Annotated in this window: 817 protein-coding genes, 11 tRNA genes, 6 rRNA genes, 2 other RNA genes, 21 pseudogenes and 1 riboswitch (1 of these 858 only partly in view); of the genes and pseudogenes, 475 read left to right on the top strand and 382 right to left on the bottom strand. The window is 59.9% G+C overall.

From position 1 onward, the window contains the following. The 4 genes from pstB to AB4O05_RS04270 form a co-directional block, all read left to right on the top strand. Positions 1-54 carry the 3' end of a phosphate ABC transporter ATP-binding protein PstB gene (gene pstB / locus AB4O05_RS04285; protein ID WP_460132769.1) on the top strand. Its footprint begins 780 nt before the window's first position, so the window shows 54 of its 834 coding nt (coding positions 781-834); its start codon lies beyond the left edge, outside the window; it ends in the stop codon at positions 52-54. Positions 55-165: 111 nt separating this feature from the next. Then, complete coding sequence (phoU, locus tag AB4O05_RS04280; protein WP_460132770.1) at positions 166-927, top strand: phosphate signaling complex protein PhoU; 762 nt, start codon at positions 166-168, stop codon at positions 925-927. A gap of 182 nt (positions 928-1,109) precedes the next feature. Further along, the gene (locus AB4O05_RS04275) at positions 1,110-2,018 is read left to right on the top strand and encodes a response regulator (protein ID WP_460132772.1); all 909 of its coding nucleotides are present in this window, start codon (positions 1,110-1,112) and stop codon (positions 2,016-2,018) included. 77 nt (positions 2,019-2,095) lie between these two features. Further along, on the top strand, positions 2,096-2,767 hold the full coding sequence (locus tag AB4O05_RS04270) for a M23 family metallopeptidase (protein ID WP_460132774.1): 672 nt from the start codon (positions 2,096-2,098) through the stop codon (positions 2,765-2,767). A gap of 3 nt (positions 2,768-2,770) precedes the next feature. Here the strand turns inward: AB4O05_RS04270 and AB4O05_RS04265 are convergent, their stop codons facing one another. The 3 genes from AB4O05_RS04265 to phoB all read right to left on the bottom strand — a co-directional run bounded on the left by AB4O05_RS04265 (position 2,771) and on the right by phoB (position 6,495). Beyond that, positions 2,771-4,111, bottom strand: a complete 1,341-nt coding sequence (locus AB4O05_RS04265) for a hemolysin family protein (protein WP_460132775.1) — start codon at positions 4,109-4,111, stop codon at positions 2,771-2,773. A gap of 268 nt (positions 4,112-4,379) precedes the next feature. Next, positions 4,380-5,702: a phosphate regulon sensor histidine kinase PhoR gene (gene phoR / locus AB4O05_RS04260; protein ID WP_460132777.1), complete on the bottom strand. Its 1,323-nt coding sequence runs from the start codon at positions 5,700-5,702 to the stop codon at positions 4,380-4,382. Positions 5,703-5,805: 103 nt separating this feature from the next. Continuing rightward, on the bottom strand, positions 5,806-6,495 hold the full coding sequence (gene phoB, locus AB4O05_RS04255; protein ID WP_003176964.1) for a phosphate regulon transcriptional regulator PhoB: 690 nt from the start codon (positions 6,493-6,495) through the stop codon (positions 5,806-5,808). 153 nt (positions 6,496-6,648) lie between these two features. Here phoB and AB4O05_RS04250 point away from each other — a divergent pair, with 153 nt between their 5' ends. Then, positions 6,649-7,029 carry a COG4315 family predicted lipoprotein gene (locus AB4O05_RS04250; RefSeq protein ID WP_460132779.1) on the top strand — a complete coding sequence of 127 codons (381 nt, stop codon included), beginning with the start codon at positions 6,649-6,651 and terminating at the stop codon, positions 7,027-7,029. A gap of 29 nt (positions 7,030-7,058) precedes the next feature. Here AB4O05_RS04250 and ubiA read toward each other — a convergent pair whose 3' ends face one another. Both ubiA and AB4O05_RS04240 read right to left on the bottom strand, forming a co-directional pair. Next, positions 7,059-7,949 carry a 4-hydroxybenzoate octaprenyltransferase gene (gene ubiA, locus AB4O05_RS04245; RefSeq protein WP_460132781.1) on the bottom strand — a complete coding sequence of 297 codons (891 nt, stop codon included), beginning with the start codon at positions 7,947-7,949 and terminating at the stop codon, positions 7,059-7,061. Next, positions 7,949-8,512, bottom strand: coding sequence for a chorismate--pyruvate lyase family protein (locus AB4O05_RS04240; protein ID WP_460132782.1), 564 nt, complete (start codon positions 8,510-8,512; stop codon positions 7,949-7,951). The genes ubiA and AB4O05_RS04240 overlap by 1 nt, the downstream gene beginning before the upstream one ends. 197 nt (positions 8,513-8,709) lie before the next feature. On the opposite strand from AB4O05_RS04240, the gene AB4O05_RS04235 reads away from it, so the two are divergent. The 4 genes from AB4O05_RS04235 to AB4O05_RS04220 all read left to right on the top strand — a co-directional run bounded on the left by AB4O05_RS04235 (position 8,710) and on the right by AB4O05_RS04220 (position 11,792). After that, positions 8,710-8,877, top strand: coding sequence for a rubredoxin (locus AB4O05_RS04235; RefSeq protein WP_003213373.1), 168 nt, complete (start codon positions 8,710-8,712; stop codon positions 8,875-8,877). A 36-nt stretch (positions 8,878-8,913) separates the two neighbouring features. Beyond that, complete coding sequence (locus AB4O05_RS04230) at positions 8,914-10,062, top strand: NAD(P)/FAD-dependent oxidoreductase (protein ID WP_460132784.1); 1,149 nt, start codon at positions 8,914-8,916, stop codon at positions 10,060-10,062. Between the two features lie 191 nt (positions 10,063-10,253). Further along, positions 10,254-10,529, top strand: coding sequence for an HU family DNA-binding protein (locus AB4O05_RS04225; RefSeq protein ID WP_003176958.1), 276 nt, complete (start codon positions 10,254-10,256; stop codon positions 10,527-10,529). Positions 10,530-10,814: 285 nt separating this feature from the next. Next, complete coding sequence (locus AB4O05_RS04220; protein ID WP_460132786.1) at positions 10,815-11,792, top strand: hypothetical protein; 978 nt, start codon at positions 10,815-10,817, stop codon at positions 11,790-11,792. Positions 11,793-12,044: 252 nt separating this feature from the next. Here AB4O05_RS04220 and AB4O05_RS04215 read toward each other — a convergent pair whose 3' ends face one another. The 12 genes from AB4O05_RS04215 to tssA form a co-directional block, all read right to left on the bottom strand. Next, a complete protein-coding gene (locus tag AB4O05_RS04215; RefSeq protein WP_460132788.1) occupies positions 12,045-12,359 on the bottom strand; it encodes a hypothetical protein in 315 nt (104 codons plus the stop codon). 13 nt (positions 12,360-12,372) lie between these two features. After that, positions 12,373-16,713 carry an RHS repeat-associated core domain-containing protein gene (locus AB4O05_RS04210; protein ID WP_460132789.1) on the bottom strand — a complete coding sequence of 1,447 codons (4,341 nt, stop codon included), beginning with the start codon at positions 16,711-16,713 and terminating at the stop codon, positions 12,373-12,375. A gap of 12 nt (positions 16,714-16,725) precedes the next feature. Next, positions 16,726-17,160 (bottom strand): DcrB-related protein, encoded by a 435-nt coding sequence (locus AB4O05_RS04205; protein WP_460132791.1) that lies wholly within the window; start codon positions 17,158-17,160, stop codon positions 16,726-16,728. A gap of 15 nt (positions 17,161-17,175) precedes the next feature. Continuing rightward, complete coding sequence (locus AB4O05_RS04200; RefSeq protein WP_460132792.1) at positions 17,176-19,116, bottom strand: type VI secretion system Vgr family protein; 1,941 nt, start codon at positions 19,114-19,116, stop codon at positions 17,176-17,178. A 158-nt stretch (positions 19,117-19,274) separates the two neighbouring features. Then, on the bottom strand, positions 19,275-21,938 hold the full coding sequence (tssH, locus tag AB4O05_RS04195; RefSeq protein WP_460132794.1) for a type VI secretion system ATPase TssH: 2,664 nt from the start codon (positions 21,936-21,938) through the stop codon (positions 19,275-19,277). Beyond that, positions 21,931-22,974 (bottom strand): type VI secretion system baseplate subunit TssG, encoded by a 1,044-nt coding sequence (gene tssG, locus AB4O05_RS04190; RefSeq protein ID WP_460132796.1) that lies wholly within the window; start codon positions 22,972-22,974, stop codon positions 21,931-21,933. The genes tssH and tssG overlap by 8 nt, the downstream gene beginning before the upstream one ends. Further along, positions 22,938-24,797: a type VI secretion system baseplate subunit TssF gene (gene tssF, locus AB4O05_RS04185; protein ID WP_460132797.1), complete on the bottom strand. Its 1,860-nt coding sequence runs from the start codon at positions 24,795-24,797 to the stop codon at positions 22,938-22,940. Before tssF ends, tssG begins: the two co-directional genes overlap by 37 nt. Next, positions 24,794-25,309 (bottom strand): type VI secretion system baseplate subunit TssE, encoded by a 516-nt coding sequence (gene tssE / locus AB4O05_RS04180; RefSeq protein ID WP_460132799.1) that lies wholly within the window; start codon positions 25,307-25,309, stop codon positions 24,794-24,796. The genes tssF and tssE overlap by 4 nt, the downstream gene beginning before the upstream one ends. Positions 25,310-25,387: 78 nt before the next feature. Continuing rightward, positions 25,388-25,876, bottom strand: a complete 489-nt coding sequence (locus tag AB4O05_RS04175; protein ID WP_034116443.1) for an Hcp family type VI secretion system effector — start codon at positions 25,874-25,876, stop codon at positions 25,388-25,390. A gap of 173 nt (positions 25,877-26,049) precedes the next feature. Beyond that, on the bottom strand, positions 26,050-27,546 hold the full coding sequence (tssC, locus tag AB4O05_RS04170; protein ID WP_460132800.1) for a type VI secretion system contractile sheath large subunit: 1,497 nt from the start codon (positions 27,544-27,546) through the stop codon (positions 26,050-26,052). Between the two features lie 2 nt (positions 27,547-27,548). Next, on the bottom strand, positions 27,549-28,055 hold the full coding sequence (tssB, locus tag AB4O05_RS04165) for a type VI secretion system contractile sheath small subunit (protein ID WP_010207547.1): 507 nt from the start codon (positions 28,053-28,055) through the stop codon (positions 27,549-27,551). A gap of 54 nt (positions 28,056-28,109) precedes the next feature. Then, positions 28,110-29,129, bottom strand: coding sequence for a type VI secretion system protein TssA (gene tssA / locus AB4O05_RS04160; RefSeq protein WP_460132802.1), 1,020 nt, complete (start codon positions 29,127-29,129; stop codon positions 28,110-28,112). A 393-nt stretch (positions 29,130-29,522) separates the two neighbouring features. Between tssA and tagH the strand changes: the two genes are divergently transcribed. From tagH to AB4O05_RS04095, 13 genes and pseudogenes are all read left to right on the top strand, one after another. After that, positions 29,523-30,881 carry a type VI secretion system-associated FHA domain protein TagH gene (gene tagH / locus AB4O05_RS04155; protein WP_460132804.1) on the top strand — a complete coding sequence of 453 codons (1,359 nt, stop codon included), beginning with the start codon at positions 29,523-29,525 and terminating at the stop codon, positions 30,879-30,881. A 54-nt stretch (positions 30,882-30,935) separates the two neighbouring features. Next, positions 30,936-31,445: a type VI secretion system lipoprotein TssJ gene (gene tssJ, locus AB4O05_RS04150; RefSeq protein WP_460132806.1), complete on the top strand. Its 510-nt coding sequence runs from the start codon at positions 30,936-30,938 to the stop codon at positions 31,443-31,445. A gap of 19 nt (positions 31,446-31,464) precedes the next feature. Continuing rightward, positions 31,465-32,799 (top strand): type VI secretion system baseplate subunit TssK, encoded by a 1,335-nt coding sequence (gene tssK, locus AB4O05_RS04145; RefSeq protein WP_460132808.1) that lies wholly within the window; start codon positions 31,465-31,467, stop codon positions 32,797-32,799. Between the two features lie 6 nt (positions 32,800-32,805). Beyond that, positions 32,806-34,094, top strand: a pseudogene (locus AB4O05_RS04140) (DotU family type VI secretion system protein). Then, on the top strand, positions 34,091-37,591 hold the full coding sequence (tssM, locus tag AB4O05_RS04135) for a type VI secretion system membrane subunit TssM (protein WP_460132810.1): 3,501 nt from the start codon (positions 34,091-34,093) through the stop codon (positions 37,589-37,591). The pseudogene AB4O05_RS04140 and the gene tssM overlap by 4 nt, the downstream one beginning before the upstream one ends. After that, on the top strand, positions 37,588-38,241 hold the full coding sequence (gene tagF, locus AB4O05_RS04130) for a type VI secretion system-associated protein TagF (RefSeq protein ID WP_460132812.1): 654 nt from the start codon (positions 37,588-37,590) through the stop codon (positions 38,239-38,241). The genes tssM and tagF overlap by 4 nt, the downstream gene beginning before the upstream one ends. Next, entirely contained in the window at positions 38,242-38,961 is a 720-nt protein-coding gene (locus AB4O05_RS04125) for a PP2C family protein-serine/threonine phosphatase (RefSeq protein ID WP_460132813.1), read from the top strand. It abuts the gene before it with no gap. Beyond that, entirely contained in the window at positions 38,958-41,930 is a 2,973-nt protein-coding gene (locus AB4O05_RS04120) for a serine/threonine-protein kinase (protein ID WP_460132815.1), read from the top strand. The genes AB4O05_RS04125 and AB4O05_RS04120 overlap by 4 nt, the downstream gene beginning before the upstream one ends. Beyond that, positions 41,930-42,634: an ABC transporter ATP-binding protein gene (locus tag AB4O05_RS04115; protein ID WP_460132818.1), complete on the top strand. Its 705-nt coding sequence runs from the start codon at positions 41,930-41,932 to the stop codon at positions 42,632-42,634. The genes AB4O05_RS04120 and AB4O05_RS04115 overlap by 1 nt, the downstream gene beginning before the upstream one ends. Continuing rightward, on the top strand, positions 42,634-43,818 hold the full coding sequence (locus AB4O05_RS04110; protein ID WP_460132820.1) for an ABC transporter permease: 1,185 nt from the start codon (positions 42,634-42,636) through the stop codon (positions 43,816-43,818). The genes AB4O05_RS04115 and AB4O05_RS04110 overlap by 1 nt, the downstream gene beginning before the upstream one ends. Beyond that, positions 43,811-45,523, top strand: a complete 1,713-nt coding sequence (locus AB4O05_RS04105) for a formylglycine-generating enzyme family protein (RefSeq protein WP_460132822.1) — start codon at positions 43,811-43,813, stop codon at positions 45,521-45,523. The genes AB4O05_RS04110 and AB4O05_RS04105 overlap by 8 nt, the downstream gene beginning before the upstream one ends. An 82-nt stretch (positions 45,524-45,605) precedes the next feature. After that, a complete protein-coding gene (gene tagQ / locus AB4O05_RS04100) occupies positions 45,606-46,529 on the top strand; it encodes a type VI secretion system-associated lipoprotein TagQ (protein WP_460132824.1) in 924 nt (307 codons plus the stop codon). Positions 46,530-46,653: 124 nt separating this feature from the next. Beyond that, a complete protein-coding gene (locus AB4O05_RS04095) occupies positions 46,654-47,031 on the top strand; it encodes a helicase (RefSeq protein WP_150674505.1) in 378 nt (125 codons plus the stop codon). A 112-nt stretch (positions 47,032-47,143) separates the two neighbouring features. Here AB4O05_RS04095 and AB4O05_RS04090 read toward each other — a convergent pair whose 3' ends face one another. From AB4O05_RS04090 to exbB, 6 genes are all read right to left on the bottom strand, one after another. Beyond that, the gene (locus tag AB4O05_RS04090; RefSeq protein WP_460132827.1) at positions 47,144-48,544 is read right to left on the bottom strand and encodes an aminoacyl-tRNA deacylase and HDOD domain-containing protein; all 1,401 of its coding nucleotides are present in this window, start codon (positions 48,542-48,544) and stop codon (positions 47,144-47,146) included. Between the two features lie 77 nt (positions 48,545-48,621). Next, positions 48,622-50,697, bottom strand: coding sequence for an ATP-dependent DNA helicase RecG (recG, locus tag AB4O05_RS04085; RefSeq protein ID WP_460132828.1), 2,076 nt, complete (start codon positions 50,695-50,697; stop codon positions 48,622-48,624). An 8-nt stretch (positions 50,698-50,705) separates the two neighbouring features. Then, on the bottom strand, positions 50,706-51,626 hold the full coding sequence (locus tag AB4O05_RS04080; RefSeq protein ID WP_015886540.1) for a hydrogen peroxide-inducible genes activator: 921 nt from the start codon (positions 51,624-51,626) through the stop codon (positions 50,706-50,708). Between the two features lie 211 nt (positions 51,627-51,837). Then, a complete protein-coding gene (locus AB4O05_RS04075; RefSeq protein ID WP_460132830.1) occupies positions 51,838-52,590 on the bottom strand; it encodes a TonB family protein in 753 nt (250 codons plus the stop codon). Then, positions 52,587-53,012, bottom strand: coding sequence for a TonB system transport protein ExbD (gene exbD / locus AB4O05_RS04070; RefSeq protein WP_460132832.1), 426 nt, complete (start codon positions 53,010-53,012; stop codon positions 52,587-52,589). The genes AB4O05_RS04075 and exbD overlap by 4 nt, the downstream gene beginning before the upstream one ends. A 6-nt stretch (positions 53,013-53,018) precedes the next feature. Then, complete coding sequence (exbB, locus tag AB4O05_RS04065; RefSeq protein WP_460132833.1) at positions 53,019-53,990, bottom strand: tonB-system energizer ExbB; 972 nt, start codon at positions 53,988-53,990, stop codon at positions 53,019-53,021. A 188-nt stretch (positions 53,991-54,178) separates the two neighbouring features. Between exbB and AB4O05_RS04060 the strand changes: the two genes are divergently transcribed. Next, positions 54,179-55,030: an SDR family oxidoreductase gene (locus AB4O05_RS04060; RefSeq protein ID WP_460132835.1), complete on the top strand. Its 852-nt coding sequence runs from the start codon at positions 54,179-54,181 to the stop codon at positions 55,028-55,030. Positions 55,031-55,077: 47 nt separating this feature from the next. Here the strand turns inward: AB4O05_RS04060 and AB4O05_RS04055 are convergent, their stop codons facing one another. The 6 genes from AB4O05_RS04055 to AB4O05_RS04030 form a co-directional block, all read right to left on the bottom strand. After that, positions 55,078-55,821, bottom strand: coding sequence for a hypothetical protein (locus AB4O05_RS04055; protein ID WP_460132836.1), 744 nt, complete (start codon positions 55,819-55,821; stop codon positions 55,078-55,080). Positions 55,822-55,876: 55 nt separating this feature from the next. Further along, positions 55,877-56,257 carry a RidA family protein gene (locus AB4O05_RS04050; RefSeq protein ID WP_003176922.1) on the bottom strand — a complete coding sequence of 127 codons (381 nt, stop codon included), beginning with the start codon at positions 56,255-56,257 and terminating at the stop codon, positions 55,877-55,879. A gap of 24 nt (positions 56,258-56,281) precedes the next feature. Next, positions 56,282-58,387 carry a bifunctional GTP diphosphokinase/guanosine-3',5'-bis pyrophosphate 3'-pyrophosphohydrolase gene (gene spoT, locus AB4O05_RS04045; RefSeq protein ID WP_300627393.1) on the bottom strand — a complete coding sequence of 702 codons (2,106 nt, stop codon included), beginning with the start codon at positions 58,385-58,387 and terminating at the stop codon, positions 56,282-56,284. Positions 58,388-58,447: 60 nt separating this feature from the next. Beyond that, complete coding sequence (gene rpoZ, locus AB4O05_RS04040) at positions 58,448-58,711, bottom strand: DNA-directed RNA polymerase subunit omega (protein ID WP_460132838.1); 264 nt, start codon at positions 58,709-58,711, stop codon at positions 58,448-58,450. A 167-nt stretch (positions 58,712-58,878) separates the two neighbouring features. Next, positions 58,879-59,499 (bottom strand): guanylate kinase, encoded by a 621-nt coding sequence (gene gmk, locus AB4O05_RS04035; protein ID WP_460132839.1) that lies wholly within the window; start codon positions 59,497-59,499, stop codon positions 58,879-58,881. A gap of 10 nt (positions 59,500-59,509) precedes the next feature. Then, complete coding sequence (locus AB4O05_RS04030) at positions 59,510-60,373, bottom strand: YicC/YloC family endoribonuclease (RefSeq protein WP_460132840.1); 864 nt, start codon at positions 60,371-60,373, stop codon at positions 59,510-59,512. Positions 60,374-60,669: 296 nt separating this feature from the next. On the opposite strand from AB4O05_RS04030, the gene rph reads away from it, so the two are divergent. Together rph and AB4O05_RS04020 are read left to right on the top strand one after the other, a co-directional pair. Continuing rightward, complete coding sequence (gene rph / locus AB4O05_RS04025) at positions 60,670-61,392, top strand: ribonuclease PH (protein ID WP_016975928.1); 723 nt, start codon at positions 60,670-60,672, stop codon at positions 61,390-61,392. A 22-nt stretch (positions 61,393-61,414) separates the two neighbouring features. Beyond that, on the top strand, positions 61,415-61,783 hold the full coding sequence (locus tag AB4O05_RS04020; protein ID WP_460132843.1) for a DUF4870 domain-containing protein: 369 nt from the start codon (positions 61,415-61,417) through the stop codon (positions 61,781-61,783). 72 nt (positions 61,784-61,855) lie between these two features. Here the strand turns inward: AB4O05_RS04020 and AB4O05_RS04015 are convergent, their stop codons facing one another. After that, positions 61,856-62,635, bottom strand: coding sequence for an exodeoxyribonuclease III (locus tag AB4O05_RS04015; protein ID WP_003195493.1), 780 nt, complete (start codon positions 62,633-62,635; stop codon positions 61,856-61,858). An 82-nt stretch (positions 62,636-62,717) separates the two neighbouring features. Here AB4O05_RS04015 and pyrE point away from each other — a divergent pair, with 82 nt between their 5' ends. Continuing rightward, complete coding sequence (gene pyrE, locus AB4O05_RS04010; protein WP_024078099.1) at positions 62,718-63,365, top strand: orotate phosphoribosyltransferase; 648 nt, start codon at positions 62,718-62,720, stop codon at positions 63,363-63,365. 151 nt (positions 63,366-63,516) lie between these two features. Here pyrE and argB read toward each other — a convergent pair whose 3' ends face one another. The 4 genes and pseudogenes from argB to coaBC form a co-directional block, all read right to left on the bottom strand. Further along, a complete protein-coding gene (argB, locus tag AB4O05_RS04005; protein WP_460132846.1) occupies positions 63,517-64,422 on the bottom strand; it encodes an acetylglutamate kinase in 906 nt (301 codons plus the stop codon). Positions 64,423-64,442: 20 nt separating this feature from the next. After that, positions 64,443-65,858: pseudogene (locus AB4O05_RS04000) on the bottom strand (phosphomannomutase/phosphoglucomutase); the annotation flags it as partial. 246 nt (positions 65,859-66,104) lie between these two features. Then, positions 66,105-66,560, bottom strand: coding sequence for a dUTP diphosphatase (dut, locus tag AB4O05_RS03995; protein WP_460132849.1), 456 nt, complete (start codon positions 66,558-66,560; stop codon positions 66,105-66,107). Between the two features lie 5 nt (positions 66,561-66,565). Further along, positions 66,566-67,774: a bifunctional phosphopantothenoylcysteine decarboxylase/phosphopantothenate--cysteine ligase CoaBC gene (gene coaBC / locus AB4O05_RS03990; protein ID WP_015886530.1), complete on the bottom strand. Its 1,209-nt coding sequence runs from the start codon at positions 67,772-67,774 to the stop codon at positions 66,566-66,568. Between the two features lie 142 nt (positions 67,775-67,916). Between coaBC and radC the strand changes: the two genes are divergently transcribed. Further along, positions 67,917-68,591, top strand: coding sequence for a RadC family protein (gene radC / locus AB4O05_RS03985; RefSeq protein ID WP_460132851.1), 675 nt, complete (start codon positions 67,917-67,919; stop codon positions 68,589-68,591). A 29-nt stretch (positions 68,592-68,620) separates the two neighbouring features. Here radC and AB4O05_RS03980 read toward each other — a convergent pair whose 3' ends face one another. Next, a complete protein-coding gene (locus AB4O05_RS03980; RefSeq protein ID WP_460132853.1) occupies positions 68,621-70,213 on the bottom strand; it encodes an ABC transporter substrate-binding protein in 1,593 nt (530 codons plus the stop codon). Positions 70,214-70,671: 458 nt separating this feature from the next. On the opposite strand from AB4O05_RS03980, the gene rpmB reads away from it, so the two are divergent. After that, a complete protein-coding gene (gene rpmB / locus AB4O05_RS03975; RefSeq protein WP_010207494.1) occupies positions 70,672-70,905 on the top strand; it encodes a 50S ribosomal protein L28 in 234 nt (77 codons plus the stop codon). A gap of 11 nt (positions 70,906-70,916) precedes the next feature. Then, positions 70,917-71,072 carry a 50S ribosomal protein L33 gene (rpmG, locus tag AB4O05_RS03970; protein WP_003176906.1) on the top strand — a complete coding sequence of 52 codons (156 nt, stop codon included), beginning with the start codon at positions 70,917-70,919 and terminating at the stop codon, positions 71,070-71,072. A 70-nt stretch (positions 71,073-71,142) separates the two neighbouring features. On the opposite strand, the gene AB4O05_RS03965 is transcribed toward rpmG, so the two are convergent. Then, positions 71,143-71,505, bottom strand: a complete 363-nt coding sequence (locus AB4O05_RS03965) for a cupin domain-containing protein (RefSeq protein ID WP_460132855.1) — start codon at positions 71,503-71,505, stop codon at positions 71,143-71,145. Positions 71,506-71,735: 230 nt separating this feature from the next. Here AB4O05_RS03965 and AB4O05_RS03960 point away from each other — a divergent pair, with 230 nt between their 5' ends. Both AB4O05_RS03960 and AB4O05_RS03955 read left to right on the top strand, forming a co-directional pair. Beyond that, a complete protein-coding gene (locus AB4O05_RS03960; protein WP_460132857.1) occupies positions 71,736-73,229 on the top strand; it encodes an aldehyde dehydrogenase in 1,494 nt (497 codons plus the stop codon). 173 nt (positions 73,230-73,402) lie between these two features. Next, positions 73,403-74,545, top strand: coding sequence for an MFS transporter (locus AB4O05_RS03955; protein WP_460132858.1), 1,143 nt, complete (start codon positions 73,403-73,405; stop codon positions 74,543-74,545). Here the strand turns inward: AB4O05_RS03955 and AB4O05_RS03950 are convergent. Further along, entirely contained in the window at positions 74,542-76,110 is a 1,569-nt protein-coding gene (locus tag AB4O05_RS03950; protein ID WP_460132860.1) for a phospholipase D family protein, read from the bottom strand. The two genes, AB4O05_RS03955 and AB4O05_RS03950, sit on opposite strands and share 4 nt — an antisense overlap. A gap of 62 nt (positions 76,111-76,172) precedes the next feature. Continuing rightward, the gene (locus tag AB4O05_RS03945; protein WP_460132862.1) at positions 76,173-77,597 is read right to left on the bottom strand and encodes an aminotransferase-like domain-containing protein; all 1,425 of its coding nucleotides are present in this window, start codon (positions 77,595-77,597) and stop codon (positions 76,173-76,175) included. Positions 77,598-77,762: 165 nt separating this feature from the next. On the opposite strand from AB4O05_RS03945, the gene AB4O05_RS03940 reads away from it, so the two are divergent. Continuing rightward, positions 77,763-77,987, top strand: a complete 225-nt coding sequence (locus AB4O05_RS03940) for a DUF1127 domain-containing protein (RefSeq protein ID WP_460137679.1) — start codon at positions 77,763-77,765, stop codon at positions 77,985-77,987. Here the strand turns inward: AB4O05_RS03940 and AB4O05_RS03935 are convergent, their stop codons facing one another. Then, complete coding sequence (locus AB4O05_RS03935) at positions 77,988-79,280, bottom strand: NAD(P)/FAD-dependent oxidoreductase (protein WP_460132865.1); 1,293 nt, start codon at positions 79,278-79,280, stop codon at positions 77,988-77,990. A 114-nt stretch (positions 79,281-79,394) separates the two neighbouring features. Between AB4O05_RS03935 and AB4O05_RS03930 the strand changes: the two genes are divergently transcribed. Then, positions 79,395-79,748 (top strand): YkgJ family cysteine cluster protein, encoded by a 354-nt coding sequence (locus AB4O05_RS03930; protein ID WP_460132867.1) that lies wholly within the window; start codon positions 79,395-79,397, stop codon positions 79,746-79,748. A gap of 9 nt (positions 79,749-79,757) precedes the next feature. Here the strand turns inward: AB4O05_RS03930 and AB4O05_RS03925 are convergent, their stop codons facing one another. After that, positions 79,758-80,246, bottom strand: coding sequence for an Lrp/AsnC ligand binding domain-containing protein (locus AB4O05_RS03925; RefSeq protein ID WP_003176896.1), 489 nt, complete (start codon positions 80,244-80,246; stop codon positions 79,758-79,760). A gap of 155 nt (positions 80,247-80,401) precedes the next feature. Here AB4O05_RS03925 and dadA point away from each other — a divergent pair, with 155 nt between their 5' ends. The 5 genes from dadA (at position 80,402) to AB4O05_RS03900 (ending at position 84,463) form a co-directional block, all read left to right on the top strand. Continuing rightward, positions 80,402-81,703, top strand: coding sequence for a D-amino acid dehydrogenase (gene dadA, locus AB4O05_RS03920; RefSeq protein ID WP_460132868.1), 1,302 nt, complete (start codon positions 80,402-80,404; stop codon positions 81,701-81,703). After that, a complete protein-coding gene (locus AB4O05_RS03915) occupies positions 81,675-82,028 on the top strand; it encodes a RidA family protein (RefSeq protein ID WP_460132870.1) in 354 nt (117 codons plus the stop codon). The genes dadA and AB4O05_RS03915 overlap by 29 nt, the downstream gene beginning before the upstream one ends. A gap of 79 nt (positions 82,029-82,107) precedes the next feature. Beyond that, entirely contained in the window at positions 82,108-83,181 is a 1,074-nt protein-coding gene (alr, locus tag AB4O05_RS03910) for an alanine racemase (protein ID WP_460132872.1), read from the top strand. A 116-nt stretch (positions 83,182-83,297) separates the two neighbouring features. After that, entirely contained in the window at positions 83,298-83,846 is a 549-nt protein-coding gene (locus AB4O05_RS03905) for a cupin domain-containing protein (protein WP_460132875.1), read from the top strand. A 182-nt stretch (positions 83,847-84,028) separates the two neighbouring features. Continuing rightward, positions 84,029-84,463 carry a c-type cytochrome gene (locus AB4O05_RS03900; protein ID WP_460137681.1) on the top strand — a complete coding sequence of 145 codons (435 nt, stop codon included), beginning with the start codon at positions 84,029-84,031 and terminating at the stop codon, positions 84,461-84,463. A 6-nt stretch (positions 84,464-84,469) separates the two neighbouring features. On the opposite strand, the gene AB4O05_RS03895 is transcribed toward AB4O05_RS03900, so the two are convergent. Further along, positions 84,470-85,675, bottom strand: coding sequence for an ISL3 family transposase (locus tag AB4O05_RS03895; RefSeq protein WP_460132573.1), 1,206 nt, complete (start codon positions 85,673-85,675; stop codon positions 84,470-84,472). 239 nt (positions 85,676-85,914) lie between these two features. On the opposite strand from AB4O05_RS03895, the gene AB4O05_RS03890 reads away from it, so the two are divergent. Beyond that, entirely contained in the window at positions 85,915-87,837 is a 1,923-nt protein-coding gene (locus tag AB4O05_RS03890) for an acetyl-CoA hydrolase/transferase C-terminal domain-containing protein (protein ID WP_460132876.1), read from the top strand. Positions 87,838-88,005: 168 nt separating this feature from the next. On the opposite strand, the gene AB4O05_RS03885 is transcribed toward AB4O05_RS03890, so the two are convergent. Both AB4O05_RS03885 and rep read right to left on the bottom strand, forming a co-directional pair. Further along, positions 88,006-88,578 (bottom strand): xanthine phosphoribosyltransferase, encoded by a 573-nt coding sequence (locus AB4O05_RS03885; protein ID WP_460132878.1) that lies wholly within the window; start codon positions 88,576-88,578, stop codon positions 88,006-88,008. A 58-nt stretch (positions 88,579-88,636) separates the two neighbouring features. Next, a complete protein-coding gene (gene rep, locus AB4O05_RS03880) occupies positions 88,637-90,646 on the bottom strand; it encodes a DNA helicase Rep (RefSeq protein ID WP_460132879.1) in 2,010 nt (669 codons plus the stop codon). A gap of 268 nt (positions 90,647-90,914) precedes the next feature. On the opposite strand from rep, the gene AB4O05_RS03875 reads away from it, so the two are divergent. Continuing rightward, positions 90,915-92,588, top strand: coding sequence for a putative bifunctional diguanylate cyclase/phosphodiesterase (locus AB4O05_RS03875; RefSeq protein WP_460132882.1), 1,674 nt, complete (start codon positions 90,915-90,917; stop codon positions 92,586-92,588). Here AB4O05_RS03875 and AB4O05_RS03870 read toward each other — a convergent pair. After that, complete coding sequence (locus AB4O05_RS03870) at positions 92,585-93,997, bottom strand: NorM family multidrug efflux MATE transporter (RefSeq protein WP_460132883.1); 1,413 nt, start codon at positions 93,995-93,997, stop codon at positions 92,585-92,587. The two genes, AB4O05_RS03875 and AB4O05_RS03870, sit on opposite strands and share 4 nt — an antisense overlap. Before the next feature lie 153 nt (positions 93,998-94,150). Here AB4O05_RS03870 and AB4O05_RS03865 point away from each other — a divergent pair, with 153 nt between their 5' ends. Together AB4O05_RS03865 and AB4O05_RS03860 are read left to right on the top strand one after the other, a co-directional pair. After that, positions 94,151-95,071 carry a LysR substrate-binding domain-containing protein gene (locus AB4O05_RS03865; protein WP_460132886.1) on the top strand — a complete coding sequence of 307 codons (921 nt, stop codon included), beginning with the start codon at positions 94,151-94,153 and terminating at the stop codon, positions 95,069-95,071. 178 nt (positions 95,072-95,249) lie between these two features. After that, on the top strand, positions 95,250-97,226 hold the full coding sequence (locus AB4O05_RS03860) for a methyl-accepting chemotaxis protein (RefSeq protein ID WP_460132888.1): 1,977 nt from the start codon (positions 95,250-95,252) through the stop codon (positions 97,224-97,226). A gap of 39 nt (positions 97,227-97,265) precedes the next feature. On the opposite strand, the pseudogene AB4O05_RS03855 reads toward AB4O05_RS03860, so the two are convergent. Beyond that, positions 97,266-98,642 (bottom strand): annotated as a pseudogene (locus tag AB4O05_RS03855) (YifB family Mg chelatase-like AAA ATPase); the annotation flags it as partial. Between AB4O05_RS03855 and AB4O05_RS03850 the strand changes: the two are divergent. Then, positions 98,569-100,374 carry a recombinase family protein gene (locus AB4O05_RS03850; RefSeq protein ID WP_460164900.1) on the top strand — a complete coding sequence of 602 codons (1,806 nt, stop codon included), beginning with the start codon at positions 98,569-98,571 and terminating at the stop codon, positions 100,372-100,374. The pseudogene AB4O05_RS03855 and the gene AB4O05_RS03850 overlap by 74 nt on opposite strands. 120 nt (positions 100,375-100,494) lie before the next feature. On the opposite strand, the gene AB4O05_RS03845 is transcribed toward AB4O05_RS03850, so the two are convergent. Further along, positions 100,495-100,803: a helix-turn-helix transcriptional regulator gene (locus AB4O05_RS03845; protein ID WP_439865526.1), complete on the bottom strand. Its 309-nt coding sequence runs from the start codon at positions 100,801-100,803 to the stop codon at positions 100,495-100,497. Between the two features lie 191 nt (positions 100,804-100,994). On the opposite strand from AB4O05_RS03845, the gene AB4O05_RS03840 reads away from it, so the two are divergent. The 4 genes from AB4O05_RS03840 (at position 100,995) to AB4O05_RS03825 (ending at position 103,933) form a co-directional block, all read left to right on the top strand. Next, positions 100,995-101,369: a hypothetical protein gene (locus tag AB4O05_RS03840; RefSeq protein ID WP_460132890.1), complete on the top strand. Its 375-nt coding sequence runs from the start codon at positions 100,995-100,997 to the stop codon at positions 101,367-101,369. Beyond that, positions 101,366-101,899, top strand: a complete 534-nt coding sequence (locus tag AB4O05_RS03835; RefSeq protein WP_460132892.1) for a hypothetical protein — start codon at positions 101,366-101,368, stop codon at positions 101,897-101,899. The genes AB4O05_RS03840 and AB4O05_RS03835 overlap by 4 nt, the downstream gene beginning before the upstream one ends. A gap of 310 nt (positions 101,900-102,209) precedes the next feature. Beyond that, positions 102,210-103,274: a hypothetical protein gene (locus AB4O05_RS03830; RefSeq protein ID WP_460164838.1), complete on the top strand. Its 1,065-nt coding sequence runs from the start codon at positions 102,210-102,212 to the stop codon at positions 103,272-103,274. Beyond that, positions 103,160-103,933 carry a replication endonuclease gene (locus tag AB4O05_RS03825; RefSeq protein WP_460164837.1) on the top strand — a complete coding sequence of 258 codons (774 nt, stop codon included), beginning with the start codon at positions 103,160-103,162 and terminating at the stop codon, positions 103,931-103,933. The genes AB4O05_RS03830 and AB4O05_RS03825 overlap by 115 nt, the downstream gene beginning before the upstream one ends. A gap of 12 nt (positions 103,934-103,945) precedes the next feature. Here the strand turns inward: AB4O05_RS03825 and AB4O05_RS03820 are convergent, their stop codons facing one another. The 3 genes from AB4O05_RS03820 to AB4O05_RS03810 all read right to left on the bottom strand — a co-directional run bounded on the left by AB4O05_RS03820 (position 103,946) and on the right by AB4O05_RS03810 (position 108,969). Next, positions 103,946-105,469, bottom strand: a complete 1,524-nt coding sequence (locus AB4O05_RS03820; protein WP_460132895.1) for a relaxase/mobilization nuclease domain-containing protein — start codon at positions 105,467-105,469, stop codon at positions 103,946-103,948. Between the two features lie 3 nt (positions 105,470-105,472). Beyond that, positions 105,473-106,225 (bottom strand): hypothetical protein, encoded by a 753-nt coding sequence (locus tag AB4O05_RS03815; protein WP_460132897.1) that lies wholly within the window; start codon positions 106,223-106,225, stop codon positions 105,473-105,475. 260 nt (positions 106,226-106,485) lie between these two features. Beyond that, positions 106,486-108,969, bottom strand: a complete 2,484-nt coding sequence (locus tag AB4O05_RS03810; RefSeq protein WP_460132899.1) for an AAA family ATPase — start codon at positions 108,967-108,969, stop codon at positions 106,486-106,488. Between the two features lie 344 nt (positions 108,970-109,313). On the opposite strand from AB4O05_RS03810, the gene AB4O05_RS03805 reads away from it, so the two are divergent. Then, complete coding sequence (locus AB4O05_RS03805; protein ID WP_460132900.1) at positions 109,314-109,889, top strand: hypothetical protein; 576 nt, start codon at positions 109,314-109,316, stop codon at positions 109,887-109,889. Between the two features lie 148 nt (positions 109,890-110,037). Here the strand turns inward: AB4O05_RS03805 and AB4O05_RS03800 are convergent, their stop codons facing one another. The 3 genes and pseudogenes from AB4O05_RS03800 to AB4O05_RS03790 form a co-directional block, all read right to left on the bottom strand. Beyond that, complete coding sequence (locus tag AB4O05_RS03800) at positions 110,038-110,721, bottom strand: hypothetical protein (RefSeq protein WP_460132902.1); 684 nt, start codon at positions 110,719-110,721, stop codon at positions 110,038-110,040. Between the two features lie 415 nt (positions 110,722-111,136). Continuing rightward, positions 111,137-111,262, bottom strand: a pseudogene (locus AB4O05_RS03795) (hypothetical protein); the annotation flags it as partial. A gap of 203 nt (positions 111,263-111,465) precedes the next feature. After that, positions 111,466-111,744: an accessory factor UbiK family protein gene (locus AB4O05_RS03790; RefSeq protein ID WP_460132903.1), complete on the bottom strand. Its 279-nt coding sequence runs from the start codon at positions 111,742-111,744 to the stop codon at positions 111,466-111,468. Between the two features lie 422 nt (positions 111,745-112,166). On the opposite strand from AB4O05_RS03790, the gene glnK reads away from it, so the two are divergent. From glnK to sutA, 4 genes are all read left to right on the top strand, one after another. Beyond that, entirely contained in the window at positions 112,167-112,505 is a 339-nt protein-coding gene (gene glnK, locus AB4O05_RS03785; RefSeq protein WP_002555808.1) for a P-II family nitrogen regulator, read from the top strand. Positions 112,506-112,539: 34 nt separating this feature from the next. Continuing rightward, positions 112,540-113,877 (top strand): ammonium transporter, encoded by a 1,338-nt coding sequence (locus AB4O05_RS03780; RefSeq protein WP_460132906.1) that lies wholly within the window; start codon positions 112,540-112,542, stop codon positions 113,875-113,877. A gap of 210 nt (positions 113,878-114,087) precedes the next feature. Then, positions 114,088-114,513, top strand: coding sequence for a secondary thiamine-phosphate synthase enzyme YjbQ (locus AB4O05_RS03775; RefSeq protein WP_071485166.1), 426 nt, complete (start codon positions 114,088-114,090; stop codon positions 114,511-114,513). A 103-nt stretch (positions 114,514-114,616) separates the two neighbouring features. Continuing rightward, entirely contained in the window at positions 114,617-114,943 is a 327-nt protein-coding gene (sutA, locus tag AB4O05_RS03770) for a transcriptional regulator SutA (protein WP_460132909.1), read from the top strand. Positions 114,944-115,036: 93 nt separating this feature from the next. Here sutA and AB4O05_RS03765 read toward each other — a convergent pair whose 3' ends face one another. From AB4O05_RS03765 to lptM, 6 genes are read right to left on the bottom strand one after another with little or no spacing between them, the layout of a single operon-like run. After that, positions 115,037-115,732: an HAD family hydrolase gene (locus AB4O05_RS03765; protein WP_460132911.1), complete on the bottom strand. Its 696-nt coding sequence runs from the start codon at positions 115,730-115,732 to the stop codon at positions 115,037-115,039. Further along, positions 115,729-116,628 (bottom strand): tyrosine recombinase XerC, encoded by a 900-nt coding sequence (gene xerC / locus AB4O05_RS03760; protein WP_460132914.1) that lies wholly within the window; start codon positions 116,626-116,628, stop codon positions 115,729-115,731. The genes AB4O05_RS03765 and xerC overlap by 4 nt, the downstream gene beginning before the upstream one ends. 2 nt (positions 116,629-116,630) lie before the next feature. Continuing rightward, positions 116,631-117,347 (bottom strand): DUF484 family protein, encoded by a 717-nt coding sequence (locus tag AB4O05_RS03755; RefSeq protein ID WP_460132916.1) that lies wholly within the window; start codon positions 117,345-117,347, stop codon positions 116,631-116,633. Between the two features lie 13 nt (positions 117,348-117,360). Then, complete coding sequence (gene dapF / locus AB4O05_RS03750) at positions 117,361-118,191, bottom strand: diaminopimelate epimerase (protein WP_460132918.1); 831 nt, start codon at positions 118,189-118,191, stop codon at positions 117,361-117,363. Positions 118,192-118,194: 3 nt separating this feature from the next. Then, positions 118,195-119,442: a diaminopimelate decarboxylase gene (lysA, locus tag AB4O05_RS03745; protein ID WP_460132920.1), complete on the bottom strand. Its 1,248-nt coding sequence runs from the start codon at positions 119,440-119,442 to the stop codon at positions 118,195-118,197. Positions 119,443-119,451: 9 nt separating this feature from the next. Next, positions 119,452-119,619: an LPS translocon maturation chaperone LptM gene (gene lptM, locus AB4O05_RS03740; protein WP_017845169.1), complete on the bottom strand. Its 168-nt coding sequence runs from the start codon at positions 119,617-119,619 to the stop codon at positions 119,452-119,454. Between the two features lie 238 nt (positions 119,620-119,857). Between lptM and cyaY the strand changes: the two genes are divergently transcribed. The 3 genes from cyaY to rnk all read left to right on the top strand — a co-directional run bounded on the left by cyaY (position 119,858) and on the right by rnk (position 120,953). Further along, positions 119,858-120,190, top strand: coding sequence for an iron donor protein CyaY (gene cyaY, locus AB4O05_RS03735; RefSeq protein WP_460132923.1), 333 nt, complete (start codon positions 119,858-119,860; stop codon positions 120,188-120,190). Positions 120,191-120,192: 2 nt separating this feature from the next. Next, on the top strand, positions 120,193-120,411 hold the full coding sequence (locus AB4O05_RS03730) for a DUF1289 domain-containing protein (RefSeq protein WP_460132925.1): 219 nt from the start codon (positions 120,193-120,195) through the stop codon (positions 120,409-120,411). 131 nt (positions 120,412-120,542) lie between these two features. Then, positions 120,543-120,953, top strand: a complete 411-nt coding sequence (gene rnk, locus AB4O05_RS03725) for a nucleoside diphosphate kinase regulator (RefSeq protein ID WP_460132927.1) — start codon at positions 120,543-120,545, stop codon at positions 120,951-120,953. Here the strand turns inward: rnk and AB4O05_RS03720 are convergent. The 3 genes from AB4O05_RS03720 to AB4O05_RS03710 all read right to left on the bottom strand — a co-directional run bounded on the left by AB4O05_RS03720 (position 120,950) and on the right by AB4O05_RS03710 (position 124,599). Next, positions 120,950-123,790: a class I adenylate cyclase gene (locus AB4O05_RS03720; protein ID WP_460132930.1), complete on the bottom strand. Its 2,841-nt coding sequence runs from the start codon at positions 123,788-123,790 to the stop codon at positions 120,950-120,952. The genes rnk and AB4O05_RS03720 overlap by 4 nt on opposite strands. Positions 123,791-123,958: 168 nt before the next feature. Continuing rightward, positions 123,959-124,213 carry a TIGR02647 family protein gene (locus AB4O05_RS03715; RefSeq protein ID WP_460132931.1) on the bottom strand — a complete coding sequence of 85 codons (255 nt, stop codon included), beginning with the start codon at positions 124,211-124,213 and terminating at the stop codon, positions 123,959-123,961. A 95-nt stretch (positions 124,214-124,308) separates the two neighbouring features. Continuing rightward, a complete protein-coding gene (locus AB4O05_RS03710; RefSeq protein ID WP_460132932.1) occupies positions 124,309-124,599 on the bottom strand; it encodes a hypothetical protein in 291 nt (96 codons plus the stop codon). 125 nt (positions 124,600-124,724) lie between these two features. On the opposite strand from AB4O05_RS03710, the gene AB4O05_RS03705 reads away from it, so the two are divergent. Beyond that, entirely contained in the window at positions 124,725-125,384 is a 660-nt protein-coding gene (locus tag AB4O05_RS03705) for a glutathione S-transferase family protein (RefSeq protein ID WP_460132933.1), read from the top strand. Between the two features lie 99 nt (positions 125,385-125,483). Here AB4O05_RS03705 and argH read toward each other — a convergent pair whose 3' ends face one another. Further along, positions 125,484-126,878, bottom strand: a complete 1,395-nt coding sequence (gene argH, locus AB4O05_RS03700; RefSeq protein ID WP_460132934.1) for an argininosuccinate lyase — start codon at positions 126,876-126,878, stop codon at positions 125,484-125,486. Between the two features lie 504 nt (positions 126,879-127,382). Between argH and AB4O05_RS03695 the strand changes: the two genes are divergently transcribed. The 7 genes from AB4O05_RS03695 to rsd all read left to right on the top strand — a co-directional run bounded on the left by AB4O05_RS03695 (position 127,383) and on the right by rsd (position 133,783). After that, a complete protein-coding gene (locus tag AB4O05_RS03695) occupies positions 127,383-128,129 on the top strand; it encodes a LytR/AlgR family response regulator transcription factor (RefSeq protein WP_460132937.1) in 747 nt (248 codons plus the stop codon). A gap of 138 nt (positions 128,130-128,267) precedes the next feature. Beyond that, positions 128,268-129,209 (top strand): hydroxymethylbilane synthase, encoded by a 942-nt coding sequence (gene hemC, locus AB4O05_RS03690; protein ID WP_460132939.1) that lies wholly within the window; start codon positions 128,268-128,270, stop codon positions 129,207-129,209. Further along, positions 129,206-129,955: a uroporphyrinogen-III synthase gene (locus tag AB4O05_RS03685; RefSeq protein ID WP_460132941.1), complete on the top strand. Its 750-nt coding sequence runs from the start codon at positions 129,206-129,208 to the stop codon at positions 129,953-129,955. Before hemC ends, AB4O05_RS03685 begins: the two co-directional genes overlap by 4 nt. Before the next feature lie 40 nt (positions 129,956-129,995). Then, complete coding sequence (locus AB4O05_RS03680) at positions 129,996-131,108, top strand: uroporphyrinogen-III C-methyltransferase (RefSeq protein ID WP_460132944.1); 1,113 nt, start codon at positions 129,996-129,998, stop codon at positions 131,106-131,108. A gap of 5 nt (positions 131,109-131,113) precedes the next feature. After that, the gene (locus AB4O05_RS03675) at positions 131,114-132,355 is read left to right on the top strand and encodes a heme biosynthesis HemY N-terminal domain-containing protein (protein WP_460132947.1); all 1,242 of its coding nucleotides are present in this window, start codon (positions 131,114-131,116) and stop codon (positions 132,353-132,355) included. A gap of 237 nt (positions 132,356-132,592) precedes the next feature. After that, positions 132,593-133,114 (top strand): disulfide bond formation protein B, encoded by a 522-nt coding sequence (locus tag AB4O05_RS03670; RefSeq protein WP_460132949.1) that lies wholly within the window; start codon positions 132,593-132,595, stop codon positions 133,112-133,114. 210 nt (positions 133,115-133,324) lie between these two features. Further along, positions 133,325-133,783 carry a sigma D regulator gene (rsd, locus tag AB4O05_RS03665; protein ID WP_460132950.1) on the top strand — a complete coding sequence of 153 codons (459 nt, stop codon included), beginning with the start codon at positions 133,325-133,327 and terminating at the stop codon, positions 133,781-133,783. A 53-nt stretch (positions 133,784-133,836) separates the two neighbouring features. On the opposite strand, the gene AB4O05_RS03660 is transcribed toward rsd, so the two are convergent. Continuing rightward, complete coding sequence (locus AB4O05_RS03660) at positions 133,837-134,514, bottom strand: FKBP-type peptidyl-prolyl cis-trans isomerase (protein ID WP_460132953.1); 678 nt, start codon at positions 134,512-134,514, stop codon at positions 133,837-133,839. Positions 134,515-134,706: 192 nt separating this feature from the next. Between AB4O05_RS03660 and AB4O05_RS03655 the strand changes: the two genes are divergently transcribed. Beyond that, complete coding sequence (locus AB4O05_RS03655; RefSeq protein WP_460132955.1) at positions 134,707-135,789, top strand: AlgP family protein; 1,083 nt, start codon at positions 134,707-134,709, stop codon at positions 135,787-135,789. Here the strand turns inward: AB4O05_RS03655 and AB4O05_RS03650 are convergent. Further along, positions 135,786-136,253 carry a TIGR02444 family protein gene (locus AB4O05_RS03650; protein ID WP_460132956.1) on the bottom strand — a complete coding sequence of 156 codons (468 nt, stop codon included), beginning with the start codon at positions 136,251-136,253 and terminating at the stop codon, positions 135,786-135,788. The two genes, AB4O05_RS03655 and AB4O05_RS03650, sit on opposite strands and share 4 nt — an antisense overlap. A gap of 50 nt (positions 136,254-136,303) precedes the next feature. Between AB4O05_RS03650 and AB4O05_RS03645 the strand changes: the two genes are divergently transcribed. The 3 genes from AB4O05_RS03645 (at position 136,304) to AB4O05_RS03635 (ending at position 139,506) form a co-directional block, all read left to right on the top strand. Next, a complete protein-coding gene (locus AB4O05_RS03645) occupies positions 136,304-138,214 on the top strand; it encodes an ATP-binding cassette domain-containing protein (RefSeq protein ID WP_460132959.1) in 1,911 nt (636 codons plus the stop codon). Continuing rightward, a complete protein-coding gene (locus AB4O05_RS03640) occupies positions 138,214-138,786 on the top strand; it encodes a mechanosensitive ion channel domain-containing protein (protein ID WP_460132962.1) in 573 nt (190 codons plus the stop codon). The genes AB4O05_RS03645 and AB4O05_RS03640 overlap by 1 nt, the downstream gene beginning before the upstream one ends. An 87-nt stretch (positions 138,787-138,873) precedes the next feature. Further along, complete coding sequence (locus AB4O05_RS03635; protein ID WP_460132965.1) at positions 138,874-139,506, top strand: LysE family transporter; 633 nt, start codon at positions 138,874-138,876, stop codon at positions 139,504-139,506. Between the two features lie 86 nt (positions 139,507-139,592). On the opposite strand, the gene AB4O05_RS03630 is transcribed toward AB4O05_RS03635, so the two are convergent. Genes AB4O05_RS03630 through AB4O05_RS03615 form a run of 4 tightly spaced genes read right to left on the bottom strand, consistent with a single transcriptional unit; the run spans position 139,593 to position 142,739 of the window. Next, positions 139,593-140,333 carry a penicillin-binding protein activator LpoB gene (locus tag AB4O05_RS03630; RefSeq protein WP_460132967.1) on the bottom strand — a complete coding sequence of 247 codons (741 nt, stop codon included), beginning with the start codon at positions 140,331-140,333 and terminating at the stop codon, positions 139,593-139,595. 3 nt (positions 140,334-140,336) lie between these two features. Next, entirely contained in the window at positions 140,337-140,924 is a 588-nt protein-coding gene (gene lpoB, locus AB4O05_RS03625) for a penicillin-binding protein activator LpoB (RefSeq protein WP_460132969.1), read from the bottom strand. A gap of 35 nt (positions 140,925-140,959) precedes the next feature. Next, positions 140,960-141,331: a YcfL family protein gene (locus tag AB4O05_RS03620; RefSeq protein ID WP_460132972.1), complete on the bottom strand. Its 372-nt coding sequence runs from the start codon at positions 141,329-141,331 to the stop codon at positions 140,960-140,962. Positions 141,332-141,341: 10 nt separating this feature from the next. After that, positions 141,342-142,739 carry a COG3014 family protein gene (locus AB4O05_RS03615; RefSeq protein ID WP_460132975.1) on the bottom strand — a complete coding sequence of 466 codons (1,398 nt, stop codon included), beginning with the start codon at positions 142,737-142,739 and terminating at the stop codon, positions 141,342-141,344. Between the two features lie 268 nt (positions 142,740-143,007). On the opposite strand from AB4O05_RS03615, the gene AB4O05_RS03610 reads away from it, so the two are divergent. Further along, positions 143,008-144,903, top strand: coding sequence for an FTR1 family protein (locus AB4O05_RS03610; protein WP_460132977.1), 1,896 nt, complete (start codon positions 143,008-143,010; stop codon positions 144,901-144,903). 1 nt (position 144,904) lies between these two features. Continuing rightward, positions 144,905-145,360 (top strand): YaiI/YqxD family protein, encoded by a 456-nt coding sequence (locus tag AB4O05_RS03605; protein ID WP_460132980.1) that lies wholly within the window; start codon positions 144,905-144,907, stop codon positions 145,358-145,360. 93 nt (positions 145,361-145,453) lie between these two features. On the opposite strand, the gene elbB is transcribed toward AB4O05_RS03605, so the two are convergent. Beyond that, the gene (gene elbB, locus AB4O05_RS03600) at positions 145,454-146,119 is read right to left on the bottom strand and encodes an isoprenoid biosynthesis glyoxalase ElbB (RefSeq protein ID WP_460132981.1); all 666 of its coding nucleotides are present in this window, start codon (positions 146,117-146,119) and stop codon (positions 145,454-145,456) included. Between the two features lie 116 nt (positions 146,120-146,235). On the opposite strand from elbB, the gene AB4O05_RS03595 reads away from it, so the two are divergent. Next, positions 146,236-147,471 (top strand): sterol desaturase family protein, encoded by a 1,236-nt coding sequence (locus AB4O05_RS03595; RefSeq protein WP_460132983.1) that lies wholly within the window; start codon positions 146,236-146,238, stop codon positions 147,469-147,471. Here the strand turns inward: AB4O05_RS03595 and AB4O05_RS03590 are convergent. After that, on the bottom strand, positions 147,452-148,087 hold the full coding sequence (locus tag AB4O05_RS03590) for a DedA family protein (protein WP_460132986.1): 636 nt from the start codon (positions 148,085-148,087) through the stop codon (positions 147,452-147,454). The two genes, AB4O05_RS03595 and AB4O05_RS03590, sit on opposite strands and share 20 nt — an antisense overlap. A 207-nt stretch (positions 148,088-148,294) precedes the next feature. On the opposite strand from AB4O05_RS03590, the gene hemB reads away from it, so the two are divergent. Continuing rightward, entirely contained in the window at positions 148,295-149,308 is a 1,014-nt protein-coding gene (gene hemB / locus AB4O05_RS03585; protein ID WP_460132987.1) for a porphobilinogen synthase, read from the top strand. Between the two features lie 18 nt (positions 149,309-149,326). Then, the gene (gene ppk1 / locus AB4O05_RS03580) at positions 149,327-151,549 is read left to right on the top strand and encodes a polyphosphate kinase 1 (RefSeq protein WP_460132989.1); all 2,223 of its coding nucleotides are present in this window, start codon (positions 149,327-149,329) and stop codon (positions 151,547-151,549) included. A gap of 74 nt (positions 151,550-151,623) precedes the next feature. Here the strand turns inward: ppk1 and ppx are convergent, their stop codons facing one another. Continuing rightward, positions 151,624-153,126 carry an exopolyphosphatase gene (gene ppx / locus AB4O05_RS03575; protein ID WP_460132991.1) on the bottom strand — a complete coding sequence of 501 codons (1,503 nt, stop codon included), beginning with the start codon at positions 153,124-153,126 and terminating at the stop codon, positions 151,624-151,626. Positions 153,127-153,575: 449 nt separating this feature from the next. On the opposite strand from ppx, the gene AB4O05_RS03570 reads away from it, so the two are divergent. The 4 genes from AB4O05_RS03570 (at position 153,576) to AB4O05_RS03555 (ending at position 158,085) form a co-directional block, all read left to right on the top strand. Beyond that, on the top strand, positions 153,576-154,232 hold the full coding sequence (locus AB4O05_RS03570) for a DUF1120 domain-containing protein (protein ID WP_460132993.1): 657 nt from the start codon (positions 153,576-153,578) through the stop codon (positions 154,230-154,232). Between the two features lie 131 nt (positions 154,233-154,363). Next, the gene (locus AB4O05_RS03565) at positions 154,364-155,053 is read left to right on the top strand and encodes a fimbria/pilus chaperone family protein (RefSeq protein ID WP_460137685.1); all 690 of its coding nucleotides are present in this window, start codon (positions 154,364-154,366) and stop codon (positions 155,051-155,053) included. Positions 155,054-155,060: 7 nt separating this feature from the next. Beyond that, positions 155,061-157,562 carry a fimbria/pilus outer membrane usher protein gene (locus AB4O05_RS03560; RefSeq protein ID WP_460132995.1) on the top strand — a complete coding sequence of 834 codons (2,502 nt, stop codon included), beginning with the start codon at positions 155,061-155,063 and terminating at the stop codon, positions 157,560-157,562. Then, positions 157,552-158,085, top strand: a complete 534-nt coding sequence (locus AB4O05_RS03555; protein WP_460132997.1) for a DUF1120 domain-containing protein — start codon at positions 157,552-157,554, stop codon at positions 158,083-158,085. The genes AB4O05_RS03560 and AB4O05_RS03555 overlap by 11 nt, the downstream gene beginning before the upstream one ends. Here the strand turns inward: AB4O05_RS03555 and AB4O05_RS03550 are convergent. From AB4O05_RS03550 to AB4O05_RS03535, 4 genes are read right to left on the bottom strand one after another with little or no spacing between them, the layout of a single operon-like run. Next, positions 158,057-158,794 carry an amino acid ABC transporter ATP-binding protein gene (locus AB4O05_RS03550; protein ID WP_460133000.1) on the bottom strand — a complete coding sequence of 246 codons (738 nt, stop codon included), beginning with the start codon at positions 158,792-158,794 and terminating at the stop codon, positions 158,057-158,059. The two genes, AB4O05_RS03555 and AB4O05_RS03550, sit on opposite strands and share 29 nt — an antisense overlap. Further along, positions 158,781-159,431 carry an amino acid ABC transporter permease gene (locus AB4O05_RS03545; protein WP_460133002.1) on the bottom strand — a complete coding sequence of 217 codons (651 nt, stop codon included), beginning with the start codon at positions 159,429-159,431 and terminating at the stop codon, positions 158,781-158,783. The genes AB4O05_RS03550 and AB4O05_RS03545 overlap by 14 nt, the downstream gene beginning before the upstream one ends. Beyond that, positions 159,428-160,096 carry an amino acid ABC transporter permease gene (locus tag AB4O05_RS03540; RefSeq protein WP_010207407.1) on the bottom strand — a complete coding sequence of 223 codons (669 nt, stop codon included), beginning with the start codon at positions 160,094-160,096 and terminating at the stop codon, positions 159,428-159,430. The genes AB4O05_RS03545 and AB4O05_RS03540 overlap by 4 nt, the downstream gene beginning before the upstream one ends. Positions 160,097-160,113: 17 nt before the next feature. Continuing rightward, complete coding sequence (locus AB4O05_RS03535; protein ID WP_460133004.1) at positions 160,114-160,899, bottom strand: transporter substrate-binding domain-containing protein; 786 nt, start codon at positions 160,897-160,899, stop codon at positions 160,114-160,116. A 255-nt stretch (positions 160,900-161,154) separates the two neighbouring features. Between AB4O05_RS03535 and AB4O05_RS03530 the strand changes: the two genes are divergently transcribed. From AB4O05_RS03530 to AB4O05_RS03505, 6 genes are all read left to right on the top strand, one after another. Further along, a complete protein-coding gene (locus tag AB4O05_RS03530; RefSeq protein ID WP_460133007.1) occupies positions 161,155-161,850 on the top strand; it encodes a FadR/GntR family transcriptional regulator in 696 nt (231 codons plus the stop codon). Positions 161,851-161,969: 119 nt separating this feature from the next. Continuing rightward, positions 161,970-162,305 (top strand): thioredoxin TrxA, encoded by a 336-nt coding sequence (gene trxA / locus AB4O05_RS03525; RefSeq protein ID WP_460133009.1) that lies wholly within the window; start codon positions 161,970-161,972, stop codon positions 162,303-162,305. Positions 162,306-162,537: 232 nt separating this feature from the next. Continuing rightward, positions 162,538-163,797, top strand: coding sequence for a transcription termination factor Rho (gene rho, locus AB4O05_RS03520; protein ID WP_003176825.1), 1,260 nt, complete (start codon positions 162,538-162,540; stop codon positions 163,795-163,797). A gap of 156 nt (positions 163,798-163,953) precedes the next feature. Continuing rightward, the gene (locus AB4O05_RS03515; protein ID WP_460164836.1) at positions 163,954-165,957 is read left to right on the top strand and encodes an acyltransferase family protein; all 2,004 of its coding nucleotides are present in this window, start codon (positions 163,954-163,956) and stop codon (positions 165,955-165,957) included. 59 nt (positions 165,958-166,016) lie between these two features. After that, the gene (gene ubiD, locus AB4O05_RS03510; protein WP_116626930.1) at positions 166,017-167,483 is read left to right on the top strand and encodes a 4-hydroxy-3-polyprenylbenzoate decarboxylase; all 1,467 of its coding nucleotides are present in this window, start codon (positions 166,017-166,019) and stop codon (positions 167,481-167,483) included. Then, on the top strand, positions 167,483-168,451 hold the full coding sequence (locus AB4O05_RS03505; RefSeq protein ID WP_460133011.1) for a CDP-6-deoxy-delta-3,4-glucoseen reductase: 969 nt from the start codon (positions 167,483-167,485) through the stop codon (positions 168,449-168,451). The genes ubiD and AB4O05_RS03505 overlap by 1 nt, the downstream gene beginning before the upstream one ends. Here AB4O05_RS03505 and AB4O05_RS03500 read toward each other — a convergent pair. Next, a complete protein-coding gene (locus AB4O05_RS03500) occupies positions 168,448-168,927 on the bottom strand; it encodes a sn-glycerol-3-phosphate transporter (protein ID WP_460133013.1) in 480 nt (159 codons plus the stop codon). The genes AB4O05_RS03505 and AB4O05_RS03500 overlap by 4 nt on opposite strands. A 241-nt stretch (positions 168,928-169,168) precedes the next feature. Here AB4O05_RS03500 and AB4O05_RS03495 point away from each other — a divergent pair, with 241 nt between their 5' ends. Next, positions 169,169-169,822, top strand: a complete 654-nt coding sequence (locus AB4O05_RS03495) for a gamma-glutamylcyclotransferase (protein WP_460133015.1) — start codon at positions 169,169-169,171, stop codon at positions 169,820-169,822. Here the strand turns inward: AB4O05_RS03495 and glpT are convergent. Next, the gene (gene glpT, locus AB4O05_RS03490) at positions 169,819-171,156 is read right to left on the bottom strand and encodes a glycerol-3-phosphate transporter (RefSeq protein WP_460133016.1); all 1,338 of its coding nucleotides are present in this window, start codon (positions 171,154-171,156) and stop codon (positions 169,819-169,821) included. The two genes, AB4O05_RS03495 and glpT, sit on opposite strands and share 4 nt — an antisense overlap. A gap of 231 nt (positions 171,157-171,387) precedes the next feature. Beyond that, positions 171,388-172,365, bottom strand: a complete 978-nt coding sequence (locus tag AB4O05_RS03485) for an NADPH:quinone oxidoreductase family protein (protein ID WP_460133017.1) — start codon at positions 172,363-172,365, stop codon at positions 171,388-171,390. A gap of 149 nt (positions 172,366-172,514) precedes the next feature. Between AB4O05_RS03485 and AB4O05_RS03480 the strand changes: the two genes are divergently transcribed. Next, positions 172,515-172,922 carry a flagellar basal body-associated protein FliL gene (locus AB4O05_RS03480; RefSeq protein ID WP_460133019.1) on the top strand — a complete coding sequence of 136 codons (408 nt, stop codon included), beginning with the start codon at positions 172,515-172,517 and terminating at the stop codon, positions 172,920-172,922. Here the strand turns inward: AB4O05_RS03480 and AB4O05_RS03475 are convergent. The 6 genes and pseudogenes from AB4O05_RS03475 to AB4O05_RS03450 form a co-directional block, all read right to left on the bottom strand. After that, the gene (locus tag AB4O05_RS03475; RefSeq protein ID WP_460164899.1) at positions 172,912-173,022 is read right to left on the bottom strand and encodes a hypothetical protein; all 111 of its coding nucleotides are present in this window, start codon (positions 173,020-173,022) and stop codon (positions 172,912-172,914) included. The two genes, AB4O05_RS03480 and AB4O05_RS03475, sit on opposite strands and share 11 nt — an antisense overlap. A gap of 185 nt (positions 173,023-173,207) precedes the next feature. Beyond that, a pseudogene (locus AB4O05_RS03470) lies at positions 173,208-173,999 on the bottom strand (acyltransferase family protein); the annotation flags it as partial. Between the two features lie 181 nt (positions 174,000-174,180). Further along, complete coding sequence (locus AB4O05_RS03465) at positions 174,181-175,299, bottom strand: ABC transporter permease (protein WP_460133021.1); 1,119 nt, start codon at positions 175,297-175,299, stop codon at positions 174,181-174,183. Next, positions 175,299-178,016, bottom strand: a complete 2,718-nt coding sequence (gene rbbA / locus AB4O05_RS03460) for a ribosome-associated ATPase/putative transporter RbbA (RefSeq protein WP_460137689.1) — start codon at positions 178,014-178,016, stop codon at positions 175,299-175,301. Before rbbA ends, AB4O05_RS03465 begins: the two co-directional genes overlap by 1 nt. Then, a complete protein-coding gene (locus AB4O05_RS03455) occupies positions 178,013-178,978 on the bottom strand; it encodes an HlyD family secretion protein (protein WP_460133022.1) in 966 nt (321 codons plus the stop codon). Before AB4O05_RS03455 ends, rbbA begins: the two co-directional genes overlap by 4 nt. A 69-nt stretch (positions 178,979-179,047) precedes the next feature. Further along, positions 179,048-179,497 carry an EVE domain-containing protein gene (locus tag AB4O05_RS03450; RefSeq protein WP_460133025.1) on the bottom strand — a complete coding sequence of 150 codons (450 nt, stop codon included), beginning with the start codon at positions 179,495-179,497 and terminating at the stop codon, positions 179,048-179,050. Positions 179,498-179,691: 194 nt separating this feature from the next. Here AB4O05_RS03450 and AB4O05_RS03445 point away from each other — a divergent pair, with 194 nt between their 5' ends. Then, on the top strand, positions 179,692-179,838 hold the full coding sequence (locus AB4O05_RS03445) for a hypothetical protein (RefSeq protein ID WP_460133027.1): 147 nt from the start codon (positions 179,692-179,694) through the stop codon (positions 179,836-179,838). Positions 179,839-179,845: 7 nt separating this feature from the next. Here the strand turns inward: AB4O05_RS03445 and AB4O05_RS03440 are convergent, their stop codons facing one another. The 4 genes from AB4O05_RS03440 to AB4O05_RS03425 all read right to left on the bottom strand — a co-directional run bounded on the left by AB4O05_RS03440 (position 179,846) and on the right by AB4O05_RS03425 (position 181,266). Further along, positions 179,846-180,475 (bottom strand): 5-formyltetrahydrofolate cyclo-ligase, encoded by a 630-nt coding sequence (locus AB4O05_RS03440; RefSeq protein ID WP_460137691.1) that lies wholly within the window; start codon positions 180,473-180,475, stop codon positions 179,846-179,848. Between the two features lie 58 nt (positions 180,476-180,533). Then, a non-coding RNA gene (gene ssrS / locus AB4O05_RS03435) (6S RNA) lies at positions 180,534-180,712 on the bottom strand. A gap of 30 nt (positions 180,713-180,742) precedes the next feature. Further along, on the bottom strand, positions 180,743-181,060 hold the full coding sequence (locus tag AB4O05_RS03430) for a cell division protein ZapA (protein WP_460133029.1): 318 nt from the start codon (positions 181,058-181,060) through the stop codon (positions 180,743-180,745). Continuing rightward, positions 181,057-181,266 (bottom strand): TIGR02449 family protein, encoded by a 210-nt coding sequence (locus AB4O05_RS03425; protein WP_007982902.1) that lies wholly within the window; start codon positions 181,264-181,266, stop codon positions 181,057-181,059. The genes AB4O05_RS03430 and AB4O05_RS03425 overlap by 4 nt, the downstream gene beginning before the upstream one ends. A gap of 139 nt (positions 181,267-181,405) precedes the next feature. Here AB4O05_RS03425 and AB4O05_RS03420 point away from each other — a divergent pair, with 139 nt between their 5' ends. The 9 genes from AB4O05_RS03420 to gcvH all read left to right on the top strand — a co-directional run bounded on the left by AB4O05_RS03420 (position 181,406) and on the right by gcvH (position 190,639). After that, a complete protein-coding gene (locus AB4O05_RS03420) occupies positions 181,406-181,963 on the top strand; it encodes a YecA/YgfB family protein (protein WP_460133031.1) in 558 nt (185 codons plus the stop codon). A gap of 21 nt (positions 181,964-181,984) precedes the next feature. Then, complete coding sequence (gene pepP, locus AB4O05_RS03415; protein WP_460133032.1) at positions 181,985-183,307, top strand: Xaa-Pro aminopeptidase; 1,323 nt, start codon at positions 181,985-181,987, stop codon at positions 183,305-183,307. Continuing rightward, entirely contained in the window at positions 183,304-184,491 is a 1,188-nt protein-coding gene (gene ubiH / locus AB4O05_RS03410; RefSeq protein WP_460133035.1) for a 2-octaprenyl-6-methoxyphenyl hydroxylase, read from the top strand. Before pepP ends, ubiH begins: the two co-directional genes overlap by 4 nt. Continuing rightward, a complete protein-coding gene (locus AB4O05_RS03405) occupies positions 184,484-184,969 on the top strand; it encodes a DUF4442 domain-containing protein (RefSeq protein ID WP_460133037.1) in 486 nt (161 codons plus the stop codon). The genes ubiH and AB4O05_RS03405 overlap by 8 nt, the downstream gene beginning before the upstream one ends. Before the next feature lie 9 nt (positions 184,970-184,978). Beyond that, complete coding sequence (locus AB4O05_RS03400; protein ID WP_460137693.1) at positions 184,979-186,196, top strand: 2-octaprenyl-3-methyl-6-methoxy-1,4-benzoquinol hydroxylase; 1,218 nt, start codon at positions 184,979-184,981, stop codon at positions 186,194-186,196. Positions 186,197-186,290: 94 nt separating this feature from the next. Next, entirely contained in the window at positions 186,291-187,295 is a 1,005-nt protein-coding gene (locus AB4O05_RS03395) for an extracellular solute-binding protein (protein WP_460133039.1), read from the top strand. Positions 187,296-187,348: 53 nt separating this feature from the next. Beyond that, positions 187,349-188,965: an ABC transporter permease gene (locus tag AB4O05_RS03390; protein ID WP_460133042.1), complete on the top strand. Its 1,617-nt coding sequence runs from the start codon at positions 187,349-187,351 to the stop codon at positions 188,963-188,965. Between the two features lie 156 nt (positions 188,966-189,121). After that, positions 189,122-190,204: a glycine cleavage system aminomethyltransferase GcvT gene (gene gcvT / locus AB4O05_RS03385; protein ID WP_460133043.1), complete on the top strand. Its 1,083-nt coding sequence runs from the start codon at positions 189,122-189,124 to the stop codon at positions 190,202-190,204. A 51-nt stretch (positions 190,205-190,255) separates the two neighbouring features. Then, positions 190,256-190,639, top strand: coding sequence for a glycine cleavage system protein GcvH (gene gcvH / locus AB4O05_RS03380; RefSeq protein ID WP_460133044.1), 384 nt, complete (start codon positions 190,256-190,258; stop codon positions 190,637-190,639). Between the two features lie 139 nt (positions 190,640-190,778). Here the strand turns inward: gcvH and AB4O05_RS03375 are convergent, their stop codons facing one another. The 6 genes from AB4O05_RS03375 to AB4O05_RS03350 form a co-directional block, all read right to left on the bottom strand. Next, positions 190,779-191,921, bottom strand: a complete 1,143-nt coding sequence (locus AB4O05_RS03375) for a DegT/DnrJ/EryC1/StrS family aminotransferase (protein WP_460133046.1) — start codon at positions 191,919-191,921, stop codon at positions 190,779-190,781. A 163-nt stretch (positions 191,922-192,084) separates the two neighbouring features. Beyond that, complete coding sequence (locus AB4O05_RS03370) at positions 192,085-192,399, bottom strand: DUF2388 domain-containing protein (protein WP_460133048.1); 315 nt, start codon at positions 192,397-192,399, stop codon at positions 192,085-192,087. Positions 192,400-192,468: 69 nt separating this feature from the next. Continuing rightward, positions 192,469-192,915 (bottom strand): NfeD family protein, encoded by a 447-nt coding sequence (locus tag AB4O05_RS03365; protein ID WP_460133050.1) that lies wholly within the window; start codon positions 192,913-192,915, stop codon positions 192,469-192,471. Positions 192,916-192,925: 10 nt separating this feature from the next. Further along, positions 192,926-193,846, bottom strand: coding sequence for an SPFH domain-containing protein (locus tag AB4O05_RS03360; protein ID WP_046381704.1), 921 nt, complete (start codon positions 193,844-193,846; stop codon positions 192,926-192,928). Between the two features lie 77 nt (positions 193,847-193,923). Next, positions 193,924-195,603: a GspE/PulE family protein gene (locus tag AB4O05_RS03355; protein WP_460133053.1), complete on the bottom strand. Its 1,680-nt coding sequence runs from the start codon at positions 195,601-195,603 to the stop codon at positions 193,924-193,926. Between the two features lie 83 nt (positions 195,604-195,686). Further along, positions 195,687-196,025, bottom strand: a complete 339-nt coding sequence (locus AB4O05_RS03350) for a hypothetical protein (RefSeq protein WP_460133055.1) — start codon at positions 196,023-196,025, stop codon at positions 195,687-195,689. 126 nt (positions 196,026-196,151) lie between these two features. Here AB4O05_RS03350 and AB4O05_RS03345 point away from each other — a divergent pair, with 126 nt between their 5' ends. After that, complete coding sequence (locus tag AB4O05_RS03345) at positions 196,152-196,622, top strand: Lrp/AsnC family transcriptional regulator (RefSeq protein WP_460133056.1); 471 nt, start codon at positions 196,152-196,154, stop codon at positions 196,620-196,622. Between the two features lie 113 nt (positions 196,623-196,735). Here the strand turns inward: AB4O05_RS03345 and AB4O05_RS03340 are convergent, their stop codons facing one another. Beyond that, positions 196,736-198,103 (bottom strand): CYTH domain-containing protein, encoded by a 1,368-nt coding sequence (locus AB4O05_RS03340; RefSeq protein WP_460133058.1) that lies wholly within the window; start codon positions 198,101-198,103, stop codon positions 196,736-196,738. Between the two features lie 158 nt (positions 198,104-198,261). Here AB4O05_RS03340 and argE point away from each other — a divergent pair, with 158 nt between their 5' ends. The 10 genes from argE to AB4O05_RS03290 all read left to right on the top strand — a co-directional run bounded on the left by argE (position 198,262) and on the right by AB4O05_RS03290 (position 208,701). After that, positions 198,262-199,410, top strand: coding sequence for an acetylornithine deacetylase (argE, locus tag AB4O05_RS03335; protein ID WP_460133060.1), 1,149 nt, complete (start codon positions 198,262-198,264; stop codon positions 199,408-199,410). A 133-nt stretch (positions 199,411-199,543) separates the two neighbouring features. Continuing rightward, entirely contained in the window at positions 199,544-200,845 is a 1,302-nt protein-coding gene (gene argA / locus AB4O05_RS03330; RefSeq protein WP_460164835.1) for an amino-acid N-acetyltransferase, read from the top strand. A 591-nt stretch (positions 200,846-201,436) separates the two neighbouring features. Then, the gene (locus AB4O05_RS03325; protein ID WP_460133063.1) at positions 201,437-202,801 is read left to right on the top strand and encodes an OprD family porin; all 1,365 of its coding nucleotides are present in this window, start codon (positions 201,437-201,439) and stop codon (positions 202,799-202,801) included. Between the two features lie 288 nt (positions 202,802-203,089). Next, complete coding sequence (locus tag AB4O05_RS03320) at positions 203,090-203,728, top strand: peroxiredoxin (RefSeq protein ID WP_460133065.1); 639 nt, start codon at positions 203,090-203,092, stop codon at positions 203,726-203,728. A 219-nt stretch (positions 203,729-203,947) separates the two neighbouring features. Continuing rightward, the gene (ssuE, locus tag AB4O05_RS03315) at positions 203,948-204,541 is read left to right on the top strand and encodes an NADPH-dependent FMN reductase (protein WP_460133066.1); all 594 of its coding nucleotides are present in this window, start codon (positions 203,948-203,950) and stop codon (positions 204,539-204,541) included. A 96-nt stretch (positions 204,542-204,637) separates the two neighbouring features. Continuing rightward, positions 204,638-205,606 carry a sulfonate ABC transporter substrate-binding protein gene (locus AB4O05_RS03310; protein ID WP_460133068.1) on the top strand — a complete coding sequence of 323 codons (969 nt, stop codon included), beginning with the start codon at positions 204,638-204,640 and terminating at the stop codon, positions 205,604-205,606. Positions 205,607-205,631: 25 nt separating this feature from the next. Then, positions 205,632-206,780 (top strand): FMNH2-dependent alkanesulfonate monooxygenase, encoded by a 1,149-nt coding sequence (gene ssuD, locus AB4O05_RS03305; protein ID WP_460133069.1) that lies wholly within the window; start codon positions 205,632-205,634, stop codon positions 206,778-206,780. 9 nt (positions 206,781-206,789) lie between these two features. Next, a complete protein-coding gene (gene ssuC / locus AB4O05_RS03300) occupies positions 206,790-207,578 on the top strand; it encodes an aliphatic sulfonate ABC transporter permease SsuC (protein ID WP_460133072.1) in 789 nt (262 codons plus the stop codon). Continuing rightward, positions 207,575-208,381, top strand: a complete 807-nt coding sequence (ssuB, locus tag AB4O05_RS03295; RefSeq protein WP_460133074.1) for an aliphatic sulfonates ABC transporter ATP-binding protein — start codon at positions 207,575-207,577, stop codon at positions 208,379-208,381. Before ssuC ends, ssuB begins: the two co-directional genes overlap by 4 nt. 104 nt (positions 208,382-208,485) lie before the next feature. Then, positions 208,486-208,701, top strand: a complete 216-nt coding sequence (locus tag AB4O05_RS03290; RefSeq protein ID WP_003176783.1) for a TOBE domain-containing protein — start codon at positions 208,486-208,488, stop codon at positions 208,699-208,701. A 130-nt stretch (positions 208,702-208,831) separates the two neighbouring features. Here AB4O05_RS03290 and AB4O05_RS03285 read toward each other — a convergent pair whose 3' ends face one another. Together AB4O05_RS03285 and AB4O05_RS03280 are read right to left on the bottom strand one after the other, a co-directional pair. Further along, complete coding sequence (locus tag AB4O05_RS03285) at positions 208,832-209,461, bottom strand: TetR/AcrR family transcriptional regulator (protein ID WP_460133076.1); 630 nt, start codon at positions 209,459-209,461, stop codon at positions 208,832-208,834. A gap of 155 nt (positions 209,462-209,616) precedes the next feature. Continuing rightward, complete coding sequence (locus tag AB4O05_RS03280) at positions 209,617-210,993, bottom strand: glutamine synthetase family protein (RefSeq protein ID WP_460133079.1); 1,377 nt, start codon at positions 210,991-210,993, stop codon at positions 209,617-209,619. Positions 210,994-211,601: 608 nt separating this feature from the next. On the opposite strand from AB4O05_RS03280, the gene AB4O05_RS03275 reads away from it, so the two are divergent. The 7 genes from AB4O05_RS03275 (at position 211,602) to AB4O05_RS03245 (ending at position 219,997) form a co-directional block, all read left to right on the top strand. Then, on the top strand, positions 211,602-212,960 hold the full coding sequence (locus AB4O05_RS03275; protein WP_460133082.1) for a glutamine synthetase family protein: 1,359 nt from the start codon (positions 211,602-211,604) through the stop codon (positions 212,958-212,960). A gap of 58 nt (positions 212,961-213,018) precedes the next feature. Continuing rightward, positions 213,019-214,383: an aspartate aminotransferase family protein gene (locus tag AB4O05_RS03270; RefSeq protein ID WP_460133085.1), complete on the top strand. Its 1,365-nt coding sequence runs from the start codon at positions 213,019-213,021 to the stop codon at positions 214,381-214,383. 180 nt (positions 214,384-214,563) lie between these two features. Next, positions 214,564-215,658, top strand: coding sequence for a polyamine ABC transporter substrate-binding protein (locus AB4O05_RS03265; protein WP_460137695.1), 1,095 nt, complete (start codon positions 214,564-214,566; stop codon positions 215,656-215,658). 238 nt (positions 215,659-215,896) lie between these two features. Next, positions 215,897-216,991, top strand: a complete 1,095-nt coding sequence (locus AB4O05_RS03260; protein ID WP_460133086.1) for a polyamine ABC transporter substrate-binding protein — start codon at positions 215,897-215,899, stop codon at positions 216,989-216,991. A 65-nt stretch (positions 216,992-217,056) separates the two neighbouring features. Next, positions 217,057-218,199 (top strand): ABC transporter ATP-binding protein, encoded by a 1,143-nt coding sequence (locus tag AB4O05_RS03255; protein WP_460133089.1) that lies wholly within the window; start codon positions 217,057-217,059, stop codon positions 218,197-218,199. Continuing rightward, the gene (locus AB4O05_RS03250) at positions 218,196-219,116 is read left to right on the top strand and encodes an ABC transporter permease subunit (protein ID WP_460133090.1); all 921 of its coding nucleotides are present in this window, start codon (positions 218,196-218,198) and stop codon (positions 219,114-219,116) included. The genes AB4O05_RS03255 and AB4O05_RS03250 overlap by 4 nt, the downstream gene beginning before the upstream one ends. Next, positions 219,113-219,997, top strand: a complete 885-nt coding sequence (locus AB4O05_RS03245) for an ABC transporter permease subunit (RefSeq protein WP_460133092.1) — start codon at positions 219,113-219,115, stop codon at positions 219,995-219,997. The genes AB4O05_RS03250 and AB4O05_RS03245 overlap by 4 nt, the downstream gene beginning before the upstream one ends. 81 nt (positions 219,998-220,078) lie before the next feature. Here the strand turns inward: AB4O05_RS03245 and AB4O05_RS03240 are convergent, their stop codons facing one another. Continuing rightward, positions 220,079-220,720 carry an HD domain-containing protein gene (locus AB4O05_RS03240; protein ID WP_460133094.1) on the bottom strand — a complete coding sequence of 214 codons (642 nt, stop codon included), beginning with the start codon at positions 220,718-220,720 and terminating at the stop codon, positions 220,079-220,081. 239 nt (positions 220,721-220,959) lie between these two features. On the opposite strand from AB4O05_RS03240, the gene AB4O05_RS03235 reads away from it, so the two are divergent. After that, a complete protein-coding gene (locus tag AB4O05_RS03235) occupies positions 220,960-221,949 on the top strand; it encodes a GlxA family transcriptional regulator (protein WP_460133096.1) in 990 nt (329 codons plus the stop codon). A gap of 116 nt (positions 221,950-222,065) precedes the next feature. Here the strand turns inward: AB4O05_RS03235 and AB4O05_RS03230 are convergent, their stop codons facing one another. Next, entirely contained in the window at positions 222,066-224,429 is a 2,364-nt protein-coding gene (locus tag AB4O05_RS03230; protein ID WP_460133099.1) for a penicillin acylase family protein, read from the bottom strand. Between the two features lie 30 nt (positions 224,430-224,459). Beyond that, the gene (locus AB4O05_RS03225) at positions 224,460-225,035 is read right to left on the bottom strand and encodes a DUF6436 domain-containing protein (protein ID WP_460133100.1); all 576 of its coding nucleotides are present in this window, start codon (positions 225,033-225,035) and stop codon (positions 224,460-224,462) included. A 99-nt stretch (positions 225,036-225,134) separates the two neighbouring features. On the opposite strand from AB4O05_RS03225, the gene bipL reads away from it, so the two are divergent. Next, positions 225,135-226,076 (top strand): phospholipase BipL, encoded by a 942-nt coding sequence (gene bipL / locus AB4O05_RS03220; RefSeq protein ID WP_460133102.1) that lies wholly within the window; start codon positions 225,135-225,137, stop codon positions 226,074-226,076. Between the two features lie 105 nt (positions 226,077-226,181). Here the strand turns inward: bipL and AB4O05_RS03215 are convergent, their stop codons facing one another. Beyond that, positions 226,182-226,934, bottom strand: a complete 753-nt coding sequence (locus AB4O05_RS03215; protein ID WP_460133104.1) for a DUF2059 domain-containing protein — start codon at positions 226,932-226,934, stop codon at positions 226,182-226,184. 131 nt (positions 226,935-227,065) lie between these two features. On the opposite strand from AB4O05_RS03215, the gene AB4O05_RS03210 reads away from it, so the two are divergent. Continuing rightward, on the top strand, positions 227,066-227,698 hold the full coding sequence (locus AB4O05_RS03210) for a 2OG-Fe(II) oxygenase (protein ID WP_460137697.1): 633 nt from the start codon (positions 227,066-227,068) through the stop codon (positions 227,696-227,698). Between the two features lie 2 nt (positions 227,699-227,700). Beyond that, positions 227,701-228,198 carry a 2-thiouracil desulfurase family protein gene (locus tag AB4O05_RS03205; RefSeq protein ID WP_460133106.1) on the top strand — a complete coding sequence of 166 codons (498 nt, stop codon included), beginning with the start codon at positions 227,701-227,703 and terminating at the stop codon, positions 228,196-228,198. Here the strand turns inward: AB4O05_RS03205 and AB4O05_RS03200 are convergent. After that, on the bottom strand, positions 228,134-228,661 hold the full coding sequence (locus tag AB4O05_RS03200) for a transporter substrate-binding domain-containing protein (RefSeq protein ID WP_460133109.1): 528 nt from the start codon (positions 228,659-228,661) through the stop codon (positions 228,134-228,136). The two genes, AB4O05_RS03205 and AB4O05_RS03200, sit on opposite strands and share 65 nt — an antisense overlap. A 134-nt stretch (positions 228,662-228,795) precedes the next feature. On the opposite strand from AB4O05_RS03200, the gene AB4O05_RS03195 reads away from it, so the two are divergent. Then, the gene (locus AB4O05_RS03195; protein WP_460133110.1) at positions 228,796-229,236 is read left to right on the top strand and encodes a DUF4399 domain-containing protein; all 441 of its coding nucleotides are present in this window, start codon (positions 228,796-228,798) and stop codon (positions 229,234-229,236) included. Between the two features lie 65 nt (positions 229,237-229,301). Here AB4O05_RS03195 and serA read toward each other — a convergent pair whose 3' ends face one another. After that, on the bottom strand, positions 229,302-230,531 hold the full coding sequence (gene serA / locus AB4O05_RS03190; RefSeq protein WP_460133112.1) for a phosphoglycerate dehydrogenase: 1,230 nt from the start codon (positions 230,529-230,531) through the stop codon (positions 229,302-229,304). Between the two features lie 203 nt (positions 230,532-230,734). Between serA and AB4O05_RS03185 the strand changes: the two genes are divergently transcribed. From AB4O05_RS03185 to AB4O05_RS03170, 4 genes are all read left to right on the top strand, one after another. Continuing rightward, positions 230,735-232,129, top strand: a complete 1,395-nt coding sequence (locus AB4O05_RS03185) for an FAD-binding oxidoreductase (RefSeq protein WP_460133115.1) — start codon at positions 230,735-230,737, stop codon at positions 232,127-232,129. 22 nt (positions 232,130-232,151) lie between these two features. Continuing rightward, positions 232,152-232,817 carry a fumarylacetoacetate hydrolase family protein gene (locus tag AB4O05_RS03180; RefSeq protein ID WP_460133117.1) on the top strand — a complete coding sequence of 222 codons (666 nt, stop codon included), beginning with the start codon at positions 232,152-232,154 and terminating at the stop codon, positions 232,815-232,817. Between the two features lie 241 nt (positions 232,818-233,058). Continuing rightward, the gene (locus tag AB4O05_RS03175; RefSeq protein WP_460133119.1) at positions 233,059-233,985 is read left to right on the top strand and encodes an SdiA-regulated domain-containing protein; all 927 of its coding nucleotides are present in this window, start codon (positions 233,059-233,061) and stop codon (positions 233,983-233,985) included. A gap of 116 nt (positions 233,986-234,101) precedes the next feature. After that, the gene (locus tag AB4O05_RS03170) at positions 234,102-235,019 is read left to right on the top strand and encodes an SdiA-regulated domain-containing protein (protein WP_460133121.1); all 918 of its coding nucleotides are present in this window, start codon (positions 234,102-234,104) and stop codon (positions 235,017-235,019) included. On the opposite strand, the gene rpiA is transcribed toward AB4O05_RS03170, so the two are convergent. After that, positions 235,009-235,680: a ribose-5-phosphate isomerase RpiA gene (rpiA, locus tag AB4O05_RS03165; protein ID WP_460133123.1), complete on the bottom strand. Its 672-nt coding sequence runs from the start codon at positions 235,678-235,680 to the stop codon at positions 235,009-235,011. The two genes, AB4O05_RS03170 and rpiA, sit on opposite strands and share 11 nt — an antisense overlap. A gap of 137 nt (positions 235,681-235,817) precedes the next feature. Between rpiA and ilvA the strand changes: the two genes are divergently transcribed. Together ilvA and AB4O05_RS03155 are read left to right on the top strand one after the other, a co-directional pair. Next, positions 235,818-237,332, top strand: coding sequence for a threonine ammonia-lyase, biosynthetic (gene ilvA, locus AB4O05_RS03160; RefSeq protein ID WP_460133124.1), 1,515 nt, complete (start codon positions 235,818-235,820; stop codon positions 237,330-237,332). A 43-nt stretch (positions 237,333-237,375) separates the two neighbouring features. Further along, the gene (locus tag AB4O05_RS03155) at positions 237,376-237,789 is read left to right on the top strand and encodes a DUF2269 family protein (protein WP_460133126.1); all 414 of its coding nucleotides are present in this window, start codon (positions 237,376-237,378) and stop codon (positions 237,787-237,789) included. Between the two features lie 49 nt (positions 237,790-237,838). Here the strand turns inward: AB4O05_RS03155 and AB4O05_RS03150 are convergent, their stop codons facing one another. Further along, positions 237,839-238,495: a histidinol-phosphatase gene (locus AB4O05_RS03150; protein WP_460133128.1), complete on the bottom strand. Its 657-nt coding sequence runs from the start codon at positions 238,493-238,495 to the stop codon at positions 237,839-237,841. Positions 238,496-238,638: 143 nt separating this feature from the next. Between AB4O05_RS03150 and AB4O05_RS03145 the strand changes: the two genes are divergently transcribed. Beyond that, positions 238,639-239,118: an RNA pyrophosphohydrolase gene (locus AB4O05_RS03145; protein ID WP_003176750.1), complete on the top strand. Its 480-nt coding sequence runs from the start codon at positions 238,639-238,641 to the stop codon at positions 239,116-239,118. 22 nt (positions 239,119-239,140) lie between these two features. Further along, complete coding sequence (ptsP, locus tag AB4O05_RS03140) at positions 239,141-241,420, top strand: phosphoenolpyruvate--protein phosphotransferase (protein ID WP_460133129.1); 2,280 nt, start codon at positions 239,141-239,143, stop codon at positions 241,418-241,420. A 120-nt stretch (positions 241,421-241,540) separates the two neighbouring features. Here ptsP and AB4O05_RS03135 read toward each other — a convergent pair whose 3' ends face one another. Continuing rightward, complete coding sequence (locus AB4O05_RS03135; protein WP_460133131.1) at positions 241,541-242,287, bottom strand: NRDE family protein; 747 nt, start codon at positions 242,285-242,287, stop codon at positions 241,541-241,543. Positions 242,288-242,407: 120 nt separating this feature from the next. Between AB4O05_RS03135 and AB4O05_RS03130 the strand changes: the two genes are divergently transcribed. From AB4O05_RS03130 to AB4O05_RS03120, 3 genes are all read left to right on the top strand, one after another. Then, the gene (locus tag AB4O05_RS03130; protein ID WP_460133133.1) at positions 242,408-243,190 is read left to right on the top strand and encodes a sulfite exporter TauE/SafE family protein; all 783 of its coding nucleotides are present in this window, start codon (positions 242,408-242,410) and stop codon (positions 243,188-243,190) included. Positions 243,191-243,255: 65 nt separating this feature from the next. Next, entirely contained in the window at positions 243,256-244,068 is an 813-nt protein-coding gene (gene lgt, locus AB4O05_RS03125; protein WP_460133135.1) for a prolipoprotein diacylglyceryl transferase, read from the top strand. Between the two features lie 52 nt (positions 244,069-244,120). Further along, positions 244,121-244,954 (top strand): thymidylate synthase, encoded by an 834-nt coding sequence (locus AB4O05_RS03120; RefSeq protein ID WP_460133137.1) that lies wholly within the window; start codon positions 244,121-244,123, stop codon positions 244,952-244,954. A gap of 137 nt (positions 244,955-245,091) precedes the next feature. On the opposite strand, the gene cadR is transcribed toward AB4O05_RS03120, so the two are convergent. Beyond that, entirely contained in the window at positions 245,092-245,532 is a 441-nt protein-coding gene (gene cadR / locus AB4O05_RS03115) for a Cd(II)/Pb(II)-responsive transcriptional regulator (protein WP_460133138.1), read from the bottom strand. A gap of 84 nt (positions 245,533-245,616) precedes the next feature. Between cadR and AB4O05_RS03110 the strand changes: the two genes are divergently transcribed. From AB4O05_RS03110 to AB4O05_RS03080, 7 genes are all read left to right on the top strand, one after another. Continuing rightward, positions 245,617-247,863, top strand: a complete 2,247-nt coding sequence (locus AB4O05_RS03110; protein ID WP_460133141.1) for a heavy metal translocating P-type ATPase — start codon at positions 245,617-245,619, stop codon at positions 247,861-247,863. 16 nt (positions 247,864-247,879) lie between these two features. Continuing rightward, a complete protein-coding gene (locus tag AB4O05_RS03105) occupies positions 247,880-248,743 on the top strand; it encodes a LysR family transcriptional regulator (protein ID WP_460133143.1) in 864 nt (287 codons plus the stop codon). A gap of 177 nt (positions 248,744-248,920) precedes the next feature. Continuing rightward, positions 248,921-249,985 (top strand): putative 2-aminoethylphosphonate ABC transporter ATP-binding protein, encoded by a 1,065-nt coding sequence (locus AB4O05_RS03100; protein WP_460133145.1) that lies wholly within the window; start codon positions 248,921-248,923, stop codon positions 249,983-249,985. Between the two features lies 1 nt (position 249,986). Next, on the top strand, positions 249,987-251,693 hold the full coding sequence (locus AB4O05_RS03095; protein ID WP_460133147.1) for a putative 2-aminoethylphosphonate ABC transporter permease subunit: 1,707 nt from the start codon (positions 249,987-249,989) through the stop codon (positions 251,691-251,693). A gap of 21 nt (positions 251,694-251,714) precedes the next feature. Then, on the top strand, positions 251,715-252,737 hold the full coding sequence (locus AB4O05_RS03090; RefSeq protein ID WP_460133149.1) for a putative 2-aminoethylphosphonate ABC transporter substrate-binding protein: 1,023 nt from the start codon (positions 251,715-251,717) through the stop codon (positions 252,735-252,737). Between the two features lie 116 nt (positions 252,738-252,853). After that, on the top strand, positions 252,854-253,990 hold the full coding sequence (locus AB4O05_RS03085; RefSeq protein WP_460133152.1) for a TIGR03364 family FAD-dependent oxidoreductase: 1,137 nt from the start codon (positions 252,854-252,856) through the stop codon (positions 253,988-253,990). Next, entirely contained in the window at positions 253,987-254,559 is a 573-nt protein-coding gene (locus AB4O05_RS03080) for a phosphonate degradation HD-domain oxygenase (RefSeq protein WP_460133154.1), read from the top strand. Before AB4O05_RS03085 ends, AB4O05_RS03080 begins: the two co-directional genes overlap by 4 nt. Here the strand turns inward: AB4O05_RS03080 and AB4O05_RS03075 are convergent. Both AB4O05_RS03075 and AB4O05_RS03070 read right to left on the bottom strand, forming a co-directional pair. After that, positions 254,538-255,905 (bottom strand): DUF3482 domain-containing protein, encoded by a 1,368-nt coding sequence (locus tag AB4O05_RS03075; protein WP_460133156.1) that lies wholly within the window; start codon positions 255,903-255,905, stop codon positions 254,538-254,540. The two genes, AB4O05_RS03080 and AB4O05_RS03075, sit on opposite strands and share 22 nt — an antisense overlap. Then, positions 255,898-257,277, bottom strand: coding sequence for a DUF2868 domain-containing protein (locus tag AB4O05_RS03070; protein WP_460133159.1), 1,380 nt, complete (start codon positions 257,275-257,277; stop codon positions 255,898-255,900). The genes AB4O05_RS03075 and AB4O05_RS03070 overlap by 8 nt, the downstream gene beginning before the upstream one ends. A 90-nt stretch (positions 257,278-257,367) precedes the next feature. Between AB4O05_RS03070 and AB4O05_RS03065 the strand changes: the two genes are divergently transcribed. After that, positions 257,368-257,880 (top strand): dihydrofolate reductase, encoded by a 513-nt coding sequence (locus tag AB4O05_RS03065; RefSeq protein WP_460133162.1) that lies wholly within the window; start codon positions 257,368-257,370, stop codon positions 257,878-257,880. 94 nt (positions 257,881-257,974) lie between these two features. Here AB4O05_RS03065 and AB4O05_RS03060 read toward each other — a convergent pair whose 3' ends face one another. Continuing rightward, the gene (locus AB4O05_RS03060; RefSeq protein WP_460133164.1) at positions 257,975-259,366 is read right to left on the bottom strand and encodes an L-cystine transporter; all 1,392 of its coding nucleotides are present in this window, start codon (positions 259,364-259,366) and stop codon (positions 257,975-257,977) included. Between the two features lie 241 nt (positions 259,367-259,607). Here AB4O05_RS03060 and AB4O05_RS03055 point away from each other — a divergent pair, with 241 nt between their 5' ends. Then, entirely contained in the window at positions 259,608-260,669 is a 1,062-nt protein-coding gene (locus AB4O05_RS03055) for an HAD family hydrolase (protein WP_460133165.1), read from the top strand. A 191-nt stretch (positions 260,670-260,860) separates the two neighbouring features. Here the strand turns inward: AB4O05_RS03055 and ilvD are convergent, their stop codons facing one another. The 5 genes from ilvD to AB4O05_RS03030 all read right to left on the bottom strand — a co-directional run bounded on the left by ilvD (position 260,861) and on the right by AB4O05_RS03030 (position 267,771). Then, positions 260,861-262,702, bottom strand: a complete 1,842-nt coding sequence (gene ilvD, locus AB4O05_RS03050) for a dihydroxy-acid dehydratase (protein ID WP_460133167.1) — start codon at positions 262,700-262,702, stop codon at positions 260,861-260,863. Positions 262,703-262,929: 227 nt separating this feature from the next. Beyond that, positions 262,930-264,138 carry an MFS transporter gene (locus AB4O05_RS03045; protein WP_460133169.1) on the bottom strand — a complete coding sequence of 403 codons (1,209 nt, stop codon included), beginning with the start codon at positions 264,136-264,138 and terminating at the stop codon, positions 262,930-262,932. Continuing rightward, positions 264,131-265,096 carry a diiron oxygenase gene (locus AB4O05_RS03040; RefSeq protein ID WP_460133171.1) on the bottom strand — a complete coding sequence of 322 codons (966 nt, stop codon included), beginning with the start codon at positions 265,094-265,096 and terminating at the stop codon, positions 264,131-264,133. Before AB4O05_RS03040 ends, AB4O05_RS03045 begins: the two co-directional genes overlap by 8 nt. A 5-nt stretch (positions 265,097-265,101) precedes the next feature. After that, positions 265,102-266,178 carry a SagB family peptide dehydrogenase gene (locus AB4O05_RS03035; RefSeq protein WP_460133174.1) on the bottom strand — a complete coding sequence of 359 codons (1,077 nt, stop codon included), beginning with the start codon at positions 266,176-266,178 and terminating at the stop codon, positions 265,102-265,104. 396 nt (positions 266,179-266,574) lie between these two features. Next, positions 266,575-267,771 (bottom strand): class I SAM-dependent rRNA methyltransferase, encoded by a 1,197-nt coding sequence (locus tag AB4O05_RS03030; RefSeq protein ID WP_015886370.1) that lies wholly within the window; start codon positions 267,769-267,771, stop codon positions 266,575-266,577. 266 nt (positions 267,772-268,037) lie between these two features. On the opposite strand from AB4O05_RS03030, the gene AB4O05_RS03025 reads away from it, so the two are divergent. Both AB4O05_RS03025 and mutM read left to right on the top strand, forming a co-directional pair. Next, a complete protein-coding gene (locus tag AB4O05_RS03025; RefSeq protein ID WP_460137699.1) occupies positions 268,038-268,850 on the top strand; it encodes an HDOD domain-containing protein in 813 nt (270 codons plus the stop codon). 19 nt (positions 268,851-268,869) lie between these two features. Continuing rightward, positions 268,870-269,682, top strand: a complete 813-nt coding sequence (mutM, locus tag AB4O05_RS03020) for a bifunctional DNA-formamidopyrimidine glycosylase/DNA-(apurinic or apyrimidinic site) lyase (protein WP_460133176.1) — start codon at positions 268,870-268,872, stop codon at positions 269,680-269,682. 132 nt (positions 269,683-269,814) lie between these two features. Here mutM and AB4O05_RS03015 read toward each other — a convergent pair whose 3' ends face one another. The 5 genes from AB4O05_RS03015 to AB4O05_RS02995 form a co-directional block, all read right to left on the bottom strand. Continuing rightward, positions 269,815-270,066, bottom strand: coding sequence for a YfhL family 4Fe-4S dicluster ferredoxin (locus AB4O05_RS03015; protein ID WP_460133178.1), 252 nt, complete (start codon positions 270,064-270,066; stop codon positions 269,815-269,817). A 102-nt stretch (positions 270,067-270,168) separates the two neighbouring features. Then, a complete protein-coding gene (coaD, locus tag AB4O05_RS03010; RefSeq protein ID WP_003176711.1) occupies positions 270,169-270,648 on the bottom strand; it encodes a pantetheine-phosphate adenylyltransferase in 480 nt (159 codons plus the stop codon). A 103-nt stretch (positions 270,649-270,751) separates the two neighbouring features. Next, positions 270,752-272,347, bottom strand: a complete 1,596-nt coding sequence (locus AB4O05_RS03005; RefSeq protein WP_460133181.1) for a GMC family oxidoreductase — start codon at positions 272,345-272,347, stop codon at positions 270,752-270,754. Between the two features lie 36 nt (positions 272,348-272,383). Then, positions 272,384-272,929 (bottom strand): twin-arginine translocation pathway signal protein, encoded by a 546-nt coding sequence (locus AB4O05_RS03000; protein WP_460133183.1) that lies wholly within the window; start codon positions 272,927-272,929, stop codon positions 272,384-272,386. A 28-nt stretch (positions 272,930-272,957) separates the two neighbouring features. Beyond that, positions 272,958-274,385: a coniferyl aldehyde dehydrogenase gene (locus AB4O05_RS02995; RefSeq protein WP_460133185.1), complete on the bottom strand. Its 1,428-nt coding sequence runs from the start codon at positions 274,383-274,385 to the stop codon at positions 272,958-272,960. A gap of 146 nt (positions 274,386-274,531) precedes the next feature. On the opposite strand from AB4O05_RS02995, the gene AB4O05_RS02990 reads away from it, so the two are divergent. Next, positions 274,532-275,203: a TetR/AcrR family transcriptional regulator gene (locus AB4O05_RS02990; protein WP_460133188.1), complete on the top strand. Its 672-nt coding sequence runs from the start codon at positions 274,532-274,534 to the stop codon at positions 275,201-275,203. Between the two features lie 31 nt (positions 275,204-275,234). Further along, on the top strand, positions 275,235-276,089 hold the full coding sequence (locus tag AB4O05_RS02985; RefSeq protein ID WP_460133190.1) for a sulfurtransferase: 855 nt from the start codon (positions 275,235-275,237) through the stop codon (positions 276,087-276,089). Positions 276,090-276,120: 31 nt separating this feature from the next. Here AB4O05_RS02985 and AB4O05_RS02980 read toward each other — a convergent pair whose 3' ends face one another. The 4 genes and pseudogenes from AB4O05_RS02980 to AB4O05_RS02965 form a co-directional block, all read right to left on the bottom strand. Continuing rightward, a complete protein-coding gene (locus AB4O05_RS02980; RefSeq protein WP_460133193.1) occupies positions 276,121-277,116 on the bottom strand; it encodes a hydrolase in 996 nt (331 codons plus the stop codon). 75 nt (positions 277,117-277,191) lie between these two features. Continuing rightward, positions 277,192-277,809, bottom strand: a complete 618-nt coding sequence (rsmD, locus tag AB4O05_RS02975) for a 16S rRNA (guanine(966)-N(2))-methyltransferase RsmD (RefSeq protein ID WP_460133195.1) — start codon at positions 277,807-277,809, stop codon at positions 277,192-277,194. After that, the gene (locus tag AB4O05_RS02970; RefSeq protein WP_460133197.1) at positions 277,809-279,299 is read right to left on the bottom strand and encodes a M16 family metallopeptidase; all 1,491 of its coding nucleotides are present in this window, start codon (positions 279,297-279,299) and stop codon (positions 277,809-277,811) included. The genes rsmD and AB4O05_RS02970 overlap by 1 nt, the downstream gene beginning before the upstream one ends. Then, positions 279,292-280,646: pseudogene (locus tag AB4O05_RS02965) on the bottom strand (M16 family metallopeptidase). The gene AB4O05_RS02970 and the pseudogene AB4O05_RS02965 overlap by 8 nt, the downstream one beginning before the upstream one ends. A 232-nt stretch (positions 280,647-280,878) precedes the next feature. Between AB4O05_RS02965 and ftsY the strand changes: the two are divergent. From ftsY to rpoH, 4 genes are all read left to right on the top strand, one after another. Then, complete coding sequence (ftsY, locus tag AB4O05_RS02960; RefSeq protein WP_460133202.1) at positions 280,879-282,276, top strand: signal recognition particle-docking protein FtsY; 1,398 nt, start codon at positions 280,879-280,881, stop codon at positions 282,274-282,276. Then, complete coding sequence (gene ftsE, locus AB4O05_RS02955; RefSeq protein WP_003176700.1) at positions 282,273-282,944, top strand: cell division ATP-binding protein FtsE; 672 nt, start codon at positions 282,273-282,275, stop codon at positions 282,942-282,944. Before ftsY ends, ftsE begins: the two co-directional genes overlap by 4 nt. Beyond that, entirely contained in the window at positions 282,941-283,963 is a 1,023-nt protein-coding gene (ftsX, locus tag AB4O05_RS02950; RefSeq protein ID WP_460133205.1) for a permease-like cell division protein FtsX, read from the top strand. Before ftsE ends, ftsX begins: the two co-directional genes overlap by 4 nt. Positions 283,964-284,092: 129 nt before the next feature. Then, the gene (rpoH, locus tag AB4O05_RS02945; RefSeq protein ID WP_460133208.1) at positions 284,093-284,947 is read left to right on the top strand and encodes an RNA polymerase sigma factor RpoH; all 855 of its coding nucleotides are present in this window, start codon (positions 284,093-284,095) and stop codon (positions 284,945-284,947) included. A 191-nt stretch (positions 284,948-285,138) separates the two neighbouring features. Here the strand turns inward: rpoH and mtgA are convergent, their stop codons facing one another. After that, the gene (gene mtgA / locus AB4O05_RS02940) at positions 285,139-285,861 is read right to left on the bottom strand and encodes a monofunctional biosynthetic peptidoglycan transglycosylase (protein ID WP_460133210.1); all 723 of its coding nucleotides are present in this window, start codon (positions 285,859-285,861) and stop codon (positions 285,139-285,141) included. Between the two features lie 74 nt (positions 285,862-285,935). Here mtgA and AB4O05_RS02935 point away from each other — a divergent pair, with 74 nt between their 5' ends. The 4 genes from AB4O05_RS02935 to trmB all read left to right on the top strand — a co-directional run bounded on the left by AB4O05_RS02935 (position 285,936) and on the right by trmB (position 288,187). After that, complete coding sequence (locus AB4O05_RS02935; RefSeq protein WP_460133213.1) at positions 285,936-286,310, top strand: DUF423 domain-containing protein; 375 nt, start codon at positions 285,936-285,938, stop codon at positions 286,308-286,310. A 79-nt stretch (positions 286,311-286,389) separates the two neighbouring features. Beyond that, a complete protein-coding gene (thiS, locus tag AB4O05_RS02930) occupies positions 286,390-286,590 on the top strand; it encodes a sulfur carrier protein ThiS (RefSeq protein ID WP_460133216.1) in 201 nt (66 codons plus the stop codon). Positions 286,591-286,657: 67 nt separating this feature from the next. Next, on the top strand, positions 286,658-287,452 hold the full coding sequence (locus AB4O05_RS02925) for a thiazole synthase (protein WP_460133219.1): 795 nt from the start codon (positions 286,658-286,660) through the stop codon (positions 287,450-287,452). A gap of 9 nt (positions 287,453-287,461) precedes the next feature. Then, positions 287,462-288,187 carry a tRNA (guanosine(46)-N7)-methyltransferase TrmB gene (gene trmB / locus AB4O05_RS02920; protein ID WP_460133222.1) on the top strand — a complete coding sequence of 242 codons (726 nt, stop codon included), beginning with the start codon at positions 287,462-287,464 and terminating at the stop codon, positions 288,185-288,187. A 78-nt stretch (positions 288,188-288,265) separates the two neighbouring features. Here the strand turns inward: trmB and AB4O05_RS02915 are convergent, their stop codons facing one another. The 9 genes and pseudogenes from AB4O05_RS02915 to AB4O05_RS02875 all read right to left on the bottom strand — a co-directional run bounded on the left by AB4O05_RS02915 (position 288,266) and on the right by AB4O05_RS02875 (position 294,909). Continuing rightward, on the bottom strand, positions 288,266-288,589 hold the full coding sequence (locus AB4O05_RS02915) for a DUF3392 domain-containing protein (RefSeq protein ID WP_003176691.1): 324 nt from the start codon (positions 288,587-288,589) through the stop codon (positions 288,266-288,268). 19 nt (positions 288,590-288,608) lie between these two features. Beyond that, positions 288,609-289,811, bottom strand: a complete 1,203-nt coding sequence (gene hemW, locus AB4O05_RS02910; RefSeq protein WP_460133226.1) for a radical SAM family heme chaperone HemW — start codon at positions 289,809-289,811, stop codon at positions 288,609-288,611. Further along, positions 289,808-290,404 carry an RdgB/HAM1 family non-canonical purine NTP pyrophosphatase gene (gene rdgB, locus AB4O05_RS02905; protein ID WP_460137701.1) on the bottom strand — a complete coding sequence of 199 codons (597 nt, stop codon included), beginning with the start codon at positions 290,402-290,404 and terminating at the stop codon, positions 289,808-289,810. The genes hemW and rdgB overlap by 4 nt, the downstream gene beginning before the upstream one ends. Next, positions 290,401-290,835, bottom strand: coding sequence for a DUF4426 domain-containing protein (locus tag AB4O05_RS02900; protein ID WP_460133228.1), 435 nt, complete (start codon positions 290,833-290,835; stop codon positions 290,401-290,403). Before AB4O05_RS02900 ends, rdgB begins: the two co-directional genes overlap by 4 nt. 21 nt (positions 290,836-290,856) lie before the next feature. Continuing rightward, complete coding sequence (metW, locus tag AB4O05_RS02895; protein WP_460133231.1) at positions 290,857-291,477, bottom strand: methionine biosynthesis protein MetW; 621 nt, start codon at positions 291,475-291,477, stop codon at positions 290,857-290,859. 7 nt (positions 291,478-291,484) lie between these two features. Further along, positions 291,485-292,623 (bottom strand): annotated as a pseudogene (gene metX / locus AB4O05_RS02890) (homoserine O-succinyltransferase MetX). A gap of 105 nt (positions 292,624-292,728) precedes the next feature. Then, positions 292,729-293,316, bottom strand: coding sequence for a YggT family protein (locus AB4O05_RS02885; protein WP_460133233.1), 588 nt, complete (start codon positions 293,314-293,316; stop codon positions 292,729-292,731). A gap of 54 nt (positions 293,317-293,370) precedes the next feature. Then, a complete protein-coding gene (gene proC, locus AB4O05_RS02880; RefSeq protein ID WP_460133235.1) occupies positions 293,371-294,189 on the bottom strand; it encodes a pyrroline-5-carboxylate reductase in 819 nt (272 codons plus the stop codon). A gap of 33 nt (positions 294,190-294,222) precedes the next feature. Beyond that, positions 294,223-294,909: a YggS family pyridoxal phosphate-dependent enzyme gene (locus AB4O05_RS02875; protein WP_460133238.1), complete on the bottom strand. Its 687-nt coding sequence runs from the start codon at positions 294,907-294,909 to the stop codon at positions 294,223-294,225. 57 nt (positions 294,910-294,966) lie between these two features. On the opposite strand from AB4O05_RS02875, the gene AB4O05_RS02870 reads away from it, so the two are divergent. Then, a complete protein-coding gene (locus tag AB4O05_RS02870; protein ID WP_460133240.1) occupies positions 294,967-296,001 on the top strand; it encodes a type IV pilus twitching motility protein PilT in 1,035 nt (344 codons plus the stop codon). A gap of 137 nt (positions 296,002-296,138) precedes the next feature. On the opposite strand, the gene AB4O05_RS02865 is transcribed toward AB4O05_RS02870, so the two are convergent. After that, the gene (locus AB4O05_RS02865; protein ID WP_460133242.1) at positions 296,139-296,774 is read right to left on the bottom strand and encodes a C40 family peptidase; all 636 of its coding nucleotides are present in this window, start codon (positions 296,772-296,774) and stop codon (positions 296,139-296,141) included. 249 nt (positions 296,775-297,023) lie between these two features. Between AB4O05_RS02865 and AB4O05_RS02860 the strand changes: the two genes are divergently transcribed. Continuing rightward, positions 297,024-297,452, top strand: a complete 429-nt coding sequence (locus tag AB4O05_RS02860; protein ID WP_460133244.1) for an NINE protein — start codon at positions 297,024-297,026, stop codon at positions 297,450-297,452. Positions 297,453-297,592: 140 nt separating this feature from the next. Here AB4O05_RS02860 and AB4O05_RS02855 read toward each other — a convergent pair whose 3' ends face one another. The 7 genes from AB4O05_RS02855 to gshB form a co-directional block, all read right to left on the bottom strand. Beyond that, complete coding sequence (locus tag AB4O05_RS02855; protein WP_460133246.1) at positions 297,593-298,864, bottom strand: dihydroorotase; 1,272 nt, start codon at positions 298,862-298,864, stop codon at positions 297,593-297,595. Further along, positions 298,861-299,865, bottom strand: a complete 1,005-nt coding sequence (locus AB4O05_RS02850; protein ID WP_460133248.1) for an aspartate carbamoyltransferase catalytic subunit — start codon at positions 299,863-299,865, stop codon at positions 298,861-298,863. Before AB4O05_RS02850 ends, AB4O05_RS02855 begins: the two co-directional genes overlap by 4 nt. Before the next feature lie 24 nt (positions 299,866-299,889). After that, positions 299,890-300,396 carry a bifunctional pyr operon transcriptional regulator/uracil phosphoribosyltransferase PyrR gene (pyrR, locus tag AB4O05_RS02845; protein WP_460133250.1) on the bottom strand — a complete coding sequence of 169 codons (507 nt, stop codon included), beginning with the start codon at positions 300,394-300,396 and terminating at the stop codon, positions 299,890-299,892. Between the two features lie 146 nt (positions 300,397-300,542). Beyond that, entirely contained in the window at positions 300,543-300,980 is a 438-nt protein-coding gene (gene ruvX / locus AB4O05_RS02840) for a Holliday junction resolvase RuvX (protein WP_460133253.1), read from the bottom strand. Further along, positions 300,980-301,549 (bottom strand): YqgE/AlgH family protein, encoded by a 570-nt coding sequence (locus tag AB4O05_RS02835; protein ID WP_460133256.1) that lies wholly within the window; start codon positions 301,547-301,549, stop codon positions 300,980-300,982. Before AB4O05_RS02835 ends, ruvX begins: the two co-directional genes overlap by 1 nt. 157 nt (positions 301,550-301,706) lie before the next feature. Further along, the gene (locus AB4O05_RS02830; RefSeq protein ID WP_460164834.1) at positions 301,707-302,612 is read right to left on the bottom strand and encodes an energy transducer TonB; all 906 of its coding nucleotides are present in this window, start codon (positions 302,610-302,612) and stop codon (positions 301,707-301,709) included. Positions 302,613-302,714: 102 nt separating this feature from the next. Continuing rightward, positions 302,715-303,686, bottom strand: coding sequence for a glutathione synthase (gene gshB / locus AB4O05_RS02825; protein WP_460133259.1), 972 nt, complete (start codon positions 303,684-303,686; stop codon positions 302,715-302,717). A gap of 238 nt (positions 303,687-303,924) precedes the next feature. On the opposite strand from gshB, the gene pilG reads away from it, so the two are divergent. From pilG to AB4O05_RS02790, 7 genes are all read left to right on the top strand, one after another. Beyond that, positions 303,925-304,332, top strand: coding sequence for a twitching motility response regulator PilG (gene pilG, locus AB4O05_RS02820; RefSeq protein ID WP_460133262.1), 408 nt, complete (start codon positions 303,925-303,927; stop codon positions 304,330-304,332). Between the two features lie 46 nt (positions 304,333-304,378). After that, on the top strand, positions 304,379-304,744 hold the full coding sequence (pilH, locus tag AB4O05_RS02815) for a twitching motility response regulator PilH (RefSeq protein WP_460133265.1): 366 nt from the start codon (positions 304,379-304,381) through the stop codon (positions 304,742-304,744). Positions 304,745-304,756: 12 nt separating this feature from the next. Further along, on the top strand, positions 304,757-305,281 hold the full coding sequence (locus AB4O05_RS02810; RefSeq protein ID WP_460133267.1) for a chemotaxis protein CheW: 525 nt from the start codon (positions 304,757-304,759) through the stop codon (positions 305,279-305,281). Next, complete coding sequence (locus AB4O05_RS02805) at positions 305,278-307,326, top strand: methyl-accepting chemotaxis protein (RefSeq protein WP_460133270.1); 2,049 nt, start codon at positions 305,278-305,280, stop codon at positions 307,324-307,326. The genes AB4O05_RS02810 and AB4O05_RS02805 overlap by 4 nt, the downstream gene beginning before the upstream one ends. An 80-nt stretch (positions 307,327-307,406) precedes the next feature. Continuing rightward, complete coding sequence (locus AB4O05_RS02800) at positions 307,407-313,226, top strand: Hpt domain-containing protein (protein ID WP_460133273.1); 5,820 nt, start codon at positions 307,407-307,409, stop codon at positions 313,224-313,226. Beyond that, on the top strand, positions 313,219-313,674 hold the full coding sequence (locus AB4O05_RS02795) for a chemotaxis protein CheW (RefSeq protein WP_460133275.1): 456 nt from the start codon (positions 313,219-313,221) through the stop codon (positions 313,672-313,674). The genes AB4O05_RS02800 and AB4O05_RS02795 overlap by 8 nt, the downstream gene beginning before the upstream one ends. Before the next feature lie 209 nt (positions 313,675-313,883). Continuing rightward, positions 313,884-315,554 (top strand): BCCT family transporter, encoded by a 1,671-nt coding sequence (locus AB4O05_RS02790; protein ID WP_460133278.1) that lies wholly within the window; start codon positions 313,884-313,886, stop codon positions 315,552-315,554. Between the two features lie 285 nt (positions 315,555-315,839). Here AB4O05_RS02790 and AB4O05_RS02785 read toward each other — a convergent pair whose 3' ends face one another. Next, entirely contained in the window at positions 315,840-316,562 is a 723-nt protein-coding gene (locus tag AB4O05_RS02785; protein ID WP_460133281.1) for a 3'-5' exonuclease, read from the bottom strand. After that, a complete protein-coding gene (locus AB4O05_RS02780; RefSeq protein WP_460164833.1) occupies positions 316,559-318,439 on the bottom strand; it encodes a DUF294 nucleotidyltransferase-like domain-containing protein in 1,881 nt (626 codons plus the stop codon). Before AB4O05_RS02780 ends, AB4O05_RS02785 begins: the two co-directional genes overlap by 4 nt. Before the next feature lie 261 nt (positions 318,440-318,700). Between AB4O05_RS02780 and nhaA the strand changes: the two genes are divergently transcribed. The 12 genes from nhaA (at position 318,701) to madM (ending at position 328,792) form a co-directional block, all read left to right on the top strand. After that, positions 318,701-320,047 (top strand): Na+/H+ antiporter NhaA, encoded by a 1,347-nt coding sequence (gene nhaA / locus AB4O05_RS02775; protein WP_460133283.1) that lies wholly within the window; start codon positions 318,701-318,703, stop codon positions 320,045-320,047. Positions 320,048-320,398: 351 nt separating this feature from the next. Further along, positions 320,399-320,638: a DUF6124 family protein gene (locus AB4O05_RS02770; RefSeq protein ID WP_460133285.1), complete on the top strand. Its 240-nt coding sequence runs from the start codon at positions 320,399-320,401 to the stop codon at positions 320,636-320,638. A gap of 189 nt (positions 320,639-320,827) precedes the next feature. After that, positions 320,828-321,550 (top strand): hypothetical protein, encoded by a 723-nt coding sequence (locus AB4O05_RS02765; RefSeq protein WP_460133287.1) that lies wholly within the window; start codon positions 320,828-320,830, stop codon positions 321,548-321,550. A 120-nt stretch (positions 321,551-321,670) separates the two neighbouring features. Continuing rightward, a complete protein-coding gene (mdcA, locus tag AB4O05_RS02760; RefSeq protein WP_460133290.1) occupies positions 321,671-323,341 on the top strand; it encodes a malonate decarboxylase subunit alpha in 1,671 nt (556 codons plus the stop codon). Beyond that, positions 323,342-324,175: a triphosphoribosyl-dephospho-CoA synthase gene (locus AB4O05_RS02755; RefSeq protein WP_460133291.1), complete on the top strand. Its 834-nt coding sequence runs from the start codon at positions 323,342-323,344 to the stop codon at positions 324,173-324,175. Further along, positions 324,175-324,474, top strand: coding sequence for a malonate decarboxylase subunit delta (locus AB4O05_RS02750; RefSeq protein WP_460133292.1), 300 nt, complete (start codon positions 324,175-324,177; stop codon positions 324,472-324,474). The genes AB4O05_RS02755 and AB4O05_RS02750 overlap by 1 nt, the downstream gene beginning before the upstream one ends. Then, entirely contained in the window at positions 324,467-325,309 is an 843-nt protein-coding gene (locus AB4O05_RS02745) for a biotin-independent malonate decarboxylase subunit beta (RefSeq protein ID WP_460133295.1), read from the top strand. The genes AB4O05_RS02750 and AB4O05_RS02745 overlap by 8 nt, the downstream gene beginning before the upstream one ends. Further along, entirely contained in the window at positions 325,306-326,076 is a 771-nt protein-coding gene (mdcE, locus tag AB4O05_RS02740) for a biotin-independent malonate decarboxylase subunit gamma (protein WP_460133298.1), read from the top strand. The genes AB4O05_RS02745 and mdcE overlap by 4 nt, the downstream gene beginning before the upstream one ends. Then, complete coding sequence (locus AB4O05_RS02735; RefSeq protein WP_460133300.1) at positions 326,070-326,666, top strand: malonate decarboxylase holo-ACP synthase; 597 nt, start codon at positions 326,070-326,072, stop codon at positions 326,664-326,666. Before mdcE ends, AB4O05_RS02735 begins: the two co-directional genes overlap by 7 nt. Then, the gene (gene mdcH / locus AB4O05_RS02730) at positions 326,663-327,562 is read left to right on the top strand and encodes a malonate decarboxylase subunit epsilon (RefSeq protein ID WP_460133302.1); all 900 of its coding nucleotides are present in this window, start codon (positions 326,663-326,665) and stop codon (positions 327,560-327,562) included. The genes AB4O05_RS02735 and mdcH overlap by 4 nt, the downstream gene beginning before the upstream one ends. Positions 327,563-327,629: 67 nt before the next feature. After that, positions 327,630-328,022, top strand: a complete 393-nt coding sequence (gene madL / locus AB4O05_RS02725) for a malonate transporter subunit MadL (RefSeq protein WP_460133304.1) — start codon at positions 327,630-327,632, stop codon at positions 328,020-328,022. A gap of 5 nt (positions 328,023-328,027) precedes the next feature. Further along, positions 328,028-328,792 carry a malonate transporter subunit MadM gene (gene madM, locus AB4O05_RS02720; protein ID WP_460133306.1) on the top strand — a complete coding sequence of 255 codons (765 nt, stop codon included), beginning with the start codon at positions 328,028-328,030 and terminating at the stop codon, positions 328,790-328,792. Between the two features lie 9 nt (positions 328,793-328,801). On the opposite strand, the gene AB4O05_RS02715 is transcribed toward madM, so the two are convergent. After that, entirely contained in the window at positions 328,802-329,716 is a 915-nt protein-coding gene (locus tag AB4O05_RS02715; RefSeq protein ID WP_460133308.1) for a LysR family transcriptional regulator, read from the bottom strand. Between the two features lie 144 nt (positions 329,717-329,860). Here AB4O05_RS02715 and trhA point away from each other — a divergent pair, with 144 nt between their 5' ends. Then, positions 329,861-330,478: a PAQR family membrane homeostasis protein TrhA gene (trhA, locus tag AB4O05_RS02710; protein ID WP_460133311.1), complete on the top strand. Its 618-nt coding sequence runs from the start codon at positions 329,861-329,863 to the stop codon at positions 330,476-330,478. Positions 330,479-330,682: 204 nt separating this feature from the next. On the opposite strand, the gene AB4O05_RS02705 is transcribed toward trhA, so the two are convergent. Together AB4O05_RS02705 and AB4O05_RS02700 are read right to left on the bottom strand one after the other, a co-directional pair. Then, positions 330,683-331,402, bottom strand: a complete 720-nt coding sequence (locus tag AB4O05_RS02705; RefSeq protein WP_460133313.1) for a 16S rRNA (uracil(1498)-N(3))-methyltransferase — start codon at positions 331,400-331,402, stop codon at positions 330,683-330,685. A gap of 91 nt (positions 331,403-331,493) precedes the next feature. Continuing rightward, entirely contained in the window at positions 331,494-332,900 is a 1,407-nt protein-coding gene (locus AB4O05_RS02700) for an adenosylmethionine--8-amino-7-oxononanoate transaminase (protein ID WP_460133315.1), read from the bottom strand. Between the two features lie 273 nt (positions 332,901-333,173). Here AB4O05_RS02700 and AB4O05_RS02695 point away from each other — a divergent pair, with 273 nt between their 5' ends. Both AB4O05_RS02695 and AB4O05_RS02690 read left to right on the top strand, forming a co-directional pair. Then, positions 333,174-333,725, top strand: a complete 552-nt coding sequence (locus tag AB4O05_RS02695) for a cytochrome b (RefSeq protein ID WP_460133318.1) — start codon at positions 333,174-333,176, stop codon at positions 333,723-333,725. A gap of 32 nt (positions 333,726-333,757) precedes the next feature. Continuing rightward, on the top strand, positions 333,758-334,354 hold the full coding sequence (locus tag AB4O05_RS02690; protein ID WP_460133320.1) for a YceI family protein: 597 nt from the start codon (positions 333,758-333,760) through the stop codon (positions 334,352-334,354). Positions 334,355-334,513: 159 nt separating this feature from the next. On the opposite strand, the gene AB4O05_RS02685 is transcribed toward AB4O05_RS02690, so the two are convergent. The 4 genes from AB4O05_RS02685 to ahcY all read right to left on the bottom strand — a co-directional run bounded on the left by AB4O05_RS02685 (position 334,514) and on the right by ahcY (position 339,977). Then, entirely contained in the window at positions 334,514-336,406 is a 1,893-nt protein-coding gene (locus tag AB4O05_RS02685; RefSeq protein ID WP_460133321.1) for a DEAD/DEAH box helicase, read from the bottom strand. A 221-nt stretch (positions 336,407-336,627) separates the two neighbouring features. Then, on the bottom strand, positions 336,628-337,419 hold the full coding sequence (locus AB4O05_RS02680) for a substrate-binding periplasmic protein (protein ID WP_460133322.1): 792 nt from the start codon (positions 337,417-337,419) through the stop codon (positions 336,628-336,630). Positions 337,420-337,549: 130 nt separating this feature from the next. Next, the gene (gene metF, locus AB4O05_RS02675; RefSeq protein WP_460133325.1) at positions 337,550-338,395 is read right to left on the bottom strand and encodes a methylenetetrahydrofolate reductase [NAD(P)H]; all 846 of its coding nucleotides are present in this window, start codon (positions 338,393-338,395) and stop codon (positions 337,550-337,552) included. A 172-nt stretch (positions 338,396-338,567) separates the two neighbouring features. Next, positions 338,568-339,977, bottom strand: a complete 1,410-nt coding sequence (gene ahcY, locus AB4O05_RS02670; RefSeq protein ID WP_460133327.1) for an adenosylhomocysteinase — start codon at positions 339,975-339,977, stop codon at positions 338,568-338,570. A gap of 21 nt (positions 339,978-339,998) precedes the next feature. Continuing rightward, a riboswitch (S-adenosyl-L-homocysteine riboswitch) is annotated at positions 339,999-340,104 on the bottom strand. Between the two features lie 188 nt (positions 340,105-340,292). Here ahcY and AB4O05_RS02665 point away from each other — a divergent pair. From AB4O05_RS02665 to AB4O05_RS02650, 4 genes are all read left to right on the top strand, one after another. Then, positions 340,293-340,697, top strand: coding sequence for an acyl-CoA thioesterase (locus AB4O05_RS02665; protein ID WP_460133329.1), 405 nt, complete (start codon positions 340,293-340,295; stop codon positions 340,695-340,697). A gap of 100 nt (positions 340,698-340,797) precedes the next feature. Beyond that, positions 340,798-342,705, top strand: coding sequence for a patatin-like phospholipase family protein (locus AB4O05_RS02660; RefSeq protein WP_460133331.1), 1,908 nt, complete (start codon positions 340,798-340,800; stop codon positions 342,703-342,705). A 70-nt stretch (positions 342,706-342,775) separates the two neighbouring features. Next, positions 342,776-343,663, top strand: coding sequence for a formate/nitrite transporter family protein (locus AB4O05_RS02655; RefSeq protein ID WP_460133332.1), 888 nt, complete (start codon positions 342,776-342,778; stop codon positions 343,661-343,663). Between the two features lie 160 nt (positions 343,664-343,823). Then, positions 343,824-344,210 (top strand): MAPEG family protein, encoded by a 387-nt coding sequence (locus AB4O05_RS02650; RefSeq protein ID WP_460133334.1) that lies wholly within the window; start codon positions 343,824-343,826, stop codon positions 344,208-344,210. 82 nt (positions 344,211-344,292) lie between these two features. On the opposite strand, the gene mltA is transcribed toward AB4O05_RS02650, so the two are convergent. Next, the gene (gene mltA, locus AB4O05_RS02645; RefSeq protein ID WP_460133336.1) at positions 344,293-345,477 is read right to left on the bottom strand and encodes a murein transglycosylase A; all 1,185 of its coding nucleotides are present in this window, start codon (positions 345,475-345,477) and stop codon (positions 344,293-344,295) included. A 129-nt stretch (positions 345,478-345,606) separates the two neighbouring features. Here mltA and AB4O05_RS02640 point away from each other — a divergent pair, with 129 nt between their 5' ends. Then, positions 345,607-346,056 (top strand): c-type cytochrome, encoded by a 450-nt coding sequence (locus tag AB4O05_RS02640; RefSeq protein ID WP_460133338.1) that lies wholly within the window; start codon positions 345,607-345,609, stop codon positions 346,054-346,056. Between the two features lie 6 nt (positions 346,057-346,062). Here AB4O05_RS02640 and AB4O05_RS02635 read toward each other — a convergent pair whose 3' ends face one another. The 4 genes from AB4O05_RS02635 to AB4O05_RS02620 form a co-directional block, all read right to left on the bottom strand. After that, entirely contained in the window at positions 346,063-346,458 is a 396-nt protein-coding gene (locus AB4O05_RS02635) for a DUF1090 domain-containing protein (protein WP_460133340.1), read from the bottom strand. Between the two features lie 71 nt (positions 346,459-346,529). After that, the gene (gene ligB, locus AB4O05_RS02630) at positions 346,530-348,194 is read right to left on the bottom strand and encodes an NAD-dependent DNA ligase LigB (protein ID WP_460164832.1); all 1,665 of its coding nucleotides are present in this window, start codon (positions 348,192-348,194) and stop codon (positions 346,530-346,532) included. 195 nt (positions 348,195-348,389) lie between these two features. Next, positions 348,390-349,580 carry a methionine adenosyltransferase gene (gene metK / locus AB4O05_RS02625; RefSeq protein WP_460133342.1) on the bottom strand — a complete coding sequence of 397 codons (1,191 nt, stop codon included), beginning with the start codon at positions 349,578-349,580 and terminating at the stop codon, positions 348,390-348,392. Between the two features lie 19 nt (positions 349,581-349,599). After that, positions 349,600-350,595 carry an ArsR/SmtB family transcription factor gene (locus AB4O05_RS02620; RefSeq protein WP_460133343.1) on the bottom strand — a complete coding sequence of 332 codons (996 nt, stop codon included), beginning with the start codon at positions 350,593-350,595 and terminating at the stop codon, positions 349,600-349,602. Between the two features lie 272 nt (positions 350,596-350,867). Between AB4O05_RS02620 and tkt the strand changes: the two genes are divergently transcribed. The 6 genes from tkt (at position 350,868) to fba (ending at position 357,229) form a co-directional block, all read left to right on the top strand. Next, positions 350,868-352,865, top strand: coding sequence for a transketolase (tkt, locus tag AB4O05_RS02615; RefSeq protein WP_460133345.1), 1,998 nt, complete (start codon positions 350,868-350,870; stop codon positions 352,863-352,865). A gap of 138 nt (positions 352,866-353,003) precedes the next feature. Beyond that, positions 353,004-354,059, top strand: a complete 1,056-nt coding sequence (gene epd / locus AB4O05_RS02610) for an erythrose-4-phosphate dehydrogenase (protein WP_460133347.1) — start codon at positions 353,004-353,006, stop codon at positions 354,057-354,059. A gap of 17 nt (positions 354,060-354,076) precedes the next feature. Next, positions 354,077-355,240: a phosphoglycerate kinase gene (locus AB4O05_RS02605; RefSeq protein WP_460133349.1), complete on the top strand. Its 1,164-nt coding sequence runs from the start codon at positions 354,077-354,079 to the stop codon at positions 355,238-355,240. Positions 355,241-355,269: 29 nt separating this feature from the next. Beyond that, entirely contained in the window at positions 355,270-355,497 is a 228-nt protein-coding gene (locus AB4O05_RS02600) for a hypothetical protein (protein WP_460133350.1), read from the top strand. 61 nt (positions 355,498-355,558) lie between these two features. Continuing rightward, positions 355,559-355,891, top strand: a complete 333-nt coding sequence (locus AB4O05_RS02595; protein ID WP_460133352.1) for an MliC family protein — start codon at positions 355,559-355,561, stop codon at positions 355,889-355,891. 273 nt (positions 355,892-356,164) lie between these two features. Continuing rightward, positions 356,165-357,229: a class II fructose-bisphosphate aldolase gene (gene fba / locus AB4O05_RS02590; protein ID WP_003177554.1), complete on the top strand. Its 1,065-nt coding sequence runs from the start codon at positions 356,165-356,167 to the stop codon at positions 357,227-357,229. Between the two features lie 314 nt (positions 357,230-357,543). Here the strand turns inward: fba and AB4O05_RS02585 are convergent, their stop codons facing one another. Both AB4O05_RS02585 and AB4O05_RS02580 read right to left on the bottom strand, forming a co-directional pair. Next, the gene (locus tag AB4O05_RS02585) at positions 357,544-357,825 is read right to left on the bottom strand and encodes a hypothetical protein (RefSeq protein WP_460133354.1); all 282 of its coding nucleotides are present in this window, start codon (positions 357,823-357,825) and stop codon (positions 357,544-357,546) included. A 392-nt stretch (positions 357,826-358,217) separates the two neighbouring features. After that, positions 358,218-358,883, bottom strand: coding sequence for a polysaccharide lyase family 7 protein (locus AB4O05_RS02580; protein ID WP_460133355.1), 666 nt, complete (start codon positions 358,881-358,883; stop codon positions 358,218-358,220). A gap of 309 nt (positions 358,884-359,192) precedes the next feature. Between AB4O05_RS02580 and AB4O05_RS02575 the strand changes: the two genes are divergently transcribed. The 3 genes from AB4O05_RS02575 to AB4O05_RS02565 are packed head-to-tail and all read left to right on the top strand — an operon-like array spanning position 359,193 to position 362,159. Beyond that, entirely contained in the window at positions 359,193-361,298 is a 2,106-nt protein-coding gene (locus AB4O05_RS02575) for a putative bifunctional diguanylate cyclase/phosphodiesterase (RefSeq protein ID WP_460133357.1), read from the top strand. A gap of 44 nt (positions 361,299-361,342) precedes the next feature. Continuing rightward, complete coding sequence (locus AB4O05_RS02570; protein WP_460133360.1) at positions 361,343-361,843, top strand: M48 metallopeptidase family protein; 501 nt, start codon at positions 361,343-361,345, stop codon at positions 361,841-361,843. Between the two features lie 19 nt (positions 361,844-361,862). Then, the gene (locus AB4O05_RS02565; protein ID WP_460133363.1) at positions 361,863-362,159 is read left to right on the top strand and encodes a winged helix-turn-helix domain-containing protein; all 297 of its coding nucleotides are present in this window, start codon (positions 361,863-361,865) and stop codon (positions 362,157-362,159) included. 21 nt (positions 362,160-362,180) lie between these two features. Here AB4O05_RS02565 and AB4O05_RS02560 read toward each other — a convergent pair whose 3' ends face one another. After that, a complete protein-coding gene (locus tag AB4O05_RS02560; RefSeq protein ID WP_460133365.1) occupies positions 362,181-362,633 on the bottom strand; it encodes a GNAT family N-acetyltransferase in 453 nt (150 codons plus the stop codon). A gap of 202 nt (positions 362,634-362,835) precedes the next feature. Between AB4O05_RS02560 and AB4O05_RS02555 the strand changes: the two genes are divergently transcribed. Next, positions 362,836-363,573 carry a substrate-binding periplasmic protein gene (locus AB4O05_RS02555; RefSeq protein WP_460133367.1) on the top strand — a complete coding sequence of 246 codons (738 nt, stop codon included), beginning with the start codon at positions 362,836-362,838 and terminating at the stop codon, positions 363,571-363,573. 173 nt (positions 363,574-363,746) lie between these two features. Here the strand turns inward: AB4O05_RS02555 and yccS are convergent, their stop codons facing one another. The 10 genes from yccS to betI form a co-directional block, all read right to left on the bottom strand. Then, entirely contained in the window at positions 363,747-365,930 is a 2,184-nt protein-coding gene (yccS, locus tag AB4O05_RS02550; protein WP_460133370.1) for a YccS family putative transporter, read from the bottom strand. Positions 365,931-366,058: 128 nt separating this feature from the next. Then, entirely contained in the window at positions 366,059-367,237 is a 1,179-nt protein-coding gene (locus tag AB4O05_RS02545; RefSeq protein WP_460133371.1) for a BaiN/RdsA family NAD(P)/FAD-dependent oxidoreductase, read from the bottom strand. Positions 367,238-367,296: 59 nt separating this feature from the next. Further along, a complete protein-coding gene (dbpA, locus tag AB4O05_RS02540; RefSeq protein ID WP_460137703.1) occupies positions 367,297-368,634 on the bottom strand; it encodes an ATP-dependent RNA helicase DbpA in 1,338 nt (445 codons plus the stop codon). 198 nt (positions 368,635-368,832) lie between these two features. Next, on the bottom strand, positions 368,833-370,260 hold the full coding sequence (mdtD, locus tag AB4O05_RS02535) for a multidrug transporter subunit MdtD (protein ID WP_460133372.1): 1,428 nt from the start codon (positions 370,258-370,260) through the stop codon (positions 368,833-368,835). Between the two features lie 35 nt (positions 370,261-370,295). Then, positions 370,296-371,186, bottom strand: coding sequence for an alpha/beta fold hydrolase (locus tag AB4O05_RS02530; RefSeq protein WP_460133374.1), 891 nt, complete (start codon positions 371,184-371,186; stop codon positions 370,296-370,298). A 307-nt stretch (positions 371,187-371,493) separates the two neighbouring features. Continuing rightward, positions 371,494-372,810 carry a TldD/PmbA family protein gene (locus tag AB4O05_RS02525; protein WP_460133376.1) on the bottom strand — a complete coding sequence of 439 codons (1,317 nt, stop codon included), beginning with the start codon at positions 372,808-372,810 and terminating at the stop codon, positions 371,494-371,496. Continuing rightward, on the bottom strand, positions 372,810-374,252 hold the full coding sequence (locus AB4O05_RS02520; protein WP_460164831.1) for a TldD/PmbA family protein: 1,443 nt from the start codon (positions 374,250-374,252) through the stop codon (positions 372,810-372,812). Before AB4O05_RS02520 ends, AB4O05_RS02525 begins: the two co-directional genes overlap by 1 nt. Positions 374,253-374,393: 141 nt before the next feature. Next, on the bottom strand, positions 374,394-376,097 hold the full coding sequence (gene betA, locus AB4O05_RS02515) for a choline dehydrogenase (RefSeq protein ID WP_460133378.1): 1,704 nt from the start codon (positions 376,095-376,097) through the stop codon (positions 374,394-374,396). A 146-nt stretch (positions 376,098-376,243) separates the two neighbouring features. Then, positions 376,244-377,716, bottom strand: coding sequence for a betaine-aldehyde dehydrogenase (gene betB / locus AB4O05_RS02510; RefSeq protein WP_460133380.1), 1,473 nt, complete (start codon positions 377,714-377,716; stop codon positions 376,244-376,246). Between the two features lie 110 nt (positions 377,717-377,826). Continuing rightward, entirely contained in the window at positions 377,827-378,420 is a 594-nt protein-coding gene (gene betI, locus AB4O05_RS02505) for a transcriptional regulator BetI (protein WP_460133383.1), read from the bottom strand. Positions 378,421-378,727: 307 nt separating this feature from the next. Between betI and AB4O05_RS02500 the strand changes: the two are divergent. Further along, positions 378,728-378,910 (top strand): annotated as a pseudogene (locus AB4O05_RS02500) (IS110 family transposase); the annotation flags it as partial. Between the two features lie 50 nt (positions 378,911-378,960). On the opposite strand, the gene choV reads toward AB4O05_RS02500, so the two are convergent. The 3 genes from choV to AB4O05_RS02485 all read right to left on the bottom strand — a co-directional run bounded on the left by choV (position 378,961) and on the right by AB4O05_RS02485 (position 381,999). Then, positions 378,961-380,139 (bottom strand): choline ABC transporter ATP-binding protein, encoded by a 1,179-nt coding sequence (gene choV / locus AB4O05_RS02495; RefSeq protein ID WP_460133384.1) that lies wholly within the window; start codon positions 380,137-380,139, stop codon positions 378,961-378,963. Beyond that, positions 380,136-380,981, bottom strand: a complete 846-nt coding sequence (choW, locus tag AB4O05_RS02490; RefSeq protein WP_010207125.1) for a choline ABC transporter permease subunit — start codon at positions 380,979-380,981, stop codon at positions 380,136-380,138. The genes choV and choW overlap by 4 nt, the downstream gene beginning before the upstream one ends. 70 nt (positions 380,982-381,051) lie before the next feature. Further along, on the bottom strand, positions 381,052-381,999 hold the full coding sequence (locus AB4O05_RS02485; protein ID WP_460133387.1) for a choline ABC transporter substrate-binding protein: 948 nt from the start codon (positions 381,997-381,999) through the stop codon (positions 381,052-381,054). A gap of 413 nt (positions 382,000-382,412) precedes the next feature. On the opposite strand from AB4O05_RS02485, the gene AB4O05_RS02480 reads away from it, so the two are divergent. Both AB4O05_RS02480 and gbdR read left to right on the top strand, forming a co-directional pair. Beyond that, on the top strand, positions 382,413-383,789 hold the full coding sequence (locus tag AB4O05_RS02480; protein WP_460133388.1) for an L-serine ammonia-lyase: 1,377 nt from the start codon (positions 382,413-382,415) through the stop codon (positions 383,787-383,789). A 505-nt stretch (positions 383,790-384,294) separates the two neighbouring features. Then, positions 384,295-385,398, top strand: coding sequence for a choline metabolism transcriptional regulator GbdR (gene gbdR, locus AB4O05_RS02475; RefSeq protein ID WP_460133390.1), 1,104 nt, complete (start codon positions 384,295-384,297; stop codon positions 385,396-385,398). A gap of 47 nt (positions 385,399-385,445) precedes the next feature. Here gbdR and AB4O05_RS02470 read toward each other — a convergent pair whose 3' ends face one another. The 5 genes from AB4O05_RS02470 to AB4O05_RS02450 form a co-directional block, all read right to left on the bottom strand. Next, positions 385,446-385,709 carry a hypothetical protein gene (locus AB4O05_RS02470; protein ID WP_460133392.1) on the bottom strand — a complete coding sequence of 88 codons (264 nt, stop codon included), beginning with the start codon at positions 385,707-385,709 and terminating at the stop codon, positions 385,446-385,448. A gap of 251 nt (positions 385,710-385,960) precedes the next feature. After that, complete coding sequence (locus tag AB4O05_RS02465; RefSeq protein WP_460133393.1) at positions 385,961-386,437, bottom strand: thioesterase family protein; 477 nt, start codon at positions 386,435-386,437, stop codon at positions 385,961-385,963. Positions 386,438-386,501: 64 nt separating this feature from the next. Continuing rightward, entirely contained in the window at positions 386,502-387,467 is a 966-nt protein-coding gene (locus AB4O05_RS02460) for an L-carnitine dehydrogenase (RefSeq protein WP_460133394.1), read from the bottom strand. A gap of 79 nt (positions 387,468-387,546) precedes the next feature. Then, entirely contained in the window at positions 387,547-388,434 is an 888-nt protein-coding gene (locus AB4O05_RS02455; RefSeq protein WP_460133396.1) for a beta-keto acid cleavage family enzyme, read from the bottom strand. 74 nt (positions 388,435-388,508) lie between these two features. Beyond that, on the bottom strand, positions 388,509-389,453 hold the full coding sequence (locus AB4O05_RS02450; RefSeq protein WP_460133398.1) for a choline ABC transporter substrate-binding protein: 945 nt from the start codon (positions 389,451-389,453) through the stop codon (positions 388,509-388,511). 193 nt (positions 389,454-389,646) lie between these two features. Here AB4O05_RS02450 and AB4O05_RS02445 point away from each other — a divergent pair, with 193 nt between their 5' ends. Next, the gene (locus tag AB4O05_RS02445; protein WP_460133400.1) at positions 389,647-390,591 is read left to right on the top strand and encodes a GlxA family transcriptional regulator; all 945 of its coding nucleotides are present in this window, start codon (positions 389,647-389,649) and stop codon (positions 390,589-390,591) included. A 68-nt stretch (positions 390,592-390,659) separates the two neighbouring features. Next, the gene (locus tag AB4O05_RS02440) at positions 390,660-391,838 is read left to right on the top strand and encodes an AAA family ATPase (RefSeq protein WP_460133401.1); all 1,179 of its coding nucleotides are present in this window, start codon (positions 390,660-390,662) and stop codon (positions 391,836-391,838) included. A gap of 128 nt (positions 391,839-391,966) precedes the next feature. On the opposite strand, the gene AB4O05_RS02435 is transcribed toward AB4O05_RS02440, so the two are convergent. Next, positions 391,967-392,383: a DUF3010 family protein gene (locus AB4O05_RS02435; RefSeq protein ID WP_460133404.1), complete on the bottom strand. Its 417-nt coding sequence runs from the start codon at positions 392,381-392,383 to the stop codon at positions 391,967-391,969. 40 nt (positions 392,384-392,423) lie between these two features. Then, on the bottom strand, positions 392,424-392,825 hold the full coding sequence (locus AB4O05_RS02430; protein ID WP_460133407.1) for a lysozyme inhibitor LprI family protein: 402 nt from the start codon (positions 392,823-392,825) through the stop codon (positions 392,424-392,426). A 219-nt stretch (positions 392,826-393,044) separates the two neighbouring features. Between AB4O05_RS02430 and AB4O05_RS02425 the strand changes: the two genes are divergently transcribed. From AB4O05_RS02425 to etfB, 6 genes are all read left to right on the top strand, one after another. Beyond that, positions 393,045-394,022, top strand: a complete 978-nt coding sequence (locus AB4O05_RS02425; protein WP_460133410.1) for a dipeptidase — start codon at positions 393,045-393,047, stop codon at positions 394,020-394,022. A gap of 51 nt (positions 394,023-394,073) precedes the next feature. Continuing rightward, positions 394,074-394,604, top strand: coding sequence for a DUF5943 domain-containing protein (locus AB4O05_RS02420; protein ID WP_460133412.1), 531 nt, complete (start codon positions 394,074-394,076; stop codon positions 394,602-394,604). A 15-nt stretch (positions 394,605-394,619) separates the two neighbouring features. After that, positions 394,620-396,680, top strand: coding sequence for a dimethylglycine demethylation protein DgcA (dgcA, locus tag AB4O05_RS02415; RefSeq protein ID WP_460133414.1), 2,061 nt, complete (start codon positions 394,620-394,622; stop codon positions 396,678-396,680). A gap of 103 nt (positions 396,681-396,783) precedes the next feature. Continuing rightward, entirely contained in the window at positions 396,784-398,727 is a 1,944-nt protein-coding gene (dgcB, locus tag AB4O05_RS02410) for a dimethylglycine demethylation protein DgcB (protein ID WP_460133415.1), read from the top strand. Then, entirely contained in the window at positions 398,727-399,947 is a 1,221-nt protein-coding gene (gene etfA / locus AB4O05_RS02405) for an electron transfer flavoprotein subunit alpha (RefSeq protein WP_460133417.1), read from the top strand. Before dgcB ends, etfA begins: the two co-directional genes overlap by 1 nt. Before the next feature lie 15 nt (positions 399,948-399,962). Then, entirely contained in the window at positions 399,963-400,733 is a 771-nt protein-coding gene (gene etfB, locus AB4O05_RS02400) for an electron transfer flavoprotein subunit beta (protein ID WP_460133419.1), read from the top strand. Positions 400,734-400,855: 122 nt separating this feature from the next. Here etfB and AB4O05_RS02395 read toward each other — a convergent pair whose 3' ends face one another. The 14 genes from AB4O05_RS02395 to gbcA all read right to left on the bottom strand — a co-directional run bounded on the left by AB4O05_RS02395 (position 400,856) and on the right by gbcA (position 414,039). After that, positions 400,856-402,772, bottom strand: a complete 1,917-nt coding sequence (locus AB4O05_RS02395; protein ID WP_460133421.1) for a secretin N-terminal domain-containing protein — start codon at positions 402,770-402,772, stop codon at positions 400,856-400,858. Positions 402,773-402,790: 18 nt separating this feature from the next. Beyond that, on the bottom strand, positions 402,791-403,279 hold the full coding sequence (locus AB4O05_RS02390) for a hypothetical protein (protein ID WP_460133423.1): 489 nt from the start codon (positions 403,277-403,279) through the stop codon (positions 402,791-402,793). After that, positions 403,276-403,812 carry a hypothetical protein gene (locus tag AB4O05_RS02385; protein WP_460133424.1) on the bottom strand — a complete coding sequence of 179 codons (537 nt, stop codon included), beginning with the start codon at positions 403,810-403,812 and terminating at the stop codon, positions 403,276-403,278. The genes AB4O05_RS02390 and AB4O05_RS02385 overlap by 4 nt, the downstream gene beginning before the upstream one ends. 6 nt (positions 403,813-403,818) lie before the next feature. Further along, a complete protein-coding gene (locus tag AB4O05_RS02380; RefSeq protein ID WP_460133426.1) occupies positions 403,819-404,376 on the bottom strand; it encodes a hypothetical protein in 558 nt (185 codons plus the stop codon). After that, positions 404,373-405,095 carry a hypothetical protein gene (locus AB4O05_RS02375; protein ID WP_460133428.1) on the bottom strand — a complete coding sequence of 241 codons (723 nt, stop codon included), beginning with the start codon at positions 405,093-405,095 and terminating at the stop codon, positions 404,373-404,375. Before AB4O05_RS02375 ends, AB4O05_RS02380 begins: the two co-directional genes overlap by 4 nt. Continuing rightward, positions 405,076-406,713, bottom strand: a complete 1,638-nt coding sequence (locus tag AB4O05_RS02370) for a GspE/PulE family protein (protein ID WP_460133429.1) — start codon at positions 406,711-406,713, stop codon at positions 405,076-405,078. Before AB4O05_RS02370 ends, AB4O05_RS02375 begins: the two co-directional genes overlap by 20 nt. Before the next feature lie 4 nt (positions 406,714-406,717). Next, positions 406,718-407,902 carry a type II secretion system F family protein gene (locus tag AB4O05_RS02365; RefSeq protein WP_460133430.1) on the bottom strand — a complete coding sequence of 395 codons (1,185 nt, stop codon included), beginning with the start codon at positions 407,900-407,902 and terminating at the stop codon, positions 406,718-406,720. Beyond that, on the bottom strand, positions 407,899-408,363 hold the full coding sequence (locus AB4O05_RS02360) for a transglycosylase SLT domain-containing protein (protein ID WP_460133432.1): 465 nt from the start codon (positions 408,361-408,363) through the stop codon (positions 407,899-407,901). Before AB4O05_RS02360 ends, AB4O05_RS02365 begins: the two co-directional genes overlap by 4 nt. Positions 408,364-408,369: 6 nt before the next feature. Then, positions 408,370-408,801, bottom strand: a complete 432-nt coding sequence (gene gspG / locus AB4O05_RS02355; RefSeq protein ID WP_460133434.1) for a type II secretion system major pseudopilin GspG — start codon at positions 408,799-408,801, stop codon at positions 408,370-408,372. Positions 408,802-409,015: 214 nt separating this feature from the next. Further along, entirely contained in the window at positions 409,016-410,551 is a 1,536-nt protein-coding gene (locus tag AB4O05_RS02350; protein ID WP_460133435.1) for a lytic polysaccharide monooxygenase, read from the bottom strand. 74 nt (positions 410,552-410,625) lie between these two features. Next, the gene (locus tag AB4O05_RS02345) at positions 410,626-411,132 is read right to left on the bottom strand and encodes a type II secretion system protein (RefSeq protein ID WP_460133438.1); all 507 of its coding nucleotides are present in this window, start codon (positions 411,130-411,132) and stop codon (positions 410,626-410,628) included. Beyond that, positions 411,119-411,499, bottom strand: a complete 381-nt coding sequence (locus AB4O05_RS02340) for a type II secretion system protein (protein ID WP_460133440.1) — start codon at positions 411,497-411,499, stop codon at positions 411,119-411,121. The genes AB4O05_RS02345 and AB4O05_RS02340 overlap by 14 nt, the downstream gene beginning before the upstream one ends. After that, the gene (locus AB4O05_RS02335; RefSeq protein ID WP_460137705.1) at positions 411,474-411,968 is read right to left on the bottom strand and encodes a type II secretion system protein; all 495 of its coding nucleotides are present in this window, start codon (positions 411,966-411,968) and stop codon (positions 411,474-411,476) included. The genes AB4O05_RS02340 and AB4O05_RS02335 overlap by 26 nt, the downstream gene beginning before the upstream one ends. 775 nt (positions 411,969-412,743) lie before the next feature. After that, the gene (gene gbcA, locus AB4O05_RS02330; protein ID WP_460133442.1) at positions 412,744-414,039 is read right to left on the bottom strand and encodes a glycine-betaine demethylase subunit GbcA; all 1,296 of its coding nucleotides are present in this window, start codon (positions 414,037-414,039) and stop codon (positions 412,744-412,746) included. Between the two features lie 282 nt (positions 414,040-414,321). Here gbcA and gbcB point away from each other — a divergent pair, with 282 nt between their 5' ends. Next, positions 414,322-415,422, top strand: coding sequence for a glycine-betaine demethylase subunit GbcB (gene gbcB / locus AB4O05_RS02325; protein ID WP_460133444.1), 1,101 nt, complete (start codon positions 414,322-414,324; stop codon positions 415,420-415,422). 628 nt (positions 415,423-416,050) lie between these two features. Here gbcB and AB4O05_RS02320 read toward each other — a convergent pair. The 3 genes from AB4O05_RS02320 to AB4O05_RS02310 form a co-directional block, all read right to left on the bottom strand. Beyond that, complete coding sequence (locus AB4O05_RS02320; protein WP_460133446.1) at positions 416,051-416,584, bottom strand: REP-associated tyrosine transposase; 534 nt, start codon at positions 416,582-416,584, stop codon at positions 416,051-416,053. An 85-nt stretch (positions 416,585-416,669) separates the two neighbouring features. Continuing rightward, positions 416,670-416,870, bottom strand: a complete 201-nt coding sequence (locus AB4O05_RS02315) for a hypothetical protein (RefSeq protein ID WP_460133448.1) — start codon at positions 416,868-416,870, stop codon at positions 416,670-416,672. Between the two features lie 184 nt (positions 416,871-417,054). Then, the gene (locus AB4O05_RS02310; RefSeq protein WP_460133449.1) at positions 417,055-418,095 is read right to left on the bottom strand and encodes a threonine aldolase family protein; all 1,041 of its coding nucleotides are present in this window, start codon (positions 418,093-418,095) and stop codon (positions 417,055-417,057) included. 90 nt (positions 418,096-418,185) lie between these two features. Between AB4O05_RS02310 and AB4O05_RS02305 the strand changes: the two genes are divergently transcribed. From AB4O05_RS02305 to fdhA, 8 genes are all read left to right on the top strand, one after another. Further along, positions 418,186-418,950 carry a TraX family protein gene (locus tag AB4O05_RS02305; RefSeq protein ID WP_460133450.1) on the top strand — a complete coding sequence of 255 codons (765 nt, stop codon included), beginning with the start codon at positions 418,186-418,188 and terminating at the stop codon, positions 418,948-418,950. A gap of 111 nt (positions 418,951-419,061) precedes the next feature. Further along, positions 419,062-420,315 carry a serine hydroxymethyltransferase gene (gene glyA, locus AB4O05_RS02300; RefSeq protein WP_367235712.1) on the top strand — a complete coding sequence of 418 codons (1,254 nt, stop codon included), beginning with the start codon at positions 419,062-419,064 and terminating at the stop codon, positions 420,313-420,315. Positions 420,316-420,337: 22 nt separating this feature from the next. Further along, positions 420,338-421,588, top strand: coding sequence for a sarcosine oxidase subunit beta (locus AB4O05_RS02295; protein ID WP_010207084.1), 1,251 nt, complete (start codon positions 420,338-420,340; stop codon positions 421,586-421,588). Between the two features lie 15 nt (positions 421,589-421,603). Further along, positions 421,604-421,906: a sarcosine oxidase subunit delta gene (locus AB4O05_RS02290; protein WP_003194855.1), complete on the top strand. Its 303-nt coding sequence runs from the start codon at positions 421,604-421,606 to the stop codon at positions 421,904-421,906. Next, positions 421,903-424,920, top strand: coding sequence for a sarcosine oxidase subunit alpha (locus tag AB4O05_RS02285; protein WP_460133452.1), 3,018 nt, complete (start codon positions 421,903-421,905; stop codon positions 424,918-424,920). The genes AB4O05_RS02290 and AB4O05_RS02285 overlap by 4 nt, the downstream gene beginning before the upstream one ends. A gap of 133 nt (positions 424,921-425,053) precedes the next feature. Then, complete coding sequence (locus AB4O05_RS02280; RefSeq protein WP_460133453.1) at positions 425,054-425,686, top strand: sarcosine oxidase subunit gamma; 633 nt, start codon at positions 425,054-425,056, stop codon at positions 425,684-425,686. Positions 425,687-425,812: 126 nt separating this feature from the next. Next, complete coding sequence (gene purU / locus AB4O05_RS02275) at positions 425,813-426,670, top strand: formyltetrahydrofolate deformylase (protein WP_032883972.1); 858 nt, start codon at positions 425,813-425,815, stop codon at positions 426,668-426,670. Positions 426,671-426,776: 106 nt separating this feature from the next. After that, complete coding sequence (gene fdhA, locus AB4O05_RS02270) at positions 426,777-427,976, top strand: formaldehyde dehydrogenase, glutathione-independent (RefSeq protein ID WP_460133454.1); 1,200 nt, start codon at positions 426,777-426,779, stop codon at positions 427,974-427,976. Positions 427,977-428,022: 46 nt separating this feature from the next. On the opposite strand, the gene AB4O05_RS02265 is transcribed toward fdhA, so the two are convergent. The 4 genes from AB4O05_RS02265 to AB4O05_RS02250 form a co-directional block, all read right to left on the bottom strand. After that, the gene (locus tag AB4O05_RS02265) at positions 428,023-428,376 is read right to left on the bottom strand and encodes a hypothetical protein (protein WP_460164830.1); all 354 of its coding nucleotides are present in this window, start codon (positions 428,374-428,376) and stop codon (positions 428,023-428,025) included. Then, on the bottom strand, positions 428,377-429,351 hold the full coding sequence (locus AB4O05_RS02260; RefSeq protein ID WP_460164829.1) for a hypothetical protein: 975 nt from the start codon (positions 429,349-429,351) through the stop codon (positions 428,377-428,379). A gap of 152 nt (positions 429,352-429,503) precedes the next feature. Further along, positions 429,504-429,860, bottom strand: coding sequence for a hypothetical protein (locus tag AB4O05_RS02255; RefSeq protein WP_460133458.1), 357 nt, complete (start codon positions 429,858-429,860; stop codon positions 429,504-429,506). A gap of 129 nt (positions 429,861-429,989) precedes the next feature. Beyond that, entirely contained in the window at positions 429,990-430,448 is a 459-nt protein-coding gene (locus AB4O05_RS02250) for an anti-sigma factor domain-containing protein (RefSeq protein ID WP_460133459.1), read from the bottom strand. Between the two features lie 136 nt (positions 430,449-430,584). Between AB4O05_RS02250 and AB4O05_RS02245 the strand changes: the two genes are divergently transcribed. Then, positions 430,585-431,157: a DUF2780 domain-containing protein gene (locus AB4O05_RS02245; RefSeq protein WP_460133461.1), complete on the top strand. Its 573-nt coding sequence runs from the start codon at positions 430,585-430,587 to the stop codon at positions 431,155-431,157. 109 nt (positions 431,158-431,266) lie between these two features. Here AB4O05_RS02245 and AB4O05_RS02240 read toward each other — a convergent pair whose 3' ends face one another. After that, on the bottom strand, positions 431,267-431,749 hold the full coding sequence (locus tag AB4O05_RS02240) for a hypothetical protein (RefSeq protein ID WP_460133462.1): 483 nt from the start codon (positions 431,747-431,749) through the stop codon (positions 431,267-431,269). 134 nt (positions 431,750-431,883) lie between these two features. Further along, entirely contained in the window at positions 431,884-432,798 is a 915-nt protein-coding gene (locus AB4O05_RS02235) for an acyltransferase (protein ID WP_460133463.1), read from the bottom strand. A 172-nt stretch (positions 432,799-432,970) separates the two neighbouring features. Between AB4O05_RS02235 and rloA2 the strand changes: the two genes are divergently transcribed. The 4 genes from rloA2 to creD are packed head-to-tail and all read left to right on the top strand — an operon-like array spanning position 432,971 to position 437,013. Further along, positions 432,971-433,471: a retropepsin-like aspartic peptidase RloA2 gene (gene rloA2, locus AB4O05_RS02230; protein ID WP_460133465.1), complete on the top strand. Its 501-nt coding sequence runs from the start codon at positions 432,971-432,973 to the stop codon at positions 433,469-433,471. A gap of 9 nt (positions 433,472-433,480) precedes the next feature. Then, the gene (gene creB / locus AB4O05_RS02225; protein WP_460133467.1) at positions 433,481-434,149 is read left to right on the top strand and encodes a two-component system response regulator CreB; all 669 of its coding nucleotides are present in this window, start codon (positions 433,481-433,483) and stop codon (positions 434,147-434,149) included. Next, positions 434,149-435,588 (top strand): two-component system sensor histidine kinase CreC, encoded by a 1,440-nt coding sequence (creC, locus tag AB4O05_RS02220; RefSeq protein WP_460133469.1) that lies wholly within the window; start codon positions 434,149-434,151, stop codon positions 435,586-435,588. Before creB ends, creC begins: the two co-directional genes overlap by 1 nt. 51 nt (positions 435,589-435,639) lie before the next feature. Continuing rightward, positions 435,640-437,013 (top strand): cell envelope integrity protein CreD, encoded by a 1,374-nt coding sequence (creD, locus tag AB4O05_RS02215; RefSeq protein WP_460133470.1) that lies wholly within the window; start codon positions 435,640-435,642, stop codon positions 437,011-437,013. A gap of 94 nt (positions 437,014-437,107) precedes the next feature. Here the strand turns inward: creD and AB4O05_RS02210 are convergent, their stop codons facing one another. From AB4O05_RS02210 to AB4O05_RS02170, 9 genes are all read right to left on the bottom strand, one after another. After that, a complete protein-coding gene (locus tag AB4O05_RS02210) occupies positions 437,108-437,737 on the bottom strand; it encodes a glutathione S-transferase family protein (RefSeq protein ID WP_460133472.1) in 630 nt (209 codons plus the stop codon). Between the two features lie 35 nt (positions 437,738-437,772). Continuing rightward, positions 437,773-437,949, bottom strand: a complete 177-nt coding sequence (locus AB4O05_RS02205) for a hypothetical protein (protein WP_460133474.1) — start codon at positions 437,947-437,949, stop codon at positions 437,773-437,775. Further along, positions 437,946-439,049 carry a PepSY-associated TM helix domain-containing protein gene (locus AB4O05_RS02200; protein WP_460133476.1) on the bottom strand — a complete coding sequence of 368 codons (1,104 nt, stop codon included), beginning with the start codon at positions 439,047-439,049 and terminating at the stop codon, positions 437,946-437,948. The genes AB4O05_RS02205 and AB4O05_RS02200 overlap by 4 nt, the downstream gene beginning before the upstream one ends. Before the next feature lie 63 nt (positions 439,050-439,112). After that, entirely contained in the window at positions 439,113-441,542 is a 2,430-nt protein-coding gene (locus tag AB4O05_RS02195) for a TonB-dependent siderophore receptor (RefSeq protein ID WP_460133478.1), read from the bottom strand. Between the two features lie 219 nt (positions 441,543-441,761). After that, positions 441,762-441,908 carry a hypothetical protein gene (locus AB4O05_RS02190; protein ID WP_460164828.1) on the bottom strand — a complete coding sequence of 49 codons (147 nt, stop codon included), beginning with the start codon at positions 441,906-441,908 and terminating at the stop codon, positions 441,762-441,764. 130 nt (positions 441,909-442,038) lie between these two features. Next, positions 442,039-443,007, bottom strand: a complete 969-nt coding sequence (locus tag AB4O05_RS02185; protein ID WP_460133480.1) for a FecR domain-containing protein — start codon at positions 443,005-443,007, stop codon at positions 442,039-442,041. Then, positions 443,004-443,522, bottom strand: coding sequence for an RNA polymerase sigma factor (locus AB4O05_RS02180; protein ID WP_460133481.1), 519 nt, complete (start codon positions 443,520-443,522; stop codon positions 443,004-443,006). The genes AB4O05_RS02185 and AB4O05_RS02180 overlap by 4 nt, the downstream gene beginning before the upstream one ends. A gap of 100 nt (positions 443,523-443,622) precedes the next feature. Further along, complete coding sequence (locus tag AB4O05_RS02175; protein WP_460133483.1) at positions 443,623-444,330, bottom strand: 3'-5' exonuclease; 708 nt, start codon at positions 444,328-444,330, stop codon at positions 443,623-443,625. Next, positions 444,327-446,249 (bottom strand): putative nucleotidyltransferase substrate binding domain-containing protein, encoded by a 1,923-nt coding sequence (locus AB4O05_RS02170; protein ID WP_460133486.1) that lies wholly within the window; start codon positions 446,247-446,249, stop codon positions 444,327-444,329. Before AB4O05_RS02170 ends, AB4O05_RS02175 begins: the two co-directional genes overlap by 4 nt. A 245-nt stretch (positions 446,250-446,494) precedes the next feature. On the opposite strand from AB4O05_RS02170, the gene AB4O05_RS02165 reads away from it, so the two are divergent. Beyond that, entirely contained in the window at positions 446,495-446,941 is a 447-nt protein-coding gene (locus tag AB4O05_RS02165; protein WP_460133487.1) for a response regulator, read from the top strand. 132 nt (positions 446,942-447,073) lie between these two features. Further along, positions 447,074-447,511, top strand: a complete 438-nt coding sequence (locus tag AB4O05_RS02160) for a hypothetical protein (protein WP_460133488.1) — start codon at positions 447,074-447,076, stop codon at positions 447,509-447,511. Between the two features lie 64 nt (positions 447,512-447,575). Here the strand turns inward: AB4O05_RS02160 and AB4O05_RS02155 are convergent, their stop codons facing one another. Further along, positions 447,576-449,753 carry a malate synthase G gene (locus AB4O05_RS02155; RefSeq protein WP_460133489.1) on the bottom strand — a complete coding sequence of 726 codons (2,178 nt, stop codon included), beginning with the start codon at positions 449,751-449,753 and terminating at the stop codon, positions 447,576-447,578. A gap of 267 nt (positions 449,754-450,020) precedes the next feature. Between AB4O05_RS02155 and AB4O05_RS02150 the strand changes: the two genes are divergently transcribed. Continuing rightward, the gene (locus AB4O05_RS02150; RefSeq protein ID WP_460133490.1) at positions 450,021-450,533 is read left to right on the top strand and encodes a glycine cleavage system transcriptional repressor; all 513 of its coding nucleotides are present in this window, start codon (positions 450,021-450,023) and stop codon (positions 450,531-450,533) included. A gap of 223 nt (positions 450,534-450,756) precedes the next feature. Here AB4O05_RS02150 and rarD read toward each other — a convergent pair whose 3' ends face one another. The 5 genes from rarD to AB4O05_RS02125 form a co-directional block, all read right to left on the bottom strand. Further along, positions 450,757-451,641, bottom strand: a complete 885-nt coding sequence (gene rarD, locus AB4O05_RS02145) for an EamA family transporter RarD (RefSeq protein WP_460133492.1) — start codon at positions 451,639-451,641, stop codon at positions 450,757-450,759. A 265-nt stretch (positions 451,642-451,906) separates the two neighbouring features. Then, positions 451,907-452,881 (bottom strand): serine/threonine protein kinase, encoded by a 975-nt coding sequence (locus tag AB4O05_RS02140; RefSeq protein ID WP_460133494.1) that lies wholly within the window; start codon positions 452,879-452,881, stop codon positions 451,907-451,909. 178 nt (positions 452,882-453,059) lie between these two features. Beyond that, positions 453,060-454,958 (bottom strand): PhoX family protein, encoded by a 1,899-nt coding sequence (locus tag AB4O05_RS02135; RefSeq protein WP_460133495.1) that lies wholly within the window; start codon positions 454,956-454,958, stop codon positions 453,060-453,062. A gap of 81 nt (positions 454,959-455,039) precedes the next feature. Further along, the gene (locus tag AB4O05_RS02130) at positions 455,040-455,804 is read right to left on the bottom strand and encodes a TOBE domain-containing protein (RefSeq protein WP_460133497.1); all 765 of its coding nucleotides are present in this window, start codon (positions 455,802-455,804) and stop codon (positions 455,040-455,042) included. Between the two features lie 52 nt (positions 455,805-455,856). Beyond that, complete coding sequence (locus AB4O05_RS02125) at positions 455,857-456,594, bottom strand: double zinc ribbon domain-containing protein (RefSeq protein ID WP_460133498.1); 738 nt, start codon at positions 456,592-456,594, stop codon at positions 455,857-455,859. Between the two features lie 92 nt (positions 456,595-456,686). On the opposite strand from AB4O05_RS02125, the gene bioB reads away from it, so the two are divergent. The 10 genes from bioB to AB4O05_RS02075 all read left to right on the top strand — a co-directional run bounded on the left by bioB (position 456,687) and on the right by AB4O05_RS02075 (position 468,957). Then, complete coding sequence (bioB, locus tag AB4O05_RS02120) at positions 456,687-457,742, top strand: biotin synthase BioB (protein ID WP_460133499.1); 1,056 nt, start codon at positions 456,687-456,689, stop codon at positions 457,740-457,742. 141 nt (positions 457,743-457,883) lie between these two features. Then, positions 457,884-459,065, top strand: coding sequence for an 8-amino-7-oxononanoate synthase (gene bioF / locus AB4O05_RS02115; RefSeq protein ID WP_460164827.1), 1,182 nt, complete (start codon positions 457,884-457,886; stop codon positions 459,063-459,065). Further along, positions 459,058-459,789 carry an alpha/beta fold hydrolase gene (locus AB4O05_RS02110; RefSeq protein WP_460133501.1) on the top strand — a complete coding sequence of 244 codons (732 nt, stop codon included), beginning with the start codon at positions 459,058-459,060 and terminating at the stop codon, positions 459,787-459,789. The genes bioF and AB4O05_RS02110 overlap by 8 nt, the downstream gene beginning before the upstream one ends. Further along, positions 459,782-460,594, top strand: coding sequence for a malonyl-ACP O-methyltransferase BioC (bioC, locus tag AB4O05_RS02105; protein WP_460133503.1), 813 nt, complete (start codon positions 459,782-459,784; stop codon positions 460,592-460,594). Before AB4O05_RS02110 ends, bioC begins: the two co-directional genes overlap by 8 nt. Further along, entirely contained in the window at positions 460,591-461,271 is a 681-nt protein-coding gene (gene bioD, locus AB4O05_RS02100; protein ID WP_460133506.1) for a dethiobiotin synthase, read from the top strand. Before bioC ends, bioD begins: the two co-directional genes overlap by 4 nt. Positions 461,272-461,376: 105 nt before the next feature. Next, a complete protein-coding gene (locus AB4O05_RS02095; protein ID WP_460133508.1) occupies positions 461,377-461,658 on the top strand; it encodes a pyrroloquinoline quinone biosynthesis protein PqqE in 282 nt (93 codons plus the stop codon). A gap of 239 nt (positions 461,659-461,897) precedes the next feature. Next, positions 461,898-463,703 carry a phenylacyl-CoA dehydrogenase gene (locus AB4O05_RS02090; RefSeq protein ID WP_460133510.1) on the top strand — a complete coding sequence of 602 codons (1,806 nt, stop codon included), beginning with the start codon at positions 461,898-461,900 and terminating at the stop codon, positions 463,701-463,703. A 203-nt stretch (positions 463,704-463,906) separates the two neighbouring features. After that, positions 463,907-465,196: a GGDEF domain-containing protein gene (locus tag AB4O05_RS02085; RefSeq protein WP_460133511.1), complete on the top strand. Its 1,290-nt coding sequence runs from the start codon at positions 463,907-463,909 to the stop codon at positions 465,194-465,196. 90 nt (positions 465,197-465,286) lie between these two features. Beyond that, complete coding sequence (locus AB4O05_RS02080; RefSeq protein WP_460133513.1) at positions 465,287-467,059, top strand: acyl-CoA dehydrogenase C-terminal domain-containing protein; 1,773 nt, start codon at positions 465,287-465,289, stop codon at positions 467,057-467,059. 119 nt (positions 467,060-467,178) lie between these two features. Next, a complete protein-coding gene (locus AB4O05_RS02075) occupies positions 467,179-468,957 on the top strand; it encodes an acyl-CoA dehydrogenase C-terminal domain-containing protein (protein WP_460133515.1) in 1,779 nt (592 codons plus the stop codon). A gap of 240 nt (positions 468,958-469,197) precedes the next feature. Here the strand turns inward: AB4O05_RS02075 and AB4O05_RS02070 are convergent, their stop codons facing one another. Continuing rightward, positions 469,198-470,100 (bottom strand): LysR family transcriptional regulator, encoded by a 903-nt coding sequence (locus AB4O05_RS02070; RefSeq protein ID WP_460133516.1) that lies wholly within the window; start codon positions 470,098-470,100, stop codon positions 469,198-469,200. A 209-nt stretch (positions 470,101-470,309) separates the two neighbouring features. Here AB4O05_RS02070 and AB4O05_RS02065 point away from each other — a divergent pair, with 209 nt between their 5' ends. Both AB4O05_RS02065 and AB4O05_RS02060 read left to right on the top strand, forming a co-directional pair. Then, on the top strand, positions 470,310-471,575 hold the full coding sequence (locus AB4O05_RS02065) for an aspartate aminotransferase family protein (RefSeq protein ID WP_460133517.1): 1,266 nt from the start codon (positions 470,310-470,312) through the stop codon (positions 471,573-471,575). A gap of 182 nt (positions 471,576-471,757) precedes the next feature. Further along, complete coding sequence (locus AB4O05_RS02060) at positions 471,758-471,916, top strand: YqaE/Pmp3 family membrane protein (RefSeq protein ID WP_010207008.1); 159 nt, start codon at positions 471,758-471,760, stop codon at positions 471,914-471,916. Positions 471,917-471,921: 5 nt separating this feature from the next. On the opposite strand, the gene pqqE is transcribed toward AB4O05_RS02060, so the two are convergent. The 10 genes from pqqE to AB4O05_RS02010 all read right to left on the bottom strand — a co-directional run bounded on the left by pqqE (position 471,922) and on the right by AB4O05_RS02010 (position 481,821). After that, a complete protein-coding gene (gene pqqE, locus AB4O05_RS02055) occupies positions 471,922-473,052 on the bottom strand; it encodes a pyrroloquinoline quinone biosynthesis protein PqqE (protein ID WP_460137707.1) in 1,131 nt (376 codons plus the stop codon). After that, the gene (gene pqqD, locus AB4O05_RS02050; protein ID WP_460133519.1) at positions 473,045-473,320 is read right to left on the bottom strand and encodes a pyrroloquinoline quinone biosynthesis peptide chaperone PqqD; all 276 of its coding nucleotides are present in this window, start codon (positions 473,318-473,320) and stop codon (positions 473,045-473,047) included. Before pqqD ends, pqqE begins: the two co-directional genes overlap by 8 nt. Next, a complete protein-coding gene (gene pqqC, locus AB4O05_RS02045; protein WP_460133521.1) occupies positions 473,317-474,069 on the bottom strand; it encodes a pyrroloquinoline-quinone synthase PqqC in 753 nt (250 codons plus the stop codon). Before pqqC ends, pqqD begins: the two co-directional genes overlap by 4 nt. Positions 474,070-474,175: 106 nt before the next feature. Next, positions 474,176-475,087 carry a pyrroloquinoline quinone biosynthesis protein PqqB gene (gene pqqB, locus AB4O05_RS02040; protein ID WP_460133523.1) on the bottom strand — a complete coding sequence of 304 codons (912 nt, stop codon included), beginning with the start codon at positions 475,085-475,087 and terminating at the stop codon, positions 474,176-474,178. A gap of 63 nt (positions 475,088-475,150) precedes the next feature. After that, complete coding sequence (pqqA, locus tag AB4O05_RS02035) at positions 475,151-475,225, bottom strand: pyrroloquinoline quinone precursor peptide PqqA (protein WP_003194766.1); 75 nt, start codon at positions 475,223-475,225, stop codon at positions 475,151-475,153. A gap of 159 nt (positions 475,226-475,384) precedes the next feature. After that, the gene (pqqF, locus tag AB4O05_RS02030; RefSeq protein ID WP_460137708.1) at positions 475,385-477,754 is read right to left on the bottom strand and encodes a pyrroloquinoline quinone biosynthesis protein PqqF; all 2,370 of its coding nucleotides are present in this window, start codon (positions 477,752-477,754) and stop codon (positions 475,385-475,387) included. 59 nt (positions 477,755-477,813) lie between these two features. Beyond that, entirely contained in the window at positions 477,814-478,608 is a 795-nt protein-coding gene (locus AB4O05_RS02025) for a carbon-nitrogen hydrolase family protein (RefSeq protein ID WP_460133524.1), read from the bottom strand. A gap of 11 nt (positions 478,609-478,619) precedes the next feature. Next, complete coding sequence (locus AB4O05_RS02020) at positions 478,620-480,302, bottom strand: flavin monoamine oxidase family protein (protein WP_460137710.1); 1,683 nt, start codon at positions 480,300-480,302, stop codon at positions 478,620-478,622. 166 nt (positions 480,303-480,468) lie between these two features. Then, positions 480,469-480,915 (bottom strand): Lrp/AsnC family transcriptional regulator, encoded by a 447-nt coding sequence (locus tag AB4O05_RS02015; RefSeq protein WP_032883895.1) that lies wholly within the window; start codon positions 480,913-480,915, stop codon positions 480,469-480,471. Between the two features lie 36 nt (positions 480,916-480,951). Next, on the bottom strand, positions 480,952-481,821 hold the full coding sequence (locus tag AB4O05_RS02010; protein WP_460133525.1) for a LysR family transcriptional regulator: 870 nt from the start codon (positions 481,819-481,821) through the stop codon (positions 480,952-480,954). Between the two features lie 113 nt (positions 481,822-481,934). On the opposite strand from AB4O05_RS02010, the gene AB4O05_RS02005 reads away from it, so the two are divergent. Beyond that, positions 481,935-482,360, top strand: a complete 426-nt coding sequence (locus AB4O05_RS02005; RefSeq protein ID WP_460133526.1) for a VOC family protein — start codon at positions 481,935-481,937, stop codon at positions 482,358-482,360. A 102-nt stretch (positions 482,361-482,462) separates the two neighbouring features. On the opposite strand, the gene AB4O05_RS02000 is transcribed toward AB4O05_RS02005, so the two are convergent. From AB4O05_RS02000 to rpsU, 5 genes are all read right to left on the bottom strand, one after another. Continuing rightward, a tRNA-Ile gene (locus tag AB4O05_RS02000) sits at positions 482,463-482,539 on the bottom strand. A gap of 15 nt (positions 482,540-482,554) precedes the next feature. Continuing rightward, a complete protein-coding gene (locus AB4O05_RS01995; protein ID WP_460133528.1) occupies positions 482,555-486,298 on the bottom strand; it encodes an EAL domain-containing protein in 3,744 nt (1,247 codons plus the stop codon). A 136-nt stretch (positions 486,299-486,434) separates the two neighbouring features. Then, on the bottom strand, positions 486,435-488,285 hold the full coding sequence (gene rpoD, locus AB4O05_RS01990) for an RNA polymerase sigma factor RpoD (RefSeq protein WP_460133529.1): 1,851 nt from the start codon (positions 488,283-488,285) through the stop codon (positions 486,435-486,437). A gap of 67 nt (positions 488,286-488,352) precedes the next feature. Continuing rightward, the gene (gene dnaG, locus AB4O05_RS01985; protein WP_460133531.1) at positions 488,353-490,323 is read right to left on the bottom strand and encodes a DNA primase; all 1,971 of its coding nucleotides are present in this window, start codon (positions 490,321-490,323) and stop codon (positions 488,353-488,355) included. Between the two features lie 444 nt (positions 490,324-490,767). Beyond that, positions 490,768-490,983, bottom strand: coding sequence for a 30S ribosomal protein S21 (rpsU, locus tag AB4O05_RS01980; RefSeq protein WP_002551877.1), 216 nt, complete (start codon positions 490,981-490,983; stop codon positions 490,768-490,770). A gap of 202 nt (positions 490,984-491,185) precedes the next feature. Between rpsU and tsaD the strand changes: the two genes are divergently transcribed. Beyond that, on the top strand, positions 491,186-492,211 hold the full coding sequence (gene tsaD, locus AB4O05_RS01975) for a tRNA (adenosine(37)-N6)-threonylcarbamoyltransferase complex transferase subunit TsaD (RefSeq protein WP_460133532.1): 1,026 nt from the start codon (positions 491,186-491,188) through the stop codon (positions 492,209-492,211). A 32-nt stretch (positions 492,212-492,243) separates the two neighbouring features. Here the strand turns inward: tsaD and plsY are convergent, their stop codons facing one another. Continuing rightward, the gene (plsY, locus tag AB4O05_RS01970) at positions 492,244-492,813 is read right to left on the bottom strand and encodes a glycerol-3-phosphate 1-O-acyltransferase PlsY (RefSeq protein ID WP_460133534.1); all 570 of its coding nucleotides are present in this window, start codon (positions 492,811-492,813) and stop codon (positions 492,244-492,246) included. A 72-nt stretch (positions 492,814-492,885) separates the two neighbouring features. On the opposite strand from plsY, the gene folB reads away from it, so the two are divergent. Continuing rightward, the gene (gene folB, locus AB4O05_RS01965; protein WP_460133535.1) at positions 492,886-493,239 is read left to right on the top strand and encodes a dihydroneopterin aldolase; all 354 of its coding nucleotides are present in this window, start codon (positions 492,886-492,888) and stop codon (positions 493,237-493,239) included. Then, positions 493,230-493,754, top strand: coding sequence for a 2-amino-4-hydroxy-6-hydroxymethyldihydropteridine diphosphokinase (gene folK / locus AB4O05_RS01960; protein WP_460133537.1), 525 nt, complete (start codon positions 493,230-493,232; stop codon positions 493,752-493,754). Before folB ends, folK (AB4O05_RS01960) begins: the two co-directional genes overlap by 10 nt. Here the strand turns inward: folK (AB4O05_RS01960) and AB4O05_RS01955 are convergent. The 11 genes from AB4O05_RS01955 to AB4O05_RS01905 all read right to left on the bottom strand — a co-directional run bounded on the left by AB4O05_RS01955 (position 493,743) and on the right by AB4O05_RS01905 (position 507,759). Further along, positions 493,743-494,978: a multifunctional CCA addition/repair protein gene (locus tag AB4O05_RS01955; RefSeq protein WP_460133538.1), complete on the bottom strand. Its 1,236-nt coding sequence runs from the start codon at positions 494,976-494,978 to the stop codon at positions 493,743-493,745. The genes folK (AB4O05_RS01960) and AB4O05_RS01955 overlap by 12 nt on opposite strands. Positions 494,979-495,041: 63 nt before the next feature. Next, positions 495,042-496,607 (bottom strand): SpoVR family protein, encoded by a 1,566-nt coding sequence (locus AB4O05_RS01950; RefSeq protein WP_460133539.1) that lies wholly within the window; start codon positions 496,605-496,607, stop codon positions 495,042-495,044. Then, complete coding sequence (locus AB4O05_RS01945; protein WP_460133540.1) at positions 496,604-497,875, bottom strand: YeaH/YhbH family protein; 1,272 nt, start codon at positions 497,873-497,875, stop codon at positions 496,604-496,606. The genes AB4O05_RS01950 and AB4O05_RS01945 overlap by 4 nt, the downstream gene beginning before the upstream one ends. Positions 497,876-497,992: 117 nt before the next feature. Continuing rightward, on the bottom strand, positions 497,993-499,915 hold the full coding sequence (locus AB4O05_RS01940; protein WP_016977873.1) for a PrkA family serine protein kinase: 1,923 nt from the start codon (positions 499,913-499,915) through the stop codon (positions 497,993-497,995). 284 nt (positions 499,916-500,199) lie between these two features. Continuing rightward, positions 500,200-500,529, bottom strand: coding sequence for a thiosulfate sulfurtransferase GlpE (glpE, locus tag AB4O05_RS01935; RefSeq protein ID WP_460133541.1), 330 nt, complete (start codon positions 500,527-500,529; stop codon positions 500,200-500,202). A gap of 9 nt (positions 500,530-500,538) precedes the next feature. Beyond that, positions 500,539-501,387 (bottom strand): symmetrical bis(5'-nucleosyl)-tetraphosphatase, encoded by an 849-nt coding sequence (locus tag AB4O05_RS01930; protein WP_460133543.1) that lies wholly within the window; start codon positions 501,385-501,387, stop codon positions 500,539-500,541. Next, the gene (gene apaG, locus AB4O05_RS01925; protein WP_460133544.1) at positions 501,387-501,767 is read right to left on the bottom strand and encodes a Co2+/Mg2+ efflux protein ApaG; all 381 of its coding nucleotides are present in this window, start codon (positions 501,765-501,767) and stop codon (positions 501,387-501,389) included. Before apaG ends, AB4O05_RS01930 begins: the two co-directional genes overlap by 1 nt. A 104-nt stretch (positions 501,768-501,871) precedes the next feature. Continuing rightward, the gene (rsmA, locus tag AB4O05_RS01920; protein ID WP_460133546.1) at positions 501,872-502,684 is read right to left on the bottom strand and encodes a 16S rRNA (adenine(1518)-N(6)/adenine(1519)-N(6))-dimethyltransferase RsmA; all 813 of its coding nucleotides are present in this window, start codon (positions 502,682-502,684) and stop codon (positions 501,872-501,874) included. Further along, positions 502,681-503,670 (bottom strand): 4-hydroxythreonine-4-phosphate dehydrogenase PdxA, encoded by a 990-nt coding sequence (gene pdxA / locus AB4O05_RS01915; RefSeq protein ID WP_460133548.1) that lies wholly within the window; start codon positions 503,668-503,670, stop codon positions 502,681-502,683. The genes rsmA and pdxA overlap by 4 nt, the downstream gene beginning before the upstream one ends. Next, positions 503,667-505,007, bottom strand: a complete 1,341-nt coding sequence (locus tag AB4O05_RS01910; RefSeq protein ID WP_460133549.1) for a peptidylprolyl isomerase — start codon at positions 505,005-505,007, stop codon at positions 503,667-503,669. Before AB4O05_RS01910 ends, pdxA begins: the two co-directional genes overlap by 4 nt. Further along, complete coding sequence (locus AB4O05_RS01905) at positions 504,982-507,759, bottom strand: LPS-assembly protein LptD (RefSeq protein ID WP_460133551.1); 2,778 nt, start codon at positions 507,757-507,759, stop codon at positions 504,982-504,984. Before AB4O05_RS01905 ends, AB4O05_RS01910 begins: the two co-directional genes overlap by 26 nt. Before the next feature lie 130 nt (positions 507,760-507,889). Here AB4O05_RS01905 and AB4O05_RS01900 point away from each other — a divergent pair, with 130 nt between their 5' ends. Genes AB4O05_RS01900 through AB4O05_RS01890 form a run of 3 tightly spaced genes read left to right on the top strand, consistent with a single transcriptional unit; the run spans position 507,890 to position 510,355 of the window. Next, on the top strand, positions 507,890-508,915 hold the full coding sequence (locus AB4O05_RS01900; protein ID WP_460133552.1) for an aminoglycoside phosphotransferase family protein: 1,026 nt from the start codon (positions 507,890-507,892) through the stop codon (positions 508,913-508,915). Continuing rightward, a complete protein-coding gene (murU, locus tag AB4O05_RS01895) occupies positions 508,912-509,586 on the top strand; it encodes an N-acetylmuramate alpha-1-phosphate uridylyltransferase MurU (protein WP_460133554.1) in 675 nt (224 codons plus the stop codon). The genes AB4O05_RS01900 and murU overlap by 4 nt, the downstream gene beginning before the upstream one ends. A gap of 1 nt (position 509,587) precedes the next feature. Beyond that, on the top strand, positions 509,588-510,355 hold the full coding sequence (locus AB4O05_RS01890; RefSeq protein WP_460133555.1) for a TerB family tellurite resistance protein: 768 nt from the start codon (positions 509,588-509,590) through the stop codon (positions 510,353-510,355). 83 nt (positions 510,356-510,438) lie between these two features. On the opposite strand, the gene AB4O05_RS01885 is transcribed toward AB4O05_RS01890, so the two are convergent. Then, complete coding sequence (locus tag AB4O05_RS01885) at positions 510,439-511,413, bottom strand: alpha/beta hydrolase family protein (protein ID WP_460133556.1); 975 nt, start codon at positions 511,411-511,413, stop codon at positions 510,439-510,441. 77 nt (positions 511,414-511,490) lie between these two features. Between AB4O05_RS01885 and AB4O05_RS01880 the strand changes: the two genes are divergently transcribed. From AB4O05_RS01880 to AB4O05_RS01815, 14 genes are all read left to right on the top strand, one after another. Beyond that, positions 511,491-513,485, top strand: a complete 1,995-nt coding sequence (locus tag AB4O05_RS01880; protein ID WP_460133557.1) for a PAS domain-containing sensor histidine kinase — start codon at positions 511,491-511,493, stop codon at positions 513,483-513,485. An 18-nt stretch (positions 513,486-513,503) separates the two neighbouring features. Then, complete coding sequence (locus AB4O05_RS01875) at positions 513,504-514,133, top strand: response regulator (protein WP_460133558.1); 630 nt, start codon at positions 513,504-513,506, stop codon at positions 514,131-514,133. 226 nt (positions 514,134-514,359) lie between these two features. Then, on the top strand, positions 514,360-515,472 hold the full coding sequence (locus tag AB4O05_RS01870) for an ABC transporter ATP-binding protein (protein WP_460133559.1): 1,113 nt from the start codon (positions 514,360-514,362) through the stop codon (positions 515,470-515,472). Between the two features lie 45 nt (positions 515,473-515,517). Beyond that, positions 515,518-516,558: an ABC transporter substrate-binding protein gene (locus AB4O05_RS01865; RefSeq protein WP_460133561.1), complete on the top strand. Its 1,041-nt coding sequence runs from the start codon at positions 515,518-515,520 to the stop codon at positions 516,556-516,558. A gap of 181 nt (positions 516,559-516,739) precedes the next feature. Further along, positions 516,740-517,972, top strand: coding sequence for an ABC transporter permease (locus tag AB4O05_RS01860; RefSeq protein ID WP_460133562.1), 1,233 nt, complete (start codon positions 516,740-516,742; stop codon positions 517,970-517,972). 12 nt (positions 517,973-517,984) lie between these two features. Then, complete coding sequence (locus AB4O05_RS01855) at positions 517,985-518,809, top strand: ABC transporter permease (protein WP_460133563.1); 825 nt, start codon at positions 517,985-517,987, stop codon at positions 518,807-518,809. A 220-nt stretch (positions 518,810-519,029) separates the two neighbouring features. After that, positions 519,030-520,178, top strand: coding sequence for an iron-containing alcohol dehydrogenase (locus AB4O05_RS01850; protein ID WP_460133565.1), 1,149 nt, complete (start codon positions 519,030-519,032; stop codon positions 520,176-520,178). 84 nt (positions 520,179-520,262) lie between these two features. Beyond that, positions 520,263-520,937 (top strand): ribulose-phosphate 3-epimerase, encoded by a 675-nt coding sequence (gene rpe, locus AB4O05_RS01845; RefSeq protein WP_460133567.1) that lies wholly within the window; start codon positions 520,263-520,265, stop codon positions 520,935-520,937. Beyond that, the gene (locus AB4O05_RS01840; protein ID WP_460133568.1) at positions 520,934-521,752 is read left to right on the top strand and encodes a phosphoglycolate phosphatase; all 819 of its coding nucleotides are present in this window, start codon (positions 520,934-520,936) and stop codon (positions 521,750-521,752) included. Before rpe ends, AB4O05_RS01840 begins: the two co-directional genes overlap by 4 nt. 70 nt (positions 521,753-521,822) lie before the next feature. Further along, positions 521,823-523,304 carry an anthranilate synthase component I gene (gene trpE, locus AB4O05_RS01835; protein ID WP_460133569.1) on the top strand — a complete coding sequence of 494 codons (1,482 nt, stop codon included), beginning with the start codon at positions 521,823-521,825 and terminating at the stop codon, positions 523,302-523,304. 10 nt (positions 523,305-523,314) lie between these two features. Next, a complete protein-coding gene (locus tag AB4O05_RS01830) occupies positions 523,315-523,908 on the top strand; it encodes an aminodeoxychorismate/anthranilate synthase component II (RefSeq protein WP_460133571.1) in 594 nt (197 codons plus the stop codon). 9 nt (positions 523,909-523,917) lie between these two features. After that, entirely contained in the window at positions 523,918-524,967 is a 1,050-nt protein-coding gene (trpD, locus tag AB4O05_RS01825) for an anthranilate phosphoribosyltransferase (RefSeq protein WP_460133572.1), read from the top strand. Next, positions 524,964-525,800, top strand: a complete 837-nt coding sequence (trpC, locus tag AB4O05_RS01820) for an indole-3-glycerol phosphate synthase TrpC (RefSeq protein ID WP_460133573.1) — start codon at positions 524,964-524,966, stop codon at positions 525,798-525,800. Before trpD ends, trpC begins: the two co-directional genes overlap by 4 nt. 159 nt (positions 525,801-525,959) lie before the next feature. After that, positions 525,960-526,655, top strand: a complete 696-nt coding sequence (locus AB4O05_RS01815; protein WP_460133574.1) for a lipoate--protein ligase family protein — start codon at positions 525,960-525,962, stop codon at positions 526,653-526,655. Here the strand turns inward: AB4O05_RS01815 and crp are convergent. Beyond that, on the bottom strand, positions 526,652-527,296 hold the full coding sequence (gene crp / locus AB4O05_RS01810) for a cAMP-activated global transcriptional regulator CRP (RefSeq protein ID WP_460133576.1): 645 nt from the start codon (positions 527,294-527,296) through the stop codon (positions 526,652-526,654). The genes AB4O05_RS01815 and crp overlap by 4 nt on opposite strands. Positions 527,297-527,541: 245 nt before the next feature. Here crp and AB4O05_RS01805 point away from each other — a divergent pair, with 245 nt between their 5' ends. Further along, positions 527,542-527,964 (top strand): OsmC family protein, encoded by a 423-nt coding sequence (locus AB4O05_RS01805; RefSeq protein WP_177043266.1) that lies wholly within the window; start codon positions 527,542-527,544, stop codon positions 527,962-527,964. A 59-nt stretch (positions 527,965-528,023) separates the two neighbouring features. Here AB4O05_RS01805 and coq7 read toward each other — a convergent pair whose 3' ends face one another. The 6 genes from coq7 to hemJ form a co-directional block, all read right to left on the bottom strand. Beyond that, complete coding sequence (gene coq7 / locus AB4O05_RS01800) at positions 528,024-528,671, bottom strand: 2-polyprenyl-3-methyl-6-methoxy-1,4-benzoquinone monooxygenase (protein WP_460133578.1); 648 nt, start codon at positions 528,669-528,671, stop codon at positions 528,024-528,026. Positions 528,672-528,808: 137 nt separating this feature from the next. Then, positions 528,809-529,156: a histidine triad nucleotide-binding protein gene (locus tag AB4O05_RS01795; protein ID WP_460133580.1), complete on the bottom strand. Its 348-nt coding sequence runs from the start codon at positions 529,154-529,156 to the stop codon at positions 528,809-528,811. A 46-nt stretch (positions 529,157-529,202) separates the two neighbouring features. After that, positions 529,203-529,991: an SDR family NAD(P)-dependent oxidoreductase gene (locus AB4O05_RS01790; RefSeq protein WP_460133582.1), complete on the bottom strand. Its 789-nt coding sequence runs from the start codon at positions 529,989-529,991 to the stop codon at positions 529,203-529,205. Positions 529,992-530,053: 62 nt separating this feature from the next. Continuing rightward, complete coding sequence (locus AB4O05_RS01785) at positions 530,054-531,016, bottom strand: DUF805 domain-containing protein (RefSeq protein WP_460133584.1); 963 nt, start codon at positions 531,014-531,016, stop codon at positions 530,054-530,056. A gap of 69 nt (positions 531,017-531,085) precedes the next feature. After that, on the bottom strand, positions 531,086-532,048 hold the full coding sequence (locus tag AB4O05_RS01780; RefSeq protein ID WP_460133586.1) for an NAD(P)H-dependent flavin oxidoreductase: 963 nt from the start codon (positions 532,046-532,048) through the stop codon (positions 531,086-531,088). Positions 532,049-532,072: 24 nt separating this feature from the next. Then, positions 532,073-532,501 (bottom strand): protoporphyrinogen oxidase HemJ, encoded by a 429-nt coding sequence (hemJ, locus tag AB4O05_RS01775; RefSeq protein ID WP_460133587.1) that lies wholly within the window; start codon positions 532,499-532,501, stop codon positions 532,073-532,075. 134 nt (positions 532,502-532,635) lie between these two features. Here hemJ and argC point away from each other — a divergent pair, with 134 nt between their 5' ends. Continuing rightward, positions 532,636-533,670, top strand: a complete 1,035-nt coding sequence (argC, locus tag AB4O05_RS01770; RefSeq protein ID WP_460133589.1) for an N-acetyl-gamma-glutamyl-phosphate reductase — start codon at positions 532,636-532,638, stop codon at positions 533,668-533,670. 145 nt (positions 533,671-533,815) lie between these two features. Further along, on the top strand, positions 533,816-534,166 hold the full coding sequence (erpA, locus tag AB4O05_RS01765; protein WP_003176443.1) for an iron-sulfur cluster insertion protein ErpA: 351 nt from the start codon (positions 533,816-533,818) through the stop codon (positions 534,164-534,166). A gap of 65 nt (positions 534,167-534,231) precedes the next feature. Here erpA and AB4O05_RS01760 read toward each other — a convergent pair whose 3' ends face one another. Together AB4O05_RS01760 and AB4O05_RS01755 are read right to left on the bottom strand one after the other, a co-directional pair. Next, the gene (locus AB4O05_RS01760; protein WP_460133591.1) at positions 534,232-535,323 is read right to left on the bottom strand and encodes an anhydro-N-acetylmuramic acid kinase; all 1,092 of its coding nucleotides are present in this window, start codon (positions 535,321-535,323) and stop codon (positions 534,232-534,234) included. 3 nt (positions 535,324-535,326) lie between these two features. Continuing rightward, complete coding sequence (locus AB4O05_RS01755; protein ID WP_460133593.1) at positions 535,327-536,745, bottom strand: peptidoglycan DD-metalloendopeptidase family protein; 1,419 nt, start codon at positions 536,743-536,745, stop codon at positions 535,327-535,329. 210 nt (positions 536,746-536,955) lie between these two features. Here AB4O05_RS01755 and tyrS point away from each other — a divergent pair, with 210 nt between their 5' ends. The 55 genes from tyrS (at position 536,956) to bfr (ending at position 579,473) form a co-directional block, all read left to right on the top strand. Continuing rightward, complete coding sequence (gene tyrS / locus AB4O05_RS01750; RefSeq protein ID WP_460133595.1) at positions 536,956-538,155, top strand: tyrosine--tRNA ligase; 1,200 nt, start codon at positions 536,956-536,958, stop codon at positions 538,153-538,155. Positions 538,156-538,650: 495 nt separating this feature from the next. Continuing rightward, positions 538,651-540,187, top strand: a 16S ribosomal RNA gene (locus tag AB4O05_RS01745). A 123-nt stretch (positions 540,188-540,310) separates the two neighbouring features. Further along, positions 540,311-540,387 (top strand) — tRNA-Ile (locus AB4O05_RS01740). Between the two features lie 10 nt (positions 540,388-540,397). After that, positions 540,398-540,473: transfer RNA gene (locus AB4O05_RS01735), tRNA-Ala, on the top strand. 240 nt (positions 540,474-540,713) lie between these two features. Next, positions 540,714-543,605: ribosomal RNA gene (locus AB4O05_RS01730) — 23S ribosomal RNA — on the top strand. A gap of 170 nt (positions 543,606-543,775) precedes the next feature. Continuing rightward, positions 543,776-543,891, top strand: a 5S ribosomal RNA gene (gene rrf, locus AB4O05_RS01725). The 16S, 23S and 5S rRNA genes sit together here with 2 tRNA genes alongside, the layout of an rRNA operon. 157 nt (positions 543,892-544,048) lie before the next feature. Next, positions 544,049-545,008 (top strand): bifunctional biotin--[acetyl-CoA-carboxylase] ligase/biotin operon repressor BirA, encoded by a 960-nt coding sequence (gene birA / locus AB4O05_RS01720; RefSeq protein WP_460133598.1) that lies wholly within the window; start codon positions 544,049-544,051, stop codon positions 545,006-545,008. Continuing rightward, positions 544,998-545,747, top strand: a complete 750-nt coding sequence (locus AB4O05_RS01715; protein WP_460133599.1) for a pantothenate kinase — start codon at positions 544,998-545,000, stop codon at positions 545,745-545,747. Before birA ends, AB4O05_RS01715 begins: the two co-directional genes overlap by 11 nt. A 7-nt stretch (positions 545,748-545,754) precedes the next feature. After that, positions 545,755-546,201, top strand: a complete 447-nt coding sequence (locus AB4O05_RS01710) for a hypothetical protein (protein WP_460133601.1) — start codon at positions 545,755-545,757, stop codon at positions 546,199-546,201. A gap of 142 nt (positions 546,202-546,343) precedes the next feature. Continuing rightward, positions 546,344-546,428, top strand: a tRNA-Tyr gene (locus tag AB4O05_RS01705). 24 nt (positions 546,429-546,452) lie between these two features. Then, positions 546,453-546,526 (top strand) — tRNA-Gly (locus AB4O05_RS01700). Between the two features lie 26 nt (positions 546,527-546,552). Then, positions 546,553-546,627: transfer RNA gene (locus AB4O05_RS01695), tRNA-Thr, on the top strand. 159 nt (positions 546,628-546,786) lie between these two features. Continuing rightward, positions 546,787-546,862, top strand: a tRNA-Trp gene (locus tag AB4O05_RS01690). Positions 546,863-546,907: 45 nt separating this feature from the next. Beyond that, complete coding sequence (gene secE, locus AB4O05_RS01685) at positions 546,908-547,276, top strand: preprotein translocase subunit SecE (RefSeq protein ID WP_460133602.1); 369 nt, start codon at positions 546,908-546,910, stop codon at positions 547,274-547,276. A gap of 9 nt (positions 547,277-547,285) precedes the next feature. Next, entirely contained in the window at positions 547,286-547,819 is a 534-nt protein-coding gene (gene nusG, locus AB4O05_RS01680) for a transcription termination/antitermination protein NusG (protein WP_003176436.1), read from the top strand. Positions 547,820-547,936: 117 nt separating this feature from the next. After that, positions 547,937-548,368, top strand: coding sequence for a 50S ribosomal protein L11 (rplK, locus tag AB4O05_RS01675; protein WP_003176435.1), 432 nt, complete (start codon positions 547,937-547,939; stop codon positions 548,366-548,368). After that, positions 548,368-549,063, top strand: coding sequence for a 50S ribosomal protein L1 (rplA, locus tag AB4O05_RS01670; protein ID WP_003176434.1), 696 nt, complete (start codon positions 548,368-548,370; stop codon positions 549,061-549,063). Before rplK ends, rplA begins: the two co-directional genes overlap by 1 nt. Positions 549,064-549,262: 199 nt before the next feature. Next, complete coding sequence (rplJ, locus tag AB4O05_RS01665) at positions 549,263-549,763, top strand: 50S ribosomal protein L10 (protein ID WP_010174464.1); 501 nt, start codon at positions 549,263-549,265, stop codon at positions 549,761-549,763. A gap of 78 nt (positions 549,764-549,841) precedes the next feature. Then, entirely contained in the window at positions 549,842-550,207 is a 366-nt protein-coding gene (rplL, locus tag AB4O05_RS01660) for a 50S ribosomal protein L7/L12 (protein ID WP_010566858.1), read from the top strand. Between the two features lie 220 nt (positions 550,208-550,427). Further along, entirely contained in the window at positions 550,428-554,501 is a 4,074-nt protein-coding gene (gene rpoB / locus AB4O05_RS01655) for a DNA-directed RNA polymerase subunit beta (protein WP_460133604.1), read from the top strand. Positions 554,502-554,565: 64 nt separating this feature from the next. Continuing rightward, the gene (gene rpoC, locus AB4O05_RS01650) at positions 554,566-558,765 is read left to right on the top strand and encodes a DNA-directed RNA polymerase subunit beta' (RefSeq protein WP_003194653.1); all 4,200 of its coding nucleotides are present in this window, start codon (positions 554,566-554,568) and stop codon (positions 558,763-558,765) included. Positions 558,766-558,981: 216 nt separating this feature from the next. Then, complete coding sequence (rpsL, locus tag AB4O05_RS01645; protein ID WP_002555494.1) at positions 558,982-559,353, top strand: 30S ribosomal protein S12; 372 nt, start codon at positions 558,982-558,984, stop codon at positions 559,351-559,353. Between the two features lie 119 nt (positions 559,354-559,472). After that, the gene (rpsG, locus tag AB4O05_RS01640) at positions 559,473-559,943 is read left to right on the top strand and encodes a 30S ribosomal protein S7 (RefSeq protein ID WP_002555493.1); all 471 of its coding nucleotides are present in this window, start codon (positions 559,473-559,475) and stop codon (positions 559,941-559,943) included. 30 nt (positions 559,944-559,973) lie between these two features. Beyond that, positions 559,974-562,079, top strand: a complete 2,106-nt coding sequence (gene fusA / locus AB4O05_RS01635; RefSeq protein WP_010206921.1) for an elongation factor G — start codon at positions 559,974-559,976, stop codon at positions 562,077-562,079. A gap of 30 nt (positions 562,080-562,109) precedes the next feature. Beyond that, positions 562,110-563,303: an elongation factor Tu gene (gene tuf / locus AB4O05_RS01630; protein WP_003176426.1), complete on the top strand. Its 1,194-nt coding sequence runs from the start codon at positions 562,110-562,112 to the stop codon at positions 563,301-563,303. 159 nt (positions 563,304-563,462) lie between these two features. Next, positions 563,463-563,774, top strand: coding sequence for a 30S ribosomal protein S10 (rpsJ, locus tag AB4O05_RS01625; RefSeq protein ID WP_003186070.1), 312 nt, complete (start codon positions 563,463-563,465; stop codon positions 563,772-563,774). 81 nt (positions 563,775-563,855) lie between these two features. After that, entirely contained in the window at positions 563,856-564,491 is a 636-nt protein-coding gene (gene rplC / locus AB4O05_RS01620; protein ID WP_003194649.1) for a 50S ribosomal protein L3, read from the top strand. A gap of 12 nt (positions 564,492-564,503) precedes the next feature. Next, the gene (gene rplD, locus AB4O05_RS01615; RefSeq protein ID WP_003210082.1) at positions 564,504-565,106 is read left to right on the top strand and encodes a 50S ribosomal protein L4; all 603 of its coding nucleotides are present in this window, start codon (positions 564,504-564,506) and stop codon (positions 565,104-565,106) included. Next, positions 565,103-565,402 (top strand): 50S ribosomal protein L23, encoded by a 300-nt coding sequence (gene rplW, locus AB4O05_RS01610; protein ID WP_002555488.1) that lies wholly within the window; start codon positions 565,103-565,105, stop codon positions 565,400-565,402. The genes rplD and rplW overlap by 4 nt, the downstream gene beginning before the upstream one ends. Before the next feature lie 14 nt (positions 565,403-565,416). Next, positions 565,417-566,241, top strand: a complete 825-nt coding sequence (gene rplB / locus AB4O05_RS01605; RefSeq protein ID WP_003210080.1) for a 50S ribosomal protein L2 — start codon at positions 565,417-565,419, stop codon at positions 566,239-566,241. 16 nt (positions 566,242-566,257) lie between these two features. Next, the gene (gene rpsS, locus AB4O05_RS01600; RefSeq protein WP_003232420.1) at positions 566,258-566,533 is read left to right on the top strand and encodes a 30S ribosomal protein S19; all 276 of its coding nucleotides are present in this window, start codon (positions 566,258-566,260) and stop codon (positions 566,531-566,533) included. 11 nt (positions 566,534-566,544) lie between these two features. Then, a complete protein-coding gene (gene rplV, locus AB4O05_RS01595) occupies positions 566,545-566,877 on the top strand; it encodes a 50S ribosomal protein L22 (RefSeq protein ID WP_003103908.1) in 333 nt (110 codons plus the stop codon). A gap of 13 nt (positions 566,878-566,890) precedes the next feature. Further along, complete coding sequence (gene rpsC / locus AB4O05_RS01590; protein ID WP_003176422.1) at positions 566,891-567,577, top strand: 30S ribosomal protein S3; 687 nt, start codon at positions 566,891-566,893, stop codon at positions 567,575-567,577. A gap of 12 nt (positions 567,578-567,589) precedes the next feature. Continuing rightward, complete coding sequence (gene rplP, locus AB4O05_RS01585; protein ID WP_003176421.1) at positions 567,590-568,003, top strand: 50S ribosomal protein L16; 414 nt, start codon at positions 567,590-567,592, stop codon at positions 568,001-568,003. Next, positions 568,003-568,194 carry a 50S ribosomal protein L29 gene (gene rpmC / locus AB4O05_RS01580; protein WP_002555481.1) on the top strand — a complete coding sequence of 64 codons (192 nt, stop codon included), beginning with the start codon at positions 568,003-568,005 and terminating at the stop codon, positions 568,192-568,194. The genes rplP and rpmC overlap by 1 nt, the downstream gene beginning before the upstream one ends. Before the next feature lie 2 nt (positions 568,195-568,196). After that, entirely contained in the window at positions 568,197-568,463 is a 267-nt protein-coding gene (rpsQ, locus tag AB4O05_RS01575; RefSeq protein ID WP_003194644.1) for a 30S ribosomal protein S17, read from the top strand. A gap of 23 nt (positions 568,464-568,486) precedes the next feature. Continuing rightward, complete coding sequence (gene rplN / locus AB4O05_RS01570; RefSeq protein WP_002555479.1) at positions 568,487-568,855, top strand: 50S ribosomal protein L14; 369 nt, start codon at positions 568,487-568,489, stop codon at positions 568,853-568,855. An 11-nt stretch (positions 568,856-568,866) separates the two neighbouring features. Beyond that, positions 568,867-569,181: a 50S ribosomal protein L24 gene (gene rplX / locus AB4O05_RS01565; RefSeq protein WP_007896770.1), complete on the top strand. Its 315-nt coding sequence runs from the start codon at positions 568,867-568,869 to the stop codon at positions 569,179-569,181. A 22-nt stretch (positions 569,182-569,203) separates the two neighbouring features. After that, positions 569,204-569,743 carry a 50S ribosomal protein L5 gene (gene rplE / locus AB4O05_RS01560; RefSeq protein ID WP_003194642.1) on the top strand — a complete coding sequence of 180 codons (540 nt, stop codon included), beginning with the start codon at positions 569,204-569,206 and terminating at the stop codon, positions 569,741-569,743. A gap of 13 nt (positions 569,744-569,756) precedes the next feature. Next, positions 569,757-570,062, top strand: a complete 306-nt coding sequence (rpsN, locus tag AB4O05_RS01555; RefSeq protein WP_003176414.1) for a 30S ribosomal protein S14 — start codon at positions 569,757-569,759, stop codon at positions 570,060-570,062. Between the two features lie 208 nt (positions 570,063-570,270). After that, positions 570,271-570,663, top strand: a complete 393-nt coding sequence (gene rpsH, locus AB4O05_RS01550; protein ID WP_003176413.1) for a 30S ribosomal protein S8 — start codon at positions 570,271-570,273, stop codon at positions 570,661-570,663. Between the two features lie 12 nt (positions 570,664-570,675). Next, positions 570,676-571,209 (top strand): 50S ribosomal protein L6, encoded by a 534-nt coding sequence (gene rplF, locus AB4O05_RS01545; protein WP_339530076.1) that lies wholly within the window; start codon positions 570,676-570,678, stop codon positions 571,207-571,209. Between the two features lie 10 nt (positions 571,210-571,219). Then, entirely contained in the window at positions 571,220-571,570 is a 351-nt protein-coding gene (rplR, locus tag AB4O05_RS01540) for a 50S ribosomal protein L18 (protein ID WP_003186037.1), read from the top strand. Between the two features lie 3 nt (positions 571,571-571,573). Continuing rightward, complete coding sequence (rpsE, locus tag AB4O05_RS01535; RefSeq protein ID WP_003186035.1) at positions 571,574-572,074, top strand: 30S ribosomal protein S5; 501 nt, start codon at positions 571,574-571,576, stop codon at positions 572,072-572,074. A 2-nt stretch (positions 572,075-572,076) separates the two neighbouring features. Beyond that, positions 572,077-572,253, top strand: coding sequence for a 50S ribosomal protein L30 (gene rpmD, locus AB4O05_RS01530; RefSeq protein WP_003176408.1), 177 nt, complete (start codon positions 572,077-572,079; stop codon positions 572,251-572,253). 3 nt (positions 572,254-572,256) lie between these two features. After that, positions 572,257-572,694 (top strand): 50S ribosomal protein L15, encoded by a 438-nt coding sequence (gene rplO, locus AB4O05_RS01525; protein WP_003176407.1) that lies wholly within the window; start codon positions 572,257-572,259, stop codon positions 572,692-572,694. Continuing rightward, positions 572,695-574,023, top strand: a complete 1,329-nt coding sequence (gene secY, locus AB4O05_RS01520; RefSeq protein WP_003194637.1) for a preprotein translocase subunit SecY — start codon at positions 572,695-572,697, stop codon at positions 574,021-574,023. It abuts the gene before it with no gap. Positions 574,024-574,051: 28 nt separating this feature from the next. Then, the gene (gene rpmJ / locus AB4O05_RS01515) at positions 574,052-574,168 is read left to right on the top strand and encodes a 50S ribosomal protein L36 (RefSeq protein WP_002555468.1); all 117 of its coding nucleotides are present in this window, start codon (positions 574,052-574,054) and stop codon (positions 574,166-574,168) included. A 129-nt stretch (positions 574,169-574,297) separates the two neighbouring features. Next, positions 574,298-574,654, top strand: a complete 357-nt coding sequence (rpsM, locus tag AB4O05_RS01510; protein WP_003194635.1) for a 30S ribosomal protein S13 — start codon at positions 574,298-574,300, stop codon at positions 574,652-574,654. 30 nt (positions 574,655-574,684) lie between these two features. After that, positions 574,685-575,074: a 30S ribosomal protein S11 gene (gene rpsK / locus AB4O05_RS01505; RefSeq protein ID WP_002555466.1), complete on the top strand. Its 390-nt coding sequence runs from the start codon at positions 574,685-574,687 to the stop codon at positions 575,072-575,074. An 18-nt stretch (positions 575,075-575,092) separates the two neighbouring features. Next, positions 575,093-575,713 (top strand): 30S ribosomal protein S4, encoded by a 621-nt coding sequence (rpsD, locus tag AB4O05_RS01500; protein ID WP_003176404.1) that lies wholly within the window; start codon positions 575,093-575,095, stop codon positions 575,711-575,713. 22 nt (positions 575,714-575,735) lie between these two features. Continuing rightward, the gene (locus tag AB4O05_RS01495) at positions 575,736-576,737 is read left to right on the top strand and encodes a DNA-directed RNA polymerase subunit alpha (RefSeq protein ID WP_259104539.1); all 1,002 of its coding nucleotides are present in this window, start codon (positions 575,736-575,738) and stop codon (positions 576,735-576,737) included. Between the two features lie 41 nt (positions 576,738-576,778). Next, positions 576,779-577,165: a 50S ribosomal protein L17 gene (rplQ, locus tag AB4O05_RS01490; protein WP_003176402.1), complete on the top strand. Its 387-nt coding sequence runs from the start codon at positions 576,779-576,781 to the stop codon at positions 577,163-577,165. 239 nt (positions 577,166-577,404) lie between these two features. Further along, positions 577,405-578,853, top strand: a complete 1,449-nt coding sequence (locus tag AB4O05_RS01485) for a catalase (RefSeq protein WP_460133606.1) — start codon at positions 577,405-577,407, stop codon at positions 578,851-578,853. A 155-nt stretch (positions 578,854-579,008) separates the two neighbouring features. Further along, positions 579,009-579,473, top strand: a complete 465-nt coding sequence (gene bfr / locus AB4O05_RS01480; RefSeq protein ID WP_033900044.1) for a bacterioferritin — start codon at positions 579,009-579,011, stop codon at positions 579,471-579,473. Positions 579,474-579,538: 65 nt separating this feature from the next. Here bfr and uvrA read toward each other — a convergent pair whose 3' ends face one another. Beyond that, positions 579,539-582,373 (bottom strand): excinuclease ABC subunit UvrA, encoded by a 2,835-nt coding sequence (gene uvrA, locus AB4O05_RS01475; RefSeq protein ID WP_460133607.1) that lies wholly within the window; start codon positions 582,371-582,373, stop codon positions 579,539-579,541. A 178-nt stretch (positions 582,374-582,551) separates the two neighbouring features. On the opposite strand from uvrA, the gene AB4O05_RS01470 reads away from it, so the two are divergent. The 4 genes from AB4O05_RS01470 (at position 582,552) to tam (ending at position 587,009) form a co-directional block, all read left to right on the top strand. Continuing rightward, complete coding sequence (locus AB4O05_RS01470) at positions 582,552-583,946, top strand: MFS transporter (protein WP_460133608.1); 1,395 nt, start codon at positions 582,552-582,554, stop codon at positions 583,944-583,946. A gap of 9 nt (positions 583,947-583,955) precedes the next feature. After that, positions 583,956-584,471 (top strand): single-stranded DNA-binding protein, encoded by a 516-nt coding sequence (locus tag AB4O05_RS01465; protein WP_003232445.1) that lies wholly within the window; start codon positions 583,956-583,958, stop codon positions 584,469-584,471. A 146-nt stretch (positions 584,472-584,617) separates the two neighbouring features. Then, complete coding sequence (locus AB4O05_RS01460) at positions 584,618-586,189, top strand: hypothetical protein (protein ID WP_460133610.1); 1,572 nt, start codon at positions 584,618-584,620, stop codon at positions 586,187-586,189. A gap of 58 nt (positions 586,190-586,247) precedes the next feature. Further along, positions 586,248-587,009 carry a trans-aconitate 2-methyltransferase gene (gene tam / locus AB4O05_RS01455; RefSeq protein WP_460133611.1) on the top strand — a complete coding sequence of 254 codons (762 nt, stop codon included), beginning with the start codon at positions 586,248-586,250 and terminating at the stop codon, positions 587,007-587,009. A 21-nt stretch (positions 587,010-587,030) separates the two neighbouring features. Here the strand turns inward: tam and AB4O05_RS01450 are convergent, their stop codons facing one another. Further along, a complete protein-coding gene (locus tag AB4O05_RS01450) occupies positions 587,031-587,594 on the bottom strand; it encodes a cysteine hydrolase family protein (RefSeq protein ID WP_460133613.1) in 564 nt (187 codons plus the stop codon). A 97-nt stretch (positions 587,595-587,691) separates the two neighbouring features. Here AB4O05_RS01450 and AB4O05_RS01445 point away from each other — a divergent pair, with 97 nt between their 5' ends. The 3 genes from AB4O05_RS01445 (at position 587,692) to AB4O05_RS01435 (ending at position 590,677) form a co-directional block, all read left to right on the top strand. Then, positions 587,692-588,651 carry a GlxA family transcriptional regulator gene (locus tag AB4O05_RS01445; protein ID WP_460133614.1) on the top strand — a complete coding sequence of 320 codons (960 nt, stop codon included), beginning with the start codon at positions 587,692-587,694 and terminating at the stop codon, positions 588,649-588,651. A gap of 171 nt (positions 588,652-588,822) precedes the next feature. After that, positions 588,823-589,932, top strand: coding sequence for a DUF3182 family protein (locus AB4O05_RS01440; protein ID WP_460133615.1), 1,110 nt, complete (start codon positions 588,823-588,825; stop codon positions 589,930-589,932). Continuing rightward, a complete protein-coding gene (locus tag AB4O05_RS01435) occupies positions 589,922-590,677 on the top strand; it encodes an alpha/beta hydrolase family protein (protein WP_460133616.1) in 756 nt (251 codons plus the stop codon). The genes AB4O05_RS01440 and AB4O05_RS01435 overlap by 11 nt, the downstream gene beginning before the upstream one ends. Positions 590,678-590,694: 17 nt before the next feature. On the opposite strand, the gene AB4O05_RS01430 is transcribed toward AB4O05_RS01435, so the two are convergent. The 5 genes from AB4O05_RS01430 to AB4O05_RS01410 form a co-directional block, all read right to left on the bottom strand. Further along, positions 590,695-591,648, bottom strand: a complete 954-nt coding sequence (locus tag AB4O05_RS01430; RefSeq protein WP_460133618.1) for a lysylphosphatidylglycerol synthase domain-containing protein — start codon at positions 591,646-591,648, stop codon at positions 590,695-590,697. After that, positions 591,638-592,900, bottom strand: a complete 1,263-nt coding sequence (clsB, locus tag AB4O05_RS01425) for a cardiolipin synthase ClsB (protein WP_460133621.1) — start codon at positions 592,898-592,900, stop codon at positions 591,638-591,640. Before clsB ends, AB4O05_RS01430 begins: the two co-directional genes overlap by 11 nt. Beyond that, positions 592,897-593,673 (bottom strand): endonuclease/exonuclease/phosphatase family protein, encoded by a 777-nt coding sequence (locus AB4O05_RS01420; protein WP_460133623.1) that lies wholly within the window; start codon positions 593,671-593,673, stop codon positions 592,897-592,899. Before AB4O05_RS01420 ends, clsB begins: the two co-directional genes overlap by 4 nt. Then, positions 593,670-594,596 carry a DUF72 domain-containing protein gene (locus tag AB4O05_RS01415; protein WP_460133625.1) on the bottom strand — a complete coding sequence of 309 codons (927 nt, stop codon included), beginning with the start codon at positions 594,594-594,596 and terminating at the stop codon, positions 593,670-593,672. The genes AB4O05_RS01420 and AB4O05_RS01415 overlap by 4 nt, the downstream gene beginning before the upstream one ends. 146 nt (positions 594,597-594,742) lie before the next feature. Further along, a complete protein-coding gene (locus AB4O05_RS01410; protein WP_460133627.1) occupies positions 594,743-598,990 on the bottom strand; it encodes an Lhr family helicase in 4,248 nt (1,415 codons plus the stop codon). Positions 598,991-599,156: 166 nt separating this feature from the next. On the opposite strand from AB4O05_RS01410, the gene AB4O05_RS01405 reads away from it, so the two are divergent. Continuing rightward, positions 599,157-600,041 carry a sugar nucleotide-binding protein gene (locus AB4O05_RS01405; protein ID WP_460133629.1) on the top strand — a complete coding sequence of 295 codons (885 nt, stop codon included), beginning with the start codon at positions 599,157-599,159 and terminating at the stop codon, positions 600,039-600,041. A 166-nt stretch (positions 600,042-600,207) separates the two neighbouring features. Here AB4O05_RS01405 and AB4O05_RS01400 read toward each other — a convergent pair whose 3' ends face one another. The 5 genes from AB4O05_RS01400 to AB4O05_RS01380 form a co-directional block, all read right to left on the bottom strand. Next, a complete protein-coding gene (locus AB4O05_RS01400) occupies positions 600,208-600,906 on the bottom strand; it encodes an OmpW/AlkL family protein (protein WP_460133632.1) in 699 nt (232 codons plus the stop codon). 88 nt (positions 600,907-600,994) lie between these two features. Beyond that, complete coding sequence (locus AB4O05_RS01395; protein WP_460133634.1) at positions 600,995-601,522, bottom strand: DUF3299 domain-containing protein; 528 nt, start codon at positions 601,520-601,522, stop codon at positions 600,995-600,997. A gap of 11 nt (positions 601,523-601,533) precedes the next feature. Beyond that, positions 601,534-602,799: an ABC transporter permease gene (locus AB4O05_RS01390; protein WP_460133635.1), complete on the bottom strand. Its 1,266-nt coding sequence runs from the start codon at positions 602,797-602,799 to the stop codon at positions 601,534-601,536. Between the two features lies 1 nt (position 602,800). Next, on the bottom strand, positions 602,801-603,511 hold the full coding sequence (locus tag AB4O05_RS01385) for an ABC transporter ATP-binding protein (RefSeq protein ID WP_460133636.1): 711 nt from the start codon (positions 603,509-603,511) through the stop codon (positions 602,801-602,803). 6 nt (positions 603,512-603,517) lie between these two features. Beyond that, complete coding sequence (locus tag AB4O05_RS01380; RefSeq protein WP_460133637.1) at positions 603,518-604,123, bottom strand: DUF2796 domain-containing protein; 606 nt, start codon at positions 604,121-604,123, stop codon at positions 603,518-603,520. A 132-nt stretch (positions 604,124-604,255) separates the two neighbouring features. Between AB4O05_RS01380 and AB4O05_RS01375 the strand changes: the two genes are divergently transcribed. Further along, positions 604,256-604,606, top strand: coding sequence for a hypothetical protein (locus AB4O05_RS01375; RefSeq protein ID WP_460133638.1), 351 nt, complete (start codon positions 604,256-604,258; stop codon positions 604,604-604,606). Positions 604,607-604,707: 101 nt separating this feature from the next. Here AB4O05_RS01375 and trxA (AB4O05_RS01370) read toward each other — a convergent pair whose 3' ends face one another. Genes trxA (AB4O05_RS01370) through AB4O05_RS01360 form a run of 3 tightly spaced genes read right to left on the bottom strand, consistent with a single transcriptional unit; the run spans position 604,708 to position 606,727 of the window. Then, complete coding sequence (gene trxA, locus AB4O05_RS01370; protein ID WP_460133641.1) at positions 604,708-605,580, bottom strand: thioredoxin; 873 nt, start codon at positions 605,578-605,580, stop codon at positions 604,708-604,710. 32 nt (positions 605,581-605,612) lie between these two features. Next, entirely contained in the window at positions 605,613-606,275 is a 663-nt protein-coding gene (locus AB4O05_RS01365) for a class I SAM-dependent methyltransferase (RefSeq protein WP_460133642.1), read from the bottom strand. Beyond that, on the bottom strand, positions 606,272-606,727 hold the full coding sequence (locus AB4O05_RS01360; protein ID WP_460133643.1) for a YbaY family lipoprotein: 456 nt from the start codon (positions 606,725-606,727) through the stop codon (positions 606,272-606,274). The genes AB4O05_RS01365 and AB4O05_RS01360 overlap by 4 nt, the downstream gene beginning before the upstream one ends. A gap of 139 nt (positions 606,728-606,866) precedes the next feature. Between AB4O05_RS01360 and nrdR the strand changes: the two genes are divergently transcribed. The 10 genes from nrdR to AB4O05_RS01310 all read left to right on the top strand — a co-directional run bounded on the left by nrdR (position 606,867) and on the right by AB4O05_RS01310 (position 614,294). After that, the gene (gene nrdR / locus AB4O05_RS01355; protein WP_460133644.1) at positions 606,867-607,337 is read left to right on the top strand and encodes a transcriptional regulator NrdR; all 471 of its coding nucleotides are present in this window, start codon (positions 606,867-606,869) and stop codon (positions 607,335-607,337) included. Next, on the top strand, positions 607,334-608,470 hold the full coding sequence (ribD, locus tag AB4O05_RS01350; protein ID WP_460133645.1) for a bifunctional diaminohydroxyphosphoribosylaminopyrimidine deaminase/5-amino-6-(5-phosphoribosylamino)uracil reductase RibD: 1,137 nt from the start codon (positions 607,334-607,336) through the stop codon (positions 608,468-608,470). Before nrdR ends, ribD begins: the two co-directional genes overlap by 4 nt. Before the next feature lie 48 nt (positions 608,471-608,518). Next, complete coding sequence (locus AB4O05_RS01345; protein ID WP_460133647.1) at positions 608,519-609,181, top strand: riboflavin synthase; 663 nt, start codon at positions 608,519-608,521, stop codon at positions 609,179-609,181. A 15-nt stretch (positions 609,182-609,196) separates the two neighbouring features. Then, positions 609,197-610,288: a bifunctional 3,4-dihydroxy-2-butanone-4-phosphate synthase/GTP cyclohydrolase II gene (ribBA, locus tag AB4O05_RS01340; RefSeq protein WP_460133648.1), complete on the top strand. Its 1,092-nt coding sequence runs from the start codon at positions 609,197-609,199 to the stop codon at positions 610,286-610,288. Positions 610,289-610,376: 88 nt separating this feature from the next. Continuing rightward, complete coding sequence (ribH, locus tag AB4O05_RS01335) at positions 610,377-610,853, top strand: 6,7-dimethyl-8-ribityllumazine synthase (protein ID WP_003176356.1); 477 nt, start codon at positions 610,377-610,379, stop codon at positions 610,851-610,853. Next, on the top strand, positions 610,850-611,350 hold the full coding sequence (gene nusB / locus AB4O05_RS01330; protein WP_460133651.1) for a transcription antitermination factor NusB: 501 nt from the start codon (positions 610,850-610,852) through the stop codon (positions 611,348-611,350). Before ribH ends, nusB begins: the two co-directional genes overlap by 4 nt. A gap of 18 nt (positions 611,351-611,368) precedes the next feature. Next, positions 611,369-612,334 carry a thiamine-phosphate kinase gene (gene thiL, locus AB4O05_RS01325; protein WP_460133652.1) on the top strand — a complete coding sequence of 322 codons (966 nt, stop codon included), beginning with the start codon at positions 611,369-611,371 and terminating at the stop codon, positions 612,332-612,334. Positions 612,335-612,475: 141 nt separating this feature from the next. Beyond that, positions 612,476-613,093, top strand: a complete 618-nt coding sequence (gene ribA, locus AB4O05_RS01320) for a GTP cyclohydrolase II (RefSeq protein WP_460133653.1) — start codon at positions 612,476-612,478, stop codon at positions 613,091-613,093. After that, positions 613,090-613,509 (top strand): MFS transporter, encoded by a 420-nt coding sequence (locus tag AB4O05_RS01315; RefSeq protein ID WP_460133654.1) that lies wholly within the window; start codon positions 613,090-613,092, stop codon positions 613,507-613,509. Before ribA ends, AB4O05_RS01315 begins: the two co-directional genes overlap by 4 nt. Then, positions 613,506-614,294 (top strand): cobalamin-binding protein, encoded by a 789-nt coding sequence (locus tag AB4O05_RS01310; protein WP_460133656.1) that lies wholly within the window; start codon positions 613,506-613,508, stop codon positions 614,292-614,294. Before AB4O05_RS01315 ends, AB4O05_RS01310 begins: the two co-directional genes overlap by 4 nt. Positions 614,295-614,404: 110 nt before the next feature. Here the strand turns inward: AB4O05_RS01310 and AB4O05_RS01305 are convergent, their stop codons facing one another. From AB4O05_RS01305 to AB4O05_RS01275, 7 genes and pseudogenes are all read right to left on the bottom strand, one after another. Beyond that, on the bottom strand, positions 614,405-616,294 hold the full coding sequence (locus AB4O05_RS01305; protein ID WP_460133658.1) for a TonB-dependent receptor domain-containing protein: 1,890 nt from the start codon (positions 616,292-616,294) through the stop codon (positions 614,405-614,407). Positions 616,295-616,433: 139 nt separating this feature from the next. Further along, on the bottom strand, positions 616,434-618,332 hold the full coding sequence (gene dxs, locus AB4O05_RS01300) for a 1-deoxy-D-xylulose-5-phosphate synthase (protein ID WP_460133660.1): 1,899 nt from the start codon (positions 618,330-618,332) through the stop codon (positions 616,434-616,436). A 110-nt stretch (positions 618,333-618,442) separates the two neighbouring features. After that, positions 618,443-619,330 carry a (2E,6E)-farnesyl diphosphate synthase gene (gene ispA, locus AB4O05_RS01295; protein WP_460133661.1) on the bottom strand — a complete coding sequence of 296 codons (888 nt, stop codon included), beginning with the start codon at positions 619,328-619,330 and terminating at the stop codon, positions 618,443-618,445. Then, a complete protein-coding gene (locus AB4O05_RS01290) occupies positions 619,327-619,569 on the bottom strand; it encodes an exodeoxyribonuclease VII small subunit (RefSeq protein WP_003176346.1) in 243 nt (80 codons plus the stop codon). Before AB4O05_RS01290 ends, ispA begins: the two co-directional genes overlap by 4 nt. A 107-nt stretch (positions 619,570-619,676) precedes the next feature. Next, positions 619,677-620,003 (bottom strand): annotated as a pseudogene (locus tag AB4O05_RS01285) (DUF4172 domain-containing protein); the annotation flags it as partial. 376 nt (positions 620,004-620,379) lie between these two features. Then, positions 620,380-620,712 carry a hypothetical protein gene (locus AB4O05_RS01280; protein WP_460133664.1) on the bottom strand — a complete coding sequence of 111 codons (333 nt, stop codon included), beginning with the start codon at positions 620,710-620,712 and terminating at the stop codon, positions 620,380-620,382. Then, on the bottom strand, positions 620,709-625,340 hold the full coding sequence (locus AB4O05_RS01275) for an RHS repeat-associated core domain-containing protein (protein ID WP_460137712.1): 4,632 nt from the start codon (positions 625,338-625,340) through the stop codon (positions 620,709-620,711). The genes AB4O05_RS01280 and AB4O05_RS01275 overlap by 4 nt, the downstream gene beginning before the upstream one ends. A 340-nt stretch (positions 625,341-625,680) precedes the next feature. Here AB4O05_RS01275 and AB4O05_RS01270 point away from each other — a divergent pair. Next, a pseudogene (locus AB4O05_RS01270) lies at positions 625,681-626,722 on the top strand (PDDEXK nuclease domain-containing protein). 51 nt (positions 626,723-626,773) lie between these two features. Here the strand turns inward: AB4O05_RS01270 and ycaC are convergent. Beyond that, on the bottom strand, positions 626,774-627,406 hold the full coding sequence (ycaC, locus tag AB4O05_RS01265; RefSeq protein WP_078833508.1) for an isochorismate family cysteine hydrolase YcaC: 633 nt from the start codon (positions 627,404-627,406) through the stop codon (positions 626,774-626,776). Between the two features lie 369 nt (positions 627,407-627,775). Between ycaC and AB4O05_RS01260 the strand changes: the two genes are divergently transcribed. The 8 genes from AB4O05_RS01260 to AB4O05_RS01225 all read left to right on the top strand — a co-directional run bounded on the left by AB4O05_RS01260 (position 627,776) and on the right by AB4O05_RS01225 (position 633,808). Beyond that, a complete protein-coding gene (locus AB4O05_RS01260) occupies positions 627,776-628,357 on the top strand; it encodes a YjfI family protein (RefSeq protein ID WP_460133667.1) in 582 nt (193 codons plus the stop codon). A gap of 17 nt (positions 628,358-628,374) precedes the next feature. Continuing rightward, positions 628,375-629,073 (top strand): PspA/IM30 family protein, encoded by a 699-nt coding sequence (locus AB4O05_RS01255; protein WP_460133668.1) that lies wholly within the window; start codon positions 628,375-628,377, stop codon positions 629,071-629,073. Positions 629,074-629,137: 64 nt separating this feature from the next. Beyond that, positions 629,138-629,698, top strand: coding sequence for a rhomboid family intramembrane serine protease (locus AB4O05_RS01250; RefSeq protein ID WP_460133670.1), 561 nt, complete (start codon positions 629,138-629,140; stop codon positions 629,696-629,698). Between the two features lie 68 nt (positions 629,699-629,766). Beyond that, positions 629,767-630,801 carry an ion channel gene (locus AB4O05_RS01245; protein WP_460133671.1) on the top strand — a complete coding sequence of 345 codons (1,035 nt, stop codon included), beginning with the start codon at positions 629,767-629,769 and terminating at the stop codon, positions 630,799-630,801. Further along, on the top strand, positions 630,788-631,462 hold the full coding sequence (locus tag AB4O05_RS01240; protein WP_460133674.1) for a DUF2491 family protein: 675 nt from the start codon (positions 630,788-630,790) through the stop codon (positions 631,460-631,462). Before AB4O05_RS01245 ends, AB4O05_RS01240 begins: the two co-directional genes overlap by 14 nt. A gap of 15 nt (positions 631,463-631,477) precedes the next feature. Then, a complete protein-coding gene (locus AB4O05_RS01235; RefSeq protein ID WP_460133676.1) occupies positions 631,478-631,906 on the top strand; it encodes a DUF350 domain-containing protein in 429 nt (142 codons plus the stop codon). Positions 631,907-631,924: 18 nt separating this feature from the next. Then, entirely contained in the window at positions 631,925-632,638 is a 714-nt protein-coding gene (locus AB4O05_RS01230; RefSeq protein ID WP_460133677.1) for a DUF1190 domain-containing protein, read from the top strand. Positions 632,639-632,650: 12 nt separating this feature from the next. Beyond that, positions 632,651-633,808, top strand: coding sequence for a glutathionylspermidine synthase family protein (locus AB4O05_RS01225; RefSeq protein ID WP_460133680.1), 1,158 nt, complete (start codon positions 632,651-632,653; stop codon positions 633,806-633,808). A gap of 90 nt (positions 633,809-633,898) precedes the next feature. Here the strand turns inward: AB4O05_RS01225 and darG are convergent, their stop codons facing one another. The 13 genes and pseudogenes from darG to exaC all read right to left on the bottom strand — a co-directional run bounded on the left by darG (position 633,899) and on the right by exaC (position 645,950). Beyond that, entirely contained in the window at positions 633,899-634,987 is a 1,089-nt protein-coding gene (gene darG / locus AB4O05_RS01220) for a type II toxin-antitoxin system antitoxin DNA ADP-ribosyl glycohydrolase DarG (protein WP_460133682.1), read from the bottom strand. Next, positions 634,984-635,628 carry a type II toxin-antitoxin system toxin DNA ADP-ribosyl transferase DarT gene (darT, locus tag AB4O05_RS01215; protein WP_460133685.1) on the bottom strand — a complete coding sequence of 215 codons (645 nt, stop codon included), beginning with the start codon at positions 635,626-635,628 and terminating at the stop codon, positions 634,984-634,986. The genes darG and darT overlap by 4 nt, the downstream gene beginning before the upstream one ends. Further along, a complete protein-coding gene (locus AB4O05_RS01210; protein ID WP_460164898.1) occupies positions 635,625-636,098 on the bottom strand; it encodes a DarT ssDNA thymidine ADP-ribosyltransferase family protein in 474 nt (157 codons plus the stop codon). Before AB4O05_RS01210 ends, darT begins: the two co-directional genes overlap by 4 nt. Continuing rightward, positions 636,044-636,253, bottom strand: a pseudogene (locus AB4O05_RS01205) (Arm DNA-binding domain-containing protein); the annotation flags it as partial. The gene AB4O05_RS01210 and the pseudogene AB4O05_RS01205, both read right to left, overlap by 55 nt. A gap of 318 nt (positions 636,254-636,571) precedes the next feature. After that, the gene (locus AB4O05_RS01200; RefSeq protein WP_460133687.1) at positions 636,572-637,345 is read right to left on the bottom strand and encodes a LexA family transcriptional regulator; all 774 of its coding nucleotides are present in this window, start codon (positions 637,343-637,345) and stop codon (positions 636,572-636,574) included. A gap of 214 nt (positions 637,346-637,559) precedes the next feature. Then, a complete protein-coding gene (ppa, locus tag AB4O05_RS01195; RefSeq protein ID WP_003176323.1) occupies positions 637,560-638,087 on the bottom strand; it encodes an inorganic diphosphatase in 528 nt (175 codons plus the stop codon). Between the two features lie 108 nt (positions 638,088-638,195). Continuing rightward, positions 638,196-639,011: a M90 family metallopeptidase gene (locus tag AB4O05_RS01190; RefSeq protein WP_460133689.1), complete on the bottom strand. Its 816-nt coding sequence runs from the start codon at positions 639,009-639,011 to the stop codon at positions 638,196-638,198. Between the two features lie 6 nt (positions 639,012-639,017). After that, positions 639,018-639,674 (bottom strand): DedA family protein, encoded by a 657-nt coding sequence (locus AB4O05_RS01185; RefSeq protein WP_460133690.1) that lies wholly within the window; start codon positions 639,672-639,674, stop codon positions 639,018-639,020. Positions 639,675-639,970: 296 nt separating this feature from the next. After that, entirely contained in the window at positions 639,971-640,429 is a 459-nt protein-coding gene (locus tag AB4O05_RS01180) for a GNAT family N-acetyltransferase (RefSeq protein ID WP_460133692.1), read from the bottom strand. 91 nt (positions 640,430-640,520) lie between these two features. Continuing rightward, positions 640,521-641,354 (bottom strand): ethanolamine ammonia-lyase subunit EutC, encoded by an 834-nt coding sequence (gene eutC, locus AB4O05_RS01175; RefSeq protein ID WP_460133694.1) that lies wholly within the window; start codon positions 641,352-641,354, stop codon positions 640,521-640,523. Then, complete coding sequence (locus AB4O05_RS01170; RefSeq protein ID WP_460133696.1) at positions 641,351-642,745, bottom strand: ethanolamine ammonia-lyase subunit EutB; 1,395 nt, start codon at positions 642,743-642,745, stop codon at positions 641,351-641,353. The genes eutC and AB4O05_RS01170 overlap by 4 nt, the downstream gene beginning before the upstream one ends. A 65-nt stretch (positions 642,746-642,810) precedes the next feature. After that, positions 642,811-644,244, bottom strand: coding sequence for an ethanolamine permease (eat, locus tag AB4O05_RS01165; protein ID WP_460133697.1), 1,434 nt, complete (start codon positions 644,242-644,244; stop codon positions 642,811-642,813). A gap of 185 nt (positions 644,245-644,429) precedes the next feature. Then, the gene (exaC, locus tag AB4O05_RS01160; RefSeq protein WP_460133699.1) at positions 644,430-645,950 is read right to left on the bottom strand and encodes an acetaldehyde dehydrogenase ExaC; all 1,521 of its coding nucleotides are present in this window, start codon (positions 645,948-645,950) and stop codon (positions 644,430-644,432) included. Positions 645,951-646,221: 271 nt separating this feature from the next. On the opposite strand from exaC, the gene AB4O05_RS01155 reads away from it, so the two are divergent. From AB4O05_RS01155 to AB4O05_RS01130, 6 genes are all read left to right on the top strand, one after another. Next, a complete protein-coding gene (locus tag AB4O05_RS01155) occupies positions 646,222-648,126 on the top strand; it encodes a sigma-54-dependent Fis family transcriptional regulator (protein WP_460133700.1) in 1,905 nt (634 codons plus the stop codon). A 96-nt stretch (positions 648,127-648,222) separates the two neighbouring features. Further along, positions 648,223-649,518 (top strand): hypothetical protein, encoded by a 1,296-nt coding sequence (locus tag AB4O05_RS01150; RefSeq protein WP_460133701.1) that lies wholly within the window; start codon positions 648,223-648,225, stop codon positions 649,516-649,518. A gap of 224 nt (positions 649,519-649,742) precedes the next feature. Continuing rightward, a complete protein-coding gene (locus AB4O05_RS01145) occupies positions 649,743-652,658 on the top strand; it encodes a hypothetical protein (RefSeq protein ID WP_460133702.1) in 2,916 nt (971 codons plus the stop codon). Positions 652,659-652,733: 75 nt separating this feature from the next. Beyond that, a complete protein-coding gene (mpl, locus tag AB4O05_RS01140) occupies positions 652,734-654,083 on the top strand; it encodes a UDP-N-acetylmuramate:L-alanyl-gamma-D-glutamyl-meso-diaminopimelate ligase (protein ID WP_460133704.1) in 1,350 nt (449 codons plus the stop codon). Next, positions 654,080-654,709, top strand: coding sequence for a flavin prenyltransferase UbiX (gene ubiX / locus AB4O05_RS01135; protein WP_460133705.1), 630 nt, complete (start codon positions 654,080-654,082; stop codon positions 654,707-654,709). The genes mpl and ubiX overlap by 4 nt, the downstream gene beginning before the upstream one ends. Continuing rightward, positions 654,702-654,986, top strand: coding sequence for a YceK/YidQ family lipoprotein (locus AB4O05_RS01130; RefSeq protein ID WP_460133707.1), 285 nt, complete (start codon positions 654,702-654,704; stop codon positions 654,984-654,986). Before ubiX ends, AB4O05_RS01130 begins: the two co-directional genes overlap by 8 nt. Positions 654,987-655,063: 77 nt before the next feature. Here AB4O05_RS01130 and AB4O05_RS01125 read toward each other — a convergent pair whose 3' ends face one another. From AB4O05_RS01125 to AB4O05_RS01115, 3 genes are all read right to left on the bottom strand, one after another. After that, complete coding sequence (locus AB4O05_RS01125; RefSeq protein WP_460133708.1) at positions 655,064-655,705, bottom strand: oxidoreductase; 642 nt, start codon at positions 655,703-655,705, stop codon at positions 655,064-655,066. Between the two features lie 29 nt (positions 655,706-655,734). Next, entirely contained in the window at positions 655,735-657,453 is a 1,719-nt protein-coding gene (locus tag AB4O05_RS01120; RefSeq protein WP_460133709.1) for a C13 family peptidase, read from the bottom strand. Positions 657,454-657,558: 105 nt separating this feature from the next. Beyond that, entirely contained in the window at positions 657,559-658,014 is a 456-nt protein-coding gene (locus tag AB4O05_RS01115; RefSeq protein ID WP_460133710.1) for a MaoC family dehydratase, read from the bottom strand. 178 nt (positions 658,015-658,192) lie between these two features. Between AB4O05_RS01115 and AB4O05_RS01110 the strand changes: the two genes are divergently transcribed. The 4 genes from AB4O05_RS01110 to AB4O05_RS01095 all read left to right on the top strand — a co-directional run bounded on the left by AB4O05_RS01110 (position 658,193) and on the right by AB4O05_RS01095 (position 660,181). Next, positions 658,193-658,546, top strand: a complete 354-nt coding sequence (locus AB4O05_RS01110; protein ID WP_460133711.1) for a CidA/LrgA family protein — start codon at positions 658,193-658,195, stop codon at positions 658,544-658,546. Beyond that, positions 658,543-659,259: an LrgB family protein gene (locus AB4O05_RS01105; protein ID WP_460133712.1), complete on the top strand. Its 717-nt coding sequence runs from the start codon at positions 658,543-658,545 to the stop codon at positions 659,257-659,259. Before AB4O05_RS01110 ends, AB4O05_RS01105 begins: the two co-directional genes overlap by 4 nt. Positions 659,260-659,280: 21 nt before the next feature. Then, a complete protein-coding gene (locus AB4O05_RS01100) occupies positions 659,281-659,871 on the top strand; it encodes an LON peptidase substrate-binding domain-containing protein (protein WP_460133714.1) in 591 nt (196 codons plus the stop codon). 94 nt (positions 659,872-659,965) lie between these two features. Next, positions 659,966-660,181 carry a hypothetical protein gene (locus AB4O05_RS01095; protein WP_460133717.1) on the top strand — a complete coding sequence of 72 codons (216 nt, stop codon included), beginning with the start codon at positions 659,966-659,968 and terminating at the stop codon, positions 660,179-660,181. Here AB4O05_RS01095 and AB4O05_RS01090 read toward each other — a convergent pair. Both AB4O05_RS01090 and AB4O05_RS01085 read right to left on the bottom strand, forming a co-directional pair. Beyond that, positions 660,175-661,491, bottom strand: a complete 1,317-nt coding sequence (locus tag AB4O05_RS01090; protein ID WP_460133718.1) for a bifunctional DedA family/phosphatase PAP2 family protein — start codon at positions 661,489-661,491, stop codon at positions 660,175-660,177. The two genes, AB4O05_RS01095 and AB4O05_RS01090, sit on opposite strands and share 7 nt — an antisense overlap. A 29-nt stretch (positions 661,492-661,520) precedes the next feature. Next, on the bottom strand, positions 661,521-662,204 hold the full coding sequence (locus AB4O05_RS01085) for a DNA-3-methyladenine glycosylase (protein WP_460137715.1): 684 nt from the start codon (positions 662,202-662,204) through the stop codon (positions 661,521-661,523). A 174-nt stretch (positions 662,205-662,378) separates the two neighbouring features. On the opposite strand from AB4O05_RS01085, the gene AB4O05_RS01080 reads away from it, so the two are divergent. The 13 genes and pseudogenes from AB4O05_RS01080 (at position 662,379) to AB4O05_RS01020 (ending at position 674,860) form a co-directional block, all read left to right on the top strand. Then, a complete protein-coding gene (locus AB4O05_RS01080) occupies positions 662,379-663,644 on the top strand; it encodes a glutamate-5-semialdehyde dehydrogenase (RefSeq protein WP_460133720.1) in 1,266 nt (421 codons plus the stop codon). Beyond that, positions 663,644-664,288 carry a nicotinate-nucleotide adenylyltransferase gene (gene nadD / locus AB4O05_RS01075; RefSeq protein ID WP_460133722.1) on the top strand — a complete coding sequence of 215 codons (645 nt, stop codon included), beginning with the start codon at positions 663,644-663,646 and terminating at the stop codon, positions 664,286-664,288. The genes AB4O05_RS01080 and nadD overlap by 1 nt, the downstream gene beginning before the upstream one ends. 69 nt (positions 664,289-664,357) lie before the next feature. Then, positions 664,358-664,852 carry a ribosome silencing factor gene (rsfS, locus tag AB4O05_RS01070; RefSeq protein WP_460133724.1) on the top strand — a complete coding sequence of 165 codons (495 nt, stop codon included), beginning with the start codon at positions 664,358-664,360 and terminating at the stop codon, positions 664,850-664,852. A 9-nt stretch (positions 664,853-664,861) separates the two neighbouring features. Beyond that, positions 664,862-665,329 (top strand): 23S rRNA (pseudouridine(1915)-N(3))-methyltransferase RlmH, encoded by a 468-nt coding sequence (gene rlmH / locus AB4O05_RS01065; protein ID WP_411391181.1) that lies wholly within the window; start codon positions 664,862-664,864, stop codon positions 665,327-665,329. A 15-nt stretch (positions 665,330-665,344) separates the two neighbouring features. Beyond that, positions 665,345-667,242: pseudogene (mrdA, locus tag AB4O05_RS01060) on the top strand (penicillin-binding protein 2). 31 nt (positions 667,243-667,273) lie between these two features. After that, positions 667,274-668,377, top strand: a complete 1,104-nt coding sequence (rodA, locus tag AB4O05_RS01055; RefSeq protein ID WP_050554003.1) for a rod shape-determining protein RodA — start codon at positions 667,274-667,276, stop codon at positions 668,375-668,377. 17 nt (positions 668,378-668,394) lie between these two features. Beyond that, a complete protein-coding gene (gene mltB / locus AB4O05_RS01050; protein WP_460133726.1) occupies positions 668,395-669,405 on the top strand; it encodes a lytic murein transglycosylase B in 1,011 nt (336 codons plus the stop codon). After that, entirely contained in the window at positions 669,405-670,403 is a 999-nt protein-coding gene (locus tag AB4O05_RS01045) for a septal ring lytic transglycosylase RlpA family protein (RefSeq protein WP_460133728.1), read from the top strand. The genes mltB and AB4O05_RS01045 overlap by 1 nt, the downstream gene beginning before the upstream one ends. A 181-nt stretch (positions 670,404-670,584) precedes the next feature. Further along, complete coding sequence (locus AB4O05_RS01040) at positions 670,585-671,742, top strand: D-alanyl-D-alanine carboxypeptidase family protein (protein ID WP_460133730.1); 1,158 nt, start codon at positions 670,585-670,587, stop codon at positions 671,740-671,742. 85 nt (positions 671,743-671,827) lie between these two features. Then, positions 671,828-672,103, top strand: a complete 276-nt coding sequence (locus tag AB4O05_RS01035; protein WP_460133732.1) for a DUF493 domain-containing protein — start codon at positions 671,828-671,830, stop codon at positions 672,101-672,103. Beyond that, entirely contained in the window at positions 672,103-672,750 is a 648-nt protein-coding gene (gene lipB / locus AB4O05_RS01030; RefSeq protein WP_460133734.1) for a lipoyl(octanoyl) transferase LipB, read from the top strand. Before AB4O05_RS01035 ends, lipB begins: the two co-directional genes overlap by 1 nt. 26 nt (positions 672,751-672,776) lie before the next feature. Then, the gene (gene lipA / locus AB4O05_RS01025) at positions 672,777-673,778 is read left to right on the top strand and encodes a lipoyl synthase (RefSeq protein ID WP_169875998.1); all 1,002 of its coding nucleotides are present in this window, start codon (positions 672,777-672,779) and stop codon (positions 673,776-673,778) included. A gap of 152 nt (positions 673,779-673,930) precedes the next feature. After that, positions 673,931-674,860: a S66 peptidase family protein gene (locus AB4O05_RS01020; RefSeq protein ID WP_460133736.1), complete on the top strand. Its 930-nt coding sequence runs from the start codon at positions 673,931-673,933 to the stop codon at positions 674,858-674,860. A gap of 108 nt (positions 674,861-674,968) precedes the next feature. On the opposite strand, the gene AB4O05_RS01015 is transcribed toward AB4O05_RS01020, so the two are convergent. The 5 genes from AB4O05_RS01015 to leuS all read right to left on the bottom strand — a co-directional run bounded on the left by AB4O05_RS01015 (position 674,969) and on the right by leuS (position 681,107). After that, a complete protein-coding gene (locus AB4O05_RS01015) occupies positions 674,969-676,294 on the bottom strand; it encodes a lytic murein transglycosylase (RefSeq protein WP_460133738.1) in 1,326 nt (441 codons plus the stop codon). Between the two features lie 61 nt (positions 676,295-676,355). Then, complete coding sequence (arfA, locus tag AB4O05_RS01010; protein ID WP_003176285.1) at positions 676,356-676,520, bottom strand: alternative ribosome rescue factor ArfA; 165 nt, start codon at positions 676,518-676,520, stop codon at positions 676,356-676,358. A gap of 209 nt (positions 676,521-676,729) precedes the next feature. After that, complete coding sequence (gene holA, locus AB4O05_RS01005; protein WP_460133740.1) at positions 676,730-677,767, bottom strand: DNA polymerase III subunit delta; 1,038 nt, start codon at positions 677,765-677,767, stop codon at positions 676,730-676,732. A 39-nt stretch (positions 677,768-677,806) separates the two neighbouring features. Then, positions 677,807-678,412, bottom strand: coding sequence for an LPS-assembly lipoprotein LptE (locus AB4O05_RS01000; protein WP_460133742.1), 606 nt, complete (start codon positions 678,410-678,412; stop codon positions 677,807-677,809). Positions 678,413-678,500: 88 nt separating this feature from the next. Then, positions 678,501-681,107 (bottom strand): leucine--tRNA ligase, encoded by a 2,607-nt coding sequence (gene leuS, locus AB4O05_RS00995; protein ID WP_460133744.1) that lies wholly within the window; start codon positions 681,105-681,107, stop codon positions 678,501-678,503. Positions 681,108-681,368: 261 nt separating this feature from the next. On the opposite strand from leuS, the gene AB4O05_RS00990 reads away from it, so the two are divergent. Next, positions 681,369-681,701: a hypothetical protein gene (locus AB4O05_RS00990; protein ID WP_460133745.1), complete on the top strand. Its 333-nt coding sequence runs from the start codon at positions 681,369-681,371 to the stop codon at positions 681,699-681,701. An 85-nt stretch (positions 681,702-681,786) separates the two neighbouring features. Further along, on the top strand, positions 681,787-682,548 hold the full coding sequence (locus AB4O05_RS00985) for a YdcF family protein (RefSeq protein WP_460133747.1): 762 nt from the start codon (positions 681,787-681,789) through the stop codon (positions 682,546-682,548). Between the two features lie 120 nt (positions 682,549-682,668). Here AB4O05_RS00985 and lnt read toward each other — a convergent pair whose 3' ends face one another. From lnt to miaB, 5 genes are all read right to left on the bottom strand, one after another. Further along, a complete protein-coding gene (gene lnt / locus AB4O05_RS00980) occupies positions 682,669-684,192 on the bottom strand; it encodes an apolipoprotein N-acyltransferase (RefSeq protein ID WP_460133749.1) in 1,524 nt (507 codons plus the stop codon). An 8-nt stretch (positions 684,193-684,200) separates the two neighbouring features. Beyond that, the gene (locus AB4O05_RS00975; RefSeq protein ID WP_010206772.1) at positions 684,201-685,040 is read right to left on the bottom strand and encodes an HlyC/CorC family transporter; all 840 of its coding nucleotides are present in this window, start codon (positions 685,038-685,040) and stop codon (positions 684,201-684,203) included. Positions 685,041-685,045: 5 nt separating this feature from the next. Then, a complete protein-coding gene (gene ybeY, locus AB4O05_RS00970; protein WP_460133751.1) occupies positions 685,046-685,540 on the bottom strand; it encodes an rRNA maturation RNase YbeY in 495 nt (164 codons plus the stop codon). After that, positions 685,533-686,537, bottom strand: a complete 1,005-nt coding sequence (locus AB4O05_RS00965; protein ID WP_460133753.1) for a PhoH family protein — start codon at positions 686,535-686,537, stop codon at positions 685,533-685,535. The genes ybeY and AB4O05_RS00965 overlap by 8 nt, the downstream gene beginning before the upstream one ends. 152 nt (positions 686,538-686,689) lie before the next feature. After that, a complete protein-coding gene (gene miaB / locus AB4O05_RS00960) occupies positions 686,690-688,018 on the bottom strand; it encodes a tRNA (N6-isopentenyl adenosine(37)-C2)-methylthiotransferase MiaB (protein WP_460133754.1) in 1,329 nt (442 codons plus the stop codon). Positions 688,019-688,149: 131 nt separating this feature from the next. Between miaB and AB4O05_RS00955 the strand changes: the two genes are divergently transcribed. After that, complete coding sequence (locus AB4O05_RS00955; protein ID WP_003236992.1) at positions 688,150-688,476, top strand: DUF1820 family protein; 327 nt, start codon at positions 688,150-688,152, stop codon at positions 688,474-688,476. 128 nt (positions 688,477-688,604) lie between these two features. On the opposite strand, the gene AB4O05_RS00950 is transcribed toward AB4O05_RS00955, so the two are convergent. From AB4O05_RS00950 to AB4O05_RS00935, 4 genes are all read right to left on the bottom strand, one after another. Beyond that, a complete protein-coding gene (locus AB4O05_RS00950) occupies positions 688,605-689,159 on the bottom strand; it encodes a tetratricopeptide repeat protein (protein ID WP_460133756.1) in 555 nt (184 codons plus the stop codon). 227 nt (positions 689,160-689,386) lie between these two features. Further along, entirely contained in the window at positions 689,387-690,670 is a 1,284-nt protein-coding gene (hemL, locus tag AB4O05_RS00945) for a glutamate-1-semialdehyde 2,1-aminomutase (RefSeq protein WP_460133757.1), read from the bottom strand. Between the two features lie 16 nt (positions 690,671-690,686). Continuing rightward, positions 690,687-691,310: a thiamine phosphate synthase gene (gene thiE / locus AB4O05_RS00940; RefSeq protein ID WP_460133758.1), complete on the bottom strand. Its 624-nt coding sequence runs from the start codon at positions 691,308-691,310 to the stop codon at positions 690,687-690,689. 18 nt (positions 691,311-691,328) lie between these two features. Further along, positions 691,329-692,126: a hydroxymethylpyrimidine/phosphomethylpyrimidine kinase gene (locus tag AB4O05_RS00935; RefSeq protein WP_460133760.1), complete on the bottom strand. Its 798-nt coding sequence runs from the start codon at positions 692,124-692,126 to the stop codon at positions 691,329-691,331. A gap of 276 nt (positions 692,127-692,402) precedes the next feature. Between AB4O05_RS00935 and AB4O05_RS00930 the strand changes: the two genes are divergently transcribed. The 4 genes from AB4O05_RS00930 to AB4O05_RS00915 all read left to right on the top strand — a co-directional run bounded on the left by AB4O05_RS00930 (position 692,403) and on the right by AB4O05_RS00915 (position 698,853). Next, entirely contained in the window at positions 692,403-694,793 is a 2,391-nt protein-coding gene (locus AB4O05_RS00930; protein ID WP_460133762.1) for a hybrid sensor histidine kinase/response regulator, read from the top strand. A gap of 68 nt (positions 694,794-694,861) precedes the next feature. Next, positions 694,862-696,514: an acyl-CoA dehydrogenase family protein gene (locus tag AB4O05_RS00925; protein ID WP_460133764.1), complete on the top strand. Its 1,653-nt coding sequence runs from the start codon at positions 694,862-694,864 to the stop codon at positions 696,512-696,514. A gap of 159 nt (positions 696,515-696,673) precedes the next feature. Then, the gene (amn, locus tag AB4O05_RS00920) at positions 696,674-698,146 is read left to right on the top strand and encodes an AMP nucleosidase (RefSeq protein WP_460133765.1); all 1,473 of its coding nucleotides are present in this window, start codon (positions 696,674-696,676) and stop codon (positions 698,144-698,146) included. Between the two features lie 71 nt (positions 698,147-698,217). Next, on the top strand, positions 698,218-698,853 hold the full coding sequence (locus AB4O05_RS00915) for a pseudouridine synthase (protein WP_460133766.1): 636 nt from the start codon (positions 698,218-698,220) through the stop codon (positions 698,851-698,853). Here AB4O05_RS00915 and AB4O05_RS00910 read toward each other — a convergent pair. Together AB4O05_RS00910 and AB4O05_RS00905 are read right to left on the bottom strand one after the other, a co-directional pair. Then, positions 698,848-699,057, bottom strand: a complete 210-nt coding sequence (locus AB4O05_RS00910) for a DUF2788 domain-containing protein (RefSeq protein ID WP_460137717.1) — start codon at positions 699,055-699,057, stop codon at positions 698,848-698,850. The genes AB4O05_RS00915 and AB4O05_RS00910 overlap by 6 nt on opposite strands. Before the next feature lie 252 nt (positions 699,058-699,309). Beyond that, complete coding sequence (locus AB4O05_RS00905) at positions 699,310-699,789, bottom strand: Lrp/AsnC family transcriptional regulator (protein ID WP_003194418.1); 480 nt, start codon at positions 699,787-699,789, stop codon at positions 699,310-699,312. Positions 699,790-700,218: 429 nt separating this feature from the next. Here AB4O05_RS00905 and AB4O05_RS00900 point away from each other — a divergent pair, with 429 nt between their 5' ends. After that, complete coding sequence (locus tag AB4O05_RS00900; RefSeq protein WP_460133767.1) at positions 700,219-701,235, top strand: DUF6515 family protein; 1,017 nt, start codon at positions 700,219-700,221, stop codon at positions 701,233-701,235. Here AB4O05_RS00900 and AB4O05_RS00895 read toward each other — a convergent pair. After that, a complete protein-coding gene (locus AB4O05_RS00895; RefSeq protein WP_460133769.1) occupies positions 701,232-702,125 on the bottom strand; it encodes a cation diffusion facilitator family transporter in 894 nt (297 codons plus the stop codon). The genes AB4O05_RS00900 and AB4O05_RS00895 overlap by 4 nt on opposite strands. Positions 702,126-702,134: 9 nt before the next feature. Then, entirely contained in the window at positions 702,135-702,554 is a 420-nt protein-coding gene (locus AB4O05_RS00890) for a polyribonucleotide nucleotidyltransferase (RefSeq protein ID WP_159937367.1), read from the bottom strand. A gap of 924 nt (positions 702,555-703,478) precedes the next feature. On the opposite strand from AB4O05_RS00890, the gene AB4O05_RS00885 reads away from it, so the two are divergent. The 17 genes and pseudogenes from AB4O05_RS00885 to hrpB all read left to right on the top strand — a co-directional run bounded on the left by AB4O05_RS00885 (position 703,479) and on the right by hrpB (position 722,435). Further along, complete coding sequence (locus AB4O05_RS00885) at positions 703,479-704,288, top strand: ThiF family adenylyltransferase (RefSeq protein WP_460133770.1); 810 nt, start codon at positions 703,479-703,481, stop codon at positions 704,286-704,288. Continuing rightward, complete coding sequence (locus AB4O05_RS00880; protein WP_460133771.1) at positions 704,285-705,568, top strand: beta-eliminating lyase-related protein; 1,284 nt, start codon at positions 704,285-704,287, stop codon at positions 705,566-705,568. The genes AB4O05_RS00885 and AB4O05_RS00880 overlap by 4 nt, the downstream gene beginning before the upstream one ends. Beyond that, positions 705,565-706,407 carry an outer membrane lipoprotein-sorting protein gene (locus AB4O05_RS00875; RefSeq protein ID WP_460133772.1) on the top strand — a complete coding sequence of 281 codons (843 nt, stop codon included), beginning with the start codon at positions 705,565-705,567 and terminating at the stop codon, positions 706,405-706,407. Before AB4O05_RS00880 ends, AB4O05_RS00875 begins: the two co-directional genes overlap by 4 nt. Beyond that, the gene (locus AB4O05_RS00870; protein WP_460133774.1) at positions 706,404-707,759 is read left to right on the top strand and encodes a DUF1302 family protein; all 1,356 of its coding nucleotides are present in this window, start codon (positions 706,404-706,406) and stop codon (positions 707,757-707,759) included. Before AB4O05_RS00875 ends, AB4O05_RS00870 begins: the two co-directional genes overlap by 4 nt. Before the next feature lie 159 nt (positions 707,760-707,918). Beyond that, positions 707,919-708,695, top strand: coding sequence for a hypothetical protein (locus AB4O05_RS00865; RefSeq protein WP_460133775.1), 777 nt, complete (start codon positions 707,919-707,921; stop codon positions 708,693-708,695). Positions 708,696-708,745: 50 nt separating this feature from the next. Then, positions 708,746-709,861, top strand: a complete 1,116-nt coding sequence (locus tag AB4O05_RS00860) for an adenine nucleotide alpha hydrolase family protein (protein WP_460133776.1) — start codon at positions 708,746-708,748, stop codon at positions 709,859-709,861. A gap of 31 nt (positions 709,862-709,892) precedes the next feature. Further along, the gene (locus AB4O05_RS00855) at positions 709,893-710,732 is read left to right on the top strand and encodes a dienelactone hydrolase family protein (RefSeq protein ID WP_460133778.1); all 840 of its coding nucleotides are present in this window, start codon (positions 709,893-709,895) and stop codon (positions 710,730-710,732) included. After that, the gene (locus AB4O05_RS00850; RefSeq protein WP_460133779.1) at positions 710,719-711,621 is read left to right on the top strand and encodes a bile acid:sodium symporter family protein; all 903 of its coding nucleotides are present in this window, start codon (positions 710,719-710,721) and stop codon (positions 711,619-711,621) included. The genes AB4O05_RS00855 and AB4O05_RS00850 overlap by 14 nt, the downstream gene beginning before the upstream one ends. Positions 711,622-711,703: 82 nt before the next feature. After that, a complete protein-coding gene (locus tag AB4O05_RS00845; RefSeq protein WP_460133780.1) occupies positions 711,704-713,002 on the top strand; it encodes a cation:proton antiporter in 1,299 nt (432 codons plus the stop codon). 64 nt (positions 713,003-713,066) lie between these two features. Beyond that, on the top strand, positions 713,067-714,227 hold the full coding sequence (locus AB4O05_RS00840) for an N-acyl amino acid synthase FeeM domain-containing protein (RefSeq protein ID WP_460133781.1): 1,161 nt from the start codon (positions 713,067-713,069) through the stop codon (positions 714,225-714,227). A gap of 53 nt (positions 714,228-714,280) precedes the next feature. Further along, on the top strand, positions 714,281-714,688 hold the full coding sequence (locus AB4O05_RS00835) for a hypothetical protein (RefSeq protein ID WP_460133782.1): 408 nt from the start codon (positions 714,281-714,283) through the stop codon (positions 714,686-714,688). Further along, positions 714,670-715,425, top strand: a pseudogene (locus tag AB4O05_RS00830) (cupin-like domain-containing protein); the annotation flags it as partial. The gene AB4O05_RS00835 and the pseudogene AB4O05_RS00830, both read left to right, overlap by 19 nt. A 111-nt stretch (positions 715,426-715,536) precedes the next feature. Further along, complete coding sequence (locus tag AB4O05_RS00825) at positions 715,537-715,971, top strand: MAPEG family protein (RefSeq protein ID WP_460133784.1); 435 nt, start codon at positions 715,537-715,539, stop codon at positions 715,969-715,971. Positions 715,972-716,020: 49 nt separating this feature from the next. Then, positions 716,021-718,315 (top strand): efflux RND transporter permease subunit, encoded by a 2,295-nt coding sequence (locus AB4O05_RS00820; RefSeq protein ID WP_460133787.1) that lies wholly within the window; start codon positions 716,021-716,023, stop codon positions 718,313-718,315. A 42-nt stretch (positions 718,316-718,357) separates the two neighbouring features. Then, positions 718,358-719,065 carry a glutathione S-transferase family protein gene (locus AB4O05_RS00815; RefSeq protein WP_460133788.1) on the top strand — a complete coding sequence of 236 codons (708 nt, stop codon included), beginning with the start codon at positions 718,358-718,360 and terminating at the stop codon, positions 719,063-719,065. Between the two features lie 125 nt (positions 719,066-719,190). Then, positions 719,191-719,871, top strand: coding sequence for a TetR/AcrR family transcriptional regulator (locus AB4O05_RS00810; protein ID WP_460133790.1), 681 nt, complete (start codon positions 719,191-719,193; stop codon positions 719,869-719,871). A gap of 56 nt (positions 719,872-719,927) precedes the next feature. Then, positions 719,928-722,435 carry an ATP-dependent helicase HrpB gene (gene hrpB / locus AB4O05_RS00805; RefSeq protein WP_460133791.1) on the top strand — a complete coding sequence of 836 codons (2,508 nt, stop codon included), beginning with the start codon at positions 719,928-719,930 and terminating at the stop codon, positions 722,433-722,435. A gap of 64 nt (positions 722,436-722,499) precedes the next feature. On the opposite strand, the gene AB4O05_RS00800 is transcribed toward hrpB, so the two are convergent. Next, on the bottom strand, positions 722,500-723,588 hold the full coding sequence (locus AB4O05_RS00800; protein WP_460133792.1) for an endonuclease/exonuclease/phosphatase family protein: 1,089 nt from the start codon (positions 723,586-723,588) through the stop codon (positions 722,500-722,502). 45 nt (positions 723,589-723,633) lie between these two features. After that, positions 723,634-724,293 carry a YciC family protein gene (locus tag AB4O05_RS00795; RefSeq protein WP_460133794.1) on the bottom strand — a complete coding sequence of 220 codons (660 nt, stop codon included), beginning with the start codon at positions 724,291-724,293 and terminating at the stop codon, positions 723,634-723,636. A 180-nt stretch (positions 724,294-724,473) separates the two neighbouring features. Between AB4O05_RS00795 and AB4O05_RS00790 the strand changes: the two genes are divergently transcribed. From AB4O05_RS00790 to AB4O05_RS00780, 3 genes are all read left to right on the top strand, one after another. Next, on the top strand, positions 724,474-725,214 hold the full coding sequence (locus AB4O05_RS00790; RefSeq protein ID WP_460164826.1) for a DUF2076 domain-containing protein: 741 nt from the start codon (positions 724,474-724,476) through the stop codon (positions 725,212-725,214). Between the two features lie 128 nt (positions 725,215-725,342). After that, positions 725,343-725,819 (top strand): LabA-like NYN domain-containing protein, encoded by a 477-nt coding sequence (locus tag AB4O05_RS00785; protein ID WP_460133795.1) that lies wholly within the window; start codon positions 725,343-725,345, stop codon positions 725,817-725,819. Between the two features lie 42 nt (positions 725,820-725,861). Continuing rightward, positions 725,862-726,473, top strand: coding sequence for a 3'-5' exonuclease (locus tag AB4O05_RS00780; protein WP_460133798.1), 612 nt, complete (start codon positions 725,862-725,864; stop codon positions 726,471-726,473). A gap of 408 nt (positions 726,474-726,881) precedes the next feature. Here the strand turns inward: AB4O05_RS00780 and AB4O05_RS00775 are convergent, their stop codons facing one another. Then, complete coding sequence (locus AB4O05_RS00775; protein WP_460133799.1) at positions 726,882-727,343, bottom strand: Lrp/AsnC family transcriptional regulator; 462 nt, start codon at positions 727,341-727,343, stop codon at positions 726,882-726,884. 160 nt (positions 727,344-727,503) lie between these two features. On the opposite strand from AB4O05_RS00775, the gene yedA reads away from it, so the two are divergent. Both yedA and AB4O05_RS00765 read left to right on the top strand, forming a co-directional pair. Further along, positions 727,504-728,400, top strand: coding sequence for a drug/metabolite exporter YedA (yedA, locus tag AB4O05_RS00770; RefSeq protein WP_460133800.1), 897 nt, complete (start codon positions 727,504-727,506; stop codon positions 728,398-728,400). Positions 728,401-728,448: 48 nt separating this feature from the next. Further along, positions 728,449-729,783 (top strand): DEAD/DEAH box helicase, encoded by a 1,335-nt coding sequence (locus tag AB4O05_RS00765; RefSeq protein WP_460133801.1) that lies wholly within the window; start codon positions 728,449-728,451, stop codon positions 729,781-729,783. Positions 729,784-729,838: 55 nt separating this feature from the next. On the opposite strand, the gene AB4O05_RS00760 is transcribed toward AB4O05_RS00765, so the two are convergent. Further along, positions 729,839-731,083: a TIGR03862 family flavoprotein gene (locus AB4O05_RS00760; RefSeq protein WP_460133802.1), complete on the bottom strand. Its 1,245-nt coding sequence runs from the start codon at positions 731,081-731,083 to the stop codon at positions 729,839-729,841. Between the two features lie 171 nt (positions 731,084-731,254). Continuing rightward, complete coding sequence (locus AB4O05_RS00755; protein WP_460133804.1) at positions 731,255-732,175, bottom strand: histone deacetylase family protein; 921 nt, start codon at positions 732,173-732,175, stop codon at positions 731,255-731,257. Positions 732,176-732,250: 75 nt separating this feature from the next. Between AB4O05_RS00755 and AB4O05_RS00750 the strand changes: the two genes are divergently transcribed. The 3 genes from AB4O05_RS00750 to AB4O05_RS00740 all read left to right on the top strand — a co-directional run bounded on the left by AB4O05_RS00750 (position 732,251) and on the right by AB4O05_RS00740 (position 734,434). After that, positions 732,251-732,820: a GNAT family N-acetyltransferase gene (locus AB4O05_RS00750; protein WP_460133805.1), complete on the top strand. Its 570-nt coding sequence runs from the start codon at positions 732,251-732,253 to the stop codon at positions 732,818-732,820. A 160-nt stretch (positions 732,821-732,980) separates the two neighbouring features. Beyond that, entirely contained in the window at positions 732,981-733,850 is an 870-nt protein-coding gene (tesB, locus tag AB4O05_RS00745; protein ID WP_460133806.1) for an acyl-CoA thioesterase II, read from the top strand. Continuing rightward, positions 733,847-734,434 carry an HAD family hydrolase gene (locus tag AB4O05_RS00740; protein WP_460133809.1) on the top strand — a complete coding sequence of 196 codons (588 nt, stop codon included), beginning with the start codon at positions 733,847-733,849 and terminating at the stop codon, positions 734,432-734,434. The genes tesB and AB4O05_RS00740 overlap by 4 nt, the downstream gene beginning before the upstream one ends. Positions 734,435-734,469: 35 nt before the next feature. Here AB4O05_RS00740 and AB4O05_RS00735 read toward each other — a convergent pair whose 3' ends face one another. Genes AB4O05_RS00735 through AB4O05_RS00725 form a run of 3 tightly spaced genes read right to left on the bottom strand, consistent with a single transcriptional unit; the run spans position 734,470 to position 736,806 of the window. Further along, positions 734,470-735,447 carry an alpha/beta hydrolase gene (locus AB4O05_RS00735; protein WP_460133811.1) on the bottom strand — a complete coding sequence of 326 codons (978 nt, stop codon included), beginning with the start codon at positions 735,445-735,447 and terminating at the stop codon, positions 734,470-734,472. After that, positions 735,448-736,335 carry a KPN_02809 family neutral zinc metallopeptidase gene (gene ypfJ, locus AB4O05_RS00730; protein WP_460164825.1) on the bottom strand — a complete coding sequence of 296 codons (888 nt, stop codon included), beginning with the start codon at positions 736,333-736,335 and terminating at the stop codon, positions 735,448-735,450. Positions 736,336-736,392: 57 nt separating this feature from the next. Beyond that, on the bottom strand, positions 736,393-736,806 hold the full coding sequence (locus AB4O05_RS00725; protein ID WP_460133812.1) for a membrane lipoprotein lipid attachment site-containing protein: 414 nt from the start codon (positions 736,804-736,806) through the stop codon (positions 736,393-736,395). Positions 736,807-736,997: 191 nt separating this feature from the next. Here AB4O05_RS00725 and AB4O05_RS00720 point away from each other — a divergent pair, with 191 nt between their 5' ends. Continuing rightward, on the top strand, positions 736,998-737,894 hold the full coding sequence (locus AB4O05_RS00720; RefSeq protein WP_460133813.1) for a DMT family transporter: 897 nt from the start codon (positions 736,998-737,000) through the stop codon (positions 737,892-737,894). Here AB4O05_RS00720 and AB4O05_RS00715 read toward each other — a convergent pair. Continuing rightward, on the bottom strand, positions 737,878-739,212 hold the full coding sequence (locus tag AB4O05_RS00715) for an MFS transporter (RefSeq protein WP_460133814.1): 1,335 nt from the start codon (positions 739,210-739,212) through the stop codon (positions 737,878-737,880). The two genes, AB4O05_RS00720 and AB4O05_RS00715, sit on opposite strands and share 17 nt — an antisense overlap. Before the next feature lie 232 nt (positions 739,213-739,444). Between AB4O05_RS00715 and quiC the strand changes: the two genes are divergently transcribed. Beyond that, on the top strand, positions 739,445-741,346 hold the full coding sequence (gene quiC, locus AB4O05_RS00710; protein ID WP_460133815.1) for a 3-dehydroshikimate dehydratase QuiC: 1,902 nt from the start codon (positions 739,445-739,447) through the stop codon (positions 741,344-741,346). Between the two features lie 77 nt (positions 741,347-741,423). After that, positions 741,424-742,089: a TetR/AcrR family transcriptional regulator gene (locus AB4O05_RS00705; protein WP_460133817.1), complete on the top strand. Its 666-nt coding sequence runs from the start codon at positions 741,424-741,426 to the stop codon at positions 742,087-742,089. A 42-nt stretch (positions 742,090-742,131) separates the two neighbouring features. On the opposite strand, the gene AB4O05_RS00700 is transcribed toward AB4O05_RS00705, so the two are convergent. The 4 genes from AB4O05_RS00700 to AB4O05_RS00685 form a co-directional block, all read right to left on the bottom strand. Continuing rightward, positions 742,132-742,980 (bottom strand): shikimate dehydrogenase, encoded by an 849-nt coding sequence (locus AB4O05_RS00700; protein WP_460133818.1) that lies wholly within the window; start codon positions 742,978-742,980, stop codon positions 742,132-742,134. Continuing rightward, positions 742,977-743,108, bottom strand: a complete 132-nt coding sequence (locus AB4O05_RS00695; RefSeq protein ID WP_460133821.1) for a hypothetical protein — start codon at positions 743,106-743,108, stop codon at positions 742,977-742,979. Before AB4O05_RS00695 ends, AB4O05_RS00700 begins: the two co-directional genes overlap by 4 nt. A gap of 200 nt (positions 743,109-743,308) precedes the next feature. Then, positions 743,309-744,388 carry a tRNA (uridine(54)-C5)-methyltransferase TrmA gene (gene trmA / locus AB4O05_RS00690; RefSeq protein WP_460133823.1) on the bottom strand — a complete coding sequence of 360 codons (1,080 nt, stop codon included), beginning with the start codon at positions 744,386-744,388 and terminating at the stop codon, positions 743,309-743,311. Then, positions 744,385-745,680, bottom strand: a complete 1,296-nt coding sequence (locus AB4O05_RS00685) for an NCS2 family permease (protein WP_460133825.1) — start codon at positions 745,678-745,680, stop codon at positions 744,385-744,387. Before AB4O05_RS00685 ends, trmA begins: the two co-directional genes overlap by 4 nt. Before the next feature lie 188 nt (positions 745,681-745,868). On the opposite strand from AB4O05_RS00685, the gene AB4O05_RS00680 reads away from it, so the two are divergent. The 4 genes from AB4O05_RS00680 (at position 745,869) to AB4O05_RS00665 (ending at position 750,102) form a co-directional block, all read left to right on the top strand. Continuing rightward, positions 745,869-746,315 (top strand): DUF4879 domain-containing protein, encoded by a 447-nt coding sequence (locus AB4O05_RS00680; RefSeq protein WP_460133826.1) that lies wholly within the window; start codon positions 745,869-745,871, stop codon positions 746,313-746,315. A 96-nt stretch (positions 746,316-746,411) separates the two neighbouring features. After that, the gene (locus tag AB4O05_RS00675) at positions 746,412-746,936 is read left to right on the top strand and encodes a (2Fe-2S)-binding protein (protein WP_460133828.1); all 525 of its coding nucleotides are present in this window, start codon (positions 746,412-746,414) and stop codon (positions 746,934-746,936) included. Then, positions 746,933-747,922, top strand: a complete 990-nt coding sequence (locus AB4O05_RS00670; protein ID WP_460133830.1) for an FAD binding domain-containing protein — start codon at positions 746,933-746,935, stop codon at positions 747,920-747,922. The genes AB4O05_RS00675 and AB4O05_RS00670 overlap by 4 nt, the downstream gene beginning before the upstream one ends. Next, positions 747,919-750,102 (top strand): xanthine dehydrogenase family protein molybdopterin-binding subunit, encoded by a 2,184-nt coding sequence (locus AB4O05_RS00665; protein WP_460133831.1) that lies wholly within the window; start codon positions 747,919-747,921, stop codon positions 750,100-750,102. Before AB4O05_RS00670 ends, AB4O05_RS00665 begins: the two co-directional genes overlap by 4 nt. 6 nt (positions 750,103-750,108) lie before the next feature. Here AB4O05_RS00665 and AB4O05_RS00660 read toward each other — a convergent pair whose 3' ends face one another. Then, positions 750,109-752,517, bottom strand: a complete 2,409-nt coding sequence (locus AB4O05_RS00660) for a membrane-targeted effector domain-containing toxin (protein ID WP_460133833.1) — start codon at positions 752,515-752,517, stop codon at positions 750,109-750,111. 249 nt (positions 752,518-752,766) lie between these two features. After that, positions 752,767-754,005, bottom strand: a pseudogene (locus tag AB4O05_RS00655) (MFS transporter). A 333-nt stretch (positions 754,006-754,338) separates the two neighbouring features. On the opposite strand from AB4O05_RS00655, the gene AB4O05_RS00650 reads away from it, so the two are divergent. The 3 genes from AB4O05_RS00650 to AB4O05_RS00640 are packed head-to-tail and all read left to right on the top strand — an operon-like array spanning position 754,339 to position 756,967. Continuing rightward, positions 754,339-755,778 (top strand): cytochrome ubiquinol oxidase subunit I, encoded by a 1,440-nt coding sequence (locus tag AB4O05_RS00650; RefSeq protein ID WP_460133835.1) that lies wholly within the window; start codon positions 754,339-754,341, stop codon positions 755,776-755,778. Position 755,779: 1 nt separating this feature from the next. After that, positions 755,780-756,787, top strand: coding sequence for a cytochrome d ubiquinol oxidase subunit II (cydB, locus tag AB4O05_RS00645; RefSeq protein ID WP_460133837.1), 1,008 nt, complete (start codon positions 755,780-755,782; stop codon positions 756,785-756,787). A gap of 12 nt (positions 756,788-756,799) precedes the next feature. Beyond that, complete coding sequence (locus tag AB4O05_RS00640) at positions 756,800-756,967, top strand: DUF2474 domain-containing protein (RefSeq protein WP_010562540.1); 168 nt, start codon at positions 756,800-756,802, stop codon at positions 756,965-756,967. A 64-nt stretch (positions 756,968-757,031) separates the two neighbouring features. Here AB4O05_RS00640 and AB4O05_RS00635 read toward each other — a convergent pair whose 3' ends face one another. Continuing rightward, positions 757,032-758,156, bottom strand: a complete 1,125-nt coding sequence (locus tag AB4O05_RS00635) for a methyltransferase (protein WP_460133839.1) — start codon at positions 758,154-758,156, stop codon at positions 757,032-757,034. Positions 758,157-758,281: 125 nt separating this feature from the next. Then, positions 758,282-758,992 carry a helix-turn-helix transcriptional regulator gene (locus AB4O05_RS00630; RefSeq protein ID WP_460133841.1) on the bottom strand — a complete coding sequence of 237 codons (711 nt, stop codon included), beginning with the start codon at positions 758,990-758,992 and terminating at the stop codon, positions 758,282-758,284. Between the two features lie 461 nt (positions 758,993-759,453). On the opposite strand from AB4O05_RS00630, the gene AB4O05_RS00625 reads away from it, so the two are divergent. Further along, entirely contained in the window at positions 759,454-760,230 is a 777-nt protein-coding gene (locus AB4O05_RS00625; RefSeq protein WP_460133843.1) for a ferredoxin--NADP reductase, read from the top strand. 45 nt (positions 760,231-760,275) lie between these two features. Here AB4O05_RS00625 and mscL read toward each other — a convergent pair whose 3' ends face one another. After that, positions 760,276-760,692, bottom strand: coding sequence for a large-conductance mechanosensitive channel protein MscL (gene mscL / locus AB4O05_RS00620; RefSeq protein WP_460133845.1), 417 nt, complete (start codon positions 760,690-760,692; stop codon positions 760,276-760,278). Between the two features lie 287 nt (positions 760,693-760,979). Here mscL and katB point away from each other — a divergent pair, with 287 nt between their 5' ends. The 4 genes and pseudogenes from katB to AB4O05_RS00600 all read left to right on the top strand — a co-directional run bounded on the left by katB (position 760,980) and on the right by AB4O05_RS00600 (position 765,269). Continuing rightward, entirely contained in the window at positions 760,980-762,521 is a 1,542-nt protein-coding gene (katB, locus tag AB4O05_RS00615; RefSeq protein ID WP_460133846.1) for a catalase KatB, read from the top strand. A gap of 59 nt (positions 762,522-762,580) precedes the next feature. Continuing rightward, the gene (locus tag AB4O05_RS00610) at positions 762,581-763,120 is read left to right on the top strand and encodes an ankyrin repeat domain-containing protein (protein WP_460133848.1); all 540 of its coding nucleotides are present in this window, start codon (positions 762,581-762,583) and stop codon (positions 763,118-763,120) included. Positions 763,121-763,155: 35 nt separating this feature from the next. Beyond that, positions 763,156-764,524: pseudogene (radA, locus tag AB4O05_RS00605) on the top strand (DNA repair protein RadA). 16 nt (positions 764,525-764,540) lie between these two features. Beyond that, positions 764,541-765,269, top strand: coding sequence for a hypothetical protein (locus tag AB4O05_RS00600; protein WP_460133851.1), 729 nt, complete (start codon positions 764,541-764,543; stop codon positions 765,267-765,269). A 4-nt stretch (positions 765,270-765,273) separates the two neighbouring features. Here AB4O05_RS00600 and AB4O05_RS00595 read toward each other — a convergent pair whose 3' ends face one another. Next, a complete protein-coding gene (locus AB4O05_RS00595; protein ID WP_460133853.1) occupies positions 765,274-765,642 on the bottom strand; it encodes a PilZ domain-containing protein in 369 nt (122 codons plus the stop codon). Positions 765,643-765,816: 174 nt separating this feature from the next. Between AB4O05_RS00595 and AB4O05_RS00590 the strand changes: the two genes are divergently transcribed. The 3 genes from AB4O05_RS00590 to yjiA all read left to right on the top strand — a co-directional run bounded on the left by AB4O05_RS00590 (position 765,817) and on the right by yjiA (position 769,227). Continuing rightward, the gene (locus AB4O05_RS00590) at positions 765,817-767,883 is read left to right on the top strand and encodes a carbon starvation CstA family protein (protein WP_460133855.1); all 2,067 of its coding nucleotides are present in this window, start codon (positions 765,817-765,819) and stop codon (positions 767,881-767,883) included. A 15-nt stretch (positions 767,884-767,898) separates the two neighbouring features. After that, a complete protein-coding gene (locus AB4O05_RS00585; protein ID WP_003194308.1) occupies positions 767,899-768,096 on the top strand; it encodes a YbdD/YjiX family protein in 198 nt (65 codons plus the stop codon). Between the two features lie 171 nt (positions 768,097-768,267). Next, complete coding sequence (gene yjiA / locus AB4O05_RS00580) at positions 768,268-769,227, top strand: GTPase (protein WP_460133856.1); 960 nt, start codon at positions 768,268-768,270, stop codon at positions 769,225-769,227. Positions 769,228-769,352: 125 nt separating this feature from the next. Here yjiA and glyA (AB4O05_RS00575) read toward each other — a convergent pair whose 3' ends face one another. Then, complete coding sequence (gene glyA / locus AB4O05_RS00575; RefSeq protein WP_017528864.1) at positions 769,353-770,606, bottom strand: serine hydroxymethyltransferase; 1,254 nt, start codon at positions 770,604-770,606, stop codon at positions 769,353-769,355. A gap of 214 nt (positions 770,607-770,820) precedes the next feature. Beyond that, complete coding sequence (locus tag AB4O05_RS00570; protein WP_460133859.1) at positions 770,821-774,672, bottom strand: sensor domain-containing protein; 3,852 nt, start codon at positions 774,670-774,672, stop codon at positions 770,821-770,823. A 286-nt stretch (positions 774,673-774,958) separates the two neighbouring features. On the opposite strand from AB4O05_RS00570, the gene ettA reads away from it, so the two are divergent. Continuing rightward, positions 774,959-776,623, top strand: a complete 1,665-nt coding sequence (gene ettA / locus AB4O05_RS00565; protein WP_017528862.1) for an energy-dependent translational throttle protein EttA — start codon at positions 774,959-774,961, stop codon at positions 776,621-776,623. Between the two features lie 211 nt (positions 776,624-776,834). Then, positions 776,835-777,187: pseudogene (locus AB4O05_RS00560) on the top strand (hypothetical protein); the annotation flags it as partial. On the opposite strand, the gene AB4O05_RS00555 reads toward AB4O05_RS00560, so the two are convergent. The 5 genes from AB4O05_RS00555 to AB4O05_RS00535 all read right to left on the bottom strand — a co-directional run bounded on the left by AB4O05_RS00555 (position 777,184) and on the right by AB4O05_RS00535 (position 781,351). Next, complete coding sequence (locus AB4O05_RS00555; RefSeq protein WP_460133861.1) at positions 777,184-777,681, bottom strand: GreA/GreB family elongation factor; 498 nt, start codon at positions 777,679-777,681, stop codon at positions 777,184-777,186. The pseudogene AB4O05_RS00560 and the gene AB4O05_RS00555 sit on opposite strands and share 4 nt — an antisense overlap. A 70-nt stretch (positions 777,682-777,751) precedes the next feature. Then, entirely contained in the window at positions 777,752-778,108 is a 357-nt protein-coding gene (locus tag AB4O05_RS00550; protein ID WP_460133862.1) for a hypothetical protein, read from the bottom strand. 126 nt (positions 778,109-778,234) lie between these two features. Continuing rightward, positions 778,235-778,528 carry a chorismate mutase gene (locus AB4O05_RS00545; RefSeq protein WP_460133864.1) on the bottom strand — a complete coding sequence of 98 codons (294 nt, stop codon included), beginning with the start codon at positions 778,526-778,528 and terminating at the stop codon, positions 778,235-778,237. 389 nt (positions 778,529-778,917) lie between these two features. Further along, entirely contained in the window at positions 778,918-780,771 is a 1,854-nt protein-coding gene (locus AB4O05_RS00540; RefSeq protein ID WP_460133865.1) for an Lnb N-terminal periplasmic domain-containing protein, read from the bottom strand. Positions 780,772-780,862: 91 nt separating this feature from the next. Then, positions 780,863-781,351 carry a DUF3015 domain-containing protein gene (locus AB4O05_RS00535; RefSeq protein WP_460133866.1) on the bottom strand — a complete coding sequence of 163 codons (489 nt, stop codon included), beginning with the start codon at positions 781,349-781,351 and terminating at the stop codon, positions 780,863-780,865. A gap of 267 nt (positions 781,352-781,618) precedes the next feature. Here AB4O05_RS00535 and AB4O05_RS00530 point away from each other — a divergent pair, with 267 nt between their 5' ends. Both AB4O05_RS00530 and AB4O05_RS00525 read left to right on the top strand, forming a co-directional pair. After that, entirely contained in the window at positions 781,619-784,057 is a 2,439-nt protein-coding gene (locus AB4O05_RS00530) for a Lon protease family protein (protein ID WP_460133868.1), read from the top strand. Between the two features lie 185 nt (positions 784,058-784,242). Further along, positions 784,243-784,560, top strand: coding sequence for a PA4575 family protein (locus AB4O05_RS00525; protein ID WP_460133870.1), 318 nt, complete (start codon positions 784,243-784,245; stop codon positions 784,558-784,560). A gap of 6 nt (positions 784,561-784,566) precedes the next feature. Here AB4O05_RS00525 and AB4O05_RS00520 read toward each other — a convergent pair whose 3' ends face one another. Further along, entirely contained in the window at positions 784,567-786,390 is a 1,824-nt protein-coding gene (locus AB4O05_RS00520; RefSeq protein ID WP_460133872.1) for a hypothetical protein, read from the bottom strand. A gap of 163 nt (positions 786,391-786,553) precedes the next feature. On the opposite strand from AB4O05_RS00520, the gene AB4O05_RS00515 reads away from it, so the two are divergent. Beyond that, on the top strand, positions 786,554-787,042 hold the full coding sequence (locus tag AB4O05_RS00515) for a TIGR00645 family protein (RefSeq protein WP_017253710.1): 489 nt from the start codon (positions 786,554-786,556) through the stop codon (positions 787,040-787,042). A gap of 15 nt (positions 787,043-787,057) precedes the next feature. Here the strand turns inward: AB4O05_RS00515 and AB4O05_RS00510 are convergent, their stop codons facing one another. The 9 genes and pseudogenes from AB4O05_RS00510 to AB4O05_RS00470 all read right to left on the bottom strand — a co-directional run bounded on the left by AB4O05_RS00510 (position 787,058) and on the right by AB4O05_RS00470 (position 797,455). After that, positions 787,058-788,497: an ArnT family glycosyltransferase gene (locus AB4O05_RS00510; RefSeq protein WP_460133874.1), complete on the bottom strand. Its 1,440-nt coding sequence runs from the start codon at positions 788,495-788,497 to the stop codon at positions 787,058-787,060. Between the two features lie 147 nt (positions 788,498-788,644). Beyond that, complete coding sequence (locus AB4O05_RS00505; protein WP_460164897.1) at positions 788,645-789,433, bottom strand: methyl-accepting chemotaxis protein; 789 nt, start codon at positions 789,431-789,433, stop codon at positions 788,645-788,647. 111 nt (positions 789,434-789,544) lie between these two features. Beyond that, positions 789,545-790,495 (bottom strand): annotated as a pseudogene (locus AB4O05_RS00500) (PDC sensor domain-containing protein); the annotation flags it as partial. Between the two features lie 444 nt (positions 790,496-790,939). Continuing rightward, complete coding sequence (locus tag AB4O05_RS00495; protein WP_460133876.1) at positions 790,940-792,025, bottom strand: HD-GYP domain-containing protein; 1,086 nt, start codon at positions 792,023-792,025, stop codon at positions 790,940-790,942. Positions 792,026-792,099: 74 nt separating this feature from the next. After that, positions 792,100-793,032 (bottom strand): chemotaxis protein CheV, encoded by a 933-nt coding sequence (locus tag AB4O05_RS00490; RefSeq protein ID WP_460133878.1) that lies wholly within the window; start codon positions 793,030-793,032, stop codon positions 792,100-792,102. Positions 793,033-793,412: 380 nt separating this feature from the next. After that, entirely contained in the window at positions 793,413-794,438 is a 1,026-nt protein-coding gene (locus AB4O05_RS00485; RefSeq protein ID WP_460133880.1) for a sensor histidine kinase, read from the bottom strand. 9 nt (positions 794,439-794,447) lie between these two features. Continuing rightward, on the bottom strand, positions 794,448-795,908 hold the full coding sequence (locus AB4O05_RS00480; protein WP_460133882.1) for an ATPase domain-containing protein: 1,461 nt from the start codon (positions 795,906-795,908) through the stop codon (positions 794,448-794,450). Beyond that, on the bottom strand, positions 795,905-796,339 hold the full coding sequence (locus AB4O05_RS00475; protein WP_460133883.1) for a hypothetical protein: 435 nt from the start codon (positions 796,337-796,339) through the stop codon (positions 795,905-795,907). Before AB4O05_RS00475 ends, AB4O05_RS00480 begins: the two co-directional genes overlap by 4 nt. 465 nt (positions 796,340-796,804) lie before the next feature. After that, positions 796,805-797,455 (bottom strand): hypothetical protein, encoded by a 651-nt coding sequence (locus AB4O05_RS00470; protein ID WP_460133884.1) that lies wholly within the window; start codon positions 797,453-797,455, stop codon positions 796,805-796,807. 138 nt (positions 797,456-797,593) lie between these two features. Between AB4O05_RS00470 and AB4O05_RS00465 the strand changes: the two genes are divergently transcribed. The 7 genes from AB4O05_RS00465 (at position 797,594) to AB4O05_RS00435 (ending at position 809,722) form a co-directional block, all read left to right on the top strand. After that, complete coding sequence (locus AB4O05_RS00465) at positions 797,594-798,991, top strand: helix-turn-helix domain-containing protein (protein WP_460133885.1); 1,398 nt, start codon at positions 797,594-797,596, stop codon at positions 798,989-798,991. A gap of 67 nt (positions 798,992-799,058) precedes the next feature. Next, positions 799,059-799,247 carry an AlpA family transcriptional regulator gene (locus AB4O05_RS00460; RefSeq protein ID WP_339434424.1) on the top strand — a complete coding sequence of 63 codons (189 nt, stop codon included), beginning with the start codon at positions 799,059-799,061 and terminating at the stop codon, positions 799,245-799,247. Positions 799,248-799,609: 362 nt separating this feature from the next. After that, positions 799,610-800,581, top strand: a complete 972-nt coding sequence (locus tag AB4O05_RS00455) for a YagK/YfjJ domain-containing protein (RefSeq protein WP_460133886.1) — start codon at positions 799,610-799,612, stop codon at positions 800,579-800,581. A 193-nt stretch (positions 800,582-800,774) separates the two neighbouring features. Beyond that, on the top strand, positions 800,775-804,065 hold the full coding sequence (locus AB4O05_RS00450; RefSeq protein ID WP_460133887.1) for a helicase-related protein: 3,291 nt from the start codon (positions 800,775-800,777) through the stop codon (positions 804,063-804,065). Beyond that, the gene (locus AB4O05_RS00445) at positions 804,062-804,754 is read left to right on the top strand and encodes a DUF4391 domain-containing protein (RefSeq protein WP_460133889.1); all 693 of its coding nucleotides are present in this window, start codon (positions 804,062-804,064) and stop codon (positions 804,752-804,754) included. Before AB4O05_RS00450 ends, AB4O05_RS00445 begins: the two co-directional genes overlap by 4 nt. A 43-nt stretch (positions 804,755-804,797) precedes the next feature. Next, a complete protein-coding gene (locus tag AB4O05_RS00440; protein WP_460133890.1) occupies positions 804,798-806,654 on the top strand; it encodes a site-specific DNA-methyltransferase in 1,857 nt (618 codons plus the stop codon). A 14-nt stretch (positions 806,655-806,668) separates the two neighbouring features. Then, positions 806,669-809,722 carry a type III restriction-modification system endonuclease gene (locus AB4O05_RS00435; protein ID WP_460133893.1) on the top strand — a complete coding sequence of 1,018 codons (3,054 nt, stop codon included), beginning with the start codon at positions 806,669-806,671 and terminating at the stop codon, positions 809,720-809,722. Between the two features lie 349 nt (positions 809,723-810,071). Here the strand turns inward: AB4O05_RS00435 and AB4O05_RS00430 are convergent, their stop codons facing one another. After that, the gene (locus AB4O05_RS00430) at positions 810,072-810,707 is read right to left on the bottom strand and encodes a hypothetical protein (protein ID WP_460133894.1); all 636 of its coding nucleotides are present in this window, start codon (positions 810,705-810,707) and stop codon (positions 810,072-810,074) included. Positions 810,708-810,878: 171 nt separating this feature from the next. On the opposite strand from AB4O05_RS00430, the gene AB4O05_RS00425 reads away from it, so the two are divergent. After that, positions 810,879-811,196, top strand: coding sequence for a helix-turn-helix domain-containing protein (locus AB4O05_RS00425; RefSeq protein ID WP_460133895.1), 318 nt, complete (start codon positions 810,879-810,881; stop codon positions 811,194-811,196). A 250-nt stretch (positions 811,197-811,446) separates the two neighbouring features. Here the strand turns inward: AB4O05_RS00425 and AB4O05_RS00420 are convergent, their stop codons facing one another. Together AB4O05_RS00420 and AB4O05_RS00415 are read right to left on the bottom strand one after the other, a co-directional pair. Beyond that, on the bottom strand, positions 811,447-812,415 hold the full coding sequence (locus AB4O05_RS00420) for a DUF932 domain-containing protein (RefSeq protein WP_460133896.1): 969 nt from the start codon (positions 812,413-812,415) through the stop codon (positions 811,447-811,449). A gap of 89 nt (positions 812,416-812,504) precedes the next feature. Further along, positions 812,505-812,834 (bottom strand): hypothetical protein, encoded by a 330-nt coding sequence (locus AB4O05_RS00415; protein ID WP_460133897.1) that lies wholly within the window; start codon positions 812,832-812,834, stop codon positions 812,505-812,507. 522 nt (positions 812,835-813,356) lie between these two features. On the opposite strand from AB4O05_RS00415, the gene AB4O05_RS00410 reads away from it, so the two are divergent. Both AB4O05_RS00410 and AB4O05_RS00405 read left to right on the top strand, forming a co-directional pair. After that, complete coding sequence (locus AB4O05_RS00410; protein WP_460133899.1) at positions 813,357-813,533, top strand: hypothetical protein; 177 nt, start codon at positions 813,357-813,359, stop codon at positions 813,531-813,533. Positions 813,534-813,761: 228 nt separating this feature from the next. Continuing rightward, the gene (locus AB4O05_RS00405; RefSeq protein ID WP_460133900.1) at positions 813,762-814,664 is read left to right on the top strand and encodes an STM4504/CBY_0614 family protein; all 903 of its coding nucleotides are present in this window, start codon (positions 813,762-813,764) and stop codon (positions 814,662-814,664) included. 120 nt (positions 814,665-814,784) lie between these two features. Here the strand turns inward: AB4O05_RS00405 and AB4O05_RS00400 are convergent, their stop codons facing one another. Then, on the bottom strand, positions 814,785-815,834 hold the full coding sequence (locus AB4O05_RS00400; RefSeq protein ID WP_460133901.1) for a hypothetical protein: 1,050 nt from the start codon (positions 815,832-815,834) through the stop codon (positions 814,785-814,787). A 264-nt stretch (positions 815,835-816,098) separates the two neighbouring features. Between AB4O05_RS00400 and AB4O05_RS00395 the strand changes: the two genes are divergently transcribed. Beyond that, positions 816,099-818,951 (top strand): AAA family ATPase, encoded by a 2,853-nt coding sequence (locus AB4O05_RS00395; RefSeq protein ID WP_460133902.1) that lies wholly within the window; start codon positions 816,099-816,101, stop codon positions 818,949-818,951. A 236-nt stretch (positions 818,952-819,187) separates the two neighbouring features. Here the strand turns inward: AB4O05_RS00395 and AB4O05_RS00390 are convergent, their stop codons facing one another. Beyond that, positions 819,188-819,406: a hypothetical protein gene (locus tag AB4O05_RS00390; RefSeq protein ID WP_460133903.1), complete on the bottom strand. Its 219-nt coding sequence runs from the start codon at positions 819,404-819,406 to the stop codon at positions 819,188-819,190. A 488-nt stretch (positions 819,407-819,894) separates the two neighbouring features. On the opposite strand from AB4O05_RS00390, the gene AB4O05_RS00385 reads away from it, so the two are divergent. The 3 genes from AB4O05_RS00385 (at position 819,895) to AB4O05_RS00375 (ending at position 822,750) form a co-directional block, all read left to right on the top strand. Beyond that, entirely contained in the window at positions 819,895-821,706 is a 1,812-nt protein-coding gene (locus AB4O05_RS00385; RefSeq protein ID WP_460133905.1) for a sensor histidine kinase, read from the top strand. Next, on the top strand, positions 821,703-822,131 hold the full coding sequence (locus AB4O05_RS00380; protein ID WP_340051240.1) for a response regulator: 429 nt from the start codon (positions 821,703-821,705) through the stop codon (positions 822,129-822,131). The genes AB4O05_RS00385 and AB4O05_RS00380 overlap by 4 nt, the downstream gene beginning before the upstream one ends. A gap of 148 nt (positions 822,132-822,279) precedes the next feature. Next, positions 822,280-822,750: a PIN domain-containing protein gene (locus tag AB4O05_RS00375; RefSeq protein ID WP_460133907.1), complete on the top strand. Its 471-nt coding sequence runs from the start codon at positions 822,280-822,282 to the stop codon at positions 822,748-822,750. A gap of 223 nt (positions 822,751-822,973) precedes the next feature. Here the strand turns inward: AB4O05_RS00375 and AB4O05_RS00370 are convergent, their stop codons facing one another. The 5 genes from AB4O05_RS00370 to AB4O05_RS00350 form a co-directional block, all read right to left on the bottom strand. Further along, positions 822,974-824,230: an integrase domain-containing protein gene (locus tag AB4O05_RS00370; RefSeq protein WP_460133909.1), complete on the bottom strand. Its 1,257-nt coding sequence runs from the start codon at positions 824,228-824,230 to the stop codon at positions 822,974-822,976. Positions 824,231-824,413: 183 nt separating this feature from the next. Further along, positions 824,414-824,810, bottom strand: a transfer-messenger RNA (tmRNA) gene (ssrA, locus tag AB4O05_RS00365). Between the two features lie 104 nt (positions 824,811-824,914). Next, positions 824,915-825,193, bottom strand: a complete 279-nt coding sequence (locus tag AB4O05_RS00360; RefSeq protein ID WP_460133911.1) for a hypothetical protein — start codon at positions 825,191-825,193, stop codon at positions 824,915-824,917. A gap of 135 nt (positions 825,194-825,328) precedes the next feature. Further along, entirely contained in the window at positions 825,329-828,139 is a 2,811-nt protein-coding gene (locus AB4O05_RS00355) for an FAD-binding and (Fe-S)-binding domain-containing protein (RefSeq protein ID WP_460133913.1), read from the bottom strand. Between the two features lie 70 nt (positions 828,140-828,209). Then, positions 828,210-829,904 (bottom strand): lactate permease LctP family transporter, encoded by a 1,695-nt coding sequence (locus tag AB4O05_RS00350; RefSeq protein WP_460133915.1) that lies wholly within the window; start codon positions 829,902-829,904, stop codon positions 828,210-828,212. Between the two features lie 262 nt (positions 829,905-830,166). Here AB4O05_RS00350 and AB4O05_RS00345 point away from each other — a divergent pair, with 262 nt between their 5' ends. Continuing rightward, positions 830,167-830,934 (top strand): GntR family transcriptional regulator, encoded by a 768-nt coding sequence (locus AB4O05_RS00345; RefSeq protein ID WP_460133916.1) that lies wholly within the window; start codon positions 830,167-830,169, stop codon positions 830,932-830,934. Between the two features lie 41 nt (positions 830,935-830,975). Here AB4O05_RS00345 and smpB read toward each other — a convergent pair whose 3' ends face one another. Further along, positions 830,976-831,458: an SsrA-binding protein SmpB gene (smpB, locus tag AB4O05_RS00340; RefSeq protein WP_192298933.1), complete on the bottom strand. Its 483-nt coding sequence runs from the start codon at positions 831,456-831,458 to the stop codon at positions 830,976-830,978. 168 nt (positions 831,459-831,626) lie between these two features. Between smpB and AB4O05_RS00335 the strand changes: the two genes are divergently transcribed. Beyond that, positions 831,627-832,061, top strand: a complete 435-nt coding sequence (locus AB4O05_RS00335; protein ID WP_460133918.1) for a type II toxin-antitoxin system RatA family toxin — start codon at positions 831,627-831,629, stop codon at positions 832,059-832,061. Next, complete coding sequence (locus AB4O05_RS00330; protein WP_460133919.1) at positions 832,054-832,356, top strand: RnfH family protein; 303 nt, start codon at positions 832,054-832,056, stop codon at positions 832,354-832,356. The genes AB4O05_RS00335 and AB4O05_RS00330 overlap by 8 nt, the downstream gene beginning before the upstream one ends. Positions 832,357-832,416: 60 nt before the next feature. Here the strand turns inward: AB4O05_RS00330 and AB4O05_RS00325 are convergent, their stop codons facing one another. After that, positions 832,417-832,944 carry an outer membrane protein assembly factor BamE gene (locus AB4O05_RS00325; protein WP_460133921.1) on the bottom strand — a complete coding sequence of 176 codons (528 nt, stop codon included), beginning with the start codon at positions 832,942-832,944 and terminating at the stop codon, positions 832,417-832,419. A 98-nt stretch (positions 832,945-833,042) separates the two neighbouring features. Here AB4O05_RS00325 and fur point away from each other — a divergent pair, with 98 nt between their 5' ends. Next, positions 833,043-833,447 (top strand): ferric iron uptake transcriptional regulator, encoded by a 405-nt coding sequence (fur, locus tag AB4O05_RS00320; RefSeq protein WP_003176156.1) that lies wholly within the window; start codon positions 833,043-833,045, stop codon positions 833,445-833,447. An 83-nt stretch (positions 833,448-833,530) separates the two neighbouring features. Here the strand turns inward: fur and recN are convergent, their stop codons facing one another. Next, on the bottom strand, positions 833,531-835,204 hold the full coding sequence (recN, locus tag AB4O05_RS00315; protein WP_460133923.1) for a DNA repair protein RecN: 1,674 nt from the start codon (positions 835,202-835,204) through the stop codon (positions 833,531-833,533). A gap of 253 nt (positions 835,205-835,457) precedes the next feature. On the opposite strand from recN, the gene grpE reads away from it, so the two are divergent. From grpE to AB4O05_RS00275, 8 genes are all read left to right on the top strand, one after another. After that, positions 835,458-836,018: a nucleotide exchange factor GrpE gene (gene grpE / locus AB4O05_RS00310; protein WP_460133925.1), complete on the top strand. Its 561-nt coding sequence runs from the start codon at positions 835,458-835,460 to the stop codon at positions 836,016-836,018. A 102-nt stretch (positions 836,019-836,120) separates the two neighbouring features. After that, positions 836,121-838,037, top strand: a complete 1,917-nt coding sequence (gene dnaK / locus AB4O05_RS00305) for a molecular chaperone DnaK (protein WP_460133926.1) — start codon at positions 836,121-836,123, stop codon at positions 838,035-838,037. 317 nt (positions 838,038-838,354) lie between these two features. Next, the gene (gene dnaJ / locus AB4O05_RS00300; protein WP_460133928.1) at positions 838,355-839,479 is read left to right on the top strand and encodes a molecular chaperone DnaJ; all 1,125 of its coding nucleotides are present in this window, start codon (positions 838,355-838,357) and stop codon (positions 839,477-839,479) included. A 10-nt stretch (positions 839,480-839,489) separates the two neighbouring features. Then, positions 839,490-840,296 carry a 4-hydroxy-tetrahydrodipicolinate reductase gene (dapB, locus tag AB4O05_RS00295; protein ID WP_460133930.1) on the top strand — a complete coding sequence of 269 codons (807 nt, stop codon included), beginning with the start codon at positions 839,490-839,492 and terminating at the stop codon, positions 840,294-840,296. Positions 840,297-840,555: 259 nt separating this feature from the next. Beyond that, positions 840,556-841,692, top strand: a complete 1,137-nt coding sequence (carA, locus tag AB4O05_RS00290) for a glutamine-hydrolyzing carbamoyl-phosphate synthase small subunit (RefSeq protein ID WP_460133932.1) — start codon at positions 840,556-840,558, stop codon at positions 841,690-841,692. A gap of 104 nt (positions 841,693-841,796) precedes the next feature. Then, complete coding sequence (gene carB / locus AB4O05_RS00285; protein WP_460133933.1) at positions 841,797-845,018, top strand: carbamoyl-phosphate synthase large subunit; 3,222 nt, start codon at positions 841,797-841,799, stop codon at positions 845,016-845,018. Positions 845,019-845,020: 2 nt separating this feature from the next. After that, the gene (greA, locus tag AB4O05_RS00280) at positions 845,021-845,497 is read left to right on the top strand and encodes a transcription elongation factor GreA (protein ID WP_460137721.1); all 477 of its coding nucleotides are present in this window, start codon (positions 845,021-845,023) and stop codon (positions 845,495-845,497) included. Positions 845,498-845,525: 28 nt separating this feature from the next. Next, on the top strand, positions 845,526-845,930 hold the full coding sequence (locus AB4O05_RS00275; RefSeq protein ID WP_460133935.1) for an MFS transporter: 405 nt from the start codon (positions 845,526-845,528) through the stop codon (positions 845,928-845,930). 8 nt (positions 845,931-845,938) lie between these two features. On the opposite strand, the gene yhbY is transcribed toward AB4O05_RS00275, so the two are convergent. Then, a complete protein-coding gene (yhbY, locus tag AB4O05_RS00270; RefSeq protein WP_460133937.1) occupies positions 845,939-846,247 on the bottom strand; it encodes a ribosome assembly RNA-binding protein YhbY in 309 nt (102 codons plus the stop codon). 105 nt (positions 846,248-846,352) lie between these two features. Between yhbY and rlmE the strand changes: the two genes are divergently transcribed. From rlmE to AB4O05_RS00190, 16 genes and pseudogenes are all read left to right on the top strand, one after another. Continuing rightward, complete coding sequence (rlmE, locus tag AB4O05_RS00265; protein WP_017847417.1) at positions 846,353-847,003, top strand: 23S rRNA (uridine(2552)-2'-O)-methyltransferase RlmE; 651 nt, start codon at positions 846,353-846,355, stop codon at positions 847,001-847,003. A gap of 200 nt (positions 847,004-847,203) precedes the next feature. Continuing rightward, complete coding sequence (gene ftsH / locus AB4O05_RS00260) at positions 847,204-849,114, top strand: ATP-dependent zinc metalloprotease FtsH (RefSeq protein ID WP_460133939.1); 1,911 nt, start codon at positions 847,204-847,206, stop codon at positions 849,112-849,114. Positions 849,115-849,122: 8 nt separating this feature from the next. Then, a pseudogene (gene folP, locus AB4O05_RS00255) lies at positions 849,123-849,973 on the top strand (dihydropteroate synthase). 16 nt (positions 849,974-849,989) lie between these two features. Beyond that, complete coding sequence (gene glmM, locus AB4O05_RS00250) at positions 849,990-851,327, top strand: phosphoglucosamine mutase (protein WP_460133942.1); 1,338 nt, start codon at positions 849,990-849,992, stop codon at positions 851,325-851,327. Between the two features lie 66 nt (positions 851,328-851,393). Then, positions 851,394-852,149, top strand: coding sequence for a triose-phosphate isomerase (gene tpiA, locus AB4O05_RS00245; protein WP_460133944.1), 756 nt, complete (start codon positions 851,394-851,396; stop codon positions 852,147-852,149). Between the two features lie 4 nt (positions 852,150-852,153). Then, positions 852,154-852,537 carry a preprotein translocase subunit SecG gene (gene secG, locus AB4O05_RS00240; protein ID WP_003235031.1) on the top strand — a complete coding sequence of 128 codons (384 nt, stop codon included), beginning with the start codon at positions 852,154-852,156 and terminating at the stop codon, positions 852,535-852,537. 22 nt (positions 852,538-852,559) lie between these two features. Further along, positions 852,560-852,645: transfer RNA gene (locus AB4O05_RS00235), tRNA-Leu, on the top strand. A gap of 96 nt (positions 852,646-852,741) precedes the next feature. Next, positions 852,742-852,818, top strand: a tRNA-Met gene (locus tag AB4O05_RS00230). 140 nt (positions 852,819-852,958) lie between these two features. Further along, entirely contained in the window at positions 852,959-853,417 is a 459-nt protein-coding gene (gene rimP / locus AB4O05_RS00225) for a ribosome maturation factor RimP (protein ID WP_003235029.1), read from the top strand. Between the two features lie 47 nt (positions 853,418-853,464). After that, complete coding sequence (nusA, locus tag AB4O05_RS00220) at positions 853,465-854,946, top strand: transcription termination factor NusA (RefSeq protein ID WP_460133947.1); 1,482 nt, start codon at positions 853,465-853,467, stop codon at positions 854,944-854,946. Positions 854,947-854,973: 27 nt separating this feature from the next. Next, positions 854,974-857,499 carry a translation initiation factor IF-2 gene (gene infB, locus AB4O05_RS00215; RefSeq protein ID WP_460133950.1) on the top strand — a complete coding sequence of 842 codons (2,526 nt, stop codon included), beginning with the start codon at positions 854,974-854,976 and terminating at the stop codon, positions 857,497-857,499. A gap of 159 nt (positions 857,500-857,658) precedes the next feature. After that, positions 857,659-858,054, top strand: a complete 396-nt coding sequence (gene rbfA / locus AB4O05_RS00210) for a 30S ribosome-binding factor RbfA (RefSeq protein WP_003176137.1) — start codon at positions 857,659-857,661, stop codon at positions 858,052-858,054. 3 nt (positions 858,055-858,057) lie between these two features. Further along, positions 858,058-858,975, top strand: a complete 918-nt coding sequence (gene truB / locus AB4O05_RS00205; protein WP_014719950.1) for a tRNA pseudouridine(55) synthase TruB — start codon at positions 858,058-858,060, stop codon at positions 858,973-858,975. 115 nt (positions 858,976-859,090) lie between these two features. Then, positions 859,091-859,360, top strand: coding sequence for a 30S ribosomal protein S15 (gene rpsO / locus AB4O05_RS00200; RefSeq protein WP_003176135.1), 270 nt, complete (start codon positions 859,091-859,093; stop codon positions 859,358-859,360). A gap of 196 nt (positions 859,361-859,556) precedes the next feature. After that, on the top strand, positions 859,557-861,662 hold the full coding sequence (gene pnp, locus AB4O05_RS00195; RefSeq protein WP_460133951.1) for a polyribonucleotide nucleotidyltransferase: 2,106 nt from the start codon (positions 859,557-859,559) through the stop codon (positions 861,660-861,662). A gap of 294 nt (positions 861,663-861,956) precedes the next feature. Further along, positions 861,957-862,580, top strand: coding sequence for a BON domain-containing protein (locus AB4O05_RS00190; protein WP_460133953.1), 624 nt, complete (start codon positions 861,957-861,959; stop codon positions 862,578-862,580). A 161-nt stretch (positions 862,581-862,741) separates the two neighbouring features. On the opposite strand, the gene AB4O05_RS00185 is transcribed toward AB4O05_RS00190, so the two are convergent. The 14 genes and pseudogenes from AB4O05_RS00185 to dksA all read right to left on the bottom strand — a co-directional run bounded on the left by AB4O05_RS00185 (position 862,742) and on the right by dksA (position 882,182). Then, positions 862,742-865,675, bottom strand: coding sequence for a DUF748 domain-containing protein (locus tag AB4O05_RS00185; protein ID WP_460133954.1), 2,934 nt, complete (start codon positions 865,673-865,675; stop codon positions 862,742-862,744). An 87-nt stretch (positions 865,676-865,762) separates the two neighbouring features. After that, positions 865,763-866,779: a class I SAM-dependent rRNA methyltransferase gene (locus AB4O05_RS00180; RefSeq protein WP_460133955.1), complete on the bottom strand. Its 1,017-nt coding sequence runs from the start codon at positions 866,777-866,779 to the stop codon at positions 865,763-865,765. Between the two features lie 66 nt (positions 866,780-866,845). Continuing rightward, on the bottom strand, positions 866,846-867,715 hold the full coding sequence (locus AB4O05_RS00175; protein WP_460133957.1) for an oxygenase MpaB family protein: 870 nt from the start codon (positions 867,713-867,715) through the stop codon (positions 866,846-866,848). A gap of 16 nt (positions 867,716-867,731) precedes the next feature. Further along, positions 867,732-869,669 (bottom strand): acetate--CoA ligase, encoded by a 1,938-nt coding sequence (gene acs, locus AB4O05_RS00170; RefSeq protein ID WP_460133959.1) that lies wholly within the window; start codon positions 869,667-869,669, stop codon positions 867,732-867,734. Positions 869,670-869,775: 106 nt separating this feature from the next. Beyond that, the gene (gene pgi, locus AB4O05_RS00165; RefSeq protein WP_460133960.1) at positions 869,776-871,440 is read right to left on the bottom strand and encodes a glucose-6-phosphate isomerase; all 1,665 of its coding nucleotides are present in this window, start codon (positions 871,438-871,440) and stop codon (positions 869,776-869,778) included. A gap of 224 nt (positions 871,441-871,664) precedes the next feature. Then, complete coding sequence (gene panC, locus AB4O05_RS00160; protein WP_460133962.1) at positions 871,665-872,516, bottom strand: pantoate--beta-alanine ligase; 852 nt, start codon at positions 872,514-872,516, stop codon at positions 871,665-871,667. Beyond that, the gene (panB, locus tag AB4O05_RS00155; RefSeq protein ID WP_460133963.1) at positions 872,513-873,313 is read right to left on the bottom strand and encodes a 3-methyl-2-oxobutanoate hydroxymethyltransferase; all 801 of its coding nucleotides are present in this window, start codon (positions 873,311-873,313) and stop codon (positions 872,513-872,515) included. Before panB ends, panC begins: the two co-directional genes overlap by 4 nt. A gap of 227 nt (positions 873,314-873,540) precedes the next feature. Continuing rightward, positions 873,541-874,038, bottom strand: coding sequence for a 2-amino-4-hydroxy-6-hydroxymethyldihydropteridine diphosphokinase (gene folK, locus AB4O05_RS00150; RefSeq protein WP_460133964.1), 498 nt, complete (start codon positions 874,036-874,038; stop codon positions 873,541-873,543). 2 nt (positions 874,039-874,040) lie between these two features. Further along, positions 874,041-875,444, bottom strand: a complete 1,404-nt coding sequence (locus AB4O05_RS00145; RefSeq protein ID WP_460133965.1) for a polynucleotide adenylyltransferase PcnB — start codon at positions 875,442-875,444, stop codon at positions 874,041-874,043. 707 nt (positions 875,445-876,151) lie between these two features. After that, positions 876,152-877,581 (bottom strand): annotated as a pseudogene (locus AB4O05_RS00140) (sigma-54-dependent transcriptional regulator). A gap of 22 nt (positions 877,582-877,603) precedes the next feature. Beyond that, positions 877,604-880,557 (bottom strand): annotated as a pseudogene (locus AB4O05_RS00135) (sensor histidine kinase). After that, entirely contained in the window at positions 880,541-880,717 is a 177-nt protein-coding gene (locus AB4O05_RS00130; RefSeq protein ID WP_003176118.1) for a hypothetical protein, read from the bottom strand. Before AB4O05_RS00130 ends, AB4O05_RS00135 begins: the two are co-directional and overlap by 17 nt. Positions 880,718-880,779: 62 nt before the next feature. Beyond that, complete coding sequence (gene gluQRS, locus AB4O05_RS00125) at positions 880,780-881,667, bottom strand: tRNA glutamyl-Q(34) synthetase GluQRS (RefSeq protein WP_460133969.1); 888 nt, start codon at positions 881,665-881,667, stop codon at positions 880,780-880,782. A gap of 83 nt (positions 881,668-881,750) precedes the next feature. After that, positions 881,751-882,182, bottom strand: coding sequence for an RNA polymerase-binding protein DksA (gene dksA, locus AB4O05_RS00120; protein ID WP_460133970.1), 432 nt, complete (start codon positions 882,180-882,182; stop codon positions 881,751-881,753). A 319-nt stretch (positions 882,183-882,501) separates the two neighbouring features. On the opposite strand from dksA, the gene AB4O05_RS00115 reads away from it, so the two are divergent. After that, entirely contained in the window at positions 882,502-883,674 is a 1,173-nt protein-coding gene (locus AB4O05_RS00115) for a pyridoxal phosphate-dependent aminotransferase (protein WP_460133971.1), read from the top strand. Beyond that, the gene (sfsA, locus tag AB4O05_RS00110) at positions 883,674-884,384 is read left to right on the top strand and encodes a DNA/RNA nuclease SfsA (protein ID WP_460133973.1); all 711 of its coding nucleotides are present in this window, start codon (positions 883,674-883,676) and stop codon (positions 884,382-884,384) included. Before AB4O05_RS00115 ends, sfsA begins: the two co-directional genes overlap by 1 nt. Here sfsA and AB4O05_RS00105 read toward each other — a convergent pair. Beyond that, positions 884,381-884,699 (bottom strand): annotated as a pseudogene (locus tag AB4O05_RS00105) (Rieske (2Fe-2S) protein). The gene sfsA and the pseudogene AB4O05_RS00105 overlap by 4 nt on opposite strands. A gap of 155 nt (positions 884,700-884,854) precedes the next feature. On the opposite strand from AB4O05_RS00105, the gene AB4O05_RS00100 reads away from it, so the two are divergent. From AB4O05_RS00100 to AB4O05_RS00090, 3 genes are read left to right on the top strand one after another with little or no spacing between them, the layout of a single operon-like run. Next, a complete protein-coding gene (locus tag AB4O05_RS00100) occupies positions 884,855-885,733 on the top strand; it encodes a heme/hemin ABC transporter substrate-binding protein (protein ID WP_460133974.1) in 879 nt (292 codons plus the stop codon). A 50-nt stretch (positions 885,734-885,783) separates the two neighbouring features. Further along, positions 885,784-886,767: a FecCD family ABC transporter permease gene (locus AB4O05_RS00095; protein WP_460137723.1), complete on the top strand. Its 984-nt coding sequence runs from the start codon at positions 885,784-885,786 to the stop codon at positions 886,765-886,767. Next, entirely contained in the window at positions 886,767-887,534 is a 768-nt protein-coding gene (locus AB4O05_RS00090) for a heme ABC transporter ATP-binding protein (RefSeq protein ID WP_460133975.1), read from the top strand. The genes AB4O05_RS00095 and AB4O05_RS00090 overlap by 1 nt, the downstream gene beginning before the upstream one ends. A 253-nt stretch (positions 887,535-887,787) precedes the next feature. Here AB4O05_RS00090 and AB4O05_RS00085 read toward each other — a convergent pair whose 3' ends face one another. The 3 genes from AB4O05_RS00085 to AB4O05_RS00075 form a co-directional block, all read right to left on the bottom strand. Continuing rightward, a complete protein-coding gene (locus AB4O05_RS00085) occupies positions 887,788-888,060 on the bottom strand; it encodes a TfoX/Sxy family protein (RefSeq protein ID WP_460133977.1) in 273 nt (90 codons plus the stop codon). Between the two features lie 201 nt (positions 888,061-888,261). Then, entirely contained in the window at positions 888,262-888,606 is a 345-nt protein-coding gene (locus AB4O05_RS00080; RefSeq protein WP_460133979.1) for a pentapeptide repeat-containing protein, read from the bottom strand. Positions 888,607-888,698: 92 nt separating this feature from the next. Beyond that, the gene (locus AB4O05_RS00075; protein ID WP_460133980.1) at positions 888,699-890,255 is read right to left on the bottom strand and encodes a bifunctional aminoglycoside phosphotransferase/ATP-binding protein; all 1,557 of its coding nucleotides are present in this window, start codon (positions 890,253-890,255) and stop codon (positions 888,699-888,701) included. Positions 890,256-890,373: 118 nt separating this feature from the next. Between AB4O05_RS00075 and mrcB the strand changes: the two genes are divergently transcribed. The 14 genes from mrcB to rrf (AB4O05_RS00005) all read left to right on the top strand — a co-directional run bounded on the left by mrcB (position 890,374) and on the right by rrf (AB4O05_RS00005) (position 905,918). Continuing rightward, positions 890,374-892,698 carry a penicillin-binding protein 1B gene (gene mrcB / locus AB4O05_RS00070; protein ID WP_460133981.1) on the top strand — a complete coding sequence of 775 codons (2,325 nt, stop codon included), beginning with the start codon at positions 890,374-890,376 and terminating at the stop codon, positions 892,696-892,698. 16 nt (positions 892,699-892,714) lie between these two features. Next, positions 892,715-893,449, top strand: coding sequence for a tetratricopeptide repeat protein (locus tag AB4O05_RS00065; RefSeq protein WP_460133983.1), 735 nt, complete (start codon positions 892,715-892,717; stop codon positions 893,447-893,449). Next, on the top strand, positions 893,449-893,778 hold the full coding sequence (locus AB4O05_RS00060; RefSeq protein WP_460133984.1) for a YqcC family protein: 330 nt from the start codon (positions 893,449-893,451) through the stop codon (positions 893,776-893,778). The genes AB4O05_RS00065 and AB4O05_RS00060 overlap by 1 nt, the downstream gene beginning before the upstream one ends. A gap of 431 nt (positions 893,779-894,209) precedes the next feature. Continuing rightward, positions 894,210-895,934: an acetolactate synthase 3 large subunit gene (locus AB4O05_RS00055; RefSeq protein WP_460133986.1), complete on the top strand. Its 1,725-nt coding sequence runs from the start codon at positions 894,210-894,212 to the stop codon at positions 895,932-895,934. Positions 895,935-895,936: 2 nt separating this feature from the next. Further along, positions 895,937-896,428, top strand: a complete 492-nt coding sequence (gene ilvN / locus AB4O05_RS00050) for an acetolactate synthase small subunit (protein ID WP_003176102.1) — start codon at positions 895,937-895,939, stop codon at positions 896,426-896,428. Between the two features lie 46 nt (positions 896,429-896,474). Then, a complete protein-coding gene (gene ilvC / locus AB4O05_RS00045; RefSeq protein WP_003176099.1) occupies positions 896,475-897,491 on the top strand; it encodes a ketol-acid reductoisomerase in 1,017 nt (338 codons plus the stop codon). 144 nt (positions 897,492-897,635) lie between these two features. Continuing rightward, the gene (gene pssA, locus AB4O05_RS00040) at positions 897,636-898,493 is read left to right on the top strand and encodes a CDP-diacylglycerol--serine O-phosphatidyltransferase (RefSeq protein WP_460133988.1); all 858 of its coding nucleotides are present in this window, start codon (positions 897,636-897,638) and stop codon (positions 898,491-898,493) included. A gap of 63 nt (positions 898,494-898,556) precedes the next feature. After that, on the top strand, positions 898,557-899,570 hold the full coding sequence (msrP, locus tag AB4O05_RS00035; protein ID WP_460133990.1) for a protein-methionine-sulfoxide reductase catalytic subunit MsrP: 1,014 nt from the start codon (positions 898,557-898,559) through the stop codon (positions 899,568-899,570). Continuing rightward, on the top strand, positions 899,570-900,190 hold the full coding sequence (msrQ, locus tag AB4O05_RS00030) for a protein-methionine-sulfoxide reductase heme-binding subunit MsrQ (protein WP_460133991.1): 621 nt from the start codon (positions 899,570-899,572) through the stop codon (positions 900,188-900,190). Before msrP ends, msrQ begins: the two co-directional genes overlap by 1 nt. A 487-nt stretch (positions 900,191-900,677) precedes the next feature. Next, positions 900,678-902,214: ribosomal RNA gene (locus AB4O05_RS00025) — 16S ribosomal RNA — on the top strand. Between the two features lie 123 nt (positions 902,215-902,337). Beyond that, positions 902,338-902,414 (top strand) — tRNA-Ile (locus tag AB4O05_RS00020). Between the two features lie 10 nt (positions 902,415-902,424). After that, a tRNA-Ala gene (locus AB4O05_RS00015) sits at positions 902,425-902,500 on the top strand. A 240-nt stretch (positions 902,501-902,740) separates the two neighbouring features. Further along, positions 902,741-905,632, top strand: a 23S ribosomal RNA gene (locus AB4O05_RS00010). A 170-nt stretch (positions 905,633-905,802) separates the two neighbouring features. Beyond that, a 5S ribosomal RNA gene (rrf, locus tag AB4O05_RS00005) occupies positions 905,803-905,918 on the top strand. Positions 905,919-905,967: the final 49 nt, after the last annotated feature.

The raw sequence follows: 905,967 nt of genomic DNA, 5'->3' as shown, positions 1-905,967 counted from the left end.
ACCAATCCGGCGAAGAAACAGACCGAAGACTATATTACGGGCCGATATGGCTAGCCCCAGCTGCAAGCCGCAAGTTTCAAGCGGCAAGTAAAAGCAGTTTGATCAACGACACACATCAGCTTGCAGCTTGTAGCTTGCGGCTAACAGCTTTTGCGGAGCAAAACCATGATTTCGAAGGAAGGCTTAACCCACCACATCTCCGCGCAGTTCAACGCCGAGCTTGAGGAAGTGCGCAGCCACCTCCTGGCAATGGGCGGGCTGGTGGAGAAGCAAGTCAACGATGCGGTCACCGCGCTGATCGAGGCCGATTCGGGCCTGGCCCAGCAAGTGCGCGAGATCGATGACCAGATCAACCAGATGGAACGCAATATCGACGAAGAATGCCTGCGCATTCTCGCCCGTCGCCAGCCGGCGGCCTCGGACCTGCGGTTGATCATCAGCATCTCCAAGTCGGTGATCGACCTGGAGCGTATCGGCGATGAATCCACCAAGATCGCTCGCCGCGCTATCCAACTGTGCGAAGAAGGCGAAGCGCCGCGCGGTTACGTGGAAGTGCGCCACATTGGCGACCAGGTGCGCAACATGGTGCGTGATGCCCTTGACGCCTTTGCGCGCTTCGACGCCGAGCTGGCGCTGTCGGTGGCCCAGTATGACAAGGTCATCGACCGCGAGTACAAGACCGCCCTGCGTGAGCTGGCCACCTACATGATGGAAGACCCCCGCTCTATCTCGCGGGTCTTGAGCATTATCTGGGTACTGCGTTCCCTGGAGCGTATCGGCGACCACGCACGCAATATCTCGGAACTGGTGATCTACCTGGTCCGTGGTACCGACGTACGGCACATGGGCCTCAAACGCATGAAAGCCGAAGTTGAAGGCTCCGGCGATCAAATCCCTAATGTTCCGGGTGAATCTGACGATAAGTAGGTTGCCCGAGAAATTAACGCCCGGCCTTTGGTCGGGCGTTTTCGTTTGTGGCAGCTAAATTTTTTGCACGGACTTAATTTATACGCGAAAGCGAAAAAAGCCCGAACGTGCCGACAGAGTTTTGGCAAAATGCCACCAGTCAGGCGTTTTGCGTGCCGAAGTTTTTATAGGATGAAGGGTCAATGAGTAAAGTCAGTGTATTGGTGGTGGATGACGCCTCGTTTATCCGCGACCTGGTGAAGAAGTGCCTGCGCAACTACTTCCCTGGGATCAAGCTTGAAGATGCGGTAAACGGCAAAAAGGCCCAGACCATACTGATGCGCGAGTCTTTCGACCTGGTGCTGTGCGACTGGGAGATGCCGGAAATGTCCGGTCTTGAGCTGCTGACCTGGTGCCGCGAGCAGCCGCACCTCAAGACGATGCCGTTCGTGATGGTCACCAGCCGTGGCGACAAAGAGAATGTGGTCCAGGCGATCCAGGCCGGGGTTTCCGGTTATGTCAGCAAACCGTTCACCAACGAGCAGTTGCTGAGCAAGGTCAAACAGGCCCTGCACAAGATTGGTCGCCTTGACGCCCTGGTGGCCAGCGCGCCAACCAAGATGAACTCGGCGTTCGGCAACGACTCGCTGAGCGCCCTGACCGGTGGCAAGCCTGAAGCCGTACGCGCGGCGCCCGTCGCGGCCGTTGCGACCGCGCCGAACAATGGCTTGCTCAACAGCCCAGCGGTTAAAGCGCCAAGCACCGCGCCGGTGGGCGCGCGCGGCCAGGGCCAGTTGCGCCTGTCCAGCGGCACCCAGCAATGTGTGATCAAGGCGCTGAGCCTCAAGGAGGCACTGTTGGTGGTGCGTCGCGGTGAGGTCCTGCCACAGGTGTTGGAAAGCGCCGTGCTCGACCTTGAGCAAGGCGAAAACGCCGAAGTGGCCCGCCTCAACGGCTACTTGCATGCCATCGTCGCTTTCGAGCCCAAGCCCGACAGCGACTGGCTGCAGCTGACTTTCCGCTTTATCGACCAGGATGCGCAGAAACTCGACTACATCTCCCGCTTGATCGCCCGCGGCACCGCGCAGAAACATTTTGTGCCGGGTGCCTGACCTTTAAGCCCGCTCACTACAAGATTGTCACTATCCCTTGCTAGCCTGCCGTTCAGTCATCCCGGCAGGTTCGCGTCATGCTCCTTCGCCTATTGCTGTGCTGCGGGTTGGCCATGGGCGCTCCCTCGACCCTGGCCATGACCCTCTACAAATCCACCGATGCCAACGGCATGGTGGTCTTCAGCGACCGACAAACCCCCGGTGCCCAAGCGTTCGTGATGCCGGAGCGCAGGGTCGAGCGGGTTGGACGGCCGGTGCTCGACATGCCCAAGCCCGGGTCTACGCCGCAGGCCTATCGCTACCCCTTGCCTTGGCGCGGCGGGCCATTCCGCCTGACCCAGGGCCCCAACGGCAGTTTCAGCCACTCTGACGTCAAAAGCCGCTTTGCCATGGACATCGCCATGCCTGAGGGCACGCCGATCATTGCGGCCCGCAGCGGGGTGGTGGTGAAAACCGAAAATGGACAGTCGGGGCGAGGCAGCGATGCATCCGGCAATTTCGTGCGGGTGCGGCACGATGACGGGACCCAGGCCGTGTACCTGCATCTGCAGCAAGGGTCGGTCAGCGTCAGGGCCGGGCAGCGCGTGGCGGTGGGCAGCCCGCTGGCGCTGTCAGGCAACACCGGCAACAGCAGCGGGCCGCACCTGCACTTTGTGGTGCAGCGCGCCACCGAGGCGGGGCTGGTGTCGATCCCGTATGAGTTCAACCAGCCGGTGGGGGCATTGCCCAACTTTGCGTTGGGCAATTGAGGGTCAGTCCAGCAGCAGGACCTTGGCCAACACGATCTTCGGCCCTTTCATCTTCTTGATGATGATCCGCAGGCCTTCCACTTCCAGCACTTCTTCTTCTTCCGGCACGCGCTTGAGCGTGTCGTAGATCAGCCCGGCCAGGGTTTCGGCTTCGATGTGGTCCAAGTCGACGCCCAGCAGGCGCTCTACCTTGAACAAAGGCGTGTCGCCGCGTACCAGCAGCTTGCCCGGCTGGTAGGCCAGGATGCCGCGCTCGGCCTTGCGGTGTTCGTCCTGGATATCGCCCACCAGCACTTCCAGCACGTCTTCCATGGTCAGGTAGCCGATGACTTTACCGTCGGCTTCTTCCACCAGGGCGAAGTGCGCGCCGCCTTTGCGGAACTGCTCCAGCAACTGCGACAACGGCATGTGCCGCGACACGCGCTCCAGCGGACGGGTCAGCTCGGCCAGGTTGAACGATTCGGGGATGTGATCCAGGGCCGCCAGTTCCAGCAGCAGGTCCTTGATGTGCAGCAGGCCCACGAACTCGTTACGCACTGCGTCATATACCGGGTAGCGGCTGAACTTGTGACGGCGAAACAGCGCGAGGATCTCCTTGAGCGGGGCATTGAAGTCCAGGGTGACCAGGTCTTCCCGGGAGTTGGCCCAGTCGACCACTTCCAGTTCGCCCATTTCCACGGCCGAGGCCAGCACGCGCATGCCTTGGTCGCTGGGGTCCTGGCCACGGCTGGAGTGCAGGATCAGCTTGAGTTCTTCGCGGCTGTAATGGTGCTCATGGTGCGGGCCAGGCTCGCCTTGGCCGGCGATGCGCAGGATGGCGTTGGCGCTGGCGTTGAGCAGGTAGATCGCCGGGTACATGGCCCAGTAGAACAGGTAAAGCGGCACCGCGGTCCACAACGACAGCAGCTCGGGCTTGCGAATCGCCCAGGATTTTGGCGCCAGCTCACCGACCACGATGTGCAGGTAGGAGATCACGAAGAAGGCGGCGAAGAACGACACGCCTTTGATCACCTCCGGCGATTCGACGCCCATGGCGCCCAGCAGCGGTTCGAGGATATGCGCAAAGGCCGGCTCACCCACCCAGCCCAGGCCCAGGGAGGCGAGGGTGATACCCAGCTGACAGGCCGACAGGTAGGCGTCGAGCTGACTGTGCACGGTGCGCAGGATCTGCCCGCGCCAGCCGTTGGTGTGGGCAATGGCCTCGACCCGGGTCGAGCGCAGTTTGACCATGGCAAATTCCGCCGCAACGAAGAAGCCGTTGAGCAGTACCAGGATCAGAGCAAAAAGAATCATGCCGAAATCGGCGAAGAGTGTAGCGAGGGTGATACCAGGGGAAGGGTCCATGATGGGGTTTTGCTGGTTCCGTGTATTCAATAAGGGATGGCAGGACGGCCTGAAAGGCAGGCGTAAGTCGGCCAATGTAGCGGCTGATGGGGCGCTTGCCTAGTGCCCACTGCCAGGAGGGGGCTGGAATGTATTTTCCAAAGCGCTGGAGATCCAAGGTGGGAGAGGGCTTGCTCGCGAATACGGTACAACAGTCGCATTTTTTTGACGGACACACCGCATTCGCGAGCAAGCCCGCTCCCACAATCAGTGTTGTGGTGTTTTCAGGTCATTCATCTGTGCCGGCCATCTGCGAACGCGTTACCTGCGCCGTTGGAAAATGGCAGGTAAACGTGCTGCCATGCCCCAGCACACTGCTGATTTCCAGGCGTGCGCGGTGGCGCAGCAGCACATGCTTGACGATCGCCAGCCCCAATCCGGTGCCGCCGGTGTTGGAGTTGCGGCTGGAGTCGACGCGATAGAAGCGTTCGGTCAGGCGCGGCAGGTGTTTGGCGTCGATGCCGATGCCGGAGTCCTGCACACTCAGGTGGGCGCCATGCCCGTCGGCCCACCAGCGAATGCGGATGTTGCCTTTGTCCTGGGTATATTTCACGGCGTTGAACACCAGGTTGGAGAAGGCACTGCGCAATTCACCCTCGCTGCCCTTGAGCAACACCGTGGGGTCGGCTTCCAGGGTGATCTGCTGCCCACGCTCGCCCGACAGGGCCTGGGCGTCGTTCTTGATGGTCTTCAACAGGCTTTGCACCGCTACCGGGTGGTTATCCGACGGGTAATCGGTGGCCTCCAGCTTAGCCAGCAACAACAGGTCGTTGAGCAGGGTCTGCATGCGCGAGCCTTGCTGCTGCATCTGTTGCAGCGCACGGCCCCAGCGCGGGTTGATCGCGTCGACGTTGTCCAGCAGTGTCTCCAGGTAGCCGCAGATCACCGTCAACGGGGTACGCAGCTCATGGGAGACGTTGGCGACGAAGTCCTTGCGCATCTGTTCCAACTGGTGGAGACGGGTCACATCGCGCACCAGCATCAAGTGCTCGTTGTTGCCGTACCGCGTCAGGTACAGCTGGATGCGTACGCGGTCGTTGGTGGGCGAGGGGATTTCCAGGGCTTCTTCGTAGTTGTTCTGCTCGAAGTATTCCTTGAAACGCGGGTGACGTACCAGGTTGGTCACCGGCTGGCCACTGTCCTGGGGCGTCTTGAGGCCCAGCAGGGTCTCGGCGGCGCGGTTCCACCATTCCAGGTTGCCGTCGCTGTCGAGCATGATCACCGCATCTTTCAGGGCTGCGGTGGACTCCTGCACCCGGTCGATCACCGCCTGCAGGCGCCCGCGCACCCGTTGGTCGCGGCGCTGCAGGTGGTAGATGCTGTCGAACACCTCGCCCCACAGGCCGTAGCCGTCGGGCGGTGCTTCGTCGGGTTTGTGCTGGCGCAGCCATTCATGCAGACGCAGCAGTTGCTTGAGGGTCCAGCCCAGGTACAAGCCGATGCCGATGGCCAGGCTCCAGCCGTAGTAGCCGCTGATCAACCCGACCAACAGGCAGCCGGTGATCAACAGAAGCATGTGGCGGATCAGGGTGCCATGCCAGTTTTGGTTCATGGAGCGTCCTTCGGAGCAGCTTTAAGTTTCAAGCTGCAAGCTTCAAGTCAGAGCGAGGCGGCTTTTTTCTTGCCGCTTGTAGCTGATCACTTGCAGCTAGGTTTCAACCTTTGGTTGAAAACCTATAGCCAGTGCCGCGCACGGTTTGTACCAGATTCTCGTAAGCATCGCCCAAGGCTTTGCGCAGGCGGCGGATATGCACATCCACGGTGCGCTCTTCCACGTACACGTTGCCGCCCCAGACCTGGTCCAGCAACTGGCCACGGGTGTAGGCGCGTTCCTGGTGGGTCATGAAAAATTGCAGCAAGCGGTATTCGGTAGGGCCCATTTCGGCGGGCTTGCCGTCGATGGTCACGCGGTGGCTGATCGGGTCCAGCAGCAGGCCGCCGACTTCGATCGGTGCTTCGCCATCGGTCGGGCCGGCACGGCGCAGCACGGCTTTGAGGCGCGCGACAAGTTCACGAGGGGAAAACGGCTTGGTGATGTAATCATCCGCGCCGACTTCCAGGCCCTGGATCTTGTTGTCCTCTTCGCCCTTGGCGGTGAGCATGATGATCGGGATGTCGCCGGTCAGCTCGTCGCGCTTGAGGCGGCGGGCCAGCTCGATGCCGGAGGTGCCGGGCAGCATCCAGTCGAGCAGGATCAGGTCCGGCTTGCGGTCGACGATAATGGCATGGGCCTGCTGGGAGTTCTCTGCCTCCAGGCAGTCGTAGCCGGCCATTTCCAACGCAACGGCGATCATCTCGCGAATGGGCGCTTCGTCGTCGACGATCAGAATGCTCCTGCCAACCATGCCTAAAATCCTCTTGTCATTTAACTGTCTTGCGCCGCATTAGATAACGGAATTATTGCAGTCGTGTGACAGTAATTTAGTCGCTCGGGCAATTCGCGCCTCTCTGGACTACGCTTTGGGTCCGAATCCGACAACCACAAAAGGAAGGTTCCGATGACTTACAGCACAGTTTCCTGGAAAGCCCTGCTGGTAACGGCGGCATTGACGCTGCCGACCCTGGCGTTCGCGGCGGAGCCGGCGATGTCCCAAGGCGGGATGCTGGTGGATCACAAGGGCATGACTTTGTACACGTATGACAAGGACAAGGATGACAAGTCCATGTGCAACGACGCGTGCGCAACCAATTGGCCACCGCTGATGGCGACCGAATCAGACAAGCCTATGGGCACTTGGGCCGTCATCAAGCGTGATGACGGCTCCATGCAGTGGGCGCACAACGGCAAGCCGCTTTATACCTTCAAGCACGACACCAAGGCCGGTGACAAAACCGGTGATGGCAAAGGTGATGTATGGCACGTGGTCAAGGCCAACTGAACCGCTGAAGTGAGGCGGGGCAACCCGCCTTACTTAAACCCGTAATCGGCCACAATGCCTGCAAAAATCGCCAGGCCGGCCCAGTGGTTATGCAGGAATGCCTTGAAGCACTTCATGCGGTCCCGGTCGCGGGTGTACCAGAACTCCCAGACAAAGCAGCTCGCTGCCGCCAGCAGCCCCAGGTGGAACCAGCCGCCCAGTTCGAACCGGGCTCCCGCCAGCAGCAGGCACACCAGCGCCAGGCCCTGCAGGGTCAGGATAATCACGCGGTCGGCATCACCGAACAGAATCGCGGTGGATTTCACCCCGATCTTCAAGTCGTCGTCACGGTCGGTCATGGCGTAATAGGTGTCATAGCCCACCGTCCACAGCAGGTTGGCGATGTACAGCAGCCATGCCGTGGCAGGCAGGCTGCCGGTCTCGGCGGTGAATGCCATCGGCATGCCCCAGGAAAACGCCGCGCCCAGCACCACCTGCGGGTAATAGGTGTAGCGCTTCATGAACGGGTAGCTTGCCGCCAGCGCCAAACCGCCGAGGGACAGCAGGATGGTGGTGGCATTGGTCAGCAGCACCAGCAGGAAACTGATGCCCATCAGCAGCGCAAAGAACACCAGCGCCTCTTTCGAACTGATCTTGCCGCTGACCAGCGGGCGCTGCTCGGTGCGTTTTACGTGGCCGTCGACCTTGCGGTCGGCCCAGTCATTGATCACACAACCACCGGCGCGGGTCAGCACCACGCCCAGCACGAAAATCACGATATTAATGAGCGACGGTGAACCCTTGCCGGCGATCCACAGCGCCCACAATGTGGGCCATAGCAGCAGGTAGATGCCAATGGGCTTGTCCATGCGCGTCAACTGAATGAAGTCCCAGGCCCTGGGGTTCAGGCGGTTCAAGGATCTGAGCACACGTTGATACATCAGCAGTTCTCCGGATGGTCATGCAGTGCATGCCAGAAGCTCGGCAAGAATATTTCCGCCACCAGCACGCTCAGCGTCCCACGGTCGAAGCGAGAGCGACGTGCCCATAATCCATCAGCCTGATCGGCGATCGGCAGCCATTGCCCTGGGTAACGACACACCTCGATCGCCTGGCGGGTAAACGCATGATCACAGAACAGCAACTCCCCCAGCGAACGGCTGCCCAGCTCATCCATCTGCAAGCCGTCGCCCTGCAACGCACTGCGCGACGCCACGCTACGGGCAAACACCCACGGCTGGCCATGCCCACGCAAATATACCTCGCGCACCCAACCGATCGTGGCCGGGGCCAGGTTCAGGGCGGCACACTCATCGTCCCGCAGCGGCTGCCAGCCCTCGAACAGCGGTGTCACGCTGAAACTCTCGCCTGACAGCCACGTGAGCCGCCGCGTCAGCGAGCCTTCATCGAACAGCCAATTGAGGGTCGAGGGCGCCGGCAGTGGGCTCAGAAGGCTCTGGATCCGCCATTGGCAAGCGTCGGGAAGGGGGTGTGAGTGCGGCACGGTGAGTCAGTATTGGCAGCAAAAGAGGCGGCGAGCTTACCATGGCACCCTGGACTTTTGCCGGGCTGAACCGGCGCCTTGTGTCGATCGTGCTTGCATCCGCGGGCCCCGATCAGTACAAAACGCCCTGAGCCGCGCGGCAACGCTGGATCCATCGACCGCCGGCCAACCTGCCTGGACCCTGAGGAAGCAAGTAAATGAAGAAGTGGCAATGTGTAGTTTGCGGCCTTATCTATGACGAAAAAGACGGCTGGCCGGATGATGGTATCGCTCCGGGTACACTGTGGCAGGATGTGCCGGAAGACTGGCTATGCCCTGACTGCGGCGTAGGCAAGATGGATTTTGAGATGATCGAAATCGGTTAATTCTGAGTTTAAGACACGTACTACAAGGAGAAGGGAATGAACGCACCTGTCGTGATCATCGGCACAGGATTGGCCGGTTACAACGTAGCCCGGGAGTTTCGCAAGCTCGACAGCGAGACCCCTTTGCTGCTGATCACCGCGGATGACGGGCGCTCCTACTCCAAGCCCATGCTCTCCACCGGCTTTGGCAAGAACAAGGAAGCCGATGGCCTGAGCATGGCCGAACCGGGTGCCATGGCCGAGCAACTCAAGGCCGAGGTGCGTACCCACACTCGCGTCAGCGGCATCGACCCGGGCCACAAGCGCCTGTGGATCGGCGAGGAAGCAGTGGCGTACCGCGACCTGGTGCTGGCCTGGGGCGCAGAAACCGTACGCGTCCCGGTCGAAGGCGACGCTGCTGAGCTGATTTTCCCGATCAACGACCTTGAAGACTATGCGCGCTTTCGCGCCGCCGCCGCCGGCAAGCACCGCGTGTTGCTGCTCGGCGCGGGCCTGATCGGTTGTGAGTTCGCCAACGACCTGATCCTTGGCGGCTATGAAATCGACCTGGTCGCGCCGTGCGAGCAAGTCATGCCAACCCTGCTGCACCCGGCCGCGGCCGCGGCGGTGCAGGCTGGGCTCGAAGGCTTGGGTGCGCGTTTCCACCTGGGCCCGGTGCTCAACCGCCTGCAACGCAGCGCCGACGGCCTGGAAGCTCATCTGTCGGACGGTGAAGTGATCCCCTGCGACCTGGTGGTTTCCGCTATCGGCCTGCGCCCGCGTGTCGACCTGGCCGCTGCCGCAGGCCTGCAGATCAACCGTGGGATCATGGTGGACCGTCACCTCAAGACCTCCCACGCCAACATCTACGCCCTGGGCGACTGCGCCGAGGTCGACGGCTTGAACCTGCTGTACGTCATGCCCCTGATGACCTGCGCCCGCGCCCTGGCCCAGACCTTGGCCGGCAACGCCACGGCTGTCAGCTACGGGCCGATGCCGGTCACCGTGAAAACCCCGGTCTGCCCGCTGGTGGTTTCGCCACCGCCACGCGGCACCGAAGGCGTGTGGAGCGTCGAAGGCCAGGGCGCCGATATCAAGGCCCTGTGCCGCGACACCAACGGCCGCTTGCTGGGTTATGCGCTGACTGGCACGGCCGTGATGGAAAAACTGGCCCTCAATAAAGAACTTCCGCCGTTACTGGCGTAAATACCGGTCGTTCTGTCGGAATAAACCTATTTTTTACCCTAGAAAGGTCGCCGCGAGACTGGCGGAGCGTGCGAGGGCATGCCATCCTCACTCCCGTCTGCCGCAGAGTAGAGCCTGCGGCGCTTTGGGCGCCGTTCCGTCAGAGAGCGGCACGGACATAACAACAAAAAACCGTCAAAGAGGCTTCACTTATGCGTAAACCAGAACTCGCAGCCGCCATCGCTGAAAAAGCGGATCTCACCAAAGAACAGGCCAACCGCGTCCTCAACGCCGTTCTCGAAGAAATCACCGGCGCCCTGCACCGCAAGGACAGCGTCACCCTGGTTGGCTTCGGCACCTTCCTGCAGCGCCATCGCGGCGCCCGCACCGGCAAAAACCCGCAGACCGGTGAGCCGGTGAAAATCAAGGCGAGCAACACCGTGGCGTTCAAGCCAGGCAAATCGCTTAAAGATACCGTCAACGCGTAACAGCGGCGCCCTCTCGAAGGGGGCAGGCGGTAAAGCAATGGGCACGCCGACTGGGTCGGGTGCCCATTTTTGTTGGGCGTGGAAAATGCGGATGGCGTTGTATAACTTTATAGGTGTTAAGTAAGAATTTATTACTCTGTAAGTTGTTGTTTCTTCTTTGGCGTATATGGCGGCTGTGTATGTCTGAATGCTTACTTATTGCTGAAGGAACTTTTTATTTTGCCGAGCCACATAGGGTTTGAGGTTGCAGGGAGCACTTCCAAACTAATTGCTAGAGATATATTTATGAGTTTATCCAGTCAGCTTCATATTCCTATGCAGGTTCCTTTGGCCCATTCGCAAATGCCGGGCGCCCTCAATCAATCGGCCCAGAGTCATGGGCCGAAAATTTCAAACGACTCGAAGGTTGAGCATGATTTAAGCCAGCCTGGTAATCGTTCAAGCCAGTATCCAGAGGCGAGTGCTGAAGAGGTTATTAATAGAGAAAAACGCGCTTCCAAAAAGAAAATGGGTTCGCATTCTGGCGGGCCGTCCAAATCGTCTAATCCAACCAAGCCGGCTTTGCCTAATAAATCGTCTACGCCACCCAACTCCAAGGCACCCAAGTCCAAGACACATAATAAGTCCAACGGCCCAGCGGGGACGAGGGATAACGCACAAAAACTTAATGACTTGCACAGTAAAAACGCGTTTACGCCCATCTCTTCGCAGCTTGCAATCACTGCACGCAATTCTTTTATCAGTGCGGGCGTCAGTACGTTGATCAACCTTCCCTTCAGCGTCGCTGAGTATGTGGGATCAAAAGCGATTGCGGACCGAATTGACGCACATTCCAAAATGCCCGGCGCGGAAACCAAGAACGCCGATGGCACCAAAACGACGGTAGACCCCGCAGCTTCCGAACAGCAAAAAATCGAGGCACGCCTTGAAGGCGCCGAAATAAATACAGAGTTGATGGCCAACACCATTCTTTCGATCAACGAAGGGCCAGACGCAAAGGCTGTGGGTAAGAACCCCAATGCGGCGACTGACACAAGCGGGCGCTTGGCCGGCCTTGAACAGCGAATGGATGCGATAGAAGACCAGATGCAGGAGATCGCCAAACGCTACGGACTGGTCTATAGCCCCTATGCAGCGCCGGAGTCATCTGAAACACCGACTGACAAGTCGCGCATGGATGGGGTTGAGTCGCGCTACATCCATATGAACAAGATGGTCAAGAAGTTGATAGCGGCTAAGATGATTGACTCAGAAGATGAGTAAGTAGTCGGTTAAATAGAGAGTGGGCACGCCGACACGGGGTGTGGGGTGCCCATTTTTCTGTTCGGTAAGAACACACCGTCTCCACGCTTTAGAAAGGAAGAGCGAGAAGGGGGACGGATTTATTTTATTTTTGCACTTGCTTGATTAGGCGATGCTTAAAATCTGTCCCCTTTTCTCCTTTTTTGGCATTGAGGGCCGGGATATAAAATAAATCGCCGGGCTTCAGTGCTGTCAGAGTCTTCATATATCGGGTTAGTCGCAATAAATAAAAATATTTAGTTTTTTTCTATAAGCACTTTGAAGAAAATTGATTAGGTCTTTTAATTCTACGGAATTTATATTTTTTGATTTGATCGCTTTCTCGATTTCAACCACTAAAGGTAGGATTTCGCCGAATAGAATACTTGTATCGGCGTAATAATCAGAAAATTTTTGCGTCTTTGGGAAATCTTTTCTTGGTGCTGATGCGTCCATAAGAGCGCCATGAGTAGATTCACTCAAACAAAAAACTGGAGTTTCTTCATTAATGTCTTTCTGATTTTCTGCTGCCATGAAGTCAAGAGGCATAAAAATTTCCATGTCAGGACGGAAAGGCTGTCACAACCTCTCCGTGCTTGTTAAGGATAACGGTCATTTTGTTTTGGTGCTCTACAACACCCGTTTGTCTATTGGTTCGAGAACCTACAGGCTTACCAAAATCGTACTCATATTTGGTGTTGCCTTGCTTGTCTTTTTGATAAGTGGCAGTACCTTTTTTAACCGTTTTGTTCACCATTTTTCTTAGCGTCTGCTCATTGCCGACGTTAAATTTACTTTTGTGTGACCAACGTGCACCTGGGGACCTATAGTGCCGTTCATAAACATGCTTCCAACCTTTTTTCGTCCATTTCGGCCCGTTGCCACAGGTTTTGAGTCCGAGCGGATCTATCCAGCCAAATGGATTTTCAGCGTATTGATAGAGGTTAAATCCTCCTAGCAATCCAATCGGATCCGGCGTAATAAACCGCCCCACATCCGGATCATAAAACCTGAACGTATTGAAATGCAGCCCAATCTCCCGGTCCAGATACTGCCCCTGGAACCGCAGGTTCTGCTCCTCAATGTAATAAGGCTCGCGTACTTCCTCCAGCGTGTTGCCCCACACCCGATACGTCGCTTGCCAGACGCTGTGCCCGTCCGCTTCGGTCAGTTGTTCCGGCAGGCCGTTGAGGTCGTTGTGGTAGTAACGAATCTTTTGCAGCGGCCCGGTGCCATCGACCCGCGCCAGGGGTTCGTAGCCGTCATCTTCATAAACATAAAGACTTGTCTGACTGTGTTTGTGCTCCTGCAACAACCGCAGGCCATCCCAAGTGAACCGGGTTTCCCCCAGCGGATACCCATCGCTGCCATGCTCGGTTTTCGCGACGCGTCGGCCCAGCGGGTCATAGGTCATCCTGACCACGCTGCCATTCTCATTCCGTACTTCAATCAGCCGGCTTTCGGCGTCGTAGGCAAAACGCTGCAGGCCCCGCGCGGTGCTGCGTTTTTCGATCATCCGGCCAAAGGCGTCATAGCGATAACGTTTGTCCTGATAGGTCAGCAGTTTGTTATGCACCACCAACCCGGCACCGGCCTGCGGGCCGTCCAGCAGGTTGGCGGCGGCGTCGTAGGCGAAGGTTTCGCGCTGGCCGTGCAGGCTGTCCTGGCTGGCGATGATGCGGCCGGTGGCGTCGTAGTGCAGCAGTTGGCGGTGTTGCGCGGCAGGTTGCTGGTCGAGTTTGCCGACCAGGTTGTCGGCGGGATCGTATTCGAACTGCTTTTGCGCCGCTGCGGGCATCAGCGATGGTTGGCTGGCCAGGCGGCGCTGGCGTGAGCGCAGGCGGCCGCTGCGGTCGTATTCGCTGCGGGTGCTGAGCTGGCCTTGGGTGCGCAGCACTTCGCGGTGCAGGCGGTCGCGTTCGAAGTCGCTGATGACCTGGCCGTCGAGGTTGATCTGATGCAGGTGACCACTACCGTAGTACAGGCGATTGAGCCAACGGCCGTCGGGCAGTTGGGTCTGGATCAGGTTGCCGAGTTCGTCGTAGTGGTGTTGCAGATTGCCTGCCGAACTCTGTTCGGCAAGCAGTTGGCCGAGAGCGTCGTAGGCGAAGCCGAGGGCCTGGGCATTGCCTTGCCGGTCGGTGAGGGTGACGGCCGTAAGCTGGTCCAGCGCATCGTAGTTGTAGTCGGTGCGGCCATCGTCGGTGATTTTCGCCACCAGCCGGCCGACCGCATCGCGCTCCAGCCGATGAACGATGGGGGCGGGTGGTGTCTCGGGAACCACCGCCAGGCCATTGCCGTAAGGCGCCGGAATGGCCGTTACCGTCGTGATGTTGTCCAGCCGATCGTAATCGTATCGCTTGGCGCTGCCGTCGAGGTCTTGCTGTTCAGTCAACCGATCGCCGGCGTCCCAGGCAAACCGATAACGTTCGCCGTTCTCGTTGATCAGCGCTTGCAGGCGTCCATAGCTGTCATAGCCGAACTGTACCTGCCGACCATGGGCGTCGGTGCGCTGGCTGACCTGGCCGCGACGGTTGTGCTGGTAGAGCGTGGTGTGCCCGGCCGGGTCGGTATAGCCCAGCAGTTGGCCGCTGACGTCGCGCTGATACTGCTCGGTGCGACCATCCGGCAGTTGGCTGCTGAGCAATCGGCCCTGGGCGTCGTAGCTGAATTGAGTGCGTTCACCGAGAGCATCGGTGATGACCTGCAAATAACCCCGCTCGTCATAGCTGAAGCGCGTTGGGTAGCCCGAGCAATCGATATGTTCGACCAGTTGCCCGAACGGGTTCCAGCGCAGCTTTTTGCTTTTGCCGGTGGCGTCGATGATCTCCACGACTTGCCCATGGGCGTCATAGCGGTAACGGGTGATGTAGCCCAGCGGATCAGTTTCGGCAATACAGTTGCCGCGCGGGTCGTAGCGATACTGCCAGCTGTTATCGGCGGCGTCGGTTTCCACCAGCGGCAATGCCCAGTGTTCCAGCCACAAGGTGGCGTCGCTGCGGCCCAGCGGGTCGGTTTCGCCGATCAGGTTGCCGGCCTCATCGTAGCTGTATTCAAAGCGACCACCCTGCGGGTCGGTGGCGCCGAGCAGCTGACGTTCGTCGTTCCACTCGAACAGCCAGGTTTGCCCGAGGTTGTCGCTGTAACGAATGATCTGGTGCTGGGTGTTCCAATGCCGCGTGCTGACGCGCTGCAAACCGTCGGTGATGCGGGTAAGGCCGGCGTTCAGGTCATAGTCGAACTGGTACGCATCGCCCTCATCGGTCCAGTGCCGGACAACCCGCCATTCCAAGCCTTCCACCAATGCCCATTCGTAGAAACAGCGCAACCCGGTGGGCAACTGGTGCTCCACCATGCGTCGACCACTGTCGTAGCTGAAGCGCCGCTGCACCTGGCCGGTGGCATCGCGTACTTCAGCCAGGTTACCGGCAGCGTCATAGCCATAGCTGACGAGCACTTCGCGGCGTTGATCGGGGTACAGGCGTTCGAGTTGGGTCACGTGGTCTAGGTCGCGGACCAGTTCGACCTGTACCAGGTCGAAGGTATCGCGCAGCCGTACCAGGCGCCCGGCCTCGTCATAGTCGATATAAATACAGTTGTCGTTGCGGTCACTGAGTTGAATCAGGCGTAGCAACGATGCATTGGCCGGAGTGGGTTCGAACAACCGGTACAGGCCGTCGTCGCTTTCAATCAGCAACTGACCGTTGAGGTGCCGCCGCACGGCAAGCCCTTCGCCGGCGCTGAACACCGCGCCGCCCAGGGCAATGGCGCCCATGTCGATGGGGCGACCCTGCTCGTCGGTGTACACCAGCGTCTCGCCGCCGTCGGGATGGGGGCGGATCTCGACGCACACCTCATACGGCACGCTCCAGCCCGCGCCAAGCAGGCTGCCGGTGCGTTCGTCACGGCTGTTGTAGAAGCGTTGCCAGTCAATCGGCAAGATACCGGGCAGCACGAAATCCAGCTCGTCGACATCGCCCAGCACTTTCGCACCCGTTGCCGCATGCACCGGGTTCGACGAACCCATGGCCGCGTTGGCCATCGCCCCCATCGCACTGCTGACGGCCATGGAGGTGGCGCCGCCGATCAACATGCATGGCAGTTTGCTGAAGAACTTGCCCTTGCCACCCTTGAGCATCAACAACACCGTGACCGCCAGCCCCACACCCGGTGTCTTGCCGCTGCGAATCTCGCGTACCACCACCGAACCACCGCCAATGGTCACGTTGGATGAGATCAACCCGGACGACACCACCGTCGCATCACAGGTGCTGCGATCACCGCTGCGCACCGCCGGCTGGCCGTTGATCGTGACCTTGTCCGAACCCTCGGCCAGAAACTGCGGCGGCATCGGCGGATGCTTCATGCACACGACCAGGTCCAGCGGCTTGGGTACGGCACCGGGAGCCGGTGTTGCGACGGTCGGGCGCCACATTTGCGCGAAGATACTCTCGGCCATGTCCAGATAGCTGGCTTCGGGCTCAGGTTCGGGCGCTTCCAGCTCGGTGCCGGCCGGCGCGACATGGGAGCTGATCGCTCCGGCGGCGCGGGCGGCGGGAATATTGTTGGTCAGGGTGTCGGTGGAGCCGGTGAGAATGTTGGCCTGCACCGTGGGCGGAAACAGGGCGTTGCTGAAGCTGTCGCATAAATTCGTCAGGCCTTTGTCCGCGCCCGTCTTGCTCATGGCCATGCCGACAATCGTGCCTACCACCAAGCCCAGCAAGACGCAGCCGAGCCCGCCGGTGGCGACGGTAATGCCGGTGGCGGCCACCACCGCAGCAGTCGCCACCGCCATGATCGCGATGTCAGCGGCCACCTCCAGCACGCCACCGAGGATGTCGGCCATCATCGACGTGTGGGAGAGCGCATCGCCCATGCGGGCAGCCCATAACGCGTCAGACATGCAGGCTGCTCATCAGGAAATAGCGTCGAACGACAACGAGCTTTTGATCAACGCCCAATGCGCCGCTTCGGCATCCCCAAGCTTGTCCGCCTTCACATAACTCAAGGCGAGCATCTTGCGTGTACCGGGTATCACCAACGCCAACTGGTACTGGAACACCTTGTCATTGCCCTTGTTGAACTGGCTGCGCAGCTCGATACCTTCCACCTCTTGAGCCGCGCCCAAACGTACGTCGACGCCAGGTTGGTAGCGCAAGTCCTGCACCTGCTTTTCCAGGCGCTGGAGCTGGTCGTTGAAGTTGCTGTGCAGGGTTTCGCCGTCGGCCAGCAAGCTGCGGCTGATGATCAAGGACGTGCCCAGTTCCGGGAACTTGAGGATATTGATCGTCGCGTCCTGCAGCTCGGCGGCGGGCAGTTGAAGCTGGAATTCGTTGATTCGGTACGTCATGGCAAACAGGTCTCGTCAGGAACTTTTAGGCGCGGGGAACGCGGCTTTGATATTGGCGTCGATGGCGCCTTTCTGCCCTTGGCCATCGGGCGTGGCGCCGGGGCCGCCGCCGTTGTTCAAGTGCAGCACGCCGCCGGTATTGAACTCGGCATCGCCGCTGGCATAAAAGCTGATCTGCACGCCGGTGAGGTTGATCTGCCCGCTGGCGTTGAGCTCCAGGATGCTTTCACCGCAGACCAGGCGCAGGTTTTCACCCACTTCGATCACGTAGCTCTGGCTGATGCTGTCGGTCTTGCGCTGGCCCACCGAGAGGATGTCTTCCTGTTTGACGATGCGCAGGCGATTGTTGCCGATGGTCACCGTCTCGTTATGTCCAATGCTTTTATTGCGGTCATGCCCCACCGAATGGCTCTCATCCACCTCCACCACGATGTCCTGATTACGCTCGGCATGGATATACAACTGCTCCAACCCCTTCTTGTCCTCCATGCGGATTTCATTGAAGTTGGCCGGCGTGCCGCCCTTGCTCGAACGGCTTTTCATGCCGCTTTGGGTGGCGTTCTCCGGCAGGTCGTAAGGTACCGTCTGCTCAGCGTTGTACACCCGGCCGGTGATGATCGGCCGGTCGGGATCGCCCTCTAGGAAGCTGACAATCACTTCCTGGCCGATGCGGGGGATCTGCATCGAGCCCCAGTTCTTGCCGGCCCAGGATTGCGACACGCGGATCCAGCATGAGCTGTTTTCGTTGGACTGGTCGTGGCGGTCCCAATAGAAATGCACCTTCACCCGGCCATACTGGTCGGTCCAGATTTCCTCGCCTTTGGGGCCCACCACCAGTGCGGTTTGCGGGCCTTTGACCACGGGCCGATGGGTGGCGGGCAGGGTGCGGTAGCTCTGTTGCGCAGGGATGCAGGTCAGGCTGCTTTCAAACTGCGCCGAGCCCGAACCGCCACCGCTTTCCAGGCTTTCCTGGACGATGTAGTAACGGCAGCCGACGATCAGGTATTCGCGGTTTTGGTCCTGGCGGCTGAAGCCGGTGAGGCTGAACAGGTGGCCGGAGCCGAGGCCACGGGCATTGCCCGCGAACTCGATCTGTTCGTGCAGGGTTTGCAGGGCTTCGATGCGGGTGCGCGCGTAGTGTTCGCCGTCTTCGCTTTGCACGTAGGTGCCGGGGTAGTCGTACAGCGGGTAGTCGCCGGCGGTGTGCGGACGCGGCATCGCCGAGCGCACGTCGATGCTGGCGCTGGGGCGCTGGAAGTCGTAGTCGTTGAGCTCAAGCGAACCGGGTTGCACCTCCTGCGCCAGGTGCCAGTTGTGCATGTGGTCGCGTTCGCGCTGCTGCTCGTCCTTGGGGTAATACGGGATCGACGCATAGCCGGGCACGGTGGTGTGGGCGCCATAGGCGTCGGCCAGCACCAGCACGTGGCGGTTCTGTTCATGGCGGAAGAAGTAGTAGATGCCTTCCTGTTCCATCAGGCGGCTGACGAAATCGAAGCTGGTCTCGCGGTACTGCACGCAGTATTCCCACTCGCGATACGGCCGGCTCAGGGCGTCTTCGAAGTCGGAAAAGCCCAGGTCGCGGAACACCTGCTTGATGATCTGCGGGATGCTCAGGTTCTGGAAAATCCGGCAGTCCGACGTGCGGCTCAACAGCCACAGCCACGGGCGCAGCGTCACCTGGTAACTGGCGAACTGGCCCTGATCGATGTTCTGGCTGCAACGCGCGACGATGCCGTGGAAGTGCCGCTCGCCACCGTCCGCCAGTTGCAGGCCGACGCTCATCGGCTTGCCCAGCAACTGGTTGAGGTCGATGTTGGCGTCCAGCGACGTCAGTTGCAGCTCATAGTTGAACAGCCGCCCCAGTTCTTCGCCGCCGCCCATTTCATTGAGCAGCAGCACATCCGGCCCGAGGGGGCTGGTGATCTTGGCCAGGCGTGAGGCTTGGTTGAATAGCATCGGTAGTCCCGTAAATACCTTAATAACTGAAGGAACCGAATCCAAATGTGGGAGCGGGCTGGCTCGCGAATGCGGTGTATCAGTTGATGCATCCGGTGACTGGCACACCGCTTTCGCGAGCAAGCCCGCTCCCACAGTTTTGATTGCATTCCGTCAGGTCAATCGGCGTCGCTGAAGTCGTAGTGCAGTTCATTGTCCCGACTGCTGATGCGCACCCCCGCCAGCGCCTTGCCTTCGAGCATGCGCGTGAGGAATTCACGGCTCATGTCCGGCAGCAGGCTGTTGGTGAGGATCGTGTCGATCATGCGCCCGCCGCTTTCGGTTTCGGTGCAGCGCGAGACGATCAGGTCGACCACCGCGTCGTCGTAGTCGAAGGCAACCTTGTGGGTGTTTTCCACGCGCTTCTTGATGCGGTTCAGTTGCAGGCGGGTGATCGCCTTGAGCATCTCGTCGCTCAGCGGGTAGTACGGAATGGTCACCAGGCGGCCCAGCAAGGCCGGCGGGAAAATCTCAAGCAGCGGCTGGCGCAGGGCCTTGGCGATTTCCTCCGGCTCGGGGATGTTCGCCGGGTCTTTGCAGACCTGGGAAATCAGTTCGGTACCGGCGTTGGTGGTCAGCAGGATCAGGGTGTTCTTGAAGTCGATCACCCGGCCTTCGCCGTCTTCCATCACGCCCTTGTCGAATACCTGGAAGAAAATCTCGTGCACGTCCGGGTGGGCTTTTTCCACCTCGTCCAGCAGCACCACACTGTAGGGTTTGCGCCGCACCGCTTCGGTCAGTACGCCGCCTTCGCCGTAGCCGATATAGCCCGGTGGCGCGCCCTTGAGGGTCGACACCGTGTGGGCTTCCTGGAACTCGCTCATGTTGATGGTGATCACGTTCTGCTCACCGCCATACATGGCTTCGGCCAGGGCCAGGGCGGTTTCGGTCTTGCCCACGCCCGAGGTACCGGCGAGCATGAACACGCCAATCGGCTTGCTCGGGTTGTCGAGACCGGCGCGGGAGGTCTGGATGCGTTTGGCGATCATCTGCAAGGCGTGGTCCTGGCCGATGATGCGTTTTTTCAGGTGCTGGTCGAGGTTGAGCACGGTCTCCAGTTCGTTGCGCGCCATGCGGCCCACCGGGATACCGGTCCAGTCGGCGACCACCGAGGCCACGGCCTGGTAATCCACGGTCGGCAGGATCAACGGGGTTTCGCCTTGCAGCGCAGTGAGGCGCTGCTGCAGGTCGACCAATTGCGCGCGCAACTCGTCGTTGCCGCTGTCCACCACGCCGGCTTTCTCACGCAGGGTCGCACGGGTGGCGAGCAACTCGTCAACCAGCGCTTTCTCTTCAGCCCAGCGGCTTTCCAGCGTGGCCAGGCGCTCGCGCTCCGCCGTCAGCAAGGCTTCGCTGTTGCTCTGGCGTGCACCGATGGCGATGCCGATGGCATGCTCGCGGGCGATGATCTGCAGCTCGGTTTCCAGGGCTTCGATGCGGCGGCGGCTGTCGTCCACTTCCGCCGGCACCGCGTGCAGGCTGATGGCGACGCGGGCGCAGGCGGTGTCCAGCAGGCTCACGGATTTGTCCGGCAATTGGCGCGCCGGGATATAGCGGTGGGACAGCTTCACCGACGCTTCCAGGGCTTCATCGAGGATCTGCACCTGGTGGTGTTTTTCCATGGTCGAGGCCACGCCGCGCATCATCAGCAGCGCTTTGTCTTCCGACGGCTCGGCGACCTGCACCACCTGGAAGCGGCGGGTCAGGGCCGGGTCTTTTTCGATGTGCTTCTTGTACTCGGCCCAGGTGGTGGCTGCCACGGTACGCAGGGTGCCGCGCGCCAACGCCGGTTTGAGCAGGTTGGCCGCATCGCCGGTGCCGGCGGCACCACCGGCGCCCACCAGGGTGTGGGCTTCGTCGATAAACAGGATGATCGGCTTGGGCGAGGCCTGCACGTCTTCGATGACCTGGCGCAGGCGCTGTTCGAACTCGCCTTTCATGCTCGCGCCGGCTTGCAGCAGGCCCACGTCAAGGCTGCGCAGCTCCACGTCCTTGAGCGCGGGCGGTACGTCACCCGCCACGATGCGCAGGGCGAAGCCTTCGACTACAGCGGTCTTGCCCACCCCGGCTTCACCGGTGAGGATCGGGTTGTTCTGGCGCCGACGCATGAGGATGTCCACCAGCTGGCGGATCTCCTCGTCACGGCCGACGATCGGGTCGAGCTTGCCGCTGCGCGCCTGTTCGGTCAGGTCGACGGTGAAACGCTTGAGCGCTTCCTGCTTGCCCATCGCACTTGGCGCCATCGCACCGCTGGCTTCGCCCGGCACGGCGCCGGCATTGAAGCCGTCGCTGGCACCCAAGGCATTCTCGGGCGAGTCACCGACGTACTCGTCAAAACGTTCGCTCAGGGCTTCGGCCTTGATCTTGTCGAACTCCGACGACAAGCCCAGCAACGCATGGCGCAGGCTCGGCGTCTTGAGGATGCCCAGCACCAGGTAGCCGGTGCGTACCTGGCTTTCGCCGAACATCAGGCTGCCGTACACCCAGCCGCGCTCCACGGCCTCTTCCACGTGGGACGACAGGTCGGTGATCGAGGTCGAGCCGCGCGGCAGGCGGTCCAGGGCTTCGGTGAGGTCACGGGCCAGGCGCGCCGGCTCCACATTGAATTGGCGGATGATGCGGTGCAGGTCCGAGTCCTGCAGTTGCAGCAACTGGTGGAACCAGTGGGCCAGTTCCACATACGGGTTGCCCCGCAGTTTGCAGAACACGGTGGCGGCTTCGATGGCCTTGTAGGCCACGCTGTTGAGTTTGCCGAACAGTGCGGCGCGACTGATTTCACCCATGCTCTGGATTCCTTGAGGTGGTGGCCTGATCGGCGTAATGCCGGGCCAGGATTAGGTCGTTGGCGTCATGCTCAGGGTTACCGAGCCAGGTATTGAAGCCCAGGCGGAACTGGCCGTTGAGTTGCAGTGCCGGTACTTCGGGTTGTTGCAGAACCAGGTTCAGGTCCCAGTCCAATTCATGGCCCAGGTACTCGGCCACCCACGCCACCAGTTCGTTGAACGGCTGGCTGCCGGGCAGCATGCTCATGTAGTCGTCGAGCTTGAGCGGGCCCAGGCGGATGCGGAATTTATGCTGGCGGTCCCATACATGGCTGCCCAGGCAGAAGTCCACGCCCAATCGGTGGGCGCTGACCCCCACGCGGCTGCGTTCGGGCAGTTCCAGCCATTGGCCGACGTACTCTTCGATTTCCACCGGCAGGCCGAAATACTCGCTGAGAATGGCTTTCAAACCGTCCGGGTAGCGGGTTTGCGCCGACAGGTGGCCGCTGTAGTGCAGCTTCGCGGTATCGGGGATCAGCCCCTGGTTAAGCAGGCTTGGCATGCCCCGGCCACTCAAGGCGGCGAGGCGCGCGGACCAGTAGTCGTCGTCCGGGCGGTCGTGGCTGACGGTCGGTCGCGCCTCGGCCCAGGCGCGGTAAAACAGGCTGAGCAGACGGTGATGGAACACGTCCAGGAACTGCTTGCTGGTGCTGTCGGCATGGTTGCGCTGGCGCTCGCGCACGTACTCGGTGATGTGCAGCGGCAGCGGGCCGTTGGGGCCGCCAAGGCCGAAGAAGAACTGCTCCAGCCGTGCCGGCTTGCCATCGCCGCCGGGGTCGACCGAGGCCAGGGTAGCCGGCGCAAACGTGCAGTCAGCCTGTTGTCCCAGGCGCAAGGGGTCGTCCGTCAGGCGCAGGGAGTGGCCCAGGCGCGGCAGGTCTGGCGATTCGCACTCGATACGCCGCAACGCCTGGAAGAAGTCATATTCCCAGGGCGCCTGGTGCATCGCATCCAGGGTACTCACAGGGTCGGACGACGTCCGGGCTTGGCTTTCCATCGCATGATCTCGCCGCGTTCGGTGGTACGGATCACCGTCTCGGTAAAACTGTTGATCGACACATAGCGTGCCAGGAAGCGTTCCAGCACCGCACCGAGCAGGAACACGCCGGTGCCGCGAAACGCGTTTTCATCGAATTCCAACGTGATCTCAAGGCCACGGCCAAATACGATCGGGCCGGGCATCGGCAGGCGGCGGGTCACGGCTTTGCTGCTGACCTCGCGCAGGCCTTCGATCTGCAATTGCAGGGCCGCGTCGTTGCTGTCGCCGTACAGGCGCAGCAGTTCGCGCAGGGCGCCGGCGCCCTGACCCTGTTCGCTTAAGGACAGGTAGTTGAGCGACAACTGGCTGATCAGGCGCCAGGCCTTGGCGTCATGCGCATGGCTGGCGCGTGGGCGGCTCGGGCCGGCGACGCAACGTACAGCGAGTACCGGCGCGCTGTCGGCCAGGGTGAAGTCGGTCTTGCCGTTGCCCACGCTCATGAACAGCGGCAGGTCACGGTTGGTGCACAGCGCCGTCACACCCAGTTGGCGCAGGTCGTGGCCGTACGGCGCCTGGCGGCTGTCCACCAGGCTGACGAAGGTTTCGCTGCCCACATAGGTGGAGCGCGGGCCGTTGCGGCGCTGGTCGCTGGACAGCACGCGAGGCTCGCGGCGCACGGTGTAATACGCCTGGTCGCGGCCATAGCGCGATGGGTCGCGCACGGCATAAAACGGCAAGAACGGCTGCTCCGGCCCGGTGCCATGGCCGGTGATGCCGCTCAGCGAGTGAATCTCGAAGTCCATCGGCCGTGTGCGGTCGGCGATCACATGGTGTTCATTGACCCGGTCGGACAGGTGGATACGGTCCACGCGTTTGGGGAACAGGTTGATCGCCGGCGTGCAGAACGGCAGGAACTGCGCCGCGCCGACGCTGCCTTCCAGGCTTGGCTCGTGACGGTCGAACAGCACGATCAGCTCCAGTTCCTGGCCGTCGCAACGCTTGACCGCGCGGCCCAGCTCGGCGAACTCGACGAACAGGAAGCGGTGGGGCAGGGCGAAGTATTCCTGCAGCAGCCGATAGCCCTGGAAGGCCCGCGCCACCACGGGCATGGCTGCGTCGACATCGTCAAACCCACGCGAACGCAGCGCGTCTTGCGGCAGGCGCTCGACCCAGTCACCCCCGGGCTTGCGGGCGAACACCGCGCAGGCGTTGCCCAGCAGTTGTTCGTAGAGGCGGAACGGTTGTTCGTCGGCGCCGCTGAGGTACAGCGGCAAGGTGTCCAGCTCGAGGCTGTTGAACGGCAGTTCGGCGCCGGTGCGCAAGGTCAGGCGCAAACCCGCCTTGGCTTTCGGCTCGCTGGCGGCCAGGCGCCCGAGCACGGCGGCCGGGTTGCCGAAGTATTCGGCGTTGCTGACCTGCAACGGCCACAGCATCACCGGGTGGGCGGTGCGGTACTCGCAGCAGGTCTGGGTTTCGCGGCCCAGCGCAGCACGCAATACGCTGTCGCGGGGCAGGGGGAAACCGCTGGCCAGAGAGCCCTCGTCGGGGTCGGCCTGCATCTGCACCACGGTCATCGATGGCGTTGGCGCCAAGTAATGCGGGTAGGCGATTTCCAGCAGGTTGTGGGTGAAGGTCGGGTACTCGGCGTCGAGCTTGAGCTGCACGCGGGCGGTGAGGTAGGCAAAACCTTCGAGCAAACGTTCGACGTACGGGTCGGCGCAGTCCATACCGGACAGGGTCAGCCGACTGGCGATCTTCGGGTATTCCTTGGCGAACTCGGCGGCGCTTTCGCGCACGTGGTGCAGTTCCTGGTTGTACAGCTCCAGCAGGCGCGGGTTCATGGGCGTCTCCGCTGGTCGGCATTGACCACGCGCACGTGGCCGGACTCCAGGTCCAGGTCGGTTTGCAGCAGCAGGCGCAACGGCACCGGCTGGGCCCACAAGTCGCCTTCGATCTCGAAACTCAGGGCGTTGTGGTTCATTTCGTCATGGCCGACACGGGCTTTGACGCGCAGGGTGTGGCGCAGGATCCGCGGTTCAAAGGTGGCGATGGCCTGGTAGATCAGGGCTTCGAGGGCCTTGATGTCGACGCTGGAAACGCTGTTGCCCGCCAATGCCGGCAGGCCGTAATTGACCACCGAGGTGCCTGCCTGTGTGTGCAGCGTGGCATCGGCATCGAGCAACGAGGTGGTATTGAGCAGCCACGCCAGGTCACGCAGTACCGAGGCTTTCAACTGGGTCAGGGACAGCACGCGTTTGTCGGCGCTTTCCTTGGGGTTGGTCGGGTCGTCGTCGGTCAACCGATCGAGCAAGGACGGTTGCAGACGGTCGCGGGAAGCGATTTCAGTTACCACCAAAGCAGCTCCACGGACGGGTTGCGAGAGAGACAAAGTGCAAGGCGCCGTGGCATGAAGCCACGGCCACCAGGGCTATCAGCGCTTGGTGTTGGAACGGATGTTCCAGCCAAACTTGATCGGGCCGCCGTCTTTGGTGCCGTCGGCTTTCTGCGGCTGGTAGTCGACCATCACTTGAGCGAAGTTCAGGGTCACGTTCTCGGTCAGGCGATCATCGGTACCCGAACCGCCGGTGCTCAGGGACGTCACCAGGACTTCTTCCAGGTTGATCACCATGTACTCGACCTGGCTTTCGCCACCGGCCTTGCGCACGGTCAGCTTGACCTTGTCGATGTGCTTGCCGCTGGCGCAGTGCATCATCAGGTTCGGCGACGCCTTGTCGACGTACTTGGTCAGCGACAGGTCCTGGATATTCACCTTGCCCGCGCCGCCGCCACCGCCCACGTGCATGTTGCCGGACTGGGCCATGCCCCAGCTCCAGTTCAGCACGTCGATTTCGTCCTTGTGGGCCTTGTCCATGGACTCGCCCTTGATGTCGCCGATCTTGATGAAAATATCAACAGCCATGTTTTCTCCCTGTGTGGCTCTTGCCACTGTATTTGTTAACGCCGCCGACCCCTGTAGGAGCGAGCTTGCTCGCGAAGGTCGTCAACGGTGACGCGGGCATCCTGGATGAACGCGGCGTCTTCAAGTTTTTCGCGAGCAAGCTCGCTCCTACAGGGAGCGAGCCGGTCCCGTTTTTAAGCACTCTTAGCCGACGGCAGCTTCGATACCAGGCGCAACGACACGGTCAGCCCTTCGAGCTGGTAGTGCGGGCGCAGGTAGAACTTGGAGTTGTAGTAACCCGGGTTGCCTTCGACGTCTTCCACGATCACCTCGGCGGCGGCCAGCGGGTGCTGGGCCTTGGTGGTTTCGGTGGAGTGCGCAGGGTCGCCGTCGACGTAGTTGAGGATCCAGTCCTGCAACCAGCGCTGCATCTCGTCCTTCTCTTTGAAGGAACCGATCTTGTCGCGCACGATGCACTTCAAGTAGTGAGCGAAACGGCAGGTGGCGAACAGGTACGGCAGGCGCGCGGCCAGGTTGGCATTGGCGGTGGCGTCCGGGTCGTCGTATTCGGCCGGTTTCTGCAACGACTGGGCGCCGATGAACGCGGCGAAGTCGGTGTTTTTCTTGTGCAGCAGCGGCATGAAACCGTTCTTCGCCAGTTCCGCTTCACGACGGTCGCTGATGGCAATTTCGGTCGGGCACTTCATGTCCACGCCACCGTCATCGGTCGGGAACGTGTGCGCCGGCAGGTTTTCCACTTCACCGCCGGACTCCACGCCACGGATGCGCGAACACCAGCCATAGTGCTTGAACGAACGGTTGATGTTCACCGCCATCGCGTAGGCGGCGTTGGCCCAGGTGTACTTGGAGCTGTCGGCGCCGTCGGTGTTTTCTTCGAAGGCGAAGGCTTCCACCGGGTCGGTCTTGGCGCCATACGGCAGGCGCGCCAGGAAGCGCGGCATGGTCAGGCCGATATAGCGCGAGTCTTCCGACTCACGCAGCGAACGCCAGCCGGCGTATTCCGGGGTGGTGAAGATCTTGGTCAGGTCGCGCGGGTTCGACAGTTCCTGCCACGAGCCCATGCCCATCACAGTCGGCGAGGCCGCCGCGATGAACGGCGAGTGCATGGCGGCGCAGACTTTCGACAGCTCGCCCAGCAGCTCGACGTCCGGTGGCGACTGGTCGAAGTAGTAGTCGCCAACCAGGCAACCGTAAGGCTCGCCGCCGAACTGGCCGTATTCTTCTTCGTACATCTTCTTGAAGATCGGGCTCTGGTCCCAGGCGGTGCCCTTGAATTTCTTCAGGGTTTTGTGCAGCTCGGGCTTTGCGATGTTGAGCACGCGGATCTTCAGCTGCTCATCGCTCTCGGTGTTGTTGACCAGGTAATGCAGGCCACGCCAGGCGCTTTCCAACTGCTGGAAATCGGGGTGGTGGATGATCTGGTTGACCTGGGCGGTGAGCTTGGCGTCGATGGCGGCGATGATCGATTCGATCGACTTGATTGCATCGTTGGACACCAGGTCAGTCTGGGCCAGGGCCTGTTCGGCCAAGGTGCGCACGGCGGTTTCCACGGCTTCGCGGGCACGCTCGGTCTTGGGCTTGAACTCTTGCATCAACAGCGAAGCGAACTCGCTGGTCTCTTCGGTAGCGCCCAGGTTCGGCGCGCCTTCGCGAACGGTATTGTCGGTCATGATTACTGGTCTCCCGCAGGCTTAGGCGCGCTGGCAAGTGCCTGAAGCAGTGCCGGGTCCTTGATCGCCTTCATGATGATTTCTTCGGCGCCGGTCTTGCCGTCCATGTAGGTCAGCAGGTTGGCCAACTGGGTACGGGCTTCGAGCAACTGGTTCAGCGAGTCGACCTTGCGGGCCACGGCGGCCGGGCTGAAGTCGTCCATGCTTTCGAAGGTGATGTCCAGGCTCAGGTTGCCTTCGCCTGTCAGTTCGTTGGGTACGTGGAACGCCACGCGCGGCTGCATGGCCTTGAGGCGCGAGTCGAAGTTGTCGACGTCCACTTCAAGGAACTTGCGGTCGGCCACTGGCGCCAGAGGCTCGGCAGGCTTGCCGGCGAGGTCGGCCATCACACCCATCACGAAGGGCAGCTGGACCTTTTTCTCGGCGCCGTAAAGCTCGACGTCGTACTCGATCTGCACTCGAGGCGCGCGGTTGCGCGCGATGAATTTCTGAGAACTTTGCTTCGCCACGTTGCTGCTCCTGGTCGCTTGAGCGACGGTGTTGTTACTGCAAAGCCTGGCGACTTACTCGCCGTCCGGGCCACGCAGGTTTTCAAATTGGGACATGCCATCGGGGATCAGATTGCGCACGATCGCCGCAAAATCGGCATGCACCAGATTTTTCGCTCGGTTCAACAGCACCGGCAACGGGCTCGAAGGCTCGTGGCGGGTGTAGTACGCAAGGATCTTGTCGAGGCTGCGCAGCACGTCATCGCGGCTGGCGATATCGCCGGCCGGACGCGGTGCCACGGGGGCAGCGGCGTAGTCGACCGAGGGGGCACTGTCGTCACTGACAGCCTCGGGTGCGCTGCTGGCTTGGGTGTCTGGAACCGCTTGATTGAGCACTTGCAGCGCCTGCTTGAGCGGTTGCTTCAACAGGCTGAGGTCCACGCCCTGGGCGGAACCGACCTGGTCGCTGACCTGCTGCTCGATGGCTTCGCAGGCGGCACGCGCAGCGCTCAGAGCGTCGCGCGTGGCTTGCAGGTGTTCGGGGTCACTGTCGAGGAATGCGGCGTTGAGTTGCTGGGCGCCGAGTTGCTCATCGGGGAAACTCATCAGGCCGCTGGCGTTGAGCGCGGCGCGCAGGCTTACGGGGCCGAAGGTCCGCGAACGCGTGAGGATGCTCTCGCGCAGCAGGCGAATGGTCGCGTCGCTGGTCAGGCCGGAGAGGGCATTGATGCGCACGGTGGGGTCGTTATCGTCGTCGGCATCCAGGCGCGGATGCAGCTCGGCCCAGTATTCGCGCAGCAACGCGTTGATCAACGTGAGGACTTGCGCCAGACCGGCCACGCCCTGGAGGGCAAGGGCGCTTTGCAGCAGGAAATGGGTGATGCGCAGGTCTTTGCTGCGCTGCAGCAAGTCGAGGCTTTGCTGCTGGATGCTGCGCCAGTCCGGCGGTTCGGCGGGCAGGATGGCGTCGCCCATGCTGCGCTCGGGTTGGCCCTTGGCATCACGCTCCAGTTGGAGAAATTGCGCGTCATATTCCATGTCTTCGCCACAGGGCGAAGTCGCGGAAACGGCGGTGAGCAGCAACGGCACATCCACTGAAATTGATCTCCCTATCAGCCCGTTAGATGACGGGCAATGCATGCATTAGTTGCGCGAGGAACTTTGCATGTTTTCTTGGTCATATAAGCACATTGCTATTAATGTGCCATCATTGGTATTCAAGAAGTTGTGCATTTTTGGTGTAGTACTTATGCATTGTCAAGGTAAGCTATTCGACCTCTGTGACAGATGTGCGGTGCTTAACAACCTGCGCGACTGGTGGGTCGAACGGCACACCTGGAGAGGATTTTTGTCATGGAGCCCAGTTAAGATCAGCGATCATGCTGGCATCAGCGGGTCGTGAAGGGTCGATTGCGCGACTGATGGGGATCTCCCTGGAAATACAGCTCAGGGAATCGACCGCGCGCGAAGTATCAGCAAGGAGGCAAGATGTCGCTGTGTTTGACTATCACTAGTTATCACAAGATTACCCCAGGGCAGTGCGCCGAAAAGTCCATGGACCAAGGCTCGATGGCGATCGGCCGCAGTTCGGATAATGACTGGGTATTGCCTGATCCAGAGCGCTTGGTCTCTTCACAACATTGCGTTATTCAATACAAAGATGGCCGTTATTATTTAACTGATAACAGTACAAACGGTGTGGAATTGGTTAACGCCGGTATTCGTATGCGTCGAGGCAATAGCGAACCGCTGCGCGATGGCGAACTGATCCGCATCGGTGACTACGAGATCCAGGCGCGTATCGATTTCAATGTGCGAGCTGTCGATAGCCAGCCGTTCGCCGTTGAGTCCCCGAACAGCTTCGAAGCGCTGATGGGCGCGGTCGTGAGCCCGCCGACGCCCACCCCGGTGATTGCCCCGCAGTTTCAGGGCGCCTCCTCGATGGACACCCTGCCGGACCTGTTCGACTTCCTCAGCCCCACCGCCGTGCCGCCGCCCACCGTGCCGGATCACGTGCCTTCCCAGCAACACGACTTCCGTCCGCCGACGCCCGTGGCCGTGCCGGTGGCCGACGCGCCCGTCGCCTCGGGCTCGGTCATTCCCGAAGACTGGGACTTGTTGGGCGATACGCCAGCACCGGTGGTCAGCGTTCCGCCGTCACCGTCACCTGTACCTGTACCTGTACCTGTACCTGTACCGCCACCGATCATCTCGTCGCCCCCCGTGGTCGAGCCTGTACTCCCCGTGGTCGACAGCCAACAGCCCGACCTCCTGCAAGCCTTCCTGCGCGGTGCCGGCCTGGATCAGTTGCGTCTGGACAAGGCCGACGCCTGCGCCCAGATGGAGAGCATCGGCCGCAGCTACCGGCTGATGGTCGAAGGCCTGATCGACGTGTTGCGTGCCCGCGCCAGCCTCAAGGGCGAGTTCCGCATGCAGCAGACGATGATCCAGCCGGCCGAAAACAATCCGTTGAAATTCGCACCGAATGCCGACGAAGCGTTACTGCTGCTGCTTCGTCACGGCAACCAAGCGTTTATGGCGCCGGATGCGGCCGTGCGCGACAGTTTCGATGACCTGCGCGCCCATCAGTTGGCGGTGATGGCCGGCGTGGAGGCGGCGATCAAGCACCTGCTCGCACGCTTCGAGCCGGCGCAATTGGAAGAGCGCATGGGCAAGCCCGGCGGGCTGTCGAGCATTTTCAACGGCTCGCGCCAGGCCCAGTACTGGCAGCAGTTCACCGAGCTCTACAGCAATATTTCACGTGAGGCCCAGGACGATTTCCAGGACCTGTTCGGCCGCGAATTCAGCCGAGCCTACGAAGAGCACAGCGCACGACAGCGTCGCTGATTGCACCGCGACAAAGGATCAACGGATAGCTAAGTACGTCATTGAGGACGCAGGATGATTCCCAGGTTTTTACTCGCAGTTGCCACACTGCTTCTGCTGACCGCGTGTGCCAAAGACGCGGGCAAATCCGAAACGGCCGCTGAAGCCGAAGCGGACACCGCCGCCATCGAATTGCATTTTCACGCGATTGCCGGGCTTAACCCGGGCGCCAACGGCCAGGCCGCGCCGGTACGGGTACGCATTTTCGAACTGAAAAACGCCGCCACTTTTGGCCGTGCCGACTATTTCGCCCTGGCTGAACGTGCGCAATCCACCCTCGGCCTGGACTTGTTGGACCAGGACGAAGTGATGGTCCGGCCCGGCCAGCAACTGAGCATTCAACGCGATCTCGACCCGTCCACGCGCCACATTGGCTTGCTGGTGGGTTACCGCGAACTCGACCGTGCGCAATGGCGCGCGGTGATCGACGTGCCGACGCGCCAGTACACCGAATACCAGATCAGCCTCGACGTGCGTGCCGTGCGCGCCGACGTCGTGGTACCCCCATCCAGCCCTGCCCAATAAGAAGCAATCGGAGCTCCCCATGTCCTGGAACAATCGCGTGGTCTGGTCGGAAGGCATGTTCATCGGAACGCAGCACTTCCAGCAGCATGACCGTTACCTGGAAAACCTGATCGACGCCCGCAGCCGCCCGTTGTCTGCCGGTGCCTGGGGGTTTTCCGAGTTGCTGATCGACCAGGGCCTGCTGGCCCAGGGCAAACTGGCGATCATCTCGGCGCGTGGCCTGTTGCCCGACGGCACGCCGTTCAATATCCCCCAGGACGACCTGGCGCCGAGCCCGCTGAATATCGACGATAGCCTGCGCGACGGCCTGGTCTACCTGGCCCTGCCGCTCAAGCGTGCTGGTGTGCGTGACACGGTGGACGAAGGCGAAGCCCTGGAAGCCGCGCGCTACGTGAGCCAGGTGCGCGAAGTGCGCGACGACAACGCGCCGTTCGAAAACCGCGCGCCGGTGGCCGTGGGCGCGCGCGCGTTGCGCCTGCTGACCGCCCAGGATGGCATCAGCGACTACGCCGCCGTGGGCCTCGTGCGCGTCAAGGAAAAGCGCGCCGACCGCGCGCTGGTGCTCGACGACAGCTACATCCCGCCGGTATTGGATGTGGCCGCGAGCAAGCCATTGAGCGCGTTTCGCAGCGAACTGCTGGGCCTGTTGCACCAGCGCGGCGAAGCCCTGGCCGGTCGCGTGGTGGCGTCGGGCGCCGGTGGCGCGTCGGAGATCGCCGACTTCATGCTGCTGCAACTGGTCAACCGTGCCCAGCCGCTGATCCAGCATTTCAGCCAGTTGAGCCCGCTGCACCCGGAACGTTTCTTCAGCGAACTGGTGAGCCTGGCCGGCGAGTTTTCGACGTTCTCCACCTCGGGCCGTCGGCCCCAGGAATACCCGCAGTACCAGCATGACGACCTGGCCCTGAGCTTCGCCCCGGTGATGGCGGCGCTGCGTGAGGCGCTGTCGATGCTGATCGACAGCAAGGCCACGCCGATTCCCATCGTGGAAAAAGCCTATGGTATCCACGTGGCAATGCTCGCCGACAAAACCCTGCTCGACAACGCCAGCTTTATCCTCGTGGTGCGCGCCGATGTGCCCGGAGAAACCCTGCGCGCGCGCTTCGGCCAGCAGAGCAAGGTCGGCGCGGTGGAGCACATCCGCGACATGGTCAACCTGCAACTGCCGGGTATCGGCCTGGTGCCGTTGCCGGTGGCGCCGCGCCAATTGCCGTACCACGCGGGCAGCACCTACTACGAGCTGGACCGGGGCAGCGAGCACTGGCAGCAGTTGAGCAATTCCGGTGGTTTTGCCTTTCATATCGCCGGGCAGTTCCCGGGCTTGAACCTGGCCTTCTGGGCGATCCGAGGATAATCCGCGATGCATCCCAATGATGACGACCGCACCCAGTTCATGCCGCGCCCGGGGGCCGTGCGCCGGAACCTGCACGGGCCGACCCCGCGCCTTTGTCGATGCCGGCCGCGCCGATGCTCACCGGCAAAAGCCAGGGCCTCAACCCGCTGGAAAGCGCCGCCGGCCCGCTGTTGGCCTTGTTGACGCGCTTGCGCAGCACCATCGCCCACCCGGCGCCGGCCAGCCTACGCGCGCAGTTGCTGGCCTACCTGCGCCAGTTCGAAGAACGCGCCGAAGCCGCCGGTGTGGCGCGCAACGAAGTGCTGCTGGCGCGTTACGCGCTGTGCACCGCCCTCGATGAGGCGGTGTTGAGCACGCCGTGGGGCAGCACCAGCGACTGGGGCAAGCAAAGCCTGTTGATCACCGTGCATAACGAAGCCTGGGGCGGCGAAAAGGTCTTCCAGTTGCTCGAACACTGCCTGCAAAGCCCACGGGAACGCCTGTACCTGCTGGAGCTGTTGTACCTGTGCATGTGCCTGGGTTTCGAAGGCCGCTACCGCGTGATGAACGACGGCCGCAGCCAGTTGGAAGCCCTGCGCGAGCGCACGGCCGCGGCGATTCGCAGTGCCCGTGGCGACCACGAGCGCGAGCTGTCGCCACACTGGCGTGGCGTGACCGTGGCGCGTGACCGCCTGGCGCAATTCATGCCGCCGTGGATCGCCGTGGCGATTGGCCTGGCGCTGCTGCTGGCGTTGCTGTTCGGTTTGCGCCTGCTGCTGGCGGCGCAGGCGGAACCCGTGTTCAAGAACATCCATGCCCTGGGCGAGATCCCGGTGCAGGCCATCGACCGTCCGGTAGCGCAGCCCAAAGTCATCGAGCGGCCACGTTTGGCAGGCTTCCTCGCTGAAGACATCAAGGCCGGTCGTGTGGCCGTGGAAGATAAGGTCGACCGCTCGGTGGTCACCATCCGCGGCGATGAGCTGTTTGCGTCCGCCAGCTCCAGCATCGTCGATGACTACCAGCCGCTGATGCTGCGCATCGCCGATGCCATCCGCAAGGTCAAGGGCCAGGTGCGCGTCACCGGCCACAGCGACAACCGCCCGATTGCCACGCTGCGCTTTCCGTCCAACTGGGCGCTGTCCGAAGCACGGGCCCGGTCGGTGCTGGAGATCCTCGCGGCCAAGACCGGCCAGGTGGATCGCTTCAGTGCCGAGGGCAGGAGCGACACCGAGCCGTTGGCTACCAACAGCACCGCTGAAGGCCGTGCCCGCAATCGTCGGGTTGAAATCACCGTATTGGCGGAGGGCGTCGAGTGAAGGCGTTTTTCAGTTTCATGATTCGCTGGGTGATCCCGGTGCTGGGCCTGATCGCCCTGAGCCTGATCATTTGGTTTGTCGGGCCGTTGCTCGACGTACTGGTGCCGGAAGGGCGGCGTTGGGCGCTGATCATCCTGGTGTTCGGGGTGTGGATCGCCTATCGCGTGTTCCGCGTCATCCAGGCGCGTCGCCAGGCCGCCGAAGTGATGCGCAGCCTTGCAGCAGAGACCCCGGCCGATCCCAACAGCGTGGCCACCGCCGAAGAGTTGTCGACCCTGCGCCAGCGCATGGACGAAGCCCTGGCGTTGCTCAAGAAAGCCAAGCTCGGCGGCGACGAACGTCGCAACCTCTATGAGCTGCCGTGGTACGTGATCATCGGCCCGCCGGGTTCGGGCAAGACCACTGCATTGGTCAACTCCGGTCTGCACTTCCCCTTGGCCGCACAGTTGGGTGCCGGTGCGGTGCGCGGCGTCGGTGGTACGCGCAACTGTGACTGGTGGTTTACCGATCAAGCGGTGTTGCTCGATACCGCTGGCCGCTACACCACGCAAGACAGCAACTCCAAGGTGGACAAAGCCGCCTGGCTGGGCTTCCTCGACCTGCTGAAAAAGCAGCGCTCACGCCGGCCGATCGACGGTGCGTTCATTGCGATCAGCCTGTCGGACCTGCTGCTCGGCACCGACGCCGAACGCGCTGCCCACGCGGCGGCGATTCGCTTGCGTATCCAGGAGCTGTACACCCAGTTGGGCGTGCGCTTCCCGATCTACCTGATGCTGACCAAGCTCGACCTGGTGCCCGGCTTCATGGAGTTCTTCGACAACCTGAGCAAGGAAGAGCGTGCCCAGGTATGGGGCATGACCTTTGCCCTGGACGACGGCAAAAACAGCGACAGCCCGCTGGCCCATCTGCAAAGCGAATTTGCCGGCCTGGAGCAGCGCCTCAATGAACGCCTGGTTGAGCGTCTGCAGCAGGAGCGCGACCCGGCGCGGCGCGACCTGATCTACGGCTTCCCGCAGCAATTCGGCGCGTTGAAGGATTGCCTGCAAAGCTTCCTCGAAGGCGTGTTCAAACCCAACGCCTTTGAAGAGCGTGTGTTGCTGCGTGGCGTGTACTTCACCAGTGGCACCCAGGAAGGCAGCCCGATCGATCGCCTGATCGGTGCCATGGCGCAGAGCATGAACCTGGACCGCCAGCACCTGGCGCGCCAGAGCGGCACCGGGCGCAGTTACTTTATCGAGAAACTCTTCACCGCCGTGGCCTTCGCCGAGCGTGGGCTGGTGGGGGTGAACCCCAAGGTCGAGCGGCGGCGCAAATGGATTGCTCGCGGTGTGCTTGCCGCCACCGTGGCCCTGGTGGTGGTGGTCAGCAGCTTGTGGTGGGTCAGTTATCGCGCCAACCAGGCGTATATCGCCCAGGTCGACCAGAAGGTCGCGCCGCTGGGTCAGACCGTGCAGAACCTGAGCCCGGCGCAGCGCGAAGTGCTTGCGGTGCTGCCGTTGCTCAATGCGGTGAAAAACCTGGCAGGCGATTCGCCGAGCTGGTCCGAAGGCCTGGGGCTGTACCAGGGCGATATGCTTGAGGCCGAATCGGCCAGCGTGTACCGCAAGCTGTTGATCGCGGTGTTCGCGCCACGCCTGGTGACGCGTATCGAAGAGCAACTGCACGGCGGCGGCAACTCGGACTTCCTCTACGAAGGCCTCAAGGCCTACCTGATGCTCGCCGACAATGAGCATTACGACCCGGACTTCATCAAGGCCTGGATTGCCCTGGACTGGGACCGCAACCTGCCACGGGACCTGCCGGCCGATCAGCGCCAGGCATTGACCGGGCACTTGCAGGCGTTGTTCGAACGCCATCCGCCGAGCGCACGCCTTGACCCACGCTTGATCGACGATCTGCGTCGCCAACTGCAACAACTGCCCGTGGCCCAGCGCGTCTACGACCGGGTCAAGCGCCAGAAGCTGCCCGAAGGCATTCCGGACTTTCGCCTCAACGAAGCCGCTGGCCGCGACGCCGCGCTGGTGTTCAGCCGCAAAAGCGGCAAGCCGTTGGGTGAACCGTTGAGTGGCTTCTTCACCGCCAAAGGTTATCGTCAGGCGTTTTTACTGAGCAGCCTGAACCAGACCGGCACCCTCGCTGAAGAGCAGTGGGTGCTGGGCCATGAGCAGGGCGACCCGCAAAACGTGGTGAGCCTGGCGGCTGATGTGCGCCGCCTGTACTTCCAGGACTATCAGCGCCAGTGGGATGCGTTGCTCGCCGACATCGACTTTGTGCCGATCACCAGCGTGGCCCAGGCGGCCGACGTACTGCGGGTGATTTCCGGGCCCGGCTCGCCGCTGAAAAAGCTGCTGGTGGCGGTGGCCAGGGAAACCGATCTGCAAGCCGAAGAGCGCCAGCTGGCGGCCAAAGGTGTGCCGGTCGAAGGCGGTGTCGACAAGCTCAAGGAGCGCCTGGGCAGCCTGCTCGGCCAGGAGCAGCCCACCGCCAATGCCCCGGCCGCGACGGATGACCCGGTGACCGCGCACTTTGCCGAACTCAACAGCATCGTCAGCAAGAATGAAGGCGAGCCGGCGGCCATCGACGGCCTGTTGTCGGACATGAATGCGCTGTATGTGCAGGTCAGTGCCATGGTCGGCGCCAGCGGTGACGCCTTGCTTGGCGAGGCGAAGAACCAGGCGGCGGCTGCGGCCACGCGGGTCAGCCTGAATGCCGAACGCCAGCCGCCGCTGGTGCAGGGCATGGTCAAGTCGGTGGTCAATTCCACCACCAACAGCATGATGGGCGGCGTGCGTAACCAGCTGAACGCGGCCTGGGTCAGCGAAGTGGTCAATGTGTATCGCCAGTCCCTGGCCGGGCGTTACCCGATGTCGCCGGGCAGTGCCCGCGATGCCACCCTGGATGACTTCGGCCAGTTCTTCGGCGTGGGCGGGGTGATGGACAACTACTTCCGCAAATACCTGCAGCCGTACGTGGACACCTCCGCGCAGACCTGGCGCTGGCAGCCGGGGGCGGCGCAGAAGCTGGGGATTGCGCCGGGGGTGTTGCAAACCTTCCAGCGTGCCGCAACGATCCGCGATGCGTTTTTCCGCTCCGGTGGCACCCAGCCCATCGTGCGCTTTGAACTCAAGCCGGTGTCGATGGACCCGAGCATCACCCAGTTCCTGCTCGACCTCGACGGCCAGCAATTGAGCTACGACCACGGCCCGAGCCGCCCGGTGGCCATGCAATGGCCGAACCCCGGCAGCATTGGCGTGGTGCGTATTTCCATCATGCCGCCGTCGGCCAGCGGGCGCTCCGGCGTGACCCTCGATGGCCCGTGGGCCTGGTTCCGCCTGCTGGAGCAGTCAGACCTTACGGCCGGCAACTCGCCTGATCGCTTCAACCTGCGCCTGCGGATCGACGGGGCGAGCATCGCGTATGAGTTGCGCGCCAACAGCGCCTTCAACCCGTTCAAGAGCCGTGTGCTCAGCGGCTTCAGCCTGCCGGAGCGGCTATGACGGTGGTGGGTTTCTACGGCAAGTTGGCCAGTCGCGGGGATTTTGTCAGCCGCGCCTTGCCCCAGAGCTTTATCGGCCCGTGGGACAGCTGGCTGGCGGCGGGTCTGCTCGCCAGCCAGAACAGCCTCGGCGCTGAGTGGCTCAATGTGTACCTGGTCAGCCCGCTGTGGCGCTTTGTACTGGCGCCGGGGGTGTGCGGGCCGGACGCGGCGGCGGGTGTGGTGATGCCGAGCATTGATCGGGTGGGGCGTTATTTCCCGCTGGCGGTGGTGGCCATGCTTGATCACGACACCAATCCCGCCTCCCTGGTGGGCGGGCCGGACGCGTGGTTCGAGCAGGTCGAAGAGCTGCTGCTCGGCACCCTGGACGCCGGCGCAACGTTTGAGCGCTTCACTGACGGCCTCGACAACCTCGGCGTGCCGCCGACCGAGCCACGCGCGCTCGACAGCCGTTTCGCCGGCCTGCAGCGCGTGGCCGCCACCGTGCCCCATGGGCGCATGACCGCGCTTGCCGAACAGGCCTGCGAAGGCGCCAGCCTGTGGTGGGGCCGTGGCTCGCAACGTATTTCCCCTGGTTTGTTGCGGTGTCAGGGCCTGCCTGCCGCCGGCGATTTTGCGCAGTTTTTGCTCGGACAAGAAGGTGTGGTGTAGATGGGGGCAACGTACAAATCGGCGAGCAAAAGCCATGTGGGCATGGTGCGCCAGGTCAACGAAGACGCGTGCCTGGACCTGCCGGAAAACCGCCTGTGGGCGGTGGCCGACGGTATGGGCGGGCATGCGGCGGGGGATTACGTCAGCAGCCTGATCGTCGACAGCCTGCGCAGTGTGCCGCTGGGGCGTTCCCTCGACGAATACTCGGCGGCCTTGCGCAATGACCTGATTCGCATCAATGCCGCCGTGCGCGAAGAAACCGCCAACCGTGGCGTGACCATGATGGGCAGTACCGTGGTGGTGCTGGCCGCACGTGGTTTGCGCGGGATTTGCCTGTGGGCCGGCGACAGTCGCCTGTATCGCCTGCGCGACGGTGTGCTGGAAAGCCTCTCCCGCGACCACAGCTACGTGCAGGACCTGCAAGACAGCGGCCTGCTCAGCGAAGCCGATGCCCGCGTACACCCGCGCGCCAATATCGTCACCCGTGCCGTGGGCGTGGAAGCCCAGCTGGAAGTGGCAGCGGTCGATCTGTTGATCGCCCCCGGCGACAGCTACCTGTTGTGCAGCGATGGCCTGAACAAGACCGTCGAAGACCATGAAATCCGCGAAGTGCTCGGCCACGATGCGCCCGATGAAATCGTGCGCAGCCTGGTGCACCTGGGGCTTAACCGCGGTGCACCAGACAACATCACCGCCATCGTCGTGAAGGTATCGGCATGAACTTTGTGATTCCTGGCTACGACATCGAAGGTGAGATCGGCGAAGGCGCCATGGCCAGCGTGTACCTGGCGACCCAGCGCTCGCTGGAACGCAAGGTGGCGTTGAAGGTGATGGCGGCGGCGCTGGCGGCCGACCCGAGCTTCTGCGAGCGCTTCCTGCGCGAGGGCAAGACCCTGGCGCGGCTGTCGCACCCGCACACGGTGACCATCCATGACATCGGCAATGTCGGTGAGCTGTACTACATGGCCATGGAATACCTGCCCAACGGCACGCTCAAGGAACGCATCGCCGCCGGTATGACGCCGGAGCAGGGCGTTACGCTGATCCGCCAGATTGCCTCGGCGTTGGGCTATGCCCATGCCCAGGGCCTGGTGCACCGCGACGTCAAGCCGGCGAACATTCTGTTTCGCGCGGACGGCACCGCCGTGTTGTCCGATTTTGGCATCGCCAAGTCTCTGGACGATCGCACCCAGTTCACCCAGGCCGGTTTTGCCGTGGGCACACCCAGCTACATGAGCCCGGAACAGGCGCGCGGCCAGGAGATCGATGGCCGCGCCGATCTCTACGCGCTGGGCGTGGTGCTGTATGAAATTCTGGTCGGCAAACTGCCGTATAACGGCACCGATGCGCTGTCCACGGCACTCGCACACCTGACCGAACCGTTGCCGGAATTGCCGGTGCACCACGGTCGTTATCAAAGCGTGCTGCGCAAGCTGCTGGCCAAGGACCCGGCTGAGCGGTTCCCGGATGCGGCGGCGTTGCTGCTGGCACTGGACCAACTGCCCCAGGATTCGTCGCAAGCCACCCTGGTACGACCGCTGCCGATTCCGATGAATTTTGATCTGGCGGGCATCACGCCGGAATCCATCGAGATCCCGACCGCCAAGCCCGAGCCGGTACGCCAACCGCCGCCAGCACCCACGCAACACAGCGAACAGCGCCGTGGGCCGGTGTTGGCACTGGCGGCGGTGGCGGTCGCGGTTGCCCTGGCGATTGGCGGCGCGAGTTACTGGTGGCTGAGTGGCAGCGACGCGCCGGCCAAACCGCCGGCTGCCGTCGCTCCCGCCGTAGCCCCCGCCGGAACCCCTCCAGCAGCAGTGGCCGAGGTGGATGGCGGCCAACGCCCGCTATTGATGGCCGGCAAAAAGACCCTGTTCCAGCGTGTGCTCAGCAAGCCCGGCGCCAAGCTTTCCAGCGCCGCCGGCAGCGCGCCGGGCAAGGCCCTGCCGGCGTTCTCCGTGCTCTACGTATACCAGCGCAAAGACCTCGACGGCCAACCGTGGGTGCGCGTCGGCGCCGCCACCGATGGGCGCAGCGACGGCTGGCTGCCGGCCGCCCAGGTCAGCGACTGGAAGCAGAGCCTGGTGCTCAAGTTCACCGAGCGCTCGGGCCGGGCGCCGGTGATGTTCCTGCGCCAATCCGCCGAAGTGGAAAAGCTGCTGGCCGACCCCGCCGCTGCCAAAGCGGTGCTGGCCAAGGCGCAGAAAAACCGTGAAGACAACGGGCCAATCCTCGCCCTGGAGCCGAGCGCGAGCGCCGTGCCGCAGAACCAGTTCTACCTGTTGCCGATCTTCGACTCCAAAGAGAGCTTCGATGAAAACGGCCAGCCGGTGCAGTTGCTCAATATCGCCTCCATCGACCCTGGCAGCAGCGCGGTGGCCAAGCCGGCCACGCCGGTGATCAACGCCAATGCCGACGCCTTCCGCACCGCCGTGGTGCTGGTGGTGGACACCACGGTGTCGATGCAGCCCTATATCGACCAGATCCGCGACGTGGTGCATGAGCTGCAAACCCGCATTGCCGAGCGTGGCGAACTCGATAGCGTCAGCTTCGGCATGGTCGGCTTTCGCAACAGCACCCAGAAAACCCCCGGCCTGGAATACGTGGCCAAGACCCTGATCAGCCTCGACCAGGGCCGCGACCCGCAACGCTTCCTCGATATGGCGCGCCAGGTCAAAGCCTCAACGGTCTCCAGCCATTCATTCAACGAAGACGCGTTTGCCGGGGTGATGCAGGCAGTGGACGGCATGGACTGGTCCGGCTATGGCGGGCGCATCATCCTGCTGGTCACCGATGCCGGTGCACTGCGCAAGAACGACCCGTTCGCCGCCACCCAGATGAACGAAGCCGAAGTGCGCCAGGCCGCGCTGGGCAAGCAGATCAAGATCTACGCGCTGCACCTGCGCACCGACGCCGGCAAGAAGACCCACGCCGGTGCCGAGAGCCAGTACCGCATCCTCACCGCCGACGCCAACCCGCAGATCGGCGACCTGTACACGCCAGTGCCCGGTGGCGACGTGCGCAAGCTGGGCGAGCGGGTCGACGAGATCGGCAGCGTGTTCGCCAACCTGGTGCATCAGGTGCGCAGCAATACCCCGCAGCCCGTGCCGCTGCTCAGTTCGGCGCCGAGCCTGGCGGACAAGTCCGCAGCCGTCGGTTATGCCATGCACATGGACTTCCTTGGGCGTAAAGCCGCGAGCCAGGCCCCACAACTGGTGAGTGCCTGGACCGCCGACCGCGACCTGACCAACCCGGCACTGCCGGCGTTCCAGGTGTGCGTGATGTTGACCAAGTTGCAGCTCAATGACTTGCAGCAGTCGTTGAAACTGATCGTGGATGCGGCGCGTAAAACCCAGACCTCGCCCAAGGATTTCTTCCAGGAAATCGCCAGCGCCTCGGCCTACATGAGCCGCGACCCGCAAGCCCTGCGCAAGGGCGGCAACCTGGCCGACGGCGGCATCCTCGGCGAGTACCTGGAAGGCCTGCCGTACCGCAGCAAGTCACTGAACATGACCCAGGACCTCTGGCTGTCGTTGAGCGTGGCCGAGCAGGAAGACTTTATCGACGAGCTGGATTCGAAGATTCGCCTCTACGAAACCTTCCACAATGACCTGGCCAATTGGGTCCGTTTCGGCGATGCCGAGCCGGGCGACGCGTTGTACCGCGTGCCGTTGTCGACGCTGCCGTGATGTTGAGCCTGAGCGCGGTGCACAAGAGCCGGGGCGTCGGGAGCCAGCGCTATAGCCTGGTGATCCCGTCGTTGCATCTGCGTGCGGGCGAGCAACTGGCGATTGTAGGGTCCAGTGGTTGTGGCAAGAGCACCTTGCTCGACCTGTTGGCCCTGGTGTTGGCGCCGGACCAGGTGGGCCGGTTCGAATTCAATCAACAGGACATCGGCGAGCTGTGGCGCGCCGATCAGCAATCCGCCTTGGCGACGTTGCGCAGCCAGCACCTGGGCTATGTGCTGCAAACCGGCGGCTTGCTGGGGTTTCTCGACGTGCGCGGCAATATCGCCTTGCCCCGGCAATTGCTGGGTTTGAGGGACGACGGCAGCGTGCAGCGCCTGGCCGAGCAGTTGGAGATCAGCGACCAGTTGGCCAAGAAACCCTCGGCACTGTCGGTGGGGCAGCGTCAGCGTGTGAGTTGCGCCCGTGCCCTGGCCCATGCACCGCAACTGGTGCTCGCCGATGAGCCAACCGCGTCCCTCGACCCGTTGAACGCCGAGCGGGTGATGCAGGCGCTGCTGGCCCAGGCCCGTGAACATCGCGCGGCCTGCGTGATCGCCACCCATGACGAGCCGCTGGCCCGCGCCAGCGGCTTGCAGGTGCGGCGCATCGGTTGCCGGCGTGACCCGGACGGCGGTGTCACGGCCACCCTTGGGGAGGCGTGCTGATGCGCATCCCTTTGATCGCGTCCCTGGCCTGGCAGGATTACCGCAACGATGCCTGGCTGTCGGCCTGTTCGGTACTGGCGCTGGTGGCGGTGATCGCGCCATTGCTGGTGTTATTCGGCCTGAAGTTTGGACTGGTTAGCAGTTTGACCGAACGTTTGCAGACCGATCCGGCCACCCGTGAAATTATTCCACTGGGCGGTGGTCGATTCAGCAGCGCATTTATCGCGCAGCTTGGCCAACGCAGCGATGTGGCGTTCGCCGTGCCGCGTACGCGGCAGATCGCGGCGACGGCGCAGGTGGGCACGCTGACCCTGGAGATGCTGCCGACGGCGGCGCGAGATCCGTTGCTGCACGGCCTGCCGATGCCCAAGGGGCTGGACCAGATCGTGCTGAGCCACACCGCGGCCGAGAAGCTGGCGGCGCGGCCTGGGGATTGGTTGGAGGTCAGCTTTGCGCGGCAGATAGCAGGGCGTGTGGAGGCCCAGCGCACGCGGTTGCAGGTGCTGGCGGTTCTGCCGCTGGAAGCGTTCTCCCGTGATGGGGTGTTTGCTGATTTGAGTTTGCTGGAAGCGGCGGAAGATTACCGCGATGGCCGTGCGGTACCGGCGTTGGGTTGGGTGGGTGATGAGATCGCTGTGAGCGAACAGCGGGTGTATCCGGCGTTTCGCTTGTATGCGCGCAGCCTCACCGATGTGGAGCCGCTGCGGGTATTTTTCGCCGCGCAGAATGTGTTGGTATCGACCCAGGCACAGACTATCGCCCAGGTGCAGTCGTTGAGCCGCAACCTGTCGATCGTGTTCTGGATCATCGCCGGGCTGGCCTTGGCGGGAGCGTTCGCGGCGATCTTCGCCGGGGCCTTGGCCGCGGTGGCCCGCAAGCGTCGGGAATTGTCAGTGCTGCGCCTGTTGGGGTTTTCCACCGGCGCGCTGTTGCTGTTTGTGGTGCTGCAGGCGCTGTACAGCGCAGGGGTTGCCGCCGTGCTCAGTGCCGGACTGTATGGCTTGGCCGAGGCGGGGTTGAATCAACTATTCGTGCAGGTGCCGGGCGAATACGCCAGCCACTTGCTGGCGCGTCACTACGGCCTGGCCCTGGTTGCAGTCCTCGGCGTCAGTGCCGTGGCGGCGGCCTGTGGCGGTTGGCGAGTGGCGCGTATCCAGGCTTCTGAAGGAATCAGAGATGTATAAGTTACTGGGCGCCTGTGTGGCGCTGAGCCTGGCCTCGCTGGCCTGGGCGGATGAAGCAAGCGATAAGCTGGACAACCCCAAGCCGTTGCCGGGCGATGTCAGCCTGCCGTTGCCGTGCGACGGCAATATGGTGTTCCGTTACGCCTACGTGTTGGCCCAAGGCACCCTGGACGACCGCGAGATCAGCCTCGGCTACCCCTTTGCCGAAGGCGAGGCGGGTTATCAGCAGTCGTTTATTTCCGGCTACCGCCGCGACTTTATCAACGGCCAGTTCACCCTCAAGGATTTGCCCAAGGACTGGAACACCGTCATCGCGCCCCTGATGCCGAAGACCGATGCCAAGACCCCGCTCAAGCCCATGTTTTACTTCATCGGCAAGTACGAAGTGACCGCGCGCCAATACGCCCAGGTGATGGCCCAGGCGCAGTCCCTGGCCAGTGGCGAACCGGCCCCGGCCTGCGAGGCGCCTACCGGCATGGCCGGGCGTTTGCCCAAGGTGAAACTGTCGCGCTTTGAGGCAGAGCGCTTCTCGGCGGTGTACAGCGCCTGGCTGATGAAATACCACCGCGAGTTGTTGCCGGTGAGCGGTCGCGGTTCGTCGGCCGAAGATGGCGGCCTGGGCTTTGTGCGTCTGCCCACCGAAGTGGAGTGGGAGTTTGCCGCGCGCGGTGGCCAGGCGGTGAGCCGCCAGGACCTGGAAGCGCGCTTGTTTCCACGCCGTGTCGAAGGCAGCGAAAGCGACGGCCCGCTGGGTGATTACGCGGTGTTCAACCAGGTGGCCGGCGGTACTGGCCAGGCCGCGCGCCTGATGCCCATCGGCACCAAACTGCCCAACCCGATTGGCCTGTTCGATGTGATCGGCAACGCGGCGGAAATGGTCCAGGAATCCTTCCAGCTGGTACACGCCGGGCGTCGCCAGGGCACTTATGGTGGTTTTGTGGTCAAGGGCGGCAACTACCTGGAAGGCGAGGGCACGCTGTTCACCGGCATGCGCCGCGAATACCCGTTGTTCGCCGCCGACGGCACCGAGCAAAGCAACGAGACCACCGGTTTTCGCGTGGCGATTGGCGCGTTGTCGGCGCCACGTTCGCGTTACAAGGAGCTGTTTGCACAGTGGCAAAAGGAAGGGCGCCTGGCTTCGCTGACCGACGCCATCGACGACGCCCAGGACCCCACCAAGCGCCTCGACAGCATCATCGCCGCCAGCGTCGACCCCAAGCTGCAGGCCGAGCTGGGGCTGGTCAACGAAGAGCTCAAGCGCAACGTCTCGCTGATCGCCCAGCAACGCGAAGAAGCGGCGGGCAACCTGATTCAGTCGGCCGCATTGGTGGCCGAGACCATCAGCAACTACAACATCCGCCTGGCCAACCTGCAGAAGAGTCGTCAGCAGGCCTTGGACAACAAGGACGAGGCCAGCGCGGCGTTGTTTGCCACGGCCATCGACAACGGACGCAGCGCCCTCGACGGTGCGGTGGCGATCTATATCGACAACCTGGCCACCGGCACGCGCTACACCGATGCGGTGATCCAGGCGCAGTTTCAACGGATCAAGGAAGAGTTGGATCGCAAGCCGGTGCTTGGCAAGAGCCTGGTGACGCGCGCGACACTGTTCGTCCGCCATGTCGGCAACTACCGCAAACAACAGCGGGCCGACCCGGCGACGATCTTGAAGGAATTGCTCGCAGCGAGCGGTCAGCGGTCTTGACCGTTGGTTGCAGCGAGCTTGGAAGGGACTCAGGCGGCAGTGGCCGTGCTGGGCAAGTCAAACTTAGAAGAGAACACAACTTATGCTTTTTTCCCGTAAGGCGGTTTCCAAGCGTCACCTGCTGCTGATTGCCGCTGGCTTCAGCACGGTATTGACAGGTTGCGCCACGTCGCCGGCCTCCAAGGTCGCGTCCAGCACCAAGGTCGAGTACTACCCCAACTGCTACGAACCGGTTCAGCACCTGCGTGCCACCGATTCGAACATGACCAAGTCGGTTGTCACCGGCGCGGCCCTCGGCGCTGCCGGCGGTGCCCTGCTGGGCGCCCTGACCGGCGATAAGGAAAAGCGCGGCCGTAACGCCGCTATCGGCGCAGCGGGCGGCGCCTTGGCGGGTGGCGCGGCGGGTTACTACACCGAGCGTCAGAAGCAGATCGCTGATGACAACCAGCGCATCGCGTCGTACTCCACCGACTTCAACAAAAGCGCCTCCGACATCGACCGCAGCACCGCTTACGCCAAGGCGTCGCAACAGTGCTACCAGAGTGCATTCACCAAGCTGGTGGCCGATCGCAAAGCCAAGACCGTCAACGACACCGAAGGCCGCAAGCGCCTGGCGGAAATCGTTTCCGGCCTGAAGGAATCCAATGATCTGATCGTCGCGGTCAACGGCAAGGCCGCTGAAGACCTGAACAATTACACCCAGGCCTACGAGAAAGACCTGCAACAGGTGGGCGTGCAGCGTAACGACGTGGTGACCGTAGCCACCGCCGACACCGCGCCGGTAGTTGCCCCGGCCAAAGGCAAGAAGCAAGTCAAAGTGGCGAAGAAGCCGCCGTTGCCAGTCGTGCCAAAAGAAGCGGTCACTACCGAGAAGAGCATCCAGACCGTGCAGGCCAAGCAAGCTGAAAGCAAGCAGGTCGCCAGCGCCGGTAAAGCGCAGATCGAAGGCACTTGCCGCGATCCGAACCTGGCTGACTGGGCACCGGTGCCTTGCCCTAACGTTTAAGCAAGTTGTTGCTATAAGCGTTAAACGCCAACCGATCTCCCGCTAAAGCGCGAGATCGGTGGCGTTCCTCTGGCAAATCGCTACACTGCTGCGGCCACTCAATAATTACACCGAGGCCGTGTGCATGAAATTTCGTCTTCTGTTGTGGGTGCTGGGCCTGATGATGGGCAAAGCCAGCCGCACCAATCCTGCCTTTCAGCAACAGCTGGGTGACAAAGACCTGGCGTTCCAGTTGCAGACCCTCGACGGCAAGGTTGCCCGTCACTTCATCGTCAAAGACCAGCGTATTACCAGTCGTTCGGGTGTTCACCCGGCGCCGGCGTTTGCCATAGCATTCAAGGACGCGGCCTACGGCTTCGCCACGATGCAGGCGAAGAACAAGCAATTGGCGTTCATGACGGGGATTCAGGACAAGTCGATCCAGATCAAGGGCAACCCGGCGCTGGTGATCTGGTTCCAGGGGTTGACCAAGTATTTGAAACCGAAGAAAAAGAAGAATTGAGCTGAGTTCATCGCAGGCAAGCCAGCTCCTGCAGTGACCGCATTCCAAAGCTGGAACTCGGTCAACTGTGGGAGCTGGCTTGCCTGCGATAGCGGTGTAACGGGCGGTAGACTTATCCCTGGCTGAACTGCGACGCCAGCTCACGCAACAGCACTTCGGCATCCAGCACCTTGGCGACCACTTCTTCAGCTTTGTCACGGCTCAAGCCCAGGCGATCGAGCAGCCCATCCGGGATCGTTTCATCCGGCCCGGAGCCAATCCCCCGGCTGCGCAACAGGCGCACGGCCAGGCACACCAGGTTCGGGTATTCGGCATATTGCCCGTCATAGCTGGGGTCGTGCTGGAAGCGCAGGGCGGTGGACAGCTCGTCCGGCATGTCCCAGTAGCGCATCAGCCAGGCACCGATCTGCTCGCGGCTGATGCCCAGCAAATGTTGCTCCACGTAGCTGTGGCACAGGTGCGGGTTGACCTCCAGGTGGCGGCAGATCAGCGAGAAATGCGGCGGAAACACGTGGGCCAGCAGCAGGTAACCGAAGTTGTGCAGCAGTCCGGCCAGGTAGGTCAGGCCGGCTTCCGGGCGTTGCGCACGGGGCATGGCACGGGTCAGGCCTTCGATCACGGCGGCGGTGTAGATCGATTGGTGCCAATACGGCGTGGCCTGGTGCGGGTTGTCCTTGGGCAGGCTCAGGGTTTTGCCCAGGGCCAGGCCCAGCGCCAGGTTGATCACCAGGTCGAAACCCAGCACCCGCACGATGGCGTCTTCCACCGAGCGGATCTTGCCCGGTGAGGCGTAATAGGGTGAAGCGGCCCAACTGACCACTTGGGCCGCCAGTGCCGGGTCGGTTTCGACCACGCCGGTGATATCGTCGATGGTCGCATTGGGATCGACCCGCAGCTTGATGATCTTCTGCGCGGTGTCGGCCAGCGGCGGAATCTCGATGGTCGCTTCCAGGCGCTGCTGGATACGGCGGGCGGTGAACGCCTGCATGGCCTGGGTGATTTCCTCGCGGTCGTCGTTGGGGCGGTCGAGGTTGGGGCGAATATTGCTCAGCGGTTCGCCGAAATGACCGGCACTGGCTTTGGTGAGCATGGTCTTGAAGGCGTCGCTGGTGATTTCCAGCAGCAGCCCGGCTTCGCCCGAGTGCACCAGCAGGCTCGGCTCGTTGAGCAGGCTGCCCTCGTACAGGCACGGCGAGCTGGTGAGTGCCGGCAGGCCCGGCAGCAGGCTCAGTTCATGTTTGCCCAGCATGCGTTTGACGCGATCCGGTGCCACGGCCGTGAGGCGGCGACCGGTGAGTTCGGTGAGGCGGTTGAGGTCAAGCAGCTGGCTCTGGGGGAACAGCACCATCAGTGCGCCCACCGCATCTTCCAGCAGCACCGCCTGGACCTTTCGAGCAGGATTCAGGCCCGGATGTTCGATGACTTCCGTGTAGCTGATGGCGAGCTTTGCGAGCAGAGCCCGAATGACCGGCGGGGCGGTCAGTGGGACTGTGGCTAGGGCGACTTCTGACATGGCCTGATCCAATTTCGTACAGTCACCGAAGTATAACCAGCTTGGTACACCTGTAGGTCGTATTAGTGCGTCAGACGTCAAACTTGGCCGTATTGCTGCCCATGCCGCAGCCAGCGGTCGAGCAGCGGGCTGACGTGATCCGGCCAGCGCTCGAGCAGGGCTTGCGCCGCATCGCGCACGGCAGGCAACAGGTCGGCGTCGCGCATCAGGTCGGCGACCTTGAATTGCAGCAGGCCGGTCTGGCGCGTGCCGAGCATTTCGCCGGGGCCGCGCAGTTCGAGGTCTTTTTCGGCGATGACAAAACCGTCGTTGGTTTCGCGCATGATGCCCAGTCGCTGGCGACCGATCTGCGACAACGGCGGGTGATACAGCAGCACGCAGTGGCTGGCGGCACTGCCCCGGCCGACGCGGCCGCGCAGTTGGTGCAGTTGCGCCAGGCCCAGGCGCTCGGGGTTTTCGATGATCATCAAGCTGGCGTTGGGCACATCCACGCCGACTTCGATCACCGTGGTGGCCACCAGCAACTGCAGATTGCCGGCCTTGAATTCAGCCATCACCGCAGCTTTTTCCGCAGGCTTCATGCGCCCGTGGATCAGCCCGACCTTGAGCTCGCCCAAGGCGCTGGTGAGGTCTTCAAAGGTGGTTTCGGCGGCCTGACAGGTCAGTTCTTCGGACTCTTCGATCAGCGTGCATACCCAATAGGCCTGGCGCCCTTCGGCGCAGGCGCCGCGTACCCGCTCGATCACTTCGACACGCCGGGTGTCGGTGACCAGTACCGTGTTGACCGGGGTGCGGCCGGGCGGCAGTTCGTCGAGGATCGAGGTGTCGAGGTCGGCGTAGGCGCTCATGGCCAGGGTGCGCGGGATCGGCGTGGCGGTCATGATCAACTGGTGCGGGTTCATGCGCCCGCCCACACCTTTCTGGCGCAGGGCCAGGCGTTGCTGCACGCCGAAGCGGTGTTGTTCGTCGATGATCACCAGGGCCAGGTTCTTGAACTGCACTTCGTCCTGGAACAATGCATGGGTACCCACCACCATGGGTGCGCCACTGGCGATCTGTTCCAGCGCCGCCGCGCGGGTCTTGCCCTTGAGCTTGCCCGCCAGCCAGGCCACTTCCAGGCCCAGAGGTTCGAGCCAACGCTTGAAGGTGATGAAGTGCTGTTCGGCGAGAATCTCCGTCGGCGCCATCAGCGCCACCTGGTAGCCGGCCTCCAGCGCTTGCAGGGCGGCGAGGGCGGCAACCACGGTCTTGCCCGCGCCCACGTCGCCCTGAATCAGGCGCAGCATGGGTTCCTGCTGGCTGAGGTCGTAGGCGATTTCATTGCCCACGCGCTGCTGCGCCCCGGTCGGCGTGAAGCCGAGGTTGGCCAGGTATTGCGCAGGCAGGCGCGTGGCCTTGGGCATCGCCGGTGCGCGCAGGGCACGCATGCTTTCGCGCAGGCGTTGCTGGGACAGTTGATGGGTGAGCAGTTCTTCGAAGGCCAGGCGGTGCTGGGCCCAGTGATGGCCGAGTGCCAATTCGTCGACATCGGCGTCGGCCGGTGGGTGATGCAGATAGCGAATTGCGTCGTACAGCGGCGCCAGTTGATAGTCGCGGGCCAGTTCCAGGGGCAGCCAGTCGGGCAGGCTTTGCGGACCGAGCATTGTCAGGGTCTGCATGCACAGTTGGCGCAGACGCTGCTGGGTAAGGCCCTCGGTCAGCGGATAGATCGGTGTGAGGGTGGTATCCACCGGCGGCGGTTCGTCGCCGGTAATTGCGCGATATTCGGGGTGGTAGATTTCCAGGCCGGACGCACCCGGTCGTGCTTCGCCATAGCAACGCACGCGGGTGCCGCGCTTGAGGCCTTCCTTCTGCGCGTTGCTGAAATGGTAGAAGCGCAGGCTCAGGCCACCAGTGCCATCCTGCAGGCGTACCACCAGGCTGCGGCGCTTGCCCATCACCACGTCGGCGCCGCTGACAGTGCCTTCGACCACCGCATCCTGCCCAGGGCGCAATTGGCCGATGGGCACCACGCGAGTACGGTCCTGGTAACGCAGGGGCAGGTGGAACAGCACGTCCTGGAGGTTCTCCAGGCCAACCTTGGCCAGCTTCTCGGCCATGGCTTCACCGACACCCTTGAGTGCCGTCACCGGCACCTGCGACAGCTCAGTCATACCGTGGCTTAGCTCGCGGCAGGTGGCTTGGCCACCGAGCACAGGCGGATCGAGTCGGCGAGGATCTCAATCGCTTTAGGTCGTGGGAAGCTGGCACGCCAGGCGATCGCCACGGTACGGAACGGCACCGGCGGTGTGAGTGGGCGCACTTCGATTACGCCGGGGGCGTAGTGATGGCTGTCCACCGCCGACAGCGGCAGGATCGAGATGCCCAGGCCGGAGGCGACCATGTGGCGAATGGTTTCCAGGGAGCTGGATTCCACCGTGGTGTGCTTGGCGCCGTCGTTGCCCTTGGTCAGGGTCGGGCAGGCTTCCAGCACCTGGTCGCGGAAGCAGTGGCCTTCGCCGAGCAGCAACAGGCTCTTGTCGTTGAGCAGGCCGGCGTCGATGGTGTCTTTCTGTGTCCACGGGTGGGAGGCTGGCATCAATACGTAGAACGGTTCGTCGTAGAGCGGCAGGGTGAGGACGTCCGCCTCGTTGAACGGCAGGGCGATGATGATCGCGTCCAGCTCGCCGTTGCGCAGTTTGTCGCGCAGCACGTGGGTGAAGTTTTCTTCGATATACAGCGGCATCTGCGGTGCGACGCGGTGCAGTTGCGGGATCAGGTGCGGGAACAGGTACGGGCCGACGGTGTAGATGGCGCCGACTTTCAGCGGCGCGGTCAGCTGGTTCTTGCCGGCCTGGGCCAGTTCACGAATGCTCTGCGCCTGTTCCAGGACCTTCTGGGCCTGGGCCACGATGCCTTCGCCCACCGGGGTGAGGCGCACGGCGCTTTTGCTGCGCTCGAAAATCAGCACACCGAGTTCGTCTTCAAGCTTTTTCACGCCCACCGACAGCGTCGGCTGACTGACGTGGCAACGCTCGGCGGCATGGCCGAAGTGTTGCTCTTGGGCGAGGGTAACGATGTAGCGTAATTCTGTAAGAGTCATAGCGGGCGTCCATGAGGTTGCGAGCCAAGCATACCGGCTGCAATCGATAGACGCACGTTATCAGAACTTTGCCGGGGATTGAGCGGGGAGTACGACTTTTTGAGGTGTTGGAACCGACGGTGGGGGCGGGCGTGCCCGCGATGACGGAGTGTCAGTCCAAGAGGCGGTGACTGACCTGGCGCAATCGCGGGCACGCCCGCTCCCACAGGGGTTAGCGGCGACGTTTCTCGATGTTGTACACGAACGGTGCAACGATCTCGATACTGCCGCTTTTCACCATGTCGGCCGGTGGCTTGGGCAGCGGCTGGGCACGACGGATCATGTCCAGGGTGGCACGGTCCAGGTCGGCGTTGCCGGAGAGGCCCACCAACTCGTAGGACAGCACATTGCCTTCGGCATCGACCACGAACTTCAGGCGGTTCAAGCCTTCCTTGCCACGGGCCTGGGCGCCTGGCGGGTACTTCTTGTACTTCTGCAGATGCGCCAGCAGGGCGCCTTCCCACGATGCCTTGGCGGCGACCTGCTGGGGCGATGGACCTGGAACCGGCTGGGCCGATTTTTCAGCCGGCGCCTTGGTCGGCGGTGCATCGCTCGGAGGGTCCTCGGCAGGTTTCTCCTTGGGCGGCTCGGGCTTTTTCTCCACAGGCTTGGGCGGCTGTGGTTTGGGTTTGGGCTTGACCGGCTTGGGCACCTGGATCGTCGGCTTGGGCGCCTCGGCCAGTTTCGGCAGGGGCAACTCTTCCACCGGCGCCGGCGGTTGCGGTGGCGTGACCACCTTGGGCGGTGCCGGCGGCGGCGGTGGTGCTGGCATCGGCGCCAGGTCAATGACCATGGCCGCCGGTGGCAATTGCGGCTGGCGCGGTACCGACCAATGGAGCATCACGGCAATCGCGAGGGCGTGCACGCCGAGCACGACGGCAAGGCTGGTGCCATAACGCGTCAGTTTGTGGCGCGTCGTGATCATTTCTTGGCTGCCGTCTCAAGTCCGACCAGGCCTACCTTGAGGTAGCCGGCTGCCCGTAGGGCATCCATCACGCTCATCAGGTCGCCGTAGTCCACGCCCTTGTCGGCCTGGAAGAAGATCGTCGTGTCTTTCTTGCCTTGGGTCTTGGCGTCGAGCACCGCCCCCAGGGTTTCAGCTTTGACTTCTTCCTCGCCCAGGAACAGGCGCTGGTCCGCCTTGACGCTGAGGAACACCGGTTTTTCCGGGCGCGGCGCGGGCTTGGCGCTGGACGCGGGCAGGTCAACCTTGATGTCCACGGTCGCCAGCGGTGCAGCCACCATGAAGATGATCAGCAGTACCAGCATCACGTCGATAAACGGCGTGACGTTGATTTCGTGGTTTTCGACGAGCTCGTCGTCGCCTTGATTCAAATGCAGGCCCATGGCCGATTACCCCACTTTCACCATGTGCGGTTGCGAGCTGCGCTCGGTAGGCAGGTGATCGAGGTCGCGGCTGACCAGCAGCAGGACTTCCGCCGACGCGTCCGAAACCTGGGCCTTATAGCCGGCAATCGAGCGGGCGAAGACGTTGTAGATCACCACCGCGGGAATCGCGGCAACCAGGCCCAGGGCGGTGGCGAGCAGGGCTTCGGCGATGCCCGGAGCAACGACTGCGAGGTTGGTGGTCTGGGTTTTGGCGATGCCGATGAAGCTGTTCATGATGCCCCACACCGTACCGAACAGGCCGACGAACGGCGCAGTGGAACCGATGGTGGCGAGTACGCCGGTGCCGCTGCTCATGTTACGACCGCAGGCCGCCACCAGGCGCTCCAGGCGGAAGGCCACGCGCTCCTTGATGCCCTCTTTTTCGCGGGTATTGGCCGACAGGCGCATTTCTTCCAAGGCATCGTGCACCAGGGTGTTGGCCAGGGTGCCCTTCTGGGTCGCGCTTTCGCTGGCTTCCTTGAGGGTGGTGGCTTTTTTCAGGTGGACGATCTCGGCACGCAGGCGACGCTTGGCGCCCAGCAGCTCGAAGCCCTTGGCGATCCAGATGGTCCAGGTGATGATCGAGGCGATGGCCAGGCCGATCATCACGGCCTTCACCACGACGTCAGCGTTCTGGTACATGCCCCATGGCGACAGGTCGTGGGCCATGCCCAGGGTGTTGTCCTGTTCCAGCACGACACCGCTGTCATCGGCGACGGCCGGAGTAGCAGGGTCTGTGGCAACGGGGGCGGCGGCAGGTGCGGCCGGGGTGGTTGCATTCTGCTCGGTGGCAGCCGGAGCGGCTGGGGCGGTGGCATCGGCGAAGGCGACGGTCGGCGCCAGCAATACGCTGAACAGCAACGCAGCAAACGCGCGCCAGGCGCGGGACTGGCTGTGAGGCTTGGTTGGCGAAGCGGGGGTTGTATTACGTGTCATGCTGGCCGGACCTGAGAGAAAAGAAGGAGTGATCGTCCTGCCAGGCCCTTGGGGCCGAGGACAAATGGGTGGTCATTATTGCAAGTAATTCTTGTTAACTAAAGTGGCACTGTTACTTTATTTCTATTTTTACTGGCCGCTGATCCTCTCGCGCGGCTAATCTGCGCCTTTAAGAACGGAGTTTTACGATGTCTGCGCCTTCTGTTGTGATTGCCGGTTGTGGCGATGTGGGTAGTCGGCTGGCTAGCCAATTGCTCGCCTCGGAATGGGAGGTTTATGGTCTGCGCCGCGATATTTCGCGCCTGCCCGATGGCGTGATCGGTATCGCCGGCGACCTGTTCAACAAGGATTGCCCCGACACCTGGCCCATTGGTGGGGTGGATTACCTGGTGTACTGCGCTGCCGCGACGCATCACGACGAAGCCGGGTATCGCGCGGCCTACGTTCAAGGGCTGCACCATGTGCTGGAGTGGTTGAAGGACTACGGTCAGGCGCCCAGGCACCTGCTGTTTGTATCCAGCAGCAGCGTGTATGGGCAGCAGAATGGGGAGTGGGTCGACGAAACCTCGCAAACCCAGGCCAAGGGCTATTCCGGCCAGATCATGCTGGAAGCCGAGCAGGTAGCGCTCAATAGCGGCATTGCAGCGAGCGTCGTGCGCCTGACGGGAATCTACGGGCCAGGCCGCGAATGGCTGTTGACCCAGGTCCGCCAGGGTTACCGCGTAGCCATCGATCCGCCGTTATATGGCAACCGCATACATGCCGATGACGCGGCGGGCCTGCTGGCGTTTTTGTTGCGCCATGTGGAGCAGGGCGGTTCGCTGGATAAGGTCTATATCGGTGTCGATGACGCGCCGGCGCCTTTGGCCGAAGTGGTGGCCTGGTTGCGTGAGTACTTGGGCGTAACGGAGTGGTCCGAGGACGCCAGCGTGCGACGTGCGGGCAGCAAGCAATGCAGTAATGCACGTATCAAGGCGCTGGGGTGGACACCCACCTATCCGACCTACCGCGAAGGGTATGCCGCCATTCTCAAGGGCTGAAACGCGGTCAAAACGGTGGGGGCCGGCGTGCCTGCTCCTGCATTTTGCTACTGCTTTTCAAGCAGCCATTGGCGAGGGCCTGGTGTGAACGAAGGGACTTCATCCGTTTGTGCGGTATTGATTGCCTGGAAGATCTCCAGTTGTTTGCCTTTGCGCGTAAAGATCCACGGGTTGCCGACGCCGTTGAGTTGCAGCCAGATGCTGTCGTAGCCACCGCTCATGGATGCGCAATCGCCGGCCAGGCACAGCGAATACCGATCAACGTTCGGCAACCCGGCGACCTTGCCGTCAGCCTGGAACTGCACCGTGGCGCCGCTACCGAAGCCATCGCTGATCTTCCAGTCGCCGCCCATGTAGGCTGCGTACAGCGCACGCTCAAAGTTGGCGCCCAACGGCGCGCCTTCCGGTGCGGGTTCCTTGGCGCGGGCAAACAGCTGTTCGGGCTCATTGTCGTTGGCCACTTGCAGCAGTTGTTGGCCTTTGCGCTTGAGTTCGGTGGCGGAGCTGCCGTAGAAGTCAACGCGCCAGGCGCCGGATTGTTCAGCCAGCAACTTGCCTTCGGCGGCTTCAAAGCCGTTGTAGTAACGCGCCTGCGCAGCCTTGGGGTTAACTGCCCATTCGAGGGTCGGGCCGTAGCTTTGCAGCGCTTCGCGCAAAGGGCCACCCTTGGCTGCCGCATCGATGGCGACCTGGTTGATCCAGGTGCCGCTCACATCCAGGTCGGCGGGGTTGCTGGCGCAGCCGCCGAGCATCAGGGCGAGCAACGAAGTGGCTACAAGCGCTTTGCGCATCATGAAATCCTTTTAAAACGAAGTCGGCGCAGCCTGTGGGGCTGCGCCGGGTGTTTTACTCGATGACCAGGATCGCGTCCATCTCAACCTGGGCACCCTTTGGCAGGGCGGCCACGCCGATCGCGGCGCGGGCCGGGTAAGGTTGTTCGAAGTACTTGCCCATGATCTCGTTGACCTTGGCGAAGTGGCTCAGGTCGGTGAGGAAGATGTTCAGCTTGACGATGTCCTTGAACGAGCCGCCAGCCGCTTCGGCCACCGACTTGAGGTTTTCGAAGACCTGTACGGTCTGGGCTTCAAAGCCTTCCACCAGTTCCATGGTCTTTGGGTCCAGCGGGATCTGGCCGGACATGTAGACGGTGTTGCCCGCCTTGATCGCCTGGGAGTAGGTGCCGATGGCGGCCGGGGCCTTGTCGCTGGTGATAACGGTCTTGGTCATGAATGACTCCTTGTAATGGATGGGCTACGCACGCATGCGGGTGATGCGGATCACTCCGGTCAGGGCACGCAGTTTCTTGATCACGCGGGCCAGGTGCACGCGGTCGTGCACGCTGACCACCAGTTGGACCACGCTGATGCGACCATCGCGCTCGTCCATGCTGATTTTCTCGATATTGCCGTCGGCCGCGTTGACGCTGCTGGCCAACAGTGCGATCAGGCCGCGCTGGTGTTCCAGCTCCACGCGCAGTTCGACGTTGAATTCGCCGGTGACATCCTTGGCCCAGGAAAGCTGGATGCATTTTTCCGGGTTGTGGCGGATTTCGGTGATGTTGCGGCAGTTGTCCAGGTGCACCACCATGCCTTTGCCCGCGGACAAATGGCCGACAATCGGGTCGCCCGGGATCGGCGTGCAGCATTTGGCGTAGCTGAGCACCAGGCCCTCGGTGCCGCGAATCGCCAGCGGACCTTCCGGGCTTGGCAGCTGTTCGCCTTCGCCGAGCAGGCGGCGGGCGACCACATAGGCCATGCGATTGCCCAGGCCGATATCTTCCAGCAGGTCTTCGATGGTTTCCTGGCGATACTCCTGGAGCATTGCCTGCACGCGTTCTTGCGGGATCTTGTCCAGGGCGCTGTCGAAGCCGTTGAGTACCTTGTTCAGCAGGCGTTCGCCCAGGCTGATGGATTCGGAACGGCGCTGCAGCTTCAACGCGTGGCGGATATGCGTACGTGCCTTGCCGGTGACCACGAAGTTGAGCCACGCCGGGTTTGGCCGCGCGCCCGGAGCGCTGACGATCTCCACGGTGGAGCCGCTTTGCAGCGGTTCCGACAGCGGGGCCAGGCGGCGGTTGATGCGGCAGGCGATGCAGCTGTTGCCCACGTCGGTGTGCACGGCATAGGCGAAGTCGACCGCCGTGGAGCCTTTGGGCAGCTCCATGATCCGGCCTTTGGGCGTGAATACATAGACCTCGTCCGGGAACAGGTCGATCTTCACGCTTTCGATAAATTCAAGGGAGTTGCCAGCGCGTTGCTGCATTTCCAGCACGCCCTTGACCCACTGGCGGGCGCGGGCATGGGTGCCTTTGGGCTGCTCGTCGCCGCTGGATTTGTACAACCAATGGGCGGCAATGCCGTTGTTGGCCATCTCTTCCATTTCGCGGGTGCGGATCTGGATCTCGATCGGCACCCCGTGCATACCGAACAGCGTGGTATGCAGCGACTGATAGCCGTTGGCCTTGGGAATGGCGATGTAGTCCTTGAAGCGCCCTGGCAGAGGTTTGTACAAATTATGTACAGCGCCCAGCACGCGGTAGCAGGTGTCGACCTTGTCGACGATGATCCGGAACGCATACACGTCCATGATCTCGTTGAAGGCCCGGCGCTTGCCGCGCATCTTCTTGTAGATGCCGTAGATATGCTTCTGCCGGCCGCTGACCTCGCCCTCGATCTCGTCGATCGCCAGGCAATGGCTGAGAGACTCTTCGATCTTGTTGACGATTTCCTTGCGATTGCCCCGGGCGCGCTTGACCGCCTGGTAGATACGCGCCGAGCGCATCGGGTGCATCGCCTTGAAACCGAGGTCTTCGAACTCGATGCGAATGGCGTGCATGCCCAGCCGGTTGGCAATGGGCGCGTAAATTTCCAGGGTTTCCTTGGCGATGCGCCGGCGTTTTTCGCCGGACAGGACTTCCAGCGTGCGCATGTTGTGCAGCCGGTCGGCCAGCTTGACCAGGATCACGCGGATGTCCCGGGCCATGGCCATGGCCATCTTCTGGAAGTTTTCCGCCTGGGCCTCGGCCTTGGTCTCGAAGTTCATCTGGGTCAGCTTGCTGACCCCGTCGACCAGTTCGGCCACGGTTTCGCCAAATTGCGCACTGAGCGCTTCCTTGGCAATGCCGGTGTCTTCGATCACGTCATGCAGCATCGCGGCCATCAGGCTCTGATGGTCCATGTGCATGTCGGCGAGAATATTGGCCACCGCAAGAGGATGGGTGACATACGCCTCACCGCTACGGCGGCGCTGGCCGTCGTGGGCTTGTTCGGCGTAGAAATACGCTCGGCGGACCAGGTTGACCTGGTCTGGGCCGAGGTAGGTCGATAAGCGATCGGCGAGGGCGTCTATGCTCGGCACAGTATTAACTCCTGCCGAAAGCTGTGACCCCGCGCCGTGCTACGTCGACCAGGCATAGGCTTAGACGGCCTCGTTGGACTCGTCCTCGAACGCTGCAAACAGCGGTTCTTCATGAACGACTTCCTGCTCGGCGATGAACTTGTAGCTCATCAGGCCTTCGGCAATTTCACGCAAGGCGACAACGGTAGGCTTGTCGTTTTCCCACTGGACCAGGGGCTCTTTGCCGCCAGTGGCCAGTTGACGGGCACGCTTGGTAGAGAGCATGACCAGCTCAAAGCGGTTATCCACGTGTTCTAGGCAGTCTTCAACGGTTACGCGGGCCATGGTATTCCTCGGAGCGAATGCAAGATGCGCGCTGCCCGGTTGGGCGAGCGGACTGAGCAGTTTAAAAAAACACCAGCGTTTAGGGAAGCGCTGATTTTTCGCAAGCCCTCGCAAAACCGCTACAAGCGCCAATGTAAAGCCCTTGCAGCGATTTTGGGAAGAGTCCATCAGCCGAGCAGTTCGGCCAGTAATTTACCGAAACGCTGCTGTTGACGCTTTTGCTGGAGCTGATTGGCACGGAAAATCGCCTTCAGGTCTTCCAGCGCGTGGGCAAAATCGTCGTTGATGATCAGATAGTCGTAGTCGACATAGTGGCTCATTTCGCTGACGGCTTCGCGCATGCGGCCTTCGATGATTGCGTCGCTGTCCTGGCCGCGATTGGTCAGGCGCTGGTGCAAGGCTTCGAGCGATGGTGGCAGGATGAATATCGAACGCGCCTTGGGCATCAGCTGGCGCACTTGCTCGGCGCCTTGCCAGTCGATTTCCAGGATCAGGTCGTGACCTTCGTCGAGGGTCTGTTGCAAGTGGCTTTGCGAGGTACCGTAGAGGTTGCCGAACACTTCGGCGCGCTCCAGGAAGTCGCCGTGCTCGATCATCTTGACGAACTCGGTGCGCTCGACGAAGTGGTAGTGCACGCCGTTCACCTCTCCCGGGCGCATGGCGCGGGTGGTATGGGACACCGAAATGCGGATCTGGTCATTGGTGTCGGTCAGCGCCTTGACCAGGCTGCTCTTGCCCGCGCCCGAAGGGGCGGAAATGATGTAAAGGGTGCCGGTGCTGTGGGTCATGGAGGTTGCCTTACTCAATATTCTGGACTTGTTCGCGCATTTGTTCGATCAACACCTTGAGGTTGACCGCCGCCGTGGTGCTGCGCGGATCGAACGCCTTGGAGCCGAGTGTATTGGCTTCGCGGTTGAGTTCCTGCATCAGGAAGTCCAGGCGCCGACCGGCGGCGCCGCCGGACTTGAGCACCCGGCGCACTTCAAGGATGTGGGTGCTCAGGCGGTCGAGCTCTTCGGCGACATCGCTCTTCTGCGCGAGCAGGACCATTTCCTGCTCCAGGCGCACGGGGTCGAGGTCGGCCTTCATGTCGGTGAAGCGGTCGAGGACCTTCTGGCGCTGGGTGGCGAGCATCTGCGGGACCAGTTCGCGCAGGATCATCACGTCGGCCTCGATCGAGCTCAGGCGCTCGTTGATCAGGCGCGCCAGTTCGGCGCCTTCGCGCTCGCGGCCGGCCTTGAGCTCTTTCAAACCCTGGTTGAACAGGGCGAGGGCTTCGGCGTTGAGGGTTTGCGGGTCGGCGGCATCGGCCACCAGTACCCCGGGCCAGGCCAGCACTTCCAGGGGGTTCAACGCGGCAGGCTGCTTGATCAGGCCGGCGATGGTTTCGGCGGCGGCGACCAGTTGCGCGGCGCGGTCACGGTCGACCTGCAACGGCTTGCCGGTGGTTTCCTCGGTAAAGCGCAGGGTGCATTCCAGCTTGCCGCGCGAGATACCCTGGCGCAGCGCTTCACGCACGGCGCCTTCGAGGTCGCGGAAAGACTCCGGCAGGCGCAGGTGCGGCTCCAGGTAACGACTGTTGACCGAACGCAGTTCCCAGCTGAGGGTGCCTTGGGCGCCGGCTTTTTCGACGCGGGCGAAGGCGGTCATGCTGTGCACCATGGAGGTACCTCGCGTTGCAGCCTCGCAAACACGGGCTGATGGTTAAGGCTTTCTGTAGGAGCGAGCTTGCTCGCGAAGAACTCAAGGTTGCCGCGTTAAGTCAGGAAGGGCGCGTCATCGTTGACGTTTTTCGCGAGCAAGCTCGCTCCTACAGTCTGAAGGCGCAGGATTGTAGCGCAACGGGAGGAGCGCGCCCAAACCCGAACATTCGTAACCGAATTTTTTAGAAGTGCCCCGAATCGGCTCGCGGCTCTATAATGCTCGGCAGTTTTTCGTCCTCCGTACAGGTATCCCCTATGAAACGTCCAAGTGGTCGCGCTGCCGATCAGCTCCGCTCGATCCGCATCACCCGCAACTACACCAAACACGCCGAGGGATCCGTACTGGTCGAGTTTGGCGATACCAAGGTGATCTGCACCGTCAGCGTTGAAAACGGCGTGCCACGCTTCCTCAAGGGCCAGGGCCAGGGCTGGTTGACCGCCGAATACGGCATGCTGCCGCGCGCTACCGGCGAGCGTAACCAGCGTGAAGCCAGCCGTGGCAAGCAGGGGGGCCGTACCCTGGAGATCCAGCGCCTGATCGGTCGTTCGCTGCGTGCAGCCCTGGACATGTCCAAGCTGGGCGACGTGACCCTGTATGTCGACTGCGACGTAATCCAGGCCGATGGCGGTACGCGTACCGCGTCCATTACCGGCGCCATGGTGGCCCTGGTCGACGCACTCAAAGTGATCAAGAAGCGTGGCGGCCTGAAAGGCGGTGACCCGCTCAAGCAGATGATCGCCGCTGTATCGGTGGGTATGTACCAGGGCGAGCCTGTGCTGGACCTGGACTACCTGGAAGACTCGGCCGCCGAGACCGACCTGAACGTGGTGATGACCAGCACCGGTGGCTTCATCGAAGTACAGGGCACCGCCGAAGGCGCGCCATTCCAGCCGGCCGAGCTGAACGCCATGCTGGCCCTGGCTCAGAAAGGCATGACCGAGATATTCGAACTGCAGAACGCCGCACTGGCTGACTGAGTCGGCCTCAAGGAGACATGCCATGAATGACAGTCAGCCACCAGTGCCCATCCCGTCCTACGAAGCGCGCCAAGGGGCAATGTTGTGTCATTTTGCTGCGTTTCTGGGGTTTGTGTTCCCCTTCGGCAGCGTCGTGGGGCCACTGATTTTGTGGCAAGTAAGGAAGGAAAAGGATGCTTTCATTGATGATCAAGGCAAGGAAGCCTTGAACTTCCAGATCACCGTGGCCATTGCCTGGCTGGTCTGCATGGTACTGGCGTTCGCGGTGATCGGGTTTTTCCTGATGATTGCATTGGCTGTGGCCACCGTGGTGCTGACGATCATTGGCGGTATCAAGGCCAATAAGGGCATCGCCTATCGCTATCCCTTCACGTGGCGCCTGGTCAAATAACGCTTGTTCAATTGCAGGCATCCACAAAAAAACCGACAGCGATGTCGGTTTTTTTGTGCCTGGAGGAAGACCTTATATGGTCAGTGTCCAGTCGTAGTCCACGATCAGCGGCGCGTGTTGCGAGAAGCGCGGCTGACGTGGCAGGCGTGCGCTGCGAACGAACCGGCGCAGGCCCGGGGTCAGCAACTGGTAGTCGAAACGCCAGCCCAGGTTGAGCATCTCGGCCTGTTCATTGTCCGGCCACCAACTGTACTGGTCGCCTTCGCGGCTGACTTCGCGCAGGGCATCGACATAGCCCATATTGCCGACAATCTCGTCCATCCAGGCCCGTTCAGGCGCCAGGAAACCGGGTGATTGCTGGCTATCGCGCCAGTTCTTGATATCCAGCTTCTGTTGCGCCACGTACAGCGAGCCACAATAAATGTACTCGCGACGTTTGCGTCGCTGTTTATCCAGATAACGGGCGAAATCGTCCATTAGCTTGAACTTCTGGTTCAAGTCTTCATCGCCGTTCTGCCCCGAAGGGAGCAGCAAGGTCGCGATGCTGACCTTATCGAAATCGGCTTGCAGGTAGCGCCCGTAGCGGTCGGCTGTCTCGAAGCCGAGGCCGCTGATGACCGCCTTGGGTTGCAACCGCGAGTACAAAGCCACGCCACCTTGGGTGGGCACTTCGGCATCACAGGCATAAAGGAAGTAGCCATCCAGTTGGAAGGCTGGGTCGTCCAGTTCAAAGGCGGAGGCGCGGGTATCCTGCAGGCAGATGACGTCAGCATTCTGGGCTTGCAGCCAACTGAGCAAACCACGCTCGACTGCAGCCTGAATACCATTAACGTTCACACTGATGATCCGCATAAATGGCCCCAAAAATCACGTGCGTGTATGATACACGCCGTCCACCTAATTAGCTAAATCCGTGGTATCTGAGGCTTTTTTCATGCAGGCGTATCAACGCGATTTCATTCGTTTTGCCATCGATCGCGGGGTTTTGCGCTTCGGTGAGTTCACCCTCAAGTCCGGGCGCACCAGCCCTTACTTCTTCAATGCCGGCTTGTTCAACTCCGGTTCGGCGCTTGCCCAACTGGGGCGTTTCTACGCGGCGGCCATCGTTGAAAGCGGTATCTCCTTCGACGTGCTGTTCGGCCCGGCCTATAAGGGTATCCCCCTGGCCGCAGCGACGGCCGTGGCCCTGGCGGAACATCATGGGCGGGACCTGCCTTGGTGTTTCAACCGCAAGGAAGCCAAGGCGCACGGCGAAGGCGGCAGCCTGGTCGGCGCGCCGCTGACCGGTGATGTGCTGATCATCGACGATGTGATCACCGCCGGCACCGCTATCCGTGAAGTGATGCAGATCATCGCGTCCCAGGACGGCGCCAAGGCCGCCGGCGTGCTGATTGCGCTGAACCGCCAGGAGCGTGGCAATGGTGAGTTATCGGCGATCCAGGAAGTGGAACGCGATTTTGGTATTCCGGTGGTGAGCATCGTGTCATTGAACCAGGTGTTGCAGTTCCTGGAAGACGATCCGCAACTCAAGCAGCACCTGCCGGCGGTGCGTGCGTACCGCGAGCAGTTCGGCGTCCAGTAATCGCCGCACAATAAAAAGCCCCACCCCCTGTAGGAGCGAGCTTGCTCGCGAAGAACGCCAACGATGACGCGTTTATTCTGGATGAACGCGGCGCCTTTACGTTTTTCGCGAGCAAGCTCGCTCCTACAGGGAGGTGGGGCTTTTTTAGTGTTTAAGGACGCTTGCGGTTACTGATCAGCGTACCCACACCGGTATCGGTGAAGATTTCCAGCAGGATCGCATTCGGTACACGGCCATCCAGGATCAGCGAACTGCCGACGCCGCCTTGCACCGCTTCCAGTGCGCAACGGATCTTCGGCAGCATGCCGCCGTAGATGGTGCCGTCGGCGATCAGCTCGTCCACCTGTTGGGTGGTCAAGCCGGTCAGTACCTTGCCTGCCTTGTCCATCAGGCCGGCGATGTTGGTCAGCAGCATCAGCTTTTCAGCCTTCAGCGCCTCGGCTACCTTGCCCGCCACCAGGTCGGCGTTGATGTTGTAGGACTCGCCGTTGGAGCCCACACCGATCGGCGCGATCACCGGGATGAAGTCGCCCTTGACCAGCAGGTTCAGCAGGTCGGTGTTGATGCCGATCACTTCGCCCACCTGGCCGATGTCGATGATTTCCGGCTGGGTCATTTCCGGCGTCTGACGGGTTACGGTCAGTTTTTTCGCGCGGATCAGCTCTGCGTCCTTGCCTGTCAGGCCGATGGCGCTGCCACCGTGGCGGTTGATCAGGTTGACGATGTCTTTGTTTACCTGGCCGCCGAGGACCATCTCCACCACGTCCATGGTCTGCGCGTCAGTGACGCGCATGCCATCGATGAAGTGACTCTCGATCGACAAGCGCTTGAGCAGGTCGCCGATTTGCGGGCCGCCACCGTGGACCACCACCGGGTTGATCCCCACGGCTTTCATCAGCACGATGTCGCGGGCAAAGCCGGTTTTCAGCTCGTCGCTTTCCATGGCATTGCCGCCGTACTTGATCACCAGCGTCTTGCCGACGTAGCGTCGAATGTAAGGCAACGCTTCGGACAGGACCTTGGCGGTGTTGGCAGCGGCTTCGCGTTCGAGGGTCATTCAGGGCTCCGGGCAAAAAATCAGAACGGTAATTGGAGATCAGGGGCAACACGTTTCAACTGAGCGTGGAACACGTCCTGGATGCGCTTCAATTCATCATCGGAGTCCGCCTCGAAACGCAGCACCAGCACCGGTGTGGTGTTGGACGCGCGAACCAGGCCCCAGCCTTTGGCGTAATCGACTCGCACACCATCAATGGTGGTCAGGTTGGCGCCTTCACCCCATTGCGCATCGTGCAGTGCGTCAATGATGCTGAATTTGCTCTCCTCGGTCACATGGATATTGATTTCTGGCGTAGAAATATCATTCGGGAAGGTCTGAAACAGCTCCTGCGCCGTGGATTTTTCCTTGCTGAGGATCTCCAGCAAACGAGCGGCACTGTAGATACCGTCGTCAAACCCGAACCAGCGCTCCTTGAAGAACACGTGCCCGCTCATTTCGCCGGCCAGCAGGGCACCGGTTTCCTTCATTTTCTTTTTGATCAACGAGTGACCGGTCTTCCACATCAGCGGGCGGCCGCCGTATTCCTTGATCAGCGGCGTGAGGCGCCGGGTGCACTTCACATCGAAGATGATTTCGGCGCCAGGGTTGCGTGCCACCACGTCACGGGCAAACAGCATCAGCAGGCGGTCCGCGAACACGTTTTCGCCGGTGTTGGTCACCACGCCCACGCGGTCGCCGTCCCCGTCGAAGGCCAGGCCCACGTCGGCGCCGGTTTTCTTGACCTCGGCGATCAGGTCCACCAGGTTCTCAGGCTTGCCCGGGTCCGGATGGTGGTTGGGGAAGTTGCCGTCGACGTCGCAGAACAGCGGGATGACTTCGCAGTTCAGGGCTTCGAGCAGTTGCGGGGCGATCACGCCGGCCGCGCCGTTACCGCAGTCCACCACCACTTTCAAGCGGCGGGCGAGTTTCACGTCGCCGGTGATTTTGTCAGCGTAGCGCTGAAGAATGTCGACTTTTGTGACGCTGCCCTTGCCGCTGGTCAGGTCATTGTTCTTCAGGCGGTCGTGCAGGGCCTGGATCTGTTCGTTGGCGAGGGTGTCGCCGGCGATGACGATCTTGAAACCGTTGTAGTCCGACGGGTTATGGCTGCCGGTGAGCATTACCCCGGTTTTGCCGGCCAGGACATTGGCGGCGTAGTACAGCGCCGGCGTGGGTACCAGGCCGACGTCGCTGACGTGGCAGCCACTGTCGGCCAGGCCCTGGATCAGTTGTTCCACCAACTCGGGGCCGGAGAGGCGACCGTCTCGGCCGACCGAAACGTTGGGCTCGTCCTGGGCCAGGCTCTGGGCGCCGATGGCGCGGCCGATCCAGTAGGCCGTTTCGGCGGTCAGGGTCTTGGGCACCACGCCACGAATATCGTAAGCGCGAAAGATACTGTCGGGGAAAGTTGGTGCTACGCGGGCTGCGGTACTCATCGCGGGGGGAAACTCCATCTGAAAGGGGCAAGGCAGGCCTTAATGTGGCTGGCCGGCAGACTCAAACTGAAGGGTATGACGGTGTTTCTGGCAGAGAGTTCGTAGTGCAAAAATGCCATCGGAGCTTGGCCCCCTTCTTTATGTATACGCAACTCTTTGATTTCAATTGTTAAATTTTGACCATTAAGTCCGCGCATTCATTGTCCTGAAAAGCCCGGTGATGGCGTCTGGCCGAGCGAGCACGCCCGGCCAGGTTCAGCGTGATCAATGGCTGCCCGAATGCCCAAAGCCGCCTGCGCCGCGCTGGGTTTCGTCGAATTCCTGCACCAGCTCGAAGTGTGCCTGGACCACAGGCACCAGTACCAACTGCGCGATGCGTTCGCCGATGGCGATGTTGAAGGCGGTTTGGCCACGGTTCCAGCACGACACCATCAGCTCGCCCTGGTAATCCGAATCGATCAGGCCCACCAGGTTGCCCAGCACGATGCCATGTTTGTGGCCCAGGCCGGAGCGCGGCAGGATCAGCGCCGCCAGGCCCGGGTCGCCGACGTAGATCGACAGGCCAGTGGGGATGAGGATCGTCTGGCCCGGTTCGAGGAGCGTGTCCTGCTTGAGCATGGCACGCAGGTCCAGGCCGGCGGAACCCGGAGTGGCGTAGGCCGGCAGAGGGAATTCGGTGCCGATGCGGGGGTCGAGGATCTTGGCTTGCAAAGCGTGCATGGAAATTAAACCTGGTTCAGCCGTTGGGCGATAAAAGAGATCAGCTGGCGAGCAATCTTGCCTTTGCTGGTCTGGGCGAAAAGGGTGGCGTGCAGCTCGCGGTCAATCACGCTGCAGGCGTTTTCCTCACTGTTGAAGCCGATGCTCGGGTTAGCGACATCATTGGCAACGATCAGGTCGAGGTTTTTGTCTTTCAATTTGCGCGCGGCGTAGTCCAGCAGATGCTCGGTCTCGGCGGCGAAGCCGACACTGAATGGGCGGTCCGGGCGCGTGGCGATGGTGGCCAGGATGTCCGGGTTGCGCACCATTTGCAGGAGCAGACCGTCGCCGCTTGTAGGGTCTTTCTTGAGCTTTTGCGGGGCAACGACTTCGGGGCGGTAATCCGCAACCGCAGCCGAGGCGATAAACAGGTCGCAGGGAATGGCCGCTTCGCAGGCCGCCAACATGTCCCGGGCGCTGACTACGTCGATTCGCGTGACACGGTCCGGGGTCGGCAAATGCACTGGACCTGTGATCAGGGTGACACGTGCGCCTGCCTCGACCGCGGCTTCCGCCAAGGCGAAGCCCATTTTCCCTGAGCTATGGTTGGTGATGTAGCGCACCGGATCGATGTTTTCCTGGGTCGGGCCGGCGGTGATCAGTACATGTTTGCCGGTCAGGGCCAGGTGCTGGAAGCATTCGGCGGCGCACAGGGCCAGGTCGGTGGCTTCGAGCATGCGGCCCATGCCGACATCCCCGCAGGCCTGGCTGCCGGAGGCCGGGCCGAACACCTTGAGGCCACGGCTTTGCAGGAGTTGGGTATTGGCCTGGGTGGCCGGGTCGCGCCACATGGCCTGGTTCATGGCCGGGGCGATGGCAACGGTGGCGTCGGTGGCCAGTACCAGGGTGGTCAGCAGGTCATCGGCGATGCCTTGGGCCAGGCGGGCGATCAGGTCGGCGGTGGCCGGGGCGATCAGCACCAGATCGGCCCATTTGGCCAGTTCGATGTGGCCCATGGCGGCTTCCGCCGCCGGGTCCAGCAGGTCGAGGTGAACCGGGTGGCCGGACAATGCCTGCATGGTCAGCGGGGTAATGAACTCACTGCCGCCACGGGTCATGACCACGCGCACTTCGGCGCCTTGGTCCAGGAGCCTGCGAACCAGCTCGGCGCTCTTGTAGGCGGCAATGCCGCCGCCGACGCCGAGAACGATGCGTTTTCGATACAGACGCTGCATTGGTTTGCCTTTCCAGTTCAGTGAAGCCAGTTCAGTGGCGCCTGCGATCCTCCCTCCCCAGGTGAAATCGCACGCAAAAAGAGGGCCTACGATAACACAGCGTCCGCGAGGCAACAGTGGCGCACATGCACAGGGAGGCGGGATGAGTATTCGCGATTGGCCGGCGGCCGAGCGGCCACGGGAGAAGCTTTTGGAGTGTGGCGCGGCGAGTCTGTCCGATGCCGAATTACTGGCGATCTTTTTGCGCACCGGGGTGCCCGGCCGAAGCGCGGTGGACCTGGCGCGCCATTTATTATCGACATTTGGCGGCTTGCGCCCGCTGCTGGAGGCCAGCCAGGCGCTGTTCAACCAGCAGTTGGGCTTGGGCCCGGCGAAGTTTGCCCAGTTGCAGGCGGTGCTGGAAATGTCCAGGCGCCATATGGCCGAGCGACTGCGCAGTGAATCGGTGCTGGAAAGCCCGGTGGCCGTGCGCAATTACCTCAAGGCGTTGTTACGCCATGAGCCCCACGAGACGTTCGGTTGTCTGTTTCTCGATTCAAAGCACCGCGTGCTGGGTTTCGAAGCGTTGTCCCAGGGCACGATCGACGCCGCCGTGGTTTACCCTCGGCAAGTGGTCAAGCGTGCACTGGCGTACAACGCGGCCGCGTTGATCCTGTGCCACAACCATCCTTCCGGCAGCGCCGAGCCGAGTGCGGCTGATCGAAAAATGACCAAGGTGCTGCAGAAAGCCTTGGAGGTCGTGGATGTGCGGGTGCTGGATCACATCATCGTGGGGGACGGTGACCCATTGTCCATGGCGGAATACGGGTGGATGTAGCCCCCGCCCTGGTGGGTGGGGGCCGTTGTTCAGGGCTTGACGCTGACCTTCGAGAAATCCTGGCGCCCGAACGGGCTCACCTGGTAGCCCTGGACGGTCTTGCGTACCAGGGCAAACGCCGTTGGATGCGCCAGAGGCAACCATAGCGCCTGTTGCTGGATCTGCGCCTGGGCCTGCTGGTACAGCTTGCTGCGAACCCCTTGCTCGCTGGTGGTCTTGCCGGCGCTGATCAGTTTGTCCAGCCCAGGGTCGCAATAGCGCGCGAAGTTGGTGCCGGATTTTACCGCGGCGCAGGAAAACTGCGGGGTCAGGAAGTTATCCGGGTCGCCGTTGTCGCCGGCCCACCCCATGAACAGCAGGTCGTGTTCACCGGCCTTGGCGCGGCGAATCAGTTCGCCCCATTCGATCACGCGGATCTCGGCCTGGATGCCGACCTTGGCCAGGTCGGCCTGCAGCATTTGTGCGCCCAGGTTCGGGTTGGGGTTCAGCAGGCTGCCGGTGGGGCGGGTCCAGATCGTGGTCTTGAAGCCGTCCTTGAGCCCGGCGCGCTCCAGCAGGGCCTTGGCTTTGGCGAGATTCTGTGGGAAACCGGGCAACTCCTTGGCATAGCTCCAGGTGTTCGGTGGGTAAGGGCCATTGGCGGCTTCGGCGGTGTCTTCAAATACGGCCTTCAGATAGCTGGCCTTGTCGAAGGCCAGGTTGATTGCCTGGCGCACTTCAGGTTTGTCCAGCGGCGGGTGCTGGCTGTTGATGGCCACGAAGGCAGTCATGAACGCTGCAGTGCTTTCCACCTTGAGCGCAGGGTCTTTCTTGGCTTCGCCTACATCCAGCGGTTTGGGCGACAGAGCGATCTGGCACTCATCGCGGTGCAGTTTCTGCAGGCGTACATTGGCATCCGGAGTGATGGCGAAGATCAAGTTATCCACAGGCGGTTTACCGGCGAAATAGTCCGGGTTGGCCTTATAGCGAACCACGGCATCTTTCTGGAATCGGCTGAAGATAAATGGCCCTGTGCCGATCGGTTGGCTGTTGAGTTTCTCGGGCGTTCCGGCCTTGAGCAGTTTTTCGGCATATTCCGCCGGATAGATCGAGGCAAACCCCATGCTCAGCGCCGCGAGGAAGGTGGAGTCGGCGTGATCCAGGGTAAAACGCACGGTGAGCGGGTCGAGGGCGTCGATCTTCTTGACCAGTGTCGGCAATTGCAGGGACTGGGCGTGAGGGAAGCCACTCTGGGCGATCTTGTGCCACGGGTTGGCCGGGTCGAGCATGCGTTCGAAGCTCAAGCGCACGTCTTCGGCGGTCAGCGTGCGGCTTGGGGTGAAATACTCGGTGCGATGGAATTTCACATTCGGATGCAGCTTGAAGGTATAGGTCAGGCCGTCCGGCGAAACCTCCCAACTGTCCGCCAGGCTTGGCACCAGCTTGCCGCTGGCCGCGTCAAAGTCCACCAGGCGGTTCATCAGCACGTCGGCCGAGGCGTTGGTGGTGGTCAGCGAGTTGTACTGCACCACATCGAACCCTTCTGGGCTGGCCTCTGTACAAACGCTCAGGTTGGTGGCGGCAGAAGCCAGCGGTGCGATGAAGAAAGGGGCAAGCAGCAGTGGTAGGGCAGCGAGGCGCATATTCGGTTTCCTTTGCAGATCGAAGGCCCATCTGCGAGTGCAGTCTGGAAAAGTCCTACCGTAGTGGTCTGATTGATAAATGACTAGTCCATTTTTGCCTGTGCTTTTGGCTCAAATGCTGTTTTGATGACGCCTCAGATTGTTTCGCCGTCCACTTTTGGATGCGTGCGGGCGCTGAAAATCATTCTGTGCGACGAGCGGTCGGCTGTTGCAGCGGCCACTCCTGGCAGCGGTTCAGGCGTCAACGGCCCAGATTTACTCCGGTAAAAACACACGGGCTGTTGTTGCACCAGGGTCTTTCTGGTATAAAGCAGCGCTCTTTTCTAGGGGCCCGGTTCCTTCGCTTGTAGGTGTAGCCGGTAAGACCCTAAAGAAACGCGGCGCCTGGCGCCAAATGACTGAGAGATTAAGCGGCCAACCCATGCCGGGTTGGGCATGTGGTTTTAGAGGGCTGAGGCATGTCGAGAGTCTGTCAAGTTACCGGTAAGGGTCCGGTGACTGGGAATAACATTTCCCACGCAAATAACAAAACCCGTCGTCGTTTCCTGCCGAACCTGCAGCATCACCGCTTCTGGGTTGAAGAAGAGAAACGTTTCGTCCGTCTGCGCGTATCTGCCAAAGGCATGCGCATCATCGACAAGCGTGGCATCACTGTCGTGCTGGCTGAATTGCGCCGCGCTGGCACAATCTAAGGAGCTATATCATGCGTGAATTGATTCGAATGATCTCTAGCGCCGGTACTGGTCACTTCTACACTACCGACAAGAACAAGCGTACTACCCCGGACAAGCTCGAAAAGAAAATGTTCGACCCGCGCGTTCGCAAGCACGTGATCTACAAAGAAGGCAAAATCAAGTAATTGGTTTGCTTCCTTGTAAAAAAAGCCCGTATCTCACGATGCGGGCTTTTTTTTGCCTGAATGTTGCTGATCAGGCTTTCTGTTCGAATACCACATAGATCTTGCGGCACGGTTCCAGTACTTCCCAGGTACCGCTGAAGCCGGCCGGGATCACGAAGCGGTCGCCGGCGCGCAAGGTCTTGGCGTTACCGTCCGCATCCCGCAATACCGACACACCCTGCACAATCTCGCAGTACTCATGTTCGGTGTAGTTGACCTTCCACTGCCCGACTTCACCTTCCCAGACCCCGGCGTTCATCTGGCCGCAGGGGCTGTTGTAGTGGTTGTAGACGGTCTGCTCGGGATCACCCTTGAGGATTTTTTCGGCGCCAGGGCGGTAGCGTTCGGGGGCGGTGTTGGCTTGGCTGAAGTCGACGATGTCCTGGATGCTCATGTGCTTGTCCCGTCTGGCCTGCGGTTGGAGAGCCAAAGTCTATGTTTATTAAAATGAACATCGCAAGGGTGTTTACCGGCGTTGTGTCAAATATATTGAAACATCCCTAGCCGCTGGTTTAGGGTGGCAGCTGCCTTGAGCTGAACAGATGGCTGGCCGGGCAAGCATTCTTTGAGGCTGCCGGGGGGATACTCCCTGGCCCTTGTATTCAATAAGAGGAGGACACTCGCATGACCACCCTGACCCGTGCCGACTGGGAACAACGCGCCAAGGATCTGAAGATCGAAGGCCGCGCCTATATCAACGGCGAATACACCGCAGCGGTTTCCGGTGACACGTTCGAATGCATCAGCCCGGTGGATGGCCGCCTGCTGGCCACCGTTGCCAGTTGTGACGCCGACGACGCCCAGCGCGCCGTGGAAAATGCCCGTGCCGCCTTCAATTCCGGTGTCTGGTCGCGCCTGGCGCCGACCAAACGCAAAGCCACCATGATCCGTTTCGCCGCGTTGCTCAAGGCCAATGCCGAAGAGCTGGCGCTGCTGGAAACCCTGGACATGGGCAAGCCCATCAGCGACTCCCTGAACATCGACGTACCCGGCGCGGCGAACGCCCTGAGCTGGAGCGGTGAAGCGATCGACAAGATCTACGACGAAGTCGCCACCACCCCGCACGATCAGTTGGGTCTGGTGACGCGCGAGCCGGTGGGTGTTGTCGGCGCCATCGTGCCGTGGAACTTCCCGCTGATGATGGCCTGCTGGAAGCTCGGTCCTGCGTTGTCCAGCGGTAACTCGGTGATCCTCAAGCCGTCCGAAAAATCCCCGCTGACTGCCATCCGTATTGCCGCACTGGCGGTTGAAGCCGGTATTCCAAAAGGCGTCTTCAACGTGCTGCCGGGCTACGGCCATACCGTCGGCAATGCTCTGGCGCTGCATATGGATGTCGACACCCTGGTGTTTACCGGCTCGACCAAAATTGCCAAGCAATTGTTGATCCGCTCCGGCGAGTCGAACATGAAGCGCGTGTGGCTGGAAGCCGGCGGCAAGAGCCCGAACATCGTGTTCGCCGATGCCCCCGACCTGAAAGCCGCCGCCGAATCCGCCGCCGGTGCCATCGCCTTCAACCAGGGCGAAGTCTGCACCGCCGGTTCGCGTCTGCTGGTGGAGCGTTCGATCAAGGATAAATTCCTGCCGCTGGTGATCGAGGCCCTCAAGGGCTGGAAGCCGGGCAACCCGCTGGACCCTGCCACCAACGTCGGTGCGCTGGTGGATACTCAGCAGATGAACAACGTGCTGTCGTACATCGAAGCCGGGCACGCCGATGGCGCCAAACTGGTTGCCGGCGGCAAGCGCACCCTGGAAGAAACCGGCGGGACCTACGTGGAACCGACGATTTTCGACGGTGTGACCAACGCCATGAAGATTGCCCAGGAAGAGATCTTCGGCCCGGTGCTGTCGGTGATCACCTTCGACAGCGCCGAAGAAGCGGTCAAGATCGCCAACGACACGGTGTATGGCCTGGCCGCCGCTGTGTGGACCGCCGATATCTCCAAGGCACACCTGACCGCCAAGGCGCTGCGCGCCGGTAGCGTGTGGGTCAACCAGTACGACGGTGGCGACATGACTGCACCGTTCGGTGGCTTCAAACAGTCGGGTAATGGCCGCGACAAGTCGCTGCATGCATTCGACAAGTACACCGAGCTGAAGTCGACCTGGATCAAGCTCTAAACAACACGGCTGGTCCCCTGTAGGAGCTGGCTTGCCTGCGATAGCATCACCGAGGTGTGACTGACACACCGAGGCGTCTGCATCGCGGGCATTAGGGCAAGCCCGGCTCCCACATAAGCTCGCTCCTACAGTCCGTTTTGCACACAAGAAAAATGATCCACAGGAGCGTGGCAATGCGTTGGGCGACTTACTTCGCCGTGTTGGCCTCGGTATTGAGCGTCGGCCTGGCTTTGGGCGTCAGCATGCCGCTGGTGTCGTTACGCCTCGAAAGCTGGGGCTACGGCAGTTTTGCCATCGGGGTGATGGCGGCGATGCCCGCGTTCGGCGTGCTGTTCGGCGCCAAGGTCTCCAGCAGACTGGCGTCATGGCTGGGTACCGCCAAGCTGATGCGCTTGTGCCTATGGGCGGGCGCAGTGTCCATCGGGTTGCTGGCGATTCTGCCCAGTTATCCGATATGGCTGGTGCTGCGGCTGATGATCGGGGTGATCCTGACCCTTGTGTTTATTCTGGGCGAAAGCTGGATCAACCAATTGGTCGTGGAGCAGTGGCGTGGCCGGCTGGTGGCACTGTATGGCTGCAGCTATGCCTTGAGCCAGCTCTCGGGGCCGTTGCTGCTGGGTGTGATTGGCACCGACCACGACTATGGATTCTGGGTCGGCGTGGGTTTGTTGCTGGTGTCGCCATTGCTGTTGCTGGGGCGTTCGGGGGCGCCCACCGCCGAGTCGTTCAGCGTGACGTTTGCCGACCTGTGGCGGTTTTGCCTGAGCCTGCCGGCGATTGCCTGGGCGGTGGCGCTGTTCGCCGCGTTCGAAGCGATGATCCTGACACTGCTGCCGGTGTATTGCCTGCAACAGGGGTTCACTGCCGAGATCGCCCTGGCGATGGTCAGCACGGTGGTGGTCGGTGACGCGCTGCTGCAATTGCCCATCGGTGCACTCGCGGATTACCTGCCTCGGCGCAGGCTGTTTCTCGCTTGCGCGGTGCTGTTGCTGGCGTCAAGCCTGGCGATTCCGTTGCTGATGCACACGCTGCTGATCTGGCCGATATGGGTGCTGTTCGGCGCCAGCGCCGGCGGGTTGTTTACCTTGTCGTTGATCCTGATCGGCGAACGCTATCGAGACGATGCGCTGGTGCGCGCCAATGCCCATATCGCGCAACTGTGGGGCGTGGGTTGCCTGGTCGGCCCGCTGGTGGCGGGAGCGGGCAGCCAGTGGGTCAGTGGGCACGCGCTGGCGCTGTTGATGGCGGCTGGCGCATTGGGACTGGTGCTGTTGTTGCTGCGCCAAGGCGCGTTTGGCACCGCGCGACCGGCCTAGAGCATGCGTTCCAGGCCCACACTGGTGGCGAACCAGGCATTGAAGCGTCGCCACCAGCTGCCGGGTTCCCGGGTCAGGGTGTGCAACTGGCCGTTATCCTCGGTCAGCCATACCACGTGGCCGTCCTGCAGCTTCGCTTCGTAGCTCAGGGCCGGCGCCATGCCCTGCAGCGCGAGGTTGCGCACGTGTTCCGCCAGCTCGGGGCTGTCCACCAGCACACCGACTTCGGTGTTCCACAGGACTGAACGCGGGTCGAAGTTGAAAGAGCCGATGAACGACTTGGTCCGATCAAAAATGATCGCTTTGCTGTGCAGGCTGGAGTCCGAGCCACGGAACGTACCGCGACCAAACAGATGTGGCCCGCTGCCCGCACTCGGGGCGCCTGGTTGGCGGCGCAGTTCGTAGAGCTTAACCCCATGCTCGAGCAGGGCCTTGCGATACGGTGCGTAGCCACCGTGTACGGCCGGCACGTCGGTGGCTTCAAGAGAGTTGGTCAGCAGGCTCACCGACACGCCCGCGTCGGCGCGCCCCGTCAGGTACACCAGGCCCGGTTGCCCCGGCACGAAATACGCCGAGATCATCATCAGCTCATGGCTGACGCCCTCAAGCTCCGGCGCCAGTTGCGTGGTGAGCAGCAACCGAGGGTCAGGGTCGGCCTTTGCCAGCACCTTGCTTGGCGCGTCCCACAGAGCCTGGTTCCAGGCCCAGATCAGCTCGCGGCGCCAGATGTCCATGCGCGGTTGGGTCTGATAGGCGCGCAGGCGGTTGTATAGCGCGTGATTCTGCTGGCGCGAGTCGGCCAGCGATGCCTCCAGGCCCGCACGCGCGGCGGCCAGGTCGCCTTTGGAGGGGCGGCTGGAAACAAAGTCATCGATAGGTTTGCTCAGGGCGCTGTTCCAGTACTGGTCGAAACTGTGCCCGAGCTGCTCGGCGACCGGCCCGGCGCTGAGCATGTCGATATCGGTGAAGTTCAGGTTGGGCTCGGCGTCGAAGTACTCATCCCCCAGATTGCGCCCGCCGACGATGGCCACGCTGTTGTCCGCCAGCCACAACTTGTTGTGCATGCGTCGGTGTTGCAGCGACAGGTTGAACAAGCGCCCCATGGCTCGCGTGGCCCCCGTACTGCGGCCCAGGTGCAGGGGGTTGAACAAGCGAATCTCGATCCTGGGGTGGGCGGCGAGGGTGGCGATGATCTGGTCGAGGCCGTCGCTGGTGGTGTCGTCCAGCAGGATGCGCACGCGCACGCCACGGTCGGCGGCCTTGAGCAGCTCGTCCACCAGCATGCGCGTGCTAATGCCGTCGTGGACGATGTAGTACTGCAAGTCGAGGCTGGTCTGGGCGTTGCGGATCAGTTCGGCGCGGGCCATGAAGGCTTCGCTGCTGTTGGGTAGCAGGCGGAAACCGGAGCGGCCCTGGTAAGGCGCGGCCTGGGCCTGGATCGAGCGGCCGAACGACGACTGGGCCGCCGGCAGGGCATCACTGGGGATGCGCGGGGTATGCACCGTGGCGCAACCGCCCAGGGTCAGGGCTCCCAGCAGGCAAAACGGTAAAAGCCGTCGATTCATCAAGGGAGTCGCTTCCAGATCGGGTCGGTTGTCGACATAGGACGGCTATTTTTCGGGAAAGGTCAGTCCGCCGACTCCGCCAGCATTTTGCTCGCGGTCGTGCCCACTTTACGCACGGCCTCTTCAATCTGAGGGGTTGGCTTGGCGCTGTAGTTCATGCGCAGGCAGTTTCGGTATTTGCCGGAAGCCGAAAAGATACTGCCCACTGCCACCTGCACGCCTTGTTCCATCAGCGCACGGTTGAGCTTGAGGGTGTCAAAGCCTTCCGGCAGTTCTATCCACAGCATGAAGCTGCCCTGAGGCCGGCTGGCCCGTGTGCCGGCCGGGAAATAGCGGCTGACCCAGTCGAGCATCAGGTCGCGATTGCGCTGGTATTGTGCGCGCATCCGTCGCAAATGCGGTTCGAAATAGCCACCCTTGAGAAACTCCGCGATCGCTATCTGCGGCTGGGTGGCCGTGGAGCCGGTGCTGATGTATTTCATGTGCAGCACCCGTTCCAGGTAGCGCCCGGGTGCAACCCAGCCAATGCGCAGGCCGGGCGCCAGGGTTTTCGAAAACGAGCTGCACAGCAGCACGCGGCCGTCTTCGTCGAAGGATTTTATGGTGCGCGGGCGTGGATAGCTGTAGGCCAATTCGCCATATACATCGTCTTCGATGATCGCCACGTCAAAGCGCTGGGCCAGGGTCAGCAGTGCACGTTTGCGCGCCTCCGGCATGATGTAGCCCAGCGGGTTGTTGCAGGTGGGAGTCAATTGGATGACCTTGATCGGCCACTGCTCCAGCGCCAGCTCCAGGGCTTCGAGGCTGATGCCGGTTAGCGGGTCGGTGGGGATTTCCAGGGCCTTCATGCCCAGGCCCTTGAGGGTCTGCATGGCGCCGTGGAAGCTGGGCGAGTCCACCGCGACGATATCGCCGGGAGAGCAGATGGCATGGATGCTGGCGGACAGCGCCTCATGGCAGCCGGTGGTGACCACGATGTCTTCGGCGCTCAGTTGGCAGCCGGAGTCCAATGACAGCCGGGCGATTTGCTCGCGCAGTTCCATGCAGCCAAGGATGTTGTCGTAATACAGCCCCGGCAGATCCTGACGCCGGCTGACGCGGGCCAGGCTGCGCAGCAGTGGCTTGAGAGTGGGTGACAATACATCTGGCATGCCGCGACCCATCTGTATGACGTCTTTGCGGGGTACGGCGCGAATCAGCTCCAGCACCAGGTCCCACTGGGAAATTTCCACCGGGCGCTGTGCCGGCCGGCCGACTTCCGGCAGGGCCGGCAACTCGCGGCCAGCCGGAACAAAATAGCCGGACTTGGGCTTGGGCGTAGCCAGGCCATTGTCTTCCAGCAAACGATAGGCTTGTTGCACGGTGCTCAGGCTGACGCCATGTTCCACGCTCAGGGCCCGTACAGACGGCAAGCGATCGCCGGGGCGGTAGAAGCCTTGTTCGATGCGGGTGCCGAGCAATTCAGCGAGGTTGACGTACAGCGTCATGGGGCCACTCCCGGGAGACCAGTACAGATAGGTGGAAAATACAGGATTCAGGCGCCCATAGGCAGTATCTGTATGGATTTAATAACGTCTGGTTGAATCTGTAATGGTTGTGGTCGCTCGTCCATGCTGGTCACTCAACGCAATACGTCACTGAGGGGCAGCAAAATGAACGGCATGAGCGATGTGCGGCTGGTATTACACGGTCAGGAACTGGAAGCGGGGCAGGAGCGTGCGATGAGTGCGTCGGCCCATAGCCGCTGGAGTCTGTTCTGGCGCCGCCGGCATACGCGCAAGGCCCTGCTGACACTGACCCGTGAGCAATTGCGCGATATTGGCTTGAGCGCTGAACAGGCGCGCCAGGAAGGGTTGAAGCCCTTCTGGCGCAGTTGATCACACGAGCTCTTTGAGGCGGTGCCAGAGCATCCCCAGCGCTAACAGCGGCGAACGCAGGTGCTTGCCGCCGGGGAAGGTCATGTGCGGCACCTGGGCGAACAGATCGAAACGCCCCTGTTGCTGGCCGCTGATGGCTTCGGCCAGCAGCCTGCCCGCCAGGTGCGTGGCGTTGAGGCCATGGCCGGCGTAGGCCTGGGCGTAATACACGTTGGGATGGTCCGCCAACCGACCGATCTGCGGTAAGCGGTTGGCACCGATGCCGATCATGCCGCCCCACTGATAGTCGATCTGCACGTCGGCCAATTGCGGGAATACCTGCAGCATCTTCGGGCGCATATAGGCGCCGATGTCCTGGGGGTCGCGCCCGGAATAGTGGCAGGCGCCGCCGAACAACAGGCGCCGGTCAGCGGACAGGCGGAAGTAGTCCACAGTCACCCGTTGGTCACATACGGCCATGTTCTGTGGCAGCAGGCGGGTCGCTTGCGCTTCGCTCAACGGCTCGGTGGCGATGATGTAACTGCCGGCGGGCAGCACTTTGCCGCTCAGGTGTGGATTAAGGCCGTTAAGGTAGGCGTTGCAGGCCAGCACCAGGGTCCTGGCGCGCACGTGTCCCTGGGCGGTGTGGACCTTGACCTCTGGCCCGTAGTCGATGTGCGTCACTGCGGACTGCTCGAACAACTGCACACCTGACTGCTGCGCAGCCGCGGCTTCGCCCAGCGCCAGGTTCAGTGGGTGCAGGTGCCCGGAGCCCATGTCGATCATGCCGCCAACGTAGCGCTCGGAGCCGATCACACTGCTCATTTCGCTGGCTTGCAGCAGGCGCACTGCATGGCGATAACCCAAGCTGCGCAGTTCCTCGGCGTCGTCGGCCAGGCCTTGCAGGTCACGTGGCTTGTTGGCGAGGTCGCAGTAGCCCCAGGTCAGGTCGCAGGGAATCTGGAAGCGCTCGACGCGCTCGCGCACGATCTCCACGGCTTCCAGGCCCATCAGCTTCATCTGGCGCACGCCGTCGCTGCCGATCACATTGGCGAACTGATCCAGGCCGTGGCCGACGCCGCGAATCAACTGGCCGCCGTTACGGCCACTCGCGCCCCAGGCCACCTTGCGTGCCTCCAGCAGCACCACGCTGAAGCCGCGTTCGGCCAGCTCAAGGGCGGTGTTGAGCCCGGAAAAACCACCGCCAATCACGCAGACATCGGCGCAGGCCTCGCCGGTCAAGGTCGGGTAAGCGGCTTGCGGCACGCTGCTGGCGGCATAGTAGGAGTTGGCGTGCTGGGCGCTGGCAGTCATGGGAGCATCCCTGTTTGGAAAATTTGACGCAGGATACAGCGGTCGGACGAGGCTGTCTGCGCACGCCGTTTTAGGTCAGAATCCCTGCCTATTCGCCGTTCGGTACCTGCTTCGATGAGTTGCAACAGTCAGAAAGTCAGCGCATTGCGCCGCCAGATTCCTTCGTTCGAGTGTGTCCCGGGCTGTCACGACTGCTGTGGGCCGGTCACCACTTCGCCCGAGGAAATGTCGCGCCTGCCGCGTAAGACCGCAGCCGAGCAGGACGCAGCCATGGACGAGCTTAACTGCGTGCATCTGGGCCCCAACGGCTGCACGGTATACGACGAACGGCCGCTGATCTGCAGGCTGTTCGGCACCACCAAGACGTTACCGTGCCCCAATGGGCGGCGGCCGGTGGAGCTGATTCATCCGAGGGTCGAACAGCAGATCCATGAGTACATGGCGAGCACCCGGCAGGTACTGGTTTAGTCCTGTTCTTCAGTCAGGAATCGGTAAATTCAGGCTCTCTTTCACCTCTTCCATCACGATATAGCTCTTGGATTCCCGCACATGGGGCAACTTGAGCAGGATATCGCCCAGCAGTTTTCGGTATGACGCCATCTCGGAGATCCGCGCTTTGACCAGGTAGTCGAAGTCCCCGGACACCAGGTGGCACTCCAGCACATGGGGCAGTTTCAGCACAGCGCGGCGGAACTCCTCAAAGGTGTCGCCGGACTTGTAATCGAGGCTGATCTCGACAAATACCAGCAAGCTCCCCTTCAAATGCTGCGGGTTGAGCCGCGCGTTGTAGCCCATGATGATCCCTTCGCGCTCCAACCGGCGCACCCGCTCGGTGCACGGCGTGGTCGACAGCCCGACCTTCTCTCCCAGCTCAGTGAATGAAATGCGCCCATCGGTTTGCAGGATGCGCAGGATGTTGCGGTCGATCTTGTCCAGCTCCCGCTTGGTCTGGGTGTTGGTACGCATAGGGGATACGCCTCTGTGAAAACGGTTTTTGCCGAGAATTGTCGCCAAATATAGGCAGTTATATAGTGAAATGCACTGGCGATTGCTTTTTATACTGCGCTCATCATTGCTCCAACAACACACGTCAGCGGCCAGGCCGCGATGAGGATACAAAAATGCGCGTTCTGGTCTTGGGTAGCGGCGTCATTGGTGTGACCAGTGCCTACTATTTGGCGCGGGCCGGCTTTGAGGTCGTGGTAGTCGACCGCCAGCCAGCCGCCGCCATGGAAACCAGTTTTGCCAACGCCGGCCAGGTGTCGCCTGGCTACGCTTCCCCCTGGGCTGCCCCGGGCGTGCCGCTCAAGGCTATCAAGTGGCTGCTGCAGCGCCATGCGCCGCTGGCGATCAAGGCCACCGCCGATATCGACCAATACCTGTGGATGGCGCAGATGCTGCGCAACTGCACCGCCAGCCGTTATGCGGTGAACAAGGAACGCATGGTGCGCCTGTCCGAGTACAGCCGCGACTGCCTCGATGAACTGCGTGCCGAGACCGGCATTGCCTATGAAGGTCGCAGCCTCGGGACGACCCAGCTGTTCCGTACCCAGGCCCAGTTGGATGGCGCCGCCAAGGACATCGCCGTGCTGAAGGAGTCCGGTGTGCCGTTCGAGCTGCTGGATCGCGCCGGTATCGCCCGTGTCGAGCCGGCGCTGGCCAGCGTGACGGATATCCTCGCCGGTGCCCTGCGCCTGCCGAACGACCAGACCGGCGACTGCCAGATGTTCACCACGCGCCTGGCCGATATGTGCAAGCAATTGGGCGTGGAGTTCCGCTTCGAACAGGACATCCAGCGCCTCGACTACGCCGGCGACCGCATCAACGGCGTGTGGATCGACGGCAAGCTGGAAACCGCCAGCCGCTACGTGCTGGCCCTCGGCAGTTATTCGCCGAAGCTGCTCAAACCACTGGGGATCAAGGCCCCGGTGTACCCGCTCAAGGGTTACTCGCTGACCGTGCCGATTACCAATCCGGCGATGGCGCCGACATCGACCATTCTGGACGAGACCTACAAGGTCGCCATCACCCGTTTCGACAACCGCATCCGCGTCGGCGGCATGGCTGAAATAGCCGGTTTTGACCTGTCGCTGAACCCACGTCGACGCGAAACCCTGGAGATGATCGTCAACGACCTTTATCCTCACGGCGGCGATCTGGCCGAAGCCACGTTCTGGACCGGCCTGCGCCCGACCACCCCCGACGGCACGCCGATTGTCGGTGCCACGCCGTTCAAGAACCTGTTCCTGAACACAGGCCATGGCACCCTCGGCTGGACCATGGCTTGTGGTTCCGGTCGTTTGCTGGCCGACCTGATGGCGAAGAAAACCCCGCAGATCAGCGCCGCGGGCCTCGATATTTCCCGTTACGGCAACCACCAGGAGTCCGCAAAACATGTCAATCCAGCGCCAGCTCATCAATGAGCGCATGAGTCAGATCGTTGTCCACAGCGGTACCGTGTATCTGGCCGGGCAAGTCGGCGACGACATGAGCGCCGGGATTGAACAGCAGACCCTTGAAACCCTGGCCAACATCGAGCGGTTGCTCGATCTTGCTGGTACCGACAAGACCAAATTGCTGTCGGTGACGATTTACTTGAAAGACATCGACGCCGATTTCGCCGGCATGAACGCGGTGTGGGACAAGTGGCTACCCAAGGGCGTCGCCCCGGCCCGCGCCACGGTTGAAGCCAAGCTGTGCGAACCGCAAATCCTGGTAGAGCTGTCCGTTGTGGCCGCGCTGCCGTAAACACTGATTCCTTTCCCGGTGTCGACGCTGTCTATCGGTACCGGTTTTTCTTCACTTTGCTGCCTAGAAGCCTGCCGCCATGCGTCCAGCCCGTGCCCTGATCGACCTCCAAGCCTTGCGCCATAACTACCAGTTGGCCCGTGAAGTCACGGGGGCCAAGGCTCTCGCTGTGGTCAAGGCCGACGCCTACGGCCACGGTGCCGTGCGCGTGGCTCAGGCGCTGGAAGCCGAAGCCGATGGGTTTGCCGTGGCGTGCATTGAGGAAGCATTGGAGCTTCGGGCTGCCGGCATTCGTGCGCCGGTGCTGCTGCTGGAAGGTTTTTTCGAAGCCGACGAGTTGCCGTTGATCATCGAGCATGATTTCTGGTGCGTGGTGCATTCGCTCTGGCAATTGGAGGCGATTGAACAGGCCGCGCTGAGCAAGCCGCAGACCATCTGGCTCAAGCTGGATTCGGGCATGCATCGCGTCGGCCTGCACCCCAAGGACTATCACGAGGCTTACCAGCGCCTGCTGGCCAGCGGCAAAGTCGCCAAGATTGTGTTGATGAGCCACTTCGCCCGCGCTGATGAGCTCGATTGTGTCAGCAGCAACCAACAAGTGGCGGTGTTTGAAGCGGCACGCCAGGGCCTGTCGGCCGAAGTCAGCCTGCGTAATTCACCTGCGGTATTGGGCTGGCCGAATGTGTCCAGCGACTGGGTACGCCCGGGCATCATGCTCTACGGCGCGACGCCGTTTGGCGAAGACCAGGCCATCGCCGCGCGTTTACAGCCGGTGATGACCCTGGAATCGAAAGTGATCTGCGTACGCGAACTGCCGGCCGGCGAGCCGGTGGGCTACGGCGCGCGGTTCATTACGCCCAAGCCGATGCGCATCGGCGTGGTTGCCATGGGCTATGCCGACGGCTACCCGCGTCACGCGCCCACCGGTACGCCGGTACTGGTGGCAGGGCAGCGCAGCCAATTGTTGGGGCGTGTGTCCATGGACATGCTGTGTGTCGACCTGACGGATGTGCCCCAGGCCGGCCTGGGCTCGACTGTGGAGCTGTGGGGCAAGACTATTCTCGCCAGTGACGTTGCGCTCGCCGCCGAGACCATTCCCTACCAGATCTTCTGCAACCTGCGTCGCGTGCCAAGGCTCTATTGCGGCACTTGAGCGCCAGATACGAACGCCGCGACCTGGGATTTAGGCCCAAGTGTTGTAAATACTGAACGCTGTCGCCATGATAACGCTCAATTACAACAAAGCCTGAATCCTAGGAGGCACCCGCATTGGACGTCGGCGAACGACTGCAATCCATCCGTAAACTGAAGGGTCTTTCCCAGCGCGAGCTCGCCAAACGGGCGGGCGTCACCAACAGCACCATTTCGATGATCGAAAAAAACAGTGTCAGCCCCTCGATCAGCTCCTTGCGCAAGGTGCTGGGTGGTATCCCCATGTCCATGGTCGAATTTTTTTCCGAGGAGATCCTCCAGGAAATACCGACGCAGATCGTCTATAAAGCCAATGAGCTGATCGACATCTCCGACGGCGCCGTGACCATGAAACTGGTAGGTCGCGCGCATCCGAGCCGGGCGATCACGTTTCTTAACGAAATTTACCCACCGGGCGCCGATACCGGCGAAGAAATGCTCACCCATGAAGGCGAGGAGACCGGGATTCTGGTGGAGGGCCGCCTGGAGTTGGTGGTGGGTCTTGAAACTTTTGTGCTCGAAGCTGGCGATAGCTACTACTTTGAAAGCACCAAGCCTCATCGTTTTCGCAATCCGTTCGACGTGCCGGCGCGACTAATCAGCGCAGCCACGCCCGCGAACTTTTAAGAACAGAGGCGTCCTGCCTACGTTGCAGAGACTCCCGCAGCTGCATTCCACCCGGTTGAATCTCCCTTTATTTAATGGGGTTGTTTCAGCCTGGCGGGCTAACCGTTATACTTTCGCCGCCTGCGAAACCGTGGCCGCAGGCGTGAATAGCCACCATTGAGGGTGAACGCGTGAACCTAATTATGAAAATGCTGGCTGCACCAGCAATAGTATTGGCCCTGACGGGGTGTGGGCAAAAAGCTGAGCCACCTATCAGCAAAGCGAGCAGCGACGCGATTGCCGAGCGCCTCGAGCCCGCCGGGAAAGTATGTGTCCAGGGTCAAGAGTGCAAGGGGATGGACGTCGCCGTGGCAGCGGGCGGGGCCGGCGGGGCGAAAACCCCGGACGATATCATCGCCAAGCACTGCAACGCCTGCCACGGCAGCGGCGTGTTGGGCGCACCGAAAATCGGCGACACCGCCGCCTGGAAAGAGCGCGCCGACCACCAGGGCGGCCTCGATGGCATCCTGGCCAAGGCCATCACTGGTATCAACTCCATGCCGCCTAAAGGCACTTGCGCTGATTGCTCGGATGATGATCTGAAGGGTGCGATCCAGAAAATGTCGGGGCTTAAGTAAGGTTCTTCACGGATTGCCGGGAAAGACGCTCTTGATCTTCATGAAAAAGAATTCGCTGTCCCGGTAACCGTACGCCATTCGTTTGATGACCTTTATTCGATTGTTTATTCCTTCCAACTGACCAGTGTGCATTGGCCAGCGTACCCGGCTCACGATGCCCCGCAAGTAGCCCTTTAATCGCTTTGCGAACTGGATCAGTGCGGGTATTTCGCTTTCTTGAGCGTGACGCAGCCACTGCTTCCAGGCTGATCTCCAGTCCCAGGCATCGCTCGGCGCCCAGAGCATTTTGAGCTCGGCCTTCATCAAGTAGACCGTCATTAACGATTGGTTAGCGGCCAGCAGATCCTGTAAATGAACCTGCTGTTCCGGCTTTTTCAGGTTCTCCGGGTTACGCAATAGCAACCATCGCGCTTGCTTTATGACCTTTCGAGCGGGCTTGTCATGGCGCAGTCGGTTCGCCTCGTCAACGCGAACACGATCAATCACTTCTCGGCCATATTTGGCGACCACATGGAAAAGGTCATAAATCACCCGTGCTTTTGGGCAGTGTTGGCGAACCTCCAGGTCATAAGCCGTGTTCATGTCCATCGCTACCGCTTCAATTCGGGCGCACCCTTCTGGCCCCAGCTCTTCGAAAAACGGTCTGACTGCCGCTCGGCTACGGCCTTCGCCGATCCAAAGCACTCGCCGAGTATCAGCGTCCAACACCACGCTGGCGTAGCGATGACCTTTGAATAACGCGAACTCGTCCATTATCAAGCGCCGTGGCTGGGCCTTGGGTAAGGCACTCAACGCCGCTTGCAGAGCGCGCCGCTCCAGCAACCGAACGGTGTCCCAGTGCAGCCCGAACATTTGCGCAACATGCAGTGTAGGAAGGCGTTCGCAGGCTTGAATAACGGCCTCTGCCAGCCGGCGCGTCATGCGGGCATAGCGATCCAGCCAACTGACGACCTCCATGCGCTTGCCACAATCACGGCAGCCAACACGCCTGAGCTGCACGTTGAGGCGGACTGCGCGACCGAGAATCGGCAAGTCACGCACGACTCGATCGCAGTATTCATGAGTTGTTGGACAGAGCTTTTGGCAGCCACCACAGGTGGGAAATCGCGTGGCCTGGGGGATCAGATCGATTTGAAGGGCATCGCCGTCAGGTTTGATCGCGACGACAGAAAAGCCCTCCCAAAAAGGAAGGAAAGTATTAATATCGCGCATAAGAACGCCGGTTTTTTAGATGTGTTTGCTCGCACGAACATCATCCATCAAATCGGCGTTCTTGTTTCTGTGTTTCCCGGGATTCCGTGAAGAACCTTAAGTAAACCGATCCTCGCCAAAAATGCCGCTTACGAGCGGCTTTTTTGTGCACGCAATGTGTGTTTCCAGGCTGTTCATTGCAGCAAAGGCCCGGCAAGCTCGGTCCAACCCCTATTCATGGAATGTTCGGGAGCAGTCGGATGGTGCAGTTGTGTTCAATCGAGCAAGCAGTTGACGACGTACTGGCGCGCTTGCCGGCGCATATTCATATGGGCATGCCGTTGGGCTTGGGTAAGCCCAACCTGTTCGTCAATGCGCTGTACCGTCGTATCGCCAAATTGCCTGAGCGGGCGTTGACGATCTATACCGCCCTGAGCCTTGGCCGGCCGACGCTGGGAGATGGGTTGCAGAAGCGCTTTCTTGAACCCTTTATCGAACGGGTGTTTGGTGATTACCCCGAGTTGGATTTCCTCGCGGCATTGCACACAGACAGCCTGCCGAAGAACATCCGCGTGCAGCAGTTTTTCATGCAGCCTGGCAGCCTGTTGCATAGCACCTCGGCCCAGCAGGACTACGTCAGCAGCAACTACAGCCACGCCGCCCGCGACATCAACGCCGCCGGCCTGAACCTGGTGGCGCAGTTGGTGGCCAGCAGCGCTGAACACCCTGATCGCCTGAGCCTGAGTTGCAACCCCGATATCACCCTCGACCTGTTGCCGATGATCGCCAAGCGCCGTGATGCGGATGAAACTATCTTGATCGTCGGCCAGGTACACACCGATTTGCCCTACATGCCTGGCGATGCCGAGTTGGGTATGGATGCGTTCGACTACCTGGTCGATGAAAAGGACAGCACCACGCTGTTTTCCACACCGAACATGCCGGTGGGGTTCCAGGATCATTTCATTGGCCTGCATGCCAGCACCCTGGTGCGTGACGGCGGCACCTTGCAGATCGGCATTGGCTCCATGGGCGATGCGCTGACCGCCGCCTTGCTGGCACGCCAGGCCGACAATGAAGCCTACCGGTCGCTGCTGACCGACCTCGACGTGTATCAGTGGGCGCCGTTGATCAGCCATGAAGGGGGCGTCGATCCGCTCGCGCGTGGCCTCTATGGCTGCAGCGAGATGTTCGTCAACGGCCTGTTGGTGCTCGCCGACGCGGGTATTGTCCGCCGCAAGGTGTACCCGGACGTGGCGACCCAGCAGCAGGCGAATGCCGGCTTGCTGGACGATGCGGCGCAGCCCGATGGTATTTCGATCCACGGTGGCTTCTTTCTTGGCCCGCGTAGTTTCTACCAGCGCTTGCAGGAAATGACCCATGCCAAGCGCCTGGAATTCAACATGACCCGCATCAGCTACATCAACGAGCTGTACGGGCAGGAAGAACTCAAGCGTTTGCAGCGCCAGGATGCGCGGTTTATCAACAGCGCGATCATGGTGACGTTGCTCGGCGCCGGTGTGGCGGACCAATTGGAAGACGGCCGCGTGCTCAGCGGCGTGGGCGGGCAATACAACTTTGTTGCCCAGGGGCATGCGCTGGAAGGTGCGCGCTCAATCCTGATTTTGCGCAGCTGGCGTGAATCGGGCGGGGAGGTCAGCTCCAATATCGTCTGGGATTACGGCCACTGCACCATTCCTCGGCACCTGCGGGATATCGTCATCACCGAGTATGGGATTGCCGACTTGCGCGGGCAGACGGACGCCAAGGTGATCGAGGCGTTGCTCAACATCACCGACTCGCGCTTCCAGAACGACTTGATCGAACAGGCGCAAAAGGCTGGCAAGTTGGCCAAGGATTTCCAACTGGATCCACGTTTTTCCGACAACACACCCGAGCGACTCCAGGGGATTCAGGCGCGGCATAAACGGCTGTTTCCGGAGTATCCCTTGGGCAGCGACTTCACCGATGAAGAGCAGGACGTGTTGCGGGCATTGAACTGGCTCAAGAGCAAATTCAAGCTGACGGAGATTCTGGAGTTGGGCAGGGCGGCGTTGGATGCGCCGGAGCCGGAGGCGTTTTCCAAGCATTTGGAGCGGATGCGGTTGGATAAGCCGCAGGGGCTTAAGGAAGACCTGTATCAACGTCTGCTGCTGGCCGGCCTGCAGGCCACCGCTCACTGACAGCCCGTGGGAGCCGGCAAGCTCCAAATGCCCGTCAGTTAAGCGCAGATCCCCTGTGGGAGCTGGCTTGCCTGCGATGGCGGTGGATCAGTAGACCCCTATGCCAGCTGACCCACCGCCATCGCGGGCAAGCCCGCTCCTACATGTTTAACCGCATTCAGGCCGCGATTATTCGATGAAGGTGACAACCCCTCCCGCCAACGACTTCACCCGTGCCAGCGACTCTACCCGATAACCCTGCGCATCCAGCTCCGCGCGGCCACCCTGGAACGACTTCTCGATCACGATCCCCAGGCCGGCAACGGTTGCGCCGGCCTGCTTGATGATCGAGATCAGCGCCTGGGAGGCCTTGCCGTTGGCCAGGAAGTCATCGATCACCAGCACGCGGTCGCTGCTGGTCAGGTGGCGCGGCGAGATGGCCACGGTACTCTCGGTTTTCTTGGTGAAGGAATACACCGTGGCCGACAGCAGGTTTTCGGTGAGGGTCAGGGACTGTTGCTTGCGGGCAAAGATCACCGGCACGCCAAGGTTCAGGCCGGTCATGATCGCCGGGGCGATGCCCGATGCTTCGATGGTGACGATCTTGGTGATGCCCGAGTCCTTGAACCGCGCGGCGAATTCGTCGCCGATCAGCTTCATCAGCGCCGGGTCGATCTGGTGGTTCAAAAAGGCGTCGACCTTGAGTACCTGATCGGAAAGCACGATGCCTTCTTCGCGAATTTTCTTGTGCAGTGCTTCCACGGAAAGCTTCCTCTAATGGCGTGCTGTGCGCCGAAAGTAGATTAAAAAGTAGTCGATTCTAGCGCTTTAACATCGCGCGTATGTCCGCCAGGGCGGTGTTGCCGCGGACGGCCTTCACCTCGGTCGGGGTGTCGTCGTTGCCTTCCCAGGCCAGGTCGTCCGGTGGCAGTTCATCCAGGAATCGGCTGGGGGCACAGTCGATGATTTCGCCATACTGTTTGCGTTTGGCGGCAAAGGTGAAGGCCAGTGTCTGACGCGCGCGGGTAATGCCTACGTAGGCCAGGCGCCGTTCTTCCTCGATGGTATCGGCTTCGATACTGGAGCGGTGCGGGAGGATTTCCTCTTCCATGCCCATGATGAACACGTAGGGAAATTCCAGGCCCTTGGACGCATGCAAGGTCATCATCTGCACGCCTTCGGCGCCGTCTTCTTCTTCCTGTTGACGCTCGAGCATGTCGCGCAGCACCAGTTTGCCGATGGCGTCTTCGACGGTCATCTCGCCGTCTTCGTCTTTTTCCAGGGTGTTCTTCAACGCTTCGATCAGGAACCAGACGTTGCCCATGCGGTAATCCGCGGCCTTGTCGCTGGAGCTGTTGGTGCGCAGCCAGTTTTCATAGTCGATGTCCATGACCATGCTGCGCAGGGCGCTGATCGGGTCTTCGCCGGCGCACTGCTCGCGGACCTTGTCCATGAAGCGTTTGAAGCGCGCCAGGCGATCGGTGAAGCGCGTGTCCAGGTGCTCGCCCAGGCCGATCTCATCGGTGGCGGCGTACATCGAGATCTTGCGCTCGGTGGCGTAGTTGCCGAGCTTTTCCAGGGTGGTGGAACCGATTTCCCGGCGCGGCACGTTGATCACGCGCAGGAAGGCGTTGTCGTCGTCCGGGTTCACGATCAGGCGGAAGTAGGCCATCAGGTCTTTCACTTCCTGGCGTCCGAAAAAGCTGTTGCCGCCTGACAGGCGATACGGCACCTGGTGGTGCTGCAATTTCAGCTCGATCAGCTTGGCCTGGTAGTTGCCGCGATACAGGATCGCGAAATCGCTGTAGGGCCGGTCGGTGCGCAAGTGCAGGCTGAGGATTTCCACGGCCACGCGCTCGGCTTCGGCGTCTTCGTTGCGGCAGCGGATCACGCGGATTTCATCGCCGTGGCCCATCTCACTCCACAGTTGCTTTTCAAACTCGTGGGGGTTGTTCGAGATCAATACGTTGGCGCAGCGCAGGATGCGGCTGGTGGAGCGGTAGTTCTGCTCCAGCATCACCACTTTCAGGGACGGATAGTCGTCCTTGAGCAGCATCAGGTTTTCCGGGCGCGCGCCGCGCCAGGCGTAGATCGACTGGTCGTCGTCGCCCACCACGGTGAACTGGTTGCGCGTGCCGATCAGCAATTTCACCAGCAGGTATTGGCTGGCGTTGGTGTCCTGGTATTCGTCCACCAGCAGGTAGCGCACCTTGTTCTGCCACTTTTCCAGGATGTCTTTATGTTCCTGGAACAGCTTCACTGGCAGCAGGATCAGGTCATCGAAGTCCACCGCGTTGAACGCCTTGAGCGTACGCTGGTAGTGGGTGTACACGATGGCGGCGGTCTGTTCCTTGGGGTTGCGTGCGTTCTCCAGGGCTTCGGGGGGCAGGACCAGGTCGTTTTTCCAGGCGCCGATCATGTTCTTGATCTCATCGACGCCGTCGTCGCCTGCGTATTCCTTCTGCATGATGTCGGTCATCAGGGCTTTTACGTCGGTCTCGTCGAAGATCGAGAAGCCCGGTTTGTAGCCCAGCCGCACATGCTCCTTGCGGATGATGTTCAGCCCCAGGTTGTGGAAGGTACACACCGTGAGACCACGGCCTTCGCCACCCTTGAGCAGGGTGCCGACACGCTCTTTCATTTCTCGCGCCGCCTTGTTGGTAAAGGTCATGGCGACGATGTACTGGGCGCGTATGCCGCAGTTCTGGATCAGGTGCGCGATCTTGCGGGTGATCACGCTGGTCTTGCCGGAGCCTGCACCGGCGAGCACCAATAGAGGGCCGCCGACGTAGTTCACGGCTTCTTGCTGCCGGGGGTTGAGTCGGGACATACAGAGTTCAGGGAGTCATTGTTCAAAAGGGCGGGCATTTTAACAGGCTGGCAAGATTCTGCTGCCCTGGATCGACGGTGTGACGTACCACTCGATCTAAATTTGCCGGTTTTGATACTTTCCCGCAGGATGTGAGGGCTTTTTGGTATTTAGCCTTCGACAAATGTTTACAGTCTGCGTATTTGCTAACCCCTATCATTGGTGATTATCAAGTCGCACGTCATAATGCCCGCCGCCAACGAAATTTTGCAGAGTCTAGGGAGCTAGCTTGTCTACGCCTGTCGAACCCTTGCGTTTGCTGCTACTGGCCGATACGCCTGAGTGGGCAGCGTTGTTGCGCGAGTGCCTGGCGCCGATGGGCGATGGGGCTGTGCTGATCAGCGCGCCAAACTGGGACTCGGTGAGTCGTCTGTTCGACGAAGACCACAGCGCCGTGCTGTTGACCACGCCCAGCCTGCAACCTGGTCCTGGTCGTTGCAGCTTGCCGTGCGTGCTGCTGCTTGAGCAGGAGCCTCTGGTTGCGCCGCTGGGTGTGAGTGATTGGCTGATCCGTGATGTATTGGGCGCCGATACACTGCGCCGCTGCCTGCGCCATGTGCGCGAGCGTGGCGTACTGGAAAACACCCTGCAACGCCTGGCCGAGCAAGACCCGCTAACCGGTATCGCCAACCGCCAGGGCTTCCAGACCCTGCTGGCGGCGCGGCTCGCCGAGAATGAAGGTCGCGGCCTTGCGCTTGGTCACCTGGACCTCGACAACTTCCGTCACGCCAACGACGCCCTCGGTCATCAGGCCGGTGACCGCTTGATCCTGCAAGTCGTGTCGCGGCTCAAGAGCCAGCTTGAGATCGGCGACCAACTGGCGCGCCTGGGCAGCGACGAATTTGCCCTGTTGATCGACACTCGCCGTGCGCCCCAGCGCGCCGAATGGATGGCCGAGCGCATCACCGAAGTCATGGCCGAGCCTTACTGGGTGGATGGCGAAAGCCTGCTGATCGGCTGCAGCCTGGGCGTGGCGCATGCCCGCGCGCGCGCAGGCGCCGACCCGCTGATGTGGCACGCCCATATCGCCATGCAGCAAGCCAAGAGTACCCAGGGCTGTACCTTTCATATCTTCAACGAACGCATCAACCGTAACGCGCGCAGCCTGGCCGACCTGGAAAGTGAACTGCGCCGGGCCTTGCGCCGCGATGAACTGGAGCTGCATTACCAGCCGCGCCTGGATCTGGACGACGGGCATATCGTCGGCCTGGAAGCCCTGGTGCGCTGGCGCCATGGTGAGCGTGGCCTGTTGCCCCCCAGCGAATTCGTACCGCTGGCCGAACAGAGCGGCCTGATCGTGCCGTTGGGCTACTGGGTGATCTCCCGAGCCCTGCGCGACATGCAGGACCTGCGCGAACGTGGCCTGCCGCCGTTGCATATGGCGGTCAACCTGTCATTTCGCCAGTTCCAGGACAGCCAGTTGCTCTCGACCCTCAGCCGACTGATTGCCGAGCGTGGCGTGGACGCGCAATGGCTGGAGTTCGAACTGACCGAAACGGCCGTGATGCGCCGCAGTGACCTGGTCAAGCAGACCATGGACGCTCTTGGTCGCCTCGGCGTGCGGTTTTCCCTGGATGACTTCGGCACCGGGTTCTCATCATTCGTGCACCTCAACAGCCTGCCGATTGCCTTGTTGAAGATCGACAAGAGTTTTGTCAGCGGCATGGAAGAGCGCGAAGAGAACCGCAAGCTGGTGCACGCGATGATCAACCTGGCGCACAACCTCAACCTGGAAGTGGTGGCCGAAGGTGTGGAAACCCCGGAGCAACTGGCGTTACTGAGATTGTTCGGCTGCGACCAGGCCCAGGGTTACCTGATCAGCAAGCCGCTGCCGTTGCCTGAGTTGGTGGACTACCTGGCCTTTGGCAAGGGCCAGCAGGCCAACGCTGGCGAAGGGTTCTAATCCGGCTGCGCAACCTGAAACCCCTGGCGGGTTTCGGGCGTGACGCCTTCCCTGCGAATCATGCGCTTGATCTTCGCTTCGAACGCCCAGGTCAGGCTGATCGCCGCACATGCCAGGCCCAGCGCCAGTCCCCACCACACACCGGTCGGCCCCCAGCCCAGGGTGAAGGCCATCAACCAGGCGGAAGGCGCCCCGATCAGCCAATAGCAGGCGAGCCCGACCAGGAAGGTGGTCTTGGCGTCCTTCAGTCCACGGATGCAGCCCATGGCGATGGTCTGCACTCCGTCGAACAACTCGAACCAGGCGGCGACGGCGAGCAGGCTCACGGCAAGTACGATCACGTCGTGAAACGCCGGGTCGTTGTGGTCGAGGAACAGCCCGATCAGCGCGTCGGAAAACAGCCATAGCACGGCGGCAAATCCCAACATCACCGCTGCCCCAAAGCCAACGCCGACCCGCCCGGCCATGCGCACCCGCAGTAACTGCCCGGCACCGTAATGCTGACCGATGCGCATGGTCACCGCGTAGGACATGCCAGCTGGCACCATGAACGCCACCGAGACGATTTGCAGGGCAATCTGATGCGCCGCCAATGGCGTACTGCCCATGGTGCCCATGCACAGGGCGGCAAAGGCAAACAGCCCGACTTCCACCGCATAGGTGCCACCAATCGGCAGGCCCAGACGCCACAGCTCGCGCAAATACTGGGTGTTGAGGCGCAGCAGACCGTGGCTCAACGGGTAGGCGGCGTAGGCACGGTTGCTGCGGATGTACCACATCAGCGTCAGCGCCATGCCGTTGGCGACGATTGCCGTGACCAGACCAATGCCCATCAGGCCTAGTTTCGGCAGGCCGAACATGCCCTCGATCAACGCATGGTTGAGCAGGTAGTTCAGCACCGTGCCACCCAGGCTGATCACCATCACAGGGGTGGCCTTGCCGATGGCGCTGGTGAAACCACGCAAAGCCATGAAGCTCAGGTAGCCGGGCAGGGCAAACGGCAGGATTGTCAGGAACTGCCCCGCCGACTGCACGTTGGTGTCGGTCTGGCCGAACATCAGCAACACCGGCTTGAGGTTCCACAACAGCAAGGCCGCCGCCAGGGCCATCAGCCAGGCGAGCCAGAGCCCGGCCTGGGTCAAACGCGTGGCGCCGTCGATGTCGCCCGCGCCATGACGGATGGCTACCAGGGTGCCCACGGCGGCAATCACACCGATGCAGAAAATCGATACGAACGAATAGCTCGCCGCGCCCAGGCCACCTCCGGCCAGTGCTTCGGGGCTCAGTCGCGCCATCATCAAGGTGTCGGTCAGCACCATCAGCATGTGTGCCAACTGTGAGGCGATCAACGGCCCTGACAGCCGCAGAATGGCCCAGAGTTCGGTACGTGCCGGATGCTGCATGATCATCAAGTTCACAAAGTCAGAGGGTCGGGGAGAGGCTCGATTCTCGGCGCTCTGCACCCATTTCGCAAAGGGATAAAAGCGATTGTTTGCATGATTAAAACTCATGTCTGACCTATTCTGGCAGGGTTTTGGTATCGCGCCGTCGGAGCTTTCGTTATGTCTCGTCGTCTTCCTCCCCTTTATGCCCTGCGCGCATTTGAGGCCGCCTCCCGGCACAACTCATTCACCCGCGCGGCCGAAGAACTGTCCATTACCCAGAGTGCGGTGAGCCGACATATCCGTACGCTTGAAGAGCATTTCGCCTGCCGCCTGTTCCGGCGCAGTGGGCGTAACCTGCAGCTCACCGAAGCGGCGCGCCTGCTGTTGCCTGGCGTGCGCGAGGGCTTTGCCGCGCTCGAGCGTGCCTGCCATACCCTGAACGCCGAAGATGACATCCTGCGGATGAAGGCGCCGTCCACACTGACGATGCGCTGGCTGTTGGGGCGGCTCAGTCGTTTCCGGCATTTGCAGCCGGGCAATGAAGTGCAGCTCACCAGCGCCTGGATGAGCGTCGACGAGGTGGACTTCAACCAGGAGCCTTTCGACTGCGCGGTGCTGTTGAGCTACGGCCATTTTCCGGCGGACTGGGAGGCCTGCTATCTGTTCCCGGAGCTATTGATTCCCGTCGGTGCGCCGAACCTGTTGAGCGATGGCCCCTGGGACGTGAACCGCCTGGCGAGTGCCGAGTTGCTGCACCCCACCCCCGACCGCAGGGACTGGCGCAATTGGCTGGAGCGCATGGGGCTGTCGTCCCAGGTGTCGCTCAAGGGCGGTCAGGTGTTCGATACGCTGGAGTTGGGCATGATCGCCGCCGCACGGGGGTACGGCGTGTCCATGGGCGACTTGCTGATGGTTGCCGAAGACGTGGCACAAGGGCGGCTGAGCCTGCCGTGGCCGACGGCGGTGGCCAGCGGAGAAAATTACTACCTGGTGTGGCCGAAAACCCGTCCTGGGGGCGAGCGCTTGCGGCGATTGGCGGACTTTCTCCAGGGCGAGGTGCAGGCGATGTTGCTGCCGGCGGTAGAGCGCCTCGATTGAATGGCCCTGGGTGCTGGGGCGCAACCGTTTGCGCGATGCCCGTGTGAATCGCTCAAGTATTGCCTCGGCCCGCCGAAGTAGGTGTATTAAAACTATCGTGCACCAACGTTTCCCACCAGATAATTTGCCGAGCAGCGCTATGAGATCAGGATGATCCTGGCCTCGGCCAGGAGCTGACATGTCTCAACCTCGTGCCCGGATCGCCTCCCAGTTAGGTCTCGCGTTAGCCGTGATTTTGGCTATCGCTATCAGCGGCAGTACCGTTTTCGCCTTGCGCTCCCTCGACTCCGCCAACCTCGATACCCGCGAGGAGCACCTGGCCAGTGAGGCGCGCCTGTTGGCCGACCAACTCAACACCTTCCACACAACCTTGCGCGAGAGCACGCAACGTTTGAGCGGGCTGTTTGAAAAGCGTTTTGGCGCTGGCTTGAGCGTGCGCGCGGACCAACCCGTAACCGTGGCGGGTGTGCAGACCCCCAGCCTGTACCTGGGCAGCGACATACTGAACAACAATTTTGCCGACGTGGATGAGTTCAAGCAGATATCGGGTGGCGTGGCCACGGTGTTTGTGCGCAGCGGCGACGACTTCATCCGCATCAGCACATCGTTGACCAAGCAGGACGGCAACCGCGCCATCGGCACTGTACTGGATCGCCAGGGCCCGGCTTACCAGCGCGTGCTCAGTGGGCAGACTTACATTGGCCGTGCGGTGTTGTTCGATCGCTCCTACATGACACAGTACAGCCCGGTGCGCGACAGCGGCGGTCAGGTTATTGCCGTGCTGTTTATCGGCTTTGATTACACCGACGCCCAGAACGCCCAGTTTGAAAACCTCAAGCGCTTCCGTATTGGCCAGACCGGCTCCCTGGCATTACTGGATGAGCAGAAGCGCTGGCTGGTACCGCCGGCCGGTGTACAGGCCCTGGATCAGTCGGTGCCGGTGATGCTGGACCTGGCCAAGACCCCAGGCAAAGGCCGTTTCTGGAGCGACAAGAACGAAGATTTCTACAGCGTTTCGGTGCCGTTCGAGGGTGGGCCCTGGGCGGTGGTGGCGAGCATGCCGAAAGCCGAAATCCGCTCGGTCACCTGGGCGGTCGGGATTCGCCTGGTGATCGGCAGTGTGTTGGCGATGTTGCTGGCGGTGGGGGCCACGGTCTGGCTGTTGCGCAGCAAGCTGCAGCCTTTGAGTGATTTGGTTCGCCAGGCCGAAGCGCTGGGGGCAGGCGACCTGAGCGCCCGGCTTAACGTCTCCAGCCATGATGAGATCGGCCAACTGGCGCGCAGCTTCAACCAGATGGGTGAAGCGCTGTCGACCATGGTGTCGCATATCCGCAAGGCGGCCGAAGAGGTCAACGGTCGCGCCCAGGCGCTGTCCGGTTTGTCCGGAGGGGCCTACGAAGGCATGGAGCAGCAGTCCGGCGAGATCACCAGCATGGCCGGCGCGGTAGAAGAATTCAGCGCCACCTCGCTGAATATTGCCGACAACATGGGCAACACCGAGCGCCTGGCCCAGGAAAACGCCCAGCAAACCCGCATCGGTCGCAACTCGATGAACGAGGCGTCGACGTCCCTGGAACATATCGCCACCGCACTGAACAGCACCGCCACAGTGATTAATACCTTGGGCCAGCGTTCTCAGGAAATCGGCGGGATCGTGGGTGTGATCACTTCCATTGCCGAGCAGACCAACCTGCTGGCGCTCAACGCCGCCATCGAGGCCGCGAGGGCCGGCGAGCAGGGACGTGGTTTTGCCGTGGTCGCCGACGAAGTGCGTAACCTGGCGTCGCGTACTCGTCAGGCCACCGACGAGATTTCCGGGATGATCCAGAGCATCCAGCAGGAAACCGGCAACGCCATCAGTACCATGGAGCACGGCAAAGTGCTGATGCAGGAAGGCTTGTCTCGCAACGCCGACGTGGCTTCGGCCCTGGCGCGTATCGACGAGCAAAGCCGCTCGGCCGGTCAGCAATTCGCCGCGATCACTACCGCCACCCAGGAGCAAAGCAGCACCGCGACCTTGCTCAGCAGCAATTTGCAGAGCATTGCGCTGGCCAACAGCGAGCAGCGTGAAGTGGTATCGAACCTGGCGATTACCGCCAAGGAACTGGAAACGCTGGCTGCGAGCTTACGCCATGAGGTGGATCGCTTCCGCTGAGGCACCGCTAATCGACATGTGTGCGGGGCTGTATAAGGCTCAGGTGATCGCCGCCGGGCGGTATTGCAAGGCCTCCTTAAGATGATTGCGGGTGATGACCTCCACCTGATCCAGGTCCGCCAGCGTGCGGGCCACCTTGAGCAACCGGTGCGCCGCGCGCAGCGACAACGTCAGTCGTTCGCAGGCGCTCTCCAGCCAGCCTTCATCGGCTTTCGCCAACTGGCAGTGCCTGCGCAACCCCGGCAGATCGAGGAAGGCATTGGCGCAGCCCTGGCGCCGTTGCTGGCGCTCGCGGGCCTCGGCAACCAGGGCTGAGGCCTTTGCGGTGTTGTCGCCGGCCTGTTGGGTCGGGTTCAGCGCTGTGCTTTCCCGTGCCACGGTGAGGTGCAGGTCAATCCTGTCCAGCAACGGCCCGGAGAGCTTGTTGCGATAGCGCTGGATCTGCTCCGGCGTACAGCGACAGCGCCCACTGGGCTCCCCCAGGTAACCGCAAGGGCAGGGGTTCATGGCTGCCACCAGTTGAAATCGCGCCGGGAAACTTACGCGGTCGCGCGCGCGGGAAATCACGATATGCCCCGACTCCAGCGGCTCACGCAATACCTCCAGCACCTTGCGATCAAACTCGGGCAATTCATCCAGAAACAGCACCCCGTGGTGGGCCAGGGTGATTTCCCCTGGCTGAGGTTTCGACCCGCCACCGACCAATGCGGGGCCTGAAGCGGAATGGTGGGGCTGGCGAAACGGTCGGTGTGGCCAATGGCTGAGCGGTGCGAGGCTGACCACAGACTGGATTGCCGCCACTTCCAGGGCCTCCTGTTCGCTCAGCGGCGGCAGCAGACCGGGCAGGCGGCTGGCGAGCAAGGTCTTGCCGGTGCCCGGTGGCCCGCTAAGCAGCAGGTTATGCGCGCCTGCCGCTGCGATCAGCAATGCACGCTTGGCGGCAAGTTGGCCCTGAACTTCACTCAAGTCCGGGTAGGGCTTGTTCAGATACTGCAAGCCATCGGACGTGTAGGGCTCAATCGGCACATGCCCATTCAAGTGCGCTACCACCTGAAGCAGGTGATCCACTGCAAGCACCTTGAGCCCGCAAGCCAGGCACGCCTCCTCGGCATTCGCCCGCGGCACTATCACGGTGCGTCCGGCCTTGCGTGCTGCCAGCGCGGCCGGCAATACGCCTTTGACCGCGCGGACTTCACCGGACAACGCCAACTCCCCCAGGCACTCCAGGTCATCGAGCATCAGCGCCGGCACCTGCACACTGGCAGCGAGGATCCCCAAGGCAATCGCCAGATCAAAACGCCCACCGTCCTTGGGCAGGTCGGCGGGCGCGAGGTTTAGGGTGATGCGGCGCGAGGGGTATTGCAGGGCGCAGTTGAGAATGGCACTGCGTACGCGGTCCTCGCTTTCCTTGACGGCGCCTTATGAGCGCTATAATGGACAAGAAACTTTCATTAGGTCTTCCGTAATGACGACACGTGTATACAGTTATAAGCGCATCTCAAGCCGTACCCAACGTGAAGGCACGGGCATAGATCGGCAAGAAGCACTTATACAAGAATATCTAGCTCGCAATAATCTAGAAATGTCGCAAGAATTCGTAGACATTGGCATCTCTGGGTTCCGTGGTAAAAACGCCCGCACTGGCGCTTTGAGAGATTTTCTAAACCTGATCGCTTCTGGGACGATCAGAGCAAATGACGTTCTATTGGTTGAGAATTTTGACCGACTCACTCGTATGAACGGCATTGACGCAACGAAATTAGTCGTCGATATTTTATCGGCCAAAATTATCATCGTTACTCTTTCTGATAATCAGATTTATGACTATCGCCAAGAGGACCACACAAGCATTTTATTTAAGATCAACTTTGTATTAAGTCGAGCAAATGAAGAAAGTCGTATAAAACGCAATCGTTCGCTAGGCGCGTGGAAAAAGAAGCACAGCGAAGCGAAGTCTTTGAATAAAATAATGACAAAAAAATTACCATACTGGATTAAATATGACGAGCAAACGCAAAAACTCGCTCTTATAAAAAATAGAGCCGATGAAGTAAAAAGAATTTTTGAGTTGCTAGAGATCTACGGTTGCTCTAGAACGGCCAATGAGATTAATAATACTCAAAGCGATAAAAAATGGACTTTAATAGCGGTTAGACATTTATCCCGAGCAAAATCGGTCTATGGGTGTCTCGAAATCTATAAAACCAAATCCGCAGCTGGTGAAAGCGAGGACTACGAAGAGCTTGAAAACTACTTCCCGGCGGTCATTTCAAAAGAGCATTTTTTTAATATTCAAACAAAATTGAATATCAGAGCGGAGACGCATGAGAAAGTAGGAAGGGAAAGTAAGGGCTTTAGGAATATTTTCAAAGGCGTAATTTTCTGTGCGCATTGTAATACGGCTCTTCATCAAAATTTCACCGCACGAAAAGGTAAGGAATATATGTACCTACTTTGTGCCAAAAGTTTGGTTGGAGCTTGTCCGGCAGGGCGAAAAGTTTTCATACCTTATAATTACATTGCCGAACCATTCATGATGTATTACAAAAACTATGGGCTTGAGAAAATAATTAGAAAATCTGGTGATGTCCAAAGTTTGCTTGTGACGCGAAACGCATACAATGCTGAGATAGGCGACAAACAGAGCACTGTTGATAGGATGGTTGAGAGCATTGCCTCGAATGGCGGTAATATATCCCCCGCTCTGTTAAATATGATACGAAAAATTGAAGGTGAAATTGGGGAGCTTAAACGAAAGCGCGATTTAGCAGATGTTGAAATCTCCAAAATGAATTCGTTTGTTCAAGCTGAAACAGCTATTAACAAGTCCGATATTGATGCGCTGCTGGAAAGCGAGGAAGGACGAATAAGATTCAATATGTTCCTAAAAGATAGCGAGGTCAATATAAGAGTATTGAAGCGTTTTGAAGACGGCAAACCATTCGAAGGACAGGATTTCAAAGAAGAACACAGAATGAGCGACGTAGTAATAAACAATAAATCATTAAAGTTCGGTATGTCTTTTTATTTCGACCGAAAAAAAGCGTTTTTACCTGACGGTGAGTATTACTACTATACAAAAAAGTTCATATCTAAGCGTGGAAACGATTTCATACTCTCTAAGAACTCGAGAGCGGACTTCAACTAGTCGTTATTAAAAAATACGAAATGGTAGAATTAAGAAATAACAAACCCTGGGTGCAGGCGCATGGGCGCATTGGCCGCGCCTACCCATGGGCGATAGACGAAAGGATAGGATCAATGCCTGCTACGGTTTAGGTGCCCTGCGAGCCTTTCCAACGAGATCAACAAGCCTTTTGAGTTCATCTGCATCAGCGTTGTGTATAACCTCAAAAAGATACGCCCGTTGCTCAATTTCACCTTCCAAGTCAGCGAAAAACTCTTTCACTGGGACACCTAGAATTTCAGCAAATTTGTACACAGCATCAATCGTTGGGACGTACTCACCAGTCTCATAGCGACTGATGGTTTTAGGGTCAAAACCCGACAGGTGTCCTAATTCAGCTTGTGTGATTCCCTTCCCAATCCGGTATCGCTTTATCGCTTTTGCAAGCACCACAATTTTTCAGCCTGTTCACGTATTTCAAACAAGCACTTCACCGTAAAAATCCATATCTACAAACGCTCTGTGCCATCGTTTTTTTTGCCAATAATACGATGGCTGGCGTAGAATTAGCGTCAGCCAGCAGACGGCGACCACGCCGTCTGTCAGGGGCTTTACGGTTAATCTGGGCGAGGATTCAGGGAATGGCAGATCGTGATGATGATGTCTGGTTCAGGTCGCATGATGGGCAAAAGCATGAGACTCATCACCAGGCAAATGAGCGTGACAAAGCTCATGGCCGCGAAATGCGTGAGACGTATCAAAAAGAAGTGAGCTTAAAAGGCAACCTGGTTCAAGTGATCTACCTGATTATCTGCGTAGTCATTTTTGCTGCGGCACAAGGAGCTCAACAAGGCTTGGGGTACGTTTTGCTGATTCCTATGATTTGGGGTCTGTACGCCATAACCAAATTCGTTAACAAATTTACCCAAGAACAACGTGACCGCATCTTCATGTGGACGCTCATTATTGTTGCAATCGTCTCAATAACTATGATGGTAAAAGGAATAGCTAAATGAAGATCGTTTGTCTTTTTTCTGCATTGATTTTTTGTACGGCAACATTCGTACATGCTGATCCTAGCTTTTCAAAAAATGAAAACTATAACGAGCAGCAAGTCAGCGCTGACATACAAGGCTTTGGCAACCGAGTCATCGATCAGGTTGGCAAGTCTAAATACATTAAGTTCGACCAACAAAAAACCGAGTACGCATATACAATTACCCGTTATGCAGAAGGTGATATTAAGTACACTGGCAACCCTGATGACATGAAGGGTGTACGTTTCATTAAGGTGCAGTTTTTTGTAGATGGTACGCCCCTACGCACTCAAGTAAGTACATTTACTCCCAGCAAATATAATAATGCTATCAAAATCGTTAAGATGGATCGTGATGACGAAAGGCCCTATGAGTTTGATTTAGGGATGGATTCAGATAACAAACTTTATTTAATCAACAAGAATGGCAGCGTAACTCCATTGCAACAAGTCAACGAAATCAAACGTAATATACCGCTCACGGAAAAATATAAAGACATGATTTTTTAACATAAAAAAAGGCAGTGGGTCTAACCTGCTGCCGCTATAAATCACTCTTTATTGAATGATCTTTCCAAGCCGCTAGGCTAGCGCTTTTGATTTTGCTGTTCTTGGATAATTCTAAAATAACTGTCGCAACCTTTAAGTACGCGACTATCAGCAAATTCATACCTTAACAGCACTGCATGCGAACTTATGTAAGTGCGACATTTTTATGTTAATGCGACAACACTAAAATATAGACAATAAAAAAGAGCCTTTCAGCTCTTGCTTAATTTTATTATTTGTTATAATTAAGTTACCACACAAAATTAAACAAATGAAAACTACCCATAACCCAATTATACCTTTTTTAAATAGAAAGCAAACAATAAGCAAAGAAAACTTTGAAGAAATCTATGCTGACGCTTTTATTTATCAGAAAAAAGACATATCAATCTACGAACTCTCTCAAAAAATAAAAGTCGTCATAGCTCAGTTAAGCCAATCTACGAAAACATTTGAGCTTGCACACTCGTATGAAGTAGTTGTTGACGTGCCTTTTCTAAACAACGAAGAAGCCGAAGACAGCGGGCTATATAGTCTTATCAAGTCGCAAGACAAGTACGTGCGAGTCTTAAAGGCAAAAAAGAACGTAGAATTCTCATTTCAAGAGAAAATAGATGACTACGACAAAGAGACCATTGCTTTTGCGAATGTCATCAATAAGTTGTTCGGCTACCTTTGTGTTAACAAGAACTTGAAAGACCTAATACTGCAAGCAAGTTCGGTCGAGTTACGCAGGAAAGAGCTAGAAAGCATAACTGTATATAAAAACATAAAATTTTCAGATTTGAGATGCCCTGGGACCATATTTGACAAGCTTGATGAATACTTCATTACCGATGAAGCATTAAATTTTGCTAGTGACATGGCCTTTATGAATAAAGAATTTGACAGAAAAGACAAAAGAACATTTCGACGATTAAAAAATATTATAAGAAAGATAGCACGAAAGCAAAGAGAAATTCACTTAATGAGAAAGCGAAAGATAGGTGAAAATGGGGAAAAATACTGCAGCGAGGAGCTATTAAAGTATCAGCACGAAAAAGATATTGAGCAACAAGATTTCGTAAATAATACAGAGGTTATTTATAAAAATGAATTAACTGAAAAAGAGGAGTCGGTACCGCTTGCACAGTTCGCCTTGACTGACGAACGTAAAGCATCTGAGATCTACATGAAAGTTAAAGACTTGGAGAAAGAGGCAGAAAAAAAGGCTACATCGCTTTGTTCACTACGTTTACGTGCCCTGCAGAGTTTCATTCGAACCCGTCAACGGGTAGAAATTGTTGGAATGGATCAACACCCAGACAAGCATCTAACTGGCTTTCGGAAAGGCTAGTAGCTTTGAACAAAGACAGAGAGCGACACTCAATTGAGACGCTCGGTATGTGGTGCAAAGAGGCTCACAAAGATCAATGCGTTCATATGCACTCAATGTTTTTCGTAAATCCAACTCAAGTGGATGAATTGATAGATCTGATAAACAAGCACTTCTCTCATAGCCCTAGCGCGGTGAGGATCGTTCGTATCTCAAAAGAAGAGGCTAAAAAAGCCGGTAAAAAAGCGGCAACCCCTGCAAGCTATATTACTAAATACGTTATTAAAAGCTTACGCGATAAGTCCGATGAGTCAATGAAGAATAAAGCCGTTGCGAGACTTTGGGGTTATCGCATGTATGGTTTTTTTGGGAAAACGAAAACAATGTTGTGGCGAACTTTTGACCGCTTCTTTGGTAAAGATTCGCACGAACTAAAATCAAAGCTTAGCAATAAGATTTTCTTTGAATTAGCAGAATTACGAAAAGAAAATAAATTCTGGGAGTTCTGCAAGTACGCGGATGACTTTGTGAAGTCTATAATTTTAGAAGTAGATGCTGAAACGCCAAGCGGATTTGAGTATATAAAGAAGGTCAAATGGGGCTATCGCGTTAAGGGCACAGATGATTGTCTACAGACCAAATTCAATTGTCGTTTAAAAACAAGCATTGTTGGCTATTAGTTTGATTTAGCGTCAACGATTGAAACGGATCAATAGTGAATCTTTCTGTCCACTTGATAGCTTCAGTAGCTTTTCATCTGTCTCTTGATCGTCGAATAACTTTTCTGCTTTCGATCTTCTTTTTGCTCTATCAATGTCTTTCGTTTTAACTTTCGGTTGTGGACCAAGTTGTTCCCGTACCAAGGATTCACTTTTTTGTAGTGCTGAAGTTTCCGGTTCTGAATGACTCGGGAACAAATCAAAGAATGAAGCGCTGGAACTTAATAAATTATCAACCTCGTAACATTCTCTTTTTAGCGCGGTGAGATGGCTCTCAAGAAGTTTGATTTTAGCGTGCGGGTACTTTTTTTGGTTTAAACATATACGCTCATAAAGAGCAAATAGGTCAGCATTGCTAGGTTGATAATTACTGATTTCTTGTCCGATCAGTGCGCAGACCAACCAAGTTTTTCGTTTGAAGGTTTCGTTGCCAGTAGCACAGAACGGACCGTTACTTCCTTGTTCAATCAACGCTTGAATGCCCGCTTTTATGCTAATCTCATTTGGGTTTATAAAAGAAACGCTATTATCATTGACTGTGAAGCGGGTATTATATTTTTGATCTTTGCTTGTGTAGTTAATACCATCTAAAGTCTGAAATTTTGTGTAAAGACTTTCGCGGCGGTTGATTTGTGGTTTGGTGCCAATCCCTGGGCTTGTAGAAATTTCCCCTGCGTCATTTAGTAGCCGTATCCATTCAAAGCGCAGAATTAATTTCACAATACCGTTGTTATCGATATTATATTTTTCAGTCAGTTTGCTGATTTGAAAGCCGATTGAGCTCGGTTTGATTGAGGTAGAACCCTTGGTAATATAGTAACCAGTGAATTTCGCTGGATTGGTTTTGCTCTTGTTTGCGCATATCGTAAAGCCCTGCAACTTCATCATTTCAAACAACGCCACAGGCGTAGTGGCAGCTTTTAAAATTTCTTTAAGCTCCTCCTTGTACTTTTTTTCATCACTCATTTGCGCGGTGCGGTTTTCATACTGCTTTGCTTTGTAATTTAATCTAATAACATTAGGATCATTCCTACTGCCTGAAATCTGTTCATTTTTAAGCTGATACTTCGCTTCTATTTTTTGAGAAAAAGCCTCTAGTGCGCGATAATTATCCTTTTTGAAAAAAGGTCTTTTGTCAAAGTCTCGATTTTCCATGACTAAATGGAAGTGGGGATTCTTGGTGTCCCGGTGAACAGCTATTATGAAATTTCGATTATCGTTAAAGTGTGTTCTCACTAACTCATTGCCGATCAGCAGTAATTTATCATCGGATATGTCTTCGTGCCTCTCCTCAAACGATACAACATAATGCATTTCGTTGCTTCTCTGCCGTGATGTTAACCGGCGGTTAAAGTCTTTTTGAATCTGGCTTGCGGTTTCGTTAATATTTCTCGTATCTATAGGGATATTGCCACTGATACGCACAGCTTTTAATAAAATGTAACGGATGAGACTTTTTGTATTAGGCCTCACGCGAGGTATTTCTTTGATTATCATCATTCACCCCGCGATAACTTCAAAGAGGTCCGTGCTGCCCGCCATGAGTTTTTCATCAACTATATTAAGTCGTGTGATCGAATAGTCGACTGCCTCATTCAGTTTCATCTCGTTTGTTGAATTTTCCACAATGTATCTATCGATATATTCTGAGGCTTTAGTTAACCCCTCATCAGATGCAAATGAAATGTTGGGATTTGAGAAAGTGAGCTGGCAAACGGAAAAGTCATTCAGAAATTTATGAAGTTGCTTTGAAAATGGTTTATCTTTCTCATTAAGTGTTAATAGTTTTTCTTTGTAGAGCGAGAACTCTTTTTGTGAAAAACTAATCGTATATTGCTTTTCTCGTTTTGAAAACGGGTCAACAAATAGAGGTTGATTTATTAATACTTCGGCAATTGGTTTTTTTGAGGTTTGAATTGAAAACGAATCAAATAATAATGGCTTGATGTTTACTCTCGCTTCCAATATTTTGTTAACTGCTCTGCTAATGGTTTTTATTAAGACAGGGTTGCTCGTATCAACTCTATTTATATTTGTATGCAGGTTCACAATCATTTGATTGTATTTTCTGAATTCCAACGCATTAGCATTCTTCGAAATTACAATATGGCTGCGCCCATTTAGAAAGTGCTGCTTAAATGCATTGGATAGAGAGAACTTTGTGGGTGATATTTTATTGTATTCTTTTCTTAGCTGTTCAATAACTATTGAATTTATTTCAGTTAGGCGTGTGCTTAATTTGTATTTTCTCATAACGAAATTGTTGGTTATAGTTATATCGTAGCATTATGTTTTTCAATAGCTGTGAGTCTTGTGGCTTTTTTAGATACGACCCTTGTGGGAGTAGCTTTGTCCCTAATGACTGACCGTAGGGGGAGGGAGTGGGGCAAGCATAAAATAACCGAGCGACGTTAGTCGTGATGGTTTTTTATTCTGCTTGCTTCTTTTGATTTCGATTAAAATTAGACTCCCTGACAAAGCAGAATTTTAATTCTGTTTTGTCAGGGATGTAGTTACTGAAGATTAGTACTGTCAAGAAGCGCCTGATATTGGTCAGGGTCTTTTTGCTTCATTGTGTCAAGCACGAAATTTGCCAGTTTGGTAATTTCGGGAACATCAAGAGGTCTCATACTTCTATCGAATATTTCTTCCAAATGCGATAGCTCATTATTGACTCTATTTGCCAAGCTTGTGGCTATTTGGTCTCCTCCAAAAAAAGCCTTTAACTTTTCATCGTTAGATTTATTATTCGGAAACTTGTAAAATAGATAAGCTTCAAGGAATTTTCTGAGATTGTTCCCGAAGTTATAAAATGATTCGTGCCCGATTTCTATAGCTGTCGAGTTAGCACAGGCATGTACCTGGCTGAACAAATAGTTAAATTCAGTAACGTACTGCTTCAGATACTTGGGCATCAATTTCAAATGACTTACATCGTTTGAGCGCTCAAGTATAAAATACTCACAGTCAATTTTGGGCTTGGGGGAATTATCCATCGGTTTGGATAGTTTTTTAAGGTACTTCAAGAAGTCTAAATTATGAGTCGAGATGAATAGCTGACTATACTTATAGGTGTTTTTTTGATTCGGTATCTTTATTGGGCTTGCAAGTACGTGCTCTATGAGACTATAGACGAAGAAGATATGGTTGCTGTCCAAGCTTGAGATTGGGTCATCAATCCATACGATAAGTTCTTTTCCCTGCGTTTCAACGTCCTCTAATTTCGCAATAAAGTAGCAGAAAGCGACGAGACTGCACTCTCCTTCACTGAGATTTTCCGCAGGTAAATCACCACGGAATATTTTAAAGTTTATTTCTGTTACCGCTTCATTATCTAACGCTGACAGTTTTAATCCGGTATGACCAAAGTGGTTTTCGAGGTAGTGATTGACGCGCTCCGCTCCTCTTCTTTCGTCTTTGAGTTTATTCTTTAATGCCTGAATATCTTTTTCAAGCTGAAGTATTTCTGTGCTTGTCTTGCTTTTGGTTTCGGCTTTTGAAGTGACCTCGCCATTAAGGTCATCTATCGCGTTAAGCTCTTTTTTATAGGATATATCGGTTACAAATTTTGAAACTTCGTCGAGACGCAATATGGTTCTTGCGGTTGATTGGTCATTGTCTAGAGTTTCCGTTTTCTTGTTGTGTTTTGTTACCAACTCCGACACAGAACTATAAATTGCACCTATGTCTAAATCTTCCGGCATTAACGTAGGTGTGGGGAATGTGCGGAAAATATCGTTAAGGCGCAACGATAATACAGTAGTAATTAATAGTAAGTTGTCGTCATATTGCTTAATGCCCTCTAAAAACTGCTCATTTAGGGCTGAAAATTCTTCATGGTAGGTGCTATAAAAATCTAACTGCTTTATCGGCAGCGATTTAGGTAACTGCTCTCGCTCTGTATTGACTCTATCTAAAAGCGCTTGGATGTCAGTCCGCAAGCTGTCGGACTCTTTACTAAAGTGCGCGTCTAATTTTGCCCATAGGTCTGCCGGTATCGGACTACCACAAAAGGCACAGGTTGACCGAACATTTTTATGGCTTTCAATTCCCTCACGAACCCACTTTTGCAATAAAGCATCATTGATTAAGTCCTGAATGCTTTGTGTTGGCTTAACTTCCTTTTCAAGCAAGAGCCGAGCTTCCGCCAAGAACGTGTTTCTTTTATCGGTAAATTTTTCACCAAAAACTATTTCGGGTTTTGCTTGGTCATTCAATAACGTAATGAATTCAGCTTGTTGTTCGGGCGTAAGGTTTGGCTGTGGCTTCTTATCCAGAGCGGTAATATCAGCCTTGATGTTAGTAATCGTATACGTGAATTGCCTATAGTTCGGATTTGTTTTTATAGGCCCGTTGGCTTTGTCACGAAGTTTGCTATCTAATCCAGTTTGTGCTGTTTTCACTCGGCCTTGAACTGCCGCTAAATCTTCTGACTCTATTTTTAGTCGATTACGCAGACTACCAATAGTATCTTCTGTTCCGAGCAGACTCTCCTTTTCTTCAATTTCTTTTTCGAGCGTAATGTTTTCATCACCTAACACAGCGAATGGTTTTATACTCCCGTCAGGATTTGAAAGCCATCGAAGATTATCGTCAACAAAGTCTTTGTTGTACACTCTGACGCTGTATTGGCAAGTATCTAAATTTTGCTGGTTTAGTAGTTCAGGCCCTTCATGTGAGAAGCTGTACTCTGCATTTTGATATTTATCATGCTTCTTTTTTAATTCTAGGCTTCGAACGATTCTTGAAAGACTTGTTTTCCCGGAATAATTTCGGCCATAGATAATGTTCAGCTTTTTAAATTTACCTATGGTCCTACCTTCATCCCTGACTGAAACGTCCCAGTCAAATTCCTTGAAGACAGCGAAATTCTTAATTTTATTGATTTTTGTGAACACAGCCCGCTCCTTGTGCTTGTCGATGGTGGCAGATTGCTTGCCCTCTACAATCTGGCACACATAGGGGGTTAATTGAAGGGCGAAATCGCACGCACGCATCTTCTACTCATCAGAAAAATCGTCGCTTTGGTCAGGCCGACCACGGCCAATGATGGCAACCATTCAGATGGACCTCTACGGCGACCGCAGGTGCATCTCAGCCAACCTGGGCGCGGACGTAGGCGATGCAGAGGGCATGGTCATTCCTTTGAGCATACCGAGGGAGACCGATTTCTGAGGGATTCTATTTACTGGGCTGAATTTTCGTCATCTGGTTCGAATCGTAAAATCCACTCCACCTTAGAAAATACGCACCAAAACAACAAATCCGGTTCGATTGTTGTGTTATGGTTCGAGTCGTGTATTATGAGTCCCTCAACCAGTTAAATTCGCAGGTAAATACAATGTCTGAAGAAAAAAAGGAAACCGTTGCATTCACTATTCGGAATGTTTCGTTAGAAATAGATAAAGCAATTAATGCCATCTCATTAATGGAAGGCAAGTCAAAAAATACGCTGCTTCTTGAACTTTTAGAGCGTGAGTTCTCAAACCCAATTTCGCTTTATGGACGTAAAAGTTCACTTGTCAAAGCGATGGATGAGGATGTATGTCAGGTAAATCAGCTACACCTAATTGATAGCTGGTATGAGAACGAACACATAATTATGATGGAGTTTAAATATAAAGATCTTTTGGAGATAGATACTGAAGAAGATCTGGATATTATTTTTAAGCGAAATATACCGTTGATCGACTTCCGAGCGAAACAGCTTCTGAGACGCGAGCCTTTTGTTCGCCTTCCTAGAGGAATTTCATTAACATTTGCGCTTTTCGCCGAGATTGCTCGAAGAGACGAAGAAACTATCCGCATAGTCAGCAAAAAGATCTTCTACTCTAGACCGCAATTCATAAAAGAGATTAATGAGTTTCGTGAGATTCTTATGCTTCAGCAATTGGATGAGGTCGAGTCTGTTGACTGATTGGATTTCTGCAGGAATACTCCTCAAGTAAGGCCTATATGCAAAGAGGCCTTACTTGCTTTCAAACTTCATTGCAGGTGTTTCATTATTTGCCCCATGAGGCGAACAAGCTCGATAGCAAGTATCAATATCAGCTTTAGGTTTTCCATTATTTTTTCTCCGTCTCGGTTTTGTTTATCAGGTCGCCATCGGCTCCAATTTCAATTGCTCTCTGCACCAACAGTTGATATGAGGTGGTCGGAATTTTATCCTTGAGTTTCTTTATAACTAAGTATGGATTATAAATCAGGGCGAAATTATATGGTCCATAAGCGCCCTCTCTAACATCAATGAATCCTAAATCTAGAAGCACCTTCATATGAGCCCGCCAGGTTGTTACGTTCCGCTCGCCGGTATACCCAGCTTCAATGGCATAAATTGTTTCGTTCTCAATTGTTAGCATGTTTTCATCCCAGACTCTGCACCAAAGTCCAAAGTAGGTCTTTCCTGCGGGAACAGATTTTCCTGTAATCTTTTTTGAAAGATCGTCGATTATGTTTGTGATGATAGAGAGTGTCCTTGGGATAGTTGAGTATCCGTCATTAAGGTTTCTGTCCCAAAGCAAGCTAGCATCTAGTTCAGGCCAAAGTTCAGCTCGCATTTTCATTGAATTTACATGAGCCTTACTTTTGCGCTTCTTTTTTTGAGTCGCATTAAGCGCGGCTAGATTTGCAAGGAAGTCTGGTGCTACTCCCGACGCTGTTACGGGCGCAGTGGGAGGCACAGGTATACCTTGAGGGGCAGCAGCAAGAGCTGGCGTTGGAAGGGGTGGCAATTTGGAGTCAGTCGTCATAGGTCACCTCGTTTTGATCAGGGCAGAATGGTTTGGCTTTCGCCGGTTTCGATTACCAGCTCACCTGGTTGTAGATTCAATTAAAAAGCTTTAATTATCAAAGACTTATAATTTTCGAGTGAACATTGCCGATAACGTTAATCGACAAACTCAGTTTTCAGCTTGTATTCGTTAAAACTCACTAGGATTCTAGTTGCAAATTAATTTACATGCGTTGCTTTACTTTTCATGGCGTTACCGCTGGCTCCGTGCTCGCTGTGCTGTATGTGCTCGGCGTGCTGCCTGTGCTCCTGGTGCTCGCGGGGTCTGGGGATTCTCTGGGCCTTTGGAGGAGAGGAAAATTTCCAGAAAGGCCCGAGTGCTTGGATTCATGTGGATAAGGAGTTTTGAACCCTAATTTATTAATTCGCTAGCTAAGCGCTGTTTCGGGCAGACCCACTAACGTCAGGGACGGCAACCCATTGGCCATATGCACTTCGACGGTGACGGCGGGGGCTTCGACGCCGACCTGGGCGCGGCTGTGGACGATGGCGAGGGACATGCTCGTTCCTTGAAGTGGGAGGCCGCTTCCTGCGGTTTTTCAAGGGTAGACGAGGTGGGTGAGCGTCATGCGGTGGAGGTTTTACAGAACGTATCCGAGGTGCAATGCAACGCCGATGTGGGCACTGGCTTGCCTGCGATCCAAGCGACTCGGTATGTCAGTTGGACCCAGTTGATCCCATCGCAGGCAAGCCAGCACACATTTCATCGCGTTGTGCCGGACGACTCTGCCGTCGGATTCAAACGCGCTTCCAACTCCGCCACTTTCGCCTCCAGGCTCTCCAACCGCGCACGTGTGCGGGCGAGCACGACCATCTGGCTATCGAATTCTTCCCGGCTCACCAGGTCGAGCTTGCTGAAGCCACTCTGCAGCAAGGCCTTGAACTGGCTTTCGATTTCATTGCGAGGCAACGGGGTATCACCGCTGAACAGGCGAGAGGCATGGCCGCTCAGGGCGTCGAGGAGGTCTTTGGGCGCGAGCATGGGAAATATTCCGGAAAACTGTTGGCGGGCAGTGTATCACGCAGCGTCTATAGTCTTTTCCACGACCTGGCACGCACGCTTTTCGCGCATGGGGGCGGGCGGTTGCGCACTGTTTTCGTGCGCATTGAGGCCGCCAGAAAGCCCCGCCGGTGGGCACAAGTGGGCAAAGGACTGATTTCAGTGATTTTTACGGAGCTGGCAAGGTTTCTGCTTAGACGATCATGACCCATGCACTGATGCAGTCGCCGTGACGAATGCAGTGCGCCGACGGATCAGGGGTACAGGTTTCGTCACCAGTGGTTAGCTGGCGTCGCAATGGCAACTGCTCTTGCGACGATGCGTTACAAAGCCAGGCACTGCGCTTAGACTTGAGACGGGTTTGTTTTCCTGGGGCAAGTCCACCAATTCGGGAGAGAGTTTTCATGAAGCTAGTCACTGCCATCATCAAGCCGTTCAAGTTGGACGATGTACGCGAGTCGTTGTCCGAGATCGGCGTGCAGGGCATTACCGTTACTGAGGTCAAAGGCTTCGGTCGGCAGAAGGGTCACACCGAGCTGTATCGCGGCGCGGAATACGTGGTCGATTTCCTGCCGAAGGTGAAGATTGATGTCGCCATTGACGACAAGGATCTTGACCGGGTTATCGAGGCGATAACCAAGGCCGCCAACACCGGCAAGATCGGTGACGGCAAGATCTTCGTGGTCAATCTGGAACAGGCTATTCGCATCCGTACCGGCGAAACCGATACCGACGCAATCTAAGCCGCCAAACCCCAACGCCCCAGGAGAAAACAATATGACTCTGCGTAAACTCGCAGGGCTCGGAGCCCTGTTGTCCATCGTAATGCCAAGCCTGGCCATGGCGGCAGACGAAGTGGCTGCTCCAGTCCTCAACTCCGGCGACACCGCCTGGATGCTGACCGCCACCGCACTGGTGCTGTTCATGACCATCCCTGGCCTGGCGCTGTTCTACGGCGGCATGGTCCGCTCCAAGAATATTCTGTCGGTGATGATGCAGTGTTTCGCCATCACTGGCTTGATCAGCATCCTGTGGGTCATCTACGGTTACAGCATCGCCTTCGATACCACTGGTATGGAACAGGGCGTGGTCAACTTCAACTCCTTCTTCGGCGGCATGGGCAAGGCGTTCCTGGCGGGTGTCACCCCGGCCAGCATCACCGGGCCTGCGGCGCTGTTCCCGGAAGCGGTGTTCATCACTTTCCAGATGACGTTCGCCATCATCACCCCGGCGCTGATCGTCGGTGCGTTCGCTGAGCGCATGAAATTTTCCGCGATGCTGATCTTCATGGGCATCTGGTTCACCCTGGTCTACGCGCCGATCGCGCACATGGTCTGGAGCGGCAACGGCGGTCTGATGTGGGACTGGGGCGTGCTGGACTTCGCTGGCGGCACGGTGGTGCACATTAACGCCGGTGTGGCGGGCCTGGTGGCGTGCATCGTGCTCGGCAAGCGTAAAGGTTTCCCGACTACCCCGATGGCCCCGCATAACCTGGGCTACACCCTGATTGGCGCGGCAATGCTGTGGATCGGCTGGTTCGGCTTCAACGCCGGCTCCGCTGTTGCGGCCAACGGCACTGCCGGCATGGCGATGCTGGTGACCCAGATCGCAACGGCTGCTGCAGCGCTGGGTTGGATGTTCGCCGAGTGGATCACCCACGGTAAGCCAAGCGCACTGGGCATCGCCTCGGGTGTGGTGGCTGGCCTGGTAGCAATCACGCCGGCTGCTGGCACCGTGGGCCCGATGGGCGCACTGATCATCGGGCTGGCGGCAGGTGTGGTGTGCTTCTTCTGCGCCACTACCCTCAAACGCAAACTGGGCTACGACGACTCCCTGGACGCATTCGGCGTACACGGCATCGGCGGTATCCTCGGCGCGATCCTGACGGGTGTATTCGCAGCCCCTGCATTGGGCGGCTTCGGCACCGTGACTGATATCGCGGCCCAAGTCTGGATCCAGTGCAAAGGTGTGGGCTTCACCGTGATCTACACGGCGATCGTTACCTACGTCATCCTCAAGGTGCTGGACATGGTCATGGGCCTGCGCGTCACCGAAGAGGAAGAGGCTGTCGGCCTCGACCTGGCGCAACACAACGAACGCGGCTACAACTTGTAAGTATGCGAAAAAAGATGCCCGGCTTGCCGGGCATTTTTTTGCCTGGCGTTTGTCAGTCATCACACGCTGTGCGGGTTTTTGCGGCGAGTTTGTGATGAGGTGCACACGGCACTTTTCAGCGTGCGAATGTCTTACAGGCATGTAGGCGTATTCGGCACTTTGTTTTTTCCCAGAGCGCGCTAGAATGCGCGCCGATGGGCGGAGAACTGTATGTGGCAACAGACCCTGATTACCCTGCGGGCCAAGCCCCGGGGCTTTCACTTGGTGACCGATGAGTTGCTCGCCGGCCTGCCTGAATTGAAGGCGTGTCGCGTGGGCCTGTTGCACCTGTGGTTGCAGCACACTTCGGCCTCGTTGACCGTCAACGAGAATGCCGACCCGGCGGTTCGCCGTGACTTCGAGCGTTTTTTCAACTCGCTGGTGCCGCAAGGCCGGGCCGGGTTCGAACACAATGACGAAGGTCCGGACGATCTGCCGGCGCACTTCAAGGCCAGTCTCCTGGGCTGCCAGCTGAGTTTGCCGGTCAAGGCTGGCCGCTTGGCGATGGGGACCTGGCAAGGTGTTTATCTGGGCGAGCACCGTGATCATGGCGGTGCTCGCAAAGTCCTCGCCACCTTGCACGGTGATGGGGCATAAGCCACTGGTAATCCGGTGGATGTTGATTTTTTTCCGGCAGCCTTCGACAGATGGCGAAGCTGGGCTATAACTAATCTGCTTTTCGCAAGTCATGAGGTAGAACATGAGCGACGATGATCTGGAAAACGACGAACTGGAAGTAGGTGACGAAGACGACACCGAAGAAGGTCTTGAAGCGGCAGCGGACGACGTTGCTGAAGATGACGGTGGCGATGACGCTCCTGTTCCGGCTGTCAAAGGCAAAGCCAAGGCTGCTGTTTCGGTAGACGAACTGCCGAGCGTTGAAGCCAAGAACAAAGAGCGTGATGCGCTGGCCCGGGCGATGGAAGAGTTTCTTGCCAAAGGCGGCAAGGTGGTCGAAGTTGAGCCTAATGTAGTGGCGGACCCTCCCAAGAAGCCGGATAACAAGTACGGTAGTCGACCTATCTGAGGTCAGTCAGCTGCTTGTAAGAAAAAGCCCGCCGTCGCTGCGGGCTTTTTCATGCCTGATGATTTATTTGCGCCTTGTGGTGAGCCAGATGTCTTACTGCCAGTTGCGGAGCAATTCCGGTAGCTCCGTCAGGCTACGAATCTCCGCATCTGGGTGCTTATCTGCTTCCCACACCTTGGCGCTGGGGTTAAACCACACTGCCCGCAGCCCCGCCTGCTGCGCTCCAGCAATGTCGTCCCCGGGATGATCGCCAACATGCACCGCGGCGCTGGCATCCACTCCGCCGCGCTGCAGCGCTTCCTGAAACAAGCGCGCATCCGGTTTGGCAATGCCGATGTCTTCGGCCCGCAGGGCAAAGTGGAAGTAATCCGCCAGGCCAACGCGCTGCACATCCGCATTGCCGTTGGTGATCACCCCCAGCAAGAAGTGCTGGCGCAGCGCTTGCAGCATCGGCTCGGCTTCAGGGAAGACGGTGAGCTGGTGGCGGGCGTGGATGAATGCTTCGAAGCACACATCGGCCATTTGCGTGGCCTCGGGCTGTGGATAACCGGCCTCTTCAAAGGCGTGTATCAGCACGCGATGGCGCAGGAGACTGATGCGGTTCTTGAGTTCGGGATGACGTTGCAGCACCTGCTGGCGCAGGCTGGCGAAGTGTTCCAGAGGCAAGTCGCCCACCTTGGAGGCGTTGATCGCCAGCCATTCACGCATCGACGCTTCGGCGCTGATGATGACGGGTACGTTGTCCCAGAGGGTGTCGTCCAGGTCGAAGGTGATCAGCTTGATACTCATGAGTCGCCGCCCTTGATGCGTTTGGCCCGTGGATGGGCGCTGTCGTACACCGTTGCCAGATGTTGGAAGTCCAGGTGGGTGTAGATCTGCGTGGTCTTGATATCGGAGTGCCCCAGCAGTTCCTGCACGGCACGCAGGTCCTGGGATGATTCGAGCATATGGCTGGCAAACGAGTGCCGCAGCATATGTGGGTGCAGGTTCTGCCCCAGTTCACGCTCACCGGCGGCCTTGACTCGTACCTGAATCGCCCGTGGCCCCAGGCGTCGGCCTTGCTGGCTGATAAACACCGCGTCGTCCGCCGGGTTGGCCAGCGCCCGCAGCGGCAACCACCGCTGCAAGGCCTCGCGGGCCTTCCTGCCCACCGGCAGTACGCGGGTCTTGCTGCCTTTGCCGAGCACTTGCACCAGGCCGTCCGCGAGGTCGAGCTGTTCGAGGTTCAGGCCGGTCAGTTCCGACAGGCGCAGGCCCGAGGAGTAGAACAGCTCAAGGATCGCCTGGTCGCGATGGGCCAGGAAATCATCTTCTACCGCGCCATCCAGCAATTGCAGGGCACGGTCGGTGTCCAGGGTCTTGGGCAGGCGCCGTTCGCCTTTGGGCGGTGCCAGGCCATTGGCCGGGTCGTGGTCGCACAGGCCTTCGCGGTTGAGGTAGTGATAGAGCCCGCGCACCGCCGACAGCAGGCGTGACAGGCTACGCGAGGACTGGCCCTGCTGGTGCAGGCGTGCGATCAGGCTGCGCAGGCTCTGGATGTCCAGAGCCTTCCAGCTGCCGATCTGTTGTTTTTCGCAGTAAGCCAGGACTTTGTTCAAGTCTCGCCGATAGGCTTCCAGCGTATGGGGCGACACCTGGCGCTCGTTGCGCAGGTGAGCGCAGTAAGCGTCCAGTTGCCGTTCCATGGCTAGCGCACCGCGCGCAGGGCGCTGGTGAAGCGCGGCAGGACGCGGCCCAGCACTTCGGCGATATAGGTCAGAAACAGCGTGCCTACCGAGCTTTTGTAGTGCGCAGGATCTCGGCTGGCAATGGCCAGTACGCCATGTAAGCCTTGATGGCTGAGCGCGACGACGGCGGTGGAGCCGATCTCCTTGCACTGTTCGGCGCCAAACAGGAAGTCCAGCTCATGCTCGCGCAAGGTGCCGCTGATGGTTTTGCCTTCGGAAAGCAGGCCGCCAATTGCTGTTTGCGCTTCGCCGCCGCTGACCCAGCGGCCCACCGGCATCGGGTTGTCGCTGAACAGGATCAGGCTGACAAACGGCACCTTGAAATCCTGGCGCAGGCTGTCTTCCACGGCTATCACCGTTTCTTCCAGGCTGGTGGCGTCCATCAGGGTAAGGATCAGGCGACGGGTCTTCTCGAACAGGCGGTCGTTGTCGCGGGCCACGTCCATCAGGTGTGAGAGGCGATGGCGCATCTCGATATTGCGCTCGCGCAGGATCTTCATTTGCCGCTCCACCAGCGATACGGTATCGCCGCGCTGGTGGGGGATGCGCAGGGCCGGCAGCAGGTCTTCGTGCTCGACGAAGAAATGCGGATTAGCCTCAAGGTACGCCGCGACAGCAGCGGCCTCCAGACTTTCGCTCGGGGATGCTTGTGCGGGTACTTGAGGCTTATCGGTCATACGCTGGGCTCTCTCATAGACGGACCTGTCCTTCGTATACGCGCGAGGCCGGCCCGGTCATCATCACCGGGTGGCCCGGGCCTGCCCATTCGATGGACAAGCGTCCGCCGGGCAGGTCGATCAGCAGCGGCGAATCCATCCACCCCTGGCTGATCGCGGCCACGGCAGCGGCGCACGCACCGGTACCGCAGGCCTGGGTTTCGCCGGCGCCGCGTTCCCACACACGCAATTGCGCGCGGGAACGGTCGATCACCTGCAGGAAACCCACATTGACCCGCGCCGGAAAGCGCGGGTGATGTTCGATCTTCGGTCCCAGTTCATGCACGGGAGCGTTGTTAATGTCAGTGACCCGCAGCACGGCATGGGGGTTGCCCATGGACACGGCAGCGATGTCGACGGCCGTCCCATCCACGTCCAGCGCGTAATGGGTAGCCTGCTCGGTGGCCTGGAACGGGATATCCGCCGGCTCCAGGCGCGGCGCGCCCATGTTGACGCGGATCTGGCCGTCGCTGCGGATATCCAGCTCGATTACGCCGCTCTTGGTCTCGACGCGAATCTGCCGCTTGGCGGTCAGGCGCTTGTCCAGCACAAAGCGGGCGAAACAGCGCGCACCGTTGCCGCACTGTTCCACTTCGGAGCCGTCGGAGTTGAAGATCCGGTAACGGAAATCCACCTCCGGGTTGTTGGGGGCCTCGACGATCAGCAGCTGGTCGAAACCGATACCGGTATGCCGATCGCCCCATTGTTTAGCGTGTTTGGGCAGGATGTGCGCGTGCTGGCTGACCAGGTCGAGGACCATGAAATCATTGCCCAGCCCGTGCATCTTGGTAAAACGCAGCAGCATGGCTTACTCCGGCAGCAGGCTTTCGCCAGCATACAACTCGGCTACCGTCTCGCGGCGACGCACTTCAAACGCTTGATCACCGTCCACCAACACCTCGGCGGCACGTCCGCGGGTGTTGTAGTTGGAACTCATGACAAACCCATAGGCACCGGCCGAATGCACGGCCAGCAGATCGCCTTCTTCCAGGGCCAACTGACGATCCTTGGCCAGGAAGTCGCCGGTTTCACAGATCGGGCCGACGATGTCATAGGCGCGGGCAACGCTCGCACGAGGCGTCACGGCGGTGACATTCATCCAGGCCTGGTACAGCGCCGGTCGGATCAGGTCGTTCATCGCCGCGTCGACGATGGCGAAATCCTTGTGCTCGGTGTGCTTGAGGTACTCGACCTGGGTCAGCAGCACGCCGGCGTTGGCGACGATATAGCGGCCTGGCTCGAACATCAGCGTCAGGTCGCGGCCTTCGATGCGCTCGCGCACGGCCTGGATGTAGTCGCCGATCAGTGGCGGCTCTTCATCGCGATAACGTACGCCCACGCCACCACCGAGGTCGATGTGGTGCAGGTAGATGCCGCACTCGCCCAGGCGATCGATCAATGCCAGCAGGCGGTCGAGGGCGTCGAGGAACGGTGGCAGGCTGGTCAGTTGCGAACCGATATGGCAGTCGACACCCAGTACTTCCAGGTTCGGCAACTGGGCGGCGCGGATGTACACGTCCTCGGCGTCGGCAATGGCGATGCCGAACTTGTTCTCTTTGAGACCGGTGGAAATATACGGGTGGGTGCCGGCATCGACGTCCGGGTTGACGCGCAGGGAGATCGGCGCGCGAACGCCCATCTCGGCAGCGACGACTTGCAGGCGCTCCAGCTCGTCGGTGGATTCGACGTTGAAGCAATGCACACCGACTTCCAGGGCACGGCGCATGTCTTCGCGGCTCTTGCCGACGCCGGAGAACACGATTTTGTCAGCCTGGCCGCCGGCGGCCAACACACGCTCCAGCTCGCCACGGGACACGATGTCGAAACCGGCGCCAAGACGCGCCAGGACATTGAGTACACCCAGGTTGGAGTTGGCCTTGACCGCGTAGCACACCAGGTGCGGTACGCCGTCCAGTGATTCGGTGAACGAGCGGTATTGCGCTTCGATGTGCGCTCGCGAGTACACATAGGTCGGGGTGCCAAAGCGCTCGGCAATCGCGGACAGCGCCACGCCTTCCGCGAACAGCTCGCCGTCCCGGTAGTTAAAAGCGTCCATGATGTTCCCTTAGTAGGTGTCGTGCTTGTGCGCTTTTGCCGGTTTTTGCGACGACTGCGCCTGTTCATTCGGGTCTTTGCTGTCATCGGGAAGATACAGCGGGCCCTTTTGACCACAGGCACTGACGAGGCAAGCGACCGCGACGAGCGCAGCAAGGGAAGAGATCAGGCGCTTCATGGCGAAATCCTTGAATATGCATTAATTGCGCCCGAGTATACCGACCACCCGCCAGCTTGCCTATGCGCCGGAATACCCGTCCGGCGGGGGTTTGCCGAGATACTCGGGAAGCGGACTACGCTGGCAGGGGATATTTCATACCGCCATCTGTGATGAAATCGGTATCCTTTGCAATCGGCGAAGCTCGCCCGTATCGTGCGGCGCTTGAGCAAAACCAGACACTTTTGAGGTTGCCACAATGAGTTTGACCGAAGCCCGTTTTCACGACCTGGTGGATGCGACCCAGCAGGCGCTGGAAGATATTTTCGACGAGAGTGACCTGGATATCGATCTGGAAAGCTCCGCCGGTGTGCTGACCGTCAAGTTCGAAAACGGCACTCAATTGATCTTCAGCCGCCAGGAACCGTTGCGTCAGCTCTGGCTGGCGGCGCGTTCCGGCGGTATCCACTTCGATTACGACGAAGAAAGCGACAAATGGCAGTGCGACAAGAGCGAAGAGTTGTTGGGTGAAATGCTCACGCGTCTGGTCCAGCAACAAGCCGGCGTCGAGCTGGATTTCGACGAGATCTGATCGTGAGCGAGCCTGCCCCCGTCCGCCCGCCCAAGCCGCTGTTCAGCAATGTCAGCCCGGCGGTGCCGTCTCCTTGTATCAGTTTGTGTCGCCTGGATGAGCAAAAAGTCTGCCGTGGCTGTTTTCGTCATGTCGAAGACATCCGCGAATGGCGGTCCGCCGACGATGCCCGGCGCCGGGTGATCTGTGCCGAGGCTGAGCAGCGCAGGGCCAGCGCCTGAGGCTGTCTTGTTTATTTGTGACGCTGTGGTAGTGTCCGGGTACGCCTCAACTCATCGAGGCCCGTGAGAACCCCGCCTTTTCCTGGCGGGGTTTTGCTTTTTTGTGCAGAAAAAAGGAGTCTGCCTGAATCATGACCGCACCTTCCATCATCCTCACCCGCCTTGATGTGCAGCGCCTCGAGCAACTGATCGACCGCATGGACGAGACGCAGCCGGGCGTTATTGCGCTGCAAGCCGAACTCGACCGCGCCGAAGACGTGGTCGGTCACGATGAAGTGCCTGCAACTGTCGTGACCATGAACTCCAGCGTGCATTGCCGCGAACAAGGCAGCGGCAAGGACTACCACCTGACCCTGGTCTACCCGAAAGACGCAAACGCCGATGAAGGCAAGATCTCGATCCTGGCCCCGGTAGGCAGCGCCTTGCTCGGCCTGCAAGTGGGCCAGCACATCGACTGGCCGGCGCCGGGCGGCAAGACGCTCAAGCTGGAATTGCTCAGCGTTGAAGGCCAGCCTAAAGACGGCGGCCCCTTCCCTCTCTAAATTTGGCTCAGCGCCTGGTTGAGCGACAGCTCCAGCTCGGCCTTGTAGCGCAGGTACAGGTTGCTCGGGCTTTGCACGTCTCCGAGCAGGCCCGACAGGTCGAGGTCGGTGATGTAGCAGCGGTAGCGCTCGGTCTCCTGGCGTTGCCCGACGATTTCCTTGGCGACCACCGTAAACAGCTGGTCGCCAAACTCCAGTTCGGAAAACTCCCGCTGATTGCAGTACAGGGTAATGCCCACCTGGCCCTGCGCGGCCTTGACGATTATCGCCTGCACGTCATAGAACGCTTTGTCCGCCGGGCTCAGCGGAGCGGGCCGAGGTTCTATGCCGCGTGCACGGCTGCTGCCTGACGGCAACAGTTGGTAGTACAGGATTTGCACCGCGCCCAGCGGTTGTTGCGGGTCCAGCGGCGAGAGCGCGTCCCGGCGGTAGATGATCGACTGCAGGAAGCGCTGCAACGGCGCCAGCAGGCTCTGTTCATCGTGGAACGGCAGGCGTTGCTGCCATAGCGCGTTGAATTCATCCAGTACATACAGCTCGGCGAAGTGCTCGTTGACCCGGTAGAACACCTGTACGCAATCGGCCATGCCCATGGGCAGCAACAGCGCCAGGTCATGATCTTCCAGGGCCATGGCGTCCAGGTGCAGCGGGCTGTAACTGGCCAGTTCTTCGCTGAGATAAGCGATCAACGCCTCCTGGGTCGCCAGTGACACATGGGTGGCCTGGCCAGGTATCAACTCCATTACGTGATAGTGCTGTTGCACTTGCAGCAGGTAGCGGTGGTTGGACTGGCCGAGCAGCAGGTGCTGCGCGGTGTCGAAAATTTCTTCTACACGCCGGGCAATGAACTGCGCGCGGTTGTGACAGAAACAGCGCACCCGCAGCCGTGGCAGGTGGTCCGGCGGCAGTTGGTTGAGGTAGTCGCGCAGGCAGTCGAGCAGTGCGTGGGGGCCGTCGTAGCGGTTGACCATCACCTCGTTCCAACTATTGAGCGTGACTTGGTCCAGGGTCAGCACCAGGTTGTCGCGTACGCCGGCGTAACTCAGGGAGTCGGTGCGCTCTGTGGTCATCAGGATGTTCAGGTCGCGGTGATGCTTGAGCGGATCGATGCCGACGTTGATCACCAGCAGCACCTCCTCGGGCACCGCCGCACGCAGCAGGCGTTGTTCATCGACGCTGGCCAGGGGCAGGGCGATGGACTGTTGCAGGCTGCCCAGCAGGTTGAACAGCTCGAATTCGCTCATGTCGCTGCTGCCGGGGTGCAGGGCCAGGCGGGTGCTGCTGTCGATCACGCCGTTGCGGTGGCACCAGGTGAGCATTTCCAGCAGGTCGCGGCTGCGCTTGATCGGCGCAAAGTGTTCCCATTCCAAGGCCGTCAGGTTGCCGTTGTACAAGCCCCAATGGTGCTGGCCCGGCTCCTTGCGGTTGGGCGATTGCACCAGGGTCAGGGTGTCTTCGGCCAAGTCCGGGGCGATGCCAGGGTTGATGAACTCGACTTTCCCGGCCTTGCGTTCGAAGGCCGCATACAGGCGTCGACCCAGCACGTTGAGGTCGCGCTTGTTGATCAGGCTGACGGTCTGTTCGGTACGGGCAAATTGGGTCAGGAAGCGATAGCTGTAGTTCAGCTCACTGACCAGAGCGCGGCGCTCGGAGGCGACCTGACGCACTTTCCACTGGCTGCGACTGTCCAGCAGGGCCAGTTGGTGCGTGTCCCAGCCCCATTCGTGGCTCAGGCGCTCCAGCAACGAATGTTGCCAGCTGGAGGTGCGCTGCCCGACGCTGAGCTTGCGGTTGACCTTCAGGTACAAGGCGCGGCGTACCAGCTCCAGGCGCTCCGGCTCGTTGCGCGCCTTTAGGTATTCCTCGATACGGCGGTACACCACGATGTACGGATCCAGCTCATCCAGGTCCATCTGGTTGGCGAACACCGCGCGTTTGAAGCGCAGGCTCAGGCAATGCACGTTCGGGTGTTCGCTGGCGTAGACCTCGGTCAGCAACAGCTTGAGTACCGACTTGTAGGGCGACTCGATGCCCTTGAACAATTGCCACAGCCCGGCGCCAATGAATTCGCCGGGGGGAATGTGGGCCAGGTGGCCGAAGTCCAGGGTTTCATCGGCGCGGATAAACCGCTTGGACATCAGCGTGTGGGCAAATTCGGCGTAGCGGGTTTCTTCGTACACCGGCACCAGCCACCAGAGTGGCGTGCGCCCGGCCAGCCAGATCGCGGTGCGGTAGAACTCGTCCAGCAACAGGTAGTGCTGGGTGGTACCACAGTCATCGGAGCTCAGTTGCGTATCGCGCTCACCCAACACAAAACGCGTCGGCTCGATCAGGAAGAAGTGTGCCTCGGCGCCCATGCTCAGGGCCCAGGCCTCCAGCAACTGGCATTTTTTGCGCAACTCGGCCAGTTCGTTGTCGCTCAGGTCGGGTGCGTGGCACACCCACACGTCCATATCGCTCTGGTCCGCCTGCGCCAGGGTGCCGAGGCTGCCCATCAGGAACAGGCCGTGGATCGGCCTGGGCTGGTTGCCGGGGCGCGGTTTATAAGAGAACGAGCGCGTCAGGCGTTGGGCTTCGGCCAGGGCCTGGGTATCGGGTTCGAAGTTCGACAGCCCGGCAGGCGTGCCGCCCGACACATAGCCCGGCAGCAGTGGATGATTGACGTGAAAGAACAACGGCAGCAGTGTCAGCACGCTCTGCTGGCGCGGCGTGAGCCCCTCGATGGCACGGGCCAGACGGCCTTCATTAAGGGTCATGAACCGCGCGCGCAACTGAGCCAGCACCTTGCGGTCGATGCCTTCGTCCAGGTCGGGGCGGATTTCATGGGTGCGGGTCATGTCGAACTCGGTGGCTCGCAGGGCCCGACGTGGGCGGCCGTGTAGGAGTTTACAGCCACTCGCGTAGGAGGTTTAGAGGGAACTGAGTTTTGATGTCAGAATTTTCGCACTTGCACCGCAACGCCCTCGGAATCCGCAGGGCGCGGACTCCATGGGCGGTATCAGGTGTCAGGCGGCTTCTTTGGTGCTGGCGGTAGTAAGAATGGTCAGCAGGGTTTGAGCCTGCTCTGCAGCGTCCCGGCCAAGGCTGGTCAGGTAGCCTCCGTCCGGCTGGTCGATAAGCCCTTTTGCATGGAGGCGCTTGGCAGCAGCGATGGCGGAGGGCGCAGCGGTCTGGTGGACTTTCAGACCTTCCTGGGAGCTGCCCAGGTTGAAGAGTGCAAGGATTTCCAGTTCGGCAACCAACTCAGGGGTATACGACATAAGGACTCCAGACGTTCTAAAATTTATTAGAGACTAGCAGGCCATAAGGTGAACGCACTTTGCCGAACTGTCCAGCGTGTTACTGCTTGCCGGGACTATTCCTTTTCAGGCGGCAGCTCAGGCAGTGCTCGCAGTGCTTTTTCATACCATTCGGTATTGAATGCACGGTTTTCGTCCAGCATGGCGTCGATTTCGAAAGCCAGCACGTGAGCCATCAGGTTCAGGATCTCTTCGCGCTCGTAGCCCACCAACTTCAGCTTGTTGAAAGTGGCCTTGGCGGCAGGCGGGTTGTCGCTCTCGATCTGGTTTTCGATCGTTTTGATCAGGGTGTTTTTGGTGAATTCTTCGTCGTCGTCGTCGTCGTCGATGTCGGTCGGCTCGCTCATGGCAGGCTCCTCAAGAAAAGGGCGCCAGTCTACCGCTATTCAGGCAGGTGATGCTGCTGGTCAGGTCGGGCCATTGGCACTATAACTCTTGCGGCCAACCCCGCACACGGCCTGGAGGCTTTGCGATGCTCAAGCTTTACGGATTTTCGGTCAGCAACTATTACAACATGGTGAAACTGGCGTTGCTGGAGAAAGGGCTGCCGTTCGAAGAGATGCCGTTTTATCCCGGCCAAACCCCAGAGGCACTGAAAGTAAGCCCCAGGGGCAAGGTGCCGGTGTTGGGCGTCAAGCAGGGCTTTATCAACGAAACCAGTGTGATCCTCGAATACATCGAGCAAACCCAGGAAGGACCAGCGCTGCTTCCGGCCGACCCGTTCCAGCGTGCCCAGGTGCTGGCGCTGTGCCGGGAAATCGAGCTGTACATCGAACTGCCCGCGCGTGCATGTTTCGCCGAAGCATTTTTTGGCATGCAGGTGCCGGAGGCGATCAAGGAGAAGTCTAAGGCGGAGTTGTTGCTGGGGATCAGTTCTCTGGGCAGACACGGCACATTCGCACCCTTTGTGGCGGGAGAGAGCTTCACGATTGCGGATCTGTATTTCTTGTACAGCCTGGATCTGGCCCGTGGCGTGGGCGAGAAGCTGTTTGGGCTGGATCTACTGGCTGAGTTGCCGAAGGCGAAGGCGTTGCTGGAACGGCTGCACGAGATGCCCAATGCCAAGAAAGTGGCGGCGGATCGGGAGGCGGCGATGCCGGCGTTTATGGCGATGATTGCGGCAAAAAAATAGATTTTTGGCGTCTGTGGGGACGCTATCGTGGGCAAGCCCACTCCCACATTTTGATGTGTGAACCTCTCAAATGTGGGAGCTGGCCTGCCAGCGAAGTTCTTAGCGGCTGGCGAGCAGGGCCTGGCCGCGCGCGACAGCTGCCTTCACCTGCGCCGGCGCAGTGCCGCCTACATGGTTACGGGCATTCACCGAGCCCTCCAGGGTCAGTACGGCAAATACATCCTGCTCGATCTGGTCGCTGAACTGGCGCAGTTCTTCCAGGCTCATTTCCGCCAGGTCCTTGCCGGTGTCTACGCCGTATTTCACGGCATGGCCGACGATTTCGTGGCAGTCACGGAACGGCAGGCCACGGCGTACCAGGTAGTCCGCCAGGTCTGTTGCGGTGGAGAAACCGCGCAAGGCCGCTTCGCGCATGATGGTGTGCTTGGGCTTGATCGCCGGGATCATGTCGGCAAAGGCGCGCAGCGAGTCGCGCAAGGTGTCGGCGGCGTCGAACAGCGGTTCCTTGTCTTCCTGATTGTCCTTGTTGTAGGCCAGTGGTTGGCCTTTCATCAGGGTCAGCAGGCCCATCAGTGCACCGAATACGCGGCCGCTCTTGCCCCGCACCAGCTCGGGCACATCGGGATTTTTCTTTTGCGGCATGATCGAGCTGCCGGTGCAGAAGCGGTCCGGCAGGTCGATAAACTGGAACTGCGCGCTGGTCCACAGCACCAGCTCTTCGGAGAAGCGCGACAGGTGCATCATCGCGATGCTGGCGGCGGCGCAGAATTCGATGGCGAAGTCGCGGTCGGACACGCCGTCCAGGGAGTTGCCGCCCACGGCGTCAAAACCCAGCAACTGTGCGGTGTACTCGCGGTCGATCGGGTAGGTGGTGCCGGCCAGCGCGGCGCTGCCCAACGGCATGCGGTTGGCGCGCTTGCGGCAATCCACCAGGCGCTCGTAGTCGCGGCTGAGCATCTCGAACCAGGCCAGCAGGTGGTGGCCGAAGGTTACGGGTTGTGCGGTCTGCAGGTGAGTGAAGCCGGGCATGATGGTGTCCGATTCACGCTCGGCCTGCTCCAGCAGACCTTTTTGCAGGCGGGTGATTTCGGACAGGATCAAGTCGATTTCGTCGCGCAGCCACAGGCGGATATCGGTCGCCACCTGGTCATTACGGCTACGGCCGGTGTGCAGTTTCTTGCCGGTCACACTGATACGGTCGGTGAGGCGGGCCTCGATATTCATGTGCACGTCTTCCAGGTCGACGCGCCAGTCGAACGTACCGGCTTCGATTTCACTGCGAATGGTGGTCAGGCCGTCGATGATGCTGTCGCGCTCGGCGTCGGTCAGCACGCCAACCTTGGCCAGCATCGTGGCGTGGGCGATGGAACCCATGATGTCGTGGCGGTACAGGCGCTGGTCGAAGGTGACGGAGGCGGTGAAGCGGGCGACGAAGGCGTCGACGGGTTCACTGAAGCGGCCGCCCCAGGACTGGTTGGTCTTGTCGGTGCTCATGGATTCGCTCGTGGTCTGCTTATTAAGGAGGCATGGAAGTGTGCCGGCGATAATAACAGGGTTGCCCGCGCAGGCGGTGTTGTGGGTCGTCGGCATTTTTATTTGTGCAAAGGATGGCTAAGTGCCTTGCCGCCGATCGCGTCCGAGAAGAGACTGGAGGCAGATGCTTATTGATACGATATTTGACGATTGAGCAATGTCGTCTTGGCGAGCGTCTACAGTTGGACTGATAGTGTGTGAATGCACCAAAGTCGGGTAATGCGGTCATAGCCCAGACTATCCATTTAAAAGGGGGGTATTCGGATTGTGTATCAGCAAACCCTATGACGCTGCGCGAAGGCAGCGGGTCTTGGGCGCTATTGAACAGGTCCGGGTAAATATGGGTGCCGCTCTTGGGGCACTTTTTGCCGCTCGCGCTAGTCTTAGCGTGGATCGCTGTGACGCAAGTCACCGCACCTGTCTACGCTATCCTTGTGCGAGACTCACGCAGGAATCCAGCGCAATATGAATGTCCTGATCGTTGATGACGAACCCCAAGCCCGCGAGCGACTGAACCGTCTGGTCAGTGAGCTTGAGGGTTATACAGTCCTTGAACCGAGCGCCACCAACGGCGAGGAGGCATTGACGTTGATCGACAGCCTCAAGCCCGATGTCGTGCTGCTCGATATCCGCATGTCGGGTCTTGATGGCCTGCAAGTCGCCGCCCGCTTGAGTGAGCGCGAATCTCCTCCCGCGGTGGTGTTGTGCGCCGGCCAGGAAGAATTTGCCGCGCAGACGCTGGAAGCCAGTGGCGTGAGCTTCGTGGTCAAGCCTGCGACTGCCGATGCGTTGCTCAGAGCTTTGAAAAAGGCCGAGCGGCCCAACCGGGCACAGCTTGCCGCGTTGACCCAGCCGGCCGCCCAAAGTGGCAACGGGCCTCGCAGCCATATCAGCGCTCGCACACGCAAAGGCATCGAACTGATCCCCTTGAATCAGGTGGTCTATTTTATTGCCGACCACAAATACGTGACCCTGCGTCATGAGGCCGGCGAAGTGTTGCTCGATGAGCCACTCAAGGCCCTTGAGGACGAGTTCGGCGACCGCTTCGTGCGTATCCATCGCAACGCACTGGTGGCCCGCGAGCGCATCGAACGCCTGCAACGCACGCCGCTGGGGCACTTTCAGTTGTTCCTCAAAGGGCTTAACGGCGATGCCTTGATCGTCAGTCGCCGGCATGTCGCTGGCGTGCGCAAGATGATGCAGCAGCTTTAGCCCGAGGGCTTTGGCGAGGCCTGCAGTCCTTATCCCGGTGCGACGCGGCCAGGGAGGCCCCGTACTTGCTGATTCAAATCAAAGCGTATTTACCTGAGCTGTTATTATCTGCCGTATCTATTCAGTACGGATTGATCCATGTCCTCTCGCGAAATCCGCATCGCCACTCGTAAAAGCGCCCTGGCCTTGTGGCAGGCCGAATACGTCAAAGCACGTCTTGAACAGGCCCACCCCGGCCTCAAGGTGTCCCTGGTGCCCATGGTCAGTCGCGGCGACAAGCTGCTCGACTCGCCGCTCTCGAAAATTGGCGGCAAGGGCCTGTTCGTCAAGGAACTGGAAACCGCCTTGCTGGAAAACGAAGCTGACATCGCCGTGCACTCGATGAAAGACGTGCCCATGGACTTCCCAGAAGGCCTGGGTCTGTTTTGTATCTGCGAGCGCGAAGACCCGCGCGATGCCTTTGTTTCCAACACGTATGCCGCCTTGGACGAGTTGCCCCTGGGCAGCATCGTCGGCACCTCCAGCCTGCGCCGTCAGGCTCAGTTGTTGACGCGTCGCCCGGACCTGCAGATCCGCTTCCTGCGCGGCAACGTCAACACCCGCCTGGCCAAGCTGGATGCCGGTGAGTATGACGCGATCATCCTCGCCGCCGCCGGCTTGATCCGTCTGGGCTTCGAAGACCGTATCACCTCAGCCATCAGCGTCGAAGACAGCTTGCCTGCTGGAGGGCAGGGTGCCGTCGGCATCGAATGTCGCACCGCCGACAATGAAATTCACGCCCTGCTCAAGCCGCTTGATCACCACGACACCGACGTGCGGGTCACTGCCGAGCGTGCCCTGAACAAACACCTTAACGGCGGCTGCCAGGTGCCGATTGCCTGCTACGCCGTGCTTGAAGGCGAAACCCTCTGGTTGCGCGGCCTGGTCGGTGATCCGGATGGCGGAACGCTGCTGACCGCCGAAGTACGTGGCCCGCAGCGCGACGCCACTGCCTTGGGCATCCAGGTGGCCGAGGCGTTGCTGGACAAGGGCGCTGGCGCCATTCTGCAAAAGGTCTATGGCGAGGCCGGCCCGCAGTGACCGATTGGCGAGTGCTGCTGACGCGGCCCGCCGAGGAGTCGGCGGCTCTGGCGGCGACGTTGTCCGACGCTGGCATCTTCAGCAGCAGCTTGCCCTTGCTGGAGATCGAGCCCTTGCCTGTCAGCCCTGAACAGCGGGCGATCTTTGTTGACTTGAGCCGTTATTGCGCGGTGATCGTGGTCAGCAAGCCGGCCGCGCGGCTTGCCTTGCAACAGCTGGATCATGCCTGGCCACAGTTGCAGTGGTTCAGCGTCGGTGCCGCCACCGCGCAGGTACTGGCGGGTCACGGCCTTAATGTCCACTCTCCAACGACCGGCGACGACAGCGAGGCCTTGCTTCAACTGCCGGCGTTGCGCGAGGCTATCGCACGCCCCGATGCCCGGGTGTTGATCCTGCGCGGCGAGGGCGGCCGGGAGCTGCTGGCTGAGCGTTTGCGCGAGAGAGGTGCTAGTGTCGAGTACCTGGAGTTGTACCGCCGTTTCCTTCCGGCCTACGACGCTGGGGTACTGATGCAACGTATCCAGTTGGAACGCTTGAACGGCCTGGTGGTCAGCAGTGGGCAGGGTTTTTTGCACCTGCAGTCCCTGGCCGGCCCCGATTGGCCACAGGTGGCGCAGCTGCCGTTGTTCGTGCCCAGCCCGCGAGTCTATGAGATGGCGCGGGCCGCTGGCGCAGAAAAAGTTGTGGATTGTCGCGGCGCGAGTGCCGCGGCTTTGTTAGCGGCGTTGGGCAGCGTTGCCCTATGAGGCTCCCGACCCCACTCTCTGATACGCAAAGGACGGATACGTGAGCGAAACAGCCTTGCCCAAAGAAGAAACCCAACCCGCACTTGATGCGCCGGTTGAGTCACCGGTCACCGCGCCGCGCCGTGGCAATGGCCTGGCAGTTGTCGCCCTGCTGCTGGGGGCCGCCGGTGTTGCCGCTGGCGGTTGGGGGATCTGGCAGGTCCGCGCCCTGCAAGCCAGCAGCCAGCAACAGCTGGGCCAGGTGCAGGCCCTGGACGACCAATCCCAGTCCCTCAAGCAAAGCCAGCAACAGCTGGCCACGCGTCTGGCCCAGTTGCCGGGTGCGGACGAGCTGGAGGAGCGCCGCCGGCTGGTCGCCCAATTGCAGGGTGATCAGCAGCGCTTGAACCAGCGTCTGGAAACCGTTTTGGGTGCAAGCCGCAAGGACTGGCGCCTGGCCGAGGCCGAGCATCTGATTCGCCTGGCGAGCTTGCGCTTGTCCGCCCTGCAGGACATCAACAGCGCCCAGGCGTTGGTTCAGGGGGCCGATGAAATCCTGCGTGAACAGAGCGATCCCGGCTCCTTCGCCGCCCGCGAGCAATTGGCCAAGAGCCTGGCCGCGTTGCGCAGCACCGAACAGCCGGACCGCACCGGGCTGTACCTGCAGTTGGCCGCCCTGCGGGATCAGGTCGTGCAACTGGCGGCCATTGCCCCCGAATACCAACTGACCGAGCCCGCGTCCGAGGGGCGCCCGACCACCGATACGGACAGCCGCTGGAGTCAATGGTGGGAGCAGATTTCCCGTTATTTCCGGATCGACTTCAACCCCGATGACAACATCCGCCCGCTGCTGGCCGGCCAAGGCCTGAACCAGGTACGCCTGGCCCTCAGCCTGGCCCTGGAGCAGGCTCAGTGGGCGGCGCTCAATGGCGAGTCGGCGGTGTACAGCCGCTCCCTGGGCGAAGCGCGCAGCGTACTGCAGGACAACTTCAACCAGGACAATCCGCAAAGCAAGGCGATGCTGGCGCGTATCGCCGAGCTTGAACCCAAGGCCGTCTCGGTGGTGACGCCGGACCTGGCCGCGAGCCTGGCCGCAGTACAGGCCTATCTTGAACGTCGTCATCTGTCTGCCGACGAAGCCAAGGCGGCGAGTATGCCGGCGACCCAGGAGTAGAGCCGATGAAGCGTTTCTATGTGATCCTGGTGCTGGCGATTGCGATTGCCCTCGCGCTGGCTGTTGGCATTTCGAAACACGCCGGCTATGTGCTGATTACCTACCCTCATGTACTGCACTATGAGTCGAGCCTGTGGGCAACCCTGGTGGCGGTGTTTGTCATCGGCCTGGCGATCTACCTGCTGCGCGTGCTGCTGAGCCTGGTCAGCACGTCCGGTGGCGTGGTCAACCCGTGGTCGCGGCGCAATCGCAGTCGCCGCGTGCAGATCGCTATCGAGCAGGGCCAGATGGACCTTGCAGAAGGGCGCTGGGCCAGTGCCGAACGCCATCTGCACCGTGCCGCCGAGGCTGAACGCCAGCCATTGTTGTACTACCTTGGCGCCGCCCGGGCAGCGAATGAGCTGGGGCGCTATGAAGAGTCGGATGGTTTGCTGGAGCGCGCTCTGGAGCGTCAGCCCCAGGCCGAGCTGGCAGTCGCCCTGAGCCATGCACAACTGCAACTGGACCGTGGCGATAGCGAAGGCGCGCTGACCACCTTGCAGGCCATGCACGAGCGTCATCCCCATAACGCTCAGGTGCTGCGCCAGTTGCAACGTCTGCACCAGCAGCGGGGTGACTGGTCGTCGGTGATCCGCCTGCTGCCGGAACTGCGTAAGGACAAAGTGCTGCCCGCCAGTGAGTTGGCCGAACTTGAGCGTCGCGCCTGGGGTGAAAACCTGAGCCTGGCGGCCCAGCGTGAAGAGCAGGGTGAAGCGGGCTTGCAATCCCTTGAGCGGGCCTGGCAGCAACTCACTTCGGCCCAGCGCCAGGAGCCGCAGTTGGTGCTTGCCTATGCCGAGCAACTGCGCCAGTTGGGTGCCGATGCCAAGGCCGAGGAGGCGTTGCGTGTCGCCATCAAGCGCAAGTACGACAGCCACCTGATCCGCCTCTACGGCCTGTTGCGTGGCAGTGACCCGGCGCGGCAATTGAAGTTTGCCGAAGGTTGGCTCAAGGACCACTCGGGCGATGCCAGCCTGCTGCTGACGTTGGGGCGTCTGTGCCTGCAAAACAGCCTGTGGGGCAAAGCGCGTGACTATCTGGAAAGCAGCCTGAACGTGCAGCGCAATCCCGAGGCCTGTGCCGAATTGGCACGGCTGTTGGCCCAACTGGGCGATACCGAACGCAGCAATCAGTTATTCCAGGAAGGTCTGGGGCTGTTGGATAGCCGCTTGCTGGCGTCTCCGCTGCCAGTTCCTGCCCGGGTTTGAGGTAGGAAAGGGGGCTAGGGTTGGCTCGGATGCGTCTGACAGCCAGCCCTTCAATCACTGGTATGCAGGGGGGCTATGAGGTTTCGCAGCAAACTCCTACGTTCAACTGGCTTAGGTCTTTCGGCCTCTGACGGGATGTCCCTACGTTCTCACGGAATTGTCTGCTCTGGTGCGTATTGAAAGGGGTCAGGCCTTTCCTCTACCGTAACGACCTATCTTTTGCGGTGCGGATAAAGCATGTCTTTGGCCCCTTCACGCTCCTTGTTTTTCCTTGCATTCATAGCGGGTGCGCTGACGTTGGGTGCGTCCTTTTATCTTGAATTCGGCGCATCGTTGCGCCCTTGTTTCCTGTGCCAGATGCAGCGGGTCTTCCTGGCTGCCTTCACGTTGGTCAACCTGGTGGCCGCCATTCATGGCCCCAAGCGCTCCGCCGTCTACTTGTATGGGGGGGCAAGCATGGTCTGTGCGTTGCTGGGTGCCCTCACCGCCGTGCGCCAGGTGCTGCTACAAAATGCCGCGCCGGACCAGGCCGCCGATTGCTGGCCCAGCGTGAGCCATATGCTCGATAACCTGTCGTTTTGGCAGACATTGCAGTTGGCCGTCGAAGGCACTCTCGACTGCGTCGAAATCAACTGGACGCTGTTTGACTTGAGTCTTCCCGAGTGGAGCCTGTTGTTCTTCCTGGCGATGTTGGCGCTCGGTGTCATGCAGTTTTCACGGCTGTTTTTGAGCCAGCGTTTGCGCCCGGCAAGGCATTGAACGCAAGTCTTGGTTTGTAGGACGGGATTAAACGCTTGTATGAACTTTCTCTCCTGCGTACCTTGAAGCCATAGTGATGCGGGCATAATCTGGCCCACATGCGTTATTGAAACCGTTTGTCAGAGTCGGCTCTGCCCCGCAGCTGCTTTATCCTTGAAGTGTTGCGCGGGTATCAGGCGGCAGCGCCCCTAATAGGGAAGAGAGAACATCATGTTGGAACGTTGCAAGAATGCTCGGGAACGCTGGGGTGGGGTGCACACGCTGATCGACAAATGGTTGGACGAACGTCGCAGATTGGTTCTGGCTTTTGATGAGCTGGGCGCCGAGCCGGAAGTGCTGGCTGAGAAGCGTGAGCTGCTGCAGGATTTCTGCGTTGTATTGGTCGATTACGTGTCTGCGGGCCATTTGAGTATTTACAGCCAACTCACCAAGGAAGCGGAAGCCTTCAACGACAAGCGTGGTCTGGAGTTGGCCGAGACCATTTACCCGCGCATCGATGTGATCACAGAGAAATTGCTGGCTTTCAATGACCTTTGCGATCAAGGAAAGTGTGTGGCTGAAAAATTCAAGGAGCTCGGCGGTCTGCTTCATGAGCGTTTCGAGTGGGAAGACTGCCTGATCGAAGTGCTGCACAACGCGCACAGGGAAGAGCCGGCTATCCAGGCCTGATCCTCGATGGCGGTAAAAAAAACGGTGCGCATAACGCACCGTTTTTTATTGGGTCAATGGCGAGTGCCGAGCAATTCGATCTCGAACACCAGTGGCGTATAAGGCGGGATCAACTCGCCGGCACCATCGGCGCCATAAGCCTGTGCCGAGGGAATCACCAGGCGCCATTTTGCGCCGACTGGCATCTGTTGCAAGGCGCTGCTCCAGCCGCTGATGACACTGTCCAGGCGAAACCACTGGGGCTGCGTGCTCTGGTCGAACACCGTGCCATCGGGCAGTCGCCCTACGTACTTCACTTGAACCTGGTCATTCACGCCCGGCTTGTTGCCGCTGCCAGGCGCAAGTTCTGTGAGCAGGACGCCATTCGCCAACTCACGCACACCGGTTGCCGATTTTTCCTTGGTTAAAAATTGCTGTTCGGCGGCCAGCGCCTTTTCGCTTTGAGGTGCCTGCGCATCGGCTTCATTTTGCGCTTCATGCTGGGCAAGAATCTGTTCGATGCGGGCGTTATCCAGCGCCAGGGGTTTGCCTTGATAGGCGTGCTTGAGACCGTCGACCAGGGCCTGGATCTGCAGATCCGGGACTTCCTGGCGCAGCCGTTCGCCGAGGCTCGCGCCCAGGCTGTAAGCGAGGTCGTGCTGATCTTGAACCGCAGTGTTGGACGGCGATTGTTCGCTTGCATTGGCCACGGAAATCGCCAGGCCAAGTACCAGAAAAAAGTAACGCGACATGGGGTTTCTCCCGCCGAAAGTGCGACGGATTATGCCAGTGTGGATACGCAAAAAGGGCGGCGTATTTTCGTTATATCGATAAGAATTTTCGAAGGGTGCAACGCAAGTCAAACGATACTGTCAACATGGCCTAGCGGCGGTAAGAGCAGAGGGCTAGTATGAGCCGCACCCACGTCAGCCAGGAGGTAAACCATGTCGGCCAAACAGAAGCCTGTAAATACCCCGTTGCACTTACTCCAACAACTGTCGGGCAGCCTGCTCGAACATCTGGAAAGCGCTTGCTCCCAAGCCTTGGCCGATGCAGAAAAGCTGCTCGCCAAGCTGGAAAAACAACGCGGTAAAGCCCAAGAAAAACTGCACAAGTCCCGCACCAAACTGCAAGACGCCGCCACCGCAGGCAAGGCCAAGGCACAAGCCAAAGCCAAGGACGCTGTCAAAGAACTTGAGGACCTGCTGGACGCTCTCAAGGAACGCCAAGCTGAAACTCGCACCTACATTTCCCAGCTCAAAAAAGACGCTCAAGAAAGCCTGAAACTGGCCCAGGGCGTTGGCCGTGTGAAAGAAGCCGTAGCGAAAGTGCTGGGTGCGCGTACCCCTGCAAAAGCTGTTGCGGTGAGCGCTGCGAAAAAGCCAGCTGCTGCCAGGCCAACAGCTAAAACGGCTGCTGCAAAGCCAGCGACTAAAACCGCTGCCGCAAAACCAGCCGCCAAGCCAGCTGCTAAAACCGCTGCCGCAAAACCAGCCGCAAAGCCAGTTGCTAAAACCGCTGCCGCAAAACCAGCCGCCAAGCCAGTTGCTAAAACTGCTGCCGCAAAACCAGCTGCCAAGCCAGTTGCTAAAACTGCTGCCGCAAAACCAGCTGCCAAGCCAGTTGCTAAAACTGCTGCCGCAAAACCAGCCGCCAAGCCAGCGGCTAAAACCGCTGCTGCAAAACCAGCCGCCAAGCCAGCTGCTAAGACCGCTGCTGCAAAACCAGCCGCCAAGCCAGCTGCTAAGACCGCTGCTGCAAAACCAGCCGCCAAGCCAGCTGCTAAGACCGCTGCTGCAAAACCAGCCGCCAAACCAGTTGCTAAAACCGCTGCCGCAAAACCAGCCGCGAAGCCAGTTGCAAAACCCGCCACCAAACCTGCTGCTGCCAAACCAGCTGTCGTCAAACCAGCACCGGCCAAGCCAGTGAGCCCGGCTGCCCCGGCAGCCACCACCGCTCCAACCGCACCGGCCAGCAGCACGACTGCTCCGGTAGCGCCAAGCACCACTCCAACCAGCGCTTCCTAAGTGCTGGTGACCACGACGCGCAGCTGCCGCAGCGCGTCGTGGTCAAGGTTGGCGGTATCCTCAGCCGCCAAACCTTCCAGCCATCGTGGTTGATCCGCCCTGTCACCTGGCGGCCATGCCCGCGCCAGCGCTTCAAGTCGCATCAACAATTGCCGTTCGGCATCCAGCTCCAGGGTTTTGACCCTTTCACGTAATGCCGCCAATGGCTCATCCTGCTGCGCCAGGCCGCGCCATTGCAGGCGCACTTGTCGTAACGGTTCGATCACCCGCGCCTGCCAAGGTCCGGCGATTTGCTGGAGTGCCTGGATGCGCTCGGCAGTCATTACCACCTGCCGTTGTTCCAGCCATGCTCCACAAAGCAGCAGGCACACATTCGCGCCTTGTTCCTGCAAGCGCAGGCACATGGCTTCGACGCCTGGGCGGGCGTAGGTCGAGAGGGCAAAGCTCCATAGGTCAGCGCACATATTCACACCCAAGCCAGCGGGCAACGAAGCTGGTAGACTCCGCCGCCATTATGATCCGACTTCAAAGCCTAACATTACAGCGTGGCCCGCAGCGTCTTCTCGAAGACGCCGAGCTGACCCTGCACGCCGGTCACAAAGCCGGCCTGATCGGTGCCAACGGCGCCGGCAAATCCACGTTGTTTGCCCTGCTGCTGGGTGAGCTGACCCCGGATTCCGGGGATTGCCTGCTGCCGGCCGACTGGCGCATCGCCCATATGCGCCAGGAGATCGACACCCTGGACCGCATTGCGATCGACTATGTGCTCGATGGCGACCTGCGCCTGCGCCAGGTGCAACACGCCCTGGCCGAGGCCGAGAAAGCCCAGGATGGCGCCGCCCAGGCCCGCCTGCACTCGGAACTGGACAGCGCCGATGGCTACACCGCCGACGCCCGTGCCCGCAAGATGCTTGCCGGCCTTGGTTTTACCAACGAACAGATGGATCGCCCGGTCGCCGACTTCTCCGGCGGCTGGCGCATGCGCCTGAACCTGGCCCAGGCGCTGATGTGCCCTTCGGACCTGTTGCTGCTCGACGAACCGACCAACCACTTGGACCTCGATGCGATCCTGTGGCTGGAGGATTTCCTCAAGAGCTACCAGGGCACTTTGCTGCTGATTTCCCACGACCGAGACTTCCTCGACGCCGTGGTCGACAACATTGCCCACGTCGAACAGAAGAAAATCACCCTCTACCGTGGCGGCTACACCGCGTTTGAGCGTGCGCGTGCCGAGCGTCTGGCCCAGCAGCAACAGGCCTACGAGAAGCAGCAGGCGCAGCGCGCGCACATGGAAAGCTACATCGCCCGGTTCAAGGCCCAGGCCACCAAGGCCCGCCAGGCCCAGAGCCGGATCAAGGCGTTGGAGCGCATGGAAGAGCTGTCGGCGGCTCATGTCGATTCGCCGTTCGACTTCGTGTTCCGCGAGTCAGTGAAGATCTCCAGCCCGTTGTTGGACCTCTCGGAGGCTCGCCTGGGTTATGGCGACAAGACCATCCTGGAAAAGGTCAAGTTGCAGCTCACGCCGGGTGCGCGGATCGGTTTGCTTGGCCCTAATGGTGCGGGCAAGTCGACGCTGATCAAGAACCTCTCGGGTGAGTTGCAGCCCCTGGCCGGCCGCCTGACCCGTGGCGAGAACCTGGTGGTGGGCTATTTCGCCCAGCATCAGTTGGACTCCCTTGACGCCAAGGCCAGCCCGTTGCTGCACCTGCAACGCCTGGCGCCAACCGAGCGTGAGCAAACCCTGCGCGACTTCCTCGGCGGTTTCGACTTCCGTGGTGCGCGTATCGACGAGCCGGTGCTGAATTTCTCCGGCGGCGAAAAAGCCCGCCTGGCCCTGGCGCTCATTGCCTGGGACCGGCCCAACCTGCTGTTGCTCGACGAACCCACCAACCACCTGGACCTGGAAATGCGCCTGGCGTTGACCATGGCCCTGCAGGAGTTCAGCGGTGCGGTACTGGTGGTGTCTCACGATCGCCACTTGCTCAAAAGCACCACCGACAACTTCCTGCTGGTGGCCGATGGCAAAGTCGAAGAGTTCGACGGCGACCTGGATGACTACGCGCGCTGGCTGACGGATTACCGTCTGCGCAATGCGCCGGTGAGCAATACCCCGGTAAACCCGGACAAGACCGACAAGAAAGCCCAACGCCAGGCCGCCGCCGCGTTGCGCCAGCAGTTGGCGCCGCACAAGCGCGAAGCCGACAAGCTGGAAGCCGAGCTGGGCAAGGTGCACGAGCGCCTGGCCAGGATCGAAGTCAGCCTGGGCGATAGCGCCGTGTACGAAGCGGCGCGCAAGGACGAACTGCGCGACCTGCTCGCCGAACAGGCCAAGCTCAAGGTGCGCGAAGGGCAACTGGAGGAAACCTGGATGGAAGCGCTCGAATTGCTCGAAACCCTGCAAGCGGAGCTGGAGGCGCTGTCCTGATGGATGCGTTGCAGTTGCCGCTCCCGGCGCAATGGATTGAACCTGTATGGATCGGCGTGCAAATCCTGCTGATCCTGCTGGCCGGTTACCTTGCCCAGCGTTTTGTCGCCAAAGGCCTGACCCGCCTGGGTGAGCGCTACCCGTTCCCGCCGCAGCTGCTGATGCCACTGCGTGGCGGCCTGCGCTGGCTGATCATGGGCAGTGCGCTGATTTTTGTGCTGGGTCGCCTGGGCGTATCCGCCACAGTGTTGTGGACGGCGCTGTCGGGGTTTGTCGCGGTGGCGGCGGTGGCGTTTTTCGCCATGTGGTCGGTGCTGTCCAACCTGCTGTGCGCGATCCTGATCTTTACCGTCGGGCCGTTTCGTCTCGGCGATATCGTCGAACTGGTGGATACCGTCGACAAACCGGGCGTGAAAGGCCGTGTCGTGGCGATCAACCTGCTCTACACCACGCTGATCGAAGTGGAAGAGGCCGGCACCGACAGCGCCATCGTGCAGGTGCCTAACAGCCTGTTCTTCCAGCGCTCGGTGCGACGTTGGCCCGGCACCCATGTGTTCCCGGGCGATCGCTAGCATTCACATCTTGTAAAAATCTATAGCCAGCCTTTGGTCGGCGGAGTTAGCTTAAGGCATAACGCTGACTCTCTCCCGAGGTGTGCAATGGCACTCGATACGTGGCTGGCCTTTTTCCTGGCCAGTTGGATCATCTCTCTTTCCCCAGGCGCCGGTGCCATCGCTTCGATGTCCAGCGGCCTGCAATACGGTTTCCTGCGCGGCTACTGGAACGCCATCGGCCTGCAAGTGGGCCTGGCGATGCAGATTGCCGTGGTGGCCTGCGGGCTGGGTGCCATCCTGGCAGCGTCTTCTACGGCGTTCTATGCGATCAAGTGGTTTGGTGTGGCGTATCTGGTGTACCTGGCCATCAAGCAATGGCGCGCCCTGCCCATGGACATGACCGATGACGCGACCCCACGCCCTGTCGGCAAGCCGATGGCGATGATGTTCCGAGGTTTCCTGGTCAATGCCAGTAACCCCAAGGCCCTGGTGTTCATGCTCGCGGTGTTGCCACAGTTCGTTAACCCGCAGGCGCCGCTGCTGATCCAGTACCTGATCCTCGGCGCGACCATGATCAGCGTCGATATGATCGTGATGGCGGGGTATACCGGGTTGGCGTCGAAGGTGCTGCGTCTGTTGCGTACGCCTAAGCAGCAAAAACGCATGAACCGCACGTTTGCCGGGTTGTTCGTGGGGGCTGCGGGTTTCCTCGCCAGCTTGCATCGCGCCACGGCGTGAACCGCGATTGAGCTGAAAAAGCCGAACTAAACATGTGGGAGCGGGCTTGCTCCCACAAGGTTTTGTGTTGGCTTTGAAGTCAGGGCTCAGCGCAAGATCTTCGGCGCTTCATCCCGTGGCAGGTTATTGCGCACTGCCGGCTGGCCAGGGTCTTGGTACCCACCGCCCAGTTGTTCCGCCAACTGCCTTGCCACATCCTCACCCAACGCTTTCGACACTTCTTTCACCACCCGTGGGCGATTGAGGCTCACGCGCACATCGCGGCTGCTCACCAACTTGGTGTCCTGGCCCTCGCCCATGGCGGTGAACGCCGAGGTGATCTCAAAGGTGCGCGTATTGATCAGGCTGAAATCCGCCACCAGGGTCAGGCCCAACACCGCCGAGTAGCTGTTGGTGTGGTCCAGGGCGTTGATGTCCTGGGTGAAGTCGATGTCGGACAGGGTGCCGAACAGCACGTAGTCCGCGCCCTTGAAGTTGCCGGCCTTGATGCGTTTGATCACGTCGTAGACATCAGCCTTGGCGTCGGCGGTGTACGGCGTGCCCTGCACCAGTTGAAACTGGCGGGACTTGAGGATCTCGCCCTTGATGTCGCCGCTGAACTTACGCAGCTCGGTCTGCTCGATGTAGCTGGTACGGCTTTCGTACTCGCTGTAGTTCGAGGCGCCGCTGGCGTGGTAGCCGCTTGCCTGGAAGTTGTTGCTGGCCGAGACCTGGTGGATGTACTCCTCGACCCGCGCCTCGTAGGCCAGGTCGGTCACCGCGATCTTCGGCGCGGCCGAGGCGCCAAAGGCGCACAGCAGGCCGATCATGCCAATCCATGCACGCATTGTTCAGCGCTCCGTAGTCTTGCGGATTTCTTTTTCGTCCATCCACTCGGCCAGGCCGCTCTCGACATCGATCAGCTGCAGGCTGAACTTGTAGAACACGTCCTTGTAGTCCGAGCTGCGCTTGACGATGGAACTGATCGAACCTTCCAGGCGGTACTTGGCCGCGACCATGTTGCCGGTCTTGCTCACGGTGGATTTCTTGTACAGACCGCTTTGATTCTGCAGCTTGAGCTGGTCGACTTGGCTCTGCATGTCGGTGTTGTCGCTGGCGAAGCGCGCGGTGCCGGTTTTCATCAGTTGGGTCTTGATCGACGTGGTGATCTCGCGGGTGTCGATGTACTCGCTGGTCTTGTTCTTCACGTCATACACCTGCACCACCGGGCGGCCCTGCAGGATGCCGGACTGTGCCAGGGAGCGGGTCATGCTTTCGGCGATCATCTGCAGGTCGGTGGAACCGAACTCGTTGGTCACCGTTTCCACGGCCTTGGTGTCGCCGTAGCTGATGTTCTTGCTGCCCAGTACGGGTGAAGTATTGGTGCAACCGCTGGCCAGGACGGCAACCACGGCGAGAATCGAAAAGCGTGCAAACATGGGGACATCTCTCTGGAGCATAAGAAGGGGACGGCTCAAGGGGTTTTGACTTCAAGACGGAAGTCCGCTGCCTGCGGCAAGTTGGCGATGGCCGGCAGGAAGGTTGCCTGGTTGGCATACAGGTTCAGTACTTTCCAGGTGTCTTCCTCGCCCACCGGGAAGCCGTCGGCCCCCAGCCAGGCGAAGCGGTAATACATGGTCTGGTTGCTGCTGGTGACGTTGCTCAACTGCACCTTGGCGGTGAGGAAGCCGTTCTCGCGTGCAACGCGAATAGCACCGACGGCGATACCCTTGAACTTGCCCATCACCACGATCTTGCTGGCGGCGCTGCCAGGTTCCGGTGGCGGCGGGGTGGCGCAGCCGGCAAGCAGGACCAGCGCCAGGGCGCCGAGGATGAAATGACGCATAGCGTGCTCCTTAAGGTTGTTTGAGGGTGGCAATGGCCTGGGGCAGGGTGCTCGGTACCACATGGGCCGCGAGGCCGCCGGCGAACACCTGGTTGCCGACCACGCGCAGGGTAATCACTTGGTAGCGCTGGTCGGCCTTGACCGTCACCCGCGCGCCGCCCAAGGCGTTGGGCAGGCTGACCTGGTGCTCGCCATGTTTAAGGCGCAGGCGAGTCACTTGGGTCATGTCCGGCAGGGTGCGCCAGGTGCGGGTGTCGGCGCCTTCGGTCACGGCCGAGGCAATACCCAGCACCAGGCCCGCCATGGGGTTGGTCTTGTTCAGGTTGTTTTGCGCCACGCCTCGGGTCACCGCGCGCACGGTGGTGCGCAGGATGATCCCCGGCATGTCATCGCGCAGGGCGCGACGCGACATGGCGGTGGTGCTGTTGAGTGCAGTGAGGTTCTGTTGCTGGCCGTCAACGCCGATCTGGGTGAAGAAGGCGGTGGAGGTGTCAGCCTTGATCACCGGGAACGACAGCGGGGTAATCACCAGGTTGCCATTGATCGGGATTGGCAGCGGCAGGCGGATCGAGTCGCGGGCCGGGGCCAGGCCACTCTGCACCACAATCAACACATCGGTTTCATCGGCGCCGACCTTGGCTTTGTCCAGTTCCAGCAATGCTTTTTCCAGCAACGGTGTATTCGGGCGTAACTCGGCGGCCTTGCGGTAGCCGGGTGCGGCGAGGTCTTTTTCACCCAGGGCCTCGTAGACGAAACCGGCCAGATAATGGCTGAACGCACTCTGGTAGCTGTTTTTCAAGCCGACCACTTCCGGCGCGTTGAGGGCTTCCACCGGGTAGCCACTCAGGTCTTTCATCTGGGTGGTAACGCCTTCGTGCTGGGCTTCGTCCTCGCGCTTGAGGTATTCCTTGTCGCGCAGGTTGGCGATGACCGCCTCGCGCTCGTGGGTTTTCTTGATTTCGGTGCGGGCGCCGTCGAAGTCATTCAGGGCCAGCAGGTTGAGGGCCATCTGGGTGGTCAGCATGACTTTTTCGTAGTCATAGCCTTCGTAGCGACGCACCTTGTCGTTGGCCAGGAAGCTGCCGAACTGGGCCAGGTATTTTGCGCTGTCGAACTTTACAGACTCTTCCCACTTGTAGACTTGCAGGTCGGCGCTGCGCCAGGCGGCCTGGCTACCGGTGAGGTCGCCCTTGGCACGCAGTAACTCGCCTTTTTCGAAGAAGTACAGCAGGTCCTTGTCGTCGCCGGTGTTGTTCTTTTCCAGCAGGGTCAGGGCCGCGTCGACATTGCCGGTGGCCAGTTGCTGATTGGTGGCTTGCAGCTCGGTGTCGTAGCTGCGGAACATCGAACAGCCGGAGAGCAAGGTCACCGCCGCGAGCGCGAGCGGCGTTAAGGCGCGAAATGCCATGTAGCTTCTTCCCTGAAAGTAGCCAACCGTTGTGGTGATTCCTCATAAAAACGAGGAAATAAATTCCCTTTTGTACTAACAGGGCGTCGCATTATAGGCGGCACTGCTGGCAAAACAATGGCTTTTTGCTTTGGCTCAATCGCCAAAGGTGCCACTGCTTCCCGTCTGAAAATGCCCGTTCTCCCTGGCGACAAATCACTAACGTCTTGAGTCAAACCCTGTAAGGCTTAACAATGTGTTACTTCGTATTTCCCTTTGAGATTCATTCATGACTGCCCCCTTCCGTTTTCTCGCCTGGCTGGTGTTGCCGGCGTTGATGTCGTGCAGCTTCAACCTGTTGGCCGCGACGGCCGAAGGCGCCCCACAAGCTCTGCATTTGCTGGACTACATCGGCGCCGACTACCCACCAACGGTGGCGGCGGGCAAAGTGGTGGATGATTCGGAATACCGCGAGCAGGTGGAGTTTCTCGGGGTACTGCAGGGGTTGGTGGCGGATTTGCCGCAAAAAACCGAGCGCGCCGATCTGGTGAAAGGGGTCGACGAATTGCTCGCGGCGGTCACTGCTCGCGCGGACGGCGCCACCGTGGCGCGCCAGGCCCGCCAATTGGGTGCGAAGCTGGCGGTCGCGTATGAAGTCAGCCAGGCCCCGGCCATTACGCCAGACCCGACGCGCGGCGCACCGCTCTACGCTCAACATTGCTCGGTATGCCACGGCGCTGCCGGTGCCGGTGATGGCCCGGCGGGCGTGGGCCTTACGCCTGCGCCGGCCAACCTGCGTGATGTCGCGCGCCTGGACCGCCTGAGTCTGTATGCGATCTACAACACCTTGGGCCTGGGGATCGAAGGCACCGACATGCCTGCCTTCGCCGACCAGTTGGACGACCGCCAGCGCTGGGACTTGGCCACCTACATTGCCAGCTTCACCGCCGACCCGGCTGCGGCGAAAAGCGAGAAACCCTTCAACCTTGCCGACCTGGCCCGCCAAACTCCCAATGAGGTACTGGCCACGGATGGGCCCGTAGCGGCTGCGACATTCCGCGCCCAGCGTGCGCAACCGCCGCAGGTCAAGCGTGGCCCTGCGCAGTTGCTCGACTACACCGCGGCGACCTTGGACAAGAGCCTCGCGGCGTTCCGCAATGGCGATCACGAGCAGGCCTACGACCTGTCGGTGGCGGCCTACCTGGAAGGCTTCGAGTTGGTGGAAAGCTCGCTGGATAATGTCAACGCCAACGTGCGCAAGGACACCGAAAAGGCCCTGATGGCCTACCGGCAGGCGTTGCAGGACGGTTTGCCGATCGCCCAGGTGCAGCAGCGCCTGGACGCGGCCAAGGGCAAACTCAGCGAATCCGCCGGTTTGTTGGGCGGCGATGGCCTGAGTTGGTCGTTGAGCTTTATCTCTGGCCTGTTGATCCTGTTGCGCGAAGGCCTGGAAGCGATCCTGGTACTGGCGGCGATCCTCGCCTTTCTGCGTAACACCGGCCAGCAGTCGGCGGTGCGCAGCGTTAACGTCGGTTGGGGCCTTGCGCTGTTGGCCGGCTTGGCCACTTGGGCGTTGGCGGCCTATGTGATCGATGTGAGCGGCGCCCAGCGTGAGTTGCTCGAAGGCTGCACGGCGCTGTTCGCCAGTGTGATGGTGCTGTGGCTCGGCGTATGGATGCACGACCGGCGCCACGCGGCCGCCTGGCAGGACTACATCAAGAGCAGCCTGGTCGGCGGTGGCGGGCGCTTCGGTTTTGCGGTGCTGGCGTTCTTCTCGGTGTACCGCGAGTTGTTCGAAGTGATCCTGTTCTACGAAACCCTGTGGCTGCAAGCGGGCCCGGCCGGGCATAACGCGGTGCTGGCGGGCGGTGCCACCGCGCTGGTGCTGCTGGTGGGCCTGGCCTGGGTGATCCTGCGTGGCTCGGCGAAACTGCCGCTGGCACTGTTCTTCGGGATCAACGCCGCGCTGCTGTGCGCATTGTCGGTGGTGTTTGCCGGGCATGGCGTCAAGGCGTTGCAGGAGGCGGGGATCTTCGGCACGCGGCCGGTGGCCTTCTTTGACTTCGACTGGCTGGGTATCCACGCCGATGCCTACTCGCTGAGTGCGCAGGCTGTAGCGATCCTGGCGATTGTGGTGCTGTACGGCCGCAGTCGCCTGGCAGAAAAGCGCCGGGTGGTGGCATAGCGTGCGCGTGTGGATCGACGCCGACGCCTGCCCTCGGGCGGCTAAGGATCAGGTGGTGAAGTTCGCCCTCAAGCGCCAGTTCGAAGTGGTGCTGGTGGCCGGGCAGAGCCAGATCAAGCCGAGCTTTACCTGCGTGAAGTTGATCGTGGTGCCCAGTGGCCCGGATGCGGCGGACGATTATCTGGTGGAGCACGCTGTGCCCGGCGAACTGGTGATTTGCAGCGACGTGCCCTTGGCCGACCGTTTGGTGAAAAAGGGCGTCACGGCCCTGGATCCACGCGGCAAGGAGTTCAGCCCCGCGAACATGAGCGAACGCCTGGCGGTGCGCAACCTGTTCACTGACCTGCGCGAGCAGGGCCAGATGGGCGGCGGGCCGCCACCCCATGGCGAGAAGGACAAGCAGGCGTTTGCCAACTCACTGGACCGCATCCTCACTCAATTGATGCGTCTGGCCTGAGTCCTGTGGCAAGCCAGCTCCTACGGGGATCTGCACTTAACTGATCGGCATCAGGGCACCCCCGCGCACCACAATTAGTGCGCTGTGAGCCGATCAGTCATTCTCGTGAGTGAGCTCCAACACCCGATCCACCAGCTTGTTGATGCCTGACGCCACTTCACTGATGCTCTTGCCCAGCATATAGGCCGGCGTGCTCACCAGCTTGCGCGCCTTGTCTTCGACGATGTCGTCTACCGCGCAGTCCTGGTGGGTGGCGCCCATCTTGTCCAGGGCGGCGGCGGTGTCGGCATCGTTGCCGATGGTGCACGTTACGCCCGGGCCATAGATCTTGGCGGCCAACGCCGGGGAGATGCAGATCAACCCCACGGGCTTGCCGGCTTCGGCAAAGGCTTCGGCCAGCGCCAGTACCTGCGGGTTGACGCTGCAGGCGGCGCCTTCCACGGCAAAGTTCGACAGGTTCTTCGCCGCGCCAAAGCCGCCAGGCACAATCAGCGCGTCGAAGTTTTCGACATTAGCTTCGCGAATATCCTTCACCGCGCCGCGGGCGATGCGCGCCGACTCCACCAGCACATTGCGCGATTCGGGCATTTCTTCGCCGGTGAGGTGGTTGATCACGTGCAACTGCGCGATATCTGGCGCAAAACAGTCAACCTGAGCACCGCGCTGGTCCAGGCGCAGCAAGGTGATCACGCTTTCGTGGATCTCTGCGCCGTCGTACACGCCGCAGCCGGAAAGGATCACTGCAATCTTTTTGCTCATGGGCATTTCTCCTGGGGTCTTGGCGTTAAATGTCTACTAATTTGTAACCTGTTGCCAATGGGATCTCGTGTCGCTGCACCTAATCTTGATGTAACAAAAATAGACCGGACCAGACCATGGACTTCGTGCCTTACGCGGTACCGTTTTTCATCGCCTTGATCGTGGTGGAGCTGCTTGCCGACCGTTGGCGCGGCCAGCGCAACTACCGGGTGGCGGACGCCATTAACAGCCTCAGCACCGGCGTGCTGTCCACCACCACCGGGCTGTTGACGAAGAGCGTGGGGCTGCTGACCTACGCATTTGCCCTCAAGCACTTGGCGGTGATCGAACTGCCTGCCCAGCGTGCCTGGACCTGGGTATTCGCCTTCGTGCTCTACGACTTCTGTTACTACTGGCTGCATCGCATGGGCCATGAGCGCAATATTTTGTGGGCCGCACACTCGGTGCATCATCAAAGCGAGGACTACAACCTCAGTACTGCGCTGCGTCAGACCAGCACCGGCTTTCTGTTGAGCTGGATCTTTTACCTGCCCCTGGCGGTGCTCGGCGTGCCGCTGGTGGTGTTTATCAGCGTGGCCTCGCTCAACCTGTTGTACCAATTCTGGGTCCACACGCGCCACGTGCCCAAGCTCGGCTGGTTCGAGTGGTTCTTTGTCACGCCATCCAATCATCGGGCCCACCATGCACAGAACGCTCTTTACATGGATCGCAACTACGGCGGGGTGTTCATTCTTTGGGACCGACTGTTCGGCACGTTCCAGGAAGAAGACGACAACGAGCCGGTGATTTTCGGCGTGACCACACCGTTGGCCAGCTGGAATCCGCTGTGGGCCAACGTGCAGTTTTATGCACAGTTATGGAGCGATGCGCGGCGCACCGAGCGCTGGCGGGACAAACTGCGCATCTGGTTTATGCGTACCGGCTGGCGCCCGGCGGATGTGAAGGTCAAGTACCCGCTGGCCAAGCCCGATCTGAGCCAGTTCCGCAAATTTGACGTGCCGCTGGATACACGCCACCAGGTGTACATCGCCTTGCAGTTTGCGGCGTATGTAGGGTTGGGCAGTTATTTGTTGAATGTTGGCGAGGGATTGCCCACGGCAGCGCGGGTACTGGGCTGGAGTGTGATGGCCCTGGGGCTGTTTACCTTAGGCGTGGCCCTTGAGAACCGGCCATGGGCGCTGAAGGCTGAGGTCACGCGCCTGGCGCTCAACGTGCCGCTGGCCTGGCTGGCACCGCTGGTCGGGTTGTGGCCGGCGAGCAATGCGGGCTGGCTGGGCGTGGCGAGCTACAGTCTGATCAGCGTGATCGGCCTCTGCTGGAGTAGAGGCCGGCTTACTCGACTGGTGTCTTAGGCGGTTCGACCGGGGCCGGCTCTGCAGCGAGCCGGGCCTTGGCGTCGGTACAGGCCTGGCGGGCGATACGCGCATTTTTGAAGCGACGGCGCAGCCACAGGCCAAAGCCCAGCAACAGCAAGGCGCCCAGCACCCACAGCTCATACTTCTTGACGCTGCCGAGCATGCCTTCGAGCACCGCGCCAAAGTGGTAAGCCGCAGCGCCCAAGGCGGCGGCCCAGATCGCCGCACCGATACCGTTGAGGACCAGATAGCGCACTGGTGGGTAGCCGGACAGGCCAATTGCCACGGGCATCACCGTGCGCAAGCCGTAGACAAAGCGGAAGCTCAGCACCCACACATCCGGATGCCTGCGGATATGCTCCAGCGCCTTGTCGCCCATCAATTGCCAGCGCGGCTTGCGCGCCAACAGTTTGCGCCCGTGTTTGCGCCCCATGTAATACCAAAGCTGGTCGCCGGCGTAGCTGCCAAAGAAGGCAACCACCACCACCAGGTTGATGTCCATGTACCCACGGAACGCCAGGAAGCCTGCGAGAACCAGGATGGTTTCGCCTTCGAAGAAGGTGCCTAGGAAGAGGGCAAAGTAGCCGAAGTCATGCAGAAATTGTTGAAGCATGGTCTGGGTGCTGGCGAAATGAACGCGCAGCCTACGCCTTCGTGAACATTCATGAAAGTATCGAGATGTGTCACGAAGTGAACATTTCCTACAGAAACGACGAATGCGACTACAGGTCGCATCGATAAGCACAACTGTCATACCTTCGTCATAATGGCCGCTTATAACTGCAACGCTCGCCCGTAAACCCGGGCTCAGGAGTCTGTCGTGAGCTTTACCCCTGCCAATCGCCTGTTTCCCTCCACCCGTCTGCGTCGCAACCGCCGTGATGATTTTTCTCGCCGCCTGGTGCGTGAAAACGTCCTGACGACGAACGATCTGATCTTGCCGGTCTTTGTACTTGATGGTGAAAATCGGCGTGAAGCGGTGGCGTCGATGCCGGGTGTAGAACGTTTGACCATTGATCTGCTGCTTGAAGAAGCTGCGAACTGGGTCGAACTGGGCATTCCAGCGCTGGCTCTGTTTCCGGTCACGCCGTCTGAACTCAAGTCCCTGGACGCTGCCGAAGCCTGGAACCCGAATGGGATTGCCCAGCGTGCCACCCGTGCTCTGCGCGAGCGTTTCCCGGAGCTGGGGGTGATCACCGACGTGGCGTTGGACCCGTTCACCACCCACGGGCAGGATGGCATTCTTGATGAAGAAGGCTATGTCCAGAACGACATCACCGTCGATGCATTGGTCAAGCAGGCCCTGTCCCATGCTGAGGCAGGCGCCCAGGTGGTTGCGCCGTCGGACATGATGGACGGCCGCATCCAGGCGATCCGCGAAGCCCTGGAGCTGGCCGGTCACGTCAATGTGCGAATCATGGCCTACTCGGCCAAGTACGCCAGCGCCTATTACGGCCCGTTCCGCGATGCGGTGGGGTCGGCCCTGAACCTGGGCAAGGCCAACAAAGCCTCGTACCAGATGGACCCGGCCAACAGCTATGAAGCCTTGCACGAAGTCGCGGCCGATTTGGCCGAAGGCGCCGACATGGTCATGGTCAAGCCGGGGATGCCGTACCTGGACATCCTTTACCGGGTCAAAGAGGAATTCAAGGTGCCGACCTTCGTGTATCAGGTCAGCGGCGAATACGCCATGCACATGGCAGCTATACAGAATGGATGGTTGAGTGAAGGGGTGATTCTTGAATCCCTGACAGCCTTTAAACGTGCCGGGGCTGATGGCATCCTGACTTACTTTGCCGCCCGTGCCGCCCAATTGCTTAGAGAGCAACAATAGCCCTCACAGGAACACTTGATGAATACCGAAGGACTCTCCGACGTTGCCGTAAAAGACGCTCAGCCGCTGGTTGAACAGGTCACTCAGACCCCTCCGGAGCTGGAACCGGCTCCGCCTGTCGTAGTGGCAGAATCGCCAGCCCCGGCCCCGGTGGTCGTGGTGACCAACCTGGATGACAGCAGCCTGTACATCCACCGTGAGCTGTCGCAACTGCAATTCAACATCCGCGTGCTGGAGCAGGCGCTGGATGAGTCCTACCCGCTGCTGGAGCGGCTGAAGTTCCTGCTGATCTTCTCCAGCAACCTGGACGAGTTCTTCGAGATCCGCGTCGCCGGCCTCAAGAAGCAGATCACCTTTGCCCGTGAACAGGCCGGCGCCGACGGCCTGCAGCCGCACCAGGCGTTGGCGCGCATCAGCGAGCTGGTGCACGGCCACGTTGATCGCCAATACGCGATCCTTAATGACATCCTGCTGCCGGAACTGGAAAAACATCAGGTCCGCTTTATTCGTCGTCGTCATTGGACCACCAAGATCAAGACCTGGGTACGTCGCTACTTCCGCGATGAGATCGCGCCGATCATCACCCCGATCGGCCTCGACCCGACGCACCCGTTCCCATTGCTGGTGAACAAGAGCCTCAACTTCATCGTGGAGCTGGAAGGCATCGACGCCTTCGGTCGTGACTCCGGCCTGGCGATCATCCCGGCGCCACGCTTGCTGCCACGCATCATCAAGGTACCGGAAGAGGTGGGTGGCGCTGGCGACAACTATGTATTCCTGTCGTCGATGATCCACGCGCATGCCGATGACCTGTTCCAGGGCATGAAGGTCAAGGGTTGCTACCAGTTCCGCCTGACCCGTAACGCCGACCTGGCGCTGGACTCCGAAGACGTCGAAGACTTGGCCCGCGCCCTGCGCGGCGAGCTGTTCTCGCGGCGTTATGGCGATGCGGTGCGTCTGGAAGTGGCCGATACCTGCCCCAAACACCTGTCGGACTACCTGCTCAAGCAGTTCAACCTCGGCGAGAGCGAGCTGTATCAGGTCAACGGCCCGGTGAACCTGACGCGCCTGTTCAGCATCACCGGCCTGGACAGCCACCCGGAGCTGCAATACACGCCGTTCACCCCGCAGATCCCGAAACTGCTGCAAAACAGCGAGAATATTTTCAGCGTGGTGAGCAAGCAGGACATCCTGCTGCTGCATCCGTTCGAGTCCTTTACCCCGGTGGTCGACCTGCTGCGCCAGGCTGCCAAGGACCCGCATGTATTGGCCGTACGCCAGACCCTGTACCGCTCCGGCGCCAACTCGGAAATCGTCGATGCGCTGGTGGACGCCGCGCGTAACGGCAAGGAGGTCACTGCGGTGATCGAGCTGCGTGCGCGGTTCGACGAAGAGTCCAACCTGCAACTGGCCAGCCGCCTGCAAGCGGCGGGTGCGGTGGTGATCTACGGTGTGGTCGGCTTCAAGACGCACGCCAAGATGATGCTGATCCTGCGCCGCGAAGCCGGTGAAATCGTGCGTTACGCACACTTGGGCACCGGTAACTATCACGCCGGCAACGCCAAGCTCTACACCGACTACAGCCTGCTGACCTCCGACGACGCTCTGTGTGAAGACGTCGGCAAGTTGTTCAGCCAGTTGATCGGCATGGGCAAGACCCTGCGCATGAAGAAGCTGCTGCATGCGCCGTTTACCCTGAAAAAGGGCATGCTCGACATGATTGCCCGCGAAACCCAGTTCGCCCTTGAAGGCAAGCCGGCGCATATCATCGCCAAGTTCAACTCGTTGACCGATCCGAAGATCATCCGCGCGCTGTACAAGGCCAGCCAGTCCGGCGTGCGCATCGACCTGGTGGTTCGTGGCATGTGCTGTTTGCGGCCTGGCATTGTCGGGGTGTCGCACAACATCCATGTACGTTCGATCATCGGCCGCTTCCTGGAGCACACCCGCGTGTTCTATTTCCTCAACGGCGGCGAAGAGCAGATGTACCTCTCCAGCGCCGACTGGATGGAGCGCAACCTCGACAAGCGTGTGGAGACCTGCTTCCCGGTGGAAGGCAAGAAGCTGATCATGCGGGTCAAGAAGGAGCTGGAAAGCTACCTCACCGACAACACCCACAGCTGGAGCCTGCAGTCGGATGGCCGCTATGTGCGTAACACGCCGACCGGCAACCAGAACCCGCGCAGCGCGCAGGCGACATTGCTGGAAAAGCTGGGCAGCCCGATTCTTTCGGTGAACTAACAGGCATTACAGTCTGAAAATGTGGGAGGGGGCTGCCCCTCCCACATTTGGTTTGCGGTGTGTTTTAGATCGGCTCAGCGCAGGTTCAGGCTGAACCCCACCCGTGTCAGCCACTCGGCTTCCTGGGCGAAGTCGGCCTGGGTCAGCTGGTTTTCATCCAGCCAGCCTTCCGGAAATACCACGTCCAAGCTGTCGCCATTGGCACACAGGCTCACTTGCGGCATTTCCTGGGTACCACGGATGTGGTGGAACAGGATCGCAAAGCGCAGCAGTACGCACAGGCGGATCAGCTTGATGCCCTCGTCACCGAATTCGGCGAACTTGTCCTTGGGGATGTTGCGGCGATGGCCGCGCACCAGCAGCGCGAGCATCTGCTGGTCTTCGCGGGAGAAACCGGCCAGGTCGGAGTGCTCGATCAGGTACGCGCCGTGCTTGTGGTAATGGTAGTGGGCAATGTCCAGGCCCACTTCATGTACCTTGGCGGCCCAGCCCAGCAGTTCGCGCCATACGCCGTTTTCCAGGTCCCAATCCTCGGCCACCTGGTCGAAGGCATGCAACGCCTTGCGCTCGACCCGCGCGGCCTGCTGCAGGTCGACGTGATAACGCTCCATCAGTGAGGAAAGGGTGCGCTCACGCACGTCTTCGTGGTGATGACGGCCCAGAAGGTCGTAGAGCACGCCTTCGCGCAGGGCACCGTCACAGTGATCCATGCGTTGCAGTTCGAGTGCGTCGAAGATGGCTTCGAGAATCGCGAGGCCTGCCGGGAAGATGGTGCGACGGTCGGGCTTGATGCCATCGAAATCGATTTTCTCGACATCCCCCAGCTTGAACAGCTTGCGCTTGAGCCACGCCAGCCCCTCGGCATTCACCTCGCCAGTGCCATGGCCGCCCGCCTTGAGCGCCAGGCCGATGGCGCGAATGGTGCCGGAAGAGCCGATGGCCTCATCCCAGGTCAGGCGGTGCAGGGCGTGCTCGATGCTCATGATCTCCAGCCGCGCCGCCGTATAAGCCTGGGCGTACCGGGCCGGAGTGATCTTGCCGTCCTTGAAATAACGCTGGGTATAACTGACGCAACCCATTTGCAGGCTTTCGCGCAGCAGTGGTTCGAAGCGCTGGCCGATGATGAACTCGGTACTGCCGCCACCGATGTCCGCCACCAGGCGTTTGCCGGGGGTATCGGCCAGGGTATGGGACACGCCGAGGTAGATCAGGCGCGCTTCTTCACGGCCAGAGATGACTTCTACCGGGTGCCCGAGGATCTCCTCGGCGCGGCGGATGAATTCGCCACGGTTACGCGCCTCGCGCAGTGCGTTGGTTCCGACGATGCGCACGGCGCCAAGGGGCATGCCGTTGATCAATTGAGCAAAACGCTTGAGGCAATCGAGGCCGCGCTGCATGGACTCTTCGTTGAGCTGGCGGGCGTCGTCGATCCCGGCGGCCAGCTGCACTTTCTCGCCGAGCCGCTCAAGGATGCGTATTTCGCCGTTCTGGGCCTTGGCCACGACCATGTGAAAGCTGTTGGAGCCCAGGTCGATGGCGGCGATCAGGGACAGATTCTTGGCTTGGAATTGCGGCATGGTTTGGGGGTCTCGGTCGATAACCTGACCATCGTGCCACGATCGACCGCCGGAGCCAACGCGTAGTGCTTCGGGAATTTCTCTGAGAGGGCTTGTAAGTAAATCCTGTAGGAAGTGAAAGTTATCGCTCCAGGGGCCTGTTGGCGTACCCGCGATGTCCTGTAGGACATTTTAACTTGAAACTGTTTTACGGCCGATGATGAATTAGCCTACAACCTGAGAGAAAGTGTTCTGTTCATTATCTTATTTGAGACTACTGTTGGAGCAACATAAGCCGACAGTTTGTTTTTATTGCTCCCACGATAATTACGGTGTTGTCTTATTCTTTAATCAAGTAGCGAAGAGACAGACTGTCACTCGGCAATTTTGCCGTGGTGCTATTTATTTATGGTTCGCGTGTCCAAGAGCCAGAATAGAGGCACCTGACAACTTTCAGTGACAGGTCGAATATGAAAAAAATTGTTGGATTGACACTCGGTATCGCTTGCCTGGCGGCGGCCCTCAACGCTCAGGCATCCACCAGTGCCGAGCTGATCGTCAGGGGCACGATCAAACCCGCCGCCTGCAACCTCAGCATGAGCGGTGGTGGCATTATCAATTACGGCGATATTCCTTCGGGCCAGTTGCTGCCAGCGGCGTTCAATCCGCTTCAGGAAAAAACGACACCCTTGACTGTGAGTTGCGGCACCACGCCTGCCAAATTCGGTCTCAAATTCGTCGACCTGCAAGCCGGCAGCAAAGTGCCGGGCATCCTCGGTGCGCTGGGCGCCGGCTACACCGAAGTGCATAACTATGGCTTGGGTGCCGTGTCTGGCCGCAAAACCGGGGGGTTTGCAGTCACCCTCAGGGATCTCAGGTCGTCGGGCACGACGGTGTATCCCATCATGCGCGTAGGTAGTGGCGCCTGGCAGAGCAGTGATGGCAAGGTCGCACAATCGCCTTATCAGTATTCGTGGCGCAGCAGCTCGAGCATCGTTCCAACTCCCGTCTCGCAACTGACCGGGACGATTGCAGTGAGGGCGGTTATCAATAAAGCCCAGGATCTGGACCTGAGCCGTGACATCACCCTGGATGGGCGCGCGACGCTTGAGTTGAGCTACATCTAATCGACTGAAATACAGCCGACAAGAAACCCAGTGTTTTTTGTCGGCTGTTTTTATGTGGTCGCCTGGCCGTAAAACGTCAACTTTAAAGTCCTGGGGAGCGCTGAGTGTTAAGTCTTTCAGTAATACATAGTGTGCGGCTGTTATGTATAAGTTTGTGTCTTTGTTTTGTCGGTGCCGCCGTGGCGGATGGCATGTTGCCGGAAACTACGGTGGTTGTACTTTATGAGGAGCAGGGCGAGGCCACGATTAACATCAAGAATACCGATGCGGCGCCAGCCCTGCTTCATTCGGTGGTTGAAAACGTGCCAGAGGACCAGGAACCGTTATTAATTGTCACGCCGCCCATCACTCGCGTGGAAGCCGGCGATACGCAACTTGTGCGGTTTATCAGCACCCTGAAGGAGCCATTGAAGACGCAACGGCTAAAACGCGTGTCCTTCGAGGGCATTCCCCAGGCACGCGCTGCAGGCGGTGCGACCATCGGTATCACCCTTCGCCAGAACCTGCCGCTGATTCTGCACCCACAAGGCCTGCCCCGGCATGACGCGCCATGGGAGTTGCTCAAGTGGCGTCGGGAAGGCGAGCGCCTTACGGTGCATAACGACAGTGCGTATGTGGTGCGCCTGGCACCGGAGGTGCACTTACTTCCACAGCGGGCCGTGGCCACGTTGCCACGTACTTATATCTTGCCGGGAGAGGCGCTCGTGGCGAAGGTCGAGGCGCCCCTGGGCGGCTTGATTGAGGTCGAGATTCAGCCTGCCACGGTCTACGGGTTTTCGGTGGATAGCTACCGGGCCACGATCAATGCCGAAGGGGGTTGATCGGTTCATGACAAACCTGTCGAGTTACACCTTCGCTGCGTGCTCTCGGCCCTGCCGGCCTACGCTGCTCGTGGGGGTGGCGACGCTATGGAGCCTGCCAGGCCTCGTCCCCGCGTTGGAGCTGGGCGAGGGGTTCGACCTTGCCGCACTGACCACACACGGTATCGATCCGAAGGTCTCCGACTACTTCCACACGGCGGCGCGTTTTCGCGAAGGTGTCCAGGTGGTGGGGTTGCGGGTGAATGGAAGTCCGCTCGGGTTGGTGGATGCGCGGTTCGATCAGCAAGGCCAATTGTGCTTCACCCCGGGGTTGCTGGAGCGTGCCGGGTTGGTCAAACCCGACGGGATCGTCCGTGAAGGCGTCACCGCGGAGCAGGCTTGCCACGATTTCCTCGGCGCTTTCCCGACCACCATGGTACGGCTGCGACCCGGCATCGACGAAGTGGCGCTGGTGGTGCCGACCCAGTCGTTACGTGAGCCGCAATGGGAAGCGGGGCATTTTTCCCGAGGCGGTGCGGCGGCGTTGTTCAACTATGACGTGCAGGGCTTCGACAGCCATTCGCGCGGTGAACCCAATCGGTTCGTTTCGGCGTACACCGAGGCGGGCTTCAATCTCGGCGATTGGATTGTGCGCAGTCGCCAATTCTATGTGTCGGATAACGGCCAGGCCCGTACCGAGCACCTGTATGCCTACGCCCAGCGGGATATAGCCGCGTTGCAGTCGACGTTCCAGGTGGGCCAGCTCTCCAGCAACAACCCGCTGTTTGGCGGTATTCAGTTGTCGGGTGTGCAGTTTTCCCCCGACGGTCAATCGCGGGTGCCGGCGGGCAGCAACAATGCCGTGGTCGAAGGGCTGGCCCAGAGCCAGTCGCGGATCGAAGTGCGCCAGTCCGGCGTATTGATTCACAGCACACTGGTGCCCGAAGGCCCTTTCCGGCTGACGGGCCTGCCATTGCTCAATGGCACCAGCGACCTGGAGGTCAGCGTCATCGATGTGCGCGGCGCCACTCGCAGCTTCGTGGTGCCGGCGGCGTCCTTTGCGGGGGCTGCCCCGGCGCGCCCTGGCTATTACTTCAGCCTGGGCAAGGTGCGTGAAAGTGCGTTTGAGGAGGTGCCTTCGCCCGTCGTCGCCATGGGCAGCGGCACCTGGGGCCTGGGGCGTGATTCCTCGGCGGGGTTCGGCTTGTTGAACACCGATGAATACTGGTCGGCAGGTGGCACCCTGAGCAGCGTGTTTTTCCAGCGGGTTTCCATTGGCGCGCGTCATAACGTGTCGCGGGACAGCCGCAATGCGGTGTCCGGGTCACGCAGCAGCGTGTCCGTGAGCAGCCCGGTATACGCCAACATGGACCTCAACCTCAGCGCAACCACACAGACCCGAGGGTATCGCGAAGTGCTGGAGGCGGGCCGTTCGACCAGCGCCGATGAGCTGGATTCGCGTTTCAAGAACCAGTACACCGCCGGCGTGAGCTGGGTCGATCCTACCTTGGGGGCGTTCTCACTGGGCTATACCCACAGTGCTCAAGTGGATGGGCAAACGGCGGAACACGTGTTCGCTGCATGGAACAAGTCGTTCAGTCACGCTGATGTCGCATTGGTCGCCGACTCGCAGGTAGGCGGCACCCGGTCGCGCCGGGACAACACGCTGGATGGCCGCCGACGCGATACGGCACAGGCCAATGACCTGTCCGTGCGGTTGCAGGTCAGCATACCTCTGGGCGGGGAGCGTCGTGTGAACAGCTATATCAGCCGCCGTGGGGATCAGTCTCGTGCGGGCATGGCGCTCAGTGAGCGGGTCAATGAATATGTGAACTACGAGGTGGGTGTCGAGCGCGATCTCAGTAACCGGGAGCAGGCGGTTCGCGGCCAGGTGGACTTGATGCCACGGTATACCCGAGTCGGCCTGGGTGTCAGTCGCGATCCTCTGGGAACCCACTATTCAGGGCAGTTGCAAGGCGGCATGGTGGCCCACGAAGGCGGGCTTACATTCTCTCCCCATGCTGTGCAGGACACGTTTGGCATCGTCTCGGTCGGTGACATCGGTTCGGCGAAAATCGACACCCCGAACGGTCCGGTGTGGACCGACTTCAGCGGTCAGGCCGTGATCCCAGGCTTGCCCGCCTACACCAACAGCCGCATCGAAGTGCAGACCCAGTCCTTGCCAAAGCGCGTTGACTTGAAAAATGGCACACAGGTGCTCGCTGCGGGCCGTGGGTCGGTCAACCGCGTGGCATTCGATGTGGTGAAAGTACGCCGCGTGTTGCTCACCGCCCGCGATCAACAGGGCAGGCCATTGCCTCAGGGCGCTTCGGTATTCGGCAAGGACAACCGCTTCCTGACCAATGTAGTGGGGGAGGGCATGATTTTCCTGAACGACGTCAACGACTCCCAACACCTGCGGGTTTCACTGCCGGGTTCCTCCTCTTGCCTGCTGAGTCTTACCTTGGAGAGCCAGACCGACAATGACAAGTTCTATGAGACAGCATCGGCGGTGTGCAATGGCCGCTAAGTTCAACGGCATGGGCTTGGTGCTGTGCTGCGCGCTATTACTCGCCCAGGGCGCACGGGCTGAAAACTGCCGGCTGTCCATCAGCCAGTCGCGTATCGACTACGGTGTGATTCGCCGTGAGGCCACGGTAGAAAGCCCCTCCGTTGCGCTGGGTACGCGCACAGTGCACTTGAACGTACTCTGCGCAGAGCCGTCGGCCATGGCATTGCGATTTACCGGCGCCGCCGATGGGCAAGGTTTTCGGTTTGGCCGTGAGGGGCACTTGCGGCTGACCCTCAGGCACGCCCAAGTGGATGGGCGCGCCGTGGGGTGGGAGCTGGCACATCTGCCCGGCGAGACCGCCAGCGGGCAGTTCTTGCCGGGCCGGACCCTGGTTGCTGGAGCAGCGGGAAAACGATTGACGGCCCAGGTCGATATCGACCCCGAACTGCCCTCGGACGCCTTGCATGTGCGCGATCAAAGCGTGCTGGAGGGCCTGGGCCGTTTCGAGCTGATCAGCCCGGCTGTTCCACTGAGCCGATAAAGTTGGCGAGCTCCGGCGTTTTCGGGTTGGCGAACAACACCTTGGGGTCGCCCACTTCATGCACCTTGCCTTGGTGCATGAACACCAGCTTGTCGCCGACCTCGCGAGCGAAGCGCATTTCGTGGGTCACCATGATCAACGTCATGCCGTCCTTGGCCAGTTGACGCACCACGCTGAGCACTTCATTGACCAGCTCAGGGTCCAGGGCCGAGGTGATTTCATCGCACAGCAGCACCTTGGGCGACATCGCCAGTGCGCGGGCGATGGCAACGCGCTGCTGCTGGCCGCCAGACAGGCGATCGGGGAAGGCGTCGAACTTCTCGCCCAACCCGACGCGTTCCAGCATCTGCTTTGCCAATTGTGCCGCCCTGGCCTTGGGCACTTTCTGCACCACCTGCGGTGCGAGCATGACGTTTTCGCCCACCGTCAGGTGCGGGAACAGGTTGAACTGCTGGAACACCATGCCGACTTTCTGTCGCAGGCTGCGCAGGTCGGCGCGGGCGGCGTCGAGGTATTCGCCGTCGACTTCAATGACGCCGTCGTTGATCGACTCCAGGCCATTGAGGGTGCGCAGCAAGGTGGATTTGCCCGAGCCGCTGCGGCCGATGATCGCTACCACCTGGCCTTCTTCAACCGTCAGGTCGATGCCCTTGAGTACGTGGTGATCGCCGTAATACTTATGCAGGGCGGAAATTCTAAGCAGAGGCATGCAGTCTCCTTTCCAGGTAGCGCGCACTGAGGGACAAGGGGTAGCAGAGCAGGAAGTAACCGAGGGCCACCAGGCCGTAGACCATAAAAGGCTCGAAGGTGGCGTTGGCGAGCATGCCGCCGGTCTTGGTCAGTTCGGTGAAGCCGATGATCGAGGTGACGGCGGTGCCTTTGACCACCTGCACCGAGAAGCCCACGGTAGGTGCCACGGCGATGCGCAGGGCCTGGGGCAGGATCACATAGCGCAGTTGCTCGAGCGGATTGAGGGCCAGGCTGGCCGAGGCCTCCCATTGCCCATGGGCGATGGCGTCGACGCAGCCACGCCAGATTTCGGCGAGGTAGGCGCTGGTAAACAGCGTCAGGGCAATCGCCGCCGCCAGCCACGGCGAGATATCCACCCCGAGCAGGGCGATGCCGAAGAACACCAGAAACAGCTGCATCAACAACGGTGTGCCCTGGAACAGTTCGATGTAGGTGCGGGCAACGTTGCGCGGGAAGGCTTTGCTGCTGATGCGCAGGGTCATCACCAGCAAGCCGATCAGGCCGCCGCCGATAAAGGCCACCAGCGACAGCAACAGGGTCCATTGCAGGCCGGTGAGCAGGTTGCGCACGATGTCCCAGAAGGAAAAATCACTCATCGGCTGTTCCTCATCACAAAGCGCCGGCCAATCCAGTTGAGCAATTGGCGAATCATCAGTGCCATGCACAGGTACACCAGTGTGGTCAGGGCGTAGGTTTCAAATGCACGGAAATTGCGTGACTGGATAAAGTTGGCGGCAAAGCTCAATTCTTCAGTGGCGATCTGCGAACACACCGCCGAGCCGAGCATCACGATGATGATCTGGCTGCTCAGGGCCGGCCACACCTTGCCCAGCGCCGGCAGCAGGACCACATGGCGGAACGCCTCGAAACGCGTCATTGCCAGCGCGGCGGCGGCTTCCAGTTGCCCGCGCGGGATGGCCTGGATACCAGCACGGATGATCTCCGTGGAGTAGGCCCCCAGGTTGATGACCATCGCCAATACAGCGGCTTGCCATTCGGTGATCTTCAGCCCCAGGGATGGCAGGCCGAAGAAAATGAAAAACAGCTGCACCAGGAACGGCGTGTTGCGGATCAACTCGACATACACGCCGAAGCACCAGGCGAATGGCTGGATCTTCCACGCCCGCACCACAGCACCGACGGTGCCCAGCGCCACCCCCAGGATCGCGCCGATGGCCGTCAGCTCAAGGGTGAACAGCGCGCCGCGTAGCAGCAAGTCGGTATTGGCCAGCACCGGCACAAAGTCAAATTGATACGCCATCAGTCAGCTCCGTCGTATCAAAGATCGGCGGGCAGCGGCTCTTTAAGCCAGTGCATCGCGTTTTTTTCCAGGCTGCCATCGGCCTTGGCTGCGACCAGGATCTGGTTGACCTTCTCCAGCAGCGCTGGCTCGTTCTTGTTCACGCCGACGTACACCGGCGAGTCCTTGAGCTTCACTTTCAGCGCCGGTACGCGTTTCGGGTTGCGCTCGCTGATCGCAACCATCACGACGTTGCCGCTGGCGATCAGGTCGACCTGGCCTGCCAGGTAGGCGGCGATGGTCGAGTTATTGTCCTCAAAGCGCTTGATGGTGGCTTCCTTGGGCGCTACGGCGGTCAGCTCGATGTCTTCGATGGCGCCACGGGTTACGCTGATGGTCTTGCCCTTGAGGTCGTCGGTGCTGCTGATGGCCGCGTCAGGCGGGCCGAACACGGCCAGGTAGAAAGGTGCATAAGCGTTGGAGAAGTCGATGACTTTTTCCCGCTCGGGGTTCTTGCCCAGGCTCGAGATCACCAGGTCGACCTTGCCGGTGGTGAGGAACGGGATGCGGTTGGTGCTGTTGACCGGGGTCAGTTCCAGCTTGACCTTGAGTTGGTCGGCCAGCAGCTTGGCGGTGTCGATGTCCAGGCCGCGAGGCTTCATGTCCGGGCCGACCGAGCCGAATGGCGGGAAGTCCTGAGGCACGGCGACCTTGAGGGTGCCACGGGCGACGATATCGTCCAGACCATTGGCCTGGGCGGGTGCCTGGCTCAGCATCAGGCTGGCAAACAGGGCAGTGAGCAGGGCGCTGTAGCGCTTGGTCATGGCAACTCTCCGGGAGGGGCGAAGGGATTTTCTGGATTTGCTCAGTGCACAGCCCATGCCAGTACGGCCTGGATCGTCTGCAAGGCTGGGATTTGTTGAGGTGCGGTGGTCTTACTGGTCTGAACAGTGCTTGCGCTTTTCGCACCTTTTTCGAGCGCCGGTAAAACCTGGCGAGCCCCTTTGGGGCGTGGCTTGCCGTCGGCCGTGAATAGCTTTACAACTAGCCGTTCAGTTGTCTGAAACCTCGAGTTTTCTATGAATTCCATCGCCCAAGCCGTACCGGAAGCGGCCCTGCAGGCCATCCGCAAACTGATCAAGGAGCAAGGCTTCGGGCCGGGCGATGTGTTGCCGTCCCAACGTGACCTGGCGGTGCGGTTGGGCGTGAGCCGGGCGTCGCTGCGTGAGGCGTTATCGTCCCTGAGTGCCTTGGGCGTAGTCAGCGTACAGCCGGGCAAGGGCGTATTTGTACAGGCGACGGAGGAGGCGCCTGGGTTTGCCTGGCCTTTCGCGGCGCAGGCCACGCCGCTGGATATCTTCCAATTACGCTATGCCCTTGAAGGATTCGCGGCGGGGTTGGCCGCGGTGACATTGACCATCGATGAACTGGACAGCCTGGAGGACAATGTCGAGGCAATGCGCAAGGTGCTCAAGGCTGGAGACTTCGAGTCGGCCGCGCGGCTGGACTTCGAATTCCACCAGCGCATCCTGCTGGCCAGCGGTAACCAGGCGATGGTGAGCATTCTGAGTGCCAGTGCCGAGGTGTTTCTGGAAAGCCAGAAGCTACCGTTCATCCGGCCGGAGCGTGCTATGGAAACCTGGCAGGAACACCGCAAGATCCTGCGTGCCCTGGCCCGGCGCGCCAGTGCGACGGCCCAGAAAACCATGCAGGAACACGTGCGTAATGCGGCGTTGCGCACTGGCATTGTTTTTGTAACGCCGGTTACGCCATGATTGAGCGATACCCTGACTCATGTGCCACCATAGCAAGACTCAATCAGAGGCGGCTTCCTGAACCGGGGAAGGGCGGCTATGATGGGCAACGTTTTTTTGCTTACAATCTGGAGACTTCCATGAGCAGCGATCTTATCAAACATGTTAGCGACGCTAGCTTCGAAGCTGACGTACTCAAGGCCGAAGGCGCTGTATTGGTCGACTACTGGGCTGAATGGTGCGGTCCATGCAAGATGATCGCTCCGGTTCTGGACGATATTTCCCAAAACGAAAAGTACAAAGGCAAGCTGACCATTGCCAAGCTGAACATCGACGAAAACCAGGAAACCCCAGCCAAGCACGGCGTGCGTGGTATCCCTACGTTGATGCTTTTCAAAAATGGCAACGTCGAAGCCACCAAGGTCGGGGCGCTGTCGAAGTCCCAGCTGGAAGCTTTCCTCGACGTCAACATCTAAGCGTCGTCAAAAGGCCCCGCGAATTGCGGGGCTTTTTCGTAAAACAGGGCTAGACGCTCCTAAACTCAGGTGGTACATTCGGCCCCGCACTGGTTTCTCCACTGCCCCCTGCAAGCCGTCGCCGACGCATTCCTTTTCGATTAGTACGCGATCCTGTCGCCTTCTCTGCGGCGCGGCCTCATTAAGCCAAAAGCTTAATTTCCCCCTCCATAAATGATTACGTCATTCCTATATGAATCTGACTGAACTCAAGCAAAAGCCGATTACCGACCTGCTCCAATTGGCCGAAGAAATGGGCATAGAAAATATGGCCCGTTCGCGCAAGCAGGACGTGATTTTCTCCCTGCTCAAAAAGCACGCGAAAAGCGGCGAGGAAATCTCCGGTGATGGCGTGCTGGAGATTCTCCAGGACGGCTTCGGCTTCCTCCGCTCTGCAGACGCTTCCTATCTGGCCGGCCCTGACGACATCTACGTCTCGCCGAGCCAGATTCGTCGCTTCAACTTGCGCACCGGTGACACCATCGTTGGCAAGATTCGCCCTCCGAAGGAAGGCGAGCGTTATTTCGCCCTGCTCAAGGTCGACACGATCAACTTCGATCGCCCGGAGAACGCGAAGAACAAGATTCTCTTCGAGAACCTGACTCCGCTGTTTCCGACCGTGCGCATGAAGATGGAAGCCGGTAATGGTTCCACCGAAGACCTGACCGGTCGTGTGATCGACCTGTGTGCCCCGATCGGCAAAGGCCAGCGTGGCCTGATCGTTGCACCGCCGAAAGCCGGTAAGACCATCATGCTGCAGAACATTGCAGCGAACATCGCGCGTAACAACCCTGAAGTTCATCTGATCGTGCTGCTGATCGATGAGCGTCCGGAAGAAGTGACCGAAATGCAGCGCACCGTGCGCGGCGAAGTGGTTGCCTCCACGTTCGATGAGCCACCGACCCGCCACGTGCAGGTTGCCGAGATGGTGATCGAGAAGGCCAAACGCCTGGTCGAACACAAGAAGGACGTGGTGATCCTGCTCGATTCCATTACCCGCCTGGCCCGTGCCTACAACACCGTGATCCCTAGCTCCGGCAAGGTATTGACCGGTGGTGTCGATGCCCACGCCCTGGAGAAACCGAAACGTTTCTTCGGTGCCGCGCGGAACATCGAAGAAGGCGGTTCGCTGACCATCATCGCCACCGCGCTGGTTGAAACCGGCTCGAAGATGGACGAAGTGATCTACGAAGAGTTCAAGGGTACTGGCAACATGGAACTGCCCCTGGACCGTCGCATCGCGGAAAAACGCGTGTTCCCTGCGATCAATATCAACCGTTCCGGCACCCGCCGCGAAGAGTTGCTGACCGCCGACGACGAACTGCAGCGCATGTGGATCCTGCGCAAGCTGCTGCACCCGATGGACGAAGTCGCCGCCATCGAGTTCCTGATCGACAAGTTGAAAACCACCAAGACCAACGACGAGTTCTTCCTGTCGATGAAACGTAAGTAATACGACGTTTCAGGTCCTAAAGAATGGCGCCCCCCGGGGCGCCATTTTTTTTGTGTCGAGAAAGGGAGGTTTGAGCGTGATGAGTGTCAGTTAAGAAACAAAAAAGATAAGTGTGTCTACGCTTATCCCCATCCGTATCTGGCTGACAGTTGATTTATGACCGCTCTTGCTTACCGACGGGACATTGATGGCTTGCGTGCCATCGCAGTCCTTGCCGTTGTGCTGTTTCATTTTGGGGTGCCTGGCGTTACTGGCGGTTTTGTCGGCGTTGATGTGTTCTTCGTGATTTCAGGCTTCCTGATCACATCGATCATCTGGCGTGAGCGCGAAGCCGGGCGTTTCAGTTTCGTGGATTTCTGGGCGCGACGGGCCCGGCGTATCCTGCCGGCGTTGATTGTGATGATGTTCTTGTCACTGGTGGTTGGCTGGTTTCTGCTGGCGCCTAAAGACTATTCAGAGCTGGGCCGTTCGATATCCAACCAAGTCATTTTTATCTCCAACCTGTTCTTCATGCGTCAGGACGGCTACTTCGAATCGGCTTCCGATATGAAGCCCATGCTGCACACGTGGTCGCTATCGGTTGAAGAGCAGTTCTATATCCTGTTTCCACTCTTGCTGGTGGTGCTGTCGAGCCGCTTGAAACACTGGCGCAGTGCCTTGTTTGTGTTGTTGCTGGTGTCCTTTGCGGCGAGTGTGTGGGCGGTCTCCCGTCAGCCGGAGAAAGCCTTTTTCCTCCTGCCCATGCGGGCCTGGGAACTGTTGGCAGGCTCAATGCTGGCCGTAATGCCGGCGGGTACCCGGCGTACAAGTCCGATGCTGGCACAGCTTGTCAGCCTGCTCGGGCTGGGCCTGGTCCTGATAGCGATCGTGGGATATGACGAAAGCACCGCGTTCCCAGGGGCCGCCGCCCTGTTACCCGTATTGGGGGTGGTGGGCCTGATCTGGGCCAATGGCCAACACACCACGCTGGTAGGGCAGGTGCTGAGCAGCCGTGTGCTGGTGGGCATCGGGCTGATTTCCTATTCGTGGTACTTGTGGCATTGGCCGGTGCTGGTCTTTGGCAAGTACGCCGGTGTCTTTGGCCTGGCGCCGTGGATGCTTGCGGTGTTGTGTGTCCTGAGCCTGGTATTGGGGTATGGGTCCTGGCGGTTTGTCGAGGGGCCGTTTCGCGAACGGCGTCTGTTGCCGAGCAATCGGTCGATGTTGGCCACGGGCTTGATTGTGCTCATCAGCCTCGGCCTGTTGGGTAAGAGCCTGGTGTGGACAGATGGGTTTGCGCAGCGCTTGTCACCCCAGGCATTGCAATTTGCCCAGGCGCGCACCTGGAGCCCGACATTGATGAAGTGCCTGGCCGATGACAAGAAAAACAAGCATCCCGAGTTTTGCCATTACGGTGTCCAAACAGGTCCCGCGCGGGCTCTGGTCTGGGGCGATAGCCACGCCACAGCCCTGACCCCTGCGTTGGACGACACCGCGCGCAGCGAACACTTCAGTATTACGCAGGCTGGCTACGCAGGCTGCCTGCCCTTTTACCGAAAAGAAAACACGCCAGGGTGCGCAGCGTTCAACGAACGCGTTACGCAGTTACTCGCGCGCGAACCCATCAGTGATGTGATGTTGGTGGCGCGCTGGAGCCTATACGTATATGGGCAGCACTCCGGCGATACGGGCGCTTCCATTCATGATCCGGTGACGGGCAAGTATGACCGTGCCATTGCCGAAAAGCTGTTCACTGAAGGGGTCAGCGCCTTGGTGCGGCAACTGCGTGCCAGTGGCCACCGTGTCTGGTTGGTCAAGGAAGTGCCATTGCAGGACTTCAACGTGCCTTATCGCCTCAGCCGCCTGGCGATGATGGGGCGCCCCACCGACAAGGAAGGCTTGCCATTGGCCGAGCACCTGAACCGACAAGCCTATATCAACACGGTCTTTGCGAACATCGCGGCGGCAGACCCAGGGGTTCAAGTGCTGGACCCGGCACCAAAGCTGTGCGATGCCAGCGGCTGGTGCCGAGTCGAGTTTGCAGGCCAGGCGCTCTACACCGATGACAACCACCTTTCCATCGTGGGCACGCGGTTTGTGGGGAGCTTTCTTGAGCCGTTCTTCAATACCTTGCGCCAGGCATCTGTCAGGTTGGACCTAAGTCGCAAAGACGTGCAATAAGCTGTCAGCGCGCCTCAGAGCAGGTAGGATGTACGCCTATTTTACGGGTGGCATGGTTAATGAAATTCAAGGATCTTCGGGATTTCGTGCAGCAACTTGAGCAGCGCGGAGAGTTGAAACGTATCCAGATGCCGATTTCCCCGGTGCTGGAAATGACTGAGATTTGCGACCGCACCTTGCGCAACAAGGGCCCGGCGCTGCTGTTCGAAAAACCGACCGGTTTTGATATCCCGGTGCTCGGCAACCTGTTCGGCACTCCCGAGCGCGTGGCCTTTGGCATGGGCGCCGAGTCGGTCAGCGAACTGCGCGAGATCGGCAAGCTGCTGGCTTTCCTCAAGGAGCCGGAGCCGCCCAAGGGCTTGAAGGATGCGTGGTCGAAGCTGCCGATCTTCCGCAAGATCATTGCCATGGCCCCCAAGGTGGTCAAGGACGCGGTGTGCCAGGAGGTGGTCATCGAAGGCGACGATGTCGACCTGGCCATGCTGCCGGTACAGACGTGCTGGCCTGGCGACGTTGGCCCGCTGATCACCTGGGGCCTGACCGTCACCAAAGGTCCGAACAAGGACCGCCAGAACCTCGGTATCTACCGCCAGCAAGTGATCGGTCGCAACAAGGTGATCATGCGTTGGCTGAGTCACCGCGGCGGCGCCCTGGACTTCCGTGAATGGTGCGAAAAACACCCCGGCCAGCCGTTTCCGGTCTCGGTGGCCCTGGGCGCCGACCCGGCTACCATCCTCGGTGCCGTCACTCCGGTGCCTGACAGCCTGTCCGAATACGCCTTTGCCGGCCTGTTGCGCGGCAACCGTACCGAACTGGTGAAATGCCGTGGCAACGACCTGCAAGTGCCTGCCACCGCTGAAATCATCCTCGAAGGCGTGATTCACCCCGGCGAGATGGCCGACGAAGGTCCTTACGGCGACCACACCGGCTACTACAACGAAGTCGACAGCTTCCCGGTGTTCACCGTCGAGCGCATCACTCACCGGATCAAACCGATCTACCACAGCACCTACACCGGCCGGCCGCCGGATGAGCCAGCCATCCTGGGCGTGGCGCTCAACGAAGTGTTCGTGCCGATCCTGCAGAAGCAATTCCCGGAAATCACCGATTTCTACCTGCCGCCGGAAGGTTGCTCGTACCGCATGGCCATCGTGACCATGAAGAAGTCGTACCCAGGCCATGCCAAGCGGGTAATGCTGGGTGTGTGGTCGTTTTTGCGACAGTTCATGTACACCAAGTTCGTTATCGTCACCGACGACGACATAAACGCCCGGGACTGGAACGACGTAATCTGGGCCATCACCACGCGCATGGACCCCAAGCGCGACACGGTGATGATCGATAACACGCCGATCGACTACCTCGACTTCGCCTCGCCGGTGTCGGGCCTGGGTTCGAAAATGGGCCTGGATGCCACCCACAAGTGGCCGGGTGAAACGACTCGCGAGTGGGGCCGGGTGATCGTCAAGGATGAAGCCGTGACCGCACGCGTCGATGCGATCTGGAAAGAATTGGGAATAGATTGATGCGTGTAACCCTGCAACCTTCCGGCGCAGTACTGGAGCTGGTCCCCGGCGAGCGAATCCTTGAGGGCGCGCGCCGCCTGGGCTACGACTGCCCCCAGGCTTGTCGCAACGGCGTGTGCCACGTGTGCGCTGCACTGCTGGTCGAAGGCCGGGTGCAACAAGCCGGCGAAATGCGCGACCACGGTGAGTTCTACACCTGCATCGCCGAACCGCTGGAAGATTGCATCGTGTTGTGGGATGGCGTGCTGGCGCCGGGAGAGCTGCCGTTGCGCAAGTTGTCGTGCCAATTGAGTGAGTGCGTTGAGGTGGGGGGCGATGTGTGGCGCGTGCGCCTGCTGGCCCCTGCCGGCAAGACGGTGCGTTACCACGCCGGGCAATACCTGATGATCGAACGGGACAATGGCGAGAAATCCGCATTTTCCCTGGCGTCTGCACCCCATGCCGGGCGAGAGCTGGAGCTGCATGTGCTGGCGCGCGAAGACAGCGCCCGCAACCTGCTCAAGCAGCTGCAACGTGATCGGATAGCGCGTATCGAGATGCCGTTTGGCGACACTCATCTGGCCGAGCTGCCCGACGGCCCGCTGGTGTTGATCGCCGCCGGCACCGGCATGGCCCAGATGCACAGCCTGATCGAACATTGCCGCGCCTCTGGCTTCAAGCACCCGGTGCACTTGTACTGGGGCGTGCGTCGCCCGGAAGACTTCTACTCGATCGAACACTGGGGTCAGTGGCAGCAACTGCCCAACCTGTTCCTGCACAAAGTGGTCAGCGACCTGTGCGGTTGGGAAGGGCGTTGCGGCTTGCTGCATGAAGCGGTGTGTGAAGACATTGCCGACCTGAAGGCCGTGCACGTCTACGCCAGCGGTTCACCGGCGATGATCTACGGCACCCTGGATGCGCTGGTCAACGCCGGTATGGACGCGCACCAGATGCGCGCCGACGTATTTGCCTACGCGCCGCGCCCTTAAAAGCGTACGCCGGTCGTCACCATCGCTGCATTGAACCCCAACAGCACCAACTCCGCCGCCACCGGCCCGTAATGGGTGCCCACGGACGGAATGATCACCGGCGCGACGCCGAAACGGTTCAACGGGATCTTGTCGCGGTATTTGCCGCGATAGCCCTGGATCGCTCCGCCGGTGACCTTCAGGTACAGCGGATAGTCGCTCATGTCATAACGTTTGCCTGCATAGGCGTAGTACGAGCGTTGGCTGAACGAGTTGCGAAAGGTCGCCCCGCCATACACGAACCCTGACGCTTCATTGCGCTCCAGGCCGATCAGGTCCTGGTTGTTGTTGTGGTCTGGATCGGGCGAAAAGTGCCGCGTGTAGACGCTGGTCTGCGCGTACCAGAAGCCTCGGGCATCGGCGGCCGGCGTTTCGGCGGCCAGCGCGGTGGTGGCCTGGGCCAGGAACAACAGGCCAGGCAGTCGACATTTCTTCATGGTGCGACCTCGATAGTCGATGGATGGGCGGCTAGATGGGTCCACGTCATAGACGCGTTATTTTGACGGCTCGGTGTGGCCCCAAGCTGAACCTGGGCTGAAGGCATCGGGATTGCAGGGAGCGATCCTGATGACTGATACCGCCCTGGGCACTTTTTCGCCATACGGTAACAGCGGCGCGTTTTATTCCGGTAAAGTTGCTTACAACTGGTAACACACAGGAGGCGCACCGCTTTTCGCCATGACCGCCATTGAATCCGATCTTCTGCAGTTGGCTTACCCTCCGCGCCTCGATCTGGGGCCGCAACTCACTCACGAACAGTTAATGAGCTCGATGCAGGCCACCATGGGCCGGCACAAGGGTGGGCCGGTCTGGCTATTTGCTTATGCTTCGCTGATCTGGCGCCCTGAATGTTCCTCGACAGAGCGCATGCGGGCGCGTGTCCACGGTTATCACCGAGGCCTGTACCTCTGGTCTCACGAGCATCGGGGCACGCCGGAATTGCCGGGGTTGGTGTTTGGCCTGGATCGTGGTGGTTCCTGCAGTGGCTTTGCCTACCGCTTGCCGGAGGATCAACTGGAGGCCTCGCTTTATGCCTTGTGGCAACGTGAGATGCCTTACCCATCCTACCGGCCGCACTGGCTCAGCTGCCGTCTCGAGGATGGCAGTCAGGTACAGGCGTTGGGGTTTGTCCTGGAGCGGCACTTGCCCAGCTACGCCGGCAACTTGCCCGACATTGTGCTCAACCATGTGCTGCAAAGCGCTTGCGGGCGTTACGGCACGACTCGCGATTATGTCGAGCAGACCGTCAACGCCCTGCGTAGCCACGCCATGCCAGATAAAAGCCTGGAGGCGCGGCTCAAGCGTTGTGCCAAGGATTGCCCGGGCGGTTAGCGCGCCGAGCTGACGCTGTTGGTGTGCCACAGGGTTGGGATCAGGAACGCGATCGCCAGCAGGCACGCGCCGATCAGCAGTACAAAACCACCGTCCCAGCCAAAATGGTCGACGGTGTAGCCCATCGCCGCGCTCGCGGCCACCGAACCACCCAGGTAACCGAACAGGCCGGTAAAGCCCGCAGCGGTGCCGGCGGCTTTCTTCGGTGCCAGTTCCAGAGCCTGCAGGCCGATCAGCATCACCGGGCCGTAGATCAGGAAGCCAATGGAGACCAGCGCGATCATGTCGACCATTGGGTTGCCCGGCGGGTTGAGCCAGTACACCAGGGTCGCCACGGTCACCAGTACCATGAACACGATGCCGGTCAGGCCACGGTTGCCGCGGAAAATCTTGTCCGACATCCAGCCGCACAACAGCGTGCCCGGAATGCCCGCCCACTCATAGAAGAAGTATGCCCAGGACGACTTGTCGACCGTGAAGTGCTTGGCTTCCTTGAGGTAGGTCGGCGCCCAGTCCAGTACGCCGTAGCGCAGCAGGTAGACAAAAACGTTGGCGAAGGCGATGTACCACAGCATTTTGTTGCGCAGCACGTACTTGACGAAGATTTCCTTGGCGCTGAATTCTTCTTCATGGCTGGCATCGTAGCCATCCGGGTAGTCGTTCTTGTACTTTTCAATCGGCGGCAGGCCCACCGACTGCGGGGTGTCGCGCATGGTGATGAAGGCAAACGCCGCCACCAGCAGGGCCACGGTCGCCGGCACATAGAACGCGGCATGCCAGTCGTTGAACCAGGCCATGCCGAGCAGGAACAGCGGGCCGATCAGGCCGCCGCCGACGTTATGCGCGACGTTCCATACCGACACCACACCACCGCGTTCTTTCTGTGACCACCAGTGCACCATGGTCCGCCCACTTGGCGGCCAGCCCATGCCTTGGGCCCAACCGTTGATGAACAGCAAAATGAACATCATGGTCACGCTGGACGTGGCCCAAGGCGCGAAACCGAAAATGAACATCACCCCCGCTGAAACCAGCAGGCCGAAGGGCAGGAAGTAGCGTGGGTTGGAGCGGTCGGACACCAGGCCCATGAGGAACTTGGACAGGCCGTAGGCAATCGCGATGGCCGACATCGCCAAGCCCAGTTGACCACGGGTGTAGCCCTCATCGATCAGGTAGGGCATGGCCAGGGAGAAGTTCTTGCGCAGCAGGTAGTACCCGGCGTAACCAAAGAAAATACCGGCGAATATCTGCCAACGCAGTCGTCGGTAGGTACTGTCTATTTTTTCTTCAGGCAGAGGCGCCTGGTGCGCGGCAGGGCGAAAGAAAGCAAACATTCAAGAGCTCCAGATTTCTTGTTTTGACTGCGGATGCGAATGTTACAGTTTCGTTACCGAAAATAGCATCGCCTCTTGGCGCCAAACACCGGAAATAGGAGCAATTGCATGTTCTTTTATGAACATGTCGCAAATAGATAAGTCGTGGTCGTGAGCAGATTCTTCAGGATTTGTGCAGATTAAAATGTGGGAGCGGGCTTGCTCCCACAGTTGATTTGATTGCATTCCAGGTCAGCGCACTTGGACGACGACCTTACCAACCGCCTTGCGCTGCCCCAGGTCGTTGATCGCCTGGGCGGCGTTTTCCAGTGGATAGAGCTGCGACACCAACGGTTTCAACTTGCCCTCGGCATACCAACTGAACAACTGCTGGAAGTTCGCCGCATTGTCCTGTGGCTGGCGCTGGGCGAACGACCCCCAGAACACGCCGACCACCGCCGCGCCCTTGAGCAGCGCCAGGTTCACCGGCAGTTCGGGGATGCGCCCGCTGGCAAACCCCACCACCAGCAAGCGGCCGTTCCAGGCGATGGCGCGGATGGCCTGGTCAAACAGGTCGCCGCCCACCGGGTCGTAGATCACGTCGGCGCCGTTGCCGTCGGTGAGGCGCTTGATCTCGTCCTTGAGGCTGGTCTCGCTGTAATTGATCAGTTCATCGGCACCGGCGGCCTTGGCCACCGCGAGTTTGTCGGCACTGCTGGCTGCGGCGATCACGCGGGCACCCATGGCTTTGCCGATTTCCACGGCGGCCAGGCCCACGCCGCCGGACGCACCGAGTACCAGCAGGGTTTCGCCGGGCTGCAGGTGGGCTCGTTGTTTCAGCGCGTGCATCGACGTGCCGTAGGTCATGCTGAAGGCGGCGGCGGTGGTGAAGTCCATGTCGGGCGGGATCGGCAGCACGTTGTAGCCCGGCACAGCGACCTGCTCGGCAAAGCTGCCCCAGCCGGTCAGCGCCATGACCCGGTCACCGACTTTCAGATGGCTGACCTTCTCACCCACTTCACTGACCACACCTGACGCTTCGCCTCCCGGTGAAAATGGAAACGGCGGCTTGAACTGGTACTTGCCCTCGATGATCAGCGTATCCGGGAAGTTCACCCCCGCCGCATGCACATCCAGCAGGATTTCGTTCTTCTTGATCGCAGGGCTCGCGATCTCTTCCAGCACCAGGGTTTCGGCGGGGCCGAAGGCTTTGCACAGCACAGCTTTCATCGGGCTATTCCTTTTGGTGTCGTGGCCGATAAGTGTAGGAGGGTACGCCCGTGGGTCAACGAGCATGCCCGGGCCTGATAAGTCGCCATAAGCTTGTGCTCAGCCTTGCTAGCGTTATGCTACCCGGCACCGAATGTGAGGAATGAATTGTGAAAGCGTGGATCCTGTTGATGCTGGCCCTGACCCTGCCGATGGCAGCTCAGGCCGAAGAAGCCAAAGAAGGCGAGGCGCCGAAGGTCAGCTATATCAGCCTGAACCCGCCGTTTGTGGGCAACTACGGCCTCGATGGCACGGCGAAACTCAAGGTATTCAAGGCCGACGTCGCCCTGCGCGTGACCGGCACCGAAGCGGCTGCGGCGGTGAAGGCCAACGATGCACTGATTCGTAACCAGTTGGTGGCGCTGTTCACTCAGCAGACCAACGAGACCATGAACACCGTTGAGGGCAAGGAAAAACTGCGCCAGGAAGCGCTCAAGCAAACCCAGCAAGTGATGAACGACGAGACCGGCAAGCCGATGGTGGAAGACCTGCTGTTCAACAACCTGATCATTCAGTAACCGGCGGCGTCACGTTCCATATCTTCAGCAAAGTGGCGGTAAACGCGGGCTCAAGTACGCGGTTGCCATGCCCACTGAGGTGGTTGGAGTCGAAGAACAGCGGCTTGGCGTTGGCGTCGTAGGCCGAACAGATCGGGCCGCCATCTGCGCCGCTTGCTGGTGCTCGGCCGTCAGTTCGCTCAAGGCCTCGTCGACGATTATCGCCTCACCTTCGCGCCAGTTGCGCCCGGCCAGTTCCGGCATGCGCAGCGAGGCGAGGAATACCATGTCACCCGGTTTGGCGCGGGCCTCGATTTCCTGGAGTTGGGCTTCGCGTACCTGGGCACAGCGAGCGGGGTCGGCGCCGATCAGGCTGACGACGCTGCAACCGCCTTGTTCGTATTCCACCACCGTGATGCCGAGCTTCAGCGACACGAGCTTGAGCAAGGTGCGGTAGGCCGCGGTATGGGAGTCGCCGATGACGAACAGCTGCCGTCCCGCCAGGTTTGGGTCGTCGAGGGTTGTGAAGTCTTCCTGGGGATAATGCTTGTAGGCGTACCAGGTGTAGCTATCGCGGGTCTGGCTGAGTGACAGGGTCGATGGGTTCTCCGAAACCCAGTGGGCACCCAACCACATCAGGCCGGTGATGCTCACGCCGGTGATGAATGTCAGTCGCGCACTGCGTTGCACTGCAGACTTGCCGCTGCGAATCGGCGTTTCCACCCAATGGTAGGACGCTGCCGCCAGTGCGAAGACCAGCAAGGGGTAGAGCAGTTGAACGGCCAGCAGCTCCAGCCCGGTGGTCCACGCCAGGACCAGATTGCTCAGGCCAAAAAATGCCGCCAGGCCGGTGCGGTTGATCAGCTCACTGAGCCAGAACGGCGGCATGAACATCGCGCACAGTACAAAACTCACACAGAGCACGGTCAACAGCGCGGGCATGATGCGCAGCAGGTGCCGCCGGTAGAAGTCCGCCAGGTAGCGGCCGAAGGTCAGGTTGCGGCGCTCCCACAAGGATTGGCTGATCACGTACCCGGAGATCACGAAGAACAGGTCCACGCCGGTAAAGCCGCCGGGCAACAGGTCGAGAAAATCCACGTGGAAGATGATGACGCTGAGCACGGCAATGGCGCGCAAGCCGTCGATTGCCGGCTTGTAGGCGCCGGTGGGCAGGGACACGCGAGCCTCCTTCCTGAACAGGCAAAGCCGTGATTCTGCCGAAACCTGTGCGGGGCGACGACTGGCCGTTCGGACAGGTATGAGGCCGGATGTTTCCCGGTCAGGACGCCAGGCTTTTGCGGAACCTGCCCAGCGCCACGGCAAAGAACAGCAGGCCAATCCCCGCCAGCGCCAGCATGTCGGGCCACACCACACTCACGCCCGCATCCCTGAACAGAATCGCCGAGCTCAGGCTCACAAAGTGCGTCGACGGCGAGGCCTGCATTACCCACTGCAACCATTCGGGCATGCTGTCCAGCGGTGTACTGCCGCCGGAGAGCAGCAGCATGGGGATGATCACCGGGATCGCCAGCAAACCGAACTGTGGTGTCGAGCGGGCGAGGGTGGCGAGGAAGATGCCCAGTGCGGTGCTGGCAAACAAATACACCGCAGTCACGAATAGAAACAGGCCTAACGACCCGGCCAGCGGCACACCGAGCAAGCTCTTGACCACCACCTCCAACGACACCCAGGTGCACAACACCACCACCAGCATGTTGCTCCAGATTTTCGCCAGCATGATCTCCAGCGCGGTCAGCGGCAGCACCAACAGATGGTCGAGGGTGCCATGCTCGCGTTCGCGCAACAGCGCGGTACCGGTGAGGACGATGGCGAGGATGGTGATGTTATTGACGATCTGGATCACCGCCAGGAACCAGCCACCTTCCAGGTTGGTATTGAACAATGCCCGCGTGGTCAGCAGCGCCGGGGCTTGGCTGGCGGTATCGGCCTGGCCGCTGTAGTTGAGCAACTCGCGCTGGAAAATTCGCCCGATGTACCCGGCGCCCATGAATGCCTGGCTCATTGCCGTGGCATCGACGTTCACTTGCACGCCCGGCTGGCGGCCCGCCAGCAGATCGGCCTGGAAGTTCGCCGGGACGTTGATCACGAACGTGTACTGGCCGTTGTCCATGACCTTGTCCAACTGATCGTATGGCAGCGGTGCCGGTGGCTGGAACTCCGGCGGTTGCAGCGCTTCGGCCATCTGCCGTGAGAGCGCACTGTGGTCCTCATCGACAAACGCTACGCTGGCGTTGTGCACGCCGATCACCGAACCGGCGGCGGGCATATAGATGGCGACGGTGAAGGCGTAGAACAAAAACAGCAGCAACACGCTGTCGTGGCGCAGGCTGGTCAGCTCCTTGATACCCAGGCGCAGGATGTGAGCGAGCTTGTGCATCAGGCCTCCTGCTTCTTGAGCATCACCAGGCTCAGCCCGGTAAAACCGACGAAAAACCCCAACAGCGCCAGGCACTGTGGCCACAGCTGGCGCAGGTCCAAGGCCTTGGTGAAGGTGCCCACTGCGATGTCCAGAAAGTGCCCGGCCGGAAACAGCATGCCCATCACGGCGGCCGCGCCTTCCAGGGATGAGCGCGGCACGATCAGCCCGGAGAATTGAATGGTCGGCAGGCTGGTGATGATCATGGTGCCGAGAATCGCCGCGATCTGGGTGCGGGTGAACGCGGAAATCAGCAGGCCCATGCTGGTGGTGGCCAGCACGTACAGCAGACCACCGAAGGCCAGGGTCAGGCCGCTGCCCTTGAACGGCACACCAAACAGCCAGCGGTTCATCGCCACCAGTACTGCCAGGTTGACCAGGCTCACGACCAGGTACGGCGCCTGTTTACCCAGCAGGAACTCCAGGCGCGTCAACGGCGTGGCGTAAAAGTTGGTGATCGAGCCCAGCTCTTTCTCGCGCACGATGCCCAGGGCGGTGAGCATTGCCGGAATAAACGCCAGGATCAGCGCCATGACCCCCGGGCCGATGGCGTTCACGCTGACCACGTCCTGGTTATAGCGAAAGCGGGTTTCCAGTTTGGCGGCGGCTGGGTTGCTGCGCGGCAGGCTGCTCAGTTCGGCCAGTTGCTGCAGGTTGCCCTGGTGCACCGCTTCCACATAGTTGCGGCTGGTTTCCGCGCGAAACGGCATGCCGCCATCGAGCCAGGCCGCCACCGTGGGTTGGCGGCCGGCATAGAGGTCACGGCCAAACCCTGGCGGGACCTCCAGTGCCAGTTTGATTTCCGAGCGTTGCAGGCGCCGGTGCAACTCATTGGCGTCCTGGATCGGCGCCTGCTCGGCGAAGTAGCGCGAGCTGCGGAAGGCTTCGAGGTAGGCACGGCTTTGTGGGGTCTGATCCTGGTCGTAGACGGCGAAGGCGAGGTTTTCCACGTCCAGGGAAATGCCGTAGCCGAAGATCACCATCATGAACATCGCCCCGAGCAGGGCGAAGGCCATGCGCACTTTGTCGCGCAGCAGTTCCTTGCCCTCGCGGCTGGCCACGGCCAACAGGCGAGACAGGCGCAAGCCGCGCTTGCTGATGGGCGTTGCGCTGGTTTCGCTGAGGGTCTTGGTCGGCGCGGCGGGTTCGGATTCACCCTGGGCCTGTTCCAGGCACGTGACGAACGCGGCTTCCAGGGTGTCGCCGTGAAACCGCTGTTGCAGCGCTTCGGGCGTGTCGCACGCCAGCACCTTGCCCGCATGCATCAAGGAGATGCGGTCGCAGCGCTGGGCTTCGTTCATGAAGTGGGTGGACAGGAAGATGGTCACCCCTTGCTCGCGCGACAATTCCACCAGCAAGCGCCAGAAATCATCCCGTGCCGCCGGGTCGACACCCGAGGTCGGCTCGTCGAGGATCAGCACTTCCGGGCGATGCAGCACCGCGACCGCCAGGGACAAGCGTTGACGCAACCCCAGGGGCAACTCGCCGGACGGCTGCTCGGCCACGTCACCCAGGTCAAAGCGCTGGATCAGTTCGTCGATCCGCACGCCGCTATCGGCCTTGGGCAGGTCGAACAGTTGTGCGTGCAGCACCAGGTTCTGGCGCACGCTGAGTTCGCCATACAGCGAGAAGCTCTGCGACATGAACCCCACACGCTTGCGGGTGGCCAGGTCCTTGGCATTCACCGGGTTACCCAGCAGCGTGGCGCTGCCTTCGGTGGCTGGCATCAGCCCGGTGAGGACTTTCATGGTGGTGGTCTTGCCGCAACCATTGGAGCCGAGGAAACCGAAAATCTCGCCACGGCCGATGGCAAAACTGACCTTGTTCACTGCCGTGAAATCGCCGAAGCGCAACGTCAGGTCGTGGGCTTCGATGGCGATATCGGTGTGGCTGCTTTCGCGCGGCGGGATCACCAGCGCTTGGTTGTCGTGGGCGCTGTCGCCCTGGAAGTGGGTGAACGCTCCGTCCAGTTTGCCGCTGGGTGTGGCGGCTGCCAGTTCGCGGCTGAGGCCGTCGGCGATCAACTTGCCGCGGTCGAGCATCAGGCAATGTTCGAATTGCTCGGCTTCTTCCATGTAGGCCGTGGCCACCAGCAGCGCCAGTTGCGGGCGCTCCTGGCGTACGGTATCTACCAGTTCCCAGAAGCGTCGACGTGACAGCGGGTCGACGCCCGTGGTGGGCTCATCGAGGATCAACAGGTCGGGGTCGTGGATCAGCGCGCAGCACAGGCCCAGTTTCTGCTTCATGCCCCCCGAGAGTTTGCCGGCGGGGCGCTCGGCGAAGCGGGCCAGGTCGGTGGCCAGCAGCAGGTTGTGCGTGCGCTGAGCACAGTCGGCTTTGGACAGGCCGAACAGTGTGGCGAAGAAGCGGATGTTCTCGCTGATGGACAGTTCGGGATACAGGTTGCCGCCCAGGCCCTGGGGCATGAAGGCGATACGCGGGTACAGACTGCTGCGATGGCGGCTATCCTGGATGGAGCCACCCAGCACCTGCAGTTGGCCGTCCTGGAGTTTTTTAACCCCGGCGATCAGCCCCAGCAGGCTCGACTTGCCCGCCCCGTCCGGGCCGATCAGGCCGCAACGGGTGCCGGCGGGCAGGCTGAAGGCGATATCGATCAGGGCCTGCTGCTTGCCGTAGCGATGGTTGATGCCGGTGGCGTGCAGCGCCAGGCCGGTCATTGCAGGTTGGCCGGCCAATCGATGTCAGCCGTGCGCACATAGCCTGCACCGGGCATGCCCGGCTTGGCTTGGGGCACGGCGCTGGGTTGGGTCAGGCGCAGCTTGACGCGAAACACCAGCTTCTGGCGTTCGTCGCGGGTTTCCACTTCCTTGGGGGTGAACTGCGACTTGTCGGCAACAAAGCTGATCTTCGCCGGCAGCGGTTGCCGGGGCAGGGCGTCGAGCAGAATACGCGCGTCACTGCCGACAGTCAGGCGGCCGCTGACCGAGGCGGGAAGGTAGAGGTTCATGTACTGGTCATTGGGATCAATCAGCAGCAGCACGCGCCCGCCGGCGCCGAGCACTTCACCGGGCTCGGCCAGGCGCAGCTGGATAACCCCGTCGATGGGCGCGCGCAGGCTGCTGTCGTCGATCTCGCTGGTGAGCTGCGCCACTTGAGCCTGAGCCGCACCGATGGCGGCCTTTACCGCATTGACCTGGGCTTGGGCGGCGACCACGGCGGCATTGCCGGTGTTCTGGCGCGCCTGTTGCTGGTCAATCAACTGGCTGCTGGCGAACCCGCGCTGGTACAGCTCGCGGGTGCGCCTGAGTTCCTGGCCGGCCAGCAGTTGTTCGCTCTGGCGCAATTGCACATTGGCCTCGGCGGCAGCGAAGTTTTCCTTGGCGCGCAGCACTTCGGCTTCGGCCTGGGCGCGTTGGGCCTCCAGGGTGCGGGTGTCCATGCGCGCGAGCAATTGGCCTTTGAGCACCTTGTCGCCTTCGTCCACCCGCACCTCGGCCAGGCGTCCGGGGATCTTGGCGGCGATCTGCACTTCGGTGGATTCCAGGCGGCCGTTACCCATGCTCAGGCCTTCGGGCAGGCGGTCCTGGGTGGAGCGCCAGTAACCGAAACCGCCGGCCCCCAGCAACAGGACGACCAAGGCGATGGCGAAAACGCGGGAGGTGTGGTGATTCGTCGACATGGCTGCTTCCTGCGACATTAGCGTCCTAGTGTGGCCGGTTTTGCCCTGGAGGGTTTTGATACCGATCAGTTAAAGCAAATGAAGGACCGCGCCCCATTGTTCCGGTGTGACCGCCATCACTGAAAGGCGGCTGCCTTTTTGCACCAGCGGCAAGTCGGCGAGGGCCGTTTGTTGTTTCAAATAGCTCAAGGGCAGCACCTTGGGAAAGGTCTGCACATGCGCAACGGTGATCGCGCTCCATGGATTTTTTTCCGCGCTGGCCTTGGCGTCGAAATAGTGGCTTTGCGGTTCCAGTGCGGTGGGGTCCGGGTAGGCGGCCTCGATGATCTTGCCGATGCCGGCGATGCCTGGCTCGGGGCAGCTGGAATGGTAGAAGAAAAATTCGTCGCCCACGGCCATGCCCCGTAGAAAGTTGCGTGCCTGGTAATTGCGTACGCCATCCCAGCGGGCTTCGCCGAGTTTTTCCAGGCCCTGGATAGAGAGTTCGTCGGGCTCGGATTTCATCAACCAGTAGGCCATTTGGGCGCTCCTTAAAAGGGCATTGGGCAAGTTGTCAGGCAATTTGATGACAAACCGACAGTCGGTTGGCGTCAAGGTTTGCGTGTTGGTTCACGTTACCGCAGAATGCCGGCTTTTAAGCTTGACGCAGCTGCAACGGACTACTTTGGAACGTTGTTGTCATCGTGTACGAGATGCCTGAAGGGGGGCAATCGATGCAACGTAAACCGGATTTACTATGGATTTTGGTGATTTTGTTTGGTCTGGGCGTCGTGACCACCGGGTATGCGCAAAGCTTGTGGTCGAACAAAACAGACGCGCCGGTTGAGCTTCAGCAGCAACCGCAACTGTTCAAGCGTTAACGCCTCTTCAACACGCCGCTGCTTCCAGCGGCGTTTGTGCGACATACCACTGCTTATCCGTGACGGTGCCCGCCAACGGCACATCCCAGCTGGCCTGCGCCAGGCGATCGACCTTCTGACATTCATGGGCCAGGCCCAGCAGCGTGGGCTTGCGCCAGCTGTGGCGGCGCGCCAGGTAGGCCAGGCTGCGATCGTAGAAACCGCCGCCCATGCCCAGGCGGCCCCCCACATCATCGAACCCCACCAACGGCAGCAGCACCAGGTCCAGCGCCCAGACCTTGCGTTGGCGGTTGGCATTGACCTTCGGTTCCAGAATACGAAAGCGATTGGGCAGCAGTTTTTCCCCAGGCCGCACGCGCTGGAACACCATCTTGGTCCGCGGCCAGGCGCTGAGCACCGGCAGGTAAGTGGCCTTGCCCCGGCGCTGTGCCGCGCGCAGCAGCAAACGCGGATCGATTTCACCGTCCGTCGGCAGATATAAGGAAATATGCTTGGCCCGGCGAAACAGCGGGTGCTGTGCCAGTTGCCGATACAGGCCATGGGCGGCCTGGCGCTGCTCGCTCGGCGTGAGCGCGCGGCGTGCCTTGCGTAGCATGCGTCGAAGGTGCGGACGGGACAGCGGCGCAGGTTCGGTCATGGTTTTTCGGCTCATACAACAATGCCAGTCCGGGGACTGGCATTGAGTTTTGGGATTCAGGCTCCCCGACAGCGCCGCTGTCGACTTAGCCCTTGAACCCGAAAGTTCAAGGTGGAAGATGCAGTAGGCTTTAAGGCTTTCCGTCTAGCGGACATGCACACCAGCCCAACGTGCAACTTCCAGGGTAGTGCGAATCGGCTCCGGGACATCGCCGACTGGCAAACACGCCAGGGAGTGGGGCGAGTATACCTTAAACAGTCGCGGCAATCAGCCCTTGGGTGCTTGTGAGTCGCTGGAAAGCACCAGGTCCACGCGTTCAAGCAGGTCACGCACCTGCTCGCGGGTCGAGCCGCCGGCCTGTACGTCGGGGCGCTCCTGCTTATGCAGCAGATCGTGGGTAATGTTCAGCGCGGCCATCACGGCGATGCGGTCCGCGCCGATGACTTTGCCGCTGCTGCGGATTTCACGCATCTTGCCGTCCAGGTAGCGGGCGGCGCTCACCAGGTTGTTGCGCTCTTCCTGGGGGCAGATGATCGAATATTCTTTGTCGAGAATCTGCACGGTGACGCTATTGCTTGAACTCATGAGTCTTGCTCCAGGGCCTTCAGGCGCGAAATCATCGATTCGACCTTACGCCGGGCGATTTCGTTTTTTTCAATGAGGTGAGCGCGTTCCTCGCGCCAGGTCTTTTCCTGAGCTAATAGGAGTCCGTTTTGACTCTTAAGTTGCTCGACTCGAGTAATTAGCAGTTCGAGTCTGGCCATCAGCGCTTGCAGGTCGGTGTCTTCCATTGGGTTCCACTGGATTTTGTCTGATGAATGGCAACTGCAGGATAAACGATCTGACGCCCTTGATAGTCTTGGTACGTCTGCCGGTGCTAGGATACAGCGCTCCATTCTAGACATTGCGCCGTCTGGCGCCTAGCTCACCATGCCCATTCAGAACTCCCCGTACGATGCTTTTTCCAAACTGCTGAGCGCCAGCGGCCATCCATGCTCGCCTGCTGAACTGCACGGCGTCCTGTTGGGCCGCAGTTGCAGCGGTGTTGGCTTTGATGCCGACAACTGGCTGGCCGATGTGGCCGAGCTGCTGGAAACCGAACCGACCGACAGCGTGCGTAACGCGCTGATCGGCCTGCAAGAGATGGTCAAGGGCGAGCTGACCGGTGATGACATCACCGTGGTCCTGCTGCTGCCGACCGACGATGCGCCGCTCACCGAACGCGCCGCCGCACTGGGCCAATGGTGCCAGGGCTTCCTCCACGGTTTCGGCGTGAACGCCGGCGGCCTGGAGCTGAGCACCGATGCCAAGGAAGTGCTGAAGGACCTCGCCGCGATCTCTCAAGTGCAAGACGCGCTGGAAGAGTCCGAAGACGGTGAAGGCGATTACATGCAAGTCATGGAATACCTGCGCGTCGCGCCATTGTTGCTGTTCACCGAGACCAGGAAGTCCGCTGAACCGGTCGCCGCCAAGCCGTCGCTGCACTAAGAAAAGGAAGCTCATCTGCCCATGATTCATATCCCCAAAGCGGAATACACCCGGCGTCGCAAGGCGCTCATGGCGCAGATGGAACCCAACAGCATCGCGATCCTGCCGGCCGCCGCCGTGGCCATCCGTAATCGTGACGTGGAACATGTATACCGCCAGGACAGCGATTTCCAGTACCTGAGTGGTTTCCCCGAACCGGAAGCGGTGATCGTGCTGATGCCCGGTCGCCAGCATGGCGAGTACATACTGTTCTGCCGCGAACGCAATGCCGAACGCGAATTGTGGGACGGCCTGCGTGCGGGTACCGAAGGTGCGATCCGTAACTTTGGCGCCGACGATGCGTTTCCGATCACCGATATCGACGACATCCTGCCCGGCCTGATCGAAGGTCGCGACCGGGTGTATTCGGCCATGGGCAGCAATGCCGAATTCGACCGGCACCTGATGGAGTGGATCAACGTGATCCGCTCTAAAGCGCACCTGGGCGCCCAGCCACCAAACGAATTCGTTGCCCTGGATCATCTGCTCCACGACATGCGCCTGTATAAATCGGCGGCGGAAGTGAAGGTGATGCGTGACGCCGCGCGAATTTCCTGCGCGGCCCACGTGAAGGCGATGCAGGCCAGCCGTGCCGGGCTGTATGAATTCAGCCTGGAAGCCGAACTGGATTACGAGTTCCGCAAGGGCGGCGCGAAAATGCCGGCCTATGGCTCCATCGTCGCCGCCGGGCGCAACAGCTGTATCCTGCATTACCAGCAGAATGACGCGCTGCTCAAGGACGGCGACCTGGTGCTGATCGACGCCGGTTGCGAGATCGATTGCTACGCCAGCGACATCACCCGCACCTGGCCGGTCAACGGCAAATTTTCACCTGAACAGAAAGCGATCTACGAGATTGTGCTGGCCTCCCAGGAAGCCGCCTTCATGGAGATCGCGCCGAACAAACATTGGAACCAGGCCCACGAGGCCACCGTGCGGGTCATCACCGCCGGGTTGGTGAGGCTGGGGTTGCTTCAGGGCGATGTTGACGAACTGATCGCCAGCGAAGCCTACAAACCGTTCTATATGCACCGTGCCGGGCACTGGCTGGGCATGGATGTGCATGATGTGGGTGAGTACAAAGTGGGCGGTGAATGGCGCGTGCTGGAAGTGGGCATGGCGTTGACCGTGGAGCCGGGGATCTATATTTCGCCGGACAACCAGACCGTGGCAAAGAAATGGCGAGGCATCGGCGTGCGCATTGAGGACGACGTGGTAGTGACCAAGCAAGGCTATGAGATCCTGACTGGCGGCGTGCCCAAGACCGTCGCCGAGATCGAAGCCCTGATGGCGGCGGCGCGATGAGTCGGGTCAACCTGGCGATCATCGGCGGCGGCCTGGTGGGCGCCAGCCTGGCGCTGGCGTTGCAGGCCGGGGCCAAGGCGCGGGGCTGGAAGATCGTGCTGATCGAACCCTTTGCTCCGGGTGACAGCTACCAGCCGAGCTACGATGCGCGCTCGTCGGCGCTGTCGTTTGGCGCGCGGCAGATTTATCAGCGCCTGGGCCTGTGGCAAGCGATTTCCCGTCGCGCCGAGCCGATCAAGCAGATCCATGTATCGGATCGTGGGCGTTTCTCCACCGCGCGCTTGTCGGCCATGGAAGAGGGCGTGCCGGCCCTGGGCTATGTGGTGGAGAACGCCTGGCTCGGCCAATGCCTGTGGCAGGGTCTGGATAAAGAGGTGGTCAGCTGGCGCTGCCCGGCGGAGGTCACGCGCATGGAACCGCTGCCGGACGGCTATCGCTTGACCCTCAACGATGAGACCGTGCTGGAATGCGACCTCGCGGTGCTGGCCGACGGTGGCCGTTCCGGGTTACGCGAGCAATTGGGCATTGGCGTGAAAAGCCGGCCTTACAACCAGAGCGCGCTGATCGCCAACATCACCCCGAGCGAAGCGCATAACGGCGAAGCCTTCGAGCGCTTCACCGATGACGGGCCGATGGCCTTGCTGCCGCTGCCGGACAACCGCTGCGCGCTGGTGTGGACGCGCATCGGCATGGATGCCCAGCGCCTGGCGGCCCTCGACGAGCGCAGTTTCCTGAGTGAATTGCAGAGCATGTTCGGCTACCGCCTGGGCACCTTGAAACAAGTCGGTGCACGGCATCTGTATCCGCTGACCCTGGTGGAGGCCGAAGAACAAGTGCGTTCCCACCTGGCGATCCTCGGCAATGCCGCCCACAGCCTGCACCCGATTGCCGGGCAGGGCTTCAACCTGTCCCTGCGTGACGCCAATGCCCTGGCCGAGGCCCTGCTGGCCGGGCCGCCGGTGCCGGGCGACCTGGCGACCTTGCAGGCGTATCGCGAGCGCCAGCGCATGGATCAGAAATTGACTGTCGGCTTCTCCGACCAGGTGACGCGCCTGTTTGGCAGCGCGCAACCGTTGGTGGCGCTGGGTCGCAATATGGGCCTGCTGGGCCTGGATTTGTTGCCACCGGCCAAACGTTGGTTCGCCCGTCAGGCCATGGGCCTGGGAACGCGTCCCGATGCATAAGTGGCTGGTCGAACGGATGGGCAAGGCGCGGCTGTTGCGTTGGGTCATGACCCTGTACCCGCCGTATCTGGGCGCCGGGGTACGCGTGCAGCACATGAGCGCTGACTTTCGCCACGTCAAGGTGCGCATGGGCCTGGGCTGGTACAACCGCAATTACGTCGGCACGCAGTTCGGTGGCAGCCTGTATTCGATGGTGGACCCGTTCTACATGCTGATGCTGATGGAGAACCTGGGCCGCGACTACATTGTGTGGGACAAGGCTGCGAGCATCGACTTTATCTCGCCGGGCAAAGGCCCGGTGTACGCCGAATTTTTCATCGATGACACGTTGCTCGATGAGGTGCGTCGACAGACTGAAGGCGGCGAGAAATACCTGCCGCACCTCAAGGTCCAGATTCATGACGGCTCCGGCACCCTGGTGGCGCGGGTCGACAAAACCCTTTACGTGCGGCGCAAGCCGCCAGCGAAACAGGCTTAAAGCATGGACATGCGCGCAGATGTGCTGATTGTCGGGGCCGGAATGGTCGGAAGCGCCTTGGCGCTGGCGTTGCAGGGCAGTGGCCTGCAGGTGCTGCTGCTCGACGGCAGCCCGCTGAGCGTCAAGCCGTTCGAGCGTGACGCGGCCTTCGAACCCCGTGTAAGCGCCTTGTCGGCCGCCAGCCAGCGCATCCTTGAGCGCCTTGGCGTATGGGATGGCATCGTGTCGCGCCGCGCCAGCCCCTATGGCGAGATGCAGGTGTGGGACGGCAGCGGCACCGGGCAGATCCACTTTTCGGCGGCCAGCGTGCATGCCGAAGTGCTTGGGCATATCGTCGAAAACCGCGTGGTGCAGGATGCCTTGCTCGACCGTCTGCACGACTGTGACCTGGGCCTGCTGGCCAATGCACGCCTGGAGCAGATGCGCCGCTCCGGCGATGACTGGCTGCTGACCCTGGCCGATGGCCGCACGTTGCGCGCGCCGCTGGTGGTGGCCGCCGATGGTGCCAGCTCCGCCGTGCGCCGCCTGACCGGCACCGCCACCCGTGAATGGGATTACCTGCATCACGCCATTGTCACCAGTGTGCGCAGCAGTCAGCCGCACCAGCGCACGGCCTGGCAGCGCTTTACCGATCACGGCCCGCTGGCGTTTTTGCCGCTGGAGCGGGATGGGCAGGAGGATTGGTGCTCGATCGTATGGTCCACCACGCCGGCTGAATCCGAACGCCTGATGGCGCTGGATGACGACAATTTCTGCCGTGAGCTGGAGCGCGCCTTCGAAGGACGATTGGGCACGATGCTCAGCGCTGACCCGCGTGTTTGCGTGCCCCTGCGCCAGCGTCACGCCAAACGCTATGTGGCCGAAGGCCTGGCCTTGATCGGCGATGCGGCCCATGTGATCCACCCATTGGCGGGGCAGGGCGTGAACCTGGGCTTCCTCGATGCGGCGGTGCTGGCCGAGGTGCTGTTGTCGGCGGCCGAGCGCGGCGAACGCCTGGCGGATGTGAAAGTGCTCAGCCGTTACGAGCGTCGGCGCATGCCGCACAACCTGGCGTTGATGGCGGCGATGGAAGGGTTCGAGCGCTTGTTTCAGGCCGATCAACTGCCGTTGCGCTGGCTGCGAAATGCCGGTTTGAAGATGGTCGACCAGATGCCCGAAGCCAAGGCGGTGTTTGTGCGCCAGGCCCTCGGGTTGACCGGCGATCTACCGGAGCTGGCCAGACCCTGAAACGCCGCGCAACATTTGGTAACGGCTCCACCGAGCGTTACCAAATGTGAGTCCCTATCATTTGCGCCTACTTTGCAAATGAGAGATCGCCCCCATGTCGGCACCCAAGCGTCTACTGACTGCCCTGGCACTCACCCTGATCGGCAATACCACCGTGCAGGCGGCCGACGAGGTGGTGGTCTACTCCTCGCGCATCGACGAACTGATCAAGCCGGTCTTCGACGCCTACACCCAAAAGACTGGCGTGCAGGTGAAGTTCATCACCGACAAGGAAGCCCCGCTGATGCAGCGCATCAAGGCCGAGGGCGAAAACGCCACCGCCGACCTGCTGCTCACCGTCGATGCCGGCAACCTCTGGCAAGCCGAGCAGATGGGGATCCTGCAACCGTTCACCTCCCCGGTGATCGACAAGAATATTCCGCTGCAATACCGCTCATCCGCTCACGCCTGGACGGGTTTGAGCCTGCGCGCGCGGACCATCGCCTACTCCACCGACCGGGTAAAACCGGGGGACCTGACCACCTATGAAGCCCTGGCCGACAAGCAGTGGGAAGGCCGCCTGTGCCTGCGCACGGCGAAAAAAGTCTATAACCAGTCCCTGACCGCCACCCTGATCGAAACCCACGGTGCGGCCAAGACCGAGGAAATCGTCAGGGGTTGGGTGAATAATCTGTCCACCGATGTGTTCTCCGATGACATCGCCGTACTGGAGGCGATCAACGCCGGTCAATGCGATGTGGGTATCGTCAACACCTACTACTATGGCCGCCTGCACAAGCAGAAGCCGGACCTGGCGGTTAAGCTGTTCTGGCCGAACCAGGGCGACCGTGGCGTGCATGTGAACCTGTCGGGCATCGGCCTGACCAAGTATGCGCCACACCCTGAAGCCGCCAAGGCCCTGGTGGAATGGATGACCACGCCCGAGGCGCAGAAAATCTTTGCTGATGTGAACCAGGAATTTCCGGCCAATCCGGCAGTACCACCGTCGGCCGAGGTCGCGAGTTGGGGCAAGTTCGTGGCGGACACGTTGCCGGTGGAAATAGCAGGCAAGCGCCAGGCTGAGGCCATCCGGCTGATGGATCGCGCCGGCTGGAACTAAGTACAATTTGCTTAGCGGCGCCTTAAAAATATTTATCTTATGAGAGTTAACCCTTGGCCCACCCCGCCCAACGCCGCTGGTACCTGCCGGTGTTCACCGTCGCCGCCCTGGTGCTGCTGCCGCTGAGTGTGCTGTTGTTGTCCTGGCAAAGCATTGACCCACAGATCTGGTCCCACCTGTGGGAAACCCAGATGCCGCGCCTGCTGGGCAATACCCTGACGCTGGTGGTGGGCGTCGGCGTCGGTGTAACGCTGCTGGGCGTAAGCCTGGCCTGGCTCACCAGCCTCTGCGAATTCCCTGGGCGCCGCTGGCTCGACTGGGCGTTGATGCTGCCTTTTGCCATTCCTGCCTATGTGCTGGCTTTCGTATTTGTGGGCCTTCTGGATTTTTCCGGCCCGGTGCAGACCCTTTTGCGCGAATGGCTCGGTACGGGCTTGCGCCTGCCGCGTGTGCGCTCCACCAGCGGCGTGATCATCGTATTGGTGCTGGTGTTTTATCCCTACGTCTACTTGTTGGCGCGCTCCGCGTTTTTGGCCCAGGGCAAGGGCCTGATGGAGGCCGCGCGGATGCTGGGGCAATCGCCATGGCAGGCGTTCTGGCACGTGGCTCTGCCCATGGCGCGGCCGGCGATTGGCGCTGGGGTCGCCCTGGCCTTGATGGAGACCCTGGCAGATTTCGGCGCGGTCTCGGTGTTCAACTTCGATACCTTCACCACGGCCATCTACAAGACCTGGTACGGCTTTTTCAGCCTGTCCAGCGCGGCGCAATTGGCCAGCCTGTTGCTGCTGGTAGTGATGCTGGTGCTGTACGGTGAGCGTCGTGCCCGAGGCGCGAGCCGGCCCAGCAACGAACGACCGCGCGGCAAGGCGCTGTATCACCTGCGCGGGTTCAAAGCCGTAGCGGCCAGTAGCTGGTGTGGGTTGGTGTTTGCCTGTGCCTTTGTCATTCCGGTACTGCAATTGATCGTCTGGTTCTGGCAGCGCGGCCGTTTCGACCTGGATGAGCGCTATTCGGGCCTGATCATCCACACACTCTACCTGGGCGGTATCGCGGCGCTGATCACGGTCGGTGTGGCGCTGATACTGGCATTCGCTAACCGCCTGGCGCCGACACGGGCGATCCGCTCGGGCATCAGCCTGGCCAACGTAGGGTATGCGTTGCCGGGCTCGGTATTGGCGGTGTCGATGATGCTGGCATTCAGCTACTTGGACCGTGAGCTGGTGGTGCCGCTGTCGGGCTGGCTGGGCGGTGCCGGCAAACCCTTGCTGCTGGGCAGTCTGTCGGCGCTGGTGCTGGCGTATCTGGTGCGTTTTCTGGCGGTGGCCTACGGGCCGCTGGAAAACAGTTTGGCGCGAATCCGTCCATCCTTGCCGGAAGCCGCACGCAGTCTCGGCGTGAGCGGCCCGCTACTGTTTTGCAAAGTGTATCTGCCACTGTTGCTGCCGGGAACCTTGAGCGCGGCGCTGCTGGTGTTTGTCGACGTGCTCAAGGAAATGCCCGCCACGCTGCTGATGCGCCCGTTTGGCTGGGACACCCTGGCGGTACGCATCTTTGAAATGACCAGCGAAGGAGAATGGGCACGGGCGTCCCTGCCTGCCTTGACCCTGGTATTGGTGGGCCTGCTGCCGGTCATCGGGCTGATCCGACGTTCCGCGCGGCAAATCGGTTAGGTGCCAGTCCTACGGCTTGAGGCTACAATGCGCGGCATTCGGTGCGCTCCGTCTTTCGGATCGAGTCGCTGCGCGTAGCTGCAGGCCTTGTTATTCCAGGCTTTCAGCGCGAACGGCAATACTGCGCACCTTCGCCAAGCCCGGAAGGAGAAACCCATGGGACAGCGTACGCCTCTGTATGACCTGCATCTCGCCCTCGGCGCGAAGATGGTCGATTTTGGCGGTTGGGATATGCCTTTGCACTATGGCTCGCAAGTTGAAGAACACCATCAGGTGCGACGCGACTGCGGGGTGTTCGACGTATCTCATATGACCGTGATCGACGTCACCGGCCCCCAGGCCAAGGAATGGCTCCAGCACCTGCTGGCCAATGACGTCGATCGTTTGCGTGGCTGCGGCCGTGCGTTATACAGCGCCATGCTCAACCCGCAGGGCGGCGTGGTGGACGATATGATCGTGTACCGCACCGAAGCCGGTTATCGACTGGTGGTCAACGCGGCCACCCGCGACCAGGACATGGCGTGGATGCAGGCCCAGATGGGTGGCTATCAAGTTACGTTGGATGAACGGTCCGAGTTGGCCATGCTGGCCATTCAAGGTCCCCATGCCCGACAGAAGATTGCCGAGTTGGTCACTCAATCCCGTGGCACGCTGATCCACCAGCTAAAACCCTTTGAAGGCCAGGCCGATGGCGATTGGTTCATCGCGCGCACCGGTTATACCGGTGAAGACGGCTTGGAAATTGTCCTGCCGGCCGGCCAGGCGCCAGGCTTTTTCAACGATCTGGTGGGGGCGGGCATTTCACCGATCGGCCTCGGTGCGCGGGACACGTTGCGCCTGGAAGCCGGCATGAACCTGTACGGCCAGGATATCCACCAGAATGTTTCGCCTCTGGCCGCCAACATGGCCTGGAGCATTGCCTGGGAGCCTGCCAGGCGGGACTTTATCGGCCGCACCGCGCTGGAAGCCGAGCTGGAGGCGGGTGTGCAGTCCAAACTGGTCGGCTTGGTGCTGGAAGAACGTGGGGTTTTGCGTGCTCACCAGGTGGTTCGCATCGCCAATGTTGGCGAAGGGGAGATCACCAGTGGTAGTTTCTCTCCTACGCTGAGCAAATCCATTGCTTTGGCGCGTGTACCGACGGCGACTGCCGATCGGGCCGAAGTGGAAATCCGCGGCAAGTGGTACCCGGTTCGAGTGGTCAAACCGACCTTCGTGCGCCATGGCAAAACCTTGATCTAACCTTTCCGGCAGGCCAATGGCTGCTGACACTTTTTCTTGAGGACACAGACTATGAGCAATATCCCTGCGGACCTGCGTTTTGCCGAAAGCCACGAATGGGCCCGTTTGGAAGCCGACGGTACTGTGACCGTCGGGATCTCCGACCACGCCCAGGAAGCGCTGGGGGATGTGGTGTTTGTTGAGCTGCCTGAAATCGGCAAGGTGTTTGTCACTGAAGAGGAGGCGGGGGTGGTTGAGTCGGTGAAGGCCGCATCGGATATCTACTCACCGATTGCTGGGGAAGTGATTGCCGTCAACGATGAGCTCAGTGGTAGCCCTGAGCTGCTGAACTCCGACCCTTACGGCGCGTGGATCTTCAAGCTCAAGCCAAACAACCCGGCTGATCTGGAAAAACTGCTGGATGCTGCTGGCTACAAATCCGCCATCGACGAGTAAGCGCCAATAGGCGCAACAGCATAAGTCAGTGTGGGAGCTGGCTTGCCTGCGATAGCATCACTGCGGTGGAACTGATCCACCGAGGTGTTTGCATCGCAGACAGGCCAGCTCCCACATTCGTTTGAGGTGAGTCAGGTTTTCAGCTTGCTTTCAATACTGCTTTCACTGCCGCCACCGACCGCTCCACATCCGCCTCTGTCATTGCCGTAAACATCGGCAACGACACGATCAAGCGCCCGACACGCTCGGCCACCGGGAACATGCCTTCCTTGAAACCCTGTGCCCGATACAGGCTCAGCAGGTGGATCGGCGGGTAGTGATAGCCAATGCCAACACCCAGGGCCTGCATCTGCTCCATGAAGGTAGCGCGGGCCGGCAGGCCGTCCTGACGCTCCGGCAGCACCAGCTGGAACAGGTGCCAGTTGCTGTTTTCGAAATCCGCCGGCGGCAGTTGTGCACCGTACTTTTCCTCGAAATCGGCGCCGAAGCACTTGAAATAGTGCCGCGCCAGGTTCTGGCGATGAGCGGTGATCTTCTCGATATGGGCGAACTGCCCCAGGCCGATGGCGGCGGCGATATCGGTCATGTTGAACTTGCCACCCAACACATCCACATCCAGGCCGTCGAAACCGGTACGGGTCACGCCCTGCAAGCGATATTTCTCGGCCAGGCGTGCTTCATCGGCGTTGTTCAACACCAGGCAACCGCCCTCGGACGAGGTGATGTTCTTGTTGGCCTGGAAGCTGAACGACACGAAGTCTCCGGTGGCGCCAATACGCTCGCCGTCCCAGCTGGAACCCAGGGCCTGGGCCGCATCTTCGACGATACGCAGGTTGTACTTGTTGGCCAGTGCGTAAAGCATTGGCATGTCCAACGGCAGGCCAGCCAGGTACACCGGGATAATTGCCTTGGTGCGCGGGGTGATTGCGGCTTCTACCTGCGCCAGGTCGATATTGCGGGTGATCGGGTCGATATCGGCAAACACCGGTGTGGCGCCTACCTCCAGGATCACGTTGGCCGTGGCAACCCAAGAGATCGGTGTGGTGATGACTTCATCCCCGGGCCCGATTCCGGCAATGCGCAGGGCGATCTCCATGGTGCACGTGCCTGAGTTGAACGTACGTACCGGCCGGCCGCCGAAGTATTCCGAGAGCTGCGCCTCGAACGCCTGCACTTTCGGCCCGCTGGTAATCCAGCCCGAACGCAATACGTCGCCCACCGCCGAGATGGTGGCTTCATCGATGGTAGGTTTGGAGAACGGCAGAAAGGGCTGTTGGCTCATAACGACTAAGGCGTCCGTTTCAGATGGGCGATGAGTGAGAGGCATATCAGTACCGGCATGGTTGCACGGCTCGACTGAATATAGCCTGTCGCCTGTGAACGAATCGTCACTTTGCGGACAAAAAAATGCCGCTTCAAAAGCGGCATTCTTCAGCGTGTGGGCATCACTCGGTAATAGCGTTTTTCGCGAGGATGGCGTTGGCCAATTCCATGTCCGTGGCCTGCAGGCCAGGATTATCAGCGCGAACTTTCTGCATGGCAGCTTCCAGGTAGGGCCCGCGAATGCCGCCGTCGCTGGCAACAAAGCTGCCGGCGTCGTCTTGTGCGGCAACCACCAGCTTATGGTCCTTGAAGGTCAGGTACGTCGAACCGGTAGTGGCGCCCGACGAGATGACATTGCGCCAGAAACTGTCGGCCATGGCTGAACCGACAGGGAGGGAAAGCACAGCGAGGGTGGCGACAGCATATTTGAGACGCATGATGGGTGACTCCGATGGGGTTATCTGCAGGTTTTGATTGTAGATAACCCAACCGAGTTCCATCACTGACTAAACAGTTTCTACCTTTAAAACCACGCCTTCCTGGCCAACCACCCGGACTTGAGCGCCCACGGGGCTATCGGGCCCGGTCACCATCCATACGCCATCGCCGACTTTTACCTTGCCCCGGCCCTCCACGATTGCCTGATGCACCACGAAGGTACGCCCGATCAGCTCCGAGCCCCGCTCGTTCAACCCGGGTTGGTCACTGGCCTTGGCGCTGCTGCGTTGGCGTTTCCACCAGTACACCGCCGTCAATATCGACAACACGGCAAACAGCAGCAGTTGCCACTCCAGCCCGAGCGGCGGCACCAGAAACTTGATCACGCCCACGGCCGCTGCCGCGATACCCATCCACAACAGGTAACCGCCGGCGCCGAATACTTCAAGGATCAGCAGCACCGTGCCCAGTGCCAGCCAGTCCCAAAATGACAGGTGCTGCAGGAAATCCCACATGGCGAGGGCCTCAGCCTTTCTTGTTATCGAAGGTTGCCTTGACGATCTCGCCGATACCGCCGACCGCACCGATCACCTGGCTGGCTTCCAGCGGCATCAGGATGACCTTGCTGTTGTTGGCGGAGGCCAGCTTGCCCAAGGCGTCGATGTATTTTTGTGCGACGAAGTAGTTGATGGCCTGCACGTTACCGGTGGCGATTGCCTCGGAGACAACCTGGGTGGCGCGAGCCTCGGCCTCTGCCTGACGCTCACGCGCTTCCGACTCCAGGAACGCGGCCTGGCGCCCACCTTCGGCTTCAAGGATCTGCGCCTGCTTCTTGCCTTCGGCTGTCAGGATCGCCGACGCCCGCAGGCCCTCGGCCTCGAGGATTTGTGCACGCTTGATCCGCTCGGCTTTCATCTGGCCGGACATGGCGGCCATGAGATCGGCCGGCGGGCTGATGTCCTTGATCTCGATACGGGTGATCTTGATGCCCCACGGCGCGGTCGCTTCGTCCACGGTCCTGAGCAGTTTTTCGTTGATGCCGTCACGCTGGCTGAGCATGGCATCCAGCTCCATGGAGCCGAGGACAGTACGGATATTGGTTTGCAGCAGGTTGCGGATCGCGTGTTCGAGGTTGTTGACCTCGTAGGCGGCCTGGGCGGTGTTGACCACCTGGAAGAAGCACACCGCATCGATCTGCACGGTGGCGTTGTCGGCGGTGATGACTTCCTGGGGCGGGATGTCCAGCACGCTTTCCATCACGTTGATCTTGCGGCCGATGCGGTCCATGACCGGGATGATGATGTTCAGGCCGGGCTTGAGGGTGTTGGTGTAGCGGCCGAACCGCTCGACTGTCCATTGGTAGCCTTGGGGCACCACCTTGAAGCCCATGAACAGGATGGCGATGGCCAAGCCCACGAAAAGAAGCAGTACGGTTCCGATCTGCATGGCGATTTCCTATCTGGTGAGGTCAGTAAAACGACGGTTGGCCGATTGTAGCGGTGTTGTCACCGATAAGAACGGTTTCAACACCCGTCGAACAAAGGATTTGTTACTGAATCCCCAGGGGTGACGCGCAAGACTTCCGCCACCGTGGTCAGCCCGGCCGCGACTTTCTGCAGGCCGGCCTGGCGCAGGCTGCACATGCCGTGTGCCGCCGCTGCCCGGGCAAGGGACTGCACGTCGACACCGGGGTTGATCAGCGCCTTGAGCGGTTCATTCAATACCATGATCTCGTAGACGCCGGCGCGCCCCCGATACCCGCTGTTTCGACACTCCGCACACCCGATGGCTGCGTGGCCGTCACCTGTCGCGCGCTTGCAGTGTGGGCACAGGAGCCGCACCAATCGTTGCGCCATCACGCCCAGCAAGGTGGCCTTGATCAAATAGTGCGCAATGCCCAGTTCCTGCAAGCGGCTGATGGCGCTGGGGGCATCGTTGGTGTGCAGCGTGGAAAGCACCAGGTGCCCGGTGAGGGCGGCCTGGATCGCCATTTCTGCGGTTTCCTGGTCGCGTATCTCGCCGATCATGATGATGTCCGGGTCCTGGCGCAGCAGGGCGCGGATGCCGCTGGCGAAGGTCAGGTCGATGTTGTGCTGCACCTGCATCTGGTTGAATGCCGGTTCGACCATCTCGATGGGATCTTCCACCGTGCACAGGTTGACCTCGCGGGTCGCCAGTTGCTTGAGCGTGGTGTAAAGGGTACTGGTCTTGCCGGAGCCGGTGGGGCCGGTGACCAGAATAATCCCGTTGGTCTGCCGGGTCATGGCCTGCCAGCGCTGCTGATCCTCACTGGACAGGCCCAACTGGTCAAAATCCTTGAGCAGCACCTGGGGATCGAAAATCCGCATCACCAGTTTTTCGCCAAAGGCAGTCGGCAAGGTGGAAAGGCGCAATTCAACTTCGGCGCCCGTGGGGCTTTTGGTCTTGATCCGGCCGTCCTGGGGCTTGCGCTTTTCCGCCACGTTCATACGGCCCAGGCTTTTCAGGCGGCTGACCACTGCCATCGTCACGTGGGGAGGAAATTGATAGACGTCATGCAGCAGCCCGTCAATGCGAAAGCGCACCCGGCCCTGTTCTCGGCACGGCTCGATATGGATGTCACTGGCCCGCTGGCCGAAGGCGTATTGCAACAGCCAGTCGACGATATTGACGATATGCGCGTCGTTGGCATCCGGCTCCTGGTCGCTGGCGCCAAGGTTGAGCAACTCGAAAGGGCCTGGCGCGGCCATTTTCTGATCCGCACCGCTGACGGACTGCGCCAACCGGTAAAACTCGCCGATCAAGCGCTGGAGGGTCCGGGGGTTGGCAATCACGCGCTTGATCGAACGCTTGAGTACCTGCGCCAGCCCGGCTTCCCAACTGGTGACGTGGGGTTGGGCGCTGGCGACGGTGACGGTCTGTGCATCTACCGCCACCGCAAGGATGGTGTGACGTTGGGCAAACGCGTGGGACATCAGCGGCACCACCGTGGCGGCGTCGATCTTCAGCGGGTCGATGCGCAGATACGGTTGCCCGACCTGTTGGGCGAGCCACTGGGTGAGGGTTTCCAGGCAGGGTCCCTGGGCGGCGATGCATTCCAGCGGATGTCGGGTGTCGGTGGTTGGCAGCGTTGACAGGCGCTGCGCGATGTCGGGGGTGATCACGCCCCCTTCGACCAAGGCCGGTAATAACTGACGCAGTTCCAATCGATGATCAACGGACATGAAGGGGTTCCTGGGTAACCGCGGAGGTAATCCCAGGCTAGCCAGCCTCTGGATTTCCTCCTCCTCGCGTGTATTGCAGGCTTTTACCCGGCTGCCGCGCCTAACGCCGGAGGCTGCATGGCGCTGGCCGGACACATGTCCAGCGTGCACACGCTGATCAGGTTTCGAATCTTTTCAGCGATCACTTGGGCCCGATGCCCGCTCAGGCCATCTATCACAATATCGATGTTCAGCAGGTCTTCTTCGCGGTTCATGCTGACCTGGTGGGGGGTCAACAACTGCAAGGCGAAGTAATTGAGTACCCGGCACAGTACATCCGGCTCCGCCTCGGCGACGATCTGGTAATGCACCTGGCAATGGGGGTTATTGACGGCCCACGCATCGACGCGGGTAACGGGCGGAGTGGTTTCGACGATGTGCATGCTGAGTCTCCAGATTCGACTGAGGAATTTTCACATGCGTCAGCGGAGATTTTTTATCTAAGATGAACAGCATTGACGATTAATCGACTTAATTTATTCAAGATAATCACATCTCAAGGTATTTTTATGCGCAGTGAGTTGGACGCCTATGACCGCCGTATCCTGGCCCTGCTGCAGGAGGACGCGTCGCTCTCCAGCGCGCAGATCGCCGAACAGGTCGGTCTGTCCCAGTCACCCTGCTGGCGTCGTATCCAACGGCTCAAGGAGGAGGGTGTGATCCGTGGTCAGGTGACCCTGCTGGATCGCAAGAAGATCGGCCTCAATACGCAGATTTTCGCCGAGGTGAAACTCAACGCCCACGGCCGCTCCAACTTCACCGAGTTCACCGAGGCGATTCGCGGTTTTCCGGAAGTATTGGAGTGTTATGTGCTGATGGGGGCGGTGGATTTTCTGCTGCGCATCGTGGCGTCGGACATCGAGGCCTACGAACGGTTTTTCTTCGACAAGTTGTCGATGGTGCCGGGGATTCAGGAGGTCAATTCGATTGTGGCGTTGTCGGAGATCAAATCCACCACCAGCCTGCCAGTGTTGCGCTGACCATGTGGGAGCGGGCTTGCTCGCGAAAGCGGTGTATCAGAAACACATCCAGTGACTGATACTGCGCATTCGCGAGCAAACCCGCACACACGTTGACCGTGGCGTCCCCTGGATTACAGACGCAGAAGCGTCTTCCAGGCACGGTTCTGATACACCGCGATCGCCTGATGCATCCGCGCATCCAGCGACTCATCGGTGATCGGCTGGTTGGCCAGTTGCGCCAACTTGTTCAGCTCGCCGTACAAACGGTCCAGTTCCGGGATGTCCACCACCTGGCGCGCATGATGCAGCCAGGTCTGGATCCGTTCGATACGCGGCAGTTGCTCGGCCAGGTCTTCCGGTTGTTGCTGGTAGCGCGGCAGTTGCAGGGCGACGGCGTCGTCGGCCAGCAGGCGCGGCAGCCAGTTGGTGATTTGCGCGGCGCCCTGGCGGTTGCCACGTACGTTGCGCTCGGCGGTCCAGCTACGGGCCAGCAACCAGCGCGAGGTGTTCAGCGAGAACAGGCCCCAGCGTACGTCTTCCAGTTCTTCGGCGAACTGCTCGGGGGCGGCTTTGCGGATATCTTCATCGTCATCACCGGCCTGTACCAGTGGGCGCCAGTCGTCCAGCAACGCATCCAGCGCACTGCGCAGTTCGCTGGTGGATTGACGCGGCGCGGCCTGGCCGAGGCTGCCGATCAGTGCGCGCAACTCCCCGAGGTTGTCGACCCAGTCCTGCAGCAGGCGCCAGTGGCCATTGAAGCGGTATTGCTCGGCCAGGCGCTGGCTGCTGCCCAACAAGTGCCACATGATCGCGGCAAAGGCGTCATCCAGCGGCATTTCGGCGTGGATTTGCGGCGCCGGCAGGCTCAGGGAGTAGCTGCTGGCGTCGTACAGGCGGTAGCCGCGCTCGGCCTTGCTGATATCGCAGGGCATCAGCGCCAGGGTTGCGGCCAGTTCGGCGGCCAGTTCCAGCAGTGCAGCCGGTTCACCTTCGCGCAGTTCCAGTTCCAGTTCGCAGATTTCTTCTTTCTGCTTGCCGACCACCACGTGGCCGAGGTCCAGGGCGGCTTCGATCACCACCTTGGCCTTGCCGCGGCCCCAGGCGATTTCGGCGCGCTCACGCACGAAGTCGGTGGTGAAGATCGGCTTGAGGGTCTTTTTGTCCAGCTCGGCCAGTTGCTCGGGCCAGCACTCGCCGTCGAGTTTCTTCACATCGAGCTTGGCTTTGGGCAGTTCCCAGTTGTATTCGTTACGCTCCGACAAGCCGGCGACGCTCTGGCCACGGGTCTTGAGGGTCTGGATGATGTCGTCACCGTCCTTGCGCAGGCGCAGGGCAACCTTGGCTTGGGCCAGGTCGCGTTCGGGGGTGTCGAAATACTGGTTCATCAACTCACGGCGTTCCCAGCCACTTTTGTTGCGTTTTTTCAGTAACGGGTGCTCACGCAGCGCGGCGAGTGTTTCGCGGCTGACGCGGAGCTTGATTTCGGTTTCTTTCTGCATGGCCGGAAAATCCAGGATCGGGAGCGCAGCCGGGGAAAAAGGTGGCTGCCAAGGCTGTGCAGTGTACAGGACTGAGCCGGGCAACGCGCCGCAACGGTTTATTGTGTCGTGCGGATGCCTCTATAGTAGGACTCATCCGGGAAGTAGAGAGACCGCGCATGCCATTACCTTCCATGAAAGAGCAGTTCGCGGCGCTGATTGCGGCGCCTTCGGTCAGCTGCACTCAAGCATCTCTCGACCAGACCAACCGCCCGGTGATCGATTTGCTCGCCAGTTGGCTGGGCGATCTGGGTTTTGCCATCGACATCCAGCAAGTCAGCCCCGGCAAGTTCAACCTGCTGGCTTCTTTTGGCAGTGGCCCCGGCGGCCTGGTGTTGGCCGGCCATAGCGATACCGTGCCGTATGACGCCGCGCTGTGGAACACCGACCCGCTCAAACTGACGGAAGTCGACGGCTGCTGGGTAGGATTGGGCAGTTGCGATATGAAGGGCTTTTTCGCCCTGGCGATTGACGCCGTGTTGCCGCTGCTGGACCAACCGTTCAAGCAACCGTTGCTGATCCTCGCTACCTGTGATGAAGAAAGCTCCATGTCCGGCGCCCGCGCGCTGGCCGCAGCCGGGCGCCCGCTGGGGCGCGCGGCGGTGATCGGCGAGCCCACGGGCCTCAAGCCGATCCGCATGCATAAAGGCGTGATGATGGAGCGTATCGACATCCTCGGCCAAAGCGGCCATTCGTCGGACCCGAGCCTGGGCCACAGCGCCCTCGAAGCCATGCATGACGCCATCGGTGAGCTGCGTGGCCTGCGCCTGGCCTGGCAGCGTGAGTACCGCAACCCGCAATTCAGCGTGCCGCAACCGACCCTGAACTTCGGCTGCATCCACGGTGGCGACAACCCCAACCGCATCTGCGGCCAATGTTCCCTGGAGTTCGACCTGCGGCCCCTGCCGGGCATGGACCCGCAGGTGCTGCGCGCGGCTATCCGGCAGAGGCTCGAGCCCTTGGCTGAACGCCATCGGGTAAAGATCGACTATGCGCCGCTGTTCCCCGAAGTGCCCCCGTTCGAGCAAGCGCAAGACGCCGAACTGGTGCAGGTGGCGGAGCGATTGACCGGTCATCGTGCCGAAGCAGTAGCGTTCGGCACCGAAGCGCCTTATCTTCAGCGCCTTGGTTGTGAAACCCTGGTATTGGGCCCTGGCGATATCGCCTGTGCCCACCAGCCGGGCGAGTACCTCGAAATGTCACGCTTGACGCCTACAGTGCGTCTATTGCGGGAACTGATTGAACACTACTGCCTGAAGCCTGCATAAATTAACCCCTGTCCATTCGTACATAAGGAGAGCGAGCGTGTCGCCAAGCCTGTTCCGACGATAACCATCAGCCCGCTGTGCGTTTTCACGACTCATCCTTTTTCGGCTGCTTTTTATTACAGGCCCAGGTTCCATGCCCGAATACGTCAATTGGCTTCGTCACGCTTCGCCCTACATCAACGCCCACCGCGACTGCACCTTTGTGGTCATGCTGCCCGGCGATGGTGTGGACCACCCGAACTTCGGCAATATCGTCCACGACCTGGTCCTGCTGCACAGCCTGGGCGTACGCCTGGTGCTGGTCCACGGTTCGCGCCCGCAGATCGAAGCGCGCCTTGAAGCGCGTGGTCTGACCCCGATTTATCACGAAGGTATGCGCATCACCGATGCCGCGACGCTCGAGTGTGTCATCGACGCGGTCGGCCACCTGCGTATCGCCATCGAGGCGCGTTTGTCCATGGACATGGCCTCGTCGCCCATGCAGGGCTCGCGCCTGCGCGTGGCCAGCGGCAATCTGGTGACGGCACGCCCGATCGGCGTACTCGAAGGCGTGGATTACCACCACACCGGCGAAGTGCGGCGGGTCGACCGCAAAGGTATCAACCGCCTGCTGGACGAACGCTCCATCGTGCTGCTCTCGCCCCTGGGTTATTCGCCGACCGGCGAGATCTTCAACCTGGCCTGCGAAGACGTCGCCACCCGTGCCGCCATTGACCTGGCTGCTGACAAGTTGCTGCTGTTCGGCGCCGACCTCGGCCTGATCGATGAGAATGGTCGTCTGGTGCGCGAACTGCGCCCGCAACAAGTACCCGCTCATCTGCAACGCCTGGGCAGCAGCAACTACCAGGCCGAATTGCTCGATGCGGCGGCCGAGGCTTGCCGTGGCGGAGTAGGGCGCAGTCATATCGTCAGCTATGCCGAAGACGGCGCGTTGCTCACCGAGCTGTTCACCCGTGATGGCGGTGGCACGCTGGTGGCCCAGGAGCAATTCGAATTGGTGCGCGAGGCGGCGATCGAAGACGTCGGCGGCTTGCTCGACCTGATCAGCCCGCTGGAAGAGCAGGGCATCCTGGTACGCCGTTCGCGTGAAGTACTGGAACGTGAGATCGAACAATTCAGCGTGGTCGAGCGCGAAGGCATGATCATCGCCTGTGCGGCGTTGTATCAGATCGCCGATTCGGATGCGGGCGAGCTGGCGTGCCTGGCTGTGAACCCGGAGTACCGTCACGGCGGCCGTGGCGACGAGCTGCTCGAACGCATCGAAACCCGTGCGCGGGCGCAGGGCCTGAAGACCTTGTTCGTCCTCACTACTCGCACCGCCCACTGGTTCCGTGAGCGCGGTTTTGTGCCGAGCAGCGTGGACCGCCTGCCGTCGGCGCGCGCGTCGCTGTACAACTACCAGCGCAACTCGAAGATTTTCGAGAAGGCGCTGTAAAACCCGCCCCTCCAATAGCCGAGCTGGCCCTGGTGCAGGGCCGGCTGTACGGCTAATAAAATTTCAGAAATCTTGATCTGAGCCGATAAAAGCAAAGCGGCAGTGGGTAAATTGCGTGCGGCGGCCGCTGCCAGAGGGCTCGATCGGGGCTTTGTCACATACCCAACATATTCACGATACAAAAACTGTAACAATTTGACGGCAGGATGGGCCTTTAGCCATGATGGCGTCGCTTTTTTGATCGTGGGTGACGTATGCGGCAAAGCGTTCACACTGATCGAACTAAAAAAGTACTGATAAATACCCTTTAGGAATGAGCTTGTACGCGGTTGGTCTATGCTGACCTTCCTGTGTCACGGCACGGCTTATTCCAAAAGAGCATTAAAAATAATGAAACAATTCTTTTTGGGTGTATGAAAAACTCATTACCCTGCAGGGACCAAATCAACTGCGATTAGACGAAGGTAGTAGACACACAAGGTTACGATTGACTTGCCAGTCACTATCCGGTGCTAATCGCGCATCTGTGGATCGAGGGCGTCAGACCCGAGACCAAAGAAATAAAAAAATTAGAAATGAGAGGAGCGGTACATGAAGAAGTCCACCTTGGCTTTGGCTGTAGCTTTGGGCGCAATCGCCCAGCACGCAGGCGCTGCCGGTTTCATCGAAGATAGTAAGGCCACACTGGGTCTGCGTAACTTTTACATCAACACGGATAACCGTGATGGTGCTCCGACATCGAGCAGCCGTAGCAAGAACGCCGAGTGGGGTCAAGGCTTCGATCTGCGTTTCATCTCGGGTTACACCCAAGGTACCGTTCAATTCGGCGTTGACGCAATCGGCCTGTATGGCGTGCGTCTGGATTCCAGCCGTGCAGAACATGGTAACTACAGTGGCACCGCTTCCGGTGGTACCGTGTTCCCAAGCGACGGCAACACAGCTGTTAACGATTACGCCAGCCTGGGTGTAACCGGCAAGGTGAAGATCTCCCAAACCGAGCTGAAGTTGGGCACTCTGCAGCCTAAACTGCCCGTTATCGTGACCAACGATGGTCGTCTGCTGCCGCAAACCTTCCAAGGTGGCCAGATCACCACCAACGACATCAAGGATTTGACCCTGGTTGCCGGTCAGATTGAGCATGCCAAGGGGCGTAACTCCAGTAACAACGAAGGCTTGTCGCTGGGCGGCGCCAACGGTAGCTCTAACTACAACGCTGGCAAGTTCGTTAACAAGTTCTACTACGCAGGTGGTGACTACAAAATCACCAAGGACCTGACGGCCCAGTACTACTACGGCAATCTGGAAGACTTCTACAAGCAGCACTTCCTCGGTCTGACCCATAACTGGTCGATCGGTCCAGGCGTATTGAAGTCTGACCTGCGTTACTTCAACAGCTCTGATGATGGTCTGAACGGCAACACCGCTGCTTACTACACCACTGGTAATTACAACAACTTCAACGCTGGCAAGGGCAAAGTCGACAACAACCTGTACAGCGGCTTGTTCCTGTACACCGTTGCTGGCCACACCTTCGGTGGTGGTTACCAGGTCAGCAATGGCAGCAGCGACTTCCCTTGGTTGAACCAGGGTGACGGCTCGTCGGCTTACCTGACTACCGACATGCAAATCCAGAAGTTCGCCCGTGCCGGCGAGCGTACCTGGCAAGCGCGTTACGCTTATGACTTCGCCAAAGTTGGCGTACCTGGCCTGACTGCTGGCGTTGTCTACCTCAAAGGTAGCGACATCGACACCATCGCCAACAACGCTGGTCGTGCTGAAACCACCGGCCAGTCCGAGTGGGAGCGGGACATCACCGTTGCCTACGTGATTCCAGAAGGCCCGCTGAAAAACCTCGGCGTTGCCTGGAAAAACGCTATGTGGCGTACCGACCTGGCGAACACCCGTTCCCAGGACGAAAACCGCCTTATCGTCAGCTACTCGCTGCCACTGTTCTAGTAGCGTAACGCTGTTGTAAGACTGTAAACCTTGCCCGGCGCAATGCCGGGCAAGGTGTCTTGCTTTCAAGTCGGGCTAAACCCCCGCAAGCCCTTCCTGAACCTCTCTTTTACAGCGTCTCAAGGCCTTCTCGAACCTTGAAGCGATGTTGCTCCTCGCCCGCTCATGCGTCCAATGAACACATTTTTAATATTCATTTATCGTCTAGATAAATCGATATTTATTCTTTTTAAAATATCCACAATCCATGCACAGTGGGCTCCATAAGCACTCATCAGGAGCCACACCATGAGCCTCAGACTGGGCGATATCGCCCCCGACTTCGAACAGGATTCCAGCGCCGGCAAGATTCGTTTCCACGAGTGGCTGGGCGACAGCTGGGGTGTGTTGTTTTCCCACCCAGCGGACTTCACCCCGGTGTGCACCACAGAGCTTGGGTTTACCGCCAAGCTCAAGGACGAATTCGCCAAGCGCGGCGTCAAGGCCATTGCCCTGTCGGTCGACCCGGTGGACTCGCACCATAAGTGGATCGAGGACATCAACGAAACCCAGAACACCGTGGTCAACTTCCCGATCCTGGCCGATGCCGACCGCAAGGTCTGCGACCTCTATGACCTGATCCACCCGAATGCCAGTGACACCCTCACCGTGCGCTCCCTGTTCGTGATCGACCCGAACAAAAAAATTCGCCTGACCATTACCTACCCGGCCAGTACGGGCCGCAACTTCCACGAAATACTGCGGGTTATCGATTCGCTGCAACTGACCGACAACCACAAGGTCGCCACGCCCGCCAACTGGCAGGACGGCGATGACGTGGTGATCGTACCGTCGCTCAAGGACGAGGAAGAGATCAAGAAGCGCTTTCCCAAGGGCTATCGCGCAGTGAAGCCGTATCTGCGGCTCACTCCTCAGCCCAACCGCTGACACAGGTTGACCGCATTTCAACGCTCACATAGCAGGGGTTTTCAGGCCGTTTCGACGGCCTTTTTTTCGCCTGGTGATTTATAGATGGCTTATTCATTTTAAGAATAACCAAATGAATAAATAAGATTTATAGATATATCAATCTACTGATAAGGTCTGTTTCATCTTGGCGACATCGCCTTACAGCGAACCGCCGACACTTGCTCAAGGAATTCCTGCATGTTGGTCGTCACACTTGGAGGCAGTCCCAGCCAGCGTTCCCGCTCCGGGGTCTTGCTGGAGAAAACCCGTCAATGGTTGCAAGACAAAGGCGTCGAGGTGGTGAGTTACCAGATACGGGACTTCCCGGCCGAAGACTTGCTGCATGCGCGCTTCGACAGCCCCAAGGTTATCGATCTGCTGCAGCAAGTGGCCAACGCCGATGGCCTGGTGATTGCCACGCCGGTATACAAAGCCTCGTTCTCCGGCGCGTTGAAAACCCTGCTCGACCTGCTGCCCGAACGCGCCCTGGCCCACAAGATTGTGTTGCCGATGGCCACCGGCGGCAGCATCGCCCACATGCTGGCGGTGGACTACGCCTTGAAGCCGGTGTTGTCGGCGTTGAAAGCTCAGGAACTGCTCCACGGCATTTTCGCCGAAGACAGCCAGATCGCCTATGCCGAAGGCAGTGCCCAGGCGCAACTGGTGCCGGTGCTTGAGCACCGTTTGTACGAAGCGCTGGAGCAACTCTACAGCGCCATGGGGCGTCGCCCTAAACCGCTGGACCCGCATGTGTTGAACGAACGTTTGTTGAGTGCTCGCTGGAGCATTTGAGCCGTACCCGAAATTCAGAAACAACTCACCTTACTCAGCCGCCAACGGCCAAGCAGGTGCAGCCAAAACCCTAATCGCATATTTGGAGAGAGCGCCATGCGCACTGCCATCCTGCGTCGTGGTCTGGTCGCACTGTTTGCTGCGGCTGTGTCCTTCGGCGCCATTGTTCAAGCTCAAGCCGCACAAACTCTGCGGATCGGTTATCAAAAGTACGGCACCCTGGTGTTGCTCAAGGCCAAGGGCACCCTGGAGAAACGCCTGGCCGCCCAGGGCGTGCAGGTGCAATGGACGGAATTTCCCGGTGGCCCGCAACTGCTTGAAGGCCTGAACGTCGGCTCCATCGACTTCGGCGTTACTGGCGAAACCCCACCGGTCTTTGCCCAGGCCGCCGGAGCCGACCTGCTCTATGTGGCCTACGAGCCGCCAGCGCCGACCAGTGAAGCGATCCTGGTGCCGAAAGACTCGTCGATCACATCGGTAGCCGAGCTCAAAGGCAAGAAAATCGTGCTCAACAAAGGCTCCAACGTGCACTACCTGCTGGTGCGCGCCCTGGAAGAGGCCGGCCTGAAATACACCGATGTGCAGACCGTGTTCCTGCCGCCTGCCGATGCCCGCGCCGCGTTCGAACGTGGCAGCGTCGACGCCTGGGTGATCTGGGACCCGTACCAGGCCGCCGCCGAGAAACAACTGCAAGCGCGCACTCTGCGTGACGGCACCGGGATTGCCGACAACCATCAGTTCTACCTGGCCACCAAACCCTATGCCGAGCAACACCCGGACGTGATCACGGCGCTGGTGGAGGAAGTGCGCGCCGTGGGCGAATGGTCCAAGGCCAACCCGCAGGAAGTCACCGATCAGGTCGCGCCGCTGCTCGGCCTGCCGGCAGACGTCACCCTGACCTCGATGAAACGCCAAGGCTTCGGCGCACTGTTCCTCACCCCTGAAGTGGTCGCCGCCCAGCAAAAGATCGCCGACAGCTTCTACCAACTCAAATTGATTCCCAAGCCCTTGAGCATCAAGGACGTGATCTGGACGCCGCCCGCCGCTGTGGCCAAAGCACCGTAATCCGACTTTTTCAGGAGACAACTCCATGAGCCTCAATATTTTCTGGTTCCTGCCTACCCATGGCGATGGCCATTACCTTGGCACCGCCGAAGGCGCTCGCGCGGTCGACCACGGTTATCTGCAGCAAGTGGCCCAGGCTGCCGACCGCCTCGGTTTTGGCGGGGTGTTGATCCCCACCGGACGCTCCTGCGAAGACTCGTGGCTGGTGGCCGCTTCGCTGATCCCGGTGACTCAGCGCTTGAAATTCCTCGTCGCCCTGCGTCCTGGGATCATTTCCCCGACGGTGGCCGCGCGTCAGGCCGCGACCCTGGATCGCCTGTCCGGTGGCCGCGCCTTATTCAACCTGGTCACTGGCGGTGACCCGGAAGAGTTGGCCGGCGACGGCCTGTTCCTCAGCCATGAAGAGCGCTACCAGGCCTCGGTGGAGTTCACCCGCATCTGGCGTCGCGTGCTGGAAGGCGAAACCGTGGATTACGACGGCGAGCACATCAGCGTCAAGGGCGCCAAATTGCTCTACCCGCCGATCCAGCAACCGCGCCCGCCGCTGTATTTTGGCGGTTCCTCCGAAGCGGCCCAGGACCTGGCCGCCGAGCAAGTGGAGATGGTGCTGACGTGGGGCGAGCCGCCGGCTGCGGTCGCGGAAAAAATCGAGCAGGTGCGGGCCAAGGCCGCGAAACTCGGACGCACCGTGCGCTTTGGCATTCGCCTGCACGTGATCGTGCGCGAAACCAACGAGCAAGCCTGGCAAGCCGCCGACAAACTGATCTCCCACTTGGACGACGACACCATCGCCCGCGCCCAGGCCTCCCTGGCGCGTTTCGACTCCGTCGGCCAGCAGCGCATGGCGGCGCTGCATGGTGGTAGCCGCGACAACCTGGAAGTCAGCCCCAACCTGTGGGCCGGTGTCGGCCTGGTGCGCGGTGGGGCGGGCACCGCACTGGTGGGCGATGGCCCGACGGTCGCGGCACGGGTCAACGAATACGCGGCCCTGGGGATCGACACCTTTATCTTCTCGGGTTATCCACACTTGGAAGAATCGTATCGCGTGGCCGAACTGTTGTTTCCGCACCTGGATATCGAACGCCCCGAGCTACCGAAAAGCGCCGGGTACGTCAGCCCGTTCGGCGAGATGGTCGCCAACGATATCCTTCCCAAAGCTGCGTCGCAGAGTTGAGGCGCCGCCATGACCCTTGAAAAGTTAAGCCACCGTATAGCGCCGTGGGTGCTGCCGCTTTTATTGCTGGCCGTGTGGCAGGTATCGGTGTCGGCGGGCTGGTTGTCGACGCGGATTCTGCCGGCCCCCAGCGCGGTGATAGCCGCCGGGGTCAACCTGGTGGCCAGTGGTGAAATCTGGAAACACCTGGCCATCAGCGGTTGGCGTGCGGGCCTGGGTTTTGTGATCGGTGGCAGCATCGGCCTGGCGCTGGGGTTTATCACCGGCCTGTCGACGTGGGGCGAACGCCTGCTGGACAGCTCGGTGCAGATGATCCGCAACGTGCCGCACCTGGCGCTGATTCCGTTGGTGATCCTGTGGTTCGGGATTGACGAGGCCGCGAAGATTTTCCTCGTGGCCCTCGGCACGCTGTTCCCGATCTACCTCAATACCTACCACGGCATCCGCAACGTCGACCCGGCACTGGTGGAAATGTCGCGCAGCTATGGCTTGTCCGGTTTCAGGCTGTTCTGGCAAGTGATCCTGCCGGGCGCGCTGCCGTCGATCCTGGTGGGCGTGCGCTTTGCTCTGGGCTTTATGTGGCTGACGCTGATCGTGGCGGAAACCATCTCCGCCAGCTCGGGCATCGGTTACCTGGCGATGAACGCCCGTGAATTCCTGCAAACCGACGTGGTGGTGCTGGCTATTGTGCTGTACGCGGTGCTCGGAAAATTGGCCGACCTGGCGGCGCGCGGCCTGGAACGTGTGTGGTTGCGCTGGCACCCGGCATACCAAGTGAATGCAGGCGGTGCGGCATGACGGCTCAACAACCTCCGCGCCTGCTGAAGGGAATTCCCCTGGCGATACGCAAATTGCGCAAGTCCTTTGGCGCGCGGGAAGTGCTCAAGGGCATTGATCTGCACATTCCTGCGGGCCAATTCGTTGCCGTGGTCGGTCGCAGTGGCTGCGGTAAAAGTACCTTGCTGCGCCTGCTGGCCGGTTTGGATACAGCCAGTGGCGGTCAGTTGCTGGCCGGTTCCGCGCCGCTCGGCGAGGCGATTGAAGACACGCGGTTGATGTTCCAGGAAGCGCGTTTGCTGCCGTGGAAAAAGATCATCGACAACGTGGGGCTGGGGCTCAAGGGCAACTGGCGCCCGAAAGCGTTGCAAGCGCTGGAAGCCGTCGGCCTGGCCGAGCGTGCCCATGAATGGCCGGCGGCCTTGTCCGGTGGGCAAAAGCAACGCGTGGCGCTGGCGCGTGCGTTGATCCACCAACCGCGGCTGCTGCTGCTCGACGAGCCGTTGGGGGCCCTGGATGCCCTGACCCGCATCGAGATGCAGCAATTGATCGAGACGCTCTGGCAAAAGCACGGCTTCACCGTGTTGCTGGTCACCCACGACGTCAGCGAAGCCGTCGCTATCGCTGACCGGGTGATCCTGATCGAAGACGGCGACATCGGCCTCGACCTGATCGTCGACCTGCCGCGCCCACGGGCCCGTGGCTCGCATCGCCTGGCCGCGCTGGAAGCCCAAGTGCTTGACCGTGTGCTGTCGCTGCCCGGCACGCCGCCGGAACCCGAACCTGTTTCACCACTGCCTACGCAACTGCGTTGGGCGCAATAAAGCAGCGGCAAGATTCAAGCTTGAAGCCGCAAGGGAAAGCCCAGCGCTTTTGCTTGCAGCTGTAGCTGACAACTTGCAGCTATTTCGACTCGAGGAGAAATCGTATGACTATTAAAGCCATTAACGTGCGCAACCAGTTCAAAGGCACCATCAAGGAAATCGTGGTCGGCGATGTACTGTCGGAAATCGACGTGCAGACGGCCTCCGGTATCGTCACGTCGGTGATCACCACTCGTTCGGTGAAAGAGCTGGAGCTGGTGATCGGCAGTGAAGTGATTGCCTTTGTGAAGTCTACGGAGGTGTCGATTGCCAAGTTGTGAGTGGCGTTGTTCCTGAGGCCGCATTCGCGAGCAAGCCCGCTCCCACATTTGAATGCATTCCCCTGTGGGAACTGGGTCAAATGTGGGGGCGGGCTTGCTCGCGAAGAGGCCGGCCCCACCACCACAAGACTTATCGCTTAGGCAAATACGCCGGCAAATAAAGCCCCACATACGCATCAAACACGCGCATGCCTTCCTCCGCCATGCGTGGCGTGATCTGCCCATGCTGATGCACCGAGCGTGCATACACGCGATCACTCAACTCCAGCGCCAGCGCAAACACGTCCACATCCCTGGGCAGTGCCGGCACTTCGAAGTGCCGATTGAACACTTTCAGCATCAAGTCCCCCAATTCCAGGTCATGTAGACGATCTGCCTGGGTCACTTCGGTCAGTCCGTGCTGGGTCAGGATCAACTGGCGCGCGGCGGCGTCATGGCTATAGATGGTGAGCATGCGCTGTTCGACGATGCAGGACAGGTCGCGCCAGTGCTTGAGCGAATCGTGCTCGATAGGCGCCTGAATGGCCGCGCGGAAGGCTGCGTGCACATCCGCCGTCAATGCTTCCAGCAGCGCCGGCACACTGGCGAAAAAGTGATACACCGACGACGGTGGAATCTGTGCGCGCTTGGCTACGCCGTAGATCGACAAGCCGGCCACGCCTTCGGCAGCCAGCAAGGTGCGAGCGGCGTCGAGAATCGCGTCGATCCGGGCCTGGCTGCGGGCGCGGGATTTGCGAGGGGCGGCGGGGCGGGGTGGCATGGAAGTCTCCTACAAGGCAGCGGGCATTGTATGAGCAGGAATCCGTGTTGTCTTCCAGGTTGCCATCGCAGGCAAGCCACTGCGATCCACCAGATAAACCCTAAAAAAACGCCGCAGGCCAAAAGCCTGCGGCGTTTCTTTACTGCTGCAAACGCTTACACCGTATGCAGGTACCAGTTGTACTCGAGGTCGGAGATGGAGTGTTCGAACTCTTCCAGCTCACTTTCCTTACAGGCGACGAAGATATCGATGTATTTAGGATCGATGTACTTGGCCATCACTTCGCTGTCGTCCAACTCGCGCAGGGCATCGCGCAGGTTGTTCGGCAGGCTCTGTTCGTTCTGCTCGTAGCTGTTGCCTTCCACTGGAGCGCCCGGTTCGATCTTGTTGGTCAGACCGTGGTGCACACCCGCCAGGACCGAGGCCATCAGCAGGTAAGGGTTGGCATCGGCACCGGCCACGCGGTGTTCGATACGTACGGCATCGGACGAGCCGGTCGGTACGCGAATCGCCACGGTACGGTTATCCAGGCCCCAGCACGGCGAGTTCGGCACGTAGAACTGTGCGCCGAAACGGCGGTAGGAGTTGACGTTGGGGCACAGGAACGCCATTTGAGCGGGTAGGGTCTCCAGCACACCGCCGATCGCGTAACGCAATGCGGCGTTCTGCTCGGGATCCTCGCTGGCAAAGATGTTCTTGCCGTCCTTGTCCAGGATCGAAATGTGCACGTGCAGACCGTTGCCTGCCTGGCCTGGGTAAGGCTTGGCCATGAAGGTGGTGTCCATCTCATGGTCGTAGGCGATGTTCTTGATCAGGCGCTTGAGCAGGACCGCATAGTCGCAAGCCTTGATCGGGTCGGCGACGTGGTGCAGGTTCACTTCGAACTGCGCCGGGGCACTTTCCTTGACGATGGCATCGGCCGGGATGCCTTGCTCTTTCGCACCTTCCAGGATGTCCTGGAGGCAGTCGACGTATTCGTCGAGGTCGTCGATCAGGTAGACCTGGGTCGAATGCGGGCGTTTGCCGGAGATCGGCGAGCGTGGCGGTTGTGGGCGGCCGTTCACGTTCTCCTGGTCGATCAGGTAGAACTCAAGCTCGAAGGCGGCGCAGATGGTCAGGCCGAGGTCGTCAAATTTGCTCACAACCTGGCGGAGTACTTCGCGCGGATCGGCGAAGAAAGGTTCACCTTCAAGTTCGTGCATGGTCATCAGCAGTTGCGCGGTCGGGCGCTTTTGCCAAGGCTCATTGCACAGGGTGTCAGGGATTGGATAACAGATTCGGTCAGCATCACCGATGTCCAGGCCCAGGCCGGTGCTTTCCACCGTCGAGCCGTTGATATCCAGTGCAAATAAAGAGGCAGGCAGGTTAATGCCCTTCTCGTAAACCTTGTGGAGGCTGGTGCGTTCGATGCGCTTACCGCGCACCACACCATTCATATCCGCAATTAGAAGGTCTACGTACAGAACCTCAGGATGATCCTTAAGGAACGCGTTCGCTTCGTTAAGCTGAACGGCACGCGGGGGTACCGACATGATGCAACACCTTTGTTGTTAAAAATATCAATCATTGATCTTTTCTGGTTTCAGTCAACCCGAACGGCATGCCGAAGTCAAGCGAGGCCTTTTTTGCCCTAAAAAAGCGCCTCGACGGCTTTTTTGCGGGGTTTTGGGGCGGTTTTTCGAGTTTGACCGGCTTGGGACCAGCAGGCTTGAGCGGGCCGTGTTGTATTTTTTACGGGGGTGTTGTGTAAAAAAATGAACAAGGCTAAGCTCGATTCAAACCCATAACAGCAATAATACCGGGGTGCTTCATGTGTCGCCTGCCGCTATTCGGCGTTTCGGCCTGCTCCAGGCAGGCTATGTCAGCCGTTCATGCTTCCTGCGTGAGCGCTGGTGTCCCGGCCAATATTTTTGACGCTTCGGCCACCCACTTTTTTGCCCCCCACTTCCCTCGCATTGGCCTCCGGGCGGCTTGCGCCGACGATGCTGCTCATGATTCTGCACGACTTTGGCCTGAGGAATGCAACGCTGCAGCAAATGGCAGGTAAGCTCCTACCCTGAACGAAAAAAACGACGCGGATGCTGCGTCTACCAATGCCTGGCCTTTAATGGATGCCAGGAAACCCAGCCCAGAGGCATTTATGAGTAACAACCTCGACCAGCTCACCGATTGGTTGAAAGACCACAAGATCACAGAAGTCGAATGCATGATTGGCGATCTCACCGGCATTACCCGGGGCAAGATTTCGCCGACCAACAAGTTCATCGCCGAAAAAGGCATGCGCCTGCCCGAGAGCGTGCTGTTGCAGACCGTGACCGGCGACTATGTCGAAGACGACATCTATTACGAATTGCTCGACCCGGCCGACATCGACATGATCTGCCGCCCCGACCAGAACGCGGTGTTCCTGGTGCCTTGGGCCATCGAGCCCACCGCTCAGGTGATCCACGACACCTACGACAAGCAAGGCAACCCGATCGAGCTGTCGCCGCGCAACGTGCTCAAGAAAGTCCTCAAGCTCTACGCCGACAAAGGCTGGCAGCCCATCGTGGCGCCGGAGATGGAGTTCTACCTGACCAAACGCTGCGAAGACCCGGACTTCCCGCTGCAACCGCCGATTGGTCGTTCCGGGCGCCCGGAGACTGGCCGCCAGTCCTTCTCCATAGAAGCGGCCAACGAATTCGACCCGCTGTTCGAAGATGTCTACGACTGGTGCGAACTGCAGGAACTGGACCTCGATACGCTGATTCACGAAGACGGCACCGCGCAGATGGAAATCAACTTCCGTCACGGCGACGCGCTGTCCCTGGCCGACCAGATCCTGGTGTTCAAGCGCACCATGCGTGAAGCCGCGCTCAAGCACGATGTGGCCGCCACCTTCATGGCCAAGCCGATGACCGGCGAGCCCGGCAGCGCGATGCACCTGCACCAGAGCATTATCGACATCGCCACCGGCAAGAACGTGTTCTCCAATGAAGACGGGACCATGAGCGAGCTGTTTCTCAACCACATTGGCGGCTTGCAGAAATTCATCCCCGAATTGCTGCCGTTGTTTGCCCCTAACGTGAACTCGTTCCGCCGCTTCCTGCCCGACACCTCGGCGCCGGTGAACGTGGAGTGGGGCGAGGAAAACCGCACCGTCGGCCTGCGCGTACCGGATGCCGGCCCGCAGAACCGCCGCGTGGAAAACCGCCTGCCGGGCGCCGACGCCAACCCGTACCTGGCGATTGCCGCCAGTTTACTGTGTGGCTACATCGGCATGGTCGAGGGTCATAACCCGAGCGCGCCAGTGGTGGGCCGTGGTTACGAGCGGCGCAACCTGCGCCTGCCGTTGACCATCGAAGACGCCCTGGAGCGCATGGAAAACAGCAAGACCATCGAGAAATACCTGGGTCAGAAATTCATCACAGGCTACGTCGCGGTCAAGCGGGCCGAGCATGAAAACTTCAAGCGCGTGATCAGTTCGTGGGAGCGGGAATTCCTGCTCTTCGCCGTCTGATGCGCCGGGCGCACGGGGCGACCCGTGCGCCCTTCACTGAAAAGTCTAGGAGATTGGTATGTCCAGCAACAACCCGCAAACCCGTGAATGGCAAGCCTTGAGCAGTGATCATCACTTGGCGCCGTTCAGCGATTTCAAGCAACTGAAAGAGAAAGGCCCAAGGATTATCACCAAGGCCCATGGCGTTTACCTGTGGGACAGCGAAGGCAACAAGATCCTCGACGGCATGGCTGGCCTGTGGTGCGTGGCGATCGGTTACGGTCGCGAGGAACTGGCCGACGCCGCCGCCAAACAGATGAAAGAACTGCCGTACTACAACCTGTTCTTCCAGACCGCTCACCCGCCGGTGCTGGAACTGGCCAAAGCCATTTCGGACATCGCGCCCGCCGGCATGAACCACGTGTTCTTCACCGGTTCCGGCTCCGAAGGCAACGACACCATGTTGCGCATGGTCCGCCACTATTGGGCGATCAAGGGCCAGCCGAACAAGAAAACCATCATCAGCCGCAAGAATGGCTACCACGGCTCCACCGTGGCCGGCGCCAGCCTGGGCGGTATGACCTATATGCATGAACAGGGCGACTTGCCGATCCCGGGCATCGTTCACATCGCCCAGCCGTACTGGTTCGGCGAAGGTGGCGACATGAGCCCTGAAGAATTCGGCGTGTGGGCCGCCAACCAGCTCGAAGAGAAGATCCTGGAACTGGGCGTGGACAACGTCGGTGCCTTTATTGCCGAGCCGATCCAGGGCGCCGGTGGCGTGATCGTGCCGCCCGACAGCTACTGGCCGCGCATCAAGGAAATCCTCGCCAAGTACGACATCCTGTTTGTCGCCGACGAAGTGATTTGCGGTTTTGGTCGTACCGGTGAGTGGTTCGGTAGCGATTTCTACGACCTCAAGCCGCACATGATGACCATCGCCAAGGGCTTGACCTCGGGCTACATCCCCATGGGCGGCCTGATCGTGCGCGACGACGTGGTGGCCGTGCTCAACGAAGGCGGCGATTTCAACCACGGTTTCACCTACTCCGGCCACCCGGTGGCCGCGGCGGTGGCCCTGGAAAACATCCGCATCATGCGCGATGAAAAAATCGTTAACCGCGTTCACGATGAAACGGCACCGTATTTGCAGAAACGTCTGAGGGAGCTGGCGGATCACCCCTTGGTGGGCGAAGTGCGTGGCGTGGGCATGTTGGGTGCGATCGAGTTGGTGCAAGACAAGGCCACCCGCAAGCGCTATGAAGGCAAGGGCGTGGGCATGATTTGCCGCAACTTCTGCTTCAACAACGGCCTGATCATGCGTGCCGTGGGCGACACCATGATCATTTCGCCGCCGTTGGTGATCAGCAAGGACGAGATCGACGAGCTGGTGACCAAGGCGCGCAAGTGCCTGGACCTGACTTTGGCGGCATTGCAGGGCTAAGTGCTAGGCTCAGGGCCCAGCGCACCGGGCAATTATAAATGTAGGGGCTTTGGTTGAAAGCCGGCCCCTGAACTTGCCAGACTGTCGCCCTGTTTTGTTGCCCTCTGGAAGGGGCGCTGAACATAAAGAACGTGGCCCAAAAAAGAAAAATCGGAGCATCACCAAATGAAGGCATTAGGTTTGAAGAACGCTGGCAAGACCCTCCTCGCCTTGTCCCTGATGGGGGCAATGGCAGGCGCGGCCCAGGCAGACGACAAAGTGCTGCATGTCTACAACTGGTCCGACTACATAGCACCGGACACCATCGCCAACTTTGAAAAAGAGTCGGGCATTAAAGTGGTGTACGACGTTTTTGACAGCAACGAGACCCTCGAAGCCAAGTTGCTGGCAGGCAAGTCCGGTTACGACATCGTCGTACCGTCGAACAACTTCCTCGCCAAGCAAATCAAGGCCGGTGTCTACCAGGAGCTGGACAAGTCCAAACTGTCCAACTACGACAACCTGAACAAATCCCTGCTCAAGGCCGTGTCGGTCAGCGACCCGGACAACAAGCACGCCTTCCCGTACATGTGGGGTTCGATCGGCATCGGCTACAACCCGGAGAAGGTCAAGGCTGCGCTGGGTGTCGACAAGATCGATTCCTGGGACACCCTGCTCAAGCCTGAGAACATCGCCAAGCTGAAAAGCTGCGGCGTGAGCTTCCTCGATTCGCCTACCGAAATGCTGCCGATCGCGCTGCACTACCTGGGCCTGCCAACCGACAGCCAGAAGAAAGACGACCTCAAGCAAGCCGAAGCGTTGTTCCTGAAGATCCGTCCTTCGGTCGGCTACTTCCATTCGTCCAAGTACATCTCCGACCTGGCCAACGGCAATATCTGCGTGGCCGTGGGTTACTCGGGTGACATCCAGCAGGCCAAGTCCCGCGCGGCTGAGGCCGGTGGCAAGGTCAAAGTGGCCTACGACATTCCTAAAGAAGGTGCCGGCAGCTTCTTCGATATGGTCGCCATCCCTAAAGATGCCGAAAACGTCGACGCCGCTTATAAGTTCATGAACTACCTGCTCAAGCCGGAAGTCATGGCGTCTATCACCAACAGCGTGCGTTTCCCGAACGGTAACGAGAAGGCTACCGCACTGGTCGACAAAGACATCACCAGCGACCCGGGCATCTACCCGCCAGCCGATGTGCAAGCCAAGCTCTACGCTATTGCGGACCTGCCGGCTGCGACCCAGCGTGAAATGACACGCAGCTGGACCAAGATCAAATCGGGTAAGTAAGCGCAAACCTGTAGGAGCGAGCGTGCTCGCGAAAATCGTCAACGATAACGCAGCGCCTCTGGTCGCCCGCGTTGCCTGTGAGTTCTTCGCGAGCACGCTCGCTCCTACAAAGAGCGGCAACCGTACAGTAATTAAATGACAGAAAGTTTTGCCGGATCGGTTTATCGAGGGTAAGTTGCGCGCCGGTTTTGCTGCCGGGCAACAACGTTAAGGCCCAACTATTTAAGAGGACCTCCCATTGCCAATTTCTTTGTTTCGCCAAGCCTTGCTGGTAGGCGCAGGTCTCACGCTGGCTGTCAGCGTGCAGGCGGCACCGACTGTGCATGTTTATAACTGGTCGGACTACATCGGCCCCGACACCCTGGCCAACTTCGAAAAGGCCACCGGTATCAAGCCGGTGTATGACGTGTTTGATTCCAACGAAACCCTGGAAGGCAAGTTACTGGCCGGGCGTACCGGTTACGACGTGGTGGTGCCGTCTAACCACTTCCTCGGCAAGCAGATCAAGGCCGGAGCATTCCAGAAGCTCGACAAGTCCTTGCTGACTAATTATTCCAACCTTGACCCGGCGTTGCTCAAGCGCCTGGAAAAGAACGATCCGGGTAACCAGTACGCTGTGCCGTACCTGTGGGGCACCAATGGCATCGGTTACAACGTCGACAAAGTGAAGCAAGTGCTGGGCGTCGACCATATCGATTCCTGGGCCGTGCTGTTCGAACCCGAAAACATGAAGAAACTGGCCACCTGTGGCGTGTCCTTCATGGACTCGGCGGATGAAATGCTGCCGGCGGTGCTCAACTACATGGGCCTGTCCCCTAACAGCACGAACCCTGAAGACTATAAGAAGGCCGAAGAGAAACTGCTCAAAGTGCGGCCCTACGTGACCTACTTCCATTCTTCCAAATACATCTCGGACCTGGCCAACGGCAATATCTGCGTGGCCGCGGGTTTCTCCGGCGATGTATTCCAGGCCAAGGCCCGTGCGAGTGAGGCCGGCAAAGGCGTGAACATCGCCTACGCGATTCCGAAAGAAGGCGGCAACCTGTGGTTTGACGTGCTGGCGATTCCCAAGGATGCCACCAACGTCAAAGAGGCTCACGCCTTCATCAACTATTTACTGAAACCTGAGGTGATCGCTCAGGTCAGTGACACCGTCGGCTACGCCAACCCTAACCCAGGGGCGGACAAGCTGATGGAGCAATCGATACGCACCGACGAAGCGGTTTACCCACCGCAGGCGGTTCTCGAGCGGACATTCGTCAACTTCGAGTTACCCCCGAACGTGCAACGTTTAATGACCCGTAGCTGGACCAAGATTAAGACGGGCAAGTAAGGCTCAAACTATCCAAGGTTCGCCTGCCTCGGGCGAACCGCACTCTTTTTTTGGGAGTTTCGTAAATGGCAGTTGCCTCCGGCGCCTATAAGAAAGCCCTCGAGGGCGACCAGACACCGAAAAAGGTGCTGGTCAAAATCGACCGGGTCACGAAGAAGTTCGACGAGACGATTGCCGTGGACGATGTGTCCCTGGAAATCAAGAAAGGCGAGATATTCGCCTTGCTCGGCGGTTCGGGTTCGGGCAAGTCCACCTTGCTGCGCATGCTCGCAGGCTTCGAGCGCCCAACCGAAGGGCGGATCTACCTCGACGGTGTGGACATCACCGACATGCCGCCCTACGAGCGGCCGATCAATATGATGTTCCAGTCCTACGCCCTGTTCCCGCACATGACCGTGGCGCAGAACATCGCCTTCGGCCTGCAACAGGACAAGATCCCCAAGGCCGAGGTCGACGCCCGCGTGGCCGAGATGCTCAAGCTGGTGCAGATGAGCCAGTACGCCAAGCGCAAGCCGCACCAATTGTCCGGTGGTCAGCGTCAGCGTGTGGCGTTGGCCCGCTCCCTGGCCAAGCGCCCGAAACTGCTGCTGCTCGATGAGCCGATGGGCGCACTGGACAAGAAGCTACGCTCGCAGATGCAGCTTGAGCTTGTCGAAATCATCGAGCGCGTCGGCGTGACCTGCGTGATGGTGACCCACGACCAGGAAGAGGCCATGACCATGGCCGAGCGCATCGCGATCATGCACCTGGGCTGGATTGCGCAGATCGGCAGCCCGGTCGACATCTACGAAACCCCCACCAGCCGCCTGGTGTGCGAATTCATCGGCAACGTCAACATTTTCGATACCCAGGTGGTGGATGACGCCGAAGGCCACGCGGTGCTCCAGTGCCCCGACCTGGACCGCGACATCTACGTGGGCTACGGCATCGCCACCTCGGTGGAAGACAAGTCGGTGACCTACGCGATCCGCCCGGAAAAGCTGCTGGTGACCACCGAAATGCCGACCTGCGAGCACAACTGGTCCAGCGGCAAGGTGCACGATATCGCCTACCTGGGCGGCCACTCGGTGTTCTACGTAGAACTGCCGAGCGGCAAGCTGGTGCAGTCCTTCGTGGCCAACGCCGAACGTCGTGGCCAGCGCCCGACGTGGGGTGACCAGGTCTACGTGTGGTGGGAAGACGACAGCGGCGTGGTACTTCGCACATGAACACAAAGAAGCTCAAGCGGCGCCTGCACCGCATCGTCCCCAGTGGCAAACAGGTGGTCATCGGGATTCCCTTCCTGTGGTTGTTCCTGTTTTTCGCCCTGCCGTTTTTCATCGTATTGAAAATCAGCTTTGCCGAAGCCGACGTGGCGATCCCGCCGTACACCGAGATCTACACCTACGTTGAGCAAAAGCTGCAACTGGTGCTGAACCTGGCCAACTACCAGTTGTTGGCGGGCGATGAGCTGTACATCTCCGCCTACCTGGGCTCGCTGAAGATGGCGTTCTTCAGCACGCTGCTGTGTTTGCTGATCGGCTACCCGATGGCCTATGCCATCGCCACCGCGCGCAAAGAGATGCAGACCGTGCTGGTGCTGTTGATCATGATGCCGACCTGGACCGCGATCCTGATCCGCGTGTATGCGTGGATGGGCATCCTCAGCAACAACGGCTTGCTCAATGGTTTCCTGATGTCCATCGGGCTGATCAACGAGCCACTGCAGATCCTCAATACCAACATTGCGGTGTACATCGGCGTGGTCTATTCGTACCTGCCGTTCATGATCCTGCCGCTGTATGCCAACCTGGTGAAGCACGACCAGAGCCTTCTGGAAGCGGCGTCGGACCTGGGGTCGAGCACCTTCAACAGCTTCTGGAAGATCACCGTGCCGCTGTCCAAGAACGGCATCATCGCCGGCTGCATGCTGGTCTTCATCCCGGTGGTGGGCGAGTTCGTGATCCCGGAACTGCTCGGCGGCCCGGAAACCCTGATGATCGGTAAAGTGTTGTGGCAAGAATTCTTCAACAACCGTGACTGGCCGGTGGCGTCCGCCCTGGCGGTAGTGATGCTGGCGATCCTGATCGTGCCGATCATTCTGTTTAACCGCAGCCAAGCCAAAGAGATGGAGGGCAAGATATGAAGCGCGTCAGTTTCTCAAGCTTCATGCTGGTAGCGGGGTTGTTGTTCATCTACCTGCCGATGCTGATCCTGGTGATCTACTCGTTCAACGAATCCAAACTGGTGACGGTATGGGGCGGTTGGTCGATCAAGTGGTACGTGGGCCTGCTGGACAACACCCAGTTGATGGGCTCGGTGGCGCGCTCCCTGGAAATCGCCTGTTATACGGCGGTGGCGGCGGTGGCGCTGGGCACCCTGGCTGCATTCGTGCTGACGCGCATCAACCAGTTCAAGGGCCGCACGCTGTTCGGCGGCCTGGTGACCGCGCCGTTGGTGATGCCGGAAGTGATCACCGGTCTGTCGCTGTTGCTGCTGTTCGTGGCCATGGCACAGATGATCGGCTGGCCCCAGGAGCGGGGCATCGTCACCATCTGGATCGCTCACACCACGTTCTGTGCGGCGTATGTGGCGGTAGTGGTGTCGGCGCGCTTGCGTGAGCTGGATTTGTCGATCGAAGAAGCGGCGATGGACCTGGGCGCACGCCCATGGAAGGTGTTCTTCCTGATCACCATCCCGATGATCGCGCCCTCCCTGGCGGCGGGCGGCATGATGTCGTTCGCGTTGTCCCTGGATGACCTGGTGCTGGCCAGCTTCGTGTCGGGCCCCGGCTCGACCACCTTGCCGATGGAAGTCTTCTCGGCGGTGCGCCTGGGGGTTAAACCGGAGATCAACGCCGTAGCCAGTTTGATTCTGCTGGCAGTATCGCTGGTGACCTTCCTGGTGTGGTTCTTCAGCCGCCGTGCCGAAGAAATGCGCAAGAAGGCGATCCAGCAAGCCATCGAAGAAGCGGCGGCGGATGGCTGGCAACAGCCGGACAAGCGCCGGGCGCCTGCACCGGTTTAATCAGGTCTACCTGAAGAAACCGGATCAAACTGTGGGAGCGGCACCGCCGCTCCCACATTGGGTTGCATTGCAAACCAACGGTTATTTGGCCCAGGGCGACGTGCGAATCACCTCGACAAAATTCATCGGCTTGAAGCCCGGCTCCTGATCCACCAGCACATCCGTCTTCACGTTGCCAAACGTGGTCTGTGGGCGATGGCGCAAGCCGTCGGCGAACGCGCAGATGATGCACTCCTTGAACCCTTCACCCCGTGGATGTGCATGCACCACTGCTTCGCGCTGCACGGCGGTAAACGCGGCGTAGTCCATGCCCAGCACGTCCATTTCGACGCCGGCCGTTACCAGCGCCACGGTCGGGCGCAGGTGTTGTGGCACGCCCGGCGTGGTGTGCAGGGCGATGGACAACCACACCTGTTCGATATCGTCGTCGCTCAGCCCGTAAGGCTGGAGAAAGGCCGCCGCCGCGTTGGCGCCGTCCACTTCGAAACGTTCGTCGTCGCTGCGATGGCCTTCTACCAGGCCCAGGTCATGGAACATCGCGCCGACGTACAGCAGTTCCGGGTTGTAGGCCAGTTGTTTGCGTTCACCGCTCAACGCGCCGAACAGGAACACCCGGCGGGAGTGGTGGTAGAGCAGGTCGGATTCGACGTCGCGGATGTACTCGGTAGCGGCCTTGGCCAGGGCGCTGTCCGGGATCTTGATGCCGGCGATGGTGGTGCTCATGGTGGCTCTCCTCTGGAAAGCAGCCAGTCTGGTCGCGTACAGGTGAAGCGGCCATGGTGACGAGGGTGCGATCCCGGCCAATCTGCCGCGACATCGTGCCAAAGGCCTAAACGATCAAATGTGGGAGCTGGCTTGCCTGCGATAGCATCACCTCGGTATACCTGATGAACCGAGTCGTCTGCATCGCAGGCAAGCCAACCCACAGGGGTTTGCGCCAGCCCGAGCTATAAGGTTTTCCCATGCGCAAGACCGTCGCTATCCTGATCTTCCCCGGCGTCCAGTCACTGGATGTGACCGGCCCCATGGATGTGTTCTGCGAAGCCAACCGCTTTCTGCCGCCCCAGGATCACTACCAGATAGAGGTCATCGGGCTGGGCCACGGCACCATGGCCGCCTCCAACGGTTTGTCATTGCAGGCTCACCGACACTACCGCGAAGCCCTGCAAGCCTATGACCTGCTGCTGGTTGCCGGTGGCCCGCAGTTGCCCTTCGAGGATTTCGGCTCGCAGTTCGATGATTGGCTACGTGGCGCAACCGCTCGGGCGCAGCGTTTCGGTTCAATCTGCAACGGCGCCTTCATGTTGGCGCGCGCCGGATTACTGGATGGGAAAACCGTCACGACGCATTGGAATGATGCGGCAGGCCTGGCGCGTTTGTGCCCCCGTGCACAGATCGAGGCCGACCGCCTCTACGTCCAGGACGGCAATCTTTACACCTCGGCCGGCGTCACGGCGGGCATCGATTTATCGCTGTACCTGCTGGCCCAGGACCATGGCCCGGAAGTCGCCTTGAACGTGGCCAAGCGCCTGGTGGTGTTTACCCAGCGTGCGGGCGGGCAGTCGCAGTTCAGCCCGTTCCTCACACCCCATGCCGAAACCACCTCGGCGGTGGCGCAGGTGCAGCTGCATGTATTAGCAAACCTGACCGGGGATTTGACCATCGCTGACCTGGCCAAGGCCGCCCATATGAGTGCGCGCAACTTCTCCCGGGTATTTGCCCGTGAAGCACGGATAACACCGGCGGAGTTTGTCGAACGAGCGCGGGTGGACGCGGCGCGGGTGATGCTCGAAAGCAGCCACGCGCCGCTCAAGACCGTGGCCTACCAATGCGGGTTTCGCGATGCCCAGCATATGCGCAGCGTGTTCAACCGCCGCCTGGGCGTGACGCCGCAACAGTTCAGGCTCAACTTTGCGGTGCCGGTGCAGGCTCGCGCAACGAGCACACTGTAGGAGCGAGCTTGCTCGCGAGAAACCCATGGGCACCGCGTTCATTCTGGCTTTACGCGTTATCGTTAACGACCTTCGCGAGCAAGAACTAGGCGTCCCCCTCGCTCCTACAGAAAGGGTTAGCGCAGAGTGCGTGCTGGCAGCAGCTTCAGCGTGCCACGGGTGTTGGCGGTCACTTCCTCATCGGTGAAATGCGCCTGCTCGTAGCCACCTTCGATATAGGTCTCGGCCTGGTCGCCATAGTGCTTGTCGAACGGTACACCGCTTTGCCCCACCGGGTTGATGGTCAGGGCGTGGGCCGCGTCGGCGAAGTCAATCAGGCGGCGGGTCGAGGGGCCGTAGGTCACCGGCCACGGCGCCGGGCCAATGGCGGCCGACTGGTTGTTGGGCACTTCGTGGCTGCCGGGGGCGGGGAAGGGGCCGACATTGACGATCAGGTCCAAGGGTTTCTGTGAGCCGAGCGGGTGGCCATGGGTCAGGGTATGCGCCTTGCCCCACTGCCACTGCGCGGGGTCATCGCCGAAGGTCGCCTTCAAATGCGCCAGGCTGTTGTCCCAGGCAAGCTTGACGGTGTCGGCGCGCTTGGCGTCCCACCAGGGCGAGGTCGGGTCGGCGGCCAGGCGCGGCAAGGCGGCGTCGATCACGCGGGTGCTGAGCAGGGTCTTGAACATGGCGTCACCCAGCTTGGGCTGGAAGGCCGCATCGGCCAGGTTGAACAGGAACTGGTTGAACAGCGTGGCGCTGGTGGAATCCAGCGGGTAGTCACCCTTCCAGCTTGCAAGCTGTTCCACCAGCTTCAACTGGGCCGGGTCCTTGACCACCTCGCGCAGCACTGGCAACAACGGCGCCAGCAGGCGCGGGCCGAACGCGGTGGTGGTGCCCAGTTGCAGGGCCTGGCTGTTATCCACATCCCACTTCACGCGGGTGTCGCTCAACTGCGCGTTCAACTGCTGGCCACGGTCGGCCAGGTTGTAATAGCCGGGGATCTCCATGCCGGTGGGCGATACCGGCTGGGCGTTGGCCGACACGACGTAACCGCGCGCCGGGTTTTCTTCCTGGGGGTTGGCGCTGAAGGGGTAGAAGCCCAGCTTGTCGGCCTGGGCGCTGCTGCCATCGAGGATAAACCCGGCGTTGGCGCCGGCCGGGCGGATCGGCAGCTGCGCCGCCGCCCACCAGCCGATGTCGCCCTTGGCATTGGCCCATACGATATTCAGCCCCGGCGCCGAGACTTTGGCCGCCGCCGCACGGGCCTTGGCCAGGGTGTCGGCGCGGTTGAGCTGGTAGAAGCCTTCGAGGATCGGGTTCTGGGTGTCGAGGAACGCCCACCACATGGCGATAGGCGTCTTGCCGGCGCTCTCGCCGAGCACATCATTGATGATCGGCCCGTGGGGCGACTGGCGCAGGGTGAGGGTCACCGGTGCCTGGCCCTTCACGGCGATCTGTTGCTCGCTGCTGGTCATGTCGACCCACTGGTCGTGGTACCAGACCTGGTTGGTGTTGGCCGGGTTGACCTTCTCGGCGATCAGGTCGAGGTCGTCGTTCTGGAACATGGTCAGGCTCCAGCCGAAATCCAGGTTGTGCCCCAGGAACGCCACCGGTACCAGCGCGTTGTGATAGCCGTACAGCTCAAAGCCCGGCGCCGAGAGCTGCGCCTCGTACCACACCGACGGCACCGAGAAACGGATGTGCGGGTCACCCGCCAGCAACGGTTTGCCACTTTGGGTGCGGCTGCCGCTGATGGCCCAGGCGTTGCTGCCTTCGAACTGCGGCAGGCCGTGATCGGCCAGGGCCTGGTCGCTCAGGGCGGCGAGGGCACCAAGGCTTTGCCAGTCGCTGGCGGCCAGGTTGAGCGCGCCCTTGGGTTGCCAGCCGAGGTCGAAGACGCTCAGGTAGTCGCTGCCCAACTGGTCGCGTATGTAGGTCAGCAATGGCTCGGTACGAAACGCGGCGGCAAAGCTGTAGGCCAGGTAACCGGCGACACTGATGGTGTCTTCGGCGGTGAACCGACGCTTGGGGATGCCCAGCACGTCGAATTCCATCGGGCTGGCGTGGCTGTCCTGATACTGGTTGATGCCGTCCAGGTAGGCTTGCAGCGCCTTCCACGCTGGCGAGTCAGGGTCCATGTGTTGCACGTAGCTCGAGGCACGCTCACGAATGCGCAGGCTGCGAAACAGCTTGTCGGTTTCCAGCAGCTTGGGCCCCAGCACTTCGGCCAGCTCGCCACGGGACAGGCGACGCATGATCTCCATCTGGAACAACCGGTCCTGGGCCTGCACATAGCCCAGGGCGCGATACAGGTCGGCCTCGTTCTCGGCGCGAATATGCGGCACGCCACGGTCGTCGTAGCGCACCGTGACCGAGCCTTGCAGGTTGGCCAGTGTGACCGTGCCCTGGCGGGTGGGCTGCTTGCTGTAGACGTACCAGCCGGCGCCGAGGGCGACCAGTGCCAGCAGAACCGCGAGAGTCCGCAAGACGCGCTTCATGAATATTCCTTGGCAAAATGGAGTGACGAGTTACAAACCGCTTGGCCACGAACAATAGCAGCCGACCGCCAGGGTGTGCGTGGCATTCACCTCGCGCCCGGCTGCAAGGGCTTTGAGGATCGGCTCGATGAAGCTGTTGCTGGCATTGCACGTCAGCCCTTCGCTGTACGGCCCGAAATACGCGAGCTTGCCGTTGCGATCCCAGATGCCCACGGCCGGGCTGGCCGGTACCTGGTCGGCGCCGGGCAGGGCGGTGAGGGGTTTCAGGGCGCGCAGGTTGTCGGGCAGTTGGCCGTGGCTGCCGGGCTTTTGCAGGGCGTAGAACTCGACCCCCTGGGGCGCATACTGTTCGATCAGCTCGCCCAGGTGCTGCTGGTTACCCACGTTGCACGGGCAGGCCGGGTCCCAGAAGTGCACCAGACGGATCGGGCCGGGCCCGCTGAGTTCGGCGGGCAGGCGCAGTGCATCGCCGGAGAATACCGCCGTGTGCTCGCTGAAGGCACGCAGATAGCGGCCCTGGAACCAGTCATAGGCGACCCACAGCACACCGGCGCAGAGAATCAGGACCAGGCTGGCGAACAGGGCGGTACGGTAGGGCTGTCGCATTCAGATCTATCCTCGAAGGTCGCGTAGCTTGCCATGCTTGCCCTGACAGATGAATATCGCAGCTCGATATTCATCTTCGCTGTCAGTCTGGAACCCTTTATGCCCGTCACCTTTGACCCCGATCACCTGCGCGAGAGCTTGCGGCCCCTGGTGGATGCGCAACCGCTCAGCGCCGAGGCGCGGGTGTACCAGCGTTTCTATGGGCTGGACCTGGCCGCACGCAACGTGCCGGTCGTGAGTCGCCTGGGACGCTTCGAGGTGGCGGGTTTTCAAGTGGTGGCCCAGGTGTGGTGGCCGCCAGCGCCGGTGGCGACGATGTTCATGTTCCACGGCTTCTACGACCATATGGGGCTGTACCGGCATGTGGTGGACTGGGCGCTGGACCAGGGCTTCGTGGTGATCGCCTGCGACCTGCCGGGGCATGGTTTGTCCAGCGGCGCGCGCGCCAGCATCGATGATTTTGCGGTGTACCAGGCTGTGGTGCAGGCGTTGTTTGCCCAGGCCGAGGCGCTGCAATTGCCACAGCCCTGGCATTTATTCGGGCAAAGCACCGGCGGGGCCATTGTGGTGGACCATCTGCTTAGCCATGGCGTCGACAGCCCGGCCCAAGGCAAGACCTTTTTGCTGTCGCCGTTGGTGCGCCCGCGTGCCTGGGGCTGGTCGCAGCTCAGCTATTACCTGCTGCGGCCGTTCGTCAAAGGCATCGCGCGGCGGTTCAGTGATAACTCCAACGACCCGGCATTCAAACCCTTCCTCGAAGCCGACCCGCTCCAGCCGCGTCAGTTGCCCACCGCCTGGGTGGGAGCACTGTCGCGCTGGATCAAGCGTATCGAAGCCGCACCGCGCAGCCCGCGGCGGCCGGTGATTGTGCAGGGCGAGGAAGACATGACCGTGGACTGGCAGCACAACCTGCAGGTGCTGCGGGGCAAGTTCGATCAGCCGCAGGTGTTGATGCTCAAGCGGGGCAGGCACCATTTGGCCAATGAGATCCCGGAGATTCGTGATGAGTATTTCAGCTTTCTCACGGATCAACTGAAGTAACGCAGTCCAAAATGTGGGAGCGGGCTTGCTCGCGAATGCGGTGGGTCTGCACCATTTACAGTGACTGACACCGCGCATTCGCGAGCAAGCCCGCTCCCACATTTGTTACTGCGTCAGGCTTGAAGTGCTCTGGCCAACAGCTAATCCGGCGCGAATCGCCGCAAGCGCCGCCTGGTAATACGCCTTACCTTCCGGCGACTCTGCGAACGTAGCGAATTCTTCCAGCTCCGGGTCAGACAAGCCCCGATAGACGTACAGCAGCGTGTTATTGAGGTCATTGCCGATCTGCTGCATCAGGCGCTCGCGCTGGCCATTCAACATGCCCTGGGCCTGACCGCCGCCCAACAGGCCAGGGATCATCTGGCTCAAGCTGTCGGCCGCCACACCGGCGATGGCCAGGCTGACTTCGGCCCCGGCTTCACGGGCGGGCAGGGCCTGGGCCAGGTGGCCGATGATCAGGCTGCGGGTGGCGTCGGCTTCGATTTTCGGCAGGCCCTGGGCGTTTTTCGCCAACTGGTCGCGGCGGGTGGCCAGCAATTCGGCGGCGACGATCTTGCGGCCCAGGGGCGATTGGAAAAACGCCAGGGCCGGTTTCGGGTCCGCCAGGTTCTTGCGCAGTTGCGCCTCGGCGCGCTGGTCCATGGCCTGGGCGGCAAAGCGTTTATTGCTGTTGTCCACCAATGCCTGGTACACCGCTGGCGGCAGGCTGTCGCGGTAGCGCTGCTGGGCGGCACTGAGGGCGTCGTTGAAATGCGCACGTTGTTCGGCCCAGCCGGCGACTTTGTATAACTGGTCATGGCCATCTGCCCAGGCGGGCAAAGCGCAGAACATTAGCAAGGAAAAAAACAAACGACGCATATGGACTCCTGTCAGTCGGCCACTATTGTCCGTGTCGGGCGTAGGATTTGTCGAGAAGTCCTATCAGTCACCTGACTAAAGTGTGTTCAGGCGCTCGACGGCGCTGTCGGATTCACAGGCGTATGGATACTATGCGCGCCATGCAAATACCCTTCGATCACCCGCTGCTGCAACGCATCGTTGATGACCTGGCCGAAAAAGGCTGGTCGCAGCAGAACGGCTTCCTGTCCCAGGCTCTGACCCTGGAACTGGCGGCTGAGTGCCGTAAACGTGCGGCCGAAGGTGAATTGGCGCCGGCGGCAGTGGGGCGCGGGCCGGCCCAGGAGATTCGCGAGGGTATTCGCGGCGACCATATCCAGTGGCTGGAGGAGGGCGACGCCGCTGTCTGCGACCGCTACATGGCGCTGATGGACAGCCTGCGCCTGGCGATGAACCGGGGCCTGTTCCTCGGCCTGGAAGATTTCGAAAGCCACTTCGCGATGTACCCGCCGGGAGCGTTTTACCTCAGGCACCTGGACCGTTTCCGCGACGATGATCGGCGCATGGTCTCGGCCGTGATCTACCTGAACGACGCCTGGCAGCCTGAGCAGGGTGGGCAGTTGCGCATGTACCTCAAAGGCGGCGTCGAATACGATGTGGTGCCCACCGGCGGTTGCCTGGTGGTGTTCCTGTCGGGCGAGGTGCCCCACGAAGTCCTGCCCGCTACGCGCGAACGCCTGTCCCTGACCGGCTGGTTTCGCCGACGGGGCAACGAGCCGTTTTAAGCATGCACAAGATTCTGATCAGCCGCTGCCTGTTGGGGCACAAGGTGCGCTACGACGGCGGCGCCAGTGGCCCGTTCGACCTGCTGGCGGCGTGGCAGGCCGAAGGTCGTGTGGTTGCGATCTGCCCGGAGGTCGCGGGTGGCTTGCCCACGCCGCGCCCGTCCGCCGAGATTCCGGGCGGTCAGGGCATCGAGGTGTGGGAAGGCCGTGCCCAAGTGCTTACCGCCACTGGCGAAGACTTCAGCGAAGCCTTCCTCGATGGCGCCCGCCAGGCCTTGAGCCTGGTGCGGCGCCATGACATCCGCATTGCCGTGCTCAAGGCCAACAGCCCATCCTGTGGCAACCTGCTGACCTATGACGGCACCTTTACCGGTGTAAAAGTGAGTGGCGAGGGCGTCACGGCGGCGCTGCTCAAGCGCCATGGCGTGCAGGTGTTCAGCGAGTTGGAGTTGCCTGAGGCGGCACAGGCGTTGGCGCAACTGCAGGGGCGTCGTCCTTGAGCCATTTCTGCGACAGCGCCTTCAATCGGCCATCGTCCTTCACCCGTTTCAACGCCCCGTCCAGGCTCGTCTTGAACGCCGGGTTGCCCTTCTGGAACGGGATCGCCAGTTCAGGCTTCTCGCGATAAGCCTCGCTGAAATCGAACCGATCCTTAAGCTCGGCAGTCATAGCGATATGGTTGATGGCCACGTCGTATTTGCCCGTTTCCACCCCTGGCAGTAGATCGATGTCGTCAGTGGTGATAAATGACGCCCGTACGTCCATTTCTTTTGCCAGCAGTTCACCCAGTTCGACTTCAAAACCGGTGAGTTTGTCGCCTTCCTTGAAGTTGTAAGGTGGGGTGTTGGCTTCAAGGGCGATACGCAGTTCACCGCGGTCATTGACGTCGTCGATCAGTTCGGCATGAGCCAAGGGGCTCAAAAGAGGAAGCAGCAGTAGTAACAGGCCAGGCAAAAAGCGCATGGTCACTCCTAAAGGTTTCGAATGTGCGAGGCGTCGTCCAGCACCGCTTTGCTATGGTGTTGAGTGCCTTGGACAGCAATTTGTCGCGAAGTTGTCATCCCCCTACAGATTTCACAGAAAAACTGGAGAAGCGAATGAAAGCCCTTTTGTCCCGTGCAACGATTGCCAGCGTATTGCTGGGTGTCTCGATGTTGGCCACTGCCGCCGACGGTATTCCGCGCAGTGCGCCGCCTGAAGGCGCCAAAGTCTTTATCGTGTCGCCCAAAGATGGCGCTACCGTCGATAAAACCTTCACCGTGAAGTTTGGCATGGAAGGCCTGAAGCTGGCACCCGCCACTGACCAGGCCGCAGGCACCGGCCACCACCATCTGCTGATCGACCAGAAAGAACTGCCTGACGCCAGCCTGCCGATTCCGGCCACCGACACCGTGATCCACTACGGCAAGGCCCAGACCGAAACCGAACTGACCCTCACCCCCGGCAAGCACACCTTGCAACTGGTGGCCGGCGACAAACTGCACATGCAGTTCAACCCGACCGTGGCCTCGAAAGTCATCACGGTTAACGTCAAGTAAGTTTTCCAGACAAAAAAATGGGAGGCCCCAGCGGGTCTCCCATTTTTTGTGCGGCGTTTAAAGCGTTAGAACAACACGCGGCTACGGATGGTGCCGTTGATGTGCTGCAGCTTCTCTTGCGCCAGGTCCGAGTACTCGGCGTCGACATCGATCACCACGTAGCCGACCTTCTCGTTGGTCTGCAGGAACTGACCGGAGATGTTGATGCCGTTTTCCGCGAAGACCTTGTTGATCTCCATCATCACGCCCGGGATGTTCTGGTGGATGTGCAGCAGACGGTGCTTGCCAGGGTGGGCCGGCAGGGCCACTTCCGGGAAGTTGACGGACGATACCGAAGTACCGTTGTCGCTGTACTTGACCAGTTTTTCCGAGACTTCCAGGCCGATGTTGGCCTGGGCTTCAGCGGTGGAACCGCCGATGTGCGGGGTCAGGATCACATTGTCCAGGCCACGCAGCGGGCTTTCGAAGATGTCATCGTTGGAGCGCGGCTCCACCGGGAACACGTCGATGGCGGCGCCGATCAGGTGCTTGTCCTTGATCGCGTTGGCCAGGGCGTCGAGCTCCACCACGGTACCGCGTGCCGCGTTGATCAGGATGCCGCCTTTCTTGATGGCGCGGATTTCCTTCTCGCCGATCATCCACTGGGTCTCGGCGGTTTCCGGAACGTGCAGGGTGACGATGTCGGACATGCCCAGCAGCTCGGTCAGGCTCGACACCTGGGTGGCGTTGCCCAGCGGCAGCTTGGTCAGGGTGTCATAGAAGAACACCTGCATGCCCAGCCCTTCCGCGAGTACCGACAGTTGGGTGCCGATCGAACCGTAACCGACGATACCCAGCTTTTTGCCACGAATTTCGAAGGAGTTGGCCGCGCTTTTGATCCAGCCGCCACGGTGGCAGGAAGCATTCTTCTCCGGGATGCCGCGCAGCAGCAGGATGGCCTCGGCCAGCACCAGCTCCGCAACGGAACGGGTGTTGGAGTACGGTGCGTTGAACACCGCGATGCCACGCTCGCGCGCTGCGTTGAGGTCGACCTGGTTGGTGCCGATGCAGAAACAGCCGACCGCCACGAGTTTCTTGGCGTGATCGAAGATCTCTTCGGTCAGCTGAGTACGGGAGCGAATGCCGATAAAGTGCGCGTCGGCGATCTTTTCCTTGAGCTGGGCTTCCGGCAGAGAGCTGGTGATGTACTCAATGCTGGTGTATCCGGCGGCTTTCAGAACCTCGACAGCCGATGGGTGGACACCTTCCAGAAGAAGGAACTTGATCTTGCTCTTATCGAGAGAAGTCTTGCTCATCTGCGTAAACCTGTATCCCGGAGAAAAATGGCAGGGAATCGGATCACTTAAGCTGACCCGGACGGCAGGAAAGCCGTCACCGCAGATACGCCCTTGGGCTCTGTCCTGCGGGGGCGGTATGCTAGCATACGCGCCCCGCTAACACTCATCCTGCGACGTGAAGCGTCCTCAGGATCACCATGAATTGTTCGAGAGTTCTGTCGATGACCCATCCTGCCCTGATTGATGAGCTAAAGACCCTGGTTGAGCCCGGCAAAGTGCTGACCGATGCCGACTCCCTGGAGGCTTACGGCAAGGATTGGACCAAGCACTTCGCCCCCGCTCCCACCGCCATTGTCTTTCCCAAGACCATCGAGCAGGTGCAGGCCATTGTGCGTTGGGCCAATACACACAAGGTGGCACTGGTGCCTTCCGGTGGGCGTACCGGCCTGTCGGCAGCTGCCGTGGCAGCCAATGGTGAAGTGGTTGTCTCGTTCGACTATATGAACCAGATCCTTGAGGTGAACCTCACCGACCGCACCGCCAAGTGCCAGCCGGGCGTGGTCACCAAGCAGTTGCAGAACGTCGCCGAAGAAAATGGCCTGTACTACCCGGTGGACTTCGCCTCGTCCGGTTCCAGCCAGATTGGCGGCAATATCGGCACCAATGCCGGCGGGATCAAGGTGATTCGCTACGGTATGACCCGTAACTGGGTGGCCGGCATGAAAGTCGTCACCGGCAAGGGTGACGTGCTGGAACTGAACCGCGACCTGATCAAGAACGCCACAGGCTACGACATGCGCCAGCTGTTTATCGGCGCTGAAGGCACCCTGGGCTTGGTGGTTGAAGCCACCATGCGCCTGGACCGGACACCGAAAAACCTTACCGCCATGGTGCTGGGCACCACCGACTTCGACTCGATCATGCCGGTGCTGCACGCGTTCCAGAGCAAGCTGGACCTGACCGCCTTCGAGTTCTTCTCCGACAAGGCCCTGGCTAAAGTCCTCGGTCGAGGCGACGTGCCCGCGCCGTTCGAAACCGAGTGCCCGTTCTATGCGCTGCTGGAGTTCGAAGCCACCACAGAGGAAGTAGCCAACCACGCCCTGGAAACCTTCGAGCACTGCGTCGAGCAGGGCTGGGTGCTGGACGGTGTGATGAGCCAGAGCGAAACCCAGCTGCACAATCTGTGGAAACTGCGCGAGTACATCTCCGAGACCATTTCCCACTGGACGCCATACAAGAACGATATCTCGGTCACTGTCTCCAAAGTGCCGGCCTTCTTGAAAGAAATTGACGCGATCGTCGGCGAACACTACCCGGACTTCGAAATTGTCTGGTTCGGCCACATCGGCGACGGCAACCTGCACCTGAACATCCTCAAGCCGGAAAACCTGAGCAAGGACGAGTTCTTCGCCAAGTGCGCCACCGTGAACAAGTGGGTGTTCGAAACCGTCGAGAAGTACAACGGCTCGATCTCTGCCGAGCACGGCGTGGGCATGACCAAGCGCGATTACCTCACCTACAGCCGTTCCCCGGTTGAAATCGAATACATGAAGGCCGTCAAAGCGGTGTTCGACCCGAACGGGATCATGAACCCCGGCAAGATCTTCGCTGTTTAACCGCCCCTGAAGGAGTCGTTCCATGAGCTACCAGCACAAGTATGTCGACGGCACCAACATCCACTTCCCGGTGGGTAAAGTGGTGTGTATCGGGCGTAACTACGCCGAACATGCCAAGGAATTGGATAACCCGGTACCGACCGAGCCGTTGCTGTTCATCAAGCCCGGCAGCTGCGTGGTGCCTTTGGAAGGTGGCTTTGCCATCCCCACCGAGCGTGGTTCGGTGCACTACGAGGCGGAAATCGCGGTATTGATCGGCAAGCCGCTGTCGAACAAACCGAGCCGTGAAGAAGTGCTGGACGCGATCTCCGGCTTTGCCCCGGCCCTGGACCTTACCCTGCGCGACAAACAGGCCGAGCTGAAAGCCAAGGGCCTGCCGTGGGAAATCGCCAAGTCCTTCGACGGCGCGGCAGTGATTGCGCCTTTTGTGGTGGGCAGTACCTTTGCGGACGTGACCGACATCGGCATCCGCCTGACGATCAACGGTGAAGTGCGCCAGGACGGCAACAGCGCGCAGATGCTCAACCCGATCGTCCCGATGATCCAGCACATGGCTGGCTGCTTCTCGCTGCAGGCCGGCGACGTGATCCTCACCGGTACCCCGGCCGGCGTGGGCCCGTTGAATGTAGGTGATGACCTGGTGCTGGAATTGACCGGCGTAAACCGCTTCGAAAGCAGCGTTCGCTGACGCAACGCGGTCAAAACGGTGGGAGCGGGTTTGCTCGCGAATGCGGTGGTTCAGTCGAAAAATCTTTGGCTGACACAGCGCATTCGCGAGCAAGCCCGCTTCCACATTTGATGGCGTACGGCTGCTGAGCCCAGGCCTTTGCATTTTTTTCACACGCCACCCGGATAATCCTCTGCCTCGAGCGCGCGGGCCCGTTGATCCTGTGCTATCACCTAACGCTGACTTTCCGGAAAAGCGCCCAATGGCCGTGTCCCTGCCCTCCGCCACACCCACGCCGCGTTCTCGTTTTGCCCTGCGCTGGTATTCCTGGCTGCTTCTTGCCGGCGCCATTGTGTATGGCGTTGCATGGGCCATGCACTGGGATGATCGCGGCCTGTTGTGGGTTCTGGAACGGTTTGAAACCCCGACCGAAAGGCAGGAAAGCGTATGGCTGCCGGACTATCACGCGGTCATCGACGCCAAAGTGTTGCCGGGCATGGAGAAGGACGAAGCGTCGGACGTCTCCTACAATCCGCAGACCAAAACCCTGTTTTCCGTCATGGGTAAAAATCCCTTTCTCGTCGAGCTGAGCCTGCAAGGCGATGTGCTGCGCAAGATGCCGCTCAATGGCTGGAGCAATCCGGAGGGCGTGACGGTGATGGAAAATGGCCTGATGGCGGTGGTCGACGAACGCCAGCACAGCCTGACCATCGTTAAGGTCGACGCCAACACCCAGCAATTGAACAAGGCCGATTTCCCAAGTTACGACCTCGGCCCGTCCAAAGACCAGAACAAAGCGTTCGAAGCCGTCGCCTGGGATAAGCGCAACCAGCAGCTTGTATTGGGCGAAGAGCGCCCGCCGGCGTTGTTTACCTGGAAAAGCGACGGCAGCCAGACCCTGGTGGGCGATAAGCAGAAACTGGCCAGCAAACAGCTGGACATGCGCAACCTCTCGGCGCTGGCCGTCGACCCGCGTACCGGCCATCTGCTGGTGCTGTCAGCCGACTCCCATCTGTTGCTGGAGCTGGACGAACGGGGCGAGCAAGTCAGCTTCATGACCTTGCTCGGTGGGTTCAATGGCCTCAAGCACACCATCCCCCGTGCCGAAGGTGTGACCCTGGACGAGAACGGCACGGTATACATGGTCAGTGAGCCGAACCTGTTCTATCGCTTCGAAAAGCAGAAGTAGACGAGTTACGTCGGATAGTTCTCTATTAGCGGCAGGTGCCAGACATTGCAGGCGTTTAAGTTTAAATTCAGACGGGCGTGATATTCATTCGCCACTTCTGTTTTTGAGCCCGCCCAATGCGTCGATTTGCCCGCCCCAAACCCATTCTGATTGTAGTTGCGCTGATCGCCCTGATCAGCGCCGGAACCGTTGCGCAGCATTTTCGCTTGTTCGAGCGCGCCTGGTTCAACTGGCAAGCCTGGCGCCAACCGGCAGATGCCCGCTCCATTGGCCTGGCGGATTACCGGGTGGCCTTGGAGGCCCGGGTGATCGAGGGTCTCGACGACGATGTCTCGGCCCTCACCTACGACCCTGTGCGCAAAAGCCTGTTTACCGTCACCAATAAAAATGCCGAGCTGATCGAGCTGTCCCTGCAGGGCAAGATCCTGCGGCGCATTCCCCTGGTGGGCTTTGGCGATGCCGAGGCGGTGGAATTTATCAGCGATAACATCTATGTCATCACCGACGAGCGCCAGCAGCGCCTGATCAAGGTGCATGTGGATGACGACACCCGGTTCCTCGACGCCGCCGATGCGGAGCAAATGACCCTGGGCCTGCACGTCGGTGGCAACAAGGGCTTCGAAGGGCTGGCCTATGACTCGGTGGGCAAGCGCCTGTTCGTGGCCAAGGAGCGCGACCCGATGCTGATCTACGAAGTGCACGGGTTTCCACATTTCAAACCGGAAAAAACTTACTCGGTCCACGTGATCAATAACCCTAAGCGTGACGCCGGGCTGTTTGTGCGCGACCTGTCGAGCCTGCAATACGATGAGCGCAGCGGCCATTTGCTGGCGCTGTCGGATGAGTCTTTTCTGGTGTTGGAGCTGGATATCAACGGTCGCCCGCTGAGCAGTCTGTCGTTGCTCAGCGGGCGCCATGGCCTGAGCAGGCGGGTGCCGCAGGCCGAAGGGATCGCCATGGACGACGAGGGCACCTTGTATCTGGTCAGCGAGCCGAACCTGTTCTATGTGTTCAAAAAGCCGGTCAGGCCTTAAGGGTTTTCACGCCTTCGGGTGTACCCAGCAGCAGCACATCCGCCGGGCGCGCGGCGAACAGGCCATTGGTGACCACGCCGACAATGGCGTTGATCCGGGTTTCCAGTTCTACCGGGTTGGTGATCTGCATATTGAAGACGTCGAGGATGATGTTGCCGTTGTCGGTCAACACACCTTCGCGGTACACCGGGTCGCCGCCCAGCTTCACCAGCTCGCGGGCCACGTGGCTGCGGGCCATGGGGATCACTTCCACCGGCAGCGGGAACGCGCCGAGCACCGGCACCAGCTTGCTGGCGTCGGCGATGCAGATAAAGGTCTTGGCCACGGCCGCGACGATCTTCTCGCGGGTCAGGGCCGCGCCGCCGCCCTTGATCAGGTTCAGGTGCTCATCGCTTTCGTCGGCGCCGTCGACGTAGAACTCCAGGTCGCTCACGGTATTGAGCTCGTACACCGGAATACCATGGCCCTTGAGGCGCGCGGCGGTGGCTTCGGAGCTGGCCACGGCGCCGTCGAACGCGCCCTTGTGCTTGGCCAGCGCATCGATAAAGCAATTGGCGGTGGAGCCGGTGCCGACACCGACGATGCTCTTGTCGTCGAGTTTTGGAAGGATTAAATCGACGGCGGCCTGGGCCACTGCCTGTTTGAGTTGATCCTGGGTCATGCGGGCTCCGGAACGGGCGGGGAGTTATCGAGGGGCGCGAGTATAACCCAACAAAACCTCTGGATTCGTGTGGTCGTACGGCCAAAAGCCGGGTTAGACTCCTCGGCCCTGCCCAACCCGCCCAGTGATGCTTTCCGATGCTTGAACAGTACGTCAAAAAGATCCTCACCTCGCGCGTTTACGACGTTGCCGTGGAAACTCCCTTGCAGACCGCCCGTCAGCTCTCCGAGCGGCTGGGCAACAAGGTCTGGCTCAAGCGCGAAGACCTGCAGCCGGTGTTCTCGTTCAAGATTCGTGGCGCCTACAACAAGCTGACCCAGTTGAGCGCGGAGGAACGTGCGCGGGGCGTGGTCACGGCGTCGGCGGGCAATCATGCCCAGGGCCTGGCCCTGGCGGCCAAGGTGCTGGGGGTCAAGGCCACTATCGTGATGCCCAAGACCACCCCGGAGATCAAGGTCGAAGGCGTGCGCTCCCGTGGCGGCAAAGTGGTGCTACACGGCGATTCCTTCCCGGAAGCCTTGGCCTATTCGCTGAAACTGGTCGACGAAAAAGGCTACGTTTACATCCACCCCTACGATGATCCGCACACTATTGCCGGGCAGGGCACCGTGGCGATGGAGATCCTGCGCCAGCACCCAGGGCCGCTGGACGCGATTTTCGTTCCGGTGGGCGGCGGCGGCCTGATCGCCGGCATCGCGGCTTATGTGAAGTACCTGCGCCCGGAGATCAAGGTCATTGGCGTCGAGCCGGACGACTCCAATTGCCTGCAAGCCGCGATGGCGGCGGGCGAACGCGTGGTGCTGCCGACCGTCGGCCTGTTTGCCGATGGCGTGGCGGTGGCACAGATCGGCCAGCACACGTTCGACATCTGCAAGGACTATGTGGATGAAGTGATCACCGTGAGCACCGATGAAATCTGCGCGGCGATCAAGGATATCTACGACGACACCCGTTCCATCACCGAGCCGGCCGGCGCACTGGGCGTAGCGGGTATCAAGAAATACGTCGAGACCCGTGGCGTCAGCGGCCAGACCTTCGTCGCCATCGATTCCGGGGCCAACGTCAACTTCGACCGTCTGCGCCACGTGGCCGAGCGCGCCGAGTTGGGTGAAGGGCGCGAAGCCATCATCGCCGTGACCATTCCCGAGAAACCGGGCAGCTTCAAGGCGTTCTGCGAGGCCGTGGGCAAGCGCCAGATCACCGAATTCAACTACCGCTACCACTCCGGCAGCGAGGCGCACATCTTCGTCGGCGTGCAGACTCACCCGGAAAACGACCCGCGCAGCGCGCTGATCGCCAGCCTCACCGAGCAGGGCTTCCCGGTGCTGGACCTCACGGAGAATGAGCTGGCCAAACTGCACATCCGCCATATGGTCGGCGGGCATGCGGCGCACGTCAGCAACGAAGTGGTGTTTCGTTTCGAATTCCCGGAGCGTCCGGGGGCCTTGTTCAACTTTCTTAACAAATTGGGCGGGCGCTGGAACATCTCGATGTTCCACTATCGCAACCACGGCGCAGCCGACGGCCGCGTGGTCGCCGGCCTGCAAGTGCCGGCGAACGAACGTCATCTGGTGCCTGCCGCGCTGGAAGCGATTGGCTACCCCTACTGGGATGAAAGCGACAACCCGGCCTACACGCTGTTCCTCGGTTGAGCGACTACGCTGATTGGGGCGTGGCTTTTAAGGAAGACGACACATGGAAACCCTGACCACCCTGAAAGTTATCCACATAGCGGCCACCGTGGTGTTGCTGCTCAGCGGCCTCGGCCTGGCGTTGCTGGCCTGGCGCAAGCGCAGCGCCGGCCCGGCGGTCACCGTGCAGCGCCCGTGGGCGTTTGTGTGGCTGCTGATGGGCATTTGTGTGGTGAGCATGCCGTTCACCGGCTGGTGGCTGGTGCACCTGGTGGGCTGGCCGCTGGGGCAGACCTGGATCCTGGGCTCCAGCCTCCTCTACACCGTGGCGGCGCTGGCCTGGTTCTGGCTGGTGGCACGGCTTAACCGCCTGCGCAAGGGGGAGGGTGGCAGCTTGAATTTCACCCTGGTGCTGGCGGTGGTCAGCCTGGTGGGGTTTGTGGCGATTGCGGGACTGATGGGGGCCAAGCCGGTTTAAGCCTCAACACCGAGTCGCCTCTATCGCAGGCTTGCCTGCGATAGCGTCATCAGTCGCGCAGGGTAATCACCGGCCAACCGCGCTTCTCGGCCTCGGCGCGAAGATTTGGATCCGGGTCCACCGCCACCGGGTGGGTTACCTGCTCCAGCAGTGGCAGGTCGTTCATCGAGTCGCTGTAGAAGTAGCTGCCGTCCAGGCTATGTCCGGTTTCTTCCAGCCAGCGGTTCAAGCGCGTGACCTTGCCTTCACGGAAGCATGGCACGTCGGTGCTGCGCCCGGTGTAGCGGCCGTCTTCCATCTCGCACTCGGTGGCGATCAAGGTCTCGACGCCCAGGCGTGCGGCAATTGGCGCGGTGACGAAACGGTTGGTGGCGGTGATGATCACCAGCTTGTCGCCGGCCTCGCGGTGCTTGGCCAGCAGTTCTGAGGCCTGCGGCAGCATGATCGGCTCGATGCAGTCGCGCATGTAGTCGTTGTGCCACTCGTCCAGCTGGGCCATCTCGGTGCGACCGAGGATTTCCAGGCAGAAGTTCAGGTAGGCGGCATTGTCCAGACGGCCAGCCAGATAATCCTGATAGAACTCGTCGTTGCGAGCCTTATAGGCTACCGCGTCGAGAATCCCGCGTTCGCACAGGTAATCGCCCCAGGCGTGGTCGCTGTCACCGCCGAGAAGGGTGTTGTCCAAGTCGAATAAAGCCAGGCGCATTGCAGTTACTCGCTGAAAAGTCTGTAAAAAGGTGTCCAGAATACGGTCTTTTCACAAGAGTGCACATAAGGTAAGAAGCCTCGTTGCCGCTGGAACAACCTTTGTGGAACAATGCGGCGACATGCGTTTGCGAGGTTGTTGCCGTGATCGACCCCGATGGTTTCCGTCCTAATGTCGGGATTATTCTTACGAATGATGCCGGACAGGTGCTATGGGCTCGCCGAATCAACCAAGATGCCTGGCAGTTTCCTCAAGGCGGAATCAACCCCGACGAAACCCCTGAAGACGCCTTGTACCGTGAGTTGAACGAAGAAGTCGGCCTTGAGCGCGAAGATGTGCAGATTCTGGCCTGTACCCGTGGCTGGTTGCGCTATCGTTTGCCGCAACGCCTGGTGCGTACCCACAGCCAGCCGCTGTGCATCGGCCAGAAGCAGAAATGGTTTCTCCTGCGCCTGATCTCCAACGAGCAGCGGGTGCGGATGGATTTGACCGGTAAACCGGAGTTCGATGGCTGGCGCTGGGTCAGCTATTGGTACCCGTTGGGCCAGGTGGTGACATTCAAGCGCGAGGTTTACCGTCGCGCTCTCAAAGAACTTGCCCCGCGCCTTTTAGCGCGCGACTGACGACGGAGTTCGACCCCGAGCCATGCTCAATACGCTGCGCAAGATCGTCCAGGAAGTTAACTCCGCCAAGGATCTCAAGGCGGCGTTGGGGATTATTGTGTTGCGCGTCAAGGAAGCCATGGGCAGCCAGGTCTGCTCGGTTTACCTGCTGGACCCAGAGACCAACCGTTTTGTGCTGATGGCCACCGAGGGCTTGAACAAGCGCTCCATTGGCAAGGTCAGCATGGCGCCCAATGAAGGTCTGGTTGGCCTGGTGGGGACGCGTGAAGAACCCCTGAACCTCGAAAACGCGGCCGATCACCCGCGTTATCGCTATTTTGCCGAAACCGGCGAAGAGCGCTACGCCTCGTTCCTTGGCGCACCGATCATTCACCACCGCCGCGTTGTCGGCGTGTTGGTCATCCAGCAAAAAGAACGCCGCCAGTTCGACGAGGGCGAAGAAGCCTTCCTCGTGACCATGAGCGCGCAGTTGGCTGGCGTTATTGCCCATGCCGAGGCCACCGGCTCGATTCGCGGCCTGGGGCGCCAGGGCAAGGGCATTCAGGAAGCCAAGTTCGTCGGCGTGCCGGGTTCGCCGGGTGCGGCCGTCGGTACGGCCGTGGTCATGTTGCCGCCGGCCGACCTCGATGTGGTGCCGGACAAGTCCATCGACGACATCGACGCCGAAATCAAACTGTTCAAGACTGCCCTTGAAGGCGTGCGCGCCGACATGCGCAATTTGTCGACCAAACTGGCCACCCAACTGCGCCCCGAAGAGCGTGCGCTGTTCGACGTGTACCAGATGATGCTCGACGACGCGTCACTGGGGAACGAAGTCAAGACCGTGATCAAGACCGGCCAGTGGGCCCAGGGCGCACTGCGCCAGGTGGTGACCGATCACGTCAACCGTTTCGAATTGATGGACGACGCCTACCTGCGCGAACGCGCCTCGGATGTGCGCGACCTCGGTCGCCGCCTGCTGGCCTACCTGCAGGAAGACCGCACCACCAACCTGGTCTACCCCGACAACACCATCCTGATCAGTGAAGAGCTGACCGCCACCATGCTCGGCGAAGTGCCGGAAGGCAAACTGGTCGGCCTGGTGTCGGTATTGGGGTCGGGCAACTCCCATGTCGCGATCCTGGCCCGGGCCATGGGTATCCCGACGGTGATGGGCCTGGTGGACCTGCCGTACTCCAAGGTCGATGGCATCGACATGATCGTCGATGGCCACCGTGGCGAAGTGTTTACCAACCCCAGCGAAGTACTGCGCAAGCAATACGCCGAAGTGGTTGAAGAAGAGAAACAACTGGCGCTGGGTCTCGATTCATTGCGCGAACTGCCGTGCGTGACAACCGACGGCCACCGTGTGCCGTTGCTGGTCAACACTGGCCTGCTGGCCGACGTGGCCCGCGCGCAACAGCGTGGCGCCGAAGGAGTGGGGCTATACCGCACCGAAGTGCCGTTCATGATCAACCAGCGTTTCCCGAGTGAGAAGGAGCAGCTGGCGATTTATCGCGAGCAACTTTCCGCCTTCCATCCGTTGCCGGTGACCATGCGCAGCCTGGACATCGGCGGCGATAAGTCACTGTCGTACTTCCCGATCAAGGAAGACAACCCCTTCCTTGGCTGGCGCGGCATCCGCGTCACCCTCGACCACCCTGAAATCTTCCTCGTCCAGACCCGCGCCATGCTCAAGGCCAGTGAGGGCTTGAACAACTTGCGCATTCTGTTGCCGATGATCTCCGGCACCCACGAGCTGGAAGAAGCCCTGCATCTGATCCACCGTGCCTGGGGCGAAGTGCGCGATGAAGGCGCCGACGTACCGATGCCGCCGATTGGCGTGATGATCGAAATCCCGGCGGCGGTGTACCAGGCCAAGGAGCTGGCGCGGCAGGTGGACTTCCTGTCGGTGGGCTCCAACGACCTGACCCAATACCTGCTGGCCGTGGACCGCAACAACCCACGGGTAGCCGACCTCTACGACTACCTGCACCCGGCGGTGCTGCAAGCGCTGCAACACGTGGTGCGCGACGCCCATGCCGAAGGCAAACCGGTGAGCATTTGCGGGGAAATGGCCGGCGACCCGGCGGCGGCGGTGCTGTTGATGGCAATGGGCTTTGACAGCCTGTCGATGAACGCCACCAACTTGCCGAAGGTGAAGTGGATGCTGCGCCAAGTTGACCTGGGCATGGCCAAGGACCTGCTGGCCGAGCTGATGACCATCGACAACCCGCAAGTTATCCACAGCTCGCTGCAGTTGGCGCTGAAGAATTTGGGGCTGACGCGGATGATCAATCCGGCTTCTGCCAAGACCTTGTAATTGATCGTTCCCACGCTCTGCGTGGGAATGCAGCACCGGGCGCTCTGCGTCCGCTTTTAAAGCGTGACGCAGAGCGTCACAAGAGGCATTCCCACGCAGAGCGTGGGAACGATCATGCCGCTAAATTCTGAGCTCTACTTCACCCAGCCGCCCACCCAGCGGCCCAAAACTACGCTCCACCATCCGCCGCGTCCCATCGGCATTCACAATCAGCGCCGTACTGGCTCGGGTCCCATAAGCAGGGCTGGCGATAAACACGCTGGATAACAGGCTTTCAGTCGCCAACCCCACGCCGGTATCCGGTAACTCGGCAAATGGTGCCGTCTGCGGGTCGCTTAAAATCCCCAGCAACGTTTCCGGCTGCGGGTCTGCCAGCACCTCGCTCAACGCCGCCTTGGCCTTGAGCAACTTCGGCCACGGTGTATCCAGCCCGGCATTTGAAAGCCCATAGACCCCGGCTTTCAGTTGCGTTGGCTCAGTGTGGTTGGCGTTGTAATGCCACAACTCATCCCGCGTGCCCACCAGCAGGTTAAACCCGGCGTATTCAATCGATCGGCCGTTAACATCGGCCAAATATTCATCAATCGGTAGCGAACCACTGAGAAACCGCGCCACCAGTTCCCCACGGGACCTGCGTGCGGGCGGCTGGTACGGGTCGCGAATATTGGTCAGGGCCGCAAAGCGCCCCTCGGCATTCACCCCCAGCCAAGTACCGCCGGCTTCCTGGTCGCGGCCGGCGTAGACGTGCGGCGCATCCGGCCACTGGGCCAGCGGCAGGCTGGGGCGGGCGTAGAACTCATCACGATTGGCCGCGACGATCAATGGTTGGGTGTGGCCTGGTCTCCAGGCGAAAACAATCAGGCACATCAGGTAATCCCCTTTGTGTTTTTTGCCACTCTACCTACTCGGGCACAGGCGTTCCATCGTATCCAGTTGGGCCGCATGCCTTCCATCCGTTAACATGCCGGACTTGCTTGGGGGGCTCCCATGGAATTTCTGCTGTATTTGCTGCTCGGTGCCTGTGCGGGCGTGCTCGCCGGGCTGTTTGGTGTGGGCGGCGGGATCATCATTGTGCCGGTGCTGGTATTCAGCTTCACCGTGCAGGGCTTCGACCCGCAGGTGCTGACCCACCTGGCTGTGGGCACGTCCCTGGCGACGATCATCTTTACCTCGGTCAATGCCGTGCGTGAGCATCACCGGCGTGGCGCGGTGCGTTGGCCGATCTTCGTGTGGATGACGGTGGGGATCCTGATCGGCGCGGGCTTCGGCGCGCTGACCGCCGAGGCGATTTCCGGCCCGCACTTGCAGAAGATCATCGGTGTGTTCGCGCTGATCGTGGCCGTGCAACTGGGCCTGGATTTCAAGCCCAAGGCCAGCCGCACGGTGCCGGGCAAGGTCGGCTTGACCCTGGCCGGTACGGTGATCGGCTGGGCCTCGGCGATTTTCGGCATCGGCGGCGGCTCCTTGACCGTGCCATTTTTGAGCTGGCGCAGCGTGCCGATGCAGCAGGCGGTGGCTACCTCATCGGCCTGTGGCTTGCCGATTGCCCTGGCCGGTGCGTTAAGTTTCATGATTCTGGGCTGGCATGACCCGCTGCTGCCCGCTCATAGTCTAGGGTTCGTGTATTTGCCGGCGCTGTTGGGCATTGCCCTGACCAGCATGGTGTTTGCGCGCTTTGGCGCACGCCTGGCGCATCGGTTGTCGCCGCGTTTGCTCAAGCGGTTGTTCGCCGGCCTGCTGTTTTGCGTGGGCCTTAACTTTTTGCTGTAACGCAGGCTTAATCGCGCCCGGGCATGGTCCGGGCGTCATAACGAATGATTTAACGAGGAGTCGCAATGCTGCCTTACCCGCAGATCGACCCGGTGGCCTTGGCTATCGGTCCGCTGAAAATCCACTGGTACGGGTTGATGTACCTGATCGGTATCGGCGGCGCCTGGCTGCTGGCTTCCCGGCGCCTGAACCGTTTCGACCCGACCTGGACCAAGGAGAAGCTCTCCGACATGGTGTTCTGGCTGTCGATGGGGGTGATCGTCGGCGGACGCCTGGGGTATGTGCTGTTCTATGACCTCCCGGCCTACATCGCCAACCCGACGCTGATCTTTGAGGTGTGGAAGGGCGGCATGGCGTTCCACGGTGGCTTTATCGGTGTGATGATCGCCGCCTGGTGGTTTGGCCGGCGCAACGGCAAGTCGTTCTTCCAACTGATGGACTTCGTCGCGCCGCTGGTGCCGATCGGCCTGGGCGCGGGGCGTATCGGCAACTTCATCAACGCCGAGCTGTGGGGCAAGCCGACCGACGTGCCGTGGGCCATGGTGTTCCCGCCGTTCAGCGACCCGGCGCAGCTGCCGCGGCATCCGTCGCAGCTGTATCAGTTCGCTCTGGAAGGTGTGGCACTGTTCCTGATCCTTTACCTCTTCTCGCGCAAGCCGCGCCCCACCATGGCCGTTTCCGGCATGTTCGCGTTGTTCTACGGGATCTTCCGCTTTATCGTCGAGTTCGTGCGGGTACCGGATGCACAACTGGGCTACCTGGCGTGGGGCTGGCTGACCATGGGCCAGATCCTCAGCCTGCCGATGATCCTCGCCGGCCTGGGCCTGCTGTGGTGGGCGTACAATCGCCCGCAACCGCTGAAGAACACCGCGCTTTGAATTCGAATGCCGAGGCCTGCGAGGTCTCGGCTTCAACGATACAGGTAATGACATGAAGCAATATCTCGAACTACTGAACGACGTCGTGACCAATGGATTGACCAAGGGCGATCGTACCGGCACCGGCACCAAGGCCGTGTTTGCCCGTCAGTACCGGCATAACTTGGCCGACGGCTTCCCGCTGCTGACCACCAAGAAGCTTCACTTCAAAAGTATCGCCAACGAGCTGATCTGGATGTTGAGCGGCAACACCAATATCAAGTGGCTCAATGAAAACGGCGTGCGCATCTGGGACGAATGGGCCACCGAAGACGGTGACCTGGGCCCGGTGTACGGCGAGCAGTGGACTGCCTGGCCCACCAAGGACGGCGGTACGATCAACCAGATCGACTACATGGTTCACACGCTCAAGACCAACCCCAACAGCCGTCGCATTCTGTTCCACGGTTGGAATGTCGAATACCTGCCGGACGAAACCAGGAGCCCGCAGGAAAACGCGCGCAACGGCAAGCAAGCCTTGCCACCGTGCCATCTGCTGTACCAGGCGTTCGTGCATGACGGCCACCTGTCGATGCAGTTGTACATCCGCAGTTCCGACGTCTTCCTCGGCCTGCCATACAACACCGCCGCCCTGGCGCTGCTCACCCATATGCTGGCGCAGCAGTGCGACCTGATTCCCCACGAGATCATCGTCACCACGGGGGATACCCATGCCTACAGCAACCACATGGAACAGATCCGCACCCAACTGGCGCGCACACCGAAGAAGCTGCCGGAACTGGTGATCAAGCGTAAACCTGCGTCGATCTACGATTACACATTCGAAGACTTCGAGATCGTGGGGTACGACGCCGATCCAAGCATCAAGGCCGACGTGGCCATCTGAAGAGGGGCTTGGTCACTGTAGGAGCGAGCTTGCTCGCGAAAAAACTCAACGATAACGCGTGAAAGCTGGATGAATGCGGCGCCTATGAGTTCTTCGCGAGCACGCTCGCTCCTACAGTGACAGCCCCTTCCACAGGATCAGTGACCGTGGCTTCTGCCCACATGCGAAGGCTCTGCCTCGCTTGCAGTTACGCCGCCGTTGACCTCCAAGCGCTGCAAAATTCCGCATTCCGGCCCGCCGCCACAGCGTCGGCGCACATCCAGCAACTGCTCCTGCAATGCCAGCAGCCCATCGATCCGCGCTTTCACATGGTGGATATGCTCGTCGATCAACGCATTCACACTTTCGCACTGGTCCTGGGGGCTGTCGCGCAGGCTGAGCAGGCTGCGGATTTCTTCCAGGGTCATGTCCAGGCTGCGGCAGTTGCGGATGAAGATCAGCCGCTCGGTATGTGCCTGGGTGTACACGCGATAGTTGGCGTCGGTGCGCGCCGGCGGCGGCAGCAGGCCTTCTTTCTCGTAATAACGGATGGTTTCCACCGGGCAGTCGGTGAGTTTGGACAGTTCGCCGATCTTCATCGCAGCAATTTCCAAATGGGTGCTTGACCCTATAGTGGCTACAGGGTCTTTACTTGGCAACAGGCACCTTATGGACGCGACCTGATGAGCGATTCCCTTCACACCCCGCATAAACACGACCACGATCATGACCACGGCGCGCAGAAGCTGACGCCTGTGCATAAACACGGCGGCTCCTGCTGTTCCAGCACCCCGGCCCCAGCGTTGGTGCAACTGAGCGAAGCGCCCACCGCCGGCGCGCGGCTGAGCACCTTCCGTATCGAAGCCATGGACTGCCCCACCGAGCAGACGCTGATCCAGAACAAACTGGGCAAGCTGGCCGGCGTGCAGCAATTGGAATTCAACCTGATCAATCGCGTCCTTGGCGTCACCCACGACTTGCCCAACACCGCGCCGATCATCGACGCGATCAAATCCCTCGGTATGCAGGCCGATCCAATGGAAGAGGGTGCTCCGGCCGCCGAACCGCCCGCCAAGAAGCATTGGTGGCCGCTGGCGTTGTCCGGCGTGGGCGCGTTGGGGGCTGAAGTGCTGCACTTCACCAGCGCCGCGCCGACCTGGGTCATCGCTATCGTGGCGCTGGTGTCGATCCTCAGCGGCGGCCTCACCACCTATAAAAAGGGCTGGATTGCCCTGAAAAACCTCAACCTGAATATCAACGCACTGATGAGCATTGCCGTCACCGGAGCGGTCCTGATCGGCCAGTGGCCGGAAGCCGCCATGGTGATGTTCCTGTTCACCGTGGCCGAGCTGATCGAAGCCAAGTCCCTGGACCGTGCGCGCAATGCCATCAGCGGCTTGATGCAAATGACTCCTGAGCGGGCCACGGTGCGGCAGATCGATGGCAGTTGGGTAGAACAGCAGGTCAAAAGCATTGATCTTGGCGCCATTGTGCGGGTAAAGCCCGGCGAGCGTATTGGCCTGGACGGTGAAGTCAGCGCCGGTCAATCTACTATCGACCAGGCGCCGATCACCGGCGAAAGCCTGCCGATTGAAAAGACCGTGGGCGATAAAGTCTTCGCCGGCACGATCAACCAGGCCGGCTCCCTGGAATACAAGGTTACGGCCGCCGCGAATAACTCAACTCTGGCGCGCATCATCCACGCCGTGGAACAGGCACAAGGGGCGCGCGCGCCGACCCAACGCTTCGTCGACAGCTTTTCGAAGATCTACACCCCGGCGGTATTCCTGTTGGCCCTCGGCGTGGCGGTGATTGCGCCGTTGTTCATGGCGGGCGCCTGGTTTGACTGGATCTACCGCGCCCTGGTGCTGCTGGTGGTTGCGTGCCCCTGCGCCCTGGTGATCTCCACCCCGGTGACCATCGTCAGTGGCCTGGCGGCGGCGGCGCGCAAAGGCATCCTGATCAAGGGCGGCGTGTACCTGGAGGGCGGTTACAAGCTCGATTACCTGGCGTTGGACAAGACCGGCACCCTCACCCACGGCAAGCCGGTGCAAACCGATTACCTCGCGCTGTTCCCTGGCCTCGAAGACCGTGCACCGGCCCTGGCCGCCAGCCTGGCCGGGCGTTCCGACCATCCGGTGTCCCTGGCGATCGCTTTTGCTGCTGTGGATAAAAACCTGCCGGCCCACGTTGTGGATAACTTCGAAGCCCTGGCCGGGCGTGGTGTGCGCGGTGATATCAACGGTGAGACTTACCACCTGGGCAACCACCGCCTGGTGGAAGACCTTGGGTTGTGCTCGCCAGAGCTGGAAGAAAAACTGTTCGCCCTGGAGAAACAAGGCAAGTCCGTGGTGCTGTTGCTCGACAAGTCCGGCCCGCTGGCGCTGTTCGCCGTGGCCGATACGGTCAAGGACAGCAGCCGCGAAGCCATCGAGCAACTGCATGAGCTGGGTATCAAGACCCTGATGCTCACCGGCGACAACACCCACACCGCCCAGGCCATCGCTGCCCAGGTCGGCATCGACCAGGCCCAGGGTGACCTGCTGCCCAGCGACAAGCTGCAAGCCATCGAAATCCTCTACGGCCAAGGCCATCGCGTGGGCATGGTCGGTGACGGCATCAACGACGCCCCGGCCCTGGCGCGCGCCGAGATCGGCTTCGCCATGGCCGCCGCCGGTACCGACACCGCCATCGAGACCGCCGACGTGGCACTGATGGACGATGATTTGCGCAAGATCCCGGCATTCATTCGTTTGTCGCGGCAAACGTCGAGTATCCTCAAGCAGAACATCGCCCTGGCGCTGGTGATCAAGGCCATCTTCCTGACCATCACCTTCCTGGGCATGGCCACCATGTGGATGGCGGTGTTCGCCGATATGGGCGTGGCCCTGCTGGTGGTGTTCAATGGCCTGCGCCTGTTGCGCAAATAGACAATGAGAGGGTGGCGTGCTGAGTGCCGAGTTGAAGGCGTTTTTTATGGTCGCGCGCCTGGGCAGCATTACCCAGGCGGCAAAAAAACTCGGTCTGAGCCAGCCCACGGTCACCACCCAGATTCGTAACCTGGAAAGCCAGTACGGCGTCGAGCTGTTCTATCGCGGTGGCCGCCGCCTGACGGTCAGCGACGAGGGCGCGCGGCTGCTGCCGATGGTCAAGGCGCTGTTGCAGCAGGAAGCCGATATCGAGTTTTTCCTGCGCAACAACGGCCAGGTCCAGGGCGCCTTGCGCATTGCCGCGACCGCGCCGTATTACATTCTTGACCTGGTCAAGGCCTTTCGCGAGCGCCTGCCGCAAGTGGAGGTGTCGGTGGAAATCGGCAACTCCCAACAGGTGCTCGAAGCGCTGGACGATTACCGCGTCGATGTCGCGGCCTCTTCGCAGTTGCTGGAAGACCCGCGGCTGATTCGCCGCGTACTCGGCACCGACCCCCTGGTGCTGGCGGTGCATCGCAATCATCCTCTGGCCCAGCTCGAGCATGTGCCATTGACCGCATTGGCCGGGCACACATTGTTGATGCGCGAAGCGGGCTCCACCACGCGGCGGCTGACCGAAGACATGTTGCAAGGCGCCGGGGTGAGTTATGGCCCGCTGCTGGAAATCGGCAGCCGTGAGTCGATCCGCGAGGCGGTGTTGCGCAATATCGGCATCAGCATCATTGCTCGGCAGGAAGTCCCCCATGACCCGCAACTGCGGGTGCTGACCATCGAGAATGCACCGCAGATCCCGGAGTACCTGTACTGCCTTAAGGAGCGCAAAGGCGCGCGGTTGCCGGCGGCCTTCCTCGGCCTGGCTCAAGAGATGTCTCCCATTTAGCTGCCGAGTGAAGTCTCTTGTGGCAAGCCCGCTCGCCACAACAAGCCGCTCACTACAATGGGATCTGTGTCCTACACAAATCTGCGAATACCACTATCACTGCCTTTTGCCTTCCTGCCACACCACCGACGCATTGCCTGCCTAGCATGGCCTTCATCAGTTTGATGAGGTGCCACCATGAACACAGCCCTGACCCAACCCGGCGCGCCGATGAAGGTGCGCGGTGTCCAGAAACGCTTCGGCGCCTTTACCGCGCTGGACAACGTGTCGCTGGACGTCGCCGCCGGCGAGCTGGTGTGCCTGCTGGGCCCGTCCGGTTGCGGCAAGACCACCTTGCTGCGCTGTATCGCCGGCCTGGAGCGCCAGGACAGCGGTGAGCTGTACCTGGGGGACCGGGATGTTTCCCTGCTGCCACCCCAGGCACGGGACTACGGCATTCTGTTCCAGTCCTACGCGCTGTTTCCCAACCTGACGGTCGAAGCGAACATCGGCTATGGCCTCGCTGGCAGTGGCCGCGAGGCAGTGCGCACGCGTGTCGGGCAGATGCTGGAACTGGTGGGCCTGCTCGGCAGCGAGAAAAAATACCCGGGTCAACTCTCCGGCGGTCAGCAACAGCGGGTCGCCCTGGCCCGTGCATTGGCCCCGGCGCCATCGTTGCTGCTGCTGGATGAGCCAATGTCGGCCCTGGACGCTCGCGTGCGCGAGCACTTGTGCACCGAGCTGCGCCAACTGCAACGGCGCCTGGGGATTACCACGTTGATGGTGACCCACAACCAGGATGAAGCCATGTTGATGGCCGACCGTATCGCCGTGATGAACAACGGCAAGGTCGAGCAATACGCCACGCCCCAGCAGATTTACGACCGCCCGGCTACGCCGTTCGTGGCGGAGTTTGTCGGCCAGGGCAACTGGCTGCCCTTCAGCCGTAACAGCGCCAGCCATGCCCAGGTCGGCGGCATGAACATGCGCCTGGCCGACGATGCTGGCGTGGCCACGTCCGGCCGCCTGTTCTGCCGCCCGGAAGCCATCAGCGTGAACCCACCGGTGCACGAAGAAAACCTGTTCCCGGCCAAGGTCCGCGAGATCACCTTTCTCGGCAACCGCTGCCGCATGAGTTTTGAGCTGGAGCAGTTGCCCGGCCATCCGTTGCTCGCGGAGCTGGCCCCCGAAGCGATGCCGCGCCTGGGTGCCCCGCACATCTGGGTCGCCTTGCCACCACGCAGCCTGCAGGTGTTTGCCTGAGATGGCTGCTGTCATGACCTTGCCGCGCCAGGTGTCCCGCGCCGAAATCGGCGACCGCATCTTTGTGCTCGGCGGCAAACTGCTGTGGCTGTTGCTGCTGGGGGTCGCGGTATTGCTGCCCTTGCTGGCGATTTTCTGGCGCGGCTTCAGCAGCGAGGCCGGGCAGGGCGGTGGCCTGGTGGCTGCGCGGGAACTGGTGACCAGCGCGAATTTCCACTGGCTGTTGGGCAATAGCCTGAAAGTCTCCCTCAGCGTAGCGGCCATCGTCGTGCCGCTGGCCTACCTGTTTGCCTACGCGCTGCAACGTACGTTGATCCCCGGCAAGGCGATCTGGCGCGGCATGTCGTTGCTGCCGTTGATGGCGCCGTCGATGCTGCCGGGCATTGCGCTGGTGTACCTGTTCGGTAACCAGGGCATGCTGCGCGGGTTGCTCTCGGACAACATCTACGGGTTCTGGGGCATTGTCCTGGGGGAGGTGATCTACACCTTTCCCCATGCGCTGATGATCCTGCTGTCGGCGCTGTCCCTGGCGGATGCGCGGCTGTTCGATGCGGCCTCCAGCATGGGCGCCAGCCCCGCCCGGGCGTTTCGCAGCATCACCTGGCCGGCCACGCGCCAGGCCGTATTCGCGGCCTTCTGCCTGGTGTTTACCCTGACCATCACCGACTTCGGCGTGCCCGTAGTGGTCGGTGGCGATTACCAGGTGCTGGCGCTGGAAGCCTACAAGGCCGTGGTCGGCCAGCAACAGTTCGGGCGCGGCGCCTTGATCGGCATGGTGTTGCTGCTGCCGGCGCTGTTCAGCTTTGCCGTGGATGCGTGGTTGCGCCGCCGTCATGGGGAGGCCATGAGTGGTCGTGCCCAAGTCTTCCAGCCAGCGCCGTCGCGTTTGCGCGATGGTGGTTACCTGGCCATCGTGTTGCTGATCTGCGCGGTGTTGCTGCTGGTGTTCGGCATGGCGGTGTATTCCTCGCTGGTCAAATTCTGGCCGTACAACCTGTCGCTGTCGCTCAACCACTACCAGTTCGAAGACACCGCCGGCGGCGGCTGGCTGGCCTACCGCAACAGCCTGACCCTGGCCTTGTGCACGGCGTTGATCGGCAGCGTGCTGATCTTTACCGGCGCCTACCTGATGGAAAAGACCAAGGGCCAGAAGGGCCTGAACCTGGCGCTGCGCATGCTCAGCTTTGTGCCGATGGCCGTGCCCGGCCTGGTGCTGGGCCTGGGCTATGTGTTCTTTTTCAACCTCAACGGCAACCCGCTGCATGTGTTCTACGGGACCATGACCCTGTTGGTGGTGTGCACCATTGCTCACTATTTGACCACCGCACAGATGACCGCCACCACGGCCCTGCGCCAACTGGACACCGAGTTCGAAGCCGCCGCGCTGTCTCTCAAGGCGCCGCTGTACCGCCACTACCTGCGCGTAACGGTGCCCATCTGCCTGCCGGCCCTGCTGGACATCGTGCGCTACCTGTTTGTATCGGCGATGACCACCGTGTCCGCCGCGATCTTTCTCTACAGCCCCGACACCCTGCTCGCCGCCGTCGCCGTGTTGAACATGGACGACGCCGGCAACGTGGGCGGTGCGGCGGCCATGTCGACCCTGATCCTGTTCACCTCAGGCAGCGTTTCGCTGCTGCTGGCGTGGGCCTCTCGTGGCGCGTTGCGCCGCTCCCAAGCCTGGCGCCAGACCGCGCCCGGCCAATAACATCCCTGAAGGAGGTGCTCCATGTTCAAGCCCCTGGCGCTGGTCGCTGCGGTACTCACGGCATTCAGCCTGAATGCCTTCGCCAAGACCGAGCTTACCGTGTACACGGCCCTCGAAGCCGAGCAGTTGAAGACCTACAAAAACGCCTTCGAGCAAGCCAACCCCGACGTCGAGATCAAATGGGTGCGCGACTCCACCGGCATCATCACCGCCAAGCTGCTGGCCGAAAAAGCTCGGCCACAGGCTGACGTGGTGTGGGGCCTGGCCGCCTCCAGCCTGGCGATCCTCGACCAGCAGGGCATGCTGGAAAACTACGCCCCGAAGGATCTGGACAAGATCGGCAAAAACTACCGCGACGCCGCCAACCCGCCAGCCTGGGTGGGCATGGACGTGTGGGCCGCGACCATTTGCTTCAATACCGTCGAAGCCGAGAAGCAGGGCCTGACCAAGCCGGTGAGCTGGCAAGACCTGACCAAGCCTGAGTACAAGGGCAAGATCGTCATGCCTAACCCGGCGTCCTCCGGCACCGGCTTTCTGGATGTGAGCGCCTGGCTGCAAACGTTCGGCGAAAAGCAGGGCTGGCAGTACATGGACGACCTGCACCAGAACATCGGCCAGTATGTTCACTCCGGTTCCAAACCTTGCAAGCTGGCGGCGTCGGGTGAATTCCCGATTGGCATTTCCTTTGAATACCCGGCAGTGCAGTTGAAACGCCAGGGCGCGCCGCTGGACATCATCCTGCCGAAGGAAGGCTTGGGTTGGGACATCGAAGCCACGGCCGTGATCAAAGGCACCGCTCACGCCGACGCGGCGAAAAAACTCGCCGACTTCTCCGCCAGCCCGGCGGCGATGGCGCTGTACAAGGACAACTTCGCGGTGCTCGCCCAGCCGGGTATCGCCAAGCCGCAGACCGAATTGCCAGCCGACTACGAGCAGCGCCTGATCAAGAACGACTTTGCCTGGGCCTCGAAAAACCGCGACAGCATCCTGACCGAATGGCGCAAGCGTTATGACGGTAAGTCGGAGAAGGTCGCCGGCCAGTAAGGTTTTCGTTAAGGCTGATGACCTTATCGCGGGCAAGCCGGCTCCCACCTTGGAATGCGTTCCCTGTGGGAGCTGGCTTGCCTGCGATAGCGGTCTTGAATTCAGGACATCACCACATGACACACCACAGCGACCTGCTGATCATCGGCGCCGGGATTCTCGGCTTGTCCCACGCCTACGCCGCCGCCAAACGCGGCCTCAAGGTCAAAGTCTTCGAGCGCAGTGCCACACCGCTTGGCGCATCGGTTCGCAACTTCGGCCAGGCATTGGTGACCGGCCAACCACCGGGAGCGATGCTGGACCTGGCGCGGGAAAGCCGCGACATCTGGGAGCATTGGGCGCAGGTGGCGGGCCTGCAACTCAAGCGCAATGGCTCGTACCTGTTCGCCCGCAGTGAAGCCGAAGAGCATCTGCTCGAAGCCTTCTGCGCCACACGTGCACGGGAACATGGCTACAACGTGGAGTTGCTGCAAGGTGCGACGCTGAAGGGCCTGTATGGCGGCCAGTTCCGCCATCACCGCGCCGCGTTGCATGGCAAGGACGATCAGCAGTTGTATTCGCGCGAAGCGATCCCGGCGCTGATCCACTACTTGAGCCAGGCGTTGAACGTGCAGTTTCACTTCTCCACCCTGGTACGCGACATCGAACCGGGCCAGTTGCACAGCACGGCGGGCAGTTTTCGTGGCGAGCAGATCATCGTCTGCTCCGGCCACGATTACCAAACCCTGCTGGCCGAATCGATTGCCGCGCTCAACCCGCAGATCTGCCGCCTGCAAATGCTGCGTGCCCGGCCGGCGGTGAACCTGAATCTGCAACACGCCTTGCTGACCGGCCTTAGCTGCGTGCACTACGGCGCCTTCGCCGACCTGCCGGAAGCCGCGTCGATACAGGCACAGATCCTGCGGGAAGCACCGCACCTGCATGAGCACGGGATTCATCTGCTGATCAGCCCGACGCCCCATGGCGAGCTGATCATTGGTGACTCCCACGATTACGGCAGCGATGCATCGCCGTTCAATGCCGAGCAGGTCGATGACTGGATGATCGAACTGGCCGAGCAGACCCTGGGATGCAGGATTCAGGTGCTGGAGCGCTGGCAAGGTGTGTACGGCGCACGCGGGCCGGGGCCGTTTTCGTTCCTGCGCGCGGCGCCGGGGGTGAGTGCGGCGTTGATGCATACCGGGGTGGGTATGAGCGTGGGGCCGGCGTTGGCCGAGCGCAATATCAGTACATTATGGGGAGCGGCCACATGAGCCCGGAGCAGGTGATTGCCGAAGTCTTCGGCGTGTACGAACAGTACGGCAAGGCCGATTACATCGGCGAACCGGTGTCGCAGATCGAGCACATGTCCCAGGCCGCGCAGTGGGCCATGGCCGAAGGCTTCGATGATGAAGTGGTGTTGGCGGCGTTCTTCCACGATATCGGGCATCTTTGCGGCGAAGGTGGTGAGAACATGGACGGTTTTGGCGTGGTCGGCCATGAGCGGCTGGGGGCGGATTATCTGCGCCGCGCAGGCTTCAGTGAGCGCATGGCCAAGTTGGTCGAATATCACGTGCAGGCTAAGCGTTACCTGACCTTCAGTCAGCCCGACTACTACGCGCGCCTGAGTGAAGCCAGCCGCCGCACCCTGGTTTATCAGGGCGGCGTCATGAGCGCCGAAGAAGCCCGGGCGTTCGAACAGGACCCGCTCTGCGCCGTGAGCCTGCGCCTGCGCCACTGGGATGAGCAGGCCAAGCAAACGAACGTGCCGTTGCTGGACCTGCGGGTGCTCAAGGCCAAGGCCTTGCAGCTATTGGCCGATCAGGATTCGTCCAGTCGCTGAGCCAGCACTTCGACCTGCTCCTGGCGCTCGGCCTGGCTCAGTTTGGCGTGAGGGTTGAGGGACGACCATTGCGGGTGGGCGCGAGCCTTGTGCAGCGCCTCCGGCAATTTGCCTTCGCGCCAGGTTTTGTCCTGGGGTGTGTCGACCTTGATGCTGTGCATTGCTGCATGGCCGCGCAGGTTGAGGGCCTTGAGCAGTTGGCGTTGGCGCAGGGCGAGCAGCCGCAGCACGCTGTCGTCGACGGTGAGTTCGCGCTCGCCCTTGAGCTTGCCCAGCAGGCGGCTGCCGTAGCTGCGCGCGGTTTGCAGCGCGCCACCGGCAATCGCGCCGGCCAGCGCGGCGGCGCCCAGCGTTAACCCGCCGACCAATAAATCTACGCCGGCTCCGGCGGCGGCACCGGCAGCAATCCCGCCGCCGACGCGCACGCCGAGTTGCTTGAGGGTTTCCGGGTTGAACAGGTCATCGCCCCAGCGCCCGTCCAGCAGCGGTAAGTCGCTGGCGGCGGCGTCCTGCGGGCGGAAACCGAACAGCTTGAGCAGGGCCTCCACGCATTTTTGTTCGCGCTGGCGCACGGCCTTGCGCAACTCGCTGATGGCTTGCTGCTCATCTTCAGTGACCACGCTGCGCCGGCACGCGGCGCAGTCGATCAACAACTCGGCAATCAACCGCGCGGCGCTTTGCTGACGAGCCTGGCGTTGGGCCTCTTGATCCAGAATCAAGCGTTCCAATTGCGGCCGTGCGTTTTCCAGCAACAAGGCGAGGCTCTCATACAGGCGACGCTCGCCGTCTTCGGGTGGTGCGACGCTGTCAAAACGCACCAGCGCATGCAGGCCGAGGCGGGCCAGGGCTTCGCGCCAGTCCGGCTCGCGGTGGTCGCTGCTGCTGACAAAATTGAGCACCGGCAGCAATGGCTTGCCGCAACTGGCCAGCACCTGCAATTCGTCGCGGTACTTGGCCAGTACCGGCTCGCGGGCGTCGATCACATACAGGCCGGCATCCGAGGCCAGCAGTTGGCGCAGCACCTTGGCTTCCTGTTCGAAACGCTGGCGGGCTTCGCTGCCCTCCAGGAACCGCGCCAGGCGCGCCGGGCCGTCCAGGCGTTCGCCGGGGCGGTCGAGGCGCTCCAGGTAGTCGAGCAGGGCGATGGCATCTTCCAGGCCGGGCGTGTCGTACAGCTCCAGCAACGCTTCGCCATCCACTGATAAACGCGCGCCTTCCACATGCCGCGTGGTGCTGGGGCGATGGGAAACTTCGCCAAAGCCCACGTCGCGGGTCAAGGTGCGCAACAGTGAGGTCTTGCCCACATTGGTGTGGCCGACCACGGCGAGTTTCAGCGGCTTAGTCATGACCGGTCTCCAGCCAGTTCAACGGCGCGCAGTCGGCGAAAGGCAGATCCAGCTGTTGCAGCGCGGTGTGCCAATCGCCCAGGCGCTCGGCGTCCAGCGCCTGGCCGGGTGGCGCCTGCAGCAGCCACACGCGGGTGGCGGCGGCGCTGCGCGCCAGTTCGGCGATCAGCGCCAGGCTGCCACGGTCGGGCGAGCGGCGCGGGTCGCAGGCGATAGCCAGGCGTGCGGGTGGGAAGCGGGTGAGCTGTTCCAGCAGCTTGTTGCGCGATTCGCGGCTGTCGAGAATGCCGGCGTTTTTCACCTGGGGCGGTAGTTTGGGTGGCCAGGGGTGCTGGTCGTCCAGTTCGATGGCCACCAGCAGGGCGCCGTCGCTTTCCAGTTCGCTGACGCCGCCCGCGACCTGATGCAGGTATTCCGGGGCGGCGTCGTTGACGCCAAGGCGTTCGCTGCTGGGCATCAGGCGTTCGCGCAGTTGGCTGTAGCCGGGCAGGTTGAGGTCCAGGCGCAAGGCGGCGCGCCCGCGTTGCCAGCGCCACAGGCACAGCAGCGCGAGGAGCAGGCGCGGCAGCAGGCCGTATACCAGCAGCACGCCGACCAACCAGGCTGCCCAGGCCTGGCGCGCGCTTTCGATATTCAGGGCCGAGTCGCCGCTGGCGCGGATCATCTCGACGGTCGGCACATTGAAGCCCAGCAACGCGGGTAGGCTGCCGAGGGCCTGGGTGACGGCCACAAAGGTGTCGGCACCGAGAATGGTGGTTTCCCACACGAAGCCGTAGCGTCTAGTGGCGAGCAGCGTCAGCAGAATCACCAAGGCGCTGAGCAGCGCCAGCAACCACAGGCCATTGACCAGCACACCCACTGCCCAGCGATTGAGTTTCTGGCGTTGCAGCAACAGCAGCAACGCCGGTGCCAGTTGCGCGGCCTTGGCGTCACGCGCGAGTTTTTCACTCAGCCACAACCACAGGCGGCCCAGGCTGGCGCTGTGTTCGCCGGCAAACAGCAGGCCCAAGGCCCAACTGAGCAGCAGAATCAGGTTCACGCCAAGCAGGCTGCCCAGGGCCCAGAACACATTCACCGGGGTCAAGCCGTTACCCAGTGCGGCAAAGGCCAGCCCGGCACCGCTGACGATGGCGACTATCGCCAGCAGCACCAACGCCAGGCGTGCGCCTTGCAGCCAACGGGTGAGGGCGGCGGTCAGGCCATCGCGCTCGGCCAGGTGCAGGGCGCGCTGCTGGATGCGCGTCGGCAGATCGCCGCCGACGGTGCGGGCCAGGCGATTGGCTTCCAGGTCTTCCAGGGGGCCGGCGTGTTCTTCGCGCAGGCGCACGGTTTCTGTCAGCCAGAGTTTTTGCAGGGGGGTCAGTGCAGTCACGCGCCTTCCTGTTGAACAAGTGAGGTTGGAGCATAACCGCTGTGCACCCGGTTGGGGAAAGCTGCGCGGGCCTCTGGTATTCTCGTCGCCATGAAAAAAACTCTCCCTTTAAGCCTGATCGCGGCCCTCGGTGAAAACCGCGTGATCGGCGTCGACAACAGCATGCCCTGGCACTTGCCGGGGGATTTCAAATATTTCAAGGCCACCACGCTCGGCAAGCCGATCATCATGGGGCGCAAGACCTGGGATTCCCTGGGCCGTCCGCTGCCGGGGCGCTTGAACATCGTGGTCAGCCGTCAGACCAACCTGGTGCTTGAAGGTGCGGAAGTTTTTCCGTCGCTCGATGCCGCCGTGGCGCGGGCTGAAGCCTGGGCGCTGGCGCAGGGCGTAGACGAGCTGATGCTGATCGGCGGCGCGCAGTTGTATGCGCAGGGGGTGGAGCAGGCGGATCGGCTGTATTTGACACGGGTGGCGCTGAGTCCGGAGGGGGATGCGTGGTTTCCGGAGTTTGATCGCAGCCAGTGGACGCTGGTGTCGAATGTTGTGAATCCGGCTGAAGGGGACAAGCCGGCGTACAACTTCGAAGTGTGGGAAAAAGTCTGAAAGCACCGCAGGCAAGCCAGCTCCCACCTTGAACCGATTGCTTCAGGGAACTCGGTCAAGTGTGGGAGCCGGGCTTGCCCGCGATAGCGGTGGGTCAGGCCTGCGCTAACTCGGCATGCTCATCGGCTTCCAACAGCGCTTTATCCGTCTGCCCCATGATCTGGCTGGTAATCGCCCCCGCCGTCATCGAACCATTTACATTCAACGCCGTGCGGCCCATGTCGATCAGCGGCTCCACGGAAATCAGCAACGCCACCAGTGACACCGGCAAGCCCATGGCCGGTAGCACGATCAGCGCGGCAAAGGTCGCGCCGCCGCCCACGCCCGCCACACCGGCCGAGCTCAGGGTCACAATCGCCACCAGGGTTGCGATCCACAGCGGATCCAGCGGGTTGATGCCCACGGTCGGCGCCACCATCACCGCCAACATCGCAGGGTAGAGCCCGGCGCAGCCGTTCTGGCCGATGGTCGCGCCAAACGAGGCGGCGAAACCGGCGATGGACGGCGGGATACCCAGGCGACGGGTTTGCGCTTCGATGCTCAGCGGGATCGTCGCCGCGCTGGAGCGGCTGGTGAAGGCGAAGGTCAGCACCGGCCATACCTTGCGCAAGAACTGCAACGGGTTGATCCCGGCCAACGACAGCAGCAGGCCGTGCACCACAAACATCAGGCCCAGAGCCAGGTACGACACCAGCACGAAACTGCCGAGCTTGATGATGTCTTGCAGGTTGGAGCCGGCAACCACCTTGGTCATCAGCGCCAATACGCCGTACGGCGTGAGCTTCATCACCAGGCGCACCAGGCGCATCACCCAGGCTTGCAGGGTATCGATGGCGTTGAGCACTTTCTGGCCTTTCTCCACGTCGTCCTTGAGCAGTTGCAGCGCGGCAACTCCCAGGAACGCGGCGAAAATCACCACGCTGATGATCGATGTCGGCTTGGCCCGGGCCAGATCGGCGAACGGGTTGGCGGGCACGAACGACAGCAGCAACTGTGGGATATTCAGGTCGGCGACCTTGCCCGCGTAGTCACTCTGGATCACTTGCAGGCGCGCCATTTCCTGGGTGCCGGCCACCAGGCCTTCGGCGGTGAGGCCGAACAGGTTGGTCAGGCCGATACCGATCAGCGCCGCGATCGCGGTGGTGAACAGCAGGGTGCCGATGGTCAGGAAGCTGATCCTGCCCAGGGACGCCGCGTTATGCAGGCGCGCCACGGCGCTGAGGATCGAGGCAAATACCAGCGGGATCACGATCATTTGCAGTAATTGCACGTAGCCGTTGCCGACCAGATCGAACCAGCCGATGGAGGCCTTGAGCACCGGGTTGCCGGCGCCGTAAATACCGTGCAGCGCCACACCGAACACCACGCCCAGGACCAAGGCGAGTAATACCTTCTTGGCCAGGCTCCAGTGGGTATGGCGAGTTTGTGCCAGGCCCAACAGCAGGGCCACGAACACCAGTAAGTTAAGAATCAGCGGCAGATTCATTTGAGCTCCATTGAGAAGACGCCAATCGCGTGAGCCTGCGATTGCGAACCGGGGAGCCTAACAGCTTGAAATATAATGATTTAATACCGATATGGAATGGTGACTGTCGTTTTTGGAATAAGTGGTTGACGCTCAGGTGTATGCGTCTGGCGGAATCAGGACGCGCCCGGTCGTGCTCGACATGGGAACTGTCACAGGGATTTGTTAGCGTCGATGTCTTTCACTCAGGGAGACAACGCCTATGAAGCTCGCGCCGAAACTTCTCGTATCCGCCGCACTGTGCCTGGGACTCGCCAGCCAGGCGTTTGCCGACACCGAGTTGAAACACTGGCCGGCGCCTGCCGCCAAGCAACTGAATGAAATGATCGCCGCCAACGCCAACAAGGGTAACTTCGCGGTGTTCGACATGGACAACACCAGCTACCGCTACGACCTCGAAGAGTCCCTGCTGCCCTACATGGAAAACAAGGGCCTGATCACCCGCGACAGCCTTGACCCGTCGCTCAAGCTCATCCCGTTCAAAGACACCGCCGACCATAAGGAAAGCCTGTTCAGTTACTACTATCGCTTGTGCGAAGTGGACGATATGGTCTGCTACCCCTGGGTTGCCCAAGTGTTCTCCGGCTTCACCCTCAAGGAACTCAAGGTCCAGGTCGATGAGCTGATGGCCTCCGGCAAGCCTGTTCCCGTGACTTATTTTGAAGGCGATGCGGTGAAGAAGTCCGAGGTGCAACCGCCGAAAGTCTTCACCGGCCAGGCCGAGCTGTACAACAAACTGATGGAAAACGGCATCGAGGTGTACGTGATGACCGCTGCCTCGGAAGAGCTGGTGCGCATGGTTGCCGCCGATCCGAAGTACGGCTACAACGTCAAACCCGAGAACGTGATCGGCGTGACCACCCTGCTCAAGGACCGCAAGACCGGCGAACTGACCACGGCACGTAAGCAGATCGCCGCTGGCAAGTACGACCAGAAGGCCAACCTCGGCCTGGAACTCACCCCGTACCTGTGGACCCCGGCGACCTGGATGGCCGGCAAGCACGCGGCGATCCTCACTTACATCGACGAGTGGAAGAAACCGGTGATCGTCGGTGGCGACACGCCGACCAGCGATGGTTACATGCTGTTCCACGATGTGGACGTGGCCAAGGGCGGCATCCACCTGTGGGTCAACCGCAAGGACAAGTACATGGCTCAGCTCAACGGCATGATGGCCAAGCATGCGGCGGCACAGGCCAAGGAAGGGTTGCCGGTGACGGCGGACAAGAACTGGGTGATCGTCAAGCCGGAGGACATTCAGTAACAGGCTGAATGCGGTCAAAAGATGTGGGAGCGGGCTTGCTCGCGAATGCGTTCTGTCAGTAACACATGAGCTGGCTGATCCACCGCTTTCGCGAGCCAGCCCGCCCCCGCATTTCGATCTCCTGTGTATTGGAGGTTCGTGCCAGACAAAAAAATGCCCCGCCAAGTGCGGGGCATTTTTATGGGCGAGGCTTACAGGCCGTCCAGCATCGCCTTGTTACGAACAGCGCCTTTGTCGGCACTGGTGGCCAGCAGGGCGTAAGCCTTCAGCGCGGTCGTCACTTTACGTGGGCGTTTTTCAACCGGCTTCCAACCTTTCTTATCCTGCTCAACCCGGCGGGCCGCCAGTTCTTCATCGCTGATCAACAGGTTGATCGAGCGGTTCGGAATGTCGATCAGCACCTTGTCGCCATCCTGCACCAAGCCAATCGCGCCGCCGGCCGCAGCTTCGGGCGAAGCATGGCCGATGGACAGGCCCGAGGTACCGCCGGAGAAGCGGCCATCGGTGAGCAGGGCGCAGGCTTTGCCCAGGCCCTTGGACTTCAGGTACGACGTGGGGTAGAGCATCTCCTGCATACCCGGGCCGCCTTTCGGGCCTTCGTAGCGGATGATCACGATGTCGCCTTCTTTCACTTCGTCGGCGAGGATGCCGCGTACCGAGCTGTCCTGGCTTTCGTAGATCTTGGCGCGGCCTTCGAAGACGTGGATGGATTCATCCACACCGGCGGTTTTGACCACGCAGCCGTCGAGGGCGATGTTGCCGTACAGCACGGCCAGGCCACCTTCCTTGGAGTAGGCGTGCTCGACACTGCGGATGCAGCCGTTTTCACGGTCGGTGTCCAGGGTGTCCCAACGGGTCGACTGGCTGAACGCGGTCTGGGTCGGGATGCCCGCCGGGCCGGCCTTGAAGAAGGTGTGCACGGCTTCGTCGTCGGTCTGGGTGATGTCCCACTTGGCGATGCCTTCGGCGAGGGACTTGCTGTGCACGGTCGGCAGGTCGGTGTGCAGCAGGCCGCCACGGGCCAGGGAACCGAGGATCGAGAAGATCCCGCCGGCGCGGTGCACGTCTTCCATGTGGTACTTCTGGATGTTTGGCGCGACCTTGCACAGTTGCGGCACGTGGCGGGACAGGCGGTCGATGTCGCGCAGGTCGAAATTGATCTCGGCTTCCTGGGCGGCAGCCAGCAAGTGCAGGATGGTGTTGGTGGAACCGCCCATGGCGATGTCCAGCGTCATGGCGTTTTCGAACGCCTTGAAGTTGGCGATGTTACGCGGCAACACCGACTCATCGTTGTCGCCGTAGTAGCGCTTGCACAGCTCGACGATGGTGCGGCCGGCCTGCAGGAACAACTGCTCGCGGTCGCTGTGGGTGGCCAGCGTCGAACCGTTGCCCGGCAAGGCCAGGCCCAGGGCTTCGACCAGGCAGTTCATCGAGTTGGCGGTGAACATGCCGGAGCACGAACCGCAGGTCGGGCAGGCGCTGCGCTCGTATTCCGCGACCTTCTCGTCAGACGCGCTGGAATCGGCGGCGATGACCATGGCGTCGACCAGGTCCAGGCCGTGGGAGGCGAGCTTGGTCTTGCCGGCTTCCATCGGGCCGCCGGAGACGAAGATCACCGGGACATTCAGGCGCAAGGCAGCCATCAGCATGCCGGGGGTGATCTTGTCGCAGTTGGAGATGCAGACGATGGCGTCGGCGCAGTGGGCGTTGACCATGTACTCCACGGAATCGGCGATGATCTCGCGGCTTGGCAGGGAATACAGCATGCCGTCATGGCCCATGGCGATGCCGTCGTCCACGGCGATGGTGTTGAATTCTTTGGCCACGCCGCCGGCGCGTTCGATCTCGCGGGCGACCAGTTGGCCCAGGTCCTTGAGGTGCACGTGGCCGGGGACGAACTGGGTGAACGAGTTGGCAATCGCGATGATCGGCTTCTTGAAGTCGTCATCTTTCATCCCCGTGGCACGCCACAGTGCGCGGGCGCCGGCCATGTTGCGGCCGTGGGTGGATGTTTTCGAGCGGTAATCAGGCATTGGAGCACTCCGGGCGGCTAATCGGTATCAAAGGGGAGTGAGCTTCTATTGACGTCTGGAACACCCGAAAAATGGCCCTGGTGTCCGGAAGTTGCCGCAAACGTGACGGGATCGCCGTGCGCATTGGCCTTGAGCTCATAAACCCGCCGGGGGATGACTGGCGATGAATAGGGCCGATTCTACACCGCTGGCGGCTGGAGGGAATGGCTAGGTGTGTATTGGCGGTGTCAACCAATGTTCAAAATTTGCTGGCGACGTGAGATCAATGAATTCAACACTAGAGCCATTGTACTCAGCAGCAAAAAAACCAATGCCAGGGTCGTTAGCAAATTAATCGTGCTTATGTTGATCAATGCGCTAATCAATCCACCCAGTATAAAAATTAAAGTGTTCCCCGCCGATGCCGCTGTACCGGCATTTTCCGGGAACACCTCCATCGCTTTAGAGGTCGCGATGGGCCGACAAATGGTGGTGCCGGTCGTGCAGATGATCATTGGTACTAATACCGTCACCGCTGAAAGTTCAAGCACCTGGGACAGAAAAAGCATCAACAGCCCGGAACAAAAAATCAGAGCCAAACCGAAAATGATCTGAGCCTTGGGGACCAGCCAATTAGAGAGTATGCGAGCCACGATTCCGCCAGTGACGTAAGCCGCGCCGTAAAGTAACAAAGTTAGAGAGAATTCATAGGTGGACAGCTGCAACTGATCCATAAAAATGAGTGGTGATATGACGATGAATGAAAAATGGCAGGTGAAAGCGATAGCTGCAATTAGCCAATAACCGACGAAGTTTCCGCTTTTGAACACTAGCTGATAAGCGCGGATAATATTTCGGTTTGAGTGCGGAGTTATGTGATCAGCCTCCAGTAGAAAATACGTTTTTAACAAAACGCAAACGGCCAATACAATAAAAAGAAGAAAGCTGCCAGGCCAGTCGAGGAACTGTTGCAGTACACTGCCGAGTAACGGTGATACTGAGATAAAAATTCCGCTGGCCGTAATCATTAGAATCCGCAATCGATCCCTCTCTTTACCTTCAAACATATCCTGAACCAACGCCTGTGATAGCACGAAGCAGCCGCAGCCGATGGCTTGGATGATCCTGAATATCAAAAACCATGTATATTCATTCGAGAACACACAGCCGGTGGCGCCGATGATTGACATAACCATTCCTCCAATCAACAAGCCCTTGCGCCCAAGGGTATCTGAGAGTGGTCCGATTAAAAGTTGCGATAGAGAGATACCGATAGCGAAAAGACTGATAGAGAACGCAATGTCCGCTGGCTTATTCTGAAAGTGCTCAGCCAATGCAGGAAAGGACGGCAGTAACACATCTAGAGGAAAAACACCGAGTAGTACCATAGTCATTAATAAGATGACTGCTGATCTACGCTTTTTTTTGCCGCTCGCAGCGATAAGTGCTTCATTCATCGATAAGTGCCATTTTAAAGAATAAATTTTGAATTTCAGGCTGTTTGAAAAAACCTGCTTTTTTTAATGCTTGAAATGTAGCGCTAGCGCCTGAGCGAATGCGAAGAGTATGAGCATGCGGATCCGCCATCGTGACTAGGATTTGCTCGACAGTGGCCTCACTCAATTGCACACTACGTAAACTGCGCTCTAGCCATTGCTCGTCGGTTTCAAAGAAGATCAGAAGAATTTCTAAGAGTTGTATGGCGGACGACATACGTAACTCATCGTTCATCTGCAACCACAGATAATGAAAGACCTCGCTAAAATAGCGACTATGTCGTGCTTCGTCAGTCAGATGGTCACTTAGCATATCCTGAACGCTGCATACCAAACTGTTTTGATAAATATCACGCAGATCTTTAGCGATGATCGTTTCAGATACGAAGCCAACTAGAAACCATGTCAGTGCTCTCTGTTTATTAGGAACGCTGTCGATTAAATTATTGAGTCGAGTTATTCGCTTGTGTGTGACCGGTTGGTCAGTCATACCATAGAAGCCAATAATTTGCTCTGCAAGTTGGTTGGAAAATAGCGCATGATAACCTTCGTCGGTATAGAGCTGCAGCGCTGCTGTTTTCATGTGAGGTAGTATCGGGAAGTCAAGTTCATCGTGAATAATAACTTCAACGGAGCGATTAACAATTCGATGCTCAAGTAGTGTTGTGTAGTGAAGAAAGTTTACTAGGTGATTAGCGCAAAGGCGTTTGGTGATGGCCTGATCGGCTAATTTGATTTCCGGGTGATTGAGGTACGGAAGGAGCGCTGGGGGAAACCAGTTTCGTGATTGCAGCTGCTTTTCTAGGTCCGAAGGCAATTTATAATGGTGATCGCTGGTTCGCACCGATGCGCGAGTATTCCAATTCCCAAGAGTGAAATGTGTTTTCCACATACTAGGGTCGATGAGCGGCTCAACCATATGTTCTACCCTCGAGTTTTTAGCAGCGATGTCAATTCTTTGCACATTACTTGCCCGTCGCTTTTACCGCATCCAACAAAAAATATGGTTTGTTCAGGATTGTTTTCTTCAATACCTAATAATGATTCGACCTGATGATCTGTCAGAGCGCCGGTCAACCAAGTGTTCAGGCCCAGCGCGGTTGCGACTAATTGAAAAGTTTGCGAGATATGACCAGCTTCAACATAGGCCATCCGATAAGCTCGCGAGTGTCCGTATTTCCACCAAAGTTTGTCGAACCGGCAGGTGATGAATAGGCCCGCTGGAAGATCGTTAATGAAATGCTGTCCCGATAGCACACATCCTAATGTCTGGTTGAGGTGTGGATTAACGAAGCTCAGTGTATGTTCCGCTGCGTTGTAAGCGTAAATACCGGGCTTTAATCCCTCTATATTTTGAGCATAAAGAAAACCCTCACACGCGTTTAGTCCTCCTCCGGATGGGCTGCTTCTTCGGGCCTCAAGTCCTTCCGCAATAGCTTCATCAATAGTATGTAGTCTTTCTTTTAAATATCCTAAGCACAGATAAAGGATGGTGCCTATGGTATGTAAGGAGATGGATTCGCCTGTGAAAGTACGGCAGGTTTTCCGGGTGAATAAAATGTGTTGAAGTGAATGCTTTGGCAGTTCAAGAGGTATTGGTAAGTGAATTATAGAATTTTCATCATTGTTAGTGGCCGTTCGTGCTAGAGGGGGAGGGGTGGCTAGTGTTTCCGTACAGTGATCAAGATAGATGCTCGCCCACTCGTCAGTGTTTTCGGGAACGTGACTACAAGGAATATTTTTAGTGCCGATATGAAAGATTTTTGATAGTTCGTCCCAGCCCCAATTAAGTTGCTCTTGTGCGAGCTCTGTCAATATTCCTGCTGCTAATAGTTGAGAGTCTATGGGGTTTGAAATGTCGAAGTTGTTTGGGTTATGTATCAGCTCGGTGAGTCGCGTTGAGTAGGTAAGGTTTAACTCGAATTGCTTATGGTTTTTATAGTCCCATACTACTACGGTAGGTGTTCTGGGGAGAATAAATATATAAGGAGCTATTTGCATTGCCGTGCCTCCCTGTTGTACCGAAAACGCTGGGTAGCCGGCACTCCCCAGCGTTTGATTTACTTAGCGAACTTTCGGTGCTACCAAGAAAGCCAAGTTGGCGATGTTGGATGTTTCCAGGTTAATTGTTTTCATTTTGGATCTCCTTGTGCAACTTGATTTTATTTAAGTGTTACCGATGCCGGTGACATATAAATAGTAGGCTTTAATGGTCCATTTTCAAGAAAAAAATGCGTAGGAGTCTTCGAGTTTTCTTGTCGGAATAGTATTACAGTGAGGGAGCAAACTCTTAGTTTTAAGTTTAATTGATTGCCATTGAAAGAATGTCGGGTGGGGGATGATTTTGGGGGGAGTGAAGTCGGGGGGCTCCATTTGGAATCCCCTTTCAGATGCGAATCAGCTATTGGGCAACAACCGGCACGTAATGCTCTTGATATACCGCGTCTCGACAATCGCCGGGTGCACCGGATGATCCGGGCCCTGGCCGCCACGCTCCAGCATCTGGATATTGCGGTCCAGGTGGCGGGCGCTGGTCAGCAGGATGTTTTGCAGGTCGTCTTCCGGCAGGTGCATGGAGCACGAGGCGCTGACCAGGATGCCGTCCTTGCTGAGCAGGCGCATGGCTTGCTCGTTGAGGCGGCGGTAGGCGCCTTCGCCGTTCTTCATGTCTTTCTTGCGTTTGATGAAGGCCGGTGGGTCGGCGACGATCACGTCGAAACGTTCTTCGCTGGCTTTCAGTTCTTTGAGGGCTTCGAAGACGTCGCCTTCGATGCAGGTCATCTTCTCGGCGACGCCGTTCAGCGCGGCGTTGCGCTCCACGCCATCGAGGGCGAAGGCGGAGGCGTCGACGCAGAACACTTCACTGGCGCCGAAAGCCGCGGCTTGCACGCCCCAGCCGCCGATGTAGCTGTACAGGTCGAGGACGCGTTTGCCTTTGGCATACGGGGCCAGGCGGGCGCGGTTCATGCGGTGGTCGTAGAACCAGCCGGTTTTCTGGCCCTGGATCACCGGGGCTTCGAATTTCACGCCGTTTTCTTCCAGCGCAACCCACTCCGGCACCAGGCCGAACACGGTTTCGACGTAGCGGTTGAGGCCTTCGGCATCGCGCGCGGCGGAGTCATTCTTGAACAGGATGCCGCTCGGCTTGAGCACTTGGGTCAGGGCAGCGATCACGTCTTCTTTATGAGCTTCCATGGTCGCCGAAGCGATCTGCACCACCAGGATGTCGCCGAAACGGTCGACTACCAGGCCCGGCAACAGGTCGGAATCACCGTAGACCAGGCGGTAGAACGGCTTGTCGAACAGGCGATCACGCAGGGACAGGGCGACGTTGAGGCGGTGCACCAGCAGCGACTTGTCCAATGGCAACTTGATGTCGCGCGACAGCAGGCGGGCGCAGATCAGGTTGTTCGGGCTCATAGCCACGATGCCCAGGGTCTTGCCGCCGGCCGCTTCCAGGATAGCCTGGTCGCCTGCCTGGAAGCCGTGGAGTGGAGTGGCGGCCACGTCGATTTCGTTGCTGTAGACCCACAGGTGGCCGTTGCGCAAACGACGATCGGCGTTGGCTTTGAGACGCAGGCTTGGCAGGGACATGACGTCGCTCCGGAAAAAGAGCGGGAGTATACCGTGTGTGGGAGCGGGCTTGCTCGCGAAAGCGGTGTGTCGGGCACTGCATCCGCCGACTGGTACACCGCTTTCGCGAGCAAGCCCGCTCCCACATCTGATCTCATTCCAATCCGGTATTTGAGGTGTCGGTCAGCTTTGCTTAGAGGTTAGAATCCCCACCTAGCCCAGAGTATGCACTTATGTCCCAAGAGCTTTCCGCCGAACAGATTCAACAGGCCCTGCAAGGCATCACCGTGCCGCCCCAACCGCAAATCATGGTGGATTTGCAGATGGAACAGTACATGCCCGACCCGGACCTGGAAGTGATCGCGCGGTTGATCTCCCAGGATCCCGGCCTGTCCGGCGCGTTGCTGAAGATCGTCAACTCGTCGTATTACGGGCTGAGCAACAAGATTGCCTCGATCCAGCGTGCGGTGAACCTGCTGGGCAGTCGTTCGATCATCAACCTGATCAACGCCTTGTCGATCAGGGGCGAGATGAGCGACGACACCATCGTCACGCTCAACCGCTTTTGGGACACGGCCCAGGATGTGGCCATGACCTGCCTCACCCTGGCCAAGCGCACGGGCTCCCAGGCAGTGGACGAGGCCTACGCTCTGGGGCTGTTCCACGATTGCGGCGTGCCGCTGATGCTCAAGCGCTTCCCCAACTACATGGCGGTGCTGGAAGAGGCCTACGCCAACGCCGGCCCTGACTGCCGGGTGGTCGACACCGAAAACAACGCGTTCAACACCAACCATGCGGTGGTCGGCTACTACACGGCCAAGTCCTGGCGCCTGCCCGAGCATGTGACCGACGCCATCGCCAACCACCACAATGCCCTGGCGATTTTCAGCGATGACTCGCCGCGCAATCCTCAGCTGAAAAACCTGCTGGCGATCCTGAAGATGGCCGAGCATATCTGTTCGTCCTACCGGGTGCTGGGTAACCAGACGGTCGATCACGAGTGGGAAACCGTCGGCCCCCTGGTGTTGGACTACGTGGGCCTGTCGGACTACGACTTCGAGAGCCTGAAGTTGTCGATCCGCGAACTGGGCGCGCACTGACCCCCTTCAAGAGGTACACATGCCCGAGTTACCCGAAGTCGAAACCACCCGGCGTGGCATTGCGCCACACCTGGAAGGCCAACGTGTCAGCCGCGTGGTGGTACGCGAGCGCCGCCTGCGCTGGCCGATCCCGGAAGATCTGGATGTGCGCTTGTCCGGGCAGCGCATCGTGCTGGTGGAGCGGCGGGCCAAGTACCTGTTGATCAACGCCGAAGTGGGTACGCTGATCAGCCATTTGGGCATGTCGGGTAATTTGCGCCTGGTGGAAGTCGGGATGCCGGCGGCCAAGCATGAACATGTGGACATCGAGCTGGAGTCGGGCCTGGCCTTGCGCTACACCGACCCGCGACGCTTTGGCGCGATGCTCTGGAGCCTGGACCCGCACAACCACGAACTGCTGATGCGCCTGGGGCCGGAGCCGTTGACCGAGCTGTTCGACGGTGAGCGTTTGTTTCAACTGTCTCGCGGTAAGTCGATGGCGGTGAAGCCGTTCATCATGGACAACGCCGTGGTGGTGGGTGTGGGCAATATCTATGCGACGGAAGCGCTGTTTGCGGCGGGGATTGATCCGCGTCGCGCGGCTGGCGGTATTTCACGCGGGCGTTATTTGAAGCTGGCGCTCGAGATCAAGCGCATTCTGGCGGCTGCGATCGAGCGTGGCGGCACCACATTGCGGGACTTTATCGGGGGTGACGGGCAACCGGGGTATTTCCAGCAGGAGCTGTACGTCTATGGCCGGGGAGGCGAGGCGTGCAAGGTCTGCGGGAGCGAGTTGCGCAATGTGGTACTGGGGCAGCGGGCGAGTGTGTTTTGCCCTAAGTGCCAGCGTTGATTGCTGAGTGATGGCTGCTATCGATTTCGCGAGCAAGCCCGCTCCCACATTCGACCGCATTCCAAAGGGTGTACTCGGTCAACTGTGGGAGCGGGCTTGCTCGCGAAGAGGCCCTTCCAGCAAATAAAAGGCTCAGGCCTTACCGGTAATCTTCCGGTACTTCTCCATCAACTGCTCTTGTGTCTCCTGATGGGCTTCATCCAGCGGAATGCATTCCACCGGGCACACCTGCTGGCACTGGGGTTCGTCATAGTGGCCGACACACTGGGTGCACAGGTTGGGGTCGATCACATAGATTTCCTCACCTTGGGAAATCGCCGCATTCGGGCACTCAGGTTCGCAGACGTCGCAATTGATGCAATCGTCGGTGATGATCAGGGACATGGAAACTCCTGCCAGGGCCGTCAGCCAAGGCATCTGAAAACTAATGCGCGCAATTGTGCCGCATTGGCGCCCGCAGTGCGAGCAGGCGCCGATTAAGCGGTCTTACTTCTTGAAGCGCAGCGTCAATGCATCCGCCACGGCGGGGTGCACGAACTTGGTGATATCCCCGCCCAAAGCGGCAATTTCACGCACCAACGTCGAGGAAATGAACGAATAACGTTCCGACGGCGTGAGGAACAGGCTTTCCACGTCCGGCGCCAGTTGGCGGTTCATGTTGGCCAGCTGGAATTCGTATTCGAAGTCCGACACCGCGCGCAGGCCACGCAGGAACACATTGGCGTTCTGCTCTTTGGCGAAGTGCGCCAGCAGTGTGGAAAAACCCACCACTTCCACGTTAGGCAGATGCTTGGTGACCTCTCGCGCCAGCTCCACGCGCTGTTCCAGGGGGAACAGCGGGTTTTTCTTGGGGCTGGCCGCGACTGCGATGATCACATGGTCGAACAAACGAGAGGCGCGTTCGACCAGATCGCCATGGCCTTTGGTAATCGGGTCGAAGGTACCTGGGTACAACACTCGGTTCATCGCGTCGTCCTGGCGGAGTCCGTTGGGGAACCGGATGGTATCGCAGCCTTCCCGGTCGGCCAAGTCGACTTATGTAGATAGAGGCCGCGTATCGAACGTTTTTTCACGCTGTTTTCAGACGTTCGGCCAATGCCGTCGCCAGTTGAGCGGTCAATCCATACACCGACAATTGCGGGTTGGCCCCAATACTGGTGGGGAATAGCGAGCCATCGTGGATCGACAGGTTGCGCAGCTGATGATGGCGACCGAGGCTGTCGGCCACCGCGTTTTTCGGGTCTTCGCCCATGGCGCAGCCGCCCATTACGTGGGCGCTGCCCAGGCAGGTGCGATGCAGCTCCAGGTTCAGGTCGTCGATCAGCGTGCGAGCTTCGCCCAGGGTTTTTACATAGCGTGCATCGTGGTGCAGGGGTTTGACGGACTTGGCGCCCGCCGCGAACTGGATCTCGGCCATGCTGTGAAAGGCACGGCGCAGGCCGTCCCAGGCGTAGGGCGACACCTGATAGTCGAGCACCGGTGTCCCGTCGCCGCGCAGTTCCACGCTGCCGCCAGGGCTGTCGGGGTGGAAGCCGTCACGCAGCAGCGCGAGCATGGCATGGGTGTTGGGCAATTGGCTCATGTCCAGGGCGTTTTGCGTGCCGTAGCCCCCCAGCAGCGTGCTGGCCAATGCCGGATGCAAGGGCGGAGCTTCAAGCTTGTAGGACATTCTGCCGGTGGTGCCGTCCTGCCATTGGAAGTGATCGGAGTAGATCGATTGCGGCGCGCCGTAGAACGGGTTGATCACCTCATCGAACAATGCGGCGGAGAAATTCACCAAGTGCAAAAAGGTGCGCTTGCCCAGCCGCGAGTGGGGATCGGGCGCGTCCGAGCGCATCAGCAACGCCGGGCTGTTGATGCCGCCGCCCGACAGCACATAGTGCCTGGCCTTGACTGTGATCTTGCGCCCGGTTGGCGCCACGCAACGCGCGTCCATGGCCAGGCATTCCAGGCTGCTGATGCTGTCGCCGGCGTAATTCAGGCGTTCGGCGCGAGCCAGGTAAAGCAGTTCACCGCCTTTCTCCAGGGTGGACGGGATGGTGGTCACCAGCATCGACTGCTTGGCGTTGACCGGGCAGCCCATGCCGCAATACCCCAGGTTGAAGCAGCCACGCACATTGCGCGGGATCACGTGCCAGCTGTAGCCGAGTTGCTCGCAGCCTTTGCGGATCACGTCGTTGTTGGCGTTGGGTGGCATGATCCAGGGGGCGATGCCCAGGCGCTGTTCCATCTTTTCGAACCAGGGCGCCATCTCGGCGCTGCCGTGACCTTTCACCGCGTATTCGCTGGCCCAATGGGCGAGGGTGGCGTCCGGGGTACGGAAGCTGGAGGTCCAGTTGATCAGCGTGGTGCCGCCTACGGCCCGTCCCTGCAGGATGGTGATCGCGCCGTCCTTGCTCATGCGGCCGATGCCTTCCTGATACAGGCTGGTGTAGGCCTCGTCTTCGAGCAGCTTGAAATCGCTGCTGGTCTTGAGCGGGCCTTCCTCGATCAGCAGGACCTTGTAGCCGGCGGCGCTGAGAATCTCGGCGGTGGTGCCGCCACCGGCGCCGCTGCCGATGATGGCAACGTCGGCTTCCAGGGTCAGGTCGCTGTCGAGGGTGGAGCCATTATGCGTTTTCCAGCCTCGGGCGAGGCCGTCGCGGAACAGGTCGGGTACAGGCATCGGGGTCGTCTCTTGTTTTTATTGTGGGGGTGCCGCTCAGATTTTCGGCGGGCCGGGGTAACCGCAATGCACCCACGACGCCGGCTGGAAGTACCAGGCCATGATCACCAGCTTGAGCAGCGAGCCCTGGCCCATGCGCAGCAGGTTCAGGTAGCTGTTCTCCCAGCGGTGCAGGAAGCTGCGGATCTGCTCGCCGCTGGCGTTTTCCCAGCTGCCCCAGATGCCGGTCAGCGGGCCGCGGGTGATGCCCATGCTCAACACATCGAAAAGTTGCTGGGTGAGCTTGAACATCTCCGGTGACAGGTGCCGCAGACTGAAATCGAGCTTTTTCAGCGTGTCTTCGACCTTGCTGGCGACTTCCTGGGCGCTGGCGACGCCCTCCAGCAACACCGGGATCACCGCGCGCAAAAACGGCAAGTCGCTGTTGCGCAACAGGGCGAAGCCACTGGCCGGTGTGCTGCTGGAGCAGCCGCTGAGGCTGGCGCCCAACCCGGCGGTGGCCAGGAAGGCGCTGGCGCACAGGCCGATTTTCAAGACGCCGCGCCGTGACAGCGCGGGTGAATCAGTCAGGCTTGGGTTCATTGTTATTGTTGTCCCGTGGGTGGCGGTATCAGCGAACGAACAGCTTCTGGATCAATTTCTGGATGGCTTTGCCGTAGGGCGGATAGATCAGCTTGGCGGCGTTAAGGCGCTGCTTCACCAGCACCCCCTTGGCCTTGCTGAACGTGAGGAAGCCTTCATGCCCGTGGTAATGGCCCATGCCGGATGGGCCGATGCCGCCAAAGGGCATGTCGTCCTGGGCTACATGCAGCAGGGTGTCGTTCAGGCACACGCCGCCGGAATGGGTTTCGTGGAGCACACGGTTTTGTTCGCTCTTGTTGTAGCCGAAGTAGTAGAGAGCCAGCGGGCGAGGGCGTTGGTTTATGTAGGCAAAGGCCTGATCGATGCCGCGATAGGGCACGATCGGCAGCACGGGGCCGAAGATTTCGTCCTGCATCACGGTCATGTCGTCGCTGACGTTCAGCAGCAGGCTGTGGGCCATACGTCGCGCCTGGCCCTGGTCGTACAGCGGAATCAGGGTGGCGCCTTTGTCGGTGGCGTCCTTTATGTAGGCGTTGAGCCGAGCCAGTTGTCGCTCGTTGATGATCGCGGTGTAGTCCGGATTGTCGGCCAGGGTCGGATAAAAGCCACGAACCGCCTTGCTGTAGGCCTCGACGAACGCGTTGACGCGGTCTTCCGGCACCAGCACGTAGTCGGGTGCCACGCAGGTTTGCCCAGCGTTCAACGCTTTACCAAAGGCAATGCGTTCGGCGGCGTCCTTGAGCGGCACATCTGCGGAAACGATGGCCGGCGACTTGCCGCCCAGTTCCAGGGTCACCGGTGTGAGGTGTTCGGCCGCTGCGCGCATCACGTGTTTGCCAATGCTGGTGGCGCCGGTGAACAGCAGGTGGTCGAAACGTAATTTGGAAAAAGCCATGCCCACTTCGGCTTCGCCGAGCACCACGCACACCAGGTCTTCGGGGAAGATCCTGGCCAGCAGCTTTTTGAGCAATTCACCGGTGGCGGGCGTGGATTCGCTGAGCTTGAGCATCACCCTGTTGCCGGCCGCCAAAGCACCCGCCAACGGACCGATGGCCAGGTACAACGGATAGTTCCACGGCACGATCACCCCGACCACGCCCAGGGGTTGGTAGATGACTTTGGCTGACGCAGGTTGGAAGGCAAGGCCTACGGCGCGACGGGAAGGTTTCATCCAGCCTTTGAGGTGTTTGCTGGCGTAGTGAATGCCATGCAGGCTGGGCATCAGCTCGGCGAACAGGGTTTCATCGGCACTGCGGTGGCTGAAGTCCTGGCTGATAGCCTCGATCAGCGCCTGGCGTTCGTCGCTGAGCAGCTCGCCCAGGGCCTTGAGCCATTGCTGGCGCTGCGCGGCCGGCGGCATGGGATTGGCCGCATAGGCGCGCCGTTGAGCATCGAACAGGCTATGGAGTTGATCCAGCGCCTGGGAATCTTGCAAATAGGCAACGTTGGCAGACATGGCGCAGTCCCGATTGTTATTGGTCTGCCTGGATTTTTAGAGTCATTGCTCTAAATTGTCAAATAACATTGCAGTAACATCCAGATTTATCCTGACAAGGATAGGCCGTAAGATGCTCTATCACGTGTACAGAAGCTGATTCCCCTATGGCACCACGAGTAAAGACCAGCGAACGCATTGTGCAAACCAGCCTGGAGCTTTTTAACCAGCAGGGCGAGCGCAGTATCAGCACCAACCATATCGCTGCCCACATGGAGATCTCACCGGGCAACCTGTACTACCACTTCCCCAACAAGCAGGCGATCATCGCCGTATTGTTCCGCGAATACGAAGCGCTGGTAGACAGCTTCCTGCGCCCGCCACAGGGGCGCGCGATGGTCGTGGAGGACAAGCGTTTCTACCTGCAGGCCGTGCTGGCCGGCATGTGGCGCTACCGTTTCCTGCACCGAGACCTCGAACACTTGCTGGAAAGCGACCCGGAACTGGCCACCGGCTATCGGCGTTTTTCCCAGCGTTGCCTGACCCAGGGCGGCGCGATCTACCAAGGGTTTGTCGATGCCGGCATTCTCAACATGGACCCGGTGCAAACCGAAGCGCTGACCCTCAATGCCTGGATCATCCTCACGTCCTGGGTGCGCTTCTTATGTACCACCAACGAAAACTCCGCACATTTGAGCGCCGAAGCGATCAAGCGCGGGGTATACCAGGTGCTGGTGCTGGAGGCAGGGTTTGTCACCCCACAGGCGAAAGAGGCGGTGGATGCCCTGTTCAAAGAGTTTTATGTGCCGTTGAACCAGGCGCTGGAAGAAGTGAAGTAGACCTTTCCCCACGTATTCGTAGGAGTTCGTCATGCCGCTTGCTCAACTGATCAGCCCCCAGCAATTGGCCGAGCGCCAGCAGGCCGCGGGCCTGGTGATCCTCGATTGCCGCTTTGCCCTGGAAGACCCGGATTACGGCCGTTGCAGCTATGCCGAAGGGCATATCGAAGGCGCGCAATATGCCGACCTGGAGCGCCACCTCAGCGGGCCAGTGATCAAAGGTGTGACCGGTCGTCATCCATTGCCGGCAGCGGCTACGTTTACCCAGCAACTGCGAGCCTGGGGTATCAGCGCCGACACCGACGTGGTGCTCTACGACGACGGCCCTGGCGCCTACGCCGCCCGCGCATGGTGGTTGCTGGCTTGGCTGGGCAAGCGCGATGGTGTGTTTATTCTGGATGGCGGCCTCAAGGCCTGGCACACCGCGGGCTTCCCGTTGAGCCTGGATGCGCCGGTGATCGAGCCGGGAACCTTTACCGGCCAGCCGGACAATCACCTGCTGCTGGATGCCGAGCATCTGCAAAAACGCCTGGGCCAACCCGGCCTGACCCTGATCGATGCCCGCGCCCAAGCGCGTTTTCGCGGTGAAGTTGAGCCTATTGATCCGATTGCCGGGCATATTCCCGGCGCGCAATGTGCGGCGTTCAACGAAAACCTGGGCAGTGACGGCCGCTTCCTGCCGGCCGAGCAGCTCAAGCAGCGCTTCGCCGCGCAGCTGCAAGGCCGCTCGGCGCAGGAGCTGGTGGCGTATTGCGGCTCGGGCGTGACGGCTTGCCACAACCTGTTTGCCCTGAGCCTGGCGGGTTACCCGTTGGGCAAGTTGTATGCGGGGTCATGGAGCGAGTGGATTGTTGATCCCAAGCGGGAAGTCGCGACTGGCGACTGAGCAATCGGGTCTGTACACCCAATCCACATGGTTAACCGTGTTGTGTCAGTAGCCACTCTGGGATGCGCCGCTCCAGGTAGTAGCCGGGGCGCTTCAGCGAACCGTCCACAAACCCCACGTGCCCACCTTTGGCCGTCAGCTCAAACTCGGTGCACGCCGACAGCTCGCTGGCTTCGGGCAAGCTGTGGGCGAATACGAAGGGGTCGTCGGCAGCCTGGATGATCAGGGTTGGCGTGCGGATAGCGCCCAGGTAGTAGCGACTTGAGGCGCGGCGGTAATAATCCTCGGCACTGAGGAACCCGTGCAGCGGTGCGGTGACCCGGCCATCGAAATCCCAGAATGTGCGCATTTTTTCCAGCGAGCCAAGCGCCTCCAGGGTTTTGAGCCCATCCGCCCGGCCATCCTGCAAGAACTGGCGTTGCTTGACGCGAATATACGCCAGCATCTCGCGCATGAAATGTTTCTGATACACCCGTGAAAAACCCAGCCCGATACGGTCCGCACATTGGTCCAGTCGAAACGGCACCGACACCGCCGCCGCGCCTTGCAGCCCGGACGCTTCGCCGGTTTCCCCCAGGTGCTTGAGCAGCACATTGCCACCCAGGGAATACCCCACCGCATACAGCGGCGCCAACGGCCGCCTGGCGCGTAGGTGCGCAATGGCGGCGGCGAGGTCTTCGCTGGCGCCCGAGTGATAACTGCGCGCCAATAGGTTGGGCTCGCCCGAGCAGCCGCGCCAGTTCAAGGCCGCACTGGCCCAGCCTTGGGCCGCGAGGACTTTTTGCAGTCCGGCCACATAGGGGGAATTGGATGAACCGGTCAGCCCATGCAGCACCAGCACCAATGGCGCTTGCGCGTCGTGGGGGCCATGCCAGTCGAGGTCGAGAAAATCGCCATCGTCCAGCCACAAGCGTTCGCGTTGGCGTTCTATGTGCGTGGTCGGCCGCCACAGCGGCCCCCACAGTGTTTGCAGGTGGGGGTTGCCGAGGCCGAAGGCGGGGGTGAACAGGTCGGAGGACGGTGTCATGAAACTCTCAGTTTGTGGCGAGCGGGCTTGTCGAATCGTCGCACCGCCCGCCACCATTGAAGCCAGTCTGAAAGATCAGGCGGCGCTTTCGACCAGCCGATGCCACAACGCGTAATACACCCGCCCGGACTTCTGCTCCCGATGCAGGCGCCACTCGCCCGGCAAGCCCAGGGTAGACGGCGCGGTTTCGCTTTCAGTGTAGATCCACGCATCCGGCGCCAGCCACTGGCGCTCTTCCAGCAGTGCGCACACGGTCGGCAGCAGGTTCTGATTGAACGGCGGGTCGAGGAACACCACGTCGTACGCGCTGGCGGCCTGGGTTTCCAGGTAGCGCAGGGCATCGGCGGTCTGCACCTGGCCGTTGGTGCAGCGCAGGGTGCCCAGGTGTTCCTTGAGGCTGGACACCGCTACATTGCTGGCATCCAGCGCCTGGGCCTGCGCCGCGCCACGGGACAACGCTTCCAGGAACAGCGCGCCACTGCCGGCGAAGGGGTCCAGCACCTTGGCGCCCGCGATATACGGCGCGAGCCAGTTGAACAGGGTTTCGCGCACGCGGTCCGGCGTTGGGCGCAGGCCCACGACGTCGGGGAAGCTCAGCTTGCGGCTGCCCCATTCACCGCCAATGATGCGCAGTTGGCCCACTCCGTTATGTACGTTGTGGACAGGTTTTTTCGGGCGAGATGAACTGGCCATTAATGCTCCGGGACCCCGAGCGGCTGCTCGGCGGGTTTATCAGTGGGGGGCGGTAGTGGCTTTTGTGCAATCGTCGGGCCGGCGGTCACTATGACCATCTTGTCGGCGCTCAAGTGTTTGTTCAAGGCAGCCTTGACCTGCTCTACGGTCAGGGCCTGGGATTGTTTCATGAAATCTTCCAGATAGCTCAGCGGCAGGTCATAGAAACCCATGGCGCCCAGTTGCCCGACGATATCGGCGTTGCTCGCGGTGGACAGCGGGAAGCTACCGGCCAGCTCGCGCTTGGCGTCGTCCAGTTCTTTCTGGGTCGGGCCGGTCTTGAGGTACTCGGCCAGTACGCTCTCGACCAATTGCAGGGTGCCGCCGCTCATTTCGGCGCGGGTCTGCAGGTTGATCATGAACGGACCGCGCACCTGCATCGGCGAGAAGCCCGAGTAGACGCCATAGGTCAGGCCACGTTTCTCACGCACTTCGCTCATCAAGCGGGTGCCGAAGCCTCCGCCGCCGAGGATCTGGTTGCCCAGGGACAGGGCCGCGTAGTCCGGGTCGGCGCGGTCGATGCCCAGTTGGGCAAGCAGCAGGTGCGTTTGCTTGGACGGGAACTCGATATGGCTCAGGCCCGGCTTTGGCTCGGTCGGCTGGGCAATCTTCGCCAGGGCCGGGCCTTTGGGCAGCGATGCGGACACCTTGGCGGTCATGGCCTCGGCTTCGGCGCGGGTCAGGTCGCCCACCACCGCAATCACGGCGTTACCGGCGGCATAGGCCTTGGCGTGGAATGCCTGCAACTGTGCCACGCTGATCGTCGGAACGCTGTCGGCGGTGCCTTCGCTGGAGTGGGCGTAAGGATGGTCGCCGTACAGGCGCTTGAACAGCTCCAGGCTCGCCAGTTTGCCGGGGTTCTGCTTTTGGTACTCGAAACCGGCGAGGATCTGGTTTTTGATCCGTGCCAGGGAGTCGGCGGGGAAGGTCGGCTTGCCGATCACCTGGTCAAACAGCGCCAGGGCCGCTTCGCGTTTATCGCTATCGCTCAGGCTGCGCAGGGACACCAGCGCCATGTCGCGGTAAGCGCCGTTGCCGAAGTCGGCGCCCAGGCCCTCAAAACCACTGGCGATCTGGCTGACGTCCTTGCCCGGTATGCCTTCATTGAGCATGGCGTTGGTCATCAGCGCCAGGCCCGGCACGTTGCCGTCCTGGCTGCTGCCGGCGGCGAACAGCAGGCGCATGTCGAACATCGGCAGTTCATGGGCTTCAACGAAAAGCACCTTGGCACCTTCGGCGGTGGTCCAGGTTTGTACATCGAGCTTGCGGTTGGTCGGCGCCTTGCCGTCCAGCTCCGCCAGGGATTGCAGTTTTTGCCCCGACTGGGCCTTGTCCAATGCCTGGCTGGCTACGGACTTGTCGGGGCTGAGCACATACACGGTGCTCGCGGCGATCAGGGTGGCGGCGATCAGGCCGATCAGGATCAGGCGGCTGCTTTTGCGATCACTCATGAGCGGTCTCCTCAGGCAGAACATGGGCGACGCTCAGACGTTCGCGGGTGAAATACGTACGCGCGGCCTTTTGGATATCTTCCGGGGTCACGCTTTGCAGGTCGGCCAGTTCGCTGTCCATCAACTTCCAGGACAGGCCGACGGTCTCCAGCGAGCCAATGGCCGTGGCCTGGCTGGTGATGGAGTCACGCTGGTAGACCAGGCCGGCGATGACCTGGGCGCGGATACGCTCCAGTTCTTCGACAGTCGGCGGTTTGGCCTTGAGCTCTTCCAGCAGGCGCCACAGGCCGGCTTCGGCTTGGGCAACGGTTTTTTCTTTTGCTGGTTGGGGGTTGCGGTGAGCATGAACAGGGTGTCGCCACGGGTATAGGCGTCGTAGTGGGTGGAGGCGGCGGATACCAGCTCTTCACCGCGCTCCAACTGCTCCGAGATGCGCGCGCTGTAGCCGCCGTCGAGCAGCGCCGAGATCAGGCGCAGGGCTTGAACCGAGCGTTTGTCCGTGGCGGTGGCCAGGCCGGGTACGTTGAACCCCAGGATGACACTCGGCAGTTGCGTCTGCACATGCATGGTCAGCAGGCGCTCGCCGGGCTCCGCCAGCTCCAGCGGGATCTTGGCGGGCGGCACGTCACGCTTGGGGATCGGGCCGAAGTAGCGCTGGGCCAGGTTCTTCACCTCGTCCGGGGTCACGTCGCCCACCACCACCAGGGTGGCGTTGTTCGGCACGTACCAGGATTGGTACCAGTGGCGCAGTTCTTCGACTTTCATGCGGTCCAGGTCGGCCATCCAGCCGATGGTCGGCGTGTGGTAGCCACTGGCCGGGAAGGCCATCGCCTTGAAGCGTTCGAAGGCCTTGGACATCGGATTGTCGTCGGTGCGCAGGCGGCGCTCTTCTTTAATAACCTCGATCTCGCGGCTGAATTCGTCGGCCGGCAGGCGCAGGCTGGCCATGCGGTCGGCTTCCAGTTCGAAGGCGACGCCCAGGCGATCACGGGCCAACACCTGGTAATACGCGGTGTAGTCATCACTGGTGAATGCATTTTCTTCAGCGCCCAGGTCACGCAGGATCAGCGAGGCTTCGCCGGGACCGACCTTGGAGCTGCCCTTGAACATCATGTGTTCCAGAGCGTGGGACAAACCGGTCTGGCCCGGGGTTTCGTAGCTCGAACCGACCTTGTACCAGACCTGGGAAACCACCACGGGCGCGCGATGGTCCTCGCGCACGACGACCTTGAGGCCGTTGTCCAGGGTGAATTCATGGGTGGGTTGTGGGTCGGCGGCGAAAGCTGAAAGGGGCAGACACACTGTGCTGAGCAGCAGGCCTGCGGCGTGGCGGGCTAGAGCATTCATTCGTTTTTAAACCTGTTGGGCTGCCCGCTTGGTCTTAGCGTCGGCGGGCGAGGAGGTGCTAGGATACCGATCCGACTTAGGGGCGGCCACTGCGGCTGTCTTGTTGAGGCCTTATTTAGGCCTTACAAAATGTTGCGCATGAACGAGCGGGCTTTAAAACAGTCTGTTACGCATCGAATTTTATTTACCGACGTGCCCCTTGGCGCGCCGCTACCTTGAGATAGCCGTCTCCATGTTTGGTTCCAACGACGACAAGAAGACCCCAGCTGCGGCTGGCGAGAAGAAAGGCCTGTTCGGATGGCTGCGCAAAAAGTCGCAGGAAACCGTCGTCGAACAGCCGCAGGTTCCAGCTGAACCGATCACCGATCCTATAGTAGAAGCCGAACCGATTGCCGAAACGCCGGCGCCCGTGGTGTTGCCGATGGCCGAGCCGGTGTTGCAGCCGGTGGTTGAGGCCGAGCCGCAACCTGAGCCCGAACACGCACCATGGCCGCAGCTGCCGGTGGCCGAAGAGCCCGTGGCACTGGTCGAGGATGTGCAGGCCGAGCACGTGGTGCCGCCGATCCCCGTGGCAGCCGAGCCGGTGGAGGTCGTGGTTGAAGCGCCGCCGGTCATCGAAGTACCGGCTCCCGCCGTGGTTGCTGCTGCGCCCGCCGTTATCGAGCCGGAACAACCGCTCGTCGTATCGGCCGAAACCAGCAAGACCGGTTTCTTCGCCCGCCTCAAACAAGGCCTGAGCAAGACCAGCGCCAGCATTGGCGAAGGCATGGCCAGCCTGTTCCTCGGCAAAAAAGTCATCGACGACGAATTGCTGGAAGACATCGAAACCCGCCTGCTGACCGCCGACGTGGGCGTCGAAGCCACCGCCGTGATCATCCAGAGCCTCACGCAGAAGGTCGCGCGCAAGCAACTGACCGACGCCGACGCGCTGTACAAATCTTTGCAGGCCGAGCTGGCTGCCATGCTCAAGCCGGTAGAAGCGCCGCTGGTGATCACCCCGAAGAAGCCCTTTGTGATCCTGGTGGTAGGCGTCAACGGTGCCGGCAAGACCACCACCATCGGCAAGCTGGCCAAGAAGCTGCAGCTGGAAGGCAAGAAAGTCATGCTTGCCGCTGGCGATACCTTCCGTGCCGCCGCCGTCGAACAGTTGCAAGTGTGGGGTGAGCGCAACAAGATCCCGGTGATTGCCCAGCACACCGGCGCGGACTCCGCTTCGGTGATCTTCGACGCCGTGCAGGCCGCCAAGGCCCGCAACATCGATGTGCTGATCGCCGATACCGCCGGTCGTCTGCACACCAAAGACAACCTGATGGAAGAGCTGAAGAAAGTGCGCCGCGTCATCGGCAAGCTTGATGCCGACGCGCCCCACGAGGTGCTGCTGGTGCTGGACGCCGGTACCGGGCAGAACGCCATCAGCCAGGCCAAGCAATTCAACCAGACGGTGCAACTGACCGGCCTGGCATTGACTAAGCTCGACGGCACGGCCAAAGGCGGCGTGATCTTCGCCCTGGCCAAACAGTTCGGGTTGCCGATTCGTTATATCGGTGTCGGCGAAGGCATCGACGACCTGCGCACCTTTGAAGCCGAACCCTTTGTCCAGGCACTGTTTGCCGAGCGGGAGCGTTCATGATTCGATTCGAACAGGTCGGTAAACGCTATGCCAACGGGCATGTCGGCTTGCATGAGCTGAGCTTTCGAGTACGGCGAGGCGAGTTTTTGTTCGTGACCGGTCATTCCGGTGCCGGTAAAAGTACCTTGTTGCGCCTGCTGCTGGCCATGGAGCGCCCGACCACCGGCAAATTGCTGTTGGCGGGCCAGGACCTAGCCACCATCAGCAATGCGCAGATCCCGTTCCTGCGCCGCCAGATCGGCGTGGTGTTCCAGAACCACCAGTTGCTGTTTGATCGCACGGTGTTCAACAACGTTGCGTTGCCGCTGCAGATCCTTGGGTTGTCCAAGGCCGAAATCATCAAGCGCGTGGATTCGGCCCTGGAACGCGTGGCACTGTCGGACAAGACCGACCTGTACCCAGGCGACCTGTCCACCGGCCAGCAACAGCGCGTCGGCATTGCCCGCGCTATCGTCCATCGCCCGGCCCTGCTGCTGGCGGACGAGCCCACCGGTAACCTCGACCCGCGTCTGGCGGCCGAGATCATGGGGGTATTCGAAGACATCAACCGCCTGGGCACCAGTGTACTGATCGCCAGTCACGACCTGGCGCTGATCGCACGCATGCGCCATCGCATGCTGACCCTGCAACGCGGACGCTTGATCGGTGACGGGGAGGCCGGCGTATGAGTGCAACACGTAGTCCCAAGGTTTCCGAGCGCGTAGCGCCGAAAGCGGCTGACCCGCAACCGAAAAAGAAAAAACACGACGAAGACGACGGCCCGGACTTCAGCACCCTGCTGCGCGCCTGGATCGAAAGCCATCGTGCCAGCCTGCTGGACAGCCTGCGCCGCCTGGGCAAGCAGCCGATCGGCAGCTTTTTCACCTGCCTGGTGATGGCCGTGGCCCTGAGCCTGCCGATGGGCTTGTCGCTGCTGCTTAATAATGTGGAGCGCCTGGGCGGTTCCTGGCAGCGTGCGGCGCAGATTTCGCTGTACTTGAGTCTCGATGCCAGCACTAAAGAAGGCGAAGCGTTGCGCGACGACATCAAGCAGATGCCGGGCGTGGCGGATGCCGAATACGTCAGCCGCGACCAGGCCCTGGAAGAGTTCCAGCAACAGTCCGGCCTGGGGGAGGCGCTCAAGGAGCTGCCGCAGAACCCGCTGCCGGGCGTGGTGCTGGTGACGCCGAACGAAGTCGACAAGCCTGCCCTCGAAGCGCTGCGACAAAAACTCGCAGAGATGCCGAAGGTGCAACAGGCGCAACTTGATCTAGTCTGGGTAGAGCGCCTGGCGGCCATCCTCAAGCTGGGTGACCGCTTTGTGTTCGGCCTGACGGTGCTGTTGGTGTCTGCATTACTTTTGGTGATAGGTAATACCATTCGTCTTCATATTGAAAACCGTCGCACCGAGATAGAAGTGATTAAACTGGTCGGCGGCACGGACAGCTATGTGCGTCGTCCTTTTCTGTACATGGGCGCGCTTTATGGCTTTGGTGCAGGGATTTTATCCTGGGGCGTGCTGGCGTTTGGCCTGAACTGGCTGAATGACGCGGTCGTCGGGCTTGCCGGGTTGTACGGCAGCGATTTTGCCCTGGCCGGCGTGCCGGTGGCTGACGGTCTGAGCCTCTTGCTTGGCGCGGTCTTGTTGGGTTATATCGGTGCCTGGATTGCGGTGGCGCGGCATTTACGCGAGCTGACGCCAAAGTAGTTAATGTCACGGTAATGTGGTTTCGTTTGTATTGACCGTATCAGCGGTATAGGGAACTTGTCCTACGGTTCCCGGTCAATTTTCGCAGTGCTGAACTGCACGAGTTATGTGAGTCGGAGGTTTTTTCGTATGACCACTTCTTTGCAACCTGCTTATGCCTTGGTCCCGGGTGCGAACCTGGAAGCCTATGTGCACACGGTTAACAGCATTCCCTTGCTGACACCCGAGCAGGAGCGTGAACTGGCCGAGAGTCTCTACTATGAGCAGGATTTGGGGGCGGCTCGGCAGATGGTGCTTGCCCACCTGCGTTTTGTCGTACATATCGCCCGTAGCTATAGCGGCTACGGGCTGGCCCAGGCTGACCTGATCCAGGAAGGCAATGTCGGCCTGATGAAGGCGGTCAAGCGCTTCAACCCCGAGATGGGTGTGCGCCTGGTGTCGTTCGCCGTGCACTGGATCAAGGCGGAAATCCACGAGTTCATTCTGCGCAACTGGCGCATCGTGAAAGTGGCCACCACCAAGGCCCAGCGCAAGCTGTTCTTCAACCTGCGCAGCCAGAAGAAACGCCTGGCGTGGCTGAACAACGAGGAAGTCCAGCGCGTGGCCGAAAGCCTCGGCGTGGAGCCCCGTGAAGTGCGCGAGATGGAAAGCCGCCTGACTGGCCATGACATGGCCTTCGACCCGGCCGCGGAAGCGGACGACGACAGCGCTTTCCAATCGCCGGCGAACTACCTGGAAGACCACCGGTATGACCCGGCGCGCCAACTGGAAGACGCCGACTGGAGCGACAACTCCAACCACAACCTGCACGAAGCGCTGGAAGTGCTGGACGACCGCAGCCGTGACATCCTCTACCAGCGTTGGCTGGCGGAAGAAAAAGCCACGCTGCACGACCTGGCGCAAAAGTACAACGTGTCGGCCGAGCGCATTCGTCAGCTTGAGAAAAGCGCGATGAACAAGCTGAAGTTATCGATCGCCGCCTAAAATGCTGTGAACGAACAAAAAAATGCCCCGCTCGAAAGATCGGGGCATTTTTTGTGTCCGAAAGCCTGGCGTCCAACGCGGTGCACTGTAGGGGCTGGCTTGCCTGCGATGAGGCCCAGTCAGCCAACTCATCTGCAACCTGACACACCGCCATCGCAGGCAAGCCAGCTCCTACAGTGGACCGCAGTGTGTCATTCGGACCAGGGCGCTTTGCGCGAGTTGTTCAGCTCCACCAGATAACCGTCCCCGCCCAACTGACTCATCTGCTGGCGAATCCACGCCGCGCGCCGCGCCACATAGGCCGTTGGATGGCTGGCACTCCACACCCGTGGATTGGGCAGTACGGCGGCCAAGTAGCTGGCCTGCTGCCGCGACAGCCCCTTGGCGCTCACCCCAAAGTGATGCCGTGCGGCTGCTTGCGCGCCAAACACCCCTTCATCCCACTCCACGCTGTTGAGGTACACCTCAAGAATCCGCTGCTTGGGCCACAGCAGCTCGATCAGCCCGGTAAACCAGGCCTCCAGCCCCTTGCGCAGATAACTGCGACCGGCCCACAGGAACAGGTTCTTCGACACCTGCTGGCTCAGCGTACTGGCGCCACGGATCGAACCGCCACGCTCGTTGTGCAGGATCGCCGCCTGGATCGCGCCGAAATCAAAACCCCAATGCTGCGGGAAGCGCTGGTCCTCACCGGCCATTACCGCCACTTTCAGGTCATCTGAGATCTCGTCCCACGGCACCCAGGTGCGCTGCAGGTCAATGGGTTCGCCGTCGAACCAGGACTCGATCTTGCGCTCCACCATCAGGGCGGTGAACGGTGGGGGGACGACACGGAACAGCAGCACCAGCAACACACTGCCGATGGCAAACCATTTCACGACGTTGAGAAAGCGTTTGAAGAGGAGACGCAGCATAGAGATGGCTTGGCCGAACACGTTGAGCGGGCCATTATACAGACCCTGCCCGATGAGTCTGACTGGAGTTCCTCATGCTGCGTAGCTTTCTGATGCTGGCTGCCTTTTTCGGCTTCACCGGTGTCGCCCTCGGTGCCTTCGCCGCCCACGGCCTGAAAAACCGCCTGAGCGTCGAGTACCTGGCGGTTTTCCACACGGGTGTCACTTACCAGTTGGTGCATACCCTGGCGTTGTTCGGCGTGGCGCTGCTGGCTGCGCATATCCCTGGCCGCATCGTGACGTGGGCGGGCATCTCGTTTGCCGTCGGCATCCTGCTGTTCTCCGGCAGTTTGTATGTGCTGACCATGACCGGCATCAGCAAGCTCGGCATCATCACGCCATTCGGCGGCTTGGCCTTCCTGTTCGGCTGGTTCTTGTTGGGCTTGGCAGCATGGCGCTTGCAGCTATGACCGCTTGACGCTTGAAGCTGACCTTCAGGTCCCAATCGCGCTAGAATGCTGGCCCCTAAAAACGATGGCGGCCCGTGGCATGCGCATTCAGTTGAACGGCGAACCCTTTGAACTGCCCGACGGTGAAACCGTCGCGGCCCTGCTGACCCGTCTGGACCTGATCGGACGTCGCGTCGCAGTGGAGCGCAACCAGGATATCGTCCCGCGCAGCCAGCACGCCGAGACCGCCCTCACCGAAGGTGACCAGGTCGAAGTGGTCCACGCCATCGGCGGCGGCTAGCCGTGTGCGCCACGCGCTTGCGTGGCCCCGAATTCTGCAGAACCTCACCCCATTACGAGGATTTCCCATGAGCATCGTTCGTAACGACAAGCCCTTCGTCCTGGCCGGTCGTACCTACCAGTCCCGTTTGCTGGTCGGCACCGGCAAGTACCGCGACATGGAAGAGACCCGCCTGGCCATCGAAGCCTCGGGCGCCGAGATCGTGACTGTGGCCGTGCGCCGCACCAACATCGGCCAGAACCCTGGCGAACCGAACCTGCTGGATATCCTGCCGCCGGACCGCTACACCATCCTGCCGAACACTGCTGGTTGCTACGACGCCATTGAAGCCGTGCGCACCTGCCGCCTGGCCCGTGAGCTGCTCGACGGCCACAACCTGGTGAAGCTGGAAGTGCTGGCCGACCAGAAAACCCTGTTCCCCAACGTGATCGAAACCCTCAAGGCCGCCGAAACCCTGGTCAAGGAAGGTTTCGACGTGATGGTCTACACCAGTGATGACCCGATCATCGCCCGCCAACTGGCCGAGATCGGCTGCATCGCCGTGATGCCGCTGGCGGGCCTGATCGGCACGGGCCTGGGCATCTGCAACCCCTACAACCTGCAGATCATCCTGGAAGAAGCCAAGATCCCGGTGCTGGTGGATGCGGGCGTGGGCACTGCCTCCGACGCCACCATCGCCATGGAGTTGGGCTGCGAAGCGGTGCTGATGAACTCGGCCATCGCCAACGCCCAACAGCCGATCATGATGGCTGAAGCCATGAAACACGCCATCGTTGCAGGCCGCCTGGCCTACCTGGCCGGTCGCATGCCGAAAAAACTCTACGCCAGCGCCTCTTCGCCGCTGGATGGTCTGATCAAGTAAGAGCCATTGATGACTGAATCAAACGAAACGCCGAACACCGTGGACGCCGCTGACGAGTCCAAGCACCGCCGGATCAAGAGTTTTGTAATGCGTGCCGGTCGCATGACCGAAGGCCAGCAAAAGGGCCTGGAACAAGGTGCGCCATTGTTCGTATTGCCCCTGGCCGACGCGCCGGTGGACTACGACCAGGTGTTCGGCCGTTCGGCACCACGTTCCCTGGAAATCGGCTTCGGCATGGGCCATTCCCTGCTCGAAATGGCGGCTGCGTCGCCGGAACAGGACTTCATCGGGGTCGAAGTGCACCGCCCAGGTGTCGGCGCGCTGCTCAATGGCGTGCTGACCCAGGGCCTGACCAACCTGCGAGTCTACGACTGCGATGCGATCGAGGTGCTCAACCGCTGCATCGCCGACAACAGCCTCGACCGCCTGATGCTGTTCTTCCCCGACCCATGGCACAAAGCCCGTCACCACAAGCGCCGTATCGTGCAAGCCTCCTTCGCGGAACTGGTGCGTAGCAAGCTTAAAGTCGGCGGCATCCTGCACATGGCCACCGACTGGGAACCGTATGCCGAATACATGCTGGAAGTGATGAACGTCGCCCCTGGCTATCGCAACCTGGCCGAAGACGGCAAATGCGTGCCACGCCCTGCAGAGCGTCCGATCACCAAGTTCGAACGTCGTGGTGAGCGGTTGGGGCATGGGGTTTGGGATTTGAAGTTCGAGAAGCTGGCTTAACTCGCACTTGAATTGAAATGCAATCAAATGTGGGAGGGGGCAAGTCCCCTCCCACATGTGTTTGTGTTGGGTCTGAGGTCAGCGGCGGTCCGCGACGACGCCAATCAACACCAGCACCACCACCAGCACCGGCGCCAGGCTGTAGTTATTGAACTGGCTCAAGCCCCGCACAATCCATGGCGTGGCGTAGATCAGTGCCGCGCCGCTGCCGATCATGCACAGCAGGGCCATCAGCGGGACGCGCAACGCGCCGGCGATGCTGCCCAGGCGTGCTTCGACCCAGCCTTTAATGTCGGCGCCAAACAGCACCAGCAGGCAGCCGACAAGGGCCAGGGAGATTTCCGACAAGTTGCTGCGGCTCCAGCGGGATACGGTGGCGAGCAGGTCGAGTACCAAATCCATTCGATTTCCTTAAGAGCGATCAGCTCAAAAACTTCTGCAGCAGGTCATTGAGAAAGAGTTGCCCGCGGTCGGTCGCCGCCAGGCGTGACGGTTCGACCTGCATTAAGCCACTTTGTTCTGCCTCGCGACGCGCCTGATCCAGGCTCCCCAGGTCGAGGCCGGTGCGCTCGGCGTACAGCTTGGCTTCAACGCCGTCGGTAAGGCGCAGGGCGTTCATCAGGAACTCGAAGGGCAGCTCTTCGTTGGTCAGCTCTTTCGCGCCAGCCTGGAAGTTTTTGGCCGGGTTGAGGTAGTCCTTTGGCGCGCGGGTCTTCCAGGTGCGCACGATGCGCCCGTCCGGGTGGCTGAGCTTGCCGTGGGCGCCGGCGCCGATGCCGATAAAGTCGCCAAAGCTCCAGTAGTTCAGGTTATGCCGCGCCGGGCGACCGGGCTGGGCATAGGCCGACACTTCATATTGCGCGTAACCGTGCTCGGCGAGCAGTGCCTGGCCGGCTTCCTGGATGTCCCACAGGGTATCGTCTTCCGGCAGGGCGGGCGGCTGGTTCCAGAACACGGTGTTGGGTTCCAGGGTCAGTTGGTACCAGGACAGATGCGTCGGTTTGAGCTCGATGGCCTGGCGCAGGTCGCTCAAGGCGTCGTCCAGGGATTGGTCGGGCAGGCCGTGCATCAGGTCCAGGTTGAAATTATCGAACCCGGCCTGGCGCGCCATACCGGCAGCGCGCACGGCTTCATCACCGTTATGGATGCGCCCCAGAGCTTCGAGCTTTTGCTGTTGGAAGCTCTGGATGCCAATGGACAGGCGATTGATCCCCAGCTTGCGATACGCCACGAACTTCTCTTGTTCGAAGGTGCCAGGGTTGGCTTCCAGAGTGATCTCGATATCGTCGGCAAACGGGATGCGTGCTTGCACGCCCTTGAGCAGGCGACCCAGTGCCGCTGCGCTGAACAGGCTGGGTGTGCCGCCACCGAAGAAGATCGAACTCAGCTCACGGCCATGAACGGCGTGCAGGTCCTGGTCCAGATCAGCCAGCAAGGCATCTACGTACTCTTCTTCCGGCAGCACCTTGCTGGCGGTGTGGGAGTTGAAGTCGCAATAGGGGCATTTGCGCACGCACCACGGGATGTGGATATACAGCGCCAGAGGCGGCAGTACAGGCAGCGCCGCCCGAGGTGTTTGCGCGCCGCCGTGGATCAGCGGCTGCGCGGACGTGTTCCGGGTCATTTCAAGCCCAGGCGCTGGCGCAGCAAATTCATTGCGCGGGCGCGGTGGCTGATCTGGTTCTTGTCGGCCGGACTCAGCTCAGCGCTGGAGACATTACGCTCGGGCACCCAGAACAGCGGGTCATAGCCAAACCCATGTTCACCGCTGGCCGCATGCAGGATGCGCCCGTGCCACAAGCCTTCGCAGAGGATTGGCAGCGGGTCGTCGGCATGCCGTACCAGCGCCAGCACGCAGACGAACTGTGCGCCACGCTCGGCATCCGGCACATCCTTGAGGGCGTCCAGCAGCTTGGCGTTGTTAGCTGCGTCGCCCTTGCCGTCGGCATAACGCGCCGAATAGATGCCAGGGGCACCGCCGAGGAAGTCCACCGCCAGCCCCGAGTCATCCGCCAGTGCCGGCAGACCGGAGAGGCGCGCGGCGTTGCGTGCCTTGAGGATGGCGTTTTCGACGAACGACAGGCCGGTCTCTTCCGGTTCGACTTGGCTGAACTCGCCAACCGAGCGCAACTGCACGGATTCGCCGAGCATGGCCTGCAGTTCTTTGAGCTTGCCGGCGTTATGGCTGGCCAGTACGAGTTGGGTCAGGTTCATCAGTCGGCCGGAAACAGTTCTTGGTTGAATTGGAAACCATGGGCCTTGCCGCCGGTTTCAACGTTGATGGTAAACGTCTTGTATTCCCGCTGCGTCACGGAGTAGGGCGCGAGGTAGCTGATCCCGCCTTTCTCTTCGATTTGCTTGAACGTCAGGATCTCGCTCTTGCCGCCCAAGTCCTTGATGGTGCCGGTCACCTGCGCCGCCACCGGGGTCACGCCCTTGATCACGGTCACATTGATCAAGCCCTTCTCTTTGCTGCGTACCACGCCGACGTTCTGGGCGGTCTCTGGTGGCAGGAAGCTCGACGTGAAGGTGTTGTAGTGAACGGTGATATCACCGAAGTCTTTTTTGCGATTTGCATCGATGGTGTCCGCGGCCATGGCGCTGGCGCCCAGGCAGGCGGTCAATAGAAAAACAGCCAAACGACTCATGATCGTCCCTCTTGATAATGATTAGACGGCAATCTTGTGGTCCGCAAGGCCAGGACTGCTGACCCGGTAAATCCCGATTTCGCCCAACAAATTGGGCCATAGCTTGCTCGCCCAGCCGTGACGGTGCTGTTGGTCCACGGCGAGGCGGTTGATCACCTTGGCTTCACGCTCGCTGCACAGGGCTTCGAAGTCTTCGAAGGTGCAGAAGTGGATGTTCGGCGTGTTGTACCACGTGTAGGGCAGGAAGTCCGAGACCGGCATCCGCCCCTTGGTGGCCAGGTACCAGCGGCAACGCCAGTGCCCGAAGTTGGGAAAGGTGATGATGCACTGGCGGCCTACACGCAGCATCTCGTCGAGGATGCGGTCCGGGTAGTGCACCGCTTGCAGGGCCTGGGTCATCACTACGATGTCGAAGCTGTTGCTGGCAAAGTTGCCCAGGCCCTTGTCCAGGTCCTGTTCGATCACGTTGATCCCCTTGGCCACGCACTGGGCGATGTTGTCGGGGTCGTTTTCCAGGCCGTAGCCGGTGACCTGCTTGTTATCGCGCAGCCAGCTCAGCAGTTCGCCATTGCCGCAGCCAAGGTCGAGCACGCGGCTGCCGGCGGGGATCCAGTCTTGGATGATGTCCAGGTCGGCTCTCATGGCGTTCTCACAAAGTTATGCGGTTCATGTAGTTACTGAATGCCTGCAGATAACGTGGGATCGGAATCAGGAAGGCGTCGTGGCCTTGTGGTGCGTCGATCTCCAGATAGCAGACGTCTTTACGGGCAGCCATCAAGGCATCCACCAATTCTCGCGAGCGCGCCGGCGAGAAACGCCAGTCGGTGGTGAACGACATCACGCAGAACTTGGCCGTGGCGCCCTCGAAGGTTTTCGCCAGGTTGTCGTCAAAGTTCGCCGCCGGGTCGAAGTAGTCCAGCGCCTTGGTCATCAGCAGGTAGGTGTTGGCGTCGAAACGCCCCGAGAACTCCTCGCCCTGATAGCGCAGGTAGCTTTCCACCTGGAATTCGACGCTGTGGAAGTCGTAGTTGAGCTTTTCGCTCTTGAGGCCACGGCCGAATTTCTCGCCCATGGAATCGTCGGACAGGTAGGTGATGTGCCCGACCATTCGCGCCAGCATCAGGCCGCGCTTGGGGATCACGCCCGCTTCCTGGAACGAACCGCCATGGAAGTCCGGATCGGTGAGGATCGCCTGGCGCGCCACTTCGTTGAAGGCGATGTTTTGTGCCGACAATTTGGGGGCCGAAGCGATGGCCAGGCAGTGGCGCACACGGTCGGGATAGGTGATGGTCCATTGCAGCGCCTGCATGCCGCCCAGGCTGCCGCCAATCACGGCGGCCCACTGGTTGATACCCAGCCGGTCGGCGAGGCGCGCCTGGCTGTGTACCCAGTCTTCCACGGTGAGCACCGGGAAGTCGGCACCGAATGGCTTGCCGGTGTCCGGGTTGAGGCTGCTGGGGCCGGTGGAGCCGTTGCAGCCGCCGAGGTTGTTCAGGCTGACCACAAAGAACCTGTTGGTGTCGATGGGCTTGCCAGGGCCGATGCAGCTGTCCCACCAACCGGGCTTGCGCTCGTCGACGCTGTGGAAGCCGGCGGCGTGGTGATGGCCGGACAAGGCGTGGCAGATCAGCACGGCGTTGCTCGCCGTGGCATTCAGTTGGCCGTAGGTTTCATAGATCAGGTCATAGGCTGGCAACGAACGACCGCAGGCCAGGGCCAGCGGCTCGCTGAAGTGCGCCAGTTGGGGCACGACCAGTCCAACAGAATCGGGGGGAAGGCAGTTGGCATCGACCCTGCTCTCGTTTAAATGAGGCGTAAGTCTAAAGAGCGCTGCACCCAGCGGCAAGCAAAGGCCGGAGGTTATTCGGCCTTTGCCTGCAGGTCGGGCCTGAATCAGATCAGGCCGAACAGTTCCTTGGGCATGAATGCATAGAACGCCAGGCGCGGGATCACCCAGCTTTGGATCAGTTGGATCGCGATGAACGCGAAGATCGGCGAGATATCCAGGCCGCCCAGGTTGGGGATCAGGCGACGGAACGGCGCCAGCACCGGCTCGGTGATCTGATAAACCAGCTCGGCGCCTGGGCTGCGGCTGCCCGGAGCGACCCACGAGAGGATCACGCTGATGATCATCGACCAGAAGATGATCTTCAAAAACAGCGAGAAGACGCCGATCAGCGCCCAAGGCAACAGCAAGATGGTGAAGGCCTGGTAGCCGTTGAGCATCAGGATCACCACGAACAGCAGGATCTGCAGCAGCAGCGCCAGCACCAGTGACGACATGTCCAGGCCGAACAGGCTCGGGATCACCCGCCGCAGCGGTTTGAGCAGCGGTTGGGTGGCCTTCACCACGAACTGGCACAGCGGGTTGTAGAAGTTCGCCCGCACCAGTTGCAGGATAAAACGCATCAGCACGATCAGCAGGTAAAGGCTGCCCAGGGTCTGGATGATGAAAATGGCAGCGTCATTGATTCCGAGCATGTTTGATTCCTATCGAGTTCAGTTGCGTCGAGTCCAATAGCCGATAAGGGACGTCTATTTGCCCAGTTGCTCGGCCATCTCGGCCGAACGGTGTGCCGCGGCACCCAGTGCTTTTTCCACCAAGGCTTCAAAGCCCCCGGCCTGAAACGATTCGATGGCCGCCTGGGTGGTGCCGCCGGGGGAGGTCACCCGGCGGCGCAACTCGGCGGCGTCCACCTCACTGGTCACGGCCATCTGCGCGGCGCCCAGGGCGGTTTGCTCGGCCAGTTGTTCGGCGATGTCCTTGGGCAGGCCCAGTTTCACGCCCGCGGCGGTCATGGCTTCGATCAGCAGGAAGAAGTACGCCGGGCCGCTGCCGGATACGGCGGTGACCGCGTCCAGTTGCTGCTCCTGCTCCAGCCACAGGGCGATACCTACGGCGGACAGCAGTTGCTGGGCCTGGTCACGCTGTGCGGCGCTGACTTCGCTGGTGGCGTACAAACCGCTCACGCCCTGGCGCAGCAGCGCCGGGGTGTTGGGCATGCAACGCACGATCGGTTGGGCACCCAGCCAGTGATTCATGCTGGCGCAGGTGATGCCGGCGGCGATGGATACCACCAGTTGATGGGGTTGCAGGCTCGGGCGCAGGCTTTCGCACACCGCTTTCATGGCCTGCGGCTTGACCGCCAGCACGATCACATCGACGCCTCGGATGGCCTCGGCGTTGTCGGCAAAGGTTTCGATACCGTGTTCGGCGCTGACGCGGGCGCGGGTCTCGTCGCCCGGGTCGCTGGCGCGGATCTGCCGGGCTTCGAGGCCCTTGGCCCGCAGGCCACCGATCAGACTGGCCGCCATGTTACCGGCGCCGATAAAGGCAATACGCGTGTCGTTCATGACAGGTCCTTAGCTAAATGGAAGTCAGCCATTTCATGGCTGGCCGTAGTCGCGGGCGCCGAACAGGGCGGTACCGATCCGCACCCAGGTGGCGCCTTGGGCGATAGCCGACTCAAGGTCGTGGCTCATGCCCATGGAAAGTGTGTCGAGCGGCAGGTTCAAGCTGGCTTGCAGGTCACGAACGGCAGCGAATGCCGCGTCTTGGGCGGCTCGCTCTTGCGTCGGTTCCGGGATCGCCATCAGGCCGCGCAACGACAAGCGTGGCAGGTCGCTGATCGCCTTGGCCAGGGCCGGCAGGTCGGCGGGCGTGCAGCCGGACTTGCTGGCTTCGCCACTGACATTGACCTGGATGCAGATATTCAGCGGCGGCAGGTCGGCCGGGCGTTGTTCGGACAGGCGTTGTGCGATTTTCAGGCGGTCCACGGAATGCACCCAAGCGAAGTTCTCGGCGATCGCACGAGTCTTGTTCGATTGAATGGGGCCAATGAAGTGCCAACTCAAGGGCAGGTCGGTTAATTGCGCCTGTTTGCCCAAGGCTTCCTGCAGATAGTTTTCGCCAAAATCGCACTGGCCCGCCGCATAGGCTTCGCGCACGGCTTGCGCGGGCTTGGTCTTGCTCACGGCCAGCAGGTGGATGCTATTGGCGTCACGTTGCGCGGCGTCGGCCGCGGCACGGATGCGCTGGCTAACCAGGCCGATGTTGTCTGCTATCGTCGACATTCAAGATGCGCCCGTGGATATGGAGTCCGCGGCATTCTACTGGAAATGGAAAGCCCTATGGATATCACTGAATTGTTGACGGTTGGCGTCAGCCGCGGTGCCTCCGACCTGCATCTGTCGGCCGGTCTGGCGCCGATGCTGCGAGTGGATGGCGAGGTGTGGCCGCTGGATTGGCCGGTATTGTCGGCCCTGCAAGTGAGGGACTTGCTCAGCCCTTTGCTCAATCACTATCAGCAAAAGGATTTCGAAACATCTCTTGAAACGGATTTTGCCTTCGAGTTGCCTGGCCTGGCGCGGTTTCGGGTGAACGTGTTCCAGCAGGATCGCGGCATAGGCGCGGTGTTTCGCACCATCCCGGCCGAGGTTCAAAGTTTGGAAAGCCTGGGGCTGGGGGCGGTGTTCCAGCGCATCGCACGGTTGCCGCGCGGCCTGGTGCTGGTGACCGGGCCCACCGGCTCGGGCAAGTCCACCACCCTGGCGGCGATGATCGATGACCTCAACAGGCATCGACGCCAGCACATCCTCACCCTGGAGGACCCTATCGAGTTTATCCACAGGCCGAAAACCGCCCTGATCAATCAGCGCCAGGTGCACCGTGACAGTCACAGTTTCGCTGCGGCCCTGCGCTCGGCGCTGCGGGAAGATCCGGATGTGATCCTGGTGGGTGAGTTGCGTGATCTGGAAACCATTCGCCTGGCCCTGACGGCCGCTGAGACCGGGCATCTGGTCTTTGGCACCCTGCACACCACCTCGGCGGCAAAGACCATAGACCGGCTGGTGGACGTGTTCCCGGCGGGCGAGAAGGCCATGATCCGCACGATGCTGTCGGAGTCGTTGCAGGCAGTGGTGTCACAGGTGTTGGTAAAGAAGGTTGGCGGTGGGCGGGTGGCGGCCCATGAAATCATGCTGGGTACGCCAGCCATTCGTAATTTGATCCGTGAAGACAAGGTGGCGCAGATGGTCTCGGCGATTCAGACGGGTGGGGCGTTGGGGATGAAGACGCTGGATATGAGTTTGAAGGCGTTGGTGAGCGATGGGCTGGTCAGTCGGGAGGACGCGCGGGGGCAGGCAAAGGTGCCTGCAGATATTTGAAACAACCTGTAGGAGCGAGGGGGACGCCTAGTTCTTGCTCGCGAAGAACGTCGACGATAACGCAGTGCTATCAGGTAGCCCGCGTCGCCTGTGTGTTCTTCGCGAGCAAGCACTAGGCGTCCCCCTCGCTCCTACAGTCAGCGCTGGACTACCCGCAAGGTGTTCTGCTCTTTGGGCAGAACCCGCTTGGCAATCACGTAGTTCTTGTTCCAGAACGGCTTTTTCAGCGTGTCGATGCTCACCGACTTGCCACGACGCGGTGCGTGGATAAAGCGGTCGTTACCCAGGTAGATGGCAACGTGGTTCACCTGGCGGCTCTTCAGTTTGAAGAACAGCAGGTCGCCCGGTTTCAGGTCCTTGCGATCAACCTTTTGCCCGTGGCCGGCGGCCATGGCGTTGGAAGTGCGCGGCAAATCCACGGCGGCGACGTCGTTAAACGCATATTTCACCAAACCGCTGCAATCGAACCCTTTACTTGGGCTGCTGCCGCCCCAACGATAGGGAGTACCGAGCACGTTGACGGCGCGGCTGAGGACATTGCTGCTTTGTTTGGTGTTGACTGCCGCGAGGCCGTGAGTTGCTTTACCGTGGGCCTTGCCCAGGTGGGTCGGACGGTTGACCGTGGGCGTTATCGATTTGGCGGTGCTTGGGGTGCTATGAGCTTTAGGGGTGAAACCGTTAACGTTAGGAAGTCGTTGCTCACGATTGGTGGCGTGGGCGGCCAGTGGCATTAATAGGCAAATGGTTAGCCATGTCTTGAAAAATGGTCGCATTAGGCGTGGCTCTTATAGGTTTGCGCGCAACTTTATAACAGCTTTTTGTGCCGTTCTCAGGCCGTTTGTCGACTGAACCTTGGGGTCAAAATCAGGAAAAGCGCGACGAATCGCCGCAATTGTCCTACACAAGGCAGGTGGCATAAGGCTTTCAGGGCAGGAAGATACCATTTGCCGTACGTCGGGCGCCTGTAAAAAAGTCACAAAGAAAGTGAAAAAATTTATCTATCGAGGCAAAAGAGGTACGCGATGAACACCTATCAACAGTTTGGTCAGCAGCAAGACACCCACAGCAAGGTGATCGGTTACCTGCTGTGGATTTTTGGTTTTACCGGGGCGCATCGCTTCTATTACGGCAAACCTGTCACCGGCACGATCTGGTTTTTTACCTTCGGTCTGCTGGGTATTGGTTGGCTGATCGACCTGTTCCTGATCCCGGCCATGGACCGTGAAGCCGACCTGCGCTTTACCGCCGGGCCCATCGAATACAACGTGGCCTGGATACTGTTGGCGTTTCTCGGGGTGTTCGGCGTGCACCGCATGTACCAGGGCAAATGGATCACCGGCCTGATCTACCTGTTGACCGGCGGTTTGTTCCTGGTGGGCGTGCTGTATGACTTCTGGACGTTGAATACGCAGATTTCGATCCGCAATGCCGAGCGCAACGGCGGCCGGTAGATCATAAATAACCTGTAGGAGCGAGGGGGACGCCTAGTTCTTGCTCGCGAAGAACGTCAACGATAACGCAGTGCTATCAGGTAGCCCGCGTCGCCTGTGCGTTCTTCGCGAGCAAGCTCGCTCCTACAGTTTTTAATGGCTCAAGCCTGGTAGCTGATGTGTCCGTCGACCAGTGTGTAACGCACCGCCGCCGGCAGGCTATGCCCAATGAACGGGCAGTTTTCACCCTTGGACAGCCAGTGCTCGCCGGCAATGGTGGAACTGGCCGGATCAAACAGCACCAGGTCCGCCGCCGACCCCACCGCCAACGTGCCCGCCGGCAGGCGCAAGGCCTGGGCCGGACCGGCACTCAGGCGTGCGAGCAGCGTCGGCAGGTCCAGCAAACCGTCTTCCACCAGCGTCATTGCCAATGGCAGCAACAGTTCGACGCTGCTGATGCCCGGCTCTGTCGCGCCAAACGGTGCCAGCTTGGCATCGCGCTCGTGGGGCTGGTGGTGGCTGGAAATTGCCGAGACCACCCCCGACTTCACCGCCGCGCGCAAACCGTCACGGTCGGCCAGGGTACGCAGGGGCGGTTGCACGTGGTACAGGCTGGAGAAGTCGATCAATGCCTCATCCGTCAGGATCAACTGGTACAACGCCACGTCCGCGGTCACCGGCAAGCCACGGGCCTGGGCCTGGGCGATCAGGGCCACGCCACGAGCGCTGGTCAATTGGCTGAAGTGCGCACGCACGCCGCTTTGTTCCACCAGCAGCAGGTCACGGGCCAGGGCCACGGTTTCGGCGGTTTCCGGGATACCCGGCAGGCCGAGGAAGCTGGCCACGGCGCCTTCGTGAGCCAGGCCGCCTTCGGCCAGGTCGTGGTCCTGGGAGTGGAAGACCACCGTCAAATCGAAGGTGGCCGCGTATTCCAGTGCGCGGCACAGGGTGCGGGTGCTGCGGAAACTCTCCAGGCCGTTGCCGAAGGCCACGCAACCGGCGTCGCGCAGGGCAATCAGCTCGGCCAGTTGCTCGCCTTCCAGGCCTTTGCTCAGGGCGCCGATGGGGAACACTTTGCAATTGCCGGCTTCGCGGGCACGGTCGAGGATCAGCTCGGTCACCGCCGAGGTGTCGAGGACCGGCTTGGTGTGCGGCGGGCAGCACAGGCTGGTCACGCCACCGGCCGCCGCGGCGCGGGTTTCGCTGGCGATGGTGCCCTTGCGGCTGTAGCCCGGCTCGCGCAGGGCGACGTTCAGGTCCACCAGGCCAGGCGCGGCCACCAGGCCGTTGGCATCAAGGGTATCGCTGGGGCTGAACCCACTGGGGGCGGCGCCGATGGCGATGATCTTGCCGGCTTCCAGATGAAGATCGGTCACTTGATCCAGGCCACTGGCCGGATCGATAACGCGAGCGCCAAGAATGCTGAGCTTCACTGGGCGTTCTCCTGCTCGAATTGACGTTGCGCGGTTTGCCCGCTCATGGCCATGGACAACACCGCCATGCGCACGGCGATGCCGTAAGTCACCTGGTTGAGGATCACCGACTGGTTGCCATCGGCCACCGCCGATTCAATCTCCACCCCCCGGTTGATCGGGCCTGGGTGCATCACGATGGCATCCGGCTTGGCGCCGGCCAGGCGTGCGGTGGTCAGGCCGAACAGGCGGTAGAACTCACCCTCGCTCGGCAGCAGGCCACCGGCCATGCGCTCGCGTTGCAGACGCAGCATGATCACCACGTCCACACCCTTGAGGCCTTCGGCCATGTCGGTATAGACCTTCACCCCGTACTGCTCGATACCGATCGGCAGCAGGGTTTTCGGCGCGATCACGCGAATGTCCGGGCAGCCCAGGGTTTTCAGGGCCAGCATGTTCGAGCGCGCCACCCGCGAGTGCAGGATGTCGCCGACGATGGCCACCGAGAGGTTTTCAAAGCTGCCCTTGTGCCGACGGATGGTGAGCATGTCGAGCATGCCCTGGGTCGGGTGGGCGTGACGGCCGTCGCCGCCATTGATGATCGCCACCTGCGGGCACACGTGCTCGGCGATGAAGTGCGCGGCGCCGGAGTCGCCGTGGCGCACCACGAACATGTCGGCGGCCATGGCTTCCAGGTTGCGCAGGGTGTCGAGCAGGGTTTCGCCCTTGCTCGCCGACGAGGTGGACACGTTCAGCGTGATCACGTCAGCCGACAACCGCTGCGCCGCCAGTTCAAAGGTGGTGCGGGTGCGCGTGGAGTTCTCGAAGAACACGTTGCAGATGGTTTTGCCGCGCAACAACGGGACTTTCTTCACCGCCCGGCCACCGACCTCGAGGAACGAGTCAGCGGTGTCGAGGATTTCGATGAGCAGCTCGCGGGGCAAACCGTCGAGGGACAAGAAATGTTGCAACTGGCCCTGAGCATTGAGCTGCAGCGGGCGCTTGGCATCTAGAGGCGTCATCGCGGGGACTCTTTACAAGGCGGTTTAAAGGGCAAGGTCTTGCAGTTCGAGTTCGAGCGGCGTGGGACCGGACAATTTTACCCGTTGGTGGGCTTGCAGAGGCAACGTGGCACCCACCACATCCGGGCTGATCGGCAATTCGCCGGCGTCCAGATCCAGCAGGCACACCAAGGTCACACTGGCCGGGCGGCCATAGTCGAACAGTTCGTTCAGGGCGGCGCGGATGGTGCGGCCACTCATCAGTACGTCATCGATCAAGACCAGGTGCTGACCTTCGATCTCGAAGGGCAGGGCGGACGGACGCACTTGCGGGTGCAGGCCGTTCTGGCTGAAGTCGTCACGGTAGAAGGACACGTCCAGCGTGCCCAGGGGCGAATCGCTGCCCAGTTCTTCCAGCAGCGCCTGGGCCACCCACACGCCACCGGTGCGAATACCGATAAAGCGCGGTTCGCTGATGGCACGGTGTTCCAGGTGCGCCTTGAGGTGTATCGCCATCTGGCTGATCAGTTCGGCGGGATTCGGCAGGCTCATGGTGGCTCCTTCAAGGCAGGCGATAGTGTGTAGGAGCGAGCTTGCTCGCGAAGAACTCACAGGCACCGCGTGCATCATTGGATGCGCGCGTAATCGTTGACGTTTTTCGCGAGCAAGCTCGCTCCTACAAAAAGCAATGCGACAAGTCAGGATGTAAATAAAGCGGTGTTTTCATCCAGCCAACCCTGCAACAGCAAGGCGGCGGCGATGGCGTCCACGGGGTTGTCGCGGTAACTGCCCTTTTGTCCGCCACGGTCTTTACGCTCACCCTTGGCTTCAAAGGTGGTCAGGCGTTCATCGTGGGTATAGAAGGGGATGTTGTAGCGGCCATTGAGGCGCCGGGCGAATTTTTCGGCACGCAGGCACATGTCGCTGGGCGTGCCGTCCATGTTCAGGGGCAGGCCGACCACGACGGCGTCGGGCTGCCATTCCTTGATCAGGGCTTCGACCTGGTTCCAGTCCGGTATGCCGTTCTGGGCCTTGAGTGTGCACAGCTCGCGGGCCTGGCCGGTAATGACCTGGCCGACCGCGACACCGATCTGTTTGGTGCCATAGTCAAAACCGAGGATCAGACGCAAGGCCATCAGGCGTGCCCCGCCTGGCTGGTCAACAGGTTGAGGTTGACCCGCAGCTTGGCGGCGGCCGCCTCCAGGCGCAGTTCGCTGGCGGTGTTGAACAGGATGTCAGCGTCGAAGGGGCACGTGAGCCAGGCATTGCTGGCCAGTTCAGCCTCCAGTTGCCCGGCCTCCCAGCCGGCGTAACCCAGGGTGATCACGCTGTGCTCGGGGCCCACGCCGTCGGCGATGGCGAACAACACGTCCTGGGAGGTGGACAGCGACACACCGTCGAGGTCTACGGTGGCCTGGAACTTCGGCCCGGTCGGGTGCAGCACGAAACCGCGATCGGTCTGCACCGGGCCGCCGATATAGATCGGTACATGCTGGCAACGGGCCGGCGGGTCGACCTCCGGGCGCAGTTGCTCGAGGATATCGGCCAGGTTCAGCTCCTGCGGGCGGTTCACCACCAACCCCATGGCACCATTGGCCGTGTGCTCGACGATGTAGGTCAAGGTTTGCGCAAAGTTCGGGTCGGCCATATGGGGCATGGCGATCAGGAATTGGTGCTTGAGGTAGGTCGGGTTGACATTTTTCATGTCCGCTAGTGTGGCGTTGGAGGGGCGAACTGACAAGCTGGGTTGGACCTTAATTCTGGCACGCAGGCTGTTGTCTGACACACCGAGATTGACTGAATGGGGCTGCTGCGCAGCCCAACGCGGGGCAAGCCCGCTCGCCACAGGGGCCGGGTGTTACCTAGTTACTGGAGAGGCGGTCGCCTTTGGCGAATTTCCAGGTGCGAATGATTTCCAGGCGGTCCACGTCGTTCAGGTCGCCGGTAAACGGGGCGAAGGGCGCGGCCAGGCGCACGATGCGTTGGGCGGCCTGGTCCAGCAGCGGTTGGCCGGAGGACTCCAGCACCTGCACTTCATATAACGTGCCGTCGCGGTTGATCGACACCAATAAGCGCAAATTGCCGTAGATCTGCTGGCGCCGTGCCTCGTCCGGGTAGTTGAGGTTGCCGATGCGCTCGACCTTCTTGCGCCATTCTTCCTTATACCAGGCGCCTTTGTCGCGCATGGTGGAGGCCGCGTTCAGACGATAGATGCGCGGGCGCTTGGCGTACAACTGCTGCTCGTTGGCCAGTTCGGCTTCGAGGCTGGAAATCTGGTCGGACAGCGTCGAGCTGTCAAAGGTTGGCGCCGGTTTTACCGGTTCGGGTTGCGGTTCGGTCTTGGTTTTTTCGCGCTGGACCGGGGCTTTTTGCGGTTTGGGCGCAACGGTGGTCACGGCAGGCTTGGGCGCTGCCTGCCTGACCTCGGGCTTGGGGGCCGGTGGTGGCGTGACTTTATTGATCTTATTGTCCTGGAAAGGCGCCACTTCGGTGGTCTTGGGAATGGCTTTCTTGTCGAGGGTGCCGCTGCCCTGCTGGTTGTCCTGGGCAAGAAAGTCGGCCTTCTCGGGCTTTTTTTCGCTCTTGAACGTAGCGAGGGTGATTTCCAGGGTCTTGGTGATCTGCTTGGGTTCGACCAGGGTGAAACCCACGCCGAGAATCACCGCCAGATGAATCAACGCCGCCAGAAACAGGGTGAATCCGAGGCGATCAGCCGGGCGCACGCCGCGGTGGGAGAGTTCGGGGGGCAGATCGGACGGCACAGGCATAAAAACCAACATCGCTGGTATCGGGGTTCGGCATGATAGCGCAATGTTGGTTTTTAGCTTCAAGCGACAAGTTACAAGCTGCAAGCTTTGACGCGGTCGGCCTTAAACTTGCCGCTTGGAGCTTGCCACCTGCAGCTTCGCGTCTATCGCGGCCATCAGCATTTCGCCGATGTTCGTGCCAAATGCATTGTCGATCTCGCGGATGCAGGTCGGGCTGGTGACGTTGATTTCGGTGAGATGTTCACCAATCACGTCAAGGCCTACAAACAGCAAACCTTTCTCGCGCAGGGTCGGGCCTACCTGGCTGGCGATCCAGCGATCCTTGTCCGACAACGGCCGTGCTTCACCACGTCCACCGGCCGCCAGGTTGCCTCGGGTCTCGCCCGCTGCCGGGATACGCGCCAGGCAGTAATCCACCGGCTCGCCATCGATCATCAGGATGCGCTTGTCGCCATCCTTGATTGCCGGCAGGTAGGCCTGGCCCATGATCTGCTGGGTGCCCAGGACGGTCAGGGTTTCGAGGATCACCGACAGGTTCGGATCCCCTGCGCGATGGCGGAAGATCGAGGTGCCACCCATGCCATCCAGCGGCTTGAGGATCACATCGCCATGCTTGGCGGCAAACTCACGCAGCACATCGGCACGGCGGCTGACCACGGTCGGTGGCGTGCACTGCGGGAACAGGGTGGCGAACAGCTTTTCATTGCAGTCGCGCAGGCTCTGCGGCTTGTTGACGATCAGCACGCCGGCGCGCTCGGCCTGTTCCAGCAGGTAGGTGGAGTAAACGAACTCCATGTCGAACGGTGGGTCCTTGCGCATCAGGATCACGTCCAGATCGCTCAAGGGGCTGTCGATTTCGTCTTGCAGTTCGAACCACTTCTCAGGGTTGGCAAACACCTGCAGCGGGCGCATGCGCGCGCGGGCCTGGCCGTCGCCCTGGTACAGGTCGCGCTGCTCCATATAGAACAGGCTCCAGCCGCGGGCTTGCGCGGCCAGGAGCATGGCCAGCGAGCTGTCCTTTTTATAGGAAATGCTGGCAATAGGGTCCATGACAATGCCGACGCGAACGCTCATGGGGATTTCCTCTAACAAATTAGCAAGCATAAAAGTGGCGTCAGAGTGGCGCTGCGGCTGTTGTGGGTCAAGGAAAAACCACCTGGCGGGTGGCTCGATAGATTGCTCCCCGAGACTGTGCTAAAAAGACTGCCACGGTGCAGCAGCCCTTGATTTGCGAGGCTTGCGGCGCCCATCCTGTGCAACATCAGGCAGTACACACCGAAAACCGATTCGCTGTGGCGATGGTAGAGCAGATATGGAACAGCATTCCAACGCCTTGAGAGTGATGGTGATCGACGATTCGAAAACGATCCGCCGCACCGCCGAGACGCTGTTGAAGAACGTGGGGTGCGAGGTCATCACGGCGATCGACGGTTTCGATGCCCTGGCCCGGATTGTTGATCATCACCCGCACATTATTTTCGTCGACATCATGATGCCGCGCCTGGATGGCTATCAGACCTGCGCCCTGGTGAAGAACAACCCGGCATTCAAGGCGATCCCGGTGATCATGCTGTCCTCCAAGGACGGCCTGTTCGACAAGGCCAAGGGGCGCATCGTGGGTGTCGATCAGTTTTTGACCAAGCCGTTCAGCAAGGAAGAACTGCTGGGTGCGATCAAGGCCTATGTGCCCGGGTTCGCCGCAGTAGAACAAGCACACTGATGCCGCCCCACGAGGGCCGGCACCGACCAACGTAGTGGGGAAAACCATGGCACGCATTCTGATTGTCGACGACTCGCCGACTGAAATGTACAAACTCACCAGCATGCTGGAAAAGCATGGACACCAGGTCCTCAAGGCCGAAAACGGTGCCGACGGCGTGGCCCTGGCCCGCCAGGAGCGTCCCGACGCCGTGCTGATGGACATCGTGATGCCGGGCCTCAATGGCTTCCAGGCCACTCGCCAGCTGTCCAAGGAGCCGGAAACCAACGGCATCCCGATCATCATCATCACCACCAAGGATCAGGAAACCGACAAGATCTGGGGCGCGCGCCAGGGCGCCAAGAGCTACCTGACCAAGCCGGTGGACGAAGACAAACTGATCGACACCCTGAACAAGGTGCTGGCCGTCTGACGGCACGCCATCATGACCGAGTCGCAAACCGCCTTCGAGCTGCTGCTGGACATCGACCGCCGCTGCCGCCTGCTGGCCGCCGACCTGCCCTCCCAGGAAGCCCGCCTGCACCGCTGGAGCGGGATCGGCTTTCGCCTGGGTGAGCATTGGTATGTCGCGCCCATGGGGGAAGTCGCCGAAGTCCTGCATGAGCCGCGTTGCACGTTGATGCCCGGGGTCAAGGCCTGGGTCAAAGGGGTTGCTAACCTGCGCGGGCGCTTGCTGCCGGTCATGGACCTGGGTGGTTTTCTGGGGCTTGCGCTGTCCAGGGCGCGCAAGCAGCGGCGGGTGCTGGTGGTGGAATATCAGGACATATTTGTCGGGTTGCTGGTGGACGAGGTGGTGGGTATGCAGCATTTTGCACAAGATGCGCTGATGGCGAACGCCAGCCCCGGCGCGCCGTTTATCCAGGGCCGGTTCGACGGCGACCCACTGTGGCAGGTGTTCAGCCCCTTCGCCCTGGCCCAGGCCCCAGGCTTCATGGATGTTGCCGCATGAGCACTGCTACCCTCAAACCCCAGGCCGGTTCGCGCAGCCGTTCGCAGATCATCGTGCTATTTATTGCGCTGATCGTGTTCATCATGCTGCTGTTCGCCAACTTCGCTTACCTCAATACCCAGTCCACCTACGACAAGCAGTACATCGGCCACGCCGGTGAGTTGCGTGTGCTGTCCCAGCGCATCGCCAAGAATGCCACCGAAGCCGCCGCCGGCAAGGCGGCCGCATTCAAGCTGCTGGGGGATGCACGCAACGATTTTGCCCAGCGCTGGGGCTACCTGAAAAAAGGCGACCCCGAAACCGGCCTGCCCGCCGCCCCCAGCGCGGTTCGCACGGAAATGCGCGCGGTGCAGACCGACTGGGAAGCGCTGTTGAAAAACACCGATGCGATCCTGGCCAGTGAACAGACGGTACTGTCCCTGCACCAGGTGGCCGCGACCCTCGCCGAAACCGTGCCGCAGTTGCAGGTGGAGTCGGAAAAGGTCGTCGATATCCTCCTGCAACGCGGCGCCCCGGCCAGCCAGGTGGCGTTGGCCCAGCGTCAGTCGCTGCTGGCCGAGCGCATCCTCGGCGCGGTGAATACCGTGCTCGCCGGCGACGAAACCGCCGTGCAGGCCGCCGATGCCTTCGGCCGCGATGCCAACCGCTTTGGCCAGGTGCTCAATGGCATGCTCAACGGCAGCCAGAGCCTGCACATCACCCAGGTCGAAGACCACGACGCCCGTGCACGGCTGGGGGAGATTGCCGAGCTGTTCGAGTTTGTGTCCGGTTCGGTGGATGAAATCCTCGAAACCTCGCCGCAACTGTTCCAGGTCCGCGCTTCGGCAAGCAATATTTTCAATCTGTCGCAAACCCTGCTCGATGAAGCCTCGCTCCTGGCCACCGGTTTTGAACACCTGGCCAGCGGGCGCAGCTTCGACACCATTGGTGGCTATGTGCTCGGCCTGCTGGCGCTGACCTCGATCATCCTGATCGGCCTGGTGATGGTGCGCGAGACCAACCGTCAACTGCACGAGACCGCCGAAAAGAACGAGCGCAACCAGAACGCGATCATGCGTCTGCTGGATGAGATCGAAGACCTGGCCGACGGCGATCTGACGGTGACCGCCTCGGTGACCGAAGACTTTACCGGCACCATCGCAGATTCGATCAACTATTCCGTGGACCAGCTGCGCGATCTGGTCGCCACCATCAACCTCACCGCCGGCCAGGTTGCCGGCGCGGTACAAGAGACCCAGGCCACCGCCATGCACCTGGCCCAGGCCTCGGAGCATCAGGCCCAGCAGATTGCCGAAGCGTCCACCGCGATCAACCAGATGGCCCAGTCCATCGACCAGGTGTCGGCCAATGCTGCCGAATCCTCGGCGGTGGCCGAGCGCTCGGTGGAGATCGCCAACAAGGGCAACGAGGTGGTGCACAACACCATCCACGGCATGGACAACATCCGCGAACAGATCCAGGACACCGCCAAGCGCATCAAGCGCCTGGGCGAGTCATCCCAGGAAATTGGCGACATTGTCAGCCTGATCGACGACATCGCCGACCAGACCAACATCCTTGCCCTCAACGCCGCCATCCAGGCGAGCATGGCCGGGGATGCCGGGCGTGGCTTTGCCGTGGTCGCCGATGAAGTGCAGCGCCTGGCCGAGCGCTCGTCGGCCGCCACCCGGCAGATCGAAACCCTGGTGCGGGCGATCCAGGCCGACACCAACGAAGCCGTGATCTCCATGGAGCAGACCACCACCGAAGTGGTGCGCGGCGCTCGGCTGGCCCAGGACGCCGGGGTGGCGCTGGAAGAAATTGAAGGCGTGTCCAAAACCCTGGCTGCGCTGATCCAGAGTATTTCCAACGCGGCCCAGCAACAGACCTCATCGGCGGGGCAGATCTCCCTGACCATGAACGTGATTCAGCAGATCACCAGCCAGACGTCGTCGGGTTCCACCGCCACCGCCGAGAGCATTGGTAACCTGGCGAAAATGGCCAGCCAGTTGCGCAGGTCGGTGTCGGGGTTCACCCTGCCGCCGCCCAAGCAGAGCGATGATTGAAGCCCGCTCCCAGAGTAAATCTCCTGTTGATTTGAGCTATCAGTCAGACAAGCAACCCATGAATTCTAAGCGGAGCAGTTATGGTTGATCGGCACGACTACGTGGCCCTCGAATGGGTCAAGGGCGAGATTGCCGAAACCCTGAAACAGGCCCGTTCGGCGCTGGACGCGTTTGTCGAAACCCACGACGGCGACGTGATCAGCCAATGCCTGGCCGGTATCCACCAGGCGCATGGCGCACTGCAAATGGTCGAGTTCTACGGCGCGGCGCTGCTGGCTGAAGAGATCGAGGCGCTGGCCCTGGCACTCCAGGCCGGGCAGGTCAGCCAACGCGATGAAAGCCTCCGTCTGCTGCAACAGGCGCTCGGCCAGCTGCCGCTGTACCTCGACCGGGTGCACAGTGCTCGGCGTGATTTGCCGCTGGTGGTGCTGCCGCTGCTCAATGACCTGCGCAGCGCGCGGGGTGAAAGCCTGCTGTCGGAAACCAGCCTGTTCAGCCCGCAACTGCCGGCGATTGTGCCGCTGTCGGACGAGGCCCTGGCCCAACGCGCGCTGCCGGACCTTCACGAACAACTGCGCCAATGGCACCTGCTGTTGAAACAGGCCCTCGCCGGCCTGCTGCGTGAAGACCACGGGCCGAGCAACCTGGAAGACATGGCACGGGTGTTCGCGCGCCTCGAAGCGCTGTGCCAGGGCGCACCGCTGTTGCCGTTATGGCAAGTCACCTCGGCGTTGGTCGAAGGCATGCTCACCGGCGTGATCGCCAACAGCCCGGCACTGCGCAGTTTGCTCAAGGCCAGCGACAAACAACTCAAGCGCCTGCTGACCCAGGGCATTGGAGGTATCAACCAGGCTGCGCCGGATGACCTGCTCAAGAGCCTGCTGTTCTACGTCGCCAAGGTCACTCGGCCGACCCCGCGCATGCAAAGTTTGAAAGAACGCTACAGGCTGGACGAGGCGTTGCCCGACAGCGCCGTGGTCGACGCCGAGCGCGCACGCCTGGCCGGGCCCGACCGCAATGCCATGGGCTCGGTGCTCGGTGCTCTGTGTGAGGAGTTGGTGCGGGTCAAGGAACGCCTTGATCTGTTCGTGCGCAGTGACCGCCAGCACACCGACGACCTCGAGGCGTTGCTGGCGCCCCTGCGGCAGATCGCCGACACGCTGGCGGTGCTGGGGTTTGGCCAGCCGCGCAAGGTGATCATCGACCAGTTGGCCGTGGTATTGAGCCTGGCCCAGGGGCATCGCGAGCCCAGCGACGCGGTGCTGATGGACGTTGCCGGCGCCTTGCTGTACGTCGAAGCCACGCTGGCGGGCATGGCCGGCAATGTCGAGCCGCAAAGCCGTGAAGAAAACCGCCTGCCCACCACCGACCTGACCCAGATTCACCAGTTGGTGATCCGCGAATCCTGTCAGTGCCTGAAGCAGGCCAAGGAACTGGTGATTGACTGCATCGAAGCCGACTGGGATCGCCAGCGCCTGGAATCCCTGCCGGAGCTGCTCAGCCAGGTGCGCGGCGCGTTGGCGATGATTCCGTTGCCGCGCGCCGCGAGCCTGATGCGCGGTTGCACCGATTATGTCGGCGAACAGTTGATGGTCAACGACAGCTCGCCGTCCGAGGCGCAGTTAGGGGACTTCGCCGACGTGATCAGCAGCTTGGAGTACTACCTGGAACGCATGCTCCTGGACCCCGACGTCGCCGGTGAGCGGGTGCTGGAGTTGGCCACCCGCAGCCTCGCGGCGTTGGGTTACCTGCCGGCGGAAAAACCTTGGCGCCAGGCGCTGGTCCCGCCTGAGGGCGCGCTGTCGAGCGAGCTTGCGCCGAGCCAGTCGCAGTTCGACGCACTGGCCAGCCCCACGTCGCGCCTCAACCCGCCGGCCCTGCAACGGCCCGGCAGCCTGCTGCCGCCACCGGCCGATGAAGAACCCATCGACGACGAGCTGCGTGAGGTCTTCCTCGAAGAAGCCGCCGAAGTCCTTGACGTGCTGCATCGTCACCTGCCCAACAGCGCCGACAAAGCCGCCCAGGGCGAAATGCGCCGTGCCTTCCATACCCTCAAAGGCAGTGGCCGCATGGTGCGCGCCCTGGTGCTGGGCGAGCTGGCCTGGGCCGTGGAAAACCTCCTGAACCGCGTGCTGGAGCGCAGTGTGGCCCTCGGCCCCGAAGTACGGCAGGTGCTGGACGAAGCCGTGGCGCTGTTGCCGGAACTGATCGCCGACTTTGCCCATCACGCCCAACGCCAACGCAATGAAGTCGACGCCCTGGCCGCCCGCGCCCACGCCCTGGCCAGCGGTGCCGCCGCGCCGGCCGTCGAGCCCCATGACCCGATGCTGCTGGAGATCTTTCGCAACGAAGCGCAAAGCCATCTCGACAGCCTCAACCACTTCCTGCAACAGGCCACCGAACATGTGCCGCTGCAAGTCAGCGATGAACTGCAGCGCGCCCTGCACACCCTCAAGGGCAGCGCCTACATGGCCGGGGTGTTGCCCATCGCCGAACTGGCGCGCCCACTCGATCACCTGACCCGCGAATACAAGGCCCGTCGCCTGCCACTGGACCTGGACGAAGTGGAGTTGCTGCTGGAGGCCGAAGGCCTGTTCCAACGCGGGTTGCGCCAACTGGACAGCAACCTGCTGGTGCCGATCAACGGCGCGGCGGACCTGATCACGCGCACCCAGCGCCTGCTCGAACATCAGCTTGAAGCGCTGCTCGATGCGCCCAATAACGGCCTGCGCATCAAGCGCGACCCGCAACTGATCGCCAACTTCCTCGCCCAGGGCATGGACATCCTGCTGGACGCCGAAAGCCTGCTGCGTCATTGGCAGGAACACCCCGGCGAGCGCCAGGAACTCACCGCGCTGCTGGATGAACTGACCACATTGGGGCAGGGCGCGCACAGCGCCGACCTGCACCCCATCGATGAATTATGCGAGGCCTTGCTCGACCTCTATGGCGCCGTGGAAGAAAGCAGCCTGGCGGTCAGCGCGCGGTTTTTCCAGGAGGCCGAACAGGCCCATGACGCCCTGATCAACATGCTGGACCAACTGGCCGCCGGCCAGGAAATCAGCCCGGCACCGGCACGGGTGCTGGCCCTGCGCGAATTACTGGAAGGGGCCCTCGACCCGTCCGCCACCGGCCTGATCAAAAGCGACGGCAGTCGCGCCTTGAGTATCTCCGAGCTGGGTGCCGCCACGGCGCGGCTGCAGCACGAAGCGCCGATGGACGATGAGATCGTCGAGATCTTCCTCGAAGAAGCCGTGGATATCCTCGACAGCGCCGGGCAGTCCCTCAAACGATGGCTGCTGGACCCCGACAATGCCGCGCCGTTGTCCTCGCTGCAGCGGGATTTGCACACCCTCAAGGGCGGCGCGCGCATGGCCGAAGTCGGCCCGGTGGGCGACCTGGCTAACGAGCTGGAATGCCTGTATGAGGGGCTGGTGGACCGTCGCTACAGCTATTCCACTGAGCTGTCCCAGGTGCTGATGGCCTGCCACGAACGCCTGGCTTTGCAGTTGGATGAACTGCAACAGCACCAGCCGTTGAGCGACAGCGCCGAGTGGGTCGCCAAACTGCGCGAACTGCGTCAGGGCAGCATGCCGCCAGCGCCAGCCAGCGTGCAGGAAACCTCGGGCGCCGACCCGGAGTTGCTGGATATTTTCCTCGAAGAAGCCGCCGATATCCTCGACAGCTCAGGCAGCGCCCTGTTGCGCTGGCAGGCCGAGCCCGGCAATCGCCAGGAGGTGGAAACCCTGCTGCGCGACCTGCACACCCTCAAGGGCGGTGCGCGCATGGTCGAGATCGGGCCGATTGGCGACCTGGCCCACGAACTGGAGTTTCTCTACGAGGGGTTGTCCGCCGGTTTGCTGGCGCCGACCGCCGAGTTGTTCGCGCTGCTGCAAGGCTGCCATGACCGCCTGGCGCAGATGATCGATGCCGTCGCCGATGGGTTGCCGGTGGGTTCGGTGGATAAGCTTATCGAACGGATCAAAAGCCTGGTGCACCCGAACGCTGAGCCGGTGGTGCCGGTGACGTTTCCTGCGGGCAAGGCCGAAGCGGTCGTCGACCCTGGCGCCGATATGGTAAAGATTTCCGCCGACCTGCTGGACGACCTGGTCAACCTGGCCGGTGAAACCTCGATCTTTCGTGGGCGCATCGAGCAGCAGGTCAACGATGCGAGCATTGCCCTGCACGAAGTCGAAACCACCATCGAACGCATGCGCGACCAACTGCGCCGGCTCGACACCGAAACCCAGGGGCGCATCCTCAGTCGCCAGCAGGCCGAGGCCGAGCGCCTGGGCTACGAAGAATTCGACCCGCTGGAAATGGACCGCCATTCGCAGTTGCAGCAATTGTCCCGCGCGCTGTCCGAATCGGCCTCCGACCTGCTCGACCTCAAGGACACGCTCGAGCGTCGCAACCAGGATGCCCACGACCTGCTGCAGCAACAGGCGCGTATCAACACCGAGTTGCAGGAAGGCCTGATGCGCACGCGCATGGTGCCGTTCGAACGCATGCTGCCGCGCCTCAAGCGCATCGTGCGCCAGGTGGCGGGTGAGTTGGGCAAGGATGTGGAATTCATCGTCGGCAATGCCGAAGGCGAGATGGACCGCAACGTGCTCGAGCGCATGGCGGCGCCGCTGGAACACATGCTGCGCAACGCCGTCGACCATGGCCTGGAGTCCCGCGAGGTACGCCTGCAGGCCGGTAAGCCGGAAAAAGGCCGCGTCACCCTGGACCTGACCCACGAAGGCGGCGACATCGTCTTCGATATTCGCGACGACGGCGCTGGCGTGCCGTTGGATGCGGTGCGGCGCAAGGCGATCAAGCGCGGCCTGCTCGACCCCAACCAGGAGATGAGCGACCGCGACGTGTTGCAGTTCATCCTGCAGCCGGGGTTTTCCACCGCTGAAAAAATCACGCAGATTTCCGGGCGTGGCGTGGGCATGGACGTGGTGCACGAAGAAGTGCGCCAGCTCGGCGGTTCGATGTTCATTGAGTCGACGTCGGGGGTGGGCGTGCACTTTCGCATTCGCCTGCCGTTTACCGTGTCGGTCAACCGCGCGCTGATGGTGCAATGCGCGGACGATCAATACGCGATCCCGCTCAACACCATCGAAAGCCTGGTGCGTGTGCTGCCCCATGAACTGGCGGGTCACTATCAACAGGACCCGCCGTGCTACGAATATGCCGGCCAGCGCTACGAGTTGTTCTACCTGGGTGACCTGTTGCACACCGTCGGCCGCCCGACACTGCTGGGCCAATACCAGCCGGTGCCGTTGCTGCTGGTGCACTGCAATGAGCGGCATGTGGCCGTGCACGTGGATGCGATGGCCGGGACCCGGGAGATTGTGGTCAAGGGCCTGGGCTCACAGTTTGCCGGGGTGCAGGGCGTGTCCGGCGCGACCATCCTGGGCGACGGTCGCGTGGTGCTGATCATCGACCTGCTGGCGCATATCCGCGCACGGCAACCGGCCCTGCCGGCGCAAGCGCTCGATGCGCCGCTGATCCTCCATGACCCGCTGAAAAAGCGCCCGCTGCTGGTGCTGGTGGTGGATGACTCGGTCACTGTGCGCAAAGTCACCAGCCGCCTGCTGGAACGCAACGGCATGAACGTGCTCACCGCCAAGGATGGCATCGACGCCCTGGCCGTGCTCGAGGAGCACACCCCGGACCTGATGCTGCTCGACATCGAAATGCCACGCATGGACGGCTTCGAAGTGGCGATCCAGGTGCGCAACGACCCCCGCCTGATGCGCCTGCCGATCATCATGATCACCTCGCGCACCGGCCAGAAACACCGCGACCGCGCCATGGCCATCGGCGTCAACGACTACCTCGGCAAGCCGTATCAGGAGTCGGTGCTGCTGGAAAGCATCGCCTATTGGAGCAAGTCCCATGCTTGACCATCGCACCAGCCAACTCACCGGCCTGCTGCTGCCGCTGGCTGACCGTCACCTGGTGCTGCCCAACGTCGCCGTGGCCGAACTCATCGACTTCCAGCGCGGCGAACCGGCCAGCGACGCACCGCCGTGGTATCTGCGGCAAGTCACCTGGCGCGACCGGCAAATACCCTTGATCAGCTTTGAAGCGGCCTGCGGCGAAGCCAGCTTGACCGGCGAACGCTCACGCATCGTGGTACTGAACGCACTGGGCGGGCGGCCAACGTTGAAGTTCATTGCACTGGTGATCCAGGGGATTCCGCGCTCGTACAAGCTCGACAGTGAGTTGAGCTACGTGGACGTGCCCTTGTGCCCGCTGGAGCTGGCGGCGGTGCAGGTGGGCGAGCATGTGGCGAAAGTGCCGGATTTGATGGGGCTTGAAGCGCTGCTGGTAGAGTCCGGGCTGGCCTGAGCGCAACCCGTGCGGGTGTAGATACCGGGTGATGACCAAGGAGGGGAACGTAACGCCCTGCATACGGGTCATAAACGCCTCACACGCTTTTGCTCCGTCCAAGCGGCGGAGCTTGTAGGATAGTTCCTTCACCTCTCTCGTTAACCATAGGAACAGCGGAGTCAATAAACGAGCGCGTGCAACAACGCGCCACTACCAAGGAGGCCTGTATGGGTGACAAACCTATGGCTGATATACCGGCCAATCCCCACACTTCGAGTGAGGATGGCATCCCGGCGCCAAGCGGGGCAGCCAATTTGATCGATACCGATTATGTAATCGGTCAAGACAACATCAAGGGCGAGTTTTCCTTTTCGCTGGACATCCATGGCAAGGTTTTCATCATCTCGGCGGCGACCATTGTGCTGTTCGTCATTTTGACGCTGGCGCTGCAGAACGAAGTCGAGCCGTTATTCAGTGCGATACGCAATTGGCTGACCGGCCATCTGGCCTGGTTCTTCATGAGCGTGGCCAATATCTTCGTCGTGTTGTGCCTGGCGCTGATCGTTTCGCCTCTGGGCAAAGTGCGGCTTGGAGGCCGGGACGCCACGCCGGATCATACCTATATAGGCTGGTTTTCAATGCTGTTTGCCGCCGGTATGGGGATCGGCTTGATGTTCTACGGCGTTGCCGAGCCCATGTCGCATTATGCGGCGTCGATGGGCGGAGTGACCCTCGATCCCAATGGTGTGCGCACCGATTGGGCACCACTCGGTGGCGCGGCCGGGGACATGAAGGTTTCCGCCGACCTGGCGATGGCTTCGACAATATTCCACTGGGGCCTGCACCCTTGGGCGATCTACGCGATTGTCGCGCTGTCGCTGGCGTTGTTTTCGTACAACAAGGGTTTGCCGCTGTCGATCCGGTCGATCTTCTACCCGTTGCTGGGGGAACGCGTCTGGGGCTGGCCGGGGCATATCATCGATATCCTGGCGGTGTTCGCCACCTTGTTCGGCCTTGCGACATCCTTGGGGATCGGTGCTGAGCAGGCGGCAGCGGGTATCGAATACCTGTTTGGCATCCAGTCGACGAACCTGAGCAAGGTGGTGCTGATCATTGGCATTACGCTGATTGCGCTGTGGTCGGTACTGTCCGGCCTGGACAAGGGCGTCAAGCTGCTGTCCCAGATCAACATGGGGCTGGCGCTGCTTCTGTTGCTGTTCATTATCGTCGTAGGCCCAACCCTGGCGATCTTCAGCGGCTTCTTCAAAAACCTGGTGACCTACGTCGAATACCTGCCCGCGCTGTCCAACCCCTTCGGGCGCACCGACACGCAGTTCACCCAGGGCTGGACGGCGTTCTATTGGGCATGGTGGATCAGTTGGTCGCCGTTTGTCGGCATGTTCATCGCCCGCGTAAGCCGTGGCCGCACCGTGCGTGAGTTTTTGATTTCGGTACTGCTGGTGCCGTCGCTGGTCTCGGTATTGTGGATGACTACCTTCGGTGGCACTGCCATCGACCAGACCACGCTCCAAGGCTTCATGGGCGTCAAGGACGCGGTGCTGGAGCTCAAGTTGTTCGCCATGCTGGGGCACTTGCCACTCAAGGAAATCACCTCATTGCTGGGGATTATCCTGGTCATCGTGTTCTTCATCACCTCCTCCGATTCCGGCTCGTTGGTGATCGACACCATTACCGCGGGCGGCAAGGTAGACGCACCGGTGCCGCAACGGGTGTTCTGGGCGGTCATCGAGGGTGTGATTGCTATCGCCCTGCTGCTTGGCGGCGGGCTGGTTGCCTTGCAGGCCATGGCGGTTTCCACGGGATTGCCGTTCGCCATCGTGTTGATGCTGGGCTGCGTTTCCCTGGTCAAGGGGCTGATGTCGGAGCCGCGATCCTGAGGGGCGAGGCGAAGACTGAGTCATCGTTGTAAAAAAGGTGCGCCGCAGGGCGCAATGTCAGTCAGTTAAGGAGGAACACTGTAACTGTGGCGAGCGGGCTTGCCCCGCGTTGGGCTGCGAAGCAGCCCCAATAAAAGCGCCGCAGTGTGCCAGGCAGGTCCGGGGCTAAGTTTTGGGGCTGCTGCGCAGCCCAACGCGGGGCAAGCCCGCTCGCCACAGGTACCGGTGGCTCGTTCTATCTCTTAACTGACTGGCATTAGCCGCAGGGCGCACCTTTTTTTGGGCTTAATCCCACAGCGTCTCGATCGGTGTGTCCGGCCCATAATGATGGGCGATCTGCGCCTGGAACAATTCCGCCGTGGCCAACGCATCCGTGAGCGCGTGATGGGCATGGTAGCTGGGCAGATGATAGCGCTCGCGGCTGTCGGCCAGCCTGATCGAAGATTGCGTACGGCGCAGCAACCGGTCGACCCAGCGGCGTTTGCCTCGGTGCATGCGCGCTTCAAGCTGCATAGTGTCGATGATGGGAAATTGCAGGCCTTCGCCCAACTGCCGGCGCAGGGTCTGGTCCAGGAAACCGCGCTCGATATTCCGGTAGTGCACCACCATCACCTTACCGGCCATGGTGTCGAGCAGTGCATCCAGTACATCGGCAATGGGCGGCGCATTCAGCACGTCTGAATGCGTGATGTGGTGGAACGTCACCGACTGTTCGTTCAACTCCGACGGCGGCTTGATCACCCAGTAGAGCGCCTGGCCGCAGCGTATGCGCTTGAGCGTGAACGGGATCAGGCCGATGCTGACAATGCTGTGAGCGTTGGGGTTCAGGCCGGTGGTCTCCACATCCATGGCCAGCAGTTGCACCTGTTCAATGGGCGTTTGCGCGGCAACTGCCCCCGCACGATAGAATTTTTGCAGGCTTGGGTGACGTGCTTCCTGTGCCAGTGCCTGGAACCGGTCAGCCCAGTCCAGATGTTCGTGAGGTCCGACCGTTGAAGAACGTCTCACTGGTTCGGCCGTCCCTTGGCCGGGTAGCGAAAGCGCAGGAAGTTCTGCGCATTGCTCAACACCTGGAAAGCCTCCTTGAGGTTGTGCCGTTCGCTGGTGGAGAAGCGCTCGGGCTCGATGTAGTTGTCTGGCGTTTCGCCTAGCTCCATGGCCTCGGCCTGATGGCGGATGCGCACCATGGAAAGAAATTCCAAGGCGTAGCGCAGATGTTCGACCGCTTCGGGCTGCAACAATTGGGTGTTGCTGATGGCCTCAAGCCGATCAAACGAGTTCTGCGCCGTACTGGCGCAGGCCAGGGCATGGATACGAATCAGGTCAGTGAGCGGTGCGGTGCCTCGGCCCTTGAGATTGATGATGCGCTTTTGCCGACCGTCCGTTTCCACCACGAACGTGCGGAAGAACCCCAGGGGGGGCGTGCGGTTCAGGGCGATTCGCGCCATCGCATGCAAAAAGGCCGGGTGCCGGCTGGATTTTTGCGCACACAGGGCCTTGAGCGTCTGCACCAGTTCAAGTTGGCCGTACACCCCATCCAGGTCGAAGAAAATGCAGCTGTTGAGCAACGTCGCGGGGTTGGGTTTTTCTATCCATTGCTCAAAGTAGGCCTTCCACACGCGCAACGGCTGGCGCCACTGGTCGTTGGTGGCCATGATCCCGCCTTTGCAATAGCTGTAGCCACAGGCAGCGAGGCCGTCGCTGACAAAGGTGGCCAGGCTGCGGAAATACCCGTCATGCAGCGCGGGGTCGAATTGGTCGTCGAGTACCAGCGCATTGTCCTGATCGGTGACCAGCAGTTGCTCATCGCGTGCCATCGAGCCCAGGACCATGAAGCAATAAGGCACCGGCGGGGGGCCCAACTTTTTTTCGGCCAACTCCAGCAGACGCTGGGTGAACGCCCGGCCAATACCCGAAATCGCACTGCCGATCATGTGGGCAGTCGCACCGTCGCGGACCATACGGATATAAGTGCCACGCAAATCGCGCAGTAACCCGCGCAGGCCTTCGGCTGAGGTCTGGTTGGAGATGCGATTGACCAGGTACAGGCTGCTCTGGGACTCGTAGCGGATGATGTCCGACAGGTTGATCAACCCCAGGGTGTGCCCCTTATGCATCACCGGCAGGTGGTGGATATTGCGGCGCAGCATCACCAGCATGGCTTCGAACACGGAGTCGTCGGCCTGGATTGCTGCTGGGTCGACGGTCATGATCTCGCTGATCACGGTGGCGGTATCGCTGCGCGCTGCCGCGACGACGCGGGTGCGCAGGTCGCGGTCGGTGACCAGGCCCACCATCCTGGCGTGCTGCCCATCACCCGGCGCCATCACCACGACACACGACACGCTCTGTTCGGTCATGACCTTGGCGGCTTCGTGTACAGAAGTGTCGGCGGTTACCCATACCAGTGAACGCGAGATCAGCGCGCGCGTTTTCAGCTGGATCAGTTCGCTCGCCCGGCCCTGGGACTCCACTGCGGTCTTGAGCCGGGAATGCCCTTCGGCTTCGACGAAATCAGCAAAGGTGTCGTTTTGCGCGCACAGTTCGGCGAACAGCTCGGCGGGGATAAAGTAAATCAGACTGTCTTCCAGCGCCCTGGCCGGAAAGCGCACTTTGTTACTGCGCAGCAAGCCTGCCTGGCCGAAGATATCGCCCTCGACCAGGCGGTCGTAGAGTTCGCCGTTGCGTCGATAAATCTCCACGGCGCCACTGCGCACGTAATGCAGATGCTGGATAACCGCTCCCGCTTCAAGGATTTCGGCGCCGGCCTTGAAGTAGCTGACTTCAATGCGCCGGGCGATGCTCTCCAGCGATTCGAGCGGCAGCGCGTCGAAAGGCGGGAAACGGTGAAGGTGATCGCGAATCTCCTGTAACTCGATCTGCATGAAACCTCGCAGGTGGTTGGATTAAAAGAAGCCACGCCATTGGGTGTCGGTGATGGCGCATCGGCGCTTGATGCGGTTCAACCTTACCACCTGTGGTTCGCGTTCGAGGAATGGCTCACGGGCCACAGGTTCATTCGATGCGCTGCATCGGGTTTGCATCCGTCGCGTCGGCTTCTTATCATCGCCGCGGGTGCTGTGCCGCGTGTCGCGTGCAGCAGGTTAAATCTCAAGCGTTGGTCGGGCCGCCAACGGAGTACCCCCGTGTCTTTAAAACAATCGGTCTCCCGCGCTATTCCTCGCCCGCAGGTACTCACCGAGCGCGCGTTGTCCGCTCTGGAGCGGTTCTCCCATATCGAAGCGGTCAGCGGTATCGCCTTGCTGGTGGCGGCCCTCGTTGCCCTGGCCTGGGCCAATAGCCCGTATGCCGCCAGCTATGATCATCTCTGGCATACCCAGGTGAGCCTGGGGTTCGGCGACTGGAGTGTTTCCCGGTCGCTGCACTTTCTGGTGAACGATGGCCTGATGACGATTTTTTTCCTGGTGGTGGGCGCGGAGATTCGCCAGGAAATCCACGACGGTGCCCTGGCGAGCTTGAAGATGGCCCTGTTGCCGCTGGGGGCCGCGTTGGGTGGCGTACTGATGCCGGCGCTCATTTACCTGGCGATCAACCATGGCACGCCGGCCAGCAATGGCTGGGCGGTGCCGACCGCCACGGACATTGCCTTCGCGGTGGGCGTCCTGGCGTTGTTGGGCAAGTCTATTCCCGGCGGCGTGCGGATTTTGTTGCTGGCCCTGGCAATCATCGATGACATCGTCGCGATTCTGATCATCGCGCTGTTCTACACCGCCAGCCTCGACTACAGCGGCGTGATGATTGCTCTGGGCGGCGTCCTGATGGTGCTGCTGTTCCAGCGCATGGGCATCAGCAAGATGGCAATCTACATCCTGCCGGGAGCGATTGTCTGGTACGGCCTGTTCAAGACCGGCGTGCACCCGACACTGGCCGGCGTGCTGCTGGGGTTGATGAGCCCGGTGCGTTCGATGCCGATGCGTGAGCGTCCGCTGGAAAGCCTGCAACGCAACTTTCATGAGCTGGTCGACAAGTTCTCCGCAAAAGGCCCCGATCCGCACACCGTCACTCAACCGCTCAAGCAGATACGCCAGGCCCAGCGCGAGATGCTTTCGCCCGTACAACGGATCCAGGCCACGCTGCATCCCTGGGTGGCGTTCGGCATCATGCCGCTGTTCGCCCTGGCCAACGCCGGGGTGAGCCTGGCCGGTGCCAACCTGGCAGAAGGCATGTCCCAGCACGTGTTCATCGCGGTGATGCTGGCCTTGGTGGTGGGCAAGCCGGTCGGGGTCATGCTGGCGTGCGGGCTGTTGGTCAAATCCAGGTTGTGCCAGTTGCCGCAGGGGGTCACCTGGTCCGGGGTGATGCTGGTGGGTTTGCTGGCGGGTATCGGTTTCACGATGTCGATCTTCATCGCCTCGCTGGCATTCGACGATACCAGCCTGCTGTCCGCTGCCAAGCTGAGCGTACTCTGCGCCTCGGGCGTGGCGGCGGTGCTGGGGTTGAGTTGGGGTTGGGCCCAGCGCAAGCGCGGCTGACCGTCTGCACGGACGAGAGCTCGCTGGGCGGGCTCTCGGATTTTTCCTGCAAGACTTTGGGGTGTGCGTGAACTTGTCGCGTGCGGACAGCAGGCCTAGTCTTCGTCCCGTCATCGCAAAAAACGGTGACACGGACGTGCAAGTCCGACGAAACTGTTTAGGCGTACAAACGCCCTGCCAACCAACGGGCGTTTTTTGTGCTCGCTGCTTTATGGCGGCTGCGCGCAGGAGGTTTTCGGACCTGCTGGGTGTCCTAAACAGGCCCGGTCTTGCACACCTGCGCACGGTCGCCACCCTCATTCGCGTGCAAGCGAACGGTGGCGCTCCTTACTACTGTTTAGGAGTTTCAACATGATCAAACCTACCCCCAATCCGCCCCTCTTCACCGTAAACCCCCACCAAAACACCGAAACCCTGCTGGTCAATGCCAGCGAAACCCTGGCCTCCCTCAACGCACTCACCTGCAATCTGGCCTTCGACCTGGACTTATCCCAGCGCGCAATCATGCTCGGGATTCAGCAGATGGCCGCGTTGGGGCAGTTGCTGGTTGATAGAGCCCTTGAGCAGGTCAGCCCGGCGCCTGCATCTTGAAACGGTCCCAAACAGGGACCGATCATTCCCTATTTGGGACCGCTATTTAACAGACACCACTGAACAAGGGTGGCGAGCCCGCTCGCCACAGAGGCATACCTTGCCGCGCAGCATCTGATCCCTTCATCGTAAAGATCCCCGCCCCACTGCCGATAGCCAAGGGAGTTTTTCGACAGAAGTATCGACGCAATGTGGCTTTTGGATGGGTTTGCCTGGCTGTACGACCTCAACCGTTTTACCGGCGCGTTGTTGATGTGGTTCGGGGTGCTGGTGCTCACGGCGGCGGTGACCATGAACGTGCAGTCCAACCGCGCAAAGCTGTGGGGGTTCATGATTACCACCGCAGGCGCGGTGTTTATCCTGGTGTACCTCGAAAGCCTAAAGCTGGTCGGTGCCGATAAGGCAATCAGGGGCGTAGTGAGCAACTTTGTGGTCATGACCCTGGGCGGTCTTGGCTCGGGTCTGCTGGCGGTGGCGATATCCGAGAGGCCTACTCCGGAAGAAGATAAACAGGCCCGAGGGTTTATCCGTGATCGTCTGCTGGACGCGCTTGAATACGCCTTTGTGTATGTCTCGATTTGCGCGTTCACCTTGTTCGCGGTGTGCTTGCCGCTCAACCTGCTGGGCTGGCCTCCCGTCGACGAGCACGACTTGCTGAGCCTGCTGATGGTGTGCCTGGGCGCCCTGCTGGGTTACGCGATAGTCTCCCGTCCCAGTCGCTTGAGAAACTGGGAGCAACTGGGCGGCTGCGCGCTGGTGGCGCTGCTCTTGCTGCTGTTGCCGGTTTACGCACAGGCGCTATCACGCCTCTGGGAGTGGAGTTGGGCGGCCGTGTTGGGGCTGCACGTTTTTGCAGCGTTGGCATTGTTCAGGACCGTATGGTTCCACCGCAGCGAATGGCACAGCACCTGAACGCCCGTGTTCATTGAGCCATCATTAACCCAGGCGTAACAGTCCAACGCCCAGCTTGATTGATGGCCCCCTCAATCACTCCTAAGGTAAGCCCCACGACAGCAAACCCGTGGAGCGACCATGACAACAACAATAAACCCCGACTCGCGCTGGACGCGGCGGCGCGACGAGAAGCAGCGGCGGCTCGGGCTGGTCAAAAAGTACGCAGACGGGGCGGTGTTGCCCAGTGACCGAATCGTCGAAGCGCTGGAAGCCCTGATCCTCCCCGGCGACCGTGTGGTGCTGGAGGGCAACAACCAGAAGCAGGCCGATTTCCTTTCGCGCTCCCTGGCCAAGGCCGACCCCGCCAAGCTCCACGATTTGCACATGATCATGCCCAGTGTCGGCCGTTCCGAGCACCTGGACCTGTTTGAAAAGGGCATCGCCCGCAAGCTGGATTTCTCTTTCGCCGGCACCCAATCCCTGCGCATCAGCCAGTTGCTGGAAGACGGCCTGCTGGAAATCGGAGCGATTCACACCTACATCGAACTCTATGCCCGCCTGGTGGTGGACCTGATCCCCAACGTCGTCCTCTGCGCCGGGTTCATGGCCGACCGTGCCGGCAATATCTACACCGGCGCCAGTACCGAAGATACTCCGGCGCTGATCGAGCCGGCAGCCTTCAGCGATGGCATCGTCATCGTGCAGGTCAACCAGTTGGTGGATGACGTCACCGACTTGCCCCGCGTCGACATCCCCGCCAGTTGGGTGGATTTCGTGGTGGTGGCCGACAAACCGTTCTACATCGAGCCGCTGTTCACCCGTGACCCGCGCCATATCAAGCCGGTGCATGTGCTGATGGCGATGATGGCGATCCGTGGCATCTACGAAAAACACAATGTGCAGTCGCTCAACCATGGCATCGGCTTCAACACCGCCGCCATCGAGCTGATTCTGCCCACCTACGGCGAGTCCCTGGGCCTGAAGGGCAAGATCTGCCGCAACTGGACCCTCAACCCGCACCCCACGCTGATCCCGGCCATCGAAAGCGGTTGGGTGCAAAGCGTGCATTGCTTCGGCACCGAACTGGGCATGGAAAACTACATCGCCGCACGGCCGGATGTGTTCTTCACCGGCCGCGACGGCTCGATGCGCTCCAACCGGATGTTCTGCCAACTGGCCGGCCAATACGCCGTGGACCTGTTTATCGGCGCCACCCTGCAAGTCGATGGTGATGGCCATTCCAGCACCGTGACCCGTGGCCGCCTCGCCGGTTTTGGCGGCGCGCCGAACATGGGCCACGACCCACGCGGCCGCCGTCATGGCACCCCGGCCTGGCTGGATATGCGCCACGACGATGCGCCCGAAGCCTTGCTCGAACGCGGCAAAAAACTGGTGGTGCAAATGGTCGAAACCTTCCAGGAAGGCGGCAAGCCCACCTTCGTCAACACCCTCGACGCGGTGGAGGTGGCGCGCAAAAGCGGCATGCCCCTGGCGCCGATCATGATCTACGGCGACGACGTCACCCACCTGCTCACCGAAGAAGGCATCGCCTACCTGTACAAGGCGCGTTCCCTGGAAGAACGCCAGGCGATGATCGCCGCCGTCGCCGGGGTGACCGCCATCGGCATGCGCCACAACCCCAAGGACACCGCGCGCATGCGCCGCGAAGGCTTGATCGCCTTGCCCGAGGACCTGGGGATTCGCCGCACCGACGCCTCCCGCGAGTTGTTGGCCGCCAAGAGCGTGGCCGACCTGGTGGAGTGGTCCGGTGGCCTGTACAACCCGCCCGCCAAATTCAGGAGCTGGTAAATGCGCGCTCTCAAACTGCATGAACTGAGCCTCGCGGATCGCCTGGCGGATATGGCCGTCGAGGCGCTGATCGATGAAGCCGACCTGTCGCCCAAGCCCGCCCTGGTGGACCGTCGTGGCAACGGTGCCCACAGCGATTTGCACCTGGGGCTGATGCACGCTTCGGCGCTGTCCCTGTGGCCGATGTTCAAGGCAATGGCTGAGGCTGCGATTGAAGTCGGTGAAGTCGGTTTGCCTCTGCGTGAAGCCCTCGGGCGTATCGGTCGCGAAGGCGAGCAGGCGATGCTTGCCACCACCCAGGGTGTGAACACCCATCGAGGTGCGATCTGGGCGCTGGGCTTGTTGACCGCATCGGCAGCCCTGCAACCGCGTGCCATAACGCTGAATGCCGCCAGATTAGCCCTGCTCAACGACCGCGATGCCCCTCAACCGATGAGCCACGGCGCCCAGGTCGCTCAACGCTACGGCGCACGCGGTGCCCGTGAAGAGGCGCAACTGGGCTTCCCTTCCGTGATGCAACGCGGCCTGCCGCAACTGCATAAAAGCCGCCGCCAAAATGCCGGTGAACAGAACGCCCGTCTCGACGCGTTGCTGGCGATCATGACCGAGCTGGCCGACACCTGCGTGCTCTACCGCGCCGGCACCGAAGGCCTGCAAGCCATGCAACGCGGCGCACAAGCGGTGCTGGAGGCCGGCGGCAGCGCAACCCTCGCCGGGCGCCGCCACCTGCACGAACTGGACAAGCAACTCCTGGCCCTGAATGCCTCCCCCGGTGGCGCCGCCGACCTGTTGGCCGCCTGCCTGTTTATCGACCGCCTCGACGGAGCGTTGTGATGGAAACCTTATCCTTTGAATTCCCCGCCGGGCAGCCACCCAAAGGCCGTGCGCTGGTGGGTTGCGTCGGCTCCGGCGACCTGGAAGTGCTGCTGGAACCGGGTACGCCCGGCACGCTGAGCATCCAGGTGCAGACCTCGGTCAATGGTGCCCAGCAACGCTGGCAGCACCTGTTCGAACGGATCTTCCAGGAACAGACGCCGCCAGCGCTGAAGATCGATATCCATGATTTCGGCGCCACCCCTGGCGTGGTGCGCTTGCGCCTGGAGCAAGGTTTCGAGGAGATCGGTCATGACTGACTTGCTGGCTAAACACAGCTTTGTCGAACTGGGCGCGCGTCAGCGGGCCAAGGCCTTGTTGGATGCCGGTTCCTACCGCGAACTGATCGACCCGTTCCAACGCGTCATGTCGCCGTGGCTGAGCCGGCAAGGCGTGGTGCCCCAGGCCGACGACGGTGTAATCATCGCCAAAGGTAGCATCGACGGTTTGCCTGTGGTGGTGGCGGCCATCGAAGGTAACTTCCAGGGCGGCAGCCTCGGTGAAGTCGGCGGCGCTAAAATCGCCGGGGCGCTGGAATTGGCCGCTGAAGACAACCGCAAAGGCATCCCCACCCGCGCCGTGTTGCTGCTGGAAACCGGCGGTGTGCGCCTGCAGGAAGCCAACCTCGGCCTGGCGGCGATTGCCGATATCCACGCGGCGATTGTCGACCTGCGCCAGTACCAGCCGGTGATCGCCGTGGTGGCGGGCAGTGTCGGCTGCTTTGGCGGTATGTCCATCGCCGCCGGATTGTGCAGTTACCTGGTGGTCACCCGTGAAGCGCGCCTGGGGCTCAACGGTCCGCAAGTGATCGAACAGGAAGCCGGCCTGGAAGAATACGACTCACGCGACCGGCCCTTCATCTGGAGCCTTACCGGCGGCGAGCAGCGCTTCAACAGTGGCCTGGCCGACCGTTACGTGGCCGACGATGTAGCGCAGATCCAACAGACGATCACCGCGCTGCTGCACACAGGCTTACCCGCTCAACAGCGCAGCCGGCAGGCCGATCTCTACCTGGCACGCTTGGCCGAATTGGACGCCACAGCGCAAATCGACCCGGCGACGGTTCGTGATCTGTATCAGGGAGAACGCGCATGAGAGGGTTGCAGTGGTTCAATGCATTGAGCGCTGGCGCGACGCCTGTCGAGGGTTTGCCTAACTCGCTGAAAGTCGCTGACGGCGTACTGGGTGAACACGCGGTGCGCTTTATCGCTGTGGTCACCGACGCGCACAACCGTTTCCCCCGTGCGCGCAACGGCGAAGTCGGCTTGCTCGAAGGCTGGGGCCTGGCCAAAGCCGTGGATGAAGCCATCGCCCGCGGCGACAAGCGCCCGATCATCGCCATCGTCGATGTGCCGAGCCAAGCCTACGGGCGTCGCGAAGAAGCCCTCGGTATCCATCAAGCCCTGGCCGCCGCCGCCGATGCCTACGCCCGGGCCCGCTTGGCCGGGCACCCGGTGATCGCGCTGCTGGTGGGCAAGGCGATGTCCGGCGCGTTCCTGGCCCACGGTTACCAGGCCAACCGCCTGATCGCCCTGCGCGACCCCGGTGTGATGGTGCACGCCATGGGCAAGGCTTCGGCCGCGCGGGTGACCCTGCGCAGCGTTGAGGAGCTGGAAGCCCTGGCCGCCAGCGTGCCGCCCATGGCCTATGACATCGACAGCTTTGCCAGCCTTGGCTTGCTCTGGGAAACGTTGTCTGTGAGCCAGATTGAACAGCCGACACCAGAGGACGTGGTGCGGGTCAGCGATTGCCTGCTCAGCGCGATCGAGGATGTCGACGGCAGTGATTTGAGTGGTCGCCTCGGCGCCACCCACCGCGCCGCTTCCAGCCATGTACGCCAACTGTTGCGGGAGCAATGGTGAACGCCCACGACCTGCTCTGGGGCATGACCCCGGCGCATCTGCCCGCCGACGCGCCGGCCTGGGCGGTGGACGCGCTCGGCGCCGGCCACCCGGTGGTGGTGCGTCGCGCCATCGCCGAGCCGGGCCAGGTGGCGGTCGGTGTGCGCGGGCGGTTGCGTGAGCAGCGCTTCGCTGCCCGGATGCCAGTTGCAGCGGTGCGCCGGCGCGTGGTGCCGGAAGCCTTGCGCGGCGTGATGTCTACACGGGATTTACCCGCGTTGCAGGCGTTGGAACAGCTACGGCCGGTGCTGGCGAACACCTGTTGGGGCGTCAGTGGCAGTGCGGGTTTTGAGTTGGCCACCGGCATCGAAGCGCTGCATGCCGGGAGTGACCTGGATTTGATTCTGCGCGCACCCGAGCCACTGGAACGCAACAGGGCACGGGCGCTTCTGGCGACGTTGGACAAGGCGGTATGCGCCGTAGACCTGCAACTGCAAACCCCGTTTGGTGCGGTGGCCTTGCGTGAGTGGGCCGGCCCGTCACGGCGGGTGCTGCTCAAGACCGCCAGCGGTGCGCACCTGGTACTCGACCCCTGGCAGGGCGTGGCATGAGCAGCCTGCTGGTGTTCCCAGGGCAGGGCGCGCAGCGGCCGGGCATGTTGCAACGGTTATCGGCTGATGTGCTGGATGAAGCCAGCAGTGCCTTGGGGGAGGACGTTCGCCCACTCGATTCTGCGCAAGCCCTTGAGTCGACGCGCGCAGTGCAGCTATGCCTGCTGATCGCTGGCGTGGCCCATGCGCGCCTGCTGCAACACACGCCGGATTACGTGGCGGGCTTGTCCATTGGCGCCTACCCGGCAGCGGTGATTGCAGGTGCGTTGGCGTTTGCTGATGCCGTGCGGCTGGTCGCCCTGCGCGGTGAGCTGATGCAACAGGCTTATCCACAGGGCTACGGCATGACTGCGATCATCGGCGTGGAGTTATCCACCGTCGAGCACGTGCTGGCTCAGATCCACAGCCCGCAGACGCCGGTGTACCTGGCCAATATCAATGCCGACAACCAGACCGTGATCGCCGGCAGCGACGCCGCGATGAACCGTGTCGCGCAACGCATCCAAGGCAATGGTGTGGCCAGGCGCCTGGCCGTGAGCGTGCCGTCTCATTGCGCGCTGCTTGACGCACCCGCCCAGGCCCTGGCCCAGGCTTTCGTCCCGCTCAAGGCGCCGCGCATCACCTACCTGAGCAGCACGCGCGCGCGGCCGATCCACAACCCGGAGCAACTGCGCGATGACCTGGCCTTCAACATGTGCCGCATCGTCGACTGGCGCGGCACCGTGCAAAGCGCTTACGAACGCGGCGTGCGCCTGCAGATCGAGCTGCCACCCGGCGCCGTGCTCACCGGCCTGTCACGCCGCGTATTTGAACAAGGTACGGTGATCGCCTGTGAAGGCGCGCGCCTGGATACGTTGCAGGCCCTGCTGCAAGAGGAGGAGCGCCGCCACCGATAAAGCACCACCCAAGGCTTTCGAAGCACAAAAACAACAATTTCGATCGAGCACTTTGAGGACAACAACCATGATTATCTACGGTGTGGCGTTTCTGGCGTTTTGTACGTTGGCAGGGCTGTTTATCGGTGAACTGCTGGGTAAATGGATGGGCATCCCGGCCAACGTCGGCGGGGTGGGTATCGCCATGCTGCTGTTGATCGGCCTGGGCAGTTACCTGAGCAAACGCGGCTGGTTTACCCGCAACTCGGAGGCGGGCGTGAGCTTCTGGGCAGCGATTTATATCCCGATCGTGGTGGCCATGGCGGCGCAGCAGAACGTGTATGGCGCCATCAGTGGCGGGCCCATGGCGATATTGGCCGGGACCCTGGCCGTGGTGCTGGGCTTTGCCCTGGTGCCGGTGCTGGTGCGCATCGGCAACCGTGAGCCGAGCGCAGTTGTTCCTACCAAAGAAGCCGGGTGATCGCCATGTACGAATCGATGATGAAAGTGATCACCGGCTACGGCCTGATCAGTGGCTTTGCGGTGATCGGCCTGACCATGTGGGTGTCCTACTGGATTTCCGACACCTTCACCAAGGGCCGCCTGCACGGCTCGGCCATCGCCATTCTGCTGGGGCTGGTGTTGTCGTATGTGGGCGGTGCCTTTACCGGTGGTTCCAAAGGCGTGGTGGATATTCCGCTGTTGTCGGGCATCGGCCTGCTGGGCGGGGCGATGCTGCGCGACTTTGCCATCGTCGCCACGGCCTTTGGCGTGAGTGTGGATGAGCTCAAGCGCGCCGGATACGTCGGCGTGCTGGCGCTGTTTGTCGGCGTGGGGTCTTCCTTCGTGGCCGGGGTCGGGGTGGCGATGGCGTTCGGCTACACCGATGCGGTGAGTCTCACCACCATTGGCGCGGGTGCCGTGACCTACATCGTCGGCCCGGTCACTGGCGCGGCGATTGGCGCCAGTTCCGAGGTGATGGCGCTGTCCATTGCCGCCGGGTTGATCAAGGCCATTCTGGTGATGGTGATGACGCCCTTCGTGGCGCCTTTGATCGGCTTGAACAACCCCCGCAGCGCGGTGATTTTTGGCGGGCTGATGGGCACCTCCAGCGGCGTGGCGGGCGGCCTGGCGGCGACCGATCCGAAGCTGGTGCCTTATGGCTGTTTGACCGCCGCGTTTTATACGGCACTGGGGTGCCTGCTGGGGCCGTCGTTGTTGTTTTTGATGATGCGCGCTCTGGTGGGGTAGCGTCCAAGCTCAGGCCTGGCGATTGGCATACATCCGGCATTCGGCCAACAACGCCAGCAAATTCGGGTCGCGTTCCTTGGCCTTCAAGAACACCACGCCAATATGCTGCTGCAACCGATACCTGGGTTGCAGCGGTATCAACTTCACGCGGTTCTCATACACCGCTGCAATCCTGCCTGGCAGCAACGCATAACCCACGCCCGAACTGACCATGCTCAGCAGGGTGAAGATGTCATTGACCTGCATCGCCACCTTTGGCTCGAACCCTGCCTGCTTGAACACGCGATTGCCGTCCTGGTGGGTGGCGAAGCCTTGGGTGAGGGTGATGAAGGTGGCGTCGCGCACGTCGGCCAGGTCGATTTCGCGCTCGCGATCGAAGGGCGAATCGGCGGGGGTGGCGAGGAAAATGTCGTCGGAAAACAGCGCGATCTGTTCACAATCGGGGTCGTTGGCGTGCTCGTCGAGGGAGATCAGGATCGCGTCGACTTCCATGTTCTTGAGCTTGTAGAGCAGGTCGAAGTTGGAGCCCAGGATCAGGTCGATATTGAGTTCGCTGCGGCGGATCTTCAGGCCCATGATCAGTTGCGGTACGGTTTTTACCGTCAGCGAATACAGCGAGCCGAGCTTGAAGCGTTCGGCGGAGAAGCCGGCGGCCTCGCGGGTCAGACGTACGCTGTCGACCACATCGGCGATCAGTTTCTGCGCGCGTTCTTCGAGGACGTAGGCGCTTTCCAGCGGCGTGAGGTTGCGGCCCTCGTGTTTGAACAGCGGGCAGCGCAGGGCGCTTTCCAGGGAGTGGATGGCGCGGTGCACGCTGACGTTGCTGGTGTGCAGCTCGGCGGCGGCGCGGGCCAGGTTGCCGGTGCGCATGAACGCCAGGAAGATCTCGAGCTTCTTGAGGGTGAATTCTTCATCGATCAGCATGGCCTTGGGCTCTTGTTCGAATGCCCTCGATTGTGCCCGCAAAACCGCGCGGCGTCGCCGGAACGTCATAAGGCGCTTGCACTCTTATGCGCAAGGCTGGACGCTGGCGGCCAGTCGTCAACGGTTGCGGGAGGTCAATGACACATGTACCACGGGGAACGATTCAACGCCTGGAGCCATTTGCTTGGTGCAGTCGCGGCGTGTATTGGCGCCGTGTGGATGCTGGTGGTGGCGAGCCTGGATGGCAGCCCCTGGAAGATCGTCAGCGTGGCGATTTATGGCTTTACGCTGATGGTGCTGTACAGCGCGTCGACCGTGTACCACAGCGTGCAGGGGCGGCGAAAAGCGATCATGCAGAAGGTCGATCACTTTTCGATCTACCTGTTGATTGCCGGCAGCTATACGCCGTTTTGCCTGGTGACCTTGCGCGGGCCGTGGGGTTGGACGCTGTTCGGCATCGTGTGGGGGCTGGCGGTGATCGGTATCCTGCAGGAGATCAAGCCGCGCTCCGAGGCGCGCATCCTGTCTATCGTGATCTACGCGGTAATGGGCTGGATCGTGCTGGTGGCGGTCAAGCCATTGCTCGCCGCGCTGGGCACGGCGGGGTTTATCTGGCTGGCATCGGGCGGGGTGCTGTACACCGTCGGCATTATCTTTTTTGCCCTGGAGGATCGTCTGCGACATTCCCATGGGATCTGGCACTTGTTCGTGATCGGCGGCAGCCTGCTGCATTTCGTGGCGATCATGCATTACGTGCTGTAACCCTGTGGGGGCTGGCTTGCCTGCGAAGACCGTCAACGATAACGCGGGAAACCTGATCCCCCCGCGGTGTTCTCGGGTTTTTCGCGAGCAAGAACTAGGCGTCACCCTCGCTCCTACACAAGTGTGACCGGTCTGTGTCCATGCCGAGCGGGGGCACGTGGGCAAGCCAGCTCCCACATTCTTGATTGGATTTACACGGCGAGGTTAGAAGTCGCCCCACAATTGCTGGGCCACGGCCAGTGCGACGACCGGCGCGGTTTCGGTGCGCAATACGCGCGGACCCAGGCGGGCGGCGTGGAAGCCGGCAGCTTGGGCGGTGTCGACTTCGCTGTCGGTCAGCCCGCCTTCAGGCCCGATCAGGAAGGCCAGGCTCGACGGCTTGGCATGGCTGACCAATGGTTCGGCCACCGGGTGCAGCACCAGTTTCAGGTCGGCCTCGGCCTGCTTGAGCCAGTCGGCCAGCAGCAGCGGTGGATGAATCACCGGCACCGTCGAACGCCCGCATTGCTCGCACGCGCTGATCGCTACCTGGCGCCAGTGCAGCAAGCGTTTGTCGGCGCGTTCGTCCTTGAGGCGCACTTCGCAGCGCTCGCTGAAGATCGGTGTGATCGCGTTGACGCCCAACTCGGTGGCTTTCTGGATCGCCCAATCCATGCGCTCGCCGCGGGACAAGCCTTGGCCGAGATGGATATGCAGCGGCGATTCGGCCTGACCGGCGAAGTGTTCGGTGAGTTGTACCGTGACGCGTTTTTTACCGACCTCCAGCAACGTGCCACGAAACTCCTGGCCGGAACCGTCGAATAATTGCACGGCATCGCCTTCGCCCATGCGCAGCACGCGGCTGATGTAATGCGCCTGGGCTTCAGGCAGTTCAACCTCGCCGAGGCTCAGCGGGGTGTCGGTGAAAAAGCGGGACAGTCTCATTTCTGTTCTCTGGAAAAATACAAAAGCTGTGGGAGCCGGGCTTGCCCGCGATAGCGGTAGGCCCGACACCCGATCAGTCGAGTGAACCTAATCAGCCCGGATCACGAAAGCCTGGGTGGAAGTCCTTCGGCACCGCCACACTGACTTTGCTATTGGTGGCGATATCGATGCCTTCGCTGGCCACTTCGGCCAAAAAGTCGATCTGCTCCGGGGTGATCACATAGGGTGGCAGGAAGTACACCACGCTGCCCAGCGGCCGCAACAGCGCGCCACGTTCCAGGGCGTGCTCGAACACCTTCAGGCCACGGCGTTCCTGCCACGGGTAGGCGGTCTTGGTGGCTTTGTCCTGGACCATCTCGATGGCCAGCACCATGCCGGTCTGGCGCACTTCCGCCACATGGGGGTGGTCCACCAGGTGCGAGGTGGCGGTGGCCATGCGCTGGGCCAGGGCCTTGTTGTTTTCGATGACGTTGTCTTCTTCGAAAATATCCAGGGTCGCCAGGGCCGCCGCGCACGCCAGCGGGTTGCCGGTGTAGCTGTGGGAATGCAGGAAGGCACGCAGGGTCGGGTAGTCGTCGTAGAACGCGTCGTAGACATCATCGGTGGTGACCACCGCCGCCAACGGCAGGTAACCGCCAGTGAGGGCCTTGGACAGGCACAGGAAGTCCGGGCGGATGCCGGCCTGCTCACAGGCGAACATTGTTCCGGTACGGCCGAAGCCCACGGCGATTTCATCGTGGATCAGGTGCACGCCGTAGCGGTCGCAGGCCTCGCGCAGCAACTTGAGGTATACCGGGTGGTACATGCGCATGCCGCCGGCGCCCTGGATCAGCGGTTCGACGATCACGGCGGCGACGCTGTCGTGGTGGTCGGCCAGGGTCTGTTCCATGGCCAGGAACATGTTGCGCGAGTGTTCTTCCCAGCTCATGCTCTCGGGGCGCTGGTAGCAATCCGGGCTGGGCACCTTGAGGGTGTCGAGCAGCAGTGCCTTGTAGGTCTCGGTAAACAGCGGTACGTCGCCCACCGACATGGCGGCGATGGTTTCGCCGTGGTAGCTGTTGGTCAGGGTGACGAAGCGTTTTTTATTCGGCAGGCCGCGGTTGAGCCAATAGTGGAAGCTCATTTTCAGCGCGACTTCGATGCACGACGAGCCGTTGTCGGCGTAGAAGCAGCGCGTCAGGCCCTCGGGTGTCATCGCCACCAGGCGCTCCGACAATTCGATCACCGGCTGGTGGCTGAAACCGGCAAGGATCACGTGTTCCAGTTGGTCGACCTGATCCTTGATGCGCTGGTTGATGCGTGGGTTGGCGTGGCCGAACACGTTGACCCACCAGGAGCTCACGGCGTCGAGGTAGCGCTTGCCTTCGAAGTCTTCCAGCCACACGCCTTCGCCGCGCTTGATCGGGATCAGCGGCAGTTGCTGATGGTCTTTCATCTGAGTGCAGGGATGCCACAGCACCGCAAGGTCGCGTTGCATCCACTGGTTGTTCAAGCCCATCGTTTATCTCCTCGAAACGGTCCTGCGCGCGGCGCAGGTGGAACAATCGCGCAAGCCTATGCAATGGGCGGCTGTGTCACAACCCATTACGCGCGAATTGGCAGTAAACGCAGGACGGTCTGTCACGTTTGTTCTGGAGAGTCCTTAATCCGTGGTTAATTTACGCTTCATACGCTCTAGATCGTATTTCTCGATATTTCAAAGCGAAATTTTCCGCTTTAATTCGATAGGTAAATCGCTAGTCTTGGGCGCAGTTCTTACGGGATTAAGTACATGCAGTTACGCAATTCACCGGCCCGCTATGGCTGGGTCAGCATGGTTATGCACTGGGGCGTGGCCCTGGTGGTGTTCGGTCTGTTCGCCTTGGGCTTGTGGATGGTTGGCCTCGACTACTACAGCGCCTGGCGCAAAGACGCGCCCGACCTGCACAAGAGCATCGGCATTACGCTGTTCGCCGTCATGCTGGTGCGCATTGTCTGGCGTCTGGTCAGCCCGCCGCCACCGCCGCTTGCCAGTTACAGCCGCATGACCCGGATCGGCGCCGCGTTTGGCCACGCGTTCCTCTACATCGGCTTGTTTGCCGTGATGATTGCCGGTTACCTGATTTCCACCGCAGACGGTGTCGGTATCCCGGTGTTTGGTTTGTTTGAAATTCCTGCCGTGGTTTCCGGTCTACCGGACCAGGCAGACACCGCCGGCGTGGTGCATTTGTACCTCGCCTGGGTGTTGGTAGTGTTCGCCGGCTTGCACGGCGTGGCTGCATTGAAACACCACTTTATCGATCGTGATGCGACCCTCACGCGAATGCTGGGGCGCAAAGCCTGATGTTCAACCTCGACTCACAAGGAATAGAAAGCATGTTGAAAAAGACCCTCGCTGCTCTGGCAATCGGTACGGCCCTGCTGTCGGCAGGCCAGGTAATGGCCGCTGACTATGTCGTCGACAAAGCAGGCCAGCACGCCTTCGTTGACTTCAAGATCAGCCACTTGGGCTACAGCTTCATCACCGGTACCTTCAAGGACCTGGACGGCAAGTTCAGCTTCGATGCCGCCAAGCCTGAAGACAGCAAGATTGAGTTCAACGTCCGTACCGCCAGCGTGTTCACCAATCACGCCGAACGTGACAAGCACATCTCCAGCAAAGACTTCCTGGACGTTGGCAAGTTTGCCGATGCCAAGTTCGTCTCCACCAGTGTTAAAACCACCGGTAAGAATGCTGCGGGCCAAGTCACTGCCGACGTGACCGGCGACCTGACCCTGCTCGGCGTGACCAAGCCGATCGTCGTCAAGGCCACCTTCCTGGGTGAAGGCAAAGATCCATGGGGCGGCTACCGTGCTGGCTTTGAAGGCACCACCAGCTTCAATCGCCAGGACTTCGGCAAGCAGATGGACCTGGGCCCAGCGTCCAATAATGTTGAGCTGTACGTGACGTTTGAAGGTGTGAAAGCGAAGTAATGCTTCGTGTGTAGGAGCGAGCTTGCTCGCGAAAAACGTAGAGACACCGCGTTTTTCAGGCTGCCAGCGTTATCGTTGACGACCTTCGCGAGCAAGAACTAGGCGTCCCCCTCGCTCCTACAGGCAAAAAAAACCCGTATCTCGCGATACGGGTTTTTTTTATGCTTCGCGGTTGCGAGTCAGCAGCGCTGGTTTTTCACCACGAGGACGGCCTGGCAGTTGATCCAACTGCTCGGGTGTCGGGAAGCGATCCACTTTCGACTCCTTGTGGATGATCTTCGGCGCCGGGCCTCCGCGCGGGTTCTGCACTGCAGGCTCGGACGACCGTGGCTGGTCGTCACGGGCCGGGCGGCGGTTGTTGCTGCGAGAGTCTTCGCGACGGGCCTGGCCGTCACGCGGTGCGCCATTACGCGGGCCGCTACGTTTAGCTGGCGGGGTGCCAGTGGTGCCGCCGCTGCTGTTGCGTGGGCCGTTCTGACGACCGCCCTGAGGTTGGCCACTACGTGGAGCACCTGCGCCTGCGCCCTGTGCCGGAGCACCTGGGCGACGACCACGGCCCTGTGCCGGCTTGGCCTGGGGCACGTAGTCGACGCGGTTACCGAAGTTATCCACGTCGTCGTCGAGAAACTCGTCCGGGGCGCGGTCGGCGGCGGCGCGTGGCGGCTGGCTCGGCTGGCGCTGTTCGCGGGCCGGGGTGCCTTCACGGGGCTTTTGCTCGCGGGCTGGGCGTTCGCCACGGCCGTTGGTGGGCGCTTTGTCCTTGCCGCCTTTGTCCTTGCCCTTGTCGCGGCGACCACCGCCACCACCGCCGCCGTTCGGGCCATCGCCCTTCGGACCGCGTGGGTTGCGTGGGTTGCGCACGTCCGGACGCTCGCGTACTTCAGGCTTCTCGGCCTCCACGGCGCTGGCGTCGAAGCCCATCAGGTCGCCGTCGGCGATTTTCTGCTTGGTCATGCGCTCGATGCTTTTCAGCAGTTTTTCTTCGTCCGGTGCTACCAGGGAAATGGCTTCACCCGAACGACCGGCACGGCCGGTACGGCCGATACGGTGTACATAGTCTTCGTCGACGTTTGGCAGCTCGAAGTTGACCACGTGGGGCAACTGGTCGATATCCAGGCCGCGAGCGGCGATATCGGTGGCCACCAGAATGCGCACGGAGCCGGCCTTGAAATCGGCCAGGGCTTTGGTGCGTGCGTTCTGGCTCTTGTTACCGTGGATGGCAACGGCGGTGAGGCCGTGCTTGTCCAGGTACTCGGCCAGGCGGTTGGCACCGTGTTTGGTGCGGGTGAACACCAGCACCTGCTCCCATGCGCCATGGGTGATCAGGTGCGCCAGCAGCGAGCGTTTGTGGCTGGCGGCCAGGCGGAATACGCGTTGCTCGATACGCTCGACCGTGGTGTTCGGCGGCGTGACTTCGATGCGCTCCGGGTTGTGCAGCAGCTTGCCGGCCAGGGCGGTGATGTCCTGGGAGAACGTTGCCGAGAACAGCAGGTTCTGACGTTTGGCCGGCAGGCGGGCGAGGACCTTTTTCACGTCATGGACAAAGCCCATGTCGAGCATGCGGTCGGCTTCGTCCAGCACGAGGATTTCCACGTGGGACAAATCGACGCTGCCTTGGCCGCACAGGTCGAGCAAACGACCAGGGCAGGCGACGAGCACGTCTACGCCACGGGACATGGCCTGAACCTGTGGGTTCATGCCGACGCCGCCGAAGATGCAGGCGCTGACGAACTTCAGGTCGCGGGCATACAGCTTGAAGCTGTCATGTACCTGGGCGGCGAGTTCGCGGGTAGGGGTCAGGACCAGTACGCGCGGTTGGCGCGGGCCGTGACGCTGGGATTTGTCCGGATGACCGTTGGGGAACAACCGCTCCAGGATCGGGAGGGCGAAACCACCGGTTTTACCAGTACCTGTCTGAGCCGCAACCATCAGGTCGCGACCTTGCAACACGGCGGGAATGGCCCGCTGTTGCACCGGAGTAGGCTCGGTATAGCCCGCTGCCTCGATGGCGCGGACTAAAGCCTCGGAGAGACCGAGGGAAGCAAAGGACATGAGTAATCCTGTTTTAGTTAGGGCTTGGCCCAAAGGGATAATCTTGCCAGGCGTGAATGGCGCTTAGGGGAGCGCAATCCCGTCCGGTCCTGCTGCGTCTGGCGGGCACTCCACCGGCTCGCGCGGGCTGAAAGCTGCGCTGTAGCGGGGTTGGGTGCCTTTTTCAAGACCTCAGCGGCCGGGCGTAAGCCTGGCGGAAAGGCCGGAGTATAACAGAGCAATCACTGTTCGCTGCTTTCCTGGTGCTCAACGGTGCGTCCGGACGCCGTATTGGCTTGGATTTCACCATATTTGGCGCTCAAAGCGGCATAGGCCGGTTCCTGTTTGAAGCGCTTGAGTTCGGCGGCAAAGCGTTGCACCAGCAGGTCCATGCCCGCGCCACGGCGTACGGCGAGGTATTGCGGCTGTCGGCTGACCACCAACGGTGCCTGGCTGACCTTCCTCTCCAGGCCCTGTGTCTTGATCACATGCTGGCCGACCCGGCGATCAGTGATGACCAGGTCGATGCGCCCCAGCAGCAATTTGCCGAAGTTGGCCTCATGGCTGGGCGCCGGTTCGCGCTTGAATAAAGTCGAATCGTTGAATTCGGCGCCATACAGGTAACCCGGCGAGGTGCCGATGGCCAGGCCTTGCAGGTCGTCGAGGGCCCGGGCCGGGTGAGGGCGCTCGTTGGCGTAGAACAATACAAACTCGACTTCCGACAGCGGTTCGCCGGGGTAAAGCAACTGGGCATCGCGGTCGTGGCTGTGGAAAATATCCAGGGCGCCATCGGCATTGCCCTGGTCAAGCATCGCCAGGCAGCGTTTCCAGGGCAGGAATTGCCACTGCACTTCGACCCCCAGGCGCTGGAACACGATCACCGTGGCTTCGTAGTCCAGCCCGCGCATGGTGCCCTGGTCCTCATACACATAGGGCGCCCAGGGCTCGGTGACAATGCGCAATGTCTCGCTATGAGCGTGCAAGCTCAGGCAAGTAAAAAGCGCAGCAGTCAACAGCTTCGGAATGACGGGCATGCCCTGAGGTTACGATGCTCATGCACTAAAGAGAAGCTCTGGCGCAAGCATTGGCGGGTAAGGGCGCGTCGCCGGCTTGAAACAAAAAGGCCCTCGAATTGACGAGGGCCTTGGCACCGTAGGGCAAGCCTCAGCGTGGCAGCTTGAGGTTATTCCAGATCGCAAGGCTCGGCTCGGCCTGGTTCAGGGTGTAGAAGTGCAACCCAGGTGCACCACCTTGTAACAGACGTTCGCACATTTCGCTGATGACCTGCTCGCCGAAAGCCTGGATGCTCTTGACATCATCGCCGTAGGCTTCCAGTTGCTTGCGTACCCAGCGCGGGATTTCTGCGCCGCAGGCGTCGGAGAAGCGTGCCAGCTTGCTGTAGTTGGTGATCGGCATGATGCCCGGCACGATCGGGATGTTCACACCCATGGCCCGTACACGCTCGACGAAGTAGAAGTAGCTGTCGGCGTTGAAGAAGTACTGGGTGATTGCACTGTTGGCGCCGGCGTTGGCCTTGCGCACGAAGTTTTTCAGGTCGTCTTCGAAGTTGCGTGCCTGGGGGTGCATCTCCGGGTACGCCGCCACTTCGATATGGAAGTGGTCGCCGCTTTCCTCGCGGATGAAGCTCACCAGGTCGCTGGCGTAGCGCAGCTCGCCGCTGGCCATGCCCATGCCGGACGGCAGGTCGCCGCGCAGGGCAACGATGCGCTTGATGCCGGCGCCCTTGTATTGGGTCAGCAGGCCGCGCAGGTCGGCCTTGCTGTCGCCCACGCACGACAAGTGCGGAGCGGCGGGAACTTTGACTTCGCTTTCCAGCTGCAACACGGTGTTGATCGTGCGATCGCGGGTCGAGCCGCCGGCACCGTAGGTGCAGGAAAAGAAGTCGGGGTGGTAGCTGGCCAACTGCTTGGCGGTCGCCATCAGTTTTTCATGCCCAGCATCGGTCTTGGTCGGGAAGAACTCGAAGCTGTAGCGACGGTCTTGGGACATGGTAATACCCTTGGAAACTCAGAAGCCGACTGTGCAACCCACCTGCACTGTAGGAGCGAGCTTGCTCGCGAAGAACGTCAACGATAACGCGTCAGACAGGCTGTACGCGGTGCCCTTGGGTTTTTCGCGAGCAAGCTCGCTCCTACAGGTTAGAGCAGGTGGAGCTGGTTACTTAGTAGCGGTAAGCGTGCGGCTTGAACGGACCTTCGACGGTCACACCGATGTAGTCGGCCTGGGTCTTGGTCAGTTGAGTCACTACACCGCCGAAGCCGCGGACCATTTCCAGGGCTACTTCTTCGTCGAGTTTCTTCGGCAGTACTTCCACGGTCAGGCGTTCGGCTTTCTGGGCCGGCGACAGGTCGGCGTATTTCTGCCCGAACAGGAAGATCTGGGCCAGCACCTGGTTGGCGAACGAGCCGTCCATGATGCGGCTTGGGTGGCCCGTCGCGTTACCCAGGTTAACCAGGCGGCCTTCAGCCAGCAGGATCAGGTAGTCGTCGTTCTGTGGGTCGAATGCGCCGGCGCCGGTACGGTGAACCTTGTGCACCTGCGGCTTCACTTCTTCCCATGCCCAGTTCTTGCGCATGAAAGCGGTGTCGATCTCGTTGTCGAAGTGACCGATGTTGCACACCACGGCGCGTTTTTTCAGGGCCTTGAGCATGTTGGCATCGCAGACGTTGACGTTGCCGGTGGTGGTGACGATCAGGTCGATCTTGCCCAGCAGGGCCTTGTCGATGCTCGCTTCGGTGCCGTCGTTGACGCCATCGATGAACGGCGAAACCACTTCGAAACCGTCCATGCAGGCTTGCATGGCGCAGATCGGGTCGACTTCGGAGACCTTGACGATCATGCCTTCCTGACGCAGCGACTGGGACGAACCCTTGCCCACGTCACCGTAGCCGATCACCAGGGCTTGCTTGCCCGACAACAGGTGGTCGGTGCCGCGCTTGATCGCATCGTTCAGGCTGTGACGGCAGCCGTATTTGTTGTCGTTCTTGCTCTTGGTCACCGAGTCATTGACGTTGATGGCCGGGATTTTCAGCTCGCCCTTGGCCAGCATGTCCAGCAGGCGGTGTACGCCAGTTGTGGTTTCTTCGGTCACGCCGTGGACGCGGTCGAGGATGGCCGGGTATTTCTTGTGCAGCAGCTCGGTCAGGTCGCCGCCGTCGTCGAGGATCATGTTGGCGTCCCAAGGCGCGCCATCTTTGAGGATGGTCTGCTCCAGGCACCACTCGTACTCTTCTTCGGTCTCGCCTTTCCAGGCGAATACCGGGATACCGGCGGCGGCAATGGCGGCGGCGGCCTGGTCTTGAGTCGAGAAGATGTTGCACGACGACCAACGCACTTCGGCACCCAGGGCAACCAGGGTTTCGATCAGCACGGCCGTCTGGATGGTCATGTGGATGCAGCCGAGGATCTTCGCGCCCTTGAGCGGTTGCTCGGCGGCGTATTTGCGACGCAGGCCCATCAGGGCAGGCATTTCGGATTCGGCGATAAAGGTTTCGCGGCGGCCCCAGGCAGCGAGGGACATGTCGGCGACTTTGTAGTCGTTGAATTCTGCAGGCGTGATTACAGCGCTCATAGAGAGCCTCCATTCGTAGTGTGCGAATGGGCGCCGTTGTGCGTTTAGTATCCAGCTGAATGACCAGACCGGACAACGCCCCATCCGAGCCTGACAGGCCAAGCCTGCTGCAGCGCCCCTCGGACAGGTGGCGGGAGAACGGTAGTAGCCGTTCTGAATCGGGGGCGATTATAACGGTCTATGACCGGCTAGTGGCAAGCGACAAGCTACAAGCGGCAAGTAAAAACGAATCTGCTTTAACTTGCAGCTTGTAGCTTAAAACTTGAAGCTGGCGGCTTAACCTTATCGCTCACCCACCCCGAACGCGGAGCCGCCATGAACTTTCATACTCGCAAATGGGTAAAACCCGAAGACCTCAACCCCAACGGCACCCTGTTCGGCGGCAGCCTGTTGCGCTGGATCGACGAAGAAGCCGCCATCTATGCGATTGTCCAACTGGGCAACCAGCGGGTCGTCACCAAGTACATCTCCGAGATCAACTTTGTCAGCGCCTCGCGCCAGGGCGACATTATCGAACTGGGCATCACCGCCACCGAGTTTGGCCGCACCTCCATCACCCTGACCTGCGAGGTGCGCAACAAGATCACCCGCAAAAGCATCCTGACCGTGGAAAAAATGGTTTTCGTCAACCTCGGCGAGGACGGTTTGCCAGCGCCCCATGGTCGTACCGAGATCCGCTACGTCAAGGACCAATTCAAGGACGACACCCTGCCCGTGTGACGATCCAACGGTTTGATTTGTTTTACCGGGTTGTTCCGCAAGGATCTTTTCAAGGCTCTCTCATCACTTAGGACGACACCCTATGAAGAGAGCCCTGTGTATGAAAGTCTCCAGTCCACCGGTAAAGGCCCAGCTCCCATCAACTCAGGACGTTGGCCAGGACGTGAAGACGCCTTTGGTCAAAAACGCCGGCGAGCGCAAGCTGAGTCTCTACCGCCATGGCAATGGGCAAGTGGAGGTGGTGGTGTCGCCACCGCCGCTCAGCCACCTGGTACTCAGCGGCGGTGGCGCCAAGGGCATCGCGTTTGCGGGAATGGTGCAGGCGCTTGAAGACACCAGCAAGCTGGCGGGCATCAAGGTAATTTCCGGTTCCTCGGCCGGTGCCATTTCCGCCATGCTGCTTGCCAGTGGCATGGGGGCGAAGGCTTTTGGGGCGCTGTCGAACACCCTCGACCTGCCCAGCCTGCTCAACAGCCAAGACCCCGTGACAGCCTGGCTGCAAACGGCCAGCACCCAGCTGGGCCAGCTCGCCGGGCGTGTGCCGGGCCCAGCGGGTAATATTTCCCAGCTGTTGCTGAGCATGATGCCGCGCTTGCAAACCGACGCGCATTCCTTGGAGCAGATGATGCGCAATGAGTCGCGCAAATCGCTTCTCGCCCATATCGCCGAGATGCCCAGGGCCAACAGGCCCGCCGAGGTCATGAACATTGCCGACCGGCTGAGTGCCGGAGGGGCGCCCACCTTTGGCGACCTTGAGGTGTTGAGTCGTCACATCCCGGCGATCAAGCAGCTCAACATCACCGGCACCGGCATGTTCGATGGCCGCCCGCAGTTGGTGGTGTTCAATGCCAGCCTGACCCCGGACATGGATATTGCGCGTGCCGCGCGTATCTCGGGTTCGTTGCCGGTGCTGTTCAAAAGCCCGGTCGAGCAGGGCCATGGGTTCCAGGCAGCGGCCGAAGCTACGGCGTTCCAGGATGGCGGCCTGCTGGTCAACACGCCGGCCCCTGGGGTGATCGAGCCATCGTTGGCGCAAGACCCACTGAGCCGGCCCGAATCGTTGATCGTCAAGTTCGAGTCCGAAAAACCAGCGGAGCCGAAAAAAAGCGGTGGTTTTTTCAGCAGTCTGGTCGACACCCTCACCGGTACGCCGCACGCCGCTGCCGGTGCTTATCAGGATGAACGGCTGGAAGCGGCAGCCGACCAGACGGTGATCTTGCCGCTGAACACTGACAAAGGCGACTTTCGCGGGCTGCTCAATGGTACGGTCAACTTCACCATGACGTCTGAGCAGAAGCTGCATCTTCAGGGCCGCGCCGGCCAGGCGGTGGCGACGCATGTGGAGAAACGCGCGGCCGTACGTGAGCATCACGGGTTCGCTTCAATGACCGATGCGGTACTGGCGATGGACGATGAATTGCTGGCCAGCGTGCGGGATGAGCTGAGCAAGGACCCGGCCGCCAGCGAAGTGCTGATGTTTCGCAAGAGTGCGCAAACGCTGCTGCATGCCTTGGACAGCGCGATTAGCGAAGCGAACCAGGCCAGCGATGCCTTGGTTATCACGCCGAAGTTGGCGTCCGTGCTTCGTAACCTGGATGCGCTCGCCCGACGGCCTGAGCATATCGAGTGGCTGGGGCGACGCCTGAATGCGCCGGGCCTGCGCAATTTCCAGCAACTGCTGCAAGTAGCCGCCAAGCAGGCTTCGCCGCTGTCCAGGGTGATGACCTTGGCCGTGGCCCAGATGCACCGGCGCGATATTGCGGTGAAGGCTGAAAACTTCACGCGTGAGGTGATTTACCCGTCGCTTTACCGTCCGGGCCAACCGGCTGCCAACGTTGAGTTGTTGCAACGTGCCGCGCGTGATTTGCGCGAGGCAACCACACCGGCCGAGTTCAATCGCGTGCTCGACGGCATCATTGAGCACTACAAAGCGCGTAACAAACCCTGGTCCAAGCCGATCAGTTCCACCACCGTAGAGATGGCCAAGGCCTGGCGCATAAAGGTTTAGTTGCCTGGCCACTGAACAGCCATGACGGCGGCGTGTCGTAGAAACACACGCCCCCTTGGATTCTGAAAACATGGCCACTCACGAAGACGGCAAGACCCCTAATCTGTCGCGCGAAGAACAGAAAGACGTCGACGACAACCAGCCTCCCCGCGCGGCGGTGCTGCATGAAATCATCCGCACCCAGGGCGACCAGGAACTGGAGCGCAGCGTCGCCGCGTTGTGGTGGTCGGCGCTGGCCGCTGGCCTGACCATGGGCCTGTCGCTGATGGCCATGGGGTTGCTCAACTCACGCCTGCCGGACGGTGAAGCCTTCAAGGTGATTGCCAGCTTCGGCTACTGTGCGGGGTTTCTCGCGGTCATCCTGGCGCGCCAGCAACTGTTCACCGAAAACACCCTGACCGCTGTGCTGCCGGTGATGAGCAAGCCTACGCTGGCGAATGCGGGGCGGTTGTTGCGGCTGTGGTCGGTGGTGCTGGTGGGTAACCTGTGCGGCACGTTGTTGGTCGCTTATGTGATGCTGCACCTGCCGATCTTCGACACCAGGACCGATCACGCCTTCCTCGAGATCGGGCGCAAGATCATGGAGAACAACGCCGGCCAGATGTTTGCCAAGGGCATTGTCTCCGGTTGGATGATCGCCACCATGGTGTGGATGATCCCGTCCATGGAAAGCGCCAAGATGTGGATCATTATCCTCATCACCTACCTGATGGCCCTGGGGGATTTCACCCATATCGTGGTCGGTTCGGCCGAGGTGTCGTACCTGGTATTTGCAGGCGAGCTGCCGTGGCATGACTTCTGGCTGATATTCGCCGGCCCGACGCTGGCAGGCAATATCATCGGCGGCAGCTTTATCTTCGCGCTGATCAGCCATGCCCAGATCCGCAGCGAAAGCAGCCTGCCAGGCAAGGCCGCCGCAGACCCGAGGCATCCGCCGCAGATCGACGAGGATCAGTGAGCGTCTGGCGAGGTCCGCAGGCGTCCCCATACGCCGCCGATCACCACGCCAAAGGCGATAGAACCTTTCGCTGTGCCACGGCTCATAGCGGTTAGGTGCGATTTTGCATTTTTAGTGCTAAAACTCTAATTTCTGCATAAAACGACAAAAGGAATGAGTGATGACAGCGGCTTTCTGGTGTGTGTTGATCGCAATTTTTCTGCCTTACCTGTGTACAGGTGTGGCCAAGTTCAGTGGCGGCAAGTTCGGGGCTCGCGATAACCACGACCCGCGTGCTTTCCTCGACACCCTCGAAGGGGTTGCCAGGCGTGCCCACAGTGCGCAACTCAACAGCTTTGAGGTGACGCCGGCTTTTGCGGCGGCGGTGATTATCGCCCACCTGGCCGGTACGGCCGAATTGGTGACGATCAATGTGCTGGCGGTGCTGTTTATCACCAGCCGCCTGCTGTACATCATTTGCTACCTGGCCGACTGGGCGATACTGCGCTCGCTGGTGTGGGCGGTGGGGATGGCGTTGATTGCGAGTTTCTTCTTTGTCTCGATCTGAGGCATGACGCACGTCCAGTGTGTCGTGAGCGGGGCCAGCCCGCTCACGACAACACGTCTTCACATTTGATCTTGGGCGACTGTCAGGTTCCCACAGGGGCATCCGGTACCTGAGGCAGCGCAACGCCTTTAGGCCACAGCATCCAGATTTGCCCCTGTTGTTTCATATTCCCCGCCAGCTCACCCGCTGCGGCGCCGGTGCCCCAGAACAGATCCGCGCGCACTTCGCCGGTGATGGCACCGCCCGTATCCTGCGCTGCGACGGGACGTGCCAGTGGCGTGCCGTCGGGCTTGGTGGTCGACAGCCATAGCAGGCTGCCCAGCGGGATTACCTTGCGGTCCACCGCCACGCTGTAGCCAGCGGTTAATGGCACGTTCAGCGAGCCACGCGGGCCTTCGTTGCTGTCGGGACGCGCACTGAAAAACACGTAGCTGGGGTTGCTGGCCAGCAATTGCGGAATACGCTGCGGGTGCGCCTTGGCCCAGGCGCTGATGGCGCCCATGGTCACTTCTTCTTTCTTCAACTCGCCTTGTTCCACCAGCCAACGGCCAATAGGACGATAGGGGTAGCCGTTCTGGTCGCCATAGCCAACGCGCAGTTGGCGCCCGCCCGGCAGTTGAATCCGGCCCGAGCCCTGGATCTGCAGGAATTGCAGGTCCATCGGGTCTGTCAGCCAGGCAATCGGCTTGGCGCTGGAGCCCTGGTCGTTGATGGTGCTGGCATCGTCATACGGCTTGAGTACGCGACCTTCCAGGCGACCGCGCAGGCGTTTGCCCTTGAGTTCGGGGTAGATGCTTTCCAGGTTGACGATGATCAGGTCATCCGGCACGCCATACACCGGCACATGAGCGCTGGCGGTCTGGGTCAGGCTGCCGGGGTATACCGGTTCGTAGTAACCGGTGATCAGACCGTTTGGTGTGTTGTCGGCCGAACGCAGGCCAAACACATCCAGGCGCTCCTTGAGAAAACCGCGTATCGCCACGGCATCGCCCGGCACCGTGGCGGCCGCCGCGCAGGTCGTGCCCCAGATCGGGTCGGCCTTGAGGCGTTGACAGGCGCTGCGCCAGGATTCAAAACCGGCCAGCAGGTCGCTGTCGGACACAGCCGGCAACGCGTCCCACGGTGCGCTCACATAGGTGGCAACGGCGTGAGGTTTTACGGTTTCATCTTTGCCGGTTTCCTTGCCCGCGTCGCAGCCGGCCAGCAGCGCGATCATCGGCAGAGCCCACGCCAGGCGGCGGTTCCAAGGTTTCAAGCGGATATTCATACACATCATTCCTGAAGTGATTGCCTGCGTTTGTACGCCTTTGGGCAACCCTTGTTATTAATAGGGCTATTGGTGTTTGGGGGCGGGGCGAGGATACTGGCCGCCGTTTCCCGTGACCTCGAAGCCACCATGACCTTTAAACGATTAACCGTTGTATTGCTGGCCTGCCTGACACTGTCCGCCTGCGGCGGCGTCGATCCGAACTCGCCCCTGGGCCAGCGCAAGGCGATCTTCAAGCAGATGCTCAAGACCAGCGAAGACCTGGGCGGCATGTTGCGAGGGCGTATTCCGTTCGACGGCGCGAAATTCGCCGAAGGCGCGACCAGGCTCGATGCGTTGTCCCATGAGCCGTGGAAGCACTTCCCGAGCGTGCGCGAAGAGGATCACACTAGCGCCAAGGATGACGTGTGGAAAAAACAGGCACAGTTCCAGCAACTGGCGCGCGATCTGGAGGCGGCCACCGGTGCATTGGTGATTGCCAGCCAGATACAGCCCTACAAGGCGGCTAACCTGGGGCCTGCGGTGCAGAAAGTCGAAGATGCCTGCAGTGCCTGTCATAAACAGTTTCGCGACCACTGACCGGTTTTACTGGTCGAGTTCTTCCACGGCGTCCTGCAGCGCTTTGCGCGACTCAGCGAGCTTGTCTTTACGCTTGTTGATCTTGTCGGCATCACCCTTTTTCATCGCCTTGTCGAGGTCGGCCTGACGACGGCTGACGTCGTGCTTGGCGTCGAGCACCTTGTTTTCCCGCTCTTTCTTCAACGAGGCGTCGGTGCAATGGGTGGTGACTTCGTTCAGGGCGTTTTCCAGGCCGGCTTGTTGGGCGCTGTCGCCATGGGCCTTGGCTTGTTCGATCTGGGTGCTGATGGCTTGGCGCTTGGCGGCGCAGCCGGTGAGTGGTGGCGCCGCTTCGGTGGCCAGCAGCGGCATGGCCATGCAGCTTGCGGCGGTCAGCAGGGCAAGGGGGGCTAAGAATTTCATGTGTGACTCCAAAGTACCAGTTCGGCGGCAGGATGAATTCTGCCGTCGTTTCGAAGGTGGTCGGGTCGGGTTCAAAACCCGTCGATCCCGGCCACGCGTAATGTTTCAGCCAGTGCCTGTACCTGCGGGGCGCGAAAAAAAGCGCTCAGTTGCGCTGCGCGCCCCGGGCCGATGCCATCTTCGGCCAGCCAGGCTTGGGTGTCTTTGGCAACCAGCGCGTGCCAGTTGCCTTGCAGGTTGTTGCGTGCCGCAGGCGGTACGCCCAGCGCCTTGAGCCATTGTGCAAAAGGTCGTTGCCGGGCGCTGCGAATGCTCTCGAGCACCCGCGCACGGCTGCGATCACCGAAGCCGTCAATGTTAGCAAGCTCTGCCGCATCCAGGGTCAACCAATCGAGAAAGCCTGTGATTAGACCGGCCTGGATCAATCCGTTCCATGTCTCGCGGCCCATATGGGGTAAGCCCAGGCCCTGGTTGCCGCTCAGCCAGGTGAGGCGCGCGAGCAATTGTTCTTCGCAACCGGGGTCCAGTTGCCAGCAGCTCAGGGCATGAAAGTTTCGCGGGTCGGGCACTGGCAGATCGGCGCGTGTGCTGCTGCGCAGGATGACTTGGTCCAGGCGAGGGATGACCTGGCCTGCGAGGCTGATGGAAACCTGGTCGCCGGGGCGGATATCCAGGGCTTGCCAACGTTTCAGCGAGCCAACGCTCACCCGGCTGATCCTTCGATCATCCAGGCGCACGGGCTCCAACTCCAGGAGGGGCGTGATGCGCCCGGTGCGGCCGATGTTGAACCGCACGTCCCGCACCCATGCCAGGGCCTTGGTGGCCGGGTACTTCCAGGCGACTGCCCAGTAAGGCGTATTGGTTTGCCAGCGTCCGGCGGGAGCACGCTGCGCCTGGTGCAGCACCACCCCATCACTGGCGAAGGGCAGTGGGTGGTTGTACCAATAGGTGCGCCAATGCGCGGCCTCGGCAATGTTCTGGATGGGCTGGCTGTAGTGCTGGCTGTCGGTGAACCCCCAGTGAGCCAGGGTGGCCAGGCGCTCGGAGAACGAGTCGGGGCCTTCGGGCCAGGCCCAGACAAACAGGCCGATACCGGCGGCATCGGTGGCGCTCAACTGCCGGCGATTCATCAGCCCGGCCACCTTGCTGCGTGCATTGAGCCCGCCGCGCGCCGCTTGCACATGGTCATCGAGGCGCCAATAGAGCTCGCCTTGCAACACCAGGTCCAGGGGGGCTGGCAGTCGCTGGACAATACCGGGGATCTTGCGCGCAGAGGCTGACCAGTCCTGGCCGAGCAGGCCATCGCCGCGGCTGATCACCTGCGCCAACTGGCCTTTGCGGTACACCAGGGACACCGCCACGCCGTCCACCTTGGGTTGAATCCAGACCGCCTGGCGAGTGCCCAGCCAGGCGCCGACGGCCTGTTCATCCAGAAGTTTCTCCAGGCCGGTATGGGCGACGGGATGAGGCAGGGTACCCCGTGAGCTGGCCAGCGGGTTGTCAGGCGCCGCGGTGGGCTGGGGGAAGCAGCTGCGCCAGTGGGCCAGGCGCTGTCGGGCCTGGTCGTAGAGTTCATCATTGACGGGAGATTGGCCGAGCCGATGGTAGCTGTCATCCCATCGGCGGATCTGCTCGGCCAGGGCATCCACCTGTGTCCGGGCTGCATCGGGGCAGGTTTCGGCCCAGGCCAGGAAGGGTAACGCGCTGAGTAAAAGAGCTATCAGTAAACGCATCATGAGCATCCTTGCTCGGAAAGGGCGCCCAGCCTAAATGATCCCCTCGTGCATAAAAAAGCCCCGACGGCGCGGGGCTTTTTACTGGGTGTTTCTGGTTATTTGAACAGGCCGCCCAGGGTGTTCACGGCATCAGGCCTATTGGCCTCGGCGCGCGCCTGGGCGAGTTTGTTGCAACCTTTGTCGATTTGCGCTTGCCTACAGGCCGGCGGCGGTACGCAGGTCGTTGGCGCGGTCGGTTTTTTCCCAGGTGAAGGTGGTGAAGGTGTCATCACCCACGGTCTTCTGCGCGGGGGTACGACCGAAGTGGCCGTAGGCTGCGGTGTCCTGGTACATCGGGTGCAGCAGGTCGAGCATGGTGGTGATCGCGTAAGGGCGCAGGTCGAAGATCTCGCGCACCAGTTTGACGATCTTGTCATCGCTGATCTTGCCGGTGCCGAAGGTATTCAGCGAGATCGACGTAGGCTGGGCCACACCGATGGCGTAGGACACCTGAATTTCGCAGCGCTCGGCCAGGCCGGCCGCCACGATGTTCTTGGCCACGTAACGACCGGCGTAAGCCGCGGAACGGTCGACCTTGGAAGGATCCTTGCCGGAGAACGCGCCACCGCCGTGACGGGCCATGCCGCCGTAGCTGTCGACGATGATCTTGCGACCGGTGAGGCCGCAGTCGCCTACCGGGCCGCCAATAATGAACTGGCCGGTCGGGTTGATGTGGAACTGGGTGTCCTTGCTCAGCAGTTCGGCGGGCAGTACGTGCTTGACGATCAGCTCCATCACGCCTTCACGCAGGTCTGCGTAGGAAACATCCGGGTTGTGCTGGGTCGACAGGACGACCGCGTCGATGCCGACGACCTTGCCGCCTTCATAACGGCAGGTCACCTGGGACTTGGCGTCCGGGCGCAGCCACGGCAGCAGGCCGGATTTACGCGCTTCAGCCTGGCGTTGCACCAACTGGTGCGAGAAGGTGATCGGCGCCGGCATCAGCACGTCGGTTTCGTTGCTGGCGTAGCCGAACATCAGGCCCTGGTCGCCGGCGCCCTGGTCTTCCGGCTTGGCACGGTCGACCCCCTGGTTGATGTCGGGGGACTGCTTGCCGATGATGTTCATCACGCCGCAGGTGGCGCCGTCGAAGCCGACGTCGGAGCTGTTGTAGCCGATGTCGGTGATCACATCACGGACGATCTGCTCCAGGTCAACCCAGGCAGTGGTGGTCACTTCGCCGGCGATGATCGCTACACCGGTTTTCACCAGGGTCTCGCACGCCACGCGGGCGAACTTGTCTTCAGCAATGATGGCGTCCAGCACCGCATCAGAAATCTGGTCGGCGATTTTGTCCGGATGCCCTTCAGACACGGACTCGGAGGTGAAAAGGGAGTATTCGCTCATCTCGATGTTTTCCTGATATTTACCGATGGTGAGTGTCGCCAGCCGGCCGCTGAAAATGGCGGACCTGGATCTGGAAACCATTACGTAAGCCTACATAGAGGCTTTCCCCGGGAACGAGCCCCGCAGCGGTGGCCCAACGGGCCAGATCGTCCTGTTCAAAACCCAACCAGAGATCACCGCAGGCCTCCCTGGCCCAATTCTGGTTGTGGCTGCATAAATCCGTAACCAGCAGGCTACCGCCGGGGTGCAGCAACCCGGCCATTTGCTTGAGGGCGTCGGCGGGCGCGGCGAAATGGTGCAGGACCATGTTCAGCACCACGCAGTCGGCCTTGATCGTTGTGCTGGTCAGCGCGTCAGCCAACTGCAAGCGCACATTGCCCAGCGCTTCGCGCTCGCAGAGCTGGCATGCCAGTTCGAGCATCGCCGGGCTGTTGTCCAGCGCCGTCACGTGCTGAAAACGGCGCGCCAGGTCCGGCAGGAAGCCGCCATCGCCGGGCCCGACTTCCAATGCCGTCGCTGAATGACTGAAGCTCAGTTTGTCGAGCAGCGCCAGTACGCTGTCGCGGTATTGAGGCAAACCGGCGATCAGGTCCTGCTGGGCGCGAAACTTCTCGGCCACCCGTGCGAAAAAATCCTGGCTCGCGGCTGCGCGTTGCCCGTGCACCTGGCCGATGCGCGCCTGCACGTCGGTGGGCAGGCTCAGGTTGTCCACTTCTTCGAGCAGGGCGGCGTGCAACTTGCCGCCGAGCAGCTCGGTGTGGGGCAGGGCGCGGCGGTAGAAAATGGCATTGCCTTCCCGGCGCGTGGCGACCAGATCGGCCTGGGACAGCACCTTCAAGTGGTGGCTCATGCCTGACTGGCCGATGGCAAAGATCTGCGCCAGTTCCAGTACGCCGAAGGAATCGTTGGCCAGCACGCGCAATACGTTCAGACGCAACGGGTCGCCAGCGGCCTTGCACAAGGCTGCCAGTTCATCGCCGTCTTCGGGACGCAGGGAGGGCATGGGAAGATTCATAAGGCCAGCAGTCTAGTGACGGGGGGAGATCCCCGCAAGGTCAATATCAAAAAGTTTTGATATTGAACGATAAGTGGCGGTTATAAGCCGCCGCTATAACCTTTAGTCGAACCCCTGGCCGGTTTCTGCATGGGAATGCCGCGCCAACCGTTGGAAAAACGCCCACAAGTGACTATCTGTCATTGCCCGCAGGCGGTGGCTGAGGGAAAATGCCGGTCCTTTTTTCCGTTTCTTTTATTCATTCTCGATTCAATATCCGCAGGAGAACAGCGATGCCCAGCCGTCGTGAGCGTGCCAACGCCATTCGTGCCCTCAGCATGGATGCCGTGCAAAAAGCCAACAGCGGCCATCCCGGTGCCCCGATGGGCATGGCGGATATCGCCGAGGTACTTTGGCGTGACTACCTGAAACACAACCCGGGCAACCCGTCGTTTGCCGACCGTGACCGCTTCGTGCTGTCCAACGGCCACGGCTCGATGCTGATCTACTCGCTGCTGCACCTGACCGGTTACGACGTCACCATCGATGACCTCAAGAGCTTCCGCCAGCTGCACAGCCGCACCCCGGGCCATCCGGAGTTCGGCTACACCCCAGGCGTCGAGACCACCACCGGTCCCCTGGGCCAAGGCCTGGCCAACGCCGTTGGTTTCGCGCTGGCAGAAAAAGTCCTGGGCGCGCAGTTCAACCGTCCTGGCCACGACATCGTCGACCACCATACCTACGTGTTCCTGGGTGATGGCTGCATGATGGAAGGTATTTCCCACGAAGTCGCTTCCCTGGCCGGCACCCTGGGCCTGGGCAAGCTGATCGCCTTCTACGATGACAACGGCATCTCCATCGACGGCGAAGTCGAAGGCTGGTTCACCGATGACACCCCCAAGCGTTTTGAGGCCTACAACTGGCAGGTGATCCGCAATGTCGACGGCCACGATCCGGAAGAGATCAAGATCGCCATCGACACCGCCCGCAAGAGCGCGCAGCCGACCCTGATCTGCTGCAAGACCACCATCGGTTTCGGCTCGCCGAACAAGCAAGGCAAAGAAGACTGCCACGGTGCCCCGCTGGGTGACGCGGAAATCGCCCTGACCCGCGAAGCGCTGAAGTGGAACCACGGCCCGTTCGACATCCCGGCCGACATCTATGCCGAATGGGATGCCAAGGAAAAAGGCCTGGCCACCGAAGCCGAGTGGGACCAGCGTTTCGCTGCCTACTCCGCCGAATTCCCGGAGCTTGCCAACGAGCTGGTACGTCGCCTCGCTGGTGACCTGCCTGCCGACTTCTCGGAAAAAGCCTCGGCTTACATCGCCGAAGTCGCGGCCAAGGGCGAGACCATCGCCAGCCGTAAAGCCAGCCAGAACACCCTGAACGCCTTTGGCCCGCTGCTGCCTGAGTTCCTCGGCGGTTCGGCCGACCTGGCCGGTTCCAACCTGACCCTGTGGAAAGGTTGCAAAGGTGTCTCGGCCGAAGACGCCAGCGGCAACTACATGTACTACGGCGTGCGCGAGTTCGGCATGAGCGCCATCATGAACGGCGTGTCCCTGCACGGCGGCCTGGTGCCTTACGGCGCGACCTTCCTGATGTTCATGGAATACGCGCGCAACGCCGTACGTATGGCCGCGCTGATGAAGAAGCGTGTGATCCATGTGTACACCCACGACTCCATCGGCCTGGGCGAAGACGGCCCGACGCACCAGCCGGTCGAGCAACTGACCAGCCTGCGTACCACGCCGAACCTGGATTGCTGGCGTCCAGCCGATGCGGTCGAATCCGCCGTGGCCTGGAAGCACGCGATCGAGCGCAAGGACGGTCCTTCGGCGCTGATCTTCTCGCGTCAGAACCTGCAACACCAGGTGCGTACCGACGCGCAGATCGCCGACATCAGCCGCGGCGGCTATGTGCTCAAGGACTGCATTGGCGAGCCGGAGCTGATCCTGATCTCCACCGGTTCCGAAGTGGGCCTGACCGTTCAGGCGTACGACAAGCTGACTGCCCAGGGCCGCAACGTGCGCGTTGTGTCCATGCCGTGTACCAGCGTGTTCGAAGCCCAGGACGCCGACTACAAGCAATCGGTATTGCCGTTGCAGGTCAGTGCGCGTATCGCCATCGAAGCGGCGCACGCCGACTACTGGTACAAGTACGTGGGCCTGGAAGGCCGCGTGATCGGCATGACCACCTACGGTGAGTCGGCGCCCGCGCCAGCCTTGTTCGAAGAGTTCGGTTTCACCCTGGACAACATCCTGGGTCAGGCTGAAGAGCTGCTGGAAGACTAAGTCAGTCTGCGTTGTCTGGACTGGCGCTATCGCGGGCAAGCCCGCTCCCACATTTGGATCTCGGTCTATTGTGGGAGCGGGCTTGCCCGCGATGGCGTCAGAGCATTCAACACCGAACTAACCTTGATCGAGAACCCCATGCCCCAACCGCGTCCCTACAAAGTTGCACTCAACGGCTACGGCCGCATTGGTCGTTGCGTCTTGCGTGCTCTGTTCGAGCGAGGGGCGGCGGCCGGGTTTGAAATAGTGGCGATCAACGATCTGGCCGACATGGCCAGCATCGAATACCTGACACGCTTCGACTCCACCCATGGCCGCTTCCCCGGCGAAGTGCGGGTCGAGGGCGATTGTCTGCATATCAAGGGCGACTGCGTGAAAGTCCTGCGCAGTGCCACCCCCGAGGGTATCGACTGGGCGGCGCTGGGCGTCGACCTGGTGTTGGAATGCTCCGGTGCCTATAACACCCGTGCCGATGGCCAGCGGTTTCTCGACGCCGGCGCGCCGCGTGTGCTGTTTTCCCAGCCGATGGCCAGTGAGGCGGATGTCGACGCTACCATTGTCTACGGCATCAACCAGGATTGTCTGACCGGTGACGAGCGGCTGGTGTCCAACGCCTCCTGCACCACCAACTGCAGTGTGCCGCTGTTGCGCCTGCTGGATCAGGCGATCGGCCTGGATTACGTGTCGATCACCACCATCCACTCGGCCATGAACGACCAGCCGGTGATCGACGCCTACCACCACGAAGACCTGCGCCGTACGCGTTCGGCGTTTCAGTCAGTGATCCCGGTGTCCACCGGCCTGGCTCGTGGTATCGAACGCCTGCTGCCGGAACTTGCCGGACGAATTCAGGCCAAAGCCGTACGAGTACCAACGGTGAACGTGTCCTGCCTGGACATCACCATGCAAACCGTCAGCGACACCGATGCCGTGGAGGTCAACCGGATTCTGCGCGACGCCGCCACCAGCGGTCCGCTCAAAGGCTTGCTGGCCTACACCGAATTGCCCCACGCCAGTTGTGATTTCAACCATGATCCGCATTCGGCGATTGTCGATGCCAGCCAGACCCGCGTTTCCGGCCCGAGGCTGGTGAACATCCTGGCCTGGTTCGACAACGAGTGGGGCTTTGCCAATCGCATGCTCGACGTGGCAGAACACTATCTGCACATCGCTTCTAAACAACCTCAACAGTAACTCAGGAACTGCGACCCATGACCGTGTTGAAGATGACCGACCTCGATCTGCAAGGTAAGCGCGTACTGATCCGCGAAGACCTCAACGTCCCAGTCAAGGACGGTGTTGTCACCAGCGATGCGCGAATCCTGGCCTCGCTGCCGACCATCAAGCTGGCCCTGGAAAAAGGCGCGGCCGTGATGGTCTGCTCCCACCTGGGTCGTCCGACCGAAGGTGAGTTCTCGGCAGAGAACAGCCTCAAGCCTGTGGCCGACTATCTGAGCAAGGCCCTGGGGCGCGACGTGCCATTGGTGGCCGACTACCTGGGCGGCGTGGACGTGAAGGCCGGCGACATCGTGCTGTTCGAAAACGTACGCTTCAACAAAGGCGAGAAAAAGAACAGCGACGAACTGGCCCAGCAATACGCGGCCCTGTGCGACGTGTTCGTGATGGACGCTTTCGGTACGGCTCACCGCGCCGAAGGCTCGACCCACGGCGTGGCCAAGTTTGCCAAAGTTGCGGCTGCAGGCCCATTGCTGGCTGCTGAACTGGATGCGCTGGGCAAGGCCCTGCGTGCTCCGGCGCAACCCATGGCCGCCATCGTTGCTGGCTCCAAGGTGTCCACCAAGCTGGACGTGCTCAACAGCCTGAGCCAGATCTGCAACCAGTTGATCGTCGGCGGCGGTATCGCCAACACCTTCCTGGCGGCAGCCGGTCACCCGGTGGGCAAGTCTCTGTACGAGCCGGACCTGCTCGACACCGCACGCGCCATCGCCGCCAAGGTCAGCGTGCCGTTGCCGGTGGACGTGGTGGTCGCCAAGGAGTTCGCCGAAAGTGCTGAAGCCACCGTCAAGCTCATCGCTGACGTGGCCGACGACGACATGATCCTGGATATCGGCCCACAAACCGCGGCCAACTTCGCTGAGCTGCTCAAGGCGTCCAAGACCATCCTGTGGAACGGCCCGGTGGGTGTGTTCGAGTTCGACCAGTTCGGCAATGGCACCAAAGTGCTGGCCAAGGCTATCGCGCAAAGCTCGGCATTCTCCATCGCCGGCGGCGGTGACACCCTGGCGGCCATCGATAAATATGGTGTTGCCGACCAGATCTCCTACATTTCTACCGGTGGCGGCGCATTCCTTGAATTCGTTGAAGGCAAAGTCCTGCCTGCCGTTGAAGTGCTGGAAACCCGAGCCAAAGGTTAAGGCGCGTGATCAGGAAAAGGAGCTTTCCCATGATCAAGTCGTTGGCACTGGTGATCGCAACGGGGCTGTTTGCCGGCTGCGGTAGCACGCCAAGCGCGGTGCCGGAGGCGGGCAAGCCTGCGCCAGTGCAAGAAAAGAGCTGCTACCAGGCTGACTGGCAAGCCGAGACCATGCCGGTGATCAACAAGCGCATCGGCAACGAACGGTTGGAGAAATACGACTCCGCGCCCAACGGTCAGGAACAGGGTTGCCCTTGACGGGTCTGATCAACTAACCGACAGCAGTGACGGCCCCTGGGCCGTCGTTCGAGGATTGGCAATGAAAGGCGTTTTCGCCCTGGCAGCCCTGGCCCTACTGGCCGGTTGCAGCAGCATGAACATGTTCAACAAGGCAGAGCCTGCCGACAAGTGGACCACCTGGACCTGCGACAGCAAGGCCGAGGTCAACTGGCGCTTCGCCAACCCGGCTCGCACTGAGGTGGATGTACGCCTCGGTGGTTCCGACCAGGTTTACCGCCTCAAGCAGGACGTGGCGGCTTCGGGCGTGCTGTACAGCAACGACCAATTGGCGTTTCACACAAAAGGTGAGGAAGGCCTGGTTTACTGGGTGGCCACGGATGATTTGATCGGGCGTGGCTGTAAAACCCAATAAGATCTCGAATGTGATGAGATCCAAATGTGGGAGCGGGCTTGCTCGCGAATGCGGTGGGTCTGTAGTGCATGTGTTAGCTGATACACCGCTTTCGCAAGCAAACCAGCTCCCACAGTAGTTTCGGTTCCAAAGTGACATAAGTCGTGAACCGAAAACGGCAATAACGATTCAGCAGGCCAGGCATGCAAAGCCTGACCTGCAATAACTTGAATAGCAGCCGCCGCTACGGCAGGCTTGCACGATTAACGACCCTCGACCGGGAGAGACAACACAATGGCACTTATCAGCATGCGTCAAATGCTGGACCACGCAGCCGAGTTCGGCTACGGCGTCCCAGCCTTTAACGTCAACAACCTTGAGCAGATGCGCGCCATCATGGAAGCCGCTGACAAGACCGACTCCCCTGTGATCGTCCAGGCTTCGGCCGGTGCGCGCAAATACGCCGGTGCCCCGTTCCTGCGTCATCTGATCCTCGCTGCGATCGAAGAATTCCCGCACATCCCGGTGTGCATGCACCAGGATCACGGTACCAGCCCCGATGTGTGCCAGCGCTCCATCCAACTGGGCTTCAGCTCGGTGATGATGGACGGCTCGCTCGGCGAAGACGGCAAGACCCCGACCGACTACGAGTACAACGTACGCGTGACCCAACAAACCGTGGCCATGGCTCATGCCTGCGGCGTCTCGGTTGAAGGCGAGCTGGGCTGCCTGGGTTCCCTGGAAACCGGCATGGCCGGCGAAGAAGACGGCATCGGCGCCGAAGGCGTGCTGGATCACAGCCAGATGCTGACCGACCCGGAAGAAGCCGCGGACTTCGTCAAGAAGACCCAGGTCGACGCCTTGGCCATCGCCATCGGCACCAGCCACGGCGCCTACAAGTTCACCAAGCCGCCTACCGGCGACGTGCTGGCCATCGACCGCATCAAGGAAATCCACAAGCGCATCCCTAACACCCACCTGGTGATGCACGGCTCTTCCTCGGTCCCGCAGGAGTGGTTGGCGATCATCAACCAGTACGGCGGCGACATCAAAGAAACCTACGGCGTCCCGGTTGAAGAAATCGTCGAAGGCATCAAGTACGGCGTGCGCAAGGTCAACATCGACACCGACCTGCGCCTGGCCTCCACCGGTGCCATGCGTCGCCTGATGGCCACCAACCCGAGCGAATTCGACCCGCGTAAATTCTTCGGTGCCACCGTGACCGCGATGCGTGACGTGTGTATCGCACGTTATGAAGCGTTTGGTACTGCCGGTAATGCTTCGAAGATCAAACCGATCTCGTTGGAAGCGATGTACCAGCGGTATTTGAAAGGTGAGTTGAACGCTAAGGTGAATTGAGTCCCAGGCGTTTGAAAAGAAGCCCGCAGTGATGCGGGCTAATGAGATGGTCACCCCAACACCCTGTAAGGGCTACGCTCTCACAGGGTGTTTTGTTTTCGGAGGCCATTATCATGAGTGAGTCCGCGCTGATCGATCTCGGCAAACACACTTTCCATCCGGTGTGTGGCTTGGAAGCTTTAATAAAATAAATGGGACTTGAATGGCGCGTTATATAATTGGATAAACAGATATGCGTCACCATACAGCCCGCCGTGAAACGGGTTGTATGGTGTTAAAGGTTTTGACTACGTGAAAGTGATGTATGTAATGTTCTAAGGTTTTATAGGGTTTTTAAAGGCCCTTGACCAGTCTCTATTGTCGCCTACAGACCCGTCTTCCTCGAGGTAGCGTAAAACGATATCGTATTCATTAGTAGATCCGGGCTCAATGAGAATACTAAAGTTTCCTTGAGCATCAATTTGACCTTGGCCCAGCATCTGGCCTGTGCCGCTGACACAAACAATAAATTTTCTGTCAGGGTCTCCTTTGCCCTTCAGGGTAAAGGAGACACCGGGCGTAGTTATCACTGGGTTTTGGATAGTGATGGCTGTCATTTTTTTCTCCTTGAAATGAACAGTTAAGAAACTGAGTGTTTCATGGCTGATGTTAGTTGTTCTTCGGCTTTTTCATACCTGTGAGATATGACAGTTTTTTATATTTTTTTGTCATTGCTTTTGGTGTGTATGGCTATAGGTGGGATGGCGCGTTTTTAAATTAAGGCCGCGCTTTATCTGGATGTCTCGGTCCGGCAGGATGGGTTCGTTGTCAACTAATGGCGTGAATTAAGCACTAGCTGTTTGCGTGCAGCAGGCATACGGGGTTCGCACTACTAAGATACGAGGAGCCCGGCAAATACCATGCTTGGCTCCCTAAACCCTAAAGGGTCTGGCTGATCAACAGAATGATCTGCGACCCCCTTGGATGATGCCTGCTTGAAGTCGCGCAATCACTCGTGATCAATATCCAACTTGGAAAACGTTACCTTGGCGCCTTCCTTGGTATCGCCACTGTTGTCCTGCACATAGGTACCTGCCTTGAAATACAGCGGCTTGTCGCCCCACGCGGCGCCAATGCGTTCGTTCCATTCGCTGTCGGCGGCGTACACGCTGAGCAGCCCGGCTTTGTTGAGGTTGATCACGTAGGTGAAGCTTTTCTCCAACGGCACATTGGAGGCGACGATGATCACGCGACTGGTGTCTTCATCCGGGCGCATGCGCACCTTGGCGACGATGTTGCCGGTCTGGGTCTTTTCCTTGAATTGATACTCGAGTTTGATCAGCGGTTTCTGGCTGTCATAGGCATGGATCTGGCCTATGACGATCTTGCCGGTGGACGGTACCTGGTTGACCGTCAGGGTGGCGCGCAGAAAATTGTCGGCTTCGGGGTAGGTCCAGTTGCGCAGGCGGCCGTCGGCGTAGGTTTCACGCAGTTCGCTGCGCGGGTAGATGGCGTTTTCGGTACGGGTGCCGGTGACGGGGGTCCAGAATTGCACGTTGCTGCCTTCGGCCTGGAAATACTGATCGTTGAAGCCGCTCATCAGTTTCGGGGTATCAATGGTCGCGGGGGGCGAGCCGACCGGAATGCTGAGGTTCCAGGTAGAGAGGTCGATCATGGCATAGGCCTTATACAGGGGGGTGATGGCTTTGGCCCGCAGGCCTCACAGGTTCTTTATAGGCGGTGGGCGGGCAGTTGTTAAACAGTTGCTGGCAATTTATTGGCGCCAAGGGAGTGTCAAAAAGCCATATATCGCGTGGGTAGTGGGCTGTAGCGCTTGACCGTTAGTCGGCTGACTGAACTTTGGCGCAATGATGGCATCCACGTGACTTCTGATTTTGAACATCCAGGGCTAGAGTGAGACCTCGATGTTTGTCCGGGTTTTCTCTCAGAAGTGGCCGGAGTAGACCTAAGGAAGAGATCCAGCATGGAATGCGCTCCACATCATGGCGATGGCAGTTCGGTTCTGCTGGTGGTCGATGACTACCCTGAAAACCTGATCAGCATGTGTGCACTCTTGCAACGTGATGACTGGCAGGTGGTAACCGCTGCGTCTGGCGTGGAAGCGCTGGAGTTGCTGCTGCAGCATGAGGTCGACCTGGTACTGCTGGATGTGATGATGCCCGGCATGGACGGCTTCGAAGTCGCCCGCCTGATGCGCGGCAGCCAGCGCACGCGCATGACCCCGATCATTTTTTTGAGCGCCAATGCCCAGTCGCCCGCCGCTGTCTTGGAAGGCTATGCCAGCGGCGCTATCGATTACCTGTTCAAACCCTTCGACCCGCATATCCTCAAGCCCAAGGTTCAGGCCTTGCTGGAGCACCAGCGCAACCGCCGGGCGTTGCAGCGGCTGAGCCATGACCTGGAATCCGCCCGCGCCTTCAATGCCTCGGTGCTGGATAACGCCGCCGAGGGCATTCTGGTGGTGAGCGAAGAGGGCGTGATCCAATACGCCAACCCGGCGATCTCGCGGCTGCTGAACGCCACCCTGGATGAGTTGCAGGGGCAGCCCTTCCTGAGCTTTTTACAAAAGCCCCACGTGCCCGGCTGGCTGGGTTCGCAGATGCATGCCGGTTACCTCAATGGCGAAACCTGGCGCCTGCATGACGCGATCCTGCGCACCGGCCGTGGTCAGCAAGTGCCGGTAGCGTTGTCTTGCGCGCCGTTGCCGGCCGAGCAGAAGGCCATGGTGGTGACGGTGCTGGACATGTCCGAAGTGCGTCACCTGCACCAGCAGTTGGAGTTCCAGGCCGTGACCGACCCGCTGACCGGGTTGCTGAACCGACGCGGTTTCTACCAGGCGGTGGAAAACATGCTCTTGCGCAGCGAGCGCGTCGAGCAGTCGCTGGTGTTGCTGTACCTGGACCTCGACGGCTTCAAGCGGGTTAATGATTCCCTGGGGCACGATGCCGGCGACCGCGTGCTGCGCTGGGTCTCGGAGCAGTTGCAGGGGTGCCTGCGCTCCTACGACATCATTGGGCGCATGGGCGGGGATGAGTTCACCGCGCTGTTGGAACTGGAGTTCCCGGAGCAGGCGGCGAAAATTTCGGAAAAACTGATCGAACGGGTGTCTGTGTGTCAGCAAGTCGACGGTTTGGACGTGATGCTCGGCGTCAGTATTGGCATTGCCACCTTTCCGGATTGTGGCGCGGATTTGAATGGTTTGCTGCGTGCGGCCGACATTGCGATGTACGAAGCCAAACGGGCTGGGCGTCAGCAGTACCGTTATTTCGACCAGGAAATGAACGGGAGGGCACGCTCGCGGTTGATGCTGGAAGACAGCGTGCGCACGGCGATTCAAAACAAGGATTTCACCCTGGTGTACCAGCCCCAGGTTTCGCTGGCGGACGGGCGCCTGCGTGGGGTAGAGGCGTTGTTGCGCTGGCAGCACCCCAGCGTCGGCGATGTGCCACCGGGGCTGTTTCTGCCATTGCTGGAGGAGGCGCGGCTGATCAGCCAACTGAGCGCCTGGATCTACCATCAGGTCGCCGCCCAGCGCCAGGCGTGGCAAACCACTTTCGATGATGAGCTGGTGCTGAGCGTGAGCCTGAGCAGCAGCCAATTCAATATGCCCAACCTGGCCCACCAGTTACAGCAGGTACTGGAGCGACATGGGTTGCAGGGGCACCAATTGGAGGTGGAAATCGGCGAGAAATGCCTGATGACCAACCTCGAAGAGGCTACCAAGCAGCTCCAGTTGCTGCGCGGCATTGGGGTGCGTATCGCTCTGGATGACTTTGGCGCGGGGCAGTGTTCCCTGGCGCATTTGCGTGACCTGGCGTTCGATACCCTCAAGCTCGACCCGCAACTGGTCGCGCGGCTGCCGGGCTCGGCACGGGACGCAGCGATGGCGCGCAGCATCATCGAGCTGTGCAAGCATTTTGAGGTGCTGGTGGTGGCCGAGGGTGTGGAAACACAGGAGCAAGCCCACTGGCTCAAGGCCCAGGGTTGCTCGTTTATCCAGGGCCCGTTGGCGGCGCAACCGTTGATGGCCGAGGAAGTGGTCGACTGGTCGCGCGCGCGCGTGCGTTGAACTTCGCTACACTGACGCCCACCCGAACCCCGTTGCAGACTTCAATGACCGCACTGAAATACCTCCAGGCCTATCCCGCAGCCCTCCAGGAGCAAGTCCGCCAGCTGATCGCCAAGGACCAGTTGGGCAGCTACCTGGAGCACCGTTACCCCGAACGCCACACCGTGCAGAGCGACAAGGCGTTGTATGCCTACGCCCTGGCCTTGAAGCAGGAGCACCTGCGCAATGCGCCGGCCATCGACAAGGTGTTGTTTGATAATCGCCTGGACCTGACCCACCGCGCCCTGGGCTTGCACACCACGATTTCACGGGTGCAGGGTGGCAACCTCAAATCCAAGAAAGAGATCCGTATCGCCGCGCTGTTCAAGGAGGCGGCGCCGCAATTTCTGCGCATGATCGTGGTACACGAACTGGCGCACTTCAAGGAATCGGACCACAACAAGGCATTCTATAAACTTTGCGACTACATGATGCCGGGCTACCACCAGGTGGAATTCGACCTGCGGGTGTACCTCACGTATCGCGACCTGCAGGGCAAACCCTGACCGCACAAGGCAATCGACCATGGATGTGAGCAAGACCAAAAGCAGTTTCTACCGCCGCCTGTACGTGGCCTACCTGATCGACAGCGGGCTGGTCAGCAGTGTCCCTGCGCTGACCGACGCCACCGGCATGCCCCGTCGCACGGCGCAGGATACGATTGCGGCGCTGGCGGATCTGGATATCGTGTGTGAGTTCGAGCAGCAGGACGGCGCCCGTAACCATGCCGGGCACTATCGGATCCGTGAGTGGGGCGCGATTGATCGGCGCTGGATCGAGGCCAATCTCGCGTCGATTAAGCAGGTGTTGGGGTACCCCTGAAGCTTGCCGGCGATGAGGCCCTCAAGCCCGCCGCATACCTATGTGAGGAATATCATCCTCAAGGTATGCCTCACCCGTCACCACAAACCCATGTTTCCCGTAATAGCCCTGCAAATGCGCCTGGGCTGAGAGGAAGATCGGCGTCTCAGGCCAGATCGCTTCGATCTGCTTGAGGGTTTGCGTCATCATCTCGTGGCCCAGGCCGGTACCGCGTGCCGAGGGGGCGATGACCACTCGGCCGATCACCACGTCGCCACCCTGGGTTTCCGGGTCCAGCAGGCGCAGATAGGCCACCAGTTCATCGTCTTTCCAAGCCATCAGGTGGTGGGTGTCGCCCGCCAGGTCCTGCCCGTCGATGTCCTGATAGACGCACTTCTGCTCCACGACGAAGACTTCGCTGCGCAAGCGCAGGATGGCGTACAGCTGCTCCTTGCCCAGATCGGTGTGATGTTTGCAGACCCAATCGACTGTCATGGTGTGTGTTCTCAGGTAAATGCCTACCCTGGATAGTAAGCGCGGTGGGCAACTCTGTCTAAATCAACTATTTTTGTGAATGAAATCAATTTGCCATCATTGAGTGCATTCGCCGTCCGTTTCTTTGTGTAATCTGAGCTACTGTTACCCCCTCAGGCCTTGCCTGAGCTAAGGCCACCGCCTGCCGCCAAGGATTTTGAGCATGCCGCGATTTTCTCGTGCCGTTGCTTTGATTGGAGTGTTGCTGCTGGCGACGCCTGCGCTCGCACAGCGTCTGCGCCTGGTGGCGGATGTCTGGCCACCCTTTACCGATGCCACCCTGATCAATGGCGGGCTGGCCACTGACATTGTTACCACGGCCCTGGCGCGCGCGGGCTATGCCAGTGATTTCGAACAGGTGCCTTGGGCCCGTGCGCTGATGGGGGTGGGCGATGGGCGTTATGACGTACTGATCAACGCCTGGTATGACGATGCCCGCACACAGCTGGGGCAGTTTTCCGGCGAGTACCTGCTCAACCGCGTGCGTTTTATCAAGCGCCGCGACGATCCCATCGAGTACCAGAACCTCGAACAATTGCACAACTACCCCATCGCGGTCGTGCGTGGCTATGCCTATTCGGCGGCGTTCGATAGGGATGTGCAGTTGCAGAAAGTCCCGGTGCATAGCTTCGCCATGGCCGTGCGCATGCTTGCGGCACAGCGGGTGCGGCTGACGGTGGAGGATGAATACGTGGCTCGTTATTACCTGGCCCGTGAGTCGGCCCGGGTGCGCAATGCGGTGGAGTTTTTACCCAAGCCGTTGAGTGAAAACAGCCTGCATATCCTGGTGAGCCTGAAGCACCCCGAGCACGCGCGGATTGTGGCGGGCTTTGACCGCGAGATCGCTGAAATGAAGGCCGATGGCAGTTACGCGCGATTGATGAAGGCTCATGGCATGTAGCGTCTGTGGGGCCGCTTCGCGAGCAAGCCCGCTCCTACATTTGGAGCTGTGGGAGCGGGGCCAGTCAGCTAAGAGATATAACGAGCAAACAGTAACCTGTGGCAAGCCCGCTCGCCACAGTGACAGTGTTCCTCCTTAACTGACTGGCATCAGGGCTTGCCCGCGATAGCGATTTAAGCCGCGCTGGTGTCCTTGATCAGATGCGCCGCCAGCGTTCTCAACGGCCCCAATTGCCGACAAATCAACGCCAACTGCGTCTGCACCAGGCGTTGCCCTTCATCGATCTCGTCCGGCATCTGCTCCAGGTCCGCGGCCAGGGCTTCCTCGGCATCGCTCTGGATCGCAATCGGCTGTTTGTTCGCCAGCCCGGTGGCGATTTCATCGATGCTCGCTGCCAGCGTCTGGCCTGCGCCATCGATCAACTGTTCGCGTACTTCGGCCGGCAATTGGGTGTCGCGGTGCGCGCCCAAGCCGGACAGATAGCTGAGCAGGGTGTGCGACAACACCAGGAAGCGGAAACCCACATCGGCCTCCTTACGGAAGTGCCCCGGTTCCATGAGCATATTGGCCAAGGTGGTCGACAGCGCCGCATCGGCGTTGTGCGCGTTGCGCCGGGCCAGGCGGTAGGCGAGGTCGTCGCGCTTGCCGGCGGCGTATTGCTGCATGATCTGGCGCAGATAGATGCTGTTGCAGGTCAGGGTGTTGGCCAGCACCTTGTTCAGGCGACGGCCTTGCCAGTCGGGCAGGAACAGGAACACCGCCAGGCCCGCGATCAGGCTGCCGAGCAAGGTATCGAGCAAGCGCGGCAGGAACAGCCCGTAACCATCGCCCACCTGGTTGAAGCAGAACAGCACCATCAGGGTGATCGCCGCCGTGGCCAGGGTGTAGCGGGTGGTGCGGTTGATAAAGAACACCAGGCCGGCGGCGATGGCGAACATCGACTGCACCAGCGGGCTGGGGAACAGGTCGAACAGCGCCCAGGCCACGGTGAGGCCGATGGCGGTGCCGATGATGCGCTGGCCGAGCTTGCGCCGCGTGGCGCCGTAGTTGGGCTGGCAGACGAACAGGGTGGTGAGGATGATCCAGTAGCCCTGAGAGGCGTGGATGGCATGCAAGGTGCCGTAGCCGATGGTCAACGCCAGGGACAGGCGCAAGGCATGGCGGAACAGCAGCGACGTCGGCGTGAGCTGGGTGCGCAGGCGCGTCCACATTTCCTTGAGGTTGCGCGGGGCGCGGTCCAGCAGGTTGCTGTCGGTGGCGTCTGCCAGGGCGTCGGGGTTGCTGGCATCGCCCAGCAGGCGGTCGAGGGTCGACAGGTTGGCCGCCAAGGCGCGCAGCGAACGCAGCAGGCCACGCCAGGCCGGGTTGCTCTGGATGCGCAGGTGTTCCAGGGAGGCGTTCAGATCACTGAGGGCCTCGGCGAAGCTGTCGTCATAGATGAACGGCTGGCGCAGTTGGATGGACTCGGCCAGGGCCTGGCAAGCCTTGCCTTGCTGGCGCAACAGGCGCTGACAGCGGAACAGCACATCGCTGTGGAAGAACGCCTCGGCCAGCGCGTTGTAAGGGTAGTGGGATGAACTGGCGCGTTCGTGGATGTCCTGGGCCAGGAAGTACAGCTTGAGGTAGCGGCTGACCTTCGAGCCCGGTCGGCCATTGCCCACGCGGTGCAGGATGATTTCCTTCGCCGCGTTCAACGCCGCCACCACCCGGCCGTTTTGCTGGGCCAGTTCCAGGCGGCGTGCCTCCACATCCAATTGGCGGATCGGCTCGAACAGCGACGACTTGAGCTTGAGGTAGCGCCCCAGTTCGCGGAACAACCGCGCCAGGCTCTGCTGCACCGGCTGGTTGGAAAACAGCACCTGCCACAGCACCGACAACGCACCGTACCAGGCGGCGCCGGCCACCAGCAGCAATGGCTCATGCCAGAAATCAGTGACGGCACCGCCGCGCTGGTCCACACCGATCATGGTGTAGACCGACAAAATCAATGTCGCCGAGGCAATCGCGCCATAGCGTTCGCCCAAGGCGCCCAGCATGGTCAGGCAAAAACTGGCCAGGGCCAGGGCGATGGCAAAGATCCAGGGGTAGGGGAACAGCAGCTCCACCGACAGCGCGGCGATGCTGAAACATACCAGCGTCACCGCCAGGGCATTGAGGCGGCCCTGCCAACTGTCATCGGTCTCGGACAGGGCGCTGGCGATAATCCCCAGGAACAGCGGGATCAGCAATGTCATTTCATCCTGGTACCAGCACAGCGCCATGCTGCCGGTGAGGGCGATGAATACCCGAACGCTGTAGCTGAATTTATCCAGCGCCCACAGGCGCCGCATGGACTGCTTGAACGAGGTCGATGACATGAAGTCTGGAGTCTTCCGGGACGATGCCGCTAAATTGAGCTATCAAGGACGCCACGGCAAGGGTGACGATCACATTGGTGAGCAAAATTAATTCCAGCTCCACAGGGGATTGCATTGCAAGGCCGAAGTCAGACGTATTGCGCGGCCGCATAACCCGACGCCCAGGCCCACTGGAAATTGAACCCGCCCAGATGGCCGGTCACGTCCAGCACTTCACCGATAAAGTACAGCCCAGGGCTTTTCAGCGACTCCATGGTCTTGGACGACACTTCCCGCGTATCCACCCCGCCCAGCGTCACTTCGGCGGTGCGATAGCCTTCGGTACCCGCCGGCACCAGTTGCCAGCTCGCCAGTTTTTGCGCGATATCGGCCACTTCGGCGTGGGTGTATTGCTTCATTGGCTTGGACACAAACCAGGTTTCGGCCAGCAGGTTGGCCATCTTCTTGGTGAAAATCTCCCCCAGCAGGGTTTTCAGTTCGCTGTTGGGGCGCTCGGCCTGTTGCTGTTGCAACCAGGTGTGGGCGTCGTGGTCGGGCAGCAGGTTGATCTCCACCGTATCGCCGGGCTCCCAGTACGAGGAAATCTGCAAAATCGCCGGCCCGCTCAGGCCGCGATGGGTAAACAGCAGGTTCTCGCGAAAGCTCTGGCCGTTGCAGCTGACCAGGCAATCCACCGAGGTGCCCGACAGTTCGCCACACAGGTCCTTGAGCTGATCGGTGATGGTGAACGGCACCAGCCCGGCGCGGGTCGGCAGCAGTTCGTGGCCGAATTGCCTGGCCACCTGGTAACCGAAACCGGTGGCGCCCAGGGTCGGGATCGATAAGCCGCCGGTGGCGATGACCAGGGATTCGCAGCGCAGCTCACCCAAGGTGGTCTGCAACTGATAGCCGTTTTCGAGCTTGGCGATTTCCTCGATCGAGGTGTCCAGGTGCAGGCTCACGCCGGTCTGGATGCACTCGTCGAGCAGCATGCCGAGGATGTCGCTGGACTTGTTGTCGCAGAACAGCTGGCCGAGCTTCTTCTCGTGGTACGGCACGCCGTGCTTGGCCACCAGTGCGATGAAATCCCACTGGGTATAGCGGGCCAGGGCGGACTTGCAGAAGTGCGCGTTGTGCGAGAGGAAGTTGGCCGGCTCGGTGTACATATTGGTGAAATTGCAGCGGCCACCGCCGGACATCAGGATCTTTTTGCCGGCCTTGTTCGCATGGTCGATCAGCATCACCTTGCGCCCACGCCCGGCGGCGGTCAGCGCGCACATCAAGCCTGCGGCGCCGGCGCCAATGATCACAACTTCGGTCGAGCGCACAGCAATGTCCTCATCTATGAATCAGTACGATCCCTGTAGGAGCGAGGGTGGTGGGTTTTTTACAGGATCCGCACGCGCAACGAACGGCCCTTGATCTTGCCGTCGTTCAAACGCTGCAGCGCCTGCTTGGCGACGCTGCGTTCCACGGCGACGAAGGCCTGGAAGTCGAAGATTGCGATCTTGCCCACCTGGGCCCCCGGAATGCCGGCTTCACCGGTCAGCGCGCCGAGGATGTCGCCCGGGCGCACTTTGTCTTTACGGCCGGCGGCGATGCACAGGGTGCTCATCTGCGGCAGCAGCGGCCCGCCGCTTTGCGGCTTGAGGTTGTCCAGTTGGTCCCAGTTCAGTGGCGATTTCTGCAACTGCTCGATGGCCTGGGCACGATGCGCTTCGGACGGTGCCACCAGGCTGATAGCGATCCCGGTCTCACCGGCGCGACCGGTACGGCCGACGCGGTGGATGTGGATTTCCGAGTCGCGAGCCAGTTCGACGTTGATCACCATGTCCAGCGCGTCAATGTCCAGGCCACGGGCGGCGACGTCGGTGGCTACCAGCACTGAGGTGCTGCGGTTGGCGAACATCGCCAGGACCTGGTCACGGTCACGCTGTTCCAGGTCGCCATGCAGGCCGACGGCGGAAATACCCTTGGCCGTCAGGTGATCCACGGTTTCCTGCACTTGCTGCTTGGTAAAGCAGAACGCCACGCACGAGGCCGGGCGGAAGTGCGCGAGCACCTTGGTCACGGCGTCCATGCGCTCCTCCGGGGAGATCTCGTAGAAACGCTGCTCGATCTGGTCGTCGGAGTGGAACGCTTCGGCCTTGACCTGCTGCGGCGCGCGCATGAACTTCGAGGCCAGCTGCTTGATGCTCACCGGGTAGGTGGCCGAGAACAGCAGGGTCTGGCGGCGTGGAGGGGTCTTGCTGATGATGTCTTCGATGGCGTCGTAGAAGCCCATGTCGAGCATGCGGTCGGCTTCGTCGAGGATCAGCGTGTTCAGGCCGTCGAGCACCAGCGAACCTTTGCGCAGGTGTTGCTGGATACGGCCCGGGGTGCCGACGATCACGTGGGCACCGTGCTCCAGGGAGGCGATCTGCGGGCCGAGGGACACGCCGCCGCACAGGGTCAGTACCTTGATGTTGTCTTCGGCGCGGGCCAGGCGGCGGATTTCCTTGGCGACCTGGTCGGCCAGCTCACGGGTAGGGCACATCACCAGCGCCTGGCAGCCGAAATAACGCGGGTTGATCGGGTTCAACAGGCCGATGCCGAAGGCGGCGGTCTTGCCGCTGCCGGTCTTGGCCTGGGCAATCAGGTCCAGCCCCTTGAGGATCACCGGCAAGCTTTGCGCCTGGATCTGCGTCATCTCGACATAACCCAGCGAGTCGAGGTTAGCCAGCATGGCGGCGGACAGGGGCAAAGTATTAAAAGCGGTGGCGATGGTAGTCACGGGACTGGCTCTGCAAAACAAAATGTCGCGCAGTGTAGCAGGCCCCCTTGGATTTCTTTGTATGTTCTCGACGAGGAGTAGGGGGCCAGCGACAAGTTATCAGCTGCAAGCCGCAAGCTTGAAGCTTACAACTTGAAGCTTGCAGCTGCTTCAATGCTCGATATGCTGCTCCGGGCTGACCGCGCGTTTGCCGTCTTTTGGCGACAATTGCAGGAATATCGCCGCGGCCAGCATCGCCATGATGCCTACGGTGAGGAAGGTCAGTTGAAAGGCACCGAGCACCGTACTCACGCCGTCGTTGCCGGGGTCGGCGGTAAATCCGCCAAGCAGCGCGCCGGCGCAGGCCACGCCCAGGCTCAGGGACAGCTGCGCCACTACTGACAGCAAACTGTTGCCGCTGCTGGCCTGGGCGTCGTCGAGGTCGATCAGGGTCACGGTGTTCATCGCGGTGAACTGCAGCGAGTTGATCGCCCCCAGCACCGCCAGCATGCCCAGCAGCACCGGGTAGGGCGTCTGTTCGCTGACCAGGCCCATGCTCGCCAGCATCATGCCCAGCGCCAGGGTGTTGGCGGTCAACACCACGCGGTAGCCCAGGCGCTCGATCAATGGCCGCGCCACCGATTTGGCAAACATCGCCGCCACCGCCAGGGGCAGCATGCTCATACCCGCTTGCGAGGGCGAATAACCCAGCGCTACCTGCAACAGCAACGGCACCAGGAACGGCAGTGCGCCACTGCCCAGGCGCGCGAACAGGTTGCCGAGAATGCCCACGGCAAAGGTGCGGGTCTTGAACAGCACCGGGGAGAACAGCGGGTTGTCGATATGCCCGGCGCGCAGCCAGTACGCCGCCAGACAGGCCATCCCGCCGAACAGCAGCAACATCACCCGCAGGTGCGGCAGGTGCAGTTCGCCCAGGCCTTCCATGGCGATGGTGATCAGCACCATCGCCGCGCCAAACAGCAGGAAACCGAGGCCGTCGAAGCGGGTGCGCTCGGTGCCGCGCAGGTCGGGGATGAATTTCCACACGGCATAACAACCGATCATGCCCACCGGCAGGTTGATCAGGAAGATCCAGTGCCAGGTCAGGTATTGCACCATCCAGCCGCCCATGGTCGGGCCGAGCAGGGGGCCGAGCAGGCCGGGGATGGTAATGAAGCCCATGATCCGCACCAGCTCGGAACGGGGGTAGGCGCGCAGCACCACCAGCCGCCCGACCGGCAGCATCAACGCACCGCCCAGGCCCTGGATCACCCGCGCGGCCACCAGTAGGGTCAGGCTGCTGGACAGGGCGCACAACAGCGAGCCGATGCTGAACAGCATGATCGCGCCAAAGAAGATTTTCTTGGTGCCGAAACGGTCGGCGATCCAGCCCGACGCCGGAATCAACAAGGCGACGGTGAGCATGTAGGCGATCACCACCCCTTGCATGCGCAGTGGGTTTTCCGCGAGGTCCCGGGCCATCGCCGGCAATGCCGTGTTGAGAATCGTCCCATCCAGCGATTGCATGAAGAAGGCAATCGCGACCACCCAGGGTAGCCAGCGGGCGGTCTTGGCATCGAGAGGGGCGCGATTCGGCATGGAGGACCTTTTGTTAGCAGGCTATGTGTCGGCAATTATGCGTCATTCGTCGCTTCTTTTCCCACTGGCGGTTCGTCTAAATCTGACAACGCCGCGTGCTCGCCCACCAAAAAATCCAACAGCGCCCGGTGTACCGCCAGCGCGGCTTCGCGGGACTCCAGGTCGAGCAAATGGCCGGTATGCTCCGCCACGGCGAAACTGCTGCCGCTCACATAGTGTTTGAACAATTGGGCATCGGCGGCGGGGGTATATTCGTCCAACGCGCCGTTGAGGAAATGCACGGGCGTTTTGATTTGCCTGAGTGCCGGCAGGTAGTTGCCATCACCCAGGGCCAGCACCTGATGGATATGAAAGCGCGCCTGGCGGTACTCGGTGGTGGCCATGCTCGACAGGTGGCGGTGGTTGTTGCGCTTGAGGCGTGGCGACAGGTATTTACCGACTGTCTCGTTGAGCAAATGACCCACGGCGGATTTGTCATCGGCCTCGATCAGCACGCGCACCTGCTCAACGTAGTCGAGCATCGCCGGGTTGAGGTTGGGCGCCAGGGCCATCACCACCGAGCTTTCAATCGATGGCGGGTTGTGCGCCAGGCTCAGCAGCGTGGAGATGCCGCCCCAGGAGGCCGACACCAGGTGATTGACCTGGAAGCGCTCGACCAGGGCGCGCAGGATCTGGACCTCGTCGTCCTTGGTCACCAGGTCGAGGTCGGTGTTGTGCTCACGGGAATAGCCAGAGAACGGCAAATCGAACAGCAGCACATTGAAATGCTCGGCCAGGCATTTGCTGGTGCGGGCGAAGGAGCGGGTGGTGGACAGCGCGCCGTTGACCATCAGTACCGTTTTCCTGCCTGGATCGGAACCCATCTGCTCTACGTGGACGTTGTAGTGTTTGTACAGCTTCTCAATGACAAAACTTCCATGGTTCATGTCAACGCTCCAGCTTGCCCTTCCCGGGCAAGGTCATGCTCTCGTGGGTGAGGGGGGCGGGGTGCCACTAACCGTTATAACGAGCTTTTTTATGGCCGACAACCGACAGCACGCGCAGATGTGTGAAATGGGATTCAGCGCTAGGAATCGCTGGATTGAACGGCCTGAAATCCACATAAACCCCTGTAGGAGCGAGCGTGCTCGCGAAAATCGTCAACGATAACGCGGTCATTCTGGATGACCGCGGCGCTCTTGAGTTTTTCGCGAGCAAGAACTAGGCGTCCCCCTCGCTCCTGCGCGATTGTGGTCAGAGGGTCAGGGTCAGGCGTTTGACCAGGGCCCCCGGCAACAGGTTGGACGCGGTGTTGCGCTGGCTGTACGTACTGGCCGACAGCAGCAGTTCTCGTTCAACCGTCAGCGCTTCCAGCTGCGAGCCGAGCAGGCTGTAGAGGCTGTCATCAAAGCGCATGGTGCTGACCGGCGCCTTGATCTCGCCGTCCTCCACCCAGAACGTGGCGAAGCGCGTCATGCCGGTGAGGCGTGCGGCCGGCAGGTCGGAGTAGTTCAGGTACCACAGGTTGCTGATGTACAGCCCGGTGCCCAACTGCTTGAGGATATCGGCCTGGGCCAGGTTGCCGGCTGCCATCTGCAAGGCGCTGGGAGATTCGTCGCTGCTGGCGCCGTTGGCGCCGAGGCCATATTCGGCGGCGCTGCGCGAGTTGACCAGTTGGCCGTCGGCCTGGCCGGCGTTGATCAGCGTGACGTCACTGCGCGGGTAGCCTTCGGTGGAGAACGCCTGGCTCAGGGAGCCGCTGACCTGTTCGCTCACTGTTACCTGCTCGCTCAGGTGTTGCTCACCGGCATACAGCCGTTGCAGCGAGCTGCCTTTGCTGGCGATGGCCTGGGCGGAGAAACCACCCCAGGTGATGATGCTGATGATCTCCTCGAGTGCCGCCGGGGCCAGGTAGGCGCGGTATTGCCCGGGCGCCAATGTGTGCAATGGCCGGCCGAGGAACTCAAGCTGGTCGCGGGCCTGCTGGACGCGGCGGGCGAACTCGGCGCTGTTCCAGGTATGCCCGGAATAGCTGGCTTTCACCGCTTCGCCGTTGGCGTGGAACAGGCTGAAATCAAAGTTGAAGCTATTAGCCTGGTGCCAGCCGAATGCCCCGTCCGAACTGGCAAACCCACGGCTGATCGGGCCGGCGGCGTAGAAGCCCACCAGGTCGACCCCTTCTGCGGCCTGGCTGATTTCCTCCAGCACCTGGGCCAGCTCGGGCAATGGCCGCGCCTGTTCGTTGTGGCTTTGCCAGGCGTCATGGTTCAGCAACAGATACGGGTCCTGTGGCAGCAACGGCAAGGTCTCGCGCAGTTGCTGCAAACCGTCGGCGAGGCGCTGGCGGTCCAACTCAGGTTCACCGGCCAGGGTGATGCCGAGGTCGGCATGGCGCCCGTCGTTGATCAGCTTGAGGTTGAGGCTGGCCTGTTGCACCTGCCCGGCCTGGCGCACCCTGGCGTGGTTGAAACGCACGAACTCGGACGCCTCCGCCGCATAGCTCAGGTGAAATTGCTCGTTGTCGGTGATGGCCTGCTTGAGCCAGCCCACCAGTGCCTTGAAATCATTCATCAGGCATCTCCCCCAAATACGTCGACATTGCTGAATACACAGGCCGGCGACGCATGGCCGACACGGATCACCTGGTTGGGCTCGCCTTTGCCACAGTTGGGCGTGCCCAGCACCTTGAAGGTGCTGGCGTCGCCCACGGCGCTGAGCTTGCGCCAGAACTGTGCGGAGATCGCTCGATAGTTGGGGTTCTTCACCACGCCCTTGAGCTCGCCGTTTTCAATCAACTGGCCCCATTCGCAACCGAACTGGAATTTATTGCGCGCATCGTCGATGGACCACGAACGGTTGGTCGACATCAGGATGCCGTGTTCGATGCCGCCAATCAGCTGCGCGAGGTTCTTGTCGCCGGCTTCGATATTCAGGTTGGCCATGCGGTCGATCGGCGCGCGGTTCCAGCTGCTGGCGCGGCTGTTGGCGACACCGCCCAGGCCTGAACGGAATTGCGACAGCGCCCCGCCCAGCGGTTTGAGCAGCAGCCCTTCGCGGATCAGGAACTGCTTGCTGGCGGCGGTGCCGTCGTCGTCATGGCGGTAGCTGGCGAGTTGCTCGGGGATGTCCGGGTCGAAGGTCACGTTGAGCAGTTTGGAGCCGTATTGCAGGTGGCCGAAGTCGCTGGCCTTCACAAAGCTGGTGCCGGCGTAATTGCGCTCGTCGCCGAGGATACGGTCCAGTTCCAGCGGGTGGCCGATGGATTCGTGGATCTGCAGGATCATCTGGTCAGGCATCAACAGCAGGTCGCGCGGGCCTTGGGGGGTGTTCGGCGCCAGCAGCAATTGCAGCGCTTCGTCGGCTACCCGTGGTGCTGCACCGACCAGGCCGAAGCGGCTGATCACGTCAACGCCGCCTTGTTGGCCGAAGTTGGTGCCGCCGAGGGTGCGGGTCTGGCTATCGTTGCCATCAAAGGCCGTGACGTTGACGCCGGGGAATACAAAACGCTGGGCCTGGCGCAGTTCGGCGCCGGCACTGTTGAGGTAGATCTGCTCGACGTGGGTCAGGCCCAGGCTCACATCCCAGCTCACCAGACGCTCGTCCTTGGGCACGGCGGCAGACTCGTCGCCCAGCAGTTGGTAGCAGTCGCTCAAGGAGGGGAAGGGCTGCTCGAGGTCGGGCGACAGGTAGTCGGCTATGTCGCTGGACACCTGTTGCTCGCGCAGGTCGAGCAGCGCGTGGGGTTTGATGCGCCGGGCTTGCTGTTCGGCGCGCTCGAGGGCGGCTTGCAGGCCGGCAAGCGAGATATCGTTAGTCGCGGCGTAGGCTTCCACCCCGTTGAGGCGCACGGTGAGCATGGCGCCTTCGTCGTGGCTCAGGTGCGGCGGTTCGGCGACGTTCTTGCGCACCGACAGGGAGTGGCCGGATTCGCGCACGTAGCGCAGGGAGAAAAATTGGGCGGTGGTGCGCAGGGCACTGAAGTGTTTCTTGAGTGTGGCGTGGTGGTCGAACATGGGGCCTTCCTTGTGGGCGGCTCAGCGCGGGCAGGCAAACAGAGTAGGCCTGGGCCGGGGGCTGATCAAGGAGAGGTGATTCTTTGTGGCAAGTGCTCCATTGTGGCGAGCGGGGCAAGCCCGCTTGCCACAGAGGAGGAGTTATTGCGCCAACGGCCCCACTTCACGCAACGGCTTGCCCCGCACCGGTGCATCGCCCGCCACGTAGTAATCGGCGGTGCTGCGCGGCAGCGGTTGGCGGCCACGGATCTTGTCGGCGATTTTCTCGGCGATCATGATCGTTGGCGCGTTCAGGTTGCCGGTGGTGATGATCGGCATGATCGAGGCATCGACCACACGCAGGCCTTGCATGCCATGCACGCGGCCTTCGCCATCCACGACCGCCATCTCGTCGGTGCCCATCTTGCACGAGCAGGACGGGTGGAACGCGGTCTCGGCGTGCTCGCGGATGAACTTGTCCAGTTGCTCATCGGTTTGCACCTCGATGCCCGGGCTGATCTCGCGGCCACGGTACGGGTCCAGCGCCGGCTGTTGCATGATTTCGCGGGTCAGGCGGATGCCGTCGCGGAATTCCTGCCAATCCTGTTCGGTGGCCATGTAGTTGAAGAGGATGCTCGGGTAGTCCCGTGGGTTCTTCGACTTCAGTTGCACGCGGCCACGGCTCGGCGAACGCATGGAGCCCATGTGCGCCTGGAAACCATGCTCTTTCACGCCGTTGCTGCCGTTGTAGTTAATCGCCACCGGCAGGAAGTGGTACTGGATATTCGGCCACTCGAATTCCGGACGCGAACGGATAAAACCACCCGCTTCGAACTGGTTGCTGGCACCGATGCCGGTGCCGTTGAACAGCCACTCGGCACCGATGGCCGGTTGGTTGTACCAGAGCAGCGACGGGTACAGCGACACCGGCTGAGTGCACGCGTATTGCAGGTACAGCTCAAGGTGATCCTGCAGGTTTTCGCCGACGCCAGGCAGGTCGTGGACCACCGGGATGTCGAGGCTTTCCAGCAGCTTGGCCGGGCCCACACCGGAGCGTTGCAGCAGTTGTGGCGAAGCGATCGCGCCGCTGCATACCAGCACTTCTTTGCGCGCACGGGCTTCAATGCGCTCTTCGGCGGCGCCGATCAGGTAACGCACACCCACGGCACGCTTGCCTTCGAACAAGACTTTGTCGGTGAGGGCGTGGGTGACGATGGTCAGCGTGGAACGCTTTTTAGCCGTGTCCAGGTAACCGCGTGCGGTGCTGGCGCGACGACCGTTGGGCGTGACGGTACGGTCCATCGGGCCGAAGCCTTCTTGCTGGTAACCGTTCAAGTCTTCGGTACGTGGGTAACCGGCTTGTACACCGGCTTCGACCATGGCGTGGAACAGCGGGTTGTTGCCGGCTTTGGGCGTGGTCACGCTGACCGGGCCTTCGCCACCGTGGTAGTCGTTGGGGCCGATGTCCCGAGTTTCAGCTTTTCTGAAATAGGGCAGGCAGTCCAGGTACGTCCAGTTTTCCAGCCCTGGAAGTTTTGCCCAGTTGTCGTAGTCCATGGCGTTGCCACGGATGTAGCACATGCCGTTGATCAGCGAAGAGCCGCCCAGGCCCTTGCCGCGACCGCATTCCATCCGCCGGCCGTCCATGTGTGGCTCTGGATCGGTTTCGTAGGCCCAGTTGTAGCGGCGGCCTTGCAGCGGAAAGGCCAGGGCGGCGGGCATCTGGGTCCGGAAGTCGAGACGGTAGTCGGGGCCGCCGGCTTCCAGCAGCAGGACGGTGACGCCTTCGTCTTCGGTCAGACGGGTCGCTAAGGTGTTGCCCGCAGAACCTGCGCCAACAATGATGTAGTCGTATTCTTGAGTCATGGGGTCTCCTTGAGAGCTGAGAGCTGCGAGCTCCAAGCTTCAAGCTGCAAGAAAGAGCAGCAAGTGGTGTTCATGAGAGCGTGCGGCAAACTCAAACTGCTTTTACTTGCAGCTTGCAGCTTGCAGCTTGCCGCTGGATCAGCGCATCAGAACACCGATGCGTAATCCCCCAGCTCAACTTGAATAGACTTGATGCGCGTGAAGTTATTGAGCGAGCTGATCCCGTTCTCACGGCCAACACCCGATTGTTTGTAACCGCCGACCGGCATCTTCGCGTCGGACTCGCCCCAGGCGTTGATCCAGCAGATACCCGCTTCCAGCTGATGAATCACGCGGTGGGCGCGGTTCAGGTCCCTGGTCACCAGGCCGGCGGCCAGGCCGAAGTCGGTGTCGTTGGCGCGGCGGATCACTTCTTCTTCGGTTTCATAGGTGAGGATGCTCATCACCGGGCCGAAGATTTCTTCACGCACGATCACCATGTCGTCGGTGCAATCGGTGAACACGGTCGGGGCCACGAATGCGCCCTTGGCGAAGTCGCCATCGGTCAGGCGGTTGCCGCCGCACAGCAGACGCGCGCCTTGCTCTTTACCCTTGGCGATATAACCCAGCACGCTTTCCATGTGGGCGAAGCTGACCAGCGGGCCGAAATTGGTGTTGTCATCCTGCGGGTCGCCCACACGGATGCGCGCCACACGCTCGACGATCTTGGCTTCGAACGCGGCTTGCAGGTGCTTGGGCACGAACACGCGGGTGCCGTTGGTGCACACCTGGCCGGAGCTGTAGAAGTTGGCCATCATCGCGATGTCGGCGGCGCGGTCCAGGTCGGCGTCTTCGAACACGATCAATGGCGACTTGCCGCCCAGCTCCATGGTCACTTCCTTGAGCGACGAGCTCGAAGCGCTGGCCATGACTTTCTTGCCGGTGTCGGTGCCGCCGGTGAACGAGACCTTCTCGATGCGCGGGTGCTCGGTCAGCCAGGTGCCGACTTCACGGCCGCTGCCGGTCAGGACGTTGAACACGCCGGCGGGAACGCCGGCTTCGGTGTAGGTCTCGGCCAGTTTCAGGGTGGTCAGCGAGGTGACTTCGCTGGGTTTGAAGATCATCGCGTTACCGGCGGCCAGGGCCGGTGCGGATTTCCACAGGGCGATCTGGATCGGGTAGTTCCATGCGCCGATACCCGCCACCACGCCCAGCGGCTCGCGGCGGGTGTAGACAAACGATGTGTCGCGCAGCGGGATCTGCTCACCTTCGATGGCGGGCACCAGCCCTGCGTAGTATTCCAGCACATCGGCGCCGGTGACGATGTCGACGTATTTGGTTTCGGAGAAGGCTTTACCGGTGTCCAGGGTTTCCAGGGCCGCCAGCTCATCGTTGCGCTCGCGCAGGATGTCGACGGCGCGACGCAGGATGCGCGAACGCTCCATGGCGGTCATGGCGGCCCAGATTTTCTGGCCTTTTTCAGCGCTGACCACGGCACGTTCAACGTCTTCTTTCGTGGCGCGTTGCACTTGGGCGAGAACTTCACCGTTAGCCGGGTTGATGGCTTCGAAGGTGGCATCGCTGCCAGCGTCGCTGTAGCCGCCGTCAATGTAGAGTTTTTGCAGGTCGAAACGGGCCATAAAGTCCTCGCAAGTGCATAAGTGGTTGGCGGTACCCGCCGAACAGTGGGCCATAGGGGTGTGGCAACACTGCGTGGCAGACGTTCAGGGGTTGAGCATTTATAGGGGCTCTAACTCACCTGCTTGGCCAATTGGAAATCCATGTATTCGTGAGCGATGCGTTGCGCCTGTTCCGTGTCGAAAGCGTCTCCCGACAGGGCGCCGCGCAACCACAAACCGTCGATCAGGGCCGCCAGGCCTCGGGCTGCGCTGCGTGCATCAGGCGGCGGCAGCACCCGGCGGAACTGAAAACACAGGTTGGAATACAGGCGTTGATCGTTGATCCGCTGCAACCTGTGCAAAGACGGGTGGTGCATGCTGGAGGCCCAGAAGGCCAGCCAGGTTTTCATTGCCGGGCCGTTGACCTGGCTGGCGTCGAAGTTGCCGGCGACGATCACCTGAAGGTGGGCGCGTGGGCTGTCGTCCTTCAACGCCTTTCGACGCGCGTGGATGTTTTCCATCAGCACGCTCATCAAGTACTGCATGGTCGCTGCGATCAGGCCGTTCTTGTCCCGAAAGTAGTGACTGATGATGCCGTTCGACACGCCGGCCAGACGGGCGATCAGCGCAATGCTGGCATCTCCCATCCCGACCTGATCGATCGCCGTCATCGTGGCTTCGATCAGTTGCTGGCGGCGTATGGGTTGCATACCGACCTTGGGCATGTAGCACCTCTCCTTAGGCCTGCCGACGGGCGATCACGTCCATCGGCTTGAAGGCCAGTCTATTTTGTTTTGATTGAACGTTCAATCAACAAAAAATAAGTTCTGCGACAAATCGTCGCTGCTGGCAGGTATTTTCTACTTGAGAAACAGCGACAACTGACTCCTGGAAAACCCCTGGAACGGCCCGCACAAGGGCCTTGCACCGATACGGGGCATGCCTGGGATTTTCGGGCTGTCTTTATAACACCCGTTCGTCGACTGCCGAAAAAACGATAGCGCGGGAGAGGCGCAATTGGCTGAACGCGGGCGTCTGCTGCACAACGCCGCGATGGCTGCTAGCCGGACGGCAGCATGGAAAGCGTTTTACCAAGCGCAGCGGGCACAGACATACAGCACAACTCAGGTTCTGATAATGCTGGCTCGCAAGCTTGCCCGGATGGCGTTTGCCTTGCTGAAAGGGCAAACCGAATACCAATCAAAGGTTGGTTGAGGGTTGCCCCTCAACCATGGAATCTCCCGCATTTGCCTGGCGGTTGTGGCTTAGCCCAGGTTCTTGCCCAGCAGGGCATGGTAGAGCTCACTGTCGCCGAGTATCCCCACCACCTTGTTGTTGTCATGCAGCACCAGCTTGTTCCCTGTCTGGTAACGAATCTGCAACGCATCGCGCATGCCGATATTCGAATCCACCAGCGTCGGCACCCGACCCAAACCTTCCACCGGTTGCCCCGGTGCCCAGTTCTGCAGGTTCATCACCGTGCCATTCTGGCGAGCGCCCTGGATGGTGTTGCCTTCGGCCAGGTCCAGCCACGAGTCGCCGCCCGGGTCCAGGCAAACCGAACCGTTGACCCGCGTGCAGTTGTCCAGGGTGCGCATCAGGCTGCGGCCGCACAGTACGTTCAGCGGGTTGGTATGGGCGACGAAGGTGCGCACATAGTCGTCCGCCGGGTTCAATACGATCTCTTCCGGCACGCTGTACTGGATGATCTTGCCGTCTTTCATGATGGCGATGCGGCTGCCGAGCTTGAGCGCCTCGTCGAGGTCGTGACTGACGAAAACGATGGTCTTGCTCAGCTTGCGTTGCAGCTCCAGCAACTCGTCCTGCAGACCCTGGCGGATCAACGGGTCGAGGGCGGAGAAGGGTTCGTCCATCAGCAGGATGTCGGCGTCCATTGCCAACGCGCGGGCCAGGCCGACGCGCTGCTGCATGCCACCGGACAGTTCATCGGGCTTCTTGTTGCGCCACTGGGCCAGGCCCACCAGTTCGAGTTTCTCGTCAACCAGCTTGCGCCGTTCTTTTTCCGGGCGGCCCTGCATTTCCAGGCCGAAGCTGATGTTCTCGCGCACCGTCAGCCAGGGCATCAGGGCGAACTTCTGGAACACCATGGCGATGCGCTTGGTGCGCATCATTTTAAGTTCCGCATCGGTGCACGACGCGATGTCGATCTGGCGACCTTCATGCTCCACGAACAGCTGGCCACGGCTTACGGTGTTGAGGCCGTTGATGCAGCGCAGCAGGCTCGACTTGCCGGAGCCGGACAGACCCATCAGCACGCAGATCTCGCCTTTCTCGATGTCCAGGCTGGCCTTTTCAACGCCGACAATCTGCCCGGTCTTTTTCAGAATTTCGTTACGGCTCAGGCCCTGGTCCAGCAGCTTGAGCGCTTCGCGTGGGTCTTTGGAAAAGATCACGTCGACCTTGTCGAATCGGATAATGCTCATGCATCACCCCCTACTTTAGCGTCGGGTTGTTTGCAGATGCGGTCGAGCATGATGGCCAGCAACACAATCGCCAGGCCGGCTTCGAAGCCCAGGGCGATGTCAGCGGTGTTCAGCGCGTTGACCACCGGCTTGCCGAGGCCATCGGCACCCACCAGGGCGGCGATCACCACCATCGACAGCGACAGCATGATGCATTGGGTAATGCCGGCGGCAATGCTCGGCATGGCATGGGGCAGTTCAATGCGCGAGAGCAACTGACGGCGCGAGCAGCCAAAGGCCTTGCCGGCGTCCATCAATTCTTGCGGCACATCGCGGATACCCAGGTAGGTCAGGCGGATCGGCGCGGCAATTGCGAACACCACCGTGGAGATCAGACCAGGCACCACACCCAGCCCGAAGAGGGTCAGGGTAGGGATGAGGTAGACGAAGGTCGGTACGGTCTGCATCAGATCGAGCACCGGCCGCATCATGGTGTAGAACATCGGTTTGTGCGCGGCAACAATGCCCAGCGGCACGCCGATGACCACGCAGACCAGGGTGGCGAACAATACCTGCGCCAGGGTCTCCATGGTTTCCTGCCAGTACCCCAGGTTGAGGATCAGCAGGAAGGAGGCGATGACAAAAACAGTCAGTCCCCATTTACGTTGAATAAAGTGAGCGAGCAGCGCAATCAGACCGATCAATGCCAGCGGATTGAACCAGGTCAGCGCAAACGTCACGCCGTGGATCATCGTTTCCAGTGTCGATGCGATTGCGTCGAAGTAGTTGGCGCCATGTTGGGTCAACCATTCGACGAAGGCAGCGATGTACTGGCCTAGTGGGATTTTCTGTTCAGTCAGCATGGTAGTGAATGTCCACATGCGAAGAGGGAATACATCCCGGGCCAGCGCACCAGCCCGGGGTCAGCGGTCACTATTTGGCGAGATAAGCTTTGACGGCCTCCAGGCCAGGTTTGCCATCCACGGTAGTGACACCGGCGAGCCAGGTGTCGAGGACTTGCGGATTCTTTTTCAGCCAGGCCTTGGCGGCGGCTTCGGGCTTCATCTTGTCGTCCAGGACGTTACCCATCAGGGTGCTTTCCATGTTCAAGGTGAACACCAGGTTTTTCAGCAGTTGGCCAACGTTGCTGCATTCCTGGGTGTAGCCCTTGCGGGTGTTGGTGTAGATGGTGGCCTGGCCGTAGTTGGGGCCGAACGAGTCGTCGCCACCGGTCAGGTACTTCATCTTGAAGCGGGTGTTCATCGGGTGCGGTTCCCAGCCGAGGAACACGACGGCCTGGCCGCGTTTTTCGGCACGCGCAACCTGGGAGAGCATCCCGGCTTCGCTGGACTCGACCACTTTGAAGCCGGCGGTTTTCAGGCCGAAGGCATCTTTGTCGATCAGGGTCTGGATGATGCGGTTGCCATCGTTACCCGGTTCGATGCCGTAGATCTTGCCTTGCAGCTCGTCCTTGAATTTGGCGATATCGGCGAAGTCTTTCAGGCCTTTGTTGTATAGCGCCTCGGGGACCGCCAGGGTGTACTTGGCGTTCTCCAGGTTGGCGCGCACGGTTTCCACGGTGCCGGCCTCGCGGTACGGCTTGATGTCGTTTTCCATGGTCGGCATCCAGTTGCCGAGGAAGACATCCATGTTCTTGCCGTCAGCCAGGGACTTGTAGGTCACCGGTACCGCAATCATTGTGGTTTTGGTTTTGTAGCCAAGCGCCTTGAGGATTTCGCTGGTGGTCGCGGTGGTGACGGTGATGTCGGTCCAGCCGACATCGGAGAAGTTGACGGTCTTGCACTGTTCCGGTTCAGCCGCATGTGCCAGGGCTGGCAGACTCAGCATGGCGGCCAACAACAACGAGGGTGAAGCTTTCATGGGGCTAGACTCCTGTGTTTTTTCTGGCGGCATTTGCCGCGCTTTATAAGTGTTGCGGTTGGTGCGTGCTTAAAGCGACGGCACGGTGCCTTGCAAACGAGTCGAGACCGATCATGTACCAGTGAAAATCTGACGCCTACAGGGTGCGTCGTATCCAGTACAGGGAGGGTCGTATCCAGTGTCGGTGACGTCGCTTACAGGTTTTTTCCAAGGTAAAACCGCAGTTTTTGCCCATCTGCACCGCTGAAAACGGCCAAAACAGACGATTGAGCGCGAGCGCCGCTGCTGAGCATGAGTGCGTCGGTGTGAGACGCCGTGACGGCAAGTAAAAGCCTGATGATGCCGCCATCTGGGCGATCTGAGCGTAGCAGCTCCTTGGTGCCCGGCCTGCTCACCTGCGGAGTTCCACGTTAATGGCTATCAGTGTTTTCGACTTGTTCAAGATCGGCATCGGGCCTTCGAGTTCTCACACCGTCGGCCCCATGCGCGCTGCGGCGTTGTTCGTTCAAGGGTTGCGTGAACGTGAACTGTTGGAACAGGTTCGGCGCGTCGAAGTTCAGCTGTACGGCTCGTTATCGGCCACCGGCATCGGCCACGGCAGCGACACCGCAACCATCATGGGGCTGATGGGCGAGTGGCCGGACGCAATCGACCCGTCGCAAATCGGCGTGCGTATCCATACCTTGCGCGAGACCGACACCCTCCTGCTCGATGGGCGTTTGCCGGTGCCATTCGTGTGGGCCCGGGACATGCGCCTGCTCGACGAAAACCTGCCATTCCACCCCAACGCCATGACGTTGGTGGTGTATGGCGATGACGGTGAGCTGCACCGCGATACGTACTACTCGGTAGGTGGCGGTTTCGTGGTGGATGAAGCCCAGGCCCGCAGCGGTGTGGCCGATATGGATCGCACCCAGTTGCCCTATGATTTTTCCAGCGCGGTGGAGTTGTTGCAGTTGTGCAAGACCCATAACCTGCGCGTCGCCGAGTTGATGCTGGCCAACGAAAAGGTCTGGCGCTCCGAAGAAGAAATCCGCAGCGGTCTGATGAAACTCTGGCATGCCATGCAGGCTTGCGTGGAGGAGGGCCTCAAGCACGAAGGCATCCTGCCCGGCGGCCTCAACGTGCGCCGTCGCGCCGCCAAGTTGCACCGCAGTTTGCAGGAGTTGAACAAGCCGAATGTGATCGGCTCGACCTTGAGTGCGATGGAGTGGGTCAACCTGTTCGCCTTGGCGGTGAACGAGGAAAACGCCGCCGGTGGGCGCATGGTCACAGCCCCGACCAACGGTGCGGCGGGGATCATCCCGGCGGTGCTGCACTACTTCATGAAGTTCAGCGACGAAGTCACCGAAGCCAACGTGGTCGACTATCTGCTCAGTGCGGCGGCGGTGGGTATCCTGTGCAAGAAGAACGCCTCGATCTCTGGTGCCGAAGTCGGCTGCCAGGGTGAAGTGGGCTCGGCCTGCGCCATGGCCGCCGCCGGCCTGGCCGAAATCCTCGGTGCCACGCCGGAGCAACTGTGCAACGCAGCCGAAATCGGCCTGGAACACAACCTCGGCCTGACCTGCGACCCGGTGGGCGGGCTGGTGCAAGTGCCGTGCATCGAGCGCAATGCGATTGCGGCGGTCAAGGCGATCAACGCTGCGCAAATGGCCCTGCGTGGTGACGGGCAGCACTTTATCTCCCTGGACCGGGTGATTCGTACCATGCGCGATACCGGCGCGGATATGCACGACAAGTACAAAGAGACGTCGCGGGGTGGGTTGGCGGTGAGTGCCGTTGAGTGCTGACCTGACCACGACCCGGTAGGAGCGAGCCTGCTCGCGAAGAACCCGAGAGCGCCACGTTCATCCAGAATGCCCGCGTCATCGTTAACGATCTTCGCGAACATGTTCGCTCCTACATTGAACATCACACGCCCATCACGCCACCTTTTAGCGCGTCGCAAACAGATAAGTAGCTCCCAAACGATTTGCCTTCGACCACCCGTCCCCCGTGCGTTGGGTGACAGACTTGTCCCACACCTCTCAAAGCGCCTTCCCACAAGTGCTACCGATCTGCTCACGCCCCTTGGTGTATCGACTCCCGCGTCGTTTTCAGACCATATCCCGCAGTTCTCGTGCGGGCTTATATAGACGCGCTAACAGGTCGTTTTCAGGATTTATTGAATGCACATTCAATTTTAGGCATGGCATTTGCTCTATCAATTCAAAGCCTCGCTTCTTGCTGGAAACGAGCGCAATAACAAGAGCCTCGCCTGAGGCCATCACCCGCTTTGTGTGAGGAGATACCGCGATGACGTCGTTCAACTCAGGGACCCAACCCCAGAACCGTGCGCCTCAATCCATCGGCTTTTTGCTGCTGGATAATTTCACGCTGATTTCCCTGGCGTCGGCAGTGGAACCACTGCGCATGGCCAACCAGTTGTCCGGCCGTGAGCTGTATCGCTGGACGACCCTGAGTGTCGATGGCAATCAGGTCTGGGCCAGCGACGGTCTGCAAATCACCCCCGATGCCTCCATGCACAAAGCCCCGGCCCTGGACACCGTGATTGTGTGCGGTGGCGTAGGTATCCAGCGTACCGTCACCCGTGAACATGTGTCGTGGCTGCAAAGCCAGGCGCGCCAGTCACGTCGCCTTGGTGCGGTGTGCACCGGCAGCTGGGCCCTGGCCTGCGCCGGTCTGCTCGATGGGTTCGATTGCAGCGTGCACTGGGAGTGCCTGGCGTCGATGCAGGAAGCCTTCCCACGGGTGTCGATGAGCACCCGCCTGTTCACCCTCGACCGTAACCGCTTCACCAGCTCCGGCGGCACCGCGCCGCTGGACATGATGCTGCACCTGATCAGCCGCGATCACGGCCGTGAACTGTCGGCGGCGATCTCCGAGATGTTCGTGTACGAACGCATCCGCAACGAACAGGATCACCAGCGCGTGCCGCTCAAGCACATGCTCGGCACCAACCAGCCGAAGCTGCAGGAAATCGTCGCGCTGATGGAGGCCAACCTGGAGGAGCCGATCGACCTGGATGAGCTGGCGGTGTACGTCGCCGTATCGCGGCGTCAGTTGGAGCGGTTGTTCCAGAAATACCTGCACTGCTCGCCGTCGCGCTACTACCTCAAGCTGCGCCTGATTCGTGCACGGCAGTTGCTCAAGCAAACGCCGATGTCGATCATCGAAGTGGCGTCGGTGTGCGGGTTTGTGTCCACGCCGCACTTCTCCAAGTGCTACCGCGAGTACTTCGGTATTCCGCCACGGGATGAGCGCGTTGGCTCCAACACCACCCAGCAGGTGGCGATGATGCCGATCCCGCAGGCGCTGGTGTTGTCGCCGTTGGCGGGGCCAATGTCGGCGTTGAGCCAGGCGCGCAATGAGTCGACGTTCGCCAGCGTACGGCTTTAAACCCACCTGGTGGCGAGCGGGGCAAGCCCGCTCGCCACAGGGGATTGTCAGGCTTGAGAGTTCTGCTTGAACTGCATCAGCGCCGGCAACAGCTGCTTGTCGATCGCCTGACGCACCGCCGGCAAAATCGTCGCGCTGCCGGTGTACATCTGCTCGACCATGCCCTTGAGCGCCTTGGCCCGCGCTTCGCTCAAACCGCGTACCGCGCACTCGCAGGCCTGTTCGGCGGTCGAGCCACTGGAGACTTCGAAACCCAGTGAGCGCAGTTGGCCCAGCAGGTCATCCTGGTCAATCAAATCCGCATGCATCATGACGTTTATCCTGGTGAGGGGAGTGGGTCTGACTTGGATTCTGGTAGCCGTCCAGGCGGGCGGCAAGGGCAGAATGCACGAATGCCTCGGATGGCTATGAGCGTGTCGTTTTCGGGCCATGCACCGAACGCACTTATCGGCACACTGAATCCAGGCACACAGCTTGACGGTTTGGTCACCCTCGAGATGTACAGCTCACACAAGGCACCTCTGCCTCGATCCAGTCACGGCTGGGTCGGGGCTTTTTTTGCTTATTTTTTGGCCGGCAAGCCGATGACGCGGCCAAGCAACGCGGGCCTGGGCAGGTCCACCTGTTGCGCGCTGATAGCGATGAGTCTTTGCAGCGTCGCCTCGGTAAACGGTGCCGAATGCGGGCCGGCCAGATCGACGTGCAGCAGCATCTGCTCGTTGCCCGCCAGTTCCTTCTCGTCGCCCACCCCATGCAGGCTGTGGTAGAGGTGCAGGCGCTTGGCGTCGTGGGCAATCAATTGGGTGCGCACTTCTACCTCGGCGCCAAGCTTCACTTCGTGCAGGTAGTTCAGGTGCAGTTCCAGGGTGAACAACGAATGGCCGCTGGCTTCGCGGTTGTCGCTGTCCAGGCCCAGGGTGTCCATCAGCGCATCGGTGGCGTAGCTGAAGATCAGCAAATAGAACGCGTCGCGCAGATGGCCGTTGTAGTCGACCCAGGCGGGCTGGACTTGGGTGGTGTAGGTGGTGAGTGCGGGCATCGCATAAATTCCGGCTATGTACGCGGTCAGAAATGTGGGAGCGGGCAAGCCCGCTCCCACAGGCTTATTCGGCGAAAGTCATACCGTGTTTTTCCTTGGTCGCCTTCACCGCTTCGAGCACCGCCAACAGGCAATCATCACGATAGCGCTCCAGCGCCGCAATGCTGTGTTTGCCCAGCTGATCGCGGGTGCCGTCGACCACGTCGTCGATCAACTTGTCGGTCAGTTCCGGTGCCGGCAGGTAGGTCCACGGCAACTGCAACGCCGGGCCGAACTGCGCCATGAAGTGGCGCATGCCGGCATCGCCGCCCGCCAGGGTGTAGGTGAGGAAGGTGCCCATGAACGACCAGCGCAACCCGGCGCCAAAGCGAATCGCGTCATCGATCTCGCCGGTGGTGGCTACGCCGTCATTGACCAGGTGCAGCGCCTCACGCCATAGCGCTTCGAGCAAGCGGTCGGCGATGAAACCAGGGACTTCCTTGCGGACATGCAACGGGCGCATTCCGAGGGATTCGTACACCTGGATCGCCGCCTGGATCGCCTCCGGCGCGGTGTGCCTGCCGCCCACCACTTCCACCAGTGGCAGCAGGTACACCGGGTTGAACGGGTGCCCGACCACGCAACGTTCCGGGTGGGTCGAACCCTCGTAGAACTCGCTTGGCAACAGGCCGGATGTGCTCGAACCAATCAACGCATTCGGCTTGGCTGCCGCACTGATCTTGCTGTGCAGGTCCAGTTTCAGTTCCAGGCGTTCCGGGGCGCTTTCCTGGATGAAGTCAGCGTCTTGCACGCACGCTTCGATGGTGGCGACAAAGCGCAGGCGGTCCTGCGATGCACCGGGTGCCAGGCCCTGTTTCTCCAGCGCGCCCCAGGCATTGGCGACGCGTTTGCGCAGCGCCGCTTCAGCGCCGGGCGCCGGGTCCCAGGCGACCACATCCAGGCCATGGGCCAGGGCGCGGGACACCCAGCCGCTGCCGATTACGCCGCTGCCGAGGGCGGCGAAGGTTTTGATTTCAGTGATAAAGCTCATGGCACATTCCTAAGGCGTTCGATGATCCCCTGTGCGAGCAAGCCCGCTCGCACATTTTTGATTCGGTTTGGGCGGCGAGTCAGCCGCGCTTGGTCAACCCCATTTTCACGCGCCCTTGCGCCGGGGTCATGACCCGAGCCCCCAGGCGGCTGAGGATTTCACTCGCCCGCTCCACAAGCTGGCCATTGGTGGCGAGTACGCCTTTGTCCAGCCACAGGTTGTCTTCCAGGCCGACCCGCACGTTGCCGCCCAGCAGCACCGCTTGCGCCGCCATCGGCATTTGCATGCGCCCGATACCGAAACCGGCCCACACCGCGTCGGCCGGCAGGTTGTCGACCATGGCTTTCATGGTCGTGGTGTCGGCCGGCGCGCCCCACGGGATACCCAGGCATAGCTGGAACAGGGGGTTGTCGAGCAGGCCTTCCTTGATCATCTGTTTGGCGAACCACAGGTGGCCGGTGTCGAAGATTTCCAGCTCGGCCTTTACGCCCAGTTCCTGGATGCGTTTGGCCCCGGCGCGCAGTTGCGCCGGGGTGGACACGTAAATGGTGTCGCCATCGCCGAAGTTCAGGGTGCCGCAGTCCAGGGTGCAGATTTCCGGCAGCAGCTCTTCCACATGGGCCAGGCGCGTCAACGGGCCAACCAGATCGGTGTTGGGACCGAACGCCATCGGGTTCTCGCCGCCACCGATCTCCAGGTCGCCGCCCATGCCGGCGGTGAGGTTGACGATGATGTCGATGTCGGCCTCACGGATGCGCTCCATCACTTCGCGGTACAGGGCCACGTCGCGGCTGAACTTGCCGGTGTGCGGGTCGCGTACGTGGCAGTGCACCACGGTGGCGCCGGCCTTGGCGGCTTCAACTGCGGCCGCCGCGATTTGTTTGGGAGTGACCGGCACGTGTGGGCTTCTGGCGGTCGTGTCGCCAGCACCGGAGAGTGCGCAGGTGATGATGACGTCGTGGTTCATGGGGCAGGTTCCTTACAGGCGTGGTGATGCCGTTCGCGGTCGCCAATGACCGCGAAACGGTGATTCAAGAAGCGTTATTGACTGCTCAGTTGCAGGTTGGCCGCCGCCGGTTTGCCGTCGAAGGTGGTCACCCCTTGCAGCCAGCGCGCCTGGTCTTGCGGGTGATCCTTGAGCCACTGCCTGGCGGACTCAAGGGCGTCCTTGTGATCCAGCAGCGGCTGCATCATCCGGCTCTCGTCGGCGGCGGTGAAGGTCAGGTTGGTCAGCAGTGTGTGCACGTTGGGGCATTGTTCGGCGTAGGTTGGCGCCGTCACGGTCCAGACGGTGGCCATGCCTTCGTTCGGGCCCAGGGCATCGTCGCTGCCGGTGAGGTAAGTCATGGCGAGGTTGACGTTCATCGGGTGCGGCGCCCAGCCGAAGAACACCACGGCCTCCTTGCGGCGCACGGCGCGGTCGACCGCCGCGAGCATGCCGGCTTCACTGGATTCCACCAGCTGAAACTTGCCCAGGCCGAACTGGTTCTTGGCGATCATCGCTTTGATCTGGGTATTGGCTCCCGAACCCGGCTCGATACCGTAGATCTTGCCGCCCAGTTCTTTCTCGAACTTGGCAATGTCGGCGAAGGTTTTCAGGCCCTTGTCCGCCAGGTAAGTCGGCACCGCCAGGGTGGCGCGGGCGTCTGCCAGGCTGGGTTTGTCGAGGACTTTGACTTGCTGGGCATCGACGAACGGCGTGATGGTCTGGGTCATCAGCGGGTTCCAGTAACCCAGGAACAGGTCCAGGCGCTTGTCGCGGATACCGGCGAAGATGATTTGCTGGGAGGCGCTGGTTTGTTTGGTCTTGTAGCCGAGGCCGTCGAGCAACACTTGAGTCATGGCGCTGGTGGCGATCACGTCGGTCCAGTTCACCACGCCCATGCGCACGTTCTGGCAGGATTGTGCATCGGCCGCGAATACGCTGGTGCTCAAGATGGCGCTGGCGCTGAGTGCAAGTACACAGCGGCGGATCAGTCGGTTCATGGTGGATCCCTCGGCAGGTCGTTATTGTGGGGTCCGGCGTCTTTGTGCGCCGTGCAGCCACGTTACGCAAGCCAGGAGGCGACAAAACGCACGGTGGCGACCGGCTCTTGCACTGCAGCGACCTGCCCCCTTGAATCCGCCCCTGAACGGGAGTATCACAGTGCCACGCTGCCCGTCCGACGAGAGCGTCACCATGTCCCAGGATTTCTACTTTTTGCTGATGCCGGGGTTCTCGGCCATTGGCTTTATTTCCGCGCTGGAACCGCTGCGGGTGGCCAACCGTTTTCGCGGCGAGCTGTACCGCTGGCACGTATTGAGCGCCGACGGCGGCGCGGTGCTGGCGAGCAATGGCATGTCGGTCAACGCCGACGCCGCGCTGGAACCGCTGAAAAAAGGCGCGACCCTGCTGGTGGTGGCGGGCTTCGAGCCGCTGCAGTTCGCCACCCCGGCCCTGGAGCACTGGCTGCGTCGCCTCGACCATGACGGCGTGACCCTCGGCGCCATCGACACCGGCGCGTGTGTGCTCGCCGAAGCGGGCCTGCTCGACGGTCATCGCCTGACCCTGCACTGGGAAGCCATCGATGCCTTCAAGGAGTCCTACCCACACCTTACGGTGACCCAGGAACTGTTCGAGATCGACCGCCGCCGCATCACCTGCGCCGGCGGCACCGCCTCCATCGACCTGATGCTCGACCTGATCGCCCAGGCCCACGGCCCCGACCTGGCGATCCAGGTGTCCGAACAGTTCGTACTGGGTCGCATCCGCCCGCGCAAAGACCACCAGCGCATGCAAATCGCCACGCGCTACGGCATCACTAACAAGAAATTGGTGCAAGTGATCGGCGAGATGGAGCAGCACACCGAACCGCCCTTGAGCACGTTGGCCCTGGCCGAGGCGATCAAGGTCACCCGGCGCCAGTTGGAACGCCTGTTTCGCTTGCATCTGAACGACACCCCGAGCAACTTCTACCTCAGCCTGCGCCTGGAGAAAGCTCGGCAACTGCTACGCCAGAGCGACATGAGCGTGCTGGAGGTGAGCATTGCCTGCGGGTTTGAATCGCCATCGTATTTCACCCGCAGTTATCGGGCACGGTTTGCGAAATGCCCGCGGGAGGATCGGCGACGGGAGGTGGTTTGACGGGCAATTATAGTTAATTATACTCGTGACTATAATTTATAGTTCTTTCCATAATTGAGTATAAATCCATGTCCAAACAGAACGGCTTTGTATTCCGCCGTCCCACCCTGGCAAGCAGCATTGCCGACGGCCTGGTGGGCGCTGGTATCCAGGATTTCACTTCCGGCCTGTTTCTCGCGGCGCCGCGTCGTACGGGCAAAAGTACTTTTTTGCGTGAAGACCTGATCCCGGAGTGTCAGCTTCGAGGGTGGCTTACCGTGTATGTCGATCTGTGGGCTGACAAAGAGAAGGATCCAGCGGAGTTGATTGCCAGCGCGATTGCCGCCGCGCTGGTCCCCTATGAAAAGGGCATTCGCAAGCTGGCCAAGAACATTGGGATCGAGAAACTGAGCTTTCTGCGTACCCTGTCCTGGGACTTCAGCAAGCCTCAATTGCCTGTTGGCGCGACGTTGACCCAGGCCTTGGAGTTGCTCCACCGCGCGGCGGAAAAACCTGTCGTGCTGGTGATTGACGAAGCACAGCACGCCTTGACCAGCGACTCAGGTATCAATGCGATGTTCGCGCTGAAGGCCGCCCGGGATCAGCTCAATCAAGGCCGTGACGAGGACGGCAGCGGTTTGCGCCTGGTGTTTACCGGCTCCAACCGCGACAAGCTGGCCCATCTGGTCTTGGGCAAGAGTCAGCCGTTCTTCGGCTCCAGCATCACGCCGTTCCCGCTGCTGGGCAAGGAATTCACCCAGGCCTACACCCGCCACCTCAACGCGCACCTGGCCCAGGACAATCAATTCAACGCGGCGGATATCGACGAAGCCTTTGAGCTGGTCGGCCGTCGCCCCGAGATGCTGCGCACCATCATTGGCGAGGTGGCACTGGAGCTGGGCGAGGCGAGCAACCTGGGCCAGTTGCTGCACAGTCGCGCCGAACTGCTGCGCGCTGGCGTATGGACCGAGTTCGAAAGCGCCTGGAACGCCCTGACCGTTCCCCAGCGTGCGGTACTGAAAGTGATGGCGGAGCGCTTGCAAGGCAATGAACCCTTTGCGCCGTTTACCGACAGCACGATTACCGCGGTCAGCCAGGCGTTGGAGGATATGGGCAGCGATGTGGTGCCGGGTACCCAGACCATTCAGGCCTGTATCGATGCCCTGCGCGACAAGGAACTGGTGTGGAAGTCGAGCCGGGGCGGGTATGCCCTGGAAGACAAGTCGTTCGGGGATTGGCTGCTGTACAAGAACCGTACACCTGGCTAAAGACACTGCACACATCAAATGTGGGAGCGGGTTTGCTCACGAATGCAGTGAGTGTCAGTTGTTGCATTCGTGACTGACCCACCGCATTCGCGAGCAAGCCCGCTCCCACACTGGATGTTGTCTGTGGCTTACTTTTTCATCAGCGCCGAACACGCCGCTTTAAAGGCTTCATGCTGATACTTGTTCAACGTCGCCGGCAGTTCAAAGGTGTGCTTCTTGTTCTGCGCATTGATGGTCTGTGGCGACAGCAGCGTCACCTCAACCCCGTCCAGCAACTGAAACACCCCTTCAATCTTGAACGTGGTCGGGCCACCGGCGAACTCGCCTTTCTTGCTGCGTTTCTTGATAGCGATGCGGGTGATAGCGTTGGCCTGCACGAAGGCCTTCACCTGGGCGGCGAAGGCTTTGACGTTGGCCGCTTCATCGTCGTCTTCAAGTGCAATTTTCTTGGTGGCCAGGGCGACATGGGCTGGCGCCTGGTTGTCCAGGGAGGCAACGGCGATGAGGGCTTCGCTGCCTTTGATTTCGATGCCGCAGATAGTCATGAATAGCCTTGGTTAAGAGGAAAGTTGCAGCGATTGTCGCTTATTCCTGGCCAATCGACTCCAAAAACTCCGACCGCTCATCACTCATCCGCGCCAGGCAGTCATTCTGCGCAATCGCATAGGCCTTGGTGCCGGTCAACGCCGGGAAGGTGTCTACCGCGCAATCGGCGTCACGCAGTTTTTCCCACTTCTGCTGGGCATCCTTCAGACGAGCGGTAATGTCGGCCAGCTTGGTCTTGTCGCTGCCATAGGTGGAACCCATGCGTTCCAGCAGGGCCTGGTAGTTATCTTTCAACAACTGCTCAGCGGTGGTTTTGTTGTAAGTGGCGCACTCCAGGGTCTGCTTGTCGTTTTCGATGCCATCGCACGGCGTGCTGTCGGTGTCTTCGGCGGCGTGCACGCCGGTTGCGATGAGTGCCAAAGCCAGGAAAATCGATTTCATTGCGCCGTCTCATATCAGGTAATGGCCGAATTCTGGCTCAAGCGTAAGACAAATAACAGCCGCCAGTCAGACACCTCTTAACAGCCTTTGTCGCGGATTGACGCTTTCGGCAATTCCCCTGTCGTTTTTGCACCCGGCTCTGTCGGCCCCTGGGCATATGCTGGCCCCAAAGCGCCGGCAGACGATTCGGCGCATGAATCGCCAATAAGGGGACGCCTGATGAGCCCAGCGCAATTGCATGCAGACAGCATCGTTATCGACGGGCTGATTATTGCCAAATGGAACCGCGACCTGTTCGAGGACATGCGCAAAGGTGGCCTGACCGCCGCCAACTGCACCGTGTCGGTGTGGGAAGGCTTCCAGGCCACGATCAATAACATCGTCGCCAGCCAGACCCTGATCCGTGAGAACAGCGACCTGGTGATCCCGGTGAAGACCACCGCCGACATCCGTCGCGCCAAGGAGCTGGGCAAGACCGGCATCATCTTCGGCTTCCAGAACGCCCATGCGTTCGAAGACCAGCTCGGCTACGTGGAGATCTTCAAGCAGCTCGGCGTCGGTGTGGTGCAGATGTGCTACAACACCCAGAACCTGGTGGGCACCGGCTGCTACGAGCGCGACGGCGGCCTGTCGGGCTTCGGCCGCGAGATCGTCGGCGAGATGAACCGCGTCGGCATCATGTGCGACCTGTCCCACGTCGGCTCCAAGACCAGCGAAGAAGTCATCCTCGAATCGAAAAAACCGGTGTGCTACTCCCACTGCCTGCCGTCCGGCCTTAAAGAGCACCCGCGCAACAAGTCCGATGAAGAACTGAAGTTCATTGCCGACCACGGCGGCTTTGTCGGCGTGACGATGTTCGCGCCGTTCCTGGCCAAAGGCATCGATTCGACCATCGACGACTACGCCGAAGCCATCGAATACACCATGAACATCGTCGGTGAAGACGCCATCGGCATCGGCACCGACTTCACCCAGGGCCATGGCCAGGATTTCTTCGAAATGCTGACCCATGACAAGGGCTACGCCCGCCGGCTGACCAGCTTCGGCAAGATCATCAACCCGCTGGGCATCCGCACCGTGGGCGAGTTCCCCAACCTCACCGAGACCTTGCTCAAGCGCGGCCACTCTGAGCGCGTGGTACGCAAGATCATGGGCGAGAACTGGGTCAACGTCTTGAAGGACGTGTGGGGCGAATAAGCCAAACACCCCTGGGCAACACCACCACGAATTTTCTGGAGTTTAGTTTCCATGGCCAAGATCGCCCCGCAATTACCCATCGAAGTCGACAGCGAAACCGGTGTCTGGACCTCCGACGCCCTGCCGATGCTGTACGTGCCACGCCATTTCTTCGTCAACAACCACATGGGCATCGAAGAAGTACTGGGCGCCGAGGCCTATGCCGAGATCCTCTATAAGGCCGGCTACAAATCCGCCTGGCACTGGTGTGAAAAAGAAGCCGAATGCCACGGCCTGGAAGGCGTCGCGGTGTTCGAGCACTACATGAAGCGCCTGTCGCAACGCGGCTGGGGCCTGTTCAAGATCCAGTCCATCGACCTGGACAAAGGCACCGCCAGCGTCAAGCTCGAGCACTCGGCATTCGTCTACGTGTACGGCAAGGTCGGGCGCAAAGTGGACTACATGTTCACCGGCTGGTTTGCCGGCGCCATGGACCAGATCCTTGAAGCACGTGGCAGCAAGATCCGCACCGTCGCCGAACAAGTCTACGGAGGCTCCGAAGAGGGCCACGATGATGGTTTGTTCACCGTCAAGCCGCTGTAAGCCGAGGACCGTGCCATGGCTTTTGAAGCAATGTTCCAGCCGATCCAGATCGGCAAACTGACCATCCGCAACCGCGTGCTCAGTACCGCCCACGCCGAGGTGTATGCCACCGACGGCGGCATGACCACCGACCGCTATGTGAAGTACTACGAAGAGAAAGCCAAGGGCGGCATCGGTCTGGCGATCTGCGGCGGCTCCTCGGTGGTGGCCATCGACAGCCCGCAGGAATGGTGGAGCTCGGTGAACCTGTCTACCGACCGCATCATCCCGCACTTCCAGAACCTCGCCGACGCCATGCACAAGCATGGCGCCAAGATCATGATCCAGATTACCCACATGGGCCGACGCTCGCGGTGGGACGGCTTCAACTGGCCAACCCTGATGTCGCCGTCCGGCGTGCGTGAGCCGGTGCACCGTGCCACCTGCAAGACCATCGAGCCGGAAGAAATCTGGCGCGTGATCGGCAACTACGCCCAGGCCGCGCGACGTGCCAAGGCCGGGGGCCTGGACGGCGTGGAACTGTCCGCCGTGCACCAGCACATGATCGACCAGTTCTGGAGCCCACGGGTCAACAAGCGTACCGACGAATGGGGCGGCACCTTCGAGGGCCGCATGAAGTTCGGCCTGGAAGTGTTGAAGGCCGTACGCGCCGAAGTGGGTGATGACTTCTGCGTGGGCATGCGCCTGTGCGGTGACGAGTTCCACCCGGACGGCCTGTCCCACGAGGACATGAAGCAGATCGCCAAGTATTACGACGACACCGGCATGCTCGATTTCATCGGTGTGGTGGGCTCGGGTTGCGACACCCACAACACCCTGGCCAACGTGATCCCCAACATGAGCTATCCGCCGGAGCCGTTCCTGCACCTGGCGGCCGGTATCAAGGAAGTGGTCAAGGTCCCGGTGCTGCATGCGCAGAACATCAAGGACCCGAACCAGGCCACGCGCATTCTCGAAGGCGGCTATGTGGACATGGTCGGCATGACCCGTGCCCACATTGCCGACCCGCACTTGATCGCCAAGATCAAGATGGGCCAGATCGATCAGATCAAGCAGTGCGTCGGTGCCAACTATTGCATCGACCGCCAATACCAGGGCCTGGATGTGCTGTGCATCCAGAACGCCGCGACCTCCCGTGAATACATGGGCGTGCCGCACATCATCGAGAAATCCACCGGGCCCAAGCGCAAAGTCGTGGTGGTCGGTGCCGGCCCTGCCGGGATGGAGGCGGCGCGCGTGGCGGCCGAGCGTGGCCACGACGTGACCCTGCTGGAGAAGAAAGAATTTATCGGCGGGCAGATCACCACGGCGTCCAAAGCCCCGCAGCGTGACCAGATCGCAGGCATCACCCGCTGGTTCCAGTTGGAGCTGGCGCGCTTGAAAGTCGACCTGCGCCTGGGCGTAGCGGCGGATGCCGAGACCATCCTGGACCTGCGTCCGGACGTGGTGGTGCTGGCGGTGGGCGGGCATCCGTTTATCGAGCAGAACGAACACTGGGGCGCGGCTGAAGGCCTGGTGGTCAGCAGTTGGGACGTACTCGACGGCAAAGTCGCGCCGGGCAAGAACGTGCTGGTCTACGACACCATTTGTGAGTTCACCGGCATGTCGGTGGCCGACTTCCTGGCCGATAAGGGCAGCCAGGTGGAAATCGTCACCGACGACATCAAGCCGGGCGTGGCGATCGGTGGTACGTCGTTCCCCACCTACTACCGCAGCATGTACCCCAAGGAAGTGATCATGACCGGCGACATGATGCTGGAAAAGGTCTACCGCGAGGGCGACAAGCTGGTGGCGGTGCTGGAGAACGAATACACCGGCGCTAAAGAGGAGCGGGTGGTCGACCAGGTCGTGGTGGAAAACGGCGTGCGCCCGGACGAGGCCATTTACTACGGCCTCAAGGAAGGATCGCGCAACAAGGGCCAGATCGACGTCGAAGCGTTGTTCGCGATCCAGCCGCAACCGTGCCTGAGCGAGGCGGGCGAGGGGTACTTGCTGTTCCGCATTGGTGACTGTGTGGCGCAGCGTAATACCCATGCTGCGATCTATGACGCCCTGCGCTTGTGCAAGGATTTTTAAGAACAGTTGCGAGCCACGAGCTTCAAGCAGCAAGAAAGAGCAGTGGGTGACCGGCTTTGACTTGCCGCTTGTAGCTTAAAACTTGCCGCTTGAGGTCACCTCAATGTTAAACACCTTGCTGCCTATTCTCCTGTTCGCGGCCCTGGGCCTCACCGTTCTCGGTGCCCTGCGCCGAGTCAACATGTGGCGCCGTGGCCGGGCTTCCAAAGTCGACCTGCTGGGCGGCCTGCTGGCCATGCCCAAGCGCTACATGGTCGACTTGCACCATGTGGTCGCCCGCGACAAATACATCGCCAACACCCACGTCGCTACCGCGCTGGGCTTTGTGCTGTCGGCGTTGCTGGCGATCCTGGTACACGGCTTCGGCCTGCATAACCGCATCCTCGGTTATGCCTTGCTGCTGGCCTCGGTGCTGATGTTTGTCGGCGCCACCTTCGTTTACCTGCGGCGCCGCAACCCGCCTTCGCGCCTGTCCAAGGGGCCGTGGATGCGCCTGCCGAAAAGCCTGATGGCGTTTTCGGTGAGCTTCTTCCTGGTGACCTTGCCAGTGGCGGGTATTCTGCCGGCGGACTTCGGTGGCTGGTTGCTGGCCGCGCTGTTGAGCGTGGGTGTGCTGTGGGGCGTGTCCGAGATGTTCTTCGGCATGACCTGGGGCGGGCCGATGAAACACGCCTTCGCCGGTGCCCTGCACCTGGCCTGGCACCGTCGCGCCGAACGTTTTGGTGGTGGCCGCTCCACCGGTTTGAAACCGCTGGATCTGAGCGACAAAACCGCGCCGCTGGGCGTGGAAAAACCCAAGGATTTCACCTGGAACCAACTGCTCGGTTTCGATGCCTGCGTGCAGTGCGGCAAGTGCGAAGCGGCATGCCCGGCCTTCGCCGCCGGCCAGCCGTTGAACCCGAAAAAGCTGATCCAGGACATGGTGGTCGGCCTGGCCGGCGGCACCGATGCCAAGTTCGCCGGCAGCCCTTATCCAGGCAAGCCGATCGGCGAACACGGCGGTAACCCGCACCAGCCCATCGTCAACGGCCTGGTGGACGCCGAGACCTTGTGGTCGTGCACCACCTGCCGTGCCTGCGTGGAAGAGTGCCCGATGATGATCGAGCACGTCGACGCCATCGTCGATATGCGCCGCCACCTCACCCTGGAAAAAGGCGCCACGCCGAACAAAGGCGCCGAAGTCCTGGAAAACCTGATCGCCACCGACAACCCTGGCGGTTTCGCGCCAGGCGGTCGCCTGAACTGGGCGGCGGACCTGAACCTGCCGTTGCTCAGCGACACAGGCAGCACCGATGTGCTGTTCTGGGTGGGCGACGGTGCTTTCGACATGCGCAACCAGCGCACCTTGCGTGCATTCGTCAAAGTATTGAAGGCGGCCAAGGTCGACTTCGCGGTGCTCGGCCTGGAAGAGCGCGACAGCGGCGACGTGGCGCGACGCCTGGGCGATGAAGCGACCTTCCAGTTGCTGGCCACGCGTAATATCCAGACCCTGGGCAAGTACAGCTTCAAGCGTATCGTCACCTGCGACCCGCACAGTTTCCATGTGCTGAAAAACGAGTACGGCGCCTTCAACGGCAACTACCACGTGCAGCACCACAGCACCTTTATGGCCGAGCTGATCGGTGATGGCGCGCTGAACCTGGGCCAGCACAAGGGTAATAGCGTGACCTACCACGACCCGTGCTACCTGGGCCGTTACAACGGCGAGTACGAGGCCCCGCGCCAAGTGCTGCGGGCGCTGGGCATCGAGGTCAAGGAGATGCAACGCTCCGGTTTCCGCTCGCGCTGCTGCGGCGGCGGCGGCGGTGCACCGATTACCGATATTCCCGGCAAGCAACGGATCCCGGATATGCGCATGGAAGACATCCGTGAAACCGGCGCCGAACTGGTCGCCGTGGGTTGCCCACAGTGCACCGCGATGCTCGAAGGCGTGGTCGAACCGCGTCCATTGATCAAGGACATCGCCGAACTGGTGGCCGACGCCTTGCTGGAAGACGTCGCACCGACCAAAGCTCCCAACAAGCTTGAACCTGCGGAGGTGCACTGATGAGCGACATTATCCGCCGCGACCCACGGGCTGAATGGATCGCCCGCAACCGCCTGCACCCACTGCATGCGGCAATGCAGCCGGTACAACACAGCTGGATGGGGCCCAACGGCGTCATCCGCAAAAACGTGCATGGCGTGGGCTTTATCGGCCCCAACGGCATCAAGCGTATCGACCGCAGCGGCGCCCAGCAGGGCGGCGCGGCCAAGCGTACGGCGGCGGTGGAGGTGCAGTTGCCGCTGCATCAGGTGCCGGCACCTGCGTTCTATATCAACGTGGTGCCGGACATGGTCGGCGGCCGCCTGAGCAGCCACGACCGTGACCTGCTGGGCCTGGCGCGACAACTCGCGGGCAACGACGGCGCGGTGTTGGCGGTGGTGTTTGGCGAGCATAAGGAAAGCGCGTTTGCCACGGCCGGTGTCGACCGCCTGCTGGTGTTGGAAGGCCATGAGTTCGACGGTTATTCACCGGAGCAACGCGTGCAAGGTTTGCGTGCTGTGGATAACCAGTTCAACCCACGCCACTGGTTGCTGCCCGATAGCCGCAGCGGTGGGGGTGAGTTGGGCCGGCGCTTTGCCGCCAGCCTCAAGGAGCGCCCGGCCACGCGGGTCTGGCAGATCAAGGGCGAGGAGTGCATCGGCCGCGCCGGTGCCGGCCAGGAGGATTTGGTGCGGCCATTGCCACGCCTGATTCTCGCCGCGGTTGAATGTGCCGATCCGGTCAGCGAAACACGCCACGAAGCCTTGCCCGTGGAGTTATCCACAACCCTGGCTCGCAGCTTGCCGCGCATCGAAGACCTCGGCGCGGTGGCGGTGGACCCGGCAGCGATTCCCATGGCCGAGGCGGAGTTCATTTTCTCCGGCGGTAACGGGGTCAAGGACTGGGCACTGTTCCACCAGACCGCCGCTGCACTGGGCGCCACCGAAGGCGCATCGCGGGTGGCGGTGGACGATGGCTTTATGGCGCGTGATCGCCAGGTCGGCGCCAGCGGCACCTGGGTCACCGCACGCGTGTATGTGGCGGTGGGGATTTCCGGGGCGATCCAGCACCTGCAAGGCATTGGTGCCTGCGACAAGGTGGTGGCGATCAACCTCGACCCGGGCTGCGACATGATCAAGCGTGCCGACCTGTCGGTGATCGGCGAAAGCGCCGCGATACTGCAAGCCTTGATCGATGCGGTCGAGGCCTACCGCAACGGCGCCAAGCGCGATGCGGCTTAAGCAAAGGATATGGCCATGACGACCAATGTAATCAGCCTGGTATCCATCGGCGCCCACCCCACGTCGGGGCGCCCGCGGCGTGCGGAGCAAGATGCGCGCGCCGTGGAACTGGGCCTGCAAATGGCGGGGGATAAGCTGCAGGTGCTGCATGCCGGCAACATTGCCGAACCCACCTTGCGCAGCTACCTGGGCATGGGCCTGGCGCAACTGCATGTGCTGGAACAACCGGCCGGTGCCGACGCGCTGCCGGTGCTCAGTGACTACCTGCGCGAGGCGGGTGCCCAGGTGGTGTTGACCGGTAGCCAGGCGGAAACCGGTGAAGGCTCGGGCATGCTGCCGTTTTTGCTGGCCGAGCAATTGGGCTGGCCGCTGATTGTCGGCTTGGCGCAGGTGGAGTCGATCGAGTCGGGCGTGGCCCATGTGCTGCAAGCCTTGCCGCGCGGTCAGCGGCGGCGCTTGAAGGTGCGCTTGCCGTTTTTGGCCACGGTGGATAACGCCGCGCCCAAGCCTCGGCAAAGCGCGTACGGCCCGGCGCAACGCGGTGAGTTGGCGGCCCATGAAGTCGAAGTTGAAGAGGACGAGTTATTCACCGGCGCCCTGCTGCAACCGGCCAAACCCCGGCCCAAGCGTCTCAAGGTGATCAAGGCCAAGAGCGGTGCCGACCGCATGAAAGCCGCCACGGCCAAGGCCAGCGGCGGCGGTGGGCAGGTGCTCAAGGGCGTGAGCGCCGAAGAGGGCGCGCAGGCGATTCTCAAGTTGTTGGTGGAAGAGGGCGTCGTACGCTGATTCAGAAACACCTCAACACCAAAATGTGGGAGCGGGCTTGCTCGCGAGTGCATGCTGCCCGTTGATGAATAAGTCGACTGACACGGCGTATTCGCGAGCAAGCCCGCTCCCACATTGGGTCTTCATTGGGGCGCGGGCTCAGGTGCTGGCGCCGGCTTGGGCACCAACTCCGGCAACGGCGGCGGCAGTGCCTGCCAGGTCGAATCCGGCTGCTGCATCGGCGGTGGCAACGCGGGCGTAGGGTCGCCTCCGGTCGGTTTGAGAATCATCTTTTCGGTGGTATCGCGCAGGATCATCCCCTGGGTTGAGCTGCGCGCCTCGGTGCCACTGTGAAAGGTGCTGATCTGGGAGATCGGCAGGTCCAGGTTGCGTTCGATCCTCGGCGTCAGCAGCAGGATGATCTCGGTTTTCTGCTGGGTACTCTGGTTGGTGCCAAACAGCTTCTTGCCTATCCATGGGATCTGGCTCAACCACGGCAACCCCGAGCCTTCGTCGACATCCGCCGTGCGGATCAGCCCCGAGACGATCTGGGTCTCATTGTTGCGCGCGGTCAGCAGCGTCTTGGTGGAGCGCGAGCCCAGCTCGAAGGTGGCCGGCACGTTTTCCGAGCCGGGAATGCGCTTGGTGATATGGCTCATTTCCACGTTCAATTCCAGGTTCACCTCATCGCTCAGGCTGATATTGGGCTTGACCGTGATCTGCAGCCCCACGTCCTGGTAAGACACCGACGAAGTGGTGATCTGGTTGGCGGTGGTGGTAGTAACCACCGGGATTTTATCGCCGATATTCACCGCCGCTTCTTCGCGGTTACGCACCCGTACCCTGGGGTTGGCGAGGGTCACGGTGTTACCGCTGCGCTGCAGCATGTTGATGCGCGCCGAGGTGCTGCCGGAATCGAGCAGGATATTGTCGCCATTGATGCCGCGCAGCGCACTGATAGGGGGGCCGGCCAGCCCGGCGGGCACATTGGCCAGGTTGCCCACGGACACGCCGACGCTCTCCGGGTACTTGATCCCCAGGTTCAACTCGTCCGTCAGGCTGACCTCCAGCACCTGGATATCGATGGTCACCTCCGACTGCGCAATATCGATGGCCTCCACCAGTTTTTCCACGGCGCTCAGGGTGTCCAGGCCGTCGCGCACAATCACCGCGTTCAGGCGCTCGTCCACCAGCACCTCCTTGGGCTTGAGCACTTGCTTGATCTCGGCGCCCACCACCTTGGGGTCACTGTGGCTGAGGTAGAACGTGCGCACCGCCAGTTCCCGGTACTCCCGCTCTTTGTCCGGGCGCCGGGGGTAAATCAGGATGGTGTTGGCGTTGAGGATCTTCTTCTCCAGGCCCTGGGTGGTCAGCAGCAGGTTCAGCGCATCCTCGGCGGTGGTTCTGCTCGCGGTCATGCTCGCCGCGGCGCTCGGGTTGACGTCCTTGTCGATGACAAAGTTGACCCCGGACAGCCGCGCGATGGTCTCGAAAATCGTGGTCAGGCTCTGGGCGCTGAACTCCAGGCTCAGGGGCTTGCGCATGGCTTCGGAGAGGTCGGCGCTGACCAGCTCGCGGGTCAGGGCATTGCGAAAGTCCAGGGCCTCTCGGTAGTTGGGCTTTTGCGCGATGATCTGGCGCACCAGGTTGAGGGCTTCCACCGGGTTGGCGCGTTTCATCTCATACGCCCGCGCCAGCTGCGGGCGCAGCTGTTTCATGGCTTGGATACTCTGGATTTCCTGGCGTGCGCCGAGGTTGCTGGGGTCGTATTTGAGGATGGTTTCCAGGGCGCGGATGGCCGCCGCATCGTCGCCGCGCAGCAGCGCAGCGCTGGCCTCGCGGCTGTATTGGGCAACGAGCAGTTCCAGCTTGCCGAATTGGGCGGTGCGCAGCTGGATATTGTCGGGGTCTTCCCTGGCTTCGGTTTGCAGCACTTCGACCGAGCGCACGATGTCGCCCTGTTGGCGAAATTCATCGCTTTGCTTGATCGCTCGTTCGGTCTCGCATCCACTCAGCGCCATCAGCGCCAGGCTCAGGCGAATCCATGTCCGCGTCGTCATGATCGTGCCCTTCCTGAGTCAATGGGTGTCCAGGCGCAGGGTGCTGGCATGCTTGAGTGGCATGTAGGTCAGTACCACGGCGCTGTCGGTGAGTTTGTCCAGGCGGTAATGGGCGTCCAGCATCTTGCCGGGCGTGATGCGCCCCGGTATCGAACAGCGGGTGCACAAGGTGTACTGGCGGCCATTGCCGCGCAGCACGACGATGTTCGATTGGTTTTCGTAGCGCCATTGCGCGCTGACGGTAAACGGCAGTGGCGGTGGTTTGGCCGGTGAGGTGTCCACTGGTTTTGGCGGTGGCGGGGGTGTCCAGGTTTGGGCGGGGAACAGGTCGAGCGTGGTGCTGGGCGCCTCTGGTGCTGGAGCGGCGGTGTGCTCGGGTTCTGCCGGTTTGGCGACGATAGGTGTGGGCGCGCTCGCGGGGAGTTCGGGTGTGTCCTGCCAGAACAGCCAGCCGCAGCCGATCAGGGTCAGCAACAACAGCACACGCAGATACAGTGGCAGCTTCATTCCACCACCCCCAGTACGCTGACCTTGAGGCTGATATTCAGCATGCCGCTGGTGATCTCTTTGCGCTCCAGCGTGAGGCTTTCGATGCGCACGCCGGGCTCTTGAATGAGCTCAGTCAAGGCCTCGCGCAACAGGCTGTAGGGACCGGTGAGCGGGATCTCGACATCGAGGCGCTGCAGTCCGGTGTCACCTGGCGCGGAGTAGGCCAGGGTGGTCTGCTGGAGGATGAAGCCGCGCTGCGTCAACAGGCCCAGCAGCTTTTCCAGGCGTGGGGCAAAGTCGTCCGCCGTGGGCAGCTTTTCGATCACCGCAGGTTCGGTCACCCGCACGTCCTGGGGCTGTGCGGCGATACCGGCTTGAAGTTCCTGGCGACGTTGGCGGTCGGCGCTGCTCGCTGGATGAATCACCACGGCCTCGATCAACAGCGCGGCCGCGATCAACCCCAGCGCCAGCAGGCCCCAGAAACCCAGGCGGTGTTGCCATTGCTGCAGTTGCCAGCGCAGGCGCGGCAGGTGGCGAGTGAGTGTGTCCATGGGCGGCTATCCTGCGCCAACGCTGAGTTTGACCTGCACCGGATGCTGCGGGTCGTTGGTCTTCAGGGCGCTTTGTTGCAGGGTGACCCGTACCCCTGGCTGGGCCTTGAGCCGGTCCACGAAGCGAAACGCGTCGCTGAGCTGTTTGGTTTCCAGCTCCAGGTGAACCTGTTGGGCCTGGGTATTGACCTCCACGCGGGTCAGGGCGATTTCCCGGGACCAGGCCTGGGCCACGGCATCCATCAGCGGCAAGGGCGTGGCCTTCTGTTGGGTGAACGCCGCCAGCTGTTGTTTTTGCCGGGGCGACAGATGAATGGCGGCCTGGATCAACTGCTCTTGTCGGCGGGTCAGCTGGATAAATTGCTGCTCCAGTGCGTCGGTCTGTTGTTGCTGGTGTGCCATGCCTTGCCAGTGGTGCCAGGTGCCCAGCAGCAGCGCCGCTGTAACCAGCCAGAGCACGGCCACCAGGGGCCGATGGGTCGCGCTGGCGCGTTGGAAATCAACGTCCGGCGCACGGGGCGCGCGCAGGTGTTGCTGCCAGGCGCGGGCGAGCCTGGACGTCATGGTGTCGACTCCAGCCACGGGTGCATGGGCCCCAGGCGGTTTGCCGTCGGGCTGTTGGTGACGACCAGAGTGGCCGGGGCATGGCGCTCGACCAGCAGGTCTGCGGTAAACAGGTTGTCGCTCAAGGCGCTGTCGGGCGGGGTCGGTATGACGCACACCTGGTCGGTCACGCCCTGTTGGCGATAGAGGCAACTGAGGCTGCCGGCTTCGGGGACCGCCAGCACGCAGTCATCGGGCAACTGTCGCCAGTACTGCTGGGCTACCGCCGTCAGCAGCGGCGTGCAGGCCATCAGGGGCAGGCGGCTCAGCTTGAACAGGTCGCGCAGGTCTTGCAGCAAGTCCCGTGGCGTCGCAACCGCCAGGCGCGGTTGGCCGAACGGGCTGTTGGCGACTTGCACGTGCCAGTGCTCGGGGTCGATCCCCGCCTGTTGGTTGAACAGGGCTTGCGCGAAGCCTTGCCAGTCGGCCTGGCTGTACACGCCGGTTTGCCAGCCCAGCATCAGGTACTGCACATGGGGAAAACCCAGCAGCACCGTGGCTCGGTCCAGAAACCCCACGCGGCTTCGGGGCGCCTGTGCCAACAGCCCGGCGCACGCCGCCAATGGCTCACCGCTCTGCTGCGCGTGCCAGACAGGCGCACCGCGCCAGCGTGGGCGAGCCGCCCATTCGGCGCCGGCGCTGTGCAGCCACACCACGTGTTCAATAAAGGGAAATGACACGGTGCACCTCCTTGAGCGTGGTGTCGCCCTGAGCCGCATGGGCCAGCGCGATATCGCGGATGAACACATGGCCGGCTTCACGCGCCAGTTCTCGCAGGGTGGAGGCGGAGCTGCGGTTGAGCAGGCCTTCCTTGATGCGGTCGGTCAGGGTCAGCACTTCGGCCAATGCGAGCCGGCCACGATAACCGGTGTGGCGGCACCCCTCGCAGCCTTTGCCCACGCAGTAGCGGCTGTGCTTGAGCGGGGCCTCGGGCAGTTGGGCAAGCCGAACGAGGTCAGGGTCGGGCTTGGCTTCTACGGCGCAGTCCGGGCAGACGCGGCGCACCAGGCGTTGGGCGACCACGCCGTTGAGCGCCTCGACGAAACTGGCCGGATCCACGTCCATGTAGGTAAAGCGTTCCAGCACGCTGAAGGCGCTGTTGGCGTGTACCGACGACATCACCAAGTGCCCGGTCAACGCCGCCTGCACCGCAATGCCTGCCGTTTCGCCGTCGCGGATTTCTCCGACCAGGATCGTGTCCGGGTCATGGCGCAGGATCGAGCGCAGGCCACGAGCAAAGGTCAGGCCCTTCTTGTCGTTGACCGGGATTTGCAGCACGCCGGGCAGTTCGTATTCCACCGGGTCTTCAATGGTGATGATCTTTTTTTCGCCGGTATTGGTCTCCGACAAGGCCGCGTACAGCGTGGTGGATTTGCCGCTGCCGGTGGGGCCGGTCACCAGCAACATGCCGTAGGGTTCGCTGGCCAGTGCACGGATGCGCGCGATGGTATCGGCGGCGAGCCCAAGGTTTTCCAGGCTCAGGGACTCGCCGCGCTGGGATTTGTCGAGGATGCGCAGTACCGCGTCTTCGCCGTGGATGCTGGGCATGATCGACACGCGAAAATCCACCTCGCGGCGCTGGATGTTCATTTTGAAGCGCCCGTCCTGGGGCACTCTGCGCTCGCCGATATCCAATTCCGACAGCACCTTGATCCGCGACAGCGCCTGCTCGGCCATGTCCAGGCCGCTGGCCTGGCCCATCTGCTGCAACACACCGTCGATACGGTACTTGATGACCAGGCCCATGGGCGTGGTTTCCACATGGATATCACTGGCTCGGCTTTGCAGCGCATCGAACAACATGGAGTTGACCAGGCGCACCACCGGGTTGTCGTCGCGGGCGATGCTGCTCAGGGAGATCTCCTGGGCGGCCTGGCTGACCCGAGCGTTCTCGTCGTCGTCACCAAAGGGCTGCATGACCCGCTGGCTGGCTTCGGCCAGGGTCAATTGCGCCTTGACCGCGCCAGGCAGGCTCATGGCCAGGGGCAGTTGGCGCAAGGCCTGGGAGGACTGCAACCAATGCCGGCTGGCCAGGGTGAACGGGTCGCCGAGCACCAGGCAGGGCTGGCCCTGGTAATCGATCGGCAATAGGTTATGCACCAAGGCCTGGGGCAAGGGGAGCAGGTCGAAACGCCAGTTTTCGCTGAGTGTGTCTGCGGCGATGTCAAGCAGCCCCAGCGGCAAGGCGACGGCGTGCAATTGCTCCGGCGCTTTGGTCAGCAGTTCCGTCAGGTAAGCGGACAGGGTGATGCCCCGTTGGGTGGCCAGCGCCTGCCATTTGCGTGTTTCATCGCTCATCGCATCACCCCTGGATCGAACCCGCCAATTCGAAAATCGGCATGTACAGCATGAACACGATCAGGCCGATCAAGCCGCCCACCACCAGCATCAGCAGCGGTTCGAAGACCTTGCTGAACATTTCGATGGCGCGCTCCAGCGCTTCGTCGTGAAACTGTGCAATGCGCTCGCACATGGCTGCCAATTCGCCACTTTGTTCACCCACCCGCAGCAGACGCTCGGCCACGGCTGTGGTCAGTTGGTGCCGGGCCAGTGAGGTGGACAGTGGCTGGCCGGCCTGGATATCGGTCATGGCCTGGCGCAGTGCGGCTTGACGCTCGGCGGGCAGCAGGGCGCCGGCCAATTCCACCGCCGTGACCACCGGCATCCCGCCCATCAGCAACATGCCGGCAGTGCGATAAAACCGCGCGAGGATAAACAGCGTGCGCTGGGCGCCCAGGCTGGGGATTTTCCAGAACAGGTTGGCCGCGCGCCGCTTGAACCCGGCGCTGCGAAACAACAGCACCAGGGCGGCTATCACCAGCGCCAGGCCGAGCAGCAACTGCATGCCGCGCGCGTCCACCAGCGCCCCCCACCACACCATGAAGCGCGCGGTGGCGGGCAGGTCGCTGACCGCGTCGAACACCGAGGCGAAACGCGGAATCACGAAGAACAGTAAAAACAGCAGGATCAACGCGCCGACGCTGAGTACCACCAAGGGGTACATCAGGGCGCCGCTGACGCGCTTTTTCACGGTCTCCAGGTGCGCTTCGAAATGATGGTAACGACGCAAGGCCACGGCCAATTGGCCGCTGTGTTCCGAGGACGCCACGGTGGCGATCAACAGCGACGGGAACACCTGCGGCTTAAGCAACAGTGCCTTGGACAAGGAGTTGCCTTCATACATCGAGGCGAGCAAATCGCTCATGACCTGCCGGTTGACGCCGGCGGGCGCTTTGTCGCGCAGGGTCTCCACGGCCTCTACCAGCACCAGGCCGGCGTCCAGCAGTACCACCAGTTCCTGGATAAACAGGCCCAGGGCAAACGTGCTGCGCCGGCGGGGTAACTTGAGTGGGCGGCGGGCTTTCAGCGAGACGATCTGGGCACCCTCGGCCAGCAGTTGCTGGCGCGCCTGGGCCAGGTCGACGGCTTGCAGCTGCAAAGACTGCAAATGGCCCTCGCGGATGATGCGCGCGTCAATGTCGATCATGGCGTTTGCCTCGCCAGTTGCTGGCGCTGTTGCAGCAACTCAGCGTAGTAGCGCCACACCGCCAGGGCGTAGCGCGAGCGCCGGGTTTCACGGCCCGGCTTGGCGCCTGCGTTGTAGGCGCCGACCGCCTGCCAGCCGTAGCCTTGTTCGCGGATGAAACCGGCCAGAATCCACGCACCGACCATCACGCTGGTGCAGGGCTGGGTCATCAGGTGCTGTTCGGTGATGCCGAAGCGCGCCAATGCCGGCAAGTGGCGGCTGTTGATCTGCATCAGGCCGATGTCCTGGCTACCGTCGCTGTTGACGTTACGCGCACGCGGGTTGAGGCCCGATTCAACCTTGGCAATGGCGTACAGCAGGAGGGGGTCGATGTGGTAACGACTGGCCGCCAACTGCCAGCAGTTGGCCCGAGCGATGCCCGAAAGGCACAGCAAGATCAGGGCCATCCGCAGCGTGTGCATGGCGGGTCACAGCCCGTACACGATGTCGGCGTAGGTGTTCACACCGCCGGCCTTGCCATCGCGGCCCAGGGAGATGATCTCGGCATCGTTGGGCGGGGTGCCGGGGTTTTTAAACAGGTAGGGGTTACCCCAGGGGTCTGGAGGCACTGACTTGAGGTACGGGCCTTGCCAATTGTTGGCGTTGGCGGGCCGTGTGCTCAGTGCATTCAGGCCGAGGGTTTCGTCGGGGTAGCTGCCGTTGTCCAGGCGGTACTGGTTCAAGGCATCAGCCAGGGACTTCATCTGGCCCTGGGCGGTTTGCACCTTGGCCAGTTCCAGGCGATCGAACATCTTCGGGCCGACGTAGCCGGCGAGCAGGGCGATGATCAGCAGAACGACCAGCAACTCCAGCAAGGTGAAGCCGCGTTGGGGGGTGTGGATAACTGTGCAAGTGCGCATGGAGATACCCTGTTGGGAGTGCCAAGGTACGGCGGTTATGTATCACTCTCCCGGCCCGCTGTTATGCGGGCACCGCCGGTAGGACTGCGTACTGTGAAACTAGAAGACGCTGAACTGATTTTGCATGCTGACAATACGTGTCAACTAACTATAGCAGCGACTTTGATAGCTGAGAGCGCCGCACCTGAGTGCGGCGCAATGTTATTAATTTTAACTATTTAACATCCCAGGCCCGTTGCCAGAAAGTAGAGCCGGGTTTGCCTGGTTCGTTTTCGTTCTGTCCGCACCATGCGCCCTCAGGGCCCTGTTTGCACTCAAACTTCATTCCATGATTGGATACTTTCGAGCCACTGTTATAGCCACCGTCTTTTACCCAAGCAGGGTAATCTCCGTCGTCCTCTGCTGGTGTAACGGTAAAGTTGAACACCGCCTGGTTGGTTTTGCCATTTACCTTGTCACGAACGAGCAGCCGAGCCGCGGAAGGAAGCGACTCCGTGACGGGCAAGGCTTTGCCGCTGATGGTCGGTCCATTCTGTGGCCCGATCATCCCAGGCACAGACCACTCATAGAGCAAGTCATGAGCCCCCGTTGAGCCTGTTCCATTGAACGTGAAGTCTTGTCCTGATTTCAGCGTCGTGGGGCCTGTAATGCGTGCAACGGGCGGTGTCTCAATAGGGTCCGTACCGCCGGCAATCACCGACATCTGGACAGAGTGATCTTTGTTGGCAACATAGATCTGGTTAGCGGCCATGTTGACTGGATCAAAAATCACATTGTTTCCTGTCAGCACCCCCACCTGAACAATCTGCTCATGTTTGGCCAGGAGGTTCTTCAACTCGCCGCCCCACTGAGTCGGCGTTACGTTGGCTGAGGTGATTTTGACTGATTCGTCGACGATTTCAGTGAATGCCTTGGTGCTCCCGAATACGCGCAATCTGACGGTGTCGCCTACTTTAGCGTCGATATCGGGGCCAATGAACGGTCCTTTCGGTGTCCAGGGCGCTGGAATAACAGTGCCGCCAAAAGTGATGTCAGCGCAGTTGCCAAACCCTTCGTTACCCGCATCTTCACGCTGCCAGTAGATATAAAGAATTGCATTGCCCGTTTGCCCGTTGGGCACGGGAACATCGAACTGGAAGAAACCGATGGGAGCTGGTTGGTATGTAGGTTTCGGGGCGATGCTCGCCGCCCAATCCGTACGATAATTGCTGAGCTCTTCTGTGTGTATCAGTTGGAGATCGTCCCATTTTAATGGGGCTCTGGCCTCGTAGCCGGGGCGGGTTAAAAATACCCGGACGTAGCTCGGCACGTGAGGTTGTGGGCCAACGATACGTATTGGCATTTTGCCATTTACCAACGTCACTTGGCTTTTTTGCCAATCGGCAAGCGCCAGGTCGAACCCTCTTTTCCTCGGGTCCCCTGCTGAACACAGTGTTCCATCGACGATATGCGCTTTGAGTTTTTCCAGGTCGCGATGCCCGTCTACGTTACTGGCAAACTCATGCCAGTGTGAAAGGGGATACAAGCGCTCTGTCGGGGTCGGCCAGATCATCGCGGCTGTTTTGCACGCGCCGGGTGTTATGCCTGAGCCATCGGCAGGCCAGTTGTAATTGCCCGCCGATATGCATATGCCTTGCCGTGCGGTGGGATAATCCAGCATCCCATGCCCCCATCCCCACACGGGGAACAATAGCAGTGCCGCCAGCATCCACTTGATTAAATTGCTCGTATATCGCTGTAAGTTATTCATGCTCTAGTCCACCTTCAATTCAGATAACCAAGTTCCGAACTGCTGGAACGATCAGTGTGCTTATGCAGTTGAAATCATTGAGTCAGCTGATCTCCCATGGGAGTAGTGCGGGTTGCAGGGTTACTCTGTCCAGAACCGTACAGAAACACCCACCCTTGATAACTGCCCTGTCCTGTAAAACTGTGATTGATGACTGAAAAGTTGCCTTGTTTGAATGGCCTGCCTTTTGCCTTGCTGAACACGCCCATGATGGTTTCTCCGGGCCCGGCGACAACGCCCCACTCGGCGTTGCCGGTCAGCGGGTCGGTGTAGCGCCGGCGCAGGTAGCGTTTGATCGTCGGTTGGCGACGGTCGAGCACCAGGTCCTCGAGGGATTTGGGAAAGGTACTGCCGGCCTGGTAATACAGCCCGATGGCCCGCCGAATCTCATTGCCGCGCGCCAGCAATTCCAACTCGCGCTCGCGTTGCAGCACGCTGGACCACAGCGTGCCCACTTCCATCAGCATCACGGCCACCACGGCCACGGTCACCAACATGCCCATGAACACCGAGCCCTGCTGGCGGTGTTTACCAGTCTGCATAAGCGCTCCCGTCGTTGGCTGTGCCGGGAGCGCCGCTGCGTACGTCGCCCAGGCCTTGTTCGTCGGAAGGTTGCAGCAGCCAGGTGTCGCGGCTGCCTGTGATCGGGTCTTTGGGGATTTCACGCAGATAACGGCGGTCCACCAGGGCTTGCAGGGAGTCGGGGTTGGTGCCGTGGTCTTCGCGGTATTGGTCCAGGGCCTGGCGTATGGAGGACAGGTTGTGGCGCAGCACGGTTTCCTGGGCCTTGGCGTGCTGGCGGAAATACTGGGGGGTGACCAGGGTCATGAGGGTGGCGATGATGGCCATCACCACCAGCAGTTCGATCAGGGTAAAACCCCGATCACCACTGGCTGTATAACGTTCCATTCAAACTCTCCCGAGTGCTGCGGGATGAAACGTCAAATACATCTTCTCCCTCTTGTGGGTTATCCGCCGTGCTCTTGTAACTGCGCAACTGCCAGGTGTGTGCGGGCGCAAGCTCGGGGCACTCGCACACGGGATCGCGCGGAATGCGGCGCAGGAAGAAGAGTTTTTTACCTTTGAGATCGGTCTTGTCCGTGACCCCCTCGACGAGTGCCTGCAAGGAGGGCGGGTAACCGCTGTCGCTGATACTTTTTTCGATACGGCCGTCGTCGCTGGCTTCTTTATAGGCGTCGATCGCGCGACGTATTTCTCGCAACGAACGCTGCAAGTCCAGTTCCCGGTCGCGTTTACCCATCAACGCCGTCAGCGGATAAGCAACTGTCGAAAGCGTGGCCAGCAGGGCCAGCGTCAGTAGTAATTCAATCAGCGTAAAACCTTTGGCGCAGTGATGGCTGGGTGTGCCCTGCCAGATCACTGTGGTACCTCCTTATTCTTGCGCCAAGGACTTCCGCACTTACCCAGGCTATTGGATGTCACTGCAGAAATGAGTGTAGATGAACTTTTGAATTGAGTATTTTTTGATCAGTCAGCTGACGAGCGGTAGGTTACTCACAAACGCTGTGCACGGGGCTGTGGATAAGGTGTTTGCGGTTGTCCACAGAGCGCGTAAACCCAGGGCTGTAGCCTTCTGTATGAAAAATGAACAGGCTAAGTGACGGTTTTTACAGGTTTTTCCGTGTGGATAAGGTGCATGCAGATCTTCAACTTGCCCCCAAAGTCTGTTGGCGGATCTGTGGACAAGATGTTCGCTACCTTCTACAGCCCAAGTAATACGTGGCCTACAAAGAGTTGGTTAAAAAACACCCAAAATTGTGTTTTGAGCACGAAAACTCGCCGAAAGCCCGTATTTCTCGCGTGTTGAAGTGGTTTTCCACAGCCATCGTGAAGTTGCCCCCAAACTCTGTTGGCGCTTCTGTGGATAAGGTGTTTGTGCACTGCTGGAGGCCACGGGTTGCATGGCTTACAGAGAATTGATCATAAATTGATCAGGCGGACTGAAAAACCGTAGAGCTGAATAAGTCACGGATTTTCTTCGGTTAATTTCAGAAGAGCGGAACAGTTGCCCACAATTGCTGTGGGTGGCTCTGTGGATAAGTTGTTGGGCAAAGGCTGGAGGGCAGGGCGACCAAGGGGTGTCAGGGTTCTGGCTGTTTTTTGTACAGGCCGGAACCCTGACGCTCAATGCGTTACTCGTGAGCTGCAACGCCCTTGAGATACGGCGCCGGTGCCGCCCCCAGGTTGCTGAGCATGCGCTCGCTGTACCAGTCCACAAAGTTCACCACGCCAAACTCGTAGGTCTTGGAGTACGGCCCTGGCTGGTAGGCGGTGGAGTTGATCCCGCGCTGGTTTTCTTCGGCCAGGCGACGGTCCTGGTCGTTGGTGGCGTCCCATACCTGGCGCATGCGCTCCACGTCGTAGTCCACGCCTTCCACGGCGTCCTTGTGCACCAGCCATTTGGTGGTGACCATGGTTTCCTGGGCGCTGATCGGCCACACGGTGAACACAATGATGTGGTCGCCCATGCAGTGGTTCCACGAGTGCGGCAGGTGCAGGATACGCATCGAGCCCAGGTCCGGGTTCTGGATACGGCCCATCAGCTTTTTGCAGCCTTGCTTGCCGTCCAGGGTCATCGACACGGTGCCCTTGAGCAGCGGCATGCGCACGATACGGTTACGCAGGCCGAAGCTGGCGTGGGCGTAAGGGATCTTCTCGGCATCCCAGGCGGCAGCGGAGGCGGCCACGTGGTCCTTGAACGCCTGGTCGGCGCGTGGGTCGGTGACGTCGTCCCATTCCAGCAGGGTCTTGAGCAGCTCGGGGTGCGACGCGTTGCAGTGGTAGCACTCGCGGTTGTTTTCCAGCACCAGCTTCCAGTTGGCTTTTTCCATCAAGGTGGTTTGCACCGCCACCTTGGTGTTCTCCATGTCGTAGGGTTCCATGTAGTGGTTCAGGGTCGACAGGAAATCATCGATGGCCGGTGGGTTTTCGGCCAGGCTGATGAAAATGTAGCCGCCGGCGGTCTTCACGTTCACCGGTTTGAGGCCGTATTGCTTCATGTCGAAGTCGGCGCCCATCTCGGTGCCGGCGAACAGCAGGCGGCCGTCCAGCTCGTAGGTCCACTGGTGGTAGTGGCAGACCAGTTTGGCAACCTTGCCCTTGTCGCTGGTGCACAGGCGCGAGCCACGGTGGCGGCAGACGTTGTGGAACGCATGCACCACGCCTTCGGCGCCACGGATCACGATGATTGGGTTCTTGCCCACTTGCAGGGTCAGGTAGTTGCCCTTGGTCGGGATCTCGCAGGTCATGCCGGCGATCAGCCACTCTTTCTGGAAGATCTCCTGCATGTCGATATCAAACAGCCGTTCATCAGAGTAGAACGGCTGTGGCAGTGAGAAAGTGCGCTCGCGCTCTTGCAGCATCTGCGCGGTGGCCTTGCGTGCGGGTTCCAGCGGATCGCCCAAGCTTAAGGTTGCGGTGACGTCCATCGTGTGTGTCCTCATTGGCCATTCTGTGTGGCCGGCGAATAGTGGCTGATCAGGTTTGCAGCAAGGCGTAAACAGCGTGTTTGTTTGGAACGAGTGTGGGGCCGGCGATGCGACGAACCTTATCCATGAACGACATGGCCCAATCTGATCCCGACGCGCAACCCTAGGTAGTTGGGGGCTGGTCGCGATAAGTATGTGAATGTCGCAGATAGGTAAATGGGCGGTTCTCGCGTTACGCAGAATCGCCACCATAAAGCCGAATATCGGCAGTGGAGAATCAGCATGTCCAATAGCTTCCTGAATCCGGTAACGACCCAGACCTGGGCCAATGGTCGGCACATCGTCCGTTGCGTCAAAGTCATCCAGGAAACCTGGGACGTGCGCACCTTCTGCTTTATGGCTGACCAGCCGATCCTGTTCTTTTTCAAGCCCGGGCAATTTGTCACCCTGGAGCTGGAAATCGAAGGCCAGCCGATCATGCGCTCGTACACCATTTCCAGCTCGCCGTCGGTGCCCTACAGCTTTTCGGTGACCATTAAACGGGTGCCGGGCGGCAAGGTGTCCAATTGGCTGCACGACACCCTGCATGAAGGCCAGGAACTGGCGGTACACGGTCCGGTCGGGCTGTTCAATGCCATGGATTTTCCCAACCCCAAAGTGCTGTACCTCAGCGGCGGCGTCGGCATTACCCCGGTGATGTCCATGGCGCGTTGGTTTTACGACACCAACGCCAACGTCGACATGACGTTTATCCACAGCGCCCGTTCGCCTAAAGACATCATCTACCACCGCGAGCTGGAACACATGGCGTCGCGGATCGATAACTTCAGCCTGCACCTGATCTGCGAGAAACACGGCCTGGGCGAGCCTTGGGCCGGGTATCGCGGTTACCTGAACCACAAGATGCTCGAGCTGATGGTGCCGGACTTCCTCGAGCGCGAAGTGTTCTGCTGCGGCCCGACGCCGTACATGAACGCGGTGAAGCGCCTGCTGGAAGCGGCCGGTTTCGACATGACGCGCTACCACGAGGAGTCCTTCGGCGCTACGCCACCGGAGGCGCGTGCCGATGCGGTGGAGCAAGCCGAACAAGCGGCGGACGCCCCGGAGATCGACCTGGCCGACCTGCATCAGGTGGAATTTATTGCGTCCGGCAAGAGCATCCGCGTGGCGCCGGGCGAAACCGTGCACGCCGCGGCGGCCAAGCTCGGGCTGATGATCCCCAAAGCCTGCGGCATGGGCATCTGCGGCACGTGCAAGGTGATGAAGCTGGGCGGGGAGGTGGAGATGGAGCACAACGGCGGGATTACCGAGGAAGACGAAGCCGAGGGTTACATTCTGTCGTGCTGCAGCGTGCCCAAGGGTGATGTGCGTATTGAGTTCTGATAGACCGGGTTCAGCTCGTTCCCACGCTCCGGGTGGGAATGCCTCTTGGGACGCTCTGCGTCCCGCCGTCAGGCCCGGCGCTAGTCCTGTGCGCGTTGTGACGCAGAGCGTCACGGGCTGCGTTCCCACGCAGAGCGTGGGAACGATCATTGAGTGCTGATAGACCGGGTTCAGCTCGTTCCCACGCTCCGCGTGGGAACGCCTCTTGGGACGCTCCGCGTCCCGCCGTCAGGCCCGGCGCTAGTCCTGTGCGTGTTGTGACGCAGAGCGTCACGAGCTGCGTTCCCACGCAGAGCGTGGGAACGATCTGTCAGTACCAGCGCTGGATTCAGCTCGTTCCCACGCTCCGGGTGGGAATGCCTCTTGGGACGCTCCGCGTCCCGCCGTCAGGCCCGGCGCCAGTCCTGTGCGCGTTGTGACGCAGAGCGTCACGGGCTGCGCTCCCACGCAGAGCGTGGGAACGATCATTGAGTGCTGATAGACCGGGTTCAGCTCGTTCCCACGCTCCGGGTGGGAACGCCTCTTGGGACGCTCCGCGTCCCGCCGTCAGGTCTGGCGCCAGTCCTGTGCGTGTTGTGACGCAGAGCGTCACGAGCTGCGTTCCCACGCAGAGCGTGGGAACGATCTGTCAGTACCAGCGCTGGATGCCAATCAGGCCTTCCATCCCCGCATAGTTGCGAGCACTTGAGTATCGCCAGTGTTCGGCAAGATCCACGTAGCCCCTCTTCACAGGATTGTGGTGGATGTAATCAAGCTTCTGGCGCATCACCGTTTCGCTGTATACCAACTCAGCATGCGAGCCTTCCTGCCAGAGTTGATAAGCCCTATCCGTCTTGTGCGCGCGTTTGCTGAAGCGCAGGCGTTGTAATAACCGTTCAGCGCCTTTGCTATGCAGGTCATCAATAATGGTTCGCGCGGTGAATGATTTGAATTGGCTGAGGCACTTGTTCAGGTCGGGCGCCTGGGCGACGAAGTGCAGGTGGTTTTCGAGGATGACGTAGCCATAAAGACTTAAGTCTTTGTGGCGTTGCTGATAACGCCAGCACTCTAAAAGATGGCCTACGATGTAATCTCGGGTAAACAGTGGAAGCCACTCCATGACGGTACAGGTAAGGAAGTGTGGCTTTTCGGGTTCGGTGATGATGTAGCGGCTTCTGCCCATGGATTCGTCCTTGAATCGGGGGGTGGCTTGGACTCGCAGCGTCCGGGGAGGCATTCCCACGCAGAGCGTGGGAATGATCAGAAGGTTACTGGGCGTAGATGTGGACGACGAAGTGCTGGCCTGAAGCTGTCAATTCATAGACTTTTTCGTAGATCCTCAAGGTTCTCGACGGTTCGCGGATGGTGTCGCCGACTTTGGCGACCTTTCTGAACTCATCCCAATCAATCACCGTAGTGCTGATAGTGCCGTCGCTTTTGAGGGTGTTGCCGTTGCTTTGATATTCCATGATTCAAACCTCTTCTGGATTTCCGTTTCCAGCCGGTTGTTCGGCGGGCGGTTGTGCCCGAAAGGTCGGCCGCTGCAGCGGCCGTTTCCTTGCGGGTTCCAAGAGGCTAGTCAATGAAAGTCAGGCGTGCTGCTGTCGGAAATAACAGATAACAGTCTCGGCATTGCGCCAGTATTCACTCGGCTCAGGCGTTCATCACTACCCTGATATCCGCGGCCAGTTCTCTTACGCGATCTTCCTCGGTATCCCACGCGCACATGAACCGTGCGCCGCCTTTGCCGATGAAGGTGTAGAAACGCCAGCCCTTGGCCGTGAGTGCGGCAATAGCCGGTTCCGACAGTTGCAGGAACACGCCGTTGGCCTGCACCGGGAACATCAATTCCACGCCGGGAATGTCCGCAACCAGACTGCTCAGCAACTGGGCGCAATGGTTGGCGTGGCGTGCGTGCTTGAGCCAGGCGTCGTTTTCCAGCAGGCCCACCCAGGGGGCCGACAGGAAACGCATTTTCGAGGCCAGCTGGCCCGCCTGTTTGCAACGGTAATCGAAGTCTTCGGCGAGCTTGTGGTTGAAGAACAGGATCGCTTCACCCACCGCCATGCCGTTCTTGGTGCCGCCAAAACACAGCACGTCCACACCGGCTTTCCAGGTCAGGTCGGCCGGTGAGCAGCCGAGGAACGCGCAGGCGTTGGAGAAGCGCGCGCCGTCCATGTGCAGGTTCAAACCCAGCTCTTTGCAGGTGGCGCTGATGGCGCGGATTTCCTCGGGGGTGTACACGCTGCCGACTTCGGTCGCCTGGGTCAGGGTCACCACGCGCGGCTTGGGGTAGTGGATATCCTGGCGCTTGAGGGCGATCTCGCGGATCGATTCCGGTGTCAGCTTGCCGTTTTCGGTGCGTGCGACGAGCAGCTTGGAGCCATTGGAGAAGAACTCCGGCGCGCCGCATTCGTCGGTCTCGACGTGAGCGGTTTCCGAGCAAATCACGCTATGGTAGCTCTGGCACAAGGACGACAGCGCCAGCGAGTTGGCGGCGGTGCCGTTGAAGGCGAAGAACACTTCGCAGTCGGTTTCGAACAGGTTGCGGAAACCGTCGGCGGCGCGGTGGGTCCATTCATCGTCGCCATAAGCACGCTGATGGCCGTGGTTGGCTTGTTCCATGGCGGCCCAGGCTTCCGGGCAGATGCCCGAATAGTTGTCGCTGGCGAATTGTTGGCTCTTGTCAGTCATGGCCCATTCCTGTGGTCGATGTTGGTGCGCACTTTAACCAACATAGGCTGGGGTGCGCACGCGCTGTAAATGCAAAGTCGTTGGGGAATTATGCACGGTACTGCAATGATGCCTGTCGGACGCGTCCGCGATGGTGCTTTGGATTTGCTCAAGTGGCTGGCGCTGCTGTGCATGGTCCTCGACCATCTGCGCTACGTCGGTTTGAGCCTGGATGGTCTGTATGTACCGGGGCGCCTGGCGTTCCCGTGGTTTTGCCTGGCGATTGCGGCGAACCTGCATCGGGCCGGCGGTGCGCCGGTGACCGGCCATTGGCGTTACCTGGGTTGGCTGCTGCTGTTCAGCCTGATCAGTGAGGCGCCATACCGCCTGTTTATCGAGGATGCCGATACGTTGAACGTGTTGCCAACCTTGGCACTGGGCCTGCTGGTTGCTAGAGGATGGCGGCAGAAATCGGTGATTGACCGAGGATTGGCGCTGATTGCGGTCACGATAGCGGCAATATTTTCGACGCAATTAATGTTCGGTTTTTTTGGTGTATTGCTGCCGCTGGCGATGCTGCTGGTGTTTCGTCGGCCTTGGTATTTCAGTGTGTTGCCAGGATTGGTCTGCGTGGCCGCCAACCAATGGCAAATCCTGCTCAATAGCGGCACGCCGGTGGCGCTGTTGGGATTGGTCGCGTGCCTGATCGCGCCATTGGCCGGCCTGGTCTTATTGCGACATGCGAAGAGTGCCAGGCCACCCGCCATGCGCCGCTGGGCTTATGCCCTTTATCCGCTGCATTTCCTCCTGCTGCTATTCCTCCGCCACGTCATCGCCCTGCCACATTTGTTCGGTGTTGTTTCGGTAATGTCGTAAACGCACCTTTGCGTGGCGTCCGTAGGCATTTGACCTGTCTACGCCAGCCCTACCATCGCATCAAAGGGCCCTGCACGGGCCTCAACAATACGAAAGGCTGGGAGAGACGCGATGTTCAGCAAACAAGACCAGATCCAGGGATATGACGACGCACTGTTGGCGGCGATGAATGCCGAGGAGCAGCGTCAGGAAGATCATATCGAGCTGATCGCGTCAGAGAACTACACCAGCAAGCGTGTGATGCAAGCGCAAGGCAGCGGCCTTACCAACAAATACGCCGAAGGCTATCCGGGCAAGCGCTACTACGGCGGTTGCGAGCACGTGGACAAGGTCGAAGCCCTGGCCATCGAACGCGCCAAGCAACTGTTCGGCGCCGACTACGCCAACGTACAGCCGCACTCCGGTTCGTCTGCCAACAGCGCGGTGTACCTGGCCCTGTTGAATGCTGGCGACACCATCCTCGGTATGAGCCTGGCCCACGGCGGCCACCTGACCCACGGCGCCAAGGTGTCGTCCTCGGGCAAGCTGTACAACGCCGTGCAGTACGGTATCAACACCGACACCGGCCTGATCGACTACGACGAAGTCGAGCGCCTGGCCGTCGAGCACAAGCCGAAGATGGTCGTGGCCGGTTTCTCCGCCTACTCCAAGACCCTGGATTTCCCACGCTTTCGCGCCATCGCCGACAAAGTCGGCGCGCTGCTGTTCGTCGATATGGCCCACGTCGCCGGCCTGGTCGCCGCCGGCCTGTACCCGAACCCGCTGCCGTATGCCGATGTGGTCACCACCACTACCCACAAGACCCTGCGCGGTCCACGGGGTGGCCTGATCCTGGCCAAGGCCAACGAAGAAATCGAAAAGAAACTCAACGCTGCTGTATTCCCGGGGGCCCAGGGCGGCCCGCTGATGCACGTGATCGCCGGCAAGGCTGTGTGCTTCAAGGAAGCCCAGGAGCCAGGCTTCAAGGCGTACCAGCAACAAGTGATCGACAACGCCCAGGCCATGGCGAGCGTATTTATCAAACGCGGCTACGATGTAGTGTCCGGTGGCACCGATAACCACCTGTTCCTGGTCAGCCTGATTCGTCAGGGCCTCACCGGTAAAGAGGCGGATGCCGCTCTCGGTCGCGCTCACATCACCGTCAACAAGAACGCGGTGCCGAATGACCCGCAGTCGCCGTTCGTGACCTCGGGCCTGCGCATCGGCACCCCGGCGGTGACCACGCGTGGTTTCAAAGTGCCGCAGTGCATCGAACTGGCCGGCTGGATCTGCGACATCCTCGACAACCTCGGCGACGCCGATGTCGAGGCCAACGTGGCCAAGCACGTGTCTGCCCTGTGCGCTGATTTCCCGGTTTATCGCTGAGCGCGGTTTTGGAGTAATGACTATGCAACGCTACTCGGGCTTCGGCCTCTTCAAGCACTCCCTCAGCCATCACGAAAACTGGCAGAAGATGTGGCGCACGCCGACCCCGAAAAAGGTCTACGACGTGGTCATCGTCGGCGGTGGCGGGCATGGTCTGGCGACCGCTTACTACCTGGCCAAAGAACACGGCATCACCAACGTGGCCGTGGTCGAGAAAGGCTGGCTGGGCGGTGGTAACACCGCGCGCAACACCACCATCGTGCGCTCCAACTACCTGTGGGATGAGTCGGCGCACCTGTACGAACACGCGATGAAACTGTGGGAAGGCCTGTCCCAGGACCTGAACTACAACGTGATGTTCTCCCAGCGTGGCGTGTACAACCTGTGCCACACCCTGCAGGACATCCGTGACTCCGAGCGTCGTGTCAGCGCCAACCGCCTTAACGGCGTGGATGGCGAACTGCTCAATGCCAAGCAAGTGGCCGACGAGATCCCGTACCTGGACTGCTCGAAGAACACCCGTTACCCGGTGCTCGGCGCCACCGTGCAACGGCGCGGCGGCGTGGCCCGTCACGATGCCGTGGCCTGGGGCTTTGCCCGCGCCGCTGACGCACTCGGCGTGGACTTGATCCAGCAGACCGAGGTGATTGGCTTTCGTAAGGAAAACGGCGTGTGCATCGGGGTGGAAACCAACAAAGGCTTTATCGGCGCCAAGCGCGTCGGCGTGGTGACCGCCGGTAACTCCGGGCACATGGCTTCGCTGGCGGGCTTCCGTCTGCCGATCGAATCCCACCCGCTGCAAGCATTGGTGTCGGAGCCGATCAAGCCGATTATCGACAGCGTGATCATGTCCAACGCCGTGCACGGTTACATCAGCCAGTCCGACAAGGGCGACCTGGTGATCGGCGCCGGTATCGACGGCTACAACGGCTATGGCCAGCGCGGCTCGTACCCGGTGATCGAACACACCATCCAGGCAATCGTCGAGATGTTCCCGGTGCTGTCGCGCGTGCGCATGAACCGGCAGTGGGGCGGCATCGTCGACACCACGCCGGATGCGTGCCCGATCATTTCCAAGACCCCGGTACCGAACATGTTCTTCAACTGCGGTTGGGGCACCGGTGGCTTCAAGGCCACCCCCGGCTCAGGCAACGTGTTTGCCGCGAGCCTGGCCAAAGGTGAAATGCACCCATTGGCCGCACCTTTCTCCATCGACCGTTTCCACAACGGTGCGTTGATCGACGAACACGGCGCTGCGGCTGTCGCCCACTAACAGGAGAAATTTCCTATGTTGCATATCTTCTGTCCTCACTGTGGCGAACTGCGCTCCGAAGAGGAATTCCACGCCTCCGGCCAAGCGCACATTCCGCGCCCGCTGGACCCGAATGCCTGCACCGACGAGCAGTGGGGCGACTACATGTTCTTCCGCGACAACCCGCGCGGTCTGCACCACGAGTTATGGATCCATGCCGCCGGTTGCCGTCAGTACTTCAACGCCACCCGCGACACCGTGACCTACGAAATTCTTGAAACCTACAAGATCGGTGAGAAGCCTCAGTTCACCGCCAAGGCCTCTGGAGAGAAGGTATGAGCCAGATCAATCGCCTGTCCAACGGTGGCCGGATCGACCGTAACAAAGTGCTGACTTTCAGCTTCAACGGCCAGAGCTACAAAGGCTTTGAAGGCGACACCCTGGCCGCTGCCCTGCTGGCCAACGGCGTCGACATCATCGGCCGCAGCTTCAAGTACTCGCGCCCTCGCGGCATCTTCGCCGCAGGCGCCGAAGAGCCGAACGCGGTGCTGCAGATCGGCGCCACCGAAGCCACGCAAATCCCTAACGTGCGCGCCACGCAACAGGCGCTGTACCAAGGCCTGGTCGCCACCAGCACCAATGGCTGGCCGAGTGTGAACAACGACATGATGGGGATTCTCGGCAAGGTCGGCGGCAAGCTGATGCCGCCGGGCTTCTACTACAAAACCTTCATGTACCCGCAATCGTTCTGGATGACCTACGAGAAGTACATCCGCAAGGCTGCCGGCCTTGGCCGTTCGCCGACCGAGAACGACCCGGACACCTACGACAACTTCAACCGTCACTGCGATGTGCTCGTGGTAGGCGCAGGCCCGGCCGGCCTGGCCGCTGCACTGGCCGCTGCGCGCAGCGGTGCCCGCGTGATCATCGCCGACGAGCAGGAAGAATTCGGCGGTTCGCTGCTCGATTCGCGTGAAAGCCTCGATGGCAAACCGGCTGCCGAATGGGTCGCCAGCGTAATCGCCGAATTGAAAAGCCTGCCGGACGTGCTGCTGCTGCCCCGCGCCACCGTCAACGGCTACCACGACCACAACTTCCTGACTATTCACGAGCGCCTGACCGATCACCTCGGTGACCGTGCGCCGATTGGCGTGGTGCGTCAGCGTATCCACCGTGTGCGCGCCAAGCGTGTGGTACTGGCCACTGGTGCGTGCGAGCGTCCGCTGGTATACGGCAACAACGACGTGCCGGGCAACATGCTGGCCGGTGCGGTTTCCACCTACGTGCGCCGTTATGGCGTGGCGCCGGGCAAGAAACTGGTGCTGTCGACCAACAACGACCACGCCTACCGCGTTGCATTGGACTGGCTCGATGCCGGTCTGCAAGTGGTGGCGGTCGCTGATGTTCGTCATAACCCACGCGGCGCGCTGGTAGAAGAAGCCCGCGCCAAAGGTATTCGGATCCTCACCGGCAGCGCTGTGGTCGAGGCCCGTGGCACCAAGCGTGTGACCGCTGCGCGTATCGCCGCGATTGACGTCAAGGCGCACAAAGTCACCAGCCCCGGCGAGTGGCTGGACTGCGACCTGGTCGCCAGCTCCGGCGGCTACAGCCCGGTGGTTCACTTGGCCTCGCACCTGGGCGGCAAGCCGACCTGGCGTGAAGACATCCTCGGTTTTGTACCGGGTGAAGCGCCGCAGAAACGCGTGTGCGTCGGTGGTATCAACGGCGTCTACGGCCTGGGCGATTCCCTCGCCGATGGTTTTGAAGGCGGTGTGCGCGCGGCCAGCGAAGCCGGTTTTGCCCCGGTGGAAGGCACCCTGCCAAAAGCCTTGAGCCGTCTGGAAGAGCCGACCCTGGCGATCTACCAGGTGCCGCACGATAAGCCGACCGCACGGGCGCCGAAGCAATTCGTCGACCTGCAGAATGACGTCACTGCCGCCGCCATCGAACTGGCGACCCGCGAAGGTTTCGAGTCGGTCGAGCACGTCAAACGTTATACCGCACTGGGCTTCGGCACCGACCAGGGCAAGCTGGGCAACGTCAACGGCCTGGCCATTGCCGCCCGCTCGCTGAACGTGACCATCCCGCAGATGGGCACCACCATGTTCCGCCCCAACTACACGCCGGTGACCTTCGGCGCGGTAGCGGGCCGTCACTGTGGGCACATCTTCGAACCGGTGCGCTACACCGCGCTGCATGCCTGGCACGTGAAGAACGGCGCCGAGTTTGAAGACGTCGGCCAGTGGAAACGCCCGTGGTACTTCCCGCGTAATGGTGAAGATCTGCACGCCGCGGTCAAACGCGAATGCCTGGCCGTGCGCGACAGCGTCGGCCTGCTGGACGCCTCCACCCTCGGCAAAATCGACATCCAGGGCCCGGATGCGCGCGAGTTCCTCAACCGCATCTACACCAACGCCTGGACCAAGCTCGATGTGGGCAAGGCGCGCTATGGCCTGATGTGCAAGGAAGACGGCATGGTCTTCGACGACGGCGTGACCGCCTGCCTGGCCGACAACCACTTCCTGATGACCACCACCACTGGCGGCGCTGCTCGTGTATTGCAGTGGCTGGAAATCTACCAACAGACCGAATGGCCAGACCTCAAGGTGTACTTCACCTCGGTCACTGACCACTGGGCCACCATGACCCTGTCCGGTCCCAACAGCCGCAAGCTGCTGAGTGAGGTCACCGACATCGACCTGGACAAGGACGGCTTCCCGTTCATGACCTGGAAAGAAGGTTTGGTGGGCGGTGTGCCGGCGCGGGTGTTCCGGATTTCGTTTACCGGTGAGCTGTCGTACGAAGTCAACGTGCAGGCTGACTACGCCATGGGCGTACTGGAACAGATCGTCGAGGCCGGCAAGAAATACAACCTGACCCCGTACGGCACCGAAACCATGCACGTACTGCGGGCCGAGAAGGGCTTCATCATCGTTGGCCAGGACACTGACGGCTCGATGACTCCGGACGACCTGAACATGGGCTGGTGTGTGGGCCGTACCAAGCCGTTCTCGTGGATCGGCTGGCGCGGGATGAACCGTGAAGACTGCGTGCGCGAAGAGCGTAAGCAACTGGTGGGCCTCAAGCCGGTCGACCCAAAAGTGTGGCTGCCTGAGGGCGCGCAGTTGGTGTTCGATCCGAAGCAGACGATCCCGATGAAGATGGTCGGTCACGTCACCTCAAGTTATGCGCACAACTCCCTGGGCTACTCGTTTGCCATGGGCGTGGTCAAAGGCGGCTTGAAGCGCATCGGCGAGCGGGTGTTCTCACCGCAGGCCGATGGCAGCGTGATTGAGGCGGAGATTGTGTCTTCGGTGTTCTTTGACCCGAAAGGCGATCGCCAGAATATCTGACACCTGATCGTTCCCACGCTCGGCGTGGGAATGCATCCCGGGACGCTCTGCGTCCCAAGAGCGGACGCAGAGCGTCCAAAGCGGCATTCCCACGCAGAGCGTGGGAACGATCAATTTAAGACACAGGTGCTTTATGACAGCAGCCAATGTTTACCAACAACGCCCCACCTCCGGCGCCAAGGCCGAGTCGTCGCTGCACCATGCCGACCTCGCCAGCCTGGTCGGCAAGGGCCGCAAGAACGCCGGCGTGACCGTGCGTGAAAAGAAACTGCTCGGCCACCTGACCCTTCGTGGCGATGGCCACGATGCCGCGTTCGCCGCTGGCGTGCACAAGGCGGTGGGCATCGAGCTGCCCGGCGCCTTGAGTGTGATCGTCAAGGGCGACACCAGCCTGCAATGGCTCGGCCCGGATGAGTGGTTGTTGATCGTGCCAGGCGGTGAAGAATTCGCCGCCGAGCAGAACCTGCGTGCCGCCCTGGGTGACTTGCATATCCAGATCGTCAACGTCAGCGGCGGCCAGCAGATCCTTGAGCTGAGCGGCCCGAACGTGCGCGACGTGCTGATGAAGTCCACCAGCTACGACGTCCACCCGAATAATTTTCCGGTGGGCAAGGCGGTGGGCACGGTGTTCGCCAAGTCGCAACTGGTGATCCGCCACACTGCTGAAGACACCTGGGAACTGCTGATTCGTCGCAGTTTCTCCGACTACTGGTGGTTGTGGTTGCAAGACGCCTCGGCCGAGTTCGGTCTGAGCGTTCAAGCCTGAGGATGATCGTTCCCACGCTCTGCGTGGGCATGCATCCCGGGACGCTCCGCGTCCCAAGAGCGGACGCAGAGCGTCCATGGCGGCATTCCCACGCAGAGCGTGGGAACGATCAAGGAGTCACGCACAATGAGCCGCGCACCCGATACATGGATTTTGACTGCCGACTGCCCCAGCGTGCTCGGCACGGTGGATGCGGTCACCCGCTACCTGTTCGAGCAGGGTTGCTATGTCACCGAACACCATTCGTTCGATGACCGCCTCTCTGGCCGGTTTTTTATTCGCGTCGAATTCCGTCAGCCCGACGGCTTCGACGAGCAGGCTTTCCGTGATGGCCTGGCCACGCGCGGCGAAGCCTTTGGCATGATCTTCGAGCTGACGGCGCCGAATTACCGACCCAAAGTGGTGATCATGGTCTCCAAGGCCGATCACTGCCTCAACGATCTGCTCTACCGCCAGCGCATTGGCCAGCTGTCGATGGACGTGGTCGCGGTGGTCTCCAACCACCCCGATCTGAAGCCGTTGGCCGACTGGCACCAGATTCCCTACTACCATTTCCCCCTTGACCCTAACGACAAACCGTCCCAGGAGCGTCAGGTGTGGCAAGTGATAGAAGAGACGGGCGCTGAACTGGTGATCCTTGCGCGTTACATGCAAGTGCTGTCGCCGGAGCTGTGCCGCAAGCTGGATGGCAAGGCCATCAACATTCACCACTCGTTGCTGCCGGGGTTCAAGGGCGCCAAGCCTTATCACCAGGCATACAACAAGGGCGTGAAGCTGGTGGGTGCCACGGCGCATTACATCAACAACGATCTGGACGAAGGCCCGATCATCGCCCAAGGCGTGGAGGTGGTTGATCACAGCCACTATCCGGAGGATTTGATTGCCAAGGGGCGGGACATCGAAGGGCTGACCCTGGCCCGCGCGGTGGGCTATCACATTGAGCGGCGGGTGTTCTTGAACGCCAATAGAACAGTGGTGCTCTGACTGACGCTTTCGCGAGCAACACAAGAAACAGCATCTGTACCCGAGCATTTAACGCGCTGCCTGCCTGGGCGACGCAGTTCCATAAAAACAACAGCGAGGTGAAAGCATGTCTGGTAATCGTGGTGTCGTGTATCTCGGCAACGGCAAGGTCGAAGTACAGAAAATCGACTATCCCAAAATGCAGGACCCCCGTGGCAGGAAGATTGAGCACGGCGTCATCCTGCGCGTGGTCTCCACCAACATCTGCGGCTCCGACCAACACATGGTGCGCGGCCGCACTACCGCCCAGACCGGTCTGGTGCTCGGTCACGAGATCACCGGTGAAGTGATCGAGAAGGGCAGCGACGTCGAGAACCTGAAGATCGGCGACCTGGTTTCGGTACCCTTCAACGTGGCGTGCGGCCGTTGCCGTTCGTGCAAAGAGCAACACACTGGCGTGTGTCTCACCGTTAACCCGGCGCGAGCCGGTGGTGCCTACGGCTACGTCGATATGGGCGATTGGACCGGCGGCCAGGCCGAATACGTGCTGGTGCCGTACGCCGACTTCAACCTGCTGAAACTGCCGGACCGTGACAAGGCCATGGAGAAAATCCGTGACCTGACCTGCCTCTCCGACATTCTCCCCACCGGCTACCACGGCGCCGTCACTGCCGGCGTTGGCCCAGGCAGCACTGTGTACATCGCCGGCGCTGGTCCGGTCGGCCTGGCCGCGGCTGCCTCCGCGCGCCTGCTGGGCGCGGCGGTGGTGATCATCGGCGACGTCAACTCCATCCGCCTGGCCCACGCCAAGGCGCAAGGGTTTGAAGTGGTCGACCTGTCCACCGACACCCCACTGCACGAACAGATCGCCGCGCTGCTGGGTGAGCCTGAAGTGGACTGCGCCGTGGACTGCGTAGGCTTTGAAGCGCGCGGCCACGGCCACGACGGGGTCAAGCACGAAGCGCCGGCCACCGTACTCAACTCGCTGATGGGCGTGGTGCGCGTGGCCGGCAAGATCGGTATTCCCGGCCTGTACGTCACCGAAGATCCAGGTGCCGTCGACGCTGCCGCGAAAATGGGCAGCCTGAGCATCCGCTTCGGCCTGGGCTGGGCCAAATCCCACAGCTTCCACACCGGGCAAACCCCGGTGATGAAGTACAACCGCCAACTGATGCAGGCGATCATGTGGGACCGCATTCATATCGCCGACATCGTGGGGGTTGAAGTCATCAGCCTGGATGAAGCACCACGTGGTTATGGCGAGTTCGATGCGGGCGTGCCGAAGAAGTTTGTGATTGATCCGCATAAGTTGTTCAGTGCGGCGTAGGTGATAGATAAGGGCGACCCAGAAGGTCGCCCTTGTTCTATTGGTTTTATATAAAAAACCAGCTAATGGTCATTCCGGCAGCTGAGAGGTAGGCCGTCACTGTAGGTATGACCATCCAGTACTTAAGGTGTCGAGGTATTTTTTTAACCTCCTCAGCAAGCACCATCCCGCGCCACTGAACCAATTTTGGAATAAGAATGACCAGGCCCATGGCGTATACGCGTTGGGGCCTTCCTTCAAAGGGAGTATTACGAAAAGTGTGCCTGCATCCGACTATAAAGCTGCTGTATTGCATATAGCGCTCAGCGGCATCAAGTTTTTTGAACATGGCAGAAAAAACGATCGGGAAGCTGAGTAGCATGAGCGCAAGTGAACACATGCCAATAATTTCAAAATCCATTTAATCCCTCGTAGACTTATAGAGAAAATTGCCTGCGTTTTCCCCCAAGCCGCTTCCAAACTTGCCAAGAGCGAATCCACCCGCAGCACCGCCGGCGATGGCGCATGCCAAAGCTCCGGCGCCGGCCGTTGGTATGCCAAAAACAATCGCGCAGGCGCCGATACCGGCAATAGCTCCAAGTGCCCCGCCTGCGGATGCGCCGCCAACACTACCCACCAACTTAGAGCTTTCAACATACTTCGCCTGCGTACATTCTTGCTCGCGTCCGGTGGAACACGCCTCCGCTATCTCCAACGCCGTCGACCCAACATCCAACGCAATACCAATGTAAGTCCCCTTCTTCAATATCTCTGAAGCCTTGGCTACACGTTTTACGGTCTCCTCATAGCCTCGAATCTCCCCATGGTGCCAATAACTCTTACTGGAAATCCCCAGCATCTTCTTAATGGAACCTTCATTTTTCAAGCCCGTCCCCAACCGTGCCAACCCTGAAAGTTGTCCATCCAGCTTCGCAAACAATGTCCTGCGCTTACCCAGAAACTCATTCCTCGCACTGGCGGTACCGTTCCTCAGGTACTGCTTATGCAACTCGTCGATTTCCTTGAGCGTCTGCTCGACTTGCGTCAGGTGCTTGCTCCACGCGCTGCTGGCGCTGCCGATGCCCAACGAGGCATGGGACATGATGGCCTGCAACTGATCATAGTTTTTGATCAAAAATCGATCAGTTGCGGAATGCGCGAGCAATGCCAGTTTTATGTTCTGCGCCGAGCGCATCAATCGCGCTTCCTCTGCGGTACAAGACGCTGTGTGCGCATCTGGAATGATCACCAACTGCCCAGGCAACACCACGACATTGCGAATGTGTTGGTTGAGGATGTCGAACTTGGTTTGAATATGAGGATTGAGCGAAAGGCTAAGTTTGAGCAGCGGATAAGACTGCGGTCGCTCGTTGATAAATGCATAGGCTCCCTGCACCGCGTACACCTCCAGGATTGTGGCGCACGACTATATGAAGGCGCCACAGGGGGTGTAAGAAGCTGTCAGGGATGTTTGGAGTGTTTCGGAAATGGACTACGCGAGTCCAGGCCGATACTTACTCTTGCAACCGCCAGGGCAGCCCTTATTTATTATTGCGGGGCTGAGAGTCGCAGATAGGGCTCTTTCACCTTGCTGTTTTCGACCAAGCGTTTTCCACCGTAGTCGCAGCGCAGCTTGCCATCAACCACGCCAAAAGTTTCGGCTTTGAGTGCGTATTTGGCGGCCAGATAATCATCGTCGGTTCCAAGTGTCGTCCCCGTCCATGTCCTGCCATTGCTGGTGGCGGTGTAGGTGAAACCGTCGCCGTACTTGTCAGGCACACTGTCGTCGTGGAAGGGTTTGGATTTAATCGCACTGGCTTCAGGGCAGTCCTTGATATCAGCTGCGTGAGCATTCACTGCCAGTGTCAGAACAGCCAGCATGCCTACGGCGAATTTATAGCTCATGATTAACTTCCTTATCGTTGAGAGGGAAGTCTCATGCTATGTGCAGGTGCAATCGCGCCGATACTGTTAAAAATGACAGGTTTCTATAATGATTGGCGATAATGGGGCAGTTGCCTATAGCGCCAGCCATCACCGGGCGGCCAGCGCACCTTGATACACCGTCGGTCCCGTCGGCTGCTTGCTCACCGACCCGCCTTTGGTTTCCGAACTCACCATCAATTCCACCGGTTTGCTGATGGACGCCTGCTGACGCGGGTTGAGTCCGATGATGCCTTTGCCATCCTCGGGCAACAGGCCCAGCGACACCGGCGTGCCGCCTTCGGGGATCGCCCATAGTTCCAGGCTCTGGTCCGGGGCGGGTGCCGTGGAGGCGATGGGCTGCACTTCCAGATAATCTTTATGCGCCATGATCTGCGCCGCGGGCTGTTGGGTTGTGGTCACCAATGTCGCGGCGGCTTTGACGCTGTCCTGGGTGTAGAGGGCGCCGCCGATGCCGGCAACCACCACCACGCAGGCGCCGATGAACAGGCGAGTGCGGCTCCAGAATGGAGGCTTGTGCTCAATCACTTGGGGTTGGATCGCAGTCATAAGTCTCTTCCTGACAAAATGTGTAGTCAGTTCATGGACCCGCTTATCGCAATTGGGTTCCAGCGGTGCCTTGGAACAACCGACGCAATGCCCAGTCAAACGCCTGCTTTCGCCCCTATATCCCGAGGTTGTTTCGATGAAGATTTCACGCGGTTTCGCCCTTTCCTGCCTGATGACCCTGGCAGCCGGCCCGGTGTTTGCCGCAGGGTTCAGCCTTGGCGATGCGGCCAATGCCATTTCCGGCATGCAGGGCGGTAACAACAAGGCCGCTGCGGCCGCGCCGTCATCCGAGACGGCCGGCTTGCTCAGTGCCTTGACCTCACAGCTCAACATCACCCCCGAACAAGCCGTGGGCGGCACGGGCGCCATGCTGGGCCTGGCCAAGAACCAACTGAGCAGCACCGACTATTCGCAACTGGGCAAGAGCGTGCCGGGCCTGGACCAGCTGTCGGGTAGTAATGCACTGGGCAGTCTCGGCGCCTTGAGCGGGTTGCTCGGCCAGACCGGTGGCAGCAAGACCAGCGGCCTTGACGGCCTGCTGGGGAATGTGAAAGACACCAATGACCTGCACACAGCGTTCAGCGCGCTGGGCATGGACAGTGGCATGGTCGGCCAGTTTGCCCCGGTGATCCTGCAATACCTGGGCAGCCAGGGCGCCAACGGTTCGTTGCTGGGTAAGCTGGCTCAAGCCTGGGGGACCGGCAGTTAAGCAACGGCCGCTCATAAGATTGCCGGCGGCGGTGGATGGCATCAACCATCGCCGTCGTGCGCCCAATGAGCCCAGGTTCTTGACGGCCTGGACGTCTACGCCTGGCGCCTCAGATGTCCTTCCTTGTGGTGCAGCGTGGGTCTGGTGCGCCGGACTTGTCGAAAATGAACTGGATTTCCATCGGCGCGTTACGTCGTGCGGTACTTCTGCTCAAACTGATGCTGTTCCAATTCCCGTCCTGTTTCATGCTGTCCGGGGATTTGCTTGATTGGCCATCCACCTTCAGGTTGACGTTGGCGCTATTGCCGCCGCGCACGTTATTTTTCTTAGTGATTTTGTATTGCCTCACCACCGCGGCTCTCAGCGTGCTGTTGTTGTAGTACTGGACATAGCCTTTAGCTTCGCCGGTGTAGTCTCCCGCCGAGCAACTCATGTGGAAAGACTGTTTGTTCGCAGTGTTGCTGGAGGTGGCCGCTCCGGCTGCGCCTGCGGCCTGGCGACTCGTATCAGCCGGAGTAACAGGATTTGCCAGCGCCGGCAGGCTGGTCAGTGAAAGGGCGACAACCATTGGTTTTAAAAGGTGCTTGAACACGTATCGACTCCCTGAAGTAGTGGTTTAAACCTCGCGTCCTGGCACGCTGGCGTGCGTTTCAATGCAGAGGTATCCATTAGCCTGGCGTAGTGCGTACGTTGTTTCAGTCAGCTCGGTCTGGGGTCGCCTGCCGGTTATTCTCGTTCAGGCGAGCGACAAGCGCTGCCCCGTTCTCTGAGAAGCGCTTCAATGCGCGCGTCTTTTTCCTGCCAGAGCTGGTTCACCCAGTTCTGCACGGTCTGACGAAACGCTGGATCGTTTTCGTAATCGCCCTGCCACAACGCCGGGTCCAGCTCGCGGGTGCGGATATCAACGATCACCTTTGGCACTGCGCCGCTGATCAAGTCCCAGAACCCGGGGATCCTTGCCTTTGGATAAACCACCGTGACGTCGAGCACTGCGTCCAGTTGTTCGCCCATGGCCGCCAGCACAAATGCCACGCCGCCGGCCTTGGGCTTGAGCAGGCGCGTGAACGGCGAAGCCTGCTGCTTGCGCTTGGCCTCGCTGAACCGCGTACCTTCCAGGTAATTGACCACCGTCACCGGTTGGCGCTTGAACAGCTCACAGGCTTGCCGGGTGATCTTCAGGTCCTGGCCGGCCAGTTCCGGGTGCTTGGCCAGGAAGGCCTTGGTGTAGCGCTTCATGAACGGGTAGTCCAGCGCCCACCAGGCCAGGCCGAGGAAGGGCACCCAGATCAGTTCTTTTTTCAGGAAAAATTTGAAGAACGGCGTGCGCCGGTTGAGGGCCTGGATCAGTGCCGGGATATCCACCCAGGACTGATGGTTGCTGATCACCAGGTAGCTTGTGTCACCGCGCAGGTTTTCACCGCCGCGAATATCCCAGTGGGTCGGGATGCACAGGGCGAAGATCAGTTTGTCGATCTCGGCCCAGGTCTCGGCGATCCACATCACCGCCCATGAGGCGTAGTCCCGATAGCGACCCGGCGCCACCAGCTTGAGCAGCGCGAATACCATCAAGGGGCCGATCAGGATCAGCGTATTGAGCAACAACAGCAGGGTGACCAAACAGCCGGTGAGCAGGCGGCGCATAAGCAACTCTTGGGATCTTGTGGGCGTGCCATGATAAGAGAGCTGAGTCTGGAGGCCAAATCGCAAAGTGCGGTACGAATGTTTCACAGTGTGCCAGGTATGTTGGTGGGACTAACTAAGTGCTGTTCTTGCGGTCTAGAATCCGCCTACTCAATTCAAGGAAACCACCTACGTGAAAATTATCCTTGCCTCTCTTGCTCTTGCGGCGCTGCCCGTCATGGCCGCCGAGCCTACCCTCTACGGTCGCTACGAATACATCCAGCTGCCGGAAATCGGCGAGACCTTCAAGGCCAAGATGGACACCGGCGCGCTGACCGCCTCGCTGTCGGCCCGTGACATCGAGACCTTCACCCGTGATGGCGACGACTGGGTGCGCTTCCGCCTCGGTGGCAAGGACGCCTCCAACAAGGTCTACGAACACAAGGTATCGCGCATCAGCAAGATCAAGAGCCGCGCCGATGAAGACGACGAAAAAGACGAAGCGACGGTTGCCAAGCGCCCAGTCATCGACCTGGAAATGTGCCTGGGAGACGTCAAGCGTACCGTGGAGGTCAACCTCACCGACCGCAGCAGTTTCAACTATCCGTTGTTGATCGGTGCCAAGGCCCTGCGTGAATTTGGCGCAGCAGTAAACCCGGCCCGTCGTTACACTGCGGACAAACCGGACTGCTGATCTGAACCCATGCCCCACATCCTGATTGTCGAAGACGAAGCGGCAATAGCCGACACGCTGATATTCGCCCTGCAAGGCGAGGGCTTTACCACCACGTGGGTGACGCTCGGCCAGGCGGCGCTGGCGCATCAGCGCCAGACGCCGGCCGACCTGATCATCCTCGACATCGGCCTGCCCGACATCAGCGGTTTTGAAACCTGCAAGCAATTGCGCCGTTTCAGTGAAGTGCCGGTGATGTTCCTCAGTGCGCGGGACGGCGAGATCGACCGCGTGGTGGGGCTGGAGATCGGGGCCGACGATTATGTGGTCAAGCCGTTCAGCCCTCGGGAAGTGGCGGCACGGGTGCGCGCGATCCTCAAGCGGGTCGGCCCCGGTGTTGCGCCGGCACTGTTTCAGGTCGACCTGGAGCGCATGCAGATCAACTATCGCGGCCAGCCCCTGAGCCTGACCCGCCACGAATTCCGCCTGCTGCAAAGCCTGCTGGAGCAACCCGAGCGCGTGTTCAGCCGCGAGCAATTGCTGGATGCCGTGGGTGTACCGGCCGATGCCGGTTACGAGCGCAATATCGATACCCACATCAAAAGCCTGCGCAGCAAGCTGCGCAGCGTGGCGGCGCAGGCCGAGCCGATCCAGACCCATCGCGGCCTCGGCTACAGCTACAGCCCGAGCAACAGCTGATGCGCCTGGGGCTGCGGATCTTCCTGGTGTACGCGTTGTTTATCGGCCTGACTGGCTACTTCGTGCTCAGCACGGTGATGAAGGAAATCCGCCCCGGCGTGCGCCAGTCCACCGAAGAAACCCTGGTGGACACCGCCAACCTGCTGGCCGAGATCCTGCGTGACGACGTGAAGAACGGCACCCTCGGCCAAAGCCACTGGCCGGCACTGCTCAAGGCCTATGGCAACCGTCAGCCCGGCGCGACCATCTGGGGCCTGCCGAAAAACCAGGTCAACCACCGCATCTACGTAACCGACGCCAAGGGCAGGGTGCTGCTTGACTCCAGCGGCGAAGCGGTGGGCCAGGACTACTCCAAATGGAACGACGTGTACCTGACACTGCGCGGCGAATACGGCGCACGTTCCACCCGCAGCAACGCGGATGACGCCACCTCGTCGGTGATGCACGTGGGCGCGCCGATCCGCGACAACGGTCAGATCATCGGTGTGGTCACCGTGGCCAAGCCGAACAGCTCGTTGCAGCCTTATGTCGACCGCACCGAACGCCGCCTGCTGTGGTACGGCGCGGGTCTGGTAGTGCTCGGCTTGCTGCTGGGCGCCTTGTTGTCGTGGTGGCTAAGCGTTGCCCTGCACCGGCTGACGGCTTATGCACAGGCCGTCAGCGAGGGTCGACGGGCCGAACTGCCACATTATCGCGGTGGTGAACTCAAGCAGTTGTCGACCGCCGTTGAGCATATGCGCACGCAACTGGAGGGCAAGGCCTACGTCGAACATTACGTACACACCCTGACCCACGAACTGAAAAGCCCACTGGCGGCGATTCGCGGCGCGGCCGAGTTGTTGCAGGGCGATATGAGCCGCGAGCAGCAGCAGCGCTTTGTCGGCAATATCGACAGTGAGAGTGCGCGCCTGCAACAGTTGATCGAGCGCCTGCTGAACCTGGCGCAGGTGGAGCAACGCCAGGGCCTGGAAGAACAAGTGAGTATCCCGCTGGCCGCCCTGGTGGGTGATGTGCTCAACGCCCAATGCGCGCGGATCCAAGGCGCCGGCCTGCAGGTCGAACAGGCGATTGGCGCGGATGTTCGCGTCTACGGCGAACCTTTTCTGTTGCGCCAGGCCTTGGGCAACCTGCTGGATAACGCCCTGGATTTCACCCCGCCCGGCGGCTCGCTGCGATTCAGTGCTCAAGTGCGGCACAGCGATGTGCAGGTGAGCCTGTTCAACCAGGCTGCCGCGATTCCCGACTACGCCTTGCCGCGCCTGAGCGAGCGGTTCTATTCGCTGCCACGGCCGGCGAGTGGGCGCAAAAGTACGGGCCTGGGCCTCAACTTTGTCGAAGAGGTGATGAAGCTGCACGGCGGTGCGTTGCAGATCGCCAATGTGCCCGGCGGGGTGCAGGTGGTGCTGCATCTCCATACAGTCTCCACAGTGCCCACATAAATCCCTCATACAGGCTGCGCAGACTCTCCCCATCAAACCAGGGAGAGACCCATGAACCGCAGCCTGCTTTTCAAACTTGGCGCGATTGCGCTGCTGATCCTGCTGTTGCTGATTCCGTTGCTGATGATCAATGGCATCATCGGCGACCGCCAGCAACTGCGCGACGGCGTACTGATGGATATCGCGCGCAGCGCAAGCTTTGCCCAGCGCCTCACCGGGCCGGTGATGGTGGTGCCTTATCGCAAGACCGTGCGTGAGTGGAAGCTCAATGAAAAGCTCAACAAACGCTATGAGGTCACGCGTGAAGAACGCGGTCGCCTGTACTTCCTGCCGGACCGTTTTGAACTCGATGGCAAGGTGCAAACCGAACTGCGCGCACGGGGCATTTACCAGGCGCGGCTGTTTCATGCCGATAACCGCATCACAGGGCGTTTCGAGCTGCCCGCGCAATTGGGGATCACCGAGGACTTTTCCGACTACCGCTTTGAACCGGCATTTCTGGCAGTGGGCATCAGCGATATTCGCGGTATTGAAAACTCACTGACCCTTGAGCTTGGCAACCAGCGCCTGGAGTTCTCGCCGGGTTCCCAAGTGGATTGGCTGGGAGAGGGCGTACACGTGACGCTGCCCGAGCAAGACAGCAAAAAACCGGCCGTGCTGGACTTCGCCTTCGACCTGCGCCTGCAAGGTACCGAGCAACTGCAAGTGGTGCCGGTGGGCAAGACCAGCCAAGTGTCACTGGCCTCCAACTGGCCGCACCCCAGCTTTATCGGCAACTTCCTGCCAACACAACGAGAGATCAACGACAAGGGGTTTACGGCCAGCTGGCAGACCTCATTCTTCTCTACCAACCTCGAACAAGCCCTGCAAACCTGCCTGGACGCGCAAGGCTGTGATGACTTCAACAACCGCAGCTTTGGCGTGAACTTTATCGACCCGGTGGACCAGTACCTCAAGAGCGACCGGGCGATCAAATACGCGCTGCTGTTTATCGCCCTGACATTTGCCGGTTTCTTCCTGTTCGAAGTACTCAAGGGCCTGGCGGTGCACCCGATTCAATATGCACTGGTGGGGGTGGCCCTGGCGTTTTTCTACCTGTTGCTGTTGTCGTTGTCCGAGCATCTGGGCTTTGCCTTGGCTTACCTGATCTCGGCGAGTGCCTGTGTGTTGCTGATTGGTTTCTACGTGTGCCATGTGCTGCGCAGCGTGGCCCATGGCCTGGGGTTTTCGGCAGGGTTGGCAGCGCTGTATGGCCTGTTGTACGGGCTGTTGAGCGCCGAGGATTATGCGTTGCTGATGGGCTCTCTGTTGCTGTTCGGCCTGTTGGGTACGGTGATGGTGCTGACACGCAAACTGGATTGGTACGGAGTGGGCCAGCGCAAAGGGGCGCAGCCGTTGGCGTTCGATCTGGAGGCGGTGCAATGATCGGGTTGCGCGAGGATCAGCAAGTGGGGGCGCAGTTAGCTGCAAAGATCGCCACCTTCCTCAATACCACCACCGTCCAATGTGGGAGTGAATGTCAGGCCGGCGGCTGGGTCTGCTGCATCGAAGGCCGCTGGCTGACCTCGGCGTACCAGGCGGCAAGCCTGGGGTTGTCCAGCCGCCAGTGCATGTCCGGATGGCGGAAGTCCAGGTAGCCCAAGGCGCAGGCCACGCTGATGGCGGCGATGTCGAAGTGGCTGGCCAGCTCTGCGATGGCATCCTCCTCCAACTCCGCGAGGGTGCGCTTGATTTTGTTGCGCTGTTCGTCGAGCCACGGGGCCCAGTGTTTCTCCACCGGGCGCAGGGCGGTTTCGTAACGCACCAGCACGGCGGCATCCATGATGCCGTCGGCCATCGAGGCCAGGGTCAGGCGCCGCCAGCGCGCCGAGCCGTCACGGGGGATCAGCGGGTGGCCGACGTGCTGGTGGTCGAAGTAATCGAGGATCACCCGGCTGTCATGCAGCACGCTGCCATCGGCCAGGCGCAGGGCCGGGATCTTGCCCACGGGGTTGCCTTGCACCACCTGGGCGTCGGGCGTCACAGGGGTCGGCACGCAGGTGTGCAGGGCCACGCGGTCCTGCTGGCCGGTCTCGATCAGCAGCACGCGGACTTTGCGAACGAACGGTGATGCTGGATTGTGGAACAAGGTCATGCTGGGAGCGGACATGGGCATTCCTCAAAAAGGGGCAGCGCTAATCTATCTCACCGCTTGAGCAAGCCCCAAGTGCCAATGACGGCGGGAATGCCCAAACCGACCCAACCGAGCCAATCCCACCGCCCATCCCCCAGCAACGCCGCGAACAACCCGGCGGCACTGAGCAGGCCAATCCCCAGCGGGATGCCAAACACTTTCCAGAAATTCGACTGGCGCCGCTTCATGCCTTGCCCGCCTTGCGCCGCACGATCCACAGGTAAACCCCACTGCCGAGCACAATGAGGGTCAGCACATCCATGACGGCCCAGAGGATTTTCATCGGCATGCCGCCGTAGTCCCCGAAGTGCAACGGCTGCGACATGCCCATGGCGTCCATGTACCAAGGCCGTTTGGCGATGGCAGTAACAGCCAGGGTGCTGGCGTCGATCAATACCGGTGTGAGCAGGTGCGAGGTCAGGTGGCTGCTGCCTTTCATGAACACGGCGTAATGGTGCTCGCTGGAGAAGCGCGTGCCGGGGAAGGCGATAAAGTCCGGCTGCATGCCGGGGGCGGCCTTGGCGGCGATGGTCAGCAAGTCGGAGGCTGGTGCGCGGCGGGTCAGGGGTGGAGCGTTCCGGTAGGGTTCGATCATGGCGCTGAGGCTGTCCTGGCGCCAGGCGGCGATGATCAGGTCGGCACAGGCGCTGATTACGCCGGTCACGCCCACCACCAGCGCCCAGGTCAGGGTGACCACGCCGATCAGGTTATGCAGGTCGAGCCAGCGCAGGCGCGTGGATTGGTGCTGGCGTACGCTGGCGAACTTCAGGCGGCGCATGAACGGCAGGTACAGCACCGTGCCGGAGATCATCGCCACTACGAACAAAATACCCATGAATGCCAGCAGCAGCTTGCCGGGCAGGCCGGCGAACATGTCCACGTGCAGGCGCAGCAGGAACAGCGTGAAGCCACCATTGGCCGATGGCATCTGCATGGCATCGCCGGTACGCGCATCGAGCATGAAGGTGTGGGACGAATTGGGCTCGGTGCCGGCTGTGGCGGCCATGATCGCGATCACGCCGTTCTTATCGTCCTCGTCCCAGGCCAGGTATTGCATGGCTTCGCCGGGGCGATGGGCCTGCGCCTTGGCGACAAGCTGCTCAAGGTCGAGCTGCGGCGTATCGGCGGGCATTTGCGCAAGTGTGGGTGCGTTGCCCAGCAGGTGATCGATCTCATGGTGAAACACCAGCGGCAGGCCGGTGAGGGCGAGCAGCAGCAGGAACACCGTGCAGATCAGGCTGGTCCAGGTGTGGATAAAGGACCAACGGCGGATGGTTTTGCTTTTCATTTTCTAGCCTTCAGACACACCAAAGCCGCCCGTGGGAGGCGGCCTGGTTGTTAACTCAGCCGGTTACCACTGGTAGGTGGCGCTGGCGACGACGCTGCGTTGGTCGCCGAAGTAGCAGTAGGAGCCGTCGCAGGTGGACAGGTAGTCCTTGTTGAACAGGTTGGTGGCATTCAACTTCACCGACGCGCCCTTGAGGCTGTTGTCCAGACGGCCGAGGTCGTAGTGCAGCGCGCCGTCGAATACGGTGTAGGCGTTGGCCTTGCCCAACCAGGTGTTGGCTTGGTCGCCATAGGTATTGCCGGTGTAGCGGGCGCCGAAGCCGATGCCGAAGCCGTCGAGCACGCCGGCGTGCCAGGTGTAGTCGGTCCACAGCGAGGCTTGCTGGTTGGGCATCAGTTGCAGGCGGTTGCCTTTGAAATCGCCTTTTTGCACCTCGGATTTGGCCAGGGTATAAGCGGCGATCACCTTGAGGTTCTCGGTGACGTCGGATATCGCCTCCAGCTCCAGGCCCTTGACCTTCACTTCGCCGGTCTGGTCGGTGATGGACACGCCACCCGCCTGGAAGCTGGTCACCAGCACGTTTTTCTGGGTCAGGTCATAGACCGCTGCACTCAGCAGAGTGTTGGAGCCGGGCGGCTGGTACTTGACCCCCAGTTCCCACTGCTTGCCCTCGGTGGGTTTGTACGACAGCACAGGGTCAACACTGGCGTTGCTCGCTGGCTGGAAGGACTCGGCATAGGACAGGTACGGAACAAAACCGGAGTCGAATACATAGCTCAGCGCAGCGTTGCCACTGAAATTCTTGCTGCGGTCGGTGTTGGTCGCGTCCTGCTTGTTGAAGTAGGTGGTGCCCTGGTGAACCCAGTCTTCACGGCCGCCCAGGGTCAGGCGCCAGTTATCCAGGGCCATCTGGTCCTGCACATAGAGACCGGTCTGGACGGTCTTCTGGTTGTAATCGTAAAAAGGCGTGACGTCGGTCGGGCGTACGGTCGGCCGGGTGTTGATCGGGTTGAAGATGTTGGTACCTGACGCAATACCGAAGATCGCCCGATAGGACGTATCGGTGCGCTGATGATCCAGGCCCAGCAGCAAGGTGTGGGTGATGTCGCCGGTAGCAAAGTCAGCCTGGAAGTTGTTATCCACCGCAAACTGGCTGATGTCCTCGTCAACGTTGGTGGTCGAGCGGCTGATATTGCCCGCCGCATCTGCCGGGGAGAACGCGTAGGAGCCCACGGTCAACTGCTGGAACGACAGCTCCGACTTGGTATAGCGCAGGTTCTGCTTGAACTGCCACGTATCGTTGAACCGGTGCTCGAAGGCATAGCCCAGCGCGTAGTAGGTGCGGTCGTAGTATTCGTAGTCCGGGTCGCCCAGGTTCTTGTGATGGGACACCTCGCCCAACGGCGACTTGATCTTGCTGCCCTGGATCGGCAGGAACTGGCTGGTGGTACCGGTATCGTCGCGGGTGAACTGCGACAGGAAGGTCAGCTGGGTTTCAGGGTCGATGTTCCAGGTCAGGCTCGGGGCAATGTTGTAGCGCTTGTTGTCGATGTGGTCGACCTGGGTGCCGGCATCGCGCACCACGCCGTTGAGGCCATAGAGGAACTGGCCTGCATCATCGATCTTGCCGGTGCTGGCGAAGTTGATCTGGCGATAGTTGTCACTGCCGTATTGCACCTGAATGGCATTGCTCGACTCAGAGCTGGGGCGGCGGCTGACCATGTCCAGCAGGCCGCCGGGTGGGGTCTGGCCGTACACCGACGAAGCCGGGCCGCGCAGCAGGGCGAGACGGTCCAGGTTCCAGGTTTCGGCTTTAGGGTTGGCGTATACGCCGCGCGGCAGTGGCAGGCCGTCGAGGAATTGGGTCGGTTCGAAGCCGCGTACGCGCATCCAGTCGTAACGGGTGTCGCTGCCGTAGCTGGCGGAGACGATGCCGGGCATGTACTTGACCGCGTCATCCAGGTTCTGGACGTTGCGGTCCTGCATCTGCTCGCGGGTGGCGATGGAGATCGAGCGCGGTGCTTCGACCAGCGCGGTGTCGGTCTTGGTGCCGGCGGCGGTGCGTTTGGCCAGGTAGCCATCGACCGGGCCCCAGGCGCTTTCATCACTGCCCTGGCCGCTGATAGTGGTCGCGGGCAGCGCCATCACACCCTCTGGAATCACCACCAAGGTAAACGTCCCGGCGCTGCTCTGTTCCAGCTGCAACCCGGTCCCACGCAAGGCTTCACGCAGTGCGCCTTGCGCATCGAACTGGCCCTGGACCGGTGCCGAGGTCTTGCCCGAGGCCAGCGTCGGGTTGAGGGTCAGCGCCAGGCCGGCCTGGCTGGCGATCTGGTTCAGGGTGCTCGCCAGTGGCGCCGCCGGCAGGTGATAGGCGCGCACGCTGGAGGCTTGTTCGGCGGCGAACAGCAAGGGGCTGGCCAGCGGGGCGCTGAGGGCAATGGCCACGGCTAACAGGCTGGGGCGCAACAAGGTGTCTAGCGGGCGGGACATGGGCGGCTCCTGAATGGAAATATTTCTCAATTGCCTAGGTGCCGAACGAGAATTGAAAAGTGATAGGGCGGGGTGAAAATATTTTTGTGGTGTGTTTCTGATCGTTCCCACGCTCTGCGTGGGAATGCCTCTTGTGACGCTCTGCGTCACGCTTTGGACGCAGAGCGTCCCGTGCTGCATTCCCACGCGGAGCGTGGGAACGAGCAAACACCTGGAACCTTAAGGCTTGGCAATCACCGTCACCCACCACGGCGTGTGCTGCTCGATCCGCACCGGCAGGGTCGGCAGCAGGGCGTTAAGCGCCAGGGTGGTGTCGTGCAGCGGGAAGCTGCCAGTGATGCGCAGGTCGGCCACGTTGCGATCCACCCCCAGATCTGATCGTTCCCACGCTCTGCGTGGGAATGCCTCTTGTGACGCTCTGCGTCACGCTTTGGACGCAGAGCGTCCCGTGCTGCATTCCCACGCGGAGCGTGGGAACGAGCAAGCACCTGGAACCTTAAGGCTTGGCAATCACCGTCACCCACCACGGCGTGTGCTGTTCGATCTGCACCGGCAGGGTCGGCAGCAGGGCGTTAAGCGCCAGGGTGGTGTCGTGCAGCGGGAAGCTGCCAGTGATGCGCAGGTCGGCCACGCTTTTATCCACACCCAGGTAACCCGTGCGGTAGCGGCTGAGTTCCTGCACCACATCGCCCAGGCGGGCGTTGTCGACCACCAGCATGCCGCGCGTCCAGGCGTCGGTGGCGGGGGTGACGGCAAACGCGGGGCCGAGGCCGTCGCTGCGCATCAGCACTTGCTGGCCTGCCTTGAAAATGTGTTCCTGGTGCCGCGCCTCGGGCTGCGCCGCCACCGCCGATTGCAGCACGGTCAAGCGCGTGGCGTCGTCCTCGCGCTTGACGATAAAGCGCGTGCCCAGCGCTCGCAGGCGGCCGTCGCGGGTTTGCACGTAGAACGGGCGCGCATCGCCGTGACCGGTCTCGACGAGGATTTCGCCGGCCTGCAACACGATCAGCCGGCGTTTTTCATCGAAGCGCACATCAACGGCGCTGTGAGTGTTGAGGTCGATCCGCGTGCCGTCCGCCAGCGTCAGTGTGCGTTGCTCGCCAGTGGCGGTGCGCTGGTCGGCCAGCCAATAGTGGATCGGCACGTAGCGTTCACCGGCAAACAGCGCCAAACCGCACACCAGCGCGATACTCGCCAGGCCCGTGCCCAACTTGCGCACGCGCTGGCGAATGCCCTCGCGCGATTGCAACAACGCCGCTCGCGCCGGGCCCGAAGCGGCACTGAAACGCTGGTCGAGCATGCCCAACTGGCGCCAGGCGCGGGCGTGTTCTTCATCGTTGGCCAGCCATTTGCCGAACTCTTCGCGCTCCACCGCGCTGCCGTCCCCCGAGTCGAGGGACAACTGCCAGGCAATCGCCGCATCCAGCACGCGTGCCGACACTGGCTTGGCGCTGATCACGCTCACGACGGCTCGCCATACAGCGCGATGTAGCACTGGCGAATGCCCTGGGCCAGGTACTGGCGCACACGCGGCACCGACACACCCAGGCGCTGGGCGATTTCGGCGTGGCCCAGCCCGTCGAGGCGGTTATAGAGGAAGGCGGCGCGGGCCTTGCTCGATAACTTGCCGAGCAGGCGGTCGATGGCCTTGAGGTCTTCGAGGATCAATTGCTGTGCTTCCGGAGAGGGGTGTTCGCTTTCCGGGATCAGCATCAATTCGCTCAGGTAGGCCTGTTCCAGGGCTGCGCGCCGAAAGTAGTCGAACAACAAGCCTTTGGCGATCGCTACCAGAAATGCCCGCGGCTCGCGGGGCGCGCGCAGTTCGTCACGGCCCAGCAGGCGTACGAAGGTGTCCTGGCTCAGGTCTTCGGCGCGGCTCGGGCACGCCACGTTGCGGCGCAGCCAGGCCAACAGCCAGCCACGATGGTCGCGATACAACGCGCCAACCAGCTCACTGTGTGGGGTTTGGACCGACGACAAGGCATCACCGAATAAACAAGAAGTTTAAATTAACGAGAATTATTCGTGATTGTGTCAGGGGCGCGGGGCGGGCGCAATTGGCGTCTGTCGGGAGATGACATTAAAACGATGGCGCGTGTTTACGCCGTTTCCATTGGCTCAAACGCTCTTGCAGCCTCTGAGGCGTGTCGATCTGCTGCTGGCGCGCGCGGCTGAACAGGATCAGCATCAGCTCCGCGGTGGCCAGGGCGTCGGCGCTGGCGTGATGGCGTTCGCCCACTTGCAGCTTGAAATGGTTGATCCAGTCATCCAGCCCGGCTTCGCGGATAGGCGCTTCGGGGCACAGCAGCGGGGCGATGTCGGCCACATCGAGGAATGGGTGGGCCAGGCGATACCCCAGGCTGTCCTTAAGCGCCCGCCCGAGCATGTGTTGGTCGAACGGAGCATGGAAGGCCAGCAACGGGCTGTCGCCGACGAACGCCATGAAGTCCAGCAACGCCTCGACCGGGTCGCTGCCGGCGGCGATGGCGCTGGGCCCCAGGCCGTGGATCAGCACGCTGGGGCTGAGTTTTGTCTCGGTGCGTTGCAGGGTGCGTTCGAACAGTTGGGAGAAATCCACCGCGCCGTCTTCGATCACCACCGCGCCGATGGACAAGACCAGGTCGCGGTTCAGATTCAGACCGCTGGTTTCCAGGTCCACCACCACCCAGCGTTGGTTGCGCAGTGGTCCGTCACCGAGCGCGACAGGTTTGGGCAAGTGTTCCAGGCGCCGTTGTTGCGCCGCGGTCAACCGGGGTTTGGCCGCGCGCAGCCAGCCGAACAGGCTCACAGTTGGTACCGCAGGGTCAGGCTGCTTTGCAGGCGCTGGGCCTGGCGCAGGGATTCGCGCAGGATGCGGCGGTCCAGATGGTTCAGGCTCTCGGGGTCGACGCGGTTGGAATACGGCTGGTTCTCGCGGGTTTGCAACTGGTGCTGTTGCATGCGGGTTTGCTGGATAAAGTGATACGCCTCCTCATAGGCGGCGCCGTCCAGTGGTTCGATGACTTCCTTGACCACCAGTTGGCGCAGGCGCTCCAGGGTGTTGGTGGCGTGGATACCATTGGCCAGCGCGAGCAGGCGTGCGCCGTCCACAAACGGGGTCAGACCCTGCACCTTGAGGTCCAGGGTGGCTTTGTCGCCGCCTTGGCGCGTCAGCACAAACTCGCGGAAGCGTCCCACCGGCGGGCGCTGGCGCAGGGCGTTCTCGGCGAGCATGCGTTGGAACAGCCGGTTATCCGCGACCTGATCCAGGATGCCTTGGCGCAGTTGCTCGCAACCCTGTTCGTCGCCCCAGACCACTCGCAGGTCAAAATAGATGTTCGAACCCAACAGATTATCCGGCGTGGCCTCGCGAATGAACGCCGCAAACCGTCGCGCCCATTCAGCCCGCGACAGGCACAGTTCGGGGTTGCCGGCCATGATATTGCCCTTGCACAGGCTGAACCCGCACAGCGCCAGGCTCTGGTTGATCTGCTGTGCCAGGGGCAGCAGGCGCACGCGAATCTCGGCGGCTTTTACCGCATCCTTGGCTTCGAACAGGATGCCGTTGTCCTGGTCGGTGTACAGGGTCTGTTCGCGACGACCTTCGCTGCCGAAACACAACCAGCTGAACGGCACGCCGGGGTCGCCTTTTTCGGCCAGGGTCAATTCGATCACTCGGCATACGGTGTGGTCGTTGAGCAGCGTAATGATATGGGTGATCTGCGTGGACGACGCACCATGGGCCAGCATGCGCTCCACCAATTGGCCGATCTCGCCGCGCATCGCCACCAGGTTCTCCACCCGTGGCGCGTTGCGGATGGTGCGGGCCAGGTGCACCAGGTCGACGCGCTGCAGGGAAAACAGGTCGCGCTCGGACACCACGCCGCACAGGCGCCGGTCTTTGACCAGGCACACGTGAGCGATATGCCGCTCGGTCATGGCGATGGCGGCGTCGAAGGCGCTGTGGTCCGGGGTGAGGAAAAAGGGCGCCTGAGTCATGTGCCCTTCGATGCCCTGGCTGAAGTCGCTGGTGCCGTCGGCCACCACCTGGCGCAGGTCGCGCAGGGTGAAAATCCCCAGCGGCGCCTTATGCTCGTCGACAATCACAATGCTGCCCACCTGTTGCTCGTGCATCAGCGTCACCGCTTCGCGCAGGGGCGTTTGCGGGCTGCAGGTGACGGGGTGGCGCATGGCCAATTCACCCAGGCGGGTATTCAGTGAATATTGGGTGCCGAGGGTTTCCACGGCCTTTTGCTGCACCTGCTGGTTGACCTGGTCCAGCAGGCTGCTGACGCCGCGCAGGGCGAAGTCGCGGAAGGGGCTGGAGAGGGCAAACAGCTTGATAAACGCCGGCTTGTTCAGCTGCAGGCAAAAGGTGTCTTCGGCGGCCTTGTGCTCGGTGCGCGTGGCGCGTTCGCCCAGCAGCGCGGCAAGGGGGAAGCACTCGCCGGTGGTGATTTCGAACGTGGTTTGCGTGCTGTCTGGCCGCTCGCCGACAACCCGCCCCTGCTTGACGATATAGAAGTGCTCCACCGGGCCGCCCGAGGGCGTGAGGATACTTTCACCGGGGCCGTAGAAGCGTAATTGGCACTGCTCCACCAGAAATGCCAGGTGGGCGTTTTCCATCTGATTGAACGGGGGAAAGCGTTGCAGGAATTGCAGGGTGCCGTGAATGTTCTGCAACACAGCAGTTTTCCCCGCTTGGGTGAAAGCATCAGCTTTACTCATAACAGTGACCGCATTTTTTTGTCGTTATCGTCCTCCATGGTCGACTCCTGCGCGGTGGGTGCCCATTGGACGTAAGTCTAGGTCGATGAAAACCGCGCAGGACTAGGGAAAAACCTTACATGACTATCGTCCAAACCCCGTAAAACGCCCACTAGGCAAACTTTCCGACGAAGTGCACATTGATCGCCTTTCCGGCGATGTCTGACATCTGTGCTGGAGGATTGAAAAGAACTACTGAGAACCGTATGTCCGACCACGATATTTTGAATGATGCCGAGCGCGAGGCTCTGAGCGCCGTGATGCTGGAGCCCGATTTACCGCCCCAGCGCGTATTGATCGTGGACGACGACAAAAACGCGCGTGAGCTGCTGGCGGAAATCCTGGGCCTGGACGGTATTCGCTGCATGACCGCCGACAGTGGCGAGAGCGCATGGGAGCTGTTGAGGTCCAGCAGCTCTATCGGTTTGCTGATCACCGACCTGCGCATGGCGCCGAGCAATGGTCTTGAGTTGATCCGCCGGGTACGTGAGTCAACGCGTGCGGCATTGCCGATCATCATCATGTCGGGGGACGCGGAAGCGCCGGATGTGATTGATGCGATGCATCTGAGCGTGGTGGATTTTCTGCTCAAGCCGATTGATAGCGTGAAGTTGGCGAAGCTGGTCAAGCGGGAATTGGGGATGGCGCACTAGTCACCACTGATCGGTTTTTAGCGATAACTGTCAACTCTGACAGTAGGCGGCATAGTCTCGCAGTTGTTCACTTGCGCAGCAGGCACTGGTCAAGAGCTGGTGCCCATTCACTTGTGGACAGGAGATTGTCAAATGAACGTTACAAAGCCTGGCTTTTCCAGAGACGCCCATCTTGCTCGCGCTAAAGGAAAACGTGGCAATGCGACCCTCACATACAATTATGAAGGTGAAGGTGACAAGTACTCATTTAGTACTACGTCGGTGACTATGTGGCCTTCTCAGGCGTTGATAAGCTACGACGACGGGTGGGTTGGCACTAGTTGGACTTATCCAAGTCGGCTGGTTCCAGGGGAACACACGTTTGAACTTATGAAGTTTGATAGTATTTCATTTCACATAGGACTATCCGAATATAGCAACCCTATGTCGGGTGAAATGAAGGTCCGCGTTGAGGTTGGCGAGGGTGGAGCAGTCCTCATTTTCACCGGAACGATAATGGCTGCAAAAATCAGAAACGAGGCTGGAGAAGGAATTGAGTTCGAAAGCACCTTTTCGGGAACCTTTCCCTGAGCTGTTCCAATTAATGAAAAAGCCCTGATCTTTCAATCAGGGCTTTTTCATTCGTCGTGTTTATTTACAAAGCGTTTTTAGCCTTGAATTCCCGACGCCTGCGGTGCAACACCGGCTCGGTATAACCATTGGGCTGTTGGGTGCCTTCGATCACCAGCTCCACCGCAGCCTGGAACGCGATATTGCTGTCGAAATCCGGTGCCAGTGGGCGGTACAACGCATCCCCGGCATTCTGGCGGTCTACCACGGGCGCCATGCGCTTGAGGCTTTCCATCACCTGATCCTGAGTGACGATGCCGTGGCGCAGCCAGTTGGCGATGTGCTGGCTGGAGATACGCAGGGTGGCGCGGTCTTCCATCAGGCCCACATCGTTGATGTCCGGCACTTTCGAACAGCCCACGCCCTGGTCGATCCAGCGCACCACGTAGCCGAGGATGCCCTGGGCGTTGTTGTCCAGTTCGTTGCGGATCTCGTCCTCGGACCAATCGGTATTGCTGGCCAGGGGAATGGTCAGGATGTCGTCCACCGAGGCGCGTTCGCGCTTGGCCAGTTCGGCCTGACGGGCGAACACGTCGACCTTGTGATAGTGCAGCGCGTGCAGCGCGGCCGCCGTCGGCGATGGCACCCAGGCGGTGTTGGCGCCGGCCAGTGGGTGGGCGATTTTCTGTTCGAGCATCGCGGCCATCAGGTCGGGCATTGCCCACATGCCTTTACCGATTTGCGCACGGCCTTGCAGGCCCGTGCTCAAGCCGATATCGACGTTCCAGTTTTCGTAGGCGGCGATCCATTTCTCGGTTTTCATGGCGGCCTTGCGCACCATTGCGCCGGCCTCCATGGAGGTGTGGATTTCGTCGCCGGTACGGTCGAGGAAGCCGGTGTTGATAAATACCACGCGCTCACTGGCGGCCTTGATGCAGGCCTTGAGGTTGACCGTGGTCCGGCGCTCCTCGTCCATGATCCCGACTTTGAGCGTGTTGCGCGGCAGCTTGAGTACGTCCTCGATGCGACCGAACAGCTCGTTGGTGAACGCCACTTCTTCCGGACCGTGCATCTTCGGTTTAACGATATAGACCGAACCGGTACGGCTGTTCTTGCGGCTGCTGTTGCCATTGAGGCTGTGGATCGCCGCCAGGCTGGTGAGCAGGCCGTCGAGAATGCCTTCCGGCACTTCGTTGCCCTGGTTGTCGAGGATCGCGTCGATGGTCATCAGGTGACCCACGTTGCGCACGAACAGCAGCGAGCGGCCATGCAGGGTCACGTCCTGGCCATCCACGCCGGTGTAGACGCGATCGGGGTTCATGGTGCGGGTGAAGGTCTTGCCGCCCTTGGCCACTTCTTCGGCCAGGTCGCCCTTCATCAGGCCGAGCCAGTTGCGGTAGATCACCACTTTGTCGTCGGCATCCACGGCGGCGACGGAGTCTTCGCAGTCCATGATGGTGGTCAGCGCGGCTTCCATCAGCACGTCTTTGACGCCGGCGGCGTCGGTCTGGCCGACCGGGGTGCTGGCGTCGATCTGGAGTTCGAAATGCAGGCCGTTGTGTTTAAACAGGATCGCAATCGGCTCGGCCGCAGGGCCCTGGAACCCGATCAACTGGGCGTCGTCACGCAGGCCGCTGTTGCTGCCGCCCTTGAGGCTGACGATCAGCTTGCCATCGACGATCTTGTAGCCGGTGGACTCGACGTGGCTGCCGGCGCTGAGCGGGGCGGCTTCGTCGAGGAAGGCGCGGGCGAAGGCGATGACCTTGTCGCCGCGCACCTTGTTGTAACCCTTGCCCTTCTCGGCGCCGTCGGCTTCGCTGATGGCGTCGGTGCCATATAGCGCGTCATACAGCGAGCCCCAGCGCGCATTCGAGGCGTTGAGGGCGAAGCGGGCGTTCATCACCGGCACCACCAGCTGTGGGCCGGCCATACGCGCGATTTCGTCGTCGACATTTTGGGTCGTCGCCTGGAAGTCTGCGGCTTCTGGCAGCAGGTATCCGATGTCTTGCAGGAAGGCTTTATAGGCCACCGGGTCATGCGCCTGGCCGGCGTGAGTCTGGTGCCAGGTGTCGATCCGCGCCTGGAAATCGTCGCGTTTGGCGAGTAGGGCTTTGTTCTTCGGGGCCAGGTCGTGGATGACCTTGTCGGCGCCGGCCCAGAACTGGTCGGCAGTGATGCCGGTACCGGGAATGGCTTCGTTGTTCACGAAGTCGAACAGGACTTTGGCGACCTGCAGGCCACCGACTTGAACGTGTTCAGTCATTGCTTGCCTCACTCTGCGGAGCTTATGCGCTGATTCAGATTTTCATTATGTAGTGCACGGGTTGGCATACTACATGATGCCTTGCGGTTGTGAAAATTAGACTAAATACGTCGTTTGGCGACCCACTTTGGTCGTACGGTCACAGCGGAGAACCGGATGTTCTCAAAAAACTATTGGATTGTTCCAGATAAATATAAAAATGGTACACGATTTGTTTTCGAGGCCCCTCGGGTCCACCTTGTAGGTTGAATTTCAGAGGGCTTCGCCATGGACCATCTTGTACTCACTATTATCGCCGCCGACAAACCCGGCCTGGTGGAGCGCGTCGCGCAGAACATCGCTGCCCACGGTGGCAACTGGCTCGAGAGCCGTATGGCGCATATGGCCGGGCAGTTTGCCGGGATCCTGCGGGTCAGTGTGCCCGCCGAGAATCGTCAGGCGCTGGTGGGGGCGCTGGAGGACTTATCCACCCACGGCATTCGCGTGCTGGTGGGTGAGGGCAGCAGTGGCAAAGCATTGGCGTCCAAACCGATCGTGATGACGCTGGTGGGCAATGATCGTTCGGGCATCGTGCGGGAGATCACCGCCTTGCTGAGCAAGCAGGGCGTCAACCTGGAGCGTTTGAGCACCGATGTCCGCCCCGCGCCGATGAGCGGTGACCCATTGTTCAGCGCCGAGGCGTTGCTGCAGGTGCCGTCGACGTTGTCCCTGGATAAATTGCAGGCGTCGCTGGAAACCCTGGCGGATGATTTGATGGTGGAATTGCGCAACGAGGAATGATCTGTCCACAAGGTTATGCATGGAAATCTTGCATGGGCCTGTGGATAACCTGTAGAGACCCGGCGCCAGGCCACGCCGGCCGTGCTTTTCCGTGATCTGAGCAAAAAACGAGCAGTTTCAATGGCTTGTGCACAAATGGCGGGGATCAGGTTGTGGATAACCTTGGGGTGGATGTCTGCAAGCCACACCCGCTGTGGCTTGCAGAGGTTTGTACGTTATTTGATCAGCGTTTGCGCAGGGTCAGCCATGCGTCCACGCTGTAGACCGCCAGGCCGGCCCAGATAAAGGCAAAGGCCAGCAGCGTGCTCGGGGCCAGGTGTTCACCGAACAACAGCACGGCTTCCAGCAGCACCAACGTCGGTGCCACGTATTGCAAAAAGCCTAAGGCCGTGTACGGCAGATGCCGTGCGGCGGCGTTGAAGCACACCAGCGGGATCAGCGTCACCGGACCTGCGGCCACCAGCCACCAGGCTTCGGAGGTGCTCCAGAATGCCAGTTGCGCACTGTGGGCAGAAGGATTGAACAGCAACCACGCGACGGCAATCGGTACCAGCATCCAGGTTTCCACCACCAGCCCTGGCAGTGCCTTGACCGGCGCCTGCTTGCGGATCAACCCGTAGAACCCGAACGTCAGTGCCAACACCAGCGACACCCACGGCAAGCTGCCTACCTGCCACACCTGCTGTACCACACCGACGGCGGCGAGCCCGACGGCCACCCATTGCAGGCGACGCAGACGTTCGCCGAGCAGCAGCATGCCCAGCAGCACATTCACCAGCGGGTTGATGTAATAACCCAGGCTCGCTTCGAGCATGCGCCCGCTGTTCACCGACCACACATAGGTCAACCAGTTACCCGCAATCAACGCACCGCTGAGGGCCAGGATCGCCAGGCGCCGGGGGTTATCGCGCAGCTCGCGGAACCAGCCGGGGTGTTTCCAGACCATCAGCAGCAACCCGCCGAACAGCGCCGACCACAGCACGCGGTGCACGATGATCTCGGCGGCGGGTACGCTGGCGATGGCTTTAAAGTAGAGCGGGAACAGACCCCAGGTGACATAGGCGCTCAGGCCCAGGATGTACCCCCTGCGGGGGTTGGCGGCATGCATTGCGAAATCCTTGCTTAGGCAGCTAACAAAGCGCGATTGTAAGGATATTTGTCAGTCCATGGGACCTGCTGTGCTTTTGTAGGCGCCGCGCTTGCCCGCGATAGCATCCCCTCGGTATTACTGAAAGAGCGAGGCGCCTGTATCGCGGGCAAGCCCCAATGCCGTTCAGTTAAGGCCTTTTGTAGGAGCGAGGGGGACGCCTAGTTCCTACAAAAGGCCTTAACTGAACGGCAGTTAGGGCAAGCCGGCTCCTCCAGAAAAGTAGTCAGAAGAGCTTCAGCGGTTCTTCGTTAAGCGCCGAGAGTTGTTCACGCAAGGCCAGCACCTGATCACCCCAATAGCGCTCGCTGCCAAACCACGGAAAACTGTGGGGGAACGCCGGGTCGTCCCAGCGCCGTGCCAGCCAGGCGCTGTAGTGCATCAGGCGCAAGGCGCGCAGCGGTTCGATCAGGGCCAGTTCACGCGGGTCGAAGTCGTGGAACTCCTGGTAACCGTCCATCAATTCCGACAATTGCCCCAGGCATTCCTGGCGATCGCCGGCGAGCATCATCCACAGGTCCTGCACGGCCGGGCCCATGCGGCAGTCGTCGAGGTCGACGATGTGGAACATCTCGTCGCGGCACATCATGTTGCCGGGGTGGCAATCGCCGTGCATGCGGATGTTCTTGTGCGGCGTCGCCTTGTACACCTCTTCCACGCGCTTGAGCAGGTCGCGGGCCACGGACTCGTAGGCCGGCAGCAGGCTCTTGGGAATGAAATTGCCTTCGAGCAGGGTGGTGAGGGAATCGTGACCGAAGTTCTTCACCCCGAGGGCTTCGCGGTGTTCGAACGGGCGAGTGGAACCCACCGCGTGCAAGCGGCCGAGCAATTGCCCGAGGCGATACAGTTGGTCGAGATTGCCCGGCTCCGGCGCACGGCCGCCGCGACGAGGGAACAGGGTGAAGCGGAAACCGGCGTGTTCGAACAGGCTTTCGCCGTTGTGGATCATCGGCGCGACCACCGGCACGTCGCAATCGGCCAGTTCGAAGGTGAAGCGGTGTTCTTCGAGGATCGCTTCGTTGGTCCAGCGCTGGGGGCGATAGAACTTGGCGATCAGCGGTTCGGAGTCTTCGATGCCCACCTGATACACGCGGTTTTCGTAGCTGTTGAGCGCCAGAACGCGAGCATCGCTGAGGAAACCGATGCTTTCGACCGCGTCGAGTACCAGATCAGGGGTGAGTGTTTCAAACGGATGGGCCATGCGAACTCCTGCGCGCAGCAGGGCGCCGCGTCCGGCCCGGTATGGTAACGCACCGGGCTTGAGATAGGGGGCGGCTGTGCGGACGCTTTCGCGAGCAAGCCCGTTCCCACATTCGACCGCATTTGCATCATGGCACTCGGTCGAATGTGAGAGCGGGCTTGCTCGCGAAGAGGGTTTATCAGGCGCCGACGATGCCGCCGTCATCCCGCCGAATCGCCATCACCGACGAACGCGGCTTGCCATTGGGCAGGTGCTCCGGCCAGGTCGAGCCACCGGTTTCACCCGGATGCTGAATCCCCACAAACAGAGTTTTCTGATCCGGCGAGAAGCTGATCCCCGTCACTTCACATGCCACCGGCCCGACCATGAAGCGGCGGATTTCGCCGGTGTTCGGGTCGGCGCAGAGCATCTGGTTATTGCCCATGCCAGCAAAATCACCGGCGTTGCTGTAGTCGCCGTCGGTGAGAATCCACAGGCGCCCGGCCTTGTCGAAGCCCAGGCCATCGGGGCTGTTGAACATGTTCTGCGGGTTGATGTTGGACGAGCCGCCCTTGGACTTGCCGGCGTGAACGCCCGGGTTGCCGGCCACCACGAACAGGTCCCAGCTGAAGTCCGCGGCGCCGTGGTCGGAGGCGTTGGCCTTCCAGCGCAGGATCTGGCCATAGACGTTCTTCTCGCGAGGGTTGGGCCCGCCCACCGGTTGGCCTTCTTCTCCGCGCTTGGCGTTGTTGGTCAGGGTGCAATACACCTGGCCATCGGCGGGGCTGACCACGATCCATTCCGGGCGGTCCATGCGCGTGGCCTTGACCACGCTGGCGGCCATGCGCGCGTGGATCAGCACTTCGGCCTGGCTGGCGAAACCCGTGCTGGCGTCGATGCCGTTCTTGCCATGGGTCAGCTCCACCCACTGGCCCTTGCCCTTGGGATGATCGGCATCGCCATCGCCCGCGTCGAAGATCGCCACATACAAGGTGCCGTGGTCGAGCAGGTCTTTGTTGGCCTTGGGGTTCTTGTGGTTGATCTTGTCGCGGCTGACGAACTTGTAGATGAACTCGCCGCGTTCGTCGTCGCCCATGTACACCACGGCGCGGCCGTCACGGGTTTCGGCCAGGGCCGCGTTTTCGTGTTTGAAGCGGCCCAGGGCGGTGCGTTTGACTGGGGTTGATTGCGGGTCGAACGGGTCGATTTCCACCACCCAGCCATGGCGATTGAGTTCGTTGGGGTTCTTGGCGATGTCGAAGCGCGGGTCGTGCAGGTGCCAGTTGATCTCTTTGCTGGCGGCCACCACGCCGTAGCGTTTCTGCCCGGCGTCGAACGCCTGCTGTGGGTTGCTGCTGCCGAAGCAGTCGGTGAAGTTCTCTTCGCAGGTCAGGTAAGTGCCCCACGGAGTCTGGCCGTTGGCGCAGTTCTGGAATGTACCGAGGACTTTTTTGCCGGACTTGTCGGCGCTGGTTTTCAGCCAGTCGTGGCCGGCGGCGGGACCGCTCAGGCGGATCGGCGTGTTGCCGTGGATGCGTCGGTTGTAGCGCGAGTCCTGAACGAACTGCCAGGTGTCGCCCTTGCGATGCACTTCGATCACCGACACGCCTTCACTGGCCAGGGCCTTGCGCACGTCTTCGGCCGATTGCGGGGCGCCGCCGTGGGCATAGAGGTAGCGATAGTTGGTGTATTCGTTGTTGATCGCCATCAGCGCGCGGTTGTCGTCACCGGGGAAGGCGAACAGGCTCATGCCATCGTTGTTGTCGCCGAACTGCTGCTCCTGGGCCTTGGCCGTGCCATTGCCGGAGGGGTCGAAGGCCGGGGCATTCTTGTGCAGCGGCTGGCCCCAACTGATCAGTATCGAAGCGCTGTAGCCCGGCGGCAGGGTGATGGTGTCGCTGGTGGCGGCGGCGATGCTGGTGAACCCCAGCAGCGGGCTGGCGAAGGCCGCGTTCACGGCCAGGGCGCTGCGACTGAGCAGGTTGCCGCCCAGGAACATCGCGGCGCCGCACAGTGCGCCGGCGCCGATAAAGCGTCGGCGGGTGAGGCCGACCATCTGTTCGAGGTCGGTGGCTTGGTTCTCTTCTAACAGGCTCATCACGGGCTCCTTGAGTGCTTTTTGCAAACACCTTAAGCAGCGGCCGTGACGAAATTGTTGCAGTTTGAAGGCGGGCGCGACTTACAACGGGGTGCCGAGCAACACATGGCTGGGGGCGAATTGCACCCGGATCGCCGCGCCTGTGGTGGCGCCACAGGCCAAGAGTGCCTCGGGCTGCGCCAGGGCGCATAAAACCACGCCGTTGGGCAGGGCGATGCGTACTTCGCTGGGGCCGTCCTCGGCGTCGAGAATTGCGCTGACGGTGCCGCTCATACAATTGTGTCCAGGTGTTGCAGAGGCCTGCGGCGCCAGCAAGTTAAGCCAGCCGGCCTTGATCAGGGCAACAACCTCCACGCCCTGCTCCAACTCCAGCCGTTGCGTGCTGTCGTGGGTGATTTGTGCGCTGAGGGTCAGCCCGCCCGCCAGCTGCAGCTGGATCAGGTCGTTGCGGCCACGGTGTTCAATCGCGATCACCTGGCCATGCAACTGGTTGCGCGCGCTGGTGCGCAGCATCAAGCGGCCGAGCAGGCTGAAGTCGCTGGCGGCTTCGTCCGAGCCCAGCACCTGGGCTTGCACCACCTGCAGGCGCTGGTAGAGGCGCAACACCCGTTCACCTTCGGGTGTGAGCCTGGCTCCGCCACCGCCTTTGCCGCCGACGCTGCGCTCCACCAACGGTTTTTGCGCGAGGTTGTTCAGTTCATCAATCGCGTCCCAGGCAGCCTTGTAACTCAGGCCGGCGCTTTTGGCGGCGCGCGTGATGGAGCCCTGCTCGGCGATATGGGCGAGCAGGGCGATGCGCTGGGGACGACGCACGATATGTTGGCTGAGCAAGGTCGGTAGAGACATGGGCGCACGCTGTGTGGGAATGAGCGGACGTTGCGGCTGCCCGGCATGAGAGTCAAGTGTCTGGCTTGGGTGTGCGGGCCAGGCAATACACGTCAACCTGGCGCGCGCCAGCGTCCATCAGCAGCCGCGCCAGGCTGTGGGCAGTGGCGCCAGTGGTGAGCACGTCGTCTACCACCGCCATGTGACGGTCGCGCACCTGGGCAGCGGTTGCCAGGGCGAAGGCACCGAGCAGGTTGCGCTTGCGGGTCTTGGCGTCGAGGGCTTGTTGCGCGACGGTTTCATTGGGACGTAACAACAGGTGTTCATCGTAGGGGATATTCAGGTCGGCGCTGAGCCAGCGCGCCAGCATCAGCGCCTGGTTGTAGCCCCGTTTGCGCAGGCGCTTGCGAGCCAACGGCACGGGCAGCAGGCAGTCGGGGCGGCAGAGTTCGGCGCTGTCGAAGCGATGGTGCAGGTGTTGACTCAGTAAGCGCCCCAGCAGGTGGCCAAGGGGCCAGCGTGACTGGTGCTTGAAGCGGTTGATCAGGCTGTCGACGGGAAAGCTGTAGGTCAAGGGGGCGATCACCTGTGTGAACGCAGGCGGATGGTGCTGGCATTGGCCACAGGTCAGGCCGTCGAGTGGCAGGGGCAGGGCGCAGACTTTGCACTGCTCCATCAGCCAGGGCAGCTCGGTTTCGCACGCGTTGCACACGGCATCGGCGGTTTCGGTGGGTTCATCGCAGACCAAACAGGTTTGTGTGTTTTTTAACCAGATGTAGCCTTCGTGGTTTTGCCTCGGTTGACAGTGCATGCATCTTCCTTAAATATGCCGAGCATCCGTGTCGCGCCTGTGGGTATTGACCTTCCCGCAGCGCTTGCCCAAGCATAATCAAGGAATCGCCCATGAGCGCCAGCACCACTGCCACCCTGCGTCACGATTGGTCCCTGGCCGAAGTCAAAGCACTGTTCGTGCAGCCATTCAATGACCTGCTGTTCCAGGCGCAGACCGTGCACCGCGCGCATTTCGACGCCAACCGCGTGCAGGTGTCGACGCTGCTGTCGATCAAGACCGGCGCCTGCCCGGAAGATTGCAAATATTGTCCGCAGTCGGGCCACTACAACACTGGCCTGGAAAAAGAAAAACTGATGGAGGTGCAGAAGGTCCTCGAAGAGGCCGCCCGCGCCAAGGCCATCGGGTCGACCCGCTTCTGCATGGGCGCCGCCTGGAAGCACCCGTCGGCCAAAGACATGCCCTACGTGCTGCAGATGGTCAAAGGGGTGAAGGCCATGGGCCTGGAAACCTGCATGACCCTTGGCCGTCTCGACCAGGACCAGACCGAAGCCCTGGCCCAGGCCGGCCTCGACTACTACAACCACAACCTTGATACGTCGCCGGAGTTCTACGGCAGCATCATCACCACCCGCACCTACAGCGAACGCCTGCAAACCCTGGCCTACGTGCGGGATTCGGGGATGAAGATCTGCTCCGGCGGCATCCTCGGCATGGGCGAGTCCCTCGACGACCGCGCCAACCTGCTGATCCAGCTGGCCAACCTGCCGGAGCATCCGGAGTCGGTGCCGATCAACATGCTGGTGAAAGTCGCCGGTACGCCGCTGGAGAATGCCGAAGACATCGACCCATTCGATTTCATCCGCATGCTCGCGGTCGCGCGCATCCTGATGCCGAAGTCCCATGTGCGTTTGTCCGCCGGCCGTGAAGCCATGAACGAGCAGATGCAGGCCCTGGCGTTTTTCGCCGGCGCCAATTCGATCTTCTACGGCGACAAACTGCTGACCACCGCCAACCCGCAGGCCGACAAGGACATGCAACTGTTCGCGCGCCTGGGCATCCTGCCGGAAGCCCGTGAAGAACACGCCGATGAAGTGCATCAGGCGGCGATCGAGCAGGCGTTGGTGGAGCAAAAGAGCAGCGAGCAGTTCTATAACGCCGCCATTTGATTGCAATTTAATCCAAATGTGGGAGCTGGTTTGCCTGCAATAGCGGTCTGTCAGGCACGTCAAGGTTGAATATGCCGCTGTCATCGCAGGCAAGCTCAGCTCCCACATTGGATCGAGTCCACCTGATCTGCCGAGGCCTGCATGTCTTTCGATCTCGCCGCGCGCCTCGCTGCCCGCCGTGCCGAACACCTTTATCGTCAACGCCCTTTGCTCCAGAGCCCTCAAGGCCCGGAAGTGGTGGTGGACGGCCAGCCTCTGTTGGCGTTCTGCAACAACGATTACCTGGGCCTGGCCAATCACCCGCAGGTGATTGAAGCCTGGCGCGCCGGTGCCGCCCGTTGGGGCGTGGGCGGTGGCGCGTCGCACCTGGTGGTCGGGCATGCCACGCCGCACCATGAGCTGGAAGAGGCCTTGGCCGATCTGACCGGTCGCCCGCGCGCCTTGCTGTTTACCACTGGCTACATGGCCAACCTCGGTGCGGTTACGGCGCTGGTGGGGCAGGGCGACACCGTGCTGGAAGACCGACTCAACCACGCCTCTTTGCTGGATGCGGGCTTGCTGTCCGGGGCGCGCTTCAATCGCTACCTGCATAACGACGCCGCCAGCCTGGCCAAGCGCCTGGAGAAAGCCACCGGCAATACCCTGGTGGTGACCGATGGCGTGTTCAGCATGGACGGCGACCTGGCCGACTTGCCCGCGCTGGCCCGCGAAACCAAGGCCAAGGGCGCCTGGTTGATGGTGGACGACGCCCATGGCTTCGGCCCGCTGGGGGCCAACGGGGGGGGGATTGTCGAGCATTTCGGCTTGAGCCAGGAGGACGTCCCGGTATTGGTCGGCACGCTCGGCAAAGCGTTCGGCACCGCCGGTGCGTTCGTGGCCGGCAGTGAAGAGCTGATCGAAAGCCTGATCCAGTTCTCCCGCCCCTATATCTACACCACCAGCCAACCACCGGCTCTGGCCTGCGCCACGCTGAAAAGCCTGGCGCTGCTGCGCACCGAACATTGGCGGCGTGAACACCTCAATGGTCTGATCCGCCAGTTCCGCCACGGGGCCGAGCAGCTTGGCCTGGATTTGATGGACAGCTTTACGCCGATCCAACCGATCTTGATCGGTGACAGCGCCAGGGCCGTGCGTTTATCGCAGATGCTGCGCGAGCGCGGCTTGATGGTCACCGCGATCCGCCCGCCCACCGTGCCAGCCGGCAGCGCGCGTTTGCGCGTGACATTAACGGCGGCCCACAGCACGGCGCAGGTGCAGCAATTGTTAGACGCATTGGAGGTGTGTTTCCGCTTGCCAGGCACTCCGGAGCCCGACCATGCGTGATCGACTGATATTGCTGCCCGGCTGGGGCCTCGGCGTTTCGCCGCTGGAACCGTTGGCGGCCGCGTTGCAGGGCCTGGACGAGCACCTGCGGGTGCAGATCGAGCCGTTGCCGGCGTTGGACGCCAGCGATCTGGGTGAATGGCTCGACGAGCTCGACGCCACGCTGCCGGATAACGTCTGGTTGGGCGGCTGGTCCCTCGGGGGCATGCTCGCCTCCGAGCTGGCCTCGCGGCGCGGCGAACGCTGCTGTGGCCTGCTGACGCTGGCGAGCAACCCGTGTTTTGTCGCCCATGCTGGCTGGCCGAGCGCGATGCCCGCCGAAACCTTCGACGCCTTCCTCGCCGGTTGTCACGCCGATTCCCAGGTCACCCTCAAGCGCTTCGGGCTGTTGTGTGCCAAGGGCGCTCAAGACCCACGGGGGCTATCGCGCTTGTTGGTCAGCGGTGCGCCGAATACCTCCTCCGGCGTGTTGATGGCCGGGCTGGAACTGCTTGCGCAACTGGACACCCGCGATGCCTTGCAGGCCTACCGAGGCCCGCAACTGCACCTGTTTGCCGGCGGCGATGAGCTGGTGCCCGCTGAAGCCGCCAGCGATCTGGTGGCGTTGTTGCCTGATGTTGAAATCGGTCTGATTGAACAGGCCGGTCACGCTTTTATTCTGGAAGACCCCCATGGTGTGGCGGGGGCCATCCAGGCTTTTTTGCATGAGTGTGTTGATGACTGATCTTTCCCGTCCGCCTCTGCCGGGCGCCTTGCCGGACAAGCGCCAGGTGGCGGCCTCATTCTCCCGTGCAGCGGCCAGTTACGACAGCGTCGCTGAATTGCAGCGAGCAGTGGGGCATGAACTGCTATCGCGTCTGCCGCCGGTTTATGCGCTACAACGTTGGCTGGATATGGGCTGCGGCACGGGTTACTTCAGCCGCGTGTTAGCTGAACGCATGCCGGCGAGCCAAGGCGTGGCGCTGGATATTGCCGAGGGCATGCTTACCCATGCGCGCCCTTCAGGTGGCGCGCAGCACTTCATTGCAGGCGATGCGGAGCGCTTGCCGCTGAAGGCTGACAGCTTCGAGCTGCTTTTTTCCAGCCTGGCGGTGCAATGGTGCGCGAACTTCGACGCGGTGCTCAGCGAGGCCAGGCGCGTCCTGCAACCGGGCGGAGTACTGGCCTTTGCCAGTCTGTGCACGGGCACCCTGGATGAGCTGCGCGAAAGCTGGCGCGCCGTGGATGGCCTGGTGCACGTCAACCGTTTCCGCACCTTTGAGGCTTATCAGCAGCTGTGCGCGAGCAGCGGTTTGCGTGTGATCAGTCTGGAACGGCGCCCCCACGTGCTGCACTATCCGGATGTGCGCAGCCTGACCCATGAATTGAAGGCCCTCGGCGCACACAATCTCAACCCCGGGCGCCCCGGTGGGTTGACGGGCCGCGCGCGGATTGCTGCACTGGTACACGCGTATGAGCAGTTCCGCCAGGCCCAGGGCCTGCCGGCGACTTACCAAGTGGTGTATGCCGTACTGGAGAAACCGCAATGAGCGCCGCTTATTTCATCACCGGCACTGACACCGATGTGGGCAAGACCACCGTTGCCGCCGGCCTGCTGCACGCGGCACGCCAAGCCGGCAGAAGCACCGCGGCCGGCAAGCCGGTGGCCTCCGGCTGCACGCTGACGCCCAAGGGTTTGCGCAATGCCGATGCCCTGGCGCTGCTGGCGGAGTGTTCATTGCCGCTCAGTTATGCCGAGGTCAACCCGGTGGCGTTCGAACCGGCCATCGCACCGCATTTGGCGGCGCGGGAGGCGGGGGTTTCGCTGACGGTGCAATCGTTGCTCAAGCCCATGCAGCAGATTCTGGCGCTGCAAGCGGATTTCACCCTGATCGAAGGCGCCGGTGGCTGGCGGGTGCCCCTGGCGGATCAGGACAATCTCTCGGACCTGGCCATGGCACTCAAGCTACCGGTGATCCTGGTGGTGGGCGTGCGCCTGGGCTGTATCAGCCACGCGCTGCTCACCGCCGAAGCCATCGCGCGGGACGGTTTGCCGTTGGCGGGATGGGTGGCGAATATCATCGACCCCAAGACCTCCCGTCTGGAAGAAAACCTCGCCACCCTGGCCGAGCGGCTGCCCGCGCCATGCCTGGGGCGTGTGCCCAAACTCAAGCACGCCGGGGCCGAGGCCGTGGCGCACTACTTGCAACTGGACCTGCTTGACTGATTTTGGCTATCGCCAAGGCAATGTGCCATTAGTGTTTTTGACGGGTGTTTTGCCACGATCTCTGCTTCAATCATCTCTCACGATTCTCTAAAGGCAGGCTTAGCCATGGAAATCTCTGGAAGCAGCGCGTTTTATTCAGGCCTGAACACCATTCAGTCCGGGCAGAACCGTGTCGACCAGGCCGCCGGCAAGATCGCCAGTGCCGCGACCAGCCAACCGTCGGACGCTCAGAATGATCGCTTGCAGGCGGTCAATCGCGGCCAGCCGACAAACTCCGCCAGCAATATGGTGGAACTGGCCGAAGGCAAGTTTCAGGTCGAGCTGGGTGCCAAAGTCGCCAAGGCCTCGAATGAAATGCTCGGCACCCTGATCGATACCTACGCTTAATCCCCTCTGTGTCCCCCCGGCTTCGTCCTGAAGCCGGGCGTGCTTGTGTCAACCTCCCTATTTTCTGAATGCCTTGTGGTATCGCGCCGCAGGCTTGCTCGTGCGTGTCATGACAAACGGCAGCGGGACGACGCTTGACATCCCCAGGTCGTAAACGTATGTTTCAAACACCTGTTTGACCGCCACAATAAATTCCACGCGGTTGTTCATTCCAGCTACATCAGCAGAGGTTTATCGCTATGCCTGACTACAAGGCCCCCTTGCGTGATATTCGCTTCGTTCGTGACGAACTGCTTGGCTATGAAGCGCACTATCAGAGTCTGCCGGCTTGCCAGGACGCTACCCCGGACATGGTTGACGCCATCCTTGAAGAGGGCGCCAAGTTTTGTGAGCAAGTGCTGGCACCGCTGAACCGCGTGGGCGACATGGAAGGGTGCACCTGGAGCGAGTCGGGCGTTAAGACCCCGACGGGTTTCAAGGAAGCCTACAAGCAATTCGTCGAAGGCGGCTGGCCGAGCCTGGCTCACGATGTGGAGCACGGTGGCCAAGGCCTGCCGGAATCCCTGGGCCTGGCTGTCAGCGAAATGGTCGGCGAAGCCAACTGGTCGTGGGGCATGTACCCAGGCCTGTCCCATGGTGCGATGAACACCATCTCCGAGCACGGTACTCCCGAGCAGCAGGAGGCCTACCTGACCAAACTGGTGTCGGGTGAATGGACCGGCACCATGTGCCTGACCGAGCCACACTGCGGCACCGACCTGGGCATGCTGCGCACCAAGGCCGAACCTCAGGCCGACGGTACCTACAAAGTTTCCGGCACCAAGATCTTCATCTCGGCCGGTGAACACGACATGGCCGACAACATTGTGCACATCGTGCTGGCCCGCCTGCCGGACGCACCGGCTGGTACCAAAGGCATCTCGCTGTTCATCGTGCCGAAATTCCTGCCGAACGCCGATGGTTCGATCGGTGCGCGCAACGCGGTGAGTTGTGGCTCGCTGGAACACAAGATGGGCATCCACGGTAACGCTACCTGCGTGATGAACTTCGACGCGGCCACCGGTTTCCTGATCGGCCCGGCGAACAAAGGCCTGAACTGCATGTTCACCTTTATGAACACCGCTCGCCTGGGTACCGCGCTGCAAGGCCTGGCCCACGCCGAGATAGGCTTCCAGGGCGGCCTGAAATACGCGCGTGATCGCCTGCAAATGCGTTCCCTGACTGGCCCGAAAGCGCCGGAAAAGGCCGCTGACCCGATCATCGTGCACCCCGACGTGCGCCGCATGCTGCTGACCATGAAGGCTTTCGCCGAAGGCAACCGGGCGATGGTGTACTTCACCGCCAAGCAAGTGGACATCGTCAAGTACGGCACCGACGACGAAGCCAAGAAACAGGCCGATGGCCTGCTGGCTTTCATGACCCCGATTGCCAAAGCGTTCATGACCGAAGTCGGTTTTGAATCGGCCAACCACGGCGTGCAGATCTATGGCGGCCACGGCTTTATCGCCGAGTGGGGCATGGAGCAGAACGTGCGCGACAGCCGCATCTCGATGTTGTACGAAGGCACCACCGGTATCCAGGCGCTGGACCTGCTCGGCCGTAAAGTGCTGATGACCCAGGGCGAGGCGCTCAAGGGCTTCACCAAGATCGTGCACAAGTTCTGCCAGGCCAACGAAGGCAACGAAGCGGTTCAGGAGTTCGTTACACCGCTGGCTGCGCTGAACAAAGAGTGGGGCGAGTTGACCATGAAGGTCGGCATGGCGGCGATGAAGGATCGTGAAGAAGTCGGTGCCGCTTCGGTGGATTACCTGATGTACTCCGGTTATGCATGCCTGGCTTACTTCTGGGCCGACATGGCGCGCCTGGCGGCCGAGAAACTGGCGGCCGGCACCACCGAAGAAGCGTTCTACACCGCCAAGCTGCAGACTGCGCGCTTCTACTTCCAGCGCATCCTGCCACGTACCCGTACTCACGTGGCCACCATGCTGTCGGGCGCCAACAACCTGATGGACATGAAAGAAGAGAACTTCGGCCTGGCTTACTAAGCCTCACCGGGTTCTCCTGAAAACCGCCGCTTCCTTCGGGAAGCGGCTTTTTTTTGCACGATAAAAAACCACCGCACAGCGCTCAGGGATTGCCTTCGGCTGCCGTTACAGTGATGGCAATATGATGCATGCCAGGCGGATTGTGCTTAACTGGTTGAATAGAGGCACGGTGCCATCATCCTTTGTGGGTCGGAGTTTTACCCTTGTCGCGCGCGTCCGCTGTACGTTTGAGTCATTTCCTCCCTTCGGTGCTGCTGTTGCTGGCCGGGCTTTCGGCTGCGTACGTCAAGGATCTCAACGTCTTCTTCACCTCGCTGTTCAATGTATTGCCGACCTTGGTGCTGTTGCTCGGTGGTTCGTATTGCGCGGTGTACCGGCGCCAGCGCGAACTGTTCCTGATGATCACGGTGTATGTCGTCTACTTCCTGCTGGACACCCAGACCGACTTCTACCGCGACAATGGCCGCGTGCGCGAAGACGCCGCCGTGGTGTTTCACCTGTGTTGCCTGCTGTTGCCGCTGCTGTTCAGTATCTACGCGCTGTGGCAGGAGAAAACCCACCTGTTCCGCGACCTCGTCGCCCGTTGCGCGGTGCTGTTGGCCCTGGGCTGCGTGGCGTTGGCGCTGGAGCAGAGTTATCCCCAGGCGTTGCTGAACTGGCTGGCGGAGATTCGCTGGCCGGCTCTGCATGGCACCTGGATGAGCCTGATTCAGCTGTCCTACCCGATGTTCCTGATCGGTTTCCTGACCCTCGTGGCGCAGTACTGGTACCAGCCGCGGCCATTGCATGCGGCGCAACTGGTGGGGTTGCTGGGACTGTTCTGGATGCTGCCGAAGACCTTCATCCTGCCGTTTACCCTGAATATCATGTGCAGCCAGGTGATGCTGATGATCGCCGCCGGCGTGGCCCATGAGGCGTATCAGATGGCCTTCCGCGACGAGCTGACCGGCTTGCCAGGGCGCCGAGCCCTCAATGAACGCATGCAGCGGCTGGGGCGTAACTATGTGTTGGCGATGACCGACGTCGATCACTTCAAGCGCTTCAACGACACCCATGGCCACGATGTGGGCGACCAGGTGCTGCGCCTGGTGGCGAGCAAACTGTCCAAGGTCAATGGCGGCGGGCGGGCCTACCGATACGGCGGTGAAGAGTTCGCCGTGGTGTTTGCCGGCAAGACCCTGGATGAGTGCATGCCGCACCTGGAGGACATCCGCGAGATCGTCGCCAATTACGCGATCAAGTTGCGCGACTCGGACCGCCCTCAAGACGATAGTCAGGGCCGGCAACGCCGCGCGGGCAGCGGCGCGTCGAGTGTGTCGGTGACCGTCAGCATCGGCGTGGCCGAGCGCCAGATCGAGCAGCGCAGCCCTGAAGAAGTGCTCAAATCCGCCGACCAGGCGCTGTACGCGGCCAAGGGCGCGGGGCGTAACTGCGTGGTGGCAGCGGGGCAGACCCGCCGTGGCGCGGTGCGCATGGAGGGCGCTGCCGGTTGAGTGATGGTGCTGTATTCAGCAGCCCTACAGTGATTGTTCTGGTGGGTGGCCGGCAGTAGGTTGAAACGATCTGCCGTCGGAGATACCACCATGCCTGAGTACAAAGCTCCCCTGCGCGACATGCGCTTTCTGATCGACAACGTGTTTGACTTCCACGGCCACTACGCCGCGCTGGGGGCGACGGATGCCAGCCCGGACATGGTCGGCGCGATCCTCGAAGAAGGCGCGAAATTCTGCGAGAACGTGCTCTCGCCGCTCAATCGCAGCGGCGATGAAGAAGGCTGCCATTTCGACAGTGGCGTCGTGACGACACCCAAGGGTTTCAAGGAAGCCTTCGCCCAATACGTGGAAGGCGGCTGGCACGGTGTGGCGGCAGACCCGGCCTACGGCGGCCAGGGCTTGCCCCAGTCCCTGGGCCTGGTGCTCAGCGAGATGATCGGCTCCAGCAATACCTCCTGGGGCATGTACCCCGGCCTGACTCATGGCGCTATGTCGGCGATCCATGCCCACGGCACCGCAGAGCAAAAAGACACCTACCTGAGCAAACTGACGGCCGGCGAATGGACCGGCACCATGTGCCTCACCGAAGCCCATTGCGGCACCGACCTGGGCCTGATCAAGACCCGCGCCGTGCCCCAGGCGGACGGCAGTTACGCATTGACCGGCAGCAAGATCTTCATCTCGGCCGGCGAACACGACATGAGCGCCAATATCATCCACCTGGTGCTGGCCAAGCTGCCGGATGCGCCGGCGGGCACCAAGGGCATCTCGCTGTTTATCGTGCCCAAGTTCCACGCGGACTCGGGCGAACGCAACGCCGTGCATTGCGGCTCCATCGAACACAAGATGGGCATCAAGGCTTCGGCCACCTGCGTGCTGAACTTCGACGGTGCCAGGGGCTTCTTGATTGGCGAAGCCAACAAAGGCCTCAACTGCATGTTCACCATGATGAACCACGCGCGCCTGGGCACGGGCATGCAAGGCCTGTGCAACGGCGAAGCGAGCTTCCAGGGCGCGATCAAATACGCCCGCGAGCGCCTGCAAATGCGCTCGCTGACGGGCGCCAAGGCCCCGGACAAGCCGGCCGACCCGATCATCGTGCACGCCGATGTGCGCCGCATGCTGCTGACCATGAAGGCCTTCAACGAGGGCAACCGCGCGCTGACCTATTTCACCGCGCAATTGCTCGACACCGCGCACCTGAGCCGTGACGCCAGCCAGCGCCAGGACGCCGAAGACCTGCTGGCGTTCCTTACGCCCATCTGCAAAGCCTTTATGACCGACACCGGGCTGGAAGTGACCAACCACGGCATGCAGGTTTTCGGCGGCCATGGCTATATCCGCGAATGGGGCATGGAGCAATTGGCGCGCGATGCCCGAATCGCGCCGATCTACGAAGGTACCAACGGCATCCAGGCCCTGGACCTGCTGGGGCGCAAGGTGCTGGGTAGCCAGGGCAAGTTGCTGCGCGGCTTCACCAAAATCGTGCACAAGTTCTGTGCGGCGAATGCCGAGCATCCGCAGCTCAAGGCATACGTAGCGCAGCTCGATCAACTGAATCAGGAGTGGGGCGAACTGACCACCCAGGTCGGTATGGCTGCGATGAAGAACCCTGATGAGGTGGGCGCCGCCGCCGTGGATTACTTGATGTACAGCGGCTACATCATCCTTGCCTACCTTTGGTTGCGCATGGCGATTGCCGCGCAGGGCCAGGACGATGTCGAGTTTGCCAAGGCCAAACTGGCCACCTGTGAGTTCTACTTCAAGCGCCTGCTGCCGCGTACCGCATCCCATCGCGCGGCGGTGGAAGCGGGCAGCGAGTGCCTGATGAGTCTGTCGGCGGAGGCATTTGCACTGCAGTGACCTAAAAATACCAATCAGTCACAAGTGGACCCTATGTGTCTGAAAAGTTGTTCGGGTACACTCGGAGCCTGTAAAACCGATCCTATCGAATCACTTTTCACGTTCTCACGAGGTTTGCCATGGCTGATTACAAAGCGCCGCTGCGTGATATGCGCTTCGTCCTCAACGAAGTGTTTGAGGTCGCCGACACTTGGGCCCGATTGCCGGCGTTGGCAGACACCGTCGACGCTGAAACCGTCGAGGCGATACTCGAGGAAGCCGGCAAAGTCACCGCCAAGTCCATCGCCCCGCTCAGCCGCGGCGGCGATGAGCAAGGCTGCCGCTGGGACAACACCGCTGTATTTACCCCGGACGGTTTTCCACACGCCTACAAAACCTACGCCGAAGGTGGCTGGGTGGGCGTCGGCGGTGATCCGGTGTTTGGCGGCATGGGCATGCCCAAGGCGGTGTCGGCGCAGGTGGAAGAGATGATCAACTCGTCGAGCCTGGCGTTCGGCCTTTACCCGATGCTGACCTCCGGCGCTTGCGTGTCGATCGCGACCCATGCCAGCGATGAACTCAAGGCCACCTACCTGCCGAAGATGTACTCCGGCGAGTGGGCCGGCTCCATGTGCCTGACCGAAGCGCATGCCGGTACCGACCTGGGGATGATCCGTACCAAGGCCGAACCGCAGGCGGATGGTTCCTACACGGTCAGTGGCACCAAAATCTTCATCACCGGTGGCGAGCACGATCTCACCGAAAACATTATCCACCTGGTGCTGGCCAAGCTGCCGGATGCGCCGGCCGGGCCCAAGGGCATCTCGCTGTTCCTGGTGCCGAAGTTCATGGTCAATGCCGACGGCAGCCTGGGCGCGCGCAACCCGGTGAGCTGTGGCTCTATCGAACACAAGATGGGGATCCAGGCCTCCGCCACCTGCGTGATGAACTTCGACGCAGCCGTGGGTTACCTGGTGGGCGAGCCTAACCGTGGTTTGGCGGCGATGTTCACCATGATGAACTATGAGCGTCTGGGGGTGGGCATCCAGGGGCTGGCATCCGGCGAGCGCTCCTACCAGAACGCGATCGAATATGCCCGCGACCGCCTGCAGAGCCGTGCGCCGACCGGCGCCCAGGCCAAAGACAAAGCGGCCGACCCGATCATCGTCCACCCGGACGTGCGTCGCATGCTGCTGACCATGAAGGCGTCGAACGAAGGTGGCCGTGCGTTCTCCACCTACGTGGCCACGCAGTTGGATATTGCCAAATTCAGCGAAGATCCCGCAGCCCGCGAGCGTGCGGATAACCTGGTGGCGTTGTTGACGCCGGTAGCCAAGGCATTCCTCACCGACCTGGGCCTGGAAACCACGGTGCTCGGCCAGCAGGTGTTCGGCGGCCACGGCTACATCCGTGAGTGGGGTCAGGAGCAACTGGTGCGTGATGTGCGCATCACGCAGATCTACGAAGGTACCAACGGCATTCAGGCCCTGGACTTGATGGGGCGCAAGATCGTCGGCAGCGGTGGCGCGTTCTACACCTTGTTCGCCGACGAGATTCGCCAGTTCGTCGCTGGCGCGGGTCCCGAGTTGGCCGAGTTCAGCGAACCGCTGAGCGCGGCGGTGGATAATCTGGATGAGCTGACGGCCTGGGTACTCGATCGCGCCAAGACCAACGCGAATGAGATCGGCGCGGCGTCGGTGGAATATCTGCATGCGTTTGGCTACATGGCCTATGCCTACATGTGGGCACGTATGGCCAAGGCCGCGTGGGGCAAGGAGGCCGAGGAAGACTTCTACGCCAGCAAGCTGGGCACCGCGCGCTTCTACTTTGCGCGTCTGTTGCCACGCATTCACTCGCTGAGTGCCTCGGTAAAAGCTGGTAGCGAATCACTATTTTTGCTGAATGAAGCCCAGTTCTAAGGGTTTGGAGGGCATGTAAGCAATCTCTTACATGGCGTGCTGCTAATCGTCCTCTATCGCCGAATTGGATCCACCGATAATCTACTTCACATGGACGTCGCGCAGGAAGCGCAAAGCAACAACACGGACACGTAGGATTCTGCCAGGATGGCGGAGTGAAATGGATGTCAGGGAAACAGTCTGCAAAGCCCCGCTTCGGCGGGGTTTTCTTTTGCCCGCGAAAAAGTCAGGGCGCGAAGCTCAGGGCTGTGGTGCCTGCGGGGCATTCATCACGTCTTCCAACAGATTACGCAACAACGCCAGCGTGGCCTGTTGGCGCTGTACATCGCGGCACACCAGACCAACCTTCAGCGGCACTCGCGGTTCACTCAGAGGCTTCCATAACAGCAGCTGGCTGTTGTGTTCATCCTGGGAGCGCCCCGGCAACACCGTCGCCAACTGGGTATTGGGCAGGCTGTCGAGAATCCCCACCATGGTATTCAACTCGGCCTGCACTTGCGGGCGTCGCCCCAGGTTGGAAAGCTGGCCCTGCCAGATCTGCCTGATCTGAAACTCCTCGCCCAGCAGCAGCATCGGTAACTCGGCCGCCTGTTTCAACGAGACCTTCTTGAACTCGCGCAGCGGGTGGTCTTCGGGGATAACCACCTTCAATTCATCTTCATACAGCAGTACGCCGTGCAATCCCGGCTGACGGGGTGGCAGGTAACTGATGCCGATGTCCAGCGAGCCATTAAGCAGGCGCCGTTCAATCTCCAGCCCGGTCAATTCATAGATCTGCACCACCAGGTGCGGCTGGGCCTTGCGCACGCGCTCGAGCATCTGCGGCACCAGGCTGGTGTGCACGGTTTGCAGCACACCGATAGCCAGGGTGCGCAATGCCTGGCCCTTGAAGTTGCGCAGGGCCTCCACGGCTTGTTGCATGCCGTCAATCAACGGCAGTGCGTGGTTGTACAGGGTGTGGGCTGCCAGCGTGGGCAGCAGGCGCTTGCTGCTGCGTTCGAACAGGCTGACATCCAGGTTCTGCTCCAGTTGACGGATCTGTTGTGACAGGGCCGGCTGGGAGATCGACAGTCGTTCAGCGGCACGGCCCACATGGCCTTCCTCATACACCGCGACGAAATAACGCAGTTGCTTAAAATCCATAAGTTTTACTTATCGAAAAAGCTGAAAAATCGAAATGGCCGTTGGCCCCCGGAACGCCTAGTCTAGCGCCTATTCGCAGGGCTTACAGGGCCAAAACGGGCAATGAACAGCGTTTATGTTGATAGTGTTTACATAGGCAATGCAAAAAACCTCGAGGCAATGATTGCGAGGTGCTACGACCCGGCTCCGGTTGCTATCGGGGGTGAGGTGTGAACCTGTTCAACATGCGTCGGCCCGCGCCGAGCCTGGAGGACCTGGTCATGGAGGCGCCGCGCGACGCGTTGTCCAGTGACGCCCTGATGCCTACCATCGCGCGGCCACCTCAGGTCTTTGTGCGCGGCCAGGGGTCCTGGCTGTGGGACAGCGAAGACCATGCCTACCTGGACTTCAGCCAGGGCAGCGCGGCCAACTGCCTCGGTCATAGCCCACAGGTATTGGTCCGCGCCCTGGCCGACCAGACCCAGGCACTGATCAACCCCGGCATGGGCTTGCATAACCGCGCGCAGCTCAATCTGGTCGACCGGCTATGCCATCGCACCGGCAGCGACCAGGCCTACCTGCTCAACAGCGGCGCCGAGGCCTGCGAAGCGGCGATCAAGCTGGCGCGTAAATGGGGCCAACTGCATCGCGGCGGTGCCTATCGCATCATCAGTGCCAGCAACGGTTGCCATGGCCGCAGTTTCGCGGCCCTGGCGGCTTCGGCAAGCAGCCTGGAAAACCGTTTTGAGCCGCAACTGCCCGGTTTCAGCCATGTGCCCTTCAACGACCTGTCGGCCCTGCACGCCGCCGTCGATGCACAAACCGTCGCCATCATGCTTGAACCGATCCAGGGCGCCGGCGTTATCCCCGCGACCGAACACTACCTCAAGGGCGTCGAGCGGCTGTGCCGGGAACTGGGGATCCTGCTGATCCTCGATGAAGTGCAAACCGGTATCGGGCGTTGCGGCACGTTGCTCGCCGAACAGCAATACGGCGTGCGCGCCGACATCATCGCACTGGGCAAGGGCCTGGGCGGCGGTGTGCCATTGGCGGCGCTGCTGGCACGGGGCAAGGCGTGTTGTTTCGAGGTGGGTGAGCTGGAAGGCACCTACCATGGCAACGCGCTGATGGCCTCGGCCGGGCTGGCCGTGCTCGACACGGTGCTGGAGCACGGTTTTCTGGAACACGTACGCGAGTGCGGCCTGCACCTTGGTGAAGGGCTGGCTCGTCTGGCCCACCGTTACGAACATGGGGCATTGCGCGGCCAAGGCCTGATGTGGGGCCTGACATTGTCAGATGATTCTGCAGATGCGGTGGTAAAAGCCGCCTTACAGGAAGGCCTGATCCTCAATACCCCACAACCCGATTGCCTGCGTTTCACCCCAGCGTTGACGGTGAGCAAAAGCAACATCGACGAAATGCTCCTGCGCCTGGCGCGCGCTTTCTCGCGGGTGCGCACCGCGCAATTGCAATGCCGCAAGGGCATCGCCGTGTAACCCCTTATTCCTGAACCGTCTCGCGGTATACGCGGCGCCCCCAGCCTGATTTTTTTGGCTGGGGGCGTTTTTTTGCCTGCTGATTGAAGGGTGGCGCGATGCCGGATCCCACTGAACCCTCACGAACCCCCAAGGTCGATTAGCTACACGGCTCACACGAGCCGATTTTTTGGAGCTGACCCATGGACATCATTCGTATCATCATCGCCATTCTACTGCCGCCACTGGGTGTGTTCCTGCAAGTTGGTTTCGCCGGTGCGTTCTGGCTCAATATCCTGCTGACCTTGTGTGGTTACTTCCCCGGCATCATCCACGCGGTCTACATCATCGCCAAGCGCTGAGGCCTTTAGCCTTTTGCGATGAGCCGTGAGTTGCGCTCATTGCGAAAGGCCAGTTGCTCGATGGTCTGGGTGGCGTGTTCGGCCTCTTCCCGCGCTTGCAGGATGATCCCGTGCTGCTCGGACTTGCTGCACACCGGGTCGGCATTGCTGGCATCCCCCGTCAGCATGAAGGCCTGGCATCGGCAGCCGCCGAAGTCCTTTTCCTTTTCATCGCATGAACGGCAGGGCTCGGGCATCCAGTCGTATCCACGAAAGCGATTGAAGCCAAACGAGTCGTACCAGATGTGCTGCATGCTGTGATCGCGCACATTGGGAAACTGCACCGGCATCTGTCGGGCGCCGTGGCAGGGCAGGGCGGTGCCGTCCGGTGTCACGGTCAAAAAGACACTGCCCCAGCCATTCATGCAGGCTTTCGGGCGCTCCTCATAGTAATCCGGCGTGACGAAGATCAGCTTGCACGGGTGGCCCTCGGCTTCCAGCTTGGCGCGGTATTCGTTGGTGATGCGTTCGGCGCGCACCAACTGATCCTTGGTTGGCAACAGCCCCACACGGTTAAGCTGCGCCCAGCCATAGAACTGGCACGTAGCAAGTTCGACGAAGTCGGCTTCCAGCGCAATGCACAGCTCAATGATGCGGTCGATCTTGTCGATATTGTGCCGGTGGGTGACGAAGTTCAGCACCATCGGATAGCCGTGGGCCTTGACCGCGCGAGCCATTTCCAGCTTTTGCGCGAAGGCTTTTTTCGAGCCGGCCAGCAGGTTGTTCACCTGCTCGTCGCTGGCCTGGAAACTGATCTGGATATGGTCCAGGCCGGCTTTCTTGAAGTCGCTGATCTTCTGCTCGGTAAGGCCGATGCCGGAGGTAATCAGGTTGGTGTAGAACCCCAGTTTACGCGCCTCGGCGATCAGCTCGGCGAGGTCCTGGCGCACCAGCGGTTCACCGCCGGAGAAGCCCAACTGTGCGGCCCCCATCTCACGGGCTTCGCGAAAGACCTTGATCCACTGCTCGGTACTCAGCTCCTTGCCCTGCTCGGCGAAGTCCAGCGGGTTGGAGCAGTACGGACATTGCAACGGGCAGCGGTAGGTCAGCTCGGCCAGCAGCCACAGTGGCAGGCCAATCGCCGGTTTTTCAGGCAAGGGTGATCCAGTGCTCAGCACGGGCGACCTCCATGAATTGCTCGATGTGGTCAACGAGCTCAGGCACAGCGGGGAATTGTTCACCCAGCACAGCGATGATCGCGGCCACGTCGCGCTCGCCGTCGATCAAGCCGCCAATCAGCGCGGCGCTGTAGTTGAGCTTGATCATGCCTTCGGGGTAGAGCAACACATGGCCTTTTTGCGCCGGTTCGTACTGGTAGCGATAACCCTGGCGCCAGGCCGGAATTCTGCTGCGATCAAAGCTCATAGGAGGATCCCTTTATGCCAGACCCGCTGCTCGGTCACGCTGTGATAGGGCGGGCGTTTGAGTTCATAGGCCATGCTCATGGCGTCCAGCATGCTCCACAGGATGTCCAGTTTGAACTGGAGAATTTCCAGCATGCGCTCCTGGCCTTCGCGGGTGGTGTAGTGCTGCAGGGTAATCGCCAGACCGTGCTCTACATCGCGACGGGCCTGGCCCAGGCGGGTGCGGAAGTATTCGTAGCCGGTGGGGTCGATCCAGGGGTAATGCTGCGGCCAACTGTCCAGGCGCGACTGGTGGATCTGCGGCGCAAACAGTTCGGTCAGCGAACTGCTGGCCGCCTCCTGCCAACTGGCACGGCGGGCGAAGTTAACGTAGGCGTCCACCGCAAAACGCACGCCGGGCAACACCAGCTCTTGTGAACGCAGCTGGTCGGGGTCGAGGCCGACGGCCTGGCCCAGGCGCAGCCAGGCTTCGATGCCGCCGTCTTCGCCGGGCGCCCCGTCGTGGTCGAGCAGGCGCTGGATCCACTCGCGACGGATCTCGCGGTCCGGGCAGTTGGCCAGGATCGCGGCGTCCTTCAACGGAATGTTCACCTGATAGTAGAAGCGGTTGGCGACCCAGCCCTGGATCTGCTCGCGGCTGGCGCGCCCTTCGTACATGGCCACGTGGTACGGGTGATGGATATGGTAGAAGGCGCCCTTGGCCCGCAGGGCTTTTTCAAATTCTTCGGTGTTCATCGGTCTATCAGTCATAAGAGGTCTCCTGTAGGAGCGAGCTTGCTCGCGAAGGTCGTTAACGATGACGTGGGCATTCTGAAGGGGCGCGGTGTCCTGGGGTTTTTCGCGGGCAAGCCCGCTCCTACAGTTCGATGCTCATGCCGTCGTAAGCCACTTCGACATTGCGCCGCGCCAGTTCGGCCCGCTCAGGGGAGTCTTCATCCAGGATCGGGTTGGTGTTGTTGATGTGGATAAGCACCTTGCGCTGCTCTGGCAGTTGCTCCAGCACTTCGAGCATGCCGCCTGGGCCATTCTGCGCCAGGTGGCCCATCTCGCGGCCGGTACGGGTGCCAACGCCACGGCGCTGCATTTCATCGTCGTCCCACATCGTGCCATCCACCAGGAGGCAATCGCTGCCGGCCATGATCTCCAGCAACGGCGCGTCGACCTTGCCCAGGCCTGGGGCGTAGAACAGTTTGCCGCCGGTGCGCAGGTCTTCGACGATCAGGCCGATGTTGTCGCCTGGGTGCGGGTCGAAGCGGTGCGGCGAATAGGGCGGCGCGGCGCTGCGCAGCGGCAGCGGGGTGAAGCGCAGGTTCGGGCAGGCGGGGATGGTGAAACGGGTGTCGAGCTCGATACGGTTCCAGGCCAGGCCGCCGTTCCAGTGGGTGAGCATGGTGAACAGCGGGAAGCCGGTGCTCAAGTCTTCAAAGACCATGTCGGTGCACCATACCGGATGCGGGCAACCTTCGCGCAGGCTGAGGAGCCCGGTGGTGTGGTCGATCTGGCTGTCCATCAGGATGATCGCGCTGATGCCGGTATCACGCAGGGCGCGGCCGGGCTGCATCGGTGCAAAGCCCTGCAACTGCGCGCGAATGTCCGGTGAGGCATTGCACAGTACCCAATTCACGCCATCGTCGGAGAGTGCGATGGACGACTGGGTACGCGCCAGCGCCCGCACGCTGCCATTGCGAAAACCTGCGCAGTTCACGCAGTTGCAGTTCCACTGCGGGAAACCACCGCCGGCGGCGGAACCTAGAATCTGGACAAACATGGTCGCTCCCTTCTCAAAACAAAAACGCCCCGGGCAAGCCGAGGCGTTGTAGTACCCAGCGGATTAACGGCTGGCGAAGTACATGGTGACTTCGAAACCGATGCGCAGATCAGTGTAAGCAGGTTTGGACCAGGTCATATTCTTACTCCTACGAAGGGATGGGACGTTTACTACCAAGTAATACATATAGTCCACCTCCAGTCGGAGATGTTCAGATGTATGCGTATGAATGTTACTCAATTATTCTCAAGTTAGCGCTGTCTTGGTGGAAAAAGCCTGTTGCATGCCTGGCAATGATCAGCCTGCGGGCGTCCAGGCGTCCGAAATACGCGGGCCGTTGGCCACGCAGTGCCAGCCGCCCTCGGCGTCGTTCAATTGTTGCGCGGCGCGCAGCAGGTCCTCGCGGGTGAGGTTTTCGATGCAGGCTTGCAGGTGCGACAGGTAACCCGACGGATGGCCGGCCAAGTGGGCATGCCACAACAGCTCGGCGGCTTGGGCGAGCGGCAGTGTCTCGGTGGAAAACTGCTGCGCAAGGGCCTGGTTGCCAAGGCCATCATGGTGGCTGATCAACGTCGGTAATTGCGCGAGGAAGGTTTGCAGGTGATCGACAAGCCCCGCCACGGACACGCAGGGGGACTGCACGCCAAACAGCAGGCCGGTTTGCCCATTGATCTGTCGGACACCGCTGAACACGGCGTAGCCCAGTTGCAACTCGACACGCAGGCGCTGGTAGAACGGCGCTTGGAGCAGATGCCCGAGCAGTCGCCACGCGGCTTCGTCGGCCAGGGCCTGGCCGGGTGTCGGGCAGAACAGCAGCAAGGCGGCTTCGGTGGTGTCGGTTTCTACTGCATGCCACAGGCGTTGACCGCTCAGGGCCTGGCCACGGTACTCAAGGGGCGCGGCATGTCCGGGCAGGCGTGCGGCGGCGGTCTTTATCAGTGCTTCACTGGCGGCGGGAAAACCTATGGCCAGCCCTTGCCAGCGCGCGGTGGCCCACGAGGCAGGCTGCTCAGCCGCCTCGGGATGCGCCCCCGCGCAGCATGCCGGGAGTGCCTTCAGCAGCGCTCGGATCGCGATCATTGGCGTCGGAGCGGGGCAGTCCTCTTGCGCCTGGCTCAGGCTCCGGGCCAATACTTCCAGAACGGCCGGCAGCGGCTCATGCAGCCCGACCATCTTGACCAGCCAGTCATTGCCGCTGGTTTCGAACGCCAACTCGACCCCCGCCTGGCGGGCATTTTCGCGCAAGGGTTGCAAGCTGTTCTCCAGCCCGGTCGGCGCGGGCGCATCAAACCGCCAGAGCAGGTACAGCGCGCCTTCGTCGCCGTCGTCCGTCAACGCCGGGGTGAATATCAGTGCCGACACCTCGCGGCGTCCCCGTGAGCGGTCCTGGGCAAAGGTGCGTAGGCCCCGGTGAGCGCTGGTCTGCCCACGAATCAAGCCGGCGCGCTCTTCCTTGACGGGCGGGCGCAGGAACGGGTTGCCCGGCGGTAGCCGCCAAGGGTGCACAGAGGCTGGCAGGTCCAGCGAACCCAGCATGGCCTTGAGCGCCGCGACGCCACGGTCGCAAAGCGCTTCGCTGTCATTTCTGGCCAATGCCAGGGCCCCCTGGGTCTGTTGTTGGCGAGCGTTCAGCAAGGCGAACTCTTCGCGCAGTGAGGTCCAGTCGCTGTGTGCGAAAAAACTCAGCCAGTCATGCAGCAGTGTGCCGATCTGTGGCGTCGATGCGGTCTGTGGGGCGAGTGTCACGTCGATATCCAGCAGCGCTTGGCCGGCGTAGTGGTATGGCACGGTGGCCTGCAAAGCGATGGCCAGTTGCCGGGTTTTCAGTTCCGCCAGCAGCCCGCCCGGTGCCGGGGCGTTGAGCCAGGTGCACAGAAACTCCAGTGCTTCACGGGGGGCGTCAGCGGTGATGACCTGGTGCAGGTGGCTGTTGGTGGTGTGTTGGTAACTTCGGGCTTGGCCTTGCATCAAGGCAGGGGCGGGCGCTTGTGGATGCAAGGGGCCGCTGAGCAGTTCGGCACTGAACCGCTGCGCCAGCGCTTCGAGCTCCGCCGGTGACTGCGGCCCGGCCAGGCTCAAGGTCATTTGCCCACTCTGATAGAAGTGTGCGTGGAATGCCTGCAAGGCGTGCTGAAAGGCCTCACGTTCCACTGGCAGGGTGTCGCGGTTGCCCGCATGAAAGCCGCGCAGCGGATGGTCCGCCGCCAAGCCTTGCAGCAACGCCACCTGCTGCTGAGCCTTGGCATCCTGAGACCAGGCGACATATTCCGCGTGCAGCACTTCGCGCTCACGCAGTTGATCTTCCAGCGCCAGGCGTGGGTGGGCCAGCATGTCCGCCAGGCGTTCCAGCCCGGCGGCGAAGGTTGGTACGGGCAATTCAAAGAAGAAATCCGTGGTGCGCTCGCGGGTGCTGGCATTCACCTGACCGCCGTGGCGTTGCACGTAGGCCATCAGCCCCTCACTTGTGGGAAAGCGCTCGGTACCCAGAAACAACAAATGCTCGAGAAAATGCGCCAGCCCCGGCCAGGCCAGCGGCACGTCATGGCTGCCGGCAGCCACCCTTAACGCTGCCGCGCAACGCTTCAAGCGCGGCGCATGGCGCAGGGAAACCCGCAGGCCGTTGGCCAGGGTCAGATGCAGGGGGTGAGGGTAGACCGGCGCAGACATGGGCACTTCCACAACGTAGGAAGTGGACATGCTAACAAACCGCTGGCCAACCCGCAGGGTCAGGGCTTGTGCAGCGTGCCGTACAGCTCGGGGCGACGGTCTTGCAGGTAGTGATTGGCGGCGCGTGCGTCGAGGATCGATTGGCGATCCAGCGTGCCGACGATCAGCGCTTCATCCAGGCCCGCCTGGGCGATTCGCAGACCATTCGGCGCGGCAATGCTGCTTTGCCCGCAGTACCGGATCTCGCCTTCCTGCCCGCAATAATTTGCATAGGCCACGTAGCACTGGTTTTCAAAGGCCCGCGCCCGCACGGTGACGTCGGCGACAAAGTCGAAGGGCACCATATTGGCGGTGGGTACCAGGATCACCTCGGCACCGCCCAGTGCCAGGCGCCGGGTGTTTTCCGGGAACTCCAGGTCGTAGCAGATCAGCAATCCGAGCGTCCAGCCATTGAGCTCCACCAGCGGGAAGTCATCGTCGCCGGCGCTGAACATCGCGTGATCCAGATCGCCGAACAGATGGGTCTTGCGGTAGTTGCACAAGCGTTGGCCGTGGGCGTCGATCAATTGCACGGCGTTGTAGATCTGCCCGTCCTTCGCCCGCTCCGGATAGCCGTACACAATGGCCAACCCGGCACTCTGCGCCAGTTGCGCAATCGCCTGGGCGGATGGACCGTCCTGGGCTTCGGCCAAGGCACCGACGGCCTCGGCACCGATGTTGTAGCCAGTGAGGAACATCTCCGGCAACACCAGCATATCGGCGCCGGACGCTTCGTGCGCCAGCTGGTGCAGGCGTTTGAGGTTGCCGGCCACGTCCAGGGGCAGCGGCGGGCATTGGTACAGGGCGATACGCATGGGGCAGCTCCTTAATCGGCCAGGGCGATTGGCCCGATCTCGTCGAACACGTCGCCTGGCCCAGGGTTCTCGGCGTGGGTGCTGCCACCGAAGTGGGTCATGATGCCCCACACCGCGTTCAGCGAGGTCTGTACGGCGCCTTCGACCCAGGCCGGGGTCCAGGAAACGTCGTCGCCGGCGATGAAAATCCCGCGTTGCTCGGCCGGCATGTCCTTTTGCATGAAGTGTGCGTACATCCGCTGATTGTAGCGATAGTGGCCGGGCAACGCGCCTTTGAAGGCGCCGAGGAAATGAGGGTCGGCCTCCCAGGACACAGTGATCGGGTCGCCGATGATGCGCGCCTTGATATCGACTTTCGGGTAGATCTTGTTCAGGGCGTCCAGGGCCAGTTTCACCCGCTTATCGATGGGCTGCGGGAGCATTTTCAGCGCGTCGCTCATCCAGGAATACGACAGGCAGATCACTCCCGGCTTGTCGTCGCCGTTGTCGAACAGATAGGTGCCACGGGTCAGGCGATCGGTGAGGGTCATGCTCATCAGGTCGCGGCCGGTTTCCGGGTCTTTGTCTTTCCAGAAGGGGCGGTCGACCATCACGAAGGTTTTCGACGACTGCATGTAGCGCGTGCGGTCCAGGGCCATCCACATCTTTTGCGAAAACAGGGTTTCGTCGCACTCGATCTGGGTGGTCAGCAGCCAGCTCTGGCAGGTGGTCAGCACGGCGGCGTATTCGCGGGTATCGCCGTAGTTATCGGTGACCGCGAAACGGCCATGCGCCGCGTGGGCGATGCGCTTGACGCCGGCCCGTGGCGCGCCGCTGTGCAGCGAGCTGAGGCTGGTGCCGGCCGGCCAGTGCGCGCAGCGCTCCGGCACATGGCGCCAGATACCCATGGGCACCTGGGCCACGCCGCCGACCACCAGGTGCTGGTGGTCGTCGCAGTTGGTCATCACCACGCGGAAGATTTCCAGCATCGAGTTGGGGAAGTCCGAGTCCCAGCCGCCGGTACCGAAACCCACCTGGCCAAATACTTCGCGGTGATGGAACGACAGTTTGGCGAAGGCCTTGGAGGTGGCGACGAAATCGTAGAAGGTGCGGTCGTCCCACAGGGGCACCAGCTTATTCCACAGGGCTTTGAGGCGTGGCACATCGCGGTCGCGGATGGCTTGCTGGATATCGCCGAACTGCGAACCGGCCTCCAGGGCGTCGGCCCAGGCGTCAGCCACTTCCTGGAACAATGCAGGTAAGTCGGACAGTTTTTGTGCGTAATGGGTCTGGCCTTCCAAGTCGATCACTGTGCTGCCGGAGGCCGGAGTCAGCGGGTTGGGGAACGGTTTGGTTTCCAGGCCCAGCTTGTCCACATAGTGATAAAACGCGGTGGACGATACAGGGAAGCGCATGCCGCCCAGCTCGGCAATGATGCCCTCGGCACCTTCGAAGGCCTGGGAGCGCAGGCGGCCGCCCATCTTCGAGGCTTCGTACACCACCGGTTTAAGGCCCAGCTTCATCAGCTCGTAGGCGGCTACCAGCCCGGCGATACCGGCGCCGACGATCGCCACTTCGGCGCCATGGTGCTCGGCCGGGATACTGCCCAGGCCGGCGGGATGTTCAATCCAGTCATCAAAAGCGAACGGGAAGTCCGGACCAAAAATGGTGATGGGCTTCTTGCCGTCGGCAGGGTGGCGATTGGTTTTGCTGATGGTGCTGGAAGGAATGCTCATGGCTGACCTTACTGACGACTCGGCGGGGTAACCCGGTTGAGTATAGGAAAAGATGGCAGCCAGTTTAGGGAGCGTTGCGCTCGTTAATAAGACGCAAAGTGTCGTCGTATTGAGTTGTTTTTAGTCATAGTGACGAGATCGGCGGTCATATTGGTTGGCCGCGATCCAGTTTGTTACTGAGGATGATTGAGGTGGTGGTTTTCTCCACGCCATCGACACTGCCGATCTGGTCCAGCAATTGGTCCAGTTGCTCCGGTGAGTCGGTGCGCAGCCAGGCGACGTAATCGAACTCACCGCTCACCGCGCATAACTGCTGCACCTGCGCCATCGCGCTCAGCCTGCGCAGCACTTCCTTGCCCGACCGCGGCTGTACGGTGATCCCTACATAGGCCTGCAAACCGCCGTCGGCGACGCGTTGGCCGAGGCGCACGCCATAACCGGTGATGACCTGGGTTTTCTCCAGGCGCGCCAGGCGCGAGGTCACCGTGGTGCGCGCGATGCCCAATTGCCGGGCAAGCATGGCCACGCTTTCGCGGGCATTGATTTGCAGCGCGGCGATCAACTGGCGATCGATTTCATCTAGGACGGGCAAGGGAAGCTCCGGTACGGACGGCAATGGGAGGGCATGTTACAGGCTTGCGTCGGCAAGCAGGCAGCGGGCAAACAGCTGCGGCACCGGCAGATGACGTTGGCTGTAACGGCTTAGCAGGATGATTTCACGGTAAAAAGTCAGGTTGCCCAGCGGGATTATCCTGACCTGGCACGGGCGCTCCAGCCATAGGCCTGCTTGAGGAATCAGCGACACGCCGAGGCCGCACTCAACCATTTTGACGATGGCTTCCAGTTCGTCCAACTCCAGCGCCACCTGCACCTCGAGCTTTTGCTCGCGCAGAAACCGGCTCACCAAACGACCGCCAAACGACGCGCGGTCGTAGCGCACATGGGGTTGGGTGCTGAGCAAATGCAAAGGATCGTCGCCCGCCAGGGTGCGCGGCACCACCAGCGCAAACGGCTCCTTGCGTAACTGCTGTACATGCAGCTCCTTGGGCAGGTCAAAGGGCGGGCGGATGATGATCGCCGAATCCAGCTCGCCAGCATCCACCTGGCTCAACAGCTCCAGGGACACCCCAGGCACCAACTTGCACTCGACGGTCGGCGCGGCCTGGCGCAAACGCACCAGTGCCTGGGGCAGCAGGCCGGTTTGAGCGGTGGTGATGGCGCCGACTTTCAACTCACCCCGGTATTCATTGGCATCCACCGGCACCGCCATGCGGTTGAAGGTCTCGAGGATCTCCCGGGCCAAGGGCAGCGCACGCAAGCCGGCCGCATTCAGCGTGGCCTGGCGCCCGGTACGGTCGAACAGTTGCACCCCCAGCGCTTGCTCCAACTGCCGAATCTGCGCACTCACTGCCGACTGCGTCAGCCCGACATGCATGCCCGCCGCCGCAAACGTGCCATGGCGGGTTACCGCGATAAAGGTCTTCAACTCACGCAGCATGAACGTCTCGATTCATCGAAATAATTTGAGCTCGATGTAAAAACTATCGTCTTTTCATCGCATCGAGCAAGGCTAAACTCGACGAATCCAAATGCCCTCAGAGGTTTGACCTGATGACACTCGCTCCTTTTCACCTGGCAATTCCGGTATTCGACCTAGCCGCTGCAAGGCACTTCTACGCTGACATCTTCGGATTGGAGGAGGGGCGCTCAAGCGAACACTGGGTCGACTTCAACTTCTTCGGCCACCAACTGGTGATCCACGAACACCCGAAAACCGCCTCCCAGGAAGCCGCTCACACCAACGCGGTCGACGGCCACGATGTACCCGTGCCGCACTTTGGCGTAGTCCTGGGGTGGGACGACTGGCATGCCCTGGCGGACCGGTTGCAGGCGCGGCACACCCAGTTTGTGCTGGAACCGCATATTCGCTTCAAGGGACAGGTGGGGGAGCAGGCGACGCTGTTCTTGTTTGACCCGTGCGGGAATGCACTGGAGTTCAAGGCGTTCAAGGATATTGGGCAGTTGTTTGCGAAGTGATCAAGCGTCCAGGAAAGGGGACGTTTTGTGGGCGCTTCTGGTTCGCCCTCGGGTACCGCCCTGCCAGACACACAAAAGCCGCGCAATGCGCGGCTTTGGAGTTGGTGGGCCCACACGGACTTGAACCGTGGACCAAAGGATTATGAGTCCTCTGCTCTGACCAACTGAGCTATAGGCCCTGAATAGGTCGCGGATTATAACGATGGTTTCTCCACTGTGCTATCCGAAAAATCCTTAACGCTCATATGAAGGAAGGTCGCCGCAAAAAGTTCGGGCGGCAGTGGCAGGCTGACGATGTAGCCTTGCATCTGTTGGCAGCCCTCGGCCGCGAGGAAAGCTTGCTGCGCGGGGTTTTCCACGCCTTCGGCGATGATGGTGAATTGCATGCTGTGGCCCAGGGCGATGATGGCGCGCACGATGGCGGCGTCGTGGGGGTCGTCGGGCAGGCCGCGGACGAAGGATTGGTCGATTTTCAGGAAGTCCAGTGGCAGGCGCTTGAGGTAGCTGAGGGACGAATAGCCGGTGCCGAAATCATCGATCGCCAGTTGTACGCCCAGGCGCTTGAGTTGGTGCAGCACTTCCAGCGCTTCTTCGGCCTGGCTCATGATGAAGTTTTCGGTGATCTCCAGTTGCAGGCAGCCGGGTTCAAGGTGGTAGTCGCGCAGCAGTTGTTCGATACGCGACAGCAGGTTGGGATGGCGCAACTGGGCGCCGGCAAGGTTGACCGACAGGGGGCCGAAATCCTCGAAGGTACCTTGCCATGCGTGCAGTTGCCGGCAGGCCTGTTCCAGTACCCAGTCACCAATCTGCAGGATCATGCCGTTCTCTTCGGCCAGGGGGATGAAGTGTTCGGGCTGCACGTCCCCAAAGGTCGGGTGGTGCCAGCGGATCAAGGCTTCGGCGCCGATCAGTTCCTGGGTTTCCAGGCTGAGTTTGGGTTGGTAGTAGAGGCTGAACTCATTGCGCTCGATGGCGCGGCGCAGCTCATGTTCCAAGGCGACGCGCTCATTGGCCTGGGCAGTGAGGTCGCGGGTATAGCACTCGACCCGGTTACGGCCCTTGGCCTTGGAACGGTACATGGCGGCGTCGGCGTTCTTGACCAGGGTGGCGACGTCGGTGCCGTCTTGGGGGTACAGGCTGGTGCCGATGCTGGCGCTGATAAAGAACTCGTGCTCGCCGGCCTGGAACGGCGGGGTGAAGCAGTCCAGTAGTTTATTGGCCAACTGTTCGGCATCACTGGCATGTTGCAGGCCGGGCAGCAGGATGATGAATTCATCGCCGCCCAGGCGAGCAACGGTGTCGATGTCTCGCAGTTGGTCCTTGAGGCGTACGGCAATGTCTTTGAGCAACAGGTCGCCGATCGGGTGGCCGAGGCTGTCATTGATGTGTTTGAAACGGTCCAGGTCGAGGAACAGCACCGCGCCCTGTTTACCGGTTTCCTGATGGCCGTTGAGAGCGGCCTGCAGCCGGCTTTCAAATAGGGTGCGGTTGGGCAGGCCGGTCAGCGGGTCGTGGTGCGCCTGATAATCGAGGCGCGCCTGGGCGAGCTTGAGGCTGGAGATGTCGGCAAACACCGCAACGAAATGGGTGATCAATTGGTCACGGTTGCGCACGGCGCTGATGGTCAGCCAGCAAGGGTACAGCTCGCCGTTCTTGCGACGGTTGGAGATTTCGCCCTGCCAATGGCCGTGGGCCGTCAACTGGTGCCACATCGCCGCATAGAACGCGCTGTCATGCAGGCCAGAGGCAAGCAGGCGGGGGGTGTGGCCAAGGGCTTCGGCTTCGCTGTAGCCGGTGATTTCACTGAAGGCGCGGTTGACGGCGCTGATGTTCTGCCGGATGTCGGTGATCAATACGCCCTCGGCGGTACTCTCGAAGACGGTGGCGGCCTGCTGCAGTTTTTCCTGCATCAGCTGGCGCTCGGTGATATCCCGGGCGATGGTGAGCATGCAGTCGTCGTCGCCAATGGGCAGTGGGCGGCTGGACACCTCGCACAGCCGTATCATGCCGTCGGCGCGACGGATATGGCAGATGAAGTCGCGTACAAATCCGTCGCGGTGCATCAGTTCCAGCATGTGCTTGCGTTCGTTGAGGTCGGCCCAGATGCCCAGTTCCAGGGTCGACTGGTCTATTGAGGTGGTACTGGGATAGCCAGTGATACGACTGAAACCGTCGTTCACCTCAATCAGCAGGCCATCGCGTTGGCGGCTCAGCAGCAAGCCGTCGGGAGAGGCATGAAAGGCTTTGGCGAATTTCTCTTCGGAGGTTTGCAGCTGTTGCTGGGTTTCCTTGAGTTGAGTGATATCGCGTACCACCATCACGATGGCCTCGACGGTATCGAGCTGGAACGGCTCAGCCGAAATGAGCCCGGTAAAGGCTTGGCCGTTGTTGCGCCGAAAGGGCATTTCCAGATTGCGAATGCTGGTGGTCTGCAGCCGTTGCAGCAGTTCGGGGCCGATGCCGTCGATGCCCCAGATATTCAGCTCGGTAGCGGTTCTGCCGATGACCTGTTCGGCGAGCAGGCCGATCTGGTCCTCGAACGCCTTGTTCACTTCCAGCAGGCAGCCATCGGAAAGCCGCGCGATCACCAGAATGTCCGGGCATTGCTGGAATACCGAGGCAAATTTCTGTTCGGACAGTTGCAGCGCCTCTTCGGTGCGCTTGGCCTCGCTGATATCAATCATCAAGCCGCGTAGCACGGGCTCATGCCCGTGTTCGATCAGGCTGACAATATCGCGCACCCATAAGCAGCGGCCGTCGGCGGTGATCACTCGGTAATCAATGCTGTGATCGCGCTTGGCGCGGGTTTCACGGTAGCAATAGGCTTCGGCACGGAGCAGGTCGGCGGGGTGGATAATGTTGCGCCAGAAGCCAGGGATCAGCCAGTGGTCGCGCGGGTAACCGAGCAGATCCTCGGCGTGGGGTGACACGTAGCTGTAGGTGAAGTCGGTGATGCTGGCTTCCCAGGCGATGGCCGACAAGCTCTCCACCAGCCCGCGATAATGGTATTCGCTGCTGCGCAGTTCCTGTTCAAGGTCGACGCGCCGGGAAATTTCCGAGCTGAGCCGGCGGTTGATCCGAATCACGACGGCCAAAACGGTACTCAACAATAGTACGGCGGGCAGGCCGTATATCAGCAAGTCGTTCCAGAAAGTACGGTTATCGGTGAAGTTGCCCACCCAGTGCTGATGAATCGCGTTGGTTTCGTCCGGGCTGAGGTCGGCAAGGACTTTGTCCAGGATGCCCACCAGCATCTTGTCGTCGTGGGGTACGCCCATCGCCAATTGATAGCGGTAGGGCGTTTCGCCACTGACGTATAGGCCGTCGAGCTTGAGTTCTCGCAGGCTCCAGACGCTGGACGCCAGGTCGCTGACCACCGCGTCCACTTCACCGGTGGCCAGGGCCTGCAACGTGGAGCTGGCATTGGGCAGGGCTACCAGGTTGAGGTCAGGGTGATGGGTGCGCAACAGCTCGTGGGGGGCGTAGTTTTCTACCACGGCGATCTTCAATCCATAAAGGTCCTTGAGATTGCGTGGGCGCGCTCCGCCTTCGTGGGCAAGAATGACCATCGGGAAGTCGATATAGGGCCGCGTGAAGGCCAGGTAGTTCTGACGTTCCGGGGTCGACATGATGCCGGGGATAAGATCGAGCTGGTTGTTGCGGGCCATCTCCAGGACGGCGCTCCAGCTCGGCGCCTCGAGTATCTTGACCCTGACGCCCAGGCGGTCCTGGATCAGGCGTACGTGATCGGCCGACAAACCTTGATAACGTCCATTTTCATCAAGGAACTCGAAGGGGGGCCAGGAGGCGTCTACTCCAAGGCGTAGCTCCTGATGGTCCGCCAACCAGCCACGCTCATCATCAGTGAGAGTCAACGCGCCAGCCGTTGCGGTCCAGGTCAGCAGCGACAGCAGTATCACGGTCGGCAGTCTGGGCATAACGGTCTCGTTATGGCACGGGGAATGTTTCGAGTGTAGACGGGCATTTCGGGAGGGGGAGTGCTGCGTGTCAGTGAATCTGTACAAAGTCGTTCGTAGAAAGCAAAACCCCCGGCCAGGGCCGGGGGTTTTGGGATCACTCGTCGAGGAAGGAGCGGAGATGCTCGCTTCGCGTCGGGTGGCGCAACTTGCGCAATGCCTTGGCTTCGATCTGACGGATCCGCTCGCGGGTCACGTCAAACTGTTTACCGACTTCCTCAAGGGTGTGGTCGGTATTCATGTCGATGCCAAAACGCATGCGCAGTACCTTGGCTTCACGGGCGGTGAGGCCGGAGAGTACATCGCGTGTCGCTTCCTTGAGGCTCTCAACGGTGGCGACATCGATTGGCGACTGCATGGTCGAGTCTTCGATGAAGTCACCCAGGTGGGAGTCTTCGTCGTCGCCGATCGGGGTTTCCATGGAGATCGGCTCTTTAGCGATCTTCAATACCTTGCGGATTTTATCCTCAGGCATTTCCATGCGTTCGCCCAGCTCTTCCGGGGTCGGTTCACGGCCCATTTCCTGCAACATCTGCCGGGAAATACGGTTGAGCTTGTTGATGGTCTCGATCATGTGCACCGGAATACGGATGGTGCGGGCCTGGTCGGCGATCGAGCGAGTGATCGCTTGACGGATCCACCAGGTGGCATAAGTCGAGAACTTGTAGCCGCGACGGTATTCGAACTTGTCCACAGCCTTCATCAAGCCGATGTTGCCTTCCTGGATCAGGTCGAGGAACTGCAGGCCACGGTTGGTGTACTTCTTGGCGATGGAGATCACCAGACGCAAGTTCGCTTCAACCATCTCTTTCTTCGCGCGGCGGGCCTTGGCCTCACCGATCGACATGCGACGGTTGATGTCCTTGATCTCGGCAATCGTCAGACCGGTTTCGGTCTCGAGTGCGCTCAGCTTCTGCTGGCAACGGATGATGTCCGGCTGCAGGCGACCGATGGCTTCGGCGTACTTCGCCTTGCCTTTGGCCAGGGCCTCGGTCCAGCTTTCGTCAACTTCGTTGCCCGGGAACTGGCGCAGGAAGTCAGTACGCGGCATGCGCGCATCACGGACACAGAGCTGCATGATCGCACGCTCTTGTGCACGCAGACGCTCAAGGGCGCTACGAACGCGCTCAACCAGGCCTTCGAATTGCTTCGGTACCAGCTTGATCGGCATGAACAGCTCAGCCAGGGCCAGCAGCTCGGCGATTGCCTGCTTGTTGGCGCGACCGTGCTTTTTCAGGGCCTTGCGGGTGATTTCCATTTGATCGGAAACCGCCCCGAAACGCTGGGCAGCGATGATCGGGTCTGGGCCGCTTTCGACTTCATCTTCGTCGTCACTGCTGGCTTCGGCGTCGTCGTCTTCGGCGTCGTCGTCCGCTTTCGCGGCTTTCGGGTCGACCGGCGGCGGTACTTCGGCAGCAGGTGGCGCAATGCCGTCGTCCGGGTCGATATAACCGCTCAGGACGTCGGACAGGCGGCCACCTTCGGTGGTGACGCGAGTGTACTCGGAGAGAATGTGGTCAACCGTGCCAGGGAAGTGCGCGATTGCGCCCATCACTTCACGGATGCCCTCTTCGATACGCTTGGCGATTTCGATCTCGCCTTCGCGCGTCAGCAACTCGACGGTACCCATTTCACGCATATACATGCGCACAGGGTCAGTCGTGCGACCGATGTCGGTCTCCACCGCGGCCAGTGCGGCAGCGGCTTCTTCAGCGGCTGCCTCATCGGTATCGGCGTCGGCCAACATAAGGGCGTCCGCATCCGGAGCACTCTCGTGTACGGGGATCCCCATGTCGTTAATCATGCGGATGATGTCTTCCACCTGCTCAGGATCTGAAATATCCTCAGGCAGGTGATCGTTGACCTCTGCGTAAGTCAGATACTTCTGCTCACGACCCAGGGTGATCAACTCTTTGATACGAGACTGCTGTTGCGCTTTTCCGGACATAACACCCTATCCACTGAAGGTCTTGGCGGGCAAAAAACAAGCCGAGGATTATACCCGAGCTATGACCTCACACGCCAGCTGAGGTCGGGTTTGATGCGGAAACATTCTGTTTTAAGAGGTCGCGCATCTGTTTTGCTATCTGAATTTGCTCTTCAGCCGATAATCCCGGCTGCCTCGCTCTCTTGATGAGTTCATCGAGGGTCTGCGTATGCTGACCCGCGGATAACCTAGTAATGGTGTCTAAAAACTGTTGTTCAAGGTTATCGCCGTCAATTAGCCACTCCTTTTCCGCGAGGGCTTTGAGCAGGCGGCCTTGTTCCGTGCCATGCCAGCGAGCCATCAGCTGAATAGAGTTTAGCTTAGGATTTTTCTGCACAGCCTCGATCAATGCGATCAGTACCTGTGCGTAGGTGTTGCTTTCGTTGGCAAAATGTTCGGCACTCTCAACCTTGCCCGCCAATTGCGGGTGGTGGATGAGCGTGCGCAGGGCAATCAGTGTGGGGGCTTCTACCGCAACCGGTGTGCGCGGAGCATAGGGCTCATCGCGATCACCGCGCTTGCCGTTCTTGCTCCAGGGTTTCTTGTCCCACTTCTTGCCGCCCGCGCCGGGTTTCTTCGGTGTCCACTCCTGCTGGGGCGCATAGGCTTCCTGCGGTTGGTGGAAGTCGGCATAGTCCGGCATGGCGTCGTAGTCCATGCCTGGGTCATAGGCGGGGGGCGCGTCCTGTGGCGCGCTATGCACCAGCTGGGTGACGGCTTCCCCGCTCAATCCGGTAATTTCCAGCAGGCGCTGGCGCATCAGGGTGCGCAGGTTGGCGCCCGGTACTTTGTCGATGAGCGGCGCGGCGAGGGTGGCCATATGGGCCTTGCCTTCGAGGGAGCGCGGGTCGGCTTCTTCGGTCAGTTGCTGGAAGAAATAATCCGCCAGCGGCTGCGCGTGTTGATTGATGCGCGCGCGGAATGCGTCGGTGCCTTCGGAGCGCACCAGGGTGTCCGGGTCTTCGCCTTCGGGCAGGAACAAAAAGCGCGCGCGGCGCCCATCCTGCAGGCTTGTCAGCGTGGCTTCGAGGGCGCGCCAGGCAGCGTTGCGGCCGGCCTGGTCGCCGTCGAAGCAGAACAAGACGCTGGGCACCACGCGGAACAGGCGCTTCATGTGTTCTTCGCTGGTGGCGGTGCCGAGGGTTGCCACCGCGTTGCGTAAGCCTTGTTGCGCGAGCGCGATCACGTCCATATAGCCTTCAACCACGATGATTTCATCGAGGTTGCGGTTGTTTTTGCGCGCTTCGAACAGGCCGTAGAGCTCCTGGCCCTTGTGGAACACTGGTGTCTCCGGGGAGTTCAGGTACTTGGGCTTGTCATCTCCCAGAACCCGGCCGCCAAAGGCGATGATGCGGCCACGGCTGTCGCGGATCGGGAACATCACGCGGTCGCGGAAGCGGTCGTAGCGTTTGCCGGTCTCGGCGTTTTCCACCAGCAGGCCGGCGTCGATCATGGCTTTTTGCTGGAGGGTGTCGCTGCTCAGGTGCTTGTACAGGTTGTCCCAGCCAGGCGGAGCGAAACCCAGGCCGAAGTCACGGGCGATTTCACCGGTAAGGCCACGGCCCTTCAGGTAATCGACGGCGGCCTTGCGCTGTGGATGGCTTTTAAGTGCCTGGCGGTAAAAGTCGGCCGCAGCGGTCAGCAACGGATAGAGCGGCGAATCGGTGGGTTGCCGTGGTTTGTGTGGGCGGCCACTTTCTTCGCGGGGGATTTCCATGCCGGCGGCTTTCGCCAGTTCCTCGACGGCCTGGGGGAAGTCCAGGTTGTCGTGGTCCATGATGAAACCGAGGGCATTGCCACCCGCGCCGCAGCCGAAACAGTAGTAGAACTGCTTGTCGGGGCTGACGCTGAACGACGGGGTCTTTTCCTTGTGGAACGGGCAGCAGGCAGTGTAGTTCTTGCCGGCCTTCTTCATTTGCAGGCGCGAGCTGACAACATCGACGATGTCGGTGCGGTTCAGAAGGTCGTCAATAAAGCTCTGGGGAATCAGCCCGGCCATGGCGTTCTCGTCATCACTGCGTGTAAATGAGGGCCCATGAAGTGTTCAAGCGCACGTATCGAACGGCTTGATCAGCAATCGTCTGCTTGGGCTGTCAGGAAGTGTATCTGCCGAACATTCACTGACGTTAGTGTCTATCCAGTGGTCGGCGAAGAAATGTTGCCCTGGCATCCGGTATTGGCCAATGGTGGGCCACGGAAGCTTATCGATGGGCACAGCCGACCGGTTGATCGCCTGATTAAAGAATAAGTGTGCTCGTCAGTAGCCTTGTTAGGCTCGTCAGAAGAGACGTGCACCGCTGGCAGAAGAGCCAGTCCTGACGTGTGAAGCGGTGTCTCGGTCGCGTGTGCGGCGTCGACGGTGAAGCATCAAGCGATATCCGCAAATGCCAATAGCCCGGCTGAGGGCCGGGCTTGGCAGAAGCTTGCTACGAACGTCTGTGTATTAGTACAGACGAACGGCGCGACGCTGCTCGCGCTGAACTTTCTTGGCGTGACGCTTAACAGCGGCTGCTGCTTTGCGCTTACGCTCAGAAGTTGGCTTCTCGTAAAATTCGCGGCTACGAACTTCAGCCAGAACACCGGCTTTTTCGCAGGAGCGCTTGAAACGACGCAGAGCTACGTCGAAGGGTTCGTTCTCTTTTACTTTGACGGCTGGCATCCAGAGCTACCTTCTTTCATTACCGGGATCAACGTTCTCGTCGCAAAAAATTCGCGGCTGAGGTCGTCGGTTTTTAAGGGTTGCGGATGTTAACCCCTCATTGACCGGAATGCAAAGCCTCTGATCGAAAACCGCTAGTCGGGAGGGGGAGTGGCGACTATTATGCGCGCCTTCGAATTCAGCCTCTACAAGGCGCAAACCCATGCTAGTACTGGGACTTGAAACCTCCTGCGATGAAACCGGTGTCGCCCTATACGACAGTGAGCGCGGGCTTTTGGCCGACGCACTGTTCAGTCAGATCGACCTGCACCGCGCCTATGGCGGCGTGGTGCCGGAGCTGGCCAGCCGTGATCACGTCAAGCGCATGCTGCCGTTGATTCGCCAGGTGCTGGACGAGGCGGGCTGTGTAGCGACCGAGATCGATGCGATCGCTTATACCGCCGGCCCCGGATTGGTTGGAGCCCTTCTGGTTGGGGCCTCTTGCGCCCAGGCGCTGGCGTTTGCCTGGGGGATTCCAGCCCTGGGCGTGCACCACATGGAAGGCCATTTATTGGCGCCCATGCTGGAAAAAACACCGCCGCAGTTCCCGTTCGTCGCTTTGTTGGTTTCGGGGGGGCATACGCAGTTGGTTCAGGTCGACGGGATCGGTCAATACACGCTTCTGGGCGAGTCCCTGGATGACGCCGCCGGCGAAGCATTCGACAAAACTGCGAAGATGATGGGCCTCAATTATCCCGGTGGTCCGGAAATCGCCCGTCTTGCTGAAAGCGGTGTTGCTGGCCGCTACACCTTCCCGCGCCCGATGTGTGATCGGCCGGGCCTGATGTTCAGCTTCAGCGGCCTGAAAACCTCGGCGCTCAATACCTGGCAGCAGAGCGTCAGCGCCGGGGACGACTGTCAGCAAGCCCGTTGCGACATCGCGCTGGCGTTCCAGCAGGCGGTGGTGGAGACTTTGACCATCAAGTGCAAGCGGGCCCTGAAGCAGGCCGGCATGAAGCGTCTGGTGATCGCTGGCGGTGTCAGCGCCAATAAGGCTTTGCGCGCTTCACTGGAGAAAATGCTCGGCGACATGAAGGGGGATGTGTTCTACGCCCGTCCTGAGTTCTGCACCGACAATGGCGCGATGATCGCCTATGCCGGTTGTCAGCGCCTGCAAGCCGGGCAGCACGAAAGCCTGGCGATCAGCGTGCAGGCGCGTTGGCCGATGGAGCAGTTGTCGCCGTTGTAAGGCACAGGGAGTGCCGGGCTCGTCGAGGGTATTTAAAAATGCCGTTCGCGCCCGGCGAACAGGTCGCGTAAATTGCCGCGGTGGCGCCAGACGATCAGCAGTGTCAGCACGCTCATCGGCAACAGCGCCGCCGGTTCCTGCCAGGCCAGCAACGGCAGGGTGAGCGGTGTGGCGATCAGTGCCGCCAAGGAGCTGGTGCGGGTCAGGTAGAACGTCAGAAGCCACGCGACAACGGCCAGTAACGCCGCCGGCGGGTAAATCCCCAGCAGCATGCCGGCCGCCGTGGCGACGCCTTTGCCGCCGCGAAAGCGGAAGTACAGTGGAAACAGGTGGCCGAGGACGGCGCACACGCCAACCCAGGCCTGCTGTTGCAGAGGCAGGCCGGCGAGGCTGGCGATCAGCACGGGCAACAGGCCCTTGCACACATCGCCCAGCAGCGTCAGTACGGCGAGCTTCTTGCCGGCCAGGCGCAACATATTGGTGGCGCCGGCATTGCCTGAGCCACCCATTCGCGGATCGGGATTTCCCGTCAGGCGGCTGAGCAAAATGGCGAAGGACAGCGAGCCGAGCAGGTAGGCGAGAATCGCCAGTGACCAAAACATGCTAACTATTCCGGGCGAGGACGCCCTGATTCTAACGGGGCATCGCGCCCTTGTCGTGCTGCGGAGAAGAGCTTGGACAGAGTGTTTATCGAAGGCCTGGAAGTCGACACCGTTATCGGGGCCTACGACTGGGAGCGCGGGATCCGCCAATGCCTGCGCCTGGACCTGAACTTCGCCTGGGACAATCGCCCTGCCGCGGCCGGTGACGATCTGACCCTGGCGCTGGATTACGCCAGCGTGTCCGCGCGTATCCAGGCCTTTGCCGAACAGTCTCAGTACCAATTGGTGGAAACCTTTGCCGAACGCCTGGCTGAAGTGCTCATGAGTGAGTTCCAGATTCCCTGGTTGCACCTCAAGCTGACCAAGCCGGGCGCCGTGCCGGCCGCCAAGGGTGTCGGCGTGGAGATCGAGCGCGGATGTCGCTGACTCAGGTTTACCTTGGCCTCGGCAGCAATATCGAGCGCGAGGCCCATCTACGTGCCGGTCTTGACGCATTGGCGAGCTTTTTGACGCAGATGCGTTGCTCGGCAGTGTTCGAGAGCCAGCCGGTGGGTATCAAGAGCGGGCCGTTCTTCAACCTCGTGGTGTCGGCTTATACCGATTTGCCATTGAGAGAGCTCGATCGTCGGCTCAAGTTCATAGAGGCCGAGAATGGTCGCTATGCGCCGGACCGCAAGGGCCTGCCGCTGGATATCGATGTGCTGCTGTATGGCGAGTTGGTGGGTAACTTCGATGGTCTGGTCCTGCCTCGCGCAGAGATCCTGAAGAATGCCTTTGTGCTGTGGCCGTTGTCGTTGATGGCGCCAGAGCGTGTACACCCTGAAGTGGGTAAGACCCTGGCTGAGCTGTGGCGCGATGCGCAGATCGACCAGGTACTGGCGCCTGTCGCCTTTGAGTGGCAGGGCCAGCAACTGACGCCGAGCGCGCTTCTAATTCGATAGGGCGCGTTGGTCCTTGAAGGCCTGCAACGCCTTGAGCCGCTCGCGTTTCAAGGCCTCACCCAGTTCCGGGCCTTTGAAACCCTTCTCCAGCAGCGGCGCCACCGCCACTGCGCGCGCGGCCTGTGCCGCCCCGCGCAAGTAATCCGCCTGTGGATAACTGCGCTGCTCAAAGCCCTTGCGGCCCCGGGCGTCCATTTCGCAGGCACTCACGAACTCTTCAAAGCGCTGTGGCCGGCGGTACACGTCAAAACTCTGCAGCAACTCCAGCAATGTCGAGGCTTTGAGCTCCAGGGCACGGTGGCCGTGGGTGTGGTATTGGCCCACTAGCAACGCCAATTCCTGGCAATCCCTCGGCACCTTGAAGCGTTCGCTGACCGCCTTTATCAGCTTCAAACCACGATGTTCATGCGCGATGTGCTGCGGCAACTTATCCACAGGTGTCAGGCCTTTGCCCACGTCGTGCAGCAGGCAGGCCCAGCGCACGCTCAGCGGCTGTTTGTGCTGGGCGGCCTGTTCCAGCACGCTCAATGTGTGCACGCCAGTATCGATCTCGGGGTGGTGGGCCTCGGGTTGCGGTACGCCGAACAGCGCATCCACTTCCGGCATCAGGGTTTTCAGGGCGTTGCAATCGCGCAGGACCTGGATGAACACCTGGGGTTGGTCTTCCATCAGTGCCCGGGAGATTTCCTTCCAGCTGCGTTCGGGTGTGAGAGCTTCCAGTTCACCGGACTCGCTGAGTTGACGCATCAGTTCAAGCGTCTCCGGCGCGACGCGGAAACCCAGGTGCGCATAGCGTGCGGCAAAGCGGGCAACGCGCAACACTCGCAGGGGATCTTCGGCGAATGCGGGGGAAACGTGACGCAGAATGCGTGCTTCCAGATCTCGCTGGCCATGGTAGGGGTCGGTCAGGTTGCCGTCGTCGTCTTCCGCCATCGCGTTAATAGTCAGGTCGCGGCGAATCAGGTCTTCTTCCAGGGTGACGTCGGGGTTTGCGTGGAACACAAAGCCACCGTAACCCCGGCCGCTCTTGCGTTCGGTACGGGCGAGGGCGTATTCCTCACCATTCTTAGGGTCGAGGAATACCGGGAAGTCCGAGCCGACCGGCTTAAAACCCTTGGCAAGCATCTCGTCGGTGCTCGCACCGACGACAACGCGGTCGATATCGGTGACCTTGATGCCCAGCAAGCGGTCGCGCACCGCACCGCCGACTTTGTAGATTTTCATGAAAAAGCCTCCGTTAGCGGCACAGGATACCGCCTGTGCCTGACCAATGGAGGCTTTGCTGTTTCAGAGATGAACGACGGCCAGGTCCAGGCGGCCGTAATCGTTGTCGTTGTGATCGCTGCGTGGTGGGACATGGTGGGTTTTCATCACCTGGTCGCCCTGCAAGGTTTCCAGGTGGATATCGAAGCCCCACAGCCGGTGCAGGTGCTTGAGCACTTCCTCGGTGGATTCGCCCAGTGGCTTGCGGTCGTGCTGCTGGTGACGCAGCGTGAGGGAGCGGTCGCCGCGTACATCGATGCTGTAGATCTGCACGTTGGGCTCGCGGTTGCCGAGGTTGTACTGTGCCGCCAGGGTCTCGCGGATGATGCGGTAGCCGGGTTCGTCGTGGATGGCCGGTACCACCAGGTCGTCCTTGAGGTCGTCATCGAGAATGCTGAACAGCTTGAGGTCGCGGATCACCTTGGGCGACAGGTACTGCAGGATGAAACTCTCATCCTTGAAGCTGCTCATGGCGAATTTGATAGTGGACAGCCAGTCGCTGCCCGCGATTTCCGGGAACCAGCGGCGGTCTTCGTCGGTGGGGTGTTCGCACATGCGCCGAATGTCGCGGTACATGGCAAACCCCAGCGCGTAGGGGTTGATACCGCTGTAGTACGGGCTGTCGAAGCCGGGCTGGAACACCACGCTGGTATGAGAGGTGAGGAACTCCATCATGAAGCCGTCGGTTACCAGGCCCTCGTCATACAGATCGTTCATCAGCGTGTAGTGCCAGAACGTCGCCCAGCCCTCGTTCATCACTTGGGTCTGGCGCTGTGGATAAAAATACTGGGCGATCTTGCGCACGATGCGCACGATTTCCCGCTGCCACGGCTCCAGCAGCGGTGCGTGTTTTTCCAGGAAATACAGGATGTTTTCCTGAGGTTCGGAGGGGAAGCGCGCATTGTCCTTGTCACTGTTTTTTCCGGCGCGCTTGGGAATGGTGCGCCACAGATCGTTGATCTGCTTCTGCAAGTGCTCCTCGCGCTCCGCCTGGCGCAGGCGTTCTTCCTCGGCCGAAATCGGGTACGGGCGTTTGTAGCGGTCGACGCCGTAGTTCATCAGGGCGTGGCAGGAGTCGAGCAGGTCTTCCACCGCGTCGATCCCGTGGCGTTCTTCGCACTGCATGATGTACTGCTTGGCGAACACCAGGTAATCAATGATCGAACTGGCATCGGTCCAGGTGCGGAACAGGTAGTTGCCCTTGAAAAAGCTGTTATGCCCATAGCAGGCGTGGGCCACCACCAGTGCCTGCATGCAGATGGTGTTTTCTTCCATCAGGTAGGCGATGCAGGGGTCGGAGTTGATCACGATTTCGTAGGCCAGGCCCATCTGGCCGCGAGTGTAGGACTTCTCGGTGCTGAGGAAGTGTTTGCCGTAGGACCAGTGGTGATAACCCAGGGGCATGCCCACTGAGGCATAGGCATCCATCATCTGTTCGGCGGTGATCACCTCAATCTGATTGGGGTAGGTATCCAGGGCATAACCCGCCGCGATGCGGCTGATTTCCCGGTCATAGGCCTGGATCAGTTCAAAGGTCCATTCGGACCCCGTGGAGATGGGTTGGCGCTTCTGCTCTTTTTTGGCGGTCATGTCACTAACCTGCGCTGGAAGAGTTCACGGAAGACCGGATAGATATCGCCGGCCGAGACCAGTTGCTGTTGGGCGAACGTATCGGTAAAGGCTTCACCGATGCGCTCGTATTCGAACCACAGTGCCTGATGCTCACGAGGGGTAATTTCGACATAGGTGTAGTACTGCACAAACGGCATGATCTGGTTGATGAGGATGTCGCGGCAGATCGGCGAGTCGTCATTCCAGTTGTCGCCGTCGGAGGCCTGGGCGGCATATATGTTCCACTCGTTGGCCGGGTAGCGCTCGGCCATGATCTCCTGCATCAGTTTCAAGGCGCTGGAAACGATAGTGCCGCCGGTTTCCCGCGAGTAGAAAAACTCCTCTTCATCCACTTCCCGGGCGCTGGTGTGATGGCGGATGAACACCACGTCGATCTTGTCGTAGTTTCGCTTCAGAAACAGGTACAACAGGATAAAGAAGCGCTTGGCGATGTCCTTGGTGGCTTGGGTCATGGAGCCGGACACGTCCATCAGGCAGAACATCACGGCCTTGGAGCTGGGGTTGGGCTGTTTGACCAGCAGGTTGTATTTGAGGTCGAAGGTGTCGAGGAACGGCACGCGGTGAATACGCGCGCTGAGTTTCTCGATTTCTGCTTCTATTTCCTGGATATCGCCGAAGTTATCCGGTTCTTCGCGCTTCAGACGTGCCAGCTCTTCCTTGGCATCCCTCAGTTTGGCGCGGCTGCTGCCCGACAGTGCGATGCGTCGCGCATGGGCCGAACGCAGAGTGCGGATGATGTTGATGCGCGAAGGGTTGCCCTCGTTGCTGATACCAGCGCGCACGGTCTTGAAGGTGTCGGTGCCGGTGAGGTTGCGTTTGACCAGGTTGGGTAGCTCCAGATCCTCGAACATGAATTCGAGAAACTCTTCCTGGGTGATCTGGAACACGAACTCATCCATGCCCTCGCCGGAGTTGCCTGCCTTGCCAGGGCCTTTGCCGCCGCCGCCACCCTGGGGGCGCTGGATATGTTCGCCGGTGGTGAATTCCTTGTTGCCGGGGTGTACGACGGTCTGTTTACCGCCCCGGCCGTGGTGCAGCACCGGTTCGTCGATGTCCCGTCCGGGAATGCTGATTTGCTCGCCATGTTCCATGTCGGTGATGGAGCGGCGGCTGACGGCCTCTTCCACCGCCTTTTTGATGTGATCACGGTAACGCCGCAGGAAACGCTGGCGGTTTACCGTGCTCTTGTTCTTGCCATTGAGGCGTCGGTCGATCACATAGCTCATAGGCCCCTCCGGGGAGCTTCAAGTCGTAAGCTTCAAGCTGCAAGAGAGAGCCCGCTGATATTCGGATCAGTGGCTTTTCTCTTGCAGCTTGTAGCTAGAAGCTTGCAGCTGCTTCTCTTACTGCGATTTCCGGACCCGTAGGTACCATTCCGACAGAAGCCGTACCTGTTTGTCGGTGTAGCCACGCTCGACCATTCGTGTGACGAAGTCGTTGTGTTTTTGCTGATCCTCCTTGCTGGCCTTGGCGTTGAAGCTGATGACTGGCAGCAGATCCTCGGTGTTGGAGAACATTTTCTTCTCGATGACTACTCGTAGCTTCTCGTAGCTGAGCCAGGTTGGGTTCTTGCCATTGTTGTTGGCGCGGGCGCGCAGTACGAAGTTGACGATCTCGTTGCGGAAATCCTTCGGATTGCTGATGCCGGCCGGTTTTTCGATTTTTTCCAGTTCCTCGTTGAGGGCCACGCGATTGAGAATTTCGCCGGTTTCCGGGTCGCGGTATTCCTGGTCCTGGATCCAGAAGTCGGCGTACAGCACGTAGCGGTCGAAGATGTTCTGGCCGTATTCGCTGTAGGACTCCAGGTAGGCAGTCTGGATTTCCTTGCCGATGAACTCGATGTAGCGCGGCGCCAGGTACTCCTTGAGGAAGCGCAGATAGCGTTCGCGGGTTTCGGCCTGGAATTGTTCCTGTTCGATCTGCTGTTCCAGCACATAGAGCAGGTGCACCGGGTTGGCGGCGATCTCATGGGGGTCGAAGTTGAAGACTTTGGACAGGATCTTGAAGGCAAAGCGCGTCGACAGCCCGTTCATGCCCTCATCCACGCCCGCCGTATCGCGGTATTCCTGGATCGACTTGGCCTTGGGGTCGGTGTCCTTGAGGTTTTCACCGTCGTACACGCGCATCTTCGAGTAGATATTCGAGTTCTCGGGCTCCTTGAGGCGAGACAGCACGGTGAACTGGGCGAGCATCTTCAGGGTGTCAGGCGCGCAATGAGCCTTGGCCAGGGAGCTGTTGAACAGCAGCTTGTCGTAGATCTTGATTTCATCGCTGACTCGCAGGCAGTACGGCACCTTGACGATATAGATCCGGTCGATGAAAGCTTCGTTGTTCTTGTTGTTGCGGAAGGTGTGCCATTCCGATTCGTTGGAGTGGGCCAGCAGGATCCCGGTGAACGGGATCGCGCCCAGGCCCTCGGTGCTGTTGTAGTTACCTTCCTGGGTGGCGGTGAGCAGTGGGTGCAGCACCTTGATCGGGGCCTTGAACATTTCCACGAATTCCATCAGGCCCTGGTTGGCCCGGCACAGTGCGCCCGAGTAGCTGTAGGCGTCGGCGTCATTCTGTGGGAATTCCTCAAGCTTGCGGATATCGACTTTGCCGACCAGCGCCGAAATGTCCTGGTTGTTCTCATCGCCCGGTTCGGTCTTGGCCACGCCGATCTGGTTAAGGATCGATGGGTAGAGCTTGACCACGCGGAACTGGCTGATGTCACCGCCAAACTCGGCCAGGCGCTTGGTAGCCCAGGGCGACATGATGGTGTTGAGGTAACGCCGTGGGATGCCGAAGTCTTCTTCGAGGATCGCGCCATCTTCCGTGGCGTTGAACAGGCCCAGGGGCGACTCGAAGACTGGCGAGCCCTTGATCGCGTAGAAGGGCACTTTCTCGATGAGTTGTTTGAGTTTCTCGGCCAGGGACGACTTACCGCCACCGACGGGGCCGAGCAGGTAGAGGATCTGTTTCTTCTCTTCCAGGCCTTGGGCGGCGTGGCGGAAGTAGGAGACGATCTGGTCAATGCATTCTTCCATTCCGTGGAAGTCTTCAAAGGCCGGGTACCGGCGGATCACCTTGTTGGAGAAGATTCGCGACAGGCGCGAGTTGTTCGAGGTGTCTATCAGCTCCGGCTCGCCAATCGCCAATAGCAGGCGTTCGGCGGCGGACGCGTAGGTGCTGCGGTCCTGCTTGCACAGCTCGAGATACTCTTGAAGCGTGAGTTCTTCCTGCTGTGTGGACGCGAAGCGTTGTTGGAAGTGGCTAAAAATACTCATAACGTCGTCACCTCGCTCGATACGTGGAGCCGACGCCGGATCAATCAGTCGATGCTGGCAGTCATTGACGATCGCCAATGGCCGTTTTCCCCCCAGAACACCCTAAACGCTACCGATGACCCGCACGCCGGTGTACCGGCTCTCCCCTGATTCGGATGGCCTGCGCTTAAGGATAGTTCGGAATCGGGGAGGTCAAGAAGGTATAAGCAATTAGTTTGGCCGCACCGTTCGTCAGAAACGGCGCGAGCCCAAGCGATACGTGGGGTAGCGGGGTATGAAAAAAATTATTCCGAATCGCCCCGAGAAATTTCTGCAGGGTAGGTCTTACTCCACAGCTCAAAACCGCCGTCCAGGCTATAGACTTCGGAGAAACCCTGGCTGACCAGATAAGCGGCTGCGCTTTGGCTGGAGTTGCCGTGGTAACAGGCCACGATCACCGGCGCGTCGAGGTCGGCGGCGCGGATGAAGTCGGCGATGTTGACGTTGTCCAGGTGTTTGGCGCCGGTGATGTGAGCAGCCGAATAAGTAGGCTGATCACGAATGTCGACGACCACTGCGCCTTGCTTGCGCAGGGCGTCGGCTTGTTCGGGCGTGATACGTTTGAATTCGCTCATGGCGGGCTCCTAAGGCTTGATTGCGGCCTGCTGTATGGGAAGTCGGGATTCGCACTGGCAGCTGTGAAACTCGCCGGTGTCGATGTTCATCATGGTCATGGCGCCGCCCCACACGCAGCCGGTGTCGAGGGCGAACACGCCGGGCTCGTCGCACTTGCCTTCCAAGGCTGCCCAGTGGCCGAAGATGATCTTCGTGTCACGGGTCTTGCGCTCTTTATGGGCGAACCATGGCTTGTAGCCGGGCAGGGCGGTGTCGGTGCCTTCCTTGCTCTTGAGGTCCAGCTTGCCGTCGGCAGTGCAGAAGCGCATGCGCGTGAAATAGTTGGTGATCACCCGCAGGCGAGTGACGCCCGTCAGGTCGCTGTCCCATTTCACTGGCTCATTACCGTACATGCCATCGAGGTAGGCGGGGTACAGGCTGTCATCGGCCAGGGCGTGTTCGACTTCGGCGGCGTACTTGAGGGCTTTCTTCAAGGTCCATTGCGGTGGGATGCCTGCGTGGACCAGGGCCATGTTGCGGCCTTCGTCGTAATGCATGATCTTTTGCCGGCGCAGCCAGTCGAGCAGATCGGCGCGGTCGGGCGCTTCAAGGATTTCCCGCAGGGTGTCGCCTTTTTTCAGGCGTTCGATGTTGTTGCCGGTCGCCAGCAAGTGCAGGTCATGGTTGCCCAGTACGCACACCAGGGAGTCACGCAGGCCATATAAGTAGCGCAGGGTTGCCAGGGACTCGGGGCCGCGATTGACCAGGTCGCCCACCAGCCACAGGCGATCAGTCGCCGGATGGAAGGCCACGCGTTCAAGCAGGCATTTGAGGGGCTCCAGGCAGCCTTGCAGGTCGCCGACCGCGTAGGTCGCCATCAGTGCAGGGCTCCCGGCACGGCGAGGCGGAAAGGCTTGATGATGGCGTCGAAAAACTGGCCGTCGGTGGCTTTCATCTGATACGAGCCTTGCATGGTACCGACCTTGGAGGTCATCACCGTGCCGCTGCTGTAGGTGTGGCTAGCGCCGATGTCGATCAGCGGCTGTTGGCCAACCACGCCGGCACCACGCACTTCTTCGACCTGGCCGTCACCGTCGGTGATCACCCAGTGGCGGGACAGCAGCTTGGCTGGCACCAGCCCGTTGTTCTTCACCGTAACGGTGTAGGCAAAGGCGAAACGGTTGTGCTCAGGTTGCGATTGGTCCGCGAGGAAGCGGGTGACGACGCTGACGTCGATCTGGTAACGAGGATCGGACATGCAAGGGGCCTTAAAAGCAAAAGCGGAGGACTGCAGATGCGGATCAGTCTAGGCCAAGAAGTGGGCACTAGGCCAGACATGTGTCTGGCCTGTCTGCAAGGTGGTCAATCCGCAGCGGGCACAGGCTGGATGGCAAGCTGGTCGGCCAGGCGCACGAATGCGGCCAGGTCCAGTTGCTCGGGGCGCAGGCTGCCATCGACGCCGGCTGCTTCGATCTCGGCGTTGCTCAGCAGTGCCTTGAGTGTGTTGCGCAGGGTCTTGCGGCGTTGGTTGAAGGCCTCGCGCACCACGCGTTCGAGCAATTTGTGATCCTTGGCAGGGTGCGGCAACACAGCGTGGGGCACCAGGCGCACGATAGCCGAGTCGACCTTCGGCGGCGGGTTGAACGCACCCGGACCGACGTTGAACAGGTGTTCGACGCGGCAGTGGTACTGAACCATGATCGACAGGCGGCCCCAATCACCACCGCCCGGGCCGGCGGCCAAGCGTTCCACCACTTCTTTTTGCAGCATGAAGTGCATGTCGCGAATGATCCCGGCATTGTTCAGCAGGTGGAAAATCAGCGGCGTGGAGATGTTGTACGGCAGGTTACCCACCACGCGCAGGCTGTTGGGCGCGGCGTCAAGGGTGTTGAAGTCGAACTTCAGCGCATCGCCCTGGTGCAGGTTGAAGTTGGCTTTACCGGCGAACTGCTGGTTGAGGATCGGGATCAGGTCCTTGTCCAGTTCAACCACGTCCAACTGACCACCGCTGGCCAGCAGGCCTTGGGTCAGTGCGCCCTGGCCTGGGCCGATTTCCAGCAGTCGGTCTTCGGGCTTGGCATGGATAGAGCGCAGGATACGGTCGATCACGCCAGCGTCGTGCAGGAAGTTTTGCCCGAAACGCTTGCGCGCCCGGTGTTGGTAATGCTCGGTCATATACGGGTCTCGGCCATCTGATAGGCGGTTTCCAGGGCCACGTGCAGGCTGCCGGTATCGATCTTGCCGCTGCCCGCCAGGTCCAGGGCGGTGCCGTGGTCGACGGAGGTGCGGATGATTGGCAGGCCCAGTGTCACGTTGACGGCGGCGCCGAAGCCTTTGTACTTCAGCACCGGCAGCCCCTGGTCATGGTACATCGCCAGCACTGCGTCGCAGTGCTCCAGATATTTGGGGGTAAACAGAGTGTCCGCGGGCAGTGGGCCACGCAGGTCCATGCCTTCTTGGCGCAGACGCTCCAGGGTGGGTTCGATGATGTCGATTTCTTCATGGCCCAAGTGGCCACCTTCGCCGGCGTGAGGGTTGAGCCCACAGACCAGGATGCGCGGGTGGGCGATGCCGAATTTCTGCTGCAGGTCGGCGTGCAGGATGCGCGTGACGCGCTCCAGGCGCTCGGCGGTAATGGCGTCGGCAATCTCGCGCAGGGGCAGGTGCGTGGTCACCAGGGCGACTCGCAGGCCTCGGGTGGCCAGCATCATGACGACTTGGGCGGTGTGGGTCAGTTCGGCGAGGAATTCGGTGTGGCCGGAAAAGGCGATGCCGGATTCATTGATCACGCCCTTGTGCACGGGGGCGGTGATCATGCCGGCGAAATCGCCGTCGATGCAGCCTTGCCCCGCGCGGGTGAGGGTTTCCAGCACAAACGCCGCATTGGCTTTGTTCAGTTGCCCGGCAACCACCTTGGCCTGCAGGGGGGTATCCCACACATACAGGCTGCCCGCGGGAGCAGGCTGGTCGGGCCATTTACCTGGCGCCACGTCCAGCAAGTCGACAACCACACCCAGCTGCGCGGCCCGCTCAAGGAGCAGGTCGCGGCTGGTAATGGCGATCAGGGGGTGGGGCTGGGGGTGCGAGGCGAGCAGCAGGCACAGGTCTGGACCAATGCCGGCCGGCTCGCCGGGTGTCACGGCGAAACGCTGGGGTTTCACTGAGTGGCCTGGTCGGTGCCTGTTTGCTCGGCGCCTGGCAGCTTGTTTTCCACATAGGCTTCGTCACGGATCTGACGCAACCAGGTTTGCAGCTCTTCGTCGTACTTGCGGTTACGCAGCACGTTCAGTGCCTGTTGCTCGCGGGCCTGGGTGGTGTTGTCGGTGGCGCGACGGCCAAGGACTTCCAGTACGTGCCAGCCATATTGAGTCTTGAACGGCTTGGACACTACGCCTTGCGGAGTTTCGGCCATTACCTGCTGGAACTCGGGCACCAGCGCCTTGGGGTCGATCCAGTTCAAATCGCCGCCGTTGAGGGCCGAGCCAGGGTCTTCCGAGAAGCTTTTGGCCAAGGTGGCGAAGTCTTCACCGTTTTCGATACGGTCATAGATCTTCTGGGCCAGCTCCTTGGTTTGCGCCTCGGTGCGGATCTCGCTGGGTTTGACCAGGATATGACGAACATGCACTTCGTCTTTCAGCGAGGTCTCGCCACCGCGACGTTCCAGCAACTTAAGGATGATGAAACCGCCTGGGGTGCGGGCCGGTTGGGTGATGCCACCCACTTCCATCGCGCTCAGTTCACGGTCGAACGGTGGTGGCAGTTGCGCGGCTTTACGCCAGCCCATGTCACCCCCCTCAAGGGCGTTGTCGCTGCCGGATTGGGCAATCGCCATCTGGGCAAAGTCGGCACCGGCCTTGAGGCGGTCATAGATCGCCTGGGTTTTGGCGGCGGCGGCATTGAGCTGCTCGGAGTTGGCGCTGTCCGGAGTAGGAATCAGGATATTGGCCAGGTGCAGTTCTTCGGAAAGCTGCATCTTGCCCAAATCCGAGGCCAGGAAGTTTTTCACTTCCTGCTCGGACACCTGAACCCGCTCGGCCACACGGCGCTGACGCACACGGCTGATGATCATCTCGCGCCGGATCTGGTCACGAGCGTCTTCATACGAAAGACCATCATGGGCCAGGGCCGCGCGGAATTGATCGATGCTCATGTTGTTGCGCTGGGCAATGGTGCCGACCGCCTGGTTCAGCTCTTCATCCGAAATACGGATGCCGGAACGTTCACCGATCTGCAATTGCAGGTTTTCGACGATCAGACGTTCCAGCACCTGTTGGTCCAGGACGCTGGTAGGTGGCACACCGCCGCCACGCTTGGCGATGGTCTGCTGAACTTCCTTGACCCGTTGGTCCAGTTGGCTCTGCATGATCACGTCGTTATCGACGATGGCCACCACCTTGTCCAGCGGTTGAACCGCTGCGTGCACCGATGCGGTCCCCAGGAACAGCGCGCCCAGTACGAGGGGGCGCAGACAATCAGAAAGCTTGGTTTTCACGTTCACGATAACCTTCAATGCCTTTTTCGAGGAAGCTCTCTACCTTGGCGCCGGTCAGGCCGCCGAGTCCTTTGAGGACGATCTGCAGGAAGAGCCCGTGGTCACCCTTTTCGTTCAGCGGGGCGATCTGGCTGTATTCGTCGTTGGCAACCCAGTAACGGTTGATGACGCGCAGTTTCCAGCAGCAGTTGTCGTACTCGAAACCACCGAAGGCTTCCAGGGTACGGTTGCGAGCGTAGTCATACTGCCAGCGGGTGATCAGGTTCCACTGAGGAATGATCGGCCACATCATCGAGAAGTCGTGTTGCTGGATTTTGTAGTAATCCTTCACGAAGTTCGGTTGACCCTCGGTACCGTAGTCGCCACCGAACTGCCATTTACCGGTCAGTTGGTTGTAGACCACCTGGTCGTTGCGGTAGCGGTAACCAAGGTTGACCACCTTGTTCGGGTTGTCTTCCGGCTGGTAGTGGAACATTGCGCTGCCGGAGCGAGCGCGGTGTTCCTCGGTGTCCCAGTTGTAGTCGGCAGTGGCGCGCCAGTCGCGGTTGAAACGGAACTCGTATTCGAGCGCCACTGGCGACACATCGGACTGTGCGTCGGCGCGGTCAGCCGCCACGACGCCCGGCAGTTGAACCTCGCGGTCCTTGAAATACACGGCCTGGCCGACGCTTACACGCTGGCGCTCAAAACCGTTTTCTTCAATCCAGCGGCTGGTGACACCCAAGGACAGCTTGTTCTCGTCACCGATCCGGTCGGAACCGCTGAAGCGGTTGTCGCGGAACAGCGAGCCGTAGCTGAACGAGTATTCGCTGGTGTCGAAGACCGGGATATCGCTCTGGTCCTTGTTCGGGACATAAAGATAGAAAGCACGCGGCTCCAGGGTCTGGCGATAGTCTTTGCCGAACCAGTTGGTGTTGCGGTCGAAATACAGGCCGCTGTCGACGCTGGCGATAGGTACCGCGCGATCTTGCGAACTCTTGAATGTCTGGCCAGCAGCAGCCATTTGCGTCTTGCCTGTGCCGTCCAGGTCAAGATCGTATTTGGTATAGACGTACTTGAGCTTCGGCGTAATAAAGCCGTAGGTCCAGCTCATCGGGTATTCCACGGCCGGTGCTGCGTTCAGGCGTGTACCGTTTGTACGAGTCAGGCCTGTGACGTTTGTGTCAAGTCTGGATGAAATGTTGCCGTCTTTGTCCGTGAACGTACCGTTTTCCAGGCTGCGTTCGAAGCGAACAGCTTCGGTCTCATAGGTGAAGTTCAATCCACCCGGGTGATACGGCAGCGCACCATTGAACGTGATCTGCGGCAGGCGGTCGTACGGCGTGATCTGGGAGATCGTCGCCAACTGGTAGGCCTGCACATTCAACCGCGCCTGATAAGAGTCTCCCCGATAGGTCACGGACCCTTGCTGATTCAGGAAGTCTCGATTCTGGACACCTTCCTCGTAGGTCTTGAGGTCCTGGAAGTAATAAGGATCACTGATCCTGGTGTAATCAACCTGAGTCGCTACGCGCGAGTCCAACCCGCCCCTGTGCTGCCAGTTGAGCATGTAGCGGGTTTTTTCGTAATCGGTCTGTTTCTTGCGTTCGTCGCTGTCGTCGTTCAGGTACGCGCCGCCGAACTGGCCTTCGCTGGACTTGGTGAGGTAGCGGAATTCGCCTTCCATCAACATGCCGCGCTTGGTCATGTATTGCGGGTACAACGTGGCGTCATAGTTCGGCGCCAGGTTGAAGTAATACGGCGTGACCAGGGTAAAGCCGGTTTCGCCGCCAGTGCTGAAGCTCGGTGGCAGGAAGCCGGACTGACGACGGTCGTCGATCGGGAAATAGATATAAGGGGTGTACAGGATCGGGATGTTCTTGATCCGCAACGTCGCGTTGGTCGCCGTACCGAAACCGGTGGCCGGGTTCAACGTGATGTTGTTGCCCTTGAGCTGCCAGGCGTTGCTGTCTGGCTCGCAGGTGGTGTACGTACCGTCCTTGAGGCGGATGATCGCGTTTTCGGCGCGCTTGGCGTACAGCGCGTTCCCGCGGATCCGCGACTTGTGCATCACGTATTCGGCGTTATCGATCTGCGCGGCACCCGTGTCCAGTTGGACCTGGGCGTGGTCGCCGACGATCAAGGCACCGTTGTCGCGCAGGCGCACATTGCCGTTCAGTTCGCCACGGTTCTCGGCCTGATACAGGCTGGCTTCCTGGGCTTCAAGCTGCATGCTGCCCTGGCGCATGACCACGTCACCGGCCAGGGTGGCAACTTGCTGTTCCTGCTCGTAACGAGAGGCCTTGGCACCGATAAAGGTGGGCGCATCGCTCTTGTTCGTCTTGTCGTTCATGCCAGGACGAATCGGCTCGATGTACGCACCGCCGCAATACGGACCGGTTTCGGCCAGTTGGGCCGGGGTCAGCTTATCCCGAGGCACCCAGTCCAGGTGGCTGTAGTCGGCGCTGCGCGAACGCAGGCCACGGCCCTTGGATTCGGTGACCAGCGTGGTCTTCGGCTCGGCTTCGGCACTGCCGCCAGCGTCGGCTTGCGCCGTGCTGTTGGCCGAGCTGACGGCTGCACCGTCATGCACCGGGCGTGGTGGTAACGGGGCGGCGGCGGTTTTCGGCGCGCAATCCCAGGCACCCGAAGCAGAGACTGAGCAGTCATACTGTTCCGCGGCGACCACGAATGAGGTGGCGAAGGGTTGCAAGGCCAGCAGACTGCCGGTTACCAGCAACGGAAATTTTCTACGAAACGCGGGGGATTTCAATGCCATCTTATTAGTCCGGGCTTCCTGCGTGCCATCTGCCCGCGGTTTGGGCCGCACGCCTCTCGATGGTCTGAAAAAGATGCGTGATAATAAAGCATGCCCCGCTTGACGGCTAGCGCCGTCGGAGACCCTTGTAATGCCCGAGCAAGATCTACGTTTACAACAACTGCAAGTCTGGCTGGATGAGCAGTTGCCGATCCTTTTCAACGCCCAAGGCTGGGGCGCCATACCCCCGGCCACATTGACCGCGGCCAGCAGCGACGCGAGTTTCAGGCGTTATTTCCGCTGGGAAGGTGGTGGCCGGACTTTCGTGGTAATGGACGCTCCACCCCCCCAGGAAAACTGCAAACCCTTCGTCGAAATCGCACATTTGCTGGCGACATCGGGAATAAATGTTCCGAAAATTTATGCTGAAGACTTGCCGCGAGGCTTTCTTTTGCTCAACGACCTGGGCAAAAAAACCTATCTGGACGTGATCGACGAGCAAAACGCCGACGTATTGTTTGCCGACGCCATCGACGCATTGCTGGCTTACCAGCAGTTGCCGATGGACGCGCCGCTGCCCAGCTATGATCTCGCCCTGCTGCGCCGCGAGCTGGAACTCTTCCCTGAATGGTACGTGCGCCGACATTTGGGCATCGAGTTGGATACACAGCAGCAGGCCCTCTGGCAGAAAGCCAGTGGCCACTTGATCGACAGCGCCCTGGCGCAGCCCAAGGTGCTGGTGCACCGCGACTACATGCCGCGCAACCTGATGATCAGCATACCGAACCCGGGCGTGCTGGATTTTCAGGACGCGGTCTACGGCCCGGTCACTTACGACATTACCTGCCTGTTCAAGGACGCCTTTCTCAGTTGGCCCCAGGCCCGTGTGCGCCAATGGCAGCGCGGCTACTGGGAGCGTGCCGCGAAACTGGGCATCCCGGTGCAGGCCGACTTCGAAGACTTCCTGCGTGCCAGCGACCTGATGGGTGTGCAGCGTCACCTCAAGGTTATCGGCATCTTCGCGCGCATTTGCCACCGCGACGGCAAGCCACGCTACCTGGCCGACGTTCCACGCTTCTTTGCCTATATAGACGCCGTACTGGCCGATCGTCCGGAGTTGAGCGCATTGGGTGAGTTGTTGGCCAGCCTGCGCCAACCGGCTGAGGCAAGCCTATGAAGGCGATGATCCTGGCCGCCGGCAAAGGCGAGCGCATGCGCCCGCTCACGCTGCATACACCCAAGCCGTTGGTGCAGGCCGGCGGCAAGCGCCTGATCGAGTATCACCTGGAGGCGCTGGCCAAGGCCGGCTTCACCGATATCGTGATCAACCACGCCTGGCTCGGTCAGCAGATCGAGAGCTACCTGGGTGACGGTTCGCAGTTCGGCTTGCGCATCCGCTACTCCCCGGAGGGCGAACCGCTGGAGACCGGCGGTGGGATTTTCCAGGCCCTGCCGTTGTTGGGAGATGAGCCTTTCCTGGTGGTCAACGGCGATATCTGGACTGACTACGATTTCGCCCGGCTCAAGCAGCCGCTCCAGGGGCTGGCCCATCTGGTGATGGTCGACAACCCGGCGCATCACCCCTCGGGTGGTGATTTTTACCTGGATCACGGTGTGCTTCATGATGCGGCGCCCGGTGCCGATAACCTGACCTTCAGTGGCATTTCAGTGCTCGACCCCAAGTTGTTCGCGGGTTGCAGCGCCGATGCCTTCAAGCTGGCGCCGCTGTTGCGCGCGGCCATGGCGAAAGGTTTGGTAACGGGGGAACACATGGCGGGACGCTGGATTGATGTCGGCACGCTGGAGCGCCTGGCGCAAGTCGAAACCCTGCTGACAGCGGGGCAGTAGCATGTTGTGGCCAGGGACGCTGATCGGCGCCGGGGCTGGCTTTGCCATTGCCAGTATTCCGGGGGCCTTGTTGGGGGCGCTGTTGGGGCAGGCGCTGGATCGCCGTATGCACCTGCAGAGCTGGGCGCAGTTGCGTGAGCGCTTGGGCGGACGCCCGGCGTTGCGCAATGACGAATTGCTGTTTGTGTTGCTGGGGCGTCTGGCCAAAAGCAACGGTCGGGTGGTCGACGGGCATATCCAGCAGGCGCGCCAGGAGATGCGCGCGCTGGATATGACCGAGCCGGCCCAGCGCCGCGCGATCGCGGCGTTCAACCGTGGCAAAGCCGGTTCCGACCGGGTGCGCGGCTATCTGCACGTGCTTAAGGCCCAGCCCCATGCGGCGGAAGGTGTGTTACGGGCGTGCTGGCGGATGGTCTGGGCGGACGGCAAGGCCGATGACGCCGAGCGTGACCTGATCGACCTATGGGGCAAATGGCTGGGCTGGACGCCACAACAGCTCCAGGCCTTGGCGGCGGACTACACCCCGGAGCGCAAGCCATTGGTGAGCCGTGGGGCTACTTATCAGGAGGCGTTGCGTTTGCTCGGCGTGACGGCCACCACGGAGCCCTCGGCGATCAAGCGCGCCTATCGCCGCCTGCTCAGCCGCCACCATCCGGACAAGATCGCCGGCAGTGGCGCCAGCCCCGCGCAGGTGCGTGAGGCCACCGAACGTACCCGCGACTTGCACAATGCCTATGCGTTGATTCGTGAGCGGCGGGATTTTCGCTGATTACGGCTATCTACGGGTCAAAACCCGATCAGTGTGGGAGCTGGCAAGTCAACGCCCACAATTGATCGGGTTACCCCCCAGATTCAGTCGGTGCTGGATTGCGGGCTCAGCCACCCGCGAATCCGTCGATACAACTGCTCTTGCTCGGCAGCACTGTTGCCGGGCAGGGTCTTCAAGCTCACCTGCTTATAGCCATCATTTTTCAAGCGCTTGGCCGCTTGGGCGCGTGCCAGGGCGTTTTTGCGTGATCGGCTGTCGTCTTGATAGAAAACATCGGCTGTCGGCAATTTCAGGCCGGGGGCCAGTTGCTGCACGTCCGGCTGTCGACCAGAGGGCGTCTGCGCCGCGACCATCACGAACTTTTGCACCTGGGACGGTTGTTTCTCGCTCAGATAACGCGCGGCCCACCAGGCACCGGTGCCGTGGCCTGCCAGCACCACACTGCGTGCGCTTTGGGTCTGGGCGAAGGCTACGGCGGCATCGATGCGCGCAAAGATGCGTGACGCGTCGGTCTTGTCTTGCTCGTCGGCACCGGGTATCACCGCTGGGTCAGTGCCTTCGGCTTCGGCGCTGGCCGCTTGCTCGATCGGTTTATCGGCGGTGCTCGCTTCCTTGCTGCTGGTGTCGACGGTGGCCTTGGGGGCTTCCATGACACGCGGCGGCAGCGTATCTACGCTCACATCCGGCAGCGACAGGCTGAGGCTGCCCCAGTTGGCATCCGGCAATTTGCGCCGCAATGGGCCAATTGCTTGAGGCCAGTCAGCATTTTCGCCGCTGCCCGGTACGATAATCACCACACCTTCGGGTTCGGCGCTGTTGGCCGGTTTCCACAGGGCCAGGAATGTGTCACTGCCGGCCTGCAACTGTTGTTGCTCCTGCTGCGGAATTTGCCGCTCCAGGGCGCTGGCCTCTTCCTGGCTGCGTTCGGGCAAGGGCTGGCGTTCGACGGGTTTTTCGGCGGTCGGCGCAGGTGTGTCTTCGGCGTGCACAGAAAAGGCACTGGTAAACAGCAGTGACAGGCACAATGCTGGCAGTGCCGAGCGGTGGAAAAAGGGCATCGTTAATTCCCGGCCAGAAGTGATTCCAGCAGCCTAATGGGTTGGTCAGTATTTGTCAGTGATGTGAGACGTGGATCATGGGTTTTCGCTGTCTGCTGGTTATCGGCTGTTTGTGCGTTGCCTTAATGGCAAATGCCGCTCCCGCGCCTGCCGCGCCGCAGGCGCAGCTTACTGCGCAACAGCGCGAATGGCTGGCCCTGCACCCGGAGTTGCGGGTGGGCGTGGTATTGCAGGTGCCGTATGCGCAATACGATCGGCGCCTGCAGCGTTTGTCCGGAGCCAACGTCGAGTTGATGCAATGGCTGGCCAAGGCGCTGAACATTGACCTGGTGTGGCGCAACTTCCCCAGCCAGGAGCAATTGGAGGCCGCGGTACGCGACGACGAAGTGGACATCGCCCCCGGCCTGCAACAAACCCCGGCCGGTTTACGTCTGTGGCTATTCACCGATCCTTATATGCGCGTGCCCCAGCATATCGTCGGCATCCGCGAGGGCGGCGGCGCCGTGGATCTGGAAAAGCTCGATGATCAATCCCGTGTCGCCGTGCGCATGCCCAGTGCCGTGGCGGATTACCTGCGCAACACTTACCCCAGCCTTAACCTGCAAGGCGTGCCCATGGAGCGCCAGGCCTTGCAATTGCTGGTCAGCCAGCAAGCGCGCTACGCCGTGGTGGATGAAGCGCAGCTAAGCCGTTTGTCCGGCGAGGCGGAGTTCGCCGGGCTGGCGGTGGTGGGGGATATTGGCCTGCCGCAGTTGCTGCGGGTTGGCACGCGCAGGGACTGGCCGGAACTGGCCGGTATCATGGAAAGCGCCCTGGTCGCCATTCCGGCCCGGGACCTGGACCAACTGCACAACCGCTGGTTGCAACCGAAATACCCACGGCTGTCGGAGTCTCCAGGTTTCTGGCAAAACCTCAGCCTGCTGCTGGGGCTGTTGCTGCTCGTCGGCCTGGCGCTGCTGGTGTGGCAGCGCCGTCAGCAGCATGTACTGGAACTCGCTCTGCTGGCCGCCCGCGAAGAAAGCGCGGCGCGCGCCGCGGGTGCCGAGGCGTTGCGGTTGACGCAGTTTTCCATTGATCAAAGCACGGTCGGCATCCTGTGGGTGAATTGGGACAGCCACATCCGCTACGCCAACCGCGCCGCCGAGAGCATGCTCGGCTACGGCGCCGGTGCGTTGATCGAGCGACCGCTGGTCGACCTCGACCCGACCTTGGACATGGACCGTTGGCTCAACCTGTGGAAACGCGCGCGGGCGAGCGAAGAGGGCCCGCAGAATTTCGCCACGGATTGCTTGCGCGCCGATGGCAGCGTCCTGCCGACCAACGTGTCCTTGAGTTTTCTGCGGTTTGCCGAGGCCGAGTACTTGGTGGTCTACCTCAACGACGTCACCGAGCTGCGCCGCACCCTGGCCGCCTTGCTGCAAAGTGAAGCGCAACTGCGCGAACTGTCGGCCCACCTGGAAACCGTGCGCGAAGAAGAAAAAGCCCGCATCGCCCGTGAGGTGCACGACGAACTTGGGCAGATGCTCACTGTGCTCAAGCTGGAAACCTCCATGTGCGAGCTGGCCTATGCGCAGCTCGACCCTGGCCTGCACGAGCGCTTGAACAGCATGAAGCGCCTGATCGCCCAGTTGTTCCAACTGGTACGAGACGTGGCGACGGCATTGCGCCCGCCGATTCTCGACGCCGGCATTGCCTCGGCGATCGAATGGCAGGCCCGGCGTTTTGAGGCGCGCACGCACATTCCCTGCCTGGTGCAAGTGCCGGATAACCTGCCGGCCCTGAGTGACGCCAAGGCCATCGGCCTGTTTCGAATTCTGCAGGAGGCGCTCACCAATGTGATGCGCCATGCCCAGGCGCATACTGTGGAGCTGACCCTGGCCATCGAAGGCACTGATCTGCGATTGACCATCAGCGATGACGGTGTCGGTTTCGTCCAGGCGCAAGGCCGCGCGGTCTCGTTTGGCCTGGTCGGCATGCGCGAGCGGGTGTTGATCATGGGTGGGCAATTGAGCCTGCACAGCGAGTTGGGCGAGGGCACCACCCTGAGTGTGACGGTGCCGCTGGATGCATAACGATAAGAGGAAACCCCTGTGATCCGCGTACTGGTAGCCGAAGACCACACCATTGTTCGTGAAGGTATCAAGCAATTGATCGGCCTGGCCAAAGACCTGCTGGTGGTGGGGGAGGCGAGCAATGGCGAACAATTGCTGGAGACTTTGCGCCACGTGCCGTGCGAGGTGGTGTTGCTGGACATCTCGATGCCGGGCGTCAACGGCCTGGAAGCGATTGCGCGCATTCGGGCGCTGAACAATCCGCCGGCGATCCTGGTGCTGTCGATGCACGACGAGGCGCAAATGGCGGCCCGTGCCTTGAAGGTGGGCGCTGCCGGTTATGCGACAAAGGACAGCGACCCGGCGCTGTTACTCACGGCGATTCGTAAAGTGGCGGCCGGCGGGCGCTATATCGACCCGGACCTGGCGGACCGCATGGTCTTCGAAGTCGGCCTCACCGATTCCCGGCCATTGCATTCGTTGCTGTCCGAGCGCGAGTTTTCGGTGTTCGAGCGCCTGGCCCAGGGTGCCAACGTCAACGACATCGCTCAGCAACTGGCGTTGAGCAGCAAGACCATCAGCACCCACAAGGCGCGCTTGATGCAAAAGCTCAATATCACCTCCCTGGCCGAACTGGTGAGGTACGCCATGGAGCACAAGCTTCTGTAGCAACATATCTATTAGCGACACCCCACAAAACATCGCCGCGCCCATTCTTGCCGCTTGCAGCTTGCTCCTTGCCGCTGCACTGTCCTGTGCCCGCCATCCGTGTAGGGCACGCCCTACCCCCAACCTTCCATCCGGCTGATGCGATTCTCTCCTGACCCCCGATTTCCGGGGGCTCGCGCCTGGAATACGCTTGTGCCACAGCAGTCCAAAATACAAAGGTGCGGGTATGAGCGAGGTGGATTCAAATGATGTACTGGTCAGCTTTCGTGGCGTGCAGAAGAGCTACGACGGCGAGAACCTGATCGTCAAAGACCTCAACCTGGAGATTCGCAAGGGCGAGTTCCTCACCTTGCTCGGGCCTTCCGGTTCCGGCAAGACCACCAGCCTGATGATGCTCGCAGGCTTCGAAACGCCGACCGCCGGTGAAATCCAGCTGGCAGGACGCGCCATCAACCACGTGCCGCCGCACAAGCGTGATATCGGCATGGTGTTCCAGAACTACGCGCTGTTCCCGCACATGACCGTCGCCGAAAACCTGGGGTTCCCGCTCTCGGTGCGCGGTTTGAGCAAGACCGACATCAGCGAGCGGGTCAAGCGCGTGCTGAGCATGGTCCAGCTCGACGCCTTCGCCCAGCGCTACCCGGCGCAATTGTCTGGCGGCCAGCAACAGCGTGTGGCCTTGGCCCGCGCCCTGGTGTTCGAACCGCAACTGGTGCTGATGGACGAACCCCTCGGCGCCCTCGACAAGCAACTGCGCGAACACATGCAGATGGAGATCAAGCACCTGCACCAGCGCCTCGGCGTCACCGTGGTGTACGTAACCCACGATCAGGGTGAAGCCTTGACCATGTCCGACCGCGTGGCGGTGTTCCACCAGGGCGAGATCCAGCAGATCGCCGCGCCGCGTACGTTGTATGAAGAGCCGAAGAACACCTTTGTCGCCAACTTTATCGGCGAGAACAACCGCCTCAACGGTCGCCTGCACAGCCACTCCGGCGATCGGTGTGTCGTGGAGCTGGCGCGTGGCGAGAAAGTCGAGGCGCTGGCGGTGAACGTCGGCCAGATCGGCGGCCCGGTGACCCTCTCGGTGCGCCCGGAGCGCGTGAGCCTCAACGGTTCCAGTGAGAGCTGCGTCAACCGCTTCTCGGGCCGCGTGGAGGAGTTTATCTACCTGGGGGACCACGTGCGTGTGCGCCTGGAAGTCTGCGGCAAGACTGATTTTTTTGTGAAACAACCGATCGCCGAGCTGGATCCGGCACTGGCGGTCGGCGACGTGGTACCGATTGGCTGGCAAGTCGAGCACGTTCGCGCACTCGACCCACTTCTAGAGGCGAATTGATCGCCCCCCATGGCTTCACCAACCCTGCACGTGGAGAGAACAACAATGTTGAGATCCCTTAAGTATTCCGCACTGGCGATCGGTTTGATCGGCGCGACACAGGCCATGGCAGGCCCTGATTTGACGATCGTTTCCTTTGGTGGCGCGAACAAGGCCGCCCAGGTCAAGGCTTTCTATACGCCGTGGGAAAGCGCGGGCAACGTTAAGATCATTGCCGGTGAGTACAACGGCGAAATGGCCAAGATCAAGGCCATGGTCGACACCAAGAGCGTGACCTGGGACTTGGTGGAAGTTGAATCGCCGGAGCTGTCCCATGGTTGTGACGAAGGCATGTTCGAACGCTTGGACTCGAAACTGTTCGGCAACCCCGCCGACTATGTGAAGGGTGCGATCCAGCCGTGCGGCGTGGGTTTCTTCGTGTGGTCGACCGTGCTGGCCTATAACGCCGACAAACTGGCCTCCGCGCCGACCAGTTGGGCGGATTTCTGGGACACCAAGAAATTCCCGGGCAAGCGTGGCCTGCGTAAAGGTGCCAAGTACACCCTGGAGTTCGCCTTGATGGCCGATGGCGTAGCGCCCAAAGACGTCTACAAAGTGTTGGCCGGCAAAGAAGGTCAGGACCGTGCCTTCAAGAAGCTCGACGAACTCAAACCGTCGATCCAATGGTGGGAAGCCGGCGCACAACCGCCGCAGTACCTCGCCTCGGGTGACGTGGTGATGAGCTCGGCCTACAACGGCCGCATCGCTGCCGTGCAGAAAGAAAGCAACCTGAAAGTGGTGTGGAACGGCGGCATCTACGACTTCGACGCTTGGGCCATTCCAAAAGGCCTGGATGAAGCCCGCGCCGAAGCGGCGAAAAAATTCATCGCCTTCTCGGTCGCGCCGCAGCAGCAGAAGACCTATTCGGAAAACATCGCCTACGGCCCGGCCAACACCCAAGCCGTACCGCTGCTGGCCAAGGACATCCTCAAGGATATGCCGACCACGCCGGAGAACATCGCCAATCAGGTGCAGATCGATGTGAGTTTCTGGGCGGATAACGGTGAGGCGCTCGAGCAGCGTTTCAATTCCTGGGCTGCCAAGTAACCAGCAGTACCGCTAGACCTCTGTGGGAACCGGTAACTGTGGGAGCGGGCTTGCTCGCGAAAGCGGTGGGTCAGTTAGCCGCTGCGTCGACTGACACGCAGCCTTCGCGAGCAAGCCCGCTCCCACATGAGATCTACTGTGTTGGGCAGCTTGCATTCATTTTCATAAATCGGAGTTTGCCATGGCCATCGCCATTCCTGGCCCCACCCTCAAGCAGCGCCTGGCGCGTGCCGAACGGCTTAATCGCTGGAAGGCCCAGGCCCTGATTGCGCCGCTGGTGCTGTTTTTGCTGCTGGTGTTCCTGGTGCCAATCGTCGCGCTGCTCTACAGGAGCGTCGGCAACCCGGAAGTGGTGGGCGGCTTGCCGCGTACCGTGGTGGCGGTGACGGCCTGGGACGGCCGTGGCCTGCCGGGCGAATCGGTGTACCAAGCCCTTAGTGAAGACTTGGGCGAGGCGCGCAAAAACCAGACCTTGGGCAACCTGTCCAAGCGCTTGAACATGGAACTGGCCGGCTATCGCAGCCTGCTGACCAAAACCGCGCGGGCGCTGCCGTTTACCGAAGCGCCTGCCTCTTATAAAGAAGCGCTGGAAAGCCTCGACGAACGCTGGGGCGACCCGGCGTACTGGCAGGCGATCCGGCGCAATACCAGCAGCCTCACGCCTTACTACCTGCTGGCGGCCGTCGATCACCGCATCGACGATCTGGGCGAAGTGGCTCCAGCCACCCCCGACCAGGCGATCTACCTGGACATCTTCGCCCGCACCTTCTGGATGGGCCTGGTGATCACCGCCATCTGCCTGGTGCTGGCTTATCCACTGGCCTACCTGCTGGCCAACCTGCCGGCGCGTAAAAGCAACTTGCTGATGATCCTGGTGCTGCTGCCGTTCTGGACCTCTATCCTGGTGCGGGTGGCCGCGTGGATCGTGTTGCTGCAAGCCGGCGGCCTGATCAACGGTGCGCTGATGGGCATGGGCCTGATTGATAAGCCGCTGGAGTTGGTGTTCAACCGCACCGGTGTCTACATCTCCATGGTGCATATCCTGCTGCCGTTCATGATTCTGCCGATCTACAGCGTGATGAAGGGGATTTCGCCCACTTATATGCGTGCAGCGATCTCCCTGGGCTGTCACCCGTTCGCCAGTTTCTGGCGCGTGTACTTCCCACAGACCTACGCCGGCGTGGGCGCTGGTTGCCTGCTGGTGTTCATCCTGGCGATTGGTTACTACATCACCCCGGCGTTGCTGGGCAGCCCGAACGACCAGATGGTCAGCTACTTCGTGGCCTTCTATACCAACACCAGCATCAACTGGGGCATGGCGACGGCGTTGGGCGGTTTGCTGCTGCTGGCGACCGTGCTGCTGTACCTGATCTACAACCGGCTGGTAGGCGCCAGCCGCCTGCGCCTGAGCTGAGGAGAACGTGCGATGCTGAGTTCTTACATGTCACCAGTGGAGCGGGTGTGGTTCTACAGCTTGCGGATCCTCTGCGGCCTGATCCTGCTGTTCCTGATATTGCCCGTGCTGGTGATCATCCCGCTGTCGTTCAACAGCGGCAGTTTTCTGGTGTACCCGCTGCAAGGTTTCTCGCTGCGCTGGTACCAGGACTTCTTCGGTTCGGCCGAATGGATGCGCGCACTGAAGAACAGCATCATCGTCGCCCCGGCGGCCACGGTGCTGGCCATGGTGTTCGGCACCCTGGCGGCGATTGGCCTGACTCGCGGAGACTTTCCCGGCAAGGCGCTGGTGATGGCCCTGGTGATTTCGCCGATGGTGGTGCCGGTGGTGATTATCGGCGTGGCCAGTTACCTGTTCTTTGCGCCTTTGGGCCTGGGCAACAGCTTTTTCTCATTGATCGTGGTGCATGCCGTGCTCGGCGTACCGTTTGTGATCATCACCGTGTCGGCGACCTTGCAGGGCTTCAACCATAACCTGGTGCGGGCGGCAGCGAGCCTGGGCGCCTCGCCCTTGACCGCGTTTCGCCGAGTGACCTTGCCGCTGATTGCGCCGGGAGTGATCTCGGGTGCGCTGTTCGCGTTTGCGACCTCGTTCGATGAGGTGGTAGTGACGTTGTTCCTCGCCGGCCCCGAGCAAGCGACCTTGCCACGCCAGATGTTCAGCGGCATCCGCGAAAACCTCAGCCCGACGATTGCGGCGGCGGCGACCTTGCTGATTGCCTTCTCGGTCTTGCTGTTGCTGACCCTGGAATGGTTGCGCGGGCGTAGCGAGAAGCTGCGCACTGCTCAGGTGTAACGACCAGATGGAGACCCAAATGTGGGAGCGGGCTTGCTCGCGAATGCGGTGGTTCAGTGACTCATGTACTGACTGACACACCGTCTTCGCGAGCAAGCCCGCTCCCACAGGGGATTTGCGTTCGGTCAACCAGGGCTACCATTCAGCCCCTGAATGGCAGACAACCCCCCTGCATCAGCTACTCTTGTGCCAGCCCATTTCCGAATAAGAGGCCGCGCACATGAGTACTTCCTCATTCAAGATCGCCCACAAGTTGCTGACCGGCGCTGGCGCGATCGAGCAACTGGCCGCCGAGCTGACACGCCTGGACGTGGATAACCCACTGATTGTTACCGACGCCGCGCTGGTCAAGTCCGGCACGGTGGCACTGGCGCTTGAGCATTTGGGCGAGCGCAGCTACGAGATTTTCGACCGCGTGCTGCCCGACCCGGAAATCGCCATCGTCGAAGACTGCATGCAAGCCTACCGCGACGGAGGGCACGACGGCCTGATTGGCCTCGGTGGCGGCAGCGCCATCGACATCGCCAAAAGCGTGGCCGCCTACGCCGGTTACCACGGCGCCCTGGCGGACTTGTTCGGTATCGACCAGGTGCCGCGCAAAGGGCCACCGTTGATCGCCATTCCCACCACGGCCGGCACCGGCTCGGAGGTGACCAATGTGGCGATCCTCTCCGACAAGGTTGCCCAGTTGAAAAAAGGCATCGTCAGCGACTACCTGTTGCCTGACGTCGCGCTGATCAGCCCGCAGATGACCCTGACCTGCCCGCGCGGTGTCACGGCCGCCAGTGGCGTGGATGCGTTGGTGCATGCCATCGAGTCCTACCTGTCGCTGAATGCCTCGCCCATCACCGATGCCCTGGCCATTGGCGCGATCAAGCTGATTGCCAGCGCATTGCCCAAGGCTTACGCCAACCCCGCCAATCTGCAGGCCCGCGACGACATGGCCACTGCCAGCCTGATGGCCGGCATGGCCTTCGGTAACGCCGGCGTGGGCGCCGTGCATGCGTTGGCGTACCCGCTGGGCGGGCGTTTCAACATTGCCCATGGTGTGAGCAATGCGCTGTTGCTGCCCTATGTGATGCATTGGAACAAGCTGGCTTGTGTCGAACGTATGCAGGACATTGCCCAGGCCATGGGGGTGAATGTCGTCGGCCTGAGCGCCAACGATGCCGCCGACCGGGCCGTGGAGGCGATGACGCGCCTGTGTGCCGCTGTGGAGATCCCTTCGGGGCTGCGCAGTGTCGGGGTTCCCGAAGACGCGATCCCGGCCATGGCCGAGGAAGCGGCGGGTATCGAACGCCTGATGCGCAATAACCCGCGCAAGCTCAGTGCGGCCGACATCGAGAAAATCTATCGGGCCGCGTACTAGCCGTTGAGTGAGGTCACGGTGCGCAGGGCAAAGCAGGAGGTATACAATGCGCGCCATCGTGATTTAGCTCAAAAAAGGTGCGTCATGCAGCCCTTCGTTATCGCTCCATCGATTCTCTCCGCTGACTTCGCCCGCCTGGGGGAAGAAGTGGACAAGGTGTTGGCCGCCGGGGCCGACTTCGTGCACTTCGATGTCATGGACAACCACTACGTACCCAACCTGACCATCGGCCCGATGGTCTGCGCCGCGCTGCGCAAGTACGGGATCACCGCGCCGATCGATGCGCACCTGATGGTCAGCCCGGTAGATCGCATCATCGGTGACTTCATCGACGCCGGTGCGACCTACATCACGTTCCACCCGGAAGCCTCGCTGCACGTCGACCGCACCCTGCAATTGATCCGCGAAGGCGGCTGCAAGGCGGGCCTGGTGTTCAACCCGGCCACGCCGCTGGACGTCCTCAAATATGTGATGGACAAGGTCGACATGGTGTTGCTGATGAGCGTCAACCCAGGTTTCGGCGGGCAGAAGTTCATCCCCGGCACCCTCGACAAGCTGCGTGAAGCCCGCGCGCTGATCGATGCTTCGGGCCGGGATATCCGCCTGGAAATCGATGGTGGGGTCAACGTCAACAATATCCGTGAAATTGCCGCAGCGGGCGCCGACACCTTCGTGGCGGGCTCGGCGATCTTCAACGCCCCGGATTATCAGGAAGTCATCGCCAAGATGCATGCAGAACTGGCGCTGACGCGTCCATGAGCGGCTTTGAGCGGTTGTTCTCCGGCCAGTTGCCACGGCTGGTGATGTTCGATCTGGACGGCACTTTGATCGACTCGGTGCCAGACCTGGCGGCGGCGGTGGACCAGATGCTGCTCAAACTGGGGCGTAAGCCGGCGGGGCTCGCCTCGGTACGTGAATGGGTGGGTAACGGCGCGCCGATGCTGGTGCGCCGGGCCCTGGCCAATCATATCGACGCTGACGGCGTTGATGAGGTGGAGGCCGAGCACGCCCTGGAACTGTTCAACGCTGCCTATGAAGGCAACCATGAACTGACTGTGGTTTACCCTGGCGTGCGCGACACGCTCAAATGGCTGAGCAAGCGGGGCGTGGAAATGGCCCTGATCACCAACAAGCCGGAGCGTTTCGTTGCGCCGCTGTTGGACCAGATGAAAATCGGCCGTTATTTCCGCTGGATTATCGGTGGCGATACCTTGCCGCAGAAGAAACCCGATCCGGCTGCGCTGTTTTTCGTGATGAAGATGGCCAATATTCCGGCGTCCCAGTCGTTGTTTGTCGGCGATTCGCGCAGCGATGTGCTGGCGGCAAAAGCGGCGGGCGTACAGTGTGTGGCGTTGAGTTACGGTTATAACCATGGCCGGCCGATTGCCGAAGAATCGCCGGCGCTGGTGATAGATGACCTGCGACTGCTAATCCCCGGTTGCTTGGGAGCTGGCGCTGAGATAACGTTGCCCGATACCGATCCGTCCCCTTCTGGAAATTCCATCGTGGTGGTCACTCGCAAACTCTGGATGAAAGTCATCAAGGCCCTGGCCCGCTGGCGTTGGCGCGCCTGACTGATCCTGGCCGCGCCATGCGGCACGTTTGCCTACCTGACTGTTAGACCCTCACGCCACGAGGCACCTCATGATCCGCGAAGAATTCCTGCGTTTGGCCGCTGCCGGCTATAACCGTATCCCCCTGGCCTGCGAAACCCTGGCCGACTTCGATACGCCGCTGTCGATCTACCTGAAGCTGGCCGACGAGCCCAACTCCTACCTGCTCGAGTCGGTACAGGGCGGCGAGAAGTGGGGCCGTTACTCGATCATCGGCTTGCCGTGCCGTACCGTCATGCGCGTGCATGACCATCATGTGAGCATCACTCATGATGGCGTAGAGATCGAAAGCCACGAAGTAGAAGACCCGCTGGCGTTCGTCGAAACCTTCAAGGCGCGCTATAACGTACCGACCATTCCCGGCCTGCCGCGTTTCAATGGCGGCCTGGTGGGGTACTTCGGCTACGACTGCGTGCGCTATGTGGAAAAACGCCTGGGCAAATGCCCGAATCCGGACCCGCTGGGCGTGCCGGACATCCTGCTGATGGTCTCCGATGCGGTGGTGGTGTTCGACAACCTCGCCGGCAAGATGCACGCGATTGTGCTCGCCGACCCGGCACAGGCGGATGCGTTCGAACAGGGGCACGCCAGTCTGGAAGCCCTGCTGGAAAAATTGCGTCAGCCAATCACCCCGCGTCGCGGCCTGGACCTGCGCCGTCCGCCGGCGGCCGATCCGATCTTTCGTTCAAGCTTTACCCAGGATGACTACGAACGCGCTGTCGACACGATCAAGGAATACATCCTCGCCGGTGACTGCATGCAGGTGGTGCCGTCGCAACGCATGTCCATCGACTTCAAGGCCGCGCCCATCGACCTTTACCGGGCACTGCGCTGCTTCAACCCGACGCCGTACATGTATTTCTTCAACTTTGGCGATTTCCACGTAGTGGGCAGTTCGCCGGAAGTGCTGGTGCGCGTCGAGGACAACCTGATCACCGTGCGCCCGATTGCCGGTACGCGCCCCCGTGGCGCCACCGAAGAAGCGGATTTGGCGCTGGAAGAAGACCTGCTGAGCGACGACAAGGAAATCGCCGAGCACCTGATGCTGATCGACCTGGGCCGTAACGACACCGGGCGCGTCTCGGAAATCGGCTCGGTGAAGTTGACCGAGAAGATGGTCATTGAGCGTTACTCCAACGTGATGCACATCGTGTCCAACGTCACTGGCGAGCTGAAAGCCGGCTTGACCGCGATGGATGCACTGCGGGCGATTTTGCCGGCGGGCACTTTGTCGGGGGCGCCGAAGATTCGCGCGATGGAAATCATCGATGAATTGGAGCCGGTCAAGCGTGGCGTCTACGGCGGCGCCGTGGGGTATTTCGCCTGGAACGGCAACATGGACACCGCCATTGCGATCCGCACGGCGGTGATCAAGGACGGGGAGCTGCATGTGCAGGCCGGTGGCGGAATTGTCGCCGACTCGGTGCCGGCCCTCGAATGGGAAGAAACCCTGAACAAGCGCCGCGCGATGTTCCGCGCCGTTGCGCTGGCTGAACAGACCCCCAATTCCTGAGGTTTGCCCCATGTTGCTGATGATTGATAACTACGACTCCTTTACCTACAACGTTGTGCAGTACCTGGGCGAGCTGGGTGCCGAGGTCAAGGTGGTGCGCAACGACGAACTCACCGTGGCTGAAATTGCTGCGCTGAACCCCGAGCGCATCGTGGTTTCGCCGGGCCCGTGCACCCCCACCGAGGCGGGCATCTCGCTCGAAGCCATCCGGTACTTCGCCGGCAAACTGCCGATCCTGGGTGTGTGCCTGGGGCACCAGTCCATCGGCCAGGCGTTTGGCGGTGACGTAGTGCGCGCGCGCCAGGTGATGCACGGCAAGACCAGCCCAGTGTTCCACAAGAACATGGGCGTGTTTCAAGGCCTTAACCTGCCAGTCACGGTTACCCGCTACCATTCGCTGGTAGTCAAGCGTGAAACCCTGCCTGAATGCCTTGAACTGACGGCCTGGACCCAACTGGAAGACGGCTCCGTCGACGAGATCATGGGCCTGCGGCACAAGACATTGAATATCGAAGGGGTGCAATTTCACCCCGAGTCGATCCTGACCGAGCAGGGCTACGAGCTGTTCGCCAACTTTCTCAAGCAGAGCGGCGGCACGCGCTAAGGACTTTTTATGAATATCAAGACAGCCCTGAGCCGTATCGTCGGCCACCTGGACCTGAGCACCGCTGAAATGAGCGATGTGATGCGCGAGATCATGACCGGTCAATGCACCGATGCGCAGATCGGCGCGTTCATGATGGCGATGCGCATGAAGAGCGAGAGCATCGACGAGATCGTCGGTGCCGTCTCGGTGATGCGCGAGCTGGCGGACAAGGTTGAACTCAAGACTCTCGACGGCGTGGTTGACGTGGTCGGCACCGGCGGTGACGGTGCGAATATCTTCAACGTGTCGACGGCTTCCTCCTTTGTGGTGGCGGCGGCGGGTTGCACCGTGGCCAAGCACGGTAACCGCGCGGTGTCCGGCAAGAGCGGCAGCGCCGACTTGCTGGAAGCGGCCGGCATCTACCTGAACCTCACGCCGGTGCAAGTGGCACGCTGCATCGACAATGTGGGCATCGGCTTTATGTTTGCCCAGTCCCACCATGGTGCGATGAAACACGCCGCTGGCCCGCGCAAGGACCTGGGCCTGCGCACCCTGTTCAACATGCTTGGCCCGCTTACGAATCCGGCCGGTGTGAAACATCAGGTGGTGGGCGTGTTCAGCCAGGCGCTGTGCCGCCCATTGGCCGAAGTGCTGCAACGCATGGGCAGCAAGCATGTGCTGGTGGTGCACTCCAAGGACGGCTTGGACGAATTCAGCCTGGCCGCACCCACCTTTGTGGCGGAGCTGAAGAATGACCAGATCACCGAATATTGGGTCGAACCTGAAGACCTGGGCATGAAGAGCCAGAGCCTGCATGGTTTGGCGGTGGAAAGCCCGGCGGCGTCGCTGGAATTGATCCGTGATGCCTTGGGACGGCGCAAGACCGAAAACGGGCAAAAAGCTGCGGAAATGATTGTTCTGAATGCTGGCGCGGCACTTTATGCGGCCGACCATGCCTATAGTCTTAAGGAAGGTGTCGAATTGGCCCACGATGCACTGCACACCGGGTTGGCTCGCGAGAAACTCGAAGAGCTGGGAGCATTCACCGCAGTATTCAAGATGGAGAATGAAGGATGAGTGTGCCGACCGTTCTGGAAAAAATCCTGGCCCGCAAGGCCGTAGAAGTCGCCGAACGCCGTGCGCGTATTAGCCTGGCCGAGCTGGAAAACCAGGCCAAGCTTGCCGACGCACCGCGTGGTTTTGCCAATGCCTTGATCACCCAGGCCAGGCTTAAGCAGCCGGCCGTCATCGCCGAAATCAAGAAGGCCTCGCCGAGCAAGGGCGTGATCCGCGAAAACTTCGTGCCGGCGGACATTGCCGCCAGCTATGAGAAGGGCGGCGCGACGTGCCTGTCGGTATTGACCGATATCGATTACTTCCAAGGTTCTGACCTGTTCCTGCAACAGGCTCGCGCAGCGTGCAAATTGCCTGTGATCCGCAAGGATTTCATGGTCGACCCCTACCAGATCGTCGAAGCTCGCGCCTTGGGTGCCGACTGTGTGCTGCTGATCGTCTCCGCACTGGATGACGTGAAGATGGCCGAGCTGGCGGCCGTGGCCAAAAGCGTCGGCCTGGACGTGCTGGTGGAAGTGCACGACGGCGATGAGTTGGAGCGCGCCCTGAAAACCCTCGACACGCCGCTGGTGGGGGTCAACAACCGTAACCTGCATACCTTTGACGTCAGCCTGGAAACCACCCTCGACCTGCTGCCGCGTATCCCGCGCGACCGCTTGGTGATTACCGAGAGTGGCATCGTCAACCGCGCCGATGTGGAGCTGATGGAGATCAGCGACGTGTACGCCTTCCTGGTGGGCGAGGCCTTCATGCGCGCCGAGAACCCAGGAGCGGAACTGCAACGCCTGTTCTTCCCGGAACGTGATGTCGCGGTCAGGGGTTCGACCCTGGACTGAGCAGAAACTCGGTATACCTTTGAAATGTAATCTAAATGTGGGAGCGGGCTTGCTCGCGAATAGGGAGTGTCAGTCACTGAGTGTGTTTCTGATACGCCGCATTCGCGAGCAAGCCCGCTCCCACATTGGTTTCAGTGTTCATTCTGATAGGGGTGTGCGATGACTAAGCCGGTGGCCATGACCGTTGAGGCTGGCCTTGCCGCTGAGCAGGCGCTGCTGGCTGCCGTTTGTGCCGGCGAGCAGGAAGTTGGCCTGCTGTTCTGGCAGCCCAGCGATCAAGCCTTGGTGATGCCGCGCCGGTTGAGCCGGCTGCCGGCATTCGAGACGGCCAGCCAGGTCTCGGCGCAGGCCGGTTGGCCGGTGTTGCTGCGTGAAACCGGCGGCGAACCGGTGCCGCAGTCCAGCGCTACGGTCAATATCGCCTTGGTCTACGCGCCGCCGCGCAGTGAAAGCGACCAGGGCCGCATCGAAACCGGTTATCTGCGCTTGTGCCAGCCGATCTGCGACCTGTTGATCGAGCTGGGCGGCGATGCCTCCGTCGGTGAAGTCGAAGGAGCGTTCTGCGACGGTCGTTACAACGTCAACCTCAATGGCCGCAAAATGGTCGGCACGGCCCAACGCTGGCGACAAAGCGGTGGTCGCCCGGTGGGGTTGGTGCACGGAGCATTGTTGTTGGATAACGATCGCGAAGAGCTGATTGCGGCGGTAAACCGCTTCAATGAAGCCTGCGGTCTGGAGCAGCGTGTACGTGCCGACAGCCATATCGCCCTGCACGAAGCTTTTCCCGCGCCGGATGCGATCAGCCGGCTGGACACCTTGTACCGCCGGATGCTCGCCGGCTTCCTGCTGGCTTAGCGGGTACCGAACACCACCATTGTCTTGCCTTTGACGTGCACCAGGCTGCGCTCTTCAAGATCCTTGAGCACGCGGCCGACCATCTCCCGCGAACAGCCGACAATGCGCCCGATTTCCTGGCGAGTGACTTTGATCTGCATGCCATCCGGGTGAGTCATGGCGTCGGGTTGCTTGCACAACTCCAGCAGGCAACGTGCGACGCGACCGGTGACGTCAAAGAACGCCAGGTCGCCGACCTTGCGCGTGGTGTCCCGCAGGCGTTGGGCGATCTGGCCGCTGAGGGCGTAGAGAATGTCCGGGTCCTGCTGGGCCAGTTCACGGAATTTCGCGTAACTGATCTCGGCCACTTCGCACTCGACCTTGGCTCGCACCCAGGCACTGCGCTCCTGTTCTTTGCCCGCTTGTTCGAACAGCCCCAATTCGCCGAAGAAATCCCCGGTGTTCAGATAGGCGATGATCATTTCGCGGCCATCGTCGTCTTCTATCAAGATCGTGACCGAGCCCTTGATAATGAAGAACAGCGTTTCGGAGCGCTCGCCGGCGCAAATGATGTTGTGCTTGGCGGGATGACGTCGGCGCTGGCAATGCATCAGCAACTTGTCGAGATTCTTGATCTTGGGTATGGGAGTAAGAGCAACCATGGTTGTATCCCGAAATGCAGCGCAAAGTGGTTGGAGTTGTTGTATTCAGCGGTATCGGCATAGGGACACGCTGTATAAAGGGTGGCAATACGCCACACATTTGGCGCCAGCTTAACAGACACATTCTGACTCGATGAGCGAATTTGCTGGGGAGGGGGCCTTATTGATCGCTTTGATGTGAAACGCTGTCGCGGCCAGGCCCTGTGCTAAGCTGGCGACCCTTTTTTAGCAGTGGAGTCTGGGCGATGAAGGCACGCATCCAATGGGCGGGCGAAGCCATGTTCCTCGGTGAGTCGGGCAGTGGCCATGTAGTGGTCATGGATGGCCCGCCGGAAGCCGGTGGCCGCAACCTGGGCGTACGCCCGATGGAGATGCTCCTGCTTGGCGTGGGCGGCTGCAGCAATTTCGACGTGGTGAGTATTCTGAAAAAGTCTCGCCAGGCCGTGGAAAGTTGCGAAGCGTTCCTGGAAGCCGAGCGCGCCACGGAAGATCCCAAGGTGTTCACCAAGATCCATATGCATTTCGTGGTCAAGGGCCGGTCGCTGAAGGAAGCCCAGGTCAAGCGTGCCATCGAGCTGTCGGCCGAGAAGTACTGCTCGGCATCGATCATGCTCGGCGCGGCTGGTGTGGCCATCACTCATGATTACGAGATTATCGAGCTGGGTTGATGACCCATCGGTAAAAGAAAAGGGCGCTTGAGAGCGCCCTTTTTGCCGTTGCGGCTGGGTCAGATGCGGTAGGTGCTTTTGGTCATGACCTTGGCCAGCAGGCTCATGCCAAACCTCACCGGTGCCGGGAAGCGAAAACCACCGGCATCCAGCGCGCTTTCGGCGTGGTGTTCTTCATCGATGCGCATTTGCTCCAGAATCGCCCGGGACTTTTCATCGTCAGCCGGCAACTGTTCCAGGTGTTCATCCAGGTGTTTGCACACTTGATGTTCCGTCGCTGCGACAAAACCGAGGCTGACCTTGTCGCTGATCAAGCCGGCAGCCGCGCCGATGCCGAACGATAACCCGTAGAACAGTGGGTTGAGCACGCTGGGATGGCTGCCGAGCTGGCGAATGCGTTGTTCGCACCAGGCCAGGTGATCGATTTCTTCTTCGGCGGCATGCTCCATGGCCGCGCGGACCTGCGGCAGCTTGGCGGTCAGGGCCTGGCCCTGGTACAGCGCCTGGGCACAGACTTCGCCGGTATGGTTGATGCGCATCAGGCCGGCCACATGGCGGGTCTCGGTCTCGCTCATCTTTGCGTCTGGCTGCACGATCGCGGGCGACGGGCGGTACGGTTGGCCACTGAAGGGCAACAGGGTGCGCATGGCCATGTCGGCTTGCAGCAACAGACGGTCAATCGGCGAGTAGTGACGTTGGGTAGTCATGCTGACCTCCGGGAAGAATCTCGGCGGCCAGTTTACCGCAAGAGAGGGGCAAGCGTTTGCGCTGAGTCAACGTGCCTTTGTGGCGAGGGAGCTTGCTTGCGTCCGGCCGCGAAGCGCTCGCAAACTCCCGATAACCCTCAGCCCGGCGGCCAGTTCATCTGGCGTTTGCCCAGGACGTGCATATGGATGTGATAGACGGTTTGACCGCCATCTTTATTGCAGTTCATCACCACGCGAAAACCGTTCTCGCAGCCTTGTTCCACGGCCAGGCGCTGGGCGGTGAACAGGATGTGTCCGGCCAGTGCCTTATCTTCTTCCGTCAGGTCATTGAGGGTGCGAATCGGCTTCTTCGGGATCACCAGGAAATGCACCGGTGCCTGAGGCGCGATATCGTGGAAGGCCAGGACCTGGTCATCCTCATAAAAAATCTTCGCGGGTATTTCTCTGTTGATGATCTTGGTGAATAGCGTATCTGGAGCTTCCACAGCTGTTTCTCCATTATGAATATGCAGGGTGAGTGTACTCAGGCCATCAGCGCGGGCAATAGGCCTTATTGATGGCGCCGGCTATCTTGCGGGTCAGCCAGCGCGGGCTGAAACGCGGACTGAAGGCCAGCCAGCGGTTGCGGAGGCCGGGGATGATGATGGCTTTGTTCTTTTCCAGTGCGCGCACGGTATAGAGCGCGACTTCTTCCGGGCTCATCAGTTGCTCGCTGCGGTCGAGCTTGGCAGTGTCCATTTGGGCGGTACCGAAGAACGCGGTGCGTGTCGGGCCAGGGCAGAGCACCGAAACCTTGATGCCGCAGGTTTTCAGTTCCTCGCGCAGGCCTTCGGAGAAATGCAGTACATAGGCCTTGCTGGCGTAGTAGCTGCTCATCCATGGGCCGGGTTGGAATGCGGCTATCGATGCAACGTTGAGGATTTGCCCACCACCCTGCAGCGCCATGCTATTGCCCAGGGCGTGGCACATGCGGGTGAGCGCGAGGATGTTGACCTCGATAAGGTCTTGCTCGGTCATCCAGTCCTGGGCCAGGAATGGCCCGCTGGTGCCGATGCCGGCGCAGTTCACCAGCAGATCGATTTGCCGCTCGCCTTCTTCAAGCTCCAGCAGGAACCCGGACAAGCGCAACGGCTCACCCAGGTCACAGGCACGAAATAGCACCTCGACGCCGAAGCGTTGAGTCAATTCAATTGCAATGCTTTCCAACTGATCACGCTGGCGGGCCACCAGAATCAAACTGCGGCCACGACGGGCCAGGGCTTCGGCCAAAGCCAGGCCGATGCCGCTGGAGGCACCGGTGATCAGAGCGTAACGGGTCATGCCTTTCTCCATCGCAACGCCAAGCGCCTGCGATGGATGCATCACAGGCGCGGGGCGTTTCTTTACTGTTCTGGAGAGTCTACAGGTTCGGCTGCTTCGTCAGCACTTTGCGCGTCGTCTTCATCGACGGTCACGCTCTGGTCGGCATCCGCGTCAGAGGTGATGGAGCTGCTCTCGTAGCTGCTGTCTACATTGCTCTCGAGTTGATCCAGGTAGCCATTCATCCCCAGGGTCACCACGATGATGAGCACCAACGGGATAAACGCCAGCCACAACGAGGCCAGGACTTTCACGGCCGTGGAGTTGCGCGGTGGCGGGGCGCCGTACTGGTTGGCGCCTGCGTTACCTGGCAGCACCAGCAGCAACAGCGGGAAAACGCTGTTTACCAGCGGCACCAGGTTCAGCAGGTACAGCCAGCCGGACCAGCCCAGGTCGTGCAGGCGCTGCACACCGATTTGCACGCTCACCACCACGAGTCCGACGAACAGCGCGAACCCCAGCAGTGAACCGAGAATGATGGCTATAGTTGGCGAGGCGGTCGCTATCGCGAAGCCCACTGTGCTGATGATGCCTGCGGCCACCAGCATTGCGACGCTCAGCACCAGCGTCCATGCCAGGTACCGCAGGCGGCCGATGCGCCCATTGATCGTAAAGACGTTGAGGGTGGAATACTCCGGCAGGTTCTCACCCACGGCGGCGCGCGGTGGTGCATATGGAGAGGCGGCCGGGCGGGAGAAGTCCGAGGCGCCGGAATCCGTCTCATGGGTTTCGCCAAGGCTGAAAGCCACTGGCTGTTCGGCTTCGATACGCGCATCGACCCCGGCGTTTTTCAGCGCGGTGAGGTAGGTTTCGGCATCCGGGCGCGAGAGGTCGCGCTTAAGTGCGACCGGGCGGCCGGTAAAGAGCTTTTCGATCTCTTCGACCGTGCTCTTGAAGAGCTCGGCCAGGTTCAGTTTGGCCGTGGTGCTTTCGACACCCGGGAGCAAGGCTCCATCAAACACAATCTTGAAACGGTTGTCGCTCATGCGGGCATCCTTGTCACTGGATCTATGGGGGAATGCAGGCCGGCTCAACGGGCTGGCCTTGCGGTTGGGTCAGCGTGGCCAGCGCAACTGTGTCGCCTGCTCGCGCGCCTTGCGGTATTCGGCATCCAGGCGGGCAACGAGTTCATCGACGCTGGGTAAATCATTAATTTCGCCGACGCCCTGGCCGGCGGACCATACGGTCTTCCAGGCCTTGGCTTCATCACTTAACGGCTTGAGCTTGGAGCCAAAGTTGACTTCGCCTTTGCCTTGCAGGGCGGCGAGGTCGAAGCCGGCGTTTTCCAGGCTCTGGCGCATGAAGCTTGCGGGCACGCCAGAAACAGCGGGAGTGTGCACGATGTCGGCTGCGCGCGATGTGAGCAGCATCTCTTTATACGCATCCGGCGCGTGACTTTCGGTGGTGGCGATAAAACGGGTGCCGAGATAGGCCAGGTCGGCACCGAGCAGCTGAGCCGCCAGGATCTCATGACCATGGTTGAGGCAGCCAGCCAGCAGCAGGGTTTTATCGAAGAATTGGCGAATCTCGGCCACCAGCGAGAACGGGCTCCAGGTACCCGCATGGCCCCCGGCGCCGGCAGCGACGGCAATCAGCCCGTCCACGCCGGCTTCGGCGGCTTTCTCTGCATGGCGCCGGGTGGTGACATCGTGAAACACCAGCCCGCCGTAGCGGTGCACGGCGTCGACCAGTTCTTTCACTGCGCCCAGGCTGGTGATTACGATCGGCACCTTATGCTCGACGCAGATTGCCAGATCGGCCTCCAGGCGTGGGTTGCTGTTGTGCACGATCAGGTTGACGGCATACGGCGCGGGGGTATCCAACTGCGCCAGGCCTGCTTCGATTTCCTCCAGCCAGGCCTTGAAACCGCTGCTTTCGCGCTGGTTGAGCGCCGGAAAACTGCCAACGATCCCATTGCGGCAGCAGGCCAGGACCAGTTGCGGGTTGGAAATCAGGAACATCGGCGCAGCCACCACAGGCAGGCGCAGACGTTGTTCAAGCAGAGCGGGCAGCGACATGTGGAGTACCCCGGTTAATTGAAGTTAGAACGGTTTGACCACGACCAAAATTACGATAGCCAGCAATATCAGAACCGGCACTTCATTGAACCAGCGATAAAAGACATGGCTGCGGGTGTTTTCGCCACGGGCGAAGCGTTTGACCTGCGCGCCGCACATATGGTGGTAGCCAATCAACAGCACTACCAGGGTCAGCTTGGCATGGATCCACGCGCCCATGCTGAAGATGCCGGGGTTAAGCGCGATCAGCCAGATGCCGAATACGAGGCTGGCGAGCATCGCCGGGCCCATGATGCCGCGGTACAACTTGCGCTCCATGACGCTGAAGCGTTCCTTGCTGACGGTGTCTTCGCTCTGGGCGTGGTAGACGAACAGGCGTGGCAAATAGAACAGCCCGGCAAACCAGCAGACGATGCTGACGATATGGAAGGCTTTGACCCATAGATAGAGCATTTTTAGTTATTCCCAGGTTCACGGTAGCGAAGATAGTAGTGGCTCTTGCGCCCATACGTCACGTTGACGGTTGTCGCGGGACGATACGGACCCTATTATCGACGGCTTTCCAGTGGTTCGTTGAGGGCAGGTTTATGGTCAAGGTCGGTATTGTCGGCGGCACGGGTTACACCGGTGTCGAATTGCTGCGTCTGCTGGCTCAGCATCCGCAAGCTGAAGTGGTGGTCATCACCTCCCGATCCGAGGCTGGCCTGGCCGTGGCCGATATGTACCCGAACCTGCGAGGCCACTACGATGGCCTGGCGTTCAGCATTCCGGACATCAAGACCCTTGGCGCCTGCGACGTGGTGTTCTTTGCCACGCCCCATGGTGTTGCCCATGCACTGGCCGGTGAGCTGCTGGCCGCCGGGACCAAGGTCATCGATCTGTCGGCGGACTTCCGTCTGCAGGATGCCGATGAGTGGGCCAAGTGGTATGGCCAGCCTCATGGTGCGCCGCAGCTGTTGGAGGAGGCGGTGTACGGCCTGCCGGAAGTCAATCGTGAACAAATCCAACAGGCTCGCCTGATCGCGGTGCCGGGTTGCTATCCGACCGCGACGCAGTTGGGCTTCCTGCCATTGCTCGAAGCCGGGCTGGCGGATACTTCGCGCCTGATCGCAGACTGCAAGTCTGGCGTCAGCGGCGCTGGCCGGGGCGCTGCGGTCGGTTCGCTCTACTCCGAGACGTCGGAAAGCATGAAAGCCTATGCGGTAAAAGGGCATCGCCATCTGCCGGAAATCCGCCAGGGGTTGCGTCGTGCCGCCGGTAAGGACGTGGGTCTGACCTTCGTACCGCACCTCACACCGATGATCCGTGGCATTCACTCCACGTTGTATGCGACGGTCACCGATCGTTCGGTAGACCTGCAGGCGCTGTTTGAAAAGCGTTATGCCAACGAGCCGTTCGTCGACGTGATGCCAGCTGGCAGCCACCCGGAAACCCGCAGTGTGCGCGGTGCCAACGTATGCCGGATTGCCGTGCATCGTCCGCAGGACGGTGACTTGGTGGTGGTGTTGTCGGTGATCGACAACCTGGTGAAGGGCGCGTCGGGCCAGGCGGTACAGAACATGAACATCCTGTTCGGCCTGGATGAGAAGCTGGGCCTGTCCCACGCTGGCATGCTGCCTTAAGAGCCGCTTCAAGTTGTAAGCTGCAAGCTTGGGGCTGAGACTTGAAGCTTGCCGCGGCTCCCATAATAGTTGACCGCTTTTCTAGGAGAAGCGGATAATACCGGCCATTACGCATATGGCGGCGCTACGCCGGGAGATTATCAGCATGAGCGTTGAATCCTTCACCCCCACGGCTTTGCAATTTACCCACGGTGCTGCGCACAAGGTGAAGAGCCTGGTCGATGAAGAGGGTAATGATCGCTTGAAGCTGCGCGTATTCGTTACGGGCGGCGGTTGTTCAGGGTTTCAGTACGGTTTTACCTTCGATGAAGATGTGGCCGACGATGACACCATCGTTGAACGCGAGGGCGTGAGCCTGGTCGTGGACCCGATGAGCTTCCAGTACTTGGCGGGTGCCGAGGTGGATTATCAGGAAGGTCTGGAGGGTTCGCGTTTTGTGATCAAGAACCCTAACGCCACCACGACGTGTGGTTGCGGATCTTCCTTCTCGATCTGATCGACGGCGGATACAAGAACGCCGCTTGGCTTTGATTGGCCAAGCGGCGTTTTGCTGTCTGGAGCTCAGGCTGGGTAGATTGCGCCCAGTATGCGCGGCCCACGCGCGCCGGTGACGCTGGGACGGTTTGCAGCAATACCTTCCAGGCAGCAATGAGCCAGCCAGGCGAACGCCATGGCTTCGACCCAATCCGGGTCCACGCCATAAGTGGCGGTGCTGCTGACCTGGGTGGATGGCAGCAAGGCCGCCAGGCGCTTCATCAGCGTGCTGTTATGCGCTCCGCCGCCACAAACCAGCAAGGTTTCGGTCTGGGGTTGTGCTGTTTGCAGGGCTTCGACGATGGTCAGGGCGGTGAGCTCCAGCAGCGTCGCCTGAACGTCTTCGGGTTGGAACTCGGGAAGGCGGCCAAGGTGCTGTTGCAGCCATTGCAGGTTGAACACTTCGCGACCGGTGCTTTTCGGGCCTTTGGTCAGGAAGAATGGATCACCAAGCAACGCGTGGAGCAGTTGGGGTTCGACCCGGCCGCTGCTTGCCCACTGGCCGTCGCGGTCAAAATGCTCGCCGTGTTGCAGGTTAATCCAGGCATCCAGCAGGACGTTGCCAGGGCCACAGTCGAAGCCCGCTACGGGTTTGCCGGTCTCGATCAGGCTGAGGTTGCTGAAGCCGCCGACATTCAATACCGCACGGTTACCGGTGCTCTCGCCAAACAGCGCTTCATGAAAGGCTGGTACCAACGGGGCACCTTGGCCGCCGGCTGCGACGTCGCGACTGCGGAAGTCGCTGATGACGGTGATACCTGTCAGCTCAGTGAGTAAAGCCGGGTTGCCGATCTGGACGGTAAAACCTTGGGCGGGTTCGTGGCGGATGGTCTGGCCATGGCTGCCAATCGCACGGATGTGCTGTGGCTTGAGCTTATGCTGCTCGAGCAGGGTATGAATGCCTTGTGCTGCGAGGGTGACCCAATGCTGCTGGGCTATCGCTGAGCGGGCAATCTCATCCGGGCCGCTGGTGCACAGACTCAGTAGCTCGGCGCGCAGGGCGGTAGGCATGGGGGTGTAGTGGGTGGCGATCAAGTTGATCGCCGAGCTTTGGTCGATCAAGGCGATATCCAGGCCATCAAGGCTGGTCCCGGACATCACGCCGATATAGAGAGGCATGCCTTAACGCTTCGCCGAAGCCAGCAGGGTGGAGCGCTCCTGGTCCATGCGCGCCATCAGCGGTTGGCTCTGTTGCATGAAGCGCGCTCGCTCGGCCTTGGCGATCGGGTCTGCCATTGGCAATTTCTGGCCCAATGGATCGACGTGTACACCGTTGACCTGGAACTCATAGTGCAGGTGCGGGCCGGTGGACAGGCCGGTGGTGCCGATATAACCGATCACTTGGCCCTGTTTCACGTTGCCGCCTGTCTTGATGCCCTTGGCAAAGCCCTGCATATGGCCGTACAGCGTACGGTAGGTGTTGCCGTGCTGAATGATCACTGTGTTGCCGTAACCGCCACGACGCCCGGCCAGCAAGACCTTGCCATCACCGGCTGCCTTGATAGGCGTACCGCGTGGTGCGGCGTAGTCGACACCCTTGTGGGCACGAATTTTGTTCAGAATTGGATGCTTGCGGCCCATGGAGAAACGCGAGCTAATACGAGCGAAGTCCACCGGGGTGCGAATGAAGGCCTTGCGCATGCTGTTGCCATCAGCGGTGTAGTAGCTGCTGTTGCCTTGTTTGTTGGTGTAGCGCACGGCCGTATAGGTCTTGCCGCGGTTGGTAAAGCGCGCGGAGAGAATATTGCCAGTGCCGACTACTTTGCCGTTGGCGACTTTCTGCTCATAGATCACGTCGAATTCGTCGCCCTGGCGAATGTCCTGGGCGAAGTCGATGTCGTAGCCGAATACGCTGGCCATGTCCATGGTCATGCTATGGGACAAGCCCGCGCGGGCGGCGGATTGCGACAGCGAGCTATTGATCACGCCGTGAGCGTAGGCCGAGCGCATAACCGGCTTGGTGGTGACGCGATTGAACGCAAAGCCCTTCGCGCCCTTGGTCAGGGAGATGCTTTCGAGGTCGTTGACGTTGCTGTGCAGTTTGTTCAACTGGCCGTCGGGCGTGAGTTCGAATTCAAGCTTCTGACCGCGCTTGAGCTGAGCGAACTGTTTGGCCTGTTTGTCGCTGGCCAGCACCTCATTAACCGCGACAGCGGGAAGGCCGACCTTTTCGAACAGGGTTGAAAGCGTATCGCCTTTGGCCACGATCACTTCGCGGTGTTGAGGGTTCTTGGCAGCGTCTACAGTGGGCTTTGTCTGGTCGTGAACGGCTTGCTGGGTGTCTTCGGGCGTGTTTTCTATCTGGGCAAATGGCGATTCAGCTGGTGTATTTGTGGCTTGCTGAGCGTCGGAAGCGTCTTGATCTTGTGTCAGTTGTTCAGCTGGGCTCTCCAAGTCAAGGCTCAGAGATGTTCGTTTGGCTTCTACGTCACTGGAAGGGAATACCAGGAGTGCCAGGCTGAGAAGGGCGGCGATGCCACTTGCGGCGAGCAGGTGGGTCTTCGGGTAAAGCGGCGGCGCTTTAGACGGTTCAGTGGTCATAGGTAATTTTGACTTTGAAGATGAAATGGAAAAGATGAATGACATGATGAAGATGAAATAACTGTATAAAATATAACCAAATCATCTGTGGCGCAAGCTCGCGAATGCTGGGCTTGCTGAACGGTGTCCGTGCGCAGGGCAAAAACTTGTAATTAGTCCCTGATCTTGTATGGTTGGTTCCCTTTTGAATCTGAGCCTTGCGGGTCTGTTATGAAGTCGGTTGAAGAGCAGCTAGCGCTGATAAAACGTGGTGCGGAAGAACTGTTGGTCGAGGCCGAGCTGATCGAAAAGCTCAAGCGCGGCCAACCCCTGCGTATTAAGGCTGGCTTTGATCCGACGGCGCCGGATCTGCACCTGGGTCATACCGTACTTATTAATAAACTGCGTCAGTTCCAGGAGTTGGGGCATCAGGTCATCTTCCTTATAGGTGACTTCACCGGAATGATCGGTGACCCGAGCGGCAAGAGTGCGACGCGCCCGCCGCTGACCCGTGAACAGGTCCTCGATAATGCGGAGACCTACAAGACCCAGGTATTCAAGATCCTTGATCCGGCCAAGACCGAGGTGGCGTTCAACTCCACTTGGATGGATAAGATGGGGCCGGCGGACTTCATTCGCCTGACCTCCCAGTACACTGTGGCGCGCATGCTCGAGCGCGATGACTTCGATAAGCGCTACTCCACCAATCAGCCAATCGCGATTCACGAATTCCTGTACCCGTTGGTTCAAGGCTACGACTCGGTGGCGTTGCGTGCCGACGTAGAGTTGGGTGGTACTGACCAGAAGTTCAACCTTTTGATGGGGCGTGAGCTGCAGCGTGCGTATGGGCAAGAGGCTCAGTGCATCCTGACAATGCCGTTGCTGGAAGGGTTGGACGGCGTCAAGAAGATGTCCAAGTCGCTGGGCAACTATGTGGGTATCCAGGAAGCGCCGGGCGTGATGTACGGCAAGCTGGTCTCCATTCCTGATGCTCTGATGTGGCGCTACTTCGAGCTGTTGAGCTTTCGTTCGATGGATGAGATCAACGCGCTACGTGCGGATGTTGAGGCGGGCGCCAATCCGCGTGATGTGAAGATCAAGTTGGCTGAAGAGATCGTTGCGCGTTTTCATGGTGAAGAGGCTGCGGCCAGTGCTCATCGTGCTGCGGGTAATCGCATGAAGGATGGTGAGCTGCCTGACGATCTGCCGGAGATCGAATTGACCGCTGCCGAGGCTATGCCGATTGCGGCTGTGCTTAATAAGGCCGGCTTGGTGAAGAACTCGGCAGTCGCGCGCGATCTCTTGGGTTCGGGTGGTGTGCGTATAGATGGTGGGGTGGTTGATCGCACCTTTATATATGAGCTGGGTGCCACCCACGTTTGTCAGGCTGGGAAGAAGGCATTTGCGCGTATTACGCTCAAATCTGAATAAGCCTGAAATTAGCGGTTGACGGCGAATTATATCTGTCTATAATTCGCCCCACTTCCGGCGCTGCCAAAACGGAAAACTCCTTGCTAAACAATGAGTTAATCAGTTTTAAGCAGCAAGTTGCTTCAGTTCATCGAAGCCAGAAGGAAGTTGAAAAAGAGGTGTTGACAGCAGCGTGTAACGCTGTAGAATTCGCCTCCCGCTGACGAGAGATCGGAGGCGCAAGTGGTTGAAGTTGTTGAAGAATTCTTCGAAAGCTTCTGAAAATAACCACTTGACAGCAAATGAGGCTGCTGTAGAATGCGCGCCTCGGTTGAGACGAAAGCTCTTAACCAACCGCTCTTTAACAACTGAATCAAGCAATTCGTGTGGGTGCTTGTGGGGTCACACTGATAGTCAACAAGATTATCAGCATCACAAGTTACTCCGCGAGAAATCAAAGAATAACCAACGATTGCTGAGCCAAGTTTAGGGTTTCTTAAAAACCCAAAGATGTTTGAACTGAAGAGTTTGATCATGGCTCAGATTGAACGCTGGCGGCAGGCCTAACACATGCAAGTCGAGCGGTAGAGAGAAGCTTGCTTCTCTTGAGAGCGGCGGACGGGTGAGTAATGCCTAGGAATCTGCCTGGTAGTGGGGGATAACGTTCGGAAACGGACGCTAATACCGCATACGTCCTACGGGAGAAAGCAGGGGACCTTCGGGCCTTGCGCTATCAGATGAGCCTAGGTCGGATTAGCTAGTTGGTGGGGTAATGGCTCACCAAGGCGACGATCCGTAACTGGTCTGAGAGGATGATCAGTCACACTGGAACTGAGACACGGTCCAGACTCCTACGGGAGGCAGCAGTGGGGAATATTGGACAATGGGCGAAAGCCTGATCCAGCCATGCCGCGTGTGTGAAGAAGGTCTTCGGATTGTAAAGCACTTTAAGTTGGGAGGAAGGGCCATTACCTAATACGTGGTGGTTTTGACGTTACCGACAGAATAAGCACCGGCTAACTCTGTGCCAGCAGCCGCGGTAATACAGAGGGTGCAAGCGTTAATCGGAATTACTGGGCGTAAAGCGCGCGTAGGTGGTTTGTTAAGTTGGATGTGAAATCCCCGGGCTCAACCTGGGAACTGCATTCAAAACTGACTGACTAGAGTATGGTAGAGGGTGGTGGAATTTCCTGTGTAGCGGTGAAATGCGTAGATATAGGAAGGAACACCAGTGGCGAAGGCGACCACCTGGACTGATACTGACACTGAGGTGCGAAAGCGTGGGGAGCAAACAGGATTAGATACCCTGGTAGTCCACGCCGTAAACGATGTCAACTAGCCGTTGGGAGCCTTGAGCTCTTAGTGGCGCAGCTAACGCATTAAGTTGACCGCCTGGGGAGTACGGCCGCAAGGTTAAAACTCAAATGAATTGACGGGGGCCCGCACAAGCGGTGGAGCATGTGGTTTAATTCGAAGCAACGCGAAGAACCTTACCAGGCCTTGACATCCAATGAACTTTCTAGAGATAGATTGGTGCCTTCGGGAACATTGAGACAGGTGCTGCATGGCTGTCGTCAGCTCGTGTCGTGAGATGTTGGGTTAAGTCCCGTAACGAGCGCAACCCTTGTCCTTAGTTACCAGCACGTAATGGTGGGCACTCTAAGGAGACTGCCGGTGACAAACCGGAGGAAGGTGGGGATGACGTCAAGTCATCATGGCCCTTACGGCCTGGGCTACACACGTGCTACAATGGTCGGTACAGAGGGTTGCCAAGCCGCGAGGTGGAGCTAATCCCATAAAACCGATCGTAGTCCGGATCGCAGTCTGCAACTCGACTGCGTGAAGTCGGAATCGCTAGTAATCGCGAATCAGAATGTCGCGGTGAATACGTTCCCGGGCCTTGTACACACCGCCCGTCACACCATGGGAGTGGGTTGCACCAGAAGTAGCTAGTCTAACCTTCGGGAGGACGGTTACCACGGTGTGATTCATGACTGGGGTGAAGTCGTAACAAGGTAGCCGTAGGGGAACCTGCGGCTGGATCACCTCCTTAATCGACGACATCAGCTGCTCCATAAGTTCCCACACGAATTGCTTGATTCATTGAAGAAGACGATAGAAGCAGCTTTAAGCTCCAAGCTGATAGCTCCAAGCTAACAGTTACGCGCTCGAAATTGGGTCTGTAGCTCAGTTGGTTAGAGCGCACCCCTGATAAGGGTGAGGTCGGCAGTTCGAATCTGCCCAGACCCACCAATTTTGTTATGGGGCCATAGCTCAGCTGGGAGAGCGCCTGCCTTGCACGCAGGAGGTCAACGGTTCGATCCCGTTTGGCTCCACCATTAACTGCTTTTACTTGTTAGAGTTTAGAAATGAATATTCCGGCGTGAATATTGATTTCTAGTCTTTGATTAGATCGTTCTTTAAAAATTTGGGTATGTGATAGAAAGATAGACTGGACGTTACTTTCACTGGTAACGGCTCAGGCTAAGGTAAAATTTGTGAGTATCTCTTAATTGAGTATTATCGAATTTTCGGCGAATGTCGTCTTCACAGTATAACCAGATTGCTTGGGGTTATATGGTCAAGTGAAGAAGCGCATACGGTGGATGCCTTGGCAGTCAGAGGCGATGAAAGACGTGGTAGCCTGCGAAAAGCTTCGGGGAGTCGGCAAACAGACTTTGATCCGGAGATGTCTGAATGGGGGAACCCAGCCATCATAAGATGGTTATCTTGTACTGAATACATAGGTGCAAGAGGCGAACCAGGGGAACTGAAACATCTAAGTACCCTGAGGAAAAGAAATCAACCGAGATTCCCTTAGTAGTGGCGAGCGAACGGGGACTAGCCCTTAAGTGGCTTTGAGATTAGCGGAACGCTCTGGAAAGTGCGGCCATAGTGGGTGATAGCCCTGTACGCGAAAATCTCTTAGTCATGAAATCGAGTAGGACGGAGCACGAGAAACTTTGTCTGAATATGGGGGGACCATCCTCCAAGGCTAAATACTACTGACTGACCGATAGTGAACTAGTACCGTGAGGGAAAGGCGAAAAGAACCCCGGAGAGGGGAGTGAAATAGATCCTGAAACCGTATGCGTACAAGCAGTGGGAGCCCACTTTGTTGGGTGACTGCGTACCTTTTGTATAATGGGTCAGCGACTTATTTTCAGTGGCGAGCTTAACCGAATAGGGGAGGCGTAGCGAAAGCGAGTCTTAATAGGGCGTCTAGTCGCTGGGAATAGACCCGAAACCGGGCGATCTATCCATGGGCAGGTTGAAGGTTGGGTAACACTAACTGGAGGACCGAACCGACTACCGTTGAAAAGTTAGCGGATGACCTGTGGATCGGAGTGAAAGGCTAATCAAGCTCGGAGATAGCTGGTTCTCCTCGAAAGCTATTTAGGTAGCGCCTCATGTATCACTGTAGGGGGTAGAGCACTGTTTCGGCTAGGGGGTCATCCCGACTTACCAAACCGATGCAAACTCCGAATACCTACAAGTGCCGAGCATGGGAGACACACGGCGGGTGCTAACGTCCGTCGTGAAAAGGGAAACAACCCAGACCGTCAGCTAAGGTCCCAAAGTTATGGTTAAGTGGGAAACGATGTGGGAAGGCTTAGACAGCTAGGAGGTTGGCTTAGAAGCAGCCACCCTTTAAAGAAAGCGTAATAGCTCACTAGTCGAGTCGGCCTGCGCGGAAGATGTAACGGGGCTCAAACCATACACCGAAGCTACGGGTATCACGTAAGTGATGCGGTAGAGGAGCGTTCTGTAAGCCTGTGAAGGTGAGTTGAGAAGCTTGCTGGAGGTATCAGAAGTGCGAATGCTGACATGAGTAACGACAATGGGTGTGAAAAACACCCACGCCGAAAGACCAAGGTTTCCTGCGCAACGTTAATCGACGCAGGGTTAGTCGGTCCCTAAGGCGAGGCTGAAAAGCGTAGTCGATGGAAAACAGGTTAATATTCCTGTACTTCTGGTTATTGCGATGGAGGGACGGAGAAGGCTAGGCCAGCTTGGCGTTGGTTGTCCAAGTTTAAGGTGGTAGGCTGAGATCTTAGGTAAATCCGGGATCTTAAGGCCGAGAGCTGATGACGAGTCATCTTTTAGATGACGAAGTGGTTGATGCCATGCTTCCAAGAAAAGCTTCTAAGCTTCAGGTAACCAGGAACCGTACCCCAAACCGACACAGGTGGTTGGGTAGAGAATACCAAGGCGCTTGAGAGAACTCGGGTGAAGGAACTAGGCAAAATGGCACCGTAACTTCGGGAGAAGGTGCGCCGGTGAGGGTGAAGGACTTGCTCCGTAAGCTCATGCCGGTCGAAGATACCAGGCCGCTGCGACTGTTTATTAAAAACACAGCACTCTGCAAACACGAAAGTGGACGTATAGGGTGTGACGCCTGCCCGGTGCCGGAAGGTTAATTGATGGGGTTAGCTAACGCGAAGCTCTTGATCGAAGCCCCGGTAAACGGCGGCCGTAACTATAACGGTCCTAAGGTAGCGAAATTCCTTGTCGGGTAAGTTCCGACCTGCACGAATGGCGTAACGATGGCGGCGCTGTCTCCACCCGAGACTCAGTGAAATTGAAATCGCTGTGAAGATGCAGTGTATCCGCGGCTAGACGGAAAGACCCCGTGAACCTTTACTATAGCTTTGCACTGGACTTTGAATTTGCTTGTGTAGGATAGGTGGGAGGCTTTGAAGCGTGGACGCCAGTTCGCGTGGAGCCAACCTTGAAATACCACCCTGGCAACTTTGAGGTTCTAACTCAGGTCCGTTATCCGGATCGAGGACAGTGTATGGTGGGTAGTTTGACTGGGGCGGTCTCCTCCTAAAGAGTAACGGAGGAGTACGAAGGTGCGCTCAGACCGGTCGGAAATCGGTCGTAGAGTATAAAGGCAAAAGCGCGCTTGACTGCGAGACAGACACGTCGAGCAGGTACGAAAGTAGGTCTTAGTGATCCGGTGGTTCTGTATGGAAGGGCCATCGCTCAACGGATAAAAGGTACTCCGGGGATAACAGGCTGATACCGCCCAAGAGTTCATATCGACGGCGGTGTTTGGCACCTCGATGTCGGCTCATCACATCCTGGGGCTGAAGCCGGTCCCAAGGGTATGGCTGTTCGCCATTTAAAGTGGTACGCGAGCTGGGTTTAGAACGTCGTGAGACAGTTCGGTCCCTATCTGCCGTGGACGTTTGAGATTTGAGAGGGGCTGCTCCTAGTACGAGAGGACCGGAGTGGACGAACCTCTGGTGTTCCGGTTGTCACGCCAGTGGCATTGCCGGGTAGCTATGTTCGGAATAGATAACCGCTGAAAGCATCTAAGCGGGAAACTAGCCTCAAGATGAGATCTCACTGGAACCTTGAGTTCCCTGAAGGGCCGTCGAAGACTACGACGTTGATAGGTTGGGTGTGTAAGCGCTGTGAGGCGTTGAGCTAACCAATACTAATTGCCCGTGAGGCTTGACCATATAACACCCAAGCAATTTGCTTGCTTCGAGCCGAAAGGCGAAAGAGCACCAGATTGCGGTGTGTGAAGACGAAATGAACCGAAAGTTCGACGCTCACAAAACACCGAAAGCTGTCACATACCCAATTTGCTGAAGCGCGGCCAGCTGGCCACGATTCGGTACCCGAATTTCTTGACGACCATAGAGCATTGGAACCACCTGATCCCATCCCGAACTCAGTAGTGAAACGATGCATCGCCGATGGTAGTGTGGGGTTTCCCCATGTGAGAGTAGGTCATCGTCAAGATTAAATTCCGAAACCCCTGTTTGCTAACGCAGACAGGGGTTTTGTTTTGCGCGGTCGGAAAGTGCAGAGGGGCTCATCGCGGCCTGACATTCGGCCTTTCTATGCAATGCTTCTTCGCATGGCTATCATGCGTGCCTTATTGTGAGGCGAGACTTGCATGCTGACGCTGTTAGAACTTCTGAAAGATGGTCGATTCCACTCCGGAGAGGCATTGGGTGCCGCCTTGGGTGTAAGCCGCAGTGCTGTGTGGAAACAACTGCAGCATCTCGAGGCTGAATTGAATTTGCCGATTCATAAGGTTCGAGGGAAAGGGTATCGGTTGGCTTCGCCACTGGTGTTTTTGAGTGCTGAAAAAATCGCACTGGATGCGCCTGCGTTGCCCTGGTCTGTTCACGTCTCTGACTCCATTGACTCCACTAATGCTGAGGCGTTGCGCATGATTGGTGCTGGGTGTGCTGCGCCCTTCCTGGTGCTCGCTGAGCAGCAAACCGCCGGGAGGGGGCGGCGTGGCCGAAAGTGGATCAGTCCATTTGCTCAGAATGTGTATTACAGCCTCGTATTGCGTATTGAGGATGGCCTAAGGCAGCTTGAGGGGTTGAGTCTGGTTGTGGGTCTGGCTGTCATGCAGGCCCTTCGCGACTCGGGCGTGCAGGGGGCTGCTTTGAAATGGCCAAACGATGTTTTGGTGGGGCAGAAAAAAATTGCCGGGATTTTGCTGGAGTTAGTCGGTGATCCTGCTGATATCTGTCACGTTGTTCTTGGAGTTGGTGTCAACGTGAATATGCAGAAGGCCGCGGATGTCGATCAGCAATGGACTTCGATGCAGCTTGAAACAGGCGTCTCTGTCGACCGCAACGCTCTGGTGGCGAGGCTCGGATTGCAGTTGCAAGCCTATTTGAGGCGGCACAAGGCAGTGGGTTTTGCGGAGCTTCAGGAAGAGTGGGAGCGAAATCATCTATGGCAGGGAAGGGCGGTGTCCCTTATCGCAGGTGTCAATCAGATCGATGGGGTGGTGCTAGGCGTTGACCGGCAGGGGGCATTGCGTTTGAGTGTCGACGGAGTTGAGAAAATATACAGTGGTGGTGAGTTAAGCCTGAGGTTGCGTGATGATTCTTGAGCTCGACTGTGGGAATAGTTTCATCAAGTGGCGTGTATTGGAACCCAGTGGGGCTGCTGTCTACGACGAAGGCGTTGTTGGTTCAGATATCGAGTTGGTTGATAGCTTGATGGCACTTCCCTGTGTGTCTCTGACGCGTTGCAGGCTGGTGAGTGTCAGGGCTTTGGAAGAAACCGATAAGCTTGTGGCAGCCTTGGAAGGGGCGTTCGGCGTTGTCGTGTCTCGTGCGGTATCCGCGCGCGAAATGGCGGGCGTACGCAATGGCTACGAGGATTTCGAACGATTAGGGCTTGATCGTTGGTTGGCGATGCTTGGTGGGTTCAAGTTGGCGTCAGGCGCTTGTTTAATATTGGATTTCGGTACCGCGGCTACAGCGGATTTTATTGCGGCCGATGGTGGGCATTGTGGGGGCTTTATTTGTCCAGGAATGCCCCTTATGCGCAGCCAATTGCGAACGCATACCCGCAAGATACGCTATGACGATGCGGCTGCAGAGAGGGCTGTTGAGCGCCTCTCTCCAGGGCGTACGACCGTAGAGGCGGTCGAGCGGGGCTGCACGCTCATGCTCCGAGGGTTTGTGCTGACTCAGCTCGAGTTGGCTCGAAGTTATTGGGGGGATGAGTTCACTGTATTTCTGACCGGTGGGGATGCTGATCTGGTTGCGGACGCCGTGCCGCAGGCTCGGTTCGTACCTGACCTGATTTTTGTTGGTCTGGCGATGGCGTGCCCTTTGTCTTGAGGTTTCTATGCGTTGGTTGTTTTTGCTTCTACTGATCCTCAACGCTTTCTACTACGTCTGGCATCAGCAAGAGGCTCCATTGCGCGCCAAGGACGTCACGCCTCTGAGTCTTTATCGTGGCTCTCAGCAGGACATCCGGCTCCTGAGCGAGTCCTCTGATGGGGTGGCTCGAAGAGATCGAGCAAGGGTGTCTGAGGTGCAAAACACTTGCTTGTACATTGGTGGCTTTGCGGATGAGCGTCAGGCGCAGTCTGTCGGACAGCGCCTCACAAGCCTGGATATAAAGGTCAAGGTTCAATTGCTGAATACTTCTGACGCTCAAGGTTATTGGCTTCGAGTTGCCCCCGAGAGTCGGCGCCTGGCTGATGATCTGCCCTTTGAAAACCTTGCTAAGGAATTCAATGAGTTAAAACATAAAATAATGCAGTGTGAAGGCATTGCAACTCTTGAATAGTTTGCATAGAATGGCGCCCGCTTCGCAGTGAAGCCCTTTAAGGGCTGCAGCGTGAAGTGAAGGTCAACGCAGCTAACCTCATATTTTTAATGAGAAAATGCTTGACAGAAGGCCGGCGTGATGTAGAATGCCGGCTCGCTTAGGAGGGGTTCCCGAGCGGCCAAAGGGATCAGACTGTAAATCTGACGTCTACGACTTCGAAGGTTCGAATCCTTCCCCCTCCACCATTTTTAGCGTGAGCTGCAAGCTCCGCGGGTATAGTTTAGTGGTAGAACCTCAGCCTTCCAAGCTGATGATGCGGGTTCGATTCCCGCTACCCGCTCCACGTTTGCAGGTTGTGCAAAGTGTTTCGCTCTTGTAGCTCAGTGGTAGAGCACACCCTTGGTAAGGGTGAGGTCAGCGGTTCAAGTCCGCTCAAGAGCTCCATATAACAAGGCAGATATGAAGATATCTGCCTTTGTTTTAACAGCTATCTCGGCTTGATTGTGCGGGTGCCTGGCGTGATCGGGCGATTTCAGGTCTATTGGGGTTGGTTGTTGTAAAGTCTTTTTCAGGCCTGCATAATGGTCGGCCTGATTTTGTTTTAGGTCAGTAGCTCAATTGGCAGAGCGACGGTCTCCAAAACCGTAGGTTGGGGGTTCGATTCCCTCCTGACCTGCCAGATTCACTTGGTGTATCTGGCTTTCTTTTCACAGGATCTTCATAGATGACTCCTAAGGCTGAAGCTCAAAGCTCTCGTTTCGATCTGGTCAAGTGGCTCGCTGTAGTCGCGTTGGTGGTCGTAGGCGTTGTTGGCAATCAGTACTATTCTGCTTCGCCGATCCTGTATCGCGTACTTGCTTTGCTTGCTCTTGCTGCTGTGGCTGTTTTTGTCGGCCTGCAGACGGTCAAGGGCAAGTCCTTTGCGGTCCTGGTAAAGGAAGCGCGCACCGAAATTCGTAAAGTCGTTTGGCCGACTCGCCAAGAAACCACGCAGACCACATTGATTGTCGTGGCTGTTGTTCTGGTTATGGCGTTGCTGTTGTGGGGGCTCGATTCCCTGCTCGGCTGGCTTGTTTCCTTGATTGTTGGCTAAGGGTGTCCCGTGGCTAAGCGTTGGTACGTTGTGCATGCTTACTCGGGTTACGAGAAGCATGTTATGCGCTCTTTGCTGGAGCGCGTAAAGCTGGCAGGCATGGAAGATGGCTTCGGCGAAATTCTGGTTCCCACTGAAGAAGTGGTTGAAATGCGGAATGGTCAGAAGCGTAAGAGTGAACGTAAGTTCTTCCCTGGTTACGTGCTGGTACAGATGGATATGAACGAAGGTACTTGGCACTTGGTCAAGGATACCCCTCGTGTCATGGGCTTCATTGGCGGTACTGCTGATAAGCCTGCTCCAATCACCGATAAAGAGGCAGAAGCGATTCTGCGTCGTGTTGCTGATGGTAGCGACAAGCCTAAGCCGAAGACTTTGTTCGAGCCGGGTGAGGTTGTTCGTGTCACAGATGGGCCGTTTGCTGATTTCAACGGTACTGTCGAAGAAGTTAACTACGAAAAGAGCCGGATCCAGGTAGCAGTGCTCATTTTCGGTCGCTCTACCCCGGTAGAGTTGGAGTTCAGTCAGGTCGAGAAGGTCTAGCTGAACAAGCATCCCAACCCCGCAGCCTTAGGCTGTGGGGTTTTGTCGTCACTGGGATAAACGCGCAAGTAACCGGGGAGCCTTTCGAGGCGTTTGAACCCGTAATTGGAGTGCCTCATGGCCAAGAAGATTACCGCTTACATCAAGCTGCAAGTAAAGGCCGCTCAGGCCAACCCAAGTCCACCTGTCGGTCCAGCTCTGGGTCAGCACGGCGTGAACATCATGGAATTCTGCAAGGCCTTCAACGCCCGTACTCAGGGTCTTGAACCAGGTCTGCCGACTCCAGTGATCATCACTGTATACAGCGACCGTAGCTTCACTTTCGAAACCAAGTCGACTCCGGCTTCGGTTCTGTTGAAGAAAGCTGCTGGTCTGACCAGCGGTTCCGCTCGTCCTAACACCGTTAAGGTTGGCACCGTCACTCGTGCTCAGCTGGAAGAAATCGCGAAAACCAAAAACGCGGATCTGACTGCAGCTGATATGGATGCAGCCGTGCGTACCATCGCCGGTTCTGCTCGTAGCATGGGCCTTAACGTGGAGGGTGTGTAATGGCTAAGCTGACCAAGCGCCAAAAGGCTATCGCCGGCAAAATCGAAGCAGGCAAATCCTACAATTTTGTAGATGCTGCTGCCCTGCTGACCGAGCTGTCGACTGTCAAGTTCAGCGAGTCCGTTGACGTTGCTGTAAACCTGGGTGTTGACCCACGTAAATCCGACCAGGTCGTTCGTAGCGCTACTGTGCTGCCACACGGTACTGGCAAGACTGTACGTGTTGCTGTCTTCACCCAAGGCCCGGCAGCTGAAGCTGCTCTGGCTGCAGGCGCAGATCGAGTTGGCATGGACGACCTGGCTGCCGAAATGAAAGGCGGCGACTTGAACTATGACGTCGTTATTGCCTCTCCAGACGCAATGCGTGTTGTAGGTCAACTGGGTCAGATCCTGGGTCCACGTGGCCTGATGCCTAACCCTAAAGTCGGCACCGTAACGCCAGACGTAGCCACCGCGGTTAAAAACGCCAAGGCTGGTCAGGTTCGTTATCGCACCGACAAAAACGGCATCATTCACACCTCCGTTGGCAAAGTTGGCTTCGATGCCGTCAAGCTGAAGGAAAACGTTGAAGCTCTGATCGCTGATCTGAAGCGTATCAAGCCAGCTTCCTCGAAAGGTATCTACGTCAAGCGCGTTACCCTGAGCACTACTATGGGCCCAGGTCTGGTCATCGACCAAGGCTCGCTGGACGTATAAGACACAGATTGGCGCAAGCGATTGCGTCAGTTGGAAAAATTGGGGTCCCTGCCTGGCGGGGGCTATCCAAGACCGTAGGCGACGCAAGTCTTAAACCACAAGCCTACGCAGATGGTGCTCCCGGTTCCTTACCGAATCAGACACCAAAACGACATCCGGCTTCGGCCGGATGAAACGGTAACAAGCAGGAGTTAAACCCGTGGCAATTAATCTCGAAGACAAGAAGGCCATCGTCGCTGAAGTCAACGAGGCTGCCAAAGCTGCTCTGTCCGCTGTCGTGGCTGATGCCCGTGGTGTGACAGTAGGCGCTATGACCGGACTCCGTAAAGAGGCTCGTGAAGCTGGCGTATACGTACGTGTAGTACGTAACACCCTGCTCAAGCGCGCTGTTGCTGACACTGAATACAGTGTCCTCAACGACGTGTTCACCGGCCCGACTCTGATCGCGTTCTCCAAAGAACATCCAGGCGCTGCTGCCCGTTTGTTTAAAGAATTCGCCAAGAGTCAGGATAAGTTCGAGATCAAGGCAGCTGCGTTCGAGGGCAAGTTCCTCGCAGCTAACCAAATCGACGTACTGGCAACACTGCCGACCCGTAACGAAGCTATTTCTCAGCTGATGAGCGTGATTCAAGGCGCTACCAGCAAGTTGGCTCGTACTCTGGCTGCAGTTCGCGAGCAAAAAGAAGCTGCCGCAGCCTAAGGCTGAGCATCTCCTTTCGCGTATTTTTGTTTATTTCGATGGCCGCGTAGGCCGTCCCCCAATTCAGGAAATACAGTAATGTCTATCTCCCAAGAAGATATCCTCAACGCCGTAGCTGAAATGTCGGTTCTGCAGGTTGTTGAGCTGATCAAAGCTTTCGAAGAAAAATTCGGCGTTTCCGCTGCTGCTGCTTCCGCTGGCCCAGCTGTTGCTGCTGTTGCTGCTGAAGAGCAAACCGAATTCAACGTCATGCTGCTGGAAGCTGGCGAGAAGAAAGTAAACGTGATCAAGGCAGTTCGTGAACTGACCGGTCTGGGCCTGAAAGAAGCCAAGGCTGTAGTTGACGGCGCTCCTGCCCAGGTTCTGGAAGCAGTGTCGAAAGACGCAGCTGACAAAGCTAAAGCAGTGCTGGAAGAAGCAGGCGCTAAAGTCGAGCTGAAGTAAGCATCGACCTTGCGTCTCCAGCCCAAGCGTTAAGCTGAAGGCTGATGGCTGGTGGCTCATGCCACCGGCCTTTTTCCGTTCTTGGCTGTCGACTCGGTCGCCGCCATTAACGCGCTGTAGCCACCCGATGCGGTGGTGCAAACCATGGGGTTTGCGAGATTTTCTGGCTGCTCCCGTCGGGAGGGGCCAAACAAGCAGGTGACCAAGCTGGGGAACGCTGATGGCTTACTCATATACTGAGAAAAAACGTATCCGCAAGGACTTTAGCAAGTTGCCGGACGTCATGGATGTCCCGTACCTTCTGGCTATCCAGCTGGATTCGTATCGTGAATTCTTGCAAGCGGGAGCGACTAAAGATCAGTTCCGCGACGTGGGCCTGCATGCGGCCTTCAAATCCGTTTTCCCGATCATCAGCTACTCCGGCAATGCTGCGCTGGAGTACGTGGGTTATCGCCTGGGCGAACCGGCATTTGATGTCAAAGAATGCGTGTTGCGCGGTGTTACGTACGCCGTACCTTTGCGGGTAAAAGTCCGTCTGATCATTTTCGACAAAGAATCGTCGAACAAAGCGATCAAGGACATCAAAGAGCAAGAAGTCTACATGGGCGAAATCCCATTGATGACTGAAAACGGTACCTTCGTTATCAACGGTACCGAGCGCGTTATCGTTTCCCAGCTGCACCGTTCCCCGGGCGTGTTCTTCGACCACGACCGCGGCAAGACGCACAGCTCCGGTAAGCTCCTGTACTCCGCGCGGATCATTCCGTACCGCGGCTCGTGGTTGGACTTCGAGTTCGACCCGAAAGACTGCGTGTTCGTGCGTATCGACCGTCGTCGTAAGCTGCCGGCCTCGGTACTGCTGCGCGCGCTCGGCTATACCACTGAGCAAGTGCTTGATGCTTTCTACACCACCAACGTATTCAGCCTGAAGGATGAAACCCTCAGCCTGGAACTGATTGCTTCGCGTCTGCGTGGTGAAATTGCCGTCCTGGATATCCAGGATGAAAACGGCAAGGTCATCGTTGAGGCTGGCCGCCGTATTACCGCGCGCCACATCAACCAGATCGAAAAAGCCGGTATCAAGTCGCTGGACGTGCCGCTGGACTACGTCCTGGGTCGCACCACCGCCAAGGTCATCGTTCACCCGGCTACAGGTGAAATCCTGGCTGAGTGCAACACCGAGCTGAACACCGAGATCCTGGCAAAAATCGCCAAGGCCCAGGTTGTTCGCATCGAGACTCTGTACACCAACGACATCGACTGCGGTCCGTTCGTCTCCGACACTCTGAAGATCGACTCCACCAGCAACCAATTGGAAGCGCTGGTCGAGATCTATCGCATGATGCGTCCTGGCGAGCCGCCAACCAAAGACGCTGCCGAAACCCTGTTCAACAACCTGTTCTTCAGTCCTGAGCGCTATGACCTGTCTGCGGTCGGCCGGATGAAGTTCAACCGTCGTATCGGTCGTACCGAGATCGAAGGTTCGGGCGTGTTGTGCAAGGAAGACATCGTTGCGGTCTTGAAGACTCTGGTCGACATCCGTAATGGCAAAGGCATCGTCGATGACATCGACCACCTGGGTAACCGTCGTGTTCGCTGCGTCGGCGAAATGGCCGAAAACCAGTTTCGCGTTGGCCTGGTACGTGTTGAGCGTGCGGTCAAAGAGCGTCTGTCGATGGCTGAAAGCGAAGGCCTGATGCCGCAAGACCTGATCAACGCCAAGCCAGTGGCTGCGGCGGTGAAAGAGTTCTTCGGTTCCAGCCAGCTCTCGCAGTTCATGGACCAGAACAACCCGCTCTCCGAGATCACCCACAAGCGCCGTGTTTCCGCACTCGGCCCGGGCGGTCTGACCCGTGAGCGTGCAGGCTTTGAAGTTCGTGACGTTCACCCGACGCACTACGGTCGTGTATGCCCGATCGAAACGCCGGAAGGTCCGAACATTGGTCTGATCAACTCCCTGGCTGCCTATGCGCGCACCAACCAGTACGGCTTCCTCGAGAGCCCGTACCGTGTGGTGAAAGACGCATTGGTCACCGACGAGATCGTGTTCCTGTCCGCCATCGAAGAAGCTGATCACGTGATCGCTCAGGCTTCGGCCACGATGAACGACAAGAAAGTCCTGGTCGACGAGCTGGTAGCTGTTCGTCACTTGAACGAGTTCACCGTCAAGGCGCCGGAAGACGTCACTTTGATGGACGTTTCGCCGAAACAGGTAGTTTCGGTGGCTGCGTCGCTGATCCCGTTCCTGGAGCACGATGACGCCAACCGTGCGTTGATGGGTTCCAACATGCAGCGTCAAGCTGTGCCCACCCTGCGTGCCGACAAGCCGCTGGTAGGTACTGGCATGGAGCGTAACGTAGCTCGTGACTCCGGCGTTTGCGTCGTGGCTCGTCGTGGCGGTGTGATCGACTCCGTGGACGCAAGCCGTATTGTGGTTCGTGTTGCCGATGACGAGGTTGAAACTGGCGAAGCCGGTGTCGACATCTACAACCTGACCAAATACACCCGCTCGAACCAGAACACCTGCATCAACCAGCGTCCGCTGGTAAGCAAGGGTGATCGCGTTCAGCGCAGTGACATCATGGCTGACGGCCCGTCCACCGACATGGGTGAGCTGGCACTGGGCCAGAACATGCGCATCGCGTTCATGGCGTGGAACGGCTTCAACTTCGAAGACTCCATCTGCTTGTCCGAGCGTGTTGTTCAAGAAGACCGCTTTACCACGATCCACATTCAGGAACTGACCTGCGTGGCGCGTGACACCAAGCTTGGGCCAGAGGAAATCACTGCAGACATCCCGAACGTGGGTGAGGCTGCACTGAACAAGCTGGATGAAGCCGGTATCGTTTATGTAGGTGCTGAAGTTGGCGCTGGCGACATCCTGGTGGGTAAGGTCACTCCGAAAGGCGAGACCCAACTGACTCCGGAAGAGAAGCTGTTGCGTGCCATCTTCGGTGAAAAAGCCAGCGACGTTAAAGACACCTCCCTGCGTGTACCTACCGGTACCAAGGGTACTGTCATCGACGTACAGGTCTTCACCCGTGATGGTGTTGAGCGTGATGCTCGTGCACTGTCCATCGAGAAGACTCAACTCGACGAGATCCGCAAGGACCTGAACGAAGAGTTCCGTATCGTTGAAGGCGCGACCTTCGAACGTCTGCGTTCCGCTCTGGTAGGCCACAAGGCTGAAGGCGGCGCAGGTCTGAAGAAAGGTCAGGACATCACCGACGAAATCCTCGACGGTCTTGAGCACGGCCAGTGGTTCAAGCTGCGCATGGCTGAAGATGCTCTGAACGAGCAGCTCGAGAAGGCCCAGGCCTATATCGTTGATCGTCGCCGTCTGCTGGACGACAAATTCGAAGACAAGAAGCGCAAACTGCAGCAGGGCGATGACCTGGCTCCAGGCGTGCTGAAAATCGTCAAGGTTTACCTGGCAATCCGTCGCCGCATCCAGCCGGGCGACAAGATGGCCGGTCGTCACGGTAACAAGGGTGTGGTCTCCGTGATCATGCCGGTTGAAGACATGCCGCACGATGCCAATGGCACCCCGGTCGACGTCGTCCTCAACCCGTTGGGCGTACCTTCGCGTATGAACGTTGGTCAGATCCTCGAAACCCACCTGGGCCTCGCGGCTAAAGGTCTGGGCGAGAAGATCAATCGCATGATCGAAGAGCAGCGCAAGGTTGCTGACCTGCGTAAGTTCCTGCACGAGATCTACAACGAGATCGGCGGTCGCAACGAAGAGCTGGACACCTTCTCCGACCAGGAAATCCTGGATCTGGCGAAGAACCTGCGCGGCGGCGTTCCAATGGCTACCCCGGTGTTTGACGGTGCCAAGGAAAGCGAGATCAAGGCCATGCTCAAACTGGCAGACCTGCCGGAAAGCGGCCAGATGCAGCTGTTCGACGGTCGTACCGGCAACAAGTTCGAGCGCCCGGTTACTGTTGGCTACATGTACATGCTGAAGCTGAACCACTTGGTAGACGACAAGATGCACGCTCGTTCTACCGGTTCGTACAGCCTGGTTACCCAGCAGCCGCTGGGTGGTAAGGCTCAGTTCGGTGGTCAGCGTTTCGGGGAGATGGAGGTCTGGGCACTGGAAGCATACGGTGCCGCATACACTCTGCAAGAAATGCTCACAGTGAAGTCGGACGATGTGAACGGTCGTACCAAGATGTACAAAAACATCGTGGACGGCGATCACCGTATGGAGCCGGGCATGCCCGAGTCCTTCAACGTGTTGATCAAAGAAATTCGTTCCCTCGGCATCGATATCGATCTGGAAACCGAATAACACGTGACGCGAATCGAGAGCGGGGCCGTTTAGCCCGCTCTCTGCTCCGCCAGGAGGAAAGGCCTTGAAAGACCTACTGAATTTGCTGAAAAACCAGGGTCAAGTCGAAGAGTTCGACGCCATCCGTATTGGGTTGGCATCGCCTGAGATGATCCGTTCGTGGTCGTTCGGTGAAGTTAAAAAGCCGGAAACCATCAACTACCGTACGTTCAAACCTGAGCGTGACGGCCTGTTCTGCGCCAAGATTTTTGGCCCGGTAAAGGATTACGAGTGCCTGTGCGGTAAGTACAAGCGCTTGAAGCACCGTGGTGTGATCTGCGAGAAGTGCGGCGTTGAAGTTGCACTGGCCAAGGTTCGTCGTGAGCGCATGGCGCACATCGAGCTGGCTTCGCCGGTTGCTCACATCTGGTTCCTGAAATCGCTGCCGTCCCGTATCGGCTTGCTGATGGACATGACCCTGCGTGATATCGAGCGCGTTCTCTACTTCGAGAGCTATGTCGTTATCGACCCAGGCATGACCACCCTTGAAAAAGGTCAGCTGCTGAACGACGAGCAGTACTTCGAAGCGCTGGAAGAGTTCGGCGACGATTTCGATGCCCGTATGGGTGCCGAAGCTGTCCGCGAGCTGCTGCACGCTATCGACCTGGAACACGAGATTGGCCGTCTGCGTGAAGAAATTCCGCAAACCAACTCCGAAACCAAAATCAAGAAGCTGTCCAAGCGTCTGAAGTTGATGGAGGCCTTCCAGGGTTCCGGCAACTTGCCAGAGTGGATGGTGCTGACCGTTCTGCCGGTTCTGCCGCCAGACCTGCGTCCGCTGGTACCGTTGGACGGCGGCCGTTTCGCGACGTCCGATCTCAACGATCTGTACCGCCGCGTGATCAACCGTAACAACCGCTTGAAGCGCCTGCTCGATCTGTCCGCTCCGGACATTATCGTGCGCAACGAAAAGCGTATGTTGCAGGAAGCGGTCGACGCCTTGCTCGACAACGGTCGTCGTGGCCGCGCTATCACGGGTTCGAACAAGCGTCCTCTGAAATCCTTGGCTGACATGATCAAGGGTAAGCAAGGTCGCTTCCGTCAGAACTTGCTCGGTAAGCGTGTTGACTACTCCGGTCGTTCGGTAATTACCGTAGGCCCGACCCTGCGTCTGCACCAGTGCGGTCTGCCGAAAAAGATGGCCCTCGAGCTGTTCAAACCGTTCATTTTCGGCAAGCTGGAAATGCGCGGTCTCGCGACCACCATCAAAGCGGCCAAGAAAATGGTCGAGCGCGAGCTGCCAGAAGTGTGGGACGTTCTCGCAGAAGTGATCCGCGAACACCCGGTTCTCCTCAACCGTGCACCGACCCTTCACCGTCTGGGTATCCAGGCGTTTGAACCGGTACTGATCGAAGGTAAGGCTATCCAGCTGCACCCGCTGGTCTGTGCTGCGTACAACGCCGACTTCGACGGTGACCAAATGGCCGTGCACGTGCCGCTCACACTGGAAGCCCAGTTGGAAGCGCGCGCGTTGATGATGTCGACCAACAACATTCTGTCGCCAGCCAACGGTGAGCCAATCATCGTTCCATCGCAGGACGTTGTATTGGGTCTGTACTACATGACCCGTGAAGCGATCAACGCCAAAGGCGAGGGTCGTGTGTTCGCTGACCTGCAGGAAGTTGACCGTGTGTTCCGTGCCGGCGAAGCCGCGCTGCACGCCAAGGTCAAAGTGCGGATTCATGAAACCGTCAACGACCGTGATGGCGGCAGCGTGAGCAACACCCGTATCGTCGACACTACCGTCGGCCGTGCACTGTTGTATCAGGTTGTGCCAAAAGGTCTGTCGTACGACGTCGTCAACCTGCCGATGAAGAAAAAGGCGATCTCCAAACTGATCAACCAGTGCTACCGCGTGGTTGGTCTGAAAGAGACCGTGATCTTCGCTGACCAGTTGATGTACACCGGTTTTGCTTATTCGACCATTTCCGGCGTTTCCATCGGTGTTAACGACTTCGTTATCCCGGATGAAAAGGCTCGCATCATCAGTGCTGCCACTGATGAAGTGAAAGAGATCGAAAGCCAATATGCCTCCGGCCTGGTAACCCAGGGCGAGAAGTACAACAAGGTGATCGACCTTTGGTCCAAGGCCAACGACGAAGTATCCAAGGCGATGATGGCCAACCTCTCGAAAGAGAAAGTCATCGACCGCCACGGCGACGAAGTTGACCAGGAGTCTTTCAACTCGATGTACATGATGGCCGACTCGGGCGCACGGGGTTCTGCCGCGCAGATCCGTCAGCTCGCCGGTATGCGTGGCCTGATGGCCAAGCCGGACGGCTCCATCATCGAAACGCCGATTACTGCGAACTTCCGTGAAGGGTTGAGCGTACTTCAGTACTTCATCTCCACTCACGGTGCTCGTAAAGGTCTGGCGGATACCGCGTTGAAAACCGCTAACTCCGGTTACCTGACTCGTCGTCTGGTAGACGTTGCACAAGATCTGGTTGTCACCGAGATCGATTGCGGCACCGAGCACGGTCTGCTGATGACTCCGCACATTGAAGGCGGTGACGTTGTAGAGCCGCTGGGTGAGCGCGTATTGGGTCGTGTTATTGCACGTGACGTATTCAAGCCAGGTACCGAGGAAGTTATCGTTCCTGCCGGCACCCTGGTAGATGAGAAGTGGGTCGAGTTCATCGAACTCAACAGCATCGACGAAGTGATCGTTCGCTCGCCGATCAGCTGCGAAACCCGCTATGGCATTTGCGCCAAGTGCTACGGCCGTGACTTGGCTCGTGGTCACCAGGTGAACATCGGTGAAGCGGTTGGCGTTATCGCTGCCCAGTCCATCGGTGAGCCGGGTACCCAGCTGACCATGCGTACGTTCCACATCGGCGGTGCGGCAAGCCGGACCTCCGCTGCTGACAGCGTTCAGGTGAAGAATGGCGGTACTGTTCGTCTGCACAACCTCAAGCACGTTGAGCGAGTAGATGGGCACCTGGTTGCTGTGTCCCGTTCCGGTGAGCTCGCAATCGCAGACGACTACGGTCGTGAGCGCGAGCGTTACAAGCTGCCGTACGGTGCTGTGATTTCGGTTAAAGAAGGTGACAAGGTCGACGCTGGCGCAATCGTGGCCAAGTGGGATCCGCACACTCACCCAATCGTTACCGAAATGAAAGGTACCGTGACCTACGTGGGCATGGAAGAAGGCATCACGATCAAGCGTCAGACTGACGAATTGACCGGTATGACCAACATTGAAGTACTCGACGCGAAAGATCGTCCAGCTGCCGGTAAAGACATCCGTCCTGCCGTGAAGATGGTCGATGACAACGGCAAGGATCTGTTGCTGCCAGGCACTGACGTAATCGCTCAGTACTTCCTGCCAGCCAACGCCCTGGTTGGTGTAGCGGATGGTGCGAAGATCGCGATCGGTGACGTTATCGCGCGTATCCCGCAAGAAACTTCGAAGACCCGTGACATCACCGGTGGTCTGCCGCGTGTTGCCGACTTGTTCGAAGCTCGTCGTCCGAAAGAAGCGTCGATTCTGGCTGAAGTCAGCGGTACCATCGCTTTCGGTAAGGAGACCAAAGGCAAGCGCCGTCTGGTCATTACCCCGAACGACGGTAGCGATCCGTATGAAGAGCTGATTCCGAAGTGGCGTCACCTGAACGTCTTCGAAGGCGAACAGGTAAACCGCGGTGAAGTTATCTCCGACGGTCCAAGCGACCCACACGATATCCTGCGTCTGCTGGGTGTAAGTGCGCTGGCCAAGTACATCGTTAACGAGATCCAGGACGTTTACCGTCTGCAAGGCGTGAAGATCAACGATAAGCACATCGAGACCATCCTGCGTCAGATGCTGCGTAAAGTTGAGATCGCTGAATCCGGCGATTCCAGTTTCATCAAGGGCGACCAGATGGAACTGACTCACGTACTGGTGGAAAACGAGCGCCTGGCGAACGAAGAGAAATTCGTTTCCAAGTTCACTCGCGTACTGCTGGGTATCACCAAGGCGTCGTTGTCCACTGAGTCGTTCATCTCGGCGGCCTCCTTCCAGGAGACCACTCGCGTACTGACCGAAGCAGCGGTAACCGGCAAGCGCGATTACTTGCGCGGCCTGAAAGAAAACGTGGTCGTGGGTCGTCTGATCCCGGCTGGTACCGGTTTGGCTTACCACAGCGAGCGCAAGCGCCGCCGTGATGCTGACAAACCGTTGCGCGTAAGCGCCAGTGAAGTGGAAGCTGCACTGACCGAAGCGCTGAACTCAAGCGGTAACTGAGTTCTGCGATAGATGAGTCTGGGCCCTGGCAGTCCCATTCGTCGGATCGAGGCAATTTTGCCCTGATTCGACGAGAGGGAAGGTCGGGGCCTTGCCTTGACTGGGGGCAAGATCCTCTTTAGACTCTTGTACCCCTAAATTTGGCGGGAATTCGTTCCTGCCATTTTGCTTTTCTTGCAAGACAATAGCGTCGCAAGACAACAGTGGAGCTAGTAGATGGCAACTATCAACCAGCTGGTACGTCAGCCGCGTAAGCGTATCGTCGAGAAATCCGACGTGCCTGCGCTGCAGAACTGCCCGCAACGTCGTGGCGTATGCACCCGTGTGTATACCACCACGCCGAAAAAACCTAACTCGGCACTGCGTAAAGTATGCCGTGTGCGTCTGACCAACGGTTTCGAGGTTTCCTCGTACATCGGCGGTGAAGGCCACAACCTGCAAGAACACAGCGTGGTACTGATCCGCGGCGGTCGTGTAAAAGACTTGCCAGGTGTTCGTTACCACACCGTACGCGGTTCCTTGGATACTTCCGGTGTTAAAGGTCGTAACCAGGGTCGTTCGAAGTACGGTACCAAGAAGCCTAAGTAGTAGCGGCTTTTTGTAAAAACTGAATCATCTTATTTTCTGAGTCGATAAGAGTAAGGTCGGAGGCGCCCCGTAAAGGCACCGATTCCGAGCGAACCTGAAGACCGTTTGAGGGCTTATCCATGCCAAGAAGACGCGTAGCAGCCAAGCGCGAAGTGCTTGACGATCCAAAATACGGAAGCCAAATCCTGGCCAAGTTCATGAACCACGTAATGGAAAGCGGCAAGAAAGCCGTTGCCGAGCGTATCGTTTATGGCGCGCTGGAAAAGGTTAAAGAACGCAAGAACAGCGACCCCCTGGAAATCTTCGAGAAAGCTCTCGACGCCATCGCTCCGCTGGTCGAAGTAAAGTCGCGCCGTGTAGGCGGTGCTACTTACCAGGTTCCGGTTGAAGTTCGCCCGTCCCGTCGTAACGCTCTGGCAATGCGCTGGTTGGTAGACTTCGCCCGTAAGCGCGGCGAGAAGTCTATGGCTCTGCGTTTGGCCGGCGAGCTGTTGGACGCTGCTGAAGGTAAAGGTGCTGCTGTTAAGAAGCGTGAAGACGTGCACCGTATGGCTGAAGCCAACAAAGCTTTCTCGCACTACCGCTTCTAATCTTAGCTTCACTAATTTTGCGAGGGCTTTATGGCTCGTACTACTCCGATTAGCCGCTACCGTAACATCGGTATCGTTGCTCACGTGGATGCTGGTAAAACCACCACCACCGAGCGCGTACTGTTTTACACCGGCAAAAGTCACAAAATGGGCGAGGTGCATGATGGCGCCGCGACCACAGACTGGATGGTTCAGGAGCAGGAGCGTGGTATTACCATTACTTCTGCTGCTATTACCGCCTTCTGGAAAGGTTCCGAGAAGCAGTACAAAGACGAGCATCGCTTCAACGTAATCGATACCCCGGGCCACGTAGACTTCACCATTGAAGTTGAACGTTCCCTGCGCGTACTCGACGGCGCTGTCGTTGTGTTCTGCGGTACTTCGGGTGTTGAGCCTCAGTCGGAAACCGTATGGCGTCAAGCCAACAAATACGGCGTTCCACGTCTTGTTTACGTAAACAAGATGGACCGTGCTGGTGCCAACTTCCTGCGCGTGATCGGTCAGATCAAGCAGCGTCTGGGTCACACTCCGGTGCCAATCCAATTGGCTATCGGTTCCGAAGACAACTTCCAGGGTCAGATCGATCTGATCAACATGGAAGCGGTCTACTGGAATGATTCCGACAAAGGTATGGTTCCTGTTCGTAAGCCTATCCCTGCTGAACTGCAGGAACTGGCTGACGAATGGCGCAACAACATGGTTGAGGCTGCTGCCGAAGCCAGCGAAGAGCTGATGAACAAGTACCTCGAAGGTGAAGAGCTCACCAACGTGGAAATCAAGGCCGCTCTGCGTCAGCGTACTATCGCTGGTGAGATCGTCTTGGCTGTTTGCGGTTCCTCGTTCAAGAACAAGGGTGTTCCCCTGGTTCTCGATGCTGTGATCGACTACCTGCCTGCTCCAACCGACATTCCTGCTATCAAGGGTACCAACCCTGATAACGAGGAAGAGGAAATGGAGCGTCATGCAGACGACAGCGAGCCGTTCTCGGCCCTGGCGTTCAAGATCGCTACCGACCCATTCGTGGGTACCTTGACTTTCGTCCGCGTTTACTCGGGCGTGTTGGCATCCGGCGACGGCGTGATCAACTCGGTTAAAGGTAAGAAAGAGCGCGTGGGTCGTATGGTGCAAATGCACGCAAACGCCCGTGAAGAGATCAAGGAAGTACGCGCTGGTGACATCGCGGCCCTGATCGGCATGAAGGACGTCACCACTGGTGAGACTTTGTGCGACGCTGCTAAGCCAATCATCCTGGTTCGTATGGACTTCCCGGAGCCGGTTATTTCGGTTGCCGTAGAGCCTAAGACCAAGGATGACCAGGAAAAAATGGGTATCGCTCTGGGCAAACTTGCTCAGGAAGATCCATCTTTCCGCGTTAAGACTGATGAAGAGACTGGTCAAACGATCATCTCTGGCATGGGCGAGCTGCACCTGGACATCCTGGTTGACCGGATGCGCCGTGAGTTCAACGTCGAAGCCAACATCGGTAAGCCTCAGGTTTCCTATCGTGAGCGCATCACGAAGAACTGTGAAATCGAAGGCAAGTTCGTTCGTCAGTCCGGCGGTCGTGGTCAGTTCGGTCACTGCTGGATCCGTTTTGCTCCTGCTGACGAAGGTCAGGAAGGTCTGCAATTCGTGAACGAAGTAGTGGGTGGTGTTGTTCCTAAGGAATACATCCCTGCTATCCAGAAGGGTATCGAAGAGCAGATGAAGAACGGTGTTGTTGCCGGCTATCCGCTGATCGGCCTGAAAGCAACCGTTTTTGACGGTTCTTACCACGACGTCGACTCCAACGAGATGGCGTTTAAGGTGGCTGCTTCCATGGCAACCAAGCAACTGGCCCAGAAGGGCGGTGGTGAGTTGCTTGAGCCAATCATGGCGGTAGAAGTTGTTACACCTGAAGACTATATGGGTGATGTCATGGGCGACCTTAACCGTCGTCGCGGCATGATCTTGGGCATGGAAGACACGGTTTCCGGCAAAGTGATTCGCGCCGAGGTTCCGTTGGGTGAGATGTTCGGTTATGCGACCGACGTTCGCTCCATGTCCCAGGGTCGCGCAAGCTACTCTATGGAATTCAAAAAATACAACACAGCTCCGGCGCACATCGCTGAAACTGTATCCAAAAAACAAGGCTGATTCAGTCCTTTAGGCAAGGAGTTAATTGTCGTGGCTAAAGAAAAATTTGATCGTTCCCTACCGCACGTCAACGTTGGCACCATCGGTCACGTTGACCACGGTAAAACCACTCTGACTGCTGCTCTGACTCGCGTTTGCTCCGAAGTATTCGGTTCGGCAATCGTTGATTTCGATAAAATCGACAGCGCACCAGAAGAAAAAGCTCGTGGTATCACCATCAACACCGCGCACGTTGAATACAACTCGCTGATCCGTCACTACGCTCACGTTGACTGCCCAGGTCACGCTGACTATGTGAAGAACATGATCACTGGTGCTGCCCAGATGGACGGCGCAATCCTGGTTTGCTCGGCCGCTGATGGTCCGATGCCGCAAACCCGTGAGCACATCCTGCTGTCCCGTCAGGTTGGCGTTCCGTACATCGTGGTTTACCTGAACAAGGCTGACCTGGTAGACGACGCTGAGCTGCTGGAACTGGTTGAGATGGAAGTGCGCGATCTGCTGAGCACTTACGACTTCCCAGGCGACGACACTCCGATCATCATCGGTTCTGCTCGTATGGCTCTGGAAGGCAAAGACGACAACGAAATGGGCACCACGTCCGTTCGTAAGCTGGTTGAAACTCTGGACAGCTACATCCCAGATCCAGTTCGTGTTATCGACAAGCCGTTCCTGATGCCAATCGAAGACGTGTTCTCGATCTCCGGTCGCGGTACTGTTGTGACTGGTCGTATCGAGCGCGGTATCGTTAAGGTTCAAGATCCACTGGAAATCGTTGGTCTGCGTGACACTACCGTCACCACCTGCACCGGTGTTGAAATGTTCCGTAAGCTGCTCGACGAAGGTCGTGCTGGCGAGAACTGCGGCGTTCTGCTGCGTGGTACCAAGCGTGACGACGTTGAGCGTGGCCAGGTTCTGGTTAAGCCAGGTTCGGTTAAGCCGCACACCAAGTTCGAAGCTGAAGTGTACGTACTGAGCAAAGAAGAAGGCGGTCGTCACACTCCGTTCTTCAAAGGCTACCGTCCACAGTTCTACTTCCGTACTACTGACGTGACTGGTAACTGCGAGCTGCCGGAAGGCGTTGAAATGGTTATGCCGGGCGACAACATCAAAATGGTTGTTACCCTGATCAAAACCATCGCAATGGAAGACGGTCTGCGTTTCGCTATTCGCGAAGGCGGCCGTACCGTTGGTGCTGGCGTTGTAGCTAAAATCATCGAGTAATTATCTCTTTTGAGATTGCCTTGATGTTTTGAAGAGGCCCCCGCTCAGCGGGGGCCTTTTTTATTGGGTTGACACCTATCTGGGCCGTCTATAGAATTGCGCCTCCTTTTAACGGGCGTATTGCGCTCGCTGGGAATAGCAGCCGGAGTCTGAAATCCAATGCAAAATCAGCAAATCCGTATCAGGTTGAAGGCTTTTGACCATCGCCTGATCGACCAATCCACCCAGGAAATCGTGGAAACCGCGAAACGTACTGGTGCACAAGTGCGTGGTCCAATTCCACTGCCTACCCGTAAAGAGCGGTTCACCGTTCTGGTCTCCCCGCACGTCAACAAAGACGCGCGTGACCAGTACGAGATCCGTACTCATAAGCGCGTTCTGGACATCGTCCAGCCAACGGATAAAACCGTTGATGCACTTATGAAGCTTGATCTGGCGGCCGGTGTGGAAGTACAGATCAGCCTCGGCTAAGACTTGGGTCTTAGTCGTGTAACGCTCTGAAATGGGCGGCCATAGCGGGTGAAAGCCCCGTACACTCATGAGGTTTACAACATGACTATTGGTGTAGTCGGTCGTAAATGCGGTATGACCCGTATTTTCACCGAAGAAGGTGTCTCCATTCCGGTCACGGTCATTGAGATCGAGCCGAATCGCGTCACCCAGTTCAAAACTGAAGAAACCGATGGCTATCGTGCAGTGCAAGTCACTGTCGGCGAGCGTCGTGCTTCGCGTGTGACTGCTGCTCAGGCAGGTCACTTCGCTAAAGCAAACGTTGCAGCTGGTCGCACTGTTATGGAGTTCCGTCTTGAAGACGGCGACTACCAGGCTGGCGATCTGATCAACGCTGAAATCTTCGCCGCTGGTCAACTGGTTGATGTAACCGGTCAGTCCAAGGGTAAAGGCTTCCAGGGTACGATCAAGCGTTGGAATTTCCGTGGCCAAGACAACACTCACGGTAACTCCGTTTCCCACCGCGTCCCGGGCTCTATTGGCCAGTGCCAGACTCCTGGTCGTGTATTCAAGGGCAAAAAAATGTCCGGTCATATGGGCGCTGAGCGCGTGACCGTGCAGTCCCTCGAAGTAGTGCGCGTCGACGCTGAACGCAATCTGTTGTTGGTCAAGGGTGCTGTTCCTGGCGCTACTGGCGGCAACCTGGTTGTACGTCCAGCGGCCAAGGCTCGCGGTTAAGGGGAAGCTGACATGCAATTAAATGTAAATGACGCTCAAGCGATCGAAGTTTCCGAACTGACATTTGGCGGCGAATTCAACGAGACGCTGGTTCACCAAGCAGTCGTGGCCTACATGGCCGGCGGCCGTCAAGGTAGCAAGCAGCAAAAGACCCGTTCCGACGTTCGTGGTGGCGGTAAGCGCCCTTGGCGTCAGAAAGGTACTGGCCGTGCTCGTGCCGGTACTATCCGTAGCCCAATCTGGCGTGGCGGCGGTACCACTTTCGCAGCTCGTCCACAGGATCACACTCAGAAGCTCAACAAGAAGATGTATCGCGCAGCACTGCGCTCCATCCTTGCTGAACTCGTGCGTACTGATCGTCTGGTCGTGGTTCAGGATTTCGCTGTTGAAGCGCCGAAAACCAAAGATCTGCTGAACAAGCTGAACGGCATGGGCCTGACTGACGTCCTGATCGTGTCTGAAGCTGTTGATCAGAACCTGTACCTGGCTGCTCGCAACCTGCCACACGTTGATGTACGTGACGTGCAAGGTTCCGATCCAGTTAGTCTGATCGCATACGACAAGGTGTTGATCACCGTGTCGGCCGTGAAGAAATTCGAGGAGCTGCTGGGATGAACCAGGAACGCGTATTTAAAGTTCTGCTTGGCCCGCACGTTTCCGAAAAGGCTACGGTTCTGGCTGACAAGAAAGGCCAGTTCGTTTTCAAGGTTGCAACTGACGCAACCAAGCTGGAAATCAAGAAGGCCGTCGAAAGCCTGTTCAGCGTGAAAGTAGAGCGTGTTACTACCCTGAATGTTCTGGGTAAGAGCAAGCGCACTGCTCGCGGTCTGGGCAAGCGTAATGACTGGAAGAAGGCAGTTATCTCCCTTCAGCCAGGCCAAGATCTCGATTTCAGCAGCAGTGCTGAGTAAGGAAGGGGTGCATCATGGCAATCGTTAAATGCAAACCGACTTCCCCTGGCCGCCGTTTTGTGGTCAAGGTGGTCAACCAGGAGCTGCATAAAGGCGCTCCTCACGCACCGCTGCTCGAGAAGAAATCGAAGACTGGTGGTCGTAACAATAATGGTCGTATTACCACTCGTCACATCGGTGGTGGCCATAAGCAGCATTATCGTCTGGTCGACTTCCGTCGCAACGACAAAGATGGCATCGCTGCCACTGTCGAGCGTATCGAATACGATCCAAACCGTACTGCTCACATCGCTCTGCTGCTGTACGCAGATGGCGAGCGTCGCTACATCATCGCCCCTAAAGGCGTGAGTGCTGGTGACCAGCTGATCGCAGGTGCCCTGGCACCGATCAAGCCGGGCAACGCTCTGCAACTGCGTAACATTCCAGTTGGTAGCACCGTACACGGCATCGAATTGAAGCCAGGTAAAGGCGCGCAAATCGCTCGTTCCGCTGGTGCTTCGGCTCAGCTGATCGCTCGTGAAGGTGTCTACGTGACCCTGCGTCTGCGTTCTGGTGAGATGCGTAAAGTGCTGGCTGAATGCCGCGCGACCCTGGGTGAAGTCTCGAACTCCGAGCACAGCCTGCGTTCGCTGGGTAAAGCTGGTGCCAAACGCTGGCGTGGCGTTCGCCCAACCGTTCGTGGTGTTGCCATGAACCCGGTTGACCACCCACACGGTGGTGGTGAAGGTCGTACCTCTGGTGGTCGTCATCCGGTATCGCCATGGGGCTTCCCGACTAAGGGCGCGAAGACTCGTGGTAATAAGCGTACCGACAAAATGATCGTCCGTCGTCGCAAGTAAATAGAGGGATACGACAGTGCCACGTTCTCTGAAAAAAGGTCCTTTTATTGATCTTCACCTACTGAAGAAGATCGAAGTGGCGGCGGAAAAGAACGATCGCAAACCAGTTAAAACCTGGTCGCGTCGTTCGATGATCCTGCCACAAATGGTCGGTCTGACCATCGCAGTACACAACGGTCGTCTGCACGTCCCGGTTCTCGTTAACGAAGACATGGTCGGCCACAAACTAGGCGAGTTTGCCGGTACCCGCACTTATCGTGGGCACGTGGCAGACAAGAAAGCCAAGCGTTAAGGGGTAAGGAAATGGAAGTAGCCGCTAAGTTGTCGGGCGCTCGAATCTCCGCCCAGAAAGCCCGCTTGGTCGCCGACCAGATCCGCGGGAAGAAGGTGGGCGAAGCGCTCAACCTGTTGGCTTTCAGCAGTAAGAAAGCCGCCGAGATCATGAAGAAAGTGCTGGAGTCGGCCGTAGCCAACGCCGAGCATAACGAAGGCGCAGACGTTGATGACCTGAAGGTCAGCACCGTTTTCGTCAACGAAGGGCGTTCGCTGAAGCGTATCATGCCGCGTGCCAAAGGCCGTGCTGATCGCATCGTCAAGCGGTCTTGCCATATCACTGTCAAGGTTGCTGACAAGTAACGGAGTCGAAGAGATGGGTCAGAAAGTACATCCCATTGGCATTCGCCTGGGAATCGTCAAGGAGCACACCTCCGTCTGGTACGCAGACGGTCGGACTTATGCGGACTATTTGTTCGCTGATCTGAAGGTGCGTGAGTATCTCCAAGACAAACTAAAAAGCGCGTCCGTAAGCCGTATCGATATCCATCGTCCGGCACAAACTGCACGTATCACCATCCACACTGCTCGTCCAGGTATCGTTATCGGGAAGAAAGGTGAAGATGTTGAGAAACTGCGTCAGGACCTGACCAAGCAAATGGGTGTGCCTGTGCACATCAATATCGAAGAGATCCGCAAGCCGGAGCTCGACGGTATGCTGGTTGCGCAGAGCGTAGCTCAGCAGCTGGAGCGTCGCGTCATGTTCCGCCGTGCTATGAAGCGCGCCGTACAGAACGCCATGCGCATTGGTGCCAAAGGCATCAAAATCCAAGTGAGCGGTCGTCTCGGCGGTGCTGAAATCGCACGTACTGAATGGTATCGCGAAGGTCGTGTGCCATTGCACACCCTGCGTGCCGACATCGACTATGCCAACTACGAAGCTCACACCACTTACGGTGTGATCGGTGTAAAGGTTTGGATCTTCAAAGGCGAAGTAATTGGTGGTCGCCAAGAAGAACTGAAACCACAAGCACCAGCGCCTCGTAAAAAAGCTGCTAAGTAAGGGGTACGCCAAATGTTGCAACCTAAGCGTACGAAGTTCCGCAAGCAGATGACAGGCCACAACCGTGGTCTGGCACAGCGCGGTAGCAAAGTCAGCTTCGGCGAGTTCGCGCTGAAGTCTGTAGCTCGTGGTCGTCTCACCGCTCGTCAGATCGAGTCAGCGCGTCGTGCTCTGACCCGTCACGTAAAACGTGGCGGCAAGATCTGGATCCGTGTATTCCCGGACAAGCCGATCTCCAAAAAGCCCCTCGAAGTTCGGATGGGTAAAGGTAAGGGTAACGTGGAATACTGGGTAGCCCAGATTCAGCCAGGCAAAGTCCTGTATGAAATCGAGGGTGTTTCTGAAGAGCTGGCGCGTGAGGCTTTCGCCCTGGCTGCTGCAAAGCTGCCGCTCGCCACCTCCTTTGTTAAACGGACGGTGATGTGATGAAAGCGAATGAACTTCGTGAAAAATCCGCACAGCAGCTGAACGAGCAACTGCTCGGCTTGCTGCGCGACCAGTTCAATCTGCGCATGCAGAAAGCAACTGGCCAGTTGGGGCAGTCTCATCTGCTCTCGCAAGTTAAGCGTGACATCGCTCGCGTGAAGACTGTGCTCAACCAGCAGGCAGGTAAGTGATCATGGCTGAAGCCGAAAAGACTGTCCGTACGCTGACTGGCCGTGTTGTCAGCGACAAGATGGACAAAACCATCACCGTTCTGATCGAGCGTCGCGTTAAGCACCCGATCTACGGTAAATATGTTAAGCGTTCGACTAAGCTGCACGCGCACGACGAAACCAATCAGTGCCACATCGGCGACAAAGTCACTATTCGTGAAACTCGTCCGATGGCCAAGACCAAGTCTTGGGCGCTGGTTGATGTTCTCGAACGCGCTGTGGAAGTCTAAGGACTAGGGGTCGGAGAAATTATATGATTCAGACTCAATCCATGCTCGATGTGGCCGATAACAGCGGCGCTCGCCGTGTTATGTGCATCAAGGTGCTGGGTGGCTCCCATCGTCGTTACGCTGGTATCGGTGACATCATCAAAGTTACCGTCAAGGAAGCGATTCCTCGCGGTAAAGTGAAAAAAGGCCAAGTGATGACTGCTGTTGTAGTCCGCACTCGTCACGGCGTACGTCGTGCAGATGGCTCCATTATCCGCTTTGATGGCAACGCTGCTGTTCTTCTGAACAACAAGCAAGAGCCGATCGGCACCCGTATCTTTGGGCCAGTGACCCGTGAACTTCGTACTGAGAAGTTCATGAAGATCGTCTCGCTCGCCCCAGAAGTGCTGTAAGGAGATCCGACATGCAAAAGATTCGTCGTGACGACGAGATCATCGTGATCGCCGGCAAAGACAAGGGTAAGCGCGGTAAGGTGCTGAAGGTTCTCGCTGACGACCGTCTGGTCGTTGGTGGTCTGAACCTGGTCAAGCGCCATACCAAGCCTAACCCGATGTCGGGCGTACAGGGCGGTATCGTCGAGAAAGAAGCGCCACTGCACGCTTCTAACGTCGCCATCTTCAACGGCGAAACCAACAAGGCTGATCGTGTTGGTTTCAAAGTAGAAGACGGTAAGAAAATTCGTGTCTTCAAGTCGACCCAAAAAGCGGTTGATGCTTGAACACTGCTAGGTAGATAAGACCATGGCACGACTACAAGAGATTTACCGGAAGGAAATCGCCCCCAAGCTTAAGGAAGAACTTAAGCTCGGGAACGTGATGGAAGTTCCGCGCGTTACCAAAATCACCCTGAACATGGGTCTGGGCGAAGCGATCGGCGACAAAAAAGTCATCGAGCACGCTGTTGCTGACCTGGAAAAGATCACCGGTCAAAAAGTCGTTGTGACTTACGCTCGGAAATCCATCGCTGGCTTTAAAGTCCGTGAAGGTTGGCCGATCGGCGTCAAAGTGACTTTGCGCCGTGAGCGTATGTATGAATTCCTGGATCGTCTGCTGTCGATCTCCCTGCCTCGGGTTCGCGACTTCCGCGGCCTGAATGCCAAGTCCTTCGACGGTCGTGGTAACTACAGCATGGGTGTGAAAGAGCAGATCATCTTCCCGGAAATCGACTACGACAAGATCGATGCTCTCCGCGGTCTGGACATCACCCTGACCACCACTGCCAAGAACGATGATGAAGGTCGCGCCCTGTTGCGTGCTTTCAAATTCCCGTTCCGCAACTGATTGGAGTAGGACCATGGCCAAGATGAGCATGAAAAACCGCGAGCTGAAACGTCAGCTCACGGTTGCCAAGTACGCCAAGAAGCGTGCAGCACTGAAAGCAATCATCGTTGATCTGAACGCAAGTCCAGAAGCGCGTTGGGAAGCTACAGTAGCCCTGCAGAAGCAGCCACGTGACGCAAGCGCTTCGCGCATGCGTAACCGCTGCCGCCTGACCGGTCGTCCACACGGCGTTTACCGCAAGTTCGGCCTTGGCCGTAACAAACTGCGTGAAGCGGCAATGCGTGGTGACGTACCAGGTCTGGTTAAAGCCAGCTGGTAAGTACTTTCAACGTCCAGGTGGCCTGACTCGCAAGATCCAGACCACCGGTGACCTTGAAACTGGAACAAGCCCCTTTTGGGGCTTGTTTCATTTCCGGAGTGTGTCTAGAATACCCGGCTCGCCTGAGCCCGTGTTTTCTATGCTCGGAGATTCTCGGCGACATATGTAGCCGCAAGGCTAATTTTTTTGTATTAGGAGCGTCTAGCCCATGAGTATGCAGGACCCGTTAGCGGACATGCTAACTCGTATCCGTAATGCCCAGATGGCTGAAAAGTCCGTCGTAAGCATGCCATCTTCCAAGTTGAAGGTAGCTGTTGCCAAAGTCCTGAAAGACGAAGGCTACATTGCGGGTTATCAGATCAGCAGCGAAATCAAACCACTGCTGTCCATCGAGCTGAAGTACTTCGAAGGCCGTTCGGTCATCGAGGAAGTGAAGCGCGTTAGCCGTCCAGGCCTGCGTCAGTACAAGTCCGCTGAAGATCTGCCGAAAGTTCGTGGCGGTCTGGGCGTGTCTATCGTCTCCACCAACAAAGGTGTGATGACGGATCGTGCTGCGCGCGCTGCCGGTGTCGGCGGCGAAGTTCTTTGCACTGTGTTCTAAGGGGGGATAAGCATGTCTCGCGTCGCTAAGAACCCCGTTAAGCTGCCAGCCGGTGTCGAAATCAAATTCGCAGGCCAACAGCTTTCGGTGAAGGGTGCCAAGGGTACTCTTGAACTGAACATCCATTCGTCCGTTGAGATCGTTGAAGAAGCTGGTGAGCTGCGTTTCGCTGCTCGCAATGGCGATCAACAAACTCGCGCAATGGCCGGTACCACGCGTGCGTTGGTAAACAACATGGTCCAAGGCGTAAGCCAAGGCTTCGAGCGTAAGCTCCAGCTGGTCGGTGTTGGTTACAAAGCGCAAGCAAAAGGCTCGGTTTTGAACCTGGCCCTTGGCTTCTCGCACCCAGTGGATTACGAACTGCCGGAAGGCATCACCGCTGAGACCCCTAGCCAGACCGATATCCTGATCAAGGGCATCGATAAGCAGCTGGTAGGTCAAGTGGCCGCTGAGATCCGCGACTTCCGTCCACCAGAGCCGTACAAAGGCAAAGGTGTGCGCTACGCGGACGAAGTCGTCCGTCGTAAAGAAGCCAAGAAGAAGTAGGGCATAGCAAATGACCGACAAAAAAGTTACTCGACTGCGTCGCGCTCGCAAAGCACGCCTGAAAATGCACGAACTCGAAGTCGTGCGTCTCTGCGTGTTCCGCTCGTCGCAGCACATCTACGCCCAGGTCATCTCGGCCGACGGCAACAAAGTTCTGGCAAGTGCCTCGACTTTGGATAAAGAACTGCGTGATGGTGCCACTGGCAACATCGACGCGGCCACAAAGGTTGGCCAGCTGGTCGCTACGCGTGCTAAGGCCGCTGGCGTCTCGCAAGTGGCTTTCGACCGCTCTGGCTTCAAGTACCACGGCCGCGTTAAAGCGCTGGCTGATGCTGCTCGTGAAGCTGGGCTGGAGTTCTAAGTTATGTCAAATAACGACCAAAAGCGCGACGAAGGCTACATTGAGAAGCTGGTTCAAGTTAACCGCGTAGCCAAAACCGTTAAAGGCGGCCGTATCTTCACTTTCACCGCGTTGACCGTGGTAGGTGATGGTAAAGGGCGTGTTGGCTTCGGCCGTGGCAAGTCACGTGAAGTGCCTGCTGCGATCCAGAAGGCAATGGAAGCTGCTCGTCGCAACATGATCCAAGTTGATCTGAACGGCACCACTCTGCAGTACGCAATGAAGTCTGCCCATGGCGCTTCGAAGGTGTACATGCAGCCTGCTTCTGAAGGTACCGGTATCATCGCTGGCGGCGCTATGCGTGCTGTCCTCGAAGTTGCTGGTGTTCAGAACGTTCTGGCCAAGTGCTATGGCTCGACTAACCCAGTAAACGTGGTTCACGCCACTTTCAAGGGTTTGAAAGCTATGCAGTCTCCTGAATCCATTGCCGCCAAGCGTGGCAAAAGCGTCAAGGAGATCTTCTGATCATGGCTACCGTTAAAGTAACGCTGATCAAAAGCATGACCGGCCGCATCCCTAACCACAAATTGTGCGTTAAGGGTTTGGGTCTGCGTCGCATCGGTCACACTGTAGAAGTCCAGGATACTCCCGAAAATCGCGGGATGATCAACAAGGCTTACTACATGCTGCGTGTCGAGGGTTAATCGATGAAACTCAATGATCTGAGTCCAGCGCCGGGTTCCCGTCGCGAAAAGCATCGTCCGGGCCGTGGTATCGGTAGCGGTTTGGGTAAGACTGGTGGCCGCGGCCACAAAGGTCAAACCTCCCGCTCCGGTGGCACCATTGCTCCAGGCTTTGAAGGCGGTCAACAGCCGCTGCATCGTCGCCTGCCTAAGTTCGGTTTCGTATCCCTGAAAGCCATGGACCGCGCAGAAGTGCGTCTGTCCGAGCTGGCTAAAGTGGAAGGCGACATCGTTACTGTGCAGACCCTGAAAGATGCCAACGTGATCAACGTCAACGTGCAGCGTGTGAAAATCATGCTGTCCGGTGAAGTGACTCGCGCTGTCACTATCGGCAAGGGAATCGGCGCCACCAAAGGTGCGCGTTCGGCTATCGAAGCAGCTGGCGGCAAGTTCGAGGAATAAATGGCTAAGCAAGGTGCTCTCTCAGCGCTCGGCAAAGGCGGTATGTCTGAACTTTGGGCTCGTCTGCGTTTTCTGTTCCTGGCGATTATCGTCTACCGAATAGGCGCACACATCCCGGTTCCAGGTATCAACCCGGACCGACTCGCAGACCTGTTTCGACAGAATGAGGGGACCATTCTTAGCTTGTTCAACATGTTTTCCGGCGGCGCGCTGGAACGGATGAGCATCTTTGCACTGGGGATCATGCCGTACATCTCGGCATCGATCATCATGCAGTTGATGACTGCCGTCAGCCCGCAGCTGGAGCAGTTGAAGAAGGAAGGTGAAGCTGGTCGTCGCAAGATTAGCCAGTACACCCGCTACGGCACTGTCGTTCTCGCCCTGGTTCAAGCTATCGGCATGTCCGTTGGTCTGGCAGGGCAGGGCGTTGCGTTCACTGGTGACTTTGGCTTCCATTTCGTCGCGGTATCCACATTTGTGGCTGGTGCGATGTTCATGATGTGGCTGGGTGAGCAGATTACTGAGCGTGGTGTTGGTAACGGTATCTCGATGTTGATTTTCGCAGGTATCGTCGCCGGTCTTCCGAGAGCGATTGGGCAGTCTTTCGAGTCTGCCCGTCAGGGTGATATCAACATTTTTGCCCTGGTTGCTATCGGTTTGCTGGCAGTAGCGATTATCGGTTTTGTGGTGTTCATTGAGCGTGGCCAGCGTCGTATTGCTGTTCACTACGCCAAGCGTCAGCAGGGCCGTAAGGTTTTTGCTGCGCAGACCAGCCACTTGCCGCTGAAAGTGAATATGGCCGGTGTTATTCCGGCAATTTTCGCGAGCAGCATTTTGCTGTTTCCGGCTTCGTTGGGTACCTGGTTTGGTCAGTCTGAAAATATGGGCTGGCTGCAGGACCTCTCTCAGTCGATCGCTCCTGGTCAGCCGTTGAATATTCTGCTGTTTAGTGCAGGGATTATTTTCTTCTGCTTCTTCTATACGGCGTTGATGTTCAATCCGAAAGACGTAGCGGAAAACCTGAAGAAGTCCGGTGCCTTTATTCCGGGCATCCGTCCAGGTGAGCAGTCGGCACGCTACATTGATGGCGTTCTGACTCGTTTGACCCTGTTCGGTGCTCTATATATGACGGCCGTGTGCCTGTTGCCCCAGTTCCTGGTGGTTGCAGCAAACGTTCCGTTCTACCTTGGCGGGACCTCGTTGCTGATCGTGGTCGTGGTTGTGATGGACTTCATGTCCCAAGTACAATCGCACCTCGTTTCGCACCAGTACGAATCCCTGATGAAGAAAGCCAACCTGAAGGGCTACGGCAGCGGCATGTTGCGCTGAGTACCCCATAAGGTTCGAGGAGTTGGTGATGAAAGTTCGTGCATCGGTGAAAAAGCTGTGCCGTAACTGCAAGATTATTCGCCGCGAAGGTGTTGTTCGAGTAATTTGCAGCGCGGAACCGCGTCACAAACAGCGCCAAGGCTGAGTGTGATCCGCTTAAAGCCCGGCAGCTAGTGCGCTGCCGGGTTGATTATTTGTTATTACAGCGATATTATCTCGCGCCCTATTTCTTGGCTTCCGGGGCGTAGGTAGCTGTCAATTGGAGTCCCACTGAATGGCCCGTATTGCAGGCGTTAACATTCCAGATAACAAGCACACTGTTATCTCGCTGACCTACATCTATGGTGTTGGTCGCACTACTGCGCAGAAAATTTGCGCGGTTGCTGGGGTAAACCCAGCCGCTAAGATCAAGGATCTGAGCGACGAGCAGATTGAACAGCTGCGTGGCGAAGTGGCGAAGTTCACCACTGAAGGTGACCTGCGTCGCGAAATCAACATGAAAATCAAGCGTTTGATGGACCTCGGTTGCTATCGCGGTCTGCGTCATCGTCGTGGTCTTCCAGTGCGCGGTCAGCGTACCAAGACTAACGCGCGTACCCGTAAAGGTCCGCGTAAGCCGATCCGCAAGTAATCGCCCCCGCGAATCGACAGGAAAATTATCATGGCAAAACCTGCTGCTCGTCCTCGTAAAAAAGTTAAAAAGACAGTGGTTGATGGCATCGCCCACATCCATGCTTCTTTTAACAACACCATCGTGACCATCACCGACCGTCAAGGTAACGCGCTTTCTTGGGCTACCTCCGGTGGTTCGGGTTTCCGCGGTTCCCGCAAGTCCACTCCGTTTGCTGCTCAAGTAGCTGCTGAACGTGCTGGTCAAGCTGCGCTGGAATATGGCCTGAAAAACCTCGACGTTAACGTCAAAGGTCCAGGTCCAGGTCGTGAGTCTGCTGTCCGTGCTTTGAACGGCTGTGGCTATAAGATCGCCAGCATCACCGACGTGACGCCAATCCCGCACAACGGGTGCCGTCCGCCGAAGAAGCGCCGCGTGTAATCCAGGAGATTGTAAAGAATGGCTCGTTACATTGGTCCAAAATGCAAACTCGCTCGTCGCGAAGGCACCGATCTCTTCCTGAAGAGCGGCGTGCGCGCGATCGAATCGAAGTGCAACATTGAAGCAGCACCTGGTATCCACGGCCAACGCCGCGGTCGCCAGTCCGATTACGGCACCCAGCTGCGTGAAAAGCAGAAGGTCCGTCGTATCTACGGCGTTCTCGAGCGTCAGTTCAGCGGCTACTACAAAGAAGCTGCTGGCAAGAAAGGTGCAACTGGTGAAAACCTGCTGCAACTGCTCGAATGCCGTTTGGACAACGTTGTATATCGTATGGGCTTTGGTTCGACTCGTGCCGAATCCCGTCAGCTGGTATCGCACAAGTCGATCAGCGTTAACGGTCAGACCGTAAACGTTCCGTCCTACCAGGTTCGTGCTGGTGACGTGGTCGCAGTTCGCGAGAAAGCTAAAAACCAACTTCGCATTGTCCAAGCTCTCGATCTGTGTGCCCAACGTGGCCGCGTAGAATGGGTAGAAGTAGACACTGAGAAGAAGTCGGGCGTTTTCAAGAACGTTCCAGCTCGCAGTGATCTGTCCGCCGACATCAACGAAAGCCTGATTGTCGAGCTCTACTCCAAGTAAGGGCTAGAAAATAGGTGCATCCATGCAGATTTCGGTAAATGAGTTCCTGACACCCCGCCACATTGATGTGCAGGTTGTCAGTCCAACCCGCGCCAAGATCACTCTCGAGCCTCTCGAGCGTGGTTTTGGCCACACCCTGGGCAACGCGCTGCGCCGCATCCTGTTGTCCTCAATGCCCGGCTGTGCAGTAGTCGAGGCCGAGATTGACGGTGTGCTCCACGAGTACAGCGCCATCGAAGGTGTACAGGAAGACGTAATTGAAATCCTGTTGAACCTTAAAGGTCTGGCTATCAAGCTGCACGGCCGTGACGAAGTTACGCTGACCTTGTCGAAGAAGGGTTCGGGGGTGGTTACCGCTGCCGATATTCAGCTGGATCATGATGTCGAGATCGTTAATCCCGATCACGTAATCGCTAACCTGGCGTCTAACGGCGCCCTGAACATGAAGCTCACCGTAGCTCGTGGTCGTGGTTATGAACCGGCCGACTCGCGTCAGAGCGATGAAGACGAAAGCCGCAGCATTGGTCGCTTGCAGCTTGACGCTTCGTTCAGCCCGGTTCGCCGTATCGCATACGTGGTGGAAAACGCCCGTGTCGAGCAGCGTACTAACCTGGACAAGCTGGTTATTGATCTGGAAACCAACGGTACTCTGGACCCTGAAGAGGCTATCCGCCGTGCCGCAACCATTCTGCAACAGCAGTTGGCTGCGTTCGTCGACCTCAAAGGTGACAGCGAACCAGTGGTAATCGAGCAGGAAGACGAGATCGATCCGATCCTGCTTCGCCCGGTTGACGATCTGGAACTGACTGTACGTTCGGCTAACTGCCTTAAGGCGGAAAACATTTACTACATCGGCGACCTGATTCAGCGTACCGAAGTAGAACTGTTGAAGACTCCGAACCTGGGCAAGAAATCCTTGACTGAAATCAAGGACGTTCTGGCCTCCCGCGGTCTGTCCCTCGGCATGCGCCTCGACAACTGGCCGCCTGCAAGTCTTAAGAAGGACGACAAGGCGACTGCCTGATCGTCGTAATCACCGAACGTGAGTTTGGTAAGGAATGAACCATGCGTCATCGTAAAAGTGGACGTCACCTGAGCCGTACCAGCTCGCACCGCAAGGCCATGTTCCAAAACATGGCGGTGTCGCTGTTCGAGCACGAGCTGATCAAAACTACACTGCCGAAAGCCAAAGAGCTGCGTCGCGTTGCTGAGCCGCTGATCACTTTGGCTAAGACAGACAGCCTGGCTAACCGCCGTCTGGCTTTCGACCGTACTCGTTCGAAAGCTATCGTTGGTAAGCTCTTCAACGACCTGGGCAAGCGTTACGCTACCCGTGAGGGTGGCTACCTGCGCATCCTCAAGTGCGGTTTCCGCGCTGGCGACAACGCGCCTATGGCGTACGTCGAGTTGGTTGATCGTGCTACTGCTGGCGAAGCTGTAAGCGCCGAGTAAGACGACAAGCTGTGACGAAGAACCGGGCCTAGTGCCCGGTTTTTTGTGTGCGTTAGAAAAAGCGCCATGTGTACAAGCGCGATTCAGGTCAAAGCCGGCACTATGAGTGTCGGGTGGGTTGGTAGTTATTTTCTATTGGTGCCTACAATTTAATGAATTTGTAGACGTCATGTTGATGATCAATACTGCCCCCAAGCCGATTAGCCGGCAGTTCCGAGTCCGACCTGAGGAAATTGAACATGAGCCAGAATAAAGTCCTTACCACCGCCAGCGGCGCTCCCGTGGCGGACAACCAGAATTCCCGTTCCGCTGGCCCGCGCGGCCCGCTGTTGCTCGACGATTTCCACCTGATCGAGAAGCTCGCTCACTTCAACCGTGAAAACATCCCCGAGCGTCGTGTACACGCCAAAGGCTCGGGTGCGTATGGCACGTTCACCGTCACGCAAGACATTACCCAGTACACCAGCGCCAAACTCTTCGAGTCTGTTGGCAAGCAAACGCCTACGTTCCTGCGCTTCTCCACTGTAGGGGGCGAACGTGGCTCGGCCGACACCGAGCGTGATCCACGTGGCTTTGCCTTGAAGTTCTATACCGAGGAAGGCAACTGGGACATCGTGGGTAACAACACCCCGGTATTCTTCATTCGTGATCCGCTGAAGTTCCCTGACTTTATTCACACCCAAAAGCGTCTGCCGCAAAGCAATCTGAAAAGCGCACAGATGATGTGGGACTTCTGGTCGCACTCCCCTGAAGCGTTGCACCAGGTCACTATCCTGTTCTCCGATCGCGGCATTCCTGACGGCTACCGTCACATGCACGGCTTTGGTAGCCACACCTACAGCCTGATCAATGCCAAGGGTGAGCGTCATTGGGTGAAGTGGCACTACAAGACCAAGCAAGGCATCAAAAACCTCGCTCCCGCGGAGGCTGCACGCCTGGCGGGCACTGATCCTGATTACGCCCAGCGTGATCTGTTCGGCGCGATCGAGCGCGGTGATTTCCCGAAATGGCGTGTCTGCATTCAGATCATGACTGAAGCCCAAGCCAACGCTCACTACGAGAACCCCTTCGACGTGACCAAGACTTGGTCGCAGAAGGAGTTCCCGTTGATCGAAGTCGGTGAGCTGGAGCTCAACCGCAACCCGCAGAACTACTTTGCTGAGGTTGAGCAGGCTGCGTTTGGCCCAAGCAACATGGTGCCCGGTGTAGGTCTCTCGCCTGACCGCATGCTGCAAGGTCGAGTATTTGCCTACGCCGATGCTCACCGCTACCGTGTAGGCACCAACCACCAGCAGTTGCCGGTGAACGCCCCGCGCAGCCCGGTAAACAGCTACCAGCGTGACGGTTTGATGGCCTTTGGCAGCAATGGTGGCGCAGCGCCCAACTACGAGCCAAACAGTTACGCCGATGCACCTAAGCAAGCTCCGCAGTACGCCGAGCCTGCCTTGGCCCTGAGTGGCGCCGCTGATCGTTACGATCACCGCGAAGACACTGATTACTACAGCCACGCCGGTGCGTTGTTCCGTTTGATGAATGATGAGCAAAAAGCCCTGCTCACCAACAACATCGCTGGGGCAATGGCTGGGGTTTCCAGTGATGTGGTTCAGCGTCAGCTGCAGCACTTCTACAAAGCAGATGCTGCTTATGGAGAAGCAATCGCAAAAGCGCTGGGTGTATCGCTTAACTGACTCTAAACGAGAAGCAGAACCGCCCTCATTAGGGCGGTTTTTGCGTTATTTCCGCTACTTTTCTCCGGAAATCTTCACTTTTCTGCCGTTGTTCCAGTGACCTTCGAGTCAGCATGGTTCAAACTACAGACTTTCAAGCAGGGAGATGTAGGGCGATGCAAGGTCACCCCGACGTAATCGATTACCTCAACACGTTGCTGACGGGCGAACTGGCAGCTCGTGACCAATATTTCATCCACTCGCGTATGTACGAGGACTGGGGTTTTACCGAACTCTACGAACGTATCAACCACGAGATGGAAGAAGAGGCACAACATGCCGACGCACTGATGCGCCGTATCCTCATGCTCGAAGGCACGCCACGTATGCGTCCCGACGACCTGGATGTAGGCACCACGGTGCCTGACATGCTCGCAGCCGATCTTCGCCTCGAATACAAGGTGCGTGCCGCGCTCTGCAAGGGCATCGAGCTCTGTGAGCAGCACAGCGACTTCGTCACCCGTGAAATCCTGCGGGTACAGTTGAATGACACCGAAGAAGATCACACCTACTGGCTGGAAAAGCAGCTGGGTCTGATCAAGCTGATTGGCCTGGAAAATTACCTGCAATCGCAGTTCTGATTCCTGGCTACAAAAAAAGCCCCTGTCACCGCAAAGTGGCAGGGGCTTTTTCATGGGCCAAGTAATCAGGCCCGGTCGCGCGCCAACAATGGTTTCAGGTAGTAGCCGGTGTGGGACTGCGGCATTTCGCAGACCTGCTCCGGCGTACCCACCGCGATGATCTGGCCTCCCTTTGAACCGCCTTCCGGGCCCAGGTCCACCAGCCAGTCGGCGGTCTTGATCACATCGAGGTTGTGCTCGATCACCACCACGGTATTACCGTGGTCGCGCAGTCGATGCAGCACGTCCAGCAACTGCTGGATATCCGCAAAGTGCAGGCCGGTGGTCGGCTCATCGAGGATATAGAGTGTCTTGCCGGTGTCGCGCTTGGACAGCTCGCGCGACAACTTCACCCGCTGTGCCTCGCCACCGGACAGCGTGGTCGCCGACTGACCCAGTTTGATATACGACAAGCCCACGTCCATCAACGTCTGCAGCTTGCGCGCCAACGCCGGAACCGCATCGAAGAACACCCGTGCTTCCTCGATCGTCATTTCCAGGGTTTCGTGGATGCTCTTGCCCTTGTACTTGATCTCCAGGGTTTCGCGGTTATAGCGCTTGCTCTTGCACACATCGCACGGCACGTAGATGTCCGGCAGGAAGTGCATCTCTACCTTGATCAAGCCATCGCCCTGGCACGCTTCGCAGCGCCCGCCCTTGACGTTGAACGAGAACCGCCCGGGCCCGTAGCCGCGCGAGCGAGACTCCGGCACCCCGGCAAACAACTCACGAATCGGCGTGAACAGCCCGGTATAGGTTGCCGGGTTGGAGCGTGGTGTGCGGCCAATCGGGCTCTGGTCGATATCGACCACTTTGTCCAGATGCTCCAGGCCCTTGATGCTGTCATGGGCTGCCGCTTCCAAGGTGGTCGCGCCGTTCAAGGCGGTGGCACTCAAAGGGAACAGCGTGTTGTTGATCAGCGTCGATTTGCCCGAACCGGAAACACCGGTCACACAGGTCAGCAGGCCCAGGGGAATCTCCAGGTCCACATTCCGCAGGTTGTTCCCGCGTGCGCCCTTGAGGTGCAATGCCATCTTCTTGTTACGTGGCGTACGCTTGGCCGGTACTTCGATTTTCACGCGGCCAGACAGGTACTTGCCGGTCAACGAATCCGGGTGAGCCATGACTTCGGCCGGCGTACCCTCGGCGACGATATGCCCGCCATGTACGCCAGCGCCCGGGCCGATGTCGACCACATAATCGGCCAGGCGAATCGCGTCCTCATCGTGCTCCACCACAATTACGGTGTTGCCAATATCCCGCAGGTGTTTCAACGTGCCCAGCAGGCGGTCGTTATCGCGTTGGTGCAAGCCAATGGACGGTTCATCGAGGATGTACAACACGCCCACCAGGCCGGCGCCAATCTGGCTGGCCAGGCGAATCCGCTGCGCTTCACCGCCGGACAAGGTGTCGGCGCTACGGTCCAGCGACAGATAGTCCAGGCCGACGTTAACCAGGAACTGCAAGCGCTCGCGGATTTCCTTGAGGATCTTGTCGGCAATTTCCCCGCGACGCCCGGTCAGCTTGAGCACACCGAAGTATTCACAGGCATCCCCGATCGGCAGGTTGGTCACTGCCGGCAAGGTTTTTTCGCCAACCCACACGTGCCGTGCCTCACGACGCAGGCGAGTGCCTCGACAATCCGGGCACGGTTGGGTACTGAGGAATTTCGCCAGCTCTTCGCGCACGCTGGCTGATTCGGTCTCGCGGTAGCGCCGTTCAAGGTTCGGCACGATGCCTTCGAACGGGTGCGAGCGTTTGACGATATCGCCACGGTCGTTTAAATACTTGAAGTCGACGTTCTGCGAGCCACTGCCATTGAGGATGACTTTCTGCTGATCCGCCGGCAGTTGGTTGAATGGCACTTCCAGGCTGAATTTGTAGTGGGACGCCAACGACCCGAGCATCTGGAAGTAGTAGACGTTACGCCTGTCCCACCCGCGTATCGCGCCCTCTGCCAACGTCAGCTCGCCATTGACCAGGCGCTTGATGTCGAAGAACTGCTTCACCCCCAGGCCATCGCAGGTAGGGCAGGCGCCGGCCGGGTTGTTGAAGGAAAACAGCTTGGGTTCCAGCTCGCTGATGGCGTGGCCGCAGATCGGGCAGGCAAACCGCGCGGAGAAGATGATCTCTTCGCCCGGCTCATCGTCCATCGGCGCCACCAGGGCAATCCCGTCGGCAAGCTTCAACGCGGTCTCGAATGATTCGGCCAGGCGCTGCTGCAGGTCGGCGCGCACCTTGAAGCGGTCGACCACCACATCGATGGAGTGCTTCTTCTGCTTGTCGAGTTTCGGCGCTTCGTCCAGCTCATACAGCTTGCCGTTGATGCGCGCGCGTACAAAGCCCTGGGCACGCAGCTCCTCGAAGACCGAAAGGTGTTCGCCCTTGCGCTCTCGAATCACCGGTGCCAGCAGCATCAGCTTGGCGCCTTCCGGTTGGGCCAGCACCAGGTCGACCATCTGGCTGACGGTCTGGGCTTCCAGGGGAATATCGTGGTCCGGGCAGCGAGGAATGCCCACTCGCGCGTACAGCAGGCGCAGGTAGTCGTAGATTTCGGTAATGGTCCCCACGGTGGAACGTGGGTTATGGGAGGTCGACTTCTGTTCGATGGAAATCGCCGGCGACAGGCCTTCAATGGTGTCAACGTCAGGCTTTTCCATCATCGACAGAAACTGACGCGCATACGCCGACAGTGATTCCACATAGCGGCGCTGGCCTTCGGCATACAGCGTGTCGAACGCCAGGGACGATTTGCCGGAGCCGGACAAGCCGGTGATGACGATCAGTTTGTCCCGGGGCAGGGTCAGGTCGATGTTCTTCAGGTTGTGGGTTCTAGCCCCACGGATCAGGATCTTGTCCAAGATGGCCTCGCACGGCGGGCGTAAATAATGCCGGAGTATACGGCTAAAGACTGGATGAATATACACTGTCAAAAGGCCGCTTGCAGCCTTACATGAAAGCTGCGCGGCAAACCGCCGCATATACCCTCTCAATCGATGGGACTGGTAGAATCGCCGCCGGTTCACACGAGGTTTTTCCATGCACGATCCCCACAGCGAACGCATGAGTAGCGGCGAGACCCGAGCAGCAAGCGGTCTGGCCCTGGTGTTCGCCTTCCGTATGCTTGGCATGTTCATGGTGTTGCCGGTGCTGGCGACCTATGGAATGGATCTCGCGGGCGCAACTCCCGCATTGATCGGCCTGGCCATTGGCGCGTATGGCCTGACCCAGGCGATTTTCCAGATCCCGTTCGGGATCATTTCCGACCGCATCGGCCGCCGCCCGGTGATTTACCTGGGGTTGATCGTGTTTGCCCTGGGCAGTGTGCTCGCGGCCCAGACCGATTCGATCTGGGGCGTGATCGCCGGGCGCATCCTGCAAGGCGCCGGGGCGATATCCGCCGCGGTCATGGCGCTGCTGTCGGACCTGACACGCGAACAACACCGCACCAAGGCCATGGCCATGATCGGCATGACCATCGGCCTGTCGTTTGCGGTGGCCATGGTGGTCGGCCCATTGCTGACGCGCGCGTTTGGCCTGCATGGCTTGTTCCTGGCCACCGGCGGCATGGCGTTGTTTGGCATTGTGATCGTGGCCTTCATGGTGCCGCGCTCCACCGGCACGCTGCAGCATCGGGAATCTGGCGTGGCGCGCAAGGCGCTGCTGCCGACGCTCAAGCACCCGGACCTGCTGCGCCTGGATTTAGGTATCTTCGTATTACACGCAATGCTGATGTGCAGCTTCGTCGCCTTGCCCCTGGCCCTGGTGGAAAAAGCCGGGCTGCCCAAGGAGCAGCACTGGTGGGTCTACCTCACCGCGCTGCTGATTTCGTTCTTCGCCATGATCCCGTTCATCATCTATGGCGAGAAGAAACGCAAAATGAAACGAGTTCTCCTCGGTGCCGTCGCGACGCTGATGCTCACTGAGCTATTCTTCTGGCAGTTCGGCGACAGCCTGCGAGCGCTGGTGATTGGCACGGTGGTGTTCTTTACCGCGTTCAACCTGCTGGAGGCTTCGTTGCCTTCGCTGATCAGCAAGGTTTCACCGGCCGGTGGCAAGGGCACGGCGATGGGGGTGTATTCCACCAGTCAATTCCTTGGCTCCGCGCTTGGTGGCATCATGGGCGGCTGGATGTTCCAGCATGGCGGTTTGTCGGTTGTGTTCCTGGGATGCGCAGGTCTGGCTGCCCTCTGGTTGGCCTTTGCTGTTACCATGCGCGAACCTCCGTATGTGACGAGCCTGCGCCTGCCGTTATCGCCTGAAGCGGTCCGCGAAGCTGGCCTGGCCGAGCGCCTGAAGGCCGTCGTTGGAGTAACGGATGCAGTAGTGGTCGCCGAGGAATCGGCGATTTACATCAAATTGGACACCGAATTATTGGACCGCGCGACGCTCGAGCAACTGGTCAATCCAGTGCCGACAGCGCGCCCAGCCTAGGAGAACGTTATGGCCCGTGGGGTTAACAAAGTCATATTGGTCGGTACTTGCGGCCAGGATCCCGAGGTTCGCTACTTGCCTAACGGTAACGCCGTGACCAACCTGAGTCTGGCGACCAGCGAGCAGTGGACCGACAAGCAGACCGGCCAGAAGGTCGAGAAAACCGAATGGCACCGTGTGTCGATGTTCGGCAAGGTGGCAGAGATCGCCGGTGAATACCTGCGTAAAGGTTCGCAGGTCTACATCGAAGGCAAACTGCAAACCCGCGAGTGGGAAAAAGACGGTATCAAGCGTTACACCACTGAAATCGTGGTCGACATGCAAGGCACCATGCAACTGCTGGGCGGCCGTCCACAGGGCGACCAACAGGGCCAGGGCGGTATGTCCAACTCGGCACCGCGTCCACAGCAGTCGCGTCCGCAGCCAAGCCAGCAGCCACAACGTGAGTCGCGCCCGGCGCCACAGCAGGCCGCTCCACAGCCGGCTCCGGATTTCGACAGCTTTGATGACGATATCCCGTTCTAAGGCGGGTATTCGCAATCTTTGCCGATAACACATAAAGCCCCTGCGCATTTACCAGGGGCTTTATTTTTGCCTGGAAATACAGCGCGGATCTGCATACGGCGCGGCCAGGCAAGTCAGGGATAGAAGCGGGGAACAGGAGTTGAAACGTGAGTACTAATACGTCCGCATCGGACACATTGGCCCAGGCCCTCAAGGCCTGCCGAGAGCAAACTCAGGACGCTGAGCAACGCATTCAGGAAGCCCTCGAGAAGGTTCGTCAGCTGGAAACGAGCCAAGCGGCTCAAATAAGCAATTTGAAGTACGAACTGAGCAAAGAGATTCTTGAGCAGGCCAATGCCCCGATTACTCGAGCGACCCAGGCGCTCACGTTTATCATCTCGGTCGTAGTGGTCGGCGGGTCGGCGCTGACCTATTTCATCAGCAGTAATTTGCAGACGACGTTTGAATCGCAGATGAAGCAGCGTGTTGAGTCATGGCTCTCATTGGAGAACGAATCTTCGATCGCCAGCAGGACGCTGGACACGTACCGCACCCGTGCGCTGCTCGATTCTTACATGATCCAGTTGGCCCGACGCAAGGCGCGTGGGGAATCCATGGTGAATCTGGATTTCAGGAAGGGCGACGAAAACCGCCTGCTGTCGATTATCGAGTCGAAAGACTCGGACCCTTCGGATTTTTTCGATGCGCTCAAACTGCTCTCGGTGGCCCGTGGCGGCTGGGCCTTCGGTGCGCGGAATGACTCGGTCAGCCTGCGGTTGAGAGGGCTTTTCCAGGATGCTGATTTCGACATCAATCGCAAGCTCTACATCCTCGAAATCATGGACCGCGATGAAGGGCTGATGCCCGTGGCCGTTGGCATTCTGAAGAGTGCCGATTACCCGCAGCCCTTTCGCTTCCAGGCCTTCAAGATGTTGCAGAGCGAACGCCTGGACTCCGAGGGCGGGGCGTTGGCGCACCGTTACGCCCTTGAGCGACTGGATGCCACGCAGGACCCAGATAGCACCGTGGAAGTGGCGCAATACCTGGCAAAGGTTGATCCCTTCAACCCTGCGTTGACCGTGTTTGTGCAGCGTCTGGAAAAGCAACCCCGGGCAACGCGGATTATCTTGCACACCGCGCTTGCCGCCGGATGGATCAGCTTGTTGCCGCATCCGTCCTTTCAATCGGTGGCCGACTTCGACCGAACGGACCCAGCGGCGGATCGGGCGAAGCTACGCCGGATGATTGCCGAGAACCTCTCGCTGGCCATTGCCGATGGGCTGGGCTTGGATGTAATTAACAAGATTTCTGGAAAACCGGGGCTCTCCCTGCAGTTCACTCACACGTCCGGCACCGTTAACCATGTCGATTTTCCCCTTGATCGGCTGTTCGAAGATTCGCAACTGCTAAGCGCGCTGTTCGCGCTTGAACAACCGAAAAACCTGGTGTCATTCGCGCGCTTTTTCAATACGGTCCATCAGGATGAAGTCGTTACCAGCCTACGGCTGGAGGTGCCTGCTGACGCATTTGAGGAGGCGCAGCGGCAAACTTTGGGCGAGCAGGTCGAGGTCCAACTGAAGGTTTCGCCGCAAGGCACTGCCTATTATCGGTGGACGGACAATAACGGCGATGTCCACCAGCAGCCACTGTCCCGTGCCTTCCAACCCAAGAGCATCAGGGTTATGTTTGAGCGCGATTATCTGATCTTCAAAGCGCCTTACGATACGTGGATGTTTTAGCGCTGATAAACGGCTTCAATACTGTCCACCACACGCATGGGTAAGAAGGAGCGCCGTCATGACCTGGTCCGCCAAGCAATACACGATGTTCGAACAGCAGCGCACTCGCCCCATCCGTGATCTGGTTGCGGCCATTCCAACGACGGACGTGCGTACCGCCGTCGACCTGGGGTGTGGCCCCGGCAATTCCACCCAAGTGTTGGCCGAGCGTTTCCCCCAGGCGCACGTCACGGGCATGGACAGCTCTGCTGATATGTTGATCGATGCCCGCAAACGCCTGCCGACGTTGAACTTCGAGCTGGCGGACATTGGGGCCTGGAACCCTGCGCAACCGTTTGACGTGATCCTGGCCAACGCCTCCCTGCAATGGCTGCCGGACCACGCGACGCTGTATCCACACCTGGTCCGGCAACTGAACCCCGGCGGAACGTTGGCGGTGCAAACCCCGGACAACCTTGACGAACCTGCGCACCGCCTGGCGCGCGACGTTGCGGCTGATGGCCCGTGGGCTGACAGGATAGGTACGGTCAAACACAATGAGCGGCACGCGGCGAGTGACTACTACGAACTGCTGAGCAAGCACTGCAGTACTGTCGAGGTATGGCGCACCACCTACCTGCATCCGTTGGCAGATCACGCGGCAGTGGTGGAGTGGTTCAAGGCCTCGGCGCTGCGGCCATTTCTCGCGCCGCTGAGCGACAGCGAACAAGCCGCCTTCCTACGCGACTACCAGGCGCGGATTACCCAGGCGTATCCAGCCCTGGCCGATGGCACCGTGTTACTGCCATTCCCGCGCCTGTTCATCATCGCGACCCGCTGACGCCAGGCCAGCCAATGGTGGCTACGCTGCCGCTGTTTGTGCCTTCAAGAACTCATCGGCCGACACCACGCCCGCATAGCCAAACGCGAGCGAGGCCATATACGCGCCATGCACCTGCGTCGCCGGAATCACCTGGCCGTTGAATTCCAGGTCACGGGTGGCACACGCATCGTGGATCACCGTGACGCTGTAGCCCAGGTCCGCCGCCGCCCGCACGACGGCATCGACACACATGTGGCTCATGCTGCCGACCACCACCAGGTCGGTAATGCTGTGTTGCTCCAGCAGGGCGCGCAGGTTGGTTTCGCGAAACGCATTGACGAAGTGTTTAAGCACCACTGGCTCATTGCCTTCGTTCAGCACCTTGGGGTGCAAATAGGCGCCCTCGGAGTTCGGCGTAAAGAACGGCGCGTCCTCGGTGGTAAATTCATGACGCACGTGAATTACCGCATTGCCTGCCTTGCGAAAAGCCTGCAGCACCTGGGCTGCCTTGTCCGCAGCCGCCTCCACGCCGTCAAGCGGCCACTTGCCTTGGGGGAAGTAGTCGTTCTGGATATCGATTAGGATGAGCGCTTGCTTGGCCATGGGTATTTGCCTCGTGTTGGTTGATGGGGCCCAGTATCGTAGCTGGCGCCAGTGCCGGGCATTGGCTGCACCGACAATAACAGAGGGAAAACTGACAATGGCCGTTGTAGAGCTGGGCGTGTTGATGTACCAAGGTGCGCAGTTGGCCGCCGTGCACGGCTTGACCGACCTGTTCGGGGTGGCCAACCGGATTGCCGCCGAGTATCAGTCCGAGCAATTGCCGTTGCTGCGGATCAGCCATTGGCAGGTACAAACCGAGGGTAAACCGACAAGGGTATTCGACAGCCACCCAGGGCCCGAACAACCGATGATGGCCGTGCTGGTGCCACCGTCGATTGGCGAGTTCACCGAAGAACAAGCGCCGCCTGCGCTGCTCGAGTGGATTCGCCAGCAACACTCAGCGGGTACTGTACTGGGTGGCGTGTGCATCGGCTCGATCATGCTGGCGCGCAGCGGCTTGTTGGATGGGCGCAGCGCGACCACCCATTGGTCCTCGGCCCAATCCTTCGCCGAGTGTTACCCGGCCGTGCGCCTGGAGGCGGATAAACCCATCGTCGATGACGGCGACCTGATCACCACCGCCGGGCTGATGGCCTGGTCCGAACTGGGCCTGCGCCTGGTCGACCGCCTGATGGGCCCGAGCATTGCGGCCGACACCGCGCGCTTTTTGGTGATCGAGCACAGCGACAGCGCCAGCCAGTGCGGTAGCAACTTTGCGCCGATCCTCGGGCATGGCGATGCGGCCATCCTCAAGGTTCAGCATTGGTTGCAGGCCAGCGGGGCGGTGGATGTTTCCGTCGCCGCCATGGCGCAAGAGGCGGGTCTGGAAGAACGTACCTTCCTGCGGCGTTTTCGCGGCGCCACCGGCCTCAAACCCACCGAATACTGCCAGCACCTGCGTGTGGGCAAGGCGCGGCAGATGCTGGAGTTTACCAACGGCACCATCGACCATATCGCGTGGACCGTGGGCTATCAGGACCCGGGCGCCTTTCGCGCCACGTTCAAGAAAATCACCGGCCTGGCACCGAGCGATTACCGCAGCCGATTTGGGGTGTAAATCGTGCAGAACACCACGACCTCGCGGCATCGTCGTGCAGAATCAGGCAGGCCAACTGCCATCGCCTTTTCGGCAACTGATTGATTTCAAAACCATCCCGGTCCGGGCAGCCTTGGCCTGATCCCTGCAAGCTAGCTTCTACACTCATGGCAGGATGGCCAAGGGGGATGCATGACTCCGACTCAACGCAAGAAACTGGTGCTCGCTCACTCCACGCGAGAGGGCGCACCGCAGCACGAAGTCGACACCAACCTGGCCCTGGCGCGCTGGCTGGCGCAGATATTGGGGCTCGAATTCGGCGGCAGCTATGATCCGCACACCCACGCTGGCCGCGAGGTCTACCTGCTCCCCACACAAACCCTGATCGGGCCTGCCCAGGCGCTGGCGCTGAATATCAAGGGCCCCGAGGACCTGTGGGGCGGTTATGTGGAGTACGCTTTCATCGGCACCAAAGCCATCAGCCACGGCCTGCTGGGCCCTGATGCCACGGCGCCCGATGGCTGGTCGCCGTTGTTTTGCGAGCGCGTGCGCGACGTGGTGTTGGACGGCCTGAGCGTATTTGCGCTCAAGGATGCTCAGGAGGCCGCCAAGCGCCTGCTCTACAGCGGGCCCATCCGCTTGAAGCCGGTACACGCTTGCGCCGGGCGCGGCCAGGAAGTTATCCACAGCCTTGACGCATTCGACGCCGTGCTGGCGCGCCCCGACGCCGCGCAGCTCTTCAGCGAGGGCGTGGTGCTGGAACAAGACCTGCACGATGTGGTCACCCATAGTGTGGGCCAGAGTTTTATCGGCGATCACGTGTTCAGTTACTGTGGCGAGCAGTACCTGACCCGGGACGGGCAGGGCGAAAAGGTCTACGGCGGCTCCAATCTGCTGGTGGTGCCGGGTTATTACGAAGATTTGCTCATGCTCGAGCTGCCTGAAGATGTGCGCCTGGCCATCGAGCAAGCCCAGGTCTTCGACGCCGCGGCCGATGAAGCCTACCCCGGCTTCTACGCCTCGCGGCGCAACTATGACATCGCCCAAGGGCTGGACAGCGATGGACAGCGCCGCAGTGGTGTCCTTGAGCAATCCTGGCGCATGGGTGGGGCCAGCAGCGCGGAAGTCGCGGCGCTGCAATGCTTCATCGACCACCCAGGCCTCAAGGCCATTGAGGTGTCCTCGGTAGAAACCTACGTGGACCAGGCGCTGCCGGCGGATGCCATCGAGGTGTACCGCGGCCCCGCACAAAACAGCGACTTTCTTCTCAAGTACGTAACGGTTAAGGCTTATGACGGCTAGAAGCGAAAGTATTGCGATCGATATCGACGACGAACAGATGAGCGGCACGTTCCTGAGCCCCAAATCCAAAGTGCCGGGGGTGCTGTTTGTGCACGGTTGGGGCGGTAGTCAGGAGCGTGATCTGGAACGGGCCAAAGGCATCGCCGGCCTCGGCTGTGTGTGCCTGACCTTCGACCTGCGCGGTCATGCCGGCAGCGGTCTTTCACTGAACCGCGTGACCCGCGAAGACAACCTGCGCGACCTGTTGGCCGCCTACGACCGGCTGCTCTCCCACCCGGCCATCGACACCTCGGCGGTGGCGGTGGTGGGCACCAGCTATGGCGGTTACCTGGCAGCGATCCTGACCTCACTGCGCCCGGTGCGCTGGCTGGCGTTGCGGGTGCCGGCGCTGTACCGCGATGAAGAGTGGCTCAAGCCCAAGCGTGACCTGGACAAGATGGATTTGATGGATTACCGCAGTACCCTGGTGCATGCCGACACCAACCGCGCGTTGCACGCGTGTTCGGCCTTTACCGGGGATGTGCTGATCGTCGAATCGGAAACCGACGACCACGTGCCCCACGCCACCATCATGAGCTACCGCGCGGCGTGCCAGCAGACCCATTCCCTCACCCACCGCATCATCGATGGCGCCGACCATTCCCTCAGCGATCCGGTGTCCCAGCAGGCCTACACCTCGATCCTGGTGGACTGGATTACCGAGATGGTGGTGGGCGAACGGTTGAGCATCATCCAGGCCCAATGAGGGTATCCACCGCCTCATCAGGCCGTCTTCTTCACTCGCAACGCCTTGGCCTTGGCTTCCACCCCCAGGTACATCACCAGCGCGATCAGCAGCGGGCAGATGAAATAAATGGCACGGTAGGCAATTAACCCGGCCAGCAAGCTGCCCCGCGACGCTTCATGTTGCAACAGCCCGATAAACACCGCTTCCAGCACACCCAGCCCGGCCGGGATATGGGTCACTACCCCGGCAATCGCACTGATCAGCAGCACCCCGAGGACCAGCGGGTAGTCCAATTTGGCGGGCAGCAGGGTAAAAATCACCGCCGCCATCAGCGACCAGTTCAAGGCTCCCAAGGCCAACTGCAAACACGCCATGCGCAGCGACGGCAGGTTGATCTCGATGCCGCGGATCGACCACGCGCGCTTTTTCGAAAAACGGCACGCCGCCAGATACGCCAGGCTCGCCAGCACCAACAACAGCCCCACTCCCTGCAGGGCGCCGCTGCTCAGCTTCCACCCTGGCGGCATTGTCACCAACCCGCTGCTGAACACCGCGCCGGCCAATGCCATATAGCCAAACCAATTGGTCGCCAGGCTCAGGCCCAGGATCTTGGCGATATTGCTGGTGCTCACCCCCAGCCGTGAATACAGCCGATAGCGCATGGCAATGCCGCCCACCCACGCACTCAGGTTGAGGTTGAACGCATAGCTGATGATGCCCACCGGCAGGATCTGCTTCCAGCGCAAGGGCTGGCGAATGTAGGTACGGCCGATCAGGTCGAAACAGGCGTAGACGATAAAGCTGCACAGGGTCAGCGCCCCTGCGATCAGCAAGGTGCGCACCTTGAAATCACCCAGGGTCTGCACCACCTCGCTCCAGTCGATGCGCCGCGCGAGCATTGTGAACAGCACGATCAGCAGCAGGAAGAAGGCAATGGTCAGCGGTTTCTTCCAGCGCTTGAAGCGTGAACCAGCGGTTTCAGTCGTCATGGGCCTGGCTCTCCACAGGTTTCAAGCGCGGTTTGTGCGCCGGCAGCCAGCCCGTCAGCACGGGGAAATGGCGCATCACATGGAATACCAGGAACCCCACGGTCAGCCGCCATAGCCACAGGCGTGGCTTACGGTTTTCCGGCATGGTCTGGCAATGCTCTTTTGCGAGTGTTTCCAGGCGCTCGTACAACTGCTGGTTGAACCTGCGGTCGCGGATCAGCACGTTGGCTTCCAGGTTCAGCGACAGGCTCAGCGGGTCCAGGTTGCTTGAGCCCACGGTGCTCCATTCGTCATCCACCAGCGCCACTTTGCCGTGCAGCGGGCGCTGGCAGTACTCGTGGATCACCACGCCATCCTTGAGCAAATAATCGTAAAGCATGCGTGCCGCCAGCTTGGCCAACAGCACATCGGGCTGGCCCTGCATGATCAGTTGCACCTGCACGCCACGCCGCGCCGCATTACGAATCTCGCGCAACAGGCGATAGCCAGGGAAGAAGTAGGCATTGGCGATTACCACCCGTTGCCGCGCTTTGCTCAAGGCCTGGATGTAGGCTTCTTCAATGTCATCGCGGTGTTGCAGGTTGTCACGGTAGATCAGGCGCACCAGGCCATCGCCGCTTTCGGTCGACCACGGCGAAGGCCGGTGCGCGCGCCGCCGCCAGCCGCGTCGCGTACGCACCTGGCGGCCGCTTTGGGCCAGGGCGAAATGATGCAGGTCGGCGACCGCCGGGCCGATCACTTGCACGGCGTAATCCTGCTTGGCCTCCGGGCCGAAATCACCCAAGTGATCGGCCGAAAAATTGATCCCGCCGATAAACCCCACGGCGGCGTCCACCACCACGATCTTGCGATGCAGGCGGCGGAACCAGTTGGTGCGTATGCCGAGGGTTTTTGACGCGGGGTCAAACATTTGCACCAGCACGCCGGCATCCGCCAGTTCCCTCAGAAATGTCGGGCTCAACTCGCCGCAGCCAAACCCATCAAGGCTCACCACCACCTTCACGCCCCGCTGCGCGGCCTCGATCAGGATGCCTTGCAGTTCATGGCCCACCTTGTCTTCAAAAAGAATAAAGGTCTCCAGCAGGATTTCGCGCTGGGCCTGGCGCAGGGCCTCGAACACCCGGGGGAAATACGCTTCGCCATTCTCCAGCAACTCGACCTGGTTGCCGCTTTGCCAGCCGTAGTCCAGGTCACGGGCCTTGGCGTCATCCGGCGGCTGGTCTGTGGAAATGTGCTCGACCGCGACGTTCATAGTTCAATCTCCACCGACAGCGGCACATGGTCTGACAAGTGTGACCAGGGGCGTGTATTCAGCACCCGTGGGTGATGCACCTTCACGTTGCGCACATAGATGCGGTCCAGTGGCAGCAGCGGCAGGCGCGCCGGGAAGGTGCGCGCGGGTTTGCCGAGGGCTTGCACAAAAACCTCTTTGAGGCCGCTCTGGCTCAGGTCGGCGCGCTGGCGCCAGTCGTTGAAATCACCGGCCACTACCAAGGGGGCATCGGTGGGTATCTCGCTGATACGCTGCTCCAGCAGGCGCAGTTGCTGCTGGCGATGCACCTCGCGCAAGCCCAGGTGCATACAGATCGCATGCACCTCCTGCCCCGTGCCCGGCAACTGCAGCACGCAATGCAGCAGGCCTCGGTTTTCATGGCCGCTTTGGGAGATGTCGAGGTTGTCGTAGCGCACGATCTGGAATTTCGACAGCAGCGCATTGCCGTGGTCGCCATGGGGGTAGACCGCGTTACGCCCGTAGGCGAATTGCGGCCAGATGCTGTCGGCGAGGAACTCGTATTGCGGCATGTTCGGCCAGTCGCTGTAGCGCTGGGGATGCTGTTCATGGGTGCCGTGGATTTCCTGCAGGAACACCATGTCGGCGCCCACGCTGCGTACCGCTTCGCGCAGTTCGGGCAGGATGAAGCGTCGATTCAGGGCAGTGAAGCCTTTGTGGATATTGACCGTCAGTACCGTAAAGCGAGTGATGGCGTCGGTCGGTGTCTCGGGGATCAGTTCCGGATGAGTCATGGTAGTACTCCCGGCTCCGGCAATGTTCCAGGCGTTGTGGCGAGCTGCTTATCCAGCTCGAAACGCTGCAGCAACTGTCGGGCATCGAAGGGGGCGCGCACCTTGATGTCATTGTCGAAAAAGCAGAACACGTCCCGCTGTTTGCGGGCCCGGGGCTTGTGATGCGGGTCGATCAGGTGGGCGTCCGCAGGCTGTTTGCCCTGGCGCCAGCACGCAATGCGATCACCCCATCGCTTGAGGGCCTCGGCGGTATAACCGCTGGCGTACAACTGCTTGTCACCGTGCAGGCGCACGTACAGGAAATCAGCGGTGACATCTTCAACATACGGCCACTTACCGGCGGTGTCCGCCACAACCAGCGCAACCCCGTATTTTTCCAGCAACTGCACAAAGGCCGGCACCGTAAAACTCTTATGGCGAATCTCCACCGCATGGCGCAAAGGCTGTTTGCCATGAGCTTGCAGGCTCGCCTTGCCGTTAAGGCGCGGCTCATGCTGGCGGGCGAGGGCGGCGGCCTGTTGGGTGTCGGTCGGTAATTGGGCAAGGAAGGCTTCAAACAGCGGCGGGTCGAACTGGAAGCTGGGCGGAAACTGCCAGAGGATCGGCCCGAGTTTTTCCTTGAGTTCCAGCACCCCGGACGCGAAGAAATTCGCCATTGCCTTGTGCACCTCCCGCAGCCGCAGGATGTGCGTGATGTAGCGCGGCGCCTTGACGCTGAACATGAAACCTTCGGGCGTATCGGCATACCACTCGACGTAGCGCTTGGGCGTTTGCAGCGCATAGAACGAGCCGTTGATTTCGATGCTGTTGACGGCGCGTGAGGCGAACTGCAGCTCACGTTTCTGAGTCAGCCCCTCGGGGTAGAAATCCCCGCGCCAGGGCTTATAGCGCCAGCCGGAAATGCCGATGTGAATCGCCGCCATGCGTGCTCCCGTCGATGTTGGGTCGATTGACCTGCATTTTGGGATGACTGCGAATTTTGTCTGAAAGTTTCCCTGGTCCTACAGACGGCACGTTCTCGGCAGCTAGTGGCGCGCAAACCCGTCCGCCAGCCAGGTCGACACAGGTTTCATTGCCTGATCAACTTCTCCCGCACTGCCTGCTGATCCACCTCCAACAACATGTGTTGTTTGCCGGCGACCATCACGGCAGCAGGCAATCCATCCCGGTACACAATCCGATTGCCGCTCAGCGCGGGCACTTTAGTGCCGGGCAACAAGGTGCCCACCAGGTTCAACGGGTCCGCCCCGCACACCGCAATCAAGCTCCCGTCATGGGGCCTGCGGCGCACTTCGCGCAACAACGGGATCGCCTCCGGCAATGCAAACTGTTCTCCGGCCAACCCGCTGACAAAGCGCCCGCCACGAATCTCGCCGCGCGCCTCCAGCCGATGGAACGTGCGCAGCAGCTCGCGCCAGCTCGGCAACCATTCCGCTTCGCGTTCCAGCAAACGCCAGAACACCACACCGTAGCGGCGCAGCAGGGTCATCGCCACATGTTCCAGGGTCTCGGTGGAGTGCGGGCCGGCGGCGGTGGGGGAACGCCGCACCAAGGCCCAGCGCCCCGCATCGTCCATGCCACCGATGAAGGCCCCGCGCCCACGCCGGCTGCTGCGTGCCTGGCGCTTGCTCGCCGGGGTGGTCAACGCACGCAGCCCGGCGAAGCTGTCGGCATTCACCAGGCCGGCGCCCACCAGTTCCTGCAAAGCGGTTTCCAGTTCGCTGCGCAGCAAGTGGGCCTCATGCACCAGCTCATCGAAAAACAGCGCGCCATGATCGCGCAGGGCCTGATGGACCTTTTGCGCTTTGGGCGACAACGTTTCACTGTCGGTGGGCTCGGTCAGCCCGCTCCACAACCCCACCTGGGCGCGCGGCAGCAGCACCACCGGCGTGCTGCGCAGGGCGCTGGCGCTGGCCTTGGTGCTCAGGCGCATCCATACCAGCTTGCCGCTGCGGCACAGCTCGTCGAGCCAGGTCGATGAGTAATCCTTGATCCGCGCACTGAGCAGGTCACTGTCCCAGGCCGAAGCGGCGGCGGCATAGCCTTCGAACTGCCCGACAATGTCTGGCAACACGACGCTGCCCTGGCCACGGGTGCCATCGGACAGGTGCTGCCAGTCGAACAGAAAACGCATGAAGTCCTGCAACGCCACCGGTTCGATTTCCCGGCGCAGGCGCTTGACCGTGTAGCGATGAATGCGCGCCAGCAAGTGCCGTTCGCACCATTGTTCCTCTGTGATGCCGGGGCTGAAATGCCCACGCAGCACATAGCCCTCCTGCTCCAGGCGCATCAGTGCCTGAGTGACGTCGGCCACCGGCAACGCCAAGGGCGCGGCGATCTCGATCACGCTCAAGGGGCCGAAGCCCCCGAGGCGCGCGCGCAGCACTTCCACCAACGCATCTTCAAACGTCCAGGGCTCATCGAAACCCGGGAGCAGCGGCAAGTCATTGGGATAGATCGCCTGCACGCAGCCCAAGCGCTCCGCCGCCACCCACATCCCATTCGACAAACGATAAGCGCGACCGCTCGTGGCCAGGGTATGCAGCCACTCGTCCCACGGCGGCGTGACCTCATGGCTGGCAATGCACGCCAGGCTCATCAGCGCCTCATGCATTTCGTCCGGCCCCTGGGGCGCCGGCCAGGCTTCCTCGCGCACCCCGTCGATGGCGCCGGCATCCAGGGCGCCAAGGTCGTCGGTGCTCTGCGGGTCGCTCCAGCGCCGGTTGAGCACGGCTTGGGTGCGACGTTCTTCCAGCGGGGCATCGTCGAGGAAGGTGTAGGGCCGGGCACTGAGAATCTCGGCGGCCATGGGCGAGGGGGCCGGCAGGTCGCGGCTGATCAGGCGCACCTCGCCGCGCTCCATGCGCCGCAGCAGGGCCAGCCAGGCGTCGCTGTCCATGGCCTCATGCAGACAGTCATCGAGGGTCTGTTCCACCAGCGGATGTTCCGGCACCTCGCGCTCGCCGGCGAGGTTTTCCAGGCAGGCGATCTGGTCGGGAAACACGCTGGCGATCAGGTCTTCGCTTTTCATGCGCTGGATCTGCGGCGCCACCTTGCGCCCGCCGGTATAGCGCGGTAACGCCAGGGCCACACCGGCATTCCAGCGCCAGCGCACGCCGAACAGCGGCGCATCCAGCACCGCCTGGATCAGCAGGTGTTCGGCGCTGTTACTGTTGAGGTAACGCCACACCTCGTCCAACTCGAAACTGTGGCTGGTGGACAGCGACAGCACGATCGCGTTTTCGCTGGCCGCCGCTTGCAGTTCGAAATTGAACGTGCGGCAAAAGCGCTTGCGCAGGGCCAGGCCCCAGGCCCGATTGACGCGGCTGCCGAACGGCGTGTGGATGATCAGTTGGGTGCCGCCGGACGCGTCGAAAAACCGCTCCATGATCAACGTGTCCTGGGACGGCAGCGCGCCCAGGGCCAGGCGCGCGCGGGCCAGGTAATCGAGGATCTGTTCGGCGCTGGCGCGGTTCAGGCCCAGGGTGCCGGTGAGCCAGTCGAGGGCCCCTTGCAGATTGCCTGGCGTGGCGCCGAGCAAGGCGTCCAACTGCCCCTGCAAACGTGCCACCGCCGCCGATAATTCATTGCTGCGCCCAGGGGCCTCGCCCAGCCAGAATGGGATGGTCGGCGGCTGGCCATGGGCATCCTCGACCCGCACCTTGCCGGCTTCCACGCGCAGGATGCGGTAGGAGGTGTTGCCGAGCTGGAAGATGTCCCCGGCGATGCTTTCCACTGCGAAGTCTTCGTTGACGCTGCCGATATTCAGGCTCTGGGGTTCGAGCAGCACGCTGTAGTCGGCGTTGTCCGGGATGGTGCCGCCGCTGGTCACGGCAGTGAGTCTGGCGCCACGCCGGCCGCGCAGGGTAAGGGTCAGGGCGTCGCGGTGCAGGTAGGCGCTGCGGATGCCCTGGCGGCCGTTGTAACCCTCGGCGAGCATCCGCAGCAGCGCCTGGTAGTGGTGTTCATCCAGCCCGGCATAGGGTGCGGCGCGGTGGATAAGTGCGAGCAGCGCCGCTTCCGACCATTCCTGGGCGCTGACTTCGGCAATGATTTGCTGGGCCAGCACGTCCAGTGGCGCCACCGGAATGTGCAAGGTGTCCAGCTCGCCGCGCCGCACGCAGTCGAGCAGGGCGGCGCATTCGATCAGGTCGTCGCGGGTGGTGGCGAACAGGCGTCCCTTGGGCGTACCGCCAACCTGGTGCCCGGAGCGGCCGACCCGTTGCAGAAAACCATTGATGGAGCCCGGCGAGCCGATCTGGCACACCAGGTCGACCTCGCCGATATCGATCCCCAGTTCCAGGGACGCGGTGGCGATCAGCACTTGCAGCTCGCCGGCCTTGAGCCGTTGTTCGGCCTCCAGGCGCATTTCCTTGGCCAGGCTGCCATGGTGGGCGGCCACGGCGTTCTTGCCCAGGCGCTCGCTCAAGTGCCGGGCCAGGCGTTCGGCCAGGCGCCGGGTGTTGACGAACACCAGCGTGGTGCGGTGTTCGCGGGCCAGGGTAGCGAGGCGGTCGTAGACCAACTCCCAGACATCGTTGGCCATCACCGCCGACAACGGCACCGGCGGCACTTCGATGTCCAGGTCGCGGGGACGCGCGTGGCCGATATCGACGATGTCGCACGCTCGCCCCGTGCCGACCAGAAAGCGCGACACCGCTTCGATGGGGTGTTGCGTGGCCGACAAGCCGATGCGGGTCAACGGCGTGGCGCACAAGCCTTGCAGGCGCTCCAGGCTCAGGGCCAGGTGGCTGCCGCGTTTGCCGGCGGCAATGGCGTGGATCTCATCGACAATCACCGTGCGCGTGCTGGCGAGCATGTGTCGGCCGGAGTCGGAGCCGAGCAGCACGTAGAGCGATTCCGGCGTGGTCACCAGGATATGCGGCGGGCGCTTGCGCATCAGCGCGCGGTCTTTTTGCGCGGTGTCGCCGGTGCGCACGGCGGTGCGGATCACCAATGGCGGCAGGCCCAATGCCTGCAGATGCTCGGTGATCCCCGCCAGCGGGTTTTGCAGGTTGATCTGGATATCGTTGGACAGCGCTTTGAGCGGCGACACATACACCACCAGCGTTTCATCCGGCAGTTGCCCGCCGTTGGCCAGGCCCTGGTGCACCAGGTCATCCAGCACCGCGAGAAACGCCGTGAGCGTCTTGCCGGAACCGGTGGGGGCGGCGATCAGGGTCGAGCGGCGCTGGCGGATCAGCGGCCACGCCTGGGCCTGGGCGTGGGTCACCGAAGGGAAGGTGCTGCGGAACCAGGCACTGACGGCGGGATGGAAGCCGCCCAATGCCGTGTCCGTGGATTCGGGAAGGTTCATTCACCCTATATGCAACCGCCGGGGGCAAGTTGCAACCCCGCACTTTATCCGTGACGGTTGCGCTACAAACCCGCAAAATGCAACGATTCTGGCAAATGCAACTGGCAAGGCTCACATGCTTGCCGACAATAACCATCGTTCCAAACAGACCGGGCCTGCTCAAACTATGCGAATGCGCCTTATGTTACTGGGCGGCGGGAATGCCCTCGGGCAGGCGCTGATTCGCCTCGGTGCGGAGGAAGACATCGGTTTCCTCGCCCCCAAACCGCCCCAAGACGGCTGGGATGCCGCGAGCCTCACCCAGCTTCTCGACGACACCCGTCCCGATGCGTTGATCAACCTCGCCTACTATTTCGACTGGTTCCAGGCCGAAGCGGTCAGCGAAACACGCCTGGCCGCCCAGGAGTTCGCCATCGAGCGCCTGGCCGAATTGTGTCAGCACCACTCCATCACGTTGCTGCAACCGTCCAGCTATCGCGTGTTCGATGGTTCCCGCGCCACCGCCTACAGCGAAAAGGACGAGCCGGTGCCCCTGGGCCTGCGTGGCCAGGCGTTGTGGCGTATCGAACAGAGCGTGCGCGCGACTTGTCCGCAACATGTGCTGCTGCGCTTTGGCTGGCTATTGGATGACAGCATCGACGGCACCCTCGGGCGCTTCCTGGCCCGGGCCGAGACGCCGGATGAGTTGCCGATGGCGGACGACCGTCGCGGCAACCCGACGCCGGTGGACGATGCCGCGCGGGTGATCATCTCGGTGCTCAAGCAACTCGATTGCGCGGCGCCGCTGTGGGGCACGTACCACTACGCCGGGCATGAGGCGACCACGCCGTTGGCGCTGGGCCAGGCGATCCTCACCGAAGCGCGCCACTTTCATGCGCTGGCGATCGAAGCCCCCACCGCCCAGGCCCATGCGGCACGACCGGATGCCGCCGATGAACCGCAACACGCGGTGCTGGCCTGCAAGAAAATCCTCCACACCTTCGGCATCAAGCCACGGGCGTGGCGGGCGGGGTTGCCGGCGTTGCTGGATCGCTTCTACCGCCACGTCTGACACCACACAAAAGCCAATGTGGGGGCTGCCCTCTGTAGGAGCTGGCTTGCCTGCGATAGCATCGCCTGGGTATCACTGATACACCGAGGCGTCTGCATCGCGGGCAAGCCCAGCTCCTACAGAGAGCAGCCCCCACATTGGTTATGCAGGGTTGCTTGGACCCGCGTTAGAACTTGTAGCCGATACCCACCATGTAAACCATCGGGTCCACGTCCACATTCACCTTGGCGCGGGTGCCAGGGGACACGGCGTCGTTTTCCACGGTGGCCTTGGTGCTGATGTCGATGTAGCGCGCCTGGGCGTTGATCATCCACTTGTCGTTGATCATGTAGTCGGCGCCGATCTGCGCGGCCCAACCCCAGGAGTTCTCGGCCTTGAAGTTGCTGAAGCCGGCTTGGGAGGCACTGCTGCCGACGTGTTCGTCGTAGATCCAGGTGTAGTTGATACCGGCGCCAACATAGGGTTGGAACGCGGACTTGCTATCCAGCGGGTAGTACACGACGCTCAGGGTTGGCGGCAGGTGTTTGAGGGTACCGAGCTTGCCGTTGGCGCCGCTGAGGATGGTGTTCTTGATCTTCACGTCATGTTCGAACGGCGTGGCGGCCAACAGCTCGATACCCACGTGGCTGGTCAGCATGTAGGCGAAGTTCAAGCCCAACTGAGTGTCGCTGCTCATAGTCGCCTTGCCGCCCAAGTTGGTGCCGGCCAGTGGGCCTTGGTCAACTTTGACACTACTGCTGTCAGCCTTCGGGTTCACCGTGATTGCACCGGCGCGAATCAGAATGTCGCCCGCTTCGTGAGCGTGGGCAATCGGGGCGACGAGGGCGAGCGCGAAGAGGGACGCGCCGAGCAGAGACTTGTTCATGGGAGCTCCAAAGGACGTTTAAAGGTTGTACGTCCAATGGTAGAGATCGTTCCGTTTGGTCTTTTGACTCAGCTCAATGAAAGGGCGATCAGCGTTCTTCCGGCAGTTCGTAGATGTAAATCTTCTCGGCATCCATCTGGTAGCCGGCATCGGCCAACTCGCTGCTGGACGGTTTGACCTGCATGGCGCCTTCGATCCAATACGGCTGGTACAGCTCATCGAGCTTCACGCCGACTTCGCTTTTCACATGCACGATCTGGTTCGACGGCGGTGGCGGCACATGGATACATGCGCCGAAATACGGCACCAGCAGGAACTCGGTGGTGCGGCCTTCTTCGTTGACCTCCAGCGGCACGATATAGCCCGGCAAGCGGATGTGCTGGCCATCGAGCTGCTGCACGACGGGCGCATTCGGCAATGATTGCTTGGCGGCGGGCGCAGCTTCGACGGACAAGGCATCGGCCATCTTCGACATATCGTGCAGCGGCCTCATGTCCGGCACTTCCGGTGGCGCATCCGGCGGGATCAGCTCCGACCAGGTCAACTCTTTAGGCTGCGCGGCGGCCCATACAGGCAGGGCCACCAGCAGCAACAGCGCAAACAGGGCACGACGCATCGAAGCCTTCCTCATAAACGTATGGACAGGCCATCGGCCAGGGATTGTCGATAGGCACGCCACGCGGGCACGCTGCCCATCAACAATGCTGCGGCCAGGATACCGGCGAGCAGCGTCCATTCATATTCGCTCGGCCAGGACATCGGCAGGTCCAGGCCGTAATTGGCTTGCAAATAACCGCGCGACGCGGCGATGCACACATACAGCAAACCCACGCCCGCAATCACTCCGGACAAGGCCAGAGCGAAGGCTTCGAAGATCAGCAACGTCGCGATATGCCACGGCCGTGCGCCCACCGAGCGCAAAATCGCCATCTCGCGGCGGCGCTCGTTGAGGCTGGTGAGGATCGCCGTGAGCATGCCGATCAAGCCGGTCAGCACCACGAACAGCGAGATCACGAACAGCGCTTTCTCGGCGGTGCCCATCATGCTCCACAGCTCTTGCAGCGCCACGCCCGGCAGGATCGCCAGCATCGGCTCGCCACGGAACTCATTGATCTCGCGTTGCAGGGCGAACGTGGAAATTTTGTTGTTCAGGCCAAGCATGAAGGCGGTGATGGCCTGCGGGGTCAGGTCCATGTTGCGCGCCTGGTCGGCGCTGATGCGACCTTTGCCCTGGGCCGGCACGCCGTTGTGCCAGTCGATGTGGATCGCCTCCATGCCGCCGAGGCTGATGTGCAGCGTGCGGTCCACCGGTGTGCCGGTGCGCTTGAGGATGCCGACCACGGTGAACGGTTTATCGTCGTGCTTGACCAGGCTGACCACCGCCACGCCGTGGGCCAGCACCAGTTTGTCGCCGAGTTTGTAGTGCAAGGCGTCGGCGACTTCGGCGCCGAGCACCACCTCGAACGGGTCGGTGGCGAAAGCGCGGCCGCTGGCGAGTTCAAGGCTCTGCTTGCGGCCGTACTGGTAGTGCTCGAAGTACGACGCGTTGGTGCCCATCACCCGGTAGCCGCGATGGGAGTCGCCGAGGGAAATCGGGATGGCCCATTTCACCTGGGGGTTGGCGGCGAAGTGCTCGAAGCTGTCCCAACGAATGTTGTTGGTGGCATTGCCGATGCGAAACACCGAATACAGCAGCAGGTTGACCGAGCCGGAGCGTGCGCCGACGATCAGGTCGGTGCCGCTGATGGTGCTGGCGAAACTGTTGCGCGCTTCCACGCGTACCCGTTCCACCGCCAGCAGCAGGCACACCGACAGGGCGATAGCGAACGCGGTGAGGATCGCGGTAAAGCGGCGGTTAGCCAGGCTGGCCATGGCTAGACGAAACAAATACATCTCAAACCTCTGCGGGCATGGCGGCGCGATTGAGTTCGGCCAGCGACAGGTTGCGATCGAACAGCGCTGCCAGGCTCTGGTCGTGGCTGACAAACAACAGGCTGGCGCCGGCTTCGCGGCATTCGGCGAACAGCAACTTAAGGAAGGCTTCGCGGGCGTCGTAGTCCAGGGCTGAGGTGGGTTCGTCGGCGATCACCAGTTCCGGTTGGCCGATCAGCGCACGGGCAGCGGCGACCCGTTGCTGCTGGCCGATGGACAACGAATCGGCGCGCCGCTCCAGCAGGTCTTTATCCTTCAAGCCCAGGTGCGCGAGCAAGGCGGCAGCGGCCTGATCGACGCTGCCGTGGCGCTGCCTGGCCCGTTGCGCGCGCAGCTTGGAAAAGTGGCAAGGCAACTCGACGTTCTCGCGCACCGACAAAAATGGCAGCAGGTTGAACTGTTGGAAGATATAACCGGTGTGGTCCACGCGAAAACGGTCGCGGGCGCCGGCCGAGAGCTCGGTCAGCTCCTGGCCGAGCAGGCGAATGCTGCCCCGGCAGGGTTTCTGCACGCCGCCCAGCAGCCCCAGCAACGTGGTCTTGCCACTGCCGCTCGGGCCTTTGAGGAACAGGGTTTCCCCCGCTTCCAGGCGGAACGCGGGGATGTCCAGCAACTGCGGGTGACCGGGCCAGTTGAAGCCCAGGTCAGACAGTTCGATCAATGCTTGGGTCATGGGCACTCAGAACTTCAGGGTGGCTGCTGTGGCCGTCGCATCAACACCTTGCTGGCCGCTTGGGCCGATCAGTTGTACCTGAATTTTCTGGGTGGCGGGGAAGGTCTTGAACACTTGGCTCAGGTCCAGGTTGCTCAGGGCGGTCGGCGTCGCGCAGGTGAATTGGTAGTGGGCGTGGATTTCGCTGTGATCGTGATGATGTTCGTGGGCGCCGTCTTTGGCGTCGTGGTCATGATCATCATCGTCGTCGTGATCCGCTTCCGGCTTGTCGCCGAACAGCGGGCTGTTGAGCTCCTGGCTGCTGATCACACAACCGGCGGCCTTGGGCAGGTTGAACAGTGCCACGGGGTTCTCTAACTGCTTACGTGCCGCCGCGACCTTGGCTTTATCGGCGGCGCTGGTGGCGACATGTTCGAAACCCACCAGGTTCATCGCCGGGCTGTCCAGCTCAAGTTCCAGGGCCTGGCCGTCGAGTACCGCGTTGAGGCGGCCGACCCCGTGTTCGTGGGCGCCGAGGCTGCCATGTTCGTGATCATGGTCGTGCTCATCGGCGGCATGAGCGATGGCGAGCGGCAACAGGGCAAATGGCAAAGCAAGCATCAGGCGGCGCATGAGTGAGCTCCAGAACATGAAGGTTTTGTTATGTGATCTTATAACAAATGGTGTCGAGAGTTTGACCGCCCGCTTGGCGTTGCGCAAGCCACATGGGAGCATGCCCATCAGAAAAATGCAGGAGGAAGGACGATGTTGCGAATTCGTGGAACCGTCGGCGACCTGCCGGTGGACTTGACCGTGGAGCTGGACGACGACGATTGGGCGCGCCTTGGCGCGCGCTTGCAGGCCACGCCCGAGGCCAGTGTGGCGGTTGCGCCGGTTGCAGCGGTCAAGCCCAATGATGACCTGTGGCAGAGCGCCCAGGACCTGCTGCGCAACGCCGGGCAACTCAATGGCCTGGAATTGCTCGATCAGTTGCAAGGTTTGGCCGGCGATGTCTCGGCGGCCAAGCGCCTGCTGGTGCGCCTGCGCCATAGCGTCAAGGTCAACGTGGCGAGCGGCGGTGATACGCCGCTCTATACCTGGATCGACCCCTCGTAGGAGCGAGCTTGCTCGCGAAAAACCCAAGCACACCGCATTCATTCAGGATGGGCGCGGTCTGGTTGACGTCCTTCGCGAGCAAGCTCGCTCCTGCAGGGCGGTTAATACAACGCGGCGAACAGTTTGCGACGGTACACGGGCACCAGCGGGTGATCATTGCCCAGCAACTCGAACACCTGCAGCAAGGTCTTGTGCGGCAGGCCTTCGCTGTAGCTGCGGTTGCGGATAAACAACCTGAGCAGGCCTTCCAGCGCCGCGTCGTACTGCTGGCGCGCCAGTTGCTGGATGGACAGCTGATAGGCGGCTTCGTCGTCCTGGGGGTTTTGCGCCAGGCGGCTTTTCAGCTCGGCGGCATCGGGTAAATCGGCGGCCTGGCGCAGGAAGGTGATCTGCGCCTTGGCCCCGGCGAGGGCGGCTTTGTGGTCGTCGCTTTTCACGGCGTCGAGCACGGTCTGGGCCTCACCCAATTCACCGCGCTCGGCCAGGCAGCGTGCGTACAGAATCAGCGCGGCGGCGTTGGTATTGTCTTCGCCCAGCAGTGCGACCAACAGCGCTTCGGCCTCGCTGATGCGGCCCTCGGCAAACAAGGCCTGGGCCTGCACCAAGGGATCGGCCGCCTTCGGCGCGGGCATTTGTACATGCGGCGCGAGCAGCGCACGCACCGCCGACTCCGGCTGCGCCCCGGCAAAACCGTCCACCGGCTGGCCATCCTTGAACAACACCACGGTCGGCAGGCTTTGAATGCCAAAACGCGCGACGATGTCCTGCTCGGCCTCGCAATCGACCTTGGCCAGCAGCAACTCGCCCTGATAACTCTCGGCGATCTGCGCCAGCATTGGCATCAGTGCCTTGCACGGTGCGCACCATTCGGCCCAGAAATCCACCAGTACGGGCTTTTCGAAGGACTTTTGAATGACTGCCTGGTCGAAGGTGGCAGTGGTAGCGTCGAAGATGTAGGGCGTGGGCTCACTCATGGGACGTCTCGAATAAAGCGGGAATGGGGCAACTATAAGGGCTGGCGCCGCGAATGGTACAGGCTCACCTTGCGAAACTCCCAAGGCTCGGCCAGGTCCGGCAGCGTCAGCGCATCGAGGATCTCCAGGCGCCGATAAGCCGGGTGCTGGAAGTCGCGCACCCGCGAGTCCGCTACCAGCGTTTCGCGCCCTCGGCTGAGGAACTGGTCCAGCAGCGGCAGGTTGGCGCGGTCGTAGAGCACATCGGCCACCAGGATCAGGTCGAAGCGATCGGTTTCGGCGAAGAAGTCGGCGCAATAACCCAGTTCCACCTCATTGAGTTCGGCATTCGCCCGGCAGGCGGCCAACGCCAGCGGGTCCAGGTCGCAGGCCACCACTTCCACCGCACCGGCTTTGACGGCCGCAATCGCGGCCACGCCGGAACCGGCGCCAAAATCCAGCACGCGCTTGCCGGCCACCCAGTCGGGGTTCGCCGCCAGGTAGCGCGCCAGGGCCAGGCCGCTGGCCCAGCAAAAACTCCAATAAGGCGGTTCATGCAGGATGCGCCGGGTTTCCTCGGAGCTGAAGGCGCGATCCATATTGTCCGCATCCAGCAGCCACAACGACAGTTCGGTGCCCGGCAAAGGGCAGGGCACCAGTTGGGCGTCGCCGATCAGTTCGCTCAGGGCGCGCTGCAGGTCCAGCGGTGGCGTCATGGAGCCTTGACGAGTTGCAGGGGGCCGGTGGTCTGGGTGATCGCCTGGGTGATGCGCACGGCGGGCAGGTGCAAAATCAACTGGCCGGACTGGCTGGCACGGCCACGCAATTCAACCCGCGCGCCGGCCGGGAAGGCCTCGGGGTTGAAGCGCAGGCGAAAGGCCACGGGCTTGCCGTTGCCGGTGAGTACGCTGCTGGCGAGCAATTGCTGGGGGCGCGAACGGTCGTCGATCACCAGCAGGGCCATCTCGACCTCGGCACCGGCGGGCACATTGCTCAGGCTGCCGTTGATTTCACGTTGATAAGCCGGCAAGGGGCCGAGTTCTTCGATCCCCGGCACTTTTTTCTCCTGCACGGGCGTGGGTTGAGGGGCGGCCGGTTTGGGGGCTTCGCTGCTGCAGGCGACCAGAAAACTGAACAGGGTAAGCAAAACAAGTGGTCGTAACTGCATATACGGCTCCAGAAAGGACAAAATCCGTGGCTTGAAATACACGAAACATAATAGCCAGCCTATATACCGTAAAGGCTATGGCTTGTCTTGCCACAGGGATGCGCTACCATGGCCCTCCCTTTTTTTGTTGCCTGCCACCATGCACTGTCCCTTCTGCGGTGCCAACGACACCAAGGTCATTGACTCACGTCTGGTCGCCGAGGGCGATCAGGTACGTCGCCGGCGCGAATGCCTGGCTTCTGGCTGCGGTGAACGTTTCACCACCTTCGAAACCGCCGAACTGGTATTGCCACGGCTGATCAAGTCCGACGGCAGCCGCCAACCCTTCGACGAAGACAAACTGCGCGCCGGTATGCAGCGCGCCCTGGAAAAACGCCCGGTGAGTGTCGAACGGCTGGAAGCGGCCTTGGCGCACATCAAGCACAAGCTGCGGGCGACCGGCGAACGCGAGGTCAAGAGCCTGGTGGTTGGAGAGCTGGTGATGGGCGAGTTGCAAAAGCTCGACGAAGTCGCCTATATCCGTTTCGCTTCGGTGTATCGACGCTTCCAGGACCTCAATGAGTTCCGCGAAGAGATCGACCGCCTGGCCCGTGAGCCCGCCAAAAAATGAACCCTCCGTCTGCTGAACAGGCCGTCCTCGACGCCCATTACATGGCGCGCGCCCTCGAACTGGCGCGCAATGGGCGGTACACCACCCATCCCAACCCTCGGGTCGGCTGCGTGATTGTGCGCGACGGGCAGATCGTCGGCGAAGGCTGGCATGTGCGTACCGGTGAACCCCATGCCGAAGTGCATGCCCTGCGCGCCGCCGGCGACAAGGCACGGGGCGCCACGGCGTACGTCACCCTTGAGCCTTGCAGCCATTATGGCCACACCCCGCCGTGCGCCGATGCGCTGGTGAGTGCCGGGTTGGCGCGGGTGGTGGCGGCGATGCAGGACCCCAACCCGGAAGTCGCCGGGCGCGGTATGCAGCGCCTGGCCCAGGCCGGGATCGAGATTCGTAGCGGTGTGCTCGAAGGTGAAGCGCGGGCCCTGAACAAGGGCTTCCTCAAACGCATGGAACATGGCCTGCCGTTTGTGCGGGTCAAGCTGGCGATGAGCCTGGACGGCCGCACCGCGATGGCCAGCGGCGAGAGCCAATGGATCACCGGCCCCGCCGCCCGCGCCGCCGTACAGCGCCTGCGCGCCGAGGCCAGCGTGGTGCTGACCGGTGCCGACACGGTGCTGGCCGACGGTGCACGGCTGACCGTGCGCGCCGCCGAGCTGGGCCTGGACGAAGCCACCACCGCTCTCGCCATGTCACGCCCGCCGCTGCGCGTATTGATCGACGGTCGCTTGCGCGTGCCGCTCAATGCGCCGTTCTTCAAGGCCGGCCCGGCATTGGTGATTACCTGCGTCACCGCAGAGAACCAGTTCCCCCGTGGCCCTGAATGCCTGGTGGTGCCGGGCGTTGACGGCCAGGTCGATCTGCGCTCTGCGCTGGTGGCCCTGGCCGCGCGGGGTGTCAACGAAGTACTGGTGGAAGCAGGCCCGAGCCTGGCAGGCGCATTTGCCCAGCAGGGCCTGGTGGATGAATACGTGATTTTCGTCGCCGGCAAGTTCCTGGGCTCCGCCGCCCGGCCGTTGCTGGACTGGCCGCTTGAGAAACTGGCCGACGCCCCCCAACTCAAGATCACTGAAATGCGCGCTGTGGGCGACGACTGGCGAGTCACTGCCATCCCTATACTCCCAGCGAGCGTATAATTCCCGGCCTGCGCTTGAGCGTCAGCCCCTCGTTTTCAGGAGAACGAAATGTTCACCGGCATTATTGAATCCATCGGCAGCATCCGTGCGATGACCCCCAAGGGCGGCGACGTGCGCCTGCTGGTTGAAACCGGCAAGCTCGACCTCGGCGATGTCAAGCTCGGCGACAGCATCGCCGTCAGCGGCGTGTGCCTGACCGTCATCGAGCTGCCCGGCAATGGCTTTGCCGCCGACGTCAGCCGGGAAACCCTGAACTGCACCGCGATGAACGACCTCAAGGCCGGCAGCCCGGTCAACCTGGAAAAAGCCCTGACGCCCACCACCCGCCTGGGCGGTCATCTGGTCAGTGGCCACGTCGACGGTGTCGGTGAAGTCATTGCCCGCAGCGAAAACGCGCGTGCCGTGGAATTCCGCATCCGCGCGCCCAAGGAACTGGCCAAGTACATCGCCCACAAAGGCTCGATCACCGTCGACGGCACCAGCCTGACCGTGAACGCCGTGAACGGCGCCGAATTTGAACTGACCATCATTCCCCACACCCTGAGCGAAACCATCATGGCGTCGTACCAGCCAGGTCGCCGGGTGAACCTGGAAGTCGACTTGCTTGCCCGTTACCTGGAGCGCCTGTTGCTGGGCGATAAGGCCGCAGAGCCAGCCGCGGGTAACATCACTGAAAGTTTTTTGGCCGCTAACGGCTACCTGAAATCCTGACCAAGGGGGTGCCCTGTGGCGCTCAATAGCATCGAAGAACTGGTTGAAGACATCCGCCAAGGCAAGATGGTCATCCTGATGGATGACGAAGACCGTGAAAACGAAGGCGACATCATCATGGCCGCCGAGGCCTGCAAGCCCGAGCACATCAACTTCATGGCCAAGCACGCCCGTGGGCTGATCTGCATGCCCATGAGCCGCGAGCGCTGCGAGTTGCTCAAGCTGCCGCTGATGGCGCCGCGCAATGGCTCGGGTTTCGGTACCAAGTTCACCGTCTCGATTGAAGCGACCACCGGCGTCACCACCGGCATCTCTGCCGCTGACCGCGCGCGCACCGTACAAGCCGCCGCCGCCAAGGATGCCAAGGCCGAAGACATCGTCAGCCCTGGGCATATCTTCCCGCTGATGGCCCAGCCGGGTGGCACCCTGGCGCGCGCCGGCCACACCGAAGCCGCCTGCGACCTGGCGCGCATGGCCGGTTTCGAGCCGAGCGGGGTGATCTGCGAAGTGATGAACGACGACGGCACCATGGCCCGTCGCACCGAACTCGAGGGCTTTGCCGCCGAACACGGGCTCAAGATCGGCACCATTGCCGACCTGATCCACTACCGCATGATCCACGAACGTACCGTTCAGCGGATTGCCGAGCAGCCACTGGACAGCGAACTGGGCCAATTCAACCTGGTGACCTACCGTGATTCCGTGGAAGGCGATGTGCACATGGCGCTGACCCTGGGCACCATCAGTGGCGAAGAGCCAACCCTGGTGCGCGTGCACAACATGGACCCGCTGCGCGACCTGCTGATGGTCAAGCAACCGGGCCGCTGGAGCCTGCGCGCCGCCATGGCCGCGGTGTCCGAGGCCGGCAGCGGTGTGGTATTGCTGCTGGGTAACCCGGTGGACGGCGATGTGCTGCTGGCGCATATCCGCGAAACCGCCGAGCAGGCCCAGGTGAAGACGCCGACCACCTACAGCATCGTCGGTGCCGGTTCGCAGATCCTGCGCGACCTCGGTGTGCGCAAAATGCGCCTGATGAGCGCACCGATGAAATTTAATGCGATATCCGGATTCGATCTGGAAGTTGTAGAATACGTGCCCTCCGAATAAAGGCCGGCGATTTTCGCCCCTTGTTCGCGGTTAAATCATCACTGAGGGACGCACTTTTCGCGTCCCGGCTCTTTAAGAGATTTGTCGAATGACCCTGAAGACCATCGAAGGTACCTTCATCGCCCCCAAAGGCCGCTATGCCCTGGTGGTTGGCCGCTTCAACAGCTTCGTGGTTGAAAGCCTGGTAAGCGGTGCCGTGGACGCCCTGGTTCGCCACGGTGTGAGCGAGAGCGACATCACTATCATCCGTGCCCCTGGCGCCTTCGAAATTCCACTGGTTGCGCAAAAAGTTGCTCAGCAGGGTGAATACGCGGCGATCATCGCCCTGGGCGCGGTCATTCGTGGCGGTACTCCGCACTTCGAATACGTGGCCGGCGAATGCACCAAGGGCCTGGCCCAGGTGTCCATGGAGTTCGGCGTGCCCGTCGCTTTCGGCGTACTGACCGTGGATTCCATCGAACAAGCCATCGAACGTTCCGGCACCAAGGCCGGCAACAAAGGCGCTGAAGCTGCTCTGTCCGCCCTGGAAATGGTCAGCCTGCTGTCGCAGTTGGAGGCCAAGTGATTTCCGACGAGAGCGATCGTTTCAACCCGCGCGACGAGCGTCCGGCGGACGCCGGCAAGCCTTCCAAGAGCGAAAAGCGTCGTGCGGCACGCCAGTTGGCCACCCAGGCGCTGTACCAGCGTCATATGGCCGGTACCGCGCTGAACGAAATCGAAGCGCAGTTCCGCGTCGATAACGACTTCACCTTCGCCGACCAGAGCTACTTCCACGACATCCTGCACGGTGTGCCGGCCAACCTCGACGAGATCGACCAGGCGCTCGTGCCCTGCCTGGACCTGACCCTCGAAGAGCTGGACCCGGTCGAACTGGCCGTACTGCGCCTGTCCACCTGGGAACTGCTCAAGCGTGTCGACGTGCCGTACCGCGTAGTGATCAACGAAGGTATCGAGCTGGCGAAAGTCTACGGTTCGACCGACGGTCACAAGTTCGTCAACGGCGTGCTCGACAAGCTGGCCCCGCGCCTGCGTGAAGCCGAAGTGAAGGCGTTCAAGCGCTAACCTGCGCTTGAGTCCCGAATGGGCGAGTTTGAGCTGATCCGCAACTACTTCGCCGCCGCGCCTTGTGCGCAGGGCGGCGAAGGTATTGCCCTGGGGATCGGTGATGACTGTGCCTTGCTGGCGCTCCCGCCTGGGGAGCAGTTGGCAATCTCCACCGATACCCTGGTGGCCGGCGTGCATTTTGCCGATCCCTGCGATCCGTTTCTGCTCGGCCAGCGCTCGCTGGCCGTGGCCGTCAGCGATCTGGCCGCCATGGGCGCCCACCCCCTCGCATTTACCCTAGCCCTCACCACGCCCGCCATCGATGCTGATTGGCTGCGACGTTATGCCCTGGGCTTGAACGCCATGGCGCAACATTGCGGCGTGGGCCTGGTGGGCGGCGACACCACGCGCGGGCCATTGAGCCTGACTCTTACCGTATTCGGCCGTGTGCCGGCCGGGCAGGCGTTGACACGCAGTGGTGCACGGCCGGGCGACCTGCTGTGTGTGGGCGGTGAGCTGGGCAACGCGGCGGGTGCCTTGCCGTTGGTCCTGGGGCAGCGCAGCGCCGCTGCGGCCATTGCCGATCCACTGCTGGCGCATTACTGGTCGCCACAACCGCAACTGGCGTTGGGCCTGGCGCTGCGGGGCAAGGCGACGGCGGCGATGGATATTTCCGACGGGCTATTGGCCGATTGCGGGCATATCGCCAAGGCGTCGGCAGTCAGCCTGTTGATCGAGCAACAGCGGTTGCCCTTGTCCAAGGCCCTGCTGGCGTTTGTCGGTGACGACGCGGCACGGGTGGCGGCATTGAGTGGTGGCGACGACTACGTGCTGGTGTTCACCCTGCCGCCCGCCGAACTGGCGCCGTTGCTGGCCGGCGGTTGGCCGGTGCACGTTGTCGGTCGGGTCGAGGCGGGGCAGGGCGTGGCCCTGCTCGACGCCAGTGGGCACGACATCACCCCGGTCATTCATGGTTATCAGCATTTTTGCCCGGCGCCCTGAGTCAACCTTCTGACCTGCATAGAACCGGGATGAAGGCCAATCGAACCGATTGATCTTTATCAGCGATCATTCAGCTTAAGCGTCTGTAGGAACGTGCTGTTACAATGCCCCCTCTGTGAAATCTGAAATCAGGAGCACACGGTGCCCGTCGTTTTCGTCGCTGCTTCCAAGCTGCCTACCCCATTTGCCACGTTCACCATGCATGGCTTTCTCGAAGAGGAAACCGGGCGCGAGCACGTCGTGCTCAGCCTCGGTGACATCGCGGATGGTGCGCCGGTGTTGGGGCGTGTGCACTCCGAGTGCCTGACCGGCGATGCGCTGTTCAGCCAGCGCTGCGACTGCGGTTCGCAACTGGAAGCCGCGCTGCAAGCCATCGCCCGCGAAGGCCGAGGCGTGCTGCTGTACTTGCGTCAGGAAGGCCGGGGTATTGGCCTGCTGAACAAGATTCGCGCCTACGAACTGCAGGATGGCGGCGCCGATACCGTCGAGGCCAACGAGCGCCTGGGCTTTGCCGCCGACCAGCGTGACTACGGCATCTGCCTGCCGATGCTGGAGCATCTGGGCGTGAAGTCCCTGCGCCTGATGACCAACAACCCGCGCAAGGTCAAAGCCTTGACCGAGATGGGCATCACCGTGGCTGAGCGCGTACCGCTGCACACCGGCCACAACCCGCACAACAAACTCTACCTGGCCACCAAGGCCAGCAAGCTCGACCACATGATGGGCAACGAGCATCAGGGCGAGGTCGACCGCGCGTGACCCGTGGCCAGGTCAAGCGGCGACTGTCCTTCAACTGGTGGCAGTACCTGGCGCTGGCGCTGCTGCCGTTGTTCGTGATCAACCTGGTGTTCGGCCGGGCCGAAGCCCTGTTGCCGGTGCTGGCCATGCCGTTCTTTATCGCCGGGGTGGCCTCGATGTTTCTCAGCCTGCGTTACTTCAATGGCTACAAGCACGCGCTGATCGCCACCTCCAAAGCCCTGGATACTCCTGAAGAACCGGCGGCCTGGATCACCCTCGCGGCACGCCGACGCACGGCCTTGCTGGTGGCCGCCCTCCCTGCCTGGGTGGGGGCACTGGCGGTGTTCGTCGGTCTGGAAGCCGTGCCGCTGTTCCTGCTGGCGTTGTCGACGCTGGTGCTGTTCTACCTCTACCGCATCCCGCGTCAGCTGGGATGATGCGCCACTGGCTGGCGCTTCTGCTGCTGGCACTGAGTGCCCAGGCCGTGGCCGCCGAGCGGGTGGTGAGCCTGGCGCCTTCGTTGTCTGAAATAGTGCTTGAGCTGGGCGCCGCGGACTTGCTGGTGGGCATGCTCGATGGCGGTGATCGCCCGGCTGCGTTGGCGAACGTGCCGTCGGTGGGTCAATACGGCCAGTTGAATATGGAGCGCCTGGTCAGCCTCAAGCCCGACTTGATCCTGCTGTGGCCCGGCAGCCTCGGCCCGGCTGCGCGCGAACAATTGCAGCGCCTGAATATTCCGGTTTATGTCGCCGAACCCCATAGCCTTGAACAGCTCACCACCCAGATCGAAGCCATTGCCGAGCAACTGGGTCGGGCGGATGCCGGCCATCTGTTGGCCGGCCAACTGCGCCAGCGCCTGGCCGAACTGCGCCAGCGTTATCGGCGGGCCGAGCCAGTGCGAGTGTTTTACCAAGTGTGGAACCAGCCGCTGTACACCGTGGGCGGTGGGCAGATTATCAGCGACGCATTGAGCGTGTGCGGCGCGCGCAATGTGTTTGACGATCTGACGCTACCCGCGCCGCAGGTCAACATCGAGTCGGTGTTGCAGCGCGATCCGCAAGTGATTCTGGTGGGCGATCAGGCTCAGAAGGCGGCCTGGAAGGTCTGGCCGGCGATGACGGAGCGGGTGAGGTTGGTGCCGGACAAGGGCCTCGAGCGGCCCAGTGGGCAGATGCTGGAGGCGGTGGCGCGGCTGTGTGAAGTGATCACCCGTCCCCTGTAGGAGCGAGCTTGCTCGCGATGATCGTTAACGATGACACGGGCATTCTGGACGAATGCGGCGCTCTCGGGTTTTTCGCGAGCAAGAACTAGGCGTCCCCCTCGCTCCTGCAGCTACAGGGTCCAGGTGACGCCGAGCATCCAGGTGCGGCCTTCCTCGCGATAATCCTGGTTGTTCAGAAAGGCCTGGTCGTCATAGCTGTAGCGGGCTCGCGTGTAGGACTTGTCCAACAGGTTATCGACCTTCAGCGACAGCGCCACTTCCCGACTCACCGTCCAACGGCTGCGTAGCCCGAGCAATCCATAGCCGCCCAGGCGGTGGGTGTTGTCTTCATCGTCGTAACTGTTGCTGATCGCCTGCCAACTGGCCCCCAGGCCTACCCTATCGAATTGCCGGTCCAGGTCCAGGCTCAACGTGCGGCGCGCGCGGCGGGCGAGGGTATGGCCGCTGTCACGGTCGCGTGGGTCGATGATCGACAGGCCCAGGTTGCCCTGCCAGCCGAACAGATCCTGTTTCAACGCCGCCTCAACGCCATTGATACGCGCCGACGCCACATTCTGCGGCTTGCCGGTGCGGTCGAGGATGATCGCATCGCTCAGGTCGGTGCGGTACAGCGAGGCTTCCAGGTGCGTGCTGTCAGTCAGTTGGCTGCGCCATTGCAGCTCGTAGCTTTTCGAGGTCTCGGGCTGCAGGTTGGGGTTGCTGTACTTTGTGTCCGGGTAATACAGGTCATTAAAGGTCGGCGCGCGGAAGCCTTCGCTGTAGGTCAGCAGCAGGTCATTGTCGGGGTTGACCGGCACGGTCAGGGTGCCGCTCCAACTGTTCTGGCCGCCGAACTGCTGGTTCTGATCGTGGCGCAGGCCCAGTTCGGTGGAGAACCCTTCACTGTGGAAGCGGTGCTGCACAAAGGCGGCACGGTTCCAGCGGCTGTTCTCGCTGAAGGCGGTGGAGCCGTGGAAGCGGTCTTCGTACCCGTCGCCGCCGAGGATCAGGCTGTTCTGGTCATTGAGTGTCAGGTCGTTCTGCCAGTTGATCGAGTCGCGGTAGGTGTTGAACACGCTGAAGTCATCACTGAGCGTATCGCGCTTGGTGTCGCGGTTCTCGCTGTGGCCCAGTTCCAGGCGCGATTGCCAGTGTTCGTTGAGCGCGGCGTCGATATAGCCGCTGGCACTGCTGACGGCGTAGTCGGTATAGGGCTTTTGCCCAACGGTCTGGCCGCTGGCGCTGTCGTAGCGGCCGAAGCTGTTGTCGTATTCCGACTTGCCACGGTTATCCAATAGATTGAAACCCACTTCCAGCTCATCGCTGAACGAATGACTGAGGTTCAGGCTGAGCGACTGGTTGCGATAGGCATCATGGTCGCCGTCGCTGGGGAAGGAGTGGTGGGTCGAGTTGATGCCGGCTGTTTCATCCAGGCTCGCCCCCAGGTTGAAGCGCGTGTATTCGTCGCCGCCGGACAGGCCAAGGCTGCGTTCCCACGTGTGGTTGCTGCCAAACCCAAGCTTCAAGCGCGGTTGCACGCCTTGTCCTGCATTGCGCCGGGTGAATACCTGGATCACGCCACCGATTGCATCACTGCCGTAGATCACCGAGCGTGAGCCGCGCAGGACTTCCACCCGTTCGATCTGGTCGACGTTCAGGTATTGCAGGCCGCTGTCGCCGGAGGTGGTATTGGCGATGCGCTGGCCGTCCACCAGCACCAGGCTCTGGGCGGATTTGGTACCGCGCAGGTAGATCCCCGGCAAACTGCCGCGCCCCCCGCTTGGCGCCACCTGCACGCCGGGTACGCGGCTGAGCAGGTCGGTGAGGCTGGTGGGCTGCAGGCGGTCGATGTCGTCGCGGGTGAAGACGGTGTTGGCCGCGCTGCTGTCGTTGCGTGCCTGGACCTGGCGGTTGGCGCTGATGACCACGTCGGGGAGTTTGAGCGCATTGTCGCGGGTGTCGGCGAGCAATTCGTGTGCAGGTAGAAGCAGCAGGGGCAGGGCAAGGCGCAGGCGGTTCATGGGGCTGTCCATGGCTTTTAAAGTTGACACAAAACCAATGTGGGAGCGGGCTTGCTCGCGAAGGCAGTGTATCAGTTCCAGATGTACTGGCTGACACACTGCCTTCGCGAGCAAGCCCGCTCCCACATTTTTGATGCGGTTACAGATTCAGAAGTGCCATGCGCTGACGAACTGCAAGCTCAATCCCGGCTTCATCCAGCCCGCACTCGGCCAGCATCTGCGCCGGCTTGGCGTGTTCCACATACACATCCGGCAAGCCCAGGTGCAGCACCGACTTGAGGATGTTCTCGCGGGCCAGGAACTCACTGACCGCCGCGCCGGCACCGCCCATGATGGCGTTTTCTTCAACGGTTACCAGCAGTTCATGGCTGGCGGCAATCTCGCGCACCAGGGCTTCGTCCAGCGGTTTGACGAAGCGCATGTCGACCACCGTGGCGTCGATCTTCTCGGCCACCTTCAGTGCTTCGGCCAATTGCACGCCGAACACCAGGAACGCCACCTGGCTGCCCTGGCGCCGCACGATGCCCTTGCCGATTTCGATGGGCTCCAGGTCTTTTTCGATCACGGCATTCGGGCCATTGCCGCGTGGGTAACGCACGGCGGCCGGGCCGTTGTACAGGTGGCCGGTGTTGAGCATCTTGCGCAGCTCGTTCTCGTCGCTCGGCGTCATCACCAGCATGCCGGGGATGCAGCGCAGGTAAGACAGGTCAAAGCTGCCGGCGTGGGTCGGGCCGTCTTCACCGACTAAACCGGCGCGGTCGATGGCGAACAGCACATCGAGGTTCTGCACCGCGACGTCATGCACCAATTGGTCATAACCGCGCTGCAGGAAGGTGGAGTAGATCGCCACCACCGGTTTGGCGCCTTCGCAGGCCATGCCGGCAGCAAACGTGACCGCGTGCTGCTCGGCAATCGCCACATCGAAGTAACGCAGCGGGAAACGCTCGCTGAACGCCACCAGGTCGGAGCCTTCCTTCATCGCCGGGGTAATCCCCACCAGGCGCGAGTCGGCGGCGGCCATGTCGCACAGCCATTCGCCAAACACACCGGAATACTTCGGCCCACTGGCCTTTTTCGGCGCGGCGGCGGGAGCGTCCACAGGTTCCAGCTTGGTGATCGCGTGGTAGCCAATCGGGTCGACTTCCGCCGGGGCGAAACCTTTGCCTTTCTTGGTGACGATATGCAGGAACTGCGGGCCTTTGAGGTCGCGCATATTGCGCAGCGTGGCGATCAGGGTCGGCAGGTCATGGCCGTCGATCGGGCCGATGTAGTTCCAACCCAGCTCTTCGAACAGCGTGCCGGGAACCAGCATGCCCTTGGCATATTCTTCGGTACGCCGGGCAATTTCCCACGCGCCGGGCAGGCGCGAGAGCACCTTCTTGCTGCCTTCGCGCATGCTGGCATAGGTGCGGCTGGAGAGGATCTTGGCCAGGTAATTGGACAGGCCACCGACATTGCGCGAGATCGACATGTCGTTGTCGTTGAGGATCACCAACATGTTGGCGTCGACTTCCGGCGCATGGTTCAGCGCTTCGAACGCCATGCCGGCGGTCAACGCGCCATCACCGATCACCGCAATCGCCTTGCGATCGCTGCCTTGCAGGCGGGCGGCAATGGCCATGCCCAGCGCTGCACTGATGGAGGTGCTGGAGTGGCCGACGCCAAAGGTGTCGTACTCGCTCTCGGAGCGACGCGGGAAGGCAGCGACGCCATCCTTCTGGCGCAGGGTGCCCATGCGCTCGCGGCGCCCCGTGAGGATTTTATGCGGATACGCCTGATGGCCCACGTCCCATACCAGCCGGTCATCCGGGGTGTCGAACACGTAATGCAAGGCGATGGTCAGCTCGATAACGCCCAGGCCGGCACCGAAATGCCCACCGGTCTGGCCGACCGTGTAGAGCAATTCCAGGCGCAACTCATCGGCCAGGGTTACCAGCTCGGCTTCACCCAGACGACGCAGGCCGTCCGGCGTGGCAGCACGGTCGAGCAGGGGCGTGGACGGGCGATTGCGGGGAATCTCTTGAAACGTCGTGGGCATCAGGCGAATCGTTATAGGTATAGAAGAGGCGGCAGTTTACCTCAAGCATCGCAAACTGCCCACGCAGAGCACCGAACTTGGCCGATATGCGGGCTTAATGACCGCCTTTATCAGTGGCGGCGTTCGACGATATACCGCGCCAGGTCACGCAGGGGCTCGGCTGGCGCGTCGAAAGGTCGCAGGGCGTCCAGGGCTTGGTCGCGCAGTTCAAGGGCATACGCCTTGGCCGCTGTAAGCCCAAGCAGTGCAGGATAAGTCGGCTTGTCCCGTGCGATATCGGCGCCTTGGCGTTTGCCCAGGGTCGCGGTGTCACTTTCTACGTCGAGAATGTCGTCCTGCACCTGAAACGCCAGGCCGATGGCTCGGGCATAGGTCTGCAGTGCCGCCAATTGCGCGGCATCGGCACGGCCACTGGCCAGGGCGCCGAGGTGCACGGCGGCTTCGATCAGCGCGCCGGTCTTGTGGCGATGCATGTGTTCGAGGGCTGCTTGATCCAGCTTGAGGCTGACCGAGCCCATGTCGATCGCCTGCCCGCCGACCATACCGGCGGGGCCGGCGGCCAGGGCCAGGGCGGTGACCATGCGCAGGCGGATCTCGGCGTTGACGCTGCTCAAACGCGGGTCCAGCAATGCGCTGAACGCCAGGCTCTGCAAGCCATCACCGGCCAGGATCGCATAGGCTTCATCAAAGGCTTTGTGGGTGGTTGGCTGGCCGCGACGCAGATCGTCATCATCCATCGCCGGCAAATCGTCATGCACCAACGAATAGGCGTGGATCAACTCCACCGCACACGCCGCGCCATTCGCCTCTGCGGCCGGCGCACCCAGCGCTTCACACGCCGCATACGCCAGCAACGGGCGCACACGCTTGCCGCCATTCATCACGCTGTAGCGCATGGCTTCATAAAGACGCTTCATTTCCGGGCTGGGCGCAACAAACAAGGGCTCCAGCGCCGCATTCACCCGGGCTTGGCTACTGGCCTGGTACGCATCGATCATTCCGGCTGTTCCGCATCGAAAGGCTCTTCGGCCAACTCTCCGTCACGTTCCAGCAACACCTGCACCTTCTGCTCCGCCTGCGCCAACGCGCTTTGGCAGTCACGAGTCAGGCCGATGCCCTGCTCAAACGCCGTCAGCGAGTCCTCCAGCGACAACTCGCCGTTCTCCAGACGCTCGACCAGGGTTTGCAGGTCGGCGAGGGATTGTTCGAAATCGAGTGCAACTTTTTTGCGGGCCATGGCGGCTATTCCGGTAGACGGTAAACCGGCGCGACACTAGCAGACATGGGGATTCTGGGCAAATGAGTGGCGGCTCACTCGCCCGCTGTATTGACCTGATAACGCGTGCTGCGGCGGCTTACCTGACCGTCGGTCATAGCTTCCAGGCCCATCCGCCTTGCCAGGGACGAGCGCACCGAGCCGACATTCAACTACTCACCCTCAATCGCCGAGGACGTCAGGATATTTTGCAGCAGCGCGTCCAGTTCATTCTGTGCGCTGACTGCTTGGCTGACGGAGACGAGCATGCCCAACAGCTTGCCTTGGGCTTGCCCACACTCGCGCAGCAACGCCGCGAGGCGACCGGGTTGCCAGTGGAAGTGCGGCCAGTCGGCGTGTTGCCAGATCCAGTGTGCATGAGCCGTGGTGGAATGCCTGGGGTGTGTGAGCCGAATAAAGAGGTTATTCGGCTCATTTGGTGAGCCGATTTTGCTTCGGATTTGGCTCAGGGTCTAGTCTGGTGGTGGGTGTGTTCGTAAGCACGCCATAAAGTCCACCTTCTAGGCCGAAATCTAATGACGGATGCTGTACTCTCCGATTTTTCAGGAGCAGTCATCCATGATGCGTCCCGACGTCAAAGTCGAATAAGTGTCTCTATACCAAGTCCGCAGGTGACGTTCTGCTCATATATTTGTTGGATAAAGAAAAATGTCAGTTGATCTCACTTCGAAAAAAGCTGGAGTAGCGAGTGATTAGCTTATTAAACTCAATGTTTTAGTTGCGCTATTGAGAATGGTGGAAAATGACCATTTGCCAAGTACATGCATTAAGCTAAAAGAAGAAAAATAGCCCTGTGTGGCTCTTGATTGCGATTGTGTTCAGGTGGATCAGTTTTTTCATTACTGATGAGTTTTCAGGCGTCAGGTGGTCTTTAAATATCGCTAGCGCCTTTATGAGGTCCTCATTGGTATTGATAATCTCGTCTTCGTAGTCGTCAATTATTTTTCCCAGGGTGTTATTTATAGTTTCCACTGCGCCAGAGATCAGAAGTTTTTTATAATCTTCATCGGTGAGGTGAATGATTTCAAGCAGAGAGTCAGGGCAATTATTTATGTCCAATAACCTCATAGCCTCTAGCGTAAGTGGGACACAAATCATCTTCATTGTTTCGGTTCCTTATTGAAATGGGTTGCTTCATTGTATTCACTTTGTGTTCTGCCCATTTGCTTTCCTGAAAGAGATGTCTTGTTGTTGGGCACGACGCCTTCAAGGCTTAAGTATCGTCTCGATCCCGGCAATGATGGGTCGTAGATTCTAAAGTAGTTTCCATTGATGTCCTCTACAACTTCAACTCCATTGAGAGGGTTCTTGTATATTTTTTTGCCTTTGTCTGTTGTGGTTACAGTTGGATCGGTGCCGGCAAATTTGACAATGTTTTCATTCAGGTTAGCTGTTTTCCAATTCGCTGAGTATTTAGCTGATCGCTCAGCTCCTCCTGTTTTTGGTAATACAGCATCTCCTTCATCAGCTTTTACAGTTTTGGCCGGTTCATTAGCAGTTACCTCTGGCTTACAACCGTCTCCCCCGGGGCAGGTGTTTAAGCCTAACGGATCTACCCATCCTGTAGGGTTTGGAGAGTACTGGTAGGAGTTGATCCCACCCGCCAACTTCACGGGGTCCGGTGTGAGGTAGCGACCAATATCCGGACTGTAGTAGCGATGGCGGTTGTAGTGCAGGCCGCTTTCTTCGTCGAGGTATTGGCCCTGGAAGCGCAGCGGGTTGTCGATTTTGCCCACGTCGAGGCGGGCGATTTCGCCGTAGGCGCGGTAGTGGGCGGACCAGACGATGTCGCCCTCTGGGTCTGTGAGTTCCTGCGGTGTGCCAAGGTGGTCGAGTTGGTAGTGGTACGGCTTGGTGTCTTTTGGGCCGAAACCTTCCAACAGGACCAGCGGCCTGAAACTGTTCGGTTCGTAGAGATAGCTGCGGTGACGGTCGGCGTTGTGTTCGGCGATGAGTTTGTCGCCTTGCCAGAAAAACTCTGTCGTTATGCCATCGACGGTCTTACTGATGCGTCGGCCAAATGGTTCGTAACGGTAACTGGCGGTTTGGCCGTTGGGTTGTTTGAGGCTGATGAGTCGGTGCTGGCAGTCGTAGCGGTATTCCGTGACGAGTTGCTGACCTTTGCCGCGCCGTTCGCGGATGAGGTTGCCGAAGGCGTCGTAGTCGTAATGCCGGTCGCCCTGGATCATCAGGCGGTTGCCGGCGACGATGTCGGGGCCGGGGCGGTCTTGCATGAGCAGGGTGCCGGCGGGGGTGTGGCCGAAACGTTCCTGCAGGTCTTGGGAGTGGTCGGCGCGGGTCAGGCGGCCTAAGGGGTCGTAGTGGTAGCGGTGTTCGCCTTTGCGGGTGTCGTGGAGGCGGGTGAGGTTGCCGGTTTTGTCGTAGTCGTAGTGACGTTGGTAGAGGTGGTTTTCCTGCTGGGTGATGGTGTGGGCGTGCAGGCGCTGCTGATCGTCGTAGTGGTAATGGCTGAGGAGTTGGCCTTGTTGGCGTTGGTGTTCCTGGCCTGATTTGAATAGGTGCGATGTGAGTGTTTCCCCATTCAACTCAACAGTGGCGAGCTCGCCGCCTTTGTCGTGGTTGAAGCTGAGGCGGTTGTTGTCCGGCAGGCGCAGGTGTTTGAGTTGACCGCAGGCGTCATAGCCATAACGCAAGGTGCCCCAGCCCTGATGTTCGGCGGTGAGGCGGTTCTGGTGGTCGTACTCGTAGGCCAACGCCCAGTGGCCGTCGTTGACGCTGAGGAGATTGCCCTGGCGGTCGTAGGTGTAATCAACCTTGCTGCCGTCTGGCAGGGTTTTTCGTACGAGGCGGCCGGCATGGTCGCGCTCGTAGCGGGTCATCAGCTGACTGCCATCGTCGCCGTGTTCGGTCTTTTCCTGCAGGTTGCCGTTGAGGTCATAGACGTAGGCGGTGCGCTGGCCGTCGAAGCCGATTTCCTGCTGGATCAGGCCGTTGGCGTGGTAGTCTAGGTGGTAGGTTTCGCCGACTTCGTTTTCGATTTCGGTCAGCAGTAAGCGAGCGTTGTTGTAGCGGTAGTTGACCTGGGTGCCGTCAGCGTTGATGCGGCGGCTGATCAGGTGCAGGCCGTCGGCGTATTCGTAGCGGGTGACGTGGCCGAGTTCGTCGCGTTCGGCGGTGATTTTGCCGTAGGGGTTGTAGGTGTATTCGCGCGTTGCACCGCCGGGCATTACGACACGAACTAACCGGCTGACACTGTCCCATTGATATTGGGTCAGCGCGCCGTGTTCATCCTCGCGGGCAATTTGCCTTCCCAGGTCGTCATAGCGATAGCGCGTAATAGCGCCATTCGGCAGTTGCTCCTCAATGAGCTGACCGCGCTCATTCCACGCCAGGCGGTGACAGCCGCGATCCGGGTACCAAACCCCCGTCAGTTGGCCATGTTTGTTGTAGCTGTAGTCTGTGGAATTACCGTCAGGGTCGGTCTTGCGAATGACATCGCCTTGGTCATTGCGCTCATATTTCCAGACCGCCTGACCCCGCCTTACAACCCGTACGAAGCCGTTGTCATGCTCGTAGGACGTCGGCTCATCATCCCCCGGAAACAGCGCCACCAAGCGTCCGGCATCGTCGTATTGATAGGCCGTTACTGCGCCCAGCGGATCCTGCTCGACCGTCAGCCGACCTTTTTCATCGTAGGATTTGAAGTGCTCGGCACCGTCCGGGTCGATGCGCTGCACCAGTCGTGCGCGGTCATCGTGGACGTACACTTCCTGGCTGCCATCGGCGTTCTGCACCGTGACACGGCCGTCATCCCCCCAAGCATAGCGCGTGTCCATCTGCGAAAAACTGGCCCAGTGCCGCACACAGCGTGCCACCTTGCCAGCCCGTTCCCATTCCCAGAAGAAACTCGCGCCACCGGCCAAGCCCCGTTCAAGAATGACGTGCTGATCGTCGTAGCGATAAACCTCGCGCTCACCTACAGCATTGGTCGCACCAACCAGTCGTCCCGCGTCGTCATAGGCGTAGGAAACAACGTTCTGCTCGGTGATCCAGGCATACTCTTCACGGCCTTCGGCCCGCTGAACCTGGTAATCCACCGCGACGATGCGACCCGCCTCATAACGCAAGCACAGCGAACGCCCCACGCCGTTATCCAGCCGCTCAATGCGCCCGGAAAAATCCCGGGAAATCCGCAGGCGGTTGTCATACGCATCGCTGATCGAGAACAGCACACCATCGCGAAAGTGATAAAACCGCGACGCCTGGGCCAGCACCAACTCGTCCGGCGAAGTCCCCAAGTAAATCGCCGCTTCAGCCAGGCTATTGGTAATCGCCGGCCGAGCAGCGCTAGGCAGCGGAAACTCAGTCGAGCGGTTTTCATGGTCGGTCCACACCACCGAATTGCCTGAAACCACCAGCCGCTGCGCCAGCGAATGACTCCAGCCAAACCCCAACCCAACATCCAGTTCCACCGCGCTGGTGCGATACAAGCGCGTCCACTCAAACGGCAAGATCCCGTCCAGCGTGCCGTCGGTCAGGGTGAGCAATTCCTCCCCGCTAACCATCGACACCGGGCAGCCATTAGTAGCGGTCTTATCCGCCGAAGCCGCCGCATCGCCCTTCGGATTCGTCGCCACAGCAGGCACATCGTCGACCGATTCTTTCTGCTTCAGCACCGTGTTCTGCCGCGCCCGCCAGCGCATCTGCAGCGTGCCTTGCTTCACCCCGCCGACCACCCCGCGAATCGCCACGGCCTTGTAGCGATCCACCGCCTGCATAAACCGGTTCAGAATCTTCAGCAGGCCTTCAACAAAACCCACCGCCGCATTCAGTATCCGCGCCCCGTACTTGACCAGGCGCATACCCAGATACGCCACACCCGCCGCCGGCAGGGCGAGGGTCAACACCACGCCAATCACCAGGTCGATCAGCAACGACACCACAAACCCCGCGCCCACCTGCGCAACCTGGCCGGGCGGCAACGCGTCCAGCCACAGCATCGCCGTACGCACCAACAGAAACAGCGCCGCCTCATCGCTGGCCAGCAACATCGCCTGTTCCATGACCTTGGGCGCATCGGTGGCGATTTGCGCCAACTTGGCAGCCTGATCACCGAGCTGTTCGACGAACTTCAACGGATCTTCAAGAATCGCCTGCACCAGCTTGATGCTGTCCCACACGTCCATGATCGCGGCCCAACTGCCCGCCAACACACCGCTGCCAATCGCACTGGCGGTGGATTGCTGCCAATGCGGCTTAAAGCCAGACCACTGCTTGCGAAGCCACTGTTCCAGATCGCCTGTCAGCCCGGCGTAAGAAGCAAACAGCGCGTGAACTTGCTCCGCAGAAACGACGCCTTGCACCCGCACTTGATAGCGCTCACCCGCCGCGCAGTAGTGCGAGCCTTTGCCGTGTTCATCGAGCATGATCACTGTGGAGCTGCCGTCATCGAGGCCGATCACCTCAACCGGGATGTCGCCAATCGGCACGTCGTACACCGATTCGAACGTGCTCTCGATCTTCAGCTCGCCGCCCACCGGACAGCGGGCCACGGTCGCAAAGTCAGCATCGGATATGCTCACGGAGCGCTGTGTATCCCCAACCCGGACGACTCGATCCATCCCCAACAACGACGGCATATCCGTCGCATGGCTCACCGAATCCAGCGCACGCGAATACCAAGCGTCCATCTGCTGGCGATAAATCACCAGGCTCTGATGAAAGCCATCCAGTTCGTGTTCGATAGCGGCAATGTGGGCTGCGTGGGTCATCCGTGACGTCTCGACGAGGGGCAAGGTGTCGGAGTCTGGCGCAGTAAAAAGCGACTGGATGAGCGGTTTGGAAAAACAGAATGGGCTTACGCGTAGAGAGAAAAAGTCAGCCCTCACTCGCAGCTAAGGGCCACTTCAAATCGCGAACTTGCTCATTGACGAGCCAATGTTCCTGAGCGTTTTTTCAGTTGGGTCTGCATCCTCAGCGCAATACCTCGATTTTCAATTGCCAGCAGGACCGTTCCGTAAGGCTCGAAGGAGCCTTCCTGAAGCGCCCTCAAGCCCTTGTGACGGCATTGGTCTCTGCCTAGCCTGCCGAAAACTCAAGAGCGAGACAGGCATGAGCGACGAATCTATCGGCTTGACCGCGCCTCCCGCGGGCTACAGTGATTGGCTAAGCGATCTCAAAGGCCGCATCCATACGGCACAGCAACGCGCGACACTGGCGGTCAACCGCGAACTGGTGTTGCTGTATTGGAACATCGGCCACGACATATTGACCCGCCAAAGCGAGCAGGGCTGGGGCAGCAAGGTTATCGACCGTCTCGCTCAAGATTTGCGTGCGGCCTTCCCCGATATGAAAGGGTTTTCGCCGCGTAACCTCAAGTACATGCGCGCGTTTGCCGAGGCCTGGCCGGATTCTGAGTTTGTGCAAGGGGTGCTTGCACAATTGCCCTGGTATCACCAAGTCGCACTACTGGACAAACTTCCCGGCCCCGAAACCCGCCGCTGGTACATCGCCCAAGCCATCGAAAATAATTGGTCGCGCAACACCTTGGTGATGCACATCGAAAATCGTCTGCTGGAGCGCAGTGGCAAGGCCATCAGCAATTTCGAAAGTCATCTGCCCAAACCGCAATCCGACGCTGGCGCGTGAGTCGCTGAAAGACCCTTACCGTTTTGACTTCCTCAGCCTGGGCCTGGACGCGCAGGAGCGCGAGATAGAAAAAGCCCTGGTCAAACACGTCACCGATTTTCTGCTGGAACTGGGGGCGGGTTTCGCCTTCGTTGGCCAGCAGGTGCTATTGGATGTGGGCGGTGACGAATTCTTCGTCGACTTATTGTTCTACCACCTGACGCTGCGATGCTACGTCGTCATAGAGCTCAAGACGGGTCAATTCAAGCCAGAGCATCTGGGCAAGCTGAGTTTTTACCTCGCCGCCGTGGATGCCCAGCTTAAACATCCACAGGATGGCCCGACCATTGGCTTGTTGCTGTGTAAAAGCAAGAACGAAGTGGTTGCCGAATACGCATTGCGCGATAACAACCGACCTATCGGCGTCGCGCAATACCAGTTGGTGGAAACGTTGCCGCCAGAGCTGAAAAGCCGTTTGCCGAGCATCGAGCAAATCGAGCGTAAGCTGGCCTATGCGGCGCTTTGAAACAACAAAAGCCTGCTTTTCAGGGCAGGCTTGTCGCGAAGTTCAGGTTACTTATTTCTGATGAGCCGTCAGCGCCGCGTAGCCGTTCATCAAGTTACGGTAGTTGGGAATGCGCTGGGACAACAGATTGCCCAGGCCTTCGATATCGTTGCGCCAGTCGCGGTGCAACTCACACGCCACCGAGAACCAGTTCATCATCTGCGCACCGGCCTGCGTCATCCGGCTCCACGCCGCTTGCTGCACCGTGGTGTTGAAGGTGCCGGAAGCATCGGTCACCACAAACACATCAAACCCTTCCGCCAGCGCCGACAAGGTCGGGAACGCCACGCACACATCCGTCACCACACCGGCAATGATGATCTGCTTACGGCCGGTGGCCTTGATCGCCTTGACGAAGTCTTCGTTGTCCCACGCATTGATCTGACCAGGGCGGGCGATGTACGGCGCGTCCGGGAACATCTCCTTCAGCTCCGGCACCAGCGGGCCGTTGGGGCCTTGCTCGAAGCTGGTGGTGAGGATGGTTGGCAGGTTGAAGAACTTGGCCAGGTCGGCCAGGGCCAGCACGTTGTTCTTGAACTCGTTGGGCGAGAAGTCCTGCACCAGGGAGATCAGGCCGGTCTGGTGGTCGACCAGCAGGACTACGGCGTCGTCTTTGTTCAAGCGGTTGTAGGTTGGCGTGCTCATGGTTGAATCCTTTTTTGTTTAAGTGGGTTGGGCGTTGCGTTCAACATGGGCACAGATTAATGGGCGGGCGCTGGGGGATAAATCGGCTGGAATGGGTAATACCGTCAACTCAGATGCGACAATTCGGAGTTTATCAGTAGGACTGATCCTTTTCGTGGCGGGAAAAGTAAGTCAAAAAATCTCACGCGTGAGCTATTGAGTGTGGCCAAAAATGCCTGTAGATTTTCTCACGCGTGAGTTTTTCACACCGAGGTCAGTACCATGAAAAGCAGCTCTCCATCGAGCCCGTCCGCCGGGTCCGATACCGATTCAGCAAGCCTTAAGGGAGAGCGCTCGAAGCCGTCCGCGAAAAAGCCATCGAGCTTTTACATGAAGCAGATGCGCGCGGGGCTGGCGGCCGCCGGTTATGTGAAACACGAAACTTGGGTGCTTCCCGAAAACCGAAGCCTGCTCAAGCAGATGGAGAAACAGCTACGCCAGCCGATTCTGGCGGGTTCATTCATGTCGGAGAATTTCATGAGCGCAGGTACCAACTGGAATATCGATCGTCTCTTCACCGCTCTTCAGGCTCTGGATGACGTGGTGTCCAACGACATTACGCTTTCTCTCGTCCAAGGCTCCGAGTCCAGCATCAAGCTGGAAATGAACGACTTCGGTGGCTTGCCGATTTACATCGCGGTGGTGGGCGAGCAGATCATCGTCGATACCGTGCTGGTCGACGTCGAGTCCATCAATGACGTAACGGCATTCAACGATGCAGTGCTGCGCAGCCGGGAAATGTTCCCGCTGTCCTCGATCGGTATCGAGTCCATGCCTAACGGGCAAGTGGTCTACAACATGTTCGGCGCCTTGAGCTCCGACTCCAGCCTGACCAATATCGTGACCGAGGTGAAAACCCTGGTCGACAACGTGCAGCGCGCGAGCGAAGCCTTCGAACGTTTCTTCAATTAAGTATTCGGGAGTATCCAATGACTCAATCCATCTGGAGCAAACTGTTCACCGCGCTGCGTGGCGGTGCCAGCGAAGTCGGCGAATCGATCGTCGACCAACAAGCCCTGCGCATCCTCGACCAGGAAATTCGTGATGCTGACACCGCGCTGGCCAACGCCAAGCGCGAGCTGGTCAGCATCATGGCCAAGCACAAACTGGCGGCTGATCGCGTCAGCGAGTACGACGCCAAGATCAAGGACCTGGAGTCCAAGGCGATGGCCGCTATCCAGGCCAATCGTGAAGACCTGGCCCTGGAAGTGGCCGAAGCCATTTCGACCCTGACCAACGAACGGGACGTCGAGCAGAAGCAGACCGCCGAGTTCGGTGGGTACGCTGACAGCATGCGCAAGGACATCACCAAGGCCGAAAGCCGGATTAAAAGTCTGCGCCAGCAAGTGGACATGGCCAAGGCGCGCGAAAGCGTACAGAAGGCTCAGGTCAGCGCCTCCATCGCCAGTGGTGGTGCCAACGGCAAGCTGGAAACCGCCGTCGGTACGCTCAATCGCCTGCAGGCCAAGCAGCAGCAACGCGCCGCAGAGCTGCAGGCCCAGGATGAACTGGCTGAGGCATCGACGGGGACCGACCTGGAGCGCAAGTTGCGCGAGGCCGGCATCACGCCGAACGAAGGCAGTGCCAATGCGATTCTGGAACGCCTGAAGCAAAAGTCGGCCGAGTAAGCGACGCCGCCGCAGGAAGGGCACTCGCTGCCCTTCTTTTTTATGTCGAGGTGTCGAGGTCAGGATGGGTGCCCTGAAAGGTTTCAAGATAATTGCCGGCTTGGCCCTGTTCATGGTCGCGCTGCAACTGCTCAATGCAATGACCGGTTACAGCCTCGTGGCGTTCGGCCTGATCCCGAGAACGATGCACGGGTTGCCCGGCATCCTCACCTCACCGTTTTTGCACGCATCGTTTGCCCACCTGAGTGCGAACCTGGTGGCCTTTTTGGTACTGGGCACCCTGGTCATCATGGAAGGGGTCAATCGGTTCGTGGCCGTCAGCGTGATCACCATTCTGCTGGGTGGCTCGCTGGTCTGGTTGTTCGGTTTTGCAGGCATACATGTCGGTGCCAGCGGCTGGGTATTTGGGCTATGGGCCTACCTGTTGTCCCGCGCCTGGTTTCACCGAAGCTGGAGCAACCTGCTAACGGCCTGTGTCGTGGCGTTACTGTATGGCGGCCTGATCGTGGGCTTCCTGCCCCGCCAGGGTGTTTCCTTCGAAGGTCATCTTTTTGGTGCATTTGCCGGGTTTATTGCAGCCAAGGTACTTCTCTCCAAGCCGCGCAGCAGGTTTAATGCCGGCTGACCGCACTTGCGCCTACAGGCGTAGAGGCGACTTCATCGGGAAAAGTACCCCAGGGAGCCAGGGACGAAATGTCGATTTTTCTTTTGTTGCGCCTGTACGCCACCTCCCTCTTTCACCGATTCGGCTGGGCCGGGCTGGTCATTGCCTTGGGTATACACCTGAGCACGGCCTATCTGGGCCTTGTATTGCTGGGCGAACAGCACCTCATCGCTGCCGCCACATTTATTTACTTCTACCTCACCACCACACTCACCGTCGGCTATGGCGATCTCGCGCCGCAGACATCGGCGGGGCGAATTTTTGTGGCTACCTGGGTCATGCTCGGGGGCATTGCGCTGCTGACGGCAGCCATCGGCAAAACCACCAGCAGTGTTATCGATGCATGGAGAAAAGGCATGAAGGGCAAAGGCGACTTCACCGGCAAGGTTGGCCATACGGTGCTCATTGGCTGGGAAGGGGTGTGCAGCGAACGGGTTATTGAATTATTGCTTCAAGATGAAACCTCGAACGACAACCTGATCGTCATTTGCGACTGCACCCTGGAAGAAAACCCGATGCCGGGCAAGGCGGCGTTCATTCGAGGCGACAGCTTGTCCTCTACTGCGTTTTTACGGCGTGCCGGTGTGCCGGGGGCCGAGCGTGTGCTGGTGCGAACCCCGTCTGACGACTTGACCCTGGCCACCGTGCTGGCGGTGAATCAGTTGAGCCCTGTGGGGCACGTGGTCGCCCACTTCAATGAAAGTGAAATTGCCGCCCTTGCCAGCTCCTACGCGCCCAGCTTGGAATGCACGTCGAGCATGGCCATGGAAATGTTGGTGCGCGCCTCTCAGGATCCGGGTTCGTCAGTCGTCATTAATGAGCTGCTGTGCGTGGGGCAGGGCGCCACTCAATACCTGATGAAATTGCCCGAGGCCTTTGAAGCCACGTTCGGCGATTTGTACGCGCGGATGAAAGAGCATCACAACGCCACCCTTATCGGCTATCGCGCCAAAGGTGCCCGGCAACCGTCGATCAACCCGCCCAGTGCCACGCGCGTTGAAGGCGGCGAACTCTTCTATATCGCCTCCACTCGCCTCAAGGAAATCTCCAATGGGATGGCTTAAACAACTGATGGGGCTTGAGGCCCCGAACGCGAATCCCACGTCGAAAGGAACGGCCGGTAGCACCGTGCCGAGCACCGGCCCGTTGGGCCTGGCGCCGGGCAAGGGTGTGATGTTCGACGCGAGCCTGAAATTGTTGCTCGATGAGAAAACCTCGGTGGTGATCCCCGGCTCCCAGGAAATCTGGAGTAACGGCACCGTCGACCTCGGGCAGTCGACCTGGCTGTCGCGCTATTACATGAACGACGAAGATTACTGGCTGCAGGTGCACACCACGGGCGACATCGCCGGGCAGGTCGAGTCGGTGATCCTGTTCAACTACCTGAGTTACGTCACCCTCAGCAGCGAAGCGGAACTGCGTCGGCTGGCGGGGCCACAGAGCCTGATCGGGCTGCCGACGTACACCCACAACGGCGTCGAGTACGCCCGCGTGTGGGGCAGCGAGGATGGCCAGACAGAGTTAGTGGCGATGAGCGAGCACGTGATAAACCCCGAGGACGCCTACAGCGTCGAGCACCGCTCGATGCTATACGCCCGTGATACCGGTTTGACCGATCGACGTGAGTTCCTGCTGTTTTCCGTCGAAGAAGACGCCGAAGGCACCGTCAGCCTGAGCACATCGCTGGGCATTTCGCTGTACACAACCGACTTGAATGCGCTCTAAAAAAGGAAGCCGTCCATGCTAGAAGCTCTCTCCATCTCCCTGAACAAAGCGGCCGTGTTCGGGTTTGTCACGTACCTGCTGGGCGCTGCCGTGCTGTTCGCGCTGTTCCAGTTCGTCTACACCCGCATCACGCCGCACAAGGAATTCGAACTGATCCGTGGGGGCAACGTGTCGGCGGCGGTCGCCCTGGGCGGTGCCATCGTCGGCTTCGCTATTCCGGCCAGCAACGTCATTGCCTACTCGATCAGCCTTCTCGACTTCGTGGTCTGGGCGGTGATCGCGGCCGTCGTCCAACTGTTGGCGTTCCTGGTGACCAGCCTGGTGCTCAAAGGCACGTCCGAGCGCATCAAGAAAGGCGAACTCGCCGCCGGCATCTACGTGGCTGCGGTGGCCATCAGCGTCGGCATGTTGAATGCCGCGTGCATGACGCCTTCCCAGAACTGATTGCGCACGGAGCTCCCGATGAAACGAAGCAAGTACGTCCAGCTTTCGCTGGCTGCGTCGGTCGCCATGGCGATATCCGGCTGCGGGCCGACCGAAAAAACCTACGATTTGCAGAAGAAATACAACTTCCAGTCGGTTCAGCAGTGTGCCGATGAAAAGTTGCCGGTGGACATCTGCTCCGACGCCTACATGAAGGCGATGGCCGAGCATCGCCGTATTGCCCCGGTGTATGCCAGCCAGGCCGATTGCGATGCCGACTTTGTTGCCGGCTGGTGCCAGTTGGACTCCAACGGCCAGTTCATCCCCAAGCTGGGCGGTTTCGAACTGACCGCCGAAGGCCAGGTGACCCAGTCCCAGGTCGACGCTGCCAATGCTCAAGTGGCCGGCTCCCAGGCGAACAGCGGCGGCTCAGGCTTCTCCACCAGCAGCCTGCTGACCGGCTTGCTGATCGGCAACATGCTGAGCAGTAATCGCAACAGCTACCGCTCCGAACCGGTGTACCGCTACCGCGATGATCGCGGCAACTACGGCAACTCGACGCTCAATCAGCGCGTCTCCAATGGGGCGACCTTCGGCCGCTCCAACCAGGCCCGGTACGGCAGCAGCAATTACTCCAACACCCTGCGTTCCTCCAGCCAGTCGAGTTCCGTTGCGTCGGCCACCTCCCGTGGCGGCTTCGGCAGCAAAGCCAGCGCGCGCAGTGGCTGGGGCGGCGGCGGGTCGAGCAGTTAAGGAAGGCGGGCCATGAAGAAAATCCAATGCGCAGAACGTCATGACTGGAAACAGACCGCCGACAGCCTCGGCTTTCTGTTCCACACCATCGACGGCGAACCTTACTGGGACGAGCGCGCGTATTACCAGTTCACGCTCCAGCAAATCGAGAATGACCTTGAAGACCCGACCAACGAGATCCATGACATGTGCATGGACCTCGTGGCCCGCGTGGTCCAGAGCGAAGAACTGCTCGACCGCCTGAGCATCCCCGCGCCCTTCTACGACATGATCCGCACCTCATGGCTGGAAGGTCACCCGCACCTGTACGGGCGCATGGATTTCTCCTACAACGGCACCGGCCCCGCCAAACTGCTGGAACTCAACTACGACACCCCCACCAGCCTCTACGAGGCGGCGGCGTTTCAGTGGGGCTGGCTGGAACAATGCATCGAACGCGGCTTGCTGCCCAAACAGGCCGACCAATTCAACAGCATCGACACCAAACTGCATCAGGCTTTTGCCCAATTGCAGCTCACCCAGCCGTTCTACTTCGCCTCGATGAAAGACTCGATCGAAGACAAAGGCACCACCGACTACCTGCGCCTGGTCGCGGAAAAAGTCGGCATCGAATCACGCCACATCGACATCGAAGACATCGGCCTCACCCGCGAAGGCCGTTTCGTCGACCTTGAAGATCGCTGGATTCCCCACCTGTTCAAACTGCACGCCTGGGAATTCATCTTCCACGAACCCTTTGGTGCTGCGATTGCCGAGAGCGACACACAGTTCTTCGAGCCGGCGTGGAAATCCATCCTCTCCAACAAAGGCATCCTGCCGCTGCTGTGGGAATTCAACAAAGGCCACCCCAACCTGCTCGCGGCCCACCTGGACACCGACCCAGGCAAAGCCGTGCCCAAGGGCTGGGTGCGCAAACCGTTCTTCTCACGGGAAGGCGCTAACATCGAACTGCAAACCGCCGACGGCCTGGTCGTAAAAGAAGACGGCCCCTACACGGATGCGCCGTTTATCCTTCAAGAGTTTGCACCGCTGCCGAAGTTTGGCGACAGCTATACGCTGATCGGGTCTTGGGTGATTGGCGACCAGGCGGCGGGGATCGGAGTGCGGGAGGATGATAGTTTGATCACCAAGGACTCGAGCCGGTTTTTGCCGCATTTGATATTGGATTGAAAAAGCCTGCTGGGCTTCTCAGTCAGTACTTGCCCGACACGCCTCAACCGATTGGCTAAATGCCCGCGTCAGCGGGCAAGTTTCTGATTCTCAGCAGGTAGCCATCTGAGCATTGGAGTGGTTGTGCGTAAGTCGTTTGAGTGCAATCTCAAGCGCTTGGTCGTCGAACAGTTTGTTCTTACGAGCACCAGCACCGGCTCCGCCCTCCCAATGTTTCAATGCCTCGCGCACAGCAGGGACGCTAGGGGAGATATTTTTCTGGCTCAGCAACCAATCGACTGTCGCCAGCAACTCCATACCAAACGGGGACTCAAAGCCGTCAATCAACTTGGCGGTACACTCCAAGGCTTGTGAGTACTCTTTGGCCTCTGTGTTGAGGTAGGTTTGGAGAAAGGCTTTGCGGTCTTGGTCAAACCAGATGACATCGCTGATTTCCGCATCGCTGATGCGTTTATCGCAATGCAGATAACTACCATCCAGATTGTTAAGCAGATGCTCCAACCGATTGGCATACGGCCCGTACTTGTGAGCAACGAACTTAAGGTCCAACGGGTTCTTGAGGCCTGGCTGCTTTTCAATAGCGCGTTCCAGGAACCAGGCCAGCTTCTGAATCTCCAGCAGGCTGCATTCCATACCTAACACCCAGTATCGCCGTACAAGTTCAGCAATAAGTGCGCGGGCCGGTGTGAGTTTCTCAACGCCGCTGCGTTTTGCGACATTCAGGTACTGATTGGAAGGTTCGAATACGAGTACATCGACATCCAGATCACTTAACACATCGACGATCTGTTCGCGAACCTCCGGCCATTTCAGCCCCCCGTTACCCGCACCTAGCGGCGGAACAGCTACGGACTTCACATGGTTCTCAATCAGAAAGCGCCGTAGATCATGCAGACCGTCGGTTATCCATGCCATCTGCGAAGGTGATCGCCAGTGACGCTTAGTCGGAAAATTAACGATCCAACGAGGGCCTTCCAGTTCGTTGACTGCGGTTATGTGAACCTTGCCCGTTTCTACCTCGCCAGCCTTACAGGCCGCCGCGTACAAACGATAGTTTTCTGCAAAGCGCTCTTTGAACATTAGGGCAATGCCTTTGCCCATCACGCCCACGGTATTCACCGTGTTGACGAGGGCTTCGGTGTTGGCTTCCAAAAGGTTGCCTTGGGTGAATCTGATCATTGGAAATACCATCCCGGACGCGCATGGACGGACAACGTCAGGCCTCTGGCGGCGACGTCCTGCTCTATGCGTTTTTTCGTTGCATCGGTGTAACACATGATGCCAAGGAGTCCTGTAATCGGTAGGTAGTGGTGAATCAGCGCTTCTGCCTGGTAACGCTCCATCTTGCGGGGGTCATCAGGGTCACGTTTGAAGTCGCGTCGTTGAAGGATAGACCAATCGATCTTGTGGAGATTCGCCAGATCGCTGTAATAGTCTGTCCAATCCGGGTAGGCGTGTGCGTTTGTGAAGACGAACGGTAGGCCAAGCTCAGCGACACGGTGCAGGCTGGAGACCAGGATCACGATCTCGTCGTTGCTGCGTTGCTGAACACTCCACCCGGAGTGAATGTTTTTCATCATCACAGAGAAGGGCGTGAAGTAAAAGGGCACGTAATCGGCCAATACCCCGGCAGGAGGTATCGGGACACAGCGAGTGCGGCGTTTTTCGATTAAATCAACGTTGCCAATATTCACGTACTGAGGCGCCCGCACCGCGGAGCTGGCGCAGTGCAGGCCGTTGTCCAGAATCCAGGGCAGATTGTCGCGATGGACGATCCGCCAGATAAGAGCCTTTTCTGGATTCAGGTTGTTATAAATCATCTAAGAAACATTCCCCGATTTACTCCGATTTGTACTTTAACACCGGCCTCGCGCATTTTAGCCTCGCAGAGAGCTTCTACCTCGGCATTAGAAACAAAAACCTTGAAGAAATCGTTGGGGGAAACTACATCGGGCGATAGGCACTCCGCCATACAAATGCTTTTGCATTGTGAGTCATGATAATCCCTGGTATTCATGACCTCCCAATTGATGGCTTCGAAGCCCTCTGCATAGTCGAGTAATTGAATGGCATCGTTGGCCAATGGATGCCGGGGGATGACTTTCCACTGCTTTCTAACAGCTACGCTTCGATAGACCGTAATTACGACAAATTGAGCTTCGGGCCTTCTGCGCTGAACACCCCCATCGAATGGATTCGCGGCAAACCAGTGGAACGGTACGTACTGCTCTAACGCGACCCCAGCCCCATCTCTCTGCGACGGCCCGCCAGTTGGAAGCGAAGCAGCCAGGATTTACGCCCGGTAGGTTTGACGACCAAGCGAAGCCCATCACCATCTTCATAGGTGCCGGGTTCGGTCAGGTTTTCGACTTGTTTCGGATTCAGCTTACCCATTGGATTTCCCCTGTCGTCCGCTTTGTCCCCCCACCTGTCCCCCCACTTCATCGTCGGATGAGGTCGAATGGCGTTGAACACCATCGGACAGAGGAATGCCTGAAAGGCCCGGAATAGCTAAGCTATCAGGAAGATTCTTGGATGGGATAGGATTATTTCGGACAATTAAAAAGCCGGCTTGTGGCCGGCTTCTCGGGGACGGGTTCAGTCTATTTTTGGTAAACCTCACCAGCCTTCAAATCGCTCAGCCCACATTGCGTCGGGCTGAATAGTAGGGCATCCGCGGGAACTCCTCCGCTTCGCCGAGCAGGGTGGATAGCGCTAAGCCACCCCCTGCCAAATGTGCGGCGCATGATACCCACATTCACTTCAAATGCCCACCTCCGGTTCCGATTTAGAGCCTTCCCAGCCCAATAGGTGTTCATCCAGGGGTACGGGTGGTCGTCGGTTATTCAGCGTCGACCACCAGAACACCCACCCCACGATCTGGAAGTTCTGTTCAAACCGTTGCTCGTACGTGAGGTATTCGTCCGGGTGTTCGGCGGCGTTGTGGCTGCGCAGGCGCAAACCGCCGCCGGGGCGGTTGTAGAGGTATTTGATGCGTAGCATGCCGTCGTGTTCGACGGCGTAGATTTCGCCGTCGATGATTTGGGTGCGGCCTTTGTCGATGGCGAGGGTGGCGCCTTGTTGGATGATGTCGATCATGCTGTTGTCGACCATGTAGGCGCTCACTGCGCGGTCGGGGTTGACGGTAAGGGTGTCGAGGGCGTGCTGGGAGACGCGGATGCGCTCGGTTGAGGTGAAAGTGGGGTGGAGGGGGATTTCCACGTCGAGTTTTTCTGGAGGACAGGCCGGGCCTGTGAGGTACTTGCCGCTCTCTTCGCGGGTGGGCACTCCTTTCCTTGTGCTGGGGCCTTCGAGCAGGAAGTTGGCCGGAGGGTGTTTGGGGCCTTCGCCGGTGCGTAGCCATCGGCTGGAGACGCAGAGCAGTTCCGCGAACTCGTTAAGCCTACCCATGGGTACGCCGCGTTTGAACCAGTTGTTCACGTGTTGAGGCGTGACGCCGCGGTTCTTGGCGAAGTCGGAGGCGGAAAGATGAACTTCCCGCAGTAGCGCTTTTAAACGATCACCTGATTTATTCATAAACGCAGAGTTTACTGGCGAGAAAAACCAATCAAATAAACCATGCGTTTAATTGCGCGTGTAGGTTTTGGCTTAGTTGTGGCCGGTTTTTTCGTTAGTGCGGCTTAGTTGAACGCTGTGTGTTATGTGTTGAACTTGTTGTTTAATTTTGCCCACAAAAAAAGCCCCGAGTGATCGGAGCTTTTTTGATTGCCGGGGCAATGAGGAGCGGGTATCAGCCTTTGTAGGCAGCGACCGACTTCATGATCTCGGCGCGGGCGGCGTCTGCGTTGCCCCAACCGTCGATCTTCACCCATTTGCCTTTTTCGAGGTCTTTGTAGTTCTCGAAGAAGTGCTTGATCTGTTCCAGCAGCAGAGGCGGCAGGTCGGTGTATTCCTTCACGTCCACGTACAGCTGGGACAGCTTGTCGTGGGGTACCGCGATAACCTTGGCATCGCCGCCGCCGTCGTCGGTCATGTTCAGGATGCCGACTGGGCGAGCGCGGATGACCGAGCCTGGGGTGACCGGGTAAGGGGTGACCACCAGCACGTCGAGGGGGTCACCGTCGTCAGCCAGGGTGTTGGGGATAAAACCGTAGTTGGCCGGGTAGAACATCGGGGTGGCCATGAAACGGTCCACGAACAGGCAGTCGCTGTCTTTGTCGATTTCATATTTGATCGGCGCGTGGTTGGCCGGAATCTCGATGGCGACGTAGATGTCGTTCGGCAGGTCTTTGCCAGCCGGAATCTTGCTGTAGCTCATTGGGCGTTGCCCCCGTAGTTGGCCATATGACATGGCCGGATTGGCCTAAAAGTGGCGGCGATTATAGGCATATTCTGACGCCGACGCCATGCGCCAGACGTCGTACGGTCATTCGCCTTGTGGCTGATAGCGCGGGTCGTGCGTTTGCAGGTGGGTCAGGCGGGCCAGGGGATCCTGGCGATAAAAGCGGCTGAGTTGGGTGTACACCTGTGGGTAATGGCTGGCGAGTAAATCCGGGGCGCTGAAAAAATACTCGCTGGTGACGGCAAAGAATTCCGCCGGGTTTTCCGCGGCGTAGGGGTCTATCTCCGTGTCGGCGTCGGGGTTGGCGTCGAGCTGACGGTTGAGGTCGTCAAACGCGCTTTGCATCACGCTGGCCCACTCCTGCACGCGCATGTCGTGGTGCAGCGGCGGCAGGCCGTTGGCGTCGCCGTTGAGCATGTCGAGCTTGTGCGCCAGTTCGTGGATCACCAGGTTGTAGCCTTCCCATTGGCCGCTGGCGAGCACGCCGGGCCAGGCGAGGATCACCGGGCCTTGTTGCCAGGCTTCGCCGCTGTGTTCGCCGTCCCACTCGTGTTCCACGCCGCTGGCATCGCGATGGCGCTGGGGGCTGAGGAAGTCGTCGGGATACAGCACGATTTCGTGGAAGCCCTGGTACCAGTCGAGGTCGCCGAGGTGCATCAGTGGCAGTTGCGCCTGGGCGGCGAGCAACAGGCGTTGTTCCAGGTGCAGGTCGACGCCGGGCAGGGCAGTGAGGTGTTTTTCGGCGAGGAAGACGACGCAGGCTTCGCGCAGCCACTGGTCCTGCTCGGTGCTGATGCCATCGAGAAAGCTCAGGTGGTGGCGCACCCGTTGCCAGGTGTCATCGGCAATCGGGTGCTTGGCCAGCAGGCGCCGGCGACGCCAGGCGCTGAGGGACCACATCGCAGGTTACTGCTGTTTTGCTTCGGAGGCGGTGCGGCCAAAACGGCTGCGGAACACGCTGATGATCATCGGCACCAACGACAGCAGGATGATGAACACCACCAGCAGCGACAGATTCTTCTTGATAAACGGCACGTTGCCGAAGAAGTAACCCAGGGTCACCAGGCCGCCGACCCAGAGGACGGTACCCAGCACGCTGAACCCGAAGAACCGCGCATAGGGCATCTTGGCGATGCCGGCGACGAACGGTGCAAAGGTACGCAGGATCGGCAGAAAACGCGCCAGGGTGACGGTCTTGCCGCCGTGCTTATCATAGAAATCGTGGGTTTTTTGCAGGTAGTCGCGGCGGAAGATCTTCGAGTTCGGGTTGCTGAACAGGCGTTCTCCGGCTGTTCGTCCGATGATGTAGTTGGTGCTGTCGCCGAGAATCGCCGCCAACATCAGCAGGCCGCCCAGCAATACCGGGTCCATGCCACCACCGGCCGCGACTGCGCCGGCAATAAACAGCAGCGAATCACCCGGCAGGAACGGCATGACCACCAGGCCGGTTTCGCAAAAGATCACCAGGAACAGAATGGCGTAGATCCACGGACCATAGTTGGTTACCAGCATGTCGAGGTAAACGTCGAGATGCAGGATAAGGTCGAGCGGGTTGAAATCCATGGATGGCACCTGTGTGAACGGCCCGATTAGTAGGCCTGTGCGGAAGCTCGGGTAATAAGGCTACAAGTGTATGTAGTGTTTCTTACAACCCTGAAAGGTCCGCATTATACGGACAGAGTGGTGAAAAACGTGTTGGTTTTGTAGCGGGGGATGTCCAGTTTTTCTTGGCTCATGCGGTTTAAATGTGGCAGCGGGCTTGCTCGCGAAAGCGGTGGTTCAGTCAGACAATTTATAACTGACCCAGCGCTTTCGCGAGCAAGCCCGCTCCCATTCAGGGGATGTGTAGCGTTTGGAAGTCAGTCTTCGCTGATCGGCAAGGTGTAGTTCTTGAATTCGGTGTCTTCATGAAACCCGATCGACTCGTAGGTCTTCTGCGCCACTTCATTGTTGCTGCTGGTGGACACCCGCAGGCGTACGGCATGCGTCTCCTTGGCCATTTTTTTCGCGGTGCGGATCAGGTTGTCCGCCACCAGTTGTCGGCGGGCGTCTTCGGCGACGTAGATATCGTTAAGGATCCACACCCGCTTGAGCGACAACGACGAAAAGCTCGGATACAGCTGGCAAAACCCAAGCACCTTCTTGTCGTCGTCATCGGCCAGGGCCAGGTAGATCACCGATTCCTTGCGGCGCAGGCGCTTTTCCAGAAAGGCCCGCGATGAGTCCGGGAAGGGCAGGGCCCCATAGAACTCGCGGTATTTGACGAACAACGGGGTCAGCAGGTCCAAGTGTTCCAGGGTCGCTTGAGTGATCCGCATGCCAGGCCTCATCTTCCAAAGGGGTATGACCACACGCGCGGCCGTGACTCGATGCTGCCAAAAGACGCCAAAAAGCGCAATCGTGCCGCGATCAGTCCATGGGCGGGCTGAGCAGGAAGTTACCCTTCATCAGGTCCGGGTCGTCGGATTCGATGGTTTGCACCTGCGCTTCATCCTTGAGGTTGACCCCCGACAGTTGCCGCCGACACGCTTCGCGCATCAGGTACAGCAGGCGATGGGCCGCCATGCCATAACTCAAGCCTTCCAGGCGCACATTGGAGATGCAGTTGCGGTAGGCGTCGGTGAGGCCGACCTTGGGGTTGTAGGTGAAATACAGCCCCAGGCTGTCCGGTGAGCTGAGCCCCGGCCGTTCGCCGATCAGGATCACCACCATCTTGGCCCCCAGCAGTTGCCCGATCTCGTCGGCCACGGCGACGCGGCCCTGCTCCACCAGGATCACCGGCGACAACGACCACCCTTCGGCGTGGGTCTGTTCCTCCAGGCGTGTCAGAAACGGCAAGGTATGTTTATGCACCGCCAGCGCCGACAGGCCATCGGCCACGACCACCGCCAGGTCCACGCCACCGGGGTGGGCAGCGGCATGGTCACGCAGGGCCTGGGCCGACTCATCGCTCAAGCGCCGCCCCAAATCCGGGCGTTGCAGGTAGCTGTGCCGATCCACGGCGGCACTGTGCAGCAACAGGCTGTCGCGGCCACGCTCGGCGAGTTGGCTGCTCAGGCCGGCATGATCGAATGGCAGGTGCACCGCGTCGCGCGCCTGGGCGTGGGCAAACTGGAAGTCCAGCTGTGCGCTGGTGGGCAGGCTGGTGCCGGTCCGGCCCAGGGCAATACGCGCCGGGGTCAGGCGGCGCAGTTCCAGCCACGGGTTGTCAGGCAGGTCGGGTTGCACGGTAGGCTCCTTCATCCCAATTGCGCCAAGGCGTGGCGAAACGCCGGTGGCAGGCTGTTGCCGAAATGCACCTTGCCGTCGGCCTGCGTGAAGATGCCCATTTTCGCCAGCCACTGTTCAAACTCCGGTGCCGGTTTTAAGCCCAGGGTTTGCCGGGCGTACAAGGCGTCGTGGAACGAGGTGGTCTGGTAGTTGAGCATGATGTCGTCGGAGCCGGGGATGCCCATGATGAAGTTGATCCCGGCAACGCCCAGCAGGGTCAGTAGGGTGTCCATGTCGTCCTGGTCGGCTTCGGCATGGTTGGTGTAGCAGATGTCGCACCCCATCGGCACCCCCAGCAGCTTGCCGCATAAGTGGTCTTCAAGGCCGGCGCGGATGATCTGTTTGCCGTTGTACAGGTACTCGGGGCCGATGAAGCCTACGACCGTGTTCACCAGGAACGGCTTGAAATGCCGCGCCACCGCGTAGGCGCGTGTTTCGCAGGTTTGCTGGTCGACACCAAAGTGCGCGTTGGCCGACAAGGCGCTGCCCTGGCCGGTTTCGAAATACATCAGGTTCTGGCCCAGGGTGCCGCGGTTGAGGCTCAAGCCGGCGTCATAGCCTTCCTGCAGCACGTTCAGGTTGATACCGAAACTGGCGTTGGCGGCCTCGGTGCCGGCGATCGACTGGAACACCAGGTCCAGCGGCACGCCTCGGTTGATCGCTTCGATGGAGGTGGTGACGTGGGTCAGCACGCAGGCTTGGGTGGGGATCTCGTAGCGCTGGATGATGGCATCGAGCATCTCCAGCATGGCGCAGATCGAGGCGGTGCTGTCGGTGGCCGGGTTGATGCCGATCATGGCGTCGCCGTTGCCGTAGAGCAGGCCGTCGAGAATGCTCGCGGCGATACCCGCCGGCTCATCCGTGGGGTGGTTGGGTTGCAGGCGTGTCGACAAGCGCCCGCGCAGCCCCATCGTGCCGCGAAATCGGGTGACCACGCGGATCTTCTGCGCCACCAGCACCAGGTCCTGCACGCGCATGATCTTTGACACGGCGGCGGCCATTTCCGGGGTCAGCCCGGGCGCCAATGCGCGCAGGGATTGTTCGTCGGCGGCGTCACTGAGCAACCAGTCACGCAGCCCGCCGACGGTGAGGTGGCTGACCACGGCAAACGCGGCTTTATCGTGGGTATCCATGATCAGCCGCGTGACTTCATCGCTTTCATAGGGAATCAGCGCTTCTTGCAGAAAGTGCTTGAGCGGGATATTGGCCAGGGCCATCTGCGCCGCTACACGCTCGCCGTCGTTCTGCGCGGCCACGCCGGCCAGGAAGTCCCCGGAGCGTGCGGGGCTGGCCTTGGCCATTACGTCCTTGAGGCTGTCGAAACGGTAGGTGTGGGCACCCACCGCGTGGGAAAAGCTTGCCATACAGTGTCTCCTTGATGACGCGGGCCAACATGAAGGAGTAGCGCCCGCGTCGAGGTTTACGGCAGTTAGTGCAAGGCGGCCTCTGCGGCCTGGATCGCCGCGAATTCCTCTTCCGGCGTGCCTGCTACCAAGTGATGCCGGCTGTAGAAAGCAAAGTAAGCAATTAATACTCCATAGATGATCGCGGCGCCAATCACCACCCGTGGATCCACCAGGAAGCCCGCCACGACGGCCACGCAGGCCAGTACCAGGGCGACCCCGGAAGTGAAGATGCCGCCGGGCGTGCGATAAGGACGGTCCATTTTGGGGCGCCGGATGCGCAGGGTGATGTGCGCGGCCATCATCAGCACGTAGGAGATGGTCGCGCCAAACACCGCCACCAGAATCAGCAGGTCGCCCTGGCCGGTCAGCGACAGGCCAAAACCGATGATGCCGGGGATCACCAGGGCCAGCACCGGTGCCTTGCTTTTGTTGGTCTCGGACAGCTTGCGCGGCAGGTAGCCGGCGCGGGACAAGGCAAAGATCTGCCGCGAATAGGCGTAGATAATCGAGAAAAAGCTGGCGATCAGCCCAGCCAGGCCCACCAGGTTGACGAAGCCGCCCATCCAGGTCGAGCCGCCGTAGGCCAATGCCAAGGCTTCAACCAGCGGGTTGCCGGATTTGATCAGCGCATACGTGCCGGCGCCGCCCGGTGCGATCACCAGGATCAGCAGGGCAAAACTGGTCAGCACCACAATGGCGCCGATCAGCCCGCGCGGCAGGTCGCGCTTGGGGTTCTTGGTTTCTTCGGCGGCCAGGGGCACGCCTTCGACCGCCAGGAAAAACCAGATGGCGTAAGGGATCGCGGCCCACACGCCGACGTAGCCGAACGGCAGGAAGGTGCTGGCGCCCTTGGCTTCGGTCACGGGGATGTCCAGCAGGTTGGCGACGTTGAAGTGCGGCACCATGGCCACCAGGAACACGCCCAAGGCAATTGCGGCGACGGCGGTGATCACAAACATCAGCTTCAGGGCTTCACCGACGCCGAAGATATGGATGCCGATAAAGATGATGTAGAACGCCAGGTAGATCATCCAGCCGCCGATGCCGAACAACGACTCGCAATAAGCGCCGATAAACACGGCGATGGCGGCGGGCGCGATGGCGTATTCGATCAGGATCGCGGTGCCGGTCAGGAACCCGCCCCAGGGCCCGAAGGCACTGCGGGCAAAACCGTAGCCACCGCCGGCGGTGGGGATCATCGAAGACAGTTCGGCCAGGGAAAAACACATACACAGGTACATGGTGGCCATCAGCAGTGTGGCGAGGAACATCCCGCCCCAGCCACCCTGGGCCAGGCCGAAGTTCCAGCCGGCGTAGTCGCCGGAGATCACGTAGGCAACGCCAAGGCCGACTAACAGCACCCAGCCGGCGGCGCCTTTTTTCAGTTCGCGTTGTTGGAAGTATTGGGAGTCGACTTTTTCGAAGTCGACGGAGGATCCAGTCGGTTCGCTAGGCATGAGCAAGTACCTTTCATTCTTATTGTTTTGATCCCGACACGTTGTCGCCGGGTAATGTAGGAGCGAGCTTGCTCGCGAAAAACTTCAGAGCGCCGCGCAGAGTCAGGCTATGCGCGTTATCGTTAACGTTCTTCGCGAGCAAGCTCGCTCCTACGGGGGCGGTCATCGCCCCCGGCGGTGTCGGGTTAGAAGAAGCCCAACGGATTAATGTCGTAGCTCACCAGCAGGTTCTTGGTCTGCTGGTAGTGATCCAACATCATCTTGTGCGTCTCGCGGCCCACGCCAGACTTCTTGTACCCGCCAAACGCGGCATGCGCCGGGTACAGGTGGTAGCAGTTGGTCCACACGCGGCCGGCCTTGATCGCCCGGCCCATGCGGTAGGCGCGGTTGATGTCGCGGGTCCATACACCGGCACCCAGGCCGAACTCGGTGTCGTTGGCAATGGCCAGGGCTTCGGCTTCGTCCTTGAAGGTGGTGATGCTCACCACCGGGCCGAAGATTTCTTCCTGGAATACGCGCATGTCGTTGGTGCCCTTGAGCAGCGTTGGCTGGATGTAATAGCCGCCAGCCATATCGCCGCTGAGCTGCTCGACCTTGCCGCCGGTGAGCAATTGCGCGCCTTCACCCTTGGCAATTTCTAGGTAGGACAGGATCTTGTCGAATTGCTGCTCGGACGCCTGGGCGCCGACCATGGTGTCGGTGTCCAGCGGGTCGCCGCGTTTGATCTGTTCGATCTTCTTCATCACCACTTTCATGAAGTCGTCGTAGATCGACTCTTCCACCAGCGCGCGGGAAGGGCAGGTGCACACTTCGCCCTGGTTGAAGAAGGCCAGGACCAGGCCCTCGGCGGCTTTCTCGATGAACGAAGGCTCGGCTTTCATGATGTCGGCGAAGAAGATGTTCGGCGATTTGCCGCCCAGCTCAACGGTGGACGGAATGATGTTCTCGGCGGCCGCATGCATGATGTGCGAACCCACCGGGGTAGAGCCGGTGAAGGCGATCTTGGCGATGCGCTTGCTGGTGGCCAGGGCTTCACCGGCCTCTTTGCCGAAACCGTGCACCACGTTCAACACGCCCGGTGGCAGCAGGTCGCCGATCACTTCCATCAGCACGTTGATGCCCAGCGGGGTCTGCTCAGCGGGCTTGAGCACCACGCAGTTGCCGGCGGCCAGGGCCGGGGCGAGTTTCCAGGCGGCCATCAGCAGCGGGAAGTTCCATGGGATGATCTGGCCGACCACGCCCAGGGGCTCATGGAAGTGATAGGACGCCGTGTGTTCGTTGATCTCGGCGCTGGTGCCTTCCTGGGCGCGGATGCAGCCGGCGAAGTAGCGGAAGTGGTCGGCGGCCAGCGGGATGTCGGCGTTGAGGGTTTCACGCACGGCCTTGCCGTTGTCCCAGGTTTCGGTGATGGCCAGCAGTTCGAGGTTCTGTTCGATACGGTCGGCGATTTTCAGCAGTACCAGCGAGCGGTCCTGCGCCGAGGTCTTGCCCCAGGCGTCAGCGGCGGCGTGGGCGGCGTCCAGCGCCTTGTCGATGTCTTTGGCAGTGGAGCGCGGGAATTCGGCGATAGGCTTGCCGTTGACCGGCGAGGTGTTGGTGAAATAGTTGCCATCGACCGGCGCAACGAATTCGCCACCAATGTAGTTGCCGTACTTGGCCTTGAACGAAACGATCGCGCCTTCAGTACCGGGGTGTGCGTAACGCATGGTGGGTATCTCCTGGCTTTTATGTTTATTGGAGTGCAGCGCTTGAGCGCTTGATAAAGCGTAGAGCAAAGGTCGGGCCACCGCTGTGCGGGCCAGGTAAATCAAGGGGTTGGGCTTTGTTGCAAGGCGTTGCTGTGGCAACCCTGGTACGGGTGGGTGACAGTGTGTGCCATAAACGGTACAGCCAATGACCGGCGGGTCGCCCCGGGATTGCATTGGCTGCGGTGCTGGGGGATGCTGGGCGCTCTCACGCAGGGAGAATAATAAGAGCATGCAAAACGATCATTTCAGTCGCCATGCCCAGCAGGTGTTGACCGTCGCCCGTGGGCAAGACCTGTCCCAAGGCCCCGGCAGCGACCCGTCCATCGCTCGCTCCTGGCTGCGTTGCCTGGAGGATTACCACCTCGACCCTGCGCTGAGCATTGCCCCCACCGTGCTTGAACACGGCCGCCTGCTGGAAAGCCGCGAGCGTCTGCAACAGGTGCTGCACATCGCCGGCAGCGAAATGAACAGCCTGCACCAGCAGCTCTCGGGCGCCGGCCACGCGGTGCTGCTGACCGATGCGCGCGGGGTGATCCTCAACTGTGTGACCGCGCCGTCCGAGCGCAAGATCTTCGAGCGCGCCGGGCTGTGGCTGGGTGCCGATTGGAGCGAGGCCTGCGAAGGCACCAATGGCATCGGCACCTGCCTGGTCGAGCGCCAGTCCCTGACCATTCACCGTGATGAACACTTCCGTGGCCGCCATACCGGGCTGACCTGTTCGGCCAGCCCGGTGTTCGACCCCCATGGCGACCTGCTGGCGGTGCTGGATGTATCGTCGGCGCGCGAAGCGGTGTCGCGCCAGAGCCAGTTCCACACCATGGCGTTGGTGAATCTGTCGGCGAAGATGATCGAGAGCTGTTACTTTTTGCGCCATTTTGAACACCATTGGTTGCTGCGCTTTCACCTGCAGGCCGAGTCCGTGGGGCTGTTCAGCGAAGGGCTGCTGGCGTTTGACGGTGAAGGGCGCATCTGTGCGCTCAACCAGAGTGCGCTGAACCTGTTGGGGCAGGTTCGCAGCGGTTTGCTGGGCCAGCCGGTAGAGGCGTTGTTCGACTGTACCTTGGACCAACTGCTCGGGCGCGCCAGCGCGAATGCCACCGCCAGTTGGCCCCTGCGCACGCGCGATGGCCGGCATGTGTTCGCCGCGTTGCGCGGCCAGGCGCACAGTGTGCCGGCACCGCTGGCCAAGGCGCCGGAGCCACCTCGCCTGCCCGGTATCTGCCTGGGTGATCCTGCCTTGCAAAGCGATTTTCGCAAGGCGCTGCGAGTATTCGAGCGTGATGTACCGTTGCTGATCAATGGCGAAACGGGCACCGGTAAAGAGGCCTTTGCCAAGGCGGTTCATCAGGGGAGCCAGCGTGCCGACAAAGCGTTTGTCGCGCTCAATTGCGCGGCCATTCCAGAAAGCCTGATCGAAAGCGAACTGTTCGGCTATCGCGGCGGCAGCTTCACGGGAGCACGCAAGGAAGGCATGCAAGGCAAGCTGCAGCAGGCGGATGGTGGCACGCTGTTCCTGGATGAGATTGGTGATATGCCGCTGGCGTTGCAAACCCGACTGTTAAGGGTGCTGGAGGATCGTCTGGTGGTGCCGATCGGCGGCGAGCCCCAGGCTGTGAATGTCAGAATTATCAGCGCAACCCACCGGAATCTGCTTGATCGCGTGCAAAGTGGCAGCTTCCGTGAAGACTTGTACTACCGGCTCAATGGCCTGGAGATCGCGTTGCCGCCGCTGCGGCTGCGCAGTGACAAGTCGCAACTGCTGGATTTTCTATTGTCGCAGGAGGCGGGCGGGCAATCCGTCAGCATCGAGCCTGCGGCACGTGAGGCCTTGCTGGCCTACGCATGGCCGGGCAATGTCCGGCAGTTACGCACGGTATTACGCACATTGGTCGCACTGACTGATGACCTGCGGATTGGGCTGCACGAGCTGCCAGCGATGTTCTCCCCCGCGCCGGTTAAACGAAGTGCGGAACTGCCACTTGAAGAGGCCGAATCCCAGGCCTTGCTCGCGATGCTGGAGTCGCGACACTGGCATATGACACACACCGCGCAGGCGCTGGGGATCAGCAGAAATACGCTTTATCGAAAACTGCGCAAATATGAAATTAAACGTCAGTCGACGGTAATTATTTAATTAAGTGTCGGCCAGTTGATCCGTGTAAGGTATTTACCGCAAGGAACTGTTTTGTCTTCAGGGCCACATAATGGATAGAAGCTGTATGGCTTCGTGATGAAGTTATATCTCTATTGTTTGTGGGTGATGAATATGCCGAATATTTCGAAACATACTCCCAGCCTGAGCGGCGTGGGTAAAAAACCTCAAGGCGGTAGCTCCGGGGGAAGTAAGGTTCCTTCTAATGCTCCTGCGGGAAGTTATTATAAGAATGGGCAACTTTTTAATAAACAAGGTCAACGTCTCAACGATAAAGGCCACGCAGTTGACAAGCACGGTCACTTGATAAATAGCAAGAATCAACGAATCAATGATCAAGGGCAGCGCGTCAATAATAGCGGCCAGGCGATAGATGATAAGGGGCGTTTGATCAATGAAAAAGGGCATTTGATCAACACCCAAGGAAAATTGGTTAATGATAAAGGGCATCTTGTCGATCATCAGGGCCGTTTAGTGAATACCTCGGGGCGTCTGGTCAATACTGAGGGCCATTTGGTTGACCGAGATGGAAAGCTGGTGAATCGAGAAGGGGTTCTGGTTGATAAAATCGGAAGGCCTCTCGATAAGGACGGCAAGGTGGCAAGGGATAGGCTCAACGCGGCGAAAGGTAACAATGAACCTCATGAGCAGTTGCTTCCGCCTAAAATCACCCAGCAAATGATCGATTGGAAAAACAAGGCTCCCAAGCCCGTCAGCCCACCTAAAATGACCATTGCGGAAGCGATGACCCGTATGATGGATGCCGAAAAAATGGTCAAGACAGGCATCATTTCTTCTTCGCCATCGGCAGCCCATGTCGCGCGCGATTCGGCGATCAGCGCCGGGATAACAGGGGTGGTTTCTGCGCCTATTAATATCGGGGCGTATGCCGGATCTACAGCAGCCAGCGAGCAGATCAAGGCTTCCTATCTGCCTCAACCCATGATTCCCCCCACCCCTATCGCGAAGTCTTCGGTAGAGCGGCCAGATGCACCCAAGGGGCCTGATCTGGCGACGCTGTATCCCCGAATGAATGAGGCTCAGGTCACGGCGTTCACGATGGCTAATCAGTCGATGGTGATCAAACACGGGGATACCAAGACGGGTTGGGTGCCTGACCAGAGTTGGTCGAAGGATCCGCTTGAGCGCATGACCCAACTTGAGAATTTATTGGATTTCGCTGAAGAGCACACCAAGGAGCTGGCCGACCAGCATGAGGTCTTCTTCAAGCCTTACATTGCGGATAATGCGGCTGCCGCAGGGATGGAAGGGCTGGAAGAACGTCTCGACACAATCGAAAATAGAATAAGTAAATTGAATCAGGCGCAGACCAAAATCTTGAAGCAAATGAGCGACTCGGCGAAGGTCGAATAATCTTGTTTGTTATTTAACATCGCGCAGATCGGTGTAGTGCGCGTCGTAATCTGTTGTTTTGCTTGCGACGGTGGATATCTAGGGACGACTTTGTCGTCGATCATGAGTTTTGGGCCTGGCACTGAATGGAGTGACGGTGGCGGGCTATTTTATTTTTTCCGTTGTTGAGTGTAACGATCCTGGGATGTGAGGATATGCTTTCAAAGCATTCGACGGTGACAATATTGTCCAGCCAAGTGGCACTTTCCCAATATGGCAAACTCTCGAAGAATCATGATGCAGGTGATACTGTTCCCGCGGGTATATCCAGCGCCCATGCCCCTTCGCGGTATCGCCGCAACGTTGCATCATCTTCATTTACGCCTACCGTTGATTATGGCGGGCTGTTAACTAAAGACGCGCCGCTGACTAATGACGCCAAGGTTGTATTACGGGAGGTCATCAGCGCGTGGAAAGGGCGCCAGCCGCAGTCGGCGTCTGATGGCGCGGGTACACCCAGTCTTGTTAAGCTCCTGCTTCGTGCGATGCCCGAGAAGCTGCGGCCGGCCAAGGCTGAGCCAGGGAAAATGCTCAATGCCATCCTCGACTCCCCAGCGGCTCAAACCCTGGGCAAGTTGCTTCAGGACAGTGTCGATGCGTATCCGACCGCAACCAGTATCAGGGACGTTTTGCTGAGTGCTTTAGTCCTGGATGTGGAACCCGCCGACGGCCTGAATCGCAACGAGCTGGCTGGGTATTCATTGCGCCAGCAGGGTAACTGGGGGTATTCCCCTGGTGAAATCGTCAAGCGTTTCGAAGCCCATCTGGCCACCCGCTTCGGCGAGGCGCATGCCAGGGTCATCGCCTTTCAACTGCTGTCGGTCTCAGCCCCCGAGTTTCTGATCAAGGGGCTGCCCTCGACGATGGTATATGGCTCTCATCAATGGGCAAGCTTCAGTGCCGCCGTCTCGCGGATAGAGGCAAGGCAGCCTGGCGGCTCGGCGAACATGACCTACCAGGAGATCATGGCCTTCGATGACAGTGAGCCTGTCTCGGAGGTTGAAAAGCGCGAGCAGCAATTGGCGCACATGGCGGCCGTGACCGATTGGGCGATTGCCAATGGCGTTATTCGTGAACAAAAAGAGGATGCCTATTCTCCCGAGGACATCGAGCGCGCCTTAAATGCCATGCAAGCGCATCACAAGACTCTGGCGGACTCCGTCACTGCGCTGACCACGCCGATGCCGACCCGGCGGGACCTGGCACTTGAAGAGTTGCGGCGTGTGTACGGGGTCGAAAATGAAAAGTTTTTTGCGCGGCCGCTTCTTGCCGATACCGTTCCAGGCTCTCCTGGACGTAAAGCTTACTCATTGCTGGATATATACATGTCAGGCGACTTGGGTAAACATTTTTGGATATCCAGTGACCCGGAGTTCACGACCGTTAAAGTTAACTTGGGCCTGTCGAAACTTCCAAATATCAAAGAGCGCTTTGACGAAAGGTTCGACGCCTACATCCAAGGTCTGAAAGACGCTTTCAAGGCACAGTTCAACTATCAGCTTTCGTTGTTGCCGCTCGAAGATCGCCGGCTGATCGAGTACGGCAAGGTGACCACCTTCAATCTGGTGGTGCCGGGCTCCCACCAAGGGCCGGTCAGCCGCGATCATAAAATTCACCCGTATATAAAGAGCGGCGCAATCCTCATCCGGGCCGAGCGGGATGGCAAGACTTGTCATTATCTTTACTCGCCCGCCCAGGGACGCATCATTAAGGATGCCGACCCCACAAGGTCGGGCCTGCAGTTCCCAGGCTCGCGTTTGTACTTCTCCCTGTCGCGGCCGGACTCGCCGGAAGGCAAAGAGCCCGCGGTGACAATTTTGTGGCAGACCCTGGGCCGCTCATCACCGAAAAAAGACCCGGTAGATTTCCTGGCCTTCTCCATCTACCCCAACAAATCGCTGGAAGTCGAAAGGCGGGGCGAGCACCCCGACCCACCCGCGACCCTTTCATCGCAGAAAACCGAAATGTTGGCCGGCTCTGTCAGCGCTTATTACACACGGGGTCTGAATGAGGCAAAAGCTGCAGCCAATGGCACTACGCAGCAAGAACGGGAGACACAACTTACCGCGTCGGTCCGCGCATTCTTTTTGGGTTTGATCCCCTTCTACAATACGGTGGAGAGCTTTGTGAATGGCAGGCCTACCGAAGGTCTTTTCCATCTGGCACTGGACTTGTTTGGTTTTTTTATTCCCGGCTTAAAAGGAGGCATTCAAGGCGTCAAGCTCGGGGTGAAAACCGGGATGGGCGCCTCGCTCAACTTCATTAAGGGGTTTGGGGTTGCGGGATTGAAGGCGATCAACCCGCTCCAGGCGGTTTTTGATGCGAGCCGTGGCGTGTTTAAGCTGGGCAAGGCAGGTTTCCAGAAACTGCGCGGTGTCGGTGGGCGCACTGGTCGTTTCGATATTCCTCTGGCGGGTAACAAAGACGGTATCGCTGACGGCATCTACCGGCCTCTCGGCGCCAAGGGGGATGCGGTTCCCGTCATCGCCGTACAGCGTAACGGAAGGTGGTATGCCGTTGACCGCGCCACCGGCACGCCGTATGGCGCGCCGTTGCGAGGCTTTGTCAGTCAGCGTCGTTCCGCCGTCGCTGGCATCGCCATAAGCATCGCCACGGATGTCATCACCTCGCTTGCCACCAGCCTGATACAGACGAAGATCAACGCGAAATATGCACGGCCTGATGTCCGCGTGGCCGGTGTAAATCTCGCTGATGTGCCGGTGACAGGCACTGATTCAGAGAAAGAATTTGTCGATCCGGCGCTTCAATCTCGGCTGGAGGCCTGTACAGAAGCGGTGATGGCGCTCTGGAAAGTGCTGCAGGAGTGGTGGCCTGACGTAAAAGGAGGCGATATCCAAGGGGCCAGCCAGCCTCGGGAAAAGATCGACCAAGTGGAAGCTGAGTTGACGACCCTGGAGGAGTACACCAGCGAGATGACTGAGCGTTTGGAGATTTTCTTCAAACCTTACCAACCCGATCAAACGTCTGGCCAGCCGTACACAGGGCTTGCGGATCGAATGGGCAGGATTGAAAAAAAGACGGCAGCCATCCATAAGGCACTGACACAGGCGCAGGCGCTGCTCAAGGAGGGGCCACCCTAGCGACAGGTCGCTCACCTAAAGAGTGCGATTTGCCCCTCCCTGCGCTAACCTGCCTCAATGTTTTCGAGGTCAACCATGCATATTCATATTCTCGGTATCTGCGGCACCTTCATGGGTTCGATGGCCGTTCTGGCCAAGGAGCTGGGCCATCACGTAACAGGCTCTGATGCCAATGTTTACCCGCCCATGAGCACACAACTCGAGGCCCAGGGCATCGAGCTGACTCAAGGCTACGACCCCTCGCAATTCAACCCGGTCCCGGACCTGGTGGTGATCGGCAATGCCATGTCCCGTGGCAACCCGGCGGTCGAATACGTGCTTAACCAAGGCTTGCCTTATGTGTCCGGCCCGCAATGGCTGGCCGACCATGTGCTGCAAGGCCGCTGGGTGCTGGCCGTTGCCGGCACCCATGGCAAGACCACCACCAGCAGCATGCTGGCGTGGGTGTTGGAGCACGCGGGCATGAGCCCGGGCTTCCTGATCGGCGGTGTGCCACAGAATTTCTCGGTGTCGGCACGCCTGGGCGATACGCCGTTCTTCGTCATCGAGGCCGACGAGTACGACAGCGCGTTCTTCGACAAGCGCTCCAAGTTCGTCCACTACCGCCCGCGTACGGCGATCCTCAATAACCTTGAGTTCGATCACGCGGACATCTTCCCGGACCTGGCAGCCATCGAGCGGCAGTTCCACCATTTGGTGCGCACCATCCCGAGCGAGGGCCTGGTGATTCACCCCACCACCGAGCCGGCATTGCAGCGCGTGATCGAGATGGGCTGCTGGACGCCGGTGCAAACCACCGGCGTCGGCGGGCAGTGGCAGGTCAAGTTGCTCAGCGACGATGGCTCCAGGTTTGAAGTGCTGTTCGACGGCGAGCCGCAAGGTGTGGTCGAGTGGGACATGACCGGCCAGCACAACGTCGCCAACGCCCTGGTCACCTTGGCGGCCGCGCGCCATGTGGGTGTGGTGCCGTCGATGGGGATTGCTGCCTTGAGCGCGTTCAAAAGCGTGAAGCGGCGCATGGAAAAAGTCGCCGACGTGAACGGTATTACTATCTATGACGACTTTGCCCACCACCCCACGGCGATTGCCACCACCCTCGACGGCCTGCGCAAGCGTGTCGGTGATGCCCAGGTGATCGCGATTGTTGAACCGCGCTCCAACTCCATGAAGCTCGGCGCGCACCGCGACGGCCTGCCGGAAAGCGTCAACGATGCCGACCTGGTGGTGTGGTACGCCCCGGCCAACCTCGGCTGGGACTTGCCGGCGATTGCCGCCCTGTGCACCGTGCCTTCCATCGTGTGTGATTCCCTCGATGCGATCATTGATCGCGTCAAGCAGCAGGCCAGGCCCGGCACCCACGTGGTGATCATGAGCAACGGTGGCTTCGGTGGCCTGCACGGCAAACTGGCCGAGGCGCTGAAATGAGCGGGCCGGAACGTGTCACCCTGGCCATGACCGGTGCATCCGGCGCGCCCTATGGCCTGCGCTTGCTCGATTGCCTGGTGCGCGAAGACCGCGAGGTGCACTTCCTGATCTCCAAGGCCGCGCAATTGGTGATGGCCACCGAGACCGACGTTGCGTTGCCGCCCAAGGTGCAGATGATGCAGGCCTTCCTCACCGAATACACCGGCGCGGCAGCGGGGCAGATCAGGGTCTACGCAAAGGAGGACTGGATGTCGCCGGTGGCCTCCGGCTCCGGTGCGCCAGCGGCGATGGTGGTGGTGCCGTGTTCCACCGGCACCTTGTCGGCGATCGCCACCGGCGCCTGCAACAACCTGATCGAGCGCGCGGCGGACGTGACCTTGAAGGAGCGTCGCCAGTTGATCCTGGTGCCGCGCGAGGCGCCGTATTCGAGCATTCATCTGGAGCACATGCTCAAGCTGTCGAACATGGGCGTGACCATCTTGCCGGCCTCGCCGGGGTTCTATCACCAGCCGCAGACCATCGATGATCTGGTGGACTTTGTGGTGGCGCGCATTCTCAACCTGTTGAATATCCCCCAGGACATGTTGCCGCGTTGGGGTGAGCACCATTTGGGCAGCGATGAATAAGGTCTTGCTGGTGGTGCTGGCACTGCACCTGACAGGCTGCGCCACCGTGCGCACGCTGGACGCCGCGAAACCGGGCGCGCCAGTGGTTTACGCCGGCACGCGCCTGGATTTGTATGCCATGAACGGTGGTTGTTGCGCCAAAGACCGGTTTGGTGCCGAGGCGCCGAGCTATCCCGGCGTCGACCTGCCGGCCAGTGCGTTGCTCGATACGCTGCTGTTGCCGTTGTCGGCGTTGACGGTGTTGGGAGTAGGGTTTAACGCCACGGGCGGGCTATGACGTAAATCTCGCCGGCATCACTGAACCCATGTGGGAGCGGGCAGGCCCGCGCTCCCACATGGGGTTTGTGTTGGCCTTTACTTGCCGAGCTTGCGCAACTCGTCCGATTCGACGATCCGCACCCCATCCTGTTCTTCCAGCGCCAGGCGCCACATGGCGCGGGCCAGTTCGCACACTTCGATGCCGTGGTACTTGCCCGGGATCAGGCGTGACAGGGGCCCGGCCAGTTGCTCGGCCAAGCGGGGTTCCAGCCGTTCCCCCAGCAGCAATGAAGGCCGCACGATGGTCAGTTGCGGCCAGTCCTGGGCCTTCAGTGCCTGCTCCATTTCCCCTTTGACGCGGTTGTAGAAGACCGAGGATTTCGGGTCGGCGCCAATCGCGCTGATCACGATCAGGTGCCGCGCGCCCATTTCCCGCGCGCGTTTGGCGAAGGCCACGACCATGTCCAGGTCGACAGCACGGAAGGCTGCTTCGGAGCCGGCTTTCTTGAGGGTGGTGCCCAGGCAGCAGAAGGCGATATCGACCTGGCCGCTCAGTTGTGGCAGGAGCACCGCCGGGTCGCCCACCGGGTTTTCCAGGTGCGGGTGTTCGGCCAGTGGCTTGCGGGTGGGTGCCAGCACGCGGGTCACGGTGGGTTCGTTGAGCAGGCGGTCGAGCAGGTGTTCGCCGGTGAGGCCAGAGGCTCCGGCGAGCAAGATATGCTGAGGCGTCAGGTACATGGTGTTTCCCCCTTATTACACGTTACAGCTTAGTTGCCCTTGGCTTCCTTGCTATTCATTGAGACGCTTTCGAGCGCCTTTCGTGCCTGCTGCTTGCGTAATAGTTGCCAATGGGCGATCACTCCTTTGGGGGCCCAGATCTGCGGTTCGGATGGCTCGAAGTTGTCCGCCTGTTCGCGTTCGCTTACATGCAGTTGTGCCAGCTTGAAGGCTTGCTGCAAGTCGTCGGTCTGGTTGAAGGCCTGGACGAAGAGGGCGTCGCCGAAGTAGGTAAAGTCGGCTTCCTCGGAGCAACCGAACGACACTCGATCGGCCCGCGAGGCGGTCATGATCAGGGTGTGTTCGTCTTTGAGCGCCGGGATGAAACCGCCGGAATAACAGGCGGAAATCACGATGATCTTGTCCCGATTCTTCAGCGGCGCAAGCACGGCCGCCAGCTCATCGGCGGGCAGGTCGGCCAGTTCCATGCGCGGCTGGTCCAGCACCAGTTCATGTTCGTGGGTGCCATGGCTGGTCAGGTAGATAAACACCAGGTCTTCCGGCCCGCTGCGTTCGGCCAGAGTCTGCACGGCGCGGCGCAGGCTCTCGCGGGTGGCCAGGGGGCGGTCGGTGATGTGGTCGCGGTGGTTGACTAGGCGCACCTGGCCCCGCGCACCGAAGCGGGTAGCGAGCATATTGCTGACGTAATCGGCTTCGCGCAGGAACACGCTCTGCTTGCCGTCGCCGGCCACCGCCAGGGTGTATAGCTCTACGGCGGGGGTAGAGGCAGGCACGGCGGCGAGGGCTGCGTCGAGCAGGCGGCCCTGGGCCAGTACGCCGATTTCCAGTGGGTCGGGCAACAGCTTGCCGTCGGAATCGCGTACGCGCATGCCGTTGACCCACGTGCCGGCCTGCACCGTACCGTCGGTGAGGACCAGAGTGCCACGGCCCTGATAGTTGTCGCTGTCGAAACCGCCGATATAGAAGCTGCCGTCGGTGAGGTTCAGGCGACCTTCACCGGTAAAGCGCCAATCGCTGAACTGGCCGACGTAATGGCTGCCATCCACGGCGATCAGCTCGCCCTTGCCGCTGAGCGCGCCCTCTTTGAACTGGCCGATCCACACGTCGCCGTCGGCGTTCTCGTAGCGGCCTTTGCCGTTGAGCTGGTTCTGCTTGAACTGGCCGACGTAGATGTCGCCGTCGGCGCTGTTGAAGGTGCCGTTGCCTTCCAGCTGGCCATCGACGAAGTGGCCGCTGAACTGGTTGCCGCTGTCGTCGTTGCGCTGGCCTTCGCCGTTCGGCTTGCCGTGGGCGAACTGGCCCTGATACTGGCTGCCATCGGCGAGCTCCAGGCGCCCAAGGCCGGAGTACTGGTCATCCTTGAATTCGCCGCGATAGGTCATTTGCCCCTCTTTGAGGGTGCCTTCGCCGTTGCGCCGGCCATTCTTGAAACCGCCGACATACTGGCTGCCCGCGGTGGTCAGGCTGCCCTGGCCGTCGAACAGGCCCTGCTGGAACTGGCCTTTATAGACTTCGCCGTTGCTGCCATGCCATTCGCCCTGGCCATGCCACTGGCCTTTGTCGAACGCCCCGGCGTACCAGCTGCCATTGGGGTAATCGACGCGACCCTGGCCTTGCAGCAAGCCATTGACCACATCGCCACGGTAGCGGCCGCCATCGGGCAGGCGCGCATCGGGCGGCAACAGCGATTCGCCGTCTCCGCAAGCGGTGAGCAACAGGGCAAGGGCAAGGGGAGCGAGTGGGCGCATAGCGGGATCCGGATAATTGAGCGCCGAGTATGCCGCAGCTGCGAGGTTCATACATAAATTTACATACGCTGTGGTGAGCAATAGCGCCTCACCACAGGCCAGGCCTTACACGAAGCAGAGTGACAGCGACTCGGCGATGTAAGCCGGTTTTTCCTGGCCTTCGATCTCCAGGGTGGCGGTGGCCTTGAACAGCCATTGGCCGGGCTTTTTCTCGGTGACATCGGTGAGGGTGACGTTCAGGCGCACCTTGGAATCGACCTTCACCGGCTGGATGAAGCGCACGCTGTCCAGGCCGTAGTTGACGGCCATTTTCAGGCCTTCGGGCATGATCAGGATGTCTTCCAGCAGCTTGGGCATCAGTGACAGCGACAGGAAACCATGGGCAATGGTGCTGCCGAAAGGGGTTTGCGCGGCCTTGACCGGGTCGACGTGGATGAACTGATGATCGCCAGTGGCCTCTGCGAACAGGTTGATACGCGCCTGGTCGATGGTGAGCCATTCGGAACGTCCCAGTTCCTTGCCGACATAATCTTTGAGCTGCGCTACAGGTACATAGGGCATTGCGTCTCTCCTTGGTTCATCGTTTTTATACGAAGTCGGTATTTTCGTGTGTGTCAGAGAACCAATGTAGATCATCATGGCCAACCAGCCCGGTCAACCCACCATGCTTTTGGCGAATGCCGATGCATAGCGCTGGCGTGCTTATAATGCGGGCGAGTCCTGAGGGGGGAGAGAGCGGATGCTGTTACGCGGTCTGACATGGCTGGTGCTGTTTCAATTGATCGGCACGGCGATCAACCATTTGCTGCTGCCGGTATTGCCGGGGCCGATCATCGGCCTGCTGCTGATGCTGGGCTTCCTGATCTGGCGTGGCGAAGTCGGCGAGCCCCTGAGCCTGGCGGCCAGCAGCCTGTTGCGTTACCTGCCGTTGCTGCTGGTGCCGCCGGCGGTGGGGGTGATGGTATACGCCAAGGATATCGCCGCGGACTTCTGGGCCATCGTCGGCGCGCTGGTGTTGTCCCTGGTGATCGCCATGGGCTTTGTCGGTCTGCTGATGCAGCAGATGGTCAAGCGCAAGGAGAAGGATCAATGATCGTCGACTGGCAAGGCGCGTGGGCGGCGGTGATTCACCATCCTCTGTTCGGTATCGGCATCACCCTCGGCGCCTACCAACTGGTGCTGGCGGGCTTCGAGAAAACCCGCTGGATTTTCCTGCAACCGGTGCTGGTCTCCATGCTGCTGGTGATCGGCGTGTTGCTCGGCTGTGGCCTGAGCTACGCCGAGTACCGCAAGAGCACCGAGATCATGGGCATCCTGCTGGGGCCGGCGACGGTGGCCCTGGCGGTGCCGCTTTATCTGAACCTGCGACGGATTCGCCAATTGTTCTGGCCGATTTTTACTACGCTGGTGATAGGCGGCGTGGTGGCCACCGGGCTGTGCGTGTGGCTGGGCTGGTGGTTTGGTGCCGAACACATGGTGTTGATGACCATGGCCCCCAAATCGGTGACCTCGCCGATCGCCATGCTGGTGGCCGAGCAGATCGGCGGCGTGGCGGCATTGGCGGCGGTGTTTGTGCTGATCACCGGGGTGATCGGCGCGATGATCGGCCCGGCGCTGCTCTCGCGCCTGGGGGTGCACAGCCCCGAGGCGCGCGGCATGGCCCTGGGCATGACGGCCCACGCGGTCGGCACCTCGGTGGCCCTGCAGGAAAGCGAGGAGTGCGGCGCCTTTGCCGCGCTGGCCATGAGTCTGATGGGCGTGGCCACGGCGGTGTTCCTGCCGCTGGCGGTGTCGGTCATTGTTTAAACCAGGTTTAAGGAAGGCTTTATGAGTCTGGCGCTGTTCCCGCTCAATACCGTGTTGTTCCCAGGTTGCACCCTTGACCTGCAAATATTTGAAGCACGCTATCTGGACATGATTGGCCGCTGCATGAAAAAGGGCGAAGGCTTCGGTGTGGTGTGCATCCTTGATGGCGTTGAAGTGGGCACGGCCCCGGATGGCTACGCACTGATCGGCTGCGAAGCGCTGATCCGCGACTTCAAGCAGCAGGACAACGGCCTGTTGGGGATTCGCGTCGAAGGCGGGCGACGTTTCTGTGTGCTTGACGCCCAGGTGCAGAAGGACCACCTGCTGGTCGGCGAGGTGCAATGGCTGCAGGAGTTGCCGGACCAGGTGCTGGAGGAGGAAGACGCCGACCTGCTGGCCCTGCTCCAGGCCTTGGCCGAGCACCCGATGGTCGCGTCGCTGGACATGGACGCCTGCGCCGACGGCCAGCACTCCCTGGGCAATCAGTTGGCCTACCTGCTGCCGTTTGCCGACGCCGACAAAGTCGACCTGCTGCGGCTCGATGACCCGCAGCAGCGCCTGGACGCGATCCAGATGTTGCTGGATGAACTGCAGGGTGAATTGTTCAACTGAGCGTGTCTGAAGCGATTTTCAGATTTTTCCTTCATTCAACCCTGAGCGCGCCTGAAATAGTTTCCGATCACACACATTGATCCGGGGATGAAAAATGATTCGACTCACGCAATCGGAACTGGCCGTCTGGGATGGGTTTTTGGTCAGCGTCACCACGCAATTGATCCCGCACTATGAAAAACGCGGCGCCGAGTTTATCGCCGAGCGCGCCGCAGAGATCGCCGATGAAATGCTGCTGGAGCGGCGCGAGCGTTGTGTCGAACGTCGGGCCGCCCCGGTGGACTGGATCGGCCCGGCCAAGGGTCAGTAGGCATACCTGAGCAGCGCGTGGGGCGTGCCGGTAAACGCGATAAAGCCGAGCACGGCCACCACGGCCGGTAACACCAGCCACCAGGCCTTGGCCGACATCGGCGGCAGTGGGCTGCGGTACTGGATAGCGGCCAGGCTGAACGCACACACCGCCATTGCCAGAAGGGTTCCGGCGAGGATATCCGACGGCCAGTGAGCACCGAGGTACACCCGCGACAACGCGATGAAGGCGGCGGGGATACACCCCAGCAGCAACCAGGTCAGGCGCAGCCGCGTGGGTTGGCCGCGTCCGGCCAGCACTGCCAGGGCCAGGAAAAACGCAAAAGCCCCCGAGGCATGGCCGCTGGGCATGCTGAAGCTGGTCAAAGGGTCTGTCAGGATGTCCGGGCGGCCACGAGCGAAAAACAGCTTGGTACCGGTGTTGATGACTGCCGCGCCGGCCAGTGTGGCGCCGACAAAGATCGCGTGGCGCCACTGTCGAGCCAGCAACAGCAGGCCGGTGAACACGGCGCTGGCGACGAACATTTTCTTGAATTCGCCCAGTTGGGTAATCCTGACCATGGTCTCGTCCAGCCAGGCGCTGCGGTGCTCCTGCACCAGGGCGCTCAGGCCCTGATCGAAATCGTTGAGATGGGGGTAGCCGATAAACAGCGCGATCAGCAGGGTCGAACTGGCGCAGCCTACCCATAATGTCGCTCGTCGCTGGCCACGCAGGCTGCTGTTCAGGCTCAGCCCCAGCAGCACCGCGAGGCACGCCGTGACAACCCCGGCTTCCGGCCAGAAACCTGCAGGCAACGGCAGGCGGAAGGCGGCGCCGGTAGCCCAGCCCGGCAGCAGGTAGGCCACCGACCAGCCGGCCGCTGCGAGCAGGCTCACCAGGGCGAAGCGCGGGAATGGCATGTCGCACATGCCGGCCACCATCGGCAGCATCGGGCGCAGCGGGCCGATGAAACGCCCGACCAGCAGGCTGGCGATGCCGTACTTGTGGAAGTAGGTTTCCGCGCCGTTCATCCACTCGGGATGATGACGCAGGCCGGGCAGGCGGCGGATGTTCTGATGGAAGTGTCGGCCCAGGAAGTAGGACACCCCATCGCCCAACAACCCGCCAAGAAAGCCCAGCAGCAGGGTTTCGCTCAGGGACAGCGCACCGCTGCCGGCCAGTGCGGCAATGGCAAACAGCAGCACCGTGCCGGGCACGATCAGCCCGGCAATCGCCAGGCACTCCACGCACGCGACGATAAACACAGCCACCGCCAGCCATTGTGGGTTCAGGGTCAGCCAGCCGGTAATGCTATCGAGCCATTGGCTCATACAATCCACTCCATCGGGTGTTTATGTATTTAAATCAAGAAATAGTCGCGGCCTTCGACCTGGCCCCGGCGCAGCGGGTTCCGCGTGCAATAGGGCGCATAGCCGGCATCGACGAAACGGTACATCAGGTGTTCGTCGCGCCCGCTGGGAATGCCCAGGCGGGTGGTCTGGATGATTTGGGTGGGCGCCTGGCCCACATCCTCCACATACAACTGCTCCTGGTCGAAACGCTTGGCATCCCACATCGGCACTTTCAACCCTAATGCCTTGCATAGCAGCGTCTGCCCGGCGCACAACTTCTGCGACGGGCGTGGGCTGCCGTTGGCAGTCGGGTTGTTCAGCAGCATCTGCGCCAGGCTGGCGGGGCCGGAAAGGTTATCGACCCACGGATAAGCCGACTTGATCAGCACCGCATTGCCCGGCCCATGGGCGCTGAAGTTCAGGGAGTCGCCGCCACGGGCGTAGTACATGTAGATATGACCGCCATCCAGAAACAAAGCCTTACGCTTTTCTGTGTAGCCGAGCGAAGCGTGGCTGCCTTTTTCGGCCACGTAATAGGCTTCGGTTTCAATAATTCGCGCTGAAAGCCAGAGGTCGCCGACGCGATGGCGTATGACTTTGCCGAGCAATTGGCGCGCGAGCAATTGTGCGTCGCGGTCGAAGAAGCTGTCGGGCAGGGCGCTGGCGGGGCGTTCGGGTAAAGAGTTGGGCATGGCGGCAGGGGTAAATACGGCTAAATGTGACAGAATCATAACAACTCCCACCTTAATTACCGCTGAACCTCAGGTTTTTACAGTTCATTTCGACCATCCGCCCCTCACCGCTGTCAGTCGGGCGGCGTCACAGCTATAATCTGCCGCTTTCCTCTTTGCCAAGACTCCCTGACCATGACTGAGTCCGTTCTTGACTACATGACCCGCCTGGGTCGCGCTGCCCGTCAGGCCTCGCGGTTGATCGCCCGTGCGAGCACCGCGCAGAAGAACCGTGCCTTGCTGGCCGCGGCCGATGCTCTGGATGCTTCGCGCTCCGAGCTCACCGCCGCCAATGAGCGGGACCTGGCCAACGGCCGCGCCAATGGCCTGGAGCCGGCCCTGCTGGACCGCCTGGCGCTGACGCCGGCGCGTATCGACGACATGATCGAAGGCCTGCGTCAGGTGGCGAAGCTACCTGACCCCATCGGTGAAATCCGCGATATGCGTTACCTGCCGTCCGGCATTCAGGTCGGCAAGATGCGCGTGCCCCTGGGCGTGATCGGCATCATCTATGAGTCGCGCCCGAACGTGACCATCGACGCCGCGAGCCTGTGCCTCAAGTCCGGCAATGCCACCATCCTGCGTGGCGGTTCCGAGGCCATCCATTCCAACCGCGCCATTGCCACCTGCATCCAGCAGGGCCTGGCCGTGGCCGAGTTGCCGGCCGAAGTGGTGCAAGTGGTGGAAACCACCGACCGCGCCGCCGTGGGCGCGCTGATCACCATGCCGGAATTCGTCGACGTGATCGTGCCGCGCGGTGGCAAGGGCCTGATCGAGCGCGTCAGCCGCGATGCCAAGGTGCCGGTGATCAAACACCTGGACGGCGTGTGCCATGTATACATCGACATCGCCGCCGATATCGACAAGGCGATCCGTATCGCCGATAACGCCAAGACCCACCGCTATGCCCCGTGCAACACCATGGAAACCCTGCTGGTGCACGCCGGCATTGCCGAACGCGTGCTGCCGCCGCTGGCTGCCATCTACCGCGACAAGGGCGTGGAACTGCGCGGCTGCGAGCGCACCCGAGCGCTGCTGGGCGCGGACGTGATCGAGGCGACCGAACAGGACTGGTACACCGAGTACACGGCGCCGATCCTGTCGATCCGCATCGTCGACGACCTGGACCAGGCCATCGAACACATCAACAAATATGGTTCCAAGCACACCGACGCCATTGTTTCCGAGCATTTCAGCGATGCCCGGCGTTTTCTCACCGAAGTGGATTCCGCGTCGGTGATGATCAACGCCTCGACGCGCTTTGCCGACGGCTTCGAGTACGGCCTGGGGGCGGAGATCGGTATTTCCACCGACAAGCTCCACGCCCGCGGCCCGGTTGGCCTGGAAGGCCTGACCAGCGAGAAGTACGTGGTGTTCGGCGACGGTCATGTGCGCACTTGATGGCTAAACGCATCGGGCTGCTCGGCGGTACCTTCGACCCCGTGCACATCGGCCATTTGCGCAGTGCCCTGGAGGTCGCGGATGCCCTGGCATTGGATGAGCTGCGCCTGATCCCCAATTTTCGGCCGCCGCATCGCGACACCCCCCAGGTGTCACCGCAACAACGCCTGGAAATGGTGCGCCTGGCGGTAGAGGGTATCCCGCTGCTGGTGGTGGACGACCGCGAACTCAAACGCGATAAACCGTCCTACACTGTCGACACCCTGGAACTGATGCGCGCCGAGCTGGCGGCGGACGACCAGGTGTTTCTGCTTTTGGGCTGGGACGCTTTTTGCGGCCTGCCCTCTTGGCATCGCTGGGAGGAACTCCTCCAGCATTGCCACATCCTGGTGCTGCAACGCCCGGATGCCGACAGCGAACCGCCGGATGCCCTGCGCAACCTGCTGGCCGCGCGGTCGGTAAGTGACCCCTTGGCCCTGACCGGGCCGAACGGGAATATTGCATTCGTCTGGCAGACCCCGCTTGCGGTGTCTGCCACCCAGATCCGTCAACTGCTGGCCAGCGGGAAGTCGGTACGTTTCCTGGTGCCTGACGCGGTCCTGGCCTACATCGATGCGCACGGGCTTTACCGTGCGTCGAACTGAAAAGGCGCGCTCGAACGCACGAACAGTCGTGCAGCGAGTGCCCGAACATATGAGCAAAACGAGTTTTTTATGACGAACAAAGACGTAAGCAAAGTAAAACGCAAAGGCACGTTCAAAAGCGCGCCACTGCCGGTTGAAGCCCACGTAGGCCCGGAACTGGCTGGCGAAGAGCTGGTAAAAGTGGCCGTGGCTGCCCTGGAAGACGTCAAGGCCCAGGACATCCAGATCCTGAACGTGCGCGACAAGCAGAGCATCACCGACTTCATGATCATCGCCACCGGTACCTCCAATCGCCAGATCGGCGCGATGCTCGACAAGGTCCGTGAAGCGGTCAAAGCCCAAGGCGTCAAGCCGTTGGGTGAAGAAGGCAAGGGCGACAGCGACTGGGTGCTGCTGGACATGGACGACGTGATCGTTCACATGATGACCTCCAACGCCCGTCAGTTCTACGACCTGGAGCGTCTGTGGAAAGGCGCCGAACAGAGCCGTGCCGCCGATGGCAGGCACCACAGCCCGGAAGTGGGCCATGCGCACTTCGACAAGCTCAACAAAGACCAGGAATAAGGAACGGCTGTGCGCCTGCGTCTGATCGCTGTCGGTTCACGCATGCCCAAGTGGGTGGAAGAAGGCTGGCACGAGTATGCCAAGCGTCTGCCCGCCGAGCTGGCGCTTGAGCTGGTGGAAATACCGCTTAACACCCGGGGCAAGAATGCCGATGTGGCACGCTTTATCCGTCAGGAAGGCGAAGCCATGCTGGCCAAGGTCGGCCCCAATGAGCGTATCGTCACCCTCGAAGTGCACGGCAAGCCCTGGAGCACCGAGCAGTTGGCGGTGGAGCTGGACCGCTGGCGCCTGGACTCGCGCACCGTCAACTTCATGGTGGGCGGCCCGGAAGGGCTGGCGCCGGAAGTCTGCGCGCGGGCGGACCAGCGCTGGTCGTTGTCGGCGCTGACGCTGCCGCACCCGTTGGTAAGGATCCTGATCGGTGAACAGCTGTATCGCGCCTGGACAGTTCTGTCCGGGCACCCTTACCACAAATAGTCTGCGCCCCTCCCGATGACTCAGCCGATCCGCATCAAGGACCACGAGAAAGACGCACGTCTGGTACGCGCGCGCGTGGTGTTTGGCGCGATCATGGTGGTGGCGTTGATCGGGGTGCTGATTGCGCGCCTGTATTTCCTGCAGGTGATCCAGTACGACTATCACTCCACGCTGTCGGAAAACAACCGGGTGCATGTGCAGCCGATTCCGCCGACCCGTGGGCTGATCTTCGACCGTAATGGCGTGGTCGTCGCGGATAACCGTCCCAGCTTCAGCCTGAGCATGACCCGCGAACGTTCCGGCGATTGGCAGCAGGTCCTCGATGTGATCGTCGAGGTGTTGCAGCTGACCCCGGAAGACCGGGTCATCTTTGAAAAGCGTATGAGGCAGGGGCGTCGACCTTTCGAGCCGGTGCCGATCCTGTTCGAGCTGACCGAGGAGCAGATCGCGCGAATCGCGGTGAACCAGTTCCGCCTGCCGGGCGTGGAAGTGGTGGCGCAGTTGGTCCGCCATTACCCGCAAGGGCCGCACTTTGCGCACTCCGTCGGCTACATGGGGCGGATCAACGAGAAAGAGCTGAAAAGCCTCGATCCCGTCAACTACAGTGGCACCCATCATATTGGCAAGACCGGTATCGAGCGTTTCTACGAGCCCGAGTTGCACGGCCAGGTGGGTTACGAAGAAGTCGAGACCAACGCTCGCGGCCGTGTACTGCGGGTGCTCAAGCGTACCGACCCGATACCGGGCAAAGACATTGTGCTGAGCCTGGACATCAAGTTGCAGGAAGCGGCCGAGATGGCATTGGGCGGGCGGCGCGGCGCCGTGGTCGCCCTGGACCCGAAGACCGGCGAAGTGCTGGCGATGGTCAGCCAGCCGAGTTTCGACCCCAACCTGTTCGTGACCGGGATCAGCTTCAAGGCCTACGCCGAGCTGCGTGACTCCATCGACCGGCCACTGTTCAACCGTGTGCTGCGCGGCCTGTACCCGCCCGGTTCGACGATCAAACCGGCGGTGGCAATCGCCGGGCTGGACGCGGGCGTGGTCACGGCCTCCAGCCGGGTGTTCGACCCCGGCTACTACATGCTGCCCAACTACGATCACAAATACCGTAACTGGAACCGCACCGGTGACGGCTATGTCGACCTGGACACCGCGATCATGCGATCCAACGACACCTACTTCTATGACCTGGCCCACAAGCTGGGGATTGACCGCTTGTCCGCCTATATGGGCAAGTTCGGCCTGGGGCAGAAAGTGTCCCTGGATATGTTCGAAGAGTCCCCTGGCCTGATGCCCTCGCGGGAATGGAAACGCGCGACCCGCCGCCAGGCCTGGTTCCCGGGCGAAACCCTGATCCTCGGGATCGGCCAGGGCTATATGCAGGCCACGCCGTTGCAACTGGCCCAGGCGACCGCGCTGGTGGCCAACAAAGGCATCTGGAATCGCCCGCACCTGGCCAGGACCATCGAAGGCGAAAAGCCAGTGGATAACAACCCGATTCCAGACATCGTGCTGCGCGACCCGTCGGACTGGACCAAGGTCAACCACGGCATGCAGCAGGTGATGCACGGCGCCCGTGGCACTGCGCGCAAGGCGGCGATCGGCGCGCAATACCGCATTGCCGGCAAGAGCGGTACCGCCCAGGTGGTCGCGATCAAGCAGGGCGAGAAATATGACCGCTCCAAGGTTCAGGAACGCCACCGCGACCACGCCTTGTTTGTCGGCTTTGCCCCGGCGGACGACCCGAAAATCGTGGTGGCGGTGATGGTCGAAAACGGCGAATCCGGCTCCGGCGTTGCCGCGCCGGTGGTGCGCCAGGTGATGGACGCCTGGTTGCTGGCCGACGACGGCCGGCTCAAGCCCGAATATGGCGGCCCCCTTCAAGCACCGAGGTTACGGCCAGTGAAGAGTAATTTTGACCGCATCCTCTCCAGCGAGGATGTGATGCGCCGCCGGGCGACGTTGCTGCAGCGCATGCACATCGATGGCCCTTTGCTGATCCTGCTGCTGACCCTGGCCGCCGGCAGCCTGTTCGTGCTGTATTCGGCCAGCGGCAAGAACTGGGACCTGCTGATCAAGCAGGCGTCCTCGTTCGGCCTGGGCCTGTTGTCGATGGTGGTGATTGCCCAGCTGGAGCCGCGGTTCATGGCGCGCTGGGTACCGCTGGGTTACGTCGCCGGCGTGTTGCTGCTGGTGGTGGTGGACGTGATGGGCCACAACGCCATGGGCGCGACCCGCTGGATCAACATTCCAGGGGTGATTCGCTTCCAGCCGTCGGAATTCATGAAGATCCTGATGCCGGCCACCATCGCCTGGTACCTGTCCAAGCGCACCTTGCCACCGCAGCTCAAGCATGTGGGGATCAGCCTGATCCTGATCGGCGTGCCGTTTGTCCTGATCGTGCGCCAGCCGGACCTTGGCACCTCGCTGCTGATCCTGGCGGGCGGTGCGTTCGTGCTGTTCATGGGCGGTCTACGCTGGCGCTGGATCCTCAGCGTGCTGGCGGCGGCCGTCCCCGTGGCGGTGGCCATGTGGTTCTTCTTCATGCACGACTACCAGAAGCAGCGGATCCTCACCTTCCTCGACCCCGAGAGCGACCCGCTGGGCACCGGCTGGAACATTATCCAGTCGAAGGCCGCCATCGGCTCCGGCGGTGTATTTGGCAAGGGCTGGTTACTGGGCACTCAGTCGCATCTGGACTTTTTGCCCGAGAGCCACACCGACTTCATTATTGCGGTGCTGGGCGAAGAGTTCGGCCTGGTGGGCATCTGCGCGCTGTTGCTGATCTATCTGCTGCTGATCGGGCGCGGTCTGGTGATCACCGCCCAGGCGCAGACGCTGTTCGGCAAATTGCTCGCCGGCAGCCTGACGATGACTTTTTTTGTTTACGTTTTCGTCAACATCGGTATGGTCAGTGGCCTGTTGCCGGTAGTTGGGGTGCCGTTGCCTTTCATTAGCTACGGCGGAACTTCGCTGGTGACATTGCTGTCAGCGTTTGGGGTTTTGATGTCGATTCATACGCATCGCAAGTGGATCGCACAGGTTTGAATAAGGTGAAGATGTCAATGCAAGTAATGCGCGGCTGGGTGACTCGGCATGCGTCCTGGATGGGCCTGATCGGGCTGCTGGGAGCAACGCAGGAGGTGCTGGCCGGTGACTACGATGGTTCACCCCAGGTCGCCGAATTTGTCGGTGAAATGACCCGCGACTATGGTTTCGCCGGTGAGCAACTGATGGGCGTGTTTCGTGAAGCCCGGCGCAAGCAGGCGATCCTCGACGCCATTTCCCGCCCTGCCGAACGCGTAAAACAATGGAAAGAATATCGCCCGATGTTCCTCACCGACGCCCGCGTGGCCCGAGGTGTCGACTTCTGGCGCCAGCACGAGGCCGTACTGGCGCGCGCCGAGCAGGAATACGGTGTGCCGGCGCAAGTGATTGTCGCGATCATCGGCATTGAAACCTTCTACGGGCGCAATACCGGCAGTTACCGGGTGATCGACGCCTTGTCGACCCTGGGCTTCGATTACCCGCCGCGCGCCGACTTCTTCCGCAAGGAGCTGCGCGAGTTCCTGCTGTTGGCCCGCGAAGAGCAGGTCGACCCCCTGACCCTCAAGGGCTCCTACGCCGGCGCGATGGGCCTGCCGCAGTTCATGCCGAGCAGCTTTCGCGCGTACGCCGTGGACTTCGACGGTGACGGGCATATCAATATCTGGAGCAACCCCGACGATGCCATCGGCAGCGTGGCCAGCTACTTCAAGCGCCATGGCTGGGTGGCGGGCGAACCGGTGGTGGTCCGCGCCGATGTCGCCGGGGACCGCGCTGATGAAGGCCTGACCCAAGGCATCGAGCCGGCCAAGACGGTCGGGGAGTTGCGGGCCCTGGGCTGGTCGAGTCAGAATGCGCCACGCGACGATACGCCGGTCACGGCGTTCCGCCTGGAAGGCGAAAATGGCCCGGAATACTGGATGGGCCTGAAGAATTTCTACGCAATCACGCGTTATAACCGCAGTGTGATGTACGCCATGGCCGTGCATCAGCTGTCAGACATGCTGGTCCAAGCACGGGGCAACAAGTAATGCGGGCATCGCCGTTCAATCAACCGCTCAAGCTGGTGGCGCTCGCCGCGTTGTCCTTGCTGGTTGTCAGTTGCTCCACCAGCCGTGGCCCGGCGCAGAAGTCCGGCGGCACGGTTGTACGTTCCCAGCCTGGCCTGGATATCAACCGCGCGCACAAAGATGGCGCGCCGTGGTGGGATGTCGACGTATCGAAGATCCCGGATGCCACGCCAACCCTGCACACCGGTGCGTACAAGGCCAACCCCTACACCGTGCTGGGCAAGACCTATTTCCCGTTGCAGGACTCCAAGACCTACGTGCAATCGGGCACGGCGTCCTGGTATGGCACCAAGTTCCACGGCCAGAACACCGCCAACGGCGAAGTGTATGACCTGTACGGCATGAGCGCGGCCCATAAGACGTTGCCGTTGCCCAGTTATGTACGGGTGACCAACCTGGACAACAATCGCACCGTGATCCTGCGGGTCAACGACCGTGGGCCGTTCTATTCGGACCGCATCATCGACTTGTCCTATGCGGCGGCGAAAAAACTCGGCTATGCCGAAACCGGTACCGCGCGGGTCAAGGTCGAAGGTATCGACCCTGCGCAGTACTGGGCCCAGCGTGGCAAGCCGGCGCCGTTGATGCTTAACGAGCCGCGCACGCCACAACCGCAAGTGACCGCGTCGGCCGGCAAGATCGAGCAGTGGACACCGCCACCGGCGCAGCACGCCCCGGACACCGTCGTGGTGCCGCATGCGGCGCCGGGGGGCTCGACAGTGGGCGGGCAATACCTGCAGGTGGGCGCTTTCGCCAACCCGGATGCGGCAGAACTGTTAAGGTCCAAGCTCAGCGGCATGGTCAGCGCGCCGGTATTTATCAGCTCGATCGTGCGTAACCAGCAAACCCTGCACCGTGTGCGCATGGGCCCGATCAGCTCGCCGAGCGAGGTTGCGCAAGTGCAGAACAGCGTGCGCCTGGCCAATCTGGGGCAACCGAGCGTGGTCACCGCAGAATAAACGTAAGGATTGATGGTTCAGGCCCGTTCGCGGGCGTGAACCCAGGTTGTTGGCTCGTTGAACAATAAAACCCAGGGGCAAGGGGTGAGCGGGCAACCGAACATGTGACAGTCTGGTAGCGGGCTGTCTGAATAAGTTTTGCCCGCGCGGGCAAGTTTCCATAAGCAATTTCGAGAGACGGATGAACATCACCACCTTAGCCAAACGTACGTGCCTGCTTCTTTCGCTGATCATTACCCCGGCCGCCTGGGCGGTTGAGATGGTGCCGGCTTCCCCGCAGCTGGCGGCCAAGTCCTGGGTCCTCATGGACGCCGCCAGCGGTAACGTGCTGGTCGAAAACAACGGTGACCAGCGCCTGCCACCGGCCAGCCTGACCAAGCTGATGACCGCCTACATTGCCACCCTGGAAATCCGTCGCGGCCAGATCGGCGAGAACGACCCTGTGACCGTCAGCGAAAACGCCTGGCGCACCGGCGGTTCGCGGATGTTCATCAAGGTGGGCTCGCAAGTTACCGTCAGTGACCTGCTGCACGGCATCATCATCCAGTCCGGCAACGACGCCAGCGTCGCCCTGGCCGAGCACATCGCCGGCAGCGAAGACGCCTTCGCCGACATGATGAACAAGACCGCCGGCGACCTGGGCATGACCAACAGCCACTTCATGAACCCGACCGGCCTGCCGAACCCTGAGCACTACTCGTCGGCCCACGACATGGCACTGCTGGCGCGCGCGATCATCCGTGTCGACCCGGTGCACTACGCGATCTACTCCCAGAAGGAATTCTTCTGGAACAACATCAAGCAGCCGAACCGCAACCTGCTGCTGTGGCGCGACAAGACCGTCGACGGTCTGAAAACCGGCCACACCGAAGAAGCTGGCTACTGCATGGTGTCATCCGCCGTACGTGACGGCCAGCGCCTGATCGCCGTGGTCTTTGGCACCAACAGCGAGCAGGCCCGTGCGGCCGAGACGCAAAAGCTGCTGACCTACGGTTTCCGTTTCTTCGAAACCCAGACCTTCTACCAGAAGGGTGCCGAGCTTGCGACCGCGCCAGTGTGGAAAGGCGCAACCTCGCAAGTCAAGGCCGGCCTGGCTGAAGACCTGACCCTGACCATGCCTAAAGGCCAGCTGAAAAAGCTCGCTGCCAGCATGACCATGAACCCGCAATTGGTCGCGCCCATCGCCAAGGGTGACGTGATCGGTAAAGTCGAAGTGAAACTGGACGACAAGGTGGTGCACAGCGCCGACCTGATCGCGCTGGACGCCGTCGACGAAGGTGGTATCTTCCGCCGCGTGTGGGATAGCATCCGTCTATTCTTCTACGGCTTGTTCAACTGATTGTGTGCACCTGCAAAGCCCCGCGTTGACCCGACGCGGGGCTTTGCCCGTCGCCACGGCTTACCGCTTACGAGGCCGTTCTGCCATGACCGATAACGAAGTAAAGGCGCCAAAGATCGAATTCCCGGTGACGGATTATCCCGTCAAGGTGATCAGCGATACCGGTGCAGGCAACAGAGACAAGATCATCGGTATCGTGCGTAAACACGCCACGATCAACGACGAGCGTGTGGACGAGCGTTCCAGTACCAACGGTAAATACACCACGATCCAGTTGCACATTGTTGCGACCGGTCAAGACCAGCTCTACGACATCAACAGCGAACTGCGGGCTACCGGCTTCGTGCACATGGTGCTGTGATGTCACAGGTCCTGGGCTTTCGCGAGCTCGGCCAGATGGCTTACGAGCCGGTCTGGCACGCCATGCAGCGGTTCACCAACGAGCGCGGCACCGCGGCCCCCGATGAGATCTGGCTGGTGGAGCACCCGCCGGTGTTCACCCAGGGGCAGGCCGGCAAGGCTGAGCATCTGCTGCTTCCGGGGGATATTCCGGTGGTGCAGGTCGACCGAGGTGGTCAAGTGACTTACCATGGGCCCGGTCAACTGGTGGCGTATCTGCTGCTGGACGTGCGCAAGCTGGGCTTTGGCGTGCGAGATCTGGTGAGCCGCATGGAGGCGTGCCTGATCGAACTGCTGGCCAGTTATGGCGTAACCGCCGTGGCCAAGCCGGATGCACCGGGTGTGTATGTCGACGGCGCGAAAATCGCCTCCCTGGGGCTGCGGATCCGCCATGGTTGTTCCTTTCATGGCCTGGCCCTGAATGTGGACATGGACCTGGCCCCGTTCCGGCGGATCAACCCGTGTGGCTATGCCGGGTTGGCCATGACACAACTGAGCGACCACGCTGCACCGATTAAATTTGCCGAGGTAAGTGCCCGGTTGCGTGCGCAGCTCGTCAAACACCTCGACTATGCTGAGCAGACGACCCTCACGGGCGGAATCGACTGATTATGACTACTGATGCAGTGCAAACCATGATCCCGACGCTGGACGTTACCGAGCGTCCGGCCCCGGCCCCGCGTGCCAAGGTGGAAGCCGGCGTCAAGCTGCGCGGCGCCGAGAAGGTTGCACGCATCCCGGTGAAGATCATTCCGACCACCGAACTGCCGAAAAAGCCCGACTGGATTCGCGTGCGCATCCCGGTCTCGCCGGAAGTCGACCGTATCAAGGCCCTGCTGCGCAAACACAAGCTGCACAGCGTGTGCGAAGAAGCTTCCTGCCCGAACCTCGGCGAATGCTTCTCCGGCGGCACCGCCACCTTCATGATCATGGGTGACATCTGCACCCGTCGTTGCCCGTTCTGTGACGTGGGCCACGGCCGTCCGAAGCCACTGGACGTCAACGAGCCGGAAAGCCTGGCCATCGCCATCGCCGACCTGAAACTCAAATACGTGGTGATCACCTCGGTTGACCGCGACGACCTGCGTGACGGCGGTGCCCAGCACTTTGCCGACTGCATCCGCGAAATCCGCAAGCTGTCGCCGAACGTGATGCTCGAAACCCTGGTGCCCGACTACCGTGGCCGTATGGACGTGGCGCTGGAAATCACTGCCGCCGAGCCGCCGGACGTGTTCAACCACAACCTGGAAACCGTGCCACGTTTGTACAAGGCTGCGCGTCCGGGTTCGGACTACCAGTGGTCGCTGACCCTGCTGCAGAAATTCAAGCAGATGATGCCGCACATTCCGACCAAATCCGGCCTGATGCTGGGCCTGGGCGAAACCGACGAAGAAGTGATCGAAGTCATGAAGCGCATGCGCGAACACGACATCGACATGCTGACTCTGGGCCAGTACCTGCAACCATCGCGCAGCCACTTGCCGGTGCAGCGTTTCGTGCACCCGGACACCTTCGCCTGGTTCGCCGAGGAAGGCTACAAGATGGGCTTCAAGAACGTCGCCTCGGGTCCGCTGGTACGTTCCTCGTACCACGCCGATGAACAGGCCAAGCTGGTCAAGGCAAGCCTGATTTCCTGATGGGAATCTGCGCGACGCCGCAGATCCAGGGTGGGAGCGGGTTTGCTCGCGAAAGCGCGGTGTCAGTCAACGGATTCATTGGTTGATCCACCGCTTTCGCGAGCAAGCCCGCTCCCACATTTGCTTCTGCGTTACACATAGGAAGAGCACGGATGACCACTGGATCGAGCGCTGCCGTACCCGCATTGTGTGCTGAAGGCACCATCGCCCTGATCGCCCCCGCCGGCCCCGCCGCGCTGGATGTCGAAAAAGCCGGCCAATGGATGCATAACCGCGGCTACGACCTGCGAATTTTTCCCGGTGTCTATGAGCGCGACGGCTACCTCGCCGGCAGCGATGAAGTGCGCCTGCGCGACCTGCACGCCGCTTTCGCCAACCCTGAAATCGATGCCATCTTCTGCCTGCGGGGCGGCTACGGCACTCCTCGTTTGCTGGATGCGCTCGATTTTGATCTGATCCGCGCCAACCCCAAGCCGTTCGTGGGCTACAGCGACATCACCGCGCTGCACCTGGCGATCAGCCGTTACGCCGGCTTCGTGACCTTCCACGGCCCGATGCTCAATGCCGACCTGCTCGGCGACAAGCAGCCCCCCACCGAGTCATCCCTGTTCAGTCTGCTGCGTGGCCAGCTCGGTGCCGGCAGCGTGCTCGCGCACCCGGCGGTCTACCCATTGACTACGATTGAACCGGGCATCGCCTGTGGGCGTTTGCTGGGGGGCAACCTGTCGATGATTGCGGCGGTGATGGGCACGCCTTATGAAATTGACGCCGAAGGCATCATTCTGTTTATCGAGGACGTCAACGAGCCGATCTACCGCATCGACCGCCTGCTCACGCACCTGCGCCTGGCCGGCAAGCTGGCGCAGGTGGTCGGTGTGCTGGTCGGGGATGTAGCGGGTGTGGATAACATTGCACTGGAACGCTTGTTGAAACAGACCTTCGAGCCCCTGTGCATTCCGGTGTTGTCCGGTTGGCGCAGTGGGCATTGCGATCCGAACCTGACGATGCCGATGGGCGCGGTGGTGCGGCTGGATGCGGGGGAGCAGCGGGTGGTGCTGGAGCAGGAGGTAGTCTTTAAGTAGTTCTCGCCTGTGATGCTGTCATCGCAGGCAAGCCAGCTCCCACAGGGAATGCATTCCAAATGTGCAAGCTGGGCTTGCCTGCGATAGCGCCGGCCGCCATAAGCAGACCTAGCGGTTCTGCAGCGATTCCAGCAGTTTCACCGTCGGATACCCATCCGCCGGCCAGCTCAGCGCCTGCTGCGCCGCACGAATCGCCTTGCGCGTGTTGGCGCCGATAATCCCGTCCGGGTTGCCCGCGTCATATCCATTGGCGTTCAGCGCCGTTTGCAGATCAATGCGCTGTGAGCGACTGAGCGGCAGTTCATCCTTCGGCCAATCGCCGCGAATCACACCACCGCCGCCAAACCGTTCCGACAGCAGGCCGACCGCCAAAGCGTAGGACGACGAGTTGTTGTACTTGAGGATCGCGCGGAAGTTATCCAGCACCAGGAACGCCGGACCACGGTAGCCCGCGGGCAGCAGCAGGGCGGCGGACAGTTGGTCGACGTTGGCTGGCATGCTTGCCCCGGGTGGCAGCTGGATGCCCAGTTTCAGCCACTCGGCGACGCTCTTGCGGATGCCACCGTCGGCCAGGGCGTAATCGAAGTTCGCCGGCAGTTGTTTCACTTCGAAGCCCCACGGCTGGCCTTTCTGCCAGCCGGAGCTTTGCAGGTAGTGCGCGGTGGAGGCCAGTGCATCGGACGGGCTGTTCCAGATATCGCGGCGACCGTCGCCATCGAAGTCTACGGCGTGGGTGTTGTAGGTGGTCGGGATAAATTGGGTCTGGCCCATGGCGCCGGCCCAGGAGCCCTTCATCTGATCGGCCGCGATATCGCCGTGCTGGATGATCTGCAACGCGGCCAGCAACTGCGCCTGGGCAAAGGCCGGGCGACGCCCTTCGTAGGCCAGGGTGGCGAGGGAGCGGATTACCGAGTTATTGCCCTGGAACTGGCCGAAGTTACTCTCCATGCCCCACACCGACACCAGCGCCTGGCGGTCGACGCCATAGCGTTGTTCGATACTCTGCAGGATGTCAGCGTACTTGATCAGCAGGGTCTGGCCATTACGCACGCGCAGAGGCGACAGGGCGCCATCGAGGTATTCCCATACCGGGCGCGAAAACTCCGGCTGGCTGCGGTCGGCACGAATCACCGCCATATCCGGGGTGACGTTGGCGAAAGCGTTATCGAAGACGGCTGGGGTAATCCCGGCTTTGAGGGCATCCGTGCGGAAACCGGCCTGCCATTCGGCAAAGGTCTGGGTGGGCTGGATATCCAGGTTGTCCACGGCCAGTGGGGGCACCACAGCGGGGGCGACCGCCGGTGCGGTCTGGAGCTTTGGCAGTGGTTGGGCGTCCGCGGCGGTAGGTTTTTCCGCGCAGGCGACAAGCAGAATGAGGCTGGAGGCAGCGATCAATTGGCGAAAGTGCCAATGACGGGAAAGACGAGAGGGCATGCACAGGTCCAGGGATTACAAATCAGGTATAGACCTTATCATGCCGGAGGGGCGCTTGCCTTCAGGCGGCCAGAAAGTAAGAAGCCTCCCAGCTATTAGACTGGAAGGCTTCGCGGCGGTAGCTGCCTTTGCCCTTGCCGGCGCGTTCCTGACGGCTGCGGAACAGTGGCTGGGCGATGATGGATTTGGCCTTGTTGGGGCCATGCTTGGATGGCTTTTTGCTCATGGTCGTGACTCTCGTGGGGGTGGGGTGCAGCGGTGCAAATCATCGGCCTAAGTTGCACGGCTGTAAAGCCCGGCACATTGTCGGCAACAACCCCTATCCCCTGTAGGAGCGAGCTTGCTCGCGAAGCTCGTTAACGATAACGCATGCATCCTGGACGAACGCAGTGACCTTGTGTTTTTCGCGAGCAAGCTCGCTCCTGCGGGGGAGGGTTATTCGGCGGGTAATGCCAGGCGCTGACCGGCCATCAACAGCGACAAACGGCTGAGGCTCATCCATGGCGACCCGGCCGCCTGGCCCTTGATCTGTGCATCAATGCGCTGCGCTTCCAGCAACAGCTGCGCCCAGCGTTGCGCTGAGTGGCGTTGCAGGGCTTTGCTCATCAGGGGCTTGCGCTTGTCCCATACCGGCGGTCGCGCCTGGCTGAAGCATTTATCCAGCGGCGTCCCCTGGCTGTATTGCAGGGCAATATTGGCCAGCACCCGCAGTTCCCGGGCCAGGGCCCAGAGAATCACCGGAGGCTCCACGCCTTCGCCGCGCAAGCCTTCAAGCATGCGCAAGGCGTGAGCGGGTTCGCCGTTGAGGATTGCATCCACTAGCCCGAACACGTCAAAGCGCGCACTGTCTGCCACTGCCCCCTGGACGGTCTCGACGGTGATCTGCCCGTCCTCGGCCATCAGCTTGAGCTTTTCGATTTCCTGGGCAGCGGCAAGCAGGTTGCCTTCGACCCGCGCGGCGATCAGTTCAACGGCGTCCTGGGTGGCCGACAGCCCCGACTGGGACAGGCGCTGGCGAATCCACTGGGGCAGCTGGCTGCTGTCCACTGGCCATATCTGGATGAACTGGGTCTGTGTCCCTTCCACCAGGGCCTTGCCCCACTTGGTTTTCTGCGCGCTGCCGTCGAGCTTGGGCAGGCTGATCAGCAACAGCGTATCTTCGGCGGGCCGCGAGCAGTATTCCATCAAGGCCGCCGCGCCCTTGTCTCCGGGCTTGCCCGAGGGCAGGCGCAGTTCCAGCAGGCGTTTTTCGGCGAACAGCGACATGCTCGCGCCGGCCTGCAGCAGCGTGCCCCAGTCGAAACTGGCGTCGGCGCTGAATACCTGGCGTTCGTCGAAGCCTTGCTGGCGGGCGGCATTGCGAATGGCGTCTGCGGCTTCCTGGCACAGCAGCGGGTCATCACCGCTGACAATGTAGATCGGCGCGAGGCCACCTTGCAGGTGTTTGGCGAGTTGAGCGGGTGCGAGTTTCATAGGCAGGGCAAACGGGGCGCCTGGGGCGCCCCGTGTGGCTTACTCGACAGGGACTTCAACAGGCGATTGTTTCGGCGTGTTGTCTTCGTACTCTTGCGCGGCTTTCAGCGCGTCGGCCTCGGCCTTGGCCTTGCTGTCAGCGGCTTGCTGCAAGGTCTCGAGCTTTTCCGGGGTCAGCATCGAGAGGCGCAGGACCATGCGTTGCACCAGGTCGCGGCGCATTTCCTTGCGCACCTGGATGATTTCGGAATCCGAGCCCACCAGGTTGTTGCCGTCGTGGCTGACGATTTTCTGCACCTGGATCTTGTCACCCATCAATGGCAGGTGGTCACGGCCCTGGATTTCGAAGTTCAGCTCGCTGCTCAGCTCGATATCGGACGCACGCCCGGCGCTGGCGTAGCTCAGGCTGCGCTGGGTTTCTTTTTCATTGGCCAGGAACAGCTTGTAGGTCGCGCCGGTGTAGACGTGCACACCGCTGTTTTCCAGGACCTGGCGCAGCTGGGTGACGGTTTCGCTGTAGGCGTCGCGGGCGCTGACGTCCAGTTCCTTGATCGTCAGGTCGGTGGTACCGGTGCCGCGCAGCTGGAAGCCGCAAGCGCTCAGCAGTACGGCGAGGCCCATAACCAGCAGGTTGCGTTTGATCATTTTGTTGCTCCCCTTGAAACCATGTGGGCCTTATCGAGGCCCTGAAGGCTTTGTTCGGCGCGGAGCTTGAGCCCCGCGCCCGATCCGATTAGCTAGCGACGATATTGACCAGTTTGCCAGGCACCACGATCACTTTGCGAATCGTCAGGCCTTCGGTGAAGCGCAGCACGTTTTCGTTGCAGCGTGCGGCCGCTTCGACTTCCTCTCGGCTGGCGCTGGCCGGCATGTCGATCTGGCCACGCAGTTTACCGTTGACCTGGATCACCAGTTGCAGCGTGTCCTGTACCAGTGCGCTGTCATCCTGTACCGGCCAGCGCGCATCGATGACTGCGTCGCTGTGGCCCAGACGGCTCCACAGCTCGTGGCTGATGTGCGGCGTGATCGGAGCCAGCAGCAGGGTGACCGTTTCCAGGCCTTCCTGCAGCAGAGCGCGGTCCTGCTCGTTAACCTGCGGGGCTTTTTCCAGCACGTTCATCAGTGTCATCACCTGGGCGATGGCGGTGTTGAACTTGTGGTGCTGGCCCACGTCCTGGCTGGCTTGCTTGATGGCCAGGTGGGTGCTGCGGCGAATGGCTTTCTGCTCGTCGCTCAACGACGCCACATCCAGCTTGGCCGGCAGGCCCTGGCTGACATGGGCATGCGCCAGGCGCCAGACGCGCTTGAGGAAACGGTGTGAACCTTCGACGCCGGAGTCGGACCATTCGGCGCTCATGTCCGGCGGCGAGGCGAACATCATGAACAGGCGGCAGGTGTCGGCGCCGAACTGGTCGATCATCGACTGAGGGTCGACGCCGTTGTTCTTCGACTTGGCCATCTTCTCGGTGCCGCCGATTTCCACCGGCAGGCCATCGGCAATCAGCTTGGCGCTGATGACTTTGGCTTTGCTGTCGCGCTCGAGTTCGACGTCCGCCGGGTTGAACCAGGTGTAGGCGCCATTGGCTTCGCGGCGATAGTAAGTCTCGGCGATCACCATGCCCTGGGTCAGCAGGTTCTTGAACGGTTCGTTGGAGCTCACCAGGCCTTCGTCGCGCATCAGCTTGTGGAAGAAGCGCGCATACAGCAGGTGAAGAATGGCGTGCTCGATACCGCCGATATACTGATCCACCGGCAACCAGTGGTCGGCCGCGGATTTTTCCACCAGGCCGCCTTCATAGTGCGGCGAGGCGTAGCGGGCGTAGTACCACGAGGACTCGACAAAGGTGTCCATGGTGTCGGTTTCACGCTTGGCCGGTGCGCCGCATTTCGGGCAGCTGCATTCGTAGAACTCGGGCATGCGCGCCAGGGGCGAACCGGCGCCATCCGGCACCACGTCTTCCGGCAGCACGACCGGCAACTGGTCTTCCGGTACCGGCACGTCACCGCAGGTGTCGCAGTGGATGATCGGGATCGGGCAGCCCCAGTAGCGCTGGCGGCTGATGCCCCAGTCGCGCAGGCGGAACTGGGTGCGCGAGGCACCGAGGGTTTTCTTGATCAGGGCCACTTCGATGGCGTCGAAGGCACCCTGGAAGTCCAGGCCGTCGAACTCACCGGAGTTGATCAGGGTGCCGTGCTCGCCGTAGGCGTCCTGCCACGGGGCCGGGTTGATGTCGCCCGAGCTGGTACGTACTACCGACTTGATCGGCAGGTTGTACTTGGTGGCGAATTCGAAGTCGCGCTCATCATGAGCCGGCACTGCCATTACAGCGCCATCGCCGTAGTGCATCAGCACGTAGTTGGCGACCCACACCGGGAGTTTTTCACCGCTCAACGGGTGTTCGACGAACAGCCCGGTCGGCAGGCCTTTTTTCTCCTGGGTGGCGACGTCGGCTTCGGCCACGCTGCCGCCTTTGCATTCGGCGATGAAGGCCTGCAGCTCGGGGTTGTTCTGCGCGGCCTGGGTGGCCAGCGGGTGTTCGGCGGCCACGGCGACGTAGGTCGCGCCCATCAGGGTGTCCGGGCGGGTGGTAAAGACCTTGAGCTCACCCGCTTCGCCGATGGAATCGACGTTGTACGGGAACTGCACTTCCATGCCCTTGGATTTGCCGATCCAGTTGCGTTGCATGGTCTTGACCTGCTCAGGCCAGCCCGGCAAGTCGTCGAGGCTCGACAAGAGTTCATCGGCGTAGGCGGTGATCTTGAAGTAGTACATCGGGATTTCGCGCTTTTCGATCAGCGCGCCGGAACGCCAGCCGCGACCGTCGATCACCTGTTCGTTGGCCAGTACGGTCTGGTCGACCGGGTCCCAGTTCACGGTGCCGCTCTTTTTGTAGATCACGCCTTTTTCGAACAGGCGAGTGAACAGCCATTGTTCCCAGCGGTAGTAGTCCGGCTTGCAGGTGGTCACTTCGCGGGACCAGTCCACCGCCAGGCCCAGGCTGCGCAGCTGGGTTTTCATGTAGGCGATGTTTTCGTAGGTCCACTTGGCGGGGGCCACGTTGTTCTTCATCGCCGCGTTTTCCGCCGGCATGCCGAAGGCGTCCCAGCCCATGGGTTGCAGGACGTTCTTGCCCTGCATGCGCTGGTAGCGGGAAATCACGTCGCCGATGGTGTAGTTGCGCACGTGCCCCATGTGTAGCTTGCCGCTGGGGTAAGGGAACATCGACAGGCAGTAGAAAGTCTCCTTGCCCGGCTGTTCACTGACTTCAAAGGACTTTTGCTCGTCCCAGAAAGTTTGGGCGGCGTTTTCTATTTCACGGGGCTGGTAGTGTTCGTGCATGGCTACTTTTGAACTGGATAGGGGTGGCCTAATCCTCTTCGGAGCACTGTCCGGGCAGATCGACACCAAAAAGCGCCGCGTCCGTGCCCAAACCCTGCGGGAAGTGGAGTTACAGGAAGCGCCGTAGCATACATGACCCCACTCTATCGAGGGAAACCCTGATTGCGTGGTCGAGGCCGTCTGTCGCGGCGCCAGGCAGGCGCAGCCACGGGGGCTACGCTGTTTAGTGGGGAGCAAGTCTTTCTTCAATGAGGTGAGGGGATGGGTGAATCGCAGCGAACCGCAACGAAACCGGACATCTACGAAGGACTGATCGACCGATTGGGTCGTGCATTGGATGCAGCGAGGACAGCAGGCCGATTGCGTGATGAACGGCCTGTGGAGTTGGAGCTGCGCGGGTTGAGCCGCGCGGAGCTGGAACTGATCAAGGCTTACCTGGAACGTAACACGTGCAGTGCACCTATTGGTGTGGCAAACCCGCCAGCCAAGGCGCCCACGCACTCCGCCAAGGTGGTGTGGCTCAAGGACTTGCCGGCCAGTCGTGACCCGGAACCCTTCCGGTCCGCTCGCTACAAGTCGTTCACTTCCCACTGAGCAAAACCATCGAGTCGGGCATTGTAAAGATTGTCGCTGAACCCCGTTACACCTTAGGCTTCGGGCATCTTTTTTGAGGTGCCCGATGCCTATTCGTTATTTCATCAAACAATTGCTCCTGCCGCCCGGCATTTTCTTGCTGCTGCTGGCTCTTGCCTGGTGGTTTCGTCGCAGTCGCCCGCGCCTGGCGGGCTGCTGCTTCGCCTTGGGCCTGGGTGGCATGTGGTTGATCAGCTTGCCGGTGATGGTGGAATGGGGCGCCCGCGCCCTGGAGACCGAGCCACCATTGGCCCGTGAAGACTGGTCGACGTTGGCTCAGCGCGCCGATGCAATCGTGGTGCTGGGCTCGGGGCGTGAGCGCGGTGACCCGGCATGGGGCACCGACCAGCCCACCGGCCTTGGCCTGGAGCGCCAGCGTTACGCCGCGCGCCTGGCCAAGGCCTCCGGGTTGCCGGTGCTGACCACGGGTGGGTTGCACTACGGCACGCCGCCCAGCGAGGCGCAACTGATGGCGGTGTCGATGCAGGATGACTTCGGCGTGACGGTGCGCTGGAAGGAAGAGCGCAGCCGCACGACCTGGGAAAACGCCCAGATGAGCGCCGAGATCCTGTTACCCGAAGGGATCAAGCGCGTGGTGGTGGTGACTCAGGCGTGGCACATGCCGCGTTCGGTGTGGAGTTTTGAAAAGGCCGGTTTTACGGTGGTACCGGCCCCGGTGGGTTTCCTCGGTGTGGACAACGCTCGGCCGCTGGGCGGCTGGATGCCGGAGTTCAAATCGGTGTGGCAGAGCGGGTTCTTGATCAACGAGGCGGTGGGGCAGGTGGGTTACCGGATGTTCTATAGGTAACACCGCAGGGCAAATGTAGGCGCTGGCTTGCCTGCGATAGCATCACCTCGATGCGACAAACTACAACGAGGTGTCTGCATCGCAGGCAAGCCAGCTCCTACAGGGTTTCGCGGTTGTCTGTCAGACGGTTTTGGACATCCGACCTGCCAGCAATGCCCACCCAAACAACCCCAGGCACACGATGATCAGCGGCCACGAGCGCCATTGCAGGTACGGCGTAAGGTTATGCATCGGTACCACTTCGCCGTAGAGGATGCCGCGTTCGAACTGCGGGATCTGCGCGGTGATCTGCCCAAACGGGTTGATCAACCCGGTCACGCCATTGTTGGTGGCGCGGATCATCCAGCGGCCGGCTTCCAGTGCACGCATCTGCGCCATTTGCAGGTGCTGCAACGGGCCGATGGAGCGGCCGAACCAGGTGTCGTTGCTGATGGTCAGCAACAGGTCGCTCTGGGCCGACAGGCCGGCGGCGAATTCCGGATACACCACTTCGTAGCAAATGAACGGCGCGATCTGATAACCCTTGGCCTGCAGCATCGCCTGGTCGGCGGGGCCGCGGGCGAAGTCGGACATCGGCAGGTCGAAGAAAGCGATCAGCCCGCGCAGCATGTCCTGCAGCGGCACGTACTCGCCAAATGGCACCAGCTTCTGCTTGAGGTAGGTACCGTCGCCTTCGCCTACCACGGTGATGCCGTTGAAGTAGCGCTTCTGGTGGTGCACTTCCTGGCGAATCGGCACGCCGGTGATCAGCGCGGTATGCCGGCTCGCGGCGAACTTGCCCATCATGTTCAGGTAGCCTTCCACCGACTCCTTGAGCACCGGCACCGCCGTTTCCGGCCACACCAGCAGGTCGACAGGCTTGGAGCTGAAACTCATGTCGCGGTACAGCGCGAGCTGGGCATCGAGCTGCTGCGGGTCCCACTTCATGCTCTGTTCGATGTTGCCCTGGATGGCGGCCACGGTCAGCGGAGCCCCCGATGGCGCGGTCCAGGCGTGGTGCTTGAGCGCCAGGCCGATGGCCCAGGGCGCGATCAGCAGTACCAGGCCGGCGCCGATAAAGGCGTTGCGCTTGCCGGCCAGCAGGCGCGGCAGGTTGCACAGCAGCGCCGCCGTGAGTGCCAGGGCGAAGGAAATCAGCCACATGCCGCCCACGGGCGCCAGACCAGTGAGTGGGCCATCGAGTTGGCTGTAGCCGGAGTACAGCCACGGAAAACCGGTGAGGAACCAGCCGCGAAAGGCTTCCTGGCCGACCCACAATGCGGCGAACGTCAGCGCATCCGCCAGCGGTGCTTCATTGCGGCGCAGCCAGCGAGCCCACAGCCACGCGGGCAGGGCGAAGAACCAGGCAATGGCGGCGGTGAACAACAGCATCAGGAAGCCCGCCAGCAGCACCGACGCGCCGCCGAAGTGGTGGATGCTGTAGTAGATCCAGCTGGTGCCGGCGCCAAACAGGCCGAAACCGAAACACCAGCCACGGCCCAGGGCCTGGCGCGGGGTCAATTCCCGCAGCCCGATATAGAACAATCCGACCGCGACCAATGCAAACGGCCACAGATCGAACGGCGCCAGCGCCAGGGGGGTGATGGCGCCGGCCACCACGGCCAGCAAATTACCGGGCCAGCCGGGGCGGGTTAGGCGCTGCATATCAATCCTTAGCGGGCAATAGGTGTCAGGCGAATCAAGTGGATGCGGCGGCTGTCAGCATTCAGGATGCGGAAGCGATACGCGCCGATTTCGGTGGTCTCGTTACGCTTGGGCAAGTGGCCAAATGCACTCATCACCAACCCGCCCACGGTGTCGAACTCATCGTCGGAGAATTCGCTGTCGAAGAACTCGTTGAAGTTTTCGATAGGCGTCAGCGCCTTGATCAGGAAGTCACCGCTGGGCAGTGGCTTGATGTAGCTGTCTTCTTCGACGTCGTGTTCGTCTTCGATGTCGCCGACGATCTGTTCCAGCACGTCTTCGATGGTCACCAGACCGGCCACGCCGCCGTATTCGTCGATCACAATGGCCATGTGGTTGTGGTTGGCGCGAAATTCACGCAGCAGCACATTCAGGCGCTTGGATTCGGGTACGAAGGTGGCCGGACGCAGCAGGTCCTTGATATTGAAGCTGTCGCCGTTCTCCTTGAGGATCAGCGGCAGCAGGTCCTTGGCCAGCAGGACGCCCATGACGTCGTCATGGCTTTCACCGATGACCGGGTAGCGCGAGTGCGCCGAGTCGATCACGGCCGGAAGAAATTCCCGTGGGGTTTGGGTCGCCTTGATGCTGATCATCTGCGAGCGCGGAACCATGATGTCCCGTACCTGCAGGTCAGCCACCTGAATGGCGCCCTCGACGATGGCCAGCGCTTCGCTGTCCAGCAACTTGTTCTGATGGGCCTCGCGCAGCAGCTCCAGCAGCTCCTGGCGGTTTTTCGGCTCGTGGGCAAAAGCCTGGGTCAGTTTACCCAGCCATGACTTCTGCCCGTTGCTCGATCGGTCTTCGCTCATAGCGATTACTCTAAATCCTTGATTGTTTCAGTTGAGTGTTGATCGGTTTCGTCGTCTGCATACGGGTCGCGGTGACCCAACTCTGCAAGCAACGTTCGTTCCAGTGCTTCCATTTCCTCGGCTTCGTCATCGTCTATATGGTCGTAGCCCAAGAGATGCAAGCAGCCGTGGATGACCAGATGAGCCCAATGGGCCTCAAGCGTCTTGCCTTGTTCCCGTGCTTCACGCTCGACGACTTCGACGCAGATCACCAAGTCACCCAGCAACGGGATATCCAGCAGTTCATCGGGTACGTCGGCGGGGAAGGACAGCACGTTGGTCGCGTAATCCTTTTGGCGCCAGGTGTGGTTCAGTTCACGGCCCTCGGGTTCGTCCACCAGGCGGATGGTCAGTTCCGAGTCGGCGCTGCGCTGGCGCAGGGCCAGTTCGCACCATTGGCGGAACTTGGCTTCGCTGGGGGCGGCTGCGTCGGTGGCCAGTTGCAGGTCAAGCTCAAGCATCGTGGCGGACGTCCCTGGCCGGTGCATCATCGCGATGTTCGAAGCGCTCGTAGGCCTCGACGATGCGTTGCACCAACGGGTGGCGTACCACGTCCTTGGGCATGAAGTGGGTGAAGCTGATCCCCGGTACATCCTTGAGCACTTCGATCACCTGGCCCAGGCCCGACTTGGTGCCCTTGGGCAGGTCGACCTGGGTGATGTCGCCGGTGATCACGGCGGTGGAGCCGAAACCGATACGGGTCAGGAACATCTTCATCTGTTCGACGGTCGTGTTCTGGCTTTCATCGAGAATGATGAAGCTGTTGTTCAGCGTACGGCCGCGCATGTAGGCCAGCGGGGCGATCTCGATCACCTGGCGTTCGATCAGCTTGGCCACGTATTCGAAGCCGAGCATCTCGTACAGCGCGTCGTAGAGCGGGCGCAGGTACGGGTCGATCTTCTGGGCCAGGTCGCCGGGCAGGAAGCCGAGCTTCTCGCCGGCCTCGACCGCCGGGCGCACCAGCAGGATGCGGCGTACTTGCTCGCGCTCCAGGGCGTCAACCGCGCAGGCCACGGCCAGGTAGGTCTTGCCGGTACCGGCGGGGCCGATGCCGAAGTTGATGTCGTTGCCGAGGATTTCCTTGACGTAGCGCTGCTGATTCAAGCCACGCGGGCGAATCATGCCTTTTTTGGTGCGCAGGGCCACGCTGGCTTCGGCGACCGGGTTGTTGGCCAGGTCTTCCACGGCGGACTCCTGCAGGTACAGGTGCACCGTTTCCGGCGACAGCTCGCTGCCCTTGGTCTCGCGGTAGAGGCGACGCAGCAGGTTTTCCGCAGATGTGGTGTGTTGGGGTTCACCAATAAGCTCGAACTGATTGCCGCGATTGCGGATCTCGATGCTCAGGCGTTGTTCGATCAGGCGCAGGTGCTCGTCGAACTGTCCGCACAAATTGGCGAAACGGCGAGCCTCAAACGGCTCGAGGAGAAAACGATGGGGTTCTGCTATGGGTGCGTTCAAGGTTGCTTTTAGCCGCCCTTTGGCTGTTTAAGTGAAATAGAGGATAACGCCAGTGGCGCGGGTACGAAAGCACTTACGTCACCAGAATGTTGCACTGATCTCATGTGGGAGCGGGCTTGCTCCCACATATGATCTTCATCAGGTCGGAAAGATCAGTTGATCAACGAGCCACGCAACGAGTGCGGTTGCGCCGCATCGATGTGCACATCGGCAAACTGGCCGATCAAGGTCGGGTTATCGCAACGGAAGTTGACGATCCGGTTGTTCTCGGTACGGCCCTGCAATTCGCCCGGGTCTTTTTTCGAGTAATCGGTGACCAGGATGCGTTGGGTCGAGCCGACCATTTGTCGGCTGATCTCGAACCCTTGCTGGTTCAGGCGATGCTGCAGTGCGTTCAAGCGTTCCTTTTTCAGCGCTTCCGGCGTTTCGTCCGGCAGGTCGGCGGCCGGTGTGCCTGGGCGCTGGCTGTAGACGAACGAGTAGGAGAAGTCGAAACCGACGTCCTCAATCAGCTTCATGGTCTGCTGGAAGTCTTTCTCGGTCTCGCCGGGGAAGCCGACGATAAAGTCCGAGCTGATGCAGATGCCCGGTACCGCCGCGCGTAATTTTCGCAGTTTGGATTTGTATTCCAGGGCGGTGTGGTTGCGTTTCATCGCCGCGAGGATGCGGTCCGAGCCCGATTGCACCGGCAAGTGCAGGTGCTTGACCAGTTCCGGCACATCGGCGTGGGCCTGGATCAGGCTGTCCGAGAACTCCAACGGGTGCGAGGTGGTGTAGCGAATGCGCTCGATACCGTCCACCGCCGCGACTACGCGGATCAGTTCCGCCAGGTCGGCCAGGCGCCCGTCGTGGGTCTGGCCGCGATAGCCGTTGACGTTCTGGCCCAGCAGGGTCACTTCACGCACACCGTTTTCGGCCAGGTGAATGATTTCCGCCAGCACATCGTCGAACGGCCGGCTGACTTCTTCGCCACGGGTGTAGGGCACCACGCAGAAGGTGCAGTATTTGCTGCAGCCTTCCATCACCGACACATAGGCGCTTGGCCCGTCGATGCGTGGCTCGGGCAGATGGTCGAATTTTTCGATTTCCGGGAACGAGACGTCGACCTGGGGCAGCTTGGTGAGGCGCGCGGCGTCGATCATTTCCGGCAGGCGGTGCAGGGTCTGCGGGCCGAAGACCACGTCGACATAGGGCGCGCGGTCACGGATCGCCGCGCCTTCCTGGCTGGCCACGCAACCGCCGACGGCGATCACCATGTCCGGGTTGGCCAGTTTCAGTTCACGCCAGCGGCCCAGTTGCGAGTACACACGGTCCTGGGCCCGCTCGCGGATCGAGCAGGTATTGAGCAGGATCACGTCGGCATCTTCGGCGCGGGCAGTGACTTCCAGGGCCTGGTGTTCGCCCAGCAGGTCGACCATGCGCGAGCTGTCGTACTCGTTCATCTGGCAACCGTGGGTCTCGATGTAAAGCTTCTTGGCCATGGGAATCGTCAACTGGTGGTAAAGAACCGCGCATTATAGGGGGCATGCCCATTGGTTCCTAGCGCTGTGCATCGGGTGCCATGCTATAGTTCCGGCCCTCTTTTATATCCCCGATGTGTTGTTCGCCCACCATGACCAAACGTGAAGCTCCAATCTACAAGGTGATTTTCCTCAATCAGGGCCAGGTGTTCGAAATGTACGCCAAGCAGATCTATCAGAGCGATCTGTGGGGTTTCCTGGAGGTGGAAGAGTTCGTCTTTGGCGAGCGTACCCAGTTGGTCGTCGACCCGGGCGAAGAAAAGCTCAAGGCTCAATTCGAAGGCGTGGTACGCAGTTTTGTGCCAATGCATTCGATTGTGCGCATCGACGAAGTCGAGCGCCTGGGCACACCGAAGATCAGCGAGGCGCGGGGCGTGAGCAATGTCATGCCGTTCCCCATGCCGATGCCTGAGAAGTAAGGCTCCAGGCCAAGTCGCGCCCTTCGCGAGCAAGCCCGCTCCCACAGTCAACCGCATTCCAAAGTTGGAACCCGGTCAAATGTGGCAGCGGGCTTGCTCGCGAAGGGGCCTTAAAAGGCAACGGAGATTCAGGGCAGGGGCGAGAACGGTGAGCGCCCATCGGCACTCTGCAGTTCCTGCAGGTAGTTGCGGAAGATCTGGCCCAGCACCTGGGTGGCCACTTCCAGCTCATCGCGCTGCATGTGCTCGGCAACTTCGTCGGCGGTGTCCAGCGCATCTTCGGCGCCGTTGACCGCCGCCATTTTCAGCACGATGTACGCCTGGATGTTATTGGCCGGCACGCCTTCGCCTTTGAAAAACATGGTGCCGAGTTGCAATTGCGCCTGGGCATGGCCCTGCAGCGAGGCTTTCTCGAAGTAGCTCAAGGCCTTGTTGAGGTCGCGCTGGGGGTTTTTGCTGTCGTGGAAGTACTCGCCCAACTCATATTGCGCCTGCGCATCCCCGGCATCGGCCTGTTTCTGGCACGCGCTCAAGGCTTCGGCCTGGCTGTCTGCCTGGGTATTGAGGGTGCAACGACCCATCGCTGGGATTAACAACGAGTTGCCGCCTGCTTGTGCATGTGCCAGCAGCGGCTGAAGGAGCAACAGGCAGCCCAGAACCAGGGTGCGGCCGGTGCGTTTCATGGGAATCGACTTACCTCTGACGGGGCACGCGGATCCTCGGAGGGATCCAATAAGCGCGCATTATGAAATAAGCAGGCCCTTGCTTACAAAGTCTTTACTCGTTTTTCTGCTGCTTGGGCAAGTTATCTGCCGAATTGCAGGTGATTTCTCGGAAAAATAAGGAAATTTCTGTAGGCAAAGTAGCAAATCCGGCGCAGCCCGGGGCCGCACCAGATCGTTGCCGGTGTTTATTTCAAGGCGGCGAAGGCGCGTTCGGCGGCATCCAGGGTCAGTTGCAGTTCGGCGTCACCATGGGCGATCGAGGTGAAGCCGGCTTCAAACGCGCTCGGCGCCAGGTACACGCCGCCTTCCAGCATCAAATGGAAGAAGCGCTTGAACAGGTCGGCGTCGCTGCCCATTACGTCGTCAAAAGTGACGATGTCGTCGGCGCCGCTGAAGTACAGGCCGAACATGCCGCCCGCCTGGGTGGTGACAAACGGGATGCCGGCCGCATCGGCACGCTGTTGCAGGCCGTCCAGCAGGCGCGTGGTGTAGTCGGTCAGCTCGGCGTGGAAGCCTGGGCGGCTGATCAGGCGCAGGGTGGTCAGGCCGGCGGCCATGGCCAATGGGTTACCGGACAAGGTGCCAGCCTGATACACCGGGCCCAGCGGCGCGATGTGCTGCATGATCTCGCGCTTGCCGCCGAAGCAGCCCACCGGCATGCCGCCGCCGATGATCTTGCCGAAGGTGCTCAGGTCCGGCGTGACGCCGTAATGCGCCTGGGCACCGCCAAGGGCCACGCGGAAACCGGTCATCACTTCGTCGAAAATCAGCACCACGCCGTGCTTGTCGCACTGCTCGCGCAAGCCTTCGAGAAAGCCCGGCGCCGGCGGTACGCAGTTCATGTTGCCGGCCACCGGTTCGACGATGATGCACGCCACGTCCTGGCCCACTTCATTGAGCATTTGCGCCACGGCGGCGATGTCGTTGAACGGCAGGGTCAGGGTGTGTTTGGCAAATGCCGCCGGCACACCGGCCGAGCTTGGCACGCCCTGGGTCAGCAGGCCGGAGCCGGCTTTTACCAGCAGGCTGTCGGAGTGGCCGTGGTAGCAGCCTTCGAACTTGATGATGCTGTCGCGGCCGGTGAAGCCACGGGCCAGGCGAATCGCACTCATGGTGGCTTCGGTGCCGGAGCTGACCATGCGCACCATCTCCATCGAGGGCACGATCGAACACACAAGATCCGCCATCTCGGTTTCCATGGCGGTCGGGGCACCGTAGGACAAGCCATGCTCCAGTTGCTTGCGCACCGCGTCCAGCACGTCCGGGTGGCTGTGGCCGAGGATCATCGGGCCCCAGGAACCCACGTAATCCACATAGCGCTTGTCATCTTCGTCGGTGACGTAGGCGCCTTCGGCATGCTTGAAGAACAACGGCGTGCCGCCCACGCTCTTGAACGCCCGCACGGGGGAGTTCACCCCACCGGGGATGTGTTTCTGGGCATTGGCAAACAGGGTTTCGGAACGAGACATGGTGGGCTCTCTGAATTCAAGATTTGAGTAAGTCGTTAAATGCACGGGCGCGGCGGGTCACTGCCTGGGTGCTCTCGGCCCCGAACAGCCCGTGCACCACCGCCAGCAGGTCGGCACCGTGGGCCACCAGGGGGGCGGCGTTCTCCAGCGTGATGCCGCCGATCACGCAGATCGGTACGTGCAGGCGCTTGCGGGCGTCGGCGAGCATTTCAACCGTGGCGGCCGGGGCGCCGGGCTTGGTGTTGGAGTTGAAGAAGCGCCCGAAGGCGACGTAGCTGGCGCCTTCCTTCGCGGCCTGCTCGGCCAGTTCGATCTGGCTGTGGCAGGTGGCACCGATGATCGCCTTGGAGCCGAGCAGTGCACGGGCCGGCGTGAGGGGGCCGTCGGTCTGGCCCAGGTGCACGCCGACGCCCAGGCGCGCGGCCAATTCGGCGTCGTCGTTGATGATCAGTCGGGTTTTATAGCGCGAGCACAATTCGTGCAGTTTTTCCGCTTCGCGCAGGCGCCGAGCGTCGTCGCTGCTTTTGTCGCGGTATTGCAGCAGGGTCACGCCACCGTCCAACGCCGCTTCGACGTAGGCGAGGAATTTGCCGGCCAACAGTTGGCTGTCGGTGATGGCGTAAAGGCCACGTAGTTTCATTGGGCAGGCCCCTTGATGTTACGAACAGAAATCCAGCGGCAAACGGCGAGGCACGAACTGGCCCTGGCCGAGTTGTTCGGCATCACGCAGGGTGCGCCAAGTGTAGTTGAGCGCCGATTGCACGGCGCTGACCAGGTCTTCGCCCTGGGCGATCCGCCCGGCCAATGCGCTGGCCAACGTGCAACCCGAACCATGATAGCTGCCGGGCAGGCGCTGGCAGGTAAAGGTCTGGCGCGTTCCGTCGCGGCTGTAGAGGCGGTTATGCACTTGATGCTCGTCGCCATGGCCGCCGGTGATCAACAGGTGCTTGATAAACGGCAGCAGCTTCTCGGCGCATTCATCCGCGGTGCCCTCGGGCAGTTCGGCGAGGATGCGCGCTTCGGGCAGGTTCGGTGTGGCGATCCGCGACAACGGCAACAGCCGTTCGCGCATCGCGTAACCCACTTCGTCCTTGCCCAGGCTGCCGCCGCCGCCGGCACGCAACACCGGGTCGCACACCACCGGCAGGTGCGGGTGCGCCTGCAGCAGCTCGACCACGGTGTCGACCATCGCGGTCGAGCCAAGCATGCCCAGCTTGACCGCCGCTACTTCGGAGTCGCTGAGCACGGCATTGGCCTGGGCCAGTACCCACTCGCCGTCGAGTACGCGGAAATCGCTGACATTGACAGTGTTCTGCACGGTCAGGGCGGTGACGGCCGGAGCCGCATGGCAACCCTGGGCGAGCAGGGCTTCGATATCTGCCTGCAAGCCGGCGCCACCACTGGGATCATGGCCGGAGAGACAGAGGACAACGGGGCGAGAGCTGTAGATATTCATGGTGCGCGAGCTTACCACCAAACGCTTTTTGCGTGGCTGTGGCGCGAGGGTTGAATTTTGCTCAGGGTGCGACACTTTTTTGGCGTTTTGCCCACCTCGAAAATGCCCTGAAAGCCTCGTTCTAGAGCCGTTCAAAAAATCATTTCAATGGTGTCCAATGGCCTGTAGCGGCTATGCTAGAGTGGATCCAAACAACTTAACTGTACCGCCGGTGTACGTCTTCTCAAAAGGAATGGGGGGCTTTTGGCATAACCGGACCGTCCACGCTGGGGCTCTATGCGCTATTTGCTGATTTTATTGTTGTGCGGGCTGCCGCTGCTCGCCAACGCCATCGAGTTCAACCAGGACACCCGCAGCCTGCCACTGGGCCGAGCCCTGCAGGTGCTCGAAGACCCGACCCAGGCCCTCACCATTGCCGATGTCAGCGCCGCTTCCGCCGCCCCCCAGTTCAAGCCCCAGGATAAAGACACCCTCAACGCCGGCTACTCGCGCTCGGTGTTCTGGCTCAAGGTCAACCTGCATTACCTGCCCCAAGACCCCGAGGCCCGACGCACCTGGTTGCTGGAGCTGGCGTACCCGCCCCTGGATCACCTCGATCTGTACCTGCCCGACAACAGTGGCACCTATCACCTGGCCGGACGCACCGGGGATGCTTTGCCCTTTGCGGCCCGTGAGATTCGCCAGAATAACTACCTGTTCAAGCTCGATTTCAGCCCCGGCGAGGCGAAAACCCTGTACCTGCGCCTGCAAAGCGAAGGCTCGATCCAGGCCCCGTTGACGCTCTGGTCCAGCACCGCCTACCTGGAACAACAACCGCTGCGCTTATATATATTGGGCCTGATCTACGGCGTGCTGCTGGGGATGCTGGTGTACAACCTGTTCATCTACCTCAGCGTGCGCGACACCAGCTACCTCTACTACATCTTCTATATTGCCTCGTTCGGCATGTACCAACTGTCGGTCAATGGCGCGGCGGTGGAGTATTTCTGGCCGAACAACCCATGGTGGGCGAACGCCGCGACGCCATTCATGATCGGTGCTTCGGCGCTGTTCGGCAGCCTGTTCGCGCGCAGCTTTTTGCGTACTGCCCAGCACAGTCGCTGGATCAACCGCCTATTGCTGGCACTGGTGGCGTGCGGCGCGGTGGTGATGCTGCTGTCGCTGATGACCAGCTACGCCCTGGCGCTGCGCCTGGCCACGGGGTTGGCGCTGGTCTTTACCGTGAGCATCTTTGTCGCCGCCATCAAGGCCTGGTACTGCGGCCAGCGGGTGGCGCGTTATTTCATCATCGCCTGGTCGGCGTTCCTGCTCGGCGGGGTGGTGAACACCCTGATGGTGCTGGGCTACCTGCCCAATGTATTCCTGACCATGTATGCCAGCCAGATCGGTTCGGCGATTGAAGTGGCGCTGTTGTCCCTGGCGTTGGCCGACCGCATCAATGCGATGCGCGAGCAACAGGCGCAGATCCTTTTCGAGGCCAGCCAGAAGCTCGAAGTGCTGAACCAGCAGTTGGCCCGCAGCAACCGTTTGAAGGATGAATTTCTCGCCACCTTGACCCACGAACTGCGCACCCCCATGAACGGCGTGATCGGCTCCCTTGAGCTGATGCAGACCGTGCCGCTGGACGCCGAGTTGGCCCAGTACCAGCAAACCGCCGCCGGTTCGGCGCGGGACATGATGCGCATGGTCAACGGCATCCTCACCCTTACCGAACTGCAGGCCGGGCGCCTGACGGCCCGGCCCCAGGTGTTCAGCCTGCGCGGCATGCTCGACACCTTGCGCCAGCAATTCACCGCCAGTGCCCAAGGCAAGGGCCTGGCGTTTTCCATCGATGTGGCGGATGAGTTGCCGGACCGCGTGGTGGGCGACGCCGACAAACTGCTGCAGTGCCTGGAGTGCCTGTTGGACAATGCGTTCAAGTTCACTCATGACGGCGCCGTGCGCCTGCGGGTGGTCGGCGTGCCCCACAGCGATGGCGGCGTGCGCGTGAGCTTTATCGTGACTGATACCGGTATTGGCTTTGCTTTCCTCGACGAAGCCACCCTGTACCAGCGGTTCTTCCAGCTCGACGGCTCCACCACCCGTGAATACGGCGGTTTGGGTATCGGCCTGGCGATCTGCCGGCAATTGATCGAGCTGCTGGGCGGGCGTCTCACCCATCATTCCGAGCTGCGCAAGGGCAGCCGTTTCCACTTGGAGGTGAAGGTCAGCGTGCCGCCGCCTGAGCCAAAAGCCGCGCCGGATTACCAGCGCGTGCCCTCGGAGTGCGCGGTGTTGCTGGTGGATGACAACAGCGTCGGTCAGTGGGTGCTGCGCGGCATGTTGCTCAAGCTCGGCTACCGAGTGAAAACCGTGGACAGCGGCCCGAGTGCGTTGGCGGCGTTGCAGGCGCAACCCTTCGATGCCGTGCTGTTGGATATGCCCGAAGGCGGTTTCGCGTTGTGCTGCCAGATCCGCGCGCTGTCGGGCTGCGCCGAGCTGCCGGTGATCGCCGTGAGCACTTCGCTTAATGGGCCCGAACGTGAGCACTGCCATGGCGTCGGGGTCTGCGAACGCCTCGTCAAACCGGTGCGTTTCGAGGCGTTGCAGGCGGTATTGGAACGCCGCGTGTTGCAGCCGCTACAGGGTGAAAGCGCCGGGCATTCGGCGGGTATGTCACTTTTTTAACGCAGATGACGGTGCTTAACTGAGGTTCAGGCCTCAACCTAACGGGGTCTTTTTCCAGGAGGCCCGTCATGAACCTGCATCAGTTTGCCGAAACCCACGACGTCACCAACCAGCCGCCGTCCCTGGACGGTACCAACCTGTACCGGATCGACCTGCCTTTGCAGGAGTGGTCGCGCCGCTTTGGTGGCGGTTGGGCAGAGGCGCGCATCGATGCCTATGGCGCGTTGGCCGGCGGGCCGCTGATGGAGGCCGGGTTCCTGGCGAATCAGAACAAACCCGTGTTCAGCAGCCATGACCGCTACGGCCATCGCATCGACCTGGTGGAGTTTCATCCGGCCTATCACGAGCTGATGCGCACCGCCGTCGAACATGGCTTGCCGTCGCTACCGTGGGCCCATCCGCAATCCGGTGCCCATGTGGCCCGCGCCGCCATGACCTACCTGCACAGTCAGGCCGAAGCCGGCACGGGCTGCCCGCTGACCATGACCTTCGCCTGTGTCCCGGCCCTGCGCCTGCAACCTGATCTGGCGAAGACCTGGCTGCCGAAAATCCTCGCTACCCAATACGACCCGCGTAACGTCGGCATCGCCCACAAGGGCGGAGCCACCATCGGCATGGCCATGACCGAGAAACAGGGCGGCACCGATGTGCGCGCCAACACCACGCGTGCTTACCCGGTGGGGGCCGGAGGGCCAGGGCAGGCGTATGAACTGGTCGGCCACAAGTGGTTCTGTTCGGCGCCGATGTGCGATGCGTTCCTGACCCTGGCGCAGACCGACAAGGGCCTTAGCTGTTTTCTGCTGCCCCGGCACCGCCCGGATGACACGCGCAACCAGTTCTACATCCAACGCCTGAAAAACAAACTCGGCAATTGCTCCAACGCTTCCAGCGAAGTGGAGTTTCGCGGCGCCCTGGCCTGGATGATCGGCGAAGAAGGCCGTGGCGTGCCGACCATCATCGAGATGGTTGCCATGACCCGTTTCGATTGCATGGTCGGCTCCAGCGCCTTGATGCGCCAGGCGCTGACCCAGGCCAGCCATCATTGTGCCCATCGCTCGGTGGGGGGGCGTGTGCTCAGCGAACAACCGTTGATGCAAAACGTGCTGGCCGACCTGGCACTGGAAAGCGAAGCCTCGCTGGCCTTGAGCATGCGCATGGGGCGTGCCCTGGACCGTCAGGAGGATGAGCACGAGGCCAAATTCGCCCGGCTGGTCACGGCCGTGGGCAAGTACTGGATCTGCAAACGGGCACCGGCAATGATCAACGAAGCCGCCGAGTGCATGGGCGGTGCCGGTTATGTGGAAGACAGCATCCTGCCGCGCCTTTACCGTGAGGCACCGGTAAATTCGACGTGGGAAGGTTCCGGCAATGTGCAGTGCCTGGACGTGCTGCGCGCCTTGTCGAAAGAAGCGGGTGTGCTGGAGGCGTTGTTTGTCGAACTCGGAAATGGGCATGGTGACAAGCAACTGGCGCGGCATATCGAACAGCTCAAGTCGGCGTTCATGGATACCCAGGATATTCAGTACCGCGCGCGTCAGCTGACCGAGGCGATCGCACTGGCCTTGCAGGCCAAGTTGTTGCTGGAGGCCGGGAATGCGGCGGTCAGTGACGGGTTTATCGTCAGTCGGTTGGGGGAGTCGTCTGGACGGGCCTACGGTGCCTTGCCCCGTGGCGTGGATGTCGAAGCCATCGTCGCGCGCTCAACACCGCAATCTCACTGAGTGAACACGGTCAAGGTGGGAGCTGGCCAGTCGGCAGTGACATGACTGATCAGGCGCAATCGCAGGCAAGCCAGCTCCCACATCGAGCGCATTCCAATTCCGTTGTTTCGGTGGCGCCGGGATACAGGCAAGATAAAGGCCTGCACGTCAGAACACAGGATGCTTACCGTGACCGAAGCTTTTGTTGTCGTCCAAACTGCCGAAGAGGCCGTGGATCGGCTGGCGGCTCTGCATGAGCGTGCTACCGGCGCGCTCAACCAGGCCCTCAAGCAATACCTCAAGGACCGCGTCGAACCCGACGCCGCACAACGTGCGCTGTTTCGCTACCCGGAACTACGCTTGACCTACCACTGCCATGGCGAAGTCCCACAGACCACGCGGGCGTATGCCAAGGTGCAATTGCCGGGCACCTACAGTGTCACCGTCACCCATCCGGCAGCATTCCGTAAGTATTTGCTCGAGCAACTGGTGCCGTTGATGCACGACTTCACCGTGACGGTGGAAGTGGGCGTCAGCCAGCAGAACATCCCGTACCCGTATGTGGTGGAGCAGGGCGACGAACTGGCCGGCTCCGGCGTGACCGCCGCGACCCTGGCCCGCGTGTTCCCCAGCACCGACTTGTCGGCCGCCACCGATGGCATCGCCGATGGCCTCTACGACTGGGAGAACACCGACCCACTGCCCCTGGCGCTGTTCGACGCGGCGCGTGTGGACTTTTCCCTGCGCCGCCTGGTGCACTACACCGGCAGCGACTGGCGCCATGTGCAGCCGTGGATTTTGCTGACCAACTACCACCGCTATGTTGACCAGTTCATCCTGCATGGCCTGGAGCAACTGCGCAGCGACCCGCGTTTTATCCGCATGGTGCTGCCGGGCAATGTGATCATCGACAAGAGCATGGACCACGGCGAAGCCTCGGCCATTGCCGCCGGCGTGGTGTGGCACCGCTATCAGATGCCGGCCTATCACCTGCAGGCCACCGATGGCCACGGCGTCACTCTGGTGAACATCGGCGTGGGTCCGTCCAACGCCAAGAACATCACCGACCACCTGGCCGTGCTGCGTCCGCATTGCTGGCTGATGATCGGCCACTGTGGCGGCCTGCGCCAGTCCCAGACCATCGGCGACTACGTACTGGCCCACGCCTATATGCGCCGTGACGGAATTCTCGACCGCGTGGTGCCGCCGAATATTCCGATTCCGGCCCTGGCCGAAGTGCAGCTTGCGCTCCAGCAAGCGGCGGCGAATGTCACCGGCGAAAAAGGCGAGGAACTGAAAAAGCGCCTGCGCACCGGCACCGTGTTGACCTACGACGACCGCAATTGGGAACTGCGCTGGGCCCAGGAACGGCCGCTGATCAACCTGTCCCGCGCGGTGGCGGTAGACATGGAAAGCGGCACTATCGCCGCGCAGGGCTACCGTTTGCGCGTGCCATACGGCACCTTGCTGTGTGTCTCGGACAAGCCGTTGCACAGTGAGATCAAGTTGCCGGGTTCGGCCAACGCGTTCTATGAGCGTGCGGTGAGCCAGCACTTGAAGATCGGTATCGAGGCGGTGGACTTATTGCGCACCGAGCTCAATTCGTTGCACTCGCGCAAACTGCGCAGCTTCGACGAACCGCCGTTCCGCTAAGCGGTTGGGATGGTTATTTAACGGTCAGGCCACTAGCATTGTCGGTCCTGACCGTTAGATGTTCCTTTGCCATGTCCCGTCCCACTCGTCCCGCTTCGCGTCGCCCTGGCGTGAAACCTTTGCATTGCGCTACTCGTCGTGTCGCCAAGGCGCCACCGGCCGAGCCGAAACTGATCCTGTTCAACAAGCCTTTTGACGTGCTGACTCAGTTCAGCGACGAAGGCGGGCGCGCCACCCTCAAGGATTTTATCGACATGCCCGGTATCTACCCGGCGGGCCGCCTGGACCGTGACAGTGAAGGTTTGCTGTTGCTGACCAATGATGGCCAGTTGCAAGCGCGCATTGCCGACCCCAAGCACAAACTGGCGAAAACCTACTGGGTGCAAGTGGAAGGCGAACCGACCGAAGAACAGCTGCAACGCCTGCGCGATGGTGTCGAGCTTAACGACGGTAAAACCCTGCCTGCCGAAGCCCGGCAGTTGGATGAGCCTGAGTTATGGCCGCGCAACCCGCCGGTACGCTTTCGCAAAAGCGTGCCTACCCATTGGTTGGAGCTGGTGATTCGGGAAGGGCGTAACCGTCAGGTGCGGCGTATGACAGCGGCCGTGGGGTTGCCCACGTTGCGGCTGGTCCGTGTGCGAATTGGCGATTGGACGCTCGACGGCCTGGATCAAGGCCAGTGGAAGGAAGTACCGGCGCGCTTATAACGCACCGGACTCGATCAGGCCGATCACCACGCTCTTGATGACGAACGCGGCCACGCCCAGCCCCAGCACGAAGAACAGGATGAACGAGCCGAAGCGCCCAGCCTTGGACTTCTTCGCCAGGTCCCAGACGATAAAACCCATGAAGATAATCAGGATGCTGACCAGGCCGGTCATCATCCATTCTTCAAACAGGGCGGGGTCGATATTGTTCACGGGACTATTCCGACAAAGGCAGACGGGAAGTATACGGCAGCGTCACCGACGCGACATTGACCTGAGTCGAACGTAATGCTCAAAGCGACGCAGATCCCCTGTGGGAGCGGGCTTGCTCGCGAAAGCGGTGGGTCAGTCAACGTCAATGTTTCCTGGGCCGACGTCTTCGCGAGCAAGCCCGCTCCCACAGGGCGCTTAACTGACTGGCATTAGGGCAAGCCCCACAGTTGATCTGAATGGGTTTCAGGTGCGCAGGTGAGTCAGCGGCAATTCGGTGCTGTTGAGCACCTGGTTGAGCACAAAGCTCGACCGCACGCTGGTCACGCCTTCAATCCGGGTGAGGTGGCCCAGCAGCAGTTTCTGGTAATGATCCATATCCGGGACCACCACCTTCAGCTGATAGTCCGCATCCATCCCGGTCACCAAACTGCATTCCAATACCTGGGGCAGGGTGCGGATGGCCGCTTCGAAATTCTCGAAACGCTCGGGGGTGTGACGGTCCATGCCGATCAGCACGTAGGCGGTGAGGCTCAGGCCGAGCATCTTGCGGTCGAGCAGGGCGACCTGGCGGGCGATGTAGCCGTCATCCTCCAGTTGCTTGACTCGGCGCGAGCAGGGCGAAGGCGACAGGCCGATACGCTCGGCCAACTCCTGGTTGGAGATCCTCGCGTCGCGCTGCAATTCCGCCAAAATACTCAGGTCGTATCGGTCAAGCTTGCTCATTGGGATGGCCTTTGTCGTAACTATTGCGGTTAATTATCCATGAAGGGTTAAAAATTGCGCAAGCACTGTTTATTAACGCAATCTTCGCAATCATCTGTCGGGCGCGGGCCTGTATCTTTATCAACAGAATCACCGCCTGGACAACAGTCCACTTGCAGCGAGCCCAATCAGGCCCGCTGCGGCCGCCGCCCCAGCAGGGTTGAGCCGGCCTCCAGGCTGCACACTGTCCACCAGACGGCGTGAGGTGAGCCAACGCCAAAAGCGTTGAGCCAGGACGAAGTTCTCAAGGGGTGGCCGACGGGTCACCCCTTTTCTTTGCGTGCGTCTTTTGTCTTAAGAAAATACTTCCCGTGACTGATAACCTGTCTCAGAACCGGCCGAGGCTTTTCCAGTCTCATGTGTAAGCCCTAAACCGCAGTGAGGAAAAGCATGAAGCGCATCTGGCGTATGGCAGGTGTTGGTTTGCTGGTGGTCAGCGTCAGCGCGCAGGTAATGGCCGACGAACGCGATAACGCACCTCGCGAGGGCCAGTGGCCGCAGGGCGGCGGTCAGCATGAAAGGGGCCCTGAAGGTGGGCGACGGCCAGAGAATGCGCCGCCGCGTCCCGAGAACAATCAGCCACGCCCACCCAATTGGCACGGTGAGCGCGGTGGCCCGGACGGCGGCGGCCAGTGGCAAAGCCGGCCAGGCTCTGAGCCACCCCGGCCGGCGGCGCCACAGCCGTCGAATAACCTGCCGATCCAGGGGCGTCCCGATACCGTGCGCCAGACCCAGGAGCCGCGCCAGGGTTACTACCGCGACATCCCTCGGCGCAATGATGGCAACCCGCATTGGGAGGCCGGTGGCCCTGGCCCACACCCTGGCCCGGATGATCACCGCTGGCCAGGCCGTCCCGACGGCCATGGCAATGGCTGGGGCCCAGGCCCGCAATATCACCCAGGCTATGTCGTCGACCGCTTCCCCGAGCGCAATTACCGCGTGCCATATCGCGGCCAGGACTATTTTTTCTCCGGCGGTTACTGGTACCGCCCCCAGGGCCCGCGCTACGTCGTAGTGGCGCCGCCGTACGGTATCCGCGTGCATTATCTGCCGGACTATGCCCGCGAAGTGTGGGTGGGTGGCTCGCTGTTGTTCCTGGCCGCCGGCGCCTACTACGCCTACGAACAAAGCACTCAGCAATACGTGGTGGTGCAACCGCCGGCGGCGGTACCCGCGCCGCCGCCCGCGCCCCAAGGCAATGGTTATGACGTGGTGGCCTATCCCGCCAACGGTCAGTCACCGGCCCAGGTGCAGCAGGACGGTTACGATTGTTATCGCTGGGCGGTGCAGCAAAGCGGCTTCGACCCGCAGGCCGTCACCTATGCCCCCGACCCGGCGGTGGTGCAAACCTACCGCCAGGCCCAGGGCAACTGCCTGAGCAGCCGCGGGTACCAGGTGCAGTATTAAGCCTTGGCGCCCGAGACCACTTCCCGCGGGTCGGCGTGCACCAGCACTTCGGCACGCGGGTAGGCGTTGTGAATGGCATCGGCGGCCTGGTCGCTGATGGCGTGGGCGACTGAAAGCGTCAACTCTCCTGGCAACTCCAGGTGCAACTGCACAAACCAGTGGTTGCCGGAGATGCGCGTACGCAAGTCATGGGCTCCCAACACTCCCGGAATGCCTCGGGCCAGCTCCAGCATGTGCTGGCTGACGTCCGGTGGCAGTTCCTCATCCATCAATACCGCAAAACTTTCCCGGGCAATCTGGATCGCGCTCCACAGGATATAGGCGGCGATGCCCAGGCCGAACCAGGCGTCCACCTGATGCAGGCCAATGCCGGCCAATACCAGCGCCACCAGGATGCTGCCATTGAGCAGCAAGTCCGAGCGGTAGTGCAGCGAATCGGCGCGCACCGCACTCGAGCCCGTCTCGCGTACCACCCGGTGTTGCAGCACCAGCAGCGCGACGGTCAGCGCCAGGGACAGAATAATTACCCCGATGCTCAGCCATGGCGCACCGACGGGTACCGGGTGCTTGATCCGCTCGATTGCCTGCAGCGCAATCAGGACCGCACTGCCGGCGATAAACAACGCTTGCGCCATACCGGCCAGCGACTCCGCCTTGCCATGCCCATAGCGATGATCGTCATCAGCCGGGCGCAGGGCGTAATGCACCGCCAGCAGGTTCAGCAGTGAAGCCACGCCATCGAGCAGTGAGTCGGTCAACCCGGCAAGCATGCTTACCGAGCCACTGAACCACCAGGCGACGGCCTTGGTGATGATCAGCACACAGGCCACACCTACCGACGCGCGGGTGGCCAGGCGCAACAACCGCGCGTGTTCGGGACTGCTGGTCATAAACAGTCCTTATGCGGCAGGTTGCAGGCCGAGGGCGGCCAATTGCTGCACGCTGCCTTTGAACTGAATCATGCGTGGATCGTCCAGTGGCAAGGTGCGGCCGGTTTCCTTCTGGATAATGGTTTGCAGCTTGGCGTTGTCGACCTTGCCGTCGGCGCCGATGGCTTCCTGGAGTTTTTCCGGCGCGACTTGAGCCGTCTTGCCCGGCTCGAAATAAATCGCGCCGGTGGCGAAGTCGACGCCAAACGCGATCAGGCCAGGGATCACATAAAACAGCAGGCCCACGGCATCGAGCACGGCAATCGTCGGGTCGATCTTGCCGTCGATCTGGCCACGGCGGTCGGGGTAGAAAATCGATCCGCAGGCGGTGAGTTGGCTCAGCAGGGTGACGGCGAGGACACCGCCGATGACACGGGAAGCGATACGCATAGGGGCTCTCCTGAACGGTTGAAAACGCGACTATATAGGAACCGCCACCCACAAACCTCTCCCAAGGCGGCCGTGGCGAGAAATGTCCATGGCCACGCCATCGTCTCTCTGCTCATAGAGTATTGATCGGTCTTTTACATTTTGTAGTATTTGCGATAAGTCAGTGCTGCGAACTAAAAGTCCATGAATAGAGCGGTTGCTGAGCGCGACAGTGGTTTTTTTGTGGTTGCATGTTCTCTGTTTGCCCATGTTTCGCAAGAATGTTTATTTCATGGGTTGAATAGGTTTAAAACTGTGTTTAATATCTTTGTGACGAATAATGGAATAACGATATTCTTGGGCAAGCCAAGGGTTCTCCACGGATGGGTTGAACTGTTTCTATACTGGAAAGTTCTGTTTTGATGGCGTCGCCAAGCGATTTGTCGCTTGCGTGAGCACGTATGGCACTGGGTACTTTTTGTGTTGGGTGGGCGGCAAGGCTTAGGCTGCTGCGAGGGCTATTTTTGCATTTGCGGTCTGAAATAAACGCACATAAAAACTCATAATTATATGATTTCTAAGGTATTTATAGTTGTATCTGGCATCGTTTTCTATTTGGCATTTTTAAATGGACTGCTTGGTTTAGTTAGTGTTACTGAACTACTAAGTTCATTCTTTTGATGGGTGTTGAACGGTTTTGTTCTGTTTTTGTTGTTGTACTTGTGAGTGTTGTTTGTATTTGTGGTATCGCCAGTTTAGTTAGTGGGTGGCTAATTATCTGCCTTGTTTTTTCGATGTTTTCAGCTATGGGCTGTGGCCACGCGGCGCATGCGTGCCGTGCCGATCGTGTGGTTGTTAATGTCAACAGCAGCAGCCTGTTTATGCAGTGGCGGAATACACAGATTTTTCTGACTTCTATGGAAAATAACAACAGGGAGCATGAGCGTGAGCAAAGACGAGATGTTGAACAGGTCGATGCCGTTGCTGACCGAAGCAGGCATTGAAAAGCTCGCGGGCTGCAGTGTGGTGATCGCCGGTTGCGGCGGGGTGGGGGGCGCCATGGCCTTGACGCTGTGTCGCATGGGCGTGGAGACATTCAGGCTCGCCGATCCCGGTGTGTTTGACCCGCCGGATATGAACCGTCAATGGGCTGCCACCGGCAGTTCGATGGGGCGTAACAAGGCCTTGGTCTACCGAGAGCTCATCCTCGACCTGAACCCGCTTGCCAAAGTCGAGATTTACGTCGAAGGCGTTACCGACCACAACCAGGCTGAATTCCTCTCAGGCGCCGACATCATGGTGGACTGTCTGGACGCCAACGTTCCCCATGCGTTACGCGAGTCGCTGCACCGTAAGGCTCGGCAGTTGGGCGTTTTCAGCGTGGTCGGTCCCATCATGGGGTTTGGCTGTTTTGCGCTGTGCTCCTCGCCACAGGGCTTGGCTATGGATTATTGGCTCCAGACACTCAAGGCGGCCAAGGAGCAGGGCAAATTGCCGCCGATCTTTGACGAGATCTTCGTGCCGCAGCACATGCAGGCCATCGTGAAAAGCCTGGAGATCGGCAAGGTGCCCACCGTTGCCGTAGGGCCTCTGATTGCGACGTCATTGCTGGCGACCGAATGTGTGAACTACTTGTTGCACGACATCGCACCCGGGTTTCGGGCCCCCATCGTGCTGCCGAATGTGATGTTTTTCGATCTGAACCGGATGAACCACAAGGTCATCGATATTTCTGCCCTGGACGCCAGCGCATGAGTGCCGCTGGTGCAGGTTCTGCCACATTGCGGCGCGACATCCTCGCGCAGGCCGGATTCAACCTGGACCTGGTGCCGGCGGGCTGCGTGGTCGACGATTATCAGACCGACAGCCTGATGAATGCCGTGGGCCTCTCGTTTGCCCCGAGCGGTGATGCGGATGAGCACACCGACCTCTGGTTGTCGAAGTGCCTTACGCAATTGTTCGGGATGCCACTGGCCATTCCGGTTGCACAGGGGCGCCTGGCGGAAGCGATGCTCAGCAATGTGCTGGCTGCGCCAGGTGATTGTGTGCCGGGCAGCCTGCCGTTTCCGACCGCCGCCGTGCATCTGGCGCGAAACGGCGCAGTGTCCATGCCCATGCCGTCTGCGCGACCCGAGGCATCCGAAAATTCGTTTTGTGGGGACATCGACACCGCCGCCCTGGCGCGATTCCTTGAAAACAGCGGTCGAGCCAGGGTTCCCTGCCTGATGCTGGAGGCTTGTACCAACGCGATTGGCGGGCACCCACTGTCTATTGAAAACCTGCGCTCGGTACGGTCAGTGGCGGAGCGCTATGGGATCCCGATCTATCTCGACGCCACCCGGATCTTCAGCAACGCCTACCTGATTCAGCAGCGTAATCGTGCAGAAGGCGCCAGCAGTATTCCTGCCATTGTTCTTGAGCTGTGTGCCTTGGTGGACGGGATCTGGCTGAGCGCAAGCAAAGAATTCCCGGTGCCCATTGGTGGTGTTCTGGCCGTGCGCGATCGCCAGGTATTTGAGCAATGCAGGGACCAGGCCCTGCTTTTCGGCACTGGCCTCGATGTCGCTGCCAAGCACCGGTTGGCAGCGGTGATGGCGGATGTGCCGGTGTTGATTGAGCGGGTCGTCGAGCGGGCGCGGCGGGTCGAGCGGTTTCAGGCCCTGTTGGCGCCGCACTGCGAGGTGGTTACGCCGGGTTGTGCTCATGCGGTGTTCCTGAAGGCGTCGGCGGTGTCCGGCAGCATCGCGCACCACCGGCACCCGCACCGTGCCTTCTTGAATCATCTGTACGTGAAGTACGGCGTCAGAGGCGCGCTCAACCCGGGGGCATCGCAAGAGGCGGGCGACGCGGTGATCCGTTTTGCCGTGCCCATTCTGGGCAAGGACGATCACGCCATCGAATCGGCTGCGGCGAGCATTCGCGCGGCGCTGTCCGAGGCGCATGAGTTTATTGCACTTGAGGAGGTCAACCGGCCCGCAGGTTTCAGCGGCGCGTTGTTGGCGACTTATCGACCCGTTGAGAGTATCGGCCTGTGAAGCGTTCATTCCTGGGAGCGTGCCTCCTGTTCCCGTCCCTCGTCTTTGCGAGCAACCTGCCGACCTCAGTCCCCGATCCCAAGGAGGTGATTTCCCGCTCGGAAGAGCGCCCCATTGGCAAGGACTCGACCTCGCTGTTGGTGATTACATTGACCGACAAAGAGGGCGTCAGCAGGAAACGCGGGTTTGTCTGGTATCACTTGAGCGGCGAAAAGGGCGCGCTCGACCTGCAGAAATTCTTCTTTCCCCGAAGTATCAGGAACATTGCGACGTTTAACGAGGAGGTCAAAGGGGCGGAGGATTTGCAGTACCTCTACTTGCCAGCCGCCAGCCGCGTGCGACGCGTTTCCTCAAAGCACCAGACGTGGGTGGGGTCGGATCTGATCTATGAGGATCTGCAGAAGCTGAAACTGGAAGACTGGGAATTTCGTTTCGCGCCGTCTTCGGACCAGGCCGCTGCCGGGGTTTATGTGGTCGATTGTATCGCCAAGCCTTCATCGAACTCGGCCTACGCCAAGCGCCGTTACTTTATTCGCGCCGATGGGACGTACTTCCCGAACCAGATCGACTTCTTCGATGCCAACGGTACGTTGATCAAGCGGGTTGAACGGGAGCAGGTCAGCGCCTATGGCGATGCCTTGTACGAGCGTTTCGTGAACGTGACCGACTACCGCAACGGGCACCGTACCTCGCTGGAGCGAAAATGGGTTCGGGTCAATACGGGGCTGGATATGCCCACCGTGTCTATTCGCCAGATGGAGCGCAATATCGAACACTTTCCGCAGCCTTCGGACCTGATGCAGTTGGTCAATGCTGAAATGAGCGGGATGGCGGAATGAGCCTGGCACTGGTCAAGAGACTGCTCGGCCCCTTGGCGATAATGGCCAGTTCCGCCGCCGGTGCCTCGGACGATGCCGGCGCCCGGACTACTGCGTTGTGGGAAAACGGCTATACCACCACCACCGGTTTTCTCGACCTGCGCTCTGCCGTGGGGTTGGGCAGCAGTGACCAAGCGTCGGGCGCGGGCGGGCTCAAGTCAGCAATCGATACGGGCTATAAAGGCCGGGGCCGATTCGAACTGGATCATCAGTGGGACACGACCCGTTTAGTGCTATCCGCGGATATTGAGCTTCAGCGTCAGAAAATGCGCGGAGCTGGCGACGAGAACGATCAGGCGGCGCGCCTCTGGGAAGGTTACCTGGAAGTTGAAACCGATGCCGTGGTGTGGCGTCTCGGGCGGCAGGTCATTCAGTGGGGGGTCGCCGACGAAGTCAGCGTGATCGACAGTTTTACACCGCAGGATTTTCGCTATTTTCTGGTTCAGTCCAGGTTTGAGCGCAAATGGCCGGTGACGGCCGTGAGCGGCAAATATGCCTTGAATGCCAAGGACTTCATCGAGGTCATCTGGCTGCCAAGGTTCAGGGAAGACCTGCTGGCCCGACCGGGAGATGAATGGAGTTTGTTCGTCGAGAACAACTACGTGCGAGGCCTCGGGCTGCGCGAGCGCTCCTCGGCAACCGAAGATGGACGGCTGGGCGACAGCGTGTTTGCCGTGCGCAGTGTAACGCGCCGGGATACCTTCGATTTCTCGCTCAATTACGCCTATCACTTTGAACAGTTGGCAGCCTTTGAGGCGGATATTGAAGGGGTTGATAGCAACGGTCGTTACGTGGGCAGCGTGCGGCCCTATCACGCCCGCCAGCAAACCTTCTCGATGGCGTTCGAGACGGGGCGTGAGGGGGTGGGTTTGCGTGGCGAATTAGCCTATGTGACGGACGCGGGGTATGTCACCTATGACATGAGCGTTCCGGGGCTGGTGGAGCGCCGGGATACCGTCAGGGCTGTTGCCGGAGTCGACTACACCTTCGCCTCACGAACTTATGTCAATGTTCAATACACCGCAGATTACATTGAAAACCACAATGGGCTGATGCAACCCGACAAGTTGCGTTCAAGTATCACTTTTCGACTCAACGTTCCCTTGGCGGGCGAAGATGTATGGCTGGAGTTCCAGGGCCGAGAATTTTTAAACATGACTGATAGGTTCATGCGCCTGCAGGTGCGCTGGCGGGTGACTGACGACTGGGAAGTTCGGGGCGGCGGGTTGCACTTTGCCGGCGCCGATGAAGGGATCTTCGGGCAGTTCCGAGATAATGACCAGTTGTACGCAGGGGTTCATTATTTCTTTTAACGATTAACGGGACGTATATCTCGTTGGTCACGTAGTTGACGTTGGATAAACGCTTTGCGTGGGAGTCAGCCACTCTCGTGGCCGCGCACGTCTTGGGTTTTCCAGAAGAGTTAAGTGAAAGTTTCAGCGATTGATCCATTACACCTAGGAGCGTGAATAATGAATGATCTCAAAGGAAACATTGAAACCAACGAGTACCAACTTCGGATGGACAGTGCCAGGGCCCTGTTTTCCGAACGCCAGGATGTTCAGCAGCTCTTCAATACGTCCATGGATGCACCCCTTCTCAACCTGTTCATGATCCATTGGTGTGCCTTGAGTGCGGCGCTGACTACCCCGATTCCTGAGTTCCTCGCCACGGCCGGCGTTCGCTGCGAGGCCTTGGGGTTAAACGCGCTGGCGGAGTTTTTCAAGGAACACACCGAGGAAGAAGACGGGCATCACGAATGGGCCGCGGCGGATACCCACAAGTTGGTGGCATTGTGGAATGCACAATATCCGGATACTCCGCTGGATGCCGGGCAGTTGCTCGCGTCAAATATGACGCCGTCGGTAAAGCACTACCATAAGTTGCATAAAGACGTTGTGTCCGGGCCGGCCCCCTGGGCCGAGTTGGCCATTGATGTCGAGATCGAATTGATCACCACGCAATATGGCCCGCCGCTGATGAAAGCCTGTGCACAAGCCTTGTGCGAAGAGGGGCGCCAAAGTATTTCGTTCCTGAGCGAACATGTCCATTTTGACTTCGGGCATACCGATACCAACTTCCAAGTGGTGGCGGAACTTATCGCGCTTAAACCTGAATTCACTGAACACCTGGTGAAAATCGGTGAACAAGCCCTGGATGCTTATGGTGACTTCCTGGGCGAAGCATTGCACATGGCCAAACAGTCTTATGGCCTGTTGAAACGTAATAGTGCTGCGCTCAGCGTATAAGTTGAACCGCATCGGACTGGATATGGGCAGGTAATAAGGAATCGTTCGGTATGGCGAAAAAAGTATGTGGCGAGTGCTTACTGACTGACGATGTCGAGGGCGTTGCACTGGACTCGGATGGTATCTGCAACCTATGTCGTATATGGGCAGGCGGAGGCAGGCAACGCCAGGAGGCGCAGCGCGAGCTCTTCGAGCAAGACCTGGAGCGTACGCTTCGGGCTGCCAAGGGGCAGGGCAAGGTTTACGACTGTGTGGTCTCTTTCAGTGGAGGCAAAGACAGTTGCTACCTGCTGCACCGCCTAGTGGTCGACTACGGGTTGAAAGTATTGGCCTACACGAGCGACTACGACATACCGCCCAGAACCTGGGAAAACATCCGGCGAACCATCGGTGCGCTGGGTGTCGACCATTACGTTCACACACCCAGCCCAAGCCTCTACAAGCGTTTCATCCGCCACTTGCTGATGAACCAGAAGCCGGGAGGAGCCGTCCAGACGGTGTGTTATTTCTGGTTGGACATCCGCGAGGGAGACCTTCTGCGCTTCGCGATTGAGCGTGACATTCCGCTGATTTTCACCGGGTATTCGCCGGGACAACCCGCTCCCGAGCGGATGCTGTATGAAATGTCGCCGGCGCGTATTGCGCAGGATTGGACGCCTCACGAACTGTTTGCGAGCGGGCTATTCAAGGCGCATGAGCTGGAGCTGTTCTGGGACCCGAAACGCGATGCCGCCGGGCGGGCTTTACCTCGGGTCCTTGCGCCCTTCCATGCTTGGGAATACGACCAGGCGAAGGTCATCCGCACGGTCATCGACTTGAAGTTGGTGCAGAGCAAAATTCACGCTAACCCGGTGCTGAGCAACTTCACCCTGAACTGGTTGCTGATGTACTCGGATCTCAAGAACCTTGGATACAACCCCTATAAGCCGGAATTCGCCCAACTGGTGCGTGAGGGCAAGGCCGGTCGCCTGAAGTGGCGGATCATTTTCGCACTGATGGATTTCATGGTGCGAAAGCAAATCCTGATGGGGCGCTACATCCAGAAGTCGCTGGATGACCTGGAGCTTCAACTGGCCGATTTGAAACTGGCTGCGCCTGGCCAGCAGGTCCATTGCGCGCATCGACAAGCGTCCCCGGTTGCCAGCGAATCGCGAGATTGCGCATGAACGTCGGCAGGCAGGGAACAGGGGCATCCAGATGAAAAACACTCGCCGATTGGACGCGTTGTTTGATGGCTTTGCCCATTTCGAATTTCCTTATGCCGGCGTCGCACGACAGGTGTATCGCATCGGCGAAGGGCCAGGGGTTGTGCTCATGCATGAAGTCCCCGGGCTCCACGCCGGTGTCGTACGGCTGGCCAGGCAACTGGCGGGGGCAGGGTTCAGTGTGTGGCTGCCGGTACTGTTCGGCGAGCCAGGAGTGGTCGTCACGCCGGCATCGGTCGTGGGGTGCATGGGCAAGGTCTGCGTATCCAGAGAGTTTCACGTGCTCGCCAAGCGCAAGGTCAGCCCGATCACCGAGTGGCTCAGAGCGCTCGCCCGCCATGCGCATGAGGTGTGCGGCGGGGAGGGCGTGGGCGTGATCGGCATGTGCCTGACCGGCGGGTTTGGGCTGGCGATGATGGCCGATGCATCGGTCATCGCGCCTGTGTTAGCCAACCCGTCCTTGCCCTTTGCGTTATCGGCGGCGCAGGGCGCCGCGCTGGGGATGGACGAGCCCACGCTTGCGCGGGTTAAAGAGCGCGCGCGCCAGGGAGGCATCGAAATACTGGGCCTGCGTTTTACCGGTGACCCGGCGGTGCCGGACAGTCGATTCGAACGGCTCAGGGCCGAGTTCGGAAGCCAGTTCCACGCCTATGAAATCGACTCATCACCGCACAACCCCCATGGCATAGGGCGGTGGGCGCATTCGGTGTTGGGGGTCAGTTATGTCGACGAGGAGCACCACCCGACAAAGTTGGCAGAGCAACGGGTGATCGCGTTTTTAAAACATCAACTTTCATCATCCCGGGAAGATCACAGCTATGGAAACCATTGAACTGGCCAGAGTGATCGCGCCGGCCATTTTGTTTGTGATGATGATGGGGATGGGGCTCGGATTGAGGCGCCAGGATTTTGTAAACCTGGTGAAAACACCGACAGCAACCATCGTCGGCCTGGTGGGACAAGTGGTGGTTTTGCCGCTACTGGGTGTCGCCGTGGCGCTACTGTTCAAGTTGGAGCCGGCATTGGCGCTGGGTGTGGTTATTTTGTCGTTATGCCCTGGCGGTGTGGCCTCTAATACGATTTCATTTTTAATCAAAGGTGATGTGGCGCTGTCCATTTCACTGACCATTGTTTCAAGTTGCATTGCCTTTGTTTCGGTGCCGCTATTGGCGGGCATGGCCTTGTCTTATTGGCAGGCGGGTCATCAGGGGCTGCAATTGCCCATGACCGATACCGTGATCAAGTTATTCGTGATCACCCTCATTCCCCTGGCACTCGGTATGGCCGTGGCCAAACGACTACCGCAGGCCGCCCGGCGCCTGGAGGGGCCACTGCGCGTATTGGGCTTCAGCTTTCTGATGCTGATGGTGCTGAGTGTCCTGGCCATGGAGTTTCAGTTGATTTATGGATTTATCGAGCGCGTTGGCCTGGCTTTGTTGGTGCTATTTGGCAGTTGTATGGGGCTGGCCTACGGGGTCGCAAAGTTGACCCGGTTAAACACGGCGCAAGTGCGAGCGATTACGGTGGAAATCGGGATTCAGAATAGTGCGTTGGCCTTGGTTATCGCCGGCCTATTGGGCAGTGTCGATATGGCGGTGCCGGCCATTTTATATAGCGTGGTGGTGTGTCTTTGTGCGGTGTTGGGTGTGTGCGTGTTCTGGCTTACAGGCCACCGGCGTAGCGTTAAACAGCATGCGCATTCGCCAATGCCGGAACGTTGAGTTAACGCAGGTTGGGCGCTTTTCATAAAGGCGACCGTTCATTTTGAACCGTCTTCAATTACTCGCGCAGGAATAGTCGAACATGGACGTTGCCAGCATCTTCATCCAGCTGTTGTTGATACTTTTTGTGGCTCATGTTCTGGGGCGCGTCGCCGTTTGGCTGGGGCAACCTACGGTGATCGGGCATCTGCTCACGGGCATTATTATTGGGCCTATGGTGTTGGGTGCGTATGACCCCGAACTCAAGCGTTACTTTTTTTCCAATGTGATTGGCCTGATGGCACTCAGTAAAATCGGGCTGGTTTTCATCATGTTCGGTCTTGGCCTGGAGGCAGGCAAAACGCCTGCGGTGCCCCATAACGTTAAGCGCCAGAGTGCCGCCGGTATTGCTGTTGCGGGGTTCCTGGGGGCCGGGTTGGCCGGTGTCATATTGGCTTACTTCACTCACGGTGTCTTCGCACAAGGCACAGAGCGTACGCCCTATATGCTGTTTTTTGGGGTCGCCATGGCCGCTACGGCGGTGCCGGTACTGGCCAGCATTCTTGACGACAAACGTTTCCTGCATCGTCGCCTGTCAGCCTTGGTGCTCAACGCCGCAGTGATTACCGACATTCTTGCGTGGTTCGCCTTGTCGGTGGTGCTGATGCTGGTTTCCAGCAGCGCCGGGCACGGCATTCTGTACTCCAGCCTTGCCCTGTTGCTGCTGGTGCTGGTGGCGGAGTGCCTGGTGAGCCGCATCTATGTTTCATCCACTCCGGTTGGGCAGGACGCGATTGGCGCGAGTGTGATCATCGTGCCGTTGGTGGTGCTGTTCGCTTTTTGCGTGGTCAGCGACCTGGCCAATGCCCATGTCACGATCGGTGCCTTTGTCGCGGGCCTGGCGTTTCGCAAACACGCCGTACTGCGCCTGTATTGGGACAAAGGCCCTCACGCCCTCGTGAGTATGTTTTTCACCCCGTTGTTCTTCGGCACGGCCGCCATGAACGTGGCGATTGAGGCGGGGGACGTCGTGTATCTGCTGATGTGGGGCGGCCTTTTCTTTGTGGTCGGCGCGGTTGGGAAAGTGGGCTTTTCTTACCTGGCTGCCAGATTGACTGGCCTGTCACGGCCCGACTCATTCGTCGTTGCTTCGCTGATGAATACCAAGGGCGTGATGGAAATCATCCTGCTCACGGTTGGGTTGGAAGTCGGCGTTATTTCCGCACAGTTGTACGGCATCTTAATGGTGGTCGCATTGTTTGCCACCGTGATTACGCTGCCGATCGTACGCCTGGTTCCGGTCAGCCCGACGCCACCGTTGGCGCGCGCACCCATTAATGAGCGAGACAGCGTCAGGAATAATAAAAAGCCGCTGGTTAATGAACAGTCGTTGATTCGTTAAACGCACACTGACAGTCAGTGGCGATGATGAAAGTGGCAACTACCTGAAGAGCGAGGGATAGCGGATGACATTTATAACAATGCCTCTGTTGAGTGCCGACAGAGACGCGGGCAGCGAACAACTAGACGCCGGTTTTTTTGACAGTTCCGATCATTTGGTCTGTCCAATAAACGCGCAGATGACCTTATCCGATGAATGCACCACCGACGTGCAAGTTACACAACTGACCGAATACGCGTTGGTGATCGTGACTGACCGGGAACTGACGCCTGGACGTATCGTTCAAGTTGGTTTGCGCGATGACATTGCCGATAAGGATGTTCTTTTCAAGGTGCAAATTATCCGCGTCACCTGCGCATCGGCGGATGCACGCTGGACCGCTCAATGTAGCGCGCCGATCATTGATGGAAAGCCGGCGTGGCCGCGTTGCGTCAGGAATTTATATCAACGGCTGCGTGTAGACCGGGAGATGTGGAAAGAAAACCGCCGGCCGGGGGATCAACTTAAACGCTCGCTGGGTCGGCACGCCATGGCCCAGGACATTCATTTGAGCAATGCCGCCACTGTGGATGATCGAGAGTCGGCCTATCGCCTGGTCTATAGCGCCTATTTTCGTAAGGGGCTGGCGGAGCCGAAGCAGAATGGGCTGTTTACCAATGCGTTTCTGCTGAACCCGGAGACCGTGACGTTTATCGGTAAAGTCTCGGGAGAGGTGGCCATGACCGTCACGTCCATACCGGACTCCGACGATAAGTTGCCGATGGACGCGGTATTCGAAGATTGCCTGGCGCCCTTGCGCAAAGAGGGCCGGGTATTGGCCGAGTTCGGAATGCTGGCGGTAGACCCTTCGTATTTCGGGGCCATTGCCTATACCGTGCACGACCCCGAAAAAATGGTAAACGTTTATTCGCTTTTCAGAATTGCATTGCAGCACGCTAAGTTCTGTAAAGGTTATACGGACATCATGTTTGCGATCCCTCCCAAACATCAGGCGCTTTACCGCTTCATGGGGGTGAGTGCCATTTCCGAAACGCGTTATTACAGCAAGTACAACACCCCCGCCGTTGCGATGCGCATTGACCTGCTTGCCCTGGATTTGCGTGCGCATGTTCAAGAGTTTTTATTCGGAACCCCGATTGCGCAACTCAGTGCCATCGGCCGCACAGAGTGGCCGGAGGACGCCTTGATAAGAATATTCGGTGACGCCGTTGCTGTAAGTGCGTAGCCGCAACCGTGAGTCTGACCACAAAACACCAAGAAGGTGACAGGGAGATAAGTATGGACAAGGTGATGAAAGCGGTGCCCGCAAGTGCGGAATTTGATTTTCCAACCATTGATTTAACCCATGACCCTAAGATCGATCTGGTGACCAGGGCCCAGTACTGGACCGATTTTCTGCGGCGCTATTATTTTGTCGGGCGCAAGGATCATGGCCCCTACGGCTCACCCGCGTGTATCAAGCGCACAAAGAGTATCGAAGCAAAGATCCGCGAGCAGTCCCGTGCTTATGGTGATGGTCCGACCCTGCCGGTGCCGGAGGTCTCGATCAAAGACCTGTCGCCGGAGAACTTCCACAAGATTTTCCTGGAGCCCAACACACCGGTAGTTTTCGAGGCGCGGCCAAAGACTGGGAGGCGGTTAAGAAGTGGACCCCCGAATTCTTCGCCGAACACTATGGCGATGTGAAGGTTGCCACTCGGGTACGGGGCACGGAGCTTAACGAAAAGGCGTTGCAGTACATTGACTTGCCTTTGTCGGAAGTGGTCGAGAACATCCGCCAGGGCGGCTCCTATTACCCCGGCCATACGGAGGACCTGTTCAATAAACACCCGGAACTCAGAAACGAACTGGACCTGGACACCCTGGGCAAATATTTGAGTACGCGTGACAAACGCATCATGTCGACTCAGTTGTTTCTCTCCGCCGGCGGCGTGATCTCCGGTTGGCACTGCACGGGTGGCCCCAACTTGTTCACGATGGTCAACGGCGTGAAAAAGTGGACGTTCGTCCATCCAAAACACTCGATGTGGATGCACCCGATCACGCGCAAGGATATGTTCTACGCTGCCACAATGCTGGATTGGCGCAAAAGCCACGACGAAATTGAGGCTGACGGTTACCCGCTCTACCGGTACATTCCCAAATACACGACGACGCTGGAGGCTGGCGACGTGCTGTTTTCGCCGCACTGGTGGTGGCATTGTGTCGAGACGCCAGTGCCATCGATTGCAATTGCTTCACGTGCAATCAACAAACTGGTGATGGGAAACAAGATGTTCTCATTGATGTGGATTACCTCACCTCGCTTCCGTCAGACCGTGCTCACTGTGCTTAAAGAGGGCTGGGGCTCGGACAAGGCCACAGGGGCCAAGCTGGCCTTTGAGTTCGACACGGAGGAGTTTGTACGTCGAGTATCGCGTTAAACGAGGTCATTAAAAATAAAAACGGCGTACCCGGCCCGGGCAGTCTGTTTGATGCCCGCAAGCCTGAAACGCTATGCAAGAACGGATTGCCCTGACTCTAAAGGAGTAGATATGAGCGCTATTTTGTTTAGCTATGCACTGTGTGTAGTTGTGTTGTTTGTGAAGATGTTTGCCATTTCTTTGTATCAAGGTATTTATAGAATTGGCCGGCTGACCTTCAAGAATGCAGAGGATGCAAAGTTTGTCGGGCGCCCCGCCAGCCCGGAAGAATTACCCCAGGTCGCACGTGCTGCACAGGCATGGATGAACGACCTTGAAAACATCCCACTCTTTTTTGCCTTGGGCGCGCTTTACGTCATGGTTGGCGCACCTGCCGAACCGGCCATCGGGTTGTTTTACACATTCACCGCCGCGCGCGTGCTGCACACCGTGACTTACCTGGCACGCTGGCAACCATGGCGCACACTCTCCTATGTCGTTGGCATCGCCTGCCTGTTCGGCCTGGCCGGGATCATCGTTTCAACCCTGATGGACCAGACGATCTGAGCATCGATCAATGTTGATCGAGTGTGATGTGGCTGAGTGAGGTGTTTGCATGCGTACTGCTGCGTTGGTTCGCTATCTGGTCAAGTGGCGCACGTTTAATGCGCTATTCGTAATCGTCTGTGTTTTGGGCCTTTCTCCAGGCTTGTTGGATACCCGCTTCGATGCCTCGATCGAGTCATTTCTGCCGCAGGGCAATGTGGAGCGCCTGCGTTACGACAGTTTCAAAAAGGTGTTCGGTGACGACCGCATGGTGGTGGTGGCCCTGCCACGCCAGGTGGTGTTCAGCCCTGAGGTCATGGCGCGGCTGAAGGCCGTCACCGAGCAAATCGAGGGGATGGCAGACGTAGCTCGAGCCACGAGTATTGCCACGGTCAACATCATTTATGGCCAGGATCAGTCCATTGATATCCTGCCCGCTGCACAGGCGTTGGCGCAGCCGGGGTCGTATGACGTACGGCGAATTACCGAAAAACTGCTCAGTAGCCCCCTGTACCAACGCGATCTGATTTCACTGGATGGGCAGATCCCCGCCCTCCTTATTGAAGCCCGAACCGACAGTGGCGACGGCAAGTTCGAGCGCATTCTGTCGGCGCTTGACGCGCAGATGATCAAGGCGGGTTTTCCGGTGTTCTATGTCGCCGGTGAGCCGGTGGTGGAGCACCGGGTGACCAGCGATATGTGGTCGGACCTTAAAACCTTTATCCCTCTGACATCCCTGGTTCTGTTCGTCTTGTTGATGGTGTTGCTACGTAACCTGGGCGATGTGTTGGTGGTCTTGACGGTGGTGACCCTGTGCGTGGTGCTGTTGCTCGGTGCCATGGGCATGCTGGGGGTTGCGGTCAATGCCGTGACGGTCGGGCTACCGTCGGTACTGATGTGCATCGCTGTTCTCGATTGCCTGCACATTCTGGATACCTACCGCCAGGCGCTGAACAATGCTGCCACGAAAGTGCAGGCCATCGAGCACTCGCTGAGCGTCAATCTCATGCCCTGTTTTCTGACGTCGGCGACCACGGCCATCGGCTTTTTAAGCCTTGCCGTCAGTGAGGTCGCCCCGATCAGGGCGTTTGGTGTCATCGCTGCGTTGGCGGCTATTGCCGCCTATGTCATATCGCTGATGGTCATGCCCCGTCTGTTGGAGTGCATTCCGGCCAGGCTGGCGCGCAAGGTGCCCGACCATCGATACGCCACCTGGGTGCGACGTCTTGAGCCCCTGTATCGCTCGCGCCGCACATTGCCGGTGCTGACGGTGTTGGTGGTCCTGGTGGCCCTGGTGCCGCTGGGTCGGCTGCATGTGGAAGCGTCGTTTTTGAATTTTATTGACCCCGCCACGCCTGTCAGGTCTTCGACCGATTACATCGAGCGGCAACTGGGGGGTGTGGCGAGCCTGGAAGTCAGCCTGCGTACCGCCGAAAAAGGCGGTGTGCTGGAGCCGGCCGTGCTCAGCGAAATTGTTCAACTGCAGGCCTTCATTGCCAGCCTCCAGGGTGTGGACAAGAGCGTTTCGGTCGTCGATTTCCTCAAGGACATACACCGTGAGATGAATGGAGGAGACGCGCGTTACTACACGTTGCCGCAGAGCCGCGAAGCCGCAGAGCAGTATGTGTTCACCTACTCATTGGCCGGCCCCGATAACGAGCTCAAGAGCTTTCTCGACTATGACAATCAGACCACCCGTATACGCATCCGCATGCAGCAACTGCCCTACGCGCAAATGCAACAGGTGATCGAGGCGCTGCAAACCTACACGACGCAACACAGTTCACCGGCATTCACCTACAGCCTTACCTCCTATTCGGTGATTCAGGCGGCGATGGTGCAAAAAATGGTGCAAGGCATGTGGTGGGGCATTGGCTTTGCCATCGCGTGCATGTTCGCGGCGTTCCTGATGTTGACGCGCTCACTGTGGGTGTCGGGCATTGCCGTGGTCGCCAATACGATGCCGCTCATCGTGGCCTTCGGCGTGATGGGCGCATTGGGGCTGTCGATCAATATCGGCACGTCGATGATTGCCTGCATCATTTTCGGCCTGGTGGTGGACGCTTCGCTTCACTGCTTCTACCACGTCAAAGACTTCCCTCTCAGCGCCACACCCGAGGAGATGACCCGCTCCATTTTCGAGGGCGTCGGGGAAGCCTTGCTGACCGGGGGCCTGGTGTTATGTTCGGGCTTTCTTGTGCTGGTCATGGGCGAGTCGTACTTCACTCGGCTGTTTGGAGCCTTCTGCGCCCTGGCGATTCTTATCTCGGTGTTCTGCAATGCCGTGGGGATTCCCTATCTGCTCTATCACTTCTACGGCCGGCGCCAACCTGACACCCCCGCCAACCCGGTGCTGGACACCTGAAACCGGACGCGCCTCACTCGACACACTTTCAAGGATGAAGACATGATCGATTTATATACCTATGCCACGCCCAATGGCTGGAAAGCCTCGGTAATGCTGGAGGAGCTCGCCGTCCCCTACACGGTCAAGCTGGTAGACCTGCAGCGCGGGCAGCAACAGTTGCCTGACTTTACGACGCTTAATCCCAATGGGCGCATTCCGGTGATTGTCGATCACAGCGCAGACGACTTCTGCGTGTTCGAGTCCGGCGCGATCCTCATTTATCTCGCGCAAAAACATGGCCGCTTGCTGCCTGACGACGTGAAGCAGCAGTCATTGGTGATGCAGTGGCTGATGTTCCAGATGGGCGGGCTGGGGCCGATGATGGGCCAGGCCAATGTGTTCAACCGGTACTTTCCGGAAAAAATCCCCAGTGTCATTGCGCGCTATCAAAACGAGTCCAAACGCCTGTTGAGCGTGCTGGACCAGCGCCTGTCAGCGCACGAGTACCTGGCAGGCGACTACAGCATCGCCGACATCGCCAACTGGTGCTGGGCGCGGGGCCATGAATGGTCGGGTATCGATATTGACGACTTGCCCCACCTGCAACGATGGCTGAGCGCCATTGAGCAACGGCCCGCCGCCCAGCGCGGCGTGAAGGTGCCTTTCGACATCAGCGATGTGATCGGGGCCGGGCGCAAGGAGGCTTCTGCCCAAGCCTATGCGAGCGCCGGCCAGTCACTGTTCAAACCCATGTCTTCGGGTGGATGAACGACGTTTGCCGGCGACGGCAGACCCGAATGAGCACGTATTTCAACGTCTGAACCTACGTATCCGCCGTTGAGCGCGAACGTGTATTCAGTCTCAAGCCAAGATTAACCGTATGGGGAAGTCAGATGTCCGAGCCTTTAGCGCTGACAAACAAAATAGGCCGTCCGAAAGATCAAACCAAACGCAGAGCCATTCTTGAGGCTGCCAAGGAACTCTTTCTACGCAAGGGGTATGAAGGCAGCAGCATGGACGCCATCGCTGCCGAGGCGGGGGTGTCCAAATTGACGGTCTACAGCCACTACTGTGACAAGGCGACGCTGTTCTCGGCGGCAATCACCGCCAAGTGCGAAGAGCAGTTGCCTGAGCGGTTGTTCGAGTTTTCACCGCAAGCGAGCATTGAAAGCGTGCTGCTGAAAATCGGCGGGCATTATCACGAGCTGATCAGCAGCCGCGAAGCGGTGCAGTTGCAACGCATCGTGGTGTCCATGGCGACCCAGGAGCCCATGCTCGCCCGCATGTTCTATGAGGCGGGCGCACAGCACATGCTCAACGAGATGAGCCGTTTACTGGCGCTGGCCACCCTCACTGGGCGATTACGCGTCGACGACCCGCAGAAAGCCGCCGAACGCTTCTTTTGTCTACTCAAAGGCGGGGAGTATTTCCGTGTCCTGATTGGTTTTTGCGCACCGATGGTCGGTGAGGAAGCTCGCCAGCATGTCAGGGACGTGGTGGCGCTCTTCATGCACATCCACCAACCTGTGGCGGGCGTGGCAGAGGTGCCCAAGGCCTTGATCGCGTCGGGTTAAGGTTGTGGAACAAGGCCGGTTCGCCGTTACAATCCGCGACCAGCCTTGGAGCCGTCATGAACTCGTTGCCCATAGATTCCATTTTGCCAGCTCTGCGCGATGCTCTGAATACCCGTGATAACGCCGTACTTGAAGCGCCGCCAGGGGCGGGTAAAACCACCCGTGTCCCCCTTGCACTGCTCAATGAGCCCTGGCTGGCCGGGCAAACCATCCTGATGCTCGAGCCCCGGCGCCTGGCCGCGCGTGCCGCCGCGGAACGGCTGGCCCACGAGTTGGGGGAAAAGGTCGGTGAAACCGTCGGCTATCGCATCCGCCTCGACAGCAAAGTCGGCCCCCGCACGCGTATCGAAGTGGTCACCGAAGGCATCCTCACCCGCCGGCTGCAGGACGACCCGGCGCTGGAGGGCGTGGGGTTGCTGATCTTCGACGAATTTCACGAGCGCAGCCTCGACGCCGATCTGGCGCTGGCCCTGAGCCTGAACGGCCGCGACCTGTTTCGTGATGAGCAACCGCTGAAAATCCTGCTGATGTCCGCCACCCTCGAAGGCGAGCGCCTGGCCAGCCTGCTGGACGACGCGCCGATTCTGCGCAGCGAGGGGCGCATGTTCCCGGTGCAGATGCGCTGGGGGCGGCCATATCAGCCGGGCGAATTTATCGAGCCACGGGTGGTGCAGACCGTCCTCGAAGCCCTGCAGGATGAAACCGGCAGCGTGCTGGTGTTCTTGCCGGGGCAGGCGGAGATTCGCCGGGTCCACCAGCAACTGGCCGATGCCCTGGGGGATCGCCCGGATGTGCTGCTGTGCCCGCTGCATGGCGAGCTGGACCTCAATGCCCAGCGCGCCGCCATTGACCCGGCACCGGCCGGCAAACGCAAAGTGGTGCTGGCCACCAACATCGCCGAGACCAGCCTGACCATCAACGGCGTGCGCGTGGTGATCGACGCCGGGTTGGCGCGGGTGCCGCGCTTTGATCCCGGCAGCGGCATGACCCGCCTCGACACCCAGCGCATCTCCCGGGCCAGCGCCACCCAGCGCGCCGGTCGGGCAGGGCGGTTGGAGCCGGGGGTGTGTTATCGGTTGTGGTCCGAGGACCAGCATGAAGGCTTGGCCGCGTATGGCAGTGCGGAAATCCTCGCGGCCGACCTGGCTGGCCTGGCCTTGCAGCTGGCGCGCTGGGGCGTCACGCCCGCGCAGTTGGTGTGGCTGGATGTGCCGCCCACCGCCGCGTACGCCCAGGCCCAGGATTTGCTGATGCGCCTGGGCGCCTTGAATGAAGACACGCTCACACCCCACGGCCAGAAGATGGCCGAGCTGCCGGCTCACCCGCGCATAGCCCATCTGCTGTTGCGCGGGCAGGATCTGGGGCTGGCGGCGATGGCCTGTGATGTCGCCGCGTTATTGGGGGAGCGCGATATTTTGCGCGGCGGCGGTGCGGACTTGCACAGTCGCCTGGCGCTGTTGTCCGGTGAAGAGCGTGCGCGTGGCGCCCAAGGTGGCGTGCAGCGGGCCAAGCAACTGGCGCGGCAATATCGCGGTTACTTAAGGGGCCAGGCCACGCAAGCCGTGGCCGATGCCGAGCATCCACGTTGGCTCGGCGCCTTGCTTGCGCTGGCCTACCCGGACCGCGTTGCCCAGCAACGTCGCCCCGGCGGTGCCGAATACCGCCTGGCCAACGGTCGCGCCGCGCTGTTCGCCGAAGCCGACAGCCTGATGAAACAACCTTGGCTGGTGATCGCCGACCTCGGCAGCCGCCAGGGCCAGCGTGAAGAGCGCATCTATTTGGCGGCGGAGTTCGACCCGGAGCTGTTCGACACGGTCCTCGCAGAGCAAGTGCGCAACGTCGATCAACTCGACTGGGACGAGCGCGAAGGTGTATTGCGCGCTGAACGCCAGCGCAAGTTCGGCGAGTTGGTGCTCAGCCGCGAACCACTGACGGGCCTTGACGAATCCGCGCGCAGCCAGGCGCTGGTCAACCTGGTGCGCCGCAAAGGCCTGGAGCTGCTGCCCTGGACCCCCGAGCTGCGCCAATGGCAGGCCCGGGTGATGCTGCTGCGCCAGCTGGACGCCGGTAAAACCAGCGAGTGGCCCGACGTCAGCGACAAGGCCTTGCTTGCCAGCCTGGAGCACTGGCTGATGCCCTACCTGGGCAAAGTCTCGCGCCTGAGTCATTTCGCCAACCTGGATATTTCCAGCTACCTGCACAACCTGTTGCCCTGGCCGCTGCCCCAGCGCCTGGACGAATGGGCGCCGCAGCATGTGAAGGTGCCGTCTGGCTCATCGGTGCGTTTGGACTACAGCGAACAGCCGCCGATCCTGGCGGTGCGCTTGCAGGAATTGTTCGGCCTGGCGGACACCCCACGCATTGCCGGCGGGCGCCAGGTGGTGAAACTGCATCTGCTGTCCCCGGCGCGGCGGCCGGTGCAGGTGACCCAGGACCTGGCGAACTTCTGGCGCAGTACCTATGCCGAAGTGAAGAAGGATTTGAAGGGGCGCTACCCCAAGCATTACTGGCCGGATGATCCGCTGATAGCAGAGCCAACCGCGCGGATCAAACCCCGAAAATAAGCGTGGCAGAGATTCAAATGTGGGAGGGGGCAAGCCCGCTTCCACATTGGTTGTGTGGTGCCTGCTATTGCGCGGCCGGCAGCAGGAAGCGGGCAATCACCGGCAGATGGTTTGAGATACGCAGCGTATCCTCCTGGCGCACCTTGGCCTCCAGCCGCTTGATCCGCGAGCTGTAAAACAGGTAGTCGAGGGTGCGATCCGGGCCATCCAGGCTCGGGTCATTGGGGAAGTACGTCAGCCATTTTTCGCGATCGATACCACTGGACTGGCTGTTGCTCGGGATCATCGGGTATTTGTCCCACAGCAAGTGCAGCTCGCTGTCTGGCGAATACTGCCCGCGCTTGTCGGCATCCAAGCGCAGGAATTGCCCCAGGGGCAGCAGGTTGAAGTCGCCGCCGATCAGCCAGGGCGTGCCACGGCCTTCGAACTTGTCGAGCCACTTCAGCGTGGCTTGCACCTGCTCGCGCACCGCGCTGCGCCCCGGTGCGTCGCCGTCCAGGCGGGTGTTCAGCACGGCCAGTTGGCCGCCGTCGCTCAACGGCAGGTACGTCAGCAGTAACGCGGGTTTGGGTTGAAATTGGCGGCTGATGATATTCGCGTCCGGTGCCGGCAATTGCAGGCGCTCGGCGTGTTCGATCTGGTAACGGCTGAGGGTCGCCAGCTTGCGGCCGACGCTGCCGAAGATGTGCCGGTCCGGGACGAAGTCGGCTTTCCAGTCGAAGGTCTGGGCGCTGCAGGGGTACAGGTCGACCAGCCGCTCCTGGAGCAGGGCGAGTTGGTCCTGGTAGTGCGAGGGCTTGGCGTTTTCGTCGAGTTCCTGCAACAGCAGGATGTCGGGCTGTTCGTCACGAATCACCCGCGCCACTTCGTCGAGGCTGACGGCCATGTCTTCCACGGTGGGGCGCTCGTCCGGGCCGCTGCCGTCGGCGGTGTCATACCAGAACACGTAGTTCTTGCCGGCCAGGTATTGCACGTTCCAGCTCATGACTTTGAGCGCCTGGCCGGGCAGCAGGGTCGGCGCACGCGGGGCGACGCAGCTCACCGGCAAGGTTTCCTTGGCGCCGGGGCGCCAGGTCAGGCTGTAGATCAGTGCCGCCAACAGGCCCGCGAGAATCAGCAGGGCCAGCAAGGTGATGCGCAATAAACGGGTCATCGGCTCGGCTTATAGCGTTTCATTTCAGGAATGGCAGGGAGCATATCACCGCACGTCGCCGTCGCCAGCGATCAGCATGAATAAACGGAACAACACCACGCTGGTGAACAGTTGCAGGAAGCTGTGGACGCTGTCCATCAACAGCCCCAGCAATGGCGCCGGGTTGGGATAGGCCGCCACGCTGGCGCCCTTGAGCAGCCACAGTGGCGTCATCACGCAGAGCAGGCACACCAGGATTCGCCAGAAATGCCCACGGGTCAGGCGAAAACTTTCCTTCATCGCCTCCAGCGCCGGCAGGCCGCGCAGCACCAGCAAGTACTCGGCGAACGCCAGCACTACCATCAGCCACAGGCCCGGCAGGAAATACAGCGACAACCCCAGCAGGATCAACAGGGTGCTCATGGCCGTCAGCAGGGCGAAGCGTGGCCACAGGGTCAAGGCCATGGCCCATACGTCCTGGATGCGCGGCGACTCGCCACGGGTGCGGGCGTCGAGGAACAGGATCAGGGCGCCGGTGTACAGCGGGTACACCAGCAACCCCACCACCACGCTGTAACCGGGGAAGGCATCCGCGCCGAGCGTGTGGTCGAGTACCTGCTGCAGCAAGGCTTCGAGGATCACCAGGGGCAGACACAGCTGGACGATGGCACCCAGGTTGCGCTGGGTAAAACGGAAAGAGTCGCGCAATACGTCTAACGGATTCATCAGGTTCATCGCAGGCCAGGAAGCAAGGGCGACACTTTAACCGATCAGGGTCACGGGGGCGCAAACGTAAACCTTGAGTAAAGACCATTGAAACAACTGGTAACAGCCCCATAACTAGCACGCACCTGGCCTGATCACAGGCAGGACCCTGATTTTTACCGGCAATCTAACGAGGTCGCCATGAACAGCGAAGAGCAAACCCTGATCGATGGACTGTTTTCACGGTTGCAGCAAGCCGAAACGGACTCAGCCCCCCGCGACGCCCAGGCCGAAGCGCGGATCAAGGAGCACATGACTCGCCAGCCCGCCGCCGGGTACTACATGACCCAGTCGATCCTGGTGCAGGAACACGCGCTCAAGAGCCTCGACGCGCAGAACAAGCAGCAGGCGCAGCAGATCCAGCAATTGCAGGATGAGCTGCAACAGGCCAAGGCCGCGCCACCACCAGCGGCCAGCAGCGGTGGGTTCCTGTCGAGTATCTTTGGCGGCGGCTCCCGCGACTCGCAGCCGGCGCAGAGCGCGCCGAGCAACACGGGCGGCGGCTGGCGTGAACCGGCGCGGCCGTCGTTTAACCAGCCGGCGCCGCAACAGAACTATCAACAACCGCCGCAACAGCCTGCCGCCGCCGCGCCAATCGGCAGCGGCTTCCTGGGCGGTGCGATGAAAACCGCCGCTGGCGTGGCCGGGGGGGTGTTGCTGGCCGAAGGCATCAGCAGCCTGTTCCATCACAACCAGCAACCACAGGTGGTGGAGGAAATCATCGAGCAACCGGCACCGGCCAGTGACCAAGGCGGCTGGGGCAATGACGACCAGAAGTTCGCCGGCAACGACAACTGGGGCGGCAACAACTCGGACAGCTTCGCCGACAGCGACTATTCCGACGATTCCTCTTCCTTTGGCGACGACGATTCCTTCGTCTGACACCTCCACGCCCGGGGCGCTTCGTCGCTCCGGGCTGATTTTTCCCGGAAACGTTGCCGTGGCTGGCATACTGGCGCCTTTGCGGACCTTTGCGTCCGGCGTCCAAGTGGCTGTCATGGGGAAGTGCGGTGAAGAAAATTGCGGTGTTCGCCGATGTACAAAACCTCTACTACACCGTGCGCCAAGCCTATGGCTGCCACTTCAATTACGCCGCCTTGTGGGCTGACATCAGTGCCCGTGGGCAGATCGTCGAGGCCTATGCCTATGCCATCGACCGTGGCGACAGCAAGCAGCAACAGTTCCAGCAGATCCTGCGCAACCTGGGCTTTACGGTAAAACTCAAACCGTACATCCAGCGCAGCGACGGCTCGGCCAAGGGCGACTGGGACGTGGGCATCACCCTCGACATCATGGACGCCGCCGACCACGTCGACGAAGTGGTGCTGGCTTCCGGTGATGGTGATTTCGACATGCTGCTCGAACGCATCATCCACAAGCATGGCGTCGAAGCCGTGGCCTATGGCGTGCCGGGGCTGACGGCCAACTCACTGATACGCGCCGCCAGCCGCTATGTGCCGATCGAAGGCGCGTTGCTGCTCAAATAAGCGCTGCGGCTCAATACATTGTCAGACGGAGTAGGAACAGGTTTGGAACGTATAGCGGTCATCGACTTTGAAACCACCGGCATCACCCCGAGCAGCCACTGCCGGGCCACGGAAATTGCCGTGGTCATCCTTGAGCGTGGCCAGATCGTCGACCGCTACCAGAGCCTGATGAACGCAGGCGTCAGAGTGCCGGGCTTTATCGAACAACTCACCGGCATCAGCAACGCCATGCTGCGCAGCGCGCCACCGGCCGAGCGGGTGATGAACGAGGTCAACGAATTCGTCGGCACCACGCCGCTGATGGCGCACAACGCCGCGTTCGACCAGAAGTTCTGGGACTACGAACTGGGCCTGATCCGCCGCACCCGCCTGCAGAAATTCGCCTGCTCCCTGCTGCTGGCGCGCCGCCTGATGCCGGCGGCGCCCAACCACAAACTCGGCACCCTCAACAGCTACGCCCAGTTGCCCCACACCGGCCAGGCTCACCGGGCGCTGGCGGATGCGGAAATGGCCGCCAACCTCACGGCGCACCTGGCCCGGGAACTGCGCCAGACCCATGGCTTGCGCGAGTTGTCCCATGATTTGCTGTGCACCTTGCAGAAAGTGCCGGCGGCGAAGATCCATGAGCATCTGAAGAAGCATCGCGGGTTCTGAGCGTTCGGCACTCCCCAAAACACGGAAGATCCAAATGTGGGAGCGGGCTTGCTCGCGAAAGCGCAGTGTCAGTCAATACATATATAGCTGACCCACCGCATTCGCGAGCAAGCCCGCTCCCACATGGGTTATGCGTCGTTCATCGCGGCTGTGCGCAGCCCAACGCCTGGTCCACCACAACCTTTGCCATCTCCACCCGCTGCTGCACGTTCATCGCTGCAAAGAAAAGGTCGCTGACTAAATGAGAACCGAGATCAGCGAAAGGTCATTCGTCATGCAGTTCAAGCTGCAAGTGGCTCAAGCCCTGTGTAGGAGCGAGCTTGCTCGCGAAAGGCCCGAGAGCGCCGCGGGCATTCAGGATGCCTGCGTTATTGTTGACGTTTTTCGCGAGCAAGCTCGCTCGCGGGATCAGCCACCCTTCTTCCCATTACCCTCCAACTGCCCCAACGGCACCCGCCTTTCTATCGCGCTCGACAGGATGATCGAGGTCTTGCTGAACCCGAACTTCGCAATCCGATTGATCAAGTTCTCCAGCTCAGGCATTGAGCCCACGGCCGCTTGCATGATCACGCAGGGGTCGCCTGTTACCCGGTGGCATTCGGTCAGTTCGGGGATTTCAGCCAGGGCGTCGTAGGTCTTCTGGCTGCCATGGTTGGTCAGTCGCAGTTCGATCACACATTGGATCGGCAACCCCACTTTCGACATATCCACCTTGGCCTGATACCCGGTGATTACCCCGCTGGCTTCCAGCTTGGCCACGCGCTCAGCCACGGCGGGGGCGGAGAGATTCACCGTACGGGCCAGTTGCGCGTAGGACGCGCGGCCGTCTTCGAGCAGGGCCCTGAGGAGCATGCGGTCGTATTTGTCCATGATAAGGCTCTCATCGCGCGTGGCTTTCGAAAGCATGGTTTATAGCCCTCACAACCCTGTTTTGAAAAGTGTATGGGCGGTTTAAACAGGTTTTGTAACTTATGTTTATCGGCCTGCCTTTTTAGAATAAGCCTCCCATCTCCTGCCATAGAGCCGTCCAATGCCTGGCCCACGTCGCTTTCCCTTACCGTTGATCGCCGCTTTTTTTGCGTTGTATGTGATCTGGGGTTCCACTTACCTGGTGATTCGTATTGGCGTGGAATACTGGCCACCGCTGTTGCTGGCGGGGATTCGGTTCTGTACGGCGGGTGCGTTGATGTATGGCTACCTCAGGTGGCGCGGCGTGCCGGCGCCGACCTGGGCGCAATGGAAGGCGGCCGGGATGATCGGCATTTTGCTGCTCACCTTCGGCAATGGCGGCGTCACGTTGGCCGAGCATGCGGGCGTGTCGTCCGGCGTGGCCGCGCTGGCGGTGGCGACGGTGCCGTTGTTCACTTTGCTGTGCGGGTATTTCTGGGGCGCGCGCAATACGCGGCTGGAATGGGCCGGGGTGATCCTGGGGATTGTCGGCATCGCCATGCTTAACATGGGCAGCACCTTGCAATCGAGCCCGATGGGCGCGGCGTTGCTGTTGTTCGCGGCGGCATCGTGGGCATTCGGGTCCGTGTGGAGTCGGCAGTTGTCGCTGCCCCAGGGCGCGATGGCCAGCGCTGCGGAGATGCTGGTGGCAGGCGTGACATTGTTGATCGGCAGCGCGCTGTCCGGTGAGCACCTGCAGGCCATGCCGCCGCTGGAGGGTTGGCTGGCGTTGGCCTACCTGACGGTGTTCGGCTCGATCATCGCCTTCAATGCCTACATGTACCTGCTCAAGCATGTGCGCCCTGCGGCTGCGACCAGCTATGCCTACGTCAACCCGGCCGTTGCAGTGTTGCTGGGGATTGTGTTCATCGGCGAGACCATCGGTTTGGAAGAGGCCCTGGCCATGCTGGTGATCATCAGCGCCGTGCTGTTGATCAGCCTGCCCCAGTGGCGAAAGCCCAAGCCGGAAATAAGGTAAACTGCGGCGCAATTGCGACTTGCGCTGAATTTTTCCTACGGTAAACACATGACTTTCGCCACCCTTGGCCTGATCGAACCCTTGCTGCGCGCCCTTGAGACGCTTGGCTACCAGACCCCGACGCCGGTGCAGGCGCAAGCCATTCCGGCGGTGCTGGCCGGTCGTGACCTGATGGCCGCGGCCCAGACCGGCACCGGCAAGACCGCCGGCTTCGCCTTGCCACTGCTGCAACTGCTGACGATGGAAGGGCCGAAGGTCGCCGCCAACTCGGCGCGCGCGCTGATCCTGTGCCCGACCCGCGAGCTGGCCGAGCAAGTGCATGCCAGCGTTGCTGAGTATGCCCAGAACCTGCCGTTGACCACTTACGCGGTGTACGGCGGCGTGAGCATCAACCCGCAAATGATGAAGCTGCGCAAAGGCGTCGACATCCTCGTCGCCACGCCTGGTCGCCTGATCGACCTGTTCCGCCAGAACGCGCTGAAGCTCAACCAACTGCAAACCCTGGTGCTGGATGAAGCCGACCGCATGCTCGACCTGGGCTTCTCCGAAGAGCTTGCCAATATCTACCGCATGCTGCCGAAAAAGCGCCAGACCCTGCTGTTCTCCGCAACGTTCTCCGATGACATCCGCCTGCTCGCCGGGCAGATGCTCAACGACCCGCTGAGCATCGAAGTCAGCCCGCGCAACGTCGCCGCCAATACCGTCAAGCAGTGGGTGGTGCCGGTGGACAAGAAGCGCAAGGCGGAGCTGTTTGTGCACCTGATGCGCAAAGGCCGCTGGAAGCAGGTGCTGGTGTTCGCCAAGACCCGTAACGGCGTGGATGCGCTGGTGGATAAGTTGCAGGGCCTGGGCATCAACGCCGACGGCATCCATGGCGACAAACCCCAGGCCACCCGCCAGCGTGCGCTGGATCGCTTCAAGGCCAGCGATGTGCAGATCCTGGTGGCCACCGACGTGGCCGCCCGTGGTCTGGATATCGAAGACTTGCCGCTGGTGGTCAACTTCGACCTGCCGATCGTCGCCGAAGACTACATCCACCGCATCGGCCGTACCGGCCGGGCGGGCAACACCGGTGAGGCGATTTCCCTGGTGTGTGCCGATGAAGTGAACATGCTGTCGGCCATCGAGATGCTCACCCGCCAGACCCTGACCCGCAAAATGGAGCAGGACTTCGAGCCGGAACACCGCGTGCCGGACACCGACGCCAGCGGGCAGGTGGTGAAGAAGCCGAAAAAACCGAAGAAGCCTAAAACCTCCGGTGGTGGTGGCAAGCGTAACCTGGGCAAGTGGGTGGAGAGCGGCGATGTGGCGCCGGTTGAACCATCGATCAAACCGGTGCGCAAGGTGCCGGTGTTTAATACTGGGCCGCGTAAGAAGAAGTGAGGCAGCTGCAAGCTGCAAGCTACAAGTGGGCACCGTGGTGCTTTTACTTGCCGCTTTAAGCTTGCCGCTTGTGGCTGCTTCCAAGCCACTCCAGCATCCCCCGCCCAGCCGCCCGCCCACTGGCAAAACATCCGGTCAGTAGATACCCGCCGGTCGGCGCCTCCCAATCGAGCATCTCTCCGGCACAGAACACGCCTGGCAATTGCTTGAGCATCAAGCGCTCATCCAGCGCCTCAAACGGCACCCCGCCGGCGGTGCTGATCGCTTCGTCAATGGGTCGTGTTTTCACCAGCGTTAATGGCAGTGCCTTGATATCCACGGCCAACTGCGCCGGATCATGGAAGTGCTCAGCCGGCGTCAGTTCGCGTAACAACGCGGCTTTGACCCCATCCAACCCCAGCTGACTGTGCAGGTGCTTGCTCATCGAGCGCGAGCCACGTGGCTTGGCCAAGGCGGCCTGGACCTTGTCCAGCGGTTTGCCTGGCAGCAGGTCGATATGCACGGTGGCCGAGCCGTCGCGGTTGATTGCCTCACGAATCGGCGCCGACAGTGCATAGATCAGGCTGCCTTCGATACCGGTGGCGGTGACCACGCATTCGCCGAGCCGTGGTTTATCGTCCGCCAGCCCAATGGCGACATTTTTCAACGGCGCGCCGGCGAATTTACTGACCATCAATTCACTCCAGGCCGACACCTCGAAGCCGCAGTTGCTCGGTTGCAAGCGAACGTAAGGCACGCCTCGGTCTTCCAGCAGTTTGAGCCAGGCACCGTCGGAACCCAGGCGCGACCAACTGCCACCGCCCAGGGCGAGCAGCACGGCGTCGCTGTGGACAACTTTCTCACTGTCCGGGCTGTGGATAAGTAAGCCGCCCTCGGCATTCCAGCCGGTCCACCGATGCCGGGTGTGGATAACCACGCCCTGATCACGCAGGCGCTTGAGCCAGGCGCGTAGCAGCGGTGCGGCTTTCATATCGGTAGGAAACACGCGGCCGGAGGTGCCGACAAAGGTCTGGATGCCCAAACCATGGATCCATTCACACAACGCCTGGGCACCAAACCCACGCAGCAACGGCGCCATTTGTGGCGCGCGCTCGGCGTAGCGTGAGAGAAAGGCCGGGTACGCCTCGGAGTGGGTGATGTTCATACCGCCCACGCCGGCCAGCAGAAACTTGCGCCCCACCGATGGCATGCCGTCGTACAGGTCCACGCGCACCCCGGCCTGGCTCAAGACTTCGGCGGCCATCAGCCCGGCTGGGCCGCCGCCGATAATGGTGACGTGATGAGGTGCGGTGTGAGGCATGGCAGGGCTACAGGGGCTGTGAATAAGCCGAGCATTCTACCGGACGGCGCGTCGGCTGCCTGATCAAAAAACGTACACTTTCCTACAGGCCTTGCAGTGGCTTGCTCTCAGACGCTTACGCTCAACTTATCCACAGGCCGTTCCACAGCCATTGTGGGTAACGCTCACAACTCAATGACACCCTGATGACGTCCACACCTTTTGCGCACTGTGGTGCAGGATGCCGTGGCGACGGGCCAGGGCCAGGCGGTCCTTGCTGTAGCCGCCGCCGATCACGCCCATCACTGGAATGTCGCGGCCCAGGCAATGGCGCATCACGCTTTCATCGCGGGCGGCCAGGCCTTCGTCTGTCAGCTTGAGGTAACCGAGGGCGTCGTCTTTATGCACGTCGACCCCGGCGTCGTACAGCACCAGGTCGGGTTGGTACAGCGGCAGCAGGTAGTTGAGGGCGTCGTCCACCACCTTGAGGTAATCGGCATCGCCCATGCCCATGGGCAGCGGGATGTCCCAGTCGCTGTGGGCCTTGCGCGCCGGGAAGTTCTTTTCGCAGTGCAGCGACACGGTGATCGCCTCCGGCGTGTCGTTGAGGATGCGCGCGGTGCCGTCGCCCTGGTGCACGTCGCAGTCAAAGATCAACACGCGATTGACCCGGCCGCTGGCCAGCAGGTAATGGCTGATCACTGCCAGGTCGTTGAAGATGCAAAAGCCCGCCGGGTAATCGTAGTGGGCATGGTGGGTGCCGCCTGCCAGGTGGCAGGCCAGGCCGTGTTCCAACGCTTGCTCCGCGGCCAGGATCGAGCCGCCGACCGCGCGCACGGTGCGCCGGGCCAGGTCTTCGCTCCAGGGCAGGCCCAGGCGCCGTTGGTCTTCGCGGGACAACGCGCCGCTCATATAGCGTTCGATATACCCAGGTTCATGAGCCAGGGCCAGAATGTCGGCAGGGCACAGCGACGGGCGCAGCAATTGGCTGTCCTCGGTCAGGCCGCTGTCCACCAGGTGGTCGCGCAACAGGCGGAACTTGTCCATGGGGAACCGATGGTCCGCCGGGAATTCGGGGCTGTAGTCTTCGTGGTAGATCAATGGCAAAGGCATGGGATTTTCTGACGGGAACCTGCGAAGGATCTTAACAGCGCTGTACACTCACGCACATGGCAAGGGAGGGGCCCCATGGAGCCGATACTGCAATTGGAAAGTGCACGCCTGGTGCTGCGCCAATGGCGCGATGCCGACCTGCTGGCGTTTGCGCGCATGTGCGTCGACCCGCAGGTGATGCGCTATTTTCCGGCCAGGTTGAGCCACCTGGAGAGCGCTGCCTTGATTGGCCGGATTCGCGGGCACTTCGCCGAATATGGTTTCGGCTTTTGGGCCTTGCAACGCAAGGACACCGGCGAATTCATCGGCCTCACCGGGCTGCAGAATGTCAGCTTTGAAACCGGCTTTACCCCGGCGGTGGAGATCGGCTGGCGTCTGGCCCGCGAACACTGGGGCCTGGGCTATGCCAGCGAAGCGGCCTGGACCGCGCTGCGCTGTGGTTTCGACCGCTTGCAGCTGGATGAAATCGTCGCGTTCACCACGCAAACCAATCTGCCCTCACAAAAAGTCATGCAGGCCATCGGGATGCATTACGATCCGCTGGCAGATTTTGAACACCCCAAGGTCGCTGCCGATAACGCGCTGCGCCATCATGTTTTGTACCGCATCACCCGCGCCCAATGGTTGGACACGCTGCATGGATAAGCAGGCGGTCATGCTCAATAGACCCCTTGTAGGAGCGAGCGTGCTCGTGAAGAACGCAAAAGCGCCGCGATACACCAGAAGCGTTGCGTTATCGTTCGCGACCTTCGCGAGCAAGCTCGCTCCTACAGATAGCTACCGTTTTGCTCTGAGGAGAGTTTGAATGAGCCAAGTATTGGAAGATCTGGTGGACTTGCTGACCCTGGAACCGATCGAGGAGAACCTCTTTCGCGGCCGCAGCCAGGACCTGGGTTTTCGCCAACTGTTCGGCGGCCAAGTGCTCGGCCAGTCGCTGTCGGCCGCCAGCCAGACCGTCGAAGAAGCGCGGCACGTGCATTCGCTGCACGGTTATTTCCTGCGCCCCGGCGATGCGGCATTGCCGGTGGTGTACTCGGTGGACCGCGTGCGCGATGGCGGCAGTTTCAGCACGCGCCGCGTCACGGCGATCCAGAAGGGCCACCCGATCTTCACCTGCAGCGCCTCGTTCCAGTATGACGAAGAAGGCTTCGAGCACCAGGCCACCATGCCCGTGGTGGTCGGCCCGGAAAACCTGCCGTCGGAGCTGGAACTGACTCAACAGCGCGCGCACCTGATCCCCGAGCACATGCGCGACAAGCTGCTGTGCCCCAAGCCCATCCAAGTGCGCCCGGTCACCGAAAAAGACCCGTTCAACCCGCAGCCGTCCGACCCGGTCAAGTACGTGTGGTTTCGTGCCGACGGCGCTCTGGCCGATACGCCGGCACTGCATAAATACCTGCTGGCCTACGCCTCGGACTTCGGCCTGCTGACCACCTCGCTGCTGCCCCATGGCAAGACCGTGTGGCAGAAAGACATGCAGGTCGCCAGCCTCGACCACGCGTTGTGGTTCCACGCAGACCTGCGTGCCGATGACTGGTTGCTGTACGCGATGGACAGCCCGTGGGCCGGCAACTCGCGGGGTTTCTCGCGCGGCAGCGTGTTCAACCGCGCCGGGCAACTGGTGGCCTCGGTGACCCAGGAAGGTTTGATTCGCCATCGCAAGGATTGGGCATGAGCCTGAGCGAGGTGAAACACTGGGTGTTCGACATGGACGGCACCCTCACGGTGGCCGTGCATGACTTTGCGGCCATTCGCGTGGCGCTCGAGATTGCGCCCGAGGACGACATCCTCACTCACCTCGCGGCCTTGCCCGCCGAGGTGGCGGCGGCCAAGCATGCCTGGCTGCTCGAACATGAGCGCGAATTGGCGCTGGGTTCTGTGGCGGCCGAGGGGGCGGTGGAACTGGTGCGCGAGTTGGCCGCGCGTGGTTATCGCCTGGGCATCCTGACCCGCAATGCGCGGGAGCTGGCGCATGTCACGCTGGAGGCGATTGGCCTGGCGGACTGCTTTGCCGTCGAGGATGTATTGGGGCGTGATGATGCGCCGCCCAAGCCGGATCCGGGTGGGCTGTTGAAGCTGGCGGCGGCTTGGGAGGTCGCGCCGAGCGAGATGGTGATGGTCGGCGATTACCGCTTTGACCTCGATTGCGGCCGGGCGGCGGGGGCCCGGACGGTGCTGGTTAACTTGCCGGAGAACCCCTGGCCGGACTTGGCGGATTGGCATGCCAAGGATTGCGTGGCGCTGCGCCGGATGATCTAGCGCAGACACTGCTGGTCAACGGTGGGTGTGAGTGGTTACTGCGCGAACAGTACTTTTTGCCCCTCTGGCGACGTAAACATCCCATCCCCGTTATGCCCCACCCCCGGTACTTGCACCACTGTCTGGCGCAGCTGCGGATGGCGCTGCCTGAGGTAGTCAAAATAGTTGTGCCCGCGAATCAGGCGATACGCGCCCTGGGCCTCGGCCGCGCAGCTTTTATCCAGCGCGGGGTGGTTCGGGTCGGTGTCCTGCTGGCCCAGCAGGTAGGTGATGTCGCGTGACACGTAGGCCTGCTCCAGTTGCTCGGCGTCTTTACCTTCGGCGTAGGCCGGCAGGTGTTGCATGCCGTACTTCCAGTCGTTGAAGCCGGGGCAACTGGCTACATCGAATTTCACCGGGCGCTGCGGGCTGAAATAGGCGTAGGACGACGGGTTGGCCACTACGTAACGCAGGCGGATACCTTCGGTGCGTAGGGTGGGGTGGTCGTGGCCGGTGAGGGCGAAACGCTGCACCACTTGGCCGCCGCCGGAATGGCCGGCGACGACGATCTCTTTCAGCGCCGGGAACAGTGTGCGGTTGCCCAGGTGCTGGATGATCTGGTCGAGGGCGCCGTAGGAGCTGACCTGGCCAGGCCCCGTGGACGGCGCGCCGGCCATCCAGTCGTTGCCTTTCCAGCGCAGGACCTGGTCGTCCAGGTGATTGCGCTTTACGTCAGATGCATTCAAAAACTGCGGTGCGATCACCAGCGTGCTGGTGCCAACGCCGGCGTGCTCTGCGGCGTCGATACCACTTTGCAGGTAGGTCTGCGCATTGCGCAGGCGACCATGCACGATGACCAGCGCGCGGGTGATGCCCGGCAACGGCTGGCGCCAGTCCTGGCTCATGCCCAGGCTGAGCTCGCCGGCCTCCAACTGAAAACGAGCAGGGCTGACCACCTTGACGCCATGCTCGGTGGCCCACGTGGGCAATGCGACGAACAACAGGCCCAGCAGTAATCCCGACGGTTTATTCATCTACAGGCTCTTGGCGGAGAAGGTGTCGCATTGAGTGATCTGGCCCTGGGCAAAGCCGGTCTTGAACCAGCGCACCCGCTGTGCGGAGGTGCCGTGGGTAAACGAGTCCGGCACCACACGGCCTTGGCCCTGCTGCTGCAAACGGTCATCGCCAATGGCGTTGGCCGCGTTCAGCGCTTCTTCAATATCGCCGGGTTCCAGCCAGTTCAGGCGCTTTTGCGCGCGGTTGGCCCACACGCCGGCAAAGCAGTCGGCCTGCAGTTCCTGGCGCACCAGCAGGCCGCCATCGCCTTGCATTGGCCGGCCCTGTTGGCGCGCGGCCTGGAGCTTCGACGAGATGCCCAGCAGCGTCTGCACGTGGTGCCCGACTTCGTGGGCGATCACATAGGCCTGGGCGAAGTCGCCGGCGGCCTGGAAGCGTTGGGACATTTCCCGGAAGAAATCCAGGTCCAGGTACACCTGCTGATCCGCCGGGCAGTAGAACGGGCCGCTGGCCGAGGTGGCGCCACCGCAGGCGGAATTGACCCGGCCACGGAACAGAATCAGTTTCGGGTTCTGGTACGCCAGGCCGTTTTCCTGGAATACCTGGGCCCAGGTGTCTTCGGTATCGCCCAGTACCGCACGGACAAAATCGGCTTGCTCATCGTTGGCCGGCGGCGCCTGGTGCGACTGCGTGCTGACTGAAGGCGCCTGCTCCATCTGGCCGGTCAACTGGCCGAGGATCTGCATCGGGTCCTGGCCGGTGAGCCAGCCGATGCCGACGATCAGCACAATCGCCGTAAGGCTCAGGCCTTTGCCGCCACCAAAGCGCATGCCGCCACCGCCGCCGCCACTGTCATCGCGCGCGTCCACCACGTTGTCGCTGCGTCGGCCTTTTTTCCATAGCATGGGGGCAATCCTCTCGATGAACGGTCCTGCATAGATGTGAGTTGAGTATGGCCGGTATCAGCGGCAATACCCTTCGCCGGTGGCTACGACCAGGCAGTCTTTTTTATCCGCCAGCCACTTCAGGCCGGTGGCTTTACCGTCGCCGGCACGCAGCACTTGCGGGCCGTCCGGGCGGGTGAAGGCGATGCCGTCTTCAAAGGCTGCGCCCTTGAAGGTGCCCGAGTCTTCGGCGTCAAGGCCGTATTGCATGGTGAGGATGTAGTGGCCACGGCCGACCACGTTATCCTTGGCGATGGTCAGGTGCAGGCCCTCTACGCCAACCCATTTGCCAATCCATGTATCGGTGGGCGGGGTTTCTGGCACCAGGGTGGCCTGCACGGAGGCCGGCTTAGGTTTTGGCGCCTCCTTGGTCTCCTGGTTACAGGCGGTGAGCAGGGCGAGGGCAGAAAGAACGAAGAAGATTTTTTTCATAGCGGCAAAGCCTTGATTAAAAAGTGTGCAACGCCGAGGCGAATGTGCAGCGTTGGACTCGATTGCGGTGATTTAGTGCGCTGTCCGCCCGGTGTTTGGTTATGCTCTTGGGGCAGACGCAGGCCTGGGCTGTCAGATTACCGGGTTGAGTGCCACCGCGCAGGGTTCCGCCCGCCACGCAAGAGAATTCCATGACTGTCAGTACCCCGCTTTCCGGCGTCAACCATCCGTTCAAAGGCATCCTGCTGATCGTACTGGCCACCTTCCTGTTCTCCAGCCACGACGCCTTGTCCAAATACCTGGCCGGGTTCTATCCGATCGTGATGGTGGTGTGGGTGCGGTACCTGGTGCACACCTTGCTGATGGCCGGGATCTTCCTGCCGCAATCGGGTCTGCATGTGCTGCGCAGCAAGCGGCCGGGGATGCAGGCGGTGCGGGCCTTGTGCCTGTTGGGTACCAGCCTGTTTTTCACCACGGCCTTGCACTACATCCCGCTGGCGGAAGCCACGGCGGTAAACTTTCTTGCGCCGATCCTGGTGACGGCGTTGTCGGTGCCGCTGCTGGGGGAACACGTGACACGCGGCCAATGGCTGGCGGTGATCTGCGGGTTTATCGGCGTGCTGGTGATCATCCACCCCGGCGGCGAGCTGTTCACCCCGGCGGTGCTGCTGCCCTTGTGCTCGGCGATGTTCTTCTGCTTTTACCAATTGCTCACGCGCATCCTCAGCCAGTACGACAGCCCCACCACCAGCAACTTCTTTGCCGGCCTGTGCAATACCTTGGTGATGAGCGCGCTGGTGCCGTTCTTCTGGCACGTTCCGACGCTGTGGCATGGGGTGATGATGCTGGCGCTGGGCACCTGCGGGATGACCGCGCACTTGATGCTGACCCAGGCGTTCCGCTTTGCGGCGCCGGCCTTGCTGGCGCCGTTCGGCTATTGCCAGATCGTGTTTGCGGGGTTGTTGGGCTGGCTGGTGTTCAGCCATACCCCCGACCTGACCACGCTGGTCGGCATCGTGGTGATCTGCATGAGCGGGTTGGCCGCTGCCTGGCAGCAGCGGCGTCGCTCGGTTACACGTCTACCGTAGGAATCTTGCGCGGTGCCATGAAGTACATCCAGGTCAGCGCAATGAAATACATCGCCGGGATCAGGGTGAACAACACGGTGTAGTTATTGTGGGTCACCGTGAGAATGTGGCCGACGATCTGGGTCATGAACATGCCGCCGACCGCCGCGCACATTCCACCGAAACCGAACACCGTGCTCATCATGTGCTTGGGCGTGTAGTCCATCACCAGGCTCCAGATATTGGCCGTCCAGGCCTGGTGTGCGCCGATGGCCAGGGAAATGGCGAACACGGCGACCCACAGCTGGCTGGAACCGGCCGCCATGATCACGCCGACGATGCAGCAGGCAAACAGCAGCATCGACAGCAGCCGCGCCTTGATCGGGTTCATCCCGCGGCCGATCAGGAACGACGACAGGATGCCTCCACCCACGCTGCCGAAGTCGGCTGTCAGGTAGATGATGATCAGCGGGATGCCCATCTGGGTCACGTTGATGCCCAGGTTGTATTGCTGGTTCAGGAACGGCGGCAGCCAATACAGGTAGAACCAGAACACCGGCGCGGTCAGCGCGTAGGCGATGGCAAACGCCCAGGTGCCGCGCATGCGCAGGATGCGGCTGAACGGTACGCCGGGTTGTTCCGGTTCGACTTGCCGTTGCACGTAGTCCAGTTCGGATTGTTTGACGCTCGGATGGTTTTCCGGGTTGTAGTACTTAAGCCCCCAGAACACCAGCCAGATCGCGCCCAGCGACGCCATGCACAGGAACGCTGCCTGCCAGCCCCACACATGCAGGATCAACGGCAGCAGCATCGGCGTCATCATTGCGCCGACATTGGTGCCGGCGTTGAAGATACCGGTGGCCACCGCGCGTTCACCGGCGGGGAACCACAGGCGTGTGGTCTTGACGCAGGCCGGGTAGTTGGCGGCTTCGGTCAGGCCGAGGATAAAGCGGCAGACCATAAAGCCAACCGCCGAGGTGGCCAGGCCGTGGGCGCCAGTGGCCAGGCTCCACAGCAGTACCGCGCAGAAGAACACACGTTTCACGCCGACGCGGTCGATCAAGCGACCTTGCAGCACAAAGCCGATCGCATAGCCCACTTGGAACCAGAAGTTAATGTTGGCGTAGTCCATCGCCGTCCAACTCATTTCCTTGGCCAGGATCGGTTGCATCACGCCCAGTGCGGCGCGGTCGATGTAGTTGAGGGTGGTGGCGAAAAACACCAGGGCCAACATGCCCCAGCGAGTTTTACCCACGGCCATGGCGCCGCGGATCTTGTCGCCGATGCCGGCGTGCGGGGTGCCAGGGCGCGAGGCCAGGGCGGAGTTTTGCGAAGGCATGTGGATGTACCCGTTTTTTTGAAATTTTTATGGTGTGTTCTGGGTCTTTTTTTGCTGCGGCTGCGAGATCGATGGTGCGCAGTGGCTAAAAAATCGTCAATTCGCCAACCGCCATTGTGTTCGATAATCGCACTAAAAACTAACTGGTTCGTACATTTCAATTGCTGTGAATAATTTAGCGGCGAATAATTTGCGGTAAACAAGACGAGCCTCAAATGCCGGGAGTCGCCCCATGCAACGCTCTATCGCTACCGTTTCCTTGAGCGGAACCCTACCGGAAAAACTCGAAGCCATCGCGGCTGCCGGGTTCGATGGTGTTGAAATCTTCGAAAACGATCTGCTGTATTACGACGGTAGCCCCCGCGAAGTCCGGCAACTGTGTGCCGACCTCGGCATTGCCATCACCCTGTTCCAGCCGTTTCGTGACTTTGAGGGCTGCCGCCGCGACCGCCTGGCGCGCAACCTGGAGCGTGCCGAGCGCAAGTTCGACCTGATGCAGGAACTGGGCACCGACCTGGTGCTGGTGTGCAGCAACGCTTCGGCCGATTGCGTCGGTGATGAACGTATTCTGCTCGATGACCTCAGCCTGCTGGCCGAACGAGCCGGCCGCCGTGGCCTGCGTATTGGCTATGAAGCGCTGGCCTGGGGCAAGCATGTGAACACCTGGCAGCACGTGTGGAACCTGGTGCGCCAGGTCGATCACCCGAGCCTGGGCGTATTGCTCGACAGCTTCCACACCTTGTCGCTCAAGGGCGACCCGAGTGCCATTGCCGAGATCCCCGGCGACAAGATTTTCTTCGTGCAGATGGCCGACGCGCCAATCCTGGCCATGGATGTGCTGGAGTGGAGCCGGCATTTCCGCTGTTTTCCCGGCCAGGGTGAATTTGACCTGGCGGGCTTTCTGGCGCCCATCATCAAGAGCGGCTACACCGGGCCGTTGTCCCTGGAAATCTTCAATGACGGTTTCCGCGCCGCGCCAACCCGGGCCAATGCCGCCGATGGCCTGCGGTCGTTGCTGTACCTGGAAGAGAAAACCCGCCGGCGCCTGGCCCAGGAGCAGCCTGCCGCGCCGCTCGATACCCTCTTCGAGACCCCGACGGCCAGCGAGTACGACGGTATCGAGTTCCTTGAGTTTGCCGTGGATGAAAACCTCGGCGCCAAGCTGACTCACTGGCTGGAGCGCCTGGGCTTCGTCAAGGCCGGGCAGCACCGTTCCAAAAGCGTGAGCCTGCTGCGCCAGGGTGATATCAACCTGATCCTCAATTGTGAACCCTATTCCTTCGCCCATAACTTTTTCGAGGCCCATGGCCCGTCGTTGTGCGCCACGGCGATTCGGGTCAAGGACAGCGCCAAGGCGCTGGAGCGGGCGGTGGCCTACAAGGGCCAGCCTTATCGCGGCCTGGTCGGGCCCAACGAGCTGGAACTGGCAGCGGTGCGCGCGCCGGACGGCAGCCTGATTTACCTGGTGGACCCGAGCGAGGGCGCGCTGTACGACACCGATTTCAACTTGCAACCGGCGAGCGCCTCCCGTGGTGGCCTGCTGCGTATCGACCACATGGCCATGGCCCTGCCGGCCGACAGCCTCGACAGTTGGGTGCTGTTCTACAAGAGCTTGCTGGATTTCGAAGCGGATGACGAAGTTGTGCTGCCGGACCCTTATGGGCTGGTCAAAAGCCGGGCATTGCGCAGCCGTTGCAGCTCGATTCGCCTGCCGCTGAACATCTCCGAGAACCGCAACACGGCGATTTCCCACGCGTTGTCGAGCTATCGCGGCTCGGGTGTGCACCATATTGCCTTCGACTGCGCGGATATTTTCGCCGAAGTCAGCCGGGCCAAGGAGGCCGGCGTACCGCTGCTGGACATCCCGCTCAACTATTACGATGACCTGGCGGCGCGCTTCGATTTTGACGATGAGTTCCTCAGTGAGCTGGCGTACTACAACGTGCTGTACGACCGCGATGCGCAGGGCGGTGAGTTGTTTCATGTGTACACCGAGCCTTTCGAAGGGCGGTTTTTCTTCGAGATCATCCAGCGCAGGAACGGCTATGCCGGCTACGGCGCGGCCAACGTGGCGGTGCGTCTGGCGGCGATGGCCAAGTCCCGTAGCGGCGCGGTGCGCCAGGCACGCTTATAAGGGCTGGCGCGGTGCTTCCTTCGGCGAGCCCCGCAGCCCATAATCAGCGCCTGCATAACACTGGCTGTGAGCGCACCATGACTTCGAGTCCCGAACTCCCCGCGGTGTCAGGCGCACCGCGCAAGAGTCGCAAGAACAACCCGGAAAAGACCCGCGAAAACATTCTGCAGGAAGCCATTGTCGAGTTTGTCCAGCAGGGCCTTTCCGGCGCGCGCGTGGATGCCATCGCCGAGCGTATCCATACCTCCAAGCGCATGATCTATTACTACTTCGGCAGCAAGGAGCAGTTGTACCTCGAGGTGCTGGAGAAGCTCTACGGCGATATTCGCAACACTGAAACGCGCATGAACCTCACCGCCCTGGAACCGCGTGAAGCGATCCGTCGGTTAGTGGAGTTCACCTTTGATCACCACGATCAGAATGTGGATTTCGTGCGGATCGTCAGTATCGAAAATATCCACAACGCCGAGTACGTCAAACGCACCGACACGATCAAGGCGATGAACAGCAAGATCCTCGAAGGGCTGGGCGTAACCTTACGCCGAGGCGCCGAGATGGGGCTGTTCCGTCAAGGCCTGGAGCCGTTGGACGTGCACCTGCTGATCAACTCGTTCAGCTTTTACCGCGTGTCCAACCGCCATACGTTCAGTGAGATCTTTCAGATCGACCTGTCGGATGAGGTGGTTAAACAGCGGCATCGCGAGATGATCTGTGAGTCGGTGTTGCGGTACTTGCAGGCTTGAGTACAGGTCACTCATCACTGCCGGAATGCAAGGTTTGCACGCTTAGGCATTCATGCTGTGGAAGTGCGTCAACATTCTTTGCGCATCCGCCACCTCGCCACTGAACAACTCAAACGCCTTCGCCGCCTGGAACACTGCCATGTTGCCGCCATCCAGGGTGCGGCAACCCAGGGCACGGGCGGTGCGCAGCAGTTCGGTTTGCAACGGGAAATACACGATCTCTGCCACCCATAATTGCTCTCGCAGCAGCGCCGCCGGTACCGGCATGCCGGGTAGCTTGGCCATGCCCATCGGTGTGGTGTTGACCAGGCCATCGGCTTCGGCCATGGCGTGCTCAAGGGCGTGACCCACTTGAGCACGACCGCCGCCGAAACGCTGGGCGAGGTTATCCACAAGGTCCTGGGCTCGGGCCATGTCCACATCGAAAATACTCAGCTGTTGCACACCCTCGGCCAGCAGTGCGTGGGCCACTGCCGCGCCCGCGCCGCCGGCGCCCATCTGCACCACGCGCTGGCGCGGCGCATCATTCAAGTTGCGCCGAAAGCCTTCGGCGAATCCCAGGCAATCGGTGTTGTGACCGATGCGCTTGCCATCCTTGAACAGCACCGTATTCACCGCACCAATACCCCGTGCTTCGTCGGACAATTCATCGAGCAGAGGCAGGATTGCCTGTTTGCACGGGTAGGTAATGTTCAAACCGGTGAAGTTCATCTGCTCGGCGGCGCGCAGCAGATCGGGCAGGGCGTTGATGTCCAGGCGCAGCGGCTCAAGGTCGATCAGGCGGTACAGGTAGCGCAAGCCTTGGGCGTCGCCCTCCTGTTCGTGCAGGGCAGGGGTACGGGAGGCCTGGATACCGGCGCCGATCAGGCCGGCGAGAATGCGCGGTTTCATAGAGCGCAACCCTTGAGCCACTGGCTGAAATGTTCCAGGGCCAGGGGGTAGCCATGGCTTTGGTGGCCGCCGGTCGTAGGCTCGCGGGTGCCGAGCAGGTTGAGGCGGGGGGCGTTGTTGGGCGCCATAAGGCGTGTCTCCACAATGTTTACTGATTGTGGGGATAAAATGTACTGGTTGGTTAGTTTGGTCAATTGAACGCGACGGATCTGTTCGATTATCGAACTTTTATTCAGTCACACGAGCAGCTCCGCCCGAGGAACTCCTGGAAACCCTTGATCCAACGGGTACAGGTAGAACCCATGTGGGAGCTGCGGTGTGCCTGGACTTATCGGCGGGTCAGCAACACACCCGATTCCATATGATGCGTCCACGGAAACTGGTCAAACATCGCGCACCGGGTAATCCGGTGGGTGTCATGCAGTTGCGCGATATTCGCTGCCAACGTCTCCGGGTTGCAGGAGATGTACAGGATGTTGTCGAAGCGTCGGGTCAGTTCGCAGGTGTCCGGGTCCATGCCGGCGCGGGGCGGGTCGACGAACACGCTGCCGAATTCGTAGCTTTTCAGGTCGATGCCGTGCAGGCGGCGGAACGGGCGCACTTCGTTGAGTGCCTCGGTGAGTTCTTCGGCGGAGAGGCGCACCAGGGTGACGTTGGTCACCGCGTTTTCATCGAGGTTGCTCAAGGCCGCATTCACCGAGGTCTTGCTGATCTCGGTGGCCAGCACGTTGCGCACGCGGGTCGCCAGCGGCAGGGTGAAGTTACCGTTGCCGCAGTACAGCTCCAGCAGATCATCCGGGCGATCACCCAAGGCTTCATAGGCCCAGTTGAGCATTTTCTGGTTCACCGTGCCGTTGGGCTGGGTGAACGCGCCTTCGGGTTGGCGATAGCTGAAGGTGCGGCCGCCCACCTCGAGTTTTTCCACCACGTAGTCATGCCCGATCACATCGCGCTTGCCCTTGGAGCGGCCGATGATGCTCACGTTCAGGTCGGCGGCCAGCTTGTTCGCGGCGGTGTGCCAATGCTCATCCAGCGGGCGGTGATAGCACAGGGTGATCATCGCATCGCCGGCCAGGGTGGTCAGGAACTCCACCTGGAACAGCTTGTGGCTCAGGGCGGCACTGGCTTGCCAGGCGGCCTTGAGTTGGGGCATCAGCTGGTTGATGCGCTGGCTGGCAATGGGGAAGGCTTCGATCAGGATCGGCGTGCGCTTGTCGTCCTGGGAGAACATTGCGTAGTGGCGCTCACCGCCTTCGCGCCACAGGCGGAACTCCGCGCGCAGGCGAAAGTGCTGCAGCGGCGAGTCGAAGACCTGGGGCTCGGGTGCGTCGAACGGTGCCAGCAGGTCACGCAGGCGCGTGACCTTGTCTTGCAGTTGAGCGGTGTAGCGTGCGGCGTCAAAAGTCATGCGTTGAACCAGCCCAGCTTGATCACAAACAGAATCGACAGGATCACCAGCGCCGGGTTCAGCTCACGGTAGCGGCCCGAAAGCAGCTTGATGGCGGTCCAGGCGATGAAGCCGAAGGCGATGCCGTTGGCGATGGAGTAAGTGAACGGCATCGCCAGGGCGGTGATCACCACCGGCGCTGCCACAGTAATGTCGTCCCAGTCGATTTCGGCCAGGCCGGAGGTCATCAGCACGGCGACGAACAGCAGCGCCGGCGCGGTGGCGAAGGCCGGCACGCTGGAGGCCAGCGGCGAGAAGAACAGTGCGAGCAGGAACAGGATCGCCACCACGATGGCGGTCAAACCGGTACGGCCACCGGCGCTCACGCCCGCGGCGGATTCGATGTAGCTGGTGGTGGTCGAGGTCCCCAGCAGGGAACCGGCCATGGCGGCGGTACTGTCGGCGATCAGGGCGCGGCCCATTTTCGGCATGTGGCCGTCCTTGCCCATCAGGCCGGCGCGCTTGGCGACGCCGATCAGGGTGCCGGAGTTGTCGAACAGGTCAACGAACAGGAAGGCGAAGATCACGCTGACCAGGCCGATGTCCAGCGCGCCTTTGATATCCAGCTGCAGGAAGGTCGGGGCCAGCGAAGGTGGCATCGAGGTCACGCCGCCGAACGGGGTGAAGCCCATGACGATGGACACGATGGTCACCGCGAGGATGCCGATCAGTACCGCGCCGCGCACCGCCAGGGCTTCCAGCGCCACGATCAGCGCGAAACCGAGGGTGGCGAGGATCGGGGCCGGTTGTTTCAGGTCACCCAGGCCGACCATGGTGGCCGGGTTGCTGACCACGATGCCGGCGTTGTGCAGGGCGATCAGCGCCAGGAACAGGCCGATACCGGCGGCAATCGCCGAGCGCAGGGGCAGGGGGATGCTGTTGATGATCCATTCACGGATGCGAAAGATCGACAGCAGAAAGAACAGCACCGCCGAAATAAAGACGGCACCCAGCGCCACTTGCCAGGTGTGGCCCATGTGCAGGACCACGGTGTAGGTAAAGAAGGCGTTGAGGCCCATGCCCGGCGCCAGGGCGATCGGGTAGTTGGCGATCAGGCCCATCACGGTCGAACCGATGGCGGCCGCCAGGCAGGTGGCGACGAATACCGCGCCCTTGTCCATGCCGGTTTCGCCGAGAATGCTCGGGTTCACGAACAGGATGTAGGCCATGGCCAAAAATGTCGTGATGCCCGCGAGGATCTCGGTGCGCACGTTGGTGTTGTGTGCCTTGAGTTGAAACAGCTTTTCCAGCATGCCTGCTCCCTGTGACGCTATGTTGCGTCGTTATTTGTTGACCTCTAAGTCAAAGCACAAACTGCGCCAAGCGCCTGTGGTTACAGAGAGGATCGGAAAAAGCGGCGCATCATACCAGCAGCCGAGGCTGTGTGGCGCATGGCCTTGAGGCATACTGCACCGACGTTCAATACAGAGTCGTTAACCGCATGAAAAAAGCCAGCGCCTGGAGTCTAGCTCTGATCCCTTGCGTCAGCCTGTGGCTTGGCGCGGCACCGGCGTGGGGCGCGACTGCACCGGCCTTGAGCGAAGTGCGCGTGTTCAAGGTCGAATCGGCGGGCTGCACGGAAACCATCCCGGAGCGCGCCAGCAGTACGCAGATGTGCACGCACCGTGGGCCTACCCAGGTATCGGTGATGGAAGTGGGGATGGGCAGCCACCCGGTGGGCCGCTTCAATGGCGCCGAGCTCAATGGCCAGCGCACGCCGGTCTGCCAGGTGGGCAGCGTCAGCCAGGTGTGTGCGGGGGCGGGCACGTTGATGGGCTATATCTATGTGTTCGACCTGAATGTCGAAGGCCCGGGCGGGTTCGAATACAGCAATTCCTCGATCAACCCCCCGCGAAACACGCTGACGACGCAACTCAATATCCACTGATCAATCATCTTGAACGCTCAAAACCCCGGGAAGTCGTACCCCTGAGACGGCGATTTTCCTGAACGCCGCGGATGTACACCAACCCGTGAGGTGTTTATGAGCGCGACCCCCAATGGCGCGGCGGCCCGACCGTTCGTCGCCCACTCGATACACTTGACCCTGAATGGCCAAGGGCGCCAGTTGGACGTCTTGCCCTGGACCACCTTGCTTGACCTGCTGCGCGAGCAATTGGACCTGGTGGGCAGCAAAAAGGGCTGCGACCACGGCCAGTGCGGCGCCTGCACGGTGTTGCGCGATGGCAAGCGCGTCAACGCCTGCCTGACCCTGGCGGTGATGTGCGACGGCGCCGAGCTGACCACCATCGAAGGCCTGGCCAGCGGCGACCAACTGCACCCGATGCAGCAAGCCTTTATCAAGCATGACGCCTTCCAGTGCGGCTACTGCACCCCCGGTCAGATCTGCTCCGCCGTCGGCCTGGCCAACGAAGGCCGCGCCCACGATACGACGCAGATCCCGGAACTGATGAGCGGCAACCTGTGCCGCTGCGGCGCCTACAGCAATATCCGCGATGCCATTGAAGAAGCCTTGCCGGCCTGCCGCGTCCAGGGAGGTGAGCAATGAACCCCTTCCACTACAGCAAACCGAGCGATGTACACGAGGCCGTTCACCTGAGCAGCGCGGCGTCGCGTTTTATCGCCGGCGGCACCAACCTGCTGGACCTGATGAAAGAAAACATCAGCCGCCCCGAGCACCTGATCGACATCACCGGCCTGCCGCTGCATGACATTCAAGAGACCGCCAGCGGCGGCCTGCGCATCGGCGCCTTGGTAAGCAACGCCGACCTGGCCTGGCACCCGTTGGTCGAACAGCGGTACCCGTTGTTGTCCCAAGCCATCCTCGCGGGAGCCTCGCCGCAACTGCGCAATATGGCCAGTACCGGCGGCAACCTGTTGCAGCGTACCCGTTGCTATTACTTCTACGACGCCACCGTGCCCTGCAATAAGCGCGAACCCGGCAGCGGATGTCCGGCGCGCACCGGGTTGAACCGCATCCACGCGATCCTCGGCGCCAGCGAGCAATGCGTGGCCACTCATCCGTCGGACATGTGCGTGGCCCTGGCGGCGCTGGAGGCGCGGGTGCATGTGGAAGGGCGCGGCGGTGCACGGGTCATCGAGTTCGCCGACTTCCACCGCTTGCCCGGCGATGCGCCGCAACGTGACAACCAATTGGCCGACGATGAATTGGTCACCGCCATTGAACTGCCCGCCGATCAGTTGGCGCGGCACAGCCATTACCTCAAGATCCGTGATCGCGCCTCCTATGCCTTTGCGTTGGTCTCCGTTGCCGCAGCGCTTGAACTGGACGGTGATGTGATCATTGACGCGCGCCTGGCCCTCGGCGGCGTGGCCCACAAACCCTGGCGAGACCGTGCCGTGGAAGCCACGCTGATCGGCCAGCCCGTCAGCCGCGAAACCTTCAGCACCGCCGCCGACGCCTTGCTGCAAGACGCCGAGCCGCTGGAGCACAACGGCTTCAAGATCAAGCTGGCGCGCCGCGCAATCATCCGCGCTTTGAGCGACGCCGCCGTCGCAGGAGAACAGCCATGAGCGCCATCGGAAAACCCCTGGACCGTGTCGACGGTCTGCTCAAGGTCACCGGCCAGGCCCGTTATGCCGGGGAATTCCCTGAAGACCGCCTGCTGCATGGCAGTGTGGTGTCCAGTGCCATCGCCAAGGGCCGTGTGCTGCGTATCGATGCTTCCAAAGCCCTGGCGCTGCCGGGTGTGGTGGCTGTTATTGATCACCTCAACCGACCGAAAATCGCCAGTTACGACGATGCTTTCCAGGATGACGACGCGGCGGACGGTTCGCCGTTTCGCCCGCTCTACAACGACCGCGTGCTGTACAGCGGCCAGCCCGTGGCTCTGGTGATTGCCGACAACCTGGAGCTGGCGCGGCATGCCGGCTCCCTGGTGCACATCGAATACGCGCGCGAAGACTTCGAGACCGATTTGTTGGCCTGCCAGGAACTGGCGCACCCCTCGCCACAAACCCCGCCCACACCACGCGGCAACTTCCAGGCCGAATGGTCCGGCGCGGCCATCAGCCTCGATCTGCACTACAGCACGCCTATCGAACACCACAACCCCATGGAACCCCATGCCAGTACCGTGCTGTATCAGCCGGACGGCACCCTGCATATCCATGACAAGACCCAGGGGCCGCAGAACTGCCAGGCCTATGTGCAAAAAGTCTTCGGCCTGGATAAAAGCCAGGTGCGTATTTTTGCTGCGTTTGTCGGCGGTGCGTTCGGTTCGGGCCTGCGCCCGCAGTACCAACTGCCGCTGGCGGTGATGGCGTCCCTGGCGCTCAAGCGCTCGGTGCGCGTTACCCTCACGCGCCAGCAGATGTTCACCTTCGGCTACCGCCCGCGCACCTTGCAGCGCCTGCAAATGGGCGCGGCCGCCAACGGGCGGTTGCTGGCGCTGGGGCACACGGCGATTGGGCAAACCTCGCGCTTCGAGGACTTCAGCGAACATGTGGTGGAGTGGAGCGGCATGCTCTATCACTGCGACAACGTGCAACTGACCTACAAGCTGGTGCCGCTGGATGTGTTCACGCCGCTGGACATGCGCGCGCCAGGCGCGGCGCTCGGGGTGATCGGCCTGGAGTGCGCCATGGACGAACTGGCCTGTGCCTTGGGCATGGACCCGGTGCAACTGCGGCTGATCAATTACGCCGAGCGCAACCAGAACGAAGACAAACCCTGGTCGAGCAAAGCCCTGCGCGAGTGCTACCGCGAAGGTGCCGAACGTTTCGGCTGGAGCCAGCGTAACCCTGAGCCACGGAGCATGCGCGACGGCCGCCAGTTGGTCGGCTGGGGCATGGCCGGTGGTGTCTGGGAAGCCATGCAGATGAAGGCCAGCGCCAAGGCGCGGATCGACGCGCACGGCAAGCTCACCGTGAGCAGCGCCACCACGGATATCGGCACCGGCACCTACACGGTGATGTCCCAGATCGCGGCCCAGGCCAGTGGTGTGGCGGTGGGCGATGTGAGCTTTCTGCTCGGTGATTCATCGCTGCCCAGCGCACCGCTGCAGGGCGGCTCGTTTACCGTCTCTTCGGTGGGCACCGCCGTGCAGCAAGCCTGCGAAGCACTGACCGCCAAACTGTTGGACATTGCCCGCCAGACCTACCCGGTATTCAAGGAGGCCGAATCCGTGCGCTTTGAAGGCGGGCAGTTGCATGCCGGTGACGTGAGCGTGGCGTTGGCGCAACTGGTCAAGGACAGTGGCGAGCACGCATTGGAGGCGCAGGTCGACAGCGAGCCGGACAAGAAACGCGAGGGCTATGCCACGGCTACGCATTCGGCGGTGTTTGTGGAGGTACAAGTCGATGAGGACCTGGGCACCATCAAGGTCAGCCGGGTGGTCAGTGCGATTGCCGCCGGGCGCGTGGTCAACCCGAAGATGGCGCGCAGCCAGATCCTCGGCGGGGTGGTGTGGGGCATTGGCATGGCCCTGCATGAAGAGACCCAGACCGACCATCAACTGGGGCGCTGCATGAACCACAGCCTGGCCGAGTACCACATCCCGGTGAATGCCGATATCGGTGAGATCGACGTGCTGTTTGTCGAAGAGCACGACGAGATCGTCAATGCACTGGGGTCCAAGGGCGTGGGCGAAATCGGCATTGTCGGGGTGGCGGCAGCGGTGGCGAATGCGATTTATCACGCCACCGGCAGGCGGGTGCGGGAGTTTCCCATCACCCTGGACAAGGTGCTTTAGCGTTCCTCAAGGCGTTTCCATGTCGATGTACAGCTCCGTTTTGTCTGGCGATTGAATGACAGACGTCTTTTCGTTGGGAAGCGCGTTGTCGATAGACACCCCGGTTGCGCCGGTCAGTTGGGAAATACCTCGAATAGGCGGCTCACCGTCGTAGGTAAACACATGGTCGGTGCCCACGCGTGCTACCCATTTCTCTTGCGGGTTCATGGCCTGGTCTTTGCCAATCACTTGGGAGGCGTAGTAGTTCATGTTTTTAAGACGCTGGGTCTTGGGCTCTACAGAGGGCACGTCAATGGCCTTCACTCGAATACCCTGCTCGCGCATCGTTTCAAGCAGCGTTCTGTTGGTGTATTGGCCATGCCCGCTATGGGCGCGGTCGATCAGTTTTAAATTCTTCCTTAATGCCGAGGAAAACTCACCGGTCTCAAAGAACCTGTCCAGGTCGGGCTGCAGGGAATGATCGAAGCCCTCTGAATACAATGTGGTTACGTTGTTCTTTTTGAATTCCTTGGCATTGTCAATCAGGAAGCGTAACCCGGCAGACTGCGAGTGATCTTCGCCGACAATCATCCCGGACGATTTTTGATAGACGGTATTGATGACTTCGCTGGCGGGCGCCCTGCGGGGTATTTCCGGATGGGCGGGAGGCTCCTGGGTTTTGGCTTTTTTGTGAAAACTATCGGCGTCTTGCTTGAGTTTCTTATCTATTTTTTCGGTCGTCTTTGACGTTGAGGCTTCGCCTTCGGCAGGGTAATCGTAAGCGGCCGGATCAAACTTCTGCGGTTTGGAACTGCCAGATTCCCACGGGAACTTTATGCCCCCGGGCAATTGTAGCGGCTCCCATGTGCCGTCAGCGCCCGCCCTCACGGTCATAATTGGCTTTTTGGTAAAGGGATCAATGACCTGGGCATGACCGTCACGCAGCTTGAACTTGCCATCGATCTCATAAAGGTGCCCGGCATCGTTGCCGGCGCCCATTCGGATAAACCATCGATCTTCACCGTTTTCGCCCTTGGCTTGATAGATGCCCCTGGCGTTAGGCTTGGCGCCTGAGATCAACTGTTCACCCTCCGTCACGGCGTAGTCGCGTATGTCGTCCCATTGTGAAGGGCGCATACGATTGGCGTGTGGTTCCGCTGGGGGCGTGGGCGTTTCTGGCGCTGATTCGGCGGCGGGCTCCTCTCGTGGCCCGGTGTCATGCGCTTGCGATTTGGGTTCAGGCGCAGGCCCATTCTTAATGGGCACTTCGTAGGGGGTGCCTGGGCGTTTGGGTGACGGCAAGTTCCTGCGTGCCGGGCTGTCAGGCTTCAGCACGAGTGCGTCAGCGAAGTCTCTTTTCTCCTGATCACTCATCGGCTCATTGCGAATAGCCTTCGCCAGTAAAGCGGCGAGCGCCCTGGCCTGGCCATAGTAAGGGACGAACCCTTGGGCAAAGTTGCCGACTTCTTTGAGCGATGCATCCATGGTCTGTTTATCGACGCCAAACACCTTGCCGATCTGGTTGTGTGTATTTAGATCAAGCAACAGCGCGGTGAATGGGTTGTCCAGGTATCGTTCAACCGTGTCTGCTGTGTTTTTATTCACACCAAACACTTGCAATGCGTCTGAGATGCCGTTGAAGGGGTGTTCAAGGTGAGTAAGAAGCTCCTCATAGAGCCCTCTGATATCGTTCGCGCCTACGTTTCCGACCGCTTCGTTATAGATCTTGCTTTTGAACTCGCTGGCCGTCAGTGGCACAAGCGGCCTGGGGCTGTTCAAGCCGTTTTTCACAAAGTAAAAGTTGCCCTTTTTATCGCCGCCCAGAAAATTACCGTAGGCGTCGTATTGAAACAGTACTTTTTCTCCATTCGGCTGTTGCCCTGAATAAAGCACCCGCCCTTCAGGGCTGATGCGCTCCTCTGTAAGGTTCGTCAAGCCCGGCACCGCAGCCGGTGGCGCTGAGGCGCCTTTATCCAGCCGTCCGAAAATATTGTCCCCTTCGTTGGCATAGGGCCCGACGACTGCGTTGATATCGCCGTTCTTGAAACGTGTCAGTGTGTCAGTGACGCGCGCTGTTGCGGCGGGTGTTTCACCCTCTGCAAAGTGCTGGCTGAACGCTTCCAATTGTTTGGGGTCGCTGGCCAGTGTTTTCAGCCAGGTATTCATTTCTTCCAGCGTCTTGAAGGATTTAAATGAGCTTCCTTCTTTTTCTGGAACAAAAAGAACGATATTCGGGCCATCGGGTACGGGAGGAGTACGTTGTATGAAGATGATGTCCTTGGCTTGAATACCATCAACGGCAAATGTTTTGACTTGTACTTGGGGCTGGGTATTTTTGCCAGGCCACATCACGGCCTCGGCCATCTTGTTCACGTCAGCGCTTATGGCACCGGTATTCCAATCGTTTACCAGACTCTCTGCGAAGCGCTCTTTCATGGTCTTGAGGGTGTAGCTGTCGTTTGGGCTGTCCCAGGACGAAGGTGATACTGGGTTGGAGGAGGGGGGCGAGTGGATACGCTGGCAGTGTTCATGTTCATCATCAGCCCGGAATAGATCGAAAGGTTTTCGAGCATCGCGGGAAAGCTTCCGGTGATGCCGTCACCCTTGTGTGATTCCGACGTAAGAAAGCGTTCCACTTTTCGGCTGACAAACGCTGATCCAACGGCTGCATCGTCCCCTGATCATTCAGGTGTGTTGGCCCTCCACCGGCATATGCATACGATCACGCCTGGCCAGGGTAGGGAACAGTTTGATCCAGACCCCGGTCACCAGCAGCGTACCGATGCCGCCCATGACCACGGCGGGAACGGTGCCGAACCAGTGGGCGGTGATGCCGGATTCGAACTCGCCCAATTGGTTGGACGCGCCGATAAACAGGCCGTTGACCGCACTGACGCGCCCGCGCATTTCATCCGGCGTTTCCAACTGCACGAAGGATGCCCGGATGACCATGCTGATCATGTCCGCCGCGCCCAGCACCACCAGCACCGCCAGGGAAAACCAGAACGAAGTGGATAAGCCGAAGGCGATGGTCGCCACGCCGAATACACCGACGGCGGTGAACATCACGCGGCCCACCTGACGGTCGACCGCAAAACGCGCCAACCACAATGACATCAACAGTGCCCCCACCGCCGGGGCCGAACGCAGCAGCCCCAGGCCCCACGCGCCGGTCAGCAGGATGTCTTTGGCAAACACCGGCAGCAATGCGGTGGCGCCGCCCAGCAGTACGGCGAACAGGTCCAGGGAGATCGCGCCGAGGATGTCGGGGCGACTGCGAATAAAGCGGATGCCGGCCAGCAGCGAGTCCAGGGTGGCCTTGCCCTTGTTCAGTGGGGTCTGGCGGGCGGGCAGGTTGAGGGTGAGCACGCACGCGATGAGGTACAGCCCCACCGTGGGCCCATATACCCAGACACTGCCGAACGCATAGAGCAAACCGCCGAGGGCCGGGGCGACGATCGTGGCCAATTGCTGGGCCGATTGCGATGAGGCTACCGCGCGGGGGAACAGTGCGCTGGGCACGATGCTGGGCAGCAATGCCTGGGTAGTGGGCATTTCGAAGGAGCGCGCGGCACCGAGCAGGAAGGCGAGGATAAAGATCATCTCGCGGGTCACGCTGCCGGTCAGGCCGCCGATGGCCAGGGACAGGGCGATCAGTGCCTGTACGGTCTGGCAGATGGCCGCGACTTTGCGTCGTTCATAGCGGTCGGCCACATGCCCGGTGTGCAGCATGAACAGCACGCGTGGCACAAACTCCACCAGCCCGACCAGACCCAGGTCGAGCACGTTGCCGGTCAGTTGGTAGAGGTTTCAGCCGATGGCCACGGTGAGCATCTGGAAGCCGCTGGCGGTGAAGATCCGCGCCAGCCAGAACGCGATGAAAGGGCGGTGGTGACGCAGCAGCAGCGCGGGTTCACTAGGCATCGGGAATTCAGGTCAAGGCCGGAGGGAATGGCGAGGTTAGCACCAAGCTGTAACAAATGGTTGCGAAAACTCAGTGGGCCTGTGCGCCGCTGAGTCAACCTGTCACGCGGCAAAAGACCACACAACTGGACACAGTAAATAGGGCTACTCTTTGAGCAATGCTTGATCCAGGTCAAAACTCTTGCGGGGATTGCCCTGGCGGCCGCAAGGCCAGAATCCCTGCGTGACTGGTTAAAAAAAGAAACGAATTGAAGTTCGCCAGAGTCCATAGCCGTGGGGGCAGTGGGTGCAGGCTTCCGCCGGCAACCGGTATTACCTGACAGAGGAAGACTTATGTTCGGTTTGGAGGCGCTAGATCTCGCCCGAATCCAGTTCGCGTTCACCATCTCATTCCACATCCTGTTCCCGGCGATCACCATCGGCCTGGCCAGTTACCTTGCGGTGCTGGAGGGCTTGTGGCTCAAGACCCATAACGACACCTACCGTGACCTTTACCATTTCTGGTCGAAGATCTTTGCCGTCAACTTCGGCATGGGGGTGGTGTCCGGCTTGGTCATGGCCTACCAGTTCGGTACCAACTGGAGCCGCTTCTCGGACTTCGCCGGTTCCGTCACCGGGCCCCTGCTGACGTACGAAGTCCTCACGGCATTCTTCCTCGAGGCAGGTTTTCTCGGCGTGATGCTGTTCGGTTGGAACAAGGTGGGGCGCAAGCTGCACTTCTTCGCCACTGTGATGGTGGCCGTCGGTACGCTGATCTCCACGTTCTGGATCCTGGCGTCCAACAGTTGGATGCAGACGCCCCAAGGTTTTGAAATCATCGACGGCCGCGTGATTCCCACCGACTGGCTGGCGGTGATCTTCAACCCGTCGTTCCCCTATCGCCTGGCGCATATGGCTACGGCGGCCTTTGTGGCCACTGCGTTCTTCGTCGGGTCCTCGGCGGCCTGGCATTTGTTGCGCGGCAAGGACAGCCCGGCGATCCGCAAGATGCTCTCGATGGCGATGTGGATGGCGCTGCTCGTGGCGCCTGTCCAGGCGGTGATCGGTGACTTCCACGGGCTCAATACCCTCAAGCACCAGCCGGCGAAAATCGCCGCGATCGAAGGCCACTGGGAAAATATCGGCAACGAACCGACGCCGCTGATCCTGTTCGGCTGGCCCGACATGAAGGCGGAAAAAACCAAATACGCCGTCGAGATTCCCTACCTGGGCAGCCTGATCCTCACTCACTCCCTGGATAAACAGGTGCCGGCGCTCAAGGAGTTCCCGCCTGAAGACCGGCCCAATTCGACCATCGTGTTCTGGTCGTTCCGGGTCATGGTCGGCCTGGGCTTTTTGATGATCTTCACCGGGTTGTTCAGCCTGTGGCTGCGCCGGGGCGGCAAGATGTACACGTTCAAGCCGTTCCTGTACCTGGCGTTGTGGATGGGCCCGTCGGGCCTGATCGCGATTCTCGCCGGCTGGTTCACCACCGAGATCGGCCGCCAGCCGTGGGTGGTCTACGGGTTGATGCGCACCGCGGATGCTTCATCCGGGCATAGCGTGGCGCAGATGACCATCACCCTGGTGTTGTTCGTGGTGGTGTACTTCGCGCTGTTCGGTGCGGGCCTGGGCTACATGATGCGCCTGGTGCGCAAAGGCCCTGTGAGCCACGAAGGCACCGAGCCGACCCACGGTGGCCCTGGCCAGAAACGCACACCGGCACGTCCGTTGTCGGCTGCCGACGATGGCAGCGACGACGACCACGACCACATCCAGCACAAGGGGCATTGAGATGGGTATTGATCTTCCGCTGATCTGGGCCGTAATCATCATCTTCGGCATCATGATGTATGTGGTCATGGACGGCTTCGACCTGGGCATCGGTATTCTCTTTCCGTTCATCCCCGGCAAAGTCGACCGTGACGTAATGATGAACACCGTGGCCCCGGTCTGGGACGGTAACGAAACCTGGCTGGTGCTGGGCGGCGCGGCGTTGTTCGGCGCCTTTCCGCTGGCCTATTCGGTTGTGTTGTCGGCGCTGTATTTGCCGCTGATTCTGATGCTGGTCGGCCTGATCTTCCGTGGCGTGGCCTTCGAGTTCCGCTTCAAGGCCAAGGACCACAAGCGTCACCTGTGGGACAAGGCGTTCATCGGCGGCTCGCTGGCGGCGACATTCTTCCAGGGCGTGGCATTGGGGGCATTTATCGACGGCATTCCGGTGGTGGATCGCCAGTTCGCCGGTGGCTCGCTGGACTGGCTCACGCCGTTCACGATGTTCTGCGGCGTCGCGTTGATCGTGGCGTATGCCTTGCTCGGCTGTACCTGGCTGATCATGAAGACCGAAGGGCCGTTGCAGGAAAAGATGCACAACCTGGCCCGGCCGCTGGCGTTCGTGGTGTTGGCGGTGATTGGTATCGTCAGTGTCTGGACGCCGCTGTCGCACCCGGAAATTGCCTCGCGCTGGTTTACCCTGCCGAACCTGTTCTGGTTCATGCCGGTACCGATCCTGGTGCTGGTGACCATGTACGGGTTGGTCCGTGCCGTGGCGCGTAACGCGCATTACACGCCGTTCCTGCTGACGCTGGTATTGATCTTCCTGGGCTACAGCGGCCTGGGGATCAGCCTGTGGCCGAACATCATTCCGCCGTCGGTGTCGATCTGGGACGCGGCCGCGCCGCCGCAAAGCCAGGGCTTCATGCTGGTGGGCACCTTGTTCATCATCCCGTTCATCCTGGGCTACACCTTCTGGAGCTACTACGTGTTCCGCGGCAAGGTCACCCACGAAGACGGTTATCACTAGGAGGGTCGTTGCATGTCCGGCAAACCTACGCTGCACGAGATCGAACAGGCCGAGAAACAGCCGCTGTGGCGGCGCCTGGGGTGGCTGGCGATGATCTGGACCGGCAGTGTGCTGGCCTTGTTTGTCGTGGCCAGCCTGATGCGCATGTTCATGAATGCGGCCGGCCTGACCACCCACTGACATCCCATCCGGGCTTTGCGGCCCGGCTCTTGAACCCTGCCGCTCGCAAGATCGGCAGGTTTTTTTATTTGCGCGCTTTGAGAATCACGAATTTGGGCGTGGCGGCGACTTGCTCGACGCCGCGGAACAGCCGCGCCAACTTGCTGTGGTAACCCAGGTGGCGGTTACCAACGATATACAGCGCACCCCCCACCACCAGTGCTTCCTGTGCTTGCTGGAACATGCGCCAGGCAAGGAAGTCGCCGACCACCTGCTGCTGATGGAACGGTGGGTTGCACAGCACCACGTCCAAGGACTGTGGTACCTGGCCGGCCAGACCATCGCCGGCGCGGACGGTGACCTCGCGCTCGCCAAGGGCGGCCTGCCAGTTCTGCGTCGCCGATTGCACGGCCATATAGGATTCGTCCACCAGCGTGTACTGCGCGTCGGGGTTGTGCAGGGCACTGGCAATCGCCAGCACACCATTGCCACACCCCAGGTCCGCCACGCGCGCGGTGCCCAGGCCTTTGGGCAGGTGCGGCAGGAACGCGCGGGTGCCGATGTCGAGGCCTTCGCGGCAGAACACGTTGGCATGGTTGAGCAGCTCGATGGCCGGCGTGTCCAGGCGGTAGCGCGTCGGGTAGGGCGACACCGCCGCCGGGCGATCTGCCTGGGTGGCGATGAGCAACCGTGCTTTTTTCACCGCCAGGGAGGCGTGCATCGGCCCGATATAGCGCTCGAGCAAATCCCCCGCTGCCCGTGGCAGGTGCTTGATCATCGCGCCGGCGATCACTTCGGCGCCCGGCGCCAACTGGCCTTGCAGCCGGATCAGTTGTTCTTCAAGCAGGGCCAGAGTCTTGGGGACGCGAATCAGCACGCGATCGAATGGCCCTGTCGGCACGTGGCTGGCAGGGATGAACGTCACGGCGTCAAACGCCTTGCCATTGCGCACCAGGTTTTTTTCCAGGCCAAGGGCGCCAAGGAATGAATCACCGCTGGACGTCACTTGCACCTGGCCCTCGAGGCTGGCTGCCAGGGCGCCAAAGCTGTCGTTGAGCACCAGCACGCGCGTAGCGACGTCGGGCCGCTGTTCGGCCAGGTGGCTGAGCAGATACTCGTCGGCCGCATCGAAGGCTTGCAACGGATCATTGTGCTGCTCTGGCTGGCGGATCAGATCGAGCTGGGCGAAGGGGCTGTCGAGCAGGGGCATGGCGGGAAAAAACTCTGGGTAATCGGGCCATCTGGGTGAACGTCGACACAAGGCTGGAAGCTGCGTTATCACCCGGAACTGGTCGCAAATGTTACGTTTTTTCCGCAAGGATTACATGAGGTGTTTTAAAGAAACCCGGCCTTGGCCGCCACCATGACGGCGGCGATCTTATTATTGACGCCCAGCTTTCTCATCGAGCTGCAGTTGTGAAAGCCGACGGTGCGTTCAGACAGGCACAGGATCTTGGCGATCTCGCCTGCAGTCTTTCCCAGCGCCGACCACCGTAGAACCTCGATCTCACGCGGGGTCAGGTTACTGCAAGACTTATCAACAGGTTCAGTGGCGTATTTGTGCGCCACTGCGGTATGCATCGCGTGGCATAGCCACAGTGCATTGCCGGCTTTTTCATACAGCTCCTCCGGGCTGATCTCCTCCTTGCTCCGACCCAGGGTCAGCATGCTGAAAACACCCTTGGGCCCATGCAGCGGTTGGGTCCAGCCCAAATGCACGCCGTGAGACTTGGCCAGGGTCCATAAGTGAGGTGTCTCGTGAAAAGCAGCTTCCTGCCAGACGAAAGGCAATACGGAACGCTGACAATGAGTAACGACAGGGTCGACATCAGTGAAATTGGCTTGTTTATAGAGATGGTTCCATTCATTGGGATAGTTGTTTCTTTCGAACAGGACGGTTCGGTTTGCAGGTAGTTGGGTACTCATCTTGAATGAACAGAATTGGAAGCCGAGCGCATATGTCTCGTTGATGACCATTTCAAACACATCGGTGATCTGGTCTTGGTCTTCCAGTTTAGGGAGCCGTGTGTTGCGCCAGTTGACCATTGGTAAATCTCCATGGGTATTTGTGTGACTTGGGTACGTCCTGAATCCCAATGCGGCACGGAAATGAGTGTAGGACACCGGCTACAGAATGAGGTGAAAAAAATGTTATATCGGTGAGGTATTTAACGTTTATTTGCTTGTACGGGGTTTTGAGTTTTGTATAGATAAACGCAGTGTTTAAGTGGAATTTTCAGGACTGTTAAGGAGTTGTCGACGATGTCAAAGTGATGGCTGTTTAGAGGGTGTGTATCAGCCTGCGGTATATTGGGCGGGGACTAATAGCAAAATAATTAGTTCGTCTTTAAAGTCAGACTTATACCAATTATAGCCTTAAAAAAATAAGGGTTTTTACAGTGGTGCAGCCCATATAAAGAGCGGATTAGCAATGTCAGTACAAATCACGGGTGTTAGCCGTCGCTGCTTTGAGGGACACTAGGGGTCTGTGCAAAACGGAGTTCCCCATGACGGCCAGTGCTGAAAAATTCACCCGGCAGACATTGCTCGATGTGCAATCGCTGACCCCCAGCCTTTTCACCCTGCGTACCACCCGCGACCCGGGCTTCCGGTTTACCGCCGGCCAGTTCGTGCGCCTGGGTATTACCAAGCCCGATGGCAGCACGGTGTGGCGCGCTTATTCCGTGGTGTCGTCGCCGTTTGACGAGTACTTGGATTTCTTCTCGATTGTCGTCCCCGGTGGCGAGTTCACCAGCGAACTGAGCCGCCTGCGGGTGGGCGATACCTTGATGGTCGAGCGCCAGGCTACCGGGTTTTTGACCCTGAATCGTTTTGTGGACGGCCGTGACTTGTGGCTGCTGGGTACCGGCACGGGCGTGGCGCCGTTCCTTTCGATCCTGCAGAACTTCGAAGTCTGGGAGAAATTCGAGCGCATCATTCTGGTGTACAGCGCCCGGGAAGCCAAGGAACTGGCCTATCAGGCGCTGATCCACGAGCTGGGGGAGCGCGAGTACCTGGCTGAACATGTGCACAAGCTCACCTACATTCCCATCGTTACCCGTGAGAAACATCTGGGCGCATTGAATGGGCGCATTACCACGCTGATCGAAAACGGCGAATTGGAACGCGCGGCCGGCGTGGCGTTGAGCCCGGAGCATTCGCGCGTGCTGATTTGCGGCAACCCACAGATGGTCGACGACACTCGCCAGTTGCTCAAGCAACGTGACCTGCAACTGAGCCTGAGCCGTCGCCCAGGGCAGGTCGCGGTGGAAAACTACTGGTAAACGAAAGGCGCCCTGAAGGCGCCTTTCTTACAAGCCGGGTTCGGCTTAGAGCGGCTTGTCGTTCTGTGCCTTGAGCAGATCGCGGATCTCGCCCAGTAATACTTCTTCCTTCGTCGGAACCGGCGGCACGCTTGGCGCCTTGGCTTCTTCACGTTTGAGGCGGTTGATCACCTTCACCCCCATGAAGATCGCAAACGCGACGATCAAGAAGTCGACCACGCTCTGGATGAACTTACCGTAAGCAAGTACCACTGCCGGGGCGTCGCCCTGTGCGGCTTTGAGCGTCACCGCCAGATCGCCGAAATCCACACCACCGATCAACAGACCGAGGGGCGGCATCACCACGTCACCTACAAACGAAGAAACAATTTTTCCGAAGGCTGCGCCGATGATAATACCGACGGCCATGTCGACCACATTACCTTTGACCGCGAAGGCCTTGAACTCACTGATCACGCCCATAGGTTATTCCTTGTTACAGATGAGAAGGGTGGAACTCAGTGTAAGTCAGTCATAGCGGGCTTGCCGGACACAACCGTTAACACTGTTCGTTTTTATCGACACATTAAATCGCAAATAGTTTGCAAAATGCCACCAGTCGCGCGCGAAATACGCGCCATTTCAGTGGCTTACCACATTATTTTCTCAATCGCCCCGGTGGGGTTTTTCTATTTATCTTCTGACCCGTGGGTCACTAGCCTCTGGCAAGCACAACTGAATGTGCGCAAAAAAAACAGAGGAAACCCCCGATGAACACTCCAATGAGCCGTGGGCCACTATTGGCGCGACACGCGCTGATACTGGCGACCGCCAGCCTGCTTTCCCTGTCGGTGCAGGCCGCCAACCTGACCCGCGATAACGGTGCCGCTGTCGGCGACAACCAGAACTCGCAAACCGCCGGCGCCACCGGCCCTGTGCTGCTGCAAGACGTGCAGTTGATTCAGAAACTGCAGCGCTTCGACCGCGAACGCATCCCGGAGCGCGTGGTGCATGCTCGTGGCACTGGCGCCCATGGCACGTTCACCGTCACCGACAACCTCAATGACCTGACCAAAGCCAAGGTATTCGCCGCCGGTGAAGTCACGCCAGTATTCGTGCGTTTCTCGGCTGTGGTTCACGGCAACCATTCTCCGGAAACTCTGCGTGACCCACGCGGCTTCGCCACCAAGTTCTATACCGCTGACGGAAACTGGGATCTGGTCGGCAATAACTTCCCGACGTTCTTTATTCGCGACGCTATCAAGTTCCCGGACATGGTCCATGCCTTCAAGCCGGACCCGCGCACTAACCTGGATGACGACTCACGTCGATTTGACTTCTTCTCCCATGTTCCGGAGTCCACCCGCACACTCACCGAGTTGTATTCGGACTCCGGCACGCCCGCCAGTTATCGGGAAATGGACGGTAACGGTGTACATGCCTACAAGTTGATTAACGCCAAGGGTGAAGTGCATTACGTCAAGTTTCATTGGAAGAGCCTGCAAGGCATCAAAAACTTGGATCCAAAACAGGTTGTCGAAGTGCAGGGGCGTGATTACAGCCATATGACTAACGACTTGGTCACCCATATCAACAAGGGTGACTTTCCTAAATGGGACCTGTATGTGCAGGTGCTAAAGCCTGAAGACCTGGCCAAGTTCGACTTCGACCCATTGGACGCCACCAAGATCTGGCCGAATGTACCCGAGCGCAAAGTTGGGCAGATGGTGCTGAACCGCAACCCGGCGAATGTGTTCCAGGAGACTGAACAGGTGGCCATGGCTCCGGCCAACCTGGTGCCAGGCATCGAACCTTCGGAAGACCGCCTGCTGCAAGGTCGTGTCTTCTCGTATGCCGATACCCAGATGTATCGCCTGGGCGCCAATGCGTTGCAACTGCCGATCAACGCCCCGCGGGTTACCGTCAACAACGGCAACCAGGACGGCGCGATGAATCTCGGTAAAACCACCACCGGTGTGAATTACCAGCCAAGCCGCCTGATGCCACGGGACGAGCCGCAAACCGCGCGCTACAGCCAGTCGCCGCTATCGGGCAGCACTCAGCAGGCGAAGATCCAGCGAGAGCAGAACTTCAAGCAGGCCGGCGACCTGTACCGCTCCTACAGCAAGAAAGAACGTCAGGACTTGATCGAGAACTTCGGCGGCTCGCTGGCCACCACCGATGACGAGAGCAAGCACATCATCCTGTCGTTCCTCTACAAGGCGGACCCGGAGTACGGCACCGGCGTGGCCAAGGTCGCCAAGGGTGACCTGGCGCGTGTGAAGGTGCTGGCTGAAAAGCTGACTGACTGACTGACGTTGGTTCCGGTCGACGCCCTGATGGGGCGTCGATCTTTGGCAGGAGAACCCCCATGCGTATTTATATTGGTTGGCTGATGGCGATGCTGGCGTTTGTCGCCCATGCCGAGTCCCCCGACCCGGCTGCGCTCAAGGCCCAGCTTCAGGACTATTACTTCGACGCCGCGCGCCGTGGCGACCTCGACATGCTCAATACCTTCATTGAGTCCGGCTACAGCCTCAACACCCAGGACGCTAAGGGCTACACCGCGCTGATCCTGGCGGCCTACCACGGCCAGGGACCGTTCGTTGAGCGTCTGCTCAGTGCCGGTGCCGACGCCTGTGTGCAGGACAAACGCGGCAATACCGCGCTGATGGGCGCGATCTTCAAGGGCGAGCTGAAAATCGCCCAGCGCCTGTTGGCCACCGACTGCAACCCCGACCAGCGCAATGGCGCCGGGCAGACGGCGGCCATGTACGCCGGGTTGTTCAAGCGCCTGGAGTTGTTGGATGAACTGAAGGCCAAGGGCGCCGACCTCAATGCCGAGGACCCGATCGGCAACAGTGCTTCACGATTGGCCAGCGGTGAAATCCGGACCCCGGCACCGCGCTGAGCTATCATCGCGGTTTTTCGGTTGGAGGTTCTCAAATGGCCAAGGCCAAGCGCATGTACGGCTGCACCGAGTGCGGCGCGACCTTTCCCAAGTGGGCCGGCCAGTGCGGTGAGTGCGGGGCGTGGAACACGCTGACCGAGACCATGATCGAGAGCGGCGGTGCCGCGGCCCCTGCCGGGCGCGCCGGCTGGACCGGGCAACAGGCACAGATCAAGACCCTGGCCGAAGTCAGCGTCGAAGAGATCCCGCGCTTTTCCACGGCGTCCGGTGAACTGGACCGTGTGCTCGGCGGCGGCCTGGTCGACGGCTCGGTGGTGCTGATCGGGGGTGACCCTGGCATAGGTAAATCGACCATCCTCCTGCAAACCCTGTGCAGCATCGCCAGCCGCATGCCGGCGCTGTATGTCACGGGTGAAGAATCCCAGCAACAAGTGGCCATGCGTGCCCGCCGCCTGGGCTTGCCCCAGGACCAGTTGCGGGTCATGACTGAAACCTGCATCGAAAGCATCATCGCCACGGCCCGTCTCGAAAAGCCCAAGGTCATGGTGATCGACTCGATCCAGACGATTTTCACCGAGCAACTGCAATCGGCGCCGGGCGGTGTGTCCCAGGTGCGCGAGAGCGCGGCGCTATTGGTGCGTTACGCCAAGCAGAGCGGCACGGCGATCTTCCTGGTCGGCCACGTGACCAAAGAGGGCGCGCTGGCCGGGCCACGGGTGTTGGAGCATATGGTCGACACCGTGCTGTATTTCGAAGGCGAATCCGACGGCCGCCTGCGGTTGTTGCGGGCGGTGAAGAACCGTTTTGGCGCCGTGAACGAATTGGGTGTGTTTGCCATGACCGACCGGGGGCTGAAGGAAGTCTCCAACCCCTCCGCGATTTTCCTGACCCGCGCCCAGGAAGAAGTTCCAGGCAGCGTGGTGATGGCGACGTGGGAAGGCACCCGGCCGATGCTGGTGGAAGTGCAGGCACTGGTCGATGACAGCCATCTTGCCAACCCGCGCCGGGTGACCCTGGGCCTGGACCAGAACCGCCTGGCGATGCTGCTGGCGGTATTGCATCGTCACGGGGGGGATTCCCACCCACGACCAGGACGTGTTCCTCAACGTTGTGGGCGGGGTCAAGGTGCTGGAGACCGCCTCCGACCTGGCCTTGATGGCGGCGGTGATGTCCAGCCTGCGCAACCGGCCATTGCCCCACGACCTGCTGGTGTTTGGCGAGGTCGGCCTGTCCGGCGAAGTGCGCCCGGTGCCCAGCGGCCAGGAGCGCTTGAAGGAAGCGGCCAAGCACGGCTTCAAGCGCGCGATCGTGCCCAAGGGCAACGCACCGAAAGAAGCGCCGGCGGGGTTGCAGGTGATTGCAGTGACGCGGCTGGAACAGGCGCTCGATGCACTTTTCGAATAAATCAGGAAGGGACGCAATGCAACGATCGAATTACCGCGCAATCGCTGCCGTGGTTATCGCCTTGGCCGGATCGCCCGCCATGGCGTGGGCTGCTGACCTGCCCGCCGGTTATCGCCTAGCGCAAAAACGGGTGACCGCAGAGGGCAGTGAGTTGCAGGTGCTGGAAGACCAGCGTATCAGCGCCCAGATGCATAAGGACAATTGGGGCAACGGGCAGCTTGAGGACGCGTTCGACGAGCCCGGCGATCTGGCGGACCACCCGCTGCTTGAAGCCCGGCTGCGCCTGGTGTCGGCCGCCGGTGATGAGATCGCGCACGAGGACCTTGGCTATCCGTTGGCCCAGATCAAGAAGGCGACGCTCAAGGGGTTGCCTGAACCTGCGTATTTTTTGACGATCGATGAGACCGCGCCGATGGGCACCTACAGTGGCCCGGCCACTCAGCTGTTGCAGCCGGCCAAACAGCAACTCAAGCCTATGAGCTACAGGAGCGCTGACGGCAAGGTCCAGCCCCTGACCCTGGCCCACACAGGCAAGGCTGACTGGAAGGTGGCGACGCCGACTGCCGGTGGGGTGGATGAACTGTTGCAGGTATCGTCGTTCATGGAGGGCGATAGCGAGGATGACTTCACCACCCGCTACCAGACTTATCGTTTTGTCGATGGGCTGTGGCAAGGCGCGTCGATTCAGAAAAAAGGCTATTGGGACATGGAAAGCGAATTTCCCGCGCGTGCGGCGTTTCCCTGAGCCATCACCCTTGCAGCAACGCGCCGAATTCCCGCTCAAGTTCTTGCTGATCGCCGAGGTTCAACTCGATCAGCCGCCGCAAGTGGCTGATCGAGTCCAGGTCGAGTTCTTTGCACACAAAGCCTAGTTGGCCGTGGTCGTCGTGGGTCAGCTTTATTTGCATCTTTATATGCGCCTTCGGGTCCAGGCGAATGTTGACTTCGAACGGCAGTGCCTTATTGCCCTTCCACGGCTCGGGCCGTTTTATCGCCAAGCCCTTTAGCGACAAGTCCACCAATTCCACCATCCATTCATTGCCGTTTTGTCGAAGTTCGGTCTTGGCATCAATAGTGATCCGGTGGAAACAGCGGCGGTCTGACGGTTGATCGGTCATGGTGAAACCCTCAGTGGATAGAAACAGTGTAGCCCTGCGCCACTAGTGAGCATTTATTTCGGCTTTTTTTGCCATTGCAAGGCTCTAGACCAACGTAGGGGGGTGGCCTTTAAGGCCAGGGGCGCTAAACTCCGGGTGGCTGTCCTTTCTGTCCACCCTGGCTGGAATATAAAAATGAAAAATAATAATAGCCTGCTACGCCACCTACCCTGGCTGGTGCTGGCAATTGTAGGCGCGTGCGCCCTGGGCGTAGTGGCCTTGCGCCGCGGCGAGGCGATCAACGCCTTGTGGATTGTGGTCGCGGCAGTGGCCATTTATCTGGTCGCTTATCGCTACTACAGTCTGTTCATCGCTAACAATGTGATGCAACTGGATCCACGGCGGGCTACCCCCGCAGTGCTCAATAACGATGGTCTGGACTATGTGCCGACCAACAAACACATCCTTTTCGGTCACCACTTTGCGGCGATTGCCGGTGCAGGCCCGTTGGTCGGCCCGGTACTGGCGGCGCAAATGGGTTACCTGCCGGGCACCCTGTGGCTGATAGCCGGGGTGGTGCTGGCCGGTGCGGTGCAGGACTTCATGATCCTGTTCCTGTCCACTCGTCGTAACGGCCGTTCCCTGGGGGATATGGTGCGTGAAGAGATGGGCCGCATCCCGGGGACCATCGCGCTGTTTGGCTGCTTCCTGATCATGATCATCATCCTTGCGGTGCTGGCGCTGATCGTGGTCAAAGCCCTGGCCGAGAGCCCATGGGGCATTTTCACGGTGATGGCGACCATCCCGATCGCGATGTTCATGGGCATCTACATGCGCTACATCCGCCCGGGCCGCATTGGTGAAATTTCGGTCATCGGCGTGCTGTTGCTGCTCGGTTCGATCTGGCTGGGCGGGCAGATTGCCGCTGACCCGGTCTGGGCCAAGGCTTTCTCCTTCACCGGGATCCAGATCACCTGGATGCTGATCGGCTATGGCTTCGTTGCTGCCGTGCTGCCGGTATGGCTGATCCTCGCACCGCGTGACTACCTGTCTACTTTCCTCAAGATCGGTACCATCATCGCCCTGGCAATCGGCATCCTGGTCACCATGCCAGACCTGAAAATGCCGGCGCTGACCCAGTTCATCGACGGCACCGGCCCGGTTTGGAAGGGCGGCCTGTTCCCGTTCCTGTTCATCACCATCGCCTGTGGCGCGGTTTCGGGCTTCCACGCGCTGATCTCCTCGGGCACCACGCCCAAGTTGCTGGCCAGTGAAAGCCACGCCCGTTACATCGGTTACGGTGGCATGCTGATGGAGTCGTTCGTAGCCATCATGGCGATGGTTGCCGCGTCGGTGATCGAGCCAGGCGTGTACTTCGCCATGAACAGTCCGGCCGCGATTGTCGGCAGTGACGTGGCCACCGTGGCGCAGACCGTCAGCAGCTGGGGCTTTGCGATTACGCCTGAGGCGTTGTCAGCCGTGGCCCATGACATCGGCGAAAGCACTATCCTGGCCCGTGCCGGCGGTGCGCCGACCCTGGCGGTCGGTATCGCGCAGATCCTGCACAGTGTGCTGCCGGGTGAAAACACCATGGCATTCTGGTATCACTTTGCGATCCTGTTCGAAGCGTTGTTCATCCTGACCGCCGTCGACGCCGGTACCCGCGCCGGTCGCTTCATGCTGCAGGACCTGTTGGGCTCCTTCGTGCCGGCGCTCAAGCGCACCGAGTCGTGGACCGCCAACCTGATCGCCACGGCCGGTTGCGTGGCCATGTGGGGTTACCTGCTGTACCAGGGCGTGATCGACCCACTGGGCGGCATCAACACCTTGTGGCCGCTGTTCGGTATCTCCAACCAGATGCTGGCGGGTATCGCGCTGATGCTGGCCACCGTCGTGCTGATCAAAATGAAACGCCAGCGCTACATCTGGGTGACCATGCTGCCGGCGGTATGGCTGCTGATCTGCACCACCACGGCAGGCTTCATCAAGCTGTTCGACGCCAACCCGGCGATCGGCTTCCTGTCGCTGGCCAAGAAGTACAGCGATGCCCTGGCCAATGGCCAGATCCTCGCCCCGGCCAAAAGCATCGACCAGATGCAGCATGTGATCTGGAACGCCTACACCAACGCAACGCTGACGGCGCTGTTCCTGTTCGTGGTATTCAGCATCCTGTTCTATGCGCTCAAGGTTGGCGTCGCCGCCTGGGGCAACAAGGAACGTACGGATAAAGAAGCTCCGTTCCAGGCTGTACCGGACGCGTGATCGAGGATTGCAGCCATGTTCAATGACATCAGTCGCCTCGGTAAATACCTCGGTCAGGCCGCGCGCCTGATGGTCGGCATGCCCGACTACGACACCTACGTCGAGCATATGCAAACCAAACACCCGGACAAGCCGGTGATGGACTACAAGGCGTTCTTCCGGGAACGCCAGGAAGCCCGTTACGGCGGCAAGGGTGGGCCCAAGTGCTGTTAAGTTGGTAAAACCGCTTTACCTGTAGGAGCGAGGGGGACGCCTAGTTCTTGCTCGCGAAAAACGCAAGGACACCACGTGCATCCAGATAGCACGGGTTATCGTTGACGTTCTTCGCGAGCAAGCTCGCTCCTACAGTTGTTTTTGCCTCCCCATTTTTCAGGAGAACTGTCTTTGTCCTCTCCCATTCCCGTCACCGTCCTCAGTGGCTTTCTCGGCGCCGGCAAGACCACGTTGCTGCGCCATCTGCTCAAGGCCGAGCACGGCTTGAAAATCGCCGTGATCGAAAACGAATTCAGCGACGCCGGTATCGACACCCAGCTGTTGGGCGCCGAGCCCGTGCAAGTCATGACCCTGTCCAACGGCTGCGTGTGCTGCACCATCCACACCGACCTGACCAAGGCCCTTTACCTGCTGCTGGAGCGCCTGGACAGTGGCGAGATCGCCTTCGACCGCCTGGTGATCGAGTGCACCGGCCTCGCCGACCCGGCGCCGGTGGCCCAGACGTTTTTTATCGATGAAGAACTGCGCGAGCGCTACATCCTCGACGGCATCATCACCCTGGTGGACGCGGCCCACGCCGAGCATCATCTGACCCAGACCATCGCCCAGGCGCAGATCGGCTTCGCCGACCGCCTGCTGGTAAGCAAGCGTGACCTGGTGGACGACGCGACGTTCGAGGCCCTCAGCGAGCGCCTCACCCGTATCAACCGCCGCGCGCCGATTCGTGTGGTCGACCACGGCGACATCGACCTGGCCGAACTGCTCGATGTGCGCGGCTTCAACCTCAATGCCGGCATGAGCCTGCGCCCGGTCAGCGCCGCGCCGTCCGTCGACCGCATTTCCAGCCTGGTGCTGCGCACCGAGCAGCCGCTGGATATCGATCGTCTCAGCGAGTTCATGAACGAACTGCTCGAAGATCACGGCAAGCAACTGCTGCGTTACAAGGGTGTGCTGAATATTGCCGGGGAGGACCGACGCATGGTGTTCCAGGGCGTGCTGAAACTCTACGGCTTCGACTGGGATACCGAATGGGCCGAGGGGGAACTGCGGGAGAGTGTGATCGTGTTTATTGCCGATGAGTTGCCGGAACAGAAAATTCGCGACGGCTTCGAGCGGGTTTACCAGGCGTAAAAAAACCACCTGTGTAGGAGCGAGCTTGCTCGCGAGAAAACGTCAACGATAACGCGTACATCCTGGATGTACGCGTTGCCTGTGAGTTATTCGCGAGCAAGCTCGCTCCTGCAGGTGGGCTGCAATCAGGCGCCGTATACCGGCAGCTTCTTGCAGATGGCCTTGACCTTCTCACGGACTGCGTCGATCACGGCTTCGTTGTTCAGGTCAGCCAGGATGTCGCAGATCCAGCCGGCCAGTTCCTTGCACTCTGCTTCCTTGAAGCCACGGGTGGTCACCGCCGGGGTGCCGAAGCGCAGGCCCGAGGTGACGAACGGCGAACGTGGGTCGTTCGGTACGGAGTTTTTGTTCACGGTGATGAAGGCTTTGCCCAGGGCAGCGTCCGCATCTTTACCGGAAATGTCCTGCTTGATCAGCGACAGCAGGAACAGGTGGTTTTCAGTACCGCCGGATACCACGTCAAAGCCGCGTTCGATGAACACGCCGGCCATGGCCTTGGCATTCTTCACCACTTGTTGCTGGTAGGTCTTGAACTCAGGCTGCAAGGCTTCCTTGAAGCAGATCGCTTTAGCGGCGATCACGTGCTCCAGCGGGCCACCCTGGGCGCCTGGGAATACCGCGGAGTTCAGCTTCTTCTCGATCTCGGCGTTGGCGCGAGCCAGGATCAGGCCGCCACGTGGACCGCGCAGGGTCTTGTGGGTGGTGGTGGTGACCACGTCGGCGAAGGGAACCGGGTTCGGGTAGACGCCAGCGGCGACCAGGCCGGCTACGTGGGCCATGTCGACGAACAGGTACGCGCCCACCTTGTCGGCAATTGCGCGGAAGCGTGGGAAGTCCAGGATCTGCGAGTAGGCAGAGAAACCGGCCACGATCATTTTCGGCTTGTGCTCGACCGCCAGGCGCTCGACTTCGTCGTAGTCGATCAGGCCGTTGGCATCGATACCGTATTGCACGGCGTTGTACAGCTTGCCGGAGGAGGAGACGCTGGCGCCGTGGGTCAGGTGACCGCCGTGGGCCAGGCTCATGCCCAGGATGGTGTCGCCGCCTTGCAGCAGGGCCAGGTACACGGCGCTGTTGGCTTGGGAGCCGGCGTGCGGCTGGACGTTGGCGTAATCGGCGCCGAACAGCTCTTTGGCTCGATCAATAGCAAGCTGCTCAACCACGTCGACGTACTCGCAACCGCCGTAGTAGCGCTTGCCTGGGTAGCCTTCGGCGTACTTGTTGGTCAACACCGAACCTTGAGCCTCCATCACCGCGGGGCTGGTGTAGTTTTCCGAAGCGATCAGCTCGATGTGCTCTTCCTGGCGCACGGCTTCTTGCTCCATGGCGGCGAAGAGATCGGCGTCGTACTTGGCAATGGTCAAATCACGGCTGAACATGGCGGTCCTCAAGGATCGGGGGCAGAAAAGGAGGGCATTCTAACCCAGGCGCTTGTCAGAAGGGATATGAAACATAATCATGGCGATGAAGCGCCAGCTTCAAGTTGCAAGCCACAAGCTACGAGTAAAAGCAGTTCGTTTCTTCTTGCCGCTTATAGCTTGAAGCTTGCCGCTGCCCTCTTCATGTTCGATTGATTGGGGCCAACAGCTCCAATCAATCGAACATGAAGAGGGCATCATTGCTGAACTGCGCCTCGAACCGGTTCGCCGGCATCGGCCGCCCGAACAGGTAGCCCTGCACCTCATCGCAACCGTGCTCTCGCAGAAAGTCCAATTGCTCATGGGTTTCCACGCCTTCGGCGATGACCGCCAGGTTCAGGCTGTGGGCCATGGCGATAATGGCGCGGGCGATCTGCGCATCCTGCTCGCCGGAGGGCAGGCCGTCGACGAAGGTGCGGTCGATTTTCAGCACGTCGATCGGGAACTGCTTGAGGTAGTTGAGCGACGAGTAACCCGTGCCGAAGTCGTCCACCGCAATACTCAAGCCCAGGTTTTTCAGGCTGTCGAGGATGTGCATGGCTTCGTTGACTTCGCGCATCAGGATACTTTCGGTCAGTTCCAGCTCCAGGCACGCCGGCGGCAGGCCGGTGTCCTTGAGGATGGTGGCGATACGCGTGCCCAGTTGGCCGTCGGAGAACTGCCGCGCGGAGATGTTCACCGAGACTTTCGGTACCCGCACCTTGTTCTGGTGCCAGGTCTTGAGCTGGCGGCAGGCTTCGCTGAGCACCCAGTCGCCGACATCCACCACTAGGCCCAATTCTTCCAGCACCGGGATAAAGTCCCCCGGCGGCACCAGCCCGCGCCGCGGATGGCGCCAGCGCAGCAGGGCCTCGGCGCCGGTCAGGCGTTTGCCGTCGCCGCTGAACTGCGGTTGGTAATAGAGCACGAATTCGTTCTGGTCGAGGGCGTGGCGCAGGTCGCTTTCCAGCTCCAGGCGTTCCAGGGCACTGGCGTTCATGTCGGCCTGGTAGAACTGGAAGTTGTTCTTGCCGCGTTCCTTGGCGTGATACATCGCGGTGTCGGCGTTTTTCATCAGCTGGCTCAGCTCGTTGCCGTCCTGCGGGCTGAGGGCGATGCCGATACTGGCGGTCACAAAGAATTCGCGGCCTTCGAGCACGAAGGGCCTTACCAGGCTGGCGAGGATTTGCTCGGCCACATGAATCGCGCGGTTGAGCGCCATCTCACGGTTGACCCGGGGCTGCAGGAGCAAGGTGAACTCGTCGCCCCCCATGCGCGCCACGGTGTCGTCTTCGGCCACGCAACCGAGCAGGCGGGTGGCCATTTCCTTGAGCATGCGGTCGCCGGCGGCGTGGCCCAGGGAGTCGTTGATCGGCTTGAAGCGGTCGAGGTCGAGAAACATCAGCACCACCCAGGACTTCTGCCGCTCGGCCGACTGCAACGCGGTGTGCAGGCGGTCCTGGAACAGCGTGCGGTTGGGCAGGTGGGTCAGGGCGTCGTAATAGGCCAGGCGGTGGATGCGCTGCTCGCTGGCCTTGCGCTCGCTGATGTCACTGAAGAAACACACGTAACTGGCCAGGTCGCCTTCGTCGTCGAACACGGCGGTGATGCCGACCCAGGCCGGGTAATGCTCGCCGTTGCGGCGCCTGAGCCACACTTCGCCTTCCCAGGTACTGTGCTGGTGCAGTTGCTTGAGTACATAGCGCAGGTGGGCTTCCTGTTGTTCGTCGACGGTGAGCAAGTTCGGCAATTGGTCGAGCACATCGCTCACCGCATACCCGCTGACGCGGCTGAACGCTTCGTTGGCCTGCACGATGTAACCGGCGGGGTCGGTGATCAGGATCGCCGACGTGGAGTGCTCGAATACCGTGGCGGCCATGCGCAGGTCTTTCTCGGCGCGGCGCTGCTGGCTGATGTCGCGGCCTACGCCGAGGATGCCTTCGAAGGCGCCGTGTTCGTCCCACACCAGCACCAGGCGCAACTCGATTGGCACTTTTCGGCCGTCGGCGCGCAGGCAGTCGAACAGGAACAGCTGGGTCTGCACCTCATCACGCAGCTTGGTCAGCGCCTCGGCGTCGCCCAGTGCGCGGCTGACCTGTTCCACCAGGGTGTAAATACCGGCCAGTTGCTGCGGGTTGGCGATGATCGATTGCCAGCCGTTCTTGAACACCCAATCCACGTCATAGCCCAACACTGCGCTGACCGACGGGCTGACGTAATTGAGGGCCAACTGGCTGTCGGTGGAACAGATCACGTCGCTGATGCTTTCGGCCAGCATCCGGTAGCGCTGCTCGCTGTCGCGCAGGGATTCACTGGCTTCGATCTGATCGGTGATGTCCTTGGCCACGCCGATGATGCGCGTGACCTGGAGGCTGTTGTTCCGGGCCAGGGCCTGCTCGCGAATGTCGAAACGCCGCCATTGATGGCTGCGATGGCGCAAGCGCAGCTGGCAGTGCAACTGCGTCGTATAGCCGGCCTGGCGCTGCTGTTGGCGCAAGTCGTGGTAATGCTCGGCATCTTCGGGGTGCAGCAGGATTTCCCAGAAGTACTCGCCCATCTGTTGCAGTTCGGCCTGTGTATAACCGAGGGTCTGGCCCAGGTGGTGGTTGCTGAAAATCATGCGCTGGCTGATCGCATCCTGCACATACAGGTGGTCGGGTACTGTGCGGATCACGTCGGACCAGAAACTCTCGCGCTCCACCAGTGACAGCTCGATCAACTTGCGGCTGGTGATATCACTGATGCTGAGGATCACGGCCTTGAAATCATCCTGCTGCTCCGGCAGGCGCATCACCAGCCACAGGTATTGTTCGGTGCCGGCCACGTCCTTGAGCTGGATCTCCAGCTCGAGCTGGGGCTGCTGGGTCAGGACGGCTTCGAGCACTTGGTAACCGATGGATGTGGCATCACGCGGGTAATCACCGATCAGACGCTCCCAGGCCTCTTCGCATGAGCCCACGTTCAACAGGCGCACCGCGACCTGGTTGATCTCGGTGATACGCAGTTCCTTGAGCAACTGCCGGCATTCCGGCGGGTTGCCCCCCAGCCAGGCGTGCAGTTGCTCGCGGGTCCGTACATGCGCCTTGTCAAAGAACGCATTCAGGCCCGACAGGTCCAGCACGCACAGGGCGACGCCGGTGCCTTCGAAAATATCCTGGTAGCGTCGCCGGCCTTCATGCACCTGGCGCTGACGGCGGCGCATGTTCAGCAGAACGATCACCGGGATCATCGAGAAGGCCAGGCCCAACAGGCATTTGCCGATGAACGCCGGCAGCAGTTGCTCCAGCACGGCCGAGCGGTCGAACAGCCCGCGCAATTGCCAGTCGCTTTTGCTCAGGGGCGTGACCAGCACACTTTTATTCAGTTCGTCCGGGGTCAGGGCGTTGGCCCATTGCGCCGGCATGCCGCTGTCGCGGCTGACCACGCGCTGGTTCACGCGGTTCTCGATGGCCCACATGGGGCGCAGGCCCTGGCCCTCCTGGCGTGTCAGATTGGTCAGGTAGCTGGGCGCCAGGCGCAACGCCCAATACATTCTCGAGCCGCCGCTGGGCTGGTGCAGCAGCAGGTAAATGATCGTCCCGTCGTTGTCGTTGCTCAGGTAATAGGACTGGCCGTGGCTGCGCTGTACCAACGCTTCGAGCCAGGTGCTGTCCTGGCTGTCAGGGGCGCTGTCGCTGATTATCGCGCCGCTGGGGGCTAGCAGGGCGATGCTGCGCAGCTCCGGTAGCGAGCGCTGCAAGGTGCGTATCAACGCTTGTTGCTGTTCGCTGTCATGCGGCGGCTCGACCATCGGCAGCAGGTTGAGGGCGATTTTGGCGCTCAGGGCCATGTTCAGGCTGATCTGCTCAGCCAGGTCGGCGCTGTAGTCGATGGTGTATTGCTGCTGGTTTTTCTGGTTTTGCTGCAGTTGGTCCAGCAGTTGCCAGAACAATAACGCAAGCAGCATGAGGACAAGCGTCGCCAATGCGCCTTTGACGGTGCCGTGCAGGGGCGCTCCCGGCGCTATATGAGCGGCGCGCAGGGGAGTTGGCGACGTGACTTTGGACAAACTGTGATCCTGCGGTTTGGCTGGACTGGCGCGCGACGTGCACTATAAGCCGGACGCCCGAAGGGCGGCTAGCATGCCTTGACTTGTGGCAAAGTGCCAGCCCTGCTTGGCTGGACTGACCAAGCGCATTCAGGTAGCTTTGCCGGTTACGCAGGGCGTTCCAGCCCCAGATATTCAGGCTTTATTTCCGCTCGCTGGCATTGATGGTAGTCAACGGCCCGCGCGGCGCACGGCCTGGCCCGGGCTTCGCCCGCTCAATTCATCAGTCACTGACGCTAGGTTCACCATGGCTCAATACGTCTTCACCATGCATCGGCTGGGCAAAGTTGTCCCTCCGAAGCGGGAAATCCTGAAAAACATTTCATTGTCCTTCTTCCCTGGCGCCAAGATCGGCGTGCTCGGTCTCAATGGATCGGGTAAATCCACACTGTTGAAAATCATGGCCGGCGTCGACACCGAGTTCGAAGGCGAAGCCCGCCCGATGCCCGAGCTGAACATTGGTTACCTGCCCCAGGAGCCGCAGCTGGACCCGGCCAAGACCGTGCGTGAAGTGGTCGAAGAGGCCGTCAGCGTGATCAAGGACGCCCAGGCGCGCCTGGACGAGGTCTACGCCGCCTACGCCGAGCCGGATGCCGACTTCGACAAGCTGGCCGCCGAACAGGCCAAGCTCGAAGCCATCCTGCAGGCCGGCGACGGTCACAACCTGGAGCGCCAGCTGGAAGTGGCCGCCGACGCGCTGCGCCTGCCGGCGTGGGACGCCAAGGTCGAGCACCTGTCCGGTGGTGAAAAGCGTCGCGTGGCCCTGTGCCGCCTGCTGCTGTCGGCCCCCGACATGCTGCTGCTCGACGAACCGACCAACCACTTGGACGCCGATTCCGTCGCCTGGCTGGAACACTTCCTTCACGACTTCCCAGGCACCGTGGTTGCGATCACGCACGACCGTTACTTCCTGGACAACGTCGCCGGCTGGATCCTCGAACTCGACCGTGGCGCCGGTATCCCTTACGAGGGTAACTACTCCGGCTGGCTGGAAGCCAAATCCGACCGTCTGGCCGCCGAATCCAAGCAGCAGTCGGCCCACGAAAAAGCCATGAAGGAAGAACTGGAGTGGGTGCGCAAAGGCGCCAAGGCTCGCCAGTCCAAATCCAAGGCACGTCTGCAACGCTTCGAAGAAATGCAGTCGCAGGAATTCCAGAAGCGCAGCGAAACCAACGAGATCTACATCCCGGCCGGCCCGCGCCTGGGCGACAAGGTCATCGAGTTCAAGAACGTATGCAAAGGCTATGGCGACCGCGTGTTGATCGACAACCTGTCGTTCTCCATGCCCAAAGGCGCGATCGTCGGCGTAATCGGGGGTAACGGTGCGGGTAAATCCACCCTGTTCCGTATGCTGATGGGCAAGGAAACCCCGGACTCCGGCAGCATCGAGATCGGCGAAACCGTGCAATTGGCCTGTGTGGACCAGAGTCGCGACGACCTCGACGGCAGCAAGACCGTGTTCCAGCAGATTTCCGACGGCTCCGACCAGATCCGCATCGGCAACTATGAGATCCCGTCGCGCACCTACGTCGGTCGTTTCAACTTCAAGGGCGGCGACCAGCAGAAATTCGTCAAGGACCTGTCCGGTGGTGAGCGCGGTCGTCTGCACCTGGCCCTGACTCTCAAAGAGGGCGGCAACGTGCTGCTGCTCGACGAACCGTCCAACGACCTCGACGTTGAAACCCTGCGTTCCCTGGAAGAAGCCCTGCTGGACTTCCCGGGCGCCGCCATTGTGATCTCTCACGATCGGTGGTTCCTTGACCGCGTCGCGACTCACATCCTGGCATACGAAGATGACTCGCAAGCGGTGTTCTTCGAAGGTAACTACACCGAGTACGAAGCCGACCGTAAAAAGCGCCTGGGCGAAGCGGCTGCCCAGCCGCACCGTGTACGGCACAAGAAACTGGCCTGATTCGGGTTGGTGTTTGAAAGAGCGGAGCCTGCGGGCTCCGTTTTTTTTGTCCGTTTTTTCAGCTATACCGCGTTGACTTGATTCGCGAGCAAGCCCGCTCCCACATTCAGACCGCATTCCACTGTTGGAACTCGAGCAAATGTGGGAGCAACTGTCTTGATGACCATAATTTGGACATCTCCACAGACAGCCAAACTCCCACAGCTGCACGCTGTCCGGTTCGGGCAACATGGCGCAATACGCGGCGCACAAGGTCATGGACCTGGGGGCAAGGTGATTTCCCTGTCCGATTCCGAAGGCATGTTGTACGCCGAAAGTGGGTTGACCGAGGCGCAATGGTCGGCCCTGCTGGAACTGAGGCGTGGCCGTGAGTGGCCTGGAAATGTCGCAGAACGCCATCGCCTGCTGTGGACCGCCGGTGAAGTGGACAGCAAGCTGCAGTCGATCCACCAGGCGTGCGTGCACTACGGCGAAGAGAACGGCCAGGTCAACTATGGCAAAGGGGCGAACATCGCAGGCTTTGTGAAAGTCGCCGACGCGACGCTGGCCCAAGGCATCGTCTAGGCCTCGGCTTCGATGCGCAGCACTTCGATCAGTTGGTCGCCGACGGGGCGCTTCCACAGCACCTCGTCGCCCACCTGGGTGCCCAGCAACGCGCGGCCCAGTGGCGAACCCCAGTTGATCAGGCCTGCGCTGGCGTCGGCCTGGTCCTCACCGACCAACTGGATGCGCTGCTGTTCATCCTGCTCATTGGCAAAGGTTACCCAACTGCCGATCTGCACTTTGTCGGTGGAGGTGGCCGGCGCCACCACCTGGGCGCTTTGCACCCGCTGGTTGAAATAGCGCAGATCCCGCTCAAGGTCGGCCTGGCGCTGTTTATCGGCCTGCTCACCCTTGGCGGACTCGGCACTGTGTTCGGTCTGCAATTGCGCAACCTTGGCCTGCAATTGCGCCAACCCTCGCGCGGTCAGGCGATTGGGTTGCTCACTGACCTGACGCTCCACCGGCTGATCGGCCTGGGCGGCGGCGTTGTCTTCATTTACAAAAGCTCGGCTCATGGTGCTCTCCTTCTATGAAGCTTAGGCCATGGTCGCCGCGCTTTAGTTTCGATGGATGTCTGAAAGCGACCTATTGCGAGCGATAGGATCGCGCCGCATCGCGATCCTTCTCCTGCTGCCAGGCGCGCTCGCGGTCGTCCCAGTGATTGTTCTTATAGTCGCGCAGTTCCTCGTTCTCACGCATGGCCTTGCACTGGCGGAAACCGTCCTCCCAGCCTTCGGCATAGACCCGGTCTTTCAGATAACGCGGTACGTCCTTGCGAAACGCCCCGGTAATCACCCCGGCGGCCTGGCGACCGCTGCTGCAGCCGTCGTCAAAGCCATCGGCGAAGGCGGGCGGATAGCCCCTGGCGAGCAATTCCTGATGGGTGGACTGACAACCCGACAGCCACACCACCGCACACAGCATTACCGCATACCGCCACATTGCTAGCTCCCTGGCCGTTTCTCGGCTGATAGGGGAAGTCTAGATAGGGATTCATGGGGGGGATGTGAAAGCGGTGTGAGAAATATGTGGAGGCGGTCACGGCGGCACGCCCCCTGGCCACTGCGGCTATGTCGTCAGCGCCGCATGCTCGGCCAACTCCTGCTGGATAAACGCCGCAATCATTGCTCGGTACACCTGTTCGGTAACGTCCGGGTTGGCGCCCAGCGTGTGTGACAAGTCCCGCACCTTGGCGATCACCTGTTCAACCCGCTGCGGCGCCTTGACGCCATCGGTGTCTTTTTTGAAACGAGCGGCTTGGGATACGTAGCCGCCACGTTCAGCCAGCAGGCTGACGATTTGTTGGTCAAGGCGATCAATGTTGTCGCGAACTTCTTCAAGGGTGGTGCAGGTAACGGCCATGTTGAGTGAACTCCTGATTGTGCGGGCAATGCTAACAAAATGTGGGAGGGGGCTTGCCCCCGATGGCAGAGTGTCAGTCACTCAATACTGCACTGAAACACCGCCATCGGAGGCAAGCCCCTAATGCCGGTCAGTTAAGGGACAGAACGGGCAACCAGTAACCTGTGGCGAGCGGGCTTGTCGAATCGTCGCACCGCCCGCGTTGGGCTGCGGAGCAGCCCCAAAACCAGGCGCAGATGAGTGCCTGATACGCCGCATTCGTCTTCATCAGGGGCGCTTCGCACCCCAACGCGGGGCAAGCCCGCTCGCCACAGTTACAGTGTTCATCCTTAACTGACTGACATTGGGGCAAGCCCCCTCCCACATTTTTGATTTTTGCCTGGCGTTGGTCAGTAGTGATACCACTTCACCTCAAGCATCACTTCATTGACCGGCGTCGACAAGTGGCTGTATTCGCGCTGTGCACTCAGGCGCAGGCCCAGGTTGCGGGACAGTTCCCACTGTTGGTTCAGGCTGATGCTGCGCCGCACTTCGCCATTGGTGAAGAAATCGCCCTTGGCTTCCAGGCTCAGGTTGCCCAGCGGGTTTTTCCACAATACGCCGGTGTTGAAGCCGGCGGCGGGGGAGATGGCTTCGCTGAAGTCGTTGTTGTGTTCCACGCGCACGGTGCCGAGGGCGAAGCCGAGCATGTCGTCGCGCAGCTGCCAGGTGCCGCCGGCACCGCCGTTGACGTGGGCAACCAGGGTTTCATCGTCGTGTTTGCCCGGTACACGTTCCAGGCCGCCGGTGACTTGCCATGACCACGGCTGCAGCAGGGCGTTACGTGGGGTCAGGGAGCGGATGGTGGCGAGGTCCAGTTGCTGCAGTTGCCAGTGATTACCTTCGTACTGGCGCAGTTTCATTTGCAGGATTTCAATCTGCGCGCCGAGGGGGAAGCCTTCGGCGTTGTCGTTGAGGTCGTGGTAGGCCATGCGCAGGCCGTATTCACCGAAGGCCTTGTCACCACGGGTGCCGATGCCGGCCTGCCAGGTGCGCGATTGATGACCGTTTTCCGGCAGGCCAGGGGGCGTGATCTTAAGGTCGGGCGCGGGGTTCTGGTTGATTGCGCGCAGCAGTTCGAAACTGCGTTGGGAGCGTTCGGTGTCGCGCTCCAGGCCATTGGCGCGGTAGCGGCCCAGGCGGTAGGCGGCATCGATGATCAGGGCCTGGCGGTCACGGGGCAAGGCCTTGAAGGTGGGCTCTTGCAGTTGTTTCTGGTCGTCGCTGACCTTCAATACCCATTGCTGTTCATCGCTGTCCAGTGGCTTGGCGCGTTCCAGGAGCTCGCGTTCACGCGACGGCCGGTAGTCGATCTTCTCGACCAGGCCGGCGTCTTTCACCGCCTTGACCGTGTCGGTGGGAATGGCGGTCAGCGGGAATTGCTCGGTCAGGCGCAGGCCGGGGCGGGCCACTTGCAACAGTTCCAGCAGGCGATAGGAGCAGTTTTCATCGAAGAAAAAGTAGTCGAACTGGATCTGCTTGAGTTCCCACACGTGCTCGACCATGCGCTCGGTCTCGACCTGGGTGAGGTTGAGGCGGTATTCCCACAGGTCGCGGTTTTCCAGGCTGCGGTACTCGGAGAGTTTTTCCTGGTAGGGCACCAGGGCGAACAGGCCGGGGTAGCCGCCCATCAGGCCTTTCCAGGCATAGAGGATGCTGTTGTCCGAGCCTTCGATATAGGCGCCGAAGTTGATCGCATAGCTGAGCAGCGCGGTGTTGTTGCTCTGCACGTCAGCCTGGTCGATACGCAGCAGGGTGTGGCCGAACATCGACGACGGGCTGTTGAGGTAGGCCGCCGGGAAGATCATCACCGCGCTATGGGGGGCGACGTCCTTGAACCATTGCTTGAATTCTTTGCAGTCCACGGCGGGCAGGTCGGTCAGGTGCAACTGATCCTTGAGCCAGCGGGTACGTGCGGGGTAAACGCATTGGGCGTGTTTTTCACCCAGGCTGGCCGGGGAATAGAGCGCTTCAACGGTGGCCTTAAGTTCGGCATCCGGGTGGTGGGCGCCATCGGCGGCGAGGAAGAATTTCCTGTCGCTGACATAGCTGCGCCAGCCCTTGAGCTTGCCGGCTTCGTAATGGCCTAGAGAGAGCCAGAACGGATCATTGGCCAGTTGCTGCAAACGTTGATCATCAAGATGCGGCGCCGCGTACAGCGGGGCGCAGGCGAAGAGTGCCAGCCAGGCAAAGCGTTTGAGCATAGGAGCAACTTAAGTCGGAAATTAGAGAGACCCAAGGGGATGCGGGTCCAAAAATAAAACCCGCGCCTGGGGAGGCGCGGGCAGATCGAGCTTAAGCCTGGGTCGCGTATTTCGCCAGACGGGCATCGCTTTTAAGTACAGCCAGGGTGTTGTTGTGCACGTCTTCGGCGGTCACATCCGCTTTGCTGAAGATCTGCTGGAAGTGTTCGTGAGCCACGGCCGCGAAGTGCTCGCGATCTTCCGGCGCAACGCCCAGTACCACGGCATAGGTGGTCAGTGCTTCGCCATTACCCTTGGCCATGTCTTCGGACAGCTCGTTCATCATGCCATTCATGGCAATCCAGGACTTGCCGCCGTAGGTGAGTGCGCTGTTGGTGCTGCAACCGTTGGTGCCCGAGGTCATGCCGAAGGTGGCGTTACCCGAAGTGCCGTTGGTGGTGGAGGCCAGGAAGTGAGCCGGAGTACCACGCTGGCCTTCGAACAGCATGTTGCCCCAGCCACAGTTAGGGCCACCTGGCGATTCAGCCATTGCATTGAGGGAGACGACGGTGAAGAGAGTACCGAGAAGGATCCGTTTCATAGCTTTGTTCTCTTTGTGTGCAAACCAATGGACAAGGGTTCAGGCACTTCATAGCGCCCCAGGGATCGGTTATTAGCCCAACCCGCGCAGTTTGGAGTTTAGGCACGTTCCAAGGGTTCCGTGGTTTTTTATAAAACAATCAGCATTGTCGCGATTTTTTTGTAGGACGCATTCCGTGTCGCAGCTTTCCCAACACCGTGCCTTGCCAGAGCGCGCAAGGGGGAGCCAGAATGCCGTCATCTGCCCCGCCTGATGTAAGGAAGCCCGATGCCTGATCCTGTTGCTGCCAGCTTGCGTCTAGCGCCCGAAGCGCTGACTCGCCCTTTCTCCGCTGAACAGTTCAGCTTCTCGACCACCAATGACTTGGAGCCTTTTCGCGGTGTGCTTGGCCAGGAACGCGCGGTTGAAGCGTTGCAGTTCGGTGTGGCCATGCCGCGCCCCGGTTACAACGTATTTGTCATGGGCGAGCCGGGTACTGGCCGCTTTTCGTTCGTCAAACGCTACCTGAAGGCCGAAGGCAAGCGCCTGCAGACCCCTGCGGACTGGGTCTACGTGAATAATTTCGATGAGCCTCGCGAACCGCGTGCGCTGGAACTGCCTGCGGGCGGTGCGGCGGCGTTCATTAACGATATCAATGCGCTGATCGACAACCTGGTGGCCACCTTCCCGGCCGTGTTCGAACACCCCACTTATCAACAACGCAAAAGCGCCATCGACCGTGCTTTCAACCAGCGTTACGACAAGGCTCTGGACGTGATCGAGCGCCTCGCCCTGGAAAAAGACGTGGCGTTGTACCGCGACAGCTCCAACATCGCCTTCACGCCGATGCTCGACGGCAAGGCGCTGGACGAAGCGGAGTTCTCGCAGCTGCCGGAAGTGGATCGCGAGCGCTTCCATACGGATATTTCCGAGCTGGAGGAGCGCCTCAACGAAGAGTTGGCCAGCTTGCCCCAGTGGAAGCGCGAGTCGAACAACCAGCTGCGCCAGTTCAACGAAGAAACCATCACCCTGGCCCTGCAGCCGCTGCTCGCGCCGTTGTCGGAAAAATACGCGGAAAACGCGGCGGTGTGCGGTTACCTGCAGGCCATGCAGGTGTACTTGCTCAAGACCGTGGTTGAACAACTGGTTGACGATGCCAAGACCGACGCCCAGGCCCGCAAGCTGCTCGAAGAGCAGTACTGCCCGAGCCTGGTGGTGGGGCATCCGATCAACGGTGGTGCGCCGGTGGTATTCGAGCCGCACCCGACCTACGACAACCTGTTCGGCCGTATCGAGTACAGCACCGACCAGGGCGCGCTCTACACCACCTATCGCCAGTTGCGTGCCGGTGCCTTGCACCGCGCCAATGGCGGTTTCCTGATTCTCGAAGCCGAAAAAATGCTCGGCGAGCCATTTGTATGGGACGCCCTCAAGCGTTCCCTGCAGTCGCGCAAGCTGAAGATGGAGTCGCCCCTGGGCGAACTGGGCCGCCTGGCCACCGTGACCCTCAACCCGCAAATGATCCCGTTGCAGGTCAAGGTCGTCATCATCGGCTCGCGCCAGTTGTATTACGCGTTGCAGGACGCCGATCCGGACTTCCAGGAGATGTTCCGGGTGCTGGTGGACTTCGACGAAGACATCCCGATGGTGGACGAAAGCCTGGAGCAGTTCGCCCAGTTGCTCAAAACCCGTACCTCCGAAGAAGGCATGGCGCCGCTGACCTCGGATGCGGTGGCGCGCCTGGCCACCTACAGCGCACGCCTGGCCGAACACCAGGGGCGTTTGTCGGCGCGCATTGGCGACTTGTTCCAACTGGTGAGCGAGGCGGATTTTATCCGGCATCTGGCGGGCGATGAGATGACCGACTCCGGCCACATCGAGCGTGCGCTCAAGGCCAAGGCCACGCGCACCGGGCGCGTGTCGGCGCGGATTCTCGACGACATGCTCGCCGGGGTGATCCTGATCGACACCGCCGGCGCAGCGGTCGGCAAGTGCAACGGGCTGACGGTGCTGGAGGTGGGCGATTCGGCGTTTGGTGTGCCGGCGCGGATTTCCGCCACGGTGTACCCAGGCGGCAGCGGCATTGTCGACATCGAGCGCGAGGTCAACCTCGGCCAGCCGATTCACTCCAAGGGTGTGATGATCCTCACCGGTTACCTGGGCAGCCGCTATGCCCAGGAGTTCCCATTGGCGATCTCGGCGAGTATTGCGCTGGAGCAGTCCTACGGTTACGTGGACGGCGACAGTGCGTCCCTGGGCGAGGCCTGTACATTGATCTCGGCGTTGTCGAAAACGCCACTCAAGCAGTGTTTCGCCATCACCGGTTCGATCAACCAGTTTGGCGAAGTGCAGGCGGTGGGCGGGGTCAACGAGAAGATCGAAGGCTTCTTCCGCCTCTGTGAAGCGCGCGGTTTGACCGGCGAGCAGGGGGCGATCATTCCCCAGGCCAACGTCGCCACGCTGATGCTCGATGAAAAAGTGCTGCAGGCCGTACGTGCCGGGCAATTCCATATCTACGCGGTGCGCCAGGCGGATGAAGCCTTGAGCCTGCTGGTAGGCGAGGATGCGGGGGAGCCGGACGCGCAGGGGCAATTCCCGGAAGGAACGGTCAATGCCCGCGTGGTGGAGCGTTTGCGCGCGATTGCCGAGATGATCAGCGAGGAAGACCTGAAGGAGGCCGAGAAGGAGTTGGCGCAGCAGGCGCTGGCCGAAGCGAAGCCGACCTGATTTTTTCAGGTCTGTCCGCCATAAAATTGACTGTGGTTGCAGGGGCTGCACCGTTGGTCCCTACAACCTTGGTTTGCCGGGTTTTTCTTCTATTCTTTGCTCAAGGGAGATCCACAGGAGTCGCTGGATAGAAACAGCCTCGCCATGGGCTGAGGTTGAACACCGATCTACCGAGGGTCGCCGCCATGTCGCGCAACCTCTGTCTTACCCGCCAGTGCTTTGGCCTGGTCACCCGCATTGAATGCTCCATTCGCCCTCTCGCGGGGGATAATGGGATGTGGACCTTGCTGTTTGCCGCCGGAATGGCTGGCGAACAGCCTTCTTCCGTCAAGTCCGAAGGTCCGTTTCGTGGGCCGTTTGTGGCTCAAAGCTTTCTGAAGACCATCGTGGAAAACCTCACCGCGTATGGTTATGAAAAGGTGAGCGGCCCGCAGATCTGGTGCCTGCACATGCAGGCTCTTCTGCGACAGCTCAATGGCAACCCTGAGCAGTTGGCGCTGTAGGCACGGCTATTTGCTCTCGGGTTTGTCCAACTTGACCTCGAAGCCATATTGCACGGTGCTGAGGTCGGTGCGCTGGTAGCTTTCCAGCGCAGTCGGCTGGCCATAGAAATAGTGCACATCGAACATCGCCGTGCCGTACTCCTCGGCACGGTGGCTCACGCCCAGGATTTCCTTGAGGTAGTTGCCGCTGGCGTCCTTGGCGTAGAAACGCCAGCTGTCGGCGGGGTAGTCCTTCTGATCGACGATCAGCGCGTTGTCCTTGAGCGTCAAACCCTTGGGCAGCTTGGCTGCATCAATGTCGCCCTTCTCGATGGTCGCCAGGAACAGCGGAATCGAGCCGACCACAAAGGCCGGGTTTTCCGGGAACAGGTTGAGGTCGTAGGTGAGCGTGCCGCGCGTCGGGTTCAGCTCAAATGCCTCGGTCGGCAATTCGATGGGCTCTGCGCGATCATCCTTGTCGTCGGCGGTGAAGAACGTCACCGGCGACTCGCCACTGCTGCGCTCGGCGCCTATCAGGTCATCATTGAAGGTGAACGGGTGATCAAAGACGATATGCGCGGCGCTGGCATCGTCGACGGATTGGCTGATGGTGACGCTGTTTTTCAGCTGTTCCTCGGTCAGTGTGGCGCCCTTGAGCCAGCTGGCGGCGCCGTCGTCATACACAGTGACGGGCATCGGCAAGGGTTGTACGGTCTTTTCCAGGCTGTTCTTGTCGAAGCGCATGACCGGCAAATCGAGGGCTTTGCGGGTGACCGTGGCGGTGGAGAAATCCAGCACGTTGACCTGCAGATTGTCGATCAGGCCATTGAAATAGACCTTGGCGTAATGGCTGCTCTGTTTGTGCTCGAAGGCTTTCTGCTCGTCGATGAGCTGCTTTTCGAACGCATCGGACCAGACTTTCTGCTTCTGCATCTCGGCCAGTTGTTTCTCGTAGAACGCCACTTGCGCGGTGTTCTCGTTGATCGAGCCGGAGCGAGTAAGCCATTGCCCGGTGTTGTCCCGTGCCTGCACCAGCAGTGGGTTGGGGGACTCGTCACCCACTTGCGGCGCCAGCGGTTCGCTGTTGGTCAGCTCGATCTCGGCGTAGTTTTTTTCCAGCAGCAGCAGGTTGACGGTAATAGCGCCTTCGGTGCGTTTGTGGCCCACGTCTTTTTTCGACAGGTCGAACGTCAGCACCTTGCCCGGCGCCACGACTTCGATCTGGCCCTTGAGGCTGACCGGCTGCGGCTGGCTTTTGTTGTCGGTTTCGACACCGTCGATGAATGGGTAGGTCACCGTCAGGTCATCGGGGTTGGTCAGGTTGGAGCTGCTGGGGCTGAGCTGGATGCCGGGGTCGGTTTCCGACCATTCCGGCTGGAAGGGGATGACTTTGTTGTTGCTCAGGGTGACCGATTGCCATTCCAGGCCGTGGGGGAAGGGGAATTGGTCGGGCATGTTGAAGGTGAACGGGAAGATCGGCTGCAAATCCGTCAGGTAGTCGGAATGGGACGTTTTGCGCAGTACGAACAGGCCATTGATGTAGGTGTCCACCAGCGCCTGCGGTGTGGGGTAGTGCTTGAGCAGGGCCAGGGTGTCGTCGCCGTATTCCGTCTCGATGGGCTTGCTGGCGAGCTTGGCCTGCGCGCGCTCCAGCAGTAGCAGCGAACCGCCCAGGTCGGCGATGGCATCGCGCAGCTTGGGGTCCTGGATGCTGTCGAGGGAGTGTTCGAACTTGGCGGTTTTCTCTTCGAGGGTCGCTTGTTTCTGCTCATCGCTGGGGGAGCAACCGCTGCCCATCAGCAACGCCGCACACAGGCCAATACCGGCCAAGGGGGAGCGCACATCCATCATTTGAGTTTTTCCTGTCCGACATCATCGAGCCGAGTTAATGGTCTCGACACTAGCAGAAAAATTCTCTTACAGATGCCGCCAGGGCCAGTTTTCTCGCGGTGACAGGGGTCTGGTAGCGGCTGGTATACTCGCCGCCATTTCTAGCCAAGCTGTGTGAGATCCAATGGAACGCTTTATCGAAAATGCTATGTACGCCTCGCGCTGGCTGCTGGCGCCGATCTATTTCGGCTTGTCCCTCGGGTTGCTGGCGCTGGCGCTGAAATTCTTCCAGGAAGTGATTCACCTGCTGCCGAGCGTGTTCTCGATGGCCGAGTCGGAGCTGATCCTGGTGCTGCTGTCGTTGATCGACATGGCCCTGGTCGGTGGCTTGCTGGTGATGGTGATGATTTCCGGCTACGAGAACTTCGTCTCGCAGCTGGATATCGACGAAAACAAGGAAAAGCTCAACTGGCTGGGCACCATGGACTCTTCGTCACTGAAGATGAAAGTGGCGGCCTCCATCGTGGCGATTTCCTCCATCCACCTGCTGCGCATCTTCATGGACGCCAAGAACGTCGATCCACAGCACTTGATGTGGTACGTGATCATTCACATGACCTTCGTGATCTCGGCGTTCGCCATGGGGTACCTGGACAAGGTCACCAAGCATTGATGCCCCGCGCCGGCCTTACTGCTCGATGAAGGAGTAAGGCTGGCGGTTGATCTTCATCGTCTTGATCACCGTGACCTTGCCGGTCAGTTGCTGCGGGTGGTCGGTGACCGCCACGTTGCCCGGCTTGGCGGCCAGATAGCTGTGCAGTTGTGCCTCCGTTTGCAAGATAGTCAAGTAACCCTGCATGTAGAACACGCCCGCTCCGGCGATACGCTCGTTGGGCTGAAACAGCACCACGTCCTTACCTTGCGCCTGCAGTGCCTGGATCTCGCGGATCACCGGGACGAACGACTGGCGCACGTCCGCTTTGGGCGCGAACCAGAATGCGGCGACCAGGTAGCAGCTCATCACCAGGGCGAAAGCCCCGCCCACCAGGGCTTTGTGGTGTTTATACAGCGCCGGCTTGTGTTCCTTCGCCCGCTCCAGCAGTACCCGTGCATATTCCGCGGCCAGTACGGCGGCGGCGGGTGTCAGTGTCATCAGGTACACCGTGCGTTTGCTTGAGGCCAGGGTCAACAGGGTGAACTGCGCCACCAGCCATATGCTGAAAAACAGGTAGTAGCGGTTGCGCGCCAGGCTTTTACGGAAATGCCACAGGCCCAGGTACACCAGGATGTTCCATGGCAGGAATGCCTGCGGCAGTTTGGCGATGTAGTAGTAGAACGGTTCGTAATGCCCGGCTTCGACAAATGAACCGCTGAAGCGCCCAACGCTGTTGGTCAACAGCACCTCGCCCACCGCCTGCATCCCGCCGCGCTGGTACAGGAAGCCCAGCCAGATCAGCAGCGGCACCAATGCCAGCAAGGTGAACAGCGCCGGCCTGAGCCAGTCTGCGATGCGCAGGCGCTTGTCCATCAGGCTGGTGCTGGCCAGGTACACAAAGATCACGATGCCCGGCATCGCCAGGCCCAGTACGCCTTTGCTCAAGGTGGCGATCACCATGCCGGCGGTAAACAACGCCCAGGCCCAGGCCGTGGAGCCTTGGCGCTCGGACTCAGGCCGCATCGCCTGGTAGAACGCCAGCAGCGCGGTGGTTACGCCCAGGCTGAGCAGGGAGTCCTCACCCACGCCGCGTACATTGCTCCAGTAACTGGCCATGGTCGCCAGCATCAGTGCCGCGCCGAAGGCCAGTGTTTTCGGGCGCCCGAACCTGCGCAGCATCGCGTAGAGCAGCATCACGCTGAACAACCCGGCAAACGCCGAAGCCAGGCGCACCGCCCCAGGTGTGCCGCCAAACAGGCGAATGGCGCCGGCGTCCAGCCACAGGCTCAGGGGCGGTTTTTCCAGGAAGGGTTCACGAAACAACTGCGGTACCACCCAGTCATTATCCAGGTGCATGGCCATGGCGATCCCCGCGACGCGGGCCTCGGTGGAGCCTTGCAGTTCGTGATTACCCAGGGCAAAGAAAAACAACAGACCAACAAGCAGGAGCAGCAGAGGAACGGGACGCGTCATGGAGTCTGGCTACCGAGGCAGGGGGCCGTTCGGGGGAACGGCACGCAATCGGTAAGTATAGGGAGGTGATTCTTAATATTTCGTGAATGAAAGTGGGGTTGTGACGCTGGGCCGGGGGCTGAGGTGCCCCTGGCTTCGCGTCAGGCATTACGAGGTTTTGACTTTGAATCGGCTCAGACTTTGTTGCATGGCATTGGCCCGCTCCGACAGGTTCCTGGCCGCCACCGCGCATTGTTGGGAGTTTGTCTGATTCTGCTGAGTCACTTCGTCGATCTGCTCCAGGCCGATGCTGGCTTGTTGCAGGCCGGAGGCCTGCTCACTGGAAGCCTGGTAGATCAACGACACCAGGCTCGAAACAGTGCCGGTGCCGCTGACGATATTCCTCAACGAGTCGGCGGTGCGTCCGGCGATGATCATGCCGCGCTGCGTCTTGGTCGAAGAGTCGGCAATCAGCGCGGCGGTTTGCTGGGCGGCTTCGGCGCTACGGGCAGCGAGGCTCCTGACTTCATCGGCGACCACCGCAAAACCGCGTCCCAGTTCACCGGCGCGTGCCGCCTCAATCGCCGCATTCAAGGCCAATAGGTTGGTTTGAGCGGCGATGTTGTCGATGGTCGTGATAATGGCGGTGATGTCTTTGCCCGAGTTGTCGATTTCCGTCATGGCCGCGATCAGTTCACTCATCAGCTTGTCACTTTCGCCGGCGTCGGCACGCGAGGCCTGAGATTGCTCGTCGGCCTTCTTCGCGTTGGCGGCGTTGTCGGTGGTCTGCGCCGCCATTTGGGTCATCACCGCGCTGATTTCGGTGATGGACGACGCCGAGTTGGACGCGCCATCGGACAACGACTGGCTCAACTCGGTGACCTGCGCGGAACTGCCGGTGATCTGCGTAGCACTGGCCTGCACTTGGGAGATCAAGGTATTCAGGTTACCGACCATTTTTTCCAGCGATTTGCCCAAGGTATCGTTGGGCGAGGACAGGCGTACCTCCAGGTCCAGGTCGCCCTCGGAAATGCGTTCGGCCACGCGCACCTGGCGTTGCAGGCTTTCTGACATATCGTTCAGGGCAAAGGACAATTGGCCGACTTCGTCTTCAGACTTTTGCACCAGCCGGTGGGAGAAATCACCGAGGCTGATGTTGGCGGCCAAGGCGGCGGCCTCACGAATCGGGCCGACGATTTTCGCCGTGGCCAACCACAGCGCAAGCAGCGCCAGCAAGGAGATGCCCACGCCGACCGAGACCTGCCAGATGCTGCTCTTGACGCCGCGTGATTGCAGTTCCTGCTCCAGGGCCAGGGCCTTGCTCATGACCACCGCCTTGGGCAGGTGGATCACGATAGCCCAGGGCTTGCCGGTGCGGCCCAGGTTGATAGGCATCTGCACCTCGATTTCCTGGGAGTCGTGGTTGAGCCGGCTGTCTCCCTGGCCTTTCTGCACATTGGCGAGCACCTTGTCCCAGGTGTCGGGCAACAAGGCTTTGAGTGGCTGGCCGATCAGATCCGGGCGTTTACTGTCGGCCACCACCAGCCCTTGGTGGCTCAGGATCGCCACGGAGCCTTGGCCGCCATACAGGTCGGCGGACATTTGCTCGCTGAGCTTCTGGATAAACGAGATGTCGAAGTCGGCACCGACCACACCGTAGAATTTGCCGTTGGCGATGATGGGCACCGAGAGCGTGGTCAGCCACACATTCTTGCCTTGCACCACGTAGGGCAGGGGGTCGAGTACGCTTTCCTTCTGGGTGTCCCGGGGGCCGGAGTACCAGCCGCCTTTCAACACCCCATTGGGGTGACGCGCATCGGAGTCGTATTCAACCAGCGGTTGCACGGCGATATGGCCGTCTGAGCTGCGCGTCCAGTAGGGGGTGAAGCGGCCGGTGAGCGGGTTGTTACCGCCTTCGTTGATCCGAAAGGCTTGATCCTGGCCGTCGAGTGCATCCGGCTCCCAGCATGAATACGTGCCATTGAAGTCGGGGTTGTCCTTGAGCACGCTGAGCAGCATCGTATTGACCTGGTCACGGCCCAGGGTCAGCGGGCTTTGTGCACTTTTACTCGCGGCCAGTGTATTGGCCATGGTGCGCGCCGAATCCAAGGCGTTCTGCAGTTTCGCCTGGATGGCAGTGGCGCGAGATTCAGCCAGGTTTTGCACTTCATGGATGGTTGCGCTTTCAATCAGGGTCGACACTTCAGCGCCCACGTAGGTTTGATTGGCGGTTGAGGAATACAGGCCATATAACACCAGGCTCGCGCAAGAGATAAACAGGCAGAGACCCGCGGTAAAGCAAATTCGAGTTTGCAATGAGTTGAATTTCATGACGTTTCCTGCCCACGCTAATAGTTGCCAACATTATTGAATGTCGACATTTAAGTACCTTTTGTACGCAAGGCTTGGTTTTCGATGATTGGCTGCTTAGGCATAGACATGCCGTACAACTCTGGGTGTTACTTAACGCTCCTGCGGCGCTTCCTCATTGAGCCATAAACGTTCGGTATTCTTAAAGCCATAACGCTGGGACGGGACCCGTGCAATGATGCGATCAGTTTGTGTGGGATCGCTCAAGTCTATTATTCTTGGCGTAATGTGGATGTTTAAAACCGGGAGAAAAAACACTTTTATCTTTGGCGTCAATAATGAGTCGGCATGTTGTTCTATCACTACGCCTATACCGCCACTTTTCAGTTGAACGATAGAGCCGACCGGGTAAATACCCACGGACTTCAAGAACGCACGGAATACCACGTCATCAAAATGCCCCTCCCAGGTCGACATTTGCTGGATGGCAACGGCGGGGTCCCAGCCCTGGTTGTAGGAGCGGTCGGAGGTGATTGCGTCGTAGACATCGCAAATCGCGGCCATGCGGGCAGCCAGGCTGATCTGGTCGCCGGCCAACTGATGGGGGTAGCCGGTGCCGTCGATTTTTTCGTGGTGGTGCAGGCAGACATCCACGACCATGTCGCACATTTGCGAGGTGGCCTGCAGGGTTTTTTCCCCTTCCAGCGGATGGGTGCGCACCAGCTGCAGTTCGTCGTGGCTCAACCGGCCAGGCTTGTTGAGGATGGCGCCGGGTATGGCTATTTTGCCGATGTCATGCAGCAGCCCGGCGATTCCGGCACGGCGGATCATGGCGTTGGACAGGCCCAACTCAGTGCCCAGGGCAATCATCAACCCACACACGGCGACCGAATGCATGTAGGTATAGTCGTCGATACTCTTCAGGCGGGCCAGGCTGATAAAGGCATTGGGATGGCGGGCGATCGAACTCGAAATATCGTCGACCAGTACGCCGAGGTGTTCCAGCTCCAAGGCCCGGCCCATGCGGGCATGGCTGAACATTTCGACGACGGCGGTCTTGGCGCGGCCACAGATTGCCTGCGCGGCGGCCAGTTCGTCCTTCATCGAGGTGGAGATAACGGGCGCAGCGGCCGTCGAGGTCGATGATGAGACGGTATCGGTTGCCTGAGTGCCGTCCTTCCAAAAGGGTTTGGCCTCGCCATCAGGCGTCTGGCGGTTAAACTCATTGCACTTCAACATGGTGTGCCCTCTGTTGATCTTCTTCTTATGTGTTTCTCGTCAGCCTCCTTGGCTTGAGCAGTGTTATTTGAGCGTCAGGCCGCGCTCGCGGCTTTGATACGTTCGACCACGCGACCGGCGAGGTCGTCCGGGCGAAACTTTGCCAGGAAGTCATCAGCCCCGACTTTCTTGACCATCGCCTGGTTGAAACCGCCTGACAGCGAGGTGTGCAGCACGATGTGCAACTTGGCCATGCGCGGATCGCTGCGGATTTCGGCGGTCAAGGTATAGCCATCCATCTCGGGCATCTCGATGTCTGAAATCATCATCAGGAATTCTTCATCCGGGTTGCGCCCCTCGTCGAGCATGGCCCGAAGGTAATCCAGCGCCTGGCGCCCATCGTTCAAGGCGACCACCTCGACGCCGACCGTCTCCAGGCAGCGGGTCACCTGTTTACGCGCGACCATCGAGTCGTCGACCGTCAATACACGCAGGTGCCGAGCCCGTTGAGTGACCTCGTCGTCCACCACGCCGAGGGATATTTCTTCGGACGATGGCGAGATTTCTGTCAGTACCTTTTCCACATCGATGATTTCGACCAGGCGATCGTCGGTGCGGGTAACGGCGGTCAGGTAATTGTTGTCACCGCTGCCCTTGGGAGGGGGGTGAATGTCTTCCCAGTTCAAATTGACGATGTGCTCAACGGCATGGACCAGGAAACCTTGAACGCGATTGTTGTACTCCGTAAGTATAATAAAGGCGCTCTCCTTATCCGTGATGCCTGGCAGGCCGGTCGCCATTGCAAGGTCTAGAATGGGGATGCAAGCGCCTCGGATATTGGCAACGCCGCAGATGTTGTTATTAGACTTTGGTAGTAGAGATAACTTGGGGCAGCGAATAACTTCTCTGACTTTAAAGACATTGATGCCATACAACTGATGGTCATTGAAGCGAAATAGCAATAGTTCCAGCCTGTTCTGCCCGACCAACTGCGTACGGCTGTTAACGGACGCCATTACACCTGCCATACACACCCCCGTTTTATTTTTGTAGGAACAGCGTTGATGTTGTAATGACATTAGCATGAGTGGGGGTATTTGAAATATATGTTGCGCAAAAAAATGCGGTTTTTATCGTTAAGTCGACAACCGTTTGAATGATGGTCTATTCAGACGAAGGTTTTAAATAGATAGTTGGCTAACTTGCTATTTTATTATTGAGAACAATTTAGATTTTACGCGTCGCTGTTCCTGTCGGTTCAGTGTGACACTCGTTTGATGATGGTGTGAGTTCGCAAGACAACCGATTTCGTCGCCATCCCGTGCCAGTCGAATGCCCCCCCAACCCGGAATGATCAGCCTGATCCAGGTGTAGGGGTTGTCTTCGGTCAGCTAGCGTTGAAAACGTGTCAATGGCTCACTAGCGGTAGCGTCACCACAAACTCGCATCCCTTACCATCACCCTCGCTCATGCCGGTCACGGTGCCGCCGTGGGCTTCGACCAGCTCACGCACCACCGTCAGCCCAATGCCCAGACCGGCGCCGTTGAAGCCGACGGCATGAACATCCTGTACAAACGGCTCGAAGATAAACGGCAGTGCCTTGGCGGAAATACCGATACCGTTATCGCAGATGCTTATCTTCAGTACATCGACCTCGGTCGAGACCGAAAGCGTGACAGTGCCGCCTTCTGGTGTGTATTTGGCCGCGTTGCCCAGCAGGTTGCCTAGAATCTGCGTGAGACGCACCGGGTCGCCGTCCATCGCCAGCGCACATTCGGGCAACCGCGCCGTGAAGTGCAGATGCTGAGCAATCATCACCGGAGTGCACACAGCAATGGCTTCATGGATGATCTGCATCATGTCTACCGGGCGGCAGTCGAGGCGCAGCTTTCCGGTGCTGGCGCGAGATACGTCGAGCAAATCGTCCACCAGCCGCGACATGTGTCGCACCTGGCCTTCGATCAATGCCTGCATGCGCGGCATTTCTTCACTGGGTACCCGCGCCAACCGTCCAGCGATCATGCTGATGGGCGTCAGCGGGTTGCGTAGCTCGTGGGCCACCATGGCGAGAATGTGTCGTTGTTGTTTCAGTGACTGTTCGGCCGAGGCTTGCAAATGTTGCGCGCTGAGGGCAGCGATCACCAATTGTTCATTGGCTTCGCGCATCTCCAGGTACAGCCGTTGTTCTTCTTGCGTGCGCTGGAGAGGGGCCGCCTCTGAATGCGCCAGCAGGATCGCCAGCACCAATCGCTGATTGGCCTCGATCAGTTGCTCGACCTGCTGGCTATCGACGAGTTGGGTATTGGCGTCGCTCAGTTCTTTTTGCAGCGCCGCCAACACGGCCCGCGCCTTAACGGTTTTCTGGCCGAGCAGGAACAGTTCGTGAGCGGCATTGGCGACCGCTTCTTTGTTCTTGTCCTCGGCGTCGCTCATAACCCTGACTCACGCATTGTTGTCTCCAAGACGCTGTCGGGTTGGCCGCCCCCCGAGCAAACCTTCCTGATCAGGCAACATTTCGCCGATTTGCAGGCCGTTACTGTCAATGTGGTACAGGCGCAACTCATCGGAGTGGGCACTGGCGCGCACCTTGACCACGGCCATAATGCGCAACAAGCGACTCTCTACTTCAATGTAGCGTTGAACGATGATCGCATCGGTGAGAAACGCAGTGCCGTAAGGGCTGAAACGCAGATCGGTGTAGCGGTCTTCCAGCTCCGAGGTCATCAGTACACTGACCCCGGTGCTGGTCAGCGCAGTCACCATGCGTGACAGCGACTCGCGAAAATCTTCGCGAAAGGTCGGCGCCAGCGCCAGTTCGAAACCCGACAGCGAATCGATCACCACGCGAGTGGCTTTCAGTCGGGCGATCTCAGCTAGCAGCAACTGGACGATTTCGTCGATGGATAGATCCGGCGCGCGGCTGTCCACCAGGCCGACCTGGCCACTCTGGATCAGGTTGGCCAGAGTGGCATTTTGGGAATGATTGGGGCGCTGCTCGAACACCGCAATCACGCCGGTTTCCCCATTGCGTGCGCCTTCGGCGAGGAAGGTCGCCGCGAGGATACTTTTGCCCGAACCCGAGGGCCCGGCCACCAGCAATGAATAGCCGCGTGGCAGACCACCACCGAGCATCTCATCGAGCCGTGGTACGCCCATTTTCAGGCGCTTGATGGGGAACTCCAGCGCCGTTTCAGCCTGATGGAGTGGCGCGGGAGCAAAAACCTTGATTCCCGACGTAGCGATGCGGAAGGTGTGCAGCCCTGGCCGTGTCGGCTGGCCACGCATCTTCATGATTTCCATCTTGCGCACCATGGAATTGCGCTGAACGCTTTGGCGCAGCCAGATCAAGCCATCGGCCACTGTGAAAATCGGGTTAGTGTCGGTTTCAGTGAAATATTCGCCGATCAGGAAGGTTGTCGCCTGCCAGGTGGTCATCAACATGCCCAATTGCTGAACGAACTGCGGCAGATTGTTGTTGGGGTTGTCCTGGGTCTGACTCGCCAGCACCACCGAACGGAACGAGTCGACGAACACCAGTGATGGAGAGTGCGTCTCCACCTCGCTGACGATGCGCCGCAGCACTTCGTCCAGATTCCCGGCAAGGGTGTCGCTGGCCAGGTTGATATAGCGAATCGAATGGTTGATCGCTTCACTGTCGAAAAAATCGAATTGCTGTTGATAACGCAACATCTTCAACGGCGGCTCGCCAAGCACCGTAAAGAACAGCGCAGGACGCTCGGGCGTCGCCAGGGCAAACATCATCTGATGCGCCAGGGTGGTTTTGCCGCAACCCGGAGGGCCGGCGATCAGGTTGAACGAAAACTCCGGCAAACCTCCGCCCAGCACCTCGTCCAGTCCTGGCACGCCGGTGGCCAAGCGGTTGATAGTCACTTTGGTGCTCATGGCGAATTTTCCTGCGAAGGGGTGTCGCTCAAAGAAGGTTCCCACACGTCACGAAGCAACCGTGCGGTGAGCGAGGGCCCGATCAACGTGGTCAGCAGCTCGTAGAAGCTGGTCAGCATCACTTCACCAAAAAACAACGCATCGGCTTCGCTTTGTTCGACGAGTACGGATTTGAGGGCAGTCAGATCCAACTCGGCCAGCACGCTGTCATAGGTGCCGGCCAGACGCGGATGAGCGCAAGTGCACAGCTGGAGGCTGCGGCGGTAAAGCGCGGCAGCCCCTTGCTGACCAATGATGGGCGCGAGGGCTGCGTTCATATCCTGCAAGGTTGAAACAATCGCCTGAGCGATCCTTGCGATGTCAGCCTCGGGGCCAACACGGTGCGCCAGAGAGGCTACGATCTGGCGGCTCTCTTCGCTTAGCGTGGACATGACTGACTAATATCTGATGGGCAGAGTCCGATGGTACACCCTAAAGCGCGCGATCGAGATTCATTTGGGCACAGCCCTTCAGCTACGGGCAAGTCGGGTCGGCATGGCTGTCCCCAGGTTAACGGGCCAATCGGGAGTCCAGGGCGACGTAGCGAGTTTTCAATGCCTGCAGAGCTACTGGAATTTAAAACTCGTCTAAGGAAGCAAATGGCCCTGAAGCTCTGGGTTTCAGTGGATTTCAGGCATAAAAAAGACGTCCGTGGACGTCTTTAGATGATGACGTGGTGGGCCGGGGTAATCTGAACAGGAAGCGCAACCTTATGATTTAAATACGAAAGTATGGTTTTGTTTTTTGGCTGGAATGCCATTTGGAATGCCAATGTGATTTGCTTGGTGGCTTGGGGGGGCATGATGGGCGGCCAGCATCGCTAACAGAGCTGGTGCTGTGCGCATCGTGGGTCTCGGCTACGTTTGTCTTTCCATGCTGCGAGGAAACACTTCATCCCGAGGGAGCATCGGCGGTTTGGCGATAAATTTTTTTAGTGTTTCCGAGTGAAGCGCTGCGCTTCGGCTCTTTTGCTCTTCAGAGATGTCGTCGATTGAGAGGTTTTCGGTTTCCATCATTATGGTGCGCTGCGTCAGTTCTGTAATGCACTCATGGAGAGCGGAGTTGATGGCCTCAAGTTTCTTCCTTAGTAGCTTTTCCTTTTCTGCGGCCTTCTTGGCGGCGTCCCTGGCCGCGATTTTCTGTTGGCTCGCCTGCTCGTACTCATCAGAGAGTAGGGTCTCAAGGAAATCTTTAATGCCGGCTTTGTTCTGCTTCGCCAGCGTATCCAGGTGACGCTTTGCCTTAGATGAAAGTACGAAGCTGCATGCTTTCTCTCCTGCCCGCTTGCTCTCTTTCCTTCGCTGAACTTGGCCCCAGGCCGACTGCATTCTCACCAGGAGTGCGGAGTCTTTGTCCCTTTCCTGTTGCAGCCATCCATCGAGGCTCTTGTATGTGATTGGCTGGTCTAGGTATATCGCCCCCTTGTTGTGTAGGTGTATCCGAGCCCATTCGCGCTGAGTTGGGTCTTCCAGATTGAGCCAGTAGCTGTCTGCTTTTTGATTGTCCATGGCGCTTCCATCTAGATTTTTTTCATTCTATTACTTAGTAATCTCCTTGGTAAATTACTAAGTAACTGATATTTATAAAAAACAGTCTGTAATTATTGAGATAAAATATCGAAACACTCATGGGTATTGGATGACTTTGTGAACGATATACTGCTTGCGGTGCTGCGCAGTGAGGCGAATGGAATCAGCCCTGAGGCGAAATATTTGCTGATCCGTTTGGCTGAGCTCGGTTTGGTTCCTAGAGGTATTAGTGCGGGTGTTAAGGAGCTGGCGGCGCGTTTTGGAATCTCCGATACCCAGGCTGGCACGGCTTTAAATTCGTTGGTTGCTGCTGGGGTATTGGTTCGCCGAGATGTGGTGAGCGGGCAAGGTCGCCCCAAAAGGCACTATGAGTTAGACGCAAGCTACGCAGAGCAGGTTGCTCGACACGACGTGACAGAGGTTGTTCACGAAAAGGTAATTCGCCACCTGCTACAGCATGAGCTCAAGGTGGCTGATCAACGATCAGCTATCGCCACACAGCAAGATGAACAGAGAGCAACTGCTCCTCCTGCTCAGGTGCGGGCAAGCAGAGGGCAGGGGCGAGTGAGCGTGGTGAATCGCGTACTGCTTGCTGCACTGTTGATTCGCGCAGACCGATTTGGCGTTGTAAGGGATCTGGGAAGCGCTGAGCTGGCGCGGATAACCGGACTGAGCCAGGTGCGCTTGAAAAACCGAGTTAGAACCTTGCTCGATAGTGGCTTGATTCGCGCCTACGTTCCGGGGGCGACGGGCTCTGTCATTTTCAAGAAAACAAAAAGCATCTACTACCTCAATCTGCACCACTCGGAATTGAGTTGTGGACAGAGCTTGCCGATGTTGCTGGTGTCGGTTACTCGGTTTCCTGGACAGGAGGACACGATTGATCACGTGGATGACATCTTCACATCAGCGCAGGAGGCGTTTAATCAACGTTATATTGGTGTTCGTAAGTTCTTTGATGATCAGCACGAAAAGGGGCTGGCCAGTTTTTTGAGGGGCAGGCTGGATTGGTATGCTGGATACCTGCTGTCTCACTATTGGGATATGCGCAGTGGGGGTAAACCAGGACTCGTTCAGTTAATTAAACTCGATTTGCTTGCAGGTGCTGTCGATACGGGGAGCTCTGAGTTGCTTGCCAGCTACTTGTGCGATCAGGCGGATCACATGGCGAATCATGTCAGAAATGGCTGGTTTAAGGGCAAATCGCCCTTGATAGCCGGCATTGATTTCAAATCGATGGACTACGTTCTTCTCCCCGTGCGGAAGGCGGTTCATAAGGCTTTTAAGGGCGGATTCTACCCTTCTCGGGCGGTTCTGGCGTTGCCTCGTATTGGCGTAGCGTTTTCGGAAACGCTGCATGTAGTAGAGCGTGGGCTTTTTAATCTGGTGGAGGTTCGAAAAATTACCGATTTAGCGGCGGTATCCAAGGAAGAACAATGTTTGTATGGCTTGCTGACTCCGCCAGGAGGTGAACTGTCTGTTGATGTGCTGGGGCAGATACTACTGGCGAAATAGCACGCCGGTAAACGGTAGTTTTTTACCGTCCCTGCCAATCCTCTGAACGAACAGAGGAGCCCCGTTCATGAGAATAATCCGCTTGAAAGACGTCATGAATTCGACCGGTCTGGCCCGGTCTACCATTTACAAGTACATCGACGAAGGTACGTTCCCAAAATCAGTCTCGCTGGGAGATCGCAGCGTTGGCTGGGTCGAAGGAGAAGTGCACGAGTGGATCTTATCCAGGATCGAGGCGCGTGATCTGGGCGTATGAGATTTGAGAAGGAGTTGGACTTTCAAGCATAAAGGCCAGGACCGGCAAAGAGACGGTCCTGGCCTTTATGCCGAATGATGACCAGGCGGTTCTCAGCTAACTCTCCCATGGGGCCGATTGGTCAGTCTCCTGTCTGGCTTGGCAATAGCTTTCTGATTGAGCCGTCTGGAGCGGGAGTGTTCACTAGCGACAGAGCTGTATCTAGTTATATAGCTTCCAGATAATCAAATAACAGTCATCAGTAAGCAACCGAACAGAGAGTAATCCATCTCCGATGATCACGGCTTACCTAGGGAGTAGCTGGCCGGTTAAAAAAAGCACAAACGGTATCTGGTATGAAAATAACCACCAGGTACATAGCCATGACCAGCCGCAATGCCTACGACCATCTCTCACAGTCCGATATCGCGATCCAGATTGAGCGACTCGTTAAGGCCATCGAACATCACGACATTCCGGCATTCCGATTCAAAGGCACACGCTCAGGTTACGAGCAGGCGATGCCGACCAGGCTATCCCGGTATTTCGATGGCATCCAGCAAATGATCGACCTGTTTGATGAACGCTGCGAATACCGTTACAGCGAGCACCTGCAAGCGTTCTGGGAAGCCTCCCAACATGTTGGACTGGAGCTTAGCACTGCCGGTCCTGTCTGCATGAATGGCGAGAGAACGACCTATCTGGATCATCACCGCAGCATGAATGTACTGGTCGTGCAGATTCGTCAGTTGATTCGGGAGCAATGGTATCGGCGTAAGAAGAGTGACCGTCGTTATCAGGCCAGGGATCAGGAAAGTAGGGTCAGTGAATATACGGACTCTGTGCTGGATCGCTACGCTCGCACCGTCGTAGTCAGGGTCAATCTGTATTACCACAGGGTGTCTCAAGCCAGGCAGCGTGTTGAGCAAGTATTTGATGATCTGGACAGGTTCGTCGCCGAGCGTGAACGCAATCCGATTTTCAAGTATGAGACCGGATATATCTGTGCAGTAGAGCAGGGGGAAAGTCGGGGCTATCACATCCACGCTGCGTTCTTCTTTAATGGTGCAGAGGTGCGCGGGGATATCTACAAGGCACGGCAGATTGGTGATCTATGGGGGCGTGTGACGCAGGGGCGGGGGTATTTCGATAGCTGCAACCAGGACAAGGATAGGTACGAGGGAAGGCTGGGAATCGGTGTCATTCATCGTAATGATCAGGAGGCTCGTTCGCATGTCCACTATGCGATGCACTACCTGGTCAAGGATGATCAGCAGCTTATCCTGAGGCCCCTTGGAGCTCGGTGCCTGCGTGTGGGCCAGCCTAAATGCCTTCGCCGACGTTGGTTGGCATGACGTTTGGCAGAGTAGGAAGCTCTACGATGGATTGTGGGTGACTTTATTTTTGGGTTTTGGCCTTTTTTACTGAATGTGACAGGGCAAATTGGGCCGAAACTGTGTGCCTGGCACTTTGCTGGCTAGTAATCCGTGATATTCGTCGCAGGCTCCATGATAATCCCCCTCAGCTCGCATAAAGGGAATCCTTCATATGGAACTGATCGACAACATCAATACCCTGCTTGGTGAAAGCCTCAAAGGCACGATTAAGCCGGGTTCGAAGCTGAAGATCGCTGCTTCGTGCTTTTCGATCTACGCCTACGTGGCGCTGAAGAAGGAGCTGGAGAGCATAGACTCCCTAGAGTTCATCTTCACCTCGCCGACCTTCGTCCCCAATGAGGTCAGCGACAAGATCAAGAAGGAGCAACGCGAGTTCTATATCCCCAAAGCAGAGCGCGAGCGCAGCCTCACCGGTAGTGAGTTTGAGATCCAGTTGAAGAATCAGCTTACTCAAAAGGCTATCGCCAAGGAGTGTGCTGACTGGATACGCCGCAAGGCTACCTTCCGTTCCAACCGTGCTCAGGCTCCGATGCAGCCCTTTATCGGTTCACAGGCTGAGTCGGGTGACGCTGTATTTATGCCCGTTCAGGGATTTACAGCTGTCGATCTCGGCTACCAGAAAGGTGGCGCGCTCTCGAACATCGTTTCCCGTTTCGATGAGCCGGCCCACACTGGCATGTTCCTCAACTTGTTCGAGCAGATTTGGAGCGACCCAGAAAAGCTTGAAGATGTGACTGGTCGACTCTGCGATCACATCGCCTCGGTCTATCAGGAGAACGCCCCAGAGCGAATCTATTTTCTAATGCTCTACAACATCTTTCGCGAGTTCCTGGAAGACATAAATGAGGATGTTCTACCCAATGACCGCACCGGCTATCAGGACAGTCTGATCTGGCAAAAGCTGTTCAACTTCCAGCGTGACGCGGCCACCGGACTGATCAACAAACTGGAAACCTACAGCGGCTGCATCCTGGCCGACAGCGTAGGCCTGGGTAAAACCTTTACCGCATTGGCTGTGATCAAGTATTACGAACTGCGTAACAAGTCCGTATTGGTGCTTTGTCCGAAGAAACTCTCCGATAACTGGCGCAACTACAACCAGAACCTCAAGACCAACATTTTTGCCAAGGATCGCTTTAACTACGACGTGCTTTGCCACACCGACCTGACCCGCACCCGTGGTGAGTCGTTGGGCATTCCGTTGGATCGCGTCAACTGGGGTAACTACGACCTGGTGGTGATCGATGAGTCGCACAACTTCCGTAACAACGATATCTATAAAGACAAAGAGACCCGTTACCAGCGGCTGATGAATCAGGTCATTCGTCAAGGGGTGAAGACCAAAGTGCTGATGCTCTCGGCCACCCCGGTCAACAACCGTTTTAGTGACTTGCGAAACCAGTTGGCCTTGGCTTACGAGGGCGAGAGCGACAACCTCAGTAAGAAGCTGCGCACTGAAAAGGACATCGACGGTATTTTCCGTCGCGCTCAGGCAGCATTCAATGTGTGGACCGGTCTGCCACCGGAAAAACGCACCGCAGCAGCGATTCTCAATACCCTTGATTTCGACTTCTTCGAGCTGCTCGACAGCGTCACAATTGCCCGCTCCCGCCGGCATATTGAGACCTTCTACAACACCGCCGACATCGGCAGCTTCCCTGAGCGCCGCAAGCCATTGTCGTTTCATTGCCCGTTGACTCCGCGTGGTGACGTCATCGGTTTCAACGAGATCTTCAACCAGCTGTCGCTGCTCAAGCTCGCCGTGTACGCGCCAGTTAGCTACATCCTGCCCAGTCGGTTGAAAAAGTACGAAGAGATGTACGACACCGAAGTGGAGGGGGGTAAAGGTAAGTTCAAACAGGTCGACCGTGAGAGAAGCCTGCAAGCGCTGATGACTACCAACCTTCTAAAGCGCTTAGAGAGCTCGGTCGAGTCTTTTCGCCTAACCCTGAAAAATCTGCGAAACACGCATCGGAACGCGTTAGATAAAATCGCCAGTTTCAAGAAGACCGGCCTTGCCAGTGACTTCGCCGACGTTACTGCAGCCTTTGAAGATGCTGATTTCGACGACGACAACTTACCGTTGCCCGGTGACATTACCATCGGCAAGAAGATTCAAATCAGCTTGGAAGACATGGACGTGCCGTCCTGGGAGCAAGACTTACAAGGCGATCTGATATTGATTGAAGATTTGCTGGCTGAAATGGCCAAGGTCACACCTGCCGACGACGCCAAACTGCAGCACCTGAAAACCCAGATCACCAGCAAGCTGGCATCACCGATCAATTCTGGCAACCGCAAAGTGCTGATTTTCACCGCCTTCGCCGATACCGCCAATTACCTCTACGACAACTTGGCTGAGTACCTGTTGAGCACTCACAAGGTACATTCCGGCAAGGTCACCGGCAGCGATGCACCCAAATCCACCCTCGGCACCATGCCAGGCGGTCGCCAGACTTACGACTTCCAAGGTTTGCTGACGTTGTTCTCGCCGCGCTCGAAAGAAAAAGCGCTGATTTACCCGGACGAGCCGCGTGAAATTGACATCCTAATCGGTACCGACTGCATCTCCGAAGGCCAGAATCTTCAGGACTGCGACTACCTGATCAACTACGACATTCACTGGAACCCGGTGCGCATCATCCAGCGCTTCGGCCGGGTGGACCGTATTGGCTCTCAGAACGCCAGCATCCAGTTGGTCAACTACTGGCCAGACATTAGCCTCGACGAGTACATCAACCTCAAAGAGCGGGTCGAAAACCGCATGATGATCGCTGATGTTACAGCCACCGGTGACGACAACGTGCTCAGCGCCCAGGCCAACGACGTGGCCTACCGTAAGGAGCAGCTACGACGTTTGCAGGATGAAGTGATTGAGATGGAAGACATCAAGACCGGCGTCTCCATCACCGACCTCGGCCTTAATGATTTTCGCATGGATTTGCTCAGCTACATCAAGGCCAATGGTGACCTCGGCAGCATCCCAAATGGCGTGCACGCCGTGGTGCCGGCACGGCAGGAACTTGGATTGGTGCCCGGCGTAATCTTCACCTTGCGCAATCGCAAGCACGGCGCCGGCCTCAATCAACAGAACCGCCTGCATCCCTTCTACCTGATTTATATCAGTCTGGAAGGGCAGATCATCAGTGATCAGACAGAAGCCAAGCGTCTGTTGGATCTGGCTCGCAGCGCCTGTAAGGGCCGCAGCGAGCCGATCAGTGATGCCTACCAGCGATTCAATCAGTCCACCCAGGACGGGCGTAACATGCGCGCCTACTCCAACCTACTCGACCAAGCGATTCGCTCAATGATTGATGTGAAGGAAGAGAAAGATATCGACAGTCTGTTTAGCGGCGGTAGGACCACCGCGCTGGTCGACACAATCTCTGGGCTGGATGATTTCGAGTTGATTACTTTCATCGTCATTCAGGACGTGGCATGAGCCAAGCCGCAGTCACTCAGGCAGTTACGCCAGCGCTATTTAGTTTTCCGCCGCAGGCCAAGGTTGGCCGCGTGGTGGCTAAGAACAAAATTTACGAGCGGGGAGCTGTCAGCTCGACGCTGCGCGATAAATTTGTTGCCCAAGTCGAGCAAATTACCTGGGCTTACAAACTGGCCCCGGAAACCATTAACCTGCCGGCGCGGGGCAGTGTCGTGGAAATTCAGATTTTCGACATTGCACTGAAAACAGCTGAACTGGATGAGGATGTACTGCGCGCCATCGACCGCGTTATCCCACTGCCGATCATCTTTCAGTTGCACCATGAGCAGCGCACCCGCATGGTGGCGACCTTTAAACGCCCGAGCGAAGCCGATGCCAGTAAGTGGGTCATCGATGGCTACTTCGCCGGAGTCTGGTTAGCGGCTGATGCCGAGCGTCAGCCACTGCCGGTGGCGCTGGATCTGTATGGCCTTTACGAGCAACTTCTGCGCAGCGTACTTCCGAAGACGGCGAGACTCGGTGAAAGCTTGCCAGAGCAACTGCAGCGATTGACTCAGCTGCGCAGCTTGCAAGGCGAACAGTGCAAGCTGGAGGCGCGCTTGCGCAAAGAAATCCAGTTCAACCGCAAAGTGGAGCTCAACGCTCAATTGCGGGCGCTGAATACCCAAATTTATCAACTGAGCGTGTAAGCGCCAGTTCGCAACCAAGAATTCAAGAATTACAGGACGTCCCATGGACAAGCTGAAGATGCACTCTCAAAACCTGACCGAAGCCAATATCGATAAGCTGGCCGCGCTGTTTCCCAACTGCATTACCGAAGCTCGGGATGCAGCGGGTGAGCTGAAAAAGGCTATCGACTTCGACCTGCTGCGCCAGGAGCTGTCGTCCTCCATTGTCGAGGGGCCGCAGGAGCGTTATCAACTGAACTGGCCGGGTAAGCGCGAGGCGCTTCTAACCGCTAATGCTCCAATTGCCAAGACATTACGTCCTTGCAGAGAGCAAAGCGTTGAATTCGATACTACAAGAAATATTATTATAGAAGGCGATAATCTCGACGCTTTAAAACTGCTCCAAGAGAACTATCTCGGAAAGGTTACCATGATTTATATAGATCCCCCCTATAATACAGGGAAGGAGTTTATATATAGCGATAATTTCAGTGAAGGCTTTGATGATTATCTCGTTCGGTCCAATCAAAAAGATGATGCATCTAATCGGATGACGGCCAATCCAGAGAGTAATGGACGGTTTCATTCGGATTGGCTAAGCATGATTTATTCGCGCTTGAAATTGGCGCGAAACTTACTTGATGAAAGTGGTGCAGTATTTATATCTATTGATGATAATGAGATTTCAAGTCTCCGAAAGTTATGTGATGAGATATTTGGGGAAGATAACTTTATTGCGAACTTTGTCTGGCAGAAGCGTTACTCTCGCGAAAACAGAGGTGCAATCGGGGACGCGCACGAGTACATCGTTTGCTATGCTCGTTCGGCGGAAAGTTTTAAGGATAGTTGTAGCAAAATACCGTTAAACGAAGAGCAGGAAAAGATTTACAAAAACCCTAATAATGATCCGCAAGGTCGCTGGCGCGGCATTCCAATGACGGCTCAAGGGTTTCGCCCTAATCAAATGTATCAGGTGGTTTCTCCTTCGGGGATCACTCATACCCCCCCAGAAGGGCGTTGCTGGAGTACGATTGAGTCTGAATTTAAAAAGCTAGAGGCTGCCGGAAGAATATATTACGGAAAGGATGGCACTGCGCAACCTCAAGTCATTAGATATTTATCCGAGGTGGAGGGGCTGGTTCCGTGGACTTGGCTTCCTCATGAGGATGTGGGGCATACAGACGAAGCAAAGAAGGAGATTTACTCAATATTGGGTAAGTCAATAATTTTTGATACGCCAAAGCCTACGCGGCTTATTAATCATTTTTTAAATATAGTTAGTAAGAGAAAAGATTTTCTGGTTCTTGATTTCTTCGCAGGATCTGGGACTACAGCTCAATCGGTAATGGCTATGAATGCTAAGGACGGGGGGGCAAGACGTTACATATTGGTGCAGATTCAGGAGAACTGTGGTGCCGAAGGGGATGCTTTTAAGACGATCGCAGATATAGCCAGAGAGCGTATTCGACTTGCCGGTAAAAAGATAAGAGGCGAGCTATTATCTGGCACAATTGATATTGGTTTTCGTGCTCTTAAGGTTGATTGCTCCAATCTTAAGGATGTGTACTACAGTCCGGACAACGTGAGTCAGGACCTGCTCTCCGATCAAGTCGACAATATCCGCGAAGACCGCACCGCCGAGGACCTGTTGTTTCAGGTGCTGCTGGACTGGGGCGTGGATCTGACACTGCCGATCAACCAGCAGGATATCGCCGGCAAAACCGTGTTCTTCGTTGACGGCAGCGCACTGGTCGCCTGCTTCGATACCGGCATCGACGAAGACTTCGTTAAAGAGCTCGCCGGACATAAGCCGCTACGTGTGGTGTTCCGCGACGCCGGCTTCGCAAGCGACAGCGTTAAAATTAACGTCGAGCAGATGTTTAAATTGCTTTCTCCAGCTACCGAAATTAAGACGCTTTAAGGGGGCTGATACATATGAAACTGAAGTTTAAAGTCCAGCCCTACCAGACTCATGCGGTAGACGCCTTTGTCGACTGCTTTGCTGGCCAGCCAAAATCTTCTGGCGTGAGTTATCGCGTCGACCCTGGAGCTAGGCTTGCCACATCCGTAGCACCGCACCAGATCGATTTACTTACAGCGAAGGTGATTGAGCCTACTGAGGCTGGCTTCAAGAATGCCGAGCTAGCGTTGAGCGCGGCGCAGCTGCTGGGAAATGTTCAAGGGGTACAACGCCGGCAAAACCTGCCGTTATCGGCGGCGCTGGCCAGCGACAAACATACAGGTTGCATCATCAACCTCGATGTCGAGATGGAGACAGGCACTGGCAAGACCTATTGCTACATCAAGAGTATGTTCGAGTTGAACAAACGCTTTGGCTGGAGCAAGTTCATCGTCGTGGTGCCTAGCATTGCCATCCGAGAGGGTGTGTACAAGTCGCTGCAGGTCACCGCTGAGCACTTCCTGGAGAGCTACGGCAAAAAGGCCCGCTTCTTCATCTACAACTCCAAGCAGCTGCACAAACTGGAGAGTTTTTCTTCGGATGCCGGCATTAACGTCATGGTCATCAACGTGCAGGCGTTCGCCGCTCGTGGTGCTGATCAGCGGCGGATCTATGAAGAGCTGGATGACTTTCAGTCGCGCCGCCCTATAGACGTAATCAAGGCTAACCGACCGATTTTGTTTCTCGATGAGCCGCAGAAGATGGAAGGGGCCAAGACGCTGGCGTCCTTTAGCGAGTTCAATCCGCTGATGATTGTGCGCTACTCAGCCACGCACAAAACCGAGTACAACAAAATCCACCGCCTCGACGCGCTGGACGCTTACAACCAGAAGCTAGTGAAGAAGATCAGCGTGCGAGGCATTACGGTTAAAGGCCTGACCGGCACCAATGCCTACCTGTTCCTGCAGGACATCGAAGTCTCGACCAAATCGCCTGTGGCGCGGGTCGAGATGGAGATTAAACAGAGTACTGGTATCAAGCGGGTGATGCGCAAGCTTCGTCGCAACGACAATCTCTACGACCTGTCCGGTGGGCTGGATCAGTACAAAGACTACGTGGTTGCCGACATCGACGCCCGTATCGACACGCTGAGCTTTACCAATGGTGTCGAGCTGGTTGCCGGGGAGGCCGTGGGCAACGTGGACGAGGCCGCCATGCGCCGCATCCAAATCCGAGAGGCGGTAAAGGCGCACTTTCAAAAAGAGATGATGCTGTTCAGCAAGGGCATCAAGGTACTGTCGCTGTTCTTCATAGACGAGGTGGCCAAGTATCGCCAGTACGACGCAACCGGCGAACTGCCCGGCGAATACGCGCAGATCTTCGAGGAGGAGTACAACGCTTACCTCACCGACGTGATGACGCTGGAGGACACGCCCTACAATCGCTACCTTAAGGGCATTCAGTCTCGCCAGACTCACAATGGCTACTTCTCTATCGACAAGAGGAGCAAACGACTAGTCGATCCCGCCGTGGGCAAAAAAGCCACTGAGACCGACGACGTGGATGCTTACGACCTTATTCTCAAGGATAAGGAACGCTTACTGTCGTTCGACGAACCGGTGCGATTTATTTTCTCGCACTCGGCTTTGCGCGAAGGCTGGGATAACCCCAACGTCTTCGTTATTTGCACCTTAAAGCACAGCGATAACAGCATCTCCCGGCGCCAAGAGGTGGGTCGTGGCATGCGTCTGGCCGTCAACCAGCTGGGTGATCGTATGGATGACCCGGCCACTGTGCACCAAATCAACGAGCTGACGGTGGTAGCCAGCGAAAGCTACAAAGATTTTGTTGGCGCACTGCAGAGGGACATCAGCGACTCGTTGTCGGCCCGGCCACGTGAGGCCAACGAGAGTTACTTCAAAGGCAAGATTTTACGAACACCAACTGGCGACGTTGAGGTCTCTGCGCAACTGGCCAAGCAGATTTACAAATACCTGCTGAAAAACGACTACACCGACGACAACGATCAGATCACCTTGACCTACCACGAGGCCAAAAAACAAGAACAACTGGCAGAGCTGCCGGCTGAGCTACAGCCCTATGCCGCCCAGGTGTTCCAGTTGATCGATAGCGTATTCAGTGCGGCGCAAATGCCGGAGATTGGCGATGACCGCAAGGCTAAGATCAACCCCTTGAACTCGAACTTCGAGAAGAAGGAGTTTCAGGCGCTGTGGAACAAGATCAACCGTAAGGCTGCTTACACCGTTCACTTTGAAACCGATGAGCTGGTGGGCAAGTGCGTGGAAGCCCTGGATACTGAGCTGCGGGTTAAACCGATGCAGTACATTATTGAGCGCGGCAGCCAGCTGGAGAACGCCAGCTTCGACGATATGAAGAGCGGCACTGCCTTTAAGATCGCCGAAAGCGCGACCGAAAAGTACAACCACTCCGTTCATTCGGCAGTGAAATACGATCTGATCGGCAATCTAGCCGAGGATACCCAGCTAACACGCAGCACCATTGCCAGCATCCTCAAAGACATCAATGTTGCGGTGTTCAGCCAGTACAAAACCAACCCGGAAGACTTCATCGCCAAGGCCGCTACGCTGATCAATGAGCAGAAGGCTACCGCCATTGTCGAGCACATCGCCTACGATCCAGTAGATGAAACCCATAGCTCGGACATTTTTACTGCAGAGAAACCCAAGGACGATTTCAGCAAGGCTTTCGAAGCCAAGCACCACGTCTACGACTACGTGTTCACCGACTCCAGCGTCGAACGTAAATTCGTCGAAGAGCTGGACGCCAGTACCGAAGTGGTTGTGTACGCCAAATTGCCGAAGAGTTTCTTCATCCCCACGCCAGTCGGCAACTACAACCCAGATTGGGCTATCGCCTTCCAAGAGGGCAAGGTAAAGCACGTTTACTTTGTCGCCGAAACCAAGGGGTCAATGTCCAGCATGGATCTGCGTGCCATCGAGGCCTCCAAAATTGCCTGCGCCCGCAAGTTCTTCGCCAAGATCACCTCAGCACAGGTGAGGTATGACGTGGTGGATGGGTTTGGGAAGTTGATGGAGCTGGTGAAATAATGAAAGCAACTGAAGCCAACTTACTCAAGTTTCTGCGTAAGTCGCCGCAATTTGCTATTCCAATTTACGGTTGAGCGCCAACGTCCTTAAATAAGAACAGTGTGTTCGGCGATGGTGTCAGGTGGTTACGATAAAATAAAGAATTACATAAAGCCAGCAGAAGGTATATCAACCTCCTGCCGGCTTTATGTCCTTTATTCATGGGTCGGGGGATTAAATATCTAAATCTAGTAAGGTTTAATTGGTATTTTTGCTCTTTGCCGAATTACGAATATCTGAGGCAGGCTAACGCTCTAATAAATACGTATTGGCTTTTTCAGGGTTTCTAGGTGTTTCTTTGTAAATTAATCTACTTAAAGTATTTTTTATTTAACCCCAGAAGTATCATGTTTTTATTGAAGCACAATGGAATGCTTTGACAGCTTCCGCCAGCGTTTTTGACCTCTTGCTCATTTACTGTCGGAAGGTATTTTGGTAGATCCTCATCCTCTATTTCTTTGTCATCAATTGAGCAGTTAAAACTGGCAGTCGGCATACAAACCACATCGGGTAGAGTTTTAGCTAGTCCAGCGTCTTTAGATTTTTCAGCGGCTGCGAAGTTTTTTCCGCCAAATCCCGGCCCTGTTCCACTTTTATACGACACTGGATTACCTTGAGTGTCCGTTCCCAGATACCAACCGAAGGTGTAGTGATAACTTCCCGCTGGTGCATTTCCCGCAAAGTTTCCCGAATTTGAACAAACTCCCTGATCATCACACATAGCATTTTGCTGGCTGCTGATGCTCTCTACTCGTTTCTGACCTTCCTTATCCGTGTAGATGTTGCTAATTCGGACCGGGGTGTTTGGAACGCGGCAATCCCATTCCTTGAGGCCGTAGTACTGATCTATCCGAATTAAAGAGCACGCTGCTTCATCGTCTTGAGCTTGTACCGCGCTGCCAAGAATCATCAAAAAAGGGAGTAGGACTAGCGTTGAGCGTTTCATGGGGGCCTTCCTTGCAAAGTTAAAAATCAGCGAAGTCTTGACGCTTTTCCGAGGGATTTGCCTCGTCTCAGAGACTCGCTAGCTGCGAAGCTCATCCCGATACTACCAAAACGGTAGTATCGGGCGAAAGACAAGGAATCACGATGCGTTTTTCGTAAACGGATCGTGTGCATGTCAGTCTTGGGAAAGCGCATAAAGCAGGCCCGCGTGCAGGCAGGCTTATCGCAGGAGCGGTTAGGGTTGGATGCTGGTCTGGATGAGATGTCTGCGAGTACTCGCATGAATCGCTATGAGCTGGGAAAGCGGGTCCCAGCTCCTGACTTTGTCGAGCGTTTGAGCAAGGTGCTCAGCGTACCGGCGGCATTTTTTTATGCCGTTGAGGATGATGAGGCGGAGTTGCTGGCTAAGTTTCATAAGCTTGATCCGCCCAGGCGCGTGGAGCTGATGAGTCGGCTGGATGAGTTGCTTTTCACTGAGCCCTCAAACTAATTTTGTAGGCGCCTTGTCCCGGCCGTCCTGGCGATGACTTCAAATATCAGACATGAGAGCACCACAGCGATCAGCAATGGCCAAAATCGCGCCAGTATGATCACAAGAAGAACTGCCAAGACACAGCTGGCCAGTATTCCGAAAAATAGAAAAAGTAAGCCGATAAAGCGAATTACATTCATCGTGATTTCCTCAGGGCATAAAACTGCTTGAGCGGAGAGTGCTCAAGCAGCAGTGGTGGAGAGCAGCGTCAGGCTACCAATCGAAGGGCAGTGTCGAGTGCGCGTTGTTTGATGACAGCACCCTGGCCAAACCAGGCCGCGTCCATGCGGTACTCATTGCTGCGCGCCCGTCGCTCGTGATCGACATACTCGGTGACTGAGTTGAGCAAACCCCAAGCGGTGCCCTTGGCCGATTCCAACTCGGCGCCTCGGCCATGTCCTTCATACATGCTCAGTACTTTGTTTAAGGCGCGTTCATTCGAGAGACCGGTGTGCTCAGGCTTATCGGTCTGCACCTCACATAACACACTGCGCAGATACGCCTTGGCCTCATGGTCTTTTACGGGGCGGGCGGCGAGTGTGCGCATGCGGTACATGAGGTCGTCCCATTGCGAGACGGTGATGCCCAGCTGTTGTTTGACGGTGCGAGGATCGAAGCGCGTGCTGTGTGGCACCTTGATAGCCTGGCTGGCGCCATTGATGGCAATCGTCAGTGTGTTGTTGCAGACCACGCGAATGGTGGTCGGTGTTGCGGTGGTGGCGAGTGTGCCGTCGCAGGAGGTGGCCAGCAGCAAGTAACCATTCACAACGTCGTTGCCTTTGAGAGCCGTCGATTGCCCGGTGCGCGCCAGTGCCCAGAGCTTGCGGCCACCTTTCAGAACGCCAGCGGTTTCCAGCTCATAGCCTGAACGCTCGGTCAGATCTCGGTAAAATTCCAACACCTCACGGGGCTGAACCACTTGGTAGCGCTGTGACACGACGGACAGTGGGGCTTTGGTGTCAGAACGAAATAGTACCTTCTGTTCCGGGAAGGAGTGAATGGTGCCCATATGGCCGATAGCGTCCGCTTTGAAATGAACCGGGCTTTCCTGAATCTGCCAGTCCATCCCTGCTTCACGTTGCCAGACTTCCAGCGGTTGTTTTTCGGTGAGACGACTGCCCAGGCCATGCCAAGGAGTCGTGCCGATGTAAGCCATATTTTCGATTTGGTGAGCCATGTTGACGATTCCTTAGGGTGCAAGCCGGCATAGATGCTGCGCATCGCGCAGCACTTACCGGACGTGATTAATGAGTGAGGTGAAATGGTCTAGGCGGGTAGGTTGAAGCGGTGATCGCAGAGCAAGCAGAGGTTGTGAGCGAGTACGTGACGATCTAGCGAGTCACCCAGCTGAGCGCCGAGTGCACAGCCGCTGGCACTGCCGGCCAGGCCACCGAGGATTGCGCCTGATACCGAGCCGAGGGTTATGCCGATTGGCCCGGCGACAGTACCGATTAGCGCCCCTGCCTGGCAGGCAGCAAGTGCGGCGCTGACGCCACGAGCTGCGCCGCCGAGGGTGCCAATGGCTGCGCCGATTTTCCTTGCGTGATGGAAAGAAGCGATTTTGGGGGAATGACAGCAAGGGCATTGCAATGACATGGTTCGAAGCTCCATGGTGGGATGTCAAAGCAATGATGTGTGATTGAGATTTTTTCGAATCGAATATGCGTTCGGGACGGTAGTAAACGACTCAGCGTAGCGATGAGTTATCAGCAGAAGTCGGCCCAGGCTATGTAAAAACGCAGATGCCCTTTTGAAGTCGTGCTTCTGCGTCAAATCAGTGCCCTTTCGCTTAGTGAATAGACGTGGGCTTTGTGCTGGAGGGGAGATATTGCTCTGTTTCGAGCGCTGCATCCGTTTGCAAATTTGTATGCCAGCCTTGGTCATAAGCGGTCGCTGGCGACAGGCAGAAAACGGCCAGAAGCGGACCCGAGCCCGGCTCCACGACAACTAGGTCGATTCAGTAAATGCGCTGGGCCGAAAGCTAAAGCTGAGGCTGTCACTCGTCAAACAAAGTCCAGCCATGGCGTGAGCACTACATAACCGGTAAAGACGCGATTAACTTCCCGTTTCCCGTCGTGACGACCGGTGGGTGGCACTTCACCTCGTATTGGAATCGAGATGGGGGGCAAGGTGTCACTCACGGGGATTTATTTTTCCGATAGAACGGCGTTCTTTGGTAATGCGGAGATCTCGGATGCCATCGAATTGTTGGCAAAGCGTGGATTGCACGCTGACGGAAAAACGGTCTGGATGGCTGATCACTTCGGGGCTGCAGCGGATCTAATTGCCAAGTGAGCTCTCAGCAACTCAGAGCATTGCAGTGTGGAGATAGAGGACTGGTTTCCTTCTGACGAGGATCGGCAGCGCTTCCTTGATCTCCTGGCGGCAGGCACGGCCGAGCTTCGGGATATGAGCAAGAGCGATAAGGTTTCAGTTGGTTGAGCACTCAGGAGATTCAACCGCAGGCGTAAGATCAAGGCTATCTGCTAGCATGCTGCTATCCAAGATCGCAGGGAACGGTACATGGCAGTCACAGATCTATTTTCAAAGCGTCAGAAGCGGCTACGCGGTGGTGGCCCAGACGTCTATGTATACGACAAGCTTCCAATGCCTCTCCGCATTCAGATGCTTTATATGCTCAACGAGCTCATCGGCGACGAACACGAGTTCTACAAGACTTTAAGTACATGCAATCAAATTGTCCATTATGTCGTTAAGACTCTCCGTCTCGAATACGGAAAGCATCACATCGCGACTGTCCCTGAAAACGATGATTATCATGAGCTGATTCTGTTTCTTCGAAAAGAGGAAGATATTGAAAGAGTCATGGATGCCATAGAGCTGATCATTAATCAGACACGTGAATACCCTGATTATGATGAACAGTGCCGTGACTTTATCAAGGATCTCAATATAAGATTTCGAGAGCACGGGGTTGGTTATGAGCTCATCAATGGCGAGATTATCCGAATCGACTCAAGGTTTCATCATGCGGTTGTAGTTAAGCCTGCGATCCAGTTCTTGAAGCAACCGGGATTCGAGGGCGCTCAGCAAGAGTTCATCCTTGCTTATGAGCATTACAGGCATGGGCGGCATAAAGAGGCCTTGAACGAAGCCCTGAAGACCGTCGAGAGCACTATGAGGGCTATCTGCAGCGCCCGTGGCTGGGCTTACAAGTCATCGGATAACGCCAAGCGTTTAATAGTAATATTACAGAATGAGCAGTTATTTCCTGCGTATTATCAGAGTCACCTTTCCGCTCTTGTGAGTCTGATGGAGGGGGTTGTCTCGCTAAGAAACAATGAAAGTGCCCACGGTCAGGGCCCGGAGGTTAGGCTCGTGAGGGATGATGTTGTGGCTTATGCGCTACACATGACTGCATCAGTTGTTGTAATGCTCGCAGGATTACACGCAGATAAACCCTGACCAAATGGCACCTTTAAGGTTTCCACGATTGCAACAGGTACTGAAGTGCTGAAGTTGTTCAAGGAAGAGCATGTAGTCGAAGGGTGATCAGTTATAAGGTTAGGGCCATCTGGCCCCTTTTTATATCTTGAATTCCATGTTCGGCTGAATACAAAACTGCCAGAGTGGAAGCTTGTCGCCTTTGTATTCGTCAGGAATATGCACTGAAAACACCTCAGGGTTAACCTTGGCATCAAGGGCATATATCTTACTTTCGTATACGGTATGCTCATTGTAAGCGCTAGTGACCATTGAGCTCAGTGAACCTAGTATTGCAAATCCCTGATCTTCTTCCCATGGTACGTCAGGGTAAAAATCATACCGTATAGACCTAACTCTTTGTCCATCCATCTCAGCCGAAGGATCGTCGGAAGTCCAATCTCCGAATCTAATCAGATAAAACGCAATATGCTTTTCATTTTCCCTCAAAATCTCATTGTCATGGCAGTACAGCTTGATATCACCTATTGTTATTGAGGCTTGTCCGTCTTCGTTGACTCCTGACTCTTCTTCGGGCTTTGCAATCAACTCGATGCTCAAATTCGGCTTAGTGCCGATCATTCTATCCCCCAGCGATATCATTTCGCTCTTGGCGTAGCCTTCAAGGAAGTTGGTCGTATATTTATTCCGATGTTCAGTCATTGATTCTTTGGATAAGAGCACCCACTTTCTGATTCTGGAAAAGTAAATCGCAAATTTTACAGTTGTACCTTGTAGCTTTGCATAATTCTCCAGCCGTACTACGTAGTCCTTCCGAAACTCATAGTCTTCTTTGGGATCGCCATGATGGCAGTTCTTCACCTCTACAAGAAATCTTGTTCCGTCATTCAAGGCAATAGAGTAATCGGGCGCCTGAACATTCATTCCTGCGGCGAATATTGCACCACTGTCTTCCTGCTTCACCATTGCGCACTTGCCTAAAGCTCCGGCAACATGAGCAAATAAAGCTTCGACTCGCTTACCGTTCAGCAGGTTTTGGTTTTTAAGAGATGATTTGAGAGACTTCCCAACTTTATCTAGGAAGTCTTCGATATCCTCTTCTGCTTCGATTCTGTAATTATTATCCCTGCTTACGGCGGTAAAAAGTTCAACTGGGTCGAATTTTAATGGATCTCTTGGCATGCGTTTCAAGAATTATTCCTTGTCAAAAATCCAGCGTTGAGCGTCGCGTGGGGATCAAGGCAGGAGCTGAGGATGCGTTGCCAGTGTTAGCAGCACTTCCTCCATGCCGAACGGAACGAGCAACATTATGAAGAAGTAGAGCTGAATCCTACGAGGTACCAGACCCAGATCGGCAGAGCTCAAGAATAGCAAAGAGCCCCGACACTTGGCTTGGCGATAATGGCTTTCTGATTTCAGTCCGGCTACGCTCATGCGTATCAGGGAGGAGGCGCGATGAGCCAGTACCTTTTGAGTTTTGCCAGGCAGAATCTTGAAGGACGCAGTGACGCTTACCTCGTGCTGCTCTGGTGCATGTACCAGGCGAACCAAGGCAAGGGCCGCTATTCCGACCACATCAAAACGCACATCACAGCGGCAGCTGACCAGTTGCTGGGGCGCAACTATCAGCGCATCGCCGCACGCTTCAAAAAGGTACTCGACAGCAATCCGGAACTGGATCGAATACCGCCGTCTGGACTTGGCACGTTGGATTACCTTCGCGTGAAAAACTTCCGAGGCTTCGGAGAATTTGGCCCTGACGACACAGGCACCTTCATTCGCTTTAGCAAGCTGAAGAACATTTTCTACGCACCCAATGGCGGAGGTAAATCATCGTTGTGCGAGGCGTTGGAAATCGGCACCACTGGCGATATCAAAGAAGCGGCCAGGCGCAAGACTAAGGTCAATAAGTACATCGCCCGGGGAGAGGTGAAGCCCAAGCTCATGCTGATGGGAACAGGCAAGTTACCAGTCAAGCGAAGCATCAGCTGGTCGGGCTGCTTCATTGATCGGAACCGTCTTCAAGAATTTTCGTTGCTGGGCTCCAAAGATACTGGCAGTGCCGAGAGTGATGTCTTGGCCACCTTGTTTGGTTTGGAAGAACTCCAGGAAGTCATTTCTCGGTTCGTCCGACCTGAAAGCTTCTCGCTCAAAGCCTTCTTGCGCGCTGATCAAGCCGAGGCACTGGAAACCCTGGAACGTTCCCGGGTCAGCCTGGGCCAGCTGCGGCGTAATCGCAGGGCAGACCTTCATGCATCGATTTCCGAGAGTTGTAGGCTGCTGGGGCTGAGGGCCGACCAAGACTTCGATGTGCGCCGAAAGGTTTTGCGGCTGCGCGACACAGTTGAAATACATATTCGTGGCGCTGAGCGCCTGCGAGCCGCCAAGGCCCCGTTCGCTATACCGCTAAAGCAGGTTAGACGTATCTGTACCATCGCTCAGCGCTTGCTCCACCGCAGAGCCGATATCGAGAAGGTGTTTCTGCAGAGGGCCAGCGAGGTCAATTATCGCGCCGTATATGAGGCATTGTCGGCCATCGAACAGTTGCAGGTCGGGGAAACTTGTCCTGCATGCCTGACGCCCCTCGCCCAGGTGGTGATGAACCCGTTCGAGAGGGCGCGAGAGCAGATCAAGGCGTTGGGTGCACTGGAGCCCCTCAAGCAATCCAGGCAGAGAAATGACGCCCAGATCGCGCTCTGGGCTTCACGAGTCGCGACCGGAGTCGGCGCGGTGAAAGGCAATGAGCACGCCGATGTTCCCTGCCCACTGAACATGGACGAATTGGAGGCGGAGCTTGCAAAGTTCCATGCCGCTACCGACCGCTCGGAAGTGGCGCCGTCCGTTCTAGACTCGTTTCTGAAGCTCTGCGCGCGGAGTGCAGATCAGATCGAGGACTACTTGCGCGCCTGTGAGCGCAAGCTTCGGGAGGTTGGCCAGGCAGACGCCCAGGCAGCCCGCCTCGAAGAACGAGTGACGCAGCTGAAAGAAATTGACGAATTGCTGAAGCTGCAGTTCGACCGAAAAAAACTGGCGATAAGCGAGTTCAAGGTCGCCAACGACCAGATGACAGACCTGATAAAGCAAAAAGCGGCATTGCTCAACGATGCGGTCGACAATAGCCACTTCAACCAGTTGCTCAAGGATCTGGAAGCTGAGTACCGAACGCTGTACCGCGACTTGCTGGATTACAAGCTTGAGCTGGAGAAAGCGCGAATAACAGGGATCGAAGCCAAGGCTGCCGAGTACTACCGCGCGATCAACAACCACGACGATGACCATGAGCAGATTGCGTCGTTGACCTTCGACCGCCAGGCGGATAGCTATCGGATCAAGATCACCAGCGTGGACGGATCATTCCTTGATGCGTTTGCGGTGCTCAGCGAAGGGCACATGCGAGCGCTGGGTTTGTCCATCCTCTTGGCGATGGCTGAGAAGAACAATTTCCCGCTCATCGTATTCGATGACGTCGTCAATGCGATCGACACCGATCACCGATCGAACATCATCGACCTGTTCTTCAGCGATGCTTACCTGCGCCGGATCCAAATGGTCGTCACCACCCATGACCGTCTTTTCTGGGAGCGTTTCTGTATTATTGCCCAGCGTCATGCTCAGCAGGTTCAGTACACCAGTAATGTTCTCAGTTATACGAACAAAGGCATTCTAGTCATTGATCACGTGGGCAGCTTCCAGGAGAAAATTCTTGCCGCGCTTTCGGTATTCGATGTGCGTCAGGCGCTGCTCTATTGTCGTATCTGGTTCGAATCCATGGTGCTTGAGTTCTGCATAGAAAATGAAGTCAAAGTGACCGCGCACTTTAATAAATCACAGCTCAAGAAGAGCATGTACCTGCAGGTCAGCCTGGAACACACCTTTTCGCTGGTTGAGCCGTTCATTGACTATGACCTGTCATACTTCAATTTCATCAAGAATGACCTGGTCAACTGGGGTGGGCAGAACCAGGAGCATCACGCCTTCGACGAGGGCAGCCTGAACTTCGTACACTCAAAGACTAGCAGTGAGGTCGTTAAAATCTACGACGCCATCCGCTATTTGGAGTGCCAGCTATTTACAGCTAAGAAGAGAGAATCAGGCGTCAAATGTCTTGCCGACCTGAACGATGATATCGCGTGGAGGCAGCGCAAGCTTGCCAAACTCGCCAAGGCGCCAGAAGAGGTGCAGAAGGAGCACCAGGCGGCGTTGAAAACTCTGGAAAAGCGCGCGGTCGAGCTCGACCAGGAGCTTCAGTTCATTGAACAGTGTCTCGCCAGCGTCGCTCAGCGCGAGCAAGCTAAAGAGCTGCCATGACCTCTGTTCTGCTTGGAGCAGATCTGACTGCTTTGGCTCATATTCGTAGAGGACTCAACGGGCGCTTAGGGTCTATTTTAGTCGATTACGACAGGCAGCTATTGGCCGCTTTCTGTCAGTCGTCAATGCGGCGTCTGGTGTTCAAGTCGAATGCAAACGGTTAATCAGTACCGATGCCCCCAACATTTCATCGGGGCTCGCTCATGAAGGAGGGGCAGATGGGCGTTGGATGGTGCCTATAACTGCCGTAGTCGCATAATGGCGCCTGTGATGTCTTGAGCATTCGCGTCCAGCGTCTCCATGGCCGCAATTGCGTTTGTGGCGATACTCATCACTCCATTCTCGGAGAGCCACTTGGTCACCTCTTCAATGGCCGCACATATGGCGTGCTGGTTGTGCAGAAGCAGTGTGAGAGCGTCCGCAGTGGCTATGTTGGCCTCAGAATTATCTGGCATTGGTATCGTCCTTGAGCACTGGTGCGGGAAGACTAGCTGAAATCACTGCTGGCTGGAGCCACTTCTCCAGATCCGCTGACACTTGAGTAATAGCATTGACTTGCCCGCACCCTTAGCAAACATGACCGGCAGTGACCGACCCATTATAGCCACTCAGGAATGACTCAAACCGGCCCGTTACTGCCGGTCAGCCCCGGCAGAAATCGCCAAAAGCAGTCATTCAGGGGGCTACGAAGTCGGGAGCGCTCCAGATAGCTATGAATACACCTTTGAAATCATGGCGCTTACGGAAAAGCAAAAAATCATCGGCGGCAGCCTTATGTTCTTGGTGGACTTGAGCTTCGTAGTCAATCTTTGCGTTTTTCCAGCCATTGAAAAATATGAAATTCACTGATATTTTCTATTGATGATGACTTTCATTAAGCTGTTTCCTTATAAAGCAACAAAAATAATTAAGATCAGAGTTGTACTCATAGAGAAACAAAGTAATGAACCCAACGGATTTGGAAAGCGTATTACGATCAATTAGCGAAAACTCTACTCGCCTAGAGGTTTCGCAAGCAGCGACAAAATTCAGGACGATTGGAGATTTGGTTTCCGCCATTGAAGTCTGCGAAAGAGCGATTTTACTATCGCTGGATAATAAATTTTTCTACAAGATACTTAGTGATCTGTATTTTCAGAACGATGACTTTGATCAAGCATTTATAGCTCTAGCGAGACATCTTCAACTAATCTCAACTTATCATCGTGAAATTAACGGATTCGCAAAAAGATATCATCGTTTCAGGCGTTCCATTTCAAAGGAAAAGGCACTTGAACTTGCAGGTATAGTTTTTTCTACTATTAACGAAAAAGACTTTAAGCCAGCGGTAGCGGCGGCCGTCAAAGCTATAATAAGCTCGGATATTCACGTCGTAGGCGAAGAAATAGACCAGCAAAGCCGTTTGTTTCTAGAGCTTCTAAAGGACGATTCCCAGTTTGAGTCTTTCGTGAAGTTGGAAAAAAGAATTGAGGAGGATAGCACCGAGAATTTGTCCGCGATATTAGATGCCCATATCCTCAACAGAAAAAGAACTTTAAAAACATTTAGAATAGATCTTTACTGTGTTTCGCTTTATGAAAAGCTAGGATCGCTAGCTAGCGCATTAAAAATTATTACCGAGCTTCTTGCTGTAAAGGTTCAGCCTATTGCGGTTCGATCGCTATTTCGAATATGCAGGCTGCGAAAGGACTACGGGCCCGCAGATATCCTATTAGAAAGAGAGCCTGCACTACTACGCGCCCGAGACTTCAACGTATTGTACGAAATGGTGTACTATTTTGAAGCGAAAAATGACTACCACACGGTGCAAAGTATACTTCGCACAATTGATAAAAGTTTCGCTACTAACCTACCTGTGCTGCGCACAGTAAGAAACTTTTATATTAGGTTTGGGATGCTGGAGGAAGCAAAGCGATTAGAGCACACAATTTCTTTCCTCTACCAAAAAAGAGAAAATAGCGATCAAAAATATATCGCAGAAGTAGCAGAGAGTGAGACGGAACTCGCCTCTAAGGTTCAAGATCTATATTCTCAACTTGAACATCAAAAGCAACTCGCTGCTATTAGTGATCTAACAACAGGTATATCTCACGAGCTTGGTCAGCCGATAACAAATATAAGATACACCATTCAGTTTTATCAAAAGCTGTTTGAAAAAAAATTAACCTTGTCTGCAGTATCGACGGTATTTGCTTCAATTTTAGAAGAAACCGAGCGAATGGGGGGGCTTATACGTCGCCTTTCACCACTTACCTCTAGTAGAGGGGTTATAGAACCGTTTGATATTATGGAGCGCATACGGAGGCGAGCCGATGGAGAAAGTCCGCGCCTTATCCAGAACAATATAAACGTAAAAATTTCACCTAAAGGGTCAATAACTCTAGTTGGAGATCCGGTGAAATTTGACCAGTTGATAAGCAATTTGCTGTTAAATTCTATAGACGCTATTTGTGAAAGAAAAGTTAGTAGGGAAAATATTGTCGATATCAGGGTTGAAAGCAACTCGAAAGAAGTGACAGTGTACTTTTCTGACTCTGGCGTTGGGATACCTATGAGCAACAGAAATAAAATTTTCGACCCGTTTTTCTCTACAAAAGCGCCAGGGCAAGGAGAGGGGCTAGGTTTGTTTATCGTATGGAACTTGCTTAAAATGCTAGGCGGAAAAATTTCGGTCGACGTTCATTATAATCAAGGTGCTCGTTTTCTAATAACATTGCCAAAACAACCATCTAATTCGGAAGTGGGGACAGCATGAACAGCCTATTATTAGTTGAGGACGAGAATAAAACCGCAGAAATGCTCAAGCAGGGGCTTGAGAGTGAAGGCATCGAAGTGACTTGGGTCACAAACGGAAAGGATGCGATAGATCTAATAAAGCCGGGAACTTTTGATTTGATTATTTTGGATTTGAAGTTGCCGGGAATGACTGGCGATCAAGCTCTAGAAGAAATCAGAAAAATAGATCCCTATGTTGATGTTGTTGTGTATACAAATTATCAAGAGCCACCAGTAATGCAAAAGCTTATCAATTTAGGCGTAGAGGGTTATATCAGTAAAGGAGCCGATGCTGACTTGTGGGAGACTGTCAAAACAATCAAGCAAATGCTTGATCCACTTAGTGAAGAAGATCGCGACCAACTCCTTAGTTTAGTGCCGAGTGAAACTTTTAAAAATCTATAAGGATGCAGATTGTGACTCAACCTTTTGCACTAGATACAAACGCTTATGCATTGTTGTTTCAGCATCCTAAAACTGATGCGTATTACAACTTGGAAAAAAAATAAAATCCGGTGAGACCCTAAGTTTTTTCATTCCAGAAATCGTAGCTATGGAAATTCATTCCGTTTTAGGAAAATATCGCCGTGGTGGAGTGAGCGCTCAAAAAGAAGCTTGCACACGAAATATTCTGAATGAGGACAAGCATGTTCCTTGCTCTAATATTTGCGTAACAAATCCACGCCCGCGAATGAATCCTAAAGTTTACAAAGCCCTTCAGAAACTTATGAAGGATATTGAAGGGAAGGCTGGCAGTATACAAGCTGACTTATTGCCATTGGGAACGTCTGAAATGTCGGAAGGCAAGAAGCTGCTCATGCAACTTTCCCATCGTTTTGCATTTGGGTCTCATGATGCATTGGTAGCAGGAACCGTTATTGCTGCTGCTGCGAATGGATTGAATCTCACTTTAGTGACATCTGACAAAAGTTTAAAAGCTGTATGTAGCGAGGAAGGCATTCCTTTTTTTGATCCGTTAATACGAATTCCAACTGAAATTATTGAGCAAGCAGAAGCGTCTTGAATTTTTGAGGGGGTTAAAATCCTTATCATCACTTTCGAGATTGCGAATTGTTGCCAGTAGTTGGATCGCACCCACCATAGTGGGTGCCCTATTGCTCTTGGTTTGCCAAAGAAGGCATTTCAGAGTTTTCCGTTTTGGCTGGAAACAGACTGAGTTGAGCGTCTGCTATTGGCCGATTGCTGCCTCTGGCCAACGGCAGCTCTATGTCGGAAGTCGCCTGGAATCATCGTATCGAAACGACTTTTTTATCTCGATTCTCTCTGATAGCTGATACAGATAGGTTGCCGGTAGCAGCTTCCTGGATGTGGTCGCTCCACCAGGCCATCATCGGACGTCTGCGCTCGATGTAGTCTGCTCGGTTATAGGCGCTGCGTACTTCGTCTTTATCGACGTGGGCAAGTGCGACCTCTATCAATTCAGAATCCCAGCCTTGCTCGTTGAGGATGGTGCTCGCCATTGAGCGCATTCCATGACTTACCAAGCGCCCTTCGAAGCCCATTCGCTTTAGCGCCATGTTGGCAGTCTGGCTGTTGCAGTGGGTGCGTGGGTCTCGGTCTGCCGGAAAAACGTACTCTCGGTTTCCACTCCAGGGTTTGATCACTTCTAGCAGCGCCAAAGCTTGCTCCGTGAGCGGAATAATATGTATCCGACGTTTCTTCATGCGTTCCGCTGGAATCGTCCAGATCTTCTTTTCGAAGTCGATGTCAGCCCAGCGGGTGGTGGCAGCTTCAGCTGGGCGGGTCATGGTGTTGAGCTGCCATTCGATAAGGCAGCGCGTAGTTCTTTTTATGCTGGCATTGGCAATCGCCACCATAAGCTCTTTCAGTTCATCGGGAGCAAGCGCTGCCATGTTCTTCTTTTTCGGCTTCTTGAAGACGGAGCGAATCCCGCTGAGTGGGTTTGCGTGAATAAATCCCGAGTTGACCCCGAAGGTCATGATTTCGTTAAGTCGCTGTGACAGCCGTTTAACGGTTTCAAGGCTGCCTTTGGTTTCGAGTGGTCGAAGGAGGTTGATGACTTGTGGTGCGCTGATGGCTGAAATCTGTGTGGTGGCTAAGTCCGGAAACACATGCAGCGTCAACGAACGCCAGATGTCCTCGGCATAAGCTGGTGTGACCGCATCCTTTTTCAGTTCAAACCAGGACGTCGCGACATTCTGGAATGTGTGCTCGGTTTCAGCTTGCTTTGCTTGCAACACTGAATCTCGTTTTTCTTTGGGATCGATGCCTTGGGCAAGTATTTCCCTCGCTGTAATGGAGCCCTTTCGTGCCTGCGCTAGAGAGACTTCAGGGAAGGTGCCGAGGCCCATGTTGATCCGCTTCTTCGTCACGGGGTGTCGATAGTTGAAGTTCCATAGCTTGGAGCCATTACTTCTCACTCGCATTTGAAGTCCGCCACCGTCGAACAGGACGTAGTCCTTTTCAGCAGGCTTGGCAGATTTGATTTTGAGTTCAGAGAGGCGAACCGCTTGTGCGCACATTGGCATTCCAGGATGAGGTTGGCATTCCAAAAATTAGCACTGTTGGGCTTGGAATGCCATTTGGAATGCCATAAAGCGTGGCTGCTCTTGGACGTCCGTGGACGCTGATGGCGCTGAAAGCCCCGTATTTACTGGATTTCAGGCACAAAAAAAGACGTCTATGGACGTCTTTAGATGATGAAGTGGTGGAGCCGGGGGGATTTGAACCCCCGTCCGCCAGTACTCCGCTGTCGGTACTACATGCTTAGCCGTTTCTATTAAGTTAACCCTCAGCGACCCGAAGGGCAGGGTGCTTTGGGCGAGTTGTGTAAGTTTTAGCCGCTTCGTCCACAACGTACTGCACGGCGATTCTGTTCTATATGACAATCACTTTGGGTTTACAGACATCCCCTGGTGATTGCTGGACCCGAAGGTACCAGAAGCTCAGGTCTAAGGCTGCTTACGCAGCGATAGCGAATTCCTGGCCGTAGTTTTCGTCATTGGCAACTATAAGTAGTTGCAACAGTGGATTTACGAGTTCTGTTACCAACTCGGCATGCACCTAAAGTTTCGCGACCGGCGTCGAATCCTAAACGGCCCCGTGCTTGTAACTCGTTGTTTCATAGTGAGTGACAAGCCTGTGCAGTGTACGCCAAATGGCTACGGAAGGCCAACCCGTAGGTTGGTCTTCCGCGAGGCGGGCGCTTATTGGCCGCCTTTATCGTAGTTCTGCAGGTCCTGCAGGGCCTTGGACGTGATTTCGATGCACTTCTTGTCATCACCGGCAGCGTGAGCCGCCATGGCCTGGGAGACGGCGGTGTCGATTTCGCCGCTTTTGCCACTGGTGTCGGTGGAGAGCATCGCTTTGCCATTGTTGATTTTGTCCAGGTTGACCTTGCAAAGGTCAGGCTCGCCCGCAGCGAAAACAGGGGAGGCCAGCATCGCAGCGGTAATGAACAAGCCAGCAAGAGCGGAACGCTTCATAGGGTATCTCCTTGCGCAAAAGGGCTCGACGCTGCTGGCGTGCTTCGGCTGCCAGCGACATCACTGATGAGCCTCGTTTTTCGAGGCTTATGCAGATGACTACGCCAGCGCGCAGGGGTTCTTTTTTTTGCGTGATTAATGCGCGCGTGCCTGGGTGACACGGTCCACGAGGTAGACCAGCCCGTGATAATCAATGCCGCCGTGCTGGCTCAGGCCAATCTCGCAGGTGCGACTGGTGGAGATGCCTTCGCTGCAATACTGCACCGCGTCCTTGAGTGAGCGCAGTGAGTGGGCGTTGAGTTCCGGCGTGGTGAAGCCTTTGTCGCCGGCAAACCCGCAGCAATGGATGCCTTCGGGGATCACCACGGTTTTCGAGCAGCGGCGAGCCAGGTCGATCAGGGCCTGGCTTTCTCCCAGGTGTTGGGTGCTGCAGGTGACGTGGACGGCAATCGGCGCTTCCTGTGGGGTGAAGTCCAGGCGGTCCATCAGGTGCGTACGAATGAAGCGCACGGGGTCGTAGAGGTCCAGCCGCGTTTCGCCGAGGTCTTGTACCAGGCGCAGGGTGCAGGGGCTGGTGTCGCAATAGATCGGGTCGAGGCCGCCGCGGCTGGCGTGGAGCAGGGCACCGATGAGTTCCTGGCGCTTGTGGTCGGCCTGTTCGGCGTAGCCCTTAGAGGCGAAGGGCTGGCCACAGCACAGGCTGTTCTGATGATCGGGAGAGACGACTTGGTAACCGGCTTTTTCCAGCAGGCCACGGGTTTTTTCGTACAGTGACATCTGTTCTTTATCACCGGCCGCCGGCCCCATGGCGCGTGACACACAGGCCGCCAGGTAGACCACTCGTGGTCGTTCGTCTGCCACCGCCGGGCTGAAGCGAATGGCTTTTTCCGGCTGCGGCATGGCGTTGGTCCATTGTGGGATTTGCCCTTTGGACAGTTTGGTCACCGTGGCCGATAGCTTCGCCAGGCGGGGCGCGCCTAATAACAGGCGTGCGCCATTGGCGACGTGCAGGGTAAAGCGTGCGCCTTGCAGTGCCGTGGCGAAATGGCTGGCCAGCCATTCGGCGGTTTTCGGATGGTCCGCGTTGCGGCTGCGCAGCTTTTTCACCAGCTCACCAGTGTTGATTCCCACAGGGCAACGTTGGGCACATAGGCCGGTGGCGGCGCAGGTATCGACGCCTTGGTATTGGTAGGCAGCCTCCAGTTCAGTGGTGTCGACGCCCGCACGTTTCTTGGCTTGGATGTCGCGCCAGATCACGATGCGCTGGCGCGGGCTCAAGGTCAGGCCTTTGGACGGGCACACCGGTTCACAGAAGCCGCATTCGATGCACTTATCCACAAGCTCGTCGGCTGCGGGCAGTGGCTTGAGGTGCTTGAGATGAATATGCGGGTCTTCGCTGAGCACCACATTCGGGTTGAGGATGCCGTTGGGGTCGAGCAGGCGCTTGAGTTGCCACATCAGTTGGTAGGCATCGCTGCCCCATTCCAGCTCGACGAAAGGCGCCATATTGCGGCCGGTACCGTGCTCTGCTTTGAGCGACCCACCAAACTCCACCGCCACCAGGTGCGCGACGTCGTCCATGAACGCTTGATAGCGTGTGACTTCCTCCGCGCTATTGAAACCTTGGGTGAATACAAAGTGCAGATTGCCTTCCAGGGCGTGTCCGAAAAGGATGGCTTCGTCGTAGTGATGTTTGTCGAACAGTTCGATCAAACGGTTTACGCCGATGGCCAGTTGCTCGACCGGGAAGGTGACGTCTTCGATGATCACGGTGGTGCCGGTTTTGCGCACGGCACCGACCGCGGGGAAGGTATCCTTGCGGATCGCCCAGAGACGGGCGTTTTCCAGTGGGTCTTCAGTGAAGTCGACCTGTTTTTCCACCGGGAAGCCGGCCAGGGACGCCATGATCAATGCCAGTTGTTCATGCAGCAATGAAGGCGATGCGGCGCGGGATTCGATCAGCAGCGCGCAGGCATTTTCTGACAGATGCTTTACGAAAGCAGGCATGCCCGGTTTGTCCTGAACCGAGCGCATGCTGCGCCTGTCCAGCAGCTCGACGGCCGACACTGGTTGGGTTTTCAGCACCGTTACGGCGTTGCAGCAGGTCTCGACATCCGGGAACACAATCAATGCCGACGCTTTGTGCGGGTGGTCGACCACGGTGTCGTAGGTGACCGCACTGATAAAGCCCAATGTGCCTTCGGAGCCCACCAGCAAGTGGCTGAGGATATCCAGCGGCTCATCGAAATCCACCAAGGCATTCAGTGACAGGCCGGTGGTATTTTTCAGGCGATATTTGTGGCGAATTTTGGCCGCCAGTTCGGCGTTTTCCCGCGTTTCGCGTCCCAGTGTCGCCAGGCGTTCCAGCAGCGCGCCGTGCTGTTCACGAAACGAACTGACGCTGGCTGCGTCTTCGGTGTCCAGGCGACTGCCGTCGGCCAGCACCAGACGAATGCCCGCGAGGGTGTGATAGGTATTTTGCGCGGTCCCGCAGCACATGCCGCTGGCATTGTTGGCAACGATGCCGCCGATCTTGCAGGCATTGATCGACGCGGGGTCAGGCCCGATCTTGCGCCCGAAGGGCGCCAGCCACGCATTGGCCTGAGCGCCTATCACGCCGGGTTGCAGGCGGATCTGCGTACCTTGCCCACGAATCTGGCGACCGTTCCAATTGTCACCCAGCACGATCAGTACCGAGTCGCTGATGGCCTGGCCGGAGAGGCTGGTACCCGCCGCGCGAAAGGTCACCGGCACATGGTCACGCTGGGCCAGTTGCAGCAGGGATACAACTTCGTCTTCAGATTCCACGCGGATCACCAACTGTGGGATCAGTCGGTAAAAACTGGCGTCGGTGCCGAAGGCTAGGGTGGAAAGCGGATCGTCAAAGCGCCGATCGCTCGGGATCAACTGTGCGACGTCGGCAAGGAAAGCGGCAGGCAGGCTCATTGGTTCTCCAGAAATAACTGACGCCGGAATTGTCGTCCGGCGTCGATTCTTACCCTATGGCGTGCGGGTCTCAGTGCACCAGCATACCGGTGAACCAGTAGGCCTGGGCCAGGGTGATCAGCCCGACGATGGTGGCAAAAAACAGGCTGTGCTTGAGGGTAAAACGGAACAGGTCGGATTCCTTGCCTACCAGGCCGGTGGCGGCGCAGGCTACCGCGATCGATTGTGGCGAGATCATCTTGCCGGTAACGCCGCCGCTGGTATTGGCGGCAACCAGCAAGGTGTCGTTGACACCGATCTGGTGTGCGGTAGTTGCTTGCAGCGAGCTGAACAGCGCGTTGGACGAGGTGTCGGAGCCTGTCAGGAAAACCCCCAGCCAGCCGAGGAATGGCGAGAAGAACGGGAAGGCCGCCCCAGTACCGGCCAACACCAGCGCCATGGTCGAGGACATGCCTGAGTAGTTGGTGACGAATGCGAAGGCGAGCACCATGCCAATGGACAGAATTGGCCAGCGCAGTTCGTAGAAGGTTTCTTTTAATGTGGTAAGACCAATTTTTACGTTGATCTTCAGTACCAGCATCGAGATCAGGGCTGAGAAGAAAATCGCGGTACCAGTTGCCGAAATCGGGTCCAGCTTGAACACCGCCGGAATGGCCGTCGGGTTGGTCACAATCGGTGCAACCTTGACCACCAATTGGTCCAGGTGCGGGATTGCGAAGTTGAACACCCAGCTGTACATCGAGCCGCCTGCGGCGAACATTGCCTTGAACGGTTTGAGGGTCCAGATGGTGACCAGCACGGTCAGGATCAGGAACGGCGACCATGCTTTGACGATCTGCCCCAGGCTGTAAGGCGAGGCAACGGTACTGCGTGGCTGGCCGAAACCACCGACGCTGCCGGTGACGGCTGTGCTTGAGGTGGCGCCGGCAATCTGCGCGCCAGCGGTGCGCCTGGGTTGCCAGACTTTCAGGAACAGGGTCAGGGAGATCAGGCTGGCCAGGGCCGAGGTGATGTCCGGCAGTTCCGGGCCGATGAAGTTGGAGGTGAAGTACTGGGTGACGGCAAAGCTCAACCCCGCGACCAGTGCAGCCGGCCACGTCTCACGAACGCCGCGCAGGCCGTCCATCATGAACACCAGCCAGAACGGCACGAACAGCGATAGCAGGGGCAGTTGACGGCCGGTCATGGCGCCGATCTTGAACGCATCGATGCCGGTCACTTGCCCTGCAACGATGATCGGGATACCCAGCGCGCCGAAGGCTACGGGCGCGGTGTTGGCGATCAGGCAAAGGCCGGCGGCATACAGGGGGTTGAAGCCCAGGCCCACCAGCAGTGCAGCGGTGATCGCCACGGGGGCGCCGAAACCTGCCGCGCCTTCGAGGAAGGCGCCAAAGCAGAAGCCGATCAGCAGTACCTGCAGGCGTTGGTCGTCAGTGATCGACAGGACTGAACTGCGGATGATCTCGAACTGGCCGCTTTTGACGGTCAGTTTGTAAAGGAACACCGCCGCGACGATGATCCATGCGATGGGCCACAGGCCATAGGCAAAGCCATAACCGGCAGCGGCCAGTGCCATGTCCGCCGGCATCTGGAAGGCAAAGATTGCCACCAGGATCGACAGCACCAGCGTAATGCTGCCGGCTACATGGCCTTTGAGGCGAAACACAGCCAGGGCCAGAAAGAAGAATACGATCGGAATTACGGCTGCCAGTGCGGACAGGCCGAGGCTGCCGAGTGGGCTGTAAAGCTGTTGCCAGGTTTGCATATGGGGTGGCCCCTAATTGTTGTTGGTCAGGCACTTCTGAGTCGATTTGGATAATTGGTAATACCAATTTACAATCGCCGTGGGCTAGGTTAAAAGCCTTCGGGGTGGTGTGTCAATTTGCCGCCTGCGAAACTTTGGTCGTAGGTGGGTGTACGAAGGTGTCTGATCGGGTAAAGCGAAAGCGTTCTGATAGGTGCTGGAAGTGCGGCGATAGGCCAGAATAGAGGGCCCGGCGAGTGGTCGGGATGGTGGAGAGCTAGCTATGGGGTTTGATCTGGTGCGTCAGCGCCGTTTGTCTGACGATATTGTCGAGCAACTTGAGGGCATGATCCTTGAGGGCACGTTGAAGTCGGGCGAGCGCTTGCCTGCCGAACGCGCGCTGGCTGAACGGTTTGGCGTGTCCCGCCCGTCGTTGCGGGAGGCGATCCAGAAGCTGGCGGCCAAAGGGTTACTGGTGAGTCGTCAGGGGGGTGGCAACTACGTCGCCGAGTCATTGGGCTCGACCTTCAGTGATCCGCTGTTGCACCTGCTGGAAAACAACCCCGAGGTTCAGCGCGACTTGCTGGAGTTTCGCCAGACGCTTGAAGCATCCTGTGCCTATTACGCCGCGTTGCGCGCTACCGAGGTCGATCGTGAGCGACTGACTGCTGCGTTCGAGGTACTGCAGGATTGCTACACCCGCGTTGATGAAGTCAGTCGAGCGGAGGAGGGCGCCGCAGACGCCAGGTTCCACCTGGCCATTGCCGAGGCCAGCCATAACGCGGTGCTGCTGCACACCATTCGCGGCTTGTTTGATCTGCTCAAGCGTAATGTGGTGACCAATATCGGTGGCATGTATCAGCAGCGTACAGAGACCCGCGACATGCTGATCAGTCAGCACCGGGATCTGTACCTGGCGATTATCGAGGGGCGAGCCGAGCAGGCGCGAGATGTCTCAACACGTCACCTGCAGTATGTGCAGGAGGTGTTGGAGGAAGTGCGTCAGGAGGTTCAGCGCGTGGCGCGTGCGCAACGGCGCAAAGGGATGTAGCCAAGGGGACTCCCAGGGCTACACCGTTACAAGGGGGGGGGTTACTCTTCCTTGCCTTTGTTGCGCACGGCGCGATGCAGTTCGCGGTTGGAATCGCGCTCGCGCTCGGTATCACGCTTGTCGTATTCCTTCTTGCCTTTGCCCAGTGCGATTTCGCATTTGACCAGGTGCTTGCTCCAGTACCAGGACAGGCAGACGCAGGCGTAGCCCTTCTGCTGCACGGCGGCGGCGAGCTTTTCCAGTTCGCGGGCATTGAGTAATAGCTTGCGCGTGCGCACCGGGTCGGCAATCACGTGGGTGCTCGCGGTGGTCAGCGGGGTGATATGACTGCCGAGCAGCCATGCCTCGCCATCCTTGAGCAGTACGTAGCTGTCGACCAGTTGCAGCTTGTTGGCGCGCAGACTCTTTACTTCCCAGCCGGCCAGGACCAGACCAGCCTCGAACCGATGTTCGATGAAGTAATCGTGTCGCGCCTTTTTATTTTGCGCGATGGTCCCTGTGGGGTGTTTCTTTTGTTTAGCCATAGGGGCGGCATTATAGGGAGTTGCGAGCGTGTCGGCTACGGTCAAGCTGCGTGCTTGAGCGTGTTGGATGAATCCCGGACAATGCGGGCAGTTCTTTGATTTTTTTCTTTCGCGGATCGGGCTGTTCTTCCGCGATGTTTGCCGCTCAGCTGTGGAAATAACGCACACATGACGACGCATATTCAACGTTCGGCCCTGCTGCCTTATCCGGCGCAGGCGCTCTATGACCTGGTCAACGACGTGGCGCGTTACCCGGAATTCCTGCCGTGGTGCTCCACGGCTGAAGTGCTGGAAAGCAGTGATGAACACATGATTGCCAGTGTCGGGGTGGCCAAGGGTGGCCTTAGCCAGCATTTTGTTACGCGAAATGTGCTGGCGCCGGGCAAGTCGATTGAAATGAACTTGCAGGAAGGGCCGTTTACCCAACTGCATGGGGTTTGGGTGTTCAAGGCGTTGACCGATAAGGCCTGCAAGATCAGCCTGGATCTGTCTTTTGATTACGCAGGGCCGATTGTGCGCGCGACGCTGGGGCCTTTGTTCAACCAGGCGGCCAACACCTTGGTGGATGCGTTCTGTCAGCGAGCCAAACAACTGCATGGTTGAGATTGAAGTGGTGTACGCCACGGTGGATCGTCAGGTTTTGTTGGCGGTGACGGTGCCGTCAGGTACCAGTTTGCGCGCAGCTGTGCAGGCGTCAGGGATTGCGGCGCAATTTCCTGAGCTTGATCCGGCTCATTGTCCTCTGGGGGTGTTCGGCAAAATGGTCGCCAATGCCGAGTTGCGTGCCGTGCAGTCGGGTGATCGCATCGAGATTTATCGGCCCTTGCTTGCAGACCCTAAAGAGGTGCGCAGGCTGCGCGCGGCCAAGGCGGTACTGGCTAAGCAACAGAACCCGTAAGCGTGCCAGACGGCAACAAAAAAGCCCGGCATGCCGGGCTTTTTGCTGAGCGCCGCGCAGTTACTGCGGGCTGGTGTCCAGAGGCTGAGGCGTCGGGACTGGAACGGTTTTCACCTCGTCGACATCCTTCTGGATCTTGTCGAGCAATGAGCCAGGCTTGGCCGGAACCTCGGACTTCGGCTTCTCGCTTTCCTGCGCAGGCGCAGTCACGTTGGTTTCGTTGTCCTTGCCGAGCAGGGCTTCATCACGGCTTACGCCTGGCATGAAATCGCCGGACAAGCTGACAAGCTGGTCATTGCCATTGAAAACAACGCTGACGCGTTCCTGTTGGCGTTCACCGCCCCCGGGCTGCAGGCTATAGAGATAATCCCAGCGATCGGCATGGAAAGTGTCGGTCAGCAGGGGATTGCCCATGATAAACCGTACTTGCCGTCGGGTCATTCCCGGCCGTAACTGGTCTATCATGTCCTGCGTGACGACATTGCCCTGCTGGATGTCGATTTTGTAAACCCCGGGGAATGAACAACCGGCGAGTGCGAGCAGTCCCACAAAGGTGAAACTGGTTAGCAAGAGCTTGGTGTTTTGCATCGGTGGGCGACTTCCACTATCTTGGCTGGGACAACGTAAACGCCGATCATACCCGTATTAAGAGAAGCTGCGAAGCAGCATCCGCGAGAAAGCTAACCATGGTTGAAAATAGCGAACTACGCAAAGCCGGTCTTAAAGTGACTCTGCCACGAGTCAAGATTCTACAAATGCTCGATTCTGCTGAGCAGCGCCACATGAGTGCCGAGGATGTTTACAAGGCGCTGATGGAGTCTAACGAGGACGTCGGCCTGGCCACGGTTTACCGTGTGCTGACCCAGTTTGAAGCCGCAGGGCTGGTAGTTCGTCATAATTTCGACGGCGGTCATGCAGTGTTCGAACTGGCTGATGGTGGTCATCACGATCACATGGTTGACCTGGATACCAATGAGGTTATCGAGTTCACCAGCCCGGCAATCGAAAAACTCCAGCATGAGATCGCTGAGGAGCATGGGTTCGATTTGATCGACCACAATCTAGTGTTGTACATCCGTAAGAAAAAGTAAAAAACACGTAGATTGGTTCTTGAGAGAAAACACGAAGGCGACCCTGGGGTCGCCTTCGTGTTTTCTATAAAGGAAAAACTCACTCAAGCCTTGGCGGCCACGACCATTTTTTTCGCGTGCGCCAGAGACTCCTTGGTCAGATCGATACCGCCCAGCATCCGCGCTACTTCTTCCACGCGTTCCGACTTGTTCAGCTTGGACACGGCTGTATGCGTTGCATCGCTGCCTCTGACCTTATGCACAAACAAGTGTTGGTGCCCTTGAGCTGCCACTTGCGGCAGGTGGGTGACCGTAAGCACCTGGCCTCGATCCCCAAGGCGGCGTAACAACTGGCCAACGATTTCTGCCGTCGGCCCACCGATACCTACGTCGACTTCGTCGAACACCAATGTCGGTACCCGCGAGGTTTGCGCGGTAATTACCTGGATGGCCAGGCTGATTCGTGACAGTTCCCCCCCAGAAGCCACTTTTGCCAGCGCCTTGAGCGGCTGCCCGGGGTTGGCGCTGACCAGTAGCTCGATCTGCTCGAAGCCGTGGGGTTGCAGTTCATTGTTGGCGTTGGCGCGCAGTTCGATGGTGAAGCGCCCGCCAGGCATGCCCAGGCGCTGGATTTCCTGCTCGACGGCACCGGCCAGGCTTGTGGCTGCCTGTTGGCGCAGGTTGCTCAGCTCGCTGGCCTTCTCTTGGTAATGGCGAGCAAAAGAAGCGAGCTCGTCACCCAGCCGCTCAATGGATTCGTCATTCGCGTTCAGGGTCTCGATTTCATCCAGCAGTTTTTGCTGCAGTGCCGCTACTTCGGTGGGCTGGATGCGATGTTTGCGCGCCAGGGTATAGATGGTGTCCAGGCGTTCCTCTATTTCCTGCAGGCGCGCAGGGTCTGCGTCGAAGTGGTCCAGGAAGCGATTCAGCTCGCCCACGGCTTCCTCCACCTGGATCTGCGCGCTGGTGAGCAACGTGGTGGCTTCGCTCAGCGAGCCTGAGGCGTTGTTCACACTGGAGAGTCGATTGAGGCTGGCGGTGAGTGCGTTGAGCACATTGCCGGAATCGCTCTCGCTGCATTGTTCTACTACCTGGCGGCATATGCCCAGCAGGGTTTCCGCGTTGGTGAGGTTCTTGTGTTCCTGCTCGAGTTGTTCCAGCTCTGTCTCGCCGAGGCCGAGGCTTTCCAGTTCTTCAAGCTGGTAGCTGAGCAGTTGGTGGCGAGCGCGCTGTTCGTCACCGGAGTTGGATAGTCGCTCCAGTTCCTGGCGGGTCTGGCGCCAGCGTTGAGCGGCCAGCTGTACCTGGCGGGCAAGGTCGGTGGCACCGGCGTATTCGTCCAGCAGGCGGCGGTGGGTATCGGTTTTGAGCAGGGACTGGTGTTCGTGCTGGCTATGAATATCGATCAGCAGTTCGCCCAAGGCTTTCAGGTCGCCAAGGGGGCAGGGTGTGCCGTTGATATAGCCGCGTGAGCGCCCTTCTGCGGTGATGACTCGGCGCAGGATGCACGGCCCTTCATTATTAAGGTCGCGCTCGACAAGCCAGGCTTCGGCCTCGGGAATGTCTGCCAGGTCGAAGGTCGCCAGGATATCGGCCTTGTCCGCGCCGGGACGTACTACGCCGCTGTCGGCGCGATCACCCAGGGTGAGTCCCAGGGCGTCGAGCATGATCGACTTGCCGGCGCCGGTTTCGCCTGTGATTACGCTCATCCCGCGATCCAGTTCGAGATCCAGGTGTTCAACGATGGCGTAGTTGTGTACGGACAGGTGCACGAGCATGACGGCCGCTCCCAGGCTTTAGGTCTGGTTATTTATACAGTGTTTTGTTTGGGGCTGACAATCCTGCCGCTTAGCTCGATTTGCTTGATCTTCTGGTTTTTTAGCGCGATAGGGAATAAGTGCGCAGGAATTGATCTGAGGCAAGTGAAAGATTTTTGGTAACCGCTGGGGTCTTGAACCTGGAAATTGTGGCCCCATATACGGGAACAGAAGCGCGAGTTGAGTTCGCGCATGATTTTGAAAGGAGAAATCTATGGCTGACGAACAGACGCAGGATACGCAAACTCCAGACGCCAATTCGGCCGTCGGTGATGAACTGACAACTCGTGTGCAAGTGCTCGAAGAGCAACTGGCTGCTGCGCAGGATCAGTCTTTGCGTGTTGCCGCCGATCTGCAGAACGTCCGCCGCCGTGCCGAGCAGGATGTTGAGAAGGCGCACAAGTTCGCGCTGGAAAAATTCGCCGGTGACTTGCTGCCAATCATCGACAGCCTGGAGCGTGGCCTTGAGTTATCCAATGCGGACGATGAAAACATCCGCCCGATGCGCGAAGGCATCGAACTGACCCTGAAAATTTTCCAGGACACGCTCAAGCGCTATCAGCTCGAAGCGATCGATCCTCACGGTGGCGAGCCGTTCAACGCCGAGCATCACCAGGCCATGGCGATGCAGGAAAGTCATGACCTTGAGCCAAACAGCGTGTTGAAGGTATTCCAGAAGGGGTACCTGCTCAATGGTCGCTTGTTGCGCCCGGCAATGGTGGTGGTGAGCAAGGCGCCTGCACCCGTTTCGCCATCTATTGATGAGCAGGCTTGAAATCCGCCGCAAGGCCCCCATTTATAAGTCAAGCGATTAAGTGCTACCGCAGTTAGCCATAACTGCTGCGGCAACCAAATTCAAGTTTCGGGAGAGTAAATCATGGGCAAAATTATCGGTATCGACCTTGGGACCACCAACTCGTGCGTCTCGGTCATGGAAAACGGCAAGGCCAAGGTTATCGAGAACGCTGAAGGCACGCGTACCACGCCGTCGATCATTGCTTACGCCAACGATGGCGAGATCCTTGTTGGTCATTCGGCTAAGCGTCAGGCGGTTACCAACCCACATAACACCCTGTACGCGGTGAAGCGTCTGATCGGTCGTAAGTTCGACGAAGAAGTCGTGCAAAAAGACATCAAGATGGTGCCGTACAAAATCGCCAAGGCTGATAACGGCGACGCCTGGGTTGAAGTAAACGGCAAGAAGATGTCCGCGCCGCAGATCTCGGCCGAAGTCTTGAAAAAGATGAAGAAGACGGCCGAAGATTACCTGGGCGAAGCCGTCACCGAAGCGGTGATCACTGTTCCGGCCTACTTCAACGACAGCCAGCGTCAAGCGACCAAGGATGCCGGCCGCATCGCGGGCCTTGACGTAAAACGCATCATCAACGAACCGACCGCGGCCGCTCTGGCTTATGGCATGGACAAGGCCAAGGGCGACCACACTGTGATCGTTTATGACCTGGGTGGCGGTACTTTCGACGTTTCGGTTATCGAGATCGCCGAAGTCGACGGTGAGCACCAGTTCGAAGTGTTGGCCACCAACGGTGACACCTTCCTGGGTGGTGAGGACTTTGACATTCGTCTGATCGACTATCTCGTTGACGAATTCAAAAAAGAAAGCGGCATAAACCTCAAGGGTGACCCGCTGGCGATGCAGCGCCTGAAAGAAACGGCTGAGAAAGCCAAGATCGAGCTGTCTTCCAGCAACTCGACCGATGTAAACCTGCCGTATATCACTGCCGATGCCACCGGTCCAAAGCACTTGAACGTGAAAGTTTCTCGCGCCAAGTTGGAAGCGCTGGTTGAAGACCTGGTTCAGCGTACCATCGAGCCTTGCCGCATCGCGCTGAAAGACGCTGGTATCGATGTTGGCGCCATCAACGATGTCATCCTGGTCGGTGGTCAGACCCGTATGCCGTTGGTACAACAGAAGGTCACCGAGTTCTTCGGTAAAGAAGCACGTAAAGACGTGAACCCGGACGAAGCGGTTGCCATGGGTGCTGCCATCCAAGGTGCGGTATTGGCCGGCGACGTGAAAGACGTGCTGTTGCTGGACGTAAGCCCGCTGACCCTGGGTATCGAAACCATGGGTGGCGTGATGACTGCGCTGATCGAGAAAAACACCACGATTCCTACCAAGAAATCCCAGGTGTTCTCGACGGCCGATGACAACCAGGGCGCTGTGACTATTCACGTGCTGCAGGGTGAGCGTAAGCAAGCGGCACAGAACAAGTCCCTGGGCAAGTTCGACCTGGCCGAGATTCCACCTGCTCCACGTGGCGTGCCACAAATTGAAGTGACCTTCGACATCGACGCCAACGGCATTCTGCACGTAGGCGCCAAAGACAAGGCTACCGGCAAGACTCAGTCGATCGTGATCAAGGCCAACTCCGGTCTGTCCGATGAAGAAATTCAGCAGATGATTCGTGATGCTGAAGCCAACGCTGATGCTGACAAGCGGTTCGAAGAATTGGCCGTCGCGCGCAATCAGGGGGATGCCCTGGTTCACTCGACGCGCAAAATGGTCGCTGACGCTGGTGACAAAGTGACCGCCGAAGAGAAGGCTGCTATCGAGGCTGCGGTGGTTGCGCTGGAAGCCGCTGTCAAAGGCGACGACAAGGCTGCGATCGAAGCCAAGGTTGAGGAGTTGTCGAAAGTCTCCGCGCCGGTTGCCCAGAAAATGTACGCCGAACAAGGCCAGCCGGCTGACGGTGCTGCGCACCAGGCAGAGCCTGAAGCCAAGCACGATGACGTTGTCGATGCCGAGTTCGAAGAAGTCAAAGAGCAGAAGTAAGTTGGTCGCCCGGTTGACCGCTATCAAGCGGTGACTGGTAGGATGTCGCCGCGCGGGAGCTTGCTCCCGCGTTGGCGTGTCTGGGGTATGCGAATTTTTACAGCATGCGACAGTGTTCGGATGTTGGCGGTGTGATCGGGAATGCTCCTGCTTTCCGAGCAATGAATGCCGCGTTTTTAGCCGGGTCCCTGGCTGAAAACAGTAATGACCAGGATCGTTGAATTGACGTGAGTTGGGTCCGGGCCTGTATTGGGGCTCAACGAGTTTGGCAGGGCTCAGGAGGGTCTGGCTGAACGTCCTTAAGAGTGCAAAGACTTATGGCAAAGCGTGACTATTACGAAGTGTTGGGTGTGGAGCGGGGCTCCAGCGAGGCGGACCTGAAAAAGGCTTACCGCCGCCTGGCGATGAAGCATCACCCGGACCGTAATCCGGATAGCAAAGAATCCGAAGAAATGTTCAAAGAGGCCAATGAGGCCTACGAATGCCTGTGTGATCCCAATAAGCGCGCGGCCTACGACCAATATGGCCATGCGGGTGTCGACCCAAGCATGGGGGGCGGCGGTGCCGGGTTTGGTGGTCAGAACTTCTCTGACATCTTTGGCGACGTATTCAGTGACTTCTTTGGCGGTGGTCGTGGTGGCCAGCGTGGCGGTGCCCAGCGTGGCAGCGACTTGCGCTATACCCTGGAGCTGAATCTGGAAGAGGCCGTGCGCGGCACCAGCGTCAATATCCGCGTGCCGACATTGGTCAACTGCAAGCCGTGCGACGGCTCCGGTGCCAAGAAAGGTTCTTCGCCGATCACCTGCCCGACGTGCGGCGGTATCGGCCAGGTACGTATGCAGCAGGGCTTCTTCTCGGTGCAGCAGACCTGCCCGCGTTGCCATGGTCAGGGCAAGATCATTTCCGATCCATGCGACGCCTGCCACGGCGAAGGTCGTGTCGAAGAGTACAAGACACTGGCCGTGAAGGTGCCAGCGGGCGTGGATACCGGTGACCGCATTCGCCTGTCGGGTGAAGGTGAGGCCGGTACCCAGGGTGGCCCTACCGGCGATTTGTACGTAGTGATCAATGTGCGCGAGCACTCGATCTTCCAGCGTGACGGCAAGCATCTGTTCTGCGAGGTGCCGATCAGCTTTGTCGATGCGGCCTTGGGTGGCGAGTTGGAGATCCCGACCCTGGATGGTCGAGTCAAGCTCAAGATCCCGGAAGGGACCCAGACCGGCAAGCAGTTCCGTATTCGTGGCAAGGGTGTGGCACCTGTGCGCGGTGGTGGTGCGGGTGACTTGATGTGCCGCGTTGCGGTAGAAACCCCCGTCAACCTTGGGCGCCGCCAGCGCGAACTGCTGGAAGAGTTTCGCAGTTCATTGGAAGGCGATGACACCCATTCACCGAAAACCACTGGCTTTTTCGAAGGCGTGAAGCGTTTCTTCGGCGACCTGTAAGGAAGTGAGTATGCGACGTATAGCCGTCATGGGCGCTGCCGGGCGCATGGGCAAGACGCTGGTCGAAGCGGTGCAGCAACGCTCGCCTGCCTCGGGATTGACCGCGGCGATTGTTCGCCCGGGCAGCACGTTGATCGGTGCGGATGCGGGTGAGTTGGCCTCATTGGGGCGTATCGGCGTTTCGTTGTCCGGCAGCCTTGAGCAGGTGGCTGATGAGTTCGATGTGCTGATCGACTTCACCCTGCCTGATGTAATGCTCAAAAACCTCGCGTTCTGCCGGAAGGCGGGCAAGGCCATGGTGATCGGTACCACGGGGTTGACTGCCGGGCAGAAGCAGTTGCTGGTGGAGGCGGGCAAGGACATTCCTCTCGTCTTTGCTGCCAACTTCAGCGTGGGCGTGAATCTGTCGCTCAAACTGCTGGATATGGCGGCTCGTGTGCTGGGGGATGAGGCTGACATCGAGATTATCGAGACCCATCACCGTCACAAGGTCGATGCGCCGTCGGGCACTGCGCTACGAATGGGTGAAGCCATTGCCGATGCGTTGGGTCGTGACCTGTCGAAAGTGGCGGTGTACGGCCGCGAGGGTCATACCGGTGAGCGTGCGCGTGACACCATTGGGTTTGCCACTGTTCGCGGCGGCGATGTCGTGGGCGACCACACCGTGTTGTTCGCCACTGAAGGCGAGCGCCTGGAAATCACCCATAAGGCGTCCAGTCGCATGACGTTCGCCAAGGGTGCGGTACGCGCCGCGCTCTGGTTGGACGGCCGTGAGCCTGGTCTGTACGACATGCGCGATGTGCTGGATCTGCACTAATCAGTAGCTAAAACGGGGCCTCGGGATTATCCTAAGGCCTCTTTTTTATCCGCTAAGCGACGTCCTGTCGCATTCTCCTGCCTTTAAGGCTCATTAGCGGTGGACCAAAAAACCCTTTTTCTGTAAGCTACAGCTTTAGTGTGTCCACTAAAAGCGCGCAGAATAATTCAGTGAAGAAGCGGGGTGACGTGTCCATACGTCACTCCGCTTTTTTACAACCTGCGATCGCCCTTTCAGGCTTTATTTACGGGAGGTCTTCTTGACTAAGCCAGCCATACTCGCCCTTGCTGATGGCAGCATTTTTCGCGGCGAAGCCATTGGAGCCGACGGTCAAACCGTTGGAGAGGTGGTGTTCAACACCGCCATGACCGGCTATCAGGAAATCCTTACCGATCCTTCCTACGCCCAACAGATCGTTACCCTGACTTATCCGCATATCGGCAATACCGGCACTACGCCGGAAGATGTCGAGTCTGATCGTGTCTGGTCGGCTGGCCTGGTCATTCGTGATCTGCCACTGGTTGCAAGCAACTGGCGTAACACGATGTCGCTGTCCGATTACCTGAAAGCCAACAACGTTGTGGCGATCGCCGGTATCGATACGCGCCGCCTCACGCGCATCCTGCGTGAAAAGGGCTCGCAGAACGGCTGCATCATGGTCGGTGATTCTGCCTCCGAAGAAGCGGCAGTTGCCGCGGCGCAAGGCTTCCCTGGCCTGAAAGGCATGGATCTGGCGAAAGTCGTCAGCACCAAGGAACAGTACGAGTGGCGCTCCACCGTCTGGGACTTGAAGACTGACAGCCACGCGACCATTGAGTCCGCGGATCTGCCCTATCACGTGGTCGCTTATGACTACGGTGTGAAGTACAACATCCTGCGCATGCTGGTTGAGCGCGGTTGCCGTGTAACCGTGGTGCCAGCACAAACTCCGGCCAGCGACGTATTGGCCCTGCAGCCGGACGGTGTGTTCCTGTCCAACGGCCCGGGCGATCCTGAGCCATGCGACTACGCCATCCAGGCCATCAAGGAAGTGCTGGATACCGAGATTCCGGTATTCGGTATCTGCCTCGGCCACCAACTGCTGGCCCTGGCCTCTGGTGCCAAGACCCTGAAAATGGGCCACGGCCACCACGGCGCCAACCACCCTGTACAAGACCTGGACACTGGCGTTGTGATGATCACCAGCCAGAACCACGGTTTTGCGGTGGATGAAGCGACCTTGCCGGGCAATGTCCGCGCGATTCACAAGTCGCTGTTCGATGGTTCCCTGCAAGGTATCGAACGCACCGACAAGAGCGCGTTCAGCTTCCAGGGCCACCCTGAAGCCAGCCCGGGCCCGAACGACGTAGCGCCGCTGTTCGACCGTTTCATCAATGAGATGGCCAAGCGACGCTGACTGAGTGGCTTGCGGGTGGCCCCGATTCCGGTGGTCCCCGCAGGCTCTTCAAAGATTGTTCAAGACGGCTTGCCGACTGACCTGCGGATTTGAGTGACAAACCCATGCCAAAACGTACAGACATAAAAAGCATCCTGATTCTCGGCGCTGGCCCGATCGTGATCGGCCAGGCCTGCGAATTCGACTACTCCGGCGCCCAGGCTTGCAAAGCCCTGCGCGAAGAGGGTTACCGCGTCATCCTGGTGAACTCCAACCCGGCCACCATCATGACCGATCCGGCCATGGCCGACGCCACCTACATCGAGCCGATCAAATGGCAGACCGTTGCCAAGATCATCGAGAAAGAGCGTCCGGACGCGCTGCTGCCGACCATGGGGGGCCAGACCGCTCTTAACTGCGCCCTGGACCTGGAGCGCGAAGGCGTTCTGGAGAAATTCGGCGTAGAGATGATCGGTGCCAACGCCGACACCATCGACAAGGCTGAAGACCGTTCGCGTTTCGACAAGGCCATGAAGTCCATCGGCCTGGCATGCCCGCGTTCCGGTATCGCCCACAGCATGGAAGAGGCCAACGCGGTCCTGGAGACCTTGGGTTTTCCATGCATCATTCGTCCGTCCTTCACCATGGGCGGCACTGGTGGCGGTATCGCGTACAACCGTGAAGAGTTCGAAGAAATCTGCGCCCGCGGCCTGGATCTGTCGCCGACCAAAGAGCTGCTGATCGACGAGTCCCTGATCGGCTGGAAAGAATACGAGATGGAGGTTGTCCGGGATAAGAAGGACAACTGCATCATCGTCTGCTCCATCGAGAACTTCGACCCGATGGGCGTGCACACCGGTGACTCGATCACCGTGGCTCCAGCGCAGACTTTGACCGACAAGGAATACCAGATCCTGCGTAACGCCTCCCTGGCGGTACTGCGCGAGATCGGCGTGGAAACCGGCGGCTCCAACGTTCAGTTCGGCATTTGCCCGGATACCGGCCGCATGGTCGTGATCGAGATGAACCCACGTGTATCGCGCTCCTCGGCACTGGCGTCGAAAGCCACCGGCTTCCCGATCGCCAAGGTCGCGGCCAAGCTGGCCGTGGGTTACACCCTGGATGAGCTGTCGAACGACATCACCGGCGGCAAGACCCCAGCGTCCTTCGAGCCGTCCATCGACTACGTCGTGACCAAGCTGCCCCGTTTTGCCTTCGAGAAATTCGCCAAGGCTGACGCGCGCCTGACCACCCAGATGAAGTCCGTAGGTGAGGTCATGGCCATCGGCCGCACTTTCCAGGAGTCTCTGCAGAAAGCTCTGCGCGGCCTGGAAGTGGGTGTTTGCGGCCTGGACGAGAAGCTCGACCTGAGCAATCCGGAAAGCATGAGCGTACTCAAGCGCGAACTGACCGTGCCGGGCGCCGAGCGTATCTGGTACGTGGCTGACGCTTTCCGCGCCGGCATGACCGTCGAAGACATTTTCGGCATGAACATGATCGACCCGTGGTTCCTGGTGCAGATCGAAGATCTGATCAAGGAAGAAGAGAAGGTCAAGACCCTGGGTCTGGCCAGCATCGACCGCGACATGATGTTCCGCCTCAAGCGCAAAGGTTTCTCCGACCAGCGCCTGGCCAAGTTGCTGGGGGTGACTGAGAAAAACCTGCGCACCCATCGCCACAAGCTGGATATTTTCCCGGTTTACAAGCGCGTCGACACTTGCGCCGCCGAGTTCTCCACCGACACCGCCTACCTGTACTCCACCTATGAGGAAGAGTGCGAAGCCGCGCCGTCGGGTCGCGACAAGATCATGATCCTGGGTGGCGGTCCAAACCGTATCGGCCAGGGTATCGAGTTCGACTACTGCTGCGTACACGCGGCTCTCGCCCTGCGCGAAGACGGGTACGAGACCATCATGGTCAACTGCAACCCGGAAACCGTTTCCACCGACTACGACACTTCTGATCGCCTGTACTTCGAGCCGGTGACCCTGGAAGACGTGCTGGAGATCGTGCGCGTCGAGAAGCCAAAAGGTGTGATCGTGCAGTATGGCGGCCAAACTCCGCTGAAATTGGCTCGTGCACTGGAAGCCGCTGGCGTGCCGATTATCGGCACCAGTCCGGATGCCATCGACCGTGCCGAAGACCGCGAGCGCTTCCAGCAAATGGTTGAGCGTCTGAACCTGCGCCAGCCGCCAAACGCTACCGTGCGCAGCGAAGATGAAGCCATCCGCGCAGCCAGCAAGATCGGCTACCCGCTGGTGGTGCGTCCGTCCTATGTACTGGGTGGGCGGGCGATGGAAATCGTCTACGAAGAAGAAGAGCTCAAGCGTTACCTGCGTGATGCGGTGAAAGTTTCCAATGACAGCCCGGTGCTGCTGGATCATTTCCTTAACTGCGCCATCGAGATGGATGTGGATGCGGTGTGCGACGGTACCGACGTAGTGATCGGTGCGATCATGCAGCACATCGAGCAGGCCGGTGTTCACTCCGGTGACTCCGCGTGCTCATTGCCGCCTTACTCTTTGCCGCTGCACATCCAGGACGAGATGCGTGAACAGGTCAAGAAAATGGCCCTGGAACTGGGCGTGGTCGGCCTGATGAACGTTCAGTTGGCGCTGCAAGGCGAAGACATCTACGTTATCGAAGTCAACCCACGTGCTTCGCGTACCGTACCGTTCGTTTCCAAGTGCATCGGTGTGTCCCTTGCCATGATCGCTGCCCGCGTGATGGCCGGTAAGACCCTGAAGGAAATCGGCTTCACCAAGGAAATCATTCCTAACTTCTACAGCGTGAAAGAGGCGGTGTTCCCATTCGCCAAATTCCCTGGTGTGGACCCGATCCTGGGCCCGGAGATGAAGTCCACCGGTGAAGTGATGGGCGTAGGTGACACCTTTGGCGAAGCATTCGCCAAGGCCCAGATGGGCGCCAGCGAAGTGCTGCCGACCGGCGGTACTGCGTTTATCAGCGTACGTGATGATGATAAGCCGCTGGTTGCAGGCGTTGCCCGTGATCTGATCAACTTGGGCTTTGAAATCGTGGCCACCGCTGGGACCGCCAAGCTGATCGAAGCTGCCGGCCTGAAAGTGCGTCGCGTGAATAAGGTGACGGAAGGCCGTCCGCACGTGGTCGACATGATCAAGAATGACGAAGTTACCTTGATCATCAACACCACCGAGGGTCGTCAGTCGATCGCGGATTCCTATTCCATTCGTCGTAATGCCTTGCAGCATAAGATCTACTGCACCACGACTATTGCTGCTGGCGAAGCTATCTGCGAAGCGCTCAAGTTCGGTCCGGAAAAGACCGTGCGTCGCTTGCAGGATCTACACGCAGGATTGAAGGCATGAGCATAACCAAATACCCAATGACCGTTCAGGGCGCTCGCGCTCTGGAAGAGGAGCACGCCCATCTGACCAAGGTCGTACGTCCAAAGCTGAGCCAGGACATCGGCACGGCTCGCGAGCTGGGTGACTTGAAGGAAAATGCCGAATACCATGCTGCCCGCGAGCAGCAGGGTATGGTCGAGGCGCGGATCCGTGATATCGAGGGCCGTATGCAGAATGCGGTGATCATCGACGTCACGACCATCCCGCACACGGGCAAAGTGATTTTCGGCACCACCGTGGAAATCGCCAACGTCGAGACTGACGAAAGCGTGGTCTACCACATCGTGGGTGAGGACGAGGCTGACATCAAGAAAGGCAAAATCTCTGTTGGTTCGCCTATCGCCCGCGCCTTGATTGCCAAGGAAGAGGGCGATGTGGTGGTGGTCAAGACGCCAGGCGGCGTGATCGAGTACGAGATTGTTGAAGTTCGCCACGTCTGAAAGGCGGCGCCCGCTTCATGCGGGCGCCATGCTTTGGCAGCTCTGCCAGATGCTGTGGGTTGGTGGCCTGTGGTTGTTGCACATTGGTGTATTGCCGGCGCTGGGCCTGATTGGCCTGGCTCCGCTGCTGATCGATGAGATCGATGGATTGCTCAGTACGTTGCTGGTGGGTTTTGCAGCGGCGTGCGTGACGCTTCAGGCGTTGGTGCTGGTCAGGGCCGAGGGTCTGGGGAGTCTGTGGCGGGATATTCGCGGGCAACTGCTGTTGATGGCGCTGTATGCGTGTGCAATGTTTTGCAGCGTGCATGTCTGGCTGCCGGAAGCGTTGCGCTGGCAGCTCTTCAGCTATCTTGTGCTAGGTTTCTCCGGCTTGGTGCTGGTTATACAGCCTGCGCCGGGATGGAGTGGCGGGGCGCGCGAAGCACGCCCGTGACCCTTTCATTACTTGAAGCGATGAACGTTCGACAACTGCTTGTTGACGCTGAAATTCTTGCGATACAGCAGCGCCATCTTGCCGATGACCTGGACCAGGTCTGCTTTGCCAGCCTTGCACAATTGTGCAATGGCAGCCAGACGGGCTTCGCGGTCAAGGATGTTAACCTTGATCTTGATCAGTTCGTGATCGCCCAATGCGCGTTCAAGTTCGGCTAACACACCTTCAGTCAAACCGTTGTCTGCCACAATCAGAACTGGTTTCAGATGGTGGCCAATGGATTTGTACTGTTTCTTCTGCTCTTGAGTGAGCGGCATAATCTGACCCCTGCGTCTGATCTTGTAAAAAGCGGCGGCCAGTTTACCCGAGCGAGTCCGGGACCGCCCAGTTAATCACGACCCGTTTTATTTTCGAGGTGGCCCGTGGCCCGTTCCAAAACTAGCCTTAAGTGGCTGCAAGAGCATTTCAACGACCCTTACGTCAAAAAGGCGCAAAAGGACGGCTACCGTTCCCGGGCCAGCTACAAGTTGCTGGAGCTCCAGGACAAGGACAAATTGTTCCGCCCCGGCATGAGTGTCATCGACCTGGGTGCCGCTCCCGGTGGCTGGTCCCAGGTGGCCAGTCGTCTGATTGGCGGGCAGGGTCGATTGATCGCTTCCGACATCCTTGAGATGGACAGCATCCCGGATGTGACCTTTGTCCATGGTGACTTTACCCAGGATGCAGTGTTAGCTGAGATCCTGCAGGCTGTGGGAAATTCGCAGGTAGACCTTGTGATTTCCGACATGGCCCCCAATATGAGTGGATTACCGGCTGTTGATATGCCGCGAGCCATGTTCCTGTGCGAGTTGGCGCTGGATCTGGCGGGGCGGGTGTTGCGGCCGGGTGGTGATTTCCTGGTCAAGGTCTTCCAGGGTGAAGGTTTCGACGAGTACCACAAGAATATCCGCAAGCTGTTCGATAAGGTGCAGATGCGTAAACCGGACTCATCCCGGGATCGGTCTCGCGAGCAGTATCTGTTGGCGCGGGGGTTCCGCGGCATCGAAGGCGCCGCCAGTGATGAGCGTCTTTGAGCATTTGAAGGGAGTCGATAGGTTTTTTTATATCGCTTTCGTCATGAAGCTTTACGAATATTGTGTAGTCAAAGTTTCACAAAGGGTTACAGACGGCGCCTGCCAGAGTTGTAGGTAATGTAGTAAGTTAGGCCGGTGAATATCATGCGAAGCACGCGCCAGTAGCGGAGCTTGCTTCAGAGGGTAGTTAATTGAACGATATGGCAAAGAATCTGATCCTGTGGTTGATCATCGCGGCTGTCCTCGTGACGGTGATGAACAACTTCTCCAGCCCTAACGAGCCGCAGACCCTCAACTATTCCGACTTCATCCAGCAAGTTAAGGATGGCAAGGTCGAGCGCGTAGCGGTTGATGGCTATGTGATCACCGGCAAACGCAACGATGGCGACAGCTTCAAGACCATTCGTCCGGCAATTCAGGACAACGGCTTGATCGGCGACCTGGTGGATAACCATGTGGTTGTCGAAGGCAAGCAGCCGGAACAGCAAAGCATCTGGACTCAGTTGCTGGTCGCCAGCTTCCCCATCCTGGTGATTATTGCCGTGTTCATGTTCTTCATGCGCCAGATGCAGGGCGGCGCGGGGGGCAAGGGTGGGCCGATGAGCTTCGGCAAGAGCAAGGCGCGCCTGCTTTCCGAGGACCAGGTGAAAACCACCTTGGCAGACGTTGCCGGTTGCGACGAAGCCAAGGAAGAAGTGGGCGAGTTGGTCGAGTTCCTGCGCGATCCGGGCAAGTTCCAGCGCCTGGGTGGCCGCATTCCTCGCGGCGTGCTGATGGTCGGTCCTCCGGGTACCGGCAAAACCTTGCTGGCCAAGGCGATTGCCGGCGAAGCCAAGGTGCCGTTCTTCACTATTTCCGGTTCTGACTTCGTCGAAATGTTCGTCGGCGTCGGTGCCAGCCGCGTTCGCGATATGTTCGAACAGGCCAAAAAGCACGCGCCGTGCATCATCTTTATTGACGAAATCGATGCCGTTGGTCGCCATCGTGGCGCTGGCATGGGTGGCGGACATGATGAGCGTGAGCAGACGCTCAACCAGTTGCTGGTCGAGATGGACGGCTTTGAAATGAATGACGGCATTATCGTCATTGCTGCCACCAACCGCCCGGACGTATTGGACCCCGCGCTGCTGCGTCCAGGTCGTTTCGACCGCCAGGTTGTGGTTGGCCTGCCAGACATCCGCGGTCGCGAGCAGATCCTCAAGGTTCACATGCGCAAAGTGCCCATGGGTGACGACGTGGCGCCGGCTGTGATCGCTCGTGGCACCCCAGGCTTCTCTGGTGCTGACCTTGCAAACCTGGTCAACGAGGCGTCGTTGTTTGCCGCCCGTACCGGCAAGCGCATTGTTGAAATGAAAGAGTTCGAGCTGGCAAAAGACAAGATCATGATGGGGGCTGAGCGTAAGTCCATGGTCATGTCCGAAAAAGAGAAGCAGAACACCGCTTATCACGAAGCCGGTCATGCCATCGTGGGGCGCGTCGTGCCTGAGCACGATCCTGTCTACAAAGTATCGATCATCCCGCGTGGTCGCGCCCTCGGTGTCACCATGTTCCTGCCGGAAGAGGATCGCTACAGTCTTTCCAAGCGCGCACTGATCAGCCAGATCTGCTCGCTGTACGGCGGTCGGATTGCCGAAGAGATGACCTTGGGCTTCGACGGCGTAACCACTGGTGCCTCCAACGACATCATGCGTGCCAGCCAGATTGCGCGGAACATGGTTACAAAGTGGGGTCTGTCCGAAAAACTCGGCCCGCTGATGTACGCCGAGGAAGAAGGCGAGGTGTTCCTGGGGCGTGGTGGCGGCGGCCAAAGCGCGAGCTTCTCCGGTGACACGGCCAAGCTGATCGACTCCGAAGTGCGCAGTATCATTGACCAGTGTTACGGTACGGCCAAGCAGATCCTGACCGATAATCGTGACAAGCTGGATGCAATGGCTGATGCGCTGATGAAGTACGAGACCATTGATGCCGACCAGATCGACGACATCATGGCCGGTCGTACGCCTCGTGAGCCTCGCGATTGGGAGGGTGGTTCAGGCACTTCAGGCACTCCGCCCGTGGTTCAGAACGAGCGTCCTGAAACTCCTATCGGTGGCCCTGCAGCTGACCATTAAGGTTTGAGATGACTTCTGCGTTGTCCTCCACCCGGTTGCCTTGCGGCAACCGGGTTCTTGATTTGGCCCATACGCATGTCATGGGTATTCTCAATGTCACTCCTGATTCTTTTTCCGACGGTGGTCGTTTCAGCCAGCTTGACGCGGCACTGCGTCATGCCGAAGCGATGGTGGCTGCCGGCGCGACCCTGATTGACGTTGGGGGGAGTCGACCCGACCGGGTGCTCGGATTGTTTCTCCTCTCGAGGAATTGGAGCGAGTTGCACCAATTGTCGAGCGTATCGCTCGAGAGCTGGATGTGATCATCTCGGTTGATACTTCGACCCCGGCTGTGATGCGCGAGACTGCGCGCCTGGGGGCTGGGTTGATCAATGACGTGCGCTCCCTGCGGCGCGACGGTGCCCTGGATGCTGCGGCAGCTACCGGTTTGCCGGTGTGCCTGATGCATATGCTGGGTGAGCCCGGCAATATGCAGGACAACCCGCACTATGATGATCTTGTTGGTGAAGTGAGTGATTTTCTCGCTGAGCGGGTTGCATGCTGTGCTGCCGCGGGCATTACACCTGAGAGGATTATTCTTGATCCAGGGTTTGGCTTTGCCAAGACCCTGCAGCACAATCTAAGCCTGTTCAAACACATGCAGTCCCTGCATGCCCTTGGTCGACCCTTGTTGGTCGGTGTGTCGCGCAAGAGCATGATAGGCCTGGCCCTGAATCGTCCGGTGGGTGAGCGGTTGTACGGTGGTCTCGCACTGGCTGCACTGGCAGTGACCAAGGGAGCGCGCATTTTGCGTGTGCATGACGTCGCCGAAACGGTCGACGTCGTGCGTATGATCGCTGCTGTAGAATCGGCCGAATAAGAATGATGGAGCACTTATGACTAAAAAATACTTTGGTACCGACGGTATCCGTGGTCGGGTCGGCGAGTTTCCGATTACGCCTGATTTCATGCTCAAGCTGGGGTGGGCGGCGGGCATGGCGTTCCGCAGCATGGGCGCGTGCCGTATTCTGGTGGGCAAGGACACGCGGATCTCCGGGTATATGTTCGAGTCCGCGCTGGAGGCTGGTTTGTCTGCGGCGGGTGCTGATGTCATGTTGCTGGGGCCAATGCCGACGCCGGCGATCGCGTACCTGACGCGCACCTTTCATGCCGAAGCCGGTATCGTTATCAGTGCGTCGCACAACCCCCATGATGACAACGGCATCAAGTTCTTCTCGGGGCAGGGCACCAAGCTGCCTGATGAGATCGAGTTGATGATCGAAGAGCTCCTGGATGCACCGATGACGGTGGTCGAGTCCGGCAAGTTGGGCAAGGTATCGCGTATTAACGACGCCTCTGGCCGTTATATTGAATTCTGCAAGAGCAGTGTGCCAAGCAGCACCAATTTTGCCGGGTTGAAAATTGTTGTCGACTGCGCCCATGGTGCGACCTACAAGGTGGCGCCAAGCGTCTTCAAGGAATTGGGCGCGGACGTGACGGTGCTGTCTGCCCAGCCTAACGGGTTGAATATCAACGAAAACTGCGGCTCCACTCACATGGAGCAGTTGCAGGCGGCAGTGCTGGCTGAGCATGCTGATCTTGGCATTGCCTTTGATGGCGATGGCGACCGCGTCCTGATGGTGGATCACACTGGCACAGTGGTTGACGGTGATGACTTGCTGTTCATCATTGCCCGTGACCTGCATGAGCGTAACAAGCTGCAGGGTGGTGTCGTCGGTACATTGATGAGCAACCTCGGGCTTGAACTGGCGCTGGCGGAACTTGGGATCCCCTTTGTTCGTGCCAATGTCGGTGACCGTTATGTGATCGCCGAGCTGCTTGAGCGTAACTGGCAGGTGGGCGGCGAGAACTCGGGGCATATCGTTTGCTTCCAGCACACCACCACGGGCGACGCAATTATTGCCGCGCTGCAGGTGTTGCTGGCGTTGCGCCGTCGCGAGGAAAGCCTGGCCCAGGCGCGTCAGGCTTTGCGCAAATGCCCGCAAGTATTGCTCAACGTGCGCTTTGCTGGGGGCGAAAGCCCGATCGAGCATCCGGCTGTCAAAGAAGCTTGCGAGCGTGTGACCCTGGCAATGGCGGGGCGTGGGCGAGTGTTGTTGCGCAAGTCCGGCACAGAGCCTCTGGTGCGGGTCATGGTCGAAGGTGAGGACGAAACACAGGTTCGCGGCCATGCTGAAGACCTGGCAAAACTGGTAACTGAAGTTTGCGTCTGAATTCGGCTTGCCAGTGATGATGTGGTTGGGTAACATCTGCGCCCACTTTGACCGACGAGGTACAGCATGCGTCGCACTATGGTAGCTGGTAACTGGAAGATGCACGGTACCCGCGCCAGTGTCGCTGAGCTGATCAACGGCCTTCGTCATCTGGCCTTGCCTAGCGGTGTTGATGTCGCGGTTTTCCCGCCTTGCTTGCATATCACCCAAGTGGTCGATGGCTTGAAGGGTAAGTCGATTCAGGTCGGTGCGCAGAATTCTGCGGTGGAAGCCATGCAAGGTGCTCTGACGGGGGAGATTGCGCCCAGTCAGTTGGTCGATGCGGGTTGTTCCTATGTGCTCGTCGGGCACTCCGAGCGCCGTCAGATGATGGGCGAGCGTGATGGGACGCTCAATCGCAAGTTCGCAGCGGCACAGGCTTGTGGCTTGATTCCAGTGTTGTGCATTGGGGAAACCCTTGAGCAGCGTAAATCAGGCAAAACTCTTGAGGTTGTCTCGCGTCAGCTGGGCAGCATCATCGAGGAGCTGGGTGTGGGGGCGTTTGCAAAAGCAGTTATTGCTTACGAGCCGGTCTGGGCCATTGGTACCGGGCTGACTGCTTCACCGCAACAGGCGCAGGATGTGCACGCCGCCATCCGCGCACAGTTGGCGGCAGAGAATTCTGAGGTCGCACAAGGTGTGCGGCTTCTATACGGCGGCAGCGTGAAGGCGGCCAATGCGGCCGAACTGTTCGGCATGCCGGATATCGATGGGGGGCTCATTGGTGGAGCCTCCCTGAATGCAGATGAGTTCGGTGCGATCTGTCGCGCCGCGGGAAACTGAAAAAATGCTGGAAACAGTCGTAGTCGTTTTTCATCTGTTGGCTGCCCTGGGCGTAGTTGCCCTGGTTTTGTTGCAACAGGGTAAAGGTGCGGATGCTGGTGCGTCTTTCGGTGCAGGTGCTTCAAATACTGTATTCGGAAGCCAAGGTTCCTCTACCTTTCTTAGTAAGTTTACTGCTATACTTGCCGCCGGTTTCTTCATAACCAGCTTAGGGTTAGGTTACTTTGCTAAAGAGAAAGCTCATGTGCTGACTCAAGCAGGTTTGCCAAATCCGGCAGTGTTGGAAGTGCCAAAGGCAAAACCGGCTTCTGATGATGTCCCGGTGCTTCAAGAGCAAAAGTCGGCTACTCCAGCGACTGACGTACCTCCAGCTCAAGAGCAGAAGTAAGAAGGGTTGTAAGCGCTGTATTGCCGAGGTGGTGGAATTGGTAGACACGCAACCTTGAGGTGGTTGTGCCCATAGGGTGTAGGGGTTCGAGTCCCCTTCTCGGTACCAATTATCAGGAGAGCCCGCTGTTGCGGGCTTTCTTGTAGGTGGAAGGTTACATTGACCCTGTAAGGGATCGGTCGTATACTTCCGCCCCAGCTTTGTCGCGGGGTGGAGCAGTCTGGTAGCTCGTCGGGCTCATAACCCGAAGGTCGTCGGTTCAAATCCGGCCCCCGCAACCAGTTTTAGCGGAGCCCCTTTTAAGGGGCTTTTTGTTAGCTGGATACTTTCAACGCCGCTGTTCGACGGCGTTTCAAGGATGGGCGTTTCGCCCATTTTTTTATTTTGCACAGCATGCACATACATGCACGAGGGGGTTCAGGTGTCGAGCAAGCTAGAAGAGTTGCAGGCCTTGCTGGCCCCGGTGGTCGTGGCCCTAGGCTATGAATGCTGGGGTATTGAGTTTTCGGCTCAAGGTCGCCACTCAATGTTGCGCGTTTATATCGATAAAGAGGGCGGCGTGCTGGTGGACGATTGTGCCATTGTCAGCCGTCAGATCAGCGGTGTCCTGGATGTTGAAGATCCAATCTCCGTTGAATACACCCTCGAAGTTTCCTCGCCAGGCATGGAACGCCCACTGTTCACTATTGATCAGTTTGCAAAATTTGCCGGTGAACAAGTGAAGATCAAGCTGCGATCTCCTTTTGAAGGGCGACGCAACTTTCAGGGCCTTCTGCGCGGTGTAGAAGAGCAGGACGTAGTGGTGCAGGTAGAAGACCATGAGTTCCTGTTGCCGATCGATATGATCGACAAGGCCAACATTATTCCCAGTTTTGACTGAGACGCGGATCCCGCGGATCCAATGGCTTGCGAAAGGCGAGGCGTACGATGAGCAAAGAAGTACTGCTGGTTGTTGAGTCGGTATCCAATGAAAAGGGCGTACCGGCAAACGTGATTTTTGAAGCGTTGGAGCTGGCCCTGGCCACTGCTACCAAAAAACGTTTTGAAGACGAAGTTGATCTGCGTGTGGAAATCAACCGCCACACCGGTGCCTATGAGACTTTTCGTCGCTGGACGGTCGTCGAAGAGGCCGACCTTGATGATCCGGCCATTGAAACCTGGCCGAGCAAGGCTGCTGAAACGCACCCTGGCGCCAAGGTCGGTGATGTGGTCGAAGAAAAGATCGAGTCGATCGAGTTCGGTCGTATTGCTGCACAGACCGCCAAGCAGGTCATCGTGCAGAAAGTTCGCGAAGCTGAGCGCGCTCAAGTCGTTGACGCCTACCGCGAGCGCCTGGGTGAAATCATCTCCGGCACCGTGAAAAAAGTCACCCGCGACAACGTGATCGTCGACCTGGGCAACAACGCCGAAGCGTTGCTGGCCCGCGAAGACATCATTTCTCGCGAAACCTTCCGTGTCGGCGTGCGTCTGCGTGCGCTGCTCAAGGAAATCCGCACCGAGAACCGTGGTCCTCAGTTGATCCTGTCGCGTACCGCTCCGGAAATGCTGATCGAGCTGTTCCGTATCGAAGTGCCGGAAATCGCCGAAGGCCTGATCGAAGTCATGGCTGCGTCCCGCGACCCGGGCTCACGCGCCAAGATCGCGGTCCGCTCCAAGGACAAACGCATCGACCCGCAGGGCGCTTGCATTGGTATGCGCGGTTCGCGCGTCCAGGCAGTGTCGGGTGAATTGGGTGGCGAGCGTGTGGACATCGTCCTCTGGGACGATAACCCGGCGCAGTTCGTGATCAACGCCATGTCGCCAGCTGAAGTGGCGGCGATTATCGTTGACGAAGATGCCCATGCAATGGACATCGCCGTTGGCGCAGACAATCTGGCTCAGGCCATCGGTCGTGGTGGTCAGAACGTGCGTCTGGCCAGCCAACTGACCGGCTGGACCCTGAACGTGATGACCGAATCGGACATCCAGGCTAAGCAGCAAGCTGAAACCGGTGACATCCTGCGCAACTTCATCGACGAGCTGGAAGTCGACGAAGATTTGGCACAGGTGCTGGTAGATGAAGGCTTCACCAGCCTGGAAGAGATTGCCTACGTACCGTTGGAAGAAATGCTCAACATCGACGGCTTTGACGAAGACACCGTCAACGAGCTTCGCGCTCGGGCCAAGGATCGTTTGTTGACTAAAGCCATCGCTACTGAGGAAAAGCTGGCAGACGCCCATCCGGCCGAAGACCTGCTCTCGCTTGAGGGTATGGACAAGGATTTGGCGATGGAACTGGCGGTGCGCGGCGTAATTACCCGCGAAGACCTGGCCGAGCAGTCTATTGACGATCTGCTCGACATCGACGGCATTGACGATGATCGTGCCGGCAAGTTGATCATGGCCGCCCGAGCCCATTGGTTCGAGTAATTAGGCGCGGCCTGAGGAGAGAAGTGCATGACGCAAGTCACGGTGAAACAACTGGCCGATGAGGTCAAAACACCGGTAGAGCGCCTGTTGCAGCAGATGCGTGAGGCAGGTCTGCCGCACACCGCCGCCGATGAAGGTGTGAGCGATAGTGAGAAGCAGTCTTTGCTGACTCACTTGAAGAGCAGCCACAAGGCGAAAGTGGAAGAACCGCGCAAGATTACATTGCAGCGCAAAACCACCAGCACACTGCGTGTTGCTGGTAGCAAGAGCATCAGCGTTGAAGTACGCAAGAAGAAAGTCTTCGTACAGCGCAGCCCGGAAGAAATCGAAGCCGAGCGCAAACGCGAGCTGGAAGAACGTCGCGCAGTAGAAAATGCTGCTCGTCAGAAGGCTGAAGAAGAAGCCAAGCGTCGCGCCGAAGAAGAAGCGCGTCGCCAGCCTGCTGCTGCGCAACCTGCTGCCACTGAAGCGGTCGCTGCGCCAGGTGCGCCTGTAGAAGCTGTGCGCGAGGCCGCTCCGGTTGCCGCTGCTCCAGCACCTGCCGCCGATGCTCGCAAGCGCGAAGAACCTCGTCGCCCGGACAAACCACGTGCCGACGATAACAGTCGTCGTGGCGGTGGTGGCGATGGTGAGCGTAAAAACGCTCCGCATCGCGCTTCGGTCAAAGAGAAAGCGCCTGCGCCACGCGTTGCCCCACGTACTACCGACGAAGAAAGCGATGGCTTCCGTCGCGGTGGTCGCGGCAAGGCCAAGCTGAAGAAGCGCAACGCTCACGGTTTCCAGAGCCCAACCGGCCCTGTCGTGCGTGAAGTGAAGATTGGCGAGACCATCACTGTGGGCGATCTGGCCCAGCAGATGTCGGTCAAGGCTGCTGAAATCATCAAGTTCATGTTCAAGCTGGGCACTCCAGCCACCATCAACCAGGTACTGGATCAGGAAACTGCCCAACTGGTTGCTGAAGAGCTGGGCCACAAAGTGACCCTGGTCAGCGACACCGCTCTGGAAGATTCCCTGGCTGAGTCCCTGAAGTTTGAAGGCGAGGCCGTTTCCCGTGCTCCGGTCGTGACTGTAATGGGTCACGTTGACCACGGTAAAACGTCCCTGCTCGACTACATCCGTCGTGCCAAGGTGGCTGCTGGCGAAGCTGGCGGTATCACCCAGCACATCGGTGCTTACCACGTTGAAACCGACCGCGGCATGGTGACGTTCCTCGACACCCCAGGTCACGCTGCGTTTACCGCAATGCGTGCCCGTGGTGCCAAGGCGACCGACATCGTGATCCTGGTGGTTGCCGCAGACGACGGCGTGATGCCGCAAACCATTGAAGCCGTTCAGCATGCCAAGGCTGCTGGCGTACCGTTGGTGGTTGCGGTGAACAAGATCGACAAGCCGGGCGCTGATCTCGATCGCATCCGCAGCGAACTGTCGGTTCACGGTGTGACTTCCGAAGAATGGGGTGGTGACACTCCATTCGTACCGGTCTCGGCGAAGATGGGTACCGGCGTTGACGAACTGCTCGAAGCCGTTCTGTTGCAAGCCGAGGTTCTGGAATTGACCGCTACCCCATCGGCTCCTGGCCGTGGTGTCGTAGTTGAGTCCCGCCTCGACAAGGGCCGTGGCCCGGTTGCAACCGTGCTGGTGCAAGACGGTACCCTGCGCCAGGGCGACATGGTGCTGGTCGGTTCGAACTACGGCCGTGTACGTGCCATGCTCGACGAGAACGGCAAGTCCATCAAGGAAGCCGGTCCGGCCATCCCTGTCGAGATTCTCGGCCTGGACGGAACCCCGGATGCTGGCGACGAGATGAGCGTGGTGGCCGACGAGAAGAAAGCCCGTGAAGTGGCTCTGTTCCGTCAAGGCAAGTTCCGCGAAGTCAAGCTGGCCCGTGCTCACGCCGGCAAGCTGGAAAACATCTTCGAGAACATGGGCCAGGAAGAGAAGAAGACGCTTAACATCGTCCTCAAATCTGACGTTCGTGGTTCCCTCGAAGCGTTGAACGGCGCCTTGAATGGCCTGGGTAACGACGAAGTGCAAGTGCGTGTTGTCGGTGGCGGTGTCGGTGGTATCACCGAGTCCGACGCCAACCTGGCACTGGCTTCCAACGCTGTACTGTTCGGCTTCAACGTGCGTGCCGATGCTGGCGCTCGCAAGATCGTCGAGCAGGAAGGCCTGGACATGCGTTACTACAACGTCATCTACGACATCATCGAAGACGTCAAGAAAGCCCTTACCGGCATGCTTGGCAGTGACGTCCGGGAGAACATCCTGGGTATCGCCGAAGTGCGTGACGTGTTCCGCTCGCCGAAATTCGGCGCGATCGCCGGTTGCATGGTTGTCGAAGGCACCGTGCACCGTAACCGTCCAATCCGTGTACTGCGTGAAGACATCGTTATCTTCGAAGGCGAGCTGGAATCCCTGCGCCGCTTCAAGGATGACGCTTCCGAAGTGCGTGCCGGCATGGAATGCGGCATCGGCGTCAAGAGCTACAACGACGTCAAGGTGGGCGACAAGATCGAAGTATTCGAGAAGGTTCAGGTTGCTCGCAGCCTCTAACTCGCGCACTTCAGGAGCCACGCAGGGTGTGGGCATGCACATGCCCCACGCCGCGTCAGGACTCTAAACGCAACGCCCGGTCTGGCTTTTGTCAGGCCGGGCGTTTGCCGCTTTCAGACCCCACGGGTTTCACCGTGTGGCAGTAACAGGTAACAAGACATGGCAAAAGAATACAGCCGTACCCAGCGTATCGGCGATCAGATGCAGCGCGAGCTGGCTCAACTGATTCGTCGCGAAGTTAAAGACCCGCGCGTTGGCCTGGTCACCATCACCGCCGTTGAAGTGAGCCGTGACGTCGGTCACGCAAAGATCTTCATCACCGTGATGGGCCAGGACAACAGCGAAGAAATCGCACAAAGCATCAAGGTGCTCAACTCGGCAGCAGGGTTCCTGCGCATGCAGTTGGCCCGTGAGATGAAGCTGCGCAGCGTTCCGCAGCTGCATTTCCACTATGACGAAAGTGTCGTGCGTGGCGCGCACCTGTCGGCACTGATCGAGCGTGCAGTGGCTGAAGACAGCCAACACCCGTCGACACCTGAAGACGCCAAGGAGTAAGCGGTGGCTCAGGTCAAACGTATCCGTCGCAATGTCAGCGGCATCATTTTGCTCGATAAGCCCATTGGTTTTACGTCCAATGCCGCGTTGCAGAAGGTTCGCTGGTTGCTCAACGCCGAGAAGGCCGGGCACACCGGCAGCCTCGATCCATTGGCCACCGGCGTATTGCCATTGTGCTTTGGCGAGGCGACCAAGTTCTCGCAATACCTGCTCGACTCCGACAAGGGTTATGAAACCCTGATGCAACTGGGCAAAACCACCACCACGGCGGATGCTGAAGGTGATGTTTTGCAGGTTCGCGACGTGACCGTTGGTCGTGCTGATATCGAGGCTGCCTTACCCGCTTTTCGTGGGCAAATCAGTCAGATACCGCCGATGTACTCGGCCCTCAAGCGCGATGGGCAGCCCCTTTACAAGCTGGCACGCGCGGGCGAAGTGGTGGAGCGCGAACCGCGTTCTGTTACTATTGCCCGGCTGGAACTGCTCGCCTGCGAAGGCGACACCGCTCGCTTGGCCGTAGACTGCAGCAAAGGCACCTATATCCGTACCCTGGTGGAAGATATTGGTGAAAAGCTCGGTTGCGGTGCATACGTTGCAGAACTGCGACGCACCCAGGCAGGGCCTTTCAGCCTGGCCCAGACAGTTACGCTGGAAGAGTTGGAGGCGGTACACGCCGAAGGCGGCAATGAAGCGGTTGATCGCTTCCTGATGCCATCGGACAGTGGGCTGCTGGATTGGCCACTGCTGCACTTCTCGGAGCACAGCGCGTTCTACTGGCTCAACGGCCAGCCGGTACGCGCACCGGATGCCCCGAAGTTCGGCATGGTGCGGGTACAAGATCATAACGGTCGCTTTATCGGTATCGGTGAAGTGAGCGAAGACGGGCGCATCGCGCCGCGTCGACTGATTCGGTCAGAATGACCGAACGAGTGTGGCTGTTAACAGGCATGGTCAACACTCATTTTTAGATACAGGGATTTGTCCCTGGCCTGTTGAAACCGCCCTTTGGGTGGTTTCCTGAAAGAAGGATTGCCTCATGGCTCTCGACGTTCAAGAAAAAGCACAAATCGTAGCTGACTACCAGCAAGCTGTTGGTGACACTGGTTCGCCAGAAGTGCAAGTTGCACTGCTGACCCACAACATCAACAAGCTGCAAGGTCACTTCAAGGCCAACGGTAAAGATCACCACTCCCGTCGTGGTCTGATCCGCATGGTAAACCAGCGTCGTAAGCTGCTGGATTACCTGAAAGGCAAGGATCTGGGTCGTTATCAGGCTCTGATCGGTCGCCTGGGTCTGCGTCGCTAATAAGCGATTGCGCTAGAGGTTGGTTGTCTGCCGTGTGTCAGTGGGATTCCCGCTGGCTCATGGTAGGCTCCCAGCCTCAAGTTTTATCTGGATACACGTTTTACCCCTGGACAAGGGTTGGGCCGATTCCCGACATTGCCCAAGAATTTCGCAAGAAGACAAGTTCCCCCAAGAGCCACAAAGAAGGTAGGACACCGTGAACCCGGTTATCAAAAAATTCCAGTTCGGTCAGTCGACCGTTACCCTCGAGACAGGCCGTATCGCCCGTCAAGCCTCCGGCGCAGTGCTGGTTACCGTTGACGATGACGTCACCGTATTGGTGACCGTTGTTGGCGCCAAGACCGCTGATCCGAGCAAGGGCTTCTTCCCTCTGTCCGTTCACTACCAGGAAAAAACTTACGCTGCCGGTAAGATCCCTGGCGGTTTCTTCAAGCGCGAAGGTCGTCCTTCCGAGAAAGAAACCCTGACTTCCCGACTGATCGACCGTCCGATCCGTCCGCTGTTCCCGGAAGGCTTCATGAACGAAGTGCAGGTTGTCTGCACCGTCGTTTCCACCAGCAAGAAGACCGATCCGGACATCGCTGCGATGATCGGTACCTCGGCGGCCCTGGCCATCTCCGGCATTCCTTTCGATGGCCCGATCGGCGCTGCTCGCGTTGCGTTCCACGAAAGCACCGGCTACCTGCTGAACCCGACTTACGAGCAACTGAAAGCTTCGAGCCTGGACATGGTCGTTGCCGGTACTTCGGAAGCCGTACTGATGGTTGAATCGGAAGCCAAAGAGCTGACCGAAGACCAGATGCTGGGCGCTGTACTGTTTGCTCACGACGAGTTCCAGGTTGTGATCAACGCGGTCAAGGAACTGGCCGCCGAAGCCGCCAAGCCAACCTGGACCTGGGCAGCAGCCCCGGAAGCCACCGAGCTGCTGGGTGCTATCCGCGCCGAGTTCGGCGAGGCGATCTCCCAGGCCTATACCATCACCGTCAAGGCCGACCGTTACGCTCGTCTGGGTGAGCTGAAGGACCAGGTTGTGGCCAAGCTGTCCGGCGAAGAAGGCCAGCCTTCCGCCAGCGACGTCAAAGCTGCATTCGGTGAAATCGAATACCGCACCGTCCGCGAAAACATCGTTAACGGCAAGCCACGTATCGACGGCCGCGACACCCGCACCGTGCGCCCGCTGAACATCGAAGTCGGCGTTTTGCCGAAGACTCACGGTTCGGCCCTGTTCACCCGTGGTGAAACCCAGGCCCTGGTAGTGGCGACCCTGGGTACTGCCCGTGACGCACAGTTGCTGGACACCCTGGAAGGCGAGAAAAAAGACCCCTTCATGCTGCACTACAACTTCCCGCCGTTCTCGGTGGGCGAGTGTGGTCGCATGGGCGGTGCTGGCCGTCGCGAAATCGGTCACGGCCGTCTGGCGCGTCGTTCGGTCCAGGCCATGCTGCCGGCTGCTGACGTATTCCCGTACACCATCCGTGTTGTCTCGGAAATCACCGAGTCCAACGGCTCCAGCTCCATGGCTTCCGTTTGCGGTGCTTCCCTGGCTCTGATGGACGCCGGTGTGCCGATGAAGGCACCGGTTGCCGGTATCGCCATGGGCCTGGTTAAAGAAGGCGAGAAGTTCGCCATCCTGACCGACATCCTGGGTGACGAAGACCACCTGGGCGATATGGACTTCAAAGTAGCCGGTACTGCCAAAGGTGTGACCGCGCTGCAGATGGACATCAAGATCAAAGGCATCACCGAAGAAATCATGGAGATCGCTCTGGGCCAAGCCTTGGAAGCGCGCCTGAACATCCTCGGCCAGATGAACCAGATCATTGGTCAGTCGCGTACCGAGCTGTCGGAAAATGCTCCGACCATGATCGCGATGAAAATCGACACCGACAAAATCCGTGATGTCATCGGTAAAGGTGGCGCGACCATTCGTGCGATCTGCGAAGAGACCAAGGCTTCGATCGATATCGAAGACGACGGCTCGATCAAGATCTTCGGCGAAACCAAGGAAGCCGCAGAAGCCGCGCGTCAGCGCGTTCTGGGCATCACCGCCGAGGCCGAGATCGGTAAGATCTACGTGGGTAAGGTTGAGCGCATCGTCGACTTCGGCGCATTCGTCAACATCCTGCCGGGCAAAGACGGTCTGGTTCACATCTCCATGCTGAGCGACGCTCGCGTTGAAAAAGTGACCGACATTCTGAAAGAAGGCCAGGAAGTGGAAGTGCTGGTACTGGACGTGGACAACCGCGGTCGTATCAAGCTATCCATCAAGGACGTAGCAGCAGCCAAAGCTTCGGGCGTTTAATTACCCAAGGCTTTACGCTGAAAAAAGGACTCTGCGGAGTCCTTTTTTTATGCCTGCAAGAAAGTGCCTGAAAATCAGGTGTTTAATAACCGCCAAAAGCCGCAACTTGCATGCAGGTGCGCCGCACTTCATGCAAGTTGCACGATTCCGGATTTCCTTTCATTTAGTAACCAATTGATTTTAAAGGTTTTATTTTGGTCCTCTGACTTGGCACATTGCCTGCAATATCCCTGTTAACGCTGCAGCATCAAGGTTCACACACTGCAGACTTTCAATAAAACAGGAGTTACTCGTATGAAGAAGTTCGCTCTCGCTACCGCAACGGCTACCGCTTTGACCCTGGCTATGGCTAACGCTGCATTTGCCCAGCCTACCCAGGCGCCAATGACTCTGGCTGCCGGTGAAATGACCAAGGCCAAAGAGTCCACTTCGGATACCTGGATCACCACCAAAGTCAAAGCTGACTTGCTGACTGAAAAAGGCATTCCAGGCTCGGACATCAAGGTTGAGACCAACAAAGGCGTGGTTTCCCTGTCTTCGGACGTAGCTATCTCGGACGCGCAGAAAGCGACTGCTGTAGCGATCACCAAGAAAATCAAAGGTGTGACTGCCGTATCCGCTGATGGTCTGATGGCTGGTGGCGCGACCAAGGCTGATGGTATCGACAAAACCAAAGGCGCAGCCGCTGATGCAAAGGGCGCAACCAGTGACACTTGGATCACTACCAAAGTGAAAGCTGACCTGGTTACCGAGAAGGGCATTCCGGGCACCGACATCAAGGTCGAAACCAACAAAGGCGTCGTATCCCTGTCGTCGGCTACTGCCGTGACTGAATCGCAGAAAGCGACCGCTGTGGCGATCACCAAGAAAATCAAAGGCGTTAAAGCTGTATCGGCCGATGGCCTGAAAGCAGAATAACGTCTAACAATTCGTTTGAACGAGTGGCGGCGGCGCGTGAGTTAGTTATCCACTCAATGCACCTCTAAGGTTCATGCGACCGACCACACGGATGTGGTCATTACAGGCCCCGGCACTTGTGTCGGGGCCTGTTCTATTTGGGGCTGGGTGCTTTTTTGCAGTTACTCGGCATCCAGATGCATTGGCGTAACCACTCGGCCATCTTTCTCTGCCTGGCCCAGTTGCGCGTCAATGAAATAGACCCGGTCATCTTCCAATTGCGCTTTATCCACCAGGTAGTCCTTGATCGTGCTCGCACGGTCCTGGCCCAGTTGGCGCAATAGTACGTCACTGCCGCTCCAGAACGTGATCACGCCTTCCTTGAGCTTGGCCGAACGGTCATCACGGTTGAGCTCTTTCCATTCTGCCGGCGGTTGCTGTTTCAAACGCGTGCGGTAGATACCTTCAAGCAAAGCAGCCTTTTCGCTTTCCGGGACTTGCAGCAGGGAGGCTTGGGCCGGGACTTTGTCACCACGGCGTTGCAGCATTTTGTAGTAGTTGTATTGATATTCCCGTTCCAGGCGCTGGGCGGCCAGGAAAGGGCCGTCGCTGCTGGCTGCGGCGGTGCCTTCGATTTCCAGGCGCAGGGCAGGCCGTTCTTTCAGCGCTTTGGCCAAGGTATTCAGGGCGCCCTCGGCGTCTTTGTTCAGTTCGCTGGAGCCTGGCGCGAACGACACGCTGCCCAGGTCCTCCGATCCCCCACCGGTAACCAGCCCGCCAATAAACTTGAACGGTGCGCTGGCCGCGCGTACCACCAGGTTGCGCAGGGTCTGCCATACAATCGGCATCACGCTGAATTGCGGGTTGTTCAAGTCGCCGCTGACCGGAAGCTCGATCGAGATCTTGCCATCACTGTCTTTAAGCAGGGCAATTGCCAGGCGGATCGGTAAGTCGACGGCGTCGGCGCTGTCGACTTTCTCACCCAGTTGCAATTGCTCGACCACCACTTTGTTTTCGGCCTTCAACTGGCCCTTGGTAATGACGTAGTGCAGGTCGAGGTTGAGGCGGCCTTTGCGGATACGGAAACCGGCGAACTTGCCCGAGTAGGGCGTCAGGGTGGTCAGCTCGACACGTTTGAAACTGGTGGCGATGTCCAGCGCCGCCATCGGGTCGAACGGGTTTACGCTGCCTTTGATGGTGACCGGTGCATAGCGGTCCACCTTGCCCTTGATATCCACGCTGGCCGGTTTGGCCTGGCGACTGTCGATGGTGCCGATCTGCCCGTTGAGCTGTTGAATCGCCGTCGCGAAGTTGGGGGTGAGGCTGAAGTCGGCAAAGTTGGCCGAACCGTCGTTGATCGCGATCTGGCCGATATGAATGCCCAGGGGTTTTTCTTTGCTCGCGGCAGGTTTGGCTGCGGGCTTGGCGCCACTGTCGGCGGGCTGCGGGATCAGCAAGTCGTCGATGTTGGTGGTGCGGTCATCGTTGATCATGAAGCGTGCATACGGTTGCAGCAGGTTGACCTTGTCGATCGACAGGCTGTCGCCGTGCTGGTAATTCACGCCTTCGAGTACCAGGCGCTGCCATTTGAGGAAGTCGCGGGTCTTGAGCGTATCAAGGGTGTGCAACTGGTCGACCTGCGCGCGGCCGGTGATCTGCAGTGCCAGGGGATCGGTGCTTTTCAGGTTGACGTCAAGATCGCTGCCAAGCATGCCGCTACGCAGTTCCAGCCGAATGAACGGGCTGATATAGGACTGGGCGACCCGCAGGTCGATGTCCTGGGTGTTCACTTTCAGCTTGGCGCTGACAGGGTTGAGGTTGACCTGGCCACTTGCCTGGATCTTGCCTTGCTTGCCCAGGCCGCTGTCGACCTTGAGGGTAAATGGGCTCTGGTTGAGGCTATCGAAATTCTGCACATCGACGTTCAACGGGCCCAGTTCCAGCGCCACCGCAGGCTTGGCCTGGCGGTCAGCCAGGTGCACTTGATAGTTGCGCAGTTGCACGTCCTTGAGCAGCACTTGCCAGGGTTTGCTCGGTGCGGCGGGTTCAGGTTTTGGCGAGTCCGCGGTGGCCGGTGCAGTGGCTGGCTCCGGCGCCTTGGCCGGCTTGCGGGGTTGGCCGGCGAACAGTTTCTGCCAATCCAACTGGCCATCGGCTTCACGGGCAGCCCAGGTTTCCAGTTTGTTGCTGCGGATCTTGCCGACCACCACCTGCTGCTTGGCCAAGTCCACCGTGGTGTCGCTGATGTCCAAACGCTCCAGGCGTACCAGCGGCCGCCCATCCGGTGCCTTGATAGCGAACGGCGCGATGCTGGCGGCGGTGTTGGTCAGGTTCAACTTGGTCTCGTTGGCCAGGCTGAAGGTGTACTCGGTACTGAAGTCGAGCACACCGTTCTCAAGCACCAGCGGCAAGGCGTCGCGCACATACGGCCACCAGGCTTTCATCTTGCCGCCGGTGACTTTCAACGTACCTTCGGAAGTGATCGGCACCAGGCTGACATTGCCTTTCCAGTCGATGCGCCCACCTTCGGGGCCGGCGGCCACCAAGGTCATGTCCGCATTGTCTTCTGGCAGCGTGCTGAGGTTCTTCAGCTCGAAGTCGAGTGTGTCGTAGAGAAATTCGATGGGTTCGCTGGGGCGCAGGTCCTGGAAGTGTACATAACCGCCCGCCAGCTGGATGCCATCGATACGCAGCGGGAACGGCTTGGCCTCTGGATCGGCCGGGGTGGGCTCGCTCGGCGGCAGCTTGAACAGCTGCGCCAAGTTCAATTGGCCTGACTTGTCGAACAGCAACTCGGTCTTGGGCTTGTCCAGTTGCACATCTGCCAGGTGCAGGGCGCGGGTCCACAGGCTGTCGATCTGCAGGTTGGCATAAAGCCGCTCGAAGCCCAGCTGTTCCTTGCCGGGTTCGCCGATCTTCAAGCCCCATGCGGTGACTTCCAGGCTGAACGGGTTGAGCTCGATTCGTTCGATCCGGGCCGGCACCGTGGCGTAATGGGCCAACTGTTGGTTGGCTATGCGAAGGGCGATGCCAGGGAGAATCAAAAAGCCCAGCAAGCTGTACAACGCAAGGGCGGTCAACAAGGCGCCTGCGGCGCGAATCAATCCTTTGGGCATGGGGCGGCGCCATCTATGTCAAACAGGAGTGCCTTGGAGTATGGCACGGGTTTTCGGTTCCGAAGAACCGCGCCTTTCAGACGAATCTCACAGCTGCAGGATCAGGGTTTTCAACGGTGGCTGCTGATCTTGCGAAGGGAAGTCGGCCCCTGGCGTCATCACTGTGCAGTCACGCACCGGGCGCCCGGCTTTCTCCGCGCAGCGCAGGACCTGTTCGCGCCAATCCTCCATGCTGACCTTTGCCAGATTGTTGCAGCAGATCAGTACGCCATCGTCGGCGGTAGCAAGCAGCGCGGGTTTGAGCAGGCTTTGGTAGTCGCGCAGCAGGTCGACGGTGCCGAATGCGCTCTTGGCCCATGCCGGCGGGTCAAGCAATACCAGGTCGTATTGGCATTGCTCAAGGCGTGGATAGCTTGGCAGTTTCTGCCCGCGACGCTGGGTGATCGGCAAGCCCGCCAGTTGGCGAATCGCCGGGAAGTAATCCGATTGCACGAAGGTCATGGTTGGCAATTGCGGGTTGAGCAGGCCGTTTTCACGACCGACCGCCAGGTTGCCCTCGGCGAAGTCCAGGTTGCACACTTCGCGCGCGCCACCGGCGGCGGCGCTCAGGCCGACGCCACAGGTGTAGGCGAAGAGGTTCAACACGCTTTTGCCGGCGCTGTGGTCCTTGACCCAGCCACGGGTGTTGCGCAGGTCGAGGAACAGCAATGGATCCTGCCCGGCATGGCGCCCGCGTACACGGTAATTGAGGCCCCACTCGTGGCCGACCAGGTCTTCCAGCGCAGCGGGTTCGGCGCGGTATACCGAGTCCTCGCGATCAATCCGCGAGTTACCCCGGGAGCGGTCGTTGTAAACCAGCAGCAGTTCCAGACCCATGTACTGGTTGATCCGTTGGTGCAGGTCCAGGAGGTCCGTGGCTTCCAGCGTCTGGTAGAAGCTCTGCACCAGCAGCTGCGGGCCATAGCGGTCGATGGTCAGGCCACCGGCGCCTTCCTGGCTGCCATGGAACAGCCGATAGCAATCGGTGCCTTGGGCGTGCAGTTCGCGGATCAGGTCTTGGCGATGATCGAGGGCGGCGCGCAGCGCCTGATTCAAGGAAGACATGGGGCGCGCCTTGCTAAGTAGATGGGGCCAATGAGGGCGCGGAGTTTAACAGCTATGGAGCCATGCCTACACCAACCCCATACGCCGGTGCGCACGCTGCACCGATCCATTGCGCATTGCCCAGCGTAACAATGGCGCGCTGCGTCTGACCCCGGCGCGCACCATCTGGCGCTGCAGCGGGCTTTGGTGCTGGTCGAGCATGGCGCTGGCCCAATCCGGCAGCAGGTCGATCCCGGCTTGCATCATCAGGGTTCCAAAAGGCTTGGCCAGGGTGCTGGGCGAGGGCGCATTCAGCAGCAGGCGCAGCACTTCTCGACTGCGCTCGTCGCACAGCAGTTGCGGGCGGATACGCGTCAGATAATCGGCAATTTCCTGCCGTGAGCGTGGCACTTGTCGCGCGCCCAATTGTTCGGCGACCAGGGCAATCTCACTGTAGTAACGATCCTGGTCGCGCCCCGAGAGGTGTGGGTTGCGGTAGCGCAGGTGGGCGGCGAGAAAGTTGCTCACCTCCGCCACATGCACCCAGGTCAGCAGGTCTGGATCGCTGGCCGCGTAAGGCCGCCCATCCGGGGCGTGGCCAACCACCTGCAAGTGAATGGTGCGCACTTTGTCGATCAGCCATTCGGCGTCTTTACGCGAGCCGAAGGTGGTGCCGGAAATGAACTGCGAGGTGCGACGCAAGCGTCCGAGCATGTCCTGGCGAAAATTGGAATGGTCCCACACCCCTGCCAGAGCCAAGGGGTGCAAGGCTTGCAGCATCAGGGCGCTGATGCCGCCGATGAGCATGCTGCTGAAGTCGCCGTGAACTTGCCAACTGACCGAGTCGGGACCGAACAGGCCTGGATCGCCCTTGGGGTTTTCCAGGTCCAGTTGGCCCAATGAAAGGCCGGTGAGGCTCATCAACTGGGTTTCGATGCGGCTGCGGATAAATTCCATGGCGACTCAGGGTTTCCTAGCGGTTCAGGCGTTTGTCGATCAGGCCGTCCACTACGCTGGGGTCGGCCAGGGTCGAGGTGTCACCCAGGCTGTCCAGTTCGTTGCAGGCGATCTTGCGCAAAATACGCCGCATGATCTTGCCGGAACGTGTTTTCGGCAGGGCCGGCGCCCATTGGATCAGTTCCGGCTTGGCAAAGCTGCCGATTTCCTTGCTGACCAGCTCCAGCAGGTGTTTTTTCAATGCATCGCTGGGCTCCACGCCATTCATCGGCGTGATGAAGGCATAGATACCCTGGCCTTTGACATCGTGGGGGTAGCCGACCACGGCGGCTTCGGCTACCTGGTCATGCAGCACCAGGGCGCTCTCCACCTCGGCGGTGCCGATACGGTGGCCGGACACATTGATCACATCGTCGATGCGGCCGGTGATCCAGTAGTCGCCGTCTTCATCGCGTCGCGCGCCATCACCGGTGAAGTAGTAACCGGGATAGGGTTTGAAATAGGTGTCGATCATGCGCTGCGGATCGCCGTAGACGCTACGAATCTGCCCCGGCCAACTGGCCTTGATCGCCAATACGCCACTGCCTGCGCCGCTGATGACCTTGCCTTGTTCATCGAGCAGCACCGGCTGCACGCCAAACATCGGCTGGGTGGCGCAGCCCGGCTTGATCCGTTGGGCACTGACCAGTGGGCTGAGCATGATGCCGCCGGTTTCGGTCTGCCACCAGGTGTCGACGATGGGGCAGCGCTGCTCGCCGACGGCGTTGAAGTACCAATCCCAGGCCTCTGGGTTGATCGGCTCGCCGACGCTGCCGAGCAAGCGCAGGCTGGCGCGGGAGGTGGTTTCCAGCGGGCCGTGGCCTTCGCGCATCAATGCGCGCAAAGCGGTCGGCGCGGTGTAGAAGATGTTTACCTGATGCTTGTCGATCACCTGCCAGAAGCGCGAGCTGTCCGGGTAGCTCGGCACGCCCTCGAACATCAGAGAGGTGGCGCCATTGGCCAGCGGCCCATACACGATGTAGCTGTGGCCGGTGACCCAACCTACGTCGGCGGTACACCAGAACACTTCGCCATCGCGGTAGTCGAGCACGTACTTGAAGGTCATTGCCGCTTGCAGCAGGTAGCCCCCGGTGGTGTGCAGCACGCCCTTGGGTTTGCCGGTGCTGCCGGAGGTGTAGAGGATGAACAGCGGGTCTTCGGCGTCCATCGGTTCGGGTGGGCAATCGTCGCTCGCGGCGTCCACGGCCTGTTGATACTTGAGGTCGCGGCCTTCACTCCAGTTCACGGCCGCACCGGTGCGCTCAACCACCACCACGGTGCTGACATTCGGGCAACTGGCCAAGGCTTTGTCGACATTCTGCTTGAGTGCCACGGCCTTGCCGCCGCGCACGCCTTCGTCGGCGGTGATCACGGTGCGGCAGTCGGCATCCAGGATGCGATCGCGCAGGGCGTCCGGCGAGAACCCTCCGAACACCACCGAATGCACGGCGCCAATCCGTGTGCAGGCCAGCATGGCGTAGGCCGCTTCCGGGATCATCGGCATATAGATGCACACGCGGTCGCCTTTTTCCACGCCACGGCTTTTCAGCACATTGGCCAGGCGACAGACGTTCTGGTGCAGTTGGCGGTAAGTGATTCTTGAAGATTTTGTCGGATCATCGCCTTCCCAGATGAAGGCCGGCTGATCGGCGCGCTGGGCCAGGTGACGGTCGATGCAGTTGTAGCTGACGTTCAATTGGCCGCCGGCAAACCACTGGGCGGCGCCCGTCTTGATGTCTGACTGCTGCACGGTGTGCCACGGTGTTATCCAGTCGAGAAAGCGCTTGGCCTGTTCGGCCCAGAAGGTGTCCGGCTGTTCGATGGATTGGCGATAGAGGCGCTGGTAGTCCTCTTGACTGAGTTGCGCAGCCCGGCGGACGGCATCGGCGGTGGGAAACGTGCTGATATCGAACATGAGCGATCCTTATTCTTGTTTTTGCGACAAGTGATAAAGATGCACCCTGTGTGGGGAGGGTTCAAGGCCAACGTCCAAACGCACGTTGGCCTTGCGAGTACCTGGATCAGCCGCGGTGACGACCGCGGAAGTAATTGATCAGGCCCTGGGTCGAGGCGTCTTCGGCCACGCTTTCTTCGGCGCCGGTCAGGCGGTTGTACACGCCTTTGCCCAGCTCCTTGCCCAGCTCCACGCCCCATTGGTCGAAGGCGTTGATGCCCCAGATCACGCTCTGCACGAACACTTTATGCTCATACATCGCCACCAGGGCACCCAAGCGTCGCGGGCTGATACGTTCGACCACAAGGGTGTTGCTCGGACGGTTGCCCGGGATCACCTTGTGCGGTGCCAGCTTCTGCACGTCGTCTTCCGCAATGCCTTTGTCGCGCAGCTCGGCTTCGGCTTCGCTGCGGGTCTTGCCGAGCATCAGCGCCTGGCTCTGGGACAGGCAGTTGGCGTACAGCCATTGATGGTGGTCGGACACCGGGTTGAAGCTGACGATCGGCACGATAAAGTCGGCCGGGATCAGTTGGGTGCCTTGGTGCAGCAACTGGTGGTACGCGTGCTGACCGTTGCAGCCCACGCCACCCCAGATCACTGGGCCGGTATCGGTGGACACGGGTTTACCGTCCTGGCGCACGCTCTTGCCGTTGGATTCCATGTCCAACTGTTGCAAGTGCTTGGTGATGTTACGCAGGTAGTGGTCGTACGGCAGGATCGCATGGCTCTGGGCACCCCAGAAGTTGCCGTACCACACCCCCAGCAGGCCGAGCAGCACCGGCATGTTGTCTTCGAACGGTGCGTTCTGGAAATGCTGGTCCATGGTGTAGGCACCGGACAGCAGTTCCTTGAAGTTGGACATGCCGATGGCCAGGGCAATTGGCAGACCGATGGCCGACCACAGCGAGTAACGGCCGCCGACCCAGTCCCACATAGGGAAGATGTTTTCTTCGCGGATACCGAAGGCCACGGCTGCCGCGTTGTTGCTCGATACGGCGATGAAGTGGCGGTACAACTCGGCTTCCGAGCCCCCCTGGGCCAGGTACCAGGCGCGGGCGGCCTGGGCGTTTTTCAGGGTTTCAAGGGTGTTGAAAGACTTCGACGAGACGATAAACAGCGTGGTCTCGGCGCGCAGCTTCATGGTCAGTTCGTGGAACTCGCTGCCGTCGATGTTCGCCAGGTAGTGGCAGCGCACGCCTTTATGGGCGTAGGACAACAGCGCTTCGGAAACCAGCTCCGGGCCGAGGAACGAGCCACCGATGCCGATGTTCACCACGTCGGTGATCGGCTTCTCGGTGTAGCCGCGCCACAGGCCGTCGTGGATGCGGCCAACCAGGTCGGTGATCTGGTTCAGCACCTTGTGCACGTCGGGCATGATATTCACGCCATTGACCGACAGCTTGTCGCCCACCGGGCGGCGCAAGGCAGTGTGCAGGGCAGGGCGGCCTTCGGACGAGTTGACCGGCTCGCCGGCGTACAGCGCGTTGATCGCGTCTTTGAGGCCGACTTCCTTGGCCAGCGCCACCAGCAGGTCACGGGTTTCGCTGGTGATCAGGTTTTTCGAGTAATCGAGGAAAAGTCCGCAGCTGCTCAGGGTGAATTGGGAAAAACGCTGGGGATCGGCATTGAACGCTTCGCGCATGCTGAAATCCTGCATGGCTTGGCGATGTTGATTGAGCGCTTGCCAGGCGGGCAGAGCGGTAACGTCATGAGGGGTGCGGTAGTACGCCATCGCTGCGGGTTTCCTTTTATTACGGGGACTGCCTTTAGGACACTTCAAAGCCCGGAACATCCAGTCTGATATCAAGGATTGGGTTCCAGGCAGCGCTAACCTTAGCGCCGGGCGATTACATTAAACCTAGCGTGTCGATATGTCTTGGCTTTGTCTGCGCTGTGGCCGGTACTTTTTTATACCGGCACAGCCTTCAGGGCAACAGGCGAGCTGTTCAGAGGGGGTCAGTTGAGGTTCAGGTGCAGGTTGTCGATGAGGCGCGTCGTGCCGAGAAAGGCGGCTACCAGAATCACAATGTCCCGATCTTCAGGTGTGGCCGGGCGCAGGTGCACCCCCTGGCGCACTTCGAGGTAATCCAGGCGCAACCCGGCGGCTTCGATCTGCTGCACCTGTTCGGCGCGCAGCGTGGCGAAGTCGTGGTCACCGCCTTTAATGGCGGCGGCAATCTGGCTGAGGCTGCGGTAGAGCACGGGCGCGATTGCGCGTTCTTGTTCGCTGAGGAATCCGTTGCGTGAAGACAGCGCCAGGCCGTCGTCGGCGCGCACGGTGGGCTCCCCGACGATCTGGATCGGTATGTTCAGGTCATGGACCATGGCGCGGATGACCGCCAGTTGCTGGTAATCCTTTTGGCCAAACACCGCGATGTTCGGCTGGACCATGTTGAACAACTTGCTGACCACCGTGGCCACGCCCTCAAAGTGCCCGGGGCGGCTGGCGCCGCACAGGCCTTCGGACAGTTGCGGGACGCTGACACGGGTTTGGCCGGTCATGCCGCCGGGGTACATTTCCTCGACGGTCGGTGCGAACAGCAGGTTGCAGCCGGCTTGCAGGAGCTTTTCCTGGTCGGCGGCCAGGGTGCGCGGGTATTTATCCAGGTCTTCGCCAGCGCCGAATTGCAGGGGGTTGACGAAGATACTCGCGACGACGAAGTCGGCCTGCTGCACGGCTTTGGTTACCAGGGCGGCATGGCCGCTGTGCAGGTTGCCCATGGTGGGCACGAAGCCGACGCGTTTGCCGGCTTTGCGGGCATGGGCGACAGCCGCCCGCAGTTCACGTACGGTTTTTACGGTGTTCATGCAGAAAATCCGTGTTCGGCGCCCGGGAAGGTCACGCCTTTGACTTCGGCGACGTAAGCACTCAATGCGGCGTGGATGCTGTCCTGGCCGGCCATGAAGTTCTTCACGAACTTCGGCACGCGCCCGGTCATCGACAGGCCGAGCATGTCGTGCAATACCAGCACCTGGCCATCGGTGGCCGAGCCTGCGCCAATGCCGATCACTGGCACTTTGACGGCCTGGGTGATTTCCGCCGCCAGTTCGCTGGGCACGCATTCGAGCAGGATCATCGCTGCACCTGCCTGTTCCAGGGCAATGGCATCGGCCCGCATCTGGCGCGCCTGGGCTTCGTTGCGGCCTTGCACCTTATAGCCACCGAGGATGTTCACTGACTGCGGCGTGAGGCCCATATGCGCGCACACCGGCACACCGCGTTCAGCCAGCAGACGAATCGATTCGGCGAGCCATACGGCGCCTTCCACCTTGATCATGTGCGCACCGGCGCGCATCAGCTTGCCGGCGTTCTGGAAGGTTTGTTCGAGGGTGGCGTAATCCATGAACGGCAGGTCGGCGATGATGAAGGCGCCGTCGTTGCCGCGCTTGACGCTGGCGGTGTGGTAGGCGAGTTCGTCGGTGGTCACCGGCAGGGTGCTGTCATTCCCTTGAAGAACCATGCCCAGGGAGTCGCCTACCAGCAGCACTTCAACCCCGGCCTGGCAGCTGGCTTGGGCGAAGGTGGCGTCGTAGCAGGTCAGCATGGTGATTTTTTCACCTTTGAGCTTGAGGCTCTGCAAGGTGGTCAGGGTAATGTCTGGCATGAAAAGGGTCCTCGTTCAGGCGCTTGGAAACTGCGAGTAACGCGCGTGAGTCTTCGTCTATACAGGCGCACCGTCTTGAGAGCAGTGCTTATATGGCCTGGATTGCGCCCTTCAGCGCCGGGTTGGCGGCAGCGGGACGCCTATAGTCGTGAGGAGGGCACGGGAAGTCAATTGGATGTGTTACCGCATTGTTACGCGGGCGGTGTTACCGCTGTTACTGATGCGATTCAGCTGTGAGAGCTGGATGGAGATACACGTTCCAGACCGACGAATGGGCAGGCCGTCAGCAGGTCACTGAGTTGCTGGCCATCGGGTAGCAGCAGAGATGAGGGAGCCAGTTCGGCCAGGGGATACAGTACAAACGCCCGCAGGTGCATCTGGTAATGGGGCACCTTGAGACGCGGCTCGTCGATCAGACGCTCGCCAAACAGCAGAATATCCAGGTCGAGGGTGCGTGGGCCCCACCGCTCAAGGCGTTCGCGCCCCTGGTGGTTTTCGATGGCTTGCAGCGCATCCAGCAGTTCCAGTGGCGCGAGGCGGCTGTCCAGGGCCGCGACCGCATTGGTATAGCGCGGTTGGCCCGGGAGCAGGGAGTCGCTTTGATAGAAGGAGGACACGCCGACCAGGTGGGTGCCAGGCAATTGCGCCAGAGCTTCGATAGCGTTGCGCAATTGCTGGTCCGGGGCAGCCAGGTTGCTGCCCATGCCGATGTAGATGCGTTCCACGTTTATTCGCCGACGGCGCCCGAGGCATCGGTGGCACTGCGTTTGCGCTTGCTGCTACTGCGGCGACGCTTCTTTGGCCCAACGCCTTCGCCGTCGCCCTTGCTGCCGAGCTCACGAATCATCTCGCGGCGCTGGCTGTCGTTGGCGTCCTGGTAATCGGTCCACCAGTCGCCCAGGCCGTCGGTCTGCTCACCGGCGCTCTCCCGCAACAGCAGGAAGTCGTAGCCGGCACGGAAACGCGGGTTGTCCAGCAGCAGGTCGGCGCGTTTGCCACTGCGACGCGGCAGGCGTTCCTGCATGTCCCAGATCTCGCGGATCGGCATGGTGAAGCGTTTCGGGATCGCGATGCGCTGGCACTGTTCGGCGATCAATTCGTGGGCAGCTTCCTGCATGGCCGGGATCGGTGGCATGCCACGGTCCTGCAAGCGCAGCACGCGTTTCGGCAGGGCCGGCCACAACAGCGCGGCAAACAGGAACGCCGGAGTGACCGGTTTGTTCTGCTTGATGCGCAGGTCGGTGTTGATCAGGGCTTCGCTGATCAGCGTGTGAGTGTACGTCGGGTTGTATTCCAGTGCTTCGGCGCTGGCCGGGAACAGCGGGTCGAACAACTGAAGGTCGACGAGCATTTCGAAGGTATCGGCGGCGTGGCCCGAGAGGAACAGCTTGAGCACTTCCTCGAACAGGCGCGCCGAGGGGATTTCCCGCAGCATCGGTGCCAGTTCGCGGATCGGCGCGGCGCTGTGTTTTTCGATGCCAAAGTTGAGCTTGGCGGCGAAGCGCACGGCCCGCAGCATGCGAACCGGGTCTTCCTGGTAGCGCTGGATCGGGTCGCCGATCAGGCGGACCAGGTTGTTGCGGATGTCGTGTACGCCATTGGCATAATCGAGGATGCGCTCGCTGACCGGATCGTAATACAGCGCGTTGATGGTGAAATCGCGGCGCTGTGCGTCTTCTTCCAGGGTGCCGTAGACGTTGTCGCGCAGGATGCGCCCGCTCTCGTTGCGGGAAGACTGGTTAGTGTCTTCCTCTTCATCGTTTTGCGGGTGGCCGGCGCGGAAGGTGGCGACTTCGATGATCTCGCGACCAAAGTGGATGTGCACCAACTTGAAGCGGCGACCGATGATGCGCGCGTTGCGAAATTCGGCGCGCACCTGTTCGGGCGTGGCGCTGGTGGCGACGTCGAAATCCTTGGGGGTGATATTAAGCAGCATGTCGCGCACGCAACCGCCCACCAGATAAGCCTGGTAGCCGGCGTTCTGCAAACGTTCGACGATGTTCACTGCATAACGGCTGAATTGAGCGCGTTGCAGCGAATGCTGGCTGCTGTTGAGCACTTCAGGCGTGCTGCGTTTGTGTTGCGTACGACGCAAGGGAGAACGGAATGACTGGAACAACTTCTTCAGCATGGGATGCACTGTTTGAAGGAATGTTCGGCCATAACGAAGAATGACCGCATGATGGGCGGGGATTCTAGCATTTAGTCAGGGGATGGTGTAGGAACAAGCTGCAAGCGTTACGCCAGAAGCTGCATGCGACCGCCGAAGGGTCAAATTGCAGAAACTACAAGGGGAGCCGAAGCTCCCCCAGAAGTAGTTGCGTGCTCTATTTTTATTATTGGTTTCGGGCTTCTTGTTTTTGTTGATCGCCCTCGCCATGAAGCTTCACCTTCATGACACTCCCAATCGGGAGTCAAGAGCAAACGGATTGCTTTGGTCGCTGTGTTGCTGATCTATGATCCAACCAGTTCAGGCTCTGCCTTAGGGCAGTTTTTGTTGTTCTCGGCCTGGTTGCGGGGCAAGCCCCAAATGCAACGCCTCTCCAAAAGAATCAGTTAGCTGCGCCTCCGCCGTGTTGTTTTTATTGTGCGTGAGTCGATTCGTCTTATTTTTATTGTCTTGTACAAAGCTTGTTATTGTTTTTGTACTAAGCATATAGCAGGGGGCGTGCCAACTTTTGTGCCGCCCAGTAAAACCAGGGGGTAGAGGTGGTTTCGGGTTTTTGACGGGGCAAAAAAAGCCGGGGCTTCGTTACCGTAAGCCCCGGCTTTTGTTACGTGAAATATCTGCGGTAACAGTTTTTTCACATCTGTGAGTGTTACCTGGGAGGCTGGGCCTCAGCTTTCGCTGGGCACGCCGGTCTTGCGACGCGGAATGCCCAGGCGCTGGCGCCGTTCCCACAGGCATTTGCGGCTCACCCCCAGTTTGCGGGCCAGTTCGGTCTCGGTCATATGGTCCTGATGCTCAAGGACAAAATGCTGGAAGTAATCTTCCAGTGACAAATCTTCCGTCGGCTCATGGCTGGTATTGCTGGCGCCGCCCTGTTGCGGGTTCAGGCCGACGAAGTCCTCATCCTCCAGGTCGCTGAGTTCTATATCGATACCCAGCAGCTCGGCTGAAATTTCCGGGCTCTCCGACAGGATCACCGCGCGTTCGACCGCATTTTCCAGCTCACGCACGTTGCCCGGCCATGGGTAATGCCGGATGGCCTGCTCGGCGTCCGCGGCAAACCTGAGGTCCGTACGGTTGATGCGCGCACTTTGGCGCAGCAGGAATGCATTGGCGATCTCATTGACGTCGGCGCCACGCTCACGCAGGGGGGCAGCTTCAGGGCGATCACGTGCAGGCGGTAGTACAAGTCCTCACGGAACTGGCCGATCTTGGCCAGGCTCTTGAGGTCGCGGTGTGTGGCCGCGATCAAGCGAACGTCGACCTTCTGCGATTGCACCGAGCCCACGCGACGAATCTCGCCTTCCTGCAGCACCCGCAGCAATCGCGCCTGGGCTTCCAGCGGCAGTTCGCCAATTTCGTCGAGGAACAACGTGCCGCCGTCCGCCGCTTCCACCAGGCCCGCCCGCCCGGCACTGGCGCCGGTAAACGCGCCTTTCTCGTGGCCGAACAGTTCGGACTCGATCAGGGATTCAGGGATCGCCGCGCAGTTCACCGAGATCATCGGGGCCTTGGCGCGTTTGGACAGGTTGTGCAGGGCGCGGGCCACCAGTTCCTTGCCGGTACCCGACTCACCCTGGATCAATACATTGGAGTCGGTGGGCGCCACTTTGCGGATCTTGCTGTACAGGTCCTGCATGGGTGGGCAGGAACCGATGATGCCGATCTCGCCGTTGCTGTTGTCGACGCCTGGCTTGTCGGCGGCTTTGCCGGCCGGGCGTTGTTCGGCTGGCGCGCTGCCGGCCGACTGACGGTCGCGCAGGATGCGGGCCACGGCCTGGAGCATTTCGTCGTGATCGAAAGGCTTGGCGATGTAGTCCACCGCGCCCATCTTCATGGAGTCCACCGCCGAGCGCAGGCTGGCATAGCTGGTCATGATCAGCACCGGAGTGCCCTGGCCAAGCTTGATCAGCTCGGTGCCAGGCGCGCCCGGCAAGCGCAGGTCACTGACAATCAGGTCGAACGTGGGGATGCTGAACCGCTCTTGTGCTTCCTGCACCGAGCCGGCTTCGCTGACCTGGTACTGATTACGTTCAAGCAGGCGACGCAAGGCAGAGCGGATAATGGTTTCGTCTTCGACGATCAAAATGTGCGGCATTGATTCAATTCTCTCGACGGTCTCAGTTCACAGCGGACGTCGCTTCGACATGACGCGGTAAGGTCACCCGAATCCGGGTGCCACGTTGGCTTTCGGTGTCAGCCGGGCTGTCGATGGTGATTTGTCCATAATGCTCTTCAACGATGGAATAGACCAGTGCAAGGCCCAGACCGGTGCCTTCACCGGGGTCCTTGGTGGTGAAGAAGGGTTCGAACAATCGGTCCATGATGTTCTGTGGAATGCCGCTGCCTTCGTCCTCTACGATCAGATCGACAGTGTGCTCGAAAGCCTCGCTCTTGACGCGTACCGCGCTGCCGGGCGGGGAGGCGTCACGGGCGTTGGACAACAGGTTGATCAGCACTTGGGCCAGGCGTTGTGAGTCGCCGTCGACCCAGTGGTCCGGGTCGCACAAGTTGAAGAACTGCACTTCGAAATTGCGCCGGTTCAAGGCCAGCAGCCCGATGGCATCTTGTGCCACTTCGGCCAGGCACACAGCCTCGTCCAGATTCTGGTGGGCGCCGGCATGGGCAAAGCTCATCAGCGACTGCACGATGCGCGACACACGCTTGGTCTGTTCGAGGATTTGCCCGCTGATCTCAGTGATTTCGCCGTCTTCCTCGCGTTCTTCTCGCAGGTTCTGCGCCAGGCAGGCGATACCGGTGATCGGGTTGCCAATTTCATGGGCTACCCCGGCGGCCAGACGACCGATACTGGCCAGGCGCTCGGAGTGCACCAGCTTATCTTCGAGCATCTGGGTTTCGGTGAGGTCTTCGACCAGCAGCACCAGGCCGCTGTTACCGGGTGCCAGGGGCTCGTCGATGGCGGCTTTGTGCAGGTTGAGCCAGCGGGTCTGGCCGTCGAGGGCCAGGTGCTGCTTGTGCAAATGCTCGTCGGGCAGGTTGATAAAGCCCTGCAGCAGTTCTTTCCACGGATCGCCCAGGGTGTTCAGGCGCGAGCCCACCACCCTTTGCGCGGCGATACCGGTGAGTTCTTCCATGGCCTTGTTCCACATCAGGATCTCTTGATCCTTGGCCAGGGACACACACCCATCGGCAGCTCCTGCAGGGTCTGGCGGTGATAGCGGCGCAGCGCATCCAGTTCGGCGGCAAGGCCGGTGAGGCGCGAGTGGTAATCCTCCAGCCGGCTCTCGATGAAATGGATGTCTTCGGTCACGTAGTTTTCGCCGCCAGCCTTGTAGGGCAGGAACGTTTCCACCATGTCCTGGGACACGCTGGGGCCCATCAGGCCGGACAAGTTGGCTTCGATGCGGTCGCGCAGGCGCCGTAATGCATAGGGGCGGCGTTCGTCAAACGGCAGGTACAGATCGCGCAGCGCCTGCTCGACCTCCTTTTGCGCGGCCTTGGCGCCCAGGGGCTTGGCCAATTGCGTGGCGAACTCCTGGGGCGAGGCCGCATGCAGTTCGCGGCGTTGCGGGCGCCGCACGTTATCCACCGCACACGCCTCGGCGGCGCTGGTTTCTTCGGGGCTGGCGTTGGTGAAGAGCGAGATCAGGGTGAACATCAGTACGTTGGCGGCCAAAGAAGCAATCGCCGCCATGTGCCAACTGGTGTCGTCCAGCACGTAGATCATGTTCAGCAGCGGGATGTAGAAGCCTTGCAGGTTGCCGACCAACGGCAGCAGCATGGTCACCAGCCACACCAGGATGCCGGCGAGCAGCCCGGCGATAAAACCGCGGCGATTGGCGGTTGGCCAATACAGTACCGACAACACCCCCGGCAGGAACTGCAAAGTGGCGACAAACGCGACGATGCCCAGGTTGGCCAGGTCTTGCCCGGCGCCGAGCAGCAGGTAGAAACCATAGCCGGCCATGATGATCGCGACGATCAGCGCACGGCGCGTCCACTTCAGCCAGCGGTAGATATTGCCTTCGGCCGGCGGCTGGTACAGCGGCAGCACCAGGTGATTGAGCGCCATGCCCGAGAGTGCCAGGGTGGTGACGATGACCAGCCCGCTGGCAGCCGACAAACCGCCGACATAGGCCAGCAACGCCAGTGCCGGGCTATTGGCGGCAATGCCGATGCCGAGGGTGAAGTATTCGGGGTTGGTGGTGGCCCCGAGTTTCAGGCCCGCCCACAGGATCAGTGGCACGGCCAGGCTCATCAGCAGCAGGAACAGCGGCAAGCCCCAACTGGCGCTGACCAGTGAGCGCGGGTTGAGGTTTTCGGTGAAGGTCATGTGGTACATGTGCGGCATCACGATCGCCGAGGCGAAGAACACCAGCAGCAGCGTTCGCCACGGCCCCTCTTGCAGCGGTGTGTGCAGGGCGGCGAGGGCGGTCTGGTTTTGCAGCAGCCACAGTTCCAGCTGTTGCGGGCCATCGAACACACCATAGAGCGCGTACAGGCCGACACCACCGATGGCGATCAGCTTGATCACCGACTCAAAGGCGATCGCAAACACCAGGCCCTCGTGTTTCTCGCGGGTGGCGATGTGGCGTGAGCCGAAGAAAATCGTAAACAGGCTGATCAGTGCACAGAAAGCCAGGGCGACTCGATATTGCACCGGCTCGCGGGTGAGGATGCTGATGGAGTCGGCCACTGCCTGGATCTGCAGGGCCAGCAACGGCAGCACGCCAATCAGCATGAACACCGTGGTCAGTGCCCCGGCCCAGGTGCTGCGGAAACGGAAGGCAAACAGATCGGCCAGGGACGACAGCTGGTAGGTACGGGTGATCTTCAGGATCGGGTACAGCAGCACCGGTGCGAGCAGGAATGCGCCGGATACCCCCAGGTAACTGGAGAGAAAGCCATACCCGTACTGATAGGCCAGGCCCACCGTGCCATAGAACGCCCAGGCGCTGGCGTACACGCCAAGGGACAAGGTGTAGGTCAACGGATGGCGAATAATCGCCCGCGGAATCATTCCGCGCTCACTGATCCAGGCGACACCGAACAGTGCGGCCAGGTAGGCGGCGCTGATCAGCAGCATCTGGGTGAGGCTAAAGCTCATCGGCATCTTTTTGGCTCTGCAGGATGAAGGTCACGACGATCAGGATCAGCCACAGCAGATAGGGGCGATACCAGGCGCCCGTGGCGTCTATCCACCAATCCATGATGGCGGGAGAAAACAGGTAGATCCCGACGACCAGCAGCAGGACCAATCGATAGATGTACATGTTGGCCTCTGATTAAAAAACTGCGGCGATGGTAACGGATGCCTGGCAAGCTGCAAGCGCCTTCAGCTCAATTGCGCTTCAGCCAGGGTCAGTGTGCGCGGGATCAGTGTGGCATCCCAGTGCCGGATGCCCCAATCCAGCAGTTCCCGTGGGCTGGCATGCAGCAGTTCGTTGCCGGGGCGCTGGCCAAGGGCGCGCAGGGCCCTGACGAGCAAAGGCGTGGCCTGGTCCGGCGTCAATGGCGGCGAGCGATAGGATTTGCCCAGTTTGTGACCGTCAGGCTGCACGATCAGTGGGACGTGCAGGTAGCGCGGGAGGCGCAGGCCCAATAGTTCCTGCAGGTACAGTTGGCGCGGCGTCGAATCCAGCAAATCGGCGCCGCGCACGATATCGGTTACCCCTTGCCAGGCATCATCGAGCACCACGGCCAGTTGGTAGGCGTAGAGGCCATCGCGGCGTCGGATGACGAAATCGCCGACCTCGCGGCCCAGGTGTTGTCTGAATTCGCCTTGTACACGGTCGGTGAAGTGATAATCCAGTTCGGGCACTCGCAGGCGAATGGCGGCATCGTGCTGGTCGTGCCCGGCATTGCGGCACAGGCCAGGGTAAATCCCGTTGTAGGGTTCCAGTTGCTTGCGTGAGCAGGTGCAGGCGTAGGCCAGGCCGTGGTTGAACAGCTCGTTGAGCACTTTGGCGTAGGCATCATGCCGTTCGCTTTGTCGGACCAGTTCACCGTCCCATTCGAAACCATAGCTTTCCAACGCATGAAGGATCGCAGCCTGTGCGCCGGGCTCTTCGCGGGGAGGGTCGAGGTCTTCCATGCGCATCAGCCAACGGCCCTGGTGGGCGCGGGCGTCGAGGTAGGAGGCGAGGGCGGCAACCAGGGAGCCAAAGTGCAAATGGCCGCTGGGCGTAGGGGCAAAGCGCCCGATATAGGTAGAGGCTGTCATGGGCCGGATACTACTGGAAAATCGGTAAACGCCAGAAACAAAAATGGGGCGCTTGCACGCCCCATTCGTTCAGTTCGGCAGGATTACTTGCCGACTTGCTTTTCCTTGATTTCCGCCAGGTTCTTGCAGTCCACGCACATGTCGGCGGTAGGACGGGCTTCCAGGCGGCGAATACCGATTTCGATGCCGCAGGATTCGCACCAGCCGTATTCTTCGTCCTTGATCAACTGCAGGGTCTTGTCGATCTTCTTGATCAGCTTGCGTTCGCGATCGCGGGCGCGCAGTTCGAGGGAGAATTCCTCTTCCTGGCTGGCACGGTCGGAAGGGTCCGGGAAGTTGGCGGCTTCGTCCTTCATATGGCCAACGGTGCGGTCAACCTCCTGCATCAAGTCCTGTTTCCACTTGTTAAGGATCTTGGTGAAGTGCTCGCGCATGGGCTCGCCCATGTACTCCTCACCTTTCTTCTCTACGTAAGGTTCGAAGCCGCTGATACTTTGCTTTTCTTGGGTGGACATGAATAGACCGCCTCTCACTCTTCTAATCCATTGCGCAGGATTGCAACGTCACCGACACCTGCCGGCCCTGCGGCTGCAAGCGGGCGAACTTACCAGATAGATTCGGGGTGCGCCACTCCCGGTTGTCGAGGGCCATCGCACCAGGGTTGCAAACTGCAGTAGCCCGCCATGCCTGGGTATGTCGCGTCTCGAATGTTGATTTTAGTCGTTTTGCGCGCGCTTGCCCGGACCACAAAGGTGTCAGGGCAGGCAATAGAACATGTTTTACCGCGCTGGTTCGGTAGAATCCTGATTTTGTCCTCACCGTTAAGGAAGGCTAATGGCTCAGCCCTACAGTGCGCGCAGTCGCGCCATCGAACCTTTTCATGTCATGGCGTTGCTGGCGCGAGCCAACGAGTTGCAGGCCGCTGGATTTGATGTCATCCACCTGGAGATCGGCGAGCCGGATTTCACTACCGCCGAGCCGATCATCCAGGCCGGCCAGGCGGCGTTGGCCAATGGCAAGACGCGCTACACCGCCGCCCGTGGCCTGCCGGAGTTACGCCAGGCCATCAGCGGTTTCTACCAGCAGCGCTATGGCCTGGGCATCGATCCTGAGCGTATTTTGATCACCCCCGGTGGTTCCGGCGCATTGCTGTTGGCCAGCAGCCTGTTGGTGGACCCCGGCAAGCACTGGTTGCTGGCAGACCCGGGTTACCCGTGTAACCGGCATTTTCTGCGACTGGTGGAAGGCGCCGCGCAATTGGTGCCGGTCGGCCCTGACGTGCGTTACCAACTGACAGCTGACCTGGTGGCCAAACACTGGAACCAGGACAGCGTGGGCGCTTTGGTCGCGTCCCCGGCGAACCCCACCGGCACGATTCTCACGCGAGACGAATTGGCCGGGCTGTCGAGTGCGATCAAGGCGCGTAACGGCCACTTGGTGGTGGATGAGATCTACCACGGCCTCACTTATGGCACTGACGCCGCCAGCGTACTGGAAGTTGATGACGAGGCTTTTGTCCTTAATAGTTTTTCGAAGTATTTCGGCATGACGGGCTGGCGCCTGGGTTGGTTGGTCGCACCGCCGGCGGCAGTGGGCGAACTGGAGAAGCTCGCACAAAACCTCTATATCAGCGCACCCAGCATGGCCCAGCATGCGGCCCTGGCCTGCTTTACCCCGCAAACCCTGAGCATTCTGGAGGAGCGCCGCGCCGAGTTCGGCCGCCGTCGTGATTTTCTGCTGCCGACCCTGCGCGAGTTAGGCTTTGGCATTGCCGTGGAACCGGAAGGTGCCTTTTATTTGTATGCAGATATCAGCGCATTCGGCGGCGATGCCTTCGCGTTCTGCCGGCATTTCCTCGAAACTGAACATGTTGCGTTTACCCCGGGACTCGATTTTGGTCATTACCAAGCCGGCCATCATGTGCGTTTTGCCTACACGCAAAACCTGGATCGACTACAGGAAGCGGTGGAGCGGATCGCCCGTGGTTTGCAGAGCTGGCAAGGCTGATGCGCTTTTATCCTCCCCTCGAAGAAGGTCGGCTGATTCGACGTTATAAGCGGTTTCTCACTGATATCGAAACCGTTACCGGCGAGTTCTTGACCATTCACTGCCCAAACACGGGCTCAATGCTCAACTGCATGGTGGAAGGCGGACAGGTCTGGTTCAGTCGTTCCAATGACCCCAAGCGCAAGTTGCCCGGCACCTGGGAGATCGCCGAAACGCCCCAGGGCCGCCTGGCGTGCGTGAATACGGCGCGCGCCAATCAGTTGGTCGAGGAAGCGTTGCGTGCCGGGGTGATCACTGAGCTCAATGGGTTTACCGCGTTAAAGCGCGAAGTGCCTTACGGCCAGGAAAAGAGCCGTATCGACTTTCGCCTGGATTACCCGCAGGGTTTGGCGTACGTCGAGGTCAAGAGCGTGACCCTGGGCTTTGATGGCTCCAGGGTTGCGGCCTTCCCCGATGCGGTGACCCAACGGGGTGCCAAGCACTTGCGCGAGCTGGCGCATCTGGCGCGTGCGGGCGTGCGGGCGGTGCAGTTGTACTGCGTAAACCTGTCGGGAATCGATGCGGTGCGCCCGGCAGTGGAAATCGACGTCGCCTACGCCGCGGCCTTGGGCGAGGCCAAGGCCGCCGGCGTGGAGGTGTTGGCGTATGGCGTTCGTGTGACGGCCGAGGAGGTGTGCGTGGACCGGCGCTTGGACGTGTTGCTCGATTAGATATCCACCCACAGGCCCTGTGCGTCTTCGTGGCCGTGCAGGGCAACAAGGCTTTGGCCGGCACATGGCCCCGCGATGCATTCGCCACTTTCGATCAGGAACAAGGCGCCGTGGGTCGCGCACTGGATCAGGCTGGCGCTGTCGTCGAGGAAGCGGTCGGGTTGCCATTCCAGCGGGATGCCGCGATGGGGGCAACGATTGATATAAAAAGTAGGCAACGCCGCCCCGGCGCACCGCCAGCAACCGGATGCCGTCGACGTTGAACCCGAGGCTGCTGTCTGGCGCGAGGGCGGCGGAGGGGCAGAGAAACTTCATTTCGGTCCTTAAGTGCCTTGACGTTCAAATGCAAACAATTATCAAATGCCAGCTTCGCCGTTAGCTCACTGGGTGCTTGATTCGATGCGTGGCAGGGGTTGTCTGTCACATCGATGAGTGTTCGAAAGGCCCTGCCCTTGGAAGGAAACCCTGTTATGCGCCTGAGTGCCAGCGCTATTGCGCTTGTTGTCGGATTGTTGCTCAACCACGCGGCGCAAGCCTCTGAATTGCCACAACGCTGGGTGAGCGCCGGTGGGGCGCTGTCGGAATGGGTCGCGGCGTTGGGCGGTGAGTCGAAGTTGGTCGGTGTCGATACCACCAGCCAGCATCCCGAGTCGCTCAAGGCGCTGCCCAGTATTGGTTATCAGCGGCAATTGTCCGCCGAAGGCATCCTCAGCCTGCGCCCGCAGGTGCTGGTGGGTACTGAAGAAATGGGGCCGCCGTCGGTGCTGGCGCAGATTCGCAATGCAGGTGTCCAGGTCCAGATGTTCTCCGCTCAGCCGGATTTGCCTGCCTTGAAAGACACCCTTCAGCGCCTGGGCAAATTGCTTGGCCGTGATGCCCGGTCCAGCCAGATGTTCAGCGGCTATGAGCAGGCGTTGGCGCAACAGAAACGCTGGGTCGCCAAGGCCCGGGCCACGCAAAAGGTGCCGGGTGTGTTGCTGCTGATCGGTCACGCGGGTAGTCAACCATTGATCGCCGGTGAGGGCACGGCGGGCGATTGGGTGTTGCAGCAGGCCGGTGGGCGTAATCTGGCGACGCACAGTGGCTATAAGCCGTTTTCGGTGGAGTCGCTGGCCGGCTTGAGCCCGGATGTGTTGGTGTTCGCCGACCGCGCCCTCACGGGTGATGCAGCGCGCGCGGCGCTGTTCAAAGAGAATCCGATCCTCGCTTCCACCCCGGCGGGCAGGAGTGGGCGGGTGTTTGAGCTTGATCCTACATTGCTGGTGGGGGGCTTGGGGCCGCGTCTGCCGCAAAGCCTGGTGAAGCTGTCCGCCGATTTTTACCCGGCCCTGGCTAAACCTGCGCCATGACCACTTTGGTTAAACCGAAGGCACTGTTTGTAGGGCTGGCGTTGTTGTGGGTGCTGGCCATCTGGCTATCGCTGGCGCTGGGGCCAGTGAACCTGCCGTTGCTGGATACGCTCAAGGTGGCCTTGCGCTGGGTGGGGGTGCCGATTGACGCGCAGGGTTTGGAGCAGGCGGAGTTGATCCTCGAGCAGATTCGTTTACCGCGCACGTTGCTGGGCCTGGCGGTGGGCGGTGTACTGGCATTGTCGGGCGTGGCCATGCAGGGGCTGTTTCGCAACCCGCTGGCCGATCCGGGGTTGGTCGGGGTGTCCAGTGGCGCGGCGCTGGGAGCCGCCATTGCGATTGTCGGCGGTTCATTTTTTGGCGGGCTGCCGGAGGTGTTCGGGCCTTATCTGCTGTCCTTGTGTGCATTCCTGGGCGGTCTGGGCGTGACGGCGTTGGTCTATCGTCTGGGGCGGCGCAACGGCCAGACCCACGTGGCGACGATGCTGCTCGCGGGCATCGCGCTTACGGCCCTCGCCAGCTCGGCGGTGGGGCTGTTTACCTACCTGGCGGATGACGCGACCCTGCGGACCCTGACGTTCTGGAACCTGGGCAGCCTCAATGGCGCCAGTTATTCGCGGTTGTGGCCCTTGTTGCTCGTGAGCGCGGGGGTGGCGCTTTGGTTGCCGCGTCGCGCCATGGCGTTGAATGCCCTGCTGCTCGGCGAGTCCGAAGCCAATCACCTGGGCATTGATGTGGAGGGGCTCAAGCGCGAGCTGGTGCTCTGCACCGCATTGGGCGTGGGGGCTGCGGTGGCTGCGGCAGGCATGATTGGTTTTGTGGGGCTGGTGGTGCCGCACCTGGTGCGCCTGCTGGCGGGGCCTGATCATCGGGTGCTGTTGCCGGCCTCGGTACTGGCTGGCGCGAGTTTGCTGCTCTTTGCCGATTTGGTCGCGCGGTTGGCCTTGGCGCCAGCTGAATTGCCGATCGGCATTGTGACGGCGTTTATTGGCGCACCGTTTTTTCTCTACCTGTTGTTGCGGGGGCGTGCCTGATGCTGCGCGTGGAAGAACTGCTGATCCGTCGCGGTGGCAAAACGGTGCTGGCAGGTATCACCCTCGATCTGTTGCCGGGTGAGGTGCTCGGCGTGCTGGGCCCTAATGGTGCCGGCAAAAGTACATTGCTGGGGGCGCTGTGCGGTGAGTTACATCCTGATCAGGGCAGGGTGTGGTTGGATGAGCAAGCGCTGAAAGACTGGAGCGGCACGCAGCGGGCGCAGCGGCTTGCGGTGTTGCCACAAACTTCGACCCTGGACTTCGCGTTTCGGGTCGAAGAGGTCGTTGGCATGGGACGTTTGCCTCATCAAACCGGGCGTGTACGGGATGAGGAGATTGTCGAAGCGGCCCTGCTTGCGGCGGATGTCGCGCATTTGAGCGGTCGCAGTTACCTGGCGTTGTCTGGCGGGGAGCGTCAGCGCGTGCATCTGGCGCGGGTGCTGGCGCAGTTATGGCCAGGTGAGGCGGGGCAAACATTGCTGCTGGATGAGCCAACGTCGATGCTTGACCCCTTGCATCAACACACCATCTTGCAAGCCATTCGCACGTTTGCCGATCGGGGCGCGGCGGTGCTGGTGATCCTTCACGACCTGAATCTGGCCGCTCGCTACTGTGATCGCATTCTGCTGCTGGAGGAGGGGCGTCCCCATGCCCTGGACACACCGGCGCAGGTGCTGCGACCTGAGCCGCTCAAGGCCGTATTTGGCCTGGATGTGTTGGTGCAACCGCATCCGGAGCGAGGGCATCCTTTGATCATCGCGCGCTGAGCTTTATTGGAAGCCGCTTTTGGCAGGCAAAAAAAGACCCGGCAAAAGCCGGGTCAAATAACCGTGATTAGCCTGATGAGGAGATAATCTGAGAGTCCGAACCAAGGGGCTTTCAGTTATCGGCTGATCTCGCGACCAGCTGTGATAATCATAACGATTCTCATTTGAGAGTCAACATCTGTTTTCTTCCGCTAGTCTGTTTTTTCTCAAACGCGCGTTCGAAAGCTGAGCAAATAGTTGTTTTCCAACGTGGCTAATTCTTCTGGCGTGCTGCAACAGCTTCCAATTGGCGGTTCAACGCTTCCTTGCGCTCGGGCGGAATGTCGTTCCAATGCACATCCATCAAGGCCCCTTCGATGGCATACAGCAAAACCTTCGATGCGCGGAACCCGCGAGTTTTCACGGCCCGATAGGCATCGACCGCTCCCAGGCGGCGCAGGTCGGATGCACTGTGGATGCCCACCGCATGCAGCCACTGTGCTGACGTCTTGCCGAGGTTTTTCAGATGTTGCAGCTCATCGTTCATCAAGCCTCCTTGCGACGGCCGAATGGTGCGGTGGGTATCGTGACCAGGACAGCCTGAAAAGGAGTGTAGCGCTCAGTAGGAAAAGCGTGGTTTTTTGGTCTGAAACGACCTAAAAGCTATAAGAATGACGCTGGGATTTTGACGGCGGGCAGGTGCAAGCCCCAGGCCAGCTTTCGCGTAGCCTGGGTCGAAGCATGGGGTTTACTTGGTGCGGTAGCGCAAGCGAGTGCCGAAGTTGACCGACATGAGGATCTCGTCGGCAGTCAGCTCAGGTGGGAAGTAGGTGCCCGAGATTTGCGCATGGGCCAGGCTGGCGCCTTCCAGTGAGCAGTCACGCAAGTCCAGGCCGCGCAAATCAGCGGAGCGGAAATACGCATCGGTGAAATCTACACCGGTAGCGTTCAGGTCGCGTAAGTCCAGCCCACGGAAGTCGCCACCGCGCATGTCGATGACGCCGTTTGCTGGGCGTTCCTGATTGAAACCACGAATATCGTCTTTATGCAGGAGCGCGTAGAGAGGAGTATCAAGAAGCTTGGGCTGACTCATGAAAACGTCTCCTGTTGGAATTATGACGCCATTATAGTGCCACTATTTCATGATCGTGCGCCCAAGTCGGCGACACGGCCAAGAAATTTTTCTTACAGACCAGGCAGGCGCTGGCGAATTTGTGCGATCAGGGCGTCGAGAGTCCCGCTTTGATTGGTTTCGACCCGTTTGCTCAGCAGCAGTTCTTCTGCCGTCAGCGGGTCGCGATTGGCTTGCTGCTCTTCGATAACGGTAAGCGTAGCGTCGGAAGGATCGTTGTTATCCGCCTGGCGTTGCGCCAACCAACTGCTGATTACGGCGTGCGGTGCGTTGCAGTCCAGGATCAGGAACGGCGCGCCCGTGGCTTCGGCAACCTTGGCGGCGGCGTCGCGTTGTTCGCGTTTGAGGAAGGTGGCGTCCAGCACCACCGGGAAGCCGGCGCGCAGTACGATGTCGGCGATTTCATTCAAGCGCGCGTAAGTCCTGGCGCTGGCATCGGCGGCATAGATGCCGGCCTGTGGCGTGTTTTCCACGTGCTGCTCGCCGAACAGGCGCTTGCGCTCTACATCTGAACGCAGGCGAATGGCGCCCAAGGCCTCCACCAGGCGCATCGCAACATGGCTCTTGCCCACCGCCGAGACGCCGTGGGTAATCGCCAGGAAGCGCGACGGAATGGTGCTGTAGCTTTCCGCCAGGTTGGCGTAGTTGCGGTACTGGCGCAGCGTGGTGGCGCGTTGCACCGGGCTGGCCTCGCTCGGCATGCTGAACAGCGAAACCTTGGCGCGTACCAGCGCGCGATAGGCCTTGTAGAAGTTCAGCACCTCAAGGCCCTGATAGTCACCGGTCAGCTCCAGGTACTGGCTGATGAAGCGACGGGCCAATGACTTGAGGCCACGGTCTTCCAGGTCCATCGCCAGGAAGCCGGTATCGGCGTACACGTCGGTGAACCGAAAGGGTTCGTTGAACTCGATGCAGTCGAAAATCACCACATGGCCATCGATCAGGGTGGCATTGCCGAGGTGGATGTCACCGTGGCATTCGCGGATGAAACCATCGAGCTTGCGCCGTGCCAGCAGCGGCTTGAGCCGTTCGAAGCTGCTTTCGGCCCAGGCTTGCAGTGCTTCCAGTTGAGCCAGGTCGGCCTTGTCACTGAGGAACGGGCGGATCTGGTCGAAGTTCTGCCGCACTGGCGCCATGACTTCGTCCGGGGTGCCGGCTGGGTGGTCTTGCGGGACTTTTGGCGCGGTAAGGTGAAAGTGCGCGATTTGCCTGGCCATCTCATCGATATGCGCGCTGGTCAATTCGCCATTGGCTTGCAAGGTGCTGAGCAGTTGGCTTTGCGGGAACTGGCGCATCTTCAGTGCATACTCGATCACCGGACCTTCGCCGCCCAATTGTGGCGCTTCGGCGGTGCCGGTAATCGGCAACACTTCCAGATACAAATCGTTGGTCAGGCGTTGGTTGAGGCGCAGTTCTTCGTTGCAGAAATGGCCGCGTTTCTCCAGATCGGTGAAGTCCAGAAACCCGAAGTTCATCGGTTTCTTCAATTTATAAGCATAGGGGCCGGTCAGGATGACCCAGGAAATATGCGTTTCGATGACTTGGAACGCGTCAACCGGATGAGGGTACAAGGCCGGGTTTTGCAGGGCAGCGATCAGTGACTGGCTCACGGGCGATCCTTCAGAGTCTGGGGGAAATCATGGCGGGCATTATGGCCGCTACGGGCGGTCATGCAAACCGCTGTCCGGCTCATGTTGATCCTCAATAAAGTGCGTATAATCCGCCGCCATGACTCGAACCCGATCTCCCCGTTCCCGTAAAAAACCTCCTTCCCGTGGCCTGCGCCCTTGGCTTGGCTGGGCGCTCAAACTCGGCCTGGTGGGCCTTGTGGTGCTTGCCGGCTTTGCGGTGTACCTCGACGCCGTGGTCCAGGAAAAATTCTCCGGCAAGCGTTGGACCATTCCGGCCAAGGTGTATGCACGCCCGCTGGAACTGTTCACCGGTCAGAAGCTGAGCAAGGATGACTTCCTCACCGAGCTCGACGCCCTGGGCTACCGCCGCGAACCCGTGAGCAATGGCCCGGGCTCGGCGGCGGTGAGCGGCAATACCGTCGACCTGAACACCCGCGGCTTCCAATTCTATGAAGGCCTGGAAAAACCCCAGGCGGTACGCGTGCGCTTCTCTGGCGACTATGTGGCCGAACTGTCGTCGCTCAACGGCTCGAAATTGCCGGTGGTGCGCCTCGAACCGTTGATGATTGGCGGGATTTACCCAAAGAACCTTGAAGATCGCATCCTGATCAAGCTGGATCAGGTGCCTCCGTACCTGCTCGAGACCCTGGTTGCCGTAGAAGACCGCGACTTTTACAGCCACTGGGGGGTGTCGCCAAAGTCGATTGCGCGTGCGATCTGGGTCAATACTTCCGGCGGCAAGATGACCCAGGGCGGCAGTACGCTGACCCAACAGCTGGTCAAAAACTTCTACCTGACCAATGAACGCAGCCTGACCCGTAAGCTCACCGAAGCGATGATGGCAATGCTGCTGGAGCTGCACTACAGCAAGCAGGAAATCCTCGAGGCCTACCTCAACGAGGTATTTGTCGGGCAGGACGGCCAGCGCGCGGTGCACGGTTTCGGCCTGGCCAGTCAGTTCTTCTTCGGCCAGCCCTTGTCGGAATTGAAGCTGCATCAGGTTGCCTTGTTGGTGGGCATGGTCAAGGGGCCTTCCTACTACAACCCGCGTCGCAACCCCGAGCGCGCGCTGGAGCGTCGCAACCTGGTGCTCGATGTGCTTGAGCAGCAGGGGGTTGCCACGGCCGAACAAGTGGCTGCGGCGAAGAAGATGCCACTGGGCGTCACAACGCGGGGCAAGCTGGCGGACAGCTCCTTCCCCGGCTTTATCGACCTGGTAAAACGCCAGTTGCGCCAAGACTATCGCGACGAAGACTTGACCGAAGAGGGCCTGCGGATCTTCACCAGCTTTGATCCAATTCTGCAGATGAAGGCCGAAGCCTCGGTCAATGACACCTTCAAGCGTCTGACGGGCCGCAAGGGTTCTGACGAAGTCGAAGCGGCCATGGTGGTGACCAACCCGGAGACCGGGGAAGTGCAGGCCATGATCGGCAGTCGCCAGGCCAGTTTTGCCGGTTTCAACCGGGCGCTGGATGCCGTGCGGCCTATCGGCTCGCTGGTCAAGCCCGCGGTGTACCTCACGGCATTGGAAAAGCCGAGCAAATACACCCTCACCAGTTGGCTTTCCGATGATCCATTGTCGGTCAAAGGGGGCGACGGTCAGGTGTGGACGCCGCAGAACTTCGATCGACGCTCCCATGGCACTGTGTTCCTGTACCAGGGGCTGGCGCATTCCTACAATATTTCCACTTCGCGCCTGGGGCTCGAGGTGGGTGTGCCGAATGTCCTGAAGACCCTGGCGCGCCTGGGTATCACCCGCGAGTTCCCAGCCTTCCCGTCGATCCTGCTGGGGGCCGGTGCGATGACGCCGATGGAAGTGGCGACCATGTACCAGACCCTTGCCAACGGTGGCTTCAATACGCCGATGCGAGGAATCCGCAGCGTACTGACTGCCGAAGGGGAGCCGCTCAAGCGTTACCCCTTCCAGATTCAGCAGCGCTTCGATGCGGGCTCTATCTACCTGATCCAGAACGCCATGCAGCGCGTGATGCGTGAAGGTACCGGTAGTTCTGTCTATAAAGTGCTGCCGTCCAACCTGACGCTGGCGGGCAAGACCGGTACCAGTAACGACTCGCGGGACAGTTGGTTTGCCGGCTTCGGTCAGGATGTGCTGGCCGTGGTGTGGCTGGGCCGTGACGATAATGGCAAGACGCCGTTTACCGGTGCAACCGGTGCCTTGCAGGTCTGGACCAGCTTCATGCGCAAGGCCGACCCGCTGCCGTTGAACATGCCGCAGCCGGATAACATCGTGCAGGCCTGGATTGATCCGCACACCGGGCAGGGCTCTGATGCCAACTGTCCGGGCGCGGTGCAGATGCCGTATATTCGCGGCAGCGAACCACCACCCGGTGCTGCATGTGGGGGCAGTGCCCCTGCGAGTGCGGAATCGGTGATGGATTGGGTCAAGGGCTGGATGAATTAAGCAAAGAGGGTTTCAAGTGAACAAGTGGTGGATTCCAGCTATTACAGCTCTGGCTTTGCTCGGCGGTTGCTCCAGCGTGCAGCGCGGCTCGATTCCCGTGGTGGACTCGAGCACGACCGTCTCCAACAACGACCGTATTTCGGCCAATGGCGGTTTCCGCCAGACCGTGACCAACCGTCCCGCCCAAGCCAAGGCCCAGGCTGTGCCGCAGGATTCGGGCGTGGTGGTGATGGTTCCGGGTGGCGGTGCCGCGACGTCGGCGCCGATCAGTGCTGAACCGTGGACGCCAGGGCCGAGCACCTCGGGTCCGATCGATTCCGCACCGATTCAGACGGCGCCAATCAACCAGGGCACCTACACCATGCCATCGACGCCGAGTGGCATTCCATCGTCCTCCAGCGCCGGCGGCCTGTCGGCGGATGAGCAACTGGATGGCCCGGTGCTGGCCTTGCTGACCACTGCTCAGCAGCAGCAGGCGGGAGGGGACTTGAACGGTGCATCGTCGAGCCTTGAGCGTGCGCAACGCGTTGCTCCGCGTGAACCGCAAGTACTGTATCGCCTGGCCCAGGTACGCATGGCCCAGGGTGATGCGCCACAAGCGGAACAGTTCGCTCGGCGTGCCCTTACCCTGGCCAACGGCCGGCCTGATCTGCAAGCCAGCCTATGGGCCTTGATTGGTGATGCGCGTGCCGCACAAGGCGACGCCGCTGGCGCTGCTCAGGCCCGGCAAAAAGCCAAGGTCAACCTCTGATGGATGCACGTTTTCCCGCGATTGCCGAGCAGTTATTGCTCATCGAGCGCGAGTTGCGCGTGCAAGGCTGGTGGGGCGAGGTGCCCCCAGATGACGCGGCGCTCAGCAGTGTTGAGCCTTTTTCGGTGGATACCCTGGACTTCCACCAGTGGCTGCAGTGGATTTTCCTGGTGCGCATGAAGCAGATTCTCGAGCAGGACCTGCCTTTGCCCAATGCCTCCGGGATTCTGGAGATGGCCGAGATGGTCTACGCCGATCGGCCATTGGAAAGCCTTGGCTTACGTAACGCGCTGAAAAAGTTCGACCAATTGATCGTCGACGCTCGTTAATTGCCTGACTGCCGGGTTTTCCGGCAGTCTTGCGCACATTTCTACCGCTTGACGACATTCAGGCGAGTTTTATCCCTCCTCAAAGCCCTTTCTTCTACGTTCTCATGCGCTTAGTTGGAAAAAAGCGCAATTATTGCTTGACTTGAAGGGCCCGAAACAGAAGAATCCAAAGTCCGCTGTATCGGGACTGCCAGAAGCAGGCCCGCTCAGCAGATCATGAGGCGCACATCCGCGCCGACCTGTTACACCCGCAACGCGTTACCTCGCGCTGGGTGGGAAAAGCCCGCAACACTTGGGACGATCCCAATACTTGCTCAGTCAGTGCTGACGTAGTCGGCGACCACCGTCGCTCATGCTCTGTTGAGAAGTAAACCTATTAAGACCCGTCGGTTTTCAACGGACGGTATTCTGGCGTTTTAGAGGTGAACAACGTGGAGCTTTTATCTGGCGGTGAGATGCTCGTCCGCTTTTTGCGTGACGAAGGCGTCGACTATATCTATGGGTACCCAGGTGGTGCTCTGCTGCATGTTTACGACGCACTGTTCAAGGAGCCGGCTGTTACCCACATCCTGGTTCGCCACGAACAGGCCGCGACCCATATGGCTGACGGTTACGCCCGTGCCACCGGTAAAGCCGGTGTGGTACTGGTAACGTCCGGCCCTGGTGCGACCAATGCCATTACCGGCATTGCGACTGCCTATATGGACTCTATCCCGATGGTGATCATTTCCGGTCAGGTGCCAAGCACCATGGTCGGTACCGATGCATTCCAGGAAACCGACATGATCGGTATCTCCCGGCCAATCGTGAAGCACAGCTTCATGATCAAGCATGCCTCGGAAATCCCGGAAGTCATGAAGAAAGCGTTCTACCTCGCACAGTCCGGTCGCCCGGGTCCTGTCGTGGTCGATATTCCAAAAGACATGACCAACCCGGCTGAAAAATTCGAATACGTCTTCCCCAAGAAAGCCAAGCTGCGTTCCTACAGCCCGGCCGTTCGTGGGCACTCGGGGCAAATTCGCAAGGCCGCGGAAATGCTCCTGGCAGCCAAGCGCCCGGTGCTTTATTCGGGTGGTGGTGTGATCCTGGGCGGTGGTTCCGCGCCGCTGACCGAACTGGCCAAGCTGCTCAACCTGCCGGTCACCAATACTCTGATGGGCTTGGGCGCCTTCCCTGGTACGGACCGTCAGTTCGTCGGCATGCTTGGCATGCACGGCAGCTACACGGCCAACCTGACCATGCATCACGCCGATGTGATTCTGGCGGTCGGTGCGCGGTTCGATGACCGTGTGATCAATGGCGCGAGCAAATTCTGCCCGAACGCCAAGATTATCCACATCGACATCGACCCGGCGTCCATCTCCAAGACCATCAAGGCCGACGTGCCGATAGTTGGGCCTGTGGAAAGCGTGTTGACCGAAATGGTCGCTGCGCTCAAGGACATCGGCCAGGCACCGAACAAGGAATCGGTTGCCAGTTGGTGGAAGCAGATCGACGAATGGCGCGGTGATCGCGGCTTGTTTCCTTACGACAAGGGCGACGGCAGCATCATCAAGCCACAAACCGTGATCGAGACCCTGTGCGAAGTCACCAAGGGTGATGCCTTTGTGACGTCCGATGTGGGCCAGCACCAGATGTTCGCCGCGCAGTACTACACGTTCGACAAGCCTAACCGCTGGATCAACTCCGGTGGCCTGGGCACGATGGGCTTTGGTTTCCCTGCGGCCATGGGGGTGAAACTCAGCTTCCCGGACGCCGATGTTGCTTGCGTGACTGGCGAAGGCAGCATCCAGATGAACATCCAGGAGCTGTCGACGTGCCTGCAATACGGCCTTCCCGTGAAGATTGTGTGCTTGAACAACGGCGTGCTGGGCATGGTTCGTCAGTGGCAGGACATGAGCTACGGCAGTCGTCACTCTCATTCCTATATGGAGTCGCTGCCAGATTTCATCAAATTGGTTGAAGCCTATGGCCACGTCGGCATGCGCATCACCGATTTGAAAGATCTGAAGCCGAAGATGGAAGAGGCGTTCGCCATGAAGGACCGCCTGGTATTCATCGATATTCAGGTGGATACCAGCGAGCACGTCTACCCGATGCAGATCAAAGACGGCTCTATGCGCGATATGTGGCTGAACAAGACGGAGCGTACTTAATCATGCGGCACATTATCTCCCTGCTTCTGGAGAACGAACCCGGCGCTCTGTCTCGTGTTGTCGGCCTGTTTTCGCAACGCAACTACAACATCGAAAGCCTGACCGTGGCCCCGACCGAAGACCCGACCCTGTCGCGTCTGACGTTGACCACTGTTGGTCATGATGAGGTGATCGAGCAGATCACCAAGAACCTCAACAAGCTGATCGAAGTGGTCAAGCTGGTCGATCTGTCGGAAAGTGCCCACATTGAACGCGAGCTGATGTTGGTCAAGGTCAAGGCCACGGGTGCCCAACGTGCCGAGATCAAGCGCACCACCGACATCTATCGCGGGCAGATCGTCGATGTAAGCGCCAGCGTCTATACCGTTCAACTGACCGGTACCAGTGACAAGCTGGACAGCTTCATCCAGTCGATCGGGACAGCTTCGATTCTGGAAACCGTACGCAGTGGTGTCACCGGTATTGCCCGCGGCGACAAAGTACTCAGCATCTAACCCAATTAGTGAATGGCCTTAGGGCCTGGATATATAGAGGAACCTCATGAAAGTTTATTACGATAAAGATTGTGACCTGTCGATCATCCAGGGCAAGAAAGTCGCCATCATCGGCTACGGCTCCCAGGGTCACGCGCAAGCGTGCAACCTGAAAGATTCCGGCGTTGACGTGACCGTTGGCCTGCGTAAAGGCTCGGCCACCGTGGCCAAGGCAGAAGCCCATGGCCTGAAAGTGACTGACGTTGCTTCCGCCGTTGCGGCTGCCGACCTGGTCATGATCCTGACCCCGGACGAGTTCCAGTCCGCGCTGTACAAGAACGAAATCGAGCCGAACATCAAGAAAGGCGCCACCCTGGCCTTCTCCCACGGCTTCGCGATCCACTACAACCAGGTTGTGCCGCGCGCTGACCTCGACGTGATCATGATCGCGCCGAAAGCGCCGGGTCACACCGTGCGTTCCGAGTTCGTCAAAGGCGGCGGTATCCCTGACCTGATCGCGATCTACCAGGACGCCTCCGGCAACGCCAAAAACGTTGCGTTGTCCTACGCCGCCGGCGTGGGTGGTGGTCGTACCGGCATCATCGAAACCACCTTCAAGGACGAGACTGAAACCGACCTGTTCGGCGAGCAAGCCGTTCTGTGCGGCGGTACTGTTGAGCTGGTGAAAGCCGGTTTCGAAACCCTGGTTGAAGCCGGCTACGCGCCGGAAATGGCCTACTTCGAGTGCCTGCACGAACTGAAGCTGATCGTTGACCTCATGTACGAAGGCGGTATCGCCAACATGAACTACTCGATCTCCAACAACGCCGAATACGGCGAGTACGTGACTGGCCCGGAAGTGATCAATGCCGAGTCCCGTCAGGCCATGCGCAATGCCCTGAAACGTATTCAGGACGGCGAATACGCCAAAATGTTCATCAGCGAAGGTGCTACCGGCTACCCTTCGATGACCGCCAAGCGTCGTAACAACGCCGCTCACGGTATCGAAGTCATCGGCGAGCAACTGCGCTCCATGATGCCGTGGATCGGTGCCAACAAGATCGTCGACAAAGCCAAAAACTAAGTCGTACGCATCAAGAGAGAACGCGGCCTAGGCCGCGTTTTTTCGTTTGAGAGGCAGCTTCTGGTATAAAGCTGCATCGTTTGCGGGCGAACACTCGCCGCACGTATTTGTCGAATTTTTTCACACCGTTGCAAGGTAAAGTCCATGAGCGAACGTCCCGAAGAGCCAAACCAGGCTTCTGACGCCGAAAGCCTGCTGCCGATCGATGAACATGTCGAAGAAGGGCATGACGCGGAAGGCCGCAAGGTCCGGCATCGTGGCATCTATCTTTTGCCCAACCTGTTCACCACGGCGAACCTGTTCGCCGGGTTCTATTCCATCATCAACTCCATGAGTGCCCAGAGCGCGCTGGCGGCGGGTGATGCGGCGAGCGCCAGCAAGTATTTTGGTTTTGCTGCCATCGCGATCTTTGTTGCCATGGTGCTCGACGGCCTGGATGGTCGTGTGGCGCGGATGACCAATACCCAAAGTGCCTTCGGTGCCGAGTACGACTCGTTATCGGACATGGTCGCGTTTGGTGTTGCTCCCGCATTGCTGGCGTTTGCCTGGGCCTTGGGTGACATGGGCAAGGTTGGCTGGATGGTTGCTTTCATCTATGTCGCGGGCGCCGCTTTGCGGCTGGCGCGCTTCAATACCCAGGTGGGTACTGCCGACAAACGTTACTTCATCGGCCTGGCCAGTCCGGCCGCGGCAGGTGTGGTGGCGGGTATCGTCTGGGCCTTCAGTGACTATGGTATTCAGGGATCGAAGATGTCGTTCCTTGTGGCCTTGATGGTGGCGGCTGCCGGGATGCTGATGGTCAGCAACATCAAGTACAACAGCTTCAAGGAGCTCGACCTCAAGGGGCGTGTGCCTTTCGTGGCCATTCTGGTCGTAGTGCTGGTATTTGCGGTGGTCTTCAGTGATCCGCCGCGTATTCTGCTGCTGGCGTTCCTGGTCTATGCCGCGTCGGGGCCGATTCAATACCTGCTGCAGCTGCGTCGGGACAAAACGTTGCCTTAATGTAATTTCCCCCATACTCCGCAGTCTATTGGTGTATCAGTCCTCCAATGCTGCGGAGTTGCTATGTTAATCAAATTGCCTAAAGCGTCCGATTGCCATGAATCGGATGTCACTCCCGAGTCCTTCTATCTTTCGCGCCGCAGTTTGCTCGGCGGTGCACTTGCCGGTATTGCGGCCAGCAGCTTGCCGCGTTGGGCCGTTGCCGCAGACGCTGCGCGTTATGCTGATGTTGAGCCGGGCAGAGCTCCCAACTGGTTTGTCGAGAAACTGCCGGCAACGAAATGGCAGGCGGTGACGGTCAAGGATGAGGCTATCACTCCGTTCAAGGACGCAACCCACTACAACAACTTCTATGAATTCGGTACAGACAAGGGCGACCCAGCGAAAAATGCGGGCTCACTCAAGACCGAACCGTGGAGCGTCGTGATTGACGGTGAGGTGGCGAAGCCGGGGCGTTATGCCTTGGAAGACTTTATGAAGCCCTATCAGTTGGAGGAGCGGATCTATCGGTTGCGCTGTGTCGAGGCGTGGTCGATGGTCATTCCGTGGATGGGCTTTCCGATCTCGGCCCTGCTCAAGCAGGTTGAGCCGACGGCCAAGGCCAAATACATCCGTTTTGAAACCCTCCAGGACCCCAAGAGCATGCCGGGCCAACGTTCGAGTTTTGGCTTGATCGACTGGCCTTATGTTGAAGGCTTGCGTTTGGATGAGGCTATGAATCCCTTGGCGATTCTCGCCGTTGGCATGTATGGGCGGGAGCTGCCGAATCAGAATGGCGCGCCATTGCGCCTGGTTGTGCCTTGGAAGTATGGCTTCAAGAGTGTGAAGTCGATCGTGCGGATAAGTCTTGTCAGTGAACAGCCGAAAACTACCTGGCAAAGCATCGCAGCGGATGAATATGGGTTCTATGCCAATGTGAACCCTACGGTCGATCATCCTCGCTGGACCCAGGCGCGGGAGCGTCGTCTGCCGAGCGGCCTGTTCAGTCCCAATGTGCGTGAGACGCAGATGTTCAATGGCTACTCGGACGAAGTCGCTTCTCTATATACCGGTCTCGATCTGCGGAAGAACTATTGATGCGTTACCCCATTTGGCGCGTTGGCGTTTTTATTGGCGCAGCTGTCTGGCCGTTGCTATGGCTATATGAAGCCTGGAGCTTTGCCCTGGGGCCAGATCCAGGCAAGGTGCTGGTTGACAGATTGGGACTGGGTTCGTTGATCCTGTTGCTGATCACTCTGGGGATGACGCCGCTGCAGAAGCTCAGCGGTTGGGCGGGGTGGATCGCTGTGCGCCGGCAGATTGGTTTGTGGTGCTTCGCTTATGTAGTGCTGCATCTGGCGGCTTATTGTGTGTTTGTCCTGGGGCTTGATTGGTCGCAACTCGGTGTGGAGCTGCGCAAGCGGCCTTACATTATTGTCGGAGCGTTGGGCTTCTTGTCGTTGCTGGTGCTGGCGGTAACGTCTAATCGCTATAGTCAGCGGCGGCTGGGTAGCCGTTGGAAGAAGTTGCATCGCCTGGTTTACGTAATTCTGGGGCTTGGTCTGCTGCATATGTTGTGGATTGTGCGAGCTGATCTGAAGGAGTGGTCTATCTATGCTTCCATAGGAGCACTGCTCCTTATCTTGCGGATACCGCCTCTGATGCGTCGAATCCCCCGACTTACTGCGAAAAAAGCGCCTTCTGCCACAAAAGCGTAATTAACGCTTGACCGCAAATTCTAGAGGCCTATAATTCGCCCCACTTCCGGCGCTGCCGAAACTGAAAACTCCTTGCTAAACAATGAGTTAATCAGTTTTAAGCAGCAAGTTGCTTCAGTTCATCGAAGCCAGAAGGAAGTTGAAAAAGAGGTGTTGACAGCAGCGTGTAACGCTGTAGAATTCGCCTCCCGCTGACGAGAGATCGGAGGCGCAAGTGGTTGAAGTTGTTGAAGAATTCTTCGAAAGCTTCTGAAAATAACCACTTGACAGCAAATGAGGCTGCTGTAGAATGCGCGCCTCGGTTGAGACGAAAGCTCTTAACCAACCGCTCTTTAACAACTGAATCAAGCAATTCGTGTGGGTGCTTGTGGAGTCAGACTGATAGTCAACAAGATTATCAGCATCACAAGTTACTCCGCGAGAAATCAAAGAATAACCAACGATTGCTGAGCCAAGTTTAGGGTTTCTTAAAAACCCAAAGATGTTTGAACTGAAGAGTTTGATCATGGCTCAGATTGAACGCTGGCGGCAGGCCTAACACATGCAAGTCGAGCGGTAGAGAGAAGCTTGCTTCTCTTGAGAGCGGCGGACGGGTGAGTAATGCCTAGGAATCTGCCTGGTAGTGGGGGATAACGTTCGGAAACGGACGCTAATACCGCATACGTCCTACGGGAGAAAGCAGGGGACCTTCGGGCCTTGCGCTATCAGATGAGCCTAGGTCGGATTAGCTAGTTGGTGGGGTAATGGCTCACCAAGGCGACGATCCGTAACTGGTCTGAGAGGATGATCAGTCACACTGGAACTGAGACACGGTCCAGACTCCTACGGGAGGCAGCAGTGGGGAATATTGGACAATGGGCGAAAGCCTGATCCAGCCATGCCGCGTGTGTGAAGAAGGTCTTCGGATTGTAAAGCACTTTAAGTTGGGAGGAAGGGCCATTACCTAATACGTGGTGGTTTTGACGTTACCGACAGAATAAGCACCGGCTAACTCTGTGCCAGCAGCCGCGGTAATACAGAGGGTGCAAGCGTTAATCGGAATTACTGGGCGTAAAGCGCGCGTAGGTGGTTTGTTAAGTTGGATGTGAAATCCCCGGGCTCAACCTGGGAACTGCATTCAAAACTGACTGACTAGAGTATGGTAGAGGGTGGTGGAATTTCCTGTGTAGCGGTGAAATGCGTAGATATAGGAAGGAACACCAGTGGCGAAGGCGACCACCTGGACTGATACTGACACTGAGGTGCGAAAGCGTGGGGAGCAAACAGGATTAGATACCCTGGTAGTCCACGCCGTAAACGATGTCAACTAGCCGTTGGGAGCCTTGAGCTCTTAGTGGCGCAGCTAACGCATTAAGTTGACCGCCTGGGGAGTACGGCCGCAAGGTTAAAACTCAAATGAATTGACGGGGGCCCGCACAAGCGGTGGAGCATGTGGTTTAATTCGAAGCAACGCGAAGAACCTTACCAGGCCTTGACATCCAATGAACTTTCTAGAGATAGATTGGTGCCTTCGGGAACATTGAGACAGGTGCTGCATGGCTGTCGTCAGCTCGTGTCGTGAGATGTTGGGTTAAGTCCCGTAACGAGCGCAACCCTTGTCCTTAGTTACCAGCACGTAATGGTGGGCACTCTAAGGAGACTGCCGGTGACAAACCGGAGGAAGGTGGGGATGACGTCAAGTCATCATGGCCCTTACGGCCTGGGCTACACACGTGCTACAATGGTCGGTACAGAGGGTTGCCAAGCCGCGAGGTGGAGCTAATCCCATAAAACCGATCGTAGTCCGGATCGCAGTCTGCAACTCGACTGCGTGAAGTCGGAATCGCTAGTAATCGCGAATCAGAATGTCGCGGTGAATACGTTCCCGGGCCTTGTACACACCGCCCGTCACACCATGGGAGTGGGTTGCACCAGAAGTAGCTAGTCTAACCTTCGGGAGGACGGTTACCACGGTGTGATTCATGACTGGGGTGAAGTCGTAACAAGGTAGCCGTAGGGGAACCTGCGGCTGGATCACCTCCTTAATCGACGACATCAGCTGCTCCATAAGTTCCCACACGAATTGCTTGATTCATTGAAGAAGACGATAGAAGCAGCTTTAAGCTCCAAGCTGATAGCTCCAAGCTAACAGTTACGCGCTCGAAATTGGGTCTGTAGCTCAGTTGGTTAGAGCGCACCCCTGATAAGGGTGAGGTCGGCAGTTCGAATCTGCCCAGACCCACCAATTTTGTTATGGGGCCATAGCTCAGCTGGGAGAGCGCCTGCCTTGCACGCAGGAGGTCAACGGTTCGATCCCGTTTGGCTCCACCATTAACTGCTTTTACTTGTTAGAGTTTAGAAATGAATATTCCGGCGTGAATATTGATTTCTAGTCTTTGATTAGATCGTTCTTTAAAAATTTGGGTATGTGATAGAAAGATAGACTGGACGTTACTTTCACTGGTAACGGCTCAGGCTAAGGTAAAATTTGTGAGTATCTCTTAATTGAGTATTATCGAATTTTCGGCGAATGTCGTCTTCACAGTATAACCAGATTGCTTGGGGTTATATGGTCAAGTGAAGAAGCGCATACGGTGGATGCCTTGGCAGTCAGAGGCGATGAAAGACGTGGTAGCCTGCGAAAAGCTTCGGGGAGTCGGCAAACAGACTTTGATCCGGAGATGTCTGAATGGGGGAACCCAGCCATCATAAGATGGTTATCTTGTACTGAATACATAGGTGCAAGAGGCGAACCAGGGGAACTGAAACATCTAAGTACCCTGAGGAAAAGAAATCAACCGAGATTCCCTTAGTAGTGGCGAGCGAACGGGGACTAGCCCTTAAGTGGCTTTGAGATTAGCGGAACGCTCTGGAAAGTGCGGCCATAGTGGGTGATAGCCCTGTACGCGAAAATCTCTTAGTCATGAAATCGAGTAGGACGGAGCACGAGAAACTTTGTCTGAATATGGGGGGACCATCCTCCAAGGCTAAATACTACTGACTGACCGATAGTGAACTAGTACCGTGAGGGAAAGGCGAAAAGAACCCCGGAGAGGGGAGTGAAATAGATCCTGAAACCGTATGCGTACAAGCAGTGGGAGCCCACTTTGTTGGGTGACTGCGTACCTTTTGTATAATGGGTCAGCGACTTATTTTCAGTGGCGAGCTTAACCGAATAGGGGAGGCGTAGCGAAAGCGAGTCTTAATAGGGCGTCTAGTCGCTGGGAATAGACCCGAAACCGGGCGATCTATCCATGGGCAGGTTGAAGGTTGGGTAACACTAACTGGAGGACCGAACCGACTACCGTTGAAAAGTTAGCGGATGACCTGTGGATCGGAGTGAAAGGCTAATCAAGCTCGGAGATAGCTGGTTCTCCTCGAAAGCTATTTAGGTAGCGCCTCATGTATCACTGTAGGGGGTAGAGCACTGTTTCGGCTAGGGGGTCATCCCGACTTACCAAACCGATGCAAACTCCGAATACCTACAAGTGCCGAGCATGGGAGACACACGGCGGGTGCTAACGTCCGTCGTGAAAAGGGAAACAACCCAGACCGTCAGCTAAGGTCCCAAAGTTATGGTTAAGTGGGAAACGATGTGGGAAGGCTTAGACAGCTAGGAGGTTGGCTTAGAAGCAGCCACCCTTTAAAGAAAGCGTAATAGCTCACTAGTCGAGTCGGCCTGCGCGGAAGATGTAACGGGGCTCAAACCATACACCGAAGCTACGGGTATCACGTAAGTGATGCGGTAGAGGAGCGTTCTGTAAGCCTGTGAAGGTGAGTTGAGAAGCTTGCTGGAGGTATCAGAAGTGCGAATGCTGACATGAGTAACGACAATGGGTGTGAAAAACACCCACGCCGAAAGACCAAGGTTTCCTGCGCAACGTTAATCGACGCAGGGTTAGTCGGTCCCTAAGGCGAGGCTGAAAAGCGTAGTCGATGGAAAACAGGTTAATATTCCTGTACTTCTGGTTATTGCGATGGAGGGACGGAGAAGGCTAGGCCAGCTTGGCGTTGGTTGTCCAAGTTTAAGGTGGTAGGCTGAGATCTTAGGTAAATCCGGGATCTTAAGGCCGAGAGCTGATGACGAGTCATCTTTTAGATGACGAAGTGGTTGATGCCATGCTTCCAAGAAAAGCTTCTAAGCTTCAGGTAACCAGGAACCGTACCCCAAACCGACACAGGTGGTTGGGTAGAGAATACCAAGGCGCTTGAGAGAACTCGGGTGAAGGAACTAGGCAAAATGGCACCGTAACTTCGGGAGAAGGTGCGCCGGTGAGGGTGAAGGACTTGCTCCGTAAGCTCATGCCGGTCGAAGATACCAGGCCGCTGCGACTGTTTATTAAAAACACAGCACTCTGCAAACACGAAAGTGGACGTATAGGGTGTGACGCCTGCCCGGTGCCGGAAGGTTAATTGATGGGGTTAGCTAACGCGAAGCTCTTGATCGAAGCCCCGGTAAACGGCGGCCGTAACTATAACGGTCCTAAGGTAGCGAAATTCCTTGTCGGGTAAGTTCCGACCTGCACGAATGGCGTAACGATGGCGGCGCTGTCTCCACCCGAGACTCAGTGAAATTGAAATCGCTGTGAAGATGCAGTGTATCCGCGGCTAGACGGAAAGACCCCGTGAACCTTTACTATAGCTTTGCACTGGACTTTGAATTTGCTTGTGTAGGATAGGTGGGAGGCTTTGAAGCGTGGACGCCAGTTCGCGTGGAGCCAACCTTGAAATACCACCCTGGCAACTTTGAGGTTCTAACTCAGGTCCGTTATCCGGATCGAGGACAGTGTATGGTGGGTAGTTTGACTGGGGCGGTCTCCTCCTAAAGAGTAACGGAGGAGTACGAAGGTGCGCTCAGACCGGTCGGAAATCGGTCGTAGAGTATAAAGGCAAAAGCGCGCTTGACTGCGAGACAGACACGTCGAGCAGGTACGAAAGTAGGTCTTAGTGATCCGGTGGTTCTGTATGGAAGGGCCATCGCTCAACGGATAAAAGGTACTCCGGGGATAACAGGCTGATACCGCCCAAGAGTTCATATCGACGGCGGTGTTTGGCACCTCGATGTCGGCTCATCACATCCTGGGGCTGAAGCCGGTCCCAAGGGTATGGCTGTTCGCCATTTAAAGTGGTACGCGAGCTGGGTTTAGAACGTCGTGAGACAGTTCGGTCCCTATCTGCCGTGGACGTTTGAGATTTGAGAGGGGCTGCTCCTAGTACGAGAGGACCGGAGTGGACGAACCTCTGGTGTTCCGGTTGTCACGCCAGTGGCATTGCCGGGTAGCTATGTTCGGAATAGATAACCGCTGAAAGCATCTAAGCGGGAAACTAGCCTCAAGATGAGATCTCACTGGAACCTTGAGTTCCCTGAAGGGCCGTCGAAGACTACGACGTTGATAGGTTGGGTGTGTAAGCGCTGTGAGGCGTTGAGCTAACCAATACTAATTGCCCGTGAGGCTTGACCATATAACACCCAAGCAATTTGCTTGCTTCGAGCCGAAAGGCGAAAGAGCACCAGATTGCGGTGTGTGAAGACGAAATGAACCGAAAGTTCGACGCTCACAAAACACCGAAAGCTGTCACATACCCAATTTGCTGAAGCGCGGCCAGCTGGCCACGATTCGGTACCCGAATTTCTTGACGACCATAGAGCATTGGAACCACCTGATCCCATCCCGAACTCAGTAGTGAAACGATGCATCGCCGATGGTAGTGTGGGGTTTCCCCATGTGAGAGTAGGTCATCGTCAAGATTAAATTCCGAAACCCCTGTTTGCTAACGCAGACAGGGGTTTTGTTTTG

The sequence above is a fragment of the Pseudomonas sp. S1_G07 genome, assembly GCF_054668565.1.
This window is presented reverse-complemented; position numbering and strand designations above follow the sequence as displayed.

Excerpts from the sequence above, each read along its gene's own strand:
- AB4O05_RS03595 (WP_460132983.1), top strand. The coding sequence starts at position 146,236 with ATGGACTTCGTGCCTTACGCGGTACCGTTTTTCATCGCCTTGATCGTG.
- folK (WP_460133537.1), top strand. The coding sequence starts at position 493,230 with ATGTCGCTGACTCAGGTTTACCTTGGCCTCGGCAGCAATATCGAGCGC.
- AB4O05_RS02340 (WP_460133440.1), bottom strand. The coding sequence starts at position 411,499 with ATGGAACGTTATACAGCCAGTGGTGATCGGGGTTTTACCCTGATCGAA.
- rpmD (WP_003176408.1), top strand. The coding sequence starts at position 572,077 with ATGGCTACCGTTAAAGTAACGCTGATCAAAAGCATGACCGGCCGCATC.
- AB4O05_RS00130 (WP_003176118.1), bottom strand. The coding sequence starts at position 880,717 with ATGTACATCTATCGATTGGTCCTGCTGCTGGTCGTCGGGATCTACCTG.
- recG (WP_460132828.1), bottom strand. The coding sequence starts at position 50,697 with ATGACTGAGCTGTCGCAGGTGCCGGTGACGGCACTCAAGGGTGTCGGT.
- AB4O05_RS02380 (WP_460133426.1), bottom strand. The coding sequence starts at position 404,376 with ATGACGTCCAGGCTCGCCCGCGCCTGGCAGCAACACCTGCGCGCGCCC.
- AB4O05_RS03540 (WP_010207407.1), bottom strand. The coding sequence starts at position 160,096 with ATGGCGTATCAATTTGACTTTGTGCCGGTGCTGGCCAATACCGACTTG.
- elbB (WP_460132981.1), bottom strand. The coding sequence starts at position 146,119 with ATGAGCAAAAAGATTGCAGTGATCCTTTCCGGCTGCGGCGTGTACGAC.
- AB4O05_RS03865 (WP_460132886.1), top strand. The coding sequence starts at position 94,151 with ATGTCTCGTCGTCTTCCTCCCCTTTATGCCCTGCGCGCATTTGAGGCC.
- eat (WP_460133697.1), bottom strand. The coding sequence starts at position 644,244 with ATGCCTAGCGAACCGACTGGATCCTCCGTCGACTTCGAAAAAGTCGAC.
- ppa (WP_003176323.1), bottom strand. The coding sequence starts at position 638,087 with ATGAGCTACAGCAAGATTCCGGCTGGCAAAGACCTGCCGAACGACATC.
- hemL (WP_460133757.1), bottom strand. The coding sequence starts at position 690,670 with ATGTCTCGTTCCGAAACCCTGTTTGCCAATGCCCAGAAACACATCCCC.
- AB4O05_RS03850 (WP_460164900.1), top strand. The coding sequence starts at position 98,569 with ATGCGGCGCGAGGGGTATTGCAGGGCGCAGTTGAGAATGGCACTGCGT.
- dgcB (WP_460133415.1), top strand. The coding sequence starts at position 396,784 with ATGTTAAACACCTTGCTGCCTATTCTCCTGTTCGCGGCCCTGGGCCTC.
- AB4O05_RS02805 (WP_460133270.1), top strand. The coding sequence starts at position 305,278 with ATGAGCACTGCTACCCTCAAACCCCAGGCCGGTTCGCGCAGCCGTTCG.
- AB4O05_RS01885 (WP_460133556.1), bottom strand. The coding sequence starts at position 511,413 with ATGCCCTTTTTCCACCGCTCGGCACTGCCAGCATTGTGCCTGTCACTG.
- AB4O05_RS00440 (WP_460133890.1), top strand. The coding sequence starts at position 804,798 with ATGGACAAGCTGAAGATGCACTCTCAAAACCTGACCGAAGCCAATATC.
- AB4O05_RS02160 (WP_460133488.1), top strand. The coding sequence starts at position 447,074 with ATGAACGTTACAAAGCCTGGCTTTTCCAGAGACGCCCATCTTGCTCGC.
- AB4O05_RS02800 (WP_460133273.1), top strand. The coding sequence starts at position 307,407 with ATGGTTGATCGGCACGACTACGTGGCCCTCGAATGGGTCAAGGGCGAG.
- AB4O05_RS01080 (WP_460133720.1), top strand. The coding sequence starts at position 662,379 with ATGACTGAGTCCGTTCTTGACTACATGACCCGCCTGGGTCGCGCTGCC.
- AB4O05_RS03780 (WP_460132906.1), top strand. The coding sequence starts at position 112,540 with ATGACTCTGCGTAAACTCGCAGGGCTCGGAGCCCTGTTGTCCATCGTA.
- AB4O05_RS02460 (WP_460133394.1), bottom strand. The coding sequence starts at position 387,467 with ATGAGCTTTATCACTGAAATCAAAACCTTCGCCGCCCTCGGCAGCGGC.
- AB4O05_RS02705 (WP_460133313.1), bottom strand. The coding sequence starts at position 331,402 with ATGAGACTGTCCCGCTTTTTCACCGACACCCCGCTGAGCCTCGGCGAG.
- metK (WP_460133342.1), bottom strand. The coding sequence starts at position 349,580 with ATGAGCGAATACTCCCTTTTCACCTCCGAGTCCGTGTCTGAAGGGCAT.
- holA (WP_460133740.1), bottom strand. The coding sequence starts at position 677,767 with ATGAAACTCGCACCCGCTCAACTCGCCAAACACCTGCAAGGTGGCCTC.
- AB4O05_RS00520 (WP_460133872.1), bottom strand. The coding sequence starts at position 786,390 with ATGATGGATGTGCGCTCCCCCTTGGCCGGTATTGGCCTGTGTGCGGCG.
- AB4O05_RS04220 (WP_460132786.1), top strand. The coding sequence starts at position 10,815 with ATGAGTTTATCCAGTCAGCTTCATATTCCTATGCAGGTTCCTTTGGCC.
- AB4O05_RS03515 (WP_460164836.1), top strand. The coding sequence starts at position 163,954 with ATGACCGCTCTTGCTTACCGACGGGACATTGATGGCTTGCGTGCCATC.
- AB4O05_RS00895 (WP_460133769.1), bottom strand. The coding sequence starts at position 702,125 with ATGACCAGCAGTCCCGAACACGCGCGGTTGTTGCGCCTGGCCACCCGC.
- AB4O05_RS01780 (WP_460133586.1), bottom strand. The coding sequence starts at position 532,048 with ATGTCGCTGCCCGCTCTGCTTGAACAACGTCTGCGCCTGCCTGTGGTG.
- AB4O05_RS02790 (WP_460133278.1), top strand. The coding sequence starts at position 313,884 with ATGGGTGACAAACCTATGGCTGATATACCGGCCAATCCCCACACTTCG.
- AB4O05_RS03830 (WP_460164838.1), top strand. The coding sequence starts at position 102,210 with ATGAAAACTACCCATAACCCAATTATACCTTTTTTAAATAGAAAGCAA.
- exaC (WP_460133699.1), bottom strand. The coding sequence starts at position 645,950 with ATGCGTTACGCACACCCCGGTACTGAAGGCGCGATCGTTTCGTTCAAG.
- AB4O05_RS02080 (WP_460133513.1), top strand. The coding sequence starts at position 465,287 with ATGCCTGAGTACAAAGCTCCCCTGCGCGACATGCGCTTTCTGATCGAC.
- AB4O05_RS03660 (WP_460132953.1), bottom strand. The coding sequence starts at position 134,514 with ATGTCGCGTTACTTTTTTCTGGTACTTGGCCTGGCGATTTCCGTGGCC.
- AB4O05_RS03650 (WP_460132956.1), bottom strand. The coding sequence starts at position 136,253 with ATGTGCGCTGACCTATGGAGCTTTGCCCTCTCGACCTACGCCCGCCCA.
- AB4O05_RS00840 (WP_460133781.1), top strand. The coding sequence starts at position 713,067 with ATGACATTTATAACAATGCCTCTGTTGAGTGCCGACAGAGACGCGGGC.
- AB4O05_RS02255 (WP_460133458.1), bottom strand. The coding sequence starts at position 429,860 with ATGAGCTATAAATTCGCCGTAGGCATGCTGGCTGTTCTGACACTGGCA.
- AB4O05_RS02640 (WP_460133338.1), top strand. The coding sequence starts at position 345,607 with ATGACCTTTAAACGATTAACCGTTGTATTGCTGGCCTGCCTGACACTG.
- AB4O05_RS02320 (WP_460133446.1), bottom strand. The coding sequence starts at position 416,584 with ATGGGCAGAAGCCGCTACATCATCACCGAACCCGAAAAGCCACACTTC.
- AB4O05_RS00085 (WP_460133977.1), bottom strand. The coding sequence starts at position 888,060 with ATGAACGATGAGCTGCAACATCTGAAAAACCTCGGCAAGACGTCAGCA.
- rsmD (WP_460133195.1), bottom strand. The coding sequence starts at position 277,809 with ATGGCCAGTTCATCTCGCCCGAAAAAACCTGTCCACAACGTACATAAC.
- AB4O05_RS03890 (WP_460132876.1), top strand. The coding sequence starts at position 85,915 with ATGGTGCAGTTGTGTTCAATCGAGCAAGCAGTTGACGACGTACTGGCG.
- fba (WP_003177554.1), top strand. The coding sequence starts at position 356,165 with ATGGCACTTATCAGCATGCGTCAAATGCTGGACCACGCAGCCGAGTTC.
- AB4O05_RS01805 (WP_177043266.1), top strand. The coding sequence starts at position 527,542 with ATGAAGGCACGCATCCAATGGGCGGGCGAAGCCATGTTCCTCGGTGAG.
- rbbA (WP_460137689.1), bottom strand. The coding sequence starts at position 178,016 with ATGACCGGCCTGGCGCTGCACGCCACCGGCATCAACCATCGCTACGGC.
- AB4O05_RS03130 (WP_460133133.1), top strand. The coding sequence starts at position 242,408 with ATGGAATTTCTGCTGTATTTGCTGCTCGGTGCCTGTGCGGGCGTGCTC.
- AB4O05_RS02170 (WP_460133486.1), bottom strand. The coding sequence starts at position 446,249 with ATGAGTAAAGCTGATGCTTTCACCCAAGCGGGGAAAACTGCTGTGTTG.
- AB4O05_RS03930 (WP_460132867.1), top strand. The coding sequence starts at position 79,395 with ATGAGTTGCAACAGTCAGAAAGTCAGCGCATTGCGCCGCCAGATTCCT.
- AB4O05_RS04105 (WP_460132822.1), top strand. The coding sequence starts at position 43,811 with ATGTATAAGTTACTGGGCGCCTGTGTGGCGCTGAGCCTGGCCTCGCTG.
- AB4O05_RS01995 (WP_460133528.1), bottom strand. The coding sequence starts at position 486,298 with ATGCCCAGACTGCCGACCGTGATACTGCTGTCGCTGCTGACCTGGACC.
- AB4O05_RS02125 (WP_460133498.1), bottom strand. The coding sequence starts at position 456,594 with ATGCACTGTCAACCGAGGCAAAACCACGAAGGCTACATCTGGTTAAAA.
- AB4O05_RS00470 (WP_460133884.1), bottom strand. The coding sequence starts at position 797,455 with ATGGACAATCAAAAAGCAGACAGCTACTGGCTCAATCTGGAAGACCCA.
- glyA (WP_367235712.1), top strand. The coding sequence starts at position 419,062 with ATGTTCAGCAAACAAGACCAGATCCAGGGATATGACGACGCACTGTTG.
- AB4O05_RS03080 (WP_460133154.1), top strand. The coding sequence starts at position 253,987 with ATGAGCCCGGAGCAGGTGATTGCCGAAGTCTTCGGCGTGTACGAACAG.
- AB4O05_RS02140 (WP_460133494.1), bottom strand. The coding sequence starts at position 452,881 with ATGGCCCATCCGTTTGAAACACTCACCCCTGATCTGGTACTCGACGCG.
- AB4O05_RS00480 (WP_460133882.1), bottom strand. The coding sequence starts at position 795,908 with ATGAGCACCAAAGTGACTATCAACCGCTTGGCCACCGGCGTGCCAGGA.
- AB4O05_RS04090 (WP_460132827.1), bottom strand. The coding sequence starts at position 48,544 with ATGTCAGAAGTCGCCCTAGCCACAGTCCCACTGACCGCCCCGCCGGTC.
- AB4O05_RS02865 (WP_460133242.1), bottom strand. The coding sequence starts at position 296,774 with ATGCGACCATTTTTCAAGACATGGCTAACCATTTGCCTATTAATGCCA.
- pyrE (WP_024078099.1), top strand. The coding sequence starts at position 62,718 with ATGCAGGCGTATCAACGCGATTTCATTCGTTTTGCCATCGATCGCGGG.
- AB4O05_RS01085 (WP_460137715.1), bottom strand. The coding sequence starts at position 662,204 with ATGCCCAACTCTTTACCCGAACGCCCCGCCAGCGCCCTGCCCGACAGC.
- AB4O05_RS01495 (WP_259104539.1), top strand. The coding sequence starts at position 575,736 with ATGCAGATTTCGGTAAATGAGTTCCTGACACCCCGCCACATTGATGTG.
- msrP (WP_460133990.1), top strand. The coding sequence starts at position 898,557 with ATGTTAATCAAATTGCCTAAAGCGTCCGATTGCCATGAATCGGATGTC.
- AB4O05_RS01410 (WP_460133627.1), bottom strand. The coding sequence starts at position 598,990 with ATGAACCTTCCCGAATCCACGGACACGGCATTGGGCGGCTTCCATCCC.
- AB4O05_RS02990 (WP_460133188.1), top strand. The coding sequence starts at position 274,532 with ATGGCACCACGAGTAAAGACCAGCGAACGCATTGTGCAAACCAGCCTG.
- mutM (WP_460133176.1), top strand. The coding sequence starts at position 268,870 with ATGCCCGAGTTACCCGAAGTCGAAACCACCCGGCGTGGCATTGCGCCA.
- AB4O05_RS03840 (WP_460132890.1), top strand. The coding sequence starts at position 100,995 with ATGGCAGATCGTGATGATGATGTCTGGTTCAGGTCGCATGATGGGCAA.
- AB4O05_RS02685 (WP_460133321.1), bottom strand. The coding sequence starts at position 336,406 with ATGTCCTTTGCTTCCCTCGGTCTCTCCGAGGCTTTAGTCCGCGCCATC.
- lipA (WP_169875998.1), top strand. The coding sequence starts at position 672,777 with ATGATCCCGACGCTGGACGTTACCGAGCGTCCGGCCCCGGCCCCGCGT.
- AB4O05_RS00625 (WP_460133843.1), top strand. The coding sequence starts at position 759,454 with ATGACGGCCAGTGCTGAAAAATTCACCCGGCAGACATTGCTCGATGTG.
- AB4O05_RS00635 (WP_460133839.1), bottom strand. The coding sequence starts at position 758,156 with ATGCCCCTGCTCGACAGCCCCTTCGCCCAGCTCGATCTGATCCGCCAG.
- AB4O05_RS02915 (WP_003176691.1), bottom strand. The coding sequence starts at position 288,589 with ATGGATTTGGTACTCGACCTGCTCGCCACCGTATCCCGCTGGAGCCGC.
- AB4O05_RS01415 (WP_460133625.1), bottom strand. The coding sequence starts at position 594,596 with ATGGCGGCGATTCACATCGGCATTTCCGGCTGGCGCTATAAGCCCTGG.
- rsfS (WP_460133724.1), top strand. The coding sequence starts at position 664,358 with ATGACGAACAAAGACGTAAGCAAAGTAAAACGCAAAGGCACGTTCAAA.
- AB4O05_RS02875 (WP_460133238.1), bottom strand. The coding sequence starts at position 294,909 with ATGTCGACGATAGCAGACAACATCGGCCTGGTTAGCCAGCGCATCCGT.
- AB4O05_RS00490 (WP_460133878.1), bottom strand. The coding sequence starts at position 793,032 with ATGGCAGGTGTAATGGCGTCCGTTAACAGCCGTACGCAGTTGGTCGGG.
- lpoB (WP_460132969.1), bottom strand. The coding sequence starts at position 140,924 with ATGTTTGCACGCTTTTCGATTCTCGCCGTGGTTGCCGTCCTGGCCAGC.
- AB4O05_RS02430 (WP_460133407.1), bottom strand. The coding sequence starts at position 392,825 with ATGAAATCGATTTTCCTGGCTTTGGCACTCATCGCAACCGGCGTGCAC.
- AB4O05_RS03225 (WP_460133100.1), bottom strand. The coding sequence starts at position 225,035 with ATGCGACAGCCCTACCGTACCGCCCTGTTCGCCAGCCTGGTCCTGATT.
- AB4O05_RS02075 (WP_460133515.1), top strand. The coding sequence starts at position 467,179 with ATGGCTGATTACAAAGCGCCGCTGCGTGATATGCGCTTCGTCCTCAAC.
- AB4O05_RS00395 (WP_460133902.1), top strand. The coding sequence starts at position 816,099 with ATGAGCCAGTACCTTTTGAGTTTTGCCAGGCAGAATCTTGAAGGACGC.
- AB4O05_RS00405 (WP_460133900.1), top strand. The coding sequence starts at position 813,762 with ATGGCAGTCACAGATCTATTTTCAAAGCGTCAGAAGCGGCTACGCGGT.
- AB4O05_RS02310 (WP_460133449.1), bottom strand. The coding sequence starts at position 418,095 with ATGACTGACAAGAGCCAACAATTCGCCAGCGACAACTATTCGGGCATC.
- gluQRS (WP_460133969.1), bottom strand. The coding sequence starts at position 881,667 with ATGACAGCCTCTACCTATATCGGGCGCTTTGCCCCTACGCCCAGCGGC.
- AB4O05_RS03245 (WP_460133092.1), top strand. The coding sequence starts at position 219,113 with ATGAAGCGCGTCAGTTTCTCAAGCTTCATGCTGGTAGCGGGGTTGTTG.
- AB4O05_RS03925 (WP_003176896.1), bottom strand. The coding sequence starts at position 80,246 with ATGCGTACCAACACCCAGACCAAGCGGGAGCTGGACAAGATCGACCGC.
- AB4O05_RS03555 (WP_460132997.1), top strand. The coding sequence starts at position 157,552 with ATGGCCGCTAAGTTCAACGGCATGGGCTTGGTGCTGTGCTGCGCGCTA.
- AB4O05_RS00420 (WP_460133896.1), bottom strand. The coding sequence starts at position 812,415 with ATGGCTCACCAAATCGAAAATATGGCTTACATCGGCACGACTCCTTGG.
- AB4O05_RS00550 (WP_460133862.1), bottom strand. The coding sequence starts at position 778,108 with ATGTGGCGGTATGCGGTAATGCTGTGTGCGGTGGTGTGGCTGTCGGGT.
- AB4O05_RS01275 (WP_460137712.1), bottom strand. The coding sequence starts at position 625,340 with ATGACCCACGCAGCCCACATTGCCGCTATCGAACACGAACTGGATGGC.
- AB4O05_RS04270 (WP_460132774.1), top strand. The coding sequence starts at position 2,096 with ATGCTCCTTCGCCTATTGCTGTGCTGCGGGTTGGCCATGGGCGCTCCC.
- metW (WP_460133231.1), bottom strand. The coding sequence starts at position 291,477 with ATGAGAGCCGACCTGGACATCATCCAAGACTGGATCCCCGCCGGCAGC.
- dbpA (WP_460137703.1), bottom strand. The coding sequence starts at position 368,634 with ATGCTGGCTAACCTCGACTCGCTGGGTTATGTCGAGATGACGCAGATC.
- AB4O05_RS00460 (WP_339434424.1), top strand. The coding sequence starts at position 799,059 with ATGAGAATAATCCGCTTGAAAGACGTCATGAATTCGACCGGTCTGGCC.
- nusA (WP_460133947.1), top strand. The coding sequence starts at position 853,465 with ATGAGCAAAGAAGTACTGCTGGTTGTTGAGTCGGTATCCAATGAAAAG.
- AB4O05_RS02265 (WP_460164830.1), bottom strand. The coding sequence starts at position 428,376 with ATGGATTTTGAAATTATTGGCATGTGTTCACTTGCGCTCATGCTACTC.
- AB4O05_RS03395 (WP_460133039.1), top strand. The coding sequence starts at position 186,291 with ATGTCGGCACCCAAGCGTCTACTGACTGCCCTGGCACTCACCCTGATC.
- AB4O05_RS01255 (WP_460133668.1), top strand. The coding sequence starts at position 628,375 with ATGACTCAATCCATCTGGAGCAAACTGTTCACCGCGCTGCGTGGCGGT.
- apaG (WP_460133544.1), bottom strand. The coding sequence starts at position 501,767 with ATGTCCGATCCTCGTTACCAGATCGACGTCAGCGTCGTCACCCGCTTC.
- AB4O05_RS01905 (WP_460133551.1), bottom strand. The coding sequence starts at position 507,759 with ATGGCATTGAAATCCCCCGCGTTTCGTAGAAAATTTCCGTTGCTGGTA.
- argE (WP_460133060.1), top strand. The coding sequence starts at position 198,262 with ATGCCATTACCTTCCATGAAAGAGCAGTTCGCGGCGCTGATTGCGGCG.
- AB4O05_RS02285 (WP_460133452.1), top strand. The coding sequence starts at position 421,903 with ATGAGCCAGATCAATCGCCTGTCCAACGGTGGCCGGATCGACCGTAAC.
- AB4O05_RS02570 (WP_460133360.1), top strand. The coding sequence starts at position 361,343 with ATGACCGCACTGAAATACCTCCAGGCCTATCCCGCAGCCCTCCAGGAG.
- rnk (WP_460132927.1), top strand. The coding sequence starts at position 120,543 with ATGACCGCACCTTCCATCATCCTCACCCGCCTTGATGTGCAGCGCCTC.
- AB4O05_RS03955 (WP_460132858.1), top strand. The coding sequence starts at position 73,403 with ATGCGTTGGGCGACTTACTTCGCCGTGTTGGCCTCGGTATTGAGCGTC.
- dnaG (WP_460133531.1), bottom strand. The coding sequence starts at position 490,323 with ATGGCCGGGCTGATTCCCCAGAGCTTTATTGACGACCTTCTGAACCGC.
- AB4O05_RS03530 (WP_460133007.1), top strand. The coding sequence starts at position 161,155 with ATGAATTCCATCGCCCAAGCCGTACCGGAAGCGGCCCTGCAGGCCATC.
- AB4O05_RS01375 (WP_460133638.1), top strand. The coding sequence starts at position 604,256 with ATGTTGCGAATTCGTGGAACCGTCGGCGACCTGCCGGTGGACTTGACC.
- AB4O05_RS03810 (WP_460132899.1), bottom strand. The coding sequence starts at position 108,969 with ATGCGTGCGTGCGATTTCGCCCTTCAATTAACCCCCTATGTGTGCCAG.
- gmk (WP_460132839.1), bottom strand. The coding sequence starts at position 59,499 with ATGACCCACAGCACCGGCACCCTTTACATCATTTCCGCCCCTTCGGGC.
- AB4O05_RS02165 (WP_460133487.1), top strand. The coding sequence starts at position 446,495 with ATGTCCGACCACGATATTTTGAATGATGCCGAGCGCGAGGCTCTGAGC.
- ilvC (WP_003176099.1), top strand. The coding sequence starts at position 896,475 with ATGAAAGTTTATTACGATAAAGATTGTGACCTGTCGATCATCCAGGGC.
- AB4O05_RS02770 (WP_460133285.1), top strand. The coding sequence starts at position 320,399 with ATGATCAAACCTACCCCCAATCCGCCCCTCTTCACCGTAAACCCCCAC.
- AB4O05_RS03235 (WP_460133096.1), top strand. The coding sequence starts at position 220,960 with ATGCGCAAGACCGTCGCTATCCTGATCTTCCCCGGCGTCCAGTCACTG.
- AB4O05_RS01245 (WP_460133671.1), top strand. The coding sequence starts at position 629,767 with ATGTCGATTTTTCTTTTGTTGCGCCTGTACGCCACCTCCCTCTTTCAC.
- rodA (WP_050554003.1), top strand. The coding sequence starts at position 667,274 with ATGCGCCGCCGGGCGACGTTGCTGCAGCGCATGCACATCGATGGCCCT.
- AB4O05_RS03400 (WP_460137693.1), top strand. The coding sequence starts at position 184,979 with ATGCGCGCAGATGTGCTGATTGTCGGGGCCGGAATGGTCGGAAGCGCC.
- AB4O05_RS02530 (WP_460133374.1), bottom strand. The coding sequence starts at position 371,186 with ATGAACCATGGAAGTTTTGTCATTGAGAAGCTGTACAAACACTACAAC.
- tyrS (WP_460133595.1), top strand. The coding sequence starts at position 536,956 with ATGAAGTCGGTTGAAGAGCAGCTAGCGCTGATAAAACGTGGTGCGGAA.
- AB4O05_RS01755 (WP_460133593.1), bottom strand. The coding sequence starts at position 536,745 with ATGACCACTGAACCGTCTAAAGCGCCGCCGCTTTACCCGAAGACCCAC.
- ubiH (WP_460133035.1), top strand. The coding sequence starts at position 183,304 with ATGAGTCGGGTCAACCTGGCGATCATCGGCGGCGGCCTGGTGGGCGCC.
- AB4O05_RS03405 (WP_460133037.1), top strand. The coding sequence starts at position 184,484 with ATGCATAAGTGGCTGGTCGAACGGATGGGCAAGGCGCGGCTGTTGCGT.
- betI (WP_460133383.1), bottom strand. The coding sequence starts at position 378,420 with ATGCCCAAGGTCGGTATGCAACCCATACGCCGCCAGCAACTGATCGAA.
- exbB (WP_460132833.1), bottom strand. The coding sequence starts at position 53,990 with ATGACACGTAATACAACCCCCGCTTCGCCAACCAAGCCTCACAGCCAG.
- AB4O05_RS04120 (WP_460132815.1), top strand. The coding sequence starts at position 38,958 with ATGAACTTTGTGATTCCTGGCTACGACATCGAAGGTGAGATCGGCGAA.
- infB (WP_460133950.1), top strand. The coding sequence starts at position 854,974 with ATGACGCAAGTCACGGTGAAACAACTGGCCGATGAGGTCAAAACACCG.
- rpmC (WP_002555481.1), top strand. The coding sequence starts at position 568,003 with ATGAAAGCGAATGAACTTCGTGAAAAATCCGCACAGCAGCTGAACGAG.
- AB4O05_RS01390 (WP_460133635.1), bottom strand. The coding sequence starts at position 602,799 with ATGTATTTGTTTCGTCTAGCCATGGCCAGCCTGGCTAACCGCCGCTTT.
- AB4O05_RS00415 (WP_460133897.1), bottom strand. The coding sequence starts at position 812,834 with ATGTCATTGCAATGCCCTTGCTGTCATTCCCCCAAAATCGCTTCTTTC.
- AB4O05_RS02465 (WP_460133393.1), bottom strand. The coding sequence starts at position 386,437 with ATGCCCGCACTCACCACCTACACCACCCAAGTCCAGCCCGCCTGGGTC.
- AB4O05_RS02435 (WP_460133404.1), bottom strand. The coding sequence starts at position 392,383 with ATGACTATCTGCGGCATCGAAATCAAAGGCAGCGAAGCCCTCATCGCC.
- AB4O05_RS01155 (WP_460133700.1), top strand. The coding sequence starts at position 646,222 with ATGCAAAACGATCATTTCAGTCGCCATGCCCAGCAGGTGTTGACCGTC.
- AB4O05_RS04235 (WP_003213373.1), top strand. The coding sequence starts at position 8,710 with ATGAAGAAGTGGCAATGTGTAGTTTGCGGCCTTATCTATGACGAAAAA.
- AB4O05_RS03180 (WP_460133117.1), top strand. The coding sequence starts at position 232,152 with ATGAGCTACCAGCACAAGTATGTCGACGGCACCAACATCCACTTCCCG.
- secG (WP_003235031.1), top strand. The coding sequence starts at position 852,154 with ATGCTGGAAACAGTCGTAGTCGTTTTTCATCTGTTGGCTGCCCTGGGC.
- etfB (WP_460133419.1), top strand. The coding sequence starts at position 399,963 with ATGACGACCAATGTAATCAGCCTGGTATCCATCGGCGCCCACCCCACG.
- AB4O05_RS04230 (WP_460132784.1), top strand. The coding sequence starts at position 8,914 with ATGAACGCACCTGTCGTGATCATCGGCACAGGATTGGCCGGTTACAAC.
- AB4O05_RS00825 (WP_460133784.1), top strand. The coding sequence starts at position 715,537 with ATGAGCGCTATTTTGTTTAGCTATGCACTGTGTGTAGTTGTGTTGTTT.
- trhA (WP_460133311.1), top strand. The coding sequence starts at position 329,861 with ATGTACCACGGGGAACGATTCAACGCCTGGAGCCATTTGCTTGGTGCA.
- cyaY (WP_460132923.1), top strand. The coding sequence starts at position 119,858 with ATGAGTTTGACCGAAGCCCGTTTTCACGACCTGGTGGATGCGACCCAG.
- betB (WP_460133380.1), bottom strand. The coding sequence starts at position 377,716 with ATGGCCCGTTTCGACCTGCAAAAACTCTACATTGACGGCGGCTACAGC.
- carB (WP_460133933.1), top strand. The coding sequence starts at position 841,797 with ATGCCAAAACGTACAGACATAAAAAGCATCCTGATTCTCGGCGCTGGC.
- rplD (WP_003210082.1), top strand. The coding sequence starts at position 564,504 with ATGCAATTAAATGTAAATGACGCTCAAGCGATCGAAGTTTCCGAACTG.
- AB4O05_RS00380 (WP_340051240.1), top strand. The coding sequence starts at position 821,703 with ATGAACAGCCTATTATTAGTTGAGGACGAGAATAAAACCGCAGAAATG.
- rplK (WP_003176435.1), top strand. The coding sequence starts at position 547,937 with ATGGCCAAGAAGATTACCGCTTACATCAAGCTGCAAGTAAAGGCCGCT.
- AB4O05_RS01035 (WP_460133732.1), top strand. The coding sequence starts at position 671,828 with ATGACCGATAACGAAGTAAAGGCGCCAAAGATCGAATTCCCGGTGACG.
- rplE (WP_003194642.1), top strand. The coding sequence starts at position 569,204 with ATGGCACGACTACAAGAGATTTACCGGAAGGAAATCGCCCCCAAGCTT.
- phoR (WP_460132777.1), bottom strand. The coding sequence starts at position 5,702 with ATGAACCAAAACTGGCATGGCACCCTGATCCGCCACATGCTTCTGTTG.
- AB4O05_RS03720 (WP_460132930.1), bottom strand. The coding sequence starts at position 123,790 with ATGACCCGCACCCATGAAATCCGCCCCGACCTGGACGAAGGCATCGAC.
- AB4O05_RS01955 (WP_460133538.1), bottom strand. The coding sequence starts at position 494,978 with ATGAAAATCTACAAAGTCGGCGGTGCGGTGCGCGACCGCTTGCTGGGC.
- rpe (WP_460133567.1), top strand. The coding sequence starts at position 520,263 with ATGCAGCCCTTCGTTATCGCTCCATCGATTCTCTCCGCTGACTTCGCC.
- grpE (WP_460133925.1), top strand. The coding sequence starts at position 835,458 with ATGGCTGACGAACAGACGCAGGATACGCAAACTCCAGACGCCAATTCG.
- AB4O05_RS03870 (WP_460132883.1), bottom strand. The coding sequence starts at position 93,997 with ATGATCATGCAGCATCCGGCACGTACCGAACTCTGGGCCATTCTGCGG.
- AB4O05_RS00795 (WP_460133794.1), bottom strand. The coding sequence starts at position 724,293 with ATGAATCCGTTAGACGTATTGCGCGACTCTTTCCGTTTTACCCAGCGC.
- nadD (WP_460133722.1), top strand. The coding sequence starts at position 663,644 with ATGGCTAAACGCATCGGGCTGCTCGGCGGTACCTTCGACCCCGTGCAC.
- pqqC (WP_460133521.1), bottom strand. The coding sequence starts at position 474,069 with ATGACTGATAGACCGATGAACACCGAAGAATTTGAAAAAGCCCTGCGG.
- AB4O05_RS03940 (WP_460137679.1), top strand. The coding sequence starts at position 77,763 with ATGAACGGCATGAGCGATGTGCGGCTGGTATTACACGGTCAGGAACTG.
- AB4O05_RS04075 (WP_460132830.1), bottom strand. The coding sequence starts at position 52,590 with ATGATCACGACGCGCCACAAACTGACGCGTTATGGCACCAGCCTTGCC.
- ribD (WP_460133645.1), top strand. The coding sequence starts at position 607,334 with ATGAACCCTCCGTCTGCTGAACAGGCCGTCCTCGACGCCCATTACATG.
- rpoH (WP_460133208.1), top strand. The coding sequence starts at position 284,093 with ATGACCACTTCTTTGCAACCTGCTTATGCCTTGGTCCCGGGTGCGAAC.
- rpsH (WP_003176413.1), top strand. The coding sequence starts at position 570,271 with ATGAGTATGCAGGACCCGTTAGCGGACATGCTAACTCGTATCCGTAAT.
- AB4O05_RS03545 (WP_460133002.1), bottom strand. The coding sequence starts at position 159,431 with ATGAGTGATTTTTCCTTCTGGGACATCGTGCGCAACCTGCTCACCGGC.
- bipL (WP_460133102.1), top strand. The coding sequence starts at position 225,135 with ATGCCCGTCACCTTTGACCCCGATCACCTGCGCGAGAGCTTGCGGCCC.
- hrpB (WP_460133791.1), top strand. The coding sequence starts at position 719,928 with ATGAACTCGTTGCCCATAGATTCCATTTTGCCAGCTCTGCGCGATGCT.
- AB4O05_RS02980 (WP_460133193.1), bottom strand. The coding sequence starts at position 277,116 with ATGACACCGTCCTCCGACCTGTTCACCCCCGCCTTCGGCCTCGGCAAC.
- AB4O05_RS02850 (WP_460133248.1), bottom strand. The coding sequence starts at position 299,865 with ATGACGCCTCTAGATGCCAAGCGCCCGCTGCAGCTCAATGCTCAGGGC.
- AB4O05_RS00890 (WP_159937367.1), bottom strand. The coding sequence starts at position 702,554 with ATGCGTATCGCTTCCCGTGTCATCGGCGGTGTCCTCGCCGTCACCCTG.
- bioB (WP_460133499.1), top strand. The coding sequence starts at position 456,687 with ATGAGCGCCAGCACCACTGCCACCCTGCGTCACGATTGGTCCCTGGCC.
- tkt (WP_460133345.1), top strand. The coding sequence starts at position 350,868 with ATGCCCAGCCGTCGTGAGCGTGCCAACGCCATTCGTGCCCTCAGCATG.
- AB4O05_RS03360 (WP_046381704.1), bottom strand. The coding sequence starts at position 193,846 with ATGCAGATCGGAACCGTACTGCTTCTTTTCGTGGGCTTGGCCATCGCC.
- AB4O05_RS00475 (WP_460133883.1), bottom strand. The coding sequence starts at position 796,339 with ATGTCCACGCTAAGCGAAGAGAGCCGCCAGATCGTAGCCTCTCTGGCG.
- rpsN (WP_003176414.1), top strand. The coding sequence starts at position 569,757 with ATGGCCAAGATGAGCATGAAAAACCGCGAGCTGAAACGTCAGCTCACG.
- AB4O05_RS03135 (WP_460133131.1), bottom strand. The coding sequence starts at position 242,287 with ATGTGCCTGATTGTTTTCGCCTGGAGACCAGGCCACACCCAACCATTG.
- AB4O05_RS01440 (WP_460133615.1), top strand. The coding sequence starts at position 588,823 with ATGACTCCGACTCAACGCAAGAAACTGGTGCTCGCTCACTCCACGCGA.
- AB4O05_RS01000 (WP_460133742.1), bottom strand. The coding sequence starts at position 678,412 with ATGATCAAACGCAACCTGCTGGTTATGGGCCTCGCCGTACTGCTGAGC.
- AB4O05_RS00670 (WP_460133830.1), top strand. The coding sequence starts at position 746,933 with ATGAACCCCTTCCACTACAGCAAACCGAGCGATGTACACGAGGCCGTT.
- AB4O05_RS01830 (WP_460133571.1), top strand. The coding sequence starts at position 523,315 with ATGTTGCTGATGATTGATAACTACGACTCCTTTACCTACAACGTTGTG.
- AB4O05_RS04020 (WP_460132843.1), top strand. The coding sequence starts at position 61,415 with ATGAATGACAGTCAGCCACCAGTGCCCATCCCGTCCTACGAAGCGCGC.
- AB4O05_RS01445 (WP_460133614.1), top strand. The coding sequence starts at position 587,692 with ATGGCCGTTGTAGAGCTGGGCGTGTTGATGTACCAAGGTGCGCAGTTG.
- AB4O05_RS01785 (WP_460133584.1), bottom strand. The coding sequence starts at position 531,016 with ATGAGCGACAACCGTTTCAAGATTGTGTTTGATGGAGCCTTGCTCCCG.
- AB4O05_RS04125 (WP_460132813.1), top strand. The coding sequence starts at position 38,242 with ATGGGGGCAACGTACAAATCGGCGAGCAAAAGCCATGTGGGCATGGTG.
- AB4O05_RS01125 (WP_460133708.1), bottom strand. The coding sequence starts at position 655,705 with ATGTACCTGACGCCTCAGCATATCTTGCTCGCCGGAGCCTCTGGCCTC.
- AB4O05_RS03900 (WP_460137681.1), top strand. The coding sequence starts at position 84,029 with ATGAAAATGCTGGCTGCACCAGCAATAGTATTGGCCCTGACGGGGTGT.
- AB4O05_RS02370 (WP_460133429.1), bottom strand. The coding sequence starts at position 406,713 with ATGAGCGATGAAACACGCAAATGGCAGGCGCTGGCCACCCAACGGGGC.
- AB4O05_RS00510 (WP_460133874.1), bottom strand. The coding sequence starts at position 788,497 with ATGACGCGTCCCGTTCCTCTGCTGCTCCTGCTTGTTGGTCTGTTGTTT.
- AB4O05_RS02135 (WP_460133495.1), bottom strand. The coding sequence starts at position 454,958 with ATGAGCCTGTTAGAAGAGAACCAAGCCACCGACCTCGAACAGATGGTC.
- AB4O05_RS03150 (WP_460133128.1), bottom strand. The coding sequence starts at position 238,495 with ATGCGCCTGGCTTTATTCGACTTGGACAACACCCTTCTCGGCGGTGAC.
- AB4O05_RS03670 (WP_460132949.1), top strand. The coding sequence starts at position 132,593 with ATGTCTTTGGCCCCTTCACGCTCCTTGTTTTTCCTTGCATTCATAGCG.
- madL (WP_460133304.1), top strand. The coding sequence starts at position 327,630 with ATGATTATCTACGGTGTGGCGTTTCTGGCGTTTTGTACGTTGGCAGGG.
- AB4O05_RS02565 (WP_460133363.1), top strand. The coding sequence starts at position 361,863 with ATGGATGTGAGCAAGACCAAAAGCAGTTTCTACCGCCGCCTGTACGTG.
- nrdR (WP_460133644.1), top strand. The coding sequence starts at position 606,867 with ATGCACTGTCCCTTCTGCGGTGCCAACGACACCAAGGTCATTGACTCA.
- AB4O05_RS00370 (WP_460133909.1), bottom strand. The coding sequence starts at position 824,230 with ATGTGCGCACAAGCGGTTCGCCTCTCTGAACTCAAAATCAAATCTGCC.
- rpmJ (WP_002555468.1), top strand. The coding sequence starts at position 574,052 with ATGAAAGTTCGTGCATCGGTGAAAAAGCTGTGCCGTAACTGCAAGATT.
- AB4O05_RS00810 (WP_460133790.1), top strand. The coding sequence starts at position 719,191 with ATGTCCGAGCCTTTAGCGCTGACAAACAAAATAGGCCGTCCGAAAGAT.
- AB4O05_RS01870 (WP_460133559.1), top strand. The coding sequence starts at position 514,360 with ATGAGCGAGGTGGATTCAAATGATGTACTGGTCAGCTTTCGTGGCGTG.
- AB4O05_RS03240 (WP_460133094.1), bottom strand. The coding sequence starts at position 220,720 with ATGAGCACCACCATCGCCGGCATCAAGATCCCGGACAGCGCCCTGGCC.
- mscL (WP_460133845.1), bottom strand. The coding sequence starts at position 760,692 with ATGGGCGTGATCAGTGAGTTCAAGGCCTTCGCGGTCAAAGGTAATGTG.
- AB4O05_RS00715 (WP_460133814.1), bottom strand. The coding sequence starts at position 739,212 with ATGCCTTCGCAAAACTCCGCCCTGGCCTCGCGCCCTGGCACCCCGCAC.
- ypfJ (WP_460164825.1), bottom strand. The coding sequence starts at position 736,335 with ATGCTATGGAAAAAAGGCCGACGCAGCGACAACGTGGTGGACGCGCGC.
- yhbY (WP_460133937.1), bottom strand. The coding sequence starts at position 846,247 with ATGCCGCTCACTCAAGAGCAGAAGAAACAGTACAAATCCATTGGCCAC.
- rplV (WP_003103908.1), top strand. The coding sequence starts at position 566,545 with ATGGAAGTAGCCGCTAAGTTGTCGGGCGCTCGAATCTCCGCCCAGAAA.
- AB4O05_RS00335 (WP_460133918.1), top strand. The coding sequence starts at position 831,627 with ATGACGACGCATATTCAACGTTCGGCCCTGCTGCCTTATCCGGCGCAG.
- AB4O05_RS03820 (WP_460132895.1), bottom strand. The coding sequence starts at position 105,469 with ATGATAATCAAAGAAATACCTCGCGTGAGGCCTAATACAAAAAGTCTC.
- AB4O05_RS03960 (WP_460132857.1), top strand. The coding sequence starts at position 71,736 with ATGACCACCCTGACCCGTGCCGACTGGGAACAACGCGCCAAGGATCTG.
- lgt (WP_460133135.1), top strand. The coding sequence starts at position 243,256 with ATGCTGCCTTACCCGCAGATCGACCCGGTGGCCTTGGCTATCGGTCCG.
- AB4O05_RS02280 (WP_460133453.1), top strand. The coding sequence starts at position 425,054 with ATGACAGCAGCCAATGTTTACCAACAACGCCCCACCTCCGGCGCCAAG.
- AB4O05_RS04225 (WP_003176958.1), top strand. The coding sequence starts at position 10,254 with ATGCGTAAACCAGAACTCGCAGCCGCCATCGCTGAAAAAGCGGATCTC.
- tagF (WP_460132812.1), top strand. The coding sequence starts at position 37,588 with ATGACGGTGGTGGGTTTCTACGGCAAGTTGGCCAGTCGCGGGGATTTT.
- AB4O05_RS03170 (WP_460133121.1), top strand. The coding sequence starts at position 234,102 with ATGCGTCGATTTGCCCGCCCCAAACCCATTCTGATTGTAGTTGCGCTG.
- AB4O05_RS01435 (WP_460133616.1), top strand. The coding sequence starts at position 589,922 with ATGACGGCTAGAAGCGAAAGTATTGCGATCGATATCGACGACGAACAG.
- AB4O05_RS00275 (WP_460133935.1), top strand. The coding sequence starts at position 845,526 with ATGCTTTGGCAGCTCTGCCAGATGCTGTGGGTTGGTGGCCTGTGGTTG.
- AB4O05_RS04015 (WP_003195493.1), bottom strand. The coding sequence starts at position 62,635 with ATGCGGATCATCAGTGTGAACGTTAATGGTATTCAGGCTGCAGTCGAG.
- choV (WP_460133384.1), bottom strand. The coding sequence starts at position 380,139 with ATGAGCATTATCCGATTCGACAAGGTCGACGTGATCTTTTCCAAAGAC.
- AB4O05_RS01190 (WP_460133689.1), bottom strand. The coding sequence starts at position 639,011 with ATGTGGTCCCTCAGCGCCTGGCGTCGCCGGCGCCTGCTGGCCAAGCAC.
- rpsU (WP_002551877.1), bottom strand. The coding sequence starts at position 490,983 with ATGCCAGCCGTCAAAGTAAAAGAGAACGAACCCTTCGACGTAGCTCTG.
- dapB (WP_460133930.1), top strand. The coding sequence starts at position 839,490 with ATGCGACGTATAGCCGTCATGGGCGCTGCCGGGCGCATGGGCAAGACG.
- epd (WP_460133347.1), top strand. The coding sequence starts at position 353,004 with ATGCCCCAACCGCGTCCCTACAAAGTTGCACTCAACGGCTACGGCCGC.
- tssH (WP_460132794.1), bottom strand. The coding sequence starts at position 21,938 with ATGGGTGAAATCAGTCGCGCCGCACTGTTCGGCAAACTCAACAGCGTG.
- panB (WP_460133963.1), bottom strand. The coding sequence starts at position 873,313 with ATGCCAGACATTACCCTGACCACCTTGCAGAGCCTCAAGCTCAAAGGT.
- AB4O05_RS01855 (WP_460133563.1), top strand. The coding sequence starts at position 517,985 with ATGCTGAGTTCTTACATGTCACCAGTGGAGCGGGTGTGGTTCTACAGC.
- lipB (WP_460133734.1), top strand. The coding sequence starts at position 672,103 with ATGTCACAGGTCCTGGGCTTTCGCGAGCTCGGCCAGATGGCTTACGAG.
- AB4O05_RS00090 (WP_460133975.1), top strand. The coding sequence starts at position 886,767 with ATGCTGCGCGTGGAAGAACTGCTGATCCGTCGCGGTGGCAAAACGGTG.
- rsmA (WP_460133546.1), bottom strand. The coding sequence starts at position 502,684 with ATGACCGAGCATTACCAACACCGGGCGCGCAAGCGTTTCGGGCAAAAC.
- AB4O05_RS03450 (WP_460133025.1), bottom strand. The coding sequence starts at position 179,497 with ATGGCCTACTGGTTGATGAAATCCGAGCCCGACGAACTCTCTATCCAG.
- pilH (WP_460133265.1), top strand. The coding sequence starts at position 304,379 with ATGGCACGCATTCTGATTGTCGACGACTCGCCGACTGAAATGTACAAA.
- AB4O05_RS02700 (WP_460133315.1), bottom strand. The coding sequence starts at position 332,900 with ATGGGCTTGAACAACCAGTGGATGCAACGCGACCTTGCGGTGCTGTGG.
- AB4O05_RS03980 (WP_460132853.1), bottom strand. The coding sequence starts at position 70,213 with ATGCGCCTCGCTGCCCTACCACTGCTGCTTGCCCCTTTCTTCATCGCA.
- AB4O05_RS03230 (WP_460133099.1), bottom strand. The coding sequence starts at position 224,429 with ATGAAGCGCGTCTTGCGGACTCTCGCGGTTCTGCTGGCACTGGTCGCC.
- gcvH (WP_460133044.1), top strand. The coding sequence starts at position 190,256 with ATGAGCAATATCCCTGCGGACCTGCGTTTTGCCGAAAGCCACGAATGG.
- AB4O05_RS00905 (WP_003194418.1), bottom strand. The coding sequence starts at position 699,789 with ATGAGCAAGCTTGACCGATACGACCTGAGTATTTTGGCGGAATTGCAG.
- AB4O05_RS03250 (WP_460133090.1), top strand. The coding sequence starts at position 218,196 with ATGAACACAAAGAAGCTCAAGCGGCGCCTGCACCGCATCGTCCCCAGT.
- AB4O05_RS00950 (WP_460133756.1), bottom strand. The coding sequence starts at position 689,159 with ATGAAACGCACCGGCCGCACCCTGGTTCTGGGCTGCCTGTTGCTCCTT.
- AB4O05_RS03195 (WP_460133110.1), top strand. The coding sequence starts at position 228,796 with ATGAAAGCCCTTTTGTCCCGTGCAACGATTGCCAGCGTATTGCTGGGT.
- AB4O05_RS02835 (WP_460133256.1), bottom strand. The coding sequence starts at position 301,549 with ATGAAAAATGTCAACCCGACCTACCTCAAGCACCAATTCCTGATCGCC.
- AB4O05_RS03655 (WP_460132955.1), top strand. The coding sequence starts at position 134,707 with ATGTCGGCCAAACAGAAGCCTGTAAATACCCCGTTGCACTTACTCCAA.
- ftsY (WP_460133202.1), top strand. The coding sequence starts at position 280,879 with ATGTTTGGTTCCAACGACGACAAGAAGACCCCAGCTGCGGCTGGCGAG.
- AB4O05_RS02695 (WP_460133318.1), top strand. The coding sequence starts at position 333,174 with ATGCAGTTACGCAATTCACCGGCCCGCTATGGCTGGGTCAGCATGGTT.
- ppk1 (WP_460132989.1), top strand. The coding sequence starts at position 149,327 with ATGAATACCGAAGGACTCTCCGACGTTGCCGTAAAAGACGCTCAGCCG.
- AB4O05_RS00755 (WP_460133804.1), bottom strand. The coding sequence starts at position 732,175 with ATGCCTTTGCCATTGATCTACCACGAAGACTACAGCCCCGAATTCCCG.
- AB4O05_RS00860 (WP_460133776.1), top strand. The coding sequence starts at position 708,746 with ATGGCGAAAAAAGTATGTGGCGAGTGCTTACTGACTGACGATGTCGAG.
- AB4O05_RS00725 (WP_460133812.1), bottom strand. The coding sequence starts at position 736,806 with ATGAAAAAAATCTTCTTCGTTCTTTCTGCCCTCGCCCTGCTCACCGCC.
- AB4O05_RS03915 (WP_460132870.1), top strand. The coding sequence starts at position 81,675 with ATGTCAATCCAGCGCCAGCTCATCAATGAGCGCATGAGTCAGATCGTT.
- AB4O05_RS01940 (WP_016977873.1), bottom strand. The coding sequence starts at position 499,915 with ATGAGTATTTTTAGCCACTTCCAACAACGCTTCGCGTCCACACAGCAG.
- AB4O05_RS02925 (WP_460133219.1), top strand. The coding sequence starts at position 286,658 with ATGAGCATCGTTCGTAACGACAAGCCCTTCGTCCTGGCCGGTCGTACC.
- tssK (WP_460132808.1), top strand. The coding sequence starts at position 31,465 with ATGTCCTGGAACAATCGCGTGGTCTGGTCGGAAGGCATGTTCATCGGA.
- etfA (WP_460133417.1), top strand. The coding sequence starts at position 398,727 with ATGAGCGACATTATCCGCCGCGACCCACGGGCTGAATGGATCGCCCGC.
- rpoB (WP_460133604.1), top strand. The coding sequence starts at position 550,428 with ATGGCTTACTCATATACTGAGAAAAAACGTATCCGCAAGGACTTTAGC.
- AB4O05_RS00390 (WP_460133903.1), bottom strand. The coding sequence starts at position 819,406 with ATGCCAGATAATTCTGAGGCCAACATAGCCACTGCGGACGCTCTCACA.
- AB4O05_RS00430 (WP_460133894.1), bottom strand. The coding sequence starts at position 810,707 with ATGAAACGCTCAACGCTAGTCCTACTCCCTTTTTTGATGATTCTTGGC.
- ispA (WP_460133661.1), bottom strand. The coding sequence starts at position 619,330 with ATGATCGATGCGTACCAGGCCAGTAGCCAAGCCCGGGTGAATGCGGCG.
- AB4O05_RS03790 (WP_460132903.1), bottom strand. The coding sequence starts at position 111,744 with ATGCTCGCGCCCAAAGACCTCCTCGACGCCCTGAGCGGCCATGCCTCT.
- AB4O05_RS03320 (WP_460133065.1), top strand. The coding sequence starts at position 203,090 with ATGAGCCTCAGACTGGGCGATATCGCCCCCGACTTCGAACAGGATTCC.
- AB4O05_RS02970 (WP_460133197.1), bottom strand. The coding sequence starts at position 279,299 with ATGAGTGATCGCAAAAGCAGCCGCCTGATCCTGATCGGCCTGATCGCC.
- AB4O05_RS03200 (WP_460133109.1), bottom strand. The coding sequence starts at position 228,661 with ATGCGCTTTTTGCCTGGCCTGTTACTACTGCTGCTTCCTCTTTTGAGC.
- AB4O05_RS03935 (WP_460132865.1), bottom strand. The coding sequence starts at position 79,280 with ATGACTGCCAGCGCCCAGCACGCCAACTCCTACTATGCCGCCAGCAGC.
- AB4O05_RS01090 (WP_460133718.1), bottom strand. The coding sequence starts at position 661,491 with ATGAGCCAATGGCTCGATAGCATTACCGGCTGGCTGACCCTGAACCCA.
- AB4O05_RS02660 (WP_460133331.1), top strand. The coding sequence starts at position 340,798 with ATGAAAGTCTCCAGTCCACCGGTAAAGGCCCAGCTCCCATCAACTCAG.
- rho (WP_003176825.1), top strand. The coding sequence starts at position 162,538 with ATGAATCTGACTGAACTCAAGCAAAAGCCGATTACCGACCTGCTCCAA.
- AB4O05_RS03500 (WP_460133013.1), bottom strand. The coding sequence starts at position 168,927 with ATGAAGAAATGTCGACTGCCTGGCCTGTTGTTCCTGGCCCAGGCCACC.
- AB4O05_RS01465 (WP_003232445.1), top strand. The coding sequence starts at position 583,956 with ATGGCCCGTGGGGTTAACAAAGTCATATTGGTCGGTACTTGCGGCCAG.
- rplW (WP_002555488.1), top strand. The coding sequence starts at position 565,103 with ATGAACCAGGAACGCGTATTTAAAGTTCTGCTTGGCCCGCACGTTTCC.
- AB4O05_RS01470 (WP_460133608.1), top strand. The coding sequence starts at position 582,552 with ATGCACGATCCCCACAGCGAACGCATGAGTAGCGGCGAGACCCGAGCA.
- ssuD (WP_460133069.1), top strand. The coding sequence starts at position 205,632 with ATGAGCCTCAATATTTTCTGGTTCCTGCCTACCCATGGCGATGGCCAT.
- AB4O05_RS00455 (WP_460133886.1), top strand. The coding sequence starts at position 799,610 with ATGACCAGCCGCAATGCCTACGACCATCTCTCACAGTCCGATATCGCG.
- purU (WP_032883972.1), top strand. The coding sequence starts at position 425,813 with ATGAGCCGCGCACCCGATACATGGATTTTGACTGCCGACTGCCCCAGC.
- gbcA (WP_460133442.1), bottom strand. The coding sequence starts at position 414,039 with ATGGACGTCACCGCAACCTTAAGCTTGGGCGATCCGCTGGAACCCGCA.
- AB4O05_RS01485 (WP_460133606.1), top strand. The coding sequence starts at position 577,405 with ATGAGCCAGAATAAAGTCCTTACCACCGCCAGCGGCGCTCCCGTGGCG.
- rpoZ (WP_460132838.1), bottom strand. The coding sequence starts at position 58,711 with ATGGCCCGCGTAACCGTTGAAGACTGCCTAGAACACGTGGATAACCGC.
- AB4O05_RS03285 (WP_460133076.1), bottom strand. The coding sequence starts at position 209,461 with ATGCCACCCCGCCCCGCCGCCCCTCGCAAATCCCGCGCCCGCAGCCAG.
- AB4O05_RS03365 (WP_460133050.1), bottom strand. The coding sequence starts at position 192,915 with ATGTGGGATTTCCTGCAGCACCTGTCATTTTGGGACTGGCTGGCACTG.
- AB4O05_RS00990 (WP_460133745.1), top strand. The coding sequence starts at position 681,369 with ATGGGTGAATCGCAGCGAACCGCAACGAAACCGGACATCTACGAAGGA.
- AB4O05_RS02780 (WP_460164833.1), bottom strand. The coding sequence starts at position 318,439 with ATGCAGATCGAGTTACAGGAGATTCGCGATCACCTTCACCGTTTCCCG.
- AB4O05_RS00720 (WP_460133813.1), top strand. The coding sequence starts at position 736,998 with ATGACTGTCAGTACCCCGCTTTCCGGCGTCAACCATCCGTTCAAAGGC.
- AB4O05_RS03035 (WP_460133174.1), bottom strand. The coding sequence starts at position 266,178 with ATGCAAATAGCTCCTTATATATTTATTCTCCCCAGAACACCTACCGTA.
- AB4O05_RS03095 (WP_460133147.1), top strand. The coding sequence starts at position 249,987 with ATGGCTGCTGTCATGACCTTGCCGCGCCAGGTGTCCCGCGCCGAAATC.
- clsB (WP_460133621.1), bottom strand. The coding sequence starts at position 592,900 with ATGAACGTCGCGGTCGAGCACATTTCCACAGACCAGCCGCCGGATGAC.
- AB4O05_RS01365 (WP_460133642.1), bottom strand. The coding sequence starts at position 606,275 with ATGACGCCACCGCTGGACCTGCAGCGCGCCCTGAGCGAACTGATCGGC.
- katB (WP_460133846.1), top strand. The coding sequence starts at position 760,980 with ATGAACACTCCAATGAGCCGTGGGCCACTATTGGCGCGACACGCGCTG.
- yccS (WP_460133370.1), bottom strand. The coding sequence starts at position 365,930 with ATGTCATCGACCTCGTTCAAGCAGTCCATGCGGCGCCTGTGGGCGCTG.
- mtgA (WP_460133210.1), bottom strand. The coding sequence starts at position 285,861 with ATGCTGCGTCTCCTCTTCAAACGCTTTCTCAACGTCGTGAAATGGTTT.
- rplB (WP_003210080.1), top strand. The coding sequence starts at position 565,417 with ATGGCAATCGTTAAATGCAAACCGACTTCCCCTGGCCGCCGTTTTGTG.
- AB4O05_RS00695 (WP_460133821.1), bottom strand. The coding sequence starts at position 743,108 with ATGGCGCCCAACAACGCCCCCCGCCTCAACCTGCTCGGCACCCGCGAG.
- coaBC (WP_015886530.1), bottom strand. The coding sequence starts at position 67,774 with ATGCAGCGTCTGTATCGAAAACGCATCGTTCTCGGCGTCGGCGGCGGC.
- AB4O05_RS02025 (WP_460133524.1), bottom strand. The coding sequence starts at position 478,608 with ATGCGTATCGCCCTGTACCAATGCCCGCCGCTGCCCCTGGACGTGGCC.
- AB4O05_RS02350 (WP_460133435.1), bottom strand. The coding sequence starts at position 410,551 with ATGAATAACTTACAGCGATATACGAGCAATTTAATCAAGTGGATGCTG.
- radC (WP_460132851.1), top strand. The coding sequence starts at position 67,917 with ATGAGTATTCGCGATTGGCCGGCGGCCGAGCGGCCACGGGAGAAGCTT.
- erpA (WP_003176443.1), top strand. The coding sequence starts at position 533,816 with ATGAGCGTTGAATCCTTCACCCCCACGGCTTTGCAATTTACCCACGGT.
- AB4O05_RS03570 (WP_460132993.1), top strand. The coding sequence starts at position 153,576 with ATGAAAAAAATTGTTGGATTGACACTCGGTATCGCTTGCCTGGCGGCG.
- AB4O05_RS02480 (WP_460133388.1), top strand. The coding sequence starts at position 382,413 with ATGGCTATCAGTGTTTTCGACTTGTTCAAGATCGGCATCGGGCCTTCG.
- AB4O05_RS03630 (WP_460132967.1), bottom strand. The coding sequence starts at position 140,333 with ATGCGTGCATGGATTGGCATGATCGGCCTGCTGTGCGCCTTTGGCGCC.
- gbcB (WP_460133444.1), top strand. The coding sequence starts at position 414,322 with ATGTCCAATAGCTTCCTGAATCCGGTAACGACCCAGACCTGGGCCAAT.
- AB4O05_RS00345 (WP_460133916.1), top strand. The coding sequence starts at position 830,167 with ATGGGGTTTGATCTGGTGCGTCAGCGCCGTTTGTCTGACGATATTGTC.
- AB4O05_RS02095 (WP_460133508.1), top strand. The coding sequence starts at position 461,377 with ATGGAAATCTCTGGAAGCAGCGCGTTTTATTCAGGCCTGAACACCATT.
- tagH (WP_460132804.1), top strand. The coding sequence starts at position 29,523 with ATGTCGCTGTGTTTGACTATCACTAGTTATCACAAGATTACCCCAGGG.
- AB4O05_RS03175 (WP_460133119.1), top strand. The coding sequence starts at position 233,059 with ATGGCCGTGTCCCTGCCCTCCGCCACACCCACGCCGCGTTCTCGTTTT.
- miaB (WP_460133754.1), bottom strand. The coding sequence starts at position 688,018 with ATGGCCAAGAAGCTTTACATCGAGACCCACGGTTGCCAGATGAACGAG.
- dksA (WP_460133970.1), bottom strand. The coding sequence starts at position 882,182 with ATGTCCACCCAAGAAAAGCAAAGTATCAGCGGCTTCGAACCTTACGTA.
- AB4O05_RS01150 (WP_460133701.1), top strand. The coding sequence starts at position 648,223 with ATGAAGTTATATCTCTATTGTTTGTGGGTGATGAATATGCCGAATATT.
- AB4O05_RS03495 (WP_460133015.1), top strand. The coding sequence starts at position 169,169 with ATGACCGCCATTGAATCCGATCTTCTGCAGTTGGCTTACCCTCCGCGC.
- AB4O05_RS02420 (WP_460133412.1), top strand. The coding sequence starts at position 394,074 with ATGGCCAAGATCGCCCCGCAATTACCCATCGAAGTCGACAGCGAAACC.
- tsaD (WP_460133532.1), top strand. The coding sequence starts at position 491,186 with ATGCTAGTACTGGGACTTGAAACCTCCTGCGATGAAACCGGTGTCGCC.
- AB4O05_RS01710 (WP_460133601.1), top strand. The coding sequence starts at position 545,755 with ATGCGTTGGTTGTTTTTGCTTCTACTGATCCTCAACGCTTTCTACTAC.
- ribH (WP_003176356.1), top strand. The coding sequence starts at position 610,377 with ATGACCCTGAAGACCATCGAAGGTACCTTCATCGCCCCCAAAGGCCGC.
- choW (WP_010207125.1), bottom strand. The coding sequence starts at position 380,981 with ATGCTGACTGAACAGAAAATCCCACTAGGCCAGTACATCGCTGCCTTC.
- pyrR (WP_460133250.1), bottom strand. The coding sequence starts at position 300,396 with ATGAGCCTGCCGAATCCCGCCGAACTGATCAGCCAGATGGCGATACAC.
- AB4O05_RS00495 (WP_460133876.1), bottom strand. The coding sequence starts at position 792,025 with ATGTTGAAGTGCAATGAGTTTAACCGCCAGACGCCTGATGGCGAGGCC.
- hemC (WP_460132939.1), top strand. The coding sequence starts at position 128,268 with ATGTCCTCTCGCGAAATCCGCATCGCCACTCGTAAAAGCGCCCTGGCC.
- AB4O05_RS03350 (WP_460133055.1), bottom strand. The coding sequence starts at position 196,025 with ATGCACATCGTCGAAACCACTCCGCCCGTTACCCGCGTCGATGCGTGG.
- AB4O05_RS00600 (WP_460133851.1), top strand. The coding sequence starts at position 764,541 with ATGCAACGATCGAATTACCGCGCAATCGCTGCCGTGGTTATCGCCTTG.
- AB4O05_RS01180 (WP_460133692.1), bottom strand. The coding sequence starts at position 640,429 with ATGCGGATCACTCAAGCGACCCTGGAACACTTGGACCTGCTGACCCCG.
- rplC (WP_003194649.1), top strand. The coding sequence starts at position 563,856 with ATGACTATTGGTGTAGTCGGTCGTAAATGCGGTATGACCCGTATTTTC.
- AB4O05_RS00360 (WP_460133911.1), bottom strand. The coding sequence starts at position 825,193 with ATGAAGCGTTCCGCTCTTGCTGGCTTGTTCATTACCGCTGCGATGCTG.
- fdhA (WP_460133454.1), top strand. The coding sequence starts at position 426,777 with ATGTCTGGTAATCGTGGTGTCGTGTATCTCGGCAACGGCAAGGTCGAA.
- AB4O05_RS04110 (WP_460132820.1), top strand. The coding sequence starts at position 42,634 with ATGCGCATCCCTTTGATCGCGTCCCTGGCCTGGCAGGATTACCGCAAC.
- AB4O05_RS00425 (WP_460133895.1), top strand. The coding sequence starts at position 810,879 with ATGTCAGTCTTGGGAAAGCGCATAAAGCAGGCCCGCGTGCAGGCAGGC.
- AB4O05_RS02010 (WP_460133525.1), bottom strand. The coding sequence starts at position 481,821 with ATGCTGCGTGAGTTGAAGACCTTTATCGCGGTAACCCGCCATGGCACG.
- AB4O05_RS03560 (WP_460132995.1), top strand. The coding sequence starts at position 155,061 with ATGACAAACCTGTCGAGTTACACCTTCGCTGCGTGCTCTCGGCCCTGC.
- pqqB (WP_460133523.1), bottom strand. The coding sequence starts at position 475,087 with ATGTTTGTCCAGATTCTAGGTTCCGCCGCCGGCGGTGGTTTCCCGCAG.
- AB4O05_RS01715 (WP_460133599.1), top strand. The coding sequence starts at position 544,998 with ATGATTCTTGAGCTCGACTGTGGGAATAGTTTCATCAAGTGGCGTGTA.
- phoB (WP_003176964.1), bottom strand. The coding sequence starts at position 6,495 with ATGGTTGGCAGGAGCATTCTGATCGTCGACGACGAAGCGCCCATTCGC.
- AB4O05_RS02090 (WP_460133510.1), top strand. The coding sequence starts at position 461,898 with ATGCCTGACTACAAGGCCCCCTTGCGTGATATTCGCTTCGTTCGTGAC.
- madM (WP_460133306.1), top strand. The coding sequence starts at position 328,028 with ATGTACGAATCGATGATGAAAGTGATCACCGGCTACGGCCTGATCAGT.
- rpsG (WP_002555493.1), top strand. The coding sequence starts at position 559,473 with ATGCCAAGAAGACGCGTAGCAGCCAAGCGCGAAGTGCTTGACGATCCA.
- AB4O05_RS01380 (WP_460133637.1), bottom strand. The coding sequence starts at position 604,123 with ATGCGCCGCCTGATGCTTGCTTTGCCATTTGCCCTGTTGCCGCTCGCC.
- AB4O05_RS02290 (WP_003194855.1), top strand. The coding sequence starts at position 421,604 with ATGTTGCATATCTTCTGTCCTCACTGTGGCGAACTGCGCTCCGAAGAG.
- rplF (WP_339530076.1), top strand. The coding sequence starts at position 570,676 with ATGTCTCGCGTCGCTAAGAACCCCGTTAAGCTGCCAGCCGGTGTCGAA.
- mdcA (WP_460133290.1), top strand. The coding sequence starts at position 321,671 with ATGACAACAACAATAAACCCCGACTCGCGCTGGACGCGGCGGCGCGAC.
- AB4O05_RS01760 (WP_460133591.1), bottom strand. The coding sequence starts at position 535,323 with ATGCCTCTCTATATCGGCGTGATGTCCGGGACCAGCCTTGATGGCCTG.
- AB4O05_RS00535 (WP_460133866.1), bottom strand. The coding sequence starts at position 781,351 with ATGAAACGGATCCTTCTCGGTACTCTCTTCACCGTCGTCTCCCTCAAT.
- plsY (WP_460133534.1), bottom strand. The coding sequence starts at position 492,813 with ATGTTTTGGTCACTGGCGATTCTCGCCTACCTGCTCGGCTCGCTGTCC.
- AB4O05_RS00680 (WP_460133826.1), top strand. The coding sequence starts at position 745,869 with ATGAAAAAAGCCAGCGCCTGGAGTCTAGCTCTGATCCCTTGCGTCAGC.
- AB4O05_RS02250 (WP_460133459.1), bottom strand. The coding sequence starts at position 430,448 with ATGACTGCGATCCAACCCCAAGTGATTGAGCACAAGCCTCCATTCTGG.
- AB4O05_RS01100 (WP_460133714.1), top strand. The coding sequence starts at position 659,281 with ATGAGTCTGGCGCTGTTCCCGCTCAATACCGTGTTGTTCCCAGGTTGC.
- AB4O05_RS01250 (WP_460133670.1), top strand. The coding sequence starts at position 629,138 with ATGGGTGCCCTGAAAGGTTTCAAGATAATTGCCGGCTTGGCCCTGTTC.
- AB4O05_RS01840 (WP_460133568.1), top strand. The coding sequence starts at position 520,934 with ATGAGCGGCTTTGAGCGGTTGTTCTCCGGCCAGTTGCCACGGCTGGTG.
- creB (WP_460133467.1), top strand. The coding sequence starts at position 433,481 with ATGCCCCACATCCTGATTGTCGAAGACGAAGCGGCAATAGCCGACACG.
- AB4O05_RS02935 (WP_460133213.1), top strand. The coding sequence starts at position 285,936 with ATGCTGCGTAGCTTTCTGATGCTGGCTGCCTTTTTCGGCTTCACCGGT.
- AB4O05_RS02450 (WP_460133398.1), bottom strand. The coding sequence starts at position 389,453 with ATGAACCGACTGATCCGCCGCTGTGTACTTGCACTCAGCGCCAGCGCC.
- msrQ (WP_460133991.1), top strand. The coding sequence starts at position 899,570 with ATGCGTTACCCCATTTGGCGCGTTGGCGTTTTTATTGGCGCAGCTGTC.
- AB4O05_RS03505 (WP_460133011.1), top strand. The coding sequence starts at position 167,483 with ATGCGTGTAACCCTGCAACCTTCCGGCGCAGTACTGGAGCTGGTCCCC.
- AB4O05_RS00190 (WP_460133953.1), top strand. The coding sequence starts at position 861,957 with ATGAAGAAGTTCGCTCTCGCTACCGCAACGGCTACCGCTTTGACCCTG.
- trmA (WP_460133823.1), bottom strand. The coding sequence starts at position 744,388 with ATGACTTTTGACGCCGCACGCTACACCGCTCAACTGCAAGACAAGGTC.
- AB4O05_RS02525 (WP_460133376.1), bottom strand. The coding sequence starts at position 372,810 with ATGAATGATTTCAAGGCACTGGTGGGCTGGCTCAAGCAGGCCATCACC.
- AB4O05_RS03120 (WP_460133137.1), top strand. The coding sequence starts at position 244,121 with ATGAAGCAATATCTCGAACTACTGAACGACGTCGTGACCAATGGATTG.
- rplP (WP_003176421.1), top strand. The coding sequence starts at position 567,590 with ATGTTGCAACCTAAGCGTACGAAGTTCCGCAAGCAGATGACAGGCCAC.
- yedA (WP_460133800.1), top strand. The coding sequence starts at position 727,504 with ATGCCTGGCCCACGTCGCTTTCCCTTACCGTTGATCGCCGCTTTTTTT.
- AB4O05_RS00080 (WP_460133979.1), bottom strand. The coding sequence starts at position 888,606 with ATGAGTCAGCCCAAGCTTCTTGATACTCCTCTCTACGCGCTCCTGCAT.
- rplN (WP_002555479.1), top strand. The coding sequence starts at position 568,487 with ATGATTCAGACTCAATCCATGCTCGATGTGGCCGATAACAGCGGCGCT.
- AB4O05_RS03950 (WP_460132860.1), bottom strand. The coding sequence starts at position 76,110 with ATGAATCGACGGCTTTTACCGTTTTGCCTGCTGGGAGCCCTGACCCTG.
- AB4O05_RS02985 (WP_460133190.1), top strand. The coding sequence starts at position 275,235 with ATGCCGCTTGCTCAACTGATCAGCCCCCAGCAATTGGCCGAGCGCCAG.
- AB4O05_RS02200 (WP_460133476.1), bottom strand. The coding sequence starts at position 439,049 with ATGAAAAGCAAAACCATCCGCCGTTGGTCCTTTATCCACACCTGGACC.
- AB4O05_RS02635 (WP_460133340.1), bottom strand. The coding sequence starts at position 346,458 with ATGAAATTCTTAGCCCCCCTTGCCCTGCTGACCGCCGCAAGCTGCATG.
- AB4O05_RS01235 (WP_460133676.1), top strand. The coding sequence starts at position 631,478 with ATGCTAGAAGCTCTCTCCATCTCCCTGAACAAAGCGGCCGTGTTCGGG.
- ahcY (WP_460133327.1), bottom strand. The coding sequence starts at position 339,977 with ATGAGCGCTGTAATCACGCCTGCAGAATTCAACGACTACAAAGTCGCC.
- AB4O05_RS00545 (WP_460133864.1), bottom strand. The coding sequence starts at position 778,528 with ATGGCCGTTACCTGCACCACCCTTGAAGAAGTTCGCGACAACATTGAT.
- AB4O05_RS01360 (WP_460133643.1), bottom strand. The coding sequence starts at position 606,727 with ATGCAGTTACGACCACTTGTTTTGCTTACCCTGTTCAGTTTTCTGGTC.
- AB4O05_RS04275 (WP_460132772.1), top strand. The coding sequence starts at position 1,110 with ATGAGTAAAGTCAGTGTATTGGTGGTGGATGACGCCTCGTTTATCCGC.
- phoU (WP_460132770.1), top strand. The coding sequence starts at position 166 with ATGATTTCGAAGGAAGGCTTAACCCACCACATCTCCGCGCAGTTCAAC.
- AB4O05_RS02735 (WP_460133300.1), top strand. The coding sequence starts at position 326,070 with ATGGTGAACGCCCACGACCTGCTCTGGGGCATGACCCCGGCGCATCTG.
- AB4O05_RS00800 (WP_460133792.1), bottom strand. The coding sequence starts at position 723,588 with ATGACCCGTTTATTGCGCATCACCTTGCTGGCCCTGCTGATTCTCGCG.
- rph (WP_016975928.1), top strand. The coding sequence starts at position 60,670 with ATGAAACGTCCAAGTGGTCGCGCTGCCGATCAGCTCCGCTCGATCCGC.
- AB4O05_RS02315 (WP_460133448.1), bottom strand. The coding sequence starts at position 416,870 with ATGGAATATCAAAGCAACGGCAACACCCTCAAAAGCGACGGCACTATC.
- AB4O05_RS03090 (WP_460133149.1), top strand. The coding sequence starts at position 251,715 with ATGTTCAAGCCCCTGGCGCTGGTCGCTGCGGTACTCACGGCATTCAGC.
- AB4O05_RS00410 (WP_460133899.1), top strand. The coding sequence starts at position 813,357 with ATGGGGGGCAAGGTGTCACTCACGGGGATTTATTTTTCCGATAGAACG.
- pssA (WP_460133988.1), top strand. The coding sequence starts at position 897,636 with ATGAGCGAACGTCCCGAAGAGCCAAACCAGGCTTCTGACGCCGAAAGC.
- rarD (WP_460133492.1), bottom strand. The coding sequence starts at position 451,641 with ATGCATGCCGCCAACCCCCGCAGGGGGTACATCCTGGGCCTGAGCGCC.
- AB4O05_RS00530 (WP_460133868.1), top strand. The coding sequence starts at position 781,619 with ATGCCTGATCCTGTTGCTGCCAGCTTGCGTCTAGCGCCCGAAGCGCTG.
- AB4O05_RS01095 (WP_460133717.1), top strand. The coding sequence starts at position 659,966 with ATGATTCGACTCACGCAATCGGAACTGGCCGTCTGGGATGGGTTTTTG.
- AB4O05_RS01200 (WP_460133687.1), bottom strand. The coding sequence starts at position 637,345 with ATGAATAAATCAGGTGATCGTTTAAAAGCGCTACTGCGGGAAGTTCAT.
- secE (WP_460133602.1), top strand. The coding sequence starts at position 546,908 with ATGACTCCTAAGGCTGAAGCTCAAAGCTCTCGTTTCGATCTGGTCAAG.
- ilvD (WP_460133167.1), bottom strand. The coding sequence starts at position 262,702 with ATGCCTGATTACCGCTCGAAAACATCCACCCACGGCCGCAACATGGCC.
- AB4O05_RS03590 (WP_460132986.1), bottom strand. The coding sequence starts at position 148,087 with ATGCTTCAACAATTTCTGCATGACTTCGGCTACTTTGCCCTCTTCCTA.
- AB4O05_RS00740 (WP_460133809.1), top strand. The coding sequence starts at position 733,847 with ATGAGCCTGAGCGAGGTGAAACACTGGGTGTTCGACATGGACGGCACC.
- AB4O05_RS02150 (WP_460133490.1), top strand. The coding sequence starts at position 450,021 with ATGGACCATCTTGTACTCACTATTATCGCCGCCGACAAACCCGGCCTG.
- AB4O05_RS02860 (WP_460133244.1), top strand. The coding sequence starts at position 297,024 with ATGAACACCTATCAACAGTTTGGTCAGCAGCAAGACACCCACAGCAAG.
- AB4O05_RS03375 (WP_460133046.1), bottom strand. The coding sequence starts at position 191,921 with ATGAGCCAACAGCCCTTTCTGCCGTTCTCCAAACCTACCATCGATGAA.
- AB4O05_RS01420 (WP_460133623.1), bottom strand. The coding sequence starts at position 593,673 with ATGACTCATCCGGAACTGATCCCCGAGACACCGACCGACGCCATCACT.
- AB4O05_RS02995 (WP_460133185.1), bottom strand. The coding sequence starts at position 274,385 with ATGTCTGCCAACGTTGCCTATTTGCAAGATTCCCAGGCGCTGGATCAA.
- AB4O05_RS01170 (WP_460133696.1), bottom strand. The coding sequence starts at position 642,745 with ATGGCAAGCTTTTCCCACGCGGTGGGTGCCCACACCTACCGTTTCGAC.
- thiS (WP_460133216.1), top strand. The coding sequence starts at position 286,390 with ATGCGCATTCAGTTGAACGGCGAACCCTTTGAACTGCCCGACGGTGAA.
- AB4O05_RS02235 (WP_460133463.1), bottom strand. The coding sequence starts at position 432,798 with ATGCGCCGCCTGCTCACCGGCTGTTTGGTCACCCTGCTGTTGTTGCTC.
- AB4O05_RS01945 (WP_460133540.1), bottom strand. The coding sequence starts at position 497,875 with ATGAGCTATGTGATCGACCGACGCCTCAATGGCAAGAACAAGAGCACG.
- AB4O05_RS02360 (WP_460133432.1), bottom strand. The coding sequence starts at position 408,363 with ATGCACACGCTGCGGATGGCCCTGATCTTGCTGTGCCTTTCGGGCATC.
- rpmG (WP_003176906.1), top strand. The coding sequence starts at position 70,917 with ATGCGTGAATTGATTCGAATGATCTCTAGCGCCGGTACTGGTCACTTC.
- tagQ (WP_460132824.1), top strand. The coding sequence starts at position 45,606 with ATGCTTTTTTCCCGTAAGGCGGTTTCCAAGCGTCACCTGCTGCTGATT.
- murU (WP_460133554.1), top strand. The coding sequence starts at position 508,912 with ATGAAGGCGATGATCCTGGCCGCCGGCAAAGGCGAGCGCATGCGCCCG.
- AB4O05_RS04050 (WP_003176922.1), bottom strand. The coding sequence starts at position 56,257 with ATGACCAAGACCGTTATCACCAGCGACAAGGCCCCGGCCGCCATCGGC.
- AB4O05_RS03485 (WP_460133017.1), bottom strand. The coding sequence starts at position 172,365 with ATGAAAGCTGTGCTGTGCAAAGCCTTCGGCCCCGCCGAAACCCTGGTG.
- rpsD (WP_003176404.1), top strand. The coding sequence starts at position 575,093 with ATGGCTCGTTACATTGGTCCAAAATGCAAACTCGCTCGTCGCGAAGGC.
- AB4O05_RS00660 (WP_460133833.1), bottom strand. The coding sequence starts at position 752,517 with ATGAAAGAGCGCTTCGCAGAGAGTCTGGTAAACGATTGGAATACCGGT.
- AB4O05_RS03040 (WP_460133171.1), bottom strand. The coding sequence starts at position 265,096 with ATGGTTGAGCCGCTCATCGACCCTAGTATGTGGAAAACACATTTCACT.
- rpoD (WP_460133529.1), bottom strand. The coding sequence starts at position 488,285 with ATGTCCGGAAAAGCGCAACAGCAGTCTCGTATCAAAGAGTTGATCACC.
- ybeY (WP_460133751.1), bottom strand. The coding sequence starts at position 685,540 with ATGCTTGAGCTTGACCTGCAACTGGCCACCGACGCAGCCGCCCCCAGC.
- AB4O05_RS04250 (WP_460132779.1), top strand. The coding sequence starts at position 6,649 with ATGACTTACAGCACAGTTTCCTGGAAAGCCCTGCTGGTAACGGCGGCA.
- tssJ (WP_460132806.1), top strand. The coding sequence starts at position 30,936 with ATGATTCCCAGGTTTTTACTCGCAGTTGCCACACTGCTTCTGCTGACC.
- AB4O05_RS02440 (WP_460133401.1), top strand. The coding sequence starts at position 390,660 with ATGTCCAAACAGAACGGCTTTGTATTCCGCCGTCCCACCCTGGCAAGC.
- AB4O05_RS00760 (WP_460133802.1), bottom strand. The coding sequence starts at position 731,083 with ATGCCTCACACCGCACCTCATCACGTCACCATTATCGGCGGCGGCCCA.
- AB4O05_RS01865 (WP_460133561.1), top strand. The coding sequence starts at position 515,518 with ATGTTGAGATCCCTTAAGTATTCCGCACTGGCGATCGGTTTGATCGGC.
- AB4O05_RS03310 (WP_460133068.1), top strand. The coding sequence starts at position 204,638 with ATGCGCACTGCCATCCTGCGTCGTGGTCTGGTCGCACTGTTTGCTGCG.
- glnK (WP_002555808.1), top strand. The coding sequence starts at position 112,167 with ATGAAGCTAGTCACTGCCATCATCAAGCCGTTCAAGTTGGACGATGTA.
- AB4O05_RS04210 (WP_460132789.1), bottom strand. The coding sequence starts at position 16,713 with ATGTCTGACGCGTTATGGGCTGCCCGCATGGGCGATGCGCTCTCCCAC.
- AB4O05_RS01930 (WP_460133543.1), bottom strand. The coding sequence starts at position 501,387 with ATGGCGACCTACGCGGTCGGCGACCTGCAAGGCTGCCTGGAGCCCCTC.
- lptM (WP_017845169.1), bottom strand. The coding sequence starts at position 119,619 with ATGAAGCGCCTGATCTCTTCCCTTGCTGCGCTCGTCGCGGTCGCTTGC.
- tssC (WP_460132800.1), bottom strand. The coding sequence starts at position 27,546 with ATGACCGACAATACCGTTCGCGAAGGCGCGCCGAACCTGGGCGCTACC.
- rpsQ (WP_003194644.1), top strand. The coding sequence starts at position 568,197 with ATGGCTGAAGCCGAAAAGACTGTCCGTACGCTGACTGGCCGTGTTGTC.
- AB4O05_RS03215 (WP_460133104.1), bottom strand. The coding sequence starts at position 226,934 with ATGCGTCGTTTGTTTTTTTCCTTGCTAATGTTCTGCGCTTTGCCCGCC.
- cadR (WP_460133138.1), bottom strand. The coding sequence starts at position 245,532 with ATGAAGATCGGCGAACTGTCCAAACTCACCGACTGCCCGGTGGAAACC.
- pqqD (WP_460133519.1), bottom strand. The coding sequence starts at position 473,320 with ATGAGCTTTGATCGCAGCAGAATTCCGGCCTGGCGCCAGGGTTATCGC.
- AB4O05_RS02665 (WP_460133329.1), top strand. The coding sequence starts at position 340,293 with ATGAACTTTCATACTCGCAAATGGGTAAAACCCGAAGACCTCAACCCC.
- AB4O05_RS03965 (WP_460132855.1), bottom strand. The coding sequence starts at position 71,505 with ATGAGCATCCAGGACATCGTCGACTTCAGCCAAGCCAACACCGCCCCC.
- AB4O05_RS02205 (WP_460133474.1), bottom strand. The coding sequence starts at position 437,949 with ATGAAGCGGCGCCAGTCGAATTTCTGGAAAGTGTTTGGCATCCCGCTG.
- pgi (WP_460133960.1), bottom strand. The coding sequence starts at position 871,440 with ATGGCGTACTACCGCACCCCTCATGACGTTACCGCTCTGCCCGCCTGG.
- AB4O05_RS03445 (WP_460133027.1), top strand. The coding sequence starts at position 179,692 with ATGCAACGTAAACCGGATTTACTATGGATTTTGGTGATTTTGTTTGGT.
- trxA (WP_460133009.1), top strand. The coding sequence starts at position 161,970 with ATGAGCAGCGATCTTATCAAACATGTTAGCGACGCTAGCTTCGAAGCT.
- AB4O05_RS00900 (WP_460133767.1), top strand. The coding sequence starts at position 700,219 with ATGAAGCGCATCTGGCGTATGGCAGGTGTTGGTTTGCTGGTGGTCAGC.
- AB4O05_RS00100 (WP_460133974.1), top strand. The coding sequence starts at position 884,855 with ATGCGCCTGAGTGCCAGCGCTATTGCGCTTGTTGTCGGATTGTTGCTC.
- argC (WP_460133589.1), top strand. The coding sequence starts at position 532,636 with ATGGTCAAGGTCGGTATTGTCGGCGGCACGGGTTACACCGGTGTCGAA.
- AB4O05_RS03710 (WP_460132932.1), bottom strand. The coding sequence starts at position 124,599 with ATGAGCGAGCCGACCGACATCGACGACGACGACGACGACGAAGAATTC.
- AB4O05_RS00930 (WP_460133762.1), top strand. The coding sequence starts at position 692,403 with ATGCGCTATTTGCTGATTTTATTGTTGTGCGGGCTGCCGCTGCTCGCC.
- AB4O05_RS02385 (WP_460133424.1), bottom strand. The coding sequence starts at position 403,812 with ATGGACACACTCACTCGCCACCTGCCGCGCCTGCGCTGGCAACTGCAG.
- AB4O05_RS01815 (WP_460133574.1), top strand. The coding sequence starts at position 525,960 with ATGACTAAGCCGGTGGCCATGACCGTTGAGGCTGGCCTTGCCGCTGAG.
- rpmB (WP_010207494.1), top strand. The coding sequence starts at position 70,672 with ATGTCGAGAGTCTGTCAAGTTACCGGTAAGGGTCCGGTGACTGGGAAT.
- AB4O05_RS02305 (WP_460133450.1), top strand. The coding sequence starts at position 418,186 with ATGCACGGTACTGCAATGATGCCTGTCGGACGCGTCCGCGATGGTGCT.
- AB4O05_RS01290 (WP_003176346.1), bottom strand. The coding sequence starts at position 619,569 with ATGGCCCGCAAAAAAGTTGCACTCGATTTCGAACAATCCCTCGCCGAC.
- AB4O05_RS00665 (WP_460133831.1), top strand. The coding sequence starts at position 747,919 with ATGAGCGCCATCGGAAAACCCCTGGACCGTGTCGACGGTCTGCTCAAG.
- AB4O05_RS02155 (WP_460133489.1), bottom strand. The coding sequence starts at position 449,753 with ATGACTGAACACGTTCAAGTCGGTGGCCTGCAGGTCGCCAAAGTCCTG.
- AB4O05_RS02130 (WP_460133497.1), bottom strand. The coding sequence starts at position 455,804 with ATGTCTCTACCGACCTTGCTCAGCCAACATATCGTGCGTCGTCCCCAG.
- AB4O05_RS00790 (WP_460164826.1), top strand. The coding sequence starts at position 724,474 with ATGAACAGCGAAGAGCAAACCCTGATCGATGGACTGTTTTCACGGTTG.
- rplR (WP_003186037.1), top strand. The coding sequence starts at position 571,220 with ATGACCGACAAAAAAGTTACTCGACTGCGTCGCGCTCGCAAAGCACGC.
- trpC (WP_460133573.1), top strand. The coding sequence starts at position 524,964 with ATGAGTGTGCCGACCGTTCTGGAAAAAATCCTGGCCCGCAAGGCCGTA.
- sutA (WP_460132909.1), top strand. The coding sequence starts at position 114,617 with ATGAGCGACGATGATCTGGAAAACGACGAACTGGAAGTAGGTGACGAA.
- AB4O05_RS00185 (WP_460133954.1), bottom strand. The coding sequence starts at position 865,675 with ATGCCCAAAGGATTGATTCGCGCCGCAGGCGCCTTGTTGACCGCCCTT.
- ftsX (WP_460133205.1), top strand. The coding sequence starts at position 282,941 with ATGAGTGCAACACGTAGTCCCAAGGTTTCCGAGCGCGTAGCGCCGAAA.
- darT (WP_460133685.1), bottom strand. The coding sequence starts at position 635,628 with ATGATTTATAACAACCTGAATCCAGAAAAGGCTCTTATCTGGCGGATC.
- AB4O05_RS03345 (WP_460133056.1), top strand. The coding sequence starts at position 196,152 with ATGCGCAGTGAGTTGGACGCCTATGACCGCCGTATCCTGGCCCTGCTG.
- rplO (WP_003176407.1), top strand. The coding sequence starts at position 572,257 with ATGAAACTCAATGATCTGAGTCCAGCGCCGGGTTCCCGTCGCGAAAAG.
- AB4O05_RS00925 (WP_460133764.1), top strand. The coding sequence starts at position 694,862 with ATGAACCTGCATCAGTTTGCCGAAACCCACGACGTCACCAACCAGCCG.
- dut (WP_460132849.1), bottom strand. The coding sequence starts at position 66,560 with ATGCACGCTTTGCAAGCCAAGATCCTCGACCCCCGCATCGGCACCGAA.
- gshB (WP_460133259.1), bottom strand. The coding sequence starts at position 303,686 with ATGAGCGTTCGCGTCGGCATTGTCATGGACCCTATTGCCAGCATTTCC.
- tam (WP_460133611.1), top strand. The coding sequence starts at position 586,248 with ATGACCTGGTCCGCCAAGCAATACACGATGTTCGAACAGCAGCGCACT.
- bioC (WP_460133503.1), top strand. The coding sequence starts at position 459,782 with ATGACTGATCTTTCCCGTCCGCCTCTGCCGGGCGCCTTGCCGGACAAG.
- glmM (WP_460133942.1), top strand. The coding sequence starts at position 849,990 with ATGACTAAAAAATACTTTGGTACCGACGGTATCCGTGGTCGGGTCGGC.
- ptsP (WP_460133129.1), top strand. The coding sequence starts at position 239,141 with ATGCTCAATACGCTGCGCAAGATCGTCCAGGAAGTTAACTCCGCCAAG.
- AB4O05_RS01860 (WP_460133562.1), top strand. The coding sequence starts at position 516,740 with ATGGCCATCGCCATTCCTGGCCCCACCCTCAAGCAGCGCCTGGCGCGT.
- ilvA (WP_460133124.1), top strand. The coding sequence starts at position 235,818 with ATGCTTGAACAGTACGTCAAAAAGATCCTCACCTCGCGCGTTTACGAC.
- AB4O05_RS02745 (WP_460133295.1), top strand. The coding sequence starts at position 324,467 with ATGACTGACTTGCTGGCTAAACACAGCTTTGTCGAACTGGGCGCGCGT.
- thiL (WP_460133652.1), top strand. The coding sequence starts at position 611,369 with ATGGGCGAGTTTGAGCTGATCCGCAACTACTTCGCCGCCGCGCCTTGT.
- AB4O05_RS02345 (WP_460133438.1), bottom strand. The coding sequence starts at position 411,132 with ATGCAGACTGGTAAACACCGCCAGCAGGGCTCGGTGTTCATGGGCATG.
- quiC (WP_460133815.1), top strand. The coding sequence starts at position 739,445 with ATGCAACGCTCTATCGCTACCGTTTCCTTGAGCGGAACCCTACCGGAA.
- AB4O05_RS01115 (WP_460133710.1), bottom strand. The coding sequence starts at position 658,014 with ATGCCCTATGTACCTGTAGCGCAGCTCAAAGATTATGTCGGCAAGGAA.
- AB4O05_RS03805 (WP_460132900.1), top strand. The coding sequence starts at position 109,314 with ATGTCTGAAGAAAAAAAGGAAACCGTTGCATTCACTATTCGGAATGTT.
- rpsO (WP_003176135.1), top strand. The coding sequence starts at position 859,091 with ATGGCTCTCGACGTTCAAGAAAAAGCACAAATCGTAGCTGACTACCAG.
- AB4O05_RS04080 (WP_015886540.1), bottom strand. The coding sequence starts at position 51,626 with ATGACTCTTACAGAATTACGCTACATCGTTACCCTCGCCCAAGAGCAA.
- AB4O05_RS03430 (WP_460133029.1), bottom strand. The coding sequence starts at position 181,060 with ATGAGTTCAAGCAATAGCGTCACCGTGCAGATTCTCGACAAAGAATAT.
- AB4O05_RS01310 (WP_460133656.1), top strand. The coding sequence starts at position 613,506 with ATGATGCGCCACTGGCTGGCGCTTCTGCTGCTGGCACTGAGTGCCCAG.
- AB4O05_RS04060 (WP_460132835.1), top strand. The coding sequence starts at position 54,179 with ATGTCTGCGCCTTCTGTTGTGATTGCCGGTTGTGGCGATGTGGGTAGT.
- AB4O05_RS02755 (WP_460133291.1), top strand. The coding sequence starts at position 323,342 with ATGCGCGCTCTCAAACTGCATGAACTGAGCCTCGCGGATCGCCTGGCG.
- AB4O05_RS01120 (WP_460133709.1), bottom strand. The coding sequence starts at position 657,453 with ATGCGCCCACTCGCTCCCCTTGCCCTTGCCCTGTTGCTCACCGCTTGC.
- AB4O05_RS01790 (WP_460133582.1), bottom strand. The coding sequence starts at position 529,991 with ATGACCCGTTACGCTCTGATCACCGGTGCCTCCAGCGGCATCGGCCTG.
- AB4O05_RS02795 (WP_460133275.1), top strand. The coding sequence starts at position 313,219 with ATGCTTGACCATCGCACCAGCCAACTCACCGGCCTGCTGCTGCCGCTG.
- rplA (WP_003176434.1), top strand. The coding sequence starts at position 548,368 with ATGGCTAAGCTGACCAAGCGCCAAAAGGCTATCGCCGGCAAAATCGAA.
- AB4O05_RS02295 (WP_010207084.1), top strand. The coding sequence starts at position 420,338 with ATGCAACGCTACTCGGGCTTCGGCCTCTTCAAGCACTCCCTCAGCCAT.
- AB4O05_RS02555 (WP_460133367.1), top strand. The coding sequence starts at position 362,836 with ATGCCGCGATTTTCTCGTGCCGTTGCTTTGATTGGAGTGTTGCTGCTG.
- ftsE (WP_003176700.1), top strand. The coding sequence starts at position 282,273 with ATGATTCGATTCGAACAGGTCGGTAAACGCTATGCCAACGGGCATGTC.
- AB4O05_RS02765 (WP_460133287.1), top strand. The coding sequence starts at position 320,828 with ATGTGGCTTTTGGATGGGTTTGCCTGGCTGTACGACCTCAACCGTTTT.
- AB4O05_RS01230 (WP_460133677.1), top strand. The coding sequence starts at position 631,925 with ATGAAACGAAGCAAGTACGTCCAGCTTTCGCTGGCTGCGTCGGTCGCC.
- AB4O05_RS02395 (WP_460133421.1), bottom strand. The coding sequence starts at position 402,772 with ATGACGACGCGGACATGGATTCGCCTGAGCCTGGCGCTGATGGCGCTG.
- AB4O05_RS01130 (WP_460133707.1), top strand. The coding sequence starts at position 654,702 with ATGAATAAGGTCTTGCTGGTGGTGCTGGCACTGCACCTGACAGGCTGC.
- AB4O05_RS02245 (WP_460133461.1), top strand. The coding sequence starts at position 430,585 with ATGAAGATTTCACGCGGTTTCGCCCTTTCCTGCCTGATGACCCTGGCA.
- trpD (WP_460133572.1), top strand. The coding sequence starts at position 523,918 with ATGAATATCAAGACAGCCCTGAGCCGTATCGTCGGCCACCTGGACCTG.
- mpl (WP_460133704.1), top strand. The coding sequence starts at position 652,734 with ATGCATATTCATATTCTCGGTATCTGCGGCACCTTCATGGGTTCGATG.
- AB4O05_RS03355 (WP_460133053.1), bottom strand. The coding sequence starts at position 195,603 with ATGTCCGTTGATCATCGATTGGAACTGCGTCAGTTATTACCGGCCTTG.
- rpiA (WP_460133123.1), bottom strand. The coding sequence starts at position 235,680 with ATGACCCAGGATCAACTCAAACAGGCAGTGGCCCAGGCCGCCGTCGAT.
- ycaC (WP_078833508.1), bottom strand. The coding sequence starts at position 627,406 with ATGAGCACGCCAACCTACAACCGCTTGAACAAAGACGACGCCGTAGTC.
- bioD (WP_460133506.1), top strand. The coding sequence starts at position 460,591 with ATGAGCGCCGCTTATTTCATCACCGGCACTGACACCGATGTGGGCAAG.
- mdcH (WP_460133302.1), top strand. The coding sequence starts at position 326,663 with ATGAGCAGCCTGCTGGTGTTCCCAGGGCAGGGCGCGCAGCGGCCGGGC.
- gcvT (WP_460133043.1), top strand. The coding sequence starts at position 189,122 with ATGGGACAGCGTACGCCTCTGTATGACCTGCATCTCGCCCTCGGCGCG.
- alr (WP_460132872.1), top strand. The coding sequence starts at position 82,108 with ATGCGTCCAGCCCGTGCCCTGATCGACCTCCAAGCCTTGCGCCATAAC.
- AB4O05_RS03325 (WP_460133063.1), top strand. The coding sequence starts at position 201,437 with ATGAAGAAGTCCACCTTGGCTTTGGCTGTAGCTTTGGGCGCAATCGCC.
- AB4O05_RS02900 (WP_460133228.1), bottom strand. The coding sequence starts at position 290,835 with ATGAGTCGTTTGGCTGTTTTTCTATTGACCGCCTGCCTGGGCGCCAGC.
- AB4O05_RS02575 (WP_460133357.1), top strand. The coding sequence starts at position 359,193 with ATGGAATGCGCTCCACATCATGGCGATGGCAGTTCGGTTCTGCTGGTG.
- AB4O05_RS00700 (WP_460133818.1), bottom strand. The coding sequence starts at position 742,980 with ATGAAACCGCGCATTCTCGCCGGCCTGATCGGCGCCGGTATCCAGGCC.
- AB4O05_RS02390 (WP_460133423.1), bottom strand. The coding sequence starts at position 403,279 with ATGAAGCTGCCACTGTATCTGCGTGTGCTGTTGTTGCTGACCCTGATC.
- AB4O05_RS00610 (WP_460133848.1), top strand. The coding sequence starts at position 762,581 with ATGCGTATTTATATTGGTTGGCTGATGGCGATGCTGGCGTTTGTCGCC.
- AB4O05_RS02560 (WP_460133365.1), bottom strand. The coding sequence starts at position 362,633 with ATGACAGTCGATTGGGTCTGCAAACATCACACCGATCTGGGCAAGGAG.
- AB4O05_RS03455 (WP_460133022.1), bottom strand. The coding sequence starts at position 178,978 with ATGTCGACGAATCACCACACCTCCCGCGTTTTCGCCATCGCCTTGGTC.
- AB4O05_RS00525 (WP_460133870.1), top strand. The coding sequence starts at position 784,243 with ATGTCGCGCAACCTCTGTCTTACCCGCCAGTGCTTTGGCCTGGTCACC.
- AB4O05_RS04095 (WP_150674505.1), top strand. The coding sequence starts at position 46,654 with ATGAAATTTCGTCTTCTGTTGTGGGTGCTGGGCCTGATGATGGGCAAA.
- gbdR (WP_460133390.1), top strand. The coding sequence starts at position 384,295 with ATGACGTCGTTCAACTCAGGGACCCAACCCCAGAACCGTGCGCCTCAA.
- ligB (WP_460164832.1), bottom strand. The coding sequence starts at position 348,194 with ATGATGCGTTTACTGATAGCTCTTTTACTCAGCGCGTTACCCTTCCTG.
- AB4O05_RS00145 (WP_460133965.1), bottom strand. The coding sequence starts at position 875,444 with ATGCTGAAGAAGTTGTTCCAGTCATTCCGTTCTCCCTTGCGTCGTACG.
- glpE (WP_460133541.1), bottom strand. The coding sequence starts at position 500,529 with ATGAGCGAATTCAAACGTATCACGCCCGAACAAGCCGACGCCCTGCGC.
- AB4O05_RS00375 (WP_460133907.1), top strand. The coding sequence starts at position 822,280 with ATGGAAATTCATTCCGTTTTAGGAAAATATCGCCGTGGTGGAGTGAGC.
- AB4O05_RS03835 (WP_460132892.1), top strand. The coding sequence starts at position 101,366 with ATGAAGATCGTTTGTCTTTTTTCTGCATTGATTTTTTGTACGGCAACA.
- AB4O05_RS00935 (WP_460133760.1), bottom strand. The coding sequence starts at position 692,126 with ATGAATATCTACAGCTCTCGCCCCGTTGTCCTCTGTCTCTCCGGCCAT.
- ssuB (WP_460133074.1), top strand. The coding sequence starts at position 207,575 with ATGACGGCTCAACAACCTCCGCGCCTGCTGAAGGGAATTCCCCTGGCG.
- AB4O05_RS00985 (WP_460133747.1), top strand. The coding sequence starts at position 681,787 with ATGCCTATTCGTTATTTCATCAAACAATTGCTCCTGCCGCCCGGCATT.
- pepP (WP_460133032.1), top strand. The coding sequence starts at position 181,985 with ATGATTCATATCCCCAAAGCGGAATACACCCGGCGTCGCAAGGCGCTC.
- leuS (WP_460133744.1), bottom strand. The coding sequence starts at position 681,107 with ATGCACGAACACTACCAGCCCCGTGAAATAGAAAACGCCGCCCAAACT.
- xerC (WP_460132914.1), bottom strand. The coding sequence starts at position 116,628 with ATGGAACGGCAACTGGACGCTTACTGCGCTCACCTGCGCAACGAGCGC.
- AB4O05_RS01305 (WP_460133658.1), bottom strand. The coding sequence starts at position 616,294 with ATGAACCGCCTGCGCCTTGCCCTGCCCCTGCTGCTTCTACCTGCACAC.
- fusA (WP_010206921.1), top strand. The coding sequence starts at position 559,974 with ATGGCTCGTACTACTCCGATTAGCCGCTACCGTAACATCGGTATCGTT.
- AB4O05_RS01385 (WP_460133636.1), bottom strand. The coding sequence starts at position 603,511 with ATGACCCAAGCATTGATCGAACTGTCTGACCTGGGCTTCAACTGGCCC.
- AB4O05_RS00355 (WP_460133913.1), bottom strand. The coding sequence starts at position 828,139 with ATGAGCCTGCCTGCCGCTTTCCTTGCCGACGTCGCACAGTTGATCCCG.
- dadA (WP_460132868.1), top strand. The coding sequence starts at position 80,402 with ATGCGCGTTCTGGTCTTGGGTAGCGGCGTCATTGGTGTGACCAGTGCC.
- AB4O05_RS03610 (WP_460132977.1), top strand. The coding sequence starts at position 143,008 with ATGACTGCCCCCTTCCGTTTTCTCGCCTGGCTGGTGTTGCCGGCGTTG.
- AB4O05_RS03640 (WP_460132962.1), top strand. The coding sequence starts at position 138,214 with ATGGATGCGTTGCAGTTGCCGCTCCCGGCGCAATGGATTGAACCTGTA.
- AB4O05_RS01890 (WP_460133555.1), top strand. The coding sequence starts at position 509,588 with ATGTTGTGGCCAGGGACGCTGATCGGCGCCGGGGCTGGCTTTGCCATT.
- AB4O05_RS03615 (WP_460132975.1), bottom strand. The coding sequence starts at position 142,739 with ATGGCATTTCGCGCCTTAACGCCGCTCGCGCTCGCGGCGGTGACCTTG.
- AB4O05_RS02870 (WP_460133240.1), top strand. The coding sequence starts at position 294,967 with ATGGATATCACTGAATTGTTGACGGTTGGCGTCAGCCGCGGTGCCTCC.
- AB4O05_RS02070 (WP_460133516.1), bottom strand. The coding sequence starts at position 470,100 with ATGGATTTTAAGCAACTGCGTTATTTCGTCGCGGTGTATGAGGAAGGC.
- AB4O05_RS00865 (WP_460133775.1), top strand. The coding sequence starts at position 707,919 with ATGAATGATCTCAAAGGAAACATTGAAACCAACGAGTACCAACTTCGG.
- recN (WP_460133923.1), bottom strand. The coding sequence starts at position 835,204 with ATGCTCGTGCACCTGTCCGTACACAACTACGCCATCGTTGAACACCTG.
- AB4O05_RS03005 (WP_460133181.1), bottom strand. The coding sequence starts at position 272,347 with ATGCCTGTACCCGACCTGTTCCGCGACGGCCTCGCCCGAGGCTGGAAA.
- AB4O05_RS02585 (WP_460133354.1), bottom strand. The coding sequence starts at position 357,825 with ATGACAGCCATCACTATCCAAAACCCAGTGATAACTACGCCCGGTGTC.
- AB4O05_RS03945 (WP_460132862.1), bottom strand. The coding sequence starts at position 77,597 with ATGACGCTGTACGTCAACCTCGCTGAATTGCTCGGCACCCGCATCGAA.
- AB4O05_RS03715 (WP_460132931.1), bottom strand. The coding sequence starts at position 124,213 with ATGTCGTATACCCCTGAGTTGGTTGCCGAACTGGAAATCCTTGCACTC.
- AB4O05_RS00435 (WP_460133893.1), top strand. The coding sequence starts at position 806,669 with ATGAAACTGAAGTTTAAAGTCCAGCCCTACCAGACTCATGCGGTAGAC.
- AB4O05_RS02885 (WP_460133233.1), bottom strand. The coding sequence starts at position 293,316 with ATGCTCGGAATCAATGACGCTGCCATTTTCATCATCCAGACCCTGGGC.
- secY (WP_003194637.1), top strand. The coding sequence starts at position 572,695 with ATGGCTAAGCAAGGTGCTCTCTCAGCGCTCGGCAAAGGCGGTATGTCT.
- AB4O05_RS01260 (WP_460133667.1), top strand. The coding sequence starts at position 627,776 with ATGAAGCAGATGCGCGCGGGGCTGGCGGCCGCCGGTTATGTGAAACAC.
- hemW (WP_460133226.1), bottom strand. The coding sequence starts at position 289,811 with ATGACCCGGAACACGTCCGCGCAGCCGCTGATCCACGGCGGCGCGCAA.
- dnaK (WP_460133926.1), top strand. The coding sequence starts at position 836,121 with ATGGGCAAAATTATCGGTATCGACCTTGGGACCACCAACTCGTGCGTC.
- arfA (WP_003176285.1), bottom strand. The coding sequence starts at position 676,520 with ATGAGCAAAAAGCCATCCAAGCATGGCCCCAACAAGGCCAAATCCATC.
- AB4O05_RS04115 (WP_460132818.1), top strand. The coding sequence starts at position 41,930 with ATGTTGAGCCTGAGCGCGGTGCACAAGAGCCGGGGCGTCGGGAGCCAG.
- AB4O05_RS01395 (WP_460133634.1), bottom strand. The coding sequence starts at position 601,522 with ATGCGTCGTGCCCTGTTTGCGCTGTTGCTGCTGGTGGCCCTGCCTGTA.
- AB4O05_RS00915 (WP_460133766.1), top strand. The coding sequence starts at position 698,218 with ATGTCCCGTCCCACTCGTCCCGCTTCGCGTCGCCCTGGCGTGAAACCT.
- AB4O05_RS03895 (WP_460132573.1), bottom strand. The coding sequence starts at position 85,675 with ATGCGCGATATTAATACTTTCCTTCCTTTTTGGGAGGGCTTTTCTGTC.
- AB4O05_RS01400 (WP_460133632.1), bottom strand. The coding sequence starts at position 600,906 with ATGAACAAGTCTCTGCTCGGCGCGTCCCTCTTCGCGCTCGCCCTCGTC.
- AB4O05_RS01405 (WP_460133629.1), top strand. The coding sequence starts at position 599,157 with ATGCGAATGCGCCTTATGTTACTGGGCGGCGGGAATGCCCTCGGGCAG.
- AB4O05_RS03100 (WP_460133145.1), top strand. The coding sequence starts at position 248,921 with ATGAACACAGCCCTGACCCAACCCGGCGCGCCGATGAAGGTGCGCGGT.
- panC (WP_460133962.1), bottom strand. The coding sequence starts at position 872,516 with ATGAACACCGTAAAAACCGTACGTGAACTGCGGGCGGCTGTCGCCCAT.
- AB4O05_RS03280 (WP_460133079.1), bottom strand. The coding sequence starts at position 210,993 with ATGTCGGTACCCCCGCGTGCCGTTCAGCTTAACGAAGCGAACGCGTTC.
- AB4O05_RS00850 (WP_460133779.1), top strand. The coding sequence starts at position 710,719 with ATGGAAACCATTGAACTGGCCAGAGTGATCGCGCCGGCCATTTTGTTT.
- ilvN (WP_003176102.1), top strand. The coding sequence starts at position 895,937 with ATGCGGCACATTATCTCCCTGCTTCTGGAGAACGAACCCGGCGCTCTG.
- AB4O05_RS00650 (WP_460133835.1), top strand. The coding sequence starts at position 754,339 with ATGTTCGGTTTGGAGGCGCTAGATCTCGCCCGAATCCAGTTCGCGTTC.
- AB4O05_RS03155 (WP_460133126.1), top strand. The coding sequence starts at position 237,376 with ATGGAAACCCTGACCACCCTGAAAGTTATCCACATAGCGGCCACCGTG.
- AB4O05_RS00515 (WP_017253710.1), top strand. The coding sequence starts at position 786,554 with ATGGAACGCTTTATCGAAAATGCTATGTACGCCTCGCGCTGGCTGCTG.
- serA (WP_460133112.1), bottom strand. The coding sequence starts at position 230,531 with ATGAGCAAGACTTCTCTCGATAAGAGCAAGATCAAGTTCCTTCTTCTG.
- AB4O05_RS03000 (WP_460133183.1), bottom strand. The coding sequence starts at position 272,929 with ATGAACCCAAGCCTGACTGATTCACCCGCGCTGTCACGGCGCGGCGTC.
- AB4O05_RS02690 (WP_460133320.1), top strand. The coding sequence starts at position 333,758 with ATGTTGAAAAAGACCCTCGCTGCTCTGGCAATCGGTACGGCCCTGCTG.
- ssuE (WP_460133066.1), top strand. The coding sequence starts at position 203,948 with ATGTTGGTCGTCACACTTGGAGGCAGTCCCAGCCAGCGTTCCCGCTCC.
- AB4O05_RS02005 (WP_460133526.1), top strand. The coding sequence starts at position 481,935 with ATGACACTCGCTCCTTTTCACCTGGCAATTCCGGTATTCGACCTAGCC.
- dgcA (WP_460133414.1), top strand. The coding sequence starts at position 394,620 with ATGGCTTTTGAAGCAATGTTCCAGCCGATCCAGATCGGCAAACTGACC.
- bioF (WP_460164827.1), top strand. The coding sequence starts at position 457,884 with ATGTCTTTCGATCTCGCCGCGCGCCTCGCTGCCCGCCGTGCCGAACAC.
- AB4O05_RS00590 (WP_460133855.1), top strand. The coding sequence starts at position 765,817 with ATGAAAAATAATAATAGCCTGCTACGCCACCTACCCTGGCTGGTGCTG.
- AB4O05_RS00640 (WP_010562540.1), top strand. The coding sequence starts at position 756,800 with ATGTCCGGCAAACCTACGCTGCACGAGATCGAACAGGCCGAGAAACAG.
- AB4O05_RS00585 (WP_003194308.1), top strand. The coding sequence starts at position 767,899 with ATGTTCAATGACATCAGTCGCCTCGGTAAATACCTCGGTCAGGCCGCG.
- hemJ (WP_460133587.1), bottom strand. The coding sequence starts at position 532,501 with ATGCTCTATCTATGGGTCAAAGCCTTCCATATCGTCAGCATCGTCTGC.
- AB4O05_RS01110 (WP_460133711.1), top strand. The coding sequence starts at position 658,193 with ATGCTGTTACGCGGTCTGACATGGCTGGTGCTGTTTCAATTGATCGGC.
- AB4O05_RS00180 (WP_460133955.1), bottom strand. The coding sequence starts at position 866,779 with ATGTCTTCCTTGAATCAGGCGCTGCGCGCCGCCCTCGATCATCGCCAA.
- cydB (WP_460133837.1), top strand. The coding sequence starts at position 755,780 with ATGGGTATTGATCTTCCGCTGATCTGGGCCGTAATCATCATCTTCGGC.
- AB4O05_RS01280 (WP_460133664.1), bottom strand. The coding sequence starts at position 620,712 with ATGAAGATGATTTGTGTCCCACTTACGCTAGAGGCTATGAGGTTATTG.
- dnaJ (WP_460133928.1), top strand. The coding sequence starts at position 838,355 with ATGGCAAAGCGTGACTATTACGAAGTGTTGGGTGTGGAGCGGGGCTCC.
- AB4O05_RS00450 (WP_460133887.1), top strand. The coding sequence starts at position 800,775 with ATGGAACTGATCGACAACATCAATACCCTGCTTGGTGAAAGCCTCAAA.
- trpE (WP_460133569.1), top strand. The coding sequence starts at position 521,823 with ATGATCCGCGAAGAATTCCTGCGTTTGGCCGCTGCCGGCTATAACCGT.
- AB4O05_RS04215 (WP_460132788.1), bottom strand. The coding sequence starts at position 12,359 with ATGCCTCTTGACTTCATGGCAGCAGAAAATCAGAAAGACATTAATGAA.
- metF (WP_460133325.1), bottom strand. The coding sequence starts at position 338,395 with ATGTCCCAAGACCGTCGCTACAGCTTCGAGTTCTTCCCGACCAAGACC.
- AB4O05_RS03425 (WP_007982902.1), bottom strand. The coding sequence starts at position 181,266 with ATGGAAGACACCGACCTGCAAGCGCTGATGGCCAGACTCGAACTGCTA.
- bfr (WP_033900044.1), top strand. The coding sequence starts at position 579,009 with ATGCAAGGTCACCCCGACGTAATCGATTACCTCAACACGTTGCTGACG.
- AB4O05_RS01240 (WP_460133674.1), top strand. The coding sequence starts at position 630,788 with ATGGGATGGCTTAAACAACTGATGGGGCTTGAGGCCCCGAACGCGAAT.
- AB4O05_RS03110 (WP_460133141.1), top strand. The coding sequence starts at position 245,617 with ATGAGCGATTCCCTTCACACCCCGCATAAACACGACCACGATCATGAC.
- AB4O05_RS02600 (WP_460133350.1), top strand. The coding sequence starts at position 355,270 with ATGATCAAGTCGTTGGCACTGGTGATCGCAACGGGGCTGTTTGCCGGC.
- glpT (WP_460133016.1), bottom strand. The coding sequence starts at position 171,156 with ATGTTTGCTTTCTTTCGCCCTGCCGCGCACCAGGCGCCTCTGCCTGAA.
- mdtD (WP_460133372.1), bottom strand. The coding sequence starts at position 370,260 with ATGCCGAATCGCGCCCCTCTCGATGCCAAGACCGCCCGCTGGCTACCC.
- dapF (WP_460132918.1), bottom strand. The coding sequence starts at position 118,191 with ATGCTGCTGCGTTTTACCAAGATGCACGGGCTGGGCAATGATTTCATG.
- AB4O05_RS03705 (WP_460132933.1), top strand. The coding sequence starts at position 124,725 with ATGCTCAAGCTTTACGGATTTTCGGTCAGCAACTATTACAACATGGTG.
- AB4O05_RS03060 (WP_460133164.1), bottom strand. The coding sequence starts at position 259,366 with ATGAATCTGCCGCTGATTCTTAACTTACTGGTGTTCGTGGCCCTGCTG.
- thiE (WP_460133758.1), bottom strand. The coding sequence starts at position 691,310 with ATGAAACTACGTGGCCTTTACGCCATCACCGACAGCCAACTGTTGGCC.
- AB4O05_RS03290 (WP_003176783.1), top strand. The coding sequence starts at position 208,486 with ATGACTATTAAAGCCATTAACGTGCGCAACCAGTTCAAAGGCACCATC.
- AB4O05_RS02110 (WP_460133501.1), top strand. The coding sequence starts at position 459,058 with ATGCGTGATCGACTGATATTGCTGCCCGGCTGGGGCCTCGGCGTTTCG.
- AB4O05_RS02485 (WP_460133387.1), bottom strand. The coding sequence starts at position 381,999 with ATGAAAGCTTCACCCTCGTTGTTGTTGGCCGCCATGCTGAGTCTGCCA.
- AB4O05_RS03755 (WP_460132916.1), bottom strand. The coding sequence starts at position 117,347 with ATGACCGATAAGCCTCAAGTACCCGCACAAGCATCCCCGAGCGAAAGT.
- tesB (WP_460133806.1), top strand. The coding sequence starts at position 732,981 with ATGAGCCAAGTATTGGAAGATCTGGTGGACTTGCTGACCCTGGAACCG.
- AB4O05_RS04030 (WP_460132840.1), bottom strand. The coding sequence starts at position 60,373 with ATGGTGCACAGCATGACCGCCTTCGCCCGCGTCGAAAAAGCCGGCGCC.
- AB4O05_RS03205 (WP_460133106.1), top strand. The coding sequence starts at position 227,701 with ATGCACAAGATTCTGATCAGCCGCTGCCTGTTGGGGCACAAGGTGCGC.
- exbD (WP_460132832.1), bottom strand. The coding sequence starts at position 53,012 with ATGGGCCTGCATTTGAATCAAGGCGACGACGAGCTCGTCGAAAACCAC.
- AB4O05_RS02830 (WP_460164834.1), bottom strand. The coding sequence starts at position 302,612 with ATGCCTGTGCCGTCCGATCTGCCCCCCGAACTCTCCCACCGCGGCGTG.
- mltB (WP_460133726.1), top strand. The coding sequence starts at position 668,395 with ATGCAAGTAATGCGCGGCTGGGTGACTCGGCATGCGTCCTGGATGGGC.
- AB4O05_RS02470 (WP_460133392.1), bottom strand. The coding sequence starts at position 385,709 with ATGATGCATGCGGATTTGATTGACCAGGATGACCTGCTGGGCCAACTG.
- AB4O05_RS02750 (WP_460133292.1), top strand. The coding sequence starts at position 324,175 with ATGGAAACCTTATCCTTTGAATTCCCCGCCGGGCAGCCACCCAAAGGC.
- AB4O05_RS02650 (WP_460133334.1), top strand. The coding sequence starts at position 343,824 with ATGACAGCGGCTTTCTGGTGTGTGTTGATCGCAATTTTTCTGCCTTAC.
- rpsE (WP_003186035.1), top strand. The coding sequence starts at position 571,574 with ATGTCAAATAACGACCAAAAGCGCGACGAAGGCTACATTGAGAAGCTG.
- AB4O05_RS02715 (WP_460133308.1), bottom strand. The coding sequence starts at position 329,716 with ATGCTGATCGATGAAGAATTCACCCTCAAGAAGCTCGAGATCTTCCTG.
- AB4O05_RS03860 (WP_460132888.1), top strand. The coding sequence starts at position 95,250 with ATGTCTCAACCTCGTGCCCGGATCGCCTCCCAGTTAGGTCTCGCGTTA.
- AB4O05_RS01045 (WP_460133728.1), top strand. The coding sequence starts at position 669,405 with ATGCGGGCATCGCCGTTCAATCAACCGCTCAAGCTGGTGGCGCTCGCC.
- AB4O05_RS00485 (WP_460133880.1), bottom strand. The coding sequence starts at position 794,438 with ATGAGCGACGCCGAGGACAAGAACAAAGAAGCGGTCGCCAATGCCGCT.
- amn (WP_460133765.1), top strand. The coding sequence starts at position 696,674 with ATGCTTACCGTGACCGAAGCTTTTGTTGTCGTCCAAACTGCCGAAGAG.
- AB4O05_RS04205 (WP_460132791.1), bottom strand. The coding sequence starts at position 17,160 with ATGACGTACCGAATCAACGAATTCCAGCTTCAACTGCCCGCCGCCGAG.
- eutC (WP_460133694.1), bottom strand. The coding sequence starts at position 641,354 with ATGAAGGAGCCTACCGTGCAACCCGACCTGCCTGACAACCCGTGGCTG.
- AB4O05_RS01950 (WP_460133539.1), bottom strand. The coding sequence starts at position 496,607 with ATGACCGCCAAAAAAGAGCAGAAGCGCCAACCCATCTCCACGGGGTCC.
- AB4O05_RS00115 (WP_460133971.1), top strand. The coding sequence starts at position 882,502 with ATGGCTCAGCCCTACAGTGCGCGCAGTCGCGCCATCGAACCTTTTCAT.
- AB4O05_RS03210 (WP_460137697.1), top strand. The coding sequence starts at position 227,066 with ATGCGCGCCATGCAAATACCCTTCGATCACCCGCTGCTGCAACGCATC.
- AB4O05_RS01020 (WP_460133736.1), top strand. The coding sequence starts at position 673,931 with ATGACCACTGGATCGAGCGCTGCCGTACCCGCATTGTGTGCTGAAGGC.
- AB4O05_RS00540 (WP_460133865.1), bottom strand. The coding sequence starts at position 780,771 with ATGCTCAAACGCTTTGCCTGGCTGGCACTCTTCGCCTGCGCCCCGCTG.
- lnt (WP_460133749.1), bottom strand. The coding sequence starts at position 684,192 with ATGCAGCGCCTAACCCGCCCCGGCTGGCCCGGTAATTTGCTGGCCGTG.
- AB4O05_RS01015 (WP_460133738.1), bottom strand. The coding sequence starts at position 676,294 with ATGCCCTCTCGTCTTTCCCGTCATTGGCACTTTCGCCAATTGATCGCT.
- AB4O05_RS00870 (WP_460133774.1), top strand. The coding sequence starts at position 706,404 with ATGAGCCTGGCACTGGTCAAGAGACTGCTCGGCCCCTTGGCGATAATG.
- AB4O05_RS00750 (WP_460133805.1), top strand. The coding sequence starts at position 732,251 with ATGGAGCCGATACTGCAATTGGAAAGTGCACGCCTGGTGCTGCGCCAA.
- AB4O05_RS04265 (WP_460132775.1), bottom strand. The coding sequence starts at position 4,111 with ATGGACCCTTCCCCTGGTATCACCCTCGCTACACTCTTCGCCGATTTC.
- argB (WP_460132846.1), bottom strand. The coding sequence starts at position 64,422 with ATGACCCTCGAACGCGAAGCCGCTGCCAACACCGCCAAGGTCCTGTCC.
- AB4O05_RS00955 (WP_003236992.1), top strand. The coding sequence starts at position 688,150 with ATGACCAAACGTGAAGCTCCAATCTACAAGGTGATTTTCCTCAATCAG.
- AB4O05_RS02655 (WP_460133332.1), top strand. The coding sequence starts at position 342,776 with ATGGCCACTCACGAAGACGGCAAGACCCCTAATCTGTCGCGCGAAGAA.
- AB4O05_RS02195 (WP_460133478.1), bottom strand. The coding sequence starts at position 441,542 with ATGTCCCGCCCGCTAGACACCTTGTTGCGCCCCAGCCTGTTAGCCGTG.
- AB4O05_RS01040 (WP_460133730.1), top strand. The coding sequence starts at position 670,585 with ATGAACATCACCACCTTAGCCAAACGTACGTGCCTGCTTCTTTCGCTG.
- trmB (WP_460133222.1), top strand. The coding sequence starts at position 287,462 with ATGACTGAATCAAACGAAACGCCGAACACCGTGGACGCCGCTGACGAG.
- ssuC (WP_460133072.1), top strand. The coding sequence starts at position 206,790 with ATGACCCTTGAAAAGTTAAGCCACCGTATAGCGCCGTGGGTGCTGCCG.
- AB4O05_RS02680 (WP_460133322.1), bottom strand. The coding sequence starts at position 337,419 with ATGCCCGTCATTCCGAAGCTGTTGACTGCTGCGCTTTTTACTTGCCTG.
- AB4O05_RS00505 (WP_460164897.1), bottom strand. The coding sequence starts at position 789,433 with ATGGTCGGTAACCTGAATACCTTGATCTCCCAAGTGCAGGCCAGTGCT.
- AB4O05_RS00630 (WP_460133841.1), bottom strand. The coding sequence starts at position 758,992 with ATGGTCAACTGGCGCAACACACGGCTCCCTAAACTGGAAGACCAAGAC.
- ppx (WP_460132991.1), bottom strand. The coding sequence starts at position 153,126 with ATGCCGCAATTCCAAGCCAAGAATCTGTCCCTGATCGCCGCCATCGAC.
- AB4O05_RS02365 (WP_460133430.1), bottom strand. The coding sequence starts at position 407,902 with ATGATCGACATTGACGCGCGCATCATCCGCGAGGGCCATTTGCAGTCT.
- rpsC (WP_003176422.1), top strand. The coding sequence starts at position 566,891 with ATGGGTCAGAAAGTACATCCCATTGGCATTCGCCTGGGAATCGTCAAG.
- AB4O05_RS00775 (WP_460133799.1), bottom strand. The coding sequence starts at position 727,343 with ATGGACAAATACGACCGCATGCTCCTCAGGGCCCTGCTCGAAGACGGC.
- AB4O05_RS00855 (WP_460133778.1), top strand. The coding sequence starts at position 709,893 with ATGAAAAACACTCGCCGATTGGACGCGTTGTTTGATGGCTTTGCCCAT.
- tssF (WP_460132797.1), bottom strand. The coding sequence starts at position 24,797 with ATGAACCCGCGCCTGCTGGAGCTGTACAACCAGGAACTGCACCACGTG.
- creD (WP_460133470.1), top strand. The coding sequence starts at position 435,640 with ATGAACCGCAGCCTGCTTTTCAAACTTGGCGCGATTGCGCTGCTGATC.
- AB4O05_RS00595 (WP_460133853.1), bottom strand. The coding sequence starts at position 765,642 with ATGACCGATCAACCGTCAGACCGCCGCTGTTTCCACCGGATCACTATT.
- rpsK (WP_002555466.1), top strand. The coding sequence starts at position 574,685 with ATGGCAAAACCTGCTGCTCGTCCTCGTAAAAAAGTTAAAAAGACAGTG.
- rplL (WP_010566858.1), top strand. The coding sequence starts at position 549,842 with ATGTCTATCTCCCAAGAAGATATCCTCAACGCCGTAGCTGAAATGTCG.
- AB4O05_RS00330 (WP_460133919.1), top strand. The coding sequence starts at position 832,054 with ATGGTTGAGATTGAAGTGGTGTACGCCACGGTGGATCGTCAGGTTTTG.
- AB4O05_RS03695 (WP_460132937.1), top strand. The coding sequence starts at position 127,383 with ATGAATGTCCTGATCGTTGATGACGAACCCCAAGCCCGCGAGCGACTG.
- AB4O05_RS02455 (WP_460133396.1), bottom strand. The coding sequence starts at position 388,434 with ATGAACCACGACGTCATCATCACCTGCGCACTCTCCGGTGCTGGCGAC.
- coq7 (WP_460133578.1), bottom strand. The coding sequence starts at position 528,671 with ATGACTACCCAACGTCACTACTCGCCGATTGACCGTCTGTTGCTGCAA.
- AB4O05_RS01105 (WP_460133712.1), top strand. The coding sequence starts at position 658,543 with ATGATCGTCGACTGGCAAGGCGCGTGGGCGGCGGTGATTCACCATCCT.
- AB4O05_RS03420 (WP_460133031.1), top strand. The coding sequence starts at position 181,406 with ATGCCCATTCAGAACTCCCCGTACGATGCTTTTTCCAAACTGCTGAGC.
- ubiX (WP_460133705.1), top strand. The coding sequence starts at position 654,080 with ATGAGCGGGCCGGAACGTGTCACCCTGGCCATGACCGGTGCATCCGGC.
- AB4O05_RS03815 (WP_460132897.1), bottom strand. The coding sequence starts at position 106,225 with ATGAGAAAATACAAATTAAGCACACGCCTAACTGAAATAAATTCAATA.
- ettA (WP_017528862.1), top strand. The coding sequence starts at position 774,959 with ATGGCTCAATACGTCTTCACCATGCATCGGCTGGGCAAAGTTGTCCCT.
- AB4O05_RS01450 (WP_460133613.1), bottom strand. The coding sequence starts at position 587,594 with ATGGCCAAGCAAGCGCTCATCCTAATCGATATCCAGAACGACTACTTC.
- AB4O05_RS02210 (WP_460133472.1), bottom strand. The coding sequence starts at position 437,737 with ATGTCCGCTCCCAGCATGACCTTGTTCCACAATCCAGCATCACCGTTC.
- AB4O05_RS03185 (WP_460133115.1), top strand. The coding sequence starts at position 230,735 with ATGACCCATCCTGCCCTGATTGATGAGCTAAAGACCCTGGTTGAGCCC.
- AB4O05_RS02620 (WP_460133343.1), bottom strand. The coding sequence starts at position 350,595 with ATGAATCTTCCCATGCCCTCCCTGCGTCCCGAAGACGGCGATGAACTG.
- AB4O05_RS02425 (WP_460133410.1), top strand. The coding sequence starts at position 393,045 with ATGAGCCCAGCGCAATTGCATGCAGACAGCATCGTTATCGACGGGCTG.
- AB4O05_RS03255 (WP_460133089.1), top strand. The coding sequence starts at position 217,057 with ATGGCAGTTGCCTCCGGCGCCTATAAGAAAGCCCTCGAGGGCGACCAG.
- AB4O05_RS03015 (WP_460133178.1), bottom strand. The coding sequence starts at position 270,066 with ATGTCCCTGATCATCACCGACGATTGCATCAATTGCGACGTCTGCGAA.
- rplQ (WP_003176402.1), top strand. The coding sequence starts at position 576,779 with ATGCGTCATCGTAAAAGTGGACGTCACCTGAGCCGTACCAGCTCGCAC.
- AB4O05_RS03055 (WP_460133165.1), top strand. The coding sequence starts at position 259,608 with ATGAAGCTCGCGCCGAAACTTCTCGTATCCGCCGCACTGTGCCTGGGA.
- tpiA (WP_460133944.1), top strand. The coding sequence starts at position 851,394 with ATGCGTCGCACTATGGTAGCTGGTAACTGGAAGATGCACGGTACCCGC.
- AB4O05_RS03085 (WP_460133152.1), top strand. The coding sequence starts at position 252,854 with ATGACACACCACAGCGACCTGCTGATCATCGGCGCCGGGATTCTCGGC.
- AB4O05_RS02810 (WP_460133267.1), top strand. The coding sequence starts at position 304,757 with ATGACCGAGTCGCAAACCGCCTTCGAGCTGCTGCTGGACATCGACCGC.
- AB4O05_RS00975 (WP_010206772.1), bottom strand. The coding sequence starts at position 685,040 with ATGAGCGAAGACCGATCGAGCAACGGGCAGAAGTCATGGCTGGGTAAA.
- AB4O05_RS02060 (WP_010207008.1), top strand. The coding sequence starts at position 471,758 with ATGGACATCATTCGTATCATCATCGCCATTCTACTGCCGCCACTGGGT.
- AB4O05_RS03465 (WP_460133021.1), bottom strand. The coding sequence starts at position 175,299 with ATGCACAAGCTCGCTCACATCCTGCGCCTGGGTATCAAGGAGCTGACC.
- ruvX (WP_460133253.1), bottom strand. The coding sequence starts at position 300,980 with ATGGCCTTGCGTCTGATCCTCGGTTTTGACTATGGCACCAAACAGATC.
- AB4O05_RS03620 (WP_460132972.1), bottom strand. The coding sequence starts at position 141,331 with ATGCGTCATTTCATCCTCGGCGCCCTGGCGCTGGTCCTGCTTGCCGGC.
- AB4O05_RS02595 (WP_460133352.1), top strand. The coding sequence starts at position 355,559 with ATGAAAGGCGTTTTCGCCCTGGCAGCCCTGGCCCTACTGGCCGGTTGC.
- AB4O05_RS00385 (WP_460133905.1), top strand. The coding sequence starts at position 819,895 with ATGAACCCAACGGATTTGGAAAGCGTATTACGATCAATTAGCGAAAAC.
- AB4O05_RS01345 (WP_460133647.1), top strand. The coding sequence starts at position 608,519 with ATGTTCACCGGCATTATTGAATCCATCGGCAGCATCCGTGCGATGACC.
- AB4O05_RS03340 (WP_460133058.1), bottom strand. The coding sequence starts at position 198,103 with ATGCAGAAAGAAACCGAAATCAAGCTCCGCGTCAGCCGCGAAACACTC.
- AB4O05_RS03635 (WP_460132965.1), top strand. The coding sequence starts at position 138,874 with ATGGCACTCGATACGTGGCTGGCCTTTTTCCTGGCCAGTTGGATCATC.
- rpsJ (WP_003186070.1), top strand. The coding sequence starts at position 563,463 with ATGCAAAATCAGCAAATCCGTATCAGGTTGAAGGCTTTTGACCATCGC.
- AB4O05_RS01850 (WP_460133565.1), top strand. The coding sequence starts at position 519,030 with ATGAGTACTTCCTCATTCAAGATCGCCCACAAGTTGCTGACCGGCGCT.
- AB4O05_RS03270 (WP_460133085.1), top strand. The coding sequence starts at position 213,019 with ATGTCCAGCAACAACCCGCAAACCCGTGAATGGCAAGCCTTGAGCAGT.
- AB4O05_RS01185 (WP_460133690.1), bottom strand. The coding sequence starts at position 639,674 with ATGGATTTCAACCCGCTCGACCTTATCCTGCATCTCGACGTTTACCTC.
- AB4O05_RS01430 (WP_460133618.1), bottom strand. The coding sequence starts at position 591,648 with ATGACGACTGAAACCGCTGGTTCACGCTTCAAGCGCTGGAAGAAACCG.
- coaD (WP_003176711.1), bottom strand. The coding sequence starts at position 270,648 with ATGAACCGAGTGTTGTACCCAGGTACCTTCGACCCGATTACCAAAGGC.
- smpB (WP_192298933.1), bottom strand. The coding sequence starts at position 831,458 with ATGGCTAAACAAAAGAAACACCCCACAGGGACCATCGCGCAAAATAAA.
- AB4O05_RS00555 (WP_460133861.1), bottom strand. The coding sequence starts at position 777,681 with ATGAGCCGAGCTTTTGTAAATGAAGACAACGCCGCCGCCCAGGCCGAT.
- AB4O05_RS00060 (WP_460133984.1), top strand. The coding sequence starts at position 893,449 with ATGGATGCACGTTTTCCCGCGATTGCCGAGCAGTTATTGCTCATCGAG.
- AB4O05_RS01225 (WP_460133680.1), top strand. The coding sequence starts at position 632,651 with ATGAAGAAAATCCAATGCGCAGAACGTCATGACTGGAAACAGACCGCC.
- AB4O05_RS00820 (WP_460133787.1), top strand. The coding sequence starts at position 716,021 with ATGCGTACTGCTGCGTTGGTTCGCTATCTGGTCAAGTGGCGCACGTTT.
- AB4O05_RS03550 (WP_460133000.1), bottom strand. The coding sequence starts at position 158,794 with ATGCCTCTGCTTAGAATTTCCGCCCTGCATAAGTATTACGGCGATCAC.
- AB4O05_RS03275 (WP_460133082.1), top strand. The coding sequence starts at position 211,602 with ATGAGTAACAACCTCGACCAGCTCACCGATTGGTTGAAAGACCACAAG.
- AB4O05_RS00845 (WP_460133780.1), top strand. The coding sequence starts at position 711,704 with ATGGACGTTGCCAGCATCTTCATCCAGCTGTTGTTGATACTTTTTGTG.
- AB4O05_RS00445 (WP_460133889.1), top strand. The coding sequence starts at position 804,062 with ATGAGCCAAGCCGCAGTCACTCAGGCAGTTACGCCAGCGCTATTTAGT.
- pilG (WP_460133262.1), top strand. The coding sequence starts at position 303,925 with ATGGAACAGCATTCCAACGCCTTGAGAGTGATGGTGATCGACGATTCG.
- birA (WP_460133598.1), top strand. The coding sequence starts at position 544,049 with ATGCTGACGCTGTTAGAACTTCTGAAAGATGGTCGATTCCACTCCGGA.
- rpsM (WP_003194635.1), top strand. The coding sequence starts at position 574,298 with ATGGCCCGTATTGCAGGCGTTAACATTCCAGATAACAAGCACACTGTT.
- ubiA (WP_460132781.1), bottom strand. The coding sequence starts at position 7,949 with ATGTATCAACGTGTGCTCAGATCCTTGAACCGCCTGAACCCCAGGGCC.
- AB4O05_RS03045 (WP_460133169.1), bottom strand. The coding sequence starts at position 264,138 with ATGAATGAAGCACTTATCGCTGCGAGCGGCAAAAAAAAGCGTAGATCA.
- betA (WP_460133378.1), bottom strand. The coding sequence starts at position 376,097 with ATGACTCAAGAATACGACTACATCATTGTTGGCGCAGGTTCTGCGGGC.
- creC (WP_460133469.1), top strand. The coding sequence starts at position 434,149 with ATGCGCCTGGGGCTGCGGATCTTCCTGGTGTACGCGTTGTTTATCGGC.
- AB4O05_RS00675 (WP_460133828.1), top strand. The coding sequence starts at position 746,412 with ATGAGCGCGACCCCCAATGGCGCGGCGGCCCGACCGTTCGTCGCCCAC.
- AB4O05_RS00175 (WP_460133957.1), bottom strand. The coding sequence starts at position 867,715 with ATGGAATTTATCCGCAGCCGCATCGAAACCCAGTTGATGAGCCTCACC.
- AB4O05_RS00765 (WP_460133801.1), top strand. The coding sequence starts at position 728,449 with ATGACTTTCGCCACCCTTGGCCTGATCGAACCCTTGCTGCGCGCCCTT.
- argH (WP_460132934.1), bottom strand. The coding sequence starts at position 126,878 with ATGAGCACCGACAAGACCAACCAGTCCTGGGGCGGCCGCTTCAGTGAA.
- AB4O05_RS04175 (WP_034116443.1), bottom strand. The coding sequence starts at position 25,876 with ATGGCTGTTGATATTTTCATCAAGATCGGCGACATCAAGGGCGAGTCC.
- acs (WP_460133959.1), bottom strand. The coding sequence starts at position 869,669 with ATGTTCGATATCAGCACGTTTCCCACCGCCGATGCCGTCCGCCGGGCT.
- AB4O05_RS03440 (WP_460137691.1), bottom strand. The coding sequence starts at position 180,475 with ATGACCGAACCTGCGCCGCTGTCCCGTCCGCACCTTCGACGCATGCTA.
- AB4O05_RS03765 (WP_460132911.1), bottom strand. The coding sequence starts at position 115,732 with ATGAGTATCAAGCTGATCACCTTCGACCTGGACGACACCCTCTGGGAC.
- proC (WP_460133235.1), bottom strand. The coding sequence starts at position 294,189 with ATGAACGACACGCGTATTGCCTTTATCGGCGCCGGTAACATGGCGGCC.
- AB4O05_RS03645 (WP_460132959.1), top strand. The coding sequence starts at position 136,304 with ATGATCCGACTTCAAAGCCTAACATTACAGCGTGGCCCGCAGCGTCTT.
- ftsH (WP_460133939.1), top strand. The coding sequence starts at position 847,204 with ATGGCAAAGAATCTGATCCTGTGGTTGATCATCGCGGCTGTCCTCGTG.
- pqqF (WP_460137708.1), bottom strand. The coding sequence starts at position 477,754 with ATGTCTGCGCCGGTCTACCCTCACCCCCTGCATCTGACCCTGGCCAAC.
- AB4O05_RS00835 (WP_460133782.1), top strand. The coding sequence starts at position 714,281 with ATGGACAAGGTGATGAAAGCGGTGCCCGCAAGTGCGGAATTTGATTTT.
- lysA (WP_460132920.1), bottom strand. The coding sequence starts at position 119,442 with ATGGACGCTTTTAACTACCGGGACGGCGAGCTGTTCGCGGAAGGCGTG.
- AB4O05_RS00685 (WP_460133825.1), bottom strand. The coding sequence starts at position 745,680 with ATGCTGGAAAAGCTGTTTCAACTCAAGGCACACAACACCAACGTGCGC.
- AB4O05_RS02520 (WP_460164831.1), bottom strand. The coding sequence starts at position 374,252 with ATGTTCGACCACCACGCCACACTCAAGAAACACTTCAGTGCCCTGCGC.
- AB4O05_RS03075 (WP_460133156.1), bottom strand. The coding sequence starts at position 255,905 with ATGACTAAGCCGCTGAAACTCGCCGTGGTCGGCCACACCAATGTGGGC.
- AB4O05_RS00880 (WP_460133771.1), top strand. The coding sequence starts at position 704,285 with ATGAGTGCCGCTGGTGCAGGTTCTGCCACATTGCGGCGCGACATCCTC.
- rep (WP_460132879.1), bottom strand. The coding sequence starts at position 90,646 with ATGTCCCGACTCAACCCCCGGCAGCAAGAAGCCGTGAACTACGTCGGC.
- fur (WP_003176156.1), top strand. The coding sequence starts at position 833,043 with ATGGTTGAAAATAGCGAACTACGCAAAGCCGGTCTTAAAGTGACTCTG.
- AB4O05_RS04055 (WP_460132836.1), bottom strand. The coding sequence starts at position 55,821 with ATGCGCAAAGCGCTTGTAGCCACTTCGTTGCTCGCCCTGATGCTCGGC.
- AB4O05_RS02605 (WP_460133349.1), top strand. The coding sequence starts at position 354,077 with ATGACCGTGTTGAAGATGACCGACCTCGATCTGCAAGGTAAGCGCGTA.
- sfsA (WP_460133973.1), top strand. The coding sequence starts at position 883,674 with ATGCGCTTTTATCCTCCCCTCGAAGAAGGTCGGCTGATTCGACGTTAT.
- AB4O05_RS00325 (WP_460133921.1), bottom strand. The coding sequence starts at position 832,944 with ATGCAAAACACCAAGCTCTTGCTAACCAGTTTCACCTTTGTGGGACTG.
- AB4O05_RS02580 (WP_460133355.1), bottom strand. The coding sequence starts at position 358,883 with ATGATCGACCTCTCTACCTGGAACCTCAGCATTCCGGTCGGCTCGCCC.
- mrcB (WP_460133981.1), top strand. The coding sequence starts at position 890,374 with ATGACTCGAACCCGATCTCCCCGTTCCCGTAAAAAACCTCCTTCCCGT.
- gspG (WP_460133434.1), bottom strand. The coding sequence starts at position 408,801 with ATGCGCACTTGCACAGTTATCCACACCCCCCAACGCGGCTTCACCTTG.
- mltA (WP_460133336.1), bottom strand. The coding sequence starts at position 345,477 with ATGAATATCCGCTTGAAACCTTGGAACCGCCGCCTGGCGTGGGCTCTG.
- rsd (WP_460132950.1), top strand. The coding sequence starts at position 133,325 with ATGTTGGAACGTTGCAAGAATGCTCGGGAACGCTGGGGTGGGGTGCAC.
- AB4O05_RS03030 (WP_015886370.1), bottom strand. The coding sequence starts at position 267,771 with ATGTCCCTGCCAAGCCTGCGTCTCAAAGCCAACGCCGATCGTCGTTTG.
- AB4O05_RS01880 (WP_460133557.1), top strand. The coding sequence starts at position 511,491 with ATGGGTTTTCGCTGTCTGCTGGTTATCGGCTGTTTGTGCGTTGCCTTA.
- AB4O05_RS03370 (WP_460133048.1), bottom strand. The coding sequence starts at position 192,399 with ATGCGTCTCAAATATGCTGTCGCCACCCTCGCTGTGCTTTCCCTCCCT.
- AB4O05_RS03535 (WP_460133004.1), bottom strand. The coding sequence starts at position 160,899 with ATGACCAAGCGCTACAGCGCCCTGCTCACTGCCCTGTTTGCCAGCCTG.
- ubiD (WP_116626930.1), top strand. The coding sequence starts at position 166,017 with ATGAAATTCAAGGATCTTCGGGATTTCGTGCAGCAACTTGAGCAGCGC.
- mdcE (WP_460133298.1), top strand. The coding sequence starts at position 325,306 with ATGAGAGGGTTGCAGTGGTTCAATGCATTGAGCGCTGGCGCGACGCCT.
- AB4O05_RS00815 (WP_460133788.1), top strand. The coding sequence starts at position 718,358 with ATGATCGATTTATATACCTATGCCACGCCCAATGGCTGGAAAGCCTCG.
- AB4O05_RS01900 (WP_460133552.1), top strand. The coding sequence starts at position 507,890 with ATGCCCGAGCAAGATCTACGTTTACAACAACTGCAAGTCTGGCTGGAT.
- crp (WP_460133576.1), bottom strand. The coding sequence starts at position 527,296 with ATGGTTGCTCTTACTCCCATACCCAAGATCAAGAATCTCGACAAGTTG.
- AB4O05_RS00735 (WP_460133811.1), bottom strand. The coding sequence starts at position 735,447 with ATGAATAAACCGTCGGGATTACTGCTGGGCCTGTTGTTCGTCGCATTG.
- AB4O05_RS00350 (WP_460133915.1), bottom strand. The coding sequence starts at position 829,904 with ATGCAAACCTGGCAACAGCTTTACAGCCCACTCGGCAGCCTCGGCCTG.
- rplX (WP_007896770.1), top strand. The coding sequence starts at position 568,867 with ATGCAAAAGATTCGTCGTGACGACGAGATCATCGTGATCGCCGGCAAA.
- AB4O05_RS03675 (WP_460132947.1), top strand. The coding sequence starts at position 131,114 with ATGAAGCGTTTCTATGTGATCCTGGTGCTGGCGATTGCGATTGCCCTC.
- rbfA (WP_003176137.1), top strand. The coding sequence starts at position 857,659 with ATGGCAAAAGAATACAGCCGTACCCAGCGTATCGGCGATCAGATGCAG.
- AB4O05_RS02445 (WP_460133400.1), top strand. The coding sequence starts at position 389,647 with ATGTCCCAGGATTTCTACTTTTTGCTGATGCCGGGGTTCTCGGCCATT.
- AB4O05_RS04200 (WP_460132792.1), bottom strand. The coding sequence starts at position 19,116 with ATGCTATTCAACCAAGCCTCACGCCTGGCCAAGATCACCAGCCCCCTC.
- argA (WP_460164835.1), top strand. The coding sequence starts at position 199,544 with ATGCCCGAATACGTCAATTGGCTTCGTCACGCTTCGCCCTACATCAAC.
- rpsL (WP_002555494.1), top strand. The coding sequence starts at position 558,982 with ATGGCAACTATCAACCAGCTGGTACGTCAGCCGCGTAAGCGTATCGTC.
- AB4O05_RS03775 (WP_071485166.1), top strand. The coding sequence starts at position 114,088 with ATGTGGCAACAGACCCTGATTACCCTGCGGGCCAAGCCCCGGGGCTTT.
- AB4O05_RS03800 (WP_460132902.1), bottom strand. The coding sequence starts at position 110,721 with ATGACGACTGACTCCAAATTGCCACCCCTTCCAACGCCAGCTCTTGCT.
- darG (WP_460133682.1), bottom strand. The coding sequence starts at position 634,987 with ATGATCAGATTCACCCAAGGCAACCTTTTGGAAGCCAACACCGAAGCC.
- AB4O05_RS03065 (WP_460133162.1), top strand. The coding sequence starts at position 257,368 with ATGAAAAAAACTCTCCCTTTAAGCCTGATCGCGGCCCTCGGTGAAAAC.
- AB4O05_RS00705 (WP_460133817.1), top strand. The coding sequence starts at position 741,424 with ATGACTTCGAGTCCCGAACTCCCCGCGGTGTCAGGCGCACCGCGCAAG.
- tssG (WP_460132796.1), bottom strand. The coding sequence starts at position 22,974 with ATGGAAAGCCAAGCCCGGACGTCGTCCGACCCTGTGAGTACCCTGGAT.
- dxs (WP_460133660.1), bottom strand. The coding sequence starts at position 618,332 with ATGCCCACGACGTTTCAAGAGATTCCCCGCAATCGCCCGTCCACGCCC.
- glyA (WP_017528864.1), bottom strand. The coding sequence starts at position 770,606 with ATGTTCAGCCGTGATTTGACCATTGCCAAGTACGACGCCGATCTCTTC.
- trxA (WP_460133641.1), bottom strand. The coding sequence starts at position 605,580 with ATGAGTGAGCCCACGCCCTACATCTTCGACGCTACCACTGCCACCTTC.